The 794829-nt window shown below is 68.3% G+C and carries 746 protein-coding genes, 15 tRNA genes, 1 rRNA gene, 1 other RNA gene, 19 pseudogenes and 2 riboswitches (2 of these 784 only partly in view); of the genes and pseudogenes, 450 read left to right on the forward strand and 332 right to left on the reverse strand.

The genetic code is table 11. The features are described from left to right. Positions 1 to 903: the 3' portion of a DUF1800 domain-containing protein gene (locus ULB03_RS04260; protein ID WP_322482038.1), read on the forward strand. Its footprint begins 714 nt before the window's first position; the window shows 903 of its 1617 coding nt (coding positions 715–1617); its start codon lies beyond the left edge, outside the window; it ends in the stop codon at positions 901 to 903. Between the two features lie 20 nt (positions 904 to 923). Next, positions 924 to 2249, forward strand: coding sequence for a DUF1501 domain-containing protein (locus ULB03_RS04265; protein ID WP_322482039.1), 1326 nt, complete (start codon positions 924 to 926; stop codon positions 2247 to 2249). 32 nt (positions 2250 to 2281) lie between these two features. Here ULB03_RS04265 and ULB03_RS04270 read toward each other — a convergent pair whose 3' ends face one another. From ULB03_RS04270 to ULB03_RS04290, 5 genes are all read right to left on the reverse strand, one after another. After that, positions 2282 to 3766: a methyl-accepting chemotaxis protein gene (locus ULB03_RS04270; protein ID WP_322482040.1), complete on the reverse strand. Its 1485-nt coding sequence runs from the start codon at positions 3764 to 3766 to the stop codon at positions 2282 to 2284. Positions 3767 to 3954: 188 nt separating this feature from the next. Then, the gene (locus tag ULB03_RS04275) at positions 3955 to 4599 is read right to left on the reverse strand and encodes a DUF1826 domain-containing protein (RefSeq protein WP_322482041.1); all 645 of its coding nucleotides are present in this window, start codon (positions 4597 to 4599) and stop codon (positions 3955 to 3957) included. Continuing rightward, positions 4596 to 4874 (reverse strand): hypothetical protein, encoded by a 279-nt coding sequence (locus ULB03_RS04280; RefSeq protein ID WP_322482042.1) that lies wholly within the window; start codon positions 4872 to 4874, stop codon positions 4596 to 4598. Before ULB03_RS04280 ends, ULB03_RS04275 begins: the two co-directional genes overlap by 4 nt. A 126-nt stretch (positions 4875 to 5000) precedes the next feature. Continuing rightward, positions 5001 to 6449: a methyl-accepting chemotaxis protein gene (locus tag ULB03_RS04285; protein WP_322482043.1), complete on the reverse strand. Its 1449-nt coding sequence runs from the start codon at positions 6447 to 6449 to the stop codon at positions 5001 to 5003. Positions 6450 to 6804: 355 nt separating this feature from the next. Beyond that, entirely contained in the window at positions 6805 to 8295 is a 1491-nt protein-coding gene (locus tag ULB03_RS04290) for an MFS transporter (protein ID WP_322482044.1), read from the reverse strand. 130 nt (positions 8296 to 8425) lie between these two features. On the opposite strand from ULB03_RS04290, the gene ULB03_RS04295 reads away from it, so the two are divergent. Continuing rightward, positions 8426 to 9331 carry a LysR family transcriptional regulator gene (locus ULB03_RS04295; RefSeq protein WP_322482045.1) on the forward strand — a complete coding sequence of 302 codons (906 nt, stop codon included), beginning with the start codon at positions 8426 to 8428 and terminating at the stop codon, positions 9329 to 9331. 129 nt (positions 9332 to 9460) lie between these two features. On the opposite strand, the gene ULB03_RS04300 is transcribed toward ULB03_RS04295, so the two are convergent. Then, positions 9461 to 11443: a potassium transporter Kup gene (locus ULB03_RS04300; RefSeq protein WP_322482046.1), complete on the reverse strand. Its 1983-nt coding sequence runs from the start codon at positions 11441 to 11443 to the stop codon at positions 9461 to 9463. A gap of 142 nt (positions 11444 to 11585) precedes the next feature. Next, positions 11586 to 12833, reverse strand: a complete 1248-nt coding sequence (locus ULB03_RS04305; RefSeq protein WP_322482047.1) for an ABC transporter substrate-binding protein — start codon at positions 12831 to 12833, stop codon at positions 11586 to 11588. Positions 12834 to 13219: 386 nt separating this feature from the next. On the opposite strand from ULB03_RS04305, the gene eat reads away from it, so the two are divergent. After that, entirely contained in the window at positions 13220 to 14578 is a 1359-nt protein-coding gene (eat, locus tag ULB03_RS04310; RefSeq protein WP_322482048.1) for an ethanolamine permease, read from the forward strand. A 7-nt stretch (positions 14579 to 14585) separates the two neighbouring features. Here eat and ULB03_RS04315 read toward each other — a convergent pair whose 3' ends face one another. Then, positions 14586 to 14825, reverse strand: coding sequence for a hypothetical protein (locus ULB03_RS04315; protein WP_322482049.1), 240 nt, complete (start codon positions 14823 to 14825; stop codon positions 14586 to 14588). Positions 14826 to 15073: 248 nt separating this feature from the next. On the opposite strand from ULB03_RS04315, the gene ULB03_RS04320 reads away from it, so the two are divergent. Beyond that, entirely contained in the window at positions 15074 to 15703 is a 630-nt protein-coding gene (locus ULB03_RS04320) for a YitT family protein (RefSeq protein WP_322482050.1), read from the forward strand. A 78-nt stretch (positions 15704 to 15781) separates the two neighbouring features. On the opposite strand, the gene ULB03_RS04325 is transcribed toward ULB03_RS04320, so the two are convergent. The 7 genes from ULB03_RS04325 to ULB03_RS04355 all read right to left on the reverse strand — a co-directional run bounded on the left by ULB03_RS04325 (position 15782) and on the right by ULB03_RS04355 (position 21671). Continuing rightward, on the reverse strand, positions 15782 to 16018 hold the full coding sequence (locus ULB03_RS04325) for a hypothetical protein (protein ID WP_322482051.1): 237 nt from the start codon (positions 16016 to 16018) through the stop codon (positions 15782 to 15784). Positions 16019 to 16175: 157 nt separating this feature from the next. Continuing rightward, a complete protein-coding gene (locus ULB03_RS04330) occupies positions 16176 to 17828 on the reverse strand; it encodes an EAL domain-containing protein (RefSeq protein WP_322482052.1) in 1653 nt (550 codons plus the stop codon). A gap of 199 nt (positions 17829 to 18027) precedes the next feature. Then, positions 18028 to 18963 (reverse strand): S1/P1 nuclease, encoded by a 936-nt coding sequence (locus ULB03_RS04335; protein WP_322482053.1) that lies wholly within the window; start codon positions 18961 to 18963, stop codon positions 18028 to 18030. A gap of 94 nt (positions 18964 to 19057) precedes the next feature. Continuing rightward, complete coding sequence (locus ULB03_RS04340) at positions 19058 to 19381, reverse strand: HigA family addiction module antitoxin (protein ID WP_322482054.1); 324 nt, start codon at positions 19379 to 19381, stop codon at positions 19058 to 19060. A gap of 363 nt (positions 19382 to 19744) precedes the next feature. Further along, on the reverse strand, positions 19745 to 20497 hold the full coding sequence (locus tag ULB03_RS04345) for a DUF4145 domain-containing protein (RefSeq protein ID WP_322482055.1): 753 nt from the start codon (positions 20495 to 20497) through the stop codon (positions 19745 to 19747). Between the two features lie 584 nt (positions 20498 to 21081). After that, positions 21082 to 21408 carry a hypothetical protein gene (locus ULB03_RS04350; protein ID WP_322482056.1) on the reverse strand — a complete coding sequence of 109 codons (327 nt, stop codon included), beginning with the start codon at positions 21406 to 21408 and terminating at the stop codon, positions 21082 to 21084. 20 nt (positions 21409 to 21428) lie between these two features. Then, entirely contained in the window at positions 21429 to 21671 is a 243-nt protein-coding gene (locus tag ULB03_RS04355; RefSeq protein ID WP_322482057.1) for a helix-turn-helix domain-containing protein, read from the reverse strand. A gap of 127 nt (positions 21672 to 21798) precedes the next feature. On the opposite strand from ULB03_RS04355, the gene ULB03_RS04360 reads away from it, so the two are divergent. Further along, on the forward strand, positions 21799 to 22173 hold the full coding sequence (locus ULB03_RS04360; protein ID WP_322482058.1) for a S24 family peptidase: 375 nt from the start codon (positions 21799 to 21801) through the stop codon (positions 22171 to 22173). Between the two features lie 227 nt (positions 22174 to 22400). Here the strand turns inward: ULB03_RS04360 and ULB03_RS04365 are convergent. Further along, positions 22401 to 22486: transfer RNA gene (locus tag ULB03_RS04365), tRNA-Leu, on the reverse strand. A gap of 220 nt (positions 22487 to 22706) precedes the next feature. On the opposite strand from ULB03_RS04365, the gene ULB03_RS04370 reads away from it, so the two are divergent. From ULB03_RS04370 to ULB03_RS04380, 3 genes are read left to right on the forward strand one after another with little or no spacing between them, the layout of a single operon-like run. Beyond that, positions 22707 to 23294 (forward strand): YqaA family protein, encoded by a 588-nt coding sequence (locus ULB03_RS04370; protein ID WP_322482059.1) that lies wholly within the window; start codon positions 22707 to 22709, stop codon positions 23292 to 23294. Positions 23295 to 23324: 30 nt separating this feature from the next. Then, entirely contained in the window at positions 23325 to 23846 is a 522-nt protein-coding gene (locus ULB03_RS04375) for a disulfide bond formation protein B (protein WP_322482060.1), read from the forward strand. Between the two features lie 10 nt (positions 23847 to 23856). Next, positions 23857 to 24468, forward strand: a complete 612-nt coding sequence (locus ULB03_RS04380) for a demethoxyubiquinone hydroxylase family protein (RefSeq protein WP_322482061.1) — start codon at positions 23857 to 23859, stop codon at positions 24466 to 24468. Between the two features lie 24 nt (positions 24469 to 24492). On the opposite strand, the gene ULB03_RS04385 is transcribed toward ULB03_RS04380, so the two are convergent. Together ULB03_RS04385 and ULB03_RS04390 are read right to left on the reverse strand one after the other, a co-directional pair. Further along, positions 24493 to 25374: a TonB-dependent receptor domain-containing protein gene (locus ULB03_RS04385; protein WP_322483775.1), complete on the reverse strand. Its 882-nt coding sequence runs from the start codon at positions 25372 to 25374 to the stop codon at positions 24493 to 24495. A 547-nt stretch (positions 25375 to 25921) separates the two neighbouring features. Continuing rightward, positions 25922 to 26584, reverse strand: coding sequence for a Plug domain-containing protein (locus ULB03_RS04390; protein ID WP_322482062.1), 663 nt, complete (start codon positions 26582 to 26584; stop codon positions 25922 to 25924). 280 nt (positions 26585 to 26864) lie between these two features. Between ULB03_RS04390 and gcvA the strand changes: the two genes are divergently transcribed. After that, entirely contained in the window at positions 26865 to 27740 is an 876-nt protein-coding gene (gcvA, locus tag ULB03_RS04395; protein WP_322482063.1) for a transcriptional regulator GcvA, read from the forward strand. Between the two features lie 27 nt (positions 27741 to 27767). Here the strand turns inward: gcvA and ULB03_RS04400 are convergent, their stop codons facing one another. Next, positions 27768 to 28337 (reverse strand): HNH endonuclease, encoded by a 570-nt coding sequence (locus ULB03_RS04400; protein ID WP_416211018.1) that lies wholly within the window; start codon positions 28335 to 28337, stop codon positions 27768 to 27770. Between the two features lie 285 nt (positions 28338 to 28622). Here ULB03_RS04400 and gluQRS point away from each other — a divergent pair, with 285 nt between their 5' ends. Together gluQRS and ULB03_RS04410 are read left to right on the forward strand one after the other, a co-directional pair. Beyond that, positions 28623 to 29465 (forward strand): tRNA glutamyl-Q(34) synthetase GluQRS, encoded by an 843-nt coding sequence (gluQRS, locus tag ULB03_RS04405; protein ID WP_322482064.1) that lies wholly within the window; start codon positions 28623 to 28625, stop codon positions 29463 to 29465. Positions 29466 to 29611: 146 nt separating this feature from the next. Then, entirely contained in the window at positions 29612 to 30091 is a 480-nt protein-coding gene (locus tag ULB03_RS04410; RefSeq protein ID WP_322482065.1) for a hypothetical protein, read from the forward strand. 177 nt (positions 30092 to 30268) lie between these two features. Here ULB03_RS04410 and ULB03_RS04415 read toward each other — a convergent pair whose 3' ends face one another. After that, the gene (locus ULB03_RS04415; RefSeq protein WP_322482066.1) at positions 30269 to 31129 is read right to left on the reverse strand and encodes a DUF4743 domain-containing protein; all 861 of its coding nucleotides are present in this window, start codon (positions 31127 to 31129) and stop codon (positions 30269 to 30271) included. Positions 31130 to 31337: 208 nt separating this feature from the next. On the opposite strand from ULB03_RS04415, the gene ULB03_RS04420 reads away from it, so the two are divergent. From ULB03_RS04420 to ULB03_RS04445, 6 genes are all read left to right on the forward strand, one after another. Then, positions 31338 to 32708 (forward strand): globin-coupled sensor protein, encoded by a 1371-nt coding sequence (locus ULB03_RS04420; RefSeq protein ID WP_322482067.1) that lies wholly within the window; start codon positions 31338 to 31340, stop codon positions 32706 to 32708. Between the two features lie 87 nt (positions 32709 to 32795). Then, positions 32796 to 32999 carry a twin transmembrane helix small protein gene (locus ULB03_RS04425; protein ID WP_322482068.1) on the forward strand — a complete coding sequence of 68 codons (204 nt, stop codon included), beginning with the start codon at positions 32796 to 32798 and terminating at the stop codon, positions 32997 to 32999. Between the two features lie 37 nt (positions 33000 to 33036). Further along, entirely contained in the window at positions 33037 to 33603 is a 567-nt protein-coding gene (locus ULB03_RS04430) for a cob(I)yrinic acid a,c-diamide adenosyltransferase (protein ID WP_322482069.1), read from the forward strand. A 227-nt stretch (positions 33604 to 33830) separates the two neighbouring features. Then, a complete protein-coding gene (locus ULB03_RS04435) occupies positions 33831 to 34580 on the forward strand; it encodes an electron transfer flavoprotein subunit beta/FixA family protein (RefSeq protein WP_322482070.1) in 750 nt (249 codons plus the stop codon). Positions 34581 to 34582: 2 nt separating this feature from the next. After that, a complete protein-coding gene (locus tag ULB03_RS04440; protein ID WP_322482071.1) occupies positions 34583 to 35530 on the forward strand; it encodes an electron transfer flavoprotein subunit alpha/FixB family protein in 948 nt (315 codons plus the stop codon). A gap of 97 nt (positions 35531 to 35627) precedes the next feature. After that, complete coding sequence (locus tag ULB03_RS04445) at positions 35628 to 36500, forward strand: 3-hydroxybutyryl-CoA dehydrogenase (protein WP_145732687.1); 873 nt, start codon at positions 35628 to 35630, stop codon at positions 36498 to 36500. A 74-nt stretch (positions 36501 to 36574) separates the two neighbouring features. On the opposite strand, the gene ULB03_RS04450 is transcribed toward ULB03_RS04445, so the two are convergent. Further along, complete coding sequence (locus ULB03_RS04450) at positions 36575 to 37099, reverse strand: TlpA disulfide reductase family protein (RefSeq protein ID WP_322482072.1); 525 nt, start codon at positions 37097 to 37099, stop codon at positions 36575 to 36577. Between the two features lie 119 nt (positions 37100 to 37218). Here ULB03_RS04450 and argH point away from each other — a divergent pair, with 119 nt between their 5' ends. The 5 genes and pseudogenes from argH (at position 37219) to ULB03_RS04475 (ending at position 43160) form a co-directional block, all read left to right on the forward strand. Then, the gene (gene argH / locus ULB03_RS04455; protein WP_416211137.1) at positions 37219 to 38640 is read left to right on the forward strand and encodes an argininosuccinate lyase; all 1422 of its coding nucleotides are present in this window, start codon (positions 37219 to 37221) and stop codon (positions 38638 to 38640) included. 11 nt (positions 38641 to 38651) lie between these two features. Next, positions 38652 to 38990, forward strand: a complete 339-nt coding sequence (locus ULB03_RS04460; protein WP_322482074.1) for a hypothetical protein — start codon at positions 38652 to 38654, stop codon at positions 38988 to 38990. Positions 38991 to 39042: 52 nt separating this feature from the next. Further along, a complete protein-coding gene (gene lysA / locus ULB03_RS04465; protein WP_322482075.1) occupies positions 39043 to 40305 on the forward strand; it encodes a diaminopimelate decarboxylase in 1263 nt (420 codons plus the stop codon). 57 nt (positions 40306 to 40362) lie between these two features. Next, positions 40363 to 41235 (forward strand): annotated as a pseudogene (locus tag ULB03_RS04470) (DUF4175 family protein); the annotation flags it as partial. Between the two features lie 137 nt (positions 41236 to 41372). Further along, on the forward strand, positions 41373 to 43160 hold the full coding sequence (locus tag ULB03_RS04475) for a DUF4175 domain-containing protein (protein WP_322482076.1): 1788 nt from the start codon (positions 41373 to 41375) through the stop codon (positions 43158 to 43160). An 8-nt stretch (positions 43161 to 43168) separates the two neighbouring features. On the opposite strand, the gene ULB03_RS04480 is transcribed toward ULB03_RS04475, so the two are convergent. Continuing rightward, positions 43169 to 43948, reverse strand: a complete 780-nt coding sequence (locus ULB03_RS04480) for an MJ0042-type zinc finger domain-containing protein (protein WP_322482077.1) — start codon at positions 43946 to 43948, stop codon at positions 43169 to 43171. Positions 43949 to 44129: 181 nt separating this feature from the next. Between ULB03_RS04480 and ULB03_RS04485 the strand changes: the two genes are divergently transcribed. From ULB03_RS04485 to ULB03_RS04510, 6 genes are all read left to right on the forward strand, one after another. After that, positions 44130 to 45029 carry a cell division protein FtsX gene (locus ULB03_RS04485; RefSeq protein ID WP_322482078.1) on the forward strand — a complete coding sequence of 300 codons (900 nt, stop codon included), beginning with the start codon at positions 44130 to 44132 and terminating at the stop codon, positions 45027 to 45029. Positions 45030 to 45078: 49 nt separating this feature from the next. Beyond that, positions 45079 to 45681 (forward strand): YdcF family protein, encoded by a 603-nt coding sequence (locus ULB03_RS04490; RefSeq protein ID WP_322482079.1) that lies wholly within the window; start codon positions 45079 to 45081, stop codon positions 45679 to 45681. Positions 45682 to 45767: 86 nt separating this feature from the next. Further along, on the forward strand, positions 45768 to 46547 hold the full coding sequence (locus ULB03_RS04495) for a lysophospholipid acyltransferase family protein (protein ID WP_322482080.1): 780 nt from the start codon (positions 45768 to 45770) through the stop codon (positions 46545 to 46547). 96 nt (positions 46548 to 46643) lie between these two features. Further along, positions 46644 to 49025, forward strand: a complete 2382-nt coding sequence (locus ULB03_RS04500; protein ID WP_416211020.1) for an adenosylcobalamin-dependent ribonucleoside-diphosphate reductase — start codon at positions 46644 to 46646, stop codon at positions 49023 to 49025. A 716-nt stretch (positions 49026 to 49741) separates the two neighbouring features. Continuing rightward, complete coding sequence (locus tag ULB03_RS04505; protein ID WP_322482081.1) at positions 49742 to 50626, forward strand: RNA polymerase factor sigma-32; 885 nt, start codon at positions 49742 to 49744, stop codon at positions 50624 to 50626. Positions 50627 to 50741: 115 nt separating this feature from the next. After that, positions 50742 to 51182: a hypothetical protein gene (locus tag ULB03_RS04510; RefSeq protein ID WP_322482082.1), complete on the forward strand. Its 441-nt coding sequence runs from the start codon at positions 50742 to 50744 to the stop codon at positions 51180 to 51182. Between the two features lie 12 nt (positions 51183 to 51194). Here ULB03_RS04510 and ULB03_RS04515 read toward each other — a convergent pair whose 3' ends face one another. From ULB03_RS04515 to ULB03_RS04535, 5 genes are all read right to left on the reverse strand, one after another. Further along, positions 51195 to 52496: an aminotransferase class V-fold PLP-dependent enzyme gene (locus ULB03_RS04515; protein ID WP_322482083.1), complete on the reverse strand. Its 1302-nt coding sequence runs from the start codon at positions 52494 to 52496 to the stop codon at positions 51195 to 51197. Between the two features lie 94 nt (positions 52497 to 52590). Continuing rightward, complete coding sequence (locus ULB03_RS04520; RefSeq protein ID WP_322482084.1) at positions 52591 to 55299, reverse strand: TonB-dependent receptor; 2709 nt, start codon at positions 55297 to 55299, stop codon at positions 52591 to 52593. A 166-nt stretch (positions 55300 to 55465) separates the two neighbouring features. After that, the gene (locus ULB03_RS04525) at positions 55466 to 56521 is read right to left on the reverse strand and encodes a FecR family protein (RefSeq protein ID WP_322482085.1); all 1056 of its coding nucleotides are present in this window, start codon (positions 56519 to 56521) and stop codon (positions 55466 to 55468) included. Between the two features lie 31 nt (positions 56522 to 56552). After that, the gene (locus ULB03_RS04530; protein ID WP_322482086.1) at positions 56553 to 57179 is read right to left on the reverse strand and encodes an RNA polymerase sigma factor; all 627 of its coding nucleotides are present in this window, start codon (positions 57177 to 57179) and stop codon (positions 56553 to 56555) included. A 121-nt stretch (positions 57180 to 57300) separates the two neighbouring features. Then, positions 57301 to 59283 carry an adenylate/guanylate cyclase domain-containing protein gene (locus ULB03_RS04535; protein ID WP_322482087.1) on the reverse strand — a complete coding sequence of 661 codons (1983 nt, stop codon included), beginning with the start codon at positions 59281 to 59283 and terminating at the stop codon, positions 57301 to 57303. Positions 59284 to 59848: 565 nt separating this feature from the next. Between ULB03_RS04535 and ULB03_RS04540 the strand changes: the two genes are divergently transcribed. After that, a complete protein-coding gene (locus ULB03_RS04540; protein ID WP_322482088.1) occupies positions 59849 to 60820 on the forward strand; it encodes a thermonuclease family protein in 972 nt (323 codons plus the stop codon). Here the strand turns inward: ULB03_RS04540 and ULB03_RS04545 are convergent. Then, the gene (locus ULB03_RS04545) at positions 60817 to 61227 is read right to left on the reverse strand and encodes a group III truncated hemoglobin (protein ID WP_322482089.1); all 411 of its coding nucleotides are present in this window, start codon (positions 61225 to 61227) and stop codon (positions 60817 to 60819) included. The two genes, ULB03_RS04540 and ULB03_RS04545, sit on opposite strands and share 4 nt — an antisense overlap. 121 nt (positions 61228 to 61348) lie before the next feature. On the opposite strand from ULB03_RS04545, the gene pip reads away from it, so the two are divergent. Then, on the forward strand, positions 61349 to 62296 hold the full coding sequence (pip, locus tag ULB03_RS04550) for a prolyl aminopeptidase (protein ID WP_322482090.1): 948 nt from the start codon (positions 61349 to 61351) through the stop codon (positions 62294 to 62296). Positions 62297 to 62423: 127 nt separating this feature from the next. Here the strand turns inward: pip and ULB03_RS04555 are convergent, their stop codons facing one another. Beyond that, positions 62424 to 64178, reverse strand: a complete 1755-nt coding sequence (locus ULB03_RS04555) for a potassium/proton antiporter (RefSeq protein WP_322482091.1) — start codon at positions 64176 to 64178, stop codon at positions 62424 to 62426. A gap of 217 nt (positions 64179 to 64395) precedes the next feature. Next, on the reverse strand, positions 64396 to 64851 hold the full coding sequence (locus tag ULB03_RS04560; RefSeq protein WP_322482092.1) for a DUF488 domain-containing protein: 456 nt from the start codon (positions 64849 to 64851) through the stop codon (positions 64396 to 64398). Positions 64852 to 64971: 120 nt separating this feature from the next. On the opposite strand from ULB03_RS04560, the gene ULB03_RS04565 reads away from it, so the two are divergent. The 9 genes from ULB03_RS04565 to lepA all read left to right on the forward strand — a co-directional run bounded on the left by ULB03_RS04565 (position 64972) and on the right by lepA (position 74546). Next, positions 64972 to 65157, forward strand: coding sequence for a hypothetical protein (locus ULB03_RS04565; RefSeq protein WP_322482093.1), 186 nt, complete (start codon positions 64972 to 64974; stop codon positions 65155 to 65157). 514 nt (positions 65158 to 65671) lie between these two features. Next, positions 65672 to 65872, forward strand: a complete 201-nt coding sequence (rpmI, locus tag ULB03_RS04570) for a 50S ribosomal protein L35 (protein WP_004271784.1) — start codon at positions 65672 to 65674, stop codon at positions 65870 to 65872. Positions 65873 to 65885: 13 nt separating this feature from the next. Beyond that, positions 65886 to 66248, forward strand: coding sequence for a 50S ribosomal protein L20 (gene rplT, locus ULB03_RS04575; protein ID WP_040843389.1), 363 nt, complete (start codon positions 65886 to 65888; stop codon positions 66246 to 66248). Positions 66249 to 66488: 240 nt separating this feature from the next. Beyond that, a complete protein-coding gene (pheS, locus tag ULB03_RS04580) occupies positions 66489 to 67565 on the forward strand; it encodes a phenylalanine--tRNA ligase subunit alpha (protein ID WP_322482094.1) in 1077 nt (358 codons plus the stop codon). An 81-nt stretch (positions 67566 to 67646) separates the two neighbouring features. Then, positions 67647 to 70040: a phenylalanine--tRNA ligase subunit beta gene (gene pheT, locus ULB03_RS04585; RefSeq protein ID WP_322482095.1), complete on the forward strand. Its 2394-nt coding sequence runs from the start codon at positions 67647 to 67649 to the stop codon at positions 70038 to 70040. A gap of 208 nt (positions 70041 to 70248) precedes the next feature. Next, on the forward strand, positions 70249 to 71937 hold the full coding sequence (locus ULB03_RS04590; protein ID WP_322482096.1) for a methyl-accepting chemotaxis protein: 1689 nt from the start codon (positions 70249 to 70251) through the stop codon (positions 71935 to 71937). A 50-nt stretch (positions 71938 to 71987) separates the two neighbouring features. Further along, positions 71988 to 72347, forward strand: coding sequence for a type II toxin-antitoxin system RelE/ParE family toxin (locus tag ULB03_RS04595; protein WP_322482097.1), 360 nt, complete (start codon positions 71988 to 71990; stop codon positions 72345 to 72347). Further along, positions 72344 to 72631: a helix-turn-helix domain-containing protein gene (locus tag ULB03_RS04600; protein WP_322482098.1), complete on the forward strand. Its 288-nt coding sequence runs from the start codon at positions 72344 to 72346 to the stop codon at positions 72629 to 72631. The genes ULB03_RS04595 and ULB03_RS04600 overlap by 4 nt, the downstream gene beginning before the upstream one ends. Positions 72632 to 72743: 112 nt before the next feature. Continuing rightward, the gene (gene lepA, locus ULB03_RS04605) at positions 72744 to 74546 is read left to right on the forward strand and encodes a translation elongation factor 4 (RefSeq protein ID WP_322482099.1); all 1803 of its coding nucleotides are present in this window, start codon (positions 72744 to 72746) and stop codon (positions 74544 to 74546) included. A gap of 461 nt (positions 74547 to 75007) precedes the next feature. Here lepA and ULB03_RS04610 read toward each other — a convergent pair whose 3' ends face one another. From ULB03_RS04610 to ULB03_RS04640, 7 genes are all read right to left on the reverse strand, one after another. Beyond that, positions 75008 to 76303 (reverse strand): hypothetical protein, encoded by a 1296-nt coding sequence (locus tag ULB03_RS04610; RefSeq protein WP_322482100.1) that lies wholly within the window; start codon positions 76301 to 76303, stop codon positions 75008 to 75010. Positions 76304 to 76567: 264 nt separating this feature from the next. Then, the gene (locus ULB03_RS04615; RefSeq protein WP_322482101.1) at positions 76568 to 76849 is read right to left on the reverse strand and encodes a ribbon-helix-helix domain-containing protein; all 282 of its coding nucleotides are present in this window, start codon (positions 76847 to 76849) and stop codon (positions 76568 to 76570) included. Positions 76850 to 76902: 53 nt separating this feature from the next. Then, a complete protein-coding gene (locus tag ULB03_RS04620) occupies positions 76903 to 78639 on the reverse strand; it encodes a sensor histidine kinase (protein WP_322482102.1) in 1737 nt (578 codons plus the stop codon). Between the two features lie 182 nt (positions 78640 to 78821). Then, entirely contained in the window at positions 78822 to 80408 is a 1587-nt protein-coding gene (gene purH / locus ULB03_RS04625) for a bifunctional phosphoribosylaminoimidazolecarboxamide formyltransferase/IMP cyclohydrolase (RefSeq protein ID WP_322482103.1), read from the reverse strand. Positions 80409 to 80489: 81 nt separating this feature from the next. Further along, the gene (locus tag ULB03_RS04630) at positions 80490 to 82142 is read right to left on the reverse strand and encodes a heparinase II/III family protein (protein WP_322482104.1); all 1653 of its coding nucleotides are present in this window, start codon (positions 82140 to 82142) and stop codon (positions 80490 to 80492) included. 16 nt (positions 82143 to 82158) lie between these two features. Further along, entirely contained in the window at positions 82159 to 82839 is a 681-nt protein-coding gene (gene rpe / locus ULB03_RS04635; RefSeq protein ID WP_145732724.1) for a ribulose-phosphate 3-epimerase, read from the reverse strand. A 43-nt stretch (positions 82840 to 82882) separates the two neighbouring features. Continuing rightward, the gene (locus ULB03_RS04640) at positions 82883 to 84199 is read right to left on the reverse strand and encodes an RsmB/NOP family class I SAM-dependent RNA methyltransferase (RefSeq protein WP_322482105.1); all 1317 of its coding nucleotides are present in this window, start codon (positions 84197 to 84199) and stop codon (positions 82883 to 82885) included. Between the two features lie 148 nt (positions 84200 to 84347). Between ULB03_RS04640 and ULB03_RS04645 the strand changes: the two genes are divergently transcribed. Then, positions 84348 to 84557: a DUF1674 domain-containing protein gene (locus ULB03_RS04645; protein ID WP_322482106.1), complete on the forward strand. Its 210-nt coding sequence runs from the start codon at positions 84348 to 84350 to the stop codon at positions 84555 to 84557. Between the two features lie 165 nt (positions 84558 to 84722). On the opposite strand, the gene ULB03_RS04650 is transcribed toward ULB03_RS04645, so the two are convergent. Further along, positions 84723 to 85304, reverse strand: coding sequence for an ActR/PrrA/RegA family redox response regulator transcription factor (locus ULB03_RS04650; protein WP_338121715.1), 582 nt, complete (start codon positions 85302 to 85304; stop codon positions 84723 to 84725). Positions 85305 to 85568: 264 nt separating this feature from the next. Next, complete coding sequence (locus tag ULB03_RS04655; protein WP_322482107.1) at positions 85569 to 86942, reverse strand: ActS/PrrB/RegB family redox-sensitive histidine kinase; 1374 nt, start codon at positions 86940 to 86942, stop codon at positions 85569 to 85571. A 169-nt stretch (positions 86943 to 87111) separates the two neighbouring features. Here ULB03_RS04655 and ULB03_RS04660 point away from each other — a divergent pair, with 169 nt between their 5' ends. Next, complete coding sequence (locus ULB03_RS04660) at positions 87112 to 87504, forward strand: hypothetical protein (protein WP_322482108.1); 393 nt, start codon at positions 87112 to 87114, stop codon at positions 87502 to 87504. Positions 87505 to 88124: 620 nt separating this feature from the next. On the opposite strand, the gene ULB03_RS04665 is transcribed toward ULB03_RS04660, so the two are convergent. Both ULB03_RS04665 and ULB03_RS04670 read right to left on the reverse strand, forming a co-directional pair. Continuing rightward, the gene (locus tag ULB03_RS04665; protein WP_322482109.1) at positions 88125 to 88322 is read right to left on the reverse strand and encodes a hypothetical protein; all 198 of its coding nucleotides are present in this window, start codon (positions 88320 to 88322) and stop codon (positions 88125 to 88127) included. 595 nt (positions 88323 to 88917) lie between these two features. Further along, a pseudogene (locus tag ULB03_RS04670) lies at positions 88918 to 89379 on the reverse strand (transposase); the annotation flags it as partial. Between the two features lie 214 nt (positions 89380 to 89593). Between ULB03_RS04670 and ULB03_RS04675 the strand changes: the two are divergent. Further along, a pseudogene (locus ULB03_RS04675) lies at positions 89594 to 90839 on the forward strand (IS256 family transposase). A gap of 245 nt (positions 90840 to 91084) precedes the next feature. On the opposite strand, the gene ULB03_RS04680 reads toward ULB03_RS04675, so the two are convergent. Continuing rightward, complete coding sequence (locus ULB03_RS04680; RefSeq protein ID WP_322482110.1) at positions 91085 to 91408, reverse strand: DUF1493 family protein; 324 nt, start codon at positions 91406 to 91408, stop codon at positions 91085 to 91087. Between the two features lie 14 nt (positions 91409 to 91422). After that, complete coding sequence (locus ULB03_RS04685; protein WP_322482111.1) at positions 91423 to 92577, reverse strand: RHS repeat-associated core domain-containing protein; 1155 nt, start codon at positions 92575 to 92577, stop codon at positions 91423 to 91425. Positions 92578 to 92619: 42 nt separating this feature from the next. Here ULB03_RS04685 and ULB03_RS04690 point away from each other — a divergent pair, with 42 nt between their 5' ends. Further along, positions 92620 to 92796: an RHS repeat domain-containing protein gene (locus ULB03_RS04690; protein ID WP_416211024.1), complete on the forward strand. Its 177-nt coding sequence runs from the start codon at positions 92620 to 92622 to the stop codon at positions 92794 to 92796. Between the two features lie 64 nt (positions 92797 to 92860). On the opposite strand, the pseudogene cobT (ULB03_RS04695) reads toward ULB03_RS04690, so the two are convergent. Both cobT (ULB03_RS04695) and ULB03_RS04700 read right to left on the reverse strand, forming a co-directional pair. Next, positions 92861 to 93757: pseudogene (gene cobT, locus ULB03_RS04695) on the reverse strand (nicotinate-nucleotide--dimethylbenzimidazole phosphoribosyltransferase); the annotation flags it as partial. Positions 93758 to 93771: 14 nt separating this feature from the next. Further along, a pseudogene (locus ULB03_RS04700) lies at positions 93772 to 93897 on the reverse strand (nicotinate-nucleotide--dimethylbenzimidazole phosphoribosyltransferase); the annotation flags it as partial. 84 nt (positions 93898 to 93981) lie between these two features. On the opposite strand from ULB03_RS04700, the gene cobS (ULB03_RS04705) reads away from it, so the two are divergent. The 3 genes from cobS (ULB03_RS04705) (at position 93982) to ULB03_RS04715 (ending at position 96270) form a co-directional block, all read left to right on the forward strand. Continuing rightward, the gene (gene cobS / locus ULB03_RS04705) at positions 93982 to 94797 is read left to right on the forward strand and encodes an adenosylcobinamide-GDP ribazoletransferase (protein WP_322482112.1); all 816 of its coding nucleotides are present in this window, start codon (positions 93982 to 93984) and stop codon (positions 94795 to 94797) included. Then, complete coding sequence (locus tag ULB03_RS04710) at positions 94794 to 95426, forward strand: histidine phosphatase family protein (protein ID WP_322482113.1); 633 nt, start codon at positions 94794 to 94796, stop codon at positions 95424 to 95426. Before cobS (ULB03_RS04705) ends, ULB03_RS04710 begins: the two co-directional genes overlap by 4 nt. Positions 95427 to 95586: 160 nt before the next feature. Beyond that, positions 95587 to 96270 carry a lipid-binding SYLF domain-containing protein gene (locus ULB03_RS04715; protein ID WP_322482114.1) on the forward strand — a complete coding sequence of 228 codons (684 nt, stop codon included), beginning with the start codon at positions 95587 to 95589 and terminating at the stop codon, positions 96268 to 96270. A 165-nt stretch (positions 96271 to 96435) separates the two neighbouring features. On the opposite strand, the gene ULB03_RS04720 is transcribed toward ULB03_RS04715, so the two are convergent. The 5 genes from ULB03_RS04720 to hemC are packed head-to-tail and all read right to left on the reverse strand — an operon-like array spanning position 96436 to position 102463. Continuing rightward, on the reverse strand, positions 96436 to 97416 hold the full coding sequence (locus ULB03_RS04720) for a cobalamin biosynthesis protein CobD/CbiB (protein ID WP_322482115.1): 981 nt from the start codon (positions 97414 to 97416) through the stop codon (positions 96436 to 96438). Next, entirely contained in the window at positions 97413 to 98879 is a 1467-nt protein-coding gene (locus tag ULB03_RS04725; RefSeq protein WP_322482116.1) for a heme biosynthesis protein HemY, read from the reverse strand. Before ULB03_RS04725 ends, ULB03_RS04720 begins: the two co-directional genes overlap by 4 nt. After that, entirely contained in the window at positions 98876 to 100675 is a 1800-nt protein-coding gene (locus ULB03_RS04730; RefSeq protein ID WP_322482117.1) for a carph-isopro domain-containing protein, read from the reverse strand. Before ULB03_RS04730 ends, ULB03_RS04725 begins: the two co-directional genes overlap by 4 nt. 45 nt (positions 100676 to 100720) lie before the next feature. After that, positions 100721 to 101482 (reverse strand): uroporphyrinogen-III synthase, encoded by a 762-nt coding sequence (locus ULB03_RS04735; RefSeq protein ID WP_322482118.1) that lies wholly within the window; start codon positions 101480 to 101482, stop codon positions 100721 to 100723. A gap of 21 nt (positions 101483 to 101503) precedes the next feature. Beyond that, positions 101504 to 102463, reverse strand: coding sequence for a hydroxymethylbilane synthase (gene hemC, locus ULB03_RS04740; RefSeq protein WP_322482119.1), 960 nt, complete (start codon positions 102461 to 102463; stop codon positions 101504 to 101506). A 126-nt stretch (positions 102464 to 102589) separates the two neighbouring features. Here hemC and tsaD point away from each other — a divergent pair, with 126 nt between their 5' ends. Together tsaD and ULB03_RS04750 are read left to right on the forward strand one after the other, a co-directional pair. Further along, positions 102590 to 103660, forward strand: a complete 1071-nt coding sequence (gene tsaD / locus ULB03_RS04745) for a tRNA (adenosine(37)-N6)-threonylcarbamoyltransferase complex transferase subunit TsaD (RefSeq protein WP_322482120.1) — start codon at positions 102590 to 102592, stop codon at positions 103658 to 103660. Positions 103661 to 103770: 110 nt separating this feature from the next. Further along, complete coding sequence (locus tag ULB03_RS04750; protein WP_322482121.1) at positions 103771 to 104220, forward strand: DUF29 domain-containing protein; 450 nt, start codon at positions 103771 to 103773, stop codon at positions 104218 to 104220. A gap of 57 nt (positions 104221 to 104277) precedes the next feature. On the opposite strand, the gene ULB03_RS04755 is transcribed toward ULB03_RS04750, so the two are convergent. Then, a complete protein-coding gene (locus tag ULB03_RS04755) occupies positions 104278 to 105654 on the reverse strand; it encodes a metal-dependent hydrolase family protein (RefSeq protein ID WP_322482122.1) in 1377 nt (458 codons plus the stop codon). A 176-nt stretch (positions 105655 to 105830) separates the two neighbouring features. Here ULB03_RS04755 and ULB03_RS04760 point away from each other — a divergent pair, with 176 nt between their 5' ends. From ULB03_RS04760 to ULB03_RS04775, 4 genes are all read left to right on the forward strand, one after another. Continuing rightward, a complete protein-coding gene (locus ULB03_RS04760; RefSeq protein WP_322482123.1) occupies positions 105831 to 106823 on the forward strand; it encodes an NAD(P)H-dependent glycerol-3-phosphate dehydrogenase in 993 nt (330 codons plus the stop codon). 22 nt (positions 106824 to 106845) lie between these two features. Further along, the gene (locus ULB03_RS04765) at positions 106846 to 107127 is read left to right on the forward strand and encodes a YciI family protein (protein WP_322482124.1); all 282 of its coding nucleotides are present in this window, start codon (positions 106846 to 106848) and stop codon (positions 107125 to 107127) included. A 145-nt stretch (positions 107128 to 107272) separates the two neighbouring features. Next, the gene (locus ULB03_RS04770; RefSeq protein ID WP_322482125.1) at positions 107273 to 107686 is read left to right on the forward strand and encodes an EVE domain-containing protein; all 414 of its coding nucleotides are present in this window, start codon (positions 107273 to 107275) and stop codon (positions 107684 to 107686) included. Position 107687: 1 nt separating this feature from the next. Further along, positions 107688 to 108035 (forward strand): Rieske (2Fe-2S) protein, encoded by a 348-nt coding sequence (locus ULB03_RS04775; RefSeq protein WP_322482126.1) that lies wholly within the window; start codon positions 107688 to 107690, stop codon positions 108033 to 108035. A gap of 26 nt (positions 108036 to 108061) precedes the next feature. Here ULB03_RS04775 and ULB03_RS04780 read toward each other — a convergent pair whose 3' ends face one another. After that, positions 108062 to 108388, reverse strand: a complete 327-nt coding sequence (locus ULB03_RS04780) for a hypothetical protein (RefSeq protein WP_322482127.1) — start codon at positions 108386 to 108388, stop codon at positions 108062 to 108064. A 558-nt stretch (positions 108389 to 108946) separates the two neighbouring features. On the opposite strand from ULB03_RS04780, the gene acs reads away from it, so the two are divergent. Then, positions 108947 to 110887 (forward strand): acetate--CoA ligase, encoded by a 1941-nt coding sequence (acs, locus tag ULB03_RS04785; protein WP_322482128.1) that lies wholly within the window; start codon positions 108947 to 108949, stop codon positions 110885 to 110887. A 78-nt stretch (positions 110888 to 110965) separates the two neighbouring features. Here the strand turns inward: acs and ULB03_RS04790 are convergent, their stop codons facing one another. From ULB03_RS04790 to ULB03_RS04810, 5 genes are all read right to left on the reverse strand, one after another. Beyond that, positions 110966 to 111472 carry an MmcB family DNA repair protein gene (locus ULB03_RS04790; protein WP_322482129.1) on the reverse strand — a complete coding sequence of 169 codons (507 nt, stop codon included), beginning with the start codon at positions 111470 to 111472 and terminating at the stop codon, positions 110966 to 110968. Continuing rightward, a complete protein-coding gene (locus tag ULB03_RS04795) occupies positions 111453 to 112016 on the reverse strand; it encodes a hypothetical protein (RefSeq protein ID WP_322482130.1) in 564 nt (187 codons plus the stop codon). The genes ULB03_RS04790 and ULB03_RS04795 overlap by 20 nt, the downstream gene beginning before the upstream one ends. Next, positions 112016 to 112564 (reverse strand): hypothetical protein, encoded by a 549-nt coding sequence (locus ULB03_RS04800; RefSeq protein ID WP_322482131.1) that lies wholly within the window; start codon positions 112562 to 112564, stop codon positions 112016 to 112018. Before ULB03_RS04800 ends, ULB03_RS04795 begins: the two co-directional genes overlap by 1 nt. A 189-nt stretch (positions 112565 to 112753) precedes the next feature. Further along, positions 112754 to 113071 carry a hypothetical protein gene (locus ULB03_RS04805; protein WP_322482132.1) on the reverse strand — a complete coding sequence of 106 codons (318 nt, stop codon included), beginning with the start codon at positions 113069 to 113071 and terminating at the stop codon, positions 112754 to 112756. Positions 113072 to 113263: 192 nt separating this feature from the next. Next, a complete protein-coding gene (locus tag ULB03_RS04810) occupies positions 113264 to 113449 on the reverse strand; it encodes a zinc-finger domain-containing protein (protein ID WP_322482133.1) in 186 nt (61 codons plus the stop codon). 315 nt (positions 113450 to 113764) lie between these two features. Here ULB03_RS04810 and ULB03_RS04815 point away from each other — a divergent pair, with 315 nt between their 5' ends. From ULB03_RS04815 to ULB03_RS04835, 5 genes are all read left to right on the forward strand, one after another. Further along, on the forward strand, positions 113765 to 114778 hold the full coding sequence (locus tag ULB03_RS04815; RefSeq protein WP_322482134.1) for an ABC transporter ATP-binding protein: 1014 nt from the start codon (positions 113765 to 113767) through the stop codon (positions 114776 to 114778). A 73-nt stretch (positions 114779 to 114851) separates the two neighbouring features. Continuing rightward, complete coding sequence (locus ULB03_RS04820) at positions 114852 to 115829, forward strand: alpha/beta hydrolase (protein WP_322483778.1); 978 nt, start codon at positions 114852 to 114854, stop codon at positions 115827 to 115829. Continuing rightward, positions 115826 to 116743: a ChbG/HpnK family deacetylase gene (locus tag ULB03_RS04825; protein ID WP_322482135.1), complete on the forward strand. Its 918-nt coding sequence runs from the start codon at positions 115826 to 115828 to the stop codon at positions 116741 to 116743. The genes ULB03_RS04820 and ULB03_RS04825 overlap by 4 nt, the downstream gene beginning before the upstream one ends. Positions 116744 to 116883: 140 nt before the next feature. After that, entirely contained in the window at positions 116884 to 117666 is a 783-nt protein-coding gene (locus tag ULB03_RS04830; RefSeq protein WP_322482136.1) for a TrmH family RNA methyltransferase, read from the forward strand. Position 117667: 1 nt separating this feature from the next. Next, positions 117668 to 118252: a pseudouridine synthase gene (locus ULB03_RS04835; protein WP_322482137.1), complete on the forward strand. Its 585-nt coding sequence runs from the start codon at positions 117668 to 117670 to the stop codon at positions 118250 to 118252. Here ULB03_RS04835 and ULB03_RS04840 read toward each other — a convergent pair. The 5 genes and pseudogenes from ULB03_RS04840 to ULB03_RS04855 all read right to left on the reverse strand — a co-directional run bounded on the left by ULB03_RS04840 (position 118227) and on the right by ULB03_RS04855 (position 121567). Next, positions 118227 to 118751 (reverse strand): OmpA/MotB family protein, encoded by a 525-nt coding sequence (locus tag ULB03_RS04840; protein WP_322482138.1) that lies wholly within the window; start codon positions 118749 to 118751, stop codon positions 118227 to 118229. The genes ULB03_RS04835 and ULB03_RS04840 overlap by 26 nt on opposite strands. A gap of 170 nt (positions 118752 to 118921) precedes the next feature. After that, positions 118922 to 119140 (reverse strand): annotated as a pseudogene (locus tag ULB03_RS27370) (flagellar motor protein MotB); the annotation flags it as partial. A gap of 106 nt (positions 119141 to 119246) precedes the next feature. Continuing rightward, positions 119247 to 120125, reverse strand: coding sequence for a motility protein A (locus ULB03_RS04845; RefSeq protein ID WP_322482139.1), 879 nt, complete (start codon positions 120123 to 120125; stop codon positions 119247 to 119249). Positions 120126 to 120320: 195 nt separating this feature from the next. Then, on the reverse strand, positions 120321 to 120776 hold the full coding sequence (locus ULB03_RS04850) for a spore coat protein U domain-containing protein (protein ID WP_322482140.1): 456 nt from the start codon (positions 120774 to 120776) through the stop codon (positions 120321 to 120323). Between the two features lie 314 nt (positions 120777 to 121090). Then, positions 121091 to 121567, reverse strand: a complete 477-nt coding sequence (locus ULB03_RS04855) for a Csu type fimbrial protein (protein WP_322482141.1) — start codon at positions 121565 to 121567, stop codon at positions 121091 to 121093. 446 nt (positions 121568 to 122013) lie between these two features. Here ULB03_RS04855 and ULB03_RS04860 point away from each other — a divergent pair, with 446 nt between their 5' ends. From ULB03_RS04860 to ULB03_RS04890, 7 genes are all read left to right on the forward strand, one after another. Further along, positions 122014 to 122403 carry a response regulator gene (locus ULB03_RS04860; RefSeq protein WP_322482142.1) on the forward strand — a complete coding sequence of 130 codons (390 nt, stop codon included), beginning with the start codon at positions 122014 to 122016 and terminating at the stop codon, positions 122401 to 122403. A gap of 6 nt (positions 122404 to 122409) precedes the next feature. Beyond that, positions 122410 to 123255, forward strand: a complete 846-nt coding sequence (locus ULB03_RS04865; protein WP_322482143.1) for a protein phosphatase CheZ — start codon at positions 122410 to 122412, stop codon at positions 123253 to 123255. A 212-nt stretch (positions 123256 to 123467) separates the two neighbouring features. Then, the gene (cdd, locus tag ULB03_RS04870; protein WP_322482144.1) at positions 123468 to 123920 is read left to right on the forward strand and encodes a cytidine deaminase; all 453 of its coding nucleotides are present in this window, start codon (positions 123468 to 123470) and stop codon (positions 123918 to 123920) included. Between the two features lie 20 nt (positions 123921 to 123940). Then, positions 123941 to 124738 carry a deoxyribose-phosphate aldolase gene (gene deoC / locus ULB03_RS04875; RefSeq protein WP_322482145.1) on the forward strand — a complete coding sequence of 266 codons (798 nt, stop codon included), beginning with the start codon at positions 123941 to 123943 and terminating at the stop codon, positions 124736 to 124738. An 81-nt stretch (positions 124739 to 124819) separates the two neighbouring features. Continuing rightward, positions 124820 to 126142: a thymidine phosphorylase gene (gene deoA / locus ULB03_RS04880; RefSeq protein WP_322482146.1), complete on the forward strand. Its 1323-nt coding sequence runs from the start codon at positions 124820 to 124822 to the stop codon at positions 126140 to 126142. Positions 126143 to 126325: 183 nt separating this feature from the next. Next, on the forward strand, positions 126326 to 127306 hold the full coding sequence (locus ULB03_RS04885; RefSeq protein WP_322482147.1) for a response regulator: 981 nt from the start codon (positions 126326 to 126328) through the stop codon (positions 127304 to 127306). A gap of 98 nt (positions 127307 to 127404) precedes the next feature. After that, positions 127405 to 128538 (forward strand): cation diffusion facilitator family transporter, encoded by a 1134-nt coding sequence (locus tag ULB03_RS04890; RefSeq protein WP_322482148.1) that lies wholly within the window; start codon positions 127405 to 127407, stop codon positions 128536 to 128538. Between the two features lie 91 nt (positions 128539 to 128629). Here the strand turns inward: ULB03_RS04890 and ULB03_RS04895 are convergent, their stop codons facing one another. The 3 genes from ULB03_RS04895 to ULB03_RS04905 form a co-directional block, all read right to left on the reverse strand. Continuing rightward, positions 128630 to 128977, reverse strand: coding sequence for a hypothetical protein (locus ULB03_RS04895; RefSeq protein WP_322482149.1), 348 nt, complete (start codon positions 128975 to 128977; stop codon positions 128630 to 128632). A 67-nt stretch (positions 128978 to 129044) separates the two neighbouring features. Continuing rightward, the gene (locus ULB03_RS04900) at positions 129045 to 129812 is read right to left on the reverse strand and encodes a methyltransferase domain-containing protein (RefSeq protein ID WP_322482150.1); all 768 of its coding nucleotides are present in this window, start codon (positions 129810 to 129812) and stop codon (positions 129045 to 129047) included. A 64-nt stretch (positions 129813 to 129876) separates the two neighbouring features. Next, on the reverse strand, positions 129877 to 130470 hold the full coding sequence (locus tag ULB03_RS04905; RefSeq protein ID WP_322483779.1) for a TVP38/TMEM64 family protein: 594 nt from the start codon (positions 130468 to 130470) through the stop codon (positions 129877 to 129879). 258 nt (positions 130471 to 130728) lie between these two features. Between ULB03_RS04905 and rpmH the strand changes: the two genes are divergently transcribed. The 6 genes from rpmH (at position 130729) to argB (ending at position 135339) form a co-directional block, all read left to right on the forward strand. Beyond that, the gene (gene rpmH / locus ULB03_RS04910; protein ID WP_044558639.1) at positions 130729 to 130863 is read left to right on the forward strand and encodes a 50S ribosomal protein L34; all 135 of its coding nucleotides are present in this window, start codon (positions 130729 to 130731) and stop codon (positions 130861 to 130863) included. An 8-nt stretch (positions 130864 to 130871) separates the two neighbouring features. Then, positions 130872 to 131333, forward strand: a complete 462-nt coding sequence (rnpA, locus tag ULB03_RS04915; protein WP_322482151.1) for a ribonuclease P protein component — start codon at positions 130872 to 130874, stop codon at positions 131331 to 131333. Then, positions 131330 to 131704 (forward strand): membrane protein insertion efficiency factor YidD, encoded by a 375-nt coding sequence (gene yidD / locus ULB03_RS04920; protein WP_322482152.1) that lies wholly within the window; start codon positions 131330 to 131332, stop codon positions 131702 to 131704. The genes rnpA and yidD overlap by 4 nt, the downstream gene beginning before the upstream one ends. Positions 131705 to 131708: 4 nt before the next feature. After that, complete coding sequence (gene yidC, locus ULB03_RS04925) at positions 131709 to 133433, forward strand: membrane protein insertase YidC (protein WP_322482153.1); 1725 nt, start codon at positions 131709 to 131711, stop codon at positions 133431 to 133433. A 183-nt stretch (positions 133434 to 133616) separates the two neighbouring features. Next, positions 133617 to 134282, forward strand: a complete 666-nt coding sequence (yihA, locus tag ULB03_RS04930; protein WP_322482154.1) for a ribosome biogenesis GTP-binding protein YihA/YsxC — start codon at positions 133617 to 133619, stop codon at positions 134280 to 134282. Positions 134283 to 134412: 130 nt separating this feature from the next. Then, positions 134413 to 135339 carry an acetylglutamate kinase gene (gene argB, locus ULB03_RS04935; protein WP_322482155.1) on the forward strand — a complete coding sequence of 309 codons (927 nt, stop codon included), beginning with the start codon at positions 134413 to 134415 and terminating at the stop codon, positions 135337 to 135339. Between the two features lie 78 nt (positions 135340 to 135417). Here argB and ULB03_RS04940 read toward each other — a convergent pair whose 3' ends face one another. From ULB03_RS04940 to ULB03_RS04950, 3 genes are read right to left on the reverse strand one after another with little or no spacing between them, the layout of a single operon-like run. Then, a complete protein-coding gene (locus ULB03_RS04940) occupies positions 135418 to 136815 on the reverse strand; it encodes a DUF6880 family protein (RefSeq protein WP_322482156.1) in 1398 nt (465 codons plus the stop codon). Beyond that, complete coding sequence (locus ULB03_RS04945) at positions 136815 to 138062, reverse strand: DUF2336 domain-containing protein (RefSeq protein WP_322482157.1); 1248 nt, start codon at positions 138060 to 138062, stop codon at positions 136815 to 136817. The genes ULB03_RS04940 and ULB03_RS04945 overlap by 1 nt, the downstream gene beginning before the upstream one ends. Further along, complete coding sequence (locus ULB03_RS04950) at positions 138062 to 139861, reverse strand: sensor domain-containing diguanylate cyclase (RefSeq protein ID WP_322482158.1); 1800 nt, start codon at positions 139859 to 139861, stop codon at positions 138062 to 138064. The genes ULB03_RS04945 and ULB03_RS04950 overlap by 1 nt, the downstream gene beginning before the upstream one ends. A gap of 207 nt (positions 139862 to 140068) precedes the next feature. On the opposite strand from ULB03_RS04950, the gene ULB03_RS04955 reads away from it, so the two are divergent. From ULB03_RS04955 to ULB03_RS04970, 4 genes are all read left to right on the forward strand, one after another. Further along, positions 140069 to 140800 (forward strand): pyrimidine 5'-nucleotidase, encoded by a 732-nt coding sequence (locus tag ULB03_RS04955; protein ID WP_322482159.1) that lies wholly within the window; start codon positions 140069 to 140071, stop codon positions 140798 to 140800. A gap of 165 nt (positions 140801 to 140965) precedes the next feature. Further along, complete coding sequence (gene dapD, locus ULB03_RS04960) at positions 140966 to 141811, forward strand: 2,3,4,5-tetrahydropyridine-2,6-dicarboxylate N-succinyltransferase (RefSeq protein WP_322482160.1); 846 nt, start codon at positions 140966 to 140968, stop codon at positions 141809 to 141811. Between the two features lie 5 nt (positions 141812 to 141816). After that, on the forward strand, positions 141817 to 143034 hold the full coding sequence (dapE, locus tag ULB03_RS04965; RefSeq protein ID WP_322482161.1) for a succinyl-diaminopimelate desuccinylase: 1218 nt from the start codon (positions 141817 to 141819) through the stop codon (positions 143032 to 143034). Next, a complete protein-coding gene (locus tag ULB03_RS04970; protein ID WP_322482162.1) occupies positions 143034 to 143636 on the forward strand; it encodes a hypothetical protein in 603 nt (200 codons plus the stop codon). The genes dapE and ULB03_RS04970 overlap by 1 nt, the downstream gene beginning before the upstream one ends. Positions 143637 to 143772: 136 nt before the next feature. Here the strand turns inward: ULB03_RS04970 and truA are convergent, their stop codons facing one another. From truA to def, 3 genes and pseudogenes are all read right to left on the reverse strand, one after another. Next, the gene (gene truA / locus ULB03_RS04975) at positions 143773 to 144513 is read right to left on the reverse strand and encodes a tRNA pseudouridine(38-40) synthase TruA (protein WP_322482163.1); all 741 of its coding nucleotides are present in this window, start codon (positions 144511 to 144513) and stop codon (positions 143773 to 143775) included. Positions 144514 to 144518: 5 nt separating this feature from the next. Further along, a pseudogene (fmt, locus tag ULB03_RS04980) lies at positions 144519 to 145477 on the reverse strand (methionyl-tRNA formyltransferase). 161 nt (positions 145478 to 145638) lie between these two features. Continuing rightward, a complete protein-coding gene (gene def / locus ULB03_RS04985; RefSeq protein WP_322482164.1) occupies positions 145639 to 146145 on the reverse strand; it encodes a peptide deformylase in 507 nt (168 codons plus the stop codon). Positions 146146 to 146380: 235 nt separating this feature from the next. Here def and ULB03_RS04990 point away from each other — a divergent pair, with 235 nt between their 5' ends. Both ULB03_RS04990 and ULB03_RS04995 read left to right on the forward strand, forming a co-directional pair. Then, a complete protein-coding gene (locus ULB03_RS04990; RefSeq protein ID WP_322482165.1) occupies positions 146381 to 147190 on the forward strand; it encodes a TonB family protein in 810 nt (269 codons plus the stop codon). Positions 147191 to 147592: 402 nt separating this feature from the next. Continuing rightward, entirely contained in the window at positions 147593 to 149290 is a 1698-nt protein-coding gene (locus tag ULB03_RS04995) for a methyl-accepting chemotaxis protein (protein WP_322482166.1), read from the forward strand. A 36-nt stretch (positions 149291 to 149326) separates the two neighbouring features. Here ULB03_RS04995 and recR read toward each other — a convergent pair whose 3' ends face one another. The 4 genes from recR to ffs form a co-directional block, all read right to left on the reverse strand. Beyond that, positions 149327 to 149935, reverse strand: a complete 609-nt coding sequence (gene recR / locus ULB03_RS05000) for a recombination mediator RecR (RefSeq protein ID WP_322482167.1) — start codon at positions 149933 to 149935, stop codon at positions 149327 to 149329. Positions 149936 to 150043: 108 nt separating this feature from the next. Then, positions 150044 to 150367 carry a YbaB/EbfC family nucleoid-associated protein gene (locus ULB03_RS05005; protein WP_040842623.1) on the reverse strand — a complete coding sequence of 108 codons (324 nt, stop codon included), beginning with the start codon at positions 150365 to 150367 and terminating at the stop codon, positions 150044 to 150046. 3 nt (positions 150368 to 150370) lie between these two features. Next, positions 150371 to 152260: a DNA polymerase III subunit gamma/tau gene (locus tag ULB03_RS05010; RefSeq protein ID WP_416211030.1), complete on the reverse strand. Its 1890-nt coding sequence runs from the start codon at positions 152258 to 152260 to the stop codon at positions 150371 to 150373. 161 nt (positions 152261 to 152421) lie between these two features. After that, an RNA gene (gene ffs, locus ULB03_RS05015) (signal recognition particle sRNA small type) lies at positions 152422 to 152519 on the reverse strand. A gap of 132 nt (positions 152520 to 152651) precedes the next feature. Between ffs and nudC the strand changes: the two genes are divergently transcribed. After that, positions 152652 to 153614: an NAD(+) diphosphatase gene (gene nudC / locus ULB03_RS05020; RefSeq protein ID WP_322482168.1), complete on the forward strand. Its 963-nt coding sequence runs from the start codon at positions 152652 to 152654 to the stop codon at positions 153612 to 153614. On the opposite strand, the gene hisN is transcribed toward nudC, so the two are convergent. Continuing rightward, positions 153611 to 154402 (reverse strand): histidinol-phosphatase, encoded by a 792-nt coding sequence (hisN, locus tag ULB03_RS05025; RefSeq protein WP_322482169.1) that lies wholly within the window; start codon positions 154400 to 154402, stop codon positions 153611 to 153613. The genes nudC and hisN overlap by 4 nt on opposite strands. Positions 154403 to 154600: 198 nt before the next feature. Between hisN and ULB03_RS05030 the strand changes: the two genes are divergently transcribed. After that, positions 154601 to 154870, forward strand: coding sequence for an AbrB/MazE/SpoVT family DNA-binding domain-containing protein (locus tag ULB03_RS05030; protein WP_416211032.1), 270 nt, complete (start codon positions 154601 to 154603; stop codon positions 154868 to 154870). Next, positions 154867 to 155265 carry a type II toxin-antitoxin system VapC family toxin gene (locus tag ULB03_RS05035; protein WP_322482170.1) on the forward strand — a complete coding sequence of 133 codons (399 nt, stop codon included), beginning with the start codon at positions 154867 to 154869 and terminating at the stop codon, positions 155263 to 155265. The genes ULB03_RS05030 and ULB03_RS05035 overlap by 4 nt, the downstream gene beginning before the upstream one ends. 70 nt (positions 155266 to 155335) lie before the next feature. Here the strand turns inward: ULB03_RS05035 and ULB03_RS05040 are convergent, their stop codons facing one another. Beyond that, positions 155336 to 155878, reverse strand: a complete 543-nt coding sequence (locus ULB03_RS05040) for a c-type cytochrome (protein WP_322482171.1) — start codon at positions 155876 to 155878, stop codon at positions 155336 to 155338. Between the two features lie 272 nt (positions 155879 to 156150). On the opposite strand from ULB03_RS05040, the gene ULB03_RS05045 reads away from it, so the two are divergent. The 3 genes from ULB03_RS05045 (at position 156151) to ULB03_RS05055 (ending at position 158912) form a co-directional block, all read left to right on the forward strand. Continuing rightward, positions 156151 to 156951, forward strand: a complete 801-nt coding sequence (locus ULB03_RS05045; RefSeq protein WP_322482172.1) for a 3-deoxy-manno-octulosonate cytidylyltransferase — start codon at positions 156151 to 156153, stop codon at positions 156949 to 156951. 106 nt (positions 156952 to 157057) lie between these two features. Then, positions 157058 to 157942, forward strand: a complete 885-nt coding sequence (locus ULB03_RS05050; RefSeq protein ID WP_322482173.1) for a prephenate dehydratase — start codon at positions 157058 to 157060, stop codon at positions 157940 to 157942. 37 nt (positions 157943 to 157979) lie between these two features. Next, positions 157980 to 158912, forward strand: coding sequence for a 2-hydroxyacid dehydrogenase (locus ULB03_RS05055; protein WP_322482174.1), 933 nt, complete (start codon positions 157980 to 157982; stop codon positions 158910 to 158912). A gap of 142 nt (positions 158913 to 159054) precedes the next feature. On the opposite strand, the gene ULB03_RS05060 is transcribed toward ULB03_RS05055, so the two are convergent. From ULB03_RS05060 to ULB03_RS05090, 7 genes and pseudogenes are all read right to left on the reverse strand, one after another. After that, positions 159055 to 159645 (reverse strand): helix-turn-helix domain-containing protein, encoded by a 591-nt coding sequence (locus tag ULB03_RS05060; protein ID WP_416211033.1) that lies wholly within the window; start codon positions 159643 to 159645, stop codon positions 159055 to 159057. 319 nt (positions 159646 to 159964) lie between these two features. Continuing rightward, the gene (locus ULB03_RS05065) at positions 159965 to 160339 is read right to left on the reverse strand and encodes a response regulator transcription factor (RefSeq protein WP_322482176.1); all 375 of its coding nucleotides are present in this window, start codon (positions 160337 to 160339) and stop codon (positions 159965 to 159967) included. Between the two features lie 128 nt (positions 160340 to 160467). After that, on the reverse strand, positions 160468 to 161115 hold the full coding sequence (locus ULB03_RS05070) for a response regulator transcription factor (protein ID WP_322482177.1): 648 nt from the start codon (positions 161113 to 161115) through the stop codon (positions 160468 to 160470). Next, on the reverse strand, positions 161108 to 162610 hold the full coding sequence (locus ULB03_RS05075; RefSeq protein WP_322482178.1) for a PAS domain-containing sensor histidine kinase: 1503 nt from the start codon (positions 162608 to 162610) through the stop codon (positions 161108 to 161110). The genes ULB03_RS05070 and ULB03_RS05075 overlap by 8 nt, the downstream gene beginning before the upstream one ends. A gap of 135 nt (positions 162611 to 162745) precedes the next feature. After that, positions 162746 to 163627 (reverse strand): C40 family peptidase, encoded by an 882-nt coding sequence (locus tag ULB03_RS05080; RefSeq protein WP_322482179.1) that lies wholly within the window; start codon positions 163625 to 163627, stop codon positions 162746 to 162748. Further along, positions 163582 to 164049, reverse strand: a complete 468-nt coding sequence (locus ULB03_RS05085) for a MarR family transcriptional regulator (RefSeq protein ID WP_322482180.1) — start codon at positions 164047 to 164049, stop codon at positions 163582 to 163584. The genes ULB03_RS05080 and ULB03_RS05085 overlap by 46 nt, the downstream gene beginning before the upstream one ends. Before the next feature lie 261 nt (positions 164050 to 164310). Continuing rightward, a pseudogene (locus ULB03_RS05090) lies at positions 164311 to 165710 on the reverse strand (leucyl aminopeptidase family protein). A gap of 153 nt (positions 165711 to 165863) precedes the next feature. Between ULB03_RS05090 and ULB03_RS05095 the strand changes: the two are divergent. Then, complete coding sequence (locus tag ULB03_RS05095) at positions 165864 to 166538, forward strand: glutathione S-transferase family protein (RefSeq protein ID WP_322482181.1); 675 nt, start codon at positions 165864 to 165866, stop codon at positions 166536 to 166538. A 64-nt stretch (positions 166539 to 166602) separates the two neighbouring features. After that, positions 166603 to 166956, forward strand: coding sequence for a VOC family protein (locus tag ULB03_RS05100; RefSeq protein ID WP_322482182.1), 354 nt, complete (start codon positions 166603 to 166605; stop codon positions 166954 to 166956). A 38-nt stretch (positions 166957 to 166994) separates the two neighbouring features. On the opposite strand, the gene ULB03_RS27375 is transcribed toward ULB03_RS05100, so the two are convergent. The 3 genes and pseudogenes from ULB03_RS27375 to ULB03_RS05110 all read right to left on the reverse strand — a co-directional run bounded on the left by ULB03_RS27375 (position 166995) and on the right by ULB03_RS05110 (position 168864). Further along, positions 166995 to 167213 (reverse strand): TAXI family TRAP transporter solute-binding subunit, encoded by a 219-nt coding sequence (locus tag ULB03_RS27375; RefSeq protein ID WP_416211138.1) that lies wholly within the window; start codon positions 167211 to 167213, stop codon positions 166995 to 166997. Then, positions 167195 to 168040, reverse strand: a pseudogene (locus tag ULB03_RS05105) (TAXI family TRAP transporter solute-binding subunit); the annotation flags it as partial. The pseudogene ULB03_RS05105 and the gene ULB03_RS27375, both read right to left, overlap by 19 nt. Before the next feature lie 251 nt (positions 168041 to 168291). Further along, positions 168292 to 168864: a PAS domain-containing protein gene (locus ULB03_RS05110; RefSeq protein ID WP_322482184.1), complete on the reverse strand. Its 573-nt coding sequence runs from the start codon at positions 168862 to 168864 to the stop codon at positions 168292 to 168294. Positions 168865 to 168953: 89 nt separating this feature from the next. Between ULB03_RS05110 and ULB03_RS05115 the strand changes: the two genes are divergently transcribed. After that, positions 168954 to 169595, forward strand: coding sequence for a glutathione S-transferase family protein (locus ULB03_RS05115; RefSeq protein ID WP_322482185.1), 642 nt, complete (start codon positions 168954 to 168956; stop codon positions 169593 to 169595). A 39-nt stretch (positions 169596 to 169634) separates the two neighbouring features. Here the strand turns inward: ULB03_RS05115 and ULB03_RS05120 are convergent, their stop codons facing one another. From ULB03_RS05120 to ULB03_RS05135, 4 genes are all read right to left on the reverse strand, one after another. After that, a complete protein-coding gene (locus ULB03_RS05120; RefSeq protein WP_145732830.1) occupies positions 169635 to 170396 on the reverse strand; it encodes an SDR family NAD(P)-dependent oxidoreductase in 762 nt (253 codons plus the stop codon). Between the two features lie 288 nt (positions 170397 to 170684). Continuing rightward, positions 170685 to 171314 (reverse strand): ParA family protein, encoded by a 630-nt coding sequence (locus ULB03_RS05125; protein WP_145732831.1) that lies wholly within the window; start codon positions 171312 to 171314, stop codon positions 170685 to 170687. 46 nt (positions 171315 to 171360) lie between these two features. Beyond that, the gene (locus tag ULB03_RS05130; RefSeq protein WP_322482186.1) at positions 171361 to 173034 is read right to left on the reverse strand and encodes a CYTH and CHAD domain-containing protein; all 1674 of its coding nucleotides are present in this window, start codon (positions 173032 to 173034) and stop codon (positions 171361 to 171363) included. A gap of 131 nt (positions 173035 to 173165) precedes the next feature. Next, a complete protein-coding gene (locus ULB03_RS05135; protein WP_322482187.1) occupies positions 173166 to 173750 on the reverse strand; it encodes a hypothetical protein in 585 nt (194 codons plus the stop codon). A 152-nt stretch (positions 173751 to 173902) separates the two neighbouring features. Here ULB03_RS05135 and ULB03_RS05140 point away from each other — a divergent pair, with 152 nt between their 5' ends. After that, complete coding sequence (locus ULB03_RS05140; RefSeq protein WP_322482188.1) at positions 173903 to 175099, forward strand: phosphoglycerate kinase; 1197 nt, start codon at positions 173903 to 173905, stop codon at positions 175097 to 175099. Between the two features lie 75 nt (positions 175100 to 175174). Then, entirely contained in the window at positions 175175 to 175396 is a 222-nt protein-coding gene (locus tag ULB03_RS05145) for a hypothetical protein (protein ID WP_322482189.1), read from the forward strand. Here ULB03_RS05145 and ULB03_RS05150 read toward each other — a convergent pair. Then, positions 175393 to 176187 (reverse strand): M48 family metallopeptidase, encoded by a 795-nt coding sequence (locus ULB03_RS05150; RefSeq protein ID WP_322482190.1) that lies wholly within the window; start codon positions 176185 to 176187, stop codon positions 175393 to 175395. The two genes, ULB03_RS05145 and ULB03_RS05150, sit on opposite strands and share 4 nt — an antisense overlap. 611 nt (positions 176188 to 176798) lie before the next feature. On the opposite strand from ULB03_RS05150, the gene glpK reads away from it, so the two are divergent. The 4 genes from glpK to ULB03_RS05170 all read left to right on the forward strand — a co-directional run bounded on the left by glpK (position 176799) and on the right by ULB03_RS05170 (position 181878). After that, positions 176799 to 178289, forward strand: coding sequence for a glycerol kinase GlpK (gene glpK, locus ULB03_RS05155; RefSeq protein ID WP_322482191.1), 1491 nt, complete (start codon positions 176799 to 176801; stop codon positions 178287 to 178289). 159 nt (positions 178290 to 178448) lie between these two features. Continuing rightward, the gene (locus ULB03_RS05160; RefSeq protein WP_322482192.1) at positions 178449 to 179516 is read left to right on the forward strand and encodes a retroviral-like aspartic protease family protein; all 1068 of its coding nucleotides are present in this window, start codon (positions 178449 to 178451) and stop codon (positions 179514 to 179516) included. Between the two features lie 136 nt (positions 179517 to 179652). After that, positions 179653 to 180717, forward strand: coding sequence for a retropepsin-like aspartic protease family protein (locus ULB03_RS05165; RefSeq protein WP_322482193.1), 1065 nt, complete (start codon positions 179653 to 179655; stop codon positions 180715 to 180717). 132 nt (positions 180718 to 180849) lie between these two features. Continuing rightward, positions 180850 to 181878: a retroviral-like aspartic protease family protein gene (locus ULB03_RS05170; protein ID WP_322482194.1), complete on the forward strand. Its 1029-nt coding sequence runs from the start codon at positions 180850 to 180852 to the stop codon at positions 181876 to 181878. Between the two features lie 113 nt (positions 181879 to 181991). On the opposite strand, the gene gltB is transcribed toward ULB03_RS05170, so the two are convergent. Continuing rightward, positions 181992 to 186584, reverse strand: coding sequence for a glutamate synthase large subunit (gene gltB, locus ULB03_RS05175; protein ID WP_322483781.1), 4593 nt, complete (start codon positions 186582 to 186584; stop codon positions 181992 to 181994). A gap of 23 nt (positions 186585 to 186607) precedes the next feature. Then, the gene (locus ULB03_RS05180; RefSeq protein ID WP_322482195.1) at positions 186608 to 188053 is read right to left on the reverse strand and encodes an NAD(P)-dependent oxidoreductase; all 1446 of its coding nucleotides are present in this window, start codon (positions 188051 to 188053) and stop codon (positions 186608 to 186610) included. Positions 188054 to 188530: 477 nt separating this feature from the next. Between ULB03_RS05180 and ULB03_RS05185 the strand changes: the two genes are divergently transcribed. After that, entirely contained in the window at positions 188531 to 189346 is an 816-nt protein-coding gene (locus ULB03_RS05185) for an undecaprenyl-diphosphate phosphatase (protein ID WP_322482196.1), read from the forward strand. Between the two features lie 223 nt (positions 189347 to 189569). Here the strand turns inward: ULB03_RS05185 and ULB03_RS05190 are convergent, their stop codons facing one another. Then, positions 189570 to 190577 carry a complex I NDUFA9 subunit family protein gene (locus ULB03_RS05190; RefSeq protein ID WP_322482197.1) on the reverse strand — a complete coding sequence of 336 codons (1008 nt, stop codon included), beginning with the start codon at positions 190575 to 190577 and terminating at the stop codon, positions 189570 to 189572. A gap of 333 nt (positions 190578 to 190910) precedes the next feature. Between ULB03_RS05190 and ULB03_RS05195 the strand changes: the two genes are divergently transcribed. From ULB03_RS05195 to ptsN, 9 genes are all read left to right on the forward strand, one after another. Continuing rightward, positions 190911 to 190997, forward strand: a tRNA-Leu gene (locus ULB03_RS05195). 252 nt (positions 190998 to 191249) lie between these two features. Further along, positions 191250 to 191336, forward strand: a tRNA-Leu gene (locus tag ULB03_RS05200). Between the two features lie 165 nt (positions 191337 to 191501). Then, entirely contained in the window at positions 191502 to 192116 is a 615-nt protein-coding gene (locus ULB03_RS05205; protein WP_322482198.1) for a ribonuclease D, read from the forward strand. Between the two features lie 233 nt (positions 192117 to 192349). Continuing rightward, complete coding sequence (lptC, locus tag ULB03_RS05210) at positions 192350 to 193399, forward strand: LPS export ABC transporter periplasmic protein LptC (protein WP_322482199.1); 1050 nt, start codon at positions 192350 to 192352, stop codon at positions 193397 to 193399. Next, positions 193372 to 194196, forward strand: coding sequence for an LptA/OstA family protein (locus ULB03_RS05215; RefSeq protein ID WP_322482200.1), 825 nt, complete (start codon positions 193372 to 193374; stop codon positions 194194 to 194196). The genes lptC and ULB03_RS05215 overlap by 28 nt, the downstream gene beginning before the upstream one ends. After that, positions 194193 to 195026 carry an LPS export ABC transporter ATP-binding protein gene (gene lptB, locus ULB03_RS05220; RefSeq protein WP_322482201.1) on the forward strand — a complete coding sequence of 278 codons (834 nt, stop codon included), beginning with the start codon at positions 194193 to 194195 and terminating at the stop codon, positions 195024 to 195026. Before ULB03_RS05215 ends, lptB begins: the two co-directional genes overlap by 4 nt. A 60-nt stretch (positions 195027 to 195086) precedes the next feature. Beyond that, complete coding sequence (gene rpoN / locus ULB03_RS05225; RefSeq protein WP_322482202.1) at positions 195087 to 196634, forward strand: RNA polymerase factor sigma-54; 1548 nt, start codon at positions 195087 to 195089, stop codon at positions 196632 to 196634. 138 nt (positions 196635 to 196772) lie between these two features. Continuing rightward, complete coding sequence (gene hpf, locus ULB03_RS05230) at positions 196773 to 197417, forward strand: ribosome hibernation-promoting factor, HPF/YfiA family (protein WP_322482203.1); 645 nt, start codon at positions 196773 to 196775, stop codon at positions 197415 to 197417. Positions 197418 to 197588: 171 nt separating this feature from the next. Then, positions 197589 to 198047 carry a PTS IIA-like nitrogen regulatory protein PtsN gene (ptsN, locus tag ULB03_RS05235; protein ID WP_322483782.1) on the forward strand — a complete coding sequence of 153 codons (459 nt, stop codon included), beginning with the start codon at positions 197589 to 197591 and terminating at the stop codon, positions 198045 to 198047. A 176-nt stretch (positions 198048 to 198223) separates the two neighbouring features. Here ptsN and ubiG read toward each other — a convergent pair whose 3' ends face one another. Continuing rightward, on the reverse strand, positions 198224 to 198967 hold the full coding sequence (gene ubiG / locus ULB03_RS05240; RefSeq protein ID WP_416211139.1) for a bifunctional 2-polyprenyl-6-hydroxyphenol methylase/3-demethylubiquinol 3-O-methyltransferase UbiG: 744 nt from the start codon (positions 198965 to 198967) through the stop codon (positions 198224 to 198226). Between the two features lie 333 nt (positions 198968 to 199300). Here ubiG and ULB03_RS05245 point away from each other — a divergent pair, with 333 nt between their 5' ends. From ULB03_RS05245 to leuC, 10 genes and pseudogenes are all read left to right on the forward strand, one after another. Then, the gene (locus ULB03_RS05245; protein WP_145732858.1) at positions 199301 to 200536 is read left to right on the forward strand and encodes an aspartate kinase; all 1236 of its coding nucleotides are present in this window, start codon (positions 199301 to 199303) and stop codon (positions 200534 to 200536) included. A gap of 210 nt (positions 200537 to 200746) precedes the next feature. Then, complete coding sequence (locus tag ULB03_RS05250) at positions 200747 to 201838, forward strand: NAD(P)H-dependent flavin oxidoreductase (protein WP_322482205.1); 1092 nt, start codon at positions 200747 to 200749, stop codon at positions 201836 to 201838. Between the two features lie 167 nt (positions 201839 to 202005). Further along, positions 202006 to 204213 (forward strand): phosphoenolpyruvate--protein phosphotransferase, encoded by a 2208-nt coding sequence (gene ptsP, locus ULB03_RS05255; protein WP_322483783.1) that lies wholly within the window; start codon positions 202006 to 202008, stop codon positions 204211 to 204213. Between the two features lie 215 nt (positions 204214 to 204428). Next, complete coding sequence (locus ULB03_RS05260) at positions 204429 to 205649, forward strand: RodZ domain-containing protein (RefSeq protein ID WP_322482206.1); 1221 nt, start codon at positions 204429 to 204431, stop codon at positions 205647 to 205649. Next, positions 205649 to 207274, forward strand: a complete 1626-nt coding sequence (locus ULB03_RS05265) for a GH39 family glycosyl hydrolase (protein WP_322482207.1) — start codon at positions 205649 to 205651, stop codon at positions 207272 to 207274. Before ULB03_RS05260 ends, ULB03_RS05265 begins: the two co-directional genes overlap by 1 nt. Positions 207275 to 207414: 140 nt before the next feature. After that, a pseudogene (gene ispG / locus ULB03_RS05270) lies at positions 207415 to 208550 on the forward strand (flavodoxin-dependent (E)-4-hydroxy-3-methylbut-2-enyl-diphosphate synthase). A gap of 177 nt (positions 208551 to 208727) precedes the next feature. After that, positions 208728 to 209813 carry a peptide chain release factor 1 gene (gene prfA, locus ULB03_RS05275; RefSeq protein ID WP_322482208.1) on the forward strand — a complete coding sequence of 362 codons (1086 nt, stop codon included), beginning with the start codon at positions 208728 to 208730 and terminating at the stop codon, positions 209811 to 209813. Then, the gene (locus tag ULB03_RS05280; RefSeq protein WP_416211035.1) at positions 209810 to 210796 is read left to right on the forward strand and encodes a N5-glutamine methyltransferase family protein; all 987 of its coding nucleotides are present in this window, start codon (positions 209810 to 209812) and stop codon (positions 210794 to 210796) included. Before prfA ends, ULB03_RS05280 begins: the two co-directional genes overlap by 4 nt. Positions 210797 to 211068: 272 nt before the next feature. Then, positions 211069 to 211518, forward strand: coding sequence for a DUF4167 domain-containing protein (locus ULB03_RS05285; RefSeq protein WP_322482209.1), 450 nt, complete (start codon positions 211069 to 211071; stop codon positions 211516 to 211518). A gap of 273 nt (positions 211519 to 211791) precedes the next feature. Then, a complete protein-coding gene (leuC, locus tag ULB03_RS05290; RefSeq protein ID WP_322482210.1) occupies positions 211792 to 213201 on the forward strand; it encodes a 3-isopropylmalate dehydratase large subunit in 1410 nt (469 codons plus the stop codon). 89 nt (positions 213202 to 213290) lie between these two features. Here the strand turns inward: leuC and ULB03_RS05295 are convergent, their stop codons facing one another. Beyond that, positions 213291 to 213836 (reverse strand): NUDIX hydrolase, encoded by a 546-nt coding sequence (locus tag ULB03_RS05295; RefSeq protein ID WP_322482211.1) that lies wholly within the window; start codon positions 213834 to 213836, stop codon positions 213291 to 213293. Positions 213837 to 213874: 38 nt separating this feature from the next. Beyond that, a complete protein-coding gene (locus tag ULB03_RS05300; RefSeq protein ID WP_322482212.1) occupies positions 213875 to 214381 on the reverse strand; it encodes a DUF1178 family protein in 507 nt (168 codons plus the stop codon). Between the two features lie 180 nt (positions 214382 to 214561). Between ULB03_RS05300 and ULB03_RS05305 the strand changes: the two genes are divergently transcribed. Then, positions 214562 to 215149, forward strand: a complete 588-nt coding sequence (locus ULB03_RS05305; RefSeq protein ID WP_322482213.1) for a methyltransferase domain-containing protein — start codon at positions 214562 to 214564, stop codon at positions 215147 to 215149. 67 nt (positions 215150 to 215216) lie between these two features. Here the strand turns inward: ULB03_RS05305 and ULB03_RS05310 are convergent, their stop codons facing one another. Beyond that, a complete protein-coding gene (locus ULB03_RS05310) occupies positions 215217 to 215612 on the reverse strand; it encodes a hypothetical protein (RefSeq protein ID WP_322482214.1) in 396 nt (131 codons plus the stop codon). 229 nt (positions 215613 to 215841) lie between these two features. Between ULB03_RS05310 and ULB03_RS05315 the strand changes: the two genes are divergently transcribed. Beyond that, positions 215842 to 216648 (forward strand): hypothetical protein, encoded by an 807-nt coding sequence (locus ULB03_RS05315; RefSeq protein WP_322482215.1) that lies wholly within the window; start codon positions 215842 to 215844, stop codon positions 216646 to 216648. A gap of 27 nt (positions 216649 to 216675) precedes the next feature. Here the strand turns inward: ULB03_RS05315 and ULB03_RS05320 are convergent, their stop codons facing one another. Further along, positions 216676 to 217524, reverse strand: coding sequence for a tetratricopeptide repeat protein (locus ULB03_RS05320; RefSeq protein ID WP_322482216.1), 849 nt, complete (start codon positions 217522 to 217524; stop codon positions 216676 to 216678). 413 nt (positions 217525 to 217937) lie between these two features. On the opposite strand from ULB03_RS05320, the gene ULB03_RS05325 reads away from it, so the two are divergent. Continuing rightward, the gene (locus tag ULB03_RS05325) at positions 217938 to 218621 is read left to right on the forward strand and encodes an NAD-dependent epimerase/dehydratase family protein (protein WP_322482217.1); all 684 of its coding nucleotides are present in this window, start codon (positions 217938 to 217940) and stop codon (positions 218619 to 218621) included. On the opposite strand, the gene ULB03_RS05330 is transcribed toward ULB03_RS05325, so the two are convergent. Both ULB03_RS05330 and ULB03_RS05335 read right to left on the reverse strand, forming a co-directional pair. Beyond that, positions 218609 to 219340 (reverse strand): hypothetical protein, encoded by a 732-nt coding sequence (locus ULB03_RS05330; protein ID WP_322482218.1) that lies wholly within the window; start codon positions 219338 to 219340, stop codon positions 218609 to 218611. The two genes, ULB03_RS05325 and ULB03_RS05330, sit on opposite strands and share 13 nt — an antisense overlap. A gap of 275 nt (positions 219341 to 219615) precedes the next feature. Continuing rightward, positions 219616 to 220287, reverse strand: a complete 672-nt coding sequence (locus ULB03_RS05335; RefSeq protein ID WP_322482219.1) for a glutathione S-transferase family protein — start codon at positions 220285 to 220287, stop codon at positions 219616 to 219618. Positions 220288 to 220482: 195 nt separating this feature from the next. Between ULB03_RS05335 and ULB03_RS05340 the strand changes: the two genes are divergently transcribed. From ULB03_RS05340 to ULB03_RS05350, 3 genes are all read left to right on the forward strand, one after another. Further along, positions 220483 to 220830, forward strand: coding sequence for a GNAT family N-acetyltransferase (locus ULB03_RS05340; RefSeq protein ID WP_322482220.1), 348 nt, complete (start codon positions 220483 to 220485; stop codon positions 220828 to 220830). Positions 220831 to 221001: 171 nt separating this feature from the next. Continuing rightward, the gene (locus ULB03_RS05345) at positions 221002 to 221538 is read left to right on the forward strand and encodes a hypothetical protein (RefSeq protein ID WP_322482221.1); all 537 of its coding nucleotides are present in this window, start codon (positions 221002 to 221004) and stop codon (positions 221536 to 221538) included. A gap of 17 nt (positions 221539 to 221555) precedes the next feature. Continuing rightward, on the forward strand, positions 221556 to 222080 hold the full coding sequence (locus ULB03_RS05350; RefSeq protein ID WP_322482222.1) for a hypothetical protein: 525 nt from the start codon (positions 221556 to 221558) through the stop codon (positions 222078 to 222080). 78 nt (positions 222081 to 222158) lie between these two features. On the opposite strand, the gene ULB03_RS05355 is transcribed toward ULB03_RS05350, so the two are convergent. Beyond that, positions 222159 to 223424: a polyhydroxyalkanoate depolymerase gene (locus tag ULB03_RS05355; protein WP_322482223.1), complete on the reverse strand. Its 1266-nt coding sequence runs from the start codon at positions 223422 to 223424 to the stop codon at positions 222159 to 222161. 440 nt (positions 223425 to 223864) lie between these two features. On the opposite strand from ULB03_RS05355, the gene recQ reads away from it, so the two are divergent. The 5 genes from recQ (at position 223865) to acnA (ending at position 231393) form a co-directional block, all read left to right on the forward strand. After that, the gene (gene recQ / locus ULB03_RS05360) at positions 223865 to 225889 is read left to right on the forward strand and encodes a DNA helicase RecQ (protein ID WP_322482224.1); all 2025 of its coding nucleotides are present in this window, start codon (positions 223865 to 223867) and stop codon (positions 225887 to 225889) included. Between the two features lie 109 nt (positions 225890 to 225998). Next, positions 225999 to 226073: transfer RNA gene (locus ULB03_RS05365), tRNA-Thr, on the forward strand. Positions 226074 to 226221: 148 nt separating this feature from the next. Next, on the forward strand, positions 226222 to 226920 hold the full coding sequence (gene phoU / locus ULB03_RS05370) for a phosphate signaling complex protein PhoU (RefSeq protein ID WP_322482225.1): 699 nt from the start codon (positions 226222 to 226224) through the stop codon (positions 226918 to 226920). A gap of 772 nt (positions 226921 to 227692) precedes the next feature. Next, positions 227693 to 228355, forward strand: a complete 663-nt coding sequence (locus ULB03_RS05375; RefSeq protein WP_322482226.1) for a TerC family protein — start codon at positions 227693 to 227695, stop codon at positions 228353 to 228355. 329 nt (positions 228356 to 228684) lie between these two features. After that, positions 228685 to 231393 carry an aconitate hydratase AcnA gene (gene acnA / locus ULB03_RS05380; RefSeq protein WP_322482227.1) on the forward strand — a complete coding sequence of 903 codons (2709 nt, stop codon included), beginning with the start codon at positions 228685 to 228687 and terminating at the stop codon, positions 231391 to 231393. Positions 231394 to 231512: 119 nt separating this feature from the next. Here acnA and ULB03_RS05385 read toward each other — a convergent pair whose 3' ends face one another. Next, on the reverse strand, positions 231513 to 232889 hold the full coding sequence (locus tag ULB03_RS05385) for a hypothetical protein (RefSeq protein ID WP_322482228.1): 1377 nt from the start codon (positions 232887 to 232889) through the stop codon (positions 231513 to 231515). A gap of 58 nt (positions 232890 to 232947) precedes the next feature. Beyond that, the gene (locus ULB03_RS05390) at positions 232948 to 234165 is read right to left on the reverse strand and encodes a hypothetical protein (RefSeq protein ID WP_322482229.1); all 1218 of its coding nucleotides are present in this window, start codon (positions 234163 to 234165) and stop codon (positions 232948 to 232950) included. A gap of 578 nt (positions 234166 to 234743) precedes the next feature. On the opposite strand from ULB03_RS05390, the gene ULB03_RS05395 reads away from it, so the two are divergent. Beyond that, positions 234744 to 237023 carry a hybrid sensor histidine kinase/response regulator gene (locus tag ULB03_RS05395; protein ID WP_322482230.1) on the forward strand — a complete coding sequence of 760 codons (2280 nt, stop codon included), beginning with the start codon at positions 234744 to 234746 and terminating at the stop codon, positions 237021 to 237023. A gap of 389 nt (positions 237024 to 237412) precedes the next feature. Here the strand turns inward: ULB03_RS05395 and ULB03_RS05400 are convergent, their stop codons facing one another. From ULB03_RS05400 to ULB03_RS05410, 3 genes are read right to left on the reverse strand one after another with little or no spacing between them, the layout of a single operon-like run. After that, positions 237413 to 238099, reverse strand: a complete 687-nt coding sequence (locus tag ULB03_RS05400) for a periplasmic heavy metal sensor (RefSeq protein WP_322482231.1) — start codon at positions 238097 to 238099, stop codon at positions 237413 to 237415. Beyond that, on the reverse strand, positions 238096 to 238656 hold the full coding sequence (locus tag ULB03_RS05405) for a hypothetical protein (protein ID WP_322482232.1): 561 nt from the start codon (positions 238654 to 238656) through the stop codon (positions 238096 to 238098). Before ULB03_RS05405 ends, ULB03_RS05400 begins: the two co-directional genes overlap by 4 nt. A 10-nt stretch (positions 238657 to 238666) precedes the next feature. Then, positions 238667 to 239338, reverse strand: coding sequence for an RNA polymerase sigma factor (locus tag ULB03_RS05410; RefSeq protein WP_322482233.1), 672 nt, complete (start codon positions 239336 to 239338; stop codon positions 238667 to 238669). A 417-nt stretch (positions 239339 to 239755) separates the two neighbouring features. Here ULB03_RS05410 and ULB03_RS05415 point away from each other — a divergent pair, with 417 nt between their 5' ends. The 8 genes from ULB03_RS05415 (at position 239756) to ULB03_RS05450 (ending at position 250013) form a co-directional block, all read left to right on the forward strand. Continuing rightward, positions 239756 to 242041 carry an NADP-dependent malic enzyme gene (locus ULB03_RS05415; RefSeq protein ID WP_322482234.1) on the forward strand — a complete coding sequence of 762 codons (2286 nt, stop codon included), beginning with the start codon at positions 239756 to 239758 and terminating at the stop codon, positions 242039 to 242041. A 309-nt stretch (positions 242042 to 242350) separates the two neighbouring features. Continuing rightward, positions 242351 to 243874, forward strand: a complete 1524-nt coding sequence (locus ULB03_RS05420) for an ATP-binding protein (protein WP_322482235.1) — start codon at positions 242351 to 242353, stop codon at positions 243872 to 243874. 237 nt (positions 243875 to 244111) lie between these two features. After that, positions 244112 to 244876 (forward strand): phosphate signaling complex protein PhoU, encoded by a 765-nt coding sequence (gene phoU / locus ULB03_RS05425; protein WP_322482236.1) that lies wholly within the window; start codon positions 244112 to 244114, stop codon positions 244874 to 244876. A gap of 77 nt (positions 244877 to 244953) precedes the next feature. After that, positions 244954 to 245658: a phosphate regulon transcriptional regulator PhoB gene (phoB, locus tag ULB03_RS05430; RefSeq protein WP_322482237.1), complete on the forward strand. Its 705-nt coding sequence runs from the start codon at positions 244954 to 244956 to the stop codon at positions 245656 to 245658. 175 nt (positions 245659 to 245833) lie between these two features. Further along, positions 245834 to 246673 carry a class I SAM-dependent methyltransferase gene (locus ULB03_RS05435; protein WP_322482238.1) on the forward strand — a complete coding sequence of 280 codons (840 nt, stop codon included), beginning with the start codon at positions 245834 to 245836 and terminating at the stop codon, positions 246671 to 246673. Positions 246674 to 246675: 2 nt separating this feature from the next. Continuing rightward, positions 246676 to 248214, forward strand: coding sequence for a 2-polyprenylphenol 6-hydroxylase (gene ubiB, locus ULB03_RS05440; RefSeq protein ID WP_322482239.1), 1539 nt, complete (start codon positions 246676 to 246678; stop codon positions 248212 to 248214). Positions 248215 to 248491: 277 nt separating this feature from the next. Next, positions 248492 to 249496: an aspartate-semialdehyde dehydrogenase gene (locus ULB03_RS05445; RefSeq protein ID WP_322482240.1), complete on the forward strand. Its 1005-nt coding sequence runs from the start codon at positions 248492 to 248494 to the stop codon at positions 249494 to 249496. A gap of 211 nt (positions 249497 to 249707) precedes the next feature. After that, the gene (locus tag ULB03_RS05450) at positions 249708 to 250013 is read left to right on the forward strand and encodes a hypothetical protein (protein WP_322482241.1); all 306 of its coding nucleotides are present in this window, start codon (positions 249708 to 249710) and stop codon (positions 250011 to 250013) included. A gap of 176 nt (positions 250014 to 250189) precedes the next feature. Here the strand turns inward: ULB03_RS05450 and ULB03_RS05455 are convergent, their stop codons facing one another. From ULB03_RS05455 to ULB03_RS05470, 4 genes are all read right to left on the reverse strand, one after another. Continuing rightward, a complete protein-coding gene (locus tag ULB03_RS05455) occupies positions 250190 to 251143 on the reverse strand; it encodes an acetyl-CoA carboxylase carboxyltransferase subunit alpha (protein ID WP_322482242.1) in 954 nt (317 codons plus the stop codon). Between the two features lie 129 nt (positions 251144 to 251272). Continuing rightward, positions 251273 to 252319, reverse strand: coding sequence for a site-specific tyrosine recombinase XerD (locus ULB03_RS05460; RefSeq protein WP_322482243.1), 1047 nt, complete (start codon positions 252317 to 252319; stop codon positions 251273 to 251275). Between the two features lie 5 nt (positions 252320 to 252324). Then, positions 252325 to 254199 carry a hypothetical protein gene (locus tag ULB03_RS05465; RefSeq protein WP_322482244.1) on the reverse strand — a complete coding sequence of 625 codons (1875 nt, stop codon included), beginning with the start codon at positions 254197 to 254199 and terminating at the stop codon, positions 252325 to 252327. Next, positions 254180 to 254320 (reverse strand): hypothetical protein, encoded by a 141-nt coding sequence (locus ULB03_RS05470; protein ID WP_186455801.1) that lies wholly within the window; start codon positions 254318 to 254320, stop codon positions 254180 to 254182. Before ULB03_RS05470 ends, ULB03_RS05465 begins: the two co-directional genes overlap by 20 nt. Positions 254321 to 254759: 439 nt before the next feature. On the opposite strand from ULB03_RS05470, the gene ULB03_RS05475 reads away from it, so the two are divergent. From ULB03_RS05475 to ULB03_RS05485, 3 genes are read left to right on the forward strand one after another with little or no spacing between them, the layout of a single operon-like run. Next, a complete protein-coding gene (locus ULB03_RS05475) occupies positions 254760 to 255356 on the forward strand; it encodes a shikimate kinase (protein WP_322482245.1) in 597 nt (198 codons plus the stop codon). After that, positions 255353 to 256465, forward strand: a complete 1113-nt coding sequence (gene aroB, locus ULB03_RS05480; RefSeq protein ID WP_322482246.1) for a 3-dehydroquinate synthase — start codon at positions 255353 to 255355, stop codon at positions 256463 to 256465. Before ULB03_RS05475 ends, aroB begins: the two co-directional genes overlap by 4 nt. A gap of 9 nt (positions 256466 to 256474) precedes the next feature. Beyond that, positions 256475 to 257053, forward strand: coding sequence for a DUF2889 domain-containing protein (locus tag ULB03_RS05485; RefSeq protein WP_322482247.1), 579 nt, complete (start codon positions 256475 to 256477; stop codon positions 257051 to 257053). Here the strand turns inward: ULB03_RS05485 and ULB03_RS05490 are convergent. Continuing rightward, positions 257050 to 257328, reverse strand: coding sequence for a BolA family protein (locus tag ULB03_RS05490; protein WP_322482248.1), 279 nt, complete (start codon positions 257326 to 257328; stop codon positions 257050 to 257052). The two genes, ULB03_RS05485 and ULB03_RS05490, sit on opposite strands and share 4 nt — an antisense overlap. Positions 257329 to 257510: 182 nt before the next feature. On the opposite strand from ULB03_RS05490, the gene ULB03_RS05495 reads away from it, so the two are divergent. From ULB03_RS05495 to cobT (ULB03_RS05505), 3 genes are all read left to right on the forward strand, one after another. Beyond that, positions 257511 to 258086 (forward strand): J domain-containing protein, encoded by a 576-nt coding sequence (locus ULB03_RS05495; RefSeq protein ID WP_322482249.1) that lies wholly within the window; start codon positions 257511 to 257513, stop codon positions 258084 to 258086. Positions 258087 to 258155: 69 nt separating this feature from the next. After that, entirely contained in the window at positions 258156 to 259148 is a 993-nt protein-coding gene (gene cobS / locus ULB03_RS05500) for a cobaltochelatase subunit CobS (RefSeq protein WP_322482250.1), read from the forward strand. Between the two features lie 31 nt (positions 259149 to 259179). Continuing rightward, positions 259180 to 261066: a cobaltochelatase subunit CobT gene (cobT, locus tag ULB03_RS05505; protein ID WP_322482251.1), complete on the forward strand. Its 1887-nt coding sequence runs from the start codon at positions 259180 to 259182 to the stop codon at positions 261064 to 261066. 68 nt (positions 261067 to 261134) lie between these two features. Here the strand turns inward: cobT (ULB03_RS05505) and ULB03_RS05510 are convergent, their stop codons facing one another. Next, on the reverse strand, positions 261135 to 261692 hold the full coding sequence (locus ULB03_RS05510) for a hypothetical protein (protein ID WP_322482252.1): 558 nt from the start codon (positions 261690 to 261692) through the stop codon (positions 261135 to 261137). Between the two features lie 197 nt (positions 261693 to 261889). On the opposite strand from ULB03_RS05510, the gene murI reads away from it, so the two are divergent. Further along, on the forward strand, positions 261890 to 262774 hold the full coding sequence (murI, locus tag ULB03_RS05515) for a glutamate racemase (RefSeq protein WP_322482253.1): 885 nt from the start codon (positions 261890 to 261892) through the stop codon (positions 262772 to 262774). A gap of 10 nt (positions 262775 to 262784) precedes the next feature. Here murI and nadC read toward each other — a convergent pair whose 3' ends face one another. From nadC to ULB03_RS05540, 5 genes are all read right to left on the reverse strand, one after another. Continuing rightward, on the reverse strand, positions 262785 to 263642 hold the full coding sequence (gene nadC / locus ULB03_RS05520) for a carboxylating nicotinate-nucleotide diphosphorylase (RefSeq protein ID WP_322482254.1): 858 nt from the start codon (positions 263640 to 263642) through the stop codon (positions 262785 to 262787). Next, the gene (locus tag ULB03_RS05525; RefSeq protein WP_322482255.1) at positions 263639 to 265294 is read right to left on the reverse strand and encodes an L-aspartate oxidase; all 1656 of its coding nucleotides are present in this window, start codon (positions 265292 to 265294) and stop codon (positions 263639 to 263641) included. The genes nadC and ULB03_RS05525 overlap by 4 nt, the downstream gene beginning before the upstream one ends. Before the next feature lie 72 nt (positions 265295 to 265366). Continuing rightward, the gene (gene nadA, locus ULB03_RS05530) at positions 265367 to 266377 is read right to left on the reverse strand and encodes a quinolinate synthase NadA (protein WP_322482256.1); all 1011 of its coding nucleotides are present in this window, start codon (positions 266375 to 266377) and stop codon (positions 265367 to 265369) included. A gap of 350 nt (positions 266378 to 266727) precedes the next feature. Further along, positions 266728 to 267918, reverse strand: a complete 1191-nt coding sequence (locus ULB03_RS05535; protein ID WP_322482257.1) for a class I SAM-dependent rRNA methyltransferase — start codon at positions 267916 to 267918, stop codon at positions 266728 to 266730. An 85-nt stretch (positions 267919 to 268003) separates the two neighbouring features. Continuing rightward, positions 268004 to 268471, reverse strand: coding sequence for a hypothetical protein (locus tag ULB03_RS05540; protein ID WP_322482258.1), 468 nt, complete (start codon positions 268469 to 268471; stop codon positions 268004 to 268006). Positions 268472 to 268819: 348 nt separating this feature from the next. On the opposite strand from ULB03_RS05540, the gene ULB03_RS05545 reads away from it, so the two are divergent. Together ULB03_RS05545 and ULB03_RS05550 are read left to right on the forward strand one after the other, a co-directional pair. Beyond that, positions 268820 to 269482, forward strand: coding sequence for a Crp/Fnr family transcriptional regulator (locus ULB03_RS05545; RefSeq protein ID WP_322483784.1), 663 nt, complete (start codon positions 268820 to 268822; stop codon positions 269480 to 269482). Between the two features lie 214 nt (positions 269483 to 269696). Then, the gene (locus ULB03_RS05550; protein WP_322482259.1) at positions 269697 to 271745 is read left to right on the forward strand and encodes a methyl-accepting chemotaxis protein; all 2049 of its coding nucleotides are present in this window, start codon (positions 269697 to 269699) and stop codon (positions 271743 to 271745) included. Positions 271746 to 271750: 5 nt separating this feature from the next. Here ULB03_RS05550 and ULB03_RS05555 read toward each other — a convergent pair whose 3' ends face one another. Next, the gene (locus ULB03_RS05555) at positions 271751 to 272569 is read right to left on the reverse strand and encodes an alpha/beta fold hydrolase (RefSeq protein ID WP_322482260.1); all 819 of its coding nucleotides are present in this window, start codon (positions 272567 to 272569) and stop codon (positions 271751 to 271753) included. 138 nt (positions 272570 to 272707) lie between these two features. Here ULB03_RS05555 and rlmN point away from each other — a divergent pair, with 138 nt between their 5' ends. The 3 genes from rlmN to ULB03_RS05570 all read left to right on the forward strand — a co-directional run bounded on the left by rlmN (position 272708) and on the right by ULB03_RS05570 (position 274673). Next, positions 272708 to 273922 carry a dual-specificity RNA methyltransferase RlmN gene (gene rlmN, locus ULB03_RS05560; RefSeq protein ID WP_322482261.1) on the forward strand — a complete coding sequence of 405 codons (1215 nt, stop codon included), beginning with the start codon at positions 272708 to 272710 and terminating at the stop codon, positions 273920 to 273922. A gap of 247 nt (positions 273923 to 274169) precedes the next feature. Next, positions 274170 to 274442, forward strand: a complete 273-nt coding sequence (locus ULB03_RS05565) for a hypothetical protein (RefSeq protein WP_322482262.1) — start codon at positions 274170 to 274172, stop codon at positions 274440 to 274442. A gap of 6 nt (positions 274443 to 274448) precedes the next feature. Further along, on the forward strand, positions 274449 to 274673 hold the full coding sequence (locus tag ULB03_RS05570; RefSeq protein WP_322482263.1) for a hypothetical protein: 225 nt from the start codon (positions 274449 to 274451) through the stop codon (positions 274671 to 274673). Position 274674: 1 nt separating this feature from the next. Here ULB03_RS05570 and ULB03_RS05575 read toward each other — a convergent pair whose 3' ends face one another. Both ULB03_RS05575 and ULB03_RS05580 read right to left on the reverse strand, forming a co-directional pair. Further along, positions 274675 to 276012, reverse strand: coding sequence for a HipA domain-containing protein (locus tag ULB03_RS05575; RefSeq protein ID WP_322482264.1), 1338 nt, complete (start codon positions 276010 to 276012; stop codon positions 274675 to 274677). Beyond that, positions 276009 to 276311 carry a helix-turn-helix domain-containing protein gene (locus tag ULB03_RS05580; RefSeq protein WP_322482265.1) on the reverse strand — a complete coding sequence of 101 codons (303 nt, stop codon included), beginning with the start codon at positions 276309 to 276311 and terminating at the stop codon, positions 276009 to 276011. Before ULB03_RS05580 ends, ULB03_RS05575 begins: the two co-directional genes overlap by 4 nt. Before the next feature lie 220 nt (positions 276312 to 276531). On the opposite strand from ULB03_RS05580, the gene ULB03_RS05585 reads away from it, so the two are divergent. Both ULB03_RS05585 and ULB03_RS05590 read left to right on the forward strand, forming a co-directional pair. After that, positions 276532 to 277743, forward strand: coding sequence for an argininosuccinate synthase (locus ULB03_RS05585; RefSeq protein WP_322482266.1), 1212 nt, complete (start codon positions 276532 to 276534; stop codon positions 277741 to 277743). Positions 277744 to 277860: 117 nt separating this feature from the next. Next, positions 277861 to 278250 carry a hypothetical protein gene (locus ULB03_RS05590; RefSeq protein WP_322482267.1) on the forward strand — a complete coding sequence of 130 codons (390 nt, stop codon included), beginning with the start codon at positions 277861 to 277863 and terminating at the stop codon, positions 278248 to 278250. An 81-nt stretch (positions 278251 to 278331) separates the two neighbouring features. Here ULB03_RS05590 and ULB03_RS05595 read toward each other — a convergent pair whose 3' ends face one another. The 4 genes from ULB03_RS05595 to ULB03_RS05610 form a co-directional block, all read right to left on the reverse strand. Further along, complete coding sequence (locus ULB03_RS05595) at positions 278332 to 279561, reverse strand: hypothetical protein (RefSeq protein ID WP_322482268.1); 1230 nt, start codon at positions 279559 to 279561, stop codon at positions 278332 to 278334. 146 nt (positions 279562 to 279707) lie between these two features. After that, positions 279708 to 279926, reverse strand: a complete 219-nt coding sequence (locus ULB03_RS05600) for a hypothetical protein (RefSeq protein WP_322482269.1) — start codon at positions 279924 to 279926, stop codon at positions 279708 to 279710. Between the two features lie 87 nt (positions 279927 to 280013). Then, complete coding sequence (locus ULB03_RS05605) at positions 280014 to 280337, reverse strand: DUF167 domain-containing protein (protein WP_322482270.1); 324 nt, start codon at positions 280335 to 280337, stop codon at positions 280014 to 280016. Between the two features lie 4 nt (positions 280338 to 280341). After that, positions 280342 to 280650 carry a YggT family protein gene (locus ULB03_RS05610; RefSeq protein ID WP_322482271.1) on the reverse strand — a complete coding sequence of 103 codons (309 nt, stop codon included), beginning with the start codon at positions 280648 to 280650 and terminating at the stop codon, positions 280342 to 280344. A 264-nt stretch (positions 280651 to 280914) separates the two neighbouring features. Here ULB03_RS05610 and ULB03_RS05615 point away from each other — a divergent pair. Further along, positions 280915 to 280990: transfer RNA gene (locus tag ULB03_RS05615), tRNA-Ala, on the forward strand. Positions 280991 to 281170: 180 nt separating this feature from the next. Here the strand turns inward: ULB03_RS05615 and ULB03_RS05620 are convergent. The 5 genes from ULB03_RS05620 to ULB03_RS05640 form a co-directional block, all read right to left on the reverse strand. Beyond that, positions 281171 to 281800: an acyloxyacyl hydrolase gene (locus tag ULB03_RS05620; RefSeq protein ID WP_322482272.1), complete on the reverse strand. Its 630-nt coding sequence runs from the start codon at positions 281798 to 281800 to the stop codon at positions 281171 to 281173. Between the two features lie 101 nt (positions 281801 to 281901). Beyond that, entirely contained in the window at positions 281902 to 282591 is a 690-nt protein-coding gene (locus ULB03_RS05625) for an ABC transporter permease (protein ID WP_322482273.1), read from the reverse strand. Further along, positions 282588 to 283298: an ABC transporter permease gene (locus ULB03_RS05630; protein ID WP_322482274.1), complete on the reverse strand. Its 711-nt coding sequence runs from the start codon at positions 283296 to 283298 to the stop codon at positions 282588 to 282590. The genes ULB03_RS05625 and ULB03_RS05630 overlap by 4 nt, the downstream gene beginning before the upstream one ends. A 379-nt stretch (positions 283299 to 283677) precedes the next feature. Beyond that, positions 283678 to 284565, reverse strand: coding sequence for a transporter substrate-binding domain-containing protein (locus tag ULB03_RS05635; protein WP_322482275.1), 888 nt, complete (start codon positions 284563 to 284565; stop codon positions 283678 to 283680). Between the two features lie 137 nt (positions 284566 to 284702). Further along, positions 284703 to 285512: an ABC transporter ATP-binding protein gene (locus tag ULB03_RS05640; protein ID WP_322482276.1), complete on the reverse strand. Its 810-nt coding sequence runs from the start codon at positions 285510 to 285512 to the stop codon at positions 284703 to 284705. A 305-nt stretch (positions 285513 to 285817) separates the two neighbouring features. Between ULB03_RS05640 and ULB03_RS05645 the strand changes: the two genes are divergently transcribed. Beyond that, a complete protein-coding gene (locus tag ULB03_RS05645) occupies positions 285818 to 286789 on the forward strand; it encodes a hypothetical protein (protein ID WP_322482277.1) in 972 nt (323 codons plus the stop codon). A gap of 199 nt (positions 286790 to 286988) precedes the next feature. Here the strand turns inward: ULB03_RS05645 and ULB03_RS05650 are convergent, their stop codons facing one another. From ULB03_RS05650 to ULB03_RS05670, 6 genes are all read right to left on the reverse strand, one after another. Beyond that, positions 286989 to 287138: a hypothetical protein gene (locus ULB03_RS05650; protein WP_322482278.1), complete on the reverse strand. Its 150-nt coding sequence runs from the start codon at positions 287136 to 287138 to the stop codon at positions 286989 to 286991. Between the two features lie 83 nt (positions 287139 to 287221). Continuing rightward, complete coding sequence (locus ULB03_RS27565) at positions 287222 to 287449, reverse strand: hypothetical protein (protein ID WP_442943671.1); 228 nt, start codon at positions 287447 to 287449, stop codon at positions 287222 to 287224. Then, a complete protein-coding gene (gene feoB / locus ULB03_RS05655) occupies positions 287446 to 289128 on the reverse strand; it encodes a ferrous iron transport protein B (protein ID WP_463605627.1) in 1683 nt (560 codons plus the stop codon). The genes ULB03_RS27565 and feoB overlap by 4 nt, the downstream gene beginning before the upstream one ends. Further along, entirely contained in the window at positions 289125 to 289514 is a 390-nt protein-coding gene (locus ULB03_RS05660) for a FeoA family protein (RefSeq protein WP_322482279.1), read from the reverse strand. Before ULB03_RS05660 ends, feoB begins: the two co-directional genes overlap by 4 nt. Before the next feature lie 157 nt (positions 289515 to 289671). After that, a complete protein-coding gene (mtgA, locus tag ULB03_RS05665; RefSeq protein WP_322482280.1) occupies positions 289672 to 290394 on the reverse strand; it encodes a monofunctional biosynthetic peptidoglycan transglycosylase in 723 nt (240 codons plus the stop codon). Between the two features lie 170 nt (positions 290395 to 290564). Then, positions 290565 to 290867, reverse strand: a complete 303-nt coding sequence (locus tag ULB03_RS05670) for a hypothetical protein (protein ID WP_322482281.1) — start codon at positions 290865 to 290867, stop codon at positions 290565 to 290567. Between the two features lie 293 nt (positions 290868 to 291160). Here ULB03_RS05670 and ULB03_RS05675 point away from each other — a divergent pair. Next, positions 291161 to 293955 (forward strand): annotated as a pseudogene (locus ULB03_RS05675) (ATP-dependent DNA helicase); the annotation flags it as partial. A 180-nt stretch (positions 293956 to 294135) separates the two neighbouring features. On the opposite strand, the gene ULB03_RS05680 reads toward ULB03_RS05675, so the two are convergent. Then, positions 294136 to 294342, reverse strand: coding sequence for a hypothetical protein (locus ULB03_RS05680; RefSeq protein ID WP_322482282.1), 207 nt, complete (start codon positions 294340 to 294342; stop codon positions 294136 to 294138). Between the two features lie 333 nt (positions 294343 to 294675). Between ULB03_RS05680 and ULB03_RS05685 the strand changes: the two genes are divergently transcribed. The 19 genes from ULB03_RS05685 to ULB03_RS05775 all read left to right on the forward strand — a co-directional run bounded on the left by ULB03_RS05685 (position 294676) and on the right by ULB03_RS05775 (position 314169). Next, positions 294676 to 295047, forward strand: a complete 372-nt coding sequence (locus ULB03_RS05685; protein ID WP_322482283.1) for a DUF952 domain-containing protein — start codon at positions 294676 to 294678, stop codon at positions 295045 to 295047. Then, positions 295047 to 296114, forward strand: a complete 1068-nt coding sequence (locus ULB03_RS05690) for a quinone-dependent dihydroorotate dehydrogenase (protein WP_322482284.1) — start codon at positions 295047 to 295049, stop codon at positions 296112 to 296114. Before ULB03_RS05685 ends, ULB03_RS05690 begins: the two co-directional genes overlap by 1 nt. 55 nt (positions 296115 to 296169) lie before the next feature. Next, on the forward strand, positions 296170 to 297402 hold the full coding sequence (locus ULB03_RS05695; RefSeq protein WP_322482285.1) for an EAL domain-containing protein: 1233 nt from the start codon (positions 296170 to 296172) through the stop codon (positions 297400 to 297402). A 12-nt stretch (positions 297403 to 297414) separates the two neighbouring features. Then, the gene (locus ULB03_RS05700; protein ID WP_322482286.1) at positions 297415 to 298299 is read left to right on the forward strand and encodes a TIGR01459 family HAD-type hydrolase; all 885 of its coding nucleotides are present in this window, start codon (positions 297415 to 297417) and stop codon (positions 298297 to 298299) included. 168 nt (positions 298300 to 298467) lie between these two features. Next, complete coding sequence (locus ULB03_RS05705; protein ID WP_322482287.1) at positions 298468 to 299607, forward strand: hypothetical protein; 1140 nt, start codon at positions 298468 to 298470, stop codon at positions 299605 to 299607. Positions 299608 to 299790: 183 nt separating this feature from the next. Then, positions 299791 to 301551, forward strand: coding sequence for a sensor histidine kinase (locus tag ULB03_RS05710; RefSeq protein ID WP_322482288.1), 1761 nt, complete (start codon positions 299791 to 299793; stop codon positions 301549 to 301551). Positions 301552 to 301598: 47 nt separating this feature from the next. Next, complete coding sequence (locus tag ULB03_RS05715) at positions 301599 to 301841, forward strand: hypothetical protein (protein WP_322482289.1); 243 nt, start codon at positions 301599 to 301601, stop codon at positions 301839 to 301841. 85 nt (positions 301842 to 301926) lie between these two features. After that, positions 301927 to 303828: an ABCB family ABC transporter ATP-binding protein/permease gene (locus tag ULB03_RS05720; RefSeq protein WP_416211043.1), complete on the forward strand. Its 1902-nt coding sequence runs from the start codon at positions 301927 to 301929 to the stop codon at positions 303826 to 303828. A 95-nt stretch (positions 303829 to 303923) separates the two neighbouring features. Continuing rightward, on the forward strand, positions 303924 to 304949 hold the full coding sequence (meaB, locus tag ULB03_RS05725) for a methylmalonyl Co-A mutase-associated GTPase MeaB (RefSeq protein WP_322482290.1): 1026 nt from the start codon (positions 303924 to 303926) through the stop codon (positions 304947 to 304949). Positions 304950 to 305273: 324 nt separating this feature from the next. Further along, positions 305274 to 305570, forward strand: coding sequence for a 50S ribosomal protein L28 (gene rpmB / locus ULB03_RS05730; RefSeq protein ID WP_322482291.1), 297 nt, complete (start codon positions 305274 to 305276; stop codon positions 305568 to 305570). Between the two features lie 144 nt (positions 305571 to 305714). Next, the gene (locus tag ULB03_RS05735) at positions 305715 to 306512 is read left to right on the forward strand and encodes a queuosine precursor transporter (protein ID WP_322482292.1); all 798 of its coding nucleotides are present in this window, start codon (positions 305715 to 305717) and stop codon (positions 306510 to 306512) included. A 34-nt stretch (positions 306513 to 306546) separates the two neighbouring features. Further along, positions 306547 to 307809, forward strand: a complete 1263-nt coding sequence (gene tgt / locus ULB03_RS05740; protein WP_322482293.1) for a tRNA guanosine(34) transglycosylase Tgt — start codon at positions 306547 to 306549, stop codon at positions 307807 to 307809. Between the two features lie 108 nt (positions 307810 to 307917). Next, on the forward strand, positions 307918 to 309525 hold the full coding sequence (locus ULB03_RS05745) for a lysine--tRNA ligase (protein ID WP_322482294.1): 1608 nt from the start codon (positions 307918 to 307920) through the stop codon (positions 309523 to 309525). Between the two features lie 57 nt (positions 309526 to 309582). Beyond that, a complete protein-coding gene (locus ULB03_RS05750) occupies positions 309583 to 309837 on the forward strand; it encodes a hypothetical protein (RefSeq protein WP_186457227.1) in 255 nt (84 codons plus the stop codon). A gap of 3 nt (positions 309838 to 309840) precedes the next feature. Further along, a complete protein-coding gene (locus tag ULB03_RS05755) occupies positions 309841 to 310140 on the forward strand; it encodes a type II toxin-antitoxin system RelE/ParE family toxin (protein WP_322482295.1) in 300 nt (99 codons plus the stop codon). A gap of 33 nt (positions 310141 to 310173) precedes the next feature. Then, positions 310174 to 311184, forward strand: coding sequence for a low-specificity L-threonine aldolase (gene ltaE / locus ULB03_RS05760; RefSeq protein ID WP_322482296.1), 1011 nt, complete (start codon positions 310174 to 310176; stop codon positions 311182 to 311184). A gap of 67 nt (positions 311185 to 311251) precedes the next feature. After that, complete coding sequence (locus ULB03_RS05765) at positions 311252 to 311626, forward strand: hypothetical protein (protein ID WP_322482297.1); 375 nt, start codon at positions 311252 to 311254, stop codon at positions 311624 to 311626. Positions 311627 to 311716: 90 nt separating this feature from the next. Next, entirely contained in the window at positions 311717 to 312376 is a 660-nt protein-coding gene (locus ULB03_RS05770; protein ID WP_322482298.1) for a MarC family protein, read from the forward strand. A 74-nt stretch (positions 312377 to 312450) separates the two neighbouring features. Then, a complete protein-coding gene (locus ULB03_RS05775) occupies positions 312451 to 314169 on the forward strand; it encodes an acyl-CoA dehydrogenase family protein (protein ID WP_322482299.1) in 1719 nt (572 codons plus the stop codon). Between the two features lie 112 nt (positions 314170 to 314281). Here the strand turns inward: ULB03_RS05775 and ULB03_RS05780 are convergent, their stop codons facing one another. Then, a complete protein-coding gene (locus ULB03_RS05780; protein ID WP_322482300.1) occupies positions 314282 to 314620 on the reverse strand; it encodes a GIY-YIG nuclease family protein in 339 nt (112 codons plus the stop codon). A 207-nt stretch (positions 314621 to 314827) separates the two neighbouring features. On the opposite strand from ULB03_RS05780, the gene ULB03_RS05785 reads away from it, so the two are divergent. Together ULB03_RS05785 and ULB03_RS05790 are read left to right on the forward strand one after the other, a co-directional pair. Further along, positions 314828 to 315526 carry an SDR family NAD(P)-dependent oxidoreductase gene (locus tag ULB03_RS05785; RefSeq protein WP_322482301.1) on the forward strand — a complete coding sequence of 233 codons (699 nt, stop codon included), beginning with the start codon at positions 314828 to 314830 and terminating at the stop codon, positions 315524 to 315526. Between the two features lie 25 nt (positions 315527 to 315551). Then, complete coding sequence (locus tag ULB03_RS05790; protein ID WP_322482302.1) at positions 315552 to 316421, forward strand: NAD(P)-dependent oxidoreductase; 870 nt, start codon at positions 315552 to 315554, stop codon at positions 316419 to 316421. Here the strand turns inward: ULB03_RS05790 and ULB03_RS05795 are convergent. Both ULB03_RS05795 and ULB03_RS05800 read right to left on the reverse strand, forming a co-directional pair. Then, entirely contained in the window at positions 316396 to 317331 is a 936-nt protein-coding gene (locus tag ULB03_RS05795) for a DMT family transporter (protein ID WP_322482303.1), read from the reverse strand. The genes ULB03_RS05790 and ULB03_RS05795 overlap by 26 nt on opposite strands. 75 nt (positions 317332 to 317406) lie before the next feature. Beyond that, entirely contained in the window at positions 317407 to 318330 is a 924-nt protein-coding gene (locus tag ULB03_RS05800; protein ID WP_322482304.1) for a LysR family transcriptional regulator, read from the reverse strand. A 127-nt stretch (positions 318331 to 318457) separates the two neighbouring features. Here ULB03_RS05800 and ULB03_RS05805 point away from each other — a divergent pair, with 127 nt between their 5' ends. The 3 genes from ULB03_RS05805 (at position 318458) to ULB03_RS05815 (ending at position 320969) form a co-directional block, all read left to right on the forward strand. Next, positions 318458 to 319213, forward strand: coding sequence for an SDR family oxidoreductase (locus ULB03_RS05805; RefSeq protein WP_322482305.1), 756 nt, complete (start codon positions 318458 to 318460; stop codon positions 319211 to 319213). A gap of 186 nt (positions 319214 to 319399) precedes the next feature. After that, positions 319400 to 319819 (forward strand): CopD family protein, encoded by a 420-nt coding sequence (locus tag ULB03_RS05810; RefSeq protein ID WP_322482306.1) that lies wholly within the window; start codon positions 319400 to 319402, stop codon positions 319817 to 319819. Positions 319820 to 319970: 151 nt separating this feature from the next. Beyond that, on the forward strand, positions 319971 to 320969 hold the full coding sequence (locus ULB03_RS05815; protein ID WP_322482307.1) for a transporter: 999 nt from the start codon (positions 319971 to 319973) through the stop codon (positions 320967 to 320969). 10 nt (positions 320970 to 320979) lie between these two features. Here the strand turns inward: ULB03_RS05815 and ULB03_RS05820 are convergent, their stop codons facing one another. The 4 genes from ULB03_RS05820 to ULB03_RS05835 all read right to left on the reverse strand — a co-directional run bounded on the left by ULB03_RS05820 (position 320980) and on the right by ULB03_RS05835 (position 321961). Further along, positions 320980 to 321252 carry a hypothetical protein gene (locus tag ULB03_RS05820; RefSeq protein ID WP_322482308.1) on the reverse strand — a complete coding sequence of 91 codons (273 nt, stop codon included), beginning with the start codon at positions 321250 to 321252 and terminating at the stop codon, positions 320980 to 320982. Then, on the reverse strand, positions 321239 to 321457 hold the full coding sequence (locus tag ULB03_RS05825) for a DUF6726 family protein (RefSeq protein ID WP_322482309.1): 219 nt from the start codon (positions 321455 to 321457) through the stop codon (positions 321239 to 321241). Before ULB03_RS05825 ends, ULB03_RS05820 begins: the two co-directional genes overlap by 14 nt. 254 nt (positions 321458 to 321711) lie before the next feature. Further along, positions 321712 to 321786: transfer RNA gene (locus ULB03_RS05830), tRNA-Gly, on the reverse strand. A 100-nt stretch (positions 321787 to 321886) separates the two neighbouring features. Continuing rightward, positions 321887 to 321961 (reverse strand) — tRNA-Gly (locus ULB03_RS05835). 295 nt (positions 321962 to 322256) lie between these two features. On the opposite strand from ULB03_RS05835, the gene ULB03_RS05840 reads away from it, so the two are divergent. The 4 genes from ULB03_RS05840 to ULB03_RS05855 are packed head-to-tail and all read left to right on the forward strand — an operon-like array spanning position 322257 to position 324537. Further along, entirely contained in the window at positions 322257 to 323189 is a 933-nt protein-coding gene (locus ULB03_RS05840; protein WP_322482310.1) for a co-chaperone YbbN, read from the forward strand. A 16-nt stretch (positions 323190 to 323205) separates the two neighbouring features. Next, positions 323206 to 323871, forward strand: a complete 666-nt coding sequence (locus ULB03_RS05845) for an LON peptidase substrate-binding domain-containing protein (RefSeq protein WP_145733054.1) — start codon at positions 323206 to 323208, stop codon at positions 323869 to 323871. Between the two features lie 25 nt (positions 323872 to 323896). Further along, positions 323897 to 324082, forward strand: a complete 186-nt coding sequence (locus tag ULB03_RS05850) for a Trm112 family protein (protein ID WP_145733052.1) — start codon at positions 323897 to 323899, stop codon at positions 324080 to 324082. Between the two features lie 11 nt (positions 324083 to 324093). Continuing rightward, on the forward strand, positions 324094 to 324537 hold the full coding sequence (locus ULB03_RS05855; RefSeq protein WP_322482311.1) for a gamma-butyrobetaine hydroxylase family protein: 444 nt from the start codon (positions 324094 to 324096) through the stop codon (positions 324535 to 324537). 5 nt (positions 324538 to 324542) lie between these two features. Here ULB03_RS05855 and ULB03_RS05860 read toward each other — a convergent pair whose 3' ends face one another. The 3 genes from ULB03_RS05860 to ULB03_RS05870 all read right to left on the reverse strand — a co-directional run bounded on the left by ULB03_RS05860 (position 324543) and on the right by ULB03_RS05870 (position 325951). Further along, the gene (locus ULB03_RS05860; RefSeq protein WP_322482312.1) at positions 324543 to 324959 is read right to left on the reverse strand and encodes a type II toxin-antitoxin system VapC family toxin; all 417 of its coding nucleotides are present in this window, start codon (positions 324957 to 324959) and stop codon (positions 324543 to 324545) included. After that, complete coding sequence (locus ULB03_RS05865) at positions 324956 to 325210, reverse strand: FitA-like ribbon-helix-helix domain-containing protein (RefSeq protein ID WP_322482313.1); 255 nt, start codon at positions 325208 to 325210, stop codon at positions 324956 to 324958. Before ULB03_RS05865 ends, ULB03_RS05860 begins: the two co-directional genes overlap by 4 nt. A gap of 102 nt (positions 325211 to 325312) precedes the next feature. Then, entirely contained in the window at positions 325313 to 325951 is a 639-nt protein-coding gene (locus tag ULB03_RS05870) for a MarC family protein (RefSeq protein WP_211102034.1), read from the reverse strand. A 265-nt stretch (positions 325952 to 326216) separates the two neighbouring features. Between ULB03_RS05870 and ULB03_RS05875 the strand changes: the two genes are divergently transcribed. Together ULB03_RS05875 and ULB03_RS05880 are read left to right on the forward strand one after the other, a co-directional pair. Next, positions 326217 to 326921, forward strand: coding sequence for a CoA transferase subunit A (locus tag ULB03_RS05875; protein WP_145733043.1), 705 nt, complete (start codon positions 326217 to 326219; stop codon positions 326919 to 326921). A 12-nt stretch (positions 326922 to 326933) separates the two neighbouring features. Then, complete coding sequence (locus tag ULB03_RS05880) at positions 326934 to 327599, forward strand: 3-oxoacid CoA-transferase subunit B (RefSeq protein ID WP_322482314.1); 666 nt, start codon at positions 326934 to 326936, stop codon at positions 327597 to 327599. A 261-nt stretch (positions 327600 to 327860) separates the two neighbouring features. On the opposite strand, the gene ULB03_RS05885 is transcribed toward ULB03_RS05880, so the two are convergent. The 7 genes from ULB03_RS05885 to ULB03_RS05915 all read right to left on the reverse strand — a co-directional run bounded on the left by ULB03_RS05885 (position 327861) and on the right by ULB03_RS05915 (position 331117). Further along, the gene (locus ULB03_RS05885; RefSeq protein ID WP_322482315.1) at positions 327861 to 328634 is read right to left on the reverse strand and encodes a substrate-binding periplasmic protein; all 774 of its coding nucleotides are present in this window, start codon (positions 328632 to 328634) and stop codon (positions 327861 to 327863) included. A gap of 124 nt (positions 328635 to 328758) precedes the next feature. Then, positions 328759 to 328974, reverse strand: coding sequence for an envelope stress response membrane protein PspB (locus tag ULB03_RS05890; protein ID WP_322482316.1), 216 nt, complete (start codon positions 328972 to 328974; stop codon positions 328759 to 328761). Between the two features lie 14 nt (positions 328975 to 328988). Next, entirely contained in the window at positions 328989 to 329225 is a 237-nt protein-coding gene (locus ULB03_RS05895) for a hypothetical protein (protein WP_322482317.1), read from the reverse strand. A gap of 258 nt (positions 329226 to 329483) precedes the next feature. Further along, positions 329484 to 330026, reverse strand: coding sequence for an envelope stress response membrane protein PspC (gene pspC / locus ULB03_RS05900; RefSeq protein ID WP_322482318.1), 543 nt, complete (start codon positions 330024 to 330026; stop codon positions 329484 to 329486). Next, complete coding sequence (gene pspB / locus ULB03_RS05905; protein WP_040845458.1) at positions 330023 to 330253, reverse strand: envelope stress response membrane protein PspB; 231 nt, start codon at positions 330251 to 330253, stop codon at positions 330023 to 330025. Before pspB ends, pspC begins: the two co-directional genes overlap by 4 nt. Positions 330254 to 330260: 7 nt before the next feature. Next, a complete protein-coding gene (gene pspA, locus ULB03_RS05910; protein WP_145733032.1) occupies positions 330261 to 330932 on the reverse strand; it encodes a phage shock protein PspA in 672 nt (223 codons plus the stop codon). A gap of 14 nt (positions 330933 to 330946) precedes the next feature. Beyond that, positions 330947 to 331117: a hypothetical protein gene (locus ULB03_RS05915; protein ID WP_186455805.1), complete on the reverse strand. Its 171-nt coding sequence runs from the start codon at positions 331115 to 331117 to the stop codon at positions 330947 to 330949. A 235-nt stretch (positions 331118 to 331352) separates the two neighbouring features. Between ULB03_RS05915 and pspF the strand changes: the two genes are divergently transcribed. Both pspF and ULB03_RS05925 read left to right on the forward strand, forming a co-directional pair. Then, positions 331353 to 332444 carry a phage shock protein operon transcriptional activator gene (pspF, locus tag ULB03_RS05920; protein WP_322482319.1) on the forward strand — a complete coding sequence of 364 codons (1092 nt, stop codon included), beginning with the start codon at positions 331353 to 331355 and terminating at the stop codon, positions 332442 to 332444. A 247-nt stretch (positions 332445 to 332691) separates the two neighbouring features. Further along, the gene (locus ULB03_RS05925) at positions 332692 to 334968 is read left to right on the forward strand and encodes a transglycosylase domain-containing protein (RefSeq protein ID WP_322482320.1); all 2277 of its coding nucleotides are present in this window, start codon (positions 332692 to 332694) and stop codon (positions 334966 to 334968) included. A 139-nt stretch (positions 334969 to 335107) separates the two neighbouring features. Here the strand turns inward: ULB03_RS05925 and ULB03_RS05930 are convergent, their stop codons facing one another. After that, a complete protein-coding gene (locus tag ULB03_RS05930; RefSeq protein ID WP_322482321.1) occupies positions 335108 to 335815 on the reverse strand; it encodes a glutathione S-transferase N-terminal domain-containing protein in 708 nt (235 codons plus the stop codon). 149 nt (positions 335816 to 335964) lie between these two features. Continuing rightward, on the reverse strand, positions 335965 to 338451 hold the full coding sequence (locus ULB03_RS05935; protein WP_322482322.1) for a glycoside hydrolase family 31 protein: 2487 nt from the start codon (positions 338449 to 338451) through the stop codon (positions 335965 to 335967). 251 nt (positions 338452 to 338702) lie between these two features. On the opposite strand from ULB03_RS05935, the gene ULB03_RS05940 reads away from it, so the two are divergent. From ULB03_RS05940 to ULB03_RS05950, 3 genes are all read left to right on the forward strand, one after another. Continuing rightward, complete coding sequence (locus tag ULB03_RS05940) at positions 338703 to 339554, forward strand: pirin family protein (RefSeq protein WP_322482323.1); 852 nt, start codon at positions 338703 to 338705, stop codon at positions 339552 to 339554. Positions 339555 to 339872: 318 nt separating this feature from the next. Further along, the gene (locus ULB03_RS05945) at positions 339873 to 340337 is read left to right on the forward strand and encodes a hypothetical protein (protein WP_322482324.1); all 465 of its coding nucleotides are present in this window, start codon (positions 339873 to 339875) and stop codon (positions 340335 to 340337) included. A gap of 76 nt (positions 340338 to 340413) precedes the next feature. Continuing rightward, a tRNA-Arg gene (locus ULB03_RS05950) sits at positions 340414 to 340490 on the forward strand. 325 nt (positions 340491 to 340815) lie between these two features. On the opposite strand, the gene ULB03_RS05955 is transcribed toward ULB03_RS05950, so the two are convergent. The 3 genes and pseudogenes from ULB03_RS05955 to ULB03_RS05970 form a co-directional block, all read right to left on the reverse strand. Further along, the gene (locus tag ULB03_RS05955; RefSeq protein WP_322482325.1) at positions 340816 to 341184 is read right to left on the reverse strand and encodes an STY0301 family protein; all 369 of its coding nucleotides are present in this window, start codon (positions 341182 to 341184) and stop codon (positions 340816 to 340818) included. Beyond that, the gene (locus tag ULB03_RS05960) at positions 341159 to 341599 is read right to left on the reverse strand and encodes a BPSL0067 family protein (RefSeq protein ID WP_322482326.1); all 441 of its coding nucleotides are present in this window, start codon (positions 341597 to 341599) and stop codon (positions 341159 to 341161) included. Before ULB03_RS05960 ends, ULB03_RS05955 begins: the two co-directional genes overlap by 26 nt. Positions 341600 to 341725: 126 nt before the next feature. After that, positions 341726 to 343827 (reverse strand): annotated as a pseudogene (locus tag ULB03_RS05970) (S9 family peptidase). Between the two features lie 86 nt (positions 343828 to 343913). Here ULB03_RS05970 and ULB03_RS05975 point away from each other — a divergent pair. Further along, positions 343914 to 344990: a lysine-2,3-aminomutase-like protein gene (locus ULB03_RS05975; RefSeq protein WP_322482329.1), complete on the forward strand. Its 1077-nt coding sequence runs from the start codon at positions 343914 to 343916 to the stop codon at positions 344988 to 344990. 8 nt (positions 344991 to 344998) lie between these two features. Here ULB03_RS05975 and ULB03_RS05980 read toward each other — a convergent pair whose 3' ends face one another. The 5 genes from ULB03_RS05980 to ULB03_RS06000 all read right to left on the reverse strand — a co-directional run bounded on the left by ULB03_RS05980 (position 344999) and on the right by ULB03_RS06000 (position 347994). Continuing rightward, a complete protein-coding gene (locus ULB03_RS05980) occupies positions 344999 to 345316 on the reverse strand; it encodes a hypothetical protein (protein WP_322482330.1) in 318 nt (105 codons plus the stop codon). Between the two features lie 5 nt (positions 345317 to 345321). Next, a complete protein-coding gene (locus ULB03_RS05985) occupies positions 345322 to 346083 on the reverse strand; it encodes a DUF599 domain-containing protein (protein ID WP_322482331.1) in 762 nt (253 codons plus the stop codon). A 109-nt stretch (positions 346084 to 346192) separates the two neighbouring features. After that, complete coding sequence (gene maiA / locus ULB03_RS05990) at positions 346193 to 346732, reverse strand: maleylacetoacetate isomerase (RefSeq protein ID WP_322482332.1); 540 nt, start codon at positions 346730 to 346732, stop codon at positions 346193 to 346195. Then, the gene (locus ULB03_RS05995) at positions 346729 to 346860 is read right to left on the reverse strand and encodes a thioredoxin domain-containing protein (protein ID WP_322482333.1); all 132 of its coding nucleotides are present in this window, start codon (positions 346858 to 346860) and stop codon (positions 346729 to 346731) included. Before ULB03_RS05995 ends, maiA begins: the two co-directional genes overlap by 4 nt. A 42-nt stretch (positions 346861 to 346902) precedes the next feature. Continuing rightward, the gene (locus ULB03_RS06000) at positions 346903 to 347994 is read right to left on the reverse strand and encodes a fumarylacetoacetate hydrolase family protein (protein ID WP_322482334.1); all 1092 of its coding nucleotides are present in this window, start codon (positions 347992 to 347994) and stop codon (positions 346903 to 346905) included. Positions 347995 to 348348: 354 nt separating this feature from the next. Between ULB03_RS06000 and ULB03_RS06005 the strand changes: the two genes are divergently transcribed. Next, positions 348349 to 348825 carry a MarR family winged helix-turn-helix transcriptional regulator gene (locus ULB03_RS06005; RefSeq protein ID WP_322482335.1) on the forward strand — a complete coding sequence of 159 codons (477 nt, stop codon included), beginning with the start codon at positions 348349 to 348351 and terminating at the stop codon, positions 348823 to 348825. Positions 348826 to 349188: 363 nt separating this feature from the next. Here ULB03_RS06005 and ULB03_RS06010 read toward each other — a convergent pair whose 3' ends face one another. Continuing rightward, the gene (locus ULB03_RS06010; protein ID WP_322482336.1) at positions 349189 to 351387 is read right to left on the reverse strand and encodes a xanthine dehydrogenase family protein molybdopterin-binding subunit; all 2199 of its coding nucleotides are present in this window, start codon (positions 351385 to 351387) and stop codon (positions 349189 to 349191) included. Between the two features lie 2 nt (positions 351388 to 351389). Then, positions 351390 to 351854 (reverse strand): (2Fe-2S)-binding protein, encoded by a 465-nt coding sequence (locus ULB03_RS06015; RefSeq protein WP_322482337.1) that lies wholly within the window; start codon positions 351852 to 351854, stop codon positions 351390 to 351392. Positions 351855 to 352463: 609 nt separating this feature from the next. Here ULB03_RS06015 and ULB03_RS06020 point away from each other — a divergent pair. From ULB03_RS06020 to ULB03_RS06035, 4 genes are all read left to right on the forward strand, one after another. After that, entirely contained in the window at positions 352464 to 353174 is a 711-nt protein-coding gene (locus ULB03_RS06020) for a transporter substrate-binding domain-containing protein (protein ID WP_322482338.1), read from the forward strand. Further along, complete coding sequence (locus ULB03_RS06025) at positions 353161 to 353499, forward strand: hypothetical protein (RefSeq protein WP_322482339.1); 339 nt, start codon at positions 353161 to 353163, stop codon at positions 353497 to 353499. The genes ULB03_RS06020 and ULB03_RS06025 overlap by 14 nt, the downstream gene beginning before the upstream one ends. Before the next feature lie 165 nt (positions 353500 to 353664). Then, the gene (locus ULB03_RS06030) at positions 353665 to 354915 is read left to right on the forward strand and encodes a dicarboxylate/amino acid:cation symporter (protein WP_322482340.1); all 1251 of its coding nucleotides are present in this window, start codon (positions 353665 to 353667) and stop codon (positions 354913 to 354915) included. Positions 354916 to 355349: 434 nt separating this feature from the next. Next, entirely contained in the window at positions 355350 to 355565 is a 216-nt protein-coding gene (locus ULB03_RS06035) for a hypothetical protein (RefSeq protein ID WP_322482341.1), read from the forward strand. 149 nt (positions 355566 to 355714) lie between these two features. Here ULB03_RS06035 and ULB03_RS06040 read toward each other — a convergent pair whose 3' ends face one another. The 3 genes from ULB03_RS06040 to hslV form a co-directional block, all read right to left on the reverse strand. Beyond that, complete coding sequence (locus tag ULB03_RS06040; RefSeq protein ID WP_322482342.1) at positions 355715 to 355939, reverse strand: hypothetical protein; 225 nt, start codon at positions 355937 to 355939, stop codon at positions 355715 to 355717. Between the two features lie 319 nt (positions 355940 to 356258). After that, positions 356259 to 357569 carry an ATP-dependent protease ATPase subunit HslU gene (gene hslU, locus ULB03_RS06045; protein ID WP_322482343.1) on the reverse strand — a complete coding sequence of 437 codons (1311 nt, stop codon included), beginning with the start codon at positions 357567 to 357569 and terminating at the stop codon, positions 356259 to 356261. 8 nt (positions 357570 to 357577) lie between these two features. Beyond that, positions 357578 to 358138: an ATP-dependent protease subunit HslV gene (hslV, locus tag ULB03_RS06050; RefSeq protein ID WP_322482344.1), complete on the reverse strand. Its 561-nt coding sequence runs from the start codon at positions 358136 to 358138 to the stop codon at positions 357578 to 357580. 140 nt (positions 358139 to 358278) lie between these two features. On the opposite strand from hslV, the gene hisB reads away from it, so the two are divergent. The 8 genes from hisB (at position 358279) to hmpA (ending at position 364046) form a co-directional block, all read left to right on the forward strand. Next, positions 358279 to 358902, forward strand: coding sequence for an imidazoleglycerol-phosphate dehydratase HisB (hisB, locus tag ULB03_RS06055; protein WP_322482345.1), 624 nt, complete (start codon positions 358279 to 358281; stop codon positions 358900 to 358902). 30 nt (positions 358903 to 358932) lie between these two features. Continuing rightward, positions 358933 to 359598: an imidazole glycerol phosphate synthase subunit HisH gene (hisH, locus tag ULB03_RS06060; protein WP_322482346.1), complete on the forward strand. Its 666-nt coding sequence runs from the start codon at positions 358933 to 358935 to the stop codon at positions 359596 to 359598. A 67-nt stretch (positions 359599 to 359665) separates the two neighbouring features. Next, positions 359666 to 360259, forward strand: coding sequence for a GNAT family N-acetyltransferase (locus tag ULB03_RS06065; RefSeq protein WP_322482347.1), 594 nt, complete (start codon positions 359666 to 359668; stop codon positions 360257 to 360259). 8 nt (positions 360260 to 360267) lie between these two features. Further along, entirely contained in the window at positions 360268 to 361008 is a 741-nt protein-coding gene (hisA, locus tag ULB03_RS06070) for a 1-(5-phosphoribosyl)-5-[(5-phosphoribosylamino)methylideneamino]imidazole-4-carboxamide isomerase (protein WP_322482348.1), read from the forward strand. Beyond that, positions 361008 to 361769 (forward strand): imidazole glycerol phosphate synthase subunit HisF, encoded by a 762-nt coding sequence (gene hisF / locus ULB03_RS06075; RefSeq protein WP_322482349.1) that lies wholly within the window; start codon positions 361008 to 361010, stop codon positions 361767 to 361769. Before hisA ends, hisF begins: the two co-directional genes overlap by 1 nt. Positions 361770 to 361789: 20 nt before the next feature. Beyond that, the gene (locus ULB03_RS06080) at positions 361790 to 362119 is read left to right on the forward strand and encodes a phosphoribosyl-ATP diphosphatase (RefSeq protein WP_322482350.1); all 330 of its coding nucleotides are present in this window, start codon (positions 361790 to 361792) and stop codon (positions 362117 to 362119) included. A gap of 52 nt (positions 362120 to 362171) precedes the next feature. Then, positions 362172 to 362534, forward strand: a complete 363-nt coding sequence (locus tag ULB03_RS06085) for a histidine triad nucleotide-binding protein (protein WP_322482351.1) — start codon at positions 362172 to 362174, stop codon at positions 362532 to 362534. A 297-nt stretch (positions 362535 to 362831) separates the two neighbouring features. Further along, positions 362832 to 364046 carry an NO-inducible flavohemoprotein gene (hmpA, locus tag ULB03_RS06090; protein ID WP_322482352.1) on the forward strand — a complete coding sequence of 405 codons (1215 nt, stop codon included), beginning with the start codon at positions 362832 to 362834 and terminating at the stop codon, positions 364044 to 364046. Positions 364047 to 364125: 79 nt separating this feature from the next. Here the strand turns inward: hmpA and ULB03_RS06095 are convergent, their stop codons facing one another. The 3 genes from ULB03_RS06095 to dnaK all read right to left on the reverse strand — a co-directional run bounded on the left by ULB03_RS06095 (position 364126) and on the right by dnaK (position 368029). Beyond that, positions 364126 to 364710 (reverse strand): TIGR00730 family Rossman fold protein, encoded by a 585-nt coding sequence (locus tag ULB03_RS06095; protein WP_322482353.1) that lies wholly within the window; start codon positions 364708 to 364710, stop codon positions 364126 to 364128. Between the two features lie 79 nt (positions 364711 to 364789). Next, a complete protein-coding gene (gene dnaJ, locus ULB03_RS06100; RefSeq protein ID WP_322482354.1) occupies positions 364790 to 365932 on the reverse strand; it encodes a molecular chaperone DnaJ in 1143 nt (380 codons plus the stop codon). Between the two features lie 177 nt (positions 365933 to 366109). Then, on the reverse strand, positions 366110 to 368029 hold the full coding sequence (gene dnaK / locus ULB03_RS06105) for a molecular chaperone DnaK (protein ID WP_145733169.1): 1920 nt from the start codon (positions 368027 to 368029) through the stop codon (positions 366110 to 366112). 717 nt (positions 368030 to 368746) lie between these two features. On the opposite strand from dnaK, the gene ULB03_RS06110 reads away from it, so the two are divergent. Next, on the forward strand, positions 368747 to 368953 hold the full coding sequence (locus ULB03_RS06110) for a hypothetical protein (protein ID WP_322482355.1): 207 nt from the start codon (positions 368747 to 368749) through the stop codon (positions 368951 to 368953). A gap of 198 nt (positions 368954 to 369151) precedes the next feature. Here the strand turns inward: ULB03_RS06110 and ULB03_RS06115 are convergent, their stop codons facing one another. The 3 genes from ULB03_RS06115 to ULB03_RS06125 all read right to left on the reverse strand — a co-directional run bounded on the left by ULB03_RS06115 (position 369152) and on the right by ULB03_RS06125 (position 372365). Then, entirely contained in the window at positions 369152 to 370528 is a 1377-nt protein-coding gene (locus ULB03_RS06115; protein WP_322482356.1) for a hypothetical protein, read from the reverse strand. 144 nt (positions 370529 to 370672) lie between these two features. Then, positions 370673 to 371521 carry an ABC transporter permease gene (locus ULB03_RS06120; protein WP_322482357.1) on the reverse strand — a complete coding sequence of 283 codons (849 nt, stop codon included), beginning with the start codon at positions 371519 to 371521 and terminating at the stop codon, positions 370673 to 370675. 4 nt (positions 371522 to 371525) lie between these two features. Further along, the gene (locus ULB03_RS06125) at positions 371526 to 372365 is read right to left on the reverse strand and encodes an ABC transporter permease (RefSeq protein ID WP_322483786.1); all 840 of its coding nucleotides are present in this window, start codon (positions 372363 to 372365) and stop codon (positions 371526 to 371528) included. A gap of 247 nt (positions 372366 to 372612) precedes the next feature. Between ULB03_RS06125 and ULB03_RS06130 the strand changes: the two genes are divergently transcribed. After that, positions 372613 to 373146, forward strand: a complete 534-nt coding sequence (locus tag ULB03_RS06130; protein ID WP_322482358.1) for a regulatory protein RecX — start codon at positions 372613 to 372615, stop codon at positions 373144 to 373146. Positions 373147 to 373167: 21 nt separating this feature from the next. Here the strand turns inward: ULB03_RS06130 and ULB03_RS06135 are convergent, their stop codons facing one another. Continuing rightward, positions 373168 to 375624 carry a mechanosensitive ion channel domain-containing protein gene (locus ULB03_RS06135; RefSeq protein ID WP_322482359.1) on the reverse strand — a complete coding sequence of 819 codons (2457 nt, stop codon included), beginning with the start codon at positions 375622 to 375624 and terminating at the stop codon, positions 373168 to 373170. A gap of 355 nt (positions 375625 to 375979) precedes the next feature. On the opposite strand from ULB03_RS06135, the gene ULB03_RS06140 reads away from it, so the two are divergent. Then, positions 375980 to 376675: a sulfite oxidase-like oxidoreductase gene (locus ULB03_RS06140; RefSeq protein WP_416211046.1), complete on the forward strand. Its 696-nt coding sequence runs from the start codon at positions 375980 to 375982 to the stop codon at positions 376673 to 376675. Between the two features lie 10 nt (positions 376676 to 376685). Then, complete coding sequence (locus ULB03_RS06145) at positions 376686 to 377291, forward strand: glutathione peroxidase (protein WP_322482360.1); 606 nt, start codon at positions 376686 to 376688, stop codon at positions 377289 to 377291. An 18-nt stretch (positions 377292 to 377309) separates the two neighbouring features. On the opposite strand, the gene ULB03_RS06150 is transcribed toward ULB03_RS06145, so the two are convergent. Next, positions 377310 to 379229 (reverse strand): PAS domain-containing sensor histidine kinase, encoded by a 1920-nt coding sequence (locus ULB03_RS06150; protein WP_322482361.1) that lies wholly within the window; start codon positions 379227 to 379229, stop codon positions 377310 to 377312. A gap of 267 nt (positions 379230 to 379496) precedes the next feature. On the opposite strand from ULB03_RS06150, the gene ULB03_RS06155 reads away from it, so the two are divergent. Next, complete coding sequence (locus tag ULB03_RS06155; RefSeq protein ID WP_322482362.1) at positions 379497 to 379862, forward strand: DUF1289 domain-containing protein; 366 nt, start codon at positions 379497 to 379499, stop codon at positions 379860 to 379862. Between the two features lie 21 nt (positions 379863 to 379883). Here ULB03_RS06155 and ULB03_RS06160 read toward each other — a convergent pair whose 3' ends face one another. The 5 genes from ULB03_RS06160 to rsmI all read right to left on the reverse strand — a co-directional run bounded on the left by ULB03_RS06160 (position 379884) and on the right by rsmI (position 383869). After that, the gene (locus tag ULB03_RS06160; protein ID WP_322482363.1) at positions 379884 to 380156 is read right to left on the reverse strand and encodes a hypothetical protein; all 273 of its coding nucleotides are present in this window, start codon (positions 380154 to 380156) and stop codon (positions 379884 to 379886) included. Between the two features lie 259 nt (positions 380157 to 380415). Beyond that, positions 380416 to 381366 carry a glutathione synthase gene (gshB, locus tag ULB03_RS06165; RefSeq protein WP_322482364.1) on the reverse strand — a complete coding sequence of 317 codons (951 nt, stop codon included), beginning with the start codon at positions 381364 to 381366 and terminating at the stop codon, positions 380416 to 380418. Positions 381367 to 381481: 115 nt separating this feature from the next. Next, entirely contained in the window at positions 381482 to 382384 is a 903-nt protein-coding gene (locus tag ULB03_RS06170; protein ID WP_322482365.1) for a SirB1 family protein, read from the reverse strand. Positions 382385 to 382512: 128 nt separating this feature from the next. After that, positions 382513 to 382902: a YraN family protein gene (locus tag ULB03_RS06175; RefSeq protein WP_322482366.1), complete on the reverse strand. Its 390-nt coding sequence runs from the start codon at positions 382900 to 382902 to the stop codon at positions 382513 to 382515. Further along, the gene (gene rsmI, locus ULB03_RS06180; protein WP_322482367.1) at positions 382889 to 383869 is read right to left on the reverse strand and encodes a 16S rRNA (cytidine(1402)-2'-O)-methyltransferase; all 981 of its coding nucleotides are present in this window, start codon (positions 383867 to 383869) and stop codon (positions 382889 to 382891) included. The genes ULB03_RS06175 and rsmI overlap by 14 nt, the downstream gene beginning before the upstream one ends. Positions 383870 to 383918: 49 nt before the next feature. On the opposite strand from rsmI, the gene ULB03_RS06185 reads away from it, so the two are divergent. Further along, the gene (locus ULB03_RS06185) at positions 383919 to 385268 is read left to right on the forward strand and encodes a penicillin-binding protein activator (protein ID WP_322482368.1); all 1350 of its coding nucleotides are present in this window, start codon (positions 383919 to 383921) and stop codon (positions 385266 to 385268) included. Between the two features lie 9 nt (positions 385269 to 385277). On the opposite strand, the gene ULB03_RS06190 is transcribed toward ULB03_RS06185, so the two are convergent. The 3 genes from ULB03_RS06190 to ULB03_RS06200 all read right to left on the reverse strand — a co-directional run bounded on the left by ULB03_RS06190 (position 385278) and on the right by ULB03_RS06200 (position 387293). Beyond that, complete coding sequence (locus tag ULB03_RS06190) at positions 385278 to 385526, reverse strand: hypothetical protein (protein WP_322482369.1); 249 nt, start codon at positions 385524 to 385526, stop codon at positions 385278 to 385280. Positions 385527 to 385681: 155 nt separating this feature from the next. Continuing rightward, positions 385682 to 386473, reverse strand: a complete 792-nt coding sequence (gene znuB, locus ULB03_RS06195) for a zinc ABC transporter permease subunit ZnuB (RefSeq protein WP_322482370.1) — start codon at positions 386471 to 386473, stop codon at positions 385682 to 385684. Continuing rightward, entirely contained in the window at positions 386466 to 387293 is an 828-nt protein-coding gene (locus tag ULB03_RS06200) for a metal ABC transporter ATP-binding protein (protein WP_322482371.1), read from the reverse strand. The genes znuB and ULB03_RS06200 overlap by 8 nt, the downstream gene beginning before the upstream one ends. Before the next feature lie 172 nt (positions 387294 to 387465). Here ULB03_RS06200 and ULB03_RS06205 point away from each other — a divergent pair, with 172 nt between their 5' ends. From ULB03_RS06205 to ULB03_RS06215, 3 genes are all read left to right on the forward strand, one after another. Beyond that, positions 387466 to 388443, forward strand: coding sequence for a zinc ABC transporter substrate-binding protein (locus tag ULB03_RS06205; RefSeq protein ID WP_322482372.1), 978 nt, complete (start codon positions 387466 to 387468; stop codon positions 388441 to 388443). A gap of 49 nt (positions 388444 to 388492) precedes the next feature. Next, entirely contained in the window at positions 388493 to 389293 is an 801-nt protein-coding gene (dapB, locus tag ULB03_RS06210; protein WP_322482373.1) for a 4-hydroxy-tetrahydrodipicolinate reductase, read from the forward strand. A 104-nt stretch (positions 389294 to 389397) separates the two neighbouring features. Beyond that, positions 389398 to 391893, forward strand: coding sequence for a patatin-like protein (locus ULB03_RS06215; protein ID WP_322482374.1), 2496 nt, complete (start codon positions 389398 to 389400; stop codon positions 391891 to 391893). 98 nt (positions 391894 to 391991) lie between these two features. Here the strand turns inward: ULB03_RS06215 and ULB03_RS06220 are convergent, their stop codons facing one another. Both ULB03_RS06220 and ULB03_RS06225 read right to left on the reverse strand, forming a co-directional pair. Beyond that, a complete protein-coding gene (locus ULB03_RS06220) occupies positions 391992 to 392483 on the reverse strand; it encodes a DUF2244 domain-containing protein (RefSeq protein WP_322482375.1) in 492 nt (163 codons plus the stop codon). 104 nt (positions 392484 to 392587) lie between these two features. Beyond that, entirely contained in the window at positions 392588 to 393352 is a 765-nt protein-coding gene (locus ULB03_RS06225; protein ID WP_322482376.1) for an SDR family oxidoreductase, read from the reverse strand. Between the two features lie 138 nt (positions 393353 to 393490). Between ULB03_RS06225 and ULB03_RS06230 the strand changes: the two genes are divergently transcribed. Together ULB03_RS06230 and nth are read left to right on the forward strand one after the other, a co-directional pair. Further along, positions 393491 to 394414, forward strand: coding sequence for a LysR family transcriptional regulator (locus ULB03_RS06230; protein ID WP_322482377.1), 924 nt, complete (start codon positions 393491 to 393493; stop codon positions 394412 to 394414). A 166-nt stretch (positions 394415 to 394580) separates the two neighbouring features. Continuing rightward, the gene (gene nth / locus ULB03_RS06235; protein WP_322482378.1) at positions 394581 to 395222 is read left to right on the forward strand and encodes an endonuclease III; all 642 of its coding nucleotides are present in this window, start codon (positions 394581 to 394583) and stop codon (positions 395220 to 395222) included. An 89-nt stretch (positions 395223 to 395311) separates the two neighbouring features. Here the strand turns inward: nth and ULB03_RS06240 are convergent, their stop codons facing one another. Both ULB03_RS06240 and ULB03_RS06245 read right to left on the reverse strand, forming a co-directional pair. Further along, positions 395312 to 395926, reverse strand: coding sequence for a bactofilin family protein (locus ULB03_RS06240; RefSeq protein WP_322482379.1), 615 nt, complete (start codon positions 395924 to 395926; stop codon positions 395312 to 395314). A 268-nt stretch (positions 395927 to 396194) separates the two neighbouring features. Beyond that, complete coding sequence (locus ULB03_RS06245; RefSeq protein WP_322482380.1) at positions 396195 to 396899, reverse strand: EI24 domain-containing protein; 705 nt, start codon at positions 396897 to 396899, stop codon at positions 396195 to 396197. A gap of 92 nt (positions 396900 to 396991) precedes the next feature. Between ULB03_RS06245 and ULB03_RS06250 the strand changes: the two genes are divergently transcribed. The 4 genes from ULB03_RS06250 to ULB03_RS06265 all read left to right on the forward strand — a co-directional run bounded on the left by ULB03_RS06250 (position 396992) and on the right by ULB03_RS06265 (position 402093). After that, the gene (locus ULB03_RS06250) at positions 396992 to 397972 is read left to right on the forward strand and encodes an adenosine kinase (RefSeq protein ID WP_322482381.1); all 981 of its coding nucleotides are present in this window, start codon (positions 396992 to 396994) and stop codon (positions 397970 to 397972) included. A 171-nt stretch (positions 397973 to 398143) separates the two neighbouring features. Next, positions 398144 to 398677 (forward strand): inorganic diphosphatase, encoded by a 534-nt coding sequence (gene ppa / locus ULB03_RS06255; RefSeq protein ID WP_004271346.1) that lies wholly within the window; start codon positions 398144 to 398146, stop codon positions 398675 to 398677. Between the two features lie 202 nt (positions 398678 to 398879). Then, complete coding sequence (locus ULB03_RS06260) at positions 398880 to 401603, forward strand: bifunctional acetate--CoA ligase family protein/GNAT family N-acetyltransferase (protein WP_322482382.1); 2724 nt, start codon at positions 398880 to 398882, stop codon at positions 401601 to 401603. Positions 401604 to 401796: 193 nt separating this feature from the next. Beyond that, positions 401797 to 402093, forward strand: coding sequence for a hypothetical protein (locus ULB03_RS06265; RefSeq protein WP_145736604.1), 297 nt, complete (start codon positions 401797 to 401799; stop codon positions 402091 to 402093). Between the two features lie 47 nt (positions 402094 to 402140). On the opposite strand, the gene xth is transcribed toward ULB03_RS06265, so the two are convergent. After that, entirely contained in the window at positions 402141 to 402935 is a 795-nt protein-coding gene (gene xth, locus ULB03_RS06270) for an exodeoxyribonuclease III (RefSeq protein WP_322482383.1), read from the reverse strand. Positions 402936 to 403096: 161 nt separating this feature from the next. Between xth and ULB03_RS27570 the strand changes: the two genes are divergently transcribed. Both ULB03_RS27570 and ULB03_RS27575 read left to right on the forward strand, forming a co-directional pair. Next, a complete protein-coding gene (locus tag ULB03_RS27570; protein WP_463605628.1) occupies positions 403097 to 403423 on the forward strand; it encodes a glutathione peroxidase in 327 nt (108 codons plus the stop codon). 41 nt (positions 403424 to 403464) lie between these two features. Next, entirely contained in the window at positions 403465 to 403638 is a 174-nt protein-coding gene (locus ULB03_RS27575; protein WP_463605629.1) for a hypothetical protein, read from the forward strand. Between the two features lie 116 nt (positions 403639 to 403754). Here ULB03_RS27575 and ULB03_RS06280 read toward each other — a convergent pair whose 3' ends face one another. The 6 genes and pseudogenes from ULB03_RS06280 to ULB03_RS06305 form a co-directional block, all read right to left on the reverse strand. Next, complete coding sequence (locus ULB03_RS06280) at positions 403755 to 404537, reverse strand: gamma-glutamyl-gamma-aminobutyrate hydrolase family protein (protein ID WP_322482384.1); 783 nt, start codon at positions 404535 to 404537, stop codon at positions 403755 to 403757. Between the two features lie 40 nt (positions 404538 to 404577). Continuing rightward, positions 404578 to 405228 carry a LolA family protein gene (locus tag ULB03_RS06285; protein WP_322482385.1) on the reverse strand — a complete coding sequence of 217 codons (651 nt, stop codon included), beginning with the start codon at positions 405226 to 405228 and terminating at the stop codon, positions 404578 to 404580. 127 nt (positions 405229 to 405355) lie between these two features. Then, positions 405356 to 407026, reverse strand: a complete 1671-nt coding sequence (locus ULB03_RS06290; protein ID WP_322483788.1) for a DNA translocase FtsK — start codon at positions 407024 to 407026, stop codon at positions 405356 to 405358. A gap of 215 nt (positions 407027 to 407241) precedes the next feature. Continuing rightward, entirely contained in the window at positions 407242 to 408138 is an 897-nt protein-coding gene (locus ULB03_RS06295) for a DNA translocase FtsK 4TM domain-containing protein (protein ID WP_322482386.1), read from the reverse strand. Positions 408139 to 408300: 162 nt separating this feature from the next. Then, a pseudogene (locus tag ULB03_RS06300) lies at positions 408301 to 409550 on the reverse strand (aminotransferase class I/II-fold pyridoxal phosphate-dependent enzyme). Between the two features lie 219 nt (positions 409551 to 409769). Next, positions 409770 to 410108, reverse strand: coding sequence for a P-II family nitrogen regulator (locus ULB03_RS06305; RefSeq protein ID WP_322482387.1), 339 nt, complete (start codon positions 410106 to 410108; stop codon positions 409770 to 409772). 423 nt (positions 410109 to 410531) lie between these two features. Here ULB03_RS06305 and ULB03_RS06310 point away from each other — a divergent pair, with 423 nt between their 5' ends. After that, the gene (locus tag ULB03_RS06310) at positions 410532 to 411782 is read left to right on the forward strand and encodes a UbiH/UbiF/VisC/COQ6 family ubiquinone biosynthesis hydroxylase (RefSeq protein ID WP_322482388.1); all 1251 of its coding nucleotides are present in this window, start codon (positions 410532 to 410534) and stop codon (positions 411780 to 411782) included. Positions 411783 to 411795: 13 nt separating this feature from the next. Further along, positions 411796 to 412641, forward strand: coding sequence for a tryptophan 2,3-dioxygenase (kynA, locus tag ULB03_RS06315; RefSeq protein WP_322482389.1), 846 nt, complete (start codon positions 411796 to 411798; stop codon positions 412639 to 412641). A gap of 4 nt (positions 412642 to 412645) precedes the next feature. Here the strand turns inward: kynA and ULB03_RS06320 are convergent, their stop codons facing one another. Together ULB03_RS06320 and kynU are read right to left on the reverse strand one after the other, a co-directional pair. Further along, positions 412646 to 413017 (reverse strand): hypothetical protein, encoded by a 372-nt coding sequence (locus ULB03_RS06320; protein ID WP_322482390.1) that lies wholly within the window; start codon positions 413015 to 413017, stop codon positions 412646 to 412648. Then, the gene (kynU, locus tag ULB03_RS06325) at positions 413014 to 414267 is read right to left on the reverse strand and encodes a kynureninase (protein ID WP_322482391.1); all 1254 of its coding nucleotides are present in this window, start codon (positions 414265 to 414267) and stop codon (positions 413014 to 413016) included. Before kynU ends, ULB03_RS06320 begins: the two co-directional genes overlap by 4 nt. A 260-nt stretch (positions 414268 to 414527) precedes the next feature. Between kynU and ULB03_RS06330 the strand changes: the two genes are divergently transcribed. The 3 genes from ULB03_RS06330 (at position 414528) to ULB03_RS06340 (ending at position 419064) form a co-directional block, all read left to right on the forward strand. Beyond that, positions 414528 to 416948: a penicillin acylase family protein gene (locus ULB03_RS06330; protein WP_322482392.1), complete on the forward strand. Its 2421-nt coding sequence runs from the start codon at positions 414528 to 414530 to the stop codon at positions 416946 to 416948. A gap of 217 nt (positions 416949 to 417165) precedes the next feature. Then, positions 417166 to 418296, forward strand: coding sequence for a hypothetical protein (locus ULB03_RS06335; protein WP_322482393.1), 1131 nt, complete (start codon positions 417166 to 417168; stop codon positions 418294 to 418296). 72 nt (positions 418297 to 418368) lie between these two features. Beyond that, positions 418369 to 419064, forward strand: a complete 696-nt coding sequence (locus tag ULB03_RS06340) for an RluA family pseudouridine synthase (RefSeq protein WP_322482394.1) — start codon at positions 418369 to 418371, stop codon at positions 419062 to 419064. Positions 419065 to 419068: 4 nt separating this feature from the next. Here the strand turns inward: ULB03_RS06340 and ULB03_RS06345 are convergent, their stop codons facing one another. From ULB03_RS06345 to ULB03_RS06375, 7 genes are all read right to left on the reverse strand, one after another. Then, entirely contained in the window at positions 419069 to 419365 is a 297-nt protein-coding gene (locus tag ULB03_RS06345) for a putative quinol monooxygenase (protein ID WP_322482395.1), read from the reverse strand. Between the two features lie 26 nt (positions 419366 to 419391). Beyond that, positions 419392 to 419871: a DUF2269 family protein gene (locus ULB03_RS06350; protein ID WP_322482396.1), complete on the reverse strand. Its 480-nt coding sequence runs from the start codon at positions 419869 to 419871 to the stop codon at positions 419392 to 419394. A gap of 3 nt (positions 419872 to 419874) precedes the next feature. Next, positions 419875 to 421182, reverse strand: a complete 1308-nt coding sequence (locus ULB03_RS06355; RefSeq protein WP_322482397.1) for an SDR family oxidoreductase — start codon at positions 421180 to 421182, stop codon at positions 419875 to 419877. 26 nt (positions 421183 to 421208) lie between these two features. Next, positions 421209 to 421655: a thiol-disulfide oxidoreductase DCC family protein gene (locus ULB03_RS06360; protein ID WP_322482398.1), complete on the reverse strand. Its 447-nt coding sequence runs from the start codon at positions 421653 to 421655 to the stop codon at positions 421209 to 421211. Between the two features lie 109 nt (positions 421656 to 421764). Next, the gene (locus ULB03_RS06365; protein WP_322482399.1) at positions 421765 to 422430 is read right to left on the reverse strand and encodes a phytanoyl-CoA dioxygenase family protein; all 666 of its coding nucleotides are present in this window, start codon (positions 422428 to 422430) and stop codon (positions 421765 to 421767) included. Beyond that, positions 422427 to 423701, reverse strand: a complete 1275-nt coding sequence (locus tag ULB03_RS06370) for a PQQ-dependent sugar dehydrogenase (RefSeq protein WP_322482400.1) — start codon at positions 423699 to 423701, stop codon at positions 422427 to 422429. The genes ULB03_RS06365 and ULB03_RS06370 overlap by 4 nt, the downstream gene beginning before the upstream one ends. Before the next feature lie 68 nt (positions 423702 to 423769). Then, positions 423770 to 424636: an aldo/keto reductase family oxidoreductase gene (locus ULB03_RS06375; RefSeq protein ID WP_322482401.1), complete on the reverse strand. Its 867-nt coding sequence runs from the start codon at positions 424634 to 424636 to the stop codon at positions 423770 to 423772. Between the two features lie 242 nt (positions 424637 to 424878). Here ULB03_RS06375 and ULB03_RS06380 point away from each other — a divergent pair, with 242 nt between their 5' ends. The 4 genes from ULB03_RS06380 (at position 424879) to ULB03_RS06395 (ending at position 427029) form a co-directional block, all read left to right on the forward strand. Then, positions 424879 to 425565, forward strand: coding sequence for a hypothetical protein (locus ULB03_RS06380; RefSeq protein ID WP_322482402.1), 687 nt, complete (start codon positions 424879 to 424881; stop codon positions 425563 to 425565). Positions 425566 to 425644: 79 nt separating this feature from the next. Continuing rightward, on the forward strand, positions 425645 to 426190 hold the full coding sequence (locus tag ULB03_RS06385; RefSeq protein WP_322482403.1) for a hypothetical protein: 546 nt from the start codon (positions 425645 to 425647) through the stop codon (positions 426188 to 426190). A 261-nt stretch (positions 426191 to 426451) separates the two neighbouring features. Further along, a complete protein-coding gene (locus tag ULB03_RS06390) occupies positions 426452 to 426676 on the forward strand; it encodes an antitoxin MazE family protein (protein ID WP_322482404.1) in 225 nt (74 codons plus the stop codon). Beyond that, positions 426673 to 427029 carry a type II toxin-antitoxin system PemK/MazF family toxin gene (locus ULB03_RS06395; protein ID WP_322482405.1) on the forward strand — a complete coding sequence of 119 codons (357 nt, stop codon included), beginning with the start codon at positions 426673 to 426675 and terminating at the stop codon, positions 427027 to 427029. The genes ULB03_RS06390 and ULB03_RS06395 overlap by 4 nt, the downstream gene beginning before the upstream one ends. A gap of 85 nt (positions 427030 to 427114) precedes the next feature. On the opposite strand, the gene ULB03_RS06400 is transcribed toward ULB03_RS06395, so the two are convergent. Further along, positions 427115 to 427206 (reverse strand) — tRNA-Ser (locus ULB03_RS06400). A 94-nt stretch (positions 427207 to 427300) separates the two neighbouring features. Continuing rightward, positions 427301 to 428071, reverse strand: coding sequence for a YggS family pyridoxal phosphate-dependent enzyme (locus ULB03_RS06405; RefSeq protein ID WP_322482406.1), 771 nt, complete (start codon positions 428069 to 428071; stop codon positions 427301 to 427303). 186 nt (positions 428072 to 428257) lie between these two features. On the opposite strand from ULB03_RS06405, the gene ULB03_RS06410 reads away from it, so the two are divergent. The 5 genes from ULB03_RS06410 (at position 428258) to holA (ending at position 434518) form a co-directional block, all read left to right on the forward strand. Beyond that, the gene (locus ULB03_RS06410; RefSeq protein WP_322482407.1) at positions 428258 to 429415 is read left to right on the forward strand and encodes a porin; all 1158 of its coding nucleotides are present in this window, start codon (positions 428258 to 428260) and stop codon (positions 429413 to 429415) included. A gap of 151 nt (positions 429416 to 429566) precedes the next feature. After that, entirely contained in the window at positions 429567 to 430109 is a 543-nt protein-coding gene (locus tag ULB03_RS06415) for a DUF3576 domain-containing protein (protein ID WP_322482408.1), read from the forward strand. 126 nt (positions 430110 to 430235) lie between these two features. Further along, positions 430236 to 432854 carry a leucine--tRNA ligase gene (gene leuS, locus ULB03_RS06420; RefSeq protein WP_322482409.1) on the forward strand — a complete coding sequence of 873 codons (2619 nt, stop codon included), beginning with the start codon at positions 430236 to 430238 and terminating at the stop codon, positions 432852 to 432854. Next, entirely contained in the window at positions 432841 to 433413 is a 573-nt protein-coding gene (gene lptE, locus ULB03_RS06425; protein WP_322482410.1) for an LPS assembly lipoprotein LptE, read from the forward strand. Before leuS ends, lptE begins: the two co-directional genes overlap by 14 nt. Positions 433414 to 433486: 73 nt before the next feature. Further along, positions 433487 to 434518: a DNA polymerase III subunit delta gene (gene holA / locus ULB03_RS06430; protein ID WP_322482411.1), complete on the forward strand. Its 1032-nt coding sequence runs from the start codon at positions 433487 to 433489 to the stop codon at positions 434516 to 434518. Between the two features lie 76 nt (positions 434519 to 434594). Here the strand turns inward: holA and ULB03_RS06435 are convergent, their stop codons facing one another. From ULB03_RS06435 to ULB03_RS06465, 7 genes are all read right to left on the reverse strand, one after another. Continuing rightward, a complete protein-coding gene (locus ULB03_RS06435) occupies positions 434595 to 435500 on the reverse strand; it encodes a ParB/RepB/Spo0J family partition protein (RefSeq protein WP_416211051.1) in 906 nt (301 codons plus the stop codon). Next, positions 435469 to 436287, reverse strand: coding sequence for a ParA family protein (locus ULB03_RS06440; protein ID WP_322482412.1), 819 nt, complete (start codon positions 436285 to 436287; stop codon positions 435469 to 435471). The genes ULB03_RS06435 and ULB03_RS06440 overlap by 32 nt, the downstream gene beginning before the upstream one ends. Next, a complete protein-coding gene (gene rsmG, locus ULB03_RS06445) occupies positions 436277 to 436885 on the reverse strand; it encodes a 16S rRNA (guanine(527)-N(7))-methyltransferase RsmG (protein ID WP_322482413.1) in 609 nt (202 codons plus the stop codon). Before rsmG ends, ULB03_RS06440 begins: the two co-directional genes overlap by 11 nt. Beyond that, positions 436882 to 438783 carry a tRNA uridine-5-carboxymethylaminomethyl(34) synthesis enzyme MnmG gene (gene mnmG / locus ULB03_RS06450; protein ID WP_322482414.1) on the reverse strand — a complete coding sequence of 634 codons (1902 nt, stop codon included), beginning with the start codon at positions 438781 to 438783 and terminating at the stop codon, positions 436882 to 436884. The genes rsmG and mnmG overlap by 4 nt, the downstream gene beginning before the upstream one ends. 119 nt (positions 438784 to 438902) lie before the next feature. Next, positions 438903 to 440243: a tRNA uridine-5-carboxymethylaminomethyl(34) synthesis GTPase MnmE gene (mnmE, locus tag ULB03_RS06455; protein WP_322482415.1), complete on the reverse strand. Its 1341-nt coding sequence runs from the start codon at positions 440241 to 440243 to the stop codon at positions 438903 to 438905. Positions 440244 to 440253: 10 nt separating this feature from the next. Further along, positions 440254 to 440628 (reverse strand): (2Fe-2S) ferredoxin domain-containing protein, encoded by a 375-nt coding sequence (locus ULB03_RS06460; protein ID WP_322482416.1) that lies wholly within the window; start codon positions 440626 to 440628, stop codon positions 440254 to 440256. Then, on the reverse strand, positions 440625 to 440879 hold the full coding sequence (locus tag ULB03_RS06465; protein WP_145735244.1) for a DUF6489 family protein: 255 nt from the start codon (positions 440877 to 440879) through the stop codon (positions 440625 to 440627). The genes ULB03_RS06460 and ULB03_RS06465 overlap by 4 nt, the downstream gene beginning before the upstream one ends. Before the next feature lie 178 nt (positions 440880 to 441057). Between ULB03_RS06465 and ULB03_RS06470 the strand changes: the two genes are divergently transcribed. The 4 genes and pseudogenes from ULB03_RS06470 (at position 441058) to ULB03_RS06485 (ending at position 445895) form a co-directional block, all read left to right on the forward strand. After that, a complete protein-coding gene (locus tag ULB03_RS06470; RefSeq protein WP_322482417.1) occupies positions 441058 to 443118 on the forward strand; it encodes a thioredoxin domain-containing protein in 2061 nt (686 codons plus the stop codon). 119 nt (positions 443119 to 443237) lie between these two features. Next, a complete protein-coding gene (locus tag ULB03_RS06475; protein ID WP_322482418.1) occupies positions 443238 to 443933 on the forward strand; it encodes a dienelactone hydrolase family protein in 696 nt (231 codons plus the stop codon). Positions 443934 to 444115: 182 nt separating this feature from the next. Beyond that, on the forward strand, positions 444116 to 445090 hold the full coding sequence (locus tag ULB03_RS06480) for a quinone oxidoreductase family protein (protein ID WP_322482419.1): 975 nt from the start codon (positions 444116 to 444118) through the stop codon (positions 445088 to 445090). Positions 445091 to 445182: 92 nt separating this feature from the next. Continuing rightward, positions 445183 to 445895, forward strand: a pseudogene (locus ULB03_RS06485) (IS5 family transposase). A gap of 57 nt (positions 445896 to 445952) precedes the next feature. Here the strand turns inward: ULB03_RS06485 and dnaQ are convergent. From dnaQ to ULB03_RS06510, 5 genes and pseudogenes are all read right to left on the reverse strand, one after another. Continuing rightward, complete coding sequence (gene dnaQ / locus ULB03_RS06490; RefSeq protein WP_322482420.1) at positions 445953 to 446666, reverse strand: DNA polymerase III subunit epsilon; 714 nt, start codon at positions 446664 to 446666, stop codon at positions 445953 to 445955. Between the two features lie 9 nt (positions 446667 to 446675). Beyond that, positions 446676 to 447334 (reverse strand): annotated as a pseudogene (gene coaE / locus ULB03_RS06495) (dephospho-CoA kinase). Positions 447335 to 447384: 50 nt separating this feature from the next. Continuing rightward, the gene (locus tag ULB03_RS06500; RefSeq protein ID WP_322482421.1) at positions 447385 to 448233 is read right to left on the reverse strand and encodes a shikimate dehydrogenase; all 849 of its coding nucleotides are present in this window, start codon (positions 448231 to 448233) and stop codon (positions 447385 to 447387) included. Between the two features lie 14 nt (positions 448234 to 448247). Continuing rightward, a complete protein-coding gene (locus ULB03_RS06505; RefSeq protein ID WP_322482422.1) occupies positions 448248 to 448892 on the reverse strand; it encodes a Maf family protein in 645 nt (214 codons plus the stop codon). Continuing rightward, on the reverse strand, positions 448859 to 449806 hold the full coding sequence (locus ULB03_RS06510) for a pyruvate, water dikinase regulatory protein (protein ID WP_322482423.1): 948 nt from the start codon (positions 449804 to 449806) through the stop codon (positions 448859 to 448861). Before ULB03_RS06510 ends, ULB03_RS06505 begins: the two co-directional genes overlap by 34 nt. A gap of 468 nt (positions 449807 to 450274) precedes the next feature. Here ULB03_RS06510 and hemE point away from each other — a divergent pair, with 468 nt between their 5' ends. The 6 genes from hemE (at position 450275) to ULB03_RS06540 (ending at position 455995) form a co-directional block, all read left to right on the forward strand. Beyond that, positions 450275 to 451336, forward strand: a complete 1062-nt coding sequence (gene hemE / locus ULB03_RS06515; protein WP_322483790.1) for a uroporphyrinogen decarboxylase — start codon at positions 450275 to 450277, stop codon at positions 451334 to 451336. Positions 451337 to 451396: 60 nt separating this feature from the next. Beyond that, positions 451397 to 452491, forward strand: coding sequence for a ferrochelatase (hemH, locus tag ULB03_RS06520; RefSeq protein WP_322482424.1), 1095 nt, complete (start codon positions 451397 to 451399; stop codon positions 452489 to 452491). Positions 452492 to 452537: 46 nt separating this feature from the next. Next, entirely contained in the window at positions 452538 to 452966 is a 429-nt protein-coding gene (gene hemJ / locus ULB03_RS06525; protein ID WP_322482425.1) for a protoporphyrinogen oxidase HemJ, read from the forward strand. A gap of 380 nt (positions 452967 to 453346) precedes the next feature. Further along, positions 453347 to 454609 (forward strand): transcription termination factor Rho, encoded by a 1263-nt coding sequence (gene rho / locus ULB03_RS06530; protein ID WP_004271485.1) that lies wholly within the window; start codon positions 453347 to 453349, stop codon positions 454607 to 454609. A 283-nt stretch (positions 454610 to 454892) separates the two neighbouring features. Further along, positions 454893 to 455489 (forward strand): response regulator transcription factor, encoded by a 597-nt coding sequence (locus ULB03_RS06535; protein ID WP_322483791.1) that lies wholly within the window; start codon positions 454893 to 454895, stop codon positions 455487 to 455489. Further along, the gene (locus ULB03_RS06540; protein ID WP_322482426.1) at positions 455489 to 455995 is read left to right on the forward strand and encodes a hypothetical protein; all 507 of its coding nucleotides are present in this window, start codon (positions 455489 to 455491) and stop codon (positions 455993 to 455995) included. The genes ULB03_RS06535 and ULB03_RS06540 overlap by 1 nt, the downstream gene beginning before the upstream one ends. 94 nt (positions 455996 to 456089) lie before the next feature. Here the strand turns inward: ULB03_RS06540 and secB are convergent, their stop codons facing one another. Beyond that, positions 456090 to 456530 carry a protein-export chaperone SecB gene (gene secB / locus ULB03_RS06545; RefSeq protein ID WP_246130757.1) on the reverse strand — a complete coding sequence of 147 codons (441 nt, stop codon included), beginning with the start codon at positions 456528 to 456530 and terminating at the stop codon, positions 456090 to 456092. Between the two features lie 244 nt (positions 456531 to 456774). Beyond that, a riboswitch (SAM riboswitch) is annotated at positions 456775 to 456852 on the forward strand. A 61-nt stretch (positions 456853 to 456913) separates the two neighbouring features. Here secB and metZ point away from each other — a divergent pair. The 12 genes from metZ (at position 456914) to ULB03_RS06605 (ending at position 470557) form a co-directional block, all read left to right on the forward strand. After that, positions 456914 to 458125, forward strand: coding sequence for an O-succinylhomoserine sulfhydrylase (gene metZ / locus ULB03_RS06550; RefSeq protein ID WP_322482427.1), 1212 nt, complete (start codon positions 456914 to 456916; stop codon positions 458123 to 458125). A gap of 149 nt (positions 458126 to 458274) precedes the next feature. Next, positions 458275 to 458895, forward strand: coding sequence for a hypothetical protein (locus ULB03_RS06555; RefSeq protein ID WP_322482428.1), 621 nt, complete (start codon positions 458275 to 458277; stop codon positions 458893 to 458895). Between the two features lie 358 nt (positions 458896 to 459253). Next, positions 459254 to 462118, forward strand: coding sequence for a [protein-PII] uridylyltransferase (locus ULB03_RS06560; protein ID WP_322482429.1), 2865 nt, complete (start codon positions 459254 to 459256; stop codon positions 462116 to 462118). Between the two features lie 182 nt (positions 462119 to 462300). After that, positions 462301 to 463857 (forward strand): murein biosynthesis integral membrane protein MurJ, encoded by a 1557-nt coding sequence (gene murJ, locus ULB03_RS06565; protein ID WP_322482430.1) that lies wholly within the window; start codon positions 462301 to 462303, stop codon positions 463855 to 463857. 100 nt (positions 463858 to 463957) lie between these two features. Continuing rightward, entirely contained in the window at positions 463958 to 464956 is a 999-nt protein-coding gene (gene trpS, locus ULB03_RS06570) for a tryptophan--tRNA ligase (RefSeq protein WP_145735261.1), read from the forward strand. 147 nt (positions 464957 to 465103) lie between these two features. After that, complete coding sequence (locus ULB03_RS06575) at positions 465104 to 466027, forward strand: sulfite exporter TauE/SafE family protein (protein ID WP_322482431.1); 924 nt, start codon at positions 465104 to 465106, stop codon at positions 466025 to 466027. Positions 466028 to 466095: 68 nt separating this feature from the next. Beyond that, a complete protein-coding gene (locus tag ULB03_RS06580; protein WP_322482432.1) occupies positions 466096 to 466785 on the forward strand; it encodes a TIGR02186 family protein in 690 nt (229 codons plus the stop codon). Positions 466786 to 466830: 45 nt separating this feature from the next. Then, complete coding sequence (locus ULB03_RS06585) at positions 466831 to 467181, forward strand: universal stress protein (RefSeq protein ID WP_322482433.1); 351 nt, start codon at positions 466831 to 466833, stop codon at positions 467179 to 467181. Beyond that, positions 467172 to 467351: a hypothetical protein gene (locus tag ULB03_RS06590; protein ID WP_322482434.1), complete on the forward strand. Its 180-nt coding sequence runs from the start codon at positions 467172 to 467174 to the stop codon at positions 467349 to 467351. The genes ULB03_RS06585 and ULB03_RS06590 overlap by 10 nt, the downstream gene beginning before the upstream one ends. 384 nt (positions 467352 to 467735) lie before the next feature. Beyond that, positions 467736 to 468290, forward strand: coding sequence for a NifU family protein (locus ULB03_RS06595; RefSeq protein WP_145735264.1), 555 nt, complete (start codon positions 467736 to 467738; stop codon positions 468288 to 468290). A gap of 486 nt (positions 468291 to 468776) precedes the next feature. Further along, positions 468777 to 469817 carry a glucosaminidase domain-containing protein gene (locus tag ULB03_RS06600; RefSeq protein WP_322482435.1) on the forward strand — a complete coding sequence of 347 codons (1041 nt, stop codon included), beginning with the start codon at positions 468777 to 468779 and terminating at the stop codon, positions 469815 to 469817. 149 nt (positions 469818 to 469966) lie between these two features. After that, the gene (locus ULB03_RS06605; protein WP_322482436.1) at positions 469967 to 470557 is read left to right on the forward strand and encodes a malonic semialdehyde reductase; all 591 of its coding nucleotides are present in this window, start codon (positions 469967 to 469969) and stop codon (positions 470555 to 470557) included. A gap of 33 nt (positions 470558 to 470590) precedes the next feature. Here the strand turns inward: ULB03_RS06605 and ddpX are convergent, their stop codons facing one another. After that, a complete protein-coding gene (gene ddpX / locus ULB03_RS06610; RefSeq protein ID WP_322482437.1) occupies positions 470591 to 471166 on the reverse strand; it encodes a D-alanyl-D-alanine dipeptidase in 576 nt (191 codons plus the stop codon). Positions 471167 to 471211: 45 nt separating this feature from the next. Between ddpX and tsaB the strand changes: the two genes are divergently transcribed. Continuing rightward, entirely contained in the window at positions 471212 to 471985 is a 774-nt protein-coding gene (gene tsaB, locus ULB03_RS06615; protein WP_322482438.1) for a tRNA (adenosine(37)-N6)-threonylcarbamoyltransferase complex dimerization subunit type 1 TsaB, read from the forward strand. Beyond that, on the forward strand, positions 471982 to 472482 hold the full coding sequence (locus tag ULB03_RS06620; RefSeq protein WP_322482439.1) for a GNAT family N-acetyltransferase: 501 nt from the start codon (positions 471982 to 471984) through the stop codon (positions 472480 to 472482). Before tsaB ends, ULB03_RS06620 begins: the two co-directional genes overlap by 4 nt. 43 nt (positions 472483 to 472525) lie before the next feature. Here ULB03_RS06620 and ULB03_RS06625 read toward each other — a convergent pair whose 3' ends face one another. Then, positions 472526 to 472735 carry a sulfurtransferase TusA family protein gene (locus ULB03_RS06625; RefSeq protein WP_322483792.1) on the reverse strand — a complete coding sequence of 70 codons (210 nt, stop codon included), beginning with the start codon at positions 472733 to 472735 and terminating at the stop codon, positions 472526 to 472528. A gap of 132 nt (positions 472736 to 472867) precedes the next feature. Between ULB03_RS06625 and ULB03_RS06630 the strand changes: the two genes are divergently transcribed. The 11 genes from ULB03_RS06630 to trmB all read left to right on the forward strand — a co-directional run bounded on the left by ULB03_RS06630 (position 472868) and on the right by trmB (position 484288). Then, positions 472868 to 473281 carry a Ros/MucR family transcriptional regulator gene (locus ULB03_RS06630; RefSeq protein ID WP_145735270.1) on the forward strand — a complete coding sequence of 138 codons (414 nt, stop codon included), beginning with the start codon at positions 472868 to 472870 and terminating at the stop codon, positions 473279 to 473281. A 526-nt stretch (positions 473282 to 473807) separates the two neighbouring features. Further along, the gene (locus tag ULB03_RS06635; protein WP_322482440.1) at positions 473808 to 474623 is read left to right on the forward strand and encodes a GNAT family N-acetyltransferase; all 816 of its coding nucleotides are present in this window, start codon (positions 473808 to 473810) and stop codon (positions 474621 to 474623) included. Between the two features lie 50 nt (positions 474624 to 474673). Continuing rightward, positions 474674 to 475567: a lysophospholipid acyltransferase family protein gene (locus tag ULB03_RS06640; protein ID WP_322482441.1), complete on the forward strand. Its 894-nt coding sequence runs from the start codon at positions 474674 to 474676 to the stop codon at positions 475565 to 475567. A 179-nt stretch (positions 475568 to 475746) separates the two neighbouring features. Then, positions 475747 to 477207, forward strand: a complete 1461-nt coding sequence (gene miaB, locus ULB03_RS06645) for a tRNA (N6-isopentenyl adenosine(37)-C2)-methylthiotransferase MiaB (RefSeq protein ID WP_322482442.1) — start codon at positions 475747 to 475749, stop codon at positions 477205 to 477207. Between the two features lie 5 nt (positions 477208 to 477212). Continuing rightward, a complete protein-coding gene (locus ULB03_RS06650; protein WP_322483793.1) occupies positions 477213 to 478238 on the forward strand; it encodes a PhoH family protein in 1026 nt (341 codons plus the stop codon). After that, positions 478235 to 478831: an rRNA maturation RNase YbeY gene (ybeY, locus tag ULB03_RS06655; RefSeq protein WP_322482443.1), complete on the forward strand. Its 597-nt coding sequence runs from the start codon at positions 478235 to 478237 to the stop codon at positions 478829 to 478831. Before ULB03_RS06650 ends, ybeY begins: the two co-directional genes overlap by 4 nt. A 3-nt stretch (positions 478832 to 478834) precedes the next feature. Continuing rightward, a complete protein-coding gene (locus ULB03_RS06660; protein WP_145735274.1) occupies positions 478835 to 479761 on the forward strand; it encodes a hemolysin family protein in 927 nt (308 codons plus the stop codon). 29 nt (positions 479762 to 479790) lie between these two features. Beyond that, positions 479791 to 481443 carry an apolipoprotein N-acyltransferase gene (lnt, locus tag ULB03_RS06665; RefSeq protein WP_322482444.1) on the forward strand — a complete coding sequence of 551 codons (1653 nt, stop codon included), beginning with the start codon at positions 479791 to 479793 and terminating at the stop codon, positions 481441 to 481443. Between the two features lie 261 nt (positions 481444 to 481704). Next, a complete protein-coding gene (locus ULB03_RS06670) occupies positions 481705 to 482175 on the forward strand; it encodes a helix-turn-helix domain-containing protein (protein WP_322482445.1) in 471 nt (156 codons plus the stop codon). A 137-nt stretch (positions 482176 to 482312) separates the two neighbouring features. Further along, on the forward strand, positions 482313 to 483473 hold the full coding sequence (gene metK, locus ULB03_RS06675) for a methionine adenosyltransferase (RefSeq protein WP_322482446.1): 1161 nt from the start codon (positions 482313 to 482315) through the stop codon (positions 483471 to 483473). 296 nt (positions 483474 to 483769) lie between these two features. Beyond that, entirely contained in the window at positions 483770 to 484288 is a 519-nt protein-coding gene (trmB, locus tag ULB03_RS06680; protein ID WP_322482447.1) for a tRNA (guanine(46)-N(7))-methyltransferase TrmB, read from the forward strand. Positions 484289 to 484435: 147 nt separating this feature from the next. Here trmB and ULB03_RS06685 read toward each other — a convergent pair whose 3' ends face one another. After that, positions 484436 to 485506: a serine hydrolase domain-containing protein gene (locus ULB03_RS06685; RefSeq protein WP_322482448.1), complete on the reverse strand. Its 1071-nt coding sequence runs from the start codon at positions 485504 to 485506 to the stop codon at positions 484436 to 484438. 11 nt (positions 485507 to 485517) lie between these two features. Next, the gene (locus tag ULB03_RS06690) at positions 485518 to 486159 is read right to left on the reverse strand and encodes an alpha/beta hydrolase (RefSeq protein ID WP_322482449.1); all 642 of its coding nucleotides are present in this window, start codon (positions 486157 to 486159) and stop codon (positions 485518 to 485520) included. A gap of 126 nt (positions 486160 to 486285) precedes the next feature. Between ULB03_RS06690 and ULB03_RS06695 the strand changes: the two genes are divergently transcribed. The 5 genes from ULB03_RS06695 (at position 486286) to mtnA (ending at position 492835) form a co-directional block, all read left to right on the forward strand. Further along, a complete protein-coding gene (locus ULB03_RS06695; RefSeq protein ID WP_322482450.1) occupies positions 486286 to 487578 on the forward strand; it encodes a glycosyltransferase family 4 protein in 1293 nt (430 codons plus the stop codon). Positions 487579 to 487613: 35 nt separating this feature from the next. After that, entirely contained in the window at positions 487614 to 488585 is a 972-nt protein-coding gene (locus ULB03_RS06700) for a glycosyltransferase family 9 protein (protein WP_322482451.1), read from the forward strand. 159 nt (positions 488586 to 488744) lie between these two features. Then, entirely contained in the window at positions 488745 to 490733 is a 1989-nt protein-coding gene (gene thrS / locus ULB03_RS06705) for a threonine--tRNA ligase (protein WP_322482452.1), read from the forward strand. Between the two features lie 173 nt (positions 490734 to 490906). Further along, complete coding sequence (infC, locus tag ULB03_RS06710) at positions 490907 to 491443, forward strand: translation initiation factor IF-3 (protein WP_322483794.1); 537 nt, start codon at positions 490907 to 490909, stop codon at positions 491441 to 491443. Between the two features lie 267 nt (positions 491444 to 491710). Continuing rightward, a complete protein-coding gene (gene mtnA / locus ULB03_RS06715) occupies positions 491711 to 492835 on the forward strand; it encodes an S-methyl-5-thioribose-1-phosphate isomerase (protein ID WP_322482453.1) in 1125 nt (374 codons plus the stop codon). A 26-nt stretch (positions 492836 to 492861) separates the two neighbouring features. Here the strand turns inward: mtnA and ULB03_RS06720 are convergent, their stop codons facing one another. Together ULB03_RS06720 and ULB03_RS06725 are read right to left on the reverse strand one after the other, a co-directional pair. Further along, entirely contained in the window at positions 492862 to 494097 is a 1236-nt protein-coding gene (locus ULB03_RS06720; RefSeq protein WP_322482454.1) for a serine hydrolase domain-containing protein, read from the reverse strand. A gap of 73 nt (positions 494098 to 494170) precedes the next feature. Beyond that, positions 494171 to 495346, reverse strand: coding sequence for a helix-turn-helix transcriptional regulator (locus tag ULB03_RS06725; protein ID WP_322482455.1), 1176 nt, complete (start codon positions 495344 to 495346; stop codon positions 494171 to 494173). A 190-nt stretch (positions 495347 to 495536) separates the two neighbouring features. Here ULB03_RS06725 and relB point away from each other — a divergent pair, with 190 nt between their 5' ends. Next, the gene (gene relB / locus ULB03_RS06730) at positions 495537 to 495857 is read left to right on the forward strand and encodes a type II toxin-antitoxin system RelB family antitoxin (RefSeq protein WP_322482456.1); all 321 of its coding nucleotides are present in this window, start codon (positions 495537 to 495539) and stop codon (positions 495855 to 495857) included. Continuing rightward, positions 495857 to 496135: a type II toxin-antitoxin system RelE/ParE family toxin gene (locus tag ULB03_RS06735; protein WP_322482457.1), complete on the forward strand. Its 279-nt coding sequence runs from the start codon at positions 495857 to 495859 to the stop codon at positions 496133 to 496135. The genes relB and ULB03_RS06735 overlap by 1 nt, the downstream gene beginning before the upstream one ends. A 52-nt stretch (positions 496136 to 496187) precedes the next feature. On the opposite strand, the gene mtnK is transcribed toward ULB03_RS06735, so the two are convergent. The 3 genes from mtnK to ULB03_RS06750 all read right to left on the reverse strand — a co-directional run bounded on the left by mtnK (position 496188) and on the right by ULB03_RS06750 (position 498963). Then, positions 496188 to 497525 (reverse strand): S-methyl-5-thioribose kinase, encoded by a 1338-nt coding sequence (gene mtnK, locus ULB03_RS06740; protein WP_322482458.1) that lies wholly within the window; start codon positions 497523 to 497525, stop codon positions 496188 to 496190. A 137-nt stretch (positions 497526 to 497662) separates the two neighbouring features. Beyond that, a complete protein-coding gene (locus ULB03_RS06745) occupies positions 497663 to 498370 on the reverse strand; it encodes a class II aldolase/adducin family protein (RefSeq protein WP_322482459.1) in 708 nt (235 codons plus the stop codon). After that, a complete protein-coding gene (locus tag ULB03_RS06750; protein ID WP_322482460.1) occupies positions 498370 to 498963 on the reverse strand; it encodes an SH3 domain-containing protein in 594 nt (197 codons plus the stop codon). The genes ULB03_RS06745 and ULB03_RS06750 overlap by 1 nt, the downstream gene beginning before the upstream one ends. Positions 498964 to 499204: 241 nt before the next feature. On the opposite strand from ULB03_RS06750, the gene ULB03_RS06755 reads away from it, so the two are divergent. The 11 genes and pseudogenes from ULB03_RS06755 to ltrA all read left to right on the forward strand — a co-directional run bounded on the left by ULB03_RS06755 (position 499205) and on the right by ltrA (position 513437). Further along, positions 499205 to 500194: a 2-hydroxyacid dehydrogenase gene (locus tag ULB03_RS06755; protein WP_322482461.1), complete on the forward strand. Its 990-nt coding sequence runs from the start codon at positions 499205 to 499207 to the stop codon at positions 500192 to 500194. Between the two features lie 405 nt (positions 500195 to 500599). After that, positions 500600 to 501094 carry a ribosome maturation factor RimP gene (gene rimP, locus ULB03_RS06760; protein WP_322482462.1) on the forward strand — a complete coding sequence of 165 codons (495 nt, stop codon included), beginning with the start codon at positions 500600 to 500602 and terminating at the stop codon, positions 501092 to 501094. Between the two features lie 75 nt (positions 501095 to 501169). Next, positions 501170 to 502669 carry a transcription termination factor NusA gene (gene nusA, locus ULB03_RS06765; protein WP_322482463.1) on the forward strand — a complete coding sequence of 500 codons (1500 nt, stop codon included), beginning with the start codon at positions 501170 to 501172 and terminating at the stop codon, positions 502667 to 502669. Positions 502670 to 502845: 176 nt separating this feature from the next. Next, on the forward strand, positions 502846 to 503391 hold the full coding sequence (locus ULB03_RS06770) for an RNA-binding protein (RefSeq protein WP_322482464.1): 546 nt from the start codon (positions 502846 to 502848) through the stop codon (positions 503389 to 503391). Positions 503392 to 503448: 57 nt separating this feature from the next. Beyond that, positions 503449 to 506184 carry a translation initiation factor IF-2 gene (infB, locus tag ULB03_RS06775; RefSeq protein ID WP_322482465.1) on the forward strand — a complete coding sequence of 912 codons (2736 nt, stop codon included), beginning with the start codon at positions 503449 to 503451 and terminating at the stop codon, positions 506182 to 506184. Between the two features lie 193 nt (positions 506185 to 506377). Next, positions 506378 to 506851, forward strand: coding sequence for a 30S ribosome-binding factor RbfA (gene rbfA, locus ULB03_RS06780; RefSeq protein WP_322482466.1), 474 nt, complete (start codon positions 506378 to 506380; stop codon positions 506849 to 506851). Beyond that, a complete protein-coding gene (gene truB / locus ULB03_RS06785) occupies positions 506841 to 507782 on the forward strand; it encodes a tRNA pseudouridine(55) synthase TruB (RefSeq protein ID WP_145735292.1) in 942 nt (313 codons plus the stop codon). The genes rbfA and truB overlap by 11 nt, the downstream gene beginning before the upstream one ends. A gap of 15 nt (positions 507783 to 507797) precedes the next feature. Next, positions 507798 to 508067, forward strand: a complete 270-nt coding sequence (gene rpsO / locus ULB03_RS06790; RefSeq protein WP_004271802.1) for a 30S ribosomal protein S15 — start codon at positions 507798 to 507800, stop codon at positions 508065 to 508067. Positions 508068 to 508280: 213 nt separating this feature from the next. Further along, a pseudogene (gene pnp / locus ULB03_RS06795) lies at positions 508281 to 510490 on the forward strand (polyribonucleotide nucleotidyltransferase). A gap of 389 nt (positions 510491 to 510879) precedes the next feature. After that, a complete protein-coding gene (locus ULB03_RS06800; protein WP_322482467.1) occupies positions 510880 to 511524 on the forward strand; it encodes an outer membrane protein in 645 nt (214 codons plus the stop codon). Between the two features lie 473 nt (positions 511525 to 511997). Next, positions 511998 to 513437, forward strand: coding sequence for a group II intron reverse transcriptase/maturase (gene ltrA / locus ULB03_RS06805; protein ID WP_322482468.1), 1440 nt, complete (start codon positions 511998 to 512000; stop codon positions 513435 to 513437). 110 nt (positions 513438 to 513547) lie between these two features. Here the strand turns inward: ltrA and ULB03_RS06810 are convergent, their stop codons facing one another. The 3 genes from ULB03_RS06810 to ULB03_RS06820 all read right to left on the reverse strand — a co-directional run bounded on the left by ULB03_RS06810 (position 513548) and on the right by ULB03_RS06820 (position 515827). After that, entirely contained in the window at positions 513548 to 514150 is a 603-nt protein-coding gene (locus ULB03_RS06810) for a YcbK family protein (protein WP_322482469.1), read from the reverse strand. After that, a complete protein-coding gene (locus ULB03_RS06815) occupies positions 514147 to 514818 on the reverse strand; it encodes a response regulator transcription factor (protein WP_322482470.1) in 672 nt (223 codons plus the stop codon). Before ULB03_RS06815 ends, ULB03_RS06810 begins: the two co-directional genes overlap by 4 nt. Before the next feature lie 124 nt (positions 514819 to 514942). After that, positions 514943 to 515827, reverse strand: coding sequence for a hypothetical protein (locus tag ULB03_RS06820; protein ID WP_322482471.1), 885 nt, complete (start codon positions 515825 to 515827; stop codon positions 514943 to 514945). A gap of 513 nt (positions 515828 to 516340) precedes the next feature. Between ULB03_RS06820 and ribA the strand changes: the two genes are divergently transcribed. The 6 genes and pseudogenes from ribA (at position 516341) to irrA (ending at position 523186) form a co-directional block, all read left to right on the forward strand. Then, positions 516341 to 517492: a GTP cyclohydrolase II gene (gene ribA / locus ULB03_RS06825; protein ID WP_322482472.1), complete on the forward strand. Its 1152-nt coding sequence runs from the start codon at positions 516341 to 516343 to the stop codon at positions 517490 to 517492. Between the two features lie 166 nt (positions 517493 to 517658). Beyond that, positions 517659 to 519413, forward strand: a complete 1755-nt coding sequence (locus ULB03_RS06830; RefSeq protein WP_322482473.1) for a hypothetical protein — start codon at positions 517659 to 517661, stop codon at positions 519411 to 519413. Between the two features lie 171 nt (positions 519414 to 519584). Further along, positions 519585 to 520163 (forward strand): L,D-transpeptidase family protein, encoded by a 579-nt coding sequence (locus ULB03_RS06835; RefSeq protein WP_322482474.1) that lies wholly within the window; start codon positions 519585 to 519587, stop codon positions 520161 to 520163. 92 nt (positions 520164 to 520255) lie between these two features. Then, positions 520256 to 520911, forward strand: a pseudogene (locus tag ULB03_RS06840) (glycerophosphodiester phosphodiesterase family protein). 213 nt (positions 520912 to 521124) lie between these two features. Continuing rightward, positions 521125 to 522522: an NAD(P)H-dependent flavin oxidoreductase gene (locus ULB03_RS06845; RefSeq protein ID WP_322482475.1), complete on the forward strand. Its 1398-nt coding sequence runs from the start codon at positions 521125 to 521127 to the stop codon at positions 522520 to 522522. Positions 522523 to 522742: 220 nt separating this feature from the next. Next, positions 522743 to 523186 (forward strand): iron response transcriptional regulator IrrA, encoded by a 444-nt coding sequence (irrA, locus tag ULB03_RS06850; RefSeq protein WP_322482476.1) that lies wholly within the window; start codon positions 522743 to 522745, stop codon positions 523184 to 523186. A 96-nt stretch (positions 523187 to 523282) separates the two neighbouring features. Here the strand turns inward: irrA and ULB03_RS06855 are convergent, their stop codons facing one another. After that, entirely contained in the window at positions 523283 to 523720 is a 438-nt protein-coding gene (locus tag ULB03_RS06855; protein WP_322482477.1) for a hypothetical protein, read from the reverse strand. A 216-nt stretch (positions 523721 to 523936) separates the two neighbouring features. Between ULB03_RS06855 and ULB03_RS06860 the strand changes: the two genes are divergently transcribed. Further along, complete coding sequence (locus ULB03_RS06860) at positions 523937 to 524614, forward strand: NAD(P)H-binding protein (RefSeq protein ID WP_322482478.1); 678 nt, start codon at positions 523937 to 523939, stop codon at positions 524612 to 524614. Positions 524615 to 524616: 2 nt separating this feature from the next. Here the strand turns inward: ULB03_RS06860 and ULB03_RS06865 are convergent, their stop codons facing one another. Continuing rightward, positions 524617 to 525198 carry a pyridoxamine 5'-phosphate oxidase family protein gene (locus ULB03_RS06865; RefSeq protein WP_322482479.1) on the reverse strand — a complete coding sequence of 194 codons (582 nt, stop codon included), beginning with the start codon at positions 525196 to 525198 and terminating at the stop codon, positions 524617 to 524619. A gap of 194 nt (positions 525199 to 525392) precedes the next feature. Here ULB03_RS06865 and ULB03_RS06870 point away from each other — a divergent pair, with 194 nt between their 5' ends. From ULB03_RS06870 to ULB03_RS06895, 6 genes are all read left to right on the forward strand, one after another. Next, entirely contained in the window at positions 525393 to 526097 is a 705-nt protein-coding gene (locus ULB03_RS06870) for a response regulator transcription factor (RefSeq protein WP_145735304.1), read from the forward strand. A 75-nt stretch (positions 526098 to 526172) separates the two neighbouring features. Continuing rightward, the gene (locus ULB03_RS06875; RefSeq protein ID WP_322482480.1) at positions 526173 to 527966 is read left to right on the forward strand and encodes a stimulus-sensing domain-containing protein; all 1794 of its coding nucleotides are present in this window, start codon (positions 526173 to 526175) and stop codon (positions 527964 to 527966) included. A 173-nt stretch (positions 527967 to 528139) separates the two neighbouring features. Next, on the forward strand, positions 528140 to 529348 hold the full coding sequence (gene trpB, locus ULB03_RS06880) for a tryptophan synthase subunit beta (RefSeq protein WP_322482481.1): 1209 nt from the start codon (positions 528140 to 528142) through the stop codon (positions 529346 to 529348). Next, positions 529345 to 530181, forward strand: a complete 837-nt coding sequence (gene trpA, locus ULB03_RS06885) for a tryptophan synthase subunit alpha (RefSeq protein WP_322482482.1) — start codon at positions 529345 to 529347, stop codon at positions 530179 to 530181. Before trpB ends, trpA begins: the two co-directional genes overlap by 4 nt. A 108-nt stretch (positions 530182 to 530289) precedes the next feature. Then, the gene (gene accD / locus ULB03_RS06890; RefSeq protein ID WP_322482483.1) at positions 530290 to 531207 is read left to right on the forward strand and encodes an acetyl-CoA carboxylase, carboxyltransferase subunit beta; all 918 of its coding nucleotides are present in this window, start codon (positions 530290 to 530292) and stop codon (positions 531205 to 531207) included. A gap of 51 nt (positions 531208 to 531258) precedes the next feature. Further along, on the forward strand, positions 531259 to 532545 hold the full coding sequence (locus ULB03_RS06895; protein WP_322482484.1) for a bifunctional folylpolyglutamate synthase/dihydrofolate synthase: 1287 nt from the start codon (positions 531259 to 531261) through the stop codon (positions 532543 to 532545). A gap of 28 nt (positions 532546 to 532573) precedes the next feature. Here ULB03_RS06895 and ULB03_RS06900 read toward each other — a convergent pair whose 3' ends face one another. Together ULB03_RS06900 and trxA are read right to left on the reverse strand one after the other, a co-directional pair. After that, positions 532574 to 534931 (reverse strand): TonB-dependent receptor, encoded by a 2358-nt coding sequence (locus ULB03_RS06900; protein WP_322482485.1) that lies wholly within the window; start codon positions 534929 to 534931, stop codon positions 532574 to 532576. A gap of 199 nt (positions 534932 to 535130) precedes the next feature. Continuing rightward, on the reverse strand, positions 535131 to 535445 hold the full coding sequence (trxA, locus tag ULB03_RS06905; protein ID WP_416211141.1) for a thioredoxin TrxA: 315 nt from the start codon (positions 535443 to 535445) through the stop codon (positions 535131 to 535133). Positions 535446 to 536005: 560 nt separating this feature from the next. Between trxA and ULB03_RS06910 the strand changes: the two genes are divergently transcribed. Together ULB03_RS06910 and ULB03_RS06915 are read left to right on the forward strand one after the other, a co-directional pair. Further along, a complete protein-coding gene (locus tag ULB03_RS06910) occupies positions 536006 to 537118 on the forward strand; it encodes a hypothetical protein (protein WP_322482487.1) in 1113 nt (370 codons plus the stop codon). Beyond that, complete coding sequence (locus ULB03_RS06915; protein WP_322482488.1) at positions 537115 to 538506, forward strand: hypothetical protein; 1392 nt, start codon at positions 537115 to 537117, stop codon at positions 538504 to 538506. The genes ULB03_RS06910 and ULB03_RS06915 overlap by 4 nt, the downstream gene beginning before the upstream one ends. Positions 538507 to 538554: 48 nt before the next feature. Here the strand turns inward: ULB03_RS06915 and ULB03_RS06920 are convergent, their stop codons facing one another. Genes ULB03_RS06920 through tsaE form a run of 7 tightly spaced genes read right to left on the reverse strand, consistent with a single transcriptional unit; the run spans position 538555 to position 547458 of the window. After that, a complete protein-coding gene (locus tag ULB03_RS06920) occupies positions 538555 to 539010 on the reverse strand; it encodes a PD-(D/E)XK nuclease family protein (RefSeq protein ID WP_322482489.1) in 456 nt (151 codons plus the stop codon). Beyond that, complete coding sequence (locus tag ULB03_RS06925; protein WP_322482490.1) at positions 538931 to 540448, reverse strand: 3'-5' exonuclease; 1518 nt, start codon at positions 540446 to 540448, stop codon at positions 538931 to 538933. The genes ULB03_RS06920 and ULB03_RS06925 overlap by 80 nt, the downstream gene beginning before the upstream one ends. Next, entirely contained in the window at positions 540445 to 542133 is a 1689-nt protein-coding gene (locus ULB03_RS06930) for a UvrD-helicase domain-containing protein (protein WP_322482491.1), read from the reverse strand. The genes ULB03_RS06925 and ULB03_RS06930 overlap by 4 nt, the downstream gene beginning before the upstream one ends. Then, positions 542130 to 545165 carry a double-strand break repair protein AddB gene (gene addB, locus ULB03_RS06935; protein ID WP_322482492.1) on the reverse strand — a complete coding sequence of 1012 codons (3036 nt, stop codon included), beginning with the start codon at positions 545163 to 545165 and terminating at the stop codon, positions 542130 to 542132. Before addB ends, ULB03_RS06930 begins: the two co-directional genes overlap by 4 nt. A gap of 4 nt (positions 545166 to 545169) precedes the next feature. Then, on the reverse strand, positions 545170 to 545961 hold the full coding sequence (locus ULB03_RS06940) for a nucleotidyltransferase family protein (protein WP_322482493.1): 792 nt from the start codon (positions 545959 to 545961) through the stop codon (positions 545170 to 545172). A 4-nt stretch (positions 545962 to 545965) separates the two neighbouring features. Continuing rightward, positions 545966 to 546994: an aminoglycoside phosphotransferase family protein gene (locus tag ULB03_RS06945; RefSeq protein ID WP_322482494.1), complete on the reverse strand. Its 1029-nt coding sequence runs from the start codon at positions 546992 to 546994 to the stop codon at positions 545966 to 545968. After that, a complete protein-coding gene (gene tsaE / locus ULB03_RS06950) occupies positions 546991 to 547458 on the reverse strand; it encodes a tRNA (adenosine(37)-N6)-threonylcarbamoyltransferase complex ATPase subunit type 1 TsaE (protein WP_322482495.1) in 468 nt (155 codons plus the stop codon). The genes ULB03_RS06945 and tsaE overlap by 4 nt, the downstream gene beginning before the upstream one ends. Positions 547459 to 547686: 228 nt before the next feature. Between tsaE and ULB03_RS06955 the strand changes: the two genes are divergently transcribed. After that, the gene (locus tag ULB03_RS06955) at positions 547687 to 548730 is read left to right on the forward strand and encodes an NAD(P)/FAD-dependent oxidoreductase (protein ID WP_322482496.1); all 1044 of its coding nucleotides are present in this window, start codon (positions 547687 to 547689) and stop codon (positions 548728 to 548730) included. Between the two features lie 250 nt (positions 548731 to 548980). Here ULB03_RS06955 and ULB03_RS06960 read toward each other — a convergent pair whose 3' ends face one another. Genes ULB03_RS06960 through ULB03_RS06985 form a run of 6 tightly spaced genes read right to left on the reverse strand, consistent with a single transcriptional unit; the run spans position 548981 to position 553588 of the window. Continuing rightward, positions 548981 to 549349: a HepT-like ribonuclease domain-containing protein gene (locus ULB03_RS06960; RefSeq protein WP_322482497.1), complete on the reverse strand. Its 369-nt coding sequence runs from the start codon at positions 549347 to 549349 to the stop codon at positions 548981 to 548983. A gap of 3 nt (positions 549350 to 549352) precedes the next feature. Continuing rightward, positions 549353 to 549640 carry a nucleotidyltransferase family protein gene (locus ULB03_RS06965; RefSeq protein WP_322482498.1) on the reverse strand — a complete coding sequence of 96 codons (288 nt, stop codon included), beginning with the start codon at positions 549638 to 549640 and terminating at the stop codon, positions 549353 to 549355. Positions 549641 to 549650: 10 nt separating this feature from the next. Beyond that, entirely contained in the window at positions 549651 to 549965 is a 315-nt protein-coding gene (locus ULB03_RS06970) for a BrnA antitoxin family protein (RefSeq protein ID WP_322482499.1), read from the reverse strand. Then, a complete protein-coding gene (locus ULB03_RS06975; protein WP_322482500.1) occupies positions 549946 to 550251 on the reverse strand; it encodes a BrnT family toxin in 306 nt (101 codons plus the stop codon). Before ULB03_RS06975 ends, ULB03_RS06970 begins: the two co-directional genes overlap by 20 nt. Before the next feature lie 42 nt (positions 550252 to 550293). Beyond that, positions 550294 to 552855: an ABC transporter permease gene (locus ULB03_RS06980; protein WP_322482501.1), complete on the reverse strand. Its 2562-nt coding sequence runs from the start codon at positions 552853 to 552855 to the stop codon at positions 550294 to 550296. Positions 552856 to 552862: 7 nt separating this feature from the next. Further along, positions 552863 to 553588 carry an ABC transporter ATP-binding protein gene (locus ULB03_RS06985; RefSeq protein ID WP_322482502.1) on the reverse strand — a complete coding sequence of 242 codons (726 nt, stop codon included), beginning with the start codon at positions 553586 to 553588 and terminating at the stop codon, positions 552863 to 552865. A 79-nt stretch (positions 553589 to 553667) separates the two neighbouring features. Between ULB03_RS06985 and ULB03_RS06990 the strand changes: the two genes are divergently transcribed. From ULB03_RS06990 to ULB03_RS07010, 5 genes are all read left to right on the forward strand, one after another. Then, complete coding sequence (locus tag ULB03_RS06990; RefSeq protein WP_322482503.1) at positions 553668 to 554360, forward strand: arylesterase; 693 nt, start codon at positions 553668 to 553670, stop codon at positions 554358 to 554360. Positions 554361 to 554466: 106 nt separating this feature from the next. Next, entirely contained in the window at positions 554467 to 555504 is a 1038-nt protein-coding gene (locus ULB03_RS06995) for an aldo/keto reductase (RefSeq protein ID WP_322482504.1), read from the forward strand. A 28-nt stretch (positions 555505 to 555532) separates the two neighbouring features. Next, a complete protein-coding gene (gene thpR / locus ULB03_RS07000) occupies positions 555533 to 556099 on the forward strand; it encodes an RNA 2',3'-cyclic phosphodiesterase (RefSeq protein WP_322482505.1) in 567 nt (188 codons plus the stop codon). 104 nt (positions 556100 to 556203) lie between these two features. Beyond that, positions 556204 to 556923: an orotidine-5'-phosphate decarboxylase gene (gene pyrF / locus ULB03_RS07005; RefSeq protein ID WP_322482506.1), complete on the forward strand. Its 720-nt coding sequence runs from the start codon at positions 556204 to 556206 to the stop codon at positions 556921 to 556923. A 153-nt stretch (positions 556924 to 557076) separates the two neighbouring features. Continuing rightward, positions 557077 to 557733, forward strand: a complete 657-nt coding sequence (locus tag ULB03_RS07010) for a phosphoribosylanthranilate isomerase (RefSeq protein WP_322482507.1) — start codon at positions 557077 to 557079, stop codon at positions 557731 to 557733. Positions 557734 to 557803: 70 nt separating this feature from the next. On the opposite strand, the gene katG is transcribed toward ULB03_RS07010, so the two are convergent. The 4 genes from katG to ULB03_RS07030 all read right to left on the reverse strand — a co-directional run bounded on the left by katG (position 557804) and on the right by ULB03_RS07030 (position 562617). Further along, a complete protein-coding gene (gene katG, locus ULB03_RS07015; protein WP_322482508.1) occupies positions 557804 to 560032 on the reverse strand; it encodes a catalase/peroxidase HPI in 2229 nt (742 codons plus the stop codon). Between the two features lie 226 nt (positions 560033 to 560258). Continuing rightward, a complete protein-coding gene (locus tag ULB03_RS07020) occupies positions 560259 to 561149 on the reverse strand; it encodes a hydrogen peroxide-inducible genes activator (RefSeq protein WP_322482509.1) in 891 nt (296 codons plus the stop codon). 76 nt (positions 561150 to 561225) lie between these two features. Then, positions 561226 to 561453, reverse strand: a complete 228-nt coding sequence (locus ULB03_RS07025; protein ID WP_322482510.1) for a hypothetical protein — start codon at positions 561451 to 561453, stop codon at positions 561226 to 561228. A gap of 57 nt (positions 561454 to 561510) precedes the next feature. Next, positions 561511 to 562617: a patatin-like phospholipase family protein gene (locus ULB03_RS07030; RefSeq protein ID WP_322482511.1), complete on the reverse strand. Its 1107-nt coding sequence runs from the start codon at positions 562615 to 562617 to the stop codon at positions 561511 to 561513. Between the two features lie 497 nt (positions 562618 to 563114). On the opposite strand from ULB03_RS07030, the gene ULB03_RS07035 reads away from it, so the two are divergent. The 9 genes from ULB03_RS07035 to ULB03_RS07075 all read left to right on the forward strand — a co-directional run bounded on the left by ULB03_RS07035 (position 563115) and on the right by ULB03_RS07075 (position 572105). Next, the gene (locus tag ULB03_RS07035; protein ID WP_322482512.1) at positions 563115 to 563579 is read left to right on the forward strand and encodes an HPr kinase/phosphorylase; all 465 of its coding nucleotides are present in this window, start codon (positions 563115 to 563117) and stop codon (positions 563577 to 563579) included. Then, positions 563576 to 564523, forward strand: coding sequence for an RNase adapter RapZ (rapZ, locus tag ULB03_RS07040; protein ID WP_322482513.1), 948 nt, complete (start codon positions 563576 to 563578; stop codon positions 564521 to 564523). The genes ULB03_RS07035 and rapZ overlap by 4 nt, the downstream gene beginning before the upstream one ends. Beyond that, the gene (locus ULB03_RS07045) at positions 564520 to 564921 is read left to right on the forward strand and encodes a PTS sugar transporter subunit IIA (protein WP_088872337.1); all 402 of its coding nucleotides are present in this window, start codon (positions 564520 to 564522) and stop codon (positions 564919 to 564921) included. Before rapZ ends, ULB03_RS07045 begins: the two co-directional genes overlap by 4 nt. Before the next feature lie 3 nt (positions 564922 to 564924). Next, a complete protein-coding gene (locus tag ULB03_RS07050; RefSeq protein WP_322482514.1) occupies positions 564925 to 565227 on the forward strand; it encodes an HPr family phosphocarrier protein in 303 nt (100 codons plus the stop codon). A 7-nt stretch (positions 565228 to 565234) separates the two neighbouring features. Continuing rightward, positions 565235 to 567028, forward strand: coding sequence for a phosphoenolpyruvate--protein phosphotransferase (ptsP, locus tag ULB03_RS07055; protein ID WP_322482515.1), 1794 nt, complete (start codon positions 565235 to 565237; stop codon positions 567026 to 567028). Between the two features lie 207 nt (positions 567029 to 567235). Continuing rightward, positions 567236 to 567514 carry a FitA-like ribbon-helix-helix domain-containing protein gene (locus ULB03_RS07060; protein ID WP_322482516.1) on the forward strand — a complete coding sequence of 93 codons (279 nt, stop codon included), beginning with the start codon at positions 567236 to 567238 and terminating at the stop codon, positions 567512 to 567514. Further along, a complete protein-coding gene (locus ULB03_RS07065) occupies positions 567511 to 567951 on the forward strand; it encodes a type II toxin-antitoxin system VapC family toxin (RefSeq protein ID WP_322482517.1) in 441 nt (146 codons plus the stop codon). The genes ULB03_RS07060 and ULB03_RS07065 overlap by 4 nt, the downstream gene beginning before the upstream one ends. Before the next feature lie 175 nt (positions 567952 to 568126). Further along, positions 568127 to 569422, forward strand: a complete 1296-nt coding sequence (gene ahcY, locus ULB03_RS07070) for an adenosylhomocysteinase (protein WP_322482518.1) — start codon at positions 568127 to 568129, stop codon at positions 569420 to 569422. A gap of 199 nt (positions 569423 to 569621) precedes the next feature. Further along, a complete protein-coding gene (locus ULB03_RS07075) occupies positions 569622 to 572105 on the forward strand; it encodes a sensor histidine kinase (RefSeq protein WP_322482519.1) in 2484 nt (827 codons plus the stop codon). Positions 572106 to 572267: 162 nt separating this feature from the next. Here the strand turns inward: ULB03_RS07075 and grpE are convergent, their stop codons facing one another. Next, positions 572268 to 572840, reverse strand: a complete 573-nt coding sequence (gene grpE / locus ULB03_RS07080; protein ID WP_322482520.1) for a nucleotide exchange factor GrpE — start codon at positions 572838 to 572840, stop codon at positions 572268 to 572270. Positions 572841 to 573002: 162 nt separating this feature from the next. After that, on the reverse strand, positions 573003 to 574037 hold the full coding sequence (hrcA, locus tag ULB03_RS07085; protein ID WP_004272342.1) for a heat-inducible transcriptional repressor HrcA: 1035 nt from the start codon (positions 574035 to 574037) through the stop codon (positions 573003 to 573005). Positions 574038 to 574246: 209 nt separating this feature from the next. Here hrcA and rph point away from each other — a divergent pair, with 209 nt between their 5' ends. From rph to ULB03_RS07115, 6 genes are all read left to right on the forward strand, one after another. Beyond that, positions 574247 to 574966: a ribonuclease PH gene (gene rph / locus ULB03_RS07090; RefSeq protein WP_322482521.1), complete on the forward strand. Its 720-nt coding sequence runs from the start codon at positions 574247 to 574249 to the stop codon at positions 574964 to 574966. A gap of 160 nt (positions 574967 to 575126) precedes the next feature. Next, a complete protein-coding gene (gene rdgB, locus ULB03_RS07095) occupies positions 575127 to 575729 on the forward strand; it encodes an RdgB/HAM1 family non-canonical purine NTP pyrophosphatase (RefSeq protein WP_322482522.1) in 603 nt (200 codons plus the stop codon). Beyond that, positions 575717 to 576925 (forward strand): radical SAM family heme chaperone HemW, encoded by a 1209-nt coding sequence (hemW, locus tag ULB03_RS07100; protein ID WP_416211057.1) that lies wholly within the window; start codon positions 575717 to 575719, stop codon positions 576923 to 576925. The genes rdgB and hemW overlap by 13 nt, the downstream gene beginning before the upstream one ends. Positions 576926 to 577026: 101 nt before the next feature. After that, a complete protein-coding gene (locus tag ULB03_RS07105) occupies positions 577027 to 577794 on the forward strand; it encodes a hypothetical protein (RefSeq protein WP_322482524.1) in 768 nt (255 codons plus the stop codon). A gap of 97 nt (positions 577795 to 577891) precedes the next feature. Then, positions 577892 to 578116 (forward strand): type II toxin-antitoxin system Phd/YefM family antitoxin, encoded by a 225-nt coding sequence (locus tag ULB03_RS07110; protein WP_322482525.1) that lies wholly within the window; start codon positions 577892 to 577894, stop codon positions 578114 to 578116. After that, on the forward strand, positions 578116 to 578493 hold the full coding sequence (locus ULB03_RS07115) for a type II toxin-antitoxin system VapC family toxin (protein ID WP_322482526.1): 378 nt from the start codon (positions 578116 to 578118) through the stop codon (positions 578491 to 578493). Before ULB03_RS07110 ends, ULB03_RS07115 begins: the two co-directional genes overlap by 1 nt. Here ULB03_RS07115 and ULB03_RS07120 read toward each other — a convergent pair. From ULB03_RS07120 to ULB03_RS07130, 3 genes are read right to left on the reverse strand one after another with little or no spacing between them, the layout of a single operon-like run. Continuing rightward, entirely contained in the window at positions 578490 to 579056 is a 567-nt protein-coding gene (locus tag ULB03_RS07120; RefSeq protein ID WP_322482527.1) for a cysteine hydrolase family protein, read from the reverse strand. The genes ULB03_RS07115 and ULB03_RS07120 overlap by 4 nt on opposite strands. Positions 579057 to 579086: 30 nt before the next feature. Continuing rightward, on the reverse strand, positions 579087 to 579632 hold the full coding sequence (locus ULB03_RS07125) for a hypothetical protein (protein WP_322482528.1): 546 nt from the start codon (positions 579630 to 579632) through the stop codon (positions 579087 to 579089). 33 nt (positions 579633 to 579665) lie between these two features. After that, positions 579666 to 581192, reverse strand: a complete 1527-nt coding sequence (locus tag ULB03_RS07130; protein WP_322482529.1) for a YifB family Mg chelatase-like AAA ATPase — start codon at positions 581190 to 581192, stop codon at positions 579666 to 579668. A gap of 198 nt (positions 581193 to 581390) precedes the next feature. On the opposite strand from ULB03_RS07130, the gene ULB03_RS07135 reads away from it, so the two are divergent. After that, on the forward strand, positions 581391 to 582050 hold the full coding sequence (locus ULB03_RS07135; RefSeq protein WP_322482530.1) for an outer membrane protein: 660 nt from the start codon (positions 581391 to 581393) through the stop codon (positions 582048 to 582050). Positions 582051 to 582191: 141 nt separating this feature from the next. Next, entirely contained in the window at positions 582192 to 582872 is a 681-nt protein-coding gene (locus ULB03_RS07140; protein ID WP_322482531.1) for an outer membrane protein, read from the forward strand. Between the two features lie 27 nt (positions 582873 to 582899). Here the strand turns inward: ULB03_RS07140 and ULB03_RS07145 are convergent, their stop codons facing one another. Then, positions 582900 to 583832 (reverse strand): replication protein RepA, encoded by a 933-nt coding sequence (locus tag ULB03_RS07145; protein ID WP_145734791.1) that lies wholly within the window; start codon positions 583830 to 583832, stop codon positions 582900 to 582902. 949 nt (positions 583833 to 584781) lie between these two features. Here ULB03_RS07145 and ULB03_RS07150 point away from each other — a divergent pair. Continuing rightward, positions 584782 to 585789, forward strand: coding sequence for an RICIN domain-containing protein (locus ULB03_RS07150; RefSeq protein WP_322482532.1), 1008 nt, complete (start codon positions 584782 to 584784; stop codon positions 585787 to 585789). A gap of 178 nt (positions 585790 to 585967) precedes the next feature. On the opposite strand, the gene ULB03_RS07155 is transcribed toward ULB03_RS07150, so the two are convergent. From ULB03_RS07155 to ULB03_RS07165, 3 genes are all read right to left on the reverse strand, one after another. Further along, the gene (locus tag ULB03_RS07155; RefSeq protein ID WP_322482533.1) at positions 585968 to 587146 is read right to left on the reverse strand and encodes a histidine-type phosphatase; all 1179 of its coding nucleotides are present in this window, start codon (positions 587144 to 587146) and stop codon (positions 585968 to 585970) included. 142 nt (positions 587147 to 587288) lie between these two features. Beyond that, positions 587289 to 588371, reverse strand: coding sequence for a TonB-dependent receptor domain-containing protein (locus ULB03_RS07160; RefSeq protein ID WP_322483795.1), 1083 nt, complete (start codon positions 588369 to 588371; stop codon positions 587289 to 587291). Then, positions 588292 to 589503, reverse strand: a complete 1212-nt coding sequence (locus ULB03_RS07165) for a TonB-dependent receptor plug domain-containing protein (RefSeq protein WP_322482534.1) — start codon at positions 589501 to 589503, stop codon at positions 588292 to 588294. The genes ULB03_RS07160 and ULB03_RS07165 overlap by 80 nt, the downstream gene beginning before the upstream one ends. A 243-nt stretch (positions 589504 to 589746) precedes the next feature. Between ULB03_RS07165 and ULB03_RS07170 the strand changes: the two genes are divergently transcribed. Next, on the forward strand, positions 589747 to 590388 hold the full coding sequence (locus ULB03_RS07170) for a winged helix-turn-helix domain-containing protein (RefSeq protein WP_322482535.1): 642 nt from the start codon (positions 589747 to 589749) through the stop codon (positions 590386 to 590388). A gap of 71 nt (positions 590389 to 590459) precedes the next feature. Then, positions 590460 to 591146, forward strand: a complete 687-nt coding sequence (locus ULB03_RS07175; RefSeq protein ID WP_322482536.1) for a winged helix-turn-helix domain-containing protein — start codon at positions 590460 to 590462, stop codon at positions 591144 to 591146. Here the strand turns inward: ULB03_RS07175 and ULB03_RS07180 are convergent. The 4 genes from ULB03_RS07180 to ULB03_RS07195 all read right to left on the reverse strand — a co-directional run bounded on the left by ULB03_RS07180 (position 591143) and on the right by ULB03_RS07195 (position 595028). Beyond that, positions 591143 to 591766, reverse strand: coding sequence for a response regulator transcription factor (locus ULB03_RS07180; RefSeq protein ID WP_322482537.1), 624 nt, complete (start codon positions 591764 to 591766; stop codon positions 591143 to 591145). The two genes, ULB03_RS07175 and ULB03_RS07180, sit on opposite strands and share 4 nt — an antisense overlap. Next, the gene (locus tag ULB03_RS07185; RefSeq protein ID WP_322482538.1) at positions 591753 to 593873 is read right to left on the reverse strand and encodes a two-component system sensor histidine kinase NtrB; all 2121 of its coding nucleotides are present in this window, start codon (positions 593871 to 593873) and stop codon (positions 591753 to 591755) included. The genes ULB03_RS07180 and ULB03_RS07185 overlap by 14 nt, the downstream gene beginning before the upstream one ends. 148 nt (positions 593874 to 594021) lie before the next feature. Then, positions 594022 to 594573, reverse strand: a complete 552-nt coding sequence (locus tag ULB03_RS07190; RefSeq protein WP_322482539.1) for a thioredoxin family protein — start codon at positions 594571 to 594573, stop codon at positions 594022 to 594024. A gap of 378 nt (positions 594574 to 594951) precedes the next feature. Further along, positions 594952 to 595028, reverse strand: a tRNA-Arg gene (locus tag ULB03_RS07195). A gap of 257 nt (positions 595029 to 595285) precedes the next feature. Here ULB03_RS07195 and gpt point away from each other — a divergent pair. After that, positions 595286 to 595774, forward strand: coding sequence for a xanthine phosphoribosyltransferase (gene gpt, locus ULB03_RS07200; RefSeq protein WP_322482540.1), 489 nt, complete (start codon positions 595286 to 595288; stop codon positions 595772 to 595774). 81 nt (positions 595775 to 595855) lie between these two features. Here gpt and ULB03_RS07205 read toward each other — a convergent pair whose 3' ends face one another. Together ULB03_RS07205 and ULB03_RS07210 are read right to left on the reverse strand one after the other, a co-directional pair. Then, positions 595856 to 596254: a hypothetical protein gene (locus ULB03_RS07205; RefSeq protein ID WP_322482541.1), complete on the reverse strand. Its 399-nt coding sequence runs from the start codon at positions 596252 to 596254 to the stop codon at positions 595856 to 595858. Positions 596255 to 596468: 214 nt separating this feature from the next. Continuing rightward, positions 596469 to 597071 (reverse strand): TrmH family RNA methyltransferase, encoded by a 603-nt coding sequence (locus tag ULB03_RS07210; RefSeq protein ID WP_416211059.1) that lies wholly within the window; start codon positions 597069 to 597071, stop codon positions 596469 to 596471. Positions 597072 to 597163: 92 nt separating this feature from the next. On the opposite strand from ULB03_RS07210, the gene ULB03_RS07215 reads away from it, so the two are divergent. After that, complete coding sequence (locus ULB03_RS07215; protein WP_322482542.1) at positions 597164 to 598282, forward strand: asparaginase; 1119 nt, start codon at positions 597164 to 597166, stop codon at positions 598280 to 598282. 314 nt (positions 598283 to 598596) lie between these two features. Further along, entirely contained in the window at positions 598597 to 598914 is a 318-nt protein-coding gene (locus tag ULB03_RS27380; RefSeq protein WP_416211142.1) for a type II toxin-antitoxin system RelE/ParE family toxin, read from the forward strand. Between the two features lie 69 nt (positions 598915 to 598983). On the opposite strand, the gene ULB03_RS07220 is transcribed toward ULB03_RS27380, so the two are convergent. Next, complete coding sequence (locus ULB03_RS07220; RefSeq protein ID WP_416211060.1) at positions 598984 to 600375, reverse strand: ammonium transporter; 1392 nt, start codon at positions 600373 to 600375, stop codon at positions 598984 to 598986. 523 nt (positions 600376 to 600898) lie between these two features. After that, positions 600899 to 601138, reverse strand: coding sequence for a hypothetical protein (locus ULB03_RS07225; protein WP_040843696.1), 240 nt, complete (start codon positions 601136 to 601138; stop codon positions 600899 to 600901). Positions 601139 to 601295: 157 nt separating this feature from the next. Here ULB03_RS07225 and ULB03_RS07230 point away from each other — a divergent pair, with 157 nt between their 5' ends. The 3 genes from ULB03_RS07230 (at position 601296) to ULB03_RS07240 (ending at position 603503) form a co-directional block, all read left to right on the forward strand. Continuing rightward, complete coding sequence (locus ULB03_RS07230; protein ID WP_322482543.1) at positions 601296 to 601775, forward strand: acyl-CoA thioesterase; 480 nt, start codon at positions 601296 to 601298, stop codon at positions 601773 to 601775. A 97-nt stretch (positions 601776 to 601872) separates the two neighbouring features. Beyond that, a complete protein-coding gene (locus ULB03_RS07235) occupies positions 601873 to 603171 on the forward strand; it encodes a class I SAM-dependent RNA methyltransferase (RefSeq protein WP_322482544.1) in 1299 nt (432 codons plus the stop codon). 140 nt (positions 603172 to 603311) lie between these two features. Further along, a complete protein-coding gene (locus ULB03_RS07240; protein ID WP_145734804.1) occupies positions 603312 to 603503 on the forward strand; it encodes a hypothetical protein in 192 nt (63 codons plus the stop codon). Positions 603504 to 603655: 152 nt separating this feature from the next. Here ULB03_RS07240 and ULB03_RS07245 read toward each other — a convergent pair whose 3' ends face one another. Then, a complete protein-coding gene (locus tag ULB03_RS07245) occupies positions 603656 to 604762 on the reverse strand; it encodes an NUDIX hydrolase (RefSeq protein ID WP_322482545.1) in 1107 nt (368 codons plus the stop codon). A 264-nt stretch (positions 604763 to 605026) separates the two neighbouring features. Here ULB03_RS07245 and ULB03_RS07250 point away from each other — a divergent pair, with 264 nt between their 5' ends. From ULB03_RS07250 to gyrB, 14 genes and pseudogenes are all read left to right on the forward strand, one after another. After that, positions 605027 to 609886: an NAD-glutamate dehydrogenase gene (locus ULB03_RS07250; RefSeq protein ID WP_322482546.1), complete on the forward strand. Its 4860-nt coding sequence runs from the start codon at positions 605027 to 605029 to the stop codon at positions 609884 to 609886. Between the two features lie 314 nt (positions 609887 to 610200). After that, positions 610201 to 611493 (forward strand): bifunctional phosphopantothenoylcysteine decarboxylase/phosphopantothenate--cysteine ligase CoaBC, encoded by a 1293-nt coding sequence (gene coaBC / locus ULB03_RS07255; RefSeq protein ID WP_322482547.1) that lies wholly within the window; start codon positions 610201 to 610203, stop codon positions 611491 to 611493. Then, positions 611493 to 611981 (forward strand): dUTP diphosphatase, encoded by a 489-nt coding sequence (gene dut, locus ULB03_RS07260; protein WP_322482548.1) that lies wholly within the window; start codon positions 611493 to 611495, stop codon positions 611979 to 611981. Before coaBC ends, dut begins: the two co-directional genes overlap by 1 nt. Before the next feature lie 17 nt (positions 611982 to 611998). Continuing rightward, the gene (locus tag ULB03_RS07265; protein ID WP_145734808.1) at positions 611999 to 612454 is read left to right on the forward strand and encodes an RrF2 family transcriptional regulator; all 456 of its coding nucleotides are present in this window, start codon (positions 611999 to 612001) and stop codon (positions 612452 to 612454) included. A gap of 17 nt (positions 612455 to 612471) precedes the next feature. Then, a complete protein-coding gene (cysK, locus tag ULB03_RS07270) occupies positions 612472 to 613452 on the forward strand; it encodes a cysteine synthase A (RefSeq protein WP_322482549.1) in 981 nt (326 codons plus the stop codon). Positions 613453 to 613624: 172 nt separating this feature from the next. Continuing rightward, the gene (locus ULB03_RS07275) at positions 613625 to 614452 is read left to right on the forward strand and encodes a HesA/MoeB/ThiF family protein (protein ID WP_322482550.1); all 828 of its coding nucleotides are present in this window, start codon (positions 613625 to 613627) and stop codon (positions 614450 to 614452) included. Next, a complete protein-coding gene (locus tag ULB03_RS07280; protein WP_322482551.1) occupies positions 614449 to 614886 on the forward strand; it encodes a DsrE family protein in 438 nt (145 codons plus the stop codon). The genes ULB03_RS07275 and ULB03_RS07280 overlap by 4 nt, the downstream gene beginning before the upstream one ends. Positions 614887 to 614910: 24 nt before the next feature. Further along, positions 614911 to 615767 (forward strand): annotated as a pseudogene (mutM, locus tag ULB03_RS07285) (bifunctional DNA-formamidopyrimidine glycosylase/DNA-(apurinic or apyrimidinic site) lyase). A gap of 114 nt (positions 615768 to 615881) precedes the next feature. After that, positions 615882 to 616259, forward strand: a complete 378-nt coding sequence (locus ULB03_RS07290; protein ID WP_322482552.1) for a hypothetical protein — start codon at positions 615882 to 615884, stop codon at positions 616257 to 616259. Between the two features lie 273 nt (positions 616260 to 616532). Continuing rightward, positions 616533 to 616796 carry a 30S ribosomal protein S20 gene (rpsT, locus tag ULB03_RS07295; protein ID WP_145734813.1) on the forward strand — a complete coding sequence of 88 codons (264 nt, stop codon included), beginning with the start codon at positions 616533 to 616535 and terminating at the stop codon, positions 616794 to 616796. A gap of 957 nt (positions 616797 to 617753) precedes the next feature. Then, positions 617754 to 619244, forward strand: a complete 1491-nt coding sequence (dnaA, locus tag ULB03_RS07300) for a chromosomal replication initiator protein DnaA (protein ID WP_322482553.1) — start codon at positions 617754 to 617756, stop codon at positions 619242 to 619244. Positions 619245 to 619477: 233 nt separating this feature from the next. Continuing rightward, positions 619478 to 620602, forward strand: a complete 1125-nt coding sequence (gene dnaN, locus ULB03_RS07305) for a DNA polymerase III subunit beta (RefSeq protein ID WP_322482554.1) — start codon at positions 619478 to 619480, stop codon at positions 620600 to 620602. Positions 620603 to 620659: 57 nt separating this feature from the next. After that, entirely contained in the window at positions 620660 to 621913 is a 1254-nt protein-coding gene (recF, locus tag ULB03_RS07310) for a DNA replication/repair protein RecF (protein ID WP_322482555.1), read from the forward strand. A 130-nt stretch (positions 621914 to 622043) separates the two neighbouring features. Then, on the forward strand, positions 622044 to 624566 hold the full coding sequence (gene gyrB, locus ULB03_RS07315; RefSeq protein ID WP_322482556.1) for a DNA topoisomerase (ATP-hydrolyzing) subunit B: 2523 nt from the start codon (positions 622044 to 622046) through the stop codon (positions 624564 to 624566). Between the two features lie 151 nt (positions 624567 to 624717). Here the strand turns inward: gyrB and ULB03_RS07320 are convergent, their stop codons facing one another. Then, positions 624718 to 625776 carry a Fic family protein gene (locus ULB03_RS07320; protein WP_322482557.1) on the reverse strand — a complete coding sequence of 353 codons (1059 nt, stop codon included), beginning with the start codon at positions 625774 to 625776 and terminating at the stop codon, positions 624718 to 624720. Between the two features lie 359 nt (positions 625777 to 626135). Here ULB03_RS07320 and ULB03_RS07325 point away from each other — a divergent pair, with 359 nt between their 5' ends. Both ULB03_RS07325 and ULB03_RS07330 read left to right on the forward strand, forming a co-directional pair. Continuing rightward, entirely contained in the window at positions 626136 to 626654 is a 519-nt protein-coding gene (locus ULB03_RS07325; protein WP_322482558.1) for an isoprenylcysteine carboxylmethyltransferase family protein, read from the forward strand. A gap of 115 nt (positions 626655 to 626769) precedes the next feature. Then, positions 626770 to 627423: an exopolysaccharide biosynthesis protein gene (locus ULB03_RS07330; protein ID WP_322482559.1), complete on the forward strand. Its 654-nt coding sequence runs from the start codon at positions 626770 to 626772 to the stop codon at positions 627421 to 627423. A 57-nt stretch (positions 627424 to 627480) separates the two neighbouring features. On the opposite strand, the gene ULB03_RS07335 is transcribed toward ULB03_RS07330, so the two are convergent. Continuing rightward, a complete protein-coding gene (locus ULB03_RS07335) occupies positions 627481 to 628563 on the reverse strand; it encodes a hypothetical protein (protein WP_322482560.1) in 1083 nt (360 codons plus the stop codon). Between the two features lie 297 nt (positions 628564 to 628860). On the opposite strand from ULB03_RS07335, the gene ULB03_RS07340 reads away from it, so the two are divergent. After that, positions 628861 to 631317 carry an ATP-binding protein gene (locus ULB03_RS07340; protein WP_322482561.1) on the forward strand — a complete coding sequence of 819 codons (2457 nt, stop codon included), beginning with the start codon at positions 628861 to 628863 and terminating at the stop codon, positions 631315 to 631317. Positions 631318 to 631410: 93 nt separating this feature from the next. Here the strand turns inward: ULB03_RS07340 and ULB03_RS07345 are convergent, their stop codons facing one another. Beyond that, positions 631411 to 632541: a type III PLP-dependent enzyme gene (locus ULB03_RS07345; protein ID WP_322482562.1), complete on the reverse strand. Its 1131-nt coding sequence runs from the start codon at positions 632539 to 632541 to the stop codon at positions 631411 to 631413. An 842-nt stretch (positions 632542 to 633383) separates the two neighbouring features. Here ULB03_RS07345 and ccmA point away from each other — a divergent pair. The 13 genes and pseudogenes from ccmA (at position 633384) to upp (ending at position 643641) form a co-directional block, all read left to right on the forward strand. Beyond that, complete coding sequence (gene ccmA / locus ULB03_RS07350) at positions 633384 to 634058, forward strand: heme ABC exporter ATP-binding protein CcmA (protein ID WP_322482563.1); 675 nt, start codon at positions 633384 to 633386, stop codon at positions 634056 to 634058. Continuing rightward, the gene (gene ccmB / locus ULB03_RS07355; RefSeq protein ID WP_322482564.1) at positions 634058 to 634714 is read left to right on the forward strand and encodes a heme exporter protein CcmB; all 657 of its coding nucleotides are present in this window, start codon (positions 634058 to 634060) and stop codon (positions 634712 to 634714) included. Before ccmA ends, ccmB begins: the two co-directional genes overlap by 1 nt. A 13-nt stretch (positions 634715 to 634727) precedes the next feature. Continuing rightward, positions 634728 to 635276, forward strand: coding sequence for a hypothetical protein (locus ULB03_RS07360; protein WP_322482565.1), 549 nt, complete (start codon positions 634728 to 634730; stop codon positions 635274 to 635276). 106 nt (positions 635277 to 635382) lie between these two features. After that, positions 635383 to 636098, forward strand: a pseudogene (locus ULB03_RS07365) (heme ABC transporter permease). A 156-nt stretch (positions 636099 to 636254) separates the two neighbouring features. Next, positions 636255 to 636476 (forward strand): heme exporter protein CcmD, encoded by a 222-nt coding sequence (gene ccmD, locus ULB03_RS07370; protein ID WP_322482566.1) that lies wholly within the window; start codon positions 636255 to 636257, stop codon positions 636474 to 636476. After that, a complete protein-coding gene (gene ccmE, locus ULB03_RS07375; protein WP_322482567.1) occupies positions 636473 to 636979 on the forward strand; it encodes a cytochrome c maturation protein CcmE in 507 nt (168 codons plus the stop codon). The genes ccmD and ccmE overlap by 4 nt, the downstream gene beginning before the upstream one ends. A 23-nt stretch (positions 636980 to 637002) precedes the next feature. Next, positions 637003 to 639000: a heme lyase CcmF/NrfE family subunit gene (locus tag ULB03_RS07380; RefSeq protein ID WP_322482568.1), complete on the forward strand. Its 1998-nt coding sequence runs from the start codon at positions 637003 to 637005 to the stop codon at positions 638998 to 639000. A 10-nt stretch (positions 639001 to 639010) separates the two neighbouring features. After that, positions 639011 to 639556 carry a DsbE family thiol:disulfide interchange protein gene (locus ULB03_RS07385; RefSeq protein WP_322482569.1) on the forward strand — a complete coding sequence of 182 codons (546 nt, stop codon included), beginning with the start codon at positions 639011 to 639013 and terminating at the stop codon, positions 639554 to 639556. After that, positions 639553 to 640044, forward strand: a complete 492-nt coding sequence (locus ULB03_RS07390) for a cytochrome c-type biogenesis protein (RefSeq protein ID WP_322482570.1) — start codon at positions 639553 to 639555, stop codon at positions 640042 to 640044. The genes ULB03_RS07385 and ULB03_RS07390 overlap by 4 nt, the downstream gene beginning before the upstream one ends. Continuing rightward, on the forward strand, positions 640041 to 641069 hold the full coding sequence (ccmI, locus tag ULB03_RS07395; RefSeq protein WP_322482571.1) for a c-type cytochrome biogenesis protein CcmI: 1029 nt from the start codon (positions 640041 to 640043) through the stop codon (positions 641067 to 641069). Before ULB03_RS07390 ends, ccmI begins: the two co-directional genes overlap by 4 nt. After that, on the forward strand, positions 641024 to 641725 hold the full coding sequence (locus ULB03_RS07400) for a tetratricopeptide repeat protein (RefSeq protein ID WP_322482572.1): 702 nt from the start codon (positions 641024 to 641026) through the stop codon (positions 641723 to 641725). Before ccmI ends, ULB03_RS07400 begins: the two co-directional genes overlap by 46 nt. A 256-nt stretch (positions 641726 to 641981) precedes the next feature. Then, on the forward strand, positions 641982 to 642824 hold the full coding sequence (locus ULB03_RS07405; protein ID WP_322482573.1) for a diguanylate cyclase: 843 nt from the start codon (positions 641982 to 641984) through the stop codon (positions 642822 to 642824). 166 nt (positions 642825 to 642990) lie between these two features. Then, positions 642991 to 643641 carry a uracil phosphoribosyltransferase gene (upp, locus tag ULB03_RS07410; protein WP_145734840.1) on the forward strand — a complete coding sequence of 217 codons (651 nt, stop codon included), beginning with the start codon at positions 642991 to 642993 and terminating at the stop codon, positions 643639 to 643641. A gap of 61 nt (positions 643642 to 643702) precedes the next feature. Here upp and ULB03_RS07415 read toward each other — a convergent pair whose 3' ends face one another. After that, the gene (locus ULB03_RS07415; RefSeq protein WP_322482574.1) at positions 643703 to 645082 is read right to left on the reverse strand and encodes a hypothetical protein; all 1380 of its coding nucleotides are present in this window, start codon (positions 645080 to 645082) and stop codon (positions 643703 to 643705) included. 472 nt (positions 645083 to 645554) lie between these two features. On the opposite strand from ULB03_RS07415, the gene ULB03_RS07420 reads away from it, so the two are divergent. Together ULB03_RS07420 and ULB03_RS07425 are read left to right on the forward strand one after the other, a co-directional pair. Continuing rightward, positions 645555 to 646127: a hypothetical protein gene (locus ULB03_RS07420; protein ID WP_322482575.1), complete on the forward strand. Its 573-nt coding sequence runs from the start codon at positions 645555 to 645557 to the stop codon at positions 646125 to 646127. Beyond that, positions 646121 to 646630, forward strand: a complete 510-nt coding sequence (locus ULB03_RS07425; protein WP_322482576.1) for a hypothetical protein — start codon at positions 646121 to 646123, stop codon at positions 646628 to 646630. Before ULB03_RS07420 ends, ULB03_RS07425 begins: the two co-directional genes overlap by 7 nt. Before the next feature lie 48 nt (positions 646631 to 646678). On the opposite strand, the gene ULB03_RS07430 is transcribed toward ULB03_RS07425, so the two are convergent. Next, positions 646679 to 647968 (reverse strand): hemolysin family protein, encoded by a 1290-nt coding sequence (locus ULB03_RS07430; protein ID WP_322482577.1) that lies wholly within the window; start codon positions 647966 to 647968, stop codon positions 646679 to 646681. A 288-nt stretch (positions 647969 to 648256) separates the two neighbouring features. Between ULB03_RS07430 and groES the strand changes: the two genes are divergently transcribed. Then, on the forward strand, positions 648257 to 648544 hold the full coding sequence (gene groES, locus ULB03_RS07435) for a co-chaperone GroES (RefSeq protein WP_040848135.1): 288 nt from the start codon (positions 648257 to 648259) through the stop codon (positions 648542 to 648544). Positions 648545 to 648649: 105 nt separating this feature from the next. Further along, on the forward strand, positions 648650 to 650281 hold the full coding sequence (gene groL / locus ULB03_RS07440; protein WP_145734844.1) for a chaperonin GroEL: 1632 nt from the start codon (positions 648650 to 648652) through the stop codon (positions 650279 to 650281). A gap of 183 nt (positions 650282 to 650464) precedes the next feature. On the opposite strand, the gene ULB03_RS07445 is transcribed toward groL, so the two are convergent. Together ULB03_RS07445 and ULB03_RS07450 are read right to left on the reverse strand one after the other, a co-directional pair. Further along, a complete protein-coding gene (locus ULB03_RS07445; RefSeq protein ID WP_322482578.1) occupies positions 650465 to 650710 on the reverse strand; it encodes a DUF1150 family protein in 246 nt (81 codons plus the stop codon). A gap of 87 nt (positions 650711 to 650797) precedes the next feature. Beyond that, a complete protein-coding gene (locus ULB03_RS07450) occupies positions 650798 to 651268 on the reverse strand; it encodes an Hsp20 family protein (RefSeq protein WP_322482579.1) in 471 nt (156 codons plus the stop codon). Positions 651269 to 651965: 697 nt separating this feature from the next. Here ULB03_RS07450 and ULB03_RS07455 point away from each other — a divergent pair. Further along, the gene (locus ULB03_RS07455; RefSeq protein ID WP_322482580.1) at positions 651966 to 652556 is read left to right on the forward strand and encodes a hypothetical protein; all 591 of its coding nucleotides are present in this window, start codon (positions 651966 to 651968) and stop codon (positions 652554 to 652556) included. Between the two features lie 195 nt (positions 652557 to 652751). On the opposite strand, the gene folE is transcribed toward ULB03_RS07455, so the two are convergent. Further along, complete coding sequence (gene folE / locus ULB03_RS07460) at positions 652752 to 653387, reverse strand: GTP cyclohydrolase I FolE (RefSeq protein ID WP_246130621.1); 636 nt, start codon at positions 653385 to 653387, stop codon at positions 652752 to 652754. 191 nt (positions 653388 to 653578) lie between these two features. Continuing rightward, positions 653579 to 653971, reverse strand: a complete 393-nt coding sequence (gene apaG / locus ULB03_RS07465) for a Co2+/Mg2+ efflux protein ApaG (protein WP_322482581.1) — start codon at positions 653969 to 653971, stop codon at positions 653579 to 653581. Between the two features lie 513 nt (positions 653972 to 654484). Between apaG and ULB03_RS07470 the strand changes: the two genes are divergently transcribed. The 10 genes from ULB03_RS07470 (at position 654485) to ULB03_RS07510 (ending at position 661876) form a co-directional block, all read left to right on the forward strand. Next, positions 654485 to 655108: a GNAT family N-acetyltransferase gene (locus ULB03_RS07470; RefSeq protein WP_322482582.1), complete on the forward strand. Its 624-nt coding sequence runs from the start codon at positions 654485 to 654487 to the stop codon at positions 655106 to 655108. 146 nt (positions 655109 to 655254) lie between these two features. Then, positions 655255 to 655328, forward strand: a tRNA-Gly gene (locus tag ULB03_RS07475). A gap of 213 nt (positions 655329 to 655541) precedes the next feature. Beyond that, complete coding sequence (locus tag ULB03_RS07480) at positions 655542 to 656744, forward strand: tyrosine-type recombinase/integrase (RefSeq protein ID WP_322482583.1); 1203 nt, start codon at positions 655542 to 655544, stop codon at positions 656742 to 656744. Then, positions 656737 to 657831: a hypothetical protein gene (locus ULB03_RS07485; protein ID WP_322482584.1), complete on the forward strand. Its 1095-nt coding sequence runs from the start codon at positions 656737 to 656739 to the stop codon at positions 657829 to 657831. Before ULB03_RS07480 ends, ULB03_RS07485 begins: the two co-directional genes overlap by 8 nt. A 135-nt stretch (positions 657832 to 657966) precedes the next feature. Continuing rightward, positions 657967 to 658218, forward strand: coding sequence for a helix-turn-helix transcriptional regulator (locus ULB03_RS27385; protein WP_416211064.1), 252 nt, complete (start codon positions 657967 to 657969; stop codon positions 658216 to 658218). Positions 658219 to 658389: 171 nt separating this feature from the next. Continuing rightward, positions 658390 to 658824, forward strand: a complete 435-nt coding sequence (gene tnpA / locus ULB03_RS07490; RefSeq protein ID WP_322481361.1) for an IS66-like element accessory protein TnpA — start codon at positions 658390 to 658392, stop codon at positions 658822 to 658824. Then, positions 658821 to 659168, forward strand: a complete 348-nt coding sequence (gene tnpB / locus ULB03_RS07495) for an IS66 family insertion sequence element accessory protein TnpB (RefSeq protein ID WP_322481360.1) — start codon at positions 658821 to 658823, stop codon at positions 659166 to 659168. Before tnpA ends, tnpB begins: the two co-directional genes overlap by 4 nt. An 87-nt stretch (positions 659169 to 659255) precedes the next feature. Beyond that, complete coding sequence (gene tnpC / locus ULB03_RS07500; protein ID WP_322481359.1) at positions 659256 to 660836, forward strand: IS66 family transposase; 1581 nt, start codon at positions 659256 to 659258, stop codon at positions 660834 to 660836. Further along, positions 660833 to 661438 (forward strand): plasmid pRiA4b ORF-3 family protein, encoded by a 606-nt coding sequence (locus ULB03_RS07505; protein ID WP_322481358.1) that lies wholly within the window; start codon positions 660833 to 660835, stop codon positions 661436 to 661438. Before tnpC ends, ULB03_RS07505 begins: the two co-directional genes overlap by 4 nt. Further along, the gene (locus ULB03_RS07510; RefSeq protein ID WP_322483797.1) at positions 661439 to 661876 is read left to right on the forward strand and encodes a helix-turn-helix domain-containing protein; all 438 of its coding nucleotides are present in this window, start codon (positions 661439 to 661441) and stop codon (positions 661874 to 661876) included. It begins immediately after the preceding gene. 404 nt (positions 661877 to 662280) lie between these two features. Here ULB03_RS07510 and ULB03_RS07515 read toward each other — a convergent pair whose 3' ends face one another. Beyond that, on the reverse strand, positions 662281 to 662526 hold the full coding sequence (locus tag ULB03_RS07515) for a helix-turn-helix transcriptional regulator (protein ID WP_322482585.1): 246 nt from the start codon (positions 662524 to 662526) through the stop codon (positions 662281 to 662283). Between ULB03_RS07515 and ULB03_RS07520 the strand changes: the two genes are divergently transcribed. The 5 genes from ULB03_RS07520 to ULB03_RS07540 all read left to right on the forward strand — a co-directional run bounded on the left by ULB03_RS07520 (position 662518) and on the right by ULB03_RS07540 (position 670701). Beyond that, positions 662518 to 662850 (forward strand): hypothetical protein, encoded by a 333-nt coding sequence (locus ULB03_RS07520; RefSeq protein ID WP_322482586.1) that lies wholly within the window; start codon positions 662518 to 662520, stop codon positions 662848 to 662850. The genes ULB03_RS07515 and ULB03_RS07520 overlap by 9 nt on opposite strands. Positions 662851 to 663334: 484 nt before the next feature. After that, on the forward strand, positions 663335 to 665077 hold the full coding sequence (locus ULB03_RS07525; protein ID WP_322482587.1) for a type I restriction-modification system subunit M: 1743 nt from the start codon (positions 663335 to 663337) through the stop codon (positions 665075 to 665077). Continuing rightward, positions 665074 to 666117: a virulence RhuM family protein gene (locus ULB03_RS07530; RefSeq protein ID WP_322482588.1), complete on the forward strand. Its 1044-nt coding sequence runs from the start codon at positions 665074 to 665076 to the stop codon at positions 666115 to 666117. Before ULB03_RS07525 ends, ULB03_RS07530 begins: the two co-directional genes overlap by 4 nt. Next, positions 666114 to 667463 carry a restriction endonuclease subunit S gene (locus tag ULB03_RS07535; RefSeq protein WP_322482589.1) on the forward strand — a complete coding sequence of 450 codons (1350 nt, stop codon included), beginning with the start codon at positions 666114 to 666116 and terminating at the stop codon, positions 667461 to 667463. Before ULB03_RS07530 ends, ULB03_RS07535 begins: the two co-directional genes overlap by 4 nt. Before the next feature lie 97 nt (positions 667464 to 667560). Continuing rightward, on the forward strand, positions 667561 to 670701 hold the full coding sequence (locus ULB03_RS07540) for a type I restriction endonuclease subunit R (RefSeq protein WP_322482590.1): 3141 nt from the start codon (positions 667561 to 667563) through the stop codon (positions 670699 to 670701). Positions 670702 to 670756: 55 nt separating this feature from the next. Here the strand turns inward: ULB03_RS07540 and ULB03_RS07545 are convergent, their stop codons facing one another. Beyond that, positions 670757 to 672025, reverse strand: a complete 1269-nt coding sequence (locus ULB03_RS07545) for a hypothetical protein (protein ID WP_322482591.1) — start codon at positions 672023 to 672025, stop codon at positions 670757 to 670759. Positions 672026 to 672872: 847 nt separating this feature from the next. Here ULB03_RS07545 and ULB03_RS07550 point away from each other — a divergent pair. After that, positions 672873 to 673595 carry a Bax inhibitor-1/YccA family protein gene (locus ULB03_RS07550; protein ID WP_145734856.1) on the forward strand — a complete coding sequence of 241 codons (723 nt, stop codon included), beginning with the start codon at positions 672873 to 672875 and terminating at the stop codon, positions 673593 to 673595. A gap of 128 nt (positions 673596 to 673723) precedes the next feature. After that, entirely contained in the window at positions 673724 to 674590 is an 867-nt protein-coding gene (locus ULB03_RS07555; protein WP_322482592.1) for an SAM hydrolase/SAM-dependent halogenase family protein, read from the forward strand. A gap of 51 nt (positions 674591 to 674641) precedes the next feature. On the opposite strand, the gene ULB03_RS07560 is transcribed toward ULB03_RS07555, so the two are convergent. Both ULB03_RS07560 and ULB03_RS07565 read right to left on the reverse strand, forming a co-directional pair. After that, positions 674642 to 675118 carry a haloacid dehalogenase-like hydrolase gene (locus tag ULB03_RS07560; RefSeq protein ID WP_322482593.1) on the reverse strand — a complete coding sequence of 159 codons (477 nt, stop codon included), beginning with the start codon at positions 675116 to 675118 and terminating at the stop codon, positions 674642 to 674644. Next, positions 675115 to 675345, reverse strand: a complete 231-nt coding sequence (locus ULB03_RS07565) for a hypothetical protein (RefSeq protein ID WP_322482594.1) — start codon at positions 675343 to 675345, stop codon at positions 675115 to 675117. The genes ULB03_RS07560 and ULB03_RS07565 overlap by 4 nt, the downstream gene beginning before the upstream one ends. Before the next feature lie 127 nt (positions 675346 to 675472). On the opposite strand from ULB03_RS07565, the gene ULB03_RS07570 reads away from it, so the two are divergent. The 3 genes from ULB03_RS07570 (at position 675473) to ULB03_RS07580 (ending at position 677941) form a co-directional block, all read left to right on the forward strand. Beyond that, positions 675473 to 676498, forward strand: coding sequence for a nucleoside hydrolase (locus ULB03_RS07570; RefSeq protein ID WP_416211066.1), 1026 nt, complete (start codon positions 675473 to 675475; stop codon positions 676496 to 676498). A gap of 113 nt (positions 676499 to 676611) precedes the next feature. Further along, positions 676612 to 677148 (forward strand): hypothetical protein, encoded by a 537-nt coding sequence (locus tag ULB03_RS07575; protein ID WP_322482595.1) that lies wholly within the window; start codon positions 676612 to 676614, stop codon positions 677146 to 677148. 241 nt (positions 677149 to 677389) lie between these two features. Next, positions 677390 to 677941, forward strand: a complete 552-nt coding sequence (locus tag ULB03_RS07580) for a hypothetical protein (protein WP_322482596.1) — start codon at positions 677390 to 677392, stop codon at positions 677939 to 677941. A 110-nt stretch (positions 677942 to 678051) separates the two neighbouring features. Here ULB03_RS07580 and ULB03_RS07585 read toward each other — a convergent pair whose 3' ends face one another. Further along, positions 678052 to 678465, reverse strand: a complete 414-nt coding sequence (locus ULB03_RS07585; protein ID WP_322482597.1) for a bactofilin family protein — start codon at positions 678463 to 678465, stop codon at positions 678052 to 678054. A 459-nt stretch (positions 678466 to 678924) separates the two neighbouring features. On the opposite strand from ULB03_RS07585, the gene ULB03_RS07590 reads away from it, so the two are divergent. The 4 genes from ULB03_RS07590 (at position 678925) to msrA (ending at position 682733) form a co-directional block, all read left to right on the forward strand. Next, a complete protein-coding gene (locus ULB03_RS07590) occupies positions 678925 to 680097 on the forward strand; it encodes an aspartate aminotransferase family protein (RefSeq protein WP_322482598.1) in 1173 nt (390 codons plus the stop codon). Positions 680098 to 680111: 14 nt separating this feature from the next. Then, the gene (argF, locus tag ULB03_RS07595) at positions 680112 to 681038 is read left to right on the forward strand and encodes an ornithine carbamoyltransferase (protein WP_322482599.1); all 927 of its coding nucleotides are present in this window, start codon (positions 680112 to 680114) and stop codon (positions 681036 to 681038) included. A gap of 99 nt (positions 681039 to 681137) precedes the next feature. Next, on the forward strand, positions 681138 to 682103 hold the full coding sequence (gene hslO / locus ULB03_RS07600; protein WP_322482600.1) for an Hsp33 family molecular chaperone HslO: 966 nt from the start codon (positions 681138 to 681140) through the stop codon (positions 682101 to 682103). Positions 682104 to 682220: 117 nt separating this feature from the next. Continuing rightward, complete coding sequence (msrA, locus tag ULB03_RS07605) at positions 682221 to 682733, forward strand: peptide-methionine (S)-S-oxide reductase MsrA (RefSeq protein ID WP_463605630.1); 513 nt, start codon at positions 682221 to 682223, stop codon at positions 682731 to 682733. Between the two features lie 60 nt (positions 682734 to 682793). On the opposite strand, the gene ULB03_RS07610 is transcribed toward msrA, so the two are convergent. Beyond that, positions 682794 to 684677: a M14 family metallopeptidase gene (locus tag ULB03_RS07610; protein ID WP_322482601.1), complete on the reverse strand. Its 1884-nt coding sequence runs from the start codon at positions 684675 to 684677 to the stop codon at positions 682794 to 682796. Between the two features lie 252 nt (positions 684678 to 684929). On the opposite strand from ULB03_RS07610, the gene ULB03_RS07615 reads away from it, so the two are divergent. Together ULB03_RS07615 and ULB03_RS07620 are read left to right on the forward strand one after the other, a co-directional pair. Continuing rightward, a complete protein-coding gene (locus tag ULB03_RS07615; RefSeq protein ID WP_322482602.1) occupies positions 684930 to 685394 on the forward strand; it encodes a helix-turn-helix domain-containing protein in 465 nt (154 codons plus the stop codon). Then, positions 685391 to 685960: a PIN domain-containing protein gene (locus ULB03_RS07620; RefSeq protein WP_322482603.1), complete on the forward strand. Its 570-nt coding sequence runs from the start codon at positions 685391 to 685393 to the stop codon at positions 685958 to 685960. The genes ULB03_RS07615 and ULB03_RS07620 overlap by 4 nt, the downstream gene beginning before the upstream one ends. Positions 685961 to 686060: 100 nt before the next feature. On the opposite strand, the gene ULB03_RS07625 is transcribed toward ULB03_RS07620, so the two are convergent. From ULB03_RS07625 to ULB03_RS07635, 3 genes are all read right to left on the reverse strand, one after another. Next, positions 686061 to 686136, reverse strand: a tRNA-Ala gene (locus tag ULB03_RS07625). A gap of 261 nt (positions 686137 to 686397) precedes the next feature. Next, positions 686398 to 686473, reverse strand: a tRNA-Ala gene (locus ULB03_RS07630). 147 nt (positions 686474 to 686620) lie between these two features. Then, the gene (locus ULB03_RS07635) at positions 686621 to 687085 is read right to left on the reverse strand and encodes a TIGR02300 family protein (protein ID WP_322482604.1); all 465 of its coding nucleotides are present in this window, start codon (positions 687083 to 687085) and stop codon (positions 686621 to 686623) included. Positions 687086 to 687316: 231 nt separating this feature from the next. Here ULB03_RS07635 and ULB03_RS07640 point away from each other — a divergent pair, with 231 nt between their 5' ends. The 6 genes from ULB03_RS07640 to ULB03_RS07665 all read left to right on the forward strand — a co-directional run bounded on the left by ULB03_RS07640 (position 687317) and on the right by ULB03_RS07665 (position 692476). After that, the gene (locus tag ULB03_RS07640; RefSeq protein WP_322482605.1) at positions 687317 to 688201 is read left to right on the forward strand and encodes a 3-phosphoshikimate 1-carboxyvinyltransferase; all 885 of its coding nucleotides are present in this window, start codon (positions 687317 to 687319) and stop codon (positions 688199 to 688201) included. A gap of 2 nt (positions 688202 to 688203) precedes the next feature. Beyond that, positions 688204 to 688644, forward strand: a complete 441-nt coding sequence (locus ULB03_RS07645; protein ID WP_322482606.1) for a hypothetical protein — start codon at positions 688204 to 688206, stop codon at positions 688642 to 688644. A 114-nt stretch (positions 688645 to 688758) separates the two neighbouring features. After that, positions 688759 to 689439, forward strand: coding sequence for a (d)CMP kinase (gene cmk, locus ULB03_RS07650; protein ID WP_322482607.1), 681 nt, complete (start codon positions 688759 to 688761; stop codon positions 689437 to 689439). Between the two features lie 147 nt (positions 689440 to 689586). Beyond that, positions 689587 to 691311, forward strand: a complete 1725-nt coding sequence (gene rpsA / locus ULB03_RS07655) for a 30S ribosomal protein S1 (protein WP_322482608.1) — start codon at positions 689587 to 689589, stop codon at positions 691309 to 691311. A 391-nt stretch (positions 691312 to 691702) separates the two neighbouring features. After that, on the forward strand, positions 691703 to 691984 hold the full coding sequence (ihfB, locus tag ULB03_RS07660) for an integration host factor subunit beta (RefSeq protein WP_322483800.1): 282 nt from the start codon (positions 691703 to 691705) through the stop codon (positions 691982 to 691984). Between the two features lie 117 nt (positions 691985 to 692101). Further along, positions 692102 to 692476 (forward strand): LapA family protein, encoded by a 375-nt coding sequence (locus ULB03_RS07665; protein WP_322482609.1) that lies wholly within the window; start codon positions 692102 to 692104, stop codon positions 692474 to 692476. Between the two features lie 145 nt (positions 692477 to 692621). Here the strand turns inward: ULB03_RS07665 and bla are convergent, their stop codons facing one another. Beyond that, positions 692622 to 693554 carry a subclass B3 metallo-beta-lactamase gene (bla, locus tag ULB03_RS07670; RefSeq protein WP_322482610.1) on the reverse strand — a complete coding sequence of 311 codons (933 nt, stop codon included), beginning with the start codon at positions 693552 to 693554 and terminating at the stop codon, positions 692622 to 692624. Between the two features lie 106 nt (positions 693555 to 693660). After that, positions 693661 to 694455, reverse strand: a complete 795-nt coding sequence (locus tag ULB03_RS07675; RefSeq protein ID WP_322482611.1) for a tRNA-uridine aminocarboxypropyltransferase — start codon at positions 694453 to 694455, stop codon at positions 693661 to 693663. A gap of 196 nt (positions 694456 to 694651) precedes the next feature. Between ULB03_RS07675 and ULB03_RS07680 the strand changes: the two genes are divergently transcribed. Together ULB03_RS07680 and ULB03_RS07685 are read left to right on the forward strand one after the other, a co-directional pair. After that, on the forward strand, positions 694652 to 695071 hold the full coding sequence (locus tag ULB03_RS07680; protein WP_145734872.1) for a metallopeptidase family protein: 420 nt from the start codon (positions 694652 to 694654) through the stop codon (positions 695069 to 695071). Between the two features lie 75 nt (positions 695072 to 695146). Continuing rightward, a complete protein-coding gene (locus ULB03_RS07685; RefSeq protein WP_322482612.1) occupies positions 695147 to 695545 on the forward strand; it encodes an MAPEG family protein in 399 nt (132 codons plus the stop codon). On the opposite strand, the gene ULB03_RS07690 is transcribed toward ULB03_RS07685, so the two are convergent. From ULB03_RS07690 to ULB03_RS07700, 3 genes are all read right to left on the reverse strand, one after another. Further along, on the reverse strand, positions 695542 to 696084 hold the full coding sequence (locus ULB03_RS07690; RefSeq protein ID WP_322482613.1) for a DUF3299 domain-containing protein: 543 nt from the start codon (positions 696082 to 696084) through the stop codon (positions 695542 to 695544). The genes ULB03_RS07685 and ULB03_RS07690 overlap by 4 nt on opposite strands. A gap of 168 nt (positions 696085 to 696252) precedes the next feature. Next, complete coding sequence (locus tag ULB03_RS07695) at positions 696253 to 697485, reverse strand: ABC transporter permease (RefSeq protein ID WP_322482614.1); 1233 nt, start codon at positions 697483 to 697485, stop codon at positions 696253 to 696255. After that, entirely contained in the window at positions 697482 to 698150 is a 669-nt protein-coding gene (locus ULB03_RS07700; protein WP_322482615.1) for an ABC transporter ATP-binding protein, read from the reverse strand. Before ULB03_RS07700 ends, ULB03_RS07695 begins: the two co-directional genes overlap by 4 nt. Positions 698151 to 698372: 222 nt before the next feature. On the opposite strand from ULB03_RS07700, the gene ULB03_RS07705 reads away from it, so the two are divergent. Then, the gene (locus tag ULB03_RS07705) at positions 698373 to 698873 is read left to right on the forward strand and encodes a low molecular weight protein-tyrosine-phosphatase (protein ID WP_322482616.1); all 501 of its coding nucleotides are present in this window, start codon (positions 698373 to 698375) and stop codon (positions 698871 to 698873) included. 135 nt (positions 698874 to 699008) lie between these two features. Next, entirely contained in the window at positions 699009 to 701651 is a 2643-nt protein-coding gene (gene mutS / locus ULB03_RS07710) for a DNA mismatch repair protein MutS (protein WP_322483801.1), read from the forward strand. 44 nt (positions 701652 to 701695) lie between these two features. On the opposite strand, the gene ULB03_RS07715 is transcribed toward mutS, so the two are convergent. Next, the gene (locus ULB03_RS07715) at positions 701696 to 702187 is read right to left on the reverse strand and encodes an FxsA family protein (protein ID WP_322482617.1); all 492 of its coding nucleotides are present in this window, start codon (positions 702185 to 702187) and stop codon (positions 701696 to 701698) included. Positions 702188 to 702344: 157 nt separating this feature from the next. Between ULB03_RS07715 and ULB03_RS07720 the strand changes: the two genes are divergently transcribed. The 7 genes from ULB03_RS07720 to purB all read left to right on the forward strand — a co-directional run bounded on the left by ULB03_RS07720 (position 702345) and on the right by purB (position 707613). Continuing rightward, positions 702345 to 703073, forward strand: a complete 729-nt coding sequence (locus ULB03_RS07720) for a Tim44/TimA family putative adaptor protein (protein ID WP_322482618.1) — start codon at positions 702345 to 702347, stop codon at positions 703071 to 703073. Between the two features lie 138 nt (positions 703074 to 703211). After that, positions 703212 to 704435, forward strand: coding sequence for a murein transglycosylase A (gene mltA, locus ULB03_RS07725; protein ID WP_322482619.1), 1224 nt, complete (start codon positions 703212 to 703214; stop codon positions 704433 to 704435). Next, positions 704432 to 705001: a Smr/MutS family protein gene (locus tag ULB03_RS07730; protein WP_322482620.1), complete on the forward strand. Its 570-nt coding sequence runs from the start codon at positions 704432 to 704434 to the stop codon at positions 704999 to 705001. The genes mltA and ULB03_RS07730 overlap by 4 nt, the downstream gene beginning before the upstream one ends. Next, positions 704998 to 705351 carry a helix-turn-helix domain-containing protein gene (locus ULB03_RS07735; RefSeq protein ID WP_322482621.1) on the forward strand — a complete coding sequence of 118 codons (354 nt, stop codon included), beginning with the start codon at positions 704998 to 705000 and terminating at the stop codon, positions 705349 to 705351. The genes ULB03_RS07730 and ULB03_RS07735 overlap by 4 nt, the downstream gene beginning before the upstream one ends. Before the next feature lie 176 nt (positions 705352 to 705527). Beyond that, positions 705528 to 705950: a Fur family transcriptional regulator gene (locus ULB03_RS07740; protein WP_044564144.1), complete on the forward strand. Its 423-nt coding sequence runs from the start codon at positions 705528 to 705530 to the stop codon at positions 705948 to 705950. Positions 705951 to 705974: 24 nt separating this feature from the next. Further along, positions 705975 to 706184 carry a hypothetical protein gene (locus ULB03_RS07745; protein ID WP_322482622.1) on the forward strand — a complete coding sequence of 70 codons (210 nt, stop codon included), beginning with the start codon at positions 705975 to 705977 and terminating at the stop codon, positions 706182 to 706184. A 133-nt stretch (positions 706185 to 706317) separates the two neighbouring features. Beyond that, positions 706318 to 707613 carry an adenylosuccinate lyase gene (purB, locus tag ULB03_RS07750; RefSeq protein ID WP_322482623.1) on the forward strand — a complete coding sequence of 432 codons (1296 nt, stop codon included), beginning with the start codon at positions 706318 to 706320 and terminating at the stop codon, positions 707611 to 707613. A 229-nt stretch (positions 707614 to 707842) separates the two neighbouring features. On the opposite strand, the gene ULB03_RS07755 is transcribed toward purB, so the two are convergent. Then, positions 707843 to 708163, reverse strand: a complete 321-nt coding sequence (locus tag ULB03_RS07755; RefSeq protein ID WP_322482624.1) for a DUF1476 domain-containing protein — start codon at positions 708161 to 708163, stop codon at positions 707843 to 707845. Between the two features lie 303 nt (positions 708164 to 708466). On the opposite strand from ULB03_RS07755, the gene ULB03_RS07760 reads away from it, so the two are divergent. The 3 genes from ULB03_RS07760 (at position 708467) to purS (ending at position 710376) form a co-directional block, all read left to right on the forward strand. After that, on the forward strand, positions 708467 to 709123 hold the full coding sequence (locus ULB03_RS07760) for an NRDE family protein (protein WP_322482625.1): 657 nt from the start codon (positions 708467 to 708469) through the stop codon (positions 709121 to 709123). 174 nt (positions 709124 to 709297) lie between these two features. After that, positions 709298 to 710056, forward strand: a complete 759-nt coding sequence (gene purC / locus ULB03_RS07765) for a phosphoribosylaminoimidazolesuccinocarboxamide synthase (RefSeq protein ID WP_088872225.1) — start codon at positions 709298 to 709300, stop codon at positions 710054 to 710056. Positions 710057 to 710136: 80 nt separating this feature from the next. Then, positions 710137 to 710376, forward strand: coding sequence for a phosphoribosylformylglycinamidine synthase subunit PurS (purS, locus tag ULB03_RS07770; protein WP_145734887.1), 240 nt, complete (start codon positions 710137 to 710139; stop codon positions 710374 to 710376). A 40-nt stretch (positions 710377 to 710416) separates the two neighbouring features. On the opposite strand, the gene ULB03_RS07775 is transcribed toward purS, so the two are convergent. Next, complete coding sequence (locus tag ULB03_RS07775; protein WP_322482626.1) at positions 710417 to 711040, reverse strand: TetR/AcrR family transcriptional regulator C-terminal domain-containing protein; 624 nt, start codon at positions 711038 to 711040, stop codon at positions 710417 to 710419. A gap of 84 nt (positions 711041 to 711124) precedes the next feature. Here ULB03_RS07775 and ULB03_RS07780 point away from each other — a divergent pair, with 84 nt between their 5' ends. Further along, positions 711125 to 712339: a TCR/Tet family MFS transporter gene (locus tag ULB03_RS07780; protein WP_322482627.1), complete on the forward strand. Its 1215-nt coding sequence runs from the start codon at positions 711125 to 711127 to the stop codon at positions 712337 to 712339. Between the two features lie 9 nt (positions 712340 to 712348). On the opposite strand, the gene ULB03_RS07785 is transcribed toward ULB03_RS07780, so the two are convergent. After that, positions 712349 to 712846, reverse strand: a complete 498-nt coding sequence (locus ULB03_RS07785) for a MarR family winged helix-turn-helix transcriptional regulator (RefSeq protein WP_322482628.1) — start codon at positions 712844 to 712846, stop codon at positions 712349 to 712351. 154 nt (positions 712847 to 713000) lie between these two features. On the opposite strand from ULB03_RS07785, the gene ULB03_RS07790 reads away from it, so the two are divergent. Continuing rightward, positions 713001 to 714752: a redoxin domain-containing protein gene (locus ULB03_RS07790; protein WP_322482629.1), complete on the forward strand. Its 1752-nt coding sequence runs from the start codon at positions 713001 to 713003 to the stop codon at positions 714750 to 714752. A 44-nt stretch (positions 714753 to 714796) separates the two neighbouring features. Further along, positions 714797 to 715840 carry an alpha/beta fold hydrolase gene (locus tag ULB03_RS07795; protein ID WP_322482630.1) on the forward strand — a complete coding sequence of 348 codons (1044 nt, stop codon included), beginning with the start codon at positions 714797 to 714799 and terminating at the stop codon, positions 715838 to 715840. On the opposite strand, the gene radC is transcribed toward ULB03_RS07795, so the two are convergent. Beyond that, positions 715837 to 716580 carry a RadC family protein gene (radC, locus tag ULB03_RS07800; RefSeq protein ID WP_322482631.1) on the reverse strand — a complete coding sequence of 248 codons (744 nt, stop codon included), beginning with the start codon at positions 716578 to 716580 and terminating at the stop codon, positions 715837 to 715839. The two genes, ULB03_RS07795 and radC, sit on opposite strands and share 4 nt — an antisense overlap. Before the next feature lie 283 nt (positions 716581 to 716863). On the opposite strand from radC, the gene ULB03_RS07805 reads away from it, so the two are divergent. Continuing rightward, positions 716864 to 717328: a hypothetical protein gene (locus ULB03_RS07805; protein WP_322482632.1), complete on the forward strand. Its 465-nt coding sequence runs from the start codon at positions 716864 to 716866 to the stop codon at positions 717326 to 717328. A gap of 63 nt (positions 717329 to 717391) precedes the next feature. Here ULB03_RS07805 and map read toward each other — a convergent pair whose 3' ends face one another. Beyond that, entirely contained in the window at positions 717392 to 718237 is an 846-nt protein-coding gene (gene map / locus ULB03_RS07810; RefSeq protein ID WP_322482633.1) for a type I methionyl aminopeptidase, read from the reverse strand. 252 nt (positions 718238 to 718489) lie between these two features. Here map and ULB03_RS07815 point away from each other — a divergent pair, with 252 nt between their 5' ends. Together ULB03_RS07815 and ULB03_RS07820 are read left to right on the forward strand one after the other, a co-directional pair. Further along, positions 718490 to 719266 (forward strand): competence/damage-inducible protein A, encoded by a 777-nt coding sequence (locus ULB03_RS07815; protein WP_322482634.1) that lies wholly within the window; start codon positions 718490 to 718492, stop codon positions 719264 to 719266. An 87-nt stretch (positions 719267 to 719353) separates the two neighbouring features. Then, positions 719354 to 719440 (forward strand) — tRNA-Leu (locus ULB03_RS07820). A 26-nt stretch (positions 719441 to 719466) separates the two neighbouring features. On the opposite strand, the gene ULB03_RS07825 is transcribed toward ULB03_RS07820, so the two are convergent. Next, positions 719467 to 719712 carry a helix-turn-helix domain-containing protein gene (locus ULB03_RS07825; protein ID WP_416211068.1) on the reverse strand — a complete coding sequence of 82 codons (246 nt, stop codon included), beginning with the start codon at positions 719710 to 719712 and terminating at the stop codon, positions 719467 to 719469. A 106-nt stretch (positions 719713 to 719818) separates the two neighbouring features. Then, a complete protein-coding gene (locus ULB03_RS07830) occupies positions 719819 to 720079 on the reverse strand; it encodes a hypothetical protein (RefSeq protein WP_040849837.1) in 261 nt (86 codons plus the stop codon). Between the two features lie 194 nt (positions 720080 to 720273). On the opposite strand from ULB03_RS07830, the gene ULB03_RS07835 reads away from it, so the two are divergent. Continuing rightward, the gene (locus ULB03_RS07835; RefSeq protein WP_322482635.1) at positions 720274 to 721374 is read left to right on the forward strand and encodes a patatin-like phospholipase family protein; all 1101 of its coding nucleotides are present in this window, start codon (positions 720274 to 720276) and stop codon (positions 721372 to 721374) included. A 23-nt stretch (positions 721375 to 721397) separates the two neighbouring features. Here ULB03_RS07835 and ULB03_RS07840 read toward each other — a convergent pair whose 3' ends face one another. Then, positions 721398 to 721820, reverse strand: a complete 423-nt coding sequence (locus ULB03_RS07840) for a YccF domain-containing protein (protein ID WP_145734899.1) — start codon at positions 721818 to 721820, stop codon at positions 721398 to 721400. Positions 721821 to 722042: 222 nt separating this feature from the next. Between ULB03_RS07840 and ULB03_RS07845 the strand changes: the two genes are divergently transcribed. Beyond that, positions 722043 to 723326 carry a PQQ-dependent sugar dehydrogenase gene (locus tag ULB03_RS07845; RefSeq protein WP_322482636.1) on the forward strand — a complete coding sequence of 428 codons (1284 nt, stop codon included), beginning with the start codon at positions 722043 to 722045 and terminating at the stop codon, positions 723324 to 723326. Positions 723327 to 723482: 156 nt separating this feature from the next. Further along, entirely contained in the window at positions 723483 to 723770 is a 288-nt protein-coding gene (locus tag ULB03_RS07850; RefSeq protein WP_322482637.1) for a hypothetical protein, read from the forward strand. 115 nt (positions 723771 to 723885) lie between these two features. Here ULB03_RS07850 and ULB03_RS07855 read toward each other — a convergent pair whose 3' ends face one another. After that, complete coding sequence (locus ULB03_RS07855) at positions 723886 to 724620, reverse strand: HAD family hydrolase (RefSeq protein ID WP_322482638.1); 735 nt, start codon at positions 724618 to 724620, stop codon at positions 723886 to 723888. A 198-nt stretch (positions 724621 to 724818) separates the two neighbouring features. On the opposite strand from ULB03_RS07855, the gene ULB03_RS07860 reads away from it, so the two are divergent. Both ULB03_RS07860 and ULB03_RS07865 read left to right on the forward strand, forming a co-directional pair. Continuing rightward, entirely contained in the window at positions 724819 to 726918 is a 2100-nt protein-coding gene (locus ULB03_RS07860; protein WP_322482639.1) for a S9 family peptidase, read from the forward strand. Between the two features lie 272 nt (positions 726919 to 727190). After that, a complete protein-coding gene (locus ULB03_RS07865; protein WP_322482640.1) occupies positions 727191 to 728261 on the forward strand; it encodes a COX15/CtaA family protein in 1071 nt (356 codons plus the stop codon). A gap of 181 nt (positions 728262 to 728442) precedes the next feature. On the opposite strand, the gene ULB03_RS07870 is transcribed toward ULB03_RS07865, so the two are convergent. Then, positions 728443 to 729045, reverse strand: a complete 603-nt coding sequence (locus tag ULB03_RS07870; protein ID WP_145734904.1) for a DJ-1/PfpI family protein — start codon at positions 729043 to 729045, stop codon at positions 728443 to 728445. A gap of 352 nt (positions 729046 to 729397) precedes the next feature. Then, positions 729398 to 730258, reverse strand: a complete 861-nt coding sequence (gene motA, locus ULB03_RS07875) for a flagellar motor stator protein MotA (RefSeq protein WP_145734905.1) — start codon at positions 730256 to 730258, stop codon at positions 729398 to 729400. Between the two features lie 200 nt (positions 730259 to 730458). Further along, a riboswitch (TPP riboswitch) is annotated at positions 730459 to 730568 on the forward strand. On the opposite strand from motA, the gene thiO reads away from it, so the two are divergent. The 4 genes from thiO to ULB03_RS07895 all read left to right on the forward strand — a co-directional run bounded on the left by thiO (position 730563) and on the right by ULB03_RS07895 (position 733515). Then, on the forward strand, positions 730563 to 731768 hold the full coding sequence (gene thiO / locus ULB03_RS07880; RefSeq protein ID WP_322482641.1) for a glycine oxidase ThiO: 1206 nt from the start codon (positions 730563 to 730565) through the stop codon (positions 731766 to 731768). It overlaps the preceding riboswitch by 6 nt. Positions 731769 to 731925: 157 nt before the next feature. Continuing rightward, positions 731926 to 732129, forward strand: coding sequence for a sulfur carrier protein ThiS (gene thiS, locus ULB03_RS07885; RefSeq protein ID WP_322482642.1), 204 nt, complete (start codon positions 731926 to 731928; stop codon positions 732127 to 732129). After that, positions 732122 to 732895: a thiazole synthase gene (gene thiG, locus ULB03_RS07890; RefSeq protein WP_322482643.1), complete on the forward strand. Its 774-nt coding sequence runs from the start codon at positions 732122 to 732124 to the stop codon at positions 732893 to 732895. The genes thiS and thiG overlap by 8 nt, the downstream gene beginning before the upstream one ends. A gap of 8 nt (positions 732896 to 732903) precedes the next feature. Next, entirely contained in the window at positions 732904 to 733515 is a 612-nt protein-coding gene (locus tag ULB03_RS07895) for a thiamine phosphate synthase (protein ID WP_322482644.1), read from the forward strand. Here ULB03_RS07895 and ULB03_RS07900 read toward each other — a convergent pair. From ULB03_RS07900 to ULB03_RS07935, 8 genes are all read right to left on the reverse strand, one after another. Further along, positions 733496 to 733801 carry a type II toxin-antitoxin system RelE/ParE family toxin gene (locus ULB03_RS07900; RefSeq protein ID WP_322482645.1) on the reverse strand — a complete coding sequence of 102 codons (306 nt, stop codon included), beginning with the start codon at positions 733799 to 733801 and terminating at the stop codon, positions 733496 to 733498. The genes ULB03_RS07895 and ULB03_RS07900 overlap by 20 nt on opposite strands. Further along, positions 733801 to 734052: a hypothetical protein gene (locus tag ULB03_RS07905; protein ID WP_322482646.1), complete on the reverse strand. Its 252-nt coding sequence runs from the start codon at positions 734050 to 734052 to the stop codon at positions 733801 to 733803. Before ULB03_RS07905 ends, ULB03_RS07900 begins: the two co-directional genes overlap by 1 nt. 143 nt (positions 734053 to 734195) lie before the next feature. Next, on the reverse strand, positions 734196 to 737219 hold the full coding sequence (polA, locus tag ULB03_RS07910) for a DNA polymerase I (protein ID WP_322482647.1): 3024 nt from the start codon (positions 737217 to 737219) through the stop codon (positions 734196 to 734198). A gap of 162 nt (positions 737220 to 737381) precedes the next feature. Continuing rightward, positions 737382 to 739730, reverse strand: a complete 2349-nt coding sequence (locus ULB03_RS07915) for a tetratricopeptide repeat protein (RefSeq protein WP_322482648.1) — start codon at positions 739728 to 739730, stop codon at positions 737382 to 737384. Between the two features lie 6 nt (positions 739731 to 739736). Continuing rightward, positions 739737 to 740075, reverse strand: a complete 339-nt coding sequence (locus tag ULB03_RS07920; protein ID WP_322482649.1) for a hypothetical protein — start codon at positions 740073 to 740075, stop codon at positions 739737 to 739739. An 84-nt stretch (positions 740076 to 740159) separates the two neighbouring features. Then, positions 740160 to 740236: transfer RNA gene (locus tag ULB03_RS07925), tRNA-Arg, on the reverse strand. 90 nt (positions 740237 to 740326) lie between these two features. After that, positions 740327 to 740695 (reverse strand): hypothetical protein, encoded by a 369-nt coding sequence (locus ULB03_RS07930; protein WP_322482650.1) that lies wholly within the window; start codon positions 740693 to 740695, stop codon positions 740327 to 740329. A 278-nt stretch (positions 740696 to 740973) separates the two neighbouring features. Continuing rightward, complete coding sequence (locus tag ULB03_RS07935) at positions 740974 to 743784, reverse strand: M1 family metallopeptidase (protein ID WP_322482651.1); 2811 nt, start codon at positions 743782 to 743784, stop codon at positions 740974 to 740976. An 824-nt stretch (positions 743785 to 744608) separates the two neighbouring features. On the opposite strand from ULB03_RS07935, the gene ULB03_RS07940 reads away from it, so the two are divergent. Together ULB03_RS07940 and greB are read left to right on the forward strand one after the other, a co-directional pair. Then, the gene (locus ULB03_RS07940) at positions 744609 to 746708 is read left to right on the forward strand and encodes a methyl-accepting chemotaxis protein (RefSeq protein WP_322482652.1); all 2100 of its coding nucleotides are present in this window, start codon (positions 744609 to 744611) and stop codon (positions 746706 to 746708) included. Between the two features lie 138 nt (positions 746709 to 746846). Continuing rightward, positions 746847 to 747383: a transcription elongation factor GreB gene (greB, locus tag ULB03_RS07945; RefSeq protein ID WP_322482653.1), complete on the forward strand. Its 537-nt coding sequence runs from the start codon at positions 746847 to 746849 to the stop codon at positions 747381 to 747383. Between the two features lie 39 nt (positions 747384 to 747422). On the opposite strand, the gene ULB03_RS07950 is transcribed toward greB, so the two are convergent. From ULB03_RS07950 to secA, 3 genes are read right to left on the reverse strand one after another with little or no spacing between them, the layout of a single operon-like run. After that, positions 747423 to 747959, reverse strand: coding sequence for a hypothetical protein (locus ULB03_RS07950; protein ID WP_322482654.1), 537 nt, complete (start codon positions 747957 to 747959; stop codon positions 747423 to 747425). Beyond that, positions 747956 to 748216, reverse strand: coding sequence for a hypothetical protein (locus ULB03_RS07955; RefSeq protein WP_145734914.1), 261 nt, complete (start codon positions 748214 to 748216; stop codon positions 747956 to 747958). Before ULB03_RS07955 ends, ULB03_RS07950 begins: the two co-directional genes overlap by 4 nt. 50 nt (positions 748217 to 748266) lie before the next feature. Further along, on the reverse strand, positions 748267 to 751026 hold the full coding sequence (secA, locus tag ULB03_RS07960) for a preprotein translocase subunit SecA (protein ID WP_322482655.1): 2760 nt from the start codon (positions 751024 to 751026) through the stop codon (positions 748267 to 748269). Positions 751027 to 751522: 496 nt separating this feature from the next. Here secA and ULB03_RS07965 point away from each other — a divergent pair, with 496 nt between their 5' ends. The 3 genes from ULB03_RS07965 to ULB03_RS07975 all read left to right on the forward strand — a co-directional run bounded on the left by ULB03_RS07965 (position 751523) and on the right by ULB03_RS07975 (position 754542). Further along, positions 751523 to 752470, forward strand: a complete 948-nt coding sequence (locus ULB03_RS07965; RefSeq protein WP_322482656.1) for a peptidylprolyl isomerase — start codon at positions 751523 to 751525, stop codon at positions 752468 to 752470. 228 nt (positions 752471 to 752698) lie between these two features. Continuing rightward, entirely contained in the window at positions 752699 to 753931 is a 1233-nt protein-coding gene (gene argJ, locus ULB03_RS07970; protein ID WP_322482657.1) for a bifunctional glutamate N-acetyltransferase/amino-acid acetyltransferase ArgJ, read from the forward strand. A 170-nt stretch (positions 753932 to 754101) separates the two neighbouring features. Continuing rightward, positions 754102 to 754542, forward strand: a complete 441-nt coding sequence (locus ULB03_RS07975; protein WP_322483803.1) for a (deoxy)nucleoside triphosphate pyrophosphohydrolase — start codon at positions 754102 to 754104, stop codon at positions 754540 to 754542. A gap of 18 nt (positions 754543 to 754560) precedes the next feature. On the opposite strand, the gene ULB03_RS07980 is transcribed toward ULB03_RS07975, so the two are convergent. Together ULB03_RS07980 and ULB03_RS07985 are read right to left on the reverse strand one after the other, a co-directional pair. Then, the gene (locus tag ULB03_RS07980) at positions 754561 to 756240 is read right to left on the reverse strand and encodes a methyl-accepting chemotaxis protein (protein WP_322482658.1); all 1680 of its coding nucleotides are present in this window, start codon (positions 756238 to 756240) and stop codon (positions 754561 to 754563) included. Between the two features lie 160 nt (positions 756241 to 756400). Continuing rightward, entirely contained in the window at positions 756401 to 757324 is a 924-nt protein-coding gene (locus tag ULB03_RS07985; protein ID WP_322482659.1) for a methyltransferase domain-containing protein, read from the reverse strand. A gap of 170 nt (positions 757325 to 757494) precedes the next feature. Between ULB03_RS07985 and ULB03_RS07990 the strand changes: the two genes are divergently transcribed. The 3 genes from ULB03_RS07990 to ULB03_RS08000 all read left to right on the forward strand — a co-directional run bounded on the left by ULB03_RS07990 (position 757495) and on the right by ULB03_RS08000 (position 759447). Next, complete coding sequence (locus ULB03_RS07990; RefSeq protein ID WP_322482660.1) at positions 757495 to 758220, forward strand: ComF family protein; 726 nt, start codon at positions 757495 to 757497, stop codon at positions 758218 to 758220. Between the two features lie 103 nt (positions 758221 to 758323). Next, entirely contained in the window at positions 758324 to 758602 is a 279-nt protein-coding gene (gene grxC, locus ULB03_RS07995; RefSeq protein WP_322482661.1) for a glutaredoxin 3, read from the forward strand. A gap of 2 nt (positions 758603 to 758604) precedes the next feature. Continuing rightward, entirely contained in the window at positions 758605 to 759447 is an 843-nt protein-coding gene (locus tag ULB03_RS08000; RefSeq protein WP_322482662.1) for a carbon-nitrogen hydrolase family protein, read from the forward strand. A gap of 89 nt (positions 759448 to 759536) precedes the next feature. Here the strand turns inward: ULB03_RS08000 and hppD are convergent, their stop codons facing one another. Then, positions 759537 to 760685, reverse strand: coding sequence for a 4-hydroxyphenylpyruvate dioxygenase (hppD, locus tag ULB03_RS08005; RefSeq protein ID WP_322482663.1), 1149 nt, complete (start codon positions 760683 to 760685; stop codon positions 759537 to 759539). Positions 760686 to 760823: 138 nt separating this feature from the next. Between hppD and ULB03_RS08010 the strand changes: the two genes are divergently transcribed. Together ULB03_RS08010 and phhA are read left to right on the forward strand one after the other, a co-directional pair. After that, positions 760824 to 761315 (forward strand): Lrp/AsnC family transcriptional regulator, encoded by a 492-nt coding sequence (locus ULB03_RS08010; RefSeq protein ID WP_322482664.1) that lies wholly within the window; start codon positions 760824 to 760826, stop codon positions 761313 to 761315. Between the two features lie 146 nt (positions 761316 to 761461). Next, complete coding sequence (gene phhA / locus ULB03_RS08015; RefSeq protein ID WP_322482665.1) at positions 761462 to 762349, forward strand: phenylalanine 4-monooxygenase; 888 nt, start codon at positions 761462 to 761464, stop codon at positions 762347 to 762349. 9 nt (positions 762350 to 762358) lie between these two features. Here the strand turns inward: phhA and ULB03_RS08020 are convergent, their stop codons facing one another. Together ULB03_RS08020 and ULB03_RS08025 are read right to left on the reverse strand one after the other, a co-directional pair. Beyond that, positions 762359 to 763039 (reverse strand): SDR family NAD(P)-dependent oxidoreductase, encoded by a 681-nt coding sequence (locus ULB03_RS08020; RefSeq protein ID WP_322482666.1) that lies wholly within the window; start codon positions 763037 to 763039, stop codon positions 762359 to 762361. A 109-nt stretch (positions 763040 to 763148) separates the two neighbouring features. Further along, positions 763149 to 766565 (reverse strand): SIS domain-containing protein, encoded by a 3417-nt coding sequence (locus ULB03_RS08025; RefSeq protein WP_322482667.1) that lies wholly within the window; start codon positions 766563 to 766565, stop codon positions 763149 to 763151. Between the two features lie 186 nt (positions 766566 to 766751). On the opposite strand from ULB03_RS08025, the gene ULB03_RS08030 reads away from it, so the two are divergent. Further along, entirely contained in the window at positions 766752 to 767099 is a 348-nt protein-coding gene (locus tag ULB03_RS08030) for an ArsC/Spx/MgsR family protein (RefSeq protein WP_322482668.1), read from the forward strand. A 22-nt stretch (positions 767100 to 767121) separates the two neighbouring features. Here the strand turns inward: ULB03_RS08030 and ULB03_RS08035 are convergent, their stop codons facing one another. After that, positions 767122 to 769062: a sensor histidine kinase gene (locus tag ULB03_RS08035; RefSeq protein WP_322482669.1), complete on the reverse strand. Its 1941-nt coding sequence runs from the start codon at positions 769060 to 769062 to the stop codon at positions 767122 to 767124. 388 nt (positions 769063 to 769450) lie between these two features. Between ULB03_RS08035 and ULB03_RS08040 the strand changes: the two genes are divergently transcribed. The 3 genes from ULB03_RS08040 (at position 769451) to ULB03_RS08050 (ending at position 773772) form a co-directional block, all read left to right on the forward strand. Beyond that, entirely contained in the window at positions 769451 to 771703 is a 2253-nt protein-coding gene (locus ULB03_RS08040; RefSeq protein ID WP_322482670.1) for a sensor histidine kinase, read from the forward strand. Positions 771704 to 771740: 37 nt separating this feature from the next. After that, positions 771741 to 772259, forward strand: a complete 519-nt coding sequence (locus tag ULB03_RS08045; protein ID WP_145734929.1) for a hypothetical protein — start codon at positions 771741 to 771743, stop codon at positions 772257 to 772259. 238 nt (positions 772260 to 772497) lie between these two features. Then, entirely contained in the window at positions 772498 to 773772 is a 1275-nt protein-coding gene (locus tag ULB03_RS08050) for a dicarboxylate/amino acid:cation symporter (protein ID WP_322482671.1), read from the forward strand. Between the two features lie 83 nt (positions 773773 to 773855). On the opposite strand, the gene ULB03_RS08055 is transcribed toward ULB03_RS08050, so the two are convergent. From ULB03_RS08055 to htpG, 5 genes are all read right to left on the reverse strand, one after another. After that, entirely contained in the window at positions 773856 to 774263 is a 408-nt protein-coding gene (locus tag ULB03_RS08055) for a hypothetical protein (protein WP_322482672.1), read from the reverse strand. A 106-nt stretch (positions 774264 to 774369) separates the two neighbouring features. Then, a complete protein-coding gene (locus ULB03_RS08060; protein WP_322482673.1) occupies positions 774370 to 774912 on the reverse strand; it encodes a hypothetical protein in 543 nt (180 codons plus the stop codon). A 10-nt stretch (positions 774913 to 774922) separates the two neighbouring features. After that, positions 774923 to 775666, reverse strand: coding sequence for a peptidoglycan L,D-endopeptidase MepK (locus tag ULB03_RS08065; RefSeq protein ID WP_322482674.1), 744 nt, complete (start codon positions 775664 to 775666; stop codon positions 774923 to 774925). Between the two features lie 204 nt (positions 775667 to 775870). Next, positions 775871 to 777838: a L,D-transpeptidase family protein gene (locus ULB03_RS08070; RefSeq protein WP_322483804.1), complete on the reverse strand. Its 1968-nt coding sequence runs from the start codon at positions 777836 to 777838 to the stop codon at positions 775871 to 775873. Positions 777839 to 778209: 371 nt separating this feature from the next. Continuing rightward, positions 778210 to 780114, reverse strand: coding sequence for a molecular chaperone HtpG (htpG, locus tag ULB03_RS08075; RefSeq protein ID WP_322482675.1), 1905 nt, complete (start codon positions 780112 to 780114; stop codon positions 778210 to 778212). Between the two features lie 198 nt (positions 780115 to 780312). On the opposite strand from htpG, the gene ULB03_RS08080 reads away from it, so the two are divergent. The 3 genes from ULB03_RS08080 to ULB03_RS08090 all read left to right on the forward strand — a co-directional run bounded on the left by ULB03_RS08080 (position 780313) and on the right by ULB03_RS08090 (position 781776). Next, positions 780313 to 781020: a protein-L-isoaspartate(D-aspartate) O-methyltransferase gene (locus tag ULB03_RS08080; RefSeq protein ID WP_322482676.1), complete on the forward strand. Its 708-nt coding sequence runs from the start codon at positions 780313 to 780315 to the stop codon at positions 781018 to 781020. 71 nt (positions 781021 to 781091) lie between these two features. After that, positions 781092 to 781466, forward strand: a complete 375-nt coding sequence (locus ULB03_RS08085; protein WP_322482677.1) for a type II toxin-antitoxin system RelE/ParE family toxin — start codon at positions 781092 to 781094, stop codon at positions 781464 to 781466. Further along, complete coding sequence (locus ULB03_RS08090; RefSeq protein WP_322482678.1) at positions 781459 to 781776, forward strand: helix-turn-helix domain-containing protein; 318 nt, start codon at positions 781459 to 781461, stop codon at positions 781774 to 781776. Before ULB03_RS08085 ends, ULB03_RS08090 begins: the two co-directional genes overlap by 8 nt. A 31-nt stretch (positions 781777 to 781807) precedes the next feature. Here ULB03_RS08090 and ULB03_RS08095 read toward each other — a convergent pair whose 3' ends face one another. Then, entirely contained in the window at positions 781808 to 783196 is a 1389-nt protein-coding gene (locus ULB03_RS08095) for a hypothetical protein (RefSeq protein ID WP_322482679.1), read from the reverse strand. Between the two features lie 386 nt (positions 783197 to 783582). Here ULB03_RS08095 and ULB03_RS08100 point away from each other — a divergent pair, with 386 nt between their 5' ends. The 5 genes from ULB03_RS08100 (at position 783583) to ULB03_RS08120 (ending at position 788318) form a co-directional block, all read left to right on the forward strand. Continuing rightward, positions 783583 to 784953: a helicase-related protein gene (locus ULB03_RS08100; protein ID WP_322482680.1), complete on the forward strand. Its 1371-nt coding sequence runs from the start codon at positions 783583 to 783585 to the stop codon at positions 784951 to 784953. Between the two features lie 310 nt (positions 784954 to 785263). Beyond that, positions 785264 to 786124 carry a hypothetical protein gene (locus ULB03_RS08105; RefSeq protein WP_322482681.1) on the forward strand — a complete coding sequence of 287 codons (861 nt, stop codon included), beginning with the start codon at positions 785264 to 785266 and terminating at the stop codon, positions 786122 to 786124. A gap of 12 nt (positions 786125 to 786136) precedes the next feature. Then, positions 786137 to 786490, forward strand: coding sequence for an RNA-binding S4 domain-containing protein (locus ULB03_RS08110; RefSeq protein ID WP_322482682.1), 354 nt, complete (start codon positions 786137 to 786139; stop codon positions 786488 to 786490). Positions 786491 to 786619: 129 nt separating this feature from the next. Further along, a complete protein-coding gene (locus ULB03_RS08115; protein ID WP_322482683.1) occupies positions 786620 to 787957 on the forward strand; it encodes a M48 family metallopeptidase in 1338 nt (445 codons plus the stop codon). Positions 787958 to 788057: 100 nt separating this feature from the next. Continuing rightward, a complete protein-coding gene (locus ULB03_RS08120; RefSeq protein WP_322482684.1) occupies positions 788058 to 788318 on the forward strand; it encodes an MmcQ/YjbR family DNA-binding protein in 261 nt (86 codons plus the stop codon). A 49-nt stretch (positions 788319 to 788367) separates the two neighbouring features. On the opposite strand, the gene ULB03_RS08125 is transcribed toward ULB03_RS08120, so the two are convergent. Next, on the reverse strand, positions 788368 to 789132 hold the full coding sequence (locus tag ULB03_RS08125) for an MOSC domain-containing protein (RefSeq protein ID WP_322482685.1): 765 nt from the start codon (positions 789130 to 789132) through the stop codon (positions 788368 to 788370). Between the two features lie 215 nt (positions 789133 to 789347). Here ULB03_RS08125 and clpB point away from each other — a divergent pair, with 215 nt between their 5' ends. Continuing rightward, positions 789348 to 791990 (forward strand): ATP-dependent chaperone ClpB, encoded by a 2643-nt coding sequence (clpB, locus tag ULB03_RS08130; protein ID WP_322482686.1) that lies wholly within the window; start codon positions 789348 to 789350, stop codon positions 791988 to 791990. Positions 791991 to 792106: 116 nt separating this feature from the next. Here clpB and ULB03_RS08135 read toward each other — a convergent pair whose 3' ends face one another. Beyond that, complete coding sequence (locus ULB03_RS08135) at positions 792107 to 793525, reverse strand: M23 family metallopeptidase (RefSeq protein WP_322482687.1); 1419 nt, start codon at positions 793523 to 793525, stop codon at positions 792107 to 792109. Positions 793526 to 794677: 1152 nt separating this feature from the next. Between ULB03_RS08135 and ULB03_RS08140 the strand changes: the two genes are divergently transcribed. After that, positions 794678 to 794829: ribosomal RNA gene (locus ULB03_RS08140) — 16S ribosomal RNA — on the forward strand (it continues 1346 nt past the right edge of the window).

Consider the following 794829-nt stretch of genomic DNA (forward strand, 5'->3'; position numbering starts at 1 on the left):
GTGCCCGGCGCCCTGAAAGGCGCGCCCGAGGGCTATATCGACCAGGACGTCTACGAGGCCAGCCGCGCCTTCACCGGGTGGAGCATCCAGAGCGGCCAGGACCTGGGCGGCTACAAGGCCGCCAACGACGGCCGCTTCACCTACATCGAATCCTGGCACGACAATTATCAAAAGCGCGTGCTGGCGGCGGAGTTCGACAGCTATCAGCCGCCGCAGAGCGACGGCCATCGCGTGCTGGACCTGGTCGCCAACCACCCCGCCACCGCCCAGTTCATCTGCACCAAGATGGTGCGATCCCTGCTGGGCGGGGAGCCGTCGCCGGAATTGGTGAAGGCCGCCGCCGCCGCCTGGCTGGACAATCGCCAGCGCCCCGACCAGATCGCCCGCGTGGTCCGGCTGATCGCCCTGTCGCCCCAGGCCACGGCCAACTGGGGTGCCCGGCCCAAGCGGCCGCTGGAGCTGGTGGCCAGCTTCGCGCGGGCCACCGGCCTGCCCGTCACCGCCAGCGAGGGGCTGGTGAACACCATGGATAGCGCCGGGCAGAAGCTGTACGCCTGGCCCACCCCGGACGGCCACCCCATCGCCGACGATTATTGGCTGGGCGCGCAGAACATGCGGGCGCGCTGGAACCTGGCGCTGGGCCTGGCGGAAGGGTGGTGGATGCCGCCCGGCCTGTCGGCCGGCGCCCAGATGGGCCCGGCGGCCGCGCACAGCGGCCAGGCTGTCGCCTTCTGGTCCGAGCGGTTGCTGGGCAGCCCCAGCGCCATCGACGCCAGGGCCCTGCTGGGTGGCCTGTCCCTGGCGGCCGACGCGCCGCCCACGGTGGACAACAAGACCGGTGAATTCGCCAACCGCCGCCTGGCCGCCTATGTGGCCATGAGCCCGGCTTTCCAGCTGCGCTGAGCCGGAGGAGGAGACGCATCATGGCGTTCAATACAGTTGATTTCAGCCGACGCGAGATCCTGAAGACCCTGGCCGCCGCCGGCGCGCTGACCACCGTGCCCGGCCTGGGCCAGCTGGCCTTCGCCGCCCCTGGCGGCGCGCAGGACGCGAACGGCAAGATCCTGGTCGTGCTGTTCTTCCGGGGCGGCATGGACGTGCTGAACTTCATCGGCCCGTCCAACGACGCCGTCTACATCGATGCCCGGCCGGCCGACCTGCGGCTGCTGGACAGCGGCGACAAGGCCGGCATCCCCCTGGACAGCGACCTGGCCCATGGCGTGGACTTCCGCCTGCATCCTGAGGCGGCCGCGCTGCATGAGCTCTACCGCCAGGGCGACCTGGCCATCGTCCACGCGACCGGCCTGGCCAACGCCACCCGCAGCCATTTCGAGGCGCAGGAGCTGATGGAGCGCGGGCTGGCGGACGAGCCCAAGGGCAACGGCGCCCTGGGCACGGAGGGCGGTTGGGTCGCCCGGCTGCTGCGCCAGATGGGCGGCGACGGCGAGCTGGTGGCCATCAGCACGGCGGGGGGCGTGCCCAAGCTGCTGCAGGGCTATCCCGAGGCCCTGTCCATTCCAGATCTACGCGGCGGCTTCGGGCTGCCGGGCGGCCCCAGCACCCAGGCGGTGCTGGAGCGGCTGTACCCCACCGGCCAGGCCACGGGGGGCACCGCCAATGTCGCCACTCTCAACGTGGCCAGGGGCGGCCGTGTCGCCCTGGACGCCGCCTTACGCCTGAACGCCGCCCTGCCCAAGGGGCCGGACGGCAAGGTCCTGCCCTACCAGCCGGAGCATGGTGGCGCCTTTGACGGCGATGTCGGCCGGTCGCTGGAAACGGTGGCCCGCCTGATCCGCATGGATGCGGGCCTGAAGGTGGCCTGCGTCGACATGGGCGGCTGGGACACGCATGAGGGCCAGTCCGGCCGGTTCAAGAGCCTGGTCCACCAGCTCTCAGGCTCGCTTTCCACCTTCTGGAACGACCTGTCCGCCTATCACGACCGCATCACCCTGGTGACGATCAGTGAATTCGGCCGCCGCCTGCGCGCCAACCGCAGCGGCGGCACCGATCACGGGCACGGCTCGCTCATGATGGTGATGGGCGGCGGCGTGGCGGGCGGGCGCCTGCTGGGGCGCTGGCCCGGCCTGCAACCCCAGGACCTGGACGAGCGGGTGGACCTGGCCGTCACAACCGACTATCGCGACGTGCTGACCAGCGTGCTGAAGCACCGCATGGGCGTGGGCCAGGTCGACGGCGTCTTCCCCGGCTTCCACCCCGGCGGCGGCGACCCGGCCTTGTTCAAGGCGTAAGCCGCCGGGAACGCCGCCGGAGGCTGGACGTCCTATCGCGCCAGGACGTGGGCCGCCTGCTTGGTGGTGGCCACGGCGGTGCCCACCTGACCGACGGCGGCGGCGATGCCGCCGAGGTTGGTGGTCACCGTCTCCACCGCCACGGCCATGCGCTGCATGCTGGAGGACATGTCGCGGGTCACGGCGCTTTGTTCCTCCACGGCGCTGGCGGTGCTGGTCACATATTCCCGCACCGTGCCGATGGACTGGCGGATGGTGGACAGCGCCCCCACCACCTCGCCGGAGACGGCCTGCATCCCTTCGATCTCGTTGGAGATTTGCTGGGTCGCGTTGGCGGACTGCGTGGCCAGGTTCTTCACCTCCGTCGCCACGACGGCGAAGCCCTTGCCCGCCTCGCCCGCCCGCGCCGCCTCGATGGTGGCGTTCAGTGCCAGCAGGTTGATCTGCCCCGCGATGCCGCGGATGGCCTCCACCACCCCTTCCATGGAGCGGGCGACGGTGGCCAGCCGCTGGGTGGAGGCATCGGCCCGCTCCGCCAGCTCGGCGGCGCTTTCCGCCGCCGCCCGCGACTGCGCCATGCTCTGCGAGATTTCGCGGATGGAGGCCGCCAGCTCCTCGGCGCTGGAGGCGATCATCTGCACGGCGCCCGATGTCTCCCCGGCCGCGTGCAGCGCCTCGCCCGACTGTCCCGTGGCGCGCGCCATGGCCTGGTCGATCTCACCGAAATTCTTGTCGATCAGTTGCTTGAGGTCCGCCAGCATCTGAACCTGGCGGGTGATGTCGGTCGCGTACTTCACCACCTTGAACGGCCGGCCGTTCAAATCGAAGATGGGGTTGTAGCTGGCCTCGATCCACACCGCGCGCCCGCCCTTGCCGATGCGCTTGAACTGCGCCGCCCGGTATTCCCCACGCCGTAGCGCGTCCCAGAAGGCGCGGTAGTCGGCGCTGTCTCGCTGGGCCGGTTCCACGAACATGGCGTGCGGCTTACCCCGCACCTCGTCCAAGGTGTAGCCCAGGGTGTTCAGGAACAGATCGTTGGCGGTCAGCACCGTGCCGTCCAGGGCGAACTCGATCACCGCCTGTGACCGGCGGATGGCGTCCATCTGGCCCCGCAGGTCAGCGTACTCCAGCTTCTGCGCCGTGACATCGGTGGCGTACTTCACCACCTTCACCGGCCGGCCGGCCTCGTCGAGCACGGGATTGTAGCTGGCCTCGATCCAGACCTCGCGGCCACCCTTGCCGATGCGCTTGAACTGCGCCGCCTGGTATTCCCCGCGCCGCAGCGCGTCCCAGAACGCCTTGTAGGCGGCACTGTTCCGTTCCGCCTCTTCGACGAACATGGCGTGCGGCTTGCCCTGGATTTCCGCCAGGGTATAGCCCATGGCAGACAGAAAGTTCTTGTTGGCGGTCAGCACCCTGCCGTCCGGCGAAAATTCGATCACCGCCTGTGACCGGTCCAGGGCCTTCAGGGTGGACAAAACCACACGGATTTTGCGCAGGTAGCCGGCGAAGAACATTCATCACTCCAAGGTAACAGGCCAATATCGCGCCCAGGTGAGCGGATGAAGCCGACGATCCCCGAGTGGGCCAAAGCCATTGGCCCTGACCCTGGGACGTCCATGCCCGCAGGGTGCCCCTTGAGTGATTACCAAATCCTTGCTGTTTGCACGCCGTTAACGTTGCGCAGCCAATTCTAACCTTACGGTTAGGCCGGCTGCCACGCCTCCGGCGACGCGGCGGAGGGCAGGTTCAGGCAGAGCACCAGGCGCACCTGGCCGGTGCCGGCGACGGGGGGTGAGCGGTGGACCACGCCGTCCTCCTCCCCCGCGCCACAGCCGGTTGGCCCGCAGCCCTTGAACAGGGCCACGGCATGGCGGGGCATTTCATGGAGCGGCCCGCGGTAGCGCCGCTGGTCCGCCAGCGCCCGGGCGGCGTCGGCGGGCGCCACGATCTGGGTGCCCGGTCCCCGGTAGGTGGTGATCAGGCGCAGCCGCACATGGTCGCGGTGAAATTTCCAGCAGGCGTCGCCGCCCACGGCCTCCAGCCGCACGTCGATCCACTCCCCACCGGCGACCGCCAGGAAGCGGCGGCAAAGGTCGGTGATATCGGCCGTCAAGGCCGCCGGGGCGTCCGTTCCGTGCACCAGTGGCGCCAAAGCTGTGGCCACGTCGCCCAGGCGGGCCAGAAAACGGCCATGGGGTAGTCGCTCCGCCGGCAGGGCGTCCAGCCAGGCATCAAGGGCCGCGCCAGGATGCCCCCTCCGCCGCCACAAGGCCAAACCCACCGTGGGCTCCATCACCCGATCCAGCACGGCGGGTGTATCGTCCTCGACAATAGCGGCGACGCTCATTGCCGTGTGGTCTCCCCGGCCATGAGGCCGCCGTCCGCCATATCGCTGCGGATGTGGACCGCCAGCGTGGCCAGCATGTCCGCCACCCCCTCGGCACCGTACGCGGTGACCAGACGCGGCATCAGTTCCACCAGGGCCGCCGCCAGGACGCTGTGCCCAGGAATACCGGCCGCTTCGCAGCGCTCCAGCGCACCCTGGACGCTAAGAAGGGCCTCGGCGAAGCGGGGCGGCACCATTCCGGGCGATAGGCCGAGCGCGGCGGTGAAGGTCGTCATCGACAAGGACTCCGCTAAAGGGAAAGCCCGTGACTGTAACGTTATAACATAACATATCAAGAAAAGAATGGCGGCGGCGTGGGGGCCATCCCTCACGCCGCCGCCGGATATGGCCGACCCTGCTGGCTATCGCGCCAGGATGTGCGCGGCCTGCTTGGTGGTGGCGACCGCTTGACCGACTTGACCGATGGCGGCGGCGATGGCGCCAAGGTTGGCGGTCACCGTTTCCACCGCCACGGCCGTCCCTTGCATGCTGGAGGACATGTCGCGGGTCACGGCGCTCTGCTCCTCCACGGCACTGGCGGTGCTGGTCACGTACTCCCGCACCGTGCCAATGGACTGCCGGATGGTGGACAGCGCCCCCACCACCTCGCCCGAGACGGCCTGCATCCCCTCGATCTCGTTGGAGATCTGCTGGGTCGCGTTGGCGGACTGCATGGCCAGGTTCTTTACCTCCGTCGCCACGACGGCGAAGCCCTTGCCCGCCTCGCCCGCCCGCGCCGCCTCGATGGTGGCGTTCAGCGCCAGCAGGTTGATCTGCCCCGCGATGCCGCGGATGACCTCCACCACGCTTTCCATGGAACGGGCCACGCCGGCCAATTGCTGGGTGGAGGCGTCGGCCATGTCCGCCAGTTGGGCGGCGCTTTCCGCCGCCGCCCGCGACTGCGCCATGCTTTGCGAGATTTCGCGGATGGAGGCCGCCAGCTCTTCCACGCTGGACGCCATCATCTGCACGGCACCCGAGGTATCCTCGGCCGCGTGCAGGGCCTCGCCCGACTGCCCCGTCGCCCGCGCCATGGCCTGGTCGACCTCGCCGAAGTTCTTGTCGATCAACTGCTTGAGGTCCGCCAGCATCTGAATCTGGCGGGTGATGTCGGTCGCGTACTTCACCACCTTGAACGGCTGGCCGTTCAAATCGAAAATGGGGTTGTAGGACGCCTCGATCCACACCACGCGCCCGCCCTTGCCGATGCGCTTGAACTGAGCCGCCTGGTATTCCCCACGCCGCAGCGTGTCCCAGAAGGTTCGGTATTCGGCGCTGTGGCGCTCGGCCGGTTCCACGAACATGGCGTGCGGTTTGCCCTGCACCTCGGCCAGGGTATAGCCCAGGGCATCCAGGAACAGGTCGTTGGCGGTCAGCACCGTGCCGTCCAGGGCGAACTCGATCACCGCCTGCGACTTGCGGATGGCCGCCATCTGGCCCCGCATGTTCACATATTCCAACTTCTGCGCGGTGATGTCAGTGGCGTACGCCGCCACCTTCACCGGCCGGCCGGCATCGTCGAGGATGGGATTATAGCTGGCCTCGAACCACACCGTGCGTCCGCCCTTGCCGATGCGCTTGACCTGCGCCGCCTGGTATTCCCCGCGCCGCAGCGCGTCCCAAAACGCCTTGTAGGCGGCGCTGTTCCGTTCCGCCTCGTCCACGAACAGGCTGTGCGGCTGACCCTGGATTTCCGCCAGGGTGTAGCCCACGGCCGCGAGGAAGTTCCTGTTGGCGGTCAGCACCCTGCCATCCAGGGAAAACTCGATCACCGCCTGCGAGCGGTCCAGGGCCTTCAACGTAGAGGCCATCTTTCGGGACCTCTGGGAGAGTCCAGTGAACAAACCAACCTCCGGAAACCAATGTTCTGAATTAAATCCCCGTCAAATCATCGGAATATCGAAACAATAGAGGAAGTTATGCCCGATAATTATCGAGAAATCCGTCTCTGATCGCCCTATTCCTTGACGAGTCGCCCTGCCGAACGGCGGCATTGCTATTCATTTAATTAAATGAACTTAAGCCTGTAATTCTCTAATCCGCTTCTGCACGGGGGGTGGGGTTTTCCTGCGCCGTCGGAACATGCCGCGCGCAAAGTCCATGGCTGGGCCCGGACGACGCGGATCCTGGACGGCGCGGATGACGAACGCGCCGTCCGGCTGGGAATCAGGAACCGCGCCCAGACGTTCCCTCTTCCTTCCGCATTCGGCCTCCGCTGACGGCCATCAGCAGCAGGGCCAGGGTGACCAAGCCGCCGGCCACCAGGAAGGTGATGTACATGCCACTGGCAACCGCCGCCGCCGGGGCGGCGGTGATGTCCGGCACGCCGGCGGCCAGGGTGAACACCGCCCCCATGGCGGAGGCGCCGGTGATCAGGCCCAGGTTGCGCGACAGGTTCAGGATGCCGGAGACGACACCCCGCCGGTCCGCCGGAACGCCGGACATCACGGCGGTGTTGTTGGCCGCCTGGAACAGGGCGTAGCCGGCGGTCAGCACGGCGATGGGCCCGACATAACCGGCGATTCCCATGATAGGTCCCTTCAGGACCAGCCCCGCCGACGCCATCAACGCGGTGCCGGCCACCATGGCGCCCAAGCCGATGATGCTGATCCGCCCTGCCCCGAAGCGGTCAACCAGGCGGCCCGCCGGCACCCCGGCCAGGGCCGACATCAGCGGCCCGGCGGACATCACCAGCCCCACGCCGGCCGGGCTCAGGCCCAGCGCCCGGGCCAGGTAGAAAGGGCCCACGACGAAGGTGGTCGCCATCACCGTCGCCACGGCGGCGCTGCCCACCAGACCCGGCCCCACCACCGGATCGCGCAGCAGGCGCAACCGCACCAGCGGCGACGGCACCCGCGCCTCCACCATCACGAATAGCCCGGCCCCCACCACCGCCCCCGCCAGCAGCGCCAGGTTCAACGAACCCCATTGCCCCCGCCCCAGGGTCATGGCCAGGGCGTACAGCGCCAACGTCCCGCCCAGCAACACCGTGCCCACGCCATCAAAGCCGGTGCGCCCGGCGGCATCCGCAGGCCGACCGCCCTCGGCACGGTCCCCACCCACCGGCAGGGCGCGCCACGCCAGGAGCAGGGCCAGACCGCCCAGCGGCAGGTTGACAAGGAAGATCGCCCGCCAGCCCAGGACGGCGATCAGCACCCCGCCCAGGGAGGGGCCCAGCGCCGTGCCCACGGCCGACATGGTGCCCATCAAACCCATGGCACGGCCCACACGGTCCCCGGGCACCGATCCGCTCACGAACGCCAGGGCCAGCGCCATCATGGCGGAGGCGCCCAGCCCCTGGGCCGCCCGCGCGGCGACCAGGACACCCAGCCCCGGCGCCAGCCCGCACAGCGCCGAGGCGCCGGTGAACAAGGCCAGGCCCGCCAGCAGCATACGGCGGCGCCCGACCAGATCCCCCAGCCGCCCGACGCTGACGATCAGGGTGGTCATGGCCAGCAGATAGGCCAGCACCACCCATTGCACCTGCTGGAAAGGCACCCCCAAGGCCGACGCCAAGGTGGGCAGGGCCACGTTGGCGATGCTGGTACCGAGGGAGGACAGCAGCACGCACAAGGACAGCGCGGCCAGGACCCACCGGGTCCCCAGCCGCGCCGTATCCGCCACCGCCCCTCGTTGATCCACAGGTATTGAACTCATGTCATCCTCCGCTCATCCGTTCGGGCGGACGGTAGACGGCGGGGTGACATGGCGGAACGCGCACGGGTTGCAGTATATTCGTGCACGAGACGCGCCATGTCGGAGCGCGTCCCCCCTATTAGGATCGCCCATGGCCGCCCTGCCCGACCTGAACCTGCTGATCACCCTGGACGTGCTGCTCAGCGAGGGCAGCGTGGCCAGGGCCGCCCGCCGCCTGCGGCTCAGCCCCTCCGCCATGAGCCGGGCGCTGGCCCGCCTGCGGGAAGTGACGGGCGATCCGCTGCTGGTGCGGGCCGGTCGGGGCCTGGTGCCGACACCGCACGCCCTGGAGTTGCGCGAACGGGTGGCCCCCCTGGTGCGGGAGGCGGAGGCCGTGCTGCGGCCGGCGGAGGGGCTGGATTTGGCGCGCCTCAACCGCACCTTCACCCTGCGCACGCGGGAAGGCTTCGTGGAAAGCTTCGGCGTCGCCCTCGTCAACCGCGTGGCGCAGGAGGCACCAGGCGTGCGCCTGCGCTTCGCCCCCAAGCCGGACAAGGGCAGCACGCCGCTGCGCGATGGCGCCGTGGACCTGGAAACCGGGGTGGTGGGCGACAGCATGGGGCCGGAGGTCCGCGCCCAGGCCCTGTTCCGCGACCGCTTCGTCGGCGTGGCGCGGACGGGACACCCGTTAAGTCAAGGCGCCGTCACCCCCACCGGCTTCGCCGCCGCCCGGCACATCGCCGTGGCCCGCCGCGAGCATGACGCAAACCGGCGCCAGGCCCCGGTGGACATGGCGCTGGAGCCGCTGGGCCTGGCGCGCGACGTGGCCGTCATCGTCGGCGACTTCTCCGCCGCCTTGACCCTGGCCCGCGCCACCGACCTGGTGGCCACCGTGCCGGAGCGGCACACCCTACCCCTGCGCAAGGACCTGTTCACCTTCGCCCTGCCGGTCGAGGTGCCGGAGATCACCGTGTCGCTGCTGTGGCACCCCCGCCTGGACGCCGACCCCGCCCACCGCTGGCTGCGGGGATGCGTGCGCGAGGTCTGCGCGGCATGAGCCCTCATGCCGCTAGGACGCGACCGCGTCCGCTGGAGATTTACGGGGAGCCGAAGGCGGACTGGAAATCGAGGATGAGCCAAGCCAGCGGATGCTGGCGCCCGGCGACTGAGGAAACCTTCAACAACCCTAAACCTCCAGCCTGAACCCGACCTCCATGACCTGATCAGGCGGCAGGTGGAAGTAATCCGACGCCCGCAGGCCCAGGCGCTGCATCAGGTGATAGGCGGTCCAGACCGGGCCGGACAGCGCGGGGTTCCGCTCCGCCCGGATCAAGCGCTCGTGGGAGATGTAATAGGTCACCTCCTCCCGGCAGAAGGCCAGGCCCAGGCGGGCCAGACCGCGCATGACCGTGGGCACGTCCGGCTTCTGCATGAAGCCGATGCGCACCGTGACCCGCCAGAAGCCGTTGCCCAGCTGCTCCACCGCCAGGCGCTCCGCCGCCGGCACGCGCGGCCGCTTGGTCGGCACCAGGGTCAGCAGGATGACGTGTTCGTGCAGCACGCGGTTATGGGTGACGTGGTGGACCAGCATGGGTGACACGCGGTCGGCCGTGCGGGTCACGAACACCGCCGTGCCCGGCAGACGGTGGACCACCGTTTCCTCCACCCGCTCCATGAACTCCGCGAAACTGGTGCCGCCCTCACTTAACTTGATCTGCACGATGGCGCTGCCCTTGCGCCAGGCCACCATGAGGAAGGCGATGAAGCCGCCAATGGCGAGCGGCAGCCAGCCGCCCTCCAGCAGCTTGGTGCTGTTGGCCACCAGGAAGGCGAGGTCCACGGCGGCGAAGAAACCCATCATCAGGTTGGTGGGGAGGGCCGGCCAGTCCCACAGTTCGCGCATCACCCGCCGCAGCAGGATGGTGGTGATCAGCATGGTGGCGGACACGGCGATGCCATAGGCCGCGGCCAGCGCCTCGGAATGGCGGAAGCCCAGCACGATCATCAGGGTCGCCAGCATCAGCAGCCAGTTCACCACGCCGACATAGATCTGGCCGTAGGACTTGCGTGAGGTGGGGGAGATGGACATGCGCGGCAGCAGGCGCAGGGTGATGGCCTGGCGCGTCATGGAAAACACGCCGGAGATCAGCGCCTGGCTGGCGATGACAGTGGCCAGGGTGGCCAGGATGACCAGGGGCACCAGCGCCCAGTCCGGCGCCAGGCGGTAGAAGGGGTTGTCCACCGCCTCCGGCCGGTCCAGCAGCAGGGCGCCCTGGCCCAGGTAATTCAGGATCAGGGCCGGGAACACGACGATGAACCAGGCGCGGCGGATGGCGCTGGCGCCGAAATGGCCCATGTCGGCGTACAGCGCCTCCGCCCCCGTCAGCGCCAGGAAGACGGCGCCGAACACGGCGAAGGCCACGCCGGGGGCATGCACCAGCAGATGCTCCGCCGACAAGGGATTGAAGGCCATCAGGATGTCCGGCCGCTGGACGACATGGAACAGGCCGACGGCGGCCAGCATGGCGAACCACAGCGCCATGATGGGGCCGAACAGGCGGCCGATAGCGCCGGTGCCACGATGCTGGATGGCGAACAGCGCCACCAGGACAGCGATGGTCAGGGGCAGGACGAAGGCGCCCAGGTGGCTGTCCGCCACCACCAGGCCCTCCATGGCCGAGAGGACGGAGATGGCGGGCGTGATGGCGCCATCGCCAAACAGCAGGGCGGCGCCACAGATGCCCAGGAACACCACCATGGGCACCATTTCCCGGGCGTTGGGCGGATGCACCAGGGACAGGAGCGAGAGGATGCCGCCCTCGCCGTCATTGTCGGCCCGCAGCACCAGGGCGACGTACTTGACCGCCACGATCAGGATCAGCGCCCAGATGATCAGGCTGACCACCCCCAGCACGTCGCCCTCGCTGGGCAGCCGGCCATGGTGGGTGACGGCGCCCAGGGCCGTCTGCATGGCATAGAGGGGGGAGGTGCCGATGTCGCCGAAAACGACACCCAGCGCGCCCAGCATCAGGGCGGCCCGGCTGCCATGCACATGGCCGTGCCCATGCTCTTGGGGGCCATGCTCTTGCAGGCTATCGGGCCCACCCTCGTCCCTAACCACCGGTTCCGCCTGAGTCATCCCCGCCCCGCCATCCTGCTGTGAACGCATGGCCCTGAAATCCCTACCCAAGATAGGGCAGCCCCGGCGGACCTTCTACCGTTGGGACGGGCGGGGCGGCAATGCGGCGAAAGGGGCTTCAAAAGCCCCACAACGGATCGGGTGGGCGTCACCGGCGATCAATGGGCCTTGGTCAGCGGGCAGGTGCCCTTGTCCTGGGCCTGGTAGGCCTCCTCCCCGGGATGGTGCGCAGCAGCTTGTAATAGTCCCAGGGCTTCTTGCTCTCCTCCGGCTTCTTCACCTCGAACAGGTACATGTCATGCACCATGGTGCCATCCTGGCGCACCGTGCCCTTGGCGAACATGTCGTCCACCGGCAGCTCGCGCATCTTGGCGGCCACCGCCTTGGCCTCGGTCGTCCCCGCCGCCTTGACCGCCTTTAGGTAATGCAGCACGGCGGAATAGGTCCCGGCCTGGACCATATTGGGCATGCGCTTCACCTTCTGGAAATAGCGCTCCGCCCACTGCCGGCTGGCGTCGTCGCGATCCCAGTAGAAGGCCTCGGTCAGCACCAGGCCCTGCGCCGTCTTCAGGCCCAGGGCGTGCACGTCGCTGAGGGTGAACAGCAGGCCGGCCAGGCGCTGCCCGCCCTTGGTGATGCCGCGCTCCGCCGCCTGCTTGATGGCGTTGGTCGTGTCGGTGCCGGCATTGGCCAGGCCGATGACCTGGGCCTTGGACGCCTGCGCCTGCGACAGGAAGGAGGAGAAGTCGCGGTTGTTGAAGGGCGCGTTGACCGCCCCCACCACCGTGCCGCCCTTGGCGGTCACGAAGTCGGTCGTGTCCTTTTCCAGTTGGTGGCCGAAGGCGTAATCGGCGGTGATGAAAAACCAGGACTTGCCACCCGATTCCACCAGCGCCCCGCCGATGCCGCGCGCCAGCGCATAGGTGTCGTACGCCCAGTGGAAGCCGGTGGGGGAACAGTCCTCATTGGTCAGCTTGGAGGTGGCCGCCCCCACCACGATGTCAATCTTGCCCCGCTTCTTGGCCAAGTCCTGCACCGCCAGGGCCACGGAGGAGGTGGTGAGTTCGCCGATCATGTCCACCGCGTCGGCGTCGAACCATTGGCGGGCGATGGCGACACCGGTATCCGGCTTGTTCTGATGGTCGGCGCTGAGCAGCACGATCTTGCGCCCCAGGACGCTGCCGCCGAAATCATCGATGGCCATCTGCGCCGCCACGACCGAGCCCCGGCCGCCGAAGTCGGCGTAGATGCCGGACTGGTCGTTCAGGATGCCGATGCGCACCGGCTTTGCCGCGTCCGCCTCCGGTGCCGCCCGGGCCGCGCCCGGTGCCAGCAGGCTGAACGCCGCCGCCCCCAGCAAAGCGCCTCCCACCAGCGCACCGCGCAGCATGGAACCGCGTCGCGTCAGAGTTCCGCTCATCCGCTTCCTCCCGATATCGTTATGGCCGGCGCCCGTCCTGCCGATCCGGACGCCGCAGGGCATCACTATGCCCCATCCCAGGCGACCCGGAAATGCAACACATTGAAATATCTTGATGCGCTGGGCCTAATGGAGGCGGGCTTAATGAACGCGGTAGAGCCAGGGGCCGGCATCCCCGGGACGGACCGTCAAGGCGCCGGGTCACCGCCAGCAGGATGGCGAAGTCCAGCTCCGTCCCTGCGTCCGCCGCGTCCGGCTGGCGGGCCGAGCGGCAATGCCCAATCGGCAGGCAAGTCCCATTTCGCCTAAAACGCAGGCAAATCCCCTCCCCACCGCCACGATTTCCGGGGCATACTGGCCCGGTGAACGAGATGGGGGCACGCGGTATGGGGACGGATGGGGCCGGGCTGAACAAAAGCCTGGGCGGGTGGCATCTCTGGGGCATCGCCGTGGGCCTGGTGATCTCCGGCGAATATTTCGGGTGGAGCTATGGCTGGGCCCAAGCCGGCACGCTCGGGTTCCTGGCCACCACCATCCTGGTTGCGGTGCTGTACACCACCTTCATCTTCAGCTTCACCGAACTGACCACGGCCATCCCCCACGCCGGCGGCCCCTTCGCCTACAGCCACCGCGCCTTCGGGCCGCTGGGCGGCTTCATCGCCGGCTATGCCACGCTGATCGAGTTCGTGTTCGCCCCGCCGGCCATCGCCCTGGCCATCGGCGCCTATCTCAACGTCCAGTTCCCAGGACTGCCGCCCAAGCTGGCCGCCGTGGGCGCCTATGGCGTCTTCGCCCTGCTGAACATCGCCGGCGTCACCATCGCCGCCACGTTCGAGCTGTGCGTGACCCTGCTGGCCATCGGCGAGTTGCTGGTGTTCATGGGCGTGGTGGCGCCGGGCTTCACCTGGGCCAACTTCGCGGCCCACGGCTGGTCGGGGGACGCCGGTCCCCTTTCAGCCACGGCCCTGGGCGGCATCTTCGCCGCCATCCCCTTCGCCATCTGGTTCTTCCTGGCCATCGAAGGGGCCGCCATGGCGGCGGAGGAGGCGAAGGACCCGGCCCGCACCATCCCCCGCGCCTACATCGCCGGCATCCTGACCCTGGTCGCGCTCGCCTTCGGCACCATGGTGCTGGCGGGCGGAGTGGGCGACTGGCGGGATCTGGCCAACATCAATGACCCCCTGCCCCAGGCCATGAAGGCGGTGGTGGGGGCCGACAGCGGCTGGCTGCACATGCTGGTGTGGATCGGCCTGTTCGGCCTGGTGGCCAGTTTCCACGGCATCATCATGGGGTATTCCCGGCAGATTTTCGCCCTTGCCCGCGCGGGTTTCCTCCCCTCCGTCCTGAGCCGCCTGCACCCCACGCGGCGCACGCCGCACTGGGCCATCCTGGCCGGTGCCGCCGTGGGCATCGCCGCCATCTTTTCCGATGAGGTGCTGGCCTTCGGCGGCCAGCCGCTGACCGCCAACATCGTCACCCTGTCGGTGTTCGGCGCCATCGTCATGTACATCGTCAGCATGGCCAGCCTGTTCCGCCTGCGCCGCGACGCGCCCGCGCTGGACCGGCCCTTCCGGGCCCCCGGCTACCCCTGGGTGCCGGGCCTGGCGCTGGGCCTGGCCTGCCTGTGCCTGGCGGCCATGATCTATTACAACCTGCTGCTGTTCGGGGTGTTCATCGCCCTGCTGGCCCTGGGCTGGCTGTACTGCCGCGTGACGGCCTTTCGCCGGCCCGAGGGCGGCCGTTAAGGGGCCATCAGCGGGTCAGCAGACTGTCGGTGATGCCCGGGGTTTGGATCTCCAGGTCCGGACGCCCCAGGCGCCCGGCCATCTCGGCCCGGATGACCTTCAGCCGTTCCAGATATTCCTCGGCCTCATCGCCGGCGGTATCGGTCAGGATCAGGCTGTCGCTGCTCCACCGCTCGATCAGGGGATCGAGGTCGGCGATACGCTCCTGCAGAATACGGGCATACGCAGCGCTCTGGTTCGTGCTCATGGCTATCCTCCTGCTGTGATGCGACGATCCCCAGCGTTTCAAAAGCGGGTGGGACCGGCAACGGGGCAATGGGTCAAGGCCCCTACGCCGAAAGCCTGGGACCGACGATCCATAGCCGGCGGCCCGCCTAGGCGATCCGACTAGACCATGACCGCCTGTGACCGGCCAAGCAGCCGTGCCATTATTGAATATCTGGCCCCGATATTTCCAGTATACCATTAGTAAATATACGCCATATCGGGCACAAAATGATGCAGCAAGACAATCAAAACCGCCACAAGGGGTATGAGGACCTGGCCGCCATGGCCATCGGCACCTTGATTGTCTCGCTGGGAACGGTTCTGTACGCCAAGGCCACCTTGCTGGTGGGCAGCATCGCCGGCCTGGCGCTGCTGCTGCATTATGTGACAGACCAGGGTTTCTGGCTGTTCTTCTTCGTGCTGAACCTGCCCTTCTATGTCCTGGCCTGGCGGCGCATGGGCTGGCGCTTCACCGCGCGCACCTTCGCCGCCGTCTGCCTGGTGACCATCGAAACGCGGCTGACCCCCGGTTGGGTGGATTTCGCCGTCCTGAACCCCGTCTATGCGGCATTGGCCGGCGGCGGCCTGATCGGCACCGGCCTGCTGATCCTGTTCCGCCACCGCATCGGGTTGGGCGGCATCAACATCCTGGCGTTGTACCTGCAAGAGCGCTTCGGCATCCGCGCCGGCTATGTCCAGTTGGGCATCGACGCCGGCATCCTGGCGGCGGCCTGCTTCGTGCTGACGCCGCAGCGGCTGGCCCTGTCGGTTATCGGCGCCGTCATCGCCAACATGATCGTGGCCATGAACCACCGGGCGGACCGCTACCTGGGCCTGACCGCCGATCCGGCGCGCTGAGCTGAAGGGCACGCGAAAACCCGACCCGCGTCCGGAGGACCCGAACGCGGGGGCGGGGCGAGGCCGGCAGCCTCTGAATTAACGAACCGTCATGCTGTCGGCGACCATGGGTGTCGTGCGACCGTCCAAGTCCGGCCGCGCGATGCGGCTGGCCAGGTCGGCGCGCAATTCCCGCAGGCGGCCCACAAATTCCTCGGCCTCGTCATGGGCGGCACCCGTCAGCAGGAAATGGCCGCTGGTCCACCGCTCGATGAGGGGGTCGAGGTCCGCGATGTGTTCCCTCAGCACGAGGGAATAGGTGCTGTACTGGGTCATGGAACACCTCCACCTTGGTGCTTCCCATGAAAAGCCTTGGCGCTCGTCTGCGCAACCGCTCTCTCGTATTGGTACCCGTATTTGACGCACATCAAGTATTGGGGGCGAATATTATCTGATAAAGCTGATCAGCCGGTGAACCACCCGGATCCGCGGGTCAGCAGCCGGCATCGACCACGGTGGGGCGCCAGGCGGACGGGCGGGACAGCGCCCGCAGGTCCACGTCACGCCGTTGCGGGCGCTCCATCTCGCGGGAGAACAGCCAGCCCTGGCCCATGGCGCAGCCCAGGCCGCGCAGGCGCAGCATCTGTTCCGGATTTTCCACGTGCTCGGCGATGGCGGTGACGCCCAGGCCGCGACACAGCGCCAGCATGCCGGCGACGATGGCCTCCTCCCGCTTGTCCACGCACATGCGGGCGATGAAGCTGCCGTCCAGCTTCACATGGTCGAAGTCCAGCGCCCGGATATAGGTGAAGGAGGCCATGCCCACGCCGAAATCATCCAGGCAGATGGGGTGGCCCAGGCGGCGCACGGCACCCAGCACGGCGCGCGCCCGGTCCAGGTCCCCCATCTGCCCGGTTTCCGTCACCTCGAACATCAGGCGGCCGGACAGGCCGGGCTGCGCCTTCAGTTGCGCCATCAGCGACTGCATGAACAGGTCGGACCCGACGGAGACGGCGGAGAGGTTCACGGCCAGGACGATATCGGCCGGCGCCCGCTCCAGCGCGCGCATCGCCAGGCTGCACACCAGCATGTCGACGTCGTTGATGACGCCCAGCTCCTCCGCCAGGGTGATGACGGCCCCGGGGCGGTCGCCGTTGAACCGGCTCAACACCTCCAGATGGTGCATGCGCCCGGTCTTGAGATCCACGATGGGTTCATAGACCAGGGACAGGCGGTTGCCGCCCAGGTCGTCGCGCAGCCGGGCCAGGCACCCCACCGCATCCTGGACGAAGCCGGCGGCGGCCGAATGGCCGGACAGCACGTCCACCGCCGCCGGCCCCGCCTCGGCGAAGCGACGCAGGGCGTGCAGCAGCAGGCGCGACCGGTCGGCCCGGCTGAGCCCCAGCTTGTCACCGTCCAGGGTGCGGGATTCGACCTCCAGCGGCTGGTCCAGGCCCAGATCGGCGGCGATGCGGCGGATGTCACGGGTGATCTGCTCGGCCAGGCCGGCCGGGGCCAGGACACCGAAACGATGATCGGCGACGCGGCCGGCGACGCCCCCGCCGTGCTGGCGGAAAACGGCGCCGATCTCGGTCATCAACTGGCCCTCCGCCTCGGCCGTCAGGCGGGCGCGGACATCGGCCAGGTTGTTCATGTCCACCAAGGTGAGGGCGTCCGCGGCCGCCCTTTCGTCCCCCTCCCCCTCCTGCGCCAGATTGGCGCCGGCGGCCCGCGCGAAGGCGGCGGACGTGAGCAGGCCGGTGGCGGGATCGACATCCTGCGGGGCGGGCAGCGCCGCCGGACCGGCGGCCAGTTGGCAGAGGGTGACGTTCAGCAGGGGGCTGGACTGCAGGCGGTAGGCTGCCAGGGCACAGACGACGACGCGACCGTCGCGACGGCAAAGACGCACGGGCCGGGGAACACTACGGTCATTATCCCCCAGCGCGCCCAGGACGCGCCGCGCCAACGCCGCGTCGCCCGGCGCCAGCAGCCCGGCCAAGGGGCGGCCCACCAGCTCGACATCGCTGTAGCCGGTCAAGGCCAGGACGGCACCGGCGGCGAACCGCACCACGCCCGCGCCATCCACCTCCAGCAACAGGTCGGCATTGGCGAAGGCGAACCCCAGATACCGCTCGACCCGCTTCATCCTGACGCACCGCTCCCTTGGCGGGCCACGAGGGTGGCCCCAGGCGCGCAGCTTGGCGCCCGCATGCTTAACATTGCATGAACCAACGGCTTCGAGCGGATCGCGGAAAAGCGGAATCGCTTTGGAGCGTGAATCCGCTCGCTGCACAAGAACCTGGAGTCGGGCGCGTTTCCGGGGGTCAGGGGATCAGCGGCCAGGCTCAGTGCCCAACGGCCTGGTTCACCACCCAGGCCAGACGCACGCCCGCCATTTCCAGCCGCATGCGCACCAGCGGCCAGGCGGCGGTTTCATAACCCTGGGCCAGGCGTTCCACGCCGTCCGACTCCGGCGCCCGCAGCAGGCCATAGACGACGTCGCGGGCCAGGCCGTGGCTTTCCTCGCCCCAGGCCTGCACGGCCTTGTCCAGGCCGTCGCCTTTGAACGGGGGGCGGGTGGCGGGGGCCTTGGGCGTCCACGCCTTGGCGTCATAGGCGGTGATGGCCGGCTCCAGCGTGGCGGCGGCCGCCTTGGCTTTGGCGAGGTCGATGGAATAGTCCTTGTTCACCGAAAGGCCCAGCTCGCGGTCGACGATGGAACCGTCCCACACCGAATGCAGGTTCAGGTGGCCGTTCCGGTCATCGTCGAAGTAGCGGACCTTGACGTCGTTGCCGCCCTTGTCATGGTCGCGCTCGGCCGCGTGCAGGGGCTGGTGCAGGTCGCCCACCAGGTGAACCACCCACTTCAGCGCGGCCAGGCGCGCCTCCGGCGCCGCCTTGGAATCGGCCAGGATGCGGGCCTGTTCCGGCAGACGGGCGATGACGCAATTCTCATTGGCGCAGTCGCGGGCGGGATCATAGGCCGGCTGGTCGGTGGGCACGTCGACATAGTGCCAGGGCAGCGTGTCCGGCAGGCCGCCCTTATCCTTGGGCAGGTGGCCCACGGTGTCCGGCCAGCTCGCCACCTCATCCAGGGTGTGGTGGCCCTCCAGCGACAGCAGCTGGTCCACCACCGCCTTGGCCTTGGGTGTCAGCCGGTCCTGGGCGATGTCGCCCACGATGGCATGCCCGTTGGGGCCCCAGGCGAACGCCGGCCCGGCGGTCAGGGCGATGGCGGCGGTGGAAACGAGGGCGGCGGCAAGGCGGCGGAAGGCGGTCATGGACGATCCCGGTCTGGAGAAGGCCGCCAAATTAACCGCTCACCATTGCGCTGTCATGTCGGGTGCGGCGGCTGCGTCATAGAGACCATCCTGCCTAACCCGCAGATGCCTGTGATCCATCCCCAACCGGAACCAGCGGCACGATGGCGGCCAGCCGGTCCCCCAGCGCCTCGCGGGCGATTTTGGCGTCGTAAAGGTCTTGCAGGGACATCCAATACTGGCCACCCGTCGCGAACGCCTGGCCCAGCCGCAGCGCCATCGAGGCGGAGATGGAGCGCCGGCCGGCCACGATCTCGCTGACGGCGTTATGCGGCACACCGATATGTTCGGCGAAGCGCCGCGCGCTCAGCCCCAGCGCCCGCAGTTCGTCAGCCAGGAATTCGCCAGGATGGATGGGGGGCAGGTTTTCATCGGACACGGGCGGACTCCATCGCGTCAGTGGCAATCGGTGATTTCGACATCATAAGGCTGGCCTGGGCGCGACAAGGGGTCTTGGTCAGCGTCTTGACTGGTGAATTCCCACCGGAAACAGACACGCCACTGGTCGTTGATGCGGAAGGGCTTCGCAGGGTGTCGCTTCAAGCGACACCCTCGCAGGAGGGTCTATGTTGAACATGGACCCTTACCTCCAAACATCGGAATTCCGAGGAATGGGGCGCCCTCAATTTTGAGGAATGCATTTATTTCAGGACGTTAGGTGACTCCCCTGTTTTCCGGAGAGTTTGCACTGCCGTAGTGCAAACTCTCCGGACGCTGGGGTCCACCGGAATTTACCCCAGCACTAAGGCTGGGGCGGTGGCGCGCTTCCACCGGCAGCAGCACTAGCTGCAGACTTTTTTGCTGCGTCCTTATTATCGGCCACTGCTTTCAGTTTGCGAAGTCGTTCTTGTCGTTTATAACGGGCCACATATAAATCCTCAAAAAGTGTTTCTATTAGCTCTATTAGAATTTGAGCTTCGTCGATTTCAACATCAATTATTACATTGACATCTTTCTCCATATGCGCCCCTATATTTCCGATTTCGCGCACATGGTCAATGGCTTCTATTACTTCTCCTGTTATTTCAACAATTTGCTTGCTTTCAACCTGTTTTCTGAGTTCATTTATTTCGTCAATGAGTCTTGATTTCGAAATACCGAAGAAATCACGAATTATTCCTTGAATACAACGGCGCGCCAGCGTCGCTGATGCTTTCGGGCTATTGTTAATTATAAGGCAAGCCTCATTATAATCGGATATCAGCACCTGAGGAATGTAAGAAGGCTGGGGCTTAGCAATGCCATTCGGCAATAGTTGCCACGTCACTATAGGATCTTCTCTTACTTCGTCCCTACTGTTTCTAGAGTTTAAAGTTAGATGAAGATATAATTTTCTACATTCTTCATTTGAGCAAATAATTGCAAGTCTTCCTATGGCAAAATACTCGTCATGTTTGTCGCCTGCACGAATTATACTATACCTGTCGTCAAATTTATTGTCAGTTACCGTTTGCGCGTGCCCGCAATATGGGCATTCCCAATTCTGAATTGGCATTTACATCCTCTAAGTTCTAAAATCGGCCCACGTACAAAAAAGGCAGCGGCCTGGGAGCGAAGCGCCCCAGCGGACCCGAAGGCTACCCGGCATCGCTTATGTTGCGCCACCACCAGTTGCGATCTTAAGCGCATCAACGCGACGTGTCACGATTTCAAGCCGTTCGGGTAAGTCCATCGATTCTTTTCGCCATTCTCCTCTTTTTCAGCGAAACTAAAAAGAGCGACCAATGGCCAAGGCATCAAACCGAAGAAAGCAAAATGAATTGCCGCAATTGGAGCAGGGAGATAAGCACCAGAGCAACGCTTGGACCCTCTCCATTCGGGGACATAACGACAGAAACAGTTGATGAAAAGTACGGAGCATGCCGCTTAGGCTATAGTAAAAAAAGATGAATTTGGAAAATTTACAGGATCTGCATAGAACAATGACGTACGTGAAGAATTCACCCATCTTCGCCAATTGATGATTTCCGCAGCCGCAAGCCCGGGCCCTCGCCGTTCTCCGCGATGAAGATGACGTCAGCGGACTCGAGGGCATCTCTCTATGTAATGTCGTGGAGAGCGGCCCTAGATTCCGGCAGATCAATATGGAGGTCGATAGTCACTTAAAATACGAAGCGCTTCAGCCTTAATTATCTGACGCTCTACCAAATCTCTGGTCAATTTTAACGCAATTGACCGATCTGAAAGTGTCATTCCACCAGGGATGGAGTAGGCTCCAAGCCAGAATATTAGCCGACCTAGCTGGGCCTGATATTTGACGCCACCAGATGCCCTAGCTAAGGGAGCACCGTAACGACCACCGCGCATCAATTCTTCTACGCGCTGATGCTCACTTTGCATCAAATAGACAATCTCAGGAAGGTGCTTGCCCAAAAGCCCATCTGTAAAGACGTTAATGTCAAACAAAATAGCCTCCAGGCATTCAATTAAGGGCTCTTCAGCCGAATCCCCGGGCCACCATGCGACGAAATCTCGCCGCTGCCGATAAACTCCACTCCCACTACTTCGAGAGCCGTGCGAATGGCAGATAAATTCTGCGGCATCGGTGTGCGTCGCCCTTTCTCGAAATCGCGTATGGTGCTGAGGCTGACGCCAGCAGCATCTGCCAGTTTTTCCTGGGACCAATCGAGCATGCCGCGCGCCGCACGGCTTTGGGCTGGGGTAGTCATGGCAACATTTTAAGCGCTTAAAGCGCTTAATTCAACGAATATCGTTGACGAACGAGGTAGCCCCCCCTCTCACAATATGTCGACGGCGGCTTGATCCGGCTGCCCTTCAACGAGAGGGTGCAATATGATGAACTTGGTCTCTCACACCGCGCCCGCAGCGGTGACGCCGCGTTTCATGCCCGTAGAGAGCGACTGCATGGAGCCCACGCTGCGCTCCGGCGATCTCGTCGCTGTGGTGCCGGTTGACACCTGGCACGGCGAGGGCATCTACGCCTTGGAGATGCTGCCCGGCGCCCTGGAGCTGTTTCGATGCGCCCCCGACTATCTGGGCGGCTTGGTGCTCAGCCGGGACAACCCGCGCTACAGCACCCGCACCGTCAGCCGGGAGTGGTTCTTAGCCCATGTCGCGGCCAAGGTAGCTGGCACGCTGTCCTTGCTGGATCGCGGCCTGATGGAGCGGGCCGCCGCCGGGCGGCTTGATCATGCCTGCGGCCTGACTTAAGCAGGCCATGGTGGCGGCGCGCTGTAAGATATGCCGGGTAGCCTTCGGGTCCGTGGGGCGTGCCTATCTCCCCAGCCGCCACCGCCTTCCGAAAATCACGACGCGAACTGCGGACACTGGTCTGTCTGCAAATGGGGTGATTTTAGGACACTGTGCGGACACCGATTTTGACCCGCTTTCACGGGCCAAACGGCGACGCCGCAAGTGGCTGATTTTATTGAGGAATTTGGTGCCCCCGGTCGGACTCGAACCAACACGACCTTGCGGCCAACAGATTTTGAGTTTGCCGCGTCTACCATTTCGCCACGGAGGCACCGGGCGCTTCAAGCGTGGGCGGGATCATAGCGATAGAAAGCCGGGGGTCAAGCGCCGCATGCGGTGGCTGGCGTCAATGGGCGGGCACGGGCGGGCGGGGCACAGGCTTGACACGCCGGCCCGGGGGCCCGCGCGGTTGCGGGCGGAGGGCGCACCTGATAGACGGGTAGCGCCCGGCCCCGCCCCCTTGGCGGGGACCCCGCCGTCGGAGATGCCCGTTGCTGCGTAGCCTGTATGACCGCACCCTCGCCCTTGCCGGCCACCGCCATGCCGTGTGGGCCCTGGCGGGTATTTCCTTCATCGAAAGCTCGGTCTTTCCCATTCCGCCGGACCTGCTGCTGATCCCGCTGATCCTGGCCGACCGGCGCCGCGCCTTCTTCCTGGCCACGGTCTGCACCGTGGCGTCCGTCCTGGGTGGCTTCCTGGGCTACGCCATCGGCTATTATTTCTGGGACGTCATCGGCCACCACATCATCGAGGCCTATGGCCTGATGGACAAGTACACGGAGTTCAAGCAGGGTTTCGATGAGAAGGGCGCCTGGATCATCATCCTGAAGGGCATGACCCCCATCCCCTACAAGCTGGTGACCATCGCCAGCGGCGCCTTCCAGTTCGACCTGCTCACCTTCGCCGGCGCCTCGTTGATCTCCCGCGCCTTGCGCTTTTTCCTGGTCGCCGCCCTGCTCTGGAAATTCGGCGAGCCCATCCGCACATTCGTGGAAAAGCGCCTGACGCTGGTCACCACCCTGTTTCTGGTGTTGCTGGTTGGCGGCTTCGTGCTTCTGAAATACGTGCATCTGCACTGAACCTTCGTCCCCGATCCCCGGACCCCCGCCATGACCGCCGTCGCCCCCAGCCCCACCGCCGCCCCGTCCCCATTGGCCCATCCCCGCCTGCCGCAGGCGGCGCTGGTGCTGGCGTCGGTGGCGGCCCTGGGCACGGCGCTGCTGTCGCAATATGTCGGCGGCCTGCACCCGTGCGAGTTCTGCATGTGGCAGCGCTGGGCCTATGTCGCGGCCATCGTGGCGCTGCTGCCCGGCCTGGTGGACACCCGGCTGCGGGGCGCCTCGTTGACCCTGGGCGGCCTGGCCTTCCTGGTGGGGGCCGCCATCGCCGGCTTTCACGCGGGCGTGGAACAGCATTGGTGGGAAGGCTTCACCACCTGCAGCAGCAGCATGCCCAAGAACCTGACGCTGGATCAGTTGCGGGAGCGTCTGATGTCCGCCCCGCTGGTGCGCTGTGACGAGGCGCAGTGGACCTTCCACGGCATTTCCATGGCCGCCTTCAATTTCCCGGCCTCGCTGATCCTGGGCGTGGTCGCCTGGGCCGCCGCCCGCGCCGGCGCCAAGCGGGCCTGAGGAGGGTTTCATGAGCGCCACGAACACCGCCCGCCAGCACCCCACCCAGCAGCCCGCCGCCACCCAGCCGGCCGAGCGCCTTGCCCGCCGCCCCTTGCCGGGCGACCTGGGCACCGAGGCGCAGATCGCCCGCATCATCCGTGTGGACCAGGCGGGTGAGTACGGCGCCGCCCGCATCTATGCCGGGCAGTTGTCCGTGCTGGGGAAAAGACCGGTGGGGACCACCATCCGCCATATGGAGGAGCAGGAGCGCGTCCACCTCGACACCTTCAACAAAATGATGGTGGAGCGGCGGGTGCGGCCCACGGCGTTGCAGCCGCTGTGGAAGCTGGCCGGCTACGCCCTGGGTGCGGCCACCGCCCTGATGGGCGAGCGGGCGGCCATGGCCTGCACCGTCGCGGTGGAGGAGGCCATCGACGCCCACTATGCCGAGCAAGCGGAACGCCTGGGCCCGGGCGAGGCGGAGCTGAAGGCCACCATCGAGAAATTCCGCGCCGAGGAGCTGGAGCACCGCGACATCGGCATCGCCCACGATGCGGAGCTGACCACGGGCTATCCCGTGCTCTACACCCTGATCAAGGCGGGCACCCGCGCCGTCATCTGGGTGGCGGAACGGGTCTGATCAGGGCCTGGGTCAGGGCCTGGGTCAGGGCGCGGCGGCATTGTCGCCGCCCAGCTTGTACGTCAGCCTGAGATAGACGATCTGCCCCGGCACGGTCACTTCGGACCGTTCCCGGTATTGCGGCGTGTCGATCCATGTCACGCGGCGCACGCCATTGAACACGTCGTTGACGGTGACGATCAGCTTCAGCCGCGACGACACGTCATGGCCATAAGACAGGGTCAGAGACTGATAGCCGGACCGCGTGCCGCCCGCTTCCAGCGACCGGCCATGTAGTTGCGCCTGGAGTTGCAGGCTGTCGCCCTTCTCCGGCGTCCAGGTCAGGTTGACCTTGGTCAGGTGCGTGAACAGGGCGCCGTCATACTCCCCGCCACCAACGGGCATGGATTCCCGGAGGTGGGACAGGTCGGAACTGAGGCTGACCGCCCAGTCCGCCCCCAGATGGAAATCCACCGCCAGATCCAGGCCGGCCGACGTGCCGCCGCCCGCGTTTTCCACCGTGGAGACCAGGGCCGTGTCGCCCGGTGCGGCGGCATACTGGTAGTCCACGATATCGTCGGCCAGATGGCGCGCGTACAGGGTGCCGCTGGCCGTCACCGTCCCCGCCGTATAGGTGTAGCCGGCCTCCACCGAGTCCGTCCGGCTGGGCCGCAAGCCGGTATTGCCCAGAATGGTGGTCGCCCCGACGATGGTCTGAAGCGGATTCAGTTGTTCCGTCGTCGGCCGGTCGATGCGCCGGGTGTAGCTGAGGGTAAGGCGGCTCTCAGGGCCGAGATCCCGCCCCAGGGACAGGCTGGGCAGCCAGCGCAGGTCGTTGGAGTCCGGCATGCCGTCCGCCGCCGCCAGGAACCGCATCGCCATCGACTCCACCCGCAGCCCGCCCTTGACCAGCCAGAACCCCAGCAGGCGCTGATAACTGGCGTAACCGGCGCTGAGGGTGCGGTTGAGGCCGAAGCGCGCGGCGGGGGTGACACCGAACCCGCCCTCCCCGGATCGCCCACCGCCCCCGCCAGATAGGCGGACTGCACCCGGTCCAACTCGACCTCAAACCCCAGCTTGATCTGCTCCTCCCGGGGTCGCGGCAGGACATAGTCGCCGCTGACGGTATCGATCAGCTCACGTTCCGTGTGCCGCTGGCGATAGATGTCCTCCACAGAGGTTGGAACGTCGAAGAGCTGGTCGTCGGTCTGGTCGCGCAGCGTCTCATGATCCTCATGGCTGGCCCTCAGGGTCAGCGTGTCGCCCCCGATCACACCCTTGCGGACGTAATCGCCGGTCAGGGAGGCGTGGTCGAAATGCTGCGGGGCGCGGTCCTGGGTGACGCTGCGGCTGGTCACCCCGCCGTCGGGACCATAAACGCCCAGGTCATCCTGATAGCGGCGCGGCCGGTGGCGCAGGGCCCCTTCCCCGCCGAGGCTGAACGAGTCGTGGTCCGATGCGGCATAGGCCACGGTCAGGGCGCCGGTGGTGTTGGTGTAGGGCACGAAGGTGGAGCGATGCTCCACCAGGCGGCCGGCGGCCAATCCATCGGCGTTCTTGGCCGTCCGATCGATGTCCAGCAGATCGTAGCGGATGTCGTCCCGCACGTCGGCCGAGCCGCTGAACGTCCAGGCGCCCAACCCAACGGAACCGGCGGCGGAGCCGCTGCGTCGCCCCTGCGGCCCGATGCCCGCCCCCAGGTCCACCTTGGCCGCCGGGGTGCGCGGCTTGCGCGTGACCAGGTTGATGACGATGCCGGCATCCCCCGGAACTCCGGCCCCGGGTCGGTGATGACCTCGATCTTGGCGATGGTATTGGCCGGCATGGATTGCAGGGCCGTGGCCAGGGGCATGCCGCGCAACGCCGGGGAGGGCTTGCCATCGACCATCACCGTGACGGTGGCGCCATGCACGCTGACCTTGCCCGCCGGGTCGACACTGACCGAGGGCAGGGTCGTCAGGATGTCGGCGACACTGCCGCCCCCCTTGGCCTGGAGGTTGTTCGCCAGGTCGTAGACTGTGCGGTCGTCCAGGCGCGTGGCCTCCGGCGGGGTGGCCGTGACGGTGATTTCCGTCTGGGCCAGCGCCGGTGGCGCGGCGGCCGAGGGCGCGGCGATAGCGAGGCTGGCGATGACCACGCGTCGAAACCCCCTGACCTTCACCCTATTTCCCCTTCATACGGTCTTGGCGCGGGCACATGGGCGCACACTCCCGACAGCATGGGCCGGGAGGTCGCAAGGCGCAGGCGCGTAATGGAAACGAGGGGAATGGCCCCCGGGAAAAGCGGGGCGCTCCCCACACTTTCCTCAGGCCGTCGCGCCCCCGTCAGTCGGTAATGCCTTAAAATTCCAGCATTTGCTTGCCAGCGCAAACGACGATACCTTGGCGCGATCCTGAGTTTTTCTAAGGACGGGCCCCATGCCGCTCAGCGCCATTTCCTTGAACGCGCTGCGGGCCTTCGAGGCCGCGGCGCGGCACCTGAGCCTGACCCGCGCGGCGGCGGAACTGCACGTCACGCAGTCGGCCGTCAGCCATCAGGTGCGCGGGCTGGAGGAACAGTTGGGCGTCAGCCTGTTCCGCCGCAGCACCCGGGGCCTGATCCTGACCGATGAGGGCCAGGCCCTGGCACCCACCATCCTGGAGGCGTTCGCCATGATGGAACGGGCGCTGGACGCCGTCAGCGCGACGGGCCCGGCGGAGATCGTGAACCTGGGCGTGGTCGGCACCTTCGCCGTCGGCTTCCTGTTCGAACGCCTGGCCACCTTCCGCGCCCAGCATCCGCGCGTCGACCTGCGCATCATGACCAACAACAACAAGGTCGACCTGTGGACCGAAAGCCTGGACCTGGCCATCCGCTTCGGCGACGGCGCCTGGCATGGCGTGGAGGCGCACCGCCTGATGGACGCGCCCATGACGCCCCTGTGCGCACCGGCCGTCGCCGCCGCCTTGCACAAGCCGGCGGACCTGGCCGCGCATGCGCTGCTGCGGTCCTATCGCGCGCAGGATTGGCCGGCCTGGCTGAAGGCCGCCGGCGTGCCGGGGATCACGGCGCGGGGGCCGCTGTTCGACGCCTCCCCCCTTATGGTCCAGGCGGCGATGGTGGGGGAGGGCGTGGCGCTGGCGCCGCCCGCCATGTTCCGGCGGGATCTGGAGGAGGGCCGCCTGGTGCAACCCTTCCCGTTGTGCGTGGATACGGGGGCCTACTGGCTGACCCGGTTGTTCTCAAAACCGCTGACGCCGGGCGTCCGCGCCTTTCGCGACTGGATGCTGGCCTGCACCGCGCCACATCGCTGACGGCCCCACATCGCCAAGAACGGGCCGTCAGAAGGGATCCAGTTCCGTGTCCCAGTAGAGGAAGTCGCGCCAGCTTTCGTGCAGGAAATTGGGCGGGAAGGCCCGGCCGTTTTCCTGAAGCTGGAACACCGTGGGCTGGAACGGGGGACTGAGGGGGATCATGCCGCATTGGTGCGGCAGACGGCTGCCCTTGGCCAGGTTGCAGGCGGAGCAGGAGGTGACGACGTTGTCCCAGGTGGTGCGTCCGCCGCGGGAGCGTGGGATGACGTGGTCGAAGGTCAGTTCCTGGGTGGGGAAAGGCTCACCGCAATACTGACAACAGAAATGATCGCGTAGGAAGACGTTGAAGCGGGTGAAGGCCGGCCTTCGAGTCGCCGGTATGTATTCCTTCAGACTGATGACGCTGGGTATTCGGATTTCCGCCGTGGGCGACCGCACGACGCGGTCATAGACGGAAATGATGTTGACCCTGTCCAGGAACACGGCCTTGACGGTGTCTTGCCAAGACCAGAGGGACAAGGGGAAGTAGCTGAGCGGCCGGAAATCGGCGTTCAGTACCAAGGCCGGACAACTGTCTAGTGGTGGAGACAATACCACCCCCGCGCCGTTCCCGAGGAAGGCCGGGGCCGAACCCACGGCCAGAGATCATTGCCTTATTAGCCTTTCCCGCCCAATTCGGCAATCCTCGCCTTGGTGGGGGCCCCGCGATTTCACCATAACGTCATATGTTTACCCACAAGATGTGGGGCGGTCATCCCGCCCTACCCCTTTTTGTAGGGAGGGCGGAAAGCCAAACCAGGGCCGACTCGGAGCAGGGAATGGGGGGCAGGGAATGGGGGGCAGGGGATGGGCAAGTCGTGGCCGCCGGTGGTATCAGGGGGCATGACCCAGCCCGTGACCCGCTTCGCCCCCAGCCCCACCGGCTTGCCCCATCTGGGCCACGCCTATTCCGCCCTGTTCGGTTGGGACGCGGCGCGCCGGGGCGGCGGCATCTTTCTGCTGCGCTTCGAGGATATCGACCCCAACCGCTGCCGTCCGGAGTTCGAAGAGGCCTTTCTCCGTGACCTGGCCTGGCTGGGCCTGAGCTGGCCGCAGCCGGTGCGGCGCCAGTCGGAACACATGGCCGATTATCGCACCGCCCTGGACCGCCTCTCGGACCTGGGGGTGCTGTACCCCTGTTTCTGTTCGCGCAAGGACATCCAGGACGAGATCGCGCGGGCCGGCGCCGCCCCCCATGGGCCGGAGGGCCCCCTCTACCCCGGCACCTGCCGGCATATGGACCCGGCGCGGCGGGCCGACCTGCTGGCGGCGGGCGCGCCGCACGCCCTGCGTCTGGATGTCGCGGCCGCCGCGCACCGCACCGGACCGCTGCGCTGGACCGACCTGGAGGCGGGCACCGTGACGGCCCAGCCCGGCATCCTGGGTGATGTCGTGCTGGCACGGCGCGACGTGGCCACCAGCTACCACCTGGCGGTCACGGTGGACGATCATCTTCAGGGCGTCACCCTGGTGACCCGCGGCCGCGACCTGATGGAGGCGACGCATGTGCACCGCCTGCTGCAGGCCTTGCTTGACCTGAACGTCCCCGACTGGCATCACCACCGCTTGCTGGTCAATGAGCGTGGTGAACGGCTGGCCAAACGCGACGGGGCGGCAAGCCTGGCGGCGCTGCGTGACGGCGGGGCCACCCCGGCCGACATCCGCCGCCGGTTGGGCATGGACTGATGGGTCGGAACCGGCCGGGTGTGAACCGGATAGATGTGAATATGCCTTGATCAAGCCCGGGTCCCGCTCATCTAGCCAAGCGCGCGCTTCGCTGCCCAGCGCATTTTTCGCCTCCCAGACCGAAGGCTCCGTGGTAAGAACGCCCTATGCCTGATGCCGACACCCTCGCCCATTACCGGACCCTCGTCAAAGACACGACGATAGATGGCAACACCCTGCTGTCGACGGACTACTTCAATCACTTCAACGAAGTGATCATGCTGTTGTCCATGCTGGGCGACATGCCGGAAATGCTGGACGAGATCCGCGCCTGGCAACCCAAGACCTACAAGCAGCATTTCGAGGGCAGCGGCCTGGGCTTCGCGGCGTTGGCCATCGAAGCCTACGACCATGTGCCGCCGGAATACCGCCAGCCCTTCGACCGGGTGGTGGAGGAGCTGGACGCCACCATCGCCGAGGCGGTGATGGCGCTGGAGGCGGAGCAGGATTTGCCGGAGATGCTGGGCTTCCTGGCGACGGACTATTGGCAGCGCCTGCAAAAGCTGGTCGACCGGGGCAGCGCCATCGTGCACGGCGCCACCGAGCAGGCGACCCTGGACCAGGACGCCATCGACGCGCTTTTTTAAGTCCCTCAGACGCCGGGCGGGCGCATCCGCGCCCTGGGCTGTCCTCAGTTTCCAGTCCGCTGCGCTCCCCGGAAACTTCCGGCGGACGCGGTCGCATCCTATGAAAATTTCTGGGTCCCTCAGGCGCCGGGCGGGCGCATCCACGCCCTATGGAATTGAGGCGAGGGCCCCGGCGTATCAGTCGTTGGTGCGCAGGCCGGTCACCAAATCCATGTAGTCCGGCTCATGGTCCGGACTCAGTTGACCGTGGCGGATCAGGAAATCGATCACCACCAGGTTGACGTTGAACTTCCAGTCATCGGTGGTGCGGACGCTGTCCGCCACCCGGTCCAAGGGCCAAAGCTCAAAGGACTCGACCTCGCCATCGGTGTTGCGGGGGATGACGTCGCGGCTCAGCGCCAAGTCGTAACAGAACAGGGTGTCGCGCCGCAGGCCGGCGGCGGTGTCGAAGACATAGGTGATGGCGCCCACCGGCACGGCGCTGCGGGCCAGGCTGGGGTCAAGGCCGGCTTCCTCGTGCGCCTCCTTCACCAGGTTTTCAGTGAGGCTGAGACCGGCAGGCTGGCCGCCGGCCACGATGTTGTCCAGCTTGCCGGGCGCCACGCCCCGGTCCCGGGCCCGCCGGCCCACCCACATCTCCAGGCCACCGTCGGCGCCCCGCACATAGCCGTTCACGTGCAGGCCGAAGCCGCGAACGCCGAAGCCAGGCACCGCCGCGCGGTCCAGGCGAAACAGCTCGGGCTGCCCCCACTGGGCCAGTACGGGAAAGTCTTCCCCCCGCAGGGATGGCACCAGCCCGTCCGCCGCCAGCGTGGCCACCACCTCGCGGACCGCCTGGGTACGGCTCGCGGCATCGGTGGGCAGCAGATCCAGCAGCGGGGCGGCCCCTTGCGTCCAGCGAAAGGCGTCGCTGAGGCCGGCCACCCGGTCGGCGAAGGCGGGGCGCACATGCCCCACACGCTGACCATTGACGGCGAAGGGCAGGAAAGCCGCGGCGTCGTGGGCGTTGCACGCCCGGATGTGTCGAAGAAAGGCCATGGTCGGGTTTAGCCTGGACCGCCATCCGGCGCAATGGCGCCGATAGAGGCCAAAAGGTCGCGGTTGATCCAGATCAATCAGAATTGCCAAAAGGTTAGGGCGGTTCCCCGGGCCCGCCGATTTTTACGGATGATTTACCAACCGGCGCGAGTGTTGCTTGGTCATGCGACGCCATGCGGGGCGCCGCCACCTTGCAGGGGACAGGACCATGACCGCCGACCAGGACGCGATGCAGCGCCAGTTTCAGGAACGCCTGACCTTCCTCAACATCGACGCCGCCACCCGCGACGCCCTGCGCAGCCTGCGCCCCCAGGTGGAGCGGGAGTTGCCCGCCATCCTGGACCGCTTCTACGCCAAGCTGCGCACCCAGCCGGAGATATTCAAACTATTCGGCGGCGATGAACACCTGGCGCATGTGAAGCAGATGCAGATGCGCCATTGGGCGGCCATCGTCACCGGTTCGTTCGACACCACCTACCTGGACAGCGTGATCCGCGTGGGTCGGGCCCACAACCGCCTGGGGCTTGAGCCGCGCTGGTACATCGGCGGCTACGCCTTCATCACCGGGGAGTTGCTGGCCATGGTCGCGGGTACCAAGCGCCGCGGCCTATTCGGCTGGCTGAAGCCGCGCGTGGACATGGCCCGGCTGCAACAGGCCCTGCTGCGGGCGGTGATGCTGGACATGGACCTCGCCATTTCCGTCTACATCGAGGAAGGGCGCCGGGACCGGCAGCGGGTGCTGGAAGGCCTGGCCCAAGGGTTCACCGACACCATGTCCGGCGTCATCGACGGCATCGGCACCGCCGTGGGCGGCCTGCGCGATGACGCCGGCCTGCTGACGAAGGCGGCGGACCGGTCGCTGAGCGACAGCACCCAGGCCGATGCCGCCGCCGGCGACGCCGCCGGCAACGTCCAGGCGGTGGCCAGCGCCACCGAGGAGCTGTCCGCCTCGATCAACGAGATCAGCGCCCGCGTGGCGCAGTCGAACAAGATTTCGGCAGAGGCGCTGGAGACGACGCGGCGAACCGACGGCGCCGTGCGCAGCCTGGTGGCCGCCGCCGGCCGCATCGGCGACGTGCTGGGCCTGATCAACACCATCGCCAGCCAGACCAACCTGCTGGCGCTGAACGCGACCATCGAGGCGGCCCGGGCCGGCGAGGCGGGCAAGGGCTTCGCCGTCGTGGCGGGGGAGGTCAAGGCCCTGGCCACCCAGACGGCCAGGGCGACGGAGGAGATTTCGGCGCAGGTGAGCGCCATCCGGCAGGTGTCGGAGGAAGCGGTGGCGGCCATCAGCCAGATCGGCACCGTCATCGCCGGCATGGATGAGATCGCGACCTCCATCGCCGGCGCGGTGGAGGAGCAGAGCAGCGCCACGCGGGAAATCGCCCGGGGCATCACCCAAGCCGCCACCGGCACCGCCGGGGTATCGGCCAGCATCGGCCATGTCGCCGACGCCGCCCGCCAGACCGGGGCGGCCGCCGACCGCGTCAACCAGTCGTCCACCGCCCTGGGGCTGCAGGCCCAGCGCCTGCGGGACAGCGCACACACCTTCACCACCCGCCTGCGGGAAAGCGCCTGAGCCGTCAGCCGCCAGATTGGCCGGGGGGTGTCAGGGGCCTCCCCAAGCCGATGGGCAAGCGCGCACGCGCACGCTATAATCGGCGCCATGGGCACATTCCTCTTCTTTTGCCTGGGCGCCACCATGCTGGCCGTGCTGGGCGTCCTTATCCTGGGCCTGTTCACCATGGCCCGGGGTGGCGATAAGGCCGGTACAACGGGCAACCGCCTGATGTGGTGGCGTATCCGTCTGCAAATCCTGGCGGTGGTGCTGTTCATCCTGACGGCGCTGGCCCTGGGGCACCACGCATGAGGGCCGCGGCGCATGGCATCGGGATGCGGGGGTCGGCATGGTCACGCTGACCCGCATCTACACCCGCGGCGGCGACAAGGGCCAGACCTCGCTGGGCGACGGCCGGCGCGTGGCCAAGCATGACCTGCGGGTCGAGGCCTATGGCACGGTGGACGAGGCCAACGCCGTCATCGGCCTGGCCCGCCTGCACACCGCCGGCACGGCCGAGGACGCCTATCTGTCCCGCATCCAGAACGACCTGTTCGACCTGGGCGCCGACCTGTGCACGCCCGAGCAGGAGGCTCCCCCCTACCCGCCCCTGCGCATCGTCGATGCCCAGGTCACCCGGCTGGAGCGGGAGATCGACGCGCTGAACGCCGAACTGGCGCCGCTGTCATCCTTCGTCCTGCCCGGTGGCACCCCCGCCGCCGCCTATCTGCACCAGGCCCGCACCGTCACCCGGCGGGCGGAGCGGCTGGTAGCCGCGCTGGCGGAGCGGGAGCCGGTGACCCCGGCGGCCTTCAAGTACCTGAACCGACTTTCAGATTTCCTGTTCGTCCTGTCGCGGTACGTGAACGGCCGGGGGGCGGGCGACGTGCTGTGGGTGCCCGGCGCCAACCGTTAGGGGCCGGAAACATGCGGGGAGTATCAGCGTAAACCCTTGGGTTTAGGCCATATTGCAGTGCAACAGGGCAGCGTTGACAGCCTTGTGGGACAATCCTATTTTTGCCGACCACGTCCGTATGGCTCGATCCGCCGGACGTGGAAAATAACCAGAACCCGCCAGATCGAGGGTGGAGCGTCACACCGGGCGGGCGCCCTTCCCAAGAAGTGCCGAAGGATGGCTTGAGAATGAAGATACTGGTCGCGGTCAAGCGGGTCGTTGACTACAACGTGAAGGTCCGTGTGAAGGCGGACGGCACGGGTGTGGAGACGGCCAACGTCAAGATGTCGATGAACCCGTTCGACGAGATCGCGGTTGAGGAGGCTGTGCGCCTGAAAGAGGCGGGCAAGGCCACCGAGATCGTGGTGGTGAGCGTGGGTCCGACACAGGCGCAAGAGACGCTGCGCACGGCGCTGGCCATGGGTGCCGATCGCGCCATCCTGGTGCAGACGGACGCGGAGACGCAGTCGCTGGGCGTGGCCAAGACGCTGAAGGCGCTGGCCGAGAAGGAACAGCCGGGCCTGGTGATCCTGGGCAAGCAGGCCATCGACGACGACGCCAACCAGACCGGCCAGATGCTGGCCGCACTGCTGGGCTGGGCCCAGGGCACCTTCGCCAGCAAGGTGGTGCCGGCCGAAGGTACGGTTGCCGTGACGCGGGAGATCGACGGCGGGCTGGAGACGGTGGAGTTGAAGCTGCCGGCGGTGGTGACCACCGACCTGCGCCTGAACGAGCCGCGCTACGCCTCGCTGCCCAACATCATGAAGGCGAAGAAGAAGCCGCTGGAAACGGTGGACCCGGCCAGCCTGGGCGTGGACCTGACGCCGCGCCTGAAGACGCTGAAGGTGGCGGAGCCGGCGAAGCGCGCCGGCGGCGTCAAGGTGGGCTCCGTCGAGGAGCTGGTGGCCAAGCTGAAGACCGAAGCGCGGGTGATCTGACCATGACGACTCTTGTGATTGCCGAACCCTCGACGGAAGGTTTGAAGGCCCCGACGCTGACCACCCTGGGGGCGGCCGCCAAGCTGGGCGGCGATGTCCACGTCCTGGTCATTGGTCAGGGTGTGGGCGCTGTCGCTGACGCCACCGCCCAGGTGGCCGGTGTGGCCAAGGTGCTGACGGCGGACGCCGCCGAGCTGGCGCACGGCCTGGCGGAGAACGTGGCCCCGCTGGTGGTGGGCCTGGTGAAGAGCGGCGGCTACAGCCACGTCTTCGCCCCCTCCACCACCTTCGGCAAGAACGTGGCGCCGCGTGTCGCCGCCCTGCTGGACGTGGCGCAGATCAGCGACATCACCGGGGTGGAGAGTGCGGACACCTTCACCCGGCCGATCTACGCCGGCAACGCCATCGCCACCGTGCAGTCGTCCGACCCGGTGAAGGTGGCGACGGTGCGCGGCACGGCGTTCGAGGCGGTGGCGGCCACCGGCGGCAGCGCGTCGGTCGAGGCCGTGTCGGGCGCGGCGGACGCCGGCCTGTCCAAGTTCGTGAGCCAGGAAGTGTCGAAGTCGGAGCGGCCGGAGCTGACCAGCGCCCGCGTCATCGTCTCGGGCGGGCGCGGCATGCAGTCGGGCGACAACTTCCCCCTGCTGGAGGCCCTGGCCGACAAGCTGGGGGCGGCCGTGGGCGCCAGCCGCGCCGCCGTGGACGCCGGCTTCGTGCCCAACGACTACCAGGTCGGGCAGACGGGCAAGATCGTGGCGCCGGAGCTGTACATCGCCGTGGGCATCTCGGGCGCCATCCAGCACCTGGCCGGCATGAAGGACAGCAAGGTCATCGTGGCCATCAACAAGGACGAGGAGGCGCCCATCTTCCAGGTCGCCGACTACGGCCTGGTCGCCGACCTGTTCAAGGCCGTGCCGGAATTGACCGCGGAATTGGGCAAGGCGGGCTGATAAACCCCGTTCAACACCCTATCCTGCCTCTTGTTAAGGGCCCCGCCGGCCGTATTCGGCGGGGCCCCGCCAGGGTGGCCTTGCAAGGACAGACACCATGATACGCACGATCGGCATCATCGGTTCGGGGCAGATGGGCACGGGCATCGCCCAGGTGACATCGCTGTCCGGCCATACGGTCCGCCTGATGGACACCAGCCCGGAGTCGCTCTCCCGGGCCATGCAGACCCTTGAGAAGAACCTGGATCGCCAGGTGGCCAAGGGCAAGATCACCGAGCCGGAGAAGGATGAGGCCCTGGCCCGCATCTCGACCGGCACGGACATGGCCACGCTGGGCGACTGCGACCTGGTGATCGAGGCCGCGACCGAGAACGAGGACATCAAGCGCGGCATCTTCAAGGATCTGGTGCCGCACCTGAAGGCCGAGGCGCTGGTCGCCACCAACACCTCCTCCATCTCCATCACCCGGCTGGCGGCCTGCACCGATCGGCCGCACAAGTTCATCGGCATGCATTTCATGAACCCGGTGCCGGTGATGCAACTGGTGGAGATCATCCGGGGCATCGCCACGGATGAAGAAACCTACCAGGCCATCCGCGAGCTGACCTTCAAGCTGGGCAAGACCCCCGCCGTGTCGGAGGACTTCCCCGCCTTCATCGTCAACCGCGTGCTGCAGCCCATGATCAATGAGGCGGTCTACACCCTGTATGAGGGCGTGGGCTCGGTCGAGGCCATCGACACCGCCATGAAGCTGGGCGCCAACCACCCCATGGGGCCGCTGGAACTGGCGGACTTCATCGGCCTCGACACCTGCCTGTCGGTGATGCAGGTGCTGTACGAGGGCCTGGCCGACAGCAAATACCGGCCCTGCCCGCTGCTGGTGAAGTATGTCGAAGCCGGCTGGCTGGGCCGCAAGGTCGGCCGGGGCTTCTATGACTATTCCGGCGACACGCCCCGGCCTACCCGTTAAAGGCCCGACACGCTGGGGGCCAATGCCTAATTGATAAAAGCCCGGCGCCGGATCCCACCGGCGCCGGGCTTTTATCATTTCCTGTAGAACTTGATCAGCGCCTGCGCCTCGGGGGAGTTCCAGTCGGCGTCGCCCTCCAGGCGGCCGATCTCCCGCCCCTGGGCGTCGATCAGCAGGGTGGTGGGCAGGCCGCGCGGCTTCAGCACGGACATGGCCGTGCTTTTGGGGTCCAGCCACGTCGCCAGATGGGTGATGCCGTGGTTCTGGATGAAGGGTGTCACCACGCGCGCGCCGCCCCGGTCCAGCGACAGGGCCACGACCTCGAAGCTCTTGTCGCCCAGGGCGCCCTGCAGCTTGTCCAGGGACGGCAGTTCCTGGACGCAGGGGCCGCACCAGGTGGCCCACAGGTTCAGCAGCACCAGGTGGCCCTTCAGATCCGACAGGTGGATGCCGCTGCCATCGGGGCGGGTCAGCGCCAGGTCGGGAACCTGGGGATGGTCCGGGGTTTCGGTGAAGGGGGTGATGCCGCCCTTCAGGACCGGGGGCGCATTACCGGCCGCGCATGCCGCACCAGCGCAGAAAACGACCGACGCGACCACGCCAATCCTTGCGAGAAACCGCAAAATCGCCATTCTTGCCATCACCCTCGTTCCACCGGCCCCCCGTGGGCCCCGCTACAATTGGTCCCCGAGCCCCGATGACGTCAACTCCCGCGACCCTGGAAAACGCCACGCCCGACCAGAATGCCGCAGCGACCGGCGCGGTAAACGAGCTGTGGGGCGGCCGTTTCAGCCGTGGCCCGTCGGAGATCATGGAGCGCATCAACGTGTCCATCGGCTTCGACAAGAAGCTGTGGGCACAGGACATCGCCGGGTCCAAGGCGCACGCCACCATGCTGGCCGCCCAGGGCATCATCACCAAGGCCGACGCCGACGCCATCCTGACGGGCCTGGACCAGGTGGCCGAGGAAATCCGTGACGGCCGCTTCGTCTTCAAGACGGAGCATGAGGACATCCACATGAACGTGGAGTCCCGCCTGAAGGAATTGATCGGTGAGCCGGCCGGCCGCCTGCACACCGCGCGCTCGCGCAACGACCAGGTGGCGACCGACTTCAAGCTGTGGGTGCGCGGCGCCCTGCAGCGCCTGGACGGCGACATGAAGGCGCTGCAGGCGGCCTTGATCGAGCAGGCCGACCGCAACGTCGACACCATCATGCCGGGCTTCACCCACCTGCAGACGGCCCAGCCGGTGACCTTCGGCCACCATCTGCTGGCCTATGTGGAGATGCTGGGCCGCGACCGCGCCCGGGTGCGCGACGCCATCGCCCGCCTGAACGAATGCCCATTGGGCAGCGCCGCCCTGGCCGGCACGCCCTATCCCATCGACCGCGAGGCCACGGCCGCCGCCCTGGGCTTCGACCGGCCCACGGCCAATTCGCTGGACGCCGTGTCCGACCGCGATTTCGCCCTGGACTACCTGGCCACCGCCAGCATCTGCGCCATGCACCTGTCGCGCCTGGCGGAGGAGATCGTGCTGTGGTGCACGAGCCAGTTCCGCTTCATCCGCCTGTCTGACGCCTTCACCAGCGGCAGTTCCATCATGCCGCAGAAGAAGAACCCGGACGCGGCCGAGCTGGTCCGCGCCAAGTGCGGCCGCGTCATGGGCGCGCTGTCCGGCCTGCTGGTGGTCATGAAGGGCCTGCCGCTGGCCTATTCCAAGGACATGCAGGAAGACAAGGAACCGGTGTTCGAGGCCGACGATACGCTGGCGCTGTGCCTGGCGGCCACCACCGGGATGATCCAGGACATGACGCCCGACCCCGCCGCCATGCGCCGCGCGGTGGAGGCGGGCTTCCCCACGGCCACCGATCTGGCCGACTGGCTGGTCCGCCGCCTTGGCCTGCCCTTCCGCGAGGCGCATCATGTCACCGGCCGCATCGTCCGCCTGGCCGAGGAACGGGGATGCGGCCTGTCGGACGTGCCACTGGATGCCATGAAGGGCGTGGACGCCCGCATCACCGATGAGGTCTATGCCGTGCTGAGCCTGGAAGCCTCCGTCGCCAGCCGCACCAGCTTCGGCGGCACGGCGCCGGAACGGGTTCGGGCGGCGGTGTCGGCCGCCCGGCAACGGTTCCTGTGAGGATGCCCCCGATGAAAACCCCCTATACCCGGGTTCTGCTGATCAGCGGCCTGACCGCCGCCGCCCTGGCGCTGTCGGGCTGTGGCAAGATCGCCCACACCCTGGACACCCCGGATGGGGAGGACCATCCCCTGAATTTCTATCCCAGCCCCAAGCTGGACCCGCAGCCCAACGCGAAAGAGGCGCTGCCCAGTTCGGTTGATCAGCCGGGCACCACGCCGGCCACCATCCAGCCGGCGACCCCCTACGGCGTGATGCCGGACAGCCCGGTCATCAGCAACAGCGGGCCTATGATGGGGGGAACCACCACCAACACCCCCGCGAGCACCTCTTCCTCAACGCCCCAGTAAGGGCACGGGCCCCCTAGCCCGGGGGCCAGCTTACGCGACGGTTCGGATCTCCATGGCCTTCTCCTATGTTTCCGGCGTTCTGACCGCCGACGGCGTTCCCCTGGACCGGTTGGCGGAGGCCGTCGGCAGCCCCGTCTATGTCTATGCCGCCAGCCGCCTGCGGGCCAATTACCAGGCCTATGCCCGCGCCTTCGCCCGCGACCCGGTGGACGTGTGCTTCGCCCTGAAGGCCAATTCCAACCAATCCATCATCAGCCTGTTCGCCCGCCTGGGCGCCGGCGCCGACGTGGTGTCGGAAGGAGAGATGCGCCGCGCGCTGGCCGCCGGCGTGCCGCCGGAAAAGGTGGTGTTCTCCGGCGTGGGCAAGACCCGCGACGAGCTGGCGGCGGCCCTGGTGGCCGGCATCCACCAGATCAACGTGGAAAGCCTGCCGGAGCTGGAGGCCCTGTCGGCCGTGGCGACGGCGCTGGGCCGCACCGCCCCGGTGGCCCTGCGCATCAACCCGGACGTGGACGCCGGCACCCATGGCAAGATCGCCACGGGCCGCAAGGAGGACAAGTTCGGCATCGACCTGGGCCACGCCGTGGCGGCCTATGCCAAGGCCTGCAGCCTGCCCGGCCTGGCGCCCAAGGGCTACGCCGTCCACATCGGGTCGCAGTTGCTGAACATCAGCCCCTATGACGACGCCTACGGCCATCTGTCGGACCTGGTGATCGCCACCCGCGAGGCGGGCCTGAAGGTGGAGCGGCTGGATTTGGGCGGCGGCCTGGGCGTACCCTACCAGGGCGAGACGGCGCCGGACCATGACGCCTATGCCGGCATCGTGCGCAAGCGCCTGGGCAATCTCGGGTGCCGCCTGACGCTGGAGCCGGGCCGCTCGCTGGTGGGCGACGCCGGCGTGCTGCTGGCCCGCGTCATCTACGTCAAGGAAGGGCTGCACCGCCGTTTCCTGATCGTGGACGCGGCCATGAACGACCTGATGCGCCCCACGCTCTACGACGCCTACCATGGCATCAGTCCGGTGTTGGAACCGGCGGCCGACGCCCCGCTTTCCCCCATGGACGTGGTCGGCCCCATCTGCGAGACGGGCGACACCTTCGCCCGCCAGCGGCCGCTGCCGCCGGTGGCCCAGGGCGAACTGGTGGCGTTCATGACCGCCGGGGCGTACGGTGCCGCCATGTCGTCCACCTACAACTCCCGCCCCCTGGTGGCGGAAGTGCTGGTGGATGACGGACAGTGGGCGGTCATCCGCCGCCGCCAGACGTTCGAGGAAATGCTGGCCCTGGACGTGACGCCGCAATGGCGCCACCTTTAAGGCGCAGGGCATAGGGCTCACCCGAGAGGACACAGCGGCCGAAAGGGCACCGACGGCATGGCTGAGAGGGCACTGAAATCCCGGAAGGAACGGCAGGAGGCATCGGACGCCGCCGCGCCCACGGGTATTGTCGTGCCCCTGCCCAACCGCGCCCGCCTTCCCCTGGTCCCGCCGCCGCTGAAGCCCTGGCGCCACCCCTTGCGCGCCGCCTGGCTGTCGCTGGCGGCGGAGCGGGTCGGCCTGCGGCTGTGGCCCCTGCCCAGCGTGCTGATGCTGGGTCTGGCGCTGGCGTGGTCCGGCGCCCTGCCCCACCTGCCGCCCTGGGCGCACGGCCTGGTGCTGGCCGCCTTCGCCGCCGCCATCATCACCCTGCTGGTCCGCCGCCTGCGCGGCTTGCGCCTGCCCGACCGGGACGCCGTGTTCCGCCGGCTGGAGCGGGACAGCGGCCTGCGCCACCGGCCCTTCGACCTGCTGATCGACACGCCCGTAAGCCAGGGAGGGGGTGGGCCGGAGGGCCCCGCCGCCGCCCTGTGGCAGGCGGCGCAGGAGCGGGCGCGGCGCGGCCTGGCGTCCCTTCGAGTCCGCGGGCCGGCGCTGGATCTGCCCAGCCGCGACCCTTGGGCCCTGCGCCATGTCCCGGCCCTGCTGCTGGTCGTCGCCGCCGTGATGGCCTGGGGCGACTGGCGCCCCCGCCTGATCGAGGCGCTGGACCCCGGGTTCGAGGCGCCGCCCCCGGGTGCGGAGGCGGATCTGGACGTCTGGATCTCCCCACCCGAATCGACCGGGTTGCCGCCGCAGTTCCTGACGCACCGGGGCCGGGCTGGCGCACCGACCGACAACGACGCCGCCATCTCCGTGCCCGCCGGCGCCACCCTCACCGCCCGCCTGGGACCCCACCACCGCGCGCCCACCCTGTTGGTGGACGACGACGCGCGGCCCCTGGACCCGGCCGCCACCGGCGGCTTCCAGGCCAGCCGCACCGTCATGCTCCGCCCGGGTGCGCCGGGGGGCAGCGCGTCACCATCACCGACCGGGGCCGCACCCTGGGCAGCTGGACGATCCGCGTGGTGGCCGACGAGCCGCCGGCCATCGCCTTCCGCGAGAAGCCCAGCGCCACCGAGCGCTATGCCCTGCGCCTGGACTACACCGCCGCCGACGACTATGGCATCGCCAGCGTCACCGCCACCGTGACCCCGACCACCCGCCCCGAAGGCGTGCCGGTGGAACCGCTGGTGCTGACGCTGCCGGTGCCCGCCCGGCCCAGCCGCGAGGCGTCCGCTGCCGGCACGCCGGTGGTGGCCAACGCCAGCGGCTATTTCGACCTGACGGCCAGCCCCTGGGCGGGGCAGCCCGTGACCATCCAACTGACGGCCACGGACACCGCCGGCCAGACGGCGACCAGCGACACCCAGACCACCACCCTGCCGGAACGGGTGTTCAACAACCCCACGGCCAAGGCCGTGATCGCCCAGCGCCGCACCCTGCTGGACCAGGGGGAGGAGGCGCGCAAGCCCGCCGCCAACGCCCTGCTGGGCCTGGCGGGTGAGCTGGACAGCTATGCCGGCAATCCAACCGTGTTCATGGCGCTGTATGCCGCCGCCCGCCACCTGGGCCTGAACGACGACGCGCGGTCGATCAGCGACGTGGCCGACCTGTTGTGGGACACGGCGCTGACCATCGAGGACGGCAGCCTGGCCTCGGCGGAGACGGAGCTGCGCGACGCCCGCCAGCGCCTGGCCGACGCCCTGGACCGCAACGCGTCGGAAGCGGAAATCCGCCGTGACCTGGACGCGCTGAAAGCCGCGCTGAACCGCTACATGCAGGCGCTGGCGGAGAAGAGCGACCAGCAGCCGGGACAGGCGGGCACCCCGCCCGACGAGCAGAACGCCCAGACCATCGACATGGGCCAGATGATGCAGCAGCTGGAGCAGATGGCCCAGACCGGCGCCCGCGACGCCGCGCGCAAGATGCTGGACCAGATGCAAGACCTGATGGAAAGCGTCCAGACCGGCCCGCAAAAGCCGCCGACGGAGGCGGAGCAGCAGCAGATGCGGCAGGCCCTGCAGACGCTGGAGAAATTGCAGGACCTGACCAAGCGCCAGCGCGAGCTGATGGACCAGACCTTCCGCCAGGGCGACCGGGGCGAAGACGAGGATAGCCAGCCGCAGCAGCCCGGCACCCGGGGCGATGGCCCCAACCGCTCCACCCCCAACCGCCAGGGCGCCGCCCCCCGCCAGCCGCCGCGCGACCCGTCGGCGGAGGCCACGGCCCGCGATCTGGCCAAGCAGCAGGACGCGCTGCGCCGCGAGTTGCAGGCCCTGATGCAGCAGCAGGGGCAGCAGGCCGGCCCGCAGGATGAGGGCCAGGCCCAGGATCAGCAAGAGGATGGCCAGCAGGGACAGGATCAGCCCGGCGGGCAGGAGAACGGCAACGGCGGCGGCCAGGGCCCCGGCCAGGCGCCCTCCCCCCTGGACAAGGCGGACCGCGCCATGGGCCAGGCCGGCCGCGCCCTGTCGGAGGGATCGCCCGAGGACGCGGTGGAGGCCCAGGGCCGGGCGCTGGAGGCGCTGCAGGACGGGCTGAAGGGCATGGCGCAGCAGATGGCCCGCCAGATGGGCCGGGGCACCCGCGTGGCCCCCCGCAACGCCAGCAACGGCCGGGGCCAGAACACCGACCCGCTGGGCCGCCAGATGACCGGCCAGGGTGCGACCAGCACCGACAGCGTCAAGATCCCCGACCATGGGGACCTGCAGCGCGCCCGCGAGATCCTGGAAGAACTGCGCCGCCGCGCCGGCGAAGCCGGCCGACCGAAGGAAGAGCTGGACTACATCGACCGGCTGCTGAAGCGGTTCTGAGGTTTCCCTCAGTTCGGCAGCACGAATTCCGGGCGGATCTGGGTTGCCTGGCCGCCTTTTTCCACGATGTTGCCGTGGTAGACGGTCTTCTCGCCGGGGAACAGGCGGCGGGCCTTGGGCTGCATGCGCCACCGCTGGAAGGGCTTGCCATCGGCCCCCAGGGCCGAGGCCATGAGGTCCGGCACCGCGCGCTGGCGGTCGGACTTGTTCTGCACCGTGATGTCGATGAACAGCATGGACGTGCCCTCGACGTCGCGGAATTCCGTCTTGCTGTCCACCATCTCCAGCCCAGCGCCCGGCGGCTCCACACCGAAGCCGAGGGTGTCATAGAGGCGGGCGGCGGCGGGCCAGGCGTCGACCACGGCGTCACGCTCCACCGCCAGGCCAGCGATGCCGCCGACGACCACCGCCGCCAGGGCCCCCCAGCGCAGAACCGCGAACAGGCGCCGCTGCTTTTCCTCAGGCTCGGGGAGTACGGAACCGCCAGCCGGGCGCAGGCGTCCCAGGGACATGGGGGCCGGGGCCGCCTCTTCCTCCGCCATGGTCAGGGTGTCGTAGGCCGTCTCCCGCTCCATGGCCGCCGCGAGGTCGGCGAAGGAGGAGGATGAGGGCCGGGGGGACATCCAGTCATCCCCATCGTCATCGGCGGGGGCCATGGGGCGCCCGGCCGATTCCGGCACCTGGTGCCAGACCGAACCGCAGGCACTGCACCGCACGCGGCGACCACGGCCCAGCAAGGCGTCGTCGACCCGGAAGCGCGTGGCGCAGGACGGGCAGGTTGTTATCATGAGAGGCAGGGCCAGGCCGAAATCCTTGAAAGGCCTTCTAGACTTAAACGAAAAGGTCGGGGATGCGCAAGGTGGGCCCCGATGCCGCAGGGGTGGATTGGCCGGGCGGACACGGCTGGACGCCCGCCACCCGGCCGTGCCATCACTAGGGTCCGTCCCATCCCTGGAGAGGCCAGTCCCCATGAGCCGGCGCGGCCCTGCCGTCCTATCCCTCCGCCGCGATGCCACGGGCCAATTCCTGCCCTGGCTGATCGCCCTGATGGTGTTCCTGTCCACCCTGGCCGTCGCGGCGGCCCAGCTGCTGTCCGGCTGGGCTCAGCGCTGGGACAGCGGGCTGGAGGGCAGCCTGACCCTACAGGTCAGCCCCGTGGCGGACGTGAAGAAGGACGATGGCACGCCCGCGTCCCTGGACGAACGGGTGCAGATGGTGCTGCACGCGCTGGGCGGGGTGCCCGGCATCATCAACGCCCGTCCCGTGCCCATGGCCGACGCCGCCCGCTTGGTGGAGCCGTGGCTGGGCGACGGCGCCCTGCTGCAGGACCTGCCCCTGCCGGCCCTGATCGACGTCACCGCCGGCCCCGCCGTCGATGTCGCAGCCCTGCGCCAGCGCCTGGCCACCGCCATCCCCGGCACATCGGTGGAGGAACCGGGCGTATGGCTGCGCGACCTGCGCCGCCTGGCCCGGCTGGTGGAGGCCGTGGCCCTGGTCATCGTGGCGCTGATCGGCGGGGCGGCCGTGGCCGTGGTGGTGTTCGCCGCCAAGGCGGGCCTGGCCATGCACCAGGAGGAGGTGGACCTGCTGCATGTCATGGGCGCCACCGACAGCCATGTGGCCGACCAGTTCCAGCGCCATATCCTGCGCCTGTCGCTGACCGGCGGCATCGGGGGCACGGCGGTGGCGCTGGTTACGCTGGCCATCCTGTCGCTGCTGTCGCGTACGGTGGAGGGCACGCTGCTGCCGCCCCTGACCCTGGCGCCGCCACAATGGCTGGTCCTGGCCGCTGTCCCCGTGGTCGCCGGGGCCCTGGCCGCCATCAGCGCGCGGCTGACCGTGCTGCGCGCGTTGGAGCGGCTGCCGTGACGCCCCCTGGGCGCCCCTGTCGCAAGCGGAAGCGGCGGTCCCGCCCCCCGTGGCGACCGGCGCCCGCCTGTGGCAGCGCCTGCGCCGGCTGACCGGCCTGGGCGCCGCCCTGGGCGTCCTGTGGGTCGGGGGATTGCTGACCTTCGCCGCCAACATCCCCCGCGCGCCGGAGGATGCGACCGCCGCCACCGACGCCATCGTGGTGCTGACCGGCGGCAGCGAACGACTGGAAACCGGCTTCGACCTTCTGGCCGCCGGCCGGGCGCAGAAGCTGTTCATTTCCGGCGTCTATCGCGGCGTGGACGTGCGCGCGCTGCTGCGCCTATCGCAGGCGACGCCGGCGGCGCTGGAATGCTGCGTGGTGCTGGGCTACAGCGCCGACGACACGGTGGGCAACGCCGCGGAGACGGCGCGGTGGATGCAGGCCGAGGGGTATCATTCCCTGCGCCTGGTCACCGCCAACTATCACATGCCGCGCAGCCTGGTGGAGTTCCGCCACGCCCTGCCCGACGTGCGCATCGTGCCCCACGCGGTGCAGCCGCCCAACGTGCGCCTGGACGGCTGGTGGCACTGGCGCGGCACCGCCGGCCTGATCGTCAGCGAATACGACAAGTACCTGGTGGCCTTCCTGCGCCACGCCCTGGGACTGTAGCCGAAGAATGGAAGCCGAAGAGTGGACAGGGGGGCGTCCACGCACTATCCCTGCATCGGTCAACCCCGGTCATGTGGTTAAGGGCGATGCTGGTTCTGCGATCCCTGGTCTTCAACATCGTCTTCTACATCTGGACGACGCTGTGGTGCTTCGGCCTGCTGTGGACCCTGGTGGCACCCCACCGCACCATGATCTGGGGCATCCGGGGCTATATGCGCACCCTGAACTTCTGGGAGCGTGTCATCATCGGCCTGAAGTACGAGGTGCGCGGGCGGGAGCATCTGCCCACCTCGGGCGCCTTCCTGGTGGGCGCCAAGCACCAGTCGATGTGGGAGACGATGAAGCTGCACCTGCTGATGGACGATCCCGCCATCGTCCTGAAGAAGGAGCTGACCTACATCCCCATCTGGGGCTGGTACGCCGCCAAGGCGCGCATGATCGCCGTGGACCGGGGCAGACGCGGCGCCGCCATCCAGTCGCTGCTGAAAGGGGCGAAGGAGCGCGTGGCGGAAGGCCGGCCCATTGTCATCTTCCCCCAAGGCACCCGCACCGCCGTGGGCGCCTGGCGGCCCTACAAGGTGGGCATCGCCCTGCTGTATGAAAACCTGGGCGTGCCGCTGGTGCCCATGGCGCTGAATTCCGGGCTGTACTGGCCCCGGCACAAGTTCCTGCGCCGCCCCGGCACCATCGTCATCGAGTTCCTGCCGCCCATCCCCCCGGGCCTGACCAAGGAAGCGGCGCTGGCCCGGCTGGAAGCGGTGCTGGAAACCGCCACCGACCGCCTGGTGATGGCGGCCGGCGGGCCCCCGACGGAACGCCCGGCCAACGCGCCGCCCCTGGCCGCGGTCCCCACCACGGCCGGCTGACGGCCCTTTCCGCATAAGCTGGGGGCGCCGTTGACCGCCCCTGGCCACCGGCCTACCCTTGACCGGCGATCAATCATCCGGGACCGGAGGGTGCGCATGGTCGGGCGTGAGGGTCAGGCGACGGCAATCCCCGGGGCGGACGCGCCCCCCGGGTCCCCGGCCGACTGGCCGGCCATCTCCTGCCAGGTCTGGGACATGAAGTACCGGTTCAAGGGGCCGGACGGCACACCCCACGACCGGACGGTGGACGAGACCTGGCGCCGGGTGGCCAAGGCGCTGGCGGCGGCCGAGCGCGACCCGGCCCTGTGGGAACCCCAGTTTCACGAGGCCTTGCGCGACTTCGCCTTCCTGCCCGCCGGGCGCATCCTGGCCGGGGCCGGGACGGGACGCAGCGTCACCCTGTTCAACTGCTTCGTCATGGGCACGGTGCCCGACGACATGGGCGGCATCTTCGCCGCCCTGCGCGAGGCGGCGCTGACCCTGCAGCAGGGGGGCGGCATCGGCTACGACTTCTCCACCCTCCGGCCCCGAGGGGCGCCAGTGGCGGGGGTGGGGGCGGACGCCTCCGGCCCCATCTCGTTCATGGATGTGTGGGACGCCATGTGCCGCACCATCATGAGCGCCGGCAACCGCCGGGGCGCCATGATGGCCACCCTGCGCTGCGACCATCCCGATATCGAGATGTTCATCGACGCCAAGCGCGACCCCGGCCGCCTGCGCATGTTCAACCTGTCGGTCCTGGTGACGGACCCCTTCATCGCCGCGGTGCGCGAAGACGGCCCCTGGGACCTGGTGTTCGAGGGCACCGTCTGGCGCCGGCTGCGGGCGCGCGACCTGTGGGACCGCATCATGCGGGCGACCTATGACTACGCCGAGCCCGGCGTCATCTTCATCGACCGCATCAACGCCCAGAACAACCTGGGCGGGGTGGAGGTGATCAGCGCCACCAACCCCTGTGGGGAGCAGCCGCTGCCCCCCTATGGCGCCTGCCTGCTGGGCTCCGTCAACCTGGCGGCCCTGGTGGTGGACGCCTACACCCCGGACGCCCATCTGGACCTGGACCGGCTGGCCCGGGTGGTGCCGGTGGCGGTGCGCATGCTGGACAACGCCATCGACGTCTCGCGCTTCCCCCTGCCCGCCCAGCAGGCGGAGGCACGGGCCAAGCGCCGCATCGGCCTGGGCGTCACGGGGCTGGCCGACGCCCTGATCCTGTGCGGCGTGCGCTATGGCACGCAGAGGGCCGTCGAGCTGACGCGCCAATGGCTGGGCGCGGTGCGCCGCCACGCCTACCGCGCCAGCGCCGGCCTGGCGGCGGAAAAGGGGGCCTTCCCCCTGTATGACCGGGATCAATACCTCAGCCGGCCGATGATCCAGGGCCTGGACGATGTGACCCGGGCGGCGGTGGAACGGCACGGCGTGCGCAACGCCCTGCTGACCTCCATCGCGCCCACCGGCACCATCTCCCTGCTGGCGGGCAACGTGTCGTCGGGCATCGAGCCGGTGTTCACCTGGGAGTATGACCGCGCCATTCTGCAGCCGGACGGGACCCGCGCGGTGGAACGGGTGACCGACCACGCCTATCACCGCTTCCGCCAGGCCTTCGGCCCCGACGCCCCCCTGCCCGACAGCTTCGTCGATGCCGGCTCTCTGCCGCCGGCCGCCCACCTGGTGATGCAGGCGGCGGCGCAGGGCGAGGTCGACAGTTCCATCTCCAAGACCATCAACTGCCCGGCGGACCTGGATTTCGAGACGTTCAAGGACGTCTACCTGCAAGCCTATGACCTGGGCTGCAAGGGCTGCACCACCTATCGCCCCAACGCCATCACCGGATCGGTGCTGTCCGCACCGGCCGCCCCCGCCCCCCCGCTGGACATTCCCCTGCCGGACACCTCGCCACCGGCCCAACCGGCGCCCAGCGGCGGCGGGGCCGTGCCCCTGGACCGGCCGGAGACGCTGGTGGGCGCCACCTACAAGGTGCGCTGGCCGGGCAGCGACCACGCGCTGTACATCACCATCAACGACATCGTGATCGAGGAGCGGCGGCGGCCGTTCGAGGTGTTCATCAACTCCAAGAACATGGAGCATTACGCCTGGACGGTGGCGCTGACCCGCATGATCTCCGCCGTGTTCCGGCGCGGCGGCGACGTCGCCTTCGTGGTGGAGGAGTTGAAGGCCGTGTTCGACCCGCGCGGCGGGCAGTGGATGAAGGGCCGCTACGTCCCCTCCCTGCTGGCCGCCATCGGCGAGGTCATCGAGCGGCACCTGCTGGAAACCGGGTTCCTGATGCGGGCGGGCGGCCTGCCGGCTGTGCACGAGAATGCCGCCGATTCGGCCCTGGCGGCCGCCCCGGGTCCCCATGCCCCCGGTGAGGAGGGCGCCGTTCCGCCCGCCCAATGCCCCCGCTGCGGCCAGGCCAGCCTGGTCCATCAGGAGGGCTGCGACACCTGCCTGTCCTGCGGCTACTCCCGCTGCGGCTGACGGCTGGTGCGCCGGCGGTGGGCGACCACTGATCAAAAGAGATAGGGGTGGCGATCAGACGGGCCGTCGGCACCCGGCGACCACCCCGCCCCTCCTTACCGGAAGGCATAGGCCGGCCACCAGCCAGCACCGCGACCGCCCGCCACGTGCCGATGAGCGGCGGCGGGGGCCACAACCCCAGGACGTGCGACATCCAGCCCCACCCACCGCGATTGACACATCCGGCCAAGGGGTTGGGTGGCATCCGGGGCGGTCACCGCGTCTGTTAACATTGGACCGCCAGGTCATTCGGCCACCACGGGTCCAATGTTAACGGAAGCGGAAGCTGAGCCGGGCGCCTAGGCCCTCCGCCAGGGTGACGAAGGTCCTATTGGAAGGGGCGTATAGTCCCTGAATAAGCCCGGCGGGCGACAACCAATCCTATCAATTTAGAGAAATTAGACCCTTTGGTGGTGGTAATAGGCGAATACGACCTGGGCCGGCCTAAGGCGAGGCCGGGTTATGCCCTGTGGGTGATCGACTTTTTCCCGCGATATTTCAGTGACCCAATCGGTCATTACTGTCCCATCGATCCCGCAAATCCACGTGGGGCGCCAACCCGGCGGAATAGGCCACCGGGACGCCCCTCCGGGACCGACATCCGACTGGACGCCCGGCCACCCCGGCCGGGGCCCCCGCCGGAGGTCGATGCCGGGACTGCCAAGATGGAGGGGAGCATGGCGCACATCGACGATCCTCAGACCCAACGGGCGAATTTGTCCTTCATCAAGGCGTCCATGAAGGCGCCGCTGTTGAGCCGTGACCATGAGTTCGAGCTGGCCCGCCGCTGGCAGCAGAACCGGGACGAAAAGGCGCTGCACGCCCTGGTCTCGTCCCACACCCGCCTGGTCATCGCCGTCGCCAGCCGCTTCCGCAACTACGGCCTGCCCCTGGGCGACCTGGTGCAGGAGGGCAACCTGGGCCTGATGCAGGCCGCCAGCCGCTTCGAGCCGGAGCGGGAGGTGCGCTTCTCCACCTACGCCGCCTGGTGGATCCGCTCCACCATCCAGGAATTCGTGCTGCGCAACTGGTCCATCGTGCGCACCGGAACCACGGCGGGGCAAAAGTCGCTGTTCTTCAACCTGCGCCGCCTGCGCGCCCGCATCGACAACAACCCCTCCGCCACCTCGCTGACCCTTGAGGGCCGCCGCCATGTGGCCCGCGAGCTGGACGTGAGCGAGCAGGAGGTGGAGACCATGGAAATCCGCCTGACCGCCACCGACCAGTCCCTGAACCACCCGCTGAGCGAAGAGGGCGGAGAGTGGCAGGATTTCCTGGCCGACGACGGCCCCTCGCCCGAGCAGATCGTCATCGGCCTGAAGGACAGCCGCAGCCGCACCGCCTGGCTGAGCGAGGCCATGGACACCCTGTCACCCCGGGAGCGCACCATAATCGCCGCCCGCCGCCTGCGCGAGGACGGCGCCACGCTGGAGGAACTGGGCCACACGCTAGGTGTCAGCAAGGAGCGCGTGCGCCAGTTGGAGCACCGCGCCATGGGCAAGCTGCGCCAATCCATGCTGCGCCATGTCGGCCGGCCGGAAGAGCTATTCGTGGAGGCTTGAAGTCCGGCGGGCTTGACCATCAGCGCGAAAAAATACCAGCATGGTCCCGCTATAGCTGCAAGATGCAGCACGATGCGCGACCTTGCCCCGGCCGCGCCGAGACCGGATGGGACCGATGAAAGCTTACGCCTTTCTCATGGCGATGGTCATTTCCGCCCCGTGTGTCACCGCCCGCGCGGACACCACTGTCAAAGTCATCCCCGGTTCGACGACCGTCCGCATCATCCCCGAACCGACGACGCCCCCGGTGCGGCAGGTTTTCGAATTCACCTGCGGGCGGGCCCATTACGCCGTGACCTTCGACATGGCACCGGCCAAGCGCAGCCATATTCTGAGTGCCATCACCGTGAACGGCACGGCGATGAGGGAGAATGTCTTTCAGGGGGCGCGTGAGGCCCTGAGTGGAGAGGACGGGGTCCTGTCCGTCCAACCAACCTGTTATGACACCGACGTCACGATCAAAATGGCGCTCGACACCCCGGCGCCAAGCGATGCTCAAAACCCGTCCAAGTCGCTGTCTCAGGTGCGCCTGGAGATCAAGAACCCACCACTGTGAAACGGCGCGGGCTCAAACCTCCTTCAGCGCCTCCACCAACTTGGCCATATCGGCCGGCGTGGTGCTGAAGCCGGGGGTCACGCGCAGGCAGGCGCCACCGGCCAGACCGGTGCGCACCACGGTGAACAGGCCGTGCGTCTCCACCAGCCGGGCGGCCAGGGCGGTGTTGGCCGCCGGCGTCGTCTGGCCCTTCACCCGGAAGCTGGTCATGCCGGCGCAGAGGCGCGGGTCGTCGGGGGTCAGCACCTCGATGTTGGCCAAGTCCCGCGCCGGCAAGGCCCAGAGGTCGCGCAGGTGGCGCAGGCGGGCCCCGACGACGGCGGAGCCCAGGGCGTTGTGGAAGTCCAGCGCGTCGATGGCGGCCATCTGGGCCGCGAAGTTGGCCATGCCGGTGTGCACCCGGCCCAGGATGGGGTCGCGTTCCGACGGTTCCTCCCCCATGAAGGGCTCGATATCGGCGATGCGGTCTTTGCGGATATAGAGCGCGCCCACGCCCAGGGGGGCACCGATCCATTTGTGCAAGTTGAAGACGGCGAAGTCGACGCCGTCGCCGTGGACGTCCACCGGGCCCTGGCCCCAGGCCTGGGCGCTGTCCACCACCACATCCACGCCGCGCTGGCGCGCCATGGCCACGATCTCGCGCACCGGCTGGCGCAAGCCGTCGCGGTGGCTGAGATGGGTCATCAGCATCAGCCGCACGGTGGGATGGGCCGCCAACGCCTGGTCATAGGCGTCGATCAGGCCCTGGTAGGTCGCCGGATGGGGCAGATCGATGCTGATGACGGTGACACCCCGCCGCCGTTCCAGCCAGGACGCCGCCATGCGGGCACTGTCATAGTCATGGTCGCTCATCAGCACGGCGTCGCCGGGCTTGAGCCGGGCATAGCCGCCGATGACCGCCTGCAGCGATTCGGTGGCGTTGCGGGTGATGACGATCTCCGCCGCGTCGGCATGGACCATGGCGGCGATGCGCTGGCGCAGCGCCTGATAATAGCCGACGAAATCCCGGCGCACGAAGGTGGCGCCCTCCTGGTTCACCTTGGCGGTGTAGCGCTCGTAGGCCGCCTGGACGGCCAGGGGCATCTGGCCGAAGGCGCCGTATTCAAGGTTGATGAGGCCATTGGCCAGCCGCGGCGGATAGGCCGCGGCGATGGCCGCCCACCCGGCCTCATCCTCCGGGGCCGGGGGTGCGGCACCCGGTGCCAGCGGGCTGGGCAAGGGGCCGGGCTGGGCGGCGACCGGTGCCGCGGAACCGCTCAAGAGGCCACCCGCGCCGCCCACCAGGGCCGCCCGCAGCAGGGTACGTCGACGCATAGAAGCACACTCCCCTCCTTGGGTGCCGTCCCGGATGGGAGGTCGGGACGGCACCCCGTACAAACATCATCCCTCACCCGATAAAGGTGACGGATCAGAAAGCGGCGTTGAAGCGCACATAGTAGCGGCCGCCATAGGTGTCGTAGGGAGCGTTGCGCGAATACTCGATGCCCCGGCTGGCCTGGTAGATCGCCTTGGCCGGATAGGTGTCGAAGATGTTCTCGCCCGCCACCTTCACCGCCAAATTCTCGGTGATGTGGTAGGTCACCGACAGATCGACAAAGGTGATGCCGTCGAAGGTCTGGAAGATATCGCCGGTGGAGTTGCCGCTGCTGTCCGTCCAGCCGCCGTAGTAGCGGACGCGCACCTGATAATCGAAGGGGTTGTCGCTGTAGGTCAGGCTGCCGGTGATGTTGTTCTTGGGCAGGCCCTGTTCATACAGCACCTTCTGCGTCGGGTTGGCGTTCAGGCTGCCGCCCGTCACCATGGTCAGGTTGTGGTTGTACGCCAGCTTCATGTCGATGCGGGCCGTGTCGAACACCGGCTGGGTGTAATCCAGCACCACGTCCAGGCCCTGGGTGCGGGTGTTGAAGTCGTTGGTGAACCAATAGACCGAGGTGAAGTTGTCCGCCCCCGGCACGCCCTGGGCCACCAACTGCGCCTTTTGCGCCGCCGTCAGGTTGATGGTGGGCGAGCTGGAGAAGCGGTTGTCCACATCCACCTGATAGGCGTCGACGGAGCCGGACAAGCCCACATCCGTGCGCCACACGGCCCCCAGGCTATAGTTCCGCGACGTTTCGGGGCTGAGCGGCTTCGCGCCCAGGGCCACCGCCAGCGGGTTGTCGGGTGACAGGCGGCCGCTGGTGAACAACTGCAGGGTCTTGGTGTCCAGCCCCTGCGAGGTGCTGAGGGAGTTGATCTGCCCCGGCGTGGGGGCGCGGAACCCGGTGGAGTAGGAGGCGCGCAGGGCCAGGTCCGGCGTGATCTCATACCGGGTGGAGGCCTTGTAGGTCATCTTGTCGCCGAAACCGGAATAGGTTTCGTAACGGCCGGCGGCGCCCACGGTCCAATCCGGCGTCAGCTTGGCCTCCATATCCAGGTAGCCAGCGTAGCTGGTCTGGTACCAGGAACCGGCCTGCAGATCGCTGAAGCCGGGGAAGCCGTTGGCGCCCGAGGCCAGCCCCGCGGCCGCACCCGGCCCCACCTGGTACGAAGCCTTGTCGCCGGCCTCCACCGTGTAGATCTCCAGCCGGCGCTCGGCGCCGAAGGCGATGTTCAGCGGTTCATCCAGGCCGGCATCCAGGCGATAGACGCCGTCGGCGTTCAGGTTGAACTCATCCTGCCGCTGGGTGCCCAGGTTGAAGTTGGTCGGGCTGCTGGGCCCCAGCGAGGCGTTGATGGAGTTGTTCAGGAAAAACCGGCTTTCATTCTCGCCGTAGCTGCCGCTCAAATCCCAGTCCAGGTCGCTGCCGACATGGCCCCGGGCGCCCCAGGCGGCCTGGTAGTCGGTGTACTTGATGCCTTCCTTGGGCGTGAAGCCGTTGGGGTAGATGGAGCGCAGGTCCCAGCCGGGGAAGACCTTGGGCGCCAGGCCATAGACGCTGGCGTTGCTCTTGGGGTCGGGGATGCGCCAGTTGATATCGTTCATGCCCTCGCCCGTGGCGATGGTCATGAAGCCATAAAGCTCCACCGCCCCCACCGGCAGCAGGCCGTCCACGGCGTAGTGATAGCTGCTTTCGTCCGGCCGGCCCCAGCGCTGCACCGGGTTGGCGATGGTCAGCTGCGGATTGGCGGCCTGGAAGGCCTGGGCGTCGGCGCGTTGATGGGTGCGGGAGGTCAGCGTGCCGTCCGACCACTCCGCTGTGGCCATGAGGTGGCCGCCATCGCCGATCTCCGTCGCCCCGCGCAGGCCACCGTTCCAGGTTGTGCCGTCGCCCGCGTAGTACTGCGAGCCCTGCATGTAGCCGTAGACGCCGGGCCGGTCGTCCAACTGGATGTTGATGACGCCGGCGATGGCATCGGACCCGTACTGGGCGGAGGCACCGTCGCGCAGAACCTCGACCCGGCCGATGGCGAAATCGGGGATCTGCGCCAGGTCGGGGCCCTGGGCGCCGCGCGTGCCCAGATAGGCGGTGCGGTGGAAGCGCTTGCCGTTGATCAGCACCAGGGTCTGGTCGGGCGAAAGGCCGCGCAGGTGCGCCGGGCGGATGAACTGCCCACCGTCGGAGCTGGGCAGCTTCTGCACGTTGAAGCCGGGGATGACCTGGGTCAGGTTTTCCAGGAGCTGGTTGGAGGCGCCGTCCTGCAGGTCCTTGGCCGACAACACGTCCACCGGCGTCATGGTGGTGAACTGGGTGCGGCCCCGGTCACGCGTGCCGGTCACCACCACCTCGTCCAGGCTGCCGCCGGCGGCGTCAGCCACCTGCGGCTCGGCCCCGGGGCCCCCGGGCGCCGCCGCCTGGGCCTTGCGCGCCGGCGCGGCGGTGGAAACCGGGGTGGGCGCCAGCTTCAGCACCACGGTGCGGCCGTCATCCGAGGCCACCACCAGCGGCGTGCCCTTCAGCAGGCGCGCCAGGGCCTGGTGCCGGTCCAAATCCCCCCGCAGCGCCGCGGTGGAGATGCCGTCCAGCAGATCGGTGGGCGCCAGGATCTGGATGCCCGCCTGCTGGGCGAACAGCGGGATGGAGCGGGCCGCCGGCTGGGCCGGCAGGTCGAAATGCGCGCTTTGCGCCCAGGCCGGAACCGCCCACCCCGCCAGGGCCGTGCCGCACAGAGCAAAGAAACTGCCATATTTCTTAATCATTACGATCTTCCCCAACGATGATCGGCGATTTGGCCCGCCCCTGCCGGCCTATCGCACTGTCTTCCGCGTTCCTGATGGGGAGAGAACGGCGGGACTATATTTCCGCCACTGCGTCATTTAAGTTTAACAACATTCATAAATTCTGTACTGCCATTCGCCACACGTCTTAATCGTACAGAATTATGACATCTCCCTCTTGCCGATACTTGGCGTTGAAGGCCACGGCCACGGCATGGGCGAAGCCGTCGATGTCCGTGGCGTTGAACAAGCCGGAGACGTGGCGCGGCGCCAGGCGGTCGCTGGCCAGCACGATGCGCCGGCGGGAATAGCGGGCGAAGTCCGCCACCGCCTGGGCCAAGGTTTCACCCGCGAAGGCCAGGCGCCCCTCCCGCCACATCAGCGCGCGGTCCAACGCGCCCGGGGCCATCGTCTCGACGCTGACCAGCGTGCCATGGCCGGCACCGCCGGCGCGCACGCTAACCTGCTGCCCCGCCGCCGCCAGCACGGCGTCCTGCCCACCCCGCACCGTCCAGTCGCGGCCCGTGGCGCGTTCCAACGTTTCCGCCAGCGCGGACGGCGCGCCCTCCACCGCCACGGTGCCCGACACCACCGCCACGGTCATTGTGCCGCCCGGGGCGCCGCCAGGGTTCAGCCGGGCACAGCAGGCGCCGTCATTGGTCGCCAGTTGGACCAGCGGGCCGCGCAGGACGAAGGGGCGATCCGTCCGGGACGCCACCTCGAAGAACGCCTCGCCCCGCTCCAGGTACACCAGCCGACGCCCCGCCTCGTCGGCCAGGGTGACGGCGGAGTCGGTGTTGAGCGTGAGGGTAGAGCCGTCGTCCAGCGGGATGTGCCGCACCTCCCCCACCGCGGAGCTGTAGGCCTGCCGCGCCGCGGGCTGGCGCATGCCGGCGCCCAGCGCCGCCAGGCCGGCGACGCTGGCGGCGGCGGCCAGCAGGCCTCGGCGGCTGGGAAGCGGGACGCGCCCAGGGGCGGCGGACCCAGCCGGGGTCGTGACCGGAGCCCCGACGGGAAACGGCGCGTCCAGCCGGCTGAGCAGCAGGGCGCGGGCGCGGGCCAGCGCGCCCAGGTGCCGGACGTCCGCTGCCAGCCAGGCGTCCAGCGCGCGCCGTTCATCGGCGGTCAGGGCGCGCGCGTCCAGGCGGGCCGCCCAGCCGGCGGCAGCCAGGTCGACGACCGCGGCGGTTTGTCTTGCGCTCACGCCCCGTGACCCCTCCCCCAATCCCGGTCCCTCACTCAATCCCTGCTCCTCCCCGGCCGAAGCGCTCCGCGAGCAGCCTCAGGCCCCGGGCGATGTGCTTTTCCACCGTGTTCTCCGACAGGCGCATGCGCCGCGCGATCTCCTGCTGCGGCAGGCCCTCCACCCGGCGCATGACGAAGGCGCGGCGGGTCTGGCGCGGCAGGTCGGCGATGGCGTCCTGGATCAGGCGCAACTCCTGGCGCGCGGACGTCACTTCCTCCGGCGACGGGGCGTCCACCACCGCCTCCAGCGCCGACAGGTCGGCCACGGCGGCGATGGGCACCACGCGGGACTGGCGCAGCAGGCGCACCACCACGGAATAGGCGGTCTGGAAGGCGTAGGCGCGCGGGTTCTCGATCCCGGCGACGCAGGCCTTGGCCACCAGGATGGCGTAGGTTTCCTGAACCACGTCGTCGACATCAAAGCCCAGGAAGGCCTTGGACCGCAGCCAGGCCCTGAGGCCATGCTCATGGGGCAGGATGTGGGTGGCCAGCCACCGCGCCCTCTCGTCACCAAAGGGGGCGTCACCAAAGGGGGCATCGCCCAAAGGGGTGTGAGCGACCGGCGCCGGGGACGGGCCGTCCTGCGGCCGGGCGATCGCGTCGTGTCGTTCCTGCACGGGGGCGCCATCCACACGGGGGAAGAGTATCCCTCAACAGCCGCGTCAGGATGACGCGGGCGCCGGGATACTAAGGTGTGGAGACGCGAGCGGGAGGCTTTCCCCCACCCGTCATAAAAATTTAAGAGGGAACGCGCGCCGGCGGTTCGGGGCAGACGGGGTCCAGCCGCGCCTCGCCCACGGTTTCGCCAGTGGGGCCGACCGGTTCACGCGGGCCATGCTCGCCATCGGCCAACTGCCACACCCGCACCTGGCCCGTGCGCCCGCGCAGGCTGAACTCACCCACGTCGGTCATGGGCACGCCGCAGTCGCCGGCGGCGTCGACCGTGTCGGCGCTGGCCAGCACGATGCAGGCGGCGGCCGGGTCGGCCAGGTCGGCGCCCAGCGCCTCCAGCCGGGCGGCGGCGTTCACCGTGTCGCCGACGATGGTGTAGTTGATGCGGCTGCTGGTGCCGATGTTGCCCACGACCACCGGGCCGGAATGGATGCCGACGCGCAGGCGGATGGCGGGCCGGCCCTGGGCCACCGCCTCGTCATGGCTTTGACGGATGCAGTGGTCGATGGCGGCGGCGGCGCGCAAGGCGCGGCCGGCGTGATCCGCCTGGTCGTCCGGCGCGCCCCAGAAGGCCATGACGGCATCGCCGATGAACTTGTCCACCGTGCCGCCCTCCGCCTCGATGCAGGCGGACAGCAGGGTGAAATGCTCGTTCAACAGCGAGGCGGTCTGCGCCGGCGTCATGTTCTGGGCCAGGGTGCTGAACCCCTTGATGTCGGTGAACATGACGGTGACGTCGCGCTCTTCCGACAGGATGGAGCCGGCATGGTCGCCCCGGCGGATGAGGCGCAGCACCAGCGCCTTGGGCACATAGGACTCGAACCAGCGCAGCCCGGTCAGCATGGTGTTGAACGCGGCGGCGGCGTCCGACAGTTCGCGCAGGCGGCTGTCGGGCAGGTAGGGCACGGCGTGGAAGTCCAGATCGCGCAGCGAGCTGGCGGCGTGCGACAGGCCCCGGATCTGCCGGCTGATGGTCTTGCCCAGGATGAGGCTGAGGGCGACCGACACCAGCAGGATGGCGACTCCGCCCAGGCCGAACCAGCGCACGCGGCGGATTTCCTGGTCCACCTCGCGCTGGGGCAGGGCCATCACCAGGGTCCAGTTCTGGGCGCCATAGCCGCCGAGGTCGCGCAGCAGATAGACGTAATCGACATCGCCCACGGTGGCCTGGCGGAAATCCAGGTCGCGCAGCTTGCCGCCCAAGGCGTCACTGGCGCTGCCCCGGCCGGGAGGCTGGCGCTGCCAGATGGCGGCGGCCACGGGGTCCCCCAGGTCGGACAGCGTGGGCAGGGGCGGGTTGCGGCCGGCCAGGTTGAAGGTGCGGCCGATCAGGGCGGGGTGGGCCAGCACATGGTCGGCATCGAACAGGATGAAGGCTGTGACGCCCTGGCTGCTGTCCAGTTCACCCAGGAACCCCGACAGGTCGGCGAAGCTGACGCCCACCAGTACAGCGCCCAGGAACTTGCCGTCCTTGGACCGCACCGGCGCGCGCACGGTGAGGAAGCTGGTGCCCTCATCCTCCGACCAGACGGGATCGACCCAGCGGGCGACCGGCGCCGCCTTCATCTCCTGCATCAGCAGGTCGCTGCCGGGCGGCGGCGGCACGGTCATGACCTCGGCGTCATTGGGGCCCGTGCGCCGCGCCACCGTCCACTGGCCGTCGGCCGACAGGAAGCTGACGGCCGTGATCTGGGGCGAGGCCGCCAGCGCCGAGCGCAGGTTCTGGCCCAGGCGCGTCCTGTCGCTGGTGTCGATCTCCCCCCGCTGGATGGAGGCGACCAGGAATTCAGCCTGGTATTGGGCGGGATCGAGTTGGGCGCGCACGCGCACCGTCATCCCGTCCATGGCCAGGATGACCTTGTCCGTCAACAACGCGGCGGTGTTGCGGGTGGAGGTGCTGAAGCCCAGGATAAGGACGCTGGCCACCGCCACCAGAACCAGCGTGCCGAAACCCAGCAGCAGGGCGGTGGCGATGGACACGCGCACGGCGGACCGCCGGATGGGACAGCCCCCGGCCGGACCTTCCAGGGCCTGTGTCGTCTCGCTCATGGCGGCACCGTAGCCGTCAGCCGCCGCCACGGCAACTGCGGCAATGAAACAGGCCCCCCGACCCCGGTATGGGGCTAATTCCAATACAGCATATTGCATAGCGCAACGGCTGCCAGCCACCCCGCCAGCAGTTGCAATATGCATTGCATAACTCAACGACCAGAACAAATCTTGGATAATCCGAGGGCGCCCTTCTTCCGCGGAAACTGGCGGACCGCTGCCAATAAATGGTTAAGGACCCCAAAAATTTCCTCGTGGCCCCCGCTTTGCTAAGAAAGGTGTGTCTAGCAGAGCAACACCCGACAAGGGACCCGCAGACGATGGAACCGATGGAATTCGCCTACCCCGTGCTTTTCGCTTAGCGTCCCTGACCATTCAGGGTCGTGGCGACCCGGAAAGGCAGCCCCTGACGCCCCATCACCGGCATACGCGGCCGTGCCATCAATCGGTTCTGGCAGAACGCGTAAACTATCAACGGCGCGGATCCACGGTGGTCCGCGCCGTCTTTTCTTTGGCACACCGCTGCCGTATCGTCATCGCGCCCCGGTTGCTGGAAACCACCGCGATGCACGCCTGGCGAATCGCCCTGTTGCCGTTGCTGATCCTGATGACGGCACCCTCGCCGGCCGAGGCCGGCACCCACCGCGCGCACCACAAGGCCCACAAGGACAGGCCCCATAAGGAACGGCAGGCCAAGGGCGCCCACGGGCTGATCCCCGCTGGCAGCGGCACCGTCATCGGCGTGCTGAGCGGCGACACCGTGACCCTGCGGGACGGGCGGGTGGTGCGCCTGGCCGGCATCCTGGCCCCCAAGGGTCCCGCCCGGGGAACCTCCCGGGATGACGCCGGCGGCCGCGCCGCCTGGCCCTTGGCGGAGGACTCGCGGCACGCGCTGGAGGCTCTGGTGCTGAACCGCACCGTCAGCCTGATGTTGGGGGGCGCCGACCATGACCGCTACGGCCGTGTACTGGCCCACTTGATGGTGCGCGACGGCCGGCGGCAGGTGTGGGTGCAGGACGCGCTGCTGCGCCAGGGCTGGGTGGAACTGGCACCCCATCCCGACGCGCCCAAGGGGCTGGCCGCGCTGCGCCGGGCGGAAGATGACGCGCGGGACCATCAGCGCGGCCTGTGGGCCGACGGGTTCTACGCCGTGCGCAACCCGGACTCCGCCGGGCATGCCCAAGGACGCTACGCCATCGTCACCGGCCGGGTGCTGGACGCGGCCGACGCCCGCGACCGCGTCTACCTGAACTTCGGCGCCGACCGTCGCACCGACTTCACGGTGGAGATCGACCGCCGCGACATGGCCGCCTTCCGCGCCCGCCACCTGGACCCGCTGGACCTGAAGGACCGATTGGTGGAGGTGCGCGGCTGGGTGGAGGAGCATAACGGCCCCATGATCCGCGTCACCAACCCCGACCAGATCATCACAACCGACGGCCGCTGGCCCCACCGGCGCCCGGCACGGGGCGGAAAGAAGAAGAAGGAGGAGACGGAGGGCGGCGGCGATGCGGCGGCGGCGGTGACGGAGCCCTAGCCCCGATACGCCCCGGCATCCTCGCCGCGCGCGACCGCCAGACCCATCTGCAGGCTGCGGCCGATGCGGGTGCTGACCTCCGCCAGCCGCTCCGCCGCCGCCGTGGTGAACAAGCCCTGGGCCGTGTCGCGGAACAGGGCCAGCCAGCGGCGGAAGTGGTCGGGGCCGATCATGGGAAGGCCGGCATGCACCACCATGGGCCGCCCCTCGTACCGGCCGGTGGACAGCAGGACGGACGACCAGAAGTCCACGATGCGGGCGCGATGGCGGTCCCACGCGGCTTCGTCCGTGCCGACGGCGGCATGGAACACGGGGCCCAGCAAGTCGTCCTGACGCACCCGGTCATAGAACACCCGCACCAGGACGGTCAGCGACTCCTCCGTGAAAGCGTCGAAAGGGTGTGACATCGCTGTAAAGTCTCCCGTTAAACGGGTTAGGGGGAACCCTGTGGGGTCGGTTGGGTTTGCGCTGGGGGCTGGCCTTGGCCTACACTTCGGCCCTTAACGAGCAAACTTGGTGTACCGACCCATGGCGCGCGGCGATCTCTTCCCACCCTTGGAACCCTATCGGACAGGCACGCTGGCCGTCAGCGGCCTGCATACCATCTATTGGGAGGAAGCCGGCAACCCGGACGGCGCGCCAGTCGTATTCCTGCATGGCGGCCCTGGTGCTGGCGCCTCGCCCACCCACCGGCGCTTTTTCGACCCCCGGCACTACCGCATCGTCATCCTGGACCAGCGCGGCGCGGGGCGGTCCACGCCGCTGGGCGAAATCCGCGAGAACGGCATCCAGGATCTTATTTCGGATCTGGAACAACTCAGGTCAATGCTGGAGATCGACCGCTGGCTGGTCTTCGGCGGCTCCTGGGGGTCGACCCTGGCGCTGGCCTATGCCCAGGCCCATCCGGAACGGGTGAAGGGCCTGGTGCTGCGCGGCATCTTCCTGATGCGCCAGTTGGAGATCGACTGGTTCCTGTACGACATGCGCACCTTCTTCCCCGAGGCGTGGTCCACCTTCGCGGCCCACATCCCGGTGAATGAGCGGGGCGACCTGCTGGAAGCCTATTACCGCCGCCTGACCTCGGCCGACCCGCAGACGCGCATGGCCGCCGCCCGGGTGTGGAGCGTGTACGAGGGGGCCTGCTCCACCCTGCTGCCCAGCCCGGAACTGGTGTCGGCCTCGGGCGAGGACAACCACGCCCTGGGCTTGGCGCGGATGGAGGCGCACTACTTCCGCAACAACAAGCTGTCGCCCGAGGCGGCCTTGCTGGAGAACGTCGACCGTATCCGGCACATCCCGGCCATCATCGTCCAGGGCCGCTATGACGTGGTCTGCCCCATCCGCACGGCGGATGAGCTGCACCGCGCCTGGCCCGAGGCCGACTACATCGTCGTGCCGGACGCCGGCCACAGCGCCATGGAGCCCGGCATCCGCTCCGCCCTGGTGCAAGCGACGGAACGGTTCAAGACTCTCTAAGTTCGCCTTTGAGCGCCGGGCGCGGGCATCCGCCGGCTTGGCTTCCTCGCCGCGCCCCCCTTTACATGAACTGGGCGGTACTCGCTCCGGCACCCGCAGTCGCGGGCTAGTTCTTTAAAGCGGGGGGCTAGGCGCTCTTCCGCAACCCCTTCAGGCCCTGGCGCAGGCGCGTCCAGGGCCGCTCGTTGGGGGTGAGGTCGATGCCGACCTCGGTCACCCGCGTCTCATCCATGGCGGCCACGATCAGGGCCACCTCACCCACCTTGAGGCGCACGCCGACAGAGGCGCGGCGGCCCAGCCGGCGGCCCAGGTGCTCGCCGATGGCGATGTCGCCATCCACGCCCGGCGCCTCGAAGCCGTAAAGCCCGGCGACCCTGGCCAGCGGGGTGTCGCCCTTGACCTGGAAGTCCCCCAGGCCGGCGGCGCGGCGGCCATGGTCGCGGCGGCCGAACAGGCGTTCCATGGCGGTCAGCGCCGCCGGCTCGCCCAGCACCAGGACGGCATCGCCGGGGTAGAGGACACGCACCTCCTCCGGCGCCACGGGATGGCCCTCGCGGATCATGGCCAGGACGCGCACGGATTCCGGCACCACCAGGCGCCCCAGGCCGCGCACCGCCGCCTCGCTGTCCGGGGAGACGGTCAGCATGGCCAGTTGCTGCGGCCCGTCGACGGGCAGGTCGATGTCGGCCCGGCTGGCGGGTTCGGGATCGGCCGGAATCTCCACGTCCAGCAGGCGCGCCGCCGGCCCGATGGTCCATCCCTGGGCCAGCAGGGACAGGAGCACCACGGCGAAGGCGATGCCGAAATAGGTTTCCGCCCCCGGCAGGCCGGACAGCACGGGCAGCAGGCCCAGGAAGATGGGGACCGCCCCGCGCAGGCCGACCCAGGAGATGAACAGCCGCTCGTTCCAGGCGAAGCCGAAGAAGGACAGGCACAGGGTGACGGCCAGGGGCCGCGCCACCAGGATCAGCGCCACGGCCACCACCAGCGCGGGCAGGGCCACGCGCACCAGCGTGTCGGGGGAAACCAGCACCCCCAGCATGAGGAACAGGGAAATCTGGCTGAGCCAGGCCAGGCCGTCGTGGAACCGCTCGATGATCTGGCGCGCCTTGACCCGGCGGTTGCCGATGATGAAGCCGGCGAGGTAGACGGCCAGGAAGCCGGACGCGCCGATGGTCTGGGTGGCGCCGAAGATGAACAGCGTGCCCGCCAGGGCCAGAATGGGATAAAGGCCGGCCGACAGTTCCAGCCGGTTGATGAGCGCGGACAGGGCTAAGCCGCCGGCGATGCCGATGATGCCGCCGCCGCCCATCTCCATCGCGAACTGCCCCAGTTGCGCCCATCCGAAGCCCGCCCCCTGGACGGCGTGGATGGACAGCAGCGTCAGGAACACCGCCATGGGGTCGTTCAGGCCCGACTCCACCTCCAGCAAGGCGGAAACGCGGGGGCGCAGGCGCAGGCCCCGCTGATGCAGCAGCAGGAAGACGGCCGCCGCGTCGGTGGAGGCGACGATGGACCCGATGAGGAAGCCCTGGGCCCAGCCCACGCCCAGCAGCCAGCGCGCCACCACGCAGGTGACGCCGGCCGTGATCAGCACGCCGATGGTGGACAGCACCAGGGCCGGCCAGCGCGCCACCTTGAACACCGCCTTGGGCGTGCGCAGCCCGCCGTCGAACAAGATGACGGCGATGGCGATGGACCCGACCAGCGAGGCCAGGCGATAGTCGTTGAATTGGAAATTGGCCAGCTTGTCGACGGCGATGCCCAGCGCCAGGAACACCAGCAGCAGCGGGGCGCCGACGCGCGAGGAGGCGCGGCCGGCCAAGATGGCCAGCATGAGCAGCGACCCGAGCGCGAAGATGATGGTGTCGACGTGATGCACTGGCCGACTTGCTCCCCCCGGGCGGACCGCCTGCCGGCGCCCCCGTTGACCTCGTTCACCTGAGGCTTACCCTAGCCCCAAGCCCTTGGACTAGCTGTCCGTTGGGCCAGCGTCCCTTTCGGGTCCCATCCGCCGGCCACCTGGTTCTTCTCGCCCCCCATTGTGTCCGCCGTGCGGCGCCCGCTGGCAAATTTGGGGGCGGAGGATCCGGGGCGGGCTAGAAGGCGGCATCCACCGCCAGGTGATGCACATCGAAGCCCCAGCCCCCCGCCATGTCGGCCGCAACGCGGGAGCGGTGGCAGATGTGCGGGTCGTCCTCCAAGCACAGCAGGCAGGCCGGGCCCTGCTTCAGCGCGGTGGCGGCGGCCACGCCCAGCTCATACTGCGCCTCCGGCCGGGCCAGCGCCTGGTCGACGATGGACCAGAACAGCGGCTGGTTGCCGGCACGGCCGGCCAGCCGGCCCTCCTTGGGCGTGCCCAGCGCCTTCAGGTGCAGATACTCGATGCCCGCCTGGCGCAGGGAGGCCGACAGCGGGCCCTTGGAAAAGCCGGCGCGGCGCGACAACGGCAGCTCCCGCACATCGATCAGCGTGCGCACGCCGGCCCGCACCAGACGCTCCACCAACGCCGGCTGGCCCGCCTTCTCATACCCTATGGTGTAAAGCTCGGGCATGGGCGGGCGCTCCCTTTCAAGGAATTGGTGGCGTTCCCAGAAGTGGGGTCGCATCCGGGACACGGCAAGAGTAAACGGCGCCCCCTCGACAGCCCAGGATGGCAGTGCCATCTTATAGTCATGAGCGACCCGACCCGACGCCCACTTTCCGACCTGATCGCCGACCTCGACATCAGCGAGGCGGAATACGCCGCTGGTGATCTTGTCGCTGGGGAAACCGTCCTGGAAGAGTTGCGCGCCAGCATCGCCCGACTTGAAGCCAATCGGCAAGATGCACCACCCCGCGGAGCGGCGACCCGACAGTGATTCCGCTTACCCGGCGCGCCGCGCAACATGTGGCCGACCTTCGGGATCACTACGAAGAGCTTGGTCGTGCGGAAGCGGTCCGCAACCTTTATGCCGCCCTGGAACGAGCCTCCAATGCCATCCTAGGCGGAACGGCCATTGGCCTCACGGCGCCAAGGCCTTACCCAATTCTCGCGCGTCCTGGCTGGCTTTGGGTTAAGTCCGGGCGTTATTGGATCGCTTTTCGCCAATCGCCCCGGCCCGCCATTTTGGCGGTTTTTTACGAAATGGCGGACATCCCCGGCCGGCTTTGACGGCCGCCCCGCAGTTTTGAAGGGCGGCCCCCACACTCATGCAGGCGTTCCGCCGCGCTCGGCCCTTGCCATGAGACCGCACCCCGTGTACAAACCGCGCTTCATTTTGGCGGCGAGGCCGGGCCGAAAGGTCCAGGGCATGCCCACCCGCTCAAATGAATCCACCGCCGTCCCCCCACGGTCATCCCCAAGGGGCGGTTATTCTTTCGTGAGGAACCAAAATGCCCAAGCTGAAGAATCACAGCGGGACGAAGAAGCGGTTCAAGCTGACCGCCTCCGGTCTCGTTCGCGCCCAGGCCGCCGGCAAGCGCCACGGCATGCGCAAGCGTCCGCAGAAGATGAAGCGGAACGCCCGCGGCATGATGACCCTGTCCAAGCAGGACGGTATCATCATCACCAAGAATTTCATCCGGGTACCGTAAGGAGGGCTGAACCATGGCTCGCGTTAAGCGGGGCGTGACCACCCACGCCCGTCACAAGAAGATCCTGAAGCTGGCCAAGGGCTACCGGGGTCGTTCCAACAACTGCTTCCGTATCGCGATCGAGAAGGTCGAGAAGGCGCTGCGTTACGCCTATCGCGACCGTCGCGCCAAGAAGCGTAACTTCCGCGCCCTGTGGATCCAGCGCATCAACGCCGGTGCCCGCATCCACGGCCTGACCTACAGCCAGTTCATGCACGGCCTGAAGCGCGCCGCCATCGACGTTGACCGCAAGGTCCTCGCCGACATCGCCGCGCGCGAGCCGGAGGCGTTTAAGGTCCTGGTCGATCAAGCCCAGGCCGCTCTCAAGGCCGCTTGATCCTACCCGGATCAACGGTACTGATAAGAAGGGGAGCAGGCCCGGCGGGCCCGCTCCCCTTTTTTATTTCCTCAAACGCCGGGCGCCCGCATCCGCGGGCTTGGCTTCCTCGCTCCGCCCTGCGGTACTCGCTGCGGGGCCGGCAGTCGCCGGCCATTACGGCACGAGTCAAAGCCTGGTGCCGTTGATAGTATCGCCCCGAGTTTGCCCCCACTGCCCCCGAGAAGACGGATCGTCGCGATGAACATCCTCGACAGCCTCAAGGCCGACCTGCTGGCCGCCGCTGCCGCCGCCCCCGACCTGGCCGCCCTGGAAGAGGTGCGGGTGGACGCCCTGGGCAAGAAGGGCCGCATCACCGGCCTGATGAAGGACATGGGATCGCTGACGCCGGATGAACGGCGGGAACGCGGCCAGGCCCTGAACGCCGTGAAGGAAGAGATCAGCCAGGCGCTGGACGCCCGCCGCCAGGTGCTGAAGGCCGAGGCGCTGGCGCAGAAGCTGGAGGCGGAGCGCATCGACGTCAGCCTGCCGGCCCGCCCCGAGGTCGAGGGCCGCGTCCACCCCATCAGCCAGACGGTGGAGGAGATGATCGCCATCTTCGCCGACATGGGCTTCACCGTGGCGGAAGGGCCGGACATCGAGACCGACTTCAACAACTTCACCGCCCTGAACATCCCGCCGGAGCACCCCGCCCGGCAGATGCACGACACCTTCTACCTGCCCAACGGGCCGGACGGGGGCACCCGCGTGCTGCGCACCCACACCAGCCCGGTGCAGATCCGCACCATGCTGGCGGGGGAACCGCCCATCCGCATCATCGCGCCCGGCCGCACCTACCGGTCCGACTACGACCAGACCCACACCCCCATGTTCCACCAGATCGAAGGCCTGGTGATCGGGGAGAATATCCACATGGGCCACCTGAAGGGCACGCTGCTGGAGTTCTGCCGCGCCTTCTTCCAGGTGGACGACCTGCCGCTGCGCTTCCGCCCCAGTTTCTTCCCCTTCACCGAACCGTCGGCGGAGGTGGATATCGGCTGCTCCCGCAAGGGCGGTGAGCTGAAGCTGGGCAACCATGGCGACTGGCTGGAGATCCTGGGCTGCGGCATGGTCCACCCCAAGGTGCTGGAGAACTGCGGCATCGACAGCACCCGCTGGCAAGGCTTCGCCTTCGGCATGGGCATCGAGCGCGTGGCCATGCTGAAGTACGGCATCCCCGACCTGCGCACCTTCTTCGAGGCCGACCTGCGCTGGCTGAAGCACTACGGCTTCGTGCCGCTGGACGTGCCCAGCCTGGCGCAAGGCCTGACCCGCTAACGGGCCTAGCCCGATAACCCATCCCAAGAGCGGCAGCCGGCTTTAAACGCCAGGCGCCCACCCGAAGAACGGCAGGTAGCGATGAAGTTCACCCTTTCCTGGCTGAAGCAGCACCTTGAAACCGACGCCCCGCTGGACGTCATCACCGACAAGCTGACCGCCCTGGGCCTGGAGGTCGAGGGCGTGGAGGATACCGGCAAGGCGCTGGCGCCCTTCGTCATCGCCAAGGTGCTGTCGGCGGAGAAGCACCCCAACGCCGACAAGCTGCGCGTCGCCATGGTCGACACCGGCAAGGGCGAGCCCATCCAGGTGGTGTGCGGCGCCCCCAACTGCCGCGCCGGCATCACCGTGGTGTTCGCCAGCCCCGGCGCCGTCATCCCCGCGACCGGCGACACCCTGAAGGTGGGCGCCATCCGGGGTGTGGAGAGCCGGGGCATGCTGTGCTCCGAGCGTGAGCTGAACCTGTCGGATGAGCACAACGGCATCATCGAGTTGCCGGAAGAGGCGCCGGTGGGCGCCAGCTTCGCCGCCTGGCGCAAGCTGGACGACGCGGTCATCGAGATCTCGCTGACCCCAGACCGCGTGGACTGCGCCGGTGTCCACGGCATCGCCCGGGACTTGGCGGCGGCGGGCGTCGGCACGCTGAAACCCCTGGACACCGCGCCCGTGCCCGGCGTCTTCCCCGCCCCGGTCAAGGTGGCGCTGGAAACGGCGACCTGCCCGCAGTTCGCCGCCCGCGTGGTGCGGGGCGTGCGCAACGGCCCCAGCCCGCAGTGGCTGCAGGACAAGCTGGCCGCCGTGGGCCTGCGCCCCATCTCCGCCCTGGTGGACATCACCAACCTGATGACCCTGGACCAGGTGCGCCCGCTGCATGTCTTCGACGCCGCCAAGGTCCAGGGCGACCTGACCGTGCGCGACAGCCAGGCGGGTGAGACCCTGTTGGCCCTGAACGGCAAGGAATACACCCTGCCCGCCGGCCTGGCCGTCATCGCCGATGCCAGCGGCGCCGTCCTGTCCCTGGGCGGCGTCATGGGCGGGGAGAGCACCGGCGTGTCGGAGACGACCACCGACGTCATCATCGAATCCGCCCTGTTCGAGCCCGCCAAGGTGGCGGAGGCCGGCCGCGCCCTGCAGATCGACAGCGATGCCCGCTACCGCTTCGAGCGCGGCGTGGACCCGGCCAGCGTCATCAGCGGCATCGAGCAGGCGACCCGCCTGGTGCTGGAGATCTGCGGCGGCGAGGCCGGGGAGGTCTTCGTGGCCGGTGCCGAACCCGCCTGGCGCCGTCCCCTGACCCTGCGCCCTGCCCGCGTGGCCCATCTGGGCGGTGTGGACGTGGCGGAAGCCGACCAGGTGCGCATCCTGAACGCCCTGGGCTTCGAGACCCGCCAGAAGGACGGCCTGATCCATGCGGTGCCGCCGTCCTGGCGCGCCGACGTGCAGGGCGAGGCCGACCTGGTGGAGGAGGTGCTGCGCATCCACGGCTTCGACGCCATCCCCACCACCAGCCTGCCCCGCGACGAAGGCCTGCCCAAGGTCGCCGTCACGCCCAAGCAGCGCCGCACCGCCACCGTGCGCCGCCTGCTGGCCGGCCGCGGCATGCTGGAGGCCATCACCTGGTCCTTCCTGGCGCCGGAGACGGCCAAGCTGTTCGGCGGTGCGCCGGATGAGCTGGCCCTGCTGAACCCCATCAGCGCCGACCTGGCCATCATGCGCCCGTCGGTGCTGGCCAACCTTGCGGCCGCCGCCGGCCGCAACGCCGCGCGCGGCTATGCCGACCTGGCGCTGTTCGAGGTGGGTCCCGCCTTCCGCGACGGCAGCGAGAAGGGGCAGGACCTGGTGGCCGCCGGCGTGCGTGCCGGCCTGGCCGTGGCCCGCCACTGGGCCAAGGGCACCCGCCCCGTGGACGCCTATGACGCCAAGGCCGACGCCATCGCCGCGCTGGAGGCCGCCGGCGCTCCCACGGCCAATCTGGTCGTCTCCACCGACGCGCCCGGCTGGTACCACCCGGGCCGCTCCGGCTGCCTGCGGCTGGGCCCCACCGTGCTGGCCCGCTTCGGCGAACTGCACCCGGCGGTGCTGGAGGCCTTGGACCTGACGGGCCCGCTGGTGGCGTTCGAGGTGTTTCTGGACCTGATCCCCACCCCGAAGAAAAAGGGCGGGACGGAGAAGCCGAAGCTGGAGCTGTCGGCCTTCCAGCCCATCAGCCGCGACTTCGCCTTCGTGGTGGAGGCCGGCGTGGAGGCCGACCGCCTGATCCGCGCCGCCAAGGGGGCCGACAAGGCCCTGATCACCGGCGTGCAGCTGTTCGACGTCTACCAGGGCCCCGGAGTCGAAACCGGCTTCAAGTCCATCGCCTTGTCGGTCACGCTGCAACCGGTGGACAAGACCCTGACGGACGCGGAAATCGAGGCCGTGGCCGCCAAAGTCGTCGCCGCCGTCACCAAGACGACAGGCGCCGTGTTGCGCGGTTGACACAGAGCCGGCAAGGCCGCAGTAGGCGCCCCCTGGGGTTCGGGGGCGCCTTTCTTTCCCGGTCAATTTATTGTGAATTTTAGGCGCCCGAACCCTCTTGCGCCCTTTCCTTCCCCGCCGCTTACTATCCTTCCAACGATAAAAAGCGGACACTGACGCCAAGGCTGGGACGCCAAGGCTGGCGTCATCCTCGGGGAGGAGAGGCTGTATGAAGTTCTTCCGGGACCTGCCCATCATCCAGAAGCTGCTGCTGCCCCTGATCCTGATGGGGTTGGTGACGCTGGGCACCTCGCTGTACACCCTGTCGCAGATGAACACGGGCGCGGTCCAGTACCAGCACCTGCTGCATGGCGAGGCGGAAGCCCTGAAGGCCATCGACCGCGCCAATGGCGCCGCCGCCAACATCGGCCGCATCAGCTACATGATGGTGGCCGAGACCGACAAGTTCATCATCGACAGCATGAAGGATGAGATCGGGCAGCAGGCCGGCGACCTGGCCAAGTACCTGGACAGCGTCGCCAGGCTGAACCCGGGAACCAAGGACGACCTGGCCATGGCCAGGGACGAGTTCAAGGCCATGATGAAGTTCGCGGAACAGGCGCGCGAACAAATGCTGGCGGGCAATACCAAGGCCGGCGCCGCCACCCTGACCGACGAATTCGACATCCGCCTGTCCAAGCTGCTGGACCGGCTGGCCGTCATCACCAAGGCGGTGGACGAGAACCTGGCCAAGGGCGAAGCGGCCGCCAAGGCCCGCAATGACCGCACCTATTGGGTGACCCTGGCGGCCGGCCTGTCCGGCGCCGTCGTGGTCATGGCGCTGGCGCTGTGGATCGCCTGGGCCGGCGTGTCGCGGCCGCTGAAACGCATCGTCGACACCATGACCGCCCTGGCCGACGGCGACCAGACGGTGGAGGTGCGGGCGACCGAGCGGCGGGACGAGATCGGCGCCACCGTCCGCGCCTTGCGCATCTTCCAAAGCGCGATGGTGGAGGCCGACACCCTGCGCCATGAGCAGGAGACGCTGAAGGCCCAGGCGCAGGCCGAGCGCCACGCCGCCCTGGCCCACCTGGCCGACGAGTTCGAGGCCAGCATGAACCAGGTGGTGGAAGGAGTGGCCGGTGCGGCGGACCGCATGCAGGGCAACGCCAAGGGCCTGTCCGCCATCGCGGAGCAGACCAACCACCAGACCCTGGCGGTCGCGGGCGCGGCGGAGGCCGCGGCCGGCAACGTCAACACCGTGGCGGCGGCGGCCGAGCAACTGTCCGCCAGCATCCAGGAGATCGGCCGGCGGGTCGAGGAATCCTCGCAGATCGCCCAGAACGCGGTGGTGGAGGCGGAACGCAGCAACCATACGGTCAGCGGCCTGGTGGAGGCGGCGCGCAAGATCGGCGACGTGGTGCGCCTGATCAGCGACATCGCCAGCCAGACCAACCTGCTGGCGCTGAACGCCACCATCGAGGCGGCGCGCGCCGGCGAGGCGGGCAAGGGCTTCGCCGTGGTCGCCAGCGAGGTGAAGACCCTGGCCACCCAGACCGCCAAGGCGACGGAAGAGATCAGCGCCCAGATCGGCGAGATCCAGGCGGTGGCCGGCAATGCCGCCGGCGCCATCCACGGCGTCAGCGGCACCATCGGCCGCATCAGCGACATCGTCACCACCATCGCCGCCGCGGTGGAGCAGCAGGGGGCCGCCACCACCGAGATCGCCAGCAGCGTGGCCCAGGCCGCGGCCGGCACCTCCGACGTGTCCAGCACCATCGGCCAAGTCACCCGCGCCGCCAGCGAAACCGGCACCATGGCGACCGACGTGCTGCACGCCGCCCAAGACCTGGTCACCCAGTCCGACCATCTGCGCCACCAGGTGGCGGGCTTCGTGGCCAAGGTACGGGCGGGGTAGAATTATACGCCATTGACGTATAGTCGTTCCGTGCCTAGATCTGGAGACGCATGAGCGAGCGGCTTCATACCGTCGTGGAAACACCGCAGTACTTGCGGGATGCTGCCGGTGCTGGATTAAGCGAGGCGGAACGCAAAGGCATCGTGGACATCGTGGCAATGTCTCCCCGCCAGGGTGTGGAGATCCAGGGATCGGGCGGTGTGCGCAAGTTTCGGGTCGCTGGACGGGGCAAGGGCAAGAGCGGCGGCTACCGGGTCATCTCAGCCTATTTTGGCCCAGACATTCCGGTTTATCTTTTGGCCCTGCTTTCCAAAGGGGAACGCGGCAACTTCTCGGACGCCGAAATCGCGGGGTTCAAGGCCGTAACGACGCTCATCGCTCGATATTGGCGGGAGAGGGTGAGGAAATGAGCACTGCGGCTGACCGCATCTTGCGCGGACTTGAGGAGGCTTTGGCCCACGCCAAGGGAGACTCTGTTCCAGATCTGGTCGTGCATGTCCCGGAAACTGTCGATGTGGCGGAAGTCCGGCGACGGACTGGCCTGTCCCAAACCGCCTTCTCGCGCCGCATCGGCGTTTCGCCGGCGACGTTGCGGAATTGGGAACAGGGACGCAGGGCACCTGAGGGCCCGGCCCGCGTGCTGCTGGCGATGCTGAACCGCAATCCCCACATCGTTGAGGAAACGCTGGCCTGACCTGCCAGCGATATTCCGCCCCCACCCGCACATGAACGCCCCGCCAACCCCGCGGTTGCGCCAGGACGCGGGGCATCCTATGGTCGCGGGAATTTTCCCAGACCGGCCCGTCATGACCGACCTTTCGCACATCCGCAATTTCTCCATCATCGCCCATATCGACCACGGCAAATCGACCCTGGCCGATCGCCTGATCCAGTATTGCGGCGGCTTGGACGCCCGCGAGATGCGCGAGCAGGTGCTCGACAGCATGGATATCGAGCGTGAGCGCGGCATCACCATCAAGGCGCAGACCGTGCGCCTGACCTATAAGGCCGATGATGGGCAGACCTATCAGCTGAACCTGATGGACACGCCCGGCCACGTCGACTTCGCCTATGAGGTCTCGCGTTCCCTGGCGGCGTGCGAGGGCTCGCTGCTGGTGGTCGACGCCTCGCAGGGGGTGGAGGCGCAGACGCTGGCCAATGTCTACCAGGCCATCGACCACAACCATGAAATCGTCCCGGTCCTGAACAAGATCGACCTGCCGGCGGCCGAACCCGACCGCATCAAGCAGCAGATCGAGGATGTGATCGGCCTGGACGCCAGCGACGCCGTCATGATCTCGGCCAAGACCGGCCTGAACATCAAGGACGTGCTGGAGGCCATCGTCACCCGCCTGCCGCCGCCCAAGGGCGACCTGGACGCGCCCCTGAAGGCCCTGGTGGTCGACAGCTGGTACGACCCCTACCTGGGCGTGGTCATCCTGGTGCGCGTCGTGGATGGCGAGCTGAAGGTGGGCCAGAAGATCCGCATGATGGCCACGGGCGCCGCGAAGGAAGCCGACCGCGTCGGCCACTTCACGCCCAAGGCCGTGCAGTCGGGCCGCCTGGGGCCGGGCGAGATGGGCTTCATCACCGCCGGCATCAAGGACATCCGCGAAACCAAGGTGGGCGACACCATCACCGAGGACCGCCGCCCGGCGGCCGAGCCGCTGGAAGGCTTCAAGCCCAGCGTGCCCGTGGTGTTCTGCGGCCTGTTCCCCACCGACGCCGCCGAGTTCGAGCACTTGCGCGAGAGCCTGGGCAAGCTGGCCCTGAACGACGCCAGCTTCCAGTTCGAGGCGGAAACGTCGGCGGCCCTGGGCTTCGGTTTCCGCTGTGGCTTCCTGGGCCTGCTGCACCTGGAGATCATCCAGGAGCGGCTGGAGCGCGAGTTCAACCTGGACCTGATCACGACAGCGCCCAGCGTCATCTACAAGATGCACATGACCGACAAGTCGGTCATCGACATGCACAACCCGGCCGACATGCCGGACCCCATCCGCATCGACCACATCGACGAGCCGTGGATCCGCGCCACCATCATGTTGCCCGACGAGTATCTGGGCGGCATCCTGGCGCTGTGCACCGAGCGGCGCGGCCAGCAGATCGACCTGACCTATGTCGGCGGACGCGCCATGCTGGTCTACAGGCTGCCGCTGAACGAAGTGGTGTTCGACTTCTATGACCGGCTGAAGTCCATCAGCCGCGGCTACGCCAGCTTCGACTACCAGATGGACGGGTACGAGACCGGCGACCTGGTCAAGATGTCCATCCTGGTGAACGCCGAGCCGGTGGACGCCCTGTCGACCATCGTCCACCGCAGCCAGGCGGAGCACCGCGGCCGCCTGCTGTGCGAGCGGCTGAAGGAGCTGATCCCCCGCCAGCTGTTCAAGATCGCCGTGCAGGCCTCCATCGGCAGCCGCGTCATCGCCCGCGAGACCATCAGCGCCATGCGCAAGGACGTGCTGGCCAAGTGCTACGGCGGCGACATCAGCCGCAAGCGCAAGCTGCTGGACAAGCAGAAGGAAGGCAAGAAGCGCATGCGGCAGTTCGGCGAGGTCGAAATCCCGCAGAGCGCCTTCATCGCCGCCCTCAAGATGGGCGACGGCTGATCACCATCCTCAAGGTTCGATTACCACGCCGGCCGCCCCCACAACGGGCGGCCGGTTCGCGTTGTGCGCCCAGCATGGGCGCGTTCTTGAGGGTGAGAGTTCCTCCGTGAGCTGGTCACAGTGAACGAAGAGAAGCGCAACTGCCTGTGGATGTGGAAGGTACTGCGTCAGATGCACGCGGTAGCGGGGCGGTCGAGGAATGGTAAGGTGAAGCCTTGCCTGACCCCGGCAGCGACGAAACCGACCGCCCGCCACAAGATCAAGCAGACATGGGGCAACCTCACCCCCTCGAACCGCCCGGTGCGGACCCGCATGCCGGGTGGTGTGGGGGATAGCGGCGCGGTGGGACGTGGCCCCCGACAGCGCCGGGAAAACCTGCGGTGCGACCGGATGTGGTCGCTGAAGCGCCACGATGCGGGCGTGGCAGAAACCGGATCCACCCCGCCCGCACCGTGCGGTGGTCAGCCGACGTTCTGAATGCCGCTATTGTCATACGGCATCAGGGCAGCGCGGTAGCCGACCCGGCCATTGTTGGCATCAAAGCAGTAATCATAATTAGCCAGCACATTGATGCCGGTATTGACGAAGAATACCGCAGCATCCGGTGATTTTTCCTGCAGGGGCAGGATGACGCTCGGGGCCATTTTGGTTGAACCGATGGCAGGAAAGGCACTTACCTCAATCACCGTGGCATCGCTGTTCTTTTCGGCAGGGGGGAGGGCCAAGGTGAGTTTACCGAAGTGGAAACTGTAGCTCATGATCGGCTCGCCCGATGCATCGGGATTCGGTACTGTGATGCTGAGGGTTTGACCGAGGAGATTGCTCTCAGTCCAGCCGTAGCCGCTGGTCCAGCCGGTCACTTTGCCACCATTTCCGCCGGGCGGAATCCGGATCATCATGCAGTCCACGCCGGTATCCATCAGGGCCGGAATGGAGAATGAGCTGCCACCATTATATTGGGTTAAGGTCGCCTGATAATCGGGCGTGGCATAATATGGCGCATTCTGAGGCAGCGTGATGTGCTTGTTAAGTTGGGACGACAACTGCAGGAAATTGAATTTGGCCAAGTCATTCGCGTCGATGCCTACCGTTACGGCAGCATTGATCATGCTGGTGATGACATAGTTTGCCGGAACAGTTCCATTGGCCATCCCGACGATGTTCAGGAGCGGGTTCGACAGGACAGCCTGATCCCCATCCAAAAGGACAGGCTGATCCGCCCCCATAAGACGGGTTTCATGCACTTCCGGCACGCAGTTGGGATAGGCAGTTGCAGCCGCCATTGCCTTGTTGTCAGCACGGCCGAACCCTATGCCGCACATGCCCGGATTGCCCTTGTCCGTTCCCAGGACATAGACCCAGCCAGTCTGCAAATTCGGTCCGCCAATTGTCTCAAACGCAACAGATTCAATGGCGTAGATATGTCCAGCGACAACGTCACCACTCGGTTCATATGTCATATGGAACGGGCGGGCAGGAATAGCCCAAGAATAAAGGTTCCCAGCGGGATCATGGAATAAGCTGGCCGGTAGAACAATGCCGCAAGAGCCGGTGTCGATCTGCACCCTGTGCGTGGTGCCATCCGGCAGAATCACCGTAGAAAAAATAGCATTACGGCCCTCACCCTGCGAATAGAATTTGCCGAACGTGGCAAGAGTAGTGCCACTTTCGTAGGTGTAAGCGACATGCTGGTCTGGAACCTCTCCATATGGTATCTTTTCATTGGTGATTTCTGGAATGTTTCTATTATCGGTCATTTGATGATCTCCAATATAGGCGTTGTAATTTTTCTAAAGCATCTTTTGTGCCAAGAGAAAACTCTAACATTTCTGTGAGATTTTTGCACAAAACCGCACCGGATAATGAGTGTCGGGCATGTCCGACATGTCCGTCCCGGTTCTGCCCCTCCAATTATTCGAAACATTGCCATTACTAGCGCCGAGTGCAGGTCCCGTAAGGCGGCGCAGCCGGCCTTTAGCTCCGCTGAGCGGCCACCGCCATACGGACCTTGAGCATAGTCATCAGCGCTCGCCGGCTGCTTCACGACCCAAATTGGCGATGTAATCTTCCAGGTTCGCATCGCTTTCCAGCAGGGCAAACCGGCCCTCCGCCAAATCACGCAGGCCGGTATCCACAGCGTCGCTCAACGCCTTCAGCTTGGCGGCGTGTTCTTCTTCCTGCTGTTCGACCAGCCGCAGGCCGGCACGCAGGACCTCGCTGGCGTTCTGACAGCAGCCATACCGCGCCAGGGTCTCGATGGCCCGCTCATGATGATCGGTCAGCGCCACGTTGCGCGTCGGCATGGGTTCCCTTCTGCGATAGGGGCGCGGCTGAAAGCCTGATCCCCATTGGCATACTATGCCAGCGGGAAGCGCAACGTGAACCGGGTGCCGGGCGCGCCATCTTCGTAACGGAAGCTGCCCCGCAACTGGCGGGTAAAGGCGTCGATCAGCAGTAGGCCGAGGCTCTTGCGTCCCGCCCGGGCGGTGGCGTCCGGCATGCCGACGCCGTCGTCGGTCACGGTCAGCACACCCTCCGCCCCTTCCCGGCGCAAGGTGATGGACAGGGCGCCGCCCCGCCCGCCGGGATAGGCGTGCTTGAAGGCGTTGGACAGCACCTCGTTCAACACCAGGGTGACGGGCACAGAAGCCGTCAGGTCCGTCGCCAGCGGCTCCACCGCCAGCGCCAGGGTCACGCGGCGCGGCTCATCCGCCGCAGTCCCCTCCCCTTGGTGGATGTTGTCGATCTCGCGCGCCAGGGCCGTGATCACGCGGTCCAACGGCACCACGTCGACGTCCGACGCGCGGTGGAGCTGTTCGTGCAGGATCCCCATGGCCTGGATGCGGCGCAGGGCATCGCCCAGCACCGGGCGCAGCGTGGGGTTCATGCTGGCCTGAAGCTGCAACAGGCTGGAGACGACCTGCAGGTTGTTCTTCACCCGGTGATGGGTGTCGCGCAGCAGCATCTCCCGCTCCGCCAAGGCCTTGTCCAGGTGGCGGGTGCGGTCGGCCACCCGCGCCTCCAGCACGGTGTTGGCCTGGCGCAGGATGCGGTCGGCGCGCACGAGGTCGCGGGACCGGCGCATGGCGATCCAGGCCACCAGCATCAGCGCCAGCGAGGCCGGCACGGCCACGGCGGCGTAGATCAGGGCCCGGCCTTCCCATTCGCTGGCGATGCTGTCCGTGGTGATGCCGTAGACGACATACAGCGGCAGGTTGGGTACCTTGCGGCGGGCGCACAGGCGCTGCACGCCATCGATGGGCGAGGTCAGGATGAAGGTGCCGGCGGCATCCGCCGGCGCCTGGATGAAACCGGGATAGGAACCCTGCTGCAGGCTGTCGTCCGACGCGGCGGGTTCCCGCAGCAGCAGGGCGCCATCCTCCCGGATCAGCAGCATGGTCTTGGGCTCACCGGCGAAGAGCGACCGGTAGAAGGAAATGAAATAGTCCGGCCTCAGCGACAACTGGGCCACGCCGTTGAACCGCCCGTCCAGCGTCTGCATGCGCTGGCTGATGGGCAGGAAGGGCTGGCCGGACAGGCGGCCGCGCAGCTGCTGGCCGATATAGATGCCGGCGCCGGGCTTCAGCTGGGCGCGGAAATACTCCCGATCGCTGACATCCAGCGCCGGCGTCGGCCACTGCATGGTGTTGACGCGGACGATGCCGGTGGGGTCGACCACCCACACGCCCTCCAGCTCCGGCGAAGCCTGCCAAATCTCGCGCAGCCGGTCATAGAAGCGGCTGTCGCCGGCGATTTCCTTCCAGCCGGCGTCATCCACCAGGCGCTCGACATACCGCAGGCTGGCGGCGTGGATGCTGAAGATCTTGCCCGCGTGCTCTTCCAGCACATGGGTCACGTCCACCACCTGGTCGCGGGCGTCATCCCAGACGCGGCGGTGGTGGTCCCAGGCGGCCCAGGCGAAGACCAGCAGGGTCAGGACCAGGCTCATGAGCAGCAAGGCCGCCACGGGCCGGCCAGCGGACGGGATCAGGGGAACGGCGGCGGGCGCGACATCCCCCGGCGGATCGCCGGCGGCGGGTGCCGGATGGGGGACGCCTGCCGGAATGGCATGGTCTGGCGCGGAGGCGATCATACGGGCGGCCCAGTCCTTATTGGCCCGGGCGTCTGCACCCCATCGCAGCCCCGGGCTTACCCCTCAGATCCTCGCCATCCCTGAACGACCGTCCCCCAAGAACCGCCCATCTGGGCGAAAAAGGGGAAAGCCGACGATGGCCGATGCCTTGATACGGACCATCGCCGGCATTCCTACGCCCGTCAGTGACGGAAATGACGCATCCCGGTAAATACCATGGCCAGGCCACGCTCGTCCGCCGCGTCGATCACCTCTTGGTCACGCATGGAGCCGCCGGGCTGGATGACGGCGGTGACACCGGCCTCCGCCGCGGCGATCAGCCCGTCGGCGAAGGGGAAGAAGGCGTCGGACGCCACGACGCTGCCCTTGGTGCCCGGCTCGGACAGGCCCGCGGCCTCCGCCGCCTCACGGCTCTTGATGGCGGCGATGCGGCTGCTGTCGACTCGGCTCATCTGGCCGGCGCCGATGCCCACGGTGGCCAGGTCCTTGGCATAGACGATGGCGTTGGACTTCACGTGCTTGCCCACGCGGAAGGCGAACAGCAGGTCGGCCAGTTCCTTCGGCGTCGGGCCGCGCTTGGTCACCACCTTCAGGTTGGCCGGCAGGACACGGCCGTCGTCCCGGCTCTGCGCCAGGAAGCCGCCAGCCACGGTCTTGATCAGGGTGCCGGCCTGGGCCGGGTTGGGCAGGTCGCCGGTCAGCAGCACGCGCAGGTTCTTCTTGGACGCCAGCACGGCGCGGGCCGCCTCGTCCGCGTCGGGGGCGATCACCACCTCGGCGAACAGCCGGGATATGGCCTCGGCCGTCACGGCATCGAGCGTGCGGTTGGCGGCGATGATGCCGCCGAAGGCGGAGACGGGGTCGCAGGCCAGCGCGCGGGCATAGGCGCTGGGCAGGTCATCGCCCTCGGCCACGCCGCAGGGGTTGGCGTGCTTGATGATGGCGATGGCCGGACGGTCGAACTCGGCCACCAGCTCGAACGCCGCGTCGGTGTCGTTCAGGTTGTTGTAGGACAGCTCCTTGCCCTGCAGCTGGGTGGCGGTGGCGATGCCGGGGCGGCGCTCCCCCGTCACGTAGAAGGCGGCCGTCTGGTGCGGGTTCTCGCCATAGCGCAGGGTCTGGCGCAGGGTGCCGGACACGGTCACGCTCTCCGGCCAGGTCTGGCCCAGGCGGTTGGCGAACCAGGCGCCGATGGCGGCGTCATAGGCGCCGGTGCGGGCATAGGCCTTGGCGGCCAGGCGGCGGCGCAGGTCCAGCGTGGTCTGGCCGTCATGGGCGGCCAGCTCCGCCAGCAGGGGGGCATAGTCGGACGGGTCGGTCACCACCGCCACGAAGTCGTGGTTCTTGGCCGCACCCCGGATCAGGCTGGGGCCACCGATGTCGATGTTCTCGATGCAGGTCTCGAAATCCGCGCCCTTCGCCACCGTGGCCTCGAAGGGGTAGAGGTTCACCACCACCAGGTCGATGCCGGGGATGTCATGGGCGTTCATGGCCGCCACATGCCCCTCGTCATCGCGGCGGGCCAGGATGCCACCATGGATGCGCGGGTGCAGGGTCTTCACCCGGCCATCCATCATCTCGGGGAAACCGGTGTGGTCGCCCACCTCGGTCACGGGCACGCCGGCCTCGGCCAGGCGCTGGGCGGAACCGCCGGTGGACAGGATATGCACGCCGCGCGCGGCCAGGGCCTGGCCCAGCTCGATCAAGCCGGTCTTGTCGGACACGGAGATGAGGGCGCGGCGCAGGGGAACGAGATCGGGGCTGGTCATGATGGCAATCCGGCTTGGATGGATTTGGGAATGAGAAAGCCCGGCAAACGCCGGGCTCAGGGAAAACTTAGACAGGAGGGATCAGGGGTCGGCGCCCTCGGCCTTCTTCTCGCGGCGCAGCGCCCACTTCACGGTGGCGCCGCCGGGGGCGGTCTGGCCGCGCACGGTGACCTGCAGAGTGCCGCGCGGCTCGGGCCCGTCGCCCAGGTAGACGCTTTCCTCCAGCCCCACCTCGCCGCCCGACAGGCGCAGGCGCCAGCCGGCGCCCGACGGCAGGCGCAGCAGCACGCCGTCGCCGCCTTGGGACAGGCTGGCATGGACACCGGGATGCAGGTGGAAGCGCAGGGTGTAGGACTGGCCGCCCGATCCGCCCTCAAGCCTGTCCTCGCCCCGCAGGTCCTCCCCGCTCTCGGCGAGGTACAGGCGGCGATGATGAATCAGGCCGAAGGCGTCGCGGTATCCATCGTGCGCGGCCTCGACCAGCACGGCGCCACCGGTTTCCCGCCGCTTGGCCTCGACGGGGTGCGGACGGCGGCCCAGGCCGCCATCCTCCCGCACCGAGGCGGAGTTGGTGTCCGCCACCACCAGGGTGGAGTGGGCGGCGGTGGAGGCGAGCGCGCCGCGCCACGCGCCAGTTTCCGAGGGATGGCCACCGCAATTGACGATCAGCCGTTCCCGTCCCACGCTCATTTCGAACGACAGGGTGCCGGCGTGGGCGCGGGCGTCCAGGCCCGCGGGCGGTGGCGCGCCGGCGTCGAACAGCACACAGGTGCGGCCCGCCGCCAAGCGTTCAAACCCCACATGGGGGGCGGACCGCAGGGGCCGGCCGCGCGCGTCCGCCTGGCTCAGCACCGTGTCGATGAAGGCCGGGTCTTCCGCGCACCCGCCATTGAACAGGGCGAGACCGCCATCGCCATGGCGGAAGAAGCGCAGGGTGGGGGTCAGCCGGTCGATGGTGTGCTGCAGGGCGTCGGGCATGTCGGCCCGGGCGGCGCGCAGCACCCCCCGGATGTCGATGAGGTGGCGCAGCACCTGCAATTGCAGCGATGGGCTGCGCTGCACATGGCCGCCGTCGGCCATGACTTGGCGCGCCAGCTCGCGGTTCAGCAGCCACAGCGCCCGCTGGGCGGTGCGCACGCGGCCCGGCAGGCACAGGCCGCCATAGATCATGCCCTTGATGCCCAGGATCAGGTCGACGCCGCGCAGGCGGCCGGGCACCAGGCGGGCCAGGTGGCGCAACTGGCGGGCCAGGCTGTCGAAGACGCGGGCGCGCAGGCCGTCGTCGGCGCTGGCCAGGAAGAAATCGTGGGCGCCGATCCAGGCGGCGATGCGTTGGGCCGTCACCTCCGGCGCCCAGGCGACGGCGTGCCAGGAGGAGAAGCCGTCCAGCCAGCTGGTGACCAGCACGCGGGCCTGGCGCCGGGCGGCGTCGCCGCCCACGGCCTTCAGGTGCCGCAGCCAGTCGAACCCGTGCAGGGCGGTCAGCCAGGCGGACCCGGCGGACAGGTCCAGCCAGGGCGGCAGGTCGGCCTGGCGCTCCTCCCCCGCGAAGGCGAAGCGGCCGGCCAGCAGCGCCTCACCCAGGCGGGGGTCGCCTGGCCACGGATCGGCCGGCACCACGCCCAGCGCCTGGGGCGCGCGGCTTTTCAGCAGCACGCCGTACAGCGGCGTCCGGTAGACCAGCGCGCCGGGGCCGGCGCGGAACCGTCTCATGCCGGAAGTGACACGGGCCATGCGCCGTTCGACCCCTTTAGACCAGCGGGCCGCGCAGGCGGCGGATATTGTCGGCGTAGGCATCCGGGCCGCCCTGGAAGGTAGCGGTGCCGGCCACCAGCACGTCGGCACCGGCGGCGATGGCCACGGGCGCCATCTCGGCGTTGATGCCGCCGTCGACCTCCAGGTCGATGACACGGGAGGTGCCGGCGGTCACCGCGTCGATGCGCTGGCGGATGGCCCGGATCTTGTCCTTCTGGCTGTTGATGAAGGACTGGCCGCCGAAGCCGGGGTTGACCGACATGACCAGGATCATGTCGACGTCGTCCATGATGTAGTCCAGCACCGAAATGGGCGTCGCCGGGTTCAGCGCCACGCCCGCCTTCTTGCCCAGGCTGCGGATCAACTGCAGGGTGCGGTGGGTGTGGGCACCAGCCTCGGGATGCACGGTGATGATGTCGGCGCCGGCCTTGGCGAAGGCGGCGACGAAATTGTCCACCGGGCTGATCATCAGGTGCACATCGAACACCTTGGCCGAGTGCGGTCGCAGGGCCTGCACCACCATGGGGCCGATGGTCAGGTTGGGCACGAAATGCCCGTCCATGACGTCGATGTGGATATAGTCGGCGCCGGCAGCGTCCACGGCCCGAACCTCCGCGCCCAGGTTGGCGAAGTCGGCCGACAGGATGGAGGGGGCGATGCGTACCGGCTGCTGCATGGTGACTATGGTTCCTATCAACTAAGGGCTGTTTTGCCAACCGCTAGGCGGTGCGGCGCAGGCGGGTCATGAAGAATCCGTCGAGGCCGCCCAGTTCGGCCCAGTGGCCGGGCGTGGTGCGCACGTCGCCACTGTCGGTCACCAGCGGGGCGAGCGCGGTGGCGTCCGCCTGCGGATCGTACGCCAAGTCGACCGGGATGACGGGTTCCACCATCACGTCCAGGCGGCGCGACAGCAGCTTGGACAACTGCTCCTCGCCTTCCTCCGGCTGAAGGGAGCAGGTGCAGTAGACCACCAGGCCACCGGGCTTCACCATGTCGATGGCGCGGTCCAGCAGGCGGCGCTGCACGCCCGACAGGCGGCCCACGTCCTCCGGTGTCTTCAGGCGCGCCACGTCGGGGTGGCGGCGGATGGTGCCGGTGGCGCTGCACGGCGCGTCCAGCAGCACGGCGTCCACCGCTTCGTCCGGCTGCCACTTGGTGGCGTCGGCCACCGCCGTGGCGACCGACAGGCCCAGGCGTTCCATGTTGCGCGACAGCCGGTCCAGCCGGGGGGCGGAGCGGTCGACCGCCGTGACCTTGGCGCCGGCGGCGGCCAATTGGGCGGTCTTGCCGCCCGGGGCCGCGCACAGGTCGATGACGGTCAGGCCGGCGACGTCGCCCAGCAGGCGGGCGGGCAGCGCGGCGGCGGCATCCTGCACCCACCAGGCGCCCTCATTGAAGCCCGGCAGCTCGGTGACCGATCCGCCGGTGGCGCGGCGCAGGGTGCCGGTGGGCAGCACCGTCGCCTCCAGCCGTTCCGCCCAGGCGTGCGGGTCGCCCTTCACCGAGATGTCCAGCGGCGCCTCGACCAGATGGGCGTCGACGATGGCGCGGGTGTGGCCGGTGCCGTAATGCTGGCGCCAGGACAGCCACAGCCAGTCCGGCGTGTTCAGGCGGCCGGCGTCCTGGGCGGCCAGCAGGTCGGCGCCCTCGCGCGCCAGGCGGCGCAGCACGGCGTTGATCAGGCCCTTCATGCCGGCCAGGCCCTTGGCCACGGCCAGTTCCACGCCGGTGTCCACGGCGGCGTGGGCGGGGGTGCCCAGGAACAGCAATTGGGCGGCGGAAACGCGCAGGATGTCCAGCACGCCGGCCTTGGGCAGGTCCGGCCGGGCCAGCAGCGACAGGACCACGGCGTCGATCTGGCCCAGGCGGCGGATGACGGTGGCGGTCAGCAGGCGGACGAAGGCGCGGTCGCGCGGCTCCAGCGCCGGCAATCCCCGGTGCTGATCCAATGCGTCATCCAGCGGCACGCGGCGGCGCAGCACGCTTTCCAGGAGATCCAGGACCACCCGGCGGGCGGCCAACGTTTCGGTATTCATGGGGGCGGGGTGTACCCTGGAAAAAGCCCGCTGTCACCGGCCCCTTTCGGCCACCCGCCCCCCGTTTCCGGCATGGATTTGGATAGGAAAGGCTGACACCTGGCAAAAGCCCTTGGCGTCGGTGGACGCCGGGGCCAATTATACCCCCATGAGCAAGCTGCCCCCCCTGCCCCAGCCCAAGGCCCCCGTCTTCAAAACCCACGTGGTGCCCACGGCGTCGGTGCCCGAGCCCGCCCCCGAAGCCGTCAAGGCCGAGGCCGCGAAACCCGAACCCGTGCGCGAGATCGGCGGCCCCACCGGCCCTGAACCCACCCGCTACGGCGACTGGGAACGCAAGGGCCGCTGCAGCGATTTTTGAAGAAGCGGTGCGGCGGGGCCAAGGCTGGCACCGCCCAGCGCCGGAGGAGCGTCAGCGACTAGCCCGCGACTGCGGGCGCCGGAGCCTTTTGGGGAGCGTCAGCGGACCGAAAGGCGAGGATAGCCAAGGGGCCGGATGGCCCCGCTGGCGCTTGAGGAAAAAGACTTAAGTCCTGGGCGCGTGCTTGTTCAGGATGCGCTGCAGGGTGCGGCGGTGCATCTTCAGGCGGCGCGCGGTTTCCGAGACGTTGCGGTCGCACTGCTCGAACACCCGCTGGATGTGTTCCCAGCGCACGCGGTCGGCGGACATGGGGTGTTCCGGCGGCGGCGGCAGGGGGCCATCGGTCAGCAGGGCCGCCTCAACCGCGTCGGCGTCGGCCGGCTTGGGCAGGTAGTCCACGGCGCCGGCCTTCACGGCGGCGACGGCGGTGGCGATGTTGCCGTAGCCGGTCAGCATGACGATGCGCGCCTCGGGCCGGGCGTCGCGCAGGGCCTTCACCACATCCAGGCCACTGCCGTCGGCCAGCCGCAGGTCGACCACGGCGTAGCGCGGGGCGGCCTCCTGCGCCACCTCGACCCCCACCGCGACGCTGTCCACCGCCACCACGTCGAAGCCGCGCTTTTCCAGCGCGCGGGCCAGGCGGATGCGGAAGGGGGCGTCATCGTCCACAACCAACAGGCTGCGCGACGCGTCCCCGGTGAAGCCGAGGCGCATGGGATCGATCACGTCACCGGTCTCAACGCTCATCTCTCGAAAACCCCTTATTTTCCGGCCGTGCTGGTGGACGGTTGCAAAGCTACGAATGACCTTTTTACGCCGCCGGGGACGGATTGCCTGCGATTTCGACACGCGGCAAAAGGACGCCCCGTTATGCCGGAATAGATGGACACGCGATTGTGGCCATCCAAGGGCGGTAATACGCAGGGCGCCCGCCCGCGTCGCTTCCCCATCCCTTTGGCCTGTCTTCGCACCGTCCGCCGCCGGTCTTGCGGCTCATCTCAATCGCCCGGCTCAGTCGCCCGGCTGCGGCCCGCTCCAGTTCACGGTGACCTGGGCGCCGGCCCCCACGGGGGTGCTGCCCGGCCGGCCGTTGGCATAGGAGACGATGGCGCCGGTGCGTTCCAGCAGGATCTGGGCGATGAACAGGCCCAGCCCCATGGTGCCGCCCCCGCCCACGCGCACGGGCACCTGCTCCAGCCGTTCATCCCGGTCGGAGACATAGGGCTCCCCCAACCGTTCCAGCAGGCTGACCGGGAAGCCGGGGCCGTCGTCCGCGACCGTTAGCACCAGGGCGGAGGGGTCGCAATGCAGGGTCACGTCCACCCGGGTGGTGGCGAACTGCATGGCGTTCTGGATGATGTTGCCCAGCCCGTGCTGCAGTTCCGGCGACAAGGGCAGGGGGGACGGCGCCCCCTCCTCAGCCCCGGTGACGGTGATGTCCAGGGTCACGTCCGCCCGCCGGTGCGGCGCGGCCACCGCCTCGATGACCTGCACGGGCCCCAGGGGGGCATAGGGCTCCATCTCCCCCTCCGCGTCCGGGCGGCGGGCCAGGTCGGCCAGGATGACGCGGCAGCGGTCGGACTGGCTTTGCAGCAGTTGGATATCCTCCAGCCACGGGCTGTCGGGCGGCATGTCGCGGGCCAGCTCCTTGGCCACCACCGCGATGGTGCCCAGCGGGCTGCCCAGCTCATGGGCCGCCGCCGCCGCCAGGGCACCCAGGGCCGACGCCTTCTGGGCGCGGGCCAGCGACACCTGGCTGGCGATCAGGGCCTGGGACAGGTCGCGGCCGGACTGCGCCACCTTGTAGACGTAGGTCGCGATGAAAATGGCGGCCAGGGTGAGCGCCGCCCAGATGCCGGCCAGATAGATGGGCGGCAGGGTGACGCCGTTGCTGGCCGGCCAGGACAGGGGCATGGCCAACGCCCACAGCAGGGTGAGGCAGGCGGTGGTCAGCGCGGTCAGGCCCGTGACCAGCCGGCGCGCCAGCATGCTGGCCCCCACCATCAGCGGCGCCAGGACCAGGACGGCGAAGGGATTCTCCAGGCCGCCGGTCAGCATGAGCAACACGGTGAGCTGCACGGTGTCGTAGCCCAGGAAGGCGACGGCGCCCCATTCGGTCAGGAAGGGGCTGCGGCGCCGGCGCGCGACGGCATACAGGTTGATCAGCAGCGACACCGCCGTCACCGCCAGGGCGGGCAGCAGCGGAATGTCGACGCCGACCAAATCCTCCACCGTCAGCAGGGTGATGGTCTGGCCGGCGATGGCGATCCAGCGGATGGTGTTGAGGGTGCGCAGGTTGATGCGCGCCGCCGCCCAACGCCCGCCCCCCGGCCGCGCCTCATCCGGGCTGTCGCCCACACCTGCTGTCCACGCCTGCCGCGTCATCGTACCGACCGTCCCCCGAGCTCAAGGTCGCCTGGATTAAGCAGCGGCAACCATGCCGGGCGTCAAGCGATTGCGCATCGGGCCAAGGCGTCGCACCCGCGCAGGCCCTTGCCCCGGGGCGCACGGCATTGATAATGACGGCGGGATGCCACCCGGTGGAGAAAGTTCCTTGGACAGCCAGCGCAAATTCGCGGTGCAGAAGCCCCAGGGCAAGAAGTGGGAAACCCTGGCCCTGGTCGACAGCCTGTCGGCGGGCAAGCGGGAGTTCAGCGAAGCGGTGCGCAGCCACGGGCGCGGCTACGTCCGCCTGATCCAGGTGGATTTCGAGAGCGAGGACGCGCTGTCCAATTACGACTGGCGCCTGGTGGAACTGCACGACCCCTACAAGGGCACGGGCCGGCCCAAGCCCACGGTCGTCGCGGGCTCGGAACGCCCCGCCAAGCCCAAGAAGGACAAGGGCCCCGGCGAAAAGGTGGCCATCCCCATCCGTACCTGGATGCTGGCCTGCCTGGTAGCGGTGGCCGTGGGCGTCATGTGGGTGCTGACGTATCACCGGCCGTGAGACGGCCTTATCTCATCTGGGGTGTAGGCGGTCAGCTCATAGGCAGACGAACGGTGGGTCGCGAGGCCAGCCCCAGCGCCGCGGCTAGTCGGCCAAGACCACGGAGGTCGGTGGCGTGAATGGGTCCGATGCGGGCAAGATGGTTAAGACCGCAAATGCCATATTATCACAGACGCTAATAGCTTATTGGTCGGTGCCGTTGTTCATTGCACCGACATCCAGGATCGGGATGGCGCTCCGTCGGGGCCGGCTTCCATCCGCGCCGCGTTCCCGTGGTGGGTGGTGTCTCCGCCCATGGGGCTACCCGGGCGACACATTGGAAACCGCTTTGGCCACCATCGGCGAATGGCCCATGGAGATGAACAAGCGATCCGACACCGCCCAAGGCTTCGTCGTCCTGCACAGGCGATGGGTGGTGGAACGGGCTTTCGCTTGATTGGGCCATAATCACCGTCTCGCCAAGGACTTCGAACGGAGGAACTGACACCGCAACCGCTTGGATCTTCGCTACAAGCATCCAGCTGTTCAGCAGCAGGTTGGCAAAAGCATAAAACTATCCATCCGATTCCGAGCCAGACCCTAAGGAAAGGGGCCATAATTACACGCCATGCCAATCGATTTCATCTCAAGAACGAAAAACCAGCCGCAATTTCGTCAAATATTTTTTCAGCGTCGGCTGAAATACTGGAATCTTCAGCCCTAACAGCGACCTGATAAATTACAGGAGATCTTCCTTTTGTTTTTTTGACAACAATAACTGCCCTCTCATTATACGGCAGGTCGCCATAGGCCGCCGGGCAGGATAGATCAACCAACACACCCAACTCTCCATCAAGGTAATATTTTTCTCTTTTTTTGTTACACAACCGTCACTCTGAGCATCAGCCTCATCATCGCTTGACAGTCTTTCTGTGTAAGATGCGTCAGCCCAAAGGATTATTTTGTCAGTTATGTTAATCCTAAATCCATGATTAGGGTTGGGCGCAGTGGATTGCAAAAGCCCGCGGCTATTTATGGATATAGCAAAACCATAATTATTGTTTTGATATATCTGATTTCCTTTATCGGCAGAAGCAGTCGCGTCGCCACCCATCGCAGAACAACCTGTGACTGCTGTCATTCCCAGAATAGATGTTAGTACGAAAGCGATACACCGCATTTTCCCGCCCACTTTCTAATGTTCAAGATTCTGTTGTAGAGCATGCCAACTTTATGATTGACACTAAAGTAGTTTGGACTAACGGTATTGTGACCTTCATTTTTTAGGCCAGAAAAGAATTTATCAATAGTGCCCGCCCCTCTTATGGAGGGTCCAATTCTATCTATAAAATACTGATTGCCAGGATCGTGTCCCGCAGCGTGGTGTAGCAAGCGCTTGTTCATCGCGTTCTCCGGCTTGCCTGGCCGGGTTTGTCATGCGGCCACGGTGGGCATCAGCATGATGGCGGGATCATCGCCGAGTGGGGCGATGGTCTCAAGGGTCATGTAGCGGGCGCGTTGGACGGCCCATTCATCGTTCTGTTCCAATAGGATGGCGCCGACGAGGCGGGTGATGGCGGCCTCGTTTGGGAATATTCCGACGACCTCGGTGCGGCGCTTGATCTCGCCGTTGAGACGTTCGATGGGATTTGTGCTGTGGATCTTGGCCCGATGCTCCTTGGGGAATGTCATGTAGGCCAGCACATCGTCCTCGGCCTCGTCCAGCAGCGCCGCGAGTTTGGCCACCTTGGGGCGGAGTTGATCGGCCACCTGGCGCCACTGGGCCCTGGCCGCCGCGGCGTCGTTCTGGGCGAACGCTGTGGCGATGAAGGCGGCGACGACGCGCCGGCCGTTCTTGCCGGCGTGGGCCAGGACGTTGCGCATAAAGTGGACGCGGGGGCCGTTGAATATCCCCTCTCAGGCTCAGGCGGGCCGCTGGGCGAATAAGGTGAACGCAGCTCGTGTGTTGTGACGGCGTCGGCGGCACGGGTCAGCGCCGCCCAAAACACGAGCACGGCCGTGGCCAGCCGCTTGAGGTTGATCGCGGCGGCGGGGACTGTCAGGAATTTCGTGCTCGGCGGGGTCATAGTGAGGAAGAAGGAGACCCCCTATGGCCCGACGCAAAGAGCCAGTTATTCCCGCCGCGATCCTGGACCAGTTGCTGGCCGGTGCGGACGCCAAGACGGCGTTTGAGCAGAACGGGCTGCTTGATCAGTTGAAGAAGGCGCTGACGGAGCGGGCGCTGAACGCGGAACTGGATCATCACCTGGTTGGTGACGAGAGCGGCAACCGGCGCAACGGCTATGGCCGCAAGACGGTGCTGACGGATGGTGGCCCGGTTGAGCTGGCCATCCCCCGGGACCGGACGGCGACATTCGATCCGCAACTGATTGGCAAGTACCAGCGGCGCTTTCCGGGCTTCGACGAGAAGATCATCTCGATGTACGCGCGGGGCATGTCGACGCGGGAGATCACGGGGCACCTGCGGGAACTCTACGGCATTGAGGTGTCGGCCGACCTGATCTTGCTGCTCCGCGCTGCCCTTCGGGTCGACGGTGACGGACGCAGTGATCGAGGAAGTGACGGCTTGGCAGAACCGGCCGCTGGAGGCGATCTATCCCCTGGTGTTCCTGGACGCCATCCGGGTGAAGATCCGGGATGAGAGCCTGGTGCGCAACAAGGCCATCCACGTTGCCATCGGCGTGCGGGCCGACGGCAGCAAGGAGGTCCTGGGCCTTTGGATCGAGCAGAACGAAGGCGCCAAGTTCTGGCTACGGGTCCTGAACGAACTGAAGAACCGGGGCGTTGAAGACATCCTGCTGGCCGTGGTCGATGGCCTGAAAGGTTTCCCCGAAGCGATCGCCGCGGCCTATCCCGAAACCATCGTGCAGACTTGTATCGTCCACCTGCTGCGCCACAGCATGGAGTTCGCTTCCTGGAAGGATCGCAAGGCCATCGCCGGTGCCCTGAAGACAATTTACGACGCCGTGGACGACAAGGCGGCCGAGGCCGCGTTGACCGCCTTCGAGGTCGGCCCCTGGGGCGAAAAACACGCCGCAATCGGCAAGGCCTGGCGCCGGGCGTGGCAGGAGGTCATTCCCTTCTTCGCCTTCCCGCGCGAGGTCCGGCGGATCCTTTACACCACCAATGCCATTGAGGCCCTGAACTCCAAGCTGCGCCGGGCGGTCCGCGCCAGGGGGCACTTCCCCAATGACGAGGCGGCCCTGAAGCTGCTGTTCCTGGTCTTGAACCGGGCGGAGAAAGATTGGAAAATGCCACCGCGCGAATGGACGGCGGCGAAGGCCCAGATGGCTGTCATGTTCGGCGAGCGGTTCTCAAGGGCGATGAGCGCCTGAATGCGAAACCGACCCCGCCGAGCACGAGCCGAAGGCCAGCGAAGCTAAATTCCTGACAGTCCCCTAAATGGGCCGCCACCCCGCTCCGAAGCGTCAAAAATGACAGGATTTCGGATTACACCTGTGCATCACCTATGCACGAAGTTTCAACGAATGCCGACTAGGGCTTTGATTCAGTGAGGAGATTTCTCTTTAGATGCCGAGCATGGCTAATTCGTGAATGGTTATTCAGTCGCTGCCATTTTTCAAGCCGGCGGCTCAAACCAGTAACCGGTTCGGACGACATTCAGCAGATGATCGAAGGTTAGAGGCTTAAATTTCTTACCACCGCCGAATATTCTCCATATGTGGGCAAATAGGGCCTCCGACTCATTTGGGAAGTATGTATCCCATTTGAATCCCTCAAATTTTGTTCCAAAATCCTTCCCAATCTTATCAATGAGTTCGAATGCATCATCCCCCGATATACGGAGATCATGATAAAGGCGTGTTGATCCTCCAATTGGCTGCCGACGAGCAGCAATCTTTAGAACAATACCTTCCAAATCTTTACTTTCCACATTGGCCATTACAAAAAATCCTCTTACGCAATCGGCCGGCAAGTAGGTGCGTGCTGTATCGCATTCAGCGTACCGAAGAAACTTAGAGCCGAAAGTGCTGTCCCCAGGAAGGGCAATGCTCTTCCAATAGAACCACCGATGCTCGTAGTTCCAGTAATAGCACCCAGCGGCCTAAACCGCGCGTTACCAGTCATCCCACGTAAAGTGATAGATGCAGGAGAGGTTACTGGCCCACTAATACCACCTCCAGCGATCCCCCCGACTTTACCCGCAGTAGGCATCGCTGTCTCGGTTACGGATTGGCCAACTGCAACGCCGGTACCCGAGTCCCCGCCGGATTCTCCGCCACCAGATATTGTTCCAGTACCGTCTCCATTATCTTGGTACGGCACAATCGTGCCATCGTCCAACATACATTGCGTCGGTATCTTATCGGTTTGCTTGGGCTGCTGCGGACTTTGTGGCGACGAATTCCCGGCAACTCCTCCACCGAGGCCAAGGGTGACAGGTGGGGGATTGTACTGGATCGGCGCGGGTTGGTAATAAGTCGGATCAGTTGGCGTCACATGCGGGACCGATGGCCCGCAATTATCCGTGATGACAATTTCCATTGAGAGAAGGTTTCCGTTCTGGTCCGCAGTGGTCTTGACGCCGGTCACGCAGCTGAGGCCCGTTGGGTCCGTCATGTTGATCGGATCCCCGCCCGCATAGGCATAGAGGTTCATGCCGGCGCTGTAGCCGCTGGGGTCGGCCTGCGCGAACTTGCCCAGGCTGGGGATGTAGACGCGCGCCTTGAAGTGATACGCGCCGATCTCCGACAGCCAGATCTGACCCGTGTACTGGAAGCGGCCCTTGTTGTTGGCGCCCGGCCGGCCATACTCGTCATAAGTGTTGATGGTCAGCACGGAGCCGCTGTCGTTGGTGACGGCGACAATGGACCCGCGCTCATCCGGCATCAGCCAGCGGCGGTCGCCGGTTCCCGACCCCTCGTACCACACGATCGTCTCGTCTGTCGCGGCGCCCGGCACATAGCGGCGCTGCACGTTGCCGGCGCCGTCATACTCCGCCAGCAGGCGATTGCCGAAGTATAGGAAATTGGTCGTCGATGACTGGCTGACCTGGGCCAAGCGGCCGGCCGCGTCGTAGCCCAGCGTGGTCGCCGGCGACGCGCTGGTCAATCGGCCGGCAACACCCAGTACGAGTACGACAACCTGGGCCGGTTGACCAAGGTGACCGGGCCCGGCGGCGCCATCACCACCTACACCTACGGCGCCGCCGGCAACCGCACCGCCGTGGCCACCACGGGTGGGTCATCGACCTCCCCCTACGGCACCAAGATCATCGTGCTGCCCTTGCTGGGCGGCTTCGTGCTGCCCATTCCCGGCTCGCCCTTCTAAGTCGCGCGATAGTGCCTGCCCTGGACCTGGACCGGCGTCGGGCCGGCCCAGGGGCGTCAGTGCCTTAATGCTTAGCGTGGTTCTCGCCACCCCGCGTGGACACGCCGGCATCGGCGAAGGTGGCCATGCCGGTGTGGCAGGCGACGGCGGCCTGCAGCAGGGGCAGCGCCAGGGCGGCGCCGGAGCCTTCGCCCAGGCGCATGCCCAGGGTCAGCAGCGGCTCCTGGCCGATAGCGTCCAGCAGGCGGCGGTGGGCCGGCTCGGCCGACAGGTGGCCGACGATGCAATGGTCCAGGGCGCGGGGGTCCAGCTTGAACAGCACGGCGGCGGCGGCGGTGCAGGCGTAACCGTCCAGCACCACGGGCGTGCGGGCCATGCGGGCCGCCATGATGGCGCCGACGATGGCCGCCAGCTCATACCCGCCCAGTGCCCGCAGGACATGGAAGGGATCGGCCAGCAGGTCGGCGTTGGCCTGGACGCCGGCCGCGACCACGGCGGCCTTGCGCGCCACGCCCTCGGCATCCAGGCCGGTGCCAGGGCCCACCCAATCCTCAGCCGTACCGCCGAACAGGGCCAGGCACAAGGCGGCGGCGGACGTGGAATTGCCGATGCCCATCTCCCCCAGGCACAGCACGTCGATTCCCGTCTCCACCGCCATCATGCCGTAGGCCATGGCGCGGGCGCAGGCCTCCTCGCTCATGGCGGGGCCGTGGGTGAAGTCGGCGGTGGGGTTGTCCAGGTCCAGCTCATAGACACGCAGGTCGGCGTCGGCCTGACCACACAGCTGGTTCACGGCGGCGCCGCCCTGGGTGAAGTTGTGCACCATCTGCGCCGTCACCGCCGACGGATAGGCCGACACGCCCAGGGCCGCCACGCCATGGTTGCCGGCGAACACCGCCACGCGCGGATGCTGCACCCGGGGGGCGTGCGGCCCTGCCAGGTGGCCAGCCATTCCGTCAGGCTTTCCAGCCGGCCCAGCGCGCCGCGCGGCTTGGTCAACTGCACCTCGCGCTGCATGACGGTGGTGGCGGCCTCCAGATCCGGGCCCGGCAGGTCGGCCAGGACGCGGCGGAATTCGTCGAAGGAGGGGATGTCGCTCATGATGCTCCGGCCCGATAATGGGACCCGCGATCAGGCGCCGGACTGGCGCTGGCGGGCGGACGGGACTTCCCGTATACCGGAACCATGACTGATGCAACGGGGCCGCGCCTGGGCGGTGTCTTCGCCGAATTCATAGCCGCCGTGATCTTTTTGACGCGGTTGCCCATCCATTGGCGCGGTGCCTGGCCGCAAGACCTGGATTCCCGGGCGCTGACCTGGTTCCCCATCGTCGGCACGCTGATCGGCGCCGTGGGCGGCCTGGTCTATTGGGGCCTGAGCAGCGTCAACGTCCCGCCCCTGCTGGCGGCGCTGCTGACCGTGGGCGCCCTGATGGGCCTGACCGGCGCGCTGCATGAGGACGGTCTGGCCGACGTGGCCGACGGCTTCGGCGGCGGCCGTGACCGCGAGGCCAAGCTGACCATCATGAAGGACAGCCGGGTGGGCACCTATGGCGCCGCCGCCTTGGTGCTGAGCGTGGCCGCGCGCACGCTGGCCCTGGCGGCCATCGCCAGCCCGCACCATGTGGCCGTGGCCCTGATCGGGGCGCATGCCTATTCCCGCGCCTTCCTGCCGGGCATGAAGCTGCTGCTGCCCGAGGCGCGGCTGGTGGGCCACAGCGCCGGCGTGGGCAAACCCAACAGCGCCCGCGCCCTGGCGGCCCTGCTGGCCGGCTTCGTCCTGGCCGCCACCACCCTGGGCAAGCTGCCCATGGACGGGGGCATGACCCGCCTGGCCGTCCTGGCCGTGGCGGCCGGCGGCGTCCTGGTCGTGGCCCAACTGGCGCGCCGCCAGGTGGGCGGCATCACTGGCGACGTGCTGGGCGCGGCGCAGCAGGTGGCGGAAATCCTGTTCCTGGTGGCCGTGACCGGCGCGCTGGGCGGCGCCGTGCCCCTGCCATGAGTCGTCCATCAGCCGGAACCGTGCGGTGGTGGTGGGTGCGCCACGCGCCGCTGGACCAGCCGCACCAGATCGCCGGCCAGGCGGACGTGCCGCTGGCCACCCCCTGGCCGGGGTCCAGCGCCCAGCTGACCGCCGCGCGCCTGCCCACCCGCGCGCTGTGGCTGGCCAGCCCGCTGTCGCGCACGCGGGAGACGGCGGCGCGCCTGGCCGCCCTGGTGCCCGCCGCTCCGGCGGAGGCGGAGACCGACCCCCGCCTGATGGAACAGCATTTCGGCGCCTGGCAGGGGCATAGCTACGCTGGGCTGGAGGACGCGGGCGACCCGCACCTGGCCCCCTTCTGGGCCGACCCCGCCGGCACCGCCCCACCGGGGGGCGAGAGCTTCGCCGCGCTGTGCCGCCGAGTTGCCGAGGCGGTGGAGGACTGGAGCAGGCGGGAGGTGGGCGACCGCGACATCGTCTGCGTCAGCCATGCCGGGCCTATCCGCGCCGCGGTGGCCCAGGCGCTGTCGCTGTCCCCGGCCGCGGCGCTGTCCCTGGACATCGCCCCCCTGTCCCTGACCCGCCTGGACCGTATCCCCAGCCCGGATGGCCCCGTCTGGGCCGTAGGCTGGGTGAACCGCATCCCTTAGGCTTGCCGCACGGCCGCCTTAGTTACCCTTTAGGGTGAGGCCCATGGTGCGGCGTTGCCCTGACCCATGGGCGACAGCACCCAGATATGGTAGGAATTCTGCCAACAACGTCAAAAGCTGGTTCAGCCCCGCTGAACCGCGACCAAAGAGGATGAGGACGATGATCGAACGGCGGCAGGTGTTGGCGGGTGCGGCGGCGGGTTTCGCGCTGGCGCTGGGAACCGCGATGCCGGCGCGGGCGGAGGTGACGGAGGCGCAGTTGATGGTGGAGCGCGCGCGCCTGACCGCCATGACCCTGCTGGGCGACCCGCAGTACGCCCCGTTGAAAAGCCTGCTGGGCCGGGCCAAGGGCGTGCTGATCCTGCCCAACGTCATCCAGGCCGGTTTCTTCCTGGGCGGCGGCGGCGGCACCGGCGTGCTGGTGGCGCGCGGCAGCGACGGGTCGTGGAGCGGCCCGGCCTTCTACACCATGGCGGAGGCCAGCTTCGGCCTGCAGTTCGGCGGCCAGCAGGCGCAGATGATGCTGGTCATCATGACCGACAAGGGCCTGAACGCCGTCATGGACCGCAGCGTGAAGCTGGGCGCCGACGCCAAGGTGGCGGTCGGCGAACTGGGCACCCAGGTGGGCGCCGGCTATGGCGTGGGCATGGACGCCGACATGTACGTCTATGCCAAGACCAGCGGCCTGTTCGGCGGCCTGGCCGTCGACGGCTCGGTCATAACCCCGCGCAAGGAATGGAACGACATCTTCTACGGCCAACGGACCACGCCCGAGCAAATCCTGCTGGACCGCGCCTTCTTCCGGCCGGAAGCCCAGGCCCTGGCGAGTGTTTTAAGCCAGTAAAGCGTTCCCTCAGGCGGCCCTTCGTCGCCGGGCGATCCGCTCTACGGAGCGCAGCGACGAGGACGCGACCGCGTCCGCCGGAGATTTACGGGGAACCGAAGGCGGACTGGTAATCGAGGATAGCCAAGGGGCGGATGCCCCGCCGGCGCCTGAGGAACACCGACTCTAAGCCCACACCAGCGCCAGCAGCGCGATGCACACGGCCATCAGGCTGGCGGCGCTGGTGAGGGCGACGACGGCGCGCAGGTCGCTGGTGTCGACACGGGCGCGGCCGGTGCCCAGCCAGTCTTCATAGACCACCACCTCGCCCTCCTTGCGGGGGCCGGCCAGCGCCAGGTTCAAGGCGCGCGCCACGGCGTGGAGCGGCAGGGCCGCCGTGCCCTGGACATGATGGGTGCGCAGGGCGGCCAGCGCCAGGGCCGGGCGACTGCCCGGCACGATCAGGCAGCCCGCCGCCAGGAACAGCACGGTCAGGCGGGCGGGCACCCAGTCCATCACCCCCAAGGCGCGGCGCGCCGGCCGGCCGAAGGCGGCATAGCGGGCGGAGGTGTGGCCCACCGTCGCCGCCACCGTTTCCACCGTCACCCACATCATCAGGCCCGGCAGGTCGAACAGCGCGAACCAGAACAGCGGCGCCACCAGGCCCCGGCTGGCCTGACCCACCAGCGCCTCCATGCCCGCCCGCAGCACGGCGTGCCGGTCCATGGACCAGACGGGCTTGTGCGTCAGGGGGGCCACCACCTGGCGCAACGCGTCTTCATCCGCCGCCGGCGCCGCCGCCAGCAGGGTACGCATCGTCACCAGCAGACGCCCGAAGACCAGCGCCCGGGTCACCAGCAGCAGCGACAGCAGCCACGCCACGCGCAGATGGACGGCGGCGATGGTCAGCACCAGGGCCGCCAGCCCCACGCCCCCCGTCAGCACCAGCACCAGCAGGGCGCCCCGCGCCAGGCGCACGCTGTCCAGACGCTCGATGCGGTTCAGGCGCTTGTCCGCCCAGCGCACCGCCTGGGCCAGCTGCCCCTGCGGCGTCATCAGCCAGCGGTCCACGGCGGGAAAGCCGGCGATGAAGGCGTTCAGCGCCAGGGCCAACGCCAGCAACAGCAGCGATTCCGCCCGGGGCGGGGCGAAGGGCAGCGGAATCATAACCGGCGGCCGGGCCTGAGACTGGCGAGCGTGAAGGACGGCAAGCGCCCGCCGAGGCGGGGCGCCCCACCGGCACCCTCGTCCACCGCCGGCTCCGGTGGCGGCAGGAAGCCCAGCGTCTCGGCCGGCCCTGCCCCCTGTGCGGCACCGCCCGGAACGCGCCACGCCAGCGTGTCGAACCCGCCGCAATGGGCGCACAGCGCCCCCCAGGCCGGGTTCACGCCACCACAGGACTGGCACACCCAGGCCGGGTCGGCGGCGGCCTTGGCCGCCTGGGCCATATGGCCGCGCTCCTCCGGTCCCTGCCCATGCTCCGCCACCGCCACGGCCGCCAGGCGGCGGTAGACACGGGCGCTGGGACGCAAGGTCAACGCCCGGGTTAGATGACCGCGCGCCAAGCCCCACAGGCGGGCCTCGACCGCCGCGTCGGCCAGAGCGACGTGCGCCTCCGGCACGGTTTCATCGATATCCACCAGGGCCTCCAGCCGCTTCACGCGGGCCAGCGGGTCGGTGGGAGCGCCGGCCTTTTCCCCGGCCGCGCCCCAGGCGGCGGCCAAATCGGGATGGGGCGAGGCGCGCCACGCCTGTTCCAGGGCGCGGGTGGCGGCGCGGGCCGAACCGGTGGCGGCCAGCAGGCGGGCCGCCTGGACCGCGGCCGGCACAGACCCCGGCTCCAGATCATGCGCCTTGCGCGCCAGCGCCAGGGCTTGGTCCTGGTTGCCGTCGGCCTCCGCCGCCCGGCTGCGTTCGACCAGCAGGGCAGCGCGATGACGGCGCAGGGTTTCCGGGGGCAGCGCCTTGGCGGATGTCAGGGCGTCCAAGGTGGTCGCCGCCGCCGTCCAATCGCCGGCGCGGGCCTGCAGGTCGAACCGCGTCAGCAGGGGCCAGCGCGCCTTGGGCTTCAGGGCCTGCGCCTCCTGGGCCAGTTCCAGGGCCTGCCGGGTCTTGCCCGCCGCCAGGGCCTGCAGGGCCAGGCCGCGCAGGCCGACGAAGGCCATGTCCGGCTGCTTCAGCGCGGCCCCCCGGTCCCGCATGGCGGCATAGTGGCCGGCCGCCGCCGCCTCATCCCCCGCCAACTGCGCGGCCTGCGCCGACAGAAGCAGGGTCAGCGACGGTTCGTTCAGCAGGGCCTTCGCCTTGGCCGCGAGGCGGCGGGCGGTGGCGGCGTCGCCGCTGGCCACCGCCAGGAAGCCGCGGCTGAGCGCCTGGTAGCCCCGCGTCCGCCGGCTGGTGCGCCGTCCGGCGCCGAAGCGCCGGGGGCTGCGCCACAGCAGCAGCAACAGGCGGACCAGGACGTAGGCCACCACCGCCAGGGCCAGCAGCGCCGCGGCCACCACCCCCACCTGCGTCTGGACGATATATCCCTGCCAATCCAGGCGCAGGGTGCCGGGCCGCTGCGCCACCCAGACCGCCAGGGCGACCACCAGGCCAAGGCGCAGCAGGAACCAGAGGGTCCGCGTCATGGGTGGCCCCCTTCACCGGCCCCTTCACCGGGCTGCGGCGGCGCAGAGGGCTGGGTTACATCCTCGGGCGGCTTCGGCTGCTCCGGCTGAGGCATCTCGCCCTTGCCGGACTCGGATGAGGTGGGCGACGGCTCGGCGGGCGCGCTTTCGACCGGCTTGGCCTTGGGGGCCGGCAGGCCCGCCTGCACATCGCTGACCGCGCGGCGCGACAGCCGGGCCATGGCCTCATCCGCGCTCAGCCGCGCCTGCGCGTCCCGCAGCCAGGCCTGGACCTCGGGTGCTGCGGCCGGTGGACCGGACAGGGCCGACATCTCCGCCACCGCTGTGCCGATATCGCCCCGGTCCAGGGCGGCGCCGGCGCGCGACACGACGGCGTCGGGGGCGTTGCCCTCTAAACGGCCATCCTTGCGGCGGATGGTAACCAGGGCCTTGAGCCGGCCCCAGAGGGTTTCCAGCCAGTCCGCCCCCTCCGGCACCTGGGCGGCGCGCTGGGCGGCGGTGGCGGCGCGGTCGAATCCTTCACGCAGGGCGACGGGGCCGGCCAAGCCGGTGGCCTGGCTTTGGGCCAGCCGATCCAGCGCCTGGCGCAAACCATCATCCTCGGGCGCCAGGCCGCGCACCGCCGACAGCTCCACGCCATAGGGCCTGCCGGAGAGCAGGGCCGCCTGCAACTGGTTGGTGGCCACCAGCAAAGCCTGCCCACGGCCGGCGGCGGCGGTCTGGGCGGCCAGGCGGCCGGACAGCTCTTCCCGCTGCTGCGCCGACTGGGCCAGCGCCTGCTCCAGCGCGCGCTGGCGTTCCGTCAGGCGGTTGAACTGGTCGGTCATCTGCTCCAGCCGTGCGGCGAGAGCGGGGTCAGGCGCCGCCGGGACGGACGCGCCATCGGCGGCGGGTGCCTGCGGGGAAACCGGTGCCGCGGCCAGCTTGGCCTTGAGGTCGGCCACCTCCTGCTCCAGCGCCTGCTGGTGCTGGGCGGCGGCACCCAGGCGACGGGCCATCTCGGCCAGCGTCGCCTCCACCCCCGCCTGCTCCGCTGACGGCACGGGCACGGCGGTCGACGCGGACGATCCGGGCGCCAGTCCGGCCCGGATCAGCCAGGGATCAAGGCTGCCGGACCGGTACAACGACCAGCCGCCGGCCCCCAGCGCCCCCAGGGACAGCAGCAGCGCCAGGGCCGACACGGCGCCGCCGCCGCGGCGCGGCGGTGGGGCGATGGGGCGGGGCGGATCGCGGCGGACGGCGTCGGCCTTGGGGATCTCCATGCGCGGTGTCTCCGTCCGGGGCGTCTCCATCCGGTGCGGCGGGGGCGATGAGCCGGCGGATGGGTCGGCCTTCGGCGGTTCGACACCCGTCCGCTCCGCCCGGAAGGCTTCCAGCCTGGGCGGTTCCGGCCTATCCGGTTGCGGCTTTGGCGCCTCCGGAAGGGAGGGGGCCACCGGCGGCCGCTCGTCCGCTTGGGGTTCAACAGCGCTGGGCAGGGCGATGACGGCGGGGGCGGCCGGCGCGGCGGGAACCTCGGGCGCCCCCATCACCGCGTCCAGTTCGGACGTGGTCAGGGGAATGCCCAGGCGCGTGGCCGCCGCCTCCAGGTCGGCGCGGCGGTTGGGCGGGATGTGCCCGCGCTTCTTCCAGCCCTGGACCGTGGTCACCGGGATGCCCAGCTTGGCCGCCATGGGACGGATGCCACCGAACCGTTCGACGATGGCGTCCACCTGCGGGTTGGCGCCTGCCTGGCCCAGGCCAGCAGGCACCAGGCCGGTTTGGGGGGACGTCGCGTCCGAACCTTCACCGCTCATACGGCGATCCTTTCATCCTTCAAAGCGTACGCTGCCGGCGGCCTGTCAGGCCCCGGGCCCACGCCCCAGCAGGTCGAGCAAGGCCGCCTGGTTGGGATGGGCGGCCACGGCCACCTGGCGGAACCCCCTGGGGCGGCCCCCCCCAGAGCGGAAGGGATGCACCCCGTCGTGATCATCCCCCTCCAGGGCGCCCGCCACCGCCGGGCTGAGGCACAGGGCTGAAACGGCGGCCAGATCGGCGCCGCCCTGTACCGCAAGGTTAACAAACGTACGCGCCGACCGGGGAGAAAAAAGCAGCACATGGGTGATCGCCCCCGCCGCCAGGGCATCGCGCACCTCCGGCAACAGGGCGTCGGCGGCCACGGTGCGGTAAAGGGCCAGGCGTCGCGTGGCATAGCCCTTGGCCGCCAAATCGCCGGCCGGGTCGCCCGCCACATCGGCACCGGCCGCGTGCAGCAGCAGGCCTTCGCCCACCGCCACCGCGTCCGCCACCAAGCGCACCAGGGCATCGGCATCGCCGGCGGCGGAGCGCACGGTGGTGAAACCCAGACCCCGCGCCACGTCGGCGGTGCGATCGCCCACGGCGTACAGCGGCCACGTACGGGGCGCGTCCAGGCGGGCCAAGGCGCGCACACCGTTGGCGCTGGTGATCAGCACGGCGCGCACCGCCTCCGCCGGCGGCAGGACCTCATCCAGCCAGTCCACCGCCAGCAGCGGATCGACCAGAACCTGATGGCCCAGCGCCGCCACGGCCGCCGCGGTGCGCTCGGCCTCGGGCTGGGGACGGGTGATCAGGACGGTGGCCATGGGTGCCGTCCGCTGTCGTGGTCAGGAGACGGTGAAGATGCCAGGCGGCAGCCGCCCCTTCAACTCCGCCCCCGCATCCAGGCCGGCGGCCAGCGCCTCGGCCTCGAGGAAGCGGCGGCTGGTGGTGACGATGGTGCGGCCGTCCGGGCTGAGGGCCATGGCGTCCAGTTCCATCACCCCCTCCCCCAGCATGCGGGCCAGCGCGGCGATGGGGGTGCGGCAGGACCCGTCCAGGGCGGACAGCACGCCGCGCTCCGCCGTCACGCGCAGGGCGGTTTCAGCACAGTTCAGGGGGGCCAGCAGGCCGTTGGTCACGGCGTCGGCGATGCGCGTCTCAATGCCGATGGCGCCCTGGGCCACGGCGGGCAGCATGATGTCCGCCTCCAGCACCGCGGTCGCGTGTCCCGCCAGGTTCAGGCGGCGCAGGCCGGCCATGGCCAGCAGGGTGGCGTCCACCTCCCCCTCCGACAGCTTGCGCAGGCGGGTTTGCACATTGCCGCGCAGGGGCACCACGGTCAGGTCCGGGCGGCGGGCCAGCACCTGCGCCTGGCGCCGCAGGCTGGCGGTGCCGACGACGGCGCCGGCCGGCAGTTCCAGGAGGGTGGCGCCGTCGCGGCTGAACCAGGCGTCGCGCGGGTCCTCACGCGGCAGCAGGCAGGTGATGTCCAGCCCCTGCGGCAACACGGTGGGCACGTCCTTCATGGAATGGACGGCCAGGTCGATCTCCCCCGCCAGGAGGGCGTCCTCGATCTCCTTGGTGAACAGGCCCTTGCCGCCGGCCTCCGCCAGGGTGCGGTCCAGGATGCGGTCGCCCGTCGTCTTGATGACGACGATCTCGATGGCGCCGGGCGCCGCCAGGTGCGGGTGCGCCGCCCCCAGCCGGTCGCGCGTCTCATGCGCCTGAGCCAGGGCGAGCGGGCTGCCCCTTGTTCCGATACGGAGGGGGGCCTGGGGGGTATGGGAGGGCGTCGCGGTCGTCATGCTTGCCTGTCTATCGCCCTTTGCGGTTGCGGGAAAGGCCCCGGTCGGTGACAACGGCGCAAATCGTGCCGATTTGATATGGCTTAAATCCGGTGGACACCGGATCGGCCCCGAAGGTTTTACGTCATGATCGTCCTGGGTATCGAGACCAGTTGTGATGAGACCGCCTGCGCCATCGTCGACGATACGCGGGCCATCCGCGCCAACGTCGTGCTGTCGCAGCTGGACGAGCACCGCCCCTATGGCGGCGTGGTGCCGGAGGTGGCGGCCCGCGCCCACCTGCATTACCTGGACGGCCTGATCCGCCAGGCGCTGGACGAAGGCGGCCTGGATCTGGGCCAGGTGGACGCCATCGCCGCCACCGGTGGTCCCGGCCTGATCGGCGGGGTGATCGTGGGCGTCATGACGGCCAAGGCCATGGCCGCCGCGCGCGGCCTGCCCTTCGTCGCCGTGAACCATCTGGAAGGCCACGCCCTGACGGCGCGCCTGACCAACGACGTGCCCTTCCCCTACCTGCTGTTGCTGGTGTCGGGCGGGCATTGCCAGTTGCTGGAGGTGGAGGGCGTGGGCCAGTACCGGCGCCTGGGCACCACCATCGACGATGCGGTGGGCGAGGCCTTCGACAAGACGGCCAAGCTGCTGGGCCTGGGCTATCCCGGCGGGCCGCTGCTGGAGAAGGCCGCGCAGAACGCCACCAATCCCGGCCGCTTTGACCTGCCAGCCCCGATGAAGGGGCGGCCCGACTGCGACTTCTCCTTCTCCGGCCTCAAGACCGCCGTGCGCCGGCATGTGGAACAGCTGGGCACCCCGACCGAGGCGGACGTGGCGGACCTCGCCGCCGCCTTCCATCACGCCGTGGGCCAGTCGCTGCTGGACCGCTGCGACCGCGCCATCAAGGCCTTCAAGGGCCGGCATCCCGCCAATGAACAAGGAGGGGGCCAGCACCTGGTGGTGGCCGGCGGCGTGGCCGCCAACAAATACCTGCGCGAGCAGTTGGCCAAGCTGGCGGCCAAGCGCGGCCTGACCTTCACCGCCCCGCCCCTGGCCCTCTGCACCGACAACGCCGCCATGATCGCCTGGGCGGGGTTGGAGCGGTTCCGCCTGGGCCAGACCGACAGCCTGGACTTCGCCCCGCGCCCCCGCTGGCCCCTGGACCCCACCGCGAAGCCGATGAAGTTCGCGGGGGTCAAGGCGTAAGCGGCGCGACGCCCGCGCGAGGTTGCGACCCTGTGGGCTTGAGTGTCTAATATCGGAAGGCGCGTGAGCTCCTGAGTATCTGCCTACCAGCCGCCTAATGAGGCACAGCCATGAGCAAATCCACGCTGTACGACCGCGATTTTTATGCCTGGGCCAATGAACAGGCGTCGCTGCTCCGTGCCGGTAAGCTGGCGGCGGCCGATATTGCGCACATTGCCGAGGAGATCGAGAGCATGGGCCGCAGTGAGAAGCGCGAGCTTGTGAACCGGCTGGCCGTTCTGCTGCTGCATCTCCTGAAATGGCAGTTTCAGCCCAGCTTTCGCGGCAATAGCTGGCGTTTGACCATTGAGGAACAGCGCTACCGGCTTGCCGACCACCTGGCCGACAATCCTAGCCTCAAGGGGACATTGCCGGAAACGACCGCCAACGCCTACCGCCTCGCTCTTGTCGAGGCTGAGCGCGAAACTGGCCTTGCGCGGTCGACCTTTCCGGCCACCTGCCCCTGGCCCTTCGATGCAATTATGAATGAGGATTTTTGGCCGGAAACAGGTTCACACTGATTCTCGGCTAGTCGCGTCGGTCGGCCCCCAGCCGTCACCGGCCGGGGGCCGCCTCCCTCAATGCGCCGTGCTGGTGAACACCTGCTCGGCCCCGCCCTTCTTGAAGACGACGCCGCCCTTCATCACGAAGTCGACCTTGCCCATCAGGGTGATGTCCTTGGTCGGGTCGCCGGGGACGGCAACGATGTCGGCATACTTGCCGGCGGCGACGCTGCCGATGTCCTTGTCCTTCTTCAGCAGGGTGGCGGCGTTGATGGTCGCCATCTGCAGGGTGTAGATCGCCGGCATGCCCACCTGGACCAGCAGGGGGAAGTCCTTCCAGTTCTCACCGTGCGGGTACACGCCGGCATCGGTGCCATAGGCGAACTTCACCCCGGCCTTGTAGGCGTCGCCCACCGTCTTCATCAGCTGCGGCCCCACCAGCAGGGCCTTGGCCTGCACCGCCGGCGGATAGGCGTGGGGGTTGCCCTTGGCCTTTTCCGTCACATAGGTGCCGGTATAGATGGTGGGCACGTAGTAGGTGCCGTGCTCCTTCATCAGCTTCATGTCCTGGGCGTCCATGAAGGTGCCGTGCTCGATGCTGTCGGCGCCGGCGACGACGGCGCGGCGGATGCCCTCCGCCCCGTGGGCGTGGACACCGACGATGTAGCCGTACTCATGCGCCGCGGTGACCAGGGCCTTGGTCTCCTCCTCCGTCAACTGGCTGTTGTCGACGCTGCCCGACAGGTCCAGCACACCGCCGGTGGTCATGATCTTGATGGTGTCGACGTTCTGCTTGTAGTGCTCACGCACCGCCTTCCAGGCATCGGCCGTGCCGTTGATGATGCTGTCATGCGCGCCCACGTCCGGCTGCAGGTCCATGCGCAGGCCGTCGCCGTCGTCGGCATGGCCGCCGGTGGAGCCGATGGCGGGCCCGGCCGTCAGGATGCGGGGGCCGGGCACCCAGCCCTTGTTGATCTGGTCGCGCAGGGCGACCGTCTCATAATGGCTGTCGCCCAGGTTGCGCACGGTGGTGAAGCCACCCAGCAGGGTACGCTTGGCCCACACCGTGCTGCGCACCACCCAGTCGGCCAGGTTGAAGTGCAGCATGTCGCTGTAGACCGTGGGCGAGAACTCGCTGCTGATGTGGACATGGGCGTCGATCAGGCCGGGCAGGCAGGTTTCCCCCACCAGGTCCACCACCTCGGCATCGGGGCGGGTGACGCTGCCGGGCACCACCTCCACCACCCGCTCGCCCTGGATGACCACGCTGGTCGGGCCCAACATCTTGCCCGCCACCGAATCCAGCAGCGCCGGGCAGTGCAAAACCACCGGCTTGGACGCCGCGTCCTGCGCCAGCGCGGTGCCGGCCAGGGAGACCAGCGCGCAGCCGGCCAGCAAGGCAAAGGAACGGGCGGCGCGGCGGCGCGCCGTCGACAGAGTACCAACAGCCATTTTCGGCATCCCCTTATGTGAAGCCATATCCCTGATTCATCCGCCGGTTACCCCACCGGTCGGCTGTCGCCACGGTAGCATCGCCCCCCGCCCGCCGCCACCGGCCCATTGCGGAAGCCGCCCCATCCGGGGTAAGCCAAAGCCGGCAAACGCTTACCGGTTCAGAAGGGGACGACATGCAGCGCATCGGTGTCATCGGCGCGGGTGCCTGGGGCACGGCCTTGGCCATGGCCGCCCGCCGGGCCGGGCGCGACGTGGTGCTGTGGGCGCGCGAGGCCGAGGTGGTGACCGCTGTCAACGGCCAGCATGAGAACACCCCTTTCCTGCCCGGCGTGCCCCTGGACCACGACATCCGCGCCACCGGTGACCTGGCGGAGGCCGCCCAGGCCGACGCCGTGCTGCTGGTCACCCCGGCGCAGCACATCCGCGCCACGACATCCCGCCTGAAACCCCTGCTGGCCCAGGGCACCCCCGTCGTGCTGTGCGCCAAGGGCATCGAGATCGCCACCGGCAGCCTGATGACCGAGGTGGCGGGCGGCGAGTTGCCCGACACCCCCCTGGCCGTGCTGTCCGGCCCCACTTTCGCCGCCGAGGTGGCGCGGGGCCTGCCCACGGCCGTGACCCTGGCCTGCCGGGACGCGCAGGTCAGCCAGCGCCTGGCCCAGGCCTTGGGCAGCCTGACCTTCCGCCCCTATGCCAGCGATGACCTGGTGGGGGCGGAGATCGGCGGCGCGGTGAAGAACGTGCTGGCCATCGCCTGCGGCATCGTCGCCGGCCGCGCCCTGGGTGACAACGCCCGCGCGGCCCTGATCACCCGCGGCCTGACGGAAATCGCCCGCCTGGGCCAGTCGCTGGGCGCCAAGCCGGAAACCTTCATGGGCCTGTCCGGCCTGGGTGACCTGACGCTGACCTGCGGCAGCCTGCAGTCGCGCAACATGTCGCTGGGCCACGCCCTGGGCCAGGGTCAGCCGCTGGCCACCATCCTGGCCGGCCGCACCTCCGTGGCGGAGGGTGTCTACACCGCCGAGGCGGTGGTGCGCCTGGCCGCCCGCCGCCAGGTGGACATGCCCATCTGCCAGGCGGTGGACGCCATCCTGAACCATGGCGCCGACGTCAACGCCACCATCCAATCCCTGTTGTCCCGCCCCCTGAAGCCCGAGGGCGTGTGACCCCTACCGGAGAGTCGTTCCCATGCACTTCGCCATCACCTGCACCGACAAGCCCGGCCATCTGGATCTGCGCCTGGCCACCCGCCCGCGCCACCTGGAATACCTGGACGGCCAGGTCGACCACATCGTCGTGGCCGGCCCCCTGCTGGACGCCGAGGGCAAGCCCACGGGCAGCCTGCTGGTCGTGGACTTCCCGGATGAGGCCGCCGCCCAGGCCTTCGCCGCCGCCGACCCCTACGCCGAAGCCGGCCTTTTCGCATCCGTAACGATCCAGCCCTTCCGCGTCGTTTATCCGAAGGCTTGAGGCAACAGCGCCCCAGCAGCTCCCCCATTTTCCCTAGGACGCGACCGCGTCCGCCGGAGATTTACGGGGGAGCGCAGCGGACCGGAAATTGAGGATAGCCAAGCGGCCGGACGGCCGCGCCCGGCGTTTGAGGGAACAAGAAAACATGTCCTACTGGCTGGTGAAGTCGGAACCCTTCAAATATTCCTGGGACAAGTTCGTGGCCGACGGCCGCACCCATTGGGATGGCGTGCGCAATTACCAGGCCGCCAACAACCTGAAGGCCATGAAGGTGGGCGACCGCGCCTTCTTCTATCATTCCAACGAGGGGCTGGAGATCGTGGGCATCGCCGAGGTGGTGCGCGAGGCCTATCCCGATCCTTCGGATGAAAGCGGCCGCTTCGTCATGGTGGACCTGAAGCCGGTGACGCCGGTGAAGACACCCCTGACCCTAAAGGACATCAAGGCCGATCCGGAGCTGTCCAGCATGGCCCTGGTGCGCCAGTCGCGCCTGTCCGTCTGCCCCATCACCGAGGCGGAATGGAAAAGCGCCTGCCAGCGCATGGGCGTCGATGCCTGAGATGGCCGCGCCCTTGGCCCCGTCGCCCCTGTGCCGTCTGGACGACATTCCCGACGGCCAAGCCAAGGGGATCACTTGGGGCGGTGGCGCCGACCGTCAGGAAATCCTGGTGGCCCGGCGCGGCGGCGCGGTGTTCGCGTATCACAACCGCTGCCCACATGTCGGCACCACCCTGGACTGGACACCCGACCAGTTCATGAGCGCCGACGGCCAGCATTTGCAGTGCGCCACCCACGGCGCCCTGTTCCGGGTGGATGATGGTTTGTGCCTGCGGGGGCCTTGCGCCGGCCGCGGCCTAGCGCCAGTGGGCGTCTGGATCGAGGACGGCGCGGTGTATCTGGCCGGCTGAGCGGCGGCGGCGTGGCCGGGAAGGCCTCAGGCCGATCGCGTCTTCATGGTGGCCGCGAAATCCTCCGTCGTCGTGACCATGCGCCGGGCGATCACCCCCACCTCGCGGGCGACATCGGCGACCGTGGGCGTGGAAAGGGCGTCGGCCGCGTCATTGGCGACGGCGGCGGACGAGGCGGCCCTGCCCTCCCCCGTGGCCAAGCCGGAGGTCGTGCGTGCCACGGCCGGATGGGACAGCGCCCGCAAGACGCTGTCGATCGCCATCAGGCTGGTGCGGCTGCTGATTTGGCTCAAGCGGCCAATCAGGTCCGTGGCGTCCTGTCCTGCACCGTTGTCCCCAACACCGGTCGTCATGGTCGTCCTATCCGCGCGGAGCTACGGGCGCCGTCGCTGGGCGCCCGCCGATGACAATAACAGCCCAATCAATAACACAAAATGAACACGCGCGGCAGCGGCGCCAATGGGGAGGGGAGGGGAAATCACCCGACCGCTCCGCAACCTCCAGGGGCAGCCCCCAGGAGCCCCCTTGGGCGCCGCCCTGAACGGTTGGTGGGGTGATCTATGTCATGGCCCCATCGCCGTCGATGGTTTCCCATGGCACGACTCCGCCGAAAAAACAGGGCGAACCCCAAGGCGCCCCCAAAGGAGCACGCCTGGGCCTGGCGCGAAATTTACCAGCTTCCGCAACGGCCTGGCGCTTGTGGAATGCAGGTGCAAGAGGGATACTCGGGCCGGTAAGCGATGGCCATCGCCGCCGGGCATGGACTAGACAATGCCGGCCAGCGCCCCCCGATGCGGAGGGGGCACGCCGGACAGGGATGGCGGCTTCGGAAGGGGTACACCCGCGAAGGGGTGGTCCCACCCCAAGCCCCGGCAGGCGACAAACACATCAGGGAAGGAAACCAAGGTCCCATGAGCAACAACACCCTGTTCCCCGTTCCCGACGCGGTGGCGGCAGACGCCTGGGTCGACGCGACGAAATACCAGCAGATGTATGACCGCTCGATCAGCGATCCGGACGGGTTCTGGGGCGAGCATGGCCGCCGGCTGGACTGGATCCAGCCCTATACCAAGGTGAAGAACACCAGTTTCACCGGCGATGTCTCCATCCGCTGGTACGAGGACGGCGTGCTGAACGCCTGCGCCAACTGCGTGGACCGCCACCTGCCGGCCCGCGCCGACCAAACCGCCATCCTGTGGGAGGGCGACAGCCCGTCCGAACACAAGCACATCACCTATTCCGAGCTGTACGACAACGTCACCCGCCTGGCCAACGTGCTGAAGGCGCGCGGCGTGAAGAAGGGCGACCGGGTCACCATCTACCTGCCCATGATCCCGGAGGCGGCTTACGCTATGCTGGCCTGCGCCCGCATCGGCGCCGTCCATTCCGTGGTGTTCGGCGGCTTCTCCCCCGACAGCCTGAAGGACCGGGTGCAGGACTGCGGCAGCAGCGTGGTCATCACCGCCGACGAGGGCCTGCGCGGTGGTCGCAAGGTGGGCCTGAAGGTCAACGCCGACCAGGCGCTGAAGTCCTGCCCCAGCGTGGACACGGTCATCGTCGTGCGCCGCACCGGCGGGGCCGTGCAGTGGGTCGAAGGCCGGGACATCTGGTATCACGAGGCGGTGGCCGCGGCCTCGCCCGACTGCCCGCCGGAGCCGATGAACGCGGAGGACCCGCTGTTCATCCTGTACACCTCCGGCTCCACCGGCAAGCCCAAGGGCGTGCTGCACACCACCGGCGGCTATCTGGTCTACGCCAGCATGACTCACCAGTACGTCTTCGATTACCACGAGGGCGACATTTACTGGTGCACGGCCGACGTGGGCTGGGTCACCGGCCACAGCTACATCCTGTACGGGCCGTTGGCCAACGGCGCCGTGACCCTGATGTTCGAGGGTGTGCCCAATTATCCGGACAGCGGCCGGTTCTGGGAAGTCATCGACAAGCACAAGGTCAACATCTTCTACACCGCCCCCACCGCCATCCGCGCCCTGATGCGCGAGGGCGAGGGGCCGGTGAAGCGCCACAGCCGCAAGAGCCTGCGCCTGCTGGGCTCGGTGGGGGAGCCCATCAACCCCGAGGCCTGGCTGTGGTACCACTCCGTGGTGGGGGATGAGCGTTGCCCCATCGTCGACACCTGGTGGCAGACGGAAACCGGCGGCATCCTGATCACCCCGCTGCCCGGCGCCACCGCCACGAAGCCGGGCTCGGCCACCCGCCCGTTCTTCGGCGTGAAGCCCGTGATCGTCGACAACGAGGGTCATGTGCTGGAAGGCGCCACCGAGGGCAACCTCTGCATCGCCGACAGCTGGCCTGGCCAGATGCGCACCGTGTTCGGCGACCACGAGCGCTTCAAGCAGACCTATTTCTCCACCTTCGCCGGCAAGTACTTCACCGGCGACGGCTGCCGCCGGGACGAGGACGGCTATTACTGGATCACCGGCCGCGTGGACGACGTCATCAACGTCTCCGGCCACCGCCTGGGCACGGCCGAGGTGGAAAGCGCGTTGGTCGCCCATCCCAAGGTGGCGGAGGCCGCCGTCGTCGGCTACCCGCACGACATCAAGGGCCAGGGCATCTACGCCTACGTCACCCTGAACGCCGGGGAAAGCCCGTCGGAGGAGTTGCGCAAGGAACTGGTGGCCTGGGTGCGCAAGGAGATCGGCCCCATCGCCACGCCCGACCTGATCCAGTGGGCGCCGGGCCTGCCCAAGACCCGCTCGGGCAAGATCATGCGCCGCATCCTGCGCAAGATCGCCGCCAACGAGCATGAAGCGTTGGGCGACACCTCCACCCTGGCCGATCCCACGGTCGTCACCGACCTGGTGGACAGCCGCATGAACCGGGGCTGAGGCACCGGATCAGGGGTAGAAGCAAAGGCCGGCCAGGGCACCTTGGCCGGCCTTTTTCCTGGCCTCATGCCGTGCGTGTCACAACGCCGTCGGCCGGGGGTCTTCCACCTGGTGCAGGCGCTGGAAGGCCTGCATGGCGACGCGCAGCAGCAGGGTCTTGCGTCGCGCGGCGTTCAGCTTGACCTCGGGTCCCTCGCGCAGGATTTCCGCGCCATAGCCATCGGCCACGATCAGGCCGCACTCCTCAGGGATCAGTTCCTGGGGAAAGTCCTCGCCCACGGCGAAGTAGAAGCGGTCGCAGAACTCCAGGTAATCGCCCCATTTGTGGTCGGCGCGGAAATCGGCGACGGAGCTTTTGATCTCGACGATGGTGACGGTGCCGTCGCCGGCCAGAGCCAGGATGTCGGCGCGGCGGTTGTTGGCCAGCGGCACCTCCAGCATGGAGCGCATGCCGCGGTGGACCAGCATGCGGCGCACGCCCCGCGCCAGCAGCAGGGCGCGCTCCATGCCCGGCCGGCCGAAGAAGGGCGGCACGGTGGCGGGAATGACGAAGTCGGCCGCGTCGTTATCGGAAGGCACGGACATGGGGCCCTGATCCCCGCTTGAAGCGCTCCACCTTCTGGACGCGATAGCCCAGGCCGGTGGGAAAGCGCTGTTCGGCACGGAAACGGGCGTCGCGATCCGTGGTGGCGCCCAGCAGGTAGACCCGGGCACCGCCATCCCCGCCGGGGGTTTCCGGCTCGCCCCCGTTGGCGGCCATCCCGGCCACGGGGGCCACGGTCACCTCCCACAGGCGGCCATGCACCAGCACCGCCTTGTCCGGCACGATCAGGCGGCGGCGCGGCGCGGACTGCAATTCACGCAGCTTGGCGTCGGCCTCGGTGCGCACGGCGCGCAGTTCCGCCACCGCGTCTTCCAGGGCGGCGACCTCACGGGCGCTGCCCTCGGCCGTGGCCTTGGCGTCATTGGCGGCGGCGGTGGCGTGCCCCAATTCCTCCTCCAGACGGCCCAGCCGGCGCTCCCGCGTCCGGCGGTCCTCCTCGATACTGCGGGCGGTCAGCGTGAACTGGATGAGCGAATACATCAACAGGACGATCAGCCCGATGTTGGCGAGCAGCGCGGCCGACATCACGAGGCCACCAGTTGCTGGGGCGCGGCGTCCCGCGCCTGCAGCATGGACAGGGTGAAGCCCGCCGTCTCCGGAAAGGCCTGGCGGGCAATACGCAGGGCCTCCGCCTGGTTGTCGGCCCACACCTCGACCAGATGCGGGCACCCGCGCAAATGGCTGTGCGTGGTGGCCGTCTGGTTGACGGTCAGGGTCGGCCCCAAGGCCAGGCTGCCGGTGTAGAGCCGGCGGCTGGCGCCCGCCTCCCCCACCTCATGGATCACCTCGAAATTGTCGGACTGGGCGGACAGAAGGCGGCGGTGGGTTTCCGCCAGTTGGTTCTGGATCATGCGCCGCTCTTCCGCCAGGTCCCGGCCCCGGGCCAGGTTCTGGTCGTGGGTCTTGGCGGCCTGATCCAGGGCGGCGCGCGCCTTGGACACCCGGCCCTCCAACTCCGCGACGGCGTTGCGGGTGGCGTAGAGCAAAGTCTGGCGGAACAGCACCATGGCGACCATGCCAATCGCGCCGAGGAGCGCGATCACGAACAGGCTGATGCTGAATTCTTCAAGCACGACCGCGGTGATCCTTTCGGCGTTCCTGGTAAGCCTAGCATTACCGACAATTTTCCACAAATTGTCGCATCGTACCGCCAGACCATACCGCCAAGCCCATCACGCCGGTCCGTTCATGGACGGTTATCACTGACACCATAAGCCGCAGTGCGGCGCGAAGCAACCTGTGCGGGAGCATTTCGCGCGACTTCACGCAGCGCTTTGTGAGAAGCCCTGGCTGGCGATTTCGCGCAGGAAGGCGCGATCGACGGCGGGATAGCGGGAGGGCATCTCACGCTCGATGCTGTCCATCAGGGTGCGCGCGGCGGCCCGGCCGTTGATCTCGGCATACAGCAGGAACCAGGCGGCGTAGGTGCGCCCCAGGGCCACGGCGGCGGCCCCGGCGGCGAGATCGCCATCCTGGGGCATCACCCAATAACCCAAGGCCCCGTCACGGCGCAGACCGACGAAGGGAAGCTTGGCCAGCGGCAGGTGGGTGGGCTTGGGCTGGGAAGGGGTGGGGGCCATCAGGTGCCGTTAAAGACGGGCCCGCCCCAATCATAGCGGTGTGGGGCCGGCATATATACCGGCACTGGTATATCGCGACGAGTCGCGGGCCGCTATCGATGCGAAAGAATAGGGTGCCCGCGCCAGGGCGGCGAACTGTGGATGGCCCGTCCTGGCGCGTAAAAGGCCGGCCCTGAAGGGGCCGGCACGGCCTCAGTGCCCGTGGCCACCCTTGGCCTTGCCGGCCTCGGACAGGACGAAATGGCGGCCGCAATAGGGGCAGTCGATCTCGCCCTTCTTTTCCATGGTCAGGTAGACCAGCGGATGGCCCAGCGCACCGCCCCCGCCATCACACCCGACGGACGGGGTGTCGACATAGATCGTCTCAATCGGCTGCATGGCCCTGGGCGCTCCGTAATATAAAGGTCAAGGGGCGGGACGACCGTCCCACCGACGCCCGGATCATAGCCAAGCGCGCCGACGGATCAAGGGTGAGGCAGCGACGGCGGTGCCCCGTCCCTTCCCCCTCCGTTCCGGGCGCCCATGCCGCCACCCAGGATGGCCTGCCACGGATACGCCAGGGGGGTGTGATGGCCGTGGTTGACCGCCATCAACCGCGGGGTGTACGCCTTTTTGCATCTGGTTTTGTTAGGCCTCCCCTTCATTTCGGGCCCCACGCTTTCCGGCCCCGCCATCATGGACCGTTCCGATCCCATGCCTGATACGCGCGCGCCCGATTCCCACCCCGCCCAACCCGCCCCGACAGCGGAGCCCAACGCCCAGCCCGCCCTGGCGATTGAGCTGCGCGGCCTGACCAAGACCTACAAGGCCAGCGGCAAGGCGCCGGCCAAGCTGGCGCTCAAGGGCATAGACCTGTCCATCCCACGCGGCTCGGTCTATGGCCTGCTGGGCCCCAATGGCGCCGGCAAGTCCACCATGATCAACATCCTGGCGGGCCTGGTGACCAAGAGCGGCGGCACGGCCAAGATTTGGGGCATCGATATCGACCAGGACCCGCGGGCCGCCCGCGCCGCCATCGGCGTGGTGCCCCAGGAACTGAACATGGACCCCTTCTTCACGCCGCGGGAACTGCTGGACCTGCAGGCCGGACTGTATGGCGTGCCGAAGCGCGAGCGGCAGACCGACCGCCTGCTGGAGGCCGTAGGCCTGAAGGACAAGGCCAACGCCTATGCCCGCACCTTGTCGGGCGGCATGCGCCGCCGGCTGATGGTGGCCAAGGCCATGGTGCACACGCCACCCGTGCTGGTGCTGGACGAACCCACCGCCGGCGTGGACGTGGAACTGCGCCAATCGCTGTGGGCCCACGTGCGGGAGTTGAACCGCGCCGGCACCACCGTGGTGCTGACCACCCATTACCTGGAAGAGGCGCAGGAGCTGTGCGACAGCATCGCCATCGTCAACCACGGCCAAGTGGTGGCGTGCGACAGCACCGACCGGCTGCTGCGCACCCTGGACCGTAAGGACCTGGTGGCGGTGGTGGACCAGGACCTGACGGAGGTGCCCGCCACCCTGGCCGGCTTCGAAGTCGCGCTGAAGGGCCGGCAACTGACGGTGCAATATCCCCCCAGCCGCGTGAAGGTGGGGGAGGTGCTGAACGCCATCGCCGCCGCCGGCCTGACCATCGTCGACCTCAGCACCAAGGAATCGGACCTGGAGGACATTTTCCTTCAACTGACCCGCGCCCCTGCCGGCAATGGCGAGGGCTGAGGGTGGCATCCACCCCGTCGTCGTTCCGCGCCGGCGATGCCGCTGGCAGGCGGTCGTCCTGCTTTTGCTGTCCGTGACCGCCTGCGCCACCACCCCACAAGTGGCGTCCCCGCCGGTGGCCGTCACGCCGCACTTGGCCCAGGCCGGGATCACGGCGCGCGACGGCGCCGTGTTGCCCACCCAGTCCTGGCTGCCGGCCGATGGCACCCCGCGCGCCGTCATCCTGGCCCTGCACGGTTTCAACGACTACGCCAACGCCTATGACGCCCCCGGCCGGTGGTGGGCGGAGCATGGCGTCGCCACCTACGCCTATGACCAGCGGGGCTTCGGCCGCAATCCCCGGCCCGGCGTGTGGGCTGGCGGCGACGTCATGGTGCGCGACATGTGGGACGCGGCGGCGGCCCTGCACGACCGCTATCCCGACACGCCCCTGTTCCTGACCGGAGAGAGCATGGGCGGGGCCGTGCTGATGACCGCCCTGGCCGGTCATACCCTGCCGGCCGGCTTCAAGGGCGCCATCCTGACGGCGCCCGCCGTGTGGTCGCGCGGCACCATGCCCTTCTATCAGCGCTGGGCCCTGGCCATCGCCAACTGGACCGTGCCCTGGCTGACCCTGACGCCGCCGCGCGGCTTGGTCCATGTGCAGGCGTCGGACAACATCCCCATGATGATCGCGCTGGGCCGCGACCCCCTGGTGGTGAAGGCGACCCGCGTGGACGCGCTGGAGGGCCTGACCGACCTGATGGACGCCGCCATGGCCGCGGCGCCGGATTTCCGGGTGCCGTCGCTGGTGATGTACGGCCAGCATGAGCAGCTGATCCCGCACGAGCCCATGACCAAGGCCCTGGCCCGCCTGCCCGACCCCAGCCAGGGCGGTCCGCGCATCGCCTTCTATCCCACGGCCTGGCACATGATGCTGCGCGACCTTCAGGCCCGGATCGTGTGGCAGGATATCCTGGCCTGGATCACCGACCCGACCGCCCCGCTGCCCAGCGGCGCGGACGTGAACCCTGAAATCCCCACGCTGCTGGCCGAGGGGCGCGCGCCATGACCGCAATCAACACCTCGACCCCCGACGCGAATCCTCCCGTTGTCGCCGTCAATGCCGACGTGAGTCGTCCCGTTGTCGTCGTCAATGCCGACGACTATGGCCTCTCCCCCGGCGTGTCCCAGGGCATCCTGGCCCTGATTCGCCAGGGGCGGCTGTCGGGCACCAGTTGCATGACCGCCACGCCCTATTGGCCGGAGCATGCCGCCTGGCTGGCGGAGGTGGCGGAGCAGGCGGACATCGGACTGCACCTGACCCTGACGGACCAGGAGCCGGCGGGCCCCTGCCCGGCGCTGGCGCCCACCGGCCGCTTCGGCAGCGTGGGCGACCTGATGGTCCGCGCCCTGACTGGCCGCCTGATGGGGGCCGCCATCCAGGCCGACCTGACGGCGGAGATCGATCGCCAGTTGGATTTGTTCGAGGCCCATGCCGGACGGCCGCCGTCCCATGTCGACGGGCACCAGCATGTCCACCTGCTGCCCGGCATCCGGGGCCTGGTGCTGGACGCGGTGGCGCGCCGCTATCCGGCCGGCAGCGTTTATGTGCGCGACTGTTCCGAACCCGTCGCCGGGGTGCTGGCGCGCGGGGTGGACAGCGCGAAGGCCCTGATCATCGCCACCCTGGCGCGGGGACTGGCGACGGCGGCGGCCCGGCGCGGCATCCCCACCAACCGGGGCTTTCGCGGCGTTTACGATTTCGGCCCCGGCCGCGACTTTCCCGCGCTGATGGCCAAATTCCTGGAACCGGCCCGCGACCGCGCGCTGATCATGGTGCATCCCGCCCTGCCCGATGACGTGCTGGCCGGGCTGGACCCGGTGGTGGCCAGCCGCCAGGTGGAACAGGCCTATCTGGCGGGCCCGTCCTTCGCCGCACTGCTGGATCGCGCGGGCGTGCGGCTGGGCCGTCTTCTGGGTTGACACAAAACCGGTTGACCCCGTCCGGACCCGCGCGCTTCATGCGGCCCCATCACCGCCATTCGTAACGAGGACCAGGGATGCCGGACCCCCGCAGCGCCAAAGGGCCGTCCAAGGCCGCCCCCCAGCCCAAGCCCGTCGGTATGACTGAGACCACCGGCGGTGACAGCGCCCGCCGCAAGACCTTCCGCGTCCTGGGCCTGCCGGCGGTGGCCGCCCTGTTCGCCCAGGACCCGGGGCGGGTGGAGCGGCTGTTCTTCGACGACCGCATGAAGGAGAAGGTGGGCGCCTACTGCGCGGCCTTGGCCCAGGCGCGCAAGGTCTATCGCCTGCTGCCCGCCGATGAGATGGAGAAGGTGGCCGGAACGCCCCTGCATGGCGGCGTCGTGGCGGTGGCCCCGCCCCGGCCCGTCCTGCCGTTCGACATGGACGAGGCGGCGCGATGGGCGGCGGCGGGGCAACCGCTGATGATCCTGGATGGCGTCGGCAATCCGCACAATCTGGGCGCCATCGTCCGCACCTGCGCCTTCTTCGGCATCAACCGCCTGGTGCTGTCCGACCATGGCGAGCAGGCCCTGCCGTCCGAGGCCACCTACCGCGTGGCCGAGGGCGGGCTGGAATATGTGACGCTGTACCAGGCATCGCGCTTCGTCCAGACGCTGCGCCACCTGCGCGCCCACTATCGCATCGTCGGCACCGCCCTGGGCGACCATCCGGACCCGGCGGCCGTCCTGGCGGGCGGCCAGTCCAAGCCCGCCGCCCTGATCCTGGGCAACGAGGAGGTGGGCCTGCCCGCCACCACGCTGCAGGCCTGCAACCAGCTGGTCACCCTGCGCGGCAGCGGCCAGGTGCAATCGCTGAACGTCTCTGCCACCGCCGCCATCCTGGTACATGCCCTGGCGACTTCTTGGGCCCAACGGGGCTGAGATGCCCCGGCTGATCCTGTTCAACAAGCCGTATGACGTGCTGTCGCAGTTCAGCGATGACGGGGCCAATGGGGGGCAACCCCGGGCGACGGTGAAGAATTACGTCGACGTGCCCGGCGTCTATCCGGCCGGCCGCCTGGACCGGGACAGCGAAGGACTGCTGGTGCTGAGCGATCACGGCCCGCTGATCCACCGCATCGCCGACCCCAAGCATAAGCTGCCCAAGATCTACTGGGCGCAGGTCGAGGGCGTGCCGAACGAGGCGGCCCTGGAAGCCCTGCGCCGGGGCGTCCTGCTGAAGGATGGTCCCACCCTGCCCGCTGGCGCCCGTCTGATGGCGGAACCCGCAGGCCTGTGGCCCCGCGACCCGCCCATCCGCTACCGCGCGTCCATCCCCACCCGTTGGGTGGAGCTGACCCTGAAGGAGGGGCGCAACCGCCAGGTCCGCCGCATGACGGCAGCCGTGGGCTTCCCCACCCTGCGCCTGGTGCGCTGGGCGGTGGGCGATTGGACGCTGGACGGTCTGGCGCCGGGCCAATGGCGCGATGCGCCATTGGCCCCTAGCGGGTCTCGACGATCAAGGTGACGCGCCGGTCGGCGGCGCGGTCATGGTCCGGCGCGGTGGAGTCGGCGTTGGCCCCCGGCGGTGTCCCATGCGGCCGGGTATCGGCATAGCCCACCGCCCGCAGGCGGTTGGCCGGCACGCCATCGCTGATCAGCATGCGCACCACGGCGGCGGCACGGGCGGCGGACAATTCCCAGTTGCTGGGAAAGCGGGCGGTGTTGATGGCGTTGCTGTCGGTGTGCCCCTCCACCGTCACCATGCCCTTCAACGATTGCAGCATGGGGACCAGACGGGCCAGCAACTGCTGCCCCTCCTCCCCCAGATCGGCGCGGCCGGAGGCGAACAGCACCCGATCCTTGATCTCGATGGACAGGCCACTGCCGTGGGGCGTGACCTGCACGTCGGGCGGCAGGTCCTGCGCCTCCAGTGCCTGGGCCAGACGCTTGGCCTCCGCCGTTGGCTCTTCCGCCGGGCCGGCCTCCGGAAGGGCGTCGGCGGGCGGGCGTTGCGGCGGGTACACCGGGACGGGGGGAAGGTGGGGCTGGTGGTGGAGGCCGCCGTCGGATTCTTGGCCATATCCCGGGCGGGCGCCCCGATGGGATCGGCGGTGACGGCCACGCGGCCGGCACCCGGCTGGTTGTTGTCGGACTTCAGCTTCAGCCGGCCGTTGATGCCCAGGATGGCCACCATGCCCAGGAACACGACCATCAGCAGGGTGACCATGTCCATGTAGCTGATGACCCACTCCTCCGACTCCTCCGCCGGTTCGCCGGGCATGCGGCCCGGAACCGTGCGGTTATGGGCCAGCCGGCCCCCCCGGACACGGACATCGGGACGGGCGGGGGACTTGGGTGCGGGGGGCCTGGGTGTGGGAGACGGGGCGGTAGCGGATTTGGCCGCCCCCGGCATGACGGGGGGCGGGACGGGAACACCGGAGGCGTAGACACGGGCGGTATGCCGGGGCTTGGGCGGCGGCGGATCGCCACCGCCATTGCCGGCGCCGCTGGACTGGTCGCTAGGCGCCACCCCAGTCCTCCTCCCGCGCGTCGCGCAGGTAATGGTCCAGGCTGTCCTGGATCAGGGTGGGGGAGCGGCCGAGATGGGTCAGCACCACCCCTTCCAACAGCACGTTCATCAGGGCGACCCGCCGGCCGGTGCGCTGCTCCAGCTTGATGGCGATGGGCTTGAACACCAGGTTGGCCAGGACAAGGCCGTACAGCGTGGCCAGCATGGCCACCGCCATGCTGGCGCCGATCAGGCCGATGTCGCCCTCGCCCAGGTGCTTCAGCATGCCGACCATGCCGGCCAGCGTACCCAGCAGGCCGAAGGCGGGGGAGAAGGTCGCCAGCGTGCGGAAAAAGCGCGATTGCCCGGCCTCCAGCTCCATCTGTTTCTGGATGCGCCAGTTCATGACCTGCAGCAGGTCCTCCAGCGGCTGTCCATCCACCACCATCTGCAGGCCCAGGCGCAGGAAGGGGTGGGCCACGCGCTGGGCCCGTTCGTCCGCCGCCTGGATGCGCTTCTCATAAAGAGGACGGGCGACCTCCATCAACTCGGCAACGTCGGCGCGGATGCTGTCGCGGTCGCGCACGATGCCGACCAGGGCGCCCAGGGCGGCGCGGATCTCGTCCCCGCGAAAGGCCAGCAGCGCGACGCAGACGACACCGCCCAGCACGATGACCAGGCCCTCGGGATTATAATAGAAATGCCAACTGCCGCCGGCGGAGACGACGAACCACAGCAGGACGATGGTGGCCAGCACCCCCGCCAGCGTCGTGCCGATGAAGCGCGAGGTGACGCCGCTGCCCTTGGCGCGCCCATCACCGGCGCCCTGGCCCCCTCTGGCGGCCGGCGCATTCCGCGCCGGGCGCGCGCCCCGTTCATTCACAGTCACGCCCCATACCCCTAAACGGACAGATGCCGCCTGCCCCGGCGGCTCGCCGCCCCAGATTAACCGACTGCCCCCGCCGAATACACCCCGGCCAGAAGATCAAGCGCTGAGGAACGTTTCCCTGAGGGCGAAAAAGCAGCGGCCCCGCCTGGATGACCAGGCGGGGCCGTTTTGCTTTGGGCCGATATGGTTGGCGGCTCACTTGCCCTGGATGGTGATGGTCAGGGTGTCGGTGTAGCTGCCGGCGATGGCCTGGGCGTTGGCGGGGACGGTGACGGCGACGGTGGCGGTCTTGTTGAACTGGGCGGAGGAGCGGACGACGTTGACGCTGCTGCCGCTGGACTGGCCGTCGTAGATGGGGGTGTAGCTGACGGGCTGGGCGCCGGTGGCGTTGGACTTCAGGGTGCCGCCGTTGGCGGAGGTGACGCTGATCTGGTAGCCGGCGCCGTCGTTGCAGGTTTCGACCACGCTGCCGACGGTGACGGCGTTGGAGCCGGTCAGGATGTTCAGCTGGGCGCCGGCGTCGGTGACGGCCACGGTGCAGGTCTGGGCGACGGTGCTGTTCAGCTGGATGGTGCCCGAGGCGGCGGCGAAGGCGGGGGCGGCGGCCAGGGAAGCGACGGCGATCAGGGCGGCGGCGGCGAAGCGGATCATGACGGTGGTTCCTATCGGTTCGGCTGGGCTTGTTGCCCGTTTGCTTGATGGGAGGGGTATCAGCAAACAGGGTGCCAGAACCGGGGCCGCGCCGGGCTAATCTGTTAATACATTGATAAGGTTAATATATCGGATTTATACCGGCCGAGCTTGTCAGGCGTGGCACGGCAACCCTTGCGTTCCGCAGCGGGCGGAAGGCCAGGAATGCAAGGGAATCAATGCATTAGGATTTGCCGTTCGCCAGGGTCGGCCCGGACGCGCGAAAGGGCGCCCCGGTCTGGGGCGCCCTCTGGCACAGCGAAGAAGGGGTCGGCTTACTTGCCGGCGATGGTGATGGTCAGGGTGTCGGCGTAGCTGCCGGCGATGGCCTGGGCATTGGCCGGGACGGTCACGGACACGGCGGCGGTCTTGTTGAACTGGGCGCCGGAGCGGGTGACGGCGAAGCTGGAGCCCGAGCCGCTGGTGCCGTCGTAGGACGTGGTGTAGCTGATGGCCTGGGCGCCGGTGGCGCTGGACTTCAGGGTGCCGTTGTTGGCCGAGGCGACGGTGATGGTGTAGCCGGCGCCGTCGTTGCAGTTCTCGACCACGCTGCCGACCGCCACGTTGCTGGAGCCGGACAGGATGTTCAGCGTGGCGCCGGCATCGGTGACGGCCACGGTGCAGGTCTGGGCGACGCTGCTGTTCAGCTGGATGGTGCCCGAGGTGCCGGCGGCGGCGAAGGCGGGGGCGGCGAACAGGGCGCTGGAGACCAGGGCGGTGGCGGCGACGGCGGCGGCGATACGGCGGATCATGGCAGAGGTTCCCATCGGTTCGGAGGGCGACTTGGGCGCCCGGCTTGTTCATGCCTGGTTATAAGCAGTCCCCATGCCAGGCATGCCGACCCCGATCCGGCGTTCACCAAAATTCAACGAATTCAGCTTACTGTTTGGTTGAACAGGGGTGGATGACTGTCCACCGCCCAGGCTTGCCATGTCGACGCCCCACCGGGTCGCCGCACGTTGCATCACGCCCTTTGGATAGGTTTCTTAGATAATGCGATGCATTATGCAATTAACTGGAAAATCCACTGATCCACCCGGGCCCCAGTGGCGGCGCTTCTTCTTTCGACACTCCCCATACGGGTGGGTGATGGGCGGACACCTGGACTCGTGTTAGGGTCTGCCGGGATATCACATTCGTAAACACCCCGGTGGGTCCGCCCACCGTATCGCCAAGTACCCTCCGGAGACATGTTCCTATGGCCAAGGCCTCTGCCACCCCCGTCCTCGTTGTCGACGACTACGCCACCATGCGCCGCATCGTGCGCAATCTGCTGACCCAGATCGGCTTCACCCAGATCGAAGAGGCCGCCGATGGCGCGGAGGCCCTGGGCAAGCTGCGCGGCTCCAACGTCGGGCTGGTCATTTCCGACTGGAATATGGAGCCCATGACCGGCCTGCAGCTGCTGAAGGAAGTGCGCGCGGACGTTCGCCTCAAGGCCACGCCCTTCATCATGGTCACCGCCGAGTCCAAGACGGAAAACGTGGTTGCGGCCAAGGAAGCCGGCGTCAACAACTACATTGTGAAGCCGTTCAACGCCGAAACGCTGAAAAAGAAGATCGAGAGCGTCCTCGGCACGCTGGAGTAACCCCGCATGGGCCAGAAGACGGGTGTGGTTGAAGCGGCGGCCCTGACGGCCGCCGATTACACCGCCATTGAGGCCGAGCTGCTGAACGATCCGCGGACCCGCGCCTTCCTGGAGAAGCGCGACGCCCACATGCGGAACGTGGGGGCGGCGGCCGGTGGGGATTTGCTGGGCGCCTTGCGGGCCGAGGTCGGCAAGCTGCAGTCCATGAGCCATCAGCTGGGCGATGGCAGCATCGCCATCGCCGGCCAGCATCCGCACATGCACATGATGCGGCAGGAACTGCGGCAGCTGTCCTCGCACATCGAGCAGACGAAGCAGGAAATCGCCCAGATGGTGCCCAAGGATTCGGCCAACAGCCGCATCCTGGCCGCCACGTCGGAACTGGACGCCATCGTCACCGCCACGGAGCGGGCGACCAGCGACATCCTGTCGGCGGCGGAGGCCATCCAGGCCACCACTGAGCGGCTGGCCCGCACCGGCCACATCGACGTGATCGAGATCGCCACCGATATCGAAAACCACGTCATGTCCATCCTGCTGGCCTGCAGCTTCCAGGACATCACCGGCCAGCGCACCACCAAGGTGGTGAACACCCTGCGCTATATCGAGCACCGGGTGGCGGCGATGATCGGCATCTGGGGGGTGGAGGGCAACGGCGACCCGATGATGGCGACCAAGCCCGGCGACACCCGGCCCGATGCCCACCTGCTGAACGGCCCGGCCCTGACCGACGTCAGCCAGGACAACATCGACGCCCTGTTCAACGCCGCCGGCGCCCCGGCGGAGGCGCCCAAGCCTGCCGCGCCAACCGGCCCCAGCAGCCAGTCGGACATCGACGCCCTGTTCGACTGAGTCGCGATGGTGGGCACAGTACCGATCCTACCGAAAGCGGTCCCGCAAGGACCGCTTTCGTATTTGTGGGCCTTGTGATTTCCTCAAGCGTGACCCGCCCCAAGACTTGACCATTTGGTCAGGTTGTGGCGGTGTCCAGGGTGCGGCGGCGCGCGCCTTGCCGCCTCGCCCGCGTTGGACCCAACACCCGCCCCCGGAGCCCAGGCCCGCCCATGTCCGCATCTCCGCCCGCCCCCGTGCCCACGCCGGCATCATCAGCGCTGTTCACGGCCGCCGCCGCCGCGCGCGCGCATGCCCATGCGCCCTATTCCCGCTTCCTGGTGGGGGCGGCCCTGCGCACGGCGGACGGCACCGTCTTCGTCGGCGCCAATGTGGAGAACGCGGCCTATCCCCAGGGGCAGTGCGCCGAGGCCAGCGCCATCGGCGCCATGGTGGTCGGGGGCGGCAAGCGGATCGCGGAAATCGTCGTCATCGGCGCGCCGGCCGACCCGGCCGCCGACGCGTCGGGCCTGTGCACGCCGTGCGGTGGCTGCCGCCAGCGCCTGCGCGAATTTTCCGCCCCCGACACCCTGATCCATGTGGCGGGGCCGGAGGGGGTGCGCGCCACCTTCACCATGGACCAGCTGCTGCCCTTTTCCTTCGGGCCGGATAATCTCAGTTTCTAACGGGTTGAGCTGTTGACGCCATGACCGATCCCCAGACGAAAGAGGGCCAGGACCTGGCCCGCCGCGCCCTGCCCCTGCTGGACCTCACCAGCCTGAACGAGGAGGAGGACGAGGCCACGACCGACGCGCTGTGCGCGCGTGCCGTCACCCCGGCCGGGCGGGTCGCCGCCGTCTGCCTGTGGCCCAGCTTCATTCCCCAGGCCCGGGAGCGCCTGGCCGGCACCGGCGTGCGCATCGCCACGGTGGTGAACTTCCCCGGCGGCAGCCTGTCGCCGGAAAAGGTGGCGGAGCAGACGGCCACCGCGCTGGCCGACGGCGCGGACGAGATCGACGTGGTCATCCCCTATCACAGCATCATGCATTACCCGAACAGCGCCCAGCCCGATGAGGTGCTGGCCGCCACGCGGGAGGCGGCGGGCGATGCCGTGATGAAGGTGATCCTGGAAACCGGCAGCCTGGCCAAGCCCGTCTTCATCGAAAAGGCGGTGGAGATCGCGGTGCGCAACGGCGCCGATTTCCTGAAGACCTCCACCGGCAAGGTGCAGATCGGGGCCACCCTGGGCGCCGCGCGCATCATGCTGGAGGCCTGCCGCGACAGCCTGAAGCCCGACAGCGCCCGCCGGGTGGGCTTCAAGGCGTCGGGCGGTATTCGCGACCTGGACGGCGCGCGCGATTACCTGGCGCTGGCCGACAAGATCTGCGGCCCCGACTGGGCCAGCCCCGCCACCTTCCGCTTCGGCGCCTCGGGCCTGCTGGACGCCCTGCTGGCGGCCCTGGGCCAGGACGGTGGTCTCCCGGCCGCGACCAGCGGGTACTGACGCCCCTCCCATCGCCCCCTTCCAATCGCCCCCTGTCACGGCCCCCTCTGGCCGCTGTCCCCTTTGTGAACGGACCATCCCATGCTTCCCCAAGAAATCATCCGCCAGAAGCGCGACGGCGGCCGCCTGAGCGCCGCCGACATCACCGATTTCGTGCGCGGCCTGACCGATGGCCGGGTCACCGAGGGCCAGGCCGCGGCCTTCGCCATGGCGGTCTATTTCCAGGGGCTGGAGATGGAGGAGCGCGTGGCCCTGACCCGCGCCATGACCCAGTCCGGCACGGTGATGGAATGGCGCTCGCAAAATCTGCCGGGCCCCATCCTGGACAAGCATTCCACCGGCGGCGTCGGCGACAAGGTCAGCCTGCTGCTGGCGCCCCTGGTGGCGGCCTGCGGCGGCTTCGTCCCCATGTTGTCCGGGCGGGGCCTGGGCCACACCGGCGGCACCTTCGACAAGATGGAAAGCATCCCCGGTTATGTCGTACAGCCGGATCTGGAAACGCTGCGCCGGGTGGTGCGGGAGGTGGGCTGCGCCGTCATCGGCGCCACATCCGACCTGGCCCCGGCTGATCGGCGTCTCTATTCCATCCGCGACGTGACCGCGACGGTGGAGAGCATCGACCTCATTACCGCCTCCATCCTGTCCAAGAAGCTGGCCGCCGGCCTGGACGGCCTGGTGATGGATGTGAAGTTCGGCAGCGGCGCCTTCATGGCGCAGTATGACAAGGCGGAGGCGCTGGCCCGCAGCATCGCCACCGTGGCGCGGGGGGCCGGACTGCCCACCGTGTCGTTGCTGACCGATATGAACGAGGTGCTGGGCACCACCGCCGGCAACGCGGTGGAGGTGGCGGAGTGCGTGGCCATCCTGAGGGGTGAGGCGCCCGAATCCCGACTGTGGGAAGTGACGCGCGACCTGACGGCGGAGTTGATCCTGCTGGGCAATCTCGCCGCCGACCTCACCGAGGCCCGCGCCAAGGTGGACCGGGCACTGGCCGACGGCAGCGCCGCCGACCGCTTTAGCCGCATGGTGGCGGCGCTGGGCGGCCCCGCCGACTTCCTGGAACGGTCGGAAGCGTACCTGGTGGCGGCCCCGGTGGTGCGCGACATCCATGCCGCCGAAGCCGGCACCGTCACCGCCATCGACACCCGCGCCGTGGGCATCGCCGTGGTGGCGCTGGGCGGCGGGCGTACCCGGCCGCAGGATGGCGTGGACCACCGCGTGGGCTTCACCGCCATCGCGGGCCTGGGCGATCAGGTGGGCCCCGGCGCGCGGCCGCTGGCCCGGGTCCATGCCGCGACCGAGGCCGATGCGGAGGCCGCCGTGGCGGCCTTGGCGGCGGCCTACACCGTGGGCGGGGGCGCCGCCCGGCGCGGCCCGACGGTGGCGGACCGCATCACCGGCTGACCCAGGGCAGCGATGGGACCGGCGGGTCACTCCTTTCGAGATGACCCGCCCCCTTCTCGCGTTCATTGCATTATTGGGGGCGAGCGGCCATGATTCCGTGTCGTCGTTGGGCTGTCGGAATGATCGACGCCCACCGGCCGGTCAATCACCCCATCCGTCACCCGCGCCCCTGCCGTCCGCCTCATGTCCCTTGACCTCAGCAAGATCCAGACCCTGCTGGTTGACGCCGACCTGAACACCCGGCGCATCCTGCGCGCCATGCTGGCCCGCATGGGCATGGACAAGGTAACGGACCATGCCACCCTGGCGGAGGCCGCCGGCAGCCCGGCCACCATCGACCTGGTCATCCTGGACGCCGATCAGTCGGATGGGGCGGCGCTGCGCTGGATCCATGCCATCCGCCACGGCCTGACGACGCTGAACCCCTTCGTCGGCGCCATCGTCATGACCTGGAACCCGACGCAGCAGATGCTGATCCGCTTCGCCAGTTCCGGCGCCGACGACATCCTGGTGAAGCCCTATTCGCCCAAGCAGGTGCAGGAGCGGCTGGTCAACCTGGTGGAGAACCGCAAGAAGTTCGTCGTCACCAGCGACTATATCGGCCCCGACCGGCGGCGCGCCCCCCGCGAGGGCCAGGTGGTGCAGCTCATCGACGTGCCCAATCCCCCCCGCCTGAAATGCACGGGTGAATTCGACCGCGTGAACATCCATGAGCTGACCGTCCAGGCGGCGCGTGTCATCGATGCGGAAAAGGTGGTGCGGCACGGCTTCCAGATCGCCTTCCTGGTGGAGTTCGCCCTGCCCGGCCTGTCGACCGAACCGCCGGAGAAGCGCGCCGTGGACCACGCCCTGCGCGTGACCGGCGTGCTGGAGGATCTGGAGCGGCGCTTGCCACCGGGTGAGTTGCGGGTGGAGGCCACGAACCATATCCGCCGCATGGAAACCCTGCTGGGCATCCTGAAAACCCGCCATGCCCTGCCGCCCCACGAGCTGGAGCAGTTGCGCCAGGACGCCCACGCCCTGATGGGCCTGACCAGCCGCGTCGACGACGCGGAAAAGCGCATGAACGAGGTGCTGGCCGCCGTCGCCGGCTATCGCACCCGGCTGGATCAGCTGACCCAGGCCAAGAGCGCGGCCGAGGCGACGCCCGCCACCGCCGGCTGAGGCCTGCGGCATAAGCCCGCCGGCCACCGAGCCCATGGCCCCCTGGCGCCGCCCACGGTATTGTTGCCACCCCAGCCCACCACGGTATGCCGCAGCCCATGGCCCCGCACGATCACGACCCTTCCCGCGCCGCGCCGGCCCACGGCCCGGATCATAGCCATGATCACGGCCACGGCCCGGGGCACGGCCATGACGACCACGGCTGCGCCGGGCATGACCACGGGCACGATCATCACGGCCATGATCATGATGCCCATGATCATGAGGGGCACGACCATGACGGTCATGATCACGACCACCACGGGCACGACCATCATGGACACAGCCATGGGCTGGGCGGGCATCACCATGCGGCACCGGCCGACGCCGGCACGGCCTTCGCCGTCGGCATCGCCCTGAACCTGGCCTACGTGGCGGCGGAGGCGTTCTACGGCTTCGTCAGCAACTCGCTGGCGCTGCTGGCGGACGCGGGGCACAACCTGTCCGACGTGCTGGGCTTGGCCGCCAGCTGGGTGGCGGTGATCCTGGCGCGGCGCCAGCCGTCCAGCCGCTATACCTACGGCCTGGGCGGCAGTTCCATCCTGGCGGCGCTGGCCAATGCCGTGGCCCTGCTGCTGGTCACCGGCGGCATCGCGTGGGAGGCCTTGCGCCGCTTCACCGAGCCCGAGCCCGCGTCGCCCACCATCATGATGTGGGTCGCGGCCGGCGGCATCCTGGTCAATGGCGGTACCGCCCTGCTGTTCATGCGCGGGTCCAAGCATGACCTGAACCTGCGCAGCGCCTTCCTGCACCTGGCGTCCGACGCCCTGGTCACCCTGGGGGTGGTCATCGCCGGCGCCTTGATCCTGTGGACGGGGTGGAACTGGCTGGACCCGGTCATCAGCCTGGTGATCAGCGTGGTCATCGTGCTGGGCACCTGGTCGCTGCTGCGCGAATCGCTGAACCTGGCGCTGAACGCCGTGCCGGCCGGCGTGGACATCACCGCCGTGCGCGCCTATCTAGCGGCCCTACCGGGGGTGACGGAGGTGCATGACCTGCACGTCTGGGCGCTCAGCACCACCGACACGGCCCTGACCGCCCATCTGGTGCGCCCCGACAACCAGGACGGCGACCGCCTGCTGGCCGAGATCTGCCGCGACCTGAAGACCCGCTTCCGCATCAGTCACGCCACGGTGCAGGTGGAAACCGGCCTGGGCGAGCCCTGCGCGCTGGCGCCGGACAGCGTGGTGTGAACGGGAGCGCGGCGACCTAGGGCGGATCGCGGGAGCGCGGAGAGGATAGCCAGGGCCGGACGGCTCGCCGGCGCCTGAGGTAACGGAAAAACTACTCTTCCTCTTTGTAGCACGACGCCTTGATCGTGCCCCCCGCCTCGCACAGCATGCCGGTGGATGATTTGAAGTTGCCGCCGGCCACGCGCCGCAGGCTGACGCCATTGCTGAACTGCACCCAGCTGCCGGCCCCCCAATGGGCGGTGATGCCGTTGGAGAAGGACAGGTTGCCGTCCGGCAGGCGCGACACCACCACACCGTTGTCGTAGTGGATGACGCCCTTCTCCTCCGTCGCCGACAGGCCATTGGTGCACTCCACCACCTGGTCCTGCTGTTCGCAGAAGAAGGGCTTCTTGCCGCCGGTCATGACCAGGGCGTAGACGGCGACCTCAAGGACGGTCATGGGGCCTCATGCGCGTAAGGGGGAAACGGCGCGCGCATTGTCGGTCCTTCCCCCAGCGGCGTCAATTTCACGCCCGCGTGGCCACGATGAACAGCCGGCGGAAGGGGAACAGGGTGCGGCCATCGGGACGGCGGGGATAGGCGGTGGCCAGCGCCGCGCGATACCGCTCCGTGAAATCCGCCAATTCAGCACCCTCCAGCGTTTCCAGGACCGGCAGCATGGCGGTGGCCTTGGTCCATTCCAGCACCGGATCGGGGCCGTCCAGGACGTGCAGGTACTCCGTCTCCCACACATTCACGTGGGCGGCGGCAGGCGCCAGCCAGTCATAATACTGGGCGGGATCATGCACTGGCGCCTCCCTCAGCCGGCCCTCCAATATCGCCGCCCACGGCCCCTCCGCCGCCACCCGCCGCAGCAGCGTGTGGGAGGGGGAGGCGAAGTTGCGCGGCATCTGCACCGCCATCACGCCCCCCGGCGCCACCGCGTCGAACAGCCGGGGGAACAGCGCCTCGTGCCCCTCCACCCATTGCAGGGCGGCGTTGGAGAACAGCAGGTCGACCGGCGCCTTGGGGCGCCAGTGCCGGATGTCGCCCAGTTCCCAGGCGACGCGGGCGTCCAGCAGGGCGGCGCGGCCCAGCATGGCGGGCGAACTGTCGATGCCCGCCACCTCCGCCCCGGACCAGCGGCTGGCCAGGGTCATGGTCAGCTTGCCGGCCCCGCAGCCCAAATCAACCACGGTGGCGGGCTTGCACGGCGGCAGCGCCGCGATCAGGTCATGCCCGGGCCGGGCCCGGGCCGCCTCGAACAGACCGTACTGCGCTGGATCCCAAGCCATGGGCAGCCCCTCTCGTCAGTGAGTCGTTACCTTATACATAGGAAGCGAATCGGGGGCGCGCGACTCAAGCCCGATGGCGGAGGGTACGGATGAGCACCGGCGCCAGGGCCAGCGCCGCCAACGCCACCAGGGGGCCGCCCACCTCCGGCCGCAGCAGCAGGCCGGGGCCCGGCCGTTCGCCCGCGGCCAGCAGGGCCGGCAGGCGGGCCCCCAGCAAGGCGTACAGGAACTGGGGTGGATAGGCGCCCAGCGCCGTGCCCGCCGCGAAGATGGGCAGGGGCATGCGAATCGCGGCCGCCAGCACGTTGATGGCGGAGAAGGGCATGACGGGCAGCAGGCGCAGCACCACGATGACCGCCCAGGGCTGCCCCGCCATCGGCTTCAGCCAGCCCGGCAGCTTTGCCGCCAGCCCGCCGGCGCCGGCGCGGCGCAGCGCCAGGAACACCACGGTTCCGCCCAAGGTGCTGCCCATTACCGACAGCAGGGCGCCCAGCGGCGCGCCGAACGCGTATCCGGCCCCCAGGCTGACCACCGTCGCCGCCGGCAGGGACAAGGCGGCCACCCCAAGGGCCACGCCGACCACGGCGGCCGCCGCCCAGGTGGGATGCCGGTCAACCAGATCTGAGAGATCGTGCAGGCGGCTGGCCAGGACGTCCACCGTCAACCAGTGGTGTCCACCCATCGCCAACACCACAACAAGCCCCACCAGCAAAAGGCCAAGGGGCAGGAAACGCCGTATCCGAGAGACAGGCGTCCGTGATGGACGGGCCGCGTCCACGCTTTCATAATGGCGTGGCACCTTCTCTACAGGCAATGCGGCCATCCTTTCGAGGAAGAACAGGCGCATTGACTCTGCGCCGGGCCGCCACTATACAACGCCCTTCCATTTTCCAGTTTTTTATCCGGAGTATCCGTCGTGAAGCGTACGTTCCAGCCGAGCAAGCTCGTGCGTGCCCGCCGCCATGGCTTCCGCGCCCGCATGGCCACCCCCGGCGGTCGCAAGGTTCTGGCCCGCCGTCGCGCCCAGGGCCGCAAGCGTCTGTCGGCCTAAGGCCGAAGATGGCGCCCCGGCGCGCAGCCGTGGTGGGGCGCCTCCTGAAACGGTCAGAGTTTCTGGCCGTTGCCGGGGCGCGCCGTAAATGGGCAACCCCCGGCCTGATTCTGCAAGCCCGTGCCCACGACGATCGCCAGCGGCCTGCCGCCGGCGACGTTTTGGTGCGCGTGGGCTTTACCGCCAGTAAAAAGGTCGGCAACGCCGTCAAGCGCAATCGCGCCCGGCGACGCCTGCGCGCGGCCGTGCGCGAGGTGCTGGCCCTGCATGGCAAGCCCAACAATGATTTCGTGGTGATCGCGCGCGGTGAAACCGTGACGCGGCGCTACGCCGATCTGTTGGCTGACCTGACCCTGGCCTTGAAAAAGCTGGGCGCCTGGACCGAGGGCGCCCAGGCTATTGTCATGCCCGCAGCCCCGCCGGCGCCCGCCGGACCGTCTTCGGACCCCGCCCCCGGCGCCGCGTCATGAGCCCGCTGGCCCACCTTCTTCGCCTTCCCATCCATGCCTACCGGCTGTTGCTGGCCCCGCTGCTGGGGCCGCGCTGCCGGTTCGAACCCAGCTGTTCGGCCTACGCGCTGGAGGCCCTGGCCGTGCATGGGGGGATCAGGGGGGCATGGCTGGCCGCCCGGCGTATCGCCCGCTGCCACCCCTGGGGGGCGGGGGCTTCGATCCGGTGCCGCCGGTGTCGTCCGGCCCATCCGAATCGGCGCCGTCGCGGCGTCATTCGCCTGACATTCATTGCTGCCATATGGACGGGGGCCGCGCGGCCCGTTAGGGTCCTGCCGCCGTCTGTTTCCAGAGATTGCCGCCATCGCCGGCCGGGGTCGTGTGGGAAGTGATTACATGAGCGATCAGAAGAACCTGTTCATTGCCTTGGGCCTGTCGGCCGCCATTTTGGTGGGCTTCCACTATTTCTACGAGGCGCCGCGCCAGCGCGCCCTGCAGGAGGCGCGGGCCAAGCAGGAAGCGGCCCAGGCCCTGGCGGCACCGCCGGCGCCAGGCACGGCCCCGACCGGAGCCCCCGGCGCCGTGGCCTCCGGCGGTGTGGCCGACGCCCTGCGTGACCGCGCCACCGTGCTGGGCGAAGGCCAGCGCGTCACCATCCGCACCCCGCGCCTCGCCGGCAGCCTGAACCTGCGCGGCGGCCGCTTTGACGACCTCAGCCTGCAGGACTATCGCGAGACGGTGGACAAGAGCAGCCCGGCCGTCACCCTGCTGTCGCCCAGCGGCGCCCCCGGCGCCTATTTCGCGGAATACGGCTGGACCGCCAACGGCGCCGCCGTCCCCGGCCCCACCACCGAGTGGCAGGCCGACGGAACGGAACTGACGCCGGACCATCCGGTCACCCTGCGCTGGGACAACGGCCAGGGCCTGACGTTCGAGCGCAAGGTGGCGGTCGACGCCAACTTCATGTTCACCGTCACCCAGAAGGTGACGAACAACGGCACCGCCGCCGTCACCCTTTACCCCTACGCCCGCATCGCGCGCGCCAGCCACCCGACGCTGGTCGGTTCCTACATGCTGCATGAGGGCCCCATCGGCCTCATGGACGGCACGCTGAAGGAGATCAGCTACAAGGACGTGAGCGGCGAGACCTCCAAGTCCTTCGAGACCAAGGGCGGCTGGCTGGGCATCACCGACAAGTACTGGCTGGTCAGCCTGGTGCCGGATCAGTCCAAGAGCCTGACGGCCCATGTCACCCACCAGGAGAAGGGTGACCTGTACCAGACCGACTATGCCGAGCCGTCGGTGACGCTGGAGGCCGGGCAGAGCACCGAGGATACCGAGCGTCTGTTCGCCGGCGCCAAGGAGATGAAGCTGCTGGACAGCTACCAGGATGAGCAGCACATCCCGCTGTTCAACCGGGCCATCGACTTCGGCCACCTGTGGTTCCTGACCATGCCGTTCTCGCTGGCGCTGGACTTCTTCGGCCGCCTGCTGGGCAACTTCGGCCTGGGCATCATGCTGTTCACCATCTGCCTGCGCACGCTGATGTTCCCGCTGGCGCAGAAGCAGTTCCGCAGCGCCGCCAAGATGAAGAAGCTGCAGCCGCAGGTGGAGGCCATCCGCAAGCGCGCCGGCGACGACAAGCAGAAGGCGTCCATCGAGATGATGGCGCTGTACAAGAAGGAAGGCGCCAACCCCATGACGGGCTGCCTGCCCGTCCTGATCCAGATGCCGATCTTCTGGTCGCTGTACAAGGTGCTGTCGGTCACCATCGAGATGCGGCACGCGCCCTTCTTCGGCTGGATCCACGACCTGTCGGCGCCCGATCCGACCAGCCTGTTCAACCTGTTCGGCCTGCTGCCCTTCACCCCGCCGGCCTTCCTGCACCTGGGCGTCTGGCCCATCCTGCTGGGCTGCACCATGTTCCTGCTGCAGAAGATGACGCCCACCCCGGGCATGGACCCGACGCAGCAGAAGGTGATGATGACCATGCCCCTGGTCTTCACCTGGATGATGGGCTCCCTGCCCGCCGGCCTGGTGATCTACTATGTGTGGTCCAACCTGTTCAGCGTGACGCAGCAGTACGTGCTGATGCGCCGCATGGGTGTTAAACCGACTTGAAGCATTGAGGGATGACCGCCACCGGTCATCCCTCCCCTCAAGCGCCGGGCGCCGCCGTCCGGCGGCTTGGCTCACGGGCCTGACCGGCCCGGGCTGGCAGTCACCAGCCTCCAAGGGCATGAGATCTCGATCTCATGCCCTTGGCGTTTGTCCCGGTAATGAAACGTTGAGAGAGTACGGCCCATGGCCATCCAGCTGCCCCCCCTGCCCACCCTGAGCCCCATCTCGCCCGAGGCGCTGGAGCAAGGGCGCCTGCTGTTCGCCAAGGAGTGCGAGTTCAAGTGGGGCGCCTCGGCCAAGGACAACCTGCCGCCGCAGGGCCTGCCGGAGGTGGCCTTCGCTGGCCGGTCCAACGTGGGCAAGTCCAGCCTGGTGAACGCCCTGACCGGCCGCAAGACCCTCGCCCGCACCTCGCACACCCCCGGGCGGACGCAGCAGTTGAACTTCTTCGACCTGGGCGACCGGCTGTCGCTGGTGGACATGCCGGGCTATGGCTACGCCAAGGAGAGCAAGGACAAGGTGGAGGCATGGAACGAGTTCGTGCGCGCCTACCTCAAGGGCCGGGTGACCCTGCGCCGCTGCTGCCTGCTGATCGATAGCCGTCATGGCTTCAAGCCCATCGACATGGAGGTCATGGGCATGCTGGACAACGCCGCCGTGGTCTATCAGGTGGTGCTGACCAAGACCGACAAGCTGACGCGCCTGGCCCTGAACCACGTGCACGCCGCCACCCAGGCCGCGATCAAGAAGCACCCGGCCGCCCATCCGGAGGTGCTGTTCACCAGCAGCGAGACGGGCCAGGGCGTGCCGGAACTGCGGGCCAGCCTGGCGGCTTTAGCGAATCCGTAACAGGCGTCGGGGCGTCCGCCCCGCTATGCTCGGGACCATCGCCGCACCGGCCGTCAGGGGGATTGCCCCGGGGCCGGGTCGGGTATAGATACGAACCGCCCTTCCATCCCGTGACACGGATCCCGAGCCGATGACCGCTGCCACCGCCGCTTCCTCCTCCCTGGCCGCCTCGCGTGAGGATTGGTTGGGCAAGGCCACCACCCTGTCGGAAGCGCTGCCCTATATGCGCCGCTATGCCGGCCAGACCTTCGTCGTGAAGTATGGCGGCCACGCCATGGGCGACGAGCGCCTGGGCGAGATGTTCGCCCGCGACATCGTGTTGCTGAAGCAGGTGGGCATCAACCCCATCGTCGTGCACGGCGGCGGGCCGCAGATCGGCCAGATGCTGGACCGGCTGAAGATCAAGTCCGAGTTCATCGACGGCCTGCGCGTCACCGACAAGGAGACGGTCGAGATCGTCGAGATGGTGCTGTCCGGCTCCATCAACAAGCAGCTGGTGCAGCTGATCAACGACCAGGGCGGCCAGGCCATCGGCATGTCCGGCAAGGACGGCAACCTGATCGAGGCCCGCAAGGTCATGCGCACCAAGCGCGACCCCGACAGCAACATCGAGCGGGTGCTGGACCTGGGTTTCGTGGGTGACCCCTTCAACGTCAACCCGGGCATGATCCGCCGCATCCAGGACGCCGGCCTGATCCCCGTGATCGCCCCCATCGGCTTCGGCCCGCATGGCGAGACGTTCAACATCAACGCCGACACCGCCGCCGGCGCCGTGGCCGCCGCCGTGAACGCCAAGCGCCTGCTGCTGCTGACCGACGTGGCCGGCGTGCTGAGCAAGGACAAGACCCTGATCCCCGAGCTGTCGGTGGACCAGGCCAAGGGCCTGATCGCCGACGGCACCGCCAGCGGCGGCATGATCCCCAAGATCGAGACCTGCATCCAGGCGGTGGAAAAGGGCGTCGACGCCTCCGTCATCCTGGACGGCCGCGTGCCCCACGCCATCCTCATGGAAATCTTCACCGAGGGCGGCGCCGGCACCCTGATCGGGCACAAGTAAGCGCCCGCAAGGGGTCCCTGAAATGCGAAACGTCGGGTGGAGTGATCCGCCCGGCGTTTTTCATTGTGGGGAGGTCAATCAGTCCGGCGTAACCTGGCTCCAGAATGACGACTTGCGACCATGATCCTTGCGCAAACGCAGGGCGTACGTGGTGTGATTGTCCATGCCGGAATAGGCTTCGATGCGCGGCGCCAGGGCCCCAAGACGGGCTAGATACCGCGCGCCATGGCCATACGCGGCCGAGACGCCGCGCCCGAGGATATCGTCCAGCAGCACGCGGTACAGAACGGTCGCCGCCAGGGGAAACTTTTCCTCCAGCGCCATCGCCGCGTCGGAGAGAACGTCGTAGTAAGCCCCCCTCCACTCGCCGCGCCGGGCAAAGACCAAGGATGCCGCCAGGTCGAGACGAGGCCATCGGATGAAAAAATCGAGCGCCGTGTGGGGATCCTTACTGGCGGCGACGAGGGCGAAGGCCCGATCCAACTCGTCGAATTCCTGGAAATCATCCAGTTTGGCGATGTAATCGCGCAGGAGGGTGGCGTTCAACGTGGCCTCGAAGCCCTTCCACCGCAGCGACTGGGCGGCGGCCCGATCCTTCATGGCCTCCAGGATTTTGGCTTCCAACTGGATCTTGTCGGGGTTGGACCATCGGCGCTGCAAGGTGCCGGACAGCAGTTCGGCTGTGGTCGCCACGATCAGCCGGTTGGGCTTATCCTCGGTGCGGACCCAGCGCAGCGCGTCTTCATAGCGCCCCGCCGCCAGCAAGCGCTCGGCCAAGCGCATGGGATTCTGGCGCCAGGACGGCAAGCGCGCCTCCAGCGCCATCACCGTGTCCATGTCACCCCGGGCTTCCGCCAAGGCCTGCCGCACCTCCAGGGGCGCCGCCAGATCGCCACCCACCTTGGCCAGCGCCGATTCCCAGTCCCGCCCCTGCGCGTCGGACAAGAGGGGAACCAGGACCAGAGCGACGCGCAGGAACAAGGAGTAATCGTCCGACTCCAACGCGCCGGTCAGCCACTGGGCGACCTGCGCCCGCTCCACCGGCTTCAGCCGCTCCAGCATCTCATGGGCGGACTCCGCCGCCTCCCAGTAGAGGTTGCTCAAACGCCCGCCGGAATCGACCGTGCGCTCAAGCACATCCTGCTGCGTCCCCAGGAAGCGCAACAGGCGGTTGACCGCGGCGAAGGCATCCGCCGCCGCCAATTCCTTGACGATGGTGTCCACGGTCGCCTGTAGATCGGCGGCGAAGGCCTTTTCCTTTTCCCAGGGGATCAAGGACTGCGCCCGCTCCAGCGCGCCTAAGCGGCGATCAACCAGCTTGGCCACGGCGTCCGGTCCCTTAAGGGACGCAAGCGCCGCGTTCACCCGCTTGCGGAAAGGCGCGCTGTCGGCGGCTTCATCCAGGATGATCTGCGCCAGTTTCTCCGGCCCCAGCGCCACCAGGGCCTCCACGGACAAGGCAGGCTTACGCGCCATCACTCCACCCCGAAGAATTCAAGCTGCCATTTCATCTCATCGTCCGTCATGGGGTACTTGGTGCCCTCGCGCGCGTTCAGCACGTTGGAGGGGGGGATTTGGGCCAGGCGCATCTGCACCTGGCGGGCGGCGCGCATGGTCAGCTTGGCTTTCCAGCACAGGGCGGTGACCCCGCGCGGGCTCTGGCCGGCGATGATCTTGTCCACGATGGGCAGGGGCAGGCCGGACAAGAGCGCCAGGGCGGCCATGACGAAGCCCCGGTCGCCCTGGCCCAGGGCCATGGTCACCGTATCCTCCGTCAGCTTCTTTTCCTTGTGCAGGCGGCGGGCGCGGTCGACCGGGCGCTCCTTGGGCGCCTCCTCCTCATCCACCAGACCGTTGCCGATTCCGGTGCCGGCCTTGGCGGCGGGCAGGCGCTGGCGCACGGCCTGGGTGATGGCCTGGCGGGTTTCCGGCGGCAGGTCGCTGCGGCTTTCCAGCACCTTCACCAGGCTGTCGGTGACGAAACCGGCGATGCGGGCCGCCGCCGCCGCCGGCAATTGGGGCCGGCGCACCAGGGGGGCGTGCCAGGGCTCGTGCTTGGGCGCCAGGTCCAGGATGCGGTCCAGCGTCTCTTCCCGGATCTGGGCGCTGGCGTTGCCCAGCAGGCTGGCCACCGCCGCCTCACGCTCCGTCTGCACGATGGCGTCGGACACGGCGACGCTGACGTCGGCGCGTTCGGCGATGGCGCACAGCCGCTCATCCTCCGGCGCGCCGGCGATGATCTCCAGCAGGTCGTCGTCGGTCAGGATGGGGGAATGGCGCAGGACGGGGCCGGAAATGCTGGCGTCCAGGTCGCGGGCCAACTGCTGGATGACCGTGGGCGGGGCGTTGGGCAGGTCCTTCAGCGCCGCGACCATGACGCCGCGCACCGCCGCCGCGCGGTCGCGGGCCAGCGTTTCCAGGATCTGCAGGGTCATGCGCTCGATCTGCCCCACCCGGTCGGCGGACAGCGAGGGCACCAGGGCCGCGATCTTGGAGGCCAGGCCGCTGCGCACGCTCTCATCCACGTCGGTGGACAGCAGCATGTCCGCCTGGCGGGGCGTGGCGTTGTTCAGCGCGATCTCGCGCCGCACCTCAGCGCTCTTGTCCGTCGCCAGCAGGTACAGGATTTCCGGCTGCGTCTCGGCGCGGGAGGCGACGAAACGCCGGTCGGCGGTGTCGCCGGTGGCCAGCTTCTTGGCGGTATCGTAGTCCAGTCCGCCCATCACAGATCCTTTTCACCGGGTTCCCCGGGAGCCTCTTTCCCGGTGTCGTCGCTATAGGCCGGCGCCAGGGTGCGGTGGCCCTTGCCCAGGCGCTTGGCGGCGTACATGCCCTGGTCGCCGCGGTCCACCAGGCTTTGCACCGGTTCGGCCCCGCCGCCCTGGTGGACGGCCACGCCCACCGACACGCCCAGCGGCTTTTCCGGCCCGGCCGACAGCGGGCGCAGGAATTCCGCCGCCTCGCGCAGCAGGCGGTCGGCCACGGACAGGGCCTGGTCCTCGTCCACCCTGTCCACCCACAGCACGAATTCGTCACCGCCCAGGCGGCCCGCCAGGTCGCCCGGCCGCGCCATGCGGCGCAGCAGGTCGCCCACGGCGCGCAGCACGTCGTCGCCGGCGGTGTGGCCGCGCAGGTCGTTCACCGCCTTGAAATTGTCCAGGTCGAAATACAGCAGGGCGGAGGAGCCGCCGGTCTTGGCGCCCAGGCGCTGGCCCAGCAGTTCCATGACGGTGCGGCGGTTGTAGAGGCCGGTCAGGCCGTCCCGCTCGGACAGAGTCTTGAGCCGTTCCTGGTAGCGGGCCTGGGCGATGGCGGCCCCCACATGGTCGGCGATGGTGCGGACCATGGACAGGTCGTCCGCCGACCAGCCGCTGGCTTTGGCGCCCTCCCCGCTCGTATCCCCCGCCGTTTCGGTGTCGGCGGCGGGCCGCCAGACCAGGACGGCGCCGTTGACCTCATGCCGGAACAGGGTGCGGGCGGCCAGCACGTCATAGCCCGCCGCCGTGACCGTCACCGCCCCCTCGCTGCCGGCGGCGCGCTGCGGCAGGCCGGCCAGGATGTCCTCCAGCTCCGGCGGGATGCGCTCTTCCGCGCCCACAGGGGTGCCGACGGGGGTGTAATCGGTCGTGCCCACCGTGCGGGCGCGCAGCGCCGACCCGGCGGCGCCGGTGGCGTTCACCGCCACGCCGGCCGCGATCTCCAACGTGCGGGCGGGATCGACGTCATCGCGGGTGGAGGAGACGATATAGCCCAGGTACTGCTCGCGCAGCCGCACCTGGGCCAGTTCCATGGCCCGCAGCCGGGCGTCGGTGATGTCCCGGCAGGCCCCCCGCGCCCCGGCCCACCGGCCGTCCGGCCCGGTCAGCGGCAGGGCGGAGGAGATGAGGCAGGCGGGGCGGCCGTCCGCCGCGCGCAGCCAGACCTCCACCCGCTCGATGGGCTCGCGCGCCTCGAATGGGGACAGGCCGTCGTCGAATTCCGGCAACAGGAAATCATGGGGATGGCGGCCCACCAGGTTGTCCGGGCGATAGCCGATGGCCCCGGCGGGGGAGACGAAGGCGAACCGCCCGTCCGGCCCGGTTTCCCAGGCGAAGTCGCTGGAGATCTCCACCAGGTCCTTGTACCGCTGGCGCGATTCGGTCAGCGCCTGGCGCAGGCGCCGTTCCAGGGTGGCCATGCGCCCCAACAACAGGTAGCGGGGCTGGCCGTTCCCGCCCTGCCTGTTCCCGTCCGGCCCGTCCACCTGTGGCGGCAGGGCCAGCGGCGTCCACTCCACCACCTCCTGGTCGGGCAAGGGGCTGGAATGGGTGCCCGGCTGCAAGGCGCCGCCATCGGCCACCCAGCGGGACAGCAGGTCCAGCCAACCGTCATCCCGGGTCAGAAGCTGGGCGCCGGCCGGATTGGCGGCGGTGACGGCGCCGGCGGCGTCCATCGCCAAGCCAGGCCCGGCCCAGCCCATCAGCAACGCCTGGCTGTCCACCTCGCGCGCCGCGGACCGGTCATCATGCATATCGGAACCCATGCCCGCGCCTCGCGCCCCCAAGCCGCCCGGCCCACCCGTGGAGGCCAAGCCCATCAAACCAAAGGAGTAGCCTACTCAACCGGTGGCGGCAACCAGCCCGGACGGGCACCCAGGGCCGCTTTGGGGGACTGCATCGGGATAGGGTCCCGGCCGGGCGGGGGCGTTCCGCGTCTTGCCGCGAACCGGCGGCGGGCCCATGTTGGGGGCATGATGACCGAGACCGCCGCCCCCGCCGCCTTTCCCCCGGCCAGCCCCTTCGCCCATATCGACACCTGGATCTTCGATCTGGACAACACGCTGTATCCAGCGGCGTGCAACCTGTTCGCCCAGGTCGATGTGCGCATCGGCGCCTATATCGCCCAGGCCCTGGGCCTGGACGCCGACGCCGCCCGGCGCTTGCAGAAGGATTATTTCCGCCAGTACGGCACCAGCCTGCGCGGCCTGATGCTGAACCACGGGGTGCAGCCGGGGCCCTTCCTGGACTATGTCCACGACATCGACGTCAGCGCCATCCTGCCGCAGCCGGCCATGGCCGACAGCCTGGCGGCCCTGCCGGGGCGCAAGATCATCTACACCAACGGGTCGGCCGGCCATGCGGAGAACGTGATGCGCCGCCTGGGCGTGGCCGACCAGTTCCACGCCGTGTTCGACATCGTGGCGGCGGACTACACCCCCAAGCCAGAGGCCCAGCCCTACACCGCCCTGGTCCAGCGCCATGGCATCGACCCCACCCGCGCCGTGATGGTGGAGGACATCGCCCGCAACCTGGAACCGGCGCGGGCGCTGGGCATGGCCACCGTGCTGGTGGAGACGGACTCGCCCTTCTCCCTGCCCAATCCCGAGGCGCCGCCGACCGCCCTGCCCTATGTGCAGCACCGCATCACCGACGTGCCCGCCTGGCTGGCCCAGGTGGTGGCCGATCTGGCCCAGCACAGGTGACCGCGCCCACACCCACGCAACAATATGTCCGGGAGAGCCTGCTAAAGTAGGATCTGGCTTGTGGCCGCTGGACGTTGACAGGGGGCGAAGCCGCCCGCCATTGTCCCCCGCCCCCCTTTCCCCACCTCTAAAGCCGCCGCCAAGGCGCCCTCCGGACGACGCCCCATGACCGCTTTCACTGACCTGCAAAGCCATATCGAGCAAGCGTGGGAAACCCGCGACACCCTGAACGCCAGCACCCACGGCGCCATCCGCGACGCGGTGGACGAGGCGCTGTCGGCCCTGGACCGCGGTGACCTGCGGGTGGCGGAGAAGGTGGACGGCGCCTGGGTGGTGAACCAGTGGCTGAAGAAGGCGGTGCTGCTGTCCTTCCGCCTGACCGACAGCGCCCCCATCCCCGGCGCGCCGGGCGGCAGCACCTGGTTCGACAAGGTGCCCACGAAGTTCGAGGGCTGGGACGACGCCCGCTTCCGCGCCGCCGGCTTCCGCGCCGTGCCGGGTGCCATCGTCCGCCGCAGCGCCTACATCGCCCCCGGCGTGGTGCTGATGCCCAGCTTCGTCAACATCGGCGCCCGCGTGGGCAAGGGCACCATGGTGGACACCTGGGCCACGGTCGGGTCCTGCGCCCAGATCGGCGCCAACGTCCACCTGTCGGGCGGCGTCGGCATCGGCGGCGTGCTGGAGCCGCTGCAGGCCGGCCCGGTGATCATTGAGGACAACTGCTTCATCGGCGCGCGGTCCGAGGTGGTCGAGGGCGTGGTGGTCGAGGAGGGCGCGGTGCTGTCCATGGGCGTCTACATCGGCGCCAGCACCAAGATCGTCGACCGCACCACGGGTGAGGTGTTCGTGGGCCGCGTGCCCGCCTATTCCGTCGTCGTGCCCGGCAGCCTGCCCGGCAAGCCCCTGCCCGACGGCACCCCCGGCCCCAGCCTGTACTGCGCCGTCATCGTCAAGCGCGTGGACGAGCAGACCCGGGCCAAGACCTCGATCAACGACCTGCTGCGGGACTGATCCCCATGGCCAACGCCTCCCCCATGCTCCCGAATGCCGCGCTGGACCCCAGGGATCCGGTGGCGCTGACCCAGGCGCTGATCCGCTGCGCCAGCGTCACGCCGGCCGATGCCGGCGCACTGGGGGTGCTGGAGGGGGTGCTGGCGCCCCTGGGCTTCAGTTGCCACCGCCTGACCTTCACCGAGGATGGGACGGCGCCGGTGGAAAACCTGTACGCCCGCCTGGGCGACACCGGCCCCAACTTCTGCTTCGCCGGCCATACCGACGTGGTGCCGGTGGGGGATGAGGCGGCGTGGACCGTGCCGCCCTTCGCGGGGGAGATCATCGGCGGACGGCTGTTCGGCCGCGGCGCCTCGGACATGAAGGGGGCCATCGCCGCCTTCATCGCCGCCGTGGCCCGGCATAAGGCCGCCGGCCTGCCCCTGGCCGGCAGCCTGAGCCTGCTGATCACCGGGGATGAGGAAGGCCCCTCCATCAACGGCACGCGCAAGGTGCTGGGTTGGCTGGTGGAGCGGGGAGAGCCGCTGGACGCCTGCCTGGTGGGCGAACCCACCAACCCGCAGCGCCTGGGCCAGATGATGAAGATCGGCCGGCGTGGCAGCATCACCTTCACCATCACCAGCCTGGGCGCCCAGGGCCACGTGGCCTATCCGCACCTGGCCGACAACCCCCTGCCCCGCCTGGCCCAGGCCCTGGCCCGCCTGTCGGGGGAGCCGCTGGACCAGGGCACGCCCCATTTCCAGCCCAGCAGCCTGCAGATCACCACCATCGACGTGGGCAACCCCACCACCAACATCATCCCGGCCAAGGGCACGGCGGTGTTCAACATCCGCTTCAACGATCTGCACAGCCCCACCAGCCTGGAGGCCCACGTGCGCGGCATCCTGGCGGAGGTGGGTGGCGCCTGGGATGTGAAGGTGGCGGTCAGCGGCGACGCCTTCCTGACCCCGCCGGGGCAGCTCAGCGACATCGTTGCGCAGGCGGTTCAATCCGTTACGGGCCTGGAACCGGAGCTGAGCACCAGCGGCGGCACCTCCGACGCGCGTTTCATCAAGAACCACTGCCCGGTGGTGGAGTTCGGCGGCGTGGGCGCCAGCATGCACAAGGTGGATGAGCATATCGCCGTGGACGACCTGACCCGCCTGACCGACATCTACGCCCGCGTGCTGGCCGACTGGTTCGCCGCCCAGGGCGTGGGCCAGGCCCCGGGCGCCACCGCGTGATGGGCGAGCTGGGCCGCGGCCTGGCCGGCGCCCTGCGCCTGGCCTTCCTGGACAAGACGGCCGCCGACCGCTTCCCCGCGGACCGGGCCGGGGCGCTGCGCAGCTTCTGGGTTTTCCTGGTGCTGTTGCCCGGTGTCGTGGCGCTGGACACGGTGGACCGTTGGATGGGCCACCCGCTGACCCAGTTGGGGGATGGCGGGGCGGCCGCGACCATCCCGCTGGCGCGGGCCATTCCCGCCGCCCTGCTGGCCTATCTGATCGGCACCTTCGGCTATTTCCTGATGGTGGAGCGCATCCTGCACCTGATGGGCGGCCGCGCGCAGTTCGCGCGCTTCGTCGCCGCCTTCAACTGGAGTGGCATCGTCGCGCTGCTGGTGGCGCTGCCCCTGTCCATCCTGGCGCACAGCGGCCGCGTGTCCCTGCCCATGGGGGCCGCCATCATGGCGGTCACCTATTTGTGGAGCCTGTTCTACGAGGCCTACGTGACCCGCGCCGCGCTGGGCTGCGGCTGGCTGACGGCCATCGGCTTCGTCTGCCTGGACGTGATCACGAGCGACCTGGCCACCACCCTGGTCCACGGCCCGCTGTTGGCTGTCAGTTAGTTTTCCCTCAGTCGCCGGGCGGCCACGTCCGTGGCCTTGGCTTCCTCAGTTTCCAGTCCACTGCGTTCCCCGGAAACTTCCGGCGGACGGGGTCGCGTCCCATTACGGCATGACGGCCCTGGCTCACTCCGTGGGGCTATTCGTACCACGCCTCGGTGAAGTACAGCCCGTCGGGTGGCGCCGTCTGGCCAGCGGCGGCGCGGTCGCGCGCCTCCAGCGCCCGGGTGACGTCGTCAGGCGTCCACTTGCCCTCCCCCACCAGGCGCAGGGTGCCGATCATGTTGCGGATCTGGTGGTGCAGGAAGGAGCGGGCGCGGGCCACCATGTGGATCTCCTGCCCCACCCGGCTCACAGTCAGCAGGCTCAGCGTCTTCACCGGGCTCTTGGCCTGGCAGATGCTGGCGCGGAAGCTGGTGAAGTCGTGGTTGCCCACCAGGCGCTGGGCGCCCGCGTTCATGGCGTCGGCGTCCAGGACTGTGGGAATGTGCCAGGCCCGGCCGATGTCCAGCGCCAGGGGCGCCCGGCGGTTGACGATGCGGTAGAGGTAGGCGCGGCCCTTGCAGGACAGGCGGGCATGGAAATCGTCGTCCACCGCCTCCACCTTCACCACGGCCACGGGCTCGGGCCGCAGGTGGAAGTTCAGGGCGTCGCGCACCGTGTCGGCCTTGGTCGGCTTTTCCAGGTCGAAATGGCAGACCTGGCCTAGGGCATGGACGCCGGCGTCGGTGCGGCCGGCGGCATGCACGCGCACCACCTCGCCCGAGAAGCGCCGGATGGCTTCCTCCAGGCAGGCCTGGACGGAGGGGCCGTGCGGCTGCAACTGCCAGCCCTGATAGGGCCGGCCATCATATTCGACGGTGAGCTTCCAGCGCGGCATGGGGGTCAGACGGCGGCGATGGGCTTGCCCACCGCGTGCGGGAAGCCGCGCAGGAAGGCCGCCCCCTCCACCGGGCCCTTGCCCGGACGCTGCACGGTGGTGAGGCGCAGGGCGCCCTCGCCGCAAGCCACGGTCAGGGCGCTGTCCAGCAAGGTGCCGGGCGCGCCGGAACCGGCCACGGGTTCCGCCGCCAGCACCTTGATCTTCTCGACCGCTCCCCCGGTGGCGGCACCGGCCTCGACCGGGGCCTCGAACCAGGTGCCGGGCCAGGGGGTCAGCGCCCGCACCTGCCGGTCCAGCTCGGCCGCCGGCTTGGTGAAGTCCAGCAGCCCTTCCTCCTTGGCCAGCTTGGCGGCGTAGGTCACGCCCTCCTCCGGCTGCACGGTGGCGGGCAGATCGCCGGCCACCAGGCGTTCCAGCGCCGTGACAATCAGGCGGGCGCCCATGGCGGACAGGCCATCGTGCAACTGGCTGGCGGTCATGCGCGGGGTGAGGGGGATGCGCTCCTCCAACAGCATGGGGCCGGTGTCCAGGCCCGCCTCCATCTGCATGATGGTGACGCCGCTCTCGGCGTCGCCGGCCAGGAGGGCCCGCTGGATGGGGGCCGCCCCCGCCAGCGCGGCAGCAGCGAGGCATGGATGTTGAGGCAGCCCAGGCGCGGCGCGTCCAGCACCGCCTGCGGCAGGATCAGGCCATAGGCCACCACCACCGCCACATCCAGGTTGAGGTCCCGGAACTCCGCCTGCGCCTGCTCATTGCGCAGGGTGCGCGGCGTGCGGACGGGAATGCCCAGCGCCTGCGCCCGCGCATGCACCGGCGTGAGCTGTTCCTTATGCCCCCGCCCCGCCGGCCGGGGCGGCTGGCTGTAGACGCAGGCGACCTCATGCCCCGCCGCGACCAGGGCATCCAGCACGGGAACGGAAAAGTCGGGCGTGCCCATGAAGGCAAGGCGCAGGCGGGTCATGGGGTTGGCCTCCAACAAAACTAAAAGCGCCCCCTAAACCTGGCCTGCGACCGCAAGCCCCGGAGCGAGTACCGCAGGGCGCAGCGAGGAAGCCAAGCCGCCGGATGGCGGCGCCCGGCGCTTGAGGGAAAGACGAAAAAGCCGGCGCTTGAGGAACAGCGTCAACGAGCCGCCTTGGTCACCTTGCGCAGGATCATGTTGCGCTTTAGGGAGGACAGGTGGTCGATGAACAGCACGCCGTTCAGGTGGTCCACCTCATGCTGGATGCAGCGGGCCAGCAGGTCGTCGCAATCGCGTTCCTGCACGCTGCCGGCGCGGTCGACATAGCGCACGCGGATCTGCTTGGGCCGCACCACGTCGGCGTAAATCTCGGGGATGGAAAGGCAGCCCTCGTTGTGCACGCAGGTCTCATCCGACAGCCACAGCAGCTCCGGATTGGCCATGGCGATGGGTTCCTTGGCGCCTTCCTTATGCTCGGACACGTCCACCACGATGATGCGCTCCAGCAGGCCGATCTGCGGGGCGGCCAGGCCGATGCCGGGGGCCTTGTACATGGTCTCCAGCATGTCATCCATCAGCTTCACCACCCGGCCATCGACATTGGCGATGGGGGCGCACTTCTTCTTCAGGCGGGCGTCGGGAACGGTGAGGATGGGCAGGAGGGCCATGGGTGTCGTGTCCAGGTCAAGCGGCGCCACGTTGGGCGGCAAATGAATTAGGGCGGCAAGTATAATCACTTGTTCCCCTGCGAGATAGGGGAAGCCGTCGACGGGGGCAAGGCCCGGTTGCGGCGCGGGGGGTATGCGGACCCTTGCACATCGGGAAAGGGACATCCTGACAATTGATTCCGCCTGTCACTTATTCTAACGCTAAGGCATGCGTTAAGGGGGAACGCGCGTCACCATGCAGCACCGTCATCATCGTCTGTTCGTCGCCCTGTGCCTTACCCTGATGCCGGCCGCCGCCCCTGCGGCGGATGAGCCCGACGCCACCAAGCCCCGCCTGGACGTCGCTTCCTTCAAGCAGCCGGACTATCCAGCGGAATCGACGCGGGCGGGCGAGGAAGGCCGCGTCGGCATCAGTGTCCAATGTGAGGCGGACGGGCGCGTCAGCGACCCCCAGGTGGTGGAGCCCAGCGGCTTCGCCCGGCTGGACAACGCCGTGCTGGCCGTGGTGCCCGGCCTGCGCTGCTTTCCCGGTCACGACCCCAAGACGGGTGAGATCGTCACCGGCCGTACCCGCTTCCGTTTTAATTTCAAGCTGCGGGAACCGCCGCCGCCGGCCAGCCTGCACCTCACCCCTGATGACATCCGCGACCTGGCGGCCGCCGCGCGCGCGGCCAACCCCGGCGTGACCATTCCGGAGCCCACGGACGGCGACAGCCAGCAGACCCTGTGGAAACTGGCGCTGGAGGCCAAGCTGGCGCCCGGCGCCTTCAAGCGTCCGGCCTACCCGGCCGCATCCTTGGGGCAGGGTGAGGCGGGCACGGCGGCCGTCGCCTTCCTCTGCGGCATCGATGGCCATGTCACCACCAGCCGCATCATCAACAGCGCCGGCAGTCCGCGGCTGGACGCCGCCCTGTCCGAGGCGGTGCCCGTGGGCACCCCCTGCCTGCCCACGACCACGGGACCGGACAAACGGCCGGTGGCGTCCTGGGGCTTCGTCGCCCACGCCTTCACACCGCCGGCATCGGCACCGCCATCGAACCACTGACATTTGGCCCGCGACCACGGTCGCGATCAGCAGCACTTCCCGCCCCGAGAGAAACAACTGACCGTCCACCTGGTGGACAACGCTCCGTGCCGCCCTTGAATCCCCCAATGGTCGCTGTTGACGCGCGCCGCTGGGTCGGCCGCAGACCCCAAAACCACCCTATACAAAAGTATATATTGGTGATCCACATCGCCAGATGATCGTAACGGCGCAACAATTAATGAGTTAACCAAATAATATTGGTTAACATTTCCCAGACACTACGCTATTTGCAGTAGGGATATACCAAATTCGTCATACTAATCTTGAACAATAAAAAAACAAAATCCATCCTGATTTCTCAAACAAATCCCCAAATCTCTAACGCACCACACCCGGCCACCCCGGGAAGGATACAGCCCCATGGCTTTGGAAAATCTCCGCATCTCAAACAAAATTAACGTCATTGTCGGGCTGTTCTCCGCCGCCTTCCTGGTCTCGGTGGCGGTCAGCAGCGTGCGCATGCAGAAAATCGACGACGACTATTCGGATCTGGTCGCGCGCGTTGATCGCGCCGTCGTCGCCGGGGCGCGGGCGAACCGCAACCTGTCCACCTTTCTGGCCTACACTTACCAGCTGGCGTTCGAGACGACCGATGAAGGCAATGCCAAAGCCAAGACCCTGGTCGAGCAGAGCCAGAAAAGATACGGCGCTTTCATGGATGAGGCCCGTCAGGGCCTGCCGGAAATGGCGGGTGATTTCAAAGCGGTAGATGCGGAGGCCAAGGCGGCGTTCATCGCGTGCGCGCCGACGATCGACCTGGCGGCGAAGACCTCGACGGCGGAAGAAAGCCAAAAGGCGGCCGGTGAAATCAAGGCCCGCTGCGCGCCCTTGATCACCCAGGCGACGCAAAGTCTGGCCGCGTTCAATGACAAGGCCGCCGCGTACTCGCGGAAAGTGTCCGATGAGTTGAGCGACCGGACCGACACCACCATCAGGACGCAGATAATCCTGGCCATCGGCAGCATCGCGGCCATCCTGGCCCTGGCGCTGTGGATCAGCCGCGCCGCCATCACCCGGCCGCTGAACGTGCTGCGCGTCGCCATGGAGGCGTTGGCCACCGGCGATTTCAGCGCCGAGGTCACCGGCCAGGCGCGCAAGGATGAGGTCGGCCTGATGGCCCGCAGCGTCCAGGTCTTCAAAACCAACGGCCTGGAGGTGCTGCGCCTGCGCGAGGAACAGGAACGGCAGAAGGAGATCGCCGCCCAGGAACAGAAGCGGGTGCTGAACCAGATGGCCGACGCGTTCGAGGCCAAGGTCATGGCCGTCGTCCAGGCCGTCACCCTGTCCTCGGGTGAGTTGCAGGACACGGCCAAGACCATGTCGTCCAGCGCCAGCGAGTCCACCATGCGCTCCACCACCGTCGCCGCGGCGGCCGAGCAGGCCTCGGCCAACGTCCAGACGGTGGCGGCCGCGTCTGAGGAGCTGACCTCCTCCATCATCGAGATTTCCCGCCAGGTCACCGACTCCGCCCGCATCGCCACCACGGCGTCGGAGGAGGCGGCCCGCACCAACGCGCTGGTCACCAACCTGGCGGAGGCGGCCAACCGCATCGGCCAGGTGGTGAAGCTGATCACCGACATCGCCAGCCAGACCAACCTGCTGGCCCTGAACGCCACCATCGAGGCGGCGCGCGCCGGCGATGCCGGCAAGGGCTTCTCCGTCGTGGCGAACGAGGTGAAGTCGCTGGCCAACCAAACGGCCAAGGCCACGGACGAGATCGGCGAGCAGGTGACCTCCATCCAGGAGGAAACCCGCCGCACCGTGGCCGCCATCGGCGAGATCGCCACCACCATCGAGCGCCTGGGCGCCATCTCCACCGGCATCTCCTCCGCCGTGGAGGAGCAAGGTGCCGCGACGCAGGAGATTTCCCGCAACGTGCAGGAGGCCGCCCAGGGCACCCAGCAGGTCAGCGAGAACATCAGCGCCGTCTCGGAAAGCGCCACCGTCACCGGCGCCGCCGCCACCCAGGTCCTGGCCTCCGCCAGCGAACTGGCCGGCCTGTCCGTCCAACTGCGCCAGGAGGTCCAGGACTTCCTGGTCACGGTGCGCGCGGCCTGAGGCGGCTCAGAGGCCGCTTGGGGTGGGGGCGCTCCCTCACCCCAACGTCCGCCGCGCCCTTAGGGCGGCGGTGAGGGTGCCGTCGTCCAGGTAGTCCAGTTCACCGCCCACGGGGACGCCGTGGGCCAGACGGCTGATGGCGACGTTCAGGCCAGACAGGCGGTCGGTCAGGTAATGGGCGGTGGTCTGGCCGCCGGCGGTGGCGTTCAGGGCCAGGATGACCTCGCGCACCGGCGTGCCATCCGAACCCTGGGCCACGCGGGCCAGCAGGCCAGGCACGGCCAGGTCGTCGGGGCCGATGCCGTCCAGGGCCGACAGGGTGCCGCCCAGCACATGGTAGAGGCCGCGATAGGCGCCCGTGCGCTCCAGCGCCCAGAGGTCGCCCACCTCCTCCACCACGCACAGGGTGGCGCGGTCGCGGGCGGGGTCGCGGCAGACGCCGCAGGGGTCGACCGTGTCCAGGTTGCCGCAGACGGGGCAGGTGCGGATGCGGGCGGCGGCGGCGGCCAGCGCCTCGGCCAACGGGTCCATCAGCTGGTCGCGCTTCTTGATCAGGTGCAAGGCGGCACGGCGGGCCGAGCGCGGACCCAGGCCCGGCAGGCGCGACAACAGCTGTATCAGGCGGTCGATTTCAGGGCCGATCATGGCGCCAAGATAGGGGCTGTGCCGGCTTTGTTCCAGCGGGGAAAATGCAAACGCCGGGCCCGTCGCCAGGCCCGGCGTTCAAAACCACACCCTGAAGGGTGGCGCCGATCAGAACGGCAGCTTCATGCCCGGCGGCAGCTTCAGGCCGCCCATGAGCTTGTTGGTCTCTTCGGCGATGTGCGCCTCGACCTTGCTCTTGGCGTCGTTGAAGGCGGCGACCAGCAGGTCCTCCAGCACCTCGATGTCCTCGGGGTCGACGACGGACTTGTCGAGCTTCACCTTCTTCAGCTCGCCCTTGCCGTTGACCACGACGCGGACCATGCCGGCGCCGGACTGGCCGTCGGCCTCGATCTCGCCCAGCTTGCCCTGCATTTCCTGCATCTTGGCCTGCATCTGCTGGGCCTGCTTCATCATCTGGCCGATGTTTTTCATGGCCTAAAAATCTCCTTCCCAGTCGCCGTCGCTCATATCGGGCGGCGCGTCGAAATACGGGTTGTCCGGGGCATCCATACCGCCATCCTCGTAAGAAGGGAAGGCGGGGGCGCGTGCGGCCTCTTCGGCGGCGGCCTTGGCGGCGGCGGCGGCCACTTGGTCCAGGTCGCGCACCGCCGTCATCTTGGCACCGGGAAAGGCGGCCATGAGGGCCTGCACCAGGGGGCTGGCGGCCGCCTGCTCACGGGTGCGGTTCTCCGCCGCGCGATCCTGGTCGCTGAGCGTGGGCTCGCCGGGGGCGCCGGAAACGGTGACGATCCAGCGCCGGCCGGTCCATTCCGTCAGCAGCTGCCCCACCCGGCCGGCTAGGTTGGGCACGGCCATGGCGGTGGGCCGCAGCTCGATCAGCCCCGGCTCGAACTTCACCAGGTGGACCATGCTCAACAGGTTGCCCTGCAGCATGCCCTCGCGCCGGGCGCCGAACAGCTCCGCCACCTCGCGGAAGGATTTGGGATCGGCCGGGGGCAAGTCCGGCACAGGCTCCGCCACCGGCGCCGGGGCCGCCACGGGCGCCGCCTTCATCGCGCCGGCCAAGCCGCCCCCCAAACCGCCGCGCAGCACGGCCATGGGCGCGCCACCGCCATTGGCGGTGCCGTTGGACAGGGCCATGCCGCGTGCCATCGTGCCACCGTTGCCGCCGCCCGCCGACGCACCACCCCCGTTACCGCCGCCACCCATGGGGGCACCGGTGGGCACGCCGCCCTCCATCACCTTGCGCACCAGGTCGCCCGGACTGGGCAGGTCGGCGGCGTAGGCCAGGCGGATCAGCACCATTTCCAGGGCCTGCATGGGCACCGGCGCCTGCTGCACCTCCGATAGGCCCTTCAGCAGGATCTGCCAGGCGCGGGCCAGGGCGGGCATGCCCAGCTTGGCCGCCAGGTCGCCGCCGCGCACCCGCTCCATCTCCGGAATGCCCTGGTCCTGGGCGGTGCCGGGAACCACGCGGGCGCGGGTCAGGAAGTGGGTGAAGTCCAGCAGGTCCTGGGCGATGACCACCGGGTCGGCGCCGCGCTTGTGCAAATCGTCTAGCACGGCCAGGGCGTCGGCTGGCTTGCCGGACATGGTCGATTCGAACAGGTCCACCACCAGGGTGCGGTCGGCCAAGCCCAGCATGTCGCGGACCTGGAGCCCGGTCACGGCACCACCGCCCAGCGCGATGGCCTGGTCCAGCAGCGACAGGCCGTCACGCACCGACCCATCGGCGGCCCGGGCGATGAGGCTCAGCGCCTCCGCCTCCACCGGCACCGATTCCTGGTCGGCGATGCGGCCGAAATGGGCCTGCAGGGTGCCCTGGTCCACGCGGCGCAGGTCGAAGCGCTGGCAGCGCGACAGCACCGTCACCGGCACCTTGCGGATCTCGGTGGTGGCGAAGACGAACTTCACATGCGGCGGCGGCTCCTCCAGCGTCTTCAGCAGCGCGTTGAACGCGCTGCGCGACAGCATGTGGACCTCGTCGATGACGTAGACCTTGTAGCGGGCGCCGGCGGGGGCGTAGCGCACGCCCTCGATGATCTCGCGGATATTGTCGACCGAGGTGTTGCTGGCCGCGTCCATCTCGATGACGTCGACGTTGCGGTCCTGGGAAATGGACACGCACTGCTCACACACGCCGCAGGGGCTGACGGTGGGGCCGCCCTGGCCGTCGGGGCCGACGCAGTTCAGCGCGCGGGCGATGATGCGGGCGGTGGTGGTCTTGCCCACGCCGCGCACGCCGGTCAGCATATAGGCCTGGTGGATGCGCCCGGACTGGATGGCGTTGCGCAGGGTGCGCACCAGGGCGTCCTGGCCGATCAGCTCATCGAAATTGCGGGGGCGGTACTTGCGGGCCAGCACGCGATAGACGGCGTTGCCGGCGGGGGCGGGGGACTGGACGTCGGGGAAAGCGGGCTCTGATCGGTCACGGGATCGCTCAACCCTTCCGGCGCTGGCTGCCGCCGGCCCTGCGCGGGCCGGACCGTGTGGCCGGCCCAAAGGCGGCGTTCAGATTTTATGAGGTGGGAGGCTGGACATGCGACCCGCGCCGAAACTCGTTACGGCTGCTTCCTTCCGGACCTGACCGGGTTGGCGAGGGACACGTCCGCCGCCAACCTCCCGCCGCCATATATCGGCATCGACCCACCCCATAGCAAGTGAAAAGGCGGCAGGGCCGCCCCGCCTGTTCCGATGCGCCCGCGACCCGGGGTGGTCTTGCCCCCTCCGGTCGGTCATGAGACCAATGGTGATCATGACGAACCGGTCCCAAAAGAACTTCTACACCGGCGCCGGCCTGGACCGCGCCACCGTCGCCCGCAAGCAGGCCGAGTGGCTGGCCCAGCGCCTGGCGGCGCCAGACAGCCGCTTCCTGGCCGTCTGGCGAGGCCAGTTCCTGGTGACCTCGCCGCCGGAAGGGACGGAAGCGCTGGACGGGACGCCCGTACGGCCCGTCTACCTGGACCCGGCCAGCCCGTGGTGGCGTGAGGCCGCGACCCTGGCCCCCGCCTTCCTGGGCGTGGAGGGCGACATCGCCCATTTCGCCGTCGACCTGTCGGGCCTTGAGGAAGACCATCCGGCGCTGCTGGGCCTGGGCACACCGGTGGAGCTGCGCACCCTGGCCCACCAGGTGGACCGGCCCACGGCCAGCCTGCTGGCCTATGTCCGCGGCCTGCTGGGCTGGCACCAGCGCCACCGGTTCTGCGGCGTCTGCGGCACGGTGACCGAGGTGATCGAGGGCGGGCATGTCCGCCGCTGCACCAACCCCGACTGCAAGACCCTGCATTTCCCCCGCACCGATCCCGCCGTGATCATGCTGGTGCATGACGGCGACCGCTGCGTCCTGGGCCGGCAAAGCCGTTTCGGCCAGGGCATGTATTCCACCCTGGCCGGATTCGTGGAGCCGGGCGAGAGCCTGGAGGAGGCGGTGGCGCGCGAGGTGATGGAGGAGGCCGGCATCCAGGTGACGGATGTGCGCTATCTCTCCTCCCAGCCCTGGCCCTTCCCCTCCTCCCTCATGCTGGGCTTCCACGCCCGCGCCGTGACCACCGAGTTGAAGGTGGATCTGGAGGAGTTGGAGGACGCGCGCTGGTTCAGCCGGGAGGAGGTGTACCAGGCCAGCCTGCGGCGCGGGCCGCCGGACGGCAGCTTGCGCCTGCCCGGCGCCGACAGCATCGCCCGCCGCCTGATCGAGGATTGGCTGGAGGGCGACGTTTAAGACAGGGCGCCGCCACCCATGATGGCCAGCGCCTCGGCATGGGCCCGGGCGTCGCCGGAGGCCACCACCTCGCCCACCGCACCCAGCACCAGGTCGCGGCCCTGCCAGTCGGTCATGCGGCCGCCGGCCCCCTCGACCACCGGCACCAGGGCGGCCCAATCCCAGGGCGCCAGGTCGCGCTCCACCGAAATGTCCAGCCAGCCGTTGGCCACCTGGGCATAGCCGTAGCAGTCGCTGCCATAGACGACGTAGCGCGAGGCCGCCTTGAGGCTGGCAAACCGCTCCGCCTCCTCGCCCTTGAACATATCGGGGCTGGTGGTGGTCACCGTCGCCTCCGCCAAGGTGGGGCAGGCGCGGGTGCGCACAGGCGTGCCGTTGAAGCGGGTGGGGTGGCCCACGCCGCCGATCCAGCGTTCGCCCAGGATGGGCTGGTCGATGACGCCCAGCACCGGGCGGCCATGGCGCAGCAGGCCGATCAGGGTGCCGAAGATGGGCCGGCCGGTCATGAAGCTCTTGGTGCCGTCGATGGGGTCCAGCACCCAGACATACTCGCGGTCCAGGCCATGGGTCCCCAACTCCTCCCCCAGGATGCCATCGTCAGGGCGCTCGGCGGCCAGGATGGCGCGCAGGGCCTCCTCCGCCTGGCGGTCGGCGATGGTGACCGGCGTCAGGTTGGACTTGGCGTCGATCTCCACGTCCGCACGGAAATAGCGGCGGATGACGGCACCCGCCGACTCGGCCATGCGGTGGGCCAGGGCGATGAGGTCGTCGGGCACGGGCGTGGTCATGGGGGGCTTCCTAAACGATGGATAGGCGTAGGAGCCGCGAAAGCGGCCCATCCTTATATCGGACCCCGTTCTTATACCGGAATTGACGCCGAATTGACGCCTCCTTGCAGGGGAGGCCAAAGGGGCATTGGCGATGCCACCGCCGTTGGCCTTGAAGTAATGCCTTTTTGCATTACATTGACACCATCGGAGGGCGGCATGATGACGACACTCACTGTGACAACCCGCGGTCAGGTCACGTTCAGGAGGGAAATCCTGAAGCACCTCGGTATCAAGCCAGGGGACAAAATCACGCTGGAACTCCTGCCGGACGGCCGGGCGGAACTCAGGGCCGAACAGCCGAAAGGCACATGGGGGGCGCTGCGGGGCATGCTGAAAGACAAAGGCAACGGAGCCCGGCTTTCCATCGATGCGCTAAACGACGCCATCGCCGAGGCCGGTGCCGCTGCTGGGCTGGGCCAGGAATGAGGATCACCGCCGACACGAACGTGCTGGTGCGGCTGATCATGGCTGATGACGAGACACAGAACGCCCTGGCCACCGCGGCCGTGGAAAACGCCAGCCTTGTGGCCGTCAGCATCCACGCGCTGTGTGAACTGGTATGGGTGCTGGACCGCCATTACGGTGTGGCGCGCACCGACATCGCGACAGCGATCCGTGCGCTCATCGACACCAGCAATGTCGTGGTCAATCGTCCCGGCGCCGAGGCCGGGCTGGCCATGCTGGACGCGGGCGGTGATTTCGCCGATGGCGTCGTCGCCTATGAAGGACAGTGGTTGGGCGGCGAGCGCTTCGTCTCGTTCGACAGAAAGGCGGTGAACCGCCTTTTGGCCCGAGGGCAATCGGCCCAGCTATTACAGTAAGCCGGGCCGTTCCCAATCTCTTTTTATGATGATTCGCCGCCCAGAAGAGCCTGGACGGCGAACCCGGACATCACGGCAGCGGCGCCGGGCTGTCGGCCTGGCTGCGCAGATAGGCGATCACGTCGGCGCGGTCCTTAACGGACTTGAAGCCGGCGAAGGTCATCTTGGTGCCGGGGGCATAGGTCTTGGGGCTGGCGAGGAACTCGTTCAGCTTTTCGTAATCCCAGGTGCCGCCCAGCTTCTTGATGGCGTCGGAGTAGGCGAAGCCCTCCATATGCCCCTGCTTGTTGCCGATGATGCCCCACAGGTTGGGGCCCACCTTGGCCGGACCGCCCTTGTCGAAGGTGTGGCAGGCCTGGCAGACCTTGGTCAGCTTGGCGCCGTTCTCGGCGCTGGCGCTGGCCAGCAGCGGGCTGACCGGGTCCGGCTTGGCCGGTGCCGCGGGCTCGCCACCGCCGGCGGCCGGCGCCGCCTCCGCCCCTTCGATCTTGTAGACGTTCTCGGTCAACATCGTCGGGTGCACGGCCTTCTTGGCGATGAACCCCGCCAGCAGGGCGATCAGCGCGCCCAGCAGAATGGCCATGGAAATCTTGTTGAAGAAGCTACCCGCCATCAGATCAAGCCCTCATGTACCACGCTGCATGCGGTTCGCGTGCTGGTTATGATTCCTGCGCGTTCAAATTAACGCCAGGTGGTGACGCTTGTCGATGCCCGGGGCCGTTATGGTCCGGCCATCGTTCTCCCAATTCCGGGCGACGATAAGCGGCCTGTTCAACCAGGGCAAGATAGTTCGGCGCCCCGCTTGTAAACCGGCTTGACCGAGGGTGGTAAATGTCGCACGCCTGCCCCGGCCATGAGGCAAATCAATTCGTAGGCGACACCCCCATGTCTTCCCGCCCCGCCAGCACCCCGTCCACTGGCAGCCCGCCCCCTGGCGCCCCGACCGCCCCCATCGTCATCATCCCGGCGCGCCTGGCCTCCACCCGCCTGCCCAACAAGCCGCTGGCCGATATCGGTGGGGCGCCCATGATCGTGCAGGTGTGGCGCCGCGCGGCGGAGGCCGACATCGGCCCCGTCCTGGTGGCCGCGGCGGAAAAGGAAATCGTGGAAGCGGTGCGCGACGCCGGGGGCCAGGCGGTGCTGACCGATCCCAACCACCCCTCGGGCTCCGACCGTATCTATGAGGCGCTGCGCCAGGTGGACCCGGACGGGCGCCACGACGCCGTGGTCAATGTCCAGGGCGACCTGCCGACGGTGGAGCCCGCGACGGTGCGCGCCGCCTTCGGCCCGCTGGCCAACCCGGCCGTGGACATCGCCACGCTGGCCGTGGAGATCACGGTGGAGGAGGAACGGCACAATCCCAACGTGGTCAAGGCGGTGATCGAGCTGGCGCCGGGCGCCCGGGTGGGCCGGGCCCTGTACTTCACCCGCACCACGACGCCCTGGGGCGCCGGCCCGCACCATCACCACATCGGGCTTTACGCCTATCGCCGCGAGGCCCTGGCCCGCTTCGTCGCCCTGCCGCCCGCCGCGCTGGAGCAGCGCGAGAAGCTGGAGCAGCTCCGCGCGCTGGCCAACGGCATGCGCATCGACGTGGCGGTGGTGGACGCCGTCCCCCTGGGCGTGGACACGCCGGAGGACCTGGAGCGCGCCCGCGCCCTCATCGGCCGCATAGGCGCCCCCTAAAACCAACGGCATGAGATTCCGCCCCCTGCCGTTGTAGGCTGCATCCCTGGTTACAAAGCCGGGGATCGCCGGCGCCCGAGGGTGCCGGGACAGGAAAGGGAAAGTGATGCCGAACAGTGTGCAGGGCCCTGAGAACACCATCGCCTACCAGGGGGCGCCGGGCGCCAATTCCGACATGGCGTGCCGCCAGGTGTTCCCCGACATGGTCCCCCTGCCCTGCCATTCCTTCGAGGACGCCTTCGCCGCCGTGACGGAGGGCCGCGCCCGCCTGGCCATGATCCCCATCGAGAACTCGGTGGCGGGCCGCGTCGCCGACATGCACCACCTGTTGCCCCAGGGCGGCCTGCACATCATCGGGGAGCATTTCCAGCGCGTGGTCCATTGCCTGGTGGCGCCCAAGGGGGCGACCCTCGCCGGCCTGAAACAGGTGCACTCCCATATCCAGGCGCTGTCGCAGTGCCGGGGTTATCTGCGCGGCCACGGCCTGGCGCCCATCACCCACGCCGACACGGCGGGCGCCGCCGCCGACGTGGCCAAGTGGGGCGACCTGACCCAGGGCGCCATCGCCTCGGAACTGGCGGCCCAGATTTACGGGCTGGAGGTGCTGGCGCGCGGCATCGAGGATGCGGAGCACAACACCACCCGCTTCCTGATCCTGTCGCGGGAGCCCAAGCCGGCGCCGCGCGGCCAAGGCCCCGTCATCACCAGCTTCGTCTTCCGCGTGCGCAGCGTGCCGGCCGCCCTGTACAAGGCCATGGGCGGCTTCGCCACCAACGGCATCAATATGACCAAGCTGGAAAGCTACATGGTGGGCGGCCGCTTCACCTCCACCCAGTTCTACGCCGACGTGGAGGGCCATCCCGAGGACCGGCCCCTGCGCCTGGCGCTGGAGGAGTTGGACTTCTTCGCCCGCGAACTGAAGATCCTGGGCGTCTACCCCGCCCACCCCTTCCGGTCGGAAAGCAGCCAGCGCGACGACGGGCAGGATTGATCGTCGCGACCGCGGCCCCCAAACCAGGATAGATGCCATGGCCTTGCTGTTCGTCTCCGCCCATGATCACGCCGGCGATTGGGTGACGGAACTCAAAGCCCAGTTACCGGATATCGAGGTGCGCGTGTGGCCGGAGGGCATGGGCGATCCGGCGGAGATCGACACCGCCCTGGTGTGGAAACCGCCGGCGGGCCTGCTGGCCACCCTGCCCAACCTGAAGGTCATCTTCTCGCTGGGCGCCGGGGTCGACGCCCTGCTGGCCGACCCCACCCTGCCCGACCTGCCGCTGGTGCGCATGGTCGAGCCTGGCCTGACCGAGGGCATGACGGAATATGTCTGCCTGCACGTCCTGCGCTGGCACCGCGACGCCCCCCTGTTCGAGGCGCAGCAGCGGGCGGTGGAGTGGAAGCAGCTGACCCACCAGCATCTGGCGCGGGAACGGCGGGTGGGCATCCTGGGGCTGGGCGCCCTGGGCAGCGACGCGGCGCAGGCCCTGAAGGCCCTGCGCTTCGACGTGGCGGGGTGGAGCCGGTCCCCCAAGAGCCTGGACGGCATCGCCACGTATCATGGGGCGGAGGGGCTGGCGCCCTTCCTGGCGCGCACCGACATCCTGGTCTGCCTGCTGCCCCTGACGCCGGACACCGAGAACATCCTGGACGCGGGCCTGTTCGCCCAGCTGCCCCGGGGGGCCGTGGTCATCAATGCGGCCCGGGGGCGCCATCTGGTGGAGGAGGATCTGCTGGCGGCGCTGGACAGCGGCCATCTGGCCGGCGCCACCCTGGACGTGTTCCGCACCGAGCCGCTGCCGACCGACCATCCCTTCTGGACCCACCCCAAGGTGACCGTCACCCCCCATGTCGCCGCCATCACCCAGGCGCGCACGGCGGTGGAACAGGTGGTGGGCGGCCTGAAGCGACTGGCCGCCGGGCAACCGCTGACCAACCTGGTGGATCGCCAGCGGGAATACTGAGGCGCGGTAGGCCGCAACTGCGGCCGCCGGACCTTTGCGGGGAACGTCAGTGAACTGCAAAGGGAGGAAGCCCAGCCAGCGGATGCGGGCGCCCGGCGATTGAGGGCGGCATTTGAACGGTCACGATCAAATGCCCTTGATATTACTGAACCAGGCCCGACCGGCCGCAGCCCTCCGACAGGTCGATCAGCGCCTCGACATCCACCAGTTCCACCATCTGGTCGGGCAACAGCCGGATGAGACGGGTGGTCTTCAGCTTGGTGAAGGCGCGCGACACGGTTTCCATGGTCAGGCCCAGGAAATCCGCGATGTCGGTGCGGGTCATGGGCAGGGGGATGCGGCAGTGGTCCTGAGGCTCGGGCGTCACGCGGCGGGCCTGGCGCAACAGGAAGCTGGCCAGCCGCTCTGGCGCGGTCTTGCGGCCCAGCAGCAGCATCTGTTCCTGCGCCACCTGCAATTCGGTGGCGGTGGCCGCCAGCAGGCGCAGGCGCAATTCGGGATCCCGTTCCAGCAGCGTATCGAACTGCGTGCGGGACAGGCGGCGCAGGGTCACGGGGGTCACGGCTTCGGCGGAATAGAGGTAGGTGCCCCCCAAGGCCAGCCCCAGCATGTCGCCGGGCTGGAGGAAGCCGACGATCTGCCGCCGGCCATCGGCCATCATGCGCAGGATACGGACCATGCCCGAGGTGACGATGCGCACGCTGCTGGCCGGATCGCCCTCCGAGAAGATCACCTGGTCCCGGCTGTAGGCGGAGGCCTCATCCCCCAGGGGGCGAAGGGGCTGGCCGTCGCGGCGCGGCCGGCGGAAGGGGCGGGGATGGCACCGAAGACGGCGGGGCTGGGGTGACGGGCGGTGGTCGGGGCGGTGGCGAGCGATGGCGTCATCTGGGGGGCTCCCGTTGTGTCGGGCCCGAAAGCCCGTCGTCATTCCGTTGAGAGGACGTTAGCGCCCGCGGGCCCGCCTGATGAGTTCGGTCTTCTACCTACGTAAAACCCCTTATGCCCTTGAAACCCCTTACGCCAAATCCCTTACGGCCGCTGACGGGACGCCGTCAGGCGGCGGCCAGCAGCCGCCGCAACTCGTCCACCAGCCGGCCGGTATCGACGGGCTTGTCCAGGAAACCGACCACCCCGGCCCGGGTCGCCCGCTCCCGCGCCTCCGGTTCCATGTTCGCGGACATCATCAGGACGGGCAGGTCGCGCAGCAGGGCGCGGTGACCCTCCACGAATTCGACGCCCGTCATGCCCGGCATCTGCTGGTCGAGCAGCAGGCATCCCCGCCCACCATCGAAATCGGTGGCGAAGTCCTGGCAGGAGGCGTGGAGGTCGACCTCGAAGCCATACAGCCGGAGCAAGAACTTAAGGGAATCGCGGACGGACTCGTCGTCATCGACGACATGGATCCGTCCCGCCGCGATCTCGGCCACATCAAATCTCCTCGGGGGCGTTACACCGGCGTCGGTGGTGCCGGCCCCGTCGACCCTGGTGAATTTAAGGCCTGGCGCGTACAGGAGTAATAAGGGTTTCCCCGTATTCCGGCCGTGTTTGACGCGGATCAACCCGCGTTCGGGCGAATACCTGCCGTCAGCGCCAGGCGCACCAGATGGGACAGGCTGGTGGCGCGCATCTTCTCCATCACCCGGGCGCGGTGGATTTCCACGGTGCGCGGGCTGATGGACAGGTCGAAGGCGATGATCTTGTTGGGCTTGCCGTCAACCAGGCCCTGCAGCACGTCCAGTTCCCGGGGCGTCAGCGCGCCGAGACAGGCCAGCACCTCCGGCGAGGGCGCCTCCGCCGGCGCCGTGGCTGAGGACGGCGGAGCGTCAACCGCGGCCCGGGGCCGCGACAGCGCCGACTGGATGGACGCCAGCAGCGTCTCCTCCTCGAACGGCTTCTCGATGAAGTCCACCGCCCCAGCCTTCATCGCGGCCACCGCCAGGGGCACGTCGCCATGGCCGGTCATGATGATGACCGGAAGGGTGGACCCGGCGGCGACCAGCCGTTCCTGGACCTCCAGGCCGGTCAGCCCGGGCATGCGCACGTCCACCACCAGGCAGTCGCAGCGCGCCGGGGCGTCGGAGTCGAGGAAGTCCAGGGGGGAGGGGAAGGCCGCGACCTGGTAGCCCGACGCCATCAGCAACAGCCGCAGCGAATCCCGCACGGCGGCATCGTCATCCAGCACGGCGATGACAGGGTCAGGCATCCTGGTTTTCCTCGGACTCGGACAGCAGGGGCAGCGTGAAGCGGAAGGTCGCGCCGCCGTGTTCGTTACGTTCCGGCCACAGCCGGCCGCCATGGGCCTCGACGATGGACCGGCTGATCGACAGCCCCACACCCATGCCGCGCTCCTTGCCGGAAACGAAGGGCTGGAACAGGCGGGCCATGGCGGCGTCATCCAGGCCATGGCCGGTATCGGCCACCGCGATCTCCATGAAACCCACGGCATCGGGGGCCGCCGTGATGGACAGGATGCGCTCCGGCTGGCCGCTCATCGCCTCGACCGCGTTGCGGATGAGGTTGAGCAACACCTGCTGGATCTGGATTTTGTCGATGACGGCGCGCAGATCCTGCCGCTGCAGGCGCAATTCCATGCGCACGCCGCTTTCCCGCGCCCCGACCAGGGCCAGGGCGGCCGCCTCCTCGATCAGCCCGTCCAGGCTTTCGGCGCGGCGGTCGGTGCCGCCCTTGGCGATGAAGTCGCGCAGCCGGCGGATGATCTGCCCGGCCCGCAGCGCCTGCGCCGACGCCTTGTCCATGGCTTCCCGCGCCAGGGGCATGTCGGCGCTTTCCGCCCGCTCCAGCAGCCGCAGGGACGCCTTGATGTAATTGACCACCGCCGTCAGCGGCTGGTTCAGCTCATGCGCCAGGGCCGACGCCAACTGCCCCATGACGCTGACCCGGCTGACATGCAGCAGTTCGGCCTGAAGCTGCTGCAGCCGCCGCTCCACCGCCTGGTGTTCCGTCAGGTCATGGATGAAGCCGGTGAACAGGCGCTCCCCCTCCAGATCCACAGCACCGACCGCCAGTTCCATGGGGAAGACGGTTCCGTCCCGGCGCTGGCCGGAAACGATGCGACCGACGCCGATGATCCGCTTCTCCCCCGTGGCGAGATAGCGGCCGATATACTGGTCGTGCTGTTCCCGGTAGGGCGAGGGCATCAGCATGCTGACGTTCAGCCCCAGCACCTCGCCCTCGGTATAGCCGAACATCCGCTGGGCCGCCGGGCTGAAGGAGCGGATCAGCCCCTGGCCGTCGATGACGATCAGGGCGTCCGGAATGGTCTCGATGATGGAGGCCAGGCGCGCCTCGCGGTTGCGCAGGGCCTGTTCCGCCGCCCGCCGGTCGCTGATGTCGCGGATGATGCCGATATAGGCGGGCGGGCCGTCCTGCTGCGCCTCGCCCACCGACAGTTCCATGGGGAAGGTGGTGCCGTCGCGGCGCAGGCCCGTCACCTCGCGGCCGATGCCGATGATCCGCTTCTCCCCCGTCGCGTGGTAGCGGGCCAGGTACTGGTCATGCTCCTCCTGGTAGGGGGAGGGCATGAGCACCTTGACGTTACGGCCAATCACCTCCGCCGCGGTCCAGCCGAACAGGCGTTCGCAGGCGGGGTTGAAGGATTGGATGGTGCCCTGGCCATCGATGACGATCACGCCATCGGGCACGGTATCCATCAAGGCGCGGAAGTGGGGTGAGAGCATGGGGTCCTCCGTCCGCCACACCATATGTCGCGGGCCGAACGTTTCCCATACCTAACAATCGTTCCCACCCCGCGTAAGGTTGAAATGTCGCGCGGTGTTCGCCTGATGCGCGGGGTGTTCCCCCCGGAGCCCCCTTCACCCCAGCCGCTTGACCGCCGCGACGCCCTTGCCGGCCGCCGCCCGCGCCAGGACATCGGCCAGGGGTTCGCGCACCGTGGCCATGTGATGGGCGTTGGCGTGCACCAGGTGGGTTTCGTCCGCCATGATGCCGACATGGCCGGGGAAGAACACCAGGTCGCCGCGCTGGTAGGCGTGGCCAACGCCATCGGGTGAAACCAGCGTGCCCAGGGCCGCCTGCTGCTGGTCGCTGTCGCGCGGGCACGCCAGGCCGGCGGCGTCCAGCGCCAACTGGATCAGGCCGGAACAGTCGATGCCCACGCTGGTGCGCCCGCCCCACAGATAGGGCGTGCCCAGCAGGCGCAGCGCGGTTTCCACCGGGTCGGCCTTCACGGCCCCGATCTCCGCCACATGGACCAGCGGGACCCAGCCGCCGCCGGCCACGCCGGCGAAGCCGTCGGCCTCTTCCACCACGCACAGCGGCGCGCCCAGGCTGATCATGTCCAGCGGCGGCGTCTTCAGGTCCGGCTCGGGATGGAAGAAGCTGCGCAGCGCCGTCAGCTTGTGCGTCGGTTCCGCCAGCTCGTCATCCAGCGCTTCCAGCTGCAGGTAGCCGACATAGCCGTCGGTGGCGTTCTGGCCCCAAACCCAGCCGTCCGTCTCCTCGAACACCGTGAACACCTCGCCGAACAGCAGCTGGCTGGACTGGCGGGCGGTGAAGCTCGGCTCTTCCTTCAGGCTGACATAGCCCGCGCGAACCTGGCAGGGCACGCCATCGACGTAGCGGTCGGCCGTGACCTTGCCATAGAGGTGGGCGGAGGCGAGGTCGGGACGATAGGGGTTCACGCGCGGGTCTAAGGCCGCCTTGGCGGCTGGCGTGGACTTGGACTTGCTGGACATCTCACATCATACCGGTGCGGAAACCGGCTCCGAAGCAGGGGGGCTGACGGCGGGCGCGGCGGCATGGCACGCGCCCCGTCCAATGCGCCCTGCACGGCGCCGGCGTCAATCACCATCTGCCCGAACTCATGCAGGAACACGGAGCCCTTGACCGTGCGCTGGACCAGGACGTTGCGCCGGTCCTCCGCATCGCGCTTGCGCTTGGTGAAGCCCAGGCGGCCCAGCCGGTCCAGGGCGCGCGTGATCGCGGGCTTGGACACGTTCAGCGTCGCCGCCAGGCCCCGCACGGTATGGGGCGGCGGGGTCATGTAGACCGTCAGCAGCAACGCCAGCTGGCGGGCGGAGAGATCCGGGCCGGCGGCCCGCACACTGGCCACCAGCGCGCCGCGCCAGAGTTCCAGGGCTTCGAGATTACGCGACATGCTGCCCCCCGCATCCGGAAACGGTCGTCCGGCCACCCCCGCCGCGTCGCCCCCACCGTCATTCCGGCAGCGTATCGGGCCAGACGCAACTTTTCCGGAGTGTGCCGAAAGTCCCGCGCAGCGGCAAGGGCCTGCCACCCCCTTCGGGGTAGTCGTTGGATAAAGTATCTATGATTTCATCCCCGGGGGCCCCTCTCGGGATTCCCCCGGGTGCCGCCCGCCCTTCCCCAGTGTCAGCCCCTGGGGATCAGCCCTTGGGGGTCAGCCCTTGGGGAAGCGGCGGCTCAGCATGGCGAAGGCGGCCCGCAGGCCCATGGCCTCGCCGCCCTCGGGGCGGCCGGGCCTTGCGCTGGCGTTCCAGGCCATCAGGTCGATGTGGGCCCAGGGGGTGCCCTTGGTGATGAAGCGCTCCAGGTACAGGGCGGCGGTGATGGCGCCGCCATAGCCGCCACCGGGCGCGTTGTTCAGGTCGGCGATCTTGCTGTCCAGCTGCTTGGCATAGCCCTGCCACAGCGGCAGGCGCCACAGCGGGTCGCCCGTCTCCTTGGCGGCGGCCAGGATGTCGTCCGCCAACGGGTCGTCGTTGGCGAACAGGGCCGGAAGCTCGGTGCCCAGCGCGATGCGCGCCGCTCCCGTCAGGGTGGCGAAATCCAGGATCAGGGCGGGCTTGGCGCTGTCGGCCTCCGCCAGGGCGTCGCACAGGATCAGGCGGCCCTCGGCGTCGGTGTTGCCGATCTCCACCGTCAGGCCCTTGCGCGTGGTGATGATGTCCATGGGGCGGAAGGCGTTGCCGGAAATGGCGTTCTCCACCGCCGGCACCAGCACGCGCAGCCGCACCGGCAGCTGGGCCGCCATGACCAGGCGCGCCAGGCCCAGCACATGGGCGGCACCGCCCATGTCCTTCTTCATCAGCAGCATGCCGCCCGCCGCCTTGATGTCCAGGCCGCCGCTGTCGAAGCACACGCCCTTGCCCACCAGGCAGACCAACGGATGACCGGCATCGCCCCAGGTGAGGTCGATCAGGCAGGGCGCCTTGGCCGCGGCCCGGCCCACGGCATGGACGGTGGGATAGTTGGCGGCCAGCAGATCGTCACCGGCGATGACCGAAACGGCGGCCCCGAATTCGGCCCCCAGGTCCTGGGCGGCGGCGGCCAGGTCGGATGGGCCCATGTCCTCCGCCGGGGTGTTGATCAGGTCCCGCACCAGGGTGACGGCGCGGGCCATGCTGTCCACCGCCTGGGCGTCGGCGCCGGCCGGCAGCACCAGGCGCGGCAGGTCCTTCTTCGGCTTGCGGTAACGGGTGAAGCGATAGCTGCCCAGGGCCCAGCCGGTGGCGAGGGCGGTCGCCTGGTCCGGCGTCAGGCCGTCCTCCAGGGCGTAGCTGGCCTCCCCCCCTTGGGACCGGCCGGCAGCGTCGCAGGCAGGCCGGCGATGCTCCACAGGTCCAGCGTCTCCCCCACCCCCACCAGCACCCGGTCCAAGCGGCCATCGGCGGCGGGCAGCAGGGCCGTGGCCCCGGGTTCGGCGGTGAAGCCGACGCCGCGCACCCAGGCCGCCGTGGTGGCGGGCGCCGCCGCCAGCCAGGCGTCCAGCCCATCCTTGCGCACGGGAATCAGAGTGACGGTGTCGGCGGCCTTTTCGGCCAGGAAACAGGACAGCACGGAGGAAACCCTTTCGGCTTCGGAAAGTCAGGCCCGCAGGGTTCCACATCCGGGCGCCGGTTTCAAACGCGGCGGCGTCACACCGCTGGCGCGCAAAGGCAAGCCCCGCTACCCTCACCCGCCCATCCTCACCAATCCCGAGGGGCCATTCCCATGGGCCAACCCACATCCGCCGACCTGACCCTGATCCTGGGCAGCAAGACCTATTCCTCCTGGTCGCTGCGTCCCTATCTGGCGCTGCGCCATGCCGGCCTGGCGTTCGAGGAGGTGGTGATCCCCCTGCGGCAGCCGGACAGCAAGGCCCGCATGCTGGCCCACAACCCGGCGGGCAAGGTGCCGGCGCTGATCCACCGCACCGCCGACGGCCCGGTGACGGTGTGGGACAGCCTGGCCATCTGCGAATACGCGGCCGAGCTGGCGCCGGGCGCCGCCTTGTGGCCCGAGGATCGCGCGGCGCGGGCGCACGCCCGATCCGTCAGCGCGGAGATGCACGCCGGATTCATGGACCTGCGCCGCAACCTGTTCATGGACCTGGCCCGCACCATCGACCGACCGGAACGGGTGGCCAGGGCCGCTGGCGACATCGCCCGTGTCCAGGCCCTGTGGGCCGATTGCCTGGACCGGTATGGCGGCCCCTTCCTGTTCGGCGCCTTCACCATCGCGGACGCGATGTACGCGCCTGTCGTCACCCGGTTCCAGACTTGGCGCGTGCCGCTGACCGAAAAGTCTCAGGCCTATGCCGCCGCCATCGAGGCCTTGCCCGCCATGAAGGACTGGCGCGCGGCCGCCGCCACCGAAACCCTGGTCCTGGACATGCTGCTGGATTGAGGTCAGCATCGGCCGGCAACCACCGACCGTCGCCGCGACGGTCGGGGACCAGGGAGGGGACGGCATGGCGATCACCGGCATAGGCGGACTGTTCTTCCGGGCGCGCGACCCGGCGGCCTTGCGCGCCTGGTACAAGACCCATCTGGGCATCAATGTGGGGGGCGTCTGGAACCAGGCGGCCGGCCCCACCGTGCTGGCCCCCTTCGCCCAGGACACCAGCTATTTCCCGGCGGATCACGCCTGGATGCTGAACCTGCGCGTCGATCAACTGGACCCGCTGCTGGAGACGTTGCGCGCGGCCGGCATCGCGATCACGACCGACCCCACTTGGGACACCCCGGAAACCGGCCGCTTCGCCCGCATCCATGACCCCGAGGGCAATCCCATCGAGCTGTGGGAACCGCCCGCCGACGATTGAGCTGGATGACCTGGCCGCCAGGGATCAACCCAAGGCCGTCAGCCCGACGTGGCCAGCGACACGTCGAACCCCTGCTCACGGTAATAGCGCGCCGCCCCCGGGTGCAGCGGCACCGCCAGGCCGGTGAGCGCCGCCTCTTTCCGGATGCTTTCCCCCGGGGATGGCCGGCGACCAGCAGGCGGTGGGTGTTGGGGTGCCACAGCGCCTTGACGATGCCATAGGCCAGTTCGTCCGGCAGCGCGGTGGTGGCCAGCCATTGGGCGCCCACCCCCAGGGTCTTGGTCTCCGGCACGCCGACATAGGCGCCGTCGCCGCCGATCATGGTTTCGGTGAACAGGGGCAGGCCGGGGCTGAGGCGCGGCAGGCGGGCGTCGATGATGGAGATAAGGCGCACCGGCAGGCGGGCGGCCACATCGGCCACCGCCGGCAGGGGGTAGCCGCCGATGATGAAAAAGGCGTCCAGCTGGCCGGAGGCCAGGCGGTCCCCGGCGGTGCCGGGGTTGAGGTAGAAGGGCTGCACCGTTTTTTCCGACAGGTCGTGCGCCTGCAGGATCAACAGGGCCGTGGGCAAGGTGCCGGAGCCCTTCTCGCCCAGGGCCACGCGCCGGCCCTTCAGGTCGTTGACCGTCTTGATGGGGCTGTCGCCCCGAACCACCAGGTGCACCGTCTCGCTGTACAGGTTGGCCAGGGCCCGCAGGTCGGTGAAGGGCGGCTTGCCGGCGTAGGGGCCCTTGCCCTTGTACGCCAGGAAACCGATGTCGGCCTGAACCAGCCCGGTCTCATACCGGCCGGTGCGCAGGGCCTCGACATTCTCCACGGCGCCGGAGGTGGTCTGCGCCACGGCGATCATGCCCGGCACGCCGCAACTGCCGCCCCGGTCGCAACCGGGACTGCCGGGCGGGTTGCTGATGGCGTTGGCCAGGATTCCGCCGATGGGGAAGTAGGTGCCGCCGGCCGTGCCGGTGCCGATGGTTAGGAAGCGGATGGACTCCGCGCGGGGGGCACGGCCGCCACCGCCCCATCCCAGGCCGACCGCGGCCAGCGCACCCACTCCGCCCACCAACACATGGCGGCGCGAGGTCATGCCGGAAGGTGTGACTGGGGATGCCTCAGAACCCGCACGCCCTTTCCCTGGTGACGGGACGGAGGGCCGGGGGGAGGAACCTCAGACACGGCGAAAACATCCTTGGCGGCGGTGCGGCGGAACGCAGTGCGACGGACGGCGGGGCGGCCCCGCGCGTCGAGGGCGGCTCGGGTAATTATTATGGCGCCGAGGGGTCATTTCACGCAACGTTCCAATGCCGCATCCGCACACTTCCTTCGACCAGTGTGGCCTTAAAGCGCCACCAGCCTCAACTCGCGGCGCAGCAGCCGGGCACGGTCCTGAAGCACGCGCAGCCGAACCCGGAAGTTTTCCGGCGTCGGCTGGTAATGCATGACGACGGCCAAGCGATCCAGGCTGCCATCCGTTCCCCGGAACGGCAGGCCCAGGCGGGGAACGTTGTACATCACGCCCTCATCCGTGCCGATCTGGTCCAGGCCGAAGACCGGCTGGGCGTCGCGCACGATAGCCGCCTGGAAACCCAGCGCCGCCTCCAGCATCTCGGGCGGATAGAACTCATCGAAATACTGGCCGGTGGGATCGCCCCCGGCGGCCAGGGCGGAGAGGGAGCCACAGAACACCACACGCACCCGGCCATCGGCGCGATAGGCGGTGGTCACCGCCAGATGGGGCAGGAAGCTGTCAGGGACCGCAGCCGGATCCAAAGCGGCGGACGGCGGCGGAACGACGCCCCCGCCCAGGCCCCGCCACCACGCGTAGGCATGGGCGATGGGGCCGTCGGGCAATTCATCCGCGTGAATGAAACCCGCGATATCCGGCAGGGGTTCGCATGCGTTCAATGGCATAATGATATGACCATACCGTCGCGCTCGGCCGACCGCCAGATGCAAGACCGCCGTCGGCGATCCACCTTTACGGTTAAAGGAGAACGCCCGTGAAACTTTATGGCGCCGCCCTGTCCCCCTACTCCGCCCGCGTGATGCTGGCCATCCGCGCCAAGGGCCTGGATATTCCCCTGGCGGACCCGCCAGGCGGGCAGAAATCCGCCGCTTTCCTGGCCATCAACCCCATGGGCAAGACCCCGGTGCTGGAGGTCGACGGGGCGTATATCATCGAGTCCGCCGTCATTTGTGAATTTTTGGAGGATGCCTTCCCCACGCCGCCCCTGTTGCCGGGGGAGCCGCTGGCGCGGGCGGCCCAGCGCACGGTGTCGCGGCTTCTGGACCTTTATGTCCTGCCGCCGCTGTTGTCACTGATGGCCCAGACGGGCGACGCGGCGGCCGGGGCGGCGCGCCTATCGGATCTGACCCGGGGCCTGGACGCGCTGGAAACGGTGGTGGGGCGCGGCCCCGCGCCCCCAGCGGCGGACGGTGTTCTGACCCTGGCCGACTGCGCCCTGGCACCCACCCTGATTTTCCTGGAGCGCTTCCTGCCCCGCTACACGCCGCAGGATATGCTGGAGGGGCGGCCGGCGCTGGCCGCCCGCTGGACCGCCTACGCCGACCATCCCCTGGTCACCCCAATCGCAGAGGCGATGGAAACGGCCCTGGAGGCGTTCCGCCAGCGGCGCGGCTGACCCTCAAAGACACGTCCGCGGTCGCCGCTTGGGCGACACTCACTTGGCGTTCATGCGCACCGCGCCGTCGAGGCGGATGGTCTCGGCGTTCAGCATGACGTTGCGGACGATGGTCAGGGCCAGGTCCGCGTATTCCTCCGGCTTCCCCAAGCGCTTGGGGAAGGGGATGGAGGCCGCCAGGCTGTCCTGCACCTCTTGCGTGAAGCCGGCGACCATGGGGGTCCAGAAGATGCCGGGGGCGATGGTCATGACGCGCACGCCCACACGGGCCAGTTCGCGGGCGATGGGCAGGGCCATGGCATGGACGCCGCCCTTGGACGCGCTGTAGGCGGCCTGGCCCACCTGGCCGTCGAAGGCCGCGACGGAGGCGGTGTTGATGATCACGCCGCGCTCATTGTCCTCCAGCGGGTCCAGGGCGCTCATGTCCGCCGCCGCCAGGCGCAGGATGTTGAAGGTGCCGATCAGGTTGATCTCGATGACCTTGCGGAAGGCGTTCAGGTCCAGCGGACCTTCGCGACCCAGCACGCGGCCGGCGGTGGCCACGCCGGCGCAGTTCACGGCGATGCGGGCGGCGCCATGGGCCTCACGCGCGGCGGCGATGGCGGCGGCGGCGCTGTCGGCGCTGGTGACATCGCAGCTGAGCGCCAGGCCGCCGATCTCGGCGGCGACCGCCTCGGCCGCGGCCAGGTTCACGTCCAGCAGGGCCACCTTGGCGCCCTCGGCCGCCAGGCGGCGCGCGGTCGCGGCGCCCAGACCCGACCCGCCGCCGGTGATGATGGCGGCAACACCCTGAACCTGCATGCTTCTCTCCCGAAAGTTCTGGCCCGAAAATATCGGCCCGAAAGTTTTGACGTCTGGCCTGGCTTGGCCGCGTTTAGGCGTCTTTCTGGCAAGGAAGGGGGCTCAAGTCCAGGCCCCGATGTCCCGAGTCCAGATCCCAAGTCCAGGCTGACCGGGAGGCAGGTGCGGTCCGCTTAGAGCGAGATGCGATCATGTCTGATCGCATCTCGCTCTTAACCTGTTCATGATAGAGCGGATTTACACGATCAGGTGACTACACCTGATCGCGTTCCGCTCTAAGGCCGCGCCTCAGCCGTTCGGGTCCACGATGAACGTCATCAGCGGCGCCCAGTCCTGGCGCAGGTCGGCCAGACGCTTGGCCTTCTGGTCGAACAGGGTGAGGCCGGCGGCGGCGGCATCGGGGTAGGCCTGGCTGTCGCGCAGGCGGGTCACCACCCGATGGCCCACGGTGCCCAGGAAGGTGTCCAGCCGGTCGGCGGCGCGGGTGCGGGCGCGCACGCGGTTGCCCACCACCGCCACGGCCTTGCGGCTTTTGCGGATGGGCTTCAACTCATCCAGCTTTTTCAGGAAGCGCTCGGTCGCCTGCTCATCAAAGGCGCCGGGCAGCAGGGGCAGCACCACCACGTCGGCCTCGGCCACCAGTTGCTCCACCTCTTTGGCCTTGAGGGCCGCCGGCGCGTCGATGACCAGCACGTCGGCGCCCTTGGGCACGCTGCCGATTTCCTTCGTCCAGTCCAAGGCGGCGATGACCGGGGCCGTCACCGGGCGCCGGGCCAGCCAGCCCAGGGACGATTTCTGCCGGTCGACATCGGCCAGCACCGTCTGCCGGCCCTCGCCGGCGAAGGCGGCGGCCAGGTGGGTGGCGACCGTGGTCTTGCCGACGCCGCCCTTGATGTTGGCCACGAGGATGGAAAGCATGAGGCGCCAATTCCCTTGAATATGCTGCGATTGAAAGACGGAGGGGTCAGGAGGGCGGGTGCGGCCAGTGGTCCGCCGGCGTCCAGAAGGGGTCGGCGTCCATGAAATCCTCCACCGCGCGGCAGAGCGCCTCCTCCCCCACGGCCATGTGGGCGGCATGCCACCCCAGCACCAGGCCGGCGCCCATTTCCCAGCCGGCCCAGGCGACGCCGGCACGCTCCGCCGCGCGGGCGGCGGCCAAGTCGGCCCGAAGGTCGCGGATCAGCCCATCCATGGTGGCGACGTCGTTCAGGTGGCCCAGCCCATCCTGCAAGGCGGACAGCCGTTCCAGATAACGGCGCACGCCCTTCTGCGGGTAAATCTCGCGGAAGAAGTCCACGGCGTAGCGCAGCTTCTTCAAAGCGATGCGCAGGCCATGGCGGGCCGGGGCGTCCAGCCGGGCGAAGTGGCGGCCCCGCTTGGCGGCGCGATGGCGCTGACGGGTCAGCACGGCGTCGGCGAAAGGCAGCAGGGGCTGGCCCAGCCAGGCCAGGCGCTCGGCCGGCGCGTCGTCGCGCCAGCAGCGTCCATCCACCCACCGCCCCAGGGTCAGCAGCAATTCGGTGTAGCCGGGGCCGGACACGGCGGCCCGCGCGGCGGCATGGCCACGGCCCCGGGCGCCCTGCGCCGCCACGGTCAGCGCGTGCAGGCTTTCCTGCTCCGGCATCGCCGCCGACACCGGCGCCAGCAGCTCCTCCAGGAACACGTCCCAGGAGCGGGCGGGGCCGACGGCATCGGCCAGGCCCTTCAGGGCGGCCTTCAGGGTGGCGCCCTGGGCGTCGGGCAGGATGGCCTTGAACAGCGTCAGGGCGGAGCGCAGGCGGCGGACCGCCACGCGCAGCTGATGCACGCCCGAGGGATCGCCGGCCAGCACCGCCGCCTCGTTGGCCGCCATGTGGTGCAGGCAGGCGCGGGCAACGCCGGCCAGGGCCGCTTCCACCGTCTCGTCGGGCTTGAAGTTCAGGGGGCCGGCCTTCACGGCCTTGGCGGGCGCCACCTCCCCCCGCGCCAGGGCATAGCCCCGGTCAGCCTTGCTGCGCGGTTCCAGACGCAGCGGCACGGTGCGGTGCAGGGCCAGCGCCAGGTCATAGAGCACGCGGCGGTCCTGGCCGGCGGCCAGTTCCAGTTCAACCTCCGCGATGGCCTCTTCCCGGCCGTCGGCGGCACGGGTGACGCCCTGGTCCACAGCCACCTCCACCGCCAGGCCGGCGGCCAGCGGCAGGGTGCGGGTCCAGCGCTTGACCTCGTTGCTGAACACCGGCGCCAGGCAGCGCAAGTCCACGCCCTCCAGCAGGGCCTGAGCGGCGGGGTCGGTGAAGGCCTGGGGCACCAGGTGGCCGTCCGGCGCCGGGATTTCCCATTCCGACCGGGACATGGCCATGCCGGCCCCGGCCGAGGGCCCCTTCAGCGTCTGCAGAACCTTGGCGCCTGATTGGCGCAGGCGCAGGCTGACGCCCCGGGCGGCCAGTTCCCCCTCCGGCGTGTCGAAGTAGGTGTTGCGCAGGGTCTTGGTGACGGCGCGGGCGCCGGCCAGGACGGGCGCGGACTTCAGCCGGGACAGGTGCTCCGGCGCCACCGCCAGCTTCAGCTCGATCTCCTGCGGGGCATCCGCCTCCACAGGAATGGCCACACCCTCCGTCAAGGCGGAAGGGGCGGGGGACGGCGACGGGTTTTCAGGCATCGAGGCGGGAATCCGGCATTGACAGGGGCGGCGGCCACGGGGGCGCCCCCTTGTCCCTCAACGCTATAGGACGCGAGGGTCCGCGACAATATGGGTAAAGGTGAAACTTTCGCGGGCTGGCCAGCGCACCGTCACAGGTGTCCATGCCGCACGATGGCCAGGTTGATGGCCAGGTGCACCACCACCATGAGGGTGAACCACAGGGCACGGGCCGCCGGATATGTGGCCCGCACCGCCCACAGCTGCCCGAACGACAAGGCGACATGCAGCAGGCTGGGCACCGACCGCGCCACCAGCACCGCGCCCAGCGCCAGCAAGGGCGGAAAGCCCAGGCCGAAGCAATGCGGATTGCCGGCGGCGCACAGCGGCAGCATGCCGCGCGCCAGCGCCCAGACCGCGCCGCCCAGTTCCCACGCCGCCCAGGCATAGCCGGCGCTGATCGCCGCGCGGGTGTCGCGGTGGCTGAGCGATAGCAGCAGGTAGCGCCCCGCCTCCTCCACGCAGGCGCCCAGGATCAGCAGCAGGGTCACGGGCCCGACATGGCCGCCGGACAGGCCCAGCGCGCCCATGTCGCGCGACGCCCATCCCTCCATGGCCGTCACCCCGGGCAGGACCAGCAGGCCGGCGGCCAGCACCCGCCCCTCCAGCACGCCGCGACGGGCCAACACCAGGGTGACCAGGGCCAGGAGGACCAGGAAAAGGATGTAGTAGATCACGAACGCTCCCCCATGCTCCTCAATCGCCGTGGCGCCAGCATCCGCCTTTCGGCCAGACTGGTGTAGCGGGCCGCCTTGTGCGGTTGCAACAGGGTCCCGCCTATGCTTCCTTGGCCCCCGTCTTTCGCTTTTATGGGCCGGGAACCGACGCCATGACCTTCAAGACCCTAGACGATATCGCCCCCGCCAGCCGCACCGTGCTGGTCCGCGCCGACCTTAACGTCCCGGTGCAGGACGGCCAGGTCACGGACGCCACCCGCCTGGTCCGTCTGGTCCCCACCCTGAAGGAATTGGCCTCCAAGGGCGCCAAGGTCGTGGTGCTGTCGCATTTTGGCCGGCCCAAGAACGGCCCGGATGAGAAGAACTCCCTGCGCCAGGTGGTGCCGGCCCTGTCCGACGCCCTGGGCGCGCCCGTGGCCTTCGCCAGCGACTGCATCGGCAAGCCGGCGCAGGACGCCATCCGCGCCCTGGAAAAGGGCCAGGTGCTGGTGCTGGAGAATCTGCGCTTCCACGCCGGTGAGGAAAAGAACGATCCGGCGTTCGCCGCCGAGCTGGCCAAGCTGGGCGACCTCTACGTCAACGACGCCTTCTCCGCCGCCCACCGCGCCCATGCCTCGACCGAGGCGCTGGCCCGCCTGCTGCCGGCGGCGGCCGGCCGCCTGATGCAGGCCGAACTGGTGGCCCTGTCCAAGGCCCTGGGCCAGCCGCAGCGGCCCGTGGCGGCCGTGGTCGGCGGCGCCAAGATCAGCACCAAGCTGGACCTGCTGCTGAACCTGGTGGGCAAGGTCGACATCCTGGCGCTGGGCGGCGGCATGGCCAACACCTTCCTCTACGCCCAGGGCGTGGACGTCGGCGCCTCGCTGGCGGAAAAGGACATGGCCGACCAGGCCCGCGCCATCCTGGCCAAGGCCGAGGCCGGCGGCTGCCAGATCCTGCTGCCCAAGGACGGCGCGGTGGCCAAGCAGTTCAAGGCCCACGCCCCCTCGCGCATCGCCGCCCCCGGCGACATCGCCGCCGATGAGATGATCCTGGACGCCGGTCCCGCCACCGTCGCCTATTACGGTGAGAAGTTGGCCACCGCCAAGACGGTGGTGTGGAACGGCCCCATGGGCGCCTTCGAGATCGAACCCTTCGACGCCGCCACCAACGCCGTGGCCAAGATCGTGGCCGACCTGACCAAGGCCGGCACCGTCCTGTCCGTGGCCGGCGGCGGCGACACCGTCGCGGCCCTGGAGCATGCCGGCGTGGCCGACGCCTTCAGCTACATCTCCACCGCCGGCGGCGCCTTCCTGGAATGGCTGGAAGGCAAGGAACTGCCGGGCGTGAAGGCTTTGGAGACGGCCGCCTAAAGCAAGCAAAGGCAAAAGCTCGGGGGCGCTGTGAAAACGTGCGTCCCCGATAGTCTCTCCTGTGAAGGGGCGCCGATGGCCTACTGGGTGAAGCGCATCCTGCTTAAAAGCGGTGAGTTGGTAACCGAACGCGAACTGCGCCAGGACGAAAATTTATTCGAAGGGCCCACCCCGGTGGTTGGCGACATACTGCACGTCAGCTGTCGCGGGCGGCGGTTTACCGCCAAAGTCATCTGGGGCCATTGGCCTGAGCATATCGAAACGGACCTCACGCCCTTGCGCGTGGAAGAGATTTAACCAAACCGGTGCAGCTTCGCTCCATGCGCCTTCAGCCAGGCGCGGGGCTTGTCCACATCACCAGCCAGCGCCGCGCACAGGGCCCAGAAGTTGGGGCCGTGGTTCATCTCCTTCAGGTGCGCCACCTCGTGTGCCACGACATACGCGACGATCTGTGGCGGCGCCAGGATCAGGCGCCAGGAATAGCTGATGCGGCCGGTGGCGGAGCAACTGCCCCAGCGGCTGCGGGTGTCGCGCACGGAAACGCCGCTGGCGCGCAAGCCGGCGCGGGCCGCCGTTTCGGCCGTAAGGGCCGACAGGTGGCGCCGCGCCTCCGCCTTCAGGAAGTCGGTCACGCGGCGGTTCAGGAACTCCGCCTCCCCGCCCACGCACAGCTCCAAGCCGGCCGGCCCATCCACCAGGCGGGCACCGCCCCGGCGTCCGGGGTCGTGGCGGATGATGGCCGAACGGCCCAGCAGAGGCACCGCCATGCCATCGACGAAGGGCTGACGCGGCGGCAGCGCCGCCAGGCGGGCGTTCACCCAATCCAGATGCCGCCCGACGAAACCCGCGACCTCGGCATCGCCAACGCGGGGTGGCACGGTGACGCGCACGGTGTCGGTGGCGCCATCGACCTTCAGCGACAGGCGGCGCGCGCGCGGACTGCGCCGCACCTCGACCGGCAGGGCTATGCCGGCGACGCGCAAGTGCGACACCGTGGTCGGTATTACCCGCGCCTTCGTCCTGGTTCTCGGTGCGGGCTTTTTCGGGGCGGTCAGCCCCATGCCGCGCAGCAGGCCCATCAAACCCATCGGCCCCGGCCCTCGATTCCTCCAGCGGCCATACCAATGGCCCGCCACCTGTACCCTATATACGGTGTCCGGTGCCCGAGCGCACCCCCATAGAGGTCATAGGGCGGGGGTGGGATCATTGGCGGAAACCGCGTCCCGGCCCGTTTCCCTGCCCCCAAAAGCGAACCCCCGCGCCGGTCAGGGTCGCGGGGGTTCTTTTGGCTTCAGCGAAGCTCAGATATCCATCGAGCGATACACCGGTCAGAAACCGGCGTTAGCTACAGCTATATATGTGGAGTTGGTCACACAACTCATACAGTACGCATCGGTGGAGTCATGGTTTGACGCACCCTCCTGGTTACGGGCAACACATCGAATACTGCATGCATTCGACGATTTACCTGATCTGGTGGGCTAATCTGGTTTCTGATGCCTCCTGAGTGCTTCGGTAAGACAGATGGTGCGCCTGTTACAGTTCCGCGTCAACCCCATTACGCAGCACTTTTCGCCCCCCTTCTGGATAGCTTTTTCCGACCCCGGCGTTGACAGGGTGGCCCCCGCGACGCACCGTCGGCGTACAGCGCACGGGCGACCAAGGCCCGTGATAACAAGACCCTGAGGGAGGGGCCCCGATGCCCGCCGACCTGATCCTGGCCATCGACCAGGGAACCACCTCGACCCGCGCCATCCTGTTCAACGCCGGGGGCCGGCCCGTGGCCACGGCCCAGCGGGAACTGCCGCAGCATTATCCCGCCGACGGTCAGGTGGAGCATGACCCCGAGGATATCTGGCGCGACACCGTCGCCGTCTGCCGGGGCGTGGTCGACAAGGCGGGGGTGGACGCCACCCGCGTGGCCGCCATCGGCATCACCAACCAGCGTGAGACGACGGTGGTGTGGGACCGCCGCACGGGGGAGGTGCTGCACCCCGCCATCGTCTGGCAGGATCGCCGCACCGCGGGACTGTGCCAGGCCCTGCGCCGCGAAGGGGCGGAGGACATGGTGCGCCGGCGCACCGGCCTGCTGCTGGACCCCTATTTCTCCGCCACAAAGCTGGCCTGGATCCTGGACACCGTGCCCGGCGCGCGGGCGCGGGCCGAGGCGGGGGAGCTGGCCTTCGGCACCATCGACTGTTTCCTGCTGTGGCGCCTGACCGGCGGGCAGGTCCACGCGACCGATGCCACCAACGCCGCCCGCACCCTGCTGTTCAACCTGGAGACCCTGGACTGGGACCCGGAATTGCTGCGCCTGTTCGGCATACCGGCGGCCGTCCTGCCCCGGGTGCTGGACAACGCCGGCCCCTTCGGCATCGCCACGGCGGATCTGCTGGGCCGCCCCGTCCCCGTGCTGGGCATGGCCGGCGACCAGCAGGCCGCCGCCATAGGCCAAGCCTGCCTCACCCCCGGCATGATCAAGAGCACCTATGGCACCGGCTGCTTCGCCCTGATGAACATCGGCGACACACCGCGACCATCCCATCACCGTCTGCTGACCACCCTGGCCTACCGCCTGGACGGCCGCGCCAGCTACGCGCTGGAAGGGTCGATCTTCGTGGCGGGCGCCGCCGTGCAATGGCTGCGCGACGGCTTGCGGCTGATCCCCGACGCGGCGGCCACCCAGGGCCACGCCACGGCCCTGGCCGACACCGGCGGCGTCTATCTGGTGCCGGCCTTCACCGGCCTGGGCGCCCCTTATTGGGACCCGGACGCGCGCGGCGCCATCCTGGGCCTGACCCGTGACAGCGGGGTCAGCCACATCGTGCGCGCCGCCCTGGAGTCCGTCTGCTACCAGACCCGCGACCTGATGGACGCCATGGCGGCGGACGGGGGCTGCGCCCTGACCGCCCTGCGCGTGGACGGCGGCATGGTCGCCAACGACTGGCTGATGCAGTTCCTGGCCGACCAGTTGGACCTGACGGTGGAACGCCCCGCCGTGACCGAGACCACGGCCCTGGGCGCCGCCTTCCTGGCCGGCCTGGCCGCCGGCCTGTTCCCCAGCCTGGACGCCATCTCCGGCCTGTGGCGGGAGGAGCGGCGGTTCGAGCCTGCGGCCGACCCCGCCGCGCGGGAGCGCCTGTACGACGGGTGGAGACGGGCGGTGGGACGGGTGAGGACGACGTCCTGATCACCAGCCCCGCCGCGAAGCCGCGACGAAGAACCGCATGCCGTCCACTGCCCCCGTGGAGAACGGAGAGTGCAGCCCCTTCCCCCTATTCGCGCAGCGCGATAAATTGTTGCCAAGAGGAGATCCAAAAGGGATCCCAAACGGGGAGATGAGCGGGAAATGGGTGGGGGACTCAAGGCCTGGGGCGGTGCGGGGCGTCTGGCTGGGCTGGGACTGATGGGGCTGGCGCTGTGGGTGGCGCCCGCGCAGGCGGCGCCGAAATGCCAATTCGTCAAGATGGCCAGCCTACCGGTGAAAATGGAAGGCAACCGCCCCTTGATCCAGGGCAGCATCAACGGCCAGCCGGTGTACTTCCTGGTCGATACCGGTTCCTTCGGCAGCCTGTTGTTCCGCGAGTCGGCCGAGAAGCTGGGCCTGCGCCTGAACACGGTGGAGGGCGTAACCGTCTACGGCGTCGGCGGCGGCAGCGATATCTGGATCACCACCGTGGACAACCTGACCCTGGACGCGGCGTCGGTGAAGAACCTGAAGCTGAACGTGGTGGGGGGTGGCGCGGGCGGCGACGGTCCGGTGACCACGGCCGGCGTCCTGGGCGAGGACCTGCTGCGGCAGTTCGACGTCGAGATGGATTTGAGCCACGGCAAAATCAATCTCTATGACACCAAGAACTGCGACGACGTCGACCTCATTCCCTGGGACGATCCTTTCACGGTCACGGAATTTCCGACAGTGACCCGGGATAACGCCCATATCCAGGTTCTGGTCCAGGTGAACGGCGCGCCGGTGCGGGCCGACCTGGATTCCGGCGCCTACTATTCCATCCTGACCACGGGCGACGCCGCCCGCGCCGGCGTCCTCCCTGAAAGCCCCGGCGTCATCGAGGTGGGCCGGGCCGGCGGCATCGGCGCGCGGCGGGAGCGGACGTGGATCGGCACCTTCGACAGCTTCGGCATCGGTGAAGAAACCATCCGCCATCCCAAAATGCGCTTTGGCGACATGTTCAAGCACAGCACCGTGACCTTCACCGGCTCTCATATCCCGACGCAGGTGCTGCCGGCCGGAATGCTGCTGGGTGCCGACTTTCTGCGGGCGCACCATGTGATGATCGCCCACAGCCAGGGCAAGCTGTACGTCAGCTATGTCGGCGGCACGGTGTTCCAGACGGATCAACCGCCGCCGGCGACAGCAGCGCCCCCCGCCGCCGCGCAGCCATCACCAAGCCCGTGACCCAGGCGGGGCGGGGGCGGACCTTTAACCACAACAACGCCCAGATGGGCCGAGATGTACCGACGGGATTACAGCGACGATGATGGGGGAAGGATTTATGGGGTCACGAGACAGCGCGGCGCGGTGGATGCGGGCGATGGGATGGATGCTGGGCGCGGCGGCGGCCTGCCTGATGGGCATGGCGCTTTGTTCGCCGGCACGCGCGGCCTCCTCCTGCAAGCTGGCGCAGGTCGCGTCCATTCCCCTTGAAATGGACGGCAACATGCCGCTGGCCCGCGTGACCATCAACGGCAAGCCCGCCCACATGCTGGTCGACACCGGTGCCTGGATGTCGGTGCTGACCCGGTCGTCGATGGCCTACCTGGGCCTGAAGGCGGTGGACGCACAAGGCGAACTGATAGGCATCGACGGCACCAGCCGCCTGCTGCAGACCACCATGGATAGCCTGGAGTTGGGCAACTGGCGTGGCCGTGACGTCCGTGTCTATGTCGGTGGCTATGGGGCCTTCGGGGGCGATACCGTCGGCGCGCTGGGCATGGACCTGCTGGAACGCTACGACATGGAATTCGACCTGGCCCACAACGTGCTGAACCTATTCAAGCCGGAGAAGTGCGACAACGACGTCCTCGCCTACTGGTCGAACAGTTACAACGTCACCGACATGGACAACGTGCGCGGCAACCGCTCCCGCATCCGCGTTCCCGTCGTGGTGAACGGCCAGACGGTACACGCCATGCTGGACAGCGGTGCCAGCATCACCCTTCTGGACGAGGGGGTGGCCCGCCGCGTGGGCGTTGACATCGCCGCCGGTGACGGTGAGAAAAGCAGGGATTTGCAGGGCGCCAACGGGCGCCGTGTCGAGTCCCACATTGGTACCTTCGACAGCTTTACCATCGGCGATGAAACTATCCGCCATGCCAAGCTGCGGGTGTCCGACCTGTACACCCGCGTGGGCGAGACCTATGTCGGCAGCCGGCTGAGCACCTCGTACGGCGACACCGACCTGTACCTGGGCGCGGATTTCCTGCGCAGCCACCGCGTCTACATCGCGTCCAGCCAACGCAAGGTCTATTTCACCTACCAGGGCGGCCCCGTTTTTCAAGTGACCGGTCCAGCCCGGCGCTGGACGACCGACGACGCCAAGGCCGGGGAGGAAACGGAACCGTCCGCCGGACCGGCCACCAAGGCCGAGGGCCAATGACAGGCCCGGCAGCCGGGCCAGGCGCCGCTTGATCCCCGCACCATTTGCGCGCACCTTTCCGCGCACAAATGCGAACGACAGGCGCTTTGCAGGGAAATGGGGGAGCGGATGCGGAGGGGCGTGGGGCGTGCCGTGGCGGAGGTCCTTGTGGCCGCCTTTTCCATGGCCGGGGTATCGCTGGCGACCGGGGTGACGGCCCAGGCCGCCGAAACCTGCCAGATGATCAAGTCGGACACCCTGCCCGTCGAGATGGACGGCAACCAGCCGCTGGTGAAGGTGGCGGTCAACGGCCACCCGGTTTATTTCCTGGTCGACACCGGTGCTGCCCTCAGCATGATCCTGCGCGGCAAGGCGGAGGAGTTGGACCTGCCCGGCTTCAGCGGCCGCAACGGCACGCTGAGCGGCGTCGGCGGGCGCAGCGACATCCAGACCACCCGCATCAAGACCTTCACCCTGGGCAAGCAGACGGTCACGGACATGCCTCTGAGCCTGGCGGGGGAACGCAGCTTGGGCCGGGAGGACGTGGTGGGCCTGCTGGGGGAGGATGTGTTCCGCAAATTCGACGTCGAATTCGACCTGGCCCACGGGGTCATCAACCTGTACCAGCCGCGCGGCTGCGACAGCGCCTTCCTGGGTTTCTGGGCCGAAAACGCCATGACCGCGGACATCCACCCAGTGAATCCGCAGAACCCCAAGATCGCGATGGACGTGACCGTGGCGGGGCAGCCGGTGCGGGCCATCCTGGATAGTGGCGCCACCCATTCCGTGCTGTCGTCCCAGGCGGCGGCCCGCGCCGGCGTGACGCCGGATACGCCGGGTGTCGTCATGGCGAACGCCACCCAAGGTGTGGGCGCCAAAACGGTCCAGGAATGGGTCGGCGTCTTCGATGGCTTCGCCTTGGGCGATGAAACCATCAAGCATGCCAAGCTGCGCTTCGGCGACCTGTTCGGCAGCGGGACCTACACCGACAGCGGGTCGCGCATCGCCCAGGCCCAGACAGGACCGGAAATGCTGCTGGGCGCCGATTTCCTGCGGGCGCACCATGTGCTGATCGCCCACAGCCAGAACAAGCTGTACTTCACCTACAATGGCGGCCCCGTCTTCCAGGTCACCGGGCCGGCGCTGCGACGCACGCGCGGCAAGAACGCCGACGCCAACTGATCCCATAAAGGCCAACTGATCCCATAAAGAAAGACCGCCACCGGTGCATCCCGGCGTCGGTCTTTCTTTACAGCGTGCGGCCCGGTCAAAACCGGGCCGCCTGACTGGAAGGCTTACTCGGCGCTCAGCGCCTGGGGCGGGACGACGGGCACCGCCAGGCGGTGCAGCATCTCCTTGGGCACGACCTGCCAGAAGTGGCCGCGCACCAGCGGCCAGTCGTTCAGCAGGGTCATGGCCCAGCGGCTCTGCGTCCGCGCCACATGCTCCTCGATCAGGGACACCAGCATGTCCTCGTAATGCTGGACCTCGATGCGCTGGAAGATGACGCTGTCCGGGTTGATGTGCAGCGGCAGGGTGCCGGCCTCGTCATAGACGAAGGCCATGCCGCCGGTCATGCCGGCCGCGAAGTTGTCGCCCACGCCGCCCAGCACGACCACCATGCCGCCGGTCATGTATTCGCAGCCGTTGGAACCGCAGCCCTCGACCACCACGGTGGCGCCGGAGTTGCGGACGGCGAAGCGCTCACCCGCCTGGCCGGCGGCGAACAGCTTGCCCGCCGTGGCCCCGTACAGCACCGTGTTGCCGATGATGGTGTTCTCGTTCGACTTCAGCGGCGTGGCCGTCATGGGCCGGACGATGATGGTGCCGCCCGACAGGCCCTTGCCGACATAGTCGTTGGCGTCGCCGAACACCTCCAGGGTCAGGCCCTGGACGGCGAAGGCGCCCAGCGACTGGCCGGCCGAGCCGCGCAGCCGCACCGTGCAGTGACCAGACTGCAAGCCGCTCATCCCGAACTTGCGGGTGATCATGGCCGACATCCGGGTGCCGATGGCGCGGTGCGTGTTCTGGACGTTGTAGGCCAGCTGCATCTTCTCGCCGTCTTCGAACAGTTGGCGGGCGTCGCGGATCATCTGGGCGTCCAGCGTGTCCGGCACCTCGTTGCGGCCGACCTGGGTGCAGTAGCGGGCGCTGTCCCCAGCCGGATCGGCCTGGGCCAGCAGCGGGTTCAGGTCCAGGTCGTCCAGGTGGACGGCGCCGCGGCTGACCTGGTGCAACAGGTCGGTGCGGCCGATGACCTCCTGCAAGGACCGGAAGCCCAGGCTGGCCAGGATCTCACGCACCTCTTCCGCCATGAAGCTGAACAGGTTCACCACCTTTTCCGGCGTGCCCACGAACTTCTGGCGCAGCGCCTCGTCCTGCACGCACACGCCCACGGGGCAGGTGTTGCTGTGGCACTGGCGCACCATGATGCAGCCCATGGCGATCAGGCTGGCGGTGCCCACGCCGAACTCCTCGGCGCCCAGCATCGCCGCCATGACGATGTCGCGGCCGGTCTTCAGGCCGCCGTCGGTGCGCAGGGTGACGCGGTGGCGCAGGCGGTTCAGCGTCAGCACCTGCTGCACCTCGCTGAGGCCCATTTCCCACGGCAGGCCGGCGAACTTCACGCTGGTCTGGGGCGAGGCACCGGTGCCACCGACATTGCCCGACACCAGGATGACGTCGGCGCCGGCCTTGGCCACGCCAGCGGCGATGGTGCCGATGCCCGAGCGGCTGACCAGCTTCACACAGACCTTGGCGTCCGGGTTGATCTGCTTCAGGTCATAGATGAGCTGCGCCAGATCCTCGATCGAGTAGATATCGTGGTGCGGCGGCGGGCTGATCAGCATGACGCCGGGCGTGCTGTGACGCAGGCGGGCGATCAGTTCCGTCACCTTGAAGCCGGGCAACTGCCCGCCCTCACCGGGCTTGGCGCCCTGGGCCACCTTGATCTCGATCTCGCGGCACTGGTTCAGGTACTCGGCGGTGACGCCGAAGCGGCCCGACGCCACCTGCTTGATGGCGGAGTTCCAGTTGTCGCCGTTGGCATCCGGCTTGAAGCGCGCCGGATCCTCGCCGCCCTCGCCGCTGTCGGACTTGGCGCCGATGCGATTCATGGCCACGTTCAGCGTGCCGTGCGCCTCGGGGCTGAGGGCGCCCAGCGACATGGCGGGGGTGATGAAGCGCTTGCGGATGGCGGTGATGCTCTCCACCTCGTCCACCGACACCTTGCCCTTGGAGGGGCGGAAGTCCAGCAGGTCGCGCAACTGCATGGGCGGGCGCTTGTGCACACCCTCGGAGTAGCGCTTGAAGGTGGAATAGCTGTCGTTGGACACCGCCTGCTGCAGCAGGTGGATCAGGCCACCTTCCCAGGCGTGGCGGTCACCGCCCTTGCGGAACTTGTAGAAGCCGCCGATGGGCAGGGCCACGACCTCCTCGTTCCAGGCCAGGGCGTGCTGCTCCAGCACGTCCTTCTGGATGCCGACCAGGCCCAAGCCGGAGATGCGGCTGATCATGCCGGGGAAGTGCTCGGCCACCAGCGAGCGGGACAGGCCCACCGCCTCGAAGTTCAGGCCGCCGCGGTAGCTGGAGACGATGGAGATGCCCATCTTGGACATGATCTTCAGCAGGCCTTCGTTGATGGCCTTCTTGTACCGCTCCAGGCACTTCTCCAGGGGCATGTCGCCGAACAGGCCGCGCCGCTGGCGGTCGGCGATGGCCTCCTGCGCCAGGTAGGCGTTGACCGTGGTGGCGCCCACGCCGATCAGCACGGCGAAGTAATGCACGTCCAGGCACTCGCCCGCCCGCACGTTCACCGAGGTGAAGGTGCGCAGCTGCTGGCGGATCAGGTGGGTGTGCACGGCCCCCGTCACCAGGATCATGGGCAGGGCGGCGCGGCCGGGGCCCATGGCCTCATCCGTCAGGATCAGGTGGGTGGCGCCGCCGCGCACCGCGTCCTCCGCCTCCTGCCGCACGCGGCGCAGGGCGTCATTCATGGCGAATTCGCCGCCGGCGGGGTCGAAGGTGCAGTCGATCTCCGCCGCCGTGTCGCCCATGTAGCGGCGCATGGCGATGAATTCCGCCGTCGTCAGGACGGGGGTTTCCAACTGCAGCAGGCGGGTCTGGCTGTCATCCTCGTCCAGGATGTTGCCCAGGTTGCCCAGGCGGGTCTTCAGGCTCATCACCCGCTGCTCGCGCAGGCTGTCGATGGGCGGGTTGGTGACCTGGCTGAAGTTCTGGCGGAAATAGTGGTGCAGGCCACGGTAGCGATCCGACAGCACGGCCATCGGGCTGTCGTCGCCCATGGAGCCCACGGCCTCCTTCGCGTCCTCCACCATGGGGTGCAGGATGGTCTCCACATCCTCCATGGAGATGCCGTAGGCCACCTGGCGGCGGCGCAGCTGGTCGCGGCTGAGTTCGGCGGTGGCGGCCGGCGCCCCCTTCACCAGATCGTCCAGCGCCGTGATGTGGCGCACCCAGCTGCCATAGGGCTTGCCGGCGGCCAGGGTGTCCTTGATCTCCCGGTCCTTGTAGAGGCGGCCCTCGGCCAGGTCCAAGGCGATCATCTGCCCCGGGCCCAGGCGGCCCTTCTCGCGCACCGTGTATTCCTCGACCTTGGTCATGCCGGTCTCGGAACCGGCGATCAGCAGGCCGTCGCCGGTGACGACATAGCGCATGGGACGCAGGCCGTTGCGGTCCATGCCGCCCACCACCCAGCGGCCGTCATACATGGCCAGGGCGGCGGGGCCGTCCCACGGCTCCATCACCGCGTTGGCGTAGCTGTACAGGTCGCGGTGGTTCTGCGGCATGGTCTCGCGGTCGGACCAGGCCTCCGGCACCAGCATGGTCTTGACCATGGGGGCGGAGCGGCCGGAGCGCACCAGCACCTCGAACACCGCGTCCAGGCAGGCGCTATCGGACCCGCCGGCGGGGATGATGGGCTTCACGTCCTCGATCAGGTTGCCGAAGATCTCGTGACCCATGCGGGTCTCGTGCGCCTTCATCCAGTTGACGTTGCCGCGCAGCGTGTTGACCTCGCCATTGTGCGCCAGCATGCGGAAGGGCTGGGCCAGCCACCAGGTGGGGAAGGTGTTGGTGGAATAGCGCTGGTGGTAGATGGCGAAGTTGGACTCGAAGCGCTCGTCCAGCAGGTCGGGATAGAAGGACGTCAGCTGTTCGGCCAGGAACATGCCCTTGTAGATGATGGAGCGGCAGGACAGCGTGCAGATGTAGAAGTCGCTGATGCTTTCCGCCTTCACCGCCTTCTCGATGCGGCGGCGGATGACGTAGAGGTCACGCTCCAGCTGGTCTTCCGGGATGTTGCGCGGATTGCCCACCATGATCTGCTCGATCTCGGGGCGGGTGGCGTTGGCCTTCTCGCCGATGATCTCGATGTTGATGGGGACCTGGCGCCAGCCATAGATGATGTAGCCGAACTTCAGGATTTCCGTCTCGACGATGCAGCGGCAGCGCTCCTGCGCCTCCATGTCGGTGCGGGGCAGGAAGACCTGGCCGACGGAGATCAGACCTTCGGGCGGCAGGTGGCCGCTACGGGCCACATGCTCCCGGAAAAAGCTCTGCGGGATCTGCAGGTGGATGCCGGCGCCGTCGCCGGTCTTGCCGTCGGCGTCCACGGCGCCGCGGTGCCACAGGGCGCTGAGCGCCTCCACCGCCTTCTCCACGACGGAGCGGCGGGGCTTGCCGTCCAGGGCGGCGACGAAGCCCACGCCGCAGGCGTCATGCTCCATTTCCGGCGACCAGACGTGCGCCGCTTCCAGGCGGGCGGCGCTGGCGCGGTAGCGCTCGACGAACTCGGCGCCGGTTTCGGAGGCGATCCCGTTGGACGCGGACCCGTTGGACACGGAAAGGGGGCTGCCGTTCTCGATCATCTCGCTCATGTCAAATCCCCCTCTTACTCGGCGGCCAGCGCGGCGGCGGCGCGGGCGGTGATGTAGTTATGGATGCCGGCGGCGGCGTCGCGGCCGTCGCGGATGCCCCAGACGACCAGGGAGGCGCCGCGCACGATGTCACCGGCGGCGAAGACGCCCTCCAGGTTGGTCATCAGGGTGCGCGGGTCGGCCATGACAGTGCCCCAGCGGCTGACCTTCAGGCCCGGTTCCCCGAACAGGGTGGGCAGCGGTTCCGGATCGAAGCCCAGGGCCTTGATCACCAGGTCGGCCTCCAGCGTGAAGGCAGAGCCCTCGATGGGCTGCGGCGTCTGGCGGCCGGAAGCGTCGGCCACGCCCATGTGCATGCGGTGGGCGCGCACGCCCGTCACCTGGCGGTCGCCCAGGAAGGCGTCCGGGGCGGCCTGCCACACGAACTCCACGCCCTCCTCCTCGGCATGGGCGACCTCGCGCTGGCTGCCCGGCATGTTGGCGCGGTTGCGGCGGTACAGGCACTTCACCGACTTGGCGCCCTGGCGGATGGCGGTGCGCACGCAGTCCATGGCGGTGTCGCCGCCACCGATGACGACGACGTTCTTGCCCTTGGCATTCAGGCGGCCGTTCTCGAAATCGACCACCGTGTCGCCGAGGCTGGTGCGGTTGCTGGCGGTCAGGTAGTCCAGCGCCGGGACGATGCCGTCCACGCCGCTGCCCGGGCCTTCCAGCTCACGCGCCTTGTAGACGCCGGTGGCGATCAGGATGGCGTCGTGCTGCACCCGCAGCTGGCCCAGGGTGGCATGGCGGCCGACCTCGAAGCCCAGGTGGAAGACGACGCCGGCATCGGCCAGCAGCTTGGCCCGGCGCTCCACCACGTCCTTTTCCAGCTTGAAGCTCGGAATGCCATAGATCAGCAGGCCGCCCACGCGGTCGTAGCGGTCGTAGACATGCACCTGATAACCCTTGCGGCGCAGCTGGTCGGCGGCGGCCAGGCCGGCGGGGCCAGCGCCGATGATGCCGACGCTCTGCGGCCGCTCGCGCACCGGGGTGGCCGGCTTCACCCAGCCGCGTTCCCAGGCGGTGTCGGTGATGTACTTCTCGACCGCGCCGATGGTGACGGTGCCGTGGGTCGACTGCTCGATGGTGCAGTTGCCCTCGCACAGGCGATCCTGCGGGCAGATGCGGCCGCAGATTTCCGGGAAGTTGTTGGTGGCCTGCGAGACCTCATAGGCCTCTTCCAGGCGGCCCTCGGCCGTCAGCTTCAGCCAGTCGGGGATATTGTTGGAGACGGGGCAGTGCACCTGGCAGAAGGGCACGCCGCACTGGGAGCAGCGCGAGGCCTGCGTCACCGCCTGGTCGTCGGCGAAGCGGGCGTAAATCTCGTTGAAATCGTGCCGGCGCAGCGCTGGTTCCCGTTTATCGGGCATCTGCTGGTCCGTGTGGACGAACTGGAGCATCTGCTGCTTCTGCGCCATGGCCTTGTTCCTCGTGTCCAAACCGGCGGGCCCCCAGCCCAGCCGGGTGATCCCGACATTCCATCGCCGGCCCTGTGCGGGGACCGGCGTGTTCCCGACGCCCGCCACCGCCAAGGGTCACGGGCTTGCGCACAAGCGGGTGCGCCGAGTTCATATAAGTCGTTAGACACCATCGCTCCAGCACTTTTTTCACGTTACGTCAGCCACACTGACCTATTTACCGGCAGCCCGACGACTCCGGTGTGGAAAAGCGGTGACTGCCCGGGTTGCTGGCGCAGCAAATAGTACACACATGCTTACCAAATTTTTCCAATACGCTGATTTATCAAGGATTTTTGATTGAGGTTTTTTGTCAGACGACGATGCCCGCCCCCGCAAGCCGCTGTCGCGGCCCGCAGCGACCGCTGCTATAAGCAGGCAGCCGTCCCCCTGGCCGGGCCCATCCGGCCGTCTTTCGCCCCCAGACGTTGAGGCGCCATGTCTTTTTTGCAGACCCTGATCTTCGCGATCATCCAGGGCATCACCGAGCTTTTCCCCATCAGCAGCGTCGCCCATGGGGTGCTGACGCCCTTCCTGCTGGGCTGGGGACTGGACCAGGCGTTCCTGAAGGAACACTTCCTGCCCTATCTGGTGATGCTGCACCTGGGCACGGCCACCGCCCTGCTGGTGTTCTTCTGGCGCGACTGGATCAACCTGCTGAGGGGCGTGATCAAGGGCGGCGAGGACCGCCGGGTGCTGGCCCTGCTGGTGGTGGGCACCATCCCCGCCGCCATCCTGGGCCTGGCCTTCGAAAAGGTGCTGCGCGCCGCCTTCAGCGATCCGGCCAACGCCGCCCTGTTCCTGATCGTGAACGGATTCCTGCTGTTCTTCGGCGAGCGCCTGCGCGGACGGGGTGACCGCACCCTGGCGCAGTTGGGCTTCGGCCAGGCGCTGCTGATCGGCCTGGCCCAGTCCCTGGCCCTGATCCCCGGCTTCTCCCGCTCCGGCGCCAGCATGGTGGCGGGCTTCTGGGCGGGTCTGCGTCATGAGGAGGCGGCGCGCTTTTCCATGCTGCTGGCCACCCCCATCATCGCCGGCGCCAGCCTGCTGGTGGTGCCCAAGATGCTGCGCCAGGCCGAGGGCGACGTGATCCAGAGCGCGCTGGTGGGCGGTGCCGTGTCAGGCGTCTGCGCCCTGGCCGCCGTCTGGGCCCTGATGCGCTGGTTCAAGCGCCACGAGGTCGACGCCATGCGCCCCTTCGCCTTCTATTGCTGGGCCCTGGGCGCCGTCGTGCTGGGGATGGTCTATATCTAAGAAGTGGGCCGCACCCGAATCGGCCAAGGAAAAGGGCGCCTCCCCATCCCGGGAAGGCGCCCTTTCTATTTGCCCCGAAGCTCATAGCAACGGCACGAGGCTACGCCTCATGCCGTTGTAGGATGCGACCGCATCCGCCGGAAGTTTACGGGGAGCGTCAGCGGACTGGAAACTGAGAAAGCCAAGCCGCCGGATGGCGGCGCCCGGCGCCTGAGGGAGCCGCTCAGTAATGCGTGCCGTGGGCGTCGACCTTGGTCAGCTGCGGCAGGGACGGGCCCTGGCGGTGGGTGCCGTAGCGGCCGCCGACCTGGAAGCGATCCAGATAGGTGGGCAGGATCACCTCGGCGGCGGTGGGCGCCACGCCGAGGTCGGCCAGGCCGGGCAGCTTGCCGGACAGGACATTGTCGCTCTTCAGCAGGATGACCTGGTCACGGGTCAGCGGCTTGCCGGGCACCATCTCCAGGAAGGCGGCCTGCAGGCTGGCCAAACCCCAGGGGATGGAGATCAGGCGGGTCTTGCGGCCCGTCAGGTCCAGCGTCAGCTGGATCAGCTCCCGGAAGCTGTAGGCGCGCGGGCCGCCCAGCTCATAAGTCTTGCCCTCGGCGCCGGCGCGGGTGGCGGCGTTGACGATGGCGTCGGCAACGTCACCGACATAGACCGGCTGGAAGCGGGTGGCGCCGCCGCCAATCAGCGGAACGAAGGGCAGCGTCTTCGCCATGCCGGCGAAACGGTTGAAGAAATTGTCCTCGGGCCCGAACACCACGCTGGGGCGCAGGATGGTGGCCTCGGGGAACACGGCGCGCACGGCCTGCTCGCCCGCCGCCTTGCTGCGGGAATAGGCGGAGCGGGAGTTGGCGTCCACGCCCAGGGCGGAGACATGCACCAGGCGGGACACGTCGGCGCCCTTGGCCAGACGGGCGATGCGGCCGGCGGCCTCGGTATGCACCAGGTCGAAGCGCTGGCGGCGGCCGCCCTCGGCCAGGATGCCCATCAGGTTGATGACGACATCGGCGCCCTCGATGGCGCGGGCGACGGAGGCGTCGTCGGCGATGTCCACGGCCATGGGAACGATCTGGCCCACGGCGCCATTGGTCTTGAGGAAGGCGGCCTCGCCCGGGTGGCGGGCCGGCACGCGGATGACGCAGCCCGTCTTGGCCAGGCGCCGGATGACATGGCGGCCGATGAAGCCGGCCCCGCCGAACACGGTGGCGATACGAATGCTAGTGCCCATCCTCTTAGACCCTCTGCCCACTAAACGATTGACCCGCCAGACCCATTGGCACCCCCGCATGCGGGCGAGGGGTGGATAGCGGGGCCGGCGGCGGCCGAAGACCCAAGCTTATAGCGAAGCCGGCGGGCCAGGGCTAGGCGCTTGGAATGCAAGGGAGAGGACGCGCCCATGCGCGTGTGCGTGCGTGAGCACGCTCGAACTTCTCCTGGGCCGCTCCTGGGCCGCCGGGGTGGCCGCCGCCTATCTCCAGCGGAGACGTCACAAAAAACGAAAAATCCCAAAAGAAGAGTATTGACAGGCCCCGGCCATAATCGTACTTAGGCGGCCCGCGCTGCCCAGGTGGCGGAATTGGTAGACGCGCAGGTTTCAGGTACCTGTGGCAGAGATGTCGTGGAAGTTCGAGTCTTCTCCTGGGCACCAATTACAGCGCGGGTTTAACGCAGGGCCGCCGTGTTCCAAATGGAACCGGCGGCCCGCGGCGTTTCTGGGGCACGCTTCAACGCCATCTCCCCCATCCCCTTCCCTGAATACCTGCGCCCGGCACAACCACTTCTGTCGAATGCCCGCGGGTGGGGTGTCCTTCCGCTTGAAGGCGTGATCAAAAAATATCGAGCGCCCACAAGAAGGGTGTTGACAGGCCCCGGCCATAATCGTACTTAGGCGGCCCGCGCTGCCCAGGTGGCGGAATTGGTAGACGCGCAGGTTTCAGGTACCTGTGGCAGAGATGTCGTGGAAGTTCGAGTCTTCTCCTGGGCACCAATTCAGCGCGGGTTTAAGGTCGCAGGGCCGCCGATGTTCCGATGGAACGCCGGCGGCCCGCGGCGTTTCTGGGGTCCGCTTCCCAATGCGCGCCCCGATACGCGCCCTTGCGGCTCCCAGCACGCGCGGACCTTAATCGGCAGCCCCACCAGCATGAAGGACGGTATGATGCCCATCGATCTCTATGACGGCGACTTGCCCGACGGCCTGGACCTGGGCCCGGTGGTGGCCATCGATACCGAAACCATGGGCCTGAACCCGCACCGCGACCGGCTGTGCCTGATCCAACTGTCCTCCGGCGACGGCCGCAGCCACCTGGTGCAGCTGCGCCAGGGCCAGTACGATGCCCCCAACCTGAAGCGCCTGCTGACCAATCCGGACCAGCTGAAGCTGTTCCACTTCGCGCGCTTCGACATCGCCGTGCTGAACCAGTACCTGGGCGTGCTGACAGCCCCGGTCTACTGCACCAAGATCGCGTCCAAGCTGGTGCGCACCTACACCGACCGCCACGGCCTGAAGGACCTGTGCCGCGACCTGCTGGGCGTGGAACTGTCCAAGCAGCAGCAATCGTCCGACTGGGGCGCTGAGGAACTGACGGCCGAGCAGTTGAAGTACGCCGCCTCCGATGTGCTGTACCTGCATGAGATCAAGGCCAAGTTCGACGCCGTGCTGGCCCGCGAGGGGCGCACGGAATTGGCCGAGGCCTGCTTCCGCTTCCTGCCGCATCGCGCCCTGCTGGACCTTGCCGGCTGGGACGAACCGGACATCTTCGCCCACTGACGTGGCCGGCGCCGGCGCGCCCCGAGACCCCATCCGCATGGGTGGGTCGCGGGGCGCCCCCCTGGAAAAAGGGACGGCGCATGACGATTTGACCGTGGAATCCAGGCTCGGGTAGATTACGCCCAAGCCGGCGTGGTGCCGCGCGACATGCCCGCGCCACATTTGGCGGCCAAACCCCGTGGAACCATGACCCTGCCCCCCCTACAGAAAACCCCGGCGCCGATCCTGGCGACGTGGGCGGGATTCGGCAGCCGGCAAGCCCGGCCGGTTCCGCGCGCCCCTCTTCCAGCCCCCCGGCCCCCGCCCCCCGGGGCGGCGCCAGCGCCCGCCATACCCGCCGGGTGAACTTGGCCAAGGTGGTGCTGCCTACCCTGGCGGGGTTGACCATCGCCGCCATCGCCCTGTGGCCCCTGATCAAGGAAACCACCAACCCCCGCCCGGCCGATCCCGGAACCGGACAGCTTGAGATGCTGGACGCGCATTTCCTGGGCACGGACAAGACCGACCGCCCCGTGGAGGTGCGCGCCGACCGCGCGATGCAGGAGAGCAATCAGGACAACCTGATCGATCTTGTTTCGCCGGAGGCGGAGATCACGCTAAAGAATGGGCAGTGGGTGACCCTGAATGGGGACACCGGGCGGTACGACAAGCAGTCTGGCCACCTGACGCTGGAGGGGAGGGTCACGCTGTTCCACGACCATGGCTATGAGTTCACCACCGACAAGGCGGAAGTGGACACCAGCAAGAACATCGCCTGGGGCAACGCGCGCGTCGCCGGCCAGGGCCCCTTCGGCGACATCGACGCCGGCGGCTTCCGCATGACCGACAAGGGCAGCACCATCGTCTTCACCGGCAAGGCGCGCCTGCGCCTGGTGGAGAAGGACCGCCATACCGATGCCGCGCCCAGCGGCCCCGGCGCCATGCCCCGCATCCCGGCCCCGCCCGCCCTTTCCACGCCGCCCCTCTCCCCCCACTGCGGAACCGTCGCGGACCGGAGGCAAGCAACCTTGAGTATCCGGTTCATGAAGACGGCCCCCCTGAAAACGGCCCGCCCCAAAACAGCCCCGATGATGCGGTCCCTGTTGCTGCGCGGCCTTGTGGTCACGGCGTGCGCCGTGGTCGCCCTGGCCCCCACTTCCCACGCGGAGGAGCCGGCGGCCAAGGTTGCCCCTCAAACGCCGGCGGGCGAGAAGCCGGCGAAAGCGAAGAAGGCCGCCCCCCGGCGCAAAACCCGGCCGTGGCCGGGGAGCCCGGGTTGCTGCCCTTCACCCCGACCGAAGTGACGGCCGCGCCACCGGGCGCGGTCGACATCACCTCGGACGAGACGATGGAATGGCACAACGACCAGCTGGCGGCGGTGGCCCGCGGCCATGTCGTGGTGGTGCGGGGGGAGGACACCCTGCATTGCGACACGCTGGTGGTCTATTACCGCAAGGCCCAGGACGGCTCGACCGAGATGTACCGCATGGCCGCCGACGGCCAGGTGGTCATGACGTCCCCCAGCCAGCAAGCCTATGGCGACCACGCCGTGTACGACGTGGACCAGGACGTGACCGTGATGACGGGCGACCATCTGCACCTGGTCACGCGCAGCGACACCGTCTACGCCCGTGACACCCTGGAATACTGGAAACAGCAGCAGCTGCTGGTCGCGCGCGGCAACGCCGTCGCCATCAACGACAAGGGCGACCGCATCCGCGCCGACGTGCTGGTCGGCATCATGGAACAGAACGCCGCCAAGCAGCTGGAAATGACGCGCATGGATGCCAAGGGCAACGTGCTGATCGTCACGCCCAAGGATATCGCGCGCGGCAGCGACGGCACCTACAACGTGAAGACCCGCATCGCCATCCTGACCGGCGATGTGAAGCTGACCCAGGGTCAGAACCAGGTGAACGGCCACAGGGCCGAGGTCAACAACGCCACGGGGGTCAGCCGCATGCTGCCCGACGAAACCGTCAAGGGCGGGCGGGTGCACAGCGTGCTGGTGCCCAAGCGGTCGGACCAGCCGGCCACCCCTGGCACGCCGGCCGGCCCCGCCAGCGGCACCAAAACCCCCGGTGGCGGAGCGCAGCCATGAGCAAGACGACCGAACCCGCCACGGCGGCCCCAAGGGACAAGGTGCCCGCCGCCGCCGCCCCAAAGGATTCCAAAACGGAAGGTCCCCGCCTGGTGTCGGACAATCCCAACAGCGGCTTGACCGCCACCAAGCTGGGCAAGAGCTACAAGGGCCGGCCGGTGTTGCGCGACGTCAGCGTCAGCGTGCGCCGGGGCGAGGTCGTGGGCCTGCTGGGCCCCAACGGCGCCGGCAAGACCACCAGCTTCTACATCATGACCGGGCTGATCATGCCCGATTACGGCACCATCACCCTGGACGGGCTGGAGGTCACCGAGCTGCCCATGTACCGCCGCGCGCGGCTGGGCATCGGCTATCTGCCGCAGGAGGCCTCGATCTTCCGCGGCCTGACGGTCGAGAACAACATCCGCGCCGTGCTGGAGGTGGTCGAGCCCGACCGCGACAAGCGCGAATCCACGCTGGACGAGCTGCTGGCGGAGTTTTCCATCAGCCATCTGCGCCGCACTTCGGCCCTGGCCCTGTCGGGCGGTGAGCGCCGCCGCGTGGAAATCGCCCGCGCCCTGGCGTCCCAGCCCAACTTCATCCTGCTGGACGAACCCTTCGCCGGCATCGACCCCATCGCCGTCAACGACATCCGTGAACTGGTCAGCCATCTGCGCGAACGCGGCATCGGCGTGCTGATCACCGATCACAACGTACGCGAAACCCTGGATATCGTTGATCGCGCATACATTCTTCACGACGGTATGGTATTGATGGAGGGTGAACCGTCGGAGATCGTGGCGCACAAGGACGTGCGTCGTGTTTATCTTGGCGAACGGTTCAGTCTGTAAAGCAAGTATAAGCGCATTCGCGCGATCCATTTCGGGCCACAGTTATAATTTGGGCGGGTGATGGCGCTTCAACAACGCCTCGATCTTCGGCAGACCCAGGCGCTGGTGATGACTCCCCAGCTGCAGCAGGCAATTAAGCTGTTGCAGCTGTCCAACCTGGAGTTGGCCGACTACGTCGACCGCGAGATGGAGCAGAATCCGCTCCTGGAACGCGATGATGGCGACCGCAACCGCGATCCCGCCCCCGATGGCGTGGATCGTGAGGACCCTGTGGCGCGGGCCGACGACCAGCCCATGCGCGACACGGCCGATCTCACCGCATCCGACCGGCTGGGCCCGTCCAGCGACGCGCCGCTGGACACGGATTATGAGAACGTCTGGACCAACTCCAGCGCCGTGGACATGGCCGCCGACATGCGCGCGGACGGTGGCGGCGATGGGGGCGAGGCCTTCGGCAACTGGTCCGGCCGGGGCGGCAGTTTCGAGGACGACGAGAACTCGTTCGAACAGACCCTGTCGGGCAGCGTCTCCCTGCGCGACCACCTGACCGAACAGATCACCATGGACATCGCCGATCCGCTGGATCGGATGGTGGCCTTCGCGCTGATGGACTACCTGGACGAGGCCGGCTACTTCATTGGCGACATCGGGATCATCGGGGACCAGCTGGGCTGCACCGAATCGCAGGTCGTTTCGGTTCTGGAACGGTTGCAGCGCCTGGACCCGGTGGGCATTTTCGCCCGGTCGCTGAAGGAATGCCTGGCCCTGCAGCTGCGCGAGCTGGACCGGCTGGACCCCTGCATGCAAGCGCTGCTGGACAACCTGCCCCTGCTGGCGGCGCGCAACGCGCCCGCCCTGCTGAAGGTCTGCCAGGTCGACGCCGAGGATCTGGCCGACATGGTGTCGGAGATCAAGGCGCTGAACCCGAAGCCGGCGCTGGCCTTCGACCATGAGCCGGTGCACACCGTGGTGCCCGACATCCTGATGCGCGCCCAGCCGGGCGGCGGCTGGCTGGTGGAACTGAACAGCGACACCCTGCCCCGCGTGCTGGTCAACCAGCGCTACTACGCCCGCATCCAGGGGGCCGCGCGCAACAAGCAGGACAAAGAGTATTTGGCCGAACAGTTCCAGTCGGCCAGCTGGCTGGTGAAGTCGTTGCACCAGCGCGCCAACACCATCCTGAAGGTCGCCACCGAAATCGTTCGCCAGCAGGACGCGTTTTTCCTGCACGGCCTGCAGTTCCTGCGCCCCCTTATCCTTCGGGATATAGCGGAGGCGATCGGCATGCACGAATCGACCGTCAGCCGCGTGACGACCAACAAGTTCATGGCCACGCCGCGCGGCCTGTTCGAGCTGAAATACTTTTTCACATCAGCCATTTCCGGGGCTGACGGCCAGGCCGCCCACTCCGCCGAGGCGGTGCGCTACCGCATCAAGGTGCTGATCGACGCGGAGAAGCCGGACGAGATCCTTTCGGATGATCGCCTGGTCGAGATCCTTCGGGATGAGGGGATCGACATTGCACGGCGGACGGTCGCCAAGTATCGTGAAGCCATGAAGATCCCTTCCTCAGTCCAGCGTCGCCGGGAGAAGGCCCTTGGGATCTGAACCATGCGCCCGATGGATGGCGCATGGCGGCTGGCCTTCCCAGCGTAACGAGGCCGGTCGCGGGCTATTGTAACGGCCGACGGCAAGGCACCACGCCGCCGCCACTCCTGGCTTCCAACCAAGCGAGACGGACAGGCCATGCATATAATCGTCAAAGGCAAGCAGCTAGACGTTGGCGAGTCCCTGCGCACCCATGTCGAAACGACATTGACCGGGTTGGTCGAGAAATATTTCAGCAGTCCGATCGAGGCGACCGTCGTGCTGTCGCGCGAGGCGCACCTGTACAAGGCGGATATTCAGGCCCACGTGGGCCGCGGGATTCTTCTGCAAGCCTACGCCGAGGCCACGGAACCCTACCCCGCCTTCGATGAGGCGGCGGAGCGCGTCGCCAAGCGGCTGCGACGGTATAAGCGCCGGCTGCGCGACCATCACCAGCGCGTCCACGGCGAGGCCGAGGCCGCCGTGCCGGCCCGCAAGTACATCATCAACGCCGACGCCCATGACGACGAGGCCGACGAAGGCGGTCATGAGGCTGGCGCCCACAATGGGCACGCGGTGAACGGCAATGGTGCCGACCACCACCCCATGATCATCGCCGAGATGCAGACCCATATCGACATGCTGACGGTCAGCGAGGCGGTGATGCGCATGGACCTGGCGGACCTGCCGGCCCTGCTTTTCCGCAACCGCGCGCACGGCCACCTGAACATGGTCTACCGCCGGCCGGACGGCAATGTCGGCTGGGTCGATCCGTCCGATGGGAAATCGGCCGCGACCCACTGAGTCGGCAAGGCCCCGGGGCTTCCCCCCATTGACCTGGGGCCAGTGATCGCCGAAGCTTGAACCGGGGGTGGGACGGAAAAGTTTGGTAACTTTTCCGTCCTATAACACTTCTAGTGACAAGCCGGGTAAGTGAGTGTGGTGGCAATGCCGTCCCAGTTTTTGTTGACGCCGATGGTCGAGTTGCTGAGGCCCGACGGCATTGTCGCCAATCTCAAGGCCTCCTCCAAAAAGCAGGTGCTGCAGGAGTTGGCGAAGCGGGCCGCCGACCTGACGGGCCAGCATGAGCGGGCCATCTTCGACGTCTTGCTGGAGCGGGAGCGGCTGGGCACCACCGGTGTGGGGCGCGGCATCGCCATCCCCCATGGCAAGCTTCCGGCCCTGCCCAAGGTCTGCGCCCTGTTCGCGCGCCTGGACCGGCCGGTGGACTTCGATTCCATCGATGAACAGCCGGTGGACCTGATCTGCCTGCTGCTGGCCCCGGAATCCGCCGGCGCGGACCACCTGAAGGCCCTGGCCCTGGTGTCGCGCATGCTGCGCAACCCGCTGTTCTGCGAGAAGCTGCGCGGCGCCGACACCGCCGACGCCATCTACGCCCTGCTGACGCACACGGAAGCCAGCAACGCGGCTTGATACGTTTCCCCTCACGCGCCGGGCGGGCGCATCCGCGCCCTGGGCTATCCTCACTTTTCAGTCCGCCTTCGGCTCCCCGAAAAGTTCCGGCGGCCCCGGTCGGGGCCTACGGCGGCATGGTGTCATGCCGCCGGTTGGCGCGCTGAGGAAATGTATTCAGGGGCGTTGGCCAGCGATCAGCGGCTGGCCCAAAGCAGGTAGTTGACGTCCAGGTCGCGGGCGTCCAGGCGGAAGGTGTCGTTGAAGGGGCTGTAGACCAGGCCCATGATCTCGCGCACCGTCAGGCCGGTGGCGCGCAGGCCGGCGGCCAGTTCGGACGGCTTCAGGAACTTGCGCCAATCGTGGGTGCCGCGCGGCAGCCAGCGCAGCACGTATTCAGCACCGATGATGGCCATGAGATAGGATTTGGGCGTCCGGTTCAGCGTCGCCATGACCAGCAGGCCCTCAGGCTTCAGCAGGGCGGCCAGGCTGTCCAGGAACAGGGGCACGTCGGCGACGTGCTCCACCACCTCCAGCGACAGCACGGCGTCGAATTTCTCGCCGGCGGCCACCAGATCCTCCGCCGTGGTGTGGCGGTAATCGACCGGCGTGCCCGTCTCCATGGCATGGGTGGCGGCGGTCTTCACGTTGCGCTCGGCGGCGTCGATGCCCACCACGTCGGCGCCCATGCGGGCCAGCGGTTCGGACAGCAGGCCGCCGCCACAGCCGATATCCACCAGGCGCAGTCCCTTCAGCGGCTGCGGCGCCAGCGGATCGCGGCCGAAATGGGCGCAGATGCGATCGCGCAGGTATTCCAGCCGCACGGGGTTCAGCTTGTGCAGGGGCCGGAACTTGCCCGCCTCATCCCACCATTCGGCGGCGATGGCCGAAAAGCGCTGGATTTCACCGGGATCGACGGTCGTGGCGGTCTGGCTCATGATGGCACCCTTGAACGGAGCGGGCCCCAAAGGGCAGCGCGTCGGAATATGGGCCGCCGCTGCCGCCAACTCAACACCCCCCAATTCAACGCTGCCGCCGCAGGACGGACAGGGATGCGCGAAATAGAAATGCTCTGTCGCCCGGTTTACGCAACCCTGACCTTTTATTACCCGTTTGTTGCCTGCGCGCCCGCGACGGGGTAAGGATAGCGCGCTTTCGCGTAAGCCCCCTTCGCAGGCCCTGCCCAACCGGGACGGGACTGCCGGCGCGGCGCCGGAAGCCTCCTGCATCCACCGCCGGCGGTTGGCCGGCTTTTAGCAAGGCAGACACGGGTTATGGCACGCCTCGTCTTGAAGTTCGGCGGCACGTCGGTCGGCACCATCGACCGCATCAAGAATGTCGCCCGCAAAGTGAAACAGGAGGTCGACGCCGGCCATGAGGTGGCGGTGGTCGTCTCCGCCATGTCGGGCGTGACCAACCAGCTGGTGGATTATGTGAAACAGGTCGGCCGCCTGGCGGACGAGCGCGAATACGACGCCGTGGTCGCCTCGGGCGAGCAGGTGACCAGCGGTCTGCTGGCCATCGCCCTGCAGGAGATCGGCATCCCCGCGCGGTCGTGGCAGGGATGGCAAATCCCCCTGATCACCGACGACGTGCATGGCAAGGCCCGTATCGAGCGCATCGAGTCCGCCGAACTGGTGGCCCGCATGTCCACGGGCGAGGTGGCGGTGGTCGCGGGTTTCCAGGGCGTGTCCAAGGACGGCCGCATCGCCACCCTGGGCCGTGGCGGCTCCGACACCTCGGCCGTCGCCCTGGCGGCGGCGGTGGGCGCCGAGCGGTGTGATATTTACACCGATGTCGATGGCGTCTACACCACCGACCCGCGCATCGTGACCAAGGCCCGCAAGCTGGGCCGCATCACGTACGAGGAAATGCTGGAGATGGCGTCGCTGGGCGCCAAGGTCCTGCAGACCCGGTCGGTGGAAATGGCCATGAAGCACCGGGTGCGCGTCCAGGTGCTGTCGACCTTCGAGGAAGCGGCCGGCAGCGCGTTGCCGGGAACTCTTGTCGTTGATGAGGACGAAATCGTGGAACAGGAACTGGTCAGCGGCATCGCCTACAGCCGGGATGAGGCGAAGGTGACCCTGGTGGGCGTTGAAGACCGGCCGGGCGTGGCGGCCGCCATTTTCGGCCCGCTCACCGATGCCGCCATCAACGTCGACATGATCGTGCAGAACGTGTCGGAGGACGGCACCACCACCGACATGACCTTCACCGTCACCAAGGCCGACCTGGACCGCACCGTGCAGGTGCTGGAGGGCGCCCGGGACGACCTGAAGTTCCGCCGCCTGATCGCCGACAGCAACGTGGTCAAGGTCTCGGTCATCGGCGTCGGCATGCGCAGCCACGCCGGCGTGGCCCAGCGCATGTTCAAGGCGCTGGCCGACCGCGGCATCAACATCCAGGTCATTTCCACCAGTGAGATCAAGGTCAGCGTCCTGATCGCCGAGGAATACACCGAACTGGCGTTGCGCGCGCTGCACACCGCATACGGCCTGGACCAGGCATAAGCATCTGAGCGACACTGTGCCCCGGGGGTCCGCCAAGACGACCCCCGGGGCATTGTTGTTTTCAGCGGCTGTTTTGGGTTAGGGATCGGCATCGTCCCGGTGCCGGACCGCCCGGGGCGCCCCATCCGGGGAGCGTCCCCACGGAATACCCGTCGCAAGACACCCGCCGGGCCACGACGCCTTTTTCGCCAAACAGGGACTAGCGTTTTGATGAGCATCGCCACCACGACCGGAACCGCGCGCGCCAGGCTGGACGCGCTTTGGGCCCGTGGACGGGACTTCCTGGGGACGGAGCTGGCCATCATGGGCGGCGCCATGACCTGGGTGTCGGACGCCAACCTGGTGGCCGCCATTTCGAACGGCGGCGGCTTCGGCGTCCTGGCCTGTGGCGCCATGACGCCCGAGATGCTGGCCCAGGAGATCGACGCCACCCGCGCGCTGACGGCGAAGCCTTTCGGCGTCAACCTGATCACCATGCACCCGCAACTGGACGTGCTGGCCGACATTTGTCTCAGCCACGGCGTTCACCATGTGGTGCTGGCCGGCGGCCTGCCGCCGGCACCGGTGATCAAGCAGCTGAAGGATGGCGGCGCCAAGGTCATCTGCTTCGCGCCAGCGCTGGTGCTGGCCAAGAAGCTGGTGCGCATGGGCGTGGACGCCCTGGTGATCGAGGGCATGGAGGCCGGCGGCCACATCGGGCCCGTCGCCACCTCCGTCCTGGCGCAGGAGATCCTGCCGGAAATCCATGACGTGCCGGTGTTCGTGGCCGGCGGCATCGGCCGGGGCGAGGCCATCGTGGCCTATCTGGAACTGGGCGCCGCCGGCGTGCAACTGGGCACCCGCTTCGTCTGCGCCACCGAATCGCGGGCGCACCCCAATTTCAAGCGCGCCTTCATCCGCGCCAGCGCGCGCGACGCCATGCCATCGGCCCAGCTGGACAGCCGCTTCCCCGTCATCCCCGTGCGCGCCCTGCAGAACGAGGGCACCCGCCGCTTCATGGATTTCCAGCGCGAGGTGGTGGAGCGCTTCAACCGGGGCGAGGTGGAGCAGAAGGACGCCCAGCTGGAGATCGAGCACTTCTGGGCGGGCGCCCTGCGCCGCGCCGTCATCGAGGGCGACGTGGAGAATGGCAGCCTGATGGCGGGCCAATCGGTGGGCATGGTGACGCGGGAGCAGCCGACGGCCGACATCCTGGCCGAGCTGGTGGCCCAGGCGGAGGACGCGCTGGCCGGGCGCTATGGCCATGTTCGTGAAACGGTGGAAACGGGACCGGCGTTGGCGCTGGCGGGAGCGGCGGGCTAGTGGCACCGAACTCCGGAACTCCTCCCCTCCTCATCGACCCGGGGCTTGACGTTCCGGAGGCCGGCACCGTTGCCAGCGGTGCCTCCCCCGACGCCGTGACCACCCTGCGCCGCTCCGCCGATGCGGCCGGCGGCGCCCGTCGCCTGCTGGCCCGCCTTCGCGACGTCATGGCCGCCGGCGGCACCGCCCAGTCGCGGCTGGACAAGATCGTCATGCTGATCGCCGCCGAGATGGGGGCGGACGTCTGTTCCTGCTACGTCATGCGGGCGGGCGAGGTGCTGGAGCTGTTCGCCACCATCGGCCTGAACCTGGACGCCGTGCACAAGACCCGCCTGCGGGTGGGCGAGGGCCTGGTGGGCGACATCGCCGCCCACGCCCGGCCGGTGGCCCTGGCCAACGCGCCCAGCCATCCCAACTTCGCCTATCGCCCGGAAACCGGCGAAGACCCGTTCGACAGCTTCATGGGCGTGCCCATCCTGCGCGGCGGCCGCGTGCGCGGGGTGCTGGCCATCCAGCACATCGCCCGCCGCGCCTATGACGAGCAGGACGTGGAGACGCTGGAGACCATCGCCATGGTGGTGGCCGAGCTGGTGGCCACGGGCGAGCTGGTCGACAACCGCGAACTGCAGGTGGCCAACGACCTGGTGCTGCTGCCGTCCCGCCTGGACGGCGTCAGCCTGAACCGGGGCATCGCCATGGCCGTGGCCGTGCTGCATCGGCCGCAACTGACCATCCGCCAGATGGTGGCGGATGATCCGGAGCTGGAGCTGAGCCGCCTGCGCGAGGCGGTGGACAGCATGCACTCCGCCATCGACCGGCTGTTGATCCTGTCGGGTGAAAACGGCGGCGAGCACCACGAGATCATCGAAACCTACCGCATGTTCGCGACCGACCGTGGCTGGCTGTCGCGCATCCGTGAGGCCATCCGCACCGGCCTGACGGCGGAGGCGGCGGTGCAGCAGGTGCAGAACGACAACCGCGCCCGCATGGCGTCGGTGACCGACAGCTACATCCGCGAACGCCAGCTGGACCTGGACGACATCACCAACCGCCTGCTGCAGCATCTGGCCGGGCGGCAGGACAAGGCCGATGGCGGCACCCTGCCGGAGGAGTTCGTGCTGGTGGCCCGCAACCTGGGCCCGGCCGAGCTGCTGGATTACGACCGCACCCGGCTGCGCGGCCTGGTGCTGGAGGAAGGGGCGGCCTACAGCCACGTGGCCATCGTGGCCCGCGCCCTGGACATTCCCGTGGTGGGCCAATGCACCGGCGTGCTGAGCCGCGTCGACCCGCTGGACTTCGTCATCGTCGACGGCGACCACGGCCAGGTTTTCGTGCGCCCCGCGGAAGACATCACCGAGGCCTTCCTGAAAAGCATCGAGGTGGGGGAGGAGCGCAAGCGCGAGTTCGCCGCCGCCCGCGAGTTGGAGTCGGTGACGCGCGACGGCGTGCCCGTGCGCCTGATGCTGAACGCCGGCCTGCTGATCGACCTGCCCCACCTGCACGCCACCGGCGCCGACGGCATCGGCCTCTACCGCACCGAAATCCCCTTCATGGTGCGGCACACCTATCCCGACACGGCGGTGCAGAAGGAAACCTACGCCAAGGTGCTGGACGAGGCGGGGGAGAAGCCCGTCACCTTCCGCACCCTGGATGTGGGCGGGGACAAGACCCTGCCCTATTTCCCCGACCTGGGCGAGGAGAACCCGGCCCTGGGCTGGCGCGCCATCCGCATCGGCCTGGACCGCCCGGCCATGCTGCGCAAACAGTTGCGGGCCCTGCTGTGGGCGGCGTCGGGCCGCGACCTGCGGGTGATGTTCCCCATGGTGGCCGAGGTGTCGGAGTTCATCCGTGCCCGCCGCGTGCTGGACCTGGAACTGCGCCGGCTGCACCAGGACGGCGTGGCCCCGCCCCGCGACCTGAAGGTGGGCGTGATGATGGAGGTGCCGGCCCTGCTGTTCCAGCTGGACGCGCTGCTGCCCCACATCGACTTCATGTCCGTGGGGTCCAACGACCTGTTGCAGTACCTGTTCGCCAGCGATCGCGGCAACCCCATGCTGAACAACCGCTATGACCTGCTGTCGCCGGCCATGCTGTCGGTGCTGCGCATGCTGGTCCGGCGCTGCGACGCGGCCGGGGTGCAACTGTCGCTGTGCGGGGAGATGGCCAGCCGGCCCCTGGACGCCATGGCCCTGCTGGGCTGCGGCTTCCGCACCCTGTCGATGAGCCCAGGCGCCTTCGGCGAGGTCAAGACCATGATCCGCTCGGTGGACGTGGGCGTGTTGCAGCACTTCCTGGACAGCCTGCTGGGCCGGCCGGACCGCAGCCTGCGCCTGCATCTGCTGGCCTTCGCCCGGGACCACGGCGTGCGGTTGTAATTCCGTGGGGCACATCCCCAGTGGGCGCCCTGTCGGCCGCCCCGTGGATAAATCCAAGGGGCGTATGTCCGCCGGTGTTCCGGGCGGCGGGAGGCTTACTGTGGTTGCGGTACCGCGAGCCCCTTGATAAGACTCCGCCCAACATCGTCGTCGGCGTAATAAACGAACCGGCGGTTGGGATAATTCGTGCACCATTCTGTGCTGGGACAGCCGTCATGACTGAACGCCGCGACCGTTATCGGGACATGATAGACGCCGGTCGTGCCGCCGAACCGCAGGCCCCGCGCCAAACGGTGGGCGACATCCTGCGCCTGCGGCGCGAGGAGCTGGGGTACGACCTGGCGGGCGTGGCCAACGTCCTGCGCATCCGCCGCGCCTACCTGGAAGCCATCGAGGACGGCCGTTACGGCGACCTGCCGGGCCAGGCCTACATCCTGGGCTTCCTGCGCAGCTACGCCGATCTGCTGGGCATCGATTCCGGCGACCTGCTGAACCGCTTCAAGGATGAAACGGCGGGCCATGTCCGCCCGGCGGAGCTGTACCTGCCCATCCCGGTGAGCGAGAACCGCGTGCCCAGCGGCGCCCTGATGGTGGCGGCGGTGGTGCTGGCCGCCGTCCTCTATGGCGGCTGGTATCTCTATTCCTCCGCCGACCGTAGCGCGCTGGACCTGGTGCCCAAGCTGCCGGAGCGGCTGGCCCACCTCACGGGCAGCGGCGACACCTCGTCCCCGCCGCCGGCCAACGTGCTGCCGGCCCCGGCGGTGCAGGCCCTGCTGAACCAGGCGCAGCCCACGGCACCAGAGGTGGGCGCGGCGCCGGACGCCACCGCCCCGATGCCCGATGCCATGCCGGGTCCCGTGCCGGTGGCCCCGGCCGGCGGTCAAACCGCCCCGCAGGCAGGCACCACCGCACCGGCCGGTGTCCCCGCGCCCGGCCCCGCCACCCCCGTCCCGGCGGGAAAGACGGTCCCGGCGGCAACGCAGCCGGCGGCCCCCGTGACGTCGGAAGCGCCGGATGACGAGGCGCCGCAAATGCCGGACCTGGGCCAGCCCAAGAGTGCGGCCGCCGACACCGACGCCGCACCGGCCGATACTGGCATGCGGCCCGACACCACAGCCCCGGGCACAGCGCCGGTGGCCACCAAGGGCCGCGTCTTCGGCCAGACCGGACCCGCCCGCGTGGTGGTGCGCGCCACGGACGAAAGCTGGATCCAGGTGCGCGACGCCAAGGGCACGCTGTGGGCGTCCCGCGTGCTGCACCCGGGCGACAGCTTCCGCGCACCCGACGTGCCCGGCCTGTCCCTGGAAACCGGCAACGCCGGCGGCGTCGTCATCAGCCTGGACGGCAAGGATCTGCCGGCGCTGGGCGCCAAGGGCCAGGTGGTGCGCAGCTATCCCCTGCAACCGGACGATCTACAGGCGCGGGGGGTGCATTGATGGCGTCGCTGTTTAACGGCCGGGCGGTCGCCGCCGCCGGCCTTTGCGCCTGCGTCGCCCTGACGGCCAGCCTCGCCTCCCCGGCGGCGCGGGCTGCGGGCCGCGTCCGCCAGATCGACGTCGACGTGGCCAAGGCGGCCCAGCCGCTGGACCGCTTCTACGACCTGTCCATCGGGTCCGATTACCCGGGCACCCTGATGCGCCCGGACAGCATGGCGCAGCTGAGGACCACGCAGGATGAGCTGGGCTTCCGCTACATCCGCTTCCACGCCATTTTCCACGACGTGCTGGGCACGGTGAAGGTCGAGAACGGCGCCATCACCTACGACTGGAGCAAGATCGACCAGTTGTACGACGACCTGAAGGCGCGCGGGCTGAAGCCCTTCGTGGAGCTGGGCTTCACGCCCAAGGCCATGGCGACGTCGGACAACAAGATCTTCTATTGGGAGGGCAACACCTCCCACCCCAGGCCCAACGCCTGGCGCGACCTGATCACCGCCTTCGTCCAGCACATCGAAGCGCGCTATGGCCAGGCCGAGGTGCGCAGCTGGTTCTTCGAGGTGTGGAACGAGCCCAACCTGGCCGGCTTCTGGGAGGGGGCGGACCAGCAGGCCTATTTCGCCCTGTACGACCTGACCGCCAACACCATGAAGGCGATCGACCCCGAACTGAAGGTGGGCGGCCCCGCCACCGCCGGCGCCGCTTGGGTGCCGGAGTTCCTGGACCATGTGGCGCACAGCGGCGCGCCGGTGGATTTTGTCACCACCCACACCTATGGCGTGGATGGCGGCTTCCTGGATGAGGCGGGCAAGGCCGACACCAAGCTGTCACCCTCGCCCGACGCCATCGTGGGCGACGTGCGCAAGGTGCGCGAGCAGATCGCCGCCTCCCGCTTCCCGCACCTGCCGCTCTATTTCACGGAGTGGAGCACCAGCTACACCCCCCGCGACCTGGTGCACGACAGCTACATCAGCGCGCCCTACATCCTGGCCAAGCTGAAGGCCAGCCAGGGCATGGTCCAGGGCATGAGCTACTGGACCTACAGCGACCTGTTCGAGGAGCCCGGCCCGCCCACCGCCCCGTTCGAGGGCGGCTTTGGCCTGATGAACCGCGAGGGCATCCGCAAGCCGGCCTATTTCGCCTACAAGTACCTGCACGCGCTGCAGGGCGACGCCGTGCCGGTGACGGACGGTCAGGTCATGGCGTCCGCGGCGGAGGGCAAGGCCGCGGCCCTGGTGTGGGACTTCCAGCAGCCGCGCCAGCCGGTCAGCAACCGGTCCTTCTACAGCAAGATCGTGCCCAGCAAGCCGGCGCCGGCCATCAAGGTGGCGTTCCACGGGCTGAAGCCGGGACAGTACCGCCTGGCGGTCCACCGCACCGGCTATCGCGCCAACGACGCCTATTCCGCCTACATCGACATGGGCGCGCCCAAGGCCCTGTCGCCGGAGCAATTGGCCAAGCTGACCGACCTGACGCGCGACCTGCCGGAGGCGGACAAGACCGTGACCGTCGGCGCCGATGGCCGCTACGCCGTCCCGCTGCCCATGCACAGCAACGACATCGTGCTGGTCACGCTGGAAAAGAGCGGTGCGGAAAAGAGCGGTGCCGACACCGGCGGCAAGTAAGCCTTTCTCTTCGGTCGCTTAACCGTTACCGGCCGTGCCGTCCCGCACGCGGCGCGATGATGCCTTGTGCGATGGCCTCTTGATCCCGGGGCCGTCCGGCAGCACTTTACGGTCAAAATTCCCTCATGAGGCCCGTTCCCATGTCCACCTCCCATCGTGCGTATCGCCAGATCCTGCGCCGGCCCTCCCGTCAAATTCGTGTCGGCAAGGTCCTGGTCGGCGGCGACGCGCCGATCTCCGTCCAGACCATGACCAACACGCTGACCGCCGACGCCAAGGCGACCATCGAGCAGGTGTTGCGGGCCGAAGAGGCCGGCGCCGACATGGTCCGCGTCTCCTGCCCCGACGAGGAGTCGACGGCAGCGCTGAAGGAGATCGTGAAGGCGGTGAACGTGCCCATCGTGGCCGACATCCACTTCCACTATAAGCGCGCCATCGAGGCCGCCGAGGCGGGCGCCGCCTGCCTGCGCATCAACCCCGGCAACATCGGATCGCACGACCGCGTGCGCGAGGTGGTGCAGGCCGCCAAGGACCATGGCTGCGCCATGCGCATCGGCGTCAACGCCGGCTCGCTGGAGCGCGAGCTGCTGGAACGCTATGGCGAGCCCTGCCCCGAAGCCCTGGTGGAAAGCGCCCTGACCCACGCCAAGATCCTGGAGGACCATGACTTCCGGGAGTTCAAGATTTCCGTGAAGGCGTCGGACGTGTTCCTGGCCGTGGCCGCCTACCAGGGCCTGGCCGAGGCCTGTGACTATCCCCTGCACATCGGCATCACCGAGGCCGGCGGCCTGCGCGCCGGCACCGTGAAGTCGTCCATCGGCCTGGGCATGCTGTTGTGGTCGGGCATCGGCGACACCATCCGCGTGTCGCTGTCCGCCCCCCGGAGGAGGAGGTCAAGGTCGGCTTCGAGATGCTGAAGTCGCTGGGCCTGCGCCGTCGCGGCGTCACCGTCATTTCCTGCCCGTCCTGTGCCCGCCAGCAGTTCGACGTCATCAAGACGGTCGAGGTGCTGGAGGAACGCCTGGCCCACATCACCACCCCCATGACCGTCTCGGTCATCGGCTGCGTTGTGAACGGCCCGGGTGAGGCCACCATGACCGACATCGGCTTCACCGGCGGCGGCAAGGGCGTGCACCAGGTGTTCCTGGCCGGCCAGCCGGCCCACCGCCTGAAGGATGAGAGCATCGTCGACCACCTGGTGTCGCTGGTGGAAAAGAAGGCCGAGGAAATCAAGGCCGCCCAGGCCGCCGAAGAAGCCGCCGCCGCGGCCGAGTAGCCTGAAAGTGCCCGCGGCATGAGTCTTCGCTCATGCCGCTAGGCTGCGACCGCAGCCGCCGGAAGTTTCTGGGGACCGTCAGCGGACCGGAAACTGAGGATAAGCCAAGCGGCCGGATGGCCGCGCCCGGCGCTTGAGGGGCTTTAGTCAGCCCGGACACGGGATGACGGAACGACCATGACCACATTGGAAGAACGGTTCGGGGACACGCTGGCCAAGCTGTCGGCCCGGCATGACGAACTGCGCGACGCCCTGGCGACGGGCACGCTGGCGGCCGACGCCTACACCCGCATGAGCAAGGAGTTCGCGGAGCTGACGCCGGTGGCGGAGTCCATCGCCACATTGCGCCGCGCCCGGGCCGACCTGGCGGATCTGGCCCGCATGGCGGAGGCGGAAGCCGACCCGGAGATGCGGGAACTGGCGCAGGATGAACTGCTGCAGGCGGAGAAGGCCCTGCCCGGCCTGGAACGCCAGGTCATGCTGGCCCTGCTGCCCAAGGACGCGGCTGACGACAAGAACGCCATGCTGGAAGTGCGCGCCGGCACCGGTGGCGATGAAGCGGCCCTGTTCGCCGCCAACCTGTTCGACATGTACCGGCGCTACGCCGGCATCCAGGGCTGGCGCTTCGAGGTCATCGAGATCTCCGAGACCGGGCTGGGCGGCTACAAGGAAGCCATCGCCAGCATTTCCGGCCGGGGCGTGTTCCGCCGGCTGAAGTTCGAATCGGGCGTGCACCGGGTGCAGCGCGTGCCAGCCACCGAAACCCAGGGCCGCATCCACACCTCCGCCGCCACCGTGGCCGTGCTGCCCGAGGCGGAGGAGGTGGACATCCAGATCGACGAGAAGGACCTGCGCATCGACGTGTTCCGCTCGTCCGGCCCCGGCGGGCAGTCGGTCAACACCACCGACAGCGCCGTGCGCATCACCCACCTGCCCACCGGCCTGGTGGTCAGCCAGCAGGATGAGAAGTCGCAGCACAAGAACAAGGCCAAGGCCCTGCGCGTGCTGCGCTCCCGCCTCTATGACCTGCAGCGCAGCGCCCTGGACGCGGAGCGCGCGGCCAACCGCAAGAGCCAGGTGGGCAGCGGCGACCGTTCCGAACGCATCCGCACCTACAACTTCCCCCAAGGCCGGGTGACCGACCACCGCATCAACCTGACGCTCTACAAGATCGACAAGGTCATGGCGGGCGAGGCCCTGGACGAGGTGGTGGAGGCGCTGATCGCCCAGGACGAGGCGGAGCGCCTGGCCGAACTACAGTGAGCGCGGCGATCCCTCCCCCCGCGCCCCTGCGCACCGTGCTGAAGGCGGCCGAGGAAAAGCTGGCCGCCGCCGGCTGCGCCAGCCCCCGGCTGGACGTGCGCCTGCTGGCGGAGGAGGCGCTGGGCTGGTCGCGCACCACCCTGCTGCTGGAGGGCGACCGCCCCGTGCCGGCCGAGGCCCAGGCCGCGCTGGCCGCCCTGGTCGACCGCCGCGCCGCGCGCGAGCCGGTGTCCCGCATCCTGGGCAAGCGGGAGTTCTGGAGCCTGGAGTTCCGCCTGGCCCCGGACACGCTGGACCCCCGGCCCGATACCGAAACCCTGGTGGAAACGGCCCTGCGCCACCTGCCCGACGGCCAGCGCCCCCGGCGCCTGCTGGATTTGGGCACGGGCAGCGGCTGCATCCTGCTGGCCCTGCTGTCCGAACTGCCGGGCGCCTGGGGCCTGGGCGTGGACATAGCCCCCGGCGCCGCGCGGGCCGCCGCCGCCAACGCGCGGGATCTGGGCTTCGCGAACCGCAGCGCCTTCCTGGTGGGCAGTTGGACGGACGCCCTGGCGGACGGCGCGTCCGGGGGGGCCGCTTCGACGCCATCGTGTCCAACCCGCCCTACATCCCGGCGGCTGATATCGCCGGCCTGGAGCCGGAAGTGCGGACCTTCGACCCCCGGCGCGCCCTGGATGGCGGCGCCGACGGTCTGGACCCGTACCGCCACCTGGCCAAGGTCGCCGGCGGACTGCTGGTGCCCGGCGGGCTGCTGGCGGTGGAGCATGGCGCCGGCCAGGGGGCGGACGTGGCGGCCCTGTTCGCCGCCGCGGGCCTGGAGGTCCTGGAGCGGGTCGACGACCTGGCCGGGCATGACCGCGTGGTCGCCGCCCGTACCCCGCCCGGCGCCCCCGCCTCCTCCTAAAGGACGGAAAAACACCGACGGACCTGACCGTCTGCGCCGGGAACGCAGGGGCGCTTCGCCAAAAAAGATGTTGGATTAGCGGGATACTGCGTTTAGGGTCGTTTTCGCGTGGTGAAGGCCGAAGGGGCGACGCGCCAGGTCCAAACGGGGAAACACCCGTGCAGGGGTCCGGCTAGCGTTCATGGGCCAAGAATGATCACCACGGCATGCCAGTTTGCCCAGCATGGTCGATCCGGTGTCAATCCGGGTAACGGGTGGATTCCGGGATCGGATGCAGCGGCGCGGATGGAAAAGCTCCGCCCCCTTGGCACGGCATGCATGGAACTCCAACGGGGCTAGAGCAGCAGTCGGATGAGACAGGGACCGAACTCCAGGCGTTCGCGTGGACGCGGCGGTAACAACGGTGGCAATGCCGGCGGCAACGGCGGCGGCAATGGCAACAACGGGGGCGGTAATAACCGCCGCCAGAACGTGCCCCTGCGTCACCAGACCTTTGACAGCAACGGCCCGGATGTGCGCATCCGCGGCAACGCCTTCCAGGTGCATGAGAAGTACCTGGCCCTGGCCCGCGACGCCCAGTCGTCCGGCGACCGGGTGGCGGCGGAAAACTACCTGCAGCATGCGGAGCACTATTTCCGCATCATCACGCAGATCAACGAGGCCGAGCAACGCCAGCGCGGCGGCGAGCCCCGGCCTTACCAGCCGCAGACGGGCTACGACGACGCCGACGGCGGCGAGGCGTCCGACGAGGCCGAGGCCGACAGCCCGGCCGAAGACGAGCGCGAGCCGCTGAGCGCGTGATCTTAAAAAGCCCCGCCCTCACCGGTGGGGCTTTTTGTTGCCCTGTTTTGGGTGGCTCAGGCGCCGGCGGCCCCTGTCAGGGCCTCGGGCCTTGGAGGGAGCCCGCCCCGATGCTGGGGACGCAAGAACAAATGACCGCTATGCGGCGACGGCACGCTCTTGCGCTTGTTCACGACAGGACCGGTCGTTATTCTGCGCCTCCGTGAAACAAAAAGACCCGCCGCAGGGGTTTTGGCGTTTCGGAAATGTCGGTCCGCATCAGAGTGAAGATCCATGGGCAAGCCGCGCACCCTCTATGACAAGATCTGGGACAGCCATGTCGTTCACCGGCAGGAGGACGGCACATGCGTGCTCTATATCGATCTCCACCTCGTGCATGAGGTGACGAGCCCGCAGGCGTTCGAAGGACTGCGCATGGCCGGCCGCAAGGTGCGCCGCCCGTCCGCGACCCTGGCCGTGGCCGACCACAACGTCCCCACCAGCCATGACCGCCTGGCCGGCATCAAGAATGAGGAAAGCCGCGTCCAGGTCGAGCAGCTGGCGATCAACACCAAGGAATTCGGCGTCGACTACTACGACATGTCCGACATCCGCCAGGGCATCGTCCACGTCGTGGGGCCGGAGCAGGGCCTGACCCAGCCGGGCATGACCATCGTCTGTGGTGATAGCCACACGGCCACGCACGGCGCGTTCGGCGCCCTGGCCTTCGGCATCGGCACGTCGGACGTGGAGCATGTGCTGGCCACGCAGACCCTGCTGCTGAAGCCGTCGAAGAACATGCGCATCACCGTGGATGGCGAGCTGCCCGTGGGCGTGACCGCCAAGGACGTGGTGCTGGCCATCATCGGCAAGATCGGCACCGCCGGCGGCACCGGCCATGTCATCGAGTTCGCCGGCTCCGTCATCCGGGGCCTGAGCATGGAAGGCCGCATGACGGTCTGCAACATGGCCATCGAGGCGGGGGCCCGCGCCGGCCTGATCGCCCCGGACGAGACGACGTTCGAGTACCTGAAGGGCCGCCCGCAGGCCCCCAAGGCCGCGACCTGGGAACAGGCCATCAACTGGTGGAAGAGCCTGCCGTCAGACGAAGGCGCGGTGTACGACCGCGAGGTGGTGCTGAAGGCCGAGGACATCGCCCCCATGGTCACCTGGGGCACCAGCCCGCAGGACGTGCTGCCCATCACCGCCGCCGTGCCCAACCCCGCCGACGAGGCGGATGAACACCGCCGCGCCGCCATGGAGCGCGCGCTGAAGTACATGGGCCTGACGGCCGGCACCCCGCTGGACGCCATTCCCGTAGACAAGGTCTTCATCGGTAGCTGCACCAACAGCCGCATCGAGGACCTGCGCGCCGCCGCCAAGGTGGTGGAGGGCCGCCATGTGGCCGACGGCATCTACGCCATGGTGGTCCCGGGATCCGGCCTGGTGAAGGAACAGGCGGAGGCCGAGGGCCTGGACAAGGTGTTCACCGCCGCCGGCTTCGACTGGCGGGAGCCCGGCTGCTCCATGTGCCTGGCCATGAACGACGACAAGCTGAAGCCGGGGGAGCGCTGCGCCTCCACCTCCAACCGCAACTTCGAAGGCCGCCAGGGCCCCGGTGGCCGCACCCATCTGGTGAGCCCCGAGATGGCCGCCGCCGCCGCCCTGACCGGCAAGCTGACGGACGTGCGCTCGCTCAACTGAGCGGACGCCCCGGAGCGATCTGAGCAACGGCGCGGGCCCTTCGGGTTCCGCGCCGTTGGCGTTTCAGCGATGGCCCACGCCTGCCCGGGTCACAGCCCGTCCACCGGGTTGGTGGCCGGAGCGAAGACCTGGCCGGCCTGGATCAGATGCCGCCGGGCCTCGTACTCGCGTAGCGCCCAGTCGACGCTGGGGAAGGCCAGGTCGGTCCAGGGAATCTCATCCCAGGCGAACAGGGCGACCTCCTGGCTTTCCACGCCGGCGGCGATGTCCGGACTGGTCAGGGTGGCCAGGTAGATCAGTTGCACCTGGCTGATGCGGGGGATGTTGTAGACGGCCAGCAGGGGCCCGATGGCCAGGCGGGCGCCCGCCTCCTCCCACGCCTCGCGGGCGGCGCCCTCCTGGGTGCTTTCCCCCAGCTCCATGAAGCCGGCCGGCAGCGTCCAATAACCGATGCGGGGCGGGATGGCGCGGCGGCACAGCAGGATGCGGTCCTGCCACAAGGCGACGGAGCCCACCACGATCTTGGGATTGTCATAGGCGATGTAGCCGCAGTCGGGGCAGACCAGCCGTTCCCGATCCTCCCCCGGCGGCACCGTCACCACACGGGGCCCGAACGCGGGCGCGGGATCGGACATGGATGCACTCCCTTGGCTTCCGTCGCGCCACTATGGGCTCAAGAATCGTGTTTGGGTACCCACGGGATGCGGGCGAAGGTCACGCCCTCATCCTCCAGCTCCGCCGCTTCCTCATCAGTGGTCTGGCCGTAGATGGGCTTGGCCTCGGCCTCGCCGTAATGGATTTTGCGCGCCTCCTCGGCGAAGCGGTCGCCGACATGGGTGGCGTTGGCCTCCACCTGGCGGCGCATCTCCCGCAACAGGGACAGCACCGCCGCCGGGCCCTGGGCCGCCGCCTCGGCCATCACCGCCGGCGTCACCTCCGGTGCGGGCTGTGGGGGGGCCGCCGCCGGGACGGGGGCCGGCTCCTCCTCGACGCGACCGCCCTGGCCCTTGGCCCGGCCCTTGGCGATGCGGGGAGCCATGGGCGCCTTGCTCACGCCGTGGTCGCCACAGACGGCGCACGCGACCTCACCCGCCGCCAGTTGCTGATCACAGGCGTCGGCGTTCCGGAACCAGACATCGAAGGTGTGGCCCTGGCCACATTTCATTTCATACAGGATCATGGGGTGGAATCTTGAGGGGCGCGGCGCCGTGCGGCGACTCGGGACTGGAAAGTGTCATATACAGTCTGGATGTGGGTGGGAAAAGCCGCCGTGACAATGGACCGGCACAGGCAATGGACCGGCACATCGGCTCCATCCCCCGCGCATCATACACCACCCTTTATAGCTAGGGCCCACGCCATGACATTGTCCGTTTGCGATCCCCGGGGCCAGCCCAGCGCCTGGGTGGCCCGTTTCGCGCCGTTGGTGGCCCGGGGCGGCGCCGTTCTGGACGTGGCCAGTGGCGGCGGCCGGCATGCCCGCTTATTCCACGGGCGGGGCCACCCGGTCACGGCGGTGGACATCGACCTGCGCGGCCTGGCCGACCTGGCGGACCAACCGGGCGTGACCCTGCTGCAGGCGGATCTGGAGGGGGAGGCGCCGGTGGATTTGGGCGGCGCCTATGCCGGCATCGTCGTCACCAACTACCTGCACCGGCCGCTGCTGCCGCGCCTGCCCACCCTGCTGGCCCCGGGCGGGGTGCTGCTGTACGAGACCTTCGCCCAGGGCAACCAGCGCCATGGCCGGCCCTCCAGCCCCGCCTTCCTGTTGCGCGCGGGCGAACTGCTGGCCCTGGCGCGGGACGCCGGCCTGCAAGTGGTCGCCTTCGAACAGGGGGAGATCGCCCTGCCCCGCGCCGCCGTGGTGCAGCGCCTGGCCGCCGTGCGTCCGCTGCCGGCCCCGGACCTGGAGGGGGAGCCAGAGCCGCGCCCCCTGCCGCACGCCTGAAAACACGAACGGCCCCGACCGCTGGGGCCGGGGCCGTCCTGTTCAGGAGGCGTGCGAGGGCTGAGGCTTACTTCTTGGGCGCGGCGGTTTCGCTGCCGGCTTCGGCCTTGGCCTTCTTCGCATGATGATGGGCGACCTTCTTGGTCTCCTTCTTCGTGCCCTCGGCCTTGGTTTCCGCCTTGGCCTCGGTCTTCGTCTCGGACACCTTGGCGTCGGACTTCACCTCGGCGGCCTTGGTCGCGTCCACCGGCTTGCCAGCCTCGGCGGCGTTCTGCGCCGGGGCGGTCGTCGTGGCCGCGGGGGTGCCCGCAGGGGTGGCGGCGACGGGGGCGGCAACGGTCGTGGAGGCGGCGGCCTTGGCCGGGGCGGCGGGGGTGTCCGCCGCGAACGCCCCGTAAGACACCATCACAGCCGCGGCGGTAGCGAGGGCCAGCAGGGGACGGCGGTGGGCGAACATGCTCATGGTCGTGATCCTTGGTTTGATCGGGCGTCCCACCATCGGGGCGCAGGGTCATAATCCCAAGGGATGAGGGCCGTCGTTGGCCCGGATTATGGCAAAGACGCGATTTCATCACGGCCTTTCCGCCGAACTCCTTGCCGAAAGATTAAGACTTTTCCGCCCTATATGCCCGGCCGCCGCCGCGTACTATGAGCGTCGGGCGTAGGCGGGGGCTGGGGCTGGGGCGGGTGGCATGGATAGCGCGAAGGACCTGAAGGACCGGGAGCACATCGCCAAGCTGGTCCGCCTGATGGGGTCGGAACACGAGGGGGAGGCCACCACCGCCTTGCGGAAGCTGCAGGGTGCCCTGAGGCAACGCGGCCTGAACTTCAACGACCTGGGATACTGGATCACCCAGCCGGCACCCACCGCCACGCGAACGGGACCAGCCGACCACACCGCCTGTAACCGCCGCGCCAACGACCTGACGCGGCAGAACCAGCAACTGACCCTCAGCCTGCGGGAGGCCCAGGCCCAGCTTACCGCCGCGCGCGCCGCCGCCCAAAAGGCGGAGGCCCGCGTGGTTCAGTTGACGACGGAAGGGGAGGCCGCGCGCCGCCAGGGCCGCCGGCACTGGTGGGCCCACGGAGCCGCAGGCGCGCTGGTGTGCGCCCTGGCCGTGCTCATGACCGTGCATTCCGCGACCGTGCCACCACCGCGCCCCGTGGCCACGGGACCGGGGGGCCACCCGGTGGCCACCGATGATCCGCGACCCGCCGTACCCGCCAAACCGCGCGTCCCGGCCAAGCCAATGACGGCGCCCACGGATGCCGTCCTGCGCCGTGACCGCGAAATCGCCGAGCGCACCGCCTATCTCTACGGATCGCCGGGCCGGGAAGAGACCATCGACACCCTGTTGACGCCGCACACCCCGGTGGAGGTGCTGGCGGGCGACGTGGTTCCCGGCTGGCTGCGGGTCCATGTGGAAACCGAAGACGGGGACAAGGTGGGTTACGTCCAGGCGGGCCGTATTGGACCCCGCGCGGCCGGAGCGCCTTGAAAGGGGAGGGACCGTGAGTTGGGGCCGTCACTGGCCCTTGGGCTGGTCGTCCGCCTTTTTCCCATCGGTCTTTGGCGTCGCCTTGCCCGCCGCGTCATCCTTCAGCGGGTCCTTGCCATCCAGGCGCAGGATGTTGTCCTGGGCGGCGGCGCCGGCGGCGGTGTCGCCCGCCACCTGGACGGCGTGGGACCAATCGGCCTTGGCCCCGACCTTGTCGCCCCGGTCGGCCTTGATGTTGCCGCTGAGCAGCAGGCCCTGGGCGTTGTCCGGGTCCAGCGACAGGGCCATGCGCAGGTCGCGCCCGGCCTCCACGTCGCGGCCCAGGCGGTGCTTGGTCTCCGCCCGCATGATGATGGCGTCAACGCGCCCGCCATCCAGGGTCAGCGCCCGGTCCAGGTCACGCAGCACGTCCCACCAGCGCTCCGCCCCCGCCCGCTCGGTGGCGCGGTCGATCAGCAGGTCGGGATCGGTGGGCTGCAGGCCGATGGCCTTGGTGTAGTCGATGTCCGCCTTGGCGTGTTCCTTGGCGTTGAACCAGGCCCAGCCCGCTTTGCCCCACAGTCCCGCCGTCACCTTGGGCGGCAGGCCCAGGGCGGGAATCACCGCCTCCAGCGCCACCGCTGATTCCTTGTATTCGCCCCGGAATAGCTGCGCCATGGCCTGGCAGAGGCGGGCATCGTCGCCGCCGCCCTTCTTTTCCCACAGCTGGGCCTCGGCATAGGCGAAGTCGGGCAACTGCTTCGCCCGCTCCAGGCAGGTGTCGCGGTTCAGGGCCACGGGCGCGGCACCGGCCGCGCCGGCGATGCCGCACAGGACGGTGACCGCCGCCGCCAGGCGGGCGGAAAAGCGGAGGGGGTGCTTGAGGGTAATCATCATGGCGCCTAGAGTCCCGAACGGCGGATGGATCGCAAGTGCTTTCATCCCGGGCCTTGCCGATTCGGGCGCGGCCACGGGTCACAGGATAGCACGGGCGGACACCGCCCCGGCAGGCGTGGATCCCTGCCATCCTGAAGGTGCAGGGGTCGCCGCCGGCGCCCCTTATGGTTAACGGAGCCTGATGCCATGCCGCAGTCCCCCCGCCCCGCCGCCTGTTCTGCTTCGGCCTGGGGTTCAGCGCCACGGCCCTCGCCCACCGGCTGCTCGATGCCGGCTGGCAGGTCGCCGGCACCTGCCGCACGGCGGAGAAGGCGGCCGCCCTGCGCGCGCGGGGCATCGAGGCCCATGTCTTCGGCCCCGGCCAGGCACTGGACCCGGCGGCCCTACCCGGCACCACCCATTTGCTGGACTCCGTGCCGCCCACCGCGGAGGGGGACGGCGTGGTGGCGGCGCTGACGCCCGCCATCCTGGCCCTGCCCAGCCTGCGCTGGGTGGGCTATCTCTCCACCACCGGCGTCTACGGCAACCGGGACGGCGGCTGGGTGGACGAATCGGCGCCGGTGCAGCCCAGCACGGAACGGGGCGTGGCCCGCGCGGTGGCGGAGGGACAGTGGATGGCCCTGCATGAGGCCCACGGCCTGCCCGTCCACCGCTTCCGCCTGCCCGGCATCTACGGCCCCGGGCGCAGCGCGCTAGACCAGATGCGAGCCGGCACAGCGCGGCGGGTGGACAAGAAGGGCCAGGTGTTCAGCCGCATCCACATCCACGATCTGGGCAGCGCCCTGATGGCCAGCATGGACCGGCCCAATCCCGGCGCCATCTACAACGTCGCCGACGACCATCCCTGCCCCTCGCCCGAGGTCGTGGCCTATGCCGCCGAGTTGTTGGGGCTGGAGCCGCCGCCCCTGGTGCCGTTCGAGCAGGCCAACCTGTCGCCCATGGCTACCAGCTTCTATGGGGAGAACAAGCGCATCTCCAACGCCCGCATCAAGGCGGAGCTGGGGGTCACCTTGCGCTATCCCAGCTACCGCGAGGGGCTGGCGGATCAGTTGAGGGCGGACCAATTGGCGGCGGAGAGCGACGCTCACCGCCCCTGAGGGGCCGCCGGCGCGTAGGCGGAGAAGGTGACGCGGGCGGTCTGCGTCGCCTTCTGTGCCACGTCCAGCCCGCCGCCCTCGGCCCCGGCGCCGTCCGCCGTCTTGGCCATGGCCATCATTGGCGCGCGCGGGGCCATGCCGCCGCCAATCACCGGGGCGTTGAAATCCACCCGGCCGACGCGGAAGTCCCGGCCGGGGAAGGCGGTGTTCAGCCCCTTCATCTCTTCCGTGACGCGGCGGTACAGCGTCTCTCGTAGGCGGGTGCGGACGGCCTCCTGCTCCGCCAGGGTAGGGGTGAAGTCCACGCCCGCCACGCGGATTTGCAGGCCGGCGCGGCTGGCCTGACGCGCCCGGTCGGCCAGGCCGCCCAACTGCGCCTCGGGCAGGCGCGCCTCCAGCTCCGCCCGCCAATGGTCCAGGCCGGCGGCGTCCTGCTGCCGGTCAAAGGCGACGACACGCCACTCGCCCTTGTCCGACACGCTCTGCGCCGCCTTCAGCACGTCGGCGCGGGCGGAACCGGCGTTGCCGCCGCCGGCGTCCACCGTCAGGGACACGCGGGCCGTGTCGGTCTTCACCCAGTCCTCCGCCATCAGGGTCAGGGTCACCTGGTCCTGCACCGGCGGGGCCGTCATGACCTGCGCCGTGGCGGGGGCGGCGGCCAGGGGCAGGGCCCCGAGGCTGGCGGTCGCGATCAGGGAGGCGGCAATCAGGCTGCGCATCGGGGTCCACCCATCGTTCCTTGGCCGACGCGGAATGCACCGGCGATCCCCTTGCTTGTGGCAAAGGGTCACGGCGGATTTATGGCGGGAACAAATCAGCGGGATGGCTTGGCAAAACCAGCGCCCCCCAACCACCAGCGGCATGGGTTTCATGCCGCTGTAGGCCGCGACCGCGGCCGCCGGAACTTTTCGGGGAGCGTAAGCGGACTGGAAAGCGAGGATAAGCCCAGGGTGCGGATGCGCCCGCCCGGCGTCTGAGGGGGGAAAATTAAACCTTAAAAATCCAAATCCGCGTAGTGCTTGGGCGGCGGGGCACCGGGCAGGTGGTCGCCCAGCAGGGGACGGAAGCTGGGCCGGCACTTGATGCGCATGTACCAGTCCTTGGCCTCGGGATGCTGGTCCCACGGCACGTCGCCGAGATAGTCGATGGTGGACAGGTGGGCTGCCGCCGCGATGTCGGCCAGCGAGAACTCGTTGCCCGCCAGCCACTTCCGCCGGTCCGCCAGGTAGGCGATGTAGTCCAGGTGGTAATGGATGTTGGCCAGGCCGGCGCGAATGGCCTGGGCATGCGGCGTGCCGGAGCCGGAGAAACGCTTGATCAGCTTTTCGCCCACCAGGTTCTCCGTCACCTCCTGGTTGAACTTCACGTCGAACCAGGCGGCCAAGCGCCGCACTTCCGCCCGCAGCAGCACCTCGCGCCCCAGCAGGGTGGGGGCGTGGGGGTAGGCTTCTTCCAGGTAGCTGCAGATGGCGGCGTGTTCCACAACCGTCGCCCCGTCATCCTCGACCAGCACCGGCAGCTCGCCCGCCGGATTCAGCGCCAGGAACTCCTCACGGCGTTCCCAGGGCTTTTCGACCTCGAGTTCGACCTCAAGACGCTTTTCCGCCAGGACGACGCGCACCTTGCGCGCGAAGGGGGACAGGGGATGATGGATAAGTGTACGCATGAGGGCGGCAATCTAACGTAAGCGCGTTGAATCCAATAGAGCCTAAAGGCCTTAAGCGGAGATCACCCTATGGCCAAGCCCGAGTCATCCGCCCTAGGAATTAAGATAGAGCCCATTGGCCCCGATGACGAGGCCGCATGGCGTCCTTTATGGGATCAATACTGCGCTTTTTACCAGACCAGCGTGGATAACGCTGTGACATCTACGCTGTGGACCCGGCTCATGGACCCGGATTTCGCCATCAAGGCGCTGGTGGCGCGGGATGGCGATGGCCGCATCCTGGGCTTCTGCCATTACGTCCTGCACCCCAACACCTGGGGCACCAGCCCGATCTGCTATCTGGAAGACCTGTTCACCGACCCGGCCAGCCGTGGCCAGGGCGTGGGCCGGGCCCTGATCGAGCGCCTGGTGGCGCTGGGACGGGAGAGCGGCTGGGGCCGCGTCTACTGGCACACGCAAGCGACCAACACCACCGCCCGCCGCCTGTACGACGGCGTGGCCGGCGGCAGCGATGGCTTTGTGCGCTACGTGATACGTCTGTAGCGACCGAGACAATCTGACGCAGCCCCGCCCTCACCCCGCCGTCGCTGTTCCATTGACACAAATGCCAACAACCAACACTCCATCTTCTTGAAATCGGGCTCTTAAAATTGAGTTCGGTTCATTAGCGCGCCGCAATGGGCAGAATGATTTGTTGATAAATAGGGATAGGAAATGTTTCTCGAAAAAATGAAGGCGGTCATCGCCACGGTCGTATTGCTTGCTGTTGGTGGCTGCACGTCCAGCAGCACGACCCAGTCCAGTAAATCACCGCAATACACGGCCACACTGACGAAGCTGTTCGTGATCACCAATATGGGAAACGGCCTGCGCACGACGTTCGGCGACGAAACCGACGACTTCATTGCGCTCAGCAAAAGCAGCCTGGACAGCTGCGGGATTAAATCGGAGTTCCACACCAGGGACGACAAGCTGGCACTGAAGGACACCCTGTCCCAGCAGATCGCCCAGTTCGGCCCTGATGCCGTCTTGGAGCTGTCTTGGACCAAGGACGTCTCAGGCCGAGCCACACACGTCGTCAACTACACCGCCAACCTCTATGACCCGAAAAGCCGGTCGGTGGTGTGGACGGCGACCATAACCCTGAATCAGCACTACAAGGCTGGCGCGGAGATGGCGAGCGCCCTGATCGGCCAGATGAAGAAAGATGCAGTGCTGGGCGCGTCCTGCCAGACGCCCAAGGCATCTTGATGAGCAGGATGGAGATCATGACGTTCAGAAAAATCATGACGAGCGCCGTCTTGGCGGCACTACTCTCCGCCGGCGGCTGCGTTTCCAGCACCAAGGTCGAATCGAACCGGGCGACCGATTACACCCCCAACATCAAGAAACTGTTCATCCTTCCCAATCTGGGAAAGACGCTAATCACTGCCGACGGTAACGAGACCGGGCACGTCCTCGCCCTGCTCAAGGCTGGGTTCGAGGGATGTGGCATCATCGCCGCAGGCTATGCCGTGCAAGCCCTGGCCACCCCCAAAGCCATCGATGACGCAGCACCCGACGCCGTCCTGGACATCGCCTGGACCAAACAGACGCAACAGGGTTACGACAACACCGTCGATTATCTGGTGTCCCTGTACGACAGGCACAGCAAGGCCGTCGTCTGGAAGGCCTCTGTTCAGCTCAGCCAGCACCTAAAGGCTGCTGAGGAACTGTCCTACGCCATCACCAGCCGCATGCAAAAAGATGGACTGATCGGCGCCGCCTGCGTGACGCCTAAGCCCACTCTGTGATCCGTCCGGAAGCCGGCAATAAAAAAGGGGCGGCCCAATCGGGACCGCCCCTTTTTCATCTCAGCAGATGACCGTCGATCACACCGCCGCACCCTTGCGCGGTGTAGCCGTAGCCGCGCGCTCATGGCTGCGGATGAAGGACCGCACGCGCGGCATGATGTGCTCACGCCAGCGACGGCCGTTGAAGATGCCGTAATGGCCGACGCCCAGTTGCAGGTGGTGCTGTTTCATCTCCTCCGGCAGGCCGGCACACAGGGCGTGCGCCGCCACCGTCTGGCCGGGGGCGGAGATGTCGTCCAGCTCGCCCTCCACCGTGAACAGGGCCGTCTTCTTGATGGCCGAGGGGTCGACCCGCATGCCGCGGTAGTGCAGGGTGCCCTTGGGCAGGGCGTGCTCCTGGAACACCAGATTGACGGTCTGCAGGTAGAATTCCGCCGTCAGGTCCATGACCGACAGGTATTCGTCATAGAAGCGGCGGTGCGCCTCGGCGCTTTCGCCGTCACCGCGCACCAGGTGATTGAACATCTTCATGTGCTCGCCGACATGCCGGTCCAGGTTCATGGACATGAAACCGGTGAGCTGGACGAAGCCGGGGTACACATGGCGCATGGCGCCGGGATAGTAGGGCGGGACGGTGGTGGTCACCGTGCGCTCGAACCAGCCGATGTCGCGGGTCTCCGCCAGCTGGGTCACCTGGGTGGGCGACACGCGGGTGTCGATGGGCCCGCCCATCAGGGTCATGCTGCGCGGCTGGCAGTCGTCGGCGGTCTGGGCCATGACGGCGGCGGCGACCAGGGTCGGCACCGCCGGCTGGCAAACCGCGACGACATGGGTGTCCGGGCCCAGGAAGCGGATGAAATCCATCACGTATTCGACGTAGTCGTCGAAGTCGAAGCGGCCGCGGGCCAGCGGCACCAGCTTCGCGTCCACCCAATCGGTGATGTAGACGTCGTGGGCCGGCAGCAGCGCTTCCACCGTGCCGCGCAGCAGGGTGGCGTAGTGGCCCGACATGGGGGCCACCACCAGCACCTTGGGATCGCTGTGCGGCGTCGCGCGCTCAAAATGGCGCAGCACGCAGAACGGCTTGCGCAGCGCCGCCTTTTCCGTGACCGCGACCTCGCGCCCGTCGATGTGGGTGATGTTGAGGCCGAACTCCGGCTTGCCCCAGCGTCGGGTGGTGCGCTCGATCAGCTCACCGGCGGCGGCCATGGCACGGCCCATGCCGGTGTAGGACGCGGGCACGAAGGGGTGGCGGAACGTCGCCTGCGTCGCCTCCGCCACGAGGCGGAGGGGGGTGAGGGCGGCATGGTGCAGGTCAAAGAGCTGGTAAAGCACGCGGATCATCCTCGTCATTGGACGTGGCGGCGCCGTACGTCCCGCGCTGCGGGGCGGCGTCTCGGGAGTAAATAGGCTTTGCCGCGTCCGCGGCCCCAGGCGCGCCGCTACCCCACATCCACCGGAACCTATATCCGGAGGGGTAGGCGGCCTTCCAACTATGCCTGTCCATTATCCTAGCTAGGTAAGGATGAAAAGGTCCTTAATGAAGGCGATGAACGATAGCGGTCACATTTCCGCAACGGAACCATCTTTCGTCCCCTAAGGCAGGCTTTTCCAAGTCTAGTTAACAACTCCCGGTGTTCGCGGGATGTTCCGTCCACGTTGGGCGACGCCGCAGGAAGCAGTGGACAGCGCCCCCTTGGCACCCCTAGATATTGGCTTATCCTAAGCACGCACCCGCTATCCCTGGCCCCATTCGCGGCATCTTCCGCTGGTGGGACCCGGCCATGCCCAGAGCCGTCATGTCCCACGCCCGGCCCCTTCCCCTCGCCCTGTTCGACCAGGATCCCGGCACGCCGGACTCCGGCTATCCTGATATGGGCCACCCGGACATGGGCGACTTCGTGCCTGACCATTATGGCGACGCGCCGGAGCCCAGCATCATCCACGGCGACTGGCCGGAGGATGAGGCGCCCCAGGGCACGCGGGACCCGGTGGCGACGGCGCGGGACATCCTGAAGCGCGTCTACGGCTATTCCGCCTTCCGCGGCAACCAGGAAGACATCATCACCCATGTCATCCAGGGCGGTGACGCGCTGGTGCTGATGCCCACCGGCGGCGGCAAGTCGCTGTGCTTCCAGATCCCGGCCCTGGCCCGGCCGGGCGTGGCCATCGTCGTCAGCCCCCTGATCGCCCTGATGCGCGACCAGGTGGACACGCTGCGCCAGGCGGGCGTGCGGGCCGCCTACCTCAACTCCACCCTCGACTGGCGCGAGGCGCTGGACGTGGAGCGGGCGTGCGAGCGCGGCGACCTGGACCTGCTCTACGTGGCGCCGGAGCGGCTGGTGACCCCGCGCTTCCTGGAATTGCTGGAGCGCTCGCGCCTCTCCCTGTTCGCCTTGGACGAGGCGCATTGCGTCAGCCAGTGGGGCCACGACTTCCGGCCGGAATACCTGCAGCTGTCGGTGCTGCATGAGCGCTTCCCCACCGTGCCGCGCATCGCGCTGACGGCCACGGCCGACGCGCAGACCCAGGCCGACATCGTGGAGCGCCTGGCCCTGGGCGAGGCGCGGCAGTTCGTTTCCAGCTTCGACCGGCCCAACATCACCTACCGCGTGGCGCCCAAGGACAACGAGCGGCGGCAGCTGCTGGACTTCATCCGCCGCCACCATGCCGAGGATGCGGGCATCGTCTATTGCCTGTCGCGCGCCCGGGTCGAGGCGCTGGCCGACTGGCTGAAGGAGCAGGGGCTGGACGCCCTGCCCTATCACGCCGGCCTGGACCCGGCCGTGCGCCAGGCCAACCAGGACCGCTTCATCAAGGGCGAGGGCGTGGTGGTGGTGGCGACCATCGCCTTCGGCATGGGCATCGACAAGCCCAACGTCCGATTCGTCGTGCATATGGACGCGCCCAAGAGCCTGGAGGCCTATTACCAGGAAACCGGCCGCGCCGGCCGCGACGGCCTGCCCGCCAACGCCCTGATGCTGTACGGCCTGCAGGACGTGGTCATGCTGCGCCAGATGATGGACGCCTCGGACAGCAGCGCCCAGCACAAGCGGACGGAGCGGCGCAAGCTGGACGCCCTGCTGGGTTTCTGCGAAACCGCGCATTGCCGCCGCCAGGTGCTGCTGACCTATTTCGGGGAGGAGCATCCGGGCAATTGCGGCAACTGCGATACCTGTTTCGAACCGGTGGAGACCTGGGACGGCACGGTGGCGGCGCAGAAGGCCTTGTCGGCCGTCTACCGCACCGGCCAGAAGTTCGGCGTGGGCCACCTGATCGACGTGCTGCGCGGCGGCGCCACGGAAAAGGTGGTGCGCTTCGGCCATGACCAGCTGAAGACCTTCGGCTGCGGCGCCGACATCTCCAAAAGCGACTGGCAGACGGTGTTCCGCCAGTTGGTGGCGCTGGGCCACCTGACGGCCGATCCGGAGGGGCACGGCGGCCTGATGCTGACCGACCAGGCGGCATCGGTGCTGAAGGGGCAGGAAACCGTGCGCCTGCGCCGCGACCGCGCCGTGCTGTCCGGCGATGGGCGGCGCGGCGGCGGACGGACCGGCGGTGGCCGGACGGGCCCCTCGCTGGCGCCGCCGGACGACAAGCTGTGGCACAAGCTGAAGGCCGTGCGCCTGGAACTGGCCAAGGCCCAGGGCGTGCCGCCCTACGTCATCTTCCACGACAGCACGCTGATGGAGATGGTGATCAGCCGCCCGCGCGACCTGACGGGCCTGGGCCTGCTGCCCGGCGTGGGTGTGCGCAAGCTGGAACGCTATGGCGCGACTTTTTTGGACGCCATCCTGGCGGATGGCTGAGTTCCCCCAGGCGCCGGGCGCCTGAGGCAAACTAAATAACCTCAAAATCGCACCGCGCTGTTGCCATCCGCGTTTCGGTCTGCTAATACCCCCCTCCATTCCAAGGGGCGCCCCAATAGCTCAGTGGTAGAGCAACCGCTTCGTAAGCGGTAGGCCGTTGGTTCAAATCCGACTTGGGGCACCATCCTTCCCATCATCCCCGCATCGCCGATCGAAACCGCGTCCAACCGGGCGCTGATTTGCCGTTCCCTGCGACGGACGGTCGCACGATTGCAATACGATGACGGTATGGTGGCGCCACCCTGGTTTCCACCCTTCTGGATGCACCGCCCATGTCCGAGCAGCTGCCCCGTCACATCGTCACCTCCTACGAAAACGAACTGCAGCGGCTGGACGCGCTGCTGGCGGAAATGGGCGGCCGGGCCGAGCAGCAGCTGGAACAGGCGACCCGCGCCGTGCTGGACCGCGACGACACGCTGGCGCGCGAGACGGTGGCCCAAGACCAGGTGCTGGACGCCCTGGAGCATGAGGTCGAAAGCCTGATCATTCGACTGCTGGCCCTGCGCCACCCCATGGCCATCGATCTGCGCCACACCTTGGCCGCCCTGAAGGCGGCCAACGCCCTGGAACGTGTGGGCGACTACGCCAAGAACATGGCCAAGCGCGCCCTGGTGCTGAACGCCGTTCCCGCCATCGCCGCCACCGCTTCGGTCGGCCGCCTGTCGGACCTGGCGCGGCGCCAGCTGGCTGGTGCCATCGAGGCCTTCACCCGCCGCGACACCGCGCTGGCCGCCGAAGTGTGGCGTCGCGACCAGGAACTGGACGACATGCACGCCGGCGTGACGCAGGAGATTTTCGCCTTCGTCGCCAAGGACGCCAGCCTGATCGAGGCTTGCACCAGCCTGCAATTCATCGCCAAGAACCTGGAACGCGTGGGCGACCTCGCCACCAACATCGCCGAGATGGTGCAGTTCGACGCCACCGGCACCTTGGTGGAACCGGCCCGTCCCCGGGGCGGCGAAGCCCACTGACCGCTTGCGGCCGAGGCGGACGGTCCCAACCGGGTCGAAGCCGGCGTCCGCCCCTGCCTGGACTTTAATCCACGCGAGTCTTGAGGCTCTCACGGGCTCGGCGCCTGGTGCACCGGCCCGATTTTTCATCATCGCCCACAACTGCTTCGTTTTCGGGCCGCCCCAGTGCCTGGGTCCGGCACGTGGCTGCAAAAGCCATGCCTGCGCGCCGCGACAGGTCGCGGGAGAATTCCCGAATCGCGTGTGGGCCCGCCCGCAAACGCCGTTTCTTTTCCCTTTTGCAGTTAAGCCTTTAGCTTAATTCCGCGACGTTCCTGCCTTTTCAAGTTGCTAAATCAACCCCAACCACAGGTTCGCCTCTTATGAATTAACACGTTCATCATTTGGGTATAGAGCTACGATCTCAGGCAACTTTCGCAGACGCGGCGTCGCGTAAAACAATACATATCCTTTTGCTACAGGTTCATTGCTTGACATCGTTTACGCCATGGGTTTTACGTAATGTGTCCTGTATCACAGAGCAGGACCCAACTGCCAAAACTCTCGGCCCGCCACTTCTTGAAGTGTGCGGGCCGTATTTATCCAAAATACATTCTACCCCCTGGATCGTTTCTAGGCCATCAACGCCCGGTACCTGTCCGGGCTCGTCCAGAGGGCTGCCGTTGCGGCGCCGGGCCGGGTCTATTGGGCGCGTCACCATGCGATGTGGACGCGCGATTATGCCGCAGCCGTGCTATGAAGGGTCGATCCACGACCGGAACGGCTGTGCCCCATGCTGCTTGCTGAACTGACCGCCCTGATCCAGGTGCTTCTCATCGACCTCGTCCTGGCCGGGGACAACGCCCTGGTGGTGGGCATGGCGGCCAGCGGCGTGCCGGTGGAAAAGCGGCGCAAGGTCATCTTCTGGGGCATCGGCGTGGCCGTGCTGTTGCGAATCGGCTTCGCCCTGCTGGCCACCCGCCTGCTGGACATCATCGGCCTGACGCTGGCTGGCGGCATCCTGCTGCTGTGGGTCTGCTGGAAGCTGTGGCGCGAACTGCGCCAGCACAGCAAGGACCAGGCGGCGGCGGACGCGGCCACGGCCGGGGACGTGGAGGGGTACGAATTGCCCAAACCGTCGGTGGCAGGCAAAAGCGTGGGCGTGGCCATCCGGCAGATCGCCCTGGCCGACGTTTCCATGTCGCTGGACAACGTGCTGGCGGTGGCCGGCGCCGCGGAGGACCACACCCGGGTCATGGTGCTGGGCCTGATCCTGTCCGTGGCGCTGATGGGGGCGGCCGCCACCCTGATCGCCCGGCTGCTGGCCCGCTTCTTCTGGATCTCCTACATCGGCCTGGCCATCATCGCCTACGTCGCCTGCCACATGATTTGGGACGGCGGGACGGAGGTGGCGCCCTTCGCCCAGCCCCTGATCGACATGATCAAACGGATTTAAGCCGCCCGTGGCCGGGCGGTCGCTGCGGCGTTCGTCCCCGGGGCCGGGGGCTGGGGAATCTCGGCAGGGGAGGCATGCGATGTCGCCCCCACCGCAACCGTCCGGGCATTTGATCGCAGGCGCAAAAAGCGGTAAACCTCGCGCGCGCGCCTTTCCGCGCAAACCTTTCGATCAAGGGCGTCCCCAGCCCGGTATTCTTATTTCATAAGGGTCTCAATAAGGGGACGTCGCGAAGGGTGTCGGAATGGCCGTCCGCATCGCTGGCCATGACACCCGCTGAAGGGTGCCGGCGGCGCGGTACCATCCCCTTCCCCTAGGAGGCCACTCCTGTGTCCACGATCACCGGTCACGACACGCTGAAAACCCGCCGCAGCCTGAGCGTCGGCAGCAAGAGCTATGACTACTTCAGCCTCAAGGCGGCTGAGGAAGCCGGCCTGGGCGACCTGTCCCGCCTGCCCTACAGCCTGAAGGTGCTGCTGGAGAACCTGCTGCGCTTCGAGGACGGCCGCACCGTCAGCGTCGACGACGTGAAGGCCGCCGCCCAGTGGCTGGTCGACCGCCGCAGCGACCGTGAGATCGCCTACCGCCCCGCCCGCGTGCTGATGCAGGACTTCACCGGCGTTCCCGCCGTGTGCGACCTGGCCGCGATGCGCGAGGCCATGGTGGGCCTGGGTGGCAAGCCGGAACGCATCAACCCGCTGACCGCCGTCGACCTGGTCATCGACCACTCGGTGATGGTGGACTACTTCGGCGGCCCCGACGCCTTCCAGAAGAACGTCGACGTCGAATTCCAGCGCAATGGCGAGCGCTACGCCTTCCTGCGCTGGGGCCAGAAGGCCTTCAACAACTTCCGCGTCGTGCCGCCCGGCACCGGCATCTGCCACCAGGTGAACGTTGAGTACCTGGCCCAGACCGTGTGGACCGACGGCGACCAGACCGGCGCCACCGTCGCTTACCCCGACACCCTGGTCGGCACCGACAGCCACACCACCATGGTGAACGGCATGGGCGTGCTGGGCTGGGGCGTGGGCGGCATCGAGGCGGAGGCGGCCATGCTGGGCCAGCCCATCTCCATGCTGATCCCCGAGGTCATCGGCTTCCGCCTGACGGGCAAGCTGAAGGAAGGCGCCACGGCGACCGACCTGGTGCTGACCGTGACCCAGATGCTGCGCAAGAAGGGCGTGGTGGGCAAGTTCGTGGAGTTCTACGGCCCCGGCCTGGACGCCCTGACCCTGGCCGACCGCGCGACGATCGCCAACATGGCCCCGGAATACGGCGCCACCTGCGGCATCTTCCCGATCGACGCCGAGACCATCCGCTTCCTGAACTTCACCGGCCGTGACGCCGACCGCGTCGCCCTGGTGGAGGCCTACGCCAAGGCCCAGGGCATGTGGCGCGACGCCAACAGCCCCGAGCCCGTGTTCACCGACACGCTGGAACTGGACCTGAACAGCGTCGAGTCCTCGCTGGCCGGTCCGAAGCGTCCGCAGGACCGCGTGCTGCTGTCCAACGCCAAGACCGAGTTCGAGGGCGTGTTCGCCAAGGACTACGCCGGCAAGCCCGCCAGCAACCCGGCCAAGGTCGCCGGTGAAGACTTCACGGTCGACCACGGCGACGTGGTGATCGCGGCCATCACCAGCTGCACCAACACCTCCAACCCCAATGTGCTGGTCGCCGCCGGCCTGCTGGCCAAGAAGGCGGTCGAGGCCGGCCTGGCCACGAAGCCGTGGGTGAAGACCTCGCTGGCCCCCGGCAGCCAGGTCGTGACCGACTACCTGAACGCCGCCGGCCTGACCCCGTTCCTGGACAAGCTGGGCTTCAACCTGGTCGGCTACGGCTGCACCACCTGCATCGGCAACTCCGGCCCGCTGCCCGACGCCATCGGCGCCGCGGTGGACGCCAACGACCTGCTGGCTTGCTCCGTCCTGTCGGGCAACCGCAACTTCGAAGGCCGCGTGAACCCGCAGGTGAAGGCCAACTACCTGGCCTCCCCGCCGCTGGTCGTGGCCTACGCCCTGGCTGGCTCCCTGCGCAAGGATCTGACCACCGAGCCGCTGGGCAAGGGCAAGGACGGCAAGGACGTCTTCCTGAAGGACATCTGGCCGAGCAGCGCCGAGATCGAGGACGCCATCTCCAAGTCCCTGACCCCGGACATGTACCGTTCGCGCTACGCCAACGTGTTCCTGGGCCCGCAGCAGTGGCAGTCCATCGAGACCGCCACCGGCCTGACCTACAAGTGGGAAGACGACAGCACCTATGTGAAGCTGCCGCCGATCTTCGAAGGCATGACCACCACCCCGGGTGCGGTGCATGACGTGAAGAAGGCCCGTCCGCTGGCCATCCTGGGCGACAGCATCACCACCGACCACATCTCCCCCGCCGGTTCGATCAAGAAGACCAGCCCCGCTGGCACCTACCTGATCAGCCACGGCGTGGAGCCGGTGGACTTCAACGGCTACGGCGCCCGCCGTGGCAACCACGAAGTCATGATGCGCGGCACCTTCGCCAACATCCGCATCAAGAACGAAATGGTGCCGGGCGTCGAAGGCGGCGTGACCAAGTACATCCCGAGCGGCGAGGTCATGTCGATCTATGACGCCGCCATGAAGTACCAGGCCGACGGCACCCCGCTGGTGGTGTTCGCCGGCCAGGAGTACGGCACCGGCTCGTCCCGTGACTGGGCGGCCAAGGGCACCCGCCTGCTGGGCGTCCGCGCCGTGGTGGCCGAGAGCTTTGAGCGCATCCACCGGTCCAACCTGGTGGGCATGGGCGTCCTGCCCCTGCAGTTCAAGGACGGCGCCAGCCGCAAGACCCTGGGCCTGGACGGCACCGAGGTCATCGACATCACCGGCGTCGAGGCCGGCCTGAAGCCCCGCATGGACCTGACCCTGACCATCACCCGCGCGGATGGCAAGGTCGACACCGTGCCGGTGCTGTGCCGCATCGACACCCTGGACGAGGTCGACTACTTCAAGCATGGCGGCATCCTGCAGTACGTGCTGCGCAACATGCTGAACCAGCCCCAGGCCGCCGAGTAAGGCCCGCTGGAAGGCGTGATATCGGCCCCGGCGCTCTTCGGAACGCCGGGGCCAAAAGGAAAGGGGCGCTACCTGGCCGGGTAGCGCCCCTTTTTCATGGCTCCACGGATGGAACCGGATCAGTCGAACTGCAGGTCGCTGACGGCGCCGCCGACCTCGGACACGGGCAGCAGGCCGGCAGCCGTCAGATCGCCCGCCGCCACCAGCAGGGTGCGACCGGCGGCGCCGGGGATGCCGGCGGCCTGGGCCAGGGTGGCCAGGGCGTCGCGCGTCGGCGCCTGGCTGATGACGCCGTTGCCGTAGACGAGGATGGAGACGGCCAGGGTGCCGGGCCGGCTCTTTTCCACCAGGGCGGCCGCGTTCATCAGGCCGCGCAGGGTGGAGACGCGGGGGAAGCCGCTGTCGCTGAGGGTGTCGCCCTCATCCCCCAACACCCAGTGGCGGCCCACCAGATCCTCAACCCCCACCAGGATGGCCAGCGGCATGCCCCGGTGCCGGCCCGTGGCTACGGCCACCAGGCCGCCGTCCTGCGGCGTCTGCGGCAGTTGCACGGTGCCGCCCAGGATGTGCTGCACGCTGTCCAGCACCGTCGACACGGCCTGGGACAGCGCCGCCGCCCCCGTGGGTCGCATCAGGCTGGGCCAGGCGCCGAACAGCAGGGAGGCGAGGCCGGCGGTGCCGCTGTCGGCGCGGTCGACCAGGGCCGGGGCCGCCGGGGCGCGGCGCAGCTTATCCTCCACCGCTTCCAGCCGGGCGATGAGGGGCTGCGTGGCGCCGGCATCGGGCGCGGGGGTCAGGGCCGAGGCGGATGCGGGGGCCGAGGGGGCCGCGACGCCGCCGCCCCTCACCTGGTCGCGCAGGTCACGCACATCCAACTGCGTGGCGCGCACCGCGTTGACGACGCGCAGCAGCGATTCATGCAGATGGTCGACCAGGCTGTTCAACTGCTCCGGCAGGGGGCCCGGGGGCAGGTCCGGCAGCCGCACGCCGTTCACGGCCTTGGCATGGCTGAGCCAATTCTCCAGCACGCCCACCCGCTGGGCCACGTCCTGCAGGGTGTTGGACAGCTCCCCCACACCCCGGGCCAGACGCTCCGCCTCCTCCGCCGGGCGGCCGGCGTGATGGCTGACCACGCCCGTCAGGTGGGCCACCCGCTCCCGCAGTTCCTGGATCGACTGTCCCAGGGCGTTGATCCGCATCGTTTCCGGTAACGAAACGACGGCGGAATGCATGGCCGTCAGGTCGTTGCGCAGGTCGCGCAAGCGGCCGCCGACATGCAGCGCCAGGTCCCGGACGATGGATTCCGCGTAATCGAAGGGGTCAACCCCGTCGTCGATCTCCCCCTCGCGCACGCCATCGCGCGCGGTGGCCGGCACGGGAGGCGATGACACCTCGATGTCGGCGGACGGCGCGGCCGGGGTGGCCGGCACGGCGCCGGGGGCTCCCGAACCGGCGTCGCCATCGGGGCCTGGGGCGTCACGGTGCTCGTCGGTCATGGCATCGCTCACGAGGATCGGGGAAGGGGGCTGGCGGTCATAAGCGTCACGACGGGCGTCACAACTCGCCGGCAATGGCTTCTAGCAGACGGGCACGGCGCTTGTCCGCCTGTTCGCGCGGCATACGCGCCACGGCGGCGGCCGGACGCCGCGCCACCGCTGGCTGGGGTGGCGGCACCGGCGCGTCCGAAGAGGCGCGCGGCGGCGGCACGACCACGGGGGCGGCCAGCGGTTCGGCCAGGGGTGCAACCGCCGGACCATCCGGAGGGGAGACGGCGGATGCCGCAACGGCAGGCGCGGCGGGGCTGGACTTGAGGCCGTGCAAAGTGACCCGGGCGGCGGCGACGGGGGTGGTGGCCATGCGGGCGCCCCCCGGGACGGTCACGGGCGACACGGGCGCGTGGACGGGTGCCGGGCGGCTGGGGGTGGACAGGGGTTGGGCCGGCAGCGTGCCGCCCACGACCGAGGCCCGCACCGGCGTGGGCGGTGCCGCGCGCAGGGACAGGGCGCCCGGCACCCGGGGCGTGGGGGTCGGCACGGCCCGCATTTCCGCCCGGTCGGCCGGATTGGCATTCCGGGTCAGGGCATCGCGTCCCTTGGCCGCCAGGGCGGTGAACAGCGGGCCCGTGCGCGACGGCTGCGGGCCCGGGGTGGGGATCGCCGAAGTGGGGACCGCCGAAGTGGGGACCGCCGCCGTGGGCGGCACCGGCACCGACAGCGGGGCGGACACCGTGCCCGCCAGGGCGGGCGCCGGAGGGGCCACCGGCGACGGGGCGGCGGACATCTCCGCCTCGCCCCTGGATAGGGTAGGTCCGGAGGAGGCGGCTTCGGGCGCGGCGGCCGGCCCGCCCTCGCCCGCGGGCTTCCCGCCATCGCCGATATCGCTCAGCAGGTGGCGCAGGGTGGTGGCGCTGGCGCCAGGCGCGTCCCCCAGCCGGCCCACGGCCTTGGCGGTCAGGGCGGGATCGATGCTGATCTGTAGGAAACCGAACTGCTCGGCCGACAGGGACTGCAGCTTGCGGACCAGCCCCTCGACCTGTTCCTCACCGGCGACGTAGCGGCGGATGGTGTCGATGGTGGAGGTGACGACGGCGGCATCCCGCACCGCGCGGGAGGAGAACACCGGACTGCGGCCGGCGTCGGCGACGCCGTGCCCCTGCCCCCCGTCCCCCCGCAGGGCGCCGCCATGGGCCCCATCGGCGGGAAGGACAGCATCGGGCGGGGACGGTGCATCATCCCCTTTGCCGGCAATCCAGCCCATCACCTTCCGAAACATGCCACCCTGCCCCCTGCAAGAGACCGGAATTATGACCCCACGGGTCCCGGCACGGCAAACGGTTTGCACCGGCCGTGAGATCTCGACGGACTAATGGTTACCACGGCCGATCCGGCCGATTCAATTTCTACCCCCGGCGAATTCTTCGGGCGCTTGTGCCCTGTAATGCAAGAAAAAAGGCATCTTTCCCGCGCCTGCGCCGCATTTCCCCCGGCTCTCGCGACAAACGCCGACCAACAACCGCTGATTGCCAGGCATTGACCAAGCTTTCCACTTGCGCCAGCGCCGCTGACGCGGGTGTAGCGGGGATGGCCGTTTAAAATTTTACGGATCTTTTCTGATTTTTAATTACCCGAGGGATTCGCAAATGTGATTGGCCAATTCCCGCCGCCGTCGTACAGTCGGGCCGGGGAATTTTGCATGGAAATTGACGGGTTCAGGGCCAACCACGGCCTTCACCGGGCGGCATTGCCCCCGGCGCCCCCATTCCATGGCAATAGACCTTTCCGGCACCGGGACGCTGGAGGGATCACCCCGACTGGACCAACACCCGAAACAGACCACGGGGAATACCGGACGTGCGGCGCTTGGAACCGGGATTGCGGCGATGGACCGGCCCGCTGATCGGCGACCCTGCCACCGCCCCCCTGGAAGCACTGGGCGATCGCGCCCAAACCATAGCCCGCCCGCAGTTGGTCGAGCTGGGCCAGCTTGTCCTGATGGCGCTGAACCATCGCGAGGATATCTGGCTGCTTCCCCTGCTGACCGCCATCGTCGCCGGCGGCATCGCCGCCTGGGCGCCGTGGCCGGCCGTCCTCCTCTGGTCGTTGCTGTCGATCGGGACGGCGGCCGCCTCGCAGCTGGCATTCCAACGCTTCCTGGCCCAGGCCAACACCCTGACCGATGCGCGTCCCTGGCTGTGGGTGCTGGCCGTCACCCGTTTCGCCGCGTCCGCGGCCTGGGGGCTGATACCCCTGTTCGCCTGGCCCGGCCATGACCTGGGCGGCCGCTACTTCCTGATGCTGGTCATGGGCACGGCCATGGCGTTGCGCACCTGCGGAACGATATCGCATCCCCTGGTCCTGCGCGTGCAACTGGTGCCGTCGGCGTCGGCGTTGCTGGTGCTGGCCAGCGGCGCGCTGGCCGAGGAAAACGGCGCGGCGATTGGCGGAGCGCCGGGCTTGGCCCTGGTTCTGGGCAGCCTGCTCTATGCGGTTTTCGTCTACCGCTTGGGCCTCCAAATCTGTCGACGCATGCGCCACATGCTGGAGATGCAGTTGGACCTTGCCGCCGCCAAGCGGGCGGCCGACCAAGCCAACGATGCCAAATCCGGGTTCCTGGCCACGCTGAGCCATGAAATCCGCACCCCCATGACGGGCATCCTGGGCCTGACCCAATTGCTGCTGGAGACGGGCCTGTCCATGCGCCAGCGCGACTATGTCCGCACGGTGCATGAATCAGGCGAATCGCTGTTGGCCATCCTGAACGACGTGCTGGACCTGTCGAAGGTGGAGGCTGGCAAGCTGGAGATCGAGCACCGCCCCTTCGACACGGCCGCGCTGCTGGACGGGGTATTGAACCTGATGGCCGGCCGGGCGGCGGAAAAGGGGCTGGACCTGCAACTGCGTACCTGTCCAGTCTTTCCCGGGCGGCTGATGGGCGACCCGTTGCGGCTGCGCCAGGTCCTGCTGAACCTGGTGGGCAACGCCATCAAGTTCACGGATCGCGGCTGGGTGCGCATCAGCGCCTCCGCCGACCGCCTGGACGACGGGCGGATGCAATTCGGCATCATCGTGTCGGACACCGGCATGGGGGTGCCCGAGGCGTCACAGGGGCGCCTGTTCGAAACCTTCAGCCAGGCCAGTGTCGAGGTCACGCGCCGCTATGGCGGCAGCGGGCTGGGCCTGGCCATCGCCAAGCGCCTGGTCCAGGCCATGGGCGGGCAGATCGGCTTCCGCAGCCGCCCGGGCAACGGCAGCCATTTCTGGTTCACCATTCCGACCGCGGAGCCCGAGGACGAGGTGGCCGTCGCCCGGAATGCCAACGCCCCGCCCCTGTCCCTGCCCCCCTTGGCCGTCCTGGTGGTGGAGGATGTGACCGCCAACCAGGTGGTGCTGGATGCCCTGCTGCGGGCGCGGGGACACGCGGTCACCGTGGCGGCGGACGGCGCCGCCGCCGTCCGCCTCGTGGCGCAGGGCCGCTTCGACCTGGTGCTGATGGACATGCAGTTGCCGGGCATCGACGGGCTGGAGGCGACCCGCCGCATCCGCGCCCTGCCGGACAGCACCCGCGCGCGCGTTCCCGTGGTGGCCACCACCGCCAACACCGATGCCGCCGACGGGGACCAGTGCCTGGCGGCGGGCATGGACGGTTTCGTCACCAAGCCCATCCGCCCCGACGCCTTGGTCGAGGCCATGCACAGGGCATGGACCGCGCGAGGCACCCATGTCTGGCCAAGCGTCCCGCCTGAGGAGGCGGAGGCCGTTCTGGACGCCCGGCAGATCGAGACCGTGGCCGAAGCCATCGGCGGCCAGGATATGCCGGAGTTCATCACGATCACCGCCCGCACCCTGGTCGAAACGGCGGATCGCTTCGCGGAAAAGGTGGTGTCCGGCGACCTCCCGGGCGCCGGCCAGGCCGTCCACACCCTTTACGGCGTCGCCGCCAATGTCGGCCTCAGCAGCCTGGCGGCGGAAGCGCGACGGGCACAGCAAGCCCTGCGCGACGATCTCCCGGAAATCCAGCGGGCCCTGGCCGGCACCCTGCGGAGCGATGCCGAACAGGCGGCCGCCGCCTTGACCGATTGGCTGGGGGAATGGCTGGACAGCCAACGACCCGCCGACAGCGCCGTGGCCTGATACCAGAGGCACGAGATCAGAGACTCGTGCCTCTGTAGCCCGCGACTGCGGGCGCCGGAGCGAGCACCGCCCAGTTCATGTAAAGGGGGACGCAGCGAGGAAGCCAAGGGCGCGGATGCGCCCGCCGGCGCTTGAGGCGGTATTTGAACGGTCACGTTCAAATGCCGCGCGTATGATACCAGCGGCACGAGATGGAGACTCGTGCCGCTGTAGGCCCCGACTGGGGCCGCCGGAGCGAGCACCGCAGGGCACAGCGAGGATAAGCCTAGGCGGACGGATGTCCGCCGCCCGGCGACTGAGGGTGCATTTGAACGGTCACGTTCAAATGCCGCGCGTATGAGACGGGAAAGGCCCCGGATCGCTCCGGGGCCTTCGGCGGTAGGGTGGGATCAGTGCGGGGTCACCGGCGTGGCCGTCGGCGCCCGGGGCGTCAGCGGGATGCCACCGGGATTGGCGGGCGTCACCGCCGGGTTGCCGGCCGGGCCGGGCCCATCCGTCCCCTCATCCGGGGGTGGCGGGGGGCCGTCCGGGAAAGGGGGATGGTCGAAGCGGCCATCACCACGGCCATCCGGACCGCGCCCGTCTGGTCCCCGGCCATCCGGATGGGGCCCATGCATGCCCCCGAGGATGAAGGGGGTCTTCAGCTCCGACAATTTCTTGCGGCCTTCCGGCGACATCTTGGACAGGACGTCGACCAGGGCCGCCTGGCGCGACGCCTCGAAGGCGCGGCGGCTATCGGCGACCTTCTGCACGGCGGCGGCGAAGGCCTGGGCGTCAAAGGTGTCAGCCGCCAACAGGGGCTGGATTTCCGCCCAGCTCTCGCGGGCTTGCTTTTCCAGCGCCTTGAAATCGGCACGGTCGGGCGCCATGGCCTTCTGCAACAGCTCGGCATCGGCCGGCGGCAGGATGTCGGTCAGCGGACGTGGGCGGTAATTCATGCCCGGGGCAGGCTCGTGACCCGGCCCGCCGTCATGGTGACCTAACAGGTGGGGGATGAAGGTGCCGGCCAGGAACAGGTTCATACCGATCGACGCGATCAGCAGGGGCCCACGCCACCGGCTGGAAAACACACTCATCGCGCGTGGGTCTCCACCGTGTAAGAGGTGAACAGCAGGCTGGGCATGTCCGTGACATCGGCCTGCGCCGTCTCCACCGTGCCCGCCGTCTGGGCCACGGTTTCGGACAACGGCAAGCTGGTGGAGGGCATGGTCATGACACCCACCATGATGCCGGCCGCCGTGGCACCGGCCAGCCAGCCGGCCTGGGGCGCCCGCACAGTGAGCCACGACAGGGCCGCGCGCACCACATCGAAGGGCGACGGCAGGAAGGTGTCCAGCCGGCGCGGCGCGGCCTTGGCCGTCGCCGGTGCGGTCACCGCGTCCAGCCGCGCCAGCGCGCCGGCCACCACGCTGTCCACCCGGGCGGTCGAAATCTCCGGCTCCGCCACCAAGGACAGCAGCGCGTCCAGCCGCGCCTCGTTCACCACCATCTCATGCGCCTCACCGTCCGCGGCCAGGGCGCGCACCGCCGCGGCCCGGCGGTCCGCCGGCCAGCGGGCGGGGTTGCCGCCATAAACCGCGGTGAGCGCCGCGATATCCTCCACGTCCACCGTGGACCATTCCCTGTCAGCCATGACCAACCCCCTAGACCTCACCCGTATCCTGAACCACACCGGACAGGCGCGCCCGCAACGCGCGCCGAGCCCGGGCCAACAGCGATTCCACCGCCGAAACAGAGAGGGAAAGGATTTGCGCAGCGTCGGCGGCGCTGCGTTCCTCGTAATAGCAGAGCGTGACGGCCAACCGCTGCCGTTCCGGCAACTCCGCCAAGGCCTGCGACACCAATTTGGCCGTCTGCTGCCGCGCCATCACATTTACCGCGGAGGGCGTCGGGTCAGGCGGCTCAGGTATTCCTTCCAGCCCGGCGAAGGCGGGCCGCCGCCGCCGGTCCACACATAAATTCACCACCACCCGGTGCAGCCAAGTGGAAAACCGGGCGCGGCCATCGGGAATCCAGTTCTTGGCCCCCGTCCACACCCGAAGCAAGGCCTCCTGCACCACCTCGTCCGCGTCGGCCGCGTTGCCCAGGATGCGCTGGGCCAGCTTCATGGCCTTGGGCGCATGGCGGCCGGCCAGCAGGGCGAAGGCCTGGCGGTCCCCGTCGGCGATGCGCGCCAATAGGGCATCATCCCCGGGTTCCGGCAGGGAGCCGCCGGGGATGGACGCGGAGGGTGCCCCGGACACGGTCCGGGACACGGCGATGTCGGCGGCCGAGGCTGCGCCGATGCGCGGCTCCGGCTGGACGGATTCGTCCATCAGTTCCCCTGAAGAGTGACCCGGGACGTCTATGTCGCGAAGTGCATACATGACCCTTTATACGGGCAGCAGGCAATGGTCTGTCGGTAAGGTTGTCAAATAAAATCCGGTGGGCCGGAGACAGGATCCCGGACTACGCCGCGTAAAAGGATAGTCACGGGGGCGGACCTGCCCCAAACCGCCGACCCCGTCGACGCCGGCCACGCCAGCCCCGATACGGCGCGGCCGACCGGATGCGAGCCCCCGCACGCATCCCGGCGCCGCCCCCGACCTACCGCGATTGCAGCCCCGCCCGCGGAACAGAGGTCGGGGGCGGATTTGCCCGTGACCCCGGCCGGACCGCTCGGCTACCATCGCGCGCAATAATTGAAGGGCCGGCAACAAGACCAGCCCGTAAACGCGGTGGAGAGAGGACGTATGGCTGATACCGAGAAGCGCGTCACCGACGCAGAGGCCTTGCAGCTGCACGCCAGCGGGCGTCCGGGCAAGCTGGAAATCACCCCGACCAAGCCCCTGACCACGCAGCGCGACCTGTCGCTGGCCTATTCACCCGGTGTCGCGGTGCCCTGCCTGCGCATTCATGAGGATCCCGCCACCGCCTACGATTACACCGCCAAGGGCAACCTGGTGGCCGTCATTTCCAACGGCACCGCCGTGCTGGGCCTGGGCGACCTGGGGGCGCTCGCCTCCAAGCCGGTCATGGAAGGCAAGGCGGTGCTGTTCAAGCGCTTCGCCGACGTCGACGGCATCGACCTGGAGGTCGACACCCGCGACGTCGATGAATTCATCAATTCCGTGCGCTATCTGGGGCCCAGCTTCGGCGGCATCAACCTGGAAGACATCAAGGCGCCCGACTGCTTCATCATCGAGCAGCGGCTGCGCGAGCTGATGGACATTCCCGTCTTCCACGACGACCAGCACGGCACGGCCATCATCGCCGCCGCCGGCCTGATCAACGCCCTGCACCTGACGGGCCGCAGCATGAGCGACGCCCGCCTGGTGGTGAACGGCGCGGGCGCCGCCGCCATCGCCTGCGTCGAGCTGATCAAGTCCATGGGCATGCCGCATGAGAACGTGACCCTGTGCGACACCAAGGGCGTCGTCTACCAGGGCCGGACCAACGGCATGAACCAGTGGAAGTCGGCCCACGCCATCACCACCGACGCCCGCACCCTGGCCGAGGCGGTCAAGGGCGCCGACGTGTTCCTGGGCCTGTCGGTCAAGGGGGCCCTGACGGCCGAGATGGTGGCCACCATGGCGGCCAAGCCCATCATCTTCGCCATGGCCAACCCCGATCCGGAAATCACGCCGGAAGAGGTGAAGTCGGTGCGTGACGACGCCATCGTCGCCACCGGCCGGTCCGACTATCCCAACCAGGTCAACAACGTCCTGGGCTTCCCCTACATCTTCCGCGGCGCCCTGGACGTGCGGGCCAGCACCATCAACGACGCCATGAAGATCGCCGCCGTCAACGCGCTGGCCGAGCTGGCGCGCGAGGACGTGCCGGACGAGGTGGATGCCGCCTATTCCGGCCGGCGCCTGCGCTATGGCCCGGAATACATCATCCCCGTGCCCTTCGACCCGCGCCTGATCGTGAAGGTGCCGGCGGCCGTGGCCCAGGCGGCCATGGACACCGGCGTGGCCAAGCGCCCCATCACGGACATGGAGGCCTATGGCCGCGCCCTGCGCCTGCGCCTGGACCCCACGGCCGACAGCCTGCAGCAGATCTTCGACAAGGTGAAGGCCAACCCGCGCCGCGTCGTCTTCGCCGAGGGCGAGGAGGAGCGGACCATCCGCGCCGCCCTGGCCTTCCGGTCCGCCGGCTACGGCACGCCCATCCTGATCGGCCGCGAGAAGGTGGTGGCGGAGCAGATGGCGGCCCTGGGCCTGCCCCAGGGCAGCGCGCCGCTGGAGGTGCGCAACGCCCGCCTGTTCCAGTCCACGGAAAACCAGCGCTATACCGACTTCCTCTACAGCCGCCTGCAGCGCAAGGGCATGCTGCACCGCGACTGCCAGCGGCTGGTCAATCAGCACCGCAACGTCTTCGCCGCCTGCATGGTGGCGCTGGGCGACGCCGACGCGGTGGTCACGGGCCTGACCCGCGACTTCTTCACCTCGTATGAGGAGATCGGCCACGTCATCGACGCCCGGCCCGGCGCGCCGGCCTTCGGCCTGTCGGTGCTGGCCTTGCGCAAGCAGACGGTGTTCATCGCCGACACCACGGTGCATGAGCGCCCCACCGCCCAGCAGTTGGTCTGCATCGCCGAAGGGGCGGCCCGCACCGCCCGCCAGATGGGGCACGAGCCGCGCGTGGCCTTCCTGTCCTTCTCCAACTTCGGTCAGCCGATGCGGGAGCGGGCGCAGCATGTGCGCGACGCCGTGGCCCTGATGGACCAGCGGGGCGCCGACTTCGAGTATGAGGGCGAGATGTCGGTGGACGTGGCCCTGGACCACGAGCTGATGAAGCGCCTGTACCCGTTCAGCCGCCTGTCGGGCCCGGCCAACGTGCTGATCATGCCGGCGCTGCACACCGCCAACATCGGCGCCAAGCTGCTGCAGAAGATGGGCGGCGGCACCCTGATCGGGCCGCTGCTGATCAACCTGGAGAAGCCGGCGCAGATCGTGCAGATGGGCGCCACGTCCAACGAGCTGCTGACCGCCGCGGTCATGGCCGCCCACGACAGCCTCGCCACGGCCGGCTGAGCCCACCGGAACGCGGGGCTTGGCCCCTGGCAAGGTCAGCAAATTTATCCAATATCCAGCCGGCGCGGGAACAAACCCGCGCCGGTGTCCAAGTAAAAGCGGGCCGTGGTCTGTTGGATGCGCCGCCACAGACGCGGCCTTTTCTTATGCCGCGGGACCGGTCGCGGGCCGGGCCCGGAATTAAACTTCCATGACGGGGGCCCGGCGCGCATTTCCTGCGCTATGTTCGTGGCAATGAACGGGGCGGTGCTATTTTGACCTGGCCTGTTTGGTCGGTCTCTCGGGAATCAGCATGGGTGGGTTAGGGAGATGAGTCGTTTGGAAGCGCGTCCCGATCGTTTCGTGGCCATCGCCGTGCTGATGCTGGCGCCCACGGGCGCCCTGCTGGCGGCACTGGTCCTGTCCGGACGTCTCCACCCCCTGTTGGCCCTGGGCGCCTTCGCGGTGGTGGCCGCCGTCACGGCCGTGGCCCGGCATCTCGTGCTGCGCGACAGCCGGCTGATCGCCACCTACCTCGACCAGGTGCGCGACCGGCGCACCCCCCTGCCTCTCCCCTTGGCCCGCACCCTGACGGGCGCCGCCTTGCTGGAGGACATCGCCCACGTGCACCAGAATTGGCTGCGCCACCGCGAGGAGATCGAGCACCGGCTGGCCGCCGACGAAGCGGTGGTGGAGGCCCTGCACGACCCCCTGATGCTGGTCGACGCCAAACGCAAGGTGGGGCGCGCCAACAGCGCCGCCCGCGCCCTGTTCGGCGACCGCATGCTGAATCGCGACCTGGCGGTCAGCGTGCGCAACCCCGACGTGCTGGCGGCGGTGGATGCCGTGCTGGCGGGGGGCGAAAGCCGGCGGGTGGAGTTCACCCTGCCCCTGCCGGTGGAGCGGGTGCTGGAGGTGCGGGTCACCCCCTTCCAGCCCGCGGCGGAAGATGGGGCGGACGAACGCGAGATCACCGCCATCATCACCCTGCACGACATCACCGCCATCAAGCGGTCGGAACAGATGCGGGCCGACTTCGTGGCCAACGCCAGCCATGAGCTGCGCACGCCGCTGTCCACCCTGGTGGGCTTCATCGAGACCCTGCGCGGCCCGGCCCGCGACGACGCCGACGCCCGCGACCGCTTCCTGGCCATCATGCAGGAGCAGGCCGGCCGCATGTCACGCCTGGTGATGGACCTTTTGTCCCTGTCGCGCATCGAGCTGGACGAGCACACCCACCCCACCGGCGAAACCAACGTCGCCCAGTTGGTGCAGAGCGTGGTGGCCATGCTGGAGCTGAAGGCGGCGGCCCGCAAGATCACCATCAAGGTGCAAGGGGGCGATGACCTGCCGCGCGTGCCGGGGGATGAGGACCAGTTGACCCAGGTGTTCCAGAACCTGATCGACAACGCCATCAAGTATGGCCGTGAGCAGACGGACGTGGTGGTGTCGCTGGAGCGGGCGGACGCGCCGCCGGCCACCGGCGTCACCGGCATCCGCGCCCGGCAGGCCTCGCCCCAGAAGGTGGCCGGCATCAAGGTGTCGGTGACCGACAAGGGCGACGGCATCGCCCGCACACACCTGCCCCGCCTGACGGAACGCTTTTACCGCGTGGACGCCGCCCGCAGCCGCGCCCTGGGCGGTACCGGCCTGGGGCTGGCCATCGTGAAGCACATCGTGAACCGCCATCGCGGGCGCCTGACCATCGATAGCGAGGTGGGCAAGGGCAGCACCTTCACCGTGCACCTGCCCGGGGTGGAGAAAGCGAGCGAGAAAGCGGGCGAAAAGGGTGAAAAGCCGCTCCCTCAATCCGCCCCGAATCTGTCACACGAGGGCGGCCGCGGCGCCGCCTGAGCCGCAAGCCGGGAGCCCGCCACCCGGCCCATCCTACACCCGTATGGTATAAGTCCTTGAGCAAAAGGCGTTTTCGACGCCTGGGCCAGGCTTGCGCCATGTCATAAAAATGTCGCCTGTTTGTAGCAATTCCATAGCGACCTGCCGCTATGGTCCACCCTGCCCGACCGGCGACGTCCCGCCGGCCGCCGTTTTTCATGCCCCGGCCGGGACCGCCGGGGATGGGGTGGTAAAAGAATGCCCGCCGAACACACCGTCAAATCGTTCGAGCAACAGTTGCAGCGCCTATCCAACCTGATCACCCAGATGGGGGGCGTGGCGGAGGCGCAGGTGGACGGTGCCGTGCAGGCGGTGGTGCGCCGGGATGTCGACCTGGCCGCCCGCGTGATGAAGGCCGACCAGCAACTGGACGAGTATGAACGCGGGATCGAGCAGGAGGCCGTGCGCATGCTGGCCCTGCGCCAGCCCGTGGGCAGCGATCTGCGCGAAATCTTGGCCGCCCTGAAGATTTCCGCCGACCTGGAACGCACCGGCGACTATGCCGCCAACATCGCCAAGCGCAGCATGGCGCTGGCCAAGTTGCCCGCCGTGCGGCCCGTGAGCGCCATTCCGCGCATGGGCAAGCTGGTCGAAAGCATGCTGAAGGACGTGCTGGACGCCTATATCGACCGCGACGTGGGCAAGGCCATCGACGCCTGGAACCGCGATGAGGAACTGGACGACCTGTACACCAGCCTCTTCCGCGAGGTCCTGACCTATATGATGGAGGACCCGCGCAACATCACCCCTTGCACCCACCTGCTGTTCATCGCCAAGAATTTGGAGCGGGCGGGCGACCATGCCACCAACATCGCGGAAAACATCCATTTCCTGGTGTTGGGCCAGCCGCTGACGTCCAGCCGCCCCAAGCATGACGAGTCCAGCTTCGTCGTCGGCCCCACGGCGGACGTCGACCTGCATGGCAGCGGCCTGCACGGGGCCGAGTCGCTGGACGACCTGTAAGTAGCGCCTGCGCCTGTAGCGATTAGATTTCGACCCACCTGCCTCCGCCTGCGGACAGCCAGTTTTAGGGACACCCCATGAACGCCTCGTTGAAGCCCTTGGTCCTGATCGTCGAGGACGAAGCCGACCTCGTCACGCTGCTGAGCTACAACCTGGAGAAAGAAGGCTTCCGGGTGCTGACCGCCAACGACGGCGAGGAGGCCCTGCTGCTGGCCGATGAGCAGGCGCCGCACCTGGTGCTGCTGGATTGGATGTTGCCGCTGATGAGCGGGCTGGAGGTCTGCCGCCAGATGCGCCGCAACCCCAAGACCCGCGAAATCCCCATCATCATGCTGACCGCCCGGGGCGAGGAGGCGGACAAGGTGCGCGGCCTGAATTCCGGCGCCGACGACTATATCTCCAAACCCTTCAGCCCGACCGAGCTGGTGGCCCGCATCCGCGCCGTGCTGCGCCGGGCCGTCCCCTCCCTGGCGGAGGAGCTGCTGCGCTACGGCGACATCAGCATGGACCTGGCGGCCCACCGGGTGCGCCGCAACAGCCGCGACATCCACCTGGGCCCGACGGAATTCCGCCTGCTGCGCCATTTCATGCAGCACCCCGGCCGCGTCTTCTCGCGCGAGCAGTTGCTGGACATCGTTTGGGGCCATGACGTGTACGTGGAGCCGCGCACCGTGGACGTGCACATCCGCCGCCTGCGCAAGGCCCTGAACGAGGAGACGGAACTGGACATGATCCGCACCGTGCGGTCGGCCGGCTACGCCCTGGACATGAAGTCCGCTTAAAGGCCGCGGCAGCGGCAGCGGGAGCGAGCGCTTCGGCAACCTTGAAGACCTTGGGGCTATGGCCATCTGCCGATGGGGGGCGAACGGATAAGCCACTTATCCTGCCCCCTTTTCAGGGCAGGCCTGCCCACCAAGCCCGCTACCCAAGCGCCGTTCCCGACGCTATGGTGCCGCCATGGTCGACCATCCCACGCCCCCGCCCTTCACCGCCGACACCACCGCCACCGACGCCCTGACGGCGCAGGAGCGTGAGGCGCGATCCTTCGGTTTCCGCGCCATCAACCCGGCGGAGAAGGCACCGCTGGTGCAAGGCGTGTTTTCCAGCGTCGCCAGCCGCTACGACGTCATGAACGACCTCATGTCGGTGGGCATCCACCGGCTGTGGAAGGCGGATTTCGTCGGCCTGGTGAACCCCCGCGCCGGCGAAACCATCCTGGACGTGGCCGGCGGCACGGGCGACATCGCCTTCCGCATGGCCGCCAAGGCGCCCGCGGCCCGGATCATGGTCTGCGACCTGACGGAGGCCATGGTGCGGGTGGGCCGTGACCGCGGCATCGACAAAGGGTCCATGCCCGGCTGGGACCAGACGCCGGAAACGCGCGGCGGCCTGCAGTGGACGGTCGGCAATGCCGAGTCGCTGCCCCTGCCCAACCGCTCGGTCGACGCCTACACCATCGCCTTCGGCCTGCGCAACGTCACCCATATCGACAAGGCGCTGGCCGAGGCCCACCGCGTGCTGAAGCCCGGCGGACGCTTCTATTGCCTGGAATTCAGCCAGGTGAACCTGCCCATCCTGCGCGAGCTGTACGACCGCTATTCCTTCGAGGTCCTGCCCCGCATCGGCCAAGTGGTGGCGGGCGACCGCGACAGCTATCAGTACCTGGTGGAAAGCATCCGCCGCTTCCCCGAGCGGGAGGCGCTGTGCCGCCGGCTGGAGGCCGTGGGCTTCGCCCAGGCCAAGGCCCGGCCCCTGACGGGTGGCGTGGCCGCCATCCATTCCGCCTGGCGCGTCTGACCATGTTCCGCATCCTGCGCAACCTGCGCCGCCTGTACATCATCGGGCGTACGCTGGGCCGCCATGGCGCCCTGTTCCCGGAGGAGTTCCGCGACGTGGCGCCGGGCCTGGCCATGGTGCTGCGCCTGATGAACAACAACCGGGCGCCCGGCCGCAAGGGCCAGCGCCTGGCCGCCGCCATCCAGGAACTGGGCCCCAGCTTCATCAAGCTGGGCCAGGCGCTGTCCACCCGGTCCGACCTGGTGGGCGACGCCGTGGCGGAAGACTTGGCCCTGCTGCGCGACCGGCTGCCGCCCTTCCCCACGCCCCAGGCCGTGGCCATCATCGAGGAACAGCTGGGCCGTCCGCTGGGCGAGATTTTCCAGAGCTTCGAGCCCGAGTCCGTGGCCGCCGCCAGCATCGCCCAGGTCCACTTCGCCGTGACGGCGGAGGGCAAGGAGGTGGCGGTGAAGGTGCTGCGCCCCGGCGTGGAGTTGGCCTTCCGCCGCGACATCGACCTGATGTTCTGGCTGTCCGGCCTGGCCGTGCGCGTCCTGCCCCGGCTGAAGCGCCTGAAGCCGGTGGAGGTGGTGGAAACCTTCGCCGAGACCGTGCGCATGGAAATGGACCTGCGCCTGGAGGCCAGCGCCGCCTCCGAACTGGCAGACAATTTCAAGGGCGATGTCACCTTCAACATCCCCAGGGTGGATTGGGACCGCACCAGCCAGCGGGTACTGACCATCGACCGCATCCACGGCATCCCAGTGGACCAGGTGGACGCCATCCGCGCCGCCGGCTTCGACCCCGACGACGTTCTGCGCCAGGCGGCCAATTCCTTCTTCAACCAGGTGTTCCGCGACGGCTTCTTCCATGCCGACCTGCACCCGGGGAACATGTTCGTCAACATGTCCGGCCACCTGGCGCCCGTGGACTTCGGCATCATGGGCCGGCTGGACCGGCAGACGCGGCTGTACCTGGCCGACATGCTGCTGGGCTTCCTGAACCGCGATTACCGCCTGGTGGCCGACGTGCATTTCGATGCCGGCTACGTGCCCGCCCACCAGTCGCGCGAGCTGTTCATGCAGGCGGCCCGCGCCATCGGCGAGCAGGTGCACAACAAGCCGCTGCACGACATCTCCGTCGGCCGGCTGCTGGCCCAGCTATTCGCGGTGACCGAGCAGTTCGAGATGGAAACCCAGCCGCAGTTGCTGCTGCTGCAGAAAAGCATGCTGACGGCGGAAGGCGTGGGCCGCGCCCTGAACCCCAAGCTGAACATGTGGGAAGTGGCCCGCCCCCTGATCGAGCAGTGGATGCGGGAGAACCGGGGGCCGGAGGCGCGCCTGGCCGAGGCCGTGCGCAACCTGAACGCCACCGCCCACAAGCTGCCCCTGCTGCTGCGCCATGCCGACCGCCTGGCGGAACACCTGGACAAGGGCGGCCTGCCCATCGACCCGCGCAGCATCGACGACCTGGCCACCCGCCTGGGGAGTGGCCGGGGCGGCTGGCAATGGGCCGCCATCCTCGCGCTGACGATCGCCGTCACCATCCTGGCCTTGCGATAAGCCGAGCCAGCATGAGGTATTGCCTCATGCTGGTAGGACGCGACCGCGTCCGCCGGAGCGAGCACCGCAGGGCGGAGCGAGGACCAGCCAAGCCAGCGGATGCTGGCGCCCGGCGATTGAGGGACGACATATAAACCCCCTAACCAAAACTTGCGCGGCACGGCCCTGGCCACAAGGCAGCCCTGCGAGTCGTCCGCTTGACGCGGGTACGAAACGAACAAGAGGATGGCGCCTCTCGTTCCATATGTTTCACCCTTCGTCTTTGAGGAATTAGGTCATGGCCTTGCCCGTCGTTGCCATCGTCGGTGCCACCGGTGCCGTTGGCGTCGAGCTGCTTGAGTGCCTGGAGCAGCGTGATTTCCCCCTGTCCGAGCTGCGCCTGCTGGCGTCACCCCGGTCGGCCGGCAAGACCATGACCTTCAAGGGTAAAGAGATCACCGTCCAGGCCCTGGACGAGAACAGCTTCGACGGTGTCAACATCGCCCTGTTCTCCGCCGGCGGTTCCATCTCCAAGGTCTATGGCCCCATCGCGGTGAAGGCCGGCGCCGTGGTGGTGGACAATTCCAGCGCCTTCCGCCAGGACCCCGACGTCCCCCTGGTGGTGCCGGAAGTGAACCCGGAGGCCGTGAAGCAGCACAAGGGCATCATCGCCAACCCCAACTGCTCCACCATCATCGCGCTGGTGCCGCTGTGGCCGCTGCACGCCAAGAACCGCATCACGCGCTTCATCGCCGCCACCTACCAGGCGGCCTCGGGCGCCGGCGCCGCCGCCATGGAAGAGCTGCGCGAGGGCACGCGCGCCTATCTGGAGGGCAAGCCCTTCACCCCCACCGTCCTGCCGCACCCCTACGCCTTCAACCTCTTCAGCCACAACGCCAAGGTCGACCCGGCCAACGGCTATAACGAGGAAGAGATGAAGATGGTGAAGGAGACGTGGAAGATCTTCGGCGACGCCGACATCCGCATCTCCGCCACCTGCGTGCGCGTGCCCGTGCTGCGCGCCCATTCCGAGGCGCTGACCGTGGAGTTCGAGCGTCCCATCACCCCGGCGGAGGTGAAGGACATCCTGTCCACCGCCCCGGGCGTGCGCATCGTCGACGACGCGGAGAAGAACTACTTCCCCATGCCGGTGGACGCCTCCGGCCAGGGCGACATCCTGGTGGGCCGCATCCGCCAGGACATCAGCGACCCCAGCGGCCGGTCCATCCAGTTGTTCGTCGCCGGCGACCAACTGCTGAAGGGCGCCGCGCTGAACGCCGTGCAGATCGCCGAGCTGCTGTAAGGCAGGTTCGTCCATGACGGGGGCCGCCGGTAGGAATACCGGCGGCCTCATCCTTTTGGGGTAGCGCTGGCCGCATGGGGCCACCTTGCCCCCCTCCTCATGGGAAAATCGGCCGCAGGCCCAACTTTACGGTCGCGGAAAAGCCTCAATTGGTCGCAATATCCTGGTTGTCCGGGGTCGTTCCCGGGCGAACCCCAACCAGGGACCTCGCATGCATCCGCATGAGGCGACCGGAGCCCCCAATCCGGAACCCGGCATGGCCGCCGCCGTGATGGCCGCCACCCCCAGCGCCTTCGATATTCCGCCGCCCCAGTCCCGTTCCTCCGCCGCCCCCGCCCGTCAAATCCTGGACGCGGTCACGCGCTTCCGGAAGATGGGGTGCCGCAACGTCAGCCTGACCCTGACCCGCTCCACGGACACCATCCTGGACGTGCAGGCCATGCTGACCCTGGCGGGCCTGGCCAGCGACGTGCAGCCGGCCGGCGGCGGTTGCTCCCGCCTGGTGCTGCGCAGCTAGGCTACCCTCCTAGCCTCCTTCGATCCGCCCCTCTGGGCCCCTGCGTTCCCGGTGATGTCATCGGGGATCGGCCTTGGATATTTGCCCTGGATAGGGGAACGGCGGACGCCGCGCATAAGAAAAGGGCGCCTCCCCTGCGGGAAGCGCCCCTCTTATTCGCTTGAGCGCGTGGCGCCTCAGCCCAGGCCCTTCTGGCCCATGGCCAGATACTTCTCGCGGCGGCGGGCGATCAGGGTGCCGCCGTCCTGGCCGCGCATCGATTCCAGGCTGTCGTCGATGGCGTTGCCCAGGGCCAGGATGGTTTCCTCGCGCCGGCGGTGCGCGCCGCCGATGGGTTCCATGACGATGCGGTCGATGACGCCCAGTTCCTTCAGGTCCTGGGCGGTCAGGCGCAGGGCCGCGGCCGCGTCGGCGGCGTTGGTGTTGCTGCGCCACAGGATGCCCGAGCAGCCTTCCGGCGAGATGACGGAATAGATCGAGTGCTCCAGCATCAGCACGCGGTCGGCCGTGGCGATGGCGATGGCACCACCCGACCCGCCCTCGCCGATGACGGCGGAGACGATGGGAACGCGGGCGCGCAGGCAGGTCTCGATGGACTTGGCGATGGCTTCCGCCTGGCCGCGCTCTTCCGCACCCACGCCGGGATAGGCGCCGGCCGTGTCCACCAGGGTGATGACCGGCAGGTTGAAGCGGCTGGCCAGCGCCAGCAGGCGCTGCGCCTTGCGGTAGCCTTCCGGCTTGGCCGAGCCGAAGTTGTGGCGGATGCGGGTATCGGTGTCGTGGCCCTTTTCCTGGCCGATGACCACCACCGACCGGCCGCGGAAGCGGCCCAGGCCGCCGACGATGGCGCGATCCTCACCGAACACGCGGTCGCCCGCCAGCGGGGTGAAGTCCGTGATCAAGGCGTTGATATAGTCCAGGCAATGCGGCCGGTTGGGATGGCGCGCCACCTGGACCTTCTGGGCCGGGGACAGCTTGCCATAGGTCGAGCGCAGCAGCTTGTCGACCTTGTCCTCAAGCTTGCGGACCTCGTCGGCGATATTGATCCCGCCGCCATCGGACAGATGGCGGAGTTCATCGATCTTGCCTTCGAGCTCGGCGATCGGCTTTTCAAATTCAAGGAAATGCATGGGGCGGCTTACAACTGCTTGTAAGGAGGCGCGGTCGCCGGAAGGGTGATCCGCACAAAGGTCGAAGTCGGCTGATTACCATGAGCGCGGGCCAGGGGCCAGCCCTATCGACTTTAGGGGTGCGCGGCCCTACCCCTTGCGGGGGCGGCCGCCCGTGTTGCCCTTGGCCAGAGGGTGGTGGTCCTCCACCGCGCGGCGCAGGCGTTCCCCTACGACATGGGTGTAAATCTGGGTGGTGCCGATGTCGGCGTGGCCCAGCATCTTCTGGACCGAGCGCAGGTCGGCGCCGTGGTCCAGCAGGTGGGTGGCGAAGGCATGGCGCAGGACATGGGGGCTGACCTTGGCCGGGTCCAGGCCCGCCGCCAGCGCCAGATCCTTCAGCAACTGGCCGAAGCGCTGGCGCGTGAGCATGCCGCCGGAACTGCGGGACGGGAACAGGTGGCCGGCCTGCTTGGCCTCCCGGCCCGGGGAGAAGAAGGCGGCGCGGTGCGGCAGGTAGGCCGCCAGCGCATCGCGGGCCGGCGGGGACAGGGGCACCATCCGCTCCTTCCCGCCCTTGCCCTTGACCACCAGCACCCGGCCGTCGCGGCTGAAGGCCGACAGCGGCAGGCCCACCAGCTCGGAGACGCGCAAGCCCGTGGCGTAGAGCAGTTCCAGCAGCGCCGCCAACCGCAGGCCCTCCGCCCCGCCCTGGGCGGCGGCGGTGTCCAGCATGCGGGCCACGTCATCCTCGGACAGGATCTTGGGCAGGGGGCGGCCCAGGCGCGGGCCGTCCAGAACGGCGGCCGGGTCGATCTCCCGCCGGCCTTCGGAGACCAGGAACTTGTAATACTGGCGCAGGGCCGACAGGCGGCGGGCCACGGTGCGGACGGCGGCGTTGGTGCCGTCGCGCCCCAGATGGTCCAGGTAGGCGCGCAGGTCGTCCGTGCCCGCCTGGTCCAGCGCCGGCCCCTTGCCCCCCTGCTGGGCGGCGATGAAACGGGCGGCGTCCACCAGGTCGCGGCGATAGGCGTCCCGGGTGTTGGCCGCCGCCCCGCGTTCCGCCACCAGCATGTCCAGGAAAGCGTCCACCCCGGGCGGCAGGGCCAGGGTGGCGCCGCGCGGCCGACCGGGGGACCGCTTCCTGGAAGCGGCCCCCCCGGCGGCGGGTTCGGCCTTCGGGACGCGCGGCGCCATGGTCCTCAGGGCCCGGCCAGGGCGGCGACGGCCTCCAGCGCCAGACGCCGGGCGTCGTCCTTCAGGCCGATGGCGGCCAGGGCCGACAGGGCGTGGACCGTCACCGTGGGCGCGGTGCTGGCCGGGCCGGCGTCCGCCAGCTCCGCCAGGGCCAGCAGCGTCACCTCGCCCCGCCGGGGCACGGTCACCGACTGGTCCAGGCGCAGCCAGGAAGCGGCGTCGGGGATCACGCCCGGCGCCTCCGCCACCGCGGCGGTGCGGGCCAGCAGCAGCGGGTCGATCTTCTCCCCCGCCGCCGTGAGCACGGCCAGGATGGACCCGGCGCGCAGGCGCGACGGCGCGTCGGCGTCGGCCTTCACCGCGTCCAGCCACTGGGCCCAGTTGGCGCCGTCGCTGGGCAGCAGGCCGCCCAGCACCGCCAGGGGCACCAGGCGCAGGTAGGCCTGCAAGGGCTTGCCATCGGCTTTCCCGCCGCTGGACGCCTCTTGCGCCGTCTGGCGGGCCAACTCGAACCAGGGCTGGGCCAGGTCACGCCGGTTCTGCAGCAGGGCCAGGCGGGCGGCGGCCGGGGCCAGGTCCTTTAGCGCCGGCCCGGGGGCCAGCCCTTCCAGTTCCTGGACCAGCAGGTCACCCCAGGCACCGGCCAGCAGGCCGGGGTCGCTAACGTCCACCGCCTTGGCCAGGATGGCGCCCTTCAGCGAGGGGATCGTTTCCCCGGTCAGGGCCTGGTACAGGATGGCGCGCTGGTCGGCGCCCTGGCGCTTCTCCGCCACGCCCACGGCGTTCTTCAGGTCGCTGGGGCTGACCTTGGCCGCCTTGTACAGGGGGGCCAGGGCCGCCGACGGCAGAGTGCCATAGGCGGCGGCGCGGTCGCCCGCCACCAGCTTCAGCGCCGCCGCCGTATCGGGCAGATCGGCCACGGCTGCGGCGGCGGCCGGATTGAGGGCCTGGATCTGCGCCGCCGGCACCTCCGCCGGCAGGCCGCGGCCCATGGCGCGGGCCAGGGCGACCGCCTCGGCCGACAGGGTGGTGAAGCCCTTCAGCGCGCCCTTCTGCCCGCTGGCCGCGACCTCCGCCAGGCGGGAGAAGCCGTCATCCTTCACCCCCTGTTCGCGCATGATGTCCAGCGACAGCATGACATTGTCGGTGGACCCGCCCCGCACCTGGCAGACGACGCCCAGCATCTGGATTTCGCCGTCGTTGAAGCGCTTCTGCAGGTCCGCCATCTGGTTGCAGGCCGACCCGTCGCCGCTCAGCAGCGACAGGCGGGCCCAGGCCTCCGCCGCGCCGGCGTCGTCCAGGGCGGTGGGCAGGGCGGCCATGGCGTCGGCGTTCTTGCCGTCGCCCAGCAGGGCCAGGCGTTCCAGGCGGGCGCCCAGGAAATTGCGCGTGTCCTTGCTCGCCTGGGGAGCGGTGCCGGAGGACATCAGCACACGCCCCAGCAGGGCGCGCACCGCCGGCGAGGGGCTGGAGGGCGGCAGGGACGTCAGCGCCCGGTCGACCAGGCCGCGCGGGCTGTCGGCCCAGAGCGCCTGACCCAGGCCCCCCTGCCCCGCATCCAGCAGGCCGCCGCCATCCGGCGTCACCGCCGCCAGGGTCTTGACCTCGAAGGAGGAGGCGCGCGGGGCGGGCGGGGTGTAGAGGGGGGCGCCCAGGGGGGTGGGACCTTGGGTCGCACCGCCGTCGGTGCCGGTTGGACCGCCACTGGATGGCGCGCCAGCGGCCGGCGCACTGGTGGACGGCGTCGCCGGCCCCTGCGGCCACAAGGGGGTGGGCGCGCCCGTGGTCTGGGACCCCGATTGCGCCAGCGCCACCGGTGCCGTCATCAGGCCGGCGGCCAGCGCCAGGCCCAGGCTGAGCTTACTGCGGGAAACGGTCATTGGGGATCACCCGTTCGGTGGGCGCGGACGGCGCCGGGGAGGTGGTGGCGGCCACGACCAGGGCGGCGCCGGCACCGCCGAGGACAACCAGGGCGATCAGGATCAGAAGAAGCTTTTTCATCGGGGGATCGGCATCAATCGCTGAAAGGGAAAGGGCGGATTCGGAAAGAAAATTGCGAGACCATCGCGGCGCAAGCAAGGCGGCAGTGCGCGGCGCCCCGGTGGAGTTGAGGGACAGGCGGGGTCGACTGTGTTATGCAGTCCCCCCTAACCGTTTCCATCCGCCGCCGTCCACCAGATCATCAGGGGCAGGCTGTCACGGAAAAACGGGGCCGGACAGGTCGCCGAAGGCCGCAGGGCCAGGGGCGGACAACCGGTGTTAAGGGTTAAGAACAACCCCCGGAACGGGGCACGGCTTTAGGTCTCGGCTGTTATGGATGATACGGCAAACATGGTGTTAGCGCTTGGCACTGTAGCGCCCGGTCCCCGGGCGCGCAACGCCACCCCGATCCGCCGGTTACCGGCCGCCCAGGCCCCCGCCCGGTCTGGGGGGTGCGCTGATGCGCCCCACCCTGCGCCAGCGCCCGCCGCGCACCCTGGTCCTGGTGGGCCTGATGGGGGCCGGCAAGACCAGCATCGGCCGCCGCCTGGCCGCGCGCCTGGGCCTGCCCTTCGTCGACGCCGACCATGAGATCGAGCGCGCCGCCGGCTGCAGCATACCGGAATTCTTCGACCGCTATGGCGAACCCGCCTTCCGCGAGGGGGAGCGCCGGGTGATCGCCCGCCTGCTGGACCAGCCGATGCAGGTGCTGTCCACCGGCGGCGGCGCCTTCATGGACGCGGAAACCCGCGCCCTGGTGCGCCAGCGCGCCCATTCCATCTGGCTGCGGGCGGAGCTGGACCTGCTGGTGCAGCGCACGGCGCGCCGGGGCAACCGGCCCCTGTTGAAGGATGCCGACCCGCGCGAGACGTTGCGCCAGCTGATGGACCTGCGCCACCCCTATTACGCCCAGGCCGACATCACCGTGGACAGCGGCGACCGCCCGGCGGAAGACACGGTGGATAGGGTGGTGGAGGCGCTGCAGGCCTATCTGGACACCGCCGCCGATAGCCAAACCCCAGAGGCGCGGCCCCAGCCGGCCGCGGTGGAATCATGAGCCAAACCGTTCCTGTCCATCTGGGCGACCGTTCCTATGACGTGCGGGTGGGCACCGGCCTGATCGAGAACGCCGGCGCCCTGGTGGCCCCCATCGCCGGCCGCCGTCCCCTGGTCATCCTGAGCGACGAGACGGTGGCGCCCCTGTACCTGGGCACCCTGACCCGCTCGCTGGAGGCGGCCGGCGCCCGCGTCCTGGACCCCATCGTCGTGCCGGCGGGCGAAGCGACCAAGAGCTTCCACCACCTGGAGGCGGTGCTGGAAATCCTGCTGTCGCGCGGCATCGAGCGCGGCGCCATGCTGGTGGCGCTGGGCGGCGGGGTCATCGGCGACCTGGGCGGATTCGCCGCCGCCATCGCCCTGCGCGGCATCGACTTCATCCAGGTGCCCACGACGCTGCTATCCCAGGTGGACAGCAGCGTGGGCGGCAAGACCGGCATCAACAGCCGCCAGGGCAAGAACCTGATCGGCGCCTTTCACCAGCCGCGCCTGGTGCTGGCCGATATCGGCGCGCTGGACAGCCTGCCCCGGCGCGAGGTGCTGGCCGGCTATGCCGAGGTGGTGAAGTACGGCCTGATCGACCGGCCCGACTTCTTCACCTGGCTGGAGGAAAACGGCCCCGCCCTGGTGGCGGGCGACACCGCCCTGCGCACGGACGCGGTGACCGAAAGCGTGGCCGCCAAGGCCGCCATCGTCGCACAGGATGAACGCGAGGGCGGGGTGCGCGCTCTCTTGAACCTGGGGCACACCTTCGGCCACGCGCTGGAGGCGGAAGTGGGCTATGGCGGCGAACTGCTGCATGGCGAGGCCGTGGGCATCGGCATGGTCATGGCCTTCGACCTGTCGGTGCGCCTGGGCCTGTGCCCGCCCGCCGACCTGGACCGCATGCGCCGCCACCTGGCGGCCGTGGGGCTGCCCACCGGCGCCGCCCACCTGGCCAAGGGCCGCTGGACCGTGGACGCCCTGATGGCCCACATGGCCAAGGACAAGAAGGTGAAGGACGGGGGCATCACCTTCATCCTGGCGCGCGGCATCGGCCAGGCCTTCACCGCCCGTGGCATCGATCCCGAGCCGGTGCGCGCCGTGGTGGCCGCGGCACTGGAGGCGTGACCCGCCCCCATGCCCCTGCCCGCCGCCGCCCCGCGCAAGCCGCTCCACACCCGCCGCGTCACCTGCCAGGGCTATGAACGCGCGGACGGCCTTTGGGATATCGAGGGCCACATCACGGATGAGAAGCACTACGCCTTCGACAATGAATGGCGTGGCACCATCCAGCCGGGGCAGTTCCTGCATGAGATGTGGGTGCGCCTGACGGTGGATGACACGCTGACGGTGCGCGCCGTGGAGGTCGCCACCGACAACGCCCCCTTCGCCCACTGCCCCGCCATCCTGCCCAACTTCCAACGCCTGGTGGGCCTACGCATCGCCGCCGGCTGGACCAACGCGGTCAAGCAGCGCCTGGGCCGGACGGAAGGCTGCACCCATCTGGTCGAGCTGCTGGGCCCCGTGGCCACCACCGCCTTCCAGACCCTGGCCCCGGTGCTGAGCGCCCGCCGCCGGGGCGGCGCCGGCGGCCCACCCCCGGTGCTGAACACCTGCCACGTCATGGCCAGCGACGGCCCCGTGGTGAAGCGCTGGTACCCGGAGCACTACACCGGGCCGAGGGGCGAAAAGCCGGAGGACGAGGGGACGGCCTAACCCTGGGCCACCTCTTCAGGCGTCAGCGTCTTAAGCGACAGGGCGTGGACGCGTTCGGCCAGTTCATCCTTCAGGATGTCGTAGACCAGACGCTGACGCGCCACCCGCGACTTGCCGGCGAAGGCGGCCGCCACCACCGTCACCTCGAAATGGGTTTCGCCACCGGGCGCGGCGCCGCCGTGGCCGGCATGGGCCGCCGACTGGTCGTCAACGATCAGCGTGACGGGCGCCAGCGCCTGGGTCAGCTTGGTGTGGATTCGGTCGGCATAGCGCATGGGAAGGGGCCCGTGGCGGAAGGTTCGTCCTCCCCCCTCAGGTGCGATGTCGGGGCGCCGCTGTCAATGGCGGGAAGGCGATTTGCGGCGGTCGGCACAGCAGCCCAGCTTTGCCCCGGCAATGGTGCCGTGGGCGACCCGCCGCGCTTGTCACGGCCCGGACGTGCCCCCATACTTTCGCGATGCAGAAACAGCGCCCCGGATTCTCCTTCTCGTTCGACGACCCGCCGCAGGTCCAGGTCAGGGCCTGCGACCACCCGGGCTGTGCCGAGGTGGGGGAGTATCGCGCGCCCAAGAACCGCAGCCAGCTCAACGACTATTTCTGGTTCTGCCTGGACCATGTCCGCGCCTACAACAAAGCCTGGGACTATTACCAGGGCATGAGCACGGAAGAGATCGAGCGGGCCATGCGCTATGATACCACGTGGCAGCGGCCCACCTGGCCCATGGGGGACTGGCGCACGCGGGAACGGAACCTGCGCGACAAGATGAGCCGTGGCCACACCTTCGGCGCCGATTGGGAGGGGGCGTCCCACCGCCCCCCGCCCCCCTCGCCCCGCACGCCGGAGGATGAGGCCCTGGACGTGCTGGGCCTGAAGGCGCCGGTTGAATTCGCCGAGATCAAGCAGCGCTATCGCGAGCTGGCCAAGCAGAACCACCCCGACACCCACGGCGGCGACAAGGACGCGGAAGAGCGCCTGAAGCGCATCAATCAGGCCTATAACGTGCTGAAAGCCGCCTACGCCGACCAGGGCTGAGCCCCCGACACCGAACCAAAACCAAAAACCAACCGTTCTGTCCGATATCGCAGGAAAGCCGACCGTCTCATGTCCCAGGAAACGACCCCGATGAACGCCGCCTCGCTGCCCGATACCACGATCTCCGTCCGCAAGGCCTTCGGGATCGACAGCGACATGCAGGTGCCGGCCTTCAGCGCGCCCACGGAACATGTGCCGGAAATCGACAGCACCTATCGTTTCGACCGCGAAACGACCATGGCCATCCTTGCCGGCTTCGCCTACAACCGCCGCGTCATGGTCCAGGGCTATCACGGCACGGGCAAGTCCACCCATATCGAGCAGGTGGCCGCGCGCCTGAACTGGCCCTGCCTGCGCATCAACCTGGACAGCCACATCAGCCGCATCGACCTGATCGGCAAGGACGCCATCGTCCTGCGTGAGGGCGTGCAGGTGACGGAATACCGCGAGGGCATCCTGCCCTGGGCGCTGCAGCATCCCTGCGCCATCGTGTTCGACGAATACGACGCCGGCCGCCCGGACGTGATGTTCGTCATCCAGCGCGTGCTGGAGGTCGAGGGCAAGCTGACCCTGCTGGACCAGAACAAGGTGATCCGCCCCCACCCGGCCTTCCGCCTGTTCGCCACGGCCAACACCATCGGCCTGGGCGACACCACCGGCCTCTACCATGGCACCCAGCAGATCAACCAGGGCCAGATGGACCGGTGGAACATCGTCACCACCCTGAACTACCTGCCCCATGACGCCGAGGTGAAGATCGTCCTGGCCAAGGTGCCGTCCTACGACACGGACGAGCGCCGGGTGCTGGTCAACGCCATGGTGCGCCTGGCCGACCTGACCCGCGCCGGTTTCATCGCCGGTGACATCTCCACCGTCATGAGCCCGCGCACGGTCATCACCTGGGCCCAGAACGCCGATATCTTCGCCGATGTCGGCTTTGCCTTCCGCGTCACCTTCCTGAACAAGTGCGACGAGATCGAGCGCGCGGCGGTGGCCGAGTATTACCAGCGCTGCTTCGGCACCGAACTGCCCGAGAGCGGCGTGCGCGCCACCCTCGCCTGAGGCGGGGCCGACGCCGAGAAGGAACGAGCCCATGTCTTCCGACCGCGAATCGCCGCTGGAGGCGTTCAAGCGGGCCACCGGCGCCGCCGTCCGCGCCATCGCGGAGCGCGGCGACCTGACGGTGGGGTTCTCCGCCGAGCCGCCGGGCTTCTCCGGCACGCGGGTGCGGGTGCCCCTGCCCACGCGTGACCTGAACGCCCGCGACGTGGCGCCGGTGCGGGGGGCGGCGGACGCCGCCGCCCTGCGCCTGCGCCATCACGACGCCGCCACGCATGCCCGCCTGCTGCCCACCGGCGACACCGCCCGCCTGGCCTTCGACGCGCTGGAGCAGGCGCGGTGCGAGGCGCTGGGCGCCACCGCCATGGCCGGCGTGGCCGACAACCTGACGGCGGCGCTGGAGGAGCGCTTTCGCCGCCAGGGCCTGGACAGGGCCACGGCGCGCGACCAGGTGCCCCTGGCCGACGCCCTGCGCCTGATCGCGCGTGAGGCCCTGACCGGCGCCCCCGTCGCCCCCGCCACCCAGGCGGCGCTGGACCTGTGGCGCCCCTTCATCGAGGAAAAGGCCGGCGCGGACCTGGCGCAGCTGAAGGCCGCCATGGCCGACCAGCAGGCCTATGCCCGCGAGGCCCGCCGCATCCTGACCGACCTGGACCTGGAAGTGGGCGGGGAGCCGGACAAGTCGGAAGAGGAGGAGACGGCCGAGTCCGGCGACGCCCAGAGCCCCGAGGGCGCCGACAATGACGACGCCGGCGGCGGCCAGTCCGACGATGCCGACCCTGAAGCGACGGGGGAGCAGCAACAGTCCGGTGGCCAGACGGAGGAAGCCGCCGGCGCCGCCGAAAGCAGCGAGGGCGAAGAGCAGGAGATGGAGGGGGCCGGGGCCGAGCAGTCGGGCGAGCCCGGTGAACCGTCCCGCCCCGATTTCGGCCGCAACAGCCCGGATGCGGGCGGGTATCGCGCCTTCACCACCGAGTTCGACGAGGTGGTGGGCGCCGCCGACCTGTGCGACCCGGACGAACTGGCCCGCCTGCGCATGATGCTGGACCAGCAGTTGCAGCACCTGCAGGGCGTCATCGCCAAACTGGCCAACCGCCTGCAGCGCCGCCTGATGGCCAAGCAGACCCGCGCCTGGGTGTTCGACCTGGAGGAAGGCATCCTGGACGCGGCCCGCCTGGCCCGCGTGGTGGCCAACCCGGTGCTGCCCCTGTCGTTCAAGCAGGAGAACGACACCGATTTCCGCGACACCGTCGTCACCCTGCTGATCGACAATTCCGGGTCCATGCGCGGCCGGCCCATCACCATCGCCGCCATGAGCGCCGACATCCTGGCGCGCACGCTGGAACGCTGCGGCGTGAAGGTGGAAATCCTGGGCTTCACCACCCGGGCGTGGAAGGGCGGGCAAAGCCGCGAGCGCTGGCTGGCCAGCGGCAAGCCGCCGGCCCCCGGCCGCCTGAACGACCTGCGCCACATCGTCTATAAGGAGGCCGACGCCCCCTGGCGCCGGGCCCGGCGCAACCTGGGCCTGATGCTGCGCGAAGGCATCCTGAAGGAAAACATCGACGGCGAGGCCCTGCTGTGGGCCCACACCCGCCTGATCGCCCGGCCGGAACAGCGGCGCATCCTGATGGTGATCAGCGACGGCGCGCCGGTGGACGACAGCACCCTGTCGGTCAACAGCGGCAGTTATCTGGAAAAGCACCTGCGCAGCGCCATCGAGTATATCGAGACCCGCAGCCCGGTGGAGCTGATCGCCATCGGCATCGGCCATGACGTCACGCGCTATTACCGCCGCGCCGTCACCATCGTGGATGTGGAGCAACTGGGCGGCACCGTCATGGAAAAGCTGGCCGAGCTGTTCGACGAGGACGACCACCGCCCGGGAAGAAGCCGGCGCCAGGCGCGCGGCGGGCGCCGCTAGACTAAAGCAAACCGCGCTCAGGAAAAGGGCCGCCGGGCGGATGCCAGGCGGCCCAAATCTTTTGAGGCTTACTTGCCGGCGGGCTTGGCCGCCGGAGCGGCGGGCGCCGGGGCGCCGCCGGTGCGCGCCTTATACACATGCAACTGATCGTTAAAGCGGGCGGCCAGGATCTGCATGTTGGTGACCACGGCATCCTGCACGCTGGTCAGCTGCAGGAACTTCGCCACCGTCACCTTGTCCGGGTGCTGGGCCACCAGTTGGTCGACACAGGAGATGAAGCCCTGGCCGCTGTTCACGTAGGCCTGCATCTCCTCATGCGCCTTGCGCATGTCGGCCTCGGGCGCGGTCTTGCCATCGGGAATGGTGGGCACCTTCTTGGGGAAGGGGCAGGTCCAGCCGTCATCCTCCTCGCCAGCCTTGGCCCCGGCGGCGGGAGCGGCCGCGGCGGGGGCCGCGGGCTTGGCCGCCGACGGCACGATGGGGGCGGAACCGGCTGCGGGGGCCGTGGTCGCCGGCTTCGCCGCCTGAGCCCAGGCGGGCGCGGCGCCGACAAACGCGAGGGTTGTCGCCGAGGCGAGGACGGGCAGGATCATCAAGGACCGGCGGACGGCGACACGCAGGCTCACGGGCAAGGTTCCTCAAAGACGAAGGGCAAGGGGCGCCAGCATAATGGACCGGCGCACTAAGGCATAGCCGACATGCATTGGCAAGACGGGGCGGCAACCGGCCGCAAGGGCGTTGCCGCCGCCCCGGCGGATCGTGCTAAACCGAGGGGGACGGGGCCCGGACGCGCCCCGGGCGGTGAACGGTGCGGTTGCGAGCGATGATCGGCGTTTTCGATTCAGGACACGGCGGGTTGACGGTGTTGCGCGCCCTGGCCAACCAGATGCCGGACCGGCGCTTCGTCTATCTGGGCGACCATGCCAACGCCCCCTATGGCAACCGCACGCCAGAGGAAATCTACCGCTATACCGTGGCGGGGGTGGAACGGCTGTTCGGCCTGGGCTGCCCGCTGGTCATCCTGGCCTGCAACACCGCCTCGGCCCAGGCGCTGCGCCGCCTGCAGCAGACCTGGCTGCCCACCGCCTATCCCGACCGCCGGGTGCTGGGCGTGCTGGTGCCCATGGTGGAGGCCATCACCGGCGTGCCGTGGATGGCCGACGTGGCCGCCGGGTCGCGCGCGGGCGAACCGCGCACCATGGCCATCTTCGCCACCCAGCACACGGTCAGCAGCGGCGCCTACCCCACCGAGATCGCCAAGCGCGCGCCGGAGGTGCGGGTGGTGCAGCAGGCCTGCCCCGACCTGGTGCGCCTGATCGAGGCCGACGCCCCGGTCGACACCATACGCGCGGCCATCGAGGATTATGCTGGGCGGTTGATGGCGCAGTTGGAGGGCGTGCCGCCCGACGCCGTGGTCCTGGGCTGCACCCACTATCCCCTGGTGGCCGACCTGTTCGCCCAGGCCCTGCCGCCCGGCGTGGAAATCCTGGACCAGCCCAACCTGACGGTCAGCAGCCTGCGCGCCTATCTGGAACGGCACCCGGAGTTCGACCTGCCCAGCCGGGCGCGGGAGCAGGGCGGGGTCGAGGCCTTCCACACCACCGGCCCGGCGGAGCCCATCACCCGCCTGGCCAGCCGCTTCTTCGGCGGCGAGGCACGCTTCCACAGCGTAGGGCCTGACCCCATCCCGGAGAGTCTGAAGGGCTGAAGACCCGCCGTCACAGGCTCTCGAAATCCAGCCCGATGTCGAAGTTGGTGACGGAGTGGGTCAGCCAGCCCAGGGAAATCAGGGTGACGCCGGTCTCCGCCACCGCCCGCACCGTCTGGGGCGTGATGCCGCCCGAGGCCTCGGTGATCAGGCGGCCGGCCACCATGTCCACGGCCTGGCGCAGGGTGGGCGGGTCCATGTTGTCCAGCAGCACGGCATCCACCGGCAGGGTCAGCAACTCCTCCAACTGGGCCAGGGTGTCGACCTCCACCTCGATCTTCACCATGTGGCCGACATGGGCGCGGGCGCGCTCCACGGCGGCGCGCAGGCCGCCAGCCGCCACCAAATGGTTGTCCTTGATCAGGACAGCGTCATCCAGGCCGAAGCGATGGTTGCTGCCCCCGCCCACGCGCACGGCGTATTTCTCCAGCGCGCGCAGGCCGGGCGTGGTCTTACGGGTGCAGACGATGTGGGCGCCGGTGCCCGCGATGGCCTGGACCAGCTCCGCCGTCTTGCTGGCGATGCCGCAGAGGCGACCCAGGAGGTTCAGCGCCGTGCGCTCCCCCGACAGGATGGGGCGGGCCGGGCCTTCGACCACCGCCACGGCCTGGCCCGGAGCCACCCGGGCACCATCGGCCACCAGGGTCCGCACCGATAGGCTGGGATCGAGCAGGGAGAAGGCCGACAGCGCCGGGGCTAGACCGGCGATGACGCCGGCGTGACGGGCCTGGAACAGCGCGCGGGCCTGGGTGTCCACCGGGATGCAGGCATCGGCGGTGACGTCGCCCGCCCGGCCCAGATCCTCCAGCAAGGCGGCACGGACCAGGCCTTCGTACATGACGGGATACAGCGGGGCAGGCGTGCTCATGAACGGGTTTCCCGGGTGGTGGCAGGCTCGACCTCGGCCATGCGGCCCAGGTCGGAACAGGTCAGGATCTGGTGATGCCGCCAGCTATCGCGCGTTTCCGGATGGTCGGCGCGGGTATGGGCGCCCCGGCTCTCCTCGCGCCGCCTGGCCGCCTCCACCACCAGGCGGGACAGCACCAGGCGGTTGCGCAGCTCCAGGCCGGCACGGATGCCGGCATAGTCGCTGGCCGGTGCCAGGCGCTCAGCCGCCAGGGTCAGGCCCTGCAGGCGCAGGGCGGCCTCGGCCAGGCCTGCGCCATCGCGCACCAGGCCCACCTTCTCCGCCATCAACGTCTGGGCCTGGGCCGCGAGGTCGGCGGCGGCGGGGCCGCCGGGCACTGTGGGCGCCAAGGGAACCGCCACCGGCTGGGACGCGGCCGACTCGGCCACCAGGGCCGCCGCCACCCGACCGGCGAACACCACCGCCTCCAGCAGCGAGTTGCTGGCCAGGCGGTTGGCGCCATGGACATGGGTGCAGGCGACCTCGCCCGCCGCCCACAGGCCGGGGATGGAGGTGCGGCCGTCGGCATCCGTCAACACGCCGCCCATATGGTAATGCGCGGCGGGCGCCACGGGCACAGGCGCGGCGGCCGGGTCCAGCCCGGCCTCGGCGCAGATGCCGGCCACGGTGGGGAATTTCTTGGCCCCGCCAGACGCCCATAGCGGCCGCAGGTCCAGGAACACCGCCTCGCCACGCGCCACGCGGCGGCCGATGGCGCGGGCCACCACATCGCGGGGCGCCAGTTCGGCATCGGGATGCTCATCCGCCATGAAGGCGTGGCCGCCGGCGTCCAGCACCTTGGCCCCTGCCCCGCGCAAGGCCTCCGTCAACAGGGGCCGGCGGCCGGGCGGCCCGGCAACGGCCAGGGCGGTGGGGTGGAACTGCACGAATTCCAGGTCGGCCAGATGGGCGCCGGCGCGGGCGGCCAGCGCCATGCCGTCGCCGGTGGCCTCCGGCGGGTTGGTGGTCACGGCCCACAGCTGGCCGGTGCCGCCGGTGGCCAGCACCACATGCGGGGCGACGTGCAGCACCCAGCCGACACCGTCCTCATAGGCCAGGACGCCCTGGGCCCGGCGGCCACGCCCAAGGTCACGCACCACCAGGTCCGCGGCCATGGCCCGGGTATGCACGGCGATGCCCGGGGTGGCGCGCACGCGGGCGGCCAGGAAGGTGACCAGGGTGCGGCCGGTGGCGTCACCGCCGGCATGCAGGATGCGGTGACGGCCGTGCGCCGCCTCGCGCCCCAGCAGGGGCTTGCCATCGGGGCCCCGGTCGGCGGGCAGGCCGGCGTCGAGCAAGGCCGACATTTCAACGATGCCGGCCTCGGCCAGCAGCCGCGCCATGCCGGGGTCGGTTAATCCCGCCCCGGCGGCCACCGTGTCGGCGGCATGGTCGGCGGCGCTGTCCCCGGCGCCCAGCGCCACGGCCACACCACCCTGGGCCCACAGGCTGGACCCGCCCGGCAGGTCATCCGTCTTGGTCAGCAGGGCCACCCGCCGCCCGGCACCGGCCAGGGCCAGCGCGGCGGCCATGCCGGCCGTGCCGGACCCGACCACCACCACATCGCTGTGGACGACTTTCACAGGCGACACCGGATAAGACGCACCATCCATGGCATCACGCTCCGTCACCAGGGGAACGGGGGCCGGCCGCACATCCGGCCGGCCTTGGGAAAACAGGTGGGATCAGCGGCCCACGGCCAGCATGCGCTCCACCGCCAGGCGGGCGCGGTCGGCCACCGTGGGGTCGATCTCCACCTTCGGCTCCAGCGTCCGCAGCGACTCCAGGATGTTGGAGAGGCTGACCCGCTTCATGTGCGGGCACAGGTTGCAGGGGCGGATGAATTCCACGTCCGGATACTCGGTGGCGACGTTGTCGCTCATGGAGCATTCGGTGACCATCAGCACCCGGTTCGGCCGCGCCTCACCCACATATTCGACCATGCGGGCGGTGCTGCCGACAAAGTCGGCCTCGGCCAGCACCTCGGGCGGGCATTCGGGATGGGCGATGATGGTCAGGTCCTTGAAGCGGGTGCGGTAGTCGCGCAGCTCCGCCCCGGTGAAGCGCTCATGCACCTCACAATGGCCCTTCCACTTGATGATCTTCTTCTTGGTCTGGGTGGCGACCCAGCTCGCCAGATATTCGTCGGGCAGGAACAGCACGCTGTCGCTATCCAGCGATTCCACGATCTCCACCGCGTTGCCAGAGGTGCAGCAGATGTCGCTTTCCGCCTTCACCTCGGCGGAGGTGTTGACGTAGGTGACCACCGGCACGCCGGGGTGCGCCTCACGCAGCAGGCGGATGTCGGCGGCGGTGATGCTGTCAGCCAGGGAGCAGCCGGCCCGCATGTCGGGCATCAGCACCGTCTTGGACGGGTTCAGGATCTTGGCCGTCTCGGCCATGAAGTGCACGCCGGCCATGACGATGACGTCGGCGTCCGTCTGCGCCGCCTTGCGCGCCAGCGCCAGGCTGTCGCCCACGATATCGGATACGCAGTGGAAGATTTCCGGCGTCTGGTAGTTGTGCGCCAGGACGACGGCGTTGCGTTCCTTCTTCAGCGTGTTGATGGCGTGCACCAGCGGCGCGTGAAAGGGCCACTCCACCTCGGGGATCACCTTGGCCACCCGTTCATACAGGGGGCGGGTCGCGGCGGCGACGGCGGGGGTGTATTCGAGATCGAGCTCGGCAACGGACATCGGGACACCTGGCAAACGAAAGCGCGCCACGAACGACATCGGCCCGCATGGCCGGCCCCCGCGGCGCGATTGGCGGAGGCGTCTTCCCTGTACCTTCACCCCTTATGCTCTATTTGAGCATTAGGGTAGGTAATGCTCGCCCGGAGCATAAGGGGTGTCAAGCCCGCTTTCGGACCCCATTCATGTAACTGTCACAGGGGTGCCCCGGCGCCGCCGCATCGCTGCATGTGCGAAAAATGCGCCAAGAGAATAAAAAAAGCGGCTGATATCAGCCGCTTCTCTTAATTTCTCCACGCGCCGACATCCAGTACAGCGGCATGAACAAAACCCTCATGCCGCTGGTCTCTGTCTCAGTCGAGGGCGAAGACCTCGGCCTTGAGGTAGGCGCTTTCGGGCAGCAGGGGGTGCACCGGATGGTCGGGGCCAGCGCCGGAGAAGCGCAGGATGCGCCCCTGGCGGCGGGCGTCACCCAGGCCCTTGGCCACCAGTTCGGCGAAGGTGTCGGGCGGCATGTTGTGGCTGCAGCTGGCCACCAGCAGGATGCCGCCGGGGGCGGTGATCTGGGCGCCCAACTTGGCCAGCTTGCGATAGGCGCGGCTGCCGTTGGCCAAGTCCTTCTTGGACTTCACGAAGGCCGGCGGATCGCAGATCACCACCTCGAACGTCTCGCCGGCCTCGGCCAGGCGCTCCAGCTCGGCGAAGGCGTCGGCCTTGCGCAGTTCCACCTTGTCGGCGACGCCGTTGGCCGACGCCGCCTTGCCGGCCAGTTCCAGGGCGCCGGCCGAGCGGTCGACCAGCACGGTGCGCGCCGCCCCCCGGGTGGCGGCCAGCACGCCGAAGCCGCCGCAATAGCTGTAGAAATCGATGACGGAGCGGCCCTGCGCCAGGTTGGCGACGAAGGCGCGGTGGTCGCGCTGGTCATAGAACCAGCCCGTCTTCTGCCCACCCGCCGGGTCGGCGAAGAAGGTGGCGCCGTTTTCCTCGACCTTGATGGGGCCGTCGACCGTACCGACGGCCACCCGCACCTCCTCGCCCACGCCTTCCAGGCCGCGGGCGGCGCTGTCGTTGCGCAGGATGACGGACGACGCGGGGAACACCTCCGCCAGGCCTTCCAGGATCTGGGGCAACAGGCGGTCCATGCCGGCGGAATTGGCCTGCACCACCAGCACATCGCCATACCGGTCGACGATCAGCGCCGGCAGGCCGTCGGCCTCCGCATGCACCAGGCGGTAATAGGGCCGGCCGATCAGACGATCGCGCAGCGCCGCCGCCGTGCGGAAGCGCTTGGCGAAAAAGCCGGCGTCCACCGTCTCCGACAGGTCGCGGGTCAGGACGCGCGACGCGATCAGGGTGTGCGGGTTGAAGGTGGCGATGCCCAGGACGCCGCCGCCGGCGTCGGCCAGGCGCACCAGCCCGCCCTTGGGCAGGGCCTTGGCGGCCGCGTCCATCTGGATTTCGTTGGAATAGGCCCAGGGGTGGCCACCGGCCACGCGCTTGTGCCGGCCCGCCTGGAACAGCAGGGTGGGGAGCTTTTCAGTCATGGGCCGGAGCATAGCGCGCGGCGGCCGGGGGACAACGGCAAAGGGCGCAAGGGATCCCGTCGCCGAAGACGGGGCTGCCAGGTCATCAGGCAGGGACCGCCGCCTCCGCCGTCATGTGCTTGCACAGGCGCCGCCCCTCGGGCATGTGCCCCAGGGCGCGGAAGCGGGCCAGCGACGGGTGCGCCTTGACCTGGCTGTCCGGCAGGGTGATGTGGATGGCGTCGCAACCGTAGCGCAGGGCGATCCGGTCCATTTCCGCCAGCAGCGCGTCCGCCGCCCCCTCGCGGTCGAACAGGTCCAGGGCCACGAACACGTCCACCTGCAAGCCCAGCCGATGGTCCAAATCCGGCACCATCAGATAGGAGAACAGGCCGTGCATGTAGCGATGGTCCAGTTGCACCGTGACGATGCCGCCCCGGCTGCCGGGGGACAGCAGGGCCAGGGCATGGTCGCGCCACCGCTCCACCGTCAATTCCGGATAGAACGGGCGCATCAACGCGTAGGCCTGGTCAATCTGACGAGGATCCAGGGGGCGGGTTACGAATGTAGGCATGGAAGCGCAGATCCGAGCCGGAGGGATCGCCACCCGTACAACGCGCCATGACGCCTCGCCATGATCTGGATCAAAGAATAAACGACGGGTTGGAGTAAGCCAGTCACGGCGATCTCTAGCCTTTTCCTAAGTCGTTCCCCGGCTATATGCTGGCCTCGCGGCACTGATTGGGGAACGAAAGACCGGCCGCACCACCCACAATCGCGCCATGAGCGGGCGAAGGGTGGCGGCTGATAGCGGAGTGCGGCAATGACTCACATCGATTTCGCCTATGGCAGGGACGCGACCGTCCAGACGAACGCCAAGTCCGACCCGGCCGGGGAAATCCATCCCTGCAGCGCCTGCACCGTGCGTACCCTGACCGTCTGCGCCGCGCTGGAGGCGGAGGAGCTGCGCCGCCTGGCGGAGATCCTGCAGACCACCCGCTTCGACGCCGGCCACACCGTATTCGGTGAGGGGGAGCCGGCGGAAACCCTGTACAACGTCACCTCCGGCACCGTGAAGGTCTACAAGCTGCTGCCCGATGGCCGTCGCCAGATCACCGGCTTCCTGCTGCCGGGCGACTTCTTCGGCCTGTCGGTCAACGACAGCTACGCCTACACCGCCGAGACGGTGACGCCGGTGTCGCTGTGCCGCTTCCCCCGCCGCCGCATGGAGGCGCTGCTGGACGAGTTCCCCAAGATGCAGCGCCGCCTGTTCTCCATGGCGTCGAACGAGCTGGCGGCGGCGCAGGACCAGATGCTGCTGCTGGGCCGCAAGACGGCAAAGGAGAAGATCTGCTCTTTCCTGCTGCTGCTGTCGCAGCGGGCCAGCCGGCGCGGCCACAAGACGAACCCGGTGCATGTGCCGATGAGCCGGGCCGACATCGCCGACTATCTGGGTCTGACCACCGAAACCGTCAGCCGCACCTTCACCCAGTTGAAGACCAGCCGGGCCATCAGCCTGCTGGAAGGCAACAAGGTCCAAATCCAGGATATGGACGACCTGCTGGAGTTGGCCGAGGGCGCATGATCGCTATGAGGGATCGGCAGCGGCGTCAACAGGATGCCGGGGGCCATGACTTCGTCATGGGAGATTCTTTCACGGGGCGTGTAAACAGCGCAACAACCGCTCTCGGAATATTATTTATTAAATCAAATTTATAATTAACCAAACTTTCGAATTTTCCTTTGGGATCGATTGCATTAGCGTGCTTTTTTTAGAAAAGCCGAAGATACCGATCCCCATGAACCGTTTCCGAATCCTGCACCGCGTGGTGTTGGCGCTGCTGGTGCCATCGCTGGGTTTGCTCTTGGCCGCCAGCCTCATCCTGGCTGAAAAGCAGGCCACCGTCTCCCAGATGCGGACCCTGTCGCGGTTGACGCAGCTCGCCACCACGGTCGGCGATCTGGTGCATGAGATGCAGCGGGAACGGGGCGCCTCGGCCGTGTTCCTGGGCAGCAAGGGCACCCAGCTCCAGCGCGAGCTGCCGGAGCAGCGGGCGCGCACCGACCAGCGGCGCCGGGCGCTGGAGGCGGCGCTGAAAGGCAACGACGCCGCCTCGGCCGGCGGCGCGCTGGCCCAGATCCTGGCGGACGCCTCTCAGCGCCTGGCGCGGTTGGATGAGGTGCGGCGCAAGATCGACGGCCTGCAGATTCCGGCCGCCGAGTCGAGCGCCTACTTCACGGCGACGATCCTACGGCAGTTGGACGCCGATATCGAGATTTCGAAGTCGGTGACCAACCCGGACGTGGCACGGGCGCTGTCGACCTACGTCAACTTCACCCAGGCGAAGGAACGCGCGGGAGAGGAGCGGGCGAACGGCGCGCCGGCCTTCGCCGCGGGCAAGTTCGACATGGCGCAATACCGGCGCTTCCTGGGCACGGTCGCGGACGAGGCCACCTATTTCCGGCTGTTCGCCGCCAGCGCATCCCCCGAGGACCAAGCCTTCCTGGCCCGCACGGTGACCGGAGAAGCGGTCAGCGAGGTTGAGCGCATGCGCAAGGTGGCTGTGGAAACCATTCCCGGGGACGCGCTGGGCGGTATCGAAGGTTCCTATTGGTACAAGATGGCGACCGCGCGCATCGACATGATGAAGACGGTCGAGGACTACCTGTCCCACAATCTGCTGGCGCAAGGGGAGCGCGTCCAGGACGAGGCCCAGGGCGTGCTGTGGATTGCCCTGGCGGCGACGCTGGCGCTGCTCGGCGTCACCGGTGTGCTCAGCACCGTGATCGTGCGCGACATCACCCGGCCGGTGGCCGGCATGACCCAGGCCATGACCCGCCTGGCGGGCGGCGACCAGTCGGTCGAGGTGCCCGGTGTCGGCCGCAAGGACGAGATCGGCGACATGGCTGCATCGGTCGAGGTGTTCAAGCGCAGGATGATCGAGGCGGACCGCCTGCGCGCCGAGCAGGAGTCGATGAAGCGGCGGGCCGAGGAGGAGAAGCGCGCCACCATGACCAGGCTGGCCGACGAGTTCGAGGCCAGCGTGAAGGGCGTGGTGGGCACCGTGTCCTCCGCCTCGGCACAGTTGCAGTCCACGGCGCAGTCCATGTCGTCCACGGCCGCGCAGACCAGCCATCGGTCCACCGCCGTGGCGGCGGCGGCCGAACAGGCCTCGGCCAATGTGCAGACCGTCGCCTCGGCAGCGGAGGAGCTGTCCTCCTCCATCGGTGAGATCAGCCGGCATGTGGCGGAGTCGACGCGCATCGCCAGCCAGGCGGTGAGCGATGCCGGCCGGACGAACGCGCAGGTGCAGGCCCTGGCCTCCGCCGCGCAGAAGATCGATGACGTGGTGAAGCTGATCAACGGCATCGCCGGCCAGACCAACCTGCTGGCCCTGAACGCGACCATCGAGGCGGCGCGCGCCGGCGAAGCGGGCAAGGGCTTCGCCGTCGTCGCCTCCGAGGTCAAGCTGCTCGCCACCCAGACCGCCAAGGCGACCGAGGACATCTCGGCCCAGGTCCGGGCCATCCAGCAGGCCACCACCGATTCGGTGCAGGCCATCGAGGGCATCACCGGCACGATCACGCGCATCAACGAGATCGCGACCACGGTGGCCTCGGCGGTCGAGGAACAAGGCGCCGCCACCCAGGAAATCGCCCGCAGCGTTCAGCAGGCCTCCTCCGGCACGGCGGAGGTCGCCACCAACATCACCGCGGTCACGCAGGCGGCGGGGGAGACGGGGGCGGCGTCCAGCCAAGTCCTGACCGCGGCGGAGGATCTGTCGCGGCAGTCCGACACGCTGCGCGCCCAGGTCGACGCCTTCATTTCCAAGGTGCGCGCGGCCTAAACGCCTCAGACCCGGCGGGCGAAAGACGCCACGTCGGCGTCGAAGCGGCGGGGCGCCTCGATGAACGGGGCGTGCCCGACGCCCTCGTACAGATGCACCTGCACCTGGGGCAGGGTTGCCGCCAGCCAATCGGCCATGGCCGGCAGGATCACCGGATCCGCCTGGCCATGGACCACCAGGGCGGGACGGTCGAAGGCCGCCAGGTCGGCGCCGTCCCTTTGGCGGCGCATCATGGCCTGCCGCGCCACCAGGGGCACCGACAGGGTGTCGGCCGCCGCCGCGTCCGCCGCGTCCCACGCCATCTCCCCCCGGGCCAGGTCATGGGCCAACGCCCGGGCGCCGGCCGCCTGCGCCGCCGGGTCGTCGGACAACAGGGGCGGGAAATGGGCCTTGGCGGCAGGGCCCAAATAGGGGGCGGCCGCCTTGCCCAAGCGGGGGCAGGCCCCGACGAAGACCGCGCCGGCGATCCCCTCCGTCCCATAGGCCGCCACATGGTCGGCCAGCACGGCGCCACCATAGGACCAGCCCACCAGGATCACATCCGCCAAGCCCAGGGCGCGGCGCACGGCCATGACGTCGTCGCCCCAATGGGGGCCATCGGCATAGGCGGCCGGATCCTCCGGCCGGCCGGACCGGCCATGCCCCCGCAGGTCCAGCGCCAGCAGTCGGAACTCCGCCGCCAGAGGGCCGGCGAACTGGACGCGGAAGGCGCGATGGCTCTGGCCGAAGCCGTGCAGGAACAGGATGGGCCTGCCCTCGGGCACGCCACCCTCCGCCACCGTCAGCAGCGTTCCATCCCCCGCCGTCAGCTGATGCAGGATCATGGCCCGGTCCTCCCCTCCGTTATCCTTATTCGTCCCCCCGCGATAGCGGGGTCTGGCCCCGCACGCAACCCCGCCCCGCGCATTTTTCCCGAGTCCCCCCTTTGACTCGAGGGCCGATCTGGCCCATCTATCGCCGCCATGGGCGTGGAAAATCACATGAAGGAATTCGCCCCGCCGCCTCCTCGGGCGGACGGGCGGGTGAACCTGGTCGGCCTCTCGCGGGACGATCTGGAGGCTGAGGTCGCACGGGCCGGGCTGGAGCGCTTTCGCGCGCGCCAGCTGTGGCACTGGATCTATCATCGCGGCGCCACCGATTTCACGGTGATGAGCACGCTGGCCAAGCCGGTGCGCGAAAAGCTGGCCGACCTCTACGTCATCGACCGGCCCACCGCCGTGAAGGACCTGAAGAGCGAGGACGGCACGCGCAAGTGGCTGGCCCGCATGCCCGACGGCCAGGAGATCGAGACCGTCCACATTCCCGAGGAAGACCGCGGCACGCTCTGCGTCTCCTCCCAGGTGGGCTGCACCCTGACCTGCCGCTTCTGCCACACCGGCACCCAGCGCCTGGTGCGCAACCTGGACGCCACCGAGATCGTGGGCCAGGTCATGCTGGCCCGCGACCACCTGGACGAATGGCCGGCCCCGCCCGATGGGCGCATGCTGAGCAACATCGTCATGATGGGCATGGGCGAGCCGCTGTTTAACTATGCCAACGTCGCCAAGGCGCTGAAGATCGTCATGGATGGCGAGGGCATCGCCATTTCCAAGCGGCGCATCACCCTGTCCACCTCCGGCGTCGTGCCCATGATGCGCCAGTGCGGCGATGAGCTGGGCGTGAACCTGGCCGTCAGCCTGCACGCGGTGAATGACGAACTGCGCGACCGCATCGTGCCGCTGAACCGCAAGTACCCCATCAAGGAACTGATGCAGGCCTGCCGGGACTATCCGGGCCTGAGCAACGCGCGCCGCATCACCTTCGAATACGTCATGCTGAAGGGCGTGAACGACAGCCTGGCCGACGCGCGCGAGCTGGTGCGCCTGCTGCGCGGCATCCCGGCCAAGATCAACCTGATCCCCTTCAACTATTGGCCGGGCGCGCCCTTCGAGTGCTCGACCGACGAGCAGATCACCAAGTTCGCGGACTTCGTGAACAACGCCGGCTACGCCTCGCCCGTGCGCACCCCGCGCGGCCGCGACATCCTGGCCGCCTGCGGCCAGTTGAAGAGCGAGAGCACCAAGCCCACCGCCCAGGCCCGCATCGCGGCCCTGGAGGCGCACAAGGCCCTGCAGGCCGAGTACGCCGCCCAGGTGGCCGAGAAGGAAGCCGTGCTGGCCGCGACGGGGACTCTTTAATTAGGTTCCTCAAGCGCCGGCAGGGCCATCCGGCCCTTTGGCTTGTCCTCGATTTCCAGTCCACTTCGTTCCCCGGAAATCTCCGGCGGACGCGGTCGCGTCCTACAGCGGCATGAGGGATCATGCCGCTGGGGGCGCTTTTCCGTCCCGGCGCCTGAGCCACCTCATGGCGGCGATGACGCCGGCCTGTAATCCCTGCGGCGCTTTGGCTATCATCCGGCCGATAGGCCCCTGGGGGACGCGCGCTTTGGATCTCGGTACCGATCTCGTCAACAGCCTGATGATCCACCTCGGCGTCACGGCCCTGCTGCTGTGGCCGGCCTACCGTGTGGTCACGCGCGCCGGCCTTCCCCGCCGCTGGCCCCTGTGGCTGGCCCTGCCGCTGTTGGGCCCGGTCACCTTCCTGGTGCTGCTGGCCAAGACGCCCTGGCCCGTCCTGCCCGCCCGCCAACCCAAGATGCACCCGCGCGAACGCCTGAAGCGCGAGCGGGCGGCGGCCCAAGCCGCCGCGTCGGAGTAAGCGCCCATGCTGCCCCTGGCCTACGCCCCCGCCCTCGGCCTGCTGCTGCCCAACTGGGCCGCCCTGCTGATCGTCGTCACCCTGGCCACCATCGCCGTCTGCGCCGCCGGCCTGGTGCTGGCCAAGGTAGGCCGCAACCCCTATTGGGCGCTGCTGCTGTACTTCCCCGTCCTGGGCGTCCCCGCCCTGTGGTACCTGGCCTATACGCGCTGGCCCCGGCAGAAGGGGTAAATCAGCTGGGGATGGTCCAGCCACCGGCGCGCGCAAGATAGGGCGGCGCCTCGGCCGGTATGGTCCAGCCGAAGGCTGCCGCCACGCTGCGCACCACCTCGGCCACACAGCGGCGAATATTCTCATAGGGCTGGATGCCGGCGAATTCCGGCCTTTGCCGCAGCGCACCCAGCTTGGATAGCACAGTCTCCGCCTGCGCTTTCACTGCGGCCTCCAGGCCGGTGAGGGCGCCAGGGGTGGCAGCCGGCGCCAGCATGAGCCAATCAACCTTGCGAATCTCGTCTGGCCGGATGGCCCCGCCAACAGCCATGGCCATGTCTTCCGTGACCGGAAAGATCCGGGTGCACAGCATGTCATAGGCGGGGGCCAAGGACGGCGCCCGGCCCGGCACGTCGTAGAGCAGGCTGAAATTCTTGGCGTGGGCATCGGCGTTGGCGAGCAGCACGGTGGCTATCACCCGCCGCATCAATTCTGCCCGCCCCAGCAAGGGCGCCGCAGTCTGCTGCATCAGGGCGAGGCATTGGGCCAATCCAGGCCCCACCTTCCGAAGTGCCCCATCGGCGGCGGTGGAAAACTCATACTTGCGTTCCGGCGGATAGCCCAGCGCCTGGCAGAAATCCTCCTGATGGATTTCGTGGACACGGCGGCCCTCGACGCGTCGGTCATAGCGCTCCACCAAAAGGCATTCCCGCCCAGCGAATGAGCGAAGGGTCGTTTCCGCGACCTCCACCCCCAGGCTGGCCGCCAGCGCCATGGAGAAAGCCTCAGCCTTGTGCACCAGGGAGAAATCCGGCTTTCCCGCAGGGGCAACCTTGATGAGGTGAGTGGAAGGGGAGCCGTTGAGGGGACGGTGGAAGCGCCCGTCCAGAAAAGCGACGGCCGTTTTAGGCTGAGCCCCGGCCAGGGACAGACGAACCCGTCGGTCGGCGGCGAAATTCGGCGACGTTGGAATTTCATCAATGATGCGGGCGAGGTCCGCTTCCTCCAGCGGCTCATAATCCTGGGGAATCTCCGGCCGGCTACCAGGCCGCAGCAGCCGCACAGCGCCGGCACATTCGGCGCCATATTCGCGCAACAGATTAAATGTCTCATAAGTCTCCAACCGGCGACGCCCGGCAGCAGCGGCCAGGGCATCCCCTTCCGGTAGCAGTCCAGCGAAGAAGGGCCGGCACTCCGCATCGGTATAAGGCTCGGCCCGAGGCGGCAAGCTGATGGACAACCGCGATAGCGGACTGCGGTCGGCATAGGTGAAGGTCAGGCGGCCCAGGTCGTCGGCCTCCAGAACGCCAACGCCCCGCTCGCCCAGGAAAACCTCCAGCGCCTGGCCGTCCCCGGTCATCGCAATCCTCCGAAGAGATCGATGCCCAGCGCTTGCATGTAGGACATGACCTTGCCCAACTCCGCCGTGGGCTTGCCGTTTTCCACCGCCGACAGGAAGGACAGGCTGAGGCCCGTGCCGGCCGCCACCTCCCGCAAGGTCATGCCCAAAGCCTGGCGCCGGGCGCGGATCAGGGCACCCAGACGATCGGGGCCATCCAGCGGGACAGCGTCGGCCACGTCCTGCACGATGGCGCCAAACTGGGCCAGTGCCGCCTCCCGGTCCCTCTTCCTGTTCGCCGTTCGGCTAACAACAGCCATCAACCACCTCAAGTCCGAGGGATGTTCGTCGTACGACTAACATAACCCGACAGCGCTTTTGCACCAACCGATTATTCGTCGTACGACGAACATCCCCGTCCGGGCGAGACCCGCGCGGGCTGGGGATGCGGTCGCGACAGGCGCACTAATCTTGCCAGGCGGGCGGCCGGGGGATAACGTCCGGACGCATTCCACCCTGACCTTTAGCGGGCGTACAGTCATGAGCGTCAAGAAAGTTGTCCTCGCCTACTCTGGCGGTCTCGACACCTCCGTCATCCTGAAATACCTGCAGGAGACGTATCAGTGCGAGATCGTGACCTTCACGGCCGACCTGGGCCAGGGTGAAGAGCTGGAGCCCGCCCGCAAGAAGGCCGAGCTGCTGGGCGTGAAGCCCGAGAACATCTACATCGACGACCTGCGTGACGAGTTCGTGCGCGACTTCGTGTTCCCCATGTTCCGGGCCAACACGCTGTATGAGGGCGTCTACCTGCTGGGCACCTCCATCGCCCGCCCGCTGATCGCCAAGCGCCAGATCGAGATCGCCAAGGCCGTCGGCGCCGACGCCGTGGCCCACGGCGCCACCGGCAAGGGCAACGACCAGGTGCGGTTCGAGCTGGGCTACTATGCCCTGAAGCCGGACATCAAGGTCATCGCCCCCTGGCGCGAATGGACCCTGAACAGCCGCACCGCCCTGCTGGAGTTCGCCGAGAAGCACCAGATTCCGATCGCCAAGGACAAGCGCGGCGAGGCGCCGTACAGCACGGACGCCAACCTGCTGCACATTTCCTACGAGGGCAAGGCGCTGGAGAACCCGTGGGAAGAGCCCGACGAGGACATGTACACCCGCACCGTCGCCCCGGAAAAGGCGCCGGACACCCCGACCTATGTTGAGATCGAGTTCGAGGGCGGCGACCCGGTGGCCGTCGACGGGCAGAAGCTGGGCCCGGCGGCCCTGCTGACCCGCCTGAACGAGCTGGCCGGCGCCAACGGCATCGGCCGCCTGGACCTGGTGGAGAACCGCTACGTCGGCATGAAGAGCCGTGGCGTGTACGAGACCCCCGGCGGCACCCTGCTGTCGGTCGCCCACCGCGCCATCGAGAGCCTGACGCTGGATCGCGGCGCCATGCACCTGAAGGACGAGATCATGCCGCGCTATGCCGAGCTGATCTACAACGGCTTCTGGTTCAGCCCGGAACGCGAGGCCCTGCAGGCCCTGATCGACAACACCCAGAAGCGCGTCACCGGCGTCGTGCGCCTGAAGCTGTACAAGGGCTCCGCCCGCGTGGTCGGCCGCCAGAGCCCGAACTCGCTGTACCGCCTGGACTACGTCACCTTCGAGGCCGACAGCGTCTATAACCAGAAGGACGCCGAAGGCTTCATCAAGCTGAACGCCCTGCGCCTGCGCCTGGGCGCCATGGCCGGCAAGCAGTAAGCCTTAGCGTTTCAGGAAAAGCCCCGCCTGGGAGACCGGGCGGGGCTTTTTTGTTGGGCGCTTTTACCACCGCGTTGGCGTATTCTCGTTCCTGGTGCATACGGCACGGGTTGAACAATGATGACGATGGGACAGTCCCTACCATCCGCCCCATCTCTGGGGCCGGCGGCCAATGTCTTCGCCTATGGTTTTACCGTTGTTCCCCTGATCGCCACCGCCCTGGAGCAGACCCTGATCCGCCATCCTGGCCTTGGGCCCAAGGATGCCCTTCAGATCGCCAATTTGGCGTCTTGCTTCGTCTATCTTGTCCTGGCCGGTCTCGACCGGAACGTCATTCGCGCCGCGTTGGACAAGGCTGGGCGGAATTTCACGGCCCTATGGGTGTTTCTCCCCCCGGCGTATCTCTGGCGGCGGGCGACCTGTCTGGGACTCCCGCGCACCGCAGCTTGGCTCTGGAGCTTGAGCTTCGCCCTTTCCATTGCTCTGGGCGCCGCCCTATCCCCTTGACGGACACGCTTCAGCAACGCCTCCGCCCAAGCGATCAGCGATGCCGGGGAGGAGCTTGGGCGGGGCGGACAGCAGACTCCATCAAAGAACCAATCGGGCAGCGCGCGGGTCGTCACAGGGCTCGTCATTCGCCATGAGGCGGACCCCGACGATGCGATTACCCGCCAGGAAAAAGCGAATTGCCGGAAGTTCATCGACCATCAGGCACAGCGACTTTCGGCCCCGTATCGTTACGACCGTGGCCGTGTCCAGCATGCCGAAGTTGTCCAACGACGCCGTTTCTTTATCCGCATCCAGGATGGCGCGCATAGACGTCACCGCCTGGGACGCGGCGACGCTTCCGGCCGGTTGTTTCTTTGTCATCAGTTCAAGGAAGTGGTCCACCACGTCCAGTTCGGGCATGGCGCTGGTTTCCCCTTCCTCAACAACGCCATCGGGGGTGACGCGCAGGGTCCAGTCGACCTGCCGCCCCTCGCATTGACCACAGGCGGAGAAGGTCTTGAACTCCCCCTTCGTGCGTACCCGCAAACGATCACCGTCCACGCGCGTCCCCACGTTTTGATCAACCATGCGCGCGAAAAGATGCACCGCTGCCGGCTTGGCCGTTCGGCCATTCCAGTCCCAAACGCTGATCTGGGCCCCAACGGTCGCCCCCATCATTTGAGCGTGGTCAGCATCAAGATAGAAACGGCTGAGACCATCGGCACGGATCGGGAGCAGACCTATATCAGTGGGGAAAAGGGGACCGCATGCCCCTCCACCATCAGACACGGATGCCTCACCGCACCCCGGCTCTGCGCCTGATACGGACCAAGCGCCGAGTGTCTTGAAGGCGATGGGGTAGGCTTGGTCAGGCGCGTCAGCGATGCTCCAGACACGCTGATACCGCCCGTCCCTGATTCCCAAAATAAAAGCGGTGCCGACTTCATTCTGCCGAGCCGCGACAACAACCGACTGCACGTCCAGCCGTCGCGCCAGCACATTGATGGAGGGCGCGCCGAATTTGTCTGGCGGCAACAGGCCTTGCACGGCGGCGGCGACATCCGCCTCTGTCGCATCGGGATGCGTATTCAGGCAGTCGGCCGCCGCCTGCGCATACAAATCCCACTCCTGCCGCAACAGGTCAGGTGCGGCAGGGTCATTGTCCAATCCGAAGCCCTGGTTGTGCGGCGCCAATCGCTTGTCAATCTCGGCGAAGGCCGCCGCCAGGGAACCCGCCACGGATTGAACCGGCGCGGCTGTCGCCGCTTGCAAACAGAAGCCGGCCATTATTCCGGCCACAATTGACCGGCCCCACACGAATCGCTTCATCCTGAACCCCGGCACACACGGACCTATCAGGTTAATTCTTATGGCATTGATCGATGATAGCCGCTGGCAAGCAGCAAATCGCAGTCCTCCCCCCTGGGAGCCGGGTTGGGCTATTCTTCGGGAACTATCCTTGGGACCGGCCGCCGTTACTTCTTTTTGAACGCATCCCCGGCGAAGGGCGTTTCGCTCATCGGGGCCGACCGGTCGTCCTCGCCCTTGAGCGTCGCGGCGTATGTCGCCCGCCATTCCTTGTCGGTCTGGCCGGAGCGCTTGCGCGCCTTGGCCTTCTTGACGCAGTCGGCGATCATCTGGTCCATGGCGCTGAGCTTGGCCGGGGGAGGCGGCTTCTTCTTCGGGGGTGGCATGGGGCCTCGCTGGTGGGAGGCCATGATCCTACTCCAGCCACGGGGGCGGCGATAGCGTGCCGGTCCCGGCCGCCAATCATGCTCCGATCAGCCTGGGCAGGAGGCGCGCACCACCGCCAGCAGCGCCTGCGCCTCCCCCGCCACCTCCACCACCTTGTTGCGGTCGGTCTGGCCGGCGACGATGGTGAGGCTGGATTTGGGGACGCGCCAGGTCTTGGACAGCAACTTCACCACGGCCTCGTTGGCCTTGCCATCCTCGGGCACGGTGGTGACGGCCACCTTCAGCAGTTGGCGGCCCTCCGGCCCCTCCATGAGGCCCTGGATGGCGGTGCGGGAGGCGCGGGGAGTAACGCGCAGGTACACGCGCACCCCGCCGGCTATCGCCTCGGCGGCCGGTTTACCCTCGGCCACCGCCTTAGCGGAACATCAGGCTGCTGAACATGTAGTTCTGGATCAGCCGTTCCAGCGCCCAGATGATCAGCATCAGCACGATGAAGGAAATGTCGACCCCGCCCAGGTTGGGCACGACGTTGCGGATGGGGCGCAGCAGCGGTTCGGTCAGGCGGTAGGTCACGTCCATCAGGGTCGCGACGAAGCGGTTGCGGGTGTTGATCACCCCGAACATCACCAGCCAGCTCAGGATGGCGCTGACCATCAGCACCCACCAAGCCAGGTTCAGCACCACGAGCAGCAATTCCAGGATGGTGCGGATCAAAGGATCCATGGCGGTTCCGTCCCCAATGGTTTCAACGGCATGGCCGCCACCCTACGGGCGGGCCGCCCCCTTGTCCAGCACGGGGCCGCACTGGCCGCACCGCCGGAGACCCAAGCGGACCCAGGGCACGCGCCAGGGAACGGGCGCCGCGTCACCGCAGGACGGATATTCCGTCCGCCCGGCAGAATGGCCGCTTGACAGGCGGGGTCGCCCTGAGCATTATCCCGCCCACTTCAGGCGCCCGGGACTATGCCCGCCGCCGGATTTGAGTGTGGGGCCGTAGCTCAGCTGGGAGAGCGACGCGTTCGCAATGCGTAGGTCGGGAGTTCGATCCTCCTCGGCTCCACCAAATCCCCCCTTCCAAGACACTGACGACATGATGCGGCACGGACCGGTTGGCGCCGGCCTTTTCCATGCCCGCCACGGCCCATTCCGCCACCCCCGTTTCCGACGCCGTGCCGACGCGTAAAAGAAACGGCGCGGAAGTGCCCCTTCCGCGCCGCTCTTTCATTCACCCTCGCCTGACGGATCAGAGGGCGAAGCTGTAATAGGCCACCAGGTTGTTGGCGCCGGGGTTGACCGTGCGGGTGCGCGGGGTGCCCGGGATGGTGACGGTCTTGCCCAGCTCGGCATTCGAGATGTGGCTGAGCGCGATGGAGAAGCGGTCGCCGTTGCTGAGGCGGTAGCCGGTCTCGATCTGGGTGCGGAACTCCAGGGGATAGCCCATGTCCTTGCCGTCGCCATGGGCGTAATAGCCGGCGGCGGCGCTGGGGGTGATGAAGAAACGGCCCCAGGTGAAGTCGGCCTGCAGGCCGCCATAGCCGTAGAAGCTGCCCTTGAAGGTCTGCATCACGCCCACCAGCGGCTTGATGGCGAACCAGTCGTCCACCTTCACCAGCGACCAGCCGAAGCGGTATTCGGCGGTGACGAACTGGGTGCGGTCGTGCGGGGTGTCGGCGTCCACCTGGAAGAAGGCGGGCGGGTCGATCCACGACTGGTCATAGATGCCGACACCCAGGGCCAGCATGTCGGGATCGCGGTCGGCGGCCAGGGCCGGCGTCACCATGCCGGCGGCGGCGGTCAACAGGGACGTGGCCAGCAGAGAGGTGGCGGCGCGCAAACCACGGCCGCGCGGAGCCTTGCGGGAGGTCTTCGTCATGATCCTGCTTGGGAAAGATGGAGGGGTATTTCCGCCTTTATGCAGAGCAATCCGGCGCCAACTCAAGGGGAAACGGACAAAACGGTTCCCTGCGACCAAGCTCACCGCCGGGCTGGGCTGAGCCGCCGCTCCGCCACCTGCACACCCCGGGTGATGAGGAAGCTCATGCCCAGGTAGATCGCCCCCGCCAGGCAGAACGCCTCGATGGGCTGGTAGGTGCGCGAGGCGATGTCCTTGGCCACGCCCGTCAGGTCCATCAGGGTGATGGTGCTGGCGAGCGCGCTGCCCTGCAGCATCAGGATGATCTCATTGCCATAGGCGGGCAGCGCCAGGCGGAAGGCCTGGGGCAGGACGATGCGCCGGAACAGCAGGCTGCCGTTCATGCCGCAGGCCTTGGCCGCCTCGATCTGGCCATGGGGCACGGCCTCGATGCCGCCGCGCATGATCTCGGCCGTGTAGGCCCCCGTGTTAAGGGTGAAGGCGATGATGGCGCACCAATAGGGCTCCCGCAGGAGGGGCCACAGCACGCTCTGGCGCACGGCATCGAACTGGCCCAGGCCGTAATAGATCAGGAAGATCTGAACCAGCAGCGGCGTGGAGCGGAAAACGTGGATGTAGCCACGCGCCAGCCAGCGCAGGGGCGGCAGATGCGACAGCCGCATCACGGCGACCAGCGTCGCCAAAATCAGGCCCAGCAGCAACGCCAGCGCCACCAGTTGCACGGTCAGGCCGGCGCCGGCCGCGAACCGCGGCAGGGCCGCCACCAGCGTGGACAGCAGGGAGGAATTCATCGCGCGGCCCTCCGCACGCCCCGCCCGGCCCACAGCTCGGCCCGGGCGAACAGGCGGCCCGACAGGCCGGCCATGCCCAGGTACAGCAGGCCGGCGGTGGTGAAGAACAGGAAGGGCTGGCGGGTGGCGCCCTGGGCCAGATAGGCCACGCGCATCAACTCCACCAGGGCCACGACGGAAACCAGGGAGGTGTCCTTGAGCGTCAACTGCCACACATTGCCCAGGCCCGGCAGGGCATAGCGCAGCACCTGGGGCAGCATCACCCGGCGGAAGGTCAGCCAGCGGTTCATGCCCAGGGCCTTCGCCGCCTCCACCTGGCCGTGGGGGACGGCCAGGGCGCCGCCGCGCAGCACCTCGGCCGAATAGGCGCCGGACACGGTGCCCACCGCCAGTATGCCGACGGGCAGGGCCGACAGCTCCACCGGGCCGTTGAAGCCCAGCAGGCTGACTACCCAGGTGGCGGCGCTGTTGCCGCCGAAGAACAGCAGATAGATGACCAGGAGGGAGGGCACGCCGCGCACGATGGTGGTGTAGACATCGGCCGCCACCCGTCCACCCCGGTGGCTGGACAGCTTCAAGGCAGCCGCCGCCCCGCCCAGCAGCAGCCCCCACAGATAGGCCGAGACCGCCACCAGCAGGGTCATCCCCATGCCCTGCAGCAGTTGCAAGCCCCAGCCCCGGCCCCCAAAGCCCAATAGATCTATCATTACCGTGCCAATTCCTCAGACGCCGGCGGGCCATCCGGCCCTTGGCTTATCCTCGATTTCCAGTCCACTGCGTTCCCCGGAAATCTCCGGCGGCCGCAGTCGCGGCCTAGTCGCTCCGCTTGTCTCTCATGCCTCAGGCGCCGGCGGGCCATCCGGCCCTTGGCTAGTCCTCGATTTCCAGTCCACTGCGTTCCCCGGAAATCTCCGGCGGCCGCAGTCGCGGCCTAGTCGCTCCGCTCCATAACGCCCTTTGGCACCGGGTGGGCCCGCGAGGGCCCTAGGCCGCGACCACGGCGGCCGGAGCGAGCACCGCAGGGCGCAGCGAGGATAAGCCAAGGCCGCGGATGCGGCCGCCCGGCGCCTGAGGGAACACTCAAAACTACTTCGCCGACGCGTCGAAGTGGAACCACTGCTCCGCCAGCTTCTTCATCGTGCCGTCTTCCTTGGCGGCGTTCATGGCGTTGTTCAGGGCGTCCAGCAGGCGCCCGTCCCCCTTGCGCAGGGCGGCGGCGATGCCCGGCCCCAGCAGGCCGCCGGTGATGCCGGGGCCGAAGGTGGCGGCGTTCTGGCCATCCGCCCCCTCCAGGAAAGGCTGCCAGCCCGTCATGTCGGCCAGGCCGGCGTCCACACGGCCGGTCGCCAGGTCCAGCGACAGGTTCTGCAGCGTGTCGTAGCGGCGGATGGTGATGGTGTCGCCCAGGTAGGTGTCCAGGAAGCTGGCATGGATGGTGGCGACCTGCACGCCCACGGTCTTGCCCTTCAGCGCCGCCTTCAGCTTGTCCAGCGCCTGGGTCGAGGCCTCGTCCATGTTGGCCAGGTCCAGCCGTTGCAGGCCAAAGTCGATCTTGGTCAGGGGGCTGTCCTTGGGCGCCACGAAATAGGCGGGGGTCAGCACGTAGGGGACGGTGAAGTCGACGGCCTGGCGGCGTTCGTCCGTGGCCGACATGCCGGCCAGGATCACGTCATACTTTCCGGCCTGCAGGGCGGGGATGATCCCGTCCCAGGCCTGGGCGGAGATTTCGCACTTCACGCCCATGCGGCGGCACAGGTCGCGCGCCAGGTCGATGTCGAACCCCTTCAGGGTGCCGTCGGGCTCCGCCACGTTGAAGGGCGGGTAGGCCCCCTCCGTCGCCACGCGCAGGGGATTGGGCACCCCCTGGTCGGTGATGGCGGGACCGCCAGCACCAGACGGCGCGCGATGCGTCGCCAGGTAGGCGGCGCCGGCGACCACCGCCACCGCGATCAGGCCCAAGACCAGCTTCTTCATGAAACCCCCTACGAAACCAAGGATGGGACGGTCCGCGCCGACACGCGGGGTCGGAATGGCCGCCGCTCTTTGTTGTCCAGTATGCCTTGGGAGTTGGACGTGATCATTCATTGATCACGCCCAACTCCCGCCCATGTTCAAGATAGGACGGCGCCCCGGGTCAGGAACTGCCGGCAGCGATCGCTGCGGGGGTTGCCGAACACCTCATCGGGCGTCCCCTCCTCCTCCACCCGGCCCTGGTGCAGGAACAGGACGTGGGAGGAGACGTCACGGGCGAAGGCCATCTCATGGGTCACGATCAGCATGGTGGCGCCCTCGTCCGCCAGTTGGCGGATGACGCGCAGCACCTCGCCCACCAGCTCGGGATCCAGCGCCGAGGTCGGCTCATCGAACAGCATGACGCGCGGCTGCATCGCCAGCATGCGGGCGATGGCGGCGCGCTGCTGCTGCCCGCCCGACAACTGGCTGGGGTAATAGTCCTGGCGTTGGCTCAAGCCCACCTTGTCCAGCAGGACCTTGGCGCGGTCCACCGCCTCCGCCCGCGGCACGCCCAGAACATGCACCGGCGCCTCGATGACGTTTTCCAGGACCGTCATGTGGGTCCACAGGTTGAACCCCTGGAACACCATGCCCAGGCGCTGGCGGATGCGGTCCACCTGTTTGCGGTCGGCGGGAACGGCATGGCCCCGGCGGTCCCGGCCCATGCGGATCAGCTCACCATTGACCCAGACCTGGCCCTCATCCGGCGTTTCCAGCAGGTTGATGCAGCGCAGCAGGGTGCTCTTGCCCGAACCGGACGAGCCGATGAGGGAGATGACGTCACCATCCCGGGCCGTCAGGGACACGCCCTTCAGCACTTCCGTCTCACCAAACCGCTTGTGCAGATCCCGCACCTGGATGGCAGTGTTGGCTTGGTCGGCCACGGCGACAGCCGGCGATTGCGTCATAGGACCCCGAAATTCGTCCGGACCCATCCGGACCTGAAAGCGCGACCGGCCAGCGCGGCGATGGGGGCCGCGCGCCAGCCGGTGACCGTGAATGACCGAGGGACGTTTCCGCGAGGAAACCCCGAAGCCGGCAAAACTACCGTGCGCCGCCCGGGACGGAAAGAGGTTTCCTGTCACAGCCGCCGGGCCGCCATCCTACCCCCATGCCGATGCAGCCCCGGCCCGAAACGTGGTACGGTATCAACCCTTGTCACGCCCAGCCCCGGGGCGGGACTCCGTTCGTCCTCTGGAGTCGTCCAGCGCCCATGAGCACAGGCATTCAGCCCGCGGCCAACCGCAGCACGCACTTCCTGTTCGAGCACAAGCTTTTCACCGTCGACGGCTGCCGGTTCATCCTGTCCAAGACGAATGATGAGCCGGTGATGTGCATGAAGCTGGGCAAGCTGGATGTCGAGGTGCCCATCGAGAAGCTGTACAACGAGTTCGACATCCAGCCCAAATCGTTCGACGGGCAGTTGCTGACCATGGCGGCCAAGGGCCTGCGCTATGTCCGCGAAATACGCCCCGGCGACACCATCCCCAATGAGTTGATCGACGGTTCCGCCAGCTGGCGGGTGGACGACCGCCATTACAACGTGGCGCGCGGCCGCCTGACGGTACAGCTGGTGACCTGGCTGACGGGCGGCGAAACCGTCGTTTCCAGCCCCGAACAGCTGGAACAGGTGGTGGAGGACCCCAACACCAAGGCCCGTGTGCACGAGGCCTTCCGCATGATCGCCAACCGGCTGTCCCTGACCGGCGACCCGGAGGAGGAGATCGGCCTGCACATCGACATGCTGGCCAAGGAGCTATCCTACATCGAGGCGCTGCGCGAACGGGCCCAGGCCCTGCACTTTGTCCGCCAGGGGCTGGAAACCGCCCATCGCATCTACAAGGCGGAGCGGCTGGTGAAGGAGGAGATCGTGCGGATGCAGACCCTGTCGCTGCCGCCCATCACCGACCTGGAATCCCGGTTCGCCCAGGTGGACGCCCAGACCGGCGAAATCCTGGCCATGCTGAAGAAGTTCGACCAGAACATCAGCTATATCCGGGAAATGCGCGACGACCTGCACCAGTCCCTGCTGCCCTGGGACGAGGTGCTGGACGGATGGCTGAACGTGACGGTGGAAAAAAGCCCCGCCCTGGAAGCCTTGCTGAAGCGCACCTACCACTTCCTGGCCAAGCGCTACAGCCAAGCCACGCAATGGCGCCTGGCGACGCGGCCGGCGCCCAAGTAAGGGCGCCCTCAAACGCCAGGCGCCGGCATTCGCCGGCTGGGCTTGTCCTCAGTTTCCAGTCCAGTGCGCTCCTAGAGTTTTTCTGACTTTCGTTGAAGCGTCAGAGAAACTCTAAGCTTTTGTTCCGTCGTGCGATTCACGCTTCAGATGAGTCCATCTGAAGCGATCGCACTCTAATTTCCCGGCTTAGGGCGCGGCGTCAGCCGCCGCAGTTGCAGCTGTCGGAGCCACAGGGGCCCGGCGCCTTGCCGGCCGCGACCTGGCGGCGGCGGAGGGCGCGCCGGAGGGTGGGGCGCAGGACCCAGGCCAAGGCGGCGGCGACGATCAGCCCGACAATGATCTGCTGCATGATCTTCCCATTCCTCAAACGCCGAAGGGGCATCCGACCCTTGGCTGTCCTCAATATCCGGTTCGCGGCCGCGGCCTAGCGCCTCACGCCCATCCCAGGCTGGCGGCGACGTGGTAGGTGGCCAGCGACGCCAGATAGGCCAGGGTCAGCATGTAGACGAACATGATGACCGGCCATTTCAGGGAGTTGGTTTCCCGCCGCACCACCCCCAGGGTGGAGGCGCACTGCGGCGCGAAGATGTACCAGGCCAGGAAGGACAGCGCCGTCGCCAACGACCAGCTGTGGCCCAGCGTGTCCATCAGGGCGGTCACGTTCTCCTCCCCCCGCCCACGGCGTAGACGGTGCCCAGCGCCGCCACCGCCACCTCGCGCGCGGCCATGCCGGGAATCAGCGCCACGGTCATCTGCCAGTTGAAGCCGATGGGGGCCACCAGGGGCTGCAGCCAATGGCCGATCATGCCGGCGATGCTGTAGTCGATGGCGGGTTCGGTCGCCCCCTCCGGCGCGCCGGGGAAGGAGCTGAGGAACCAGATCAGGATCATGATGCTGAGGATGGTGGTGCCGGCCCGTTGCAGGAAGGCCTTGGCCCGCGTCCACACGCTCATCACCACGTTCTTGGCGTCGGGCACCTTATAGGCCGGCAACTCCATCAGGAAGGGCTCCACCGTGCCGCGCCACACCAGGCGCCGCATGACGAAGGCCACCAGCAGCGCGCTGAGGATGCCGGCGGCGTAGAGGCCGAACATCACCAGCCCCTGCAGCGAGAACACGCCCGCCACCGGCCGGTCCGGTACGAAGGCGGAGATGATCAGGGTGTAGACGGGGATGCGGGCGGAACAGGTCATCAGCGGCGCCACCATGATGGTGGCCAGCCGGTCGCGCCGGTTGTCGATGACGCGCGTGGCCATGATGCCGGGAATGGCGCAGGCGAAGCTGGACAGCAGCGGGATGAAGGCGCGGCCGTGCAGGCCCGCCCCGCCCATGATCTTGTCCATCAGGAAGGCCGCGCGCGGCATGTAGCCGAAATCTTCCAGCAGGATGATGAAGGTGAACAGGATGACGATCTGCGGCAGGAAGACGACGATGCTGCCCACGCCGGCGATGATGCCGTCGGTGATCAGGCTGCGCAGGATGCCGTCCGGCATGGCGCCGTTGACCCAGGCGGCCAGGGCGTCGAAGCCGGCCTTGATGCCGTCCATGGCCGGCTGCGCCCAGGTGAACACCGCCTGGAACATGAAGAACAGCACGGTCAGCAGGATCAGCAGCCCCGCCACCGGGTTCAGCAGCACGGCGTCCAGCCGGGTGGTCCAGGTATCGGGCTTGGTCGGCGGACGCACCGCCAGCTTGATGATGCGGTCGGCCTCGCGGTGGGTGGCGCGCACCTCCTCCGCCGAGGGCTCGTGCCAGGTGTTCGCCCCCTGACTCACCCCTTGGGCGGCGGCCAGGGCCAGGTCTACGACCTGGGCGTCGATATGCTTCAGCAGGTCGACCGTGCCGGCCTTGCGCACCGCCACGGTGGGCACCACCGGCACGCCCAGCTCGGCCGCCAGCCGGTCCACGTCGATCTCGATGCCGCGATGCTTGGCGATGTCGAACATGTTGAGGGCCAGCAGCAGCGGCCGGCCCACCTGCTTCAGCTCCAGCACCAGGCGCAGGACCAGGCGCAGGTTGGTGGCGTCGGCCACGCAGACCAGCAGGTCGGGTTCCGCCTCGCCCTTGAAGCGGCCCAGCACGACGTCGCGCGTCACCTCCTCATCCGGGCTGCGGGCGCGCAGGGAATAGGTGCCGGGCAGGTCCAGCACCTGGACGCGCCGCCCCTCCGGCGTGGTGAAGCTGCCTTCCTTGCGCTCCACCGTCACGCCGGCGTAGTTGGCGACCTTCTGCCGGCTGCCGGTCAGGGCGTTGAACAGCGCGGTCTTGCCGCAATTCGGGTTGCCGACCAGCGCCATGCGCGGCGCGCCGGTCTGAACGACGGGAGTCACGGCGTTCATGACCGGCGGTCTTCGGCGATGACGTGCAGGGGGGCCGGCGCGGGCTCGGCGGCCGGCTGCCAATGGGTGACCAGGATGGCCTCGGCCTCGCGGCGGCGCAGGGCCACGCGCATGTCATCCACCTTCACCGCGATGGGGTCGCGGCCGAACAGGCCCTCGTGCAGGATTTCCACCCGCGCGCCCTCGACAAAGCCGATTTCCAGCAGCCGGCGCTCCAGCTCATCGGGGTCCAGGCTGTCGTGCAGGGCGCCGTTCAGACCGACGCGGACCACCCGGCCCACCTCACCCTTGGCGGCGCGGCTCAGGGGACGGGCGTCGGCGGGAACGGCCTCATGGCCATGGTCGGGCCCGGCGGGAAGGTCGGCGGGGCGGGGGGAAATGTGCATTCGTCCATGCCTCAGGCCCCGGCGAGGGACCCTTGAAAGGGGCCGCCCCAGAATCGACCGGAGGATCGAGCAAGGCGTCTTGGAAATTAATAGTTATTCTCACGCCTCAGCACAAGGGACGTGGACGCGCGTCGGGGCGTCGCACAGGGCATGGTCATTACCGCCTGACACAGGCGTCCAGGCCATCGCGGGCGACCAGGGCGGCGCGTTGTTCCAGGATGCCGATGCGGCGGGCGACGTAGGGGCCGGGGTGGCGCGCGTTCCATTTGCGCGGGCTGGGCAGAACGGCGGCCAGCGCCGCCGCCTGGGACGGCGACAATGCCGCCGCCGGCACGCCGAAATAGGCGCGGGACGCGGCCTCCGCCCCATAGAGGCCGTCGCCCCACTCCACGATGTTCAGATACATTTCCAGGATGCGGCGCTTGCCCCAGACCAGCTCGATCAGCTCGGTGAAGCCGAACTCCACCCCCTTGCGCAGCCAGGTGCGGCCGGGCCAAAGGAAGGCGTTCTTGGCCGTCTGCTGGCTGATGGTGCTGGCGCCGCGCAGCTTGTGGCCCTCCTCATCCTCATCCATGGCGGCGTCCACCGCGTCCCAGTCCACGCCGTGGTGGTTGCAGAAGCGGCTGTCCTCCGCCCCGATGACGGCGCGCTGCAGGGCCGGGGCGATGCGGTCCAGGGGTACGGGCGTCCATCCCTGGGTGGGCACGCCCTGCATCCGGCGGATGAGCATCAGGGGCGTGCCCGGCGGATCGACGACAGCGTAGAGGCAGACCCAGCCCAAGGTGAGCGCCACCGCCGCGAGCAGGGCCGCTTGCGCCCAGCGGAGGGCGCGGCGCAACGGCGGGTGGCGGTCCCGCTGACGGCCGGAACCGGCTTTCACGGGCTTGCCATCATGGCGGGCCATGGTTTCTCGGGGGAAGCGTCCATGGCCCACACGCTGTCCCATTTCCGAAGAAATGCCAACCGCCACCGCACCCTCACCGCGCAGGCGGGAAGTCATCCCCGCCGGAACCATGGCCCCAGCGGCAAAAGGCGTCCGGCCCGCGAGCGTCAGGCGTAGTGTGGGACGCGGCCCTTGGCCCGGTTGAAGGCCGGATTGTCGGCGTCCGTCACCTGCCGCTTGAACCGGGCATAAGCCTCCGCCAAGGGGCGGTTGCGGCGCAGCCCGCCCTCCATGAAAAACCAGTCGCCCGGTATTTCCGCCAGGGGGGCCAGCACACGGCCCGACTTGGCGTCATCCAGCAGGGGCCGCAGGTCCCGCAACAGCGCCGCCGCCTCCGGGCTGGTGGCCACGCAGCGCCGCAGCATTCCTTCCAGGTCCCCAGCCAGGGCCTTTACCACACCTTGGTCCATGATTTCCTCCGATCCGGCCTCTCCAACGGGCCTTGATGCCAGCCGCTGCCAGGATGCAGGCCGGCTGGGGGCCTCCCGGCGGGTGCAGCCGGGATTAAGCCTGGGATGGGGAACGGCGGATGCCCCCGTTGGTTCCCGCCAAAAGAGCGGATACCCCTATCGCTTCGGCGAACCGCCACCTCGGGGCGGAGACGTACCGCTTTTGTTCATGAAATGCCGCGAATCGCCGTCTATACTCCGCCCGCCATGACCGAGCCCTCCCCCCATCGCCTGGCGGCAAGCCGCCGACCAGCCTGGTGTCCGCCCCGACCGGGCCCCGCCGCCTGCTGGTGCCCGACGCGCCGGCCCTGGTGCCGGGCGCCCGCCAGGCCGTCTGGCTGAGCCCCGATGGCGAGGTGGAGGTGATCGACAAGGGGGAGGCGGTACGCCGCGCCCTCGCCAAGCCCCACCTGCTGTGCCATGCCCGCGCCACCGCGCGCCGCCTGGGCACCGACAAGCTGATCCAGGGCTATGACCTGCTGGAGCTGTACGCCTTCGTGCGGCCCGCCACCTTCTGCCTGCCGACGCCGCGCGGCTTGGCCCAGGCCCTGGGGTTGCCCCACCCGGCGGACGCGGAGGGGGAGGCCCTGACCCTGGTGCGCGCCGCGGAGGCGCTGCTGCGCGACCTGATGGGCCCGGTCGACGACCAGCGCTCCGACCCCATCGGCTTGGCCTGGGCCATGGGCGGCGAGGACAATGGCGGGGGCCAGGTGGGGAGATGGCTATGGTCGCCCCTGGTGCTGGCTGCCCTGGGGGCGCCGGCGGGTCCGGAAAAGTCACGCTGGCGGGGTGGCGCCATCCGCGCCTACCAGGTGTGGGCCGGCATGAAGGAATGGCAGGCCGAGGCGCCGGAGCCGCCGCCCGGCCACCTGCCGGTGGAACCGGCCGAGGCCCGCCGCCGCCTGGCCGACCTGGTGATGAACGGCCAGCAGGCGGAGCCCCGGCCGCAGCAGTCGGACTATGCCAGCGCCGTTTCCACCGCCTTCACCCCCCGCGATATGGAGGGGGAGCCCAATATGGTGCTGGCGGAGGCGGGCACGGGCGTGGGCAAGACCCTGGGCTACCTGGCGCCGGCCACGGTGTGGGCGGAGAAGAACAAGGGCCCCGTCTGGATTTCCACCTACACCCGCCAGCTACAGCACCAGATCGACAAGGAGATGGACCGCCTGCACCGCGACCCGGCCACCAAGGCGCGCAAGGTCGTGATCCGCAAGGGGCGGGAAAACTACCTGTGCCTGCTGAACCTGGAGGAGGCGGCCGGCGTCGCCACCGCCAACCCGCAATACGCCGTGGCCATCGGCCTGATGGCGCGCTGGGCGGCGGCCACGCGCGACGGCGACATGCAGGGCGGCGACTTCCCCGGCTGGCTGGTGGACCTGCTGGGCAAGGGCCGCACCCTGGCGCTGGCCGACCGGCGGGGCGAGTGCGTCTACAGCGCCTGCAGCCACTACACCAAATGCTTCATTGAGAAGAGCGTGCGCCGGGCGCGGCGGGCCGACATCGTCATCGCCAACCACGCCCTGGTTATGATCCAGGCGGCGCTGGGCGGCGGGGATGATGCCTACATCCCCACCCGCTATGTCTTCGACGAAGGGCATCACGTCTTCGACGCCGCCGACAACGCCTTCGCCGGCCACCTGACGGGGTTCGAGACGGCGGAACTGCGCCGTTGGCTGCTGGGCGCCGAGAGCGGCGGGCGCAGCCGGGCGCGCGGCCTGCGCCGCCGGGTGGAGGATCTGATCGGCGGCGACGACCACGCCAACCGCCTGCTGGACGAGATCGCGCGCGCCGCCCGCAACCTGCCGGGCGAAGCCTGGCCGCAGCGCGTGGGCGGGGGGAGCCGGTGGGCCCGACGGAGGCCTTCCTGGCCCAGGTGCGCGCCCAGGTCTACGCCCGCGCCCACGGCCCGGACAACCCGTATAGCCTGGAGGTGGAGGTCCAGCCCTTGGTGGAGGGGGTGCTGGAGGCGGCGCAGGCGTTGTCCGCCGCCCTGGGCGAGCTGTCCGCCCCGCTGGAAGCGCTGGCCGACCGGCTGCGTGAGCGGCTGGACGACGAGTCGGACGAGTTGGAGAGCGACACCCGCCGCCGCATCGACGCTATCGCCCGCAGCCTGAAGCGGCGCTCCGCCAACGAGATCGGCGGTTGGCGCCAGATGCTCGCCGCCCTGGCCGAGGAGACGCCCAACCGCTACGTCGACTGGTTCGGGGTGGAGCGGCAGGACGGACGCGACCTGGACGTGGGCATGTACCGCCACTGGGTGGACCCCACCTGGCCCCTGGCCCAGATCCTGGGCGCTCAGGCCCACGGCCTGGTCATGACCTCCGCCACCCTGACGGACGGCACCGGCGACGTGGAGGCGGACTGGCAGGCGGCCCAGGTGCGCACCGGTGCTGTGCACCTGCCCCGCCCCGCCCTGCGGGCCCAGGTGCCCTCGCCCTTCGACTACGCCAACCAGACGCGGGTGCTGATCGTCAACGACGTGCGCAAGGACGACCTGGCGCAGGTGGCCGCCGCCTATCGCGAGTTGTTCCTGGCGTCCGGCGGGGGCGCCATCGGCCTGTTCACGGCGGTGCAGCGCCTGCGCGCGGTGCACGAGCGCATCGGCGCGCCGCTGGAGGCCGCGGGCCTGCCGCTCTTGTCCCAGCATCTGGATGGCCTGGACGTGGCCACGCTGGTCGACATCTTCCGGGGGGAGGACAACGCCTGCCTGCTGGGCACCGACGCGGTGCGCGACGGCGTGGATGTGCCCGGCCGGTCCCTGCGCCTGATCGTCTTCGACCGCGTGCCTTGGCCCCGGCCCGACATCCTGCACAAGGCGCGGCGCGATTATTTCGACCGCACCGCCCGGCGGCGGCATTACGACGACATGATCACCCGGCTGCGCCTGCGCCAGGCCTTCGGCCGGCTGGTGCGGCGGGCCGACGATACCGGCGTGTTCGTCCTGCTGGACCCGATGATGCCCAGCCGCCTGAAGGGCGCCTTCCCCGGCGGGGTGGAGCCGCAGCGCGTGGGCTTGGCCGAGGCGGTGCGCATCACGCGCGATTTCCTGCATGTGCCGGGGCAGTCCCCGGACATCGCCCTGCCGCCGCCATCGCCGCCGGCCGCGCCCAGACCGGCGTCGCCGAACGACGACCCGTGGGGCGACGAGCCTTTCCACCTGCAGGGCTTCGACCTGGACTGAGGCCCAGACCCGTCAGCCGGACGGCTGCCTTGAGCATCCCTGTCGGCGTCAGGCCGACTTGAGCATGGACGTGTAGATGGCCCAGGCGGTGGCGACGCTGACGCCACCGGCGCGGGCGCCGGCCGCCAGCATTTCGGTGGTGGGCTTCAGCGGGGCTTGGGTGTGGGTGGTGGGGGCGTCCGTCAAAGAGGCGCCCAGCGTCAGGAAGCCGGCGCCCAGGGTTTCATCACGATGCGGCGCGTCCAGCAGGCTCATGGTTCCGTTCCCCTCGATTGCGTGTCCCCGGGAACACGCAAGAGCGGTGCCACGACGATCCAGGGTTGAGCGCGATGGTAACGGCGGCGCTTTCCGTAGGCGTCCGGCGGCTTTCCGTTTGCATCGCGGCGCCCGTCACAAAATTACACCGCCACGGCATTATCATTTTGCGACGACGCCTGCGCCGTTCTTCTCAATTTGCGACTCACGCAATTTCCCATCCTGCTACCGGCCGATAGGCGTCTGAACCGTTCGCGAGCCGATTCACGCCCAAAGGTGATTCCACATTGGGGCGATCTGCACTAGGGTCGGCGCCAAGATGGGGACGACAGCATGAACGATGTGATTTTCCATATGTGCCGCGCGGACGAATGGCTGGCGGCCCTGGCCGTCGGTGTCTATGCCGGGTCCTCGCAGGACCAGGCCGACGGCTTCATCCACTTTTCCACCGCCGCCCAGATCGTGGAGAGCGCCGCCAAGCATCGCGCCGGCCAGACCGGCCTGCTGATCCTGACGGTGGACCCAGCCCCCCTGGGCGATGCCTTGAAATACGAGCCCTCACGCGGGGGACAGCTGTTCCCCCACATGTATGGCGGCCTGCCGGTCAGCGCGGTGCTGCGGGCCGACCCCCTGCCCCTGGGCGAGGATGGGCGCCATGTCTTCCCCGATCATGTCCTGGTTGGCGAGACGGGGGAGAGGACCTGATGAGCCTGGCCTATCGCCTTGCCCGCCCCCTGCTGTTCGCCCTGGATGCCGAGCGGGCGCACGACCTGACCATCAACCTGCTGAAGGTTGGCGCCCTGCCGCCGGGACTGTTCGGCGCCGGTGACCCGGACGACCCGATCCTGGCGCAGACAGTCTTCGGCCTGGACTTCCCCAACCCCGTGGGCCTGGGGGCCGGCTTCGACAAGAATGCGCGGGTGCCGGACGCCATGCTGGCCCTGGGCTTCGGCCTGGTGGAGGCCGGCACCGTGACCCCGCGGCCACAGCCGGGCAACCCCAAGCCCCGGCTGTTCCGCGCCGTGGAGGTCGAGGGCGTCATCAACCGCTTCGGCTTCAACAATGAGGGGCTGGAGACCTTCGCCCGCCGGCTGGAAGACAGGCGCGGCCTGGGCCGCTCCGGCATCCTGGGCGCCAACGTCGGCAAGAACAAGGACACGGTGGATGCGGCGAGCGACTATGCCATCGGCATCCGCCGCCTGGCGCCACTGGCCGATTACCTGGTGGTCAACGTCTCCTCCCCCAACACGCCGGGCTTGCGCTCCCTGCAAGGACGCCAGGCCCTGACCGACCTGCTGGCCGCCTGCCTGGAGGCGCGCGGAACCCACCGCACGCCCCTGCTGCTGAAGGTGGCGCCGGACCTGACGGCGGACGACAAGCTGGACGTGGCGGAGGTGGCGCTGGCCAGTGGCATCGACGGCCTGATCGTGTCCAACACCACGCTGGACCGGCCCGACAGCCTAAGCCCGGCGCACCGGGCGGAGGCGGGGGGCCTGAGCGGCCAGCCGCTGTTCGACAAGTCGACGGCCGTGCTGCGCGACTTCTACCGCCTGACGGGAGGCAAGCTGCCCCTGGTGGGCGTGGGTGGCGTGGGCTCGGGCGCGCAGGCCTATGCCAAGATCCGCGCCGGCGCCAGCCTAGTGCAGGTCTATTCCGCCCTGATCTACCAGGGTCCGGGCCTGGTGACCGCCATCAAGCGCGACTTGGCCGCCCTGCTGCGCCGCGACGGCTTCACCAGCATCAACCAGGCGGTGGGGGCGGATCACCGGTAGGCGCTGCCGCAAGCCGGCGGATGCCGGCGCCCGGCGACTGAGGGAAGCGAAAAACATGCACGTGCTGCGTCACATCATCTTCGCCGCCTGTTATGTCGCCGTGGCGGTGGCCGTGGCCCTGGCCCTGCCCTTGGCCGGCGTGGGGGTGGACCGATCCTACGGCCTGCTGCTGGGCCTCGTGGTCTTCGTCTTCGGCGGCCTGCTGCATGAGTTCTACGCCCGCATGGAACAGGCGGAGCGGCTGGAGGACCGGCTGGACCGCCTGCTGGACCGCCAGCGCGACGTGCTGGCGGCGCTGGACCGGTTGATGCGCCCCAGTGCGGAGGCCGGCGGCGCCGTGGCCGCCGTGGTCAGCGACGCCCGCATGCTGCGCACCCTGGCCGACCAGATGCCGGCGGGTGGCGCGGTTCCGCCGCAGGCGCCGGCGCCCACCCCGCCCCCCGCCCCGGCGGCCCCGCGCGTGCCGCTAGCCCCCACCCTGGGGTCCGCCTACGGTCCCCTGACCGGTCCCCTGCCGGGGCAAGAACCGGAGGCGGAGGACGACAGCGCCGTGATGAACGGCATCCGTGAGGCGCTGCGGTCGGACCGGGTGGACATCTTCCTGCAGCCCATCGTCAGCCTGCCGCAGCGCAAGCACCGCTTTTACGAGGTGTTCTCCCGCATCCGGCTGGAGGACGGCAGTTACCTGACCCCGGATCGCTACCTGGGCGTGGCGGCGCGTCACAAGCTGATGGCGCCCATCGACAACCTGCTGCTGTTCCGCTGCGTCCAGTTGCTGCGCGAGACGGAAAAGCGCCACCAGAACGTGGGCTTCTTCTGCAACATCTCCGCCGCCACGCTGAACGACGGCACCTTCATGCAGGAGTTCGTGCAGTTCATGGGGCAGCACCCCAACCTGGTGCAGAAGATCATCTTCGAGCTCAGCCAGGCCGACCTGATGCAGGGCGACGTCTTCGCCACCGGCTTCCTGGATGGGCTGCGCAGCCTGGGTTTCCGCTTTTCCATGGACCAGGTCGACCGCTTCGACGTCGACTGGGACCAACTGGCGGCGCACGAGATCCGCTTCGTCAAGCTGGACGCCGCCCGCCTGCTGGACCCGGACGGCCGCTTCGCCAACCCCGACAAGGTGACCCTGCTGAAGCGCCAGTTGGACCGCAACAACATCGACCTGATCGTGGAGAAGATCGAAACCGACCAGCAATTGCTGGACCTTTTGGATCTGTTCATCGATTTCGGCCAGGGCTACCTGTTTGGCGAGCCGCGCATGGCCCGCCGTCTGCCATCCTGAGATTAGAGCCCCATGACCGCCATTCCCCTGCACACCGGCCTGTCGCACCTGGCGGACCGTTACGACGGATTCATCCTGGACTTGTGGGGGGTGGTGCATGATGGCATCGCCCCCTATCCGGGGGTGCCGGAATGCCTGAAGACCCTGCGCGCCCAGGGCAAGCGCGTCTGCCTGCTGTCCAACGCGCCCCGCCGCGTGGACGCCGCCGCCGACCGGCTGACCGAGATGGGCCTGACGCCCGACCATTACGACGCGCTGCTGACCTCGGGCGAGGCCACGCACGACGCCCTGCGCGAACCGCCCGACGCCTGGCACGCCGCCCTGGGGCCGAAGCTGCTGCACATCGGCCCCGACCGCGATGCCGGCGTCTATCTGGACCTGCCCGGCCGTATCAAGGTCGACCGGCCGGAGGACGCGGACTTCGTCCTGAACACCGGCATCGTCGATTTCAGCGAGTCGCTGGCGGATTACGAGCCCATCCTGGCGGCCTGCGCCGCCCTGAATCTGCCCATGGTCTGCGCCAACCCGGACCTGGTGGTGCATGTCGGGCCGCAGCTGGTGATCTGCGCCGGGGAGCTGGCGCGGCGGTATGAGGAACTGGGGGGCGACGTGCGCCAGCACGGCAAGCCCTATCCCGGGGTCTACGCCCGTTGCTTCGACCTGCTGGGCGGCATCGCCCGCCAGCGCATCCTGGCGGTGGGGGACAGCCTGCGCACCGACATGGCCGGCGCCAACGCCGCCGGGATCGACGGCCTGTTGATCACCGGGGGCATCCACCGCGAGGAACTGGGCGTGGCCGACCCGCTGGCCGACCTGCCGGACCTGGACCGGCTGGCGGACATCGCCGCCCAGGCCGGCCTGACCATCAGCGGCGCCATGAACCGTCTGGGCTGGTGAGCGCCCCGCTGGCATGCTCCTCTGGGCATACCCTCCTTGGTTCACCACCTCTGGCGGGTGTGTAACAGCCGGGTTAAAAGTGTAACGCTTAGGCAAACGTTGCGGACAGGGTGGGACCAAGTGGCCAATAGTCGGGGGAGTTCTACGATGTCGCGCAGGGTGCGTCCCATGGAAACCAGTGCCCTCCCCTCCCGTCCGCGCCTGACGCCGGGTATCCCCGCCGGTGGCATCATCGCCGCCCTGGTGGCCGTTGGCTCACTGGGCTTCATGCTGTTCGGCAGCCATAGTCCATCCCATTCAGTCAAGATCGTGAAGATGGATGGCGGTATTCCCCCCATCCCGCCGATCCCACCGATCCCACCGATGTCCCCCGCCAAGCCGGCCGCCCCCGCCGCTCCCATCAGTCGGGCGGATGCCGACCAGATCCGCCGCGATGTGGAAGAGGCGATGAAGGGCCTGGACGTCGAGTCCATCAAGCAGGAGGCCAAGGCCGCGGCGATGGCCGCGCGGGCCGCCGCCCGGGATGCCCGCGCCCTGAGCGACAGCGCGCAGGAATTTCCGGCACAGCAGGTGGTGAACCTGTCCAACCTGGCCGGCAACACCATCATCCACCCGTCCAGCAGCGCCACCACCATCAGCATCACCGCCAGCGGCGGTGCGGTGCGCGCCGCGGCGGAGGATGGCGCCCTGCAGGTGACGGGCAGCGGCCGGTCGACGGAGCTGACCATCACCGTGCCCGCCAAGACCAAGCTGGTGGCCGCCGGGCTGGCGGGCGAGCTGACGGTGGACGGGGACCTGGACGGCGACGTCGTGCTGGACGTGCGGAAGGCCCAGGTGGCCCTCAAGAAGGTCAAGTCGCTGCAGGCCAATATCGTGGAAAGCGCCGACCTCAGCGTCGACGATGTGTCGGAAACGCTGAAATTCATCATCGCGGGCCGCGGCGACCTGCATGTGGGCCACGCCGCCGACGCGGAGATCCGGGTGATGGGCCAAGCCGACGTGTCGCTGGGCACCGTCGACAAGACCTTGCGCCTGGCGATCTACGGCAATGGCGACGTTTCCGCCGACCGCGTGGACGGGGTGATCGAGACGGTCATCAACGGCAAGGGCGATGTCCACATCAACGATGGCAACGCCAGCGCCCTGAAGGTCGCCGTCTTGGGCCAGGGCGACTTCACCTTCGACGGCACCGCCAAGGACCCCAACCTGTTCATGGGCGGTGGCGGCACCATCACGGTGGCCAAGCACACCGGCACGCCCCGCATCGGCAAGTCCGGCAATGGCGAAGTGGTGCTGGGCGGGGAGTGACCGCCAGCATCACCCGCTCGTCCATTCCTACTATCCCGCCGCCCGCTTTTCCGCCGATTGCACGGGATCGTTCGCCGTGCCTAAAGTACGTCCATTGGTAGAACCCAGCCGACCTGACACCTGATCTTTCGAGGGGGTGCGGCCGAGAGGGCGGCGGCCAGGCGAAAAAAGGACGGACACGGGGTGCGGTTGGGGGCGGCGACACGGATTTGCCTGGGCTACGCCGTGTTCGGCGGGGCCTGGGTCTTAGGCTCCGACATTTTCCTGAAGACGGTGCTGGACGGCGTGCACGCCGCCTGGTTGGCGCCGGTCAAGGGCGTGGGCTTCGTCCTGGTGACGGCCCTGCTGCTGCACCGGGTGCTGGTGCGCGCCCTGGCGGTGGATGCGCGCAAGACGCGCGATCTCGCCCTCAGTGAGGCGCGCTACAGCGCCCTGGCGGAGATGGCGCCCGTCGGCATCTTCCATGTCGATGCCGACGGCCAGATCACCTATCGCAATCCCCGCCTGCGCGAGATTTCCGGCCTGCCGGCGGAACTGGACCCCGGGGGTAGTTGGGAGTGGTGGCTGATCCATCCCGAGGACCATAAGCGGGCACAGTCCCGCTGGCTGGCCGCGACCCAGGCCGGCGAACGCTTCGCCGAGGAATTCCGCATCCGCCGGCATGATGGCCGTATCGTCTGGGTGCTGTGCGAGGCGGTGCCCGTCACCGCCCGCGAGGGGGAGCGGATGGGCTATGTCGGCATGGCCCTGGACCTGACGGCCCAGCACCTGGCGGCGGAAGGGGTGCGCCAGGAGAAGGAACGGTATGAGCTGGCCACCGCCGGCTCCGCCGTCGGCATCTGGGACTGGCAGTTGGGCGACGGCAGCCTGCATCTGTCTGGCCAGGCCCTGACCCTGCTGCGCCTGCCGTCGGGCGAGGTCGCCCCCCGGCGCGTGCTGGGCATGATCCCCAAGGCGGAACGGGCGCGGGCCTTTGCCCATGTGCGGGGCACCCTACGCCTGCGCCGACCTTTCGACCTGGAACTGCCCCTGGTCTGCGCCGATGGCGTGACGCGGTGGTTCCATGTGCGCGGCCAGGGCGTCTGGCCGGCAACGACGCTGGCCGAAAACCCCAGCCGGCCAACCCGGCTGCTGGGGTCGCTGATGGACATCACCGCGCGCAAGGAAACGGAGGGCCAACTGGCCCGGGCGCGGCATGACGCGGAAATGGCCAGCCGCAGCAAGACCGCCTTCCTGGCCAGCATGAGCCATGAACTGCGCACCCCCCTCAACGCCATCATCGGCTTCAGCGAGCTGATCACCCAGCAGACCTACGGCCCGGTGGGCGATCCGCGCTATGCCGATTATGCCGAGGACATCCGGGTCAGCGGCCTGCACCTGCTGGAACTGGTGAACGACATCCTGGACGTGGCCCGCATGGAGGCCGGCCGGTTCGAGCTGGAGGACAAGGTGGTGGACATCGCGGCGGAGGTCGCGGTGGCCGTGCGTCAAATCCAGGCCGGCAATCTTCAGCGCCAGTTGGAAATCAGCGTGGCCCCCGGCACCGAGGGGCTGCACGCCATGCTGGACCCCACCGCCCTGCGCCAGGTGCTGCTGAACCTGGTGGGCAACGCGGTGAAGTTCACGCCCGATGGCGGGCGGGTGACGGTGGCGGGGGAGATCCGGCGCGACGGGCTGGCCCTGTCGGTCACCGACACCGGCCCCGGCATCTCCCGCTTCGTACTGGATAATCTGGGCACCCAGCCCTTCCTGCAGGCCGAACCCTCGCTGCGGCGGCGCCATGGCGGCAGCGGCCTGGGCCTATTCATCGTCCGGCGGCTGATGGACCTGCACGGCGGCACCCTTCATGTGGAATGCCCCGCTGACGGGGGGACCCGCGTCACCGTCGTCTTCCCGCCCGACCGCCAGGTGCCGCCGGGCCCCTCGCTGGCGATATCGCCCTGATCAGGGCATGATGGGGCTGCACGGTTCCCGCGAAACGGCGCACATCAATGCCCCCATCCAAACCCAAGACAGCCAAACCGTCCAAGACACCGACCCCGGATGGGGAGCTACCCTCCAGCCTGGATGCGGTACTGGCGGCCGGCGCCCGTGACAGCCTGCGGCGTGACCAGGGCTATGCCCGTTTCCGCGCCCAGGCGGACAAGGCGGCCGCCGCCGCCGACAAGGGTGACGACCGAGCGTACCGCCTGCTGGCCGAGGCCATCCGCCAATTGCTGAACGACCGCCGCTGAAATCCCGCCACCGGCATGGCCGTCCCCCCGCCCAGACAGGACTCGGCCCCTGTCGCAGTCCGCCCCACCGCCCCATCTAGACCTGATGCCCCAGACAACCGCCACCGCCCCGACCGCGAATCCCGCACCCGGAACCCCCGCCCCCGGCACGCCGGAGCCCCGCCCCACCCGCCCCCAGATGGGGGAGGCCAAGGCGCTGGCCACGCTGCTGCCCTATATCTGGCCGGCGGGTGACTGGGGCACGCGCGGCCGGGTGATCATCTCCATGCTGCTGCTGCTGGGCGCCAAGGCGGCCAGCGTCACCATCCCGGTGTTCTACAAGCACGCGGTGGACCAGTTGGGCGAAGGCATCAAGGCCAACGCCGCCGTGGTGCCGGTGCTGGCCATCCTGTCCTATGGCTTGGCCCGCGTGCTGTCGCTGGCCTTTGGCGAATTGCGCGACAGCGTGTTCGAGCGGGTGGCGCAGCGCGCCATGCGCAAGGCGGCGCTGACCGTGTTCCGCCATCTGCACGGCCTGTCGCTGCGCTTCCACCTGGAACGGCAGACGGGCGGCCTGTCCCGCTCCATCGAGCGGGGCACCAAGGCCATCGAGACCCTGCTGTCCACCGCCCTGTTCAACATCCTGCCCACGGTGCTGGAGATCCTGCTGGTCACCGGCATCCTGTGGCGGCTGTTCAATATCTGGTTCGCCCTGGTCACCTTCACGGCGGTGGCGGGCTACATCGCCTTCACCGTCATCGTCTCCAACTGGCGCACCCGCATCCGCCGCCAGATGGTGGACAGCGACACCAAGGCCAGCGCCCGCGCCATCGACACCCTGCTGAACTACGAGACCGTGAAGTATTTCGGCAATGAGGAGCATGAGGCCCAGCGCTACGACCGCGCGCTGAAGGTCTATGAGCAGGCGGCGGTGCGCACCCAGACCTCGCTGTCGGTGCTGAACGTCGGGCAGAGCTTCATCATCGCCTCGGGCCTGGTGGCCGTCATGTGGATGGCGGCCAGCGGCATCCAGACCGGCACCCTGACCCTGGGCGATTTCGTGCTGGTCAACACCTACCTGCTGCAACTGTATCAGCCGCTGAACATTTTCGGCTTCGTTTATCGCGGGGTGAAGGAAGCCCTGATCGACATGGAGAAGATGTTCGTCCTGCTGGCCGTGGACCGCGAGGTGGCGGACGCACCCGGCGCCCGGCCCCTGGCCGTCAGCGGCGGCGAGGTGCGGTTCGAGGACGTGTCCTTCGGCTATGACCCGCGCCGGCCCATCCTGAAGGGCGTCAGCTTTACCGTGCCCGCCGGGCGCACCGTGGCCATCGTCGGCCCCAGCGGCGCCGGCAAGTCCACCCTATCGCGGCTGCTGTTCCGCTTCTACGACGCCAACGGCGGCCGCATCCTGATCGACGGGCAGGACATATCCCAGGTCACCCAGGCCAGCCTGCGCGCCGCCATCGGCATCGTCCCGCAGGACACGGTGCTGTTCAACGACACCATCCGCTACAACGTCGCCTATGGCCGCACCAGCGCCGGCCAGGCGGAGGTGGAGCACGCGGCCGTCCTGGCCCACATCGACGGCTTCATCGCGGGGTTGCCCGACGGCTGGGAAACCATGGTGGGCGAACGCGGCCTGAAACTGTCGGGCGGCGAGAAGCAGCGCGTGGCCATCGCCCGCACCATCCTGAAAGACCCGCCCATCCTGATGTTCGATGAGGCGACCAGCGCCCTCGACACCCATACCGAACGCGAAATCCAGCGCAACCTGCGCGAGGTCAGCCGCGGCCGCACCACCCTGGTCATCGCCCACCGCCTATCCACGGTGGTGGAGGCGGACGAGATCATCGTGCTGGAGGAAGGCCGGGTGCGCGAACGCGGCCGCCACGCTGATCTGCTGGCCCTGGGCGGCGCCTATGCCGAGCTGTGGGCGCGGCAGCAGACGGCGGACCCGGTGAACGAACCCGCCAACGTCGCACCGTCGAAGCACGTCATCGCCTGACGAGACACGTCGACAGGCCGCTTTTGACATCAGCATTCGCCCGGACCAAATTTCTGGGATATGGAGCGACTGAGGACGTTTCCCCGAGGCCGCCTATGAACGCCGATACCCATCTGCCCTCCGAGTCGCCCGCTGGTTTAGGATCTGACCCCACCGGCCTGGCGGAACCGTTGCTGGCGGGGGATCGGCGGGCCTTGGCGCGGGCCATCACCCTGATCGAATCGACCCGGGCCGATCACCGCGCCCAGGCCGACGCCCTGCTGGCCCGCCTGCTGCCCCATGCCGGGCGATCGGTGCGGGTGGGCATCACCGGCGTGCCGGGCGTGGGCAAGTCCACCTTCATCGAGGCCTTCGGCCTGCACGTCATCGGCCGCGGGCACAAGGTCGCCGTGCTGGCCATCGACCCCTCCAGCCAGCGCACCGGCGGGTCCATCCTGGGCGACAAGACCCGCATGGAACAGCTGTCGCGCGACCCGGCGGCCTTCATCCGCCCCTCTCCCGCCGGCAGCACCCTGGGCGGCGTCGCCCGGCGCACGCGCGAGGCCATGCTGTTGTGCGAGGCCGCCGGCTTCGACGTCATCGTGGTGGAGACGGTGGGCGTGGGCCAGTCGGAGACGGCGGTGGCCGACATGGTGGACCTGTTCCTGCTGCTGCTGCTGCCGGCGGGCGGGGATGAGTTGCAGGGCCTGAAGAAGGGCATCGTGGAACTGGCCGACCTGGTGGTGGTGAACAAGGCGGACGGCGACCTGGTGGCCCAGGCCCGCCACGCGGTGGCCGAATACCGCCATGCCCTGGCCCTGCTGCGCCCGGCGGTGCCCGACTGGACCGTGCCGGTGCTGAGCTGCTCCGCCCTCACCAACCAGGGGGTGGACGGGGTGTGGGACACCATCGTCCGGTTCCGCGACGCCCAAGCCGCCAGCGGCAGGCTGGACGGCCGCCGCGCCGAGCAGGCCCGCGCCTGGATGTGGAACGAGATTCGCGAAAACCTGTTGGCCGCCTTCACCGGGGACCCCGCCGTGCGCGGCCACTTGCCCGAGGCCGAATTGGCGGTGACGGCCGGAACCCGGACCCCGGCCATGGCCGCGCGCGACCTGCTGGCCCGGTTTCGGCGTGAGGCGTAAGGCGCGAGAAAAAGGAACCGTCGCGCCTGGATGTCTCCGGCACTGGGAAACCTTTCCGATGAATAGGCCCCGCCCGTCGCTCAAGAAAAAACGGCGTGGCCTTGACTCCGGGCCATCAACTGGTCATCCGTAGCGCCCCATGGTCGCCAGCACCTGTTCTAGCCTGATTCTCCGTCAGGCCATGGCAGGGATGCCGACGACTGGCCCCTGGTTTTTCCAGGGGTGCCCTTGACTCTCCGCCGCCCCTTCGGTTATATCGCCGCTTCCCTCCGGAGCGGTGTGCGCCCGGGGTTGTCATTCTTGTTATTCCGTGAAGGTGCTCCAATGGCCCGCAAGTGCGATGTGACCGGCAAAGGTCTGCAGTTCGGCAACAACGTTAGCCATGCCAACAACAAGACCCGTCGGCGTTTCCTGCCCAACCTCCAGGAGACCTCGCTGCTGAGCGACGCGCTGGGCACCATGGTCCGTCTGCGCCTGTCCACCAAGGGCATCCGCACGATCGAGCACAAGGGCGGCCTGGACAGCGCCCTGCTGGACATGAAGGACAGCGAGCTGTCGCTGGATGCGCGCCGCGTGAAGCGCCGCATCGCCAAGGTCCTGGCCACCAAGGCCGCCGCCTAAGCATCGCACGCCTTCCGGGAATGGGGCGGCCCCGCCGGGTGCCGCCCCGATCCTTGTGACGAATGCCCACCGGCAGGCCCGCCTGCGGTTCATCGGCATTCGCGCGTGACGATCGCCTTGCCCGCGGGCTGGGGCCTCACATCCATGACGCTCTCGCCTGCCGCTCTCGTCGACTTCCTGAACGGCCTGCCGCCAGCCTTGTTGCTGGTGGGTCAGATGCTGTTCTGTTTCAGCGCCATTTTGGCGCTCGCCCGGCTGTTCGGACAGTCCGGCCTCTATATCTACATCATCGTCGCCATCATTGGCGCCAACGTCGAGGTGTTGAAGGCGGTTCAATTCCCCTTCTACGAACACCCCGTGGCCATGGGCACGATCCTGTTCAGCTCGACCTATCTCGCCACCGACATCCTGACCGAGCATTACGGGCGGGAGGCGGCGCGGCGCGGCATCTATCTCAGCTTCGCGGGCTATCTGCTGTTCACGCTGATGATGCTGATCACCCTGGGTTTCCGCCCCATGACGGCGGAGCAGGCGGGGAAGGACATGGCCTGGGCGCTGTCGACGCAAGACCACCTGTCGGCCCTGTTCCTGCCGGCCCCGGCCCTGTTCCTGTCGGGCATGGCCTCCTACCTGGCCAGCCAGCTGTGCGACGTCTGGATCTATCAGAAGATCCGGGGAGCGACGGGGCAGCGGCACCTGTGGCTGCGTAACAACGGCTCCACCATGGTGTCGGCACTGATCGACAACACCGTCTTCAGCCTGCTGGCCTGGCGCGTCTTCGCTGAGACGCCGGTGGACTGGCACGCCCTGGTGTTCACCTACATCCTGGGCACCTATCTCATGCGGGTGGCGGCCAGCCTGCTGGACACCCCCTTCATGTACCTGTCGCGCCGGGCCCTCGCACCGCATCTGGCCCCCCACTTGGGTAAAACCCGCGTCTGACCCCGTCTTTCCCTTCGTTTCAGAGTCCGCCCCCATGTCCGATCTGCCGACCTCCTACCCCGGGTTCTCGTTCGAGATCACCCACAAGGCACCCGACAGCCGGGCGCGCCTGGGCCGGCTGTCGACGCCGCACGGCACCATCTCCACCCCCAATTTCATCTTCTGCGGCACCAAGGCGTCGATCAAAGGCGTCACCCCGGCGCAGATGCGGGCGGAGAAGACGGACATCATCCTGTCCAACACCTATCACCTGATGATCCAGCCGGGCGCCGACATCGTCGCCAAGATGGGCGGCCTGCACCGCTTCATGGGTTGGGACGGTCCCATGCTGACCGACTCGGGCGGCTTCCAGATCTTCTCCATGGGCCACGGCTCGGTGGCGGATGAGATCAAGGGCCGCCGCACCCAGACGCGCGACACCACCCTGCTGAAGATCACGGAGAAGGGCGCCACCTTCCGCAGCTACATGAACGGCGAGAAGCTGTTCCTGTCGCCCGAACTGTCCATCGACATCCAGCGCAAGCTGGGCGCCGACCTGATCGTGCAGTTCGACGAATGCACGCCCTTCCATGTCGACCGCGCCTACACCGCCAAGTCGATGGCGCTGAGCCACCGCTGGGGCGACCGGTCCTTGAAGGAATTCGCGAAGGGCGGGGGCCTGAGCTACAACGGCCTGCCCCAGGCCCTCTACGGCATCATCCAGGGCGGGGTGTACGAGGATCTGCGCAAGGAAAGCGCCACCTACACCAAGGACCGCCCCTTCTTCGGCACGGCCGTGGGCGGCAGCCTGGGCGCCAACACGGCGCAGATGGATGAGGTGGTGGCCATGACCATGCCCCACACCCATCCCGACCGGCCGGTGCACCTGCTGGGCATCGGCGGCATCCGCGACATCTTCGCCGGCGTGGTCCAGGGCATCGACACCTTCGACTGCGTCAGCCCCACCCGAATCGCACGCCACGGCTGGGCCCTGGCGCCCAAGGCGAAGGGGGAGCGGCTGAACATGCGCAACTCCCGCTTCCGCGAGGATCCCAACCCCATCGACCCGGCCTGCGACTGCTACGCCTGCAGCAACTTCAGCCGCGCCTACATCCACCACCTGCTGAAGGCGGGTGAGCTGCTGGCCATGCAGCTGCTGTCCATCCACAACGTCGCCACCATGAACCGGCTGCTGCGCGACGTGCGCGAGGGCATCGCCACCGGCACCCTGGCCGAGACGCGCCGGCGCTGGGTTTACGATCCCCAGGAGCAAGAAAATGGCGAAGGCGAACCGGTGGCGCAGGGCGGGGCCGCCTAGACCCCGGATTGACCGCTCCCCCGCTCCCGCCTAGGGTGCCGAGCCCCGATTCGGCATCCGCAAGGCCGGGCGGGATTTTCCACATCCGAATTGACGTGAGTGACCGCGATGGCGACGGAACAGGAACTGGCACGCGAGGCGAAGGCTTGGCCGTTTGAGGAGGCGCGCAAACTGGTCGCGCGCTACGGCGACAAGGCCCCGCCCAAAGGCTACGTCCTGTTCGAGACCGGCTATGGCCCCTCGGGCCTGCCGCACATCGGCACCTTTGGCGAGGTGGCCCGCACCACCATGGTGCGCCAGGCCTTCCAGCGCCTGGCGCCCGGCGTACCCACCCGCCTGTTCGCCTTCTCCGACGACATGGACGGCCTGCGCAAGGTGCCGGACAACATCCCGAACCGCGAGATGGTGGCCGAGCATTTGGGCAAGCCGCTGACCAAGGTGCCGGACCCGTTCGGCACGCATGAGAGCTTCGGCCACCATAACAACGCCCGCCTGCGCGCCTTCCTCGACAGCTATGGCTTCGAGTACGAGTTCCAGAGCAGCACCGACTGGTACACCTCCGGCCGGTTCGATCACGCCCTGCTGGCCGTGCTGCGCCACTATGATGAGATCATGGGCGTGATGCTGCCGACCCTGGGCGAAGAGCGCCGGGCGACCTACAGCCCCTTCCTGCCCATCAGCCCCAGCACCGGCCGCGTGCTGCAGGTGCCGATGCTGGAGATCAACCCGGACGCCGGCACCGTTGTGTTCCAGGATGAGGACGGCCGGAAGGTCGAGACCCCGGTCACCGGCGGCCATGTGAAGCTGCAGTGGAAGCCCGACTGGGGCATGCGCTGGTTCGCCCTGGGCGTGGACTATGAGATGGCGGGCAAGGACCTGATCCCCTCCGTCGAGCTGGCCAGCAAGATCTGCCGCATCCTGGGCGCCCAGCCGCCGGAAGGCTTCAATTACGAGCTGTTCCTGGACGACAAGGGCCAGAAGATCAGCAAGTCCAAGGGCAACGGCCTGACGATGGAGGAGTGGCTGCGCTACGCCCCGCCGGAAAGCCTGGCCCTCTACATGTTCCAGAAGCCGCGGGCGGCCAAGAAGCTGTTCTTCGACGTCATCCCGCGCGCCGTGGACGATTACCTGACCTTCGTCGACAAGCTGAAGGCTGAGGAGCCGGCCAAGGCGCTGGAGAACCCGGCCTGGCACATCCACAACGGCCAGGTGCCAGCGTGGGCGACCGCCGCCGACCAGCTGAAGACCAACCTGTCGTTCGGCATCCTCTTGAACCTGGCGGGTGCCGCCAACGCCGAGAACGCGGACGTGATGTGGGGCTTCATCAGCCGCTACGCCCCGGCCGCCACCCCGGCCAACTCGCCCTTCCTGGACCGGCTGGTCGGCTACGCCGTCGCCTACTACCAGGACCGCGTGAAGCCCACCAAGGTCTACCGCGCCCCCACAGATGTGGAGCGGGCGGCGCTGGAGGAACTGCGGGCATCCCTGGCCCAATGGCCGGCCGATCAGTTGACCAATGCCGAGGCCTTGCAGAACGAGGTTTATGAGATCGGCAAGCGCCACCCCTTCCCCGAGTTGCGCGCCTGGTTCCTGACCCTCTATGAGGTGTTGCTGGGCCAGAGCACCGGCCCCCGCATGGGCAGCTTCATCGCCCTCTACGGCGTGGCCGAGACCAAGGCCCTGATCGACCAGGCGCTGGGCGACGGGATCAAGTAAGCAGCCTGTCACGGGCGGGAATGGACAAAAGCCGTTCCCGCCCGCATATAATTCAGCATGACGCAGCGCATCGACATCCAGGACAGCACCGCCGAACGGTTGGCCCGCCTGCAGGCGCTAACCGGCCAGGACATTGATACGGTCCTCGATGCCGCTTTGGCCGCGCGTCTGGAGCAGCTGGAAATGGAAGCATTTCGCGCCGCCGTGCAGGAAGGCGTCCGCCAAGCGGATGCAGGTCTTTTCTCCACCCGCAGCGTGGAAGAGATCATTTCCCGTGGCATTGCCCGGGCACGCCAATCCCGACCCAGCTGATCCATGCCCTTCCGCCTCACCGAATTGGCGGAAGCCGACCTCGAGTCCATCGCGGCGTATACCGCCGATCAGTGGGGCGAAGCCCAGGCGCTGGCCTATACCGGGCATCTGACGAAGGCCTTTCGCAAACTAGGCGACAATCCCCTCCTCCCCGGTAGCCGAAGGCGGGATGATTTGGCTGAAGGCTGCCGCATCCTGGCCGTCGAAAAGCATCTGATCGTTTATCGCAGCGAAGCTGGCTTGACCGACATACTGCGTATCCTGCATCAGCGGATGGACTTGCTTCTGCAGCGCCTGTTTTGACGTGCCGCCTTCGCCTCAAAGGACCCCTGCCCCATGATCCGCCACGACTTCCGCAGCGACACCGTCACCCGGCCCGGCCCCGCCATGCGCCAAGCCATGGCGGATGCGGAGGTGGGGGACGATGTGTTTGGCGACGACCCGACGGTGAAGCGGCTGGAGGAGCGGACGGCGGAACTGCTGGGCAAGGCGGCAGGCCTATTCCTGCCCTCGGGCACGCAGTCCAACCTGGCGGCGCTGATGGCGCACTGCGGCCGGGGCGACGAATACATCGTGGGCCAGATGGCCCATTGCTATCGCTGGGAGGCGGGCGGGGCCGCCGTGCTGGGCAGCATCCAGCCGCAACCCATCGCCCACCAGGCCGACGGCACCCTGGCGCTGGCCGACATCCAGGCCGCCATCAAGCCGGACGACCCGCACTTCGCCCGCACCCGCCTGCTGGCGCTGGAGAACACGCTGGGCGGCCGCGCCCTGCCCCTGTCCTACATGAGGGACGCCGTCGACCTGGCCCGGCGCCACGGCCTGGCCACCCACCTGGACGGCGCTCGGGTGTTCAACGCCGCGACATCCCTGGGCGTGCCGGCGGCGGAGGTGGCGGTGGGCTTCGACACCGTGTCCGTCTGCCTGTCCAAGGGCCTGGGCGCCCCAGTGGGCAGCGTGTTGGTGGGCGGGACCGACCTGATCCAGCGCGCCCGGCGCATCCGCAAGATGTTGGGCGGTGGCCTGCGCCAGGTGGGCATCCTGGCGGCTGCGGGCCTGTACGCCCTGGAGCACAACGTGGCGCGGCTGGCCGACGACCATGCCAACGCCCGGCGCCTGGCCGAGGGCCTGTCCGCCCTCCCCGCCCTGACCGTGACCCCACCCGACACCAACATCCTGTTCGTGGCCGTGGCGCCCGACGTGGCCGACGCCTTCAACGCCCACCTGAAGGCCCACGGCATCGCCGTCACCAGCACCTACGGCCTGCAGCGCTGGGTGACCCACCTGGACGTGGATGCGGCGGCCGTGGACACGGCGCTGGACATCGTGGCGGCATTCTTTCGCTGACCGGTTGCGCGCCACCGCCCGGTCACCGTACCGTTCGTGATCGTCTTTCAACGACGGAAGAAACCGCATGCTGCGCAAAGCCATCAACTATCTGTTCTTCCTGGATGAGGTCCAGGCGCTGTATCGCGGACAGACAGGGACCCCACGGGAGCAGATGGCGGCGGTCAAGCGTAGCGCCGCCTATCAGCGTATTAGGATAATCTCCAACAGCCGGGCGGCCGCCTTGGCCCTGTTGTCCATGGGACTGGCCCTGCTGGCCGTCGGCCTGAAGCAGGTGGAGGGGCAGTCCATGCCCCAGTGGTTGGCCCACCTGCCCCTCTCCCGCACCGGCATCACCGCAGCCGGGCTGGTTCTGGGCGGTTCCGTCGTCGTCCTTGGCCTTTGGCTGGGGACATGGTGGGGCGAGCGCCGAGCAGCGCGATTGACGCCAACCGATCAATAAGCCCTACAAACCATTGAGCCCGAGGGACCGCCCCGTCTACTCTGCCACACTCCCGCGACTGGGCGCGGGGTCAGCGTGGTGGGGGTGGCCTTGGATTTATCGTCGTTCGTGGCGTCGTGGCAGGAATACAGCAAGTTCGTCATCGCGCTGTTCGCCATTCTGACCCCCTTCGCCGCCATTCCCATCTTCCTGGGCTTGACCGAGGGCCGCAGCCAGCGCGAGCGCAACATGATCGCCCGCCAGGCGGTGCTGACCGTGGCCACCGTGCTGATCGTCTCGGCCCTGGTGGGCGACCTGGTGCTGCGCCTGCTGGGCACCAGCCTGGACAGCTTCCGCGTGGGCGGCGGCCTGGTGCTGCTGCTGATCGCCCTGTCCATGCTGAACGCCAACGTCTCCGCCATGAAGCAGACGGAAGGGGAGGCCAATGAGGCGGGGCAGCGCACCGCCATCGGCGTGGTGCCCCTGGGCCTGCCCCTGCTGGCCGGCCCCGGCGCCATCACCGCCGTCATCATCCAGATGCAGAAGGGTCACGGCCCCATGCACGGCGGTCTGATCATCGGCTGCATCGTCTTCGTCTGCCTGCTGCTGTGGGGCGCCCTGCGCCTGGCCGGCCCCATCGGCAACCGCCTGGGCCAGATCGGCCTGAACATCATGAGCCGCCTGTTCGGCCTGCTGCTGGCCTCGGTCGCGGTGGAAACCATCGCCACCGGCCTGCGCAACCTGTTCCCCGGCCTGGCCGGCGGCGGCTGAAGCCGGTAACCTTAAAGGTTTCCAGGGCCGCCGATCCTGGCGCACACTCCCCGCAACGAGGGAGATGAAACACCATGATCGAGCCGGATGAGGTTCCCCGCACCGCCCGGGGCACCAACCTGTACATCGCCGACATCAACCTGCAGCGCCTGCTGGAGCGGCGTGCGCCGGAGGAGTTGCAGCGGCATGAGGACAGGCTGGCCGATTTCGGGGCCTGGGCCGGCGGCCCGCTGGATGAGCAGGCGGAATACACCGACCGCCACGCCAACCCCCAGCACACACCCCAGCCTTACGGCCCCAACGGGCACCAGGGCGCCCCCATCGTCTTCAACCCCCGCTATGTCGAATGCCATGCCGAGGCCTATGCCCGGGGCGCCGTCGGCCTGCCCTATCAGAAGGGCACATCAGGCCGGCACATGGCCTGCTTCACCATGGGCTATCTGCTGAGCCAGGCGGACGTGTCCATCCATTGCCCCGTCACCATGACGGGGGCGGTGGCGCATGTGCTGAACACCGTGGCGCCCGACGATCTGCGCCAGCGCTTCCTGCCCGACCTGACCCGCATGGACGGCCGGGCCCTGTCCGGCGGCACCTGGGCGACGGAGTTGCACGGCGGATCGGATGTGGGCGCCACCACCACGCGGGCGGTGAAGACGGATGACGGCTGGGCCCTGCACGGCCTGAAATGGTTCACCAGCAACGCCGGGTCCGGCCTGGCCCTGGCCACCGCCCGGCCGGAGGGCTCATCCAACGAGGGTCCGTTAAGCGGTGGAAGGGGCCTGGGCTGCTATCTGGTGCCCAGCCATCTAGAGGACGGCCAACCGAACGCCTACAGCGTCCGCCGCCTGAAGGAGAAGGTGGGCACGCGCGGCCTGGCCACGGCGGAGCTGGACCTCCACGGCGCCACCGCCTTCGAGGTGGCGGGACCGGGCGAGGGGCTGAAGGTCATGATGGCCGCGCTGGAGTACAGCCGCATCCACAACGCCGTCGCCTCCGCCGGCCTGCTGCGCCGGGCCTTCGTCGAATCGCTGGGCTGGTCGGTGCATCGCCCCGCCTTTGGCCAGACCGTGGTCCACTACCCCATGGTGCGGGACCAGCTGCTGGACATGCAGATGGAACTGGAGGCGGCGGTGGCGCTGTCCTTCGAGTCGGTGTTCGCCTTCGACGCCCTGGCGACCGGTGACAGCGACCCGGACCTGGGCGGCGACTGGCTGCGCCTGGTGACGGCGCTGGCCAAGTACCGGACCGCCGACCAGGCGGTGAAAGCCTGCCGCACGGCGGTCGAGATGGTGGGCGGCAACGGCTACACCGAGGAATTCCCCACCGCGCGGCTCTATCGCGATTGCCTGGTGACCGCCGTGTGGGAGGGGCCGGCCAACATCCAGGCGCTGGAGCTGTTGCGCCTGGTGGCGGGCAAGCGGCCGGGCGACCAGATCTTCCTGGGCCGCGTGGGGGCGGCCCTGTCCGACCTGCCGCCCCAGGCGGGCGACACCGCCGACCTGCTGGAAGGCGCGCTGGAGGAGTGCCGGGCCGCCCTGTCCCACCTGCGCCGCAACCCCGACCAGGCGCCCCGCCACGGCCGGCGCCTGCTGGACCTGTTGTCCGACACCCTGGCCACGGCCCTTTTGTGCGAGGAGGCGGTGGCCGACCTGAAACTGGGCGACCACCGCAAGATGCTGGTGGCCAACCGCTTCGCCGCCCGCGTCCTGGCCCACCACAACCCCATCGCCACGGAGATGGAACCAGCCCTGGCGGCGTTCGAGGACGTGATCCTGTATCAGCCGGTGGAGTGACGCGGCCCCGACCGGGGCCGCCGGAGCTTTTCGGGAGCGTCAGCGGACTGGAAAGGGAGGGCGCCCGGCGATTGAGGGGACCTATGATCGGCCACGATCAGACGTCAAAGGATCAAATCCCCTCCGCCTTCAGCGCCGCCCGCCAGTGGGCGGCGCGGTCCTTCAGTTGGGCGCGGGCAAGGTAGGCGCCTTCCTCCGGCTCCAGCCGTTCCAGCACCTCGAAGGTGAAGGCGTCGGCCCCGTGGGCGTTCCAGGCGGCTTGCAGGCCCCGGTGGGTGTGGCCGCCGTGGCGCAGGCTGAACCACAGCCGGTTCTGGATGGTGTCCAGGGTCGGCGTGGGCCCCACCCACACGGTGTCCGGCAGGGCGGCGCAGCGCAGCGCGTAGATGCCAGGCTCGTCCGCCCGCTTCTTGTAGTCGGCGATGGCCGCTTTCCTGTCCTGGGCTTGCATGGTGTAATCCTATTTCACCCGGGTGATATTAGGCCTCGATATAATACCCGGGTAAAATAAGGTCAAGGCTGGCCATGACCCTGTTGTAGAGCACCGGCCCCTGACTTTTGCCGGGGCCGCCCCATATCAAGCGTCTGCCGTCCCTCCAGGTCGATCCCGGCGCCAACCGGGGCGGCCGACGCCCCTAGCAGAAAGGGTTCCCCCAGAATGTCCGCTTCCCCCACCGCCTTCATCGTCGGCGCCTCCCGTGGCTTGGGTCTGGCCCTGGTCCAGGAATATCTGTCGCGGGGCTGGCAGGTCATTGGCACCGTCCGTCCCGGCACCGAGCCCGGCCCCCTGCATGAATTGGCGGGCGAGGCCCAGGGCCGCCTGACGGTGGAGCTGGTCGACATCGTCCATGCCGACCAGATATCCAGCCTGCGCCAGCGCCTGGCGGGCAGCCGTATCGACGTGCTGTTCATCAACGCCGGCGTCACCAACGACCCGGCGGAGACCATCGGCCAGGTGTCGACCGAGGAATTCGTGCGGGTGCAGGTGACCAACGCCCTGTCGCCCATGCGCTGTGTCGAGGTGCTGGGCGACCTGGTGACGCCCAAGGGCACCATCGCCGTCATGTCCTCCGGCCTGGGCAGCGTGGCCAACAACGTCAGCGGGGGATGGGAGGTGTACCGGGCCAGCAAGGCGGCGCTGAACACCCTCATGCGTTCCTACGCGGCGCGGCAGCCGGCCCATGGCCGCACCCTGCTGGTCATCGCGCCCGGCTGGGTACGCACCGACATGGGCGGGCCGGCCGCCAGCCTGGACGTGTCGGACAGCATTCCGCGCGTGGTGGACGTGGTGACGGCCCAGGCGGGGAAGCCCGGCCTGCAGTACCTGGATTACCAGGGCAACACCGTCCCCTGGTGAGCCATCCGTCAAGGAGCATGGAAACATGAGCAAGGTCGCTTTCCTGGGCCTGGGCGCCATGGGCGCCCGCATGGCCGCGAACCTGGTCAAGGCGGGGCACGCCGTCACGGTATGGAACCGCTCCCCCGCCGCCACGGCCGACCTGAAGGCGCTGGGCGCCACCGTCGCCCCCAGCCCGCGCGCGGCGGCGGCCGGGGCGGATTTCGTCATCGCCATGGTGGCCGACGACACGGCCTCCCGTGCCGTGTGGCTGGACGACAAGACCGGCGCCCTGGCGGGCCTGGACCCGGAGGCCGTCGCCATCGAGTGCAGCACCCTTTCCCCCGCCTGGGCCGCCCAGCTGGCGGCGGCGGTCACGGCCACCGGGGCGGGCTTCCTGGAGGCGCCGGTGGTGGGCACCCTGCCCCAGGCGCAGGATGGCAAGCTGATCATCCTGGCCGGCGGAGAGGTCACGACCTTTGAGACGGCGCGGCCGGCGCTGGCGCCCCTGGCGGCGGCCATCCACCATGTCGGCCCGGTCGGCCGGGGGGCGGTGATGAAGCTGGCGGTCAACGGCCTGCTGGGCATCCAGCTGGCCGCCTGGGCGGAGATGCTGGGCTTCCTGGGCAAGGCCGGCGTCGACGGCGCCGCCGCCCTGGATGTCCTGACCACCCTGCCGGTAGCCAGCCCCGCCGCGGCCACCTACGCCCGCCTGATGCAGGCCGGCGACTTCGCCGTGCGTTTCCCCATCGACCTGATGACCAAGGACTTCCGCTATGGCACCCAGGCGGCGGACGCGCTGAAGGCCGACACCCCCGTGGCGGACGCGACCCTGTCGGTGCTGGAGCGCGCGCGGGAGGCCGGCCATGGCGCCGAGAACATCTCCGCCCTCATTCGCCTCTATACCGGCGGATGAGGGCCCTCAGGGCTGGCCGGTCCGCGGGTTGCGGCCGCGGGCGGGCCGGGCGTTGGGCCAGCACGATGCCCAGCACCACCAGGCCACCGCCCACCAGGTGGTAGGGGTGCAGCACCTCGCCCAGCAGCAGGGCCGCCAGCACGGCGGTGGTGATGGGCAGCAGGTTCATGAAGATGGCGGTGCGGCCCGGCCCCAGGTGCTTCACCCCCTGCATCCACAACACCGGCGCCAGGATGGATGTCGGGATGCCGGCATAGGCGATCATGGCGATGGTGGCCGGCGTGGCTGGGGCCGCAGGCGCCAGCAGATAGCCCGGCAGCAGGAAGACCAGGCCCGCCGCCACCTGGGCGTAAAGCGAGGTCCATACCGGCAAGGGCAGGGGCCAGCGCTTCAGGCAGACGCCATAGGCGGCATAGGCGACGCAGGCGCCCAGCATGAAGGCGTCGCCCCGGCCCACACCGTGCGACAGCAGGCGGCCGTAATCCCCCTGGCCCAGCACGAACAGGATGCCGGCCAGCGACACCAGGCCGCCCGCCAGGGCCAGGGGCCCATGCTTCTGCCGCAGCCATACGGCGCTGATCGCCAGGGTCAGAAGCGGCACCAGGGCCACGAAGATGCCGATGTTGGTGGCGCTGGTGCTGGCCGCCGCGTAATAGGCCAGCCCTTGGTACAGCGCCATGCCCAGCAGGCCCAGGACGACGATTTGGGGCAGGTGCTGGCGGATCGTGGCCCGCCGCGCCCAGGCGCCGCGCAGGCAGAACGGCGTCAGCAGCACGAAGGCCACGAACCAGCGGTCGAAGGCGATGACGCTGGGCGGGATGGCGCCGGCCGAGGCCTTGGTCACCAGGTTGTTGCCCGTCCAGATCAGCACGGCCAGCAGGGGAAAGGTCAGGTACAGGCGGGGCGTCATGGTGGCTCGGTCCTTCTCGGGACGCGACCCTAATGCCGGATGGCCTTGGGCTGTAGAGCGACTTTGCGACGGCAGCTATCGGCGCGGCGGCGACCGCCAGGCGGGACGGGACAAGGTTTCGACGAAAAAATCGGCCAGGGCCTCCACCTTGGCGGGGCGGGCGCGGGTGGTGGGGGTCATCAGGTACAGCCCGCCCAGGGGCAGCGACCAGCCGTCCAGCAGATCCACCAGCCGGCCGTCGGCCAGGTATTCCGCCGCCAGGAACTCCGGCAACTCGGCGATGGCCAGGCCCTCCAGCACGGTGGGCAGCAGCGCCTCCGAATTGGTGACGCGCAGGGGGCCGGTGGGCGTCACAGCCACCTCCACCCCCTCGGTGTTGATCAAGCGCCAGACGTCCTGGCGGGCGCGGTAGGCGTAGCCCAGGCAGTGATGGGCCGCCAGCTCGCCCGGATGCCGGGGCCGGCCATAGCGGGCAATGTAGGCCGGCGCCGCCACGATGTGGCGGGCGATCGGGCACAGCTGGCGCGCCACCAGCGAACTGTCGGGCAACACGGCGATGCGCAGGGCGGCGTCGAACCCGTCGCCGATCAAATCCACCACGGCGTCGCTCAGGTGCAGATCGACGGTGATCTCGGGATAGGCGCGCAGGAAGGCGGGCAGCAGCGGCGCCACCCAGCGCACGCCAAAGCTCATGGGCACGGCCAGGCGGACGGTGCCGCGCGGGCGGCTGGACAGCTCGCGCGCCGCATCCTCCACCGCCTCGGCCTCGGCATACAGTTGGGACGCCCGCGCGGCCAGGGCGGCGCCCACATCGGTCAGGGCCAGGCGGCGCGAGGTGCGGTTGAACAGGCGGGCGCCCAGCCTGTCCTCCAGCCGGCTGACGCCGCGAGACACGGTGGCGACCGACACGCCCATGGCCCGGGCCGCGGCGGCGTAGGACCGTTCCTCCGCCACCTTGGCGAACATGGCCAGGCCTTCGAAATCCGGCACCTTGGTCATCGCGTCAAACCTGCAACGATAGTTTTCAATCCTTTCTATTTTGGAAATCCAGGTTTGGCGACATCTTTTGTCCATCAGCCGCCCACAACAGGGCGACGATGGACAAGAGACTGAAAGGACATAGGAAATGGCTCGCAAACTCGAAGGCAAGATCGCGGTCGTCACCGGTGGCACCAGCGGCATCGGCCTCGCCACCGCCAAGGCCTTCGCCGCGGAAGGCGCCCGGGTGTTCATCACCGGCCGCCGCGCGCCGGAACTGCAGGCGGCGGTGGCGACCATCGGCCCCAATGCCACCGGCATCCAGGCCGACAGCGCCAAGGCGGATGACCTGAACCGCCTCTATGAACAGGTGAAGGCCCAGGCCGGCCGCATCGACGTGCTGTTCGCCAACGCCGGCGGCGGCACCATGCTGCCCCTAGGCCAGATCACGGAAGAGCACTACGACGACATCTTCGGCCGCAACGTGAAGGCCGTGCTGTTCACGGTGCAGAAGGCCCTGCCCCTGCTGGTGGACGGCGCCTCGGTCATCCTGACCGGCTCCACCGCCGGCAGCACCGGCACGCCGGCCTTCAGCGTCTACAGCGCCAGCAAGGCGGCGGTGCGCAGCTTGGCCCGCGGCTGGACCCTGGACCTGAAGGAACGCGGCATCCGCGTGAACGTCCTCAGCCCCGGCCCCATCCGCACGCCGGGCCTGGTGGAGCTGGCTGGCCCCGACGCCGCCCAGCAGCAGGGCCTGCTGGACTACATGGCCAGCCAGGTGCCGCTGGGCCGCGTCGGGGAACCGGAGGAGATCGCCAAGGCCGCCCTGTTCCTGGCCTCCAGCGACAGCAGCTTCGTCGCCGGTGCCGAGCTGTTCGCCGATGGCGGCCTGGCGCAAGTCTGATGCGCCGGGCGCCAGCTTGGCTAACGGGCCTGACCGGCCCGGGCCGGCAGTCGCCGGCCTAAATCCGGAGAAGTGCGGTGCGGCCCCGGGGGTGACCCGGGGCCGCGCCTTGGTCAAACTGACCCCTCCGGCGGGGCGGCGGCTGGTGTATCAAGGGGACGAACTTCAGATCGGGAACCCGGACCCATGCCCTATCTCTGGCTGGAATCGCTGCATGCCGCCGCCGCCGTCACCTTCGTGGCGGGTTTGCTGGCGGCGGCCCTGTTGCTGGCCTTCGTGCCCAGCGCCGATGCCGTGTCGCCCGCCTTCTGGCGCGCGGCGCGGGCCTGGCACCGCTGGGTGACGGGGCCGGCCATCCTGCTGGTCTGGGGCTTGGGCCTGACCCTGGCGATCAAGGGCGGCTGGCTGCCGTCCGCCGGCTGGCTGTGGGCCAAACTGGCCCTGGTCACGGTGCTGTCGGGCCTGCACGGCGCCCAGGCCGGGGCGCTGCGCCGGCTGACCAACGGGCAGCCGCGCGAGCGTGGGGGGTTCAGCCGCTTCATCCCCGCCCTCATCGTGTTGGCGGTGGTCGGCATCCTGTTCCTGGTGATCGGCAAGCCGTTCTGAGTCGCGATGAAGCGACGCGGGCCAACACGTCGCAGGGTCGCGGCCCTGCTGTCATAAAGTCGTAAGAGTTCAGGCCATTGACGCTGCCCACCCCCGCCCTGCATCACAGGAGACGGGCGGCGGCGGTGCCGCCCCGCTTACCGGAGGGGCCATGGGCACGCGCGCGGCGTCGGACATCAGCGAGGAACATGGGCTGATCTGCGGCTTCCTGGTTCGTAACGGCACAGTGGCGCCCGTGCCCTGGCCCCGCATCGCCGACGCGCTGGCGGAACCGGACGGCCTGGTCTGGTTGCATTTCAACCTGGTGGATGTGCGGGCGCGGCAGTGGATCGAGGCCATGCCCACCCTGCCGCGCGGCGCCCGCCAAGCGCTGCTGGGCCAGGACAGCCATTTCCGCCTGGAACCGGTGGGCGAGGGGCTGACCGGCGTGCTGGCCGACCTGCACCACCGTTTCGACGATCCGGCCGGCGGCCTGGGCCAGTTGCGCCTGTACATGGATTCGCGCCTGGTCATCACCGCGCGGCGCCAGCCGCTGATGGCGGTTGACCAGTTGCGCCGCGCCGTCGCCCAGGGCCTGGCACCCACCGGCGCCATCGACCTCATCGCCCACCTCATGTTCCACCTGACCGACACCGTGGCGGCGGAGGTCAGCGAGCTGGCCAACGATGTGGACGATGTCGAGGACGCCCTGCTGGCCGACCGGCTGGAGGATGAGGGGGAGAAGCTGGGGCGCATCCGCCGCACCGCCGCCCGCCTGCGCCGCCACCTGGGCCCGCAGCGCACGGCGCTGAACGTGGCGCTGGGGCGCCTGCCCGGCTGGTGCGGAATCGAGGATCAGGCCCGCCTGCGCCAGGGCATCGACCGGCTGGACGGCGTCGGCCAGGACCTGGACCTGGTGCAGGAACGCGCCCGCCTGTTGCAGGACGAGCTGTCCAACCGCTTCAGCGAGGCCACCAACCGCAACCTCTATGTCCTGTCCATCGTCACCACCATCCTGCTGCCGGTGAACCTGATCACCGGCATCTTCGGCATGAACGTGGGCGGCCTGCCGTGGAGCGGCCACGACGCCGGCTTCCTTTGGGTCTGCGGCGTCATGATCTTCACCATCGTGGCGTCCCTGGTGGTGCTGCACTGGCGGCGGCTGTTCTAGGGACGGAAGCTCACGGCGTGGCGGGCCGGCGCCAGGCGTCTATCAGGGCGCCGCGGGACGGCTCTGTCGAAACCTCGGTCATCGTGAAGGTCGCCGCCGTCACCAACAGGGTGCCGCCCACCGCCAGCGCGACCATGAACAGCGCGTCGGCCAGCGGCCGGGGGCCGATGGCCTTTTCGCAGCGCGGACACCGGGGGACACGCGGTGACGGGGATCCCGCCAGGCGCACGCCGCAGCCCTCGCACACGGCCGCTGCCGGTGGGGTGGGGTCAGTCGATGGCATCGGCGGCGGCGTCCAGGGGTTTGGCGGCGATATCGCCCGCCACCGGCACCACCTTGACCACGGCGCTGGCGGTGCGGACGGGCAGCGCCACCAGGCCGCTGCATCCACTTACGGTGCCGGCGGCGGCCAAGACCAGGGCGACTCGGCCAAGGCGGCCCAGGCGATCACGGCGGGACTGCGGGGCGGGACGTGAACGGGAGATCATCGGGCCGGTGCTCCTGTGTTGGGACGGCATGACGGGGTGGGTGTCCCGCTTGCTGACGCCAACCATAGCAGCTCGATTACCAAAATACAAACCATCCAGTTGGTTTTTAATTGGGGCCGAGGTACTGCCTCTCAGCCTCGGCCTCCAGGTGGGCTGCGGGGTCCAGATGGGAAAGAGGCTATTGAGGGCTGAAAAGCAAAAGGCGCCCGAACGGACGCCTTGGTGGGATTTTGCCGGTCATGATTTTGAGAGACTGGAGCGGGCGAAGGGATTCGAACCCTCGACCCCAACCTTGGCAAGGTTGTGCTCTACCCCTGAGCTACGCCCGCGTATCCAACTCTCCGCCTTCACCGAAGGCTAACCTAAAAGCGAAAGGCCGAACCAGCCGGCCCGGCCTTTTCTCGCTTGATCTTCCTTTCCCAGGAAGACTGGAGCGGGCGAAGGGATTCGAACCCTCGACCCCAACCTTGGCAAGGTTGTGCTCTACCCCTGAGCTACGCCCGCACTCCATCCCGACGTTCGGCTCTGCCCTTGCGGTCAGTGCCCCCCGGCGGTGAGCGCGGATAATATGCAGGTGTTGATCGAATGCAAGCGCTTTTTTCAGGGAAAAATCGGGTGGCTTTTTTCCCCGTGCCGGGACGGCTATAAGGGACCGGTCACCCGCCCCGTCGGCGTCTGGGGCCCATATGCCCCTTGCGGCGGCGGACAGGCGGGCTCATTTCAGTGACCTATGCGCGGGCTCCCGTGCCGTGCCCAAGGGGGGCGGCGGCGCCTGCGGCTCAGAAGGGATGACGAAGCCATGCAGTTTCCGACCAGCGCCGCCCCCGGCGGCAACGCCCCGGTGGACAAGTCCAACCTGATCAAGGACGGCAGCGACCGCACCTTCATGGCCGACGTCATCGAGGCCTCGCGCGAAGTGCCGGTGATCGTGGACTTCTGGGCGCCCTGGTGCGGCCCCTGCAAGACCCTGGGCCCCATCATCGAAAAGGCCGTGCTGGCCGCCAAGGGGGCCGTGAAGCTGGTCAAGATCGACACCGACCAGAACCCGGCCATCGCTGGACAGCTGCGCATCCAGTCCATTCCCGCCGTCTACGCCTTCTTCCAGGGGCGCCCGGTGGACGGCTTCACCGGCGCCCTGCCGGAAAGCCAGGTGAAGCAGTTCATCGACCGCCTGGTGCAGGCGGCGGGCGGCGTGCCCGGTGCCGCCGACATCGCCGCCGTGCTGGAGGAGGCCGGCCAGCTGCTGGAGTCGGGGGACGCCCAGACCGCCGCCGCCCTCTATAACGAGGTGCTGGGCGAGGAGCCGGAGAACGCCGCCGCCTACGCCGGCCTCATCCGCTGCCTGCTGGCCGCCGACCAGGCGGACACGGCGCAGGAGATGCTGGACCAGGCGCCGGCCGCCCTGGCCAAGGCGCCGGAGATCGTGGCCCTGCGCACCCAGATGGACCTGGCCCGCCAGGCGGCGGACATGGGCCCGGTGGGCGACCTGGAACGCGCCGTGGCGGCCGATCCCGACAACCATCAGGCGCGCTACGACCTGGCGCTGGCGCTGTACGCCGCCGGCCAGCAGGAGGCGGCGGTGGATCACCTGCTGGACATCGTGAAGCGCGACCGCGAGTGGAACGAGCAGGCGGCCCGCAAGCAGCTGGTGAAGTTCTTCGAGGCGCTGGGCTTCAAGCACCCGCTGGCCATCGCCGGCCGGCGCAAGCTGTCGTCCATCCTGTTCGCCTGAGCCGGTGGCCGGCGTGATGAGCCCTTTCACCCCCAGCTTCGACCGGCTGCCGGCCAGCATCCCCGTCTTCCCGCTGACGGGGGCGCTGGTCCTGCCGCGCGCCCGGCTGCCGCTCAACATCTTCGAGCCGCGCTACCTCGCCATGGTGCAGGACAGCCTGGCCGGTGACCGGCTGATCGGGATGATCCAGCCCATGGAACCGGGGGCGGAGGCGGCGGGCGGCGTGGAGCCGCCGCTGGCCGGTGTCGGCTGCTGCGGCCGGCTGACCGCCTTCGCGGAAACCGACGATGGGCGCTACCTCATCACGCTCAGCGGCCTGTGCCGTTTCCGCATCCGGGAAGAGGTGTCGACCATGCGCGGCTATCGCCGCGTCATGGCCGACTGGTCGCCCTTCGCCGACGACTTCGTGCTGCCCGCCGATGGGCAGTTCGACCGCGCCGTGCTGATGGCCGCGCTGAAGACCTACTTCGCCCGCCGTTCGCTGACGGTGAACTGGCAGGCGCTGGAGGCGGCGTCGGATGAGCAGTTGATCGCCACCATTGCCATGCTGTGCCCCTTCACGCCCGCCGAGAAGCAGGCGCTGCTGGAAGCGCCGGATTTCATCAGCCGTGCGTCGATGCTGCTGGCGTTGGTGCAGATGGCGGTGCATGAATCGGCGGACGGCGACGTCGCGCGCCACTGATTTTCTTCCCTAAGGACCCTGTCCCATGTCCGATACCGCCAAGGTCGATCCCAAGCTGCTGGAAATCCTGGTCTGCCCCCTGACCAAGGGGCCGCTCAGCTACGACGCCCAGCGCCAGGAGCTGATCAGCCAGCAGGCCCGCCTGGCCTACCCCATCCGTGACGGCATCCCCATCATGCTGGTGGACGAGGCCCGGTCCCTCGACGACTGAGGCTGACACTCATGACCCAGGAAACCTTCGCCACCGACGCCCACGGCACCCAGCACTGGCCGACCGAAATCCGCTACAAGCGGGCGGAGCGCGAGTTGGTCATCACCTTCGACAACGGCGCCCGCGCCACCCTGCCGGCCGAGTACCTGCGGGTGGAAAGCCCGTCGGCCGAGGTGCAGGGCCACAGCCCCGACCAGAAGCAGACGGTGCCGGGCAAGCGCGCCGTCGCGGTGGCGGAGCTGGAGCCCATCGGCAACTACGCCGTCCGCCTGATCTTCGACGACGGCCACGATACCGGCATCTTCTCCTGGAAGTACCTGTACGAGCTGGGCATGGAGTACGAGGAGCGCTGGGCCCGGTATCTGTCCGAGCTGGCGGCCCAGGGCCTGGACCGCGACACCGCCCCCCACCGCCATGGCCCCAGCTGTGGCTCGGGTGGCGGCGGCTGCGGCTGATCAGTTTATTCCTTCCAGGGATTGATGACCTTTACGCTGCCCGCCTCATATGGGGCGGTATCGCGTGAGGCCACGGCAAAGCCGTGCGAGGCGGCGATGGCGGCGATATACCCATCAGGTGTGGGAAAACCCAGGCCGCGTTTTCGCGCTGCGGCAGCTAGCGTTGCGTAGTGTCGGGCCGCCCCGGCGTCAAAGGGGAGCACCCGCCCCTCGAATAGCGCCAGCAGCCCGCTCAAGGCTTGGGCCAGTGCGGCTTTGCGTCGGCCGTCCGGTAGTGCCTCAACGCCGAACCACAATTCTGCGAGGGTCACGCTGCTGACATACAATGTCTCGGCCGCTTGGTTGTTCAGCCAAGCGCGGACGGCCGGATCCGGTTCCGGCTTCATCGCTTCCGAAACGATGTTCGTGTCCAGAACGATCATTCGAAAGTCATCGGTTCCGCCGGCGTTCTGTCCCGAACTGCGTCAAATATGGCGAAGTCATCATTGCTGAGCCCAGCGTCCCGGCTAAGCGCCGCCAGCGCGTCTCCCAACTGTAGGCGTTTCTCTGGTTTGACGGCGCGTTCCAAAATGTCGCGGATTTCCGCTTCGGCGCTACGGCCATGCTGCGCCGCGCGTACCCGAAGGGCGCGATGGACCTCATCCGGCACGTTTCTCACGGTGATGGATGGCATGATTGCTCCTCCACGATGGTGCTGGCGATGCCTGCATTTTCACAAAATGCAAGGGGGCGCGCAATCCGGTATTGATCATGGCCGGTGCCGCGGCGGATGGTGCTAACCCTTTCCGGGGATCAGCCCGCTGGCCAAAATCCCGTCGATCACGAATTGGCAGGCCAGGGCGGACAGCAAAATCCCCAGCACGCGGTTCAGCACGGTGATGCCGGTACGGCCCAGGATGCGGCTGACCTTGGTGGCGAAGATCAGCACGAACAGGGTCAGGGCCAGGATGCCGGCCAGGACGCCCAGCACCACGGCCTGCTTGGCGAAATCGCCCTGGGTGCGGCCCATGAACAGCACGATGGTGGTCATGGTGCCGGGGCCGCTGATCAGCGGGATGGCCAGGGGGAAGACGGAAATGTCGGCGCGGTGGCGCGCCTCTTCCCGTTCATCCGCCGTGGCGGTGCGCACGCCGCTTTCGCGGGCGAACACCATGTCGATGGCCACCAGCATCAGCAGCACGCCGCCGGCGATGCGGAAGGCGGCGAAGCCGATGCCCAGCGCCCGCAGCAGCAGATCGCCGGCGAAGGCGAAAAAGAACAGGATCAGGGCCGCGATCACCGTGCCCTTGATGGCCATGCGCCGGCGATAGCGCTGGTCCATGCCGGCCGTCAGGGCCACGAACATGGGCCCCAGCCCCACCGGATCGATGGTGACGAACAGGGCGACGGCGGTGGTGAGGATGAGGTCCAGCACGGGAGCGTTTAGGCCAGGGGAAAAGGGGTAGGCCGCAAGGGGTCCAGGCCCGGGGCGGCCCGGCATTCCGGCAGACCCTTCAGGGTCTAGCGCGTTGGGGCGCCTGCTGCAAGCCGCAGCCGCCAGGGGGCAGGTCTGCCCAACTTGAAAGTTCGTTCAAGTTGACGAACCCCCTTAAGGGCCGTAAGCAATGCTGCGGTGCATTGCGCCTGGGAGAGGGGCCGCACCATAATTCAAACATCCTAGGGGGCCGTCCGGAGACACGATGAGCAAGAAGGTCTACCCCGACGCCGTAACCGCCCTGGCCGGGCTGTTGCGCAACGACATCACCGTCATGGCCGGCGGCTTCGGCCTGTGCGGCATCCCGGAAAACCTGATCGAGGCCATCCGCCTCTCGGGCGTGACCGGGCTGACGGTTGTTTCCAACAACGCTGGCGTGGATGGCTTCGGCCTGGGCCTGCTGCTGGAAACCAAGCAGATCAAGAAGATGATCAGCAGCTACGTGGGTGAGAACAAGCTGTTCGCCCAGCAGTACCTGTCCGGTGAGCTTGAGCTGGAATTCAACCCGCAGGGCACCCTGGCCGAGCGCATCCGCGCCGGCGGCGCCGGCATCCCCGCCTTCTTCACCAAGACGGGCGTGGGCACGCTGGTGGCCGAGGGCAAGGAACTGCGCGAGTTCGACGGCGAGACCTATGTGATGGAGCGCGGCATCGTCGCGGATCTGTCCATCGTCAAGGCGTGGAAGGGCGATACGGCGGGCAACCTCGTCTATCGCAAGACGGCGCGGAACTTCAACCCGATGATGGCCACAGCCGGCAAGGTCACGGTGGCCGAGGTCGAGGAACTGGTGGAACCGGGCAGCTTCGACCCCGACCACATCCACACCCCCGGCATCTTCGTCCAGCGCATCATCAAGGGCGCCACGTTCGAAAAGCGCATCGAGCAGCGCACCACCCGTCCGCGCGCGTGAAGGAGCTGACCTATGGCATGGACCCGTGAGGACATCGCCGCCCGCGCCGCGAAGGAGCTGCGCGACGGTTTCTACGTCAACCTGGGCATCGGCATCCCGACCCTGGTGGCCAACTACATCCCCGACGGCGTGCACGTCACGCTGCAGAGCGAGAACGGCATGCTGGGCATGGGCCCCTTCCCCTATGAGGGGGATGAGGATCCTGACCTGATCAACGCCGGCAAGCAGACCATCACCGAACTGCCGGACAGCAGCTTCTTCAGCTCCGCCGACAGCTTCGCCATGATCCGCGGCGGCCATATCGACCTGTCGGTGCTGGGCGCCATGCAGGTGGCCGCCAACGGCGATCTCGCCAACTGGATGATCCCGGGCAAGATGGTCAAGGGCATGGGCGGCGCCATGGACCTGGTGGCCGGCGTGAAGAAGGTGGTGGTGGTCATGGAGCACTGCGCCGTCGACAAGAAGACCGGCGCGCTGGAGCCCAAGATCCTGAAGGCCTGCACCCTGCCGCTGACCGGCACCCGGGTCGTCGACATGATCATCACCGACCTGGGCGTCTTCCAGGTCGACAAGGAAGGCGGCAGCGGCCTGACCCTGGCCGAGGTCGCCCCCGGCGTGACGGTGGACGAAATCCGCCAGAAGACCGAGGCCGAGTTCAAGGTCGCCGCCGGTCTCTGACAGGCTGTCCCGCATGAAGGGACGACGGGCCGTCTCCTCCGGGAGGCGGCCCGTTTGGTATCATACGCCCGGCATTTGAACGTGACCGTTCAAATGCCCCCTCAAGCGCCGGGTGGCCACATCCGTGGCCTTGGGCTGGGTGGCCACATCCGTGGCCTTGGCTTGTCCTCGATTTCCAGTCCGCCTTCGGCTCCCCAGAAATCTCCGGCGCCCGCCGTCGCGGGCTACAGCGCCACGATTGATCGTCTCGTGCCGCTGATATCAACTGCCGGCGCGGCCGGCAGCCTCGCGGCGCAGGCGGGTCAGCGTACCATCGGCGCGCATGGCGTCGACGGCGGTATTCAGCCTGTCCATGGACAAGGGGGACGACGGCGCGTTGGCGCACCGCTCCTGGTGTTCGCCCACCAGCTGCGGCAGCACGGCCAGCGCCCCGTCCATTGACGCCCCGTCCCCATCCGCTTTGCCCGCCCCCTGGCGGTACTCCGCTTCCAGGTCGGTGGTCAGGATCGCGTCCACGCGGTGGTTGCGCAGCTTGCGGAAATTGCTGTCGGCGGTCGGCGCGTCCTCGCGCTGCCAAGTGCCGTCGATGAAGGCCGACTCCACCTCCGCCGGGTAGTGAAAGCCCAGGATGGCGCCCACGCGCCGGCCGGCCAGGTCGCCGAGTGTGCGCAGGCGGTCGGCATCCTCGCGGCGGACGACCAGCACGCTGCGGCTGGTCAGCAGCGGCACGGAAAACCGGCTGGGGTCGACCTTGGGCAACCAGTCGGGGCTGTAGCCGCAGGCCAGGTCGATCAGGCCGTTGGCCAAGTCGCCCTCAAACCGGTTGCGGGGCATCACCCGGTAGATCGGCTTGAAGCCGGTGCGCTGGGCGATCTCATCCCCGATGGCTTTGACCAGGCCGCCGGCCACCACGCCGTCGCGCATCTCCACCAGCGGCGGCTGTTCCGTTTCCAGGATGCCGAAGACCAGAGGCCGGGAAGCCGAGGGCGGTGAAACGACGGTCCGGGGCTGGGCGCGGGCCTGGGTGGGAAACAAGCCTCCTCCCCCGGCCGTGACCAGAGCCGCGATCAAAAGGACAGCCCCGGCGAGGAGGGGTCGCGGCACGGGTCGGTGGTTTCCTGGTGCTGGAAGGCCGAAGGGAATGTCGGTCCGGGCGGTGTCAGGCGCGGGCGCGCCAGCCGGGAGATTCGGCGTCCAGCAGGCGTTCCAACTGTTGCACCCGTTGTTCCAGCCGGTCGGCGCGGGCCAGCAGATCGCCAGCGGCATTGTCCGACAGGCCCTGGGCCTGAAGTTCGCGGGCGCGGATCATATAACGGGTCACCAAGGCCACGATGGGGATCAGCAGGGCGGTGATGGGAATGAGAAGAGGGGACATGGGGCTTCGTCCTATCAGCGCTGGGCCAGCTGGTTCAGCTTGCGGTTGAGGTCGAATTCGGGGCTGGTGACGTGCCGCTCCATCTGGGTGACGCGGCGTTCCAGATCGTCGAAACAGCGGAAGCGTTGGTCCTGCTGGCCGCGGCGCGCCCGCGCTATGGCCTCGATGTCCTGCAGCCTCTGCACCGCCCGCAAGACGATGGCCACGATGGGAATAGACAGCGCCAGGAGGGGGACGAGTATCGGCGACATGGGGGAGGCCACCTGCTGAGGGTCGTGTAACGGGTAAACTTGGTGTGTCGACGGAATCGGGCCGATCCCGCCAGATCACGCAATCTTAGATTATTTTGTGCCTGGTGACAGGCCTCTGGCAACCATTGGGATGGGCTGCCGCAATAAACGGCCCAGAGGATCGCCCTGGGGAATCGCCCTGGAGGATCGCCCCGGAGGGGCTGCCCTGGGGAAGGGGCCCTAGGGGGCGCCCGCTTCCCCGCCACGGACCTGGAGGGATTACTTCTCCAGGTCCTTGAACTGCCGCCGCAGGTCGAACTCGCGGGAGGCGACGGCGCTTTCCATGGCGCCGATCTCGCGGTCCAGGTCGCGGAACTTGGCGCGCAGGCTGGCCAGGGTCTGGTCGGGGCGGGTGGTGACCGACCGCCAGAACACCTCTTCCTCGCTGCTTTCGTACAGGCCCTGGGGCTGTGGCTTCAACACCACGGCCAGGACGATGTAGGCGATGATGGTGGCGGGGAAGAAGAACACCAGGCCCAGCACCATGCCCAGCCGGATCAACCAGGCGTCGACGCTGAAGTAGTCGGCGACGCCGGCGCAGACACCGGCCACCTTGCCGGCGCGGGGGTTGCGGTACAGGCGGTGGGGGTTGGGGCTGCCGAACGCGCCGCCGCCATATCCGCCACCGGAACCGGCCGCCGGGTTGGTCCAGCGGCTGCCGCCGCCGTACCCGCCCTGGCCGCCGCCAGGATGCCCGCCGGGCTTCCCGCCGGGGGGCCGCCGCCCGGGGAAGGGCGGCGGGTTGGAACCTCTACCAGTCATTGCCGTGCCCTCCAGCCCGGGGCCTCCGCATCCAGAATCTTCTCAAGCTGCTGGATGCGGCTGTCCATTTCGGTGGCGCTGTGCCACAGGTCCGACAGCATACGCTCGTCATCCACCGAGAGGGTCTTGGCGACCCGCCACTTCGTCACGTAGTGCGCGATGATCCACACCGGCGCCACGATGACCATGAAGATGATGGGGACGGCGACAAGTGCGTCCAGGTCCATGGACAGATTACCCCTGGTTCTTGGTCGCCAGCTTGGCCTTCAGGGCCTGCAGCTCGGATTCGACCTTGTCGTTGTTCTCCAGCTCGGCGATCTCGTCCGCCAGGCTGCGCTTGCGGCCCATGTCCAGGACTTCCGCCTTGCCTTCCAGGACGTCCAGGTTGCGCTCGATCTGCTCGAAACGCGAGAAGGCGTCCGTGATGCGGTCGTCATGAAGCTGGGTCTTGACCTTCAGACGCGCCGTGGCGGTCTTCTGGCGGGCGACGATGGTGCGTTCCCGCGTCTTGGCGTCCTGCAGCTTGGCCTGCAGCTGGCCAATATCGTCGTTGGTCTTGGCCAGGGCCTCATCCAGGCGGCCCAGGTCGACGGTCAGGCCCTCGGCGGCTTCGGCGATCTTGGCGCGGGCCATCAGGGCGCCCTTGGCCAGATCCTCACGGTCCTTGGACAGGGCCAGCTCGGCCTTGCGCTGCCATTCGTCCGCCTCGCGGCGCAGGTCGACCAGGCGGCGCTCGATCTCCTTCTTCTCCGCCACGGTCTTCACCGCGGAGGAGCGAACCTCGACCAGCGTGTCTTCCATTTCCTGGATGACCAGACGGATGATCTTCTCCGGGTCCTCGGCGCGATCCAGGATGGCGTTCAGGTTGGAATTGATGATGTCGCTGAGGCGCGAAAAGATGCCCATGGGTCAGGTCTCCTTCAGGCAAGGGCGATGAAAAGGTTGCTCAACACGGTGGCGACCGCAAGGATGATCCATGCCTCAACCGGTACGGCGCGGAAATCGTCCGCCAACATGGCCAGATGGCTGTGGGCCCGGCTGGCGAAGAAGCCGGCGTCGCCGGACTTGTCATGGATCGTGTGGTCGGTCATCGCTGCATCCCCCTTCGATGAGTGCCTTGCATTCGATCGTGTGTCCCTACATCAGCAAGGGGCGTGCCAGTTCGCCAAAACCACGCTAAGCCATTGATTAAAAAAGAAACGTGACTTGGCGCTGGGCGGCACCGACGGCGCCATTTATCCGAATTGACGATTATGTGGCGAATTTCGCCAATCGGTGCCATCATCCGCGAAACAGCCCCCTTTTCTTGAGGCGAGCGAATCACCGATGGCGTCCTCCGCAACCCCGCCGTCCCTGGTCGGCCAGGCCGCGTCCTTCCTGCAGTTGATGGAGCATGTGTCGCGCGCCGCGCCGCTGAACCGGCCCACGCTGGTCATTGGGGAACGCGGCACGGGCAAGGAACTGGTGGCCGCCCGCCTGCACTATCTGTCGTCCCGCTGGGACAAGCCCTTCATCAAGCTGAACTGCGCCGCCCTGTCGGAAACGCTGCTGGAAACGGAGCTGTTCGGCCATGAGCAGGGCGCCTTCACCGGGGCCGCCAAGCGTCATGTCGGCCGGTTCGAACTGGCCGACGGCGGCACCCTGTTCCTGGATGAGATCGCCACCAGCTCGGCCTCGGTGCAGGAGAAGATCCTGCGCGTTGTCGAGTATGGGGAGTTCGAGCGCGTGGGCGGCACCCAGACGGTATCGGTGGACGTGCGCGTGGTGGGCGCCACCAACGCCGACCTGCCCAAGATGGCGTCGGCCGGAAAGTTCCGCGCCGATCTGCTGGACCGCCTGTCCTTCGACGTGGTGACCATCCCGCCCTTGCGGGCGCGGGCCGACGACATCCCCATGCTGGTTGACCATTTCGGTATCGCCATGGCGCGGGAATTGGGGCGTCCCTTCTTCCCCGGTTTCGCACCCAGGGCCATGAGCCAGCTGCTGGCCTATCCCTGGCCCGGCAACATCCGCGAGCTGAAGAACGTGGTGGAACGCGCGGTCTATCGCGCGCAAGGGGCGGAGCGGCCCATCGAGGAGGTCATCTTCGACCCCTTCGACTCCCCGTTCCGCCCCGCGCCCATGCCGGGCGACCGCCGGTCCAGTTCCGCGCCAACGGAGGAGACGGGCGACGAGGCGGCACCCGCCGCCCCTGCCCCATCCGGTTCCACCACGCCTGGTTCCCCTGCGGCGGCCAGCGGCCCCTGCAACTTCCTGGAACAGGTGGCGGACTTCGAGAAGGCGCTGTTGCGCGCGGCGCTGGAGCGCAACCAGTTCCACCAGAAACGCGCCGCTGCCGACCTGGGGCTGAACTACCACCAGTTCCGGGGATATCTGCGCAAGTACGAGCTGCTGGACCGCCGTAGCGCCGCGGAGTGAGGGGCCCGTAAAACACTGCGGCCAAACGCCGCCCTGAAAACGCCCTTTTTGGCCTCTAACGCTGGAATGGAACCGATGGGCCCCCGTAATACCGGGGGTGGGGGAGGGCGAAGGGACAGGGGGTCAGGGTTGACCAGCCGGCGCTTTCCGCCGCCCCGGCCATCTCCTAGATAGGGCCTGAACCGCCTTGATATTTTCCCGCGTCACGGCGCCTGCGCGCCAGCGACGCCCCAGGTGAGCCGCCGCCTTGAGCCCTGACGATACCGACACTTCGCTGCGCGCCTTCCGCCCCGTGGGCAGCCAACCGGCGCCGCGGCGCAAGCCGTCGCCGCCCAAGGCCGCACCTCGCCCGCGTGAGGAGGCCCGGCCGCAGGGCGATGACGAGGGGGCCGGCGGCCAGCCGCCCCGCCGCCGCCCGCCGCCGCCCCGGCGGCGCGCGCCCAAGGGACGTCCCGGCCGCCGCCTGCCCTGGTGGGCGCGGGCGCTGGTGGTGCTGGGCATCTGGGGCGTGATGGTCTTCGCCGGCGTCGTGGCCTACTTCGCCTATGACCTGCCGGAAATCAGCCAGGTGGCCCAGTTCCAGCGCCGCCCCGCCGTCACCGTGCTGGCGGCGGACGGCAGCAAGCTGGCCCGCTTCGGCGACATGCGTGGCGAGACGCTGGAGGTGTCGGAGATCTCGCCCGACCTGGTCCATGCCGTCCTGGCGGTGGAGGACCGGCGCTTTTACAGTCATTTCGGTGTCGATCCGATCGGCATCGCCCGTGCGGCCTGGACCGACTACCGCACCGGGCACATGCGCCAGGGCGCCTCCACCATCACCCAGCAGCTGGCGCGCAACCTGTTCCTGTCGCCGGCCAAGACCATGCGCCGCAAGGTGCAGGAGGCCATGCTGGCCCTGATGCTGGAGCATCGCTACACCAAGGACCAGATCCTGGGTGCCTATCTGAACCGGGTATACCTGGGTGCCGGCACCTATGGCGTGGACGCGGCGGCCCGCACCTATTTCGACAAGTCGGCGACGCAGGTGAACCTGCGCGAGGCGGCGATCATCGCCGGCCTGCTGAAGGCGCCGTCGAAATACTCGCCCAGCGCCAACAACGAACGCACCGAACAGCGCATGGCCGTGGTGCTGGCCACCATGGTGGACGCCGGCTACATCACGGTGGAGCAGGCCAAGGCGGTGGTGAACCAGCCGGCCCAGCCGCGCGCCAACCCGGCGGTCGAGGGTGACGGCCGCTACTTCGCCGCCTGGGTGGCCGACCAGGTCAACGCCTTCATCGGTCCCAACCATGGCGACCTGGTGGTTCACACCACCTATGACGCCAAGATGCAGCGCGCCGCCACGGCCCATGTGGCGGAAATCCTGAACGGTCCCGGCGTGGCCGCCAACGTCCACCAGGCCGCCGTGGTCATTATGGCGCCGGACGGGGCGGTGAAGGCCATGGTGGGCGGCCGCGACTACGACGAAAGCCAGTTCAACCGCGCGACCCAGGCCCTGCGCCAGCCCGGCTCTTCCTTCAAGCCCTTCGTCTATCTGGCGGCGCTGGAGGCGGGCCGCACGCCGGACGACCTGATCCTGGACGCCCCCTACAAGCGCGGGAAGTGGGAGCCCAAGAACTACGAGCCCGGTTACATGGGCGAGATTCCGTTGCGCACGGCGCTGGCCCACTCGGTCAACACCGCCACCATCCGCTTGTTGGAAAGCGTGGGCATCGACCGTGCCATCGCCGCCGCCCGCCGCCTGGGCATCACCTCGCCCCTGCGGCGCGACCTGTCGCTGGCGCTGGGCACCAGCGAGGTGACGCCCCTGGAACTGACGGGCGCCTACACCGCCATCGCCAATGGCGGCCGCGCCGTCTTCCCCTACGGCATCACCGAGATCCGCGACGCCGACGACAGCGTGCTGTACCAGCGCAAGGGCAGCGGTGCCGGCTATGCCATCTCAGCGGCGGAGGATGCCAACCTGGTGCGCATGATGATGGGCGTGGTGCAGGTGGGCACCGGCAAGTCGGCCCAGTTGGCCGACCGCCCCATCGCCGGCAAGACCGGCACCACCCAGGACTACCGCGACGCCTGGTTCATGGGCTTCACCGCCGACTACGTCACCGGCGTGTGGCTGGGCAACGACGACGGCGATGAGATGAAGCGCATCACCGGTGGCACCCTGCCGGCCAAGCTGTGGAAGGCCATCATGACCGATCTGGAGCAGGGCCTGCCAGTGCGTGACCTGATCCCGCTGCAGCCGGCCGCCGTGCAGGACCAGGCGCCCGACGGTCCCGCCGTGCCGCCCCTGCCCACGGTGGAAACGGCGCCCCTCGATGGCGCCCCAACGGCCACCGCCGCCCCCGCCCCGGGGGTTCCGGCCCCCGGAGTGCCAACGGTCGACACCAGCGGTCAGGTCAAGCCGGAGGCGGTGCAGAAGGAAGAGGACCAGGACGACGACAAGGACGTCCCCCCGGCCGACACCGCCAGCAAGGCGGACCCCATCGGGGATCTGCTGAACAAGCTGAAGAAGGAACAATAAGGTCGCCTCAGGCGCCGCCGGGCGACCGCCCCTTTGGCTTTCCCTGCTGGATCATGCCCGGGGGCATGCCCCTCGGTCCTGCGATGCTCGCTGCCGTGCCCGCAGTCGCGGGCTCGAGAGGCATGAGTGCCCTCACGCTTCACCCCGGCCGCTTTGGGATGTCCAGCCCCCGCTGCACGGCGGGGCGCGCCAGGCCGCGTTCCAGCCAGGCGGGCACGTTCTTAAGGCTGGCATAGTCCACCAGCTCACCGGCGCCGTAGAAGCCCACCAGGTTGCGGACCCAGCCCAGGCAGGCGATGTCGGCGATGGTGTACTCATCGCCCATGATCCAGGGGCGGTCCGCCAAGCGCCCCTCCAGCACGCCCAGCAGGCGCTTGGATTCGTCGGCGTAGCGCTTCAGCGGACGCTTATCCTCATAATCCTTGCCGGCGAATTTGTGGAAGAAGCCCACCTGGCCGAACATGGGACCGATGGCGGCCATCTGGAAGAACACCCATTGCAGGGTCTCGTAGCGGGCTGTCGCGCCGGCGGGCAGGAACTTGCCCGTCTTTTCCGCCAGATAGACCAGGATGGCGCCGGACTCGAACAGGGCGATGGGCGTGCCCTCCGGCCCGTTGGGGTCGATGATGGCCGGGATCTTGCCGTTGGGGTTCAGCGACAGGAATTCCGGTGTCCAGCTCTCGTTCTGCATGATGTTGACGAGATGCGGCTCATAGGGCAGCCCCGTTTCCTCCAGCATGATGGAAACCTTCACGCCATTGGGCGTGGGCAGCCCATAGAGCTGAATGCGGTCGGGATGCTGGGCCGGCCAGCGGCGGGTGATGGGAAAGGCGGACAGGTCGGTCATCGGGCGTCTCATCAGTCGGCGGGGGGACCGGCATTGAACCGTCAATCCGCCCCCGCTTCAACGCCCTCACTTCAACGGGCGCGGTCACAACCTCAAAGAAAAGGGCGGCCAAGCCTGACCGCCCCTTTCCCAACCTCCGTGCGGGCCGCTTACTTGGCCTGCACCACCTCCACCACCTTGGCGTCGGGCTCGCTCCAGCCCTTGGCGCCGGTATGGCCCAGGCTGTGGCTGGCCTCCGTCCACGTCAGCTCGGTGACGCTGCCGCCGCCCTGCTCATAGGCGTAGGTGAAGCCGTCGTCCTGGAACAGGGTGAAGCGGCCATCGGCGCCCGGATAGACCTTCACCTTCGCGATGGTCTGCTTCTGGTGCGTGTTCTCGATGGGGGAGCCCAAGGGCAGGATGGAGCCCGCCTTCACGAACACCGGGATGCGGTCGATGGGGGCCGACACCGTCACCGTCTGGCCGCCGGTGTAGCGCTTGTCCGTCCAGAAGTCGTACCAGTCGCTGCCTGCCGGCAAATACACCTGCTTTGTCGTCGCCCCCTGCTCCGTCACCGGGGCCACCAGCAGGGCGGGGCCGAACATGTACTCGTCCCGCATGTCGGTCACGGCCGGGTCATTGGGGAAGTCCAGCGGCAGGGCCCGCAGGAAGGGCGCGCCGGTCTTATAGGTCTTGTAACCCAGGGAGTAGATGTACGGGATGAGCTGGTAGCGTAGCTTCACGTACTTTTCCAAGATGGCCTGGGCATCGGGCCCGTAGGACCAGATCTCGTTGGCCGGCCGGCTGCCATGGGTGCGCAGCACCGGCAGGAAGGTCGCGTACTGGAACCAGCGGGTGTACAGCTCCGGATAGTCGTCATAGCCGCCGACCACGCCGCGCGCCGGCGTCGGGTCCAGCAGCGGCGCCTTGGCGGGCTTGTGCTCCTCCGGCAGGTACTGCCAGCCGCCGGTGTCGTTGCTCCAGTAGGTGATGCCGCTGGCGGCAAAGTCCAGGCCCGTGGGCACCTGGCGCTTGAAGGCGTCCCAGGTGGGGGTGATGTCGGACGACCAGACGATGGCGCCGTTGCGCTGCACGCCCAGATAGGCGTCGCGCGACAGGATGACGGTGCGCTTGTCCTTAAAGTCGCGGCGGAAGCCGTCATACAGCGCGCTGGTGTGGAACAGCGGGTAGACGTTGAAGTACTTCGTGCCCGGCCCGATGTGGTAGTAGCTGCCGTTGGGCGGCAAATCCGGCTCCGTCTCATCCGACCACAGGCTGTCGAAGCCCTGGGACAGGATGTTGTCGCGGATGGTGTTCCAGTACCACTTGGCGGCGTCGGGGTTGGTGGTGTCGATGTCCGACCCCGCCTTGTCATAGGGCAGGCCGTTGGTGGGCGTGCCATCCGCCTGGCTCAGGAACCAGCCGTTCTTCTTCAGCAGGTCATAGTAGCGGCCGTCGGAGGTGAAGCGCGGCCACACGCTGATCATGGTCTCGAAGCCCATGTCGTGCAGTTGCTTGTTCATGGCCTTGGGGTTCGGCCACAGCTCCGGCACGAAATCGAACTGGCCCATGATGGTGTAGTAGAACCAGTCCACCACCAGCACGTCGGCCGGGATGTGGCGCTCGCGATAGCCCTTGGCCACGTCCAGCACCTCCTGCTGCGAACGGTAGCGCTGCTTGGACTGGATATAGCCGTAGGCCGATTTGGGCAGCATGGGGGTGGCGCCGGTCAGCTGGCGGTAGCCGGCGTAGATCTCATCCGGCGTCTTGCCGGCGATGACGAAGAAGGAGACGCGGTCGCCCACCTCCGACGTCCAGCGGGTGACCTCGTTGAAGCCCGGCTCGATCGTCGTCTTCGACGGGTTGTCCCACAGCAGGCCATAGCCGTAGTTGGTGATCATGAAGGGCACGCAGGTGCTCTGCCCGCCCGGCGCGTTGTAGTCGTTCCAGCAGCGCACGACATGGCCGCGGTGATCCAGGAAGCCCTCCTGGTTCTGGCCCAGGCCGTAGTAGTGCTCATCCGCCGGCGCGGCGAAGACGCCGTTCACGGTGTAGAATTGGTCATCCGTCGGCCGGCGGTCGTGCAGCAGCTGGCTGTTGCCGTCCTTGAAATTGGGGATGCCCATGGACCAGCCGGTGAAGTCCAGGATGGTCTTGCCCGCCGCGTCCTTGAAGGTGATGTGGGCGCCGTTGGTGGTGCCGCCGAAATAGCGGCTGATGTCCACGGCGGTCTGCTGCGGCGGCACGGCGTGCGGCGCCTGGTGCCAGCCGACGACGGTGGCCGACATCTGGCCGGATGTCAGCACGGTGTCGCCGCGCTCATCCCGGCCTTGCGTCCAGCCGGCGGTATTGGCGCCGGGGATGATGCCGTAGCCGGGGCCGGCCAGCGCCGCGTCCTTTTTCAGGCTGAGGGTGACGCGGATGATGTTGGGGCCATAGGGCTCCAGCACCAGGGTCTGTTCCTGGGTCTTGTTCGACTGGTCCACCACCACCGGGGCGGTTATGCCGCTGTCGGCCGCCCAGGCGGAGGCGGCGGAGGCGGAGGCCGCCAGGGCCACGGCCGCGACACTCAGGCGGGTGGCAAGGGCAAGGCCGCGCCAGGATGGGCGCATGGATTTCGGTGTGGCGCCCCGCATGGGCTGCCCGCGCGTCTTCATGGTCCGTATTCCCCCTGGAGGTTATTATTAAAGCAGGTGTTATAAATCATATGATAGCGCTAACATCTGTCAGGCGCGGGCCGGGGTCAACCCGAAATGTCCCGCCGGGGTGGAGGTTTCATCGTTCCGGCAGGGCAACGGTCCGTGCCGTCCGCGCGCCCTATCACCCCATCGCGCCACGGCTTAGAGTGGGGCAGGCAGGGGCACGGGCTTTCCGCCGCCCCTTTGACATTGCCCGGCACGGTGGCCCCATGAGCACGCTTAAGACCCTGAAACGCCTGCACGCCGCCTATCGCGACGACATCGCGGACCTGACGACGCGCCGCCCCCTGCCGGGCCCCGACCTGCCGCAGCTCAGCCCCTTCCTGTTCCTGAACCACCATGGGCCCCAGGTCTATCCGCCCAACAATGGCGGCCTGCCCTTCGGCCCCCACCCCCACCGGGGCTTCGAGACGGTGACCTTCATCCTGGAAGGGGAACTGACGCACGCCGACAGCGCCGGCCATGAAAGCGTTATCAGGGCCGGCGGCGTGCAGTGGATGACGGCCGGGCGCGGCGTGGTGCATTCGGAACTGTCGCCGGCGGAATTCCGCCGCCGGGGTGGGCCGCTGGAGATACTGCAGCTGTGGGTGAACCTGCCGGCCCGGCTGAAGTTCGCCGAGCCCGGCTACACCGGCCTGCAGCGCGACGCCATCCCGGCCCTGCCCACGCCGGACGGGCGCGGCACCGTCAACCTGATTTCCGGCAGTTGGGGCGGTGCCGCCGGCCCCATCACCTCATTGACCGGCGTGTTCATGAGCACGGTGACCTTGGGCGCCGGCGCCACCGTGCGCTTTGACGGCGCCGCCGGCCGCACCGTCTTCCTCTACGTCGTGCGCGGCGCCCTTTCCGTAGGCGGCGGCACCGCCCCCGCCCACAGGCTGGCGGAACTGAGCCTGGAGGGCGACGCGGTGGAGATCACCGCGCGGGAGGATGCCGTGCTGCTGTTCGGCCATGGCGAGCCCATCGCCGAACCGGTGGTGGCCCACGGCCCCTTCGTCATGAACACCCGCGAGGAGATCATCGCCGCCATCCGCGACTACCAGGCGGGGTTGTTCGAATAACGGGGTGCCGGCGGCCCCGGTGCGGTGGGCCGCCCCATGTGGTTTTTCCCCGAGTCGCGGCGCCATACCTGACGCCGTGCGGACCGTCCACGCCTTTTGAACAGGGTGCCGGGTAAGAAAGCCTTAAGGAAAGGTCCCTAGTATCCGCATGCCAGTCGCATGACAGGCTCAGGCTTTACTTTCGTACAGCCGTGCTAGACTAAATTTTGCGCCTGGTTTTCGATCTTGAACCGTTGCGCCAAACGAATGCGCAGAACCGATGCCGCCCCGGCGGTCACCCAAGCCAGACCGATTGCTGGTCCCAGGATTCCACCCACGATGACCCGCCCCGCCCAACGCCCGCCCCGTGAGCGCCGCCTCGGCCGCCTGCGCGCGCTGCTGGCCGGCGCCCTGCTGGCGCTGACGGCGGCCCTGCCGCACGCCGCCATGGCGGGTGAGGGGGGCGGCGGCCAAAAGTCGGAAGACCCGGAGGTGATGCGCAAGATCAAGATGAGCCCCATGCTGCTGCCGGGCCGGGACCGTTTCTCCTACGTCCGGCTGCAGGTGATGCTGGTCGTGCGCATGAGCAAGCATCTGAACGAGGACGTGGACCTGGTCACCAACCTCAAGCCCCGCATCAATGGCGAGCTGACCGAGGCCCTGACTGTCGACCATGTGGCGCGCAATCGCCTGAACACCACCGACATCCAGGCCCTGAAAGGCCGCATCATGCAGGTGGCCAACGAGGCCGTGGGCAAGCCCCTGGTGGATGAGGTCCTCATCGTCAGCCTGCTGGTGGGCTGAGCCGGTTCCCGGCACCCGTGCCTTGCGCGCCCCGGGGCTGTGCAAGCCGCCCAAACCTGCTATAAACCGCCCCGGCGTCTCCGTAGCTCAGCAGGATAGAGCACAGGATTCCTAATCCTGGGGCCGTGGGTTCGAATCCCGCCGGGGACACCATTTCCCAAAATATATGTTGATGTCCGCGGGCGATGTTGTCGTTCCGCAAGTCGTCATGGTCGCCATCAAACTCGATATGGCAGCAATGAAGGAAGCCGCTACAGTCCTATGGGAAAACTAGCGGCACTGAATGGTCACTTCACCAGACTTATTATCGGACGCCTTGCACTGCTCGACCTTGTCCTTCAGTTCCACATCAGTGACAGTACCGCTGCCGTATATGCAGCAGATGGTCACATCCGCCCGGCCGAGCGGACCGGGCAAATGCTGGATGCACCCGGCAGAGTTAGTGCCGCAAAGACAAGGCCCGTCCTGCCATTGCCGCCTACTGACATCTCAGCATTTCACCCGCTGGAGTCTTCTCGGAGAACAAGCATTTACTGATCTTTTCCTTCAATTCAACGTCAACAGAAAAGCCACTGACATATTTACATCTTACGGTTACGAAGCGGCCATCTTGATAAATGTCTGAAACCGTATATGTACTTTGTCCAGCCCTGTCGTCATCGGGCGCCAGAAACACTTCTTCCTCTGGCTTTCCATTGAATATGTAGATGTTTTTAACAAGATCGCCAGAACGGGCTGGGCAAATTTCCCGTGGCGCCGCGAAGGCCACTTGTTCACAAGCGCCGCACAGCATCAGGATCAGTGACGCACTGATCCAAAGATTAGAGTTCAACAACAAAGAAGCCATCTCCTCTGTTCGACACGCCATGCCCATGCCACACGATGAGCCGTGGGCCAATAGCTTTGCCGGCACCGGTTATCCACTGATCATAGACGTGAACCCCGCTCACATCCTGCCGTTCATAGATCGCAGCGTGCCCGTAGTAGCGACCCTGGTCGTCAAAGGTGGCGATCACGGTGCCGGGAAGGATGGTCGCGTTGTTCTTGACGGCGGCCCCCTTGCGCCAAAGCGCCGTGCTCACGGGAAGGGACGGGCAAACTTGGGTAACGAAAGAAACGCATTGGCCGCAGAAATCCGGCGAGTGCCGCGTCTCTTCGGGCGGCTTATCGTCATAGGGCCCCAGCGCCGATGTGCGGGTGCAAGCCCATTTCCCAACGGGTGCCTTGGAATTGGCGGTATAGCCGATGGCCACGAACGGCATGGGGCATCGCTCCGAAATCCGAACCTGCGACATGAGGATCGGTCGAAATTCCGGCGCGACAATGGCCTCAGAAAAAAATATGGCTGCCGTCGACGGGCGGGCGTTTCCGCCCGCCCCGCCCCTCGCTCACTTCAAATTGTCGATCGCCACCCCCGGCAGGGTGTCAGCCGGCGTAAAGCCGAAGATGCGGCCGTAGAAGTACAGTTCCGCCTCTTGCGCGCGGATGATGCTGTCGGCCTTGCGGAAGCCGTGCTGCTCGCCCTCGAACTCGATATAGGCGACGGGCACGCCCTTGGCCTTCAGGGCATTGACGATGCTGCGTGACTGGGCGGGGGGACCACCGCGTCCTCCGCCCCCTGGAAGGTGATGAGCGGGGCGGAGAAGCCGTCCAGGTGGCGCAAGGGACTGCGGGCGTCATAGACGGCCTTGCCCGCCGGATAGGGGGCCACCAGGCTGTCCAGGTAGCGGCTTTCGAACTTGTGGGTGTCCTTGGCCAGGGCCTCCATGTCCGACACGCCATAGTAATTGGCGCCGGCCTTGAACACGTGCGTGAAGGCCAGGGCCGCCAGGGTGGTGTAGCCGCCGGCGCTGCCGCCCCGGATGGCGGCGCGGTTGGCATCCGCCAGGCCGGCCTTGTCCAGATAGGCCACCACCGCGGTGGCGTCCTGCACGTCGGTGATGCCCCAGGTGCCGCGCAGGCGGTTGCGGTAGGCGCGGCCGTAGCCGGTGCTGCCGCCATAGTTCACGTCCACCACGGCGAAGCCACGGCTGGTCCAATACTGGATCGCCAGGTCCAGGGAGGGCCGGGCCGCGGCGGTCGGGCCGCCATGCACCTTCACCAACAGCGGCGGCTTTTCCCCTGTGGGGGCCTGAAAGGCGGGGTTGGTGGGGGCGTAGTAGAAGGCATGGGCCGTCCGCGCCTGGCCGTCGGGACCGGAGGCGGTGGGGAATTCGATGGGCTGGGCGCGCGACACCAGAGCGGGTTCCAGGCTTTCCGGCGCCGGGCGGCGCAGCACCGTGGGGGTGCCGGTGGCAAGGTCGACGGTCACCACCGCCGGGGTGGCGTCGGCGAAGCTGGCGATCATGACCGCCTGGCCGGGACCCGCCAAGCGCACGCCGGTGAGGCCGACGACGGGCAGGTCCAGGTCGCGCGCCGTGCCTGTCTTCAGATCGATGACGGCCAGCCGGTCCAGGCCCTGGCTGCCAAAGCGCGCCACCGCCTGGCCATGGCCCGTCAGGGCATAGGTGGTGAGGCCCAGGTTCCACAGGGGGCCGCCGAACTCCGCCGCCTTGGGCAGAACGGCCCGGGTGGCCCCGTCCCGCCAGGCATAGAGATTCCACCAATCACTGCGGTCGGAGATGAAGTAGAGGGTGCCATCGGCATCCCACTGCGGCTCCAGCACCGATCCCTCATGCCCGCCGGCCACCACCGTGGGGCTGCCCAAGCCCTGGGGCGTGACGTCGGCCACATAGAGCGTGGTGGTGTCCCACGGCATGTTGGGGTGGGCCCAGGCGACCCAGGCCAGGCGCTTGCCATCCGGGCTGGGGCGCGGATAGGCCACGAAATCGCTGGCGCCGAACAGCACGGTGCCGGCATCGCCCGGCTGGTCCACCGCCAGGCTGACGAGGGCGTTTTTCGCCTCCCCGGGCGCCGTGTGATCCTCGCGCACGCAATACAGGTGGCCGGGCGCGCCGGCGACGCAATCGGCGTAGCGGTAGCCTTCCGGCGTCAGCGGCTGCGGCGTGCCGCCGGCCTCAGGCATGGTGTACAGGCGCTGGTCGGCGAAGTTGCTGAAGTACAGGCGGCCGCCGGTGGCCAGCAGGGCGCCACCGCCATATTCATGGACGCGGGTGCGGACATTGACGGCCGGCCCTGTCAGCTCGCGGATGCCGCCCTTCCCATCGGGGGTGACGACGGCGTAACGCCCCTTCTCCGCCGGGCGGCTTTCCAGCCAATAGGGCACGCCGCCGTCCACCGTCAGGTCACCCAGGCGCACCTCGCTGCCGGCCAACCGCTGGGCGGTGATGGGCGAGGCCCAGGTGCCATAGGCGGCGGTCTTTTTTTCAGCGGCGGTCGCGTTCGTCATCACAAGCCCCATCAGCAGCGCCGCCATCGCGGCCCGTTTCAACCCCATCGCCCCTTCCCCCGTCCCACTGGTCGCCCCCGCGTCGGCGGGCAGTGTGCCCCAAGCGCGGCAGGCGCGCCAACGCCGATGCGGGGGGCCCATGCGGGCGGGCCGCTTGACGAGGGGGCGCCCAAGGTCGATCTAAACCCCTGCTTCCATCGTTCCACGCATCGCCAGGGAGAGGCCCCATGGGCATCGCCGTTCGCCAGCTCGCCCCGCGCAAGGCCCCCATCCGCACCCCGGATGGTTTGGTCGAGGCCGGCCTGGCCGAGCCCGCCGCCCTGCCGGTGCTGGAGCGGGTGGCGGCCAGCTTCGCCGTCTCCGTCACCGACCAGATGGCTGGCCTGATCGACCCCACCGACCCGAACGACCCCGTGGGCCGCCAGTTCATCCCGGCGGGGGAGGAGCTGGAGACCACCCCCGGCGAACTGGCCGACCCCATCGGCGACGGGCCGCACAGCCCGGTGAAGGGCATCGTCCACCGCTACCACGACCGCGTGCTGCTGAAGGCCGTCAACGTCTGCCCGGTCTATTGCCGCTTCTGCTTCCGGCGCGAGATGGTGGGCCCCGGCAGCGAAACCCTGGACGGGGCGGAGCTGGACGCCGCCCTGGACTACATCGCCAGCCATGAGGAGGTGTGGGAGGTCATCCTGACCGGGGGCGACCCGCTGATCCTCTCGCCCCGCCGCCTGGCCGAGATCGTCACCCGCCTGGACGCCATCCCCCATGTCGGCATCGTCCGCTTCCACACCCGCGTGCCGGTGGTGGACCCCGAGCGCGTGGCGCCGGAACTGGTGGCGGCCTTGAAGGGCAAGCGCATCGCCAGTTGGCTGATGCTGCACGCCAACCATTGGCGTGAACTGAACGACGCGGCGCGCGGCGCCATCGCCCGCCTGGTCGACGCCGGCATTCCGCTGCTGTCGCAGACCGTGCTGTTGAAGGGCGTCAACGACGACGTCGAGACCCTGACCCGCACCTTCCGCGCCCTGGTCCAGGCGCGGGTGAAGCCGCATTACCTGCACCAGGGGGATTTGGCCAAGGGGACGGCCCATTTCCGCACGACGATCCAACGCGGCCGTGCCCTGATGCGCGAGTTGCGCGGCGATGTGTCCGGCCTGTGCCAGCCCACCTACGTGCTGGACATCCCCGGCGGCCACGGCAAGGTGCCCCTGACCGCCGACTACCTGGCCCCCGACGGCGAAGGCGGCTGGACCGTCACCGACCCGCGCGGCGGCCGGCACGCTTATAGTGAAGAGGCGGAGTAGGTCCGGAGCTAAACGGCATCCCCGAATAGCCCCGCATACCACCAAGCTTCGGGCTGGTGTAGCCATTCACGGTTGGCATCCGTCTCGAACTTGGCCAATTGCCGCGTCTTGGCACCGTAGCGATGGCATAAAGCGAGAAGCTGCTTCAGTTCATCGTCGTCCGGAGCGTGCCTGAGCTGCACGACAAGACCGCGCGAGCCGTCACCGAAGAACTTCCCGACACAGGTGATGCTGGCCAGCCATTGGAAGAACACACGTTCGTCGCTGTGGTCCAGGTACTGAACCCCGGTGTCCATTTGAGTCAGGGTCAAGAAATCGTCCGTCATTCCCTTCAGCCCCCTTCCGGCGGCAGGGGGCGGCTGCGTTCCGGCAGCACCATCTGCACCGCCGTGCCGAAGCGGCGCACGGCGTGGAAGGCGCGGGAGTGGAAGTGGCGGCGGACCAGCACCACGATCACCAGGGTGGTGGAGGCCATGAAGGCCAAGGGGTGGACGAACCAGCCCAGCGCCGCGAAGCCGAAGTAATAGGCCCGCACCCCGGCGTTGAAGCTCTGCACCGCCAGGGACAGCAGGGCCGCCGCCGCGTCCGCCGCCTCTTCCACATCCACGCTGGGCGGATGGTTGGTGGCGTCGGGCATGGCGCCGATCAGGGCGCAGGTATAGTTGTACTGCCGCACCGCCCAGGTGAACTGGAAGAAGGCGTAGACCAGCACGCCCAGCAGCAGGAACAGCTTCACCTCCACCAAGGCGCCCGACGCGGTGCTGGTGACGTGCATCTTTTCCACCAGCGCCGCCAGCCGGTCGGCGTTCACCAGGGCGCTGAGGTCACCGGCGATCAGCAGCACGGTGGTGGAGGCGAAGAAGGACACGCTCTGGATCAGGTGGCCCAGCAACTGCCCATCCAGCAGGCGGGTGTCGCGCGCCTGCATGTTGCGCATCCACACCTCGCGCACCGTGCGCATGTGCAGGTTCAGGCTGGCCGGCGCGCCCGGCAGGCGGAAGATGACGTTATAGCCGCCCCACAGACCGAAGAAGGTGAGGAGGGCCAGAAGGTCCAGCGGCGCCAGGTCGAAGGGCATGGGGTCGAACGCCATGGGGCGGGGCCCGTGTCAGGCAAGGGTGGGGCGAAAGCGGCGCCATCATGCCCTGCCGCCGCGCGCCAGGCGAGCGGAAGCTGAAGCGCCGTGCCGGTCAGGCGCCCCCTTACCCCGCCGGTGGCGCGTCGGCCTGACGGTCGGGTGCCGCGTCGGCGAAGGCCGGCAGGGCCAGGCACGCCTGGTCGATGGCCACCAGGGTGGGACAGGCGGAGAGGTCGGCGTTGAAGCGCCGGGCGTTGAACATCTGCGGCACCAGGGTCAGGTCCGCCAGGCCGGGCGTGTCGCCGACGCAGAAGCGGCCCGCCTGGGGCCTCACCATCGCCTCCACCGCCGCCAGGCCGGTTTCCATCCAGTGGCGCACCCAGCGGCCCGCCCGTTCCTCATCCACGCCCATTTCACCCTTCAGGTATTTCTGGACGCGCAGGTTGTTGAGGGGGTGGATGTCGCAGGCAATGGCCAGGGCCACGGCCCGGGCCCGGGCCCGGGCCGTGGGGTCCGCCGGCAGCAGGGCGGGGGTGGGGTACACCTCCTCCAGATACTCCACGATGGCCAGCGACTGGGTCAGCAGATGGCGGCCGTCCGCATCCTCCACCGCCAGGGTGGGCAACTGGCCCTGCGGGTTCAGGGCCAGGTAATTTGGCTTCAACTGCTCCCCCCATCGCGCAGCAGGTGCACCGGCACCTGCTCGGCCGTCAGGCCCTTCAGGTTCAGGGCGATGCGCACGCGGTAGGCGGCCGAGGAACGGAAGTAGGTGTAGAGGGCGAGCGAGGCCATGCGGCGGAGGTCCTTAAGGCGGTCCTTGGGGAAGATCGGCCGTCAGGGCACCGGGGCGGGAACGGGCTCCGGCGCCACCGGCTGGGGCTGGTATTCGGCCACCGTCTGCTCGATGGCGCCGAAGATGCTGGCGCCGGCGGCGTCCCGCATCTCGATGCGCACGCTGTCGCCGAAGCGCAGGAAGGGCGTCTTGGGCTGACCCTGCAACAGGGTTTCCACGGTGCGCACCTCCGCCAGGCAGGAGTAGCCGACGCCGCCCTGGGACAGCGGCAGGCCCGGCCCGCCGTCCGGCCCCCGGTTGGACACGGTGCCGGATCCGATGATGGTGCCGGCGGCCAGGGGCCGCGTGCGCGCGGCATGCGCGATCAACTGGCCGAAATCGAAGGTCATGTCGACCCCGGCGTTGGGCCGGCCGAAGGGCTGGCCGTTGATGAAGGACAGCAACTCCAGGTGCAGCTTGCCCGCGCGCCAGGCATCGCCCAGCGCGTCCGGCGTCACCGCCACGGGGGCGAAGGCGCTGGACGGCTTGGACTGGAAGAAGCCGAAGCCCTTGGCCAGTTCCCCCGGGATCAGGCCGCGCAGGGACACGTCGTTGACCAGCATGACCAGGCGGATCAGGCCGCGTGCCTCGTCCGCCGACACGCCCATGGGCACGTCGCCGGTGACCACCGCCACCTCCCCCTCCAGGTCGATGCCCCAGGCCTCGGTGGCCATCAGGATGGGATCGCGGGGGCCGAGGAAGCTGTCGGACCCGCCCTGGTACATCAGCGGGTCGGTCCAGAAGCTGGGCGGCATGTCGGCGCCGCGCGCCTTGCGCACCAGTTCCACATGGTTGACGTAGGCCGAGCCGTCCGCCCACTGGTAGGCGCGGGGCAGCGGGGCCATGCAGGCGGCCTCATCGAACGCCTCGAACGGGGCGATGCCCTCATCCAGTTCGGCGGCCACCTCCGCCAAGCGGGGGGCCACCTGCGCCCAATCGTCCAGCGCCTGCTGCAGCGTGGCGGCAATGCCCGGCACCGCGCGGAAGCGCGCCAGGTCGGCCGATACGACGACCAGGATGCCGTCACGGCCCACCTTGGCCTGCAAGGCGCCATCCAGCGTCCGGTCCAGCGATTTCAGGGTAGCCAGCTTCATGGGGGCCCTTCTTCAGTCGTCTTCACGGCCGCCGTGACCTCAAGCGTGACCTCGAGGCGGAGCCCGGCGGGTCAGCAGGGTCGGCAGGAAAAACGGCGCCCTCAAGGCGGCCGACACATCCCAAAGGGATGGCGGCGCCTTGAGACCACGAAAGAACGGGGCTGTTTCCTCCCAACCCGTCTTCCATCCCCGGGGCGGCGCCCGTTAAGGCAACCCCAATGACAGGATGGACAGCGGTCGGTTTTATCGTTTCAAATGAAACGTTGTAATAACAGTAGGCTGGGATGGCTGGCCCTGTCAAGCCGCCCCCTGCCGCAGGCGCCACCGCCACCGTCTTGTTACAGGTCCGTCCCCATGCCCCCCGACTTGCGGCTCAACCGCTTCCTGCCCTACCGCCTCAACATCCTGTCGAAGAAGGTCAGCCTGGCGCTGGCCACGCGCTATCAGGAACGCTTCGGCCTCAGCATTCCGGAATGGCGGGTGTTCGCCACCCTGGGCCAGGAACAGCCGCTGTCGTCCAACGACATCGTGGAGCGGACGGCCATGGACAAGGCCAAGGTCAGCCGGGCGGTGAACCGGCTGGTGGGCGCCGGGCTGCTGGACCGCCAGCCCCACCCCCACGACCAGCGCCTGTTGCGCCTGTCGTTCAGCCGCAAGGGCCGCGAGCTGTACGCCCAGGTGGCGCCGGAGGCCCTGGCCTGGGAAGCGCAGCTGCTGTCCGTGCTGACGGATGCCGAACGCGACCAGTTGTGGGCGCTGATGGAAAAGCTGGAACAGCGGGTGGCGGAAGAAATTCCCGCGTCCACGCCGCTGTCGGATGGTCTGGATTAAGGGTGCCTCGGGTGCTGGCTGGCCCATCCGGGCCTTATACACGCGGCATTTGAACGTGACCGTTTAAATGCCCCCTCAGGCGCCGGGCGGCGGACATCCGTCCGCCTAGGCTCGTCCTCGCTGCGCCCCCCTATACACTAACTGGGCGGTGCTCGCTCCGGCGGCCCCGGTCGGGGCCTACAGCGGCACGAGTCACCATCTCGTGCCGCTGGTATCAGGCTATCCTCAGTTTCCGGCCCACGGCGTTCCCCGGAAACTTCCGAAACTTCCGGCGCGTGCGGTCGCACCCTGCAGTGACGTGGGACTGCTCCCACGTCACTGCAGGGTGCGTTAAGGCGACGGTGGGCCACCGTCGCGCGTCACTCACACGCTGACCGACCCGGCGAAGGGCAGGTCGCGGATGCGCTTGCCGGTCAAGGCGGCGATGGCGTTGGCCACCGCCGGCCCCAGGGGCGGCACGCCCGGCTCGCCAACGCCCGTGGGCGGGTTGGCGCTGGGGACGATGTGCACCTCCACCTTGGGCATCTCATCGATGCGCAGGCAGCGGTAGCTGTCGAAGTTGGCCTGGTCGACCACGCCGTCGGTCATGGTGATGGCGCCGAACATGACGGCGCCCAGGCCGAAGCCGATGCCGCCCTCCATCTGTGCCTTGACCACGTCCGGGGTGACGGCGATGCCGCAATCGACGGCGCAGACCACGCGTTCCACCTTGATGCGGCCCTTGTCATCCTGCGATACCTCGGCCACGTGGGCGACGACGGAGCGGAAGCTTTCCGCCACCGCCACGCCCCGCGCCCAGCCCTTGGGCAGGGGCTTGCCCCAATCGGCCTTTTCCACCGCCAGATTCAGCACCGCCAGGTGGCGCGGGTGCTTTTCCATCAGCTTGCGCCGGAAGGCCACGGGATCTTGGCGCGCCTCCGCCGCCAGTTCATCGATGAAGGTTTCCACGGCGAAGGCGGTGTGGGTGGACCCCACCGAGCGCCACCACAGCACCGGCACGGGTGAGGTGGTGGTGTGCAGGTCCACCAGGCGGTTGGGGATGGTGTAGGGAATTTCCGCCGCCCCCTCGACCGAGGTCGCGTCGGGCTTGCCCGGCTGTTCAAAGGGGCTGCCGGCCATGATGCTCTGCCCGACGATGCGGTGGCGCCAGGCCAGGACGCTGCCGTCCGCGCCCAGCTTGGCCTCCATGCCGTGGACGTACAGCGGGCGGTAGCGCCCGCCGCGGATGTCATCCTCCCGCGACCAGATCAGCTTCACCGGCCGCCCGGCCAGCTTACCGCCCTGCACCTTGGCATCCGACAGCGCCTTGGCGATGGACACGCCCTCGACGATGTAGTCCGACTCGACATTGGCGCGGCGGCCGAAGCTGCCGCCGGCATAGACGGTGTGGATGGTCACCTGTTCCGGTTTCAGGCCGGCCGTCTTGGCGGCGTTGGCCTGGTCGATGGTCTGGAACTGGTCGCCCGCCCAGATCTCGCAGGCGTCCTTGCCCAGCTTGACCACGCAGGTCAGCGGTTCCATGGGCGCGTGGGCCAGGTAGGGGAAGGTGAATTCCGCCTTCAGGGTCTTGGCCCCCTTCACGGCGTCGACATCGCCCTCCTTGGTCACCAACTGGCCCGGCTTGGGCAGCAGGGCCTTGTAGTCGGCGATGATGGCCTCGGTGCCACGCCTCTCGGCCTTGGACTCGTCCCACGTGACCTTCAGCGCCTCCCGCCCCTGGTGCGCCGCCCAGTAGGAGGTGGCGAGCACGGCCACGCCGCGCGGGATCTGCACCACCTCGACCACGCCCTTCACCGCCTTCGCCGCCTTGGCGTCGATGGCCTGGGCCGTGGCGCCGAAGCGGGGCGGACGCTGCACCACCGCCACCAGCATGCCGGGCTGGACGACGTCGATGGCGAAGACGGCCTTGCCCGTCGTCTTCTCCGCGCTGTCCTTGCGCGGCAGCTTGGTGCCGACCAGGGTGAAGGACTTGGGGTCCTTCAGCGGCACGTCGGCGGGCACGGGCAGGGTGGCGGCCGTCGCGGCCAGCTCACCAAAGGTGGCCTTATGCGTGCCGGAGGACACGACGCCCTTGGACACGGTGATGGCGGAGGCTGGGACGCCCCAGGTCTGGGCGGCGGCGGCCACCAGCAGGGCGCGGGCCGTGGCGCCGGCCTGGCGCAGCTGGGTCCAGGAATTATAGACGGAGGTGGACCCGCCCGTGCCCTGGATGGGCCCAAAGGCGGTGTTGTTGTACAGCTTGGCGTTGGCGGGGGCGTGTTCCGCCCGCATCTGCGCCCAGTCGGCGTCCATCTCCTCCGCCACGATGGCGGTCAGGCCGGTGAAGACGCCCTGCCCCATCTCCAGGTGCTTGATCAGCACGGTGACGGTGTTGTCCGGCGCCACCGTGACGAAGGCGTTGGGCTCGAAAGCCTTGGCGGCGGCCGCGGCGGCTTGGGCCCGGCGGCTGGTGCCGGTCCAGGTGAAGCCTACCATCAGGCCGACGCCGGCCCCGCCGGTGACCTGCAGGAAACGGCGGCGGGAGGCGCTTTCGGGGCTTTGGGTCATGTGTCCATCGGGCATGATCAGATCTCCAGCGCCTTGGCCGCCGCGTGAATGGCGGCGCGGATACGGACATAGGTGGAGCAGCGGCAGAGGTTGCCGCTCATGGCGCTGTCGATGTCCTGGTCGGTGGGCTTGGCGTTATCGGTCAGCAGGGCGACGGCCGACATGATCTGGCCCGACTGGCAATAGCCGCACTGGACCACGTCCAGCTTGACCCAGGCGTCCTGCACCGCCTTTGCCACCTTGCCTTCGATTCCCTCGATCGTGGTCACCTTGGACCCGGCGATGGAGCCGATGGGGGTGGAACAGGCGCGCACGGGCTGGCCGTCGACATGCATGGTGCAGGCGCCGCACTGGGCGGCGCCACAGCCGAACTTGGACCCCGTCTTGCCCGCGATCTCCCGCACCGCCCAGAGGAGCGGCATGTCGGGATCGGCATCGACCGACCAGGGCTTTCCGTTGAGGGTGAGATTGATGGGTGGCATGGGATGGCTTCCAATCCTTGGGGTTGGTCGTGCGGTTCCCGTTGCACCCGCGCCCCCCGACGGCCATCCGGCGGAAAGCATGGGCCAAGCCCAACCCCACCCGATGCGGCGGATGGCGAAGGTGGCCCCTGATCAGGGATGCGTGGATGCGGGACGGCGGGCAACCCCACGCCCGCCGAAGTCATCGCTTTACCATGATCGTGTAGAAATGGCCAATTCGGCCAAATGGCTGTCTTGCGAAATCATCCCATTATTCCCATGTGACGGCCATTCCCGACGCCCGTGTCGCGGCCTTTACTTTGCTGGAAGCGCTATTTCCGTCCAGATATAGCGTTTATTCAGCCAACCCCAACAGTCTGCCTTATTGTTGCCATCCGGCGGAAACATCGTCCGGGGCGCCCTCGGCACTAGGCGCGCGCGTGGGCCTTTTGTATCCTGCCGCCGACGGTGACGACGCTTTGGATGCCAGACGGTGAGGGGGACTAAGCCGTTGAGGCGCAAGGCCACCCTCTCCGCACGGGACTCAGGGGCGATGGTATGGGGCGGGGCATGGGGCGAGCCGGAATAGGGCAGGCCACACGATATGGAACGCGGCGGCTGGGCGCGCGCGTGGCGGTTTGGCTGCTGCTGGGCCTGATGCTGGTGCTTGGGGCGGCACCGGCGCGGGCGGCGGCCAAGGCCCCCGTCACGGGCGGCACCCTGGATCAGGTGCGCCAGCGCGGCGTCCTGCGCTGTGGCGTCAACACCGGGCTGCCGGGCTTCGGCACGCCGGACAGCAATGGGGAATGGTCGGGCCTGGACGTGGATGTCTGTCGCGCCGTCGCCGCCGCCGTGTTGGGGGACGCGCGCAAGGTGCAGTTCATCCCCCTGGGCAGCCGCCAGCGCTTCAGCAGCCTGGCAGCCGGGGAGATCGACCTGCTGTCGCGCAACACCACCTGGACACTGAGCCGCGACGTGCAGGGCCTGGAATTCGCCCCGCCCGTCTATTACGACGGCCAGGCCTTCATGGTGCGCCGGTCCTTCCATGCCCGCAGCGTGCGCGAACTGGACGGCGCCACCATCTGCGTGCAGCAGGGCACCACCACCGAGGTGAACCTGGCCGACTATTTCCAGTCCACGGGCATGAAATACACCCCTGGCCATCGAGGATCTGGGGGAACTGGTCGCCGCCTTTTTCGCCGGCCGTTGCGACGCCTACACCACCGACGCGTCGGCCCTGGCCGCCACCCGTGCCGCCCAGACGACCAGCGCCGACGATTACCTGATCCTGCCCGAACTGATCTCGAAGGAGCCGCTGGCGCCCGCCGTGAGAAAGGGTGACGAACAGTGGTTCGACATCGTGAAGTGGACCATCTACGCCCTGATCGAGGCGGAAGAGCGCGGGGTCACCAAGGCCAACGTGCAGGACAACCTGGCCTCGGCCGCGCCGGGCGTGCAACGGCTGCTGGGCGTGCGCAGCGGGGCCGGCCTCGGCAAGTCGCTGGGCCTGGACGACCAGTGGGCGGTGCGCATCATCGCCCAGGTGGGCAATTACGGCGAAGTGTTCGAGCGCAATGTGGGCCGCAATTCCGTGCTGCGCCTGAACCGGGGACTGAACGCCCTGTGGAACCAGGGCGGCCTGATGTACGCCATGCCCATCCGGTGATCGAAAGACACAACAATTCCGGTAGGGCTGAGCCTTCCTGGCGAAGGCCGCCGTTGTGTCGGGACCGGTTTCAAGGCAAGTAGACAGCAACAGAAAATTTGACCGCGCCACAGTCGCCCCGCCGGATCGGTGGGGCCGGCGCCGGCCATCGGGGGATAGGTTTCAATGCAGCAAAAGCGCTTCACGCTGTTCGTCCTGGGCGCGATGGTCGCCGGCATCGCGGTGGGTGCCGTTGGGCACAGCCTGCCGGCGGCCGACGGGGCCTCGCTGGCCGGCACGCTGTCCATCCTGACGGACATCTTCCTGCGGCTGATCAAGATGATCATCGCCCCCCTGGTGTTCTCCACCCTGGTGGTCGGCATCGCGCATATGGAGGACGTGGCCGCCATCGGCCGCGTGGGCGTGAAGACGCTGGGCTGGTTCCTGCTGGCCGGCATCGTCTCGCTGGTCCTGGGCCTGGTCATGGTGCAGATCCTGGAGCCGGGCGTGGGCATGTCCCTGCCCGACCCGAGCACGGGCGGCAAGGCGCCGGACGCCGCCGTCTTCACCCTGAAGAACTTCATCGAGCACACCGTGCCCCGGTCGGTGATCGAGGCCATGGCGAACAACGAGATCCTGCAGATCGTCGTCTTCTCCATCTTCGCCGGCATCGCCATCGCCTCGGTGAAGGACAAGGTGCCGGTGGTGGTGCACCTGGTGGAGCAGATCGCCACCGTCATGCTGAAGATCACCAGCTACGTCATGATGTTCGCCCCCATCGCCATCTTCGCGGCCCTGGCCGCGACGGTGACGACGCAGGGATTGCAGGTGCTGGGCAGCTACGTGAAGTTCGTGGGCGGCTTCTACCTGGCCATGGCGCTGCTGTGGGGGGTGCTGCTGGCGGCGGCGGTGCCCTTCATCGGCGGCCGGGTGCGCGAGCTGGTCAGCGCCATCCGCCAGCCGGTGCTGCTGGCCTTCTCCACCGCCAGTTCCGAGGCGGCCTACCCGCGCACCCTGGAACGGCTGCAGGCCTTCGGTGCCGCCCGCAAGATCGTCAGCTTCGTCCTGCCGCTGGGGTATTCGTTCAACCTCGACGGCTCGATGATCTACTGCACCTTCGCCACCATGTTCATCGCCCAGGCCTATGGCATCCACATCAGCATCGGCCAGCAGGTGGAGATGCTGGGCCTGCTGCTGCTGACCAGCAAGGGCATCGCCGGCGTGCCGCGCGCCTCGCTGGTGGTCATCGCCGCGGCCCTGCCCTTTTTCCACATCCCGTCGGAAGGCATGGTGCTGGTGCTGGCCGTCGACCACTTGCTGGACATGGGCCGCAGCGCCACCAACGTGGTGGGCGTGTCGGTCGCCGCCGCCGTCATCGCCAAGTGGGAGGGCCTGCTGGGCGCTGGCCATTTGGCCGACGGGGAAGAGGACATCTGATCCCCCCTTCTTTCTTCCCGGCCTTTCCGGCGCCCCCAGGGTGGCGGAAGGACGCACCTTGGATCGACGGCGGGCCCCCGGGCCCGCCGTTTTCCGTTCCGGACAGGGCCGAACTGGCCCTAAAGTCTTGGCGGACCGTGGCTTTCCGCCCCCCCTGCGGCAGGGCGCCCTACCCCGCCCGGAACGCGACAATTCCGGGGTGCCGGCGCCGTACAACCGGCTATACGGCAAGGGTATGCCCGATGGCTGCTGACATTGGCGTCCACAAACCCGACATGCCCCTGTCATAGCCGTCTGCCATGGTCATGCTTGATCCATGGCGGCGGATGGCCGGCCCCGGCCCCCTTGATGGAAAAGGGGGTGGGCCTTGGAACCCCCGGCCTGGCGCAGGCTTGGGACGATGCCCGTGACGGACCCGAGAAGGGAGGGTGAACATGATGATGGTGCACCACGAACCCCGCCTGACCGACATGCTGGAGGACCCGGTGGTCCGCCTGATGATGGAGCGCGACGGCGTTTACCGCGACGATGTCCTGAAGCTGATGCGCAGCGTGGCCCAGAAGACGGCCAAGCCCACCATCAAGGCGGCCCCCGCCAAGGTCCCGGCGGCCAAGGCCCCCCCGGTGGAACCCGTCCTGGGGCATGCCTGACACCGTTTGGGCCGGACGCGATCCGGCGGCCGGCCCCCCCTAAGGCAGCCCCCCTGGATGCCCCCGGGAATAAAATATCGAGCGATTCAGCCAATAAAAAAGGCGGCCCAAAGGCCGCCCGGCGAACAATCGGACCTGATCAGACCAGGTTATTGTTCGGCCGGGGCCCCCGACAATTGTGCCGGTACCTTGGTCGGCGCGGCATTGGTCTCGCCCGAGGACGACCAGGCCGCCAGCAGGATCATGCCCACGGCGGTCACGGCCAGCAAAAGCCAGCGCCCGGCGCTCTTGTCCGCCGTTGGCCTCACCCGAACCAGTGGCAGGTCCGCCACCGTCTCTCCTGCGTCGCTGTTCATCTTGCCCCCGGATGTCATGTTCCTGGGTTGATCCTGTGCGGGAACAATAAAGTTACCCGTGGGGCCTATCAAACCCCCCTTAAGGTATAAATAGTCTATATTTTCATTAAAGAGAGTCTCTGTGTCATAGATCACACACTTCGATCGCAAATGAAATTTAAGTCAAATAATCCATTAACGGATTAAAAAGCCAAGACACCGTTGTCTTAACCCGGCGTCGCCATCCCGGCTTGGGCGGACGTGAAGGGCGGCGCGCGGCGCCCCGAAAAGCGCTCATGAAAAAGGGCGGGACCCGACGGCCCCGCCCTTCCCTCTGTCGACCCTCGGGCCGACGGCGTTACAGGATGAACTTGCTGAGGTCGGCGTTCTTGGCCAAGTCCGACACCTTCTCCCGCACATAGGCGGCGTCGATGGCCACGCTGCTGCCGGCCTGGTCGGCGGCGGTGAAGCTGATCTCCTCCAACAGGCGTTCCAGCACGGTGTGCAGGCGCCGCGCACCGATGTTCTCCACCGTGCTGTTGATCTGCACCGCCAGGCGCGCCAGCTCGTCGATGGCGTCGTCGGTGAAGCTGAGGGCCACGTCCTCGGTCTTCAGCAGGGCCACGTACTGCTTGATCAGGCTGGCCTCCGGCTCCGTCAGGATGCGGCGGAAGTCCTCCTCGGTCAGGGGCTTCAGTTCCACGCGGATGGGCAGGCGGCCCTGCAGTTCGGGCAGCAGGTCGGACGGCTTGGCCACATGGAAGGCGCCGGACGCGATGAACAGGATGTGGTCGGTCTTCACCGCGCCATGCTTGGTGTTGACCGTCGTGCCCTCGATCAGGGGCAGCAGGTCGCGCTGCACGCCTTCGCGGCTGACGTCGCCGCCGCCCCGGTTCTCGGAACGCGCCGTGATCTTGTCGATCTCATCCAGGAAGACGATGCCGTTCTGCTCGACGGCGTGGATGGCCTCGGCCACCACCGTCTCATTGTCCAGCAGCTTGTCGGACTCCTCGGCCATCAGCACGGTATGGCTTTCCGCCACCGTCATGCGGCGGGCCTTGGTGCGGCCGGCGAAGGCCTTGCCGAAGATGTCGCCCAGATTGATCATGCTCATGCTGCCGCCGGGCATGCCGGGGATGTCGAAGGCCGGGGCGGACGCGGCGTTGTCCTGCACCTGGACCTCGATCTCCTTGTCGTTCAGCTGGCCCTCGCGCAGCATCTTGCGGAACTTCTGCCGGGTTTCGGCCGAGGCGCCCTCGCCCACCAGGGCGTCCAGCACCCGTTCCTCGGCGCGCAGTTCGGCCTTGGCCGCCACCTCCTTGCGCAGGCGCTGGCGCGTGAGGGTGATGGCGATCTCCACCAGGTCGCGGACGATCTGTTCGACGTCGCGGCCGACATAGCCCACCTCGGTGAACTTCGTCGCCTCCACCTTCAGGAAGGGGGCCTGGGCCAGCTTGGCCAGGCGGCGCGCGATCTCGGTCTTGCCCACGCCGGTGGGGCCGATCATGAGGATGTTCTTGGGCAGAACCTCCTCCTTCAGGCCGTCCGGCAATTGCTGGCGGCGCCAGCGGTTGCGCAGGGCGATGGCAACGGCGCGCTTCGCATCCTTCTGGCCGACGATGTAGCGATCCAGTTCCGAGACGATTTCGCGGGGGGAGAACGAGGTCATCGCCGGGCTCACAGCTTTTCCAGGGTGATATTGCGGTTGGTGTAGACGCAGATGTCGGCGGCGATGCCCAGCGCCTTGCGGGCGATGGCCTCCGCATCCAGGTCGGGCTGGTCGATCAGGGCGCGGGCGGCGGCCAGGGCGTAGGGGCCGCCGGAACCGATGCCGATGATGCCGTCCTCCGGTTCCAGCACGTCGCCGTTGCCGGTCAGGATCAGGCTGGCTTGGCGGTCGGCCACGGCCATCATGGCCTCCAGCCGGCGCAGGTAGCGGTCGGTGCGCCAGTCCTTGGCCAATTCCACGGCGGCGCGGGTGAGCTGGCCCGGATACTGTTCCAGCTTGGCCTCCAGCCGTTCGAACAGGGTCATGGCGTCGGCCGTGGCGCCGGCGAAACCGGCCATGACCGAACCGCCGGCCAGCGGCCTGACCTTGCGGGCGTTGGACTTCATCACCGTGTTGCCCACCGACACCTGGCCGTCGCCGGCCACCACCACCTGGCCGTTCTTGCGGACGGAGAGAATGGTGGTGCCGTGCCACTGGATGGGGTCGTGGGTCTTGCCGTAGTCGGACATGGGAAGCGGTTCCGGTTGGAAAACGGGAAATCGGATAAGGGCCCACGGTATGTGGGATGGCGATGATGCGGGTCAAGCCATGCGCCAGAGTCTATGCTCCGCCCCTTTCACGGTAACAGCCTTGCTGCTAAGTAGTGCTTATGGACAGGAACGAACCAGCAGGCGCCCGCAGCAGCACTGTGGAGCGCAAGACCAAGGAAACGCAGATCAGCGTGACCGTGGATCTCGACGGTACCGGGCGTTACGACGTATCGACCGGCATCGGCTTTCTTGACCATATGCTGGAGCAGCTGTCGCGCCATTCGCTCATCGACCTGACGGTGCGCGCGGTGGGCGACCTGCACATCGATTTCCACCATACGACCGAGGACACCGGCATCGCCATCGGCGAGGCCGTGGCCAAGGCGCTGGGCGACCGGCGCGGCATCAACCGCTATGGCCACGCCTACATCCCCATGGATGAGACGCTGACCCGCGCGGCCATCGACCTGTCCAACCGGCCCTACCTGATCTGGAAGGTCCAGTTCACCCGCGACAAGCTGGGCGAGATGGACACGGAACTGTTCAAGGAATGGTTCCAGGCCTTCGCCTTCGCCGCCGGTGCCACCCTGCACATGGAAAACCTGTACGGGGAGAACAACCACCACATCGTGGAGAGTTGTTACAAGGCCCTGGCGCGGGCGCTGCGCGCCGCCATCGAGATCGACCCGCGCAAGGCCGACGCCGTGCCCTCCACCAAGGGTGTGCTGGGCGGCTCGCTCTGATCCTTCCTTACAGTCACAGGGTTCGCTTCAATGACCGCGACCTCTCCCGCCTCCGTGGCGCTCATCGACTACGGCTCCGGCAACCTGCGGTCCGCCGCCAAGGCGGTGGAACGGGCCGGGCATGAGGCGGGCCACCATGGCCTGACGGTCACCGTCACCGCCGACCCGGACGCCATCGCCAAGGCCGATCGCATCATCCTGCCCGGCGTGGGCGCCTTCGCCGACTGCATGGGCGGGCTGTTGGCCGTGGACGGGCTGCGCGACGCGCTGGAAGAGGCGGTCATCCGTCGTGGCCAGCCTTTCCTGGGCATCTGCGTCGGCATGCAGCTGATGGCGCGCGAGGGCCGGGAACATGGCGTTCACCCAGGGTTGGGCTGGATCGATGCGGTGGTGGAACGACTGACCCCGGCCGATCCCACGCTGAAGATCCCGCACATGGGATGGAACGAGCTGGTGCTGGACCAGCCGAAGCATCCCCTGCTGGACGGCATCGCCCCGGGCGCGCATGTCTATTTCGTGCATTCCTACGGCCTCAAGGTGGGCGACCCCACCCTGCTGAAGGCGCACGCCGATTACGCGGGCGTCGTGCCCGCCCTGGTCGGCCGCGACAATCTGGCGGGCACCCAGTTCCATCCGGAGAAAAGCCAGGCCACCGGCCTGCGGCTGATCGCCAATTTCCTGGGCTGGACACCCTGAGCCCGGCCCCCCAGCTATGGGATGTGGCCGATCCTGGCCGCGCCCCATCTCCAGTCTCGAGGTTCCCATGACCGGTGCCCACCAGCCGGCCGCCCCCGGCTCCCAGATCACCGTGGAGGTGGTGGAACGCCTGCGCCCCGGCGACATGGACGACCTGTGCGATGCCGCCGACCTGGCCATACGCGATGGCGGTGGCTTCGGTTGGGTGGCGCCGCCGGCCCGCGAGGCCATGGAGCGCTATTGGAAGGGCGTGATGGCGGTGCCGGAGCGCACCCTGGTGGTCGGCCGGCTGGACAGTGCCGTCGCCGGCTCCGCCCAGTTGGTGCGCCCCACCCGTAACAACGAGGCGCAGAGCTTCGCCTGCAACCTGACCACCAGCTTCGTCGCCCCCTGGGCGCGGGGCCATGGCCTGGCGCGCGCGCTGACCCTGGCGGTGGAGGCGGAGGCGCGCGCGGCCGGCTTCCGCATCCTGAACCTGGACGTCCGCGCCTCCCAGCATGCGGCCATCGCGCTGTACCGGGCGCTGGGCTACATCGAATGGGGCAGCCATCCCCATTATGCGCGGGTGGACGGCCGGGATATCCCGGGCCTGTTCTTTTACAAAGACCTGACTGAACCCAGCCGGCAGGAAGACCGGCCACCAGACATCAAGCGGGACTAGGGCGAACCATGATCATTTATCCGGCCATCGACCTTAAGGACGGCGCCTGCGTGCGCCTGGTGCGCGGCGACATGGACCAGGCGACGGTGTTCAACACCGACCCGGCCGACCAGGCGGCGCGGTTCGCGGCGCAGGGCTTCGAATGGCTGCATCTGGTCGACCTGAACGGCGCCTTCGCCGGCCGGCCGGTCAACGGCGACGCCGTGGCCGCCATCCTGGACCGGGTGAAGCTGCCGGTGCAACTGGGCGGCGGCATCCGCGATCTCGCCACCATCGAGGATTGGCTGAAGCGCGGGGTGGAGCGGGTGATCCTGGGCACCATCGCCGTGCGCGACCCCGAGCTGGTGAAGCAGGCCTGCCGCCTGTTCCCCGGCCGCGTGGCCGTGGGCATCGACGCCCGTGACGGCCGCGTGGCGGTGGAGGGCTGGGCCGAAGCATCGGACATCACCGCCCTGGACCTGGCCCTGAAGTTCGAGGATGCCGGCGTGGCCGCCATCATCTACACCGACATCGACCGCGACGGCGCCCTGGGCGGCGTGAACGTGGAGGCGACGGCGGACCTGGCCTCGCACCTGACCACGCCGGTCATCGCCTCGGGCGGGGTGTCCAGCATCGCCGACCTGACGGCGCTGAAGCGGCAGGAGGACACGGGCATCACCGGCGTCATCTGCGGCCGCGCCCTGTATGACGGCCGCATCGACCCAGTGGCGGCGCTGGCCCTGCTGAACCGCCCCAAGGAGATGGTGTGATGCTGAAACGCCGCATCATCCCCTGCCTGGACGTGAAGGACGGGCGCGTGGTCAAGGGCGTCAACTTCGTCGACCTGGTGGATGCCGGCGACCCGGTGGAACAGGCGCGCCTGTATGACGCCGCCGGGGCGGACGAGTTGACCTTCCTGGACATCACCGCCAGCCATGAGGGCCGCGACACCATCTTCGACGTCGTGCGCCGCACGGCGGAGCAGGTGTTCATGCCCCTGACGGTGGGCGGCGGGGTGCGCGTGGTGGAGGACATCCGCAAGCTGCTGCTGGCCGGCGCCGACAAGGTGTCGATCAACAGCGCCGCCGTCAGCCGGCCGGAATTCGTGCGTGAGGCGGCGGAGAAGTTCGGCGCCCAGTGCGTGGTGGTGGCCATCGACGCCAAGCGTCGCCCTGATGGCGGCTGGGGCGTCTATACCCACGGCGGCCGCAAGGAAACGGGGCTGGACGCGGTGGAGTGGGCCTGCCGCATGGCGGACTACGGCGCCGGCGAAATCCTGCTGACGTCCATGGACCGCGACGGCACCAAGAGCGGCTTTGACCTGGAACTGACCCGCGCCGTGGCCGACGCCGTGCCGGTGCCGGTGATCGCCTCCGGCGGGGTCGGCACCCTGGACCATCTGGTGGAGGGCGTCACCCAGGGGCACGCCTCGGCCGTGCTGGCCGCCAGCATCTTCCACTTCGGCACCTATTCCATCGCCGAGGCCAAGGCCCACATGGCCGCCGCCGGCATTCCCATGCGGGGGGCCTGACCATGGCGGGAAAGGGACCAATGGTTCCCAAGGGGGGCGAGCCGCTGCGCGACCTGTACGCCACCATCCTGGCGCGCAAGGGGGCCGATCCCGAAACCTCGCACACCGCCCGGCTGTTCAGCCGCGGCACGGCCAAGATCGCCCAGAAGGTGGGTGAGGAGGCGGTGGAGGCGGTGATCGAGGCCATGCGCGGCGACCGCGACAAGCTGGCGTCCGAATCAGCCGACCTGCTGTATCATCTGCTGGTGCTGTGGGCCGATGCCGGCCTGACCCCGGATGACATTTATGCCGTCCTGGCCGCCCGCCAGGGCGTCAGCGGCATCGAGGAAAAGAAGAACCGCAAGGGCTGACCCGCCTGCCGGCAGTTTCGTGGCCGCCCGGCGCTTGAGGGAGAAATCAAAGATGTCCTATGACACGACCAACATCTTCGCCCGCATCCTGCGCGGCGAGATCCCCTGCAAGAAGGCCTATGAGGACGACCACGTCCTGGCCTTCCACGACATCCACCCCCAGGCCCCGACCCACATCCTGGTGATCCCCAAGGGCGCCTATGTCAGCGCCGCCGACTTCGGGGCCAAGGCCAGCGATGCCGAGATCGCCGCCTTCACCCGCGCCGTCAGCCGCATCGCCGCCGAGGCGGGGGTCGAAGGCTCCGGCTATCGCCTGATCTCCAACCATGGGCCCGACAGCCACCAGGAAGTGCCGCATTATCACGTCCACATCCTGGGCGGCCGGCCGCTGGGCCGGCTGGTGACACCGCTTTAGAGTGTGATCGCTTCAGGTGCCTGAAGCGTGAATCACACGCCAAACCAGATGCTTAATGTTTTTCCGGCGATTCTGATCAAGTCGGAAAGACATTAACCGTCGTCACCCCAGACGCAAACAAGACAGACGCGAACAAGGCCGCCGAGGGCTTCCCGGCGGCCTTTTTCATGGGCGCATTTCCTATCCCGAAGCGTCAATGTCCTCTCAGAAAGATGTATTTGACATACGACATTTAGCCGATCACAAATACATTCATTGAAAATGAATGTTATGTCACCGCCGCCACAGGAGCTTGAAATGCCCACGTCGCTGAGCCCGGAAACCGTCGCGTTGGTCAAGGCCACGGTGCCCCTGCTGGCCGAACATGGCCCCGCCATCACCACGGCCATGTACCGCCGCCTGTTCCAGGACGCGCATATCCGTGCCCTGTTCAACCACGCCAACCAGGGCAAGGACGGTGCCCAGGTGCACGCCCTGGCCGGCGCCATCCTGGCCTATGCCCGCAATATCGATAACCTGGGCGCCCTGGTCCCGGTGGTGGAGCGCATCGCCCACAAGCACGTCGGCTATCACATCCTGCCGGAGCATTACCCCTTTGTGGCGACCGCCCTGCTGGGCGCCATCAAGGAGGTGCTGGGCGACGCCGCGACCGACGCCGTGCTGAACGCCTGGGGGGAGGCCTACTGGTTCCTGGCGGAGGTGCTGAAGGTCCGCGAAGCCGTGCTGCGCGGCGACGTGGCGGCGCAGGAGGGGGGCTGGACCGGCTGGCGCCGCTTCACCGTGGCCGACAAGGTGCGCGAAAGCGGGGTCATCACCTCCTTCATCCTGCGGCCGGCGGATGGCGGCGCCGTCCCGCGGCACAAGCCAGGCCAGTACCTGACCTTCCGCTTCCCCTTGAGCGACGGCACCGAGGTGAAGCGCACCTACTCCATCTCCTGCGCCCCGCAGGCCGGGCAATACCGCATCTCCGTGAAGCGGGAGGCCAACGGCAACGGCGGCTCCCGCCACCTGCACGACCACGTCCAGGTGGGCGACGTCATCGAGGCCACGCCACCGGCCGGCGACTTCTTCCTGGCCGAGGCGCCGACACGTCCGGTCATACTGCTGTCGGGCGGGGTCGGCCTGACCCCCATGGTCAGCATGGTGGAGGAGATCGCCGCCCGGCATCCGGGCCTGGAGACGCACTACATCCACGGCGCGCTGAACGGCACCACCCATGCCATGGACGCCCATGTCCGGGCCCTCGCCGCCCGCCACCCCACCATCAAGGTCGCCACCTTCTATAGCGATCCGCACCCGCAGGACCGCCTGGGCGTCACCCATGATGGGGAGGGGTTCATCAGCATCGACTGGCTGCGGGAGAACACGCCTCTACACCAAGCCGATATCTACCTGTGCGGGCCCAAGCCCTTCCTACGCACCTATCTCCGCGGCCTGGCCCTGGCGGGCGTGGCGGCGGACCGCCTCCATTACGAGTTCTTCGGCCCCGCCGATGACCTGATCGCGGCGTAAGGCGCGGGCCCTGAATCACGGGCAAGGAAAAGGCCGCCTGGGTCATTCCCGGCGGCCTTTATTCTTTCCCCGTGTCCTGTCAGCGCTCGTCCGGCTTGATCCACTTGGTCACGGCCGGCGGCTGATAGGCCCGCAGCTTGTCCAGCAACGCCTCCGCCGTGTCGGCCGTCACCAGCATGTCGCGGTGGTGCTGCTTCAGGAAGCCGGAGGTCACCACGCTGTCCAGGAAGGCGGTCAGGCCGTCATAGAAGCCGGCGACGTTATAGATGGCGCAGGGCTTCTGGTGATGGCCCAGCTGGGCCCAGGTCCAGACCTCGAACAGTTCCTCGAAAGTGCCGATGCCGCCGGGCAGGGCGATGAAGCCATCCGACAGCTCCGCCATCAGGGCCTTGCGCTCGTGCATGGAGGCGACCACGCGCAGGTCGGTCAGGCCGGCGTGGGCGATTTCCTTCTTCTTCAGCGATTCCGGGATGACGCCGATGACCTGGCCGCCCGCCGCCATCACGGCGTCGGCCACAGCGCCCATGAGGCCGACGGAGGCGCCACCGTAAACCAGGCCGATGCCGGCACCGGCCAAAACCCGGCCCAGGCCGCGTGCGGCCTCCAGGTACTGCGGATCGAAGCCGGGGCTGGAGCCGCAGAAAACGCACAGACGCTTCATCATCTTCCCCAAAAGAAAACGCCGGCGCGTCACCCCCGAACATTTAGGCAGGAGGCGGCGCGCCGGCGCGATTCAACGACCCTTATTCCTTCAGGTCGGCCCACAGCTCCTTCACCTTGGCGAAGAAGCCTTCCGACTCGGGGTGGGTTCCGCCCTTCTCTTCCCCGGCCTTCTCAAACTCGCGCAGCAGTTCCTGCTGGCGCTTCGTCAGGTTGACCGGGGTTTCGACCAGGGCGGTCACATACATGTCGCCGCGCTGGGTGCTGCGCAGCACGCTCATGCCCTTGCCCTTCAGGCGGAACTGGTGCCCGCTTTGGGTGCCCGGCGGGATGGAGACGCGGGCGCGGCTGCCGTCGATGGTCGGCACCTCGACCGTGCCGCCCAGGGCCGCCGTGGTCATGGGGATGGGCACCCGGCACTGGATGTTGGCGCCATCCCGCAGGAACAGCGCGTGCGGGGCGATGGCCAGGAAGATGTAGAGGTCGCCCGGGGGCGCCCCACGGGCCCCGGCCTCACCCTCGCCCGACAGGCGGATGCGGGTGCCGTCCTCGACACCGGCCGGGATGTTGACCTGAAGGGTCTTTTCCTTGCGCACGCGGCCGTGGCCGCCGCAGTTGCGGCAGGGGTCCTTGATCACCCGCCCGGCGCCGGAACAGGCCGGGCAGGTGCGTTCGATGGTGAAGAAGCCCTGCTGCGCCCGCACCTTGCCCGCGCCGTTGCAGGTGGGGCAGGTGACGGGCTGCGTGCCCGACTCGGCGCCGGTGCCGTTGCAGACGTCGCACGCGACCGAGGTCGGCACGCGCACGTTGGTGGAGGTGCCCTTGAAGGCGTCCTCCAGCGAGATTTCCAGGTTGTAGCGCAGGTCGCTGCCGCGGCCGGGCCCCTGCCCGCCCCCGCGCCGGCCGCCCATGAAGTCGCCGAACATCTCTTCGAAGATGTCGGCGAAGCCGCTGCCGAAATCGAAACCACCGGGGCCGCCGCCGGGGCGACCGCCGCCGTTCTCGAAGGCGGCATGGCCGAAGCGGTCGTAGGCCGCCCGCTTCTGCTCGTCCTTCAGGACCTCATAGGCTTCGCTGACTTCCTTGAATTTCTGCTCAGCCGCCTTGTCACCCTGATTGCGGTCGGGGTGATACTGCATGGCCAGCTTGCGGTACGCTTTTTTCAGGTCATCGGCCGAGGCGTTCTTCGCCACGCCGAGAAGTTCGTAATAATCCTGCTTCGCCATGTTCGGCCCTAAGCCCTTTCAGGGAGTGTCCAGAACCCGGGTCCTGCCTAGCCCCCATGAGAGTCCAAGGCCCATGCGGGCCAGGCCCCTGATGGGGCACAGGCCCGCCCCCCGGTTTTCACCGGCGGGCGGGCCCGATACCTAGTGGATCATTGCCCGGATCATCTTAAGAAAGACTTAGGCGGACTTCTTCTTGTCTTCGTCGACTTCCTCGAAGTCGGCGTCGACGACCTTTTCCGAGCCCTCGCCATGGGCGGCGCCGTGGTCCTCGCCACCGGCGGCGCCGGTGTCCTGGCCGGCCTTGTACAGCTCTTCACCCAGCTTCATGGAAACCTGGGCCAGGGCTTCGGTCTTGGCCTTGATGTCGGCCGCGTCCTCGCCTTCCAGGGCGGTCTTCAGCTCGGCGATGGCCTTCTCGGCGGCGGCCTTCTCGGCGGCCGGCAGCTTCTCCGCGTTCTCCTTCAGCGTCCGCTCGGTGGAGTGCATCAGGCCGTCGGCCTGGTTGCGGGCTTCCACCAGCTCCTTACGCTTCTTGTCGTCGGCGGCGTGGCTTTCGGCTTCCTTGACCATGCGCTGGATGTCGGCGTCCGACAGGCCGCCGGAAGCCTGGATGCGGATCACCTGCTCCTTGCCGGTGGCCTTGTCCTTGGCCTGGACGTTGACGATGCCGTTGGCGTCGATGTCGAAGGTGACCTCGATCTGCGGCACGCCACGCGGGGCCGACGGAATGCCGACCAAGTCGAACTGGCCCAGCATCTTGTTGTCCGCCGCCATCTCGCGCTCACCCTGGAAGACGCGGATGGTGACGGCCGTCTGGTTGTCCTCGGCGGTGGAGAAGGTCTGGCTCTTCTTCGTCGGGATCGTGGTGTTGCGGTCGATCAGGCGGGTGAACACGCCGCCCAGGGTTTCGATGCCCAGGGACAGCGGGGTCACGTCCAGCAGCAGGACGTCCTTCACCTCACCCTTCAGCACGGCACCCTGGATGGCGGCGCCGACGGCCACCACCTCATCCGGGTTCACGCCACGGTGCGGCTCACGGCCGAAGAACTGCTTCACCGTCTCGATGATCTTGGGCATGCGGGTCATGCCGCCGACCAGGATGACCTCGTCGATCTCGCTGGCCTTCAGGCCGGCGTCCTTCAGGGCGGCCTTGCAGGGCTCCACCGTGCGGGCGACCAGATCCTCGACCAGGGCTTCCAGCTTGGCGCGGGTCAGCTTGACGTTCAGGTGCTTCGGACCGGTCTGGTCCGCGGTGATGAACGGCAGGTTCACTTCCGTCTGCATGGCGGAAGACAGCTCGATCTTGGCCTTCTCGGCGGCTTCCTTCAGGCGCTGCAGGGCCAGCCGGTCCTTGCGGAGATCGATACCGTTCTCCTTCTTAAACTCGTCGGCCAGGTAGTCGATGATGCGGCTGTCGAAGTCCTCGCCACCCAGGAAGGTGTCGCCGTTGGTGGACTTCACCTCGAACACGCCATCGCCGATTTCCAGAACGGAGACGTCGAAGGTGCCGCCGCCCAGGTCGTAGACCGCGACGATGCCGGAACCCTTCTTCTCCATGCCGTAGGCCAGCGCGGCGGCCGTCGGCTCGTTGATGATGCGCAGCACTTCAAGACCGGCGATGCGGCCGGCGTCCTTGGTCGCCTGGCGCTGGCTGTCGTTGAAGTAGGCGGGCACGGTGATGACGGCCTGGGTCACCTTTTCGCCGAGGTAGTTCTCGGCCGTTTCCTTCATCTTCTGGAGGATGAAGGCGGACACCTGGCTGGGGCTGTACTTGTCGCCGTGGGATTCGACCCAGGCGTCGCCGTTGTCGCCCGAAATGATCTTGTAGGGCACCAGGCCCTTGTCCTTCTGGGTCAGCGGGTCGTCGTAGCGGCGGCCGATCAGGCGCTTGATCGCGAACAGGGTGTTCTCGGGGTTGGTCACCGCCTGGCGCTTCGCCGGCTGGCCTACCAGGCGTTCCCCGCCCTGGGTGAAGGCGACCATGGACGGCGTGGTGCGCGCGCCCTCGACGTTCTCGATCACCTTGGCCGACGTGCCTTCCATGACGGCCACGCAGGAGTTGGTGGTGCCGAGATCGATACCGATGACTTTGCTCATAGCTCAAACCCTTCCGATGTGGCAGACGCGCGACGGCCCTTCCGGCACCGGGGCGGTCCCCCTGTTAAAACGGGACACGTTCAACACGATCATGGCCCAGCACCCTGCGGCACCTGCCATGGCACGGCCCTCCCAATCCTGAAAGCGGGAGCGACCGCATCGCAACGCAGATATAGGCAGGGCCGGCCCCGGCTGCAACCGGCTTTGCGGCGCCCCACCCCTGGAAAACGCATGGGGTGGCCGTCAGCGCACGCCCCTTATTTCATAGCGCGGAAGCGTTACCGGTCCCATGCCCGGCCCCTATGGGCCAGCCATGGGGGCCAGCCATGGGGGCCAGCCATGGGGGTAGTGTTGCCGTGGTGGCACCACTTGTTGCGCTATGCGGGCTGAGAACCCGCTACCCGCGATTTGATGCGGCAAGTTACAATTTGTCAGAATTGGGGCGCGCGAAGTGAATGTCGTGTGAATATCGACCGAATACCACTTTTGTGGAATTAACACAGAGTTAACGGCGCGATTTACAGACCGTTATTGCTGCAAATTTATAACTTATTCCCGTCCACAACCAAGCAACCTCGGCCACGCGAGGCATAGCGTATCACTGGTTGAGTTTTTATTCTTCCTGTTGACTTGAAGCCCGAGATCTGTGCTGTAATTACTTCAGGGGCCGCCGGGTCCCCGGGCGAGGGGTCGCCCGCACTCTTGGGGCACAAAGTCATGACCGACACGCGCCGCACTACCGCCATCGCCATCAAGCATTGCCTGGACAATCTGGCGCTGGACGCACGCCGCAATAACATGGGGGAACTGGTCCACCTGCTGGGCCTCGCCTCCCTGGCCGCGGAGGACGCCGCCAAGGCCGCCGACAGCCGCGTCGTGGGCTTGCATCCGCTGCTGGACCGCACACCGCAAGGGCGCTGCTGATCCCCTGGCCCAGGCCTTGCGAATGGGAAGGTCCATCCCCCGGGGGTCGGGCAGGGGATCAGGACATGAATGAACCCGGGCGGCGGCCAACCTGGCCGCTGCCCTTTTGGTTCATATTGTCTGATTTCCATTGTCCGGGAACGACCCCGGCGGGGAATCCCCCAGCGGAAAAGCGGCCCCTGTCAGGCCCGCGCCGCCTCAGTTCTTGGCCGGATCGTCGCCCTTGCGGCGGGGATGGCCACCATCTTCCTCATCCGAGTCGATGACGCCGTCCTCGTCGAAATCGTCATCGTCCTCGAAGGCCGCGTCGTCCTCATCCCAGCTGCCGGCATCCCAGCCGCCAGCGGGCCACGGCGCGGCGACACCCGGCAACAGGCCGTCATCGCCATTAGCGGGAGCATCGCCGACAGGCAGGGACTCATAGCCGCCGATCTGGGCGCGCCGGATTTCCCGTTCCAGCATGGCGACGGCATCGGCCGCCAGGGGCGACCCCTGCAGCCCCTCGGGCACACCATAAGAGAAGACGGCCAGTGTGGCGCGCCCCCCGACCACGGCCCCGCGCAGCCACAGGTGACAGCGCCGGCGCCGCCCATCCTCCACCGCCGTGTGGGTGAACCGCGCCAGGACCTCGTCATCGGCCAGGGTATCGACACTGCCCAGGCCCACCTGGCCATCCGGCCCATCGGCGAACTGCGCCGCGATGCGCTGAAGCAGCACGGCCGGGGGCAGCGACTCGTCCTCGCCAAGGGTGACCGCTTCCCAGTCCAGGCCCGCGGCCAGCGCCGATTCCAAGGCCAGGTCCGGCTCCATGTCATCGGGCGGGGGATAGTCGTGGACCACCACCCGCAGGATCTCATCCGCCTCGGCCTCATCGGGACGGCGGAACTGGCTGGTCTGCGGCCCCCCCAGGTCGTCCTCGTCCTCATCGCTGCTGCGCCAGTCCCAGGGCAGGCGGAAACGCAGGATGTCGGCATGCACGATGTTGCGCATGGTGACGGCGCTGACGGGGCCCTGGTCGGCGGGACCGAATTCCATGCGGCCGATCTCATCACCCAGGCGATCCAGCAGGCCGCCCAGGCCGGGAACCCAGAACTCCTCCCCCGGCACATACAGCTGTAGGGTGGCGACGCGCACCCGGTCCGGCGGCCGGAAGTCCGCCATCTTCCAGACGAAGATCTGCGCCTCGGCGACGCGCCCACCGGCGGCGGCGGCGGCGCCGTCCCCGTCCGGGGCCGGGGTGACCGGCAGGGCGGCGCAATAGGCGATCCACCGGCGATCACCCGAGGCCATGGCGCTCACGCCCGGGGGCAGCAGGTGGTCGCGGTCCAGGTACTGCAGCGCGTCCTCGGCGTCCACGCCGTAGTCATTGGCGTAGGTCGTGACCGACACCAGCAGGTCGAGCGGGTGGCCGCCAATGGGATGACCCGCGGTGGACGACCAGATCGCCGGCGATTGCAGGGCCAGGCCGCCGTCGTCGCGATAGATGCGGGTCCAGGTCGCGGGCAGGCAGATGCGCACGGCCCCGCCATGCACGGCCATCCACTGCCAGTCGCCCCCGGCGAGGTCTATGTCCAAAGTCCGCTGTCCCATGGCGCGGCACTCTAGGGAAGCCGGCCCCCGGTTGCAAACCCTCCGCCAGCAGGCCAGCCAGTACACCCGTGCCGCCCGCACATGGCTGGCGGGGGCCAATGTCCGCGAAAGCGAGAAGAATCAACGGGCTCAGTTACGCAAGCGGTAGCCGCGGTGCAGCAAGGTGCCGGCGATGGCCAGCAGCAGCACATTCACACCCACCAGCACCAGGGCGGCGAAGGCCGCCTGATCCTGGCCTTGACCCAGGAAACCGATGCGCACGCCGTCGATGGCGTAATAGATGGGGTTGGCCTGGACGATGGCGCGCAGGACCGCCGGCATGGTCGTGACCGGGGCGAACAGGCCGGACAGGAAGATCAGCGGCGTGAAGACGAAGGTCATCGCCGCCGAAAGGTGGTCCCATTTCATGCTGATCAGCCCGGTCAGCACGCCGAAGGTGGCCATCATGGTTGAGCCCAGGACGACGAACAACAGCACCAGGGCCGGGTCGGCCATGGGCGCCTGCCAGAAGACCAGGAAGCCGACCCAGACGGCGGCACCGCTGGCGACCCCCGCCGCCATGGCCGACAGGACATAGGCGGCCAGCATCTCCGCCGCCCCCACCGGCGCCATCAACTGGTCCAGGATGGCGCCTTCCAGCTTGGCGTAGAGGATGGAGAAGGAGGGGATCTGCACCGACTGGGTCAGCAGGGACAGGGCGACCAGCCCCGGCACCAGAAAGGCAAGGATGGCGTCGCCCTCCGGCGTATCACGCCGGTCGCCCAAGCCGAATTCGAAGACGGTGAAATAAAGGGCGGCGGACAGGCACGGCGCCACCAGGAACAGCATGGCCATCTTGCGCAGGCGCTTCACCTCCCGCCCCAGCAGGGTCAGGAAGCCCAGGGTGTTGAAGCGGCCGTGATGGCGCCGCCGACCGGGACGGTAGGCCCCGGCCGGCAGCGGCATGTCGGTGGCGTTCCCGGCGGCCGGCATGTCCATGGCGTCAGGCCTTCAGCTTGTAACCGGTGGAAACCATGCGCAAGGCCACCAGCCAGAGGACCAGGTTGGTGCCCAGCATGACCACGATGCCGGTGCCCAAGGTACCGTCGGTATGGCCGATGAAGCCGTAGCGAAAACCGTCGATGAAATAGAAGAAGGGGTTCACATGCGCCAGCGTGTGGAAGAAGGGCGGCGCGCTGTCCAGGGTGTAGAAGGTGCCGGACAGGAAGGACAGGGGCGTGATCACGAAATTGGTGACAGCCGCCATGTGATCGAACTTGTCCGCCCAGATGCCGCCGATGAGCCCGAGCAGGGACAACAGCATGGAGGCCATGAGGGCATGGAACAGCACGTAGAACGGCGCATGCATGCCCAACGGCACCACCATCTCGATGACGATCCAGGTGACCAACCCCACCAGCAGCCCGCGCACCACGCCACCGGTGACGAAGGCGGAAACGAACTCCAGGGAGGACAGGGGCGGCATCAGCACATCGACGATGTTGCCCTGCACCTTGGACACCAGCACGGAGGACGAGCTGTTGGCGAAGGCGTTCTGCGCCATGCCCATCATGATGAGGCCGGGGCCCAGGAAGCGCAGGAACGGCACGTCGCCCACCATGCGCACCACGCCGCCCAGGGCCAGCGCGAACACGGCGTAGAACAGCAAGGTGGTCACGACCGGCGCGGCGATGGTCTGCACCCAGACCTTCAGGAAGCGGCGGATCTCGCGCTTGGTCAGGGTGGCGAACCCGACCCAGTTCACAGCCCCCAGCGCCCGGGGCGCCGGCGCGGGGCCGCCCAGGGGGGTGGACGTGCCGGAGAGGGGGGAATGCTGCAGCATGGTCATGGAATAGGGGTGCCCGTCGCAAAGGCCCCGGGGTTGACGCCCCCGGCGAGGCTGGGCCAGACCTTAACGCCGCAGCCCCGCCCCGGCAATATGAGCGGCGTCACAGAAGGCACGCGATACCGTGGCGTAGGGGCCGCCGCCGGCGCTACGATAGCGGCATGACCGACGACCTTTTCGACACCCGCCCCCCAAGCTTTCACCCGCCGACCGGCCGCCCGCCCAGCGGCGGGGGCCCAAGCGCGTGAGCGCGGCCTATCTGGAACGGGCCGCCCTGCATTATCTGGAGCGCTTCGCCGCCTCCACCGCGTCGCTGCGCCGGGTGCTGATGCGCAAGGTGGACATGTCGGCCGCCGCCCACGGCACGGATCGCGCGCAAGGGGCGGAGTGGGTGGAGGCGCTGATCGCCCGTTATCAGCAAAGCGGCCTGCTGAACGACCGCGTCTATGCCGAAGGCCGGGTGGCAAGCCTGCACCGCCGGGGCGGATCCACCCGCACCATCCGCCAGAAGCTGGCGGCCAAGGGCGTCGATGCCGGCCTGGTGGACGCCGCGCTGGGCGAGTTGGACGGCGCGGAGGAGGGGTCGACCGATCTGCGCGCCGCCCATGCCTACGCCCGCCGCCGGCGCCTGGGCCCCTTCCGCGTCGGGGAGGAGGAGCGGGCCGCCAAACGGGACAAGGACCTGGCCACCCTGGCCCGCGCCGGCTTCGGCTTCGACATCGCCGCGCGCGTCATCGACGCTGTGGACCCGGATGACATCGGGTTGGATGACATCTGACCGCGCAACGGCCGCTGAGCCTCAAGCCGGGAAGGGGATGCCCTCCTTGTCGAAGCGCAGCTTCAGGCGGCGGTTGAACTCGCGGCCCACGGCGTACTGCCGGCGGGGGCGCGTCTTGATGCGGAACTTGATCTTCACCGCCTTCTCCGCGAACTCGCTGACGCCCAGGATTTCCATGGGCGCCAGGATACCGCTGCCGAACAGGCTGTCGTTCTGCAGTTCCTCACCGATCTCGGTCATGATCTGCATGGCGCGGTCCAGGTCGGTGGCGTAGGCAATGCCGAAGTCGGCGGTGAAGTAGCTGTAATCCTTGGTCAGGTTGGAGATGCCGGTGACGGCGCTGAACGGCACCGTGTGCACGGCGCCGCTGTCGTCACGCAGACGGATGGTGCGGATGGTCAGGCCCTCCACCGTCCCGGTGTAGCCGGCCAGCGTCACGGAATCGCCGACGGAGATGGTGTCCTCGAACAGGATGAACAGGCCGGTGATGACGTCCTTGACCAGGGACTGCGACCCGAAGCCGACGGCGACGCCGAGGAAACCGACACCGGCCAGCAGCGGGGCGATGTTGACCCCGATTTCCGCCAGCACTGTCAGCCCCACCATGACCAGCAGCATGACCAGCACGACGTTGCGCACCAGCGGCAGCAGGGTGCGGATGCGGGGGCTGCGCTCCACCAGGCGGCCATGCCGGTCGGTGGTGTTGAGGTAACGCTCGATGGCGCCGCTGATCAATTCCCACACGATCAGCGCGAACACCACCATGAGCACGATGGTCAGCAGGGAGGAGCTGACCCGCTGGCCGAAGGGGGTGCTGAGCCAGCCGAAGCTGTCGACGCCCCAGGCCTGCAGCAGGGTCAGCACCGCCACGATCCACACCACGACCTTGGCCCCCCGGTGCAGGATGGGCAGGTAGCGGTTGGCGCGCGATTCCAGCAGGGGATATTGCCGCTTCAGATCGTCGGGGATGGAGAAGCCGCGCCGGATCAGGCGGTCGGCCCCCTCCATCAGCAAACGGGCCACGATGATGGTGACGACGCTGACCAGCGTGGCGCGGGAAACGAAGCCGAAGCCGCCCTTCACCTCCAGCGCCCAGATGCCGTAGATGGCCACCAGGTAGACGATGGCCAGGATATGCCAGATTTCCGCCAGGCGGCGGCGAACCAGGCCCCAGGCGCTGGGGGCCGGCGGGGCCGCGACCAGGGGGGCGTCGCCGGAAATCTCGGCGGCCAACTGGGCCTCCAGCGCGCCATCCTCGTGCAGATCCTCGGGCTTCAAGGGCTCGCGCCCCCGGATCCAGTCGGCCACGTTCTGCCGGTTCTGCAGCACCAGGATCACCAGCATGATGCCGACGATCAGGCCCACCACCTTCAGCAGCGCCATGTAGGGGCGGGTGGGCAGGCCCAGCTGGTAGGCCACCTGCGCCACGAAATATCCGTACACCGCCGTCAGGGCGATGCGACGCACCCAGATGTAGACATAGTGCGCCGTCTCGTCGCCCACGGGCAGCAGCCGCAGGAAGGGGGCGCCCGGCGACAGAAGGAAGCGGGCGGCCAGCGTCGTGCCCTGGACCAGCAGGCTGGACAGGATGATGCCCAGCGCCGCCATGGCCGCGGGCTTGGGCGGATGGGTCAGGGTCTGCACGCCATAGGCGGCCACGGCGAAGGTCACCATGGGCACCGCGTCCAGCAGCGTGCGGGCCAACAGCAGGCCCATGCGGACCCACAGGTTGCTGGACTGGCGGCGTTCCAGGACGTGGCGGGGCCGGCTCAGCGCCCAGAAGGTGGCCAGCCGGGCCACATAGCCCGCGATGACCACCAGCAGCACCTCGCCGATCAGGATGCCCCACTGCTCGCGCAGCCGGGGATCGGATATCTGCCGGTCGAGCCAGCGGTACGCCTTCGGCAGGTCGAGCAGCGCCTGGCCGGCGGCGGCGATCTCCTCGCTCAACTCCTCGATGCGGTCCGACAGGGCATCCAGCATGCGGGTGCCCAAGGTCTCCACCTCCGACTCCTCCGCCGGTTGGCTGGCCCCGGCGGGAGCGGCGGGGGTGGCGGAAGGCGCGGCGGACGGGACCGAAGGGACGGCGGCGGGTGGAGGAGCGGCAGCCGGAGCGGGCGGATTGGTGGCGGCCAGCAGGCTCAACTGCGCGATCAGCGCGTCGCGGCGCTGCGGGTCCTGCAAGGTCTGCAACAGGGCCGCCGCCTGGGAGGCCGCGATGGGGGAAACGGCGCCGGCGGCATGGGCAGGAACCGGCGCATGCTCCCTGGGCGTCTCCCTGGGCGCCTCTTGGGGCGGCTCCGCCGGGGGCGTTGCCTCATGCGGTGATGGGGCGTCCGGCGTGACGCCATCGGACGGCGGAACCGGTGCCGCCCGGTCCGCTGTGGCATGGTCCGGTGTGGCCGCGTTGGCGGCGGGCGCCTCTGACGTTTGCGCCCCCGCCCCCCGGGAGAGGAGCGACGGCGGCAGGGACGCCAACAGCGCAAGAACAACGGCAAGGAGAGCTTTCCGCATCGTCCGCAACCACCCACTATAGGCAAGACTAAGGAATATGAAGCGGGCGAACGTTAGCCTTAACGGATAGGCCTGCCAACGGTCTGGGCAGGGGAGGTTGCCGTAAAGCACAGGCCCCGAAGCACAGTTCCCCGCAAAATGTTCGCTCGGACGTAGGCAGGCGGGGCAGGGCGCACTATCCTCACTACTGGCGGTTACGCGGATGCGTCCCAGGAATAGCCTGGGGAAGCGGCCGGGCGATCGCGGACACCCCCCCTGCCGTGGCAGCCCCTTATGCGGGAGGACGCCGCTTGATCCAGCCTGATGAGTGACCCGGCGCATGGCCAAGGACAGCCCTGACGACATGATGGCGGAGACCCCCCTGCCCGCGAGCGAGGCACCTGAAAACAAATTGGTGGAAACCAAGCGGGCCTGGGCGCGGGAAGGCCGGCTGTTGACCGGCGCGGCGCCGGCGGCCGACCGGCCCCGCCTGCCCCCGGGCCAACGCCTGGTGACGAGTTGGCCGGTGTTGGACCTGGGCATCCAGCCCGAGGTGGAGGCCACCACCTGGACCCTGACGGTGGATGGGCTGGTCGACCGCCCCTTCACCTGGAGCTGGGCGGACTTTCAGGCCCAGCCGGTGGTCAGCGACACCTCCGACATCCACTGCGTCACCTCATGGTCGCGCTATGACAACCACTGGCAGGGGGTTTCCGCCCGGCACCTGACAGCCTTGGCCCAGCCCCAGCCCGAGGCGGCCCATGTGCTGCTGCACAGCCATGACGGCTATACCACCAATCTCCGCCTGACGGCGTTCGACGACGCCGACGTGCTGCTGGCCACCCACTGGGAGGGCCACCCCCTGACGCGGGAGCACGGCGGACCGGTGCGCCTGGTGGTGCCCAAGGCCTATTTCTGGAAATCGGCGAAATGGATCAGCCGCATCCAGTTCATCAACGACGACACGCCGGGGTTCTGGGAAGTGCGCGGTTACCATAACGAGGGTGACCCCTGGACCGAGCAGCGGTACGGTTGAGGCGCCGCCGATGAAGTTCCAGACCCATCCCCATTCGGCCCATCCCCATTTGGCCCATCCCACCCCGCCCGCGCAGGCGTACCCGCCGGGCGACGCCCCGGGGCAGGCGAGGCCGCGGGCACGGCCAAACGCCCACCACTTCGCCTTCCCCAGCCTGACGGGCGGCCCCCCCATCCGGATGGAGGCCTTCAAGGGCCGGCCGGTGCTGGTGGTGAACACCGCCTCCGCCTGCGGCTACGCCACGCAATACGCGGAGCTGCAAACGCTGTGGACGCTGTTGCGCGGCCGGGGCCTGATGGTTCTGGGCGTGCCATCCAACGATTTCGGCGGGCGGGAACCGGGCAGCGCCGAGGAGATCGCACGGTTCTGCGCCGGCACCTATGGCGTCGACTTCCCGCTGGCGGGTAAGCAGACGGTGATCGGGCCCGCCGCGCACCCCTTCTTCCACTGGGCCGTCAGCAGCGTGGGCGAGGCCGGATGGCCCCGGTGGAATTTCCAGAAATACCTGGTCACCCCGGATGGCCGGCTGGCGGAAATATGGCCGTCGCCCGTACGCCCCCTGGCCGATGTCGTGCTGGAACGAATCCAGGCGCTGCTGAACAAGGCCGGCCTTTAGCCGAAAGCAGGACCGCGATCAGGTCGCCGCCACCAGGCCCATGTCCGGCCACACCCGGTCGGCCGGCATGATGACGCGGGCGGTGGTGCCCATGCCGGGCTCGCTTTCGATCTCCAGGCGGCCGTCGTGCAGCTCCACCAAGGCGCGCACCAGGGGCAGCCCCAGCCCCGCCCCGCCGGTGGTGCGGGTGAGGGGGTTTTCGATCTGGCGGAAAGGTTCCAACGCCCGGCCGATATCCTCCGCCCGCATGCCGATGCCGGTATCGGCCACGGTGATGACCAGGCGCCCCTGGCCATCGATCCCGGCGCCCAGGGTGACGCTGCCGCCCTTCAACGTGAACTTCACGGCATTGGCCAGCAGGTTGGACAGCAGCTGTTTCAACGCCACCTCATCCGCCCGCAGACGGGGCAGGAAGTCGGGATAGTCGGTCTGAAGGTTGATGCCGCCCCGGATGGCCCGTTCCTTCACCACGCGCAGGCAGGAGGCGAAGACCCGGGGCAGGTCGACCATATGCTCGTTCAGTTCGCGCTTGCCGGCCTCGATCTTCGACAGGTCCAGGATGTCGTTGATGAGATCCAGCAGCATGCGGCCGCTGTCATGGATGTCCCGGGCGTATTCGGCATAGGCGGGGTTGCCGATGGGGCCCAGGGACTGGCTGCCGATGATTTCGGAAAAGCCGATGATGGCGTTCAGCGGCGTGCGCAGTTCATGGCTCATATTGGCCAGGAATTCGGTCTTGGACCGGCTGGCGAACTCCGACTGCTCCTTGGCCAGGCGCAACGCCACCTCCGCCCGCCGCCGGTCGGTGATGTCGTCGGCGGTTCCCTGGATGGCGTAGGCCCGGCCGATGCCGTCCAGCAACACCCGGGCGGAGAGGGAGGCCCAGAGGGCGCTGCCGTCCTTGCGCCGGATTTCGGCGGCGAAATCCTGGATGGCGCCCCGTTCCACCACCTCATGCGGAAAATCCACCCGGGCCCGGGCGTCGATGAACAGCTGCGCCCAGGCATCCGTCATGGAATTCGCCAGATCCTCCTCCGACGCGTAGCCCAGCATGCGCACCAGCGCCGGATTGGCGGACAGGAAGGCGCCGCCGACGGTGATGGTGAACATGCCCTCCACCGCGTTCTCATAGATGTCGCGGTACTTGCGCTCGCTGGCGTGCAGGACGGCGTTGGCCTGTTCCAGGCTGTCCATCAGGATGGTGCGGTCGTGGGCGCGGCGGCGGCTGACCATCAGCACAAGGCTGACACCCAAGGTCAGCGCGGCGCCGAACAGGAGGACGGCTTCCACCTCCCATGCCTGCCGGGCCAGACCGGCCTGCAGGTCGCCGGTCATGTCCAGCCACCAGACGCCGTCGCCGATGGAGAGGGCGCGGCTGAACTCGGCGGTGGTGGTGGCGGCATGCCCCGTCTGGACGAAGGCCGCCTCGCCCGCCCGCGACCGCAGGCTGAGCCGCGTCCACAGAGAGGGATCGGCCTGCCCGTCCATGCGCAAGGTCAGCAGGTCGCGCAGGTCGATGCGGGCGACCAGGGCGGCACCGCCGGCGGTGGCGTGCGCCAACAGCAGGCTGGCCCCGTCACCACCCAGGCGCACCGTCACGGCGCCGCCGCCCGCCGGCGTCGCGGCACCCGTCGGGGGACCGCCCTGCGGGGTCGCCGCGACCAGGTCGGCCAGGTCGGTGGGATCGATCTCGGCCCCTGCAGGGCCGGTGCGCTGGGCACGACCGCCCGGCCCCACCCAGGACACCGACCTGATTTCAGGCCGCAGGTCGATCAACAGGGCGACCTGCCGGTCGAATTCCGCCGGGGCGGGGTTGGCGGTCAGGAAATCCCCCTCGGCGCCCAGGGTCGCGCTGATACGGTCCAGGCGCTGCTGCACATGGCGGCTGCGGGAGTCGGCTTCATCCGCCAGCCGGGCCTGGGCGACGCCGGACAGCATGGACTGCACATAAAAGGAGGCAAGGACGGTCAATACAATACCGGACAGCGCGGCCAGAATCGGGCCGCGAGTCAAAAAAAAGACGGCCGGGCGGCGGTGCCGCGCGGTCTCCAACACTGACATCCTGGTACTACCTTTCCGCTTCCCCTTGGATGGGGCCCCCTGCGGCCGTGCAGACCCGCAGAATAAACCCAATCCCAACCCCAAAGAAACAGCAGCGCGTTAACGTGCCGCTGACAAAGGGGTGGAGCCGGCCGGAGATGATGAATGGGGGGCGACGATGAAGCGGGCGACAAGGGCCACCCCGTCCCGCTATACCTGGATGCCGTTGATCACCCCCTGACCGACACCGCCGTGACTGACATTCCAGAAGCGCCCATGGGCGACAGAGCCGCCGCCGGGCCCGGGGCCTCGGACCCCCATGATTATGTGGCCAGCCCCTGCACCCGCGTCTGCCGTATCGACGGCCGCACCGGCCTGTGCGCGGGATGTCAGCGCACGCTGGAAGAGATCACGCTGTGGGGCGGCATGACGGCGGACCAACGCCGCGCCGTTCTGGCATGCCTGCCGGAGCGGCGGCGGGATAAACGCCGGCTGATCCGATGGCGGCGGGGCGAGGGCCCGCACCTGTAAGGCGAACAAGGGAAGGGCGGGTCAGTCCGCCTGGGTGTCCGAGTCGTCGCCACCCCCATCGGCAACGCCGGCGAAGGCGCGGGCGCCCCACATCAGACGTTCGATCTCGCGGATGCGGTCGCCCTGGAGGCGCATGCGCTCGGCATTGACCACATTGCCCGCCGCAGAGCCCGCCGCCGACGCGCCATCAGGGGCCGGGCCACTGGAAGACGGACCGCTGGATGAGGGGCTGCCGGATGCCCTGGGGACCCGCTTGGGGCCGTCCTTCTCGCCGTGATCGTCCACGCCAGCCATCGACCGCCTCATCGACCGGGCGCCACTCCCAAGCCACGGGCGCCCTCTGGTTCATGCAAATATCACGAAGCGTATCATGGCCCCTGGCCCCCCGCATCCGGGAAAGCCCGCCAAATCGTTCGGACAGGGTGATAATAAGTACACGGTGTGACCTGATTTCAACGGTCCCCGCCCTTTCCCTTTCGCAGTAGGCTGCGGCTGGGGTTTTGGTGCGGCGGAAATGTCGCACCCCACCGTCCCCCCATCCCCCGACAGGTATTTAGCGCGAGGCGCTGAATCGACGCTCAATGGCGTCCCACAGCGTGGATTCGATGGCGCTGCCGTTCAGGCGGTTGATTTCCTGAATGCCGGTCGGGCTGGTGACGTTGATCTCGGTCAGGTAGTCGCCAATGACGTCGATGCCCACGAACACCAGGCCCTTGTCGCGCAGCACCCCGCCGATGGCGGCGCAGATCTCGCGCTCACGCTGGGTCAGGTCGGTCTTGGCGGCGCTGCCGCCGGCGTGGAAGTTGGCGCGGGCCTCGCCCTCCTGGGGCAGGCGGCTGACGGCGCCCACCGGTTCGCCATCCACCAGCAGGATGCGCTTATCGCCCTGGCGGATTTCCGGCAGGTACTTCTGCACGATGATGGGCTCCCGATAGAGCTGGGTGAACGTCTCCAGCAGGGCGCCCAGGTTCTCGTCATCCGGCTTCACATGGAAGACGCCGGAACCGCCGTTGCCGAACAGCGGCTTCACGATGATGTCCTTGTATTCCCGCCGGAAGGCGAGAACCTCGTCCTTGGCGCTGGTGATCAGCGTGGGCGGCATCAGGTCGGGGAAGTGGGTGACGAACAGCTTTTCCGGCGCGTTGCGGACGGAGGCCGGGTCGTTCACCACCAGGGTCCGGGGATGCACATGCTCCAGCAGGTGGGTGGCCGTGATGTAGGCCATGTCGAAGGGTGGATCCTGGCGCATCAGCACAACGTCGACGCTGGCCAGGTCCAGGGTTTCCGCCGGGCCGAAGGTGTGGTGGTTGCCCCGTTCCCGCCGCACCTGCAGCGGCCGGGCGGTCGCCACCAGGCGGCTGTGGCGGAAGGCCAGATCCTGGGGCAGGTAGTGGTACAGGGTGTGACCCCGCCGCTGCGCCTCCAGCGCCATCATGAAGGTGCTGTCGGTGTCGATGTTGATGGAGTGCATCGGGTCCATCTGAATGGCAACGGACAGGCTCATCCTCAATCTCCCCCACCCCGGCGTCCGGCGGTGCTTTGGCGTGTGACGGTTTGGACTGTGGCCCCCCGAGGACCGGCCCGGCTGCGGCGCCGATCACAGGGGAAATTACATCGGATCAATTCAGGCGGTTGCGCAGATGCTGCACCAGGGTGGCCGCCTGGTCCAGCAGTTGGGCCGAGGTGCCGGCACGGGCCCCCAGTTCCAGGAAGGTCTCGAACGCGGCGATGGCGGCGGCGATGTGGCCGAGCTGCGCCTGCAACAGGCCGGATTCCCGCCACAGCGGCACCTGGCCCGGCGCCATCAGCAGCATGGCCTCGACCGCCTCGGCCGCCAGGTCGGGCCGTTCGCCGCGCATGTGCAGCAGCTTCACATTGTTGTGCAGGCGCAGGAGGATGTCGCGGTTGCCTACGGGGGCGTAGTGGTCGGGCTCCAGCTCCGCCGCCGTGCCGGAGGTTTGCTTGATCAGGTCGCGCAGGTCGACCACGCTCAGGACCCGCCCGCCGCCGAAGGGGTCGATGATGGCGCGCTCGCCCCCCTGTTCCAGGCGGATGAGGAAATGGCCGGGGAAGTTCAGGCCCACCATGGTCCAGCCCTGGGCGCGGGCGGCGTGGATGTAGAGGATGCCCAGCGCCACCGGCAGGCCCCGCCGCCGGTCGATGACCCGCGCCAGGTTGGCGTTCTGCGGATCCTCATACGTGGCGCTGTCGCCCTCATATCCCATGCGGTCCACCAACACGGCCCGCAGCGCGTCCAGGCATAGGCTGAGGGTCAGCGCCTCCGGCGGCCGGCCGCCCACATGCTCACCCACATGCGCGCCCACTGCGGCCGACAGGGCGGTAAGATGGCGGCGATAATTGGCCAAGCCGCCGTCGGCACCCGACAGGGCGGCCAACGCCAGGGCGGTTTCGGCCAGGTCGATGTCCTCGTCACGCATCTGGCCCACGGCGCGCAGCAGCGCGCGGGCTTGCGCCGGGCCCTTGCCGGCACGGCCGCGTTTTGGGGACAGCAGGCTGGTCACGGACTGGACGCTCCCTCCGGCATCGGTTTCCGGGACATAGCGCATCGCCGGGGCGGGTGTCGACCACCAAAGCCGCCGGAACCCTCAATGAATCCTCATGAGGGCCTGCTACGGGGGGGCGCCGTCCGTCAGGAGGCGCGCCAGGCGTCCGGCCGGTGCAGCGGCCAGCGCCGGGGCCGCACGATCATCAGGTCGAAGCGGATGGCGTGGCGCGCCAGACGGGGCCGGGCGGCGACGTACAGGCCGGCGGCGCGTTCCAGCCGGCGCCATTGCTGAAGGCTGACGGCGCCGTGCCCCAGCTCCTCGCTGGCCCGCGCCTTGACCTCGACGATGGCCAGAAGGTCACCGCGCTGGGCCACGATGTCGATCTCCCCCGCCGGGGTGCGGCACCGGCTGGCCAGCACGCGATAACCCTTCAGCCGCAACGCCAGCCGGCACCATGCCTCCGCCCACCGGCCCAGGCGCTCGCCGGAGCGGCCGTTCAGCGTCTTTCTCGCCAGCCGCTCAGCCCGCGTCATCTTTCGAAATCTCAAGCGCCCGTTGGTAGACCTGCTTGCGCGGGGCGCCGCTGGCCTCGGCCACCGTGGCGGCGGCGTCGCGGACGCTGAGGGTGCGCAGGGCCGCGCGCAGCAGCGCGTCGATGTCCACGGCCTCCTCCCCCGACGCGACGGGCGGGCCGATGACCACCACGACCTCGCCCTTGGGCGGGCCGGCGTCGGCATAGTGGGTGGCCAGCTCGGCCAGGGTGCCGCGCCGCACCTCCTCGAACAGCTTGGTCAGTTCCCGCGCCACCGCCACCTCGCGCCCGCCCAGCACCTGGGCGGCGTCGGCCAGCAGGTCGGCCAAGCGCTGGGCCGACTCGAACAGCACCAGGGTGGCGCGCACCGGCGCCAATTCCTCCAGCGCCGCGCGGCGGGCGCCCGTCTTGTTGGGCAGGAAGCCGGCGAACAGGAAGCGATCGGAGGGCAGGCCGGCTAGGACCAGGGCTGTCAGGGTGGCGCTGGCGCCCGGCAGGTGAGTGACGTGCAGGCCCTGGTCGCGCGCCTCGCGCACCAGCTTGTAGCCGGGGTCGGAGATCAGCGGCGTGCCGGCGTCCGACACCAGGGCGATGGCCTCGCCCGCCGCCATGCGGGCCAGCAGCTGCGGCCGCATGCGGGCGGCGTTGTGCTCGTGATAGGGCAGCAGGGGCTTGCGCACCTGGTAGCGGGCCATCAGCTTGGCCGTCACCCGCGTGTCCTCGCAGGCGATGGCGTCCACGCCCTTCAGCGTTTCCAGCGCGCGCAGGGTGATGTCGCCGGCGTTGCCGATGGGGGTGGCGACGACGTGCAGGCCAGGCGGCGGTTTACGGGACGGGGCACTGCCGCTAGGCTCTGCCCCGTCTGGCGCGGCGTCCCCCTCCAGGGTGTCGTCCTGCGCGTCTTCAGTGTCGTCTTCAGGGGCGTCGCCGGCGTCGACATCGTCGACTGGCGGATGCTGCGGTTTCATGGGATCGACAGGTGGTCCAAAGGGTGGGTTCGCGATGATGTATGCCGGTATGTCTGCCACAGCCAGGGTGGGCAAAACCGCTGCCGGGCTGTTGGCGCTGACCCTGTTGGCCGCCTGCGCCAGCCAGCCCACGGTAACGGCCCCGCCGCCGCAGGCGCAAGCGCCGCGGCAGGCCGCCCCCCAGGCGGCCGCCCCGCAGCCGCAATCCCCCAAGGCCGCCGAGGCCACGCCCGAAGCGCCACCGCCTGCCCCCACCATCCCGGCGGATGAAACGGTGCGCGTGGCCCTGCTGCTGCCCCTGACGGGCAAGGCGGCCAGTCTGGGCGAGGCCATGCAGCAGGCGGCGCAGATGGCGCTGTTCGATACCGCCGACCCGCATTTCCAGCTGCTGATCCGCGACACCCGCAGCACGCCGGAGGGGTCGGTGGCCGCGGCGCAGGAGGCGCTGGCCGCCGGGGCCACCCTGCTGATCGGGCCGGTCTACGGGGTGGACGCCAAAGCGGTGACCCCGGTGGTCGGCACGGTGCCGGTGTTGAGCTTTTCCAACGACGCCACGGTGGCGGACACCCACGCCCCCGCCGGTGGCACCTGGGTGCTGGGCTTCCAGCCGCAAGACCAGGTGGCCCGGGTGGTCAGCTACGCCGCCAGCCATGGCCTGACGCGCCTGGCCCTGTTGGCCCCGGTGGGCGGCAATGGCGACATGGTGGAGCAGGCCATGCGCGACGCCGCGTCCAAGGCCGGTGCCGACGTGACCACCGCCGCGCGCTATCAGCCGACGCAGAAGGACGTCAGCGAGACCATCAAGCGCCTGTCCAACTTCGAGCAGCGCCACGCCCAGATGGCGGCCGCGCGCGACGCGGCCGCCAGCAAGGACGGAAAGGCGGCGGCCGCCGTGGACGACCTGCCCTTCCAGGCCATCCTGATCGCGGAGGGCGGACAGCGGCTGAAGGAGGTGGCGCCCCTGCTGCCCTTCTTCAACATCGATCCCGGCCCCGTCCGCTTCCTGGGCACGGGCCAGTGGGACGAGCCGGGCATCGGGCGCGAGCCGTCGCTGGTCGGCGGCTGGTACGCCAGCGCGGCGCCGGACGCGCGGCAGGGCTTTGAGAAGCGCTTCAACGACGTGTACGGGCAGCGCCCGCCGCGGCTGGCCACCCTGGCCTATGACGCGACGGCGCTGGCCGCGGTGCTGGCCAAGGCCCACAAGGCCTATGTGCGGGAAAACCTGACGGACCCCAACGGTTTCGCCGGCATCGACGGCGTGTTCCGGCTGCTGCCGACCGGCCAAGTGGAACGGGGCCTGTCGGTGCTGGAGGTCACCCGGACCGGCGTCACCGTCGTGGACCCCGCCCCGACCAGCTTCACAGCACCCGCAGCACCCGCGCCGAACCCCGGTTCCTGACAGCCGGGATCAGCGGAGTACCGCGGCGTCCCCGGCCATATCCGGGGATGCCTGGTCCTGGGCCAGGGATCGTCGGGTAGCAGCGGCGGCCAGTTCGAACCAGGCCAGGCGCGCCACGCGGGCGGCGGCCGAGCGGTCAGTGTCGCGGCGAAGGTCCACAGGGATGACGCCCGAACCCAGAGAGCCGGCGGGCGCCTGCGCGGAGCCGGCCTTCATGCCGGCGAGGGAGAACCGATCCAAACCATGCTCCATCGTCATGTCTGCCCCACCTCAGGTGGGCGCCGGTTCACGTGCTGTTAATCAGATTGTGACCGAGATGACGCGTCGGCGGTAGCGAAATTATCCTTAAAAATTGGTTAAAATGGTGCGCAGGTGCGAAAGCCGCTCCACCTGCGGTCGCCCGGCGGCGTGCGTCAGCGAAGCGTGCGCCGGGGAAAAAGCTGGGTCAGCAGGAATAACGCGGCCGCAGCAACCACCACCGCCGGACCCGCCGGCAGATCGGCCCGGAACGATGCGCCCAGGCCCCCGCAGACCGACAGCGCGCCGATCAGGGCGGCCAGGGCGGCCATGACTTCCGGCGTGCGGGCGAATCGGCGGGCACAGGCGGCGGGGATGATCAGCAGCGCCGTGATCAGCAGCACGCCCACCACCTTCATGGCCAACGCGATGGTGGCGGCCATCAGCATCATGAAGCCCAACTGGGTGGCCAGGACGGGCACCCCCTCCACCCGGGCCAAATCCTCGCTCACCGTCATGGCCAGCAGGGGCCGCCACAGCCAGGCCAGCAGGACCAGCACCACGACCCCGCCGCCCCAGATCCAGGCCAGGTCCCCGCCGCTGACGGCCAGGATGTCACCGAACAGATAGGACATGAGGTCCACCCGCACCGTCTGCAGCAGGGCGACGGCGATCAAGCCCAGGCTGAGGGTGGTGTGGCTGAGCAGGCCCAGCAGCGTGTCGGTGGCCAGCTTGCGCTGGCGCTGCATCAGGACCAGGACGCCGGCCAGCACTAGCCCGACCAGCGCCACCGCCAGCATCAGGTTGATGCCGGCCACGAACCCCAGCGCGATGCCCAGCAGGGCGGCATGGGACAGGGTGTCGCCGAAATAGGCCATGCGCCGCCAGACGACGAAGCAACCCAGGGGGCCGGCCACGAGGGCGACGCCCACACCACCGGCCAGCGCGCGCAACAGGAAATCATCCATGGGTGGGGTGGTCCTTGGTGGCGGCGGGGCCGGAGGGCGCGGGGGACGCCTGGTCGTGCGTGTGCTGGCATCCCGGTGGGGCGGCGCCATGGCTGTGCGGGCCGGCGGAGGACAGCCAGGCCGGAACAGCCATGGGGTCCCAGGCGCCCCCCGGGATGCCGAACAGGGCCTGGAAGTCGGGATGCCGGCGGACGTCCTCGGGACGGCCGGCGCAGCAGACATGACCGTTCAGGCAAACCAGGCGATCAGTGCCGGACAGGGCGTGGTTGAGGTCATGGCTGACCATCAGCACGCCACAGCCGTGACGGCGGCGGATGGCGTTGATCAGGGCGTACAGCGTGGCCTGGCCCGCGACGTCCACCGCCTGGGCCGGCTCATCCAGCACCAGCAGATCGGGGCGGCGCAACAGGGCGCGCGCCAGCATCACCCGTTGCAGTTCACCGCCCGACAGGGATTGGACGGCACTGCCGGCCAGGCCGGCGGCCCCCACCTCGCCCAAGGTTTCCGCCACCGCCGCCTCCGTCACCGGCCCCCAAAGGGAAAGCAGGCGGCGCACGGTCAGGGGCAGGGTGGCATCCACGGCCAGGCGCTGCGGCATATAGCCGATACGCAAGCCCGGCTTGCGCCATACCGTGCCGCCGCTGGGCCGCTGCAAACCCAGCACGGCGCGCAGCAGGGTGGACTTGCCCGCGCCATTGGGGCCCACCAGGGTCACGACCTCGCCCGCCGAGACGGTAAGGTCCACCGACTGCAGCACCGTCCGCCGGCCGAACTGCACGGTCAGCCCGGCGGTCTTGATAAGCGGTTCGGCTGGCGACATGTGTGGGACCTGTTGGCGGGGCGAGCCTGCGACTCAGCGGGGGACGAGCCTGCGGCGCGGGTATGTGTGCCCCCCGGCTTTACGGCATCCGAACCGACTTGACAAATGTTATAGTATAACATCACTTGCCGGCCACAACCGCCCCGGCGCCCTTACACCGGTTGGAATTCCCATGGTTTCTGTCCGCATCCTGCCCCTGGTCGCCCTGCTGTGGCTGGCGGTCGCCGCCCCGTCGCAGGCCCAAACCCAGCAGGGGACGGCGTCTCATGCCCCGCAGGTGGTTGCCAGCGTCAAGCCCGTGCATTCCCTGGCGGCGGCCCTGATGCAGGGGGTCGGCCAGGGGGGCGACACTCCCAGATTGCTGGTCGACGGCACGGCCAGCCCGCACAGCTTCAGCCTGAAGCCGTCGGACGCCGCCGCCTTGTCCCGGGCCGACATCGTGTTCTGGATGGGCCCGACGCTGGAGCCGTTCCTGGTGAAGCCGCTGGCCAACCTGGCGCGCGGCGCGCACATCGTCACCCTGATCGAGGCGCCGGGACTGCGCCCCCTGGCCCTGCGCACCGCCGGCGCCTGGGCGGAGGGCGACGACCATGGCCATGTGGTGGCGGCCGTGGCGGGGGGCGCCGCCGATACCCAGATCGACGGCCATGCCTGGCTGGACCCGGCCAACGCCAAGGCCATGGCCCGCGCCATGGCGGACGCGCTGATCCAGCAGGACCCCGCCGACGCCGCCCGCTACCGCGACAACCTGGCCAAGCTGCTGCGGGACCTGGACGCGCTGGACCAGGAGATCGGCGGCATCCTGGCCCCCGTCAGCGGCAAGCCCTTCGTCGTTTTCCATGACGCCTTCCATTACCTGGAGGCGCGCTATCGCCTGGACGGGGTGGGCGCCATCACCCTGAACCCCGAGGTTCGGCCCGGCGCCGCGCGCCTGAGCCAGCTGCGCGCCCGCATCCAATCGTCCGGCGCCGCCTGCGTCTTCGCCGAACCGCAGTTCGACACGGCGCTGATCGCCGCCCTGGTGGACGGAACCAAGGCCAAGCGCGGCGTCCTGGACCCCGAGGGCGCGCTGCTGCCGCCCGGCCCCGACCTCTACGCCACGCTGATGCGCGCCAACGCCCATGCCCTGGCCGGCTGTCTCGGCGGATAAGCTGTGATAAGACCGCCCCCACGAGAGCTTCAGCGGTGGGGATAGGATCATGCGGATCGGGATCGTGGGCTGCGGCGGCCGGATGGGCCGCATGCTGATGCGGGAGGTGCTGGGCACCCCCGGCGCCACCCTGTCGGGCGGCACCATGCGCCCCGGCAACCCCGATTTGGGCCGGGACCTGGGCACGCTGGCCGGCCTGGAGCCCGCCGGCCTGGTTTCCAGCAGCGACGTGGATGCCCTGTTCGCCGCCAGCGACGCGGTCATCGACTTTACCACCCCGGCCGGCACCGCCGTCCATGCGGGCCTGGCCGCGCGGCACGGCACCGCCCTGGTGGTGGGCACCACCGGGCTCAGCCCTGACCAGCAAGCCGCCATCGACACGGCGTCGGGGCAGGCGGCGGTGGTGCAGGCGCCCAACATGAGCCTGGGTGTGAACCTGCTGCTGGCCCTGGTGCAGGACGTGGCCCGCACGCTGGGGCCCGACGTCTGGGATATCGAGATCGTGGAGATGCACCACCGCCACAAGGTGGACGCGCCGTCGGGCACCGCGCTGGGCCTGGGCCGCGCCGCCGCCGCCGGCCGGGGCGTGGAGCTGGACACCGTGTCCGACCGGGTGCGTGACGGCCACACCGGCGCGCGGGAGGCCGGGCACATCGGCTTCGCCACCCTGCGCGGCGGCGACGTGGTGGGCGACCACACCGTCATCTTCGCGGCCGAGGGCGAGCGCATCGAGCTGACCCACAAGGCCGGCAGCCGCGCCATCTTCGCCCGGGGTGCGGTGCGCGCCGCCATCTGGGCCGGGGCCAAGGGGCCCGGCCTCTACAGCATGCGCGACGTGCTGGGGCTGTAAGGCGGCGGCATCACCGCCACCGGCCGAAAACTTAACTTAATTGACCCGCCGAGGGCTGAGGGCGACAGTCGGGGCGGGAGTAACCACGCCTCGGATGCCATGCCGTGAAGGAAAAAGAACTGCGCATGGCCCTCGTCTGCTACGGCGGGGTGTCGTTGGCCGTCTACATGCATGGCGTCACCAAGGAACTGTTGAAGCTGGCCCGCGCGTCGCGGGTGTTCCACGGCACCCATGATCCCCGGCTGCGCACCCAGGGCAGTTACCAGGCGCTGCAGGACGATCTGGCCCGCCGCATCGGCTACAGCAGCGGCAGCGCCCTGGGCGCCAGCCAGACCCCGGACACGGAGGAGGTCTACGTCGCCCTGTTGCAGGAGGTGGGCGCCCACATCGACCTGCGCATCGTCATCGACGTCATCGCCGGATCGTCCGCCGGCGGCATCAACGGCGTGCTGCTGGCCCGCGCCCTGGCCCACGACCTGGACCTGGACGCCCTGACCGCGCTGTGGCTGGAGGAGGCGGACGTCACCCAGCTGATGGTCGAGGACGGGCGGGCGACGAAATGGAGCAAGTGGTTCCTGAAGCCCTTCCTGGCCTATGGCCTGGGGCGGCTGATGCGCCTGGCGCCGGACGACGAGATGCGCTGGAAGCTGTCGATGTTCGTGCGCTCCCGCTGGTTCAAGCCGCCCTTTGACGGCATGCGGCTGATGGAGATGCTGCTGGACGCGGCCACCGCCATGGGCCAGCCGGTCAGCCCCTATGCCTCGCTGCTGCCGGCGGGGCAGTCGCTGTCCCTGTTCGTCACCGTCACCGACTTCCACGGCTTCCTGCAGCGCATCCCCGCCCATGACCCGCCAGCGGTGGAGGAGCGGGAGCATCGCCACGTCCTGAAGTTCCATTACCGCCGCTGGCCCGGCGGCCGGGTGGACACGGATTTCGGCGAGGGCTCCATCCCCGGTCTGGTGTTCGCCGCCCGCGCCACCTCCTCCTTCCCCGGCGCCTTCCCGCCCGCCCACCTGCGGGCGCTGGACGGGCTGTTGGCGCGGCGGGGCCGGGACTGGCCGGACCGGGACCGCTTCCTGAAGCGCAATTTCCGCCGCTACACCGCCGCCGGCGTCGACCCGGGGCGCATCAGCTTCATCGACGGCAGTGTGCTGAACAACAAGCCCTTCGCCGAGGCCCTGCGCGCCATTTCCGGCCGCCCGGCCTACCGCGAGGTCGACCGCCGGCTGATCTACATCGACCCCGACCCGGCCCACCTGAAGCGGGTGGCGCGGGCGGAAACGCCCGGCTTCTTCCGCACGCTGAAGGGGGCGCTGTCCGACATCCCGCGCAATGAGCCGGTGCGCGACGAGCTGGTGTCCATCGACCGCAACAACGCCCGCATGCGCCAGCTGCGCTCCGTCATCGAGGCGGCGCGGCCTGGTATCACCCAGCTGGTGCATGAGGTGGTGGGGGGCGAGACGCCGGCGGAACTGACCTACGCCCAGGTCCACGACTGGCGGGAGATCGCCAACGGCCGCGCCGCCAAGGAGGCCGGCTTCGCCTATGAGGCCTATGTCCGGCTGAAACTGACCTCCGTCCTGGATGCCCTGGGGCGGCTGGTGGCGGTGGGATGCGGCTATCAGCCGGGCACGGCGGCGGCGCGCCAGGCGACGGACGCCTTGCACGCCTGGGCGCAGGCCACCGGCATCACGCCCGACCAGGTGACGACCTGGGGCCCAGAGCGGGAGGAGGCGCGGGAGGCGGCGGGGGGCACCGGCGACACGGCCGAGGCCGACGCCCCGCCCTGGGTCCGCTTCCTGCTGGCCTTCGACGTGGGCTTCCGCGGCCGGCGCCTGCGGTTCGTCATCCGCGCCCTGAACGAGCTGTACGCCCGGTTGGACGAGGACGGGTTCACCGATGTCACCGCCCGCGACCTGGATGACATCAAGGCCAACCTATACGACTGCCTGGAGCGTCTGCGCGTCTATGAGTCCGGGGCCTTCCTCAACGCCGATGAGCGCGAGGCCCTGGCCGTGCCCTTCGTCGAGCCGCTGGCCATGGGCCGTTCGCCCGATTTGGCGGCGGTGAATCGTGTCATGTGGGACCTGGCCCGGCGCATTGACCTGAACGCCATCAACCAGCAGGTGGACGAGATTTTCGCGCTGATGGGCCTGAACCTGCTGGGCCTGGCGGCGCGGCGGGAACTGTTCGTGGCCTATGTCGGCTTCGCCTTCTGGGACGTGCTGACCTTTTCCATCAGCGGCTGGCGCGAGCTGGACGACCTGGAGGAGGTGCGGGTGGACCGCATCAGCCCGGACGACGCCCGCTTCTGCCAGGCGATGGGCGGCGCCATTCCCCTGAAGGGGCGGGAGATCAACCATTTCGGCGCCTTTTTCAGCCGCGCCCACCGGGAAAGCGATTATCTGATGGGCCGGCTGCACGCCGCCGACCGGCTGGTGGATCTGGTGCTGGACGCGGCGGGCCATCCGCCGGGGGTGGACGGGGCCGGCCTGAAGCGCCGCCTGTTCGCCGCCATCGCCCGCACCGAACGCGAGCGCCTGGGCGAACGCTCCCCCGCCCTGCGCTGGCTGGAAGGGTTGCTGGCGGAGGGCGGTTAGAGCGGAACGCGATCAGGTGTAGTCACCTGATCGTGTAAATCCGCTCTATCATGAACAGGTTAAGAGCGAGATGCGATCAGACATGATCGCATCTCGCTCTAAAAGCCGCCGTTCTTGTGCCGGGCGAGCGCGTCACTGAGGGTGCTGGCCACCCGCACCCGTTCCTCCATGGGCAGGAAGCTGCCCACCACCAGGCGCTTGCCGTGGCTGGTCAGCACCACCTGGCTGTCATGCCGGGCGGGGTCGTCCATATGCACGCGCAGCCAGTAGGGAACGAAGGACCAGCGGCGGCTGGGGCGACGGGGTTCCACCCGCTCCACCGTCAGGGCCTGATCGGTCAGCTCCACCCGCTCATACAACCGGGCGGAGCGGTAGCTGGCGCGGAAGGCCAGGTAGATCACCAACACGTCCACGCCGCAGAAGCCGATGACGGGCCAGGCGCCGCGCAAGTAGAAGACCAGGCCCACGCCGAAACTGACCGCCGCCACGACGCCCATGAGGATGCGGAACCCCATCGGCGACAGGCTGCGGTGGGGCCGCAGGATGACGCTGAGCCAAGTCTGCCTCAGGGTGGTTTCGTCATGGATCATGGACAAAACAGTAGGGCGGCCCACCTACCCGGTAAAGGCCGCCCCCTGTCAGGGCTCAAGCGCGGGCCATGACCCAGGCGCTGGGGTCCTTAGCTTCGCGCGTCTCAGCTTCGGGTGATCGAAATGCCACCGTCCACAAGCTGGGCCGTGCCGGTGACGAAGGACGAGTCGTCCGAGGCCAGGTACAGAACGGCGCGGGCCAGTTCCGCCGGCTGGCCGGCGCGGCGCAGGGCATGGGCGTTGTTCAGCCAGTCGCGCTTCTCGGCCGTGTCGTTGGCGGCGTGATACATCTCGGTCTCCACCGCCCCCGGCAGCACGGCGTTGACCCGCACGCCCTGGGGGCCGAACTCGGCCGCCAGCGCCTGGGTCAGGCCGATCAGGCCGGACTTGCTGGCGGAATAGGCGGCCAAGCCGGGGAAGGAGAAGGTGTAACCGACGAAGGTGGAGGTGAAGATGACCGAACCGCCGCCGTTCTTCACCATCTGGCCGATCTGGTGCTTGGCGCCCAGGAAGGGACCGGTGAGGTTGACGGCCAGGGTGTTGGTCCAGCCGGCCTCGCTCACCTCCGTGCTGGGCCCGGCCTCACCCAGGGTGCCGGCGTTGTTGAAGGCGATGTCCAGGCGGCCGAAGCGCGTCACCGCCAGCGCCACCAGGGCCTGATTGTACTCCTCATGCTGGACGTCACCGGCCAGCGCCACGGCCTGGCCGCCGGCGGCGATGATCTCGGCCACCAGGCTATCCAGTTCCGCCTGGCGGCGGGCACCGACGACGACCTTGGCGCCTTCCGCGGCGAACAGCTTGGCGGTGGCGCGACCGATGCCTGAGCTGGCGCCGGTGATGAGGGCGACCTTGTTCTGTAAACGAGCCATTTTTCACTCTCCGATGCTGGGATCGGCGCGACCACCGCGCCGCTGACGAACCAAGGATTACCCTTCAGCCTCCCTTGCATCGATGGGGTGAAAATGAGTTTATGATTCAGTTTTGCTGAATAATTCTGGTAGGGCGCCATGGACAGGCTGCGCGCGTTCGAAGTGTTCGCCACGGTGGTGGCCAGGGGCGGTTTCGCCAAGGCGGCGGACGCCCTGAACACCTCCCCCGCCAACGTCACCCGCTATGTCAACGAGCTGGAGGGCTACCTGGGCAGCCGGCTGCTGAACCGCACCTCGCGCCGGCTATCGCTGACCGAGGCGGGGGAGGCGCTGTACGAGCGCGCCCAGACCATCCTGGAGGAGGTGGCGGAGGCGGAGGCGCTGGCGTCCGCCACCACGCTGAAGCCCAGGGGGCGGCTGCGGGTGAACGCGCCGCTGAGCTTCGGCGTGGGGCACCTGGCGCCGCTGTGGCCCCGCTTCATGGCGCGATATCCCGACGTGCTGCTCGACGTCGCCCTGACCGACCGGGTGGTGGACATGGTGGAGGAGGGGTTCGACCTGGGCATCCGCATCTCGCGCGGCGGGTCGCCCACCTACGCCGCCCGCAAACTGGCGACCTCGCGCAACGTGCTGTGCGCCTCGCCCGACTACCTGGCGCGCCAGGGCGTTCCCGCGACGCCGTCGTGCCTGGCCAACCATGCCCGTATCGCCTACAGCTACACCGGCGTGCCGGAGGACTGGGTGCTGCTGGACCCGGAGGGCAAGCCGGTGACGGTGCGCATCCCCATCCGCCTGCTGACCAACAACGGCGACACCGCCCGTGCGGCCGCCCTGGCCGGACAGGGCATCATCTGGCAACCCACCTTCCTGATCGGCGATGATTTGCGCGCCGGCCGCCTGGTCCCGGTGCTGCCCGACCACCGCATCCCCGATATCGACATCCTGGCCGTCTATCCCAGCCGCCGCCATGTCAGCGCCAAGGTCCGCGCCCTGATCGACTTCCTGGCCGACGCCTTCCACGGCACCCCGGCCTGGGAGTGCCACTCCGGCGACACCGCTTGATCGAACCATGGCGCCGCCCGTAGATTTGCCGGCCCGCCAGACGACTGGGCGTGAATAAACCTAGGCCGCGACCGCGGCCGCCGGAGCTTTCTGGGAAGCGTCAGCGGACTGGAAAGCGAGGACAAGCCAAGAGGCGGATGCCCCGCCGGCGTTTGAGGCCCCGAACATGAAACGCGCGACCATCGAAGAGTTCTTCCGCCGGCTGGCGGAGCGGGACCCCGAGCCGAAGACGGAGCTGGAGTACGTCAACCCCTACACCCTGCTGGTGGCGGTGGTGCTGTCGGCCCAGGCGACGGATGTCGGCGTGAACAAGGCCACCAAGGCGCTGTTCCAGATCGCCGACAACCCGGCGGCCATGGTGGCGCTGGGGGAGGCGACGGTGCGCGACCATGTGAAGACCATCGGCCTCTACAAGACCAAGGCCGCCAACGTCATCCGCCTGTCGGAAATCCTGTTGGAAAAGCACGGCGGCCAGGTGCCGCGCAAACGCGAGGACCTGGAGGAACTGCCGGGCGTGGGCCGCAAGACGGCCAACGTGGTGCTGAACGTGGCCTTCGGGGAACCGACCATCGCCGTCGACACCCATATCTTCCGCGTGTCCAACCGCACCGGCCTGGCGCCGGGCAAGACGGTGGAGGCGGTGGAGGAAAAGCTGGTGAAGGTGGTGCCCAAGGCCTATCGCCTGCACGCCCACCATTGGCTGATCCTGCACGGACGCTATGTCTGCAAGGCGCGCAAGCCGGACTGCGCGGTGTGCGGCGTCATCGACCTGTGCGCCTATGAGGCCAAGACGGTCCTGACGGCCTGAACCAACTCAGGGCTGAAACCGTTCCGGAAGTGAAATGGGCCAGCCCATGCCTGGGCCGGCCCATCATCAATCACCTTGCAGGGATGGGATCAGGCGTCGGCGCCGGGGGCGACGACGGCCTCCACTTCCTTCACCGGGCGGGCGCGGGACTCACCCGTCAGCGTCTCGATGGTGCCGACGAGCAGGCCGCCCTGCTCCACCTCCAGCACGCCGTAGCGGATGTTGCCCTGGATACGGCCGGTGGAGCGGACGCGCAGGGTGCCGCGCACGGAAATATCGCCCTCGAAACGACCGCCGATGTCAGCCTCGTCGATCTCGACGGAGCCCTTGAACAGGCCGCTGTCCGTCACCTCGATGGCCCGGCCCTCGCGCAGCTTGGCCTCGACCGTGCCTTCCACCACCAGGATGTCGCAGGCGGCGATTTCACCCGACAGGGAGATTTCACGACCGACGATCAGTTTGCGCATGTCATTGGTAGGCAAGGGTGCGTTTCCTTCAGTACCGGTGGGCGCGACACGCCGGGGCGGCGTGCCCGGAATTTCCACGACGCGGCGCGGAATGTCACTACGAAAACCACCGGTGGCGGCACCCGCCGGCGCCGGGGTCGCGGGCGTCGGCGGCACCTGCGTGGCGCCGCCGCCCAGGCCAAGCGAGGGCTGGCCCGGCGTCGGGGCGGAGCCGGGCGTCGGCGTCTTGAACTGCATGTTGATCCCCTTGTCTGAGGGCCCCCGGTTGGCCGCGGCCAAGGTCGAAGGCTCCGGTTCGGTAACGGGTTCCACGGCCGGGGGGGCCGGGGGCGTGGGCTCAGCCACCGGAACGGGCGTGCGAAGGTCGGCCGGCTTGGCCGGGTCGCCGCCAACGGGGCCCAGGGTCGGTCGGTTACGTCGGAACATTGGCGTTGTCCCCAAATCTTCGTGTCGCGCGGCCAACCTGGCCCCGATGAGGGACAGGCCGGTCGTTCAAGGTCGTTTTTTATGAGTTCGCCCGGGATGCGCCCGGCTGCGGACCCCGCGTTCCGCCCGCCGGCGAGAACCCGCCGAAAAGGTGGAGCATGAAGGCCGTCGCCAGAACCGGCGCGAACAGATTCACAACAGGCAGCAAGGAAATAAAGGCAATAATGAGGCCCGCGCAAAAAATCCGCCCCTTGTAACGCAGACGGAGTAGACGGGCCTGATCGGACGGCATGCGGCGCACCGCCACCTGGTCGAAATACTGCCGCCCCAGCAGGAAGCCGTTGGCCAACGGATAGGCGACGGCACCCACCGGCGGCAAAAGCCACAACGGCAGCACGGCCACGTTGACGACGATGAGCAGGGCGGTGAAGCGCAGCGCGATCGCCGTCTCCTCCCACAGGCTGGCGTCGCGGGGGGGCGGCAATTGGGGGTACCACCGGCGCTCTACGGCCCGGGCCACCGGCTCCACCAGCATGCCGGCGACAGCCGCCACCACAACCAGGAAGAAGTACCAGGCGAGGGCCACGACACCCAGGGCGCCGGCCACGGTGACCAGCGGGTCCAGCCAGGGATTGCCAGTGGGGTGCAGGCGGTCCAGCCCGAAAGAAACCAGGACGCCCAGCGCGACGAAGGACAGCAGCGTCAGGACGAAGGAACGGACCATCACCCGCAGCAGGGCGGGATCGAGGGCCTGGGCCAGGGTGCGGAAGAGGGCGCGTATCATCAACATCCTAGGTAATATGCCCCCGCGCTTGCCGCAAGCCGCCCCATCTCTATACTGCGCGCCAAGTTTCTTGCCGACCCGGAGGATTTTAAGTGACGGCTGAATTGGATGTGGTGGGGATCGGCAACGCGATCGTCGACGTGATCACGCAGACGACGGATGCCTTCCTGGGCGAAAACAGCCTGGACAAGAACAGCATGCGGCTGATCGACACGGTCGAGGCCGAGGCGCTGTACGCCAAGATGGGGCCGGGCATGGAGATGTCGGGCGGCTCCGCCGGCAACACCATGGCGGGCATCGCCATGCTGGGCGGCAAGGGCGCCTTCATCGGCAAGGTCGCGAACGACCAGTTGGGCCGCGTCTACCGCCATGACATCGAGGCCGTGGGCTCGCGCTTCGTCACCACCGACCTGACGGACGGCACGCCCACCGGCCGCTGCCTGATCCTGGTGACGCCGGACGCCGCGCGCACCATGAACACCTATCTGGGCGCCGCCGTCCGCCTGACCCCGGAGGATATCGACCCGGCGCTGATCGCTTCGGCCCAGGTCACTTACATGGAGGGCTATCTCTGGGACCCGCCGGCGGCGAAGGAGGCGTTCCTGAAGGCGGCGTCGGCCGCCCACGGCGCCGGCCGCAAGGTGTCGCTGTCCCTGTCGGACGCCTTCTGCGTGAACCGCCACCTGGACAGTTTCCGCGACCTGGTGGCCGGGCATGTCGACGTGCTGTTCGCCAACGAGGCGGAGATCACCGCCCTGTATGGCACCGACTTCGACCAGGCGGTGCAGGCGGTGCGCGGCCAGGTGGCCGTGGCCGCCCTGACCCGCAGCGAGAAGGGGGCCGTCATCGTCACCCCCGATGAGATCGTGACCGTGCCGGCCGCCCCGGTGGCCAAGGTGGTGGACACCACCGGCGCCGGCGACCTGTTCGCCTCGGGCTTCCTCTACGGCTATACCCGGGGGCGGGACATGGCGGCCTGCGGCCGCATGGGCGCCCTGTGCGCCGCCGAGATCATCAGCCATTACGGCGCGCGCTCGCAGGCCGACCTGGGCCAACTGGTGGCCGGCGTCTGACCGCCCTGGCGGGAACGGGTATGGCGGGAACGGGTACGCCGGTTGCGCCGCTATACCTTGTCCCAGCTTTTTTTCGCAGGTGCACTCGCATAGACTGCGCCGCGCCGGCCCCCTCGGGGCCGATCCCATCATCACGGTTCAACCGTTTGTCGTGACGCAAAGGCAACTTCCATGGACATGAGCAAGATCCCGGTCGGCAAGAACGCCCCGTGGGACATCAACGTCGTCATCGAGATCCCGCAGGGCGGTCAGCCGGTGAAGTACGAGGTGGACAAGGACTCGGGCGCCATCTACGTCGACCGCTTCCTGCACACGGCCATGTACTACCCGGCCAACTACGGCTTCGTGCCGCACACCCTGTCCGGCGACGGCGATCCGGCCGACGTGCTGGTGGTCAGCAACACCCCCGTCGTCCCGGGCGTGGTGCTGCGCTCGCGCCCCATCGGCGTGCTGCTGATGGAGGACGAGGCCGGCATGGATGAGAAGATCCTGGCCGTGCCGGTGGACAAGCTGCACAGCTTCTACACCAACGTCAGCAGCTACAAGGACCTGCCGGAGATCCTGGTGGAGCAGATCGCCCACTTCTTCGAGCACTACAAGGACCTGGAAAAGGGCAAGTGGGTGCGCATCGTCCGCTGGGGCGACGCCGACGAGGCCGCCAAGATGATCAGCGACGCCATGGAGCGCTACAACGCCCAGAAGTAAGCCTGGCTCCGCGCCAAGGATGGAGGGGGCGGTGCCGCAGGGTGCCGCCCCTTTTTCATGGCGCTGAGCCCGGCACCCTTGGTCCGGGCGGCCAATGGGGCTAGGCTTCCGGAAACCTTGAGACATGTCATGGCCCTGCCGCGCGAGGCTGCTATGGTCGGGTCCCACGCCCAATGACGGCAGAGGACAGAGGGAAGGCCGCATGACCATCCGCAACCTGCACCACCTGTTCAAGCCGTCGTCCATCGCCATCATCGGCGCCAGCCGACGACCCCAGACAGTGGGCGCGGTCGTCGCCCGCAACCTGTTCGGTGGCGGCTTCGACGGGCCCATCATGCCCGTGAACGCGGACGAGCGCTCCATCGAGGGGGTGCTGACCTACCCCGACGTGGCCTCGCTGCCCGTGGTGCCGGACCTCGCGGTCATCTGCACGCCACCCGCCACCGTGCCCGACCTGATCCGCCAGTTGGGGGAGCGCGGCACCAAGGCGGCCGTGATCATCACCGCCGGCTTCGCCGAACTGGGCGATGTGGGCAAAGCGCTGCAACAGCAGGTGCTGGATGCCGCCAAGCCCCACCTGCTGCGCGTGCTGGGGCCCAACTGCCTGGGGGTCATGGCGCCGGGCAACGGCCTGAACGCCAGCCTCGTCCATGTGCCGCCGCTGAAGGGCGACATCGCCCTGCTGGCGCAGAGTGCCGCCGTCGTCACCTCCATCGTCGATTGGGCGACCCCGCGCGGCATCGGCTTTTCCCACCTGGTGTCGCTGGGCGGCATGGCCGACGTGGATTTCGGCGACCTGCTGGACTTCATGGCCCAGGATGGGCACACCCGCGCCATCCTGCTGCATGTCGAGGCCATCGCCCACGCGCGCAAGTTCATGTCGGCCGCCCGCGCCGCCGCCCGGGCCAAACCCGTCATCGTCATCAAGGCCGGCCGCTCGGACGAGGCGGCGCGCGCCGCCAGCTCGCACACCGGGTCGCTGGCGGCGGCGGACGCCATCTATGACGCCGCCTTCCGCCGCGCCGGCATGCTGCGGGTGGGGGAGCTGGGCGAGCTGTTCGACGCGGTGGAGACGCTGGCCACCGGGGTGCAAATCAAGGGCGACCGCCTGGCCATCCTGACCAACGGCGGCGGCATGGGCGTGATCGCCACCGACAGCCTGATCGAGCAGGGCGGCCGGCTGGCCCAGTTGTCGCCCGAGGCCATCGCCCGGCTGGACAGCCTGCTGCCCCCGACGTGGAGCCATGGCGACCCCATCGACATCCTGGGCGACGCCACCGGCAAGCGTTATGCCGACGCGCTGTCCATCCTGCTGGAAGAGAAGGGCTGCGACGCCGTCCTGGTGATGAACTGCCCCACCGCCGTGGCCGACAGCGGCGAGGCGGCGCGCGCCGTGATCGAGACGCTGCGCGGCAAGCGCTTCCCCGTGCTGGCCAACTGGCTGGGGGAGGGGGCGGCGGTCGAGGCGCGGCGCCTGTTCGCCGCCAACCGCATCCCCAGCTACCAGACCCCGGACGAGGCGGTGCGCGCCTTCATGCACCTGGTGCGTTATCGCCGGAACCAGGATGAGTTGATGGAGGTGCCGTCCACCGTGCCCGACCAGTTCGTCTATGACGGCGTGGCGGCGCGCATCCCCATCGAGCAGGCCCTGGCGGAAGGGCGGACCTGGCTGTCGGAATACGAGGCCAAGCAGGTGCTGCGCGCCTATGGCATCCCGGTGGTGGAGACGGTGACCGCCACCACGCCGGAGGAGGCGGAAGCGGCGGCCAGGAGGCTGGCCGTGCCCGGCCGCAACAGCCGGCTGGCCGTGAAGATCGTGTCGCCGGACATCACCCACAAGTCGGACCTGGGCGGCGTGGCCCTGAACCTGGCGCCGGACGAGGTGCGGATGGAGGCGGAGGCCATGCTGGCCCGCGTCCACGCGGCCGCCCCCGACGCCCGCATCGACGGGTTCACCGTGCAGCAGATGGCCCACATGCCGGGCGCGGTGGAACTGATCGTGGGCATGACCGACGACCCGCTGTTCGGCCCCGTGCTGCTGTTCGGCCAGGGCGGCACGGAGGTGGAGGTGGTGCGGGACAAGGCGCTGGCCCTGCCGCCGCTGAACATGAACCTGGCGCGCGACCTGATGGCCCGCACCCGCGTCCACCGCCTGTTGCAGGGCTATCGCCATCGCCCGCCGGCGGACCTGACGGCCATCGCCCTGACCTTGAACAAGGTCTCGCAACTGGTGATCGACTTCCCGGAAATCCAGGAACTTGACATCAACCCGCTGTACGCCGGCGCCGACGGCGTCATGGCGCTGGACGCCCGCATCCGCGTGGCGGCGCCACCGGAACCGGGGGCGGTGCGCCTGGCCATCCGCGCCTATCCCAAGCGGCTGGAACAGCACGTCAAAATCCATGACGGGCGTGAGTTCCTGATCCGGCCCATCCGCCCGGAGGATGAGCCGCTGATCCACGATATGATCGCCCGCACCGCCATCGAGGACATCCGCCTGCGCTTCTTCGCGCCCATGCGCCGCCTGTCGCGCACCATGGCCGCCCGCCTGACGCAGATCGACTACGACCGCGAGATGGCGCTGGTGGCCATCGCCGCCGACCCGGCCCCGCCGCCGGCGGAGGGATCGAACCTGCGCCCGGGGGACGAGGCCATCTTCGGCACCGTGCGCATCACCGCCGACCCCGATAACGAGAAGGCGGAATATGCCGTGCTGGTGCGCAGCGACATGAAGGGCAAGGGCCTGGGCTATCTGCTGATGACCCGCATCCTGGACTACGCCCGCACCCGCGGCATCCGCGAGGTGTTCGGCGAGGTGCTGCGCGAGAACGTCACCATGCTGCAGATGTGCCGCGACCTGGGCTTCAAGCAGACCGAATACCCGGACGATCCCGGCATCGTCGAGGTGCATTACACGTTCGGCTGAAAGGGCGGCTGAAAAGGGCCAGGTGAGCAAAGGGGACTGAAGAAGAACCCAAGTCAACAAATTCAATAAAATTGTAGGGACCTTGCCTGGGCGGCAAATGGTCGCCCCTTCGCATCCGCGTGCATGACTGTCCGCTTACTTACGCCGTTGGCGCGTCTTGACTCGACGCCAAGGGAAGCGTTGAGTCATTCGCATGTTTGTCCCGCCCACCATCGCCCAGGCCGTACCAACCCCGGTACTGACGCCGCAGCAGCAGACGCCGACGCAGAACCCGTCGTTCGTCGCGGCGGTCGCGGGTGCGCAAAGCACGGCCAAGCCGGTGGCGACGCAGACGACCGCGGCGGCCCAGCCCACGGGTCGGTCGGAAGGCAGCAAGGACAACCGCAGCGGCACCGACACCGGCCAGGCGACCGACACCGGCGCCAACGCCGTCCGCGCCCGCAGCAGCGGCCACCCCTGGCGCGGCCAATTGCTGGATGTGACGGTTTAAGGGCTGAGTCACCTCACCCGCTAGCCACCGGGCACCGCCACCCGGCGTCAAACATCCAGGTCGATCATCACCGGCACATGGTCGGACGGCTTCGGCCCCCAGCCGCGCGCCTCGCGCAGGACGGTATAGCCCAGCAGGTGCTGCACCAGCGGCGGCGTGACCCAGATGTGGTCCAGGCGTCGGCCCCGGTCGGACAGGCCCCAGTCGGCGGAGCGGTAGGACCACCACGTGTACAGCTTCTCCGACGCCGGCAGGAAATGGCGCACCGCGTCCACCCAGTCCCCCGCCCGCATCATCGCGTCCATCTTCGCCACCTCGATGGGGGTGTGGGAGATGACGTTCAACAGGGCGCGGTGGGACCACACGTCGTTTTCGAGCGGGGCGATGTTGAGGTCGCCCACCAGGATGCGGGGCTTGTGCCGGTCCTCCAGCGCCTCGCCCCAGGCGGCCAGTTCATCCAGGAAGCGCAGCTTGTGCCGGAACTTGTCGTTCAGGTCGGGGTCGGGGATGTCGCCCCCGGCGGGGATGTAGAAATTGTGCAGCTCGATGCCGCCCGGCAGCTCCGCCTGCACATGGCGGCAGTCCTGCCGCTCGCACCACAGCGTGCCACCTGTGCCCGACAGCGGCAGGCGGGAGAGGATGGCAACGCCGTTATAGCTTTTCATCCCCCGGACATGGGCATGGACATAGCCCCGCGCCGCCAGTTCCTTCAGCGGAAAGGCGTCATCCACCACCTTGGTTTCCTGCAGGCACAGGACATCGGGGCCGTAGTCGTCCACCAGGCGCAAGACCATGTCCAGGCGCAGCCGCACCGAATTGATGTTCCAGGTGACGATGCGCATGGGCTTCCCGGCCGGTTTGATGATGAGGGCTGTCCGCTGCATACGACCGCCAGGCGGTCAAGGTCAAACCCATCCGGGATCGCGGGCCCAAATTACATTGTGCGCAATATAATTTGATTTTACCCTGCCCATCCCTTTTTCCAGCACCGGAGCCTGACGCCATGAGCCTCTATGACATCCCGCTGACCCGCCTGAACGGCGCCCCCGCCAGCCTGGCGGAGTACCAGGGCCAGGCGCTGCTGGTGGTCAACGTGGCGTCCAAGTGCGGACTGACGCCGCAATATGCCGGCCTCACCGCGCTGTACGACCGGTTCGAGGACAAGGGCTTCCAGGTCCTGGCCTTCCCCTGCAACGACTTCGCGGGGCAGGAGCCGGGCAGCGCCGAGGAAATCCAGACCTTTTGCGAGCGCAACTACGGTGTCCGCTTCCCGGTGTTTTCCAAGGTCCATGCGAATGGGGGGAACGGCACCCGCTGTACCAGGCCCTGATCGCGGCCCAGCCCAAGGCCCAGCCGAAAGAGGGTGGGCAGTTGCTGGCCAGGCTGGCGCAGCGCGGCTTGGCGCCCAAGAACGACAGCGACGTGGCCTGGAATTTCGAAAAGTTCCTGGTCAGCCGCGACGGCCAGGTCATCGCCCGCTTCGCCCCGGATGTGGAACCGCAGGACCCGACCCTGGTCACCGCCATCGAGGCGGCGCTGGGCTGAACTGCCGGGCGGCGGCGTTAGAGCGAGATGCGATCATGTCTGATCGCATCTCGCTCTTAACTTGTTCATGATAGAGCGGAACGCGATCAGGTGACTACACCTGATCGCGTTCCGCTCTAGGACGCGCGCGTCGCCGCCCGCGCCCGCACCGCGTCGCCGAAGGCCTTGAACAGCGCGACGGCGGCCGGGTCTTCCCAGAAGCGCCATTCGGGGTGCCACTGCACGCCCAGGGCGAAGGTGGCGCCCTCCACCCGCACGGCCTCGATCAGGCCGTCGGGCGCCACGGCCTCCACCGCCAGGCCGGGGGCCAGGCGGTCTATGCCCTGCTGGTGCAGGCTGTTGACGGTCAGGCGCTCCCGCCCGGTGATGCGGGCCATCAGGCCGCCGGCGGTCAGGTCGACGGCATGGGCAGCGCCGTACTGGACCTCCAGCGGCTGCGTCTCGTCATCGCGGTGGTCCATGAGGCCCGGCACGTCCTGCACCTTCTGATGCAGGGTGCCGCCCAGGGCCACGTTCAGCTCCTGCAAGCCCCGGCAGATGGCGAACAGCGGCAGGTCGGCCGCCAACGCCGCACGATACAGAGGCAGGGTGGTGGCGTCGCGGTCCAGATCATGCAGGGTGCCGGGCTCGGACATGGGTCCGTCATAGCGGTCGGGATGCACGTTGCTGGGGCTGCCGGTGAACAGCAGGCCATCCAGGCGCGACACCACCTCCGCCGCGTCATACCGGTCGCCCAGGGCCGGCAGCAGCACGGCCAGGGCGTCGGCGCCGTCCGACACGGCGCGCACATACTTGTCGCCCACGACATGGAAGGGATGGCGCCCCAGGGTGCGATGATCGGCGGAAACGCCGACGATGGGCAATCGGCCGTGGGGCCGGGTGTGGGGAAGGCTGGTCATCGCTGAACCCTCCTTTGCTTAAGGGGCGCCAAGGGAGGCGTCAGTCGCGTTCCTTGCGGCGGCTGGGATCGCGGAAATAGAACTGGCTGTCATCCAGGCTGACGCCCGACTGGGGATCCAGCAGCGCCACCTCGGTGGTGGCACCTTGGGCGTCCAGCACCCGCCACCGCTTCAGGGTGAAGGGTTGTTCCTGGAACATCAAGGTCAGGCGGCCCAGGCCGGGGTCCTTGGTCTGGACCAGCGTCACCTCCAGCACCCCGGCGCTGTCATCCATGGACGTGACGGAGACGTCGCCGGACAGGTGCAGGTCGGGCCGCAGGATGAAGTCGGCCATGGTGCTGCCGATGGGGGCGTTGGACTGTTCCTTCGCCTCCGCGTCCCAGAAATAGACAAAGTGGCCATCGGCCACGATGAAGTTCTTGTTGGGCGGGTCGTAGTCGATCCGCATCTTGCCTGGTCGCTTCAGCTGGAAGGTGCCGCGCACCAGGCTGCCGTCCGGGTTGATCTGCTGGAACTGGGATTTCAGCGTCTGGATGCCGTTCAGGTAGGTTTCCACCTGCGTCAGCTTGGCCTTGTCCTGGTCGGTGAGCTGGGTGGACGGCTTGGCGGCGGCCGTCCCGGGCCACGCCACGGGGGCGAGCGCGACCAGAAAGGCGAGGGGCAGGGCGGCGAGGGCGGTGCGGCGGATCATGATGCCTTCAGGATAGACCGCGCTTTAAGGCGGAATTTGGGTGGCGATACAAGATGTTGGAAAATCGACCGCGAGAGGGGAGGGGGCGTACGTCAGACGTACGCCCGCCGGAACTTCCGCCCTGGGCTTAATTCACGCGCTCATGATCGTCAATGTTCCGGGCCAGGACCTCGCGCTTGCCGACATGGTTGGCTCGGCTGACCACGCCCTCCTGCTCCATGCGCTCGATCAGGCGGGCGGCGCTGTTGTAGCCGATGCGCAGATGGCGCTGGATGAAGCTGGTGCTGGCCTTGCCCTCGCGGCAGACGACGGCCACCGCCTGGTCGTAGAGATCGTCGCCGGAGCTGGCGTTGCCGCCCCCGGCACCGCCGCCCGACCCGCCGTCCTCATCGAAGGGGCTGGCGTCATCCTCCTCCGTCACCGCGTCGACGTAGTTGGGCTCGCCCTGGGCCTTCAGGAACTTCACCACGTCCTCCACCTCCTGGTCGCGGACGAAGGGGCCGTGGACACGGGTGATGCGGCCGCCGCCGGCCATGTAGAGCATGTCGCCCTGGCCCAATAGCTGTTCTGCGCCCTGTTCGCCCAGAATGGTGCGGCTGTCGATCTTGGAGGTGACCTGGAAGCTGATGCGGGTGGGGAAGTTGGCCTTGATGGTGCCGGTGATGACGTCCACCGAGGGGCGCTGCGTCGCCATGATGATGTGGATGCCGGCGGCGCGGGCCATCTGGGCCAGGCGCTGGATGGCGGCCTCGATATCCTTGCCGGCCACCAGCATCAGGTCCGCCATCTCATCCACGATGACGACGATGTAGGGCAGTTCCGTCAGGTCGATGGGCTGGTCCTCGAACACCGGCTTGCCGGTGTCGGGGTCGAAGCCCGTCTGGATGCGGCGGGTCAGCGTCTCGCCATTCTGGCGCGCCTCGCGCAGGCGCATGTTGTAGCCGTCGATGTTGCGCACGCCCAGCTTGGACATGGCGCGGTAGCGGTCCTCCATCTCCCGCACCGTCCACTTCAGGGCCACCACCGCCTTCTTGGGGTCGGTCACCACCGGCGCCAGCAGGTGGGGGATGCCCTCATAGATGGACAGTTCCAGCATCTTGGGATCGACCATGATGAAGCGGCACTTCTCCGGCGGCAGCCGGTAGAGCAGCGACAGGATCATGGTGTTGATGGCCACCGACTTGCCCGAGCCGGTGGTGCCGGCCACCAGCAGGTGGGGCATGCGGGCGAGGTCGGCGATGACCGGCTGGCCGCCGATGTCCTTGCCCAGCACCAGGGCCAGCTTGTGCTGGCTGCGGTCGTAGGTTTCGGCCTCCAGCAACTCGCGCAGGTAGACGGTTTCGCGCTTGGCGTTGGGCAGTTCCACGCCGATGACGTTGCGGCCGGGGACGACGGCCACGCGCACGGACACCGCACTCATGGACCGGGCGATGTCGTCGGCCAGGCCGATGACGCGCGACGACTTGGTGCCCGGCGCCGGTTCCAGTTCATAGAGGGTGACGACCGGGCCGGGATGGACCTTGCCAATCTCCCCCTTCACGCCGAAATCGTCCAGCACGCCTTCCAGCAGCTGGGCGTTCTGGCGCAGGCCGTCCTCGTTCACGCCGGGGCTGCGCACCGACAGGTCGGGCAGTTGCAGGAGGTCCACCGGCGGCAGTTCATATTCGCTGGGCCCATCGGGTTCCAGGTCCAGGCTGGGCTGCATCGGCGCCGGGGCCTTGCGCGCGATTTCCACCGGCTTGGCCTTGGGCGGCACCACGGTGGCCAGGGGGCGGCGGGGTGCCGCCTCGCCCTCCACATCCAGTTCGCCGTCGCGCGGCGGCTCACGGTCGCCGGCGGAGCGGTCCAGGCCGGAGCCGGGACGGTCGAGCGTGGGGATGGACAGGCTGGGTTCCCGCCGGATGCCATCGCCGAAGCCGGGCTCACGCCGCGAAGTGGGGGCCGCCCGCTTCGGCGTCGCCAAGCCCTTAAACCTGTCGGCCAGACCGCCCTTGAGGCCATCGGCCAGGCCGCTCAAGCCACCGATGCCCCCCCAAGGGCGGAGCCGGCGGCGGCGCGCAGACGGCCGGCCAAGCCGCCGGCGGGCGCGGCCGTTTCCTCCGCATAGTCCTCATAGGCCTCATCTTCCGCCTCGTACGCCGATCCGGGGGCCGACCGGGAAGCCGATCGGGCCGGCTCGAGCGCGCGGCGGACGGAGGCGGGCTTGGGTCCGACGGCGGGCCGCCATTGGCCCACCCGGCGCAGGAAGCCATAGGTGGCGCCCACGGCGGCGAAGGCCTGGTAGAAGGGCACGCCCAGGGCCACCACGATCAGCGCCACGGTGGCCAGCGCCATGACCAGGCCCAGCAGCAGCGGGCTGCTCCACCCCACATGGCCAACGATGAAATGATCGATCAGGGTGACGATGACGCGGCCGGCATTGCCGCCGGCGCCACCGCCGAAGGGGGCGGAGATGCCGCCCAGGGACACACCCGCCAGGGTGATGGCGAACAGCCCGGCGGCGATGCGGCCGGCCCAGAAGCTGGGCGGGTCGTGGCGCAGGATGCGCACGCCCCAGCCGGCGACGATAACGGCCAGCAGATAGGCCGCCAGGCCGAAGCACTGCACCAGCACGTCGGCGGTGTAGGACCCGAAGGCGCCGGCCACGTTATGCACGGCGGTGTGCGGCCCGGCCGTGTTCCAGGACGGGTCGTTGGGGTCGTAGCTGAACAGGATGGCGGCCAGCGCCAGCGCCAGCAGCACGACGCACAGACCGCCCATCTCCGTCGCGCGGCGCATCAGGAATTGCGACGCCCCCTCGGGCAGCAGGCTGCCGCGGCGGCGCTTTCCCGGGCCGGTGGGCGCGGGGCCGGGGGACAGGGGGTCGCGGTTGCCCCGGGAACCGGGGTTGGAGGCAAGGCGGGTCGTCATGGGCCGTCGCTCGTTCCTGAAGACTTACGGGCGTGGGTCAATATCGGAATCGGTGCCCTGGCCGGTTGGGGGGCCGGTGAGGGCGGTGGGCCGGTTCCAGGGAGTAAACACGGTATCAGGCAACTTTATGTCAGGCCAAAAACCGGGCGTGCCCGGTGCCGGTCATCCCAGCACCCGGGCGATGGTCTCACAGGCGCGGGCCACGGTTTCGGTGTCATGCACCAAGGCCACGCGGATATAGGGGTGGCCGGCATTGCTGCCGTCCGGTTCCGACCGGGTGAAATAGGCGCCGGGCAGGACGCGCAGGCCCGCCTCCCCCCACAGCCTGCGGGTGGCGGCCTCGCCGTCGCCCACGTCCAGCCACAGGAAGAAGCCGCCGGCCGGACGGTAAAAGCCGTAACGGCCGGCCAGCGCCGCTTCCGCCGCGTCGATCTTCTGCCGGTAGAGGCGCCGGTTCTCCTCGACATGCGCGTCGTCGTTCCACAGCGCGGCGGCGGCGGCCTGGGCGGGCAGGGCGTTGCCCGCCAGGGCATAGCTGCGCAGGCGGGTGAAGGCCTGGATCAGCGCTGGATCGCCCGCGATGAAGCCGGAGCGCAAGCCGGCGGCGCTGGACCGCTTGGACAGGGAGTTGAAGACCAGCAGGTTGGCAGTTCCCTGGCCCGCTTGCCCCTGGCCGGCCCCCTCGTTCTCCAAGGCCAGCGCGGCCTCGAACCCGCCGGGGGGCGGGGCCTTGTCCCAGATTTCGGCGTAGCATTCGTCCAGCGCCAGGACGAAGCCGTGGGCGCGGGCCAGGGTAATGGCCTTCTTCAGGTACGCCAAGTCCGCCACCGCCCCTTGCGGGTTGGACGGCGTGCACAGGTACATCAGCGCCGTGCGGGCCAGCAGGTCGGGCGCCAGGGCGTCCAGGTCGGGCAGGAAACCGGTCTGCCGGGTAGCGGGCATGAACACCGGCTCCGCCCCCGCCAGGGCGGCGGCCCCCTCGTACACGGCGTAGAAGGGATTGGGGATCAGCACGGCCGGTTGACGGCCATCCTTGAGCTGCGGCGTGGCCAGCAGCGCCACCTGGAACAAGGCCTCCCGCGTGCCGGTGGCGGGCAGGATGCCCTTGTCCACATCCACGAAGCCGGCGGGCAGGCCGTAGCGGCGGCAGAGCCACCCATGGACGGCGGCGCGGAAGGGGGCGGTGCCGATGGTGGGGGATACTTGCCCCAATCCGCCAGCGGGGCGCTGGCCAGGGCCTGGGCCAACAGGGCCGGCGGCTCATGCTGCGGTTCGCCGATGGACAGCATCAGGGGAGCGGCGTTGCTGCGCGGCGTCACGTCGGCCAGCAGCGCCGCCAGGCGGGTGAACGGATAATCCGACAGTCCGCTCAAACGGCCGTTCAAGGACGGGCCCATGATCGGACTCGTCATGACGGGAACCCGGGTATCGGCCGTCAGGTGCATGGGAAAAATCATATCCGGCATATCGGGAAAGGCGGCCCCGATATTAGCGGCGGGCCGTGGCCCCCACAAGGCCCACGGCGTGCGGACCGCCCTGCCCTGGCGCGCAAAAGCGCCTTAGAATCCGTGGATTTGCCCCTAAATGCTTAGAAACCCGATGAAAAGCGCGAGCCAACCTATCCCATAAGATCATAGGGCCGGCTGCCCGCGCTCCCCCGTGCGGATGCGCACCGCCTCGGCGATGTTCATGACGAAGATCTTGCCGTCGCCGATGCGGCCGGTATTGGCCGTAGCCTGTATGGTTTCCACCACGCTTTCCATCTGGTCGTCGGGCACCGCCACCTCGATCTTCACCTTGGGGAGGAAGTTCATGGCGTATTCCGCCCCACGGTAAATCTCTGTCCGGCCTTGCTGGCGGCCACAGCCCCGCACCTCGCTGACCGTCACGCCCAAATGCCCCATGACCGCCAAGGCCTCACGCACTTCATCCAGCTTGAACGGCTTCAACACCGCCACCACGAGCTTCATCGGCAGTCCTCAAAGGCCCGGGACCCCGAAGGGTCCCTTTTGGGGGAAGCCCCATGCGCCGGGGCGCCGCCCACCGCCGGGGCGCGCCGGTTGGCGGGGCCTGTTGGGCCCTCCGGTCTTCAAGAAGCGTGCCGCGTTCACAGAATTGTCGTCGCTAACCCGAAAGAGCGGCCGGAGAAAGGGGGCCGCCATGGATACGCGAGCGGGATGCGCGGGCCAAACCGCCCCGTTTGCGCGCAGCGGGTGCCGATAAATTATGCCGCAGGGGAGGGCTTATCGGCAAAGCGCAGGCAATTGCATAAATTATAGGCAGAGACGGCCCGAGGAACCATCACACGCACGGTACTGGACAAGTGACCGCGCCACCGCGATCTATAGGGGCTGAAACTCCATCCCCTTGCCCCCGTTGCCAAGGCGCCGCCGATGTCCACCGAAGCCCCCCTCCCCACCGCCGAAACCGATCTGGTCGCGGATGTCGCCATCGTGGGCGGCGGCCTGGCCGGCCTGTCGCTGGCGGCGGCCCTGGGCACGGCGGGGGTGCGCACCATTTGCATCGACCGCGACAGCCCCGCCCATCAGCTGGAGGCGACCTTCGACGGGCGCACCACCGCCATTTCCCATGGCAGCATGAAAATCCTGGAGGGGGCGGGGGTGTGGGCCCACCTGAATGGCGACGCTGGTCCCATCCTGGAAATCCGCGTCACCGACCAGAACCGTCCGACCTTCCTGCACTATGACCACCGCGAGGTGGGCGACCAGCCCTTCGGCTACATCGTCGAGAACGTGGTGCTGCGCCGCGCCCAGTTCGCCCGCCTGGCGGAGCTGCCGTCCGTCACCCACCTGGCCCCGGTGGAGGTCGCGTCGCTGGATCGGGGTCCGACCATGGCCACCATCACCCTGGCCGACGGCCGCCGCGTGCGCGCCCGCCTGGTGGTGGGCGCCGATGGCCGGGGCAGCCTGTGCCGCAAGGACGCCGGCATCGGCCTGATCGGCGGCAGCTATGACCAGACGGCCATCGTGGTGACGGTGGAGCATGAATTCCCGCACCACGGCGTGGCGGTGGAGCTGTTCCTGCCCAGCGGGCCCTTCGCCATGCTGCCGCTGACCGGCAACCGCACCTCCATCGTCTGGTCGGACAAGAGCGCGGCCGTGCCCCATTACATGGGCCTGGACGACGCGGCCTTCACCGCCGAGCTTCAGGCCCGCATCGGCGATTGGCTGGGGGCCGTGCGCCCCATCGGCGGCCGTTACAGCTTCCCCCTGTCGTGGCAACACGCCCAGCGCTATGTCGACCGCCGGCTGGCGCTGATCAGCGAGACCATCCACGCCATGCACCCCATCGCCGGCCAGGGGCTGAACATGGGCCTGCGCGACCTAGCGGCCCTGGCGGAGGTCATCGTCGACGCCTGGCGCCTGGGCCTGGACGTGGGCGGCACCGCCACGCTGGAGCGTTACCAGCGCTGGCGCCGGTTCGACAATGTCAGCCTGCTGGGCGTGACCGACGGCCTGACCCGTCTGTTCTCCAACGACATCGCCCCGCTGAAGCTGGCGCGCGGCCTGGGCCTGGCGGCGGTGAACGCCCCGCCCCTGCTGCCGCTGAAAAAGCTGTTCATGCGCCACGCCATGGGCGTCGTGGGCGAACTGCCGCGCCTGGTGCGTGGCGAGCCCCTGTAAGAAGACGCCGCCCATGACGCAGGAAAAGAAGACCGGTGCCGTCGACCTGACGGGCGAGGGCATCCACCAGCGGCCCGACCTCAGCTATGGCGCGTACCTGGGCCTGGACCAGTTGCTGGCTGCCCAGCATCCCCGCTCGGACCAGCATGACGAGCTGCTGTTCATCGTCATCCACCAGGCCTCGGAACTGTGGATGAAGCTGAGCCTGCATGAGCTGCGCGCGGCCGTGCGCCAAATCCAGGCGGACGATGTGGGCCCGGCGCTGAAGATGATCGCGCGCGTCAGCCGCATCCAGGCGCAACTGATCCAGTCCTGGGACGTGCTGGCCACCATGACGCCGGCGGATTACAGCCTGATCCGCCCGCATCTGGGGCAGAGCAGCGGTTTCCAGTCCTATCAGTACCGCCAGCTGGAATTCCTGCTGGGCAACAAGAACGCCGGCATGATCACCGTGCACCAGGGCGACCCTGCCATCCATGCCGAGCTGATGGCCGCCTACGCCCAGCCCAGCCTGTATGACGAAACCCTGCGCCTGCTGCACCGTCGGGGCTTTGCCCTCCCGGCCGGCCTGCTGGACCGCGACTGGACCCAGCCGCACCAGGCGCATCCGGCGGTGGAGGCCGCCTGGCTGGCCGTCTACCGCGACCCGCACGAGCATTGGGAGCTGTACGACCTGGCGGAAAAGCTGGTGGATTTGGAATACCGCTTCCAGCAATGGCGCTTCAGCCACATGAAGACGGTGGAACGCATCATCGGCTTCAAGCCCGGCACCGGCGGCACCGGCGGGGTCAGCTATCTGGTGAAGGCGCTGGACCTGAAGTTCTTCCCGGAACTGTTCAGCGTGCGGACCAGCCTATAGCCGCTCATGGTTCCGGCGGCGTTACCGGCGACACCTTGTCCACCCGGCCATTACGGATATGCACGCTGATGGAGACAAAGCCCGGATCTTCCGTCACCGGGATACCTAGAAACAGGCTGTAGCTGTCGGGAGCGGTATTCGCGGCTTCACCGGGAGCTGGTGGCTCGCTGATGAAGCCTATGCTCCGCACACGGGCGCCTTCCGCCTCGGCAACGTGCCTGGCGTCATCGGCGGTCATGCCGACGTGGATCTCCCCATAGACCTTGCGCAGGGTGTCATAGGCTGTTGGGAGGTCGGACGTTCCCCGGCCATGGCTGGCAAGCACCAGAAAAAGCAGGGCGCCCACTAGCAGCAATAGCCGCGAACGGGGGATCACGTCACCGCCGCCCGCTCATGGAAGCGCGCCTCCCGCCACAGGCCCGTCTCCATGATGTCCACCAGATGATCCACGGCGTCCCAGACATCCACGTAGCGGATGTAGAGGGGGGCGAAGCCGAAGCGCAGGACCTCGGGCGCACGGAAGTCGCCGATGACGCCGCGCTCGATCAGCGCCTGGACGATGGCGTAGCCCTGGTCGTGCCCCAGGCTGACCTGGCTGCCCCGCTGGGCGCTGTCGCGGGGACAGAGGACCTGGAAGCCATGGGCGCCCAGGCGCTGGTCCACCAGCTCCAGGAACAGGTCGCCCAGGCGGCGGGACTTGGCGAACAGGGCGTCACGGTCGGCGGCGGCCATGATCTTCACCCCTTCCTCCAGCGCCGACAGGCCGATGACCGGGGGGGTGCCGCAGAGGTGGCGCAGGATGCCGGGGGCCGGGTGGTAGTCGTCGCCGAAGGCGAAGGGCGCCGCATGGCCCATCCAGCCGGAGAGGGGCGGGCGAAGGGCATCCTGGTGGCGGCGGGCGACGAACAGGAAGGCCGGGGCACCGGGGCCGCCGTTCAGGTATTTGTACCCGCAGCCCACGGCCAGGTCGGCGCCGCAGCCGTTGAGATCCACCGCCAGCGCCCCGGCGCTGTGCGACAGGTCCCATAGGGCCAGCGCCCCCACGGCATGGGCCTTGGCCGTCAGGGCGGCCATGTCGTGCACCCGGCCCGTCTTGTAATGCACATGGGTCAGAAGCAGCAGGGCCACGTCCGGGGTCAGCGCGGCGGCCAACCCCGCCGCCGGCACGGTGCGCAGCTCGACATCGCCCAGCAGGTCGGCCAGGCCCTGCATGACATAGAGGTCGGTTGGGAAATTGCCCGGTTCCGACAGGATGACGCGGCGGCCCTGGCCCGGGTTGCGGCGGCGCTGCAACGTCACGGCCCCGGCCGCCAGCTTGAACAGGTTGGCGGAGGTGGAGTCGGCGGCGATGACCTCGCCGGCGTCCGCCCCGATCAGCGGGGCGATCAGGTCGCCCACCCGGGTGGGCAGGGTGATCCAGTCGGCGCTGTTCCAACTGCGGATGAGGTCCACGCCCCATTCCCGGTCCACCACCTGGGCCAGCCGGGCGCGGGTGGCGCGGGGCAGGGCGCCCAGGGAATTGCCGTCCAGGTAGATGACGCCGGGGGGCAGGTCGAAGGCGTCGCGGGCCGCCGCCACCGGGTCCCGGGCGTCCAGCGCCAGCATCGCGTCACGTGTCCAGGCCATGGCCGGCCTCTCCCAACCGTTGTTGATGGCGTCCGACCATACCCAGGGCGCGCCGGCGGCACCAAGCCCAATCGAGGGGGCCAATCGCGGTTGCCCCATCCCGCCGACACGGTGTTGGCGTACTTGGGATTTGTTGCCTTCGGCGGACACATTGGATGAGAATGCGCCGCCGCCGAGGCGGCCGGGCCCACGGTGCCTCCGCGCAAAGGGGCCTTCAGCCGAGGGGCGGCTCAAAACAAGCCTGACGCATGGGGACAGGAATGGAAGCGAAGACCGACCGCCGCAGCGGGCGCCGGGTTCTGGCATGGTTGGGCGGGATCGCCGGCGTGGCGGTGGTGGGCATCGCCGGCCTGGGCACCTGGTCGGCCTGGAGCCTGAACGCCAGCCTGCCCCAACTGGAGGGCACGGCCGCCATCCCTGGCCTGTCCGCCCCGGTGACGGTGGAGCGGGACGAGAACGGCGTGCCCACCCTGACGGGCCCCGACCGCACCAGCCTGATGTACGCCCTGGGCTTCCTGCATGCCCAGGAGCGGTATTTCCAGATGGACCTGATGCGGCGCAGCGCCGCCGGCGAGTTGTCGGAACTGGTGGGCCCGGCGATGGCCAAGGAGGACACCCCCCGTCGCCTGCACCGCTTCCGCGCCCGGGCCCATGCCGCCGTCGAGCGGTCCGGCCCGGAGGAGCGGGCGATGCTGACGGCCTACACCGCCGGCGTGAACGCCGGGCTGAACGGCCTGAAGCGCGCCCCCTTCGAGTATACGCTGCTACGCCAGCAGCCCAAGCCGTGGAGCCTGGAGGACACGCTGCTGGTCGTGGACGCCATGTATTTCGACCTGCAGTCCTCTGACGGATGGGAGGAGCGCCGCCTGGCGCTGGCCATCGACCAGATGGGCCCCGCCATGGCCAACTTCCTTTATCCCCAGGGCACGGAGCTGGACGCCCCCCTGGACGGCAGCACGCTGCCCGAACCGCCCATGCCCGACAGCTACACCCCCGCCGTCAAGATGGGGGCGGTGGCGCCTGAGCAGGGCGAGGGGGAGGCGATGATCCCCGGCAGCAACAACTGGGCGGTCAGCGGCGCGCTGACCAGCACGGGGGCCGCCATGGTGGCCAACGACATGCACCTGCGCCTGTGGGCCCCCAACACCTGGTACCGGGCCCGCCTGGTGGTGAAACCCGCCGGGGCCGACGCCCCCACCCTGGACCTGATCGGCGTCACCCTGCCCGGCAATCCCCTGCTGGTGGTGGGCAGCAACAAGCGCATCGCCTGGGGCTATACCGACGCCTATGTCGACACCGGTGACGTGGTTGTCCTGGAGCCGGTGGACGGCGACGCCGACCGCTACAAGACGCCGGACGGGCCCAAGACCCTGGAGAAGCACCGGGAGGTGCTGTGCCCCGCGCCGACCTGTCCCAGCATCACGGTGGAGGACAGCGACTGGGGCCCGGTGGTCGGCACCGACGCGCAGGGGCGCAAGCTGGCCTATCGCTGGGTGGCGCATGACGTGGGGGCGGAGGTGATGTCCGCCGGAGCGGCCCTGGAACGGGCAGGATCGGTGGATGAGGCGGTGGCCATCGCCCACCGGCTGCCCATCCCCAATGAGAACATGATGGTGGTCGACGCCAAGGGCAACCTGGCCTGGACCATCGTCGGCCTGGTGCCGCGCCGCTTCGGCCATGACGGCACGCTGCCCGTCAGTTGGGCCGATGGCAAGGCGGGCTGGAACGGCTATCTGTCGCCGGCGGAGGTGCCGGTCATCGCCAACCCCGCCAACGGCCGGCTGTGGACGGCCAACACCCGCGTGGTGGGCGGCGACGCGCTGGCCAAGCTGGGCTTCGGCGGCTATGCCCTGGGCGGCAGGGCCGGCCAGATCCGCGACGACCTGGCCGCCCGCGACCATTTCGCCGAAAAGGACATGCTGGACATCCAGCTGGACGACCGGGCGCCCATGCTGGACTTCTGGCAGCGGCTGATGCTGCAGGCCCTGGGCGAGCGGGCCAGCGACCAGGCGCTGGCCAACCTGGTGGCGCCGGTGGAAAGCTGGGGCGGCAGGGCCGCCATCCCCTCCGTCGGGTATCGCCTGGTGCGCAGCTTCCGCACCGCCGTGGTCGACAGGCTGTACCAGGCGTACACCGCCCCGCTGGCGGGACCCGCCGGGGACCACGCCGGCGACCTGGTCAGCCACCAGGCCGAAGGGCCGGCGCGCCGCCTGCTGACGGCCAAGTCGCCCGGCCTGGTGCCGCCCGGATACAAAAGCTGGGACGCCCTGATCGACGCCGCCCTGAAGGATGTGCGTGAGCGCCTGGCCCAGAACGGCGGCGACATCGCGCGGTTCACCTGGGGCGACCGCAACCGCCTGGCCATCCACCACCCCCTGTCGACCGTGGCCCCGGTGCTGGCGCCCTACCTGGACCCGCCGTCGGAGCCGGTGGCCGGCGACCTGTTCCAGCCGCGCGTGACGGCGCCCAGCTTCGGCGCCTCGGAACGCCTGGTGGTGTCGCCGGGGCATGAGGACACCGGGCTGTTCCACATGCCCACGGGGCAGAGCGGCCACCCGCTGTCGCCCTATTACAACAAGGGGCATGAGGACTGGGTGCAGGGCCGCGCCACGCCGCTGCTGCCCGGCGCCACCCGCTGGCGCCTGACCCTGGCGCCCGCGCCGGCCAGCGCCACGCCCTGACCCTTCATGTTGCGAAACGCATGATGGCATTGATGGCGATGTCGTCATGCTTTCGGCAATTCCTGCCGGCTTTTTGCAGGCACCCGGCAGGACTTTCCCGCGCCACCCTGTCCTAAATGCCAGGGCTTATGCAGTAATGCATTGATTCCGCTTGAATCGTTGCATGGCCCGCCGCGTGCTTGGGCATCCCCGGTTTCATCTGCGGGGTGCCTGCATCATGGATGGTGGCGTTGTTTCCGGCCTGAGTTCGACCGAGTCCGCCGGCCTGGAGACGGAGGCGCCCAACGGTTCCTTCGCCCGGGCCTATCAGGAGGCGCACGCCGCCGCTGGCATCCAGCGCCTGGCCGTGACGCCGGTGCTGGAGATGATGGACATGACGGGCGACGCGCACGCGCTGGACGCCTATCTCGCCCGCGCCCATGCCGACCTGGCGCTGACCAGCGACAACGTCGACCGGCTGAAGGGCAACCTGCACCTGGTCTTCCTGTTCCGTGACTTCCGCCACCGCCTGGTCCGCGCCATGGAGCGCATGAAGGACACGGGCGCCGGGCCCTTCGCGGCGTTGCCCGACTGGATGAGCGCCCACCACCGTTTCGGACTGCTGCGCACCGCCGGCTGCCTGGGCCTGAACAAGGAACTGGACCTGTGGATGGCGGACCTTGAGGCGCGCGGGGCCCCGCAGGCGCCCATCGCCTGCCCCTTCGGCCGCATGGCGCGGGCCGCGGGCCGCTTCTTCTCCGCCTCCGCCCTGTATCGCCGTGCCGACCATTCGGTGCTGAGCATCGCCAAGACCGGCAGCAACACCGCCCTGCATGTCTGCTGGAGCCTGGTGGAGGCCGCCTATTATCTCGGCGTGGACCTGCCGCCGGCGGAATGGCGGGCCATGCTGTGGCGGTCGCGCAAGGAGATCGCGACCCTGGCCTCCGGCAGCCTGGGCATGATCGTCGCCTTTCTGGAGGCCGCCCACCTGCACCCCCATGGCGACTCGGCCGTGAACCCGACCACGCAGGAGGGCTCGCCTTTCCGCCTGGTGGGGGAAGGGGCGGATCGCCGCCTGGACCTGCGGCTGGACGGCATCGCCCCGGTCACCACCGGCCACGACCGGCTGTTCACCGGCTGCCCCGCCTTCCATGTCAGCGGCATGATCGAGACCTATCTCACCTGGGTGCTGGACATCGCGCTGCACCATGGGCTGAACCGCCAGCCGGTCGCCGCCCCGGTCCTGGGCTCCACCCTGGGCCTGGCCCCGGTCTTGGCACCCAGCCAACTGGGCGCCACGGTGCCGTCGCTGGGTGCCGGTCGCGCCATGACCCAGCAGGTGGCGGCGGGGCCGGCACGCGACCCCTGACCTTGATTGGCGGGGCCTGACGGGGTAAGGCCTGGGGCGAGCGCGGCGCGCGCCCTGAAGGACCCCATCGCCATGAAGCCAGAAGACATCCAGGCCCGCGTGCTGTACCGCGACGCGCTGATGCTGATCATCGACAAGCCGGCCGGCCTGCCCGTGCACGCCGGCCCCGGCGGCGGCGACAACCTGGAACGCCACTTCGACGCCCTGCGCTTCGGCCTGCCGCGGGCGCCCACCCTGGCCCACCGCCTGGACCGCGACACCAGCGGCTGCCTGGTGCTGGGCCGCCACCCCAAGGCGCTGCGCAAGCTGGGCAAGCTGTTCCAGGAGGGACGGGTGTCCAAGACCTATTGGGCGGTGGTGGCGGGATCACCGCCGGCGGAGGAAGGCCGTATCGAGGCCAGCCTGTTCAAGCGCACCAACAAGAACGGCTGGAAGATGGAGGTGGTGCCCGAGGGCACGCCCGACAGCCAAGCCAGCGTCACCGATTATCGGGTGCGCGGCCGGGCGGAGACGCCGGACGGCCCCCTCACCTGGGTGGAGCTGTATCCCCGCACCGGCCGCACCCACCAGATCCGCGTCCACATGGCCCATGTCGGCTGTCCCCTGCTGGGCGACCCGGCCTATGGCGGCCCCGCCGGCGCCCTGCACCTGCATTCCCGCGGCATCGTCCTGCCGCTGTACCCCAGCCGCGACCCGGTGGGCGCCGAAGCCCCCGTGCCCGCCCATCTGCGGGCAGCGCTGAAGCGCTGCGGCTGGGCGGGGGAGTGAAGCCTCACAGCCACAGCGGATCGATGGGAAAACGGGTGCGGACGACCTTCCCGTCCGCCTGGGCCAGCATCCAGGTGCGCCAGGCCTGGAAATAGGCGCCGGCGTAATGGGCGTCCAGGGCCGCCTGGTCCTCGAACACCTCCCACACATAGTAGACGCCGGGTTCGTCCTTGGCCGCCGCGAAGTCGAAGCGGCGGCAGCCCGGCTCCAGCCGCGTCTGCTCGACGTTAACCTGCTGCAAGGCCAGCGCCTTCTGCCGCAGTTCGGGGGCGACTTCCAGGCGGATCAGTTGGGCGATCATCAGGTGGTGTCCTTTGAGGATGGGAATCAGAGGGTGGGCTTGGTGACCATCAGCCAAAGGATGCCCAGCACCGCGGCGAAGGCGGGGAAGCCGAAGGCGAACCAGACCCGGAACAGACGGAAATAGGCGGGCGGCAGCGGCTGGCCCGCACGTACCGCCGCCCGCGCCAGATTCCGCAGGCGGATCTGCATCCACACCACCGGCAGCCAGAAGGCGCCGGTGACGGCGTACAGGATGAGGCTGAGCCCGATCCAGCCGCTGAACAGGGGATATCCCGCCAGGTGGGCCAACGTGCCGCCGGTCAGCGGCTGCGCCACCACGGCGGACGCCGTGAAAAGGCTGTCGGCCACCACCACGATCTGGGCGGTATGGGCGACCAGGGCCGCGTCCCGGGTGCGATGGGCCATCAGCATGAAGAAAGCGATGCCGGCCCCCGTGCCGAACAGCACGGCGGCACCGATGATGTGAGCGACCTTCACCACGTCGTAGAAGTCCATCAGCGACATCCGTCAGCGCTCATCCAGCAGGGCCAGGGCCGCCAGCGCCAGCATCGCCGCCGGCAGGGTCTTGAGAAAGGGGCCCATGGGGTCCAGCCACAAGTCCGGCCGCCACAGCGTACCGCCCACCATGTACGCGCCCGATACCGCGACCATGCCCAGGAGGGCCGTCTTGGCCCGCCGCCGGAAAACGACGCCCACACCCAAGGCGATGTCGACGGCCGATCCCAGCAGCACGGCCAGGGTGGCCGGCGCCTGCGCCATACCCGCCATGGTGAGGACGCCGGTGGCCTGCGGCACACGGCAGAAGCCGGTCGCGCCGGACAGGATCCAGAAAAGCGCCAGCGTTGCCATCATTGCTGGCTTCAGGACATAGCTTTTGGCGAACCAGCGTTCCTGCACCCCGGCGGGGTAGGCGGTCAGCATGTCAGCCAGCGACAGGGGCTTGAACCCCAGTTCGCGTTCCAGGGCATGGCCGTCGCCGGCGATGCCGGCGCGCAGTTGGTCCAGGGTGGCCGTGCGTAACGGGCTGCGCCAGCCGGCCCAGGCCAGGGCGTCGGCGCCCTTGGCCACCAGCCGCGCCATGCCGGGAGGCAGGCGCCACAGGGGTGCCGGGGGCAGGCCCAGCCAGCGCCGCAGGGCGCCCACCAGGTCGGCCATGGCGATCACCTCGGGATGAACCAGATCGATGGCGCGTCGCGGTGGGGTGTCGGGCCGTACCGCCACGGCCACCGCCCGCGCCACATCGGTCGCGGCCACCACCTGCACCGTGGCCTCGGCATGGACGACGGGCGTCACGATGGGCAAGGCGGCCAGGCCGCGTAACAGGGCGCTGCCGCCATAGGCGGCGGGCGCCAGCACCAGGCCGGGGCGCAGGATGATCCAATCCAGATCGCTGGCGCGCAGCAGATCCTCGGTCGCCAGCTTGGTATCGTTGAACCGATCGCCCTGGACGCCCAGGGCACGATGGGCGGCGACACCGGCGGCGGAGATATGGACCAGGCGCCGTACGCCTTGCCGTACGCAGGCCGCCGCCAGGCGGGCGACCCCGTCACGGTGCACCGCCGCCAAATCGTCCCGCGGGCCATCCTGCAGCGCGCCGGCGCAATTCACCACCGCCTGGACATCGGCCAGCAGGGGCAGCCAATCCTCCACCGTCGCCGTGGCCAAGTCGACGCGGACCCAGCCCACCTGGGGCGATTGCCGCGCGGGCCCGGTGATGTCGCGGCCGGCGCCGGTGACGGCGTGCCCCTCGGCCAGCAGACGCGCCACGACGTAGGTGCCGATCAGCCCATAGGCCCCAATGACCAGGACGCGCATGCCCCATCCCCCCTGGGCCGGCCCTCTTACAGGATGAACCGGTCCCGCTGTTCCGGGGTGGGAAGGTAACAGACAGCCCGCGCGCCGAACCAGCGCAAGCGGTTGCGCGCGACCAGGCTGTAGAGCGCGTCGCGCAAGGGTCGGGGCAGCAGGCGGGCCAGGGTCAGCAGCGACCACGGAAAGCCCAGGCACTCGAACACGCGGATGGAACTGTCGGACTTCACCCGCGCCACGCCGTCCTCCAGCACCAGGTTGGTCTGGTAGTCCACGGGATCGAGCCCGTAATGCCGGTAGAGTGCCGCCCCCAGGGGCGTCTGCGCCGCCATCAAGCGGAAGCGACCGGCCGGGTCGTGCCGCATCACGAACTGGGCGAAGCCGGAGCAGAGGACGCAGTGGCCATCGAAGACGATGATGGGCTTGTCATCCGGAAACGCCGGCACCGACGGGTCATCACGATAGCTGTACGCGGCCATGGCGCTTTGTCCTGACAGGCAAGTCCGTCACCACTGTACCTCGCTCTTAACCTGTTCATGATAGAGCGGATTTACACGATCAGGTGACTACACCTGATCGCGTTCCGCTCTAAACCCCCAGCCAACGCAGCCCGCCCGGCAGGTCGCCGATGGCGTAATCGACCTGCAGCACCCGCCGGTGCCGGGGGCGGATGGCGGCGGCGGAGGCGTGCAGGATCAGGGTGGCGTACAGCCAGACATCGCCAGCCTCCGCCAGGCAGGCCACCTGGCCGCAGCGGCGCACGGCGTCGGCGATATCGCCCTCGGCCACCCGGCCCAGGCGGTGGGAGCCGGGCGCCACCAGCAGCGGGGCGTTATCGGCGTCCACCGGGTCGAGATGGACGCGCAGGGTGACCATGCCGGCCAGCAGGTCCGCCGGCGGCGCCACGTGGGTGAGGCCGTCTTTCACGCTCCACGGGCCATAGCCGGGCACCTCCGCCCGCGCCGCCACGGCGATGGTGCGGTCCTGGTGCCACCCCAGGGCCCAATTGCTGTCAGCGGTCTTGTCGAACAGGAGGGCGCGCACCGGCTGGGCAGCCGGCCCTAGGGCGGTGGCGGCCAGTCGGCCCACGGGGCCATCGGCGTTCAGGAAGGCACCCAGTCCAGCGATGCCGTGCAGGCGCGCGCCGGCACGGACCCTGGGAACGCCTGATAGCACGGTGATCAGCCGTGCCAAATCGATCGGTGACAGCACACCGGCATGCCGCTCGGCGCCATCACGGGTGAAGATCGTCACGGTGTCTTGGTCCCCTTGGCCAGCCGCAGCAGCGTGCCGTTGTAATCCTCCGTCACCAGCACGCTGCCATCGGGCAGGCGGGCCAGGGATACGGGCGCGCCTTGGGGGTGGTCGCCGGTCACGGCATCCCATCCGGAGATAACGTCCCGCATCGCGCCGGTGGGACGGCCCTGCGCGTCGACAGGCAGGGCCACCAGGCGGTGCCCCGTGTCGTGATAGCCATGCAGGGCGATCAACGCGGTGCCCGCCAAGCCAGGCAGAGGCCCCTCGGCATAGGGCAGCAGGCCCAGGGGGGCGGCATGCGGCGGCAGCAACAGGGTGGGCGCCTGCTTGGCCTTGCAGTCGGCCGGCTTGACGTGGCTGCGGTATTCCGGGCTAGGCACGCCATCATCGTAGCAATAGGGCCACCCGTAGTCCGCCCCCTCCTTCAACACCAGATACAGGTCGTGCGGCACCGCCTCATCATCCAAGGACGGGTCGGCGTCGGAGATGTTGTCGCGGGCGTTGGTGGCGGTGACCACCTGGTTCCCGGGCAAGACGGCCAGCGCCACGGCGTTGCGCACACCGCGGGCATAGGGCGGGATACCGGCGATGTCCACGGGGGCAGCACCGGGCGTCACATGCACGATGACACCCCGGGGAACCGCCGCCACGGTTTCGGGGCAGGGAACGTCGGCGTTGGGCGGGGTGTCCTGGGCTTTCTTGCCACCGGGGATTTCGCAATGGTCGGTGGCGGAACCGACATTGACGAACAGGGAGCCGTCCGGCGCCACCGCCAGGGCCGGCAGCGGATGCCGCCCCGTCTTGGGCAGGCCGGTCACCACGTCGCGCACGCTGGCCGCCACGTCGGCGGCATGGGGATCGAGCGAGACGATGCGCCCCAGCACGCTCATGTACAGGCGCCCGCCCGGCGCCGGTGCCAGGGCGTGGGGCTCATCCAGGCCGGTCAGCAAGACCTCCGGCGGCGCCTTGCCGAGGTCCTTCAGGCGCAGCAGCCGGCCGTGGTTGTGGCGCCAGCCGCCGCCCAGATCCACGACATAGAGGTCGGACCCCAGGACCGCCACGCCCCGGACAAACCCAAGTTGGTTGGCGACCAGACCGACACACAGCCCCGGTGCCGTTTTCAGGTTCACCGCCGGATAGCCGTCGCAGGTGCCTTGGGTGGCATAGCCGACATGCACCCGGGCACCCGCGGGCGGGGACATCGCCAGCAGGGCCAGCAGGCCGGCGCCCAGGACCTTGCGCACGTCGCGGATACGTCTGGCGGGCATCGCTCCCTCCCATGCTGGTAGCGTCGGCACCAACATAGCGCGGGGACGACGCCCGGCCAGCCGCTTCCTTAATGGGCGGCGGGCGCCCCCGCGATGGCGTCCAACGCCGCCATCGCGTCCTCCGGCAGGTTCAACGTCGCCGCGGCCAGGTTCTCCCGCAGGTGCGCGACGGAGGACGTGCCGGGGATCAGCAGGATGTTGGGCGACCGGCGCAGCAGCCAGGCCAATGCCACCTGCATCGGCGTGGCCCCCAGGCGCGCCGCCACGTCGGACAGGGCGGAGGACTGCAGGGGGGTGAAACCGCCCAGCGGGAAGAAGGGCACATAGGCGGTGCCGTCGCGGGCCAGATCGTCGATCAAGGCGTCGTCGGCGCGATGAACCAGGTTGTAGTGGTTTTGCACACAGGCGACGCGGCAGATGCGCCGGGCCTCCGCGATCTGCGCCGCCGTCACGTTGCTGACGCCGATATGGCGGATCAGGCCCTGGCGTTGCAGGTCGGCCAGCACCGTCAGGGGCGCCTCGATCGAGCCCTCGGCCGGCCCATGCACATCGAACATGGCGCGCAGATTGACAACCTCCAGCACATCCAGGCCCAGGTTGCGCAGGTTGTCCTGCACCGCCCGGGTCAGTTCGTCCCGTGAGAAGGCCGGGTTCCACGAGCCGTCGCTCCCCCGCATGGCGCCGACCTTGGTGACGATGACCAAATCGTCGGCGTAGGGGTGCAGCGCCTCGCGGATCAGCTGGTTGGTGATGTGGGGCCCGTAGAAGTCGCTGGTGTCGATGTGGTTGACGCCGGACTCGACGACGGCCCGGAGCACGGCCAACGCCGCGTCGCGATCCCTGGGCGGACCAAACACGCCGGGCCCGGCCAACTGCATGGCGCCATAGCCCAGCCGGGTCACGGCGCGGTGTCCAAGGATATAAGTGCTGTTCATGGTGGGGCATCCCCGGTTCTGAAAGATGCCGTAGAAGTAGGCGCCGACCATCTGCGCGATAATCCGGCCCAATCGAAATGGGTTGTTCGGAAAATCGAACAGTGGCGTCCGAAGGCGCGGACACGCGACGTCGCGCCCGCCCCGTATGGGGCGGCGTGGTCAGCGCTTGATTTTATGGGAAAGTGCGGGCCACGCCGATAGGGATGATCACTACGTTTTCGCCGTGGCGCTATAGGCGTGGCATGATCGGCCCAGGGAGAAACTTCAAGGAATACCAAATGCCAAGGCCATACCCGCCGATCGCTGTATTGCCGACTCCCACGCCAAAACCCTTTCCGATTGGTGATCGAGAAAAGGCTGATATTGCCCGTGTCCTAGGGCTGGACAGCCTCCCGCCGGAGCTTTGCAAAACGATCAGCCACGCCATCGGATGTTACCAAGCCACAAAGGACGGCTCGAAGGACACAACCGTCGCAAACACCCTTGCCGCCCTCGGCGAATTGACCAAACCGGGACGGGCCTACAAGAAGGCCGTGCAGCGTCTCGCCGATGAACGTAGTGGCGTCGACTATACAACCCACGAGATGATGCGGCCGCTCGCAACGGCAGTGCTGAAGGATGAACCCGGTTCTCGGGAGGCGCTCGCCCAAGCAGTCACGAAGCGGATGGAGGAGCTACGAGCGCACAAACGTGTTGCTCCCCCGACCGAGTCTCTGCGCTTTTTCTGCGGCGTTCTACGCCTGATCTTCAATCAGTCCGGCTCTCCCGCGCTACGCGGCAGCCTTGATGAGAGTTGGCAACGGTGCCGCAAGTTTGCCATGGAGGTCTTCACGGTCGCCGGCATCGACCATGCCGACTTTGACGCTCACCCAGAGCGCTTGACCGAATATCTCGGGACCGATGTGAGCGTTGGCTCGCGGCCTGGATAGGCGTTTGTACCTTGGATGGAGAGCCTTTCCGCGCCTTGGGCGATAGCTTGGCCTTGTTCAACTTCAAGGGAAGCAAGTCATGCCAGGGCAATCTATCAGCGAGGTGATGTTCCTTCCGGCCTTCAAGACCGCAGCCGCCGAAGGTGCTGCGGTGGAATTGAAGATGCGCCTGCTCGCCGGGAAAATTCCCGCGTTACAGAAGCACGCCCACAGGATCGTGCTGGAGGATATCGAAGCCGGTTTGATCGAGCATTTCGGGGTGGCGTTGTCCGATGAAGATAAGGAAACGCTGCGCCTGTGCCGCCAGCTTCGGAACAAGGTACTCCACAGCGATTTCCGCGCGGCGCGGGACAAGCTGAGCGAGTTGGGTATTGCATCGTCGCTCGGCGGCGTCGTGAAGATAGATCTGCCGGTGGTGATCGCCGCAGAGGTTGCGGCGAAGATTGAAGCGGCGAAGGCCGGCGTAGAAGGCGTGCGGGTAGCCGACACGCTGTCCACGGACGCAGGTAGCGTATTCGGATGGTTCCTTGAAGCGGCGCAATCCGGCGACTTTGCCAAGGCGGGAGCCGCCTTCAAAAGCGCAGCAAAAATAGTCGATAGGCTGGCCAATCTCGATGGGACGTAAGCATTTGATACCCCGATTAAGAGGGCCAGATAAAAGGCCGCACATTGCGGCTCGGTCGGTCGATTGTTTTTGCTTGGATTCTTCGCCGATCCGGCAATGTGCGATCTTGGGGCGCAATGTGCGCTGTGCCATCAACCTATTGCCCAATAACGACTTTCTGCACAGTCGCCGTCGGCGTTAGCCAAGCTGCCGCATCGAATCCGGTTTTATCGTTGAGCGCCACATGGTAAGTTACATGTAACCAGGCTGGAGAATTAAGTCATGGTGCAGCCGAGAAGTGCTAAGCCCACCAAGATGAAGGTGCAGGAGCACCGCGACCGGCTGCGCGCCCAAGGCTTGCGACCGATCCAGATTTGGGTGCCGGACGTGCGCGCCTCGTCCTTCCGGGCCGAGGCGCACCGGCAATCGGCGGCCGTGGCGGCGAGCGCCCATGCGGCCGAGGATCAGGCGTTCATCGACGCGGTGTCCGACTGGGATAGTGAATGAGGCGGGGCGACGTCTGGACCGTCTCTGGCGGCAAGGACTATGCAGGCAAACCGCGCCCCGTCGTTATCGTGCAGGACGACGCCTTCGACGCGACGGACTCGATCACGATCTGCGCTTTCACCACAGACCCGACCGACGCGCCCCTGTTCCGGCTCTCGGTGGAACCGAACGAGCGCAACGGCCTGCGCTCTCCTTCCCGGCTGATGGTCGACAAGATCACCACCGTCCCTAAGTCCAAAGTCGGCGAACAAATCGGCCGGCTGGACGACGAGGATGTGGTTCGGCTCAACCAGGCTATAATGGTGTTCCTGGGCCTTGCGGTGTCGCCGAGAACGAGCCGGAAAGGGGAATGACGGGCGGCCCACGAGCAGGGCATATCGTGGCGCAATGAAACCGACGGCAAGCGGCCTAAACTCAGTGCCCACTCAGGGACTGAAATGGCGGAGGGGATGGGATTCGAACCCACGATACGGTTTTGGCCGTATACCCGCTTTCCAGGCGAGCGCCTTCAACCACTCGGCCACCCCTCCGTCCGGAATGGGGCGGGACCATATAGAGACACGCGCCCCTCGGCAAGCGCCTTTTTTTGGTGCCCCGCCCCCGGCTGATTTTTCCTTGAAAACCTTAGCCTTTGCCCGTGCCCCCGCCCTCCTGGGTGCCCTCAGGGGCGCCCTCGTGGACGGGTTTCACCCGCTCGCCGAACAGGGCGGTGCCGACGCGGACCTGCGTTGCGCCCATGCGCACCGCCAGGTCGTAATCACCGCTCATGCCCATGGACACCTCGGCCAAACCGGTCTTGCGCGCCAGGTCGGCCAGCAGGGCGAAGTGCATGGCCGGTTCCTCCTCCGCCGGGGGGATGGCCATCAGGCCGGCGATCTCCAGCCCATGGGTGTCGCGGCAGGCCGCCAGGAAGGCGGGCACGTCGGCGGGGGCGATGCCAGCCTTCTGCGGTTCCTCGCCCGTGTTCACCTCCACCAGCAGGCGGGGCAGGCGGCCGTGGCGCTTGCCCTCGGCGGCCAGCGCCTCGGCCAGGCGCTCGCGGTCCACCGTCTGGATGACGTCGAACAGGGCCACGGCGTCCTTGACCTTGTTGGTCTGCAGGGGACCGATCAGGTGTAGTTCGACATCGGGATACTGCGCCTTCAGCGCCGGCCACTTGGCCTTGGCCTCCTGAACCCGGTTCTCCCCGAACACCCGCTGGCCGGCCTCAAGCGCCGCGCGAATCTTTTCCACCGGCTGGACCTTGGACACGGCCACCAGGCTGACGCCGCCCGGATCACGGCCCACGGCATGGGCGGCGGCATCGATGACGCCGCGCACGGTGGCCAGGCGGGTGGCGACATCGGCATCCGCGGGCGGGGCGGGCGGGGCGGGGGGCTTGCTGGCGCGGGTCATGGCGGTGCCGGGGTTGTGTATGGGCGGTTGTGTGCGGGCAGGATCGACGGTAAAGCGTGCCCCGGGCCGACGGCGCCGGGCACGGGGGCGACTTTCCTGCGCCACGCCGCGCAAGGCAAGGCTCGCGTATCGGCATCCGCCGCCTATATCACTTGTTCCGCCGCATCCCCGGACACGGAAGAGCCCATGACCCGCTTCAGGACCCGCCGCATCCCCGCTCTCCTGGGCATGCCCCTGTGCGCCGCCGTCGCCGTGCTGGCGTCCCCGCGCGCGGCCCAGGCCCAGGTCGACTATCACCTGTCGGGCGTGGCCCAGGGCGGGGTGGTGGGCACGGACCGCCCGGCGGCGGGGGACGCCCATTGGGACGCGGTCGGCGCCTATGCCGTCACCGGCAGCCTGGAGACGGTGACGGACAGCGGGGTGACCTACGGCGCGCTGCTGCGTGTCGGTTCGGGCAACACCGGACGCAGCACCGACCGGCCGGGCAACGCCGACCGGCAGGGGATCGGCATCGACCAGGCCTACGTCTACGCCGCCGGCGGCTGGGGCAAGGTGCGCCTGGGCCAGAGCTGGGGGGCGTCGGAGCGGGCGACAGACCTGCTGCCCCTGCTGGTGGGCGGGGAGATGGACGGCTTCTGGACGCAAAGCGGGCGCGTGCGGCCGCCGGGCACGGCGCTGGGCCGCGCCTATGCCGCCCGCGACAGCGACGACGCCACCAAGGTGGATTATGAGACGCCCCGCCTGTTCGGCGTGAAGGCCGGCTTTTCCTACGCCCCGGAGCGCCGGGCCTTCGGCCAGGACATCGTGGCCGCCAGCGTTGTCCCGGCCGAGACCAACTTCTGGGAAGGGGCCGTGAACTACCGGGGCGACTGGGGCCCCGTGCAGTATGAGCTGGGCGCCGCCTACAACCATGCCGACGCCGCCCATGGCTGGCTGCGCGACACCTCCACCGTCACGCTGGCCGGCGGTCTGACCTATGGCGGCTTCACGGTGGGCACGGTGCTGTTCGACGATGGCGACAGCGGCCTGCTGCGCAACCGCACCGCCGCCGCCCACGGCGACGCCCCCGGGGACACCCGGGGCGCCACCGTGCAGGGCACCTACGAGAACGGTCCCTATGGCCTGACCCTGTTCTGGCACGGCAGCGAGACGGAGAACTGGACCACCTACCAGGCTTACGGCCTGGGATTGTCGTGGAAGGTGCGGGGGGACACCACCCTGGGCCTGGACCTCATCCACTGGGCCGCGGATCTGGAAAGCGGCAACCCGGCGGCGATGGCGGGACAGTCCAGTCCGCACCCGACAGGTAACGTGGCCACCGCCGTGGTAGAATTCCGTTTCTAGGTTTCCGTCCACGCCGGCCGTTTCCATCGCCTCCGCCCCGCCCCCGTGCGCCACCCCCGCGCCCCCACCCCCGCGCCAACGTTACGCTTCGTCACGGCCGCTTGGCCGGCCTTGCGTCCCAGCGGCTTTTTTGATCTAAGGAACCGTTCTCGTGACCCTGGGTGACAATCACATGCCGTCGCGCTCCGCTTTTTTCATTGGCCGCTCCCTCCTGGTTGCCGGACTTCTGCTTTCCACGTCCGCTTGTTCCTGGCTGGGCTGGGGCGATGACGACGACGCGAAGGCCGCGCCCAAGCCCGTCTCGATCCTGATGCGCCAGAACACCTCTGGCCCGGTCGGCACGTCCAACACCGCCGTGCAGGCGGTGGGCCCGACGGTCAACGCCTTCCTGTGGCGCGCGTCGCTGGACACCATCGGCTTCCTGCCGCTGGTTTCGGCCGACCCCTACACCGGCGTGATCATCACCGACTGGTACAGCCCGCCCAGCACCCCGGGCGAGCGGTTCAAGATCAACCTGTACGTCCTGGACAGCACCCTGCGCGCCGACGGCGTGCGCGTGACCGTGTTCCGCCAGGTCGACCAGAATGGCCAGTGGCGCGACGCCACCGTGGCCGCCGAAACCAACAGCCAGCTTGAGGACACCGTCCTCACCCGGGCGCGGCAGCTGCGCATCCAGCAGGGCCCCTCCAAGTAAGCTGATCCATCGCCGGCGGGCGACTGTCTCCTCTCGCAACGCCCCGGCGGCCCGCCGGGAGGGGGTGACGCCCCGGCCAGTTCAGGCTGTCGGCCGGCGCGACACCCCAGAGAAGGCGGTTTTTCCATGTCCCGGTACAATGTCAGGGAAAACGAGGCGAAGTGGCAGTCGGCGTGGGCCGACCGGAACAGCTTCGCCGTTTCCGCGGACCCTGCCCGGCCGAAGTATTTCGTCCTGGAGATGTTCCCCTATCCCTCGGGGCGCATCCACATGGGGCACGTCCGCAATTACACCATTGGCGACGTGATCGCCCGCTACAAGCGGGCCAAGGGCTTCAACGTCCTGCACCCCATGGGCTGGGACGCCTTCGGCTTGCCGGCGGAAAACGCCGCGCTGGAGCGCAAGGTCCATCCCGGCAAGTGGACCTACGAGAACATCGCCACCATGCGCGGTCAGTTGCAGTCGATGGGCTTGGCCATCGACTGGAACCGGGAGATCGCCACCTGCCGTCCGGAATATTACCGGCACGAGCAGAAGATGTTCCTGGATTTCCTGAAGGCCGGCCTGGCCTATCGCAAGGAAAGCTGGGTCAACTGGGACCCGGTCGACAACACCGTGCTGGCCAATGAGCAGGTGGTGGACGGCCGCGGCTGGCGCACCGGCGCGCTGGTGGAAAAGCGCAAGCTGTCGCAGTGGTTCCTGAAGATCACCCACTTCGCCGACGATCTGCTGTCGGCCCTGGCCACGCTGGACCGCTGGCCGGAAAAAGTGCGGATCATGCAGGAGAACTGGATCGGCAAGTCCACCGGCCTGCGCTTCCGCTTCCAGCTGACCGCCCCGGCGGGTGTCACCCCCAACGTGTTTCCGGGCGAGCCTGAGGTCGAGGTGTTCACCACCCGGCCCGACACCCTGTTCGGCGCCAGCTTCGTCGGCATCTCCCCCAACCATCCCATCGCCTTGGCGCTGGCGGAGAAGAACCCGGCGGTGGCCGAGTTCATCGCCGACTGCAACCGCGTCGGCACCTCGGAAGAGGCCATCGAGACGGCGGAGAAGAAGGGCTTCGACACCGGCATCACCGCCGAGCATCCCTTCGTCCCCGGCTGGAACCTGCCGGTCTACATCGCCAATTTCGTGCTGATGGAATACGGCACCGGCGCCATCTTCGGCTGCCCGGCGCACGACCAGCGCGACCTGGACTTCGCCCGCAAGTACGGCCTGAAGGTCACCCCCGTAGTGGTGCCCGAGGGGGAGGACCCGGCGACCTTCGACGTGGGCACCGAGGCCTATACCGGCCCCGGCCTGCTGCGCAACTCGCAGTTCCTGGACGGCATGGACGTGGAGGCCGCCAAGCAGGCGGCCGGTGAGCGCATCGAGGCCATGGGCCGCGGCCAGCGCACCACCATCTTCCGCCTGCGCGACTGGGGCGTGTCGCGCCAGCGCTACTGGGGCTGCCCCATCCCGGTCATCCACTGCCCCAGCTGCGGCCTGGTGCACGTGCCGGAGGACCAGCTGCCCGTCACCCTGCCGGACGACGTGACCTTCGACCAGCCGGGCAACCCGCTGGACCGCCACCCGACGTGGAAGCACGTGAATTGCCCCACCTGCGGCACGGCGGCGGTGCGTGAGACCGACACCTTCGACACCTTCATCGAGTCGAGCTGGTATTTCCTGCGTTTCGCCAGCCCCCGTGTCGAGGGCCAGGCCTTCAACCGGGAGGAGGCGGCCTACTGGCTGCCGGTCGACCAGTACATCGGCGGCATTGAGCATGCGGTCCTGCACCTGCTGTACGCCCGCTTCTGGACGCGCGCCCTGTCCCATGTCGGCTACACCGACCTGAAGGAACCGTTCGAGGGCCTGTTCACCCAGGGCATGGTGACCCACGCGACCTACCAGGATGCCGAGGGCAAGTGGCTGCTGCCGTCCGACGTGGACGTGGTGGACGGCAAGTCGGTGGAGCGCGAGGGCGGCGGCCCCGTGACCGTCGGCCCCATCATCAAGATGTCGAAGTCCAAGAAGAACGTGGTGGACCCCGCGCACATCATCGACACCTACGGTGCCGACGCCGCCCGCCTGTTCATGCTGTCCGACAGCCCGCCGGACCGCGACCTAGAATGGACCGAGGCTGGCATCGACGGCGCCTGGCGCTTCATCAACCGCCTGTGGCGCCTGGTGACGGAGCCGTCGGTGGCCCTGCCGCCCGCCGGCACCCCCATCCCGGCCGAGTTGTCGCCGTTGGCCACCGATGCGCGCCGCATGGTGCACAAGACCGTTGCCGCCATCGGCGAGGATCTGGAACGCTTCCGCTTCAACAAGGCCGTGGCCCGCATCCGCGAGCTGTCCAACGCGCTGGAGAAGCTGGACGCCAAGGCGGGTGCCGATGCCCAGAACATTCAAGAGGGTGACGCCGCCGTGCTGCGCGAGGGGCTGGAGGTGCTGGTGCGCCTGATCGGCCCGATGATGCCGCACCTGGCGGAGGAGTTGTGGTCCGTGCTGGGTCATGACACCCTGCTGGTCGACTCGGTCTGGCCAGTGGCGGATGAAGCCCTGGCCACCGAGGACACCGCCACCGTGGCGGTGCAGGTCAACGGCAAGCTGCGCGCCACCCTGCACCTGCCCAAGGACATCGCCAAGGAAGAGGCCGAGGCGCTGGCCCTGGCGGAGCCGAATGTGCAGCGCGCCCTGGAGGGAAAGCCCGTGCGCAAGGTCATCGTCGTACCCAACCGGGTGATCAATGTTGTCGTCTGACCCCGGCTTCAAGGCCGTGATCCGCAAGGCGGTGGTGGGGGCTATCCTGGCGGCGGCGCCTCTGGCCCTGTCCGCCTGTGGCTTCCACACCGTCTATGGGGACCACAGCCTGTCGGGCAAACCGTCGACGCGGTCGCAAATGGCGTCGGTATCCATCGACATCATCCCCGACCGCATCGGCCAGATGCTGCGCAACAACCTGATCGACCGCTTCTACCAGAATGACGGTCGGCCGGTGAAACCGGACTACCGCCTCAACGTGCGCCTGAATTCCAACAAGGAAAATCTGGGCATCCAGCGCGACGCCACCGCGACGCGCGCCCGCCTGCACGTCCTGGCCGATTACCAGCTGATCGACAACAAGACGGGCAAGACGCTGTACCGGACATCCAGCCGGTCCATCGTCAGCTACGACATTTCCGAGGCGCAATACTCCACCATGGTCACCGAGCAGGACGCCTATGATCGCGCCCTGACCGAACTGGCGGAGGAAATCACCACGCGCCTGTCGCTGTATTTCGACCGCGGGTCGGTGGTCCAATCGGCCAAGGACCAGTAAGGTTCTTGGCATTGTTTCGTGTTGATGGGCCGCCACCGACCGGGGCGGCCCTTTTCACTCCCGGGAGGCGCCCGTGAAGGTCCAGCCGCGCAACGCCGATGGCTTTTGCAAAAGCCCAGCGGCCGGCATTGTCGCCGTCCTGGTTTACGGCCCCGACACCGGCCTGGTGCGTGAGCGCGCCAAAACGCTGGCCCGCGCGGTGGTGGACGACCTGAACGATCCCTTTCGCGTCAGCGACCTGAAGGCCGACCAGATCAGCGGCGACGGGGCCCGCCTGAATGACGAGATGGCCGCCATGGCCCTGACCGGCGGCCGCCGGCTGGTGCGGGTGCGCGATGCCGACGAGTCGATCACCGTGGCCTTCCAGGCCCTGCTGAAGCAGCCGCCCAGCGGCGACACCCTGGCGGTGGTGGAGGCGGGCGACCTCGGCAAATCCTCCAAGCTGCGCGCCCTGTTCGAGTCGGACGACAGGGCCGCCGCCATCGCCTGCTATGTGGAGGAGGAGGGGGAGCTGGCGGTGACCATCGCCCGCATCCTGGGGGAGCATAAGCTGACCATCGACACCGACGCCCGCGACTGGCTGGCCGCCAACTTGGTGGGCGACCGCGCCGTGGCGCGCGGGGAGGTGGATAAGCTGGCCATCTATATGATGGGCGCCAGCCGCGTGACGCTGGAAGACGTGCGCACCGTCATCGGCGACAGCGCCGCGCTGGACATGGATGAGCCGGCCCTGGCCGCCGCCGACGGCGACATCGCCAGCATCGACCGGGCGCTGGGCCGTCTGTTCGCGGAGGGCACCAGCCCCGTCCCCATCCTGCGGTCCGCCCAACGCCACTTCCAGCGCCTGCAGATGGCCGTCTACCACACCACCCGGGGACAGACGGCCCAGCAGGCGGTGAAGGCCCTGCGGCCGCCCGTGTTCTTCAAGATGGAAAACCAGATCACCAACCAGGTGCGGCGCTGGACCCTGCCCAACCTTGCGCTGGCTCTGGACCGCCTGATGGATGCGGAAGCCGACTGCAAGCGCACCAACATGCCGGATGAGACCCTCTGCGCGCGCGCCTTCTTCCAGGTGGCGCAATTGGCGAGGCGGTCGGGCGGCTGATCCTTCCGCCCCAAAAAAAGCGCCATCAGTGACAGCACTGATGGCGCTTTTTTTATAGCCGAGACTGGCGGAAGGATCAGAAGCGCTGCTTCAGCCGCGCCAGCAAGCCGTCCAGCTGGTCCAGGTTGGCGTAATGCACGGTCAGGCTGCCCGCCTGGCCCTTGGCCTTCAGCGCCACCTTCAGGCCCAGCTCGGCCGCCAGTTCCTTTTCCAGGGCCAGGGTGTCGGCCGTCTTGGGGGCAGGGGCGGGACGGGTGGCCGGGTTGGCGGCGTCCTTCACCAGCTGTTCCGTCTGGCGGACATTCAGGCCGCGCTTCACAACCTCCCGCGCCAGCGCCAGCGGATCGGCGGCGGTCAGCAGGGCGCGGGCGTGGCCCATGGTCAGGCTGCCATCCTGCACCAGCGCCTTCACCGCGTCGGGCAGGGCCAGCAGGCGGAGCATGTTGGCGACATGGCTGCGGCTCTTGCCCACGGCGCGGGCCAGATCCTCCTGCGTGTGGTTGAACTCATCCATCAGCCGCTGGAAGCCCTCAGCCTCTTCCAGGGGCGTCAGGTCCTGGCGCTGGATGTTCTCGACCAGCGCGATTTCCAGCGCCTCGCGGTCGGTCAGCGACCGCACCACCACCGGCACCTCGTGCAGGCCGGCCAGTTGGGCGGCGCGCCAGCGGCGTTCACCCGCGATGATCTCGTACCGGGCGCTGCTGGCGGCACCGCCATCCTCGACCTTGCGCACCAGGATGGGCTGCAGCACACCGCGCTCGCGGATGCTGTCGACCAGGCTGCGGATGGCCTCTTCATCGAAATGGCGGCGCGGCTGGTAACGGCCCGGATGCAGCAGTTCGATGGGCAGGGTGCGGGGCGGCCGGCCCTTTTCCACCGGCTCCTGCTCGTCCGCCACCTCGGCAAACAGCGCGGACAGGCCGCGCCCCAGGTTGCTGCGCTTCTTCATCTCATCCATGGACTGACTGCCGGTTACGCTCACGCTTCAAAACCTCTCCCGCCAAATGAATATAGGCCTGGGCGCCCGCCGACTTCAGGTCGTAGAGCAGCACCGGCTTGCCGTGGCTAGGCGCCTCGGAGACACGGACATTGCGGGGGATGACCGTCTCATACACTTTTTCGCCAAAGAAGCCGCGCACGTCGGCGGCCACCATGTCGGACAGGTTGTTGCGCCGATCAAACATGGTCAGCACCACCCCCTGGATTTCCAGGCTGGGGTTGAAGGTGCGTTTCACCCGCTCGATGGTGCGGATCAGCTGCGACAAACCCTCCAGCGCATAGAACTCGCATTGCAGCGGCACCAACACCGAATCGGCGGCGGCGAGGGCGTTCAAGGTCAGCAGCCCCAGGGCTGGGGGGCAGTCGATCAAGATATAGTCGTATTCGGTGGCAGCGCTGGTCAACGCGTCGCGCAGGCGGAATTCGCGCCGCTCCAGCTCCACCAATTCCAACTCGGCCCCCGACAGGTCGGCGGAGGCGGTGACGACGAACAGTTTGGGGATGCTGGTGCCGCGCACCGAGGCCTCCACCGTCGTCTCGCCGAACAACAGCTCATAGGTGCCGGTGCCACGCTCCGTTCGGCCGATGCCCAGGCCGGTGGAAGCGTTGCCCTGTGGATCGTTGTCCACGATCAGCACACGCTTGCCGGTGGCCGCCAGGGCGGTGCCCAGGTTGATGGTGGTCGTGGTCTTGCCCACGCCGCCCTTCTGGTTGGCAAGGGCCAAGATGCGCGCTCGCTTCGGCGCGGGGGTGGGGGCGTCAGCGGGCACGGGCGATCTCACCAAGAATAAGAATGGTCCCCGACGGGTCCGTGATGCTGGGGACTTGGGAGGTGGTCATTGTCCAGGATTGGGCGGCGAGGGTCAATTCCTCGGCAGCGGTCCTGCCCTTCAGGAACAGGCACTGGGCCCCCGGCTTCAGGAAGCGGTAGCCCCAGTCCAGCAACTCGGGCAGGGCGGCGAGGGCGCGGGCGGTCACCACATCGGCCATGATCTCCGGCGCCTGCTCGATGCGCTGGGCGTGCACGGTCACCGGCGTGCCGGTGGCGCGCGCCACCTCCCGCAGGAAGGTCGCCTTGCGCGTATCGCTCTCGATCAGGTGGACGTCGGGCACGCCCAAGATGGCCATGACCAGGCCGGGAAACCCAGCGCCGCTGCCCATGTCCACCTGTGTACGCGTGCCCGGGGGCAGCAAGGCGTACAGCTGGGCGCTGTCCGCCATGTGGCGTTCCCAGACATCGGCGACGGTGGACTTGGCCACCAGGTTGATGGCGGGGTTCCACTTGGCCAGCAGCTGGGCATAGACGGTAAGCCGGTCCAGTGTTTCACGTGAAACAGCGAACCGGGCGGCGAAGTCAGCAGGGGTCATGCGGCACTCGTGGTGTCGTCGGTTTCAGCGGGCCCAGGGGCCAGGCGGGCAGGGCGCTTCTTCACGTGGCGCAGCAGGGCGGTCAACGCCGCCGGCGTCATGCCCGGAATACGCGCGGCGGCCCCCAGCGTGGCGGGGCGAACCTGGCGCAGCTTGGTACGGATTTCGGCGGACAGGGAGGCGATGGCGTCCACGTCCAGGTCAGCCGGCAGGGCCAGGGCCTCATCCCGGCGGAAGGCGCGGATATCGGCCTCCTGCCGGTCAAGATAGCCGGCATAGCGCCCATCGATTTCCACCTGCTCGGCGATCTCCGGCGAAAAGCCCCTCAGCTCCGGCCAGATGACACCCAGGCGGACCAGGTCGATGTCGGGATAGCGCAGCAGATCGGCGACGCTGCGACGCACGCCATCCTGGTTGATGGTCAGGCCATGCTTGGCCAGCTCATTGGGGGTCGCCGACAGGGTGCCGGCCAACTGGCGGGCCTGGTCCAGGGCAGCGAGTTTGGCGCCAAAGGCGGCGGCCCGCACATCACCCACACAGCCCAGGGACAGGCCGCGCGGAGTTAGGCGCTGGTCGGCATTGTCAGCCCGCAGCAACAGACGGTATTCCGCCCGGCTGGTGAACATGCGGTAGGGTTCGGACGTGCCCCGGGTGATCAGGTCGTCGATCATCACGCCGATATAGGACTCGGCGCGGTCCAGCACGAAGGGCGCGGACCCCGACACGGCCAGGGCCGCGTTCAGACCGGCCACCAGACCCTGGGCCGCCGCCTCCTCATACCCCGTGGTGCCGTTGATCTGGCCGGCCAGGAACAGGCGGGGCAGGCGGCGCGTCTCCAGCGTCGGGCCCAGCTCCCGCGGGTCGACGTAGTCGTATTCGATGGCATAGCCCGGCCGCAGCATGGTGACATGCTCCAACCCGGGGATGGCCTTCAGGATCTCCAGCTGCACATCGCGGGGCAGGGAGGTGGAGATGCCGTTGGGATAGACGGTATCGTCGTCCAGGCCCTCCGGCTCCAGGAAGATCTGGTGCCGTTCCTTGTCGGCGAAGCGGACGATCTTGTCCTCGACCGACGGGCAATAGCGGGGCCCAATGCCCTCGATCTGCCCGGAATACATGGGCGCGCGGTGCAGGTTGGCGCGGATGACCTCGTGCACGCGGGCGCTGGTCCAGGTGATGTGGCAGGGCACCTGCGGCGTGGTGATCTTGTCCGTGAGGTAGGAGAAGGGCGGGGGCGGATCGTCGCCCGGCTGCATCTCCAGGCTGGCCCAATCGATGGTGCGGCCATCCAGGCGGGGCGGGGTGCCGGTCTTCAGGCGACCGAGGGGGAAGCCCACGCGCATCAGCGTGTCGGACAGGCCCAGGGCCGGCGCCTCACCCACACGGCCGGCGGGGATCTTCTCCTCACCGATGTGGATCAGGCCGCGCAGGAAGGTGCCAGTGGTCAGCACGACGGCCCCGGCCATGACCGTCTCACCCGCGGCGGTGACGATGCCGGCCACGCGGCCGCTGGCGTCGATCACCAGGTCTTCGACGGCGGCGGCCACCAGCGTCAGGTTCTCCTGCTCCGCCAGGATGGCCTGCATGGCCTGGCGGTACAGCTTGCGGTCCGCCTGGGCGCGCGGCCCGCGAACGGCGGGACCCTTGGACTTGTTCAGCACGCGGAACTGGATTCCGGCGCGATCCGTCACCCGGCCCATGACGCCGTCCATGGCGTCGATCTCCCGGACAAGGTGGCCCTTGCCCAGGCCGCCGATGGCCGGGTTGCAGCTCATCTCCCCCACCGTGTCGAGACGGTGGGTGTAAAGGGCGGTGCGGGCGCCCAGCCGCGCGGCGGCGGCGGCGGCTTCGCAGCCGGCATGGCCGGCGCCAACCACAATGACGTCATAGGTATGCATGGCGCGGACTTTAGGGGCGGGGGCCGGATGAGTCAAAGGGCGCCACGGGATGACGGCCATGAATCCACGGCGAATTCACGGCCGCCCCCGATGTTTCACGTGAAACATCGGGGTGGGGCTCACTTCCCGATGCAGAAATCCCGGAAGATGACGTCCAGCAAGTCTTCCACATCCACCCGCCCGGTGATACGGCCCAGGGCCCGGGCGGCCAACCGGACATCCTCTGCCGCCAGTTCGGGCAGGTCGGCCCGCAGCGCCCGCGCCAGGGCGGCCCGGCAATCCTCCAGCGCGTGGCGATGCCGCGCCCGGGTGAGGGAGGGCGTGCCGCCGGGCGCCAACCGATCCCCGACGATGCGCTGCAGCGCCGTCAGCAGGTCGGCCAAACCATCGCCGGTGGCGGCGGAAACAGCGATGGCGGTACGCCCCGCCACCATGGCTGGCACATGGGTGCACAGATCCCGCTTGTTCAACACCACCAGGGCGTCGCCATCGGCCAGGGCCAAGGTCGCCTCCGCCATGTCGCCGATGTTCCACGTGGAACAATCCAGCACCAGCAGCTTCAGGTCGGCCTTCTCCGCCCGGGCCAAGGCCCGGCGGATACCCTCCCGCTCTATCTCATCCGCCGCGTCGCGCAGGCCGGCGGTGTCGGCCAGGGTGACGGGGAAGCCGCCCAAATCCAGGTTCACCTCGATCACATCGCGCGTCGTGCCGGCGGTGGAGGAGACGATGGCCGCGTCCCGCCGGGCCAAAGCGTTCAGCAGGCTGGACTTGCCGGCGTTGGGCGCGCCCAGGATGGCGATGGAAAAGCCGTCGCGCAGGCGCTCGCCCCGGTGGCCGTCGGCCAAGTGGGCCCCGATTTCCTGGTACAGGCTGGTCAGCACCGGCACCACCGCCGGCGCCAGGCCATGGGGCAGGTCCTCATCCGGGAAGTCGATATCCGCCTCCAGGTGGGCCAAGGCCCGCACCAGGCGGTGACGCCAGCCCTCGTACAATTGCCCTAAGGCGCCGTCCATCTGGCGCAGGGCCTGGCGCCGCTGCGCCGCCGTCTCGGCGTCCACCAGGTCGGCGATGGCTTCCGCCTCCGTCAGGTCCAGCTTGCCGGCCTCAAAGGCGCGGCGGCTGAACTCCCCCGGCTCCGCCACGCGCAGGCCCTGGGCCGACAGCGCTTCGCTAGCGGCCGCCAGGACGGCGCGCCCGCCATGCAGATGCAGCTCCACCACATCCTCACCGGTGAAGCTGTCGGGCGCTGGAAACCACAGCACCAGCGCCTGGTCGAAAGCCTCCCCAACCTGGTCCGTCAACCGCGCCAGCGTGGCACGGCGTGGCGGGGGCAGGGGCCGTCCCGTCAGGGCGGAAAGGGCGGCACCGGCCTTGGGACCGGACAGGCGGATGACCTGCACTCCGCCCCGACCGGGGGCGGAGGCCAAGGCGAAGATGGTGTCAGTACTGTAGAGGGACATGGGGGTCGGGTCAGTCTGCGGCGGCGGCTTTGCGGGCGCGGTGCGCCGGCACTTTCTCATCCGGGTATAGCATCAGGCGCTCCACCCGGCCGCCCTCCACCAAATGCGTCTTCACAATTTCATCAACGTCACCGGGGGTGGCGCACGTGTACCAAACACCCTCCGGATAGATCACCAACGTCGGCCCCAACTCACACCGGTCCAGGCAACCGGCGGCGTTGACCCGCACCTTCTTGCCCAGGCCGGCCTCCTTGGCGGCGGCCTTCATGTGGTCGCGCAGGGCCTCGGAGCCCTTTTCCTTGCAGCAGCCCCGGGGATGGCCGGGCGCGCGCTCATTCGTGCAAAAGAAAACGTGACAGTCGAAATAGGGTGCGGGATCGGTCACTTCGTATCCTTGCCCCCGCCCATGGCGGAGGTCATCTGGTTCCACATCATTTTCTGCAACTGCTCGAACCCCTGGATGCCCACGGGCAGCCAAGTCTTCAGCAGGGCGTCCGGGTCCATGGCCGCCAGGTTGGCGCTGATGCGGTCCTGCATCTGCCGCATCAGGGCGTCCTGCATGGGCTTCACATCCGGCAGGCCCAGGAAAGCACGCGCCTCTTCCGGGGTGCAATCGACGTCGACGGTTATTTTCATGGGGGAAACCTTCCTGTTCGGTTGACCTCTAAAGCCATGGACCGGGGCACTAACAAGGATTATGCGCCTGCAACCCCGTCTCTTTTTCTGACCTTCACTGTAGCGGAGGCTACAGTGGGGTCAAAGCGGCACGGAACCTTCAACAACCGCACCATTCAGTCCAAAGAGCGTGACCCTCATGGCGGCATCGGCTACGACACAAGCGGCGGCGAACCTTTTGGTTCATGAAACCAGCCCCTACCTGCTGCAGCACAAGGATAACCCTGTGCATTGGCGCGCCTGGGGGCCGGAAGCGTTCGCCGAGGCCCAAGCGCTGGGCAAGCCCATCCTGCTGTCCGTGGGCTACGCCGCCTGCCACTGGTGCCACGTCATGGCCCACGAGAGCTTTGAGAATCAGGCCATTTCCTCCCTGATGAACGACCTGTTCGTGAACATCAAGGTCGACCGGGAGGAACGGCCGGACGTGGACCAGGTCTACCAGCAGGCGCTGTCCCTGTTGGGTCAGCAGGGTGGCTGGCCCCTGACCATGTTCCTGACCCCCAAGGGGGAGCCGTTCTGGGGTGGCACCTATTTCCCGCCCAGCGGCCGCTATGGCCGGCCCGGTTTCCCTGATGTGCTGCAGGGCGTGGCGGAAACCTACGCCCAGGACCCCGGCAAGGTCAGCCGCAACGTGAAGGCCCTGGGTGACGCGCTGGCCCGCCTGTCCCAGGGCAACCCGGGGGAGGCGGTGACCCTTGGCGCCCTGAACGCCGTGGCCGACCGCCTGGTGCGGGAGGTTGACCCCTTCCTGGGCGGCATCAACGGCGCCCCCAAGTTCCCGCAGCCCAGCATCTTCGACCTGCTGTGGCGCGCCCACCTGCGCACCGGCCGCACAGACCTGCGCGACGCCGTCACCACCACCCTGACCCACATGGCCAACGGCGGCATCTATGACCACCTGGCCGGTGGCTTCGCCCGCTATTCCACGGACGAGCAGTGGCTGGTGCCCCATTTCGAGAAGATGCTGTACGACAACGCCCAGCTGGTGGCGTTGATGACCCAGGTATGGCAAGGCACCCGCGACCCACTGCTGGAGGTCCGCGTCCGCGAGACCGTGGGCTGGGTGCTGAATGAGATGAAGGTGCCGGGCGGTGCCTTCGGCGCCACCCTGGATGCCGACAGCGAGGGGGAGGAGGGCCGCTTCTACGTCTGGACCAAGGCGGAAATCGACCGCCTGCTGGGCGAGGACGCCGCGCTGTTCTGCGCCCATTATGACGTGACCGAACTGGGCAACTGGGAAGGCCACACCATCCTGAACCGGCGCACCCCCTTGGCACTGGGCAGTGCCGAAGAGAACCGTCTGGCCCATGCCCGCGCCCGCCTGCTGAAGGCGCGGGCCCTGCGCATCCGTCCCGGTTGGGACGACAAGGTGTTGGCCGACTGGAATGGATTGATGATCGCGGCCCTGGCCCGCGCCGGCTTCGTCTTCGAGCAACCGGGCTGGATCGAGGCCGCCATCGACGCCTACAGCCATGTTATGACAAGCCTGGGCCACGCCGGTGCCGACGGGCTGGATCGCCTGCACCACAGCGGACGGGGCGGCCGGGCCCGTCATGCCGGCCTGCTGGAAGACTACGCCAACATGGGGAAGGCCGCCCTGACGCTGCATGAGATCACGGGCGAGGCCGCCTTCCTGGAGCAGGCCGTGCGCTGGACGGCGACGCTGGACCGCCATTTCTGGGATGAGGCGGACGGCGGCTATTACACCACGGCCGACGATGTGGGCGACCTGCTCATCCGCCCGCGCAACGCCCATGATAACGCCGTGCCCGCTGGCAACGGCACCCAGCTCGGCAACCTCACGCGGCTATGGATGCTGACGGGGCAGGACCGCTACCGCGCCCGCGCGGATACGCTGATGTCGGCCTTCAGCGGTGAGTTGGGCCGCAACTTCTTTCCGCTGTCGACCTTCCTCAACATGGCCGAGACCCTGCTGAACGGGGTGCAGGTCGTGCTGGTGGGTGAGGCGGATGAGCTCGAGCCCTTCAACGCCGTCCTGCGCAACCAGGCGCGGCCGACCCTGGTGGTCAGCCGCCTGTCACCGGGACAGAACCTGCCGGAGCCCCATCCCGCGGCGGGCAAGACCATGCTGGGCGGCAAGGCGACGGCCTATGTCTGCCAGGACATGCGCTGTTCGCTGCCCGTGACCACGCCGGAAGCGCTAGACGCGCTGCTGAGCCCTAGCGCTTCCGGCCAATGATCGGAGCCGGTGACCGCCATCACGGTGACAGGCCCCGCGCCAACCGCTACTATAGGCGCATTAAGAAACGAGCCGTTTTTTAACCAAGGCACTTGGCAACCAAATCAAAGGGGTAGCGCATGACCACTGTGACGATCGAAGCCACCGACGGTGGCAGTTTCGACGCCTATCTGGCCATCCCGAGCAGCGGCAAGGGTCCGGGCCTGGTGTTGATCCAGGAGATCTTTGGCGTCAACGCCAACATGCGCGCCCTGTGCGACCATTACGCGGCGCTGGGCTATACGGCGCTGTGCCCCGACCTGTTCTGGCGCCAGGAACCGGGCGTGCAACTGACCGACAAGACCGAGGCCGAGTGGCAGCGGGCTTTCCAGCTCTACAACGGCTTCAGCGAGGCCAGCGGGGTGGAGGACCTGATCGCCAGCGTCAACTTCCTGCGCGAGCATGAGGCGACCGGCCGCAAGGTCGGGACCCTGGGCTACTGCCTGGGCGGCAAGCTGGCCTTCCTGATGGCCACGCGCTCCGACGCCGACGCCAATGTCAGTTATTACGGGGTGGGGCTGGACGGCGCGCTGGGGGAGATCAGCGCCATTACCAAGCCGCTGCTGCTGCACACCGCCGGCAAGGACAAGTTCTCCTCCGATGAGACGCGCGCGAAGGTGAGCGCCGCCATCGAGGGCAACCACCTCATCACCCAGCACCTGTACGCCGACCAGGACCACGCCTTCGCCCGCGTGGGTGGGGAGCATTACGACGCCGCGGCCGCCGACCTGGCCAACCAGCGCACCGCCACCTTCCTGAAAGAGACGCTGTCTTAACAAGTGTCCCTCAAGCGCCGGGCGCGGGCATCCGCCCGCTCGGCTATCCTCAGTTTTCAGTCCACTGCGTTCCCCGAAAACTTCCGGCGGACGCGGTCGCGTCCTACAGCAGCATGAGGCACGGTCTCATGCCGCTGATGGCTGCCTAGCCAAACTTTCTTCCCCTTCATAGGAGCCTCCCCATGGTCCACGCCATCCGCATCCATCAGACCGGCGGTCCGGAGGTGATGAAGTGGGAGGAGGTGGCGGTGGGGGAGCCTGGGCCGGGCCAGGTCCGGTTGCGCCAGACGGCCGTGGGCCTGAACTACATCGACGTCTATGTCCGCACCGGCCTCTACAAGAACCCGCTGCCCCTGATCCCGGGGATGGAGGCGGCGGGCGTGGTCGAGGCGGTGGGCCCCGATGTCCATGACTTCAAGGTCGGCGACCGGGTGGGCTATTGCACCGGCGGCACCGGCGGATATGCCGAGGCGCGGCTGTATCCGGCGGAACGCCTGATCCCCCTGCCGGACGGGATCGACGACCAGACCGGGGCCGCCATGCTGTTGCAGGGCCTCACCGCGCATTACCTGCTGCACCGCACCTTCCCGGTGAAGCCGGGGCAGACCATCCTGTTGCACGCCGCCGCCGGCGGGGTGGGGCTGATCGCCTGCCAGTGGGCCAAGGCGCTGGGCGCCACCGTCATCGGCACGGTGGGATCGGACGAGAAGGCGGAACTGGCCCGCGCCAACGGCTGCGACCACGCCATCGTCTACACCCGCGAAAACTTCGTGGAACGGGTCAAGGAGATCACCGACGGCCAGGGCGTGCCCGTCGTCTACGACAGCATCGGCAGGGACACGTTCTACCAGAGCCTGGACTGCCTCAGCCGCCTGGGCACCATGGTCAGCTTCGGCAACGCCTCGGGTCCCGTGGGCGCCGTGGACATCGGCATCCTGAACACCAAGGGGTCGCTGTTCCTGACCCGGCCGTCGCTGGGTGGCTACGTCGCCACCACCAAGGAACTGCGCGACAGCGCCAACGCCCTGTTCACCGCCGTGCTGTCCGGCAAGGTGAAGATCGACGTGCGCCAGACCTTCGCCCTGAAGGACGCCGCCCAGGCCCACATCGCCCTGGAAGCCCGCCGCACCACCGGTTCCACGGTGCTGCTGCCCTAGGGCTTGTTGAGATTTATCTTCCATCCGTTGCTTGGTCGTGATTCAAGCTTCGGATGGAACGCTTTGTACTGACCGATGCCCAATGGGCGAAGATGGAACCGCATTGCCTTGGGAAGCCGAGTGATCCAGGGCGGAGCGGTAGCGACAATCGCCTTTTCATTGAGGCGGTGCTTTGGATAGCGCGGACGAGCAGCCCCTGGCGAGACCTTCCCGCCTCGTTCGGCAAGTGGAACACGATCTTCAAACGTTACCGTGACTGGGTCAAAGCTGATGTTTTCATTCGGCTTTTCGAGGCGTGCTCGGACGAGCCCGACATGGAATACGCCATGGTTGACGCCACCATCGTCAAAGTCCACCGGCATGGTCAGGGCGCAAAAGGGGGACTCAGAGCCAGGCCATAGGTCGCTCCAAGGGCGGCATGACCACCAAGATCCTGGCTCTTACGGATGCGCTCGGAAACCTGGTGCGTTTCGTCCTCCTGCCAGGCCATCGGTTTGACACTGTTGGTGTCGCCCCTTTGATCCAGGATTTGGAGTTCGGCGGATTGATCGGTGACAAAGCCTATGACTCTGCCACCATCATCGCCGATCTGGACGAGCGTGGCGCCAAGGTCGTCATCTCCCAGCATCCTCGCCGGGCAAGTCCACGCAAGATTGACGCCGAGATATATAAGTGGCGTCACCTCATCGAGAATTTCTTCTGCAAACTCAAAGAGTTCAAACGCATCGCCATGCGCTGCGACAAAACAGATCAGAGCTTCTCAGCCATGATCTATCTCGTCGCAGCCGTCATTCACTCCAGATGATTCTCAACAAGCCCTAGAGCGAGATGCGATCATGTCTGATCGCGTTCCGCTCTAGCATCAGCCGGCGGTCGCCGCCGCCGGTTCATCCCCCGCCAGCCACAGCGGCGACTTGATGGCCTTGAGGAAGGCGGCGTGGGCTTCCAGTTCCTCGGGCGAGGCGGCGTGCGGCCGCGGCGCGCGGAACACGCGGGTTTCCTCCACCACCATCAGGCCGACCTCGGTCGTCTTGGCCGTCGTGGCGCCCAGCACCAGGTCGGGCTGACGCCCGCCCATCAGTTCCAGATAGACCTCGGCCAGCAACTGGGCGTCGAGCAGCGCGCCGTGGTAGGTGCGGCCGGAATTGTCGATACCGAACCGGCGGCACAAGGCATCCAGGCTGGCGGGCGCGCCGGGGAAACGCTTGCGCGCCATGGCCACCGTGTCCACCGAGCGCGCCATGGGCATGGTCTTCATCCCCAGGCGCGTGAACTCCGCGTTCAGGAAGCCCATGTCGAAGCTGGCGTTGTGGATGATCAGCGGGCTGTCCTGGATGAAATCCAGGAAGTCGCCGGCCACGGCGGCGAACACCGGCTTGTCCGATAGGAAGGCGGCCGACAGGCCGTGCACCGCCTCCGCCTCCGCCGGCATGTCGCGTTCCGGGTTGATGTAGGCGTGCCAGCTGTTGCCCGTGGCCACATGGTTCAGCAACTCGACGCAGCCGATTTCCACCACGCGGTCGCCCCCCAGGGCGTTGACACCAGTGGTTTCGGTATCGAGGACGATTTCACGCATGGGGACGGGCTACCTGGACCGGGGGTTGGAAGACTTGCGGATCGAGGACGGGCGGGGGCGGGGCGGCCAGACGCGGCCGCTTTGCCCCGACAGCAGTGTGACGATGCCGGCCAGCCGCCGCAAGGTCAGCGCGCGGCCCAGGCCCGTGGGCACGACGAAATCCGCCCGCCGCCGCTTCTCGGCATCCGGCATCTGACGGCGCAGGATGGCGTCCAGCTTGCCGGGGTTCATGCCCGGCCGGGCCAGCACCCGGGCGCGCTGCAGGCTGTGCGGCGCGGAAACGACGGCCACGCGGTCGCAGTTGACCTGCCCCCCGTCTCGAACAGCAGGGGCACGTCCAGCACCGCCACCTTGGCCCCGGCCGCCGCCGCCCGTCGCAGGAAACGGTCCCGCGCCCGGGCCACCAGGGGGTGGACGATGGCCTCCAGCCGGCGCAGCGCCGGGGTATTGCCCATCACTTCCGCCGACAGCAGTTGCCGGTCCACCGCCCCATCGCGCACCACACCGGGAAAGGCCTGGGCGATGGGGGCCACGGCGGCGCCCCCCTTGGCGTAGAGGCGATGCACTGTGGCGTCGCTATCATGCACCGGACAACCCAGGCGGCGCAGCATGGCCGCCGCCGTGGACTTGCCCATACCAATGGAGCCAGTGAGGCCGAGGACGATCAACGGGTCGTCCCCCACCACCAGACCATGATCATGACCACGGCCATGACCGGTCAGTCCCCGAAGACGGCGGCGTAAAGCGCGTCCGTCACCTGGGGCGCCCGGCCGAACCAGGCCTCGAAGCCGGGCCGGCCCTGGTGCAGCAGCATGCCGCGGCCATCGACCACGGCATGGCCCCGGGCCTTGGCCGCCGCCAGCAGGGGCGTTTCCACCGGGGTGTAGACGATGTCGGTCACCACGGCGTCCCGGGGCAGGGCGTCCAAGGCCAGGTCCAGGGGCGGATGGCCGACCATGCCCTGGGTGGTGGCGTTGGCCAGCACATGGGCACCGGCCAGGGCGTCCGCGCGATCATCCCAGGGAACGGCGGTCAGCGGACAGGCGACACCGGGCCCCAACTCCGCCACCAGTTCCTGAGCCCGCGCCAGGGTGCGGTTCACCAGGCGTATCTCCGGCACGCCGGCATCGGCCAGCGCCACCACCAGCGACCGGGCGGCCCCGCCGGCGCCGACGATGACGGCCGGTCCCCCCATGGCCGTCCAACCGGGGGCACCAGTCTTGAGGTTCTCGATGAAGCCGAAGCCATCGGTGTTGCGACCCTCCAGCGCGCCATCGGGATGGACGATGACGGTATTGACCGCCCCCATGCGCCGGGCCGTCGCGTCCACCCGGTCCACGGTGCGGAACGCGGCCTCCTTATGCGGAACCGTGACGTTGCACCCGGCGAAGCCCAGGGCGGGCAGGGCGCGCAAAGCCTGCTCGATGCGGTCCGGGGGCACGGCCAGGGGCACGTAGGCGCCATCGATGCCGTAGTGCGCCAGCCAATGCCCATGCAGCCGGGGGCTGCGGCTGTGTCCCACCGGCCAGCCCATGACGCCGGCCACCTTCGCCTTGCCGCTGATCATATCCCAGTATTCCCTCAATCCGGCAGCACGCCGCGCACGCGCAGGAAGCTCAGCAGCGGCAGCAGCGGCAGGCCCAGGATGGTGAAGTGGTCGCCGGCCACGCGGCTGAACAGCTGGGCACCCAAGCCTTCCAGTTGATAACCCCCGACGGAGGTCAGGACCGCGTCGCCCGCTGCGTCCAGGTAGCGCTGGATGAAGGCGTCGCTGAGCGGCCGCATGGTCAGCTTGGCCTGGTCGGTCTGGTGCCAGACCCGGCTGTTGTTGTGGAACAGCACGGCGGTGGTCACCAGCCGGTGGGTACGGCCCGACAGGGCGCGCAATTGCTCCGCCGCGCCCTGCCGGTCTTCCGGCTTGTCGAACCAGCGGCCTTCGCATTCCAGCATCTGGTCGGCGCCGATGACATAGGCGCCGGGCACCTTGGCGGCGACGCGGCTGGCCTTCAGCTCGGCCAAGGCCTCCGCCGTCTCCTCCACGGTCAGGCCCGCAGCCTTGCAGGACAGTTTGACCTCATCCTCATCCACGCCGGGGCGATGGGCGACCACCTCCAGCCCCGCGTGGCGCAGCATGGACAGACGCGTGGCGCTGCCGGACGCCAGCACCACGGGCTGGGTCGCCAGCACCGGAGTCAAGGAGCCCGGCGGAATATCCTCAGACGACATGCGAACTCACATTCCAGAATGGGGCGGGCGGGGGACAGGCGCGGACCCTCCGCCGGCTCCCCCACCGGGTTGAGGGGCGGGGCCCCCGCCGGCCGCCGGCGGGCCAGCAGCATAAGGATTTCGGCCGCCGTCTCCTCGATGGAGCGGCGGGTGACGTCAATGACGGGCCAGCCCTTGCGGCTGTACAGGCGGCGCGCCTCCGACAATTCAGAACGAACCTGCTCGGGATCGACGTAGCTGGTCTCCTCCCCCTGGTTCAACAGGCGCAGGCGGTTGCGGCGGATCTGGATCAGCCGTTCCGGGTCCTTGGTCAGGCCCACCACCAGGGGACGGGACACCTGGTCCAGCTCCGGGGGCAGGGGGCAGCCGGGAACGAAGGGGATGTTGGCCGCCTTGATGCCCCGGTTGGCCAGATAGATGCAGGTCGGCGTCTTGGAGGTGCGCGAGACGCCGACCAGGATCACGTCGGCCTGGTGCAGTTCCCAGGCCGTCTGGCCGTCATCATGGCCCAGGGCGAAATCCATGGCGTCGATGCGGCTGAAATACTCGGCATCCAGCGCGTGCTGCCGGCCCGGCTGGCTCTGGCTTTCCAGGCCCAGATAGGCCGCCAGCGAATTGATCAGGTGGTCCAGCACCGGCACGCAGGGGATGCCGATTTCCCGGCAGGTGTCCTGCAGGCGGCGGCGCAGCCGCTCGTTCACCAGGGTGAACATGACCAGGCCCGGATTATCGCGGATGCCGTCGATGACCATCTCCAGCTGCCGGTCCGTACGGACCAGGTTCCAGAAATGCTCGACGGGTTCGACATGGTCGAACTGCGAAACGCAGGCGCGGGCGACGGAATTGATGGTCTCGCCGGTCGCATCCGACACCAGATGCAGATGGAATTCCTTGGTTTGGGCCGTCTGGGTCAAGGGCGTCGCTCCGGCAACGGGTAGAGAAGACAGGCCCCGGGGCCTGTGGACCTAATCTGGGGAAAACCGGCGGACAATACGGGAAAAGACACCCTCCACCGGATCCCGGTCCCGTTCCATACAGGCTCTCCGGGATCCCGTGCAGAGGGAATCCGCCCCTGGGGTAAAAGTCCGTCACCCCTTCGAACAGCTGGGGAAACCGGGCGGGCTTCCAACTTATCCCCAGGATCCCCAGATATGACGAACTCTATAGCATTCCAGGGTTCCCGCCATAAACCCCGCACCGTCATCCACAATCAAACAGCCCGCCGTGGGATCCCGCGGACGCTGTGGATGAAAATTCGGACGAATTTGAATTCCCGTTATCCACAGGGCCAACTACCACCCCATTCCTTTTTCAATTTAAGTCAGAGTAGAAAAGGGGCCTGTGGGAAAACCTCAGGCTGGCCGCCCATGTGGCCCGCCCTCATGGAGACCGCCTTGTCCCAGATCCAGCCGGACCGTTTGCTGCTCCGTACCCTCAAGGGGGAGATCTCGCCCCGTCCGCCGTTCTGGCTGATGCGCCAGGCCGGGCGCTATCTGCCCGAATACCGTGAGGTGCGGGCCCAGGCCGGCGGCTTCCTCGACCTGTGCCTGAAACCGGATCTGGCGACCGAAGTGACCCTGCAGCCCATCCGCCGCTATGGCATGGACGCGGCCATCCTGTTTTCCGACATCCTGATCCTGCCGCACGCCCTGGGGCAGAAGGTGTGGTTCGCGGAAGGGGAGGGGCCACGGCTGGATCCCATCCGCGACCAGGCCGGACTTGACCGTTTGGACGTGACCAACCTGACGGCGCGGGCGGAACCGGTTTATGAGGCTGTCCGTCGTATCCGCGCGGCGCTGCCGGACACCGTGACACTCATCGGCTTCGCGGGCAGCCCGTGGACCGTGGCGACCTATATGGTCGAAGGGGCGGGGTCCAAGGAGTTCCTGCACGCCAAGGGCTGGGCCTACGCGGATCCCGCCGGCTTCCAGCGCCTGATCGACCTGCTGGTCGACACCACCGTCACCCATCTCTCCGGCCAGATCGAGGCGGGGGCGGAGGTGGTGCAGCTGTTCGACAGCTGGGCCGGCGCCCTGGCCCCGGCGGAATTCGCCCGCTGGTCCATCGCCCCCACCCGGGCCATCGTGCGGGCCCTGAAGGACAAGCATCCGGGGGTCCCCGTCATCGGCTTTCCGCGCGGAGCGGGGATCAATATCCAGGCCTATGTGGAGCAGACCGGGGTGGACGCCGTCAGCCTGGACACGTCCGTTCCGCTGGACTGGGCCGCGACAGCGCTGCAGAGCCGCGTCCCGGTGCAAGGCAACCTGGATCCCCTGGCCCTGGTGGCGGGAGGGGAGGCACTGCGCCGCGCCGCCACCGACATCCTGACCACGCTGGGCAAGGGCCCCTTCATCTTCAACCTGGGGCATGGCATCGTGCAGCAGACGCCGCCGGAGCATGTCGCCGAGTTGGCGCGCCTCATCCGCGATTGGCCTTCCCCCTGATCCAGGGGAGGTCCCCAGCCGTATCGCCTTCCGCCCTGATCGACCGCCGACCGAGCCCCCATGAGCCCGCTGCCCCTTCCCGAGACCGCGCCCGACGCGGCGTCCAAGACCGCCCGTGGCCGGCGCATCGCCGTCGTCCTGTTCAATCTGGGCGGTCCCGATCGCCTGGAGGCGGTGCGCCCCTTCCTCTACAACCTGTTCCGCGACCCGGCCATCATCCGATTGCCGACGCCGTTGCGGCAGATGGTGGCGCACCTGATCTCCAGCCGGCGCGACAAGGTCGCCCAGGAGATCTACAGGACGCTGGGCGGCGGTTCCCCCCTGTTGCCCAATACCGAGGCCCAGGCCCGTGCGCTGGAACAGCAGTTATGGGACATCGGGACGGTCCGGGCCTTCGTCTGCATGCGCTACTGGCATCCCTTCAGCGATGCCGTGGCCCATGACGTGAAAGACTGGGAACCGGATGAGGTGATCCTGCTCCCCCTGTATCCGCAATTCTCCACCACCACCACCGCGTCCAGCCTCAAGGATTGGCACCGGGCGGCCAAGGCGGCGGGCCTCAAGGCGCCCAGCCGCGCCCTGTGCTGCTATCCGGACGAGCCGGGCTTCATCGCCGCCACGGCCAAGCTGGTGCGGGCCGCCGTGGAGGAGGCGTCGCAGCATGGAAAGCCGCGCGTCCTGTTCTCGTCCCACGGCTTGCCGGAAAAGGTGGTGAAGGACGGCGACCCCTATCAGTTCCAGTGCGAACGCACGGCCCAGGCGGTGGTCAAGGCCCTGCGCATCGACGGACTGGACTGGGTTTCCTGTTATCAGAGCCGTGTCGGTCCCATGAAGTGGATCGGCCCGTCGACGGATGAGGAGATCCGCCGGGCCGGTCAGGACAAGGTGCCGGTGGTGGTGGCCCCCATCGCCTTCGTTTCCGAACACTCCGAAACCCTGGTGGAGATCGAGCACGAGTATCGCCACCTGGCGCAGGAACTGGGCGTGCCCTATTTCGTCAGGGTGCCGACGGTGGGGGTGGAGGCCGCCTTCATCCAGGGCCTGGCCGGCCTGGTCCGCCAGACGCTGACCCGCGCATCGGGTGGGCCGGTGCTGTGCGGCACGGGCCTGCGCCTGTGCCCCGCTGGCAAAGCCGGTTGCCCCCAGGCGGTATGACCGTCATAAGAGGCCGACACCGTTAACCGGGCGAGGGGACACCCCCATGTATCTCTGGATCAAGGCCATCCACGTCATCGCCGTCATCTCGTGGATGGCGGGCCTGCTCTATCTGCCCCGGCTGTTCGTCTACCACTGCGCCGCCCCGGTGGGGTCCCCCCAGTCGGAAACCTTCAAGGTCATGGAGCGGCGCCTGCTGCGCGCCATCATGAACCCCGCCATGATCGTGGCCTGGGCCTGCGGCCTGGCCATGATCACCCTGGATCCGGGATTGCTGAAGGGCGCGGGCTGGCTGCACGCCAAGCTGGCGCTGGTGGTGCTGATGACCGTGGCGCACATGGCCATGGCCCGCTGGCGCCGTGATTTCGCGGAGGATCGCAACACGCGTCCGCAGCGCTTTTACCGCATCGCCAATGAGGTGCCGACCCTGCTGATGATCGGCATCGTCATCCTCGTCATCGTGCGGCCGTTCTGATCCACCGTTATTGCGCCGTTCAAGTTCCAGGCCCTTTCAAAGCTATTCAGGCCTAAGTCCATTGCGCCCGCCGGATCCGGGTCTTTTTGTTTTGACTTGGGCTCGGTTCCTGTACTAATCCTGAAACAGGTCAAGGCCCGTAACATCGGGGTGAACCCGAGTCGCCCCGTAACCGGGTGCCAGGCTCGTGAGGCATCCCCGCCCCCCTCCCCGGGATGGGCGCAGCGAGGCCAAATTTCCCCGAACTTCCCGTCCCCGGTGTTGCCGTTCTTTTTCCCAGGCGATGCCATCCTTCCACCCCACACACCCGATTTCATGAGGCCGGGGCCGACGGCCAAGCCCGTCGTCTTCCCATCCCGGGTCTCCCCGACAGGACGAAGATGAATCTCCAAGAGTTGAAGGCTAAGTCGCCCGCAGAGCTGCTGGCGTTCGCGGAAGAGCTGCAGATCGAGAACGCGGGCACCCTGCGCAAGCAGGACATGATGTTCGCCATCCTGAAGCAGCTGGCCGAAAACGACGTGCCGATCTTCGGCGAAGGCGTGCTGGAGGTTCTTCAGGACGGTTTCGGCTTCCTGCGCTCGCCCGAGAGCAACTACCTGCCGGGTCCGGACGACATCTATGTCAGCCCCAGCCAGGTGCGCCGCTTCGGCCTGCGCACCGGCGACACGGTGGAAGGCCAAATCCGCTCCCCCAAGGATGGCGAGCGCTATTTCGCCCTGCTGAAGGTCGGGTCCATCAACTTCGACCACCCGGACAAGGTGCGTCACCGCATCAACTTCGACAACCTGACCCCGCTCTACCCGGAAGAGCGGTTGAAGCTGGAAATCGAGGATCCGGTCCGCAACAAGAAGGACATGACCACCCGGGTCATCGATCTGGTGGCCCCCCTGGGCAAGGGCCAGCGCGCCCTGATCGTGGCGCCGCCCCGCACGGGTAAGACGGTGATGTTGCAGAACATCGCCCACTCCATCGCCACCAACCATCCGGAAGTCTACCTCATCGTCCTGCTGATCGATGAGCGTCCGGAAGAAGTGACCGACATGGCCCGCTCCGTCCGGGGCGAAGTCATTAGCTCCACCTTCGACGAGCCGGCCACCCGCCACGTGCAGGTGACGGAGATGGTGCTGGAAAAGGCCAAGCGCCTGGTCGAGCACAAGCGTGACGTCGTCATCCTGCTGGACAGCATCACCCGTCTGGCGCGCGCCTACAACACGGTGGTGCCGTCCTCGGGCAAGGTGCTGACCGGTGGTGTGGACGCCAACGCCCTGCAGCGGCCCAAGCGCTTCTTCGGTGCCGCCCGCAACATCGAGGAAGGTGGCAGCCTGACCATCATCGCCACCGCGCTGATCGACACCGGCTCGCGCATGGACGAAGTGATCTTCGAAGAGTTCAAGGGCACCGGTAACTCGGAAATCGTCCTGGACCGCAAGCTGTCGGACAAGCGCGTCTTCCCCGCGATCGACATCCAGAAGTCCGGCACCCGAAAGGAAGAGTTGTTGGTGGAAAAGGGAACCATGGCCAAGATGTGGATCCTACGCCGCATCTTGAACCCGATGGGCGCCACCGACGCCGTGGAATTCCTGATCGACAAGCTGAAGCAGAGCAAGCAGAATTCGGAATTCTTCGAGAGCATGAACCAGTAAGAAGAATTACAGTAACGATATCAAAGGTGCCATCGTTTGTCGGTGGCACCTTTTTTATTGTGAAATAAAACAACAGAAGCGCTGTAAACCATTCGTTAACCATGGCGCCACGGCCTTTGCACCCATAGGGCCGATCTGCCGCCTAGTCATACTCAATTGCGGCCTATAAGCATTTTCTGCTTGCATGACCCTTGCAGACGCTGAAAAAAGGTTCAAATAGCAGGGCTTAGTGGTCTATCCTTTTGGATAGAACAACCGCCGGGGGTCGTCTCAGATGCGCTTAATGATTGCCGATGACCATGGTCTGGTACGCGACGCGTTGTCTTCGCATATCGAAAGACAGGCGCCGGGTGCGGTCGTCGTGGGTGTCGCCAGTGTGGATGAGGCCGTGACGGCCCTGCGGCAGGACAGCGCCATCGACCTGTTGATCCTGGATCTGCGCATGCCGGGGATGAACGGCCTCGATGGGCTGCAGCATGTGCGCACGGAATTCCCCGCCCTGAAGGTGGCGCTGATGTCGGGCCTGGCCCGGCCGGATGAGATCCGGGGCGCCTTCACCCGCGGGGCGGTGGGCTTCCTGCCCAAGACGCTGAGCGCGGCGGAACTGCTGTCCGCCATCCAGACCATGCTGCAGGGTGAGCGTTTCATCCCGGCCGACCTCAACACCGCCGACACCGCCGATGGTGCCAGCTTCACCCGCCGTGAGCGCGAGGTGCTGGACTACCTGCTGCAGGGCCGTTCCAACAAGGAGATCGCCCGCTCGCTGGAACTGGAAGAGGTGACGGTGAAGCTGCATGTGCGCGGCATCTGCCGCAAGCTGGGCGCCAAGAACCGCACCCAGGCGGTCATGCGCGCGGTGGAGATGGGCATCGCCAGCTGATGGCCCCACCCATCGGCATCCCTCCCGGCACCACGGGTGAGGCGAAGGCGGAGGGCCGGATGGTCCCCGCCACCTTCCTGCATGACCTGAACAACCTGCTGACCGCCATCCACGGTTATTCCTCGCTGCTGGCAGCGGATCTGCCGGCGGGTGGGGTGGAGCAGGATTTCGCCGCCCGCATCCTGGCGGCGGCGGAAGAGGCGCGGCTGCTGGTGGCCCGAGTGCCACGCCCGCGTCCGGTGGCCGCCCTGCACGTCCTGCTCGTCGGCCGGGCGATGGACCGGCTGGCCGGCGCGCTGGAGACCCTGGGGCTGGAGGTCACCCTGGCGGCGTCGGCGCGCGAGGCGCAGGCCGTGCTGGCGGACGGGGGCGGCGAGTGGCAGGTGGTGGCCGGCACCAAGGCGACGCTGGCCGGCCTGGGTGACCTCCGTCTTCCCCTGGCGGTGGTTCCCGCCGGCGCCGATGCCGTCACCGCCGACGCCCTGATCCGCGCCGCGCGCGGCTGACCTCTTCCCGCGCCCAAAAGAAAACCGCCCGGGCCATACGGCGCCGGGCGGCTTTGACGAACAACGATGGCCGGGCTTGCGCCTGGATCGAGGCTTACGCCTGGGCCATGTCTTCCGGCTTTTCGGCCGCCAGCACCTGGCGACGGTACAGATCCACGAAGTCCAGCGGCTGCAGCATCAGCGGCGGGAAGCCGCCGTCGCGCACCGCGTCGGACACGATGGCGCGGGCGAACGGGAACAGCAGGCGCGGCGCCTCGATCAGCAGGACGGCGCGGGTCTGGTCGACCGGCATGGGCGGCATGGAGAAGATGCCGGCGTAGGACAGTTCCACGATGAAGGCGGTGCGCCCGTCGTGGTTGGCCTCGGCGCGGATGTTCAGCGCGACCTCATGGACGTTTTCCGCCACGTTGCGGGCCTGCACGTCGACCTGCAGGTCGACCTTGGGCTGCTGGCCGTTCATCAGGCTGGCGGGGGCGTTCGGGTTCTCGAACGACAGATCCCGGACGTATTGGGCATTGACCACCAGCGGCAGCATGCCGGCGCCTTCGGGGGCGGTGCTTCCGTTGGCGGCGCCGTTCAGGCTGGTCTCATCGGACATAGGTCTGGGACTCCCGGTAAAAGCAAATCAGCTATTCCGCAGAAGCGGACTGACGCGCGCGGGACTAGCACGGAAGCGGCTGGCCGGCAACCGCGCATTATCAGCGGGCATTACCCCAGCCGTCCTTGCATTGTCCCGATGACAAGGTCGCCGTTGACGCTCGGCCCAACGTGAGCCTAAAACCGGAATCCGTGGTGATTTGCTGACCGGCTTGCAGACCACGTTAAACAAGCTGCTAAAAGGTCGGGCCGTACATAAGGTACACCGACCACACCGCCGCCTTCGCCGGTCGCGGTTGCCTTATGATCGGAGTGACGGCCATGGGCCAGACGCCTGACAATCCCGCTTCCACCGCCCCCACGCTCCGCCCCCGCACCCAGCTGGTGCACGGCGGCACGCGCCGCAGCGGCTTCGAGGAAACCTCCGAAGCGCTGTTCCTGACCTCGGGCTTCATCTACGCCAGTGCCGAGGAGGCCGAGGCCGCCTTCGTCAACGACGGCTCGCGCTTCGTCTATTCCCGCTTCCGCAACCCCACCGTCGTCATGCTGGAGGAACGGCTGGCCGGGTATGAGGGCTTCGCCCGCTGCATCGCCACGGCCAGCGGCATGGCGGCGGTCCATCTGGCCGTCATGGGGCTGCTGAAGGCCGGCGACCGGGTGGTGGCGCCGCACGCGCTGTTCGGCTCCTGCCTCTACATCGTCAAGGATCTGGCGCCGCGTTATGGCATCCAGTGCACCCTGGTGGAAGGCACGGACCTGGCGCAGTGGGAAGAGGCGCTGTCCACCCCGGCCAGCGTGGTTTTCCTGGAAAGCCCCAGCAACCCCACCATGCAGGTGGTGGACGTGGCCGCGGTTGCGGATTTGGCCCACAAGGCCGGCGCCCGTGTCGTGGTAGACAACGTCTTCGCCACCCCCGTGCTGCAACGGCCGAAGGAATTTGGCGCCGATGTGGTCGTCTATTCCGCCACCAAGCATATCGATGGCCAGGGCCGCTGCCTGGGCGGCGCCGTGCTGTGCGATGACGAGGTGGCGACCCTGCTCTCCCCCGTCCTGCGCCACACCGGCCCGTCCATGAGCCCCTTCAACGCCTGGGTGCTGCTGAAGGGCCTGGAGACGCTGGAACTGCGCGTCAATGCCCAGGCCGCGTCCGCCCTGGCGCTGGCCCAGTTCCTGGAAAGCCACCCGGCGGTGTCGACAGTGCTGTATCCCGGCCTGCCCAGCCATCCCCAGCACGACCTGGCCATGCGCCAGATGAAGACCGGCGGCACGGTCATCACCTTTGACGTGACGGGTGGCAAAGAGGCGGCGTTCCGCCTGCTGAACACGCTGAAGATCATCAAGATCTCCAACAACCTGGGTGATGCCAAAAGCCTGATCACCCACAACGCCACCACCACCCACCAGCGCCTGACGGACGAGGAGAAGGCCAAGGTGGGTATCGGCCCCGGCACCCTGCGCCTGTCCGTGGGCCTGGAAGACGCGGACGACCTGCGCGACGATCTGGCCGCCGGCCTGGCCGCCGCCGCGGGCTGATTGATGGCCATGCCGGCCGCGTGACCATCACCGGCCGGCACAATTCGACTTTCGTCTCAGGTGAGGACACAACTTCCCCTGTGGACGGTCGCCGGCGTTTCCCCTAATGTTGCGGTGCAACAACGCAGCGCAACATAGGGAGCGCTTACGTGCCCGACCGGCATTTCCCTTACCCCCAAGCCCCGCGACCGCCCAAGCGGCCGCGCCGGGGGCGCATCGGCATGGTTCTTCCCGGCACCCCGGAAGCCATGCACCTGAAGCGTGCCCAGGTGGAACTGGACCGGGTGGCGGCGCGGGTGCACGAGACCGCCTTCGCCTCGGCCCACACCATCACCGCGCGCCTGGGCCTGCTGGCCCAAACCGGCGGCGACCCGGTCGCCTTGGGCACCAACCCCGAATTTGAGCGCATGGGCCGGGAAAAGGTCGAGGCGTTCGCGGACTCCGCCCTCGCCCTGGTGGGCGGCATGCGCGCCTTCCAGGACGCGTGGTGGCGCTGGCGTGACCACCAGGTGGACGCGCTGGGTGAATTCGCCCGCGCCACCTGGTCTTCATGGCATCCCGGTGATTGGGTGACGGCGGAACGCCGCCTGGTCACCTCCACCCTGCGCGCGGCCACCGGCGCCTTCACCCGTTTCAGCCATGCCACCAGCCGCCTGGGTGGGCTGGGCCTGGCCCCCATCCACCGTGCCGCCTCGGCCAACGCCCGGCGCCTGTCGCTGGTGCCCCGGTTGCTGCCGCGGCGCGGCGATGGGCCGGAGGGGGCCACCTAGCATCTGGAGCGGGCCCCAGGTCTGGGAGGGGGCTCAAAAGGTAGTCAGCCTGAAGCCTGGGACTCGAAACAACAAAATCCGGGAGGCGGCCATGGGACAGCGGGACAGGGGGGAAACCCCCGGAAGATCGGGATCGGGTGGTACGGACGTGCTGGACCGCCCCGCCAAGGCGGAGCCGACCCCGTCCGACGCTAAATGGTTAGGCAAGGCATCCGCCCGCGCATGGAGTGATGCGTGGGAAAAAGTTTGTGCCATACTCCCCGTCCGTCCCGGGACCCGCAGCGCGGGTGCCCCGATCCTGGACGATGCCCGCCTGGCCGGTTTGACACGCCGGGCTTTGCCAGAGACCCGCCGCGCCATGTCTTCCACCGCCAAGCCCACCCCCACCGCCTCTTCCGCGCCGGCGGGCGCGCCGCCGGAAGATGACCGGGGGGTGGAGGCCCTGCCAACCGCCGAGCTGCTGACCACCCGCCTGGCCAACCTGGCGGATGGCGACCTGCGGCCGGACGCGCTGCGCGCCGGTATCCTGGCCCTGATGCGCCAGACACTGGACCAGGGCCGCGCCCAGATTCGTCGCCGCTTGGAAGGCGGTGGCCGGGGGGAGGTGTGCCTGCGCGAGGCCACGGCCCTGACCGACGCCATCGTGGTGTCGCTGGCGGACTTCGCCCTGCACCGCGTCTACCCGACGGCGGGCCCCACCCGGGGTGAACAGTTCGCCGTGGTGGCCACCGGCGGCTATGGCCGCAAGGAGATGGCGCCCTTCTCCGACGTCGACCTGCTGTTCCTGCTGCCGTACAAGCGCACGCCGCGCATCGAGCAGGTTGTGGAATACGTCCTGTACCTGCTGTGGGATCTGGGGCTGAAGGTTGGCCACGCCGTGCGGTCGGTGGATGAGTGCGTGCGGCAGGCCCTAGCCGACATCACCATCCGCACCAGCTTGCTGGAGGCGCGCTTCCTCTACGGTGACGACAAGCTGTTCACCGAGTTCCGCAAGCGCTTCGCCAAGGAGGTGGTGGCCCACACCGGCCCCGCCTTCATCGAGGCCAAGCTGGCGGAGCGCGACAGCCGCCACCTGAAGTTCTGCGACAGCCGCTATGTGCTGGAACCGAACGTGAAGGAGGGCAAGGGCGGCCTGCGCGACCTGCAGACCCTGTTCTGGATCGCCAAGTATGTCTACCAGGTCGACAAGGTGAAGGATCTGGTGGCCAATGGCGTGCTGCTGGCCGAGGAGGCGCAGCGCTTCGCCAAGGCGCAGAACTTCCTGTGGACCTGCCGCTGCCACCTGCACTACCTGACCGGCCGGGGTGAGGATCGCCTGACCTTCGATGTGCAGGGTGAGATGGCCCGCCGCCTGGGCTACACCGACCACGCCGGCACCAGCGACGTCGAACGCTTCATGAAGCACTACTTCCTGATGGCCAAGGATGTGGGGGATCTCACCCGCATCCTCTGCGCCACCCTGGAACAGGAAAGCCAGCGGCCGCCCCGCTTCGCCTTCCTGCGGCGGCTGAAGCCCAGCGAGCTGGAAGGCTTCGTCATCGACAACGGCCGCCTCAGCATCCGCGACGAGCGGCATTTCCGCGACAAGCCGGTGGACATGGTGCGCCTGTTCCGCGTGGCGCAGTGGCACAACCTGGACGTCCATCCCAAGGCGCTGCGCGCCCTGGCGCGCTCCATCTCCGCCTTGGGTCCCAAGGTGCGCAACGATCCGGAGGCCAACCGGCTGTTCCTGGAAATCCTGGGGTCGCGCAAGGATCCCGAGGTGACGCTGCGCCGCATGAACGAGGCCGGCGTGCTGGGCCGTTTCCTGCCGGATTTCGGACGGGTCGTGGCCCAGATGCAGTACGACATGTACCATATGTTCACGGTGGACGAGCACACGCTGTTCGCCATGGGCATCCTGCACGACATCGACAAGGGCAACCTGAAGGACGAGGTGCCGCTGGCCTGCGAGGTCATCCACACCCTCAGTTCCAAGCGCGCCCTGTCGGTCGCCCTGCTGCTGCACGACGTGGCCAAGGGCCGGGGCGGCGACCATTCCATCCTGGGCGCCAAGGTGGCGGAAAAGCTGTGCCCCCGCCTGGGCATGACGGAGGAGGAGACGGAGACGGTGGCCTGGCTGGTGCGTCAGCACCTGACCATGTCCATCGTCGCCTTCAAGCGCGACCTGGATGACGAGAAGACCATCCGGGACTTCGTCGACATCGTGAAGTCGCCGGAACGCCTGAAGCTGCTGCTGGTGCTGACGGTGGCCGACATCCGCGCCGTGGGCCCCGGCCGCTGGAACAACTGGAAGGCCACGCTGCTGCGCCAGTTGTACTGGCGGGCGGAGGAGATGATGTCCGGCGGCGTCGTGGGGGCCGACGGGCGCGAGGCCCGCATCATCAACGCGCAAGGCGCGTTGCGCGCCCAGTTGACGGATTGGGCGCCGGCCGATGTCGACCACCATCTGGCGCTGGGCTACCCCAACTACTGGCTGGCCTTCGACCCGCCCACCCTGGTCCAGCACGCCCGCCTGATCCATGAGGCGGAAGCCCGGCAGGCCCCCCTGACCATCGAGACCCGCTACGATCCCGGCCGCTCGGTGACGGAGGTGACGATCTACACCGCCGACCACGCCGGCCTGTTCTCCCGCCTGGCCGGGGCCATGGCGCTGGCCGGCGGCGACATCGTGGATGCGCGCATCACCACCATGACCAATGGCATGGCGCTGGATGTCTTCTCCCTGCAGGGTGCGGGGCCCGGCGGCGCCCGCTTCGACAGCGGGGACAAGCGGGCACGGCTGAAGTCCAGCGTGGAAAAGGCGCTGGCCGGTGACATCAAGCTGGCGCCGGAACTGGCGAAGCGCACCTCACCCCTGCCGTCGCGCACCCGGGTGTTCCGCGTGCCACCGCGCGTGCTGGTCGATAACAAGGCCAGTGCGGGCTACACGGTCATCGAGGTCAACGGCCGCGACCGCCCCGGTCTGCTGTACGATCTGACCCGGGCGCTGACGGCGCTGAACCTGCAGATCGCCTCGGCCAAGATCTCCACCTACGGCAACGCCGCCGTCGACGTCTTCTATGTGAAGGACATCTTCGGCCTGAAGGTGGCGCATGAGGCCAAGCTGGCCCAGATCCGCAAGGAACTGCTGGCCGTGCTGGACGAGCCGGACCCGGCGGCCGAACAGCCCAAGGCCAAGCCGCCGGCCCGGCGTCGCTCCACCGCTGCGGCGGCTGAGTGAGGTCAACGACGTGCTGCGTGGCCTGTTTCAGTTTCCCCTAGGCCCCGACCGGGGCCGCCGGAGCTTTTCGGGAGCGGCAGCGGACTGAAACGCGAGGAAGCAAAGCCGGCGGATGCCCGCGCCCGGCGCTTCAGGGAACATGAAAACTGGCACCTTCGCCGGTTTTCATATACTCCGCGCCCATGAGCTTCGCGCGCGCTACCGCCACCGTCGGCGGCCTCACCCTCATCTCCCGCGTCGGCGGGTTCGTCCGTGACCTGCTGACCGCCTGGGTGCTGGGGGCGGGGGTGTCGGCCGACATTTTCATCGTGGCGCAACGGCTGCCCAACTATTTCCGCTCCATGTTCGCGGAAGGGGCCTTCACCGTCAGCTTCGTGCCCATGTATTCGGCCGACCTGAAGGCGCGGGGGCGGGGGCCGGCGGACCAGTTCGCCGACCAGGCCTTGTCCTTCATGGTGCTGGTGCTGCTGCCCATCACCGCCCTGGTGATGATGGCCATGCCCTGGGTGATGCTGGGCCTGGCCAGCGGCTACGCCGACCAGCCGGACCATTTCTCCCGCCTGGTGGAACTGGGGCGCATCACCTTCCCCTACCTCATGTTCATCTCCATCACCGCCCTGCAGACCGGTGTGCTGAACGCCCTGGGACGGTTCGCGCCGGGGGCGGCGGCGCCCATCGCCTTCAACATCTGCATGATCGCCGCCCTGGGCTGTACCGTCTGGCTGCATCTTGAGGCCAATTTGGGCCAGGCCTGGGGCCTGACCATCTCGGGCATGGTGCAGATGATCTGGCTGGCGGTGTCCTGCCACCGGGCGGGGGTCAGCCTGCGCCTGACCTGGCCGCGCCTGACGCCGGATTTGCGGCGGCTGTTCCGCCAGATGGTGCCGGGCGCCATCAGCGCCAGTGTCATCCAGATCAACCTGATCATCGGCACCCATGTGGCCTCGCTGCTGCCCTCGGGGTCTATCTCCTACCTTTATTATGCCGACCGCCTGAACCAGCTGCCGCTGGGGGTCATCGGCATCGCCATCGGCACGGCCCTGCTGCCCACCCTGTCCCGCCATGTCCAGGCTGGGGAGCGGGACGCCATCGACCACCACGTCAGCCGGGGCATCGAGTTTGGGCTGCTGCTGGCCCTGCCGGCGGCCTTCGCCCTGGGCCTGGTGCCCGAGCCCATCTACAAGGCGCTGTTCCATGGTGGCCGCTTCGGCCTGGCGGAGGCGCACCAGACCGCCCTGGCCCTGGCCGTCTATGCCCCCGGCATCCCGGCCTATGTCGCGTCCAAGGTGCTGACCGCCATCTACTTCGCCCACCAGGACACGCGCACCCCCATGCGCATCGCCATCGCCACCCTGGTGGGCAACATGGTCCTGGCCACCGTGCTGGCGCTGTACACGCCCTTGGCCCATGTCGGCATCGCGCTGGCCAGCACCATCACCGCCTGGGGCAACATCGGCCTGCTGGCCCTGTCGCTGGCCCGGCGCGGCTGGCTGCGGCTGGACCGCCAGCTGCTGACCCGGGCGCCGCGCATCCTGGCGGCCAGCCTCATCATGGCGGGCTGCCTCATCCCCCTGGCCACCGTTCTCGACCCCTACTTTGTGGACAGCGTCTGGGTGCGCGTGCCGGCGCTGGCGGGGCTGGTGACGGCGGGCCTGGCGGTTTATGGCATCGCCGTGGTCGCGCTGCGCGGCGTGGTCATTTCCGACTTCCTGGCGCGCCTGCGGCGGCGGCGGAAGTAAGAGTTCACGGGAGGACAGGGCCCCCTCCGGCTTGACCGAAAGCGGGGCGGGGCCCTACCTTCCCCATCCGGTTTTATCATCTGGCTCAAGGTTTCCATCCATGACCCGCATCTTCTCCGGCATGCAGCCGACCCGCCTGCTCCACCTCGGCAATTACCTGGGCGCGCTGCGGAACTGGGTGGATTTGCAGGACCAGTATGAATGCATCTTCTGCGTCGTGGACTTGCACGCCCTGACCTTGCCGCAGGACGCCCCGACGCTGACCAAGAACATCCGCGCCGTGGCCGCGGCCTACATCGCCGCCGGCATCGATCCTGACCGTAACCTGATCTACAACCAGTCGGCCGTGTCGGGTCACTCCGAACTGGCCTGGATCTTCTCCTGCCACACCCCCATGGGTTGGCTGAACCGCATGACGCAGTTCAAGGAGAAGGCGGGCAAGCAGAAGGACATGGCGGCCCTGGGCCTCTATGCCTATCCCGTGCTGATGGCTGCCGATATCCTGCTGTACAAGGCGACCCACGTGCCGGTGGGTGAGGACCAGAAGCAGCACCTGGAACTGGCCCGCGACATCGCCGGCGCCTTCAACCGCTTCTATGAGAAGGACGTCTTCCCCCTGCCGGAACCGCAGATCCTGGGTGAGGCCACCCGGGTGATGAGCCTGCGCGACGGCACCAAGAAGATGAGCAAGTCGGACGAGTCCGATTACAGCCGCATCAACCTGACGGACGACGCCGACGCCATCGCCCTGAAGATCCGCAAGGCCAAGACCGATCCGGAGCCGTTGCCGGCCACGCTGGAGGAATTGGCCAAGCGGGCCGAGGCCGACAACCTGGTCACCATCTACGCGGCGCTGGAGAACATCTCCAAGCAGGACGCCCTGTCCCGCCACGCCGGCGCCACCTTCTCCGCCTTCAAGGCCGATCTGTGCGACCTGGCGGTGGCCAAGCTGTCGCCCATCACCGCCAAGATGAACCAGCTGTTGGCCGACCCGGCAGAGCTGGACCGGATCCTGCGCAAGGGCGCCGACAAGGCCAACGAGATCGCGGCCCAGACCATGGCCGAGGTGAAGGACATCGTAGGCCTGCTGCGGCCGTAAACCGCGCAGAGGGTGCGGTGCTTTGAGACCAGCGGCATGGGGCCCGTCCCTGTGCCGCTTTTCTTTTGGGCGGACGGCAAGTCCCATGGCCCATGCCTGGCCGCTCAGGTAGAGTGGTCTTCATGGCCGGCACGCCTTAAGGGTCCCATGCAAATCTACCTGCCGATCGCCGAAATGTCGGTCAACGTCTTCTGGGTCTTGGGCCTGGGCGCCATGGTCGGCTTCCTGTCGGGCCTGTTCGGCGTGGGTGGCGGTTTCCTCATGACGCCGCTGCTGATCTTCATCGGCGTGCCGCCGGCGGTGGCGGTGGGCACCCAGGCCAACCAGCTCGTTGGCGCCGGCGTCTCCGGCGTCATGTACCATTGGCGCAAGCGCAACGTGGATGTGAAGCTGGGCTTGGTGATGCAGGCCGGCGGCATCGTCGGCACCGTGCTGGGCGTCATGCTGTTCGGCATGTTGCAGCGCCTGGGCCACATCGACCTGGTCATCTCCCTGTCTTACGTCATCTTCCTGGGTGGCATCAGCGGCCTGATGCTGATGGAAAGCGTGCGCGCCCTGTTCCGGGGGCGGCGCAAGGGGGCGACCCGAGGCAAGCTGCACCACCACACCTGGCTGCACGGCCTGCCGTTCAAGATGCGTTTTCCCCGGTCCCGGCTGTACATCAGCGTGCTGCTGCCGGTCGGCATCGGTTTCATCGGTGGCGTGCTGGTGGCCATCATGGGCATCGGCGGCGGCTTCCTGCTGGTGCCGGCCATGATCTACATCCTGGGCATGCCCACCACCCTGGTGGCCGGCACCTCGCTGCTGCAGATCATCCTGACCACGGGCGTGGCCGCCGTGCTGCAGGCGGCGACCAACCACACGGTCGATATCCTGCTGGCCCTTATGCTGCTGGTCGGCGGCGTGCTGGGCGCCCAGCTGGGGTCGCGTGCCAGCGGCTACCTCAAGGGCGAACAGGCCCGCGCCCTGTTGGCGCTGACCGTCCTGGGCGTGGCGGTGAAACTGGCGGTGGACTTGGTGCTGACGCCTGACGACCTCTATTCCATCACCACCACGGCGGGGCCCAAATGAGGGCGCGGCGCTACAGACGGGTGATGGTGATGCTGGCGTTGCTGGCACTCTGGACTCCGGCGCCGTGGATGCCCGCGCGCGCCCAGACCCTGGTGGCGGATCTGTCCAGCCATCTCATCGCCATCACCACCGGCTTCACCGGCACCGACGTGGTGCTGTTCGGCGCCATCGACCAGCCCGGCGATGTCGCCGTGGTGATCGAGGGGCCGGAAACCTCCCAGACCGTGCGGCGCAAGGATCGCATCGCCGGCATCTGGATCAACAATGAGACCCTGAAATTCTCCCACGTTCCCGGCTTCTACGGTGTCGCCAGCAACAAGCCGCTGGACGCGCTGCTGCCGCCGGCGGTCGCCCAGCGCCACGAAATCGGGCTTGATCATGTGCGCATGCTGCCGCGTGCCGATGCCGACGCGGCCACGGTGGCGGAATTCCGCTCCGCCCTGATCCGCAACAAGCAGCGCGAGGGTCTGTACGGCACCGAGGTGGGGGAGGTGGTGTTCCTGGGTCAGCGCCTGTTCCGCACTTCCATCAGTTTTCCCGCCAACGTGCCCATCGGCCTTTACACCGTCAGCGTCTACCTCATCCGCGACCGTGACGTGGTGGGGGCCCAGACCACGCCCCTGGCCGTCAGCAAGATCGGCTTTTCCGCCGACATCTTCGACTTCGCCCAGCATGACGGCCTGGCCTATGGCGTGATGGGTGTGCTGTTGGCGGTCGGCGCCGGCTGGCTGGCCGGCAGCGTGTTCCGCAAGGGCTGATGGCCCGATCGTTTCAACCTGTTCAGCAGAGGGGTGCCGCGTCCCATGTCCATCGATGATCCCACCCCCGGAACGCCCATTGCCGGAACGCCCACTGCCGATTGCCCAACCCGCATCTTCCTGGTGGTGGTGGATGAGACGGAGGAGATGACCGTCGCCCTGCACTATGCCGCCCGTCGTGCCCGCAGCACCGGCGGCCGTGTCGCCCTGCTGCATTGCATCGAGCCGGGCGACTTCCAGCATTGGGCCGCGGTGGAGGACCTGATGCGCCAGGAACGGCGGGAGGAGGCGGAGCAACTGCTGCAGCGCCTGGCCCGCGATGTGGTGGATATTTGCGGCTCCCCCCGGCCCTCTATCTGCGCGAGGGCGACACCCGCGATGAACTATTGGCCCTAATCGCGGAGGAACCCTCCATCTCCATCCTGGTGCTGGCCGCCGGCACCGGCACGGCCGGGCCCGGTCCCCTCATCACCTATATCGTGGGCAAGATGTCGGGCACCCTGCGCATCCCCATCACCATCGTTCCCGGCTCGCTGAACGACCTGCAACTGGACGCGATCACCTGAGCGCGACGCAATCGCCGGTCCGGCTCAAGGGGGCGGATTTTGACTCGTTGCGGGGCTGTTTTAAAACTGTGACCGTCTTTTAAAAGGCCGTGACGGCCGTCATTCCGCTTTTGAAAATGCGTACTTTTAAAATACGCCAATGGTCGCAGTCGCCGCCCTGGGTGGTCTGCGGATATGCCACTAATTCCGGAGGATTTCCGCGATTTTGCAGGCTTGTTTCGTGGCCGTGCCAGTTGCGGCGGAGGGTCGCGCAGACCGGGTCTGCTGCCTGGCGCCTTGATATTGGCGGACAGTCGCCCCATTTTGGCTAAAATGCTGATGCACATACGGCGCGCTGTCGTATTTTAAGTCCGCATTTCCGTGTTGTCTTTCAAGGTTTTCCAGATGTTCATCCAGACCGAGGACACCCCCAATCCGGCCACCCTGAAGTTCATTCCGGGCCGGGAGGTGTTGGCGCGGGGAACGGCCGACTTTGCCGACCGGACGGCTGCCGACCGCTCTCCTTTGGCGCAGGCGCTGTTCGACGTCGACGGCGTGGAACGCGTTTTCCTGGGCGGTGATTTCGTCACCGTGACCAAGGGCGGGAACCAGGATTGGTTCACGTTGAAGCCCCAGATTCTGGGCCGGATCATGGAGCATTTCGCCGCCGGCCGTCCCGTCCTGCTGGACGAGGCGGAAGACGGTCATAGCGAGGGTGAAGAAGAAGATTCCGAGATCATCACCCAGATCAAGGAATTGCTGGACACCCGCGTTCGTCCCGCCGTGGCGCAGGATGGTGGCGACATCACTTTCCACGGTTTTGACAAGGGCATCGTCTACTTGAGCATGAAGGGTTCCTGCGCCGGATGCCCCAGTTCGACGGCGACATTGAAGGCCGGCATCGAAAACATGCTGCGTTACTACATTCCTGAGGTTGTCGAAGTCCGCGCCGCCCGCTAGTATGCGCGCCGCCCACCCCCCAACAAAGGACGGGGGAAGGATGTTCGTGGGCGATACCCGATGGGGGGAGCGACGGAAAAGCGTCCCCACCCGGGTGTAAGTTACCGTCCAGCCATGCCGGCCTGGAGAATGGCCCACATAGTGGCGGGCCCATTGGGCATGGCTGAACGGATTATCCCGGATTTGATTTCCGGCAGCAAAAACGTCCCATGGACGCGTACCCCGGTCGCCCTATGTCCCTGAACTGTGGACGCGATCGATGGGGCGGGCGTCTGGACGTTCCTCGGTAACTGTTCGGAGCATTCATTAATGGCGAAGGTCGACACTGCGGGGATTCCCGCGCAGCGCTGGCTGGCTATTGGTTCCGTGCTCGTGATGGTTTTCGCGGTATTCCCGTTAACCCTCGCTGAGCTGGCGTCCGGAAGCGGTCCGCTTCTGGCCCCCACCGGTTTCATTGTCCCCGTGACGCGCCCGACCCCTCCGGTCTTGGCCCAGGTCCCGCAGCCTCCCGCCGTCCAGCCCAAGCTGGACGCGCAGAACCTGCTGGCCCTGTTCAAGGAAAAGAATTTCACGCTGGACGAGGTGCGTACGGGCGAGCGTCCCGTGCCGCGCATCGTGCTGGCCGGCCTGCCCCGTGACCTGGGCAAGATGGACAGCGTCGACGACCGCAAGCAGATCTTCGTGAACACCATGCTGCCCCTGGTGCTGCTGGTGAACGAAGAGATCGAGCGTGACCGCGCCCGCCTGACCGCCCTGCGCGACAGCATGAAGGGCATACCGGCCGATGCCGCCAAGGCCGGCGGCCCGGCCGCCGTGTCCGTCAATGCCAACGTCGCCGCCGCTGCTGCGGTGGATGCACCGGTGGGCGGAAAGGTCGTGGCGGCCGCCGTCCACACCCCGGCGCCGGGCGTCGCCCCCCATGGCGCCGCTGAGGCCGTCCCGGCCACGGTGACCCCCGCCGGCGCCGCCCTGTCGCCGTTGGATCAGGTGTGGGTCGCCCGCCTGGCTGCCCGCTATGGCATGGACCCCACCCGCAAGATCGACCTGGACGCCCTGCTGCGCCGCGTGGACGTGGTGCCGGTGTCCATGGCGCTGGCCCAGGCGGCCGAGGAAAGCGGCTGGGGCACCTCCCGCTTCGCCCAGCACGGCAACGCCCTGTTCGGCCAGCTGACCTGGTCGGAGGAAGAGAAAGAGGGCATCACCCCGCGCAACCGCCATCCTGGCGACACTTCGCGCTTCCGCAAGTTCGAGGATTTGCTGGAGTGCGTGCGCGTCTACATGCAGAACCTGAACACGCATGACGCCTACGCGCAGTTCCGCGCCACCCGCGCCACCCTGCGCAAGCAGGGCAAGCCGCTGGACACCCTGCTGCTGCTCAACACGCTGGACAAATATTCGGAGCTGGGGCCGGTGTACGTGAAGGCGGTGCGTTCCCTTATCCGCACCAACAACCTGCGCGATTTCGATCAGGCGGTGCTGCATAACGAGCCCGAGCAGATCGTGGTGCAGGTGAAGCGCGCCAGCTGATGGTCACGCCGCAGGTTGTCGTGGTCACCCCGCGCTCTTGATGGTTTCTTGATTTTCCCGGTGGCGCCGGACCGGCAGTGTTGGCGCCACCGATCCCCGGCACCGTCCGGGGCCAACCCGGACGATCACCAGGCAGGAAAACCATACCCATGAGCGAACCCCTGACCGAGGCAGGTAAGGACCTGTTGTTCCGCACCGCCCGCACCCAGAACGGCTGGCTGGACAAGCCGGTGCCCGAGGCTCTGCTGCGTGAGCTGTACGACCTGTTCAAGTTCGGGCCCACCAGCGCCAATGCCAGTCCCGCCCGCGTCGTCTTCGTGACCAGCCCCGAAGCCAAGCAGCGGCTGAAGCCCGCCCTGTCCGGCAACAACACGGAAAAGACGATGACGGCGCCGGTCACCGCCATCATCGGCCATGACCTGGAATTCTATGAGCAGCTTCCCCGCCTGTTCCCCCATGCCGACGCCCGGTCGTGGTTCACCAGCAGCGAGGAGCTGGCCCGCACCACGGCCTTCCGCAATGGCACCCTACAGGGCGCCTACCTCATGTTGGCCGCCCGCTCCCTGGGGCTGGATTGCGGCCCCATGTCCGGCTTCGACAACGCCAAGGTCGATGCCGAGTTCTTTCCCGGGGGCACGGTGAAGTCCAACTTCCTGTGCAATCTGGGCTATGGCGATCCGTCCAAGGTTTTCCCGCGCCTGCCGCGCCTGGCCTTCGAAGAGGCGTGCAGCATCGTTTGACGCACGTCGGCCGACGCCGTTCCGGCCCTGGGTTCAGGCAGTCAGCCTCGGGCCCAGGGCGCCGTCGTCCACCAGCGGGTAGAGGTGGGCATCCGGCACCTGGTAGTGCCACCACTCCGCCGGGTAATGCGTCCAGCCCGCCACGGCCATGATGCCCAGCAGCAGGGCCCGGTTGCGCTGGGCCGCCGGACTGACCGTGTCATTCCCATGATGCGCCTGCGGGCTCATGTCGTCGAAGCCGGTCCCCATGTCCAGCGGCGTTCCGTCGGCCTGGGCCAGCGTCAGGTCCACAGCCACCCCCCGCGTATGATTGGACCCTGACCGTGGGTCGGCGATGAACACCGGATCCGGCAGGGCGCGCCACAGCGCCCATTGCGCCTGGGGCGGGCGGTAGGCGTCGAACACCCGCAGGCGCAGGCCCAGCGCGCCGGCGCGGACGACGGCCCGGGCCAGGCGCTCGGCCGCCTCCGGGTGCAGCAGGCAGGCCGGGCGCGCGTACAGGGGGCTTCCCGTCAGGTTGTCAGCCGTGGCATAGCGAAGGTCCAGGTCGACGTCGAACCCCGTCTCCGGGGCGATGGTCACGAAACGCGGCTGGCCGGTGGGCGCCATGGTCGTCTGCTGCCTTGCTTGGGACTGTTTTAGGGAAACCGCCATATGGGCCAATCGAGCGGCCAATCCAGCACCGGCGTGCCGGCCGACGGTCCCACGATAGCATTGGGGATCGACACCGCCACCAGCGTCTGCGCCGTCGCGCTGTGGCGCTTCGATCCCACCACCGGGCACTCCGAGGCCCTGGCGGCACAGGCCGAGCCCCTGTCCCGGGGCCAGGCGGAGCGGCTTCTGCCCCTGGTGGGGGAGGTGCTGGCCCAGGCCGGCCTGGACTACGCCGCCATCCACCGCTATGGCGTCACCATCGGCCCTGGCGCCTTCACCGGCCTGCGCGTCGGCCTGGCGGCGGCGCGGGGCCTGGCGCTGGCGTCCGGCCGTCCGCTGATGGGGATCACCGGGCTGGAGGCCTTCGCCCATGCCGCCGTTCATGGCCTGGGCGGCACCTCTGTGTCGACCGGCCGTCCCTTGCTGGTCGCCATCGACAGTCGGCGCGAGGACTTTTACCTCCAGGCGTTCGATGCCGCGGGGGGCGCGCTGACCCCGCCGGAGGCCGTGTTGCCGGCCGACGTGCCGGCCTTCGCCGCCCGCTTGGCTGGCCCGCCCGTGCTGCTGGGCGATGCCGCGCCGGCCGTGGCCGCCGTCCTGGCCGCTGCGGGCTGTGACCACATCACCGCCGACCTGGCGCCGGAGGGGCCGGCGCTGGCGGTGGCGCGCCTGGCGGCGATGGCCACCCCGGCGACGCTGGCGGCCCACCCCGCCAACCCCCTGTATATCCGGGCACCCGATGTCACGGTGGCCCCGCCCGGGGCCGGACGATGACGTCCTCCTGGCATGTCCGCCCGGCGCTGGCGGCGGAGGTTGAGGTGCTGGGGGCGGTGCATGCCCTGTGCTTCGCCGACGCGACTGTCGCCGGGCCCGCCTGGTCGGCCCAGGCCATCGCCGATCTTCTCAGTTTGCCGGGCGTGGCCGCCCTCATGATCCTGGATGGCGATCAACCACCGGGCCTGCCCCTGGGCATGGCCCTGATCCGCACGGTGGTGGATGAGGCGGAAATCCTGACCATCGGTGTTATCCCGGATGCCAGAGGCCGGGGACTGGGTGTCGCCCTGGTCCAGGCCTGCGTCAACATGGCCGCGTCAGCCGGGGCCGCCGCCCTTTATTTGGAAGTGGCGGAAACCAACACGCCGGCCCGCCGCCTTTACGCCGCCACTGGTTTCGAGCCTGTTGGCCGGCGGGCAAATTACTACCACCTCGCGGGCCAGTCGGTGGCCGCGATGCTCCTTCGCCGGGCAGTTGGTGTGGGTGAAGCTGCGTAAAACAAGCTTTCCACCGACCGGTAACAAAAAAAGCGCGCAGACTTCAGCGCGTCACACGTATGCGATGTATGCCCTCCGGCTGGTCAATCCGCTCCGGTCCGCGCATCTCGACTGTATAGCCATGCTCGGTCAAGGACCGGGGGACGTTGTGCAGCGGCTCACCGCTGTTGAGGCGAATTTCCAGCGTTTCACCTGGCTTCAGCTTTTCCACCGCAAGTTTGGCTCTTACAAAGGTAATAGGGCAAACTTGCATCGTTATATCCAAAAGACTGATTATAGGTGTTTCGGTTGTCACTCTATCCTCACACGATGGACTTGAACGTTATTGCCATGCCTATGGTTTAGACTTATACAAGTCAGGTACTGAATCCTTGGAGTAAGGAAAATGACCGGTCCGTCCGCGGCGAATGAGTTGTTGTCCCTGACCACGGAAATTGTTTCCGCCCATGTCTCCAATAATACCGTCCCACCCGCTGATCTGACCGGGCTGATCGAGCAGGTCTACAAAACCCTGACCAACATCGGCCAGGACCAGCCGGCGGCCGTGGAAAAGCCCCAGCCCGCCGTTCCGATCAAGCGCTCGGTCACGCCTGAATACATTGTGTGCCTTGAGGATGGGAAAAAGCTGAAAATGCTGAAGCGCCATCTGAAGACGGCCTACAACATGACGCCCGAGGAATACCGCGAGAAGTGGTCGCTGCCGACCGACTATCCCATGGTGGCCCCGAATTACGCCAAGCAACGCTCGCGCTTGGCCAAGGAAATCGGCCTGGGCACCCGGGCGCGCGGCGACGCCTGACGTCCCTGGCGTGGCTTTCCGGTCCGCCCGACCGGGGTAATCCTCCCGACGGCCACCGCGCATGGTAGGGCTGCGCCGTGACGCGGGCCGCCCGGTGCGGTCCAGGCGGCAAGGCCGATGACCCTGGCTTGGAAGGACGGGAAAAGGCAAGAGGGTGACGGCTGGCCGGTCGGGCTGCCGTCCTGTCCTCTTTCCAGCGACATCGGGCACTTAAGGCACCTTCGCCGTTCCCCAAGACAATCCGAAAGCCCACCCGGCATCCCCGAGGTTCTGGTGCCGGCGCCACACCCCTGGCGAGATCGCCCCGAATATTTCTTCAGCCTAACAGACCCGTGAATGTTTCGTGACCCGGTGGGGTTGGGGCACATGACTCGGTTGACCGCCCCGCCGCGCTTTGTGGTATGCCAATGGCGGAAGCGTTTTCCCGGGGGGTCGTAAGCCCGGCTACAGGCCAGGACTTCGGACGGGAACGCGTCACGCAAATCGCGACCGCCTCTGGCGCCGCTCAAGGACCGCGAACGAGAGCATGGCTGACATCACGATCGACGCTCTGACCTCTGGCGATCTTCGCATGGGGAGCTTGGAGGTCCGCCTGGCCGAGACGAAGGCCGAGGTCGAGGCCGCCCAGGCCATCCGCTACCGGGTCTTCTACGAAGAAATGGAAGCGCACCCGACGCCGGAAATGCTGCGCCTGCGCCGCGACTTCGATGATTTCGATCCGCTGTGCGACCACCTGCTGGTCATCGACCACGCCAAGGGCGCCGGTGCCGCCGGTGTCGTGGGCACCTACCGCCTGATCCGCCGCGCCGCCGCCGCCCGCGCCGGTTCCTTCTACTCCAGCGATGAATACGACATCGCGCGGCTGGAGGAATACCGGGGCGAGATCCTGGAGCTGGGCCGGTCGTGCGTGGATGCGGCGTACCGTAGCCGCCACGCCATGCAGCTGCTGTGGCGCGGCATCGCGGCCTACGTCGCGGTCTACGACATCCACCTGCTGTTCGGCTGCGCCAGCCTGCCGGGGACCGATCCCAAGGCGCTGGCCCTGCCGCTCTCCTATCTGCATTACCATCACCTGGCGCCGCCGGCCCTGCGTCCCGTCGCCCTGCCGCACCGCTACGTCGACATGCGCCTGATGGAGGAGCAAGACGTGGACGCCCGCCGTGGCCTGGCCCTGGTGCCGCCGCTGATCAAGGGCTATCTGCGCCTGGGCGGTTTCGTGGGCGATGGCGCCGTGGTCGATCACCAGTTCAACACCACCGACGTTTCCATCGTGGTGAAGACCGACATGATCACCGACAAGTATCTCCGCCACTACGAACGGCGCGGATCGGCGTTGATCTGATCCTGCCGGCATCCCATTCGTTTTCATTCGCACCCGGAGGAGGGCATTTCATGGCGATCGGCTCCACCCGTGCCGGTTTCCTGCGCCTGGCCCTCTACTTGGCGTGGACCTTCCTGTGCATCCCGGTGCAGGCGGCCCTGGTGTCGCTCAACCTGCCGGGGCAGGCGCGCTTTCCCCGCTTTTACCACCGGGTGTGCTGTCGCCTGATGCTGGCGCTGGACGTGGACGTGGTGGGCCAGCCTTCGGTGGACCGGCCGACGCTGTTCGTCTCCAACCATTCCTCCTACCTGGACATCCCGGTCCTGGGCTCGGTCATCCCGTGCTCCTTCGTGGCCAAGTCGGAGGTGGGCCTGTGGCCCATGTTCGGCTTGCTGGCCAGGCTGCAGCGCACCGTCTTCGTCAACCGCGCCAACAAGCGCGAGGCGGGCAAGCAGCGCGATGACATGGCCGGCCGCCTGATCGCCGGTGACAGCCTGGTGCTGTTCCCCGAGGGCACCAGCAGCGACGGCAACCGCGTCCTGCCCTTCAAGACCGCGCTGTTCGCCGTGGCCAATACCCAGGTTGACGGCCGCGCCGTGGCGGTACAGCCGGTCAGCGTCGTCTGCACCCACCTGGACAACCTGCCCTTGGGCCATGACTTGCGCCCCCTGTACGCCTGGTATGGCGATATGGAGCTGCCGCCCCACCTGTGGCAGATGATCGGCGCCGGCCGCCTGCGCATTCGGGTGGAGTTCCATCCCGTGGTGTCGCTGGAGGACTTCAGCTCGCGCAAGGCTTTGGCGGACCATTGCTGGCAGGTGGTGGCCGCCGGTGTGGACCGCGCGGTGGCCGGCCGCTGGGCGCGCCCCGTGCCGGTGGCCCGGCCCGCCGCGCCGGCCCGGCCCGCCGCGCCGGCCGGCATCGGGTCGGACGCCGCGACGGGGGCGGCCAGGGGGATGGCTTGACCCTGCCCGTTCTTCGAAGGGGAACAGCCCCGGCTGAACCCTGTGTTGACCCATGCCCACCTTGACTACGACCGCCGGCCGCCCGATGTTACGGTCCGCGCGCCAGCCCTGGGCCGGCGCGCCTTTTGTGTTCGTGCGGTGTTCCCGGGCCAAGGGCCGGCAGGGGCAGGGAGTTCGGTGTGGCGACCTCGCGTAAGAAGCTGTTCATCAAGACCTACGGCTGCCAGATGAACGTCTATGACAGCGGCCGCATGGCCGACGTCCTGGCGCCGCTGGGCTATGAACCGGCGGAAGAGGCGGAGGGGGCCGACATGGTCATCCTCAACACCTGCCACATCCGCGAGAAGGCGTCGGAAAAGGTTTATTCCGAACTGGGCCGCCTGCGCCTGCAGCAGCAGGAGAAGGCGGCAGCGGGCGAGCGCATGATCATCGCCGTGGCCGGCTGCGTTGCCCAGGCCGAGGGCGCGGAGATCATGGCCCGCGCGCCGCACGTCGACATGGTGTTCGGGCCGCAGACCTATCACCAGTTGCCGGAGATGGTGACGCGCGCCGTGCGCGGCGCCGGCGGTGTCATCAACACCGACTTCCCGGTGGAAAGCAAATTCGACCTGCTTCCGGGGGAGGGCGCCACGCCGCAGGGCCCGTCCGCCTTCGTCTCCGTGCAGGAGGGATGCGACAAGTTCTGCACCTTCTGCGTGGTGCCCTATACGCGGGGTGCCGAATACTCCCGCTCCGCCACGCAGATCCTGGAAGAGACGCGGCGCATGGTCGCCAACGGCACGGTGGAGATCACCCTGCTGGGCCAGAACGTCAACGCCTACCACGGCGAAGGTCCCGACGGCGGCACCTGGGGCCTGGGCCGGCTGATCCGCGCGTTGGCGGAGATCGACGGCCTTGCCCGCATCCGCTACACCACCTCCCATCCCCGGGACATGGACGACGACCTGATCCGCGCCCATGGCGAGGTGCCGCAGCTCATGCCCTTCGTCCACCTGCCGGTGCAAAGCGGGTCGGATCGCATCCTGGCGGCCATGAACCGGAAGCACACCGCCGACGACTACCGCCGCATCGTGGACAAGCTGCGCGCCGCCCGGCCGGGCCTGGCGCTCAGCAGCGACTTCATCGTCGGCTTTCCCGGCGAGACGGCGGAGGATTTCGCCGCCACCCTGCGGCTGATCACCGACGTCGGCTTCGCCAGCGCCTATTCCTTCAAGTACAGCGCCCGCCCCGGCACCCCCGCCGCCGCCATGGCGGAGGGGCGTTTGACCGAGGATGACAAGTCCGAACGGCTGGAGGCGGTGCAGACCCTGCTGGCCGAACAGCAGCGTGCCTTCAACGCCGGCCTGCTGGGCACGGTGCAGGAGGTGCTGTTCGACCGGCGCGGCAAGCATGCGGGCCAGTTGCTGGGCCGCAGCCCCCACATGCAGGCGGTCCACGCCGCCGCCCCCGACCGCCTGCTGGGCCAGGTGGTGCCGGTGCGCATCACCGCCGCCTCGGCCAGCAGCCTGGGTGGCGAGGTCGTCACCACCGAAACGGCTCTGGCCGAAACGGTTTTGGCCGAAACGTTTCTGGGGAACAAAACCGCCCCGTCCGGTGTCGCCCCCGACATCAAGGCCAATCATCAGGAGATGACGGCGTGACCCACGTGTCCGGAACGGACCAGCGCATCGACCTGCAGTTCGATGACAATCGCCTGCTTCCCCTGTTGTTCGGGGAACATGAACAGTATCTGAGCCGCATCGAGCGCCAGTTGGGCGTCAGCCTCATCAGCCGCGGCAACTGCCTGACCATCTCCGGTCCGGAAGATGCCACCGGTGCCGCGCGCGCCGCCCTGGACGCCCTGTGGGAGCGGCTAAAGCGCGGCATGCCCGTCGGCCCGGCCGAGGTGGACGCCGCCATGCGCATCGCCACCGGGGTCGATGCCGAAAGCCGGGGCCGCGCCCTGGCCTCCATCACCCGGCCGGAGGCGGTGCTGAAGACCCGCCGCCGCGACATCACCCCCCGCTCCCCCACCCAGGCGGCCTATCTCAAGGCGCTGGCGGAGAACGAGCTGGTGTTCGGCCTGGGCCCCGCCGGCACGGGCAAGACCTACCTGGCCATGGCGCAGGCGGTGTCGCTGCTGATCACCGGCCGGGTGGACCGTATCGTCCTGTCCCGCCCGGCGGTGGAGGCGGGGGAGAAGCTGGGCTTCCTGCCCGGCGACATGCGCGAGAAGGTGGACCCCTACCTGCGCCCGCTGTACGACGCGCTCTACGACATGCTGCCGGCCGAGCAGGTGGCCAAGCGCCTGGGCTCTGGCGAGATCGAGGTGGCGCCCCTGGCGTTCATGCGCGGCCGCACGCTGGCCAACGCCTTCGTCGTGCTGGACGAGGCGCAGAACACCACGCCCATGCAGATGAAGATGTTCCTGACCCGCCTGGGCGAGGGCAGCCGCATGGCCATCACCGGCGACCTCAGCCAGGTGGACTTGCCCAACGGTGTGAAGTCCGGCCTGCGCGAGGCGGTTGAGGTGCTGGAAGGCGTGCAGGGGGCGGCCTTCGTCCATTTCTCCGCCGCCGACGTGGTGCGCCATCCGCTGGTGGGCCGCATCGTCGACGCCTATGACCGCGCCGACGCCCGGCGCAAGCGGCCGGCGGAAATGGCCAAGGCATCGGCGGAGACCGAGGAATGACCGTGGACACCGCCCGGGCCGATGCCCTGGAGATCATCGTCGAGGTCGAGGCCGGCGACTGGGAGGCCACCATCCCCGGCGTCGAGGAGGTGGTGAGCAAAGCCGCGCGCAAGGCCCTGGTCCAGGCGCTGGTCGTGGATGCCAACGCCCTGCCGGAAGGGGAGGGCGAGGTTTCCATCCTGCTGTCCGACAATGCCGCCGTGCGCGTGCTGAACCATCAGTACCGGGGCAAGGACAAGCCCACCAACGTCCTGTCCTTCCCCATGCTCGACGAGGACGGGGAGGATGAGGAATTCGACCTTCCCGAGGGCATGGAGCGCCCGCCCTACCTGCTGGGCGACATCATCCTGGCGTATGAAACCTTGATGACGGAGGCGGCGGAACAGAACAAACCCGTCGCCAACCACTTGACCCACCTTGTGATCCATGGCGTGCTGCACTTATTGGGCTATGATCACATTGAGGACGCCGAGGCCGAGACCATGGAACGGCTGGAGACGGCGATCCTGGCGGACATGGGCATAGCCGATCCCTACCGGGACGGCGCCGGCCCCACCCGCGAAGACCCTCAGAGCGAAGAGACCACGCGCTAAACGATGGCCGATCTTTCCGACAGTCGAACGCCCCGTGAAGACGGGGCCGAAGATCACGGGTCACTGACCCAGCAATTCCGGGGCTGGCTGCGGGCCGCCCTGGGCGGGCGCGTGGATCCCACGCTACGCGACACCATTGAAGAGCTGATCGAGGACAGCAGCGCGGACGAGACGTCCGTGGGCGGCAATGAGCGCACGCTGCTGGCCAACATCCTGAAGCTCCGGGGCCGCACCGTGGTCGACATCATGGTGCCGCGCGCCGACATCCTGGGCATCGAGGCCTCGATCAGCCTGCCGGATTTGATCCGCCGCTTTTCCGAGGACGCGCACTCGCGCATGCCGGTCTACCGCGAGACGCTGGACGATGTCATCGGCATGGTCCACATCAAGGACATCCTGGCGGTGGTGGCCGACCAACGGCCCTTCGACCTGGAATCCATCGTGCGCGAGGTGCAGATCGTGGCGCCCAGCATGCCGGTCCTGGACCTGCTGCTGCACATGCGCCAGGCGCACCAGCACATGGCCCTGGTGGTGGACGAGTTCGGCGGCATCGACGGCCTGGTGACCATCGAGGATTTGGTGGAGGAGATCGTCGGCGAGATCGAGGACGAACATGACGACGCGGTGCAGCCGCGCATTGTGGAACGCCCCGATGGCACGCTAATCGCCGACGCCCGCCTGCCGCTGGAGGATTTCGAGGCCCGCGTCGGCCCCGTCCTCGACGAGGAGGAGCGGGAGGAGGTCGACACCCTGGGGGGCCTGGTCTTCTCCCTGGCCGGCCGCATCCCCCGCCGGGGCGAGACGCTGGTCCATCCCTCGGGCATCGAGTTCGAGGTGGTGGACGCCGATCCCCGCCGCATCAAGCGGCTGCGCGTGCGCAACCTGCCCGCGTCGGCCAGCCAGGACCAGCCCTTGGCGACGGGTTCCTGACGCCCCCGTAACCGGAGACCATTCCCATCGTGAGCCTGCCTGACCGTCTGGCCCGCCTCGCCACCCGTCTGCGCGAGGGCGGCCGTTGGCGCCGCCTGGGGCTGGCCGCCCTCCTGGGTGGCCTCGCCACGCTGGCCATGCCCCCCGTGAACGCCATCCCGGTGCTGTGGCTGGCCTTTCCCGGCCTGATCTGGCTGCTGGACGGGGTGGAACGCCCGGCCGCCGCCTTCTGGACGGGCTTGGCCTTCGCCTTCGGCCATTTCGTGCTGGGCCTCTATTGGGTGGGGGCGGCGCTGCTGGTCTTCCCCCGCTTCTGGCCCATGCTGCCCCTCGCCGTGGCCGGCCTGCCGTTCCTGCTGGGCCTGTTCGTGGGGACGGGCACCTTGGTCTGGTGGGCCCTGACTCGGCGCTTCCGTTTGGCGGGGCCCGGCGGGGGCGGCATCGCCCGCTGCCTGCTGTTCGCCGTGGTTTGGACGGTGGTGGAATATGCGCGCGGCCATGCCTTCACCGGCTTCCCCTGGAACCTGATGGGCTATGTCTGGGTCGGCCTGCCCGGCCCGGCGCAGGTCGGCTCGCTGATCGGGGTTTACGGCCTGACGCTGCTGACGGTGCTGCCCGCCAGCCTGCCGGCGGTGCTGGCCGATGGCGGGCGCCGTCCCTGGATGGCCCCGGCGGTGGGCCTGGGCCTGGTGGCCCTGATGGCCGCCTATGGCATCGCACGCGTGCCGGCGGGCGAGGCGCCGCTGGTGCCGGGGGTCATGCTGCGCCTGGTGCAGCCCAACATCCCCCAGTCCGACAAGTGGAACGCGCAGCTGGAACTGGAGCATGTCCGTCTGCTGCTGGCCCTGTCGCGCCAACCGCAGCCTCCAGGGCAACCTCCCGTCACCACCCTGGTCTGGCCGGAAACGGCCGTGCCCTACCTGCTGGAGGATGAGCCGGAGCTGCTGAAGGCGGTGGGCCAGGTGACCCCGCCCGGCGGCCTGACCCTGACGGGCACCCTGCGGCTGACGCCGGCGGGCCAGCCGGGTGCCGAGGACGGCACTGACACCTATTGGAACAGCCTGGTGGTGGTGAACGACCAGGGACAGGTGCTGGGCCATTACGACAAGGCCCACCTGGTGCCTTTCGGCGAATACACCCCCTTGCGCCGCTGGCTGCCCCTGCGGGCGGTGGCGCTGGTGTCGCCCGGCAACTCCATCCTGGGGTCGGGGCCGGGCCCGCGCACCCTGGGCCTGCCGGGCCTGCCGCCGGTCAGCCCGCTGATCTGTTACGAGGTCATCTTCCCCGGCATGGTGACGGCGCAGGAGGCCGGTACGGCGGGTGCGGCAACGCAGCGCCCCCGCTGGCTGCTGAACGTCACTAACGACGCCTGGTATGGTCTCACGGCCGGGCCGCACCAGCACCTGGCCATCGCCACCATGCGCGCCATCGAGGAAGGGCTGCCCCTGGTGCGCGCCGCCAACACCGGCATTTCGGCGGTGGTGGACCCCTACGGCCGCGAGTTGGGCCGCCTGGCGCTGGGGACGCGCGGGGTACTTGACCTGCCGCTGCCTGAATCGACAATTCAGCCTACGCCTTATGCCCGATGGGGTGATGGCCCCTTGGCCGCTTTACTCTTGGCCGTAATGGGCGTTATCTATTTTTTCACGCTTCGGCTGTATCAGGGTAGGCAGTGCCCTTGATGCCCATGCCGAAAGTCCGTGATTGGCCGCACCAGGACCCGTGGCGCCGCCGTTGGGGTTTTTAACCCCGCGATTGTCACCGGGATCCGGCGTCGGCCTGTGATCGAATGGATCATGCGCTGCCGCGCAAGGCCCGGTTTGCGGGCGACGGACCGAACAAGGGCCAGGGAGTGGGACGGTGGGATGCAGGCGGCGCGCCTTGACCGTCCGGGAACGCTTGGCTTAGGGTCGTAATCGATCCGTAACGTGAGGATTTGGATCATGGAGAGTGCAATTGGGGCCCGCCGTTCCACCGGTGGGCGGCCTCGGATCGGAAAACCCAACCCGATCGACGTCCACGTTGGCAGCCGCGTGCGCTTGCGCCGCACCCTGCTGGGCATGAGCCAGGAAAAGCTGGGAGAGGCCATCGGCCTGACCTTCCAGCAGGTGCAGAAGTACGAGCGCGGGGCCAACCGCATCGGCGCCTCGCGCCTGTTCGACCTGTCGCGCGTGCTGGACGTGCCGGTGTCCTTCTTCTTCGACGACATGGCCGGCGACACGCCGAACGACGTCGTGGATGAGGCCCTGTCCCCGGACATGGGCTTCGATGCCGACCCGATGGCCAAGCGTGAGACGCTGGAACTGGTTCGCGCCTACTACCGCATTTCCGATCCCGCCGTACGCAAGCGCCTGTTCGAACTGACCAAGGCCGTCGCCAATTCCGGTGTGGAATCTGTGGCCGACGTCGCGTGATAGGGGCCTGCCCCTTGACCGCGCTGTAGAAGCCTGCGAAAAACGCCGCCTGGCTGCATAAGCCCGCGCGGCGTTTTTTTGTCGATATAACATCGCTCCGCCGTAAATAGCCGTCGTTACATTAGTCGAGGCGTCCCGTGGCCCAATCCAATTACGTCTTCACCAGCGAGTCCGTTTCCGAAGGTCATCCGGACAAGGTCTGCGACCAAATCTCTGACGGTGTGGTCGATCTCTTCCTGGCACAAGATCCGTATGCCCGCGTGGCCTGCGAAACCTTGGCCACGACCAACCGCATCGTCATTGCCGGTGAGGTGCGCGGCCCCGAAGGCCTGCTGAAGGAAATCGAGGGCGTGGCCCGCGAGACGGTGAAGGCCATCGGCTATGAGCAGGACGGCTTCCACTGGAAGACGGCCGAGGTGCAGTGCTACCTGCATGCCCAGTCCGCGGACATCGCGGTCGGCGTCGACGCCGCCGGCAACAAGGACGAGGGCGCTGGCGACCAGGGCATCATGTTCGGTTATGCCTGCCGCGAAACCGACGACCTGATGCCGGCCCCCATCCACTATTCCCACCGCATCCTGAAGTCGCTGGCCGACGCGCGCCATGGTGGCGTGAAGGAACTGGGCCCCGACGCCAAGAGCCAGGTCAGCCTGCAGTACGTGGACGGCAAGCCCGTGCGCGCCACCTCGGTGGTCGTCTCCACCCAGCATGCCGAGGGCCTGGACCAGGACGCCGTGCGCGAGATCGTGCGCCCGCATGTGCTGAAGGTCCTGCCGGAAGGCTGGATGTGCGATGAGGCCCATTTCTACGTGAACCCCACCGGCCGCTTCGTCATCGGCGGCCCGGACGGTGACGCCGGTCTGACCGGCCGCAAGATCATCGTCGACACCTACGGCGGTGCCGCCCCGCACGGCGGCGGCGCCTTCTCCGGGAAGGACCCGACCAAGGTGGACCGTTCGGCCGCCTATGCCGCGCGCTACCTGGCCAAGAACGTGGTGGGCGCCGGTCTGGCCGACCGCTGCACCATTCAGCTCAGCTACGCCATCGGCGTGTCGCACCCGCTGTCGGTCTACATCGACACCGCCGGCACCGGCCGGGTGGATGAGGAAAAGCTGTCGGACGTGCTGCGCCAGCTGATGAACCTCAGCCCCCGCGGTATCCGTGAGCACCTGAAGCTGAACCGTCCCATCTACGCCCGCACGGCGGCCTATGGCCACTTCGGCCGCACGCCGGACGCCGACGGCGGTTTCTCCTGGGAAAAGCTGGACCTGGTGGACGAGCTGAAGCGCGCGTTCTAAGGTTCGCCCTGTCCTGACGCCGGGGGCCTTGGCCGATCGATGGATCGCCAAGGCCCTTGGCTTTTCTGACCGCCTTTCCGCCCCTTGCCCGTCCTTGATCACATCATGACCGACGACACCCCCGCCCAGCACCGCCCCCTGCTTTACGGGCGTCGTCGCGGCCGGCCCCTGCGCCAGCACCGCACCAGCCTGATCGAGGCGTTGCTGCCCCGCCTGCAATTGGATCCGCCGGCGGCGGGGGGAGCATCGATCCCGCGACCCTGTTCCCCACCCCCAAGCGCGACCTGTGGTTCGAGGTGGGCTTCGGCGGCGGTGAGCATCTGGCCGAACAGGCGGCCGCCAACCCGGACATCGGCTTCATCGGGTGCGAGCCCTTCATCAACGGCGTCGCCAACCTGCTGCAGCATGTCGAGGCCAAGGACCTGTCCGGCAACATCCGCATCTGCCCCGATGACGCCCGCCCCATCCTGGACGCCCTGCCCGAGGCCAGCGTGGGCCGCGTCTTCGTGCTGTTCGCCGACCCTTGGCCCAAGCTGCGCCATGCCGAACGCCGTTTCATCGGCCCCGCCAACCTACCGCGCCTGGCGCGTGTGCTGAAGGACGGCGCCGAGCTGCGCCTGGCCACCGATGACCAGCAGCTATGCCGCTGGATGCTGGAACACGCCTGGCGCTACCCTGACTTTGAATGGCTGGCCGACAAAGCGGCCGACTGGCGCGTGCCGCCGGCCGACTGGGTCCAGACCCGCTACGAACAGAAGGCGCTGGAGGCTGGCCGGGTGCCGGTTTATTTGCGTTTCCGTCGGAAAGTCAGGTAGTTCTGGCCCCCTCAGGCGCCGGGTGCCAGCATCCGCTGGCTTGGCTTATCCTCGCATTTCAGTCCGCTGACGCTCCCCAAAATGCTCCGGCGACCGCGGTCGCGGCCTATTGAAAATAGGCGTAACGATGGGCGCGCGGCGCTGGGGTCAGGCCCGGGGTTCCGCCCCCAGCAGCGCGTCGGCGAACTGGTCCATGGTCTTCTGGGACAGGGCGGTGTTGTTCATCAGCACCACCGTGCGCTGGCCATCCAGCCGGTGGCCCAGCACCAGGCGATAGCCCGCCGTGCGGCCCGTTTCCCAGCCCGCCAGAACGGTGCGCCCCTGGATGGTCAGGCGGCGTACTCGGCCGCCCAGGGCGTAGTCTTCCATCGGCACCTCGACATGGGTCAGTTGGCGGCGGGACTCCACCGTCAGGAAATCGGTGTCGAACACCCGGTGGGCGGCGCGCATCAGGTCGGGGGCCGTGCTGGCATAGCCGCCCGAGGCCGCCAGATAGGGCCGCCGGTCGTTGCGCCAACGCTCCGGCGGCGCGACGGTGCGGTATGAGGGCGCCGCCCCCTCCAGCATGGCCTCCGTGGCACCGGTGGCGCGCAGGTCCAGCGGATCCAGGGTGATGGATCGCACCGCCGCCTGGAAGGGCAGGCCGGTCACCCGTTCCACGGCGGCGATGACCACGATCCAGTTCACCGGGTGATAGTCGAACCGGGCACCCGGCTCGAACACCAGGTCGCCCTGGCCGAAGCGGGCCAGGGCCTGGGTTGTGGTCAGGTCGGTCTGCAGCAGCGTGGGATCGGCCTTGGCCTCGGCGATGAACAGGTTGGGCAGGCCGCTGGCGTTGCACAGCAGGCGGCGCAGGGTCAGCTTGGCGCCGGTATCGGCGCGATAGTCGGGCAGGGCCTGGGTCAGCGGCGCGTCCAAATCCAGCAGCCCGCGCTCCACCAGCTTCAACACCGTCACCGTCGTCAGCCACTTGCTGATTGAGGCGATGGCGTACGGGGTGTCGGCCTTGGCCGGCACCCTGGCCTCGATATCGGCATAACCCACGGTGCGGACGTAATCGGCCTTGCCCGCCTGGCCCAGCATGACCACGCCCTGGAATCCGGTGTCACGGACGAAGGCGTCCACCACCGCGTCGGGGCTTTCGGCGGCGCGGGTGGGTAGGGTGGAGAGCAGCGGCAAGGCCGCTGCCGCCCGCAACAGCAGGCGACGGTTCAGCATGTCAGGTCCCCTTACTCCAGCAGCTCAGCCACCTGCCGGGTGATCAGGTCCAGGTCCTGCGGCCGGGACAGGCGGTGGTCGCCATCCTTCACCAGGGTGACGCGCACGTCGTCATGGGTGATGGCCGCGGCCAGGTCCAGGCTGGTTTGCCAGGGCACGTCGGGGTCGCGTTGGCCGTGGATCAGGCGCACCGGTACCGGCGGCAGGGCGAGGGGCCGGTCCAGCAGCAGGTGGTGGCGGCCCTCCTCGATCAAGGCGCGGGTGATGGGATAGCCCGCGTCATCGTAGAGGGAGGGCTGGCGCCATTCGCCCTCGCGCATCAACGTGGCGCGGGCCGCCGCATCCATGCGCGCCCACATCAGCCGCTCGGTGAAGTCCGGCGCTGGGGCGATGCCCACCAGGGCGCGTACCCGGTCGGGCCGGGCCAGGGCCGCCAGCAGCATGATCCAGCCGCCCATGCTGGACCCCACCAGGATCTGCGGCCCCTCCGTCACCTGATCCAGCACCGCGATGGCGTCGTCCGCCCAGGTGCCGATGGTGCCATCGCGGAAATCGCCGCTGGACACCCCGTGACCCTGGTAGTCGAAACGGACGAAGGCGTGACCCCGGTCTTGCGCGTAGGCTTCCAGGGCTGTCGCTTTGCTGCCCGTCATGTCGGACTTCAGGCCGCCCAGGAAGACAATTCCGGGGCCGCGTCCGGCACTACGTCGATAGGCTATGGTGGCGGCCCCCCGCTGTACGCTATGTATCGGCGTCCCCGCCATGCTTGCCTTCTCCGAATGACCTTGACCCACACCCCTGGCACCGTAACGGCCTCGACCGACACCGGCAATCCCGCGCCGGCCCCCGATGGGGCCAGTTGGGATGGGGCCAACACCGCCGCCGGCTGGTTCGGCGGGGGGCGGCCGGTCGTGCTGCAGGTCATCCCCAGCCTGGTGACGGGCGGGGCGGAGCGCGGGTGCATCGACATGGCCGCCGCCCTCATGCGCGCCGGCGGCACCGCCCTGGTGGCCTCAAGCGGCGGCCCCATGGCGCGCGAGCTGGAGCGGTACAAGGCCGAGCACATCACCCTGCCGCTGGCCTCCAAGAACCCCTTCACCATCTGGCGCAACGCCAGCCGGCTGGAAGCCCTGATCCGCCAGCGCGGCGTGGACATCATCCACGCCCGTTCCCGCGCGCCGGCATGGAGCGCCTGGATCGCGGCGCGGCGCACCGGCATTCCTTTCGTCACCACCTTCCACGCCCCGTACAACTTCAAGGGCGAGATGAAGCGCCGCTACAACGCGGTCATGGGCAAGGGTGACCGCGTCATCGCCGTTTCCCGCTTCGTGGCGGAGCATGTGGCGGACAAGTACGGGGTGGAGCCGGATCGGCTGCGCACCATTCCGCGCGGCGTCGACACCTTCACCCTGGACCCGGAGCGGGTCAGCCAGGAACGGCTGATCAAGCTGGCGCGCGATTGGCGCCTGCCGGAGGACCAGCGCATCATCCTGCTGCCCGGCCGCCTGACCCGCTGGAAGGGGCAACTGGACCTGATCGAGGCCATCGCCCTGCTGAAACGCGACGACGTGCGCGCCGTGCTGGTGGGCTCCGACCAGGGGCGGACGGAATATCGGGCGGAACTGGTGGCACGCATCCGTGAGCTGGGCCTGGAAGGCCAGGTCACCATCGCCGACCATTGCAACGACATGGCGGCCGCCTACCTGCTGTCCGACGTGGTCGTCAGCGCCTCGGCCCAGCCCGAGGCGTTCGGCCGCGTGATCGTCGAGGCCCAGGCCATGGGCAAGCCCGTCATCGTCACCAACCACGGCGCCGTGGCGGAAACGGTGATCGATGGCGAGACGGGTCTGGTGGTGCCGCCGGGCGATCCCACGACCATGGCCGCCGCCATTGGCGAGGCTTTGGCGCTGGACAGCCTGCAACGCCGCGCCCTGGCCGCCGACGCGCGCCGCTTCGTCCTGCAGAACTACACCCGTGAACGCATGTGCGAGGCCACGCTGGGCGTGTATGCCGAGCTGCTGCACCTGCGCGCCACCGTCGGCATGGCGGCCTACCGCAAGGCCGGCCCGTGACGGTGCCCACCGGGCCCGCGTCCGGCGCAGAACGCGTGTCCGGCACGGAACGCATCCTGGCCATACGCCTGGGCGCGCTGGGTGACCTGGTGCAGTGCTTCGATGCCTTCCAGGCTATCCGGCGCCGTCATCCGCAGGCCCATATCACCCTGTTGACCGGGTCGGCCTTCGTCGGCTTCGGCCGGTCCATGCCCTGGTTCGATGCGGTATGGGCCGATCCGCGGGGCCGCAACCCGCTGGCCTACCTGCGCCTGCGCTCCCGCTTGCGCGCCGGCGGCTTCGACACCATCTACGACTTGCAGAACAAGCCGCGCACGGCCCGGTACTTCTGGCTGATGGGCCCCGGGCGCCGGCCGCTGTGGTCCGGTGCGGCCAAGGGCGCCGCCTTCCCGCTGCCCGATGTCGCAGGGCTGCATAACCACGACCGCTACCGCGTGCAGCTTGAGGCCGCCGGTGTTCCCGACACGGGGCCCGCCGATCTGGACTGGCTGGCCGGTGAGGTGGAGGAATTGGCGCCGGAGGGGCCCTTCGTCCTGCTGGTGCCGGGTTGCTCGCCCCATTTGCCGCACAAGCGCTGGCCGGCGGACCGATACGCCGCGTTGGGCCGGCGGCTGGCGGACCGGGGCCTGACCCCGGTGGTGGTGGGCACCGACGCCGACCGCGACGCGGCCCAGGCCATTGTGCGCGACTGTCCCTGGGCGGTGGACCTGGTGGGTCGCACCACCCTGGGCCAGTTGGCCAGCCTGGCGCGGCGGGCCGAGGGGGCGGTGGGCAATGACACCGGCCCCATCTTCCTGACGGCGGCGCTGGGCTGCCCGACGCTGATGATCATGTCGCACCACACCGATCCCGCGCGCTCCGCCCCCTGGGGCCCGGACGCCACCTGGATCAAGGTGCTGGACCTGGTGGATTTGGGCGTGGACGCGGTGGAGACGGCGCTGCGCCTGCGGCCGAAGCCGGATGTGGGGCCTGATATCGGACAGGGTGGCGAAAACGCCGGGGTTTAGGCCGATTGTTCCACTTGTTGCGCGTGTCTGTGCCCTGGGCGACACAGCCATGCGGCGCTTATGACCCGCCAGCCGGCTTACCCCCGGGCCCAACGCTTGACAGTTCCGCCCCCGCTACCCAAAGTCGCCTTTCTTCAATTTGGACAAACCCTGAACGCCATGACGACCGCTGAAAACCTTGACCAGCCCCAGATCGCGATCACGCTGCCCGACGGCAACGTGCGAACTTACGCGGCGGGCGTGACGGGCCTGGAGGTCGCGCAGTCGATCTCCAAGAGCCTGGCCAAGGCCGCGCTGGCCGTCACGGTGGACGGGGAGGAGCGCGACCTGTCGCGCCCTATCGAGCATGACGCCAAGGTCGCCATCCTGACGCGCGACGCGCCCTACGCGCTGGAACTGATCCGCCACGACTGCGCCCACATCCTGGCGGAGGCGGTGCAGCAGCTGTACCCCGGCACGCAGGTCACCATCGGTCCCGCGATATCCACGGGCTTCTACTACGACTTCGCCCGGGCCGAGCCGTTCACGCCTGACGACCTGGTGAAGATCGAGAAGCGCATGCACGAGATCGTGGATGCGGACAGCCCCTTCACGCGCGAAGTCTGGGACCGGGACGAGGCCATCGCCCACTTCAACTCCATCGGCGAGCATTACAAGGCCGAGATCATCGGCGACATCCCGGCGGGCGAGAAGATCACCATCTACCGCCAGGGTGGCTGGTACGACCTCTGCCGTGGCCCGCACTTGCCGTCCACGTCCAAGGTCGGCCACGCCTTCAAGCTGATGAAGGTGGCGGGCGCCTATTGGCGCGGCGACAGCCGCAACCCCATGCTCCAGCGCATCTACGGCACCGCCTGGCGGACGGAGAAGGAGCTGGCGGAGCACCTGCACCAGATCGAGGAAGCGGAGAAGCGCGACCATCGCAAGCTGGGCCGCGAGATGGACCTGTTCCACCTGCAGGAAGAGGCGGCGGGCAGCGTCTTCTGGCATCCCAAGGGCTGGACCCTGTGGCAGGCGCTGGAACGCTACATCCGCGCCAAGCTGAAGGACGCCGGCTATCTGGAGGTGCGCACGCCGCAGCTCTACGACAGCAGCCTGTTCAAGGCTTCGGGCCACTGGGACATGTATGGCGACAACATGTTCAAGATCCGGGAGTCGGTGGACGACCAGGGCCGTGAGAAGTTCCTGGGCGTCAAGCCCATGAACTGCCCGGCCCACGTCCAGATCTTCCGCCAGGGGCTCAAGAGCTACCGCGACCTGCCCATGCGCCTGGCGGAGTTCGGCGCCTGCCACCGCAACGAGCCCTCGGGCGCGCTGCACGGCATCCTGCGCGTCCGCGCCTTCACCCAGGACGACGCCCACATCTTCTGCACCGAGGACCAGGTGCCGTCCGAGGCGGCGGATTACTTCAAGCTGCAGCTGGGCGTTTACAAGGATCTGGGCTTCGACAAGATCGCCGTGAAGCTGGCGCTGCGCCCCGACGTGCGCGCCGGCAGCGACGAGGTGTGGGACAAGGCCGAGCAGGGGCTGCGCGACGCCCTGACCGCCAACGGCCTGGAGTTCGAGGAGCTGCCCGGCGAGGGCGCCTTCTACGGCCCCAAGGTGGAATTCCACCTGACCGACGCCATCGGCCGCACCTGGCAGTGTGGCACCCTGCAGCTCGACTTCGTGCTGCCGGAACGCCTGGACGCCAGCTACATCGGCGCCGACGGCGCCCGCCACCGGCCGGTGATGCTGCACCGCGCCATCCTGGGCTCGTTCGAGCGCTTCATCGGCATGATGATCGAGCATTACGCCGGCAAGTTCCCGCTGTGGCTGTCGCCCGTCCAGGCCACGGTCTGCACCATCACGTCGGAGGCCGACGCCTACGCCGAGGAGGTGGCCAAGATCATGGCCAAGGCCGGCCTCCGCGTGGAGGTCGACACCCGCAACGAAAAGATTAACCTGAAGGTCCGCGAGCATTCGCTGGCCAAGGTGCCGGTCCTGGTGGTGGTCGGTGGACGCGAGGCGGAAAACCGCACCGTGGCCCTGCGCCGCCTGGGCGGCAAGGACCAAGAGCTGCTGTCGCTTGACGAGGCGGTGGCGGCGCTTAAGCTGGAAGCGCGCGCGCCTGTCCCTTCGGAGGGAGTGACGGAAGCCGCGTTCTGAGGATAATTATGGTCTGACCAGCGCCCAACGGGGCTGTGGAGAGAAATCCGCAGTTGCGCGGCGCTGGCTTTTCTTACAAGTACACATCATCACTTTTTATCCGGTGATGCCGCCCGCCCCGTCCCGGGGTCTCCACCCACCCGGCGGCCACCGTAAACCAGGGAGAAGGTTCCATAGCCAGGCCCAGCCAAGAGTCGGCCCCCACCCGTGAGGGGCCGCGCGTCAACCGGGAGATCAACGCTCGTTCCGTCCGCCTCATCGACGCCGAAGGCGAGATGGTTGGCGTCGTTAGTCTGCGCGATGCACTGATCGCCGCCGAAGAGGCCGGCCTCGACTTGGTCGAGGTCTCGCCCAACGCCGAGCCCCCCGTCTGCAAGATCCTCGACTACGGCAAGTTCAAGTACGAGGCGCAGAAGAAGGCCGCCGAGGCGCGCAAGAAGCAGAAGATCATCGAAGTCAAAGAGATCAAGCTGCGTCCCAACATCGACGACAACGACTACGACGTGAAGATGCGCGCCGCGCGCCGCTTCCTGGAGGAAGGCGACAAGGTGAAGGTCACCATGCGCTTCCGCGGTCGTGAAATGGCCCACCAGGATCTGGGCATGAACGTGCTGGTGCGCGTGAAGGACCTCCTGGACGACTTGGCCAAGGTCGAGCAGATGCCCAAGCTGGAAGGCAAGCAGATGATCATGATCCTCGCGCCCCGTTGAGCGCAGGATCGATCCTCTGACCGCGCCGACAGCGACGGACACCAAAGGCCCTCGGAACCACCGGTTCCGGGGGCCTTGTTGTTTGCGGCCGGTGCCGCCAGGATTGGTTTTGGGCAATGACCAGCGGCGTGAACAAAGGTCATGCCGCTGTAGGCCCCGACCGGGGCCGCCGGAAATTTCCGGGGAGCGTAGCGGACTGGAAACTGAGGATAAGCCAAGCCACCGCACGGTGGCGCCCGGCGCTTGAGGGAAAGGGAGAAACTACTCATGAAGGTGGCGGGCAAGGCGATGCGGACCATCTGGCTGGACGCGGATGGCCGTCGCGTCGGCATCATCGACCAGACGCGGCTGCCCTTCCGGTTCGAGACGGTGACCCTGTCCGATGTGGCGGCCATGGCCACGGCCATCACCACCATGCAGGTGCGGGGCGCCCCCCTGATTGGTGCGGCGGCAGCCTACGGCATGGCGCTGGCCATGGCGGTGGGGGTGGAGGATGGCGATGTGGAGCGGGCGCATGCCTGCCTCATGGCCACGCGGCCCACGGCGGTCAACCTGCGCTGGGCCCTGGACCGCATGCGCGAGGTGCTGCTGCTGACCCCGCCGGGCGACAGGCGGGAGCGCGCCTATGCCGAGGCGGCGGCCATCGCGGACGAGGATGTGGACATCTGCCGCGCCATCGGCCGCCATGGCCTGCACCTGATCCGCGCTGCGCACCAGCGCAACCCCGACCGGCCGGTGCGCATCCTGACCCATTGCAACGCCGGCTGGCTGGCCACGGTGGATTGGGGTACGGCCACGGCGCCGATCTATCTGGCGCACGAGGCCGGCATCCCCCTGCATGTCTGGGTGGATGAGACGCGGCCGCGCAACCAGGGCGCTTTCCTCACCGCCTGGGAACTGGGTCAGCACGGGGTGCCCCATGCCGTCATCCCCGACAATACCGGCGGCCACCTGATGCAGCATGGCCTGGTGGACCTGGTCATCGTCGGCACCGACCGCACCACCGCCCGGGGCGACGTCGCCAACAAGATCGGCACCTATCTCAAGGCCCTGGCCGCCAAGGACAACGACGTCCCCTTCTATGTCGCGCTGCCCTCCAGCACCATAGACTGGACGCTGGAGGATGGCGTGGCCGGCATTCCCATCGAGGAACGCGCCAGTGACGAGGTGGCGCGCATCACCGGCCTGGCCGACCACGGCGGGCTGGAAACCGTGCGCCTGGTGCCGCCGGACAGCGCGGTGGTGAACTACGCCTTCGACGTTACCCCCGCGCGCCTCATCACCGGCCTCATCACCGAACGCGGTGTGTGCAGCCCCCCGGACTTGGCCCACCTGTTCCCCGACCATCAGCCGCCGGAACGGATGGGCCAAGTGCCCGTCAACGACGAATAGGCGGCCGGCCAATACCGGCCGGGGGCTTACCGGGGTGTCCAGGCCGAGGCGGCGGCCAGGAAGGCGGCCGTCTCGTCATGCGGCTCCATCGCCCCGGGCGGGAAATAGCTCAGCTTGACGACCACGGTGCGCGTGGCGGGGTCGACGAAGATGTACTGGCCTTGCAGGCCGATGGCCTGGAACGCCTGTCCCCCCGGCACCCACCATTGATAGCCGTAGCCCGGTCCCGGTCCGCCCGTCGGCTTGGTCGACTCCCGCACCCATTCCGGCGATACGATCTGATGGCCGTTGGCCTGGCCCTCCTGCAGCATCATCTGGCCGATGCGGGCGAAGTCGCGCAGCGTGGCGTTGAAGCCGGCGCCACTGAACTCCCGCCCCGTGCCGGGCGGGCCGTCCATGATGAAAAAGCCGTCCCGTTCCGCGCCCAGTGGCTCCCACAGGCGCTGCGCCGCGTAGGCGGCCAGGGTGCTGCCGCCGCTGACCCGTTCCAGCAGCCAGCCCAGCACGGCCGTGTCCAGGGTCTTGTATTGCCAAACCTCGCCGGGCGGGTGGATGCGCTTCACGGTGCGCGCCGCGTCGGCGAAGCGGACGACGTTCTCCACCAGCGCCAGCTCATGGTTGCGGGCGGCGATGCCGGGGTTGGCGAAGTCGTATCGCTCCTCGTAATCCACGCCGGAGCGCATCTGCAGGATCTGCCGAATGGTCACGCCGTCGTACCCGCCGCCCTTCAATTCGGGCAGGTACTGCGTGATCCGGTCATCCAATGACTTGATGCGCCCCTCCTGCACGGCGCAGCCGATCAGGATGGAGGTGATGGACTTGGTCATCGACCACCCGATGAAGCGGGTCTGGTCGGTGGTGTTGTTGCGGTAAATCTCCGACACGATGCGGCCATCCTTCATGACCAGCAGCGCGTTGGTGTAGGTGCGCTCCAGGAACTGCTCGGCCGTGTACTGCTGGCCCTGGTAGGTGTAGCTGAAGTCCAGCGGGTGCTGTGATTGCGGCAGCGCCCAGACCGGGCCGGAGCGGGCCACCGTCCGGGTGGTGAACAGCTGGTCCATGTCGCGGAAGGTCAGCGCGTTGACGTCCGCGTCGTTCATCTTGCGGCGAAGGTCCTGGACCGTGGGCGGCACCGTGGACTTGGGCAGCGACGGGTCCGGCGGCGGCGCCGGATAGGCCAGCGCCGCCGAGGCGGCGATCACGCCGGCGGTTAAGGTGGCGGCCAGGAACAGCGTACCGTTGCGTACCCGTTTTGATGACATGATGCCCTCCCTTCATTTGCCGGCAGGGGCGGACGCGCGGTCCTGGCCCTGTGCCGGCTTTGGTGCGGCATTGTCAGATGGATCGCGGATGGCCGGCGTCTCCCAAATGGGATATGGAGGGCTGGCGCCCGGCGACGCTGACGGCCAGCGAGGCGCAGACACGGCGCACCAGTTCCGCCTGGCGGGGGCAGCCGGTCTTGGCCAGGGCCCGCTTCAGCTGGATGCGCGCGGTGCCTACGGAAATGCCGCGCTGCCGGGCGTAGTCGCCCAGCGACAACCCGTTGCATAGACCGGCGGTCAGGCGGGCTTCCGCCAGGGACAGGCCGAACAGGTCGGCGACCAGCGCGGGGGACACGTCCAGGGGGCGTCCCGGCTCGCTCAGCAGCAGGACCACCGCGTCACGCGGCTCCGCCGGTGGTGCCCCTTGGGTGAGCGGTGCCGCCAGCGCCATCACCTGGACCATGGCATCGCCCTCGCCCCGCCCCAGGGTCAGGTAGAGCGGCTCTGGAAGGGGGGCCGCGGCCACCTGGGCCATAAGGGCCCGCAGCGGCCGGGCGTCGCCGGGGTGGACGGCGCGGACATGGCCGGCCATCAGGCGAAGGGCGGGGGAATCGTTGAGGATGGCGCGCGCCGCCGCGTTCGCCCAGATAAGGCGGCCGGCGCCATCGCACAGCGCCATGCCGGCCCCCAGCCTCTCACTCGCGTCCCTGAGCAGGTCGGCCTGCCGCGCGGCGGCCTGGACCTGTCCGCCCAGCTCGACGGCCTGCCGCAGGTGGGGCAGCAACTGCCCGACCAGTACCTCCTCCTCCGCCCCCAGGGGCCGGTCGCACGCCGCCGAGCGGTGCAACACCAGCGCCAGGCAGCGGCCGGGCGCCAGCTCGATGACGCCGGTGAGGTTGGCGCCTAGGCGCAGCAGGCGCCGGCGCCGTTGAATCTCGGCCAATTCGGCGGAGCCCGGGGGGAAAACCTCTTCATCGCGGCTCAGCGCCGCCTGGGGCGGCGGTCCGCCCATGCCGATCTTCAGCCGGGGATTGCTGTCGTTGTTGAACACCCGGTCATGCTCATGCCGCTGGGCGGTGGAATGGGAATCCCGCACCGTCCACACCGGGTGGAAACGGCCCTCCCGGTAGTCGAGGATCTGGACGACGGCGCTGATGACCGCCAGCCGTTGGCACAGTTGGTCCAGCATGGCGGGCCACCGCTCCGGCGCGGAGGAACAAGCGTACAGGCTGAGTAACAATTCCTGCATTGGAAGCCCCCAGGCTGGTCCGGACGGGTACGACCCGATTATTTATTATGTTGTATATTTATTATATACGTTAATATTTACCAGAGGAAGGGGTCCCGTGTGTCGATGCGCGCGGGACCCCACGTTTCACAACGCGTCCCGTCCCAAGCCGCGCCGGTCGAGTCCCCACCGCCGTGACGGTCCTGGGCACATGGCGGGCGGTATCCACCATCAGCGACCGGGTGAGCAACGGATGGCCCATGCCGTCATTCCTGACAACACCGGCGGCTTTGACAGCGGGATGGCGATCTGTGCCCATTTTCGCTATGCTTGGGTCATGAACGCTTTGTCCCCCCTTGTCTCGGAACATGAAACCGAGGAAGCGGCGGTCGAATATGACCGTTGGTTCCGGGCGAAGGTGCGTGCGTCGATCGAAGATCCAGCCCCCAGCATTCCGCATGATGAGGCCATGGCCCGCGTCGAAGCGCTTCTCCGCGCGGCGGAAGAACGCGCAGGACTGAAACCGGCGTAATGCTTCCCATCTTTTGGCGACCCGCCGCTCTCGGCGATCTCTTGGCGATTACATCCTATATCGCTGAAAGCAATCCGGTTGCCGCCCGCCGGATCAAGGAATTGATCGAGACGTCGGTGCTGCCTGCCGCCGAGCATCCCTATATTTTCCGACCAGGGCGTGTGCCCGGGACGAGGGAAATTGTGGCCCACCCAAATTACATCGTTGTTTATCAGGTGGCTGGTGATCGGATTGACGTCATCGCTGTTGTTCATACGCGCCGCGCCTTTCCATCCTGACTTGTTGGAAGGTCCGCATAAGCGGACCTTCCTTGCCACCGGTTAGGCCCTCTCACAACGCGTCCCGTCCCAAGCCGCGCTGGTCGACGGTCCCCACCGTCGTGACGGTCCTGCGCACATGGCGGGCGGCCTCCGTCACTGCCTTGATGGTGGGATAGCGGCCGGTCTCCACCATCAGCGACCGGGCCAGCGCCAGGCAGCGGGTCTCGCACAGGGCGCGCAGGTCGGGATCGGCGATCGTCTCCAGATCCATGTTATGGGCCAGGCCCAGGATGCGGCGGGTGATCTTGGCGCCGGCGAAGCCCAAGGCGTCGGTGAACAGCCGGTCCAGGTAGGTCCGGCGTTCCGTCTCCAGGCAGGCGGTGCCCTCCGGTCCGGCGAACAAGGCGGCGGGATAGGCGTCGCCCTCGCCGCCCGTGCGCCACAGGTGGAGGAACTTGGCCCGGAACAGGGTCCACAGTTCCTCCACCGTCGCCAGCACCCAATCCTGGTAGGCGTCGCGGGGATGCTCCTCCGTGGCGTGTCCGTCCTGCGACAGGTAGTTCAGCAGCAGGTTGCCGACGATGGCGCCGACGTCGAAGCCCATGGGCCCGAAGAAGGCGAACTCCGGATCGATGACCCGCGTGTCCGTCTCCGTCACCATGATGGACCCGGTGTGCAGGTCGCCGTGGATCAGCGCCTCGGGGCTGGCCATGAACTTCAGCTTCAGCCGGCTGGCGGCCAGCTTCCACGCCGTGTCCGTCCGCACCGCCTCGGCCGTGGCGTCCAGTTGCGGGCTGGTCCAGCGGTTTTGGGGATGCTTCATGTAGGGCTGGGTGAAGATCACGTCCTCCGTCAGGCGGCAGAGGGCGTCGTTGGCGGTGAAGGCCGCCACCAGGGGCCGCTTCTTGGAGGCCGGCAGGGCCAGGTCGCTGGTGGCGTAGAGGGTGCCGGCCAGATAGTCGCTGACATGCTCCGCCAGCTTGGGATAGCGGATGCCCTGGACCAGCCCCCGGCGCAGGATGACGTGGGGGCTCAGCCGCTCCATCACGATGGCGTACAGCGTGGGGTCGTAGTGCAGCAGCGCGGGCGCGCGCCCGGCGGCGCCGGCGGCATGCAGGGCCATGGCCCGCTGCTCGAACCAGGCGCGGTTCAGGTCAAGCGGCCAGCCTTCGCCTACCAGGCGCAGATAGGGCAGGGATTGCTTCACGCACAGCCCGGCGGTCCGGCCGTCATGGCCGGGTCCCTCCACCAGGAAGACCAGATTCAGGTTGCCATCGCCCACCTCGCTCACCCGCCAGTCGGCGGGGGTGCCGCCCAGGCGGCTGGCCAGGGCCGGCACGGCGGCCAGGAAGTCGGGCAGGGTCGCTTCGCTCAGCGGGGCATAGCCCGGCGGCGTCTCCAGGGTCATCAGGGGCGCACTCCCAGTTGTTTCGCCGCCGCCTCGACGGGCGGCGCTGGGAGGCAGTGTGGGCCCGAACGGACGCATCCGTCCAGGCGCGCATACGGCGAGGGACTTCAAGTGCCGGAAGTGGCCCGCCGCTGGTGTCAGTCCATGCGGGTGGGAAACTCCAGGGCCTGCGGCGTGCCGGGGGGCAGGTCCTTGGGCTGGCGGCCATAGGTGGCGAAGCGGCGCAGCACCTCCGCCATCTCCTCCTCCCCCAGGATGACGGGCGTGCCCATCATGCGGGCGTGCCAGTACTGGCGGGCCAGGGTCTCGACCTCCACCGCCAAGTCCAGGGCCCGGCGCAAATCAACGCCGAAGGCGATCATGCCGTGGTTGGCCAGCAGGCAGGCGCGGCGCGGGCCCAGGGCGGCCATCATGGCGTCGGACAGCGCCTGGGTCCCGAAGGTGGCGTAATCCGCCACCTCGATGCGGGTGCCGCCGGCCACGGCCACCATGTAGTGGAAGGCCGGGATGGCCTCGCGCAGGCAGGCCAGGGCGGTGCAGAAGGTGGAATGGGTGTGCACCACGGCGCCGGCCTGGGGGCGCTCCTGGTAGATGGCCAGGTGCATGCGCCATTCGCTGGACGGCAGCAGGGCGCCGCGATAGCGCCCCGCCAGGTCCATGAAGACGATGCCGTCCGGGGTCAGGTCCTCATAAGGCACGCCGGACGGGGTGACCAGGAAGCCGCCGTCGCAGCGGGCGCTGACATTGCCGGCCTTGCCCTGGTTGATGCCCAGGCCGTTCATGGCCCGGGCGGTGTCGATCACGGCTTGGCGCAGGCCGTTGTCGTCCGGTGTGGCCAGGGACATCACTCACCCACCTCTTCCTTGGGGTAGACGCCCCAGACCTCGTCCCGCTGCAGCCAGCCGCGGAACCCGCCCACGTCCACCTGGCACCAGCCGCCTTTGCACTTGCGCAGCTTGGCGATCACGCCGGGGTCCAGTTGGGCCACGGCCTCGGCGGTGGTGGTGGCGTCGCGGCGCAGGGTACGGAGCTGCTGCCCGGTCACGACGATGCCGCGCCGGCCGGACAGGGTGCTTTGGTGCACCCAGCCCTGGGTGCCCTCCACGTCGCGGATGCGGCGCCAGGTGTCGAACTCCGCCGTGATCTCCACCGGCATGCCGGCCTTCACGAAGACCCATTCCACCGGATAGCGCACGCCGGGGCCGGTGCGCACGTTCACCTCATTGGACCGCAGGGTGACGAAACGCGGCACCGGCAGGCCGCTGCGCACCACCGCGTCGGGGTGGCTGGCGTCGCCCTGCTGCTCCGTCTCCTGCTGGTCACCGCCGCCCGTGCCATCGGTGCCGGCATGGCTGGGCGGCGCCGCCAGGCACGACAGGGCGGCGAAGGCCAGGACCATCACGCCCACGGGCAGCGCGTGCCGAAGGAACCTGACCATAGGCGACCGTTTCAAAGGCTGTCCCCATTCTTGGGATAAAGGGCGTCGGGAAGGGACGGGCGGGCGCCGTCCGGTGTTTCGGTCCCCAATAGAAATCGGTCCCTCGCCCGGGTCAAGCGCCGCCCGGTCGCGACCTCCGCCGGCGCTGGATGGCCCTGTCGGGAGGGGGGTGGGACTCGTGGGCCGCTGGACAGGACCCCGTTCCCGCTGCTATGGCAGGGACGCTATCTCGGGAGGAATCATGTCCGAGCGAAAAAAGCCCCTGGTCATTGTGACGCGCAAGCTTCCCGACGTCATCGAGACGCGGATGATGGAGCTGTTCGACACCCGGCTTTCCACCGACGACCATCCCATGAGCCCCGCCGAACTGGCGGAGGCGATGAAGGTCGCCACCGTTCTCGTCCCCACCGTCACCGACCGCCTGGACGCCACCGTCCTGGCCCACGCCGGGCCGCAGCTGAAGCTGATCGCCAACTTCGGCAACGGCGTCGACCATATCGACCTGAAGGCGGCGCGTGAGCGCGGCATCATGGTCACCAACACGCCCGGCGTCCTGACCGAGGACACGGCCGACATGACCATGGCCCTCATCCTGGCGACCGCGCGGCGGGTGAGCGAGGGCGAGCGCCTGATCCGCACCGGCCAGTGGACGGGCTGGGCGCCGACGCAGATGCTGGGCACCCGCATCTGGGGCAAGCGCCTGGGCATCGTCGGCATGGGCCGCATCGGCCAGGCCCTGGCCCGGCGGGCGCGCGGCTTCGGCCTGTCGGTGCACTACCACAACCGGCACCGCGTCCATCCCGAGATCGAGCAGGAACTGGAGGCCACCTACTGGGAAAGCCTGGACCAGATGCTGGCGCGGATGGACATCATCTCCATCAACTGCCCGCACACCCCGGCGACCTACCACCTGCTGTCCGCCCGCCGCCTGAACCTGCTGCGTCCCAACAGCATCATCGTCAACACCGCCCGCGGCGAGGTGATCGATGAGAACGAGCTGACGCGCAAGCTGGCCAAGGGCGAGATCGGCGCCGCCGGCCTGGACGTGTTCGAACAGGAACCGGCCGTCAACCCCAAGCTGCTGACCCTGTCCAACGTGGTGCTGCTTCCCCATATGGGCTCCGCCACCATCGAGGGCCGCCAGGACATGGGTGAAAAGGTCATCGTCAACATCAAGACCTTCGTCGATGGGCACAAACCCCCCGACCGGGTCATTGAATCCATGTTTTGAGCCGGCGGAAAAAGAGGGCGGGGCGGTTCGACTGGGCCGCCCACCCCTTTTGACCCGGCTTGTTTTGCACACCATGTTGCGGTTGATGGTGGGTTGATGCCACCATCACTGGTGGGGACGCCGACAACCAGCGGCGACGCTGGCCTGCGTCCCTTCCGACACATGGCGGATCGCGCATGAAAACCCTTTGCGCGAAACGCCGTGACGACTATGATCCGCCGCAGCAATCCTCATAACGATCCGGCCATCAACAATCGGGTGGCTGGCTGGAACGCTTTGCGGGTGGGCCATTGGCCCACTTTTTTTATTATCTGGGGTCGGCGATGTCAGGCGGGCAAGTTTCGCCCCATATCCGTCCCCACAAAGGCGGGGACGGCCCGGTCGGCCGTTCCCTGGAAGAGATCGATGGACGTACAGGAACGCATCGCCGGCATCATCGCCCCCTCGGTTGAGGCCATGGGCTACGACCTGGTGCGTGTGCTGTTGACGGGCAACGCCCGCCCGACGCTGCAGATCATGGCCGAGCGGCTGGACGGCGCCGCCATGACGGTGGACGACTGCGCGGAGATCAGCCGCGCCGTGTCGGCCCTGCTGGACGTGGAAGACCCCATCGAGGTGGCGTACACGCTGGAGGTCAGCAGCCCCGGTATCGACCGGCCGCTGACCCGGCTGAAGGATTTTGAGCGCTTCGCGGGTTTCGAGGTGCGGGTGGAGACGTCGCAGCCGGTGGATGACCGGCGCCGCTTCATCGGCATGCTGAAGGGCATCGAGGACGGCAAGGTGCTGGTGGAAATGCCCACCGGCCCGGCCGCCGTGCCCTTCGACCTGATCCTGCGGGCCAAGCTGGTGATGAACGACGCGCTGCTGAAGGCGGCGGCCGAGGGCAAGCACCAGCACTGACCCCGTTTTTTTCGTGTTCCAGTACCGTTTCAACAGTCGTTCTTACTGACGTAACAGAAGGCAAGGTTCGCTTCGATGGAACTGCTTCAAGTCGCTGACGCCGTCGCCCGCGAGAAGAACATCGACAAAGAGCATGTGCTCGAGGCGATGGAAGAGGCCATTAAGAAGGCGGGCCGTTCCAAGTACGGCCACGAGCACGACATCCGCGCCCGCATCGACCGCAAGACCGGCGACATCCATCTGATGCGCTACCTTGAGGTGGTGGAGACGGTCGAGGATGAGGCGACGCAGGTTTCCGTGGCCCAGGCCAAGCGCAAGCGCCCGGACGCCAAGGTCGGTGACTTCCTGATCGACCCGCTGCCCCCCATCGACTTCGGCCGCATCGCCGCCCAGACGGCCAAGCAGGTCATCGTGCAGAAGGTGCGCGAGGCCGAGCGCGACCGTCAGTACGACGAGTACAAGGACCGCATGGGCGACATCGTCAACGGTCTGGTCAAGCGCGTGGAATACGGCAACGTGACCGTGGACCTGGGCCGCGCCGAGGCCGTGCTGCGCCGTGACGAATGCCTGCCGCGTGAGCATTTCAAGAACGGCGACCGCGTGCGCGCCTACATCTACGACGTGCGGCGTGAGCCGCGCGGCCCGCAGATTTTCCTGTCGCGCACCCATCCCGCCTTCATGGCCGGCCTGTTCAAGCAGGAAGTGCCGGAAATCTATGACGGCATCATCGAGATCAAGGCCGTGGCCCGCGACCCGGGCAGCCGCGCCAAGATCGCCGTCATCAGCAACGACAGCGCCATCGACCCCGTGGGCGCCTGCGTCGGCATGCGCGGCAGCCGCGTCCAGGCCGTGGTGGGCGAGCTGCAGGGCGAGAAGATCGACATCATCCCCTGGAACCGCGACGCCGCCACCTTCGTGGTGAACGCGCTGGCCCCGGCCGAGGTGGCCAAGGTGGTGCTGGACGAGGAAACCAAGCGCATCGAGGTGGTGGTGCCCGACGACCAGCTGTCGCTGGCCATCGGCCGCCGCGGCCAGAACGTCCGCCTGGCGTCCATGCTGACCGGCTGGGACATCGACATCATGACGGAGCAGGAGGAATCCGACCGTCGCACCGAGGAATTCAAGACCCGGTCGCAGATGTTCATCGAGGCCCTGGACGTTGATGACGTCATTGCCCATCTGTTGGTGGCCGAAGGCTTCTCCTCCGTCGAGGAAATCGCCTATGTCGATACCGAGGAACTGACCTCGATCGACGCCTTCGACGAGGACGTGGCCGAGGAACTGCGGGAACGCGCCCGCAACTTCCTGGAAGAGCAGAACAACCGCCTGGAAAACCGCCGCAAGGAACTGGGTGTCACCGACGAGGTGGCGGCCATCGAGGCGCTGACCGCCCCCATGCTGGTCAAGCTGGGTGAGAAGGGCGTAAAGACACTGGACGACTTCGCCGACTTGGCGGGTGACGAGCTGATCGAAATCCTGGGCAAGGACGCCATGAGCGAGGACGAGGCCAATGAGCTGATCATGGCCGCCCGCGCCCACTGGTTCGCGGACGAAGAGTCCGGCGCCGACGCCTGAGAGACGGGTTAGGATAGGGAAGGGTAGAGTATGGTCGCCCCTCAGGCTTCCGGGCCGGCGGTGACACCGGATCCCGACGCGTCGCTTCTGCCGGAAGGCGAGGCGGAGGCGGTCGGGGGGCCAAGAGCCCGCTGCGCCGCTGCATCGCCAGCGGCGTGGTGGGGTCGAAGGACGGGATGATCCGTTTTGTCGTCGGACCTGACGGCACGGTCGTCCCCGACGTGGAGGAAACCCTGCCCGGACGCGGGCTGTGGTTGACGGCGGACCCCGCCTTGGTTGAAAAGGCGGTCGCCAAAGGTTTGTTCGCCAAGGCGGCGCGCCGGTCGGTGCGCACTCCGGCGGACTTGAGGGCCCTGGTGACAGGGCTGTTGCGTCGTCGTTGTCTGGACTTGGTCGGGCTTGCCCGGCGGGGTGGCCAGGCGGTGGCGGGATTTGAGAAGGTGGCTGCGGCGCTGCGCGCCAAGGCCATCGGTACGCGGCCGGGCATAGGGCTGAGGCTGGAGGCGTCCGATGGGGCTGCCGACGGCCGGTCCAAGCTGGACGCGCTGTCCCCCGGCATCCCGGTGGTCGATCTTTTCGACCGGGGGGAGCTGGGCATGGCGCTGGGCCGCGATGACGCGGTGCATGCCGTGGTGGGCACTGGACCCTTGGTCCAACGCCTGCAGCGGGAGGCGGAAAGGCTGGGCGCCCTGACACGGGGCGCCAGGCCCAGCGCTGGGTAAGGGATGGCCCGGGGGCAAATGCCTCGGGGCGACAACGATGAAACAGTCGGATATCGGATGACTGACACGAGCGACCAGGACCGCAAGAAGTTGAGCCTTACCGGTCGAGGCAAGCTGGAGCTGAAGAAGACGGTGGACGCGGGATCCGTGCGCCAAAGCTTCTCGCACGGCCGAACCAAGACCGTTGCGGTTGAGGTCAAGCGCAAGCGCACCTTTGAACAGGGCGCCCGTCCGGGCGTGGCCGATGGCGGCGCCGCCGCCCGTGCCGCGGCCGAAGGCCGTCCCGCCCAGGGCGGCGGCCGTGGCCAGCCGGCCCGCGGTGGCGCCCCCCGTCAACTGACGGACAGCGAGCGCGAAGCCCGTCTGCGCGCCCTGCGCGCCATGGGTGAGAACGCCGCCCACGAGGATGTGGTCGACGACCTGCAGGACGAGATCATCGCCGATGATCTCATCGCGGACGACGCTGCCCCCGTGGAAACGGCACCCGCGCCCGAGCCGGTGGCCGAGGAACCGGCCAACGACGGTCCCCTGGACGACGAAACCCTGCGTCGCCGCGAGCTGGAAGAGCTGCGGATGATCCAGGAAGAGGAAAAGCGCGTCGCCGCCGAGGCGGAGAAGCGCCGCCAGGACGAAGAGAACAAGCGCAAGGAGGCCGAGGCCGCCCGCAAGGCCGAGGAGGCCCCGCGCGCCGCCCGTCCCGCCGCCGGTGGCGCCGCTACGACGACGACCACCGCGACCGATGCGACCGCCCCGCGCGGCCCGCTGACCGCACGCGCTGTCGATGACGACGAGGAAGACGGTCGCCGCCGCGCCGGTCCCGGCGGTCCCGCGAAGACCGCCAAGGCCCCGGCTCCCGCCCCGGCCAAGGCCGCCAAGGGTGGCGAACGCCGTCGCAACACCGGCAAGCTGACCATCTCCCAGGCGCTGAGCGACGAAGGCGGCGGCCAGCGTGGCCGCAGCATGGCCGCGCTCCGCCGTGCCCGTGAACGCGAGAAGCAGCGCCTGACCGGGCGTCAGGATACGCAAAAAGTGACCCGCGACGTCATCATCCCCGAAGTCATCACCGTGCAGGAACTGGCCAACCGTATGGCCGAGCGCGGTGCCGACGTGATCAAGGCGCTGATGCGCATGGGCGTGATGGCCACCATCACCCAGAACATCGACACCGACACGGCCGAGCTGATCGTGACGGAATTCGGCCACCGCGCGCACCGCGTGTCGGAAGCCGACGTCGAGGTGGGCGTGAAGGGTGAGGTTGACCGCGACGAGGATCTGTCGCCGCGTCCGCCGGTCGTCACCGTCATGGGTCACGTCGACCACGGCAAGACCTCGCTGCTGGACGCCCTGCGCCACACCGACGTCGCCAGCCGCGAGGCCGGCGGCATCACCCAGCACATCGGCGCCTATCAGGTGCAGCTGGCTTCCGGTTCGCGCATCACCTTCATCGACACCCCCGGCCACGCCGCCTTCACCGAGATGCGCGCCCGTGGCGCCAACGTCACGGACGTGGTGGTGCTGGTGGTGGCCGCCGACGACGGCGTCATGCCGCAGACGGTCGAAGCCATCCAGCACGCCAAGGCGGCCGAGGTTCCGATCATCATCGCCATCAACAAGTGCGACCTGCCCGGTGCCAAGCCGGACCGGGTGCGGCAGGAACTGCTGCAGCACGGCCTGGTGGTCGAGGCCATGGGCGGCGACGTCCTGGACGTGGAAGTGTCGGCCAAGACGGGCAAGGGCCTGGACAAGCTGGAGGAGAACATCCTCCTGCAGGCCGAAATCCTGGAGCTGAAGGCCAACCCCAACCGTACCGCCGAAGGCGTGGTTGTCGAGGCCAAGCTGGAACGCGGCCGTGGTTCCGTCGCCACCATGCTGGTGCAGCGCGGCACGCTGAAGGTGGGCGACATCGTCGTCGCCGGCAGCGAGTGGGGCCGTGTGCGCGCCCTGGTCAACGACCGTGGCCAGAACGTGGACAGCGCCAGCCCCGCCACCCCGGTGGAGGTGCTGGGCCTGAACGCCACGCCGCTGGCCGGTGACGAATTCTCGGTGGTGGAGAGCGAGGCCCGCGCCCGCGAAATCACCGAGTTCCGTCAGCGCAAGAAGCGGGAGGCCCAGGTCGCCCAGTCGGCGCGCGGTTCGCTGGAACAGATGTTCAAGCAGATCCAGGCCGGCGAGGTGAAGGAACTGCCGCTGGTCATCAAGGGCGACGTGCAGGGCTCCATCGAGGCCATTTCCGGCACCCTGGAAAAGCTGGCCGGCGACAATTCCGAGGTCAAGGTGCGCGTCCTGCACTCCGGTGTGGGCGCCATCAACGAGAGTGACGTCACGCTGGCCAACGCCTCGCGCGGCATCATTATCGGCTTCAATGTCCGCGCCAACCCGCAGGCCCGCGAGATGGCCAAGCGGGACAGCGCGGAAATCCGCTACTACTCGGTCATCTACGACATCATCGACGATGTCCGTGCCCTGCTGACGGGCATGCTGAAGCCCACCCTGCGCGAACGCTTCCTGGGCAACGCGCAGATCCTGGAGGTGTTCAACATCACCAAGGTCGGCAAGGTCGGTGGCTGCCGTGTCACGGAAGGCATCGTCAAGCGCGGTGCGGGCGTCCGCCTGCTGCGCGACAACGTCGTCATCCACGAAGGCACGCTCAAGACGCTCAAGCGCTTCAAGGACGAAGTCAAGGAAGTGCGCGAAGGGTACGAGTGCGGCATGGCGTTCGAGAACTACGACAACATCCAGCCAGGCGACGTCATCGAAGCCTACGAGATGGAAGAGGTGGCCCGCGCCCTGTAAGGGGCGCCGGCATCCTTATCCAGCTGGATCACAGTATCTGCCTGACACCCCGGCCGTCCGGTCCAACCCCGGACGGCCGTTTTGGCTCTTCACCCGAGCCGTTCGGGCCCAGCGCCGTCCCTCTGGTGGACGGGCGGGCCGGCCCCCCCGTCGAGCGATATCGGGGCGGGGCCCTTTATTAGGATAATGACCCATGAGCCGACATGGTGACGCCGGCCTGCGTGCCGGCAAGGCCCCCTCTCAACGTCAGCTGCGTGTGGGCGAGGAATTGCGCCATGCCCTGGCCGACATCCTGCGGCGGGCCGATTTCCGCGACCCCGACCTGCAGGACCTGAACGTGACGGTCAGCGAGGTGCGCATCAGCCCCGACCTGAAGAACGCCACCGCCTTCATCATGCCGCTGGGCGGCGGCCACCCCGAGCAGGTGAAGGCGCTGAACCGCGTGTCCGCCTATCTGCGCAGCCAGGTGGCCAAGGCCATGCGCCTGCAGCACGTGCCGCGCCTCAGCTTCCAGATCGACGTGTCCTTCGACTACGCCCAGCGCATCGACCAGTTGCTGCACCGCCCCGACGTGCAGCGTGACCTGGACCATGAGGCCGGCGCCGAGGGTGCCGCCGATGCCGAGGGTGGCGAAGGCGAGGGCGCGGAGCCTCACGATGGCCCGTAAGCGCAAGGGCCGGCCCTTGCACGGCTGGCTGGTGCTGGACAAGCCGCCGGGCATGACCAGCACCCAGGCCATGGCCAAGGTGCGCTGGCTGATGCAGGCGGAAAAGGCCGGCCATGCCGGCACGCTGGACCCCATCGCCACCGGCATCCTGCCCATCGCCTTTGGCGAGGCCACCAAGACGGTGTCCTACGCCATGGATTGCAGCAAGACCTACCGCTTCACCCTGCGCTTCGGCGAGGCGCGCACCACCGACGACCTGGCGGGGGAGGTGACGGCCACGCATGACCACCGCCCCAGCGACGAGGCCATCGAGGCGGCGCTGGAGAATTTCCAGGGTGAGATCAGCCAGGTGCCGCCCCAGTTCTCCGCCATCAAGGTGGCGGGGGAACGTGCCTATGACCTGGCGCGCGAGGGCGAGCGGGTGGATTTGGCGCCCCGCATCGTGCGGGTGGACAGCTTCCTGCTGACCGGCCGTCCCGATGCCGACCATGCCGAGTTCGAGGTGGAGTGCGGCAAGGGCACCTATATGCGCTCGCTGGCGCGCGACCTGGCCCTGGCGCTGGGCACGGTGGGCCATGTGTCCGTCCTGCGCCGCCTGCGGGTCGGGCGCTTCACCATGGATCAGGCGATTTCGCTTGACGAATTGGAACGGGTGGCGCAGACACCCACGGTCGAAGGACTTCTGCAACCGATCGAGACCGCGCTGGACGACATCCCGGCGCTGGCCCTGGCGGAAGCGGAAGCGCACCGACTGAGACACGGACAAACGGTGGCGCTGCTGCGCCGTCATGATCTGGAACGGCTCGACGCCATTCACGATCAGCTGGCGGGCGGGGAGCCCATCGCGCTTGCCATTTGTGGTGGCAAGCCGGTGGCGTTGGTTCATGTCGAGGGGGCGGAGGTCCGTCCGGTGCGCGTTTTGAACCTCTAAGTGACGGAGACGACGATGTCGATCACTGCCGAGCGCAAGCAGGCGCTCATTGCCGAGTACAAGACCGCCGAAGGCGACACCGGTTCGCCCGAAGTGCAGGTCGCGATCCTGACGGAACGCATCACCAACCTGACCGATCACATGAAGTCCCACAACAAGGACTTCCACTCCCGCCGTGGCCTGCTGGTCATGGTCAGCCAGCGCCGCAGCCTGCTGGACTACCTGAAGCGCAAGGACGTCGCCCGTTACACGTCGCTGATTCAGCGCCTGGGCCTGCGTCGCTAAGGGTATGGTCCGGACGGCGCCGCCGGCGCAAGCGACCGCAGTGACCGGTGATACCGGCCACCCGCCTTCCGGCGGGACCGGCGTCCCGACGCTGTCGTTCGGTGCGCGGACCGCGGTCCGGATGATCCAAAAGCGGATGAGTACGGTTATTGAGTAGTGCAGATGGCCAGCCGGGGCGGACCCGGCTGGCCATCTGTCATTTAAAGGTTTCTAATGCGGGTGCTGCCGATAGGGCCCCGGCTCGGCCGTCCAATCCGGGACGTGATCCGAGTATCGGATGGAAGGAAGAAAGATATGTTCAAGGTTTTCCGTAAAGAGATGGAATGGGGCGGCCGCAAGCTGGTCCTCGAAACGGGCAAGGTCGCCCGTCAGGCTGATGGCGCTGTCATCGCCACCTACGGCGACACGGTCGTGCTCTGCACCGCCGTCGGCGCCAAGTCGGTCAAGCCCGGCCAGGACTTTTTCCCCTGACCGTCAACTACCAGGAAAAGGCCTTCGCCGCCGGCAAGATCCCCGGCGGCTTTTTCAAGCGTGAGGGTCGCCCGACCGAGAAGGAGGTGCTGACCTCCCGCCTCATCGACCGCCCCATCCGCCCGCTGTTCATCGATGGCTTCCGCAACGAGGTGCAGGTCGTCTGCACCGTGCTCAGCCATGACCTGGAAAACGATCCCGACATCGTCGCCATGATCGGCGCCTCCGCCGCCCTGACGCTGTCCGGCCTGCCCTTCCTGGGCCCGGTCGGCGGCGCCCGCGTCGGCTACAAGGATGGCGCGTTCATCCTGAACCCGACGCTGGAGCAGGTGGAAACCACCGACCTGGACCTGGTGGTCGCCGGTACGCAGGAAGGCGTGCTGATGGTCGAATCGGAAGCCAAGGAGCTGTCCGAGGAGATCATGCTGAAGGCCGTCATGTTCGGCCACACCGCTTTCCAGCCGGTGATCAACATGATCATCGACCTGGCCGAGCAGGCCGCCAAGGACCCGTGGGACCTGCCGGCGCCGGCCTATGACAAGGCCGCGCTGAAGGCCAAGCTGAACGAGTTGGTGGGTGCCGACATCCGCGCGGCCTACACCCTGACCGTGAAGCAGGAACGCTATGAGGCCGTGTCCACCGCCAAGAAGAAGGCGGTCGAGGCCCTGACGGCCGAGGGCGCCTACACCGCCGAAGCGGTCGGCAGCACCTTCAAGGACCTGGAAGCCGACGTGCTGCGCGGCACGGTCCTGGAGACCGGCAAGCGCATCGACGGTCGCACCACCGTCGACATCCGCCCCATCGTGGCGGAAGTGGGCGTGCTGCCCCGGGCCCACGGCTCGGCGCTGTTCACCCGCGGCGAGACCCAGGCTCTGGTGGTCGCCACCCTGGGCACCGCCCAGGACGAGCAGATCGTGGACGCGCTGGAAGGCGAATACCGCGAAAACTTCATGCTGCACTACAACTTCCCCCCGTACTCCGTGGGTGAAGCCGGCCGCATGGGCAGCCCGGGCCGCCGCGAAATCGGCCATGGCAAGCTGGCTTGGCGCGCCGTGCACCCGCTGCTGCCGGCGAAGGAAGCCTTCCCCTACACCCTGCGTCTGGTCTCCGAGATCACCGAGTCCAACGGCTCGTCCTCCATGGCCACCGTCTGCGGCACCTCGCTGGCGCTGATGGATGCCGGTGTGCCGCTGCCGCGCCCCGTGGCCGGCATCGCCATGGGCCTGATCAAGGAAGACACCGGCGTCGCCGTGCTGTCCGACATCCTGGGTGACGAGGATCACCTGGGTGACATGGACTTCAAGGTGGCCGGCACCGAGGCGGGCGTGACCGCCCTGCAGATGGACATCAAGATCACCTCGATCACCGAGGAGATCATGAAGGTCGCCCTGGCCCAGGCCAAGGACGGCCGCCTGCACATCCTGGGCGAGATGGCCAAGGCCATCGGCGGCGCCCGCGAGGCGGTGAACCAGAACGCCCCGCGCATCACCGTGATCAACATCCCGAAGGAGAAGATCCGCGACGTGATCGGCTCCGGCGGCAAGGTGATCCGCGAGATCGTGGAGCAGACCGGCGCCAAGATCGACATCGAGGACGACGGCACCGTGAAGGTGGCGGCCGTGGACAGCAAGGCGTCCGACGCCGCCATCAAGTGGATCAAGGGCATCGTCGCCGAGCCCGAGCTGGGCGAGATCTACGTCGGCAAGGTCGTGAAGGTCATGGACTTCGGCGCCTTCGTGAACTTCCTGGGCGCCCGTGACGGCCTGGTCCACATCTCCGAACTGTCGCCGCAGCGCGTGGCCAAGGTGACCGACGTGGTCAACCAGGGCGACGAGGTGAAGGTGAAGGTCCTGGGCTTCGATGATCGCGGCAAGGTGAAGCTGTCGATGAAGGTGGTCGACCAGGCCACCGGCGAGGACCTGAGCAAGAAGGACAAGGCCGAGGAGGCCTGATCCGCTTTAAGGCTTAGGCAGGCGGCTTCTGCCCCTGCCTTTGGTCGAGGAATGAGCCGCCCGGGGTAGCCCGGGCGGCTTTTTCTATGTCTTCAGAGCCTCGACAACGATTCATTTGTGGCGAAGTCTGGGCAGTAATCCGGTTTGGCCATGAATTAAGGGCTGAGTATTGATTTACAGCCGTGCGCTCAGGGCATGGAAAGTGTGACGCTCCTCACAGGTTAGAGGTCTCGCAAGGGCGTAATGAATCGATCACCCATCAGTAGTTACCCGCAGTAGTAATGGGATGGACTGAAGGCAGTGACGAAACATTGCCAAGACACGCCAAGGTTTCATTGTTTGCAATGATGGAATTACGGCGAAATTAGGGACCTTAAAGGAGAGTTACCATGTCGCATTTGCGGACTATTGTTTTCGCCGCGTCGGCTCTGGTCGCGGTCGCCGCGACCCCGGCTCTGGCGCAGAGCACGTTCGACGGCGGCTATGTTGGTGCCAACGCCGGCTATGACTGGTTCAACGCGCGTCAGCGGGCCACCGTCGGCGGCCAGCAGAGCACGCCCGCCCGTGAGACCCAGGGTTTCAACGGCGGCCTCTTCGCCGGCTACGGCCAGACCGTTTACGACAACATCTATGTCGGCGCCGAAGGCGAAGCCAATTTCTACACCGGTGACCGGACCTACGGCGACGCCCTGGGCACCTACCGCGTGCAGCCCAACTACAGCGCCGGCGTCAGCGCCCGCCTGGGTTACGTGGTCCAGCCCGACCTGTTGCTGTTCGGCCGCGTGGGCTACCAGCACACCTCCATCGACACGACCAACGCCCTGACCGGTGGCGCTTCCCGCCAGTACGCTCAGGACTATGACGGTGTGAAGTACGGCGTCGGCGCCGATTACGCCATCGACGAGCACCTGTTCACCCGCATCGAGTACGACTACACTGACTACTCGCACTCCACGCGGGATCTGGCCGGTGGCCAGCTGCGCTCGACCCCGGACGAAAGCCAGGTCCGCGTCGGCGTCGGCATCCGCTTCTGATAAAAGCGTGCCCTCATAAGGAAAAGGCCCGGGCTCACCCCCGGGCCTTTTTCATTGTGTGCCAGGCATGGCGCTGATCTTGGAGGTGGAAGTCCTCTTCGGGCCGATTGGCCGGAACCGATAGCCGAAGGCAACTGCGTCGTCGTGAGGCGGGGTGGAGAGGAAGCCGGAGGCAAAGCTCGGAGCTGACGAACAGGAACCGGATAGAAGGCCGTCGCGGTGGGGTAACCCGGCAATGGACGGGGAAGCCCGAAAGCCAAACAGACACCGCGTTGGTAAATCCGGCGGCGCCCGAGTGAAGGATCAGTGTCTTACCCTGGGAGATCTTTCCGTCTCTCCGGACGAACCGGAGTAGGGAGCCGGAGACGGGGCCCGATGGGGGGAAGAAGTCAGCCGAGGCCATAGTAGTCCGGAAGAGGAAAGCCGGGCGAAGGGCCGAATTCGACAGCCAAGGAGCAGGTTGGTTCCATTCGATGAGCGTGAAGCGGCAGCAAGGCACCGATGAGCAAGGGGACTTTCTGGATGAAGCCCTGAAGGCATCGCTGCGCCACGGCGCCCCCGGTGAAGGCGGAACCGGAACTGGGGCGTATGAGGAGCCACAAGCGACCACGGCATGGGATCAGGACCGAGCCTTGACGCGGTACCTGATGGAAGAGGTCGCCAGTTCGGCGAACCTGAACCGAGCCTACAAGCGGGTGAAGGCGAATGGCGGAGCGCCGGGTGTGGACGGGATGACCGTCGGCGGCCTGCGTCCGTGGATCGCCTGCAATCGTGAAAGGCTGATCGCTTCACTGCTGGACGGCAGCTTCCGGCCGCAGCTGGTGCGGGGGGTTGCAATCCCCAAGCCGGGCGGAGGGATGCGCCAACTGGGCATCCCGACGGTGGTTGACCGTCTGGTTCAGCAGGCGATCGCGCAAACCCTGGAACCGCTGCTTGACCCGACCTTCTCGGCGTCGAGCTTTGGCTTCCGCCCGGGACGCGGGGCGCACGACGCCTTGCGCCAAGCCCGGGAGTATGTGGCCGAGGGCTATGGGACGGTAGTGGACATCGACCTGGAGAAATTCTTCGACCGGGTGAACCACGACATTCTGATGGCCCGTCTGGCGCGGCGCCTTGGCGACCAACGCCTGCTGCGCATCATCCGGCGCTTTCTGCAAGCGGGGATGATGGCGGGGGGCGTGTGCATCGAACGATACGAGGGGACGCCGCAGGGCGGCCCGCTATCGCCGCTGCTCGCCAACGTGCTGTTGGATGACCTCGACCGGGAATTGGAAAGCCGGGGCCACCGGTTCTGCCGCTATGCCGACGATTGCAACATTTATGTGCGGTCGCAGGCGGCGGGGGAGCGGGTGATGGCGTCGGTGAGCCAGTTCCTGGAAAAGCGCCTGCGCCTCAAGGTCAACCGGCAGAAGAGCGCCGTCGCCCCGGTCGGGGAACGCCAGTTCCTCGGCCACCGCCTGGGCCGGGACGGGAGCATCGGCCTCGCGCCGAGGAGCCTTGCCCGAGCCAAGGATCGTCTCCGCCGGATCACCCGCCGCAACCGGGGCATCGCCCTGGAGCGGATGATCGCGGAGACGAACGCCTTCACCACAGGCTGGGTGACATACTTCCGACACGCCCAGTGCCTGAAGGCGCTGCGTAGCCTCGACGGATGGCTCCGTCGCAAGCTGCGCTGCGTCCGTCTCAAGCACTGCAAGCGCGCCAAGGGCATCGCCGACTTCCTCCAGGAAGGCGGCGTGCCGGAATGGCGGGCATGGATCACGGCCCTCTCGGGAAAAGGATGGTGGCGTCTGGCCGGGAGCCCTGCCGCTCACGAAGCCATGACCACTGCCTGGTTCAAGACGCTCGGCCTGATCAGCCTCGTCGATCACCACACCGCGCTAAACGCTGCCGGAAACCGCCGAGTACGATGAGTACCCTCGGTGGTGTGAGAGGGGGAGACCGTGAGGAATCCCCCTACTCGATTCCGCAGCCGCTGTCTTCCCGAACATCCCATAGGATGCGACCGCGTCCGGCAAACCCATCACCGCGTGGAATACGTTGCCCAGGTGCGCACGGGGCCGGTGTCCACATGGGTGTGGCCGCTGCCGTCGTAGAAGGCGGCGCCGCCGCGCTGCATGGTCTTGGCGATCTCGGTGATGGCGTCGCCCTTCAGCGCCGGGATGCGGATATCGGCGGCGCGACCCTGCATGTGGAAGCTCTCGCGGGCGGCGTTGCGGTTGACCTTGACCAGGGCGGCATTGGTTTCCGGCGAGCGATAGCCCGACAGGATGTCCACCTGGGTGGTGGGTGGCAGGCTGGCGCGCAGGATGACGCCGCTGATGAAGTCCATCAGCGCGGGGTCGATTTCGTGGGTCTCGCCGGTATGGCGGTCGCGCATGATGTGCGCCACATCGGCCATGGCGCGGCTGTCATAGGCGCCGTCGTGCCAGTAGATGACGTCGATCCTTTCCTTGCTGGGCGGGTGCACCAGCACGATGCGGCGGATGGCCGCCGTGTTGGCCGGCGGCAGGTCGGCCTCCGCCGGCGGCACGGGAAAGGGCTTGGGCGAACCGCCGCAGGCCGCGACCGCCAGCATCAGGGAAACGGACGCCGCGCGGGCCAGGCGGAAGGGGAGGTTGATCATGGGGTCAGTCGATATCCGCCGGGTTCGGTCACCAGCAGGACGGCGTTGGCCGGGTCCCGCTCCATCTTCTGCCGCAGGCGGTAGATATGGGTTTCCAGGGTGTGGGTGGTGACGCCTTCGTTGTAATTCCACACTTGGTCCAACAGCTGTTCGCGGCTGACGACGCCGCCGCCCGCCCGATGCAGGAAGGCCAGGATCTGCGCCTCCTTGTCGGTCAGGCGGGTCTCACTGCCCGTGCCCTCCTCACGCAGGGTGCGGGCCAGGGCGCGGAACTCATAGGGACCGATGCGCAGGACGGGGTCGTCGCCGGCGGGCCGGGCATGCTGGCGCAGCTTGGCCAGCAGCGCGCCGATGCGGAAGGGCTTCACCAGCCGGTCGCTGCATCCGGGCACGTCCGGTTCCCCCTCCGCCGCCATCAGCAGGATGGGACGGTCGATCCCGGCCTGGCGCAGGGCGGCGCAGAGGACGGCGCCCTCCATATCCGGCAGGCGGCTGGCCAGCAGGATGACCTCGAACGTTTCCACCTGCGCGGCGGCCAGGGCGGATGCGCCGTCCGTCGCCTGGCGCACGTCGAATTCCTCCAGGCTGCTCAACTGCTCCGCCAGCAAATGGCGCAGGGTCTCGTCATCCTCAACCAGCAACAGCTTCTTGGCGCCTGGGGTCGTCATCGGCCTGGACTAGGGGAAGTTGGGTGGCGGTTTCGTCGACTTATTAGCACGGGTGCGGATGGTTCGCACGGGGGGCGTCGCCGGGAGGACGAGGGGCGGAGGGTGTAAACCAAGAGGACGCGTCCTACCGCCGCGCCAGGATGTCGGCGTGGCCCACGGTCAACTCGGCCCGCAGGACGGCGGCGCGGCGACGCTCCCCCCACGCCCCGATGCGGTCGGCGGCCGCCGGGTCGCGGGCCGCGGCCTGGGCCGCCAGCATGGACACCAGGTGCAACTGGGCCTGGCGGCCGCGCAGCCCCGACAGCCGCCAGTCGGACCGGGCCCCGTCCAGGCGATAGCCCGCGGCCTCCAGCTTGGTCACCAGCACGGACGACGCCTGGTCACCCAGCGGCGGACCGAAGCCATGGTCGCGGTTGGCGCTTTCATTCGCCAAGGCCACCACCATGCCATCGTCCGGATCCTCCGGTGTCCAGGCCAGACGGCCGTCCTGCACCCCGGTGGCCAGTACCGGCGGCAGGCCGCTGGCGATCAATTCGGCTATGAAATGATCTAGCCACTCCGCCGATACCCGGTCGAAGAAGGCGTTACCGGCGACGCCGTCATGGCGTTGTATGCCCAGGTCATGCAGATCGGTCGACATGTCCTGGCGGATCAGGGTCAGCCGGCTGCGCATGTCGTCGCCGGCCAGGATCAGCTCCGCCACCGCACCGTCCACGGCGTTGCGCGCCATGCGCCAACCCGATTCATGCGCCCAGCGCTGCATGCGGTCCGACACCCCGGCCAGCAGGTCGGCGTCGGTGTCCATCAGGGTCCAGTCCTGGATCATGCGGCCCAGGCGGGGCAGCAGATGGCGCACGTTGGCGCCCAGCCCCGCGCCCAAGTCCAGGATGTGGGGACGGGACGGCACCATGCGGGCGAATTCCCAGGCCAGCTCGATAGCCCGCGCCTTGTCATCCAGCGGCTCGCGCAGGGCGTGCCAGTCGCCGTCGATGACCTGGGGCTGGATCATGCGGCGCCCTTGCCGCCGGCGCGGGGCGCCGACTGGGGGAGGGGGAAGGCCGGAACGAGGGCACGGAACATCCGTGAAGGTCCTGAAGTAACGGGTACCCCCATGCGGGGCTTGACTGAAGGGAAAGCCGTCGCACCGGGGTGGACGCCGAATAGTAGCCGCCGCGCCTTCAACTGGTCCATCCCGCGAATGCGCTGTTACTTTGGTGTCTTCGCACGGGAAAAGCCATGGCGCGATCGGTCATATCAGGCCGCCATAGGCGAGGGGGGCGATGGCGGGGTAGGGGCCATGGCCGGATTATTCCCCACTATCCGTCCCTTTGGCCCTCTCCGGCGGGCTGGGGACCCATGCAACGCTAGCGCTTCGCGCCTGCGCGCGGGGTCGATACCGTGCAGATCGGTGGAACTGGTTGTGCCGGGCGGGGCCAATGACCATGTTCTGCCCATTACCCGTGCTGTTGACGCGTCCCGATACGCAGCCGTCCCTCCTTCCTGTGTCGCCTGGATCATCCGCATGTCGCTCGCCGCCGAACCGATTTCACCCCTGATGCGGACCGCCAGCCGTTCCGTGCAGCGCGCGGTGTCCGAATTGCGCCGCGGCGATCTGGTGATGCTTCAGGGCGGCGATGGCCGCGCCCTGCTGGTCCGCGCGGCGGAGATGACGGACGCGCCGGCCTTGGCCTTGGTGCGCCAGATCGCGGGGGCCGAGCCAGCCCTGGTCCTGACCGACAAGCGCGCCATCGCCGCCGGCATCCTGGATCAGGCGGTTGACCCGGCCCTGGCCGATCCGATGGGCGCCGGCACCGTGGTGGTCGCCCCCGCGCAGGGGCTGACGCCGGATCTGGTCCGGGTGCTGGCCGATCCCACCCGCCCTGGTTCCGCCCAGGCCGTGCAACCCGCCGTCCGCCCGTTCCCCTCGGCCGAGGGCGAGGCCCTGCTGCTGGTCAAGCTGGCGCGCCTGCTGCCCGCCGTCATCGTGGCTGAGGTGGCCGCCGACCGCGCCGGCGAGGTGGCGGAGCGTAACGACCTGCTGAGCGTGCGCGGGGCCGATGTCCAGGCCTACCAGGCGACAGGGGAATCCACCCTGCGCCAGGTGGTGGAGGCGTCGGTGCCCCTGGCGGACGCGGAGAACACCCGCCTGATCGCCTTCCGCGCCCCCGATGGTGGGGTGGAGCACCTGGCCATCCTGATCGGCACCCCCGACCCGGCGCAGCCGGTGCTGGCCCGCCTGCATTCCGAATGCTTCACCGGCGACCTGCTGGGCTCGCTGCGCTGTGATTGCGGCGCCCAGTTGCGCGGCGCCATCCGGGAGATCGCGGCCCAGGGCAGCGGCGTGGTGCTGTACCTGGCGCAGGAGGGCCGCAACATCGGCCTGATGAACAAGCTGCGCGCCTATCGCCTGCAGGACGCCGGCGTCGATACGGTGGACGCCAACCTGATGGTGGGCTTCGAGGCGGACGAGCGCACCTATCTGCCGGCCGCCACCATGCTGAAGGCCTTGGGCTTCAACGCGGTGCGCTTGATGACCAACAACCCGGACAAGCTGGCGCAGCTGGCCCGGTGGGGTGTGCAGGTGGTGGACCGCGTCCCCCATATCTTCCCCGCCAACGGTCACAACGTCGCCTATCTGCGGACCAAGGCGGAAAAGGCCGGCCACCTGTTGTGATCGGCCCGCCGGCGGGGCAGCCCGGTAAATCCCGCTGGTCCCGCCCGGTTGAATCTGCCGATGGGCGCTTTGAGGAACGTGGAAGTTCCGGCCAGTAGATTGAAAATCCTTACATTTTCGGCTGGCACATCGCTTGCTTAAGGGTATGGGTGCAGGAGAAAGCCCCATGACCCCCAGCGTCCAGTCTGCCCTGTCGCCGACCTACCCCGATCCCGCCCTGGCGGGTGGTGTCGGTACGGCCGCGTCCGCGACCGGGCAAGGCGGCACCGGCCTGGCGGGGGTGCCGGAGGACTTCCAGAACCAGCTGGACCAGCAGGTGGCGCAGGACAGCGCGGTGAAGGCCGCCGGTCTGCCCGGTCAGGGGACGGCGGCGGTCCAGGCCCAGGTGGCGGCCGCGCACAAGGACAACCACCTGTCCTTCTGGGACGTGGTGGATGTCATCAACCCGCTGCAGCACATCCCCGTCATCAGCACGATCTACCGTGAGATCACGGGCGACACCATCAAGGCCCCTGCCAAGATCCTCGGCGGCCTGCTGTATGGCGGCCCCATCGGCATGGCGCTGGCCACCGGCGACGCCATCATCGAGGAAGAGACGGGCGAGGACGTGGGCGGCCACGTCATGGACGCCCTGGGCCTGGGTCACCATCACAAGGTCGGCACGGTCACGCTGGACCCTGATGAGGACAAGGGCGGCGGCAAGGGGCACCAGGGGGGGCAGGAGCAGCCCGACGAGGCCCCGACCGCCGGCCGCGCGCCCGTGGCCAAGGTCGAGTCCCTGGTCTTGGCGCCCCAGACGAACGAGACCGCCGCCGCGCCTGCCGCGCCCGTTCCGGGGCAAATGGTCCGCACCAGTTCCGTTCCCGCCGATACTGCTGTTGCTAATGGGGGTCCCACCGGTGCCGTGCCGGGCCTGGCCACGCCGGCCTCCACCCTCAAGTCGCCCGGCCTGAACGCCGCGGGCAACGCCCAGGGCCAGGCCTTTCCCAACCTGGCGGCGGTGCCCGCCATGGCCGTGGCCGCGCCCGGGGGGGCCGCGCCCGGCGCCAACCCCACCCAGGCCCTGGCGCAGCAGGCGACCCAGGTCACCAACGCCACCCAGGCCTTGGCGCAATCGGCCAACGCCGCCGCCAACATCGGCGTGGGCACCCAGTCCATGCCCCTGGGGGCGGCGCCGCAGCTGATGCCGGCCCAGGCCGCCGCCATGGCCAAGCCCGCCGCCGCGTCCGACGCCGGGACCCACCTGGGGCAGAAGCAGGCCCATGGCCTGACCCTGGCCAACTATCGCGCCATGGCCGGTGCTGGTGCCGGCGCCCCCACCGGCCGCACCCTGGTCGCGCCCAGCTATATCCAGAACATCAAGTCGGCCACCGCCGGCCCCACCGTGCTGCAAACCGGCGCCGTGCAGGCCAATGCCGCCCAATCGCAGGCGGTCCAGTCCCCCGCCGCCCAATACCCCGCTGGCATGGCGGCCGCGTCCCATCCCGCCATGATCCAGGTGATGGACGGCGGTGCCGCGCAGCCGGCACCGGCACAGCGCACCACGCCGGTGCCGCAGGCCATCCAGGCCTATAACAACGCCATGGGCCAGGACACGGCGACCTTGCTGGCCCAGGCGACCGCCGCGTCGGCCAGCATCAACGGCAGCAGCACCCCCACCGGCGCCCCCACCGGCGTCCAACCCACCGGCACCCAGCCGGCGCCATCCCAGCCTGCCCCGTCCGGCGGCACGCTATCGGCAAGCGCCGCGCCCCCGGTCGGTGTTGCCGGCGGCCAACCGGCGCCCCAGAACGGCGCCGCGATCATCAGCAGCGCCAGCGGCGCGCCTCCGCCCCTGCCCAACCAGTTCATCGCCGACATCATGATGGCGAACCTGGCCAAGTACCAGGCGATGAAGGACGCCCAGGGCGCGGCCCATTAGAGCGGAACGCGATCAGGTGTAGTCACCTGATCGTGTAAATCCGCTCTATCATGAACAGGTTAAGAGCGAGATGCGATCAGACATGATCGCATCTTGCTCTAAAGGGGCTGGGCCGGCGCCGCAGCGTGATCGGGGGTCCCATCGCCCCCATGTCCGGGCTATAGAAGGGGGATGGACATTCATCTGATCCCCGATCCCCTCGGCCCCGCGTCCGCCGGCTCTGGCGGGGGCCATCGCGTGCGCTGGCTCGACCCGCAGGGCCGCACCCAGGAGGCCGCGTGCGTCATCGGCCGGGGCGGCGTCATCGCCGACAAGCACGAAGGGGACGGGGGCACGCCCGTGGGCTGCTTCCCCTTGCGCCGTGTGCTTTACCGCCCGGATCGCCTCCACGCGCCGGTGACGGCCCTGCCGGTGGCGGCCCTCACGCCCAGCGACGGCTGGTGCGACGATCCCGGGCATCCGGCCTACAACCGCCCGGTCACGCTGCCATTCCCCGCCGGTCATGAGGTGATGTGGCGGGACGATGCCGTCTACGACATCGTTGTGGTGCTGGGGCACAACGACGATCCGCCCGTGCCCGGCCGGGGCAGCGCCATCTTCATGCATCTGACGCGGCCCGACCGCGCGGCCACGGCCGGCTGCACCGCCCTGGAGGCGGATGATCTGCGCCGGCTGCTGTCCCACTGCCAGCCGGGCGACCGGCTTTGCGTTTCGCCTGCCATGCCCCTGCCACCCCGGGAAACACCATGAGCGATATCTTGCCGTTGGGGCCTTTGCCCCGCCTGATCGGCCACCGGGGTGCCGCCCGCCACGCGCCTGAGAACACGCTGGCCGGCATCCGCATGGCGGCGGCCCAGGGGGCCAAGTGGGTGGAGGTGGATGTCAAGCTGACGGCCGACCTGGTGCCGGTGCTGATGCATGACGACACGCTGGACCGCACCACGGATGGCAAGGGGCCGGCCAAGGACATGACGCTGGACGCCCTGCGCGCCCTCGATGCCGGTTCCTGGTTCTCTCCGGCCTTCCGGGGGAGAAGGTGCCGACGCTGGTGGAGGTGATCCAGCTGGTTTTGGCCCTGAACCTAGGTATCAACCTGGAGATCAAGCCCTGCCCAGGGCGGGAGGAGGAGACGGCCGGCGTGGCCCTGACGCTGGCCTATTCCCTGTGGCCGGACGACAGGCCGCCACCCCTGGTCTCCTCCTTCGCCGACGCGTCCCTGGACATGGCGCGCCAGGTGGTGCCGCGCTGGCCCCTGGGCTATCTCATCGACCGGCGGCCGGCCAACTGGCGCCAGCGGGTGGAGACGCTGAACGTCAGCACCATCAATGTGAACGCCCGCAGGGAGGACGCGGCCAGCATTCGGGAGTATAAGTCCACCGGGCGGCCGGTGCTGGCCTACACGGTCAACACGGTGCCCATGGCGCGGGAGGTGCTGGGCTGGGGGGTGTCGTCGGTATTCACCGACACGCCCAGCGGCCTGGCCGGCATCGCGGGCTGAACAGGACAAGGGGACGCGGGCGGATGTGGGCCAAAACATCGGTCGCGGTCCGCGTAAACAGGACGAGAGGCCTTTCGTCCGCCCCGGTTTTCCTATATCCAGCCTGCGTCATGTTAGCGGCCGCCCGCCGCGACCCTATATATGTTGGGGGCCGAACCAACGTCCGCGTGCCCGTGGGCTTGGTTGAACGGCCTGGTTTGCAGGAGACGTGAGTTGAAGGCGCTGCGGCCCTTGGTGATGTCCGGTAAGGAAGTGCTGCCCGTCGTCGAAGGCGGCAAAGGCATTTCCGTGTCCAACGGCGAAAGCTCCGGCGCGTGGGCGTCGGCGGGCGGCGTGGGGACCTTCTCCGGCGTCAACGCTGACGCCTATGACGAGAACGGCGCCCTGATCCCGCAGCTCTACCACGGCAAGACCCGCCGGGAACGGCATGAGGAATTGATCCGCCATTCCATCCGCGGCGGCATCTACCAGGCCCGCGTGGCGCATGAGACGGCGGGTGGCGAAGGCCGCGTGCACATGAACGTCCTGTGGGAAATGGCGGCGGCCGAGCAGATCCTGCATGGCGTGCTGGAGGGGGCCCAGGGCCTGATCCACGGCATCACCTGCGGCGCCGGCATGCCCTACCGCGTGGCCGAGATCGCGGTGAAGCACGGCGTCCATTACTACCCCATCGTCTCGTCAGCCCGCGCCTTCCGGGCCCTGTGGCTGCGCGCGTACAACAAGTTCCGCGACTTCCTGGGTGGCGTGGTCTATGAGGACCCGTGGCTGGCCGGCGGCCACAACGGCCTGTCCAACAGCGAAGACCCGCTGAAGCCCGAGGATCCCTATCCGCGCGTGAAGGCCCTGCGCGAGATGATGAACAGCTTCGGCCTGACCGAGACGCCCATCATCATGGCGGGCGGTGTCTGGTGGCTGTCGGAATGGGAGGACTGGCTGGACAATCCCGAGATCGGGCCCATCGCCTTCCAGTTCGGCACCCGGCCGCTGCTGACCCAGGAAAGCCCCATTTCGGACGCGTGGAAGCAGCGGCTGTTGACCCTGAAGAAGGGCGATGTCTACCTGAACCACTTCTCCCCCACGGGCTTCTATTCCTCCGCCGTCAGCAATCCCTTCCTGGAGGAGCTGAAGGGCCGGGCCGAGCGCCAGGTGGCCTATTCGGTGGAGCCGGTGGGCGATCTCACCGCCGAGTTCATGGTGGGTCCGCGCGGCCGGCCGGTTTACCTCACGGAGCATGACCGCGAACGGGCGCAGGGCTGGGTGGCTGGCGGCAACAGCGTGGCCCTGAAGACCCCGGACACCACCCTGATCTTCGTCGATCCCGCCCAGGCGGCGGTCATCCGCCAGGACCAGATCGACTGCATGGGCTGCCTGTCGGCCTGCAACTTCTCCAACTGGGCGCAGAACGAGGAAGGCACGACCGGCCGGCGCGCCGACCCCCGGTCCTTCTGCATCCAGAAGACCCTGCAGAACATCAGCCATTCCGAGGATGTGGAGCACCAGCTGATGTTCGCCGGCCACAACGCCTACCGCTTCGCCAGCGACCCCTGGTACCAGAATGGCTTCGTGCCGACGGTGAAGCAGTTGGTGGAGCGGATCGCGACCGGATACTAAAAGCGGATCGCGACCGGGTACTGAGTGCGGATCGCGGCTTCGGCGGCACGGGGGATATCTCGTGCCGCCGGCCGAATGGTGGGTGGCGGCAACCTTTTCCCCAGGCGCAGTCCAGGTCAGCGCCTTTAAATCTGGATTCATTCCAAATTTCATGGCTGAATAGCGGAAATCCTAGGGGATCGGGGCTTTTCCGGTCCGTACCCTTGCCCATATGCAGACCATGACCGACCTGATCCACGCCCCCACCCCTGCTGAGGACCCCGGCATCCAGGCGACCGATCGTCTGGCGCGTGCCGGTCTGCGCCCCACCCGCCAACGCGTGGCGCTGGCCAAACTGCTGTTCGACGGCCAGGATCGCCATGTGACGGCGGAACAGCTGCATGGCCAGGCGTCGACCGCCGACATGCGGGTGTCGCTGGCCACCGTCTACAACACCCTGCACCAGTTCACCGAGGCGGGCCTGCTGCGCGAGGTGGTGGTGGAGGCGGGACGGTCCTACTTCGACACCAACGTCTCGGACCACCACCATTTCTTCGTCGAGGGCAGCGGTCATCTGCTGGACATTCCAGGCCATGCCCTGGAGGTCAGCGGCCTGCCGGAGGCGCCGGCCGGCACCCGTGTCGCCCGCGTGGACGTCATCATCCGCCTCAGCGCCGGCGGTTGAGCCGCCAGCCCCTGACGCGGGCATTACCGAAATGAAAGAAGGCCGGTCCCATCGGGGCCGGCCTTCGGTTTATCTGGACTTATTCGGGCCCGGCGCTCACCTGACGGTCTCAAGCGGCCTAGCCACCGGTCTGCCCATGGGCGCGGCCACAGGAGGATAGGGGCTTTCCGTATCGAACATGTCGATGCTGTCGGGGTCGTAGGGAAACCAGTTGGGTCTCCGGTTGGGTTTGGTGTCATCCGAACCGGGGTTGCCCGGCGGCACGGGCGCCAGGCTGTGGCCCGACGGTTTGCCCGGCCCGCCCTTCGCCGTCACCTGGTGCAGGCCGTAGATGGCCGCCAGGCCCAGGGTGGGCCCCAACACCATCAGGCTGGCGCCCCAGGCCAGGATGGCGATGTCCATCTTCAGATCAAGGTCGGGCAGCAAGAGCTGGGCGGCGCCATACACGGCCAGTTCGGACATGCCGAAAACCAGGCCAAGGGTGATGGCGTTGAAAGCAGGCACGTCCTGAAGGATCTGAGTGTCCTTTTTCATAACAGCCTCCCTATTTTATTACATGAATGATGCGCCCACTTTTCGAATTCCGCCACTACCCATTTGGGCGTCTCGAACAGACGGCATGAAGCCTTTCGCAATTGCGAAATAAAGCCGGTTGCGCAGCAGCGACATTCGGGCCGGCCACCTGTTTCCTTAACGCCCGCGTCCCGTGGTAAGGTCCCGCGATTTCGCGTTTTTCGGAGACGTCAGGGTATGGACACGGCGGCGGGTTTGCGGGTTTTGCTGGCGGGGGGCACGGGCTTGGTGGGCGGCCACACCCTGGGCCTGCTGTTGAAGTCGCCCAAGGTGGCGCAGGTGGTCAGCCTGGTGCGCAAGCCCACCGGCATGACCCATCCCAAGCTGCGTGAGCTGGTGGTGGATTTCGCCACCCTGGGCGACCTGCCGCCGGATGTGCAGGTGGACGCCGTGTTGTGCGCTTTGGGAACCACGCGCAAGGAGGCCGGCAGCGACGCGGCTTTCCAGGACGTCGATCTGAAATATGTGGTGGCGGTGGGCAAGGCCGCGCGCCGCGCCGGCGCCACCTTCTTCGGCGGCGTCTCCTCCGTCGATGCCGACTCGACCTCCCGCCATCTTTACCTGAAGACCAAGGGCATGATGGAGGATTACGTGGCCACCCTGGGCTTCACCTCCCGCCATTTCCTGCGGCCCTCGCTGCTGCTGGGCAAGCGCCGGCAGGACCGGCCGCTGGAACGCCTGTTCCAGGCGCTGGCGCCCATCGTCGGCCCCTTCTTGGGGGGCCGGCTGGAAAAGTACCGCCCCATCCCCGCCACGGTGGTGGCCGCCGCCCTGGTGACCACCGCCAGCCAGCCTGCCATCGGCGGTGTGCGCACCCATGAGTACAGCGCCATCCGGTCCCTGGCGGGGTTGTAGGATCACGCCCTGAGATCGGCCGCCGCCAGCCAGTGGATGCGGCCGAAGCCCGCGACCAGATGGGCCTGGGCGACGCCCATGCGCCAGAAGCGGAAATCGGGGAAGTCGGCGTAGAGGGCGGCCGAGGGGTGACGGTCCAGGTAGGCGGCGCGTGCCGCCTCCGCCTCCGCGCCGGCCAGGGGGGCGATATGCCCCATGACCGACAGGCGCGGGCCGGTCAGCGGGTTCTCCAGCCCGGCGGTATCCTCGAACAGCAGGGCGGCGCGGCCATCCTGGCGCAGGTTGCGGGTGTGCAGCGCCAGTTCCGACAGCAGCAGCAAGGGCCGGCCGGCATCGTCCAGCGCCACCATCACCAGCGAGGGATAGGGCCAGCCGCCCACCGGCGCCGTGTCGTCGGCACTCCCGTCCTGGTCTGTTGGTGGCACCCCCGATGGCGCTATCAACGTGGCCAGCGTGGCCTGGGGCCGTCCGGCCAGCAGCCTCCGCGCCGTCTCCCGCGCCGCCGCCAGCGCGTCGAGGGGTCGGCCAGTGGGTGGAGCGGGCTCGGCGGAGGCACCAGGACCGGGGGATGTATCGGGGGGCATTGTCACCAGCGTTCCTCCACCCATTTCTTTGGTTCAGGGCCCGGTCCCTTGCGGACTATTTCGCAAGTGGCGGGGCCGGCTGCATACTGTGCCGTAATCATGCCATAGTGCGGGCCAATCTGGTGAACTGGGGCTGTCCTCCGGCATGTTGCCGGACGGCGGCCGGGGCAAGTGAGAGAAGAGGGGTAAACTCCGTGGTTCAGACCATCGCGCTGGTTGACGATGACCGCAACATCCTGACTTCCGTCTCCATCGCGCTGGAGGCGGAGGGGTACGAGGTGCGCACCTACACCGACGGGGATGAGGCCCACCGCGCGCTCAGCTCCCGGCCGGTGGACCTGGCCGTCCTGGATATCAAGATGCCGCGCATGGACGGGATGGAGCTGCTGCAGCGCATCCGCCAGAACTCGGCCATGCCCGTCATCTTCCTCACCTCCAAGGATGATGAGATCGATGAGTTGCAGGGCCTGCGCATGGGCGCCGACGACTACATCAAGAAGCCCTTCTCCCAGCGCCTGCTGATCGAACGCATCAAGGCCCTGCTGCGGCGCGAGGTGTTGAACGCCACCGGCGGCAAGGGCACGGTGGAGCCCGGCTCCGTCATGGTGCGGGGCGAGCTGGTGCTGGACAACGCCCGCCACTCCTGCACCTGGAAGGGGCAGGAGATCGACCTGACGGTGACCGAATTCCTGCTGGTGAAGGCGCTGGCCCAGCGCCCCGGCCACGTGAAAAGCCGCGACCAGTTGATGGACGCCGCCTATGGCGAGCACATCTATGTCGATGATCGCACCATCGACAGCCACGTGAAGCGCCTGCGCAAGAAGTTCAAGGTGGCCGACGCGGACTTCGCCCAGATCGAAACCCTGTACGGCGTCGGCTACAAGTACCGCGACGCCTGAGCGGTGTGAGGGCGCTCACCGGAAAGCGAGGATAGCCGAGGGGCGCATGCCCCGCCGGCGCCTGAGGAAATCAATATGCTCAAGGACATGCTGGCACGACGCGCGGTTCCCGCGGGTGGGGCCCCGGCGGCGCAGGACATGGGGGACGCCCCCGTGCGACGCGGCGCCAAGCCCGAGGGGGAGGGCGACGGCAAGGCGGTCGTGCGCCCCCGCCGGCGGCGCTCGTACGGCGTCATCTCGCCCCTGACGCGTCACATCCTGACCGTCAACCTGCTGGCCCTGGCCCTGCTGCTGTCGGGCCTGCTGTACCTGGAGCGCTATCAGGACTGGCTGGTGCAGCGCCAGCTGGATGTCCTGACCACCGAAGCCAGCATCTTCGCCGGCGCCCTGGGCGAAAGCGCCATGGAGCCCAGCACCGACGAATTCAACGAACCCTCCGGCACCTTGTCGTGGACCATGGCCAGCCAGGTGGTGCGCCGCCTGGGTGACACGACCGACCGGCGCTTTCGCCTGTACGACACCAAGGGCAAGCTGCAGGCCGACAGCCGCGTGCTGAGCCTGGCCAAGGGTACCCGCGTGCAGATCGAGGAACTGCCGCCGCTGCCCGACGGCAACCAGCTGACGCAGCTGGGCATAGACCTCTACAACGCCATCGTCCGCGCCCTGCCCACCCGCGACCATCTGCCCGTCTATCCCGAGGGACGCGCCACCGACGGCACGCACTTCCCCGATGTGCAGAAGGCCCTGAACGGCGAATCCTCCACCCACGTCTGGCGCGTGGCCGGCGACGCCGGCAAGCAGGACATGGTGCTGACCGTGGCCGTGCCCATCCAGCGCTACAAGCAGGTGCTGGGCGCGGTGCTGATCAGCCGCAGCGGGTCGGAGATCGATACCGAGGTGCGCGAGTTCCGCGTGAACATCCTGAAGGTGTTCGGCGGCGTCATCGTCCTGACGGTCCTGATGTCCATCTACCTGGCCAGCACCATCGTGCGTCCCATCCGCCGCCTGGCGGCGGCGGCGGACGACGTGCGCTACGGCCATGGCCGCCAGGCGGTGCTGCCCGACTTCTCCGGCCGGCATGACGAGATCGGCGACCTGTCGCAATCGCTGCGCGCCATGACCTCGGCCCTGTGGGACCGCATGGACGCCATCGAGCGCTTCGCCGCCGACGTGGCGCATGAGATCAAGAACCCCCTGACCTCCATGCGCAGCGCGGTGGAGACGGTGCAGCTGGTGAAGGATGAGACGCGGCTGCGCAAGCTGCTGGGCATCATCGCCGATGACGTGGGCCGCCTGGACCGCCTGATCAGCGACATTTCCAACGCCAGCCGCCTGGATGCGGAGCTGAGCCGGGCGGAGGCCAACTCCGTCGACCTGCGCCGCATGCTGACCATGTTCAAGGACATCCACGACAACACGCTGGGCGCCCAGGATGGGGAGGGGGACGACGACGCCCCGCCGCCGGTGACGGTGACGGTGGACCTGCCGCCCTCCAACCGCAATCTGGTGGTCCCGGGCATCGAGGGCCGCCTGACCCAGGTGTTCCAGAACCTGATCTCCAACGCCCTGTCCTTCTCCCCGCCTGGGGGCAAGGTGGTGCTGGCGGCCAAGGTGGTGGGCGACCGGGTGGAGATCACCTGCACCGACGATGGCCCCGGCATTCCGGCCGGCAAGACCGAGGCCATCTTCGACCGCTTCTATACCGAGCGGCCGGCGGGCGAGAAGTTCGGCACCCACTCCGGGCTGGGCCTCTCCATCTCCAAGCAGATCGTGGAGGCGCACAACGGCCGCATCTTCGCCGCCAACCGCACCGACTCGACCGGCAAGGTGCTGGGCGCGGTGTTCACGGTGCAGCTGCCACGGGGCTGAAGTAGGTGATACGCGCAATTAAGTTGCTGGATCACGGGTCGTCGCGCATGGCCGGCATTTTAGCCCGGCGGCGCCGGCGGTCTTGAAATCGCCGTCAGGGCCGGTATCGTCGGCGGCCTACTTGCCCTTGGGTCCAACCAGGGTGAGCCCAGCTGACATGAGAGCGCCGCCCCATGAGCTTGAACACCTACCGCGCCGGTCCAGACGAGCACGGCCATTTCGGCATCTACGGGGGGCGCTTCGTCGCCGAAACCCTGATGCCCCTGATCCTTGACCTGGAAAAGGCGTACACCGCCGCCAAGGACGACCCGGCCTTCAAGGCCGAAATGGGCTATTACCTGAGCCAGTACGTCGGCCGCCCCAGCAAGCTGTACTTCGCCGAGCGCCTGACCAAGGAGCTGGGCGGCGCCAAGATCTACCTGAAGCGCGAAGAGCTGAACCACACCGGCGCGCACAAGATCAACAACTGCATCGGCCAGATCCTGCTGGCCAAGCGCATGGGCAAGACCCGCATCATCGCCGAGACCGGCGCCGGCCAGCACGGTGTGGCCACGGCCACCGTCTGCGCCCTGTTCGGCCTGCCCTGCACCATCTACATGGGCGAGGTCGACATCGCCCGCCAGCAGCCCAACGTCTTCCGCATGAAGCTGCTGGGGGCGGAGGTGAAGCCCGTCGTATCCGGCTCGCGCACGCTGAAGGACGCGATGAACGAGGCGCTGCGCGACTGGGTCACCAACGTCGGCGACACCTTCTACATCATCGGCACCACCGCCGGCCCGCACCCCTATCCGGCCCTGGTGCGCGACTTCCAGTCCATCATCGGTCATGAGGTGCGCGAGCAGATGGTGGCCATGGAAGGCCGCCTGCCCGATACGCTGGTGGCCTGCATCGGCGGCGGCTCCAACGCCCTGGGCCTGTTCCACCCCTTCCTGGACGACGCCGACGTCGCCATGGTGGCGGTGGAGGCGGCGGGCCACGGCATCGCCACCGGCGCGCATGCCGCCTCGCTGACCGGTGGCCGCCCCGGCGTGCTGCACGGCAACCGCACCTACCTGCTGCAGGATGAGGACGGGCAGATCGTGGAGGGGCACTCCATCTCCGCCGGCCTGGATTACCCCGGCATCGGGCCGGAGCATTCCTGGCTGCATGACGTGGGCCGCGTGACCTACGTCAGCGCCACGGACACGGAGGCGCTGGACGCCTTCCAGCGCCTGTCGAAGGTGGAAGGCATCATCCCGGCGCTGGAATCGGCCCATGCCCTGGCCGAGGTCATCCGCCGCGCCCCCACCCTGCCCAAGGATCACCTGATGGTCGTGAACCTCAGCGGCCGGGGCGACAAGGACATCTTCACCGTCGCCCGCGAATTGGGGGTCAGCCTGTGAGCACCGTATCTTCCCGCATCGATCGCCGCTTCGCCGCGCTGAAGGCGGAGGGCCGCGCCGGCCTGGTCGCCTTCATCACCGCCGGCGATCCGGACCACGACACCTGCCTGGATCTGCTGAAGGGCCTGCCGGGCGCCGGCGCCGACCTGATCGAACTGGGCATGCCCTTCACCGACCCCATGGCGGACGGCCCGGCCATCCAGGCGTCCACCCTGCGGGCGCTGGCCACCGGCGCCCGCATGTCGCGCACGCTGGACCTGGTGCGCGCCTTCCGCGCGGGCGACGCCGACACGCCCATCATCCTCATGGGCTATTACAATCCCATCTACGCCTACGGCGTTGACCGCTTCCTGGCGGATGCCAAGACCGCCGGGGTGGATGGCCTGATCGTCGTCGACCTGCCGCCGGAAGAGGATGGGGAGCTGTGCCTGCCCGCCCATGCCGCGGGGGTCAACTTCATCCGCCTGGCCACGCCGACCACGGACAAGGCCCGCCTGCCGGCCGTGTTGGCCAACACCAGCGGCTTCATCTACTACGTCTCCATCGCCGGCATCACCGGGGCGGGCTCCGCCACCAGTGACGCCATCGCCACCGCCGTGGCCCATCTGCGGACGGGGACCGACCTGCCCGTGGCCGTGGGCTTCGGCATCACCACGCCTGAGGGGGCGGCCGACGTGGCCCGGGTGGCGGACGCCGCCGTGGTGGGCAGCGCCATCGTCCGCCGCCTGGAGGCTAACCTGGACGCCGACGCCAAGGCCAAGCCCGGCCTGGTGGCCGATGTCCTGGGTTTCGTGGCTGAGTTGGCGGCCGGGGTGCGCGGCGCGCGGAAATAGGCTACAAGATCGACTTTCGCCTATCGGGGGCGCGCCTTCGGGTGCCGCCCCTTTGGTGTTTGTCAGCGCCGGCCCCGGCACGGCGACTGTCTTTCCAAGGTTATGCACATGAACTGGCTCACGAACTTCGTCCGTCCCAAGATCCGGGCCCTGGTGTCCAAGAAAGAGGTGCCGGACAATCTGTGGCACAAGTGCCCGTCCTGCGGCGCCATGATCTTCCATCGTGATTTGGAAGAGAACCTGCATGTCTGCCAGCACTGTGGCTTCCACATGCGCCTGGATCCGCTGCAGCGCCTGCGCATGACCCTGGACCCCGGCTTCCAGACCATCGAGCTGCCCAAGCCGGTGGTGGACCCGCTGAAGTTCCGTGACCAGAAGCGCTACACCGACCGCCTGAAGGATGCGCAGTCCAAGACGGGCCGCCCTGACGCCATCGTCGTGGCCCACGGCCGCATCGACGGCCGCGCTGCCGTGGTCGCCGCCTTCGACTTCACCTTCATGGGCGGCTCCATGGGCATGGCGGTGGGCGAGGGCCTGCTGGCCGCGGCCAAGCTGGCCGTGCTGCAGCAGGCGCCCCTGATCGTCGTCCCGGCCTCCGGCGGTGCCCGCATGCAGGAAGGCATCCTGTCGCTGATGCAGATGCCGCGCACCATCATCGCGGCCGAGATGGTGAAGGAGGCGGGGCTGCCCTACCTCGTCATCCTGACCGACCCGACCACCGGCGGCGTCACGGCCAGCTTCGCCATGCTGGGCGATATCCACATCGCCGAGCCGGGCGCGCAGATCGGCTTCGCCGGCGCCCGCGTCATCGAAAGCACCATCCGCGAGACCCTGCCGGAAGGCTTCCAGCGGTCGGAATACCTGCTGGAGCACGGCATGGTGGACATGGTGGTGCACCGGCGCGAGATGAAGGGCATGCTGGCCCGCGTCATCGACCTGCTGCGCAGCCCCGGCCCCGGCGCCGACGTGGTGCGCATCCCCACCGAACCGTCGCGCCCGCGCCCGGTGCCGGTGAACGGTCGCTAAGGCAGGCAACCAGGGACCCAACCAGGGACCATTGAGAGGGGGGACGCGCCCGTGGCGGATCTGGACCAGGTGCTGGCCCGGCTGGGCCAGTTGCATCCCAAGGTCATCGACCTGTCGCTGGACCGGGTGAAGCGGTTGCTGGACCGGCTGGGCCGGCCCCAGGACCGCCTGCCCCCCGTCGTCCACGTCGCCGGCACAAATGGCAAGGGCAGCACCATCGCCTTCCTGCGCGCCATGCTGGAGGCGGCGGGCCACCGGGTGCATGTCTACACCAGCCCCCATCTGGTCCGCTTCAACGAGCGGGTGCGCCTGGCCGGCCGCCTGGTGGATGACGCCGCCCTGGTGACCCTGCTGGAACGGTGCGAGGCCGCCAACCAGGGCGACCCCATCACCATCTTCGAGATCATCACCTGCGCCGCCTTCCTGGCCTATTCCGAGGTCCCGGCCGACGTGCTGCTGCTGGAGACGGGCCTGGGCGGGCGGCTGGACGCCACCAATGTGGTGGACCGGCCGGCGGTCGCCGTCGTCACCCGCATTTCCTTCGACCATACCCAGTTCCTGGGCGACACGCTGGCGGCCATCGCGGGCGAGAAGGCCGGCATCTTCAAGGCCGGCTGCCCCGCCGTGGTGGGACCGCAGGCGCCGGACGTGCCCCTGTCCGTCTTCCGTGACCGCGCCACCGCCCTAGGGGCGCCGCTGTCCGTCGCCGGGGCGGACTGGTCGGCGCTGCCCACCGATATCGGGTTCCGGTTCGAGGGCTATGGCCGCACGCTGGACCTGCCCATGCCCGGCCTGCTGGGCGCCCACCAGATCGGCAACGCGGGCACCGCCATCGCCGCCTTGCAGCACCTGCCCCTGACGGTGCGGGACGCCGACATCGTCACCGGCCTGGCCACGGTGGAATGGCCCGGCCGCCTGCAGCGCCTGACGCGCGGCCCCCTGGCCGACCTGCTGCCCGGCACGCAGCTATGGCTGGACGGCGGCCACAACAACTCGGCGGGCGAGGTGCTGGGCGTTCAGGCTGGGCGCTGGACCGGCACCGGTGAGGGGCTGGACCTGGTGGTGGGCATGATCACCAGCAAGGTGCCGGCGGATTTCCTGCGGCCCATCGCCCCCCATGTCCGCCGCCTCGTGGCGATCTCCATCCCGGGCGAGGACGCGACCCGCCCCGCTGCCGACATCGCCGAGGCCGCCCACGCCGTTGGCATCCCCCAGGTGGCCGAGGCCGCAAGCCCGGCGGACGCCGTCGCCTGGCTGGCCAAGCAGGGTGCGGCGCCCCGCACCCTGATCTGCGGCTCGCTCTATCTGGCGGGCTGCATCCTGGCCGACAACGGTTGATAGTCGGGGAACTGACGGGGCGCCACCCTTACCAGTGCACCTCCACCGAGCCGCCGATGGTCCGCGGGGCGCCGATGATGGCGCGGTTCTGGGAGGTCAACAGGTACTCGGCGTAATGCTCGTCCGTGAGGTTGTTCACGAACAGGTACGCCCCCCACAGCCCGGCATCATAGCCCACGCGGGTGTTGACGATGGTGCGGGCGCCCACGCGGGATTGGCTCTGGTTGGTGCCGATCGCGGTGAACACGGCGTCGCGCCAGTTGGCGTTCAGGTTGGCGACGAAGCCATCGCCGAAATGCAGGTTCACCCCACCCGCCACCGTCCAATGGGGGGCGTAGGGGAACTGCGACCCCGTCAGGTCCACGGTGGCGCTGCCGCCGTTGGGGATGCTCAGTTCATCGAACTTGGTGCGCAGGTAGCCGAGCGAGGCGTACCAATCCACCACCGGGCTGATCTTGTGCGTGGTCTCAAGCTCAAAGCCGTAGAGGTGCGACTTGCCGGCGTTGACGGTGTTGTAGTCGTAGACGTTGTCGCTGAAACGGGCGGTGACCTGCTGGTCGCTCCAGTCCGTGTAGAAGGCGTTGGCGTTCACCGCCAGCGACCCGCCCAGCCACGTGGACCGGACGGAGCCCTCATAGTTCCAGCTGTATTCCGGGTCGTAGGGCACCAGGGTGGCGTGGGCCGCGTTCTGGCTGGACCCGCCGGAACGATAACCGCGCTGCACCGTGAAGGCCGTCACCAGATCGGGCGTCCAGTCCATGGAAACGCCCGCCTTGGGCAGGAAGGCGTCGAAGGTGCGCTGGTTGGACGCGGCGGCCGAGGATGCCTGGCTCACGATGCCGGCCACGCCCCGGTTGATGGCCTGGATGGCCAGGTTCAGCGGCGTGCCCGCGGCGCCGAAGGCGGCGGGGTCGGGGTAGGTGCCGGTGAACTGGGTGGCGGTGCCGGCGCCATACCGGTTCTGTTCATGGTCATAGCGGAAGCCGGCCAACAGCGACAGCCGGTCGGTCAGGCGATAGCGGCCGTCGCCGAACAGGGCCGCCGTCTCCACCTGCTGCGGCTGGTGCGACGTATAGGCCACGGGGATCTCAGGCAGCACCTTGCCATAGGCGGCGCTGATGGCGCTGGCCGTGGCGGCGGGGAAGCCGCCGCTGCGCAACAGGTTGGTGATGGTCGTCAGCGGCGTGGTGACGGTGACATGGCTGTCGGCGTCCAGCGTCAGGTCGCGGTTGTAGTACCAGCCCCCCAGCAGGCCGCTGAACCGCTCATCCTGATAGTTCAGGCGCAACTCCTCGGTGTAGGTGGTGGCCTTGGTCTTGTTGTCCACCACCTGCAGGTCCTGGGGCGTGCCGTCGCTGTCCTGGCTGGCGTCCTGCTTCAGCCGGTTCCAGGAGGCGACGTTGGTCACGGTCAGGGTGTCGCTCAGGCGGTAGGACAGGTTCAGGGTGGCGATGTCCGTATCCACCTTGCCGATGTTGGGCCGGTTGGAGAACGAGGTGCGGTGGTCGTAATAATCGGGCACGTCGGTGCGGACGTACTGGTAAAGGTAACCGCCGTCGCGCCGCGCCCGGTCATAGCTCAGCACCGCCGTCAGGTCGGGCAGGGCCTTGGGCGTCCATTTCAGCTTGCCGCGCAGGTTCAGGCTGCGCAGCGCGTCCTCATGGTCGTCCAGCACGACGTTCTTGATGATGCCGTCGTTGACGCGCCGCTCCGCCGAGACGCGCAGGCCCAGCTCGTCCGTGATCAGCGGGCCGCCGGCGGCGGCGGAAAAGGTGCGCTCCTGCTGGTCCGTCCATTGCACGCGGGCGTCGCCCGTCCAGTGGTCCAGCGACGGGTCGCGGGTGGTGATGACCACGGCACCGGCCATGGCGTTCAGCCCCTGCAGGGTGGATTGCGGTCCGCGCAGGATTTCGACCTGCCCCACATCCCACATGCCGGTCGGCCCGCCGAACAGGGCGGCGCTGGGGATGGGGGCGCCATCGACATAGACGGTGGCGGCGTCGGCGTTGCCGGCGTTGGACACGCCGGTATTGCCGATGCCGCGAATGGTGAAGCCGGAGGCGCCGTAGGTCTGCGAGAGGTTGGCGGTACGGTCGTAGATGTCCTGGATGGTCTGGATGTTTTCCTGCGCGATGCGCGCCGAGGTGGTGACGGCCACGCTGGCGGTCGTCTCCTTCAGGGTGCGGCTGGTCTTTTCACCCGTGACAATGATGTCGTCCAACCCCTCGCCACCGGCTTCCACCCCCGATGTGGCCGCCGATGCCCCCGCCGGTGCCCCCCCAGGGGCGGCATCTTCAGCCCCCGCGGCCAAGGCAGGCGCCACGGGTGACCAGGACAGCGCGGTCATGGCCAAGAGAATATAGGAATAGCTTGTTCTCGCTCGCATTTTTGTCCCCCTCTTTGGCAGGGACCCTAAATGCGCTGTAACTAAGAATCAATATCATTCGCACGAAATACCTGCGATGCGTCTTGGGCGCCGCTTGGGCAAGGAGATTTTGGGCAAAGAGAAAGGCGGGCGCCCCGGGGACACCCGCCTTCTTCTGATACTCGATGTCTCGCGGCCTCTCAGACGAGACCGGCCAGGGTCACAGGTTGGCCTTCACCCAGTCGGTCAGGGCCTGCTTCGGCAGGGCGCCCACCTTGGTGGCGACCACTTCGCCGTCCTTGAACAGCATCAGGGTCGGCACGCCGCGCACGCCGTACTTGCCGGGGGTCAGCGGGTTGTCATCGATGTCCAGCTTGGCCACGGTCAACTGGCCGTTCAACTCTTCGGCGATGGCCTCCAGGGACGGGGCGATCATCTTGCAGGGGCCGCACCAGGTCGCCCAGAAATCCACCAGCACGGGGCCCGAGGCCTGCTTCACGTCGGTGTCGAAGCTGCTGTCCGTCACCTTCACCATATTCTCGCTCATAACGCTATCCTTGGCTGCTAGGGCTCCCGTCGCTCGGGGGTACCTAGGGTGGCCCTACCTAGTAAGGGTAGGTGCGCGGGGGTCCGCGCCCTTTTCACCGCTAAATGTAGGGGGCCGGGGCGGGTATGGTCAAGGCGGGGCCAAACGGGGATCAGGGCGGTGGCCAGCACCCCTTGAAAAGCGGCAAAATCTTCCCCCGCCCGGCGGCCACGGCAGACGAATGTGCCGGTCTGCGCTCACGTTGCCGCGTCGGCGCGGGGTAATGGGCCAAGCCGGGCCGGGACATCGAAATCTTTTAACGCCGTCCCGATAGCCTGCATGAGGCGGCGCTACGTTTGTACGCCGTGCAAGAGGATAAGCCAAAGCGCACCAGTAATTGGCCCGGTACTTGCTTACAAGAGTGTCGGCAGGGTGGCCTCGGGGCGCCGGAGCGCCCTGTCACAATTGATCATTTATCTGGAATATTTCCTTTGGATAGGAGAGGCTAAGCCCACTTCCCCGATTGGGAAGCGGCGGCCTTAGGGACAGCGGGGGCGGCGGTTTCTGGGATGAGCCAACCGAAAAGTCTGGATACATCGCCGGGTACGTTTGGCGAGCGGGGGATATCCGTTCCCTTCACCACGCCCATGCTGAGCCAGGCCCGCATGCGGCCCACCCGCCAGGGCGAATTGGAATTCCTGTTGCCCAGCTTCAACGGCGGCAGGGGCATGTACATCATGCCCTGGCGGTCCCTGCCGGCGGTCATGACCGTCACCCTGCACGATCGCCTGCTCTATGACGCCCTGCTGGATCTCCGCCAGTATTCACCGGAAACGGTGCGCCAGGCGGTGCTGGCCGTGCAGGCCACGGGCGTGGCCGGGGGCGACGCCTCGCTGGCGGCGGAAAAGACCCTGGCCCTGGACGCCGGCTACCAGGCGCTGACCCAGTTCACCCTGGTCACGGAACTTCTGAAACTCGCCCGCCTGGATGCAGGCGACTTGCTGGCCACCGGCATGACCGGCACGGAAAGCCGCCGCCTGATGCGCCAGGCCCTGGGACAATTGGCGCAGCGCGCCACCATGCCGGCGGAAGAGATGGTGTCGCGGGTGGAAACCTTCACCGCCCTGATCGCCCCGGTCGGCCTGCCGCAGTGCCAGCAGTTGGGCCGCCTGCGCATGGTGGTGGGGGAGCTGGAGCGCACGCGCGCCAGCCTGCTGCGGTGGTCCACCACCGATTTCTCGGAAGTGTCGCAGTTGGCCGTGTTCGTGGCGGAGACGGCCAAGGCGGCGCTGGACATGTCGCGCGACCGGCTGGCGCGGCTGGATGCCCGCTGCCGCGACCTGGGGGCCATCGCCGGCGACTTCCGCGCCCTGCGCGCCGTCGTGACGGAGGAGGTGACCCGGATCGGCTGGCTCATGGATGGCTGGCCCTTCCTCATCCGCCTGTGGGACAGCGTGTCCGACCACCCGCTGGAAACACAGCAATCCACGATGGGCGAGCTGTTCCGCCTGGTCCCCCTGGTCCCCGTCGGCGAAGGCGGGAAGGAACCATCGGCCTATGACCTGGAGGCCTTGAGCAAGATACAGACGCGCTGGCTGCGCATGGGGGAGGACTGGCGCACCGGCGCCTTGGACATGGTCGCGGTGATGCGGATCGAAGCCATGAAGGCGACGCTGTCATGACCGATCCCGCCATCGCCCAGTGGCAGACCCTGGCGCGTGACGCCACCCGGCTCAGCGACGCGAAGTTCCTGCAAATCTACGCCCTGCTGGAACAGCTCGGGGAAAAGCCTGGCATTGCCGGCGCCTTCGATGCCATGCGGCCGCGCCTGACGCAGCTGCGCCCGCCCCGACGGCCGACCGTGTCGCGCCTGTTCTTCCGCCCGGCGGAGGATCTGTTCGACGATCCCGCCGTCTACACCCGCCGTCTGCAACGCGTTTCGCGCGGCACCTTGCCCACCTGCTGGAAGCTGGTGCGCGCGCGCCTGGAGTCCGGCCTGGTGGACGGGGTGGCCCAGGACATCTTGAAGGCCGACCCCCGCGACGCGCGCCTCATGGCGCGGGTGGCCGCGCCCTTGTGGGAGGCGGGCGCCCAGGCGCTGGCGGCTATCGCCCACGAGGCGGACAGCAACCTGCGCTTCATGGTCGATAATTTCGGCCGTGACGACGACGTTCTGCGCCAAATCCAGACGCTGCGCGACGTGCTGCTGTTGGGGGCCGTCATCGAGGATCTGAAGCAACGGCTGCCGGAACGCCCCATCGGCGACCTGGCGGAAAGCCATGTCGAGGCCATCAAGGGCGTCATGGCCCAGCTGGGCGGGGCGGAAAAGCCGCAGGCCGCGGCGCCGGTGCTGCTGGTGTTGACGGCGCGCATGCTGCGCCCCGGCGTGGTGCTGAAGATGCTGACCGACATGCGGGTCACCGGCAACAGCCAGGTGGAGCGCGACGCCCTGACGCGCGACCTGTCGGGCGTGGTGGTGGGCAACCTGCTGCGTCAGACCGGCAGCATGGCCAAGACGCGGGAAGCGGCGCCGGGGTCCGGTGCCGCCGGTGCCGCGGCGACGGACCCGGCGCAGCGGCTGGGGGCGCTGGCCGCCGTGGCGGAACGGCTGACCGACGGCCTCACCTCGGTCAACGACAGCGTCGCCGTCCTGCGCGACAAGAAGACCGCCGAGCGCGTGGCCGCCGCCCGTAGCGAGATCGGCGAGTTCGTGCTGAGCACCGTGCTGGGGGATGTGGAAAAGACCCTGGCGGGGTTGATGTACGCCGCCCGCACCGGCATCGCCACGCCGCCGGACGACATGAGGCGGGCGGAGATCGCGGCCCTGGCCCTGAAGCGGTCCGCCAAGCTGGCCGGCCCCCTGGGCATCCAGCGCGAGGTCGCCGCCAAGATCACGGAGGTCCGGCGGGAGATCGACCGGCAGACCGATCGCATGATGTCCGCCCCTGGCGCCCGGGGCGACCCCGAGGTGCGCCGCCAGATGTTCAACAACCTGCGCCTGGTGGAAATCCTGTCGGGATCGGACGAGGCGGAACGGCTGTACCGGGACTGGAGCCGCCGCCTGGGCTGAGCCCGGGCCCCAACGGGCCGCACGGCAGGCTGCCCGCTGGGCGGGGCGTCAGCTCAAGACCACGGCGTCCATGCGGCCGGGATCGACCTCGGTGATGAAGGGGCCGTCGGTCCACAGCAGCAGGCAGCGGATGGCCAGGCCGGGATAGATGCGCCGCAGGGCGTGCCGGTACGCGGCCATCTGCGCGACGTAGAGCCCGGGTATCTCCTCCGCCGTGCGGGGCGGCGGGCGGTTGGTCTTGAAGTCGACGATCTTGACCTCGGTTTCCGTCACCACCAGCCGGTCGATCTGCGCCGCCAGGGGCCGTGTGCCCACCGTCCCCACCAGCGGCACCTCCGCCCGGCTGCCGGGACCGAACAGGTCGGCGAAATCCGGATGGTCCAGCACCCGCAGGGTTTCGGCCCAAATCTCCTCCCGCGCCGCCTCATCCAACCCATGCGCCGGCCGGGCCAGCCAGCGGCGGGCGGCGGCGGGCCGTTCCGCCACCGGCATCTCGGGCAGCAACTGCAGCAGCTTGTGGATCAGGGTGCCGCGCTTGAAGCGCCGCGCCTCCCGCGCCTTTCCATCGCCTAGGGGGCCCGGTTCCCCGGAGGGGGCGGCCAGGGGGAGCGTACCGCCGGCTCCTCCCCATCCGGGCGCGACGGCGCCAGGGGGCGGGAGGGGGCGGGTTCGGCGGCGGGCGGTGCCAAAACCCAGGCGGGGACGGGGGGAATGGCCTCCCCCCCTCGCGCGGGGCGCGCTGGGCCGGTGGCGGTCGCGTCTGCGGTTCGGCCAGGATGCGGCCATCCCCCGTCCATCCCTGGCGTGACACGGCGGTCAGGTCAAAGGGATGGTGGGTGGCGATGGTGGACAGCGCCCGTTCCGTCAGGCGGAACCAGGTGTCGTCGCTGGTGGCCGTCTTGCCCTCGTACCCGCAGACATGCAGCCGGTCTTCCGCCCGGGTCAGGGCGACATACAGCAGGCGGCGGTATTCCTGGTCGCGGCGGCGGTCGGCGGCGGCGCGGGCGGCCCGGGTCTTGGTGTCCTCCTGCTCCCGCCGGGGGGCGTAGAGGGGCACGCCGGGGGCCTGGTCCGCGCTGTCGCCGTCCTCATCGGGGGTCTGGGGCCACAAGATGCGGGGGCTGGTCACCGGCTTGCGCGTGGTGTCGGGCAGGATGACCACCGGCGCCTGCAGGCCTTTCGAGCCATGGACGGTCATGATGCGCACCTGGCCACCCTCCGGCCCCCGGTCCTTGGCCCCGGTGTCCAGCTCGCGCTTCACCTCGGTCTGGCCGGCGGCCAGCCAGTGCAGGAAACTTTGCAGCGACGGCGGGTGCGCCCGGTCGAAGCCCAGGCACAGGGTCAGGAACTCGTCCACCGGGTCGATGGCCTCCGCCCCCAGGCGGCCCAGCAGGGCGCGTCGGCCGCTGACGGTGTCGGCCGGGCAGGGGCGGGTCAGCAACCCGGCGAACAGCTCATAGGGCGCGGTATAGTCCACCTCGCCCAGCAGGCGGCGCAGCCAGGCATGGGCGGAGCGGAAGCGCGCGTCGGTCTCCGCCCGCTTCACCAAGGCCGGCCACAGATGCCCCCCGCGCCCGTGGGCCAGGGCGAACAGCGCTTCCTCATCCAGGCCGACGAAGGGGCTTTTCAGCACCGTGGCCAGGGTCAGGTCGTCCTCGGGCATCAGCAGGAACTGCCCCACCGCCATCAAATCCATGACGGCCAGCTGTTCCGTCAGCACCATGCGGTCCACGCCCGCCACCGGCACCCGGCGCTCTTTCAACGCCCGCACCAACTGCTGGACGAAGGCGTTGCGGCGGCGGACCAGCACCAGGATGTCGCCGGCGGTCAGGGGCCGGCCGCGCGCCTCCAGCACCTCCCCCTTGGCGATCCAATGGGCGATCTGGTCGGCGATGACGGTGGCCAGGCGCGCCTGAGGCCTGTCCTCCGGCTCATGGTTCAAGGGGGGGACCAGGCCGGCGTCTCCACCCCGTCGCCGGGCCGTACCAGGGGCCACAGCTCCACCTTGCCCGCCATGCCCTGGCGGTAGGGGCGGTGGCGGATGGCCTGGGCCGAGACGCCGTCCCGCGCCTCCTGTTGGGCGAACACCGTGTCCACCGCCTGCAGCACCGCGCCGACGGAACGGAAGGACGTCTCCAGGTCCACGATGGCCCAGGGCCGCTCCGCCGCCTGCACCCGCGCCTGGAAGGTGCGGCGCATGCGGGCGAACTCCGCCGGGTCGGCGCCCTGGAAGCTGAAGATGGACTGCTTCTCGTCACCCACCACGAACAGGGTGCGCCGGGCCTGCGACTGGCCCTCGCCGGCGAAAAACTCCTCCGCCAGGGCGCTCACCACCCGCCACTGCTCCGGGTTGGTGTCCTGCGCCTCGTCGATCAGGATGTGGTCCAGGCCGCCGTCCAGCTTGTACAGCACCCAGGCGCAGGCCTGGGCCTCACCCGTCAGCAGGGCGCTGGCCGCCAGGATCAAATCGTCGAAGTCCAGCTGCGCCCGGCTGTCCTTCCAGCGCTGATAGCCTTCCAGCATGCTGCCGGCCAGGGTCAGCAGGCTGGCGGTGGAATGGGCCACGGTGACGGCGCGCAGGCGCTCTTGCAACGCGACCAGCCGCGCGCCTTCCTGGGCCAGGATGTCGGGCGCGCGCGGGTTGGCGGCGGTGGCGTCCTTGCCCGCCAGCTTGGCGCGCACGGTACCTTCCGCCGTCAGGAATTGGCGGCGCCAGGTGTCGAAGTCGGCCAGCCGGCGTTCTGGCTGGTCCAGCCACAGCTGGATGGCCAGCCCCCGCTCCACATCCGTCTTGGTGCCCACGGCCAGGGCGGCGCAGGCGGCGCGCAGGCCGGTGACGTCCAGGGCCTCGTCCCGGCAACCGGTGGCCAGCACCGCGCCCTCCGTCTCGCCCGGACTGACCTCCAGATGGCGGAACAGGGCGGCGATGGTGCCGTCCAGGCCCGCCTCCGGGCCGCCGCCCGGCTTGGCATGGGCCTCCAGGATGCGGCGGATGCGGCCGCGCTGGGCCACCAGGTCGGCCAGCAGCTCGGCGAAGCTCTCCTCGTTCAGGGCGCCGGCCAGGCGCTTCAGGGCGCGGCCCAGGGGCGTGTCCGGCCGGTCCTGGGCCGACGCCAGCATGTGGGCCTGGGCCTCGGCCAGGGCTTCCGCCGCCGTGCGGTCATCCATGACCTGGAAATTGGGCGGCAGCCGCGCCTCCAGCGGGAAGCGGCGCAGCAGCGACTGGCAGAAGGCGTGGATGGTCTGGATCTTCATGCCGCCGGCGGTGTCCAGCACGCGGGCGAACAGGCGGCGGGCGGTCAGCACCTCATCCCGCGTGGGCGGGCGGCCGTTCAGGTCGGCCAGGGCCTGGGTCAGGTCGCCATCCGGCATCACCGCCCATCCCGCGAGGCGTTCCGCGATGCGATTCGCCATTTCGGCGGCGGCCGCCTTGGTGAAGGTCAGGCACAGGATGCGGCCCGGCTCGGTGCCGGCCAGCATCAGCCGCACCACCCGGTCGGTCAGCACCTTGGTCTTGCCCGTGCCGGCCGACGCCCCCACCCAGACGGAGGTTTCCGGGTCGGACGCCTGGCGCTGCTTGACCGTGGGGTCGATGGGCCGAACCGTGGACGCAACGGCTTCGCTCATGCCTCGCCCCCATCGCCCACGGACCATTCCGCCACCCGCGCCAGGTGCAGGTAATCGGAATAGCGCGGCGCCATGCCCGGCCGGGGCTGCGAGCGATAGGGCGTGCTCTCCTGGTCGAACAGGTCGATCAACTGGCGCAGACCCTCCACCGCCTCCGCCGCCAGGCGGGCGGGGTCCAGCTTCAGCGCCACGACCTGGCCGGCGGGCTCACCGCCCGTCAGGCGCCAGAACGCCAGTTGCTCCACCACCGGCACGCGCAGGCCGAACCCGCCGGCCAGGGCGATGGCGGCCTCCAGCGGCAATTGCGGGGCGAAGCCCAGCTCCACATCGCGCGCGCGGGGTGGGGTGCCGGTCTTGTAGTCGATGATGGCGACGGACCCGTCGGGGTGGCGGTCGATACGGTCGGCCTTGGCGATGATCTCGAACGGCTTGGACGCCGCCTCCACGGTCAGGATGCCCTTGGCCTCGGTCGCCAGGGGCTGCACCCCGCCCGCCCGGCGGTCGCGCTCCAGCGCCAGGAACCAATCGGCGATGCGCTCGAACCGTGGCCACCAGAAGGTTTCCAGGCTGGGCAGGCCGCTATAGGGGGCGAAGGCCAGGCGGCCGAAGCGCAGCAATTGGTCGCGCGCGTCCTCGGGCAGCAGGGTGCCGGGGTTGGCCTTGATGAAATCGTCCAGCGCCTTGTGGATCATGGTACCCCGGTCGGCGGCACCGGGGTCGGCGTCCAGCGGGTCCAGAGCCTCCAGCCGCAGGACGTGGCGGGCGTACAGGGCATAGGGGTCGCGCATCCAGGTTTCCACCTGGGTGACGGACAGGCGGCGGGGCCGGGCGGCCACGGGGGGGCGTGGCTCCGGCGGGGGGCAGGGGCGCACGGCGGCGGGCGTGTCCATCGCCTCCGTCCAGGCGGTCCAGCGGCCCATGCCGCCGCTCAGGCTGCGGGCGCGGCCCAGGGCCTTCAGCACCGTGTCCAGCCGCAACAGCCAGCGCGAGGGCACGGTGGGCGTGCCCTCCACCCGTTCCGACCGGGTCAGCACCACCACCGGCGCGCCGCAGGCCTGGGCGAAGTCGTGCGCCGTCTGGCCCAGATGCTGTTCCGGCGTGGGCAGGCCGAAGCGCTGGCGCATGGGGCGCGACAGCCAGGGGTCGGCCTTGGGCTGGGGCGGCCAGGTGCCCTCGTTCAGGCCGCCCAGGATCATGACATCGAATTGCTGCAGCCGGGCCTCCAGCAGGCCCAGGATGTACAGGCGCGGGTGCAGGCCGTAGCGGGGACGCACCGCCCGGCCCACCATCAGGGCGCTGATGACGGCGGCGTAGTCCGGCCCGCCCAGTTCCGGGAAGTCATGGCCGGCGTCCTGCACCTCATCCACGAAGCTGGCCGCCGCCTCGCCATCGTCCAGGCGCCATAACCGCTCCGCCCCCGATTGCTCGTCGCTGGCGGCCAGGGCCTCCGCCGTGCGGGCGTGCAGGTCCAGCCAGCCGGCCAGGGTCCGGCCCGCGCCGTTCATGGCCGCCAGCAGGGGACGCAGGATGTCTTCCAGCCCGTCGATGAAGGTGCCGAGGCGGGCGCGGTGGGCATCCACGTCGCCATGGGCGTCGAAGCGGCGGGCATCCGCCTGGGTCAGCGCCAGGCGCAGGCCGTCGAATCCGTCGGCCGGCCGGGGGCCGCGCAGCACGGCGCGTTCCAGGTCGCGCACCTGGGCGCGGAAGAAGGACGGGTTGTGCCCGCCCGCCGCCAGCGGGTGCTTCAGCAGGGACAACAGCGCCAGGGGCGACGGCTCCGCCGCCCAATCAGCCAGCAGCCGCAGATAGCTGCCCACGGCGCTCTGGGTCAGCGGCAGGCCGGCGCTGTCGTTGACGGCGATGTCCCAGCGCTTCAGCGCCAGGGCCACGCGCCGCGCCAGGTCGCGGTCGGCGGTCACCAGCGCGGCGGTGCGGCCCGGCGTCTCCAGCACCTCGCGCATCATCAGGGCGATGGCGCCCGCCTCCTCTTGCGGGGTGGCGGCGTCCAGACGGGTCAGGCCGGCCAGGGCCGCGTCCGCCTCTGCCGCCAGGGGGCTGGCCGACAGGTCCTGCCAGGCCTCCGTCGTGCCGGCCGGGCGCAGCGCTTCCGCGATCAGGCGGGCGCGGGCGGGGTGGCTGCGGCGGCGGGCGGCCAAGGGTTCCGGCAGTGGGTCGGGCAGGGGCCAGGGGCGCACCTCGCTCCGGGGAATGTCCAGGCGGTGCAGCAGGCGCTTCAGGCCGTATTGCGGGTGGGCCTCGTCCAGATCCTGCCAGGTGGCCTCGTCACAGCCGAGGTCCAGGCCGGGCAGCACGACGGCGCCCTGGGGCAGTGCCGCCACCACGGCCAGCAGGTCGGCGGTGGCCGGGATGCTGCCGGTGGACCCGGCGGCGATGACGGGACCGGGCGGCGGCTTGGCCCGCCAGGTGTCGGCCAGGGCCTTCAGCCGCAGCTCACGCTCCTGGGCCGGGTCCACGCCGCCCTCATCCGCCAGCAGGGCGGGCCAGTGCTGGGTGATGATCTCCAGGAAGCGCAGGGTCACCTGCCAGTGCTGGGCATAATCGTCGGGCACCAGGCGGGCCAGATCCTCGAACCGGCAGCCCTCGGTCTGCACCTCGTCCAGCAGCCGGGCCAGCTCGCCGGCCAGGCTCACGGCCTGGGCCGGGGTGGCGGCCAGGTCGGGCGCCCGCATCACCAGGCGGGCCAGCAGCAACTGGCGGCGCAGGGCCGGCACGGCCTGGGGCAGGTCGGTGCCGCCCTGGGTGAACACCACCTCGTCCGTGTCCACGTCGCCCAGGGGCGACAGGCGGGGCAGCAGGATGGGCGTGCCGTCCGACAGGCGCAGGAACGCCTCGCGCAGGGCGCGGACGGCGCGCACTGTCGGAAGCAAGACCGTCAGACGCGACAGGGCCAGCGGGTCGTCGCCCACGCGCGCCAGGATGCCGGCCGCCAGCGCGTCCACGAACGGCAGTCCCGGCGCGATGGTGAACAGGCGCCCCCCCAAATCCCCGTCGATGGTGCCGCCCCAGCTCATGGGCTCAGGGCTCGGCCTTGCGCGGCTGGCTCAGCTTGGCGTCGTGCAGGATGGGGTGGCCCAGCAGGGTGTTGACCTCCTCCACCGCCTCGGGCGTGCCGACATGGAACCAGACGCCGTCATGGCGCATGCCGTACAGGCGCCCGGCCTCCTCCGCCTGGTGCCAGAGCGTGAGGTTGGAGAAGCGGTCCTCGGTGATGGCCTGGTACAATTCCGGCTTCACGATGTGCACACCGGCGAAGACGAAGGGCGCCAGCTCGCCCTCGCCGCGATAGTGCAGGCGACCGTCCGGCTCCATGTGGTAATCGCCGGGCCCGTCATAGCCAACGGCGGCCACGGTGGGCATCAGCAGCAGCAGCACGTCCATGACCGCCGGATCCCAGGTGGCGGCCAGCCGCTTCAGCGCCGGGATGGGCCCGTCCAGCCACAGGATGTCGGCGTTGATGACGAAGATCGGATCGGTGCCCAGGTGAGGCAGGGCATGGCGCACGCCGCCGCCGGTTTCCAGCAGATCCGCCTCGGGCGACAGGGTGATGGCGGGGCTGGACCGGCCGGCCAGGTGGCTTTCGATCATGGCGCCCAGGTGGTGGGTGTTGACCACCGCGCGCTCCACGCCGCTTTCCGCCAAGCGGTCCAATGCATGATCCAGCAGGGGGGCGCCGCCCACCTCCACCAGCGGCTTGGGCCGCGTCAGGGTCAGGGGGCGCATGCGCAGGCCCAGGCCGGCGGCCAGGACCATGGCCGTGTGCGGAACGGGATGGGGGACGGCCGCGGCGGCGGCGACAGAGGCGGACATCGCGTCAAAAACTCCGGACGATGGCATCGGCGTCAAGGTTGGCGGGCAGGTGGCGTTCCACCCAGCGGGCGACGGGGGACATGGCCGGATGCCGGATGGCACCCGTGAACTGGCCCCAGACCCGGGGCAGGAAGGACAACTGCGGCGCGCCCGTGGTCGCCTGGATCAGCTGCGCCACGCGGCCCAGGATGCGCGCGTGGCGCACGGCGGCCAAGATGGCGCAGGAGGCCGCGAAGGCGCCCCGGTCCATGCCGGGAAAGGCCGCCACGTAACGCCGGATCATGGCCTGGCGCAAGTCCTCCGGCACATCGCGCCGCGCATCCTCCAGCAGCGACACCAGGTCGTAGGCGCGGGGGCCGATGCCACCGTCCTGGAAATCCAGCAGGCCGCAGGCCGCCACGCCGGCGCGTCCCGCCAGGCGCATCAGGTTGCCGGGGTGGTAATCGCGCAGCAGCAGGGTGGGGGCCAGGGACAGGGCGGCGGGCAGCACCGCCTCCCACGCCTGCGCCAACTCGTCCCACGCCCCCGCCGGCAGGGCCTGCCCGCGCACGGCGGGGGCGAAGGCGTCGGCGAACAGCATGACCTGGTCGCGGAACAGGCCCACGTCATAGCGCGACAGGTCCGGGGCGGCCGCGGGCACGAAGCGCTGGTGCAGGGCGATCAGCACATCGGTCGCCACCTCGTACAGCGGCTGCCACGGCTCCTCCCCGCCATCCAGCAGGCGGGCGTAGTCCTCGCTGCCGAAATCCTCGATCAGCAGCAGGCCCTGCGGCTCGTCCCCCGCCAGGATCAAGGGGGCCGACAGGGCGCAGTCCCGCAGCAGCCCGGCGATCTGGACGAAGGGCGGCACCTGGCTGGCGGCCACCTCGTCGCGGCAATCCATCAGGATGGCGGTGCCTTGGTTCAGCGTCAGGCGCTCATACCGGCGGGCCGACCAGTCGGCGCCCATGGGCCGGCGCCGGGCCGCACCCCAGCCGGCCTGCTCCAGAAAGCGGCGGATGACGGTCTCGCGGGGCGGGGTATCGCGTCTCATGGCTCAAAACCTCTCCCAAATCGGGACGCCCAGGCGCCATGGCCTGTCAGGGTGGCGCGCCGGCTGTCGGGCCCGGTGATGGCCAAGTCCAGCTCCAGCCGGTCGGTGGGCAGCAGCGGGCCCAGCCGCGCGGGCCATTCCACCAGGGCCACCCCGTCATGGATGACCTCCTCCCAGCCCAGTTCCAAGACCTCATCCGGTTCCGTCAGGCGGTAGAGGTCGAAATGCCACAGGGGGAAGCCGGGCAGGTCATAGGTCTGCACCAGGGTGAAGGTGGGGCTGGGCACCTCCTCCTCCGCGTCACCCAGGCTGCGGATCAGGTGGCGGGCGAAGGCGGACTTGCCCGCCCCCAGATCGCCCGACAGGGTCACCACGTCACCGGGGCGCAGCAGGCGGCCCAGCCGCGCCGCCAGCTCGGCCGTCGCCTGCTCATCGGCCAGATCCAATGTCAGCGTAGGGGGCATGGGGCTCCTGGGGGATGGGGCTGGCGGGATGCCGATGGCGGATACTGCGGCGGCGTACGTTACCGGAGCAAGCATCCAGGCGGGGCATACCCCGCAAACTGGGCAGTTGATTAGCGCATCAATTCGCGTGATGAAAGCAACCCGAACCGTTGACCGGCCGTGCGGCCCGCCTTTGGGCGCGGCCCATGCGCCGATCCCCGCGTGCCGTGCCAGGAGTACACCAGACCCATGTCCAGCCAGCTTCCGACCATCGCCCCCGGCGGCGCCCATCGCACCGATGTCTGCATCATCGGCGCGGGCCCCGTCGGCCTGTTCGCCATCTTCGAATGCGGCATGCTGAAGCTGGACTGCCACGTGGTGGACGCGCTGGACATGGTGGGCGGCCAGTGCACCGCCCTCTACCCGGAAAAGCCCATCTACGACATCCCGGGCTACCCGCAGGTGGAGGCCGCGACCCTGATCGACCGGCTGGCCGAGCAGGCCGCCCCCTTCAACCCCAATTACCACCTGGGCCAGCAGGTCACGACCCTGACCCCGGGCGCGGACGGCCGCTGGCTGGTGGGCACGGACAAGGGCACCACCATCGACTGCCGCGCCGTGCTGGTCGCCGCCGGCTGCGGCGCCTTCGGCCCCAACAAGCCGCCGCTGGACGGCCTGGACGCGTATGAGGGCAAGTCGGTGCATTACCTGGTGCGCCGCCGCCAGGACTTCGCGGGCAAGCGCGTGGTCATCGCCGGTGGCGGCGACAGCGCCGTGGACTGGGCCATCTCCCTGTCCGAGGTGGCGGAGCGGGTCATGGTCGTCCACCGCCGGCCTAAGTTCCGTGCCGCGCCCGAAAGTGCCGCCCGCCTGGACCAGTTGGCCAAGGATGGCATCATCGACATGGTGGTGCCCTACCAGTTGGCCGGCCTGGAAGGGGCCGACGGCCAGATTACCGGCGTGACGGTCGCGACGCTGGACGGGCAGGAGAAGACCCTGGCCGCCGACGCCCTGCTGGCCTTCTTCGGCCTGGCCATGGACCTGGGCCCCATCGCCAGCTGGGGGCTGAACGTGGAACACCACCATGTGGCGGTGAACCCGGCCACCATGGCCACCAACGTGCCGGGCGTCTTCGCCATCGGCGACATCGCGACATATCCCGGCAAGGTGAAGCTGATCCTGTGCGGCTTCGCCGAGGCCGCCATGGCCGTGCACGCCATCCACCCCCTGGTCCACCCGGGCGAGGCGCTGCACTTCGAATACTCCACCAGCCGGGGCGTGCCCGGGGCTTAGAGCGAGATGCGATCATGTCTGATCGCATCTCGCTCTTAACCTGTTCATGATAGAGCGGATTTACACGATCAGGTGACTACACCTGATCGCGTTCCGCTCTAATACGCGCGGCATTTGATCGTGACCTCTCAAATGCCCCTCAAGCGCCGGGCGGGCGCATCCGCGCCCTAGGCTTCCTCGCTGCGCCCCCCATTACACGAACTGGGCGGTACTCGCTCCGCTGTTTGGGTGGGGCCGTCCACACATGGTATTAGGCGCCGGGCGCCTTGGGCTGCCGGTTCTCCACCAGGACGATCAGACGGTCGATGGCGTCGGACAGCGGGGGCAGGTGCTCCAGCACGCTGTTCCACAGCACCCGCGTGGCCACGCGGCGGTCCGGCGGCTGCAGCAATTGGCCCATCGCCGCGATCTGGCGCCAGGGGATGCCCGGCTCCGCCGCCGTCAGGTCGGGGGGCAACTGCCGGACGGCGGCGGACACCATTTCCAGCGACCGCTCCACCGCCCGCTGCAGGCTCCAGCTGGCCGCGAACTCGGGATAGGCGACGCCGGCAGTCATGCCGCTGATGCCGTCCAGGATTTCGCGCAGGTCGCCCAGGCGCAGGATGATACTGCGGGCCATGGTTCAGAACACGCGCACGGCGTCGGCCTCGATCACGGGGCGCAGCCGGGGGTGCAGGCCGTCGCGGGTGGTCACCGCCGACGCCCGGCCCAGGATGGCGCGCACCTTGTCCTGGATGTCGGCCAGTTCGATCAGGCTGAAGCGCGGGTCGTGGGTGTCCAGGAACAGGTCAACGCCGCCCTCGCGCCCAGGCGCCGTGGGGTCGCCCACCAGGAACAGGTGCGCCACGCCGGCCCGGTGCAATTCGGCCTCATGCGCCCGCAGTTTGCTGACCGCCTGTTCCTGGTTCATGACCGTCCCCTCAGCCGTTCTTGAGCGAGGCTAACATCTCCCGCCGCAGGATGGCATTGATACGGGATTGGTAGCCCTTGCCCTGGGACCGCAGCCAAGCCAGCACGTCGGAATCGATGCGTACCGTGGTGGATGTCTTGGTCGGCTTGTAGAAGCGGCCACGCACGGCGTTCTTCCAGAACTCCTCGGTCAATTCGGGGATGTCGCTGGTGTCGATCTCGCTGTCCGGCCGCTCGGCCAGGGCCTTCAGTTGGGCTTTCTGCTCCTCAGTCAGAGAGGGAGGATTGGCCAAGTCGATGGTCACGCTAACGAGCTTCGTGTTCATAGCGGCGCCTTTCCTTTGGGGTGGCCGGGCGGGCTGAAATGATGCGGATGATTTCCACCTCGTTACCGCTTTCATCCACATCCCATATGGTGTGGGCAACCAGCAGAAGCATATAGCCTCCGACGATGCCGAGGGTTTGCCAGCGCTCCTCACCGCCCTCGATGCGATCCTGTTCGGTAAATGCGAAGGGATCGGCGAATGCGAGAATGGCGACATCAAAGGAGATGCCGTGCTTGCGGACATTGCTGGCCGCCTTGTTCGGATCCCATACGAAGCGCTTTTCCATACGAATACGTTACTACAAATCCGTAGTTACGGAAAGGCGCCCTCATTCCTCCCGCAACAACGGCGCCGCCGGTTGGCTCAGGGCACGCCAAGTGGCGGCCAAGCCCAGGGCCAGGGTGATGGCGGTGCTGAGCAGGGCCGTCAGCACCAGGGTCTGGGGCAGGAACACCCATTTCATGCTCATGACCTTGGTCAGCACCGCCCAGGCCGTCAGCGTGCCCAGCGCGCCGGAGATGACGGCGGTGATCAGGCCCAGCGCGCCGTACTCGATCAGGAAGGTGCGCAGCACGGTGGCGCGCACGGCACCCAGCACCTTCAGCACCACGGCGTCATAGACGCGGCGGCGGTGGCCGGCGGCGATGGCGCCGGCCAGGACCAGGGTGCCGGCCACCAGGGTCACGGCCGCCACCACCCGCACCGCCATGCCGATGTTGACGATGATGGTGGACACGGTGGCCAGCGCCTCCTTCACCCGGATGGCGGTGATGTTGGGGAAGGCCTGGATGACGGCGCGCTGCAGGGCGGCCTCCGCCCCCGCCGGGGCGCGTACCGTGGCCAGGTGCGTCTGCGGCGCGTGTTCCAGCACGCCGGGGCTCATCACCAGGGTGAAGTTGATGCCCAGGGTGGTGAAGTCCAGGTCACGCACCACGGCCACCTCCGCCTCGATCTCGCGGCCCAGGACGGACAGGGTCATATGCGCGCCGGGGCCGATGCCGAAGGCCTGGGCGATATCTTTGGAGATGGCCAGTTTGGGCGGCCCGCTGTAGTCGGCGGGCCACCAGGCGCCGGCCATGACCTTGTCGCCGGCCGGCGCGCTCGCCTGGTAGGTCACGCCCCGGTCGCCGTTCACCACCCATTTCTTGTCGGGATCGTGCACCTGCTCCTGCGCCGGCTTGCCCTCCACCCGCACGATGGTGCCGCGCAAGCTGGGCGTCGTTTCCAGGTCATGCGCGCCGGGCACGGCCAGCACCGTCTGGCGGAACTGGTCCAATTGGTCCGGCTGGATGTCGACGAAGAAGAAGCTGGGGGCGTTGGCCGGCAGGCTTTCCCCCACCTCGCGCCGGAAATTGCCTTCGATCAGGGCCACGGCCACCAGCACGGTCAGCCCCAGGCCCAGCGACAGCACCACCATGCCCGACAGGTTGCCGGGGCGGTGCAGGTTGCTCAGGGCCAGGCGCAGGGCCGGCTGGCGCGGGCGGGGCAGCAGGCGGGCCAGGCGGGTGATGCCGGTGCCCGCCCCCAGGAACAGCAGCAGGGTGGCGCCGGCGCCGATCACGAAGAACGCCGCCAGCTTCTGGTCGACGGAGGTCAGGACGGCCAGCGATCCCAGGACCGCGGCCAGCCAGGCCAAGGCCATCAGCACCCAGGTTGGCGGCCGGCCCCGGCGCCCGGCCGATCCCTCACGGAACAGCCGCGCCGCCGGCACGCCCTGCGCCTGGCCCAAGGGCCAGAGGGAGAAGACCAGCGCCGTGGTCAGGCCGAACAGCGCGGCCAGCGCCAGGCGGCCGGGATAGACGCCGATCTCCGCCGTGATGGGCAACAGGCCCGCCAGCGCCCGGCCCGCCGCCAGGGGCAGCACGGCGCCCAGCACCAGCCCGCCGGCGATGCCCAGCCCGGCCAGCGCCAGGATCTGCATCAGATAGACCTGGAAGATCAGGCGGGCGGGCGCGCCCAGGCATTTCAGGGTGGCGATGGAATGGACGCTGGCGTCCATGTGGCTGCGCACGGCGTTGCCCACGCCCACGCCGCCCACCAGCAGGGCGGTCAGCCCCACCAGGGTCAGGAACTGGGCCAGCCGGTCGATGAATCGGGTCAACTGCGGGGCGGCGTTCTGGAAGTCGCGCACGCGCCATCCGGCGTCGGGGAAGGTCTTGTCCACGCCCTTGGCCCAGGCGGCGGCGTCCGTCCCCTCCGGCAGGCGCAGTTGATAGGACCAGTTGACCAGGCTGCCCGGTCGCACCAGGCCGGTCGCGGGCAGGGCGTCCGCGGATATCATCAGGCGCGGGCCCAGCGCGATGCTGCCCGATCCCGCCTTGTCCGGCTCATGATCGATGATGCCGCGCACCTCCACTGTGGCGTCGCCCACCGTCAGCCTGTCGCCGGGCTTCAGCGACAGCCGGGCGGCCAGGGTGTCGTCGACCAGGGCGCCGAACACGCCGCCGCGTGCCGCCAGGCGGGCCTGCACATCGCTGCCGCCGTCCGTCAAGGTCAGCCGGCCATACAGGGGATAGCGGCCGTCCACCGCCTTCAGCTCCACCAGGCCGGCCGCACCCAGGTCGGCTTCGGCGCCCGGCTGGTCGGCGGCCTTGCGCGCCATGGCCCGCATGTCGGCGGTGACGGCCACGGTGCCCTGGCCCTCCAGCCATTGGCGCTGCGCCGCCGTCGCCTCGCGGTAGAGCACGCGGACGGAGGCGTCGCCGCCCAGGATGGCGCGGCCGTCCTGGGTCAGCGACCGCTGGATGCCGCCCGCCACCGACTGCACGGCGGCGATGGCGCCCACGCCCAGGGCCAGGCACAACAGGAAGATACGAAAGCCCCGGATGCCGCCGCGCAATTCGCGCCGCGCCAGCCGGGCCGCCAGCTTGAGTTCGGTCAGGGTGATCATGGCGACCTCAGTCCGCCCCTTTTCGTTCACCAGGGGCGGCGCGCGTCACGGCGGTATCCTCCACCACACGGCCGTCGGCCAGGCGGATGGTGCGGTCGCATCGGGCGGCCAGGCCGGGATCGTGGGTCACCAGGATCAGGGTGGTGCCATGGCGGCGCGCCTGGTCGAACATCAGGCGGATGATCTGCTCCCCCGTCTCCTGGTCCAGGTTGCCGGTGGGCTCATCCGCCAGGATCAGGCGGGGCCGGGGGGCGAAGGCGCGGGCCAGCGCCACGCGCTGCTGCTCCCCGCCCGACAACTGGCCGGGATAATGGTCCAGCCGGTGGGACAGGCCCACGGCGGCCAAGCCATCACGGGCGCGGTCGAAGGCGTCGGCCTCGCCCGCCAGTTCCAGTGGCAGGGCGACGTTTTCCAGCGCCGTCATCGCCGCCATGAGGTGGAAGGATTGGAAGACGACCCCCACATGATCGCGGCGGAAGCGGGCGAGGTCATCCTCCGACAGGGTGTTCAGTGTCCGGCCCGCCACCGTGACCGTGCCGCCGGTGGGCCGTTCCAGCCCGCCAATGACCATCATCAGCGAGGATTTGCCCGACCCGCTGGGGCCGACGATGCTGATCCGTTCCCCCGCCTGGATGGCAAGGTCGATGCCCTTCAGGATGTTGACGCGCCCGGCGGCGCTTTCCAATGTCAGGGTCAGGCCGGTCAAATCCAGGGCGGACTGCACAGGGGACATGGGGCGCGTCACTTTCGGGGCTTAAGGTCTTCAGCCGATATGGCCCGAAGCCGTTTTATTTCAACAGGGATATCCCCGCATGCGATTTGCCGTCCTCATCATTTGGTTGTTGTCCCTGGGCCTGGCCCTGGTTCCGGGTGCCGCCCAGGCGCGCCCCCTCAAGGTGGCGGTATTGGGGGACAGCCTGTCGGCCGGGTACAACCTGCCGCCGGGCCAGGGATTGACCCGACAGTTGGAGGCGGCCTTGCGCCGGGACGGGTTCGACGTCACCGTCGGCGACACCGCCGTCTCGGGCCAGACCTCGGCCGGCGGCCTGGCCGGCCTGGACTGGATGCTGGGCGACAAGCCGGACCTGGTGATCGTGGAGCTGGGCGCCAACGACATGCTGCGCGGCATCGACCCCAAGTCCACCCGCGCCAACCTGGATAAGATCCTGTCGACGCTGAAGGACCGGCACATCCCCGCCATCCTGGCCGGCATGAAGGCCCAGCCCAACCTGGGCGCCGATTACGTGGCGGCCTTCGATGGCCTGTACCCCGACCTCGCCCAGCGCTACGCCGTGCCCTTCTACCCCTTCATCCTGCAAGGCGTGGCGCTGGACCCGAAGCTGACCATCGCCGACCGCATGCACCCCAACGGCGACGGCGTGGCCATCATGGTCCAGGGGCTGAAGCCGCTGGTGGCCAAGGCGCTGACGGCGCTGAACGCCAGTGGAGCCGCAACAGGTGGACCCGCAACAGGTGGGCCTGCAACCGGCGGCCCGGCGAAATGACGGCCGCCGGCGCATCCGGGTTTCACAGCGCCGCTGGGGCTATTCCCCGCCGCCGGCCTGGCGTAGACAAGCGTTAACCATTTCCGCCTAATAAGGACGCATCCCCATGGAATACCGCCGTCTCGGCCGCACCGACGTCACCGTCAGCGCCCTCTGCCTGGGCACCATGACCTGGGGCCGCCAGAACACCGAGGCCGAAGGCCACGCGCAGATGGACTATGCCTTCGACCGGGGCATCACCTTCTTCGACACGGCGGAGATGTATGCCGTGCCGCCCACCGCCGACACCTATGGCAAGACCGAAGAGATCATCGGCACCTGGTTCCAGGCCACGGGCCGTCGCGCCCAGGTGTTCCTGGCCAGCAAGGTCAGCGGCCCCGGCCCCGCGCCCTGGCTGCGGGGCGGTCAGCATCGGCTGGACCGCGCCAACATCCACGCCGCGGTGGACGCCAGCCTGCGCCGCCTGCGCACCGATTATATCGACCTGTACCAGGTGCATTGGCCGCAGCGGCCCCTGGCCCTGTTCGGCCGCCCCGCGCCGGAAGGGCTATACAGCGACGGCGGCGTGCCCATCGAGGAAACGCTGGCGGCGCTGGGTGATCTGGTGACGGCCGGCAAGGTCCGGCACGTTGGCGTGTCGAATGAGACCGCCTGGGGCGTCATGGCCTATCTACGGGCGGCGGAGCGGCAAGGCCTGCCGCGCATCGCCAGCATCCAGAACGTCTACAACCTGCTGTCCCGCCGGTTCGAGGACGACCTGGCCGAGGTGGCGCAACGGGAACAGGTTGGCCTGCTGGGCTATTCGCCCCTGGCCGCCGGCACGCTCAGCGGCAAGTACTTGAACGGCGCCATGCCCGCCGGCAGCCGCCGCTCCATCGACAGCCGGGGCTCGCGCTACGGCGCCGCCCTGGTGGACCCCATCGTCCAGCGCTATCTCGACATCGCCCGGCGCCATGGGCTGGAGCCGACACAGATGGCCATCGCCTTCGCGCTGCGCCAGCCCTTCATGACCTCCGTCATCATCGGCGCCACCAGCATGGCCACCCTTGAAAGCAATATCGCCGCCGCCGACCTTCACCTCAGCGACGCGGTGCTTGCGGAGATCGAGGCCGTGCACAAGTCCAACCCGTCCCCCTGTCCCTGACCGGCCAGGCGGAGCCTGAGGAAGTGTCATGATCCGCCTGTTCGTGGGCCTGGAAATGCCGGAGACGGTGCGCGACGCGCTGTCCCGGCTGTCGGGCGGCCTGCCGGGGGCCCGCTGGTCGCCGCCGGAGAATTATCACCTGACCCTGCGTTTCATCGGCGAGGTGGACGAGGGCGTGGCCCAGGACATCGACCAGGCGCTGGACCTGGTGGCGGCGCCGGCCTTCACCCTGACGCTGGACGGGCTGGGCCAGTTCGGCCGGGGGGAACGGTCGCGCGTGCTGTGGGCCGGCGTGCGGCCCGAGCCGGCGCTGGACCACCTTCAGGCCAAGGTGGAAAGCGCCGTGGTCCGCGCCGGCCTGCCGGCCGAAACCCGCAAGTTCAGCCCCCATGTCACCCTGGCGACGCTGGGCCGGGAAACCTCGCCCGCCCGCGTCGGCCGGCTGATGGAGGACCATGGCTTGTTCCAGGCGGGGCCGTTCGCCGTCGACCGCTTCGTCCTGTATGAAAGCGTGCTGGGCCGGCAGGGCAGCACCTATCATGTCGTGCGCGACTATCCGCTGGGCGGCTGGCGGCCAGAGGAACCGGCGCCGTGACGCGCAGGCCCCCCGGCGCATAATTGCGCATGCGCGCCGGGGGCGGATCCCGTATCTGGTGACAGTCCACCCGTTTGCCCCATCTGCCGGAGTCGCGTCCCGCCATGATCCCGCCCGCCCGCCGCACCTTCGTCGCCCTGGATACGCCCGAGCCGCAGGCGGCCCGCGCCCTGGCCCAGCGGCTGGCCGGCCATGTCGGCGGCATCAAGCTGGGGCTGGAATTCTTCTGCGCCGCCGGCCCGGCGGGCATCCGCGCGGTGACGGAGGGGCTGGACATGCCCCTGTTCCTGGACCTGAAGCTGCATGACATCCCCAACACGGTGGCGGGCGCCATCCGGTCCGTCATGCCCCTGGCCCCGGCCTTCATCACCCTGCACACCCTGGGCGGGGCGGCCATGATGCGGGCGGCGGCGGACGCGGCGGCGGAGGCGGCGGCCCAGATGGGCGTGCCCCGGCCCAAGCTGCTGGGCGTCACCGTGCTGACCAGCATGAGCCTGCTGGACCTGGCCTCGGTCGGCGTGGACCGGCCGGTGGCCGACCAGGTGGCCCTGCTGGCTGATCTCGCCCATGTCGCCGGCATGGACGGCGTCGTCTGCTCCCCCAACGAATGCGCTGTGCTGCGCCGCCGCCTGGGGCCGGACTTCACCCTGATGGTGCCGGGCATCCGCCCCGTCTGGGCCTCGGCCAACGACCAGAAGCGCATCATGACCCCGGCCGCCGCCGTGACGGCGGGCGCCACCTACCTGGTCATCGGCCGTCCCATCACCGACGCCGTGGACCCCGTGGAGGCCGCACGGCGCATCGTCACCGAACTGGCCGCCTAATTTTAGAGCGGGATGCGATCATGTCTGATCGCATCCCGCTCTTAAGCTGTTCATGATAGAGCGGATTTACACGATCAGGTGACTACACCTGATCGCGTTCCGCTCTAATCAGGCCTGCGACCGCGGGCCCCGGCGCTCGAGGGAACACGCACCATGCCCGTCAAAGCCAAGATCTGCGGCATCAACCATCCCGAGGCTCTGACGGCGGCGGTCGATGGCGGCGCCCGCTACATCGGCTTGGTGTTCTTCGCCAGGTCGCCGCGCAACGTCTCGCTGCCCCTGGCGGCGGAGCTGGCGCGCATGGTGCCCACGGGTGTGCGCACGGTGGGCCTGTTCGTCGACCCCAGCGATGACTTCCTGGACCAGGCCCTGGCCCAGGTGCCGCTGGACCTGATCCAGTTGCATGGGGAGGAGACGCCGGAGCGGGTGGCCGCCATCCGCGCCGCCCATCGCCTGCCCATCATGAAGGCGTTGAAGGTGGAAACGGCCGCCGACCTGGACGCCGCCTCGGCTTATGAGCCGGTGGCCGACATGCTGCTGTTCGACGCCAAGCCGCCGGCCAAGTTGCCTAATGGGGCCCCCGTCCTGCCGGGTGGCAACGGCGTCGCCTTCGACTGGACCTTGCTGACCGGCCGGCGCTGGTCCAAGCCCTGGATGCTGTCCGGCGGCCTGACGCCCGACACGGTGGCCGAGGCCATCCGCATCAGCGGTGCCGACGCGGTTGACGTGTCGTCCGGCGTTGAGGACAGGCCAGGCCACAAGGACCCGGCCCTGGTCCGCGCCTTCCTGGATGCGGTGCGCGGCGCCTGAACAAGAAAAGGGGGCCAGGCGCGATGCCTGGCCCCCCGTGATGGTGGGTCGACGTGACCGGCCCGTAACCTCAGAACCGATCCAGCTCCATGGTCTTGCTCCAGGCCGCCACGAAGTCCTTCACGAACTTCTCCTTGGCGTCGTCGCTGGCATAGACCTCCGCCACCGCCCGCAGCTCGGAGTTGGAGCCGAAGATCAGGTCGACGGGGCTGGCGGTCCACTTCAGGGCGCCGCTGGCCCGGTCGTGGCCTTCATACAGGCCCTGGGTCTTGGGCGACGGCGTCCACTTGGTGCCCATGTCCAGCAGGTTCACGAAGAACTCGTTGTTCAGCGTGCCCGGATGGCTGGTCAGCACACCGGTGGCCGATTGCCCCTCATTGGCGTTCAGCGCCCGCAGGCCGCCCACCAGCACCGTCATCTCCGGCACCGTCAGGGTCAGGGTGTTGGCCTTGTCCACCAGCGCCTCGGCCGGGGACAGGCGGCTGTGGGGACCGTAGTAGTTGCGGAAGCCGTCGGCCGCCGGTTCCAGGTAGGCGAAGGAGGCGACGTCGGTCTGCGCCTGGGTGGCGTCGGTGCGCCCCGGCTTGAACGGCACCTCGACGGTGTAGCCGGCCTGCTTGGCCGCCTGCTCGATGCCCACGCCGCCGCCGAGCACGATCAGGTCGGCCAGCGACACCTTCTTGCCGCCCTTCGCCGCGCGGTTGAAGTCGGCCTGGATGCCTTCCAGCTTGGCCAGAACCTTCTTCAGCTCCGCCGGGTCGTTGACGGCCCAGTCCTTTTCCGGGGCCAGGCGGATGCGGGCGCCGTTGGCGCCGCCGCGCATGTCGGTGCCGCGGAAGCTGGAGGCCGAGGCCCAGGCGGTGCGCACCAGTTCCGGCACCGTCAGGCCCGACGCCTGGATCTTGCCCTTGAGCTGCGCCACGTCCTGGCTGTCGATCATGGTGTAATCGGCGGCCGGGATGGGGTCCTGCCAGCTGAACACCTCCTTCGGCACCTCATTGCCCAGGTAGCGGGCGCGCGGACCCATGTCGCGGTGGGTCAGCTTGAACCAGGCGCGGGCGAAGGCGGCGGCGAACTCATCCGGGTTCTTCTGGAAGCGCAGGGCGATGGCGCGGAAGCCCGGGTCCATCTTCAGCGACAGGTCCGTCGTGAACATCATGGGCGGGTGGCGCTTGTTCGGGTCATGCGCGTCGGGCACCAGCTCGCTGGCGCTCTTGTCCTTGGGCATCCACTGGATGGCGCCCGCCGGGCTCTTGGTCTGCACCCAGTCGAAGCCGAACAGGTTGTCCAGGTACTGGGTGGTGAAGGCGATGGGGTTGGCGGACCAGGCGCCTTCCAGGCCGCTGCTGACGGTGTCGGCGCCGTTGCCGGTGCCGCACTTGTTCTCCCAGCCCATACCCTGTTTTTCGACGCCGGAACTGGCGGGGTCGCCACCCAGGCACTTGGCGTCATGCGCGCCGTGGGCCTTGCCGAAGGTGTGGCCGCCGGCGATCAGGGCCACCGTCTCCTCGTCATCCATGGCCATGCGGCCGAAGGCCTGGCGGATATCCTTGGCGGCGGCGATGGGGTCGGGGTTGCCGTTGGGCCCCTCCGGGTTCACGTAGATCAGGCCCATCTGCGTCGCGGCCAGGGGGCCCTTCAGCTGGTGCTGGCCGTCGAAGCGCTGGTCGTCCAGCCACTTCTTCTCCGGTCCCCAGAACACCAGGTCGGGTTCCCACTCATCGACTCGGCCGCCGGCGAAGCCCAGGGTCTTGAAGCCCATGTTCTCCAGCGCGACGTTGCCGGCCAGGACCATCAGGTCGCCCCAGGACAGCTTGCGGCCGTACTTCTGCTTGATGGGCCACAGCAGGCGCCGGGCCTTGTCCAGGTTCACGTTGTCCGGCCAGCTGTTCAGCGGCTCGAACCGCTGCTCCCCGCCGCCGGAGCCGCCGCGCCCGTCGCCCACGCGATAGGTGCCGGCGCTGTGCCAGGCCATGCGGATGAAGAAGGGGCCGTAGTTGCCGTAGTCCGCCGGCCACCAGGCCTGGGGCGTGGTCAGGACCTTGTCGATGTCCTTCTTCACCGCCTGCAGGTCCAGGGTCTTGAACTCGGCGGCGTAGTCGAACTTCTCGCCATAGGGGTTGGACGCCGCCTCATTCTGGCGCAGGGGGCTGAGGTCCAGGCGGTTGGGCCACCAATCCTGGTTGGACATGGGCTTTTCCGCTTGCGTCTTGTCCTCGGCGCGGGCGGCGCTGGCCACGGCCAGGGGCGAAATCGTCGCCGAGAGCAGCATGATTAAGGATAGGGCGCGCTTGTGCATCGAAGTCTCCCTCCCAGGGAAATTCAGAACTTGGATGCGTCAGCAGCTATCATGCAAAAAAACACGGCACAAACTAATTAAAACTATAAGCATCATAGGAAAAATCTATAACAGTAGTAATTATCAACCTTACGCCCGAATTTACGGCAGATATGACCGCCATCAATATTAGATGCGTTGGTTAATCAGTTTGTGGATGGCGCTTTTTAGGAAAATTATGGCGGATTTATTGCCGGTCCATCTCCCGGATAACTTGGGCCAGGCGCTGGTACGTGGCGGCCATGGCGGCGCCGCCGCGCCACGCCAGAACGATGTGGCGCTTGGCTTCCGGGTCGGGCAACGGCCGGGTGGCGACATGCAATCCGTTCAGGATGCCGGCCCGAACCGCCATCTCCGGCAGCAGGGTGACGCCCCGGCGGTTGTCCACCAGGTGCACCAGGGTCTGCAGGGTCGACGCGGACATGGCCTGGCGGTTCAGGTCCGCGCGGCCACACAGCGACAGGGTGTGGTCGCGCAGGCAGTGCCCGTCCGGCAGCAGCAACAGCCGCTCCACCCAATCCTCCTCCGCCAGGGTCCTTTGGGCGCCCAGCGGATCCTCCCGATGGAAGGCCAGCACCAGCGGGTCGTCGAACAGCGCCGCATAGTCCAAGGTCGCGCAGGGATAGGGCAGGGCCAGGATGGCGCAGTCCAGGTCGCCCCGGCCCAGCGCGGTGCACAGGCTGGCGCTGAACTCTTCCCGCACATGCAGGTCCAGCAGGGGATAGAGGTCCGTGACCCCGGGCAGCAGGCGGGGCAGAAGATAGGGGCCGATGGTGGGGATGATGCCCAGCCGCAGGACACCGGTCAGCGGCCCCGCGGCCTGGCCGATGTTGCCCAGGTCCTGCGCCGCGCGCAGCAGTTCCCGCGCCTTCTGCACCACCTGCTCGCCGATGGCGGTGAAGGCCACCATGCGCCGTGTCCGGTCCACCAGGCGCAGGCGCAACAGGGACTCCAGTTCCTGGATGCTGGAGGACAGCGCGGCCTGGGTGACGTTGCACGCCTCGGCCGCCCGGCTGAAGTTCCGGTGCTCATACAGATGCACCAGATAGCGGAGTTGCTTGAGGCTGGGCAGGGTCATTCGGGGCAGTTCGATAGGATGAGGATGCCGCATCCTACCCCTAAACGCCCACGATTGGAATTATTCTAATTATAGATTAGAGCAGCACGTCCAGGAACATGCCCCGGCGATAGCGCGCGGGCAGCGTCAGGATGCCATTGACCATCAGGCTGGCCAGCTCCCGCGCGGACGGCCAGCGGTTGCCGGGCTTGGCCTTCTGCACGGCGCGCGTGGGCGCCGGCGGCGGCACCAGGATGGAATGCCGGCCCGAACCGTCGGGGATCATCCCGCCGAGGCGGGCGGTGGTGGGGCGGGTCTCTACCATGGGCGGATCATATAGCCGCGCGGGGGCCTCGGCCAAGGGCCCTTGGTGCCCGTTGGCCTAAAGATAATCATGCACGATGTCGATGGAGGTCTCGACACCCACCTTGTCGAAATTCGCCGTCAGCCAGCAATCCGCCGTCTCGCGCCCCTTGGTGAACAGGTATTGCAGGAATTCCGGCTCGGCGTTCAGCTTGCTGGACGCGTGCATGTCGGCCAGGGCCTCGTCATTCTCGATGACGTGCATGCGCAGGGCCTTGTACTGGTCGGAGGTGAGCTCGCCGGATTCGATCATGCGCGCGACGAAGCGGATGGACCGCATCTCGCGCATCAGCGAGGCGTTGAAGGTGATCTCGTTCACCCGGTCGGCGATCTCGAACGGCGTCTTGGGCACGCCCTTGCGCACCAGCGGATTGATCTGCACGACGATGATGTCGTGGCTTTCGTTCTCATAGGCGATGGGCCACAGCGACGGATTGCCCATGAAGCCGCCGTCCCAGTAAAACTCGCCCTCGATCTCCACCGCCTGGAACATCTGCGGCAGGCAGGCGGAGGCCAGCACGGCATCGATGGTGATGTCGCGGTTGCGGAAGATCTTCACCTTGCCCGTCTCCACATTCGTGGCCGACAGGTACAGGTCGATGCCGCAGCCGGTGCGCACCCGATCGAAATCCACCAGCTCCTTCAGGATGCCGCGCAGGGGGTTGATGCCCAGCGGATTGCTCTGATAGGGCGAGACCAGCATGTTCATGAGGTTGATCCAGGCATAGCCCGGGCTGTCGTCCACCCGCCAGCTGCCGCGCAGGCGCGACAGCCAACTGCGCTTGATGGGGGACGTCCGTCCCGCCTCGCCCACCTTGGTCCAGAAGCTGCGCAAGGCCTGGCGGGCGCCCTCTCGCCCATCCTTGCCATAGCCGTCGGCCAGGACCACCGCGTTCATGGCCCCGGCGCTGGTGCCGGAGATGGCCTCCACCTCCAGCCGGCCATCCTCCAGCAGGCGGTCCAGCACGCCCCAGGTGAAGGCGCCGTGCGACCCACCCCCCTGCAGGCCCAGGTTCACCCGCTTGCGCGGCTGGCCGGTCTTCTTCTTGGCGCGACCGGTGGCGGCGGTGGGCTCCGAGACCGGGCTTTGGGAAGCCGGACTGTGGGGGGGCGTGCTGTCGGGCATCGGGAAACCTGTCGTCTGTTGACCCATGACGCGGCGCAACCGAATGGCGGCCGGGAAGGCGCGATGGTCCGTCCTGGACGGGCCGCTTCTACCCGATCCGTCCTTGGGGCGTACAACGATATGGGGCCCGTCAGCGATGGGCCAAGGGCGGCTTTTCGCCCCGCGCCGGACGCGGGCCCGCGCGGGCGCCCCTATCCCGCCCACTCTATCGCGGCGGCCCGCGCGCGTCGTTGTAAAATGTCCCCAGCGAATGGTGCGCCGCCGAACGCACGGGCTCCCCGGCTTTGCGCCCCGGCTGGGCTTCTGCTAAAACCGGCGGCGGCATGCGGCCTTTCCGGCATCGGGGGATGCGGAATGGGGCCACGGCGGGGCCTGGGAACGGAAAGCGGGGGATGATGAACAGGCAAGGCGGGTCCGGGGGGGCCGCGCATAGGCGTCATGCCCTTGACTTGGGGGGCATTGACAGGGGGGGCCATCGGTCGCACCTTCCCTCGACCATGATCCGCGTCCATGCCACTTGCGTCAGTGTTGGCGGTGCCGGCGTCCTCTTGCGGGGACCGTCGGGGTCGGGCAAATCCGATTTGGCCCTGCGCCTGGTGGATGCGGGCGCCTTGCTGGTGGCCGACGACCAGGTGGTCCTGACCGCCGATCCCACGCGATCCCTGGTGACCGCCACCGCGCCCGAGCGTTTGGCCGGGCTGATCGAGGTGCGTGGCCTGGGCATCCTGCCCGCCCCCACCGCCCCGTCGGCCGTTATCCGCCTCGTGGTCGACCTGGTGGAACGCGACGCCGTTCCGCGCCTGCCCACTACCGATGCTAACCGGCTTGCCGGTGTGATGGTGCCGCACGTGGCGCTGTGGCCCTTCGCCGCCTCCGCCCCCGCCGCCCTGCGCCTGGCGCTGGCGGCCCTGGCATCGGGCGCGCCCCTGGTGCCCGCCGCGTTCGATGAGGTGGCGGCATGACCGGGCCCGCCGACAGCCCCCGATCTCAGCCTCTGACCCCGCCCCCGGCCGCCCCGCCGGTGGTCGTCATCACCGGCCAGTCGGGTGCCGGCCTGTCCACGGCGCTGAAGGCGCTGGAGGATCTGGGGTATGAGGCGGTGGACAATCTGCGCCTGTCGCTGCTGACCCATCTGGTGGAACAGGCCAGCGACCGGCCGCTGGCCATCGGCATCGACAGCCGCACCCGCGACTTCTCCGCCGACGCGGTGCTGGCGGAACTGGACCGGCTGCGCCACGCCACCGGCCGGGCCGTCAGCCTGCTGTTCATGGAGGCCTCGGACGAGGCGCTGCAACGGCGCTACACCGAAACCCGCCGGCCCCATCCGCTGGCGACCGACCGGCCCGTGCCCGACGGCATCGCGCGGGAGCGCACCCTGCTGTGGCCCTTGCGTGACAATGCCGACGTGGTCGTCGACACGACCCAGCTTTCCATCCACGATGTCCGCCGTTTGCTGGGCGGACATTTCCGGTTGGACACGGCGCCGTCGCTGCATGTCTTCGTGACCAGCTTCTCGTTCCGCCACGGCGTCCCGCGTGAGGCCGACCTGGTGTTCGACGTCCGTTTCCTCGACAACCCCCATTGGGTTCCCGATCTGCGGCCCCTGACGGGCAACGACGCGCCCGTGGGCGCCTTCATCGAAAAGGATGGGGATTTCCCCGCCTTCTTCGAAAACCTCACCCGCTTGCTGGCCCCCCTGCTGCCGCGCTACATGAGCGAGGGCAAGCGCTACCTCACCATCGCGGTGGGGTGCACCGGGGGCCGTCACCGCTCCGTCTTTGTCGCCAACCGGCTGGCGGCATGGTTGCAAACCCAGGGCTCCCGGGTGGGCGTCGCCCACCGGGAATTGGACCGGTCCGGCGTGTCCCCGGAGCCCGCGCATGTCGTCAATAGGGAGACCCGATGATCGGTATGGTCCTCGTGACCCACGGCCGCCTGGCCGAGGAGTTCATACTGGCCCTCCAGCACGTGGTGGGGGAACAGGCACAAGTGCGCGCGGTCTGCATCGGGCCGGAAGATGACATGGAACAGCGGCGGGAAGACATCCTGGCCAAGGTCGCGGAATGCGACACCGGCGACGGGGTGGTGGTCCTGACCGATATGTTCGGTGGCACGCCGTCCAACCTGGCCATCAGCACCATGGATCGCGCCAAGGTCGAGGTCATCGCCGGCGTCAACCTGCCCCTGTTGATCAAGCTGGCCTCGGTGCGCAAGACCGAGTCGCTGGAAAGCGCGGTCCAGGCCGCGCGCGAGGCGGGGCGCAAGTACATCAACGTCGCCTCCTCCCTGCTGGCGGACAACTGAGCCATGACCGGCGGGGGGGATGGGAACGCGGGCGACTTTGGCCCGGCGCGCACGGCGCTGATCCAGAACCGGCGCGGCCTGCACGCCCGGGCGGCGGCCAAGTTCGTGAAACTGGCGGCGGAATTCGACGCCGAGGTGGAGGTGGAGCGCGGCGACACCCAGGTGAACGGCCAGTCCATCATGGGCCTCATGATGCTGGCGGCCGCCATCGGCACTTCCATCACCTTGCGCGCCCGGGGGCCGCAGGGGGAACAGGCGCTGGATGCCCTGGTCGCCCTGGTGGACCGCAAGTTCGATGAGGACTGACCGGCAAATGGCCGACCGCGCATCCGGCCGGGGCCGTGGGACCAAGGCGGGCGTGGACCGCCTGCTGCGCGGCGTGGGCGTCTCCTCTGGCATCGCCATCGGGCCGGCGCACGTCGTCGACGCCGGCGCCCTGCTGGCGCCCGAGTACACCATTCCCGAGGACGGGCTGGAGGCGGAGGTTCAGCGGTTCGCCACCGCCGCCGACAAGGCGCGGCGCCAGGTCCGCAAGCTGAAGACCAAGTCGTCGGCCCTGCCGGACAGCGCCGCGGAGGAAATCGGCATCCTGCTGGATGCCCATTTCGCCATGCTGTCGGGCTCCCGCCTCATGCGCGGGGTGGAAAAGCGCATCCGCCAGGACAAGCTGAACGCCGAGGCGGCGGTGCAGGCGGAAATCACCAGCATCGCGCAGAGCTTCGCCGACATGGAGGACGCCTACCTGGCGGCCCGCGTCGCCGATGTGCGTGAGGTGGGCCAGCGCCTGCTGCGCAACCTGATGCAGCACAAGTACCAGGCCTTTTCCTTCCTGCCCGAGGGCTGCATCGTCCTGGCGGAGGATTTGAGCCCCGCCGACACGGCCCTGATGGACCCGCGCCGCATCGGCGGTTTCGCCACCATGCTGGGCGGGCCGGAAGGGCACACCGCCATCATGGCGCGGTCCCTGGGCCTGCCGGCGGTGCTGGGCACGCTGGGCCTGCTGCAGGGGGTGCAGAACGGCGACACGGTGGTGGTGGACGGCATCGCCGGCCAGGTCTGCGTCAACCCCAGCCCGGACGTGCTGGACGGCTATCGCCGCCGCCGGGCCGAGTTGCTGGCGGAGCGGGCGCAGCTGAAAACCCTGCGCAAGCTGCCGGCCATCACCCGCGACGGCACCGCCGTCACCCTGAACGCCAACCTGGAACTGCCGCGGGAACTGGACGGCGCGCTGGAGGTCGGCGCGTCCGGTGTGGGCCTGCTGCGTACCGAATTCCTGTTCATGAACCGCGAGGATCTGCCGGACGAGGATGAACAGACGGAGATCCTGACCCGCATCGTCGCCAGCATGGACGGCAAGCCGGTGACGGCCCGCACCCTGGACATCGGCGGGGAGAAGATCGCCACGGCGTTGCGCGGGTATTTCAGCGAGCCCACCAACCCCGCCCTGGGCCTGCGCGCCATCCGCCTGTCCTTGAAGGAGCCCAAGCTGCTGGAAACCCAGTTGGCTGCCATGCTGCGCGCCGGGGCCCACGGCAATCTGCGCATCCTGCTGCCCATGATCAGCTCGGTGGCGGAGGTGCGGCGCGTGCGCGAGATCATGGCCACGGTGGTGCGCCGCCTGCGCCGCCGGGGGGTGAAGATCGCTCACCCCCTGCCCAAGCTGGGCATCATGATCGAAATCCCGGGCGCCGCCCTGTCGGCCGACGGCCTGGCGCCCTTCTGCGACTTCTTCGCCATCGGCACCAACGACCTGATCCAGTACACGCTGGCCATCGACCGGGGCGATGAACAGGTGGCCGACCTCTACGACCCGCTGCATCCCGCCGTGTTGCGCCTGGTGCAGTTCACGACCGAGGCGGCGTTGCGCGCCCGCATCCCCGTGTCCATCTGCGGCGAGATGGCGGGCGACCCGCGCTACACCGCCCTGCTGCTGGGCCTGGGCATCCGGGAGCTGTCCATGGCGCCCAACAACCTGCCGGTGGTGAAGCGCCGCCTGCGCGGCCTGGACCTGGTCGAGGCCACGCGCCGCGCCCGCACCATCATGGACCAGACCGACCAGGGCCGCATCGCGGCGCTGCTGGACGATTTCAACGACGCCGCGGCGTAAAGTTCCCTCAATCGCCGGGCGCCGCCGTCCGGCGGCTTGGCTTCCTCGCTTTCCAGTCCGCTTCGCTGCCCAGAAAGCTCCGGCGGATGCGGTCGCATCCTAAGACACGAGACTTTGTCGGGCGCCGCTGATTAGCTTGACGGGATTCGGGCGTTTCAGCACCCTCGGGCGTGCCAGCACTGCTGGCATTGCCTGGGAGGACCCCTGATGCCCACCGCCCTGACCGTCCGTGGCCTGGATGAGGATTTGGTGCGCCGCCTGAAGCTGCGTGCCGCCCGCCATGGCCGCTCCATGGAAGCCGAGTGCCGCGACATCCTGCGCCAGGCCTTGGCCAACGAGCCGCAGGATTTCCGCGCCCTGGCGTCCTCGCTGCGCCAATCCCTGGCCGACCGCGCCCACCGTCCCGCCGGCGAGGTCATGGCCGGCGTGCGGGCGGAGACCTGGGCGGCCCTGCCCGGAACCGCGCCGGAGGGCGGGGGCGCATGAGCCTGCAATTCGTCATCGACGCCTCCGTCGCCCTGCAATGGGTGGTGCCGGAGGCGACCAGCCCGGTGGCCGACCGCTTGTTGGGTCATCGCCTGCTGGCGCCCGACGTGCTGATGGGCGACCTGGCCCAGGTGCTGGGCGCCAAGGTGGCCCTGGGCGACCTGACGGCGGTGGAGGCCGCGACCGCCGCCATGGCGCTGCAAGGTGCGGAGGTGGAACTGATGCCCTCCCGCCCCTTGCTGGCCGATGCCGTGCGCCTGGCGGCCCAATTGTCCCACCCGGCGCAGGATTGCCTGTACCTGGCGCTGGCCCAGGGGATGCAACTGGTCTACGTCACCGCCAACCCGGCCCTGGTGCGTGCGGTGCGCGGCCCCCATGGCGGGCGCCTGGCGGGACGCGTCGTGCTGGTGCACGAGGTGGAGCGCTTCCTGCGCTGAGCGGCGACTCGCAAACGGATAGCTTGCCAACAAATGCACACATAAAGATGTCTTTATGCTTGCTGGTCGGCGGGCGCGCTGGTACATCCAGGCCATCATCCAGCCTGGGAAGGCTGGGGCGTCGGCGCGTCTTGCCGCCCCCATTGCCCCCACGGCGCCAAAGGAGCATCGCCCCATGACCGCCTTCACCGACTACAAAGTCCAGGACATCGGCCTCGCCGGCTGGGGTCGCAAGGAAATCACCATCGCCGAGACGGAGATGCCGGGCCTGATGGCCCTGCGCTCGGAATACGCCGGCAAGAAGCCGCTGGCTGGCGCCCGCATCGTCGGCTGCCTGCACATGACCATCCAGACCGCCGTGCTGATCGAGACGCTGGTGGACCTGGGCGCCACGGTGCGCTGGTCCTCGTGCAACATCTTCTCGACCCAGGACCACGCCGCCGCCGCCATCGCCGCCGCCAACATCCCGGTCTTCGCCTGGAAGGGCGAGACGGAGGAGGAGTTCTGGTGGTGCATCGAGCAGACGCTGCGCGGGCCGGATGGCTGGACCCCCAACATGATCCTGGACGATGGCGGCGACGTCACCCAGATCCTGCACGACAAGTATCCCGAGATGCTGGCCGACATCCGCGGCCTGTCGGAAGAGACCACCACCGGCGTGCATCGCCTGTATGAGATGATGAAGAAGGGCACGCTGAAGGTTCCGGCCATCAACGTGAACGACAGCGTCACCAAGTCCAAGTTCGACAACCTGTACGGCTGCCGCGAAAGCCTGGTGGACGGCATCAAGCGCGCCACCGACGTCATGGTCGCCGGCAAGGTCGCTGTGGTCTGCGGCTATGGCGACGTGGGCAAGGGCTCCGCCGCCTCGCTGCGCAGCCAGGGCGCCCGCGTCATGGTGACCGAGATCGACCCCATCAACGCCCTGCAGGCCGCCATGGAAGGCTACCAGGTCGTGACCATGGAACAGGCCGCCCCCCAGGGCGACATCTTCGTCACCGCCACCGGCAACGTCGACGTCATCACGCTGGACCACATGCGTGAGATGAAGGACCGGGCCATCGTCTGCAACATCGGCCACTTCGACAGCGAAATCCAGATCGACAGCCTGCGCAACTACGTGTGGGAAGAGGTGAAGCCGCAGGTGGACGAGGTGGTGTTCCCCGACGGCAAGCGCCTGATCGTCCTGGCCAAGGGCCGCCTGGTGAACCTGGGCTGCGCCACCGGCCACCCCAGCTTCGTCATGTCCGCCAGCTTCACCAACCAGGTGCTGGCCCAGATCGAGCTGTGGAACAACGCCGACAAGTACGAGAACAAGGTCTACGTGCTGCCCAAGCACCTGGACGAGAAGGTGGCCCGCCTGCACCTGGCCAAGATCGGCGCCAACCTGACGACCCTGACCGACAAGCAGGCGGAATACATCGCCGTCAGCCCGCAGGGCCCGTTCAAGCCCGACCACTACCGTTATTGATCGACCGCGCCCACCCTGGCGGCCTTGGCCGCCAGGGACCGGAGGCGATATCGCGAAGGCCGGGCCCTGTGCCCGGCCTTTCCTTTGGACGGCCGTCCTTCGCCCGCCCGGCGGGGCCGGGAGCGCTGTCCGGGACCGCTGTAAAGTAGCCTTCCGTTCGCTTGGCACCCACACCGTCATTAACTAAGATCCGGGCGTCATGCCGAGAAACGCCACCGCCCTGCCTCTAGCGCTGACCGCCGCGGCCTTGGCCGCGCCCGGTTTTCCCTGCCTGCGCCTGGTGTTTCCCGACGCGCCGCTGCCCCTGGTGGTGGCGGGCTCGGTGGCCAGCCTGGTGGCGGCGGGGGTTTGCCTGGCCCGGTTGGCCGGCCAGCGCCACGCCGCCACCACGCAGGCGGCGCGGGCGGAGGCGTTGCTGTCAGGCTGCGCGGATGAATGGGTGGCCTGGCGGCACGGTCGGGTCATCGGCGCCAGCGCCAGCGCCGGCGCCTGGCTGGGCGTCCCCGATCCCCGACCCGGCGGCCGCATGGATGAGATCGCCCAGGCCTTCGACGCGGCGGAGGATGCGGCGCTGCGCCGGGCCCTGCGCGACCTGGATGACGAGGGCGTGCCGTTTTCCCTGCAGATGTCCTGTCACCAGGGGCGGCGCACCCTGATGCTGATCGGTCGCCCGGGGACGTCCCCGGTGCCGCTGGGGGACGATGGCGACCCATCGGGCCGGATCAGCGTGCTCTGGCTGCGCGATGTGACGGCCACCGCCGCCGACGCCGCGCAGGCGGATCAGCGCCGCCAGGTGGCGGAGGACGCGGCGGCGCGCCTGCGCGCGGCGTTGGAACTGCTGCCCTTCCCCCTGTGGACGCGTCGGTCCGATGGTTCCCTGCTCTGGTGCAACCAGGCCTATGGCACGGCGGTCGGCCTGTCCCCCGCCGCCGTGGTGGAACAGGGGGTAGAGCTGGTCACCGACCCCGGCGCCGGCCGGGCGCTGGCCGCCCGCGCGCTGGCGGAGGGCCAGGGCGCGTCCGAAACCCGCCATGTCGTCGTCGCCGGCCAGCGCCAACTGCTGCGCCTCGTGGAGACGCCGCTGGCGGCCCCGCTGGCCACGCCGCTGGAGGGTGGGGCCGCCCTCATGGGCCATGCCCTGGACCTGACCCGGGAACAGGAGCTGTCGTCGGAACTGGAGCGCCACATCGCCGCCCATGGCGATGTGCTGGAGCACCTGGGCTCCGCCATCGCCATCTACGGCGCCGACACCAAGCTGAAGTTCCACAACCGCTCCTACGCGCGGCTATGGGGCCTGGATGAGCCCTGGCTGGCCACCGAACCCACCTATGGCGAGGTGCTGGAGGACCTGCGCAGCCGCCGCCGCCTGCAGGAGGAGGTGGACTTCCCCCGGTGGAAGCGGGGCCAGATGGCCCTGTTCACCAACCTGACGGAACCGCGCGAGGACATGGTCCATCTTCCGGACGGCACGACCCTGCGCACCATCGCCGTGCCCCACCCCTTCGGCGGCCTGATGTTCGTGCTGGAGGACGTGACCAACGCCCTGGCGCTGGAATCGTCCTACAACACCCTGATGGCGGTGCAGCAGGAGACGCTGGACAACCTGGCGGAAGGCGTCGCCGTGTTCGGCGGCGACGGCCGGCTGAAGCTGTGGAACCCCTCCTTCGCCCGCATCTGGGGGCTGAAGGGATCGGACCTGAACGGCGAGCCGCACATCACCCAGGTGATCGACAAGCTGCAGCCACTGCTGGACCACGATGGCGACTGGCCGGCGCGGCGCCGCGCCATGATCGCCGACCTGCTGGAACGGTCCAGCTATGCCGGCCGGCTGGAACGCACCGACCGATCCATCGTCGACGTGTCCAACGTGCCGCTGCCCGACGGCGCCGTGCTGATCAGCGTGCTGGACATCACCGACAGCGTGCGCGTGGAAGAGGCCCTGCGCGCCAGCAACGAGGCGCTGGCGACGGCCGACCGGCTGAAGTCGGAATTCATCGCCAACGTTTCCTACCAGCTGCGCACGCCCCTGAACGCCATCATGGGCTTCGCCGAGATCCTGAATAACCAGTATTTCGGCGCGCTCAACGAACGCCAGGCCGATTACACCAAGGGCGTGCTGGAGGCCAGCCGCCGCCTGCTGGCGCTGATCAACGACATCCTGGACCTCGCGACCATCGAGGCCGGATTCATGACCCTGGACCGCTCGCCGGTCGATGTCGGCCAGTTGCTGGAGGCGGTGTCGAGCCTGACGCTGGACTGGGCGCGCAAGCAGGACGTCACCCTGCTGGTGCAGGTGCCGTACGACATCGGCACCCTCGATGCCGACGAGCGCCGCCTGAAGCAGGCGCTGTACAACCTGGTCAGCAACGCCGTGAAGTTCACGCCGCCGGGCGGCCAAGTCACCCTGTCGGCCAAGCGCCAGATGGGGGAGGGCGGGCCGGAGATGGTGCTGTCGGTCAGCGACACCGGCATCGGCATCCCCGCCGCCGACCGCCAGCGCGTGTTCAACAAGTTCGAGCGCGGCGACGTGCAGAACCACCCCGCCGGTGCCGGCCTGGGCCTGTCACTGGTGAAAAGCTTCGTCGAGCTGCACGGCGGCCGGGTGGAGATCAGCGACAGCGACCACGGCACGCTGATCCAGTGCCACCTGCCATTACGGCATTCTGCCGTAATGGCGGTGTAAAGTGATGTTCCTCAGGCGCCGGAAGGCCCATCCGGGCCTTTGGCTATCCTCGGTTTTCAGTCCGCTGCCGCTCCCCGAAAATCTGCGGCGGACGTGGTCGCGTCCTAAAGCCTGGCCCAGAAGGGCCAGGCTTGTGGGGCTTTAAGACGCGATTTTCTGCAATTACGCGCTGGTATCCACCTTGCCGGTGTTGGTGCCGGCCTTGGCGACGCAGACCATGGCCTCGCGCAGCAGGCGGCCCTGGATGGTGTAGCCGGGCTGCAGGATGGTGACCACGGTGCCGGCGGGCTTGTCCGTGCCGTCGACCTCGGCCACCACCTGGTGGAAGTTGGGGTCGAAGGGCTGGCCCATGGGCTCCAGCTTCACGATGCCGGCGCGGTCGAAGGCGGCGATCAGTTGGCGCTCGGTCGCCTCCACGCCGGTCAGCAGGGTGTTGACCTGCTCGTTGCCGGCGCGGGTCTCGGCCGGGACGGCGTCGATGGCGCGGCGCAGATTGTCGGCCACGGCCAGCAGTTCCTTGGCGAAGCCGGACACGGCGTACTTGGCGGTGTCCTCACGCTCCTTCTGGGCGCGGCGGCGGGTGTTCTCCGCCTCGGCCATGCTGCGCAGCAGCTGGTCCTTCAGGGACGCGACTTCGGCTTCCAGCGCGGCGACGGCGTCCGAGGAGGCCGGCGCTTGCTGCTGCGGGGCGGCGTCGGTTTCGGGGGCGGTGGTCGTCTCGTTGCTATCGGTCATCTTAGCGGCAGTCTCTACAAGGGTGCGGAACAACGGCGGCTCACCACCGCCGGGACGGGCAGAAGATAGGCATCCCGCGCGCGTCGCGCCAGAGGCGATGCGGGGGAAGGGGCAGGAATAAAGCGGGGGTGGGGTGAAATGTTGGGCCGACGGGCGAACAACTCACCCGATCATGCGGCTGATGACCTTGGCGGTGTAGTCGACCATGGGGATGATGCGGGCGTAATTGATGCGGGTGGGCCCGATGACGCCGATGGCGCCCACGATCTGGTCCTTGCCGTTGGTGTAGGGGGAGACGATCAGGGAACAGCCGGCATGGCTGAACAGGTTGTTCTCCGCGCCGATGAAGATCTGCACCCCCTCCGCCTGGCCGGTCGCCTCCAGCAGCCGCATCATGGCGTCGCGGGTCTCCAGCGCCTCGAACAGGCTGCGGATGCGTTCCAGGTCCGACAGGGCGCTGACGTCGTCCAGCAGCTTGGCCTGGCCGCGCACGATCAGCACGCCGCTGCTGCGGCTGCCGGCCCAGGTGGCCATGCCCGTGTCCACCACCCGGCGGGTCAACTCGTCCAGTTGGGTGCGCTGCTCCTCCGCCTCGGCCTGCAGCCGGGTGCGGGCCTCCGCCAGGGTGCGGCCCACCACCCGGGCGTTCAGATAGTTGCTGGCCATCTGCAGGACGGAGGAGGGGATACCCATGGGCACCTCCACCACCCGGTTCTCCACCAGGCCGTCCTCCGTCACCAGCACGACCAGGGCGCGGCCGGGCTGCAGGTTCACGAACTCGATATGTTTCAGCGGCCGGTCGGTCTTGGGCGCCATGACCAGCCCGGCGCAGGACGACAGGCCCGACAGCATGGTCGTCGCCTCCTCCAGCGCCTCGGGCAGGGAGCGGCCGGAGGCGGCGCACTGGGCGTCGATGCTCTCCCGCTCATCATCCGACAGGTCGCCCACCTCCAGCAGGCCGTTGACGAACAGGCGCAGGCCCACGTCGGTGGGCACCCGCCCGGCGGAGGTGTGCGGCGCCTTCAGCAGGCCCAGTTCCTCCAGATCCGCCATGACGTTGCGGATGGTGGCCGGCGACAGCGCGATGCCCAGGCGGCGCGACAGCGTGCGGCTGCCCACCGGTTCCCCGGTTTCGACATAGGCTTCCACGATCTGGCGGAAGATGTCGCGGGACCGCTGGTTCAGCTCGGTGATCATGCCTGGGGGCGGGGCCGTGTGGATGGGGGGATGGATGGGGAGGATGTCCTTAAATCTAATGAGGGACGGCGGTGTTATCAATCGTCGCCGGGCCACTGCCCGGGGGAATCGCCGGCCCGCCCCGCCATATCCGGGGTGGACAGGGCGATGGTTCCGTCGCTAGGTAGGGCCTCGCAAACACCCTATGACAGCTACGGGACCGCCCCGCCATGACCCGCCCCTCCGGCCGCGCCGCCGACCAGCTCCGCGCCGTCTCGCTTGAGACCGGCTTCGCCAAGTACGCCGAAGGCTCCTGCCTCGTGCGCTTCGGCGACACCCACGTGCTGTGCACGGCCAGTGTCGAGGAAAAGGTGCCGCCCTTCCTGCGCGGCCAGGGCCTGGGCTGGGTGACGGCGGAATATGGCATGCTGCCCCGCGCCACCCACAGCCGCACCGACCGTGAGGCCGCCAAGGGCAAGCAGTCCGGTCGCACCCAGGAAATCCAGCGCCTGATCGGCCGCGCGCTGCGCGCCATCACCGACCGCAAGGCCATGGGCGAAATCCAGGTGAAGATCGACTGCGACGTGCTGCAGGCCGACGGCGGCACCCGCACCGCCGCCATCACCGGCAGCTATGTCGCCCTGCACCAGGCCTTCACCCACCTGATGCGCATCGGCGTATGCAAGCAAATCCCCCTGATCGACAGCGTGGCCGCCATCTCCTGCGGCATCTACAACGGCCAGCCCGTGCTGGACCTGGACTATGCCGAGGACAGCAACGCCCAGGCCGACGCCAACTTCGTCCTGACGGGGGCCGGCGGCATCGTGGAAATTCAGGGCACGGCCGAGGAACGCCCCTTTGACGAGGCCCAGTTCAACGAGCTGCTGCGCCTGGCCCGCCACGGCATCGGCCAACTGACCGCCCTGCAGAAAACGGCCCTGGGTCTCTGATCACCACGGCACCATATCAGGCGGTAGGTAAGAGGGGGCTTGGAGCCCCAAGCCCCTTAGGCCCCGACTGGGGCCGCCGCAGATTTCCGGGGAGCGTCAGCGGACTGGAAATCGAGGATAGCCAAGGGGCGGATGCCCCGCCGGCGTTTGAGGCGAACGAATGACAAACCCCAGACAATTCACCGGCGACACCCTGATCATCGCCACCCACAACAAGGGCAAGGTGAAGGAAATCGCGGCCCTGTTGGGCGACCATGTCGCCCACTTCCCCACGGCGGGGGAGCTGGGCCTGCCGGAGCCGGAGGAGACCGGCCTGACCTTCCGCGAGAACGCGGAGCTGAAGGCCCTGGCGGCGGCCAAGGCGGCGGGCAAGCCGGCGCTGGCGGACGACAGCGGCATGGCGGTCAAGGCCTTGGACGGGGCGCCCGGCATCTACTCCGCCCGCTGGGCCGGGCCGGAGAAGGACTTCGCCGCCGCCATGGCCCGGGTGGAGCGTGAGCTGCCGCCCGGCGCGCCGCGCGACGCCAGCTTCATCTGCGCCCTCACCATCGCCTGGCCGGATGGGCATGTGGAGACGGTGCAGGGCGAGGTGCACGGCCAGTTGGTCAACCCGCCGCGCGGCGACCGGGGCTTCGGCTATGATCCCATCTTCGTCCAGGACGGCCACACCGTGACCTATGGCGAGATGGAACCGCACGAGAAGCACGCCATCAGCCATCGGGCCCAGGCCTTCCGCCAGTTGGTGGAGCGATGCTTCCGGTGATCCCTCCCGAAGCCAAAACCGACGCTGGGGCCGGCACGGTTCCCGGCGGCTTCGGCCTCTACGTGCATTGGCCGTTCTGCCTGGCCAAGTGCCCCTATTGCGACTTCAACAGCCATGTCCGCGAGGGCGTGGACCAGGCCCGCTGGCGCGCCGCCCTGGTGCGGGAGCTGGACCACGCCGCCGACCGCATCGCGCGGGTGCATCCGGGCCGCCGGCTGACCAGCGTGTTCTTCGGTGGCGGCACGCCCTCCCTCATGCCGCCGGAAACGGTGGCCGCCATCCTGGAACGGGCCGACCACCACTGGGGCATCGTTCCGGATGTGGAAGTAACGCTGGAGGCCAACCCGACCTCGTCCGAGGCGGCGCGCTTCGCCGGCTTCCGCGCCGCCGGTGTCAACCGCCTGTCCATGGGCATCCAGGCGCTGAACGATGCTGACCTCAAGGCGCTGGGCCGCAAGCATTCGGCGGCGGAGGCGCAGGCCGCCATCGCCATGGCCAAGGGCGTCTTTGATCGTTTCAGTTTCGATCTGATCTATGCGCGCCCCGGCCAGACGGTGGCGGCGTGGCAGGATGAGCTGTCCCGGGCGCTGGACATGGCCGTGGGCCATCTGTCGCTGTACCAGTTGACCATCGAGGAAGGCACCCAGTTCCACACCCTGCACCAGCGCGGCGACCTGGTGGTGCCGGATGAGGATCTGGCGGGCGACCTCTATGAGGCGACGCAGGTCCTGCTGAACCAGGCCGGCATGCCGGCCTATGAGGTGTCCAACCACGCCCGTCCTGGGCAGGAAAGCCGGCACAACCTGGTCTATTGGCGCTATGGCGACTATGTCGGCATCGGTCCCGGCGCCCACGGCCGCCTGACCCTGGAAGGCCAAAAGATCGCCACCCGCACCCACCGCGCGCCCGAAATCTGGTTGCAGCGGGTGGAGGAGGGCGGCACCGGCGCCCATGCCGACGAGGCGGTGACGCCGGAGCAGCGCGGTCGCGAGGCCCTGATGATGGGCCTGCGCCTGGCCGAGGGCGTCAGCCTGGCGCGCCTCTCGGACGAGGCCGGCGGCATCAACCCCATGGACATGGAGGCGGTGGACCGCCTATCCCGCCACGGCCTGCTGACCCTGGACGGCGACCGCCTGACCGCCACGGCGGATGGCCGCCAGCGGCTGAACGGCGTGCTGGCCGCGTTGCTGGGGTAGGCTCCCCCTGCGTCATTCCGCGCTATCCGCCGAGCTTGAGGGAGTCGTTGGCTGATGCCATGTTTGGCTGTGCCGGACCCTTTGAATCAGGCCATCCCCCCATGCCCGCGCCGTTCCGCCTGCCTGCCGCCCCCCTGCGCCGGATCCTTTGCTGTGCCCTGATCATGGCGTCGGCGTTCACCCTGAAACCCGCCGCGGCGGCTGGTATCCCCTTCGTCGGTTGCCCCGCCGATGGCCAGATGGGCCCGCAGGCCGCCCCCAAGAGGGGCACTGTTCCATCCTTGCCCCCCGCGCTCGCCGCCAAGGCGGCGGGGCGTTTGGCCTATTATGCGGCAGCGGAGGAGGCCGGCGGCATCGGCAGCTTCGCGCCCAAGGGCTGGCACTGCCTTGCTCTCTACGGCTCTAACGGCTTGCAACTGCTGGTGACGGCCAACCCCCTTGTCAGCCCCGACCTGATCAAGGCAGCCCAGCATATCGAGGGCCCGGCCCTGCAACTGGCCTGGCTGGACGGTGACACGTCCGGCCGCTTCGAGGTCGCCAAGGTTGCCGCCCGCCTGTTTCCCGTCGCCAAGGATTACGTCCAGGGCGTGATCGACGAAGGGTTGGCGGACAAGTCGGACTTCATCTGGGGGCCCTATCCGACGGACACCGTGGTGCGCCACAGCCCCACCTCGGTGGATTTCGTGACGCCGGTCGGACAAAAGGGCAGCGGCACAAACAGCCATCTCAGCCCAGGGCCCCTGCCCATCATCGGCAGCGCCGTGCTGTTTCCGGATCAGGATATGGCGTTGCACCAGTTGGTGGTGCGCCTGCCGCCCGAGATAGCGGACCTGGGCCCCGTCATCCAGGCGGCGTTCCGGCCGGAGTAGCGAAGCGCCTTCTGGAACTATGACCATCATGGTCATTTTTCTTGAGGCACCATGCCCCCGGCGTCATAATAGATACTGGATTGGCTGGAGGCGCTTCATGAGCACCCAGGTTTCAGTGGCCCAGGCCAAGGCGGAATTCGCGGCGCTGGTGTCCCGTGCCGAGGCGGGGGAGGAGATCATCGTCACCCGAAACGGCAAGCCGGTGGTTCGGCTGTCGGCGTTGCCGACGGCGCCGGTGAGCTATGGTGATTTGGCCGGCCTGCGGATCGGGGACGACCTCTCCTTGCCCGATGATGCCGTTGACGACTTCCTGGCGCGCTGATGGCCAGGGCGCTGCTGCTCGATACCCACATCCTCCTGTGGATGCGCGCCGACCCCGCCCGGTTGACGGAGCGGGAGCGGGGGGTGGTCGACAGGGCACCGCGCCGGCTGGTCAGTGCCGTCAGCTTCTGGGAAATCGCCCTGCTGGTCAGCTTGGGCCGGATTGCCGACGATTCTCGGCTGTTCACTTTGCCGGACGGCATTGTCCTGTTGCCGGTATCGCCGGCCCATTGCCGGGAATTGGTGGATTTGCCGCCCCTGCACCGGGACCCCTTCGACCGCATGCTCATCGCCCAGGCCCGGGTGGAGGGGCTGTCGCTGCTGACGCGGGATGCGAAGATCATCGGCTATGGCCCGGCCGGCGCCAGCCTGGCTTAGCCAGTAGGAAGGGTGGCCAGCACCGCCTCCGTCGTCGCCACGCTGGCGTACTCGCCCTCCATGTTGGCCAGCGACAGGGCGTGCACGTCCTCGGCACTCCATACGTGGCCCCGGCCGTCGCGCTTGGCGAAGGTGTAGGTGGCGTCGCTGACGACTGTGGTGGCGTAGCCCAGGTTGCCGGCCATGCGCACCGTGGCCTCCACCGAGTTGTTGGTGATGACCCCGGCCACCACCAGGGCGGTGATGCCCCGCCCGCGCAACAGGTCGTCCAACCCGGTGCCGATGAAGGCGCTGTTGCTGCGCTTGGCCACCACGGTCTCGCCGGCCGCCGGCATCGCCTCGTCCTTGAAGGCATGGCCGGGCGCGCCAGGACGGTAGGTGGAATGGGGTTCCACCGAATCATGCCGCACATGGATGACCGGCTGCCCCGCCGCGCGCCAAGCGGCCAGCAGCCGGGCCACGTTGGCCTCCGCCTCCGGGTTGTTGCGCGGCCCTTCCGCCGCCCAGCGCGGATCGTCGATGGCGCGCTGCAGGTCGATGAGCAGCAGGGCGGGCGTGGTCATTGTCAAAAATAAATGCCTTTCTATTCACTCTCAGCTAAATAGGCGTGGTGGTGTTCCCCGATTTCTATAGACAAGCCGAACTCGGCTTATCCACTCAGAAAGTGGCTGCTTCCAGCAATCAAGTTCTAGATTTGGCGGATTTTGTGAGAGATCGAATTCCGGCATTGAAATTCCGAGAGCTCCTCTGTCGAGAATTCCATCGGCCAGCACACCTTTTTCTCGCCATAAGAGAATAGGTAAACCCTGTTGGAATGCCATCGCTGGTTCGATTTGGCAATAAGAGCTCGTTAACCAGCAACCATCCCTGGTAATTTCAAAAGAATCCGGAATATTTGGTGACGGTTTGTCTTGTCCTTTTTCTATGTATGTCCGTCTGAGAGCAATCGTAATTAAGCCGCAGCAGCCATACATAAGGCGGCGTATGCCCTCTAATGGCGCGTCCATATCATAATCTGTGCGACCCAAGGTGCGGGGTTCTAAATCATTTTCTCTTAGCTTTCTCTCTATTGAACTGAGAAAGTTTTCTTGATTTACCAAAAACGGTTTTGGACAACTGAAAAAGACAGGATATTTCATAGCTTTTCTCGGAAAAGGGTTGATCGCAATGCCCTACCGTAACGTCATCCGGCGGTAACTCAGCGCCTCGGCGATGTGGACGCGGCGCACGGTGTCGCTGCCTTCCATATCGGCCAGGGTGCGGGCGACGCGCAGGACGCGGTGATAGCCGCGGGCGGACAGGCGCAGGCGCTCGGCGGCCTCGGTCAGCAGGGCGCGGCCGGGGGCCTCGGGGGCGGCCACCTTTTCCAGCAGCTCGCCGTCCGCCTCGGCATTGGTGCGGATGGTGGGGTGGCCGGGCTTCGTGAGGGCAGCGTAACGCGTCGCCTGGATAGCACGGGCCCGGGCGACGCGGGCGGCGACGATGGCGCTGGTCTCGCGCGGCGGGGGCAGCGACAGGTCCGACGCCTTCACCGCCGGCACGTCGACATGCAGGTCGATGCGGTCGAACAGCGGGCCGGAAATCTTGGACTGGTAGTCGGCGGCGCATTTGGGCGCGCGGCCGCAGGCCTGGGCCGGGTCGTCCAGGTGGCCGCAGCGGCAGGGGTTCATGGCCGCGACCAATTGCACCCGCGCCGGGTAGGTGACATGGCCGTTGGCCCGCGCCACCGTGGCCCGCCCTGTCTCCAAGGGCTGGCGCAGGGCCTCCAGCGTGGGGCGCGCGAATTCCGGCAACTCATCCAGGAACAGGACGCCCTGGTGGGCCAGGCTGATCTCCCCCGGCTTGGCACGCACGCCGCCGCCCACCAGGGCCGGCAGGCTGGCGCTGTGGTGCGGGTCCCGGAAGGGGCGACGGCGCATCAGCCGCCCGCCGTCCAGCTTGCCGGCCACGGAATGGATCATGGACAGGTCCAGCGCCTCCGCGGGTTCCAGGGGCGGCAGCAGGCCCGGCAGACGGGCGGCCAGCATGGACTTGCCCGACCCCGGCGGTCCCACCATCAGCAGGTTGTGGGCGCCGCTGGCCGCGACCTCCAGCGCGCGCTTCGCCGTCTCCTGCCCCTTGATATCGGCGAGATCGGGCAGGGCGCCGGGATCATCCTCCTCCATCTTGGGCTGGGGGCGGGACAGCACCTGGGTGCCCTTGAAGTGGTTGATCAGCTCCAGCAGGGTGCGGGGGGCCAGCACCTCCAGCTCCCCGGCCCAGGCGGCCTCCCCGCCACAGGCCGCCGGGCAGATCAGGCCCCGGTCGGTGGCGACCGCGTGGATGGCGGCGGGCAGGGTGCCGGCCACGGCCGTCAGGGCGCCGTCCAGCGCCAGTTCGCCCAGGGCGCAGAAGCCCTTGATATCCTCATCCGGCAGGATGCCCATGACGGTCAGCAGGGCGATGGCGATGGGCAGGTCATAGTGGCTGCCCTCCTTCTGCACGTCGGCCGGCGCCAGGTTCACGGTGATGCGCTTGGGCGGCAGGGCCAGGCCCAGGGCATGCAGGGCGGCCCGCACCCGCTCCCGGCTTTCGGCCACCGCCTTGTCCGGCAGGCCCACCACGGTGAAGGCCACCTGCCCGCCCGACATCTGCACCTGGACGTCGATGTCCAGGACGTCCACCCCCTGGAAGGCCACCGTCGAAACCCGCGCTACCACCGGCCCCACCCCATCCCGCTGCTGCACGCCATGCATGCACGTGGGGGTAGTGTAGGCGGACGCGGCCCCCGGCGCCAGCGATGGCGGGAACCGGGGTGCGACATTCGGGCGCCCGGGGTGCGACATCGCGGTGCCTGCAACCTTGCGACGGAAAACCATATCGCTTGTGTCTCTATTGGTTAAACAGGGACGGCTTCTATGCGCAAACTGGGTGTGATGGCCGGGGCCGCTGCGGCGGCGATGGCGATGGTGTCGGGGGCCGCGTCGGCGCAAGTGGGGGCGTCGTGGGGCGGCCTGTACGTGCAGGGCTTCATCGGCGACGCCGCCGGCCAGGCGCGGCAAGACCTGACCAACGGCCGCACCACCGGCGATCATTCGGAAAACCAGGTCTCCGGCGGCGCCGGCCTGGGCTATGGCCTGCAGGCCGGCCGCCTGCTGGTGGGGGTGGAGGGCGACATCGCCAGCGGCAGCGGCGACATCACCGCCCATGGGCCCTCGCCCGACTACAACTACACCACCCACAATGGCTGGCTGGCCACGGGCGTGGTTCGGGCCGGCTATGATTTGGGATTGGGCTTCCTGCCCTACGCCCTGGGCGGGGTGGCGGCGGGCGACGTGCGCCTGCACACCTACCGCACCGATGGGCCGGGATCGTCGATCGACTTCAGCCACACCCAGGTGGGCTGGACCCTGGGCGCCGGGGCGGAGGTGCCGCTGCCCCTGGATGCCTTCCGCCTGAAGGTGGAATACCGCTATGTCGACCTGGACAAGGCCGACGGGACCGGCAGCCAGGGCAATGCCGTCAGCGGCACCCTGCGCCAGAACCTGGTGCGGCTGGCCCTAGCCTTCCGGATCTGAGGCGAGGGGGGCGGCCTGTAGGCGACATCACAGAGGCCGGCCGCCCCCGTTGCTATCCTGCGGCGCATTACAGCTCACGGATACAATTCCTAGCGCATGCCGCTGAGGGGAGAGAGGATGAGGGGAGAGGACAGGATGGGAATGGGGGGTAAGCCGTCGAAGGCGGGCGTCGCGTGCCGCGCCACGGTCGTCTGGGCCGCCATTGGGACCGCCCTCTGGGCCTGTGGTGCCGCGCAAGCGCAGGATTTCATGCCGCCGCAGTCCACCGGGGATGTCTACATCCAGGGCTTCATCGGTGGTGCCCTGGTCCAGCAGCGCCAGGGCTATTATCGGAATTCAGACGGCCAGGACGACGTCGGCCGCTCCGTCTATGGCGGCGGCGGGCTGGGATACACCCAGCACTTTGACAATTGGCTGGTGGGGGCCGAAGCCGAAATAGGCAGCGGCACCGGCGATGTCACCACCCATGGGGGCGCGTTCGATTACGTGACCCATATCGATTGGCTGGCGACGGCCACGGGACGCCTGGGCTATGACCTGGGCGCCAACGTCGTGCCCTACATCTCGACCGGCTTGGCGGTGGGGGAGGCTGGCGCCAGCACGCGCGGCGGCGCCAGCGCCCAGAACAGCAGCGACACCAAGGCCGGCTGGACGGCCGGCGCGGGGATGGAGGCGCCGCTTCCCCTCTCCCTGCTGAAAATGCGGTTGGAGTATCGCTACGTGGACTTCGGCCAGGTCAACGGGCCCGATGGCCAGGGCGGCACCATCCCCCTGTCCCTACACCAACACCTGCTGCGCCTGGGCCTGTCGCTGCGGCTCTGACCACTGGGGGGATGGGCGGGCGCGGTGTCACGCGATCAGCGCCGCCTCGCGCCGGGCGATGGGTGGGCGTGACGGGTGCAGGACGATGCCGTCGTCGGCGATCTCGACCTTGGCTTCGGGATAGACGGCGGTGGCCAGCGCCAGGGCGTCCAGGAACACCGGCTTGAAGTGGCTGAGCTTGGCGTAGTGCTCGCCGAACTGGCGGCGCAGGGCGGCCCAGCGCACGGGCGTCGCCTGGTTCAGCACGTGCAGGCGGTAGGCCAGCCAGATGTAGACGTCGATGGCGGTGCTGCTGGCGCTGATGTGGCGCAAGGCCGCCTCGGAAACCGGCACGGCATGCTGCTTCAGGCTGTCGTAGAAGCTTTCGTTCAGCTCGATCACGTCCTGGAACAGGGCCACCTGGCGCTGGTCGGGGCTGGCCTTGAACAGGATGGAATTGTTGACGAAGCCGGCGTTCTGCCGCGTCACCGCCGCGTCCGTCTCCCACAGGAATTGCAGGCTGCAGGCGGTGATGCGCTGCGCCTGTTCCATGACCAGGCGATAGGTCTTGCCGCCGGGGCTCTCCCCCATGGCCTTCAGCCAGGAATGCCAGCTCTTGCCCAGCTCCACCTGGCGGGAGTTGGTCTTCAGCGCCTCCGTCTGCAGGTACAGCAGGATCATGCGGGCCTTGGCGCCATAGGGCACGCCGACCAGGCTGCCATCGGCATGCCGGCCGCTCTGCACGATCAGGGTGCAGCGCCCCGTTTCCTTGCGGTGGTATTCCGGCTCCGCCGCCTTGTCGATGGACCGGTGGGGCAGGCTGGTCAGGGCGAAGCCGGCATGGGTGATGCCCATGCTGTCCTCTTCCTGGGCCAGCATGGCGGCGGCCACGTCCACCAGATTGCGACCACTCTTGCTGGTCGCCATCTCGCGGGCCCGGTCGATGCCATGTTCCAGGATGAGACGGTGAATGTCGGCCATGGCGCCCTTCGCTCCCTGCCAGTCGGTTCGGTCGATGTGAGGTGATGGGCCGAAGTGTTCCAAAGCCAAATCACTAAATCTAGGTCGGACTTTACCGGCCCCCGCTATTTGTGGGGTATTTGGAGTCTGTTATTTGAGGTGCCGGTTAAGTCCGGGAAATAATCCCGAGTCGGGCCGGTAGAGTCCGGCATCGGGCCGGCAAGGTCCTGTGGAAAACTGTTCTTCGCATGCGGCCGGTGTGGGTCGGCGCATCCTGTGGCCGGTAGAGTCCGGGGGACTGGCGTCCGAGTCTGTGGATAACTCCCGCCGGGCCGGTAAAGTCCGAGCCGAATCGTGACGAATCAGTGCACGCGGGATCCCGGGATCGACTCCGGCGGACTCGAATGGGCGGTCGACTCGCCGCCGGACACGGACTTTACCGGCCCTGCCGACGGGAGTCCGGGACTTTCCGGACCGTGGTGGCCCTGGCGGCGGGCCGCGATGCCGGCCGCGCAGGCCATTCAAATCCGGGACCGCCGGATCCACTCGGACTTTACCGGCTCCGCTGATGGCGAAGGGCTGCTCCGCCCCGGCGCTTTTTTCTGGACTCGGACTTTACCGGCCATGCCGGTGCCAGGTAGGGGGGATTCGGACTTTACCGGCCACCCCGCCTCCCGCAGGGCATGCGCCCAGCTTTCGGGAGAAAGCTTTTATATGGAAAGCCCTTAAGTAAATTTGTAACAAAAATATCCCCTTAAGGTTTATAGATTCTGCACATCTTCTATTAAAAGGTAAGGCGTGACATTGTCCCGCCTGCCGGATGAGGGCAGGCCCCTCCCCAATTGGAAGGCCCTACCGGTGTCAGACCCCTCAGTCCGGTTGAAGGACCAGGCGTCGGCGCCGCCGCCGCCCGTCCCTGTCGCGGCTCTGCGAGAGCCGTTGATAACCATGGAAAACGGGAGAAAACGACATGAGCACCTCAGGCAGCCTTGTCATCCAGTCCGGCCTGTTGGCCGATTTGGTCGTCTCCAATGATCCCAACCAGCCGGGACAGGTGATCTTGCGATGGCTCGACGGTAATGACACCAACCAGCAATGGCTCGAAGAGCCAGCAACCAACGGCTTTTATTTGAGGAACGTCGCGACCGGCACGTACCTCGCCTATACCGGCGACAACGCACGCGTAACCCTGGATAGCCATGGGTCCATTTGGCAGAAGACCGGCGCCGACGACCGGCTGAGCGCCATTCGGCTGACCCTGCGGCCTGACCAGAACCTGAACGCTTTGGGGGCCCATGCCCGTGTGGGCACGGCCATCGGCACCTGGGGGTGGAGCGGCGGTGACGGCAACGAAACATGGCTTGTCAGCCCGGTAAGCAGCGTTTGGCCGCGCCCAACCAAGCTGGTTTCCTTCGTGTCCGGCATGGCCGCCTACCTGCAACTGGCCGTCGATCCGGCCAATCCCACGGGTGCCCTGGTGGTGAACGACAATTTCGCGTCCCAGGCGACCAGCAGCTTCGCCTTCATCGCCACGCAGTGGTTCGGCGGCTTCAGCATCGTCAACAAGGCCAGCAATTTGCTGGCCTATGTCAGTAGCAACGGCAACGGATCCAAATTATTGCAGCGCCAGCCCAGCCAGCTGGATTCAGACGCGATCTGGACCTATGGCCGCAGCAGCACCTTCCAGGCCATTCGGCCTTGGATCAATTCGAACCAGAACTGGAATGTCTTCGGCAACCCGCATCCGATTCCGAAGGGGCCGCTGTCCATGGGGACCTGGAGCTGGGGCGGCGGCCAGGAAAACGAACTGTGGCAGACAATCGCGGCTGTGCTTCAGCCCGTGGCGACAGGGGATCTCCGGGCCGAGGCGGCGTCGGCGCTGGTGACGCCCCAGCCGGCCCCCGTGGCCGAGGTCTGGGCCCGGATCGTCGATGCGTCGCCCAACGCCAACGGGGCATTGGCGCACGGCCCGCACTAAGCGTGGCGGGAGCCCTCCGGCCAATCTGGAAGGCTGACGGCGGGGTGGTCGGATCACGGGCCGCCCCGCCTGCATCGCCAAAAGAAACGGGCGCCCTCACGCTCCAGAAAGGGCGCCCGTCTGTGGGCGGTACGACGGTGGATGATGGGAAACCGGCATCCCGCCCGAACCTCTACCCTCAGCGCCAGCAGCTTGCCGGCACCGCCTTGCGCACCAGGGTGGCAAAGTCTTCCACCGTGCAGCGGTCGCCGCCGCAGGCGGGCAAGGGCAACTCAACCTTACCCGCCGGATGGGCCGGCGTCAGGGCGGCGGCTTGCCGCAGGTCGTCCAGGGTCTGGTAGTACAGGACGACATGCACGTAGCGCTGGCCCGTGACGGTGTCGCGGCTGACCTCGAACGCCAGGGTGGTGTCGGGGGCGGTCTTGTCCGGCTGGCCGGGCAGGGTCCAGTCCAGGCCCAGCAGGCCCGCCACGTTGGACAGGTTGGTGTCATGCCCCAGGATGGAGACCAGCTTGGCCCCCGCCGGCACCGGCGCCAGGGGGGCGGTCGCCGTGCCGCCCGTCACCCCGGCCACGATCTGGCGGGCCAGCAGCGCGCCGTTGTGGCTGGCGATGTAGGGGGTGCGGCGGGTCAGGTCGGCCTGGTAGTCGTGCACCGGCAGGATGGCGGCCAGGGCCTGGGGCGTGCCGGCGCGGCCCCAGCCCACCTGGTCGGCGGGCATGCCCTGCACATATTCCAGGAAGATGCTTTCGGCCAGCATGGCGCCCCGCGCCAGGGGCCCGTCCACCTTCACCTCCCCGCCCTTGTCCACCACCTTGGCGGGGCCGGTGGCAAAGCAGGCGCCAGGGGCAGCGGTGGGGGCACAGGCCTTGGGCGCCACCACCTGGACCAGGGCGGCCAGGGACGGGGCGATGTTGGCCGGCACGGTGGCGATGTCGCCGCCGTTGGCCGCGATCACCGCCTTGGTGGCCTCGGCGGCGTCCATGGGGCAGGCGCCGCCGGACGCGGCGTCGAACAGCACGTCGGGGCTATCCGGCGCCAGACCCTGGGCCTTCAGGCCGCAGCCGGGGGCCAGCCCCTCGGCCAGCGCCTGAGCGCTGGCGCGGGTGCGCTGGTCGCCGCTGTCGCCCCAGACGAAGATTTGATCGCCCGCTGGGCAGCGGTCGGGTCCCAGCAGGCCGCGCTGGCGGTACTGGGCGCCCAGATACAGGCCCAACTGGCGGATGGCGTCGGCGCCGTGGGGGGTGAGGATGCCCCGGTCCACGGGCCAGGCCGGCCAGTCCTGGTCCGACAGGCGGCGCAACTCCGCCAGCCCCTTGGTCGGGCTGCGCACGCCGTGGCGGGACAGCAGGACCACCCGTTCCAGGACCTCATGCGAGGCCGGGGGGCGGTATCGGCCCAGGCGGGGCCGGCCACCAGGCCGGCCGCCAGGACCACCGGCATGAGCCGCCGGATGGCGGCGCCCGGCGTCTGAGGGAACACGCTTAAACCCTTGCTCATCACCACCCCGTGACCGACAGGTTGAAGAACACGCTGCGGCCCGGCGTCGTCCAATAAAGTGCCTGGCCGGTGGCGGACTGGGTGCCGGCGAAGCCGTTGATGCGGTGGGTGTCGAACAGGTTGCCGATCTTCAGGCTGGGGGTGACGTCCACCAGGTGATAACCCAGGTCCTTCAGGCGCCAGCCCACGGACACGTCGGCGGTGAACACCGGGTGGATGCGGTAGGCGTTGGCGAAGTCCGGCTGGCCGGTCTTGGCGTCGGTGGTGTTGTCCTGGCCGTAGAACGGACCCACCACCTTGCCGATGGCGGAGAAGTAGAGGCCCTCGGGGCTGTCGTACATGACGCCGGTGGTGGCCATCCATTGCGGGGTGTCCGCCACCCAGACGTAATTGTCCTTGTACTGGGCGTGGTTCAGGCTGGCGTTGGCATAGAGTGACAGGGCGTCGGTCAGGGCGTACTGCGTCTCCAGCTCCAGGCCCTTGTAGATGGCGCCGGACCCGTTGACGAAGGTGGTCTCGGTCGTGCCGGGCACCTGGCTGGTGGAGATGTAGTTGCTGAAGTCGATGTAATAGGCGTCGGCGCCCACCATCCACCGGCCATGCTGCACGGCGGTGCCGACCTGGTAGTTCATGGTCTCTTCCGGCTTGATTGAGGCGATCTTGGCCACCTGGAAGACATCGATGGGCGGCGCCAGGAAGCCCTTGGCCACCTGGGCGTAGGCGGTCCAGCCCTCCTCGATGGTGTAGTGGGCGGCGATGGACGGCTGGGCCTCGGTGTAGGTCTCGCTGTAGTTCAGCGGCGCCGGCGGCTTGGTCTTGTTGTACAGCGCGTCGACATCGCGGGTGAAGCTGGTGACCTTCACGCCCGGGATCAGGGTCAGGTCCGGCGTGACCTTCCAGTCGAACTCGACATAGGGCTGCCAGGTGGTGTTCAGGTCGCGGTACTTGTAGGTGTAGGGCGTGCCGTACTTGCTGGTGACCAGGACGCCCTGGGTCCAGTCATCAGGATTCGGAATGGCGGTGGTCCAGCTGGCGGTCGTACCAGACGCCGGCCTTGATGTCGCCGAACGACAGGCTGTCAGTCAGGTTGAAGGTGTCGCCGAAGGTGCGGTAGTTGGCGTTGGCCTCCTTGCCCGGGATGTCGCTGGCGTATGTGGCCACCTTCTTGCCCGCGGCGTTGTAGAAGGTGACGCCCACATCCTTGGGGTTGCTGTCGCTGGCGTCCGACAATTCCTTGTAATGATGCCCGAAGCCGTTGGTGTAGGCGTTGTTATCCAGCTTGATGCTGTCCGTCAGTTCGGACTGCACCCGGATATAGTCGAAGTCCGAGCTGTAGCGGCTGGGCTGGTACTTGTAATAGGACTGGGCGGCGGGATTGTTGCCCAGGCCCCAGTTGTCGCCGTACTTGGCCAGGTCGGCCAGGGAGATGCCCTGGGTGGTGTACTCGAACGAATGGTTCTTGCTGGCCACCAGCGTCACCGTCGTGCGCTCGCCAATATCCAGCACGTCCTTGAAGAAATAGTTGGTGCGCTGTTCCTCCGCCCCGGTCAGGTACCCGTCGGAGGTGGTGCGCTGCACGTCGAAGAACATGCGGCCCAGCACGGTGCGGCCGGTATCGAGCTCGCCACCAATGCCCTTGGTGTTCCAACTTCCGTAGGTGCCATAGGCGGTGACGCCCGGGTCTTCCGACGGGTTCTTGGACAGGAAGCCCAGGGTGCCGCCGAAGGTGGCCTTGCCGATGGTGGAGGCCGTGCCGGGCCCGCGGTCCACCTCCGCCTGGCCCATGTCGTGGGCCACGAACAGGGCGGAGCTGGTGTGGTGCAGGTCGGTGGCGTCGCCGAAGGGGATGCCATCGAAGGTGATGTTGAACTGGCTGTCCTGGAAGCCGCGCAGGCTCAGCGTTTCCGCCTTGCCCAGGCCGGGGCCGTTGGGGCTCTGGGCATAGACGCTGGGCTGGAACTTCACCATGTCGTCGAAGCTGGACAGCGGGACGATGTTGTCGCGCAGGAAACCTTCCGGAACGATGGAGGTGGGCTCCGTCGCCTCCAGCGGCACGTTGGAGGGCGAGACGCGCATGACCTTGGCCACCACGTCGATCTCCGTCATGCCGGCGTCGGCATCGGCCATGGGCCCGTCGGCCGCTGGGGTATCGGCCGCGCGGGCGGGCGGGGCGAGGGCGGCCAGCGCCAGGGCCACGGCGGCGGCGCCCATCATCAGTCTGGCCCTGGTCGGGCGGGTCTCCGGCTTCGTCGTCATCATCGTCCCCCTTCGTTGATCGCGGCACCTTGGACGGCGCTTTGCAAAATCTCGTGCCGCGCTGGTACAGTCGGGACCGGATGCGAATCTTGACGGCAGCCTGACGGAAATTTCAGGTATCGCCGATTTAAGCGTCTTCATAAGGCCTTAGGGACTATCCAGTTTCTTGTGAATTTCATTTGACCATTACATGACGGGACGATGACGGGACGCCTTGCCTTCACGGCGCTGGACTGGGATGCCGGGCCTTTGCGGGCGGACCTGGCGGCGCTGGGGTGGGAGGCCGTCGCCGATGCCTCCCCCGACGTCCGCCTGCTGGTGGCCACCCGCGCCGACGCCCTTCTGGCCCATCTTCCCGATCCGTCCGGGCCGGTGCAGGCGCCCGTCCTGTGCCTGGCGGACGCGGATGCGGCGGTCGAGTCCGCCTTGCTGAGCGCCGGGGCGCACATGGTGTTGCCGCTGTCCTCGGGCGCCACGGTGGTGGCGGCGGCCTTGTCCCTGCTGGCGCGGCTTGCCGCCCCGGCGGACAGGGCGGTGCGGGTGGGCGACCTTGCCCTGCATGTCGACCGGCGGGTGGCGCTGTGCCGGGGGCGGCCCCTGGCCTTGGCGCCGCTGGATTTCGACCTGCTGCTGCTGTTGGCGGAGCGCATGGGCCAGGTGGTGCCGGCGGCCGACCTGCGGGCCCGCTTGTGGCCCAACCTCGCGCCGGACGCGCCCGGCGCCGCCGACCGGCTGGCCGCCCACATCCGCAGCCTACGCCGGGCGCTGGGCACGGCCGTGCCGCTGCACACGCGCGGGCACCGGGGCTATCAATTGGGCGTTAGGCGGCTGGGCGTTAGGTAATATACCGGATATCTCCGCTGGCGGGGCCCGCCTAGGGTGGCGACCATGGTTTCCACCAGCGGGTGATCCCCATGCGCGCCCTTCTCATCGGCAAGGCCATGCCCAGCGCTGCCCGGCTATCGCGGGTGCTGCGGGAGCGGGGATGGCAGGTTGAGACGCTGGCCGCCCTGCCGCCGACGCCGCGTCCCGCCGACGTGGTGGTGGTGGGTGAGGATGGCCGCTCTTTGCGCGATCGCCTGGCCCGGGCTCGGAAGACCTTTCCCGGCGCTTTGGTGGTGACGCTGCTGGCCAACCCGGATGGCGCCGCCCCGGCGGACCGGGCCGGCGCGATGGCGATGGGCGCCGACGACCAGGTGGACGCCGGCCTTCCCGGCGACCTGGTGGTGGACCGTCTGCTGGCGCTGTTGCGTCTGAAGCGCCAGGGGCCGCGCCTGGCCTACGCCCTGGACGACCTGACGGTGGACGTGCGCCAGCGCCGGGTGCGCCGCGCCGGCCGCGACATCCTGCTATCATCGCGCGAGTTCCAATTGCTGGTCCTGCTGCTGCAGGCGGACGGCGCCGTCGTGCCGCGCACCGCCATCCTCGACCGGCTGTGGGCCGGCGACATGGATGTGGCCGACAACGCCGTGGACGCCCTGGCCTCCCGCCTGCGCCGCCGGCTGGACGGCCCCGGCCAGCCCCGCCTGCTGCACACCCTGCGCGGGGTGGGGTACTGCCTGGTCTCGGGCACCGGCATGGATCAGGCGCTGGCCGCCTAACCGGCGGCTTGGCCTGCCGCCTCCAGGCTCAGGTGGATCAGGGCGGGGACGTTGTCGCAGCCGGTCTTTTCCATGACCTTGGCGCGGTGGTTCTCCACCGTGCGGGCGCTGATGCCCAGCTTCCAGGCGATGACCTTGTTGGGGTGGCCGGCCACCAGCAGGTCCATGACCTCCCGTTCCCGGACGCTCAGGGAGTCCAGCCGGCCGCGCGCCGCCTCCGCCCGCGCCTGGTGGCGCAGGGCATGGCCGCTGCGGTCCATGGCCGTTTCCACCGCGCGCACCAGGGCGTCGACGGTGAAGGGCTTTTCGATGAAATCCACCGCCCCGGCCTTCAGCGCCGTCACCGCCTTGGGCACGTCGCCCTGGCCGGTCAGGATGATCATGGGCAGGGGACAGCCGCGGCGCGCCAGGTCGGCCTGAAGTTCCAGGCCGGTCATGCCGGGCATGTTGATGTCGGCGATGACGCAGCCGGGCACGGCGTCGGCGCCGGCGGCCAGGAAGGCGATGGCCGACGGGTACGTCGCCACCGGATAGCCCTCTGCCTCGAACAGGGCGCTCAACGCGTCGCGCACCGCCTCGTCGTCATCGACGATGGCCAGTGTCAGGTCAGGCCGCGGCATGGGGCGCCTCGCTGGCGGGAGGTGGGGGGACCAGGGCGGGGTTGGCCTGGGTGGGGGTGGCCAGGGGCAGGGTGAAGGAAAAGGCCGCTCCGCCCAGCGCGTCGCCGCCGGCCTGCAGCCGTCCGCCGTGGGCCTCGACGATGCCGCGGCTGATGCTCAGGCCCAGGCCCATGCCGGTGCGGCGCGTGGTGGTGAACGGGGCGAACAGGCGGCCGGCCACCTCGGCGGCGATGCCGGGGCCGGTGTCGGCCACCCGCACCTCCGCCCTGGGACCGTCCCCGACGCCCTCTGACACCTCCGGCGCCAGGTTCACCTCAATCAGGATTCGGCGGTCGGTGGCGTCGCCCTCGGCCAGCGCGTCCAGGGCGTTGCGCACCAGGTTGATTAGCACCTGTTCCACCTGAACCCGGTCGATGGACAGGGTCAGGGTGGCGTCCACCGCCAGGTCCAGCCGGGCGCCGGCGTTGGCCACCTCATCCGCCAGCAGGCGGGCGACGCCGGCCACCAGGTCGCCGGCGGGCACCGGCGCGCTGGCCACCTGGCCGGTGCGGTAGAATTCGCGCAGATGGCGGATGATGGCGCCGGCCCGCTCCGCCTGGGCGGCGGCCTTGCCCATCAGGTCCAGGGCTTTGGCGCCATGTTCGGCCCCCTCCCTTGCCGCCTCCAGGATGCGGCGGCAGGCGCCGGTGTAGCTGACGATGGCCGACAGGGGCTGGTTCAGCTCATGCGCCAGGGCCGCCGCCAGCTCCTCCGTCAGGTGGCTGCGGCTGGCCTGCTCGGCGGCGGCGCGATGCTGGCCCAGGGCGGCGGCGGCCCGCTTGCGGGCGGAGATGTCGCGGATGGTCAGCACGCCCATGCGCGCGCCGGCCTCATCCGTCACCGACACCGGCACCATGGCCAGGGATGATTCCACCGGCAGGGGCCGGCCATCGGCCGCCACCAGCCATTCCTCTCCCCCCTCGCGGCGCAGCAGATCGGCCAGGGGCCGGCCGCGCAGGCTGTCGGCGGCCCGTCCCGTCAGGTCGGCGACCACGCGGTTGACCTCCTCCACCCGGCCGTCGGTGTCCAGGATGACGATGCCGTCGGGCGCCAGCTCGATCAGGGTTTTCAGCCGCGCCTCGCCCTTGGCCGCCGCCGCCCGCACCCGCTCGCGTTCCGAGATCACCGCCCCCAGCAGCAGGCCGGTCATGGCCAGCGACAGCATCAGGATTTGCAGCTTCAGCGCCTGATAGGGCTGGATGTCGCAGATGGCGATGCCCAGGCTCAGGCCGGTTTCCAGGGCGGCCAGGGCCAGCACGGCGCCCGGCAGGCCGCTGCCCGCCGCCACCCAGACCAGGGGGATGAACACGGGATAGAAGCGCGAGCCCACCACCCGGGGGAAGATCACCGCCACCGACAGGCAGATGCCGGCGATCTGCCCCAGGACCTGCGCCCGCCACAGATGGCCCGGCCGCAGCCGCCGCGCCAGGCGGGGCGCCATCAGGGCCAGGGTGGCGGCCACCGTCACCCCGGCCATGTCGCCCACCCAATGCTGCAGGGCGGCGGTCAGCGGGTCGGCCGCCGTCGCCCTGCCGTCCCAGCCGGTCATGGTGCCCCCGGCCAGGGGCCAGCCCGGCAGGATGCGGGCCAGGGCCAGCAGCAACAGGCTCTGCCCCAACGCCCCGGCCATGGCCAGGACCAGAAGGCGCGTGACGCCGTCTGTGTCCTCCAGCACATAGCCGTCGCCATCGCGGCGCAGACGCCGGGCCAGCAGCAGGCCGGGGACGGCGAAGACCAGCGGCTCCGCCAGGGTCGGGATGGCCAGGGCCGGGGTGAAAGGCATGCTGGCTGGAAGCACAATGGCGCGCAGCGCCAGGCCGGCCACGGCCGCCACCATGACCAGGGGTATGGCCAGCGTCAGGCGCCCAGGCCCCCACAGCATCACCAGCGCCAGGCCGATGCCGGCGCGCACGTTCCAGGGCGCCCAGCCCGGCACGGCCGACACCAGCAGCGGGTCCAGCAGGCCGGCCAGCGGGTACAGCGCCAGCAGGGCCCAGGGCCAGCGGCCAAACGGGACGGGGCCGGACGAGGAGGGGGCAGGCGGGGAAGGGAGGGTGGCGGACAGCAAAAGGCCCCATCACGGGTAGGACGAAGGCACATCCTTCGTTCCCCTGTGATAGGGCCCTTGCGTTACGGTCTTGTGACGGCGCCCCAGCGCACGACGCGGGGCCGCCTTCGATGATGTCCCTGGCGCGACGCCGTCTTCGCCGGGCTCTTTACTTGGATGCCGTCTTCGCCGGCTTGGCCCACTTGGCCAGCCAGTCGACCACGGCCTGCGGCTCCATGTGGCGGGCGTCGGTCAGATCGAAGGACGCGTCGCCGTTCACCAGGGTGCCGTCAGCCTCCACCACCAGCACGGTGGGCACGCCCTTGAACTTCGGCACGCCAAAGCGGGCGGGCACGTCCATGTTCTTGGTGTAACGGCCCACATCCACCGTCACCATGACGAAGTTCTTGTCCAGGAAGCTGTGCACCTCCGGCAGTTCCACCAGGCCGGCCAGCACGCGGCAGTCACCGCACCAGTTGCCGCCGAAGTCCAGCAGCACGCGCTTGTGCTCTTTCTTCGCCTTGGCCAGGGCGGCGTCCACCTGGGCGTTCACGGCGGCGTTGTCGATGGTCTCGTCATAGGGATAGGGCAGCGGCTGCTTCAGTTCCACATTGCCCACCTGCGGGGCGGCGACCTGGGCCGCGGCGCCAACGGGGAACAGCGCGGGAAGGGCCAGCAGGGCGGCGACGCCCAGGGCGGAGAAGGTGGCGCGGACGGTCATCGCAGGCTCCTGCATCGTGGGCGGGATCGCGCCATTCCAAGCGCGACTTCAGATCATTATGCCTGATACGGGTTTAAGGAAAAGCCCTGCCAGGAACGTATCCCCACCTCTCGTCGCATAACCGTCCAGCATTTGACGAATAATCCCGACCGGCGTTGAATTATTAAACACTAATAATTTGTTATTAAGGGGCGTGAAATGAACCGTCCAGGCCAAGGGGCGGGACGGCCAGCCGTGCCAAAGGACAATGAAGCGATGCTCTCGGCTGAACGCGCGCCAAGACCAAGCGGAAGAGGGAAGAAACAAGAATTTCGGAGAGAGAAATGACCGGATTTACTCAACGGCCTTGGATCATCATTCGCTGGCTATTGAAGCGAATGGCGCGCCCGGAAGGACTCGAACCTCCAACCCCCAGATTCGTAGTCTGGTGCTCTATCCAATTGAGCTACGGGCGCTTTTTCGTCTCGCCGGTGTCGGCCGGTGAGGTGGGTGCTTGTAGAGGATGATCGGGGGGACGCAACAGCTTTTTTCGCCCCCGATGCATTTTCTTTCCGGAGCCATATGGGACACGTCGGGGGAGGCCCAGTCGGGACGCGCATGGGGAGCGTGACGCCGGTGCGTCGCCGTGCATTGTCGAGGCGATGGGGATGGGCTATCTACCCACCCCAACACCTGCGTTGAATTTTTGACCGTTTCGCGGAGCCCCGCCCCCATGTCGTCCCATCACGCCGATACCGCCAAGAACTTCCCCGTCACCTGGGAAGAACTGCACCGTCATGCCAAGGCGCTGGCCTGGCGCATCAGCGACAAGGGGCCGTGGAAGGGCATCGTCGCCATCACCCGCGGCGGCCTGGTACCGGCGGCCATCCTGGCGCGTGAGCTGAACATCCGCCTGATCGACACCATCTGCATCAGCAGCTACGACCACCAGAACCAGCGCACCGCCCAGAACCTGAAGGCGCCGGTGGCGGTCGAGGGCGATGGCGAGGGCTGGCTGATCGTCGACGACCTGGTCGACACCGGCAAGACCGCCGCCATCGTGCGCAACATGATGCCCAAGGCGCATTTCGCCACCATCTACGCCAAGCCGGCCGGCCGGCCGCTGGTCGACACCTTCATCACCGAGGTGTCGCAGGACACCTGGATTCATTTCCCCTGGGACCTGAACCCCATCGCCTACATGCAGATCCGCAACGACTGATCCGTCGGCGTTCTCTCGTATGTTTCAACGGCCCGCCCGGTGTTCCGGCGGGCCGTTCGCGTTTCAGGGATGGGGAAGGCCCTATTTCGACTCGGGCGACAGCACCTGGATCAGGTGCGGGGTGTCCGGGTCGGCGATGATGGCGCGCAGGGCGGACCGGTCTTGCGGCAACTTGCCCTGGGGCACGTCCATCAGGGTGCCCACCCGGGTGTTCAACGGCACCGGCTTGCCGTAGATGGCGTTCAGCCGCTCATACTCCGCCTGGTGAAAGGCGTCGTTCTCGTCCGGGTTGGGGAAGTCGCGCGGGGTGATGATGATGTCGGCCGGTGGGGTGGTCGACTGCGTCACCGGTTCGGCCACGCGGGGGCCCGGCGCCGGCTGAGACGCCGCGGCGGGTTGGGTGGCCGCCTGCTGCGCCCCGGCGGGGCCCGCCAGCAGCACGCCGGCCATCAGGGCGCCAGCCGTGACGGCCATGGTCATAAAGGGTGTCGGATGATGATTCCGGCGGAACGGCATGGCGTCGGTCTCCTCTGATGCCGGCCGCGCGCGGGCCGGGCGGTGAAGGACTCCGCGACCGCGAAAGGGCGCGCCCCTGGGACAGGGCAGGCGGCGGCGGGCAAGCCACTCATCACAGACCATGGATATGGGAACGGCGGACGCCGTTTCCCAGGCGTCCGCCGGTGATACAAAGGGTTTATTCCCAGCCGCCCAGCAAGGGCCGCATGCGCTTGCTGTCCACGTTGCGGATCTTCTGCCGGCCGTGGACATGGGTGGGGGCGGGCGCCACCGGGCCGCCCGCGCGCACGGGCCGCTCGGCGAAGCGGCCCAGGGAGATCATGCGGTCATACATGACGATGGCGGCGGCCACGGCCACGTTGACGCAGAACTTGATGGGGATCTTGATGACGTGGTCGCAGCGCGCCTGCATGGCCGGCGACAAACTGCCGCGCTCCGGCCCCAGGACATAGGCCGCCCGCAGGGGGTGGCGGAAGCTGGGCAGGTCCACCGCGTCATCCGTCAGTTCCACACCCACCAGGGTGCAGCCCTCCGGCAGGGTCATGGCCGAGACGCTGGGATAGGTGTAGAGCGGGACATGGTCCTGCCCGCCGGACGTGTCGACCCGGTTCACCTCGTCCAGGTCCAGGGCGGCGTTCACGGTGAACACAAAGCTCGCCCCGAACGCGTGGCCGGAGCGCATGATGGTCCCGATGTTGCCCGACTTGCTGATCCCCTCGGCGCCCAGGGCGAAATATCCGCGCATGTCGCGCACCTTGCACAAGGCAAGCCGCTTGGGCAAGGTTCCAGCCCCCCGGGAAACAGGATTGCAGTCATGCCCCGGCCGGGGGAGAACGCGGGCGTACAGATCCTCAAGCCAGGGCGGCCGGCCACATGCACGACGACCACGATCACTCCCACGGCGACGGCTGCTGCGGCGGCCATGACCATCCCCCTGCCACCCATGGCCCGGCGGTGGTGCGCCAGGTGGACATCCCCGACCGCTCCGACGCCCCCATCTTGGTGGAGGTGACGCGCGGGTCCATGGTGGAATCCCGCCATCGCGGCCGCGTGGTCGTGGTCGATGCCGGCGCCCGCGTGGTGGCCCATTGGGGCGACGTCGACGGCCTGGTCTATCCCCGTTCCTCCAACAAGGCCTTGCAGGCCATCCCCCTGATCGAAAGCGGTGCGGCCGACGCCTACGCCGTGACGGATGAGGAATTGGCGCTGGCCTGCGCCTCCCACCAAGGGGAGGCCATGCACACCGAACGCGTGGCCGCCTGGCTGGATCGGTTGGGCCTGTCGGTGGATGACCTGGAATGCGGCGCCCACCTGCCGACGCATGAGCCGACGGCGGCCGCCCTGCTGGCGGCGGGGCAAAAGCCGACGGCCCTGCACAACAACTGCTCCGGCAAGCACACCGGCTTCCTGGCCGTGGCCAAGCACAAGGGGGAAAAGCTGGCGGGCTATGTCCGGTACCAGCACCCGGTGCAGCAGCGCATCCTGGGCGTCATCGAGCAGGTGACGGGCCATGACCTCAGCCGCGCCCCCTGGGGCGTCGACGGCTGCTCCATCCCCACCATCGGCCTGCCATTGGGCGCCCTGGCCCTGGGCATGGCCCGTCTGGCCGACCCCGACAGCCTGCCCGATCGCCGGGCCGAGGCGGTGATGCGCCTGCGCCGCGCCTGGGGCAAGCATCCCGAGCTGGTGGGCGGCACCGGCAACTTCGATACCGAGGTCATGCGCGCCGCCAACTCGGCCGTGCTGCTGAAGTCGGGGGCGGAGGGCGTGTGCTGCGCCGTGCTGCCGGAGCACGGTCTGGGCATCGCGCTGAAGATCGAGGATGGGGCGCCCCGCGCCGCCGGCCCGGCCATGGCGGCGGTGCTGAAGCGCCTGGGCGTGCTGCCCGACACGGTGTGGGACAGCGTCGCCCACCTGGCCGTCGCCCCGGTCACCAGCCGCCGGGGCGACACCGTTGGTGAGATCCGCCCCACCGCGGCGGCGGCGGGGTGAGCCGGGGATGAGGCGCCTGGGTGGTCGTTGGGCGCATGCCTAAATGATGGTATTGTTGCCTCATCAGGAAGGTCTTCCGCGATGAACAAGAGTCCGCCCCGCCGCTCCGTCCCGCCTCGCCTTGCAGAGGATGAGGAGTACCGTCGCCAACTCGAGGAATTGGAGGCGTCTCTGGACGCCGCCGAAGCTGAGTTGGAGCGTGACGGGCCGGTTCCGCCTGCCCAACTGGCTGCGATGCTGCGTGAGTTGGGACGGGAGTGGGGCCTGGAAGATGATTTGGATGAGGGCAAAGAGGGGCCAACGCCTGGTCCGTGATGCGCCTATCCGACTTATTGGCCGATCTGCCTGAGAATTTGTCTAGCCGCGCAACCGAGGATCTTTTGCGGATCTTAAGGGAAAGCTGGCGGGAGTGGGGCATCCACACGGCTTTCCAGACGCGCAACCGTCTTTTTGCTCGATGCCATTCAATCGCGGCTGGCACGGCACTAGGCCACAGCCGCCAAGACATGACCTCTCGTCGTTCCAGGCTCTTCCTGAACGAGGGGCCGTTTGTGATCGTCTATAATCCGGTCACACGGCGAGTGTTGCGTGTCCTTCACGGGGCCAGGGACTTTCCTCGGCTTCTCCGATGACCGGGCAATAAAAAGCCCGCCGACGTCCGTCAGGATCACCGGCGGGCTCTGGGCTGCCCCACCCTTTATTTAGTGGATCGACTCGCCGTGCAGGGCGATGTCCAGGCCGTCGCGCTCGATGTCCTCATCGACGCGCAGGCCGATCACCAGGTCGATGATCTTCAGCAGGATGAAGGTGATGACGCCGCACCACACGACGGTGAAGCCCACGCCCTCCAGCTGGGTCAGCACCTGGCCCACATTGCCTTCGATCAGGCCCAGCTTGGCGGCGGGATCGTCCTTCAGCGCGGCGGCGAAGGCGCCTTCGCTGTTGCCGATGGACATCTTGGCGAACACGCCGGTCAGGATGGCGCCGACGATGCCACCGATGCCGTGCACGCCGAAGGCGTCCAGGCTGTCGTCATAGCCCAGCGCGCGCTTCATGGACGTGGCGGTGAAGAAGCAGATGACGCCGGCGGCGATGCCGATGGCGAAGGCGCCCACCGTGTCGACGAAGCCGGCGGCCGGGGTGATGGCCACCAGGCCGGCCACGGCGCCCGAGATGATGCCCAGGACCGAGGGCTTGCCCTTCAGGGCCCATTCCACGAACACCCACGCCAGGGCGGCGGCGCCCGTGGCCACCTGGGTCACGGTCATGGCCATGCCGGCGCGCGGGCCGGCCGTCAGGGCGGAACCGGCGTTGAAGCCGAACCAGCCCACCCACAGCAGCGAGGCGCCGATAAGGCTCAGCACCAGGTTATGCGGGCTGAAGTCGGCGTTGGGGTAGCCCTTGCGCTTGCCGATGACCAGGCAGGCCACGAGGCCGGCGATGCCGGCGTTGATGTGCACCACGGTGCCGCCGGCGAAGTCCAGCACACCCAGCTTGGCCATGAAGCCATTGGGATGCCACACCGTGTGGGCCACGGGGGCGTAGACCAGCAGCGACCACAGGGTGATGAACACCAGCATGGAGGAGAACTTCATGCGATCGGCGAAGGCGCCGGTGATCAGGGCCGGCGTGATGATCGCGAAGGTCATCTGGTACATCATGAACACCGGCTCCGGGATCGTCGGGGCCAGGGCGTGGGTGCCGGTCGGGTCCATGCCCGCCAGCAGCACGCGGCTGAAGCCGCCGATGAATTCCTTGGCGTCGGCGGCGTCACTGGCGGCGGTGAAGGACAGGCTGTAGCCCACCACCGCCCAGATGACCGTGACCAGGCAGGTGATGGTGAAGCTCTGCATCACCATGGCCAGCACGTTGAACTTGCGCACCATGCCGCCGTAGAACAGCGCCAGGCCGGGGATGGTCATCATCAGCACCAGGGCCGTGGACATCAGCATCCACGCCGTATCGCCACCGCTGATCGCGGGGGCTGCCGGGGCCGCGGGTGCCGCCGCGTCTTGCGCCGCCGCCAGGGCGGGCAGACCCGCCGCCAGCGCCATGGCGCCCAATCCCAGGAAACGCTTACCCAAACCGCTCATCCCACACCCCATTCCCAGCCACCGTTAATCAGTCACCGCGTTTGCCCATCGCCGCGCCAGCAAGGGCCGGCGGTTGTCGGGGACGCCACCGTCCTGGCCGCCGGCCATTCGCGAACCCGCCCCCTCTTTCAAACTTCGTGCCGCGATACATCCGGGCGCGGTATCGGGCCTTGGGCGCGCGCGGGCTTTTGGGCTGCTGATTAAATTATGGGCGATATCGGTAGGGCAGGGGCGGGGCGGTGGGTTCCATGCCCAAGAGATGGGCGGATTTCCGTCAAAACCCACGCGACGCTATCAGGAAGATCAAGGTGTTAGCGTTCCAGGCCATCAAATATCGGCGCCAATTTCAGCAAGCCATGCCAAAAACGCCCAATATTTAGGCGAATTCCTGCGACTCTCCGGGTGGGGTGCCCCTAAAGCAGCAACGCCGGCGCCACCCCATCGCCGTCCTGGGACAGGACGGGAGGGGGCGGGCGCCGGCGCCGCCAGAAATAACGTTCAATCAGCCGTGAGGAGGCGACGATTATTCCTCTTCCTCGTCGGCGTCCTGCTCGATCTGGTTGGCCAGGTCGTGCAGCATGTCGACCACGTCCTGGTGGGTGGTTTCCTCAACCGCCTGGTTGACGGCCACTTCGATCATGGCGACCGCGACATAGGCGGCCAGGGGGCCCGCCTCCTTGAGCGCCGCCTCAAGATGCTTTTCCGCGACGCTCAGCGCCTTCTCGAACAGGGCTTCCGCGGTGGAGTTGTTGGTGTCGCTCATGGCAGACCTTCACTGTGATAATAGGGTGTATGGATCAGCTCGTGGGCCAGCTATAGCATCCTTGCCCGGTGCCGTCACGCCGCCCGGCTTGCCAAAAGTCGCCCCGCACCCCTAATCCCCGGGGCAAATCATGCCCCGTCACAGGAACTTAACGCCCGTGTCCGTCCCGCCGTCATTTCCGCAGGCCCCGCTTCCTCCCGGACCCGGCGCCGCCGATCCGCCTTTCGATCTGGCCGAGGCCGCCAGCTACCGCTTCTGGACGGACGAGCATGTGCGTTTCAACGACCTGGACCCGGTGGGCCACGTCAACAACAACGCCTTCGGCGTCTATTTCGAATCGGGCCGGGTGGCCCTGCACCACGCGCTGCGGGCGCGGGTGGACATGCGCGGCCACGCCATCGTGATGCGCAAGATCACCATCGATTACCTGGCGGAGATCACCTACCCCAATGCCGTGCGCGTCGGCACGCGGGTGGCGCGCCTGGGCCGCACGTCCTGGACCACCGGCAGCGGCCTGTTCGTCGGTGACCGCTGCCATGCCACCGCCCTGTCCGTTTCGGTCCTGGTGGACGTCGCCAGCCACCGGCCCACGCCCATCCCCGATGACCTGCGTTCCGCCATGGAGGGTTTCCTGTGAGCCGCCGTCCCGTCCCCCCACCCGCGGCAAATCCTTTGGTGGCAAGTCGTTCGGCGGCGGCCGCCCTCAGCCCCGCCGCCCCGCCGCCCGCCCGCCGGTGGAACCACCCACCACGGGCCCGGTCGAGATCACGGTGGAAACCGTGGGCGCGCTGGGTGACGGCGTCGCCCACTGGCAGGAACCCTACGGGCCAAACCACCGCCTGTTCGTGCCTCAAACCCTGGTCGGCGACCGGCTGATGGTGCGCTTCGCCCAGCAGCGGGGTGAGGGCTGGCTGGTGGAGCCTGTGTCGCTGCTGGCCGAGGGGCCGGGCCGGGCCGACCCCGCCTGCCGCCACTTCGGCATCTGCGGCGGCTGCACCCTGCAGCATATGGACCCCGGCACCTACGGCGCCTGGAAGGTGGAGCAGCTGCGCCATGCGCTGAGCCGCGCCGGCATCACCGACCTTCCCATGGCCCCGCTGGCGCGCACGCCGCCCCACGCCCGCCGTCGGGCCGTGCTGGCCGCCGCCCGCCGGGGCCGGCGCCTATGGCTGGGCTTCAATGAGCGCGCCAGCCACCGCCTGGTGGATATCGAGGAATGCACGGTGCTGGCGCCGCGCCTCATGGCGCTGATCGCCCCCTTGCGCACCCTGCTGCTGGAGCTTCTGCCGGACGAGCACACGCTGGACGTGGCGCTGACCCTGCTGGACGACGGGCCCGACGTGGTGCTGATGGGCCTGCCGCAGCCGGACCTGAACGCGCTGGAGATGCTGGGCGCCTTCGCCGAGGCGCATGACCTGGCCCGCCTCACCTGGTCCAAGCGGCCGGGCGCGCCCGTCGAACCCATCGCGCTGCGCCGCACCGGCGTGGTGCGTTTCGGTCCGGTGACGGTGTCGCCGCCCGCTGGTTCCTTCCTGCAGGCCAGCGCCGAGGGCGAGGCCGCCCTGGTGGAGGAGGCCCTGGCCGGCGCCAAGGGGGCGGCTCGTGTGGCCGACCTGTTCGCCGGCAGCGGCACCCTGACCTTCCCCCTGGCCACGCTGGCGCCCGTCCACGCGGTGGAGGGGGATGGGCCGGCCCTCACGGCGCTGGAGGCGGCGGCCCGCCAGGCCACCGGCATCCATCCCGTGACGGTGGAGCGGCGCGACCTGTTCAAGGAACCGCTATCCCCGGCGGAGCTGTCGGCCTACCAGGCGGTGGTGTTCGATCCGCCGCGCGCGGGGGCGGCGTCCCAGGCGGCGGCGCTGGCGGCCTCGTCCGTCCCGGTGGTGGTCGCCATTTCCTGCAATCCGATCAGCTTCGCCCGCGACGCCGCCCTGCTGCTGGACGGCGGCTATGTCCTGGAACGGCTGGTGCCGGTGGACCAGTTCCTGTGGTCCCCCCACCTGGAAGTCGCGGCCCGCTTCCGCCGGGGGTGATGTGGCCCCGGGGTGATGTGCACATGCCACGCCGGGGCCAAACGTTTGGCCAGGGGCGGCAGCGGCGATGCGGGGGCGGGCGGGGCGTGTTATAAACCCTGCCCCCATAGTCGCAATACAGAAGCGAGTCCGGCAGTCCCATGAGCAAGGCGCTTGAGATCCTGAAGTCCTACGCCCCGGCCACGGTGGCGGAAGAGAACGTTCTGAACGACATCCTGGACCGGCTGGGCCGCCGGGCGCTGGACGCCGACGCCGCCGTCGAACAGATCATCGACCGGCTGGATTGGCCGCTGGACCGCGCCGCCGCCGAGGTGGATGCGTATTTGGAGTAAGCCACCTCAAATGGTGGGCGGGCCCATCCGGGCCCTTGCCTTATCCTCGCTGTGCCTTTCGGTGCTCGCTGCGGCGGCCACGGTCGTGGCCTTGTCGCTGCGCTCCGGTGCGCTTCGTTCGAGGTGAGGCGAGGTGCGCCTGGTCTCTATCCTTATTCCGTGATCCGGATGGTCGGCAGTCCGACGCCGGCGGCGGCGCGTTCGCGGAGGATTTCGCGGCGGAAGCGGTAGAGTTCCGCCGGCCGGCCGCCGGTGCGGACCTCCAGGGCGCCCGTGGGCTCCACCAGGCCGCCGGCGATCAGCAGGCGGCGGAAGTTCTGCTTGTGCAAGCGCACGCCCGACAGCGCCTCCACCAGGCGCTGCAACTGGAACAGGGTGAACTGCGGCGGCAGCAGGTCGAACACCACGGGGCGGTATTTCAGCTTTCCCCGCACCCGGCCTAGGGCCGCCGCCAGGACGCGGCGGTTGTCCTGCGCCATGGGGATGCCGGTGGCGGCCAGGGCGTCGGGCTGCGCCGGGCCGGACCACAGGCCGGCCACGTCGGCCGGCAGCGCCCCGTTCTGCGCCAGCTTGGCCAGTACGGCGCGGTCGCGCGGCGCCTCCGCCACCAATCCTGCCTCGTACAGCAGCTCATACCGCTCCAGCACCCGTTCATAATCCCAGGCGTCGTCGTCGGGGCTGAAGGTGGTGTGCACCCGGTCGCGCCGCTGGGCCGCCAGGTCGGGGTCGCGGGCCGCGTCGTGGGCCGCCCAGCGTTCCAGCGCCGGCAACAGCGTGCGGCCGATCATGGCCGGGCGGCCGTCGCGCCAGTCCTCCCACGGGAAATAGCTGTACCAGTCATGCCATTCGGCGGCGCCGGAGCCCGACAGCGGCGCCTCGCGCGTCAGGGCGATGTAGCCGACGGAGACGACGCGCGGCTCCCCATCGACCTCGCGCAGGTCGCGGTAGCGATCGCCGAAGGTGTAGAGCTGCTCGACATAGCCCAAGGGCAGGCCCGTCAGCTCGGTGACCCAGCGGCGCAATCCCTGCTCCAGCGTGCGGTGGCGCTCGGGCGCGAAGGGGCCGAAGGGCAGGGCGTCCCAATCGCCGCTGGCCTGCTGCTGCGGCGTGGCCAGGTCATGCGTCAACCGGCGCACCACCAGCACGCGCGGCACCTCCCGCGTCACCGCCACGATGACGGCGGTGAGGCCGATGGAGGCGCGTTCGGCCGCCGGCTGGCTGTTCGGTTGTGCGGTTTGGGGCTGCCGATCGCTGGTCACGAGTCTCCCGCCAAATCTGTTGCGTGGGCGAATTTACCCGCCAAGGGGCGGTGGGCCGTCCCGGCGCGCGACAGAATGTGTTGTCCGAGACGCTTTTGACAGCAAGAGAAAGTTCACCGGCCCCTGTTAAAAGACGACAATCTGCTTATTGTCCTGCGAGGCAGGATGCCGCTTCGTTTCGATGCCGTGATTTGCCTATGGTAGGCCCCGCGAATTAACGGGCCGCCCGCATGAGAGACGGCCCGACTTCGGGAGAGAAGACCCATGGCGCTCAAAGCAGAACAGCGCAAATCCGAACTGACCGAACAGATCGCCGCCAAGGTGCGGGACCGCCTGGCTCGGGAAAAGGCCGGCCCGGCCGAACGCTTCGTCCGGCAGTTCTACGCCAACGTGCCCCCGGATGACATCCTGCGCAGCAGCAGTGATGAGCTGTACGGCGCCGCCATCGCCATGTGGCAGTTCGGCGCGGTGCGCAAGCCCGAGACCGCCCAGGTGCGCGTCTGCAATCCCAAGGTGGAGCAGGACGGTTGGCACGCCCCCCACACGGTGGTGGAAATCGTCAATGACGACATGCCCTTCCTGGTGGACAGCGTCTCGGCGGAGCTGAACCGCCATGGCCTGACGGTGCACCTGGTGATCCACCCGGTGGTGAAGGTGAGGCGCGACGCCGACGGCCGCCTGGTCGAGCTGTATGAGCCGCACGCCGCCCCCGCCGATGCCAAGGCCGAGAGCTTCATGCATGTGGAGGTCGACCAGCAGACCTCCCCCGAGCTGTTGGAAAAGGTGCGCGCCGGCCTGGTGCGCGTCCTGGCCGACGTCCGCGCCGCCGTGGAGGATTTCGAGGCCATGCGCAGCCGCGTGGCCGAAACCATCGCCGACTCGCAAAAGGCCAACCAGCCCCTGGACGCCGCCGAGGTGGCGGAGGGCCTGGACTTCCTGCGCTGGGTCGACGACGACCATTTCATCTTCCTGGGCGTGCGCGAGTACCGCTTCGGCAAGGAGGATGGCCAGGACACGCTGGACATCCTCAGCGGCGCCGGCCTGGGCATCCTGCGCGATGACGAGGTCTCGGTCTTCGACGGCCTGCGCTATTTCTCCCAGTTGCCGCCGGACGTGCGCGCCTTCGTGCGCCAGCCGCGCGCCATCATGGTGACCAAGGCCAACAAGGATTCGACCGTCCACCGCCCGGCGCCGCTGGACGCCGTGATGGTGAAGCTGTTCGACGACAACGGCGTGGAGATCGGCGAGCGGCTGTTCGTCGGCCTGTTCACCTCCGTCGCCTACAACCGCGCGGCGCGTGAGATCCCCTACCTGCGCCAGAAGGTGAACCGGGCGCTGGAGCGGGCGGGCTTCGACAAGTCCAGCCACGACGGCAAGGCCTTGCTGCACATCCTGGAGACCTATCCCCGGGATGAGCTGTTCCAGATCGGCGACGACGAACTGTTCGACATCGCCATGGGCGTGCTGCACCTGCAGGACCGCCAGCGCGTGGCCCTGTTCGTGCGCAAGGACCCGTTCGAACGCTTCATCAGCGCCCTGATCTATGTCCCCCGCGACCGCTACGACACCGACCTGCGCCTGAAGCTGCAGGGCATCCTGGAAACGGCGTTCGAGGGCAAAACTACGCAGTATCATGTGATGCTGTCGGAAAGCGTGTTGGCCCGCGCCCATGTCATCATCCAGACCACCCCCGGCAAGGTGCCCGACTACGACGTCCGCGATGTCGAGGAGACGCTGATCGAGGCGGCGCGCGGCTGGGGGGAACGGCTGCAGCAGGCCCTGGTGGACGCCAAGGGCGAGGAGGTCGGCCTGCGCCTGGCCCGCCGCTATCGCCGCGGCACCCTGGCCGAAGGCTACCGCGAGACCTACAGCCCCGAAGCCGCCGTGATGGATATCGAGCGGCTGGAGGCGGTGGCGGCCACGGGCCGGATCGCGCTGAACCTGCACCGCCCGGTGGAGGCGGAGCCGCACGAGCTGTTCTTCAAGGTCTATCACGACGACACGCCGGTGCAGCTGTCCCAGGCCCTGCCCATGCTGGAGGATCTGGGCCTGAAGATCCTGGCGGAAGGCGGCCCGCACGAGGTGCGCCTGCCCGGCCGTGAGAAGTCCATCTGGATCCAGGACTTCGAGATGAAGATGGCCAACGGCCAGGCCGTCGAGCTGGACGCGGTGAAGGAGGCGTTCGAGGACGCCTTCATGCGCGTCTGGACCGGCGAGGCCCAGACCGACGGCTTCAACAAGCTGGTGCTGGGGGCCGGTCTGGCCTGGCGCGACGTCACCATGGTGCGCGCCTACGCCAAGTACCTGCGCCAGGCCCGCTTCGACTTCTCCCAGTCCTATATCGAGGACACGCTGGCGGCCCACGTGGGCATCACCAAGCTGCTGGTGCGCCTGTTCCACCTGGCCCATGACCCGGCCCTCCTGGCCAAGCTGGGCCGGGAAGAGGTGGACAGCCAGCGCATGGGCCTGGTGGTGGAGATCGACCACGCCCTGGACCAGGTCACCAACCTGGATGAGGACCGCATCCTGCGCCGGATGCTGAACCTCATCCGCGCCACCCTGCGCACCAACTTCTTCCAGAAGGGCGCCGACGGCCAGCCCAAGAGCTATCTGTCGTTCAAGCTGGACAGCCGGTCCATCGACGACCTGCCGCTGCCCCGGCCCATGGTGGAGATCTGGGTGTACAGCCCCCGGGTCGAGGCCGTGCACCTGCGCGGCGGCAAGGTGGCGCGCGGCGGCATCCGGTGGTCGGACCGCAAGGAGGATTTCCGCACCGAGATCCTGGGCCTGATCAAGGCGCAGATGGTGAAGAACGCGGTCATCGTGCCCATGGGGTCCAAGGGCGGCTTCGTGGTGAAGAACCCGCCGCCGGCCTCGGCCGGTCGCGAGGCGGCGCTGGCCGAAGGCATCGAGTGCTACAAGACCATGATGCGCGGCCTGTTGGACATCACCGACAACCTGGTGAAGGGCCAGGTGGTGCCGCCCATGGATGTCGTCCGCCTGGACGGCGACGACCCCTATCTGGTGGTCGCCGCCGACAAGGGCACGGCCACCTTCTCCGACATCGCCAATGGCGTCAGCCGCGACTATGGCTTCTGGCTGGACGACGCCTTCGCCTCCGGCGGGTCGGCCGGCTATGACCACAAGAAGATGGGCATCACCGCGCGCGGCGCGTGGGAGGCGGTGAAACGCCACTTCCGTGAGCTGGGCCGCGATTGCCAGACCCAGGACTTCACCGTCGTGGGCGTGGGCGACATGTCGGGCGACGTGTTCGGCAACGGCATGCTGCTGTCCCGGCACATCCGCCTGGTGGCCGCTTTCGACCACCGCCACATCTTCCTGGATCCCAACCCGGATGCGGCCAGCAGTTGGGAAGAGCGCAAGCGCATGTTCGACCTGCCGCGCTCCTCCTGGGCGGACTATGACAAGTCCAAGCTGTCCCCGGGCGGCGGCATCTTCGAGCGCGGCGCCAAGTCCATCCCGCTGTCGCCGGAGGTGCGCGCGGCCCTGGGTATCACGGCCGAACGCTTGACCCCGGCGGAGCTGATGCAGGCCATCCTGAAGGCGGACGTCGACCTGCTGTGGCTGGGCGGCATCGGCACCTATGTGAAGGCCGGCGGCGAGAGCAACGCCGAGGTGGGCGACAAGGCCAACGACGCCCTGCGCATCGATGGCCGCCAGGTCCGTGCCAAGGTGGTGGGCGAGGGGGCCAACCTGGGCTTCACCCAGCGGGGCCGCATCGAGGCCGCGCAGGCGGGCGTGCGGCTCAACACCGACGCCATCGACAACTCCGCCGGCGTCGACACCTCGGACCATGAGGTCAACATCAAGATCCTGCTGCGCGACGTGATGGACAAGGGCAGCATGACCCTGCCCCAGCGCGACGCGCTGCTGGCCACCATGACCGATGACGTGGCGGACCTGGTGCTGGCCGACAACTATCAGCAGACCCAGGCCCTTTCCATCGACGAGGCGGTGGCGTCCGACACACTGGACGATCTGGCGCGCTTCATCCGCCTCATGGAAAAGGCGGGCAAGCTGAACCGCGCCATCGAGTTCCTGCCGACGGAGGAGGAGGTGGCGCTGCGCGCCCAGGCCCGCCGGGGCCTGACGCGGCCGGAGACGGCGGTGCTGCTGGCCTATGCCAAGATCGACCTGTACGACAAGCTGCTGAACTCCGACCTGCCGGACGATGCCAAGATGGCGGCCGACCTGGTGGAGTATTTCCCGGAAAGCCTGCAGCGGCAGTATCCGCAGGCGGTGGCCGGCCATCAGCTGCGCCGGGAGATCATCGCCACCGTGGCCACCAACAGCATGGTGAACCGCGTCGGCCCCAGCTTCGTGGCCGAGATGGTGGAACAGACCGGCATGGGCGAGGCCGACGTGGCCCGCGCCTATCACATCGTCCGCGACGCCTATGGCCTGCCGGCGGTGTGGAAGGCCATCGACGCCCTGGACAACCAGGTGCCGGCGTCGGTCCAGACCGATATGGGCCTGGCCACCCGCCGCCTGCTGCGCCGCGCGGTGCCGTGGACGCTGCTGAACAACAGCCATCCGCTGGACATGGCGGCGGGCATTGCCCGCCTGGCGCCGGCGGTGAAGGTGTTGTCCAAGGCGTTGGCCGACATCCTGTCGCCCGACGCCGCCGCCGACTTGGGCGCCAAGAAGGACGCCTTGGAAAAGGCGGGCGTGCCGGCGGAGCTGGCGCACCACGTCGCGGCGCTGTCGGCCCTGGGGGCCGCCACCGACATCAGCCAGATCGCGGTGGAAACCAACCGCGCGGTGGACAAGGTCGCCGCCATCCACTTCGCGCTGGGCGAGCGGCTGGGCTTCGACTGGCTGCGCGGCCGGGCGGAGGCGGTGAAGACCACCACGCACTGGCAGCGCCAGGCCCTGGGCGCCATCATCGACGACCTCTACAGCCTGCAGGGCCGCCTGGCGGCCCGGGTGCTGGCGGGCGAGGGCGACGATGTGACCGCCCTGATCGACGGCTGGCTGGCCGCCAAGGCCGGCCCGGTGGACCGCATCCAGTCCCTGCTGGCCGAACTGCGCGGCGTGGCGCACCTGGACGTGGCCATGCTGGCCGTGGCCACTCGCCAGCTGCGCGGCCTGACGGCGGGCTGATTTACCTCCGAGGTGTGACCGGCGGCATGGGGCTTGTCCTCATGCCGCCGTGGCCCCGTGCCGGTGACGGGCGCCACCCTTTGATCAGCCGCCTGTTGATCCAGGGCGGTGTCACGCAATTCTTCTCGTGAATTTCAACCCTGATTCTCCGGCCTCTGCGCTGTGGGGGCGGTGGCGAACTGTCGCTTGCGCAAAGGCCGGCGACTCCATATTTATTGATTTCACAACGCCTCTCCGTGCATTGCCAAGATTGTCCGGTGGGTTTTGTCGTTTCCCCGATATCCCTTGGGGGAACCGGTTCCGAAGGTGCCCCTTTGTCCGCGACCCCGGATTACAGCGTTCTGGATGGCAAGCGTCTGCTGCTGATCATTTCCGGCGGCATCGCGGCCTATAAGTGCCTGGACCTGATCCGGCGGTTGAGGGAGCGGGGCGTGCGCGTGCGTGCCGTCCTGACCCAGGCGGCGCAGCAGTTCGTCACCCCCCTTTCGGTCGCCGCCCTGTCGGAGGAAAAGGTCTACACCGACCTCTTCTCCCTGACCGACGAGTCGGAGATGGGGCACATCCGCCTGTCGCGGGAGGCTGACCTGGTGGTGGTGGCGCCGGCCAGCGCGGACATCCTGGCGCGCATGGCCGCCGGCATGGCCAACGACTTGGCGACGACGGCGCTGCTGGCCACCGACAAGCCGGTGATGGTGGTGCCGGCCATGAACGTCATGATGTGGACCAATCCGGCCACCCAGGCCAACGTCCGTACCCTGGAACAGCGCGGCATCCGCCGCCTGGGTCCCGCCGCCGGCGACATGGCCTGCGGCGAGGTCGGCTCCGGCCGCATGGTGGAGCCGATGGAGATCGTGGCCGCCGTCGCCGCCTTCTTCGCGGCGCAGAGCGTGCCCAAACCCCTGGCGGGGCGCCGCGCCGTGGTGACCAGCGGCCCCACCCATGAACCCATCGACCCCGTGCGCTACATCGCCAACCGCTCCTCGGGCAAGCAGGGCCACGCCGTGGCGGCGGCCCTGGCGGCGCTGGGCGCCGACGTGACCCTGGTCAGCGGCCCCGTCACCCTGGCCGATCCGCCGGGTGTGCGCGTGGTGCGGGTGGAGACGGCGGCCGAGATGCTGGCCGCTAGTCAGGGCGCGCTTCCGGCCGACATCGCCGTCTGCGCCGCCGCCGTGGCGGACTGGCGCGTGGCGGCCGCCGCGGGCGACAAGGTGAAGAAGGGTCCCGACGGTCCGCCCACCCTGACCCTGGCGGAGAACCCCGACATCCTGGCGACCCTGTCCCAGGCCGGCCCAGCGCGTCCCCGCCTGGTGGTGGGCTTCGCCGCCGAGACGCGCGACGTGCTGGCCTATGCCGCCGCCAAGCTGGCCAAGAAGGGCTGCGACTGGATCGTCGCCAACGACGTGGCGACCGGCACCGGTACCTTTGGCGGCGACGACAACCAGGTGCACCTGCTGCGCCAAGGGGCCCAGCCCGAAACCCCTCTCGTTGAGACGTGGCCGCGCCTGAGCAAGGCCGAGGTCGCGGCGCGCCTTGCCCAGGCCATCGCCGACACCCTGCCACCCCCGATCGCCCTTTCAACAAGCAACAACAGCCCGGAACCCGTTTGATGACCGAAGCCGTTACCGTCGCCGTCACCCGCCTGCCCCATGGTCGGGATTTGGACCTGCCCGCCTATGCCACCGCCCAGGCCGCCGGCCTGGACCTGATGGCGGCCGTGTCGGCCCCGGTGGTGATCCCGCCGCTGGGCCGCGCGCTGGTGCCCACGGGCCTGGCCATTTCCCTGCCGGTGGGTTTCGAGGCGCAGGTGCGTCCGCGTTCCGGCCTGGCGCTGAAGAACGGTGTCACGGTGTTGAACGCGCCCGGCACGGTGGATGCCGACTACCGGGGCGAGGTGGGCGTGATCCTGGTGAACCTGGGTGACCAGCCCTTCACCATCGAACGGGGCATGCGCATCGCCCAGATGGTGATCGCCCGCCACGAACGCATCCAATGGAACGAGGTGGAAAGCCTGGATGAGACCGCCCGGGGCGCCGGCGGCTTCGGGTCCACCGGCACCGCCGCCGCTGGCACCTCTGCCACTGGCCGCGCGGGCTGAAGAAAATGGGGGAAGGGATGCTGCGGATTTCCAAGAAGCTGATGTTCGCCATCGAGGTGGTGCTGGACATCGCCTACAACGCCGGTTCCGAACCCGTGCAGTCGGGGGAGATCACGGCACGGCAGGGCATCCCCAAGCGTTACCTGGAGCAGGTGCTACAGGCCCTGGTGCGGGCGGGTATCCTTGCCGGCGTGCGCGGCCCCCGGGGCGGCTATCGCCTGGCGCGGGAACGCCGCCGCATCACGGTGGGGGAGATCGTGCGCATCGTCCGCGCCCTGGAACAGGCCACCGACCCCATGGAAGAGCCGGTGGGGGCCGAGCTGGGCCGCCAGGTGGTGCGCCCGCTGTGGGCCGAACTGCAGGATGACTGCATGCGCCGCCTGGACCAGACCACCATTGAGGATCTGTGCCTGCGCGCCCACCGCGCCGGCATCGAAAGCGAAGCGACCCACAAGCTGGACTTCAGCATCTAAGGAAACGGAGCACCATCATGGCTGACACTCCCAACCCGTCGACGGGCGCCGCCTTCCGCGGCCGCGTTTACGACAGCATCCTGGACACCGTGGGCGCCACCCCGCTGGTGCGCCTGCAGCGCCTGGCCGCCGCCCATGGCGTGAAGGCCGACATCATCGGCAAGTGCGAGTTCTTCAATCCGCTGTCCAGCGTGAAGGACCGCATCGGCATGGCCATGATCGAGGCGGCAGAGGCCGATGGCCGCATTTCCCCCGACCGCACCCTGCTGATCGAGCCCACCTCGGGCAACACCGGCATCGCCTTGGCCTTCGTCGCCGCGGCCAAGGGCTATCGCCTGATCCTGACCATGCCGGAAAGCATGTCGGTGGAACGTCGCCGCATGCTGAAGCTGCTGGGCGCGGAGATCGTGCTGACCCCGCCGGCCCAGGGCATGAAGGGCGCCATCGCCAAGGCGGAGGAGCTGGCGGCCGAGGCGGGCGACGCCTACATCCTGCAGCAGTTCAAGAACCCGGCGAACCCGGAGATCCATCGCCGCACCACAGCCGAGGAAATCTGGATCGACACCGCCGGCGGCGTGGATTTCCTGATTTCCGGCGTGGGCACCGGCGGCACGCTGACCGGCGTCGCCAGCGTGATCAAGGAGCGCAAGCCCAGCTTCAAGGCGGTGGCGGTGGAGCCGGAGGACAGCCCCGTGCTGTCCGGCGGCCTGCCCGGCCCGCACAAGATCCAGGGCATCGGCGCCGGCTTCGTGCCCGACATCCTGGACACCCACCTGATCGACGAGGTGCTGCGCATCTCCAACCAGCGGGCGTTCGAGACGGCGCGCCAAGTGGCCCGGCTGGAGGGTGTCGCCGTCGGCATCAGCTCCGGCGCCGCCCTGGCCGCCGCCCTGGAATTGGGCGCCCGGCCGGAGAACGAGGGCAAGCAGATCGTCGTGATCCTGCCCAGCTTCGCCGAGCGCTACCTGTCCACCGGCCTGTTCGACGGCCTGGACTGAGGGGCTGGATTGGCGCTAAGGGGGCCGGCCACCGCGCCGGCCCCCTCTGATGTTGTCACCTTTTTGATTAGGCCGCGACCGCGGCCGCCGGAGCTTTCCGGGGAGCGTCAGCGGACTGGAAAGCGAGGATAGCCAAGCGGCCGGACGGCCGCGCCCGGCGTTTGAGGGCGCAATGGACTTCACCGATTCACAGATCGAGCGCTACTCCCGCCACATCATCCTGAAGGAGGTGGGCGGGGAGGGGCAGGCCAGGCTGCTGGCCGGTTCCGTCCTGGTGGTGGGCGCCGGCGGCCTGGGCGCGCCATTGCTGCTGTACCTGGCGGCGGCGGGGGTGGGGCGCATCGGCATTGTCGATGACGATACCGTCGATCTGTCCAACCTGCAGCGGCAGGTGGTGCATGACATGGCCTCGCTGGGCCAGGCCAAGGTGGACAGCGCCGCCGCCCGCCTGCGCGCCATCAACCCCGACGTGGTGGTGGAGACGCACCGCATGCGCCTGGGGCCCGGCAATGTCCGCGATCTGGTGCGGGCCTATGACATCGTGGCCGATGGGTCGGACAATTTCGCCACCCGCTTCCTGCTGAACGACGCCTGCTATTTCGAGCGCCGTCCCCTGGTGTCGGCGGCCATGCTGCGCTTCGACGGCCAAATCTCCACGTTCAAAGCGTATCTGGGCAAGACCCACGAGGGCCATTCCCACCCCTGCTACCGCTGCGTCTTTCCCGAACCGCCGCCGGCGGGCCTGGTGCCGTCCTGTTCCGAGGCGGGGGTGCTGGGCGCGCTGGCCGGCACCGTGGGCTCCTTGCAGGCGCTGGAGGTGCTGAAGGAACTGCTGGGCATCGGCGATAGCCTGTCCGGCCGCCTCATGCTCTATGACGCCTTGGGCGCCAGCTTCCGCACCGTGCGGGTGAAGCCGGACCCGGACTGCCCCCTGTGCGGCACCCACCCGACCATCACCCACCTGCCCGGTGAAAAGGGGCCGGGGGAAGAGACGGCATGACGACCGCTCAACCTGGCCTGTCCCCACCCGGGCTGTCCATCGTCCTGCAGTCCGGTGGCTTCGACCGGGTGCATTACGCCCTGGTCATGGCCACGGCGGCGGCGGCCATCGGCCGGCCGACCCTGCTGTTCGTCACCGGCCGGGCCCTGCGTTTCCTGCTGGCCGACGATGGCTGGGCCTACCTGGACCCCGCCGACGACGGGTCCACCGCCGTTGAGCGGGAACAACGCTTCGCGGAAACCAATGTCGCCACCCTGGCGGAATTGACCGAGTCGCTCACCCCCCTGGGTGTGCGCGTCATCGCGTGCGAGATGGGCTGGCGGGTGCTGGGGCTGGACCGGCCGGCCCTGCGGCCCGACGTGGCGGTGGAAACGGCGGGCGTGGTCACCCTGTTGCAGGCGACCCCGCCGGGCGCCCATCTTATCCACCTGTGACCCCTTTCCCGAAAGCGCGCCGCCATGCCTGAATTGCCCGAGGTCGAGACCGTGGCCCGGGGCCTGGCCCTGAAGATGCTGGGGCGGACCCTGGTGCGCGTGGCCCAGCATCGCCCCAACCTGCGCACGCCCTTCCCCCCGGCTTCGTCCAGCGCCTGACCGGCCGCCGCGTGGCCAGCATCGGCCGCCGGGCGAAGTACGTGCTGATGCGCCTCGACCCCGGGGCCGACGGGGGCGAGGACACCCTGCTGATCCATCTCGGCATGTCGGGCAGCATGGTGGTCAGCCGGGGGCCGGCGGGCGCGCCCGGGGCGCATGACCATGTCGTCATGGAAACGGATGACGGCGCCGTCGTCACCTTCAACGACCCCCGCCGCTTCGGCCTCATGGACCTGATCGCGGAAGGGCAGGAGGACAGCCACCCCCTGCTGGCCAAGCTGGGGCCGGAGCCGCTGGGCAACGCCTTCGACGCCGACACCCTGTCGGCCCGGCTGGCGGGTAAGATGACGCCCATCAAGGCGGCGCTGCTGGACCAGCGGGTGGTGGCCGGCCTGGGCAACATCTATGTCTGCGAGGCGCTGTTCCGCTCCGGCATCAGCCCCGAGCGCTCGGCCGCCAGCGTGGCGGGCAAGGACGCCCAGCGCTTGGTGCCCGCCATCCGCGACGTGCTGACCGAGGCCATCGCCGCCGGCGGCTCCTCCCTGCGCGACTACGTCCAGTCCGATGGCGAGTTGGGCTACTTCCAGCACTCCTTCGCCGTCTATGGGCGCGAGGGGCAGCCCTGCCCCGGTTGCGACTGCGACGTGGGCCGCACGGGCGGCGTGCGGCGGGTTGTCCAGGCCGGGCGGTCCAGCTTCTTCTGCGCACGGCGGCAGCGCTGATTCATGCGGCCTTGGCCGTTGCCGGGCGGGCCATCCTGCGTCACCATCGTGCGTGGGGCGGGTAATTTCCGTTATGCCTCGCCCCTGGAGATATTGGCCCTCGTGAGCCCCCGAATGCGCCTTGTCCTTGCCGCCGCCCTGTCCCTTCCCCTGCTGCTGGCTGGGGGCATCGGCCTCGCGCGGCCGGTGGAGCCGGGGTACGTGCCGGGGGTGGAGGATCTGCCCTTGATGCCGGGCTTGACCGCGCCGACCAATGGCGCCGTGGTCTTCGACCAGCCGGAGGGCCGCATCGTCGAGTCGGCGGCCCAGGGCGATGTCAGCGCCGACGCCATCAACGCCTTCTATTCCCAGACCCTGCCGCAGCTGGGATGGCGGGCCGCCGGTGCCGGCCGCTGGGCGCGCGATGGCGAACGGCTGGAGATCACCGCCACCCGGGATGGCACCGGCAGCCGGGCGGAAACGATGGTGCGCTTCGTTCTGCGGCCGCAGTAGGGGCCTGCGGCGGGAGGCGCGACTACGATCTCAAGAAGAGGTAGGTTTTTAAAGTAAAAGACCCATGATATTGGGGTTGAGATACAGAATCGCCCATATCTGGTTTTAGACTCGTTGAATCCGGGGGGCGGGGATGTCCAAAGCAGGGACGTGCACCGCCGGTTTTGGTCTAGTCTGGCGCGGTTTTTAGGGCCGTGCCGCTTGACGGTTTCGTGGGGAGGGGGTATAAGCCCGGCCTTCCACGGCAAGGGTCGTGTTCGAAAAGGGTTTGTCATGGCTAATCATAAGTCCGCTGAAAAGCGTATCCGTCAGACGGAAGTCCGTACCGAAGTCAACCGGGCCCGCGTGTCCCGTATCCGCACCTTCGTGAAGAAGGTCGAGCTGGCTTTGGAAGCCGGCGACAAGAGCGCCGCCGCCGAGGCCTTCAAGCTGGCCCAGCCGGAAATGATGCGCGGCGTCAGCAAGGGCGTGCTGCACCGGAACACCGTGTCGCGCAAGCTCTCCCGCCTGTCTCTCCGCATCAACGCTCTGGGCTGATAGCCGGCCCCGGCCAGTGCGCGCGGGTCGCTAGCCCGCGCCGTCGAAGTCGGGGTCCCAGCTCTTGACCGTGGAAGCAAGGAGGCCGCGTCCTGCCGGACAACGGCGGGGGCGCGGCCTTTTCCTTGTTGGCCCCTCGTTACTGCGTTTACCTAACCCTATTCTTCCAGAATAGTCCGAAGGGCGGGTATCGACCGGGGCGCGCGAGCATCATTCGGTCTTTTTTGTTTGTTCCCTTTTCGAGCCTATTGCGACTCCCGAACGGCCCGACTAGCATCTTCCGATGTGCGGGATCGTTCTCCACGATGAAGTAATCAAGCGGCGGGAACGCCTGCGCAAACCGATGACAGATGCATCTTGATGATGACGCGTGTCGCTCTACATCGCTCTGGCATTGGTGGATTTCTGAATCTTTGAAGAAGATCATGCGTCTGCGGCAGATTCTTTAAAATGAATCCCGCAAGGTGCGCGGTTTTGTTTGCATGGTTAGGTTTTGGTCTGCCTGTTGATTGCACCGGAATGGCGCCGGACGGGGCAGGGGGCATGCCCCAGGTCCTGGTGCCGGTAAAGTCCGGTGCGGGAAAGGGTGGTCACGGAACCAACCGGGACAGGGCCGACAACAGGGGCTGACGAAGCGGGGTTGGGACGGTGTTGGAAGGGTGGGATCCCCTGGGATCGTGCCTTTGTGCCAGCGTTGTCCGTTATGCCGGCCTGTCCGGCCCCCGATATCTTCGATCCGCCCCTGACGTCGACCCCAGACCTCCACAGTCTCGGGCGGGGCGTCCAGCCCCGTCGGCGACCAAAGGGGGCGACCCGGTGCATGGTTCCGGTCCGAATTGATCCGGTTTGGGATGGCCCGTTGTCGGCCGTCCGTCGTTGGCCCCGGTCCTCATCGGCCGGTGCCGTCCAGTGTGGTTGTCCGGGTCCGGAAGGCGTTGGGGCAGGAGCGAAGCGGGAATGTCGGTTCAGGCATCTCTGGATCAGCAATGGGCGCGCATCAGCGGGCGGCTCAAGGACGAGGTGGGTGAAACCGCGTATCGCAGCTGGCTGAAGCCGCTGACCGTGGAGGATTTCATCGGCGGCCAGGTGCGCATCGTCGTGCCCACGCGCTTCATGCGCGACTGGATCCGCACGCATTACGCCGACCGCATCCGTGCCCTGTGGACGGGGGAGAATCCCGGCGTCCAGTCCGTGGAGATCGTCGTGGCGCCGCCGCGGGGCGACGCCTCGCTGGGCGGGGCGCTCAGCACCCTGCCGCGCGGGGCCGCCAACGGCCTTGACGCCGGCCCGCTGGCCGATGGCGCGACCGTCCCCCTGCCAGCCTATGATGACGGTGACGCCGGGTCCTCCCTGAACGGGGCGGCCGAGGCGCCGGCCCTGCCCGCCTTCATCGCCGGCAACGGCCTGGGGGAGGAGCGCGACGACGTCTCGGCGCTGCTGGACCCCCGCTTCACCTTCGAGAATTTCGTGGTGGGCAAGCCCAACGAGCTGGCCTTCGCCGCCGCTCGCCGCGTGGCCGACGCCAGCGCCGTGACCTTCAACCCGCTGTTCCTGTACGGCGGCGTGGGCCTGGGCAAGACCCACCTGATGCACGCCATCGCCTGGCACATCCGCAAGAAGGACCCCGCCCGCCGGGTGATCTACCTGTCGGCGGAAAAGTTCATGTACCAGTTCATCCGGGCCCTTCGGTACAAGGACACCATGGCGTTCAAGGAGCAGTTCCGCTCCGTCGACGTGCTGATGATCGACGATGTGCAGTTCATCAGCGGCAAGGACAGCACCCAGGAAGAGTTCTTCCACACCTTCAACGCCCTGGTGGACCAGAACCGCCAGGTCATCATCTCCGCCGACAAGAGCCCGTCCGACCTGGAAGGCATGGAGGAGCGCCTGCGCTCCCGCCTCGGCTGGGGGCTGGTGGCCGACATCCACCCGACGACGTATGAGCTGCGCCTGGGCATCCTGCAGTCCAAGGCCGAGCAGATGCGGGTGCAGATCCCCCAGAAGGTGCTGGAGTTCCTGGCCCACAAGATCACGTCCAACGTGCGTGAGCTGGAAGGTGCCCTGAACCGCATCGTGGCCCATGCCGAGCTGGTGGGTCGCGCCATCACCCTGGAAAGCAGCCAGGAAGTGCTGCACGACCTGCTGCGCGCCAGCAACCGCCGGGTGACCATAGAGGAAATCCAGAAGAAGGTGGCGGAGCACTACAACATTCGCCTGGCGGACATGAGCTCCGCCCGCCGCGCCCGCGCCGTGGCCCGCCCCCGCCAGGTGGCGATGTACCTGTCCAAGCAGCTGACCGCCCGTTCCCTGCCCGAGATCGGCCGCAAGTTCGGCGACCGCGACCACACCACCGTGATGCACGCCGTGCGCAAGGTGGAGGAGCTGTGCGCCACCGATCCGACCTTCTTCGAGGACGTGGAACTGCTGCGCCGCATGCTGGAAGGCTGACGCCGCTCCCCGTCGCCTTTCCTCGTTTCCCCGCTCCCCGGCCCCCCCTTTCGGACAGGGGCCGACTCGGCCATCCGACAGCCTCCGGAATCGGTCGAAAACGCTGTCGCCAGGCGGGGCTTGTGCTATGGTGTGCACCCCTTTTTCCGGGCCCTGTGGGGGGGCTTTGGGGAATTCAAGGCAAACACTCAGCCGCGCCCCAGGGGGCGACGGGTCAGCACAAGCGGAACGGCATGAAGATCACCATCGAACGCGCGGCTTTGCTCCGGTCTCTCGGTCATGTTCAGAGCGTGGTGGAGCGTCGGAACACCATTCCGATCCTGTCCAACGTCCTGCTGAAGGCGGAAAACGGCGAACTGGCGCTGACCGCCACCGACATGGATCTGGAGATCGTGGAATCCGTGCCGGCCGACATCGCGCGCCCCGGTTCCGCCACCGCCCCCGCCCACACCCTGTATGACATCGCCCGCAAGCTGCCGGACGGCAGCCAGGTGGAACTGGACTTCACCGCCGACACGCTGACCCTGCGGTCCGGCCGGTCGCAGTTCCGCCTGGGCGCCCTGCCGGTGGAGGATTTCCCCGTCATGGCCGGCGGCGACACCGGCCACCGCTTCACCCTGTCGGCCAGCGACCTGAAGATGCTGGTGGACCGCACCAAGTTCGCCATCTCCACCGAGGAGACGCGCTACTACCTGAACGGCATCTATCTGCACGCCTCCAAGGCCAAGACCGGCGCCGCCGAAATCCCCGTGCTGCGCGCCGTGGCCACCGATGGCCACCGCCTGGCCCGGGTGGAGATGGCCCTGCCGGACGGCGCCAGCGGCATCCCCGGCGTCATCATTCCGCGCAAGACCGTGATCGAGGTGCGCAAGCTGCTGGATGAGGCGGCGGACCGCATCGAGGTGCAACTGTCCGACACCAAAGTGCGCTTCGCCTTCGACAGCATCGTGCTGACCAGCAAGCTGATCGACGGCACCTTCCCGGACTATGAGCGCGTCATCCCCACGGGCAATGACAAGGTGATGGAGGTCAACGCCGGCCAGTTCGCCGCCGCCGTCGACCGCGTCGCCACCATCTCCACGGAAAAGAGCCGGGCGGTGAAGCTCAGCCTGGACCGCGGCATCCTGACCCTGTCGGCCTCAAGCCCCGAGGCCGGTTCGGCCACGGAAGAGATCGAGGTCAGCTACGACAACACGGCGCTCGAGATCGGCTTCAACAGCCGCTACCTGCTGGACATCACCCAGCAGATCGAGGGCGAGGGCGTGCGCTTCACCCTGGCCGACGCCGGCTCGCCCACCGTGGTGCGCGACGTGGCCGACGGCTCGGCCCTGTACGTCCTCATGCCGATGCGCGTCTGAGGCCGGGCGCAGGTGTTCGCGGGGCGGCGGTAGCGGTTGCTGGCCAATATGGGCGCCATGTCCACAGACGAGCCGCCCCTGACGGGGACGACGGCGGCCCCCCCTCACGAGCATGAGGGGGCGGCGCCCGCGATCATTTCCGGGGCTGTTTCCACCCCGCCGGTGGCGGCGCTGGCCGTCACCCGGCTGACCGTCACCCGCTTCCGCTCCTACGCCCACGCCCGCCTGTTGCTGGACCGCCGCCCCGTGGCGCTGACCGGGCCCAACGGCGCCGGCAAGACCAATTTGCTGGAGGCGGTCAGCTTCCTCGCCCCCGGCCGTGGCCTGCGCCGCGCTAAGCTGGGCGATGTGGAGCGCATGCAGGCCCCGGATGAGTCCTGGGAAACCCGGGGCTGGGCCGTGGCGGCGGAGGTGGCGACCCCCCTGGGCACGGTGGAGATTGGCACTGGCCGCGACCCCGCCGGCGCGCCGGGCAGCGAGCGCCGCGTGGTGCATATCGATGGCCGCCCGGCCAAAAGCCAGATGGCCCTGGCGCAATATGTTTCCTGCGTCTGGCTGACGCCGCAGATGGACCGCCTGTTCGTGGAGGGGGCGGCCGGCCGCCGCCGCTTCCTGGACCGGCTGGTGTTCGGCTTTGATCCGGAGCATGCCGGCCGGCTCAGCCGTTTCGAACAGGCCATGCGCGACCGCATCCGTCTGCTGCGCGAGGGGGGCGACCCCGCCTGGCTGACCGTGCTGGAGGACCAGATGGCCACCAGCGGCGTCGCCGTGGCCGCCGCCCGCCGCGATGTCACCGCCCGCCTGGCGGCTGCCTGCCGGCGCGGCGTGGGCCCCTTTCCCGCCCCCGGCCTGGCGCTCACCGGCACGGTGGATTCCTGGCTGGCCGACCGGCCGGCGCTGGAGGCGGAGGACACGCTGCGCCGGGCCCTGGCGGAATCGCGGCGCATCGACGCGCACGCTGGCACCACCACCGTGGGCCCGCACCGCAGCGACCTGGCCGTGACCTACCTGGCCAAGGGCATCCCGGCGGAGCTGGGCTCCACGGGGGAGCAGAAGGCCCTGCTGATCGCCATCGTGCTGGCCAACGCCCGGCTGATGGCGGCGGAGGGGGCGGCACCGCCCCTGCTGCTGCTGGACGAGGTGGCGGCCCACCTGGATGCGGAGCGCCGCACCGCCCTGTTCCAGGAGGTGTTGGCCACCGGGTCCCAGGCCTGGATGACGGGCACCGACGCCGCCACCTTCGCCGAGCTGGGTTCGGCGGCGACCCATGTGCGGGTCGCGGACGGCGGCGCCGTGGCGGGCGCGGGGTAGCCCGCCCGGCCCTTCAAGGACCCGACGAGGGGTTCCCCCCTGCGAGGGATTCAACGGAGTGGGGGCAGTGTTCCCCCTTGGTAATGACGGTTTTGCCCCTGGGCGACGCGATATCTGGTAGAGTGAATTCATGGCACAAGAAGCTCTGACGACCCCCGACACCGCCGCCGAGGATTATGGCGCCAGCTCCATCAAAGTGCTGAAAGGCCTTGATGCGGTGCGCAAGCGTCCCGGCATGTACATTGGCGACACGGACGATGGTTCCGGCCTGCACCACATGGTGTACGAGGTCGTGGACAACGCCATCGACGAGGCGCTGGCCGGCTATTGCACGCGGGTGGACGTCATCCTGAACCCCGATGGCTCGTGCACCGTGCGCGACGACGGCCGCGGCATCCCGGTGGACATCCACGCGGAAGAGGGCGTGTCGGCGGCCGAGGTCATCATGACCCAGTTGCACGCCGGCGGTAAGTTCGACCAGAACAGCTACAAGGTCTCCGGCGGCCTGCACGGCGTGGGCGTGTCCGTCGTGAACGCCCTGTCGGAAATCCTGGATCTGCGCATCTGGCGCCAGGGCCGGGTGTGGGAGATGCGCTTCGCCCATGGTGAGGCCCAGGCGCCCCTGGCCAACACCGGCGCCGCTCCGCTGAAGGCCGATGGCCGCCCCCTGTCGGGGACGGAGGTCACCTTCCTGCCGTCCAAGGCCACCTTCACCAAGACCGAATTCGATTACCAGACGCTGGAACACCGCCTGCGCGAGCTGGCCTTCCTCAATTCCGGCGTCACCCTGTACCTGACCGACGCGCGGGGCGTGGAGCCCAAGTCGTGCGAGCTGCATTACGAGGGCGGGCTGGAGGCCTTCGTGCAGTGGCTGGACCGGTCCAAGACGCCCCTGCACAAGCCCACCATCGCCCTGAAGGCGGAACGCCCCAGCGACCTGGGCGGCACCATCGGCGTGGAAGTGGCGCTGCAGTGGAACGACAGCTATCACGAGAGCACGCTGTGCTTCACCAACAACATCCCGCAGCGTGACGGCGGCACCCATCTGGCCGGTTTCCGTGGGGCGCTGACCCGCACCCTGAACAACTACGCCAACGAATCCGGCATCGCGAAGAAGGAGAAGGTGAACCTCTCCGGCGACGACATGCGCGAGGGCTTGACCTGCGTGCTGTCGGTGAAGGTGCCCGATCCGAAGTTCTCCAGCCAGACCAAGGACAAGCTGGTCTCCTCCGAGGTCCGCCCCGTGGTCGAGGCGGTGGTGGCGGAGGCGCTGGCCACTTGGCTGGAGGAGCATCCGGCCGACGCCAAGCGCATCATCGGCAAGGTGGTCGAGGCCGCCGCCGCCCGCGAGGCCGCGCGCAAGGCGCGCGAACTGACGCGGCGCAAGGGTGCCTTGGACATGGCCTCGCTGCCCGGCAAGCTGGCGGACTGCCAGGAACGGGACCCGGCCTTGAGCGAACTGTTCCTGGTCGAGGGTGACTCGGCCGGCGGCTCCGCCAAGCAGGGCCGCTCGCGCCAGTTCCAGGCCATCCTGCCCCTGCGCGGCAAGATCCTGAACGTGGAGCGCGCCCGCTTCGACAAGATGCTGTCCTCGGCCGAGATCGGCACCCTGATCGCGGCGCTGGGCACCGGCATCGGGCGGGAGGAGTTCAACGCGGAAAAGGCGCGCTATCACAAGGTCATCATCATGACCGACGCCGACGTGGACGGCGCGCACATCCGCACCCTGCTGCTGACCTTCTTCTATCGCCAGATGCCCGAGTTGATCGAGCGCGGCTACCTCTACATCGCCCAGCCGCCGCTGTACCGCGTGAAGCGCGGCACGGCCAAGGAGCGGTACCTGAAGGACGACCGGGCCATGGACGATTACCTGATCGGCCAGGGGCTGGAAGACGTGACCCTCAAGGCGCCGGACGGCACCGAACGCCAGGGCGGTGAGCTGCGCGACGTGGTGGAACAGTCCCGCGCCGCCCGCCACCAGTTGCAGGCCCTGGCCCGCAAGGTGGGCAACCCGGCCGTGGTGGAACAGGCGGCGGTGGCCGGCGCCCTGTCCATGGGCCTGCTGACCGACGACGCGCGCGCCGATGAGCTGGCCCGCGTGGTGGCCGCGCGCCTGAACCGTATCGAGGCCGAGGCCGCGCAGGCCGCCGGCAATGCCGGCGAGGGCGCCACCGTGGGCGTGGGCGCCTGGCAGGGCGAGCGGGCGCGCGAGGGCGGGCTGATGCTGTTCCGCACCAGCCGCGGCGTCACCCACCGGCACATCCTGGACGCCGACGTGCTGAAAAGCGTGGAGGCCCGCCGCCTGGACGCCATGGCCGACTTCCTGAAGACGGTCTTCACCGACACCGCCACCCTGACCTACCGCGGCCGCACCACCCGCACCATCGTCGGCCCCGTCGGCCTGATGGAGGCGGTGCTGGAACAGGGCCGCCAGGGCCTGTCCATCCAGCGCTACAAGGGCCTGGGCGAGATGAACCCGGACCAGCTGTGGGAAACCACCCTGGACCCCAAGATCCGCTCCCTGCTGCAGGTCAAGGTCAGCCACGTGGACGAGGCGGAGGAGGTGTTCTCCACCCTCATGGGCGACATCGTCGAACCCCGCCGCGACTTCATCCAGGCCAACGCGCTCAAGGTGGCGAACCTGGACGTGTGAGGCGGCGGATTTGTGAGTTGACCCATAAAACGAGAATCTTTGACCCATAGCGTGAGAATCGGCGGTTTTTCTCACGCTATGGGTTAGGGCGCGCCGAGGTCGTCACCCCCTCTCGCGGAGCCCGGGAAAGGGGATCTTCAGGCCTTCGGGTTCAAAAGGCGTCTCGTCCCTCGGCAATGTTCAGCAACTGGGAGAACACGAACGTGGCCGGCGCGCGCCCTGCCGCTGGCACCAGTTCACGCAACAGGCCGTTGTCGCGCAGATCGCGGATGATCTTTCTGGCCGTCGGCGGTGGGATTTGGGCTGAGGCGATGAAATCCGGCGTCTGGAATATGGGCCGCTGGAAAATCCAGTCGAGGGCCCGCACCGCGTATTGCGAGTGGGTGATCTCCACCACCCAATCACGTTTGTCCTGATGCAGGGCCAGGATCGCCTGGGCTTTCCGGGTGTTGCCTTCGGCCTGGACGATGATGCCGCGCAGGAAGAAAGCTACCCAGCCACTCCAGTCGCCGTCGCGCGAGACGGCGAGCATCCGGCCGTAATATTCATCGCGGTTGGCTTCGAGATATTCTGATAGATAGAAGTTGGGCCGCGACAGTAGCCCATGAGCATAGAGGAATAGCGGGATTAGGAGCCGCCCGATGCGCCCGTTGCCGTCGAGAAACGGATGGATCGCCTCAAACTCGGCATGAACAATGGCCAGCTGTACAAGCCGATCTGGCGCATCGGTGTGAATGTAGGCCTCCCACGCCGACATCGCCGCCTCGATCTTGTCAGCGCCTGGTGGCACGAAGCGCGCCTGCTCGATGGTGCAGCCCTCTGGTCCAATCCAGTTGGGAATGCGGCGGTATTCGCCGGGATCCTTGTGGCGACCACGGACGCCATCCATCAACACGCGGTGCGTGGCCTTGATGAGCCGCTGCGACAGTGGAAGCCAGGACATCAGGCCGGACGCCTCACGCAAGGCGGCACGGTAGTTCAGAACTTCGCGGGCGTCCGCTTTCTTTGGGGTACTCTCGTCGAACAGGCGGCCCTGCGCTTCAAATTCCAGCACCTCCCCCAGCGTCACCTGCGTTCCCTCGATCTTGCTTGAGAGAACAGCTTCGCGGGCCGTCAGTGGGGATAGCAGGACGTCAGGATTGGGAATGCCGGAGAGCACGCCCTCGTACCGCGCAATCGCGGCATTGGCGGGGCCAACCAGCGGGAACAAGGTTGGGAGATCAAGCTCCGCAGGTGGAAACCGTCCGTCGTGGTAAGCAACAGGCAATGGAGTCTCCGTCGGGCCATCATGGGTGAGCGCGCGTGAGCCACAGGCTGCTCTTGATGATCGTCTGCCGAAAGCTACACCATTTGATGATCGTGAAATAGGATTCTGCCTACATCAAGCCACCTTGTTGTTATTGGACGATCGTCAAATCCGCACATGGGGAACGGCGATTTTTCTCCGCCTATGAGGCCGCGCCCCAAGAGACGGCCGGTGCCCCTATCACGACGGTACAATAGGCTGGAGCGGCGGCGGCATGTTATTGACGCGGCATCCATTTTCGTCCTTCGAGGGACCCGGGCGCCGTGACCTACCTGATCCTGTTCGTCGTTCTCGCCTTCGTCTACCGCTTCGCCCTGCTGGCGGTTTCCGTCCGGCATGAGAAGGCCCTGCGCGCCGGTGGCGCGGTGGAGCATGGCGCGCGCAACACCCTGGCGCTGACCATCGCCCACATTGGCTTCTACCTGGCGGCGACGGTGGAGGGGCTGGTGCGGGGGGAGCCCATCGACGCGGTCAGCGGCTTCGGCTTCGCCATCTACCTGTTCGGCGCCGTCATGCTGCTGGTGGTGGTGCGGCTGCTGGGGCGGCTGTGGACGGTGAAGCTGCTGATCGCCCGCGACCACCAGTTGGTGACCCACCCGCTGTTCCGCCTGGTGCGGCACCCCAATTACTTCCTGAACATCCTGCCCGAGCTGGTGGGCTTCGCCCTGACGCTGCACGCCTATTACACCCTGGTCATCGGCCTGGCCGTCTACCTCATCCCCCTGGTCACCCGCATCCGGCAGGAGGAGCGGGCCATGCGCGAGACCTTCGCCGCCTATTGACCCGGAAAACCTACTGACCGGGAAAAATCGCTGGACCGGAGGGCGGGGCGCCCCCACTTCAAAGGGCGGTTCCCATGTGGATGGGCGCCATTGGGGACGGAATCAGAGGGACGGTATGACCGCGGGTGAGGCCACTGACAGTCACGCTGCCGCCACCGACCCCCGGCCCGCCAAGGTGTCCGACATCCTGCAGGCCCTGGCGGCGGAGGAGGGACGGGAGCGGGTGGCCATCGGCGACCTGCTGACGGCCCTCAGCGACCGGGCGGTGGGCGCCCTCATCTTCGTCTTCGCCCTGCCCAACGCCCTGCCCATGCCGCCCGGCACCTCGTCCGTGCTGGGCTTGCCGCTGCTGTTCCTGACGGCGCAATTGGCGCTGGGCCGCCGGCCCTGGCTGCCGCGCTTCATCGCCGACCGGTCGCTGGCGCGCAAGGACTTCGCCGCCATGATGGCCAAGGTGGCCCCCTGGCTGGCCAAGGCCGAGCGCATGCTGCGGCCGCGCCTGGGCGTGGTGGCGCGGCCGCCGGCGGAAAACGCCGTGGGCGCCCTGTGCTTCCTGCTGGCCCTGATCCTGTTCCTGCCCATTCCCCTGGGCAACATGCTGCCCGCCGTGGCCATCAGCGTCGTGGCCCTGGGCGTGCTGGAGCGCGACGGGGTGTGGGTGCTGCTGGGCCTGGGCACGGGCATCGCCGCCGTGGCCATCGTCTGGGGCGTGCTGCTGGCCCTGCTCAAAAGCGGGCTGTTCGTGCTGGAACATGCGCTGGGGATGTGAGCCCGCGACCGCGGGCGCTGGAAATTTCCGGGGAGCCGAAGGCGGACGCTTTGAGCCTTACGACGTGCCGGCGGCGGACTTCTCGATGCGGTTGATGTGGTCCAGGCCCGGCAGGATTTCGGAGCGCACGAACTCCACCCGCTTCATGGGCCCGCCGCCACCATGGGGGAAGCGCGCCTTCCACAACGCCATCTTCACCGCCAGCCCGCACAGCACGCCGCCGATGGTGACATGGTGGGCCGAGATCTGCGCGCGGACGGAGCGGAAGCTGTCGGCGTTGATGTCGTGCCAGAAATCCTTGCTGCGCCGGTCGAACGCCTCGAACCGTCCGGTGATGGAGGTGGTGATGCCCGTCAGCATGCGCATGACGTCGCCGATCATCTTCATCATCAGGCGGTCACGGGTGACCATCTCGCTCTTGGTCGCCTCGTTCACCCAGCCCATGAAGCGCTGCACCTCTGGCACCAGGCCGTCCAGGCAACTGCGGAAATAGGCCAGCGACAGGAACACGTCGCCGTATTCCTCCAGGAAGCTGGGGATGTCCTGAAGCTGCACGTTCAGCTTCTGCGACAACAGGGTCAGGTTGCGCAGCGCCTCTTCCCGGTCGGGGTTGGCCAGCAGCTCGAACAGGTCGGCGATGTCGTTGATGGGGCGCTGCTCCGACCCATAGACCTGCTGGATCAGGGGCAGGGTGAAGTCGCGCATGTAGGTGGTCAGTTCCAGGCGCTTGCCCGCCGACAGGCGCAGGTAGGTCACATCCTCCACCGGGATGCCCAGGCGGCGCAGCTCGATGCGCAGGCTGTAGACATCGTAGCTGTTCAGCTGCGTCAGCCGGTGGATCTGCGCCATGTCCACGCGCATTTCCTTGGGATGCGACGGGTACATCGTCGCCAGGTGTTCCGGGTTGATCTGGCCGCTGCCGGCCGACCGGTCCTGGAACACCTCCACCACCGTTTCCAGCCGCGCGTTCTTGATCAGGCGCGCCCGCTTCAGGCCGGGCGTCTGCACCGGGATCATGCCCAGGGGCAGGATGTGCAGGGCATCGCGATCGTCATCCGCGAACAGCGCCTCAGCCTCGGCGGCCACCGGCGCATCACCGGGGGCGACCTCATCATCGGAAGGGGCGGGCGAGGAGGTCAAAGGCGGCGGGGTCCGGGGGCATAGGGCGGGGCGGCGGGGCCACGCGGCGGCGATCCCGACCCTGCGTCAGGTATAGACGATGGCCGGTGTGGTCAAGGGCGGTATTCGACAGGAGGGGGGGCCCGGTGTCATGCAGCATGGCGATGGCGGGGGCCGGACCCCACCCCCTTGGACATTTGCGCCGCGCCAGCACGACGCCTACAGTCATGCACAGGCAGAGGGTGCACGCCTTGGAATCACTTCGCCAATGAGATGCTTCGTGGGGAGAAAGGCCGGGTCTGGACCATGCGCCGGTCGATGATGGCTGCCCTCGCGGGCTTGGCGGCCCTGCAGCTGGGGCTGGCCGCTGCCGACATGCGCGCGGCCTGGGGGACGGCCCGCGATGCCCAATCGGCGCACCTGCTGGTGGTGTCCGCGCGGGACATGGCGGTGGCCATGGATGCCCAATCATCACAGTGGACGTCGGCCGCCCTGACCCTGCGCGCGCCAGGCGCCGCCCTGGTGGAAGAGGTGGCGCGGCGCCGTCGGCAGGCGGACCGCGCGTTGGATACCGCTTTGGATGCACTGCCCGCCCTTGCCGCGCTGGAGGGGGCCCGCCAGCGGCTGGCCGGCGTGCGCCAGGAACTGGCGGGCCTGCGCCGGGCGGCGGACCAGTCCTTGAACCAGGCCCTCCCGGCTTCTGAACCCTTCGCAGTCCCCTACACGCCCCTGCTGCGCGACTGGCTGGCGGGGGAACGGGCCCTGGCGACGGCGGAAAGCCGCCTGGTGCGGGAATTGGTCGCCCTGGCCGCGCAGGATCTGCCCAACCCGGACGCGGATGTCGCGGCGGACGCGCTGGCGGCCCGCCGTGATGCCGACCTCGCCTGGGCGGATGCGGTGACCGGCGCGTCCGCCGCCGCGTCCACCGCCCTGCTGCTGGACTGGCGCGGCGCCGCCCGGCCGGCAACCGGCGACGGCGTGGCGGCGGCCATGGCGCGCTTCGCTACCGCGCTTGCCGGGCAAGGGCCAAGGGACCCTGAGGTGGGGCAACCAGCGGATCCGGTGGCGGCTCAGGCGGCCCTGGCCGACATTGGGGCCGTGGCCACCCGGGCGCTGGACCGCTGGGCGGCCGTGCCCGTACCCGCACCCGCCTGGGCGGCGGTGGCGGCCGGCGCCCCGCTGGCCGGTGCCACCCTGCTGACTCTGGTCATCCTGGTGGCCCTGCGCCAAGGTGTCTTCGGCGCCGTCTCGCGTACCGCGCGGCTGATGCGCGACCTGGCGGAAGGGCGGGTGGCCCCGTCGCCGGCCCCCATGCCGGGCACGGGGCGGGACGAGACGGTGGCGGAACTGCACAGCGCCCTGGCCCTCTATTGGTCGCACGCCCGCCGCATCGAGCGTGAGACCCTGCGGCGCGAACGGGCGGAGCGCCTGCTGACGGTGGAACGCAAGGTGCTGGGCATGACCGCCGGCCGCGCGCCCCTGTCGACGGTGCTGTCGGCCCTGTGTTCCGGCATGGAGTCGGACCTGGAAGGGGGGCTCTGCTCCATCGTGCTGGTCGATGCGGACGGGCGGCACATCCGCACCGGGGCGGCGCCCAGCCTGCCCGCGTCCTTCGCCCGGGCGGTCGACGGCGCGCCGGTGGGGCCGGTGGCCGGGTCCTGCGGCACGGCCATCCACCGGGGTGAGCCGGTCATCGTCACCGACATCGCCAACGATCCCCTGTGGCAGGACTACCGCGCCGCCGCGGCGGAGGCGGACCTCGCCGCCTGCTGGTCGATTCCCATCCAGGCGGGCGACGGCCGCGCGCTGGGCGCCTTCGCCATCTATTTCCGCTCCCCCCGCTCACCGGAAGGCTGGATGCTGGACCTGGCCCGCCGCGCCAGCCGGCTGGCCACCGTGGCCATTTCGGCCGAGCGCGGGGCGGAGGAGTTGGAGCGCGCCAAGGCCGCCGCTGAACTGGGCAACCGCACCAAGACGGAGTTCCTGGCCAACATGAGCCACGAACTGCGCACGCCCCTGAACGCCATCATCGGCTTCGCCGAGGTGCTGGAGGGGGATTTGCGCCGGGCCCCGGAGCAGGCGACCAACGCTGGCTATGCCGGCGACATCGTGGCCAGCGGGCGCCACCTGCTGGCCATCATCAACGACATCCTGGACGTCTCGAAGATCGAGGCGGGCAAGGTCGAGCTGCGGGAACGGGTCTGCGACGTGGCCGCCCTGGTGGCCGGGTGCGAGCGGATCGCCCGGGGCCGGGCCCTGGAAAAGCGTATCGAGCTGGTCACCACCCTGGCGCCGGATCTGCCGCCGCTGCTGGCGGACGATGTGAAGATCAAGCAGATCCTGCTGAACCTGCTGTCCAACGCCGTGAAGTTCACCGACGCCGGTGGCACGGTGTCGCTGACCGCCACCATCAATGCCGAGGCGCAGATGGTCATCGCCGTCAGCGACACGGGCATCGGCATCGCCGACGCGGACCTGTCCAAGGTCTTCGTGCCGTTCCAGCAGATCGACAACGTCTATGCCCGCACCACACAGGGCACCGGCCTGGGCCTGTCCCTGTCCAAGGGCCTGGCCGAGTTGCATGGCGGCCGGCTGGACATCGTCTCGCGGCTGGGCCGGGGGACCACCGTGTCCCTGGTCCTGCCCAGCCAGCGCCTGTTGACCGGCGGCGGTGCCGGTGACACCGGCCGGGGCAGCAAGGCCGCCGGTGCCGCGCCTTCAGCCGTCCTGGCCCCCGCTGTTTTGGCGGCCGCCTTGGGCGACAAGGGCGCCTGAGGTAAAACGAAACCCCCGGAAGCGGGGCTTCCGGGGGCTCGAAACCAAACGCCTCATGGCCCAGCCAAAGGCCAGGGTCACCGCATCTGGGGATCAGATGTAGTAGGAGGCCAGCGGGGAGAAGCCGTTGAAGTTCACGGCCGAGTAGGTGGTGGTGTAGGCGCCCGTCGCCAGGATGTCGACCTTGTCGCCGATGCGCAGGTCCACCGGCAGGCGGTATTCGGCCTTCTCATACAGCACGTCGGCGCTGTCGCAGGTCGGGCCGGCCAGGATCACCGGTTCCGCAGCGCCGCCGTCGTGGGGCGTCTGGATGGGATACTTGATGGCCTCGTCCATGGTCTCGGCCAGGCCGCCAAACTTGCCGATGTCCAGATAGACCCAGCGGCGGTCGTCGCGGTGCGACTTGCGCGAGATCAGCACCACTTCCGAGCGGATGACACCGGCGTTGCCCACCATGCTGCGGCCCGGCTCGATGATGGTTTCCGGCAGGCGGTTGCCGAAGTGCTTGCGCAGCGAGGCCTCGATGGCGTTGCCGTACTCACCCTCGCTGGGGATGTCCTTCAGGTAGCGGGTGGCGAAGCCGCCGCCCAGGTTCACCATGCGCAGCATCACGCCCTTCTCTTCCAGGGTGCGGAAGATTTCGGCGGTCTGGGCCAGGGCCTTGTCCCACTGGGTCAGGTCGCGCTGTTGCGAGCCGACATGGAAGGACACGCCATAGGGCACGACGTTCAGGGTGGAGGCGGCCAGCAGCAGCTCCGCCGCCATGTCCGGCTCGCAGCCGAACTTGCGCGACAGCGGCCAGTCGGCGCCTTCGCCCGAGGTCAGGATGCGGCAGAACACGCGGGCGCCGGGGGCGTGCTCGGCGATCTTCTCCAGCTCTTCCCGGCTGTCGAAGGCGAACAGGTTGATGCCCAGCGCGTGGGCGCGGGCGATGTCCGACGCCTTCTTGATGGTGTTGCCGAAGCTGATGCGGTCGGCGGTGGCGCCAGCTTCCAGGCAATACTGGATTTCCGGCAGGCTGGCGGTGTCGAAGCAGGACCCCTGCTCCACCAGCAGCTTCAGGATTTCCGGCGCCGGGTTGGCCTTCACGGCGTAGAAGATGCGGGCCTCGGGCAGGGCATCGCGCAGGTTGCCGTAATTACCGGCGACGACGTCCAGGTCAACCACCAGGCAGGGGGTGGCGGGCGTGTTCTCAGCGAAAAAACGAGCGATCTTCTCGGTCATCGATGACTCCGAGGCCAAAAGGCATATCAGGGGATGGATCGGGAATGGGGGCTTAACCGGGCAAAGGCCCGGGTCCGTTCAAGCGTGCCAATGAAGCGGCCGGCCCGAACGGGTCAGATACTGGAGATATGCCCAGGCGGCGCGAGGAAAACGCAAAGCACCGGCCCGGTCTGACTGATGACCGCCTGATCGTGGCCAACCCGACTCTGCATCAGAGCGGGGGCGAGGGATCGAGGAAAGGCGGGCGCGTGCCCACCGACAACAACATCAACCATCGTAGCCTCCAATTCGCCGCCTTGCTTAAGGGACGGACGAGGATACGCGTTACGTCGTTGCATAACCCACGGGGTGGAACCATTCCGCCCGGGGCCATAGGCACGTGCGCTGCGACTACGCGCTATATAAGATGGAAAGCCGGGGTTGCACAGCGATTTTTTTCGGGCGGCGGCGGGCCTGCGACGACATGGCCAAGCGGGCGTTTCGGTGGCGCGCGCGGCCCGCCACAAATCTCAATTTCGCCACTTTTGCGGCCCAAATTGGCCATGTCGCGGTGGCCTTATGCGCATAGAGGACGACGCGACAGTGACCCCTGCCGGGGTCGGAAGCCCCTCCCGCCCGGTCTCCCCCGACCGGCCTACCGGAGGTGTCCTCTCCAGCCTGCCCCGGCTGGTGTATCAAACGGCCACCGCACCTGCCCCCCGCGGTGGCCGTTTTTCTTTTTCGGTTCCCTTTCGTATTCCAAGCGCCAGAGATTGGGGTTGCGGGCGATTGATCCAGCGCTTTGTGGCGTGAGCGCCGCCGGCCTATAGTCAGGGCCCTTTCGACTCCGGCGCCCAGGGCCCATGACCTCAACCGCTCTTTTCACCGGCCGTGATTTGCTGTGCCTGCGCGGCGGGCGCCTGGTGTTCCAGGATCTGGACTTCCAACTGGCCGCGGGGGGCTGCCTGACCCTGGTGGGTCCCAACGGCAGCGGCAAGTCCACGCTGCTGCGCCTGATGGCCGGCTTGCTGAAGCCCTTGCGTGGCACTATCGCCTGGGATGGCGTGTCCTTGGGCCAGGATCCGGAGGCGCACCGCGCCCGCCTGCACTATGTCGGCCACCTGGACGCGGTGAAGGCCAGCTTCACCTGCCGGGAGATGCTGGCCTTCTGGGCGGGCTTGCGCGGTGCCGGCGGGGTGGACGCGGCCCTGGCCGCCTTCGCCATCGACACCATCGCCGACGTGCCCGGCCGTTTCCTGTCCGCCGGCCAGCGCCGCCGCCTGTCGCTGGCCCGCCTGGTCGCGGCCCCGGCACCCCTGTGGCTGCTGGATGAACCCACCGTGGGCCTGGACCGCGCCTCCGTCGCCCTGCTGGAGGACGCCATCGCCCGCCATCGCGCCCAGGGCGGGCGGGTCGTGCTGTCCACCCACATCGACCTCGCGACTCCGGGCGGCGCCGTCCTGGACCTGGCCGCCTTCACGCCGGTCGAGGATGACGAAAGCCTGGACGGGGACGATGGGGCGGAGGACGCCGCCTGATGCTCCGCCTCATCCTGCGTGACCTGCGCCTGGTGCTGCGCCAGGGCAGCGACGCCACCGCCGCCCTGATGTTCTTCGTGCTGTGCGTGGTGCTGTTCCCCTTCGGCGTGGGGCCGGAGCCCAACGTGCTGACCCGCATCGCCCCCGGCGTGCTGCTGATCGCGGCCCTGCTGGCGGCGCTGTTGTCCATGGAGCGGTTGTTCCAGGGGGATTTCGAGGACGGCAGCCTGGAATTGCTGCTGCTGTCGCCGCTGCCGGCGGAGGGGGTGGCCGTCGCCAAGGTGGCGGCCCACTGGCTGGTGACGGGCGTACCCCTGATGCTGGTGGCGCCCCTGCTGGCCCTGCTGCTGCGCATGCCGGGGGACCAGTTGGGCCTGCTGGTCGGCACCCTGGCCCTGGTCACGCCGCTGCTCAGCCTGATCGGCGCGGTCGGGGCCGCCCTGACCCTGGGCGCCCGGCGCAGTGGCGTGCTGCTGCCCCTGCTGGTGCTGCCGCTCTACATCCCCGTGCTGATCTTCGCCGCCGCCGGCCTGGACGCCGGTCTGTCCGGCCTGTCGCCCCGGCCGCACCTGCTGCTGCTGGGCGGCATGCTGTGCGGGGCGCTGGTCCTGGCCCCCCTGGCCATCGCCGCCGCGCTGCGGGCGGCGCATGAGTGAGCTAAGCTGAAGCATGATCCGGAGTTTACGATCGCTTGTCAGCGCGGTGGCGCTGTTGTCCCCGATGATGGCGACGGCCGACGACGGGATCGCCACCGCGGGCTGGAAGGTGTTTCGCCAAGGCGGGATGGAGGCGCGCTACCCGTCACAGTGGGTGCGATGGGATGAGGCGGGCAACGAGCTGTTCCTCACCAGCACCCACGAGCGGCAGGAAGCGGTCATCATCGTCCATGGCGAAGCGATGATCAGCTTGGGCGAATTGACCCCGCCGGTTCCCGGCAAGCCCCGCACCGCCTACCGGGAGGGGAAGGATGTCGATCAAGTTTTGAGCGACACGGTCATCCCGCACCGGACCGAAGACCCTGACGCCTGCGGCGACGTTGAACGGTTGGCCACTGTCAACGAGGTCGGCCCGAATGCTTTCGAGGTTAGCGTGATCTATCTATGCACCATCAAGGGCCGGTCGTTTCAAACGGTGCTGTCTTACTGGCGAGAGCCGGGCCCGCGCCCCGAATGGGAAGGCACAGCCCTGGAAATCATGCGGTCCTTGCGTCTGCCGTAAAGCCAACTTCACGATCATTCGCCCCCTACATCATTGGGCGTGATCCATATCAATTTACGGCGTATCCCGATGGCAAAGGCTGGCGGGCGTGGTACATAACGGGGCCATGCATCGCTTCGCCAACCCCGCCCGCTTCCTGAAGATCGCCAACGCCGTGCTGCCATGGGTGGCCGGCCTGTCGGTGGTCTGCTTCGCGGCCGGGCTGTACCTGGGCCTGATCGCCTCGCCGCCGGACTACCAGCAGGGCGACACCGTGCGCATCATGTACATCCACGTGCCCGCCGCGTGGATGAGCATGTTCACCTACAGCACCATGGCCGTGGCCGCCGCCGCCGCGCTGGTGTGGAAGCATCCCCTGGCCGAGGTCTACGCCAAGGCGGCCGCCCCCTGGGGGCCGGCTTCACCGCCCTGTGCCTGCTGACCGGGTCCCTGTGGGGCGCGCCCATGTGGGGCACCTGGTGGGTGTGGGACGCGCGGCTGACCAGCGTGCTGGTGCTGTTCTTCCTCTATCTCGGCTACATGGCCCTGGTGGACGCCTTCGATGATCCGGCGCGGGGCAATAAGGCCGGCAACATCCTGTTGCTGGTCGGGGCGGTGAACGTGCCCATCATCAAGTTTTCGGTGGAGTGGTGGAACACCCTGCACCAGCCGGCCAGCGTGTTCCGCCTGGGCGGCCCCACCATCGCCGCCAGCATGCTTTGGCCCCTGTTGCTGCTGGCCGTGGCCTTCCAGAGCTATTTCTTCGCCGTCGTCATCCTGCGCATCCGGGCCGGGCTGGCCGCCCGCCGGGTGCAGACCCTGCGCCTGGGCCAGGCGGGCTGAGCCCCGGGATGGTGGCCCCGGATGGGTGGGACAACGGGACCGGCGGCGGTCGTTTCGGCAGCGTGATAGTTTTGCGGCGTGATGGTTTGACGGCTGTTCCGGCATCCCGGCCCCTCAAGCGGGCCTTTGAATGGCGGGCCTTTGGGTGAGAGTGTGATGGACGGGTTCCTGTCGATGGGCGGATACGCCGCCTATGTGTGGTCATCCTACGGGGCGGCCACCGTGATCCTGGTGGGCCTGCTGGTGCTCAGCCTGTCCGGCCTGCGCCGGGTGGAGCGCACCCTGGCCACGCTGGAGGCGGCCAAGCCGCGCCGCCGGCGCGAGGCCAAGGCGGGCCCGGCCCCCGCGGCCACCCCTGCCACCGAGACCACGCCATGACCCGCAAACGCCGCCGCCTGATGATCCTGGTGCTGGCCCTGCTGGGCCTGGGCACCGCCACAGCGCTGACCCTGTCGGCCTTCCGCGACAACATCGTCTTCTTCTACAGCCCGTCCGACCTGGCGGCCAAGCCGCCGGGCGGGCGCACGGTGCGCATCGGCGGCCTGGTCGAGGCCGGCAGCCTGAAGCGTGAGGGCGGGATGACCGTCACCTTCCAGGTGACCGACACCGCCAAGTCGCTGCCCGTCACCTACACCGGCATCCTGCCCGACCTGTTCCGCGAGGGGCAGGGCGTGGTGGCGGAGGGCAAGCTGGGCCCCGATGGCGTGTTCACCGCGACCGAGCTGCTGGCCAAGCATGATGAGAAGTACATGCCGCCCGACGTGGCCGACGCCCTGAAACGCGCCGGCCATCCCGGCAAGCCCGGTGACGCCCCCCCTGGTGGCGCCCCCGTCGCGGCGGGGGAGGAGCATCAGACCTCCACCCTGCGCACCCATCCCTGAACGCTCATTCCGGACGACGCCCCATGATCCCCGAGCTTGGACACTACGCGCTGATTCTGGCGCTGGTCGTGGCCCTGGTGCAGTCCGTCATCCCGTTGTGGGGGGCGGCCCGCGGCGACCGGGGGATGATGGAGGTGGGGCGCACTGCCGCCTATTGCCAGTTCGCCGCCTTGGCGCTGGCCTTCGGCGCGCTGACCTACGCCCATGTCGTGTCGGACTTCAGCGTCCTGAACGTGGTGGAGAACAGCCACACCGACAAGCCCATGCTCTACAAGGTGGCCGGCGTCTGGGGCAACCATGAGGGCTCGCTGGTCCTGTGGGTGTTCATCCTGGCCCTGTTCGGCGCCATGGTCGCCGCCTTCGGCCGCAACCTGCCGGCATCGCTGCGGGCCCGCGTCCTGGCGGTGCAGGGCATGATTGGCGTCGGCTTCCTGTGGTTCATGGTCGCCACCAGCAACCCCTTCACCCGGGTGGACCCGGCGCCGCTGAACGGCCACGACCTGAACCCCCTGCTGCAGGACCCGGGCCTGGCCTTCCACCCGCCCTTCCTTTACCTGGGCTATGTCGGCTTCAGCCTCTGCTTCTCCTTCGCCGCCGGCGCGCTGATCGAGGGGCGGGTGGATGCCGCCTGGGCGCGCTGGGTGCGCCCGTGGACGCTGATCGCCTGGTCGTCGCTGACGCTGGGCATCGCCATGGGGTCGTGGTGGTCATACTACACCCTGGGCTGGGGCGGCTGGTGGTTCTGGGACCCGGTGGAAAACGCCAGCCTCATGCCCTGGCTGGCCGGCACGGCGCTGCTGCACTCCGCCATCGTGGTGGAAAAGCGCGACACGCTGAAAAGCTGGACCATCCTGCTGGCCATCGTCACCTTCACCCTGTCGCTCATGGGCACCTTCCTGGTGCGCTCCGGCGTGCTGACCTCCGTCCACGCCTTCGCCTCGGACCCGGCGCGCGGTGTCTTCATCCTGGCGCTGCTGGTGGTGGCGACGGGCGGTGGCCTGCTGCTCTACGCCCTGCGGGCGCCCATCCTGAAGGCCGGCGGCCTGTTCGCCCCCATCAGCCGTGAGGGCGGGCTGGTGCTGAACAACCTGCTGCTGTCCACCGCCTGCGCCACCGTCTTCCTGGGCACGCTCTATCCCCTGTTCATGGACGCGGTCGGCGGGGGCAAGATTTCCATCGGCCCGCCCTTCTTCAACGCCACCTTCGTGCCCCTGATGGTGCCGGTGGTGGCGGTCATGGCGATGGGCCCCCTGCTGTCGTGGAAGCGGGCGGACCTGGCCGGCGTGCTGGGCCGGCTGAAGATCGCGGCGCTGGTGGGCGTGGTGGCGGCGCTCGCCGGGCTGTGGTTGGCGGGCACCAAGCCGGTGCTGGCGCTGCTGGCCCTGGGGCTGGCCGGCTGGGCCGTCATGGGCGCCGTGGTGGACGTGACCGACCGCATCCGCCTGTTCCGCATCCCCCTGGCCGACAGCCTCAGCCGCGCCCGCCACCTGCCGCGCGGCGCCTGGGGCACCGCCCTGGCGCATGCCGGGCTGGGCGTGGCGGTGGCCGGCATGGTCGGCACCTCCGCCTGGACGTCCGAGGCCATCCAGGTGCTGCACATCGGCCAGTCGGTGGACGTGGCCGGCTACAGCTTCCGCCTGGACAGCGTGGATGAGGCGCCGGGCCCCAATTACACCGCCCGCCGCGCCGTGCTGACCGTCACCCGCCACGGCGACTTCGTGGCCACCCTGGCGCCGGAGCAGCGCTTCTACCCCGTCACCCGCATGACGACGACGGGCGCCGCCATCCACACCAATTTCTTCAGCGACCTCTATGCCGTGGTGGGCGAGCCGGCGCCGGACGGCACCGGCTACAACACCCGCTTCTATCGCCACCCCCTGGTGCCGTGGATCTGGGTGGGCTCCATCCTCATGATGGCCGGCGGGCTGGTCAGCCTGTCCGACCGCCGCCTGCGCGTGGGCGTGCCGCTGAAGCGCGCCGTGCCCCGCGCCGCCGCCCTGCCGCCGGCCCCCGCCGAATAAGGTTCCCCGCATGCGCCGCCTGATGTTCCTGATACCCCTGGTGCTGTTCCTGGGCCTGGCCGGCTGGTTCGGCGTGCGCCTGAAGCAGATCGACCAGGGCGACACGCCCGACCGCCTGCCCTCCGTCATGATCGACAAGCCGGTGCCCGCCTTCGACCTGCCGCCGCTGGTGGACGGGCAGCCGGGCGTGGCCACCAAGGACCTCGGGGATGGCAAGGTCCGCCTGGTGAACTTCTGGGCCAGCTGGTGCGCGCCCTGCCGCGCCGAACATCCCATCCTCATGCGCCTGGCGGGGCAGGGGGTGGATATCCGCGGCATCGACTACAAGGACAAGGCGGCCGACGGGCAGGCCATCCTGGCCCGCGACGGCAACCCCTATGCCGCCGTGGCCCGGGACGAGAGTGGCCGTACGGCCATCGATTTCGGCGTCTATGGCGTGCCCGAAACCTATGTCATCGACCGCCAGGGCCGCATCCGCTACCGCCAGGTGGGCCCCATCACGCCGCAGGATTTGCAGAACCGCATCCTGCCCCTGATCAATGAGCTGTCGAAATGAGGCGGGCGCTTTTCACCCTGGTCCTCGCGGCCACGCTGCTGTCGGGCCCCCTGGCCCACGCAGTGCAGCCGGATGAGATGCTGGCCGACCCGGCGCTGGAGGCGCGGGCGCGCGCCATTTCCAAGGATTTGCGCTGCCTGGTCTGCCAGAACCAGTCCATCGACGACAGCGACGCCCCCCTGGCGCGCGACCTGCGCCTGCTGTTGCGCGAACGGCTGGTGAAGGGCGACAGCGACGCCCAGGCCGTGGCCTTCCTCACCGACCGCTATGGCGACTATGTCCTGCTGCGCCCGCCGGTGCGGCCGTCGACCTACCTGCTGTGGTTCGGGCCCTTCGCCCTGCTGGTCGTGGGTGGCGGCATCCTGCTGTGGCGGGGCCGGCGCGGCACGGTGGGGGCCGAGGCGGTGGCGCCGCCCCTCTCGGCGGAGGAAAAAGCCCACTTGGCCCTGCTGATGGATGACAAGGACGAAGGGAAGGGGCGGCCATGATGGCGTTCTGGATCGCCGCCGCCCTGCTGACGGCGGGCGTGCTGCTGGCGCTGCTGCGTCCGCTGATGAGGCGTTCCGCAGGGGCGGAGACGCCGGGTGCCGAGGGCACGCCGGAAGTCGCCATCTACAAGGACCAGTTGGCGGAGATCGAGCGCGATGTGGCGCGCGGCCTGCTGACCGATGACCAGGCCGCCGCCGCCCGGACGGAGGTCAGCCGCCGCCTGCTGGCCGCCGATGCCCGGGTCCAGGCCGCGCGCGCGGTCGCGGCGGCGACGCCCACCCCGCCGGCCAAGCCGTCACGCCTGCTGGCCACGGCCCTGATGGCGGCGGTGCCGCTGCTGGCCATGGGTATTTACCTGCGCCTGGGCAATCCGGACCTGCCGGGCCAGCCGGCGGCCAGCCGCACAGACCAGGGCGCGAATGCCCAGGCCCAGGGCGTGCTGCGCACCCTGCAGGCCCGGGTCGCGGACCATCCCAAGGATTTGGAGGCGTGGAAGGCCCTGGCCACCACCCAGGGCATGCTGGGCCAGAATGACAAGGCCGCCGCCTCCTGGGCCAAGGCCGTCGAACTGGCGCCGGATGACGCCAACCTGCAGGCGTCGCGGGCCGAGGCGCTGGTGCTGTCGGCCGATGGCGTGGTCGGGCCGGAGGCCAAGCAGGCGCTGGCCAAGGCCCTGGCGCTGAACCCCAAGGAGCCCCGCGCGCGCTACTACGACGGCTTGGCCGTGCGCCAGGCCGGCGACCTCAAGGGCGCCATCACCCGCTGGTCCGCCCTGCTGGCGGAAAGCCCGGCGGACGCGCCCTGGGTGCCCTTCCTGCGTGGCCAGTTGGGCGAGACGGCGACCGAGGCGGGCATGGACCCGGCGGCGGTGACGCCGCAGCCGCTTCCGCCCGCTGGCCCACCCGCGACCTCCACCTCCGCCCCCCTCCCGGCGCCACGGCCCCAGGTCCCACGGCCCCAGGTCCCACGGCTGACGACATGGCCGCCGCCTCCACCATGTCCAGCGACGACCGCAACACCATGATCCGGGGCATGGTGCAGCGTCTGGCGGACCGGCTGAAGGCCCAGCCCAACGATGGCGAGGGCTGGTCCCGCCTGGCCCGCGCCTATCGCGTGCTGGGGGAGACCGACAAGGCGGCGGAGGCCGAGGCCAACGCCAAGCGCTATGGCGCCGACACCACCGCCGCGCCGGCCGCCGGCGCCGTCCCGCCCGGCATGCCGGACCCGGCCACCATGACGCCGGAACAGCGCTCGGCCACGGTGAAGTCGCTGCTGGCCCAATTCCAGGCGGCGGCGGAGAAGGAGCCGGGCAAGCCCGAGGGCTGGGCGCGGCTGGCCCAGGCCTATGAGGCGACGGGCGACGTGGCCAAGACGCGGGAGGCATGGGCCAAGGCCGTGGCCGCCGCCCCCGACGACGCCCAGATCAACCTGGCCTATGCCCGCGTGCTGCTGCCGTCGGATGGTGGCCACCCGCCGCCCGCCTTCTTCACCGCCCTGCGGGTGGTGCTGAAATCCTCGCCCAACAACCCCCAGGCCCTGTGGTATCTGGGGCTGGACGCGGCGGAGAATGGCCGCAAGGCGGAGGCGAAGGACCTGTGGGGCCGCCTGCTGCCCCTGCTGCCCGAGGGCTCCGACGACCGCAAGGAACTGGAAGGCCGGCTCAAGGCCCTGGGATCCTGACCTTCATCCACCGGGGTAAGTGGCAAGGGGCGGGCGGCTGGTGTTGCGCCGCCGCCACCCTATCCCTTGGTGTGAAGTCATGCCCGATGCAAACCATAGGTGAATGACCTAAAGTGCGGGTATTGTCCGCGCATGCCGCCGGTGCGCCTATCCTTGCGGCATATGCCCCGCCACCCAAGATCGTTTTCCCGCGATGCCAGGATCGCTTTTCCGCGATGAATGAGTCCCCCTGCCTTCCGCCGCCGGTTTGGCCGGTGTGGTGGACGAGCATCTCCGGTGGATAGGCCAGTGGCACCGCGCGGCGTTCTTCAACCAGGGCGACGGCGTCGTCCTGCCTGTGCCCACGGCCTTTCCCGCCTGGGTGCGCGGCGCCTCGGGAAGCGAGTTGGCGGACCAGCCCGCCATCGACCGCTTGATCTCCCTGCATGACCAAATGCACCGCATGGCCCGCCTGGTGCACATGCGGGCCTGCGAGGGCCAGCCGCCGTCGCTGGCCGCCTATGAGGCGGTGATCGAGAAGTTCGACGAGTTCATGGGCCTGCTGCGGCGGGTGGAGCGGGCGTTCAGCGTGGCCGGCAGCGGCATCGACCCTCTCACCGGCCTGCGCAACCGCACCGGCCTGCGCGAGGAGATGGAGCGCGAGGCCAACCGCTACCGCCGCACCGGCCGGCCCTTCTGCGTGGCCCTGTGCGACCTCGACAAGTTCAAGTCGGTCAATGACACCTATGGGCATGAGGCGGGGGATCGCGTGCTGATGGCCGCGGCCGGCGCCATCAACCGCGGCATCCGCAGCTTCGACGAGGCCTTCCGCCTGGGTGGCGAGGAAATCCTCATCCTGCTGAAGGACGCCACCGTCATGGACGGCTACGCCGTGGTGGAGCGGCTGCGCCAGGATATGGAGGCGCTGCCGGTCGCCATTGGCGGCGGGCGCACCATCCACTTCACCGCCAGCTTCGGATTGGCCGAAGCGCAGCCCGATGGCGATCCGGAGGATCTGGTGGCGGAGGCCGACGCCGCGCTGTACACGGCCAAGCACCAGGGCCGGAATCGGGTGGTCCGGGCGGGCGCGCCGGCCCGGGTCGCTGCGGGGCAGCCATGAGGCTTGACCAACTGGTCAGGATCATCCGGCCGGGGTAACCGGTCACCGCTCCAGCCGGTGTTTCTGTCGTCCGTGCCGCCACCCCTGTCGGGATGGTGGCGCCAAGGCGCGCGGTCCGCTAGCTTGGAACCAATTCCACCATTGCCGATCCGTGGTTTAGCCGCCCATGCGCACCGTCCCCGAATTCCCCAACCTGTTCGTCGCCGATCACCCGCTGATCCAGCACAAGCTGTCGCACATGCGGGACAAGCGGCGCTCGACCATGGGCTTCCGCCAACTGCTGCGGGAGATCGCGCTGCTGATGGGGTATGAGCTGACGCGCGACCTGCCGTTGACCACGGAACGGATCGAGACGCCGCTGGTGGAGATGGACGCCCCGGTGATCGAGGGCAAGAAAGTCGCCGTCGTTCCCATCCTGCGGGCGGGCCTGGTGATGGCCGAGGGCCTGCTGGAACTGATGCCCGGCGCGCGCGAGGGCCATATCGGCCTCTACCGCGACCACGACACCAAGCAGCCGGTGGAATATCTGGTGAAGCTGCCGGCCGCGCAGGGCCGCACCTTCATCCTGGTCGATCCCATGCTGGCCACCGGCAATTCCGCCGTGCACGCGGTGGACGTGCTGAACCGCCACGGCGTGGCCGACGACCAGGTCCGCTTCATGGCCCTGGTGTCGGCGCCGGAGGGCGTGCGCGTCTTCCACGATGCCCACCCGGACGTGAAGGTCTACACCGCCGCCCTGGACAGCCACCTGACCGATGACGCCTACATCGTCCCCGGCCTGGGGGACGCTGGCGACCGGCTGTTCGGGACGAAATAGCATCGGGTGAACCGGGGCTGGCGCCCCGGCTCCCCTCATCTTTCAGGATCGGCCTCTGGCGTCAGGCCTCACGGATCATCACCATGCCCAGGGCGGTGGGGATGTAGACCGTGCCATCGGGCGCGATGGACAGGGCGGAATAGTGGTTGTCGAACAGGATGCCACTGCCGACCTTGGCGCTCCAGGCGATGCTTCCCGTTTCCGCCTCGACCGCCGTCAGGAACCAGTCGTGGCGCCCGTCCTCGATCTTGAGGCTGTAGGTGTAGAGCAGGCCGGTGGCCAGGGACAGTTTGGACACCACGGACGGCACCGTGACGTGCTCGTTCTCCCAGGCCACCGTGCCGGGACAGGGACGGTTGTCATAGCGCACGCGGGCCATGCCGGGCACCACGGGCCGGGTCGACACGCCGTTGCTGTAGCCGTAGTTGTTTTCCACGAAGAAGCTGCCGGTGCAGCCGATCAGGGAATTCTCCGTGTCACTGTGCCCCTTGGGGAAGACGGGGACCTGGGCCACCACCCGGTTGCCCGGCACATCCTTTTCCCGCCGGTAGACGACGACGTGCATCTGGGGATAGGCGTTGTCGGCGATGCCGCAATAGCTTTCCCCGGGGGCCGTCCCCACCAGGGTCGGCGTCGTGCCCGTGCCCCAGCTTTGCTGGCCGGTTTTCTGCCCCAGCCCGCGATCATAACTGTAGCACCAGGTCACTTGCGGACGGGTGCCGGTGGCCGGCACGTCGAAGCGGTAGAGCGCGTAATCGCTGGCGATGAACACGCCGCCCGTCTCGTCGACGGCGAAGGAATTGCCGATGGTCTGCGGCGCGTCCAGCGTCAGGGTCCAGCAGGCGCCGGAGTCGGGATCGATATAGCCGACGACGCCGCTGTCGGTGATCCACCACAGCCGGCCGCTCCAGTCCGGCAGGGCCGACAGGATGCTGGCGTTGGTATCGCCGATGCTGCCGGTCAGGTCATGGACGCGAACGACGCGGAAGCCCTCGCTGCCCTCCGGCACGGCGACCACCCAGATTTGCTGGTTGGCGGTGGGCAGGACGGCCTGGTTGCGCTCGTTCAGATAGATGTAGCCCCCACCGCCGAAGCCGGTGCTGCCCCCCTTGCCCGAGGGCAGGTCCATGGCGGCCAGGACATCCAGCGTGCCGGGATCCAGCAACAGCAGGCGCCGGCTGTCCGGCCCGATGCAAACGGTGACCAGGCGCCCCTTGGGATCATAGGTGATGGAGGCGCCTTCGCCGCCCAGGGACTGGTAGCTCACCACCAGCGTGCCGCCCAAGGGGCCGGCCCAGCCGTAGGTGTCGGACATGAAGGCGTCGTTGTGCATGTTGTTGCGGCCGTTGGGGGCCATGTAGGGATTTTGCGGCGGCGGTTCCGCCGCGATGGGCCGGGGTTCCACGCGCGGGACGACGACGGTGCTGACCTCGATGGACATGGGGCTGCTCCTGGCGGCTGGCGGGCGATCACATCCCGCAGTGGATCGAAATTAATGACGTGTTTACGTCAATAAGTTGTATGTTGTGCCAGGACGCTATTTTTTTATCTGTCTATTGTCCAGGGATGTGAGGGGATATACAACCTTAAGGATAATATCCCGCCTGAACCATCACGCGCCTTAAGGGAGGCTGTTCCATGTCAGACCCCTGTCCCGAGTCCGCCGCCTTCATCCCCGGGCCGAGTGATGGCCCCTGGTATCGGACCATGATGCCGTTCGAGCATTTCGACTCGATCCGCAGCCAGCAATTCCCCCACAGCTGCGATGTGGCCCAGTTGACGGGCACGGCCCGCGCCAAGGTGGCGGTCCGCCTTGCCCCCGGCACCTATCCCAACCCCTACAACATCGTCACCCGGGAGCGGGGGAGCTGTTCATCTATGGGGGGTATGTCGGCGATGAGACCGGGTCCTATGTGGCCCGGCTGGATGCGGACACGCTGGAGGAGCGCTGGCGCATCCACTTCAAGGTGCCCTTTGAGCACGACTTCGACTGGCCCGGGGTGCTGGGCGTCCACGGCAACGGCTTCCTGTATGTCGTCACGGGCGCCAAGCTGGCCAAGATCGACCCCGCGACCGGGGCCCATCGCACCATAGACCTGCCCGAGCACCCCGGCGGCTTCGGGGCCGCCTATAACGGCTTCGTCATTTCCCGCAGCGGCGACATCATCGCCAAGTCCCTGGAACGGGGCCGCCCGCTGGTGAATTCCTTGCCGGGGCTCTATGCCGTGAAGGAGAGCGGCATCCCCGCCTTCCTGGTCTCGGTGGATGCCGACACGCTGGAGATCAAGGCCGTCGTCGAGACGCCGGAACCCGTCCTGGGCCGGGTCATGGTGGATGGGCAGGCGCCCGACGAATTCGTCTACCTGCCGGGACTGACGCACGTGTGGCGCTATCGGCTGGGACCGGACAGCCTGACCCTCGATCCCAGCTGGAACCCGCAATATGTTTTCCGGGGGAACAGCCGGGCCCGGCCTGCGGCATGCTGAATGGCTGGGTGGTGGTGCAGACGAATTTCCTGGAGGCGAAGAAGCCCCTGCGCATTTCCGCCTTCCACAGCGGGAACGCCGCCCTCAGCCACCATCACGTGCCGTTTCCCCACGGCGCGCCCAGCGAGGAATACTCAAAGCCGGCCCTGGATGCGGCCCATAACCGCGTCTACACCAGCGATGAAAAGGTCGGGCTGGTGACGGCGCTGGATTTCAAGGCGGATGTGGGCTTCGTCCCGGTCTGGCAGCAGCCGCAGACCATGGACTCGTTTTGGGCGGTGGTGGGGCCGCGACACCGCCGCAACATCATTGGCACCGACTATCTGGACGGCCAGGACTATGTGGTGTGGCGGGACGCCAACACCGGCCTGGAACTGGCCCGCTCCGGTCCGCTGGATGCCCGGCTCAACGGCAATATCGTGGCCATCGGCTTCAATGGCCGCTTCTATTACCTGGGCGTGCATGACGGCACGGTGAATGAGCTGACCCTGAAGCCGGCCTGAGGCCGGCGACCCGGTCGGCGTCAGGCCGGTGAGAGTGGCCCTGCCGGGTCACTCCGCCGGCGGGATCACCAGGATCTTGTCGATGCGGCGGCCGTCCATGTCCACCACCTCGAAGCGATAGCCCGCGTGGGCGACGCCCTCGCCCACGCGGGGCAGGTGGCCCAGCTTGAACAGCAGGAAGCCGGCCAGCGTCAGATAGTCGCCGCCGTCGCGCAGGCCCGGCAGGTCCAGGACGTGGGCCGCCTCCTCGATGTCCATGCGGCCGTCGATCAGCATGGAGCCGTCCTCGCGCCGCACGAACTCATCCTCGTCCGCGTCGTGGGCTTCCGGCAAGTCGCCGGCGATGGATTCCAGGATGTCGGTCAGGGTGACGATGCCCTCGGCGCTGCCATACTCGTCCACCACCAGGGCCATCTGCTGGCCGGAGGAGCGGAACAGTTCCAGCAGGCGCATGACCTGGGTGCCGTCATGGACGATCAGCGCGGGGTTGGCCAGCTTGGCCAGGTCCGGCGTCTCACCCGCCAGCACGGCGTCCAGCACCGCCTTGGCGTGCAGCACGCCCACCACCTCGTCCAGGCTGCCGCGGCAGATGGGGAAGCGGCTGTGATGGCTCTCCTGGATTTCCTTGGTCAGCTGCGCCACGTCGTCGTCCAGGTCCAGCCACATGACGTCCAGGCGCGGGGTCATGATGGCGCGCGCCGGCCGGTCGGACAGGCCCAGCACGCTTTCGATCATGCGCCGCTCCTCCGGCTCGAACACGCCGGCGGCCGTGCCCTCGGCGATCAGGCTCTTCACCTCTTCCTCGGTGACGGCGTTCTCCGGCTTGCCGGCGGCGCCAAACAGTTTCAGCACCAGTTCGGTGGTGGCGCCCAGGAACCAGGCCACGGGGGAGGCGATGCGCGACAGCCCCTGCAGGAAGGGGGCGGTCAGCACGGCGATCCGTTCCGTGGCGAACAGGGCCAGGCGCTTGGGCACCAGTTCGCCCACGATCAGCGACAGCAGGGTGATGCACACCACCACCAGGGCGACGGCGATGCTGTCGGCATGGGGGGCCAGCGCCGGCACCGCCGCCAGGCTTTCCGCCAGGGGGCCGGACAGCGTGGCGCTGCCGAAGGCGCCCTCCACGATGGCGATCATGGTGATGCCGATCTGCACCGTGGACAGGAAGTGCGACGGGCTTTCCTGCAGGGCCAGCGCCGTGCGGGCGCCACGCTGGCCTTTCTCCGCCATGGCCGTCAGCCGGCTGCGCCGGGCGGACAGGACGGCCAGTTCGGACATGGCGAAAAAGCCGTTCAACAGAATCAGCAGAACCAGGATGGCGATTTGCAGGTAAAGCATCAGGGCGGCGTCGGGGCCTGTCGGGAGGGGATACACGCGGCACGATAGCATGGACGGACAGTCTGTCGCGTCCCCGCCATCACAGGGCAGCCAAGTTTTACGGCTTATGCCTCCAAAGCGGGGGGGCGACCATCCCCGTGTCATGACGTTTTGGCGACCGATGGTGCCGTCCTGCGCAGCGCCCTTGATTCCCATCCGGACTCGTATTATCTCCGCTAGCACTCACCGGGGTTGAGTGCTAACAGCAGGCTCAGCCCCACAGCTTTTGCCTTTTAAGGGAGAGATCCTATGAAGTTCCGTCCGCTGCACGACCGCGTGGTGGTGCGCCGCGTCGAAAGTGAGCAGAAGACCGCCGGCGGCATCATCATCCCCGACACCGTCAAGGAAAAGCCCCAGGAGGGCGAGGTCGTCGCCGTGGGCCCCGGCGCCCGTGACGAGCAGGGCAAGCTGATCGCCCTGGACGTGAAGGCTGGTGATCGCGTGCTGTTCGGCAAGTGGTCCGGCACCGAGGTCAAGATCGATGGGGCCGAATACCTCATCATGAAGGAATCCGACATCCTGGGCATCGTCGCCTGATTGGATGACCGGGCTGGCTGACCCTGCCGGGTCGCCGCCCTCTCGTGTTCCCCTCAAAGCCATCGCGGGCCTCATGAGGCCCCGGAAATTCAAGGAAGAGAGATTATGGCTGCCAAGGAAGTGAAGTTTGGCGTCGACGCCCGCAACCGCATGCTGCGCGGTGTGGACATCCTGGCCGACGCCGTGAAGGTGACCCTGGGCCCGAAGGGCCGCAACGTCGTCATCGAGAAGAGCTTCGGCGCGCCGCGCATCACCAAGGACGGCGTCAGCGTCGCCAAGGAGATCGAGCTGTCGGACAAGTTCGAGAACATGGGCGCCCAGATGGTGCGCGAAGTGGCCTCGAAGACCAACGACATCGCCGGTGACGGCACCACCACCGCCACCGTGCTGGCCCAGGCCATCGTGCGCGAAGGCGCCAAGGCCGTGGCCGCCGGCCTGAACCCGATGGACGTGAAGCGCGGCATCGACCTGGCCGTCACCGCCGTCATCAACGACATCAAGGGCCGTTCCAAGAAGATCTCGACCAACGCCGAGATCGCCCAGGTCGGCACCATCTCCGCCAACGGCGAGGCCGAGATCGGCGAGATGATCGCCCGCGCCATGGAAAAGGTGGGCAACGAGGGCGTCATCACGGTGGAAGAGGCCAAGAGCTTCGACACCGAGCTGGAAGTCGTCGAGGGCATGCAGTTCGACCGCGGCTACCTGTCGCCGTACTTCGTGACCAACGCCGACAAGATGACGGCTGAGCTGGAAAGCCCGTACATCCTGCTGCACGAGAAGAAGCTGGGCAGCCTGCAGCCCCTGCTGCCGGTGCTGGAAGCCGTCGTGCAGTCCGGCCGTCCGCTGCTGATCGTGTCGGAAGACGTGGAAGGCGAGGCGCTGGCCACCCTGGTGGTGAACAAGCTGCGCGGCGGCCTGAAGATCGCCGCCGTGAAGGCCCCGGGCTTCGGCGACCGCCGCAAGGCGATGCTGGAAGACATGGCCATCCTGACCGGCGGCCAGGTCATCTCCGAAGACCTGGGCATCAAGCTTGAGAACGTGTCGCTGGACATGCTGGGCACCGCCAAGAAGGTGGTGATCACGAAGGACGCGACCACCATCGTGGACGGCGTCGGCGCCAAGGCCGACATCGAGGCCCGCATCGGCCAGATCAAGGCGCAGATCGAGGAGACCACCTCGGACTACGACCGTGAGAAGCTGCAGGAGCGTCTGGCGAAGCTGGCGGGCGGCGTTGCCGTCATCCGCGTCGGTGGCGCCACCGAGGTCGAGGTGAAGGAGCGCAAGGACCGCGTTGACGACGCCATGCACGCCACCCGCGCCGCGGTGGAAGAGGGCGTGGTGGCCGGTGGCGGCACCGCCCTGCTGTACGCGACCAAGGCCCTGGACGGCCTGAAGCCGGCCAACGACGACCAGCGCGTGGGCGTGGACATCATCCGCAAGGCCCTGCAGGCCCCCGTGCGCCAGATCGCCTTCAACGCCGGCACCGACGGTTCCATCGTCGTCGGCAAGCTGCTGGACCAGTCCAGCGCCGACTTCGGCTACAACGCCCAGACCGGTGAGTTCGGTGACATGTTCGCCTTCGGCGTCATCGACCCGACGAAGGTGGTCCGCACCGCCCTGCAGGACGCGGCCTCCGTGTCCGGCCTGCTGATCACCACCGAGGCGATGGTCGCCGAGAAGCCCGAGAAGAAGGCCGCTCCGGCCGGCGCCCCGGGCATGGGTGACATGGACTTCTAATTCGTCCCCAAGACGAATCGGAAAGAGGGGGCCGGCTTCCGAAAGGGGGCTGGCCCTTTTTCTATCCGCGCGGCCTTGGTTCATGGAATTCGGCGCATAAGAAAAGAGCGCGTGCGGGGCATCCCACACGCGCTCTGATCTTCAATGAAGTCCCAGCCGGATCAACTCAGCGGCGGGCCGCGCTCAATGCACGCGCTGGGGTTCCATGTCGTGCTGGCGGACGGAGGCCAGCGCCACATCGGGGGACGCGGCCATGGCTAGCGGCGTGCCATCGGCGGCGTGAATGGCATAGCCCAGGATGCCCTGGGTCACCACCGGCTTCACATAGGCCAGGACATTGACGCCGAAGGCGGCGAAATCCTGGGCGGACAGATGGCGCAGGGCGTCGGCGCTCAGCGTCTGGAATTCGGTGTCGAAGCTGTCGGTCATGATGATCACTCGCTTTTCGCAACGTGAAGAAAGACAGGCTCTTTCAAGCCCTGTCAGGATAAGGGCGGAAAATGGCCCAATGACGGATCAACCGGGGTTTTTATCGGGCGACACGTCGATGGTCTGCGGCTGGGCCGCGCCGTCGGTGGCGCCGCTGATCTTGATGGTGCGGACCTTGGGTTCCGGAATGGGCCGGCGCAGGTCGATATGCAGCAGGCCATTGTCCAGGCTGGCGCCCAGAACCTCGATGCCATCGGCCAGGACGAAGCTGCGCTGGAACTGCCGGGCGGCGATGCCACGGTGCAGGTAGATGCGCGATTTGTCGTCCTGCTGGCGGCCACGGATGATGAGCTGGTTGTCTTCCGTCTGCACCTGCAGGTCATCGAAGGTGAAACCGGCCACGGCCAACGAGATGCGCAGGCCGTCCTCGCCAATCTGTTCGATGTTGTAGGGCGGGTATCCCTCGGCGGCGGATTTGGAAATCCGGTCCAGCGTGCGTTCGAACTGGTCGAAGCCCAACAGGAAGGGGCTGTTCAGGAATGAGACACGGGTATTCATGGTGGCGGCAACCTCCTCCAACGAGCGAGTATGCGGGGGCGGCCTTGGCGGGGCCCACCAGAGCCCGGCGCCTTCGGCCCGCCGCTCGGCGGCCCGGAACGGCACCGCCTGAGTGATACATGGGTACCGCCTCCCAGGGTTCAAGACAAGCGTCCACGCATGGCCCGCCGCTGGCACGGGCAGGGCGCATCCGGCATGCTTCCCCCTCCTGGTTCCCCTCCTTGTGATGCTCGTCATCGCGACCGGCGCATGCCTTTCGGCCAGGGCCGGGGCCGGCAGGCAGATACCCCCAGAAACTGTGGATAAGTCTGTGAGCGGGTGGTGCCGGGGCCAGGAGTCCTGGGCCTTCGCACCCTTTGCCCAGAAAATAGGCAATAAAATCAACCCATTGAAAATAAATGCTTTTCAAGAAAATGCGCCTGCTCCACCTGGGGTATTTCCTTGTCGTCGGCGGCCTCTGACGTTGCCGATTCGGCCTTGACAGGCTTGTGGACCACCCGTGCCGTCGCGCGGCCAGGGCGGATGGGACGATCCTTGGGGTTAGGCCCCCCGTCGGGGCCCCGAGTCGTGTCGCCACCGCCCCCTCCCTGACCTTGGTCGGGGGATATTCCGGGTGTGGCGCTTGATCGGCCGGCGGGCTCATGACACAAGCATTGCCATCTACAATTTCGGCTTACTGCCTTTTTCGAGGTGACCCATGCGTCGTCTGTTCGTGGCCCTTGTCCTCGGTCTGCTGGTGATGGCGCCCTCCGGTATGGGCGTGCGGTCCGCCTGGGCCCAGTCCGGCGGCTTCGGCTTCGCCGATGAGACGCCCATCACCCTGAACGTGGCCGAGATCGAGGTGGTGAACGACTATGTGTCGCCCATGAAGCCGCCCAACATCGAATACCAGCTGCAACTGACGCCGGCCGAGGTGGTGCGCCTTTGGGTCCAGGACCGGCTGAAGGCCGCCGGCTCCAGCGGCAAGGCCCGCGTGATCATCAAGAACGCCAGCATCGTCGAGGTGAACCTGCCCCGCACCACGGGCATCAAGGGCTGGTTCACCACCGACCAGTCGCAGCGCTATGACGGGCGCCTCGAGGTGGAAATCCAGGTGGACCTGCCCGCCAAGGGCTATGCCGGCAGCACGTCGGTGGCGGTCAGTTCCAGCCAGTCGGTGTCCGAGGACGTGACCCTGAACCAGCGGGAAAAGACCTGGTCGCAGCTGGTGCGCGACATGGCGCGCGACATGGACGCCCAGCTGGCCAAGGGCATCCGCGACAACCTGTTCGCGGCGATGATTCTCTGAGTTCCTCAGGCGCCGGCAGGGCCGTCCGGCCCTTTGGCTATCCTCGCGTTTCAGTCCGCTTCGCTTCCCAAAACGCTCCGGCGGCCGCAGTCGCGGCCTAGGAAAAGGGTGATGGGACTGGCGATGGCGCAAAGGAAAAGGCCGGTGGCGCTGGGGGCGCCGCCGGCCTTTTTCATTGGTGTTGGGGCTCGGGCCTCAGAACATGCTCCCGGCCTGGCCCGGGGTGCCGATCATGGCCAGGAATTCGCGGCGGGTGCTGGGGTCGTTGCGGAAGGCGCCCAGCATGCGGCTGGTGACCATGGAGACGCCGGGCTTGTGGACGCCACGGGTGGTCATGCACTGGTGCGACGCCTCGATCACCACGGCCACGCCCAGGGGCTGCAGCACCTCATCGATGGTGTTGGCGATCTGGGAGGTCATCTTCTCCTGGATCTGCAGGCGCTTGGCATAGACCTCGACCACCCGCGCCAGCTTCGAGATGCCGACCACGCGCGACCGGGGCAGGTAGGCCACGTGGGCCACGCCGATGATGGGCACCATGTGGTGCTCGCAATAGCTCTCGAAGCGGATGTCGCGCAGCACGACCATCTCGTCGTAGCCGTCCGTCTCCTCGAAGGTGCGGGCCAGCAGCTCCATGGGATCGGAGGCATAGCCGGCGAAGAACTCCTCATAGCTGCGGACCACGCGGTCCGGCGTGCCCAGCAGCCCCTCGCGGGTGGGGTCGTCGCCCGCCCAGCGCAGCAGGGTGCGCACCGCCTCTTCCGCTTCCTCGCGGCTGGGGCGGCCCTGGGTGGTGGGGACGGAGCGGCGCCCATGGACCGGCCCGGACACGACGGTGTCGGCGAGGGTTTTCTTGGCGTGGGACACGGTATTTCTCCCTTGGGCGGGCTGGCGTGGATGGCGAGGGGGCCGGACGAAAGGGCCGGTTCCCCGATGCAGGCAGTCATAAAGGGCACCGGCCGGGCCGTCTGTGACAGCCACCGGACTCGGTATCCGCCCTTATCTACGTGCGGAGGGGCGTGTCAGTTCAGCGCCCCGCGTTCATGGGGGCTATCCAATGAAAAGGCGGGGATGCGCACGTCGAAGCGCGTCCCGTCCGTCCGCTCCATTTGATAGCTGCCCACCATGATGCCCGACGGCGTGCCCAGCGGCGTGCCGCTGGTGTACTCGAAGGACTGGCCGGGGCTCAGCACCGGCTGCTCCCCCACCACGCCGGCGCCGCGGACTTCCTGCACCCGGCCGCGGGCGTCGGTGATGTGCCAGTACCGCGTGCGCAGGCGCACCGTCTCGGCCCCGGTGTTCTCGATTCGCACGGTGTAGGCCCAGACATAATGCTCCTCGCGGGGCGAGGACTGGTCCTCCAGGAATTCGGGGCGCACGCTGACCCGGATGGCATGGGTGGTTTCACTGTACATCGGTATGTCTTTCAGGGCGTCTTCCCAGGGCCTTTCCCATGTCGCCGGCCCGCGCCCGATGATGCCGGCGCCGGCCCGATCCGCGACAAATCTCCTGTTCCATCCTTCTTAGGCCTGTTCGCGGCCAATCTCCAGACCCTTGGGGCACCGATGCCGCCCCGGCCGTCACGGGTGTACCACCGGCGCCCCCTGGCGTGCGCCGGGGCCGGGGGCGGCCAGCATTGCGGCGGACGGGATGCCGATCCCAGCGCAGCGATGGCCTGGGTACAAAAACACGCTTGCGCCCGGGGGGCTTGGCCTCATATAGGCCCTCAGGTGCAACTACCGACGGCGCGTTATATGTACGCCAGCCTCCTCCTTCGACGACGACCCTGCGGTCGCCTGCTGTGCGGGCGACAGGGTCGTATCACGGCCGGACGCTGACGCGTCGCCCCTCTCTGGCGACGCCCCTCGGTTCCGGTCTCTAGGCGCCTACCGCGCCATCGTTTTAGAGAACCGGGACACCCCAATCGTATGATCCTGACGACTGAGCTGCCGGCGCACGCCGGCGCCATCGAACGCCTGCTCGACACCGCCTTCGGACCGAAGCGCAAAGCCAAGACCGTTTACCGCCTGCGCCGGGGCGTGGCCCCCGTGGCGGAGCTGTGCATGGTCGCCCTGGATGAGACCGCGCCGGGCTACTCCGCCGCCCAGCCGCGCCTGGTGGCCTCCATACGCTACTGGCCGGTCATGGCCGCCGACGGCACGATGACCCTGATGCTGGGCCCCATCGCCGTGGCCGAGGATTACCGCTCCGCCGGCCTGGGTGGCCAGCTGATCCGCGCCAGCCTGGCTCGGGCCCAGGCCTTGGGTTATCCCAGCGTGCTGCTGGTGGGCGACGCGCCCTACTACAACCGCTTCGGCTTCACCCGTCAGCCGGTGCTGGGCCTGAAGCTGCCGGGCCCGGTGGAACTGGACCGCTTCCTGGGCCTGGAGTTCGTCCCCGGTTCGCTCAGCGACGCCCACGGCATGCTGGGCCGCGCCCCGACCCGCACTGCGGCCGCCGCCGCGCCGGCCCAAACCGCCACGGCCGAAACGCCCGGTGCCGAAGCCGGCGTCGCCAAGCTGGCCCGCCCGCGCCGGAGGGCGGTTCGCTGACCCGTCCGGCCCCCCGGCCAATTGCAACGGCCGGGACCCGTGAGTGTGTTAGCGTATGAATTCAGCGTGCTGAGCGTCGTTTAAGCCCCCAAGGCTTACTCCCGCTTGAACGCCGCCCCGGAAAGCCCTATAAGCTCCTTCCCGGCGCGGGTGTAGCTCAATGGTAGAGCAGAAGCTTCCCAAGCTTACGACGAGGGTTCGATTCCCTTCACCCGCTCCAACGCCTTCCCTAGAAAATCAGTCACTTAGCGCCCCGGCACTATGCCGGGTGGGGCCGCGTTGTGCCTGATTCTGCCCCATGCTAGCTTACATGGGTGCTTACACGGCGGCGGTGTAAGCAGATCGGAAGCCCCTTCCGCGAATTGCGCTAGCGGGTTTTTCGGCCCCGATCACCGCCCATGTAAGCACCCCGTGTAAGCAGGGGTGTCCCGCCATGGCCCGTGTCCGCCTTACCAAGACCCTCGTGGACGAGTTGCAGCCGCCCGAGAAGGGGCAAAGCTTCATCTGGGATAGCGAGGTGCCCGGTTTCGCCGTGCGCGCCACGGCCAGCGGCGCCAAGGCCTGGGTGGTGCAGATGCGGGTGCGCGGCGGGAAAGAGCGGCGCATGGTCATCGGCTTCTGCCACAAGGTGCCGTTGGACAAGGCGCGGCAGGAGGCCCGCAAGGTCATCGCCGCCGCCGACCTGGGCCGCGACCCGGCGCAGGAGCGCAAAGAGGCCCGCGAGGTTAAACCCGACACCAACCCCACGCTGACGGAATTCGCCGAGCGGTGGATGGAGGAGGTGGCCGGCCGCCGCAACCGCGCCGGCACCATCAAGAACCGCCGCCTGCTGCTGAAGAACCACATCCTGCCCCACCTGGGCGACAAGCGCCTGGGCGAGATCGGGCGCCGCGATATCGAGGACATGCACCACCGCGTGTCCCAGAAATTCCCCGTAGCCGCCAACCGCGCCGTCTCCCTGTGCTCCGCGCTGTTCGCTACGGCGGAGCGCTGGGGCCTGCTGGCCGACAACCCCGCCACCAAGGTGGAGCGCAACACGGAGGAGGGACGCGAGCGCTACCTGACCCCGGAGGAGATCGCCCGCCTGCGAATCGCCCTGGATCAGAGCCCCGCCCAGGACTCGGCCGACGTGGTGCGCCTGCTGCTGCTGACCGGCGCCCGGGTGGGCGAGGTGCTGGCCATGCGCTGGGACCAGGTGGATTTGGTGGTGGGGCAGTGGGTGAAACCAGCGGCGACCACCAAGCAGAACAAGACGCACCGGGTTCCGTTGTCCCCGGCGGCCGTGGAGGTGCTGGCCAAGCGCCAAACGGCTTTGAAGAGCCGGAGCTGGCGCGGCGATGCGCCGTCCTGGGTGTTTCCTGGGGATGGCGCCAATGGGCACATGACAACGATTCGCACTTTTTGGGCCGCCGTCTGCCGCCGCGCCAATATTGAAGGGGTCCGGGTGCACGACGTCCGGCACACCTTCGCCAGCTTGCTCGTCTCGTCGGGAGAGAGCCTGCCGGTGGTTGGCGCTTTGCTCGGACACACCCAGGCGAAGACAACCAGCCGATACGCCCATTTGCTGGACGACGCATTGCGCGGGGCGGCGAACCGAGTCGCCGCCCTCACATCGGGGGCGAAGAGGGATGTCTGAGGATGTTGTTCTGCAGGAGATGCTTCTTCACGAGGGTTCAAGTCAGCCTGACTGGAGAAGTAAAAAAGACTACCTGTATATAGAGGGACTGGTTGCCCAGATTGAAAGTGCAGAAATTTCAATTAAGTTAGATAAAAAGCAACTTTATGAAGTCTGTTTACCACACGGAGATTATGTAGCCAGGCATTATAAGAAAACGAGGAAAGATATTATTGAGGCTGGATGGCGAAGGGGAACCCCATATCCGAGCTGGGTCCCCGCACATTATATTTGGAAGGATTGCCATATGGCGTTGGCGTGGGAGTACGTGAGAAGGTCGCCAATGTACAGAAGATATTATAAAATGTTAATTGAAAATTTGGAATATTTTCTCCCAAGTGCTATTGATATTCTTCGGATAATTGAGGGTGTAGATGATGGCTTGCTCAAAGATATTAATAATGTCATAAGACTATTTGATGGAAATTTAGCGTATTTTGCGTGGAGAAGCTACGTTGATTGTAGAATCAATGAAAGAATTACTCATGACATTAGAAATAATGCAAATATCTCGCATCTTCAGACGTTACGCAGAGACGTTGAGCGTCGAATCAGAGATATTTCGACAATAGATTATGAATCATCAGTCGCAAATCCATCGAATATCGTCCCTCCCATTTTCCTTAGCCCGGCAAATACTCCAAGGATTGTTGGTGTTAAGTCATCGTTCTCAGGCACATTGGAGTACACGGAAGGGGAGTTTTTTGATAGGTGGGCACCTGGCGTTCTCGTTGCGATTCGTACAGATCAAGATATAGACCAGCAGTTTATTTTGCTGCGCCATGCTCTTGAAGAAAGAAAAATAATATATGGTAATGTCGGGGAAAATGCTCAATTTTACGAAATAAGGCCTCAGCGCAGAAAATATATTGAGCATATTCGTGTTCTTGATGCCATCGCGGATGGCCAAAATATATCAAAGTATACAGCTGAAATGCTGTATCCTCGTAGAAATATCTCATTGAAGAATTTGGAGAAGGTGGCTAATTCCGCAAAGATTTTACGCGATGATTATTATTTTAGATTGGCAACTATTAAATTCAAATAGCTGCTGATGGCTTCGTGGCGTTCGAGGAACGAGCCCACCTCGGCCTCCTCAGATTTCTCCGGGAAAAGTAGTAGGACGACAACGACGCATCCATGATCATAATGGGAAGCCTGTCGGAACACACAGGCAACTCCCATGACCTATCGGAAGAAATCGCCACTTCGTCCTAACCCCAGTGCCGAGGTGCTTTTCACGTCGAGCGAAACCGCGCAGCTTCTGGGAATCTCCCCGCAAACGTTGGCGCACTGGCGAGTGCGGGGGACAAGCCCGAAGTACCTTGTGCTCAACCCTCGTTGCATTCGCTACCGGGCCTCTGATGTCTTGGCTTGGTTAGAGGCGCGCTCCCAGGAGTCGACGGCGGAAAATGGCCAGGGAGACCGGCCTTGAGCCAGGCAATCGCGCTTCCTCCCTCCACTGGCTGGTTTCAGATTCTCCACCAGATTGTGGACAGCGGTGCCCTGGCCCGCATGCATGCTTCAGCGTAAGCGTCAGCGCAGGGTCGCCTTCTCATGGCGTTATTGATGGGCATGCTGGCTGCTCAGCTTGAGCGGTGGGGGCATGGACGCGGTATCGGTGATTAGCAAGGAGGCGCTTCGAAGTGCTCATACGAGCGCTGCGGAGTTGCAGGGCGAGGTTCTGAGCGGGCCGGAGCGGCGGCGGCGTTGGAGCATCGAGGAGAAGCTGCGGGTTCTGGCGCAGAGTGTGGCGCCGGGGTCGTCGCCAAGCCTGACGTGCCGGATGCACGGTATCAGCACTGGCCAACTATCGACTTGGCGCAAGCAATTCCGGTCAGGCGAGTTGACGGGGTTCGTGCCGGTCTCGGTCATTGACGGCGGGGCTTTGCCCGAACCGGCCCTCGTGCCCGAGGTGCCGGAGGGCGCGCCCATGGCCGTAGGCGTGATTGAGGTCGAACTGCCGACCGGTGTGAGGTTGCGGATCACCGGTGATGTCAGCGAGGGCGCCTTGCGCCGGGTTTTGGCGGCGCTGTCGTGATCGGCATTCCCGGCAATGTTCGCCTTTATCTGGCGTGCGGCGCCACGGACATGCGCCGTGGGTTCGACAGCCTGGCCGCCCAGGTGCAGACGATGCTGAAGCTCGATCCCCATGACGGCGCGCTTTACGCCTTCCGGGGCCGTCGCGGTGACCTGATCAAGATTTTATGGTGGGACGGCCAGGGCCTCTGCCTGTTCGCCAAGCGGCTGGAGCGCGGCCGGTTTGTCTGGCCGCAGGCCAAGGAGGGCTCTGTCGCGCTCACCGCCGCCCAGGTTTCCATGCTGCTGGAGGGGATCGATTGGCGGACGCCGGTGCGGACCTGGCGGCCGGAGGCGGCGTGCTGAAGCCCGCGCGGCCCCCACGCGGCAAAGTGACTCGGATGCTGTCCACCACCCTGCCGATGGTGGCGGTTTCGGGTATAATCCGGTCCCATGATCGATGCCGCCGGAGAGATCGCCGAGCTTCGTGCCCGGCTTGCCGAACGCGAGGCTGAACTGGCCGCGGCGCGGGCGGAACTGACCGGCGCGCGCATCCTGATCGAACAGTACAAGGCCCAACTCGCCAAGTTGCGCCGGATGCAGTTCGGCCGCTCGTCGGAGAAGCTGGACCGGCAGATCGCGCAACTGGAACTAATGCTGGAAGACCTGGAGGAAGGCGAAGCGGCCCGGACGGCGCCGTCGCTGGATGCGGGGAGCGCGGCCCCGGAACGGCGCCCACGGGACCAGCGCCATCCGGTGCGTCGGCCTTTGCCAGAGCATCTGGTGCGCGAGGAGGTCATCCACTCGCCCGGTGATGTCTGCCCCGGTTGTGGCGGCACGCATTTCTCCAAGCTGGGCGAGGACGTGACCGAGGTGCTGGAGAAGGTCCCGGCCCGGCTCAAGGTGATCCGCCACATCCGGCCGAAGCTCTCCTGCCGGGCGTGCGAGGCGATCATCCAGGCAGCGGCACCGGACCTGCCGGTGGAGAAGGGGCGCCCCGGGCCCGGCCTGTTGGCCAATGTCGTGGTGTCGAAGTATCTGGACGGGCTGCCGCTCTACCGGCAATCGGCGATCCTGGCGCGCGAGGGCGTCGCGATCGAGCGCGCGACCTTGGCTGATTGGGTCGGCCATGCCGCCTGGTGGGTGGCGCCCCTGGCCGGTCTGATCGGCGCCCATGTGATGGCGGCGCCGATCATCCACACCGACGACACGCCGATCAAGGTGCTGGCCCCCGGCAACGGCCAGACCAGGCTTGGTCGCCTTTGGACCTATCTGGTCGATGAACGGCCCTGGTGCGGCGAGCGTGCGCCAGCGGCGTTCTATCGCTTCAGCCCGGACCGCAAGGGCGAGCGGCCCCGCGACCATCTCGCCGGGTTCAGCGGGGTGATCCAGGCCGACGCCTACACCGGCTATAAGGCCCTGACGCGACCGTCCAGCATCGCACCACCAACCATCGTCCACGCGGCGTGCTGGGCGCATGCGCGGCGGCACCTCTACGACCAGTACGAGAAGACCAAGTCACCGATCGCCGAGGAGGCCTTGCGCCGGATCGGGCGCCTCTATGAGGTCGAGGCCGCGATCACCGGCCTGTCGGCCGACCAGCGCCGGAACGCCCGACGGCAATTGGCCGTTCCCATCCTGGACGACCTCAAGCCATGGCTCGAGGCGCAGCGGCAGCGCCTGTCGGCGAAGAACACACTCGGCAAGGCCATCGGGTATGCACTGACCCGCTGGGACCAGCTCACCCTCTATGCCGCCGACGGCCGCATCGCCATCGACAACAACCCCGCCGAACGCTCCCTGCGCGGCATCGCCCTCACCCGGAAGAACTTCCTGTTCCTGGGCTCCGAGGCGGGCGGCGACAGGGCCGCACTCCTCTACTCCGTCCTGGAGACGGCGAAGCTGAATGGGCTTGATCCCGAAGCCTATCTGGCCGACGTCCTGGACCGCATGGCCAAGGGCCACCCCATCAACCGGCTGGCCGAGCTTCTCCCCTGGAACTGGACGCGCCAGGCTGACAAACTCGCGGCATGACCGCCGACACCCTCGCCATCCTGCGCATCGAACTGCTTCATACCGAGCCCCTGGTCTGGCGGCGTGTCGCCGTGCGCGGCACCACCAGCCTCGCGGCGCTCCACAAGATCATCCAAGCCGCCATGGGCTGGCTCGACTACCATCTCTGGGAGTTCGAGGTGGAAGGGACAACCTACGGCCTGCCCGACCCCGATGGCATGGACTGGGGCCGCACCATCAAGCGCGCCAGCACGGTCAAGCTGCAGAAGCTGCTCGACGCCGACGTCGAGACCGTCGGCTACGTCTACGACATGGGCGACAACTGGGAACACCGGCTCATCATTGAGCGCGTCGAGGCCGCCCAGCCGGACCAGCCATACCCTCAGTTCCTCGGCGGAGAGCGGCGCTGCCCGCCCGAGGATTGCGGCGGTTTGCCCGGCTACTACGAGTTCCTCGAAGACATCGCCGGGCCCGACAAGGGCAGAGGCAGCAAAAAGAAGAAGGAGGCCCTCGACTGGTACGGCGGCCCCTACGACCCGGACAACATCAGCGAAGAGCAGATCCACCTCGCATTCAAACGGATCGCCAGTGCTTCAAGAATGAAGAAAGCCGTCAACCGCTGAATCGATCGTCCACCCGCTGACGCTTACGCTTCAGCCGCAGCGCTTTACATCGCCATCAAGCGGCACGCCGACTACCAGACGGGTGTCGCGGAGGTGAGCAATAACCGCTTGTGCAAGGCCATAGGGGTCAGCAAGCCCACGTTCTACAAAGCGCGGCAAAGCCTGCTGGAGAATGGTTTGATCTCGATTGTCGGGGACCGTTTCCCGTCCCGCTACGTGGTGCATGAGCAGCTTTGCCACTACGCGGCTGATCGCACGCCTGTCGCCCGAACCACTTTCCCTTACATACCATCCTTGCAGTCGAAGGTTCTGGAAGCGCTGAGGGTTCAACCCCTCACCCTGGATCAGATCGGAACCACGGTCACCATCGGCACGGTCAATATCCAAGTCATCAATATCAGCGCTCGGGATCCTGTGGAAAAGAAGGAGCGGCCTTGACTCCGGGGGCAGCGATTTTGACCGAGAGGGGCAGCGGATTTGCCCACCCAGGCAGCGGATTTTCCCCCTATGAAAAAAGATAAGTCGAGACGCGCCCGCTCCCGCGCAGCCCCCTCAAAGCGCGGAGTGGGAGCGGGCGCGGCTCCCCATCCCTTACCCTGCCCCTCGACTGTGGATAACGTCGACCATCGTGAAAAGGTGGAGGATGGCTAACGGATGCGTGACGCCCGTCGCCTGACGGGTTGCCCCGGTGGGCGCACAGGCACCTCCCGTCCCCTCTGCTCCGCGCATCGCCAGGGCGCTGCGCTCCGGGGACGGGGCCCCCCTATGCGCTACCGGGACAACCTTGCGCCCGTCCAAGCGGCATGAACAGGCGGACGCAGCTGATAGGAAACGCTCCCGGCCTAGCTTTGGCCCTCGATATGATCCTTTAGAATTTCAGACGCATCGGCGCCCATGGCGGCGCAGTAACGTACATAGTCGAGCAGGTCCAGCAGCAGCTCCCGCCGTTCGTACTTCGACACGATTGACTGCGTCGTCCCCATCCGGTCGGCAAGCAGCGCCTGCGTGACGCCGCGGCGCTTACGCTCCGTGACCAACGCGGCGATGATCGCCGTGTAGGTGGGATCGAACTTATCCCGATGCGCCAAACCAAACTCCCCCTGGGTCTGGACAGGGGGTACGGCACGCCTGTAAATAGTCATGAAGTGACTATTTCTCCAATCGCGGCGCTGGGTGGCCAGGCACCTCTGGCCATCAATGTTTCGCCGAAATCAGAGGCTGCTATGGGCACCGTCATCGGCATCGTCGTCGTTCTGATTCTTCTACTGCCGGTATTGGCGCCGGGCTGGTTCTCCCATACCAGGGACTATGACCCTGTCGTGAAGAAACAGCGGGCCCAGCCGCAGCGCTATCGCCCGACCGACGACTGCTCTTCGATGTCGCTTTCGATCGGTAATATGCGCCCCCACTGATGGCCTCGGGGGCTCCTCACAAGGCCGTGAAAAGCCAGGGGCGCTTGTTTCACCAGGCCGACCATCGGCACGGCTTTTGATCCGGAAAATTGCTTGGCGGGGGGTGATAAGGACGTCAGGCGCCACTGCCCCGACACCCCGCCGGTCGAAGGTCCCGGGCCTCATGATGCATTGCTGAACGGACGCCGTGGCAAGCGCCAGATTTTGCCACGCAATAGGTCCGGTAACACACCTGCCGCAGCTAAAGCTGCTGCTAGTTCATTGTATTTCAATGGATTGTGTGTAACGCAGACCGCGTTACAGCGTAAGGCAAACGTAACGCACCCACTGTATTCTCCAGTTTTCCTGGAAAAGCGTGATGTAGGGCCGTCCGACCGACGCTCCCTCCTTCACGGCGGCGGCCCGTGCGAGACGCCCCCCTTGTCCCCCCGAACGCGCCCTCTAATGTCGGCGCCCAAAGCTGTGACGAAGGGTGGGGTTGGGGATGAATCAACAGGCGCTGTCGGCTTTCATCTGGTCCGTCGCTGACCTGCTGCGGGGCGACTACAAGCAGTCGGAATACGGCCGCGTTATCCTGCCTTTCACCGTGCTGCGCCGCCTGGATTGCGTGCTGGAGGCGACCAAGCCGGCGGTGCTGGCGGAATTGGCGGCCCGCGAGGCTGACGGGCTGAACCCCGAACCCTTCCTGCTGCGCGCCGCCGGGCAAAGCTTTTACAACGCCTCCGCCCTAGACATGCGCCGCCTGATGGGCGATCAGGACCACATCCGGGAAAACCTGTTCAGCTACGTCGCCGCCTTCTCCCCGGCGGTGCGCGACGTGTTTGAGCGGTTTGAGTTCCACGCCATGGTGGAGCGCCTGGCCAAGGCCGGCCTGCTGTACCAGGTGGTGGAGCGGTTCGTTGCCATCGACCTGCACCCCGATCAGGTGGACAACCACCAGATGGGCCTGGTGTTTGAGGAGCTGATTTGCCGATTTGCCGAACTGTCCAATGAGACGGCCGGTGAGCACTTCACCCCGCGTGAGGTGATCAGCCTGATGGTCAGCCTGCTGTTCATCGAGGATGACGAAGCGCTGTCGGTGCCTGGTGTCGTCCGCACCATCTACGACCCCACCGCCGGCACCGGCGGCATGCTGTCCACCGCCGGGGAATATCTGGCGGAGCATAACCCCCGCGCCCGCCTGACCATGTATGGCCAGGAGCTGAACCCCGAATCCTACGCCATCTGTAAAGCCGACATGCTGATCAAGGGCCAGGAGGTGGCCAACATCGTGTTCGGCAACACCCTGTCCGACGACGGCCACCCTCATAAGACCTTCGATTACATGCTGTCCAACCCGCCCTTCGGCGTGGAGTGGAAGAAGGTGGAGAAGGAGGTCCGCAAGGAACATGAGACCCAGGGCTACAACGGCCGCTTCGGCCCAGGCCTGCCTCGCGTGTCCGACGGCTCCATGCTGTTCCTGCTGCACCTGATTGCCAAGATGCGGCCGGTGGCGGAGGGCGGCAGCCGCTTCGGCATCGTCCTCAACGGCTCCCCCCTCTTCACCGGCGGGGCCGGCAGCGGGGAGAGTGAAATCCGCCGTTACGTGCTGGAGAATGACTTGCTGGAGGCCATCATCGGCCTGCCCACGGACATGTTCTACAACACCGGCATCGCCACCTACGTCTGGATCGTCACCAACCGCAAGCCGGCGCACCGCAAGGGCAAGGTCCAACTGATCGACGCCTCGGCCATGTGGCAGAAGATGCGCAAAAGCCTGGGCTCCAAGCGCAAGGAACTGTCCGACGATCACATTGCCGAGATCACCCGCCTGTTCGGCCAGTTCGTGGAGGCGGAGAAGGACGGCAAGCCCATCAGCCGCATCTTCCCCAACACCGCCTTCGGCTATCGCACCATCACCGTGGAACGACCGGAGCGGAATGAGGATGGCGACATCATCCTGGGCATCCGGGGCAAGCAAAAGGGCAAGCCGCAGCCCGATGCCAAGCTGCGCGATACCGAGAACGTGCCGCTGGATGAGGATGTCGAGGCCTACTTCAAGCGCGAGGTTCTGCCCCACGCCCCTGACGCCTGGATCGACCACGAGAAGACCAAGGTCGGCTACGAAATCCCCTTCAACCGCCACTTCTACGTCTTCCAGCCGCCGCGCTCCCTGGAGGAAATCGACAAGGACCTGCGGGAGGTGGTGGGCCGTATCCAGGTCATGCTGACCGAGGTGATGGGATGACCGGCGCCTTCATCCTCTACAATACCGAGGACGGACAGGCCCAGGTTCGACTTCAGGTGCTCGACGGCACCGTCTGGCTTAGCCAGCTAGAAATGGCGGCGCTGTTTCTGACGACAAAACAGAATGTTAGCGTCCATGTCCGCAATATTTTGGCGGAGGGCGAACTAACGGCGGATCGAACTGTCAAAGAAAATTTGACGGTTCAAACCGAGGGTGGACGCCAGGTGCGCCGCACCGTCACCCTCTATGGCCTGGACATGATCCTGGCCGTGGGATTTCGCGTGCGCAGCCCGCGCGGCACGCAGTTCCGCCGCTGGGCCAACAGCGTGCTCAAGGACTATCTGGTCAAGGGCTTCGCCATCGATGACCGCCGGCTGAAGGAGCCGGCCGGGGGCTTCGATTATTTCGATGAGTTGCTGGAGCGCATCCAGGCCATCCGTGCCTCGGAAAAGCGCTTCTACCAAAAGGTCCGCGACCTGTTCGCCACGGCCGCCGACTATGACGGCCATGCGGAGACCGCCCGCCGCTTTTTCCAGACCATTCAGAACAAGATGCTGTGGGCGGTGACCAGCCACACGGCGGCGGAATTGATCGTGGCCCGCGCCAACCCCGACCAGGCCAATATGGGCCTGACCGCCTGGACCGGCGACCGGGTGCGCAAGGCCGACATCGCCACCGCCAAGAACTATCTGACCGATGCCGAGGGGCAGGAGTTGAACCGCCTGGTCTCCGCCTTCCTGGACCTGGCGACCGACCGGGCGCGGCGGCGCCAGCAAACCACCATGGCCGAGTGGGCGCAGTTCGTGGACAACTACCTGAAATTGGCGGACCGCCCGGTCCTGACCCACGCCGGCAGCGTCAGCCATGATCGCATGCTGCACCTGGTGGACCAGCACTATCAGGCCTTCGACGCCGCCCGCCGCGAGGCCGAGCGGCAGCGGGCCGAGCAGGACTATGAGCAAGACGTTGAGGACGAGTTGACCCGCATTGAATCCGGCCTGCGCAGCCAGGCGCCATCACGCCGGGAGGACAAGGTATGAGCCTGCCCCGGTATGCCGAGTATAAGGACAGCGGGATTGAGTGGCTGGGGGAGGTGCCGGCGCATTGGGAGATAAAGCGATTAAAACAAGTTGGAAGACTTGTTGGGGGTGCAGGGTTTCCCCATGAATATCAGGATAAAGAAGGGGAGGATTTTCCCTTTTATAAGGTATCAGACCTGGGAATCTCTCTAGATGGGAGAAATATGGGGATTCCAGGGAACTCCGTCAGTCGCGATATATCCATTATTTTGGGTGCCAAGATTATTCCGAACGGATCCATAATTTATGCCAAGATCGGAGCGGCGCTTTTGCTCAATAGGCGACGCGTCACGGTTATTGATTGCTGTATTGATAACAATATGTCGGCATTTGTTCCGCACTTGGAAAAAATATCATCATCTTGGGCATGGTATTGGCTAAGCATAGTTGATTTTGGGAAATTCGTGAACCCTGGAGCTGTTCCCTCTCTCAGCGAAGGTGACCAGTCCATATTGCCATTTCTGGTCCCAGATATTCAGGAGCAGCATGCCATAACTGCCTTCCTCGACCGCGAAACGGCCAAGATCGACGCCCTGATTGCCGAACAGGAGCGCCTGATTGCCCTGCTGGCGGAAAAGCGTCAGGCCGTCATCTCCCACGCCGTTACTAAGGGCCTCAACCCCGCCGCCCCGATGAAGGACAGCGGTATCGATTGGCTGGGCGAGGTGCCGGCGCACTGGGAAGTGAAGCGCCTAAAGTTCCTTGCCCGTGTACAAAGTGGCGTCGCAAAAGGGCGTGACCTAGGTGACGTGGAAACTGTTGTGGTCCCTTTCTTGCGCGTAGCCAACGTTCAAGATGGATATCTAGATCTAGAAGACGTCGCTGCAATAGAAATTGGCCTGCATGAGGTTGCTCGTTATCTTCTGCAGCCTGGGGATGTTCTTATGAACGAGGGAGGTGATTTTGATAAGCTTGGTCGAGGTCATGTGTGGAACGGCGAAATAGAAAAATGCATACATCAGAATCACGTTTTTGCCGTTAGACCAGAGAAAATCGAGCCGGAATGGCTGAATTTACTCACTAGCTCAGAGAGTGGCCGTTTCTATTTCATGTCTAGATCCAAACAGAGCACAAATTTGGCCTCTATCTCATCCACAAATATTTATGAATTCCCCATGATGTGCCCACCTGTGGTGGAAAGACAGGCCATTGTCAGGCATGTCCAGGTCGAACGTGCCAAACTGGATACCCTTACGGCCGAAGCCCAATCTGCCATCGCCCTGCTAAAGGAGCACCGCGCCGCCCTAATCTCCGCCGCCGTCACGGGCAAGATCGACGTGCGCGGACTGGTGCCGGCGGCAGCCTAATGCCTTTGATCCTTACCCGGGGTTGCGTCTAAGCTAAACAAGACACGTTTCTTTTAGCTTAGCGCTATTCTTGGTTATGGATGGGACTGGATTGCTGATGAGCCTGCACCGGGAAATCGCCTTCGAGGATGAGATCTGCGCCCACCTGGGCGCCTCCGGCTGGCTCTACGCGCCCGGTGATGCGGCCCAGTATGACCGGGCCCGCGCCTTGTTCCCGGCCGACCTGCTGGCCTGGGTGGAACAGACGCAGCCCCAGGCCTGGGCGGCCCTGGGCAAGAGCCACGGCGATGCTGCGGCAGCCACCCTGTTGGACCGGGTACGGCGGCAGGTGGATGAGCGCGGCACCCTGGACGTCTTGCGCCATGGGGTGGAGCTGTTGGGTCTGCGTCAGCCCTTGGCCCTGGCGCAGTTCCGGCCGGCACTGGCCATGAACCCGGAATTGCAGGCGCGCTATTCCGCTAACCGCCTGCGGGTGGTGCGGCAGGTGCGCTATTCCCTGCACAACGAGAACGCCATCGACCTGGTGCTGTTCCTCAACGGCCTGCCCGTGGCGACGGTGGAGCTGAAAAGCGACTTCACCCAGGGCGTGGACGACGCCGTGGACCAATACCGCTTTGACCGTCAGCCGCGCCCGGCCGGGCAGGCGGCGGCGGAACCGCTGTTGGACTTTCCGCGCGGCGCCCTGGTCCACTTCGCCGTCAGCAATGCCGAAGCGCGCATGGCCACCCGCCTGCAAGGGCCGGGCACGGTGTTCCTGCCCTTCAACCGGGGCGACCACGGCGGCGCCGGCAATCCGCCCAACCCCACCGGCCACCCGACATCCTATCTGTGGGAGGAGGTGTGGCAGCGGGATAGCTGGCTGGAAATCCTGGGCCGTTATCTGGTGACGGGGCGCGACAGCAAGAAGCAGATCAACCGCATCATCTTCCCCCGCTATCACCAGTTGGACGCCACCCGCCGGCTGGTGGCGGCGGTGTTGGCCGAGGGGGCGGGGCGGAAATACCTGATCCAGCATTCCGCCGGGTCGGGCAAAACCAACTCCATCGCCTGGGCGGCCCACTTCCTGGCCGACCTGCACAGCGCCGACCATACCAAGCTGTTCGATACCGTGCTGGTGGTCAGCGACCGCACCGTGCTGGACAGCCAGTTGCAGGAAGCCATCTTCAGCTTTGAGCGCACCACCGGCGTGGTGGCCACCATCAAGGGGGAGGGCCAAAGCAAGAGCGGGGAGTTGGCATCGGCCCTGCTGGGCGGCAAGAAGATCGTGGTCTGCACCATCCAGACCTTCCCCTTCGCCCTGGCGGAGGTGCAGCGCCTGGCCGCCACCCAGGGCAAGCGCTTCGCCGTGATCGCCGATGAGGCCCACAGCTCCCAAACCGGGGAGGCGGCGGCCAAGCTGAAGCAACTGCTGTCGGCGGAGGAATTGCGGGAACTGGCCGACGGCGGGGAGGTGGGGACGGAAGACCTGCTGGCCGCCCAGATGGCGGCGCGGGCGGGGGACGCCGGCATCACCTATGTCGCCTTCACCGCCACGCCCAAGGCCAAGACGCTGGAGCTGTTCGGCCGCCCGCCGGACCCGGCGCAGCCGGCGGGGCCCGACAACCGGCCCCAGCCCTTCCATGTCTATTCCATGCGCCAGGCCATCGAGGAGGGCTTCATCCTCGACGTGCTGAAGAACTACACCCCCTATAAGCTGGCCTTCAAACTGGCCAGCGAGGACCGCGAATGGGATGAGCGGGAGGTGGAGCGCGGGGAGGCCATGAAGGGCATCATGCGCTGGGTCCGCCTGCACCCCTACAACATCAGCCAGAAGGTGCAGATCGTCGTCGAGCATTTCCGTGAGAATGTGGCGCCCCTGCTGGACGGCCGGGCCAAGGCCATGGTGGTGGTGGGCAGCCGGGTGGAGGCGGTGCGCTGGCAACTGGCCATCAACCGCTACATCAAAACCGCCGGCTATGCTCTGGGCACGCTGGTGGCCTTTTCCGGTGAGGTGATCGACCCGGAGTTGGGGGAGGCCCCCTACACCGAAACCAGCGGCACCCTGAACCCCGGCTTGCGCGGCCGCGATATTCGGGAGGCCTTCGCCACGGAGGATTATCAGATCCTGCTGGTGGCCAACAAATTCCAGACCGGCTTTGACCAGCCCTTGCTGTGCGGCATGTATGTGGACAAACGCCTGGCCGGCATCCAGGCGGTGCAGACCCTGTCCCGCCTGAACCGCGCCCATCCCGGCAAGGACACCACCTACATCCTGGACTTCGTGAACGAGCCGGACGACGTGCTGGCCGCGTTCAAGACCTATTACGAGACGGCGGAGCTGGCCGGCACCACCGATCCGCACTTGGTCTATGACCTGCGGGCCAAGCTGGACGCCCTGGGCTACTACGATGACAACGAGGTGGACCGGGTGGTGAGGGTGGAGCTGGACCCCACCGCCTCCCAGTCCCAGCTTGTCGCCGCCCTGACGCCGGTGGCCGACCGCCTGCTGCGCCGTTACCGTGCCGCGCGGGAGGGGCTGGAGATGGCCCGTACTCGCCAGAACGTCGCCGCCATCCGCGAGGCGCAGGATGAGATCGACGCTCTGCTGCTGTTCAAGAAGGACCTGGGCACCTACCTGCGCGCCTACAGCTTCCTGTCGCAGATCTTCGACTATGGCAACACGGCCATCGAGAAGCGCGCCCTGTTCTTCAAGCGCCTGCTGCCGCTGTTGGAATTCGGCCGGGAGCGGGAGGGCGTGGACCTCTCCAAACTCACCCTGACCCACCACCGCCTGAACAGCCAGGGCCAGCGCACCCTGGCGCTGAGCAGCGAGGGCAAGGACCTGCTGAAACCCGTCACCGAATCGGGTAGCGGGGCGGTGCAAGAGAAGGACAAGGTCTTGCTGGCGGAGATCATCGCCAAGGTCAACGACCTGTTCGAGGGCAACCTGACCGACGGCGACAAGCTGGTCTATGTGAACCAGGTGCTGAAGGGGAAGCTGCTGGAATCGGAAATCTTGGTCCAGCAGGCCTGCAACAACACCAAGGAACAGTTCGCCAACTCCCCCGACCTGAGCGGCGAACTGATGAACGCCATCATGGACGCCCTGGCCGCCCATGGGGTGATGAGCAAACAAGCTCTGGCCTCGGAGCGGGTGCGCACGGGCCTGAAGGACACACTCTTGGGACCGGCGCAGCTTTATGAGGCGTTGCGGGCGCGCGGGCCATGGGGGCGGAACGTCGACCAAGCCGACGGCTAAAACTAGGGGGTAGTGGGAGCGTACCACCATGTTTTGGCTATGTCGCCCACAGTTCTCATCGAACATCCATTTCAGCTAAGAACATTTCACCTATTGATAGCTGGCCACTGCGATCATCTCCCGAAAAGAAAATTCCCTTTCTCGACTTGTCCCAATCATCATCCTTACCATGAATGGGATTTTCGGTGAATTTTGACTTTTTGATTCTATCTAGTGTATCTTTTTCTAAAAAGAATCTTATTCTTGCGCGTTTTATCGGCTTGCCCGTCAGATATGCTGGGGCTGGAAGCAAAATACTTTGCTCGCGTACAATGTAAGACGCCCCTCGGATAGAGACAGTTTTTCTGGAAATTGCTGCATCCAGTTCTTCGTTCGCAATGGCATCTCTTCTTTTGATTTGCTCATCTTGGGGGAAGAGGTAGCTAAACTCCTTCCCTCGAAAAACCTCCCTTTCAATCATCCCGTGGGGGGATGTGAAGCTTGTCGCTGCGGTAGGTAAGCCTAGTGCATTAAGAGCGCGTCCAGCGGCCGATCTTATCATTGGGTCATCAGTATCAGACATCATTTTGTCTGTGATAATAAAAGGTTTTCTAGATTCGGGATCAATTATCTTTAAACTAGAGTTTTTTCCAGACCCTTCAATTCCAATTAAAAGACCAGTTCCTAGCCGTTGTCCTGCACTTGGTCCGTTAAATGTAATCATGGATTTTTGAATCTTGGCACCATTGGGGGTACCATTGGGTAATTGGTGATATAATTGCCTTTCCCTGGTGGCTTCGCTGCCTTGCGTCCCTTTGCATTCGACAACGTGCCAAAGCCCGGATGCGTCTTTGCAGACAAAATCAGGGCGTTTGGCTGGCCCCCTTTTCCCGCCACCCTTTACAGTAGCGCTGTGACGGTGAGCAAGATTCAAAGCGAAATATGCACCGTCGCAGATTTCGCTGACCCCAAGGCTGTCAACTAGCCAAGTTATTGGTAATGCGACACCAAAATCATCACTCAAAATCGTTTTTTGATGCGCGTCTAATTGCGCAAACGCAGAAGTTATTTGCAAATAATCATTATTTGCGATAGCATTAACATAACGAACCCAAGCCCAGTGCTCGCTTAGTGATATTCCCAACGCATTTATCGGTGTTGTGATGTAGCCAAGCACCATTAACATTGAAAGTACATTTAACTGATAACTAGCTGGTGCTACAGGGAAAGTGACTGGGAAATGGGGTGGTCCGGGGTTTGGCCAGGTGTTGTTGTCAGCCTCCACGAGAATTCTTTTTTGCAACATCATTTCTCCTATGGATCCAACTAATTCCACAGTACGCATTCGGATTAATTATCACTATAAGTGGAAAAAATAAAACTAAAATCGTAAATGAGCAATATAATGTTTTGGTCTGAAATACGCTTCAGTTGTCGGCTGCTGGAATGGTGCCAAAGGGCCTCAGGATCCGCCGGTGGTTGAACCTGTGGACGTGTTCCAAAGTAGCGTACTCGACAGCCCTGAAGGAGAGCCATGGCCTGCGCCAGTAATTATTGGCCAGGTGAACGACCCAGGCTCGCGGACACATCGAAATTGGGCCATTTCCCCTCTCACGCGCATTTGGGATTGCACCCTACCTCGACCCGATCTGCTGCAACCGTCAAGTCAATGCCGTCTCAGCACAAGCCGAAATCAGCGTCAGTGTCCGCTTACCCAATTTCCCTATTGAACGGGAGGCGCGATCGACCCGTTGAACCACGCCTCATTGATAGCGATCTCACCCGTGCTTGATCCTCTATGGCTAGCTTCATAACTTACAAAATAGCTTACAAATAGATTTACGTGAAAAGAAATATGTTTCATATCAATATATTAGAACTATACAACGCAAGCTTCCCAAGCTTACGACGAGGGTTCGATTCCCTTCACCCGCTCCAGTTCCGGCCTGCCGGAACCGTCCGCCCTCTGGTGGCGCAATCACTCCCCGATAGAACCATTTCGCGGCCATCCGACGCGCAGGCCTTGAGGTCCGCCGCCTCACTGCCGCCACGGTTCCTCCCCACATTACAAGTGTGTAACCCGGTCGGTGGCTGGTCGCTTTACCGTTGAATCGGCGGGCCAGTGGGACAATATGGAAATCGCGGCCCATGGGGGTCGCCTGGGTTTAACCTGGGATCATTCGAGGAACGTCATGGCTATTGGACCCTACAATCGTTTTGCGTCGAGCACCGGCGCTTACGACCGGGCCCTGTTCGATGAGGGCCTGCGCCAGCACATGCTGCGCGTTTTCAACTACATGACTGTCGGCCTGATCGTCACCGGCCTTGTCGCCTTCTTCGGGGCCCAGTCCCCGGCCCTGGTGGCGGCCATTTTCGGCACGCCGCTGAAGTGGGTGGTCATGCTGGCGCCGATCGGCTTCGTGCTGGCGTTGTCGGCCGGCATTAACCGCATGTCGTCGGGCACGCTGCGCACCGTCTTCTTCGCCTACTGCGCCGTCATGGGTCTGTCGCTCATGAGCCTCTTCCTGGTGTTCACCGGCGCCAGCATCGCCCGCGTGTTCTTCATCTCCGCCGCCACCTTCGCCGGCGCCTCGCTGTACGGCTACACCGCCAAGCGCGACCTGACGCAGTTCGGCTCCTTCCTGATCATGGGCGTGATCGGCCTGGTCATCGCCAGCCTGGTCAACATCTTCCTGGCCTCCAGCGCGCTGCAGTTCGCGGTGTCGGTGCTGGGTGTGCTGATCTTCACGGGCCTGACGGCCTATGACAGCCAGCGCATCAAGGAGATGTACGCCGAGTCCTGGGGTGTCGAGGCCAACACCAAGCTGGCCGTCATGGGCGCGCTGAGCCTGTACCTGGACTTCATCAACATCTTCATCTCCCTGATGCAGCTGATGGGCGACCGCCGCAACTAAGCGGAACCCGCCAGCGACCCAAGGGTTGAGGGGCCGTCTGGGCAACCGGGCGGCCCTTTCCTTTAGGGGCCGCCGCCGGCCATGATGGCCGGACCACAACGGGCCATCATGGCCGGGAGATTCGCGGCATGATCTTCCTCTACACCGACTTCGGCTGGTCCGGCCCCTATGTCGGCCAGATGCGGGCCGTGCTGGCGGCGCGCGCGCCGGCGGGCACCGCCATCGTCGACCTGATGCACGACGCCCCGGCCTTCGATCCCCTGGCCGCCGGCCGGCTGCTGGCCGCCATCCTGCCCGCCACCCTGGCGGCTTTGCCGCCTGTTCCTGTGTCGCCCGCCAGTCCGCCCGCCGTTTTCCTGGCAGTGGTCGACCCTGGCGTGGGCACGGATCGCCGGCCCCTGGCCGTCCGCCTCACGGGCGACCAGGGACGTCCCGTCTGGCTGGTGGGGCCGGACAACGGCCTGTTCCAGCCGCTGATCGCCGACACCGTCGCCACCGGCGGGGTGGCCGAGGCGTGGGAGGTCACCTGGCGGCCCCCGGTCCTGTCCGTGTCCTTCCATGGCCGCGACCTGTTCGCGCCGGTGGCGGCCTGGGTGGCCGGGGGAGGGGAGCCAGGCGATTGGGCCCGCCCCCTGGCCGTGGCGGACCTGGCGGGGACGCTGCCGATGGCGACGGGAGGGGAGGGCGACACGGCCGGGAACGCCCGCATCCTCTATATCGATGGCTATGGCAATGGCTGGACCGGGCTGCGCCCCGCCGGTGCGCTGGACGGCACTGTGGCGCCGGACGCCCGGCTGTGGGTGGGCGGTCCCGATGGGGGCCGGGCGGTGGAACCCGCCCGCACCTTCGGCGCCGTGTCCCGGGGGGCCGCCTTCTGGTACGTCAACTCCAGCGGGTTGGTGGAGATCGCCGTGAACCAGGGCCGCGCCGACCAGGCGCTGGGCTTCACCCTGGGCTCGCCCATCGGCGTACGCGCGCCTTACATCAGGCTCTGATGCCAAGCCGCCGGACGGCGGCGCCCGGCGATTGAGGGAAAAATAAAAACTCTAGTGCGCCGTCGGCACCACGGTCGCCTCGTCCATCAGGGCGAGGAAGGGCAGGTCGCTGGGCTCATTGCCATAGCCCCAGCGGCGGCCATAGGGGCCCGTCTCCTGCATCCACAGCGCCAGGCGGCGCGCCTTTTCGGCCCGCACGCAGTTGCCGGCCACCATTTCCCCCGTCAGCAGGCCGTCGTCACCCACCGCCATTTCCGTGCCCAGCAGGTCATGCACCGGCAGGTCGGCCAGCAGGGTGGGCATGTACAGGGTCAGGGCCCCGGTCGCCACCAGCACGCGATGCCCCTGGTCGGCGTGGCGCAGCAGGGTGTCGCGCAGCGGGGTGTTCCAGCGGACCCAGCCCGCCATGTCCGCCGCCGCAGCCTGCGCCCGCGCCAGGGGCACGCCGGCCAGGCAGCGGCGCAACAGCCGGCGCTTGAACGCCGTCTTGAAATCATCGTCGGCGTCGGCAGGATGGCCCCCCTTCACCAGCGCGGCGCGGCCGGGCAGGCGGCGGGAGGCGGCCCCCGCGGCGCTGCTGGCCAGGTGGCGGCGCAGGGTTTCCCCCCCGCCACCCGCGCCAGGAAGGGCAGCAGGCTGTCGCCCCGCACCAGCGTGCCGTCAAAGTCGAACACCGCCAGGCCGGGCAGGCCCTCCGCCGGCGGGACGGCACCCGCTGGGGCCTCAACGGTCGGACGGGCGATGGGGTGGGACATGGGGGCGGCTCAAGGGACAAGGCGGGCACGAGGGGCGCGTGGGAGGTGGACGGTCTGTCGCACCCCTGGGCACTCCCGCGCCATAAAACGGGGTGGGCCGCTTCCTCTCAAGGGTTTTTCGCGCTAAGTGTCGGCCTTTCCGCCCAAGACCGACGGCAGTGCCATGATCACCACACCCACGGCCCCCACCTCCCATGCCGCCGAGGCGGCCAAGCCTTACAAGATCATCATCGACACCGATCCCGGCCAGGACGACGCCGTGGCCATCCTGCTGGCGCTGGCCAGCCCGGAGGATGTGGAGGTGCTGGGCATCACCGCCGTTGCCGGCAACGCGCCGCTGCCCTGGACGGAGAAGAACGCCCGCCGGGTGTGCGAGCTGGCGGGCCGGCCCGACGTGAAGGTGTTCGCCGGCTGCGACCGGCCCCTGGTGCGCCTGCTGCACACGGCGCCCGAGGTGCATGGCGACACCGGCCTGGACGGCCCGGTGCTGCCCGAGCCCACCATGCCCCTGCAGGCGCAGCACGCGGTCGATTTCATCATCGAGACGGTGATGCGGGAGGAGCCGGGCAGCGTCACCCTGTGCCCCCTGGGCCCGCTGACCAACGTGGCCCGCGCCCTGGTGAAGGAGCCGGCCATCGCCACCCGCCTGCGCCAGATCGTGCTGATGGGCGGGGCGCAGATGGAGGGGGGCAATTCCACCCCCTGCGCCGAGTTCAACATCTATGTCGATCCGCACGCCGCCGACATCGTCTTCAAGTCGGGCGTGCCCATCGTCATGTTTCCGCTGGATGTCACCCACCAGGTGCTCACGTCGCGCCGCCACATGGACCGCATCCAGGCCGTGGGCAACCGTGTGTCGCAGGCGACCTACGAGATGCTGGACTTCTACCAGCGCTACGACGAGCACAAGTACGGCACCGATGGCGGCCCGCTGCACGACCCCTGCGTCATCGCCTGGCTGATCCGGCCGGAGATTTTCCAGGGCAAGACGGTGAATGTGGAGATCGAGACGGCCAGCCCGCTGACCACCGGCCAGACGGTCATCGACCGCTGGAACACCACGGGCCGCCCGCGCAACGCCACCGTCATGCTGAAGGCCGACAGCGACGCCTTCTTCGACCTGCTGGTGGAGCGGCTGAAGCGCTTCGGCTGATACGGCGTCTCCCGCTTCGCCCGCAATCACCGGCTGCATGATATTTGCAAGGTTGTCGTCCTGGGTGGGGCGCCCCACCGCTTTTGGTAAACAGGGGGACGATGATGGCTGGAATGATCGTCGCGGAGGGGGGCTCAGCCGCCGCGGGCGGGACGGGGGCCGCCGCTGACAAGAAGACCCGGGACAAGAAGGCCGAAGATCAGAAGACGGACAGCGAGTTCGCCGCGTTGCTGCAGGGGGGAAAGGATGATCCCAAGGCGACGCTGGCGGAGATCACCACCGGTGGCGTGCCCGGCTACTGGGCTTGGCGGCTCAAGGAATTGAAGGCTGAGATCGCCAGCCGCGTCATGGGCCAGATGGGCGTTACCCACCAAGGTCTGGCCGCCATGTCCGAAGACGACAGGGCCGAGGTCGAGCGCCTTATCATGCGCGAAGTGGCGCGCGTCGTCAGGGAGATGACCACCGGGCAGACGCGCAAGGGGCCGGGGCTGGAGGATCTTCCAGCCGGTGATGGCGCCATGCCGGGTGATGCCGTTCCCCAGGCCGCCAGCGATGCGGGGACCAACGCCCCGGCCCGGGCGGCCAGCCGTGGCCTGGATGAGACCACGCTGTCGGGCATGCTGTCACAGCAGGAAATAGCGGGCGGATAATAATGGTCGACAGATCGGCAATAGTTGCTGATCTGTCGGAATCTTCTGCCGGGGGCGGGGCCGCTTCCTGCCCGGTTGTCCGTAAGGATGCGGCTGTCCTCCTCATTTTCCGGCCGGCCCGTTCCGGCCCCTGTCTTGCTTGGGGAAAGGGGCGGGCCGTGGGCCGGTGGCGCCCCTTCGGGGACGGCACCCGGCCTTCGCCCATCCGCGTCGTCATTTCTTGGGGCAGGGGACCGAAGCCATGTCGATCCTGAACACCGGAAACCATACCCAATCCGCCGCCAACGCCTACGGCGGTTTCGGCGCCACGGGCAGCGGTGCCGCCGGTTCGTCCGGATCGCCGGGCGGCGGCCTGTCCGTCAGCCAGACCGACAGCGCCTTCGCCGACATGCTGAAGGGTGAAGATGATGCCCAGACCCTGCTGAAGGACATGACCAGCGGCGGCGTCCAGGGCTACTGGGCCTATCAGATCAAGCAGATGAAGCAGAAGATCGCGGAGGAAACGGTGCAGTCCAAGGGCTTGAACGCCCAGGACATCGCCGCCATGCCCGCTGATCAGCGCGCCGACCTGGAACGCCAGATCATGCGCGAGGTGGAACAGAAGGTCCGCCAGATGACCGCCGGCGGCAAGAACGGCCTGGACGACGCGTCCAAGGCGGGGGGCGGGCAGATGAACGGCGCTGGGACCCAGGCGGTGGCCAACAGCAACCAGACCGGCGCCCGCAGCGGCGTGCCCATCGCCGGCGGCGACACCCTGCAGGGCATCCTGGCCACGCAGGAGGCCGTGGGGTAGGGCCGGCGGACGTGCTGCGGGCTATCGCCAAAAGCGAAGGGGCGACCCGAAGGCCGCCCCCGAAACCCGCACACCGATCACGCCGGCGCGTCATCTGATCATGGAACCGTTCAGTGCGACTTGCCGCTCTGGATGGTGCCGGAGATCGAGCCGCCGTCGGCGATGCTGATGCGGCCATAGCGGATGGAGCCGTCGACCTGGCCGGTTTCCCCGATGGACAGGGTGCCGGTCACCTCGATGGTGCCGGTGGCGTGGCCGGAAACCTTCATGCTTTCCACCACGGCGCTACCCTCGAAATGGCCGCCTTCGGCCACTTCCAGAACCTTCACCTCGTTCAGTGTCACATCGACTAGGCGGCCGGCGACATGCAGGGTGTGGCAGTGGGAAATCTTGGCGCCCTCAATCCGCGCCTCGGGCGAGATGGTGGTGACGCCGCCGCCCAGGTCGGGCGAGCCTTCCGCCTGCGGCGCGCCGTTCAGTCCCGGCCGCAGAAAGCTGCGCGGATCGAGGATGTCACTGGCCATCGGTCCCCCTCATAGTCCGGCGCAGGCCGGCATCACATGAACATCTCCGGCGCGGGCCGGCATTAACAAGAACATCTCCGGCATAGGCCGGAGTGCATCAATATTTCCGGCACGGACCGGCGCCCGTTCCCCACAAGACGCGGCCCTCCCCGCCAAAACGGGCCGGACACCCGGAAACTCTTAAGCGTTTCTGAGGCTTTTCGCAACATCTCCCGGGCCCATGGATAGGCTATGGGCGGCCCAGGCGCGGCACCCCCTTTCCAGATGGGCCGCCGCCGCCGGGCGCCCGCATCCCGGGCGCATGGCAGGGCCGTCCAGGATAGGGCCGGTTGCGATTGACGCAGGGCTTGCGGCACACAATAGTCGGCGGTTCAAAACCCCGGTCGGCGCGCCGGGGGTGTCCCAAGCTTTGTTATAATTCCGTGTAACGCGCCTCAGCAAATAAAGGAGTGTCAGGCCGTGATTCCTGTCGTGATGCCGACCTATTCCCGGATCGACGTTGTGTTCGAACGGGGTGAGGGCTGCTTCCTCTACGACACGACCGGCCGACGATTCCTGGATTTCACCAGCGGCATCGCGGTGAACGCCCTGGGTCATGCCCACCCCTATCTGGTGGAGAAGCTGACCGAGCAGGCGCACAAGCTGTGGCACACCTCCAACCTGTTCCGCGTGGCGGGGCAGGAGAAGCTGGCCGGCCGCCTCAAGGAACTCACCTTCGCCGACACCATGTTCTTCACCAATTCCGGTGTCGAGGCGTGGGAATGCGGCGTGAAGCTGGTCCGCAAGTATCACTATGAGACCGGCCATCCGGAGAAGACCCGCTTCATCGTCGCCGGCGGCAACTTCCACGGCCGCACCATGACGGCCATCGCTGCCAGCGGCCAGGACAAGATGGTGAAGGGCTTCGGCCCCCTGTTGGACAGCTTCGACCGCGTCCCTTACGACGATGTCGAGGCGGTGAAGGCCGCGGTGACGCCGCAGACCGCCGCCATTTTGGTGGAGCCCATCCTGGGCGAGGGCGGCATCCGCCCCGCCAGCCTAGGGTATCTGAAGGCCTTGCGCGCCATCGCCGATGAGCATGGCCTGCTGTTGTTCTTCGATGAGATCCAGTGCGGCGTGGGCCGTACCGGCAAGCTGTTCGCCCATGAATGGGCGGGGGTGACCCCCGACGTCATGTGCATCGCCAAGGGCATCGGCGGCGGCTTCCCGCTGGGCGCCTGCCTGGCCACCGAAAAGGCGGCCCAGGGCATGGTGGCCGGCACCCATGGCAGCACCTTCGGCGGCAACCCCCTGGCCATGGCCGTGGGCAACGCGGTGCTGGACGTGGTGCTGCAGCCGGGCTTCCTGGACAACGTCATCGCCAAGGGCGCCCTGCTGGAGGGCAAGCTGGACGATCTCGTGAAGCGCCACCCCACCGTGCTGGACAGCGTGCGCGGCAAGGGCCTGATCCTGGGCCTGAAGTGTGTCGTTCCCGCGGGCGACCTCGTCACCGCCCTGCGCGACAACGGCATGCTGGTGGTGTCCGCCGCCGACAACGTCATCCGCATCCTGCCGCCGCTGATCGTGGGCGAGGCCGAGATCAACGAGGCCGTGGCCATCCTGGACCGCACCTGTGCGGCCCTGGCGGCCTGAGGGGAGCCCAAATCATGACTGCGACGACCAAGAAGGTCCGGCATTTCCTGGATATCAGTGATTTCGACACGGCCACGCTGCGCGAAATCCTGAACCGGGGCCGGGACCTGAAGAAGACCAACGGCACCGCCCAGCATCCCCAGCCCTTCCGCGGCCTGACGCTGGCGACCATTTTCGAGAAGCCGTCCACCCGCACCCGCGTCTCGTTCGAGGTGGGCATGCGCCAGTTGGGGGGCGATGTCATCACCCTGACGGGGCGCGAGATCCAACTGGGTCATGGCGAGACCATCGCCGACACCGCCCGCGTTCTGTCGCGCTTCGTCAGCGTCATCATGATCCGCACGGATCATGAGTCCAAGGTGCATGAGATGGCGGGGGCGGCCAGCATCCCCGTCATCAACGGCCTGACCGACACCTCCCACCCCTGCCAGATCATGGCGGACATCATGACGTTCGAGGAGAAGCGCGGGCCCATCGAGGGCCGCGTCGTCTGCTGGAGCGGCGATGCCAACAACGTCTGCCAGAGCTGGATTCACGCCGCCGCCCGTTTCGGCTTCGAAATGAGGGTTGCGGCGCCGAAGAGCCTGCAGCCCACGGCCGAGACCATCGCCTGGGCGGCACGCGAAGGCGCCCGGCTGGTGGTGACGGACGACCCCAAGGCCGCGGCCGAGGGGGCGGACATCATGGTCACCGATACCTGGGTTTCCATGCATCACAAGGATGCGCCTGCGCGCACGGCAATGCTGGCCCCCTTCCAGGTCAATGACGGGCTGATGAAACTGGCGTCCCCCGACGCCATATTCATGCATTGCCTGCCGGCCCATCGGGAGGAGGAGGTGACCACCTCCGTCATCGACGGGCCGCAGTCCGTCGTCTGGGACGAGGCGGAGAACCGCCTGCACGCCCAGAAGGGCATCCTGGCCTGGTGCTTGAACGCCTGATCGTTCCGGTATCGAAGCAAGGCTGTCCGGCTTTGAGGTTCCATAAGGCCCCGATCGGTTGACCCCGGTCGGGCGCCTTTATTTTTGGGGTAAGCGACCATGACCACCGCCGCCGTTTCCACCCTTGTGTCCTCCCCCGTCGCTCGGGACATCGACGTGGTGCAGCCCTTCCAGCTGGACCGGTCCAACCTGCGTGGCCGCATGGTGCGCCTCGGGCCCGTGCTGGACGAGATTCTGAGCCGCCACGCCTATCCGGGGCCTGTCGCGCAGATGCTGGCGGAGACGATCACGCTGGCCACCACGCTGGCGGCGGCGCTGAAGTATGAGGGCGTGTTCACCCTGCAGACCAAGGGCGACGGCCCCATCAAGCTGATGGTGGCCGACGTCACCAGCGCTGGCGCCGTGCGCGGCTACGCCCAGTACGACGAGGACGCGCTGCAGGCCGCCCTGACGGCGGATGTCGAGGCGGCCCCCGTGCCCGCCCTGCTGGGCAAGGGCTACTTGGCCTTCACCGTCGACCAGGGGGAACACACCCAGCGCTACCAGGGCATCGTCGGCCTGGAAGGCGCCCGCATGGATGACTGCGTGCGCCACTACTTCACCCAGTCGGAACAGCTGGCCACGGGCATCATCGTGCATGCCGGTCGCAGTGACGACGGCAAGTGGGGCGGCGGCGCCATCATGCTGCAGGCCCTGCCGGATGAGGACGCCGGCAGCGTGGCGTCGGACGCCAAGCCCAGCGACCTGGAAGACGACTGGCGGCGGGCCATGGCCCTGTTGTCCACCGTCACCCCGGGCGAGGTGCTGGACCCGGCCCTGCCGGTGAACGACGTGCTCTACCGCCTGTTCCATGAGGAGGAGGTGCGCGCCTACGACCCTCACGGCCTGGCGGCCCAGTGCCGCTGCTCGCGCGAGCGGGTGGTGACGGTGCTGCGCTCCCTGCCGCGCGAGGAGGTGGCGGAGCTGAAGGTCGACGGCGCGGTGGATGTGGCGTGCGAGTTCTGCAGCACCCACTACCGCTTCGACGATGCGGAGATCGAGGCCGTTTACGGCCCGGCCTCCTGACTGGGGCGCCTATGGTCGGGGTCCGTCGCGGCATCGCCGTTGAAGCGGACCCCGCCAGCGCTTACCTGCAGTGCCTGACTATTTGCCGATCCCAAGGATGACCCCTCAAGGATGACGATGATGACGACCGAAACCGCGACGCTGGCTGGTGGCTGCTTCTGGGGTATGGAGGATCTGATCCGCAAGGTGCCGGGCGTGGTCGATACCCGCGTCGGCTATATCGGCGGCGCGCTGAGCAATCCGACCTATAAGGAAGTGAAGACCGGCACCACCGGTCATGCCGAGGCCATCGAGATCACCTTCGACCCGGCCAAGCTGACCTATCGCCGGCTGATCGAGTTCTTTTTCCAGATCCACGACCCGACGACCACCAACCGCCAGGGCAACGACATCGGCAGCCAGTACCGCAGCGCCATCTTCTATGCCTCGCCCGAGCAGAAGGCGGCGGCGGAGGAAGTGACGGCCGAGGTCGACGCCTCCGGCCGCTGGCCGGGCAAGGTCGTCACCCAGATCGTGCCGGCCGGCACCTTCTGGGAGGCGGAGGACTACCACCAGGATTATCTGGAAAAGAACATCGGCGGCTACACCTGCCACTGGGTGCGGCCCGACTGGGTCCTGACCGGCAAGTAAGCCGCGTCCGAATGCTGCAACGAAAGGCCGCCCTCTTCATCGGGGGCGGCCTTTTCGCTGTCAGCGCCCCATCTCCCGCCCCGCCATCTCCCGGCCCACGGGATAGCGCAGGTAGGCGGCGTCGCTGTAGGGCGTGCGCTCATAGAACCAGGCCAGGCGCTTGTCGGGGCTGGCGGCGAAGGCGGGGTCGGCCTTCAGCTTGGCCTCGAACTCCGCTTTCAGGGCGGGGCTGGCCGCCAGCATGCGCTCCGCCAGCGGGGCGATGGCGTAGGGCTCGATATATTCGGTGCGTTGCAGGATTTCGGGGAAGAAGCCCCAGGCCAGGAACGACTCGCTGCTTTCAGCCTCCAGCAGCGCCGCCGCCAAATCGCCCAGCGGCTGGTCGGTGGGCACGCGCACGCTGCCCTTCGGATAGCGCACCGTGCGCGTCTCATGCGTGTAGCCGGCCTTGTCCAGCATCACATGGCCCTCGTTGGCCTCGGTGGCCAGCTTGGGTTCCACCAGCCGCACGCTGTCGACGGTGACGTCACGCGGCTGGTCCAGCGTTTCCAGGGCCAGGCCATGCAGGCGCAGCCGCTCGATGATCTCGGGCTTGGTGGCCGGCACCCAATAGGCCCGCGGCCGGGAGACACGGGCGCTGGGGTGGTCGCCATAGACGGGCATGCGCACGGTGGGCCCCGGGCGGCCCAGCCAGCGCACCTCCGTCCCGCCCGAGGCGGCGGACAGGTACGCCTCGTGCCGCATGGTCTTGAAGTCGATGGTGTCGCTGGGCGTCTTCTCCGCCTCGAACGCCACGGGGATGGGATCGGGGCGCCGGGCCCGGTCGGACGCCACGGCCTGGCGCAGGGCGGCGCCCTGGTCCGCCAGCAGGGTCAGCGCCCGCTCGATCAGGATATAGGTGCCCAGCACGCGCTGGCGGTAGGGCTTCAGGGCATGGTTCTCCACCAGCACGGTGGGGATATGAACCAGGTTGCCGTAGCCGATGGAAAAGCGCAGGGGCGTGGTGCCGCCGGTGATGCCGTCCTCCGGTTTGCGGCCGTCCACTTCCGTCACCAGCGGCCCGGGGATGTGCCCCGCCTTGGTCAGGGCCTCGGTCTCCGCCGCCTTGAACGGGCCGGCCAACCAGTGATCGATGGCGGGGGAGAACGGGGTGCCGGCGCCCTGGTCGCCACCAGGGGCCTCGTCATTGCCGAAGGTGATGTCATAGGCGTAGTCCATGCCGTCGGTGACATGGATGTCCAGGTACAGGTCGGGCTGATACTTACCGATCAGGGCGATCATGGCCCGCATCTCCGGCGTGTCCAGCTTGCCGTAGTCGCGGTTCAGGTTCAGGTTTTGCGCCGTGGTGCGCCAGCCCTGGTTCATCGGGCCGCGCTGGTTGGGGCGGTTATAGGCGCCGGCGCGCTCATGCCCATCGACGTTGAAAATGGGCACGAACAGCAGGTTCACCCGGTCCAGCAGGCCGTCCTTGCCCCGCTGGGTGATGTCGCGCAGCAGCATCAGGCCCGCGTCCTTGCCATCGATCTCGCCGGCGTGGATGCCGGCCTGCACCAGCAGCAGGGGCTTGGCCGGGTCCGGCCTGCCGTCCACCAGGCCCTTGGCCGCCAGAACCGCCACCATCTCCCGCCCCTCGGGCGAGACGCCGAACACCTCCTGCCGCAGCAGGGGGGAGGCCGCGACCAGCCGGTCGATGAAGGCGCGGGTCTCGTCATAGCTGGGCGTGGCGGTCAGGCCGGTCAGTTCCGCCGGTGTGGCCCAGGGATCGCCCGCCTTCACCAGCAGCTTTTCCGAGGCGCCCCGCCAGGCGGGCACGGGCGGCAGGAAGTCGGTGTCCCACGGGGCGCTGCCGCCGTCAGCATCCCGTGCGGCCGGTGCGGCCAGGGCCGGCACGGCGGCGGACAGCATCAGGGCGGCGCAGAGCACCAGGCGATGAGAACGGAGCATGGGCGGGACTCGAGGCAAAAGGGGGAGGCAGGCCGATCGGCCAACCGACCATCGCCTGCGAACATCCCGCTTTCAAGATAGCTTTCGCCCAAACCCCAAAAGCGCGAAAGCCCGGCTGAGCGATGCCAACCGGGCTTTCGGATGTGGTGGAGGCGATGGCCTGTCTCGGCGGTCACGCCGAATGTTTCACATAATTCACTTATTTCGTTTATTGTTGGTATGATATCGGCCGACCTTGTGAAGGGGATGATCATGACCGCGCTTGCCCACCGCCAGCCGCCGCCGACCGCGCAAGAGGCGGCGCTTGCCCGCCGTTCGGGCCAGAACCTGTCGCGCTTCGTTGCCAAGGGCCGGCCCTTGATGCTGCGGGTGAAGGACGCTGAGCAGGAACAGCCCATCGAATTGCCCGCCGGCGCCGTGCGGATGCTGATGGACATCCTGGAGGCGATGGCGGCCGGGCGCGGCGTGACCATCATCCCGGAGAATGCCGAGCTGACCACGGTCCAGGCGGCCGACATCCTCAACGTCTCCCGCCCCTTTCTGATCGGCTTGCTGAAAGCCGACGCCATTCCCTACCGCATGGTGGGGAAGCATCGCCGTATCCGCATGGAAGACGTCATGGCCTACAAGGCCGGCATTGATGCGGAGCGGGAGCGGGTGTTGGACCAGTTGGTCGCGGACGCGCAGGAGAACGACATGGGCTATGGTGCGCCGTGACGGTGTACACGGCGCTACTCGACGCCAACGTCCTGTATCCCGCGCCCATGCGGGACCTGCTGTTGCAGCTCGCCGTGATGGATGTCTTCCACGCCAAATGGAGCGCCGACATCCACCGCGAGTGGATCGAGGCGCTGATGCGCACCCAGCCCCATCGCGACCGCGCCAGGCTTGAGCGCACCCGCGACCAGATGGACCGGGCCACTCGGGATTGCGTGGTGACCGAATATCAGGGCCTGATCGCGTCGCTGATCCTTCCCGACCCCGATGACCGGCATGTTCTGGCCGCCGCCATCAAGGGGCGCTGTGACGCCATCGTGACGCAGAACCTGGCTGACTTTCCCGACGAGGCCCTGGCCCCCTACGGCATAGAGGCCCAGCACCCCGACGATTTCCTTCTCAACCGGATGAGCTTGGACCCCGCCGCCTTCTGCACGGCCGTCGCCAAGGTCCGCGCCCGCCTCAAGAACCCGCCCTACAGCGTTGAGGACTATCTGGCCACCTTGACCCGCCAAGGGCTGGTGGCGACCGCCGGTGAACTGCGGCAGTACGCCGCCTTGCTGTAGAGACACTTCCGTTGGCGGAAGTATGTCCGTCGAGCGGTCTGGAAGTCGGGGCTTGAAAGCGTGAAAGCCCGGCTGGACGGACCAACCGGGCTTTCGGATTTGGTGGAGCTAAGCGGGATCGAACCGCTGACCTCTACAATGCCATTGTAGCGCTCTCCCAGCTGAGCTATAGCCCCGAACCTTTTAAGTCGGTCCCGCCATCTGGGCTCCCCTGGGGGAGGGCGGCGGTGAGGCGGGGAATATGCGCAGATGCGGGGCGGAGATCAAGCGTTCAATTTCGCCCGCGACCCTGGCATGTCTTTCAATCATGTGACAGCCCCGCGCGCGCCGGTGTCGGGGAAAAACCACGGCTTCGCAAGAAAAACGTCCGCTGCGGCCAATCGATAGCGCAGGAAAAACAAAAGGCCGGCTGAGTCGTCAGCCGGCCTTTTGAATTTTGGTGGAGCTAAGCGGGATCGAACCGCTGACCTCTACAATGCCATTGTAGCGCTCTCCCAGCTGAGCTATAGCCCCAAACCATTTTTACCTCGTACCGCGCCGCCTGGGGGCTGGCGTGGTGTGGGCGGGAATATGCTCAGATGCGTCGGCCGGATCAAGGGAAAAATTCGGGAATTCGAACTTTTTTTGCTGCGCGGCCAACGCCCTGATTTTCCTGGGAATTTAGCGGTCCTCGTCGCCACCTTCGACGTCGACCACCTCACCCACGTCATCCTCGTCGCCCAGTTCCTCGGCGTCCTCCAGCAGGACATCCTCGTCATCGTCGCCGGGGACATCGTCGGCGACCTCGGCCTCTTCCAGGTCATCGACCTCCAGATCGACCTCGGCCTCCTCCAAGACCTCTTCCTTCTCCTCGTCCTCGACCTCGACGCCGGTGTCCTCGTCATCCAGGACGGGCTTCTTGGTGTCGTCGGCCAGGATCGGGCGCGCCCGGCGGGACTTCAGCAGCGCCTCCGGATCGAACACGGTCGAGCACGAGGGGCAGGTCGGCGGGTTCTTCCGCATGTCGTAATAGCGGGTGCCGCAGTTCGGGCAGATCCGCTTCGTGCCCCATTCCGGTTTCGCCACGGCAATCCTCCATGAAAACACGCGTGGCGACGGCCCGGGCCGGCCATGTCCACGCCTCATATAAAAAGGTACAGGAGCGGGCGTTTGCCATGAAGCCCGGCCCCTGTCAAACGTGAATCCGCGCAGGCACCTCCAAGGGGGCGCTTTCGCCGTCTGCGATGGCGCGCCCGGCCCCGCCGGTGGCCTCTGGCGCCTTGCGCCGCCGCCGGGGCGGGGCCATCCTCGGGGCGTACCGTCCTTCCCGCCCAGGGACTCCATCCCCCCTCAATGTCTGCCCCCATGTCGGTTCCCATGTCTGCCTCCCCGTCCGCCGCCTCCTCCACCTGGATATCCGCCCCGGTCGCCTCGCTGAACGGGGCGGCGGCGGTGCCGGGCGATACCGCCGTGGCGGTGCGGGCCCTGGTCCTGGCCGCCCTCACCGTGGGGGAAAGCCGGGTGGACGGCGCGCCCTTGGCCTGTCTGGGGCCGGTGGTCCAGGCGCTGCGCGCCCTGGGCGCGCGCATCGAGGAGGCGGGCGGGGGCGCCTGGCAGGTGCGCGGCGTGGGCGTGGGCGGTCTGCGTCAGGCGGTGGGCCTGCTGGACCTGGAGGGCGACGGGCTGGCCTTCGCCCTGTTGTCCGGGGTGCTGGCGACGCAAGCGGGGGAAACCTTCCTCACCACCCGTCATCCTGGCGCGGCAGCTTTTCTGAAAGCGACGCTGTCGCCGTTGGCCCGCATGGGGGCGGCGTTCACCCCCGCCGGCGACGGTCTGGGCGGAGTGCACCCGCCGCTGCTGGTGCGGGGCGCGGCCCGCGCGGTGCCGGTGGATCACAGGCCGCTGGCCCCCGTGGCCTGCGACGCGAAGTCCGCCCTGCTGCTGGCGGCCCTCAACGTTGCCGGCCGCACCACGGTGGTGGAAGAGACGCCCACCGCCGATCATACCGAACGCCTGCTGCGCCAGTTCGGCGCCGCCCTCGTCACCCGGCGCCAGCCGGATGGCGCCTGGGCCGTCAGTGTGGATGGCCAGCGGGAGTTGCGACCGACCGTGGTGGCCGTGCCGGGGGACCCGGCCCTGGCCGCTGCGGCCTTGGTCGCGGCGATGCTGCGGCCGGGATCTAATATCACCCTCACGGGCGTGGGCGTCGGGGGGCATCGCGGCGCCTTATTCCCCGTGTTGCGGGCGATGGGGGGAACCTGACGGTGCGTCCCATCGCCGGCGTCGGGGAGGGGGAGCCCATGGCCGACCTGCGGCTGATCGCCGGGCCGATGCCTGGCGGTGAGGTCGCGGCCGGCGACCTGACCCAAGGGGAACTGGCGCTGGCGGCGGTGGCGGCCGCGCGCACCCCGGGAACCACCACGCTGCGCGGCTTGGCGCCCGGGCTGGCCCGGACGGCGACGGCGCTGGTCCCGGTCCTGGCCGCCTGTGGTGTTTCCGCGACGGCGGGTGCCGACGTCCTGGCCGTTACGGCGGATGGTCGGCCGCCCGCTGGCGGGGCGACCGTGACCGTGGGTGCCGAGATGGCGCCCGCCTTCCTGGCCCTGGGGACCGCCGCGGCCCGCCCCATCGCCGTGCGCACGGACCTTGGCCCGAATGCCGCCCGCCTGTTGAACGCGCTGGGCGCCGCCGTCACGCCAGGGTGACGGCGGCGGCTGGATGTGGCCGCTTGCCAGGGTGGGCGGGCGGTGTTAGCCACGCGCCATGCCCCGGTGCCCATGCCAGGCCTCCGCCCCCTCACCACGCTGATGACCCCGCTGATGATCCCATCCCCGTCCTTCATCGTCGCCATCGATGGCCCAGCCGCCAGCGGCAAGGGCACCCTGGCCCGCCGCCTCGCCGGCACCCTCGGTTTCGCCCATCTCGACACGGGCGCGCTCTATCGCGCGGTGGGGTTGTCGCTGCTGCGGGCCGGCCATGCGCCAGATGACGGGGCGGCCGCCATCGCCGCCGCCCGCGGGCTGGACGCCGCCACCGTCCTGCCCCTGATGAACGATCCGGCGCTGCGCCAGGACGCGGTGGCGGTTGCCGCCTCCAAGGTCTCGGTGGTGCCCGAGGTGCGGGCCGCCCTGTTGGATTTCCAGCGGGATTTCGCCAACCACCCGCCGGGCGGCGCCAAGGGCGCGGTGCTGGACGGCCGCGACGTGGGCACGGTGGTCTGCCCCCAGGCGCCGGCCAAGCTGTTCGTGACCGCCGACGTTGAGGTGCGCGCCCGTCGCCGTTTGTCGGAGTTGCGCAATACTGGCGCTGAGGCTATATACGATGCCGTCCTGGAGGACATGAAAGTCCGTGATGCGCGTGACAGTCAACGGGCGGTGGCACCGCTGAAGCCCGCTGTCGACGCGTTTTTGCTTGATACGTCCATGATGGATGCCGACCAGGCGTTCATCGCCGCCATGGACTTCATCCGCTCCAGACCCGCGTTTCCCGACTTCCTTTAAAACGGACGGTTTGGCCGCGCGGCCCCCAACTCAACCCAAGTCGCCGGGCATGGTGTCCGACGCCATGGGCCAAGTTAACCTCCTGTCGGCCGGGCGTCTGCCGGGGGGTTGGAACGGGCCTGTGCTGGATCCACTCAAGGAGTTTAAATGGCCCAGGTTTCCGCCGCCAAGTCCCAAGACCGTGGGATGAAGGAAAGTTTCGCCGCCCTTCTGGAAGAGTCGCTCGGCACGAGCGAGAGCCTCGAAGGCACGGTGGTTAAGGGCACCGTTCTCAGCATCGAGAACGACATGGTGCTCATCGACGTTGGCCTGAAGTCCGAAGGCCGGGTCGCGCTGAAGGAATTCGCCGTCCCCGGTCAGCCGGTTGAGCTGAAGGTTGGCGACACGGTCGAGGTTTACCTCGAGCGCATGGAAGACAAGCACGGCGAAGCCATGCTGTCGCGCGAGAAGGCCAAGCGCGAAGAGGCCTGGACCCAGCTGGAGCGCGCGTTCACCGAACAGCAGCGCGTCACCGGCATCATCTTCGGCCGCGTCAAGGGCGGTTTCACGGTCGACCTGTCGGGCGCCGTGGCCTTCCTGCCGGGCAGCCAGGTGGACATCCGCCCGGTGCGCGACATCTCCCCGCTGATGGGCACCCCGCAGCCCTTCCAGATCCTGAAGATGGACCGCTCGCGCGGCAACATCGTCGTGTCGCGTCGCGCCGTTCTGGAAGAGAGCCGCGCCGAGGCCCGTTCGGAGCTGGTGGCCAACCTGAAGGAAGGCCAGGTTCTGCAGGGCGTGGTCAAGAACATCACCGACTACGGCGCGTTCGTGGATCTGGGTGGCGTCGACGGCCTGCTGCATGTCACCGACATCGCTTGGCGCCGCATCAACCACCCGTCGGAAGCCCTGCAGATCGGCCAGACCGTCACGGTCCAGGTCGTCCGCTTCAACTCCGAAACCCAGCGCATCAGCCTGGGCATGAAGCAGCTTGAGGCTGATCCGTGGGAAGGCGTGGAAGCCAAGTATCCGGTCGGCGCCAAGTTCAAGGGTCGCGTCACCAACATCACCGACTACGGCGCCTTCGTGGAGCTGGAGCCCGGCATCGAGGGTCTGGTGCACGTCTCCGAGATGTCCTGGACCAAGAAGAACGTCCACCCCGGCAAGATCGTCTCCACCTCTCAGGAGGTCGAGGTCATGGTGCTGGACGTGGATCCGCAGAAGCGCCGCATCTCCCTGGGCCTCAAGCAGTGCCTGGACAACCCGTGGGAGACGTTCGTCGACAAGTTCCCGGCCGGCACCGAGCTGGAAGGCGAGGTCAAGAACATCACCGAGTTCGGTCTGTTCGTTGGTCTGCCGGGCGACATCGACGGCATGGTCCACATGTCCGACCTCGACTGGAACAAGTCGGGTGAAGAGGCCATCCAGGACTACAAGAAGGGCGATCACGTCCGCGTGAAGGTCCTGGACGTCGACGTGGAAAAGGAACGCATCAGCCTGGGCATCAAGCAGCTGGCCAGCGATCCGTTCGAAGCCACCGTCGCCGGCGTCAAGAAGAACGACGTCGTCACCTGCACCGTCACCGCCATCACCGAGGGCGGCATCGAGGTGTCGGTCGTCGACGGCTTCACCGGCTTCATCCGCAAGTCCGACCTGTCGCGTGAGCGTTCCGAGCAGCGCCCGGACCGTTTCGCCGTCGGCGAGAAGGTCGACGCCAAGGTCACGCAGATCGATCGCGCCAGCCGCAAGATCGGCCTGTCGATCAAGGCGAAGGAAGTCGAGGAAGAGAAGCAGGCGATGGCCGAGTTCGGTTCGTCCGACTCGGGCGCCTCGCTGGGCGACATCCTGGGCGCCGCGCTGAAGCGCGCCCAGAAGGACAAGGACGAGGTCTGAGATTTGGTCCGTCAGGACTGAGTTTCAGGACCCAGCCGGGTCTTGAGTGAGAAAGGGCCGTCCCCGGGCAACCGGGGGCGGCCTTTTTCTTTGCCTGGCCTTTTTCTTTGCCGGGATGCCGCGTCCCCCTCCCACCGTCCCAAAAGGCCGACGCCCGCTACATCGGGCGCCAGAGGCGACTGAGCAGCGATAATGCAAGAGTATGAAGACCTTACCCTTGCCAGGACCGGTCCGCTCCGGCACAGTTGGGGTAGGATGGGCGGTGATGAAAACCGTGACCGCCAGGCCAGGGTGGATGTACGTCCCGGCCGTCATCCTGCCGGGAGGCACCAACGACGATAAAGATAGCGGCGCCCGGGAACCGGGGCCGATTGCCCAAGGGGAATTGCCGATGACCAAGTCGGAACTCATCATGCGGCTGGCGGAACTCCATCCGCACCTCTACCAGCGCGATGTGGAAAAGATCGTCACCACCATTTTCGACGAGATCACCGAGGCCCTCGCCCGGGGCGACCGGGTGGAACTGCGCGGCTTCGGCGCCTTTTCCGTGAAGCGGCGCGACGCCCGCACCGGCCGCAACCCGCGGACCGGCCAGGCGGTGGACGTGGAGGAGAAGTTCATTCCCTTCTTCAAGACGGGCAAGCAACTGCGGGAGCAGTTGAACACGGACTGATCGGCCCCATTTGTGGTGCCCGGCCCCGGCATTCGCCGGGGCCCTTGTACGCCGCCACCGGGCGGCCGTCTTGATTCCGGGACGGCCCCAGGGCGGCCTTAGTCAGCGGAGCGGCAGGTGTTGCGCTACCTTTCCTGGATCGTGTCCATCCCCCTGGCCCTGGTCGCCATTGATTTCGCCATCGTGAATGAAGAGGTGGTGAGGCTGGCGCTGTGGCCGCTGGACGGGGCCGTCGTGGCGCCCTCTTTCGCCGTGGTGTTCGTGTCCCTGCTGGCGGGCTTCCTGGCCGGTGGCCTGGTGTCCTGGCTGTCGGCGGGCAAGCACCGCCGCGCCCTGCGCAAGGAGCGGGCGCGGGGCGACCAACTGCAGCGCGACCTGGACGCCGCCCGCCTGCACGCCGCCGACCTGGAAAAGCGCATCGCCGCCGCCGACCGCGCCGCGGGAGCGGCGGCGGCCCCGTCGTCCGACGTGCGGGTGATGTCGCTGCGTTGAGTTTGCCCTCAAATGCCGGGCGGCCACATCCGTGGCCTTGGCTTCCTCGATTTCCAGTCCGCCTTTGGCTCCCCGGAAAACTGCGGCGGATGCGGTCGCATCCTACAGCGGCATGTCATGCCGCCAGTTCCAGGCATGGCGGTCCTCAGCGGGCCGCCTTTTCCTTTTCAGGCATGGCCTTCTCATCCGCCAGCCGCTTGTCCAGGCGGGCGGTCACCGCTTCGCCGTAGCGATGGCACGCGGTTTCATCCACCAGGGGCAGGGTGGCGTCGGGGCCCAGGCGCTTCCACATCCGCGAGGCGTCGGGGTGGGGTGTCAGCAGGATGTCGCAGGGCAGGGCGGCCACGGTGGCGATGGCCTGGCGGAAGTGGGCCAGCACGCCAGGGTGGGCCGCCTCGTCCGAATAGCGGTAGACGTCGTCGGTGTAGGCGCTGAGGCTGTCGGCATAAACCACATGGTGGCACTGTCCACCCTCGGGGCCATCCTGGCAGCTATCCCAGGTCCAGGTGGTGGCGCCCGGCGTGTGGCCCGGCGTTGCGTGGGCCGTCAGGCGGATGGGCCCCAGGCTCACCACCTCCCCATCCTTCAGGCGCTTCACCTGCGGGATGGCGGGGAAGCCGCCGATGCTGAGATATTGCGGATCGCCCCGGTCACCCTTGCCATGTTCCAGCGCGTCGGCGGCCGCCGACAGCGCCATGACCGTAGCGCCCGAGTCGCGCCGCAACTGATCAATGCCGCCGGCATGGTCCAGATGCTCATGGCTGTTCAGGATGATGCGCACATCCTTCATGCGAAAGCCCAGGGCGCGGATGTTGGCCTCGATCAGCGGGGCCGCCTTCTCCGTGGCGCCATCGATCAGCACATGGCCCTGGGGGGATGTGATGAGGATGGAGGACAGGCCGCAGGTGCCGACATACCAGGTGTCGGCATAGATGCGCAGCGGCGCTGCCGGCATGTTCCAGTCCGCCCCCTCCGGGCAGGCCGCGGCCGGTTGCGGAGCCGCCTTCTTGGTCGGCTGGGCGGCGAACGCAGGGGCGGCGCACAGCAGAAGGGCAGCGACGGCGAGGCGCGGGGTCATTGGGCGGTCCGGAGATCTGGGGAAACTTTCGCGTGTGTGGCCGCCAATTCTGGCTAAAAAAGGGCGACCGGCCCTCGGGCATGGCGCCGGCCGCCCGTATTGCCCACTACCGGGGCCGGCGCTTGCGACCGCGCCAGTCCGGCTTGCGCGCGCCGTCCGCCGGGGGCCGGTTGGCGGCCGCCTTGGGCGGGCGGTTGCCGCGCACGGCGCGGTAGCGCTCCACCAGGGCGATGAAGGGGGCCCGCAACCGTTCCACCAGCGTGTCGTCCCCCTCCAGCTTGGCCAGGGCGAAGGCGCCCGCCTCCAGCGTCGACACGCTTTCGCGCCGGGGTTCGCGCCGCAGGTTGCCGTAGGCGGAGACGAAATCGGGATGGACGATCAGGCGGCGCAGCTTCAGCAGCCAGGCGTTGCGCCACCACAGGGCCTTGGCCTGCGACCATGACCCGTCCAGCAGGATGATACCCTCCAGGTCGGCCAGCGCGGTCGGGTCCTCCACCGTCTGGCCTTTCTTGTCCACCAGCCGCACGGTTCCGGGCGGTGTGGCGGTGGCATCATCGCCGGAGCCCATGTAGAGCACGGCCCAGCGGCGCGGGTCGGCCTCCCGTCCGTCTTTTCCCGAACCCAGCGCCTTGGCCAGGTTGGGCCAGGACAGGCCCACCTTCAGCCGCCCACGCGCCAGGCCCAGGGTCAGTAGGCGGGCGCTGCCCAGCTCCACGTCCTGCTCCTGGGGATGCTGCAGCACCAGCACCTCAAGCCGCGTCTGGATGGGCTCGATTCCCTGGCAGACGCAGAGGTCCATCGGCTTGGCGCAGCGCGGGCAAACAGCCACCCCGTCGGCTTGCTCCTGGCTCGGGGCTGGGGGCGCGGATTGTTCCACGGGCGGCGGGGTGTCTTCGGTCATATCAACCAACAATCTCTTTCATGAATCCAACCCAGGCCCATGCGGCCCTCCCCGGCCTTCCGGCGGAAGGGGGCGATGGGGCCTGCGACGACAGGGCTTGTACGCGGGGCTTGACGGCGGGCCCGGCAGGCGTTGACCTGGACCGGATGGGCACAGCCCGTCAAGATGCCAGCACAGCCCCCTCCGGTATACAGCCATGGCCACCGTCACCGTCCTGCCCCGCCGCTTCACCTCCCCGCCCACGCTGGAGGAGATCGAACGCCTGGCGACCGACGCCATCGCGTCCATCCCGCCCGAGCTGCGGGTTCATATGGGCAATATGATCGTGCGGGTCGAGGAATTCCCGGATGAGGAGACGGAGCGGGAGATGGCGCTGGAAACGCCGTTCGACATCCTGGGCCTCTATCGCGGCGTGTCCCTGCCCCAGCGGGGCGCCAACGATGCCAGCCACGGGCCGGACATGATCTTCCTCTATCGCCGGCCGCTGCTGGACTATTGGTGCGAGACGGGGGAGGACCTGGCGGACCTGGTGCTGAACGTCATGGTGCATGAGATCGGCCACCATTTCGGCTTTTCCGACGAGGATATGTACGGCATCGAGGCCAACGATCCCTGATCCACGGTCGGACGCTTATAAGAAATTGGGGGCCGGTGGTGCTTTGCCGCCGGCCGGAACATTGGGGGTGGGGTGATGGCGGCATTCGTGTGGACCGGTCTGGTCACACTGTTCGCGCTGTTCGTGTACTTCTGGACCATCGGCCAGGTCAGCCGGGCGCGGGGCAAGCATGGGGTTCCGCCGCCCTCGGTGGAAGGACCGCCGGACTTCCAGCGGGTCCTGCGCGTGCAGACCAATACGACGGAACAGTTGGTGTTGTTTCTGCCGGCCCTGTGGTTGGCCGCCACCATCTGGGGCGATCACACGGCCGCCCTGATCGGCGTGGTGTGGCCCATCGGCCGGGTGCTGTATGCCGTTGGCTATTATGCCGAGGCCAAGAAGCGCACCGCCGGCTTCAGCCTGTCCATCTTCTCCACCCTGGTGCTGCTGGTGGGCAGCCTGATCGGCCTGGTGCGCTACCTGCTGGGCATCTAGCTTCCGGGCTGCAGCGTGGCGTCCGCCAGGCGGTAGTACAGGCCGTTGTCATCATCGCCCACCATGTGCAGCGTGCCCGTCAGGGTGATGGGCTCATTGGTCATGGCGATGGGAGCGCTGGTCCTCACCTCCATCAGGTCGGCGGGACCGGGCGGCGGGCAGAAGGGGCAACTGGGCGCCATGGCGCTCAGCAGGAAATGGCCCGACTTCTCCTTCTGTTCCAGCGGGATGATGAAGCCGGCGATCGTCAGGGGCTTGCCTTCCAGCGCCTGCACCTCCGGGCCGAAGGCGGCGCGCACGCGCAGCAGGCCGTTGTCCATGCTGTGCACCTCCTTGACGTCGGCCAGCTTGTCCCAGCCCAGGGTCGCCTTGGGGATATTGGCCTGAACGGCGGCGGCCGTGCCCGGTGCCGGGGCTGCGGGCGCTGCGGCCTTCTTGTCGGCCGCCAGGGCGGGCGTTCCGGCGGCGGTGATCCCGGTGGTGACAACGGCCGCCATCATCAGGACGGCGGCGACCCTGCGCTTGGCCTGAAGCGTCATGACGAAATCCTTTCCTCGCAACAACTGCCTTTTGTCTTCCTGACCCCCGATCATGGCTGATCGAAGGCGTTTGCCGTTGGCGGCCCGTCCAGGGCCGCCCTCCTCGCTGCGCCCTACGGCGCTCGGCTCGCGGGGGCCGGCCTGGGCGCCCTTGCACGCCTCACGGTATCATCCCCGCGACAGCACCGCCGACACGTCCGTGCGGTAGGCCTGGATGGCCGGGACCAGGGCGGCCAGGACCGACAGGCCGGCCGCCAGGATCAGAAGATAGGGTTCCGTCGGGGGAAACTGGAGTCCCGTGATGCCCATGTCGCGGGCCTGGGGCACAAAGCGGCCCGCCAGTTCCACCGCGCCATGGCCCAGGACCAGGCCCAGGGCCGTGCCGGCGGCGCCCATGGCCAGCGCCTCCGCCAGCAACAGGCCCGAGATGCGCGTCCGGGTGGCGCCCAGCGCCCGCATGACCGCCAGGTCATAGCGCCGCGCCTGGGTGGCGTTGTACAGCGCCACGAAGATGCTGAGCGCGGAGGACGCGACCAGCAGCAGCCCGAAGCCCCGGACCGTGTCGGTGCCGATGCCCACCAGCGACAGCAGGCGCGTCATCTCCGCCGCTGGCGAGGCCGCCTGCAGGACGCTGCCGGTGTTGATGCGCCGGGGCAACAGGGCGGCGGCGATGGGGGAACGGTAGCGCAGCAGGACGGAGGTCACTTCGCGTTCAGGCGCCGGCTGGGCGCCCTCCGCCTGATGCTCGTGCGCGTCATGCTCATCGCCGTCATGGTGGTGATGGTGCGCGTCGTGCACCGCCCAGACGCTGTCGATGGGGGTCAGCACCAGACGGTCGACCACGCCGCCCGTGGGGGCCAGGATGCCCACCACGGTGTAGGGCATGCCCTCATGCACGGCGCCGCCGGCCGACAGGCCATGGTTGCCGTTGAACTGGTCGCCCACCTTCAGGCCGGCGGCGCGGGCCACCTGCGCGCCCACCGTCGCCTCCATGGGGGCCTGCCACAGCCGGCCTTCCGCCACCTGGGCATGGCGCAGGGCCACGAAGGCCGGGTCGGTGCCGACGATGCGGTATCCCCGGAAGCTGTCGCCCAGGGCCAGCGGCACCGCCTGGGCCACCAGCGGGTCGGCCGCCAGCGCCTGGGCCTGGGACAGGGGGATGTTCCCGGTGGGGATGTCGATCTGGTACAGCGCGGACAGGATCAGCTGCAGCGGGCTGCCCTTGGCGCCCACCACCAAATCCACCCCGGCCGCGTCCTTGGCCAGGCGGTCCTGCAACTGCGTGCCCACCAGGATCAGCACCACGATGGTGCCCACCCCCAAGGCCAGCAGCGCCACGTTCAGGCAGGTGGTGAGGGCGGAGCGCTTCAGATAGGCCCAGGCCAAGCCAAGGGTGTTCATGCGGCGTGACCGTCCGTGGCGGCGCTCAGTTTCGGCAGTTCCAGCCGGTCGGTGATGCGGGCGCGGGTGCGTTCGTCATGGGTGGCGACCAGCAGGGTGGCGCCGCACACCGTCGCCTGTTCCAGCAGCAGGTCCAGCACCAGGCCGCAATTCTCATCATCCAGGGCGGAGGTCGGCTCGTCCGCCAGGATCAGCTTCGGTGCCGTGACCACGGCGCGGGCGATGGCCACGCGCTGCTTTTCCCCCTGGCTCAGATGCTCCGGCTTGGCCGACAGGCGGGCGCCCAGGCCCACCCGGTCCAGCGCTTGCGCCACGGCGCGGGCGTCGCGCGGCAGCCCGGCCAGCCAGCGCGCCAGGTGCAGGTTCTGCCCCACGTCCAGGGCCGGCACCAGGTGCAGGGTCTGGAAGACGATGCCGATCAGCCGGCCGCGCAGGCGGTCGCGCCCGGCGGCGTTCAGGTCCCACATGGCCTGGCCGTCCAGCAGGACGCGGCCCTGGTCCGGCCGCTTCAGCCCCGCCAGCGCGTGGATCAAGGTGGTCTTGCCGCTGCCGCTGGGGCCCAGCAGCAGGCTATGGCGGCCGGCCTCGACCGACCAACGCGGAATGTCCAACACCGGCCGGCCCGCGATGGCGTGGCGCAGGCCGTCAACCTCGATAAGGGGCATGGGGAAACCTGTCCTGCCGCGTTGCCGACGCCCCGGGGCTGCCATCCCGCAGGGTTGGCGCATCTTGGGCGGCGGCGGGACGCCCCGCAAGCGGGAAGGGACGGCCGCGACGTCGCGGCCCCCCTCCTTCCGATACGGCGCTTGGTCTGCATTTGATTCCCGGGCCCGACGTTGCTACAGTCCCGCCAGATGTCTTTGCACTCCCGGAATAAGGGTAAGGCATTGGAAAACAATCCAAAATTATCGATCCTGTTCGTCTGCACGGGCAATATCTGCCGCTCCCCCACCGCGGAGGGGGTGGTGCGCCGCCGCCTGGCGATGGATGGCCTGGGCGACCACGTGGTGGTGGCCAGCGCTGGCACCCACGGCTATCACGTGGGGGAGGCGCCCGACATCCGCGCGGTCGAGGCGGCGCGCCATCGTGGCGTGGACCTGTCGGCCCTGCGCGCCCGCCGGGTGGATGCCGATGATTTCCAGCGCTACGACATGGTGCTGGCCATGGACCGCGAGCATCTGGACTTCTTGCGCCGCCTGGCGCCGCCCCAGCATCGGGACCGGGTCCAGTTGTTCCTGGATTACGCCCCCGACCATAAGGGCCACGACGTGCCCGACCCCTATTACGGGTCGGAGGAGCAGTTCGACACCGTGCTGGACCTGATCGAGGCCGCGGCCGACGGCCTGGTGGATGAGGTTCACCGCCGGCTGGGGCGCAAGGCGGGCTAGGTAAACGGACTCGGCTTGGCGGGCCGGGGGCGCTATACCTAAGGGCCCTATCGTTCCCGCCCTACCGGATTTAGTGCCGTGCCCGACACCAACGATACCGCATCCCCGGCGTTCCCCGCCCAGGGCGTCACGCCCATGATGGCGCAGTACCTGGAGATCAAGGCCCAGCACCCGGGTGCCCTGCTGTTCTACCGCATGGGCGATTTCTACGAGATGTTCTTCGACGACGCGGTGGCCGCCGCCCGCGCGCTGGACATCACGCTGACCAAGCGCGGCCTGCATCTGGGGGAGGAGATCCCCATGTGCGGCGTGCCGGTGCACTCGCACGAGAACTATCTCTCCCGCCTCATCCGCCTGGGCTTCCGCGTCGCCATCTGCGAGCAGACCGAGGACCCGGCGGAGGCGCGCAAGCGCGGCGGCAAGGCCGTGGTGCGGCGCGAGGTGGTGCGCGTCGTCACCCCCGGCACCATCACCGAGGACGGCCTGCTGGACGCCCGGTCCAACAACTACCTGGCCGCCTTGGCCGAGGTGGGCGGCGCCCTGGGCCTGGCCTGGTTGGACCTCTCGACGGGGGAACTCACCCTGCAGCCGGTGGAGCGCGCGGCCCTGCCGGCGGCCCTGGCCCGGCTGGCGCCGGGTGAGCTGCTGGTGTCCGAGCGCCTGACCCAGCAGCCGGAGCTGTTCGAGCTGTGGGCCGAGTGGCGCGACCAGCTGACGGTGCAGCCCAACGCCCGATTCGACAGCGAGAACGGCCGCCAGCGCTTGCTCGACCTCTATGGCGTGGGCACGCTGGACGCCTTCGGCAGCTTCAGCCGGGCAGAGGTGGCGGCCGCCGGCTCCCTGGTCGATTATGTGGAACTGACGCAGAAGGGCCGGGTGCCGCGCCTGGACCGGCCGCGCCGCCTGGCGTTGGGCGCGGTCATGGAGATCGACCCCGCCTCCCGCCGCAACCTGGAACTTTCCCGCACCCTGACGGGCGAGAAGCGCGGCAGCCTATTGGGCGCCATCGACCGCACGGTCACCGGCGCCGGCGCCCGCCTGCTGGCGGCCCACTTGGCGTCCCCCCTGACCGACCCGGCCACCATCGGCCGGCGCTTGGACACGGTGGCCTATTTCGTGGAACAGGGCGGCCTTCGGGCCGATATCCGCGCGCACCTCGGCCGGGCGCCGGATATCGAGCGCGCGCTGTCCCGCCTCAGCCTGGGCCGGGGCAGCCCGCGCGACCTCGCCGGCGTGCGCGACGGCCTGGGCCGCGCCCGCGACATCTGCGCCACCTTCCCGGCCGAGGCGCTGCGCGGCGCCCTGGAACCCCCGCTGCCCCCGGGCCTGCTGGACGCCCTGCACGGCGTGAAGGTGCCGGCCGACCTGGTTTCCATGCTGGCGGCGGCCCTGGGCCCGGACCTGCCGCTGAACGCCCGCGACGGCGGCTTCATCGCCCAGGGCTATTCCGCCCCCCTGGACGAGTTGAAGGAGCTGCGCGACGACTCGCGCCGCCTGATCGCCAACCTCCAGGCCCGCTACGCCGGGGACACGGGCATCAACACCCTGAAGATCCGGCACAATAACGTGCTGGGCTATTACATCGAGGTTACCGCCCAGCACGGCGACAAGCTGATGGCGGCGGAACAGCGCGGCACCTACATCCACCGCCAGACCCTGGCCAACGCCATGCGCTTCACCACGGTGGAGCTGTCGGACCTGGAACGCCGCGTGGCGGAGGCGGGGGACAAGGCGCTGGCCCTGGAACTGGCCCTGTTCGAGGAGCTGACCCAGGCGGTGCTGGCCAAGGCCGACGACATCGCCTCCACCGCCCAGGCGCTGGCGTCGCTGGACGTGGCGACCTCGCTGGCCGACATCGCGGTGGAATGCCGCTGGTGCCGCCCGGTGGTGGACGACAGCCGGGAGTTCCGCATCGTGCGCGGCCGGCATCCGGTGGTGGAGGCGGCGCTGGTGGCCGCCGCCAGCGGGCCCTTCGTGGCCAACGACTGCGACCTGTCGGACGCCAACCGCCTGTGGCTGCTGACCGGCCCCAACATGGCCGGTAAGTCGACCTTCCTGCGCCAGAACGCCCTGGTGGCGGTGCTGGCGCAGATGGGCAGCTTCGTGCCCGCCGATGCCGCCCACATCGGCGCCGTCGACCGGCTGTTCAGCCGCGTGGGGGCGGCCGACGACCTGGCGCGCGGCCGGTCCACCTTCATGGTGGAGATGGTGGAGACGGCGGCCATCCTGAACCAGGCCACGGGCCGCAGCCTGGTCATCCTGGATGAGATCGGGCGCGGCACCGCCACCTTCGACGGCCTGTCCATCGCTTGGGCGGCGGTGGAGCACCTGCATGAGGTCACGCGCTGCCGCGCCCTGTTCGCCACGCACTACCATGAGCTGACGACCCTGTCGTCCAAGCTGCCGTCGCTGGCCTGCCACACCATGCGCATCAAGGAATGGCAGGGCGACGTGGTCTTCCTGCATGAGGTGGCCGCCGGCGCCGCCGACCGCAGCTACGGCATCCACGTGGCCCGCCTGGCCGGCCTGCCGGCCACGGTCATCAGCCGGGCGGAAGAGGTGCTGGCCATCCTGGAGGCGGGCGACCAGGGCAGCGCCGTGACCCGGCTGGCCGACGATTTGCCGCTGTTCAGCGCGCCCGTGCGCCGGGCGCCCGAGCCGGCCGCCGCCCCGCCCCCGGACTCGGCGGCGTTGGCGGCGCTCAAGGCCATCAGCCCGGATGAACTGACGCCGCGCCAGGCGCTGGAGGAACTGTATCGCCTGAAGGGGCTGGTGTAGCCAGCACCTTCCCCGCCCGCCAGGGCCGCCCGCCGGGGAGGCCGTCACTCTTTCGGCAGGTGGGGGGCGTCGTCCGGCTTGGTCACGTCCACGAAGTCGCCGTCGATGACCGTGGTGGGCCGCGCCGGGGTGCTGGAACCGTTGGGCCCGAAGCCGGTGGAGCCGGTGGAGGATGTGCGCACGGTGAAGCGGGTGCCTGACAGGCGCTGCGCCTGGCCCAGCAGGGCGCGACGGACGGGCGGGATCAGCAGGGCGACGCCGGCCAGGTCGCTGAGGAAGCCCGGCACGGCGAACAGCACGCCGGCGGTGGCAAGGCACAGGCCGTCCCACGCCTCGACCACCGGGGCCTGGCCCGGTCCCAGGCCAGCCACCTTGCGCAGGGTGTCCAGCCCTTGGCGCTGCACCAGCCAGAGGCCGATGATGGTGGACAGCACCACCAGGGCCACGGTGCCCAGCACGCCCACCTTCTCCCCCACCCAGGCGAAGGCGGCGATTTCCGCCAGCAGATAAGCGATGAGCAGGAGGGGAAGGCGCATAAGCTTGCTCTTTCTCCAAGCGCCCCCTATCTACAGCAGGAGGGCCGGCGGTGATGATTGTCCGGTCTTAACATGGTGGGGCGAAGGCCCGCTATCCAGTCTCCGCCTTGAGGCTGATACGCGGGTTTATTCAAGCGCCGGAGGTTCGAAGTCTACGATGGGCGACAACTCCTACTTCTTCGAAATCATCATCTTCGCGATGATCGCCGTGTTCCTGGCCTATCAGCTGCACAAGGCGCTGGGCCGCAAGACCGGTGAGGAGCGTGAGCGCCCCAACCCGTTCACCGTGGTTCCGCCCCCGCAAGGCCCGGCCACTCCCGGGACTGGTCCGGGATCTGCCCAGGGCGCCCGCCCACCCGCCTTCCAGGTGGGCCCGGCCAAGGTGATCGACGGCACGGCCCGCGACGTCACCCCGCCCGACTATGACGGTCCCCTGTCGCTGGACGCCGGCCTTGCCCGCATCCACCAGGCCGATCCCAGTTTCGATGAACGCCATTTCCTGAAAGGGGCGGAAAGCGCCTTCGCCATCATCGTCGACGCCTTCGCCCGGGGCGACACGAATGCCCTGCGGCCCTTGCTGGCCGACGCCGTCTACAACGACTTCGCCAAGGCCATCCAGGCGCGCGCCCAGGCGGGCGAAACGCTGGAGGCGCACATCCAGGCCTTCGACTCCGTTGACATGGTGCAGGCCCGGCTGCTGCAGGGCCAGGCCCTCTGCACCGTCAAGTTCATCACCCACCAGACCAACGTCACCCGCGACGCCCAGGGCTGCGTGGTGGACGGCGACGCCAACGCTCCGGCCGAGGTGGTGGACATCTGGACCTTCGCCCGCGACACCAGGTCGTCCGACCCGAACTGGCGCCTGGTCGAAACCCGGGTCCCCTGATAAGCGATGTGCATCCAGCGGTGCGAGTCGCGGGGCAAATAGCGATGCGGTCCGCGCATCCGGTGTTTCCTTCGGGCGGCGATCCGTTTTAAGGTCCGGCTCGACCTGATCCAGCCGTCTCGCGAGGAACCCTTGCCCATGCCGTGCCGGCCTGTTCTCGCCCGCGTGGCGCGCGGGGTGATGGGTGCGCTGCTGTCGCTGACCGCCGCCTGTTCGCTGTTCACCACGGAAGAGCCGGCGGCCCCGCCGGCCCCAGCTCCGGGCGCCAAGCTGGTGCTGCAACCCGCCACCTACGCCGACCTGCCCGGCTGGCAGGCGGACCGGGTGTCGGAGGCGCTGCCCGCCCTGCTGCGCTCCTGCGAGAAGATGCTGCGCCAGACCACGGGCGTGGCCGGCAAGCCCCAGGATTGGAACGCCCCGTGTTCCGCCCTGAAGAACCTGCCGCCAGGGAACGAGGCCATGGCCCGGGCCGCGCTGGAACGCTGGTTCCAGCCCTGGCGCGCCACCGACAACGGCAATCCGGACGGCCTGTTCACCGGCTATTACGAGGCGGAGTTGCGCGGCAGCCGCACGCGCCACGGCCGCTACACCGTTCCCCTTTACCGCCGCCCGCCGGATCTGGTGATGGTCGACCTGGGCGAGTTCCGGGACAGCCTGAAGGGCCAGCGCATCGCCGGCCGTGTCGCGGATGGCAAGCTGAAGCCCTATGAGGACCGCCGCCGCATCGACGCCGGCGCCCTGACCGGCAAGGGGCTGGAGCTGGTGTGGCTGGACGATGCCGTCGACGCTTTCTTCCTGCATATCCAGGGCTCCGGCCGGGTGGTGCTGGAGGAGGGGGGCGAGATGCGCGTGGCGTACGACGGCCAGAACGGCTGGCCCTATGTCGCTATCGGCCGCCAGATGGTGGCGGACGGCAAGCTCGACCGCGACGGCGTGACCATGCAGTCCATCCGCGCCTGGTTGGCCGCGAACCCGGGCCAGGCCCAGGCCACCATGGAGGGCAACCCCTCCTACGTCTTCTTCAAGGCGCTGGAGGGCGACGGCCCCCTGGGCGCCCAGGGCGTGGCGCTGACGCCCGGCCGCTCGCTGGCGGTGGACCACACCCACGTCCCGTACGGCCTGCCCGTCTGGCTGGACGTCACCGATCCGGAGGACGGGGACAAGCGCCTGTCGCGCCTGATGGTGGCGCAGGACACCGGCGGCGCCATCCAGGGGCCCGTGCGCGGTGACGTCTTCTGGGGTCATGGGCCCCAGGCGGAAAATCGCGCCGGCCTGATGAAAAGCCGCGGCGGCTATTGGCTGCTGCTGCCGCGCACGGTGACTCCGCCGGCGGTTACGGTGCCGGCCGGGCCGGCGTCATGACCCGGCAGCGCCGGGCGCCGACGTCGGATGAAATCCGCCTGTGGCGCGAGGTGATGCGCGACGCCGCCCCCTTGCGCCGGTCGGGCGCCCTGCCGCCCCCGCCGCCGGTTGTGGCGGAACCTCCTCCCGCCCCGCCTTCGGCCCCGATTCCCGTCAAGCCGCCGGTGAAGCCGGCCCCGCCGCCCCTGGCCCACCCGCCCCTGGTCTTCGGGGCCCGGGCCGGCCTGGACCGTCGCACCGACGACCGCCTGCGCCGCGGGCAGCTGGACATCGACGGGCGCCTGGACCTGCACGGCATGACCCAGGCGGAGGCGCATGGCGCCCTGAACGCCTTCGTCGCCCGCGCCCACCGCGAGGGCCGACGCACCCTGTTGATCATCACCGGCAAGGGTTCCGGCGGCGCGCACTTGGGGACGGACCGGGAAAAGGGCATCCTGCGGGTGGCGGTGCCCCGCTGGCTGGCGGAAGCGCCGTTGCGCCCCCTGGTGCTGGCCATCCGCCATGCCCAGCCCCAGCATGGCGGCGGCGGCGCGCTCTATGTCCTGCTGAAGCGCCAGCGCCCATGACCCCGTTCGGCCAGCGGATGCGCGACCTGCGCGAGCGGAACGGCCTGTCGCTCAAGGACATGGCCGCCGCCCTGCACATCTCCTCCGCCTACCTGTCGGCCTTGGAACATGGCCGCAAGGGCACGCCGTCGCCCATGCTGGTGCGCCAGATCTGCGGCTATTTCGGCATCATCTGGGATGAGGCGGAAGAAATGGAGCGCCTGGCCCAGCTTTCCGATCCCCGGGTGGTGGTGGACACCAGCGGCCTGCACCCCAAGGCCACGCTGGCCGCCAACCGCCTGGCCGAACGCATCGGCCGGATGGATGAGGCGACGCTGGACCGGCTGCTGGACCTGATCGGGCCCGCCTGACCGGATGCCTCTTTGCCATCGCGGCCGTTTCATGCGACGAAGCAGGCCGTGCGGCGAAACGGGGCAGCCCTGCGGTCGATTCCGCTCGAACGCCGGTGGCCGCTCGGTTTAGAATGTTTATAGTTTTCCGCCCTCACCGGCGGCCGGTTCACCATTCCGTTTCTGGGAGCGTCCCCATGCCATCGCGTCTTGAACAGCTTTGCATCCAGAAGGGCCTCAAGATGACCGAGCAGCGGCGGGTGATCAGCCGCGTGCTGTCCGAAGCCATGGACCACCCGGATGTGGAGCAGGTGTACCGCCGCGCCGTGGAGATCGATCCCAACATCTCCATCGCCACGGTCTACCGCACCATGCGCCTGTTCGAGGAGGCCAACGTCATCGAGCGGCTGGACTTCGGCGACGGCCGCGCCCGGTACGAGGAAATCCGCGACGAGCACCACCACCACCTGATCGACCTGCAGTCGGGTGAGGTGATCGAGTTCCGCAGCGAAGAGCTGGAGCGCCTGAAGGAAAAGGTGGCGGCCGAGCTGGGGTATGAGCTGATCGGCCACCGGCTGGAACTGTACGGCGTGCCCCTGAACCGCGCCAAGCGGTCCTGACGCGTGCCCGAAAGGTCCGGCCCCATGGTTTGCCGCGACAATCCGCCATCGGACTGCTGCCGCCCCGCCGTGGTGCGGGCGTATCAGGAGATGCGCGGCCGCGGGCAGCCGGAAAAGTTCTGCCTCGAGGCGGCGATCACCGTTTATCGCTATCACCACCCCAGCCCGGACAACCTCCCGCCCGAGGTCATGGCCATGGTGACGGGCTGGGTGCACGACGGCCCCCGGCACTGACGGTGCCCGCCGCTGCCGCGTCCCTTGTTGATGCCTGGCAGCACCCGCCCCCTGCGCCGCTTGCACTGGTCTTTGGCGGCGCCCGCCCGTATGGTCCGGCGCCATCAGCCCCCCTTTGCCGAGGCGCCGCCCCATGATTCCGCGCTATAGCCGCCCCCAGATGGTCAAGATTTGGGAACCCGAGAACCGGTTCCGCATCTGGTTCGAGATCGAGGCCCATGCCTGCGACGCGCAGGCCGAGCTGGGCGTCATCCCCAAGGAGGCGGCCGCCGCGGTGTGGGAGCGCGCGAAGTGGGACGTGGCCCGCATCGATGAGATCGAGCGCGAGACCAAGCACGACGTCATCGCCTTCCTCACCAACCTGGCGGAGCATGTCGGCCCCGAGGCCCGTTTCGTCCACCAGGGCATGACCTCCAGCGACGTGCTGGACACCTGCCTGGCGGTTCAGCTGAAAGAGGCGACCGACCTGCTGCTGGCGGACATGGACGCCCTGCTGGCCGCCCTGGCGCGCCGGGCGCAGGAGCACAAGTACACCCCCAGCATCGGCCGCAGCCACGGCATCCATGCCGAGCCGGTGACCTTCGGCCTGAAGCTGGCCGGCCACTACGCCGCCTTCAAGCGCGGCCGTGACCGCCTGGCCGCCGCCCGGGCCGAAATCGCCACCTGCGCCATCTCCGGCGCCGTCGGCACCTTCGCCAACATCGACCCCAAGGTCGAGGAGCATGTGGCCGCCAAGCTGGGCCTGACGGTGGAGCCCATGTCCACCCAGGTCATTCCGCGCGACCGCCACGCCATGTACTTCGCCGTGCTGGCCGTCATCGCCGCCAGCATCGACAACCTGGCCACGGAAGTCCGGCACCTGCAGCGTAGCGAAGTGCGCGAGGCCGAGGAATATTTCAGCCCGGGCCAGAAGGGCTCGTCGGCCATGCCGCACAAGCGCAACCCGGTGCTGTCGGAAAACCTGTCGGGCCTGTCCCGCCTGATCCGCAGCCATGTGGTGCCGGCGCTGGAGAACGTGACCCTGTGGCATGAGCGCGACATCAGCCATTCCTCGGTGGAGCGCGTCATCGCCCCCGACGCCACCATCGCGCTGGACTTCGCCCTGTCCCGCCTGACCGGCATGATCGACAAGCTGGTGGTCTATCCGGACAACATGCAGCGCAACCTGGACATGCTGGGCGGCCTGCACAACAGCCAGCGCGTCCTGCTGGCCCTGACCCAGGCGGGCATGAGCCGCGAGGACGCCTATCGCGCCGTGCAGCGTAACGCCATGCCGGTGTGGCTGGAGGGCAAGGACTTCCGCACCCTGCTGAAGGCCGACGCCGACGTCGCCAAGCACCTGACGGCCGACCAGATCGACGGCGCCTTCGACCTGGACTACCACACCAAGCACGTCGACACGGTGTTCAAGCGCGTGTTTGGGGAATGAAACAATGCCAACGGCGTGAGGTTCGGCCTCACGCCGTTGCGGGATGCGACCGCGTCCCCCGGAGTTTTGCGGGTAGGGTCAGCGGACCGCAAAACGAGGAAGCCAAGCCAGCGGATGCTGGCGCCCGGCGCCTGAAGGAACCCTGAGGGAACCCTGAGGGAACATTGAAAAAAAGGGCGCTCCCGCGTGGGGACGCCCCTTTTTCTATTCCTGTGATCCCTTCGGCGGATCAGGCGGTCATCACCTGCTGGCGGGCCACTTCCAGCGTGTGCTCCATCTCCTTCTCCACGCGGTGGGCGGAGACGTCGATGCCCTTGGCGGTGAAGTCGGCCATGATGCGGGCCAGGATGTCCTGGTGGCCAGGCTCCTTCAGGTCTTCCGACACCATTTCCTTGGCATAGGCGGCGGCCTCGTCGCCTGTCAGGCCCAGTTGCTCGGCGGCCCATTCGCCGACCAGGCGGGCGCGGCGGACGTAGATGCGGAACAGCAGTTCCTCGTCATGCTTGAACTTGGCCTCGAAGGCCTGTTCGCGTTCGTCAAACGTCGTCATCGCTATTCCTCGAAGCGCAGCTCTGGGTGGTTTGGATTTCCCCCGGCAGCCTTATATATCGGGTGGTCGCTTTCGGTCTACATCCCCCGGGGCCACGCGTCGCACCCTGGCCCATTGCGCCCGGGGCGCTTCGCCTCTTCGGGGACGCCCATACCCTGTCAGGTGCCGTCATCCCATGTGCAGCGTCATCCTTCTCCGCCGTCCGGGCCACGCCTGGCCCCTGATCGTCGCCGCCAACCGCGACGAGATGAACGATCGCCCCTGGCTGCCCCCGCCCGCCATTGGCCCGACCGGCCGGAGGTGGTGGCCGGCAAGGATGAGCTGGCCGACGGCAGTTGGTGCGGGCTGAACGATACCGGGGTGCTGGCCGCCATATTGAACCGCGAGGGCACGCTGGGCCCGGCGGCCGGCAAGCGCTCACGCGGCGAACTGGTGCTGGAGGCGCTGGACCACGCGGACGCCCCGGTGGAGGCGCTGTCGGATTTGGACACCCGCGCCTACCGTCCCTTCAACCTGCTGCTGGCCGACAACCGCGACGCCTGGCTGCTGGAACACACGGGGGAGGCGGGGCGCACCCGCGTGCGGGTGACGCCCATCCCCGAAGGCGTCTCCATGATCACGGCCCGGGGCCTGAACGCGGCGGACTGCCCGCGCACCCGCCGTTACCGCCCCCTGTTCGCGGCGGCGCCGGCGCCGGACCCCGATACGGCCCCCTCATCAGGGGCCTGGGGGGCGGAGTGGGAAATGCTGCTGGCCAGCCGGGTCAGTGGCGCCGGCGACGACCCGCGTGAGGCCCTCTGCATCGTCACGCCCTCCATTGACGGCAAAGGGGGGTTTGAAACCACCAGCAGTTCCCTCATCGCCCTGCCGGCCATGGACCGGCCCGGCGTGCCGCCGCGCTGGCGCTTCGCCGCCGGGCGGCCGGACCTGGTGCCCTTCCAGGACCTGGATTTGGGGTGATCGCCCTATCCGTATAGGCGCCCGGCGTGGGGCGTGGGGTGGCTGGCGTTGTACAGAACCCCATTGCTTGCTATATCCTCGCCATATCAGGGCCGGCCTTTGGGCGCGGGCGTTCCGCTATGCGCACGTTCGCCCGATGCCGCCCGCATCCGTTCGTTCGAAAGAAGTGATCCCATGTCTCGACGCCGGCGGATCTACGAAGGCAAGGCCAAAGACCTGTTTGAAGGGCCCGAGCCCGGCACGCTGGTTCAGTACTTCAAGGATGATACGTCCCATGAGCAGAAGAAGGGCGTCATCACCGGCAAGGGCGTGCTGAACAACCGCATCTCCGAATACCTGATGACCCGCCTGGGCGAGATGGGTGTGCCCACCCACTTCGTCCGCCGCCTGAACATGCGTGAGCAGTTGGTGCGCGAGGTGGAGATCATCCCGGTCGAGGTGGTGGTGCGCAACGTCGCCGCCGGCTCGCTCAGCAAGCGCTTCGGCATTCCCGAAGGCACGCAGCTGCCCCGCTCCATCATCGAGTTCTATTACAAGTCCGACGAACTGGGCTGCCCCATGGTGTCGGAGGAGCACATCACCGCCTTCGGCTGGGCGGGGCCCCAGGATTTGGACGACATGCTGTCGCTCAGCCTGCGTATCAACGATTACCTGTCCGGCCTGTTCCTGGGCACGGGCCTGAAGCTGGTGGACTTCAAGGTGGAGTTCGGCCGGCTGTGGGACAATGACGAGATGCGCATCGTCCTGGCCGATGAGATCAGCCCGGACAATTGCCGCCTGTGGGACATCAAGACCAACGAGAAGCTGGACAAGGACCGCTTCCGCCAGGATCTGGGCAAGGTCGAGGAGGCCTACCAGGAGGTGGCGCGCCGCCTGGGCATCCTGCCCGAGGGCGGACCCGGCGACGTCAAGGCGCCCAAGCTGATGCAATGAGTTCGGTCCGGGGGCGGTTTCGCCCCCGGGCTTTTTCATATCCCCCGTTCGCGTAAAACTAGCCAGGAAGAGCATCGATCATGAAGGCCAAGGTTACCGTCACGCTGAAGCACGGCGTCCTCGATCCCCAGGGCAAGGCCATCGGCCACGCCCTGCAGACCCTGGGCTTCGACGGCGTGGGCGAAGTCCGTCAGGGCAAGCTGATCGAGCTGGAACTGGAAGAGACCGATGCCGCCAAGGCCAAGGCCGCGGTGGAAGCCATGTGCCAGCGCCTGCTGGCCAACACGGTCATCGAAAACTACGCCATCGAACTGGTGTGAGTCCCGGTCCCGGGGCGGTGTCCGGCCGCCCCGGGGTCCCTTATTCCGCTGGCGTCAGCCCGGCGATGAAATAGCCCAGCGCCCGGTCGAACGCGGCGTCGGGGCTTTCCCCCAGGATGCCGGCCAGGGCCGCCGCCATCAGTGGCGCCTCGGGGCCCACGTCCGGCATGGTGTCGCCGCCGCGATCATCCGCGTCCATGGCGCGCGCCTGTTCCTCCAGCACCCATCCCACGACGAAACGCGACAGCGCCACCACGATGGACAGCGCGTCCGCCGGTGCGAAGCCGTGTCCGCATAACAGGCGCAGTTGCGCTTCCACCAGCGGGATCTGCTCCCGGTCCGGGCCGGTGCCGGCGTGCACGCGGGCGCCGTCGCGATAGGCCAGCAGGGCATGGCGGAAGCTGCGGGCGTTGACCGTCAGCCAGGACCGCCAGTCCGCTTCCGCCTCGGGCGGCCAGGCATGCGTGTGCCGCGCCAGCATGGCCACGGCCATGGCGTCCAACAGGGCGCGCTTGTTGCGGAAATGCCAGTACAGCGTGGGGGACTGCACGCCCAGGCGCGCCGCCAGCAGGCGGGTGCTGAGCCCGTCCATGCCCACCTCGTTCAACAAATCCAAAGCCGCGCGCACCACCGTGTCGCGGGTCAACCTGCCTTCTGGCCGCATGCCGTCCTCCGTTCCCGCTTGACTCTCTATCATTGATAGGGAAAATGCAACCCTATCAGTGATAGAGAGCAAGGCGTGGCCGTCATGAGCAAGGCGTTGTCTGTGGTTTTCCTGGCCGTGGCGCTGGATGCGGTGGGCATCGGCATTATCATGCCCATCCTGCCGGGGCTGTTGCGCGAGCTGGCGGGGACGGACGACGTGGCGCCGCTGTACGGCCTGCTGCTGGCTGCCTTCGGGCTCATGCAGTTCTTCTGCGCCCCGGTCCTGGGCGCCCTCAGCGACCGTTATGGACGGCGGCCCGTCCTGCTGCTGTCGCTGGCCGGCGGGGCGCTGGACTATCTGGCCCTGGCCTGGTCGCCCAACCTCTGGGTCGTCGCCGCCGGGCGCATCCTGGCCGGCGTCACCTCCGCCAACATGGCGGTCATCACCGCCTATATCACCGACACGACGGGGGAGGCGGGACGGGCCAAACAGTATGGGCGCATGGGGGCCGCCTTCGGTATCGGCTTCATCGCCGGCCCGGCGCTGGGCGGGCTGCTGGGCATGGTGTCATTGCGGGCCCCCTTCCTGCTGGCGGCCGGCCTGACCGCCCTGAACTTCCTGCTGGCCTTGCTGGTGCTGCCGGAGTCGCGCCCGGTCTCGGCGGAGCGCAGGCCCATCACCCTGGGGGCGCTGAACGCGCTTGCCTCCCTGCGTTGGGTCGTCACCGTGCCGGTGCTGGCGCGGCTGCTGGTAGTCTATATCCTGGCGGAGGCGGCGGGCCAACTGGCCGGTTCCTTGTGGGTGTTGAACGGCCAGGACCGTTTCGCCTGGGACGCGGCGGTGGTGGGATGGTCGCTGGCCGCCTACGGCCTGCTGCACGCCCTGGCGCAATCCTTCGTGACAGAGCCGGTGATCCGCCGGCTGGGGGAGAGGGGGGCCTTCATCCTGGCGGCGGTGGCCGATGCCGCCGCCTACATCGTTATGGCCTTCGCCACCCATGGCTTGGCCATTTTCCTCATCATGCCGCTATTCTCCCTCGGCGGCATTATCGAGCCCGCGCTGAAGGCGCTGATGTCCTTCCGGGTGGGTCCGAGCCGGCAGGGGGAGTTGCAAGGCACGCTGGCGGCGCTGGGCAGCCTGGTGGGCATCGGCGGTCCCCTGGTCTTCACCGCCATCTATGGCGCCACCCGGACCAGCATGCCCGGTGCCGTCTGGTTGCTGGGCGTTCTGGCCTACGCCGTCGCCGTCCCGCTGCTGCCCAGTCGCAAGGCGTTGGCGCCAACAGAAACATCCGCCGAGGCGCCGCCGGGGGAATGAGGGCGGGCGTTACCGCTCCTCCTCGGCGTGCTTCAGCAGGTTGTCACGCAGGCGGCTTACGGTCTTTTGCACCGTCTTGAATTCCTCCGGCGTCAGGCCGCTGGCCTGCACCAGGGTGCGCTGGCCTCCTTTTTCCCGAAGGTTCCGGCCGGCGGGGGTCAGGCTGACCCGCACCTGGCGTTCGTCCGCCGGGTCGCGGCGGCGCTGCAGATAGCCCAGCGACTCCAGCTTTTTCAGGATGGGCGTCAGGGTGTTCGACTCCAGGAACAGCTTCTCGCCCAGGCCGCTGACCGTCTGGTCGTCCTGCTCCCACAGGGCGACGATGGTGATCCACTGGGTATAGGTGACGCCCAGGTCGTCCAGGATCGCCTTGTAGGCGCGGCCGTACGCCAGATTCGCGGAATAGACGGCGAAGCACAGGAAGTCCGCCAGCTTGGGCTGGGAGGCGGGGGCAGCCACGTCATCCGGTGGGGGGGCGGTGGGCTTGGGTGTATCCGGGTGGGTCATCGGTGTTCTTTCCAAGGGGGGAACGGACGGCGTTCCCGCCTCTGCCGTCGATATAGCACGGATGCGATTAAATCGGGAATTGACGGGCAGTTGAAGAGAGCCTATTAAAGCGCATCCGATTAAAGCGGATGCGATAATCATAAGGATGCTCCCCATGGCCTCCCTCATCCTGGCGTACCTGGCGGGTGTGCTGACCTTTGCCGCCCCCTGCATCCTGCCCCTGCTGCCCATCGTGGTTGCCCCTGTGGTCTCCGGTCGTCCGGGGCGCGGCTTTCACGCCCTGCCGCTGCTGCTTGGCCTGGCGGTGGCCTTCGCCGTTTCCGCCAGCTTGGCGGCCGCGGGTGGCTGGGCGGTGGTGGCCAACCAATATGGCCGGGCCGTGGGCTTGGCCCTGGTCACCCTGTTCGGCTTGGCCATGATCTGGCCGGCCCTGGCCGACCGCCTGGCCGCCCCGCTGGTGACGGTGGGCACGCGTTTGGCCGCCCGGTTCAACACCGGTGCCGACCGCACGGTCGTCTCATCCCTGGTGCTGGGGCTGGCCACGGGCTTGGTGTGGGCGCCGTGCGCCGGGCCGGTGCTGGGCCTGATCCTCAGCGCCGCCGCCCTGCGCGGGCCGGGCCTGGACACCACCTTGCTGCTGTTCGTCTACGCCCTGGGCGCCGCCACGCCGCTGGCGCTCGTCATGGCCGGGGGCGGGCGGCTGATCCGCGCGCTGCCCCAGGGCGCCTTGCGCTGGACGGAGGGCCTGCGGCGGCTGGTGGGCGGGGCGGTGGTGGCCACGGCGGTCGTCGGCGCCGCCGGCCTGGACACCCGCCTGTTCCTGGGCGTGCCGGCCCTGGCGACCGACACGGTGGAACGGGCGCTGGTCAAGATGCTGGGCTTCCACCCGCTCGGTGTCGCTCAGGCGGCGACCTTGCCGGCCACCACGCCGCCGCTCACCGGCCCGCTGGCCGATGTGCTGAAGGCCAAGGCCTGGGTCAACACCCCCGGCCTGACGGCGGATGCCCTGCGGGGCCATGTGGTGCTGGTGAACTTCTGGACCTATTCCTGCATCAACTGCCTGCGCGCCTTGCCCCATGTTCGCCAATGGGCGGCGCGGTACAAGGACCAGGGCCTGGTCGTGGTGGGCGTCCACACCCCGGAATTCGCCTTTGAGCGGGATGTCGACAACATCGCCAAGGCCGCCGCCACCCTGGACGTGACTTACCCCGTGGCGGTGGACAGCGATTATCGCATCTGGCGCGCGTTCGACAACCAGGCCTGGCCCGCCCTGTACCTGGTGGGCGCCGATGGCCGCATCCTCCACCAGGCCTTCGGGGAGGGCGACTACGACAAGACGGAGCGCGTCATCCGCAAGGCGCTGGCGGATGCCAAAGGCCCCGCGGATCAAGGTCCCACCGCCCCCGCCGCGGTGGTCCGGGGGGAGGGCACGCAGGCCGCCGCCGATCTCAACGACCTGGGGTCGCCCGAAACCTATGTCGGTTATGGCGAGGGTCAGCGCTATTCCGGCGACGATGACATCGTCGCCGACGCTCCCGCCCGTTACCGCTTGGCTGGCGGCCTGCGCCTGAACCACTGGACCCTGGGCGGTGACTGGACGGTGGGCCGGGAATTCGCCACCGCCGGCCAGGCCGGGGCCCGCATCGCCTACCGCTTCCACGCCCGTGACCTGCACCTGGTGTTGGCGCCGGGCGCCGATGGCCAGCCCGTCCGCTTCCGGGTGCGCATCGACGGCGCCGCCCCCGGTGCGGACCACGGCACCGATGTGGACGCCGAGGGCGTGGGCACGGTGCACGCCGCCAAGCTGTACCAACTGGTCCGCCAAGCCGGCCCGGTGGCCGACCACACCTTCGAGATCGAGTTCCTGGGCCCCGGTGCCCGCGCCTACGCCTTCACCTTCGGCTGATCCTCCCCATTCCCCGCCCATTCCCGGTATCGGAGACACATCCCATGTCCGCCCCCATCGTCAATCCGGCCCGCCGCCGCCTGTTCGGGGCCGCTGTCGCCACTGTCGCCGCCGCCCGGTTCGGCCTTCTCACCGGTGCCAAGGCGGCTTCCGCTGAACGGGCTCCACCGGTCCCATCCGGGCCCCTCAAGGTCTTCACCGGTCTGAAGCAGGTTACGGCCGGCCCGCTATCCATCAGCTATGTCGATGCCGGGCCGGCCCATGGCCCCGTCGTCATCCTGCTGCACGGCTGGCCCTATGACATCCACGCCTTCATCGACGTGGTGCCGTTGCTGACGGCGGCGGGCTACCGGGTGATCGTGCCCCACCTGCGCGGCTTCGGCGCAACCCGCTTCATTTCAGGCCAGACAGTGCGCAATGGTGAACCGGCAGCGTTGGCCGCCGACGTCATCGCCTTGATGGACGCGCTGGAGATCGACAAGGCGGTGGTCGCCGGCTTCGACTGGGGCGCCCGCTCCGCCGGCATCGTGGCCGCTCTGTGGCCGGAGCGGTGCCGCGCCCTGGTGTCGGTCAGCGGCTATCTCATCGGCAGCCAGGAGGCGGGGCGCAAGCCGCTGCCGCCCCAGGCGGAACTGTCCTGGTGGTACCAGTTCTATTTCGCGACGGAGCGGGGCCGGCAGGGGTACGAGGCCAACCGCCACGACTTCAACCGCCTGATCTGGCGGCTGGCTTCCCCGGAATGGGGCTTTGACGAGGCCACCTACCAGCGCTCGGCCGCCGCCTTCGACAACCCCGACCATGTCGCCATCGTCATCCATAATTACCGTTGGCGCCTGGGCCTGGCGGAGGGGGAGGCGGAATACGACGCGTTCGAGCGTCGGCTGGCCGCCGCCCCCGTCGTCACCGTCCCTACCATCACGCTGGAGGGTGACGCCAACGGCGCCCCGCATCCCGAGCCTGCCGCTTATGCCGCCAAGTTCACGGGCCCCTACGCCCACCGGCTGGTGAACGGCGGCGTCGGTCACAACCTGCCGCAGGAGGCGCCGCAGGCCTTCGCCCAGGCGGTGCTGGATGTGGTGGCCCTCTAAATCAGCCCCTGCGCCCGAAAGCTGAAGTGCCGGCCCCGGCCGATGACCAGATGGTCGTGCACCGATATCTCCAGGGCCTTCGCGGCCTCCACGATGGCCTTGGTCATCTGGATGTCCGCCCGGCTGGGGCTGGGGTCGCCGCTGGGGTGGTTGTGGACCAGGATGACGCCGCTGGCCCCCAGTTCCAGCGCGCGCTTCAGCACCTCGCGGGGATAGGCCGCCGTCTGGTTGACCGTGCCGCGCTGCTGCACCTCGTCGCGCAGCAGCGCGTGCCGGCCATCCAGGAACAGCACGCGGAACTGCTCCACCGGCTCGTGCGCCAGGGCGCCTTGGCAGTAATCCAGCAGCTTCTCCCAGGACGACAGCACCGGCCGGTCCAGCAACTCGCGCCGCGCCATGCGCAGGGCGGCGGCGGCCACCACCTTGATGGCGCCGATGGCGGCGTCGCTCAGCTTGAATTCATCGCGCAGGGTGGCGACCGGGGCCGACACCAGCCCCCAGAACGATCCGAAGCGAGTCAGCAACTGCTTGGCCAGCGGCTTCACGTCCCGCCGGGGGATGGCCTGGAACAGCAGCAACTCGACCAGCTCATAGTCCTGCAAGGCCTCCGGCCCCTGGGTGAGGAAGCGGTCGCGCAGGCGGTCACGGTGGCCGTGGTAATGGGGCGGCGGTTCCTTCGCGGCCGGCGGCGCCGCCAAATCCAGGTCCAGTACGGCGTTGTCGTCCTGCTCGCGGCCCATGCCCATCCCCCCAATTGCGCGCCCAGGCAGTATAGGTGGCATGCCCTGCACCCGCCAGTGGGCGGCAGAAAAGGTGACAGAAAGGGGCCAAGGAAAGGGGGCATGTGGCGACCCCGGCAAATCTGGCCTGTCCGCCGTGTCCGGACATGTCCGCGTGGACAGGACGGACACGGCGGACATCCAGGCGCGACTCGCGGGAAACCGTCATGGCGGAAGAGCGGTGGCCGTTTGGCACAACCATTGCTTTGGGAATGTTTCGCCCGCCGAGAGGAGTTCCCCCGCGATGCACGACCCCATTCCCCTGTCCGCCGCCAAGACGCTCCGCGCCGAAAAGTCAGCGGCTGCCGGGGAGGAGCGCGGATGGGAACGCCTGCCCGGCATTCCCTTGGTGGAGGAGGAGCGCCTCAGCCGTTACGCCCTGTCCCTGGGGCACGGCGCGGTGTCGGAGATCCTGGTGCTTTATGCCGAATGCCTGATGGATGCCGGTGCGGCGTTGGAACAAGCGTTGCAAGAGGCGGCACCTGAGGCCGTTCGCCATTACGCCTATCTGCTGACCGGCACGGCGGCGGAGATGGGCACCCCCCGGCTGGCCCATATCAGCCGCTTCCTGGCGCGCCGCGCGACCCAGGGCGTCGCGGAGGCGGAGGCCCTGGGATCATTGCGCCAGGTGCTGGCCCATACCCAGGCCGCCGTGGGCGATTTCCTGGACCGGCATATGCGGGGCGGGCCGCAAGCGGTGCGGGCCTGAATAAAAAGACCCCGCCCGGCGGTGCCGGGGCGGGGGCCTTCATCCAATCACCCGAGGGTGGCGTCAGGCCTTGGCCGCATAGGGCGGGCGGTGGAAGCCGGCCGGTGACAGGGTGAAAATCTCACAGCCGTCCTTGGTGACGCCCACGGTGTGCTCGAACTGCGCCGACAGGCTCTTGTCCTTGGTCACGGCGGTCCAGCCATCGGACAGGATCTTCACGTCATAGCGGCCGATGTTGATCATGGGCTCGATGGTGAAGATCATGCCCTCCTTCAGCTCGGTGCCCTGGCCGGGCTTGCCGAAGTGCAGGACGGACGGGGCGGTGTGGAACACCTTGCCCACGCCGTGGCCGCAGAAGTCGCGCACGACGGAGAAGCGGTTGCCCTCGGCAAAGGTCTGGATGGCGTGGCCGATGTCGCCCAGGGTGGCGCCGGGGCGCACCGCCTGGATGCCGCGCATCATGGCCTCATACGTCACGTCCACCAGCTTGCGCGCCTTCAGGGGCACGTCGTCGCCCACGAAGAACATGCGGCTGGTGTCGCCGTACCAGCCGTCGACGATGACGGTGACGTCGATGTTGGCGATATCACCCTTCTGCAGCCGCTTGTCGCTGGGAATGCCGTGGCAGACCACATGGTTGACGGAGATGCAGCAGGATTTGGGATATCCCCGATAGCCCAGGGTGGCCGACGTGGCGCCATGGGCCTGCGTCCACTCCTCGCACAGCCGGTCGATCTCCTCCGTCGGCACGCCGGGCACGACGAAGGGGGTCAGGTAGTCCAGCAGCGCGGCGGCGGTCTGGCCGGCCTTGCGCATGGCGGCGAAACCGTCCGCGCCGTGGATGACGATGCCGCGGTCTTCCAGTTCGTACTCTTCATCCGCGGTGGCGGTCGCTTCGCCTCTGTTCATGCTCTCGAATCCATGCCTTCGGGGGCCGGCCTTGCCCGGCCCGACACCCCCGCCCAACACACCCGACTCAACACCGGGGCCCGGCCGCCGAACGGCGCCGGACATACGGTTCCGAACTTAGGCGCGCCAAGGCGGGACGGCAAGGCAATCCGGGGCAGGGCAGGCTCCCGAATCGGGCTCCCGCGCCGGTTGGCGGCGGGACATTTCCCCCTATAATCGCCGCAGACCCCCTCGCGAGGAAAGCCTGCCCCCATGACCGACGTCGCCGCCAGCACCGTGCCCACCGCCTGCCTGATCATCATCGGCAATGAGATCCTGTCCGGGCGCACCCAGGACGTGAACCTGAACCATCTGGCCAAGGTGCTGGGGGGCCTGGGCGTGCGCCTGAAGGAGGCGCGGGTGGTGGCGGATGACGAGGCGGCGGTCATCGAGGCGGTGAACCAGACCCGCGCCCGCTACACCTACGTCTTCACCACCGGCGGCATCGGGCCCACGCATGACGACATCACGGCGGCCTGCGTGGCCAAGGCCTTCGGCGTGCCCCTGCTGCGTGACCCCGAGGCGGTGCGCCGGCTGGAGGCGCACTACGCCGGCACGGGCCGGGAACTGAACGAGGCGCGGCTGCGCATGGCCAACGTGCCGCAGGGCGGCATCCTGATCGATAACCCGGTGTCGGCGGCCCCGGGCTTCCAGATCGGCAACGTCTTCGTCATGGCCGGCGTCCCCTCCATCATGCAGGCCATGCTGGCCGGCCTGACCAACCGCCTGGTGGGCGGCCCGGTGGTGCTGGCCCGCACCGTGCGCTGCCTGGTGGGCGAGGGGGAATTGGCCGGTGGCCTCAGCGCCATCCAGGATCGCTATGCCGACGTGGACATCGGCAGCTATCCCACCTATCGCGAGGGCCGCTTCGCCACCAGCCTGGTGCTGCGCAGCCCGGACGCGGCGCGCCTGGCCGCCGCCACCGACGAGGTCGCGGCCCTGGTGCGCGCCATGGGGGCGGAGGCCGAGGTGGTGGAGGGGGCGGCCTGACAAGGGCGTTCCCATCCGCACGCGTAAGCGGTCTTGCCCTGGCGGCCCCACCTCCGCTAGGGTCCCTCCCGGCCTCGACCCTGGAACGCCCGCTTGGCGGAATTGGTAGACGCAAGGGACTTAAAATCCCTCGCCCTTACGGGCGTGCCGGTTCGATCCCGGCAGCGGGCACCAGGGGGCGGCCTCATTTGAGGTGGGCGCTATTCCGCGGCCAGGGCCCGAGCCGCTATCAATGGCTCTTTCTCGATAACCGTCAGGTACGCCAAAACCGTGGCATCCGGTTCGCGGCGACCCTGTTCCCATTCCTGCAAGGTGCGCAGGGGAATGTGGTACCGCGCGGAAAAGTCTTCTTGGGAAAGCCCCAAGGCGCGACGAATGCGCTTGGCCGCCGCCTGCGGGCGCATCTTGGCCAACTGCTGGTCGGTAAAGGGGATGTCATCGGTCATGCCATTCACCTTCAACGGCTTACTCCGTCATTGACGGAGATTGACGGAGATTTTTCCATGGCCAAGTCGATGGTATTCGCCCCAGCCATGGGAAGTTGAGCGGCTCTCACTGCTCCCGGTCTTCGGCCATGTCTTCCGCCAGTTCGCTGGCCAGGTCGACGAACAGGCCGGGATCGACGGTCAGGCCCTGGGCCTCGTTGATGCGCACGAAGATGCGCCAGGCATGCAGGATGGCGACGTCCAGGATGGTGTCGTCGGCCTCTTCCGAATGCTTGTCGGTGATCCCCCGTTCCTCCAGGGCCGCCTTGATATCCAGGTCGGCGGCTTCCAGCACGGCTTCCATGGCGCGCTTGTGGGGGGTGGACATGGTGGCAACTCCTTGAATAACAATCATATGCTTAAGGGCGTGGCGCCCGGCCGAGCGCCTTGGCGGTGGCCGGTGCCGTCCCATCATAGCGGATGGGGCGGGTGCCAAGCCATGCGCGGGATTGCGCCCCGGTTCAAGCTGAATCGGGGCCCGGATCCGGGCCCCGATTTTGGGGCTGTGGAAAGGGGGATGAGGTGGCGCGTGCCTTGCGTTTCCTGGCCGGGCCCGAGGCCATGGCCCGCCTGCGCCGCGACGGCGTGTCGGATGAGCTGTTCGGCACCCTGGCGGGGGCGTCCGGCGGGCCGAAGTGGCTGGCGCTGACCCGCCTGGATCGGGCCATCCTGGCGCGCTGGTTCCGGGGCCGCACCCGGCCGCTGGCCATGGTCGGCAGTTCCATCGGCAGCTGGCGCTTCGCCGCCATGGCGCGGCAGGACCCGGCCACCGTGCTGCGCCGCTTCGAGGAGGCCTACCTGGCCTACGTCCCCTCCGACGCCACCATGCCCACCCTGACGCGCGAAAGCCGCGCCTTCCTGGACATCATCCTGGGCTCCCCTTCCGGCGCCCATGATGGCGACCGCAAGGGCGCGCGGGAAATCCTGTCCCACCCGGCCATGCGCCTGTCCATCCTGGCGGTGCGGGGGCGGGGGCCGCTCAGCGCCCGCCATCCCGCCTGGGTGGGGGCCGGCATCGGCGCGGCGGGCCTGGCCAACCTGGTCAGCCGCCGCAGTCTGCCGCTGTTCTTCCAGCGCACGCTGTTCGCCGACCCGCGCGGCGCCGATCCCTTCGACCTCGCCGCCGGTTTTCCCACGCGCCGCGTGCCGCTGACTCCGGCCAACCTGGCCGATGCCCTGATGGCCTCGGGCGCCATCCCCTTCCTGTTCGAACTGGTGCGCGATATCGGCGGGGCCAGGCCCGGCGCCTACATGGACGGCGGCATCATGGACTATCACCTGGATATTCCGTTCGTGGCGGAGACGCCGGGCAGCGACCTGGTGCTGTTCCCCCACTTCGGGCCCAAGGTGGTGCCGGGCTGGTTCGACAAAGCCCTGGCCTGGCGCCGGCCGGCGGCGGCCTCGCTGGCCCGCACCCTGTTGCTGTGTCCGTCCGACGACTTCCTGGCGTCGCTGCCCCAGGGCAAGATTCCCGACCGGCGCGATTTCACGGCGCTGCCGCCGGCCGAGCGCCAGCGCTACTGGCGCCAGGCCGTGGCCGAGACCGACCGCCTGGCCGACGAGTTCCTGGACGCCGTCGACCGCGACCGTCTCCCGGACTTGCTGGAGCCGTTGCGGGGGTGATGCCCCGCCGGCGCCTGAGGACCTTAATACCGGGGCATCCCCATGGTCTCCACCGGCACGATGGCCTTGCCGATGGGGGCCAGCGCCAGCACGGCGAACTTGAAGTGCTGGATGGCGAAGGGGATGCCGATGATGGTCACGAACCAGACGACGCCGGCCAGGATGTGGTACAGCGCCAGCCACCAGCCGGCGAACACGAACCACACGACGTTGCCCAGGAAGCCCAGCGGGCTGGTGCCGATATCCTCCCGCCCGGTCAGCACCCGGCGATCCACCGCCATCTGGCCGAAGGGCCACAGCACGAACAGCCCCATATTGAAGGCCGCGCGGGCCCAGGGGATGCCGACGATGCTGATCACCATCAGGATCGCGGCCATGAACCAGGCCAGCGCCCCGGTGAACCCGAACAGCACCACCCACAAGATGTTCATCAGCAGGCTGATCATGACGCCACGGCCTTGGTTGTTGTTTTCCTGCCGGTGATCATTCCTGAAGCGCCCCCTTTCGTCCAGGACCACACTGGCCTGATGTGGTGGGGCCACAGGGGGGCGCCCCGGCCCCGGGCCGGCGGTCCCAGTCGCCATAGTCCATGTTGCGACCTTGCGTGGGCGGGGGAAGTCGCCGACAGTGACAACGGTATCATCCCCCCGCACATCCCGAGCGACCCTATGCGCCGCAACAGCCTCGCCGTCCTGTCCCTTGTCAGCCTCAGCCTGGGGGCGCTGGCCCCCGTCTGGCCCGCCGACGCGGCGGGATCCAAAACCGAGCAGTCCAATCCCGAACAGAAGGTGGGCCAGCGCATCCAGGTCCGCCCGGCCGACCTGCCGGCGCCCTATGCCACGGAGGGGGTGGGCAATGTGTCGGAAGAGGTGGCGCGGCCCGCCGGCGCCAACCTGACCGTGCCCAAGGGCTTCACCGTGTCCATCTTCGCCACCGGCCTCAGCCGTGCGCGCAACCTGGCCGTCGCCCCCAATGGCGACGTCTTCCTGGCCCGCCAGGCCACGCCGGGGGAGATTACCCTGCTGCGCGACAGCAAGGGCACCGGGCAGGCCGACCAGATCATCACCTTCGCCGGCGGCTTCGACCGCCCCTATGGCATCGAGTTCCACGACGGCTACCTCTGGGTCGGCGATATCAAGGCGGTGTGGAAAATCCCCTACAGGGAGGGCGACACCAAGCCGGCCGGCGACCGCATCCAGGTGACGCCGGATGGCGCCTTGGGTCAGCCGAAGGGCCACCCCACCCGGTCCCTGGAATTCGCCCCGGACGGCAAAAGCTTCTTCGTCGGCATCGGGTCCATGAGCAACATCGCGGAGGACCCCCAGCCCCATGCCACCGTGACCGAGTTCAACATGGACGGCACGGTGAAGCGCGTTTACGCCTCCGGCACCCGCAACCCGGTGGGCCTGCAGTTCTATCCCGGCTCCGACGACCTGTATGCCGTGGTGAACGAGCGTGACGGCCTGGGCGATGGCCTGGTGCCCGACTACTTCACGCGGTTGCAGCCCGGGGGCTTTTATGGCTGGCCCTATTCCTACATCGGCAGCCATCCGCAGCCGGACTTCGCCGACAAGCGGCCGGACCTGGTGGCCAAGGCCATCGTGCCGGACCTGCTGTTCGACGCCCACTCCGCCCCCCTGGGGCTGTTGTTCTACACCGGCCACCAGTTCCCGGCGGATTACCAGGGCGGCGCCTTCGTCACCCTGCACGGCTCCTGGAACAAGGCGAAGCCCACGGGCTACAAGATCGTCTATATCCCCTTCACCCACGGCCGGCCGGCGGGTCATTACGTGAACTTCGCCACCGGCTTCTGGCTGCCCGGCACCAATCCGGCCCAGGTCTGGGGGCGCCCGGTGGGCCTGGCCATGGCGCATGACGGCAGCCTGCTGGTGGCGGACGACGTCGGCGGCACGGTGTGGCGCATCAGCTATCACGCGAAGGGCAAGTCCTAAGTCTCTTCATCTGCAAGACTCGGGTGCCTGTTCAGAGTCCAGGGCCAGGGAAAGGCCCAGGGAAGAGGGCGGCGGTGGGCAAATTCTGCCGCCGCCGCCCTTGTCCATCTTCCGAAATGGGCATATATGTAAGCTTGGTCAAAGGAGGCCAGTCCCATGTCCATCGGCGGCATCAACTTTTACAGCTCTGGTTACGGCGCGACGTTCCTGACGTCCGGTATCGGTTCCACCTCCGATGCCTCCAACACGCAGGTCCAGTCCATCTCCCCGGTCAAGACCCAGGGGACCTCGGACCAAGGCACCGATCAGGCCAACACTGACAACACCGCGTCCAACAGCAGCAGCAACAGCTTCACCCAGAACTTCAGCCCGACGCAGGACCAGGTGAAGGCGGCGTCGGACACCGGCCGCACCCGCGGCGCGTTCGTGAACCTGACCGTCTGAGTTTTCGCTGACTGGGGCCTCAATGAGGCCCGATCCCGAGGGTCGACAGCATGCGCTGCCGGCCCTTTTTGTTGGGTGCGCAGAGCCCGCGCTTATGGCGCCCGCGTTTGAGGCATCACGCCACCCAGCGCCGCACCTCGTGCAGGTCGGCGGCCACGCGGCACAGCGCTTCGATCTCCTCGGTGGGGGCCAGCAGGTCCGGCACCATCACCGCCATCATGCCGGCGGCGTGCGCGGCGCGGATGCCGTTGTGGCTGTCCTCCAGCGCGATGCAGTGGCGGGGGGCGATGTCCAGCGCGGCGGCGGCCTTGAGATAGGGCTCCGGATGCGGCTTGCCCTGGCTGACGTCATCGCCGCCGATGACGGCGCGGAAGCGGTGGGCGATGCCGGCCTGGGTCAGGTGGTGCAGCGCGCGCTCCCGCTGGGTGCTGGTCGCCACCGCCATGGGGATGCCGGCCGCGTCCAGATGATCCAGCAGTTCCACCACGCCGGCCATCAGGGCGATACCGGCATCGAAATGCGCCTGGATGGCCGCGCGGTACAGCTCGGTGAAGCGGTCGAACACGGCCTCGCCCCCGAAATGGTCCACCAGCATCTGGCGCACCGCCGGATAGGGCCGGCCGATCAGGGTGCCGTAGAACAGCTCCGTCATGGGCTGTTCCACCGTCACGGCGGCGGCCATCATGGCACCGCGCAGCGGGCGCTCGCTATCGATCAGCAGGCCGTCCATGTCGAAGATGGCGGCGTGGATGGCGTGGGGGAACGGCATGTCCGTGCCTTCATCGTGCGGGGAATCGGTGAGGGTGGGGATACCCCGGCCCACCGCCCGCCGCCAGTGCCGGGGCGGCATGGCAGCTTCCCCCGAGGGTCCCCATCAGTTCCCCATCCAGTTCCCCATCTGGTTCCCCGCTGGCGGCCCTGCGCCGGGCATGGCACCCCCTCGTTCGGGCCCGCTTGCCGCCCTCGGGGCGCCGACCCTATCGTTGCGGATTCGTGCTTCCGGCCCCCGGTGTCCTTCCTGGGGGCTCAACCAGTGGTGTCATCGTCCATGCCCGCCTCCGACGCTTCCTTCCGCCAGTCCGCTTTTGCCAAACCGCCCGTCGCGCGGGTCTGGCCGGTGGAAAAGACCGCGCACGGCGAGGTCCGGGTCGATCCCTACGATTGGTTGCGCGATCCCGCCTTCCCGGAGGTCAAGGACCCCGACATCCTGTCCTACCTTGAGGCCGAGAACGGCTATATCGAGCAGGTGCTGGGCGGGGAGGGTGATCTGCGTCCGGCCCTGACGGCCGAGCTGCGCGCCCGCATCAAGGAGGACGATACCGGCGTGCCCTATCGCCGCGACGGCTATTTCTACCAGTCGCGCTTCGCCGCCGGGCAGAACTACCCCGTCTTCGTGCGCTGGGCCGCCGGCACCTCCGAAGAGGAGGTGGTGCTGGATGTGAACGTCCTGGCGGCGCAGCACGACTTCATGCGCGTGGCGGATTTCGAGACGACGCGCGACGGCCGCTACCTGGCCTACACCGCCGACACCGATGGCTCCGAACGCTATGGCGTGCGGGTGAAGGACCTGTCCACCGGCGCCATGGTGCTGGAGGGCGTGGCCGACGCCTCCCCCGGCGTCGCCTGGGCGGCGGACGGGCAACACCTGTTCTATGTCCGGCAGGATGAATTCCAGCGGCCCAAGACCGTGTGGCGCCACCGCCTGGGCACGGCGGTCGGCGAGGACGTCCTGGTCTATGGCGAGGCCGATCCCGCCTGGATGGTCAGCCTGGACCTGACCCTGTCCGGCCGGTTCATCCGCATCGTCGCCCACAACAACGTGTCGACCGAGGTGCGGCTGCTGGACGCCGCGCGGCCGGAGGGCGAGCCGCGCCTGGTCCTGCCCCGCCGCCAGGGCCATGAGTACAATGTCGAGGACCAGGGCGACGTCGCCTGGATCATCACCAACGACATCCATCGCAACTTCCGCCTGGTGAAGGCGCCCCTGGCCGACACGGCCGAGTCCAACTGGGTGCAGGTCATCGCCCCGGCCGACCGCACCTACCTGACCGGCCACATGGCCTTCCGCGACTGGCTGGTCGTCTACGCCCGGGTGGAGGGCGCCCAGGTGGTGCGCGTGCTGGACCCCAGGCAGGCGGACGGCGGCGCCCACGACATCGCCTTCCCCGACGCCGCGTTCGAGGTCGGGCCCGGTGCCAATTTCGACTATGACGGCGGCCTGCTGCGCCTGCGCTACCAGTCGCTGGTGACGCCGCCCACGGTCTATGACTACGACCTGAACGACCGCACCCTGGCCATCCGCAAGGTCCAGGAAATCCCCAGCGGCTACGACGCCGACCAGTATGTCAGCGCCCGCCTGCTGGCCCCGGCGCGTGACGGCACGCTGATCCCCGTGTCCATCGTTCATCGCCGCGATTTCCCCAAGGACGGGTCGGGGGTGCTGCACCTCTACGCCTATGGCGCCTACGGCAATGGCATCGATCCCTACTTCTCCGCCAACCGCCTGGGGCTGCTGGACCGGGGCTTCGCCTTCGCCATCGCCCACATCCGCGGCGGGGATGAGCTGGGCCGCGGCTGGTACGAGGACGGCAAGCTGGAGAACAAGATCAACAGCTTCACCGACTTCATCGACGCCGCACAATTCCTCGCGGCCCAGGGCTACGCCAAGGCCGGCAACATCTCGGCCGAGGGCGGTAGCGCCGGTGGCCTGCTGATGGGTGCTGTGGCCAACATGGCGCCCCAGGGCCTGTTCCGCGCCATCGTGGCCCAGGTGCCCTTCGTCGACGTGGTCAACACCATGCTGGACGACAGCCTGCCGCTGACGGTCATCGAGTATGACGAGTGGGGCAATCCCAACGAGCCCGATGTCTATGAGCGGCTGAAGTCCTACAGCCCCTATGACAACGTTTCCGCCAAGGCCTATCCCCACCTGCTGATCACCGCGGGCCTCAGCGACCCGCGCGTCACCTATTGGGAGCCAGCCAAGTGGGCGGCCAAGCTGCGCAGCCTGAAGACCGACGACAACGTGCTGCTGTCGCGCACCGAGATGGGGGCCGGCCACGCCGGCGCCGCCGGCCGGTTCGACAAGCTGAAGGAGGTGGCGTTGACCCAGGCCTTCCTGCTGCGGGCCTTCGGTAAGAGCTTGTAATACCAGCGGCACGAGATTTCGACTCGTGCCGCTGTGGGACGCGACTGCGTCCGCCGGAGCGAGCAGCGCCCAATTAGTGTAAAGGGGGGCGCAGCGAGGAAACCAAGCCAGCGGATGCTGGCGCCCGGCGACTGAGGGGGCATTTGAGCGGTCACGATCAAATGCCGAACGTATAAGGACAATTCGTCCGGTGGCCGGCATTTGTAAGGGGGGCGGGGTCAGCCTATAATTCGGCCCAGTCCCCCTTTCTCCTCGCCTGGGAACCTGTCGCCGTGACCGTCACGCCTTTCCCCACCGCCCATGTCCGGGCCGCCGTCCGCCGCGTGCCCTACCGCGCCATCGGCCTCTGGCTGCTGGTCTGTGCCGGCATGGTCTTCGCCATGGCCGTCATCGGCGCCATCACCCGCCTGACGGAAAGCGGCCTGTCCATCACGGAATGGAAGCCGGTGACGGGCGCCCTGCCGCCCCTGTCGGACGCCGCCTGGGCGGAGGAGTTCGCCAAGTACCAGGCCACGCCGGAATACGCGCTGAAGCACAGCGGCATGGACCTGGCGCAGTTCAAGGGCATCTTCTTCTGGGAATGGTTCCACCGCCTGGTGGGGCGCCTGATCGGCGTCGTTTTCCTGCTGCCCTTCCTGTTCTTCCTCTTCACTCGCCGCGTGCCGCGCAGCCTGGTCCCGCGCCTGATCGGCCTGTTCGTGCTGGGTGGGCTGCAGGGCGCGCTGGGCTGGTACATGGTGAAGAGCGGCCTGGTGAACCGGCCGGACGTCAGCCACTACCGCCTGGCGGCCCACCTGTCGCTGGCGGTGCTGATCTATGTCGCCATGCTGGCCACCGCCCTGCCGCTGCTGTTCCCCGCCGCCAGCGGGGCGGGCCACCCGGCGCGCGGGGCCCTGCGCCGGCACGCCGGCATCGCCATGGCCCTGGTCGCCACCACCATGGTGTGGGGCGCCTTCACCGCCGGGTTGGACGCCGGCATGGCGTACAACACCTGGCCGCTGATGAACGGCACCTTCGCGCCGGAGGAGATGTGGAACCTCAGCCCGGCCTGGCTGAACATCCTGGAGAACACGGCCGCGGTGCAGTTCACCCACCGCTGGCTGGCCATCCTGACCGGCCTGGTGGTGTGGTCCTACGCCTTCCGCGCGCTCCGCGCCGGGGTGCAGGGCCGGGTGCGGGCCCTGGCCATCGCCGTGGCTGGGATGGTGCTGGTGCAGATCAGCCTGGGCATCACCACCCTGCTGCTGTTCGTGCCGGTGCATGTCGCCGCCACCCACCAGGCGGGCGCCCTGGTCCTGCTGGGCCTGTTCACCTGGACGGTGATGGAGTATCGGCGGGGCTGATGGAGCCCTGATGGTTGAATAGGACGCGACCGCGTCCGCCGGAGTTTTGTGGGGAGCCGTAGGCGGACCGCAAAACGAGGACAGCCAAAGGTCCGGATGGACCTGCCGGCGTTTGAGGATAACAAAAAGGGCGCGAAGCCGATGCCTCGCGCCCTTTTTTCAATCCGATACCGGGGCCTGGTTAAGCGGCGGCGGCCTTCTCGGCCTGCAGTTGGCGGCGGTACTCGATGGCGTCGGCGAAGACGCGCAGCATGGTCTCGATGAACTCGGGCACCACCTCTTCCGGACCGCGGGCGGTCAGCAGCTGGCGGTCGATGTTCATGTTCTGGCCTTCCTCGGCCACCCAGGTGGCGCCGGCGGCCTCGACGGTCTCGCGGATCGCCTCGTTGCCGGTCACGGTGCGGCCCTTCAGGCGCTGCGCCACGGCCAGCAGCTGGACGCCATGGTTGATGGCGGCGACGCCCTTGCCGGCGTCCATGAAGCTGCCGATGATGCGGCGGGTGTGCGGGTTGGCGGCCAGCTTGGCCACGCTGCGCTCACCACCCGGCAGGACCAGCAGGTCGAAATCGGCGGCCAGCACTTCGCCGATCTGCTTGTCCGTGGGGAAGTAATGGCCCCAGGAGGTGCCGTGCCAGCCGTTCACCAGGCCCTGCTCCGGCGAGATGATCTTGGGCGCGGCGCCGGCGCGCAGCAGGGCGCGCTGGGCTTCGGTCATTTCCACTTCTTCGAAACCGTTGGCGATGAGAATGGCAACGGCTTTTCCGGCGAGCGGCTGATCGGTCAAATTACGTCTCCTATGTTGTTTCGGCGGCCCGACACCCGCCCGTCGCCGTTCCCCAGGGGACGGCGCCGTTGGCAAGGCGCGATGGATGCTGCCTCGTGAAAATGGCCACCCAGGAATGGGCGGCCATGGCAAAGCGTCAGGCGCGGGCGGCTGTCGTGATGCATGCCGGGCCGATGGGATGACGCTCTATTCGCATGGCACCGTAATTGGCCCCTCCCGCGCCTCAGGTCAATCGCATTAAGACCGATTCGGGATTGCGGTGCGGCATGGCTGAGTTGCGGGTGCACTGCCGGCCCGTGGCACGGCCATGCCCAAGAAGAAACGGGGCCCGCCCGACGCGCGTGGAACCACCCTAGCTGATGGCTGACAGCGCCTCTTCCAACTCATTGAAATCGGGCATGTATTCCGTGGGCACCTTTTTTCGCGCCGCCTCGATGGATACCTGGGGCGCATACCCCGCCAGGTGCGCCGTGATGGCCGCCCGGATGACGTGGTAGAACTGGTTCTCCTCCTCCGCCACGCCTTTCAGCCGCGAGGCGATGGGGGCCAGGATACAGTAGGACAGGAAAATACCCATGAAGGTGCCCACCAGGGCGCCGCCGATCAGCTTGCCCAGCACCTCGGGCGGCTCGGTGATGGACGCCATGGTCTTGATGACGCCCAGCACGGCGGCGACGATGCCCAGCGCCGGCATGGCGTCGGCCATGGTCTGGAAGGCGTGGCTGGAGTGCAGGTCCTCGTGCTTGGTCTTCTCGATCTCCTGCTCCATCAGCGCTTCCAGCTCATGGGGGTTGTCCACGCCGATGGAGAACATGCGCAGGTAATCCGCGATGAACTTGACGGTGAACGGGTCCTTCATGATCGCCGGGTAGGCGTTGAAGATGTTGCTTTCCATGGGCTTTTCAATGTGCTGCTCAATGGCCAGCACGCCCTTGGTCTTCATCGTCTTCAGGATTTGGTACAGCAGCGACAGCAGTTCCATGTATTCCTTCTTATGGAACCGCGCGCCCGGGAAAATGCGCTTCACGGCACCCAGGGACTGCTTGATGACATGCGTGCTGTTGGCGACCATGAAGCCGCAGATGGCGGCGCCGCCGATGGTCATGAACTCACCGGGCAGGGCCTCGATGATGATGCCGATCTTGCCGCCGAAGATCACAAACGACCCGAACACGCAGATGAACACGCCGAGCAGGCCGATGGCGGCAAACATGAGCAAACCTTGGTAGATGGACCCCTAAGATAGGCAGAGTCCAGACAATCGGCCTACTTGTCAAATCTCTGATGGGGTAGGGCCCCTGGCGCGATCGCGCCGCCGGTCGGGGGATGTCCAGAGGGGGCCCATCGCCCATGGCTGGGATCAGCCCCGCCACCAAGACCCTTGAATTCGGGCGTCCCGTCCGCCATCGTTCCGGCCATCGACTGGGGTGCCGCCCGCCTGCCCGTCAGGCCCGCGGCTGAGATCAGACCCATGGAACCTGCTCCGGATCATGCCGGCGAAGGGAGATCGCGAGACCGTGACCCATTTTCCGCCTTCGGGCCATTCTTCCGCCCGTCCGTCTGCCGCCAAGCCTTCCGTCGCCCCCCGGGTGATCGTCATCGGCGCCGGCTGCATCGGCCTGTCCATCGCCTGGCGCCTGGCGTCCGCCGGCTGTGTCGTCGACGTCTATGACCGGGGCCGCGCCGGGCTGGGCGCCACCCATGCCGCCGCCGGCATGCTGGCCGCCGCCGTGGAGACGGAGCCGGGGGAGCAGGCGCTGCTGCCCCTGACCCTGGACAGCCAGCGCCGCTGGCCCGCCTTCGCCGCTGAGCTGGAGGCCGTCAGCGGCCTGCCCGTGGATCTGCGCACCGAGGGCACCCTGCAGGTGGCGCTGACCCGCGATGACGTGGAGGTGCTGCGGGCGGGGTATGAGTTCCAGCGCTCCCTGGACCTCAACGTTGCCTGGCTGAGCGGCGCGCAGGTGAAGGAGCGGGAGCCGTGGCTGAACCCCCGCGCCGCCGCCGGCGTGCTGGGTGCCGCCGACGGCCAGGTGGACAACCGCAAGCTGGCCGTGGCGCTGAAGGCCGCGGCGTTGAAGGCCGGCGCCCGCCTGCATGAGGAGGTGGCCGTCGAGGCCCTATCCGTCACGGCGGGCCGTGCCGAGGGCGTGGTGGTAGATGGCGTGCTGAAGGCCGCCGACGTGGTGGTCCTGGCCGCCGGCGCCTGGTCGCGCCATCTGGCGGGCCTGCCGGACGGCGCCATTCCGCCGGTGCGGCCGGTGAAGGGCCAGATGCTGGCCCTGCGCATGGACCCCGTCCAGCCGCTGTTGCGCCATGTGGTGTGGCCGCCCAAATGCTATCTGGTACCCCGCCTGGATGGACGCCTGATCGTGGGTGCCACGACGGAGGACAAGGGCTGGGACGACCGCCTGACCGCCGGCGGCGTCCTGGCCCTGCTGGAGGCCGCGTGGCGGGCCCTGCCGGGGGTGGAGGAGCTGCCCATCGAGGAGATGTGGGTGGGCCACCGCCCCGGCAGCCGTGACGACGCCCCCATCCTGGGGCCCGTGCCCGGCGTGGCCGGCCTGGTCATGGCCACCGGCCACCACCGCAACGGCATCCTGTTGACCCCCGGCACCGCCGACCTGGTGGCGGACCATGTCCTGACCGGCCGGGTGGACCCGCTGCTGGCGCCCTTCGGCATCGGGCGCTTTCAGGAACGAAAGACCAGCGGCATGAGACTGTGACCCATGCCGTTATTGGACGCGACTGCGGCCGCCGGAGCTTTCGGGGAAGCGTAGCGGACTGGAAAGCGAGGAAAGCCCTTAGGCCGCATTCGCGGCCGTGGCAAACCCAGGGCCGGCGGATGCCGGCGCCCGGCGATTGAGGGATAAGGAAACACGCATGATCACCGTGAACGGCAAGACCCGCGACCATGCGGAGGGCCTGGACCTGCTGGCCCTGCTGGGCGAGGCGGGGGTGGCGCTCGAGGCTCGAGGCATCGCCGTGGCCATCAACGGCACCGTCGTGCCGCGGGCCCGCTGGGCCGAACGCGCCGTCGCCGACGGCGACGCCATTGAAATCGTGAAGGTGCTGCAAGGTGGCTGAAGACCTGTTCCGCATCGCCGGCAAGGCGTTCACCTCCCGCCTGTTCCTGGGCACGGCGGGCTATCCCAACCAGCAGGTGTTCCTGGACAGCCTGGCCGCCTCGGGCGCGCAAGTCGTCACCGTCTCCATCCGCCGGGTGGATATGGAGGGCGGGGCCGAGGGCATCCTCGACCTGGTGCGGGACAAGGCCTGGCTGCTGCCCAACACCGCCGGCTGCGCCACGGTGAAGGACGCCGTGCTGACCGCCCAATTGGCGCGTGAGGCGCTGGACACCAATTGGATCAAGCTGGAACTGATCGGCGACCGCGAGACGCTGTACCCGGACGTCGAACAGTTGGTGGCGGCGGCCGCCCAGCTGGTGGATGACGGCTTCACCGTCCTGCCCTATTGCACCGACGACCCCATCGTCTGCCGCCGCCTGGCCGACGTCGGTTGCGCCGCCGTCATGCCGCTGGGCGCCCCCATCGGCACAGGCTTGGGTATCCTCAATCCTTACAATATCGAAATGATCTGTGCCCGCAGCACGGTGCCCGTCATCCTGGATGCCGGCGTGGGCACGGCGTCCGATGCCGCCTTGGCCATGGAGCTGGGCTGCGACGCCGTGCTGTTGAACACCGCCGTGTCCAAGAGCACCGACCCGGTGCGCATGGCGGCGGCCATGGGCCACGCCGTCGCCGCCGGCCGCCTGGCCCGCCTCGCCGGCCGCATCCCCAAGCGCACCCGGGCCGAGGCCTCCAGCCCCGAGCTGGGGCTGATCGGGGGGTAGGGGTGGGGTTGCCCGTTCCCCCGCTGCCCGTTCCCCGGCTGCTGGTCATCACCGACCGCCGCCAGGCCGTCCTGCCGCTGCCCCAACTTCTGGAGCGGGTGTTCGCCGCCGGCTGCCGCTGGGCCAGCGTACGGGAAAAGGATCTGCCCCCCCAAGACCGGCTGGATCTGGTGCGCCGGTTGATCCCCATCGCCCGCCATCATGGCGCCCGGCTGACCGTGCACGGCGACCTGGCGGCGGCGGCGCTGTGCGACGGCGTGCATCTGGGGGCGGGCGGTGACGTGGCGGGGGCCCGCGCCCGCTTGGGGGCCCAAGCCCTGGTGGGCATTTCGCGCCATCATCCGGGTGAGGGCCTGGGCGGCGCCGACTACGCCACCCTTAGCCCCATATTCGAGACCGCGTCCAAGCCCGGCTATGGCCCCGCGCTGGGCGCCCAGGCCCTGTCCCGCCTGCCCGGCGCCCTGGCCTTGGGGGGGATAACCCCCGCCAACGCGGCGCAGGCCCGCGCCGCCGGGGCCGCCGGCCTGGCCGTCATGGGCACTGTCATGCGCGCCAGCGATCCTGGTGCCGTGGTGCGGGATCTGCTGGCGGCGTGGGGGCTTAGTCCGCTATCTGGGTAAAGATCGCATCGAAATCCCGCCGTCCATGAAGGACGCGCAGCACCTCCACGACGCGGCCGGTCAGGCGATAAAGAACGACATAGGATTTGTGGACAGGGAAACTCCGCAGTCCGGCGGCGATTTCCCCCAAATCCCGTCCCAGTTTCGGGAACTCCGCCAGCTTTTCCGCGACGTCGAAAATGGCATCGATGACATCGTCGGCGGCTTTTGGATTTTCCGCGTAGATGTGCGCCCAGATCTCATGAAGATCCTCTTTTGAAAGAGGAGAGAAGACGACCTTTGCCATCAAGAGCCGCGACGGGCTCGAAATTCGGCCTTCAGCGACTCTCGGGTTTCAACCGTGCCCAATCCGGCGTCCAACTGATCGATGGCCGCCTGGCTGTTCTGGCGCAGCCGCTCGATTTGCTCAGCCTCACGGGGATCGATGCGGCGCACCTCCACCCGGTACAAGTCGGTCGCCTTGCCGGCGTCCAGGCCTTTCGCCAGGCTGGCCGGCAATTCGTCGCGGCGAAGGGTGCCAACGGTGGAGTTTGCCATGAAAGGCTCCGGGCGACGGGGTTAGGCATGGGGCGATGATAGTCGAATCTCGAGACCATGGCATCGCCCCTCCTATTTGATGGCGCGTCGCGGCTTTGCCAAGCGGTGGGGGCAGGATGCCCCTGTGGTCGCCTGAGGCGCGCTCAATGCGCTTCGCCCCAGCTCCTGCCGGTGCCGGCTTCAGCCACCAGGGGCACGCTCAAGGATGCCGCCCCTTCCATCACTTGGCGCACCACGGGGATGGTGGCGTCGACCTCCGCCACAGGCACCTCGAACAGCAGTTCGTCGTGCACCTGCAGCAGCATGCGGCCGGTCAGCCCGGCGTTCGTCATCGCGGCGGGGATGCGGGCCATGGCGCGGCGGATGATGTCGGCGGCCGTGCCCTGGATGGGGGCGTTGATGGCCTGGCGCTCGGCGAAGGCGCGGCGGGCGGCGTTGCTTTCCTTGATGCCCTGGATCCAGCACTGGCGGCCGAACAGGGTGGTGACGTAGCCCTTCTCCTTGGCCTCGGCCTTGGTCTTCTCGAAATAGCCGGCCAGTTCGGGAAAGCGTTCGAAGTACTGCTTGATGAAGGCCCCGGCCTCGCCCGCGCCGATGCCCAGCTGCCGCCCCAGGCCGAAGCCGGAGATGCCGTAGATGATACCGAAGTTGATGGCCTTGGCCTTGCGGCGGATCTCGCTGGTCATCTGGTCCAGCGGCACGCCGAACACTTGGCTGGCCGTCATGGCGTGAATGTCGATGCCGTCGGTGAAGGCTTGCTTCAGGGCCGGCACGCCGGCGATCTCCGCCACCAGGCGCAGCTCGATCTGGCTATAGTCCACGGACAGCAGCACATGGCCCTCCGGCGCCACGAAGGCGCGGCGGATCTTGCGCCCCTCCTCCGTGCGGATGGGGATGTTCTGCAGGTTGGGGTCGGTGGAGCTGAGGCGCCCGGTGGCGGTGGCCGCCAGGGCGAAGCTGGTGTGGACCCGTCCCGTATTGGGGTTGATCTCCTGCTGCAGGGCGTCGGTGTAGGTGGATTTCAGTTTGGCCAACTGGCGGTGGTCCAGCACCTTCTGCGCCACCTCCACGCCCTGTTCGGCCAGGGGTTCCAGCACGCTGCTGTCGGTGGAATAGGCGCCGGTCTTGCCCTTCTTGCCGCCGGGCAGGCCCATTTCATCGAACAGCACCTCGCCCAGCTGCTTGGGGCTGGCGACGTTGAAGGGATGCCCCACCAGGGTGTGGATTTCCTGTTCCAGCGCCGCCAGGCGGCCGGCGAAATCGCGCGACAACTCCGCCAGCATGGCGCGGTCCACCAGGATGCCGGCCTCCTCCATGGTCGCCACCACGGGCGTCAGGGGGCGGTCCAGCGTTTCGTACACCGTCATCAGGTGGCGGCGCAGCACGTCGGCCTTCAGCACCTGGTGCAGGCGCAGGGTGATGTCGGCGTCCTCCGCCGCGTAGGCGCAAGCGCGGTCCAGCGGCACGCGGTCAAAGGTGATGCGGTTCTTGCCGGTGCCTGTCACCTCGTCGAAGGTGATGCAGGTGTGGCCCAGGTGGCGCTGCGCCAGTTCATCCATGCCGTGGCCGTGGGCGCCGGCACCCAGGGCGTAGGACAGCAGCATGGTGTCGTCCACGGGGGCGATGGCGGCCGGGCCAGGGGCGAAGCCATGGCGGGCCAGCACCCGGATGTCGAACTTCAGGTTATGGCCCACCTTCAGCACCGACGGGTCGGCCAGCAGCGGCGCCAGCAGGGCGCGGGCCTCCTCCAGCGGAATCTGCGGCGGCGGGGGCGGCGCCTCGCCGAAATCGAAGCCGCCGGCCTGTGGGTTCGGGGCGTCCGGGTTGACGTGGGTGAGGGGCACGTAGCAGGCGCGGCCCGGGGTGTGGGAGAGGGAGAAGCCGACCAGCTTGGCCCGGTCGGGGTATAGGCCATCGGTCTCGGTGTCGATGGCCACCGTGCCGGCCAGCGTCGCCTCATCGATCCAGCGCTTCAGCACGGCGGCGTCCTGCACCAGCTCGTACACGATCTCGGTGGGCGCGGGGATCTTGGGCTCCCCGATGGGGGCGACCTCGGTGCTGTAGAAACGGCTGTTGTAGGCGGCGCGCACGGCGTCGGTGCGCTGCTCCGCCCCGCCGCCGCTGGCCGTGGCCTCCAGCGTCAGGGCCGGGGCGCCATTGCCGGCGCCCCCGTTGGCCCCATTCGCCTTCAGGATGTCGTTCTCGACCTTCTGGATGGCGGAGCGGAAGCCCTGCTCGCGCAACCAGCCGATCAGGCGCTCGGGGTCGGGCTTGCGCGCGGTCAGGTTCTCCAGCGGTTCCGGCACCGGCACATGGGCCTCCAGCTTCACCAGCTGGCGGGAGATGCGGGCCATCTCCGCATGCACGGTCAGGGCCTCGCGCCGCTTGGGCTGCTTGATCTCATGCGCCCGCGCCAGCAGGGCGTCCAGCCCGCCATACTCGGTGATCAACTGGGCGGCGGTCTTGATGCCGATGCCGGGCACGCCCGGCACGTTGTCCACGCTGTCGCCGGCCAGGGACTGCACGTCCACCACCAGTTCCGGCGCCACGCCGAACTTCTCCAGCACCTCGTCCCGGCCGATGCTCTTGTTCTTCATCGGGTCCAGCAGGCCGACGCCGTCGGTGATCAGCTGCATCAGGTCCTTGTCGGACGAGACGATGACGCAGTCGCGCCCCGCCTCCCGCGCCAGGCGGGCGTAGGTGGCGATCAAATCGTCGGCCTCATACCCCTCCAGATGCAGGCAGGGCAGGTTGAAGGCGTCCACCGCCTGGCGGATCAGGTCGAACTGCGGAATCAAATCTTCCGGCGGCGGCGGCCGGTGGGCCTTGTAGTCCGGATAGATGGCGTTGCGGAAATTCTCCCGCTTGCTGTCGAAGATGACGGCGACGGAGTGCACCTTCACGTCGGCCAGCAGCTTCATCAGCATGTTGGTGAAGCCCAGCACCGCGTTCACCGGCGTGCCGTCCGGCCGGTTCAGCGGCGGCAGGGCGTGATAGGCGCGGAAGATGAAGCCCGAGCCATCCACCAGGTACAGCGTGTCCTGCACCGTGCCCGGCACGGCCGGGACCCCGGTGACCGGCGCGGGCGCGTCCGGAGGCACGGGAATGGGGGCGGTCGCGGCGGCAGAGGGCGCGTCGGGGGAGGGCGCGTCGGGGGTGTCGGCCATGGCGGGCATCTTCAGCGTAACGGTCGGGATGGGGCGGGCGCGTCAACCACGGGCGCCCCCGGGCCCGCACCATGGCCGATTTCGGGCGGGGCTGTCGAGGGGCGGTGGTCTTCCGCCGCGAAACGACGACCGTTACGCACGGCCTGGGGCGGCGGGGCCGCGTCAGTCCGGGGACGCGCCCGGGTCCAGCGTGGCGATGATCTCGTCAAAGAGGGCGAGGTCATCCGCCAGAACCGACCAGTCCGGAGAGTGCCGCTGGAGCGAGACGATGATATCCCGCCCCCGGTTCAGGGTTGTCCGCGCCTCTTCGATCCGGCGTTGCGCGGCCAGGATCATTCCAACCGATCCCAGGCTGACCGCCAAGTCACGCTGCCATTGGGCGTTTCCGGGATCGGCCTGTGCCAAGCGTTGGCGGATGGTGAGAGCCGCCGTGTAGCTATCCAGGGCGCCGGCCAAGTCGCCTTGCATCCGCAGGATGCCCCCGATGTGATTGTGGGAGACGGAGAGGTCACGCTGCCATTCGGCGTTTCCGGGATCGGCCTGTGCCAAGCGTTGGCTGATGGTGAGGGCCGCTGTGTGGCTATCCAGGGCGGCGGCCAGGTCGCCTTGCGCCCGCAGGATGTCCCCGATCTTGTTGTGGGAGACGGAGAGGTCACGCTGCCATTCGGCGTTTCCGGGATCGGCCTGTGCCAAGCGTTGGCTGATGTCGAAATCAGCCTGATAGCTATCCAGGGCGTTGGCCAAGTTGCCTTGCGCCTGCTGGATGCGCCCGATGTTGTTGTGGGAGATGGAGAGGTCACGCTGCCATTGGGCGTTTCCGGGATCGGCCTGTGCCAAGCGTTGGCGGATGGAGAGAGCCGCCGTGTAGCTTTCCAGTGCGCCGGCCAAGTTGCCTTGCGCCTGCTGGATGTCCCCGATCTCGTTGTGGGAGACGGAGAGGTCACGCTGCCATTGGGCGTTTCCGGGGGCGGCCTGTGCCAAGCGTTGGCTGATGGAGAGAGCCGCCGTGTAGCTATCCAAGGCGTCGTCCAAGGTGCCTTGCGCCTGCTGGATGTCCCCGATGTGATTGTGGGAGACGGAGAGGTCACGCTGCCATTCGGCGTTTCCGGGATCGGCCTGTGCCAAGCGTTGGCTGATGGAGAGAGCCGCCGTGTAGCTATTCAGGGCGTCGTCCAAGGTGCCTTGCGCCTGCTGGATTTCCCCAATCTTGTTGTGGGAGATGGAGAGGTCACGCTGCCATTCGGCGTTTCCGGGATCGGTCCGTGCCAAGCGTTGGCTGATGCCGAAATCAGCCTGGTAGCTTTCCAGGGCGTTGGCCAAGTCGCCCTGCGCCCGCAGGATGTCTCCGATCTTGTTGTGGGAGACGGAGAGGTCACGCTGCCATTGGGCGTTTCCGGGGGCGGTCCGTGCCAAGTGTTGGCTGATGGAGAGAGCCGCCGTGTAGCTATCCAGGGCGCCGGCCAAGTTGCCCTGCGCCTGCTGGATGTCCCCGATGTTGCTGTGGGAGATGGACAAGTCACGCTGCCATTGGGTGTTTCCGGGATCGGCCTGTGCCAAGCGTTGGCGGATGGTGAGAGCTGCCGTGTAGCTATCCAGGGCGCTGGCCAAGGTGCCTTGCGCCCGTAGGATGTCCCCGATGTTGTTGTGGGAGACGGACAGGTCACGCTGCCATTCGGCGTTTCCAGGATCGGCCTGTGCCAAGCGTTGGCTGATGTCGAAATCAGCCCGGTAGCTATCCAGGGCGTCGGCCAAGTTGCCTTGCGCTCGCAGGATGTTCCCGATCTTGCTGTGGGAGACGGAGAGGTCACGCTGCCATTGGGTGTTTCCGGGGTCGGCCTGTGTCCGGCGTTCCGCGGCGGCTTGCGCCTGGATATAGGCTGCGGCGGCGTTTTGAATCGTGTCCGCCATCGCCAGGACATCGCCCAGGTCGATCCAAGCCCAGGTATCCTCCGGGGTCAAGTCCGCCAGGCGCCGCAGGGTCGCTTGGGCGGCTGCGTGGTCGTAGGTCAGGCGCTCGATGGCGGCCTGTTCTCGCAGCAGGGGGATCAGCCGTTGCCGCCGCGCCGTCTCCTCCTCCGCGATCTTGTCGGCCAGCACACCCCGGGCGCCGGTCGTATCCAATTGGGCCAGCTTGGTGCGGGCGGCGCCGATGGCGGCGTCGATGTCGGCGCCGTCGTTGGACTTGGGGAGCGGCTGGCGCGCGCGTTCCAGGATGGCCTGAACAGCCTCCGCCGCCTTTTCCCGGATTTCATCCAGTGACAGATCGGCCTCGCCCAGATGGTCGAAGATGGGCTTGAGCACGGCCGGGTCCAGCCCTTTTTCCCGGGCCATTTCCTGCCGCAGGCGCTCCTGTCCCGCCAATTGTTCTCGATGGCGGCGTTCGGCGGCTTCCGGTGATTCCCCGATATGGGTATGGACGGTGTTGTTGCTGCCGATGACGTTGGTCACCGGGCTCGTGGTTCCGGTCGTCGTCGCCCGCTGCGCCACCCATTGAAGGAGCCCGCGTAACATGCCGGCCTACTCCCGCACGTTGCGGGCGGGGGATCGTGCGCCGGTGGTATGGGCATCCTGGCCGCCGCCGGATTTGGTGCGGTCGATGTTGGTGGCGGGGGACTGGTCGCCCACCGTCCGCGCCACCTGGGTGCTGGCCTGGGCGCCTTTCACCCAGGCGACCAGGACGATGGCCAAGCCCGCCACGGTGGCGACGATACCGACTATAAGGGCTGGGCCGCGCCACGCCTCCGGCACCGTGTCGATATGACCCGCGATGGCGTAGATGGAAAGCGCGATGACGCCCAGCGCGATGCCCGGCACCCCCGCCACCTTGCCCAGCTTATGAAGTTGTGAAAGGCCCATTCCGCACCACCTCCGCATGCCAGAATGGCGGTGGGCCGGGGCCGGAACAAGCCAAAATTCAGGATGTGCTTGATACAGGAAAGGTGGCGGACCCGATACGATTCGAACGTACGACCTCTGCCTTCGGAGGGCAGCGCTCTATCCAGCTGAGCTACGGGTCCATGCCGGGCGGCACGCCGGGTTTCCGGCGGCGCGGCGCGCACCATACAGGCAAGTTTCGGGCAATGCAAACCCTTATGGCGCCGGGTGGCTCACGGTTCCCGGTCCGGGCGCCCGTCCAGGCGGACATAGCGGCGCTCCATGCGGGCGGCGTTGTGGTAGACGGCCACGGGGGCGCCGGTGGCGGGGTCGGTGAGGCGTTCGCCGGTATCGTGCCAGCCGGGGCCCGGTATGCCGCTGATCGGCTTGTAGGTCATCCGCTCGACGCAGGAGGCCAGGCACAGCACGCCGGTGCCGACCAGCAGGCCGATGGGGAAGACGCTGACCATGTCCGTCAGCCAGGCCGCCAGGATGGCCGCGAAGGCCAGCGCGCTGCCGATCAGCAGCCAGGTGCAGGCGGGTTGGCGGTGGGGCGCGGCGGTGCCGGCCGCGGCGTTGAAATGGACATGCAGGACAGACATGGTGCGCGTCTCCTTCCCCGTTGGTTGGCTTCATCCGGGGGCCCTGGCGACGGGCGTCCTGCTGGGCGTCCGGGGCGCGCGGGCCCCTCAGCATGGCGTTTGGTGATGCTTTTACTGTCGGTCCGGTCCCTTTCCTTCCGGTCCATAAGCAAAGCTTACGCCCGTCGCGGGACCCGCGCCATAAGTGCGTTGGGTCAGGGTGGCGCCGCCCCCCTAGCTCCAGGGAACAAGGGGGGCAAACACCAAACCGCGCGGTGCCCGGTCAGTGCGTGGCCCAATCAACGTGACGTGGGCAGCGTGGCCAGCCAGGCGTCCACCTGGGGCAGGCGCTCCCGCGCCACCTTGGCGCGGTAGGCGATCGCCCCCGCCGCCTTGGCGATGCCCTGGCGGCCGCTGACCGGCACATGGGCCTCGGCATAGGCGTTCAGCTCATCGATGCGGGCGGGGTCGGCGGACCGGCGCGCCACGCTGGCGAAGAACTCATAGCGCTGCATCTGGTCCAGCGACGCCTCCACCGCGTCGACATGGCTGGTGATGAAACGCCAGGCCAGGTCGGGGTTGGCGTCGGCCACGGCCAGGATCAGCTGCGGCGCCAGGGTGGTGCCGGCCTCGGGCGTCAGGCTGAGGTCCAGCACCTTCTGCGCCAGCGCCGGGTCGCGCACCGCGCCCAGTGCGCCGTACAACTGGCGGCGGGCCAGCGGGTCGGTGGTGGAGGACGCCAGGGCGTGCAGCCGGTCGAAGGTGGCGGCGTCGGCATGCTGGGCCACGGTGGTGATCACGGCCAGACGGATGGCGGGGGGCAGGGCCGTGGGGTCCGTCCCGTCCGAGGCCAGGCGGTGCCGCGCCTCCGTCAGGGTATTGGCGTCGTCGAAGCTGCCCAGGGCGCGGATCAGGGCCGTGCGCTCCAGCCCCACCTTGTCGCCTTGGCCCGGCTGCGGGTCCCAGCCGATGGCCGACAGCGCCGGGGTCAGCACGCCGCGGGCGAAGGCCCAGAACGCCGCCTGCGCCGGGCTGATGCCCCCCGCGCCCGGGCCCGCGCCGCCGGCGTAGAAGTCATCCACGTCGCTCAGATAGTCGGCGGCCTGCTGCCATACGGCGGGGTCCGCGTTGGCCGGCAGGGCGCGGATCAGGGCCAGGCTGTCGCTCATGGCCATCTGCCCGGCCTCGCCCAGGGCGGCGCTGTCGTACATCAGGCCCAGCTGGTCGATGGGCGCCAGCCGGTCGACATGGTCCACCAGGGCCTTGAACGCCGGTTCGGTGTAGGCGACGCGGAAATAGCCGGTCTGGCCGGCGTTGGCCAGCAAGGGGCCGCAGCCGGGCGCGGCGGCCTTGCCCGTCAGGGCCGTCAGCAGGGTATGCGCCGGGACGCCGTCCCCCACCGTGGCCAGGGGCACGGGGATGGCCCACAGCCGGTCGCTCAGGTGGTACTGGTCGGGGATGGTCACCGGCTCGGTGGCGAACCGGGACTGGCGCAGGCTCACCTGCGTGGTGGCGCCGGCCGGGCCGGGGGCCTGCTCCGGCGCGCCCTTCCGCCCCTTGCGCGCCGGATGCGCCTTGGGGGCCGGCCCGCCGGCGCCGCAGGTGGCGCTGACCGACACCAGGGGGATGCCCGGCTTGGTGATGAAGTCGGTGGCGATGCGCAGCACATCCTTGCCGCCCGCCTCCTCCACCGCCTTCCACAGGTCGCGGGTGGTGGCGTTGCCATAGGCGTTGCGCTTCATGTAGCGGCGCACGCCGTCGCGGAACACCGTTTCGCCCACCGTCGCCTCCACCATGCGGATGACGGCCTGGCCCTTGTCATAGGTGATGTCGTCGAAGGCCTCGTCCGCCTCCGCCACGGAGTTGATGGGCTGCACCACCGGGTGGGTGGAGGCGCGGGCATCCAGGCGCTTGGCGCTTTCCATGGCCGGCATGGCCACCAGCCAGGGCGACCAGTCGGGGTGCAGCGCCTGCATGGCCTTGGCCTCCATCCACGAGGCGAAGCCCTCGTTCAGCCACAGATCGTCCCACCAGGCCATGGTCACCAGGTCGCCGAACCATTGGTGCGCCATTTCGTGCGCCACCACCTGGAACACCCGTTGGCGCGCCGCTTCGGTGGCCAGCGCCGGGTCCAGCAGCATGTCCTTCTCGAACGACATGATGGCGCCCCAATTCTCCATGGCGCCAAAGCCGCCGGCGCCGGGGATGGCGACGAAGTCCAGCTTGGGTAGGGGATAGGGCGTGCCGAAATAGTCGTTGTAGCGGGCCAGGATGGCGGCCGCGGTTTCCAGGGCGAAGCGCGCCTTGTCCACCGACCCGCGCCGCACCACCACGCCGATCTCCACATCGCCGGCCTTGGCCGTCGCCCGTTCCAGGTCGCCCACGCCCACGAACAGCAGATAGCTGGACATGCGCGGCGTCTGCTGGAAATGCACCAGGTGGCGGCCGTCGGCCATGGCCTCGTCCGCCTTGACCGGCATGTTGGACACGGCCATCTGGCCCTGGGGCGCCATGATGGACAGGCTGAACGTGGCCTTGGCCGAGGGCTCGTCCCAGCAGGGCAGGAAGCGCCTGGCGTCCCCCGCCTCGAACTGGGTGGACAGCATGTGGGCCGTCGCGCCGCCGGCCCCAGAGGCGCCCGCTGACGCGCCCGTCGGAGCATCCCCGCTGGCGTAATCCAACTGGAACAGGCCGCGCGCCGTCTTCTCGATCACGCCGCGATAGGCGATGTCCACCGTGTGGTGGCCGGGCGGCAGGGGCGCCGCCGCGGTCAGCGTGGCCGTCTGGCTGTCCTTGTCCTGGGTGACGCCGGTGGCGGGGACGCCGTCGATGGTCACGCGGTCCAGGGTCAGGCTTTCTGTGTTCAGCACCACCGTGGGGGTGGCGGTGGCCACGTCGATGTCGATATGCACCTCGCCGGCGAAGGTCGATGTGTCGATGGCCGGAATGACGGTCAGGTCATAATGCAGGGGCGAGATATTCCCCGGAAGTCGGCCATTGGCCGCTAGAGAAACCGTGGGGCTGAGGCATAAGGCCGCAGTCGTTGTCAGAACAGTTTTAAGAAAACTTTTGAAATTACCCAAGGTAAAACCAGTCGAGGCCAGGGGCATATAGCCGCTCCTACGCTTGTATTGCGTGCCGCCGCCGGGGCGCCATACGCTTTGATGGGAGTGTGCATGCGTCCACCCCACAGTTCAATTCAGGACTTGCACGCCGGACGGGTGCGCCCGGGACGCCCCCGAGGGCGCCTTTGGGGAAAAGAGTGGCGTGGGCGCGAACTATCGGGAAGGAGCGCGACCACCGCCCGGCGAGCGATCCGGCGCCGAGGGAAAGCGCTGTCCCCTGCCGACTTAGTAAAAATGATTAAATAAAAGGGCCGTATTCGTTTCTCGATAAGCTGCGGCAGATGAACGCAGGGTGGCCCAGGTTTTCGCCCTCCGATCCGGGGCCTTCACAGGCATTGGTTGCGCCCTGTCGATGCGATTTTCATCGTCCTCTCAAGGTGACAAGTCAACATCATCTTCGGGTTTTTGCCGGGGGCAGGGACTTTCATTTGGTAACCGAATCGATATTGAATGGAACGTATCAAGTAAATCTACCAGAATTCGGTGAGGTTAGCGGTGACTACGTCGCAAAAATGCGCAAAAATTAACCAACGGGCAACGATTCCCATGGGTCCCTTAAAGGGAAATGGGATGATTGTGCGAGGTTAAGGTGCCGTTTTTGGTGATCTAGTCTTCAAAATCCGCATAGGGTTAACTATGGACTAACCACAAATCAGCCTATATTTAACATCTCATCCTGGATGACAGCTCCGCGGTTCGCGGGCCGCTCGGGGCTCTTTTCGCCTGCATCATAGTGTTCGCTGTCGTTATCGCCCGTGTGCGCCCTTGGCGCCCCCGTGGGCGCGCCGCATTTTTTGGGAAGTATCGCCATGCTCCAAGCCCAGTTCTCGACGGCCCAGGCGGCCGCCGGCACCCTGCCCATTTCCGCATCCGCGCCCAGCACCCCGCGTAAGGCCGCCGCCCCGCGCCGCCGGTTCGAGGTGTCGGTGGCGGCCCGCATCGCCCTGTTGATCGTTGGCGCCGTCACGCTGCTGACGGTGGTCAGCCTGGGCATCAGCCACGTGCTGCTGGCCGGCTTCACCATGGAACTGGCCAAGGACCGGCAGGACGCCAACATGCAGGTGGCCTGGCATGTGCTGGAGGGCTACGGCAAGGGCTACAGCCTGAAGGACGGGCATCTTTACGCCGGGGACGTGGCGCTGGAGGACAACAACGCCGCCGTCGACACGGTGAAGCGCCTGGTGGGCGGCACCGCTACCATCTTCGCCGCGCGCAATGGCGAGATGGTGCGCGTCGCCACCAACGTCATGAAGCCCGATGGTGGCCGCGCCGTGGGCACGGCGCTGGCCCATAACGCCGTGTTCGACACCGTCGTCGGCCGGGGCGAGGCCTATCGCGGCGAGGCCGACATCCTGGGCGTGCCCTTCTACACCGCCTATGACCCCATCAAGGACGCCAACGGCCACACCATCGGCGTGCTCTACACCGGCATCCAGAAGCGCATCTTCGCCGAGGCTGTGGATCGCCTGAAGACCAGCATCCTGGTCGCCAGTGTTACGATCGCGGCCATCCTGGGCCTGGCAGCCTGGTGGCTGGCCAGCCGTTGGGTCGGCCGCCCGGCCCTGCTGGTCGCGCGTGTGCTGGAACGCCTGGCCGCCAACGACACCACCGTGGACATGGGCGCCACCCAGCGCCGGGCCCAGAGCCAGGATGAAATCGGCCGCATGCTGCGCGCGGCGCACGCCCTGCGGGGCGTGGTGGCCGACGTGTTCCGCCTGAAGCAGATGGTGGACGACATGCCGTTGAACGTGCTGCTGGCCGACGCCGACCAGGGCTTCCGCATCACCTACGCAAACACCGCCAGCCTCACCACCCTGCGGACCTTGGGCGCCCCCCTGCCGCGGCCGCTGGCCGGCGATACCCCGGTGGGGGCTGGCATCGGCCTGTTCCATGCCGACCCCGCGCCCCTGCTGGACGTGGTGCGCGACCCCGCCCGCCTGCCCTGGCAGGGCCGCCTGACCCTCAAGAACGCCAATGGCGATAATGAGGAGCTGGAGCTGCGGGTGGCCGCCGTGCGCGACACCGACGGCCGCTATGTCGGCCCCATGATGACCTGGTCGGTGGTGACCCGGCAGGCCCGCCTGGCCGCCGCGTTCGAGACCGACGTGCATGGCGTCGCCACGGCCCTGACCGCCGCCGCCCACACCCTGGAAGGCGACGCCCGCGCCCTGACCGACAACACCGGCACCGCCAGCATGCAGGCCCAGGACGTGCAGGCCGCCGCCAGCCAGACCTCAAGCAACGTGCAGACGGTGGCCGCCGCCGCCCAGGAATTGGCCGCCTCGGTTGACGAGGTGGGGCGCCAGGTCGAACGGTCCAAGGCCATCGCCGCCCGCGCGGTGGCCGAGGTCACCACCACCGGCACCACCATCGGCGGCCTGGCCGAGGCGTCCGACCGCATCGGCGCTGTGGTGCAGATGATCAGCGACATCGCCGGGCAGACCAACCTGCTGGCCTTGAACGCCACCATCGAAGCCGCGCGCGCCGGCGAGGCGGGCAAGGGCTTCGCCGTCGTGGCCAGCGAGGTGAAGACCCTGGCCGGCCAGACCGCCCGCGCGACGGAGGAGATCACCCGCTATGTCCAGGACATCGGGCAGCGCACCGACCTCAGCGTCGCCGCCATGGAACGCATCGGCAGCACCATCCATGAGGTGAACGAGGTCGCCGCCGCCATCGCCGCTGCGGTGGAGGAGCAGGGCGCGGCCACGCGGGAGATCGCCCGCAACGTGGCGGAGGCCGCCGACGGCACCGACCATGTGTCGCGTACCCTGTCCTCCCTGGCCACCGCCACCGGCGTCGCCGGCAGCACGGCGGGTGAGGTGCTGGACACGGCGGGGGGCCTGACCCAGGAGGCCGGACGCTTGAACCAGGCGGTGCAGCGCTTCATGAAGGCCCTGCGCGAGATGTGATCGACAGGGGGAGGGGCCGGGACATCAGTCCTCCGGCCCTGTCCTCCTTGTCCCGGGGCTCAGGGTGGGGTACAGGGCCGGGGTGCGAGCCAGTGAAGTGCCCTCCCAGTGAAGTGCACCCCCAGTGAAGTGCCCCGAATGAACACCACGCCTGATCTTGACGACGATGATGACGAGGGCCTGCCGCCCCTGCCGGCGGGCGCCAAGAACTACATGACGCCGGAAGGCTTCAACCGCATGCGGGACGAACGCCACCAGTTGCTGCGGGTGGAACGGCCCAAGGTGGTGGAGGTGGTGTCCTGGGCCGCCGGCAACGGCGACCGGTCGGAGAATGGCGATTACCTCTATGGCAAGAAGCGGCTGCGCGAGATCGACCGGCGCATCCGCTTCCTGACCAAGCGCATCGAAAGCGCCGAGGTGGTGGACCCGCAACTGCAGAAGAACCGCTCCCAGGTCTTCTTCGGCGCCACGGTCACTTATGCCGATGAGGACGATACCCGCATGACCGTCACCATCGTCGGCCGCGACGAGGTGGACATGGATCGCCACCGCATCAGCTGGGTATCGCCCGTGGCGCGCGCCCTGATGAAGGCGCGGGTGGGCGACGTCGTCACCGTGCGCACGCCCAAGGGCCCGGAAGAGGTGGAGATCCTGGAGATCCGTTACCCGGACTGAGGGGCCGCCCCAACTGAGGGACCGGGGTGGCGATGGTCCTCAGCGGTGTTTCTTGGCCGCCGGCCCGTATTCCCGCGCCAGCGTGTCCTTCAACGACCAGGGCTGGTCGCTCGCCGCGGCGTCGTCCTTCAGGATGAGCAGGTCATCGACCCGCCAGCGTCCGCCGGTCATCACGAAATGATAGGCCAGGACGCGCGGCGTGCCGTTGATGAAGCGCGCCGTCACCGTGGCCGTATCGCCCACGGTGGCCGTCTCCAGGCCGAAGCCTGACAGGTCCCAGTCCTGGCCATCGACGATGAGGTCGAAGTCCAGGGCGCAAATGGCATGGGTGCGGGCCTGGCAGGCCCGATCCGCGTCCAGCAGCCGGGCCAGTGCCGGCGTGGCGTGCCGGCGGATGCTGGCCACCGAGTCGGTCGCGATATCTTTTTCGGCGTGCGGGTCCGCCAGATAGGGCCGGTACAGGGCCTCGACGATGGCCTGGGGCGTTGGCGGCGGCGCTTCCGCGCCGGCGGATGGGGCGCCCGGCAGCGATACCGCAAGGCCCAGGGCCAGCAGGACCGCCGCCGCGCGTTTCATAATTCCGGCCGCATGGCGGCCAGCGACCGCCGGGCGATGTCCTTCAGAGCGGCGCGCAGCCGCTCGATCTCCTGCGCCGCCGCCTCGTAATCCTCGATCAGGCCGCCGACCAGGGTGCCCGGATCCTCGGCGTGGTCGGGATAGCGGTCGCGGGCGCGTTCGGCGCGCCGGCGCAGCCGCTCAACGATATCTTCGTTGACGGGTGGGGCCGGGCGGCGGCTGTCGTCGTCCGGCGTCATGTCCTCGGCATCCGGCATGGCCGTGGGCCTCCCTTGCAAGGGCGAAAGCGGTCGTCAGGACCGGCCCCTTACGGGGCGCGGCCGTGGCAATGCTTGTACTTCAGGCCGCTGCCGCAGGGGCAGGGGGAATTCCGGGGGGTGTTCATCCAGGTGTCCGGGTCCTGGCCGCCCGCCTGGGTCGACTGCGGCATGTTCACCGCGCCATAGGCCAGGCCGGCGCTGGCGCGCGCCATGCCGGGGGGCAGGGGCTCGTCCGCCGGAATGGCCTGGCCGGGGGCGGCCAGCGCCGGATCGATGCGGGTCTCCTGCATCTCCTGCGGCGGGAAGTCGTTCGGGTCCAGCGCCGGCTGGGCCACCTGCAACTGGACACGCATCAGCACCTGGGTCACCTGTTCGCGCAGGCTGTCCAGCAGCTCCTCGAACAGGTTGAACGCCTCGCGCTTGTATTCGTTCAGCGGGTCGCGCTGGCCATAGGCGCGCAGGTTGATGCCCTGGCGCAGATGGTCCAGCGACAGCAGGTGATCCTTCCACGATTGGTCCAGCAGCTGCAGCAGCAGGCTGCGCTCGATGGAGCGCATGATCTCCGGCCCGTAGCTGGCCTCCTTGGCGGCATAGGCTTCCTCGGCCGCCTTCATCAAGCGCTGCTCGATCTCGACCTCGCCGATGCCTTCTTCCTTGGCCCAGTCCAGCACCGGCAGGTCCAGCGCCAGGATGCGCGCCACATCCTCGTGCAGTTGGTTCATGTCCCACTGCTCGGCATAGGAATTGGCCGGGATCGCCTTGGCCACCAGGGTGTTGATGGTGTCCTGGCGCATGTCCTCGACGGTTTCCTTGATGTCGTCGACGGCCATGATTTCACGGCGCTGCTCATAAACGACCTTGCGCTGGTCGTTCATGACGTTGTCGTACTTCAGCAGGTTCTTGCGGATTTCGAAGTTGTGCGCTTCCACCCGGCTCTGGGCCTTTTCCAGGGCGCGGTTGATCCAGCTGTGGATGATGGCCTCACCCTCCTGCAGGCCCAGGCGCTGCAGCATGGTGTCCATGCGCTGCGACCCGAAGATGCGCATGAGGTCGTCTTCCAGCGACAGGAAGAACTTCGAGGCGCCGGGGTCGCCCTGGCGGCCGGAACGGCCACGCAGCTGGTTGTCGATGCGCCGGCTTTCGTGCCGCTCCGTGCCCACGACGTACAGGCCGCCGGCGGCCAGCGCCACCTCCTTGGCGGCCGCCACCTCCTGCTCGATCTGCTTGATGCGCCGTTCGCGCTCGGCGGGGTCGGTCACCTCGCCCAGCTCGTACTCGATGCGCATCTCGACGTTGCCGCCCAGTTTGATGTCGGTGCCGCGGCCGGCCATGTTGGTGGCGATGGTGACGCCTCCCGGGCGCCCGGCCTGGGAAACGATGTAGGCTTCCTGCTCATGGTAACGGGCGTTCAGCACGTTGTGCGGGATGCCCTGCTTCTTCAGCAGGTCGGACAGCAGTTCCGACTTCTCGATGGAGATGGTGCCGACCAGGATGGGCTGCTGCCGTTCCTGGCATTCCTTCACCAGCTTGACGATGGCGTCATACTTCTCGCGCGCGGTGCGGTAGACCTCATCGTCATGGTCGATGCGCTGGACGGGCAGGTTGGTCGGCATGTCGACCACGTCCAGGTTATAGATCTCCGCGAACTCCGCCGCCTCGGTCATGGCGGTGCCGGTCATGCCGGCCAGCTTGGGATACAGGCGGAAATAGTTCTGGAAGGTGATGGACGCCAGCGTCTGGTTCTCGCGCTGGATGGTCACATGCTCCTTGGCCTCCAGCGCCTGGTGTAGGCCCTCGGAATAGCGGCGGCCGTCCATCATGCGGCCCGTGAACTCGTCGATGATGACGACCTTGTCGTCCTTGACGATGTAGTCCACGTCGCGGGTGAACAGCTTGTGGGCGCGCAGGGCCTGGTTCACATGGTGGACCAGGGTGATGTTGTGGATGTCGTACAGGTCGCCCTGCTTCAGCAGGTCCATCTCCGTCAGGATCTGGGCGACCTTCTCCGTGCCCTCTTCCGTCAGGTTGACGGACTTGGCCTTCTCATCCTTTTCATAATCGGTGTCGGCCAGGCGCAGGATCACCGTGTCCACGGCGGCATACAGCTCGGAGCCATCGGTGGACGGGCCGGAGATGATCAGGGGCGTGCGCGCCTCGTCGATCAGCACGCTGTCCACCTCGTCGACCACGGCGAAGTTGAAGGGCCGCTGGACCATGTCGTCCAGGCGGAACTTCATGTTGTCGCGCAGATAGTCGAAGCCGAACTCGTTATTGGTGCCGTAGGTGATGTCGGCGGCATAGGCGCGGCGGCGCTCGTCATCGTCCAGGCCGTGGACGATGCAGTCCGTGGTCAGCCCCAGGAAGCCATAGACGCGGCTCATCCAGCTGCTGTCGCGCTTGGCCAGATAGTCATTCACGGTGACGACGTGCACGCCCTTACCCTCCAGGGCGTTCAGGTACACCGCCAGGGTCGCCACCAGGGTCTTGCCTTCACCGGTGCGCATCTCGGCGATGCGGCCGCGGTGCAGGACGATGCCGCCCATCAGCTGCACGTCGAAATGGCGCTGGCCGATGGCGCGCTTGGCCGCCTCGCGCACAGTGGCGAAGGCGTCGGGCAGGATGTCGTCCAGCGTCTCGCCCTTGGCCAGCCGGTCGCGCAGCCAGTCGGTGCGCATGCGCAGCTCGTCGTCGGACAGCGATACCAGCTTCGGCTCCAGCGCGTTGATGGCGTCGACGTCCTTCCGCAAGCTTTTGACAACGCGCTCGTTGGCGCTGCCGAACAGTTTGCGGGCGATGGAACCGAACATGAAAACCTCGAAGGAAGCGAATAGGGGACGAGAACCGTCCGGGTCATCCGGCCCGGCCCTCCGGGTACTCTGGCGACGGGCGGGGCGGCAGCCCCTCGCGCGCGCTTTCTGAGATAAGGTGGCAGGCCCCGGCGGTCAATGAAGCCCCGCCGTTTACCGGTATCGCGATACCGGACCCGCCTGCCGCGACAGATCCCCCACACGCGCGGGTGGGGACCATAGCATGATCCGCCTGCTTTCCAACCGCTTTGATAGGGCCCGCGCGGGCGCCTCCGTGCGCGGTATCGGGAAACCGTCACCGGCGGCGCCGGGTGCGGCATCAGGACACGTGCAAGGTGGGGTTGGCGCGCTGTCCCACCTTGCGATGGGGGGCGGCCCCGTGTTTTATGGCGCGACAGCCGAAGAAGGGCCCGGCAGTGCTACGGCGTGGCCGTCCCTGGTCCCTGCCGTCGCGCCGTTTTTTGATGCAGCCCCAGTCCTCGAGGAATTCAGCTCCATGTATGTGAAGATGTTGCGTGCCGCGCTGCTGACCGCGGCTTTCGGGTCCCTGGCCGGCACCGCCCTGGCCGCTGACACCCCGGCCAAGGCTGCCGCCCCCGCCGCCGCGCCGGCCGCCGGCGCCCCGGCCCAGGCCGCGGACGACCCCGTCGTGGCCCGCGTCAACGGCAAGGAAATCCATCGGTCGGAAGTGCTGAACGAATACAGCCAGCTGCCTGCCCAGACCCAGCAGCAGATTCACCTGAACGAGGCTTACCCCCGCGTTCTGGAGAACCTGGTGACCGCCCGCCTGCTGGCGGACGCCGGTTACAAGGAGAAGCTGCAGGACAGCAAGGACGTGAAGGCCGAGATGAAGCGCGCGGAAGAGCGCTTCGTGCAGCAGGCCTACATCCGCAAGCAGGTCGACGCCCGCATGAACGAGGCGCTGCTGAAGAAGAAGTACGATGAGATGGTCAAGGCCCTGCCGGCGGAGGACGAAGTCCGCGCCCGCCACATCCTGGTCAAGACCAAGGAAGAAGCCGAAGCCCTGATCAAGCAGATCCAGGGCGGCGCCGACTTCAACAAGCTGGCTTCCGAGCAGCAGATCGACAAGAACTCCGCCGCTTCGGCCGGTGACCTGGGCTACTTCACGAAGGGCGACATGGTGGCGCCGTTCGCCGAGGCCGCCTTCGCCATGAAGCCGGGTGAGGTCAGCAAGACCCCCGTGAAGACCGATTTCGGTTGGCACGTGATCAAGGTTGAGGACCGCCGCAAGCGCCAGGCCCCGCCGTTCGAGCAGGTGAAGGGCCAGGTTGCCCAGGCCGAGGCCCAGGATCTGGCCGCCCAGGTCGTGGAAGACCTGCGCAAGGGCGCCAAGGTCGAGGCCTTCGACATCACCGGCAAGCAGCCGATCTCCCTGACCCCGCCGCCGGCCGCCGCCAAGCCGGCCGCCCCCGCCAAGCAGTAAGGCGGGCGGGCCCATGGTATCGGGCCCAGGGTGTTGGTAGCGATAGGGGCGCAAGCATCGCCAGCGGCGGTCTTGCGCCCCTTTTACTGTCCGTGTCCCGCTTAAGCATTACAGGTCCGTTTTCGATTTTAATCGTCACGGATTTCAGCCTATTTTCTGCGCCGTTTGCCCGGGGCTTTTCCGGGCGGCCCCTCATCCGAACCGTTCGCCTTCAACGGAGCGATTCCCATGGCCTCCAAGGTCTCCCCCCTGGCACCCGACGCTTTCCCCACCCTGTCCCCCGTGGCCGGCGTCCGCCTGGCGGCGTACAACTGCGGCATCCGCTACAAGGGCCGGGATGACCTGATGGTGGCCGAGCTGGCCCCCGGCACCACCGTGGCCGGCGTGCTGACCCGCTCGCTGACCGCCAGCGCCCCCGTGCATTGGTGCCGTCGTGGCCTGGCCGGCGGCAGCGCCCGTGCCCTGGTGGTGAACTCCGGCAACTCCAACGCCTTCACCGGGGCGGCTGGCGAGTCGTTGGTGTCCGAGACGGTGACCACGGCCGCCCAACTGGTGGGCTGCAAGCCGGAAGAGGTGTTCGTGGCCTCCACCGGCGTGATCGGCCAGCCCCTGCCGGCGGACAAGATCGCCCAGCATCTGGGCGCCGCCTGGGCCAAGCTGGACGCCGGCAGCTGGGACGCCGCCGCCCGGGCCATCATGACCACCGACACCTTCCCCAAGGGCGCCGTGGCCACCTGCGTCATCGACGGCAAGACCGTGACGCTGAACGGCTTCGCCAAGGGCAGCGGCATGATCGCCCCCGACATGGCGACCATGCTGGGCTTCCTGTTCACCGACGCCGCCATCGCCGCCCCCGTGCTGCAGAAGCTGCTGTCGCGCTCGACCGACCGCAGCTTCAACTGCGTGACGGTGGATGGCGACACCTCCACCAGCGACACGGTGATCCTGGTCGCCACGGGCCAGGCCGGCAACGCCCCCATCACCGACGTCAACGACGCCCGCCTGCGCCCCTTCGCCAAGGCCCTGGACGCCGTCTGCCTGGACCTGGCCCAGCAGATCGTGCGCGACGGCGAGGGCGCCACCAAGTTCGTGACCCTGACCGTGACCGGCGCCACCAGCAACCAGGCGGCCAAGCGCATCGCGCTGACCGTCGCCAATTCGCCGTTGGTGAAGACCGCCGTGGCGGGTGAGGACGCCAACTGGGGCCGTATCGTCGCCGCCGTGGGCCGCGCGGGCGAAAAGGCCGACCGCGACAAGCTGGTCATCAGCATCGGCGGCGTGCAGATCTGCGCCAACGGGATGGAGGTCCCGGGCTATGACGAGGCGCCGGTGGCCGCCCACATGAAGGGGCAGGAGATCGACATCCAGGTCGATCTGGGCCTGGGCCGGGGCAAGGCCACGGTCTGGACCTGCGACCTGACCCATGGCTACATCGACATCAACGGCAGCTACCGGAGTTAAGTGTCCCCTCAGGCGGCGGGCGCGGGCATCCGCCCGCTTGCCTTGTCCTCGATTTCCAGTCCACTGCGTTCCCCGAAAATCTCCGGCGGACGCGGTCGCGTCCTGCGGTGGCATGAGACGTCATGCCGCCGGTTTTGCCCTTGAGAGAAGGAAGTGCCGTGGCGGATGAGATGACGCCCTGCTGGAACGGGCAGCCGGAGCCGACGGAGCCGGTGCGCACCGTCCTGGTCGCCGCCGTGGCGCTGGTCGATGCCGACGGGCGGGTGCTGCTGGCGCAGCGGCCGCCGGGCAAGTCCCTGGCCGGGCTGTGGGAGTTTCCCGGCGGCAAGGTCGACCCCGGCGAAACGCCGGAGGTGGCCCTGGTGCGGGAACTGCGCGAAGAGCTGGGCATCGACACCCGCACCAGCTGCCTGGCGCCCTTCACCTTCGCCAGCCACCGTTATGAGACCTTCCACCTGCTGATGCCGCTGTACGTCTGCCGTGTTTGGCAGGGCACGCCCACCCCGCTGGAGGGGCAGGTGCTGGCCTGGGCCCGTCCGGAGCGCATGGGCGATTATCCCATGCCGCCCGCGGACGTGCCCCTGGTGGCCATGCTGCGCGACCTGCTGTAGGCCGGCGGCGCCGGCCGTTCAGGCGGCGCGGATACGGTGCAGGAACTGCTCCACCTCGCGGCGCAGCACCTCGCTTTGGCTGTTCAACGCCTCCGACGACTCGAGCACCCGGCCGGCGGCATCGCCGGTCTGGTGCGCCACCTCGCTCACCTGGCTGATGTTCTCGCTCACCCGCTGGGTGCCGTTGGCGGCCGCCTGGACGTTGCGCGTGATCTCACCGGTGGTGGCGCTCTGTTCCTCGATGGCGGCGGCGATGGCGGCCGAGATTTCGTTGATGGCGCCGATGGTGCTGCTGATGTCGGTCATGGCGGTCACCGTGCTGTGGGTCGCCTCCTGAACGGCGGCGATCTGGCGGGCGATGTCCTCCGTCGCCTTGGCGGTCTGGGTCGCCAGGGCCTTGACCTCGCTCGCGACGACCGCGAAACCCTTGCCCGCCTCGCCCGCGCGCGCCGCCTCGATGGTGGCGTTCAATGCCAGCAGGTTGGTCTGGCTGGCGATGTCCTGGATCATGGCCACGACCTCGCCGATGCGCTGCACCGCGTCCGACAGGCCGGCGATGGTGGCGCCGGTCTGCGCCGCCTGGGACACCGCGTCCGCCGTCACCCCGGCCGACCGGTTGACCTGGCGGCTGATCTCCTGGATGGAGGCGACCATTTCCTCGGTGGCGGCGGCGACCGTCTGCACATTGGCCGAGGTATGGCCGGCGGCGGACGCCGTCGCGGCCGCCTGGCCGTTGGTTTCCTCCACCAGGCTGACCATTTCGTGGGCCGTCAGGCCCAGGCCTTGCGCCGCGGACGAGACGGTTCCCAGCGCGGCCGACGCCACCCGGTCGAAATCGCGCAGCAGGGATTCGATGGCGGCGGCGCGGCGCGCCTTTTCCGCCTGCTCCCGGCCTTGGGCCGCCGCCGCTTCGTCGGCGGCGATCAGGGTGCGGCGGAAGCCGTCGATGGCCCGCGCCATCTCGCCGATCTCATCGCCCTTGCCCTGGTGCGGAATGTCCAGCGCCCGCTGCCCGGTCGCCATGCGGCCGGTGGCATCCACCAGGGCCAGCAGCGGGGTGCTGATCTGACGGCCGGCGATCCACTGGCTGGCCAGTACCGTCAGCACGATGCCGGCCAGCGCGACGCCGGCGATCAGCGCCAGGCTGAAGCGATAGGTGGCCTGCAGCGCGTCGTTGGTGTCGGACACCTCTTTCGCCGTCGCCGCCGTCAGCTTTTCGATGGCGGCGTTCAACTGCTGGCGCGTCTTGCGGTTGGCGTCGTTGTCGCCGTACTCCCGCGCCTGGCCGGGGCTGGCCTCGCGGCCCAGCCGGATGATCTCTTTCCGCACCCCTTGGAACACCGCCAACTGGGCGTCGGCGTCGTCCAGTTCCGCGCGCCGTGCCGGCGGCAGGGCCTGGCGCCAGTCCGTCGCCAGTTGCGCCAGGCGGTCCAGGTTGGCCTGCATGGGCTTGGCGAACTTTTCGGCGTCCTGCGCGGTGCGCGCCATGTAGACCCCACGGGAGTCCATGACGATGGCCAGGATGGTGGCGTTGATCTTCTCCGCCACCAGGGCGCGGGCCGAGGCGTTGTCCATGGCCGCCAGCCGGTCACGGAAGTGGCTCAGCGACCAAGCGCCGATGCCCCCGACCGCGAGACTGACGCCGACCAGCATCGCCACCAGGATGAGTATTTTCTGACGGATGCCCAGGCGATCCATGACGTCTCTCTCCACATTGACCAAGGTTCGTGGTCGCCGTCGCGGGATGTCCGATCGCACAGGGATGCGGGGGCTCCGCGACGCATCGGTAGCGTCGCGCCCCTTTAGTTAACGCGCGGTTAGCGGCTCTAGTTCAAAAGTAGGGGGTGGCCAGCCGGCCTCAGTTCCCGCCGCGCAGCGGGTTGATCTCTTCCGTGCCCAAGGCGTCGGCCAGCCGCAGCTTGGCGCTGCCCCGGCGCAGGGGTTTCTGCTGGCTTTCGTCCGGGGCCCAGCCGGCCAGGTACAACACCTGGAAGCTGGCCTCGATGCCGCCGTCGCCATCGGGGTAAAGCTCCTGATAGCGCTCGGCCGCCTGGGTGAACAGGCCGCTGGGGCTCATGGCCTTGCGGCTGGCCAGCACGGCGTTGGTCTCGCCCATGCCGCGCAGGTCCTGGATCAGGCGGAAGGCGTGCGGATAGCTGACGGTCAGCATGTCGCTGTCCACCACCGGCAGGGCGAAGCCCGCGCGTTGCAGCAGGCCGCCGGCGTCGCGCACCTCCGCCATGGGGCTGATGCGGGGCGACAGGCCGCCCATCAGGCCCATCTCCGCCTCCATCAGGCTGCGGCGCAACTCGAACAGGGTTTCGCCGCCCAGGATGGCGCCCAGGAACAAGCCATCGGGTTTCAGCGCCCGGCGAATCTGGATCAGGGCGCCCGGCAGGTCGTTCACCCAGTGCAGGCTCAGCGCGCTAACCACCAGGTCGAAGCTGCCCTCGGCGAAGGGCAGGAACTCCTCATCCGCCGCCACCGTGGGCAGGCCGGGCATGCGCTTGGCCGCCTCGGCCGCGAAGCGGGGGGACAGGTCGGTCGCCACCACCTGGGCGATGCTGGGCACGGCCGCCAGGGCCTGCGCCACCTCGCCGCCGTGGCAGCCTAGGTCCAGGGCGACACGGAAGTCGCGCTTGATGTCGGCCAGCCTGTCCACCAGTCGGCCGACCACCTCGGTCTTCAGGAAATCGAAGCCGGACCAACCCGCGGCGGCCCGGTCGCGGTGGGCCCGCACGCGGCGGCGGTTGAAGACGGTCATGCTGTCGGCGTCGCTCATGGGGCCGGTATAGGCCCTTCGCGCGCGGGAGCAACAGGAATTTACGGGCTACGCGCGCCTTTGCGCTATCATGGCGCGTACTTCTCCGGGGATATGCGCGCATGGGCGATTGGGGACGGCGGATGGGGCCCGCAGTGGGGGCCGCAGTGTGGGCCGGAGTGGGAGCCAGGATGCGCGGTGCCGGCGTGCGCCTGCTCGACCTGGTGCTGCCGCCGCGCTGCCTGGGCTGTGGTGAGGCGGTGGCTGCCGCCGGCACCTTGTGCGGCATTTGTTGGCGGGGCATCGGCTTCATCACCGCCCCCCAGTGCACGGCCTGCGGCCGGCCCTTTCCCCACGACATGGGGGCCGATGCCCTGTGCGCCGTTTGCGTCGCCGCCCCGCTGCCCTTCGACCGCCTGCGCGCCGCCGTGCTGTACGACGATGCCAGCCGTCCCCTGATCCTGGGCTTCAAGCATGGCGACCGGATGGAGACGGCGCCCCTGCTGGCCGGGTGGATGGCGCGGGCGGGGGCGGACATGCTGGCCGATGCCGATCTGATCGCGCCGGTGCCGCTGCACCGCTGGCGCCTGTTCGCCCGCCGCTACAACCAAGCGGCCGTGCTGGCGCAGCGCTTGGGATCGCTCAGCGGCGTGCGCGCGGTGCCCGATCTGCTGACCCGCCGCCGCCGCACGCCCAGCCAGGGCAGCCTGTCGCGGGAGGGGCGGGCCCGCAACGTCGCCGGCGCCTTCGCGCTGCGCCCCGGCCGGTCGGTCCAGGGCTTGCGGGTGGTGCTGGTGGACGATGTCTACACCACGGGCGCTACGGCGGCGGAATGCGCCCGGGTCCTCACCCGGGCGGGCGCCGCGCGGGTGGACGTGCTGGCCCTGGCCCGGGTGCTGAAGGGAGAGGTTATTTAGAAACACTCTAAAATCAGGGCTGGGTTGCGCACCCACCCTTGGCGCTTCGGCGCCATTGCGCCAATATCCTGGGGACGACGTTCCCCGCAGGAGTTTTGGGCCCATGCCCCGCGTTGAGATCTACACCAGCCCCTATTGCCCCTACTGCCACCGCGCCAAGCGGCTGCTGGATGCCAAGGGCGTGCAGTATGAGGAGATCGACGTCATCGCCCACCCGTCGCGCAAGCCGGAGATGATCCAGCGCGCCGACGGCCGCACCACCGTGCCGCAGATTTTCGTGGATGGCGAGGGCCTGGGCGGTTGCGACGACATCCATGCCCTGGACCGCGCCGGCGCGCTGAACGCCAAGCTGGGCCTGGATTCCGCCGCCGGCGCCGCCTGACCATGACGGCCGCCCCATTCACCGGCACCCTGCGCGCGGCGGTCCTGCAAATGACCGCCGGGCCGGAGATCGCGGCCAACATGGACGCGGCGTCGCAGTTGTTGCGACAGGCCAGGGACCAGGGGGCGCAACTCGCCACCCTGCCGGAGAATGTGGCCCGCATGGTCCAGGGGCGGGAGCGGGTGCTGGCCGGCGCCTTCGCCGAAGAGGCGCACCCGGCGCTCAGCCGGTTCCGTGAGCTGGCGGCCGAAACCGGCCTGTGGCTCATGACCGGCACCCTGGCCTGCCTGACCGACGATGGCCGGGCGGCCAATCGCTGCTTCGTCATCGACCCGGCCGGCCAGGTGCTGGCCCGCTATGACAAGCTGCACATGTTCGATGTGGAACTGGCGAACGGGGAGCGCTACCGCGAAAGCACCACCTTCCGCCCCGGCGATGGCGCGCGCGTGGTCGACACCCCCTGGGGCGGCCTGGGCCTGACCGTCTGCTACGACGTGCGTTTCCCCCAGTTGTTCCGCGCCCTGGCCAAGGCCGGCGCCCGGATCATCACCGTGCCTAGCGCCTTCACCGTGCCCACCGGCCGCGCCCACTGGCATGTGCTGCTGCGCGCCCGCGCCATCGAGACGGGCTGTTTCATCCTGGCCCCGGCCCAGGTGGGCCTCCACGACGGCGGCCGCGCCACCTACGGCCACGCCCTGATCGTCAGCCCCTGGGGCGAGGTACTGGCCGACGCCGGCGGCGAGGCGCCGGGCGTGCTGGTCGCCGATTTGGACCTGTCCAAGGTGGATGAGGCCCGCGGCATGGTGCCTAGCCTGATGCATGACCGGGCGTTTGAAGGGCCTTAGCGCTCCCGCCCCCTGGCCGCTCCGAAGTCCAAACAAAAAGGGCGGCCCCCCTGCGGATGCCGCCCTTCATTTCGTTGCCGAAACAAGCCTTACTCGGCGACCTTCAGCACGCCGCGGCGGATCTGGTCGCGTTCCATGCTGACGAACAGGGCGCGGAAGTTGCCTTCGCCGAAGCCCTCGTCGCCCTTGCGCTGGATGATTTCGAAGAAGATCGGGCCGATGGCCGTCTCGGTGAAGATCTGCAGCAGATAGCGGTTGTCCTTGCCGTCCAGCAGGATGCCGCGCTTCTTCAGCTCCTCCACCGGTTGGCCGTGGCCGGGCAGGCGCTCTTCCAGCATCTCGTAGTAGGTGTCGGGCGGCGGCGTCATGAATTTCACGCCGGCGGCCTTCAGCTTGTCCCAGGTGTCGATGATGTCATCGGTCAGCAGGGCGATGTGCTGGATGCCCTCGCCCTTGTAGGCCTCGATGAACTCCTGGATCTGGTCCAGCTTGTCGGCGCCCTGTTCGGACTTCGACTCGTTGATCGGGATGCGGATCTTGCCGCAGGGGGCGGTCAGCGCGCGGCTGGTCAGGCCCGTGTACTCACCCGTGATGTCGAAGTAGCGGATCTGGCGGAAACCGAAGATCTTGCCATAGAACTCCGAGATCGGGTCCATGCGGCCCTTGCGGACGTTATGGGTCAGGTGGTCGATCAGCTTCAGGCCGGCGCCCACGGGGTTCTGGTCGGCGCCCTCGATGGGCAGGAAGTCGATGTCGTAGATGCTGGGGCTGTTGTAGCGGTCCACCAGGTACAGCAGGCTGCCGCCGATGCCCTCGATGGCCGGGATGTTCAGCTCCATGGGGCCGACGGTGCCCTTCACCTCCTTGGCGCCCTGGGCCACGGCGTGCTTCAGGGCCTCCCCCGCGTCCTTCACGCGGAAGGCCATGGCGCAGGCGCTGGGGCCGTGCTCACGGGCGAAGCGCTGGGCCAGGCTGTCCGGCTCGGCGTTCACGATGAAGTTGATGTCGCCCTGGCGGTACAGCACCACGTTCTTGGAGCGGTGGCGGGCCACCTTGGTGAAGCCCATGGCCTCGAACAGGCGGCCCAGGGCCTCGGTGTCCTCCGCCGTGTATTCCACGAACTCAAAGCCATCGGTGCCCAGCGGGTTCTCCCACAGGTCGCCGCCGGCGACGGCTTCGGCGACCGGGCTGGAGGAGGTGGTGGGGGGCGTCGGGGTGGGGGCCGTCGGGGTGGACATGGCGGGTCGCTCTCCCTGTTAGAAGCAACAATCCCCCTGATGATACGCCCGGCGGCCGGGCATTTCCTTGCGAAGTCTGCCGCATTTGGCCAAGATTGGGCAATGTTGTGCTCAAGAAACCCTTAAGGCGGCATCACTATGGGTAAATCGACACTGGACGCGGCAGATCTGCGCATCCTGGACACCTTGCAGCGCAACGGGCGCCTGTCCAACGTTGACCTGGCGGAGGCCGTGGGCCTGTCGCCCTCGCCCTGCCTGCGCCGGGTGAAGGATTTGGAGGACCAGGGCTATATCCAGGGCTACGCCGCGATCCTGAACCGCCGCCAGTTGGGCCTGGGCGTCGTCGCCTTCGTCGAGGTCAAGATCGACCAGAACGCGGAGGGGGACGCCGTGTTCCGCCGCCTGGTCAGCCAAATCCCCGAGGTGGTGTCCTGCTTCGTCATGACCGGCACCATGGACTATCTGGTGCAGGTGGTGGTCAGCAACCTGGAGGCCTTCGCCGAGGTCTCAATGAAAAAGCTGCTGCAGATTCCGGGCGTGAAGGACGTGCGCTCCAGCTTCGTGCTGGATGTGGTCAAGCATTCCACCGCCGTGCCCCTGCCGTCGGCGGCGGAACTGGCGCGGGACTGAAAGTTCCTCAAGCACATCATTGCCAAATGGACTTCCCAGACAGCACGAAGTTGTTCCGGCTCTATAGGGCTGGGGCATGATCGCAAGAAAATGGTGCTGATCCAGCGATAAAATGGTTTCCACAAGCGCAGCAGGGAGAGGGAACCATGAGCAGCACCCCGGTCAAGGCCACGGGCCCGGTCGACACCACCGGCAAGTCCGATACCCCCCTGCGCGGCGATTACAGCGCCATGGCGGCCGACTACACCATCCCCCAGGGCTGGGATGCCATCACGGCGGAGGAGCATGCCCGCTGGCGCACGCTGTATGACCGGCAGTCGGCCCTGCTGCCCCGCTATGCGGCGCCGGAGTTCATGGCTTGCCTGGCCCGGCTGGATGCCCGCGACGGCGTTCCCCATTTCGGCCGCGCCAGCGAGGTGCTGGACCGGGCGACCGGCTGGACCCTGGTGGCGGTGCCGGGCCTGTTGCCCAACGATGTCTTTTTCAACCACCTGGCGGAAAAGCGCTTCCCGGTGACGAACTGGATCCGCCGGGCGGACGAGATGGATTATCTGGTGGAACCGGACGTGTTCCACGATTTCTTCGGCCATGTGCCCCTGCTGATGCATCCGGTCTTCGCCGACTATCTCCAGGCCTACGGCAAGAAGGGGGCTGAGGCCGAGGCCCATGGCGGGCTGGAGCGGTTGGCCCGCCTCTACTGGTACATGGTGGAATTCGGCCTGATCAGCACGCCCCAGGGCCTGCGCGCCTATGGCGCCGGCATGCTGTCCTCGCGGGGGGAGACGCAGTACTGCATCGAAAGCCCACAGCCCAACCGTGTCGGGTTCGACCTGGAACGGGTGATGCGCACCCGCTACCGCATCGATGACTACCAGGAAACCTACTTCGTGCTGGACAGCTTCGAGCAGTTGTTCCAAGCCACGGCACGGGACTTCGCGCCGTTGTATGCCAAGCTGGCCGGCCTGCCGGACCTGCCCGCCGATGAAGTGCAGCCGGGGGACAAGGTGTTCACCGTGGGACGCCAGGCGGCGTAGAGGGCTTCCTTAAGGGCTGGGCCGCAGGGTCTGGCCTATCATGGCGTAGGCGTCGTCGCTGGCCAGGAATATGTAGGCGGGGGTGATACCCGCCCAGTCTTCCCCCTGGTCGCCCGCGTCGGGTGGCAGATGGCCAGGACAGACGCAATTGGCGGTGATGTCGTGTTCACCGAACTCATGCACCAGGCTGCGGGTGAACCCCAGCAGGGCGGAGGCGGCGGCGCCATAGGCGGTCATGCCCCGTGCCCCCTCCATGGCGGTGCTGTCCACGGTGGTGACGATGCGGCCGTATCCCCGGGCCCGCATCAGGGGCAGCAGGTGGCGCACCATCAGAAAGGTGCCCCCCATGTTCGCGGCCATGGTCGCCTCGAACAGTTCCAGGGTCATGCCGTCGAACGGCTGCTTCAGGCGATAGCCGGCGTTGTTGATCAGGATGTCGACATGGTCGAAGGCGGCGATGGCCGCCTCCGCCACTGTGTAGGCGCCGGCGGGCTGGGTGATGTCGGAATGAACGACGACGCCGGTGCGGCCCAGGGCCTGGACCTGGCGGGCGGTTTCGGTCGCCGCCGCCTGCTCCTCCGGCAGCAGGTGATGCAGCACGACGTTGGCGCCTTCCCGGGCGATGGCCACGGCGATGGCCCGGCCCAGGCCGTTCGCCGCCCCGGTCACCACCGCCGTGCGGCCCGCCAAACGTCGCGACCCCTGCCCCGATCCCTGCATCATCGTCCCCACTCTGGAAAACAGGCTCAAGGTCCCTCAACTTAAGGCCGGCGCATCAAATCCGCCGGTGTGGACAGGATCAGGTCCCGGGGGACAGCGTCTCCAGGAAGGCGGCGAAGCCGCCGCTCGTGTCCGCCTGCTCGCCCGTCGCACCCTGTCCGGCCTCATGATAGGCGTCGAACAGATCCTCATACAGGCGCAAGTCCTTCAATATTGCAATCTTTTGCTGCAGCGACGCCTGGCTGACCAGGGCCAGGTGCAGCAGCACCAGGCCATCGGGCGTCCAGTTGGGTTCCCGCATCAGGGGCAACAGCGCCAAGGTCTGGGTGCCGCTGGCCCCGCCCGACAGCATGCCCCGGCCCAGGCGCAGGGCGCGGCGCTTGCCGCCCGTGGCCGGTGCCGGCTGGTCATGGCGCGAGGCCGCACCCTTGGCCCGGCCGCTGCGCTCCACCGCCAGCAGCAAGGGGGTGCCGTCGGCGCCCTCGCTCCCAGGGCCGCCGGCCGGGTGATAGCGCACACCGCCCTCCACCCCGATGACCAGGGTGGACAGCGCGATCAGCAACTGGCGCTCCGGCTCCGCCAGATCGGCCGGGCTGGCGCCCAGGTCGGCCAGGGCCGACAGCAGCAGGGGGCTGATCTCGCGGCCGGGGCGGGAGATGCCCACGGTGACCGTCTTGGCCTGGTGGCGGATGGTGTCGATGGGGCGCGACGTCTCCTCGAGCACCAGGCGCAGCAAATCCTGGCCCCGGGTGATGACGGCCGTGCGCTCCGGCTTGCCGCCGGGGGTGTCCAGCATGGGCAGGGCGGAGGTCAGCTTGGCCAGGCGGGCGGCGTAGCTGGCGGGCAGGGCCGCGTCCAACTGGCCGTCGGCGATGCGGTCGATGATGGTGGCCAGGCTGGTCGCCACCGGCGTCACCGGCCGGTCCGCCTCGGTCAGCGCCAGGTCCAGGGCCGCCGACACCTCGCGGAAGGGGCGGGATTCGGCATCGATGGCCAGGGCGGCATGGAAGCCCCACAGGTGGCCCGCCACCGTGGCCATGATGAAGTCCAGCCCGGCGCCGGCCGACGGCAGGTGCACCACCGCCTCGGCATAGGGGGCGAAGCAGGTCTCGCCCTTGGCGGCGAAGACGATGGGCTTGCCGTTGTGCGCCTTGAAGATGGCCACTTCCTTGGCCGTATCCTGGGCCAGCAGGGGGGCCAGGTCGTTGGCCACCACCAGGGTCAGGGGCTCGGTCGACAGGTCGATGTGCTTCTTGTCCTCGGTATAGTCGACCGGGATGGACTTGTAGCAAAGCTCCGACAGCTTGATGCGGATCTCTTCGGCCGCCACCTTGTTGGCGCCGTTGCCCACCACCGCCCAATAGCGGTTGCGCGGGGCGTAGGCCCGGGCGCAGGCGGCGATGGCGCCCTCGTCGTCCAGCACCTCCTGGATGCGCTGGGGCAGGGCCTCCAGCGCCACCATCTCGTCATGGACCTGCTGGGCCGGCAGGGTGCCCAGCGCGTCGGCCAGGCACAGGGCGGTCAGCTTGCCCGCCGCCACCTGGCTGTAGAACGCCTTGGTGGAGGCGACGGCCATCTCGATGTCGCGGCCATCGCTGGTGAACAGGTGGCTGTCCGACTTGCGCACCAGGGGGCTGTTGCGGCGGTTGACGATGGCGTGGATCCAGGCGCCGGCGGCGCGGGCCAGGTCGACCGTGCGGTTGGTGTCGGTGGTGGTACCGCTCTGGCTGATGGCGATGACCAGGGCGTCGTCCAGGTTCTTGCCATCCAGGTTGGTCGACAGTTCCGACGCCTTGGCGCTGCTCACCGTCACCGGCGCCTTGTCCAGCGCCAGGCGGATCAGGTGCTCGATGCCCATGGCGGCGATGGCGGCCGTGCCCTGGCCGGTCACCAGGATGCGGCGGATGGGCGGCTTGGACGGATCGGCCAGGCGGGCGCGCAGGCTGGCCCACGGGCCGGTGCCACCGCCCTGCGATGCCAGCTCGAAGCTGACGCGCCGGTCCTGGCGGCGATAGCGGCCGGCCAGGGTCTTGCGCACGCTGGCCGGGGCCTCATGCACCTCCTTCTCGAAGAAGTGGTCGTGGCGGCCGCGGAAGATGTCGCGCGAGAAGATCTCGATGGCGTCGGCCTTCAGGCTGGCCGGTGCGCCGTCGTCCACCGTCCGGGCGGACAGCGCGGGTTCGTCCGCCGCCACCGACAGGGTGACGGCCAGGCCGCCGCGCTCAACCTGCGCCAGGGAAATGGACCGGCGGGCGCGGGGCGCCAGGCCGTAATTCTCCGACGCGACGATCAGGCCGTCGTTGACCTCGGCCACGAACAGGCTTTGCCCGCTGCCTTTCTGGCCCAGTTGCAGGTGCTCCGGATCGGTCGGGTGCTGCAGGATGATGGCCATGGACCCGTCCAGCCGCCGGATGGTGGCCAGGAAGCGGTCGGCGTTGGCGCCGTCAGAGTCCAAGGGGCCGTTGCCGCTCGCCCCCTCCAGGCGGAACAGCACCGGGATGACCTTGGTGTCGGTCGTGGTGTCGGCCGGCAGGGTATGGCCGGTGCCCTCGATGGCGCTTTCCGTCAGCGCCCGGTAATTGTCGATATCGCCGTTCAGGGCCACCATGGCGTCGGCATCGGCGCTCAGCGCCGTCCCCGCCTTGCCGGCACCTGTCTCGTTGGCCAAGCGGGCGTTCAACGGATGGCAGTTGGGCAGGCTGATGGCCCCGTGCGAGGCCCAGCGGGTGTGGGCGATGGCGCTGAAGCCGTCGGCATGCCGCGCCACGGCCCACAGCACGGCGTCGGCCCGCATGCGGGCGCGCAGGAAGGCGCCGTTGTCGCCCAGGCGGCCGATCAGGGTGGCCACCTTGTACGTGAAGCGCACGGTGGTGCGGCCGTCGGGCAGGGCGTGCAGGGCCAGCCCTTCATGCCGGTCGCCCACGGCCAGCCGCTCGGCGGCACCGGCGCGCAGATCCGCCGGCAGGTCGTCCAGGGTGTAGCGATGATCGACGGTGATCTGCAGGGCGATGCCGGCGCTGTCGCGGCCGCGCACCTCCAGTCGGTCCAGGTTCTCCAGCACCTGTTCCGCAGCCCAGGCCACGGCGTGCTGTGGCCGGGTGGCGGCGGCCCCATCCGGCAGCAGGGCCAGGGTGCGGCCGATGTTGCCCAGCACCTCGGTCCGCAGTTGCCAGGAATAATCACGCAGGCGTTCCGCCACCCGCTCCACCGCCACCTCGCGGGCGGTTTCGCCCGAACGGAGCGCCGTTTCCAGCGCGTCGACGCGATCGGCCATCGCGGTCAGCAGGGCGGTGGCGGCGGGATCGGCCACGGCCGCCATGTGGGTGGGAAAGGCCATGAGGTCGGTGAAGCGGGCCGCCAGCCCATCCAGGGCGGTGTCAATGGCGCCGGGCTCGTTCGCCTGGGCCAGGTTGTCGGCCACGGCCCTCAGCCACGACAGATCCGCCGTGCGGGTCCAGTTGCGATTACCCAGGAAGCCGGCGATGCCGCACATCATTCACCTCACTCAAGCAAGACCGCAGTCATAGTCCAGGCCAGGGCCGGGGTGGAAGGCAGAAAACGTGACGTTGCACAGGGGGCCGGGCACAGGGGAGGGGCCCCGGCGCGCCGACGGGATGGCCTCGGAGTGCCCGCAGGGCTATGGTGCCCGACCTCGACCGACAGACAATCCGGGACCTTTCCCATGATCGTGACCCTCTGGCACAATCCCAAATGCTCCACCTCCCGCCGGGCGCTGGCCGACCTGCAGGCCGCCGGGCATGAGGTCCAGGTGGTGGAATATCTGAAAACCCCGCCCGACCGTGCCGCCCTGGCCGCCATGCTGGCCAGCCTGAAGGCCCGGCCGGCGGACATCCTGCGCCGTCGGGGCAACGACGACCTGCTGGCGACCGAACCCGCCGGTGGGTTCGACGACGAGACGCTGCTGGACCTGATGGTGGAACATCCCATCCTGATCGAGCGCCCCATCGCGCGCAGCCCCAAGGGTGCCGTGTTGTGCCGGCCGGTTGAACGGCTGGCCGAAATCCTCTGATTCTCCCGCCGCCGGTTCCATTTCAGCGTGGGGCGGCGGCCAGGGGCACGGTGAAGCTGACCGTGGTGCCGACGCCGGGCTGGCTGTCGATGGCCAGGACCCCGCCATGGCGGGCAACCAGGTCGCGCACCAGGGTCAGGCCCAGGCCGGTGCCGACCTCGCCCAAGGTGCCGGGGCGGCTGTCCTGGGCCTCGCGCCGATACAGCTGATCCAACTGGTCCGGGTCCATGCCGATGCCGCGGTCGGTCACGGCGATCTCCAGCCGGTCCCCCGCCGCGCGCGATGTCACCTGCACGCCCTGGTTGGGGTGGCTGAACTTGATGGCGTTGGCCAGCAGGTTGCGCAGGATGGCCAGGACCATGGTGCGGTCCGCCAGGATATGGCGGTCGCCCGAGGCGTCCAGGATGCGGATGCCCTTCGCCTCCGCCGTGGGGCCCAGGTCGTGGGTGGCCGCAGCCACCACCTCGCCCAAGGCCATGACCGAGGGGGTGAAGGGCGTGCCCGACATCTGGACCCGTGACCAGTTCAGCAGATTGTCCAGCAGCGTGTGGGCGGCCACCGCGCTTTGATGCACCGACGCGGCGAAATCGGCGACGTCGGCTGGGGACATGCGGGTGCCGTGGTCGGCCAACTCCTTGGTCATCCCCAGCAGCACGTTGAACGGGCCGCGCAGGTCGTGGGAAATGAGGGAGAAGAAGCGGGTCTTCTCCCGGTTCAGGAAGTCCAGCTCGTCATGGGCGGCCCGCAACTCCGCCAGCGCCTGCTCCGTGGCCGCGCGCGCCTCGCGTTCCGCCACGGCCGAGCGTTCCTGCGAGCGCACCATGCGCCGCACCACCATGTTGAACAGCAGCACCACGGCCAGCAGCACGCCGGAAAAGCCAGCCATGGATCCGGCGGTGCGCAGGACCAGCGACCAGGTGAGGGTGGCGCGCGGCGCCAGATGCACCAGGCGCCACGGGGCGTTGGCCAGCGGCCGGGTGGTGACGAGATAGCCTGCACGCTCCACCGCGCCAGCCGTTCGGCCCATCGTCAGGGCCAGGCCGGCGGCGGTGGGCCGTCCCTGCTGGAACAGGTCGGCGGGGGGCGTCGTGGTGGCCGACAGCAGCCTGCCATCCGATCCCAGCAGCAACACCATGCTCCCGGCGTCGGCCGGTGCCGGGGTGAGCACGCCGGGGTCCAGGTCAAAGGCGATCACGCCCAGCCGGTGGCCCCCATCGTCGAGGGGGGTGGCAACGGTCCCCACCGGACGCACCGGGGCGTCGGCGGCGGCGGGCTGCGCGGTCGTCTCGGTCCAGGTGACCCGGCCTTCGGGGTTGGCCACCGCGGTCAACAGGCGATAGGGGCCTTGGTCCAGCAAGGTGGCCATGAGCGCCGGGGCGTTTGCGACAGGGCGCCAGGGGGCCATCGCCACCAGACCGGAGGCGCCGATGAAATACCCGCGCGCCACGCCGGCCTGCGTGCGAACGTCCAGCGCCAGTTGCTGGGCCAGCGCCAGGGAGACGGCCAGGTCCACCCGCCAGTGGTCCCGATCCGGGCGGGACAGTCCCTCGTGCCGGGCCAGCGCCCGGTCGGGCAGGGCCATCAGGGCGGCGGCCACCGGGCCGTCCAACGGGTTGGCGCCATCGGGGCCGAGGCGATCCAGAACCGCCACCTCATCCGTCCCAGCTTGCGCCACCCGCTCCAGGAAGGAGGTGAGATAGGGCGTGTCGTCCATGGGGGGCTGCGGCGTCCGCCGCACCCATTCCCGCAGGCGGGTCAGCCGGCCGGCGATGGCGGACAGCGTGCCATCCAGGGCGATGGCCTGGGTGTCGAGGTCCTGGCGGATCTCGGCGTGGCGGGAATTCAGCCCCCGGGTGAATTCGGCATGGACGAACACCAGGGACAGCGCGATGCCGGCGGCCAGCGAGATGTTGATCAGGCGGCCCGGCCCGATGGATTTCATCCAGTCCGCCAATCGCCTCATGATCCCCCGTCCCGATATGCCGTGCCCAAGGGCCCCCGCCTTGCTTATTCCATTCGGCTTTCCCGACCGCTTTTCCCGACGACGCCGGTCTGGCCCGGCCGGGTCGTGAGCGGACTGGTTCCATCGCGACGCTTATCATGGGTCCGCGGGCCTGGCAATTGATGGCCGGGCGGCTTTTCCGCAACGGTTCACGTCCCGCCTGTCCGTTGAATGGGCAGCTGGGCGTGGACGGTCGGGCGTGGACGGCTGGGCGGGAATGGCGGGGGCAGGGCCGGTGGGCCAGGAGCGGATAGACGGGGTGCGCGTGCATCGTCTTGCCAGGACACGCAGGGCGTGCCTTTCCCGCTGGGATAGGGCATGGTTGCGCCAATCACGGCATAGCGGACGGATGATGGATTTACGGGGCGACGGTGCGGGGCGTGACGGGATGGGCTGGCGCCGCTGGATGGCGCTGGCCGCCCTGCTGTTCCTCATCCTCTCGGTCGGGGTGCCGGTGGCCCGCGCGGACACGGGTGCGGCCGGCCCCGCAACAGCCGGCCCCCCAGCGGCCGGCTTCGTGGTCGTCGACGGTCCCGACCTGTCGCTGGGCGGCCATCTGGAATTGTTGGAGGACAAGGGCCGCGATCTGACCCTGGCCGATGTCATGTCCGGCCCGGCCGCCGACCGCTTCACCCCGGCCACCCGCGATACGCCCGGCTTCGCCCGCACCCATTCCGCCTATTGGGCCCGCGTCACCCTCGACAATCCAACGGACGGCACCCTCAACCGGCTTCTGGTCTTCGCCTATCCCTATTACCGCAGCCTGGACCTCTATGTGTTCTCCGCCACCGGGACGCCGGTGGAGCGGCGCCATGTGGCGGAGGGGGCGCAGGCGCGGGGCACGGACATCCCCCACCGCTATCCCGTCTTCACCCTGGCGCTGCCACCCGGCCGCACTGTGCTGTACATGCGGGTGGAGCACTACTTCGCCTCCTTCGCCCTCTATCTCCGCACCAGTGACGCCCAGGGTTTGGTGGATCGGCGCGATATCCTGCTGCACGGGCTGACCTTCGGCGTCCTGATCATCGCCGCCGCCTATCAGTTCGCGCTGGTGGTGATGGCGGGGGTGGAGGTGGGGGTGACCCTGCTGTTCTACGCGTTGATCACCCTTGCCTACATCTACGGCCAACTGGGCTACCCCTGGGAGCATCTGCCGCCGGATCTGGCCAGCCATTATTACCGCGAGGTGGTGGGCACCCTGCCCGTGGCCGTGGGGCAGATCTTCGCGGTGCAGTTCCTGGACCTCAGGCGGCGCCAGCCGTGGATCACCCGGCTGCTGCTGCTGTCCACCGGCCTGCTGGTCCTGGACACGCCCCTGCATTACCTGGATCCGGCCATAGGCTCCGGCATCGCCCAGGCGCTGGCGCTGCTGGGGTCCATCCTGACGTTGACAGCGGCGGTGCGCGACTTGCGCCGCTCCGTCAACGCCCGCTTCTTCCTGCTGGGCTTCCTGCCCATCGTGGGGGTGGCGGTGGTGTGGTCGCTGCGCGCCGGCGGCGCCCTTCCCGCCGCCATCTGGACGGAGGCGGCGCTCTACGCCCCCAATGCCATCGGTGTGGTGCTGCTGACCTTTGGCGTCGCCTACCGCATCGGCAAGGATCGGGAGGAGCGGGAGCGCGCGCTGGAGGCCAGCGAGGCCGCCCTGCGCCGGGCCAATGACGAACTGGAAGACCGCGTGCGCACCCGCACCGCGGAACTGAGCGACAGCCTGGAAAAGTTGAAGCGGTCGCAGGACGCGCTGGTGCAGTCGGAAAAGCTGGCCTCGCTGGGCCAACTGGTGGCCGGCGTGGCGCATGAGATCAACACCCCCATCGGCGTCACGCTCACCGCCGCCTCCCATGTGTCGGAACGGGTGACGGCCATCGACCATCTGGTGAAGGATGGCCGGCTGCGCCGCAGTGACCTGACCGATTTCATGGGGGACCTGGCGGAATCCTCCCGCCTGATGCTGTCCAACATCGGCCGTGCCGCCAGCCTGATCCAGAGCTTCAAGCAGGTCTCCGCCGACCAGAGCTCCGAGGATCGCCGGCGGGTGGACCTGTGCGCCTACATGGAGGAGGTGATTGCCAGCCTGGGGCCCAACCTGCGCCGGGGCGGCCATACGGCGGAGATCATCTGCCAAGGCCCGGTGGAAATAGAGACCTACCCCGGCTTCCTGGCCCAGGTGCTGACCAATTTCGTCTCGAACTCCCTGCTGCACGCCTATGAGCCGGGGGTGCGTGGCCACATCACCATCACCGCCCGCCGGCTGGGTCCCGGGGATATCCCGGGTGAGGGCCATGCCGGCGGGGCGCAGATCGTCTACCAGGACGATGGCCGCGGCATTCCGGCGGCCATCCTGCCCCGCATCTTCGATCCCTTCTTCACCACGCGGCGCGGGGCGGGCGGCACCGGCCTGGGGCTCAACATCGTCTACAACCTCGTGACGCATCGGCTGAAGGGCACGGTCACCGCCGCCAGCGAGGCGGGGGCCGGCACGCGCTTCACCCTGATCCTGCCCGACCTGCGGGGACACGAGGTGCAGGGCGATGCGCTGGAGGCCACCGGCCCTGGCCGACCCCATACACCCGATACCCTGGTAGCGGCGCGGATGCCGCGCTAAGCTGGGGTGTCAATCCGCTCACAGGGACCAGAACCCCATGCGTATGAAGAAGGAGGTCAACCACGGCGCCCTGCTGCGTGAGCTGGCGGGATCGCTGTCGTCCACCGTGACCTCTTTCGAGCAGATGTCGGCCCGGCCCGCGCAGTCCTTCCCGGACTACAAAAAGGCGCGCGCCGTCTATCACGAAATCCAGGCCATGATCTTCACCATCGGCGACAAGGCCGACAGCCGGCCCAACGACGCCCCGCGTGAGCTGAAGTCCTGGCTGATCCGCATGCGCCTGCGCTCCATCGCCGCCTTTACCCGTGTCAGCCTGGCCTTCTTCCGCAACCCGCCGCAATTGCTGGTCCATGCCCTGGGCGCCTACGAGATCCTGCAGCATGAGCGCGAGGCCTTCACCAAGGTGCTGGCCGACTACGACATGATGCTGTTCGAGGCCGGCATCGACGACAAGACGGCCGATGAGCTGGACCGCGTGCGCGTGAACATGGAAGAGGTGGTCGAGCGGCTGGAGAACCTGCTGAAAACGGCGCCGCCGCAGCTGACCGTGTTTTAAAAAAAACGACTGGGGCCCCTCTGGAAGCGAACATCGCAACCGGTTGTTGTTCCTGCCGCACAGGTCAAAAAATTCCATGGATCCGGGCGTGCGAAACCACGCCTTAAGCCTTGATCTCCCCCGGCAATTGCTTTCTTGTCGCACCCAACGGCCATGCTGTGGCCGCGGGTCCCCCGGGGCATCGGGGAAGGGGGCCCGGCAACACGCCTCGTGACAAGGGGCTTAGGGAGATGTGCCCATGGAACAAGTGAAAAAGCCCTGGTATTCGATTCTTTACGTCCAAGTCCTGATCGCCATCGTCCTGGGCATCATCGTCGGCTTCATCTGGCCCGCCTTCGGCGCCTCGCTGAAGCCGCTGGGTGACGGCTTCATCAAGCTGGTGAAGATGATGATCGCGCCGGTCATCTTCTGCACCGTGGTCAGCGGCATCTCCGCCATGACCGACATGAAGAAGGTGGGCCGCGTGGGCGGCAAGGCGCTGATCTATTTCGAGGTCATCTCCACCTTCGCGCTGGTCATCGGCCTGCTGGTGGGCGAAGTCATCCGTCCCGGCGACGGCATGAACGTCGACGCCCGCACCCTGGACGCCAAGGCGGTGGCGACCTATGTCGACAAGGCGGCCAAGGACAACGTGGCCGACCATATCCTGGGCATCATCCCCGATACCTACCTCGGCGCGCTAGGCGGCGGCGACCTGCTGCAGGTCCTGCTGATCGCCATGCTGACCGGTTTCGCCATCGCCCACCTGGGCGACTATGGCAAGCCGGCCACGGTGGTCATCGAGCGCATGTCGAAGATCTTCTTCCGCATCATCCACATGGTGGTGCGCCTGGCCCCCATCGGCGCCTTCGGCGCCATGGCCTTCACCGTCGGCAAGTATGGCATCAGCGCCCTGCTGAACCTGGGCATGCTGATCGGCAGCTTCTACCTGACCGCCCTGCTGTTCGTGCTGGTGGTGCTGGGCATCGTCGGTTGGCTGTGCGGCTTCTCCATCCTGCGCTTCATCAACTACATCAAGGCCGAGCTGTTGATCGTCCTGGGCACGTCCTCGTCCGAGACGGTGCTGCCCCAGATGATGGAGAAGATGGAGCGCCTGGGCTGCGCCCGCCCCGTGGTGGGCCTGGTCATCCCCTCGGGCTACAGCTTCAACCTGGACGGGACCAACATCTACATGACCCTGGCCACCCTGTTCCTGGCCCAGGCGACCAACACCCACCTGACCTTCGGGCACCTGGTCACCATCCTGCTGGTGGCCATGCTGACGTCCAAGGGGGCCAGCGGCGTCACCGGCGCCGGCTTCATCACCCTGGCTGCCACCCTGGCCGTGGTGCCGGACATCCCCATCGCTTCCCTGACCCTGCTCATCGGCATCGACCGCTTCATGAGCGAATGCCGCGCCCTGACCAACCTGGTCGGCAATGGCGTCGCCACCATCGCGGTCAGCAAGTGGGAAAAGGAGCTGGACGAGGCGCGCCTGCATCGCGAGCTGGCGAACGGACCCAGCGCCGCCTGAAGTTCCATCCTATCGCTTTGACAACAGGCACAGGCCTCGGATCGGTCGATCCGGGGCCTGTTCTCTTTTGAGGGCGCGCGGGATCAGTTCCGCACGCAGCTTTCCGTGCCGGTGTTGCCGCCCTTGTAGGCGTCCTCGTAGTAGAATTTGTCGAAGCGCGCCTTGCCGTCCTGGGTGCGGGTCACCTTGGCGATGCCGGTGCCATAATCCTGCGTGGCCGGATCCTCGTGCGCGAAGGTGATGGCCATGATGTCGCCGTCGGCGGTGGCCACGCCGTGATAGGTGCCGTAGCCCGGCACCTCCATCTTGAAATGATAGCCGGCCCGCGTCCCGTGGGACTGCGCCTTGTCCATCTCCAGCGTCACGGTGGAGGTGTAGGCGCCCTCATGCCCGTCCACGCCGGTGCAGGCGTAGGTGCCGCTGAGGTCGTGGCCGGTGAAGGGGGCGGGCGCGGTCTGCGCGGTGGCTGTGGACGCGCTGAAAATGATCATGGCAGCCACTGCCGCCGGACGAACGCGCATGTGTCTTGTCCCTCTCCGTTCCTGGACTGAGCGCTTTGTCTCATGTGGTTCAGAAAGAGGACAACGGAACTATGGTCTAAAGCGCAGCCGCTGCCTCGACCCAAACTCGGGTCGCGGGATGCTCCAGGAAAACAATCACAGGGCAGCGGGCGAAAGCAGAAGGACCCAGGGTGCCGGTGAAGATGGAAAGGGCTTCGCCAGCCTGCCGGATATCGTACTCGCCGCGCCCGCAGCCGGCGGCAACGGAGCGAGCGAGATACGGAGTCAGCCCAGCACTCGACATCTTGGCGGCATCCGTCGCATTCGGGAGAAGTTGCCGCAATGTCGCCGCGTCCAGAGGCTGGATGGACGTATCGCGTAACAAAGCGATGGCGGTCATCCGTGTTTCCGGCGGAACCGTCACAATGCGTGACTTTTCAAGCTTGGGCGCCGCTTCCAACGTGGCGAACAGTTTGGAATCATCGGGGGGCTGGGCAATCCATGACCGATCATCCACGCCAATCAATTGGGGTGGCGGTGGAGGTGGTGGGGTCTCTGAGGGAGCCCCTGCCCGCGCTTGAATGCTCAATAAAAGAATGCCGGTCAGGGCTGGAGCCAAGATCGCCTGGCGCGCCTTCACGCCCGGACCTTCACGCCCACTGCCGAACGCGGCCGGTGTCGACGTGGACGAAGTGGGACTTGGGGTAATAGCCGACGCCACCCTGCTTCAGCTCCACCGCCACCTGGCGGATGCGGGCCAGGGGCTTGCTGGCCAGGTCCAGGTCGATGGCCTTGCCCTCCATGTGCATGCTGTGGCTGGCCACCCCTTCGGAATTGGCCGCCAGCATGGCGTTGGTCTTGGGGCAGCGATAGCCGCAGATGACCTGGATGGTCTCGTTGGTGCGCAGGCGGTGCTGCATCTGGAACATCAGGTCCAGCAGCTTGGGGTCCATGGCGATGGTCTGGTTGGTCCGCCAGTCGCGCAGGATGGAATTCACGTCGTGCAGGGCGGTCGGCAGGTACTTGCCATCGGCCCAGTAGGTGACCTTCAGCTTCTCGCCGGTGTGCAGGTGGTTGAAGGCCAGGACGCGACGGTTGTCCGACAGCGGCCGGGTGGCGGCGCGGGCGTTGGACCAGTCGCCATGCATCAGGTTGCCGTGGGCGGCGCTGTGACCGTGGGTGGCGTCCCCGTGATGCTTTTTGACAGCCTTGGCCAGGGCCGGCAGTGGCGAGGCGATACCCCCCACCAGCGCCGCGCCGGTCGCCAGCTTGGCGAAGCCGGTCAGCAGACCACGGCGGGTGGGAGCGGAAGTCGTAACCGGGGACGCGTCGGTGGAAGTGGTGGCGTCGCAGGCAATAATGGACAGACGCGCTGCGTCATGCCGGTCGTGCATTCTGTGCTGTCCCCATTTCACTGGCCGGAGCCCCGCGTCACCGGCAGGGCTGGGCTGCAGTCTGTGACAACGGGGTGTGAATAAGCAAGCCTGAAATGAGGCAAAAATTTGATGAACGTGTGACCGCCACCCTACGGCGCCCAGGGTCCCCGCCTTTGCAACCGCCACCGAAACGGTCACAATCCGGCCGGGGACCTCGCCTAGTCAGCGCACCGGGTTGGTGTTGGCCGGGACGGGGGCCGATGCCGGCACCGGGGTCGCCGTGGGGGCGGACGGCGCGGCGGTGCGGGGGCCTGGCACCGAAGGCTTTGGAGTCTCAGGGGCTTTGGACGCCTCGGCGGCCGGCGCCGGCAGCGTGTTGGACGTCGCGTTGGGGGCCGCGTTCGGGGCGCTGCCGGGCGTGGGGGCGGCGGCCGGTGTCGCCGCCGGGACCACCGGCTTGCGCGGACGGGGACCATTCAGGGCGGCCAGCACGCGGGCGTCGCGGCCATAGACGTCGGTGCGGAAGTCGATGCCACCGTCCGGGTCGGTCACCGTGGTAATGTAGGTGATGTGCACCGGCAGGCGATTCTTCAGGCGAATCGTCTGATGCTTCAGGCTGTCGCCGCCGATCTCGGCCCGCAGCTTCTCCTCCGGCCAGCCGGGGGTGTCGGTCAGGGCCAGGATGGCCAGGGCCAGGGCCGGCGGGTCCTGCACCCGGATGCAGCCGTGGCTGAAGGAGCGCACGGCCCGGTCGAACAGCCGCTTGGACGGCGTGTCGTGCAGGTAGATGTCGAACTTGTTGGGGAACATGAACTTGATGCGGCCCAGCGAATTGTCGTTGCCCGCGTCCTGCCGCACCCGCCAATGGAAGTTGCGCTCCGTCACGGTCGCCCAGTTGATGCTGCTGGGGTCCACCGGCACCGCGTTGGACGTCCAGTCCGACAGCAGGGTGTAGTGGTTCTTGACGACGTAGCTGTGGTCCTTTTTCTGCTTGGGCAGAATCTCTTCCTTGGCGATCTTGGTCGGCACGTACCAGTAGGGGTTCAGCTCCATATAGCTCATGTTGCCGATGAAGACCGGCGTGCGGGTGAAGGGCGCGCCCACCACCACGCGCATGGTCATCTGCACGTCCATGCCCCGCATCAGCGACAGGGTGTAGTCGGCCAGGTTGACCACCAGATAGGGCTGGTCCGCCGGCTCCCGTTCCCACCGCCAGCGTTCCATGTTGACGATGATCTGGTTGATGCGCTGGTCCACGGTGGCGTTCAATTCCACCAGGGTGCGCTTGCCGATGGCGCCATCGGGCTCCTGCCCCTGGCGGCGCTGGAACTCCTTGACCGAGGCGGCCAGGGCGTCGTCGTACAGCTCGGGATTGGTGCCCTTGGGCAGCGGGTTGGGCAGGGGCTTGGCCTCGCCGGTGGCGACCAGGCGGGCGCGCAGCGCCGGCACGCGCGGGTCCACCATCCCGGGCTTCAGCGCGTCGCTGGCCTTCTCCACCTTCGGCGCCGGCGCGGCCGGATTGGCCGGGTCCGCTGCTGCGGGGGGCGGGGCGGGTGGCGCCTTGGGCGCGGGCGGAATGGTGGGCCAGCCACCGGCGGCCTTCATCTGCCGGTAATGGGCCAATGCCGCCTTCAACGCGGCGTATTCCGGCCGGTGTGGCGGCAGGCCGGCCAGCAGGGGCGCCAGGTCCGGCGCCGCGGCGACGGCGGCCAGGAATTGCGCGCGGTCGAAGGGCGGCCGATCGATCACCAGCTCCGGATCGGCCAGGGTTGGGATGATGCGGCCCACCGACACGTCGCTGGCGTAGTGGACCAGCGCCAGGCTGAGGCCGGATTCAAAGCTGGCCTGGGCCTCCGGGCTGTCCAGGTGGCCTTGCTGGCCGGTCAGGGCGGCGGCGGAATAGTCATTGGGGTTCAGCCCTTCCTCATCGGCGTGGGCCAGGACGGTCAGGGCCGCGCGCGCGGTGGCCGTGGCCTCGCCATGGTCCACCCACAGGGGCTTCAGCCCCCGGGCGCGGTAGAAGCGCGCCAGCACGATCTGGTCGCTGTCATCGGCCGTGGCCGCCCCTTGCGTCACGGGGAAACGGTCCTTCATCAGGTCCGCCAGGTCGCGGGCCTGCGCCGTCCCCAGGGGGGCGAAAATCAATACGGTGGCCAGCAGCGTGGCGGTGGTGGCGGCGCGGCCCCACATCACGGCCCGCGGCCCGTTCCGGTCACTGGGGGCGAACGCCCCGGTCGACAACCCCATGCAAACCCCGCCCGGCTCACGCCCTTGCTGCCCCGGGGCCAGTCCCCGGGGAAACCTCGTCAACGACGGCAAGGGTGCCCCCCTGTGCAGCCGCGTGTCGACCCGACAACGATGCCTATCCGGTTCGCCCAGGGGCCCATCGTCTGATCGGTTGCGGACTATGCCAGCAGTTAGCGGCAAGAAAAGGGCGAAACCGTTCCATGTGGCGCGTTGGGTTCCCGACGGCCACCGCGCGTTGCAAAAACGCCATGCCCCGCGACGGCGAACCGCGCGGGGCATGAACACGCTGTGAACAGGTGGGCTTGTGGCCTTGATCAGGCCAGGCCCTTCTCCACGAACATCGCCAGGCGGCGGCCGAAGGCCACCGGGTCGGGCAGCGCCTCGCCCTCCAGGATTCGCGCTTGGTCCAGCAGCAGCCAGGCGGCATCCGCCAGGGCCTCACCCTGGGCGCCGCCAGCGCCGTTGGCCTTGGCCAGCTCCGCCAGGCGGCGGATCAGCGGATGGCCGGGGTTGACCTCCAGGATGCGCTTGGACGCCTCATCCAGGCGGCGGTGGGCCTTCAGCATGCGCTCCAGGTGGATGTCCATGTCGCCCTCGTCCGCTACCAGGCAGACCGCGCTCTCGCGCAGGCGTTCAGAGGTGCGCACGTCCTTGACCGCGTCGCCCAGGGTCAGCTTGGCCAGCGCCACCAGATCGGCCACGCTGTCCTCCGGCGCCTTGGGCGTCTCCTCGGCCTTGTCCTCGGCCGTGACGTTGGCCAGGTCGGCGCCGCCGCGGGTCACGGACTTGAAGGCATGGTCCTTGTAATGGGTGACGGACTGCAGCCAGAACTCGTCCACCGCGTCGGTCAGGAACAGCACCTCGACACCCTTGGCGCGGAAGCCCTCCAGGTGCGGGCTGCGGGCCAATGCCGCCTTGTCCTCGCCGGTGATGTAGTAGATGGCGTCCTGGCCCGGCTTCATGCGGCCGACATAGTCTTCCAGGCTCACCAGCTCATCGCCGTGGGTGCCCCCATGGGTACTGTATGCGCGCAGCAGCTTCAGCAGGGTGTCGCGCTGCTCCCGCTCCTCATACAGGCCTTCCTTCAGCACGGCGCCGAAGTTCTCCCAGAAGCGGGCGTAGTCCGCCTTGGCGTCGGCGTCGTCGGCCTTGCGGGCCAGGTCGCCCAGCACGCGCTTGGCGATGCCGGTGCGCATCTTGGCCAGCATGGGGTTGTGCTGCAGCATCTCGCGGCTGACGTTCAGCGGCAGGTCCTCGCTGTCAACCACGCCGCGCAGGAAGCGCAGATAGGCCGGGATCAGGCCTTCCGGACCCTCGGTGATGAAGACGCGGCGGACGTACAGCTTCACCCGGTGCTTGCGCTCCGGCTCGAACAGGTCGAAGGGCTTGGTTTCCGGGATGAACAGCAGGTTGGTGTATTCCAACACGCCTTCCGCCCGCCAATGCAGGGTCAGCCACGGGTCATCGAAGGCGTGGCTGACGTGGTGATAGAATTCCTTGTACTGCTCGGCCGTGATGTCGCTCTTGGACCGCGTCCACAGGGCGGAGGCGGCGTTGGCCGGCTTCTCATCATCGCCCACCAGGACGGGGATGCTGATGTGGTCGCTGTACTTCTTGACGATGCTCTGCAGGCGGTAGGTCTGCAGATAGTCATCCTCGCCGTCGCGCAGGTGCAGGACGATGCGGCTGCCGCGCGCCGGGGCGTCGTCGCTCTCGCCGACGGTGAACGAGCCCTTGCCGTCCGAGGCCCAGCGCCAGCCCTGGCTGTCGCCCGCCTTGCGGGAAAAGACCTCGACCTCGCCCGCCACCATGAAGGCGGAATAGAAGCCTACGCCGAACTGGCCGATCAGCGACACGTCCTTTTCGCCGGCCTTTTCCGCCTCGGCCTTCTGGGACAGGGCGGCCATGAAGTTGGCGGTGCCGGACCGGGCGATGGTGCCCAGGTTCTCCACCAGTTCATCCCGGTTCATGCCGATGCCGTTGTCGGCGATGGTCAGCGTGCGGGCGGTGGTGTCGGGCGTCAGGGTGATGCGGAAATTGGCGTCCCCGGCCGTCAGGTCCGGCTGGGTCAGGGAGGCGTAGCGCAGCTTGTCGCAAGCGTCCGAGGCGTTGGAGATCAGTTCCCGCAGGAAAACCTCCTTTTCCGAGTACAGCGAATGCGCGACGATATCCAGCAGCCGCGAGACTTCGGCCTGGAAGCTGAGTTTCTCCTCACTCATGGGCGTGTTCCGTCCTCTTTTCTGGGCGGCCCTGTCGTGGCGCCGCCGGCGTGGTGAACCTGGTCCGACGGCCCCCCAGGGATGGGCCGGCCGTCGCGCCCCGATATGAGGGGACGGCGGCTTGGACGCAAGCCCCTCCATCGGGGCATGACCTCATCCCGTGTATTTTTTGCCCCTCACCGCCACCGGGGGTGTCGCATGTCGTGGTTCAAGCGTTCCGGCTCCTCCTCCGCCCCCACCGTGGACCTGGAAGCCCGCCGCGCGGAGCGAGCGGCGCTGGTATCCGCCATCGCCCACCGCATGGCGCTGGAGCGCCCCTTCGGCCTGCCTGCCTTGAGCGACCGGGTGGCCGGCGCCCTCCGCGCCATTCCGCGCGAGCTGTTCACCCCGCCGGGGGTGGCGGCACGCGCCTACCGCGACGAGGTTCTGCCCCTGGCGGCGGGCCAGACCCTGTCGCAGCCGTCCCTGGTGGCCTTGATGACGGAACTGCTGCGCATCCAGCCGGGCGACCGGGTGCTGGAGATCGGCGTCGGCTCCGGCTACCAGACGGCGCTGCTGGCGCATTTGGGCGCGACGGTCTTCGGGCTGGAGGTCATCGCCGACCTGGCGCGGGCGGCGGCGGGGCGGCTGGCCACCCTGGGGATCAGGACCGTCACCGTGCGCGTGGGCGACGGTCATGCCGGCTGGCCGGAGGCGGCGCCGTTCGACGCCATCCTCGCCGCCTGTGCCGCCGCGACGGTGCCGCCGGCCCTGGTGGCGCACCTGCGGCCGGGCGGCCGGTTGCTGCTGCCGGTGGGGCCGCCCGATGGGCCGCAGCAACTGTGCCTGGTTGAGAAGGGGACCGACGGCACGGTCCGCGAACGCCGGCTGTTGGCCGTGGCCTTCGTGCCCATGGTCGGGAGTTAGGAGCTTTTGATCTGTGTAGCACTTAGTGCTATAGATCTGCCAGGTCGTACTGGGCGCTGAAAAGCGGGGCCATGCGGGTATTCAAAAACAAATCCTTTGCGAGGTTTGCCCGAAAGGCCCGGATTGCGGATGCGGTCCTCTGTGCCGCGATTGACGCCGCGTCGCGGGGCTTGGTCGATGCGGATCTCGGCGGTGGGGTCATCAAGCAGCGGGTCGCGCGGCAGGGCGAGGGAAAGTCGGGCGGGTTCCGCACGATTATCCTGTTCCGGTTGCGGGAACGGGCGTTTTTCGTTCACGGCTTTGCCAAGAATGAACAGGACAACATCCGCGATGACGAGTTGGAAGCTTTCAAGATGCTCGCGGCGGAGATGATGGCTTATGACGATGAGGCCCTGGCGAGGGCGGTGGCGAATGGCACCCTGACAGAGGTTATGTGCAATGGCTAAGCAGTACCGCAGCGCGGTGATGGCCTCGATCCACGAAACGGCGGAAGGGCTGCACGCGGCGGGCATCATGGACAAGCAAACGATGCGCAAGTTCGATGAGGCTTGCCTGACGCCCGTGCGCCCGCTCGCGCCTGAGGAAATCCGCAGCCTGCGTGAACGCGAAGGCGCGAGCCAGGCGGTATTCGCCCGCTACCTCAATGTCACCGCGGGCCTTGTGAGCCAGTGGGAGCGTGGCGAAAAGCACCCGCAAGGCGCCTCGCTGAAGCTTCTGTCTTTGGTGGCCAAGCATGGGCTGAGTGCCGTGGCATGAACTGATCACATCTGGCGATCAACTGTTCCGCTCAGGGCAGCTTGGCCAGGCCGGTCATCAGCAGGGTGACGTCGTTGCCGTTCAGCTTCACGTGGCCGTCCGGGCGGAAATCCAGGCTGAAGCGTCGGCCTTCGCCTTCCGGCGCGCCCAGGGATTGCAGGGCGAAGAAGCCCAGCATGGGGCCGTTGCCCACGCTGTTGGCCGGCAGATGGTCCAGCCCGCGCATCAGCAGCGACAGGGTGCCGGTCAGGCCGCGCGGGTTGCTGGTGTTGAACACCAGGGCGGCGTTGCCGATCAGGGCCGCGTCGGGGGCCTGGAAATCCAGCTTGTCGATGGTCAGGTGGCTGCCCGCCTGGCCCAGCGCGGCCAGGGTGTGTTCCTTGATGGCGCGGTTGCGGTGCTTGGTGTCGGCGGGCAGGGTGGTCCAGTCCGCCTCCGCCAGGGTGCGGGCCGGTAGGTCGCTGATCTTCAGGTGCAGGTCGCCCTTCTCGGGGATGGGGTCCGCCTGGCCGGCGGTGGCCGGTTTCACCAGGCCCCGGTGGCTGTAGTCCAGCGACAGCACGCCATGGTCGCCGTCCATGTTATCGGCGGTGACGGAGGCGGTCAGCGTCTTCAGCGAATAGGGCCGGCCCTCGTCGTCATGGCTGGCGTAGCCGTCCAGGCTGACGCTGCCCTTCATGCGCGACAGCACGGCGCCGGCGGGCCCGGGGTCCGTGCCGCCGCCCACGCGCAGCAGGGCGCCCTGGGTCATGTTGAAGTCCGTCAGGTCGACGGCCAGCACGCCGCGCAGCAGCCGCGTCTCGTCGGCGCCTTCCGGTGTCTTGGTCTGCAGCTTGTTGACCTCCACCCGCACCGGGCCGCTCCACCGTCCGCGCGCCTCATCCTCCGGCACGAAGCGCACGGTCAGGGCGTCCATGGCCACGGCGCCGTGGCCGGGGCGGGGGACGAAGCGGATGTCGCTGGCCTTGGCGTCCAGCAGGTCCACGGTCTGGAAGTCCGGCGTCCAGCGGGCGCGCAGGCTTTGGCTGCCCAGGCGCACCTCACCGATGCGCATGCCCTGGCCGTCGAACACGCCCATGGGGCTGGGCAGGGTGCCGGTGGCGTCCCAGTGACCATCGGCCGTGGGGGTCACGGCCAGGACCAGCGTGCCCAGGTCCAGCACGCTGTCGTCGCCCAGGTGCAACTGTGCCCCCGGCAGGCTCAGGCGGTAATGGTCGCCTTCCCGCACCGCGCTGGCGTGGCCGTTCAGGGTCAGCCGCAGGCTGTCGCTCTTGTGCGGGTTGGCCGGCTTGGTCAACTGCTGTTCCGCCAGTCGCGCCAGCTTGTCCGCCCCCTCTTGCGTCACCGGGGCGGCCAGGGCGGTGGTGCCCAGAAGCAGGGAGAACAGTGACAGGGCGGCAAGGTGGGCGCGAACGGACATGGATGGGTTCCCAAGGGGCCTGGATGATGCAAGGTGATACGCCGGACCGGGCCGGAATCAAGCGGCGTGCCTGTCCGGCCGCCACCCTGTATAAGGCGTCACCCTATATAAGGATCGCCCCGCATTATGTCCGCATTGCGGGGAGACTTTTTCCAGGGCCACTTTTCCGTGGGCCACTTGATCACAGGGGGTGGCCCAAGGGCGTCGGAACCCCCATCCCCTGCCAGCGTTCAAGATGCGCCGGATCCGTGGGACCGACTTGTATTCAGGGGCCGCCGCCCCAACACTGAGTGCCATGAACGATCCGTCGCGCCCTTCCCCCTTCCCCCCTGCCGGTTCAGAGGCGGGCCGCCGACAGCGTGGGGGCGTTGCCGGGGGGCAGGGTGGTGGCGGTGCTGGGCCCCACCAACACCGGCAAGACCTACCTGGCCATGGAACGCATGCTGGGCCACGCCACCGGCATGATGGGCTTCCCCCTGCGCCTGCTGGCGCGGGAAAACTATGACAAGGTGGTCAAGGCCAAGGGGGCGGGCCAGGTGGCCCTGGTGACGGGGGAGGAGAAGATCATCCCCCCCGGCGCCCGCTATTGGATCTGCACCGTCGAATCCATGCCGCTGGACCATGTGGCGCAGTTCCTGGCGGTGGACGAGATCCAGTTGGCCGCCGATCCGGAGCGCGGACACATCTTCACCGACCGTCTGCTGCACGCCCGCGGGACGGAGGAGACGATGTTCCTCGGCTCCGACACCATCAAGCCGCTGCTGCAGAAGCTGATCCCCAAGGCGGAGTTCGTGTCGCGGCCCCGCTTCTCCAGCCTGACCTACAGCGGGCACAAGAAGCTGACCAAGCTGCCGCCCCGCGCCGCCGTGGTCGCCTTCTCCGCCGCCGATGTCTATGGCCTGGCGGAGCTGCTGCGCCGCACGCGCGGCGGCACGGCGGTGGTGCTGGGTGCCCTCAGCCCCCGCACCCGCAACGCCCAGGTTCAGCTCTACCAGGAGGGGGCGGTAGACTATCTGGTGGCGACCGACGCCATCGGCATGGGCCTGAACATGGACGTCGACCATGTGGCCTTCGCCCGCCTGTCCAAGTTCGATGGCCAGCAGCCGCGCCGCCTGCGCGCGCCGGAGGTGGCGCAGATCGCCGGCCGCGCCGGCCGACACCTGACCGACGGCACCTTCGGCACCACGGATGAGGCGCCGCCGCTGGATCCCGAGCTGATCGACGCGGTGGAGAACCACACGTTCGAGACGCTGAAGACCCTGATGTGGCGCAACGTCGACCTGGATTTCCGCAGCCCCCAGGCCCTGCTGCGCGCGCTGGAGGAACGGCCGCCGTCCCCGGTGCTGATCCGCGCGCGCGAGGCGGATGACCATCTGGCCTTGCAGGCGTTGTCGCAGGACGCCGACCTCATGCGCTTGGCCAACAACCCGCTGGCCGTGCGGCTGTTGTGGGAGGTCTGCCAGATCCCGGATTTCCGCAAGGTGCTGTCCGACGCCCACACCCGCCTCCTGTCCCAGATCTTCAAATATCTGCGCGACGGGCCGGCCGGCACCCTGCCGCTGGACTGGGTGGCGGCCCAGGTCGCCCGCCTGGACAGGGGGAGGGCGACATCGACACCCTGGTGTCGCGCATCGCCCATATCCGCACCTGGACCTACATCTCCCACCGTCCCGGTTGGCTGGACGACGCCGTCCATTGGCAGGAGCGCACCCGCGCCATCGAGGATCGGCTGTCCGACGCCCTGCATGAGCGCTTGACCCAGCGCTTCGTCGATAAGCGCTCCGCCGGCTTGGTGAAGCGCCTGGCCGATGGACGCGACCTGATGGGGGCCGTGGACCGCGATGGCCGCGTGCTGGTGGAGGGGCACCCGGTGGGCCGCCTGCAGGGCGTGGCCTTCCAGTTGGATGCCGACGTGCCGGCGGCCGACGCCAAGGCCATCACCACCGCCGCCCGCCGCGCCCTGGGCGACGTCATCGCCCAGCGGGTGCGGGCGCTGGAGACGGCGCCCGATGCCGCCATCACCTTGGACGGCGGGGGGAACTCAGCTGGGACGGCGCCGTCATCGGCGTGCTGGCGCCGGGCCCCACGCCGCTGGCCCCCCTGGTGCGCCTGGTGGGCGATGATTTCCTGCAGACCGGCCAGCGTGAGCCGGTGCGGATGCGCCTGACCCGCTGGGTGGAGGCGCACGTCGCCCGCGTCCTGGCGCCGCTGACGGCGCTGGCCGCCGCTGCGCAAGGCAAGGAGGGGCAGGCCAAGGAGGGGCAGGGTACGGAATTGTCCGGCGCCGGCCGGGGCATCGCCTTCCAGGTGTCTGAGGCGCTGGGCGGCCTACCGCGCGCCGCGCTGGAGCCGCTGATCGCCACCCTGACCAAGGAAGACCGGCGGCGCCTGGCCGCCCTGGGCCTGCGCCTGGGCTTCAGCCAAGTGTTCCTGTCGGCGCTGACGCGGCCGGCGGCCGTGGCCTTGCGCGGCCTGCTGTGGTCCGTGGCGCGGGGCACGCCGGTGGCCGTGCCGGCGCCCGGTCGCGTCACGCTGCCGGTGGGCGACCTGCCGCCGGACTTTCTGGCCGCCATCGGCTATATCCCCCTGGGCGCCCGCGCCCTCCGGGTCGATATGCTGGACCGGCTGGAGAAGTCCTTGGCCGACCGGGCGAAGGCCGGGCCGCTGACGGTGGTGGACGATCTGGTGCTCAGTCTGGGCGTGCCCCGGGCGGAGGTGCCGGCCCTCATGTCCGCGCTGGGGTGGCGCCAGGGGCGGCCCAAGGCGGAGGGGGAGCCGGCCCCCTGGCTGCGCCGCCGGCCCAAGGCATCCCGCGCACCGGTCGCGGCCAAGGACGCGCGCGGCAAGGCGGGGCATGCGCCGGCCCAACCGGCGCCCGCCAGCGACAACCCTTTCAGCATCCTGCGAACGTTGGTGGAGGCGCCCTGATGGCGGCGGGTGATGTCTAAGGTGAACGGGAAGGTCAGCGGCGGAGAGGACGAGGATGCCGCCGACCTGGCGCAGGGACGGCTGCGGCTGGACAAATGGCTATGGTACGCCCGCTTCCTGAAATCCCGCAGCCTGGCGGCCAAGCTGTGCGGATCCGGTGCCATCCGCTGCGGCGGCGCCACCATCACCAAGGCGCACCACACCGTGCGGCCGGGCGACGTGCTGACCTTCCCCCTGGGCAACCATATCCGCGTCATCAAGGTACTGGCCCTGGGCACGCGCCGGGGGCCGGCGCCGGAAGCCCAGGCGCTATATGAGGATCTGTCCCCGCCGACGCCGGAGTCCCGCCTGCCCAGGGCGCCATAGGTTTCCCACCGCCTCAGGCCTCGCGGGTTTTGGGTGAAGCGGTTCTATCCGGCCCTGTTCCACGGGCCTACACTGCGGGCCAATGAGCGCCGCCCAGGGGGGCTTGGGCGCCTAATTTGGGGTTGGCTTATGACAGGTTGGGGAAACAACAGGGGGGTGGTGACGGCGGCCTTGGCCGTGGGCTTTGCCGGTGCGGTGCTGGGCACCTGCCTGGCGCCCGATGTGGCGCACGCCGCTGCGGCGTTCGATCCGGTGGCGGCGACGCAGGCCTACATGGATACCGTCCCGGCGGATGTGCGGGCGAAGTCGAACGCCTATTTCGAGGGCGGCTATTGGCTGCAGCTCTGGCGCTTCCTGGTGTCGCTGGCGGTGGCGGCGGTGTTCCTGGCCGGTGGTCTGGCACGGCGCCTGCGCGATGGACTGGCCGGTCTGGGCCGCTTCGCCACGCCGGTGTTCTTCATCGCCTATACCGTCATCGACTATGCCCTCAGCCTGCCCTACGTCGCCTATTCCGACTGGTATCGGGAGCGGCAGTACGGCCTGATGAACCAGACCTTTGGCGGCTGGTTTGGCGACCAGCTGCTCCAGCTCGCCATTTCCAGCCTGATCGGTGCCCTGGTCATCTGGGTGCTGTATGCCATCGTCCGCCGCCTGGGCCGCAGCTGGTGGGTATGGGCCAGCGCCTTCGGCGTGGTGGTGGTGGCCCTCATGGTGGTGGTGTCGCCGGTCTTCGTGGCGCCGCTGTTCAACACATACGAACCGATGAAGCCCGGTCCGGTGCGCGAGGCCCTGCTGTCCATGGCCCGCTCAAACGAGGTGCCGGCCACCGACGTCTATGAGTTCAACGCCTCCCGCCAGTCCAACAAGATCAGCGCCAATGTCAGCGGCCTGTTCGGCACCACCCGCATCTCCCTGACCGACACGCTGCTGCAGCGCTGCACCCCGGCGGAGATCAAGGCGGTGATGGGGCATGAGATGGGGCATTACGTCCTGAACCATGTCTTCGTCCTCCTGCTCTATCTCTCCCTCCTGGTGTGCTTCGGCTACCTGTTCGTGGACCGGGTCTTCGGCCGGCTGACGCGCGGCGGGCGCTGGGGCATCACCGGACTGGGCGACGTGGCCGGCCTGCCCCTGGTCGTCATCCTGTTCACCGCCTATTTCTTCGTGCTGACGCCCGTGCTCAACACCATCATCCGCACGCAGGAAGCGGAGGCCGACGCCTTCGGCCTGAACCTGGCGCGGGAGCCCGATGGCTTCGCCACCGTGGCGCTGAAGCTGGCGGAATACCGCAAGCTGGCCCCCGGCAAGTGGGAGGAGATCCTGTTCTACGACCACCCGTCGGGCTACAACCGCGTCCTGCGCGCCATGCGGTGGAAGGCGGAGAACTTGCCGGTGACGGCGACGCCGGGCGAGGCGGCGCCCGCCAACCCCACGCCCGGTCAGGCCCCGGCGGAGCCCAAGCCGTGACCGACGCGCCGTCACCCCCGGCTTCCCCGCTGGCCGAGTTGCTGGCCCATGCCCTCTCTTATCCCGAGGCGTGGGAGGATCATCCCTGGGGGAGACGGTGGTGAAGGTGCGCCGGAAGATCTTCGTCTTCCTGGGGCGGGACGGGGATGCCGGCTGCCATGTCACGGTGAAGCTGCCCCGCTCCGCCCCCTTCGCGCTGGACATGCCCAACTGCGCGCCCACCGGCTATGGCCTGGGACGCGCGGGTTGGATCACCGCCACCTTCTGCGCGGGCGAGGACATGCCGCTGGATCTGCTGCGGGCCTGGATCCGGGAAAGCTACCAGGCGGTGGCGCCGAAGACGCTGGCGGCCCGGCTTTAGAGCGAGATGCGATCATGTCTGATCGCGTTCCGCTCTAATCGGTCTTGCTTTAGTCGATCACCGTCACGGTGTCGCCCGGCCGCACCGTCCCGCCCTCGATCACGCGGGCGTAGACGCCGCAATTGACGTGGCCGTAGCCGTTCATCAGGGATTTCAGCACGGGCATGTCACGCTCCCCCGTCACCGGGTTCACCTCGGTGGCGGCGCAGCGGCGGATGTTCTTGAAGACTTCCAGCAGGGTTTCGCCTACGCGCAGGCGCTTGCCCACCCATTGCGCCTCCGCCCAGGGGGCGAGGTCGGACAGCAGCAGGTTGCCGCGGAAGCGCCGTGGGTCCACCGGCGCCTGGGTCACCCGCTCCAAATCCTTGCAACTGGCCAGGTTGATCAGCGAGACGGCCTTTTCCTCGATGTCGCTGAACATGTGGCCCGCCGCCTCGATGATCTTGTAGGGCGGCGGCACCGCCGCGTCCTTCATGTAGGCGGCCAGGAATTGCTCAATCAGCAGGCGGCCGGTGGGCGTGTCGATGCGACCCCGGGCCACCGGCTTGCCATTGCGCGCCAGCACCAGCATACAGCTGTCGGCGTCATAGCGCGCGTCCAGGGTGGCCAGCCGCTCATCCCGCATCAGGGCCAGGAAGTTGCTCTTGGGTCGCCAGGCGGGGGCCAGCACGTCGAAGGTGGTGGCGCCGTGGGTGATGGCGAAGCGCCGGTCCTGCGGCAGCCCCTGGCCAGGGGTCAGCGTCACCGCCGGCAAGGTCTGGGCGGATAACCCCTTGACGGGGAAATAGTGCAGGATGGAAACGGTGGTCGTCATGGGCCCACTTTAAGGGGGGCCCCCGCCCCTTGTCAACGCACGGGGCAAGACGGAATGACGACAATTAGATGTAGGAACGGGGCCTGAACAACCTTGCGGCCGGCGGACGCAAGCCCCATATCGCTGGTGCATCCTTCGGATCGCACAATTGTCGTGGATCATGGCTGGAACGGGCTGCCTGGCGGACGCTCTGGCCGACATCGGGAGCTATCGAGATGGACTTCGAAAAGTTCACAGAGCGCAGCCGTGGCTTCGTGCAGGCGGCGCAGACGCTGGCGTTACGCGGCGGTCACCAAACCCTGAACCCTGAACACCTGCTGAAGGTGCTGCTGGACGACAGCGAAGGCCTGGCGGCCAACCTGTTGCGCTCCTCCGGTGCCGATCCCGCCCGCGCCCTGGCGGGGGTGGAAACGGCGCTGGCCAAGGTGCCGGTGGTGTCCGGCCCGGGCGCCGGGCAGATCAGCCTCAGCCGTGAGTTGGCGAAGGTGTTCGACAGCGCCCTGCAACTGGCGCAGAAGGCGGGCGACAGCTTCGTGACGGCCGAGCGCCTGCTGCTGGCGCTGGCCATGGCCGAGGGCACGACAGCCGCCAAGGTACTGGCTGAGGCCGGCGCCAAGCCGCAGGCCCTGAACCAGGCCATCAACGCCCTGCGCAAGGGCCGCACCGCCGACAGCGCGTCGGCGGAGCAGAGCTATGACGCGCTCAAGAAATACGCCCGCGACCTGACCCAGGCCGCCCGCGACGGCAAGCTGGACCCCGTCATCGGCCGTGACGAGGAAATCCGCCGCACTATCCAGGTGCTGGCCCGCCGTACCAAGAACAACCCCGTCCTGATCGGTGAGCCCGGCGTGGGCAAGACCGCCATTGTGGAAGGCCTGGCCCTGCGCATCGTCAATGGCGATGTGCCGGAGGGGCTGAAAAACAAGCGCCTCATGGCGCTGGATTTGGCCGGCCTGGTGGCGGGCGCCAAGTTTCGCGGCGAGTTCGAGGAACGGCTGAAGGCCGTGCTGCAGGAAATCCAGTCGGCGGCGGGCGAGGTCATCGTCTTCGTGGACGAGCTGCACACCCTGGTGGGGGCGGGCAAGGCCGACGGCGCCATGGACGCCTCCAACATGCTGAAGCCGGCGCTGGCGCGCGGCGAGCTGCACTGCGTCGGCGCCACGACCCTGGACGAATACCGCAAGTATATCGAGAAGGACGCGGCCCTGGCCCGTCGCTTCCAGCCCGTCTTCGTCTCCGAGCCGACGGTGGAGGACACCATCTCCATCCTGCGCGGCCTGAAGGAGAAGTATGAGCTGCACCACGGCGTGCGCATCACCGACGGCGCCATCGTGGCCGCCGCCACCCTGTCCAACCGCTACATCACCGACCGCTTCCTGCCCGACAAGGCCATCGACCTGGTGGACGAGGCCGCCAGCCGGCTGCGCATGGTGGTGGACAGCAAGCCCGAGCAGATCGATGAGCTGGACCGCCAGATCATCCGCCTGAAGATCGAGCGCGAGGCCCTGAAGCGTGAGACCGACCAGGGCTCCAAGGACCGGCTGCTCAAGCTGGAAACGGAACTGGCCGAGCTGGAGGAGCAGTCGGGCAACCTCACCGCCCAGTGGCAGGCGGAGAAGGACACCCTGTCCAGCGCCCAGAAGCTGAAGGAACAGCTGGAGCAGGCCCGGGCGGAGCTGGAGAACGCCCAGCGCACCGGCAACTGGGCGCGCGCCGGCGAGCTGACCTACGGCGTCATCCCGGAGACGGAGCGCCGCCTGCGCGAGGCGGAGGAGGCCGGTGGCAACCGCATGCTGAACGAGGAGGTGCGCGACGGCGACATCGCCGCCGTGGTCAGCCGCTGGACCGGCATCCCCGTGGACAAGATGCTGACGGGCGAGCGGGAAAAGCTGCTGCGCATGGAGGAGAAGCTGCACAGCCGCGTGGTGGGCCAGGACGAGGCGGTGGTGGCGGTGTCCAACGCCGTGCGCCGCGCCCGCGCCGGCCTGCAGGACCCCAACCGCCCCATCGGCAGCTTCCTGTTCCTGGGCCCCACCGGCGTGGGCAAGACGGAACTGACCAAGGCCCTGGCGGAATTCCTGTTCGATGACGAGACGGCCATGGTCCGCCTCGACATGTCGGAATACATGGAGAAGCATTCCGTCGCCCGCATGATCGGCGCCCCTCCGGGCTATGTTGGCTATGAGGAGGGCGGGGCCCTGACCGAGGCGGTGCGCCGGCGGCCCTATCAGGTCGTACTGTTCGATGAGGTGGAGAAGGCTCACCCCGACGTGTTCAACGTGCTGCTGCAGGTGCTGGACGATGGCCGCCTGACCGACGGCCAGGGCCGCACCGTGGACTTCCGCAACACGTTGATCATCATGACGTCCAACCTGGGGTCGGAGGCGTTGGCCTCGCTGGCCGATGGGGCGGACGCGGCGGCGGTGGCCACGGCGCACGCCCATGTGCTGGAGGTCGTGCGCGGCTCCTTCCGGCCGGAGTTCCTGAACCGGCTGGATGAGATCCTCATCTTCAACCGCCTGTCGCGGCCGCACATGGCCGGCATCGTCAACATCCAGCTGGGCCGCCTGCGCCGCATGCTGGCTGACCGCAACATGACCCTGGAACTGGACGACGCGGCCCTGCGCTGGCTGGCCGACGCTGGCTACGATCCGGCCTACGGCGCCCGGCCATTGAAGCGGGTCATCCAGCGGGAACTGCAGAACCCGCTGGCCACCCGCATCCTGGAGGGGCGCATCCATGACGGTGAGGCCATCAGCGTCTCCGCTGGGCCGGAAGGCCTGATCCTGAACGGCGAGGCCATCCAGGTCCCGCCGGCCGGTGAAAGCCTGTGGGGGCAGCCGCCGACGGTGCATTGATACGCGGGGGGCATTTGATCGTGATCGCTCAAATGCCCCCTCGGACACCCAAACCATGAAAAAAGCCGGTCTCGCGAGAGGCCGGCTTTTTCGTATCAGTGCTGCTGCACGTTCTATCAGTGGCGCTTCACGGCGGCCTGGACGACGTGGCCGGTGCCAGGCTTGACGGCCACCATGGCGGTGCCGTCCTGCATGCCACGGAAGGTTTCCTGGTCTTCGGCGACGATGGCCTGGAACTGCTTCAGATCCTTGCCGTCCAGCTTGCGGCCGGCCTCGATCTTGGCCTCCTTGCTGTCGGGGTTGATCTGCTGGCCGCCGCGCAGCACTTCGAAGTGCAGGTGCGGGCCCGTGGCGCGACCGGTGGCGCCGACATAGCCGATGACGTCGCCCTGGGCCACCCGCAGGCCGGCGCGCATGCCCTTGGCGATGCGGCTCATATGGCCGTAGGCGGTTTCCATCTGGTTGCCATGGCGCAGCTTGACGTAGTTGCCATAGCTGCTGAACGGGCCGGCCTGTTCCACCACGCCGTCACCGGCGGCATAGATGGGGGTGCCGACTGGAGCGCCGAAGTCCTTGCCCTTGTGCATCTTGCTATAGCCCAGCACCGGATGCATGCGCATGCCGAAGCCGGAGGTGACGCGGGCGCCGTCGATGGGCGTGCGCAGGATGGCGCGGCGGATGCTTTCGCCCAGGGCGTTGTAATAATCGGCGGTGCCGCCGGCGGGCTGGTACCGGTAGATGGCCTTCTCCTTGCCCGACAAGGTCAGCGAGGCGAACTGGATCTCGCCATCGCGAGCGGCTTGGCCATCCTCGGTGTAATAGCGCTCGAACAGGATTTCGAAGGTGTCGCCCGGCTGCAGGTCGCGCTGGAAGTCGACGTCGTAGGCGTAGCGCTTGATGAAGGCGTCCAGCACGGGGTAGGGGACGCCGGCGGCGCTGGCCGCTTCCGACAGGCTGCTGGTGATGCGGCCGCGGGCGGCCACCAGCTTCTTCTCCAGCGGCTTGTCGATCTGCCGCGCCTGATAGCGCCCGCCGTTGAAGGCGACGGACACGGCGCGCTCGGCGGCCGGCTGGAACTCCAGCCCGATGAACTTGTCACCCTCGCTGTGGTCGAACAGCACGGTGATGCCCTGGCCCGCCTTCATGCGGCGGACGTCATAGACGCCGCTCAGGGCGCTGATGGCGTTGTGGGCGCTGTCGGCGGGGACGCCGCCGTCCATCAACACCTGCATCAGGGTGCTGCCCCGGCCGACATTGACATGGCGGCGTTCCACCGGGTCGACGGACACCGGGGCACTCGGCGGTTGCGGCGCGGCGGCGGCCACGGTGGTCTGTTGGGGAACCTGCTGGTCCTTGGGCGCGGTCGCGGCGGCCGCGGCCAGGTCGGGGTCCACATCGGACGGCGGCGCCGGCGGCAGGGCCTGCGGGGCCACGGCCACGGTGCCCGTGTCGTCCAGCGACGCCAGGGAAACGATGCCGCCCAAGGTAAGGGCGACGGCCGATGTCACGGCGATCCGTTTCAGCAAGGCCCCCACTCCCCCAATCCAATCCGCATCGTCAAAATCCTCTGACCTCAAAGCTACACAGGGGCCCCATCGGGCGCAGTTTCCCAGGTTGCCGTTGCCGGCGCCTGGGCACAGTGTCGACGGGCCGCCCTGCCGAACGGCCTTGCCATGGCGCCAAGCGCACCACGGAGATCCCCACACCGAACTCCGTCCCCGAAAGGGGAGCCCGGCCTGAGGGAGAGGAACTGACGACTGGAAACGCCGACCCCGGTTCATGCGCTCCGGAGGCTCGGCAGGTCGTAACGCCCCAGCTTCTTCTCATCCGTTGGGTCCAGGACAACCGCCCAAAAAGGCAGGAAATGCCTGACCATCGGTTGGGCCAATCCTCGCGTGACGTGATTGCCACTGTCAACGGGAACATCCTACGTACGGCACGTTAATAAGACTTGAAAGACAGCGAGGTTTGAGTCCGTGCGGCCGGCCCGCGACATAGACCCGGGCCGTGGCGAAATTGAGGCGAAGTGCGGCGCCTCCTTCGCGGGTCCATAGGCCGGCGAAAGCGCCGGCCTATGGACCTGCACGGCAACAGCGCACGCGCGCGCGATCATATATAGGGATCGTCTATGGATTGGCCTTCGCATCTGGCCCTTTTGTCGCCTGGTCCGGGGGCTTGGACAAAAATCGTCATGGTGCTGCAAGATTTCTGTAGACAGCCCCCCGGTGGGGTCACTATAACCCCGTTCACCGACGCGGCGGGCGACAACGAACGGCGCGACGGCGAAGCGATCCCTGAGTTCTGGCGGTTGACGCTGGTGATGACGGGGTGGCGGTCCTGGCGGTGATGCCGCTGGACGAAACGGAATTTGCCCTTCCTGTCCGGGTTTGGGTTGGTCCTTCAGGGGATCGGCCAAGGGCGGGGTTGTGGTTTGAGCGCGTATTTGCGTTTGGGCCGCGGGTTCTTGAACAAGTGAACGTCTTGAGAAGGGATGCGCAGACGGCGGTTCCGATGATGGGCCCGGTACGGGCAGCAACATGGAAACGACCAGAACGCATCTTGAATACATGCTCTGAAATGATCCCCGAGCGATTGGGGATACAGGAACGGACTTGGGTTTAGGTGCCGACTACGGTTGGTTTCCGTCGAGGTTCTTGTTGGTCGCGAGGCCGATGAGATACCGCATTGAACCTGAGAGTTTGATCCTGGCTCAGAACGAACGCTGGCGGCATGCCTAACACATGCAAGTCGAACGAAGGCTTCGGCCTTAGTGGCGCACGGGTGAGTAACGCGTGGGAACCTGCCCTTTGGTTCGGAATAACTCCGGGAAACTGGAGCT

Origin of the sequence: Nitrospirillum goiasense (assembly GCF_034427435.1) — a bacterium.
In the GTDB taxonomy this organism is placed as follows: domain Bacteria; phylum Pseudomonadota; class Alphaproteobacteria; order Azospirillales; family Azospirillaceae; genus Nitrospirillum.

Coding starts and splice junctions, on each gene's coding strand:
- ULB03_RS07135 (WP_322482530.1), top strand. CDS start 581,391: ATGCGCAAACTGGGTGTGATGGCCGGGGCCGCTGCGGCGGCGATGGCG.
- ULB03_RS06465 (WP_145735244.1), bottom strand. CDS start 440,879: ATGAAAATAACCGTCGACGTCGATTGCACCCCGGAAGAGGCGCGTGCT.
- ULB03_RS07505 (WP_322481358.1), top strand. CDS start 660,833: ATGACCGCCGACACCCTCGCCATCCTGCGCATCGAACTGCTTCATACC.
- ULB03_RS07215 (WP_322482542.1), top strand. CDS start 597,164: ATGCACGACGACCACGATCACTCCCACGGCGACGGCTGCTGCGGCGGC.
- ULB03_RS06370 (WP_322482400.1), bottom strand. CDS start 423,701: ATGCCCGCCAGACGTATCCGCGACGTGCGCAAGGTCCTGGGCGCCGGC.
- ULB03_RS06350 (WP_322482396.1), bottom strand. CDS start 419,871: ATGTCGCTGATGGACTTCTACGACGTGGTGAAGGTCGCTCACATCATC.
- ULB03_RS07020 (WP_322482509.1), bottom strand. CDS start 561,149: ATGACCCTGCCCAGCCTCAAGCAACTCCGCTATCTGGTGCATCTGTAT.
- ULB03_RS07540 (WP_322482590.1), top strand. CDS start 667,561: ATGAGCCTGCACCGGGAAATCGCCTTCGAGGATGAGATCTGCGCCCAC.
- ULB03_RS04630 (WP_322482104.1), bottom strand. CDS start 82,142: ATGGCCCGTGTCACTTCCGGCATGAGACGGTTCCGCGCCGGCCCCGGC.
- prfA (WP_322482208.1), top strand. CDS start 208,728: ATGACCACATTGGAAGAACGGTTCGGGGACACGCTGGCCAAGCTGTCG.
- znuB (WP_322482370.1), bottom strand. CDS start 386,473: ATGGATGATTTCCTGTTGCGCGCGCTGGCCGGTGGTGTGGGCGTCGCC.
- ULB03_RS06375 (WP_322482401.1), bottom strand. CDS start 424,636: ATGAACAGCACTTATATCCTTGGACACCGCGCCGTGACCCGGCTGGGC.
- ULB03_RS07905 (WP_322482646.1), bottom strand. CDS start 734,052: ATGGCAAACTCCACCGTTGGCACCCTTCGCCGCGACGAATTGCCGGCC.
- ULB03_RS07805 (WP_322482632.1), top strand. CDS start 716,864: ATGCACGACCCCATTCCCCTGTCCGCCGCCAAGACGCTCCGCGCCGAA.
- ULB03_RS07175 (WP_322482536.1), top strand. CDS start 590,460: ATGCGCGCCCTTCTCATCGGCAAGGCCATGCCCAGCGCTGCCCGGCTA.
- ULB03_RS07550 (WP_145734856.1), top strand. CDS start 672,873: ATGGCTATTGGACCCTACAATCGTTTTGCGTCGAGCACCGGCGCTTAC.
- ULB03_RS04295 (WP_322482045.1), top strand. CDS start 8,426: ATGGCCGCCCTGCCCGACCTGAACCTGCTGATCACCCTGGACGTGCTG.
- thiS (WP_322482642.1), top strand. CDS start 731,926: ATGATCACCGTGAACGGCAAGACCCGCGACCATGCGGAGGGCCTGGAC.
- ULB03_RS06480 (WP_322482419.1), top strand. CDS start 444,116: ATGGTCCACGCCATCCGCATCCATCAGACCGGCGGTCCGGAGGTGATG.
- ULB03_RS05765 (WP_322482297.1), top strand. CDS start 311,252: ATGCTGCGCAAAGCCATCAACTATCTGTTCTTCCTGGATGAGGTCCAG.
- def (WP_322482164.1), bottom strand. CDS start 146,145: ATGGCCCTCCTGCCCATCCTCACCGTTCCCGACGCCCGCCTGAAGAAG.
- ULB03_RS06405 (WP_322482406.1), bottom strand. CDS start 428,071: ATGACCCGCGCCAGCAAGCCCCCCGCCCCGCCCGCCCCGCCCGCGGAT.
- ULB03_RS05785 (WP_322482301.1), top strand. CDS start 314,828: ATGTCCGCTTCCCCCACCGCCTTCATCGTCGGCGCCTCCCGTGGCTTG.
- ULB03_RS04445 (WP_145732687.1), top strand. CDS start 35,628: ATGATACGCACGATCGGCATCATCGGTTCGGGGCAGATGGGCACGGGC.
- hemC (WP_322482119.1), bottom strand. CDS start 102,463: ATGACGACCGCGACGCCCTCCCATACCCCCCAGGCCCCCCTCCGTATC.
- ULB03_RS06095 (WP_322482353.1), bottom strand. CDS start 364,710: ATGATGAAGCGTCTGTGCGTTTTCTGCGGCTCCAGCCCCGGCTTCGAT.
- ULB03_RS05185 (WP_322482196.1), top strand. CDS start 188,531: ATGTCTTTTTTGCAGACCCTGATCTTCGCGATCATCCAGGGCATCACC.
- ltrA (WP_322482468.1), top strand. CDS start 511,998: ATGAGCGTGAAGCGGCAGCAAGGCACCGATGAGCAAGGGGACTTTCTG.
- ULB03_RS06900 (WP_322482485.1), bottom strand. CDS start 534,931: ATGCGAGCGAGAACAAGCTATTCCTATATTCTCTTGGCCATGACCGCG.
- ULB03_RS07120 (WP_322482527.1), bottom strand. CDS start 579,056: ATGACCACGCCCGCCCTGCTGCTCATCGACCTGCAGCGCGCCATCGAC.
- ULB03_RS06960 (WP_322482497.1), bottom strand. CDS start 549,349: ATGGCCCGCAGTATCATCCTGCGCCTGGGCGACCTGCGCGAAATCCTG.
- pheS (WP_322482094.1), top strand. CDS start 66,489: ATGAACATCCTCGACAGCCTCAAGGCCGACCTGCTGGCCGCCGCTGCC.
- nadC (WP_322482254.1), bottom strand. CDS start 263,642: ATGAGCACGCCTGCCCCGCTGTATCCCGTCATGTACGAAGGCCTGGTC.
- ULB03_RS05850 (WP_145733052.1), top strand. CDS start 323,897: ATGTCCGATACCGCCAAGGTCGATCCCAAGCTGCTGGAAATCCTGGTC.
- ULB03_RS06505 (WP_322482422.1), bottom strand. CDS start 448,892: ATGTCGTCTGAGGATATTCCGCCGGGCTCCTTGACTCCGGTGCTGGCG.
- leuC (WP_322482210.1), top strand. CDS start 211,792: ATGGGCAAGCCGCGCACCCTCTATGACAAGATCTGGGACAGCCATGTC.
- ULB03_RS06470 (WP_322482417.1), top strand. CDS start 441,058: ATGGCGGCATCGGCTACGACACAAGCGGCGGCGAACCTTTTGGTTCAT.
- dnaA (WP_322482553.1), top strand. CDS start 617,754: ATGTCGGTTCAGGCATCTCTGGATCAGCAATGGGCGCGCATCAGCGGG.
- ULB03_RS05305 (WP_322482213.1), top strand. CDS start 214,562: ATGACATTGTCCGTTTGCGATCCCCGGGGCCAGCCCAGCGCCTGGGTG.
- phoU (WP_322482225.1), top strand. CDS start 226,222: ATGTCCGAGCAGCTGCCCCGTCACATCGTCACCTCCTACGAAAACGAA.
- ULB03_RS05045 (WP_322482172.1), top strand. CDS start 156,151: ATGTCTTCCCGCCCCGCCAGCACCCCGTCCACTGGCAGCCCGCCCCCT.
- ULB03_RS07275 (WP_322482550.1), top strand. CDS start 613,625: ATGGACTTCACCGATTCACAGATCGAGCGCTACTCCCGCCACATCATC.
- ULB03_RS06175 (WP_322482366.1), bottom strand. CDS start 382,902: ATGACGCGGGCTGAGCGGCTGGCGAGAAAGACGCTGAACGGCCGCTCC.
- ULB03_RS06345 (WP_322482395.1), bottom strand. CDS start 419,365: ATGATCGCCCAACTGATCCGCCTGGAAGTCGCCCCCGAACTGCGGCAG.
- ULB03_RS05300 (WP_322482212.1), bottom strand. CDS start 214,381: ATGATCCTGTATGAAATGAAATGTGGCCAGGGCCACACCTTCGATGTC.
- ULB03_RS04620 (WP_322482102.1), bottom strand. CDS start 78,639: ATGATCGCCTCCGCGCCAGACCATGCCATTCCGGCAGGCGTCCCCCAT.
- ULB03_RS05820 (WP_322482308.1), bottom strand. CDS start 321,252: ATGCCATCGACTGACCCCACCCCACCGGCAGCGGCCGTGTGCGAGGGC.
- ULB03_RS04275 (WP_322482041.1), bottom strand. CDS start 4,599: ATGAGCGTCGCCGCTATTGTCGAGGACGATACACCCGCCGTGCTGGAT.
- ULB03_RS05390 (WP_322482229.1), bottom strand. CDS start 234,165: ATGTTTCGGAAGGTGATGGGCTGGATTGCCGGCAAAGGGGATGATGCA.
- ULB03_RS04950 (WP_322482158.1), bottom strand. CDS start 139,861: ATGGGTTCCGATATGCATGATGACCGGTCCGCGGCGCGCGAGGTGGAC.
- ULB03_RS05450 (WP_322482241.1), top strand. CDS start 249,708: ATGCATCCGCATGAGGCGACCGGAGCCCCCAATCCGGAACCCGGCATG.
- ULB03_RS04645 (WP_322482106.1), top strand. CDS start 84,348: ATGAGCAAGCTGCCCCCCCTGCCCCAGCCCAAGGCCCCCGTCTTCAAA.
- ULB03_RS05345 (WP_322482221.1), top strand. CDS start 221,002: ATGTTTCTCGAAAAAATGAAGGCGGTCATCGCCACGGTCGTATTGCTT.
- ULB03_RS05945 (WP_322482324.1), top strand. CDS start 339,873: ATGACCCGCCCCGCCCAACGCCCGCCCCGTGAGCGCCGCCTCGGCCGC.
- ULB03_RS27385 (WP_416211064.1), top strand. CDS start 657,967: ATGACCTATCGGAAGAAATCGCCACTTCGTCCTAACCCCAGTGCCGAG.
- ULB03_RS05880 (WP_322482314.1), top strand. CDS start 326,934: ATGGCATGGACCCGTGAGGACATCGCCGCCCGCGCCGCGAAGGAGCTG.
- ULB03_RS05485 (WP_322482247.1), top strand. CDS start 256,475: ATGCCCCTGCCCGCCGCCGCCCCGCGCAAGCCGCTCCACACCCGCCGC.
- ULB03_RS07250 (WP_322482546.1), top strand. CDS start 605,027: ATGGCGCTCAAAGCAGAACAGCGCAAATCCGAACTGACCGAACAGATC.
- mutS (WP_322483801.1), top strand. CDS start 699,009: ATGATGGCGCAGTACCTGGAGATCAAGGCCCAGCACCCGGGTGCCCTG.
- ULB03_RS07525 (WP_322482587.1), top strand. CDS start 663,335: ATGAATCAACAGGCGCTGTCGGCTTTCATCTGGTCCGTCGCTGACCTG.
- ULB03_RS06390 (WP_322482404.1), top strand. CDS start 426,452: ATGGTGCAGCCGAGAAGTGCTAAGCCCACCAAGATGAAGGTGCAGGAG.
- ULB03_RS05330 (WP_322482218.1), bottom strand. CDS start 219,340: ATGCGCAGCCTGATTGCCGCCTCCCTGATCGCGACCGCCAGCCTCGGG.
- tsaE (WP_322482495.1), bottom strand. CDS start 547,458: ATGCCCCCTACGCTGACATTGGATCTGGCCGATGAGCAGGCGACGGCC.
- ULB03_RS05620 (WP_322482272.1), bottom strand. CDS start 281,800: ATGACGAAGACCTCCCGCAAGGCTCCGCGCGGCCGTGGTTTGCGCGCC.
- dnaK (WP_145733169.1), bottom strand. CDS start 368,029: ATGAGCAAAGTCATCGGTATCGATCTCGGCACCACCAACTCCTGCGTG.
- ULB03_RS08080 (WP_322482676.1), top strand. CDS start 780,313: ATGTCGTGGTTCAAGCGTTCCGGCTCCTCCTCCGCCCCCACCGTGGAC.
- ULB03_RS05285 (WP_322482209.1), top strand. CDS start 211,069: ATGAGACAGGGACCGAACTCCAGGCGTTCGCGTGGACGCGGCGGTAAC.
- katG (WP_322482508.1), bottom strand. CDS start 560,032: ATGCACAAGCGCGCCCTATCCTTAATCATGCTGCTCTCGGCGACGATT.
- tsaD (WP_322482120.1), top strand. CDS start 102,590: ATGATCGTCCTGGGTATCGAGACCAGTTGTGATGAGACCGCCTGCGCC.
- ULB03_RS06125 (WP_322483786.1), bottom strand. CDS start 372,365: ATGCTGCAGCATTCCCCCCTCTCCGGCACGTCCACCCCCCTGGGCGGC.
- ULB03_RS05890 (WP_322482316.1), bottom strand. CDS start 328,974: ATGTCCCCTCTTCTCATTCCCATCACCGCCCTGCTGATCCCCATCGTG.
- ULB03_RS06725 (WP_322482455.1), bottom strand. CDS start 495,346: ATGCAGGAATTGTTACTCAGCCTGTACGCTTGTTCCTCCGCGCCGGAG.
- recR (WP_322482167.1), bottom strand. CDS start 149,935: ATGATCGGCCCTGAAATCGACCGCCTGATACAGCTGTTGTCGCGCCTG.
- irrA (WP_322482476.1), top strand. CDS start 522,743: ATGACCGACCTGATCCACGCCCCCACCCCTGCTGAGGACCCCGGCATC.
- rpoN (WP_322482202.1), top strand. CDS start 195,087: ATGGCGCTTCAACAACGCCTCGATCTTCGGCAGACCCAGGCGCTGGTG.
- ULB03_RS07030 (WP_322482511.1), bottom strand. CDS start 562,617: ATGCCCGACAGCACGCCCCCCCACAGTCCGGCTTCCCAAAGCCCGGTC.
- ihfB (WP_322483800.1), top strand. CDS start 691,703: ATGACCAAGTCGGAACTCATCATGCGGCTGGCGGAACTCCATCCGCAC.
- rlmN (WP_322482261.1), top strand. CDS start 272,708: ATGGGCGTGGAAAATCACATGAAGGAATTCGCCCCGCCGCCTCCTCGG.
- ULB03_RS04750 (WP_322482121.1), top strand. CDS start 103,771: ATGAGCAAATCCACGCTGTACGACCGCGATTTTTATGCCTGGGCCAAT.
- nth (WP_322482378.1), top strand. CDS start 394,581: ATGAAACGCGCGACCATCGAAGAGTTCTTCCGCCGGCTGGCGGAGCGG.
- ULB03_RS05400 (WP_322482231.1), bottom strand. CDS start 238,099: ATGAGTGTGTTTTCCAGCCGGTGGCGTGGGCCCCTGCTGATCGCGTCG.
- ULB03_RS06240 (WP_322482379.1), bottom strand. CDS start 395,926: ATGCAGTTCAAGACGCCGACGCCCGGCTCCGCCCCGACGCCGGGCCAG.
- ULB03_RS06230 (WP_322482377.1), top strand. CDS start 393,491: ATGGACAGGCTGCGCGCGTTCGAAGTGTTCGCCACGGTGGTGGCCAGG.
- ULB03_RS05470 (WP_186455801.1), bottom strand. CDS start 254,320: ATGAAAAAGCTTCTTCTGATCCTGATCGCCCTGGTTGTCCTCGGCGGT.
- rpe (WP_145732724.1), bottom strand. CDS start 82,839: ATGCAGCAGCCGGTACGCATCGCCCCCTCCATCCTGTCGGCCGACTTC.
- ULB03_RS05790 (WP_322482302.1), top strand. CDS start 315,552: ATGAGCAAGGTCGCTTTCCTGGGCCTGGGCGCCATGGGCGCCCGCATG.
- rsmI (WP_322482367.1), bottom strand. CDS start 383,869: ATGAAACCGCAGCATCCGCCAGTCGACGATGTCGACGCCGGCGACGCC.
- ULB03_RS08090 (WP_322482678.1), top strand. CDS start 781,459: ATGGCTAAGCAGTACCGCAGCGCGGTGATGGCCTCGATCCACGAAACG.
- ULB03_RS05460 (WP_322482243.1), bottom strand. CDS start 252,319: ATGGCGCCGCGCGTCCCGAAGGCCGAACCCGCCGCCGGGGGGGCCGCT.
- ULB03_RS05320 (WP_322482216.1), bottom strand. CDS start 217,524: ATGATGATTACCCTCAAGCACCCCCTCCGCTTTTCCGCCCGCCTGGCG.
- ULB03_RS07730 (WP_322482620.1), top strand. CDS start 704,432: ATGACCCGGCAGCGCCGGGCGCCGACGTCGGATGAAATCCGCCTGTGG.
- ULB03_RS06040 (WP_322482342.1), bottom strand. CDS start 355,939: ATGACATCCGGGGGCAAGATGAACAGCGACGCAGGAGAGACGGTGGCG.
- ULB03_RS06625 (WP_322483792.1), bottom strand. CDS start 472,735: ATGCAAGTTTGCCCTATTACCTTTGTAAGAGCCAAACTTGCGGTGGAA.
- ULB03_RS06260 (WP_322482382.1), top strand. CDS start 398,880: ATGACCATCCGCAACCTGCACCACCTGTTCAAGCCGTCGTCCATCGCC.
- ULB03_RS07935 (WP_322482651.1), bottom strand. CDS start 743,784: ATGCCCCTGGCCTCGACTGGTTTTACCTTGGGTAATTTCAAAAGTTTT.
- ULB03_RS04955 (WP_322482159.1), top strand. CDS start 140,069: ATGATGACCGAGACCGCCGCCCCCGCCGCCTTTCCCCCGGCCAGCCCC.
- lptB (WP_322482201.1), top strand. CDS start 194,193: ATGAGCAAGACGACCGAACCCGCCACGGCGGCCCCAAGGGACAAGGTG.
- ULB03_RS04730 (WP_322482117.1), bottom strand. CDS start 100,675: ATGAGCGGTGAAGGTTCGGACGCGACGTCCCCCCAAACCGGCCTGGTG.
- ULB03_RS06945 (WP_322482494.1), bottom strand. CDS start 546,994: ATGAGACGCGATACCCCGCCCCGCGAGACCGTCATCCGCCGCTTTCTG.
- rsmG (WP_322482413.1), bottom strand. CDS start 436,885: ATGACCCCTGCTGACTTCGCCGCCCGGTTCGCTGTTTCACGTGAAACA.
- ULB03_RS07455 (WP_322482580.1), top strand. CDS start 651,966: ATGCGTCGTCTGTTCGTGGCCCTTGTCCTCGGTCTGCTGGTGATGGCG.
- ULB03_RS06910 (WP_322482487.1), top strand. CDS start 536,006: ATGAGCCAACCGAAAAGTCTGGATACATCGCCGGGTACGTTTGGCGAG.
- ULB03_RS05535 (WP_322482257.1), bottom strand. CDS start 267,918: ATGACTGAAAAGCTCCCCACCCTGCTGTTCCAGGCGGGCCGGCACAAG.
- trxA (WP_416211141.1), bottom strand. CDS start 535,445: ATGGTGAAGGTGACGGACAGCAGCTTCGACACCGACGTGAAGCAGGCC.
- ULB03_RS07745 (WP_322482622.1), top strand. CDS start 705,975: ATGGTTTGCCGCGACAATCCGCCATCGGACTGCTGCCGCCCCGCCGTG.
- ULB03_RS06120 (WP_322482357.1), bottom strand. CDS start 371,521: ATGGACATGCCGGCCGCCGGGAACGCCACCGACATGCCGCTGCCGGCC.
- argJ (WP_322482657.1), top strand. CDS start 752,699: ATGGCCTCCAAGGTCTCCCCCCTGGCACCCGACGCTTTCCCCACCCTG.
- ULB03_RS05935 (WP_322482322.1), bottom strand. CDS start 338,451: ATGAAGACGCGCGGGCAGCCCATGCGGGGCGCCACACCGAAATCCATG.
- ULB03_RS07170 (WP_322482535.1), top strand. CDS start 589,747: ATGACGGGACGCCTTGCCTTCACGGCGCTGGACTGGGATGCCGGGCCT.
- ULB03_RS06145 (WP_322482360.1), top strand. CDS start 376,686: ATGAAGTTCCAGACCCATCCCCATTCGGCCCATCCCCATTTGGCCCAT.
- ULB03_RS04715 (WP_322482114.1), top strand. CDS start 95,587: ATGATCGAACGGCGGCAGGTGTTGGCGGGTGCGGCGGCGGGTTTCGCG.
- ULB03_RS07340 (WP_322482561.1), top strand. CDS start 628,861: ATGATGGCTGCCCTCGCGGGCTTGGCGGCCCTGCAGCTGGGGCTGGCC.
- purH (WP_322482103.1), bottom strand. CDS start 80,408: ATGACCAGCCCCGATCTCGTTCCCCTGCGCCGCGCCCTCATCTCCGTG.
- rpmB (WP_322482291.1), top strand. CDS start 305,274: ATGGCCCGCAAGTGCGATGTGACCGGCAAAGGTCTGCAGTTCGGCAAC.
- ULB03_RS04325 (WP_322482051.1), bottom strand. CDS start 16,018: ATGACCCAGTACAGCACCTATTCCCTCGTGCTGAGGGAACACATCGCG.
- ULB03_RS04460 (WP_322482074.1), top strand. CDS start 38,652: ATGAAAACCCCCTATACCCGGGTTCTGCTGATCAGCGGCCTGACCGCC.
- hisH (WP_322482346.1), top strand. CDS start 358,933: ATGACCGCGACCTCTCCCGCCTCCGTGGCGCTCATCGACTACGGCTCC.
- ULB03_RS07680 (WP_145734872.1), top strand. CDS start 694,652: ATGGCCACCGTCACCGTCCTGCCCCGCCGCTTCACCTCCCCGCCCACG.
- ULB03_RS07280 (WP_322482551.1), top strand. CDS start 614,449: ATGACGACCGCTCAACCTGGCCTGTCCCCACCCGGGCTGTCCATCGTC.
- murI (WP_322482253.1), top strand. CDS start 261,890: ATGATCGGCGTTTTCGATTCAGGACACGGCGGGTTGACGGTGTTGCGC.
- ULB03_RS06080 (WP_322482350.1), top strand. CDS start 361,790: ATGGTTCCCAAGGGGGGCGAGCCGCTGCGCGACCTGTACGCCACCATC.
- ULB03_RS06965 (WP_322482498.1), bottom strand. CDS start 549,640: ATGAACCAGGAACAGGCGGTCAGCAAACTGCGGGCGCATGAGGCCGAA.
- gyrB (WP_322482556.1), top strand. CDS start 622,044: ATGGCACAAGAAGCTCTGACGACCCCCGACACCGCCGCCGAGGATTAT.
- mnmE (WP_322482415.1), bottom strand. CDS start 440,243: ATGTCCCTCTACAGTACTGACACCATCTTCGCCTTGGCCTCCGCCCCC.
- ULB03_RS06980 (WP_322482501.1), bottom strand. CDS start 552,855: ATGATCACCCTGACCGAACTCAAGCTGGCGGCCCGGCTGGCGCGGCGC.
- ULB03_RS07825 (WP_416211068.1), bottom strand. CDS start 719,712: ATGACCGATGACATCCCCTTTACCGACCAGCAGTTGGCCAAGATGCGC.
- trpB (WP_322482481.1), top strand. CDS start 528,140: ATGAGCTTGAACACCTACCGCGCCGGTCCAGACGAGCACGGCCATTTC.
- ULB03_RS05415 (WP_322482234.1), top strand. CDS start 239,756: ATGGCTGATACCGAGAAGCGCGTCACCGACGCAGAGGCCTTGCAGCTG.
- rpmI (WP_004271784.1), top strand. CDS start 65,672: ATGCCCAAGCTGAAGAATCACAGCGGGACGAAGAAGCGGTTCAAGCTG.
- ULB03_RS05355 (WP_322482223.1), bottom strand. CDS start 223,424: ATGATCCGCGTGCTTTACCAGCTCTTTGACCTGCACCATGCCGCCCTC.
- purS (WP_145734887.1), top strand. CDS start 710,137: ATGAAGGCCAAGGTTACCGTCACGCTGAAGCACGGCGTCCTCGATCCC.
- ULB03_RS04815 (WP_322482134.1), top strand. CDS start 113,765: ATGCCTGATACGCGCGCGCCCGATTCCCACCCCGCCCAACCCGCCCCG.
- ULB03_RS06635 (WP_322482440.1), top strand. CDS start 473,808: ATGGCTGACATCACGATCGACGCTCTGACCTCTGGCGATCTTCGCATG.
- hrcA (WP_004272342.1), bottom strand. CDS start 574,037: ATGATCACCGAGCTGAACCAGCGGTCCCGCGACATCTTCCGCCAGATC.
- accD (WP_322482483.1), top strand. CDS start 530,290: ATGAACTGGCTCACGAACTTCGTCCGTCCCAAGATCCGGGCCCTGGTG.
- ULB03_RS07720 (WP_322482618.1), top strand. CDS start 702,345: ATGGGCGACAACTCCTACTTCTTCGAAATCATCATCTTCGCGATGATC.
- ULB03_RS06265 (WP_145736604.1), top strand. CDS start 401,797: ATGTTTGTCCCGCCCACCATCGCCCAGGCCGTACCAACCCCGGTACTG.
- ULB03_RS06155 (WP_322482362.1), top strand. CDS start 379,497: ATGGGGGGCGACGATGAAGCGGGCGACAAGGGCCACCCCGTCCCGCTA.
- ULB03_RS05125 (WP_145732831.1), bottom strand. CDS start 171,314: ATGCTTTCCATCCTCGTGGCCAACATCAAGGGCGGCGTCGGCAAGACC.
- purB (WP_322482623.1), top strand. CDS start 706,318: ATGATTCCGCGCTATAGCCGCCCCCAGATGGTCAAGATTTGGGAACCC.
- ULB03_RS04520 (WP_322482084.1), bottom strand. CDS start 55,299: ATGATTAAGAAATATGGCAGTTTCTTTGCTCTGTGCGGCACGGCCCTG.
- ULB03_RS07565 (WP_322482594.1), bottom strand. CDS start 675,345: ATGTCCCACCCCATCGCCCGTCCGACCGTTGAGGCCCCAGCGGGTGCC.
- ULB03_RS05650 (WP_322482278.1), bottom strand. CDS start 287,138: ATGCAGCAGATCATTGTCGGGCTGATCGTCGCCGCCGCCTTGGCCTGG.
- ccmE (WP_322482567.1), top strand. CDS start 636,473: ATGACCCGCAAACGCCGCCGCCTGATGATCCTGGTGCTGGCCCTGCTG.
- ULB03_RS05800 (WP_322482304.1), bottom strand. CDS start 318,330: ATGACCAAGGTGCCGGATTTCGAAGGCCTGGCCATGTTCGCCAAGGTG.
- ULB03_RS07010 (WP_322482507.1), top strand. CDS start 557,077: ATGCCCGTCAAAGCCAAGATCTGCGGCATCAACCATCCCGAGGCTCTG.
- ULB03_RS05875 (WP_145733043.1), top strand. CDS start 326,217: ATGAGCAAGAAGGTCTACCCCGACGCCGTAACCGCCCTGGCCGGGCTG.
- ULB03_RS06030 (WP_322482340.1), top strand. CDS start 353,665: ATGCAGCAAAAGCGCTTCACGCTGTTCGTCCTGGGCGCGATGGTCGCC.
- ULB03_RS05160 (WP_322482192.1), top strand. CDS start 178,449: ATGGGTGGGGGACTCAAGGCCTGGGGCGGTGCGGGGCGTCTGGCTGGG.
- grxC (WP_322482661.1), top strand. CDS start 758,324: ATGCCCCGCGTTGAGATCTACACCAGCCCCTATTGCCCCTACTGCCAC.
- ULB03_RS07985 (WP_322482659.1), bottom strand. CDS start 757,324: ATGAGCGACGCCGACAGCATGACCGTCTTCAACCGCCGCCGCGTGCGG.
- ULB03_RS07450 (WP_322482579.1), bottom strand. CDS start 651,268: ATGAATACCCGTGTCTCATTCCTGAACAGCCCCTTCCTGTTGGGCTTC.
- hemE (WP_322483790.1), top strand. CDS start 450,275: ATGGAGACCGCCTTGTCCCAGATCCAGCCGGACCGTTTGCTGCTCCGT.
- radC (WP_322482631.1), bottom strand. CDS start 716,580: ATGGGCCGCGAGCAGGACGACAACGCCGTACTGGACCTGGATTTGGCG.
- ULB03_RS07615 (WP_322482602.1), top strand. CDS start 684,930: ATGACCGCGCTTGCCCACCGCCAGCCGCCGCCGACCGCGCAAGAGGCG.
- ULB03_RS06310 (WP_322482388.1), top strand. CDS start 410,532: ATGTCCACCGAAGCCCCCCTCCCCACCGCCGAAACCGATCTGGTCGCG.
- ULB03_RS07815 (WP_322482634.1), top strand. CDS start 718,490: ATGACCGACGTCGCCGCCAGCACCGTGCCCACCGCCTGCCTGATCATC.
- ULB03_RS05705 (WP_322482287.1), top strand. CDS start 298,468: ATGGAAACCAGTGCCCTCCCCTCCCGTCCGCGCCTGACGCCGGGTATC.
- ULB03_RS04810 (WP_322482133.1), bottom strand. CDS start 113,449: ATGCAGCCGATTGAGACGATCTATGTCGACACCCCGTCCGTCGGGTGT.
- ULB03_RS07920 (WP_322482649.1), bottom strand. CDS start 740,075: ATGGGCCTTTCACAACTTCATAAGCTGGGCAAGGTGGCGGGGGTGCCG.
- ULB03_RS05120 (WP_145732830.1), bottom strand. CDS start 170,396: ATGCAGGTTCAGGGTGTTGCCGCCATCATCACCGGCGGCGGGTCGGGT.
- cobT (WP_322482251.1), top strand. CDS start 259,180: ATGTCTTCCGACCGCGAATCGCCGCTGGAGGCGTTCAAGCGGGCCACC.
- ULB03_RS05775 (WP_322482299.1), top strand. CDS start 312,451: ATGATCGAGCCGGATGAGGTTCCCCGCACCGCCCGGGGCACCAACCTG.
- clpB (WP_322482686.1), top strand. CDS start 789,348: ATGGACTTCGAAAAGTTCACAGAGCGCAGCCGTGGCTTCGTGCAGGCG.
- ULB03_RS04560 (WP_322482092.1), bottom strand. CDS start 64,851: ATGCCCGAGCTTTACACCATAGGGTATGAGAAGGCGGGCCAGCCGGCG.
- ULB03_RS06820 (WP_322482471.1), bottom strand. CDS start 515,827: ATGATCCAGCCCCAGGTCATCGACGGCGACTGGCACGCCCTGCGCGAG.
- ULB03_RS05095 (WP_322482181.1), top strand. CDS start 165,864: ATGGGCCAACCCACATCCGCCGACCTGACCCTGATCCTGGGCAGCAAG.
- ULB03_RS04825 (WP_322482135.1), top strand. CDS start 115,826: ATGACCGCAATCAACACCTCGACCCCCGACGCGAATCCTCCCGTTGTC.
- ULB03_RS05670 (WP_322482281.1), bottom strand. CDS start 290,867: ATGGACCAAGGTGTGGTAAAGGCCCTGGCTGGGGACCTGGAAGGAATG.
- truA (WP_322482163.1), bottom strand. CDS start 144,513: ATGCCGCGCTGGAAGCTCACCGTCGAATATGATGGCCGGCCCTATCAG.
- ULB03_RS06200 (WP_322482371.1), bottom strand. CDS start 387,293: ATGTCGCCAGCCGAACCGCTTATCAAGACCGCCGGGCTGACCGTGCAG.
- ULB03_RS06930 (WP_322482491.1), bottom strand. CDS start 542,133: ATGAGCGAAGCCGTTGCGTCCACGGTTCGGCCCATCGACCCCACGGTC.
- ULB03_RS07075 (WP_322482519.1), top strand. CDS start 569,622: ATGCCGAGAAACGCCACCGCCCTGCCTCTAGCGCTGACCGCCGCGGCC.
- ULB03_RS06815 (WP_322482470.1), bottom strand. CDS start 514,818: ATGACGACCCCAGGCGCCAAGAAGCTGTTGCTGGTTGAGGATGACGAG.
- rpsO (WP_004271802.1), top strand. CDS start 507,798: ATGTCGATCACTGCCGAGCGCAAGCAGGCGCTCATTGCCGAGTACAAG.
- ccmA (WP_322482563.1), top strand. CDS start 633,384: ATGACCTCAACCGCTCTTTTCACCGGCCGTGATTTGCTGTGCCTGCGC.
- ULB03_RS04970 (WP_322482162.1), top strand. CDS start 143,034: ATGGGCGAGCTGGGCCGCGGCCTGGCCGGCGCCCTGCGCCTGGCCTTC.
- ULB03_RS06220 (WP_322482375.1), bottom strand. CDS start 392,483: ATGATCCATGACGAAACCACCCTGAGGCAGACTTGGCTCAGCGTCATC.
- ULB03_RS06085 (WP_322482351.1), top strand. CDS start 362,172: ATGTCCTATGACACGACCAACATCTTCGCCCGCATCCTGCGCGGCGAG.
- ULB03_RS04505 (WP_322482081.1), top strand. CDS start 49,742: ATGGCGCACATCGACGATCCTCAGACCCAACGGGCGAATTTGTCCTTC.
- ULB03_RS04640 (WP_322482105.1), bottom strand. CDS start 84,199: ATGAATACCGAAACGTTGGCCGCCCGCCGGGTGGTCCTGGATCTCCTG.
- ULB03_RS05810 (WP_322482306.1), top strand. CDS start 319,400: ATGCCCTATCTCTGGCTGGAATCGCTGCATGCCGCCGCCGCCGTCACC.
- ribA (WP_322482472.1), top strand. CDS start 516,341: ATGTCGCTCGCCGCCGAACCGATTTCACCCCTGATGCGGACCGCCAGC.
- ULB03_RS04535 (WP_322482087.1), bottom strand. CDS start 59,283: ATGAGCGAGACGACACAGGCCCTGGAAGGTCCGGCCGGGGGCTGTCCC.
- hppD (WP_322482663.1), bottom strand. CDS start 760,685: ATGTCCACCCCGACGGCCCCCACCCCGACGCCCCCCACCACCTCCTCC.
- secA (WP_322482655.1), bottom strand. CDS start 751,026: ATGTTCGGTTCCATCGCCCGCAAACTGTTCGGCAGCGCCAACGAGCGC.
- ULB03_RS04790 (WP_322482129.1), bottom strand. CDS start 111,472: ATGTCCGTGCCTTCCGATAACGACGCGGCCGACTTCGTCATTCCCGCC.
- ULB03_RS06990 (WP_322482503.1), top strand. CDS start 553,668: ATGCGATTTGCCGTCCTCATCATTTGGTTGTTGTCCCTGGGCCTGGCC.
- ULB03_RS04945 (WP_322482157.1), bottom strand. CDS start 138,062: ATGGGCGGACTGGACTACGATACCGCCAAGAAGCTGGCCACCGGCGAC.
- dnaJ (WP_322482354.1), bottom strand. CDS start 365,932: ATGGCGAAGCAGGATTATTACGAACTTCTCGGCGTGGCGAAGAACGCC.
- feoB (WP_463605627.1), bottom strand. CDS start 289,128: ATGAACGCCGTGACTCCCGTCGTTCAGACCGGCGCGCCGCGCATGGCG.
- polA (WP_322482647.1), bottom strand. CDS start 737,219: ATGGCCGACACCCCCGACGCGCCCTCCCCCGACGCGCCCTCTGCCGCC.
- ULB03_RS04900 (WP_322482150.1), bottom strand. CDS start 129,812: ATGGCTTGGGATCCAGCGCAGTACGGTCTGTTCGAGGCGGCCCGGGCC.
- ULB03_RS06860 (WP_322482478.1), top strand. CDS start 523,937: ATGGACACGGCGGCGGGTTTGCGGGTTTTGCTGGCGGGGGGCACGGGC.
- ULB03_RS06620 (WP_322482439.1), top strand. CDS start 471,982: ATGACGTCCTCCTGGCATGTCCGCCCGGCGCTGGCGGCGGAGGTTGAG.
- ULB03_RS04885 (WP_322482147.1), top strand. CDS start 126,326: ATGTCCCTTGACCTCAGCAAGATCCAGACCCTGCTGGTTGACGCCGAC.
- nudC (WP_322482168.1), top strand. CDS start 152,652: ATGACGAACCGGTCCCAAAAGAACTTCTACACCGGCGCCGGCCTGGAC.
- ULB03_RS06245 (WP_322482380.1), bottom strand. CDS start 396,899: ATGATACGCGCCCTCTTCCGCACCCTGGCCCAGGCCCTCGATCCCGCC.
- ULB03_RS05455 (WP_322482242.1), bottom strand. CDS start 251,143: ATGCATTTCCTTGAATTTGAAAAGCCGATCGCCGAGCTCGAAGGCAAG.
- ULB03_RS04835 (WP_322482137.1), top strand. CDS start 117,668: ATGCCCCGGCTGATCCTGTTCAACAAGCCGTATGACGTGCTGTCGCAG.
- thrS (WP_322482452.1), top strand. CDS start 488,745: ATGACGACCGCTGAAAACCTTGACCAGCCCCAGATCGCGATCACGCTG.
- ULB03_RS07575 (WP_322482595.1), top strand. CDS start 676,612: ATGATCGTCGCGGAGGGGGGCTCAGCCGCCGCGGGCGGGACGGGGGCC.
- ULB03_RS06560 (WP_322482429.1), top strand. CDS start 459,254: ATGTCTTCCACCGCCAAGCCCACCCCCACCGCCTCTTCCGCGCCGGCG.
- ULB03_RS08030 (WP_322482668.1), top strand. CDS start 766,752: ATGATCGTGACCCTCTGGCACAATCCCAAATGCTCCACCTCCCGCCGG.
- ULB03_RS05955 (WP_322482325.1), bottom strand. CDS start 341,184: ATGGCTTCTTTGTTGTTGAACTCTAATCTTTGGATCAGTGCGTCACTG.
- ULB03_RS05030 (WP_416211032.1), top strand. CDS start 154,601: ATGATGACGACACTCACTGTGACAACCCGCGGTCAGGTCACGTTCAGG.
- pyrF (WP_322482506.1), top strand. CDS start 556,204: ATGATCCCGCCCGCCCGCCGCACCTTCGTCGCCCTGGATACGCCCGAG.
- ybeY (WP_322482443.1), top strand. CDS start 478,235: ATGACCGTGGACACCGCCCGGGCCGATGCCCTGGAGATCATCGTCGAG.
- recF (WP_322482555.1), top strand. CDS start 620,660: ATGTCCACAGACGAGCCGCCCCTGACGGGGACGACGGCGGCCCCCCCT.
- ULB03_RS04990 (WP_322482165.1), top strand. CDS start 146,381: ATGCAGCACCGTCATCATCGTCTGTTCGTCGCCCTGTGCCTTACCCTG.
- ULB03_RS07025 (WP_322482510.1), bottom strand. CDS start 561,453: ATGGTAGAGACCCGCCCCACCACCGCCCGCCTCGGCGGGATGATCCCC.
- ULB03_RS05680 (WP_322482282.1), bottom strand. CDS start 294,342: ATGAGCCTGCTGGACGCGCCGCATCGTGATGAAACCCTGGGCGCCGGC.
- ULB03_RS04485 (WP_322482078.1), top strand. CDS start 44,130: ATGAGCCGGCGCGGCCCTGCCGTCCTATCCCTCCGCCGCGATGCCACG.
- ULB03_RS07145 (WP_145734791.1), bottom strand. CDS start 583,832: ATGGCCGACATTCACCGTCTCATCCTGGAACATGGCATCGACCGGGCC.
- ULB03_RS06205 (WP_322482372.1), top strand. CDS start 387,466: ATGGTTTCTGTCCGCATCCTGCCCCTGGTCGCCCTGCTGTGGCTGGCG.
- hslO (WP_322482600.1), top strand. CDS start 681,138: ATGACCACCGCCGCCGTTTCCACCCTTGTGTCCTCCCCCGTCGCTCGG.
- lepA (WP_322482099.1), top strand. CDS start 72,744: ATGACCGACCTTTCGCACATCCGCAATTTCTCCATCATCGCCCATATC.
- ULB03_RS05150 (WP_322482190.1), bottom strand. CDS start 176,187: ATGGGTTTGATGGGCCTGCTGCGCGGCATGGGGCTGACCGCCCCGAAA.
- ULB03_RS07695 (WP_322482614.1), bottom strand. CDS start 697,485: ATGAACACCCTTGGCTTGGCCTGGGCCTATCTGAAGCGCTCCGCCCTC.
- ULB03_RS04410 (WP_322482065.1), top strand. CDS start 29,612: ATGCCTGATGCCGACACCCTCGCCCATTACCGGACCCTCGTCAAAGAC.
- ULB03_RS04440 (WP_322482071.1), top strand. CDS start 34,583: ATGACGACTCTTGTGATTGCCGAACCCTCGACGGAAGGTTTGAAGGCC.
- ULB03_RS05490 (WP_322482248.1), bottom strand. CDS start 257,328: ATGCGCTATGCCGACCGAATCCACACCAAGCTGACCCAGGCGCTGGCG.
- secB (WP_246130757.1), bottom strand. CDS start 456,530: ATGCTGCCGCTGGTGGTCAATGCCCAATACGTCCGGGATCTGTCGTTC.
- ULB03_RS07700 (WP_322482615.1), bottom strand. CDS start 698,150: ATGCCCCTTATCGAGGTTGACGGCCTGCGCCACGCCATCGCGGGCCGG.
- ULB03_RS04540 (WP_322482088.1), top strand. CDS start 59,849: ATGCACGCCTGGCGAATCGCCCTGTTGCCGTTGCTGATCCTGATGACG.
- ULB03_RS06065 (WP_322482347.1), top strand. CDS start 359,666: ATGACCGGTGCCCACCAGCCGGCCGCCCCCGGCTCCCAGATCACCGTG.
- ULB03_RS06360 (WP_322482398.1), bottom strand. CDS start 421,655: ATGGCCGCGTACAGCTATCGTGATGACCCGTCGGTGCCGGCGTTTCCG.
- ULB03_RS04480 (WP_322482077.1), bottom strand. CDS start 43,948: ATGATAACAACCTGCCCGTCCTGCGCCACGCGCTTCCGGGTCGACGAC.
- ULB03_RS04850 (WP_322482140.1), bottom strand. CDS start 120,776: ATGATCCGCTTCGCCGCCGCCGCCCTGATCGCCGTCGCTTCCCTGGCC.
- ULB03_RS05845 (WP_145733054.1), top strand. CDS start 323,206: ATGAGCCCTTTCACCCCCAGCTTCGACCGGCTGCCGGCCAGCATCCCC.
- dapE (WP_322482161.1), top strand. CDS start 141,817: ATGGCCAACGCCTCCCCCATGCTCCCGAATGCCGCGCTGGACCCCAGG.
- ULB03_RS06585 (WP_322482433.1), top strand. CDS start 466,831: ATGTCCATCGATGATCCCACCCCCGGAACGCCCATTGCCGGAACGCCC.
- deoA (WP_322482146.1), top strand. CDS start 124,820: ATGCTTCCCCAAGAAATCATCCGCCAGAAGCGCGACGGCGGCCGCCTG.
- ULB03_RS04795 (WP_322482130.1), bottom strand. CDS start 112,016: ATGTCGGCCGCGCTGCTCGCCAACATCGGGCTGATCGTCCTGTTGATG.
- argB (WP_322482155.1), top strand. CDS start 134,413: ATGACCGCTGCCACCGCCGCTTCCTCCTCCCTGGCCGCCTCGCGTGAG.
- ULB03_RS04860 (WP_322482142.1), top strand. CDS start 122,014: ATGGCCAAGGCCTCTGCCACCCCCGTCCTCGTTGTCGACGACTACGCC.
- ULB03_RS05405 (WP_322482232.1), bottom strand. CDS start 238,656: ATGGCTGACAGGGAATGGTCCACGGTGGACGTGGAGGATATCGCGGCG.
- ULB03_RS07735 (WP_322482621.1), top strand. CDS start 704,998: ATGACCCCGTTCGGCCAGCGGATGCGCGACCTGCGCGAGCGGAACGGC.
- aroB (WP_322482246.1), top strand. CDS start 255,353: ATGAGCCAAACCGTTCCTGTCCATCTGGGCGACCGTTCCTATGACGTG.
- ULB03_RS06410 (WP_322482407.1), top strand. CDS start 428,258: ATGACCCGCTTCAGGACCCGCCGCATCCCCGCTCTCCTGGGCATGCCC.
- ULB03_RS08025 (WP_322482667.1), bottom strand. CDS start 766,565: ATGATGTGCGGCATCGCCGGCTTCCTGGGTAATCGCAACTGGACCCGC.
- ULB03_RS04285 (WP_322482043.1), bottom strand. CDS start 6,449: ATGGCCTCTACGTTGAAGGCCCTGGACCGCTCGCAGGCGGTGATCGAG.
- ULB03_RS07150 (WP_322482532.1), top strand. CDS start 584,782: ATGAGCACCTCAGGCAGCCTTGTCATCCAGTCCGGCCTGTTGGCCGAT.
- trpS (WP_145735261.1), top strand. CDS start 463,958: ATGACCCGCATCTTCTCCGGCATGCAGCCGACCCGCCTGCTCCACCTC.
- ULB03_RS04940 (WP_322482156.1), bottom strand. CDS start 136,815: ATGGCGCGTAAGCCTGCCTTGTCCGTGGAGGCCCTGGTGGCGCTGGGG.
- ULB03_RS05805 (WP_322482305.1), top strand. CDS start 318,458: ATGGCTCGCAAACTCGAAGGCAAGATCGCGGTCGTCACCGGTGGCACC.
- ULB03_RS05550 (WP_322482259.1), top strand. CDS start 269,697: ATGAACCGTTTCCGAATCCTGCACCGCGTGGTGTTGGCGCTGCTGGTG.
- ULB03_RS04515 (WP_322482083.1), bottom strand. CDS start 52,496: ATGCGTCGACGTACCCTGCTGCGGGCGGCCCTGGTGGGCGGCGCGGGT.
- ULB03_RS04710 (WP_322482113.1), top strand. CDS start 94,794: ATGAGTCGTCCATCAGCCGGAACCGTGCGGTGGTGGTGGGTGCGCCAC.
- ULB03_RS05190 (WP_322482197.1), bottom strand. CDS start 190,577: ATGGGCACTAGCATTCGTATCGCCACCGTGTTCGGCGGGGCCGGCTTC.
- ULB03_RS07520 (WP_322482586.1), top strand. CDS start 662,518: ATGCGCCAAACCAAACTCCCCCTGGGTCTGGACAGGGGGTACGGCACG.
- ULB03_RS05260 (WP_322482206.1), top strand. CDS start 204,429: ATGACTGAACGCCGCGACCGTTATCGGGACATGATAGACGCCGGTCGT.
- ULB03_RS04320 (WP_322482050.1), top strand. CDS start 15,074: ATGATGCAGCAAGACAATCAAAACCGCCACAAGGGGTATGAGGACCTG.
- rplT (WP_040843389.1), top strand. CDS start 65,886: ATGGCTCGCGTTAAGCGGGGCGTGACCACCCACGCCCGTCACAAGAAG.
- ULB03_RS07610 (WP_322482601.1), bottom strand. CDS start 684,677: ATGCTCCGTTCTCATCGCCTGGTGCTCTGCGCCGCCCTGATGCTGTCC.
- ULB03_RS06580 (WP_322482432.1), top strand. CDS start 466,096: ATGCCCGCGCGCGCCCAGACCCTGGTGGCGGATCTGTCCAGCCATCTC.
- phhA (WP_322482665.1), top strand. CDS start 761,462: ATGAGCAGCACCCCGGTCAAGGCCACGGGCCCGGTCGACACCACCGGC.
- ULB03_RS04360 (WP_322482058.1), top strand. CDS start 21,799: ATGAACTTGGTCTCTCACACCGCGCCCGCAGCGGTGACGCCGCGTTTC.
- ULB03_RS07635 (WP_322482604.1), bottom strand. CDS start 687,085: ATGAGGCGTGGACATGGCCGGCCCGGGCCGTCGCCACGCGTGTTTTCA.
- gluQRS (WP_322482064.1), top strand. CDS start 28,623: ATGACCCAGCCCGTGACCCGCTTCGCCCCCAGCCCCACCGGCTTGCCC.
- ULB03_RS04330 (WP_322482052.1), bottom strand. CDS start 17,828: ATGAAGCGGGTCGAGCGGTATCTGGGGTTCGCCTTCGCCAATGCCGAC.
- ULB03_RS07640 (WP_322482605.1), top strand. CDS start 687,317: ATGTCTGCCTCCCCGTCCGCCGCCTCCTCCACCTGGATATCCGCCCCG.
- upp (WP_145734840.1), top strand. CDS start 642,991: ATGCGCACCGTCCCCGAATTCCCCAACCTGTTCGTCGCCGATCACCCG.
- ULB03_RS07675 (WP_322482611.1), bottom strand. CDS start 694,455: ATGACCGAAGACACCCCGCCGCCCGTGGAACAATCCGCGCCCCCAGCC.
- ULB03_RS05570 (WP_322482263.1), top strand. CDS start 274,449: ATGCTGCCCCTGGCCTACGCCCCCGCCCTCGGCCTGCTGCTGCCCAAC.
- ULB03_RS04765 (WP_322482124.1), top strand. CDS start 106,846: ATGCACTTCGCCATCACCTGCACCGACAAGCCCGGCCATCTGGATCTG.
- rph (WP_322482521.1), top strand. CDS start 574,247: ATGACCCGCCCCTCCGGCCGCGCCGCCGACCAGCTCCGCGCCGTCTCG.
- ULB03_RS05140 (WP_322482188.1), top strand. CDS start 173,903: ATGACCTTCAAGACCCTAGACGATATCGCCCCCGCCAGCCGCACCGTG.
- ULB03_RS07110 (WP_322482525.1), top strand. CDS start 577,892: ATGAGCACCCAGGTTTCAGTGGCCCAGGCCAAGGCGGAATTCGCGGCG.
- ULB03_RS06475 (WP_322482418.1), top strand. CDS start 443,238: ATGACCACTGTGACGATCGAAGCCACCGACGGTGGCAGTTTCGACGCC.
- ULB03_RS06330 (WP_322482392.1), top strand. CDS start 414,528: ATGGAAGCGAAGACCGACCGCCGCAGCGGGCGCCGGGTTCTGGCATGG.
- ULB03_RS05720 (WP_416211043.1), top strand. CDS start 301,927: ATGCCCCAGACAACCGCCACCGCCCCGACCGCGAATCCCGCACCCGGA.
- ULB03_RS06995 (WP_322482504.1), top strand. CDS start 554,467: ATGGAATACCGCCGTCTCGGCCGCACCGACGTCACCGTCAGCGCCCTC.
- ULB03_RS05975 (WP_322482329.1), top strand. CDS start 343,914: ATGGGCATCGCCGTTCGCCAGCTCGCCCCGCGCAAGGCCCCCATCCGC.
- ULB03_RS05130 (WP_322482186.1), bottom strand. CDS start 173,034: ATGCCTGAAAACCCGTCGCCGTCCCCCGCCCCTTCCGCCTTGACGGAG.
- ULB03_RS07115 (WP_322482526.1), top strand. CDS start 578,116: ATGGCCAGGGCGCTGCTGCTCGATACCCACATCCTCCTGTGGATGCGC.
- dnaN (WP_322482554.1), top strand. CDS start 619,478: ATGAAGATCACCATCGAACGCGCGGCTTTGCTCCGGTCTCTCGGTCAT.
- ULB03_RS05555 (WP_322482260.1), bottom strand. CDS start 272,569: ATGATCCTGCATCAGCTGACGGCGGGGGATGGAACGCTGCTGACGGTG.
- ULB03_RS07480 (WP_322482583.1), top strand. CDS start 655,542: ATGGCCCGTGTCCGCCTTACCAAGACCCTCGTGGACGAGTTGCAGCCG.
- ULB03_RS08000 (WP_322482662.1), top strand. CDS start 758,605: ATGACGGCCGCCCCATTCACCGGCACCCTGCGCGCGGCGGTCCTGCAA.
- ULB03_RS06000 (WP_322482334.1), bottom strand. CDS start 347,994: ATGAAGCTGGCTACCCTGAAATCGCTGGACCGGACGCTGGATGGCGCC.
- ULB03_RS06835 (WP_322482474.1), top strand. CDS start 519,585: ATGGACATTCATCTGATCCCCGATCCCCTCGGCCCCGCGTCCGCCGGC.
- ULB03_RS06605 (WP_322482436.1), top strand. CDS start 469,967: ATGAGCGAACCCCTGACCGAGGCAGGTAAGGACCTGTTGTTCCGCACC.
- ULB03_RS05610 (WP_322482271.1), bottom strand. CDS start 280,650: ATGGATCCTTTGATCCGCACCATCCTGGAATTGCTGCTCGTGGTGCTG.
- relB (WP_322482456.1), top strand. CDS start 495,537: ATGGCGGGCGGTATCCACCATCAGCGACCGGGTGAGCAACGGATGGCC.
- ULB03_RS05980 (WP_322482330.1), bottom strand. CDS start 345,316: ATGACGGACGATTTCTTGACCCTGACTCAAATGGACACCGGGGTTCAG.
- ULB03_RS05595 (WP_322482268.1), bottom strand. CDS start 279,561: ATGAAGCGATTCGTGTGGGGCCGGTCAATTGTGGCCGGAATAATGGCC.
- ULB03_RS04265 (WP_322482039.1), top strand. CDS start 924: ATGGCGTTCAATACAGTTGATTTCAGCCGACGCGAGATCCTGAAGACC.
- kynU (WP_322482391.1), bottom strand. CDS start 414,267: ATGGCCTGGACACGTGACGCGATGCTGGCGCTGGACGCCCGGGACCCG.
- ULB03_RS07850 (WP_322482637.1), top strand. CDS start 723,483: ATGTCCATCGGCGGCATCAACTTTTACAGCTCTGGTTACGGCGCGACG.
- ULB03_RS06355 (WP_322482397.1), bottom strand. CDS start 421,182: ATGCGCGTCCTGGTCATTGGGGCCTATGGGCTGATCGGCACCTACGTC.
- dut (WP_322482548.1), top strand. CDS start 611,493: ATGACCGAAGCCGTTACCGTCGCCGTCACCCGCCTGCCCCATGGTCGG.
- tnpA (WP_322481361.1), top strand. CDS start 658,390: ATGGACGCGGTATCGGTGATTAGCAAGGAGGCGCTTCGAAGTGCTCAT.
- argF (WP_322482599.1), top strand. CDS start 680,112: ATGACTGCGACGACCAAGAAGGTCCGGCATTTCCTGGATATCAGTGAT.
- ULB03_RS06385 (WP_322482403.1), top strand. CDS start 425,645: ATGCCAGGGCAATCTATCAGCGAGGTGATGTTCCTTCCGGCCTTCAAG.
- mtnK (WP_322482458.1), bottom strand. CDS start 497,525: ATGACCCTGGAGACGCCGCCGGGCTATGCCCCGCTGAGCGAAGCGACC.
- ULB03_RS04280 (WP_322482042.1), bottom strand. CDS start 4,874: ATGACGACCTTCACCGCCGCGCTCGGCCTATCGCCCGGAATGGTGCCG.
- ULB03_RS07860 (WP_322482639.1), top strand. CDS start 724,819: ATGCCCGCCTCCGACGCTTCCTTCCGCCAGTCCGCTTTTGCCAAACCG.
- xth (WP_322482383.1), bottom strand. CDS start 402,935: ATGCGCATCGTCACCTGGAACATCAATTCGGTGCGGCTGCGCCTGGAC.
- pip (WP_322482090.1), top strand. CDS start 61,349: ATGGCGCGCGGCGATCTCTTCCCACCCTTGGAACCCTATCGGACAGGC.
- ULB03_RS05985 (WP_322482331.1), bottom strand. CDS start 346,083: ATGGCGTTCGACCCCATGCCCTTCGACCTGGCGCCGCTGGACCTTCTG.
- ULB03_RS05465 (WP_322482244.1), bottom strand. CDS start 254,199: ATGACCGTTTCCCGCAGTAAGCTCAGCCTGGGCCTGGCGCTGGCCGCC.
- ULB03_RS06875 (WP_322482480.1), top strand. CDS start 526,173: ATGCTCAAGGACATGCTGGCACGACGCGCGGTTCCCGCGGGTGGGGCC.
- ULB03_RS07445 (WP_322482578.1), bottom strand. CDS start 650,710: ATGACCGACAGCTTCGACACCGAATTCCAGACGCTGAGCGCCGACGCC.
- ULB03_RS05055 (WP_322482174.1), top strand. CDS start 157,980: ATGGCCTTGCTGTTCGTCTCCGCCCATGATCACGCCGGCGATTGGGTG.
- ULB03_RS05165 (WP_322482193.1), top strand. CDS start 179,653: ATGGGATGGATGCTGGGCGCGGCGGCGGCCTGCCTGATGGGCATGGCG.
- ULB03_RS05315 (WP_322482215.1), top strand. CDS start 215,842: ATGGATAGCGCGAAGGACCTGAAGGACCGGGAGCACATCGCCAAGCTG.
- rimP (WP_322482462.1), top strand. CDS start 500,600: ATGGACGTACAGGAACGCATCGCCGGCATCATCGCCCCCTCGGTTGAG.
- ULB03_RS07840 (WP_145734899.1), bottom strand. CDS start 721,820: ATGATCAGCCTGCTGATGAACATCTTGTGGGTGGTGCTGTTCGGGTTC.
- ULB03_RS07990 (WP_322482660.1), top strand. CDS start 757,495: ATGCGCGGTGCCGGCGTGCGCCTGCTCGACCTGGTGCTGCCGCCGCGC.
- ULB03_RS04590 (WP_322482096.1), top strand. CDS start 70,249: ATGAAGTTCTTCCGGGACCTGCCCATCATCCAGAAGCTGCTGCTGCCC.
- ULB03_RS05070 (WP_322482177.1), bottom strand. CDS start 161,115: ATGCCTGACCCTGTCATCGCCGTGCTGGATGACGATGCCGCCGTGCGG.
- ULB03_RS04780 (WP_322482127.1), bottom strand. CDS start 108,388: ATGACGACCGGTGTTGGGGACAACGGTGCAGGACAGGACGCCACGGAC.
- ULB03_RS04865 (WP_322482143.1), top strand. CDS start 122,410: ATGGGCCAGAAGACGGGTGTGGTTGAAGCGGCGGCCCTGACGGCCGCC.
- ULB03_RS27375 (WP_416211138.1), bottom strand. CDS start 167,213: ATGGCTGGCCACCACCGCGCTGCCGGACGAACTGGCCTATGGCATCGT.
- ULB03_RS05940 (WP_322482323.1), top strand. CDS start 338,703: ATGAGCACGCTTAAGACCCTGAAACGCCTGCACGCCGCCTATCGCGAC.
- ULB03_RS04735 (WP_322482118.1), bottom strand. CDS start 101,482: ATGGCCACCGTCCTGATCACCCGTCCCCAGCCCGAGGCCGAGCGCACC.
- ULB03_RS04270 (WP_322482040.1), bottom strand. CDS start 3,766: ATGTTCTTCGCCGGCTACCTGCGCAAAATCCGTGTGGTTTTGTCCACC.
- ULB03_RS07035 (WP_322482512.1), top strand. CDS start 563,115: ATGATCCGCGTCCATGCCACTTGCGTCAGTGTTGGCGGTGCCGGCGTC.
- yihA (WP_322482154.1), top strand. CDS start 133,617: ATGGCCATCCAGCTGCCCCCCCTGCCCACCCTGAGCCCCATCTCGCCC.
- ULB03_RS27380 (WP_416211142.1), top strand. CDS start 598,597: ATGCGCCTATCCGACTTATTGGCCGATCTGCCTGAGAATTTGTCTAGC.
- hslV (WP_322482344.1), bottom strand. CDS start 358,138: ATGTCCGACTACGGCAAGACCCACGACCCCATCCAGTGGCACGGCACC.
- ULB03_RS06280 (WP_322482384.1), bottom strand. CDS start 404,537: ATGACCAGCCTTCCCCACACCCGGCCCCACGGCCGATTGCCCATCGTC.
- ULB03_RS06855 (WP_322482477.1), bottom strand. CDS start 523,720: ATGAAAAAGGACACTCAGATCCTTCAGGACGTGCCTGCTTTCAACGCC.
- ULB03_RS07425 (WP_322482576.1), top strand. CDS start 646,121: ATGCTGAATGGCTGGGTGGTGGTGCAGACGAATTTCCTGGAGGCGAAG.
- ULB03_RS04500 (WP_416211020.1), top strand. CDS start 46,644: ATGGTCGGGCGTGAGGGTCAGGCGACGGCAATCCCCGGGGCGGACGCG.
- ULB03_RS04760 (WP_322482123.1), top strand. CDS start 105,831: ATGCAGCGCATCGGTGTCATCGGCGCGGGTGCCTGGGGCACGGCCTTG.
- ULB03_RS06940 (WP_322482493.1), bottom strand. CDS start 545,961: ATGTCCGCCTCTGTCGCCGCCGCCGCGGCCGTCCCCCATCCCGTTCCG.
- ubiB (WP_322482239.1), top strand. CDS start 246,676: ATGTTCCGCATCCTGCGCAACCTGCGCCGCCTGTACATCATCGGGCGT.
- ULB03_RS08050 (WP_322482671.1), top strand. CDS start 772,498: ATGGAACAAGTGAAAAAGCCCTGGTATTCGATTCTTTACGTCCAAGTC.
- ULB03_RS06185 (WP_322482368.1), top strand. CDS start 383,919: ATGTCTGCCACAGCCAGGGTGGGCAAAACCGCTGCCGGGCTGTTGGCG.
- ULB03_RS05145 (WP_322482189.1), top strand. CDS start 175,175: ATGGCCTACTGGGTGAAGCGCATCCTGCTTAAAAGCGGTGAGTTGGTA.
- dapD (WP_322482160.1), top strand. CDS start 140,966: ATGACCGCTTTCACTGACCTGCAAAGCCATATCGAGCAAGCGTGGGAA.
- ULB03_RS05040 (WP_322482171.1), bottom strand. CDS start 155,878: ATGGCGGGTAGCTTCTTCAACAAGATTTCCATGGCCATTCTGCTGGGC.
- ULB03_RS05745 (WP_322482294.1), top strand. CDS start 307,918: ATGGCGACGGAACAGGAACTGGCACGCGAGGCGAAGGCTTGGCCGTTT.
- dapB (WP_322482373.1), top strand. CDS start 388,493: ATGCGGATCGGGATCGTGGGCTGCGGCGGCCGGATGGGCCGCATGCTG.
- ULB03_RS07580 (WP_322482596.1), top strand. CDS start 677,390: ATGTCGATCCTGAACACCGGAAACCATACCCAATCCGCCGCCAACGCC.
- nusA (WP_322482463.1), top strand. CDS start 501,170: ATGGAACTGCTTCAAGTCGCTGACGCCGTCGCCCGCGAGAAGAACATC.
- ULB03_RS06720 (WP_322482454.1), bottom strand. CDS start 494,097: ATGTCATCAAAACGGGTACGCAACGGTACGCTGTTCCTGGCCGCCACC.
- ULB03_RS07530 (WP_322482588.1), top strand. CDS start 665,074: ATGACCGGCGCCTTCATCCTCTACAATACCGAGGACGGACAGGCCCAG.
- ULB03_RS07290 (WP_322482552.1), top strand. CDS start 615,882: ATGCGCCTTGTCCTTGCCGCCGCCCTGTCCCTTCCCCTGCTGCTGGCT.
- ULB03_RS06380 (WP_322482402.1), top strand. CDS start 424,879: ATGATCGGCCCAGGGAGAAACTTCAAGGAATACCAAATGCCAAGGCCA.
- ULB03_RS07360 (WP_322482565.1), top strand. CDS start 634,728: ATGATCCGGAGTTTACGATCGCTTGTCAGCGCGGTGGCGCTGTTGTCC.
- ULB03_RS05295 (WP_322482211.1), bottom strand. CDS start 213,836: ATGTCCGATCCCGCGCCCGCGTTCGGGCCCCGTGTGGTGACGGTGCCG.
- ULB03_RS07980 (WP_322482658.1), bottom strand. CDS start 756,240: ATGGATCGCCTGGGCATCCGTCAGAAAATACTCATCCTGGTGGCGATG.
- ULB03_RS06595 (WP_145735264.1), top strand. CDS start 467,736: ATGTTCATCCAGACCGAGGACACCCCCAATCCGGCCACCCTGAAGTTC.
- ULB03_RS05310 (WP_322482214.1), bottom strand. CDS start 215,612: ATGAGCATGTTCGCCCACCGCCGTCCCCTGCTGGCCCTCGCTACCGCC.
- ULB03_RS05035 (WP_322482170.1), top strand. CDS start 154,867: ATGAGGATCACCGCCGACACGAACGTGCTGGTGCGGCTGATCATGGCT.
- ULB03_RS05915 (WP_186455805.1), bottom strand. CDS start 331,117: ATGACCGACCACACGATCCATGACAAGTCCGGCGACGCCGGCTTCTTC.
- ptsP (WP_322482515.1), top strand. CDS start 565,235: ATGGCCGACCGCGCATCCGGCCGGGGCCGTGGGACCAAGGCGGGCGTG.
- ULB03_RS05795 (WP_322482303.1), bottom strand. CDS start 317,331: ATGACGCCCCGCCTGTACCTGACCTTTCCCCTGCTGGCCGTGCTGATC.
- ULB03_RS06160 (WP_322482363.1), bottom strand. CDS start 380,156: ATGGCTGGCGTGGACGATCACGGCGAGAAGGACGGCCCCAAGCGGGTC.
- tsaB (WP_322482438.1), top strand. CDS start 471,212: ATGGGCCAATCGAGCGGCCAATCCAGCACCGGCGTGCCGGCCGACGGT.
- ULB03_RS07845 (WP_322482636.1), top strand. CDS start 722,043: ATGCGCCGCAACAGCCTCGCCGTCCTGTCCCTTGTCAGCCTCAGCCTG.
- pheT (WP_322482095.1), top strand. CDS start 67,647: ATGAAGTTCACCCTTTCCTGGCTGAAGCAGCACCTTGAAACCGACGCC.
- ULB03_RS05050 (WP_322482173.1), top strand. CDS start 157,058: ATGCCGAACAGTGTGCAGGGCCCTGAGAACACCATCGCCTACCAGGGG.
- rpsT (WP_145734813.1), top strand. CDS start 616,533: ATGGCTAATCATAAGTCCGCTGAAAAGCGTATCCGTCAGACGGAAGTC.
- cdd (WP_322482144.1), top strand. CDS start 123,468: ATGTCCGCATCTCCGCCCGCCCCCGTGCCCACGCCGGCATCATCAGCG.
- thpR (WP_322482505.1), top strand. CDS start 555,533: ATGATCCGCCTGTTCGTGGGCCTGGAAATGCCGGAGACGGTGCGCGAC.
- groL (WP_145734844.1), top strand. CDS start 648,650: ATGGCTGCCAAGGAAGTGAAGTTTGGCGTCGACGCCCGCAACCGCATG.
- ULB03_RS06745 (WP_322482459.1), bottom strand. CDS start 498,370: ATGTCCCTGGCCACACCGGACGACAACGGCCTGCGCCAAGCCGTGATC.
- ULB03_RS07385 (WP_322482569.1), top strand. CDS start 639,011: ATGCGCCGCCTGATGTTCCTGATACCCCTGGTGCTGTTCCTGGGCCTG.
- ULB03_RS07140 (WP_322482531.1), top strand. CDS start 582,192: ATGGGGGGTAAGCCGTCGAAGGCGGGCGTCGCGTGCCGCGCCACGGTC.
- ULB03_RS27570 (WP_463605628.1), top strand. CDS start 403,097: ATGAGCCTCTATGACATCCCGCTGACCCGCCTGAACGGCGCCCCCGCC.
- ULB03_RS05750 (WP_186457227.1), top strand. CDS start 309,583: ATGACGCAGCGCATCGACATCCAGGACAGCACCGCCGAACGGTTGGCC.
- ULB03_RS06225 (WP_322482376.1), bottom strand. CDS start 393,352: ATGGCTCGTTTACAGAACAAGGTCGCCCTCATCACCGGCGCCAGCTCA.
- ULB03_RS08010 (WP_322482664.1), top strand. CDS start 760,824: ATGGGTAAATCGACACTGGACGCGGCAGATCTGCGCATCCTGGACACC.
- ULB03_RS06970 (WP_322482499.1), bottom strand. CDS start 549,965: ATGAACACGAAGCTCGTTAGCGTGACCATCGACTTGGCCAATCCTCCC.
- ULB03_RS07685 (WP_322482612.1), top strand. CDS start 695,147: ATGGCGGCATTCGTGTGGACCGGTCTGGTCACACTGTTCGCGCTGTTC.
- ccmB (WP_322482564.1), top strand. CDS start 634,058: ATGCTCCGCCTCATCCTGCGTGACCTGCGCCTGGTGCTGCGCCAGGGC.
- recQ (WP_322482224.1), top strand. CDS start 223,865: ATGCCCAGAGCCGTCATGTCCCACGCCCGGCCCCTTCCCCTCGCCCTG.
- ULB03_RS08065 (WP_322482674.1), bottom strand. CDS start 775,666: ATGCACGACCGGCATGACGCAGCGCGTCTGTCCATTATTGCCTGCGAC.
- lysA (WP_322482075.1), top strand. CDS start 39,043: ATGGCCTTCTCCTATGTTTCCGGCGTTCTGACCGCCGACGGCGTTCCC.
- ULB03_RS05695 (WP_322482285.1), top strand. CDS start 296,170: ATGCACGTGCTGCGTCACATCATCTTCGCCGCCTGTTATGTCGCCGTG.
- hisN (WP_322482169.1), bottom strand. CDS start 154,402: ATGACCACGCCCGTGCCCGACGACCTCATCGCCCTGGCCCACCGCATG.
- ULB03_RS04770 (WP_322482125.1), top strand. CDS start 107,273: ATGTCCTACTGGCTGGTGAAGTCGGAACCCTTCAAATATTCCTGGGAC.
- hpf (WP_322482203.1), top strand. CDS start 196,773: ATGCATATAATCGTCAAAGGCAAGCAGCTAGACGTTGGCGAGTCCCTG.
- ULB03_RS07915 (WP_322482648.1), bottom strand. CDS start 739,730: ATGTTACGCGGGCTCCTTCAATGGGTGGCGCAGCGGGCGACGACGACC.
- ULB03_RS04335 (WP_322482053.1), bottom strand. CDS start 18,963: ATGACCGCCTTCCGCCGCCTTGCCGCCGCCCTCGTTTCCACCGCCGCC.
- ULB03_RS05410 (WP_322482233.1), bottom strand. CDS start 239,338: ATGGACGAATCCGTCCAGCCGGAGCCGCGCATCGGCGCAGCCTCGGCC.
- ULB03_RS05895 (WP_322482317.1), bottom strand. CDS start 329,225: ATGTCGCCGATACTCGTCCCCCTCCTGGCGCTGTCTATTCCCATCGTG.
- ULB03_RS06750 (WP_322482460.1), bottom strand. CDS start 498,963: ATGGTCAGGTTCCTTCGGCACGCGCTGCCCGTGGGCGTGATGGTCCTG.
- ULB03_RS06685 (WP_322482448.1), bottom strand. CDS start 485,506: ATGCTGAACCGTCGCCTGCTGTTGCGGGCGGCAGCGGCCTTGCCGCTG.
- ULB03_RS07855 (WP_322482638.1), bottom strand. CDS start 724,620: ATGCCGCCCCGGCACTGGCGGCGGGCGGTGGGCCGGGGTATCCCCACC.
- purC (WP_088872225.1), top strand. CDS start 709,298: ATGTCTCGACGCCGGCGGATCTACGAAGGCAAGGCCAAAGACCTGTTT.
- ULB03_RS04830 (WP_322482136.1), top strand. CDS start 116,884: ATGACTGAGACCACCGGCGGTGACAGCGCCCGCCGCAAGACCTTCCGC.
- ULB03_RS06190 (WP_322482369.1), bottom strand. CDS start 385,526: ATGACGATGGAGCATGGTTTGGATCGGTTCTCCCTCGCCGGCATGAAG.
- phoU (WP_322482236.1), top strand. CDS start 244,112: ATGCCCGCCGAACACACCGTCAAATCGTTCGAGCAACAGTTGCAGCGC.
- ULB03_RS07790 (WP_322482629.1), top strand. CDS start 713,001: ATGGCCTCCCTCATCCTGGCGTACCTGGCGGGTGTGCTGACCTTTGCC.
- ULB03_RS04595 (WP_322482097.1), top strand. CDS start 71,988: ATGAGCGAGCGGCTTCATACCGTCGTGGAAACACCGCAGTACTTGCGG.
- ULB03_RS07950 (WP_322482654.1), bottom strand. CDS start 747,959: ATGAAACGCGCGGCGGCGGTCCTGCTGGCCCTGGGCCTTGCGGTATCG.
- ccmD (WP_322482566.1), top strand. CDS start 636,255: ATGGACGGGTTCCTGTCGATGGGCGGATACGCCGCCTATGTGTGGTCA.
- msrA (WP_463605630.1), top strand. CDS start 682,221: ATGATGACGACCGAAACCGCGACGCTGGCTGGTGGCTGCTTCTGGGGT.
- cobS (WP_322482250.1), top strand. CDS start 258,156: ATGTCCCAGGAAACGACCCCGATGAACGCCGCCTCGCTGCCCGATACC.
- ULB03_RS06690 (WP_322482449.1), bottom strand. CDS start 486,159: ATGACGGGCAGCAAAGCGACAGCCCTGGAAGCCTACGCGCAAGACCGG.
- ULB03_RS05580 (WP_322482265.1), bottom strand. CDS start 276,311: ATGGCTGTTGTTAGCCGAACGGCGAACAGGAAGAGGGACCGGGAGGCG.
- ULB03_RS07430 (WP_322482577.1), bottom strand. CDS start 647,968: ATGCTTTACCTGCAAATCGCCATCCTGGTTCTGCTGATTCTGTTGAAC.
- ULB03_RS04725 (WP_322482116.1), bottom strand. CDS start 98,879: ATGACGCGGACCCTCTGGTTCCTGCTGCGCCTTGGCCTGGTGGTCGCC.
- ULB03_RS07180 (WP_322482537.1), bottom strand. CDS start 591,766: ATGCCGCGGCCTGACCTGACACTGGCCATCGTCGATGACGACGAGGCG.
- ULB03_RS06295 (WP_322482386.1), bottom strand. CDS start 408,138: ATGACGACCCGCCTTGCCTCCAACCCCGGTTCCCGGGGCAACCGCGAC.
- ptsP (WP_322483783.1), top strand. CDS start 202,006: ATGGCCGCCGGCGGCACCGCCCAGTCGCGGCTGGACAAGATCGTCATG.
- ULB03_RS05685 (WP_322482283.1), top strand. CDS start 294,676: ATGAACGATGTGATTTTCCATATGTGCCGCGCGGACGAATGGCTGGCG.
- ULB03_RS06005 (WP_322482335.1), top strand. CDS start 348,349: ATGCCCCCCGACTTGCGGCTCAACCGCTTCCTGCCCTACCGCCTCAAC.
- ULB03_RS04300 (WP_322482046.1), bottom strand. CDS start 11,443: ATGCGTTCACAGCAGGATGGCGGGGCGGGGATGACTCAGGCGGAACCG.
- ULB03_RS05625 (WP_322482273.1), bottom strand. CDS start 282,591: ATGAATTCCTCCCTGCTGTCCACGCTGGTGGCGGCCCTGCCGCGGTTC.
- ULB03_RS07830 (WP_040849837.1), bottom strand. CDS start 720,079: ATGTCCACCCCCCACAAGCGCGCCATGGAAGCCGTGCTGGAAGCCGCC.
- ULB03_RS07975 (WP_322483803.1), top strand. CDS start 754,102: ATGACGCCCTGCTGGAACGGGCAGCCGGAGCCGACGGAGCCGGTGCGC.
- hmpA (WP_322482352.1), top strand. CDS start 362,832: ATGCCCACGTCGCTGAGCCCGGAAACCGTCGCGTTGGTCAAGGCCACG.
- ULB03_RS05860 (WP_322482312.1), bottom strand. CDS start 324,959: ATGATCGTTCTGGACACGAACATCGTTTCGGAAGCGATGAAGCCGGAA.
- mltA (WP_322482619.1), top strand. CDS start 703,212: ATGCCGTGCCGGCCTGTTCTCGCCCGCGTGGCGCGCGGGGTGATGGGT.
- ULB03_RS05080 (WP_322482179.1), bottom strand. CDS start 163,627: ATGTCCAGCAAGTCCAAGTCCACGCCAGCCGCCAAGGCGGCCTTAGAC.
- ULB03_RS07940 (WP_322482652.1), top strand. CDS start 744,609: ATGCTCCAAGCCCAGTTCTCGACGGCCCAGGCGGCCGCCGGCACCCTG.
- hemJ (WP_322482425.1), top strand. CDS start 452,538: ATGTATCTCTGGATCAAGGCCATCCACGTCATCGCCGTCATCTCGTGG.
- ULB03_RS08095 (WP_322482679.1), bottom strand. CDS start 783,196: ATGTCCGTTCGCGCCCACCTTGCCGCCCTGTCACTGTTCTCCCTGCTT.
- ULB03_RS07265 (WP_145734808.1), top strand. CDS start 611,999: ATGCTGCGGATTTCCAAGAAGCTGATGTTCGCCATCGAGGTGGTGCTG.
- ULB03_RS05205 (WP_322482198.1), top strand. CDS start 191,502: ATGATGCCCATCGATCTCTATGACGGCGACTTGCCCGACGGCCTGGAC.
- ULB03_RS07775 (WP_322482626.1), bottom strand. CDS start 711,040: ATGCGGCCAGAAGGCAGGTTGACCCGCGACACGGTGGTGCGCGCGGCT.
- yidD (WP_322482152.1), top strand. CDS start 131,330: ATGAGCCCGCTGGCCCACCTTCTTCGCCTTCCCATCCATGCCTACCGG.
- ULB03_RS06800 (WP_322482467.1), top strand. CDS start 510,880: ATGTCGCATTTGCGGACTATTGTTTTCGCCGCGTCGGCTCTGGTCGCG.
- infB (WP_322482465.1), top strand. CDS start 503,449: ATGACTGACACGAGCGACCAGGACCGCAAGAAGTTGAGCCTTACCGGT.
- gshB (WP_322482364.1), bottom strand. CDS start 381,366: ATGAGCCTGTCCGTTGCCATTCAGATGGACCCGATGCACTCCATCAAC.
- ULB03_RS04890 (WP_322482148.1), top strand. CDS start 127,405: ATGGCCCCGCACGATCACGACCCTTCCCGCGCCGCGCCGGCCCACGGC.
- hslU (WP_322482343.1), bottom strand. CDS start 357,569: ATGACCTCGTTCTCCCCCCGCGAAATCGTCTCGGAACTGGATCGCTAC.
- murJ (WP_322482430.1), top strand. CDS start 462,301: ATGAGCTTCGCGCGCGCTACCGCCACCGTCGGCGGCCTCACCCTCATC.
- ULB03_RS06305 (WP_322482387.1), bottom strand. CDS start 410,108: ATGAAGCTCGTGGTGGCGGTGTTGAAGCCGTTCAAGCTGGATGAAGTG.
- ULB03_RS04545 (WP_322482089.1), bottom strand. CDS start 61,227: ATGTCACACCCTTTCGACGCTTTCACGGAGGAGTCGCTGACCGTCCTG.
- dnaQ (WP_322482420.1), bottom strand. CDS start 446,666: ATGCGTGAAATCGTCCTCGATACCGAAACCACTGGTGTCAACGCCCTG.
- map (WP_322482633.1), bottom strand. CDS start 718,237: ATGAACAGAGGCGAAGCGACCGCCACCGCGGATGAAGAGTACGAACTG.
- ULB03_RS06660 (WP_145735274.1), top strand. CDS start 478,835: ATGGCCGATCTTTCCGACAGTCGAACGCCCCGTGAAGACGGGGCCGAA.
- ULB03_RS05495 (WP_322482249.1), top strand. CDS start 257,511: ATGCAGAAACAGCGCCCCGGATTCTCCTTCTCGTTCGACGACCCGCCG.
- ULB03_RS07400 (WP_322482572.1), top strand. CDS start 641,024: ATGGCCGCCGCCTCCACCATGTCCAGCGACGACCGCAACACCATGATC.
- ULB03_RS05445 (WP_322482240.1), top strand. CDS start 248,492: ATGGCCTTGCCCGTCGTTGCCATCGTCGGTGCCACCGGTGCCGTTGGC.
- ULB03_RS07755 (WP_322482624.1), bottom strand. CDS start 708,163: ATGACGACGTTTGACGAACGCGAACAGGCCTTCGAGGCCAAGTTCAAG.
- ULB03_RS08040 (WP_322482670.1), top strand. CDS start 769,451: ATGATGGATTTACGGGGCGACGGTGCGGGGCGTGACGGGATGGGCTGG.
- rapZ (WP_322482513.1), top strand. CDS start 563,576: ATGACCGGGCCCGCCGACAGCCCCCGATCTCAGCCTCTGACCCCGCCC.
- ULB03_RS05525 (WP_322482255.1), bottom strand. CDS start 265,294: ATGGATGGTGCGTCTTATCCGGTGTCGCCTGTGAAAGTCGTCCACAGC.
- ULB03_RS04380 (WP_322482061.1), top strand. CDS start 23,857: ATGAGCGCCACGAACACCGCCCGCCAGCACCCCACCCAGCAGCCCGCC.
- ULB03_RS04755 (WP_322482122.1), bottom strand. CDS start 105,654: ATGGCTGTTGGTACTCTGTCGACGGCGCGCCGCCGCGCCGCCCGTTCC.
- ptsN (WP_322483782.1), top strand. CDS start 197,589: ATGGTCGAGTTGCTGAGGCCCGACGGCATTGTCGCCAATCTCAAGGCC.
- metZ (WP_322482427.1), top strand. CDS start 456,914: ATGGGCCAGACGCCTGACAATCCCGCTTCCACCGCCCCCACGCTCCGC.
- ULB03_RS07105 (WP_322482524.1), top strand. CDS start 577,027: ATGCCCGCGCCGTTCCGCCTGCCTGCCGCCCCCCTGCGCCGGATCCTT.
- ULB03_RS05075 (WP_322482178.1), bottom strand. CDS start 162,610: ATGCTCTCACCCCACTTCCGCGCCTTGATGGATACCGTGCCCGATGGC.
- ULB03_RS06150 (WP_322482361.1), bottom strand. CDS start 379,229: ATGCTGTCCGGCGTCGCCCAGGCCCGGCTGGCGGATGAAGCCGACTCC.
- ULB03_RS06575 (WP_322482431.1), top strand. CDS start 465,104: ATGCAAATCTACCTGCCGATCGCCGAAATGTCGGTCAACGTCTTCTGG.
- ULB03_RS06810 (WP_322482469.1), bottom strand. CDS start 514,150: ATGATCAACCTCCCCTTCCGCCTGGCCCGCGCGGCGTCCGTTTCCCTG.
- htpG (WP_322482675.1), bottom strand. CDS start 780,114: ATGAGTGAGGAGAAACTCAGCTTCCAGGCCGAAGTCTCGCGGCTGCTG.
- ULB03_RS05585 (WP_322482266.1), top strand. CDS start 276,532: ATGAGCGTCAAGAAAGTTGTCCTCGCCTACTCTGGCGGTCTCGACACC.
- ULB03_RS05085 (WP_322482180.1), bottom strand. CDS start 164,049: ATGTCGCGTAATCTCGAAGCCCTGGAACTCTGGCGCGGCGCGCTGGTG.
- ULB03_RS04775 (WP_322482126.1), top strand. CDS start 107,688: ATGGCCGCGCCCTTGGCCCCGTCGCCCCTGTGCCGTCTGGACGACATT.
- ULB03_RS05855 (WP_322482311.1), top strand. CDS start 324,094: ATGACCCAGGAAACCTTCGCCACCGACGCCCACGGCACCCAGCACTGG.
- ULB03_RS04510 (WP_322482082.1), top strand. CDS start 50,742: ATGAAAGCTTACGCCTTTCTCATGGCGATGGTCATTTCCGCCCCGTGT.
- ULB03_RS05110 (WP_322482184.1), bottom strand. CDS start 168,864: ATGCCATTGAACGCATGCGAACCCCTGCCGGATATCGCGGGTTTCATT.
- rbfA (WP_322482466.1), top strand. CDS start 506,378: ATGAGCCGACATGGTGACGCCGGCCTGCGTGCCGGCAAGGCCCCCTCT.
- glpK (WP_322482191.1), top strand. CDS start 176,799: ATGCCCGCCGACCTGATCCTGGCCATCGACCAGGGAACCACCTCGACC.
- ULB03_RS05350 (WP_322482222.1), top strand. CDS start 221,556: ATGACGTTCAGAAAAATCATGACGAGCGCCGTCTTGGCGGCACTACTC.
- ahcY (WP_322482518.1), top strand. CDS start 568,127: ATGACCGCCTTCACCGACTACAAAGTCCAGGACATCGGCCTCGCCGGC.
- ULB03_RS07345 (WP_322482562.1), bottom strand. CDS start 632,541: ATGACCGAGAAGATCGCTCGTTTTTTCGCTGAGAACACGCCCGCCACC.
- ULB03_RS07220 (WP_416211060.1), bottom strand. CDS start 600,375: ATGAGCGGTTTGGGTAAGCGTTTCCTGGGATTGGGCGCCATGGCGCTG.
- pspA (WP_145733032.1), bottom strand. CDS start 330,932: ATGGGCATCTTTTCGCGCCTCAGCGACATCATCAATTCCAACCTGAAC.
- ULB03_RS07125 (WP_322482528.1), bottom strand. CDS start 579,632: ATGAAATATCCTGTCTTTTTCAGTTGTCCAAAACCGTTTTTGGTAAAT.
- ULB03_RS04415 (WP_322482066.1), bottom strand. CDS start 31,129: ATGGCCTTTCTTCGACACATCCGGGCGTGCAACGCCCACGACGCCGCG.
- pspB (WP_040845458.1), bottom strand. CDS start 330,253: ATGGACCTGGACGCACTTGTCGCCGTCCCCATCATCTTCATGGTCATC.
- ULB03_RS07965 (WP_322482656.1), top strand. CDS start 751,523: ATGTATGTGAAGATGTTGCGTGCCGCGCTGCTGACCGCGGCTTTCGGG.
- ULB03_RS04680 (WP_322482110.1), bottom strand. CDS start 91,408: ATGGCCAATGTGGAAAGTAAAGATTTGGAAGGTATTGTTCTAAAGATT.
- ULB03_RS07715 (WP_322482617.1), bottom strand. CDS start 702,187: ATGCGCCTTCCCCTCCTGCTCATCGCTTATCTGCTGGCGGAAATCGCC.
- mtnA (WP_322482453.1), top strand. CDS start 491,711: ATGAAGGTGGCGGGCAAGGCGATGCGGACCATCTGGCTGGACGCGGAT.
- ULB03_RS05645 (WP_322482277.1), top strand. CDS start 285,818: ATGAGCACAGGCATTCAGCCCGCGGCCAACCGCAGCACGCACTTCCTG.
- pspC (WP_322482318.1), bottom strand. CDS start 330,026: ATGACTGGTAGAGGTTCCAACCCGCCGCCCTTCCCCGGGCGGCGGCCC.
- ULB03_RS05005 (WP_040842623.1), bottom strand. CDS start 150,367: ATGAAAAACATCGGCCAGATGATGAAGCAGGCCCAGCAGATGCAGGCC.
- ULB03_RS06915 (WP_322482488.1), top strand. CDS start 537,115: ATGACCGATCCCGCCATCGCCCAGTGGCAGACCCTGGCGCGTGACGCC.
- ULB03_RS05715 (WP_322482289.1), top strand. CDS start 301,599: ATGCCCCCATCCAAACCCAAGACAGCCAAACCGTCCAAGACACCGACC.
- ULB03_RS05540 (WP_322482258.1), bottom strand. CDS start 268,471: ATGCCTACATTCGTAACCCGCCCCCTGGATCCTCGTCAGATTGACCAG.
- ULB03_RS05250 (WP_322482205.1), top strand. CDS start 200,747: ATGAGCATCGCCACCACGACCGGAACCGCGCGCGCCAGGCTGGACGCG.
- hemW (WP_416211057.1), top strand. CDS start 575,717: ATGCTTCCGGTGATCCCTCCCGAAGCCAAAACCGACGCTGGGGCCGGC.
- ULB03_RS06540 (WP_322482426.1), top strand. CDS start 455,489: ATGGCCCCACCCATCGGCATCCCTCCCGGCACCACGGGTGAGGCGAAG.
- cobS (WP_322482112.1), top strand. CDS start 93,982: ATGACTGATGCAACGGGGCCGCGCCTGGGCGGTGTCTTCGCCGAATTC.
- ULB03_RS06535 (WP_322483791.1), top strand. CDS start 454,893: ATGATTGCCGATGACCATGGTCTGGTACGCGACGCGTTGTCTTCGCAT.
- ULB03_RS07205 (WP_322482541.1), bottom strand. CDS start 596,254: ATGACCATGGCCGTCACGGCTGGCGCCCTGATGGCCGGCGTGCTGCTG.
- ULB03_RS05600 (WP_322482269.1), bottom strand. CDS start 279,926: ATGCCACCCCCGAAGAAGAAGCCGCCTCCCCCGGCCAAGCTCAGCGCC.
- ULB03_RS04345 (WP_322482055.1), bottom strand. CDS start 20,497: ATGCCAATTCAGAATTGGGAATGCCCATATTGCGGGCACGCGCAAACG.
- bla (WP_322482610.1), bottom strand. CDS start 693,554: ATGACCCCGCGCCTCGCCGTCGCTGCCCTTCTGCTGTGCGCCGCCCCT.
- cysK (WP_322482549.1), top strand. CDS start 612,472: ATGGCTGACACTCCCAACCCGTCGACGGGCGCCGCCTTCCGCGGCCGC.
- ULB03_RS05180 (WP_322482195.1), bottom strand. CDS start 188,053: ATGGCGCAGAAGCAGCAGATGCTCCAGTTCGTCCACACGGACCAGCAG.
- rdgB (WP_322482522.1), top strand. CDS start 575,127: ATGACAAACCCCAGACAATTCACCGGCGACACCCTGATCATCGCCACC.
- ULB03_RS05375 (WP_322482226.1), top strand. CDS start 227,693: ATGCTGCTTGCTGAACTGACCGCCCTGATCCAGGTGCTTCTCATCGAC.
- ULB03_RS07330 (WP_322482559.1), top strand. CDS start 626,770: ATGACCGCGGGTGAGGCCACTGACAGTCACGCTGCCGCCACCGACCCC.
- ddpX (WP_322482437.1), bottom strand. CDS start 471,166: ATGGCGCCCACCGGCCAGCCGCGTTTCGTGACCATCGCCCCGGAGACG.
- ULB03_RS04720 (WP_322482115.1), bottom strand. CDS start 97,416: ATGATTCCGCTGCCCTTCGCCCCGCCCCGGGCGGAATCGCTGCTGTTG.
- ULB03_RS07740 (WP_044564144.1), top strand. CDS start 705,528: ATGCCATCGCGTCTTGAACAGCTTTGCATCCAGAAGGGCCTCAAGATG.
- ULB03_RS04805 (WP_322482132.1), bottom strand. CDS start 113,071: ATGGCCCCCACCCCTTCCCAGCCCAAGCCCACCCACCTGCCGCTGGCC.
- ULB03_RS05385 (WP_322482228.1), bottom strand. CDS start 232,889: ATGACCGACGAGCACCGTGACGCCCCAGGCCCCGATGGCGACGCCGGT.
- ULB03_RS07795 (WP_322482630.1), top strand. CDS start 714,797: ATGTCCGCCCCCATCGTCAATCCGGCCCGCCGCCGCCTGTTCGGGGCC.
- ULB03_RS06335 (WP_322482393.1), top strand. CDS start 417,166: ATGGATGGTGGCGTTGTTTCCGGCCTGAGTTCGACCGAGTCCGCCGGC.
- ULB03_RS05265 (WP_322482207.1), top strand. CDS start 205,649: ATGGCGTCGCTGTTTAACGGCCGGGCGGTCGCCGCCGCCGGCCTTTGC.
- ULB03_RS04895 (WP_322482149.1), bottom strand. CDS start 128,977: ATGACCGTCCTTGAGGTCGCCGTCTACGCCCTGGTCATGACCGGCGGC.
- ULB03_RS05575 (WP_322482264.1), bottom strand. CDS start 276,012: ATGACCGGGGACGGCCAGGCGCTGGAGGTTTTCCTGGGCGAGCGGGGC.
- ULB03_RS06640 (WP_322482441.1), top strand. CDS start 474,674: ATGGCGATCGGCTCCACCCGTGCCGGTTTCCTGCGCCTGGCCCTCTAC.
- ULB03_RS07900 (WP_322482645.1), bottom strand. CDS start 733,801: ATGGCAAAGGTCGTCTTCTCTCCTCTTTCAAAAGAGGATCTTCATGAG.
- ULB03_RS05735 (WP_322482292.1), top strand. CDS start 305,715: ATGACGCTCTCGCCTGCCGCTCTCGTCGACTTCCTGAACGGCCTGCCG.
- ULB03_RS05245 (WP_145732858.1), top strand. CDS start 199,301: ATGGCACGCCTCGTCTTGAAGTTCGGCGGCACGTCGGTCGGCACCATC.
- ULB03_RS07470 (WP_322482582.1), top strand. CDS start 654,485: ATGATCCTGACGACTGAGCTGCCGGCGCACGCCGGCGCCATCGAACGC.
- ULB03_RS05960 (WP_322482326.1), bottom strand. CDS start 341,599: ATGCCGTTCGTGGCCATCGGCTATACCGCCAATTCCAAGGCACCCGTT.
- grpE (WP_322482520.1), bottom strand. CDS start 572,840: ATGACCGATAGCAACGAGACGACCACCGCCCCCGAAACCGACGCCGCC.
- ULB03_RS04305 (WP_322482047.1), bottom strand. CDS start 12,833: ATGAGCGGAACTCTGACGCGACGCGGTTCCATGCTGCGCGGTGCGCTG.
- ULB03_RS04615 (WP_322482101.1), bottom strand. CDS start 76,849: ATGCCGACGCGCAACGTGGCGCTGACCGATCATCATGAGCGGGCCATC.
- ULB03_RS07190 (WP_322482539.1), bottom strand. CDS start 594,573: ATGACCGTCCGCGCCACCTTCTCCGCCCTGGGCGTCGCCGCCCTGCTG.
- motA (WP_145734905.1), bottom strand. CDS start 730,258: ATGTTTGCCGCCATCGGCCTGCTCGGCGTGTTCATCTGCGTGTTCGGG.
- meaB (WP_322482290.1), top strand. CDS start 303,924: ATGAACGCCGATACCCATCTGCCCTCCGAGTCGCCCGCTGGTTTAGGA.
- phoB (WP_322482237.1), top strand. CDS start 244,954: ATGAACGCCTCGTTGAAGCCCTTGGTCCTGATCGTCGAGGACGAAGCC.
- gpt (WP_322482540.1), top strand. CDS start 595,286: ATGTCGTCCCATCACGCCGATACCGCCAAGAACTTCCCCGTCACCTGG.
- ULB03_RS05930 (WP_322482321.1), bottom strand. CDS start 335,815: ATGACCGACCTGTCCGCCTTTCCCATCACCCGCCGCTGGCCGGCCCAG.
- ULB03_RS05755 (WP_322482295.1), top strand. CDS start 309,841: ATGCCCTTCCGCCTCACCGAATTGGCGGAAGCCGACCTCGAGTCCATC.
- ULB03_RS05640 (WP_322482276.1), bottom strand. CDS start 285,512: ATGACGCAATCGCCGGCTGTCGCCGTGGCCGACCAAGCCAACACTGCC.
- ULB03_RS04995 (WP_322482166.1), top strand. CDS start 147,593: ATGGCTTTGGAAAATCTCCGCATCTCAAACAAAATTAACGTCATTGTC.
- ULB03_RS07050 (WP_322482514.1), top strand. CDS start 564,925: ATGACCGGCGGGGGGGATGGGAACGCGGGCGACTTTGGCCCGGCGCGC.
- ULB03_RS04600 (WP_322482098.1), top strand. CDS start 72,344: ATGAGCACTGCGGCTGACCGCATCTTGCGCGGACTTGAGGAGGCTTTG.
- ULB03_RS06975 (WP_322482500.1), bottom strand. CDS start 550,251: ATGGAAAAGCGCTTCGTATGGGATCCGAACAAGGCGGCCAGCAATGTC.
- ULB03_RS08085 (WP_322482677.1), top strand. CDS start 781,092: ATGCGGGTATTCAAAAACAAATCCTTTGCGAGGTTTGCCCGAAAGGCC.
- leuS (WP_322482409.1), top strand. CDS start 430,236: ATGTCCCGGTACAATGTCAGGGAAAACGAGGCGAAGTGGCAGTCGGCG.
- ULB03_RS04425 (WP_322482068.1), top strand. CDS start 32,796: ATGGGCACATTCCTCTTCTTTTGCCTGGGCGCCACCATGCTGGCCGTG.
- ULB03_RS04315 (WP_322482049.1), bottom strand. CDS start 14,825: ATGAGCACGAACCAGAGCGCTGCGTATGCCCGTATTCTGCAGGAGCGT.
- ULB03_RS07165 (WP_322482534.1), bottom strand. CDS start 589,503: ATGATGGGCGCCGCCGCCGTGGCCCTGGCGCTGGCCGCCCTCGCCCCG.
- lptE (WP_322482410.1), top strand. CDS start 432,841: ATGTTGTCGTCTGACCCCGGCTTCAAGGCCGTGATCCGCAAGGCGGTG.
- ULB03_RS04855 (WP_322482141.1), bottom strand. CDS start 121,567: ATGATCCGCCGTATCGCCGCCGCCGTCGCCGCCACCGCCCTGGTCTCC.
- nadA (WP_322482256.1), bottom strand. CDS start 266,377: ATGTCCGTTGCCGAGCTCGATCTCGAATACACCCCCGCCGTCGCCGCC.
- ULB03_RS07690 (WP_322482613.1), bottom strand. CDS start 696,084: ATGACGCTTCAGGCCAAGCGCAGGGTCGCCGCCGTCCTGATGATGGCG.
- ULB03_RS04495 (WP_322482080.1), top strand. CDS start 45,768: ATGCTGGTTCTGCGATCCCTGGTCTTCAACATCGTCTTCTACATCTGG.
- ULB03_RS07585 (WP_322482597.1), bottom strand. CDS start 678,465: ATGGCCAGTGACATCCTCGATCCGCGCAGCTTTCTGCGGCCGGGACTG.
- ULB03_RS04610 (WP_322482100.1), bottom strand. CDS start 76,303: ATGACCGATAATAGAAACATTCCAGAAATCACCAATGAAAAGATACCA.
- ULB03_RS06735 (WP_322482457.1), top strand. CDS start 495,857: ATGCTTCCCATCTTTTGGCGACCCGCCGCTCTCGGCGATCTCTTGGCG.
- ULB03_RS06500 (WP_322482421.1), bottom strand. CDS start 448,233: ATGATCAGCGGCAAGGCGAAGGTGGCCGGCGTCATGGGCTGGCCGGTG.
- ULB03_RS04375 (WP_322482060.1), top strand. CDS start 23,325: ATGACCGCCGTCGCCCCCAGCCCCACCGCCGCCCCGTCCCCATTGGCC.
- ULB03_RS05420 (WP_322482235.1), top strand. CDS start 242,351: ATGAGTCGTTTGGAAGCGCGTCCCGATCGTTTCGTGGCCATCGCCGTG.
- ULB03_RS07390 (WP_322482570.1), top strand. CDS start 639,553: ATGAGGCGGGCGCTTTTCACCCTGGTCCTCGCGGCCACGCTGCTGTCG.
- yidC (WP_322482153.1), top strand. CDS start 131,709: ATGAGCGATCAGAAGAACCTGTTCATTGCCTTGGGCCTGTCGGCCGCC.
- ULB03_RS04420 (WP_322482067.1), top strand. CDS start 31,338: ATGACCGCCGACCAGGACGCGATGCAGCGCCAGTTTCAGGAACGCCTG.
- gltB (WP_322483781.1), bottom strand. CDS start 186,584: ATGATCGAGAACGGCAGCCCCCTTTCCGTGTCCAACGGGTCCGCGTCC.
- ULB03_RS06755 (WP_322482461.1), top strand. CDS start 499,205: ATGTCCGAGCGAAAAAAGCCCCTGGTCATTGTGACGCGCAAGCTTCCC.
- ULB03_RS07485 (WP_322482584.1), top strand. CDS start 656,737: ATGTCTGAGGATGTTGTTCTGCAGGAGATGCTTCTTCACGAGGGTTCA.
- ULB03_RS06140 (WP_416211046.1), top strand. CDS start 375,980: ATGGCCAAGGACAGCCCTGACGACATGATGGCGGAGACCCCCCTGCCC.
- ULB03_RS06395 (WP_322482405.1), top strand. CDS start 426,673: ATGAGGCGGGGCGACGTCTGGACCGTCTCTGGCGGCAAGGACTATGCA.
- cmk (WP_322482607.1), top strand. CDS start 688,759: ATGATCCCATCCCCGTCCTTCATCGTCGCCATCGATGGCCCAGCCGCC.
- ULB03_RS06670 (WP_322482445.1), top strand. CDS start 481,705: ATGGAGAGTGCAATTGGGGCCCGCCGTTCCACCGGTGGGCGGCCTCGG.
- ULB03_RS07225 (WP_040843696.1), bottom strand. CDS start 601,138: ATGAGCGACACCAACAACTCCACCGCGGAAGCCCTGTTCGAGAAGGCG.
- ULB03_RS06015 (WP_322482337.1), bottom strand. CDS start 351,854: ATGCCACCCATCAATCTCACCCTCAACGGAAAGCCCTGGTCGGTCGAT.
- rnpA (WP_322482151.1), top strand. CDS start 130,872: ATGGCGCCCCGGCGCGCAGCCGTGGTGGGGCGCCTCCTGAAACGGTCA.
- ppa (WP_004271346.1), top strand. CDS start 398,144: ATGGACATGAGCAAGATCCCGGTCGGCAAGAACGCCCCGTGGGACATC.
- groES (WP_040848135.1), top strand. CDS start 648,257: ATGAAGTTCCGTCCGCTGCACGACCGCGTGGTGGTGCGCCGCGTCGAA.
- ULB03_RS08055 (WP_322482672.1), bottom strand. CDS start 774,263: ATGATCATTTTCAGCGCGTCCACAGCCACCGCGCAGACCGCGCCCGCC.
- ULB03_RS07045 (WP_088872337.1), top strand. CDS start 564,520: ATGATCGGTATGGTCCTCGTGACCCACGGCCGCCTGGCCGAGGAGTTC.
- ULB03_RS05635 (WP_322482275.1), bottom strand. CDS start 284,565: ATGAAGAAGCTGGTCTTGGGCCTGATCGCGGTGGCGGTGGTCGCCGGC.
- hisA (WP_322482348.1), top strand. CDS start 360,268: ATGATCATTTATCCGGCCATCGACCTTAAGGACGGCGCCTGCGTGCGC.
- greB (WP_322482653.1), top strand. CDS start 746,847: ATGAACACCACGCCTGATCTTGACGACGATGATGACGAGGGCCTGCCG.
- ULB03_RS05630 (WP_322482274.1), bottom strand. CDS start 283,298: ATGATAGATCTATTGGGCTTTGGGGGCCGGGGCTGGGGCTTGCAACTG.
- tgt (WP_322482293.1), top strand. CDS start 306,547: ATGTCCGATCTGCCGACCTCCTACCCCGGGTTCTCGTTCGAGATCACC.
- ULB03_RS05840 (WP_322482310.1), top strand. CDS start 322,257: ATGCAGTTTCCGACCAGCGCCGCCCCCGGCGGCAACGCCCCGGTGGAC.
- hisF (WP_322482349.1), top strand. CDS start 361,008: ATGCTGAAACGCCGCATCATCCCCTGCCTGGACGTGAAGGACGGGCGC.
- ULB03_RS05690 (WP_322482284.1), top strand. CDS start 295,047: ATGAGCCTGGCCTATCGCCTTGCCCGCCCCCTGCTGTTCGCCCTGGAT.
- ULB03_RS08125 (WP_322482685.1), bottom strand. CDS start 789,132: ATGACGACCACCGTTTCCATCCTGCACTATTTCCCCGTCAAGGGGTTA.
- gcvA (WP_322482063.1), top strand. CDS start 26,865: ATGCCGCTCAGCGCCATTTCCTTGAACGCGCTGCGGGCCTTCGAGGCC.
- ULB03_RS04290 (WP_322482044.1), bottom strand. CDS start 8,295: ATGAGTTCAATACCTGTGGATCAACGAGGGGCGGTGGCGGATACGGCG.
- ULB03_RS08035 (WP_322482669.1), bottom strand. CDS start 769,062: ATGAGGCGATTGGCGGACTGGATGAAATCCATCGGGCCGGGCCGCCTG.
- ULB03_RS05475 (WP_322482245.1), top strand. CDS start 254,760: ATGCGCCCCACCCTGCGCCAGCGCCCGCCGCGCACCCTGGTCCTGGTG.
- ULB03_RS06035 (WP_322482341.1), top strand. CDS start 355,350: ATGATGATGGTGCACCACGAACCCCGCCTGACCGACATGCTGGAGGAC.
- deoC (WP_322482145.1), top strand. CDS start 123,941: ATGACCGATCCCCAGACGAAAGAGGGCCAGGACCTGGCCCGCCGCGCC.
- ULB03_RS06865 (WP_322482479.1), bottom strand. CDS start 525,198: ATGCCCCCCGATACATCCCCCGGTCCTGGTGCCTCCGCCGAGCCCGCT.
- apaG (WP_322482581.1), bottom strand. CDS start 653,971: ATGTACAGTGAAACCACCCATGCCATCCGGGTCAGCGTGCGCCCCGAA.
- ltaE (WP_322482296.1), top strand. CDS start 310,174: ATGATCCGCCACGACTTCCGCAGCGACACCGTCACCCGGCCCGGCCCC.
- ULB03_RS08070 (WP_322483804.1), bottom strand. CDS start 777,838: ATGTGGGGCCGCGCCGCCACCACCGCCACGCTGCTGGCCACCGTATTG.
- ULB03_RS04655 (WP_322482107.1), bottom strand. CDS start 86,942: ATGACGCGGCAGGCGTGGACAGCAGGTGTGGGCGACAGCCCGGATGAG.
- ULB03_RS07545 (WP_322482591.1), bottom strand. CDS start 672,025: ATGCGTACTGTGGAATTAGTTGGATCCATAGGAGAAATGATGTTGCAA.
- ccmI (WP_322482571.1), top strand. CDS start 640,041: ATGATGGCGTTCTGGATCGCCGCCGCCCTGCTGACGGCGGGCGTGCTG.
- ULB03_RS05335 (WP_322482219.1), bottom strand. CDS start 220,287: ATGCGTACACTTATCCATCATCCCCTGTCCCCCTTCGCGCGCAAGGTG.
- ULB03_RS05825 (WP_322482309.1), bottom strand. CDS start 321,457: ATGATCTCCCGTTCACGTCCCGCCCCGCAGTCCCGCCGTGATCGCCTG.
- ULB03_RS06985 (WP_322482502.1), bottom strand. CDS start 553,588: ATGTCCCCTGTGCAGTCCGCCCTGGATTTGACCGGCCTGACCCTGACA.
- ULB03_RS06285 (WP_322482385.1), bottom strand. CDS start 405,228: ATGATCCGCCGCACCGCCCTCGCCGCCCTGCCCCTCGCCTTTCTGGTC.
- ULB03_RS05700 (WP_322482286.1), top strand. CDS start 297,415: ATGACCGCCATTCCCCTGCACACCGGCCTGTCGCACCTGGCGGACCGT.
- eat (WP_322482048.1), top strand. CDS start 13,220: ATGGGGACGGATGGGGCCGGGCTGAACAAAAGCCTGGGCGGGTGGCAT.
- ULB03_RS05780 (WP_322482300.1), bottom strand. CDS start 314,620: ATGCAAGCCCAGGACAGGAAAGCGGCCATCGCCGACTACAAGAAGCGG.
- ULB03_RS05590 (WP_322482267.1), top strand. CDS start 277,861: ATGATGACGATGGGACAGTCCCTACCATCCGCCCCATCTCTGGGGCCG.
- tnpC (WP_322481359.1), top strand. CDS start 659,256: ATGATCGATGCCGCCGGAGAGATCGCCGAGCTTCGTGCCCGGCTTGCC.
- ULB03_RS05435 (WP_322482238.1), top strand. CDS start 245,834: ATGGTCGACCATCCCACGCCCCCGCCCTTCACCGCCGACACCACCGCC.
- ULB03_RS04430 (WP_322482069.1), top strand. CDS start 33,037: ATGGTCACGCTGACCCGCATCTACACCCGCGGCGGCGACAAGGGCCAG.
- ULB03_RS08115 (WP_322482683.1), top strand. CDS start 786,620: ATGACAGGTTGGGGAAACAACAGGGGGGTGGTGACGGCGGCCTTGGCC.
- ULB03_RS07555 (WP_322482592.1), top strand. CDS start 673,724: ATGATCTTCCTCTACACCGACTTCGGCTGGTCCGGCCCCTATGTCGGC.
- ULB03_RS04565 (WP_322482093.1), top strand. CDS start 64,972: ATGAGCGACCCGACCCGACGCCCACTTTCCGACCTGATCGCCGACCTC.
- truB (WP_145735292.1), top strand. CDS start 506,841: ATGGCCCGTAAGCGCAAGGGCCGGCCCTTGCACGGCTGGCTGGTGCTG.
- ULB03_RS07930 (WP_322482650.1), bottom strand. CDS start 740,695: ATGTCTGTCCTGCATGTCCATTTCAACGCCGCGGCCGGCACCGCCGCG.
- ULB03_RS07380 (WP_322482568.1), top strand. CDS start 637,003: ATGATCCCCGAGCTTGGACACTACGCGCTGATTCTGGCGCTGGTCGTG.
- ULB03_RS05995 (WP_322482333.1), bottom strand. CDS start 346,860: ATGGCCTCGCTCGCCCTCTACACCTACTTCCGTTCCTCGGCCGCCTAC.
- ULB03_RS06010 (WP_322482336.1), bottom strand. CDS start 351,387: ATGCCCGATGGACACATGACCCAAAGCCCCGAAAGCGCCTCCCGCCGC.
- ULB03_RS07415 (WP_322482574.1), bottom strand. CDS start 645,082: ATGTCCATCGAGGTCAGCACCGTCGTCGTCCCGCGCGTGGAACCCCGG.
- ULB03_RS04435 (WP_322482070.1), top strand. CDS start 33,831: ATGAAGATACTGGTCGCGGTCAAGCGGGTCGTTGACTACAACGTGAAG.
- pspF (WP_322482319.1), top strand. CDS start 331,353: ATGGCGTCCTCCGCAACCCCGCCGTCCCTGGTCGGCCAGGCCGCGTCC.
- ULB03_RS05815 (WP_322482307.1), top strand. CDS start 319,971: ATGGGCACGCGCGCGGCGTCGGACATCAGCGAGGAACATGGGCTGATC.
- ULB03_RS08045 (WP_145734929.1), top strand. CDS start 771,741: ATGCGTATGAAGAAGGAGGTCAACCACGGCGCCCTGCTGCGTGAGCTG.
- ULB03_RS06110 (WP_322482355.1), top strand. CDS start 368,747: ATGACCGACACGCGCCGCACTACCGCCATCGCCATCAAGCATTGCCTG.
- hemH (WP_322482424.1), top strand. CDS start 451,397: ATGAGCCCGCTGCCCCTTCCCGAGACCGCGCCCGACGCGGCGTCCAAG.
- ULB03_RS04650 (WP_338121715.1), bottom strand. CDS start 85,304: ATGAGCGTTGAGACCGGTGACGTGATCGATCCCATGCGCCTCGGCTTC.
- ULB03_RS04355 (WP_322482057.1), bottom strand. CDS start 21,671: ATGACTACCCCAGCCCAAAGCCGTGCGGCGCGCGGCATGCTCGATTGG.
- ULB03_RS06770 (WP_322482464.1), top strand. CDS start 502,846: ATGATCCGTTTTGTCGTCGGACCTGACGGCACGGTCGTCCCCGACGTG.
- ULB03_RS07955 (WP_145734914.1), bottom strand. CDS start 748,216: ATGCCGGATGCCGAGGACATGACGCCGGACGACGACAGCCGCCGCCCG.
- ULB03_RS05660 (WP_322482279.1), bottom strand. CDS start 289,514: ATGCACATTTCCCCCCGCCCCGCCGACCTTCCCGCCGGGCCCGACCAT.
- ULB03_RS06695 (WP_322482450.1), top strand. CDS start 486,286: ATGACCTTGACCCACACCCCTGGCACCGTAACGGCCTCGACCGACACC.
- rho (WP_004271485.1), top strand. CDS start 453,347: ATGAATCTCCAAGAGTTGAAGGCTAAGTCGCCCGCAGAGCTGCTGGCG.
- acs (WP_322482128.1), top strand. CDS start 108,947: ATGAGCAACAACACCCTGTTCCCCGTTCCCGACGCGGTGGCGGCAGAC.
- ULB03_RS07780 (WP_322482627.1), top strand. CDS start 711,125: ATGAGCAAGGCGTTGTCTGTGGTTTTCCTGGCCGTGGCGCTGGATGCG.
- ULB03_RS08110 (WP_322482682.1), top strand. CDS start 786,137: ATGTCTAAGGTGAACGGGAAGGTCAGCGGCGGAGAGGACGAGGATGCC.
- ULB03_RS07060 (WP_322482516.1), top strand. CDS start 567,236: ATGCCCACCGCCCTGACCGTCCGTGGCCTGGATGAGGATTTGGTGCGC.
- addB (WP_322482492.1), bottom strand. CDS start 545,165: ATGAGCTGGGGCGGCACCATCGACGGGGATTTGGGGGGGCGCCTGTTC.
- ULB03_RS06630 (WP_145735270.1), top strand. CDS start 472,868: ATGACCGGTCCGTCCGCGGCGAATGAGTTGTTGTCCCTGACCACGGAA.
- rpsA (WP_322482608.1), top strand. CDS start 689,587: ATGGCCCAGGTTTCCGCCGCCAAGTCCCAAGACCGTGGGATGAAGGAA.
- ULB03_RS07535 (WP_322482589.1), top strand. CDS start 666,114: ATGAGCCTGCCCCGGTATGCCGAGTATAAGGACAGCGGGATTGAGTGG.
- ULB03_RS07065 (WP_322482517.1), top strand. CDS start 567,511: ATGAGCCTGCAATTCGTCATCGACGCCTCCGTCGCCCTGCAATGGGTG.
- mnmG (WP_322482414.1), bottom strand. CDS start 438,783: ATGCATACCTATGACGTCATTGTGGTTGGCGCCGGCCATGCCGGCTGC.
- ULB03_RS05100 (WP_322482182.1), top strand. CDS start 166,603: ATGGCGATCACCGGCATAGGCGGACTGTTCTTCCGGGCGCGCGACCCG.
- ULB03_RS06340 (WP_322482394.1), top strand. CDS start 418,369: ATGAAGCCAGAAGACATCCAGGCCCGCGTGCTGTACCGCGACGCGCTG.
- ULB03_RS06955 (WP_322482496.1), top strand. CDS start 547,687: ATGTCCAGCCAGCTTCCGACCATCGCCCCCGGCGGCGCCCATCGCACC.
- ULB03_RS06830 (WP_322482473.1), top strand. CDS start 517,659: ATGACCCCCAGCGTCCAGTCTGCCCTGTCGCCGACCTACCCCGATCCC.
- ULB03_RS05865 (WP_322482313.1), bottom strand. CDS start 325,210: ATGCCATCCATCACCGTGAGAAACGTGCCGGATGAGGTCCATCGCGCC.
- ULB03_RS07240 (WP_145734804.1), top strand. CDS start 603,312: ATGAGCAAGGCGCTTGAGATCCTGAAGTCCTACGCCCCGGCCACGGTG.
- hisB (WP_322482345.1), top strand. CDS start 358,279: ATGGACAGGAACGAACCAGCAGGCGCCCGCAGCAGCACTGTGGAGCGC.
- kynA (WP_322482389.1), top strand. CDS start 411,796: ATGACGCAGGAAAAGAAGACCGGTGCCGTCGACCTGACGGGCGAGGGC.
- ULB03_RS07785 (WP_322482628.1), bottom strand. CDS start 712,846: ATGACCCACCCGGATACACCCAAGCCCACCGCCCCCCCACCGGATGAC.